The organism is Pseudogemmobacter blasticus (genome assembly GCF_003071405.1).
GTDB lineage: Bacteria > Pseudomonadota > Alphaproteobacteria > Rhodobacterales > Rhodobacteraceae > Pseudogemmobacter > Pseudogemmobacter blasticus.
In genome coordinates this window covers 502,388-1,396,159 of record NZ_CP020470.1, presented here as the reverse complement: position 1 = coordinate 1,396,159, position 893,772 = coordinate 502,388, and the positions used below count along the sequence as shown (strand labels likewise).

863 protein-coding genes, 13 tRNA genes, 1 other RNA gene, 3 pseudogenes and 5 riboswitches (2 of these 885 only partly in view) are annotated in these 893,772 nt (G+C 66.7%); of the genes and pseudogenes, 476 read left to right on the top strand and 404 right to left on the bottom strand.

What is annotated here, in order from left to right:
* The 5 genes in view from B6K69_RS06775 to B6K69_RS06755 are tightly spaced (at most 16 nt apart) and all read left to right on the top strand, a layout consistent with a single transcriptional unit that may run on beyond the window.
* Window positions 1-441, top strand: partial view of a carbohydrate ABC transporter permease gene (locus B6K69_RS06775; protein WP_107672330.1) — the 3' portion only. The gene continues 432 nt to the left of window position 1, outside the view; the window shows 441 of its 873 coding nt (coding positions 433-873); the start codon falls outside the window, past its left edge; the stop codon is at window positions 439-441.
* Window positions 442-457: 16 nt separating this feature from the next.
* Entirely contained in the window at window positions 458-1,288 is an 831-nt protein-coding gene (locus B6K69_RS06770; RefSeq protein WP_108643245.1) for a carbohydrate ABC transporter permease, read from the top strand.
* 7 nt (window positions 1,289-1,295) lie between these two features.
* Window positions 1,296-2,291 (top strand): ABC transporter ATP-binding protein, encoded by a 996-nt coding sequence (locus B6K69_RS06765; protein WP_108643244.1) that lies wholly within the window; start codon window positions 1,296-1,298, stop codon window positions 2,289-2,291.
* Window positions 2,288-3,058: an L-iditol 2-dehydrogenase gene (locus B6K69_RS06760; RefSeq protein ID WP_108643243.1), complete on the top strand. Its 771-nt coding sequence runs from the start codon at window positions 2,288-2,290 to the stop codon at window positions 3,056-3,058. Before B6K69_RS06765 ends, B6K69_RS06760 begins: the two co-directional genes overlap by 4 nt.
* A gap of 3 nt (window positions 3,059-3,061) precedes the next feature.
* A complete protein-coding gene (locus B6K69_RS06755) occupies window positions 3,062-4,489 on the top strand; it encodes a mannitol dehydrogenase family protein (RefSeq protein ID WP_108643242.1) in 1,428 nt (475 codons plus the stop codon).
* A 3-nt stretch (window positions 4,490-4,492) separates the two neighbouring features.
* On the opposite strand, the gene B6K69_RS06750 is transcribed toward B6K69_RS06755, so the two are convergent.
* From B6K69_RS06750 to trpS, 6 genes are all read right to left on the bottom strand, one after another.
* A complete protein-coding gene (locus tag B6K69_RS06750) occupies window positions 4,493-5,143 on the bottom strand; it encodes a sulfotransferase family 2 domain-containing protein (RefSeq protein ID WP_108643241.1) in 651 nt (216 codons plus the stop codon).
* Complete coding sequence (locus B6K69_RS06745; RefSeq protein ID WP_108643240.1) at window positions 5,140-6,093, bottom strand: 2-hydroxyacid dehydrogenase; 954 nt, start codon at window positions 6,091-6,093, stop codon at window positions 5,140-5,142. The genes B6K69_RS06750 and B6K69_RS06745 overlap by 4 nt, the downstream gene beginning before the upstream one ends.
* The gene (locus tag B6K69_RS06740) at window positions 6,093-6,425 is read right to left on the bottom strand and encodes a tRNA-binding protein (protein WP_108643239.1); all 333 of its coding nucleotides are present in this window, start codon (window positions 6,423-6,425) and stop codon (window positions 6,093-6,095) included. The genes B6K69_RS06745 and B6K69_RS06740 overlap by 1 nt, the downstream gene beginning before the upstream one ends.
* Window positions 6,422-7,234, bottom strand: coding sequence for a pyrroline-5-carboxylate reductase (gene proC, locus B6K69_RS06735; RefSeq protein WP_108643238.1), 813 nt, complete (start codon window positions 7,232-7,234; stop codon window positions 6,422-6,424). The genes B6K69_RS06740 and proC overlap by 4 nt, the downstream gene beginning before the upstream one ends.
* Before the next feature lie 29 nt (window positions 7,235-7,263).
* Window positions 7,264-7,767 carry a type III secretion system chaperone family protein gene (locus tag B6K69_RS06730; RefSeq protein ID WP_108643237.1) on the bottom strand — a complete coding sequence of 168 codons (504 nt, stop codon included), beginning with the start codon at window positions 7,765-7,767 and terminating at the stop codon, window positions 7,264-7,266.
* 370 nt (window positions 7,768-8,137) lie between these two features.
* Window positions 8,138-9,172, bottom strand: a complete 1,035-nt coding sequence (trpS, locus tag B6K69_RS06725) for a tryptophan--tRNA ligase (RefSeq protein ID WP_108643236.1) — start codon at window positions 9,170-9,172, stop codon at window positions 8,138-8,140.
* 95 nt (window positions 9,173-9,267) lie between these two features.
* On the opposite strand from trpS, the gene B6K69_RS06720 reads away from it, so the two are divergent.
* Window positions 9,268-9,960, top strand: coding sequence for a rhomboid family intramembrane serine protease (locus B6K69_RS06720; RefSeq protein WP_108643235.1), 693 nt, complete (start codon window positions 9,268-9,270; stop codon window positions 9,958-9,960).
* 54 nt (window positions 9,961-10,014) lie between these two features.
* On the opposite strand, the gene murJ is transcribed toward B6K69_RS06720, so the two are convergent.
* Genes murJ through B6K69_RS06705 form a run of 3 tightly spaced genes read right to left on the bottom strand, consistent with a single transcriptional unit; the run spans window position 10,015 to window position 15,629 of the window.
* Window positions 10,015-11,607 (bottom strand): murein biosynthesis integral membrane protein MurJ, encoded by a 1,593-nt coding sequence (murJ, locus tag B6K69_RS06715; protein ID WP_108643234.1) that lies wholly within the window; start codon window positions 11,605-11,607, stop codon window positions 10,015-10,017.
* Window positions 11,608-11,665: 58 nt separating this feature from the next.
* Window positions 11,666-14,497: a [protein-PII] uridylyltransferase gene (locus tag B6K69_RS06710; RefSeq protein WP_108643233.1), complete on the bottom strand. Its 2,832-nt coding sequence runs from the start codon at window positions 14,495-14,497 to the stop codon at window positions 11,666-11,668.
* The gene (locus B6K69_RS06705; RefSeq protein WP_107672344.1) at window positions 14,457-15,629 is read right to left on the bottom strand and encodes a penicillin-binding protein activator; all 1,173 of its coding nucleotides are present in this window, start codon (window positions 15,627-15,629) and stop codon (window positions 14,457-14,459) included. Before B6K69_RS06705 ends, B6K69_RS06710 begins: the two co-directional genes overlap by 41 nt.
* An 87-nt stretch (window positions 15,630-15,716) precedes the next feature.
* Here B6K69_RS06705 and rsmI point away from each other — a divergent pair, with 87 nt between their 5' ends.
* The 4 genes from rsmI to B6K69_RS06685 all read left to right on the top strand — a co-directional run bounded on the left by rsmI (window position 15,717) and on the right by B6K69_RS06685 (window position 18,974).
* Window positions 15,717-16,592, top strand: a complete 876-nt coding sequence (gene rsmI, locus B6K69_RS06700; protein ID WP_108643232.1) for a 16S rRNA (cytidine(1402)-2'-O)-methyltransferase — start codon at window positions 15,717-15,719, stop codon at window positions 16,590-16,592.
* Between the two features lie 125 nt (window positions 16,593-16,717).
* On the top strand, window positions 16,718-17,059 hold the full coding sequence (locus tag B6K69_RS06695) for a YraN family protein (RefSeq protein ID WP_228156827.1): 342 nt from the start codon (window positions 16,718-16,720) through the stop codon (window positions 17,057-17,059).
* A gap of 86 nt (window positions 17,060-17,145) precedes the next feature.
* Window positions 17,146-18,090, top strand: a complete 945-nt coding sequence (gshB, locus tag B6K69_RS06690) for a glutathione synthase (protein WP_108643230.1) — start codon at window positions 17,146-17,148, stop codon at window positions 18,088-18,090.
* Entirely contained in the window at window positions 18,087-18,974 is an 888-nt protein-coding gene (locus B6K69_RS06685; RefSeq protein ID WP_108643229.1) for an alpha/beta hydrolase fold domain-containing protein, read from the top strand. The genes gshB and B6K69_RS06685 overlap by 4 nt, the downstream gene beginning before the upstream one ends.
* 6 nt (window positions 18,975-18,980) lie before the next feature.
* On the opposite strand, the gene B6K69_RS06680 is transcribed toward B6K69_RS06685, so the two are convergent.
* The 4 genes from B6K69_RS06680 to cobU form a co-directional block, all read right to left on the bottom strand.
* On the bottom strand, window positions 18,981-20,492 hold the full coding sequence (locus B6K69_RS06680) for a YifB family Mg chelatase-like AAA ATPase (protein WP_108643228.1): 1,512 nt from the start codon (window positions 20,490-20,492) through the stop codon (window positions 18,981-18,983).
* Window positions 20,493-20,578: 86 nt separating this feature from the next.
* Window positions 20,579-21,463: a glutathione S-transferase gene (locus B6K69_RS06675; RefSeq protein ID WP_108643227.1), complete on the bottom strand. Its 885-nt coding sequence runs from the start codon at window positions 21,461-21,463 to the stop codon at window positions 20,579-20,581.
* A 79-nt stretch (window positions 21,464-21,542) separates the two neighbouring features.
* Complete coding sequence (locus B6K69_RS06670) at window positions 21,543-22,100, bottom strand: histidine phosphatase family protein (protein ID WP_108643226.1); 558 nt, start codon at window positions 22,098-22,100, stop codon at window positions 21,543-21,545.
* Window positions 22,097-22,648, bottom strand: coding sequence for a bifunctional adenosylcobinamide kinase/adenosylcobinamide-phosphate guanylyltransferase (gene cobU / locus B6K69_RS06665; RefSeq protein WP_108643225.1), 552 nt, complete (start codon window positions 22,646-22,648; stop codon window positions 22,097-22,099). The genes B6K69_RS06670 and cobU overlap by 4 nt, the downstream gene beginning before the upstream one ends.
* 68 nt (window positions 22,649-22,716) lie before the next feature.
* On the opposite strand from cobU, the gene B6K69_RS06660 reads away from it, so the two are divergent.
* The 5 genes from B6K69_RS06660 to B6K69_RS06640 are packed head-to-tail and all read left to right on the top strand — an operon-like array spanning window position 22,717 to window position 27,217.
* Window positions 22,717-23,595, top strand: coding sequence for an RNA polymerase factor sigma-32 (locus tag B6K69_RS06660; protein WP_108643224.1), 879 nt, complete (start codon window positions 22,717-22,719; stop codon window positions 23,593-23,595).
* The gene (locus tag B6K69_RS06655; RefSeq protein ID WP_228156826.1) at window positions 23,592-24,395 is read left to right on the top strand and encodes a ChaN family lipoprotein; all 804 of its coding nucleotides are present in this window, start codon (window positions 23,592-23,594) and stop codon (window positions 24,393-24,395) included. The genes B6K69_RS06660 and B6K69_RS06655 overlap by 4 nt, the downstream gene beginning before the upstream one ends.
* A gap of 50 nt (window positions 24,396-24,445) precedes the next feature.
* Window positions 24,446-25,639: a bifunctional phosphopantothenoylcysteine decarboxylase/phosphopantothenate--cysteine ligase CoaBC gene (gene coaBC / locus B6K69_RS06650; protein WP_108644813.1), complete on the top strand. Its 1,194-nt coding sequence runs from the start codon at window positions 24,446-24,448 to the stop codon at window positions 25,637-25,639.
* Window positions 25,640-25,697: 58 nt separating this feature from the next.
* Complete coding sequence (gene dut / locus B6K69_RS06645; RefSeq protein ID WP_108643223.1) at window positions 25,698-26,180, top strand: dUTP diphosphatase; 483 nt, start codon at window positions 25,698-25,700, stop codon at window positions 26,178-26,180.
* A complete protein-coding gene (locus B6K69_RS06640) occupies window positions 26,177-27,217 on the top strand; it encodes a HesA/MoeB/ThiF family protein (protein ID WP_108643222.1) in 1,041 nt (346 codons plus the stop codon). Before dut ends, B6K69_RS06640 begins: the two co-directional genes overlap by 4 nt.
* A gap of 16 nt (window positions 27,218-27,233) precedes the next feature.
* Here B6K69_RS06640 and B6K69_RS06635 read toward each other — a convergent pair whose 3' ends face one another.
* Window positions 27,234-28,031, bottom strand: a complete 798-nt coding sequence (locus tag B6K69_RS06635) for a DODA-type extradiol aromatic ring-opening family dioxygenase (RefSeq protein ID WP_228156825.1) — start codon at window positions 28,029-28,031, stop codon at window positions 27,234-27,236.
* A 168-nt stretch (window positions 28,032-28,199) separates the two neighbouring features.
* On the opposite strand from B6K69_RS06635, the gene B6K69_RS06630 reads away from it, so the two are divergent.
* The 3 genes from B6K69_RS06630 (at window position 28,200) to B6K69_RS06620 (ending at window position 31,965) form a co-directional block, all read left to right on the top strand.
* Window positions 28,200-28,988, top strand: coding sequence for a transporter substrate-binding domain-containing protein (locus B6K69_RS06630; protein WP_108643220.1), 789 nt, complete (start codon window positions 28,200-28,202; stop codon window positions 28,986-28,988).
* A gap of 42 nt (window positions 28,989-29,030) precedes the next feature.
* Window positions 29,031-29,837 (top strand): amino acid ABC transporter permease, encoded by an 807-nt coding sequence (locus B6K69_RS06625; protein WP_108643219.1) that lies wholly within the window; start codon window positions 29,031-29,033, stop codon window positions 29,835-29,837.
* Window positions 29,838-29,955: 118 nt separating this feature from the next.
* Entirely contained in the window at window positions 29,956-31,965 is a 2,010-nt protein-coding gene (locus B6K69_RS06620; protein ID WP_164681901.1) for a M3 family metallopeptidase, read from the top strand.
* A 152-nt stretch (window positions 31,966-32,117) separates the two neighbouring features.
* Here the strand turns inward: B6K69_RS06620 and B6K69_RS06615 are convergent, their stop codons facing one another.
* On the bottom strand, window positions 32,118-33,089 hold the full coding sequence (locus B6K69_RS06615) for a GlxA family transcriptional regulator (protein WP_108643218.1): 972 nt from the start codon (window positions 33,087-33,089) through the stop codon (window positions 32,118-32,120).
* A 73-nt stretch (window positions 33,090-33,162) separates the two neighbouring features.
* Between B6K69_RS06615 and bcoG the strand changes: the two genes are divergently transcribed.
* The 6 genes from bcoG (at window position 33,163) to B6K69_RS06585 (ending at window position 40,117) form a co-directional block, all read left to right on the top strand.
* A complete protein-coding gene (gene bcoG / locus B6K69_RS06610; protein WP_108643217.1) occupies window positions 33,163-34,077 on the top strand; it encodes a 3-dehydrocarnitine:acetyl-CoA trimethylamine transferase BcoG in 915 nt (304 codons plus the stop codon).
* Complete coding sequence (locus B6K69_RS06605; RefSeq protein WP_108643216.1) at window positions 34,074-34,430, top strand: hypothetical protein; 357 nt, start codon at window positions 34,074-34,076, stop codon at window positions 34,428-34,430. Before bcoG ends, B6K69_RS06605 begins: the two co-directional genes overlap by 4 nt.
* Window positions 34,427-35,884, top strand: coding sequence for a carnitine 3-dehydrogenase (locus B6K69_RS06600; protein ID WP_108643215.1), 1,458 nt, complete (start codon window positions 34,427-34,429; stop codon window positions 35,882-35,884). The genes B6K69_RS06605 and B6K69_RS06600 overlap by 4 nt, the downstream gene beginning before the upstream one ends.
* Before the next feature lie 5 nt (window positions 35,885-35,889).
* Complete coding sequence (locus B6K69_RS06595; protein ID WP_107672363.1) at window positions 35,890-37,053, top strand: acyl-CoA dehydrogenase family protein; 1,164 nt, start codon at window positions 35,890-35,892, stop codon at window positions 37,051-37,053.
* Window positions 37,054-37,319: 266 nt separating this feature from the next.
* A complete protein-coding gene (locus tag B6K69_RS06590) occupies window positions 37,320-39,311 on the top strand; it encodes an acetate--CoA ligase family protein (RefSeq protein ID WP_108643214.1) in 1,992 nt (663 codons plus the stop codon).
* A gap of 2 nt (window positions 39,312-39,313) precedes the next feature.
* Window positions 39,314-40,117: a carnitinyl-CoA dehydratase gene (locus B6K69_RS06585; RefSeq protein WP_228156824.1), complete on the top strand. Its 804-nt coding sequence runs from the start codon at window positions 39,314-39,316 to the stop codon at window positions 40,115-40,117.
* Between the two features lie 6 nt (window positions 40,118-40,123).
* Here B6K69_RS06585 and B6K69_RS06580 read toward each other — a convergent pair whose 3' ends face one another.
* On the bottom strand, window positions 40,124-41,146 hold the full coding sequence (locus B6K69_RS06580) for a sulfotransferase (protein WP_108643213.1): 1,023 nt from the start codon (window positions 41,144-41,146) through the stop codon (window positions 40,124-40,126).
* Between the two features lie 200 nt (window positions 41,147-41,346).
* Here B6K69_RS06580 and B6K69_RS06575 point away from each other — a divergent pair, with 200 nt between their 5' ends.
* A complete protein-coding gene (locus B6K69_RS06575; RefSeq protein WP_108643212.1) occupies window positions 41,347-42,966 on the top strand; it encodes a GMC family oxidoreductase in 1,620 nt (539 codons plus the stop codon).
* A 19-nt stretch (window positions 42,967-42,985) separates the two neighbouring features.
* On the opposite strand, the gene B6K69_RS06570 is transcribed toward B6K69_RS06575, so the two are convergent.
* A complete protein-coding gene (locus B6K69_RS06570; protein WP_108643211.1) occupies window positions 42,986-43,480 on the bottom strand; it encodes a copper chaperone PCu(A)C in 495 nt (164 codons plus the stop codon).
* Between the two features lie 365 nt (window positions 43,481-43,845).
* Window positions 43,846-44,208, bottom strand: coding sequence for a hypothetical protein (locus tag B6K69_RS06565; protein ID WP_123876544.1), 363 nt, complete (start codon window positions 44,206-44,208; stop codon window positions 43,846-43,848).
* Window positions 44,209-44,314: 106 nt separating this feature from the next.
* On the opposite strand from B6K69_RS06565, the gene trmB reads away from it, so the two are divergent.
* Window positions 44,315-45,016: a tRNA (guanine(46)-N(7))-methyltransferase TrmB gene (trmB, locus tag B6K69_RS06560; protein ID WP_108643209.1), complete on the top strand. Its 702-nt coding sequence runs from the start codon at window positions 44,315-44,317 to the stop codon at window positions 45,014-45,016.
* A 64-nt stretch (window positions 45,017-45,080) separates the two neighbouring features.
* Window positions 45,081-46,427 (top strand): 3-phosphoshikimate 1-carboxyvinyltransferase, encoded by a 1,347-nt coding sequence (gene aroA / locus B6K69_RS06555; protein ID WP_108643208.1) that lies wholly within the window; start codon window positions 45,081-45,083, stop codon window positions 46,425-46,427.
* Window positions 46,428-46,598: 171 nt separating this feature from the next.
* Here the strand turns inward: aroA and B6K69_RS06550 are convergent, their stop codons facing one another.
* The 6 genes from B6K69_RS06550 to B6K69_RS06525 form a co-directional block, all read right to left on the bottom strand.
* Window positions 46,599-47,267, bottom strand: coding sequence for a phosphoribosylanthranilate isomerase (locus B6K69_RS06550; RefSeq protein WP_108644810.1), 669 nt, complete (start codon window positions 47,265-47,267; stop codon window positions 46,599-46,601).
* The gene (locus B6K69_RS06545) at window positions 47,267-47,629 is read right to left on the bottom strand and encodes a LapA family protein (protein ID WP_107672371.1); all 363 of its coding nucleotides are present in this window, start codon (window positions 47,627-47,629) and stop codon (window positions 47,267-47,269) included. Before B6K69_RS06545 ends, B6K69_RS06550 begins: the two co-directional genes overlap by 1 nt.
* A 95-nt stretch (window positions 47,630-47,724) precedes the next feature.
* Window positions 47,725-48,006 (bottom strand): integration host factor subunit beta, encoded by a 282-nt coding sequence (ihfB, locus tag B6K69_RS06540; RefSeq protein ID WP_107672372.1) that lies wholly within the window; start codon window positions 48,004-48,006, stop codon window positions 47,725-47,727.
* 331 nt (window positions 48,007-48,337) lie between these two features.
* On the bottom strand, window positions 48,338-50,017 hold the full coding sequence (gene rpsA, locus B6K69_RS06535) for a 30S ribosomal protein S1 (RefSeq protein WP_107672373.1): 1,680 nt from the start codon (window positions 50,015-50,017) through the stop codon (window positions 48,338-48,340).
* A gap of 217 nt (window positions 50,018-50,234) precedes the next feature.
* The gene (locus B6K69_RS06530) at window positions 50,235-50,867 is read right to left on the bottom strand and encodes an NAD(P)H-dependent oxidoreductase (RefSeq protein ID WP_108643207.1); all 633 of its coding nucleotides are present in this window, start codon (window positions 50,865-50,867) and stop codon (window positions 50,235-50,237) included.
* 135 nt (window positions 50,868-51,002) lie between these two features.
* On the bottom strand, window positions 51,003-51,602 hold the full coding sequence (locus tag B6K69_RS06525) for a (d)CMP kinase (protein WP_107672375.1): 600 nt from the start codon (window positions 51,600-51,602) through the stop codon (window positions 51,003-51,005).
* Window positions 51,603-51,837: 235 nt separating this feature from the next.
* Between B6K69_RS06525 and trpB the strand changes: the two genes are divergently transcribed.
* From trpB to B6K69_RS06505, 4 genes are all read left to right on the top strand, one after another.
* Window positions 51,838-53,070 (top strand): tryptophan synthase subunit beta, encoded by a 1,233-nt coding sequence (gene trpB / locus B6K69_RS06520; RefSeq protein ID WP_108643206.1) that lies wholly within the window; start codon window positions 51,838-51,840, stop codon window positions 53,068-53,070.
* A gap of 251 nt (window positions 53,071-53,321) precedes the next feature.
* Window positions 53,322-53,804 carry a PepSY domain-containing protein gene (locus B6K69_RS18305; RefSeq protein ID WP_181318183.1) on the top strand — a complete coding sequence of 161 codons (483 nt, stop codon included), beginning with the start codon at window positions 53,322-53,324 and terminating at the stop codon, window positions 53,802-53,804.
* A 96-nt stretch (window positions 53,805-53,900) separates the two neighbouring features.
* On the top strand, window positions 53,901-54,317 hold the full coding sequence (locus B6K69_RS06510) for a twin-arginine translocation signal domain-containing protein (RefSeq protein ID WP_228156823.1): 417 nt from the start codon (window positions 53,901-53,903) through the stop codon (window positions 54,315-54,317).
* Between the two features lie 21 nt (window positions 54,318-54,338).
* Window positions 54,339-54,866, top strand: coding sequence for a helix-turn-helix transcriptional regulator (locus tag B6K69_RS06505; RefSeq protein ID WP_228156822.1), 528 nt, complete (start codon window positions 54,339-54,341; stop codon window positions 54,864-54,866).
* Here B6K69_RS06505 and B6K69_RS06500 read toward each other — a convergent pair.
* From B6K69_RS06500 to B6K69_RS06490, 3 genes are read right to left on the bottom strand one after another with little or no spacing between them, the layout of a single operon-like run.
* Window positions 54,855-55,247 carry a group III truncated hemoglobin gene (locus B6K69_RS06500; protein WP_107672377.1) on the bottom strand — a complete coding sequence of 131 codons (393 nt, stop codon included), beginning with the start codon at window positions 55,245-55,247 and terminating at the stop codon, window positions 54,855-54,857. The genes B6K69_RS06505 and B6K69_RS06500 overlap by 12 nt on opposite strands.
* An 11-nt stretch (window positions 55,248-55,258) precedes the next feature.
* On the bottom strand, window positions 55,259-55,627 hold the full coding sequence (locus B6K69_RS06495) for a DUF2237 family protein (protein WP_107672452.1): 369 nt from the start codon (window positions 55,625-55,627) through the stop codon (window positions 55,259-55,261).
* Window positions 55,628-55,674: 47 nt separating this feature from the next.
* On the bottom strand, window positions 55,675-56,538 hold the full coding sequence (locus B6K69_RS06490; RefSeq protein WP_108643205.1) for a hypothetical protein: 864 nt from the start codon (window positions 56,536-56,538) through the stop codon (window positions 55,675-55,677).
* Window positions 56,539-56,768: 230 nt separating this feature from the next.
* Between B6K69_RS06490 and ileS the strand changes: the two genes are divergently transcribed.
* The gene (ileS, locus tag B6K69_RS06485) at window positions 56,769-59,687 is read left to right on the top strand and encodes an isoleucine--tRNA ligase (RefSeq protein ID WP_108643204.1); all 2,919 of its coding nucleotides are present in this window, start codon (window positions 56,769-56,771) and stop codon (window positions 59,685-59,687) included.
* A gap of 63 nt (window positions 59,688-59,750) precedes the next feature.
* On the opposite strand, the gene B6K69_RS06480 is transcribed toward ileS, so the two are convergent.
* Window positions 59,751-59,954 carry a DUF1127 domain-containing protein gene (locus B6K69_RS06480; RefSeq protein ID WP_108643203.1) on the bottom strand — a complete coding sequence of 68 codons (204 nt, stop codon included), beginning with the start codon at window positions 59,952-59,954 and terminating at the stop codon, window positions 59,751-59,753.
* A gap of 99 nt (window positions 59,955-60,053) precedes the next feature.
* On the opposite strand from B6K69_RS06480, the gene B6K69_RS06475 reads away from it, so the two are divergent.
* From B6K69_RS06475 to B6K69_RS06455, 6 genes are all read left to right on the top strand, one after another.
* Window positions 60,054-60,959, top strand: coding sequence for a LysR family transcriptional regulator (locus B6K69_RS06475; protein ID WP_107672381.1), 906 nt, complete (start codon window positions 60,054-60,056; stop codon window positions 60,957-60,959).
* Complete coding sequence (locus tag B6K69_RS06470) at window positions 60,943-61,938, top strand: P1 family peptidase (protein WP_108643202.1); 996 nt, start codon at window positions 60,943-60,945, stop codon at window positions 61,936-61,938. The genes B6K69_RS06475 and B6K69_RS06470 overlap by 17 nt, the downstream gene beginning before the upstream one ends.
* Window positions 61,939-62,005: 67 nt before the next feature.
* Window positions 62,006-62,590, top strand: a complete 585-nt coding sequence (locus B6K69_RS06465) for a DUF1176 domain-containing protein (protein WP_108643201.1) — start codon at window positions 62,006-62,008, stop codon at window positions 62,588-62,590.
* Entirely contained in the window at window positions 62,587-63,033 is a 447-nt protein-coding gene (locus tag B6K69_RS06460; RefSeq protein ID WP_228156821.1) for a methylated-DNA--[protein]-cysteine S-methyltransferase, read from the top strand. Before B6K69_RS06465 ends, B6K69_RS06460 begins: the two co-directional genes overlap by 4 nt.
* 124 nt (window positions 63,034-63,157) lie before the next feature.
* The gene (locus tag B6K69_RS18540) at window positions 63,158-63,280 is read left to right on the top strand and encodes a hypothetical protein (protein WP_257791682.1); all 123 of its coding nucleotides are present in this window, start codon (window positions 63,158-63,160) and stop codon (window positions 63,278-63,280) included.
* Entirely contained in the window at window positions 63,277-64,113 is an 837-nt protein-coding gene (locus tag B6K69_RS06455) for a DMT family transporter (protein WP_108643200.1), read from the top strand. Before B6K69_RS18540 ends, B6K69_RS06455 begins: the two co-directional genes overlap by 4 nt.
* 3 nt (window positions 64,114-64,116) lie before the next feature.
* Here B6K69_RS06455 and B6K69_RS06450 read toward each other — a convergent pair whose 3' ends face one another.
* The 3 genes from B6K69_RS06450 to B6K69_RS06440 are packed head-to-tail and all read right to left on the bottom strand — an operon-like array spanning window position 64,117 to window position 66,494.
* Complete coding sequence (locus tag B6K69_RS06450) at window positions 64,117-64,815, bottom strand: CDP-alcohol phosphatidyltransferase family protein (protein WP_108643199.1); 699 nt, start codon at window positions 64,813-64,815, stop codon at window positions 64,117-64,119.
* Between the two features lie 45 nt (window positions 64,816-64,860).
* Entirely contained in the window at window positions 64,861-65,805 is a 945-nt protein-coding gene (locus B6K69_RS06445) for a tyrosine recombinase XerC (protein ID WP_108643198.1), read from the bottom strand.
* A complete protein-coding gene (locus B6K69_RS06440; RefSeq protein WP_108643197.1) occupies window positions 65,802-66,494 on the bottom strand; it encodes a DUF484 family protein in 693 nt (230 codons plus the stop codon). Before B6K69_RS06440 ends, B6K69_RS06445 begins: the two co-directional genes overlap by 4 nt.
* A 214-nt stretch (window positions 66,495-66,708) precedes the next feature.
* Between B6K69_RS06440 and B6K69_RS06435 the strand changes: the two genes are divergently transcribed.
* Window positions 66,709-67,221 carry a BrnA antitoxin family protein gene (locus tag B6K69_RS06435; protein WP_164681899.1) on the top strand — a complete coding sequence of 171 codons (513 nt, stop codon included), beginning with the start codon at window positions 66,709-66,711 and terminating at the stop codon, window positions 67,219-67,221.
* 21 nt (window positions 67,222-67,242) lie between these two features.
* Here the strand turns inward: B6K69_RS06435 and B6K69_RS18000 are convergent, their stop codons facing one another.
* Both B6K69_RS18000 and fsa read right to left on the bottom strand, forming a co-directional pair.
* Complete coding sequence (locus tag B6K69_RS18000; protein ID WP_123876542.1) at window positions 67,243-68,499, bottom strand: helix-turn-helix domain-containing protein; 1,257 nt, start codon at window positions 68,497-68,499, stop codon at window positions 67,243-67,245.
* Window positions 68,500-68,990: 491 nt separating this feature from the next.
* Window positions 68,991-69,644 (bottom strand): fructose-6-phosphate aldolase, encoded by a 654-nt coding sequence (gene fsa / locus B6K69_RS06430; protein ID WP_107672389.1) that lies wholly within the window; start codon window positions 69,642-69,644, stop codon window positions 68,991-68,993.
* Window positions 69,645-69,745: 101 nt separating this feature from the next.
* Between fsa and B6K69_RS06425 the strand changes: the two genes are divergently transcribed.
* Window positions 69,746-71,953: a primosomal protein N' gene (locus B6K69_RS06425; RefSeq protein ID WP_108643195.1), complete on the top strand. Its 2,208-nt coding sequence runs from the start codon at window positions 69,746-69,748 to the stop codon at window positions 71,951-71,953.
* Between the two features lie 81 nt (window positions 71,954-72,034).
* On the opposite strand, the gene B6K69_RS06420 is transcribed toward B6K69_RS06425, so the two are convergent.
* Window positions 72,035-73,492 (bottom strand): MORN repeat-containing protein, encoded by a 1,458-nt coding sequence (locus tag B6K69_RS06420; RefSeq protein WP_108643194.1) that lies wholly within the window; start codon window positions 73,490-73,492, stop codon window positions 72,035-72,037.
* Window positions 73,493-73,644: 152 nt separating this feature from the next.
* Here B6K69_RS06420 and B6K69_RS06415 point away from each other — a divergent pair, with 152 nt between their 5' ends.
* Window positions 73,645-75,309, top strand: coding sequence for an NAD+ synthase (locus B6K69_RS06415; RefSeq protein WP_108643193.1), 1,665 nt, complete (start codon window positions 73,645-73,647; stop codon window positions 75,307-75,309).
* A 248-nt stretch (window positions 75,310-75,557) separates the two neighbouring features.
* Complete coding sequence (locus B6K69_RS06410; RefSeq protein ID WP_108643192.1) at window positions 75,558-77,231, top strand: Na/Pi cotransporter family protein; 1,674 nt, start codon at window positions 75,558-75,560, stop codon at window positions 77,229-77,231.
* Between the two features lie 16 nt (window positions 77,232-77,247).
* Here B6K69_RS06410 and B6K69_RS06405 read toward each other — a convergent pair whose 3' ends face one another.
* The gene (locus tag B6K69_RS06405) at window positions 77,248-78,198 is read right to left on the bottom strand and encodes a 1-phosphofructokinase family hexose kinase (RefSeq protein WP_108643191.1); all 951 of its coding nucleotides are present in this window, start codon (window positions 78,196-78,198) and stop codon (window positions 77,248-77,250) included.
* Window positions 78,199-78,364: 166 nt separating this feature from the next.
* On the opposite strand from B6K69_RS06405, the gene wrbA reads away from it, so the two are divergent.
* On the top strand, window positions 78,365-78,961 hold the full coding sequence (wrbA, locus tag B6K69_RS06400) for an NAD(P)H:quinone oxidoreductase (RefSeq protein ID WP_107672395.1): 597 nt from the start codon (window positions 78,365-78,367) through the stop codon (window positions 78,959-78,961).
* 60 nt (window positions 78,962-79,021) lie between these two features.
* Here the strand turns inward: wrbA and B6K69_RS06395 are convergent, their stop codons facing one another.
* Entirely contained in the window at window positions 79,022-79,951 is a 930-nt protein-coding gene (locus B6K69_RS06395; protein ID WP_108643190.1) for an MBL fold metallo-hydrolase, read from the bottom strand.
* 93 nt (window positions 79,952-80,044) lie between these two features.
* Window positions 80,045-80,455 (bottom strand): metallopeptidase family protein, encoded by a 411-nt coding sequence (locus tag B6K69_RS06390; protein WP_107672397.1) that lies wholly within the window; start codon window positions 80,453-80,455, stop codon window positions 80,045-80,047.
* Window positions 80,456-80,578: 123 nt separating this feature from the next.
* Here B6K69_RS06390 and gltX (B6K69_RS06385) point away from each other — a divergent pair, with 123 nt between their 5' ends.
* The 5 genes from gltX (B6K69_RS06385) (at window position 80,579) to gcvP (ending at window position 88,071) form a co-directional block, all read left to right on the top strand.
* Window positions 80,579-81,910: a glutamate--tRNA ligase gene (gltX, locus tag B6K69_RS06385; RefSeq protein ID WP_108643189.1), complete on the top strand. Its 1,332-nt coding sequence runs from the start codon at window positions 80,579-80,581 to the stop codon at window positions 81,908-81,910.
* A gap of 79 nt (window positions 81,911-81,989) precedes the next feature.
* Window positions 81,990-83,330: an MATE family efflux transporter gene (locus tag B6K69_RS06380; protein ID WP_228156820.1), complete on the top strand. Its 1,341-nt coding sequence runs from the start codon at window positions 81,990-81,992 to the stop codon at window positions 83,328-83,330.
* A gap of 74 nt (window positions 83,331-83,404) precedes the next feature.
* Window positions 83,405-83,498: riboswitch (glycine riboswitch) on the top strand.
* Window positions 83,499-83,501: 3 nt separating this feature from the next.
* Window positions 83,502-83,575, top strand: a riboswitch (glycine riboswitch).
* A 131-nt stretch (window positions 83,576-83,706) separates the two neighbouring features.
* Window positions 83,707-84,759, top strand: coding sequence for a glycine cleavage system aminomethyltransferase GcvT (gene gcvT, locus B6K69_RS06375; RefSeq protein ID WP_236939025.1), 1,053 nt, complete (start codon window positions 83,707-83,709; stop codon window positions 84,757-84,759).
* A gap of 9 nt (window positions 84,760-84,768) precedes the next feature.
* The gene (gcvH, locus tag B6K69_RS06370; protein ID WP_107672400.1) at window positions 84,769-85,128 is read left to right on the top strand and encodes a glycine cleavage system protein GcvH; all 360 of its coding nucleotides are present in this window, start codon (window positions 84,769-84,771) and stop codon (window positions 85,126-85,128) included.
* 102 nt (window positions 85,129-85,230) lie between these two features.
* On the top strand, window positions 85,231-88,071 hold the full coding sequence (gene gcvP / locus B6K69_RS06365; RefSeq protein ID WP_108644807.1) for an aminomethyl-transferring glycine dehydrogenase: 2,841 nt from the start codon (window positions 85,231-85,233) through the stop codon (window positions 88,069-88,071).
* Between the two features lie 62 nt (window positions 88,072-88,133).
* Here the strand turns inward: gcvP and B6K69_RS06360 are convergent, their stop codons facing one another.
* Complete coding sequence (locus tag B6K69_RS06360; RefSeq protein WP_108643187.1) at window positions 88,134-88,793, bottom strand: glutathione S-transferase family protein; 660 nt, start codon at window positions 88,791-88,793, stop codon at window positions 88,134-88,136.
* A gap of 566 nt (window positions 88,794-89,359) precedes the next feature.
* Here B6K69_RS06360 and B6K69_RS06355 point away from each other — a divergent pair.
* Both B6K69_RS06355 and B6K69_RS06350 read left to right on the top strand, forming a co-directional pair.
* Window positions 89,360-90,289, top strand: coding sequence for a DNA-methyltransferase (locus tag B6K69_RS06355; protein WP_206340548.1), 930 nt, complete (start codon window positions 89,360-89,362; stop codon window positions 90,287-90,289).
* An 11-nt stretch (window positions 90,290-90,300) separates the two neighbouring features.
* Complete coding sequence (locus tag B6K69_RS06350; RefSeq protein ID WP_164681898.1) at window positions 90,301-92,022, top strand: DGQHR domain-containing protein; 1,722 nt, start codon at window positions 90,301-90,303, stop codon at window positions 92,020-92,022.
* A gap of 25 nt (window positions 92,023-92,047) precedes the next feature.
* On the opposite strand, the gene B6K69_RS06345 is transcribed toward B6K69_RS06350, so the two are convergent.
* The 4 genes from B6K69_RS06345 to B6K69_RS06335 form a co-directional block, all read right to left on the bottom strand.
* Window positions 92,048-92,707, bottom strand: coding sequence for a recombinase family protein (locus B6K69_RS06345; protein WP_108643185.1), 660 nt, complete (start codon window positions 92,705-92,707; stop codon window positions 92,048-92,050).
* 335 nt (window positions 92,708-93,042) lie between these two features.
* The gene (locus tag B6K69_RS18130; RefSeq protein ID WP_164681841.1) at window positions 93,043-93,210 is read right to left on the bottom strand and encodes a hypothetical protein; all 168 of its coding nucleotides are present in this window, start codon (window positions 93,208-93,210) and stop codon (window positions 93,043-93,045) included.
* Window positions 93,211-93,676: 466 nt separating this feature from the next.
* Entirely contained in the window at window positions 93,677-95,347 is a 1,671-nt protein-coding gene (locus B6K69_RS06340) for a DUF6538 domain-containing protein (RefSeq protein ID WP_108643184.1), read from the bottom strand.
* A 78-nt stretch (window positions 95,348-95,425) separates the two neighbouring features.
* Window positions 95,426-95,500, bottom strand: a tRNA-Thr gene (locus tag B6K69_RS06335).
* Between the two features lie 103 nt (window positions 95,501-95,603).
* Between B6K69_RS06335 and B6K69_RS06330 the strand changes: the two genes are divergently transcribed.
* From B6K69_RS06330 to B6K69_RS06320, 3 genes are read left to right on the top strand one after another with little or no spacing between them, the layout of a single operon-like run.
* Complete coding sequence (locus B6K69_RS06330; RefSeq protein WP_108643183.1) at window positions 95,604-95,789, top strand: hypothetical protein; 186 nt, start codon at window positions 95,604-95,606, stop codon at window positions 95,787-95,789.
* Between the two features lie 7 nt (window positions 95,790-95,796).
* Window positions 95,797-97,068, top strand: a complete 1,272-nt coding sequence (gene murA / locus B6K69_RS06325; RefSeq protein ID WP_107672404.1) for a UDP-N-acetylglucosamine 1-carboxyvinyltransferase — start codon at window positions 95,797-95,799, stop codon at window positions 97,066-97,068.
* Window positions 97,068-97,544 carry a DUF2948 family protein gene (locus tag B6K69_RS06320; protein ID WP_108643182.1) on the top strand — a complete coding sequence of 159 codons (477 nt, stop codon included), beginning with the start codon at window positions 97,068-97,070 and terminating at the stop codon, window positions 97,542-97,544. Before murA ends, B6K69_RS06320 begins: the two co-directional genes overlap by 1 nt.
* Before the next feature lie 103 nt (window positions 97,545-97,647).
* Here the strand turns inward: B6K69_RS06320 and B6K69_RS06315 are convergent, their stop codons facing one another.
* On the bottom strand, window positions 97,648-98,748 hold the full coding sequence (locus B6K69_RS06315; RefSeq protein WP_108643181.1) for a class II histone deacetylase: 1,101 nt from the start codon (window positions 98,746-98,748) through the stop codon (window positions 97,648-97,650).
* Between the two features lie 65 nt (window positions 98,749-98,813).
* Between B6K69_RS06315 and B6K69_RS06310 the strand changes: the two genes are divergently transcribed.
* Both B6K69_RS06310 and B6K69_RS06305 read left to right on the top strand, forming a co-directional pair.
* Window positions 98,814-99,065: a DUF167 domain-containing protein gene (locus tag B6K69_RS06310; protein WP_107672407.1), complete on the top strand. Its 252-nt coding sequence runs from the start codon at window positions 98,814-98,816 to the stop codon at window positions 99,063-99,065.
* Between the two features lie 61 nt (window positions 99,066-99,126).
* On the top strand, window positions 99,127-99,624 hold the full coding sequence (locus B6K69_RS06305) for a DUF4405 domain-containing protein (protein ID WP_107672408.1): 498 nt from the start codon (window positions 99,127-99,129) through the stop codon (window positions 99,622-99,624).
* Window positions 99,625-99,719: 95 nt separating this feature from the next.
* On the opposite strand, the gene B6K69_RS06300 is transcribed toward B6K69_RS06305, so the two are convergent.
* Window positions 99,720-99,971, bottom strand: coding sequence for a hypothetical protein (locus B6K69_RS06300; protein ID WP_108643180.1), 252 nt, complete (start codon window positions 99,969-99,971; stop codon window positions 99,720-99,722).
* 109 nt (window positions 99,972-100,080) lie between these two features.
* Here B6K69_RS06300 and B6K69_RS06295 point away from each other — a divergent pair, with 109 nt between their 5' ends.
* Together B6K69_RS06295 and B6K69_RS06290 are read left to right on the top strand one after the other, a co-directional pair.
* Entirely contained in the window at window positions 100,081-100,809 is a 729-nt protein-coding gene (locus B6K69_RS06295) for a M48 family metallopeptidase (protein ID WP_107672456.1), read from the top strand.
* Window positions 100,810-100,905: 96 nt separating this feature from the next.
* Window positions 100,906-101,160, top strand: coding sequence for a DUF6455 family protein (locus B6K69_RS06290; RefSeq protein ID WP_107672410.1), 255 nt, complete (start codon window positions 100,906-100,908; stop codon window positions 101,158-101,160).
* Window positions 101,161-101,203: 43 nt separating this feature from the next.
* On the opposite strand, the gene B6K69_RS06285 is transcribed toward B6K69_RS06290, so the two are convergent.
* From B6K69_RS06285 to B6K69_RS06275, 3 genes are all read right to left on the bottom strand, one after another.
* Window positions 101,204-102,100 (bottom strand): bestrophin family protein, encoded by an 897-nt coding sequence (locus tag B6K69_RS06285; RefSeq protein ID WP_108643179.1) that lies wholly within the window; start codon window positions 102,098-102,100, stop codon window positions 101,204-101,206.
* 191 nt (window positions 102,101-102,291) lie between these two features.
* The gene (locus B6K69_RS06280) at window positions 102,292-102,888 is read right to left on the bottom strand and encodes a response regulator transcription factor (protein WP_107672412.1); all 597 of its coding nucleotides are present in this window, start codon (window positions 102,886-102,888) and stop codon (window positions 102,292-102,294) included.
* Window positions 102,889-102,995: 107 nt separating this feature from the next.
* A complete protein-coding gene (locus tag B6K69_RS06275) occupies window positions 102,996-105,356 on the bottom strand; it encodes a cache domain-containing protein (RefSeq protein ID WP_228156819.1) in 2,361 nt (786 codons plus the stop codon).
* Between the two features lie 654 nt (window positions 105,357-106,010).
* Between B6K69_RS06275 and nifH the strand changes: the two genes are divergently transcribed.
* From nifH to B6K69_RS06140, 28 genes are all read left to right on the top strand, one after another.
* Window positions 106,011-106,892, top strand: a complete 882-nt coding sequence (gene nifH / locus B6K69_RS06270; protein WP_107672413.1) for a nitrogenase iron protein — start codon at window positions 106,011-106,013, stop codon at window positions 106,890-106,892.
* Window positions 106,893-106,982: 90 nt separating this feature from the next.
* Window positions 106,983-108,485 (top strand): nitrogenase molybdenum-iron protein alpha chain, encoded by a 1,503-nt coding sequence (gene nifD, locus B6K69_RS06265; RefSeq protein ID WP_108643178.1) that lies wholly within the window; start codon window positions 106,983-106,985, stop codon window positions 108,483-108,485.
* A gap of 92 nt (window positions 108,486-108,577) precedes the next feature.
* Window positions 108,578-110,116 carry a nitrogenase molybdenum-iron protein subunit beta gene (gene nifK, locus B6K69_RS06260; RefSeq protein WP_108643177.1) on the top strand — a complete coding sequence of 513 codons (1,539 nt, stop codon included), beginning with the start codon at window positions 108,578-108,580 and terminating at the stop codon, window positions 110,114-110,116.
* 176 nt (window positions 110,117-110,292) lie between these two features.
* The gene (gene nifE / locus B6K69_RS06255; RefSeq protein ID WP_108643176.1) at window positions 110,293-111,819 is read left to right on the top strand and encodes a nitrogenase iron-molybdenum cofactor biosynthesis protein NifE; all 1,527 of its coding nucleotides are present in this window, start codon (window positions 110,293-110,295) and stop codon (window positions 111,817-111,819) included.
* A 1-nt stretch (window position 111,820) separates the two neighbouring features.
* Window positions 111,821-113,209, top strand: a complete 1,389-nt coding sequence (gene nifN / locus B6K69_RS06250; RefSeq protein WP_108643175.1) for a nitrogenase iron-molybdenum cofactor biosynthesis protein NifN — start codon at window positions 111,821-111,823, stop codon at window positions 113,207-113,209.
* Complete coding sequence (gene nifX, locus B6K69_RS06245; protein WP_108643174.1) at window positions 113,184-113,660, top strand: nitrogen fixation protein NifX; 477 nt, start codon at window positions 113,184-113,186, stop codon at window positions 113,658-113,660. The genes nifN and nifX overlap by 26 nt, the downstream gene beginning before the upstream one ends.
* Complete coding sequence (locus B6K69_RS06240; protein ID WP_108643173.1) at window positions 113,657-114,136, top strand: NifX-associated nitrogen fixation protein; 480 nt, start codon at window positions 113,657-113,659, stop codon at window positions 114,134-114,136. Before nifX ends, B6K69_RS06240 begins: the two co-directional genes overlap by 4 nt.
* A 13-nt stretch (window positions 114,137-114,149) precedes the next feature.
* The gene (gene fdxB, locus B6K69_RS06235; protein ID WP_206340547.1) at window positions 114,150-114,440 is read left to right on the top strand and encodes a ferredoxin III, nif-specific; all 291 of its coding nucleotides are present in this window, start codon (window positions 114,150-114,152) and stop codon (window positions 114,438-114,440) included.
* Window positions 114,424-115,017 (top strand): nitrogen fixation protein NifQ, encoded by a 594-nt coding sequence (locus B6K69_RS06230; RefSeq protein ID WP_108643172.1) that lies wholly within the window; start codon window positions 114,424-114,426, stop codon window positions 115,015-115,017. The genes fdxB and B6K69_RS06230 overlap by 17 nt, the downstream gene beginning before the upstream one ends.
* 217 nt (window positions 115,018-115,234) lie before the next feature.
* A complete protein-coding gene (locus B6K69_RS06225) occupies window positions 115,235-115,555 on the top strand; it encodes an iron-sulfur cluster assembly accessory protein (RefSeq protein WP_107672421.1) in 321 nt (106 codons plus the stop codon).
* A gap of 13 nt (window positions 115,556-115,568) precedes the next feature.
* Window positions 115,569-116,540, top strand: a complete 972-nt coding sequence (locus B6K69_RS18370; RefSeq protein WP_108643171.1) for an iron-sulfur cluster assembly scaffold protein — start codon at window positions 115,569-115,571, stop codon at window positions 116,538-116,540.
* Between the two features lie 20 nt (window positions 116,541-116,560).
* Window positions 116,561-117,742 carry a cysteine desulfurase NifS gene (nifS, locus tag B6K69_RS06215; protein WP_108643170.1) on the top strand — a complete coding sequence of 394 codons (1,182 nt, stop codon included), beginning with the start codon at window positions 116,561-116,563 and terminating at the stop codon, window positions 117,740-117,742.
* Entirely contained in the window at window positions 117,732-118,892 is a 1,161-nt protein-coding gene (gene nifV, locus B6K69_RS06210) for a homocitrate synthase (RefSeq protein WP_108643169.1), read from the top strand. Before nifS ends, nifV begins: the two co-directional genes overlap by 11 nt.
* A 17-nt stretch (window positions 118,893-118,909) precedes the next feature.
* A complete protein-coding gene (locus B6K69_RS06205; protein ID WP_108643168.1) occupies window positions 118,910-119,254 on the top strand; it encodes a nitrogenase-stabilizing/protective protein NifW in 345 nt (114 codons plus the stop codon).
* A complete protein-coding gene (locus tag B6K69_RS06200; RefSeq protein ID WP_108643167.1) occupies window positions 119,251-120,147 on the top strand; it encodes an electron transfer flavoprotein subunit beta/FixA family protein in 897 nt (298 codons plus the stop codon). The genes B6K69_RS06205 and B6K69_RS06200 overlap by 4 nt, the downstream gene beginning before the upstream one ends.
* 1 nt (window position 120,148) lies before the next feature.
* Window positions 120,149-121,243, top strand: coding sequence for an electron transfer flavoprotein subunit alpha/FixB family protein (locus tag B6K69_RS06195; RefSeq protein WP_108643166.1), 1,095 nt, complete (start codon window positions 120,149-120,151; stop codon window positions 121,241-121,243).
* On the top strand, window positions 121,243-122,553 hold the full coding sequence (locus tag B6K69_RS06190; protein ID WP_108643165.1) for an FAD-dependent oxidoreductase: 1,311 nt from the start codon (window positions 121,243-121,245) through the stop codon (window positions 122,551-122,553). Before B6K69_RS06195 ends, B6K69_RS06190 begins: the two co-directional genes overlap by 1 nt.
* On the top strand, window positions 122,550-122,849 hold the full coding sequence (locus B6K69_RS06185) for a ferredoxin family protein (RefSeq protein WP_107674623.1): 300 nt from the start codon (window positions 122,550-122,552) through the stop codon (window positions 122,847-122,849). Before B6K69_RS06190 ends, B6K69_RS06185 begins: the two co-directional genes overlap by 4 nt.
* Window positions 122,850-122,981: 132 nt before the next feature.
* Window positions 122,982-124,292: an RNA polymerase factor sigma-54 gene (gene rpoN, locus B6K69_RS06180; RefSeq protein WP_108643164.1), complete on the top strand. Its 1,311-nt coding sequence runs from the start codon at window positions 122,982-122,984 to the stop codon at window positions 124,290-124,292.
* 234 nt (window positions 124,293-124,526) lie between these two features.
* Window positions 124,527-126,308, top strand: a complete 1,782-nt coding sequence (gene nifA, locus B6K69_RS06175) for a nif-specific transcriptional activator NifA (RefSeq protein WP_108643163.1) — start codon at window positions 124,527-124,529, stop codon at window positions 126,306-126,308.
* A gap of 141 nt (window positions 126,309-126,449) precedes the next feature.
* The gene (gene nifB / locus B6K69_RS06170; RefSeq protein ID WP_108644804.1) at window positions 126,450-127,943 is read left to right on the top strand and encodes a nitrogenase cofactor biosynthesis protein NifB; all 1,494 of its coding nucleotides are present in this window, start codon (window positions 126,450-126,452) and stop codon (window positions 127,941-127,943) included.
* 21 nt (window positions 127,944-127,964) lie between these two features.
* The gene (locus B6K69_RS06165; protein WP_108643162.1) at window positions 127,965-128,159 is read left to right on the top strand and encodes a 4Fe-4S binding protein; all 195 of its coding nucleotides are present in this window, start codon (window positions 127,965-127,967) and stop codon (window positions 128,157-128,159) included.
* Complete coding sequence (locus tag B6K69_RS18645; RefSeq protein ID WP_418260402.1) at window positions 128,089-128,319, top strand: 4Fe4S-binding leucine-rich repeat protein; 231 nt, start codon at window positions 128,089-128,091, stop codon at window positions 128,317-128,319. Before B6K69_RS06165 ends, B6K69_RS18645 begins: the two co-directional genes overlap by 71 nt.
* Entirely contained in the window at window positions 128,253-128,912 is a 660-nt protein-coding gene (locus tag B6K69_RS06160; protein WP_236939017.1) for a 4Fe4S-binding leucine-rich repeat protein, read from the top strand. The genes B6K69_RS18645 and B6K69_RS06160 overlap by 67 nt, the downstream gene beginning before the upstream one ends.
* Window positions 128,902-129,183, top strand: coding sequence for a nitrogen fixation protein NifZ (locus B6K69_RS06155; RefSeq protein ID WP_108643161.1), 282 nt, complete (start codon window positions 128,902-128,904; stop codon window positions 129,181-129,183). The genes B6K69_RS06160 and B6K69_RS06155 overlap by 11 nt, the downstream gene beginning before the upstream one ends.
* On the top strand, window positions 129,180-129,395 hold the full coding sequence (nifT, locus tag B6K69_RS06150; RefSeq protein WP_107674617.1) for a putative nitrogen fixation protein NifT: 216 nt from the start codon (window positions 129,180-129,182) through the stop codon (window positions 129,393-129,395). Before B6K69_RS06155 ends, nifT begins: the two co-directional genes overlap by 4 nt.
* On the top strand, window positions 129,392-130,246 hold the full coding sequence (locus B6K69_RS06145) for an SIR2 family NAD-dependent protein deacylase (protein WP_206340556.1): 855 nt from the start codon (window positions 129,392-129,394) through the stop codon (window positions 130,244-130,246). The genes nifT and B6K69_RS06145 overlap by 4 nt, the downstream gene beginning before the upstream one ends.
* An 87-nt stretch (window positions 130,247-130,333) precedes the next feature.
* A tRNA-Gly gene (locus B6K69_RS06140) sits at window positions 130,334-130,407 on the top strand.
* 41 nt (window positions 130,408-130,448) lie between these two features.
* On the opposite strand, the gene B6K69_RS06135 is transcribed toward B6K69_RS06140, so the two are convergent.
* The 3 genes from B6K69_RS06135 to fabA are packed head-to-tail and all read right to left on the bottom strand — an operon-like array spanning window position 130,449 to window position 133,008.
* Entirely contained in the window at window positions 130,449-131,237 is a 789-nt protein-coding gene (locus tag B6K69_RS06135) for an enoyl-ACP reductase FabI (RefSeq protein ID WP_108643159.1), read from the bottom strand.
* Window positions 131,238-131,247: 10 nt separating this feature from the next.
* Window positions 131,248-132,474: a beta-ketoacyl-ACP synthase I gene (fabB, locus tag B6K69_RS06130; protein ID WP_108643158.1), complete on the bottom strand. Its 1,227-nt coding sequence runs from the start codon at window positions 132,472-132,474 to the stop codon at window positions 131,248-131,250.
* 24 nt (window positions 132,475-132,498) lie between these two features.
* Window positions 132,499-133,008, bottom strand: coding sequence for a bifunctional 3-hydroxydecanoyl-ACP dehydratase/trans-2-decenoyl-ACP isomerase (gene fabA, locus B6K69_RS06125; RefSeq protein WP_107674613.1), 510 nt, complete (start codon window positions 133,006-133,008; stop codon window positions 132,499-132,501).
* Window positions 133,009-133,160: 152 nt separating this feature from the next.
* On the opposite strand from fabA, the gene irrA reads away from it, so the two are divergent.
* Window positions 133,161-133,577 (top strand): iron response transcriptional regulator IrrA, encoded by a 417-nt coding sequence (gene irrA, locus B6K69_RS06120; protein ID WP_107674612.1) that lies wholly within the window; start codon window positions 133,161-133,163, stop codon window positions 133,575-133,577.
* A gap of 172 nt (window positions 133,578-133,749) precedes the next feature.
* Here irrA and B6K69_RS06115 read toward each other — a convergent pair whose 3' ends face one another.
* Both B6K69_RS06115 and miaB read right to left on the bottom strand, forming a co-directional pair.
* The gene (locus B6K69_RS06115; RefSeq protein WP_108643157.1) at window positions 133,750-134,757 is read right to left on the bottom strand and encodes a PhoH family protein; all 1,008 of its coding nucleotides are present in this window, start codon (window positions 134,755-134,757) and stop codon (window positions 133,750-133,752) included.
* A 150-nt stretch (window positions 134,758-134,907) separates the two neighbouring features.
* Complete coding sequence (miaB, locus tag B6K69_RS06110; RefSeq protein ID WP_108643156.1) at window positions 134,908-136,224, bottom strand: tRNA (N6-isopentenyl adenosine(37)-C2)-methylthiotransferase MiaB; 1,317 nt, start codon at window positions 136,222-136,224, stop codon at window positions 134,908-134,910.
* A 127-nt stretch (window positions 136,225-136,351) separates the two neighbouring features.
* Between miaB and B6K69_RS06105 the strand changes: the two genes are divergently transcribed.
* Together B6K69_RS06105 and B6K69_RS06100 are read left to right on the top strand one after the other, a co-directional pair.
* Window positions 136,352-137,224, top strand: coding sequence for a glycosyltransferase family protein (locus tag B6K69_RS06105; RefSeq protein ID WP_108643155.1), 873 nt, complete (start codon window positions 136,352-136,354; stop codon window positions 137,222-137,224).
* Window positions 137,225-137,356: 132 nt separating this feature from the next.
* The gene (locus B6K69_RS06100; RefSeq protein ID WP_164681896.1) at window positions 137,357-138,571 is read left to right on the top strand and encodes an MFS transporter; all 1,215 of its coding nucleotides are present in this window, start codon (window positions 137,357-137,359) and stop codon (window positions 138,569-138,571) included.
* Between the two features lie 3 nt (window positions 138,572-138,574).
* Here B6K69_RS06100 and B6K69_RS06095 read toward each other — a convergent pair whose 3' ends face one another.
* From B6K69_RS06095 to B6K69_RS06080, 4 genes are all read right to left on the bottom strand, one after another.
* On the bottom strand, window positions 138,575-139,129 hold the full coding sequence (locus B6K69_RS06095; protein ID WP_108643154.1) for a cysteine hydrolase family protein: 555 nt from the start codon (window positions 139,127-139,129) through the stop codon (window positions 138,575-138,577).
* On the bottom strand, window positions 139,126-139,620 hold the full coding sequence (locus B6K69_RS06090; RefSeq protein WP_108643153.1) for a DUF1993 domain-containing protein: 495 nt from the start codon (window positions 139,618-139,620) through the stop codon (window positions 139,126-139,128). Before B6K69_RS06090 ends, B6K69_RS06095 begins: the two co-directional genes overlap by 4 nt.
* Window positions 139,621-139,713: 93 nt before the next feature.
* Complete coding sequence (argF, locus tag B6K69_RS06085; protein ID WP_108643152.1) at window positions 139,714-140,640, bottom strand: ornithine carbamoyltransferase; 927 nt, start codon at window positions 140,638-140,640, stop codon at window positions 139,714-139,716.
* A 72-nt stretch (window positions 140,641-140,712) separates the two neighbouring features.
* On the bottom strand, window positions 140,713-141,891 hold the full coding sequence (locus tag B6K69_RS06080) for an aspartate aminotransferase family protein (protein WP_108643151.1): 1,179 nt from the start codon (window positions 141,889-141,891) through the stop codon (window positions 140,713-140,715).
* 321 nt (window positions 141,892-142,212) lie between these two features.
* Between B6K69_RS06080 and B6K69_RS06075 the strand changes: the two genes are divergently transcribed.
* Complete coding sequence (locus B6K69_RS06075; RefSeq protein ID WP_108644803.1) at window positions 142,213-142,836, top strand: GcrA family cell cycle regulator; 624 nt, start codon at window positions 142,213-142,215, stop codon at window positions 142,834-142,836.
* A gap of 363 nt (window positions 142,837-143,199) precedes the next feature.
* Window positions 143,200-144,240: a cytochrome-c peroxidase gene (locus B6K69_RS06070; RefSeq protein ID WP_108643150.1), complete on the top strand. Its 1,041-nt coding sequence runs from the start codon at window positions 143,200-143,202 to the stop codon at window positions 144,238-144,240.
* Window positions 144,241-144,309: 69 nt separating this feature from the next.
* Here the strand turns inward: B6K69_RS06070 and B6K69_RS06065 are convergent, their stop codons facing one another.
* A complete protein-coding gene (locus tag B6K69_RS06065) occupies window positions 144,310-146,322 on the bottom strand; it encodes an AsmA family protein (RefSeq protein ID WP_164681895.1) in 2,013 nt (670 codons plus the stop codon).
* 263 nt (window positions 146,323-146,585) lie between these two features.
* On the opposite strand from B6K69_RS06065, the gene B6K69_RS06060 reads away from it, so the two are divergent.
* Window positions 146,586-147,002, top strand: a complete 417-nt coding sequence (locus B6K69_RS06060; protein WP_164681894.1) for an ABZJ_00895 family protein — start codon at window positions 146,586-146,588, stop codon at window positions 147,000-147,002.
* A gap of 28 nt (window positions 147,003-147,030) precedes the next feature.
* Here the strand turns inward: B6K69_RS06060 and B6K69_RS06055 are convergent, their stop codons facing one another.
* Window positions 147,031-148,059: a hydroxyacid dehydrogenase gene (locus tag B6K69_RS06055; protein WP_108643147.1), complete on the bottom strand. Its 1,029-nt coding sequence runs from the start codon at window positions 148,057-148,059 to the stop codon at window positions 147,031-147,033.
* 193 nt (window positions 148,060-148,252) lie between these two features.
* On the opposite strand from B6K69_RS06055, the gene rimO reads away from it, so the two are divergent.
* The 9 genes from rimO (at window position 148,253) to meaB (ending at window position 158,417) form a co-directional block, all read left to right on the top strand.
* The gene (gene rimO, locus B6K69_RS06050; RefSeq protein WP_108643146.1) at window positions 148,253-149,623 is read left to right on the top strand and encodes a 30S ribosomal protein S12 methylthiotransferase RimO; all 1,371 of its coding nucleotides are present in this window, start codon (window positions 148,253-148,255) and stop codon (window positions 149,621-149,623) included.
* Between the two features lie 139 nt (window positions 149,624-149,762).
* A complete protein-coding gene (hrpB, locus tag B6K69_RS06045; RefSeq protein WP_108643145.1) occupies window positions 149,763-152,174 on the top strand; it encodes an ATP-dependent helicase HrpB in 2,412 nt (803 codons plus the stop codon).
* Between the two features lie 54 nt (window positions 152,175-152,228).
* On the top strand, window positions 152,229-152,732 hold the full coding sequence (ybeY, locus tag B6K69_RS06040) for an rRNA maturation RNase YbeY (protein WP_107674732.1): 504 nt from the start codon (window positions 152,229-152,231) through the stop codon (window positions 152,730-152,732).
* Between the two features lie 40 nt (window positions 152,733-152,772).
* On the top strand, window positions 152,773-153,672 hold the full coding sequence (locus tag B6K69_RS06035; RefSeq protein ID WP_107674734.1) for a transporter associated domain-containing protein: 900 nt from the start codon (window positions 152,773-152,775) through the stop codon (window positions 153,670-153,672).
* Window positions 153,673-153,677: 5 nt separating this feature from the next.
* On the top strand, window positions 153,678-155,162 hold the full coding sequence (gene lnt, locus B6K69_RS06030) for an apolipoprotein N-acyltransferase (protein WP_108643144.1): 1,485 nt from the start codon (window positions 153,678-153,680) through the stop codon (window positions 155,160-155,162).
* Window positions 155,163-155,197: 35 nt separating this feature from the next.
* A riboswitch (SAM-SAH riboswitch) is annotated at window positions 155,198-155,246 on the top strand.
* Window positions 155,247-155,253: 7 nt separating this feature from the next.
* Complete coding sequence (gene metK, locus B6K69_RS06025; RefSeq protein ID WP_108643143.1) at window positions 155,254-156,420, top strand: methionine adenosyltransferase; 1,167 nt, start codon at window positions 155,254-155,256, stop codon at window positions 156,418-156,420.
* Window positions 156,421-156,506: 86 nt separating this feature from the next.
* Window positions 156,507-156,887 carry a YigZ family protein gene (locus tag B6K69_RS06020; RefSeq protein WP_107674740.1) on the top strand — a complete coding sequence of 127 codons (381 nt, stop codon included), beginning with the start codon at window positions 156,507-156,509 and terminating at the stop codon, window positions 156,885-156,887.
* A gap of 34 nt (window positions 156,888-156,921) precedes the next feature.
* Entirely contained in the window at window positions 156,922-157,281 is a 360-nt protein-coding gene (locus B6K69_RS06015; RefSeq protein ID WP_107674741.1) for a diacylglycerol kinase, read from the top strand.
* Window positions 157,282-157,430: 149 nt separating this feature from the next.
* Complete coding sequence (gene meaB, locus B6K69_RS06010) at window positions 157,431-158,417, top strand: methylmalonyl Co-A mutase-associated GTPase MeaB (protein ID WP_108643142.1); 987 nt, start codon at window positions 157,431-157,433, stop codon at window positions 158,415-158,417.
* Between the two features lie 3 nt (window positions 158,418-158,420).
* On the opposite strand, the gene B6K69_RS06005 is transcribed toward meaB, so the two are convergent.
* On the bottom strand, window positions 158,421-160,019 hold the full coding sequence (locus B6K69_RS06005) for an ABC-F family ATP-binding cassette domain-containing protein (RefSeq protein ID WP_108643141.1): 1,599 nt from the start codon (window positions 160,017-160,019) through the stop codon (window positions 158,421-158,423).
* A 253-nt stretch (window positions 160,020-160,272) separates the two neighbouring features.
* Here B6K69_RS06005 and rpmB point away from each other — a divergent pair, with 253 nt between their 5' ends.
* The 5 genes from rpmB to B6K69_RS05980 all read left to right on the top strand — a co-directional run bounded on the left by rpmB (window position 160,273) and on the right by B6K69_RS05980 (window position 162,830).
* Window positions 160,273-160,560, top strand: coding sequence for a 50S ribosomal protein L28 (gene rpmB, locus B6K69_RS06000; RefSeq protein ID WP_107674744.1), 288 nt, complete (start codon window positions 160,273-160,275; stop codon window positions 160,558-160,560).
* A 122-nt stretch (window positions 160,561-160,682) separates the two neighbouring features.
* Window positions 160,683-161,030, top strand: coding sequence for a DUF2946 family protein (locus tag B6K69_RS05995; protein WP_108643140.1), 348 nt, complete (start codon window positions 160,683-160,685; stop codon window positions 161,028-161,030).
* 49 nt (window positions 161,031-161,079) lie between these two features.
* Window positions 161,080-161,577, top strand: coding sequence for a copper chaperone PCu(A)C (locus B6K69_RS05990; protein WP_164681893.1), 498 nt, complete (start codon window positions 161,080-161,082; stop codon window positions 161,575-161,577).
* Between the two features lie 102 nt (window positions 161,578-161,679).
* Window positions 161,680-162,357: a pyridoxamine 5'-phosphate oxidase family protein gene (locus B6K69_RS05985; RefSeq protein WP_107674813.1), complete on the top strand. Its 678-nt coding sequence runs from the start codon at window positions 161,680-161,682 to the stop codon at window positions 162,355-162,357.
* A complete protein-coding gene (locus B6K69_RS05980) occupies window positions 162,354-162,830 on the top strand; it encodes a low molecular weight protein-tyrosine-phosphatase (RefSeq protein WP_108643139.1) in 477 nt (158 codons plus the stop codon). Before B6K69_RS05985 ends, B6K69_RS05980 begins: the two co-directional genes overlap by 4 nt.
* On the opposite strand, the gene B6K69_RS05975 is transcribed toward B6K69_RS05980, so the two are convergent.
* On the bottom strand, window positions 162,815-163,129 hold the full coding sequence (locus tag B6K69_RS05975; protein WP_107674809.1) for a hypothetical protein: 315 nt from the start codon (window positions 163,127-163,129) through the stop codon (window positions 162,815-162,817). The two genes, B6K69_RS05980 and B6K69_RS05975, sit on opposite strands and share 16 nt — an antisense overlap.
* A gap of 390 nt (window positions 163,130-163,519) precedes the next feature.
* On the opposite strand from B6K69_RS05975, the gene lepA reads away from it, so the two are divergent.
* The 3 genes from lepA (at window position 163,520) to B6K69_RS17995 (ending at window position 166,741) form a co-directional block, all read left to right on the top strand.
* Window positions 163,520-165,319 carry a translation elongation factor 4 gene (gene lepA / locus B6K69_RS05970; protein ID WP_107674807.1) on the top strand — a complete coding sequence of 600 codons (1,800 nt, stop codon included), beginning with the start codon at window positions 163,520-163,522 and terminating at the stop codon, window positions 165,317-165,319.
* A 64-nt stretch (window positions 165,320-165,383) separates the two neighbouring features.
* On the top strand, window positions 165,384-166,220 hold the full coding sequence (locus B6K69_RS05965; protein ID WP_108643138.1) for a DUF4747 family protein: 837 nt from the start codon (window positions 165,384-165,386) through the stop codon (window positions 166,218-166,220).
* Window positions 166,221-166,228: 8 nt separating this feature from the next.
* Window positions 166,229-166,741 carry a hypothetical protein gene (locus tag B6K69_RS17995; protein ID WP_123876541.1) on the top strand — a complete coding sequence of 171 codons (513 nt, stop codon included), beginning with the start codon at window positions 166,229-166,231 and terminating at the stop codon, window positions 166,739-166,741.
* A 223-nt stretch (window positions 166,742-166,964) separates the two neighbouring features.
* Here the strand turns inward: B6K69_RS17995 and B6K69_RS05955 are convergent, their stop codons facing one another.
* From B6K69_RS05955 to B6K69_RS05925, 7 genes are all read right to left on the bottom strand, one after another.
* A complete protein-coding gene (locus B6K69_RS05955) occupies window positions 166,965-167,174 on the bottom strand; it encodes a glycine zipper 2TM domain-containing protein (RefSeq protein WP_107674803.1) in 210 nt (69 codons plus the stop codon).
* A 188-nt stretch (window positions 167,175-167,362) separates the two neighbouring features.
* Window positions 167,363-168,502: a TFIIB-type zinc ribbon-containing protein gene (locus tag B6K69_RS05950; RefSeq protein WP_108643136.1), complete on the bottom strand. Its 1,140-nt coding sequence runs from the start codon at window positions 168,500-168,502 to the stop codon at window positions 167,363-167,365.
* 3 nt (window positions 168,503-168,505) lie between these two features.
* On the bottom strand, window positions 168,506-169,603 hold the full coding sequence (locus B6K69_RS05945; protein WP_108643135.1) for an SPFH domain-containing protein: 1,098 nt from the start codon (window positions 169,601-169,603) through the stop codon (window positions 168,506-168,508).
* A gap of 33 nt (window positions 169,604-169,636) precedes the next feature.
* The gene (locus tag B6K69_RS05940; protein WP_228156818.1) at window positions 169,637-170,563 is read right to left on the bottom strand and encodes a DUF2927 domain-containing protein; all 927 of its coding nucleotides are present in this window, start codon (window positions 170,561-170,563) and stop codon (window positions 169,637-169,639) included.
* A gap of 44 nt (window positions 170,564-170,607) precedes the next feature.
* Window positions 170,608-171,792, bottom strand: a complete 1,185-nt coding sequence (locus tag B6K69_RS05935; RefSeq protein WP_108643134.1) for a toxic anion resistance protein — start codon at window positions 171,790-171,792, stop codon at window positions 170,608-170,610.
* 30 nt (window positions 171,793-171,822) lie between these two features.
* Window positions 171,823-172,707 (bottom strand): 5-bromo-4-chloroindolyl phosphate hydrolysis family protein, encoded by an 885-nt coding sequence (locus B6K69_RS05930; RefSeq protein ID WP_108643133.1) that lies wholly within the window; start codon window positions 172,705-172,707, stop codon window positions 171,823-171,825.
* Window positions 172,708-172,913: 206 nt separating this feature from the next.
* Window positions 172,914-174,149: a pseudouridine synthase gene (locus B6K69_RS05925; RefSeq protein WP_335602506.1), complete on the bottom strand. Its 1,236-nt coding sequence runs from the start codon at window positions 174,147-174,149 to the stop codon at window positions 172,914-172,916.
* 77 nt (window positions 174,150-174,226) lie between these two features.
* Between B6K69_RS05925 and B6K69_RS05920 the strand changes: the two genes are divergently transcribed.
* Window positions 174,227-174,697 carry a nucleoside deaminase gene (locus tag B6K69_RS05920; protein WP_228156817.1) on the top strand — a complete coding sequence of 157 codons (471 nt, stop codon included), beginning with the start codon at window positions 174,227-174,229 and terminating at the stop codon, window positions 174,695-174,697.
* 18 nt (window positions 174,698-174,715) lie between these two features.
* On the opposite strand, the gene B6K69_RS05915 is transcribed toward B6K69_RS05920, so the two are convergent.
* From B6K69_RS05915 to B6K69_RS05905, 3 genes are all read right to left on the bottom strand, one after another.
* On the bottom strand, window positions 174,716-175,423 hold the full coding sequence (locus B6K69_RS05915; protein ID WP_108643130.1) for a metal-dependent hydrolase: 708 nt from the start codon (window positions 175,421-175,423) through the stop codon (window positions 174,716-174,718).
* A 76-nt stretch (window positions 175,424-175,499) separates the two neighbouring features.
* A complete protein-coding gene (locus B6K69_RS05910; protein ID WP_108643129.1) occupies window positions 175,500-175,895 on the bottom strand; it encodes a DUF1398 domain-containing protein in 396 nt (131 codons plus the stop codon).
* 10 nt (window positions 175,896-175,905) lie between these two features.
* Window positions 175,906-176,358, bottom strand: coding sequence for a MarR family winged helix-turn-helix transcriptional regulator (locus tag B6K69_RS05905; RefSeq protein ID WP_206340546.1), 453 nt, complete (start codon window positions 176,356-176,358; stop codon window positions 175,906-175,908).
* Between the two features lie 186 nt (window positions 176,359-176,544).
* On the opposite strand from B6K69_RS05905, the gene gatC reads away from it, so the two are divergent.
* The 7 genes from gatC (at window position 176,545) to B6K69_RS05870 (ending at window position 181,526) form a co-directional block, all read left to right on the top strand.
* On the top strand, window positions 176,545-176,832 hold the full coding sequence (gatC, locus tag B6K69_RS05900) for an Asp-tRNA(Asn)/Glu-tRNA(Gln) amidotransferase subunit GatC (protein ID WP_108643128.1): 288 nt from the start codon (window positions 176,545-176,547) through the stop codon (window positions 176,830-176,832).
* The gene (gene gatA, locus B6K69_RS05895; RefSeq protein WP_108643127.1) at window positions 176,829-178,313 is read left to right on the top strand and encodes an Asp-tRNA(Asn)/Glu-tRNA(Gln) amidotransferase subunit GatA; all 1,485 of its coding nucleotides are present in this window, start codon (window positions 176,829-176,831) and stop codon (window positions 178,311-178,313) included. The genes gatC and gatA overlap by 4 nt, the downstream gene beginning before the upstream one ends.
* A 59-nt stretch (window positions 178,314-178,372) precedes the next feature.
* The gene (locus B6K69_RS05890) at window positions 178,373-179,065 is read left to right on the top strand and encodes a hypothetical protein (RefSeq protein WP_108643126.1); all 693 of its coding nucleotides are present in this window, start codon (window positions 178,373-178,375) and stop codon (window positions 179,063-179,065) included.
* Complete coding sequence (locus B6K69_RS05885; protein ID WP_108643125.1) at window positions 179,062-179,748, top strand: N-acetylmuramoyl-L-alanine amidase; 687 nt, start codon at window positions 179,062-179,064, stop codon at window positions 179,746-179,748. The genes B6K69_RS05890 and B6K69_RS05885 overlap by 4 nt, the downstream gene beginning before the upstream one ends.
* Before the next feature lie 12 nt (window positions 179,749-179,760).
* Window positions 179,761-180,153, top strand: an RNA gene (gene rnpB / locus B6K69_RS05880) — RNase P RNA component class A.
* Window positions 180,154-180,428: 275 nt separating this feature from the next.
* Window positions 180,429-180,596, top strand: coding sequence for a 50S ribosomal protein L33 (rpmG, locus tag B6K69_RS05875; protein ID WP_023666545.1), 168 nt, complete (start codon window positions 180,429-180,431; stop codon window positions 180,594-180,596).
* Window positions 180,597-180,764: 168 nt separating this feature from the next.
* Window positions 180,765-181,526 (top strand): SDR family oxidoreductase, encoded by a 762-nt coding sequence (locus B6K69_RS05870; protein WP_108644799.1) that lies wholly within the window; start codon window positions 180,765-180,767, stop codon window positions 181,524-181,526.
* Between the two features lie 66 nt (window positions 181,527-181,592).
* Here the strand turns inward: B6K69_RS05870 and B6K69_RS05865 are convergent, their stop codons facing one another.
* Window positions 181,593-182,330: a Bax inhibitor-1/YccA family protein gene (locus B6K69_RS05865; RefSeq protein WP_108643124.1), complete on the bottom strand. Its 738-nt coding sequence runs from the start codon at window positions 182,328-182,330 to the stop codon at window positions 181,593-181,595.
* Window positions 182,331-182,464: 134 nt separating this feature from the next.
* The gene (locus B6K69_RS05860) at window positions 182,465-182,695 is read right to left on the bottom strand and encodes a YjiS-like domain-containing protein (protein WP_108644798.1); all 231 of its coding nucleotides are present in this window, start codon (window positions 182,693-182,695) and stop codon (window positions 182,465-182,467) included.
* A gap of 124 nt (window positions 182,696-182,819) precedes the next feature.
* Between B6K69_RS05860 and B6K69_RS05855 the strand changes: the two genes are divergently transcribed.
* The gene (locus tag B6K69_RS05855) at window positions 182,820-183,671 is read left to right on the top strand and encodes a LysR family transcriptional regulator (protein ID WP_108643123.1); all 852 of its coding nucleotides are present in this window, start codon (window positions 182,820-182,822) and stop codon (window positions 183,669-183,671) included.
* Here the strand turns inward: B6K69_RS05855 and B6K69_RS05850 are convergent.
* Window positions 183,659-184,633 (bottom strand): NADPH:quinone oxidoreductase family protein, encoded by a 975-nt coding sequence (locus B6K69_RS05850; protein ID WP_108643122.1) that lies wholly within the window; start codon window positions 184,631-184,633, stop codon window positions 183,659-183,661. The genes B6K69_RS05855 and B6K69_RS05850 overlap by 13 nt on opposite strands.
* 332 nt (window positions 184,634-184,965) lie before the next feature.
* Between B6K69_RS05850 and B6K69_RS05845 the strand changes: the two genes are divergently transcribed.
* The 3 genes from B6K69_RS05845 (at window position 184,966) to B6K69_RS05835 (ending at window position 187,684) form a co-directional block, all read left to right on the top strand.
* Window positions 184,966-185,325, top strand: a complete 360-nt coding sequence (locus B6K69_RS05845) for a helix-turn-helix domain-containing protein (protein ID WP_107674588.1) — start codon at window positions 184,966-184,968, stop codon at window positions 185,323-185,325.
* 68 nt (window positions 185,326-185,393) lie between these two features.
* On the top strand, window positions 185,394-186,194 hold the full coding sequence (locus tag B6K69_RS05840) for an inositol monophosphatase family protein (RefSeq protein ID WP_108643121.1): 801 nt from the start codon (window positions 185,394-185,396) through the stop codon (window positions 186,192-186,194).
* Between the two features lie 146 nt (window positions 186,195-186,340).
* Window positions 186,341-187,684 carry an 8-oxoguanine deaminase gene (locus tag B6K69_RS05835; RefSeq protein WP_108643120.1) on the top strand — a complete coding sequence of 448 codons (1,344 nt, stop codon included), beginning with the start codon at window positions 186,341-186,343 and terminating at the stop codon, window positions 187,682-187,684.
* A 14-nt stretch (window positions 187,685-187,698) separates the two neighbouring features.
* On the opposite strand, the gene B6K69_RS05830 is transcribed toward B6K69_RS05835, so the two are convergent.
* Window positions 187,699-188,169 (bottom strand): hypothetical protein, encoded by a 471-nt coding sequence (locus B6K69_RS05830; protein ID WP_108643119.1) that lies wholly within the window; start codon window positions 188,167-188,169, stop codon window positions 187,699-187,701.
* A gap of 265 nt (window positions 188,170-188,434) precedes the next feature.
* Here B6K69_RS05830 and B6K69_RS05825 point away from each other — a divergent pair, with 265 nt between their 5' ends.
* The 3 genes from B6K69_RS05825 to B6K69_RS05815 all read left to right on the top strand — a co-directional run bounded on the left by B6K69_RS05825 (window position 188,435) and on the right by B6K69_RS05815 (window position 190,054).
* Window positions 188,435-189,004, top strand: coding sequence for a hypothetical protein (locus tag B6K69_RS05825; protein ID WP_108643118.1), 570 nt, complete (start codon window positions 188,435-188,437; stop codon window positions 189,002-189,004).
* 27 nt (window positions 189,005-189,031) lie between these two features.
* Window positions 189,032-189,346 (top strand): hypothetical protein, encoded by a 315-nt coding sequence (locus tag B6K69_RS05820; protein ID WP_107674583.1) that lies wholly within the window; start codon window positions 189,032-189,034, stop codon window positions 189,344-189,346.
* A gap of 159 nt (window positions 189,347-189,505) precedes the next feature.
* On the top strand, window positions 189,506-190,054 hold the full coding sequence (locus B6K69_RS05815; RefSeq protein ID WP_107674582.1) for a CHAP domain-containing protein: 549 nt from the start codon (window positions 189,506-189,508) through the stop codon (window positions 190,052-190,054).
* A 12-nt stretch (window positions 190,055-190,066) separates the two neighbouring features.
* Here the strand turns inward: B6K69_RS05815 and guaD are convergent, their stop codons facing one another.
* Window positions 190,067-191,341: a guanine deaminase gene (gene guaD / locus B6K69_RS05810; protein WP_108643117.1), complete on the bottom strand. Its 1,275-nt coding sequence runs from the start codon at window positions 191,339-191,341 to the stop codon at window positions 190,067-190,069.
* 140 nt (window positions 191,342-191,481) lie between these two features.
* Here guaD and mgtE point away from each other — a divergent pair, with 140 nt between their 5' ends.
* From mgtE to B6K69_RS05795, 3 genes are read left to right on the top strand one after another with little or no spacing between them, the layout of a single operon-like run.
* Entirely contained in the window at window positions 191,482-192,852 is a 1,371-nt protein-coding gene (mgtE, locus tag B6K69_RS05805; protein WP_107674580.1) for a magnesium transporter, read from the top strand.
* Complete coding sequence (locus B6K69_RS05800) at window positions 192,849-193,403, top strand: 5-formyltetrahydrofolate cyclo-ligase (RefSeq protein ID WP_108643116.1); 555 nt, start codon at window positions 192,849-192,851, stop codon at window positions 193,401-193,403. Before mgtE ends, B6K69_RS05800 begins: the two co-directional genes overlap by 4 nt.
* Entirely contained in the window at window positions 193,400-193,948 is a 549-nt protein-coding gene (locus tag B6K69_RS05795) for a hypothetical protein (protein WP_108643115.1), read from the top strand. Before B6K69_RS05800 ends, B6K69_RS05795 begins: the two co-directional genes overlap by 4 nt.
* A gap of 13 nt (window positions 193,949-193,961) precedes the next feature.
* Here B6K69_RS05795 and B6K69_RS05790 read toward each other — a convergent pair whose 3' ends face one another.
* From B6K69_RS05790 to B6K69_RS05730, 13 genes are all read right to left on the bottom strand, one after another.
* Window positions 193,962-195,290: a P-loop NTPase family protein gene (locus tag B6K69_RS05790; protein ID WP_107674576.1), complete on the bottom strand. Its 1,329-nt coding sequence runs from the start codon at window positions 195,288-195,290 to the stop codon at window positions 193,962-193,964.
* A gap of 59 nt (window positions 195,291-195,349) precedes the next feature.
* Window positions 195,350-195,853: an A24 family peptidase gene (locus B6K69_RS05785; RefSeq protein ID WP_107674575.1), complete on the bottom strand. Its 504-nt coding sequence runs from the start codon at window positions 195,851-195,853 to the stop codon at window positions 195,350-195,352.
* Window positions 195,854-195,857: 4 nt separating this feature from the next.
* On the bottom strand, window positions 195,858-196,715 hold the full coding sequence (locus B6K69_RS05780; RefSeq protein WP_107674599.1) for a tetratricopeptide repeat protein: 858 nt from the start codon (window positions 196,713-196,715) through the stop codon (window positions 195,858-195,860).
* A 57-nt stretch (window positions 196,716-196,772) separates the two neighbouring features.
* Window positions 196,773-197,312 (bottom strand): tetratricopeptide repeat protein, encoded by a 540-nt coding sequence (locus tag B6K69_RS05775; RefSeq protein ID WP_418260374.1) that lies wholly within the window; start codon window positions 197,310-197,312, stop codon window positions 196,773-196,775.
* Window positions 197,313-197,338: 26 nt separating this feature from the next.
* Complete coding sequence (locus B6K69_RS05770; RefSeq protein ID WP_107674573.1) at window positions 197,339-198,313, bottom strand: type II secretion system F family protein; 975 nt, start codon at window positions 198,311-198,313, stop codon at window positions 197,339-197,341.
* Window positions 198,314-198,323: 10 nt separating this feature from the next.
* Window positions 198,324-199,292: a type II secretion system F family protein gene (locus tag B6K69_RS05765; RefSeq protein WP_108643114.1), complete on the bottom strand. Its 969-nt coding sequence runs from the start codon at window positions 199,290-199,292 to the stop codon at window positions 198,324-198,326.
* An 11-nt stretch (window positions 199,293-199,303) separates the two neighbouring features.
* Entirely contained in the window at window positions 199,304-200,764 is a 1,461-nt protein-coding gene (locus tag B6K69_RS05760; RefSeq protein WP_108643113.1) for a CpaF family protein, read from the bottom strand.
* A 23-nt stretch (window positions 200,765-200,787) separates the two neighbouring features.
* Window positions 200,788-202,062 (bottom strand): CpaE/TadZ family protein, encoded by a 1,275-nt coding sequence (locus tag B6K69_RS05755; RefSeq protein ID WP_108643112.1) that lies wholly within the window; start codon window positions 202,060-202,062, stop codon window positions 200,788-200,790.
* Window positions 202,063-202,309: 247 nt separating this feature from the next.
* Window positions 202,310-202,993 (bottom strand): OmpA family protein, encoded by a 684-nt coding sequence (locus B6K69_RS05750; protein WP_108643111.1) that lies wholly within the window; start codon window positions 202,991-202,993, stop codon window positions 202,310-202,312.
* Between the two features lie 4 nt (window positions 202,994-202,997).
* Entirely contained in the window at window positions 202,998-204,395 is a 1,398-nt protein-coding gene (locus tag B6K69_RS05745; protein WP_108644796.1) for a type II and III secretion system protein family protein, read from the bottom strand.
* Between the two features lie 216 nt (window positions 204,396-204,611).
* Entirely contained in the window at window positions 204,612-205,532 is a 921-nt protein-coding gene (gene cpaB, locus B6K69_RS05740) for a Flp pilus assembly protein CpaB (RefSeq protein ID WP_108643110.1), read from the bottom strand.
* 90 nt (window positions 205,533-205,622) lie between these two features.
* Entirely contained in the window at window positions 205,623-205,811 is a 189-nt protein-coding gene (locus B6K69_RS05735; protein ID WP_108644795.1) for a Flp family type IVb pilin, read from the bottom strand.
* Window positions 205,812-206,027: 216 nt separating this feature from the next.
* The gene (locus B6K69_RS05730; protein WP_108643109.1) at window positions 206,028-206,222 is read right to left on the bottom strand and encodes a Flp family type IVb pilin; all 195 of its coding nucleotides are present in this window, start codon (window positions 206,220-206,222) and stop codon (window positions 206,028-206,030) included.
* Window positions 206,223-206,573: 351 nt separating this feature from the next.
* Here B6K69_RS05730 and B6K69_RS05725 point away from each other — a divergent pair, with 351 nt between their 5' ends.
* Complete coding sequence (locus B6K69_RS05725) at window positions 206,574-207,440, top strand: lytic transglycosylase domain-containing protein (protein WP_108643108.1); 867 nt, start codon at window positions 206,574-206,576, stop codon at window positions 207,438-207,440.
* Between the two features lie 303 nt (window positions 207,441-207,743).
* Here the strand turns inward: B6K69_RS05725 and B6K69_RS05720 are convergent, their stop codons facing one another.
* The 3 genes from B6K69_RS05720 to B6K69_RS05710 are packed head-to-tail and all read right to left on the bottom strand — an operon-like array spanning window position 207,744 to window position 209,375.
* Entirely contained in the window at window positions 207,744-208,034 is a 291-nt protein-coding gene (locus B6K69_RS05720; protein ID WP_108643107.1) for a GNAT family N-acetyltransferase, read from the bottom strand.
* The gene (locus tag B6K69_RS05715) at window positions 208,027-208,671 is read right to left on the bottom strand and encodes a 3-oxoacid CoA-transferase subunit B (RefSeq protein WP_108643106.1); all 645 of its coding nucleotides are present in this window, start codon (window positions 208,669-208,671) and stop codon (window positions 208,027-208,029) included. Before B6K69_RS05715 ends, B6K69_RS05720 begins: the two co-directional genes overlap by 8 nt.
* Entirely contained in the window at window positions 208,671-209,375 is a 705-nt protein-coding gene (locus B6K69_RS05710; protein WP_108643105.1) for a CoA transferase subunit A, read from the bottom strand. The genes B6K69_RS05715 and B6K69_RS05710 overlap by 1 nt, the downstream gene beginning before the upstream one ends.
* A 154-nt stretch (window positions 209,376-209,529) precedes the next feature.
* On the opposite strand from B6K69_RS05710, the gene B6K69_RS05705 reads away from it, so the two are divergent.
* The 3 genes from B6K69_RS05705 (at window position 209,530) to B6K69_RS05695 (ending at window position 214,092) form a co-directional block, all read left to right on the top strand.
* Window positions 209,530-209,615 (top strand) — tRNA-Leu (locus tag B6K69_RS05705).
* Between the two features lie 178 nt (window positions 209,616-209,793).
* On the top strand, window positions 209,794-210,978 hold the full coding sequence (locus B6K69_RS05700) for an efflux RND transporter periplasmic adaptor subunit (RefSeq protein WP_108643104.1): 1,185 nt from the start codon (window positions 209,794-209,796) through the stop codon (window positions 210,976-210,978).
* 3 nt (window positions 210,979-210,981) lie between these two features.
* On the top strand, window positions 210,982-214,092 hold the full coding sequence (locus tag B6K69_RS05695) for a multidrug efflux RND transporter permease subunit (protein ID WP_108643103.1): 3,111 nt from the start codon (window positions 210,982-210,984) through the stop codon (window positions 214,090-214,092).
* A 21-nt stretch (window positions 214,093-214,113) separates the two neighbouring features.
* Here the strand turns inward: B6K69_RS05695 and B6K69_RS05690 are convergent, their stop codons facing one another.
* Window positions 214,114-214,593, bottom strand: coding sequence for an Lrp/AsnC family transcriptional regulator (locus tag B6K69_RS05690; RefSeq protein ID WP_418260368.1), 480 nt, complete (start codon window positions 214,591-214,593; stop codon window positions 214,114-214,116).
* Window positions 214,594-214,681: 88 nt separating this feature from the next.
* Between B6K69_RS05690 and putA the strand changes: the two genes are divergently transcribed.
* Window positions 214,682-218,134, top strand: a complete 3,453-nt coding sequence (gene putA, locus B6K69_RS05685; protein WP_108643102.1) for a bifunctional proline dehydrogenase/L-glutamate gamma-semialdehyde dehydrogenase PutA — start codon at window positions 214,682-214,684, stop codon at window positions 218,132-218,134.
* A gap of 248 nt (window positions 218,135-218,382) precedes the next feature.
* The gene (locus B6K69_RS05680; protein WP_108643101.1) at window positions 218,383-219,123 is read left to right on the top strand and encodes a rhomboid family intramembrane serine protease; all 741 of its coding nucleotides are present in this window, start codon (window positions 218,383-218,385) and stop codon (window positions 219,121-219,123) included.
* A gap of 3 nt (window positions 219,124-219,126) precedes the next feature.
* Here B6K69_RS05680 and B6K69_RS05675 read toward each other — a convergent pair whose 3' ends face one another.
* From B6K69_RS05675 to B6K69_RS05660, 4 genes are all read right to left on the bottom strand, one after another.
* Window positions 219,127-219,918, bottom strand: a complete 792-nt coding sequence (locus tag B6K69_RS05675) for an inositol monophosphatase family protein (protein WP_108643100.1) — start codon at window positions 219,916-219,918, stop codon at window positions 219,127-219,129.
* A gap of 81 nt (window positions 219,919-219,999) precedes the next feature.
* On the bottom strand, window positions 220,000-220,425 hold the full coding sequence (locus B6K69_RS05670; protein WP_107673318.1) for a L,D-transpeptidase: 426 nt from the start codon (window positions 220,423-220,425) through the stop codon (window positions 220,000-220,002).
* Between the two features lie 384 nt (window positions 220,426-220,809).
* A complete protein-coding gene (locus B6K69_RS05665) occupies window positions 220,810-222,324 on the bottom strand; it encodes an ATP-binding cassette domain-containing protein (protein WP_108643099.1) in 1,515 nt (504 codons plus the stop codon).
* Window positions 222,325-222,675: 351 nt separating this feature from the next.
* Window positions 222,676-223,584 (bottom strand): LysR family transcriptional regulator, encoded by a 909-nt coding sequence (locus tag B6K69_RS05660; protein ID WP_108643098.1) that lies wholly within the window; start codon window positions 223,582-223,584, stop codon window positions 222,676-222,678.
* Between the two features lie 86 nt (window positions 223,585-223,670).
* Here B6K69_RS05660 and metF point away from each other — a divergent pair, with 86 nt between their 5' ends.
* The 3 genes from metF (at window position 223,671) to B6K69_RS05645 (ending at window position 225,884) form a co-directional block, all read left to right on the top strand.
* A complete protein-coding gene (gene metF, locus B6K69_RS05655; RefSeq protein WP_108643097.1) occupies window positions 223,671-224,540 on the top strand; it encodes a methylenetetrahydrofolate reductase [NAD(P)H] in 870 nt (289 codons plus the stop codon).
* Window positions 224,541-224,676: 136 nt separating this feature from the next.
* A complete protein-coding gene (aroQ, locus tag B6K69_RS05650) occupies window positions 224,677-225,117 on the top strand; it encodes a type II 3-dehydroquinate dehydratase (RefSeq protein ID WP_108643096.1) in 441 nt (146 codons plus the stop codon).
* The gene (locus tag B6K69_RS05645; RefSeq protein WP_108643095.1) at window positions 225,114-225,884 is read left to right on the top strand and encodes an aldolase/citrate lyase family protein; all 771 of its coding nucleotides are present in this window, start codon (window positions 225,114-225,116) and stop codon (window positions 225,882-225,884) included. The genes aroQ and B6K69_RS05645 overlap by 4 nt, the downstream gene beginning before the upstream one ends.
* A gap of 66 nt (window positions 225,885-225,950) precedes the next feature.
* On the opposite strand, the gene B6K69_RS05640 is transcribed toward B6K69_RS05645, so the two are convergent.
* From B6K69_RS05640 to B6K69_RS05620, 4 genes are all read right to left on the bottom strand, one after another.
* A complete protein-coding gene (locus tag B6K69_RS05640; protein WP_108643094.1) occupies window positions 225,951-226,493 on the bottom strand; it encodes a biotin transporter BioY in 543 nt (180 codons plus the stop codon).
* Between the two features lie 35 nt (window positions 226,494-226,528).
* Window positions 226,529-227,125, bottom strand: a complete 597-nt coding sequence (locus B6K69_RS05635; protein WP_108643093.1) for a CbiQ family ECF transporter T component — start codon at window positions 227,123-227,125, stop codon at window positions 226,529-226,531.
* Window positions 227,100-227,786: an energy-coupling factor ABC transporter ATP-binding protein gene (locus B6K69_RS05630; RefSeq protein WP_108643092.1), complete on the bottom strand. Its 687-nt coding sequence runs from the start codon at window positions 227,784-227,786 to the stop codon at window positions 227,100-227,102. Before B6K69_RS05630 ends, B6K69_RS05635 begins: the two co-directional genes overlap by 26 nt.
* A gap of 487 nt (window positions 227,787-228,273) precedes the next feature.
* Window positions 228,274-229,551: a 4-aminobutyrate--2-oxoglutarate transaminase gene (locus tag B6K69_RS05620; protein ID WP_108643091.1), complete on the bottom strand. Its 1,278-nt coding sequence runs from the start codon at window positions 229,549-229,551 to the stop codon at window positions 228,274-228,276.
* 213 nt (window positions 229,552-229,764) lie between these two features.
* Here B6K69_RS05620 and dprA point away from each other — a divergent pair, with 213 nt between their 5' ends.
* Window positions 229,765-230,925 (top strand): DNA-processing protein DprA, encoded by a 1,161-nt coding sequence (gene dprA / locus B6K69_RS05615; protein WP_108643090.1) that lies wholly within the window; start codon window positions 229,765-229,767, stop codon window positions 230,923-230,925.
* A gap of 86 nt (window positions 230,926-231,011) precedes the next feature.
* Entirely contained in the window at window positions 231,012-233,612 is a 2,601-nt protein-coding gene (topA, locus tag B6K69_RS05610; protein ID WP_108643089.1) for a type I DNA topoisomerase, read from the top strand.
* Between the two features lie 35 nt (window positions 233,613-233,647).
* Here the strand turns inward: topA and choV are convergent, their stop codons facing one another.
* The 3 genes from choV to choX all read right to left on the bottom strand — a co-directional run bounded on the left by choV (window position 233,648) and on the right by choX (window position 236,647).
* Entirely contained in the window at window positions 233,648-234,676 is a 1,029-nt protein-coding gene (gene choV / locus B6K69_RS05605; protein WP_108643088.1) for a choline ABC transporter ATP-binding protein, read from the bottom strand.
* The gene (locus B6K69_RS05600; RefSeq protein WP_164681892.1) at window positions 234,673-235,653 is read right to left on the bottom strand and encodes an ABC transporter permease subunit; all 981 of its coding nucleotides are present in this window, start codon (window positions 235,651-235,653) and stop codon (window positions 234,673-234,675) included. Before B6K69_RS05600 ends, choV begins: the two co-directional genes overlap by 4 nt.
* 64 nt (window positions 235,654-235,717) lie before the next feature.
* The gene (gene choX, locus B6K69_RS05595) at window positions 235,718-236,647 is read right to left on the bottom strand and encodes a choline ABC transporter substrate-binding protein (RefSeq protein ID WP_107673333.1); all 930 of its coding nucleotides are present in this window, start codon (window positions 236,645-236,647) and stop codon (window positions 235,718-235,720) included.
* Between the two features lie 85 nt (window positions 236,648-236,732).
* Between choX and betI the strand changes: the two genes are divergently transcribed.
* From betI to B6K69_RS05575, 4 genes are all read left to right on the top strand, one after another.
* Window positions 236,733-237,314: a transcriptional regulator BetI gene (betI, locus tag B6K69_RS05590; RefSeq protein ID WP_107673334.1), complete on the top strand. Its 582-nt coding sequence runs from the start codon at window positions 236,733-236,735 to the stop codon at window positions 237,312-237,314.
* On the top strand, window positions 237,311-238,765 hold the full coding sequence (gene betB / locus B6K69_RS05585) for a betaine-aldehyde dehydrogenase (protein WP_108643087.1): 1,455 nt from the start codon (window positions 237,311-237,313) through the stop codon (window positions 238,763-238,765). The genes betI and betB overlap by 4 nt, the downstream gene beginning before the upstream one ends.
* 53 nt (window positions 238,766-238,818) lie before the next feature.
* Window positions 238,819-240,468 (top strand): choline dehydrogenase, encoded by a 1,650-nt coding sequence (gene betA, locus B6K69_RS05580; protein WP_108643086.1) that lies wholly within the window; start codon window positions 238,819-238,821, stop codon window positions 240,466-240,468.
* Window positions 240,469-240,538: 70 nt separating this feature from the next.
* Entirely contained in the window at window positions 240,539-240,778 is a 240-nt protein-coding gene (locus B6K69_RS05575) for a YdcH family protein (RefSeq protein ID WP_108643085.1), read from the top strand.
* On the opposite strand, the gene B6K69_RS05570 is transcribed toward B6K69_RS05575, so the two are convergent.
* Genes B6K69_RS05570 through B6K69_RS05560 form a run of 3 tightly spaced genes read right to left on the bottom strand, consistent with a single transcriptional unit; the run spans window position 240,779 to window position 243,865 of the window.
* Window positions 240,779-242,176 carry a helix-turn-helix domain-containing protein gene (locus tag B6K69_RS05570; RefSeq protein WP_108643084.1) on the bottom strand — a complete coding sequence of 466 codons (1,398 nt, stop codon included), beginning with the start codon at window positions 242,174-242,176 and terminating at the stop codon, window positions 240,779-240,781. It lies immediately after the preceding gene.
* A gap of 55 nt (window positions 242,177-242,231) precedes the next feature.
* Window positions 242,232-243,452, bottom strand: a complete 1,221-nt coding sequence (locus tag B6K69_RS05565; protein ID WP_108643083.1) for a multidrug effflux MFS transporter — start codon at window positions 243,450-243,452, stop codon at window positions 242,232-242,234.
* Window positions 243,453-243,511: 59 nt separating this feature from the next.
* Window positions 243,512-243,865 carry a DMT family protein gene (locus tag B6K69_RS05560; protein ID WP_108643082.1) on the bottom strand — a complete coding sequence of 118 codons (354 nt, stop codon included), beginning with the start codon at window positions 243,863-243,865 and terminating at the stop codon, window positions 243,512-243,514.
* A gap of 177 nt (window positions 243,866-244,042) precedes the next feature.
* Between B6K69_RS05560 and B6K69_RS05555 the strand changes: the two genes are divergently transcribed.
* The 8 genes from B6K69_RS05555 to B6K69_RS18595 all read left to right on the top strand — a co-directional run bounded on the left by B6K69_RS05555 (window position 244,043) and on the right by B6K69_RS18595 (window position 251,621).
* Window positions 244,043-245,575 (top strand): acyl-CoA carboxylase subunit beta, encoded by a 1,533-nt coding sequence (locus B6K69_RS05555; RefSeq protein WP_107673341.1) that lies wholly within the window; start codon window positions 244,043-244,045, stop codon window positions 245,573-245,575.
* Between the two features lie 9 nt (window positions 245,576-245,584).
* Window positions 245,585-246,022 (top strand): DUF6497 family protein, encoded by a 438-nt coding sequence (locus tag B6K69_RS05550; RefSeq protein ID WP_228156816.1) that lies wholly within the window; start codon window positions 245,585-245,587, stop codon window positions 246,020-246,022.
* Window positions 246,023-246,233: 211 nt separating this feature from the next.
* Window positions 246,234-246,371 carry a hypothetical protein gene (locus B6K69_RS18125; RefSeq protein WP_164681890.1) on the top strand — a complete coding sequence of 46 codons (138 nt, stop codon included), beginning with the start codon at window positions 246,234-246,236 and terminating at the stop codon, window positions 246,369-246,371.
* Between the two features lie 438 nt (window positions 246,372-246,809).
* A complete protein-coding gene (locus B6K69_RS05545) occupies window positions 246,810-247,142 on the top strand; it encodes a hypothetical protein (RefSeq protein ID WP_164681889.1) in 333 nt (110 codons plus the stop codon).
* A gap of 42 nt (window positions 247,143-247,184) precedes the next feature.
* Complete coding sequence (locus tag B6K69_RS05540) at window positions 247,185-247,580, top strand: hypothetical protein (RefSeq protein ID WP_107673343.1); 396 nt, start codon at window positions 247,185-247,187, stop codon at window positions 247,578-247,580.
* A 328-nt stretch (window positions 247,581-247,908) separates the two neighbouring features.
* Window positions 247,909-248,148 (top strand): hypothetical protein, encoded by a 240-nt coding sequence (locus tag B6K69_RS05535; protein WP_123876540.1) that lies wholly within the window; start codon window positions 247,909-247,911, stop codon window positions 248,146-248,148.
* A gap of 125 nt (window positions 248,149-248,273) precedes the next feature.
* Complete coding sequence (locus B6K69_RS05530) at window positions 248,274-250,277, top strand: acetyl-CoA carboxylase biotin carboxylase subunit (RefSeq protein WP_108643080.1); 2,004 nt, start codon at window positions 248,274-248,276, stop codon at window positions 250,275-250,277.
* 105 nt (window positions 250,278-250,382) lie between these two features.
* Complete coding sequence (locus tag B6K69_RS18595) at window positions 250,383-251,621, top strand: Y-family DNA polymerase (protein WP_108643079.1); 1,239 nt, start codon at window positions 250,383-250,385, stop codon at window positions 251,619-251,621.
* A gap of 5 nt (window positions 251,622-251,626) precedes the next feature.
* Here the strand turns inward: B6K69_RS18595 and B6K69_RS05520 are convergent, their stop codons facing one another.
* Window positions 251,627-252,076 carry a DUF4174 domain-containing protein gene (locus B6K69_RS05520; protein ID WP_228156815.1) on the bottom strand — a complete coding sequence of 150 codons (450 nt, stop codon included), beginning with the start codon at window positions 252,074-252,076 and terminating at the stop codon, window positions 251,627-251,629.
* Between the two features lie 80 nt (window positions 252,077-252,156).
* Here B6K69_RS05520 and scpA point away from each other — a divergent pair, with 80 nt between their 5' ends.
* Window positions 252,157-254,283, top strand: coding sequence for a methylmalonyl-CoA mutase (gene scpA, locus B6K69_RS05515; RefSeq protein WP_108643078.1), 2,127 nt, complete (start codon window positions 252,157-252,159; stop codon window positions 254,281-254,283).
* A 594-nt stretch (window positions 254,284-254,877) separates the two neighbouring features.
* Here scpA and rpoD read toward each other — a convergent pair.
* From rpoD to B6K69_RS05430, 17 genes are all read right to left on the bottom strand, one after another.
* Window positions 254,878-256,890, bottom strand: coding sequence for an RNA polymerase sigma factor RpoD (gene rpoD, locus B6K69_RS05510; RefSeq protein WP_107673348.1), 2,013 nt, complete (start codon window positions 256,888-256,890; stop codon window positions 254,878-254,880).
* Window positions 256,891-256,974: 84 nt separating this feature from the next.
* Window positions 256,975-258,957, bottom strand: coding sequence for a DNA primase (gene dnaG / locus B6K69_RS05505; RefSeq protein WP_108643077.1), 1,983 nt, complete (start codon window positions 258,955-258,957; stop codon window positions 256,975-256,977).
* 176 nt (window positions 258,958-259,133) lie between these two features.
* Complete coding sequence (locus tag B6K69_RS05500; protein WP_108643076.1) at window positions 259,134-260,441, bottom strand: NAD(P)/FAD-dependent oxidoreductase; 1,308 nt, start codon at window positions 260,439-260,441, stop codon at window positions 259,134-259,136.
* On the bottom strand, window positions 260,441-261,796 hold the full coding sequence (locus B6K69_RS05495) for a glutamine synthetase family protein (protein ID WP_107673351.1): 1,356 nt from the start codon (window positions 261,794-261,796) through the stop codon (window positions 260,441-260,443). The genes B6K69_RS05500 and B6K69_RS05495 overlap by 1 nt, the downstream gene beginning before the upstream one ends.
* A gap of 41 nt (window positions 261,797-261,837) precedes the next feature.
* On the bottom strand, window positions 261,838-262,551 hold the full coding sequence (locus B6K69_RS05490) for a type 1 glutamine amidotransferase (protein WP_108644792.1): 714 nt from the start codon (window positions 262,549-262,551) through the stop codon (window positions 261,838-261,840).
* A gap of 131 nt (window positions 262,552-262,682) precedes the next feature.
* Window positions 262,683-264,017: a glutamine synthetase family protein gene (locus tag B6K69_RS05485; protein WP_107673467.1), complete on the bottom strand. Its 1,335-nt coding sequence runs from the start codon at window positions 264,015-264,017 to the stop codon at window positions 262,683-262,685.
* A gap of 202 nt (window positions 264,018-264,219) precedes the next feature.
* Window positions 264,220-265,047 (bottom strand): ABC transporter permease, encoded by an 828-nt coding sequence (locus B6K69_RS05480; RefSeq protein WP_108643075.1) that lies wholly within the window; start codon window positions 265,045-265,047, stop codon window positions 264,220-264,222.
* Window positions 265,044-265,934: an ABC transporter permease gene (locus B6K69_RS05475; protein ID WP_107673353.1), complete on the bottom strand. Its 891-nt coding sequence runs from the start codon at window positions 265,932-265,934 to the stop codon at window positions 265,044-265,046. Before B6K69_RS05475 ends, B6K69_RS05480 begins: the two co-directional genes overlap by 4 nt.
* 49 nt (window positions 265,935-265,983) lie before the next feature.
* A complete protein-coding gene (locus B6K69_RS05470; protein ID WP_107673354.1) occupies window positions 265,984-266,715 on the bottom strand; it encodes a transporter substrate-binding domain-containing protein in 732 nt (243 codons plus the stop codon).
* Between the two features lie 51 nt (window positions 266,716-266,766).
* Window positions 266,767-267,480 (bottom strand): substrate-binding periplasmic protein, encoded by a 714-nt coding sequence (locus tag B6K69_RS05465; RefSeq protein WP_108643074.1) that lies wholly within the window; start codon window positions 267,478-267,480, stop codon window positions 266,767-266,769.
* A gap of 13 nt (window positions 267,481-267,493) precedes the next feature.
* Window positions 267,494-268,264, bottom strand: a complete 771-nt coding sequence (locus tag B6K69_RS05460; protein WP_108643073.1) for an ABC transporter ATP-binding protein — start codon at window positions 268,262-268,264, stop codon at window positions 267,494-267,496.
* A 137-nt stretch (window positions 268,265-268,401) separates the two neighbouring features.
* Window positions 268,402-269,172 (bottom strand): phosphate/phosphite/phosphonate ABC transporter substrate-binding protein, encoded by a 771-nt coding sequence (locus B6K69_RS05455; RefSeq protein ID WP_108644791.1) that lies wholly within the window; start codon window positions 269,170-269,172, stop codon window positions 268,402-268,404.
* Between the two features lie 7 nt (window positions 269,173-269,179).
* Entirely contained in the window at window positions 269,180-269,620 is a 441-nt protein-coding gene (locus tag B6K69_RS05450; RefSeq protein WP_107673358.1) for a tellurite resistance TerB family protein, read from the bottom strand.
* Between the two features lie 52 nt (window positions 269,621-269,672).
* The gene (locus tag B6K69_RS05445; protein ID WP_108643072.1) at window positions 269,673-270,551 is read right to left on the bottom strand and encodes a PhzF family phenazine biosynthesis protein; all 879 of its coding nucleotides are present in this window, start codon (window positions 270,549-270,551) and stop codon (window positions 269,673-269,675) included.
* Window positions 270,548-271,327: a 23S rRNA (adenine(2030)-N(6))-methyltransferase RlmJ gene (locus B6K69_RS05440; protein WP_108643071.1), complete on the bottom strand. Its 780-nt coding sequence runs from the start codon at window positions 271,325-271,327 to the stop codon at window positions 270,548-270,550. Before B6K69_RS05440 ends, B6K69_RS05445 begins: the two co-directional genes overlap by 4 nt.
* Window positions 271,328-271,424: 97 nt before the next feature.
* Window positions 271,425-272,372: a porin family protein gene (locus B6K69_RS05435; protein WP_123876539.1), complete on the bottom strand. Its 948-nt coding sequence runs from the start codon at window positions 272,370-272,372 to the stop codon at window positions 271,425-271,427.
* Window positions 272,373-272,610: 238 nt separating this feature from the next.
* Window positions 272,611-273,615, bottom strand: a complete 1,005-nt coding sequence (locus tag B6K69_RS05430; protein ID WP_164681888.1) for a LytTR family DNA-binding domain-containing protein — start codon at window positions 273,613-273,615, stop codon at window positions 272,611-272,613.
* A 1,280-nt stretch (window positions 273,616-274,895) separates the two neighbouring features.
* Between B6K69_RS05430 and B6K69_RS05425 the strand changes: the two genes are divergently transcribed.
* Window positions 274,896-278,141: a Hint domain-containing protein gene (locus B6K69_RS05425; RefSeq protein ID WP_164681887.1), complete on the top strand. Its 3,246-nt coding sequence runs from the start codon at window positions 274,896-274,898 to the stop codon at window positions 278,139-278,141.
* A gap of 69 nt (window positions 278,142-278,210) precedes the next feature.
* The gene (locus B6K69_RS05420; RefSeq protein ID WP_228156814.1) at window positions 278,211-279,344 is read left to right on the top strand and encodes a Hint domain-containing protein; all 1,134 of its coding nucleotides are present in this window, start codon (window positions 278,211-278,213) and stop codon (window positions 279,342-279,344) included.
* A gap of 94 nt (window positions 279,345-279,438) precedes the next feature.
* Here B6K69_RS05420 and B6K69_RS05415 read toward each other — a convergent pair whose 3' ends face one another.
* Together B6K69_RS05415 and B6K69_RS05410 are read right to left on the bottom strand one after the other, a co-directional pair.
* Window positions 279,439-281,388 carry a Hint domain-containing protein gene (locus tag B6K69_RS05415; RefSeq protein ID WP_108643067.1) on the bottom strand — a complete coding sequence of 650 codons (1,950 nt, stop codon included), beginning with the start codon at window positions 281,386-281,388 and terminating at the stop codon, window positions 279,439-279,441.
* Window positions 281,389-281,701: 313 nt separating this feature from the next.
* Window positions 281,702-282,487, bottom strand: coding sequence for a hypothetical protein (locus B6K69_RS05410; protein ID WP_108643066.1), 786 nt, complete (start codon window positions 282,485-282,487; stop codon window positions 281,702-281,704).
* 319 nt (window positions 282,488-282,806) lie between these two features.
* Here B6K69_RS05410 and B6K69_RS05405 point away from each other — a divergent pair, with 319 nt between their 5' ends.
* Together B6K69_RS05405 and B6K69_RS05400 are read left to right on the top strand one after the other, a co-directional pair.
* Window positions 282,807-283,100 carry a DUF2934 domain-containing protein gene (locus B6K69_RS05405; RefSeq protein WP_108643065.1) on the top strand — a complete coding sequence of 98 codons (294 nt, stop codon included), beginning with the start codon at window positions 282,807-282,809 and terminating at the stop codon, window positions 283,098-283,100.
* Between the two features lie 131 nt (window positions 283,101-283,231).
* Entirely contained in the window at window positions 283,232-285,532 is a 2,301-nt protein-coding gene (locus B6K69_RS05400) for a Tex family protein (RefSeq protein ID WP_108643064.1), read from the top strand.
* 49 nt (window positions 285,533-285,581) lie between these two features.
* Here the strand turns inward: B6K69_RS05400 and tldD are convergent, their stop codons facing one another.
* Window positions 285,582-287,006, bottom strand: coding sequence for a metalloprotease TldD (gene tldD / locus B6K69_RS05395; protein WP_108643063.1), 1,425 nt, complete (start codon window positions 287,004-287,006; stop codon window positions 285,582-285,584).
* 355 nt (window positions 287,007-287,361) lie between these two features.
* On the opposite strand from tldD, the gene coxB reads away from it, so the two are divergent.
* The 11 genes from coxB to B6K69_RS05340 all read left to right on the top strand — a co-directional run bounded on the left by coxB (window position 287,362) and on the right by B6K69_RS05340 (window position 297,310).
* Window positions 287,362-288,276, top strand: coding sequence for a cytochrome c oxidase subunit II (gene coxB / locus B6K69_RS05390; RefSeq protein ID WP_108643062.1), 915 nt, complete (start codon window positions 287,362-287,364; stop codon window positions 288,274-288,276).
* 62 nt (window positions 288,277-288,338) lie between these two features.
* Entirely contained in the window at window positions 288,339-289,280 is a 942-nt protein-coding gene (gene cyoE / locus B6K69_RS05385; protein WP_108643061.1) for a heme o synthase, read from the top strand.
* Between the two features lies 1 nt (window position 289,281).
* A complete protein-coding gene (locus B6K69_RS05380) occupies window positions 289,282-289,518 on the top strand; it encodes a hypothetical protein (RefSeq protein ID WP_107673371.1) in 237 nt (78 codons plus the stop codon).
* A gap of 62 nt (window positions 289,519-289,580) precedes the next feature.
* Window positions 289,581-290,114 (top strand): cytochrome c oxidase assembly protein, encoded by a 534-nt coding sequence (locus B6K69_RS05375; RefSeq protein WP_236939024.1) that lies wholly within the window; start codon window positions 289,581-289,583, stop codon window positions 290,112-290,114.
* Between the two features lie 39 nt (window positions 290,115-290,153).
* Window positions 290,154-290,993: a cytochrome c oxidase subunit 3 gene (locus B6K69_RS05370; protein ID WP_107673373.1), complete on the top strand. Its 840-nt coding sequence runs from the start codon at window positions 290,154-290,156 to the stop codon at window positions 290,991-290,993.
* Between the two features lie 63 nt (window positions 290,994-291,056).
* Window positions 291,057-291,725, top strand: coding sequence for an SURF1 family protein (locus B6K69_RS05365; protein WP_164681994.1), 669 nt, complete (start codon window positions 291,057-291,059; stop codon window positions 291,723-291,725).
* Window positions 291,726-291,737: 12 nt separating this feature from the next.
* Window positions 291,738-293,126 carry a threonine synthase gene (gene thrC, locus B6K69_RS05360; RefSeq protein ID WP_108643058.1) on the top strand — a complete coding sequence of 463 codons (1,389 nt, stop codon included), beginning with the start codon at window positions 291,738-291,740 and terminating at the stop codon, window positions 293,124-293,126.
* Window positions 293,123-294,382: a M16 family metallopeptidase gene (locus B6K69_RS05355; protein WP_108643057.1), complete on the top strand. Its 1,260-nt coding sequence runs from the start codon at window positions 293,123-293,125 to the stop codon at window positions 294,380-294,382. The genes thrC and B6K69_RS05355 overlap by 4 nt, the downstream gene beginning before the upstream one ends.
* The gene (locus B6K69_RS05350) at window positions 294,382-294,972 is read left to right on the top strand and encodes a GNAT family N-acetyltransferase (RefSeq protein WP_108643056.1); all 591 of its coding nucleotides are present in this window, start codon (window positions 294,382-294,384) and stop codon (window positions 294,970-294,972) included. Before B6K69_RS05355 ends, B6K69_RS05350 begins: the two co-directional genes overlap by 1 nt.
* Before the next feature lie 78 nt (window positions 294,973-295,050).
* Complete coding sequence (locus B6K69_RS05345; protein ID WP_108644789.1) at window positions 295,051-295,854, top strand: MBL fold metallo-hydrolase; 804 nt, start codon at window positions 295,051-295,053, stop codon at window positions 295,852-295,854.
* A 43-nt stretch (window positions 295,855-295,897) separates the two neighbouring features.
* Window positions 295,898-297,310 carry an FAD-binding oxidoreductase gene (locus B6K69_RS05340; RefSeq protein ID WP_108643055.1) on the top strand — a complete coding sequence of 471 codons (1,413 nt, stop codon included), beginning with the start codon at window positions 295,898-295,900 and terminating at the stop codon, window positions 297,308-297,310.
* Window positions 297,311-297,431: 121 nt separating this feature from the next.
* Here B6K69_RS05340 and B6K69_RS05335 read toward each other — a convergent pair whose 3' ends face one another.
* From B6K69_RS05335 to B6K69_RS05320, 4 genes are all read right to left on the bottom strand, one after another.
* Window positions 297,432-297,971, bottom strand: coding sequence for an adenine phosphoribosyltransferase (locus B6K69_RS05335; protein WP_107673379.1), 540 nt, complete (start codon window positions 297,969-297,971; stop codon window positions 297,432-297,434).
* 16 nt (window positions 297,972-297,987) lie between these two features.
* A complete protein-coding gene (locus tag B6K69_RS05330) occupies window positions 297,988-298,854 on the bottom strand; it encodes an S-methyl-5'-thioadenosine phosphorylase (RefSeq protein WP_108643054.1) in 867 nt (288 codons plus the stop codon).
* A gap of 130 nt (window positions 298,855-298,984) precedes the next feature.
* Window positions 298,985-299,398: a hypothetical protein gene (locus tag B6K69_RS05325; RefSeq protein ID WP_107673381.1), complete on the bottom strand. Its 414-nt coding sequence runs from the start codon at window positions 299,396-299,398 to the stop codon at window positions 298,985-298,987.
* An 8-nt stretch (window positions 299,399-299,406) separates the two neighbouring features.
* Window positions 299,407-300,609: a pyridoxal phosphate-dependent aminotransferase gene (locus B6K69_RS05320; protein WP_108643053.1), complete on the bottom strand. Its 1,203-nt coding sequence runs from the start codon at window positions 300,607-300,609 to the stop codon at window positions 299,407-299,409.
* 97 nt (window positions 300,610-300,706) lie between these two features.
* On the opposite strand from B6K69_RS05320, the gene B6K69_RS05315 reads away from it, so the two are divergent.
* The 3 genes from B6K69_RS05315 (at window position 300,707) to B6K69_RS05305 (ending at window position 302,015) form a co-directional block, all read left to right on the top strand.
* Window positions 300,707-301,123 carry a helix-turn-helix domain-containing protein gene (locus tag B6K69_RS05315; protein ID WP_107673383.1) on the top strand — a complete coding sequence of 139 codons (417 nt, stop codon included), beginning with the start codon at window positions 300,707-300,709 and terminating at the stop codon, window positions 301,121-301,123.
* The gene (locus tag B6K69_RS05310; protein WP_108644788.1) at window positions 301,123-301,401 is read left to right on the top strand and encodes an FAD assembly factor SdhE; all 279 of its coding nucleotides are present in this window, start codon (window positions 301,123-301,125) and stop codon (window positions 301,399-301,401) included. The genes B6K69_RS05315 and B6K69_RS05310 overlap by 1 nt, the downstream gene beginning before the upstream one ends.
* A 116-nt stretch (window positions 301,402-301,517) precedes the next feature.
* Entirely contained in the window at window positions 301,518-302,015 is a 498-nt protein-coding gene (locus B6K69_RS05305) for a MarR family winged helix-turn-helix transcriptional regulator (RefSeq protein ID WP_107673384.1), read from the top strand.
* 24 nt (window positions 302,016-302,039) lie between these two features.
* Here B6K69_RS05305 and B6K69_RS05300 read toward each other — a convergent pair whose 3' ends face one another.
* Together B6K69_RS05300 and B6K69_RS05295 are read right to left on the bottom strand one after the other, a co-directional pair.
* Complete coding sequence (locus tag B6K69_RS05300) at window positions 302,040-302,483, bottom strand: DUF1178 family protein (RefSeq protein WP_108643052.1); 444 nt, start codon at window positions 302,481-302,483, stop codon at window positions 302,040-302,042.
* A gap of 66 nt (window positions 302,484-302,549) precedes the next feature.
* Window positions 302,550-303,035, bottom strand: a complete 486-nt coding sequence (locus B6K69_RS05295) for an NUDIX hydrolase (protein WP_108643051.1) — start codon at window positions 303,033-303,035, stop codon at window positions 302,550-302,552.
* Window positions 303,036-303,216: 181 nt separating this feature from the next.
* On the opposite strand from B6K69_RS05295, the gene B6K69_RS05290 reads away from it, so the two are divergent.
* Genes B6K69_RS05290 through B6K69_RS05270 form a run of 5 tightly spaced genes read left to right on the top strand, consistent with a single transcriptional unit; the run spans window position 303,217 to window position 307,300 of the window.
* The gene (locus B6K69_RS05290; protein ID WP_108643050.1) at window positions 303,217-303,753 is read left to right on the top strand and encodes a glutathione peroxidase; all 537 of its coding nucleotides are present in this window, start codon (window positions 303,217-303,219) and stop codon (window positions 303,751-303,753) included.
* On the top strand, window positions 303,750-304,904 hold the full coding sequence (locus B6K69_RS05285; protein WP_108643049.1) for an arginase family protein: 1,155 nt from the start codon (window positions 303,750-303,752) through the stop codon (window positions 304,902-304,904). Before B6K69_RS05290 ends, B6K69_RS05285 begins: the two co-directional genes overlap by 4 nt.
* The gene (gene thpR, locus B6K69_RS05280) at window positions 304,904-305,443 is read left to right on the top strand and encodes an RNA 2',3'-cyclic phosphodiesterase (protein ID WP_228156813.1); all 540 of its coding nucleotides are present in this window, start codon (window positions 304,904-304,906) and stop codon (window positions 305,441-305,443) included. The genes B6K69_RS05285 and thpR overlap by 1 nt, the downstream gene beginning before the upstream one ends.
* A 58-nt stretch (window positions 305,444-305,501) precedes the next feature.
* The gene (locus B6K69_RS05275) at window positions 305,502-306,539 is read left to right on the top strand and encodes an N-acetylneuraminate synthase family protein (RefSeq protein WP_206340545.1); all 1,038 of its coding nucleotides are present in this window, start codon (window positions 305,502-305,504) and stop codon (window positions 306,537-306,539) included.
* Window positions 306,536-307,300 carry a glycosyltransferase family 25 protein gene (locus tag B6K69_RS05270; protein ID WP_228156812.1) on the top strand — a complete coding sequence of 255 codons (765 nt, stop codon included), beginning with the start codon at window positions 306,536-306,538 and terminating at the stop codon, window positions 307,298-307,300. Before B6K69_RS05275 ends, B6K69_RS05270 begins: the two co-directional genes overlap by 4 nt.
* On the opposite strand, the gene B6K69_RS05265 is transcribed toward B6K69_RS05270, so the two are convergent.
* Window positions 307,297-308,130, bottom strand: coding sequence for a hypothetical protein (locus B6K69_RS05265; RefSeq protein ID WP_108643046.1), 834 nt, complete (start codon window positions 308,128-308,130; stop codon window positions 307,297-307,299). The genes B6K69_RS05270 and B6K69_RS05265 overlap by 4 nt on opposite strands.
* 17 nt (window positions 308,131-308,147) lie before the next feature.
* Window positions 308,148-308,906, bottom strand: coding sequence for a glycosyltransferase (locus tag B6K69_RS05260; protein ID WP_123876538.1), 759 nt, complete (start codon window positions 308,904-308,906; stop codon window positions 308,148-308,150).
* 162 nt (window positions 308,907-309,068) lie between these two features.
* On the opposite strand from B6K69_RS05260, the gene neuC reads away from it, so the two are divergent.
* The 3 genes from neuC to B6K69_RS05245 are packed head-to-tail and all read left to right on the top strand — an operon-like array spanning window position 309,069 to window position 312,693.
* Window positions 309,069-310,187: a UDP-N-acetylglucosamine 2-epimerase gene (gene neuC, locus B6K69_RS05255; RefSeq protein WP_108643044.1), complete on the top strand. Its 1,119-nt coding sequence runs from the start codon at window positions 309,069-309,071 to the stop codon at window positions 310,185-310,187.
* 5 nt (window positions 310,188-310,192) lie between these two features.
* Window positions 310,193-311,416, top strand: a complete 1,224-nt coding sequence (locus B6K69_RS05250; protein WP_108643043.1) for a 3-deoxy-D-manno-octulosonic acid transferase — start codon at window positions 310,193-310,195, stop codon at window positions 311,414-311,416.
* On the top strand, window positions 311,413-312,693 hold the full coding sequence (locus B6K69_RS05245; protein ID WP_108643042.1) for a 3-deoxy-D-manno-octulosonic acid transferase: 1,281 nt from the start codon (window positions 311,413-311,415) through the stop codon (window positions 312,691-312,693). The genes B6K69_RS05250 and B6K69_RS05245 overlap by 4 nt, the downstream gene beginning before the upstream one ends.
* Window positions 312,694-312,719: 26 nt before the next feature.
* Here the strand turns inward: B6K69_RS05245 and B6K69_RS05240 are convergent, their stop codons facing one another.
* From B6K69_RS05240 to B6K69_RS05200, 9 genes are all read right to left on the bottom strand, one after another.
* Window positions 312,720-313,511, bottom strand: coding sequence for an SDR family NAD(P)-dependent oxidoreductase (locus B6K69_RS05240; protein WP_108643041.1), 792 nt, complete (start codon window positions 313,509-313,511; stop codon window positions 312,720-312,722).
* The gene (locus B6K69_RS05235) at window positions 313,504-314,211 is read right to left on the bottom strand and encodes an acylneuraminate cytidylyltransferase family protein (protein WP_108643040.1); all 708 of its coding nucleotides are present in this window, start codon (window positions 314,209-314,211) and stop codon (window positions 313,504-313,506) included. Before B6K69_RS05235 ends, B6K69_RS05240 begins: the two co-directional genes overlap by 8 nt.
* Before the next feature lie 13 nt (window positions 314,212-314,224).
* Complete coding sequence (locus B6K69_RS05230; RefSeq protein WP_108643039.1) at window positions 314,225-315,160, bottom strand: Gfo/Idh/MocA family protein; 936 nt, start codon at window positions 315,158-315,160, stop codon at window positions 314,225-314,227.
* A 24-nt stretch (window positions 315,161-315,184) separates the two neighbouring features.
* Window positions 315,185-316,615, bottom strand: a complete 1,431-nt coding sequence (locus B6K69_RS05225) for an amidase (protein WP_108643038.1) — start codon at window positions 316,613-316,615, stop codon at window positions 315,185-315,187.
* 110 nt (window positions 316,616-316,725) lie between these two features.
* Window positions 316,726-317,751: an extracellular solute-binding protein gene (locus B6K69_RS05220; protein ID WP_108643037.1), complete on the bottom strand. Its 1,026-nt coding sequence runs from the start codon at window positions 317,749-317,751 to the stop codon at window positions 316,726-316,728.
* A gap of 43 nt (window positions 317,752-317,794) precedes the next feature.
* Window positions 317,795-318,601 (bottom strand): ABC transporter permease, encoded by an 807-nt coding sequence (locus B6K69_RS05215; RefSeq protein WP_108643036.1) that lies wholly within the window; start codon window positions 318,599-318,601, stop codon window positions 317,795-317,797.
* Window positions 318,594-319,502 carry an ABC transporter permease gene (locus tag B6K69_RS05210; RefSeq protein WP_108643035.1) on the bottom strand — a complete coding sequence of 303 codons (909 nt, stop codon included), beginning with the start codon at window positions 319,500-319,502 and terminating at the stop codon, window positions 318,594-318,596. The genes B6K69_RS05215 and B6K69_RS05210 overlap by 8 nt, the downstream gene beginning before the upstream one ends.
* Before the next feature lie 4 nt (window positions 319,503-319,506).
* On the bottom strand, window positions 319,507-320,571 hold the full coding sequence (locus tag B6K69_RS05205) for an ABC transporter ATP-binding protein (RefSeq protein ID WP_107673402.1): 1,065 nt from the start codon (window positions 320,569-320,571) through the stop codon (window positions 319,507-319,509).
* Window positions 320,572-320,649: 78 nt separating this feature from the next.
* On the bottom strand, window positions 320,650-322,086 hold the full coding sequence (locus B6K69_RS05200) for an amidase (RefSeq protein WP_108643034.1): 1,437 nt from the start codon (window positions 322,084-322,086) through the stop codon (window positions 320,650-320,652).
* 173 nt (window positions 322,087-322,259) lie between these two features.
* Window positions 322,260-322,448: riboswitch (cobalamin riboswitch) on the top strand.
* Between the two features lie 139 nt (window positions 322,449-322,587).
* Between B6K69_RS05200 and B6K69_RS05190 the strand changes: the two genes are divergently transcribed.
* The 5 genes from B6K69_RS05190 (at window position 322,588) to B6K69_RS05170 (ending at window position 327,783) form a co-directional block, all read left to right on the top strand.
* Window positions 322,588-324,453: a TonB-dependent receptor plug domain-containing protein gene (locus B6K69_RS05190; RefSeq protein ID WP_123876537.1), complete on the top strand. Its 1,866-nt coding sequence runs from the start codon at window positions 322,588-322,590 to the stop codon at window positions 324,451-324,453.
* Window positions 324,454-324,705: 252 nt separating this feature from the next.
* The gene (locus B6K69_RS05185) at window positions 324,706-325,413 is read left to right on the top strand and encodes an ABC transporter substrate-binding protein (protein ID WP_418260343.1); all 708 of its coding nucleotides are present in this window, start codon (window positions 324,706-324,708) and stop codon (window positions 325,411-325,413) included.
* Window positions 325,410-326,393 carry a FecCD family ABC transporter permease gene (locus tag B6K69_RS05180; protein ID WP_108643032.1) on the top strand — a complete coding sequence of 328 codons (984 nt, stop codon included), beginning with the start codon at window positions 325,410-325,412 and terminating at the stop codon, window positions 326,391-326,393. Before B6K69_RS05185 ends, B6K69_RS05180 begins: the two co-directional genes overlap by 4 nt.
* Window positions 326,390-327,133, top strand: coding sequence for an ABC transporter ATP-binding protein (locus tag B6K69_RS05175; RefSeq protein WP_108643031.1), 744 nt, complete (start codon window positions 326,390-326,392; stop codon window positions 327,131-327,133). The genes B6K69_RS05180 and B6K69_RS05175 overlap by 4 nt, the downstream gene beginning before the upstream one ends.
* Window positions 327,130-327,783 carry an adenosylcobinamide amidohydrolase gene (locus B6K69_RS05170; RefSeq protein ID WP_108643030.1) on the top strand — a complete coding sequence of 218 codons (654 nt, stop codon included), beginning with the start codon at window positions 327,130-327,132 and terminating at the stop codon, window positions 327,781-327,783. The genes B6K69_RS05175 and B6K69_RS05170 overlap by 4 nt, the downstream gene beginning before the upstream one ends.
* An 8-nt stretch (window positions 327,784-327,791) precedes the next feature.
* Here B6K69_RS05170 and B6K69_RS05165 read toward each other — a convergent pair whose 3' ends face one another.
* Window positions 327,792-328,097, bottom strand: coding sequence for a DUF6476 family protein (locus tag B6K69_RS05165; RefSeq protein ID WP_107673409.1), 306 nt, complete (start codon window positions 328,095-328,097; stop codon window positions 327,792-327,794).
* Between B6K69_RS05165 and B6K69_RS05160 the strand changes: the two genes are divergently transcribed.
* From B6K69_RS05160 to B6K69_RS05130, 7 genes are all read left to right on the top strand, one after another.
* Window positions 328,096-329,169, top strand: coding sequence for an RluA family pseudouridine synthase (locus tag B6K69_RS05160; RefSeq protein WP_108643029.1), 1,074 nt, complete (start codon window positions 328,096-328,098; stop codon window positions 329,167-329,169). The two genes, B6K69_RS05165 and B6K69_RS05160, sit on opposite strands and share 2 nt — an antisense overlap.
* Window positions 329,170-329,419: 250 nt before the next feature.
* Window positions 329,420-331,399 carry a potassium transporter Kup gene (locus B6K69_RS05155; RefSeq protein ID WP_108643028.1) on the top strand — a complete coding sequence of 660 codons (1,980 nt, stop codon included), beginning with the start codon at window positions 329,420-329,422 and terminating at the stop codon, window positions 331,397-331,399.
* A 193-nt stretch (window positions 331,400-331,592) separates the two neighbouring features.
* Window positions 331,593-332,489: an RNA polymerase sigma factor RpoH gene (gene rpoH, locus B6K69_RS05150; protein ID WP_107673412.1), complete on the top strand. Its 897-nt coding sequence runs from the start codon at window positions 331,593-331,595 to the stop codon at window positions 332,487-332,489.
* Window positions 332,490-332,685: 196 nt separating this feature from the next.
* Window positions 332,686-333,378 (top strand): phosphatidylserine decarboxylase, encoded by a 693-nt coding sequence (locus tag B6K69_RS05145; protein ID WP_108643027.1) that lies wholly within the window; start codon window positions 332,686-332,688, stop codon window positions 333,376-333,378.
* A gap of 3 nt (window positions 333,379-333,381) precedes the next feature.
* A complete protein-coding gene (pssA, locus tag B6K69_RS05140; RefSeq protein WP_108643026.1) occupies window positions 333,382-334,125 on the top strand; it encodes a CDP-diacylglycerol--serine O-phosphatidyltransferase in 744 nt (247 codons plus the stop codon).
* A 66-nt stretch (window positions 334,126-334,191) separates the two neighbouring features.
* A complete protein-coding gene (locus B6K69_RS05135; protein ID WP_108643025.1) occupies window positions 334,192-335,193 on the top strand; it encodes a Gfo/Idh/MocA family protein in 1,002 nt (333 codons plus the stop codon).
* A gap of 96 nt (window positions 335,194-335,289) precedes the next feature.
* Window positions 335,290-336,120 (top strand): cobalamin B12-binding domain-containing protein, encoded by an 831-nt coding sequence (locus tag B6K69_RS05130; protein WP_164681886.1) that lies wholly within the window; start codon window positions 335,290-335,292, stop codon window positions 336,118-336,120.
* A 2-nt stretch (window positions 336,121-336,122) separates the two neighbouring features.
* Here B6K69_RS05130 and B6K69_RS05125 read toward each other — a convergent pair whose 3' ends face one another.
* From B6K69_RS05125 to B6K69_RS05105, 5 genes are all read right to left on the bottom strand, one after another.
* A complete protein-coding gene (locus tag B6K69_RS05125) occupies window positions 336,123-337,304 on the bottom strand; it encodes a dipeptidase (RefSeq protein ID WP_108643023.1) in 1,182 nt (393 codons plus the stop codon).
* A 67-nt stretch (window positions 337,305-337,371) separates the two neighbouring features.
* A complete protein-coding gene (locus B6K69_RS05120; protein WP_164681885.1) occupies window positions 337,372-337,851 on the bottom strand; it encodes a GNAT family N-acetyltransferase in 480 nt (159 codons plus the stop codon).
* Window positions 337,848-339,671, bottom strand: a complete 1,824-nt coding sequence (locus B6K69_RS05115) for a M3 family oligoendopeptidase (protein ID WP_108643021.1) — start codon at window positions 339,669-339,671, stop codon at window positions 337,848-337,850. Before B6K69_RS05115 ends, B6K69_RS05120 begins: the two co-directional genes overlap by 4 nt.
* A gap of 82 nt (window positions 339,672-339,753) precedes the next feature.
* The gene (locus tag B6K69_RS05110; RefSeq protein WP_108643020.1) at window positions 339,754-341,382 is read right to left on the bottom strand and encodes an ATP-dependent DNA ligase; all 1,629 of its coding nucleotides are present in this window, start codon (window positions 341,380-341,382) and stop codon (window positions 339,754-339,756) included.
* On the bottom strand, window positions 341,379-342,383 hold the full coding sequence (locus B6K69_RS05105; protein WP_108643019.1) for a ligase-associated DNA damage response exonuclease: 1,005 nt from the start codon (window positions 342,381-342,383) through the stop codon (window positions 341,379-341,381). The genes B6K69_RS05110 and B6K69_RS05105 overlap by 4 nt, the downstream gene beginning before the upstream one ends.
* 121 nt (window positions 342,384-342,504) lie before the next feature.
* On the opposite strand from B6K69_RS05105, the gene B6K69_RS05100 reads away from it, so the two are divergent.
* The gene (locus B6K69_RS05100; RefSeq protein ID WP_108643018.1) at window positions 342,505-342,945 is read left to right on the top strand and encodes an NUDIX hydrolase; all 441 of its coding nucleotides are present in this window, start codon (window positions 342,505-342,507) and stop codon (window positions 342,943-342,945) included.
* Here B6K69_RS05100 and B6K69_RS05095 read toward each other — a convergent pair.
* Window positions 342,942-343,427: a hypothetical protein gene (locus B6K69_RS05095; protein ID WP_108643017.1), complete on the bottom strand. Its 486-nt coding sequence runs from the start codon at window positions 343,425-343,427 to the stop codon at window positions 342,942-342,944. The two genes, B6K69_RS05100 and B6K69_RS05095, sit on opposite strands and share 4 nt — an antisense overlap.
* Window positions 343,428-343,622: 195 nt before the next feature.
* On the opposite strand from B6K69_RS05095, the gene B6K69_RS05090 reads away from it, so the two are divergent.
* The 4 genes from B6K69_RS05090 (at window position 343,623) to B6K69_RS05075 (ending at window position 346,911) form a co-directional block, all read left to right on the top strand.
* Window positions 343,623-343,943, top strand: a complete 321-nt coding sequence (locus B6K69_RS05090; protein ID WP_108643016.1) for a hypothetical protein — start codon at window positions 343,623-343,625, stop codon at window positions 343,941-343,943.
* A 178-nt stretch (window positions 343,944-344,121) separates the two neighbouring features.
* Complete coding sequence (locus tag B6K69_RS05085; RefSeq protein ID WP_107673423.1) at window positions 344,122-345,003, top strand: LysR family transcriptional regulator; 882 nt, start codon at window positions 344,122-344,124, stop codon at window positions 345,001-345,003.
* Between the two features lie 236 nt (window positions 345,004-345,239).
* A complete protein-coding gene (locus B6K69_RS05080; protein WP_107673424.1) occupies window positions 345,240-346,106 on the top strand; it encodes a DUF481 domain-containing protein in 867 nt (288 codons plus the stop codon).
* A 337-nt stretch (window positions 346,107-346,443) separates the two neighbouring features.
* Window positions 346,444-346,911 (top strand): MmcB family DNA repair protein, encoded by a 468-nt coding sequence (locus B6K69_RS05075; protein WP_108643015.1) that lies wholly within the window; start codon window positions 346,444-346,446, stop codon window positions 346,909-346,911.
* 6 nt (window positions 346,912-346,917) lie between these two features.
* Here the strand turns inward: B6K69_RS05075 and B6K69_RS05070 are convergent, their stop codons facing one another.
* Window positions 346,918-348,300, bottom strand: a complete 1,383-nt coding sequence (locus B6K69_RS05070; RefSeq protein WP_108643014.1) for an NAD(P)/FAD-dependent oxidoreductase — start codon at window positions 348,298-348,300, stop codon at window positions 346,918-346,920.
* A gap of 171 nt (window positions 348,301-348,471) precedes the next feature.
* Between B6K69_RS05070 and B6K69_RS05065 the strand changes: the two genes are divergently transcribed.
* The 3 genes from B6K69_RS05065 to B6K69_RS05055 all read left to right on the top strand — a co-directional run bounded on the left by B6K69_RS05065 (window position 348,472) and on the right by B6K69_RS05055 (window position 353,431).
* A complete protein-coding gene (locus B6K69_RS05065) occupies window positions 348,472-350,721 on the top strand; it encodes a DUF5906 domain-containing protein (protein ID WP_123876536.1) in 2,250 nt (749 codons plus the stop codon).
* Window positions 350,722-351,171: 450 nt separating this feature from the next.
* Entirely contained in the window at window positions 351,172-351,684 is a 513-nt protein-coding gene (locus B6K69_RS05060; protein WP_123876535.1) for a hypothetical protein, read from the top strand.
* A complete protein-coding gene (locus B6K69_RS05055) occupies window positions 351,674-353,431 on the top strand; it encodes a phage terminase large subunit family protein (RefSeq protein ID WP_108643011.1) in 1,758 nt (585 codons plus the stop codon). Before B6K69_RS05060 ends, B6K69_RS05055 begins: the two co-directional genes overlap by 11 nt.
* Window positions 353,432-353,439: 8 nt before the next feature.
* Here B6K69_RS05055 and B6K69_RS17990 read toward each other — a convergent pair whose 3' ends face one another.
* The 4 genes from B6K69_RS17990 to B6K69_RS18120 form a co-directional block, all read right to left on the bottom strand.
* Window positions 353,440-354,009 (bottom strand): hypothetical protein, encoded by a 570-nt coding sequence (locus tag B6K69_RS17990; RefSeq protein ID WP_123876534.1) that lies wholly within the window; start codon window positions 354,007-354,009, stop codon window positions 353,440-353,442.
* Between the two features lie 24 nt (window positions 354,010-354,033).
* Entirely contained in the window at window positions 354,034-354,213 is a 180-nt protein-coding gene (locus B6K69_RS05045) for a hypothetical protein (RefSeq protein ID WP_108643009.1), read from the bottom strand.
* Between the two features lie 251 nt (window positions 354,214-354,464).
* On the bottom strand, window positions 354,465-354,647 hold the full coding sequence (locus B6K69_RS05040; protein ID WP_108643008.1) for a hypothetical protein: 183 nt from the start codon (window positions 354,645-354,647) through the stop codon (window positions 354,465-354,467).
* A gap of 97 nt (window positions 354,648-354,744) precedes the next feature.
* Window positions 354,745-354,915 carry a hypothetical protein gene (locus tag B6K69_RS18120; RefSeq protein WP_164681884.1) on the bottom strand — a complete coding sequence of 57 codons (171 nt, stop codon included), beginning with the start codon at window positions 354,913-354,915 and terminating at the stop codon, window positions 354,745-354,747.
* Between the two features lie 315 nt (window positions 354,916-355,230).
* On the opposite strand from B6K69_RS18120, the gene B6K69_RS05035 reads away from it, so the two are divergent.
* The 7 genes from B6K69_RS05035 to B6K69_RS05005 all read left to right on the top strand — a co-directional run bounded on the left by B6K69_RS05035 (window position 355,231) and on the right by B6K69_RS05005 (window position 360,894).
* On the top strand, window positions 355,231-355,800 hold the full coding sequence (locus B6K69_RS05035) for a hypothetical protein (protein WP_108643007.1): 570 nt from the start codon (window positions 355,231-355,233) through the stop codon (window positions 355,798-355,800).
* A gap of 92 nt (window positions 355,801-355,892) precedes the next feature.
* A complete protein-coding gene (locus B6K69_RS05030; protein WP_108643006.1) occupies window positions 355,893-357,146 on the top strand; it encodes a phage portal protein in 1,254 nt (417 codons plus the stop codon).
* Window positions 357,133-357,264 (top strand): hypothetical protein, encoded by a 132-nt coding sequence (locus tag B6K69_RS18535; RefSeq protein WP_257791676.1) that lies wholly within the window; start codon window positions 357,133-357,135, stop codon window positions 357,262-357,264. The genes B6K69_RS05030 and B6K69_RS18535 overlap by 14 nt, the downstream gene beginning before the upstream one ends.
* Window positions 357,261-358,994, top strand: a complete 1,734-nt coding sequence (locus B6K69_RS05025) for a prohead protease/major capsid protein fusion protein (protein WP_206340544.1) — start codon at window positions 357,261-357,263, stop codon at window positions 358,992-358,994. The genes B6K69_RS18535 and B6K69_RS05025 overlap by 4 nt, the downstream gene beginning before the upstream one ends.
* Window positions 358,994-359,215 (top strand): phage head-tail joining protein, encoded by a 222-nt coding sequence (locus B6K69_RS05020; protein ID WP_108643005.1) that lies wholly within the window; start codon window positions 358,994-358,996, stop codon window positions 359,213-359,215. The genes B6K69_RS05025 and B6K69_RS05020 overlap by 1 nt, the downstream gene beginning before the upstream one ends.
* Window positions 359,216-359,217: 2 nt before the next feature.
* A complete protein-coding gene (locus tag B6K69_RS05015; RefSeq protein ID WP_108643004.1) occupies window positions 359,218-359,553 on the top strand; it encodes a DUF2190 family protein in 336 nt (111 codons plus the stop codon).
* Between the two features lie 270 nt (window positions 359,554-359,823).
* Window positions 359,824-360,894, top strand: a complete 1,071-nt coding sequence (locus B6K69_RS05005; protein ID WP_108643002.1) for a tyrosine-type recombinase/integrase — start codon at window positions 359,824-359,826, stop codon at window positions 360,892-360,894.
* 47 nt (window positions 360,895-360,941) lie between these two features.
* Here the strand turns inward: B6K69_RS05005 and B6K69_RS05000 are convergent.
* A tRNA-Ile gene (locus B6K69_RS05000) sits at window positions 360,942-361,017 on the bottom strand.
* A 144-nt stretch (window positions 361,018-361,161) separates the two neighbouring features.
* Here B6K69_RS05000 and purM point away from each other — a divergent pair.
* The gene (gene purM / locus B6K69_RS04995; protein ID WP_418260334.1) at window positions 361,162-362,217 is read left to right on the top strand and encodes a phosphoribosylformylglycinamidine cyclo-ligase; all 1,056 of its coding nucleotides are present in this window, start codon (window positions 361,162-361,164) and stop codon (window positions 362,215-362,217) included.
* A 50-nt stretch (window positions 362,218-362,267) separates the two neighbouring features.
* Entirely contained in the window at window positions 362,268-362,816 is a 549-nt protein-coding gene (purN, locus tag B6K69_RS04990) for a phosphoribosylglycinamide formyltransferase (RefSeq protein ID WP_236939023.1), read from the top strand.
* On the opposite strand, the gene B6K69_RS04985 is transcribed toward purN, so the two are convergent.
* Together B6K69_RS04985 and B6K69_RS04980 are read right to left on the bottom strand one after the other, a co-directional pair.
* Window positions 362,813-363,193 carry a YbaN family protein gene (locus tag B6K69_RS04985; protein ID WP_108642999.1) on the bottom strand — a complete coding sequence of 127 codons (381 nt, stop codon included), beginning with the start codon at window positions 363,191-363,193 and terminating at the stop codon, window positions 362,813-362,815. The genes purN and B6K69_RS04985 overlap by 4 nt on opposite strands.
* Window positions 363,190-363,600, bottom strand: coding sequence for a winged helix-turn-helix transcriptional regulator (locus B6K69_RS04980; RefSeq protein ID WP_228156811.1), 411 nt, complete (start codon window positions 363,598-363,600; stop codon window positions 363,190-363,192). The genes B6K69_RS04985 and B6K69_RS04980 overlap by 4 nt, the downstream gene beginning before the upstream one ends.
* 97 nt (window positions 363,601-363,697) lie before the next feature.
* Here B6K69_RS04980 and B6K69_RS04975 point away from each other — a divergent pair, with 97 nt between their 5' ends.
* Both B6K69_RS04975 and rnd read left to right on the top strand, forming a co-directional pair.
* Window positions 363,698-364,801 (top strand): NADH:flavin oxidoreductase, encoded by a 1,104-nt coding sequence (locus tag B6K69_RS04975; protein WP_108642998.1) that lies wholly within the window; start codon window positions 363,698-363,700, stop codon window positions 364,799-364,801.
* A gap of 121 nt (window positions 364,802-364,922) precedes the next feature.
* Window positions 364,923-366,080 (top strand): ribonuclease D, encoded by a 1,158-nt coding sequence (gene rnd, locus B6K69_RS04970; RefSeq protein WP_107673431.1) that lies wholly within the window; start codon window positions 364,923-364,925, stop codon window positions 366,078-366,080.
* A 202-nt stretch (window positions 366,081-366,282) separates the two neighbouring features.
* Here the strand turns inward: rnd and B6K69_RS04965 are convergent, their stop codons facing one another.
* Window positions 366,283-366,741: a hypothetical protein gene (locus tag B6K69_RS04965; RefSeq protein ID WP_228156810.1), complete on the bottom strand. Its 459-nt coding sequence runs from the start codon at window positions 366,739-366,741 to the stop codon at window positions 366,283-366,285.
* A 119-nt stretch (window positions 366,742-366,860) separates the two neighbouring features.
* On the opposite strand from B6K69_RS04965, the gene B6K69_RS04960 reads away from it, so the two are divergent.
* The gene (locus B6K69_RS04960) at window positions 366,861-367,268 is read left to right on the top strand and encodes a SufE family protein (protein ID WP_107673432.1); all 408 of its coding nucleotides are present in this window, start codon (window positions 366,861-366,863) and stop codon (window positions 367,266-367,268) included.
* On the opposite strand, the gene B6K69_RS04955 is transcribed toward B6K69_RS04960, so the two are convergent.
* The 4 genes from B6K69_RS04955 to cobS form a co-directional block, all read right to left on the bottom strand.
* Window positions 367,247-369,061 (bottom strand): aminopeptidase P family protein, encoded by a 1,815-nt coding sequence (locus tag B6K69_RS04955; RefSeq protein ID WP_108642997.1) that lies wholly within the window; start codon window positions 369,059-369,061, stop codon window positions 367,247-367,249. The two genes, B6K69_RS04960 and B6K69_RS04955, sit on opposite strands and share 22 nt — an antisense overlap.
* A gap of 66 nt (window positions 369,062-369,127) precedes the next feature.
* Window positions 369,128-370,999: a cobaltochelatase subunit CobT gene (cobT, locus tag B6K69_RS04950; protein ID WP_108642996.1), complete on the bottom strand. Its 1,872-nt coding sequence runs from the start codon at window positions 370,997-370,999 to the stop codon at window positions 369,128-369,130.
* Between the two features lie 4 nt (window positions 371,000-371,003).
* On the bottom strand, window positions 371,004-371,708 hold the full coding sequence (locus tag B6K69_RS04945; RefSeq protein ID WP_335602459.1) for an aspartate/glutamate racemase family protein: 705 nt from the start codon (window positions 371,706-371,708) through the stop codon (window positions 371,004-371,006).
* Window positions 371,708-372,682, bottom strand: a complete 975-nt coding sequence (cobS, locus tag B6K69_RS04940) for a cobaltochelatase subunit CobS (protein ID WP_107673435.1) — start codon at window positions 372,680-372,682, stop codon at window positions 371,708-371,710. Before cobS ends, B6K69_RS04945 begins: the two co-directional genes overlap by 1 nt.
* Before the next feature lie 166 nt (window positions 372,683-372,848).
* On the opposite strand from cobS, the gene msrB reads away from it, so the two are divergent.
* Window positions 372,849-373,310: a peptide-methionine (R)-S-oxide reductase MsrB gene (gene msrB / locus B6K69_RS04935; protein WP_108642995.1), complete on the top strand. Its 462-nt coding sequence runs from the start codon at window positions 372,849-372,851 to the stop codon at window positions 373,308-373,310.
* 9 nt (window positions 373,311-373,319) lie between these two features.
* On the opposite strand, the gene B6K69_RS04930 is transcribed toward msrB, so the two are convergent.
* The 14 genes from B6K69_RS04930 to B6K69_RS04860 all read right to left on the bottom strand — a co-directional run bounded on the left by B6K69_RS04930 (window position 373,320) and on the right by B6K69_RS04860 (window position 384,875).
* Complete coding sequence (locus B6K69_RS04930; protein ID WP_108642994.1) at window positions 373,320-374,741, bottom strand: PucC family protein; 1,422 nt, start codon at window positions 374,739-374,741, stop codon at window positions 373,320-373,322.
* 143 nt (window positions 374,742-374,884) lie between these two features.
* Window positions 374,885-375,106, bottom strand: a complete 222-nt coding sequence (locus tag B6K69_RS04925; protein WP_107673438.1) for a light-harvesting protein — start codon at window positions 375,104-375,106, stop codon at window positions 374,885-374,887.
* A gap of 11 nt (window positions 375,107-375,117) precedes the next feature.
* Window positions 375,118-375,273, bottom strand: a complete 156-nt coding sequence (pufB, locus tag B6K69_RS04920) for a light-harvesting antenna LH1, beta subunit (protein ID WP_107673439.1) — start codon at window positions 375,271-375,273, stop codon at window positions 375,118-375,120.
* 471 nt (window positions 375,274-375,744) lie between these two features.
* Window positions 375,745-376,767, bottom strand: coding sequence for a hydrogenase expression/formation protein HypE (gene hypE, locus B6K69_RS04915; protein ID WP_108642993.1), 1,023 nt, complete (start codon window positions 376,765-376,767; stop codon window positions 375,745-375,747).
* A 1-nt stretch (window position 376,768) separates the two neighbouring features.
* Window positions 376,769-377,905 carry a hydrogenase formation protein HypD gene (gene hypD / locus B6K69_RS04910; protein WP_108642992.1) on the bottom strand — a complete coding sequence of 379 codons (1,137 nt, stop codon included), beginning with the start codon at window positions 377,903-377,905 and terminating at the stop codon, window positions 376,769-376,771.
* Window positions 377,902-378,183 carry a HypC/HybG/HupF family hydrogenase formation chaperone gene (locus B6K69_RS04905; protein ID WP_108642991.1) on the bottom strand — a complete coding sequence of 94 codons (282 nt, stop codon included), beginning with the start codon at window positions 378,181-378,183 and terminating at the stop codon, window positions 377,902-377,904. Before B6K69_RS04905 ends, hypD begins: the two co-directional genes overlap by 4 nt.
* A gap of 3 nt (window positions 378,184-378,186) precedes the next feature.
* Window positions 378,187-379,665 carry a sigma-54-dependent transcriptional regulator gene (locus tag B6K69_RS04900; protein WP_107673442.1) on the bottom strand — a complete coding sequence of 493 codons (1,479 nt, stop codon included), beginning with the start codon at window positions 379,663-379,665 and terminating at the stop codon, window positions 378,187-378,189.
* Entirely contained in the window at window positions 379,662-380,693 is a 1,032-nt protein-coding gene (gene hypB, locus B6K69_RS04895) for a hydrogenase nickel incorporation protein HypB (RefSeq protein WP_418260328.1), read from the bottom strand. Before hypB ends, B6K69_RS04900 begins: the two co-directional genes overlap by 4 nt.
* 1 nt (window position 380,694) lies before the next feature.
* Window positions 380,695-381,036, bottom strand: a complete 342-nt coding sequence (gene hypA, locus B6K69_RS04890) for a hydrogenase maturation nickel metallochaperone HypA (RefSeq protein ID WP_108642990.1) — start codon at window positions 381,034-381,036, stop codon at window positions 380,695-380,697.
* A gap of 866 nt (window positions 381,037-381,902) precedes the next feature.
* Window positions 381,903-382,685, bottom strand: a complete 783-nt coding sequence (gene hybE, locus B6K69_RS04880; protein ID WP_108642989.1) for a [NiFe]-hydrogenase assembly chaperone HybE — start codon at window positions 382,683-382,685, stop codon at window positions 381,903-381,905.
* Window positions 382,682-383,515, bottom strand: a complete 834-nt coding sequence (locus tag B6K69_RS04875) for a hydrogenase expression/formation protein (protein WP_108642988.1) — start codon at window positions 383,513-383,515, stop codon at window positions 382,682-382,684. The genes hybE and B6K69_RS04875 overlap by 4 nt, the downstream gene beginning before the upstream one ends.
* A gap of 8 nt (window positions 383,516-383,523) precedes the next feature.
* Window positions 383,524-383,943: a thioredoxin domain-containing protein gene (locus tag B6K69_RS04870; RefSeq protein ID WP_108642987.1), complete on the bottom strand. Its 420-nt coding sequence runs from the start codon at window positions 383,941-383,943 to the stop codon at window positions 383,524-383,526.
* A 3-nt stretch (window positions 383,944-383,946) separates the two neighbouring features.
* Entirely contained in the window at window positions 383,947-384,267 is a 321-nt protein-coding gene (locus B6K69_RS04865) for a HypC/HybG/HupF family hydrogenase formation chaperone (protein WP_108642986.1), read from the bottom strand.
* The gene (locus tag B6K69_RS04860; RefSeq protein WP_206340543.1) at window positions 384,267-384,875 is read right to left on the bottom strand and encodes a HyaD/HybD family hydrogenase maturation endopeptidase; all 609 of its coding nucleotides are present in this window, start codon (window positions 384,873-384,875) and stop codon (window positions 384,267-384,269) included. The genes B6K69_RS04865 and B6K69_RS04860 overlap by 1 nt, the downstream gene beginning before the upstream one ends.
* A 296-nt stretch (window positions 384,876-385,171) precedes the next feature.
* Here B6K69_RS04860 and B6K69_RS04855 point away from each other — a divergent pair, with 296 nt between their 5' ends.
* From B6K69_RS04855 to cybH, 7 genes are all read left to right on the top strand, one after another.
* Window positions 385,172-386,503: a sensor histidine kinase gene (locus B6K69_RS04855; RefSeq protein ID WP_108642985.1), complete on the top strand. Its 1,332-nt coding sequence runs from the start codon at window positions 385,172-385,174 to the stop codon at window positions 386,501-386,503.
* Complete coding sequence (locus B6K69_RS04850) at window positions 386,500-387,486, top strand: NADH-quinone oxidoreductase subunit B family protein (RefSeq protein WP_108642984.1); 987 nt, start codon at window positions 386,500-386,502, stop codon at window positions 387,484-387,486. Before B6K69_RS04855 ends, B6K69_RS04850 begins: the two co-directional genes overlap by 4 nt.
* The gene (locus tag B6K69_RS04845) at window positions 387,483-388,901 is read left to right on the top strand and encodes a nickel-dependent hydrogenase large subunit (RefSeq protein WP_108642983.1); all 1,419 of its coding nucleotides are present in this window, start codon (window positions 387,483-387,485) and stop codon (window positions 388,899-388,901) included. Before B6K69_RS04850 ends, B6K69_RS04845 begins: the two co-directional genes overlap by 4 nt.
* A gap of 57 nt (window positions 388,902-388,958) precedes the next feature.
* Window positions 388,959-391,205 (top strand): carbamoyltransferase HypF, encoded by a 2,247-nt coding sequence (gene hypF, locus B6K69_RS04840; protein WP_108642982.1) that lies wholly within the window; start codon window positions 388,959-388,961, stop codon window positions 391,203-391,205.
* 185 nt (window positions 391,206-391,390) lie between these two features.
* Complete coding sequence (locus tag B6K69_RS04835) at window positions 391,391-392,473, top strand: hydrogenase small subunit (protein WP_107673453.1); 1,083 nt, start codon at window positions 391,391-391,393, stop codon at window positions 392,471-392,473.
* A gap of 4 nt (window positions 392,474-392,477) precedes the next feature.
* Entirely contained in the window at window positions 392,478-394,271 is a 1,794-nt protein-coding gene (locus tag B6K69_RS04830; protein WP_108642981.1) for a nickel-dependent hydrogenase large subunit, read from the top strand.
* Between the two features lie 79 nt (window positions 394,272-394,350).
* On the top strand, window positions 394,351-395,115 hold the full coding sequence (gene cybH, locus B6K69_RS04825) for a Ni/Fe-hydrogenase, b-type cytochrome subunit (protein WP_107673455.1): 765 nt from the start codon (window positions 394,351-394,353) through the stop codon (window positions 395,113-395,115).
* Window positions 395,116-395,178: 63 nt separating this feature from the next.
* Here the strand turns inward: cybH and B6K69_RS04820 are convergent, their stop codons facing one another.
* The 3 genes from B6K69_RS04820 to B6K69_RS04810 form a co-directional block, all read right to left on the bottom strand.
* Window positions 395,179-395,904, bottom strand: coding sequence for a class I SAM-dependent methyltransferase (locus tag B6K69_RS04820; RefSeq protein ID WP_228156809.1), 726 nt, complete (start codon window positions 395,902-395,904; stop codon window positions 395,179-395,181).
* A gap of 79 nt (window positions 395,905-395,983) precedes the next feature.
* On the bottom strand, window positions 395,984-396,550 hold the full coding sequence (locus B6K69_RS04815; protein WP_108642980.1) for a UbiX family flavin prenyltransferase: 567 nt from the start codon (window positions 396,548-396,550) through the stop codon (window positions 395,984-395,986).
* On the bottom strand, window positions 396,547-398,031 hold the full coding sequence (locus B6K69_RS04810) for a UbiD family decarboxylase (RefSeq protein ID WP_108644780.1): 1,485 nt from the start codon (window positions 398,029-398,031) through the stop codon (window positions 396,547-396,549). Before B6K69_RS04810 ends, B6K69_RS04815 begins: the two co-directional genes overlap by 4 nt.
* A gap of 105 nt (window positions 398,032-398,136) precedes the next feature.
* On the opposite strand from B6K69_RS04810, the gene ubiT reads away from it, so the two are divergent.
* From ubiT to ubiV, 3 genes are read left to right on the top strand one after another with little or no spacing between them, the layout of a single operon-like run.
* Complete coding sequence (gene ubiT, locus B6K69_RS04805; protein WP_228156808.1) at window positions 398,137-398,691, top strand: ubiquinone anaerobic biosynthesis accessory factor UbiT; 555 nt, start codon at window positions 398,137-398,139, stop codon at window positions 398,689-398,691.
* Window positions 398,691-399,683: a ubiquinone anaerobic biosynthesis protein UbiU gene (gene ubiU / locus B6K69_RS04800; RefSeq protein WP_108644778.1), complete on the top strand. Its 993-nt coding sequence runs from the start codon at window positions 398,691-398,693 to the stop codon at window positions 399,681-399,683. The genes ubiT and ubiU overlap by 1 nt, the downstream gene beginning before the upstream one ends.
* 4 nt (window positions 399,684-399,687) lie before the next feature.
* Window positions 399,688-400,590, top strand: coding sequence for a ubiquinone anaerobic biosynthesis protein UbiV (gene ubiV, locus B6K69_RS04795; protein WP_108642979.1), 903 nt, complete (start codon window positions 399,688-399,690; stop codon window positions 400,588-400,590).
* A 66-nt stretch (window positions 400,591-400,656) separates the two neighbouring features.
* On the opposite strand, the gene B6K69_RS04790 is transcribed toward ubiV, so the two are convergent.
* The 9 genes from B6K69_RS04790 to mobA all read right to left on the bottom strand — a co-directional run bounded on the left by B6K69_RS04790 (window position 400,657) and on the right by mobA (window position 409,816).
* On the bottom strand, window positions 400,657-401,727 hold the full coding sequence (locus B6K69_RS04790; RefSeq protein ID WP_108642978.1) for a dipeptidase: 1,071 nt from the start codon (window positions 401,725-401,727) through the stop codon (window positions 400,657-400,659).
* Window positions 401,724-402,500, bottom strand: a complete 777-nt coding sequence (locus B6K69_RS04785) for an ABC transporter ATP-binding protein (protein WP_108642977.1) — start codon at window positions 402,498-402,500, stop codon at window positions 401,724-401,726. The genes B6K69_RS04790 and B6K69_RS04785 overlap by 4 nt, the downstream gene beginning before the upstream one ends.
* 112 nt (window positions 402,501-402,612) lie before the next feature.
* Window positions 402,613-403,461: an ABC transporter ATP-binding protein gene (locus B6K69_RS04780; RefSeq protein WP_108642976.1), complete on the bottom strand. Its 849-nt coding sequence runs from the start codon at window positions 403,459-403,461 to the stop codon at window positions 402,613-402,615.
* Entirely contained in the window at window positions 403,458-404,363 is a 906-nt protein-coding gene (locus B6K69_RS04775; protein WP_108642975.1) for an ABC transporter permease, read from the bottom strand. The genes B6K69_RS04780 and B6K69_RS04775 overlap by 4 nt, the downstream gene beginning before the upstream one ends.
* Window positions 404,360-405,424 (bottom strand): ABC transporter permease, encoded by a 1,065-nt coding sequence (locus B6K69_RS04770; protein WP_108642974.1) that lies wholly within the window; start codon window positions 405,422-405,424, stop codon window positions 404,360-404,362. Before B6K69_RS04770 ends, B6K69_RS04775 begins: the two co-directional genes overlap by 4 nt.
* Window positions 405,425-405,470: 46 nt before the next feature.
* Window positions 405,471-407,072, bottom strand: coding sequence for an ABC transporter substrate-binding protein (locus B6K69_RS04765; protein WP_328588489.1), 1,602 nt, complete (start codon window positions 407,070-407,072; stop codon window positions 405,471-405,473).
* A 183-nt stretch (window positions 407,073-407,255) separates the two neighbouring features.
* Window positions 407,256-408,254 carry an NAD(P)H-binding protein gene (locus tag B6K69_RS04760; RefSeq protein WP_108642973.1) on the bottom strand — a complete coding sequence of 333 codons (999 nt, stop codon included), beginning with the start codon at window positions 408,252-408,254 and terminating at the stop codon, window positions 407,256-407,258.
* The gene (locus B6K69_RS04755) at window positions 408,247-409,188 is read right to left on the bottom strand and encodes a molybdopterin guanine dinucleotide synthesis (RefSeq protein WP_206340542.1); all 942 of its coding nucleotides are present in this window, start codon (window positions 409,186-409,188) and stop codon (window positions 408,247-408,249) included. The genes B6K69_RS04760 and B6K69_RS04755 overlap by 8 nt, the downstream gene beginning before the upstream one ends.
* A complete protein-coding gene (gene mobA / locus B6K69_RS04750) occupies window positions 409,178-409,816 on the bottom strand; it encodes a molybdenum cofactor guanylyltransferase MobA (RefSeq protein ID WP_228156807.1) in 639 nt (212 codons plus the stop codon). Before mobA ends, B6K69_RS04755 begins: the two co-directional genes overlap by 11 nt.
* Window positions 409,817-409,862: 46 nt before the next feature.
* Between mobA and B6K69_RS04745 the strand changes: the two genes are divergently transcribed.
* Window positions 409,863-410,399, top strand: a complete 537-nt coding sequence (locus tag B6K69_RS04745; protein WP_228156806.1) for a DUF2478 domain-containing protein — start codon at window positions 409,863-409,865, stop codon at window positions 410,397-410,399.
* Between the two features lie 4 nt (window positions 410,400-410,403).
* Here B6K69_RS04745 and B6K69_RS04740 read toward each other — a convergent pair whose 3' ends face one another.
* The 3 genes from B6K69_RS04740 to B6K69_RS04730 are packed head-to-tail and all read right to left on the bottom strand — an operon-like array spanning window position 410,404 to window position 414,806.
* Complete coding sequence (locus B6K69_RS04740) at window positions 410,404-412,329, bottom strand: tripartite tricarboxylate transporter permease (protein WP_108644776.1); 1,926 nt, start codon at window positions 412,327-412,329, stop codon at window positions 410,404-410,406.
* Window positions 412,330-412,352: 23 nt separating this feature from the next.
* Window positions 412,353-413,345, bottom strand: a complete 993-nt coding sequence (locus B6K69_RS04735) for a type 2 periplasmic-binding domain-containing protein (protein ID WP_123876533.1) — start codon at window positions 413,343-413,345, stop codon at window positions 412,353-412,355.
* 24 nt (window positions 413,346-413,369) lie between these two features.
* Window positions 413,370-414,806, bottom strand: coding sequence for a class I adenylate-forming enzyme family protein (locus B6K69_RS04730; protein ID WP_108642970.1), 1,437 nt, complete (start codon window positions 414,804-414,806; stop codon window positions 413,370-413,372).
* A gap of 148 nt (window positions 414,807-414,954) precedes the next feature.
* On the opposite strand from B6K69_RS04730, the gene B6K69_RS04725 reads away from it, so the two are divergent.
* Window positions 414,955-416,394, top strand: coding sequence for an AMP-binding protein (locus tag B6K69_RS04725; protein ID WP_108642969.1), 1,440 nt, complete (start codon window positions 414,955-414,957; stop codon window positions 416,392-416,394).
* A gap of 75 nt (window positions 416,395-416,469) precedes the next feature.
* Here the strand turns inward: B6K69_RS04725 and B6K69_RS04720 are convergent, their stop codons facing one another.
* Together B6K69_RS04720 and B6K69_RS04715 are read right to left on the bottom strand one after the other, a co-directional pair.
* Window positions 416,470-417,069, bottom strand: coding sequence for an outer membrane beta-barrel protein (locus B6K69_RS04720; RefSeq protein WP_164681883.1), 600 nt, complete (start codon window positions 417,067-417,069; stop codon window positions 416,470-416,472).
* 180 nt (window positions 417,070-417,249) lie between these two features.
* Window positions 417,250-418,737, bottom strand: a complete 1,488-nt coding sequence (locus tag B6K69_RS04715; protein WP_108642968.1) for a class I adenylate-forming enzyme family protein — start codon at window positions 418,735-418,737, stop codon at window positions 417,250-417,252.
* Window positions 418,738-419,074: 337 nt separating this feature from the next.
* On the opposite strand from B6K69_RS04715, the gene B6K69_RS04710 reads away from it, so the two are divergent.
* Window positions 419,075-420,388 (top strand): divergent polysaccharide deacetylase family protein, encoded by a 1,314-nt coding sequence (locus tag B6K69_RS04710; RefSeq protein WP_123876532.1) that lies wholly within the window; start codon window positions 419,075-419,077, stop codon window positions 420,386-420,388.
* Between the two features lie 173 nt (window positions 420,389-420,561).
* Here B6K69_RS04710 and trpE read toward each other — a convergent pair whose 3' ends face one another.
* The 6 genes from trpE to fabI all read right to left on the bottom strand — a co-directional run bounded on the left by trpE (window position 420,562) and on the right by fabI (window position 427,284).
* On the bottom strand, window positions 420,562-422,073 hold the full coding sequence (trpE, locus tag B6K69_RS04705) for an anthranilate synthase component I (protein ID WP_108642966.1): 1,512 nt from the start codon (window positions 422,071-422,073) through the stop codon (window positions 420,562-420,564).
* Window positions 422,070-423,938, bottom strand: coding sequence for a peptidylprolyl isomerase (locus tag B6K69_RS04700; protein WP_108642965.1), 1,869 nt, complete (start codon window positions 423,936-423,938; stop codon window positions 422,070-422,072). Before B6K69_RS04700 ends, trpE begins: the two co-directional genes overlap by 4 nt.
* Before the next feature lie 111 nt (window positions 423,939-424,049).
* A complete protein-coding gene (locus tag B6K69_RS04695; RefSeq protein ID WP_108644775.1) occupies window positions 424,050-425,228 on the bottom strand; it encodes an aminotransferase in 1,179 nt (392 codons plus the stop codon).
* 78 nt (window positions 425,229-425,306) lie between these two features.
* On the bottom strand, window positions 425,307-425,831 hold the full coding sequence (gpt, locus tag B6K69_RS04690; protein WP_108644774.1) for a xanthine phosphoribosyltransferase: 525 nt from the start codon (window positions 425,829-425,831) through the stop codon (window positions 425,307-425,309).
* An 11-nt stretch (window positions 425,832-425,842) separates the two neighbouring features.
* Window positions 425,843-426,457: a LysE family translocator gene (locus B6K69_RS04685; protein ID WP_108642964.1), complete on the bottom strand. Its 615-nt coding sequence runs from the start codon at window positions 426,455-426,457 to the stop codon at window positions 425,843-425,845.
* Window positions 426,454-427,284: an enoyl-ACP reductase FabI gene (gene fabI / locus B6K69_RS04680; RefSeq protein ID WP_108642963.1), complete on the bottom strand. Its 831-nt coding sequence runs from the start codon at window positions 427,282-427,284 to the stop codon at window positions 426,454-426,456. Before fabI ends, B6K69_RS04685 begins: the two co-directional genes overlap by 4 nt.
* 128 nt (window positions 427,285-427,412) lie before the next feature.
* Here fabI and pdxH point away from each other — a divergent pair, with 128 nt between their 5' ends.
* The 5 genes from pdxH (at window position 427,413) to B6K69_RS04655 (ending at window position 430,302) form a co-directional block, all read left to right on the top strand.
* A complete protein-coding gene (gene pdxH, locus B6K69_RS04675; RefSeq protein WP_108642962.1) occupies window positions 427,413-428,030 on the top strand; it encodes a pyridoxamine 5'-phosphate oxidase in 618 nt (205 codons plus the stop codon).
* Between the two features lie 113 nt (window positions 428,031-428,143).
* Window positions 428,144-428,713 carry a cold-shock protein gene (locus B6K69_RS04670; RefSeq protein ID WP_108642961.1) on the top strand — a complete coding sequence of 190 codons (570 nt, stop codon included), beginning with the start codon at window positions 428,144-428,146 and terminating at the stop codon, window positions 428,711-428,713.
* Window positions 428,710-429,210, top strand: coding sequence for a DUF192 domain-containing protein (locus tag B6K69_RS04665; protein WP_108642960.1), 501 nt, complete (start codon window positions 428,710-428,712; stop codon window positions 429,208-429,210). The genes B6K69_RS04670 and B6K69_RS04665 overlap by 4 nt, the downstream gene beginning before the upstream one ends.
* Before the next feature lie 78 nt (window positions 429,211-429,288).
* A tRNA-Pro gene (locus tag B6K69_RS04660) sits at window positions 429,289-429,365 on the top strand.
* Window positions 429,366-429,465: 100 nt separating this feature from the next.
* Entirely contained in the window at window positions 429,466-430,302 is an 837-nt protein-coding gene (locus tag B6K69_RS04655) for a protein NO VEIN domain-containing protein (protein ID WP_164681882.1), read from the top strand.
* A 49-nt stretch (window positions 430,303-430,351) separates the two neighbouring features.
* Here B6K69_RS04655 and tdh read toward each other — a convergent pair whose 3' ends face one another.
* The 4 genes from tdh to B6K69_RS04635 all read right to left on the bottom strand — a co-directional run bounded on the left by tdh (window position 430,352) and on the right by B6K69_RS04635 (window position 434,756).
* Entirely contained in the window at window positions 430,352-431,377 is a 1,026-nt protein-coding gene (gene tdh, locus B6K69_RS04650; RefSeq protein ID WP_108642958.1) for an L-threonine 3-dehydrogenase, read from the bottom strand.
* Window positions 431,377-432,573: a glycine C-acetyltransferase gene (locus tag B6K69_RS04645; protein ID WP_108642957.1), complete on the bottom strand. Its 1,197-nt coding sequence runs from the start codon at window positions 432,571-432,573 to the stop codon at window positions 431,377-431,379. The genes tdh and B6K69_RS04645 overlap by 1 nt, the downstream gene beginning before the upstream one ends.
* A gap of 138 nt (window positions 432,574-432,711) precedes the next feature.
* Window positions 432,712-433,269, bottom strand: coding sequence for a helix-turn-helix domain-containing protein (locus tag B6K69_RS04640; protein WP_108642956.1), 558 nt, complete (start codon window positions 433,267-433,269; stop codon window positions 432,712-432,714).
* A 56-nt stretch (window positions 433,270-433,325) separates the two neighbouring features.
* Complete coding sequence (locus B6K69_RS04635) at window positions 433,326-434,756, bottom strand: protein adenylyltransferase SelO (RefSeq protein ID WP_108642955.1); 1,431 nt, start codon at window positions 434,754-434,756, stop codon at window positions 433,326-433,328.
* Between the two features lie 422 nt (window positions 434,757-435,178).
* Here B6K69_RS04635 and B6K69_RS04630 point away from each other — a divergent pair, with 422 nt between their 5' ends.
* From B6K69_RS04630 to hutX, 5 genes are all read left to right on the top strand, one after another.
* Window positions 435,179-436,447, top strand: a complete 1,269-nt coding sequence (locus B6K69_RS04630; protein WP_228156805.1) for an OpgC family protein — start codon at window positions 435,179-435,181, stop codon at window positions 436,445-436,447.
* Window positions 436,444-438,033, top strand: a complete 1,590-nt coding sequence (locus B6K69_RS04625) for an OpgD/OpgG family glucan biosynthesis protein (RefSeq protein WP_164681881.1) — start codon at window positions 436,444-436,446, stop codon at window positions 438,031-438,033. The genes B6K69_RS04630 and B6K69_RS04625 overlap by 4 nt, the downstream gene beginning before the upstream one ends.
* Window positions 438,030-439,769 (top strand): glucans biosynthesis glucosyltransferase MdoH, encoded by a 1,740-nt coding sequence (gene mdoH, locus B6K69_RS04620; protein WP_108642952.1) that lies wholly within the window; start codon window positions 438,030-438,032, stop codon window positions 439,767-439,769. Before B6K69_RS04625 ends, mdoH begins: the two co-directional genes overlap by 4 nt.
* 369 nt (window positions 439,770-440,138) lie before the next feature.
* Entirely contained in the window at window positions 440,139-441,536 is a 1,398-nt protein-coding gene (gene hutW / locus B6K69_RS04615; protein ID WP_206340541.1) for a heme anaerobic degradation radical SAM methyltransferase ChuW/HutW, read from the top strand.
* A gap of 2 nt (window positions 441,537-441,538) precedes the next feature.
* Window positions 441,539-442,048, top strand: coding sequence for a heme utilization cystosolic carrier protein HutX (gene hutX / locus B6K69_RS04610; RefSeq protein WP_108642950.1), 510 nt, complete (start codon window positions 441,539-441,541; stop codon window positions 442,046-442,048).
* 4 nt (window positions 442,049-442,052) lie between these two features.
* Here the strand turns inward: hutX and B6K69_RS04605 are convergent, their stop codons facing one another.
* Window positions 442,053-442,838, bottom strand: a complete 786-nt coding sequence (locus B6K69_RS04605) for an IclR family transcriptional regulator (protein WP_108644773.1) — start codon at window positions 442,836-442,838, stop codon at window positions 442,053-442,055.
* A gap of 146 nt (window positions 442,839-442,984) precedes the next feature.
* Between B6K69_RS04605 and B6K69_RS04600 the strand changes: the two genes are divergently transcribed.
* The 7 genes from B6K69_RS04600 (at window position 442,985) to B6K69_RS04570 (ending at window position 448,087) form a co-directional block, all read left to right on the top strand.
* Window positions 442,985-443,749 carry an SDR family NAD(P)-dependent oxidoreductase gene (locus tag B6K69_RS04600; protein ID WP_108642949.1) on the top strand — a complete coding sequence of 255 codons (765 nt, stop codon included), beginning with the start codon at window positions 442,985-442,987 and terminating at the stop codon, window positions 443,747-443,749.
* A complete protein-coding gene (locus B6K69_RS04595; protein ID WP_108642948.1) occupies window positions 443,746-444,645 on the top strand; it encodes a 2-dehydro-3-deoxygalactonokinase in 900 nt (299 codons plus the stop codon). The genes B6K69_RS04600 and B6K69_RS04595 overlap by 4 nt, the downstream gene beginning before the upstream one ends.
* A complete protein-coding gene (locus B6K69_RS04590; RefSeq protein WP_108642947.1) occupies window positions 444,642-445,247 on the top strand; it encodes a 2-dehydro-3-deoxy-6-phosphogalactonate aldolase in 606 nt (201 codons plus the stop codon). The genes B6K69_RS04595 and B6K69_RS04590 overlap by 4 nt, the downstream gene beginning before the upstream one ends.
* Window positions 445,244-446,098: an SMP-30/gluconolactonase/LRE family protein gene (locus B6K69_RS04585; RefSeq protein ID WP_108642946.1), complete on the top strand. Its 855-nt coding sequence runs from the start codon at window positions 445,244-445,246 to the stop codon at window positions 446,096-446,098. The genes B6K69_RS04590 and B6K69_RS04585 overlap by 4 nt, the downstream gene beginning before the upstream one ends.
* A gap of 224 nt (window positions 446,099-446,322) precedes the next feature.
* A complete protein-coding gene (locus B6K69_RS04580) occupies window positions 446,323-446,646 on the top strand; it encodes an ArsR/SmtB family transcription factor (protein ID WP_108642945.1) in 324 nt (107 codons plus the stop codon).
* On the top strand, window positions 446,643-447,662 hold the full coding sequence (gene arsB, locus B6K69_RS04575) for an ACR3 family arsenite efflux transporter (RefSeq protein WP_108642944.1): 1,020 nt from the start codon (window positions 446,643-446,645) through the stop codon (window positions 447,660-447,662). The genes B6K69_RS04580 and arsB overlap by 4 nt, the downstream gene beginning before the upstream one ends.
* Complete coding sequence (locus B6K69_RS04570) at window positions 447,659-448,087, top strand: arsenate reductase family protein (protein ID WP_108642943.1); 429 nt, start codon at window positions 447,659-447,661, stop codon at window positions 448,085-448,087. Before arsB ends, B6K69_RS04570 begins: the two co-directional genes overlap by 4 nt.
* Window positions 448,088-448,258: 171 nt before the next feature.
* Here the strand turns inward: B6K69_RS04570 and B6K69_RS04565 are convergent.
* Window positions 448,259-448,348: transfer RNA gene (locus tag B6K69_RS04565), tRNA-Ser, on the bottom strand.
* A 217-nt stretch (window positions 448,349-448,565) separates the two neighbouring features.
* Between B6K69_RS04565 and B6K69_RS04560 the strand changes: the two genes are divergently transcribed.
* From B6K69_RS04560 to B6K69_RS04525, 8 genes and pseudogenes are all read left to right on the top strand, one after another.
* Complete coding sequence (locus B6K69_RS04560) at window positions 448,566-449,453, top strand: DUF2059 domain-containing protein (RefSeq protein ID WP_108642942.1); 888 nt, start codon at window positions 448,566-448,568, stop codon at window positions 449,451-449,453.
* 236 nt (window positions 449,454-449,689) lie between these two features.
* A pseudogene (gene rplU / locus B6K69_RS04555) lies at window positions 449,690-450,061 on the top strand (50S ribosomal protein L21); the annotation flags it as partial.
* A 147-nt stretch (window positions 450,062-450,208) separates the two neighbouring features.
* Window positions 450,209-450,478, top strand: coding sequence for a 50S ribosomal protein L27 (gene rpmA, locus B6K69_RS04550; RefSeq protein ID WP_107674271.1), 270 nt, complete (start codon window positions 450,209-450,211; stop codon window positions 450,476-450,478).
* 127 nt (window positions 450,479-450,605) lie between these two features.
* Window positions 450,606-451,163, top strand: a complete 558-nt coding sequence (locus tag B6K69_RS04545) for a GNAT family N-acetyltransferase (protein ID WP_107674270.1) — start codon at window positions 450,606-450,608, stop codon at window positions 451,161-451,163.
* 150 nt (window positions 451,164-451,313) lie between these two features.
* On the top strand, window positions 451,314-452,339 hold the full coding sequence (obgE, locus tag B6K69_RS04540) for a GTPase ObgE (RefSeq protein ID WP_107674269.1): 1,026 nt from the start codon (window positions 451,314-451,316) through the stop codon (window positions 452,337-452,339).
* An 11-nt stretch (window positions 452,340-452,350) separates the two neighbouring features.
* The gene (gene proB / locus B6K69_RS04535) at window positions 452,351-453,469 is read left to right on the top strand and encodes a glutamate 5-kinase (protein ID WP_108644772.1); all 1,119 of its coding nucleotides are present in this window, start codon (window positions 452,351-452,353) and stop codon (window positions 453,467-453,469) included.
* A gap of 78 nt (window positions 453,470-453,547) precedes the next feature.
* Window positions 453,548-454,807 (top strand): glutamate-5-semialdehyde dehydrogenase, encoded by a 1,260-nt coding sequence (locus B6K69_RS04530; RefSeq protein WP_108642940.1) that lies wholly within the window; start codon window positions 453,548-453,550, stop codon window positions 454,805-454,807.
* Between the two features lie 170 nt (window positions 454,808-454,977).
* Window positions 454,978-456,270, top strand: a complete 1,293-nt coding sequence (locus tag B6K69_RS04525; RefSeq protein WP_108642939.1) for a DUF3422 family protein — start codon at window positions 454,978-454,980, stop codon at window positions 456,268-456,270.
* A gap of 35 nt (window positions 456,271-456,305) precedes the next feature.
* Here B6K69_RS04525 and B6K69_RS04520 read toward each other — a convergent pair whose 3' ends face one another.
* The 5 genes from B6K69_RS04520 to B6K69_RS04500 form a co-directional block, all read right to left on the bottom strand.
* Window positions 456,306-457,229: an ABC transporter permease gene (locus tag B6K69_RS04520; protein WP_107674266.1), complete on the bottom strand. Its 924-nt coding sequence runs from the start codon at window positions 457,227-457,229 to the stop codon at window positions 456,306-456,308.
* A complete protein-coding gene (locus tag B6K69_RS04515) occupies window positions 457,222-458,229 on the bottom strand; it encodes an ABC transporter permease (protein ID WP_108642938.1) in 1,008 nt (335 codons plus the stop codon). The genes B6K69_RS04520 and B6K69_RS04515 overlap by 8 nt, the downstream gene beginning before the upstream one ends.
* Window positions 458,230-458,325: 96 nt before the next feature.
* Window positions 458,326-460,029 carry a peptide ABC transporter substrate-binding protein gene (locus B6K69_RS04510; protein WP_108642937.1) on the bottom strand — a complete coding sequence of 568 codons (1,704 nt, stop codon included), beginning with the start codon at window positions 460,027-460,029 and terminating at the stop codon, window positions 458,326-458,328.
* On the bottom strand, window positions 460,026-461,090 hold the full coding sequence (locus B6K69_RS04505; RefSeq protein WP_108642936.1) for an ABC transporter ATP-binding protein: 1,065 nt from the start codon (window positions 461,088-461,090) through the stop codon (window positions 460,026-460,028). The genes B6K69_RS04510 and B6K69_RS04505 overlap by 4 nt, the downstream gene beginning before the upstream one ends.
* Window positions 461,083-462,111 (bottom strand): ABC transporter ATP-binding protein, encoded by a 1,029-nt coding sequence (locus B6K69_RS04500; RefSeq protein ID WP_108642935.1) that lies wholly within the window; start codon window positions 462,109-462,111, stop codon window positions 461,083-461,085. The genes B6K69_RS04505 and B6K69_RS04500 overlap by 8 nt, the downstream gene beginning before the upstream one ends.
* A 241-nt stretch (window positions 462,112-462,352) precedes the next feature.
* On the opposite strand from B6K69_RS04500, the gene argE reads away from it, so the two are divergent.
* From argE to bluB, 6 genes are all read left to right on the top strand, one after another.
* Window positions 462,353-463,510, top strand: a complete 1,158-nt coding sequence (gene argE, locus B6K69_RS04495) for an acetylornithine deacetylase (RefSeq protein WP_108642934.1) — start codon at window positions 462,353-462,355, stop codon at window positions 463,508-463,510.
* Entirely contained in the window at window positions 463,507-464,850 is a 1,344-nt protein-coding gene (locus B6K69_RS04490) for an NAD(P)/FAD-dependent oxidoreductase (protein ID WP_108642933.1), read from the top strand. Before argE ends, B6K69_RS04490 begins: the two co-directional genes overlap by 4 nt.
* A gap of 104 nt (window positions 464,851-464,954) precedes the next feature.
* Window positions 464,955-466,121 (top strand): M20 aminoacylase family protein, encoded by a 1,167-nt coding sequence (locus B6K69_RS04485; protein ID WP_108642932.1) that lies wholly within the window; start codon window positions 464,955-464,957, stop codon window positions 466,119-466,121.
* 65 nt (window positions 466,122-466,186) lie between these two features.
* Window positions 466,187-467,005, top strand: coding sequence for a propanediol utilization protein (locus tag B6K69_RS04480; protein ID WP_164681880.1), 819 nt, complete (start codon window positions 466,187-466,189; stop codon window positions 467,003-467,005).
* A complete protein-coding gene (gene cobD, locus B6K69_RS04475) occupies window positions 467,005-467,973 on the top strand; it encodes a threonine-phosphate decarboxylase CobD (protein ID WP_108642931.1) in 969 nt (322 codons plus the stop codon). Before B6K69_RS04480 ends, cobD begins: the two co-directional genes overlap by 1 nt.
* Window positions 467,963-468,586, top strand: a complete 624-nt coding sequence (gene bluB, locus B6K69_RS04470) for a 5,6-dimethylbenzimidazole synthase (RefSeq protein ID WP_108642930.1) — start codon at window positions 467,963-467,965, stop codon at window positions 468,584-468,586. The genes cobD and bluB overlap by 11 nt, the downstream gene beginning before the upstream one ends.
* On the opposite strand, the gene B6K69_RS04465 is transcribed toward bluB, so the two are convergent.
* Window positions 468,583-470,028 carry a cobyric acid synthase gene (locus tag B6K69_RS04465; RefSeq protein ID WP_108642929.1) on the bottom strand — a complete coding sequence of 482 codons (1,446 nt, stop codon included), beginning with the start codon at window positions 470,026-470,028 and terminating at the stop codon, window positions 468,583-468,585. The genes bluB and B6K69_RS04465 overlap by 4 nt on opposite strands.
* Window positions 470,029-470,039: 11 nt before the next feature.
* Entirely contained in the window at window positions 470,040-470,648 is a 609-nt protein-coding gene (gene cobO, locus B6K69_RS04460) for a cob(I)yrinic acid a,c-diamide adenosyltransferase (RefSeq protein WP_108644770.1), read from the bottom strand.
* A 64-nt stretch (window positions 470,649-470,712) separates the two neighbouring features.
* Window positions 470,713-470,918: riboswitch (cobalamin riboswitch) on the top strand.
* Window positions 470,919-471,011: 93 nt separating this feature from the next.
* Between cobO and B6K69_RS04455 the strand changes: the two genes are divergently transcribed.
* The 6 genes from B6K69_RS04455 to cobJ are packed head-to-tail and all read left to right on the top strand — an operon-like array spanning window position 471,012 to window position 477,796.
* Window positions 471,012-471,374, top strand: coding sequence for a DUF1636 family protein (locus B6K69_RS04455; RefSeq protein ID WP_108642928.1), 363 nt, complete (start codon window positions 471,012-471,014; stop codon window positions 471,372-471,374).
* The gene (gene cobW, locus B6K69_RS04450) at window positions 471,371-472,414 is read left to right on the top strand and encodes a cobalamin biosynthesis protein CobW (protein ID WP_108642927.1); all 1,044 of its coding nucleotides are present in this window, start codon (window positions 471,371-471,373) and stop codon (window positions 472,412-472,414) included. Before B6K69_RS04455 ends, cobW begins: the two co-directional genes overlap by 4 nt.
* Window positions 472,415-472,420: 6 nt before the next feature.
* Window positions 472,421-475,663 carry a cobaltochelatase subunit CobN gene (cobN, locus tag B6K69_RS04445; RefSeq protein WP_108642926.1) on the top strand — a complete coding sequence of 1,081 codons (3,243 nt, stop codon included), beginning with the start codon at window positions 472,421-472,423 and terminating at the stop codon, window positions 475,661-475,663.
* Between the two features lie 38 nt (window positions 475,664-475,701).
* Window positions 475,702-476,331 (top strand): precorrin-8X methylmutase, encoded by a 630-nt coding sequence (locus tag B6K69_RS04440; RefSeq protein ID WP_108644769.1) that lies wholly within the window; start codon window positions 475,702-475,704, stop codon window positions 476,329-476,331.
* Window positions 476,332-476,333: 2 nt separating this feature from the next.
* Window positions 476,334-477,065 carry a precorrin-2 C(20)-methyltransferase gene (locus B6K69_RS04435; protein WP_108642925.1) on the top strand — a complete coding sequence of 244 codons (732 nt, stop codon included), beginning with the start codon at window positions 476,334-476,336 and terminating at the stop codon, window positions 477,063-477,065.
* Window positions 477,062-477,796, top strand: coding sequence for a precorrin-3B C(17)-methyltransferase (gene cobJ, locus B6K69_RS04430; protein WP_108642924.1), 735 nt, complete (start codon window positions 477,062-477,064; stop codon window positions 477,794-477,796). Before B6K69_RS04435 ends, cobJ begins: the two co-directional genes overlap by 4 nt.
* On the opposite strand, the gene B6K69_RS04425 is transcribed toward cobJ, so the two are convergent.
* On the bottom strand, window positions 477,772-478,518 hold the full coding sequence (locus B6K69_RS04425; protein ID WP_108642923.1) for a cobalt-precorrin-6A reductase: 747 nt from the start codon (window positions 478,516-478,518) through the stop codon (window positions 477,772-477,774). The two genes, cobJ and B6K69_RS04425, sit on opposite strands and share 25 nt — an antisense overlap.
* Between B6K69_RS04425 and cbiT the strand changes: the two genes are divergently transcribed.
* The 16 genes from cbiT (at window position 478,517) to B6K69_RS04345 (ending at window position 491,560) form a co-directional block, all read left to right on the top strand.
* The gene (gene cbiT / locus B6K69_RS04420) at window positions 478,517-479,692 is read left to right on the top strand and encodes a precorrin-6Y C5,15-methyltransferase (decarboxylating) subunit CbiT (protein ID WP_108642922.1); all 1,176 of its coding nucleotides are present in this window, start codon (window positions 478,517-478,519) and stop codon (window positions 479,690-479,692) included. The genes B6K69_RS04425 and cbiT overlap by 2 nt on opposite strands.
* Entirely contained in the window at window positions 479,683-480,042 is a 360-nt protein-coding gene (locus B6K69_RS04415; protein WP_108642921.1) for a cobalamin biosynthesis protein, read from the top strand. The genes cbiT and B6K69_RS04415 overlap by 10 nt, the downstream gene beginning before the upstream one ends.
* Window positions 480,039-480,821, top strand: coding sequence for a precorrin-4 C(11)-methyltransferase (gene cobM, locus B6K69_RS04410; protein WP_108642920.1), 783 nt, complete (start codon window positions 480,039-480,041; stop codon window positions 480,819-480,821). The genes B6K69_RS04415 and cobM overlap by 4 nt, the downstream gene beginning before the upstream one ends.
* Window positions 480,818-481,552 (top strand): uroporphyrinogen-III C-methyltransferase, encoded by a 735-nt coding sequence (cobA, locus tag B6K69_RS04405; protein WP_108642919.1) that lies wholly within the window; start codon window positions 480,818-480,820, stop codon window positions 481,550-481,552. The genes cobM and cobA (B6K69_RS04405) overlap by 4 nt, the downstream gene beginning before the upstream one ends.
* A complete protein-coding gene (cobF, locus tag B6K69_RS04400) occupies window positions 481,545-482,300 on the top strand; it encodes a precorrin-6A synthase (deacetylating) (protein ID WP_108642918.1) in 756 nt (251 codons plus the stop codon). Before cobA (B6K69_RS04405) ends, cobF begins: the two co-directional genes overlap by 8 nt.
* A 559-nt stretch (window positions 482,301-482,859) precedes the next feature.
* Complete coding sequence (locus tag B6K69_RS04395) at window positions 482,860-484,080, top strand: tyrosine-type recombinase/integrase (RefSeq protein ID WP_108642917.1); 1,221 nt, start codon at window positions 482,860-482,862, stop codon at window positions 484,078-484,080.
* A gap of 206 nt (window positions 484,081-484,286) precedes the next feature.
* The gene (locus tag B6K69_RS04390) at window positions 484,287-484,538 is read left to right on the top strand and encodes a helix-turn-helix transcriptional regulator (RefSeq protein ID WP_206340540.1); all 252 of its coding nucleotides are present in this window, start codon (window positions 484,287-484,289) and stop codon (window positions 484,536-484,538) included.
* Window positions 484,539-484,672: 134 nt separating this feature from the next.
* Window positions 484,673-486,901, top strand: a complete 2,229-nt coding sequence (locus tag B6K69_RS04385) for a virulence-associated E family protein (RefSeq protein ID WP_164681879.1) — start codon at window positions 484,673-484,675, stop codon at window positions 486,899-486,901.
* Between the two features lie 587 nt (window positions 486,902-487,488).
* A complete protein-coding gene (locus tag B6K69_RS04380; protein ID WP_108642915.1) occupies window positions 487,489-487,764 on the top strand; it encodes a hypothetical protein in 276 nt (91 codons plus the stop codon).
* Entirely contained in the window at window positions 487,761-488,390 is a 630-nt protein-coding gene (locus tag B6K69_RS04375; RefSeq protein ID WP_108642914.1) for a hypothetical protein, read from the top strand. The genes B6K69_RS04380 and B6K69_RS04375 overlap by 4 nt, the downstream gene beginning before the upstream one ends.
* Window positions 488,387-488,986, top strand: coding sequence for a recombinase family protein (locus tag B6K69_RS04370; RefSeq protein WP_108642913.1), 600 nt, complete (start codon window positions 488,387-488,389; stop codon window positions 488,984-488,986). The genes B6K69_RS04375 and B6K69_RS04370 overlap by 4 nt, the downstream gene beginning before the upstream one ends.
* Window positions 488,976-489,569, top strand: coding sequence for a hypothetical protein (locus B6K69_RS04365; RefSeq protein WP_108642912.1), 594 nt, complete (start codon window positions 488,976-488,978; stop codon window positions 489,567-489,569). Before B6K69_RS04370 ends, B6K69_RS04365 begins: the two co-directional genes overlap by 11 nt.
* Before the next feature lie 156 nt (window positions 489,570-489,725).
* Complete coding sequence (locus tag B6K69_RS04360) at window positions 489,726-489,992, top strand: hypothetical protein (protein WP_108642911.1); 267 nt, start codon at window positions 489,726-489,728, stop codon at window positions 489,990-489,992.
* Between the two features lie 205 nt (window positions 489,993-490,197).
* Window positions 490,198-490,914 (top strand): hypothetical protein, encoded by a 717-nt coding sequence (locus B6K69_RS04355; RefSeq protein WP_108642910.1) that lies wholly within the window; start codon window positions 490,198-490,200, stop codon window positions 490,912-490,914.
* Window positions 490,915-490,916: 2 nt separating this feature from the next.
* Complete coding sequence (locus tag B6K69_RS04350) at window positions 490,917-491,204, top strand: hypothetical protein (protein ID WP_108642909.1); 288 nt, start codon at window positions 490,917-490,919, stop codon at window positions 491,202-491,204.
* Window positions 491,201-491,560, top strand: a complete 360-nt coding sequence (locus tag B6K69_RS04345) for a hypothetical protein (RefSeq protein ID WP_108642908.1) — start codon at window positions 491,201-491,203, stop codon at window positions 491,558-491,560. Before B6K69_RS04350 ends, B6K69_RS04345 begins: the two co-directional genes overlap by 4 nt.
* A gap of 37 nt (window positions 491,561-491,597) precedes the next feature.
* Here B6K69_RS04345 and B6K69_RS04340 read toward each other — a convergent pair whose 3' ends face one another.
* Together B6K69_RS04340 and B6K69_RS04335 are read right to left on the bottom strand one after the other, a co-directional pair.
* On the bottom strand, window positions 491,598-492,002 hold the full coding sequence (locus B6K69_RS04340) for a hypothetical protein (protein ID WP_108642907.1): 405 nt from the start codon (window positions 492,000-492,002) through the stop codon (window positions 491,598-491,600).
* Window positions 492,003-492,065: 63 nt separating this feature from the next.
* The gene (locus B6K69_RS04335; RefSeq protein ID WP_108642906.1) at window positions 492,066-492,314 is read right to left on the bottom strand and encodes a hypothetical protein; all 249 of its coding nucleotides are present in this window, start codon (window positions 492,312-492,314) and stop codon (window positions 492,066-492,068) included.
* Window positions 492,315-492,812: 498 nt separating this feature from the next.
* Between B6K69_RS04335 and B6K69_RS04330 the strand changes: the two genes are divergently transcribed.
* Window positions 492,813-494,327: a glycosyltransferase family 2 protein gene (locus B6K69_RS04330; protein WP_108642905.1), complete on the top strand. Its 1,515-nt coding sequence runs from the start codon at window positions 492,813-492,815 to the stop codon at window positions 494,325-494,327.
* Complete coding sequence (locus B6K69_RS04325) at window positions 494,324-495,553, top strand: DNA methyltransferase (RefSeq protein ID WP_108642904.1); 1,230 nt, start codon at window positions 494,324-494,326, stop codon at window positions 495,551-495,553. The genes B6K69_RS04330 and B6K69_RS04325 overlap by 4 nt, the downstream gene beginning before the upstream one ends.
* Here B6K69_RS04325 and B6K69_RS17985 read toward each other — a convergent pair.
* On the bottom strand, window positions 495,550-496,158 hold the full coding sequence (locus B6K69_RS17985; protein WP_123876531.1) for a hypothetical protein: 609 nt from the start codon (window positions 496,156-496,158) through the stop codon (window positions 495,550-495,552). The two genes, B6K69_RS04325 and B6K69_RS17985, sit on opposite strands and share 4 nt — an antisense overlap.
* 67 nt (window positions 496,159-496,225) lie before the next feature.
* Here B6K69_RS17985 and B6K69_RS04320 point away from each other — a divergent pair, with 67 nt between their 5' ends.
* Window positions 496,226-496,708, top strand: coding sequence for a hypothetical protein (locus tag B6K69_RS04320; RefSeq protein ID WP_108642903.1), 483 nt, complete (start codon window positions 496,226-496,228; stop codon window positions 496,706-496,708).
* A gap of 160 nt (window positions 496,709-496,868) precedes the next feature.
* Here the strand turns inward: B6K69_RS04320 and B6K69_RS04315 are convergent.
* Window positions 496,869-496,943: transfer RNA gene (locus B6K69_RS04315), tRNA-Asn, on the bottom strand.
* Window positions 496,944-497,024: 81 nt separating this feature from the next.
* Window positions 497,025-497,912 (bottom strand): MBL fold metallo-hydrolase, encoded by an 888-nt coding sequence (locus B6K69_RS04310; protein ID WP_228156804.1) that lies wholly within the window; start codon window positions 497,910-497,912, stop codon window positions 497,025-497,027.
* Between B6K69_RS04310 and B6K69_RS04305 the strand changes: the two genes are divergently transcribed.
* Complete coding sequence (locus tag B6K69_RS04305) at window positions 497,911-499,251, top strand: ATP-binding protein (protein ID WP_418260300.1); 1,341 nt, start codon at window positions 497,911-497,913, stop codon at window positions 499,249-499,251. The genes B6K69_RS04310 and B6K69_RS04305 overlap by 2 nt on opposite strands.
* A 68-nt stretch (window positions 499,252-499,319) precedes the next feature.
* On the opposite strand, the gene B6K69_RS04300 is transcribed toward B6K69_RS04305, so the two are convergent.
* The 4 genes from B6K69_RS04300 to B6K69_RS04285 all read right to left on the bottom strand — a co-directional run bounded on the left by B6K69_RS04300 (window position 499,320) and on the right by B6K69_RS04285 (window position 503,406).
* A complete protein-coding gene (locus B6K69_RS04300) occupies window positions 499,320-499,802 on the bottom strand; it encodes a CAP domain-containing protein (protein ID WP_108642901.1) in 483 nt (160 codons plus the stop codon).
* 105 nt (window positions 499,803-499,907) lie between these two features.
* Entirely contained in the window at window positions 499,908-500,546 is a 639-nt protein-coding gene (locus tag B6K69_RS04295; protein ID WP_108642900.1) for an ATP-binding cassette domain-containing protein, read from the bottom strand.
* Window positions 500,543-502,150 carry an ABC transporter permease gene (locus B6K69_RS04290; RefSeq protein WP_108644766.1) on the bottom strand — a complete coding sequence of 536 codons (1,608 nt, stop codon included), beginning with the start codon at window positions 502,148-502,150 and terminating at the stop codon, window positions 500,543-500,545. The genes B6K69_RS04295 and B6K69_RS04290 overlap by 4 nt, the downstream gene beginning before the upstream one ends.
* A 41-nt stretch (window positions 502,151-502,191) precedes the next feature.
* Window positions 502,192-503,406 (bottom strand): ABC transporter substrate-binding protein, encoded by a 1,215-nt coding sequence (locus B6K69_RS04285; protein ID WP_228156803.1) that lies wholly within the window; start codon window positions 503,404-503,406, stop codon window positions 502,192-502,194.
* A 112-nt stretch (window positions 503,407-503,518) separates the two neighbouring features.
* Between B6K69_RS04285 and B6K69_RS04280 the strand changes: the two genes are divergently transcribed.
* The 7 genes from B6K69_RS04280 to B6K69_RS04250 all read left to right on the top strand — a co-directional run bounded on the left by B6K69_RS04280 (window position 503,519) and on the right by B6K69_RS04250 (window position 508,224).
* Window positions 503,519-504,127, top strand: a complete 609-nt coding sequence (locus B6K69_RS04280) for a CDP-alcohol phosphatidyltransferase family protein (protein ID WP_108642899.1) — start codon at window positions 503,519-503,521, stop codon at window positions 504,125-504,127.
* Window positions 504,128-504,283: 156 nt separating this feature from the next.
* Entirely contained in the window at window positions 504,284-504,916 is a 633-nt protein-coding gene (gene clpP / locus B6K69_RS04275; protein ID WP_107674195.1) for an ATP-dependent Clp endopeptidase proteolytic subunit ClpP, read from the top strand.
* 103 nt (window positions 504,917-505,019) lie between these two features.
* A complete protein-coding gene (gene clpX, locus B6K69_RS04270; RefSeq protein ID WP_108642898.1) occupies window positions 505,020-506,282 on the top strand; it encodes an ATP-dependent Clp protease ATP-binding subunit ClpX in 1,263 nt (420 codons plus the stop codon).
* 83 nt (window positions 506,283-506,365) lie between these two features.
* Window positions 506,366-506,755: a RidA family protein gene (locus tag B6K69_RS04265; protein ID WP_181318279.1), complete on the top strand. Its 390-nt coding sequence runs from the start codon at window positions 506,366-506,368 to the stop codon at window positions 506,753-506,755.
* A 193-nt stretch (window positions 506,756-506,948) separates the two neighbouring features.
* On the top strand, window positions 506,949-507,323 hold the full coding sequence (locus tag B6K69_RS04260) for an NADH:ubiquinone oxidoreductase subunit NDUFA12 (protein WP_108642897.1): 375 nt from the start codon (window positions 506,949-506,951) through the stop codon (window positions 507,321-507,323).
* Window positions 507,320-507,793 (top strand): outer membrane lipid asymmetry maintenance protein MlaD, encoded by a 474-nt coding sequence (gene mlaD / locus B6K69_RS04255; RefSeq protein ID WP_107674198.1) that lies wholly within the window; start codon window positions 507,320-507,322, stop codon window positions 507,791-507,793. The genes B6K69_RS04260 and mlaD overlap by 4 nt, the downstream gene beginning before the upstream one ends.
* Complete coding sequence (locus tag B6K69_RS04250; RefSeq protein WP_107674199.1) at window positions 507,790-508,224, top strand: DUF2155 domain-containing protein; 435 nt, start codon at window positions 507,790-507,792, stop codon at window positions 508,222-508,224. Before mlaD ends, B6K69_RS04250 begins: the two co-directional genes overlap by 4 nt.
* Here the strand turns inward: B6K69_RS04250 and aat are convergent.
* The 3 genes from aat to accB all read right to left on the bottom strand — a co-directional run bounded on the left by aat (window position 508,152) and on the right by accB (window position 510,904).
* Window positions 508,152-508,817 carry a leucyl/phenylalanyl-tRNA--protein transferase gene (gene aat, locus B6K69_RS04245; protein WP_108642896.1) on the bottom strand — a complete coding sequence of 222 codons (666 nt, stop codon included), beginning with the start codon at window positions 508,815-508,817 and terminating at the stop codon, window positions 508,152-508,154. The genes B6K69_RS04250 and aat overlap by 73 nt on opposite strands.
* A 238-nt stretch (window positions 508,818-509,055) precedes the next feature.
* Window positions 509,056-510,402: an acetyl-CoA carboxylase biotin carboxylase subunit gene (gene accC, locus B6K69_RS04240; RefSeq protein ID WP_108642895.1), complete on the bottom strand. Its 1,347-nt coding sequence runs from the start codon at window positions 510,400-510,402 to the stop codon at window positions 509,056-509,058.
* A 10-nt stretch (window positions 510,403-510,412) separates the two neighbouring features.
* Complete coding sequence (gene accB / locus B6K69_RS04235) at window positions 510,413-510,904, bottom strand: acetyl-CoA carboxylase biotin carboxyl carrier protein (protein WP_107674202.1); 492 nt, start codon at window positions 510,902-510,904, stop codon at window positions 510,413-510,415.
* A gap of 255 nt (window positions 510,905-511,159) precedes the next feature.
* On the opposite strand from accB, the gene B6K69_RS04230 reads away from it, so the two are divergent.
* From B6K69_RS04230 to preA, 3 genes are all read left to right on the top strand, one after another.
* Complete coding sequence (locus B6K69_RS04230) at window positions 511,160-512,479, top strand: NAD(P)-dependent oxidoreductase (protein ID WP_108642894.1); 1,320 nt, start codon at window positions 511,160-511,162, stop codon at window positions 512,477-512,479.
* Window positions 512,480-512,545: 66 nt separating this feature from the next.
* On the top strand, window positions 512,546-513,079 hold the full coding sequence (locus tag B6K69_RS04225) for a DedA family protein (RefSeq protein WP_108642893.1): 534 nt from the start codon (window positions 512,546-512,548) through the stop codon (window positions 513,077-513,079).
* Window positions 513,080-513,139: 60 nt separating this feature from the next.
* On the top strand, window positions 513,140-514,444 hold the full coding sequence (gene preA, locus B6K69_RS04220; protein ID WP_108642892.1) for an NAD-dependent dihydropyrimidine dehydrogenase subunit PreA: 1,305 nt from the start codon (window positions 513,140-513,142) through the stop codon (window positions 514,442-514,444).
* A gap of 78 nt (window positions 514,445-514,522) precedes the next feature.
* Here preA and B6K69_RS04215 read toward each other — a convergent pair whose 3' ends face one another.
* From B6K69_RS04215 to B6K69_RS04195, 5 genes are all read right to left on the bottom strand, one after another.
* Window positions 514,523-514,828, bottom strand: coding sequence for a hypothetical protein (locus B6K69_RS04215; RefSeq protein ID WP_123876530.1), 306 nt, complete (start codon window positions 514,826-514,828; stop codon window positions 514,523-514,525).
* Window positions 514,829-514,921: 93 nt separating this feature from the next.
* The gene (locus tag B6K69_RS04210) at window positions 514,922-515,530 is read right to left on the bottom strand and encodes a TetR family transcriptional regulator C-terminal domain-containing protein (RefSeq protein ID WP_108644764.1); all 609 of its coding nucleotides are present in this window, start codon (window positions 515,528-515,530) and stop codon (window positions 514,922-514,924) included.
* A gap of 65 nt (window positions 515,531-515,595) precedes the next feature.
* Window positions 515,596-516,051 carry a heme-degrading domain-containing protein gene (locus B6K69_RS04205; RefSeq protein WP_108642891.1) on the bottom strand — a complete coding sequence of 152 codons (456 nt, stop codon included), beginning with the start codon at window positions 516,049-516,051 and terminating at the stop codon, window positions 515,596-515,598.
* Between the two features lie 19 nt (window positions 516,052-516,070).
* Entirely contained in the window at window positions 516,071-516,643 is a 573-nt protein-coding gene (locus tag B6K69_RS04200; protein ID WP_108642890.1) for a hypothetical protein, read from the bottom strand.
* 100 nt (window positions 516,644-516,743) lie between these two features.
* A complete protein-coding gene (locus tag B6K69_RS04195) occupies window positions 516,744-517,397 on the bottom strand; it encodes a TetR/AcrR family transcriptional regulator (protein WP_107674209.1) in 654 nt (217 codons plus the stop codon).
* Window positions 517,398-517,533: 136 nt separating this feature from the next.
* On the opposite strand from B6K69_RS04195, the gene B6K69_RS04190 reads away from it, so the two are divergent.
* From B6K69_RS04190 to B6K69_RS04135, 13 genes are all read left to right on the top strand, one after another.
* A complete protein-coding gene (locus tag B6K69_RS04190; protein ID WP_108642889.1) occupies window positions 517,534-518,784 on the top strand; it encodes a Zn-dependent hydrolase in 1,251 nt (416 codons plus the stop codon).
* A gap of 87 nt (window positions 518,785-518,871) precedes the next feature.
* Window positions 518,872-520,323 (top strand): dihydropyrimidinase, encoded by a 1,452-nt coding sequence (gene hydA, locus B6K69_RS04185; RefSeq protein ID WP_107674211.1) that lies wholly within the window; start codon window positions 518,872-518,874, stop codon window positions 520,321-520,323.
* A 1-nt stretch (window position 520,324) separates the two neighbouring features.
* Complete coding sequence (locus B6K69_RS17980) at window positions 520,325-520,867, top strand: hypothetical protein (protein WP_123876529.1); 543 nt, start codon at window positions 520,325-520,327, stop codon at window positions 520,865-520,867.
* The gene (locus B6K69_RS04180; RefSeq protein ID WP_107674212.1) at window positions 520,864-521,661 is read left to right on the top strand and encodes an ABC transporter ATP-binding protein; all 798 of its coding nucleotides are present in this window, start codon (window positions 520,864-520,866) and stop codon (window positions 521,659-521,661) included. Before B6K69_RS17980 ends, B6K69_RS04180 begins: the two co-directional genes overlap by 4 nt.
* A 15-nt stretch (window positions 521,662-521,676) precedes the next feature.
* Window positions 521,677-522,543: an ABC transporter permease gene (locus B6K69_RS04175; protein WP_108642888.1), complete on the top strand. Its 867-nt coding sequence runs from the start codon at window positions 521,677-521,679 to the stop codon at window positions 522,541-522,543.
* A 128-nt stretch (window positions 522,544-522,671) separates the two neighbouring features.
* A complete protein-coding gene (locus B6K69_RS04170) occupies window positions 522,672-523,451 on the top strand; it encodes an ABC transporter permease (RefSeq protein ID WP_108644763.1) in 780 nt (259 codons plus the stop codon).
* Between the two features lie 43 nt (window positions 523,452-523,494).
* Window positions 523,495-524,478, top strand: a complete 984-nt coding sequence (locus B6K69_RS04165) for an ABC transporter substrate-binding protein (protein WP_108642887.1) — start codon at window positions 523,495-523,497, stop codon at window positions 524,476-524,478.
* A 115-nt stretch (window positions 524,479-524,593) separates the two neighbouring features.
* The gene (locus B6K69_RS04160) at window positions 524,594-525,007 is read left to right on the top strand and encodes a hypothetical protein (protein WP_108642886.1); all 414 of its coding nucleotides are present in this window, start codon (window positions 524,594-524,596) and stop codon (window positions 525,005-525,007) included.
* Between the two features lie 44 nt (window positions 525,008-525,051).
* Window positions 525,052-526,344 (top strand): helix-turn-helix transcriptional regulator, encoded by a 1,293-nt coding sequence (locus B6K69_RS04155; protein WP_108642885.1) that lies wholly within the window; start codon window positions 525,052-525,054, stop codon window positions 526,342-526,344.
* A gap of 122 nt (window positions 526,345-526,466) precedes the next feature.
* Window positions 526,467-526,853 (top strand): response regulator transcription factor, encoded by a 387-nt coding sequence (locus B6K69_RS04150; RefSeq protein ID WP_107674217.1) that lies wholly within the window; start codon window positions 526,467-526,469, stop codon window positions 526,851-526,853.
* Between the two features lies 1 nt (window position 526,854).
* Entirely contained in the window at window positions 526,855-527,121 is a 267-nt protein-coding gene (locus B6K69_RS04145) for a hypothetical protein (protein WP_107674218.1), read from the top strand.
* Between the two features lie 4 nt (window positions 527,122-527,125).
* The gene (locus B6K69_RS04140) at window positions 527,126-529,813 is read left to right on the top strand and encodes an ATP-binding protein (protein WP_108642884.1); all 2,688 of its coding nucleotides are present in this window, start codon (window positions 527,126-527,128) and stop codon (window positions 529,811-529,813) included.
* Between the two features lie 79 nt (window positions 529,814-529,892).
* A complete protein-coding gene (locus tag B6K69_RS04135; RefSeq protein ID WP_108642883.1) occupies window positions 529,893-530,891 on the top strand; it encodes a FliM/FliN family flagellar motor switch protein in 999 nt (332 codons plus the stop codon).
* 4 nt (window positions 530,892-530,895) lie between these two features.
* Here B6K69_RS04135 and B6K69_RS04130 read toward each other — a convergent pair whose 3' ends face one another.
* Both B6K69_RS04130 and B6K69_RS04125 read right to left on the bottom strand, forming a co-directional pair.
* Window positions 530,896-531,336 (bottom strand): protein tyrosine phosphatase family protein, encoded by a 441-nt coding sequence (locus tag B6K69_RS04130; protein WP_107674221.1) that lies wholly within the window; start codon window positions 531,334-531,336, stop codon window positions 530,896-530,898.
* Window positions 531,337-531,420: 84 nt separating this feature from the next.
* Window positions 531,421-532,284, bottom strand: a complete 864-nt coding sequence (locus B6K69_RS04125; protein ID WP_108642882.1) for an MBL fold metallo-hydrolase — start codon at window positions 532,282-532,284, stop codon at window positions 531,421-531,423.
* Window positions 532,285-532,437: 153 nt separating this feature from the next.
* Between B6K69_RS04125 and B6K69_RS04120 the strand changes: the two genes are divergently transcribed.
* The 3 genes from B6K69_RS04120 (at window position 532,438) to B6K69_RS04110 (ending at window position 534,965) form a co-directional block, all read left to right on the top strand.
* Complete coding sequence (locus B6K69_RS04120; protein ID WP_107674223.1) at window positions 532,438-532,770, top strand: TraR/DksA family transcriptional regulator; 333 nt, start codon at window positions 532,438-532,440, stop codon at window positions 532,768-532,770.
* Window positions 532,771-532,804: 34 nt separating this feature from the next.
* On the top strand, window positions 532,805-533,035 hold the full coding sequence (locus B6K69_RS04115; RefSeq protein ID WP_108642881.1) for a hypothetical protein: 231 nt from the start codon (window positions 532,805-532,807) through the stop codon (window positions 533,033-533,035).
* Between the two features lie 106 nt (window positions 533,036-533,141).
* Complete coding sequence (locus B6K69_RS04110; protein WP_108642880.1) at window positions 533,142-534,965, top strand: enoyl-CoA hydratase-related protein; 1,824 nt, start codon at window positions 533,142-533,144, stop codon at window positions 534,963-534,965.
* A gap of 11 nt (window positions 534,966-534,976) precedes the next feature.
* On the opposite strand, the gene B6K69_RS04105 is transcribed toward B6K69_RS04110, so the two are convergent.
* The gene (locus tag B6K69_RS04105; RefSeq protein WP_107674226.1) at window positions 534,977-535,192 is read right to left on the bottom strand and encodes a hypothetical protein; all 216 of its coding nucleotides are present in this window, start codon (window positions 535,190-535,192) and stop codon (window positions 534,977-534,979) included.
* A 139-nt stretch (window positions 535,193-535,331) separates the two neighbouring features.
* Between B6K69_RS04105 and B6K69_RS04100 the strand changes: the two genes are divergently transcribed.
* The gene (locus B6K69_RS04100; RefSeq protein ID WP_107674227.1) at window positions 535,332-535,586 is read left to right on the top strand and encodes a DUF2312 domain-containing protein; all 255 of its coding nucleotides are present in this window, start codon (window positions 535,332-535,334) and stop codon (window positions 535,584-535,586) included.
* A 39-nt stretch (window positions 535,587-535,625) separates the two neighbouring features.
* Here B6K69_RS04100 and B6K69_RS04095 read toward each other — a convergent pair whose 3' ends face one another.
* Window positions 535,626-536,504 carry a hypothetical protein gene (locus B6K69_RS04095; RefSeq protein ID WP_123876528.1) on the bottom strand — a complete coding sequence of 293 codons (879 nt, stop codon included), beginning with the start codon at window positions 536,502-536,504 and terminating at the stop codon, window positions 535,626-535,628.
* Between the two features lie 97 nt (window positions 536,505-536,601).
* Between B6K69_RS04095 and B6K69_RS04090 the strand changes: the two genes are divergently transcribed.
* From B6K69_RS04090 to B6K69_RS04055, 8 genes are all read left to right on the top strand, one after another.
* Window positions 536,602-538,278: an ABC transporter permease gene (locus B6K69_RS04090; protein WP_108642878.1), complete on the top strand. Its 1,677-nt coding sequence runs from the start codon at window positions 536,602-536,604 to the stop codon at window positions 538,276-538,278.
* Between the two features lie 51 nt (window positions 538,279-538,329).
* Window positions 538,330-538,405: transfer RNA gene (locus B6K69_RS04085), tRNA-Thr, on the top strand.
* 122 nt (window positions 538,406-538,527) lie between these two features.
* Complete coding sequence (locus B6K69_RS04080) at window positions 538,528-539,343, top strand: cyclase family protein (RefSeq protein WP_164681878.1); 816 nt, start codon at window positions 538,528-538,530, stop codon at window positions 539,341-539,343.
* Window positions 539,343-539,738, top strand: coding sequence for a carboxymuconolactone decarboxylase family protein (locus B6K69_RS04075; protein WP_108642876.1), 396 nt, complete (start codon window positions 539,343-539,345; stop codon window positions 539,736-539,738). Before B6K69_RS04080 ends, B6K69_RS04075 begins: the two co-directional genes overlap by 1 nt.
* Before the next feature lie 114 nt (window positions 539,739-539,852).
* Window positions 539,853-540,032: a hypothetical protein gene (locus B6K69_RS04070; protein ID WP_108642875.1), complete on the top strand. Its 180-nt coding sequence runs from the start codon at window positions 539,853-539,855 to the stop codon at window positions 540,030-540,032.
* A 61-nt stretch (window positions 540,033-540,093) separates the two neighbouring features.
* Window positions 540,094-540,897 carry a class I SAM-dependent methyltransferase gene (locus tag B6K69_RS04065; RefSeq protein WP_108642874.1) on the top strand — a complete coding sequence of 268 codons (804 nt, stop codon included), beginning with the start codon at window positions 540,094-540,096 and terminating at the stop codon, window positions 540,895-540,897.
* Window positions 540,894-542,561, top strand: coding sequence for a glycosyltransferase family 4 protein (locus tag B6K69_RS04060; protein WP_164681877.1), 1,668 nt, complete (start codon window positions 540,894-540,896; stop codon window positions 542,559-542,561). The genes B6K69_RS04065 and B6K69_RS04060 overlap by 4 nt, the downstream gene beginning before the upstream one ends.
* A complete protein-coding gene (locus B6K69_RS04055; protein ID WP_108642872.1) occupies window positions 542,558-543,307 on the top strand; it encodes an SDR family oxidoreductase in 750 nt (249 codons plus the stop codon). Before B6K69_RS04060 ends, B6K69_RS04055 begins: the two co-directional genes overlap by 4 nt.
* A gap of 6 nt (window positions 543,308-543,313) precedes the next feature.
* Here the strand turns inward: B6K69_RS04055 and B6K69_RS04050 are convergent, their stop codons facing one another.
* The gene (locus B6K69_RS04050) at window positions 543,314-543,667 is read right to left on the bottom strand and encodes an ArsR/SmtB family transcription factor (RefSeq protein ID WP_107674236.1); all 354 of its coding nucleotides are present in this window, start codon (window positions 543,665-543,667) and stop codon (window positions 543,314-543,316) included.
* A gap of 148 nt (window positions 543,668-543,815) precedes the next feature.
* Here B6K69_RS04050 and B6K69_RS04045 point away from each other — a divergent pair, with 148 nt between their 5' ends.
* A complete protein-coding gene (locus B6K69_RS04045; protein WP_418260287.1) occupies window positions 543,816-544,772 on the top strand; it encodes a PHP domain-containing protein in 957 nt (318 codons plus the stop codon).
* Window positions 544,773-544,824: 52 nt separating this feature from the next.
* Here the strand turns inward: B6K69_RS04045 and B6K69_RS04040 are convergent, their stop codons facing one another.
* Window positions 544,825-545,445 carry a thiamine phosphate synthase gene (locus B6K69_RS04040; protein ID WP_108642871.1) on the bottom strand — a complete coding sequence of 207 codons (621 nt, stop codon included), beginning with the start codon at window positions 545,443-545,445 and terminating at the stop codon, window positions 544,825-544,827.
* Between the two features lie 146 nt (window positions 545,446-545,591).
* Between B6K69_RS04040 and B6K69_RS04035 the strand changes: the two genes are divergently transcribed.
* From B6K69_RS04035 to B6K69_RS04025, 3 genes are all read left to right on the top strand, one after another.
* Entirely contained in the window at window positions 545,592-546,347 is a 756-nt protein-coding gene (locus B6K69_RS04035; protein WP_108642870.1) for an RNA methyltransferase, read from the top strand.
* Window positions 546,348-546,575: 228 nt separating this feature from the next.
* On the top strand, window positions 546,576-547,976 hold the full coding sequence (gene murD / locus B6K69_RS04030) for a UDP-N-acetylmuramoyl-L-alanine--D-glutamate ligase (RefSeq protein WP_108642869.1): 1,401 nt from the start codon (window positions 546,576-546,578) through the stop codon (window positions 547,974-547,976).
* Window positions 547,973-548,572: a class I SAM-dependent methyltransferase gene (locus B6K69_RS04025; protein WP_206340539.1), complete on the top strand. Its 600-nt coding sequence runs from the start codon at window positions 547,973-547,975 to the stop codon at window positions 548,570-548,572. The genes murD and B6K69_RS04025 overlap by 4 nt, the downstream gene beginning before the upstream one ends.
* On the opposite strand, the gene B6K69_RS04020 is transcribed toward B6K69_RS04025, so the two are convergent.
* Window positions 548,569-549,507 carry an L-lactate dehydrogenase gene (locus B6K69_RS04020; protein WP_107674256.1) on the bottom strand — a complete coding sequence of 313 codons (939 nt, stop codon included), beginning with the start codon at window positions 549,505-549,507 and terminating at the stop codon, window positions 548,569-548,571. The two genes, B6K69_RS04025 and B6K69_RS04020, sit on opposite strands and share 4 nt — an antisense overlap.
* A gap of 224 nt (window positions 549,508-549,731) precedes the next feature.
* Here B6K69_RS04020 and B6K69_RS04015 point away from each other — a divergent pair, with 224 nt between their 5' ends.
* From B6K69_RS04015 to B6K69_RS03945, 15 genes are all read left to right on the top strand, one after another.
* Entirely contained in the window at window positions 549,732-550,895 is a 1,164-nt protein-coding gene (locus tag B6K69_RS04015; protein ID WP_107674240.1) for a peptidoglycan glycosyltransferase FtsW, read from the top strand.
* 83 nt (window positions 550,896-550,978) lie between these two features.
* Window positions 550,979-552,025, top strand: a complete 1,047-nt coding sequence (locus tag B6K69_RS04010) for a UDP-N-acetylglucosamine--N-acetylmuramyl-(pentapeptide) pyrophosphoryl-undecaprenol N-acetylglucosamine transferase (RefSeq protein WP_236939042.1) — start codon at window positions 550,979-550,981, stop codon at window positions 552,023-552,025.
* Window positions 552,022-553,446: a UDP-N-acetylmuramate--L-alanine ligase gene (gene murC, locus B6K69_RS04005; RefSeq protein WP_108642867.1), complete on the top strand. Its 1,425-nt coding sequence runs from the start codon at window positions 552,022-552,024 to the stop codon at window positions 553,444-553,446. The genes B6K69_RS04010 and murC overlap by 4 nt, the downstream gene beginning before the upstream one ends.
* Entirely contained in the window at window positions 553,443-553,715 is a 273-nt protein-coding gene (locus tag B6K69_RS04000; RefSeq protein ID WP_108642866.1) for a DUF2484 family protein, read from the top strand. The genes murC and B6K69_RS04000 overlap by 4 nt, the downstream gene beginning before the upstream one ends.
* Window positions 553,712-553,948 (top strand): DUF2484 family protein, encoded by a 237-nt coding sequence (locus B6K69_RS03995; RefSeq protein WP_107674244.1) that lies wholly within the window; start codon window positions 553,712-553,714, stop codon window positions 553,946-553,948. The genes B6K69_RS04000 and B6K69_RS03995 overlap by 4 nt, the downstream gene beginning before the upstream one ends.
* A gap of 52 nt (window positions 553,949-554,000) precedes the next feature.
* On the top strand, window positions 554,001-554,924 hold the full coding sequence (gene murB, locus B6K69_RS03990) for a UDP-N-acetylmuramate dehydrogenase (RefSeq protein WP_108642865.1): 924 nt from the start codon (window positions 554,001-554,003) through the stop codon (window positions 554,922-554,924).
* A gap of 34 nt (window positions 554,925-554,958) precedes the next feature.
* Window positions 554,959-555,876, top strand: coding sequence for a D-alanine--D-alanine ligase (locus B6K69_RS03985; RefSeq protein WP_108642864.1), 918 nt, complete (start codon window positions 554,959-554,961; stop codon window positions 555,874-555,876).
* Window positions 555,864-557,021, top strand: a complete 1,158-nt coding sequence (locus B6K69_RS03980; RefSeq protein ID WP_228156802.1) for a cell division protein FtsQ/DivIB — start codon at window positions 555,864-555,866, stop codon at window positions 557,019-557,021. Before B6K69_RS03985 ends, B6K69_RS03980 begins: the two co-directional genes overlap by 13 nt.
* Window positions 557,018-558,352 (top strand): cell division protein FtsA, encoded by a 1,335-nt coding sequence (gene ftsA, locus B6K69_RS03975; RefSeq protein WP_107674247.1) that lies wholly within the window; start codon window positions 557,018-557,020, stop codon window positions 558,350-558,352. The genes B6K69_RS03980 and ftsA overlap by 4 nt, the downstream gene beginning before the upstream one ends.
* 212 nt (window positions 558,353-558,564) lie before the next feature.
* Complete coding sequence (ftsZ, locus tag B6K69_RS03970; RefSeq protein WP_108642862.1) at window positions 558,565-560,268, top strand: cell division protein FtsZ; 1,704 nt, start codon at window positions 558,565-558,567, stop codon at window positions 560,266-560,268.
* A 194-nt stretch (window positions 560,269-560,462) separates the two neighbouring features.
* On the top strand, window positions 560,463-561,395 hold the full coding sequence (gene lpxC / locus B6K69_RS03965; protein ID WP_107674311.1) for a UDP-3-O-acyl-N-acetylglucosamine deacetylase: 933 nt from the start codon (window positions 560,463-560,465) through the stop codon (window positions 561,393-561,395).
* Between the two features lie 162 nt (window positions 561,396-561,557).
* Complete coding sequence (locus tag B6K69_RS03960) at window positions 561,558-562,397, top strand: outer membrane protein assembly factor BamD (protein ID WP_107674312.1); 840 nt, start codon at window positions 561,558-561,560, stop codon at window positions 562,395-562,397.
* 39 nt (window positions 562,398-562,436) lie between these two features.
* Window positions 562,437-564,080 (top strand): DNA repair protein RecN, encoded by a 1,644-nt coding sequence (gene recN, locus B6K69_RS03955; protein WP_108642861.1) that lies wholly within the window; start codon window positions 562,437-562,439, stop codon window positions 564,078-564,080.
* A gap of 52 nt (window positions 564,081-564,132) precedes the next feature.
* Window positions 564,133-564,525 carry a GFA family protein gene (locus B6K69_RS03950; RefSeq protein WP_108642860.1) on the top strand — a complete coding sequence of 131 codons (393 nt, stop codon included), beginning with the start codon at window positions 564,133-564,135 and terminating at the stop codon, window positions 564,523-564,525.
* Between the two features lie 203 nt (window positions 564,526-564,728).
* Window positions 564,729-564,890, top strand: a complete 162-nt coding sequence (locus B6K69_RS03945; RefSeq protein WP_107674352.1) for a DUF3563 domain-containing protein — start codon at window positions 564,729-564,731, stop codon at window positions 564,888-564,890.
* A gap of 87 nt (window positions 564,891-564,977) precedes the next feature.
* On the opposite strand, the gene B6K69_RS03940 is transcribed toward B6K69_RS03945, so the two are convergent.
* A complete protein-coding gene (locus tag B6K69_RS03940; protein WP_108642859.1) occupies window positions 564,978-566,345 on the bottom strand; it encodes an FAD-binding oxidoreductase in 1,368 nt (455 codons plus the stop codon).
* Window positions 566,346-566,452: 107 nt separating this feature from the next.
* On the opposite strand from B6K69_RS03940, the gene purQ reads away from it, so the two are divergent.
* From purQ to B6K69_RS03920, 4 genes are all read left to right on the top strand, one after another.
* A complete protein-coding gene (gene purQ / locus B6K69_RS03935; protein ID WP_108642858.1) occupies window positions 566,453-567,121 on the top strand; it encodes a phosphoribosylformylglycinamidine synthase subunit PurQ in 669 nt (222 codons plus the stop codon).
* A 46-nt stretch (window positions 567,122-567,167) separates the two neighbouring features.
* Window positions 567,168-568,931: a sensor histidine kinase gene (locus B6K69_RS03930; RefSeq protein ID WP_108642857.1), complete on the top strand. Its 1,764-nt coding sequence runs from the start codon at window positions 567,168-567,170 to the stop codon at window positions 568,929-568,931.
* Window positions 568,932-568,938: 7 nt separating this feature from the next.
* Window positions 568,939-570,267 (top strand): sigma-54-dependent transcriptional regulator, encoded by a 1,329-nt coding sequence (locus B6K69_RS03925; RefSeq protein WP_108642856.1) that lies wholly within the window; start codon window positions 568,939-568,941, stop codon window positions 570,265-570,267.
* A 426-nt stretch (window positions 570,268-570,693) separates the two neighbouring features.
* Window positions 570,694-573,414 (top strand): Rne/Rng family ribonuclease, encoded by a 2,721-nt coding sequence (locus tag B6K69_RS03920; protein ID WP_108642855.1) that lies wholly within the window; start codon window positions 570,694-570,696, stop codon window positions 573,412-573,414.
* A 140-nt stretch (window positions 573,415-573,554) separates the two neighbouring features.
* Here the strand turns inward: B6K69_RS03920 and B6K69_RS03915 are convergent, their stop codons facing one another.
* On the bottom strand, window positions 573,555-573,815 hold the full coding sequence (locus tag B6K69_RS03915) for a sulfurtransferase TusA family protein (RefSeq protein ID WP_108642854.1): 261 nt from the start codon (window positions 573,813-573,815) through the stop codon (window positions 573,555-573,557).
* A gap of 103 nt (window positions 573,816-573,918) precedes the next feature.
* Here B6K69_RS03915 and B6K69_RS03910 point away from each other — a divergent pair, with 103 nt between their 5' ends.
* Genes B6K69_RS03910 through B6K69_RS03900 form a run of 3 tightly spaced genes read left to right on the top strand, consistent with a single transcriptional unit; the run spans window position 573,919 to window position 577,355 of the window.
* A complete protein-coding gene (locus B6K69_RS03910; RefSeq protein ID WP_107674321.1) occupies window positions 573,919-574,677 on the top strand; it encodes a cytochrome c biogenesis CcdA family protein in 759 nt (252 codons plus the stop codon).
* Between the two features lie 60 nt (window positions 574,678-574,737).
* On the top strand, window positions 574,738-575,985 hold the full coding sequence (locus tag B6K69_RS03905; protein ID WP_108642853.1) for an alpha/beta hydrolase: 1,248 nt from the start codon (window positions 574,738-574,740) through the stop codon (window positions 575,983-575,985).
* Entirely contained in the window at window positions 575,982-577,355 is a 1,374-nt protein-coding gene (locus B6K69_RS03900) for a cytochrome P450 (protein ID WP_108642852.1), read from the top strand. The genes B6K69_RS03905 and B6K69_RS03900 overlap by 4 nt, the downstream gene beginning before the upstream one ends.
* 117 nt (window positions 577,356-577,472) lie before the next feature.
* Here B6K69_RS03900 and purS read toward each other — a convergent pair whose 3' ends face one another.
* Complete coding sequence (gene purS, locus B6K69_RS03895) at window positions 577,473-577,712, bottom strand: phosphoribosylformylglycinamidine synthase subunit PurS (RefSeq protein WP_107674324.1); 240 nt, start codon at window positions 577,710-577,712, stop codon at window positions 577,473-577,475.
* A 146-nt stretch (window positions 577,713-577,858) separates the two neighbouring features.
* On the opposite strand from purS, the gene pepN reads away from it, so the two are divergent.
* Window positions 577,859-580,429 carry an aminopeptidase N gene (pepN, locus tag B6K69_RS03890; RefSeq protein ID WP_108644760.1) on the top strand — a complete coding sequence of 857 codons (2,571 nt, stop codon included), beginning with the start codon at window positions 577,859-577,861 and terminating at the stop codon, window positions 580,427-580,429.
* Between the two features lie 14 nt (window positions 580,430-580,443).
* Here the strand turns inward: pepN and B6K69_RS03885 are convergent, their stop codons facing one another.
* Window positions 580,444-580,995: a lytic transglycosylase domain-containing protein gene (locus B6K69_RS03885; protein ID WP_418260582.1), complete on the bottom strand. Its 552-nt coding sequence runs from the start codon at window positions 580,993-580,995 to the stop codon at window positions 580,444-580,446.
* A gap of 288 nt (window positions 580,996-581,283) precedes the next feature.
* Between B6K69_RS03885 and gatB the strand changes: the two genes are divergently transcribed.
* Together gatB and B6K69_RS03875 are read left to right on the top strand one after the other, a co-directional pair.
* On the top strand, window positions 581,284-582,795 hold the full coding sequence (gene gatB, locus B6K69_RS03880) for an Asp-tRNA(Asn)/Glu-tRNA(Gln) amidotransferase subunit GatB (RefSeq protein ID WP_108642851.1): 1,512 nt from the start codon (window positions 581,284-581,286) through the stop codon (window positions 582,793-582,795).
* Window positions 582,796-582,902: 107 nt separating this feature from the next.
* Window positions 582,903-583,298: a DUF4177 domain-containing protein gene (locus B6K69_RS03875; RefSeq protein ID WP_107674326.1), complete on the top strand. Its 396-nt coding sequence runs from the start codon at window positions 582,903-582,905 to the stop codon at window positions 583,296-583,298.
* 3 nt (window positions 583,299-583,301) lie between these two features.
* On the opposite strand, the gene B6K69_RS03870 is transcribed toward B6K69_RS03875, so the two are convergent.
* The 5 genes from B6K69_RS03870 to B6K69_RS03850 all read right to left on the bottom strand — a co-directional run bounded on the left by B6K69_RS03870 (window position 583,302) and on the right by B6K69_RS03850 (window position 589,482).
* Window positions 583,302-584,405, bottom strand: coding sequence for a pyridoxal phosphate-dependent aminotransferase (locus B6K69_RS03870; protein WP_108642850.1), 1,104 nt, complete (start codon window positions 584,403-584,405; stop codon window positions 583,302-583,304).
* Window positions 584,406-584,470: 65 nt separating this feature from the next.
* Window positions 584,471-587,632, bottom strand: a complete 3,162-nt coding sequence (locus B6K69_RS03865; RefSeq protein ID WP_108642849.1) for a valine--tRNA ligase — start codon at window positions 587,630-587,632, stop codon at window positions 584,471-584,473.
* 90 nt (window positions 587,633-587,722) lie between these two features.
* Window positions 587,723-588,370, bottom strand: coding sequence for a glutathione S-transferase family protein (locus B6K69_RS03860; RefSeq protein ID WP_108642848.1), 648 nt, complete (start codon window positions 588,368-588,370; stop codon window positions 587,723-587,725).
* Window positions 588,367-589,125: a VOC family protein gene (locus B6K69_RS03855; RefSeq protein ID WP_108642847.1), complete on the bottom strand. Its 759-nt coding sequence runs from the start codon at window positions 589,123-589,125 to the stop codon at window positions 588,367-588,369. Before B6K69_RS03855 ends, B6K69_RS03860 begins: the two co-directional genes overlap by 4 nt.
* Window positions 589,126-589,128: 3 nt before the next feature.
* Window positions 589,129-589,482, bottom strand: a complete 354-nt coding sequence (locus B6K69_RS03850; protein WP_108642846.1) for a DUF1428 domain-containing protein — start codon at window positions 589,480-589,482, stop codon at window positions 589,129-589,131.
* Window positions 589,483-589,556: 74 nt separating this feature from the next.
* Here B6K69_RS03850 and B6K69_RS03845 point away from each other — a divergent pair, with 74 nt between their 5' ends.
* The gene (locus B6K69_RS03845) at window positions 589,557-590,210 is read left to right on the top strand and encodes a winged helix-turn-helix transcriptional regulator (RefSeq protein WP_108642845.1); all 654 of its coding nucleotides are present in this window, start codon (window positions 589,557-589,559) and stop codon (window positions 590,208-590,210) included.
* A 3-nt stretch (window positions 590,211-590,213) separates the two neighbouring features.
* Here B6K69_RS03845 and B6K69_RS03840 read toward each other — a convergent pair whose 3' ends face one another.
* Complete coding sequence (locus tag B6K69_RS03840; RefSeq protein WP_108642844.1) at window positions 590,214-590,645, bottom strand: Lrp/AsnC family transcriptional regulator; 432 nt, start codon at window positions 590,643-590,645, stop codon at window positions 590,214-590,216.
* Between the two features lie 216 nt (window positions 590,646-590,861).
* Between B6K69_RS03840 and B6K69_RS03835 the strand changes: the two genes are divergently transcribed.
* The gene (locus B6K69_RS03835) at window positions 590,862-592,007 is read left to right on the top strand and encodes a type III PLP-dependent enzyme (RefSeq protein ID WP_107674334.1); all 1,146 of its coding nucleotides are present in this window, start codon (window positions 590,862-590,864) and stop codon (window positions 592,005-592,007) included.
* Between the two features lie 136 nt (window positions 592,008-592,143).
* On the opposite strand, the gene B6K69_RS03830 is transcribed toward B6K69_RS03835, so the two are convergent.
* The 3 genes from B6K69_RS03830 to gltX (B6K69_RS03820) all read right to left on the bottom strand — a co-directional run bounded on the left by B6K69_RS03830 (window position 592,144) and on the right by gltX (B6K69_RS03820) (window position 595,816).
* Entirely contained in the window at window positions 592,144-592,875 is a 732-nt protein-coding gene (locus B6K69_RS03830) for a heparan-alpha-glucosaminide N-acetyltransferase (RefSeq protein ID WP_228156800.1), read from the bottom strand.
* 126 nt (window positions 592,876-593,001) lie between these two features.
* Entirely contained in the window at window positions 593,002-594,291 is a 1,290-nt protein-coding gene (locus tag B6K69_RS03825; RefSeq protein ID WP_107674335.1) for a citrate synthase, read from the bottom strand.
* Window positions 594,292-594,400: 109 nt separating this feature from the next.
* Complete coding sequence (gltX, locus tag B6K69_RS03820) at window positions 594,401-595,816, bottom strand: glutamate--tRNA ligase (protein ID WP_108642843.1); 1,416 nt, start codon at window positions 595,814-595,816, stop codon at window positions 594,401-594,403.
* Window positions 595,817-595,921: 105 nt separating this feature from the next.
* On the opposite strand from gltX (B6K69_RS03820), the gene B6K69_RS03815 reads away from it, so the two are divergent.
* The gene (locus B6K69_RS03815) at window positions 595,922-598,048 is read left to right on the top strand and encodes a ComEC/Rec2 family competence protein (RefSeq protein WP_228156799.1); all 2,127 of its coding nucleotides are present in this window, start codon (window positions 595,922-595,924) and stop codon (window positions 598,046-598,048) included.
* Here the strand turns inward: B6K69_RS03815 and lexA are convergent.
* The 9 genes from lexA to B6K69_RS03770 all read right to left on the bottom strand — a co-directional run bounded on the left by lexA (window position 598,042) and on the right by B6K69_RS03770 (window position 606,971).
* Complete coding sequence (gene lexA, locus B6K69_RS03810; protein ID WP_107674336.1) at window positions 598,042-598,728, bottom strand: transcriptional repressor LexA; 687 nt, start codon at window positions 598,726-598,728, stop codon at window positions 598,042-598,044. The genes B6K69_RS03815 and lexA overlap by 7 nt on opposite strands.
* A gap of 190 nt (window positions 598,729-598,918) precedes the next feature.
* Entirely contained in the window at window positions 598,919-600,085 is a 1,167-nt protein-coding gene (locus tag B6K69_RS03805) for a molybdopterin molybdotransferase MoeA (RefSeq protein WP_108642842.1), read from the bottom strand.
* Window positions 600,082-600,573: a cyclic pyranopterin monophosphate synthase MoaC gene (gene moaC / locus B6K69_RS03800; protein ID WP_107674338.1), complete on the bottom strand. Its 492-nt coding sequence runs from the start codon at window positions 600,571-600,573 to the stop codon at window positions 600,082-600,084. Before moaC ends, B6K69_RS03805 begins: the two co-directional genes overlap by 4 nt.
* Window positions 600,570-601,385 carry an indole-3-glycerol phosphate synthase TrpC gene (trpC, locus tag B6K69_RS03795; protein ID WP_108642841.1) on the bottom strand — a complete coding sequence of 272 codons (816 nt, stop codon included), beginning with the start codon at window positions 601,383-601,385 and terminating at the stop codon, window positions 600,570-600,572. Before trpC ends, moaC begins: the two co-directional genes overlap by 4 nt.
* 128 nt (window positions 601,386-601,513) lie before the next feature.
* A complete protein-coding gene (locus B6K69_RS03790) occupies window positions 601,514-602,164 on the bottom strand; it encodes a uracil-DNA glycosylase (protein ID WP_108642840.1) in 651 nt (216 codons plus the stop codon).
* Complete coding sequence (gene trpD / locus B6K69_RS03785; protein ID WP_108642839.1) at window positions 602,157-603,170, bottom strand: anthranilate phosphoribosyltransferase; 1,014 nt, start codon at window positions 603,168-603,170, stop codon at window positions 602,157-602,159. Before trpD ends, B6K69_RS03790 begins: the two co-directional genes overlap by 8 nt.
* Window positions 603,167-603,754, bottom strand: a complete 588-nt coding sequence (locus tag B6K69_RS03780) for an anthranilate synthase component II (protein ID WP_108642838.1) — start codon at window positions 603,752-603,754, stop codon at window positions 603,167-603,169. Before B6K69_RS03780 ends, trpD begins: the two co-directional genes overlap by 4 nt.
* A gap of 144 nt (window positions 603,755-603,898) precedes the next feature.
* On the bottom strand, window positions 603,899-605,032 hold the full coding sequence (locus B6K69_RS03775; protein ID WP_228156798.1) for a Hint domain-containing protein: 1,134 nt from the start codon (window positions 605,030-605,032) through the stop codon (window positions 603,899-603,901).
* Between the two features lie 628 nt (window positions 605,033-605,660).
* Window positions 605,661-606,971, bottom strand: a complete 1,311-nt coding sequence (locus tag B6K69_RS03770; RefSeq protein WP_108642837.1) for an AAA family ATPase — start codon at window positions 606,969-606,971, stop codon at window positions 605,661-605,663.
* Window positions 606,972-607,290: 319 nt separating this feature from the next.
* On the opposite strand from B6K69_RS03770, the gene B6K69_RS03765 reads away from it, so the two are divergent.
* The 3 genes from B6K69_RS03765 to B6K69_RS03755 all read left to right on the top strand — a co-directional run bounded on the left by B6K69_RS03765 (window position 607,291) and on the right by B6K69_RS03755 (window position 611,465).
* The gene (locus B6K69_RS03765; RefSeq protein WP_108642836.1) at window positions 607,291-608,142 is read left to right on the top strand and encodes a helix-turn-helix domain-containing protein; all 852 of its coding nucleotides are present in this window, start codon (window positions 607,291-607,293) and stop codon (window positions 608,140-608,142) included.
* Window positions 608,143-608,149: 7 nt separating this feature from the next.
* A complete protein-coding gene (locus tag B6K69_RS03760) occupies window positions 608,150-608,953 on the top strand; it encodes a helix-turn-helix domain-containing protein (protein ID WP_228156797.1) in 804 nt (267 codons plus the stop codon).
* Window positions 608,954-609,038: 85 nt separating this feature from the next.
* Complete coding sequence (locus B6K69_RS03755; RefSeq protein ID WP_108642835.1) at window positions 609,039-611,465, top strand: Hint domain-containing protein; 2,427 nt, start codon at window positions 609,039-609,041, stop codon at window positions 611,463-611,465.
* Here B6K69_RS03755 and B6K69_RS18290 read toward each other — a convergent pair.
* The 8 genes from B6K69_RS18290 to B6K69_RS03715 all read right to left on the bottom strand — a co-directional run bounded on the left by B6K69_RS18290 (window position 611,455) and on the right by B6K69_RS03715 (window position 621,288).
* Complete coding sequence (locus B6K69_RS18290) at window positions 611,455-611,781, bottom strand: hypothetical protein (RefSeq protein ID WP_206340537.1); 327 nt, start codon at window positions 611,779-611,781, stop codon at window positions 611,455-611,457. The two genes, B6K69_RS03755 and B6K69_RS18290, sit on opposite strands and share 11 nt — an antisense overlap.
* A 569-nt stretch (window positions 611,782-612,350) precedes the next feature.
* Window positions 612,351-613,907: an IS66 family transposase gene (tnpC, locus tag B6K69_RS03745; protein WP_108642833.1), complete on the bottom strand. Its 1,557-nt coding sequence runs from the start codon at window positions 613,905-613,907 to the stop codon at window positions 612,351-612,353.
* Between the two features lie 54 nt (window positions 613,908-613,961).
* Window positions 613,962-614,285 (bottom strand): IS66 family insertion sequence element accessory protein TnpB, encoded by a 324-nt coding sequence (gene tnpB, locus B6K69_RS03740; RefSeq protein ID WP_206340516.1) that lies wholly within the window; start codon window positions 614,283-614,285, stop codon window positions 613,962-613,964.
* A 26-nt stretch (window positions 614,286-614,311) separates the two neighbouring features.
* Entirely contained in the window at window positions 614,312-614,701 is a 390-nt protein-coding gene (gene tnpA, locus B6K69_RS03735) for an IS66-like element accessory protein TnpA (protein WP_107673214.1), read from the bottom strand.
* Between the two features lie 109 nt (window positions 614,702-614,810).
* Window positions 614,811-615,263 carry a GNAT family N-acetyltransferase gene (locus B6K69_RS03730; RefSeq protein ID WP_107674351.1) on the bottom strand — a complete coding sequence of 151 codons (453 nt, stop codon included), beginning with the start codon at window positions 615,261-615,263 and terminating at the stop codon, window positions 614,811-614,813.
* A gap of 448 nt (window positions 615,264-615,711) precedes the next feature.
* Window positions 615,712-618,801, bottom strand: a complete 3,090-nt coding sequence (locus B6K69_RS03725; protein ID WP_108642832.1) for an efflux RND transporter permease subunit — start codon at window positions 618,799-618,801, stop codon at window positions 615,712-615,714.
* A complete protein-coding gene (locus tag B6K69_RS03720) occupies window positions 618,798-619,919 on the bottom strand; it encodes an efflux RND transporter periplasmic adaptor subunit (protein ID WP_108642831.1) in 1,122 nt (373 codons plus the stop codon). The genes B6K69_RS03725 and B6K69_RS03720 overlap by 4 nt, the downstream gene beginning before the upstream one ends.
* 4 nt (window positions 619,920-619,923) lie before the next feature.
* On the bottom strand, window positions 619,924-621,288 hold the full coding sequence (locus B6K69_RS03715) for an efflux transporter outer membrane subunit (RefSeq protein WP_123876527.1): 1,365 nt from the start codon (window positions 621,286-621,288) through the stop codon (window positions 619,924-619,926).
* Window positions 621,289-621,421: 133 nt separating this feature from the next.
* Here B6K69_RS03715 and B6K69_RS03710 point away from each other — a divergent pair, with 133 nt between their 5' ends.
* Both B6K69_RS03710 and B6K69_RS03705 read left to right on the top strand, forming a co-directional pair.
* Window positions 621,422-622,102, top strand: a complete 681-nt coding sequence (locus B6K69_RS03710; protein ID WP_108642829.1) for a response regulator transcription factor — start codon at window positions 621,422-621,424, stop codon at window positions 622,100-622,102.
* Between the two features lie 7 nt (window positions 622,103-622,109).
* Window positions 622,110-623,342: a HAMP domain-containing sensor histidine kinase gene (locus B6K69_RS03705; protein ID WP_164681875.1), complete on the top strand. Its 1,233-nt coding sequence runs from the start codon at window positions 622,110-622,112 to the stop codon at window positions 623,340-623,342.
* A gap of 152 nt (window positions 623,343-623,494) precedes the next feature.
* Here the strand turns inward: B6K69_RS03705 and B6K69_RS03700 are convergent, their stop codons facing one another.
* The 10 genes from B6K69_RS03700 to B6K69_RS03655 all read right to left on the bottom strand — a co-directional run bounded on the left by B6K69_RS03700 (window position 623,495) and on the right by B6K69_RS03655 (window position 635,050).
* The gene (locus B6K69_RS03700) at window positions 623,495-624,181 is read right to left on the bottom strand and encodes a response regulator (protein WP_107674442.1); all 687 of its coding nucleotides are present in this window, start codon (window positions 624,179-624,181) and stop codon (window positions 623,495-623,497) included.
* A complete protein-coding gene (locus tag B6K69_RS03695) occupies window positions 624,178-626,853 on the bottom strand; it encodes a sensor histidine kinase (RefSeq protein WP_108642827.1) in 2,676 nt (891 codons plus the stop codon). Before B6K69_RS03695 ends, B6K69_RS03700 begins: the two co-directional genes overlap by 4 nt.
* 28 nt (window positions 626,854-626,881) lie before the next feature.
* Window positions 626,882-627,442: a potassium-transporting ATPase subunit KdpC gene (gene kdpC, locus B6K69_RS03690; RefSeq protein ID WP_108642826.1), complete on the bottom strand. Its 561-nt coding sequence runs from the start codon at window positions 627,440-627,442 to the stop codon at window positions 626,882-626,884.
* Window positions 627,443-627,453: 11 nt separating this feature from the next.
* Window positions 627,454-629,490, bottom strand: a complete 2,037-nt coding sequence (kdpB, locus tag B6K69_RS03685; RefSeq protein ID WP_108642825.1) for a potassium-transporting ATPase subunit KdpB — start codon at window positions 629,488-629,490, stop codon at window positions 627,454-627,456.
* Between the two features lie 8 nt (window positions 629,491-629,498).
* Complete coding sequence (gene kdpA / locus B6K69_RS03680) at window positions 629,499-631,172, bottom strand: potassium-transporting ATPase subunit KdpA (RefSeq protein ID WP_108642824.1); 1,674 nt, start codon at window positions 631,170-631,172, stop codon at window positions 629,499-629,501.
* 12 nt (window positions 631,173-631,184) lie between these two features.
* Entirely contained in the window at window positions 631,185-631,283 is a 99-nt protein-coding gene (gene kdpF / locus B6K69_RS03675) for a K(+)-transporting ATPase subunit F (protein ID WP_206340536.1), read from the bottom strand.
* A gap of 784 nt (window positions 631,284-632,067) precedes the next feature.
* Window positions 632,068-632,141, bottom strand: a tRNA-Cys gene (locus tag B6K69_RS03670).
* A gap of 69 nt (window positions 632,142-632,210) precedes the next feature.
* Window positions 632,211-633,299, bottom strand: a complete 1,089-nt coding sequence (gene modC, locus B6K69_RS03665; RefSeq protein WP_108644754.1) for a molybdenum ABC transporter ATP-binding protein — start codon at window positions 633,297-633,299, stop codon at window positions 632,211-632,213.
* Window positions 633,296-633,994, bottom strand: coding sequence for a molybdate ABC transporter permease subunit (gene modB / locus B6K69_RS03660; RefSeq protein ID WP_108642823.1), 699 nt, complete (start codon window positions 633,992-633,994; stop codon window positions 633,296-633,298). The genes modC and modB overlap by 4 nt, the downstream gene beginning before the upstream one ends.
* A gap of 189 nt (window positions 633,995-634,183) precedes the next feature.
* Window positions 634,184-635,050 (bottom strand): LysR substrate-binding domain-containing protein, encoded by an 867-nt coding sequence (locus B6K69_RS03655; protein WP_108642822.1) that lies wholly within the window; start codon window positions 635,048-635,050, stop codon window positions 634,184-634,186.
* A 98-nt stretch (window positions 635,051-635,148) separates the two neighbouring features.
* Between B6K69_RS03655 and B6K69_RS03650 the strand changes: the two genes are divergently transcribed.
* Together B6K69_RS03650 and B6K69_RS03645 are read left to right on the top strand one after the other, a co-directional pair.
* Window positions 635,149-635,364 carry a hypothetical protein gene (locus tag B6K69_RS03650; protein WP_108642821.1) on the top strand — a complete coding sequence of 72 codons (216 nt, stop codon included), beginning with the start codon at window positions 635,149-635,151 and terminating at the stop codon, window positions 635,362-635,364.
* 116 nt (window positions 635,365-635,480) lie between these two features.
* Window positions 635,481-635,915: an RrF2 family transcriptional regulator gene (locus tag B6K69_RS03645; RefSeq protein ID WP_236939016.1), complete on the top strand. Its 435-nt coding sequence runs from the start codon at window positions 635,481-635,483 to the stop codon at window positions 635,913-635,915.
* 28 nt (window positions 635,916-635,943) lie between these two features.
* Here the strand turns inward: B6K69_RS03645 and B6K69_RS03640 are convergent, their stop codons facing one another.
* The 9 genes from B6K69_RS03640 to B6K69_RS03600 all read right to left on the bottom strand — a co-directional run bounded on the left by B6K69_RS03640 (window position 635,944) and on the right by B6K69_RS03600 (window position 642,415).
* Window positions 635,944-636,477, bottom strand: a complete 534-nt coding sequence (locus tag B6K69_RS03640; protein ID WP_108642819.1) for a chemotaxis protein CheD — start codon at window positions 636,475-636,477, stop codon at window positions 635,944-635,946.
* Window positions 636,474-637,424: a CheB methylesterase domain-containing protein gene (locus B6K69_RS03635; protein WP_108642818.1), complete on the bottom strand. Its 951-nt coding sequence runs from the start codon at window positions 637,422-637,424 to the stop codon at window positions 636,474-636,476. The genes B6K69_RS03640 and B6K69_RS03635 overlap by 4 nt, the downstream gene beginning before the upstream one ends.
* Before the next feature lie 76 nt (window positions 637,425-637,500).
* Window positions 637,501-637,866 carry a hypothetical protein gene (locus B6K69_RS03630; RefSeq protein ID WP_108642817.1) on the bottom strand — a complete coding sequence of 122 codons (366 nt, stop codon included), beginning with the start codon at window positions 637,864-637,866 and terminating at the stop codon, window positions 637,501-637,503.
* Window positions 637,863-638,249: a response regulator gene (locus B6K69_RS03625; protein WP_107674455.1), complete on the bottom strand. Its 387-nt coding sequence runs from the start codon at window positions 638,247-638,249 to the stop codon at window positions 637,863-637,865. Before B6K69_RS03625 ends, B6K69_RS03630 begins: the two co-directional genes overlap by 4 nt.
* Window positions 638,246-639,145, bottom strand: coding sequence for a CheR family methyltransferase (locus tag B6K69_RS03620; protein ID WP_108642816.1), 900 nt, complete (start codon window positions 639,143-639,145; stop codon window positions 638,246-638,248). The genes B6K69_RS03625 and B6K69_RS03620 overlap by 4 nt, the downstream gene beginning before the upstream one ends.
* On the bottom strand, window positions 639,142-639,603 hold the full coding sequence (locus B6K69_RS03615; RefSeq protein ID WP_181318297.1) for a chemotaxis protein CheW: 462 nt from the start codon (window positions 639,601-639,603) through the stop codon (window positions 639,142-639,144). Before B6K69_RS03615 ends, B6K69_RS03620 begins: the two co-directional genes overlap by 4 nt.
* Window positions 639,590-641,767, bottom strand: a complete 2,178-nt coding sequence (locus tag B6K69_RS03610; protein WP_108642815.1) for a chemotaxis protein CheA — start codon at window positions 641,765-641,767, stop codon at window positions 639,590-639,592. Before B6K69_RS03610 ends, B6K69_RS03615 begins: the two co-directional genes overlap by 14 nt.
* Window position 641,768: 1 nt before the next feature.
* Window positions 641,769-642,143 (bottom strand): response regulator, encoded by a 375-nt coding sequence (locus B6K69_RS03605; protein WP_108642814.1) that lies wholly within the window; start codon window positions 642,141-642,143, stop codon window positions 641,769-641,771.
* On the bottom strand, window positions 642,140-642,415 hold the full coding sequence (locus B6K69_RS03600; RefSeq protein ID WP_123876525.1) for an STAS domain-containing protein: 276 nt from the start codon (window positions 642,413-642,415) through the stop codon (window positions 642,140-642,142). Before B6K69_RS03600 ends, B6K69_RS03605 begins: the two co-directional genes overlap by 4 nt.
* A 232-nt stretch (window positions 642,416-642,647) precedes the next feature.
* Between B6K69_RS03600 and B6K69_RS03595 the strand changes: the two genes are divergently transcribed.
* The 9 genes from B6K69_RS03595 to B6K69_RS03555 all read left to right on the top strand — a co-directional run bounded on the left by B6K69_RS03595 (window position 642,648) and on the right by B6K69_RS03555 (window position 655,005).
* Window positions 642,648-643,661, top strand: coding sequence for an NAD-dependent epimerase/dehydratase family protein (locus B6K69_RS03595; protein WP_108642812.1), 1,014 nt, complete (start codon window positions 642,648-642,650; stop codon window positions 643,659-643,661).
* 233 nt (window positions 643,662-643,894) lie between these two features.
* On the top strand, window positions 643,895-645,274 hold the full coding sequence (gene tpa / locus B6K69_RS03590; RefSeq protein ID WP_108642811.1) for a hypotaurine--pyruvate aminotransferase Tpa: 1,380 nt from the start codon (window positions 643,895-643,897) through the stop codon (window positions 645,272-645,274).
* A 124-nt stretch (window positions 645,275-645,398) separates the two neighbouring features.
* Entirely contained in the window at window positions 645,399-646,859 is a 1,461-nt protein-coding gene (gene pdxR, locus B6K69_RS03585) for a MocR-like pyridoxine biosynthesis transcription factor PdxR (RefSeq protein ID WP_108642810.1), read from the top strand.
* Window positions 646,860-646,965: 106 nt separating this feature from the next.
* A complete protein-coding gene (gene xsc / locus B6K69_RS03580; protein WP_108642809.1) occupies window positions 646,966-648,741 on the top strand; it encodes a sulfoacetaldehyde acetyltransferase in 1,776 nt (591 codons plus the stop codon).
* Complete coding sequence (locus tag B6K69_RS03575) at window positions 648,738-649,487, top strand: sulfite exporter TauE/SafE family protein (RefSeq protein ID WP_228156796.1); 750 nt, start codon at window positions 648,738-648,740, stop codon at window positions 649,485-649,487. Before xsc ends, B6K69_RS03575 begins: the two co-directional genes overlap by 4 nt.
* Window position 649,488: 1 nt before the next feature.
* Window positions 649,489-650,574, top strand: coding sequence for an acetate/propionate family kinase (locus tag B6K69_RS03570; RefSeq protein WP_108642808.1), 1,086 nt, complete (start codon window positions 649,489-649,491; stop codon window positions 650,572-650,574).
* Complete coding sequence (locus B6K69_RS03565) at window positions 650,571-653,402, top strand: molybdopterin-dependent oxidoreductase (protein WP_108642807.1); 2,832 nt, start codon at window positions 650,571-650,573, stop codon at window positions 653,400-653,402. Before B6K69_RS03570 ends, B6K69_RS03565 begins: the two co-directional genes overlap by 4 nt.
* Window positions 653,399-654,133 (top strand): 4Fe-4S dicluster domain-containing protein, encoded by a 735-nt coding sequence (locus tag B6K69_RS03560; RefSeq protein WP_108642806.1) that lies wholly within the window; start codon window positions 653,399-653,401, stop codon window positions 654,131-654,133. The genes B6K69_RS03565 and B6K69_RS03560 overlap by 4 nt, the downstream gene beginning before the upstream one ends.
* Window positions 654,133-655,005, top strand: a complete 873-nt coding sequence (locus B6K69_RS03555) for a dimethyl sulfoxide reductase anchor subunit family protein (protein WP_108642805.1) — start codon at window positions 654,133-654,135, stop codon at window positions 655,003-655,005. The genes B6K69_RS03560 and B6K69_RS03555 overlap by 1 nt, the downstream gene beginning before the upstream one ends.
* A gap of 62 nt (window positions 655,006-655,067) precedes the next feature.
* Here B6K69_RS03555 and B6K69_RS03550 read toward each other — a convergent pair whose 3' ends face one another.
* The 15 genes from B6K69_RS03550 to bchF form a co-directional block, all read right to left on the bottom strand.
* The gene (locus B6K69_RS03550; RefSeq protein WP_164681874.1) at window positions 655,068-655,610 is read right to left on the bottom strand and encodes a c-type cytochrome; all 543 of its coding nucleotides are present in this window, start codon (window positions 655,608-655,610) and stop codon (window positions 655,068-655,070) included.
* A gap of 90 nt (window positions 655,611-655,700) precedes the next feature.
* Window positions 655,701-656,912: a 5-aminolevulinate synthase gene (hemA, locus tag B6K69_RS03545; RefSeq protein WP_108642804.1), complete on the bottom strand. Its 1,212-nt coding sequence runs from the start codon at window positions 656,910-656,912 to the stop codon at window positions 655,701-655,703.
* Between the two features lie 3 nt (window positions 656,913-656,915).
* Window positions 656,916-657,767: a putative photosynthetic complex assembly protein PuhE gene (puhE, locus tag B6K69_RS03540; RefSeq protein ID WP_108642803.1), complete on the bottom strand. Its 852-nt coding sequence runs from the start codon at window positions 657,765-657,767 to the stop codon at window positions 656,916-656,918.
* A gap of 97 nt (window positions 657,768-657,864) precedes the next feature.
* Window positions 657,865-658,965 carry a magnesium-protoporphyrin IX monomethyl ester (oxidative) cyclase gene (gene acsF / locus B6K69_RS03535; protein ID WP_108642802.1) on the bottom strand — a complete coding sequence of 367 codons (1,101 nt, stop codon included), beginning with the start codon at window positions 658,963-658,965 and terminating at the stop codon, window positions 657,865-657,867.
* Window positions 658,962-659,258, bottom strand: coding sequence for a hypothetical protein (locus B6K69_RS03530; RefSeq protein WP_107674531.1), 297 nt, complete (start codon window positions 659,256-659,258; stop codon window positions 658,962-658,964). The genes acsF and B6K69_RS03530 overlap by 4 nt, the downstream gene beginning before the upstream one ends.
* A 10-nt stretch (window positions 659,259-659,268) precedes the next feature.
* Window positions 659,269-659,736, bottom strand: a complete 468-nt coding sequence (gene puhC, locus B6K69_RS03525; RefSeq protein WP_108642801.1) for a photosynthetic complex assembly protein PuhC — start codon at window positions 659,734-659,736, stop codon at window positions 659,269-659,271.
* A gap of 12 nt (window positions 659,737-659,748) precedes the next feature.
* Window positions 659,749-660,390 carry a photosynthetic complex putative assembly protein PuhB gene (gene puhB / locus B6K69_RS03520; RefSeq protein WP_108642800.1) on the bottom strand — a complete coding sequence of 214 codons (642 nt, stop codon included), beginning with the start codon at window positions 660,388-660,390 and terminating at the stop codon, window positions 659,749-659,751.
* Window positions 660,391-660,458: 68 nt separating this feature from the next.
* Window positions 660,459-661,229, bottom strand: coding sequence for a photosynthetic reaction center subunit H (puhA, locus tag B6K69_RS03515; protein WP_107674528.1), 771 nt, complete (start codon window positions 661,227-661,229; stop codon window positions 660,459-660,461).
* Window positions 661,230-661,244: 15 nt separating this feature from the next.
* Complete coding sequence (locus B6K69_RS03510) at window positions 661,245-662,684, bottom strand: PucC family protein (RefSeq protein WP_107674527.1); 1,440 nt, start codon at window positions 662,682-662,684, stop codon at window positions 661,245-661,247.
* On the bottom strand, window positions 662,681-663,349 hold the full coding sequence (gene bchM, locus B6K69_RS03505) for a magnesium protoporphyrin IX methyltransferase (protein WP_108642799.1): 669 nt from the start codon (window positions 663,347-663,349) through the stop codon (window positions 662,681-662,683). Before bchM ends, B6K69_RS03510 begins: the two co-directional genes overlap by 4 nt.
* Window positions 663,350-663,352: 3 nt before the next feature.
* Window positions 663,353-664,255, bottom strand: coding sequence for a ferredoxin:protochlorophyllide reductase (ATP-dependent) iron-sulfur ATP-binding protein (bchL, locus tag B6K69_RS03500; RefSeq protein WP_107674525.1), 903 nt, complete (start codon window positions 664,253-664,255; stop codon window positions 663,353-663,355).
* Window positions 664,256-664,280: 25 nt separating this feature from the next.
* Window positions 664,281-667,868, bottom strand: coding sequence for a magnesium chelatase subunit H (locus B6K69_RS03495; protein WP_108642798.1), 3,588 nt, complete (start codon window positions 667,866-667,868; stop codon window positions 664,281-664,283).
* On the bottom strand, window positions 667,858-669,429 hold the full coding sequence (gene bchB / locus B6K69_RS03490) for a ferredoxin:protochlorophyllide reductase (ATP-dependent) subunit B (RefSeq protein WP_108642797.1): 1,572 nt from the start codon (window positions 669,427-669,429) through the stop codon (window positions 667,858-667,860). Before bchB ends, B6K69_RS03495 begins: the two co-directional genes overlap by 11 nt.
* A complete protein-coding gene (locus B6K69_RS03485) occupies window positions 669,426-670,700 on the bottom strand; it encodes a ferredoxin:protochlorophyllide reductase (ATP-dependent) subunit N (protein ID WP_108642796.1) in 1,275 nt (424 codons plus the stop codon). The genes bchB and B6K69_RS03485 overlap by 4 nt, the downstream gene beginning before the upstream one ends.
* Entirely contained in the window at window positions 670,697-671,206 is a 510-nt protein-coding gene (gene bchF / locus B6K69_RS03480; protein WP_164681873.1) for a 2-vinyl bacteriochlorophyllide hydratase, read from the bottom strand. Before bchF ends, B6K69_RS03485 begins: the two co-directional genes overlap by 4 nt.
* A gap of 277 nt (window positions 671,207-671,483) precedes the next feature.
* On the opposite strand from bchF, the gene B6K69_RS03475 reads away from it, so the two are divergent.
* The 8 genes from B6K69_RS03475 (at window position 671,484) to idi (ending at window position 680,465) form a co-directional block, all read left to right on the top strand.
* Complete coding sequence (locus B6K69_RS03475) at window positions 671,484-672,344, top strand: cobalamin B12-binding domain-containing protein (protein WP_108642795.1); 861 nt, start codon at window positions 671,484-671,486, stop codon at window positions 672,342-672,344.
* A 76-nt stretch (window positions 672,345-672,420) separates the two neighbouring features.
* Window positions 672,421-673,809, top strand: a complete 1,389-nt coding sequence (gene ppsR / locus B6K69_RS03470; RefSeq protein WP_412917557.1) for a transcriptional regulator PpsR — start codon at window positions 672,421-672,423, stop codon at window positions 673,807-673,809.
* A gap of 178 nt (window positions 673,810-673,987) precedes the next feature.
* Window positions 673,988-675,739: a magnesium-protoporphyrin IX monomethyl ester anaerobic oxidative cyclase gene (gene bchE / locus B6K69_RS03465; RefSeq protein ID WP_108642794.1), complete on the top strand. Its 1,752-nt coding sequence runs from the start codon at window positions 673,988-673,990 to the stop codon at window positions 675,737-675,739.
* 13 nt (window positions 675,740-675,752) lie between these two features.
* Entirely contained in the window at window positions 675,753-676,391 is a 639-nt protein-coding gene (bchJ, locus tag B6K69_RS03460) for a bacteriochlorophyll 4-vinyl reductase (RefSeq protein WP_108642793.1), read from the top strand.
* A 119-nt stretch (window positions 676,392-676,510) separates the two neighbouring features.
* Entirely contained in the window at window positions 676,511-677,407 is an 897-nt protein-coding gene (chlG, locus tag B6K69_RS03455; protein WP_108642792.1) for a chlorophyll synthase ChlG, read from the top strand.
* A 4-nt stretch (window positions 677,408-677,411) separates the two neighbouring features.
* Window positions 677,412-678,713: a BCD family MFS transporter gene (locus B6K69_RS03450; protein ID WP_108642791.1), complete on the top strand. Its 1,302-nt coding sequence runs from the start codon at window positions 677,412-677,414 to the stop codon at window positions 678,711-678,713.
* 1 nt (window position 678,714) lies between these two features.
* The gene (locus B6K69_RS03445) at window positions 678,715-679,908 is read left to right on the top strand and encodes a geranylgeranyl diphosphate reductase (protein WP_108642790.1); all 1,194 of its coding nucleotides are present in this window, start codon (window positions 678,715-678,717) and stop codon (window positions 679,906-679,908) included.
* A gap of 20 nt (window positions 679,909-679,928) precedes the next feature.
* Window positions 679,929-680,465, top strand: a complete 537-nt coding sequence (idi, locus tag B6K69_RS03440; RefSeq protein ID WP_107674537.1) for an isopentenyl-diphosphate Delta-isomerase — start codon at window positions 679,929-679,931, stop codon at window positions 680,463-680,465.
* A gap of 66 nt (window positions 680,466-680,531) precedes the next feature.
* Here idi and bchO read toward each other — a convergent pair whose 3' ends face one another.
* The 5 genes from bchO to crtA are packed head-to-tail and all read right to left on the bottom strand — an operon-like array spanning window position 680,532 to window position 685,050.
* Window positions 680,532-681,413 (bottom strand): alpha/beta fold hydrolase BchO, encoded by an 882-nt coding sequence (gene bchO, locus B6K69_RS03435; protein WP_108642789.1) that lies wholly within the window; start codon window positions 681,411-681,413, stop codon window positions 680,532-680,534.
* A gap of 18 nt (window positions 681,414-681,431) precedes the next feature.
* Complete coding sequence (locus B6K69_RS18115; RefSeq protein ID WP_164681872.1) at window positions 681,432-681,602, bottom strand: hypothetical protein; 171 nt, start codon at window positions 681,600-681,602, stop codon at window positions 681,432-681,434.
* Window positions 681,603-681,629: 27 nt separating this feature from the next.
* Entirely contained in the window at window positions 681,630-683,309 is a 1,680-nt protein-coding gene (locus B6K69_RS03430; protein WP_108642788.1) for a magnesium chelatase subunit D, read from the bottom strand.
* Window positions 683,306-684,310: a magnesium chelatase ATPase subunit I gene (gene bchI, locus B6K69_RS03425; RefSeq protein WP_107674513.1), complete on the bottom strand. Its 1,005-nt coding sequence runs from the start codon at window positions 684,308-684,310 to the stop codon at window positions 683,306-683,308. The genes B6K69_RS03430 and bchI overlap by 4 nt, the downstream gene beginning before the upstream one ends.
* Window positions 684,311-684,333: 23 nt before the next feature.
* Window positions 684,334-685,050: a spheroidene monooxygenase gene (crtA, locus tag B6K69_RS03420; RefSeq protein WP_108642787.1), complete on the bottom strand. Its 717-nt coding sequence runs from the start codon at window positions 685,048-685,050 to the stop codon at window positions 684,334-684,336.
* Window positions 685,051-685,229: 179 nt separating this feature from the next.
* Here crtA and B6K69_RS03415 point away from each other — a divergent pair, with 179 nt between their 5' ends.
* The 3 genes from B6K69_RS03415 (at window position 685,230) to tspO (ending at window position 688,306) form a co-directional block, all read left to right on the top strand.
* Window positions 685,230-686,765 carry a phytoene desaturase gene (locus B6K69_RS03415; RefSeq protein ID WP_108642786.1) on the top strand — a complete coding sequence of 512 codons (1,536 nt, stop codon included), beginning with the start codon at window positions 685,230-685,232 and terminating at the stop codon, window positions 686,763-686,765.
* Window positions 686,762-687,775 (top strand): 15-cis-phytoene synthase, encoded by a 1,014-nt coding sequence (gene crtB, locus B6K69_RS03410; protein ID WP_108642785.1) that lies wholly within the window; start codon window positions 686,762-686,764, stop codon window positions 687,773-687,775. Before B6K69_RS03415 ends, crtB begins: the two co-directional genes overlap by 4 nt.
* A gap of 69 nt (window positions 687,776-687,844) precedes the next feature.
* Window positions 687,845-688,306: a tryptophan-rich sensory protein TspO gene (tspO, locus tag B6K69_RS03405; RefSeq protein ID WP_107674536.1), complete on the top strand. Its 462-nt coding sequence runs from the start codon at window positions 687,845-687,847 to the stop codon at window positions 688,304-688,306.
* Here the strand turns inward: tspO and B6K69_RS03400 are convergent.
* The 6 genes from B6K69_RS03400 to B6K69_RS03375 all read right to left on the bottom strand — a co-directional run bounded on the left by B6K69_RS03400 (window position 688,298) and on the right by B6K69_RS03375 (window position 694,955).
* Entirely contained in the window at window positions 688,298-688,960 is a 663-nt protein-coding gene (locus B6K69_RS03400) for an SDR family NAD(P)-dependent oxidoreductase (RefSeq protein WP_108642784.1), read from the bottom strand. The genes tspO and B6K69_RS03400 overlap by 9 nt on opposite strands.
* A 93-nt stretch (window positions 688,961-689,053) precedes the next feature.
* A complete protein-coding gene (locus tag B6K69_RS03395) occupies window positions 689,054-689,413 on the bottom strand; it encodes an iron chaperone (RefSeq protein ID WP_108642783.1) in 360 nt (119 codons plus the stop codon).
* Entirely contained in the window at window positions 689,410-690,882 is a 1,473-nt protein-coding gene (gene purF / locus B6K69_RS03390) for an amidophosphoribosyltransferase (RefSeq protein WP_107674507.1), read from the bottom strand. The genes B6K69_RS03395 and purF overlap by 4 nt, the downstream gene beginning before the upstream one ends.
* A 103-nt stretch (window positions 690,883-690,985) precedes the next feature.
* Complete coding sequence (locus B6K69_RS03385) at window positions 690,986-691,591, bottom strand: CvpA family protein (RefSeq protein ID WP_108642782.1); 606 nt, start codon at window positions 691,589-691,591, stop codon at window positions 690,986-690,988.
* Window positions 691,592-691,613: 22 nt separating this feature from the next.
* Window positions 691,614-692,972 (bottom strand): DNA repair protein RadA, encoded by a 1,359-nt coding sequence (radA, locus tag B6K69_RS03380; RefSeq protein ID WP_108642781.1) that lies wholly within the window; start codon window positions 692,970-692,972, stop codon window positions 691,614-691,616.
* A gap of 54 nt (window positions 692,973-693,026) precedes the next feature.
* Window positions 693,027-694,955, bottom strand: coding sequence for a heavy metal translocating P-type ATPase (locus B6K69_RS03375; protein WP_108642780.1), 1,929 nt, complete (start codon window positions 694,953-694,955; stop codon window positions 693,027-693,029).
* Between the two features lie 139 nt (window positions 694,956-695,094).
* On the opposite strand from B6K69_RS03375, the gene alr reads away from it, so the two are divergent.
* The 5 genes from alr to B6K69_RS03350 all read left to right on the top strand — a co-directional run bounded on the left by alr (window position 695,095) and on the right by B6K69_RS03350 (window position 698,698).
* Window positions 695,095-696,144: an alanine racemase gene (alr, locus tag B6K69_RS03370; RefSeq protein ID WP_107674848.1), complete on the top strand. Its 1,050-nt coding sequence runs from the start codon at window positions 695,095-695,097 to the stop codon at window positions 696,142-696,144.
* A complete protein-coding gene (locus B6K69_RS03365; RefSeq protein ID WP_108642779.1) occupies window positions 696,141-696,929 on the top strand; it encodes an MlaE family ABC transporter permease in 789 nt (262 codons plus the stop codon). Before alr ends, B6K69_RS03365 begins: the two co-directional genes overlap by 4 nt.
* Entirely contained in the window at window positions 696,926-697,684 is a 759-nt protein-coding gene (locus B6K69_RS03360) for an ABC transporter ATP-binding protein (protein WP_108642778.1), read from the top strand. Before B6K69_RS03365 ends, B6K69_RS03360 begins: the two co-directional genes overlap by 4 nt.
* A gap of 92 nt (window positions 697,685-697,776) precedes the next feature.
* The gene (locus B6K69_RS03355) at window positions 697,777-698,223 is read left to right on the top strand and encodes a hypothetical protein (RefSeq protein WP_108642777.1); all 447 of its coding nucleotides are present in this window, start codon (window positions 697,777-697,779) and stop codon (window positions 698,221-698,223) included.
* Between the two features lie 52 nt (window positions 698,224-698,275).
* Window positions 698,276-698,698: a paraquat-inducible protein A gene (locus B6K69_RS03350; protein ID WP_107674844.1), complete on the top strand. Its 423-nt coding sequence runs from the start codon at window positions 698,276-698,278 to the stop codon at window positions 698,696-698,698.
* An 11-nt stretch (window positions 698,699-698,709) separates the two neighbouring features.
* Here B6K69_RS03350 and B6K69_RS03345 read toward each other — a convergent pair whose 3' ends face one another.
* The 3 genes from B6K69_RS03345 to pyrC all read right to left on the bottom strand — a co-directional run bounded on the left by B6K69_RS03345 (window position 698,710) and on the right by pyrC (window position 702,196).
* Window positions 698,710-700,197: a replicative DNA helicase gene (locus B6K69_RS03345; RefSeq protein WP_228156878.1), complete on the bottom strand. Its 1,488-nt coding sequence runs from the start codon at window positions 700,195-700,197 to the stop codon at window positions 698,710-698,712.
* Between the two features lie 239 nt (window positions 700,198-700,436).
* On the bottom strand, window positions 700,437-701,117 hold the full coding sequence (locus tag B6K69_RS03340) for an orotate phosphoribosyltransferase (RefSeq protein WP_108642775.1): 681 nt from the start codon (window positions 701,115-701,117) through the stop codon (window positions 700,437-700,439).
* Between the two features lie 38 nt (window positions 701,118-701,155).
* Window positions 701,156-702,196, bottom strand: a complete 1,041-nt coding sequence (pyrC, locus tag B6K69_RS03335; protein ID WP_108642774.1) for a dihydroorotase — start codon at window positions 702,194-702,196, stop codon at window positions 701,156-701,158.
* 127 nt (window positions 702,197-702,323) lie between these two features.
* Between pyrC and B6K69_RS03330 the strand changes: the two genes are divergently transcribed.
* A complete protein-coding gene (locus B6K69_RS03330) occupies window positions 702,324-702,725 on the top strand; it encodes a lysozyme inhibitor LprI family protein (RefSeq protein WP_108642773.1) in 402 nt (133 codons plus the stop codon).
* A gap of 21 nt (window positions 702,726-702,746) precedes the next feature.
* Here B6K69_RS03330 and B6K69_RS03325 read toward each other — a convergent pair whose 3' ends face one another.
* Both B6K69_RS03325 and B6K69_RS03320 read right to left on the bottom strand, forming a co-directional pair.
* Window positions 702,747-703,601: a hypothetical protein gene (locus B6K69_RS03325; RefSeq protein WP_108642772.1), complete on the bottom strand. Its 855-nt coding sequence runs from the start codon at window positions 703,599-703,601 to the stop codon at window positions 702,747-702,749.
* Between the two features lie 189 nt (window positions 703,602-703,790).
* Window positions 703,791-705,011: an acyl-CoA dehydrogenase gene (locus B6K69_RS03320; protein ID WP_108642771.1), complete on the bottom strand. Its 1,221-nt coding sequence runs from the start codon at window positions 705,009-705,011 to the stop codon at window positions 703,791-703,793.
* 107 nt (window positions 705,012-705,118) lie between these two features.
* Here B6K69_RS03320 and B6K69_RS03315 point away from each other — a divergent pair, with 107 nt between their 5' ends.
* From B6K69_RS03315 to B6K69_RS03290, 6 genes are all read left to right on the top strand, one after another.
* Window positions 705,119-705,997, top strand: coding sequence for a LysR family transcriptional regulator (locus B6K69_RS03315; protein ID WP_108644753.1), 879 nt, complete (start codon window positions 705,119-705,121; stop codon window positions 705,995-705,997).
* A gap of 87 nt (window positions 705,998-706,084) precedes the next feature.
* Window positions 706,085-706,996, top strand: a complete 912-nt coding sequence (locus B6K69_RS03310) for an AAA family ATPase (protein ID WP_228156795.1) — start codon at window positions 706,085-706,087, stop codon at window positions 706,994-706,996.
* Between the two features lie 64 nt (window positions 706,997-707,060).
* Window positions 707,061-708,359 (top strand): vWA domain-containing protein, encoded by a 1,299-nt coding sequence (locus B6K69_RS03305; RefSeq protein WP_108642769.1) that lies wholly within the window; start codon window positions 707,061-707,063, stop codon window positions 708,357-708,359.
* Window positions 708,360-708,478: 119 nt separating this feature from the next.
* Window positions 708,479-710,569 (top strand): OmpA family protein, encoded by a 2,091-nt coding sequence (locus B6K69_RS03300; RefSeq protein ID WP_108642768.1) that lies wholly within the window; start codon window positions 708,479-708,481, stop codon window positions 710,567-710,569.
* A gap of 167 nt (window positions 710,570-710,736) precedes the next feature.
* On the top strand, window positions 710,737-711,726 hold the full coding sequence (locus B6K69_RS03295) for an XdhC family protein (RefSeq protein ID WP_108642767.1): 990 nt from the start codon (window positions 710,737-710,739) through the stop codon (window positions 711,724-711,726).
* Window positions 711,726-712,730 (top strand): molybdopterin-binding protein, encoded by a 1,005-nt coding sequence (locus B6K69_RS03290; RefSeq protein WP_108642766.1) that lies wholly within the window; start codon window positions 711,726-711,728, stop codon window positions 712,728-712,730. The genes B6K69_RS03295 and B6K69_RS03290 overlap by 1 nt, the downstream gene beginning before the upstream one ends.
* Before the next feature lie 49 nt (window positions 712,731-712,779).
* On the opposite strand, the gene infC is transcribed toward B6K69_RS03290, so the two are convergent.
* Complete coding sequence (infC, locus tag B6K69_RS03285; RefSeq protein WP_335602883.1) at window positions 712,780-713,232, bottom strand: translation initiation factor IF-3; 453 nt, start codon at window positions 713,230-713,232, stop codon at window positions 712,780-712,782.
* Between the two features lie 274 nt (window positions 713,233-713,506).
* On the opposite strand from infC, the gene B6K69_RS03280 reads away from it, so the two are divergent.
* Entirely contained in the window at window positions 713,507-714,136 is a 630-nt protein-coding gene (locus B6K69_RS03280; RefSeq protein WP_107674550.1) for a hypothetical protein, read from the top strand.
* Between the two features lie 82 nt (window positions 714,137-714,218).
* Here B6K69_RS03280 and B6K69_RS03275 read toward each other — a convergent pair whose 3' ends face one another.
* A complete protein-coding gene (locus tag B6K69_RS03275; protein ID WP_108642765.1) occupies window positions 714,219-715,034 on the bottom strand; it encodes a ferredoxin--NADP reductase in 816 nt (271 codons plus the stop codon).
* 122 nt (window positions 715,035-715,156) lie between these two features.
* A complete protein-coding gene (locus B6K69_RS03270) occupies window positions 715,157-715,564 on the bottom strand; it encodes a DUF934 domain-containing protein (RefSeq protein WP_107674568.1) in 408 nt (135 codons plus the stop codon).
* A gap of 89 nt (window positions 715,565-715,653) precedes the next feature.
* Here B6K69_RS03270 and B6K69_RS17975 point away from each other — a divergent pair, with 89 nt between their 5' ends.
* A complete protein-coding gene (locus tag B6K69_RS17975) occupies window positions 715,654-715,845 on the top strand; it encodes a hypothetical protein (protein WP_123876524.1) in 192 nt (63 codons plus the stop codon).
* 5 nt (window positions 715,846-715,850) lie between these two features.
* On the opposite strand, the gene B6K69_RS03265 is transcribed toward B6K69_RS17975, so the two are convergent.
* Genes B6K69_RS03265 through cobA (B6K69_RS03250) form a run of 4 tightly spaced genes read right to left on the bottom strand, consistent with a single transcriptional unit; the run spans window position 715,851 to window position 719,328 of the window.
* Complete coding sequence (locus B6K69_RS03265) at window positions 715,851-716,600, bottom strand: phosphoadenylyl-sulfate reductase (protein WP_107674552.1); 750 nt, start codon at window positions 716,598-716,600, stop codon at window positions 715,851-715,853.
* Window positions 716,590-718,257, bottom strand: a complete 1,668-nt coding sequence (locus tag B6K69_RS03260; protein ID WP_108642764.1) for a nitrite/sulfite reductase — start codon at window positions 718,255-718,257, stop codon at window positions 716,590-716,592. Before B6K69_RS03260 ends, B6K69_RS03265 begins: the two co-directional genes overlap by 11 nt.
* A complete protein-coding gene (locus tag B6K69_RS03255) occupies window positions 718,250-718,558 on the bottom strand; it encodes a DUF2849 domain-containing protein (protein ID WP_108642763.1) in 309 nt (102 codons plus the stop codon). Before B6K69_RS03255 ends, B6K69_RS03260 begins: the two co-directional genes overlap by 8 nt.
* Window positions 718,555-719,328, bottom strand: coding sequence for a uroporphyrinogen-III C-methyltransferase (gene cobA / locus B6K69_RS03250; RefSeq protein ID WP_108642762.1), 774 nt, complete (start codon window positions 719,326-719,328; stop codon window positions 718,555-718,557). The genes B6K69_RS03255 and cobA (B6K69_RS03250) overlap by 4 nt, the downstream gene beginning before the upstream one ends.
* 135 nt (window positions 719,329-719,463) lie before the next feature.
* On the opposite strand from cobA (B6K69_RS03250), the gene B6K69_RS03245 reads away from it, so the two are divergent.
* Entirely contained in the window at window positions 719,464-719,925 is a 462-nt protein-coding gene (locus B6K69_RS03245; protein ID WP_107674556.1) for an Lrp/AsnC family transcriptional regulator, read from the top strand.
* 168 nt (window positions 719,926-720,093) lie between these two features.
* Here the strand turns inward: B6K69_RS03245 and B6K69_RS03240 are convergent, their stop codons facing one another.
* The 9 genes from B6K69_RS03240 to ssb all read right to left on the bottom strand — a co-directional run bounded on the left by B6K69_RS03240 (window position 720,094) and on the right by ssb (window position 727,054).
* Window positions 720,094-721,275: a cytochrome P450 gene (locus B6K69_RS03240; RefSeq protein WP_108642761.1), complete on the bottom strand. Its 1,182-nt coding sequence runs from the start codon at window positions 721,273-721,275 to the stop codon at window positions 720,094-720,096.
* Window positions 721,272-722,213, bottom strand: coding sequence for an EamA family transporter (locus tag B6K69_RS03235; protein ID WP_107674558.1), 942 nt, complete (start codon window positions 722,211-722,213; stop codon window positions 721,272-721,274). The genes B6K69_RS03240 and B6K69_RS03235 overlap by 4 nt, the downstream gene beginning before the upstream one ends.
* A gap of 60 nt (window positions 722,214-722,273) precedes the next feature.
* Window positions 722,274-723,017 carry a triose-phosphate isomerase gene (gene tpiA / locus B6K69_RS03230; protein ID WP_108642760.1) on the bottom strand — a complete coding sequence of 248 codons (744 nt, stop codon included), beginning with the start codon at window positions 723,015-723,017 and terminating at the stop codon, window positions 722,274-722,276.
* Between the two features lie 149 nt (window positions 723,018-723,166).
* On the bottom strand, window positions 723,167-723,526 hold the full coding sequence (locus B6K69_RS03225; RefSeq protein WP_107674560.1) for a HesB/IscA family protein: 360 nt from the start codon (window positions 723,524-723,526) through the stop codon (window positions 723,167-723,169).
* 23 nt (window positions 723,527-723,549) lie between these two features.
* Window positions 723,550-724,275 (bottom strand): DUF3307 domain-containing protein, encoded by a 726-nt coding sequence (locus B6K69_RS03220; protein ID WP_108642759.1) that lies wholly within the window; start codon window positions 724,273-724,275, stop codon window positions 723,550-723,552.
* Between the two features lie 7 nt (window positions 724,276-724,282).
* Window positions 724,283-724,924 (bottom strand): hypothetical protein, encoded by a 642-nt coding sequence (locus tag B6K69_RS03215; protein ID WP_123876523.1) that lies wholly within the window; start codon window positions 724,922-724,924, stop codon window positions 724,283-724,285.
* Between the two features lie 123 nt (window positions 724,925-725,047).
* On the bottom strand, window positions 725,048-725,401 hold the full coding sequence (locus B6K69_RS03210; protein ID WP_107674569.1) for an SUF system Fe-S cluster assembly protein: 354 nt from the start codon (window positions 725,399-725,401) through the stop codon (window positions 725,048-725,050).
* 110 nt (window positions 725,402-725,511) lie between these two features.
* Window positions 725,512-726,459, bottom strand: coding sequence for an acyltransferase family protein (locus tag B6K69_RS03205; protein WP_108642757.1), 948 nt, complete (start codon window positions 726,457-726,459; stop codon window positions 725,512-725,514).
* A gap of 43 nt (window positions 726,460-726,502) precedes the next feature.
* Entirely contained in the window at window positions 726,503-727,054 is a 552-nt protein-coding gene (gene ssb, locus B6K69_RS03200; RefSeq protein WP_108642756.1) for a single-stranded DNA-binding protein, read from the bottom strand.
* 245 nt (window positions 727,055-727,299) lie between these two features.
* On the opposite strand from ssb, the gene B6K69_RS03195 reads away from it, so the two are divergent.
* On the top strand, window positions 727,300-727,917 hold the full coding sequence (locus tag B6K69_RS03195) for a lytic transglycosylase domain-containing protein (RefSeq protein WP_164681870.1): 618 nt from the start codon (window positions 727,300-727,302) through the stop codon (window positions 727,915-727,917).
* 4 nt (window positions 727,918-727,921) lie between these two features.
* Here the strand turns inward: B6K69_RS03195 and B6K69_RS03190 are convergent, their stop codons facing one another.
* The 8 genes and pseudogenes from B6K69_RS03190 to miaA all read right to left on the bottom strand — a co-directional run bounded on the left by B6K69_RS03190 (window position 727,922) and on the right by miaA (window position 737,338).
* Window positions 727,922-728,545 (bottom strand): LysE family translocator, encoded by a 624-nt coding sequence (locus B6K69_RS03190; protein ID WP_108642755.1) that lies wholly within the window; start codon window positions 728,543-728,545, stop codon window positions 727,922-727,924.
* Window positions 728,545-729,018: an Lrp/AsnC family transcriptional regulator gene (locus tag B6K69_RS03185; protein ID WP_206340534.1), complete on the bottom strand. Its 474-nt coding sequence runs from the start codon at window positions 729,016-729,018 to the stop codon at window positions 728,545-728,547. The genes B6K69_RS03190 and B6K69_RS03185 overlap by 1 nt, the downstream gene beginning before the upstream one ends.
* 29 nt (window positions 729,019-729,047) lie before the next feature.
* Window positions 729,048-731,130, bottom strand: a pseudogene (locus B6K69_RS03180) (dipeptide ABC transporter ATP-binding protein).
* A gap of 94 nt (window positions 731,131-731,224) precedes the next feature.
* Complete coding sequence (locus B6K69_RS03175) at window positions 731,225-732,388, bottom strand: ABC transporter permease (protein ID WP_108642754.1); 1,164 nt, start codon at window positions 732,386-732,388, stop codon at window positions 731,225-731,227.
* A gap of 10 nt (window positions 732,389-732,398) precedes the next feature.
* Window positions 732,399-733,484: an ABC transporter permease gene (locus B6K69_RS03170; protein ID WP_108642753.1), complete on the bottom strand. Its 1,086-nt coding sequence runs from the start codon at window positions 733,482-733,484 to the stop codon at window positions 732,399-732,401.
* 114 nt (window positions 733,485-733,598) lie between these two features.
* Window positions 733,599-735,242 carry an ABC transporter substrate-binding protein gene (locus B6K69_RS03165; RefSeq protein WP_228156794.1) on the bottom strand — a complete coding sequence of 548 codons (1,644 nt, stop codon included), beginning with the start codon at window positions 735,240-735,242 and terminating at the stop codon, window positions 733,599-733,601.
* Between the two features lie 278 nt (window positions 735,243-735,520).
* Window positions 735,521-736,318 (bottom strand): AraC family transcriptional regulator, encoded by a 798-nt coding sequence (locus B6K69_RS03160; RefSeq protein ID WP_107673868.1) that lies wholly within the window; start codon window positions 736,316-736,318, stop codon window positions 735,521-735,523.
* A 147-nt stretch (window positions 736,319-736,465) separates the two neighbouring features.
* Window positions 736,466-737,338 carry a tRNA (adenosine(37)-N6)-dimethylallyltransferase MiaA gene (gene miaA / locus B6K69_RS03155; protein WP_164681869.1) on the bottom strand — a complete coding sequence of 291 codons (873 nt, stop codon included), beginning with the start codon at window positions 737,336-737,338 and terminating at the stop codon, window positions 736,466-736,468.
* Between the two features lie 147 nt (window positions 737,339-737,485).
* On the opposite strand from miaA, the gene pyrH reads away from it, so the two are divergent.
* The 12 genes from pyrH to lpxB all read left to right on the top strand — a co-directional run bounded on the left by pyrH (window position 737,486) and on the right by lpxB (window position 749,585).
* Window positions 737,486-738,220, top strand: coding sequence for a UMP kinase (pyrH, locus tag B6K69_RS03150; protein ID WP_107673866.1), 735 nt, complete (start codon window positions 737,486-737,488; stop codon window positions 738,218-738,220).
* 148 nt (window positions 738,221-738,368) lie between these two features.
* Entirely contained in the window at window positions 738,369-738,935 is a 567-nt protein-coding gene (gene frr, locus B6K69_RS03145; RefSeq protein WP_108642751.1) for a ribosome recycling factor, read from the top strand.
* Between the two features lie 24 nt (window positions 738,936-738,959).
* The gene (gene uppS, locus B6K69_RS03140; protein ID WP_107673864.1) at window positions 738,960-739,688 is read left to right on the top strand and encodes a polyprenyl diphosphate synthase; all 729 of its coding nucleotides are present in this window, start codon (window positions 738,960-738,962) and stop codon (window positions 739,686-739,688) included.
* On the top strand, window positions 739,685-740,533 hold the full coding sequence (locus B6K69_RS03135; RefSeq protein ID WP_107673863.1) for a phosphatidate cytidylyltransferase: 849 nt from the start codon (window positions 739,685-739,687) through the stop codon (window positions 740,531-740,533). Before uppS ends, B6K69_RS03135 begins: the two co-directional genes overlap by 4 nt.
* 5 nt (window positions 740,534-740,538) lie before the next feature.
* Entirely contained in the window at window positions 740,539-741,726 is a 1,188-nt protein-coding gene (dxr, locus tag B6K69_RS03130) for a 1-deoxy-D-xylulose-5-phosphate reductoisomerase (RefSeq protein WP_108642750.1), read from the top strand.
* Window positions 741,726-743,051, top strand: coding sequence for an RIP metalloprotease RseP (rseP, locus tag B6K69_RS03125; RefSeq protein ID WP_108642749.1), 1,326 nt, complete (start codon window positions 741,726-741,728; stop codon window positions 743,049-743,051). The genes dxr and rseP overlap by 1 nt, the downstream gene beginning before the upstream one ends.
* Window positions 743,052-743,192: 141 nt before the next feature.
* Entirely contained in the window at window positions 743,193-745,535 is a 2,343-nt protein-coding gene (gene bamA, locus B6K69_RS03120) for an outer membrane protein assembly factor BamA (RefSeq protein ID WP_108642748.1), read from the top strand.
* A gap of 1 nt (window position 745,536) precedes the next feature.
* Window positions 745,537-746,184 carry an OmpH/Skp family outer membrane protein gene (locus tag B6K69_RS03115; RefSeq protein WP_108642747.1) on the top strand — a complete coding sequence of 216 codons (648 nt, stop codon included), beginning with the start codon at window positions 745,537-745,539 and terminating at the stop codon, window positions 746,182-746,184.
* 79 nt (window positions 746,185-746,263) lie between these two features.
* A complete protein-coding gene (gene fabZ, locus B6K69_RS03110; RefSeq protein ID WP_108642746.1) occupies window positions 746,264-746,725 on the top strand; it encodes a 3-hydroxyacyl-ACP dehydratase FabZ in 462 nt (153 codons plus the stop codon).
* Between the two features lie 4 nt (window positions 746,726-746,729).
* Entirely contained in the window at window positions 746,730-747,536 is an 807-nt protein-coding gene (lpxA, locus tag B6K69_RS03105) for an acyl-ACP--UDP-N-acetylglucosamine O-acyltransferase (protein WP_108642745.1), read from the top strand.
* On the top strand, window positions 747,533-748,360 hold the full coding sequence (gene lpxI / locus B6K69_RS03100) for a UDP-2,3-diacylglucosamine diphosphatase LpxI domain-containing protein (RefSeq protein WP_108642744.1): 828 nt from the start codon (window positions 747,533-747,535) through the stop codon (window positions 748,358-748,360). Before lpxA ends, lpxI begins: the two co-directional genes overlap by 4 nt.
* A 79-nt stretch (window positions 748,361-748,439) precedes the next feature.
* Window positions 748,440-749,585: a lipid-A-disaccharide synthase gene (gene lpxB / locus B6K69_RS03095; RefSeq protein WP_108642743.1), complete on the top strand. Its 1,146-nt coding sequence runs from the start codon at window positions 748,440-748,442 to the stop codon at window positions 749,583-749,585.
* 100 nt (window positions 749,586-749,685) lie between these two features.
* Here lpxB and mnmA read toward each other — a convergent pair whose 3' ends face one another.
* On the bottom strand, window positions 749,686-750,825 hold the full coding sequence (gene mnmA, locus B6K69_RS03090) for a tRNA 2-thiouridine(34) synthase MnmA (protein ID WP_108642742.1): 1,140 nt from the start codon (window positions 750,823-750,825) through the stop codon (window positions 749,686-749,688).
* A gap of 147 nt (window positions 750,826-750,972) precedes the next feature.
* Between mnmA and sciP the strand changes: the two genes are divergently transcribed.
* From sciP to B6K69_RS18530, 5 genes are all read left to right on the top strand, one after another.
* Complete coding sequence (sciP, locus tag B6K69_RS03085) at window positions 750,973-751,251, top strand: CtrA inhibitor SciP (protein ID WP_107673879.1); 279 nt, start codon at window positions 750,973-750,975, stop codon at window positions 751,249-751,251.
* Window positions 751,252-751,362: 111 nt separating this feature from the next.
* Window positions 751,363-752,082, top strand: coding sequence for a response regulator transcription factor CtrA (gene ctrA, locus B6K69_RS03080; RefSeq protein WP_108642741.1), 720 nt, complete (start codon window positions 751,363-751,365; stop codon window positions 752,080-752,082).
* A 91-nt stretch (window positions 752,083-752,173) separates the two neighbouring features.
* Window positions 752,174-754,423, top strand: coding sequence for an NAD-dependent DNA ligase LigA (ligA, locus tag B6K69_RS03075; RefSeq protein WP_108642740.1), 2,250 nt, complete (start codon window positions 752,174-752,176; stop codon window positions 754,421-754,423).
* Window positions 754,420-756,507 (top strand): ATP-dependent DNA helicase RecG, encoded by a 2,088-nt coding sequence (recG, locus tag B6K69_RS03070; RefSeq protein ID WP_108642739.1) that lies wholly within the window; start codon window positions 754,420-754,422, stop codon window positions 756,505-756,507. Before ligA ends, recG begins: the two co-directional genes overlap by 4 nt.
* Before the next feature lie 122 nt (window positions 756,508-756,629).
* Window positions 756,630-756,752 (top strand): hypothetical protein, encoded by a 123-nt coding sequence (locus tag B6K69_RS18530; RefSeq protein WP_257791674.1) that lies wholly within the window; start codon window positions 756,630-756,632, stop codon window positions 756,750-756,752.
* A 131-nt stretch (window positions 756,753-756,883) separates the two neighbouring features.
* Here B6K69_RS18530 and B6K69_RS03065 read toward each other — a convergent pair whose 3' ends face one another.
* Window positions 756,884-757,324: an iron-sulfur cluster assembly scaffold protein gene (locus B6K69_RS03065; RefSeq protein ID WP_108642738.1), complete on the bottom strand. Its 441-nt coding sequence runs from the start codon at window positions 757,322-757,324 to the stop codon at window positions 756,884-756,886.
* 62 nt (window positions 757,325-757,386) lie between these two features.
* Here B6K69_RS03065 and hisI point away from each other — a divergent pair, with 62 nt between their 5' ends.
* Entirely contained in the window at window positions 757,387-757,746 is a 360-nt protein-coding gene (hisI, locus tag B6K69_RS03060) for a phosphoribosyl-AMP cyclohydrolase (protein WP_108642737.1), read from the top strand.
* A gap of 48 nt (window positions 757,747-757,794) precedes the next feature.
* Here hisI and gluQRS read toward each other — a convergent pair whose 3' ends face one another.
* From gluQRS to gyrA, 5 genes are all read right to left on the bottom strand, one after another.
* Complete coding sequence (gene gluQRS / locus B6K69_RS03055) at window positions 757,795-758,613, bottom strand: tRNA glutamyl-Q(34) synthetase GluQRS (RefSeq protein ID WP_108642736.1); 819 nt, start codon at window positions 758,611-758,613, stop codon at window positions 757,795-757,797.
* Window positions 758,601-759,932, bottom strand: a complete 1,332-nt coding sequence (trmFO, locus tag B6K69_RS03050) for a methylenetetrahydrofolate--tRNA-(uracil(54)-C(5))-methyltransferase (FADH(2)-oxidizing) TrmFO (protein WP_108642735.1) — start codon at window positions 759,930-759,932, stop codon at window positions 758,601-758,603. The genes gluQRS and trmFO overlap by 13 nt, the downstream gene beginning before the upstream one ends.
* A 39-nt stretch (window positions 759,933-759,971) precedes the next feature.
* On the bottom strand, window positions 759,972-760,715 hold the full coding sequence (locus B6K69_RS03045) for a hypothetical protein (RefSeq protein WP_123876522.1): 744 nt from the start codon (window positions 760,713-760,715) through the stop codon (window positions 759,972-759,974).
* Between the two features lie 137 nt (window positions 760,716-760,852).
* Window positions 760,853-761,173 (bottom strand): hypothetical protein, encoded by a 321-nt coding sequence (locus B6K69_RS03040; RefSeq protein WP_123876521.1) that lies wholly within the window; start codon window positions 761,171-761,173, stop codon window positions 760,853-760,855.
* Window positions 761,160-763,883, bottom strand: a complete 2,724-nt coding sequence (gyrA, locus tag B6K69_RS03035; protein ID WP_108642732.1) for a DNA gyrase subunit A — start codon at window positions 763,881-763,883, stop codon at window positions 761,160-761,162. Before gyrA ends, B6K69_RS03040 begins: the two co-directional genes overlap by 14 nt.
* A 193-nt stretch (window positions 763,884-764,076) precedes the next feature.
* Here gyrA and B6K69_RS03030 point away from each other — a divergent pair, with 193 nt between their 5' ends.
* From B6K69_RS03030 to B6K69_RS03005, 6 genes are all read left to right on the top strand, one after another.
* Entirely contained in the window at window positions 764,077-764,346 is a 270-nt protein-coding gene (locus tag B6K69_RS03030; RefSeq protein ID WP_107673843.1) for an usg protein, read from the top strand.
* Between the two features lie 85 nt (window positions 764,347-764,431).
* The gene (locus B6K69_RS03025) at window positions 764,432-765,475 is read left to right on the top strand and encodes a lysine-2,3-aminomutase-like protein (RefSeq protein WP_108642731.1); all 1,044 of its coding nucleotides are present in this window, start codon (window positions 764,432-764,434) and stop codon (window positions 765,473-765,475) included.
* Window positions 765,476-765,783: 308 nt separating this feature from the next.
* Window positions 765,784-767,751, top strand: coding sequence for a heme lyase CcmF/NrfE family subunit (locus tag B6K69_RS03020; protein WP_108642730.1), 1,968 nt, complete (start codon window positions 765,784-765,786; stop codon window positions 767,749-767,751).
* Window positions 767,748-768,197: a cytochrome c-type biogenesis protein gene (locus tag B6K69_RS03015; protein WP_107673840.1), complete on the top strand. Its 450-nt coding sequence runs from the start codon at window positions 767,748-767,750 to the stop codon at window positions 768,195-768,197. The genes B6K69_RS03020 and B6K69_RS03015 overlap by 4 nt, the downstream gene beginning before the upstream one ends.
* A 70-nt stretch (window positions 768,198-768,267) precedes the next feature.
* The gene (locus B6K69_RS03010; protein ID WP_108642729.1) at window positions 768,268-769,044 is read left to right on the top strand and encodes an enoyl-CoA hydratase-related protein; all 777 of its coding nucleotides are present in this window, start codon (window positions 768,268-768,270) and stop codon (window positions 769,042-769,044) included.
* A 69-nt stretch (window positions 769,045-769,113) separates the two neighbouring features.
* Entirely contained in the window at window positions 769,114-769,806 is a 693-nt protein-coding gene (locus tag B6K69_RS03005) for a hypothetical protein (RefSeq protein WP_108642728.1), read from the top strand.
* Here B6K69_RS03005 and B6K69_RS03000 read toward each other — a convergent pair.
* The 3 genes from B6K69_RS03000 to copM all read right to left on the bottom strand — a co-directional run bounded on the left by B6K69_RS03000 (window position 769,803) and on the right by copM (window position 771,808).
* On the bottom strand, window positions 769,803-770,504 hold the full coding sequence (locus tag B6K69_RS03000) for an exopolysaccharide biosynthesis protein (protein WP_228156793.1): 702 nt from the start codon (window positions 770,502-770,504) through the stop codon (window positions 769,803-769,805). The genes B6K69_RS03005 and B6K69_RS03000 overlap by 4 nt on opposite strands.
* Complete coding sequence (locus B6K69_RS02995; protein ID WP_108642726.1) at window positions 770,501-771,373, bottom strand: DMT family transporter; 873 nt, start codon at window positions 771,371-771,373, stop codon at window positions 770,501-770,503. Before B6K69_RS02995 ends, B6K69_RS03000 begins: the two co-directional genes overlap by 4 nt.
* A gap of 69 nt (window positions 771,374-771,442) precedes the next feature.
* Window positions 771,443-771,808: a CopM family metallochaperone gene (gene copM, locus B6K69_RS02990; RefSeq protein ID WP_108642725.1), complete on the bottom strand. Its 366-nt coding sequence runs from the start codon at window positions 771,806-771,808 to the stop codon at window positions 771,443-771,445.
* Between the two features lie 191 nt (window positions 771,809-771,999).
* Here copM and B6K69_RS02985 point away from each other — a divergent pair, with 191 nt between their 5' ends.
* Window positions 772,000-772,791: a gamma-glutamyl-gamma-aminobutyrate hydrolase family protein gene (locus B6K69_RS02985; RefSeq protein WP_108642724.1), complete on the top strand. Its 792-nt coding sequence runs from the start codon at window positions 772,000-772,002 to the stop codon at window positions 772,789-772,791.
* A 30-nt stretch (window positions 772,792-772,821) separates the two neighbouring features.
* Here the strand turns inward: B6K69_RS02985 and B6K69_RS02980 are convergent, their stop codons facing one another.
* Window positions 772,822-773,181 (bottom strand): DUF1304 domain-containing protein, encoded by a 360-nt coding sequence (locus B6K69_RS02980; RefSeq protein WP_108642723.1) that lies wholly within the window; start codon window positions 773,179-773,181, stop codon window positions 772,822-772,824.
* Between the two features lie 66 nt (window positions 773,182-773,247).
* Here B6K69_RS02980 and B6K69_RS02975 point away from each other — a divergent pair, with 66 nt between their 5' ends.
* Window positions 773,248-773,934, top strand: a complete 687-nt coding sequence (locus tag B6K69_RS02975) for a D-lyxose/D-mannose family sugar isomerase (RefSeq protein ID WP_108642722.1) — start codon at window positions 773,248-773,250, stop codon at window positions 773,932-773,934.
* 77 nt (window positions 773,935-774,011) lie between these two features.
* Here B6K69_RS02975 and B6K69_RS02970 read toward each other — a convergent pair whose 3' ends face one another.
* From B6K69_RS02970 to kynU, 3 genes are all read right to left on the bottom strand, one after another.
* Entirely contained in the window at window positions 774,012-774,992 is a 981-nt protein-coding gene (locus B6K69_RS02970; RefSeq protein ID WP_228156792.1) for a L,D-transpeptidase, read from the bottom strand.
* Window positions 774,993-775,160: 168 nt separating this feature from the next.
* Window positions 775,161-775,997, bottom strand: a complete 837-nt coding sequence (gene kynA, locus B6K69_RS02965; protein WP_108644748.1) for a tryptophan 2,3-dioxygenase — start codon at window positions 775,995-775,997, stop codon at window positions 775,161-775,163.
* Window positions 775,998-776,160: 163 nt separating this feature from the next.
* Entirely contained in the window at window positions 776,161-777,357 is a 1,197-nt protein-coding gene (kynU, locus tag B6K69_RS02960) for a kynureninase (protein WP_108642721.1), read from the bottom strand.
* A gap of 146 nt (window positions 777,358-777,503) precedes the next feature.
* Here kynU and B6K69_RS02955 point away from each other — a divergent pair, with 146 nt between their 5' ends.
* The 8 genes from B6K69_RS02955 to B6K69_RS02920 all read left to right on the top strand — a co-directional run bounded on the left by B6K69_RS02955 (window position 777,504) and on the right by B6K69_RS02920 (window position 786,953).
* Entirely contained in the window at window positions 777,504-777,980 is a 477-nt protein-coding gene (locus B6K69_RS02955) for a methyltransferase family protein (protein ID WP_108642720.1), read from the top strand.
* Between the two features lie 93 nt (window positions 777,981-778,073).
* A complete protein-coding gene (locus tag B6K69_RS02950) occupies window positions 778,074-779,648 on the top strand; it encodes a Re/Si-specific NAD(P)(+) transhydrogenase subunit alpha (protein ID WP_108644747.1) in 1,575 nt (524 codons plus the stop codon).
* 10 nt (window positions 779,649-779,658) lie between these two features.
* Window positions 779,659-781,104: an NAD(P)(+) transhydrogenase (Re/Si-specific) subunit beta gene (locus B6K69_RS02945; protein WP_108642719.1), complete on the top strand. Its 1,446-nt coding sequence runs from the start codon at window positions 779,659-779,661 to the stop codon at window positions 781,102-781,104.
* 343 nt (window positions 781,105-781,447) lie between these two features.
* Window positions 781,448-782,572 (top strand): extracellular solute-binding protein, encoded by a 1,125-nt coding sequence (locus B6K69_RS02940; RefSeq protein WP_123876520.1) that lies wholly within the window; start codon window positions 781,448-781,450, stop codon window positions 782,570-782,572.
* 161 nt (window positions 782,573-782,733) lie between these two features.
* A complete protein-coding gene (locus B6K69_RS02935) occupies window positions 782,734-783,852 on the top strand; it encodes a twin-arginine translocation signal domain-containing protein (protein WP_164681867.1) in 1,119 nt (372 codons plus the stop codon).
* A gap of 192 nt (window positions 783,853-784,044) precedes the next feature.
* Entirely contained in the window at window positions 784,045-785,166 is a 1,122-nt protein-coding gene (locus B6K69_RS02930; RefSeq protein WP_108642717.1) for an ABC transporter ATP-binding protein, read from the top strand.
* Entirely contained in the window at window positions 785,130-786,056 is a 927-nt protein-coding gene (locus tag B6K69_RS02925; RefSeq protein ID WP_108642716.1) for an ABC transporter permease, read from the top strand. The genes B6K69_RS02930 and B6K69_RS02925 overlap by 37 nt, the downstream gene beginning before the upstream one ends.
* A gap of 12 nt (window positions 786,057-786,068) precedes the next feature.
* On the top strand, window positions 786,069-786,953 hold the full coding sequence (locus B6K69_RS02920) for an ABC transporter permease (protein ID WP_108642715.1): 885 nt from the start codon (window positions 786,069-786,071) through the stop codon (window positions 786,951-786,953).
* A gap of 27 nt (window positions 786,954-786,980) precedes the next feature.
* Here the strand turns inward: B6K69_RS02920 and B6K69_RS02915 are convergent, their stop codons facing one another.
* From B6K69_RS02915 to B6K69_RS02890, 6 genes are all read right to left on the bottom strand, one after another.
* Entirely contained in the window at window positions 786,981-787,781 is an 801-nt protein-coding gene (locus B6K69_RS02915) for an alpha/beta hydrolase (RefSeq protein ID WP_108642714.1), read from the bottom strand.
* Window positions 787,782-787,875: 94 nt separating this feature from the next.
* Window positions 787,876-789,750 (bottom strand): TRAP transporter large permease, encoded by a 1,875-nt coding sequence (locus B6K69_RS02910; RefSeq protein WP_108642713.1) that lies wholly within the window; start codon window positions 789,748-789,750, stop codon window positions 787,876-787,878.
* Complete coding sequence (locus B6K69_RS02905) at window positions 789,747-790,352, bottom strand: TRAP transporter small permease subunit (RefSeq protein WP_107673819.1); 606 nt, start codon at window positions 790,350-790,352, stop codon at window positions 789,747-789,749. The genes B6K69_RS02910 and B6K69_RS02905 overlap by 4 nt, the downstream gene beginning before the upstream one ends.
* A 230-nt stretch (window positions 790,353-790,582) precedes the next feature.
* Entirely contained in the window at window positions 790,583-791,419 is an 837-nt protein-coding gene (locus B6K69_RS02900; RefSeq protein ID WP_108642712.1) for an arginyltransferase, read from the bottom strand.
* Between the two features lie 152 nt (window positions 791,420-791,571).
* Entirely contained in the window at window positions 791,572-792,021 is a 450-nt protein-coding gene (locus B6K69_RS02895; protein WP_164681992.1) for a DUF2852 domain-containing protein, read from the bottom strand.
* A gap of 103 nt (window positions 792,022-792,124) precedes the next feature.
* Window positions 792,125-792,604, bottom strand: a complete 480-nt coding sequence (locus B6K69_RS02890) for a YbaK/EbsC family protein (RefSeq protein ID WP_108642710.1) — start codon at window positions 792,602-792,604, stop codon at window positions 792,125-792,127.
* 383 nt (window positions 792,605-792,987) lie between these two features.
* Here B6K69_RS02890 and B6K69_RS02885 point away from each other — a divergent pair, with 383 nt between their 5' ends.
* Together B6K69_RS02885 and B6K69_RS02880 are read left to right on the top strand one after the other, a co-directional pair.
* Window positions 792,988-795,759 carry a [protein-PII] uridylyltransferase family protein gene (locus tag B6K69_RS02885; protein WP_108642709.1) on the top strand — a complete coding sequence of 924 codons (2,772 nt, stop codon included), beginning with the start codon at window positions 792,988-792,990 and terminating at the stop codon, window positions 795,757-795,759.
* A 21-nt stretch (window positions 795,760-795,780) separates the two neighbouring features.
* On the top strand, window positions 795,781-796,053 hold the full coding sequence (locus tag B6K69_RS02880) for a hypothetical protein (protein ID WP_108644746.1): 273 nt from the start codon (window positions 795,781-795,783) through the stop codon (window positions 796,051-796,053).
* 26 nt (window positions 796,054-796,079) lie between these two features.
* Here the strand turns inward: B6K69_RS02880 and B6K69_RS02875 are convergent, their stop codons facing one another.
* Complete coding sequence (locus tag B6K69_RS02875; protein ID WP_108642708.1) at window positions 796,080-796,445, bottom strand: helix-turn-helix transcriptional regulator; 366 nt, start codon at window positions 796,443-796,445, stop codon at window positions 796,080-796,082.
* A gap of 158 nt (window positions 796,446-796,603) precedes the next feature.
* Here B6K69_RS02875 and B6K69_RS02870 point away from each other — a divergent pair, with 158 nt between their 5' ends.
* The 5 genes from B6K69_RS02870 to B6K69_RS02850 are packed head-to-tail and all read left to right on the top strand — an operon-like array spanning window position 796,604 to window position 800,445.
* A complete protein-coding gene (locus tag B6K69_RS02870; RefSeq protein WP_107673813.1) occupies window positions 796,604-796,810 on the top strand; it encodes a twin-arginine translocase TatA/TatE family subunit in 207 nt (68 codons plus the stop codon).
* Between the two features lie 27 nt (window positions 796,811-796,837).
* Complete coding sequence (locus tag B6K69_RS18110) at window positions 796,838-797,386, top strand: Sec-independent protein translocase subunit TatA/TatB (protein WP_164681866.1); 549 nt, start codon at window positions 796,838-796,840, stop codon at window positions 797,384-797,386.
* A complete protein-coding gene (gene tatC / locus B6K69_RS02860) occupies window positions 797,383-798,285 on the top strand; it encodes a twin-arginine translocase subunit TatC (RefSeq protein WP_107673811.1) in 903 nt (300 codons plus the stop codon). The genes B6K69_RS18110 and tatC overlap by 4 nt, the downstream gene beginning before the upstream one ends.
* 8 nt (window positions 798,286-798,293) lie before the next feature.
* Window positions 798,294-799,124 (top strand): ATP-binding protein, encoded by an 831-nt coding sequence (locus B6K69_RS02855; RefSeq protein WP_107673876.1) that lies wholly within the window; start codon window positions 798,294-798,296, stop codon window positions 799,122-799,124.
* A gap of 52 nt (window positions 799,125-799,176) precedes the next feature.
* A complete protein-coding gene (locus B6K69_RS02850) occupies window positions 799,177-800,445 on the top strand; it encodes a hemolysin family protein (RefSeq protein ID WP_108642707.1) in 1,269 nt (422 codons plus the stop codon).
* Between the two features lie 81 nt (window positions 800,446-800,526).
* Here B6K69_RS02850 and B6K69_RS02845 read toward each other — a convergent pair whose 3' ends face one another.
* From B6K69_RS02845 to surE, 3 genes are read right to left on the bottom strand one after another with little or no spacing between them, the layout of a single operon-like run.
* Window positions 800,527-801,714, bottom strand: a complete 1,188-nt coding sequence (locus tag B6K69_RS02845; RefSeq protein WP_108642706.1) for a LysM peptidoglycan-binding domain-containing M23 family metallopeptidase — start codon at window positions 801,712-801,714, stop codon at window positions 800,527-800,529.
* Window positions 801,715-801,771: 57 nt separating this feature from the next.
* Complete coding sequence (locus tag B6K69_RS02840; protein WP_107673808.1) at window positions 801,772-802,446, bottom strand: protein-L-isoaspartate(D-aspartate) O-methyltransferase; 675 nt, start codon at window positions 802,444-802,446, stop codon at window positions 801,772-801,774.
* A complete protein-coding gene (gene surE, locus B6K69_RS02835; protein WP_108642705.1) occupies window positions 802,443-803,228 on the bottom strand; it encodes a 5'/3'-nucleotidase SurE in 786 nt (261 codons plus the stop codon). Before surE ends, B6K69_RS02840 begins: the two co-directional genes overlap by 4 nt.
* Window positions 803,229-803,899: 671 nt before the next feature.
* Between surE and B6K69_RS18640 the strand changes: the two are divergent.
* A pseudogene (locus B6K69_RS18640) lies at window positions 803,900-804,001 on the top strand (hypothetical protein); the annotation flags it as partial.
* Window positions 804,002-804,706: 705 nt separating this feature from the next.
* Here the strand turns inward: B6K69_RS18640 and B6K69_RS18355 are convergent.
* A complete protein-coding gene (locus B6K69_RS18355; protein WP_164681865.1) occupies window positions 804,707-805,363 on the bottom strand; it encodes an HAD family hydrolase in 657 nt (218 codons plus the stop codon).
* A 65-nt stretch (window positions 805,364-805,428) separates the two neighbouring features.
* On the opposite strand from B6K69_RS18355, the gene B6K69_RS02820 reads away from it, so the two are divergent.
* Entirely contained in the window at window positions 805,429-806,220 is a 792-nt protein-coding gene (locus B6K69_RS02820) for an inositol monophosphatase family protein (RefSeq protein ID WP_108642703.1), read from the top strand.
* Here the strand turns inward: B6K69_RS02820 and B6K69_RS02815 are convergent.
* The 4 genes from B6K69_RS02815 to map form a co-directional block, all read right to left on the bottom strand.
* Window positions 806,208-807,287 carry an ABC transporter ATP-binding protein gene (locus B6K69_RS02815; protein ID WP_108642702.1) on the bottom strand — a complete coding sequence of 360 codons (1,080 nt, stop codon included), beginning with the start codon at window positions 807,285-807,287 and terminating at the stop codon, window positions 806,208-806,210. The genes B6K69_RS02820 and B6K69_RS02815 overlap by 13 nt on opposite strands.
* On the bottom strand, window positions 807,288-809,498 hold the full coding sequence (locus tag B6K69_RS02810; protein ID WP_107673803.1) for an ABC transporter permease: 2,211 nt from the start codon (window positions 809,496-809,498) through the stop codon (window positions 807,288-807,290).
* A 5-nt stretch (window positions 809,499-809,503) separates the two neighbouring features.
* A complete protein-coding gene (locus tag B6K69_RS02805) occupies window positions 809,504-810,526 on the bottom strand; it encodes an ABC transporter substrate-binding protein (RefSeq protein ID WP_108642701.1) in 1,023 nt (340 codons plus the stop codon).
* Window positions 810,527-810,684: 158 nt separating this feature from the next.
* Window positions 810,685-811,434 (bottom strand): type I methionyl aminopeptidase, encoded by a 750-nt coding sequence (map, locus tag B6K69_RS02800; RefSeq protein ID WP_108642700.1) that lies wholly within the window; start codon window positions 811,432-811,434, stop codon window positions 810,685-810,687.
* 177 nt (window positions 811,435-811,611) lie between these two features.
* Here map and B6K69_RS02795 point away from each other — a divergent pair, with 177 nt between their 5' ends.
* The 4 genes from B6K69_RS02795 (at window position 811,612) to B6K69_RS02780 (ending at window position 813,301) form a co-directional block, all read left to right on the top strand.
* Window positions 811,612-812,550: a pirin family protein gene (locus tag B6K69_RS02795; protein WP_108642699.1), complete on the top strand. Its 939-nt coding sequence runs from the start codon at window positions 811,612-811,614 to the stop codon at window positions 812,548-812,550.
* An 83-nt stretch (window positions 812,551-812,633) separates the two neighbouring features.
* Window positions 812,634-812,710, top strand: a tRNA-Asp gene (locus B6K69_RS02790).
* A gap of 168 nt (window positions 812,711-812,878) precedes the next feature.
* Window positions 812,879-812,955: transfer RNA gene (locus tag B6K69_RS02785), tRNA-Asp, on the top strand.
* Between the two features lie 118 nt (window positions 812,956-813,073).
* Window positions 813,074-813,301, top strand: a complete 228-nt coding sequence (locus B6K69_RS02780) for an RND transporter (protein WP_123876518.1) — start codon at window positions 813,074-813,076, stop codon at window positions 813,299-813,301.
* 101 nt (window positions 813,302-813,402) lie between these two features.
* Here the strand turns inward: B6K69_RS02780 and B6K69_RS02775 are convergent, their stop codons facing one another.
* Complete coding sequence (locus tag B6K69_RS02775; RefSeq protein WP_108642697.1) at window positions 813,403-813,846, bottom strand: GNAT family N-acetyltransferase; 444 nt, start codon at window positions 813,844-813,846, stop codon at window positions 813,403-813,405.
* Window positions 813,843-815,216 (bottom strand): M20/M25/M40 family metallo-hydrolase, encoded by a 1,374-nt coding sequence (locus B6K69_RS02770; RefSeq protein ID WP_108642696.1) that lies wholly within the window; start codon window positions 815,214-815,216, stop codon window positions 813,843-813,845. Before B6K69_RS02770 ends, B6K69_RS02775 begins: the two co-directional genes overlap by 4 nt.
* Before the next feature lie 112 nt (window positions 815,217-815,328).
* On the opposite strand from B6K69_RS02770, the gene B6K69_RS02765 reads away from it, so the two are divergent.
* The 4 genes from B6K69_RS02765 to ispG all read left to right on the top strand — a co-directional run bounded on the left by B6K69_RS02765 (window position 815,329) and on the right by ispG (window position 819,606).
* On the top strand, window positions 815,329-815,730 hold the full coding sequence (locus B6K69_RS02765; RefSeq protein ID WP_108642695.1) for a hypothetical protein: 402 nt from the start codon (window positions 815,329-815,331) through the stop codon (window positions 815,728-815,730).
* A gap of 116 nt (window positions 815,731-815,846) precedes the next feature.
* Entirely contained in the window at window positions 815,847-817,076 is a 1,230-nt protein-coding gene (gene hemA / locus B6K69_RS02760) for a 5-aminolevulinate synthase (protein WP_108642694.1), read from the top strand.
* A gap of 116 nt (window positions 817,077-817,192) precedes the next feature.
* Window positions 817,193-818,389 carry a helix-turn-helix domain-containing protein gene (locus B6K69_RS02755; RefSeq protein ID WP_164681864.1) on the top strand — a complete coding sequence of 399 codons (1,197 nt, stop codon included), beginning with the start codon at window positions 817,193-817,195 and terminating at the stop codon, window positions 818,387-818,389.
* A gap of 92 nt (window positions 818,390-818,481) precedes the next feature.
* Window positions 818,482-819,606, top strand: a complete 1,125-nt coding sequence (ispG, locus tag B6K69_RS02750) for a flavodoxin-dependent (E)-4-hydroxy-3-methylbut-2-enyl-diphosphate synthase (RefSeq protein WP_108642693.1) — start codon at window positions 818,482-818,484, stop codon at window positions 819,604-819,606.
* A gap of 93 nt (window positions 819,607-819,699) precedes the next feature.
* Here ispG and B6K69_RS02745 read toward each other — a convergent pair whose 3' ends face one another.
* Window positions 819,700-820,443: a DsbA family protein gene (locus B6K69_RS02745; RefSeq protein ID WP_108642692.1), complete on the bottom strand. Its 744-nt coding sequence runs from the start codon at window positions 820,441-820,443 to the stop codon at window positions 819,700-819,702.
* 78 nt (window positions 820,444-820,521) lie between these two features.
* On the opposite strand from B6K69_RS02745, the gene B6K69_RS02740 reads away from it, so the two are divergent.
* The 5 genes from B6K69_RS02740 to B6K69_RS02720 all read left to right on the top strand — a co-directional run bounded on the left by B6K69_RS02740 (window position 820,522) and on the right by B6K69_RS02720 (window position 827,701).
* Window positions 820,522-821,670, top strand: a complete 1,149-nt coding sequence (locus B6K69_RS02740) for a pyridoxal phosphate-dependent aminotransferase (RefSeq protein ID WP_108642691.1) — start codon at window positions 820,522-820,524, stop codon at window positions 821,668-821,670.
* A 68-nt stretch (window positions 821,671-821,738) separates the two neighbouring features.
* The gene (locus B6K69_RS02735; protein WP_108642690.1) at window positions 821,739-822,950 is read left to right on the top strand and encodes an N-acetylmuramoyl-L-alanine amidase; all 1,212 of its coding nucleotides are present in this window, start codon (window positions 821,739-821,741) and stop codon (window positions 822,948-822,950) included.
* Window positions 822,951-823,066: 116 nt separating this feature from the next.
* Window positions 823,067-825,640, top strand: a complete 2,574-nt coding sequence (locus B6K69_RS02730; RefSeq protein WP_108642689.1) for a penicillin-binding protein 1A — start codon at window positions 823,067-823,069, stop codon at window positions 825,638-825,640.
* An 87-nt stretch (window positions 825,641-825,727) separates the two neighbouring features.
* On the top strand, window positions 825,728-826,840 hold the full coding sequence (prfB, locus tag B6K69_RS02725; protein ID WP_107673790.1) for a peptide chain release factor 2: 1,113 nt from the start codon (window positions 825,728-825,730) through the stop codon (window positions 826,838-826,840).
* Window positions 826,841-826,924: 84 nt separating this feature from the next.
* A complete protein-coding gene (locus B6K69_RS02720) occupies window positions 826,925-827,701 on the top strand; it encodes a DUF2189 domain-containing protein (RefSeq protein WP_108642688.1) in 777 nt (258 codons plus the stop codon).
* Window positions 827,702-827,785: 84 nt separating this feature from the next.
* Here the strand turns inward: B6K69_RS02720 and B6K69_RS02715 are convergent, their stop codons facing one another.
* The 4 genes from B6K69_RS02715 to B6K69_RS02700 form a co-directional block, all read right to left on the bottom strand.
* Complete coding sequence (locus B6K69_RS02715; RefSeq protein WP_107673788.1) at window positions 827,786-828,328, bottom strand: bactofilin family protein; 543 nt, start codon at window positions 828,326-828,328, stop codon at window positions 827,786-827,788.
* Entirely contained in the window at window positions 828,318-829,655 is a 1,338-nt protein-coding gene (locus B6K69_RS02710; protein ID WP_107673787.1) for a M23 family metallopeptidase, read from the bottom strand. The genes B6K69_RS02715 and B6K69_RS02710 overlap by 11 nt, the downstream gene beginning before the upstream one ends.
* 197 nt (window positions 829,656-829,852) lie before the next feature.
* Window positions 829,853-830,680, bottom strand: a complete 828-nt coding sequence (locus tag B6K69_RS02705; protein ID WP_108642687.1) for a ferritin-like domain-containing protein — start codon at window positions 830,678-830,680, stop codon at window positions 829,853-829,855.
* 6 nt (window positions 830,681-830,686) lie between these two features.
* Window positions 830,687-831,148: a peroxiredoxin gene (locus B6K69_RS02700; RefSeq protein ID WP_107673873.1), complete on the bottom strand. Its 462-nt coding sequence runs from the start codon at window positions 831,146-831,148 to the stop codon at window positions 830,687-830,689.
* A 132-nt stretch (window positions 831,149-831,280) separates the two neighbouring features.
* On the opposite strand from B6K69_RS02700, the gene B6K69_RS02695 reads away from it, so the two are divergent.
* From B6K69_RS02695 to B6K69_RS02670, 6 genes are all read left to right on the top strand, one after another.
* Window positions 831,281-834,730 (top strand): YhdP family protein, encoded by a 3,450-nt coding sequence (locus tag B6K69_RS02695; RefSeq protein ID WP_108642686.1) that lies wholly within the window; start codon window positions 831,281-831,283, stop codon window positions 834,728-834,730.
* Window positions 834,727-835,767, top strand: coding sequence for a tRNA preQ1(34) S-adenosylmethionine ribosyltransferase-isomerase QueA (gene queA / locus B6K69_RS02690; protein ID WP_108642685.1), 1,041 nt, complete (start codon window positions 834,727-834,729; stop codon window positions 835,765-835,767). Before B6K69_RS02695 ends, queA begins: the two co-directional genes overlap by 4 nt.
* A gap of 7 nt (window positions 835,768-835,774) precedes the next feature.
* Complete coding sequence (locus B6K69_RS02685) at window positions 835,775-837,157, top strand: MFS transporter (RefSeq protein WP_108642684.1); 1,383 nt, start codon at window positions 835,775-835,777, stop codon at window positions 837,155-837,157.
* A gap of 52 nt (window positions 837,158-837,209) precedes the next feature.
* Window positions 837,210-837,779 carry a DUF924 family protein gene (locus tag B6K69_RS02680; protein WP_108642683.1) on the top strand — a complete coding sequence of 190 codons (570 nt, stop codon included), beginning with the start codon at window positions 837,210-837,212 and terminating at the stop codon, window positions 837,777-837,779.
* Between the two features lie 93 nt (window positions 837,780-837,872).
* Window positions 837,873-839,270 (top strand): dihydrolipoyl dehydrogenase, encoded by a 1,398-nt coding sequence (gene lpdA / locus B6K69_RS02675; RefSeq protein WP_108642682.1) that lies wholly within the window; start codon window positions 837,873-837,875, stop codon window positions 839,268-839,270.
* 54 nt (window positions 839,271-839,324) lie between these two features.
* Entirely contained in the window at window positions 839,325-840,497 is a 1,173-nt protein-coding gene (locus B6K69_RS02670) for an MFS transporter (RefSeq protein WP_228156789.1), read from the top strand.
* On the opposite strand, the gene B6K69_RS02665 is transcribed toward B6K69_RS02670, so the two are convergent.
* On the bottom strand, window positions 840,479-840,838 hold the full coding sequence (locus tag B6K69_RS02665) for a rhodanese-like domain-containing protein (protein WP_108642681.1): 360 nt from the start codon (window positions 840,836-840,838) through the stop codon (window positions 840,479-840,481). The genes B6K69_RS02670 and B6K69_RS02665 overlap by 19 nt on opposite strands.
* Window positions 840,839-840,992: 154 nt before the next feature.
* Here B6K69_RS02665 and uvrA point away from each other — a divergent pair, with 154 nt between their 5' ends.
* A complete protein-coding gene (gene uvrA, locus B6K69_RS02660; protein WP_108642680.1) occupies window positions 840,993-843,857 on the top strand; it encodes an excinuclease ABC subunit UvrA in 2,865 nt (954 codons plus the stop codon).
* Window positions 843,858-843,895: 38 nt separating this feature from the next.
* Here the strand turns inward: uvrA and typA are convergent, their stop codons facing one another.
* The 3 genes from typA to B6K69_RS02645 all read right to left on the bottom strand — a co-directional run bounded on the left by typA (window position 843,896) and on the right by B6K69_RS02645 (window position 847,098).
* On the bottom strand, window positions 843,896-845,713 hold the full coding sequence (gene typA / locus B6K69_RS02655) for a translational GTPase TypA (RefSeq protein WP_108642679.1): 1,818 nt from the start codon (window positions 845,711-845,713) through the stop codon (window positions 843,896-843,898).
* A 124-nt stretch (window positions 845,714-845,837) separates the two neighbouring features.
* Window positions 845,838-846,440, bottom strand: coding sequence for a YitT family protein (locus B6K69_RS02650; protein WP_108642678.1), 603 nt, complete (start codon window positions 846,438-846,440; stop codon window positions 845,838-845,840).
* A gap of 43 nt (window positions 846,441-846,483) precedes the next feature.
* Window positions 846,484-847,098, bottom strand: a complete 615-nt coding sequence (locus B6K69_RS02645) for a YitT family protein (RefSeq protein ID WP_108642677.1) — start codon at window positions 847,096-847,098, stop codon at window positions 846,484-846,486.
* A 398-nt stretch (window positions 847,099-847,496) separates the two neighbouring features.
* Between B6K69_RS02645 and B6K69_RS02640 the strand changes: the two genes are divergently transcribed.
* The gene (locus B6K69_RS02640; RefSeq protein ID WP_123876517.1) at window positions 847,497-847,901 is read left to right on the top strand and encodes a hypothetical protein; all 405 of its coding nucleotides are present in this window, start codon (window positions 847,497-847,499) and stop codon (window positions 847,899-847,901) included.
* Between the two features lie 469 nt (window positions 847,902-848,370).
* Here the strand turns inward: B6K69_RS02640 and B6K69_RS02635 are convergent, their stop codons facing one another.
* The 5 genes from B6K69_RS02635 to B6K69_RS02615 all read right to left on the bottom strand — a co-directional run bounded on the left by B6K69_RS02635 (window position 848,371) and on the right by B6K69_RS02615 (window position 851,945).
* Window positions 848,371-848,613, bottom strand: a complete 243-nt coding sequence (locus B6K69_RS02635) for a hypothetical protein (RefSeq protein WP_108642675.1) — start codon at window positions 848,611-848,613, stop codon at window positions 848,371-848,373.
* Window positions 848,614-849,028: 415 nt separating this feature from the next.
* Window positions 849,029-850,243, bottom strand: a complete 1,215-nt coding sequence (locus tag B6K69_RS02630; protein WP_108642674.1) for an NADP-dependent isocitrate dehydrogenase — start codon at window positions 850,241-850,243, stop codon at window positions 849,029-849,031.
* 172 nt (window positions 850,244-850,415) lie between these two features.
* Window positions 850,416-851,024: an HD domain-containing protein gene (locus B6K69_RS02625; protein ID WP_108642673.1), complete on the bottom strand. Its 609-nt coding sequence runs from the start codon at window positions 851,022-851,024 to the stop codon at window positions 850,416-850,418.
* A gap of 1 nt (window position 851,025) precedes the next feature.
* Complete coding sequence (locus B6K69_RS02620; RefSeq protein ID WP_108642672.1) at window positions 851,026-851,286, bottom strand: hypothetical protein; 261 nt, start codon at window positions 851,284-851,286, stop codon at window positions 851,026-851,028.
* A complete protein-coding gene (locus tag B6K69_RS02615) occupies window positions 851,286-851,945 on the bottom strand; it encodes an alpha/beta hydrolase (RefSeq protein ID WP_107673771.1) in 660 nt (219 codons plus the stop codon). The genes B6K69_RS02620 and B6K69_RS02615 overlap by 1 nt, the downstream gene beginning before the upstream one ends.
* A 164-nt stretch (window positions 851,946-852,109) precedes the next feature.
* Here B6K69_RS02615 and iscR point away from each other — a divergent pair, with 164 nt between their 5' ends.
* Genes iscR through B6K69_RS02570 form a run of 9 tightly spaced genes read left to right on the top strand, consistent with a single transcriptional unit; the run spans window position 852,110 to window position 860,191 of the window.
* Window positions 852,110-852,589 carry a Fe-S cluster assembly transcriptional regulator IscR gene (iscR, locus tag B6K69_RS02610; RefSeq protein WP_107673871.1) on the top strand — a complete coding sequence of 160 codons (480 nt, stop codon included), beginning with the start codon at window positions 852,110-852,112 and terminating at the stop codon, window positions 852,587-852,589.
* Window positions 852,586-853,635: a cysteine desulfurase family protein gene (locus tag B6K69_RS02605; protein WP_108642671.1), complete on the top strand. Its 1,050-nt coding sequence runs from the start codon at window positions 852,586-852,588 to the stop codon at window positions 853,633-853,635. The genes iscR and B6K69_RS02605 overlap by 4 nt, the downstream gene beginning before the upstream one ends.
* 15 nt (window positions 853,636-853,650) lie before the next feature.
* Window positions 853,651-855,162 carry a Fe-S cluster assembly protein SufB gene (gene sufB, locus B6K69_RS02600; RefSeq protein ID WP_108642670.1) on the top strand — a complete coding sequence of 504 codons (1,512 nt, stop codon included), beginning with the start codon at window positions 853,651-853,653 and terminating at the stop codon, window positions 855,160-855,162.
* 22 nt (window positions 855,163-855,184) lie between these two features.
* Window positions 855,185-855,793, top strand: coding sequence for a hypothetical protein (locus tag B6K69_RS02595; protein ID WP_108642669.1), 609 nt, complete (start codon window positions 855,185-855,187; stop codon window positions 855,791-855,793).
* Window positions 855,794-855,831: 38 nt separating this feature from the next.
* On the top strand, window positions 855,832-856,587 hold the full coding sequence (sufC, locus tag B6K69_RS02590) for a Fe-S cluster assembly ATPase SufC (protein WP_107674691.1): 756 nt from the start codon (window positions 855,832-855,834) through the stop codon (window positions 856,585-856,587).
* Entirely contained in the window at window positions 856,587-857,876 is a 1,290-nt protein-coding gene (locus tag B6K69_RS02585; protein ID WP_108642668.1) for a SufB/SufD family protein, read from the top strand. Before sufC ends, B6K69_RS02585 begins: the two co-directional genes overlap by 1 nt.
* Window positions 857,876-858,394, top strand: a complete 519-nt coding sequence (locus tag B6K69_RS02580; RefSeq protein ID WP_107674688.1) for a YIP1 family protein — start codon at window positions 857,876-857,878, stop codon at window positions 858,392-858,394. Before B6K69_RS02585 ends, B6K69_RS02580 begins: the two co-directional genes overlap by 1 nt.
* Window positions 858,391-858,978 carry a YIP1 family protein gene (locus tag B6K69_RS02575; RefSeq protein ID WP_107674687.1) on the top strand — a complete coding sequence of 196 codons (588 nt, stop codon included), beginning with the start codon at window positions 858,391-858,393 and terminating at the stop codon, window positions 858,976-858,978. Before B6K69_RS02580 ends, B6K69_RS02575 begins: the two co-directional genes overlap by 4 nt.
* The gene (locus B6K69_RS02570; protein WP_108642667.1) at window positions 858,971-860,191 is read left to right on the top strand and encodes a cysteine desulfurase; all 1,221 of its coding nucleotides are present in this window, start codon (window positions 858,971-858,973) and stop codon (window positions 860,189-860,191) included. The genes B6K69_RS02575 and B6K69_RS02570 overlap by 8 nt, the downstream gene beginning before the upstream one ends.
* A 9-nt stretch (window positions 860,192-860,200) precedes the next feature.
* On the opposite strand, the gene B6K69_RS02565 is transcribed toward B6K69_RS02570, so the two are convergent.
* Window positions 860,201-862,339, bottom strand: coding sequence for a S8 family peptidase (locus B6K69_RS02565; RefSeq protein ID WP_108642666.1), 2,139 nt, complete (start codon window positions 862,337-862,339; stop codon window positions 860,201-860,203).
* A gap of 191 nt (window positions 862,340-862,530) precedes the next feature.
* Between B6K69_RS02565 and B6K69_RS02560 the strand changes: the two genes are divergently transcribed.
* A tRNA-Arg gene (locus B6K69_RS02560) sits at window positions 862,531-862,607 on the top strand.
* 87 nt (window positions 862,608-862,694) lie between these two features.
* On the opposite strand, the gene B6K69_RS18590 is transcribed toward B6K69_RS02560, so the two are convergent.
* Complete coding sequence (locus B6K69_RS18590) at window positions 862,695-864,707, bottom strand: Hint domain-containing protein (RefSeq protein ID WP_108642665.1); 2,013 nt, start codon at window positions 864,705-864,707, stop codon at window positions 862,695-862,697.
* Between the two features lie 406 nt (window positions 864,708-865,113).
* Here B6K69_RS18590 and zwf point away from each other — a divergent pair, with 406 nt between their 5' ends.
* The 3 genes from zwf to pgi are packed head-to-tail and all read left to right on the top strand — an operon-like array spanning window position 865,114 to window position 868,854.
* Complete coding sequence (zwf, locus tag B6K69_RS02550) at window positions 865,114-866,565, top strand: glucose-6-phosphate dehydrogenase (protein WP_108642664.1); 1,452 nt, start codon at window positions 865,114-865,116, stop codon at window positions 866,563-866,565.
* Window positions 866,565-867,239: a 6-phosphogluconolactonase gene (gene pgl, locus B6K69_RS02545; RefSeq protein ID WP_108642663.1), complete on the top strand. Its 675-nt coding sequence runs from the start codon at window positions 866,565-866,567 to the stop codon at window positions 867,237-867,239. The genes zwf and pgl overlap by 1 nt, the downstream gene beginning before the upstream one ends.
* A 7-nt stretch (window positions 867,240-867,246) precedes the next feature.
* A complete protein-coding gene (pgi, locus tag B6K69_RS02540) occupies window positions 867,247-868,854 on the top strand; it encodes a glucose-6-phosphate isomerase (protein WP_108642662.1) in 1,608 nt (535 codons plus the stop codon).
* Here pgi and B6K69_RS02535 read toward each other — a convergent pair.
* The 7 genes from B6K69_RS02535 to B6K69_RS02505 all read right to left on the bottom strand — a co-directional run bounded on the left by B6K69_RS02535 (window position 868,851) and on the right by B6K69_RS02505 (window position 875,294).
* Window positions 868,851-870,089, bottom strand: coding sequence for a hypothetical protein (locus tag B6K69_RS02535; protein ID WP_108642661.1), 1,239 nt, complete (start codon window positions 870,087-870,089; stop codon window positions 868,851-868,853). The genes pgi and B6K69_RS02535 overlap by 4 nt on opposite strands.
* A 19-nt stretch (window positions 870,090-870,108) precedes the next feature.
* Window positions 870,109-870,456, bottom strand: coding sequence for a hypothetical protein (locus B6K69_RS02530; protein WP_123876516.1), 348 nt, complete (start codon window positions 870,454-870,456; stop codon window positions 870,109-870,111).
* Between the two features lie 192 nt (window positions 870,457-870,648).
* Window positions 870,649-871,002, bottom strand: coding sequence for a RidA family protein (locus B6K69_RS02525; RefSeq protein ID WP_108642659.1), 354 nt, complete (start codon window positions 871,000-871,002; stop codon window positions 870,649-870,651).
* 68 nt (window positions 871,003-871,070) lie between these two features.
* Window positions 871,071-871,373: a hypothetical protein gene (locus tag B6K69_RS02520; RefSeq protein ID WP_108642658.1), complete on the bottom strand. Its 303-nt coding sequence runs from the start codon at window positions 871,371-871,373 to the stop codon at window positions 871,071-871,073.
* 20 nt (window positions 871,374-871,393) lie between these two features.
* Window positions 871,394-871,467, bottom strand: a tRNA-Gly gene (locus B6K69_RS02515).
* 69 nt (window positions 871,468-871,536) lie between these two features.
* Window positions 871,537-873,183: a vWA domain-containing protein gene (locus B6K69_RS02510; RefSeq protein WP_108642657.1), complete on the bottom strand. Its 1,647-nt coding sequence runs from the start codon at window positions 873,181-873,183 to the stop codon at window positions 871,537-871,539.
* 71 nt (window positions 873,184-873,254) lie between these two features.
* Entirely contained in the window at window positions 873,255-875,294 is a 2,040-nt protein-coding gene (locus tag B6K69_RS02505; protein ID WP_108642656.1) for an ASKHA domain-containing protein, read from the bottom strand.
* A gap of 168 nt (window positions 875,295-875,462) precedes the next feature.
* Between B6K69_RS02505 and B6K69_RS02500 the strand changes: the two genes are divergently transcribed.
* Together B6K69_RS02500 and B6K69_RS02495 are read left to right on the top strand one after the other, a co-directional pair.
* The gene (locus B6K69_RS02500) at window positions 875,463-877,271 is read left to right on the top strand and encodes an ABC-F family ATP-binding cassette domain-containing protein (protein WP_108642655.1); all 1,809 of its coding nucleotides are present in this window, start codon (window positions 875,463-875,465) and stop codon (window positions 877,269-877,271) included.
* 219 nt (window positions 877,272-877,490) lie between these two features.
* Window positions 877,491-878,087, top strand: coding sequence for an outer membrane protein (locus tag B6K69_RS02495; protein ID WP_108642654.1), 597 nt, complete (start codon window positions 877,491-877,493; stop codon window positions 878,085-878,087).
* A 25-nt stretch (window positions 878,088-878,112) separates the two neighbouring features.
* Here the strand turns inward: B6K69_RS02495 and B6K69_RS02490 are convergent, their stop codons facing one another.
* Together B6K69_RS02490 and B6K69_RS02485 are read right to left on the bottom strand one after the other, a co-directional pair.
* Window positions 878,113-878,589, bottom strand: a complete 477-nt coding sequence (locus B6K69_RS02490) for a hypothetical protein (RefSeq protein ID WP_108642653.1) — start codon at window positions 878,587-878,589, stop codon at window positions 878,113-878,115.
* Window positions 878,590-878,649: 60 nt separating this feature from the next.
* Window positions 878,650-880,038 (bottom strand): pyridoxal phosphate-dependent decarboxylase family protein, encoded by a 1,389-nt coding sequence (locus B6K69_RS02485; protein WP_108642652.1) that lies wholly within the window; start codon window positions 880,036-880,038, stop codon window positions 878,650-878,652.
* 183 nt (window positions 880,039-880,221) lie between these two features.
* Between B6K69_RS02485 and B6K69_RS02480 the strand changes: the two genes are divergently transcribed.
* On the top strand, window positions 880,222-880,845 hold the full coding sequence (locus tag B6K69_RS02480) for a DUF6778 family protein (protein ID WP_107674363.1): 624 nt from the start codon (window positions 880,222-880,224) through the stop codon (window positions 880,843-880,845).
* On the opposite strand, the gene B6K69_RS18105 is transcribed toward B6K69_RS02480, so the two are convergent.
* Window positions 880,826-880,975 carry a hypothetical protein gene (locus B6K69_RS18105; RefSeq protein ID WP_164681863.1) on the bottom strand — a complete coding sequence of 50 codons (150 nt, stop codon included), beginning with the start codon at window positions 880,973-880,975 and terminating at the stop codon, window positions 880,826-880,828. The two genes, B6K69_RS02480 and B6K69_RS18105, sit on opposite strands and share 20 nt — an antisense overlap.
* A gap of 115 nt (window positions 880,976-881,090) precedes the next feature.
* On the opposite strand from B6K69_RS18105, the gene cysS reads away from it, so the two are divergent.
* The 3 genes from cysS to B6K69_RS02460 all read left to right on the top strand — a co-directional run bounded on the left by cysS (window position 881,091) and on the right by B6K69_RS02460 (window position 885,074).
* The gene (gene cysS / locus B6K69_RS02470) at window positions 881,091-882,488 is read left to right on the top strand and encodes a cysteine--tRNA ligase (RefSeq protein WP_108642650.1); all 1,398 of its coding nucleotides are present in this window, start codon (window positions 881,091-881,093) and stop codon (window positions 882,486-882,488) included.
* Between the two features lie 193 nt (window positions 882,489-882,681).
* On the top strand, window positions 882,682-884,319 hold the full coding sequence (gene cimA / locus B6K69_RS02465; RefSeq protein WP_108642649.1) for a citramalate synthase: 1,638 nt from the start codon (window positions 882,682-882,684) through the stop codon (window positions 884,317-884,319).
* Complete coding sequence (locus tag B6K69_RS02460; protein WP_108642648.1) at window positions 884,316-885,074, top strand: phytoene/squalene synthase family protein; 759 nt, start codon at window positions 884,316-884,318, stop codon at window positions 885,072-885,074. Before cimA ends, B6K69_RS02460 begins: the two co-directional genes overlap by 4 nt.
* 9 nt (window positions 885,075-885,083) lie before the next feature.
* Here B6K69_RS02460 and B6K69_RS02455 read toward each other — a convergent pair whose 3' ends face one another.
* On the bottom strand, window positions 885,084-886,295 hold the full coding sequence (locus tag B6K69_RS02455; protein ID WP_164681862.1) for an MFS transporter: 1,212 nt from the start codon (window positions 886,293-886,295) through the stop codon (window positions 885,084-885,086).
* 40 nt (window positions 886,296-886,335) lie between these two features.
* Between B6K69_RS02455 and B6K69_RS02450 the strand changes: the two genes are divergently transcribed.
* Together B6K69_RS02450 and B6K69_RS02445 are read left to right on the top strand one after the other, a co-directional pair.
* Complete coding sequence (locus tag B6K69_RS02450; protein ID WP_108642647.1) at window positions 886,336-886,968, top strand: DNA-3-methyladenine glycosylase family protein; 633 nt, start codon at window positions 886,336-886,338, stop codon at window positions 886,966-886,968.
* Window positions 886,965-887,624, top strand: a complete 660-nt coding sequence (locus tag B6K69_RS02445; protein WP_108642646.1) for an alpha/beta hydrolase — start codon at window positions 886,965-886,967, stop codon at window positions 887,622-887,624. Before B6K69_RS02450 ends, B6K69_RS02445 begins: the two co-directional genes overlap by 4 nt.
* Before the next feature lie 90 nt (window positions 887,625-887,714).
* Here B6K69_RS02445 and B6K69_RS02440 read toward each other — a convergent pair whose 3' ends face one another.
* Genes B6K69_RS02440 through B6K69_RS02430 form a run of 3 tightly spaced genes read right to left on the bottom strand, consistent with a single transcriptional unit; the run spans window position 887,715 to window position 891,096 of the window.
* Complete coding sequence (locus tag B6K69_RS02440; RefSeq protein ID WP_418260217.1) at window positions 887,715-888,695, bottom strand: glucokinase; 981 nt, start codon at window positions 888,693-888,695, stop codon at window positions 887,715-887,717.
* Window positions 888,696-888,704: 9 nt separating this feature from the next.
* On the bottom strand, window positions 888,705-890,036 hold the full coding sequence (locus B6K69_RS02435) for a GH1 family beta-glucosidase (protein WP_108642645.1): 1,332 nt from the start codon (window positions 890,034-890,036) through the stop codon (window positions 888,705-888,707).
* A 28-nt stretch (window positions 890,037-890,064) separates the two neighbouring features.
* Window positions 890,065-891,096 (bottom strand): LacI family DNA-binding transcriptional regulator, encoded by a 1,032-nt coding sequence (locus B6K69_RS02430; protein WP_108642644.1) that lies wholly within the window; start codon window positions 891,094-891,096, stop codon window positions 890,065-890,067.
* Between the two features lie 243 nt (window positions 891,097-891,339).
* Here B6K69_RS02430 and B6K69_RS02425 point away from each other — a divergent pair, with 243 nt between their 5' ends.
* Window positions 891,340-892,686, top strand: a complete 1,347-nt coding sequence (locus tag B6K69_RS02425) for an ABC transporter substrate-binding protein (protein WP_108642643.1) — start codon at window positions 891,340-891,342, stop codon at window positions 892,684-892,686.
* Between the two features lie 114 nt (window positions 892,687-892,800).
* On the top strand, window positions 892,801-893,772 hold the 5' portion of the coding sequence (locus B6K69_RS02420; RefSeq protein ID WP_108642642.1) for a carbohydrate ABC transporter permease. The gene runs 255 nt beyond the window's last position; only the first 972 of its 1,227 coding nucleotides appear in the window; its start codon is at window positions 892,801-892,803; its stop codon lies off the right edge, out of view.

The window sequence follows — 893,772 nt, the reverse complement described above, 5'->3', positions numbered from 1 at the left end:
CCCCCCTTTGACTTTCTGGGTCAGGCGCCGCTGGCCTCGATCATCCTGATCGTGTCCTGGCAATGGCTGCCCTTCGCCACGCTGATCCTGCTGACCGCCCTGCAATCCCTGTCGGGTGAGGAACTTGAGGCTGCCGAGATGGACGGCGCCCCCCCGGTGTCGCGGTTCTTCTACATCATCCTGCCGCATCTGGCCCGGTCGATCACCGTGGTCGTGCTGATCCAGACCATCTTCCTGCTGGGGGTGTTCGGGGAAATCCTGGTCACCACGCAAGGCGGGCCCGGCAGCGCCTCGACCACGCTGCCCTATCTGATCTTCAAGGAAATCTCGCTCGACAAGGACGTGGGCACCGCCGCGGCCGGGGGCGTGGTCGCCGTCATCCTGGCCAATATCGTCGCCATCTTCCTGATGCGCGCGGTCGGCAAGAACCTCGACGCCTGACGGAAAGGATCACCCCATGTCCCGTGCCATCACCCCGCAAGCCAAGGCGATCAACACCGGCCTGGCCTGGTCTGTCGCCCTGCTGATTGCCTTTCCCATCCTGTGGACCGTGCTCACCTCGTTCAAGCCCGAACCGCAGGCCGTCGCCTCGCCGCCCATCTTCCTGGGCTTCGACTGGACGATACAGAACTACATCGACGTGCAGGACCAGCGCGCCTATTTCCGCTACTTCGTCAATTCGGTGGTGATCTCGATCGGCTCCACCCTGCTGGGGCTGATCATCGCCGTTCCCGCCGCCTGGTCGATGGCCTTCGTTCCCGGCGCGCGGACCAAGGATCTGCTGATGTGGATGCTGTCCACCAAGATGATGCCCGCCGTGGGCGTTCTGGTGCCGATCTACCTGATCTTCATCCGGCTTGGCCTTCTGGATACCCGCATCGGCCTGACCGTGGTGCTGATGCTGATCAACCTGCCGATCATCATCTGGATGCTCTACACCTACTTCAAGGAAATCCCCGCCGACATTCTGGAAGCCGCCCGCATGGACGGTGCCGGCCTGCGCGAGGAAATCCTTTATGTGCTGACGCCGATGGCCGTGCCCGGCATCGCCTCGACCGTGCTGCTGAACATCATCCTCGCCTGGAACGAAAGTTTCTGGACGATCAACCTGACCACAGTAAACGCCGCCCCGCTGACAGCCTTCATCGCCGGCTTCTCCAGCCCGCAGGGCCTGTTCTACGCCAAGCTCTCGGCGGCATCGACCATGGCCATCGCACCGATCCTGATCATGGGGTGGTTCAGCCAGAAACAACTTGTGCGCGGCCTGACCTTTGGCGCGGTGAAGTGAGGGTAAAATGGGACAGATCACGCTGAAAGCCGTCCGCAAATCCTTTGGCGAGGTGCATGTCATCCCCGGGGTGGACCTTGAAATCGCCGATGGAGAGTTCGTCGTATTCGTGGGCCCCTCGGGCTGCGGCAAGTCCACGCTGTTGCGGCTGATCGCCGGGCTGGAAGACACCTCCGCCGGCCAGATCATGATCGACGGCAAGGACGCCACCGCCCTGCCGCCCGCCAGGCGCGGCCTGGCCATGGTGTTCCAAAGCTACGCGCTTTACCCGCACATGACCGTGCGCAAGAACATCGCCTTCCCGCTCAAGATGGCGGGTCTGAGCGAGGCCGAGCAGGCCAAGAAGGTGGATGCCGCTGCGGCCGTCCTGAACCTGACGGCCTATCTTGACCGCCGCCCCGGCCAGTTGTCGGGCGGCCAGCGCCAGCGCGTTGCCATTGGCCGCGCCATCGTGCGCGAACCTTCGGCCTTCCTGTTCGACGAACCGCTGTCGAACCTTGATGCCGCCCTGCGCGTGACCATGCGGCAGGAAATCAGCGAACTGCACCAGACGCTGAAGACCACCATGATCTACGTTACCCACGACCAGGTGGAAGCCATGACCATGGCCGACAAGATCGTGGTGCTGAACGCCGGCCGCATCGAACAGGTCGGCAGCCCGCTGGACCTGTATCGCGCGCCCGACAACCTGTTCGTTGCGGGTTTCATCGGCAGCCCCAAGATGAACTTCATCGAAGGCGCCGAAGCGGCCCGGCACAAGGCCCATACCATCGGCATCCGCCCCGAACATATCGGCGTCGGGTCCGGCAACTGGGAAGGCACGGTGCTGCTGTCCGAACATCTGGGATCGGACAGTTTCATCAAGGTTGATGTCGATGGCATCGGCATCATCAACGTGCGCGCCGGGGGCGAACTGGGCATCCACCACGGCAACCGCATCCGGCTGGCGCCGGACGCCGACAAGATCCATCGCTTCGATCCGGCCGGAAAGGCAATCAGATGAGACTGGCAGGAAAGGCGGCGCTGATCACCGGCGCCGCGCGGGGCATCGGTCTGGAATTCGCCCGCGCCTATCTGGCCGAAGGCGCGACGGTGACGCTGGCCGACATCAACATCGACGCCGCCCGGCAGGCGGCGCAGGCACTGGGGCCGCAGGCCCATGCGGTGGCGCTGGACGTGACACGACAGGATTCGATCGACACCGCCTTTGCCGAGGCGATCGCCCGCATGGGCAAGCTGGACATCCTGGTCAACAACGCCGCGCTGTTCTCGGCCGCCCCCATCGCGGAAATCACCCGCGCCGACCATGACCGGCTGTTCGCCGTCAACGTCTCGGGCACGCTGTTCTGCCTTCAGGCCGCCGCGCGCCACATGATCGACCGGGGGCAGGGCGGCACGATCATCAACATGGCGTCGCAGGCCGGCCGCCGCGGGGAATCGCTGGTGGCCGTCTATTGCGCCACCAAGGCCGCCGTCATCAGCCTGACCCAGTCGGCCGGGCTGAACCTGATCGCCCACGGCATCAACGTGAACGCCATCGCCCCCGGCGTGGTGGACGGCGAACACTGGGACGGGGTGGATGCCTTCTTTGCGAAATACGAAGGCAAGGCCCTCGGCCAGAAGAAGCGCGAGGTCGGCGCCGCCGTTCCCTTCGGCCGCATGGGCACCGCCGCAGACCTGACCGGCATGGCGATCTTCCTTGCCACGGATGAAGCGAAATACATCGTCGCCCAGTGCTTCGGCGTGGACGGCGGCAACTGGATGGCCTGACAGATGTATGCACGACTGCCACACTATGATCGTACGTCCCTGACACCCGGAATCGTCCATATCGGACTGGGCAATTTCCACCGCGCGCATATGGCCGTCTATCTGGACGACCTCTTCGCCCTTGGGTTGGGGCATGACTGGGCCATCCTGGGGGCAGGGGTGCGCGCGCCCGATGCCGCCATGCGCAAGGCATTGAAAGATCAGGATTGTCTGTCAACGGTGATCGAGCTTGACCCCTCGGGCAAGACCGCCCGCCGCATTGGCGCGATGATCGACTTCCTGCCCGTGCAGGACGACAACGCCGCCCTGATCGGCGCGATGACCCGCCCCGAAATCCGCATCGTCAGCCTGACCGTCACCGAAGGCGGCTATTTCATAAACCCCGCCACCGGCACATTCGACCCCGCCGATCCCGCCATTGTTGCCGATGCGCCGAACCCCCACCGCACCGCCTTCGGCGCCATCGTGGCGGCGCTAAAGGCCCGTCGTGCAATGGAAATTCCGCCCTTCACCGTGATGTCCTGCGACAACCTCCCCGGCAACGGCCATGTTACCCGTGCCGCCGTTTGCGGCCTGGCCCGCCTGTCCGACTCGGCGCTGGCCGACTGGATCGAGGCCAACGTCGCCTTCCCGAACGGCATGGTGGACCGCATCACCCCCGCCACCGGCCCACGCGAACGCGCGCTGGCGGCGCAGTTCGGGCAGGCCGATGACCCGGTGCCCGTCACCTGCGAACCGTTCCGGCAATGGGTCGTGGAGGATAACTTCCCGCAAGGCCGGCCGCCGCTGGAAAAGGTGGGCGTCACCTTCACCCCGCATGTCCATGCCTTCGAGATGATGAAGATCCGCATCCTGAACGGCGGCCATGCCACCATCGCCTATCCCGGCGGGCTGATGGACATTGAATATGTGCATGAAGCCATGGCGAATCCGCTGATCCGGGGTTTTCTTGACCGTGTCGAACGCGAAGAGATCATCCCCTATGTTCCGCCGGTGCCGGAGACCGACATTTCCGCCTATTACGGCCTGATCGTGCAGCGGTTTTCCAACCCCGAGGTGGCCGATACCGAGCGCCGGCTGTGCCTTGACGGCTCGAACCGGCAGCCCAAGTTCATTGTTCCGTCGATCCGCGACGCGCTGGCCGCCGGCGGGTCTGTCGCCGGGCTGGCGCTGGTTTCGGCGCTGTGGTGCCGTTACTGTTACGGCGAAACCGACAGCGGCGCCCCCATCGCGCCGAACGATCCGAACTGGGATGCCTTGCAGGCGCTTGCCCGGCAGGCCAAGGCTGACCCGATGGTCTGGCTGTCACAGCGCACGATCTATGGCGATCTGGCCGACGATCCCCGCTTCGCCAGTGCCTTCACCGATGCCCTGACCCGGCTTTGGCGCGACGGCACGGCACGGGTTCTGTCCGCCTACATCGCGGGCTGATCGTCAGGGGTCGAACCTGTACCCGAAGCGACCGATGTCCGCGGCACAGATGCCCGCGATCATGTCGGCGTCGGCCGCGCTGAAATAGGGGCGCCAGTCGCGGTTGCGCTGGCTTGTATTGACGCGTGTCAGTGGCAGGCGAAACCCCAGATGCGCCCACAGCGGCTCGGAATCGATGTCAAACTGCTCCAACCGGATGAAAAGGCTTGGCTTCTCGGTCCCATTCTGCCGTTTCAGATAGGCCGCATAAGGCCAGATCCGCAGTGTGCCCTGCGTCTGCGGGTGGTTCAGAAAGTCGCTGAAATCCAGACGTTTCGCCAGCCCGACGGCCGGATGCGCAAAGTTTTGCACCCTGAGCCAGTGGTAGTAGGAAACCATCCGGTCCCATGGGTTGCGGACCAGCGTAAAGGTCAGGAACTGTTCGATCTCGTCCTGGGAAACCAGTCCGATCACATCGGACAGCGTGCTGTGCTTCCACACGCGGCCAGCCGTTTTCACCCCTTTCCACCGGCTTGCCCGCTGCCGGGCCTTGGGGGTGTCGCCGATCAGGATGTCATCTTTCGCCGCCCGCCCTTCCAGCGCCAAGGCCAAGGCGGTGCCGCCTGTCTTGGGGATATGCACGAAGATGAAGCGGCGCTGGCGAGAGATGATCATGGCGTCAACAGGTTGGGCGGGGGGCGGCCCTCGGCCATGGCGATGAGGTTGTCCAGTGCCATGAGTCCCATCGCCTCGCGAACCTCAAGGCAGGCGGTGCCCAGATGCGGCAGCAGCGTGACGTTTTCCAGCGTCTTCAGCGCTTCGGGCACCTGCGGTTCGAACTCATAGACATCCAGCCCGGCCCCGGCGATGCGGCCCGTCTTCAGCGTGGTGATCAGCGCGGTTTCGTCCACCACGTCACCGCGGCTGATGTTCACAAGGATACCGGACTTCTTCATGTATCCCAGGGCCTTGGCATCAATCAGGTGATGTGTCGCCGCCCCGCCCGGTACCGCCACCACCACGAAATCCGCCGCCATTGCACTGGCGAAATCCACCTGCCGGGCCGGCAGGCCGGGGTCGGCGATGGGGGATCGGTTGTGAAACACCACCTCCATCCCGAAGCCGTAATGGCAGCGCCGCGCAATCGCCTTGCCGATGCGCCCGAAGCCGATGATTCCGACGGTCTTGCCGCTGACATGGGTGCCCAGCATCTGCACCGGGCCCCAGCCGTGCCACTTGCCGGCCCGCAGCATCCGTTCGCCTTCGCCCAGTCGTCGCGCCGTCATCAGGATCAGCGCCAGCGCAATGTCGGCGGTGGCATCCGTCACCGCGCCGGGCGTGTTGGACACCGCCACCCCCGCCGCATGGGCCGCCGCCACGTCGATGTGGTTGAACCCCACGCCGAAATTCGCCAGAAGCCGCGTTCGCGGCCGTCCCGCGCGGGCAAAGACCTGCGCCGAAAAACGGTCGCCCAGCGTGGGCAGGACCAGATCGAAATCGCGCAGCGCCTCGTGCAGTTCGTCGGGGGACAGCACATCGGTCCGGTCGCGCAGCACCAGATCGAAGCGGGCGGCGGCGGCCTCGATCACGCGGTCGGGCAGGCGGCGGGTGATCAGGAGGCGCATCAGAACATCCTTCCGCCCAGGGGCACCTCATGGCCGGGGGCCAGTAGCACGACCTCGCCCGCCTCATCCGGCAGGCCAAGCACCAGCACCTCGGATTTCACCGGCCCGATCTGGCGCGGTGGAAAGTTCACCACCGCCAGCACCTGACGGCCGACAAGCCCTTCCAGCGTATAGTGTTTCGTGATCTGGGCCGAGGATCGCTTCACCCCGATCTCTGGTCCGAAATCGACCCACAGCTTGTAGGCGGGCTTGCGCGCCTCGGGGAAGGGTTCGGCCTGCACGATGCGGCCGACGCGGATATCGACCTTGGCGAAATCGTCGTAGGTGATCATTTCCCCAGCTCCCGCCCGCGGTCGGCGGCGGCCTTGACCGCGCGGGTCAGCAGTGCCGGAAAGCCGCTGTCCGGGTTCATCAGCACCTTCAGCCCCTCGGCCGTGGTGCCGCCGGGCGAGGTGACGTTGATTCGCAACTGCGCCGCGCTTTCCGGTGACCGATAGGCCAGTTCCCCCGCGCCGCAGACCGTGGCCCGCGCCAGTTGCATGGCCACATCTTCCGACAGACCCTGTGCCACGCCGGCCTGCGCCATGGCTTCGATCAGATGAAACACATAGGCCGGCCCGCCCCCCGACAGCGCTGTCACCGCGTCGATCTGGTGTTCGCCGTCCAGGATGACCACCTGACCCACGGCCTCCATCAGGGCCTGCCCCAGTGCCAGGCCGGCCGCGCCCGCTGAGGCATTGGCGCAGATGCCGGTGATGCCGCGCCCCACCATGGCGGGGGTGTTGGGCATCGCCCGGACCAGCGGCGTCCGGTTGCCGAGAACCTCTTCGAAAGCGGCGATAGTGGTGCCCGCCGCGATCGACAAGAACAGCGTGTGGCCGTTGCCAAGGGCCTGCAGCGCCGGCAGGGCGGCCCCCATCATCTGCGGCTTCACCGCCAGAACCGCAACGCCGGGCGCCTGCGGCACCCCTTCATTCAGATGCACACCTGTTGCCTGCAGCCAGTCGGACGGGTTGGGTTCGATCACCCAGAAGCTGCTTGCCGGCAGCCCGGCCTTCAGCCAGCCCGCCAGAAGCGCGCTGCCCATCTTGCCGCATCCCAGCAGCACAAGCCCTTCGCGGGCCACGATTTCCAAGCTCATGAGAATACCCCCGGTTTCGGGGGCAAAGGTTAGGCGCGGCCGTAGGCTTCGGCAATGGCGACTTGCATCGCCTGCGCCGGGGTCTTGTCGCCCCACAGTGCCAGTTGGAACGCCGGGTAGAACCTTTCCGACGCCATGACCGCGCTGGAGATCAGCCGGTCAATCTGTTCCGGCCCGGCGATCTGCCCGCCCGCCAGGCACAGACCATAGCGCCAGACCATCAGCTTCTGTTCGGCCCACCAGGTGAAGGCGCCGGTCCAGACCATGTCGTTGCAGCGGTTCAGCACGTCATAAAGCTGGGGCATCCGGGCTTCCGGCGGCTCCATCTCGAAGGTACAGATCAGCCGCAGCGTTTCATCCTGCGCGCTCCAGGCCAGGGTCAGCGAATAGGTGCGCCACTGGCCTTCGACCGCCATGGCGATCTGGTCATCCGTCACACGGTCGAATTCCCAGGCGTGGTGTTCGGCCAGCGTTTCCACGATGTCGATCGGGTGCAGGTCATCCGTCAGCAGGAAATCTTCGGAAAGCGACATGGACCTGGGCCTCATCATAAGGCTTCTCACAGGCCACGACCCACAAGAAGCTGGGTGTCAGGCAAGGATCAGCGTAAGTATTGCGCCATCCTTACTAGATATGGTGTGACCAAAGCGGAAGCCTGTAAAGCGAAATCTGGCGAAATCTTCTGTGGAAAAGCCTGTTTGGGGGGATTTGGCCCTGACAGGTGCGGTCTGTGGCGGGCGTGGCCGGAAAAAAAGGCCGCCCCCGTGCGAGGGGCACACGGGGGCGTATCGGGGCAGGGGCCTCGGCAGCCAGGGGAAGGCCAGGAGACCGGGAAGGGGGACAGGCCCGCCCGCCCGGACAGCCTAAGCCGCCGTTGGATTCAGGCGTGTGACAACCGGCGCCTCAGCCGCGACCGTGGCGCGAGCGGATCATGCCGGTGATCTCGAACGTCCGCTCCAGGATCGGGGCCGCGATGGCATCGGCGCGGTCGGCGCCTTCGCCAAGGATGCGGTCAATCTCGGACGGGTCGGTCATCAGGCGGTTCATCTCGGTCGAGATGGGCGACAGCACCGAAACCGCCAGATCGGCCAGTTTCGGCTTGAAGGTGCCGAACTGGGCGCCGGCGAATTCGGCCACCACCTGATCAACCGTCAGGCCGGACAGGCCGGCGTAGATGTTCACCAGATTGCGCGCATCGGGCCGGTCTTTCAGGCCGTCCGCCGTTTCGGGCAGGGGCAGCGGGTCGGTCTTGGCGCGGCGGATCTTGCGGGCGATGGCATCGGCATCATCGGTCAGGTTGATGCGGCTGTTGTCGGCCGGGTCGGATTTTGACATCTTCTTCGTGCCGTCGGTCAGGCTCATCACCCGCGTGGCCGCGCCTTCGATCACCGGCTCGGTGATCGGGAAGAAATCGACGCCGTAGTCGTGGTTGAACTTGGCGGCAATGTCGCGGGTCAGTTCAAGGTGCTGCTTCTGGTCTTCGCCCACCGGAACATGGGTGGCGTGATAGAGAAGGATGTCGGCCGCCATCAGCGACGGATAGGCCAGCAGGCCAAGCGACGAGTTTTCGGCGTTCTTGCCGGCCGTCTTGTCCTTGAACTGGGTCATCCGGTACATCCAGCCGATCCGGGCAACGCAGTTGAAGATCCAGGCCAGTTCGGCATGGCCCGAGACCTGGCTCTGGTTGAACAGGATCGACCGCTTCGGGTCGATCCCGGCGGCGATGAAGGCGGCGGCGGCTTCGCGCGTCTGGTGGCGCAGGCGGGCCGGGTCTTGCCAGACGGTGATCGCGTGCAGGTCCACAAGGCAGTAGATCGTCTCGATGCCCTCGTCCTGTTTCTCGACGAACCGCTTCAGCGCGCCGAGGTAATTGCCAAGGGTCAGCCCGCCCGAGGGCTGGATGCCCGAGAAGATGCGGGGCTTGAAGGTGGTTGCCATGGTGGGCTCCGTCTGGAAAATCCGGCGGGTCGGGCGTAGACGATGGGGCGAGGGGCGTCAACGGCGCAAGAGCGCGCCCCCGAAGGAGAGCACGGATGAGCCTGCAAGACCACAACGCCCCGCCGCTGAACCCGCTGCCGATGGTGGTCTGGGTGCTGGCGCTGCCGATGATCGCGATGGAGGTGGTGCTGCAACTGGCCGACCGTGGGCTGGTGGGTGGGGCCGGGGGCATTGGCTGGCGTGTGCAGGCAGTGGAACGCTTCGCCTATGTGCCCGATCTGATGCGCTACTTCTGGGCCAACGGGGTGTGGCCTCTGGACGGGATGCACCGGCTGGTCAGCTATGCCTTTGTCCACCCCGATTTCACCGGGGCGCTGTTCGGCGTGGTGCTGCTGCTGGCTTTGGGCAAGATGGTGGGCGAGGTGTTCCGCTGGTGGGCGGTGCTGGTGGTGTTCCTGGGCGCCTGTGTGGTGGGGGCCCTGGCCTATACGGTGCTGTTGCCGGGGGAACGGGGGGCGCTGATCGGGGCGTTTCCGGGCAATTACGGGCTGATCGGGGCCTTCACCTTTCTGATCTGGGTGCGGCTGGCGGGAACCGGGACCAGCCAGTTCCGGGCCTTCACGCTGATCGGCACGCTGCTGGCGCTGCAACTTCTGTTCGGGCTGCTGTTCGGCGGCGGGCTTGGCTGGGTGGCCGAACTGGCGGGGTTCGTCTTCGGTTTTTTCATCAGTTTCGTGGTCAGCCCGGGCGGTTGGCGCCGGGTGATGCACCGGCTGCGCAACAGATAAGGCAGCCCGCCCGCCCTTCGGCGGCCCTGCGGGCGGGCGTGGTTGCGCGACGGATCAGCCCTTGTCGCTGCCCTGATCCCCACCCTGATCGCTGGCCTTGTCGCGGTTGCGGCGGCGCAGGAAGGACTTCAGTTCCGCCAGACCCATGCCGCCGGTTGCCAGAACGGTGCCGAAATAGACCGCGGCCCCGCCCAGAACCAGCACCGCCAGGGCCGGGGTCCGCGTGCCGCGCGCCAGAACGGCATCGCCCATGGCCCACCACATAAGCCACAGCGCAACGCCCATCACCCCGGCGGCCAGCAGCATAAGCGGCACCCTGCGACGGAACCGATCATCCAGCCGGGTTGCGGTGCCCATGCTGCGTGTGCCGTGCCAGAGTTGCGCCACCATCACCCAGCTTGAAAGCGTGGTGCCCACGGCGGCGGCCAGATAGCCGAAAACAGGCATCAGGCCGAAGGCGGCCACCGCATTCACCACCATCGAGATGACGGCAAAGTTGAACGGGCGGCGGGTATCTTCCCGCGCGTAATACAGCGGTTGCAGAACCTTGTGCAGCACGAAGGCCGGCAGGCCAAGCGCATAGATCGCCAGCGCCATCGCAGTGGCCCGGGAATCGGCGGCGGTGTATTCGCCGCGTTCGAACAGGACCGAGATGATCGGCAGGGCGATCACCATCAGCGCCACCGCCGCCGGCACGGTCAGGAACAGCGCGAATTCGGCGCCGCGGTTGAAACTTTCGCGGCCGCCGGTTTCATCCTCGGCCCGCAGCCGGCGCGACAGGTCTGGCAGAAGGACGACACCGATCGCGATGCCGACCACCCCCAGCGGAAGCTGGTAAAGGCGATCCGCGTTGTAAAGCCAGGCGACGGCGCCTTCGGTAAAGCTGGCAACCTGGCGGCCAACCAGCAGGTTGATCTGAACCACCCCGCCGGCCAGCACGGCCGGGGCGGCGATGATGGCCAGCCGCTTCAGTTCGGGCGTCAGCCGCGGCCAGCGGAAGGCGACCGAGAATTTCTGTGCCCGCAGCACCGCCCAGACAAAGACAAGCTGCAGCACACCGGACAGCGTGACGGTCCAGGCCAGTGTGCGGCCCAGATCCCAGCCGAACCAGTCTGCCCCGAACATCGAGACCACCAGAAAGACGTTCATCAGCACCGGCGCCACGGCGGTGGCGAAGAACCGCCCCATGGCGTTCAGCACCCCCGACAGCAGCGCGGTCAGCGAGATGAACAGGATATAGGGAAAACAGATCTGGCCCAGCGTCACCGCCAGATCAAAGCGTTCGTCGCCGTGAAAGCCCTTGGCCATCAGCAGCACCAAGAGCGGCATGGAGAAATGGCCAAGGATCGAGAACACGGTCAGCAGCGCCGCCATGCCCCAATAGGCATCGCGGGCAAAGCCTTCGGCATCTTCGCCGGCTTCCAGCTTCTTCGCGAACATCGGCACGAAGGCCATGTTGAAGGCGCCTTCGGCAAAGAAGCGGCGGAACATGTTGGGCAGCGATTGCGCCACGATATAGGCCTCGGCCACCGGGCCCGAGCCCAGCCAGGCCGCGACCATGGCGTCGCGGATGAAGCCGACGATGCGACTGAGCAGCGTCCAGACGCCCACGGTCAGGAAGCCATGGACAAGGCGGATCGGTTTCATGGCTGTTCGGGGCTCCGGGCCTGTGCCGGGACGGGCAGGGCCGATAGGGGAAAACGGATCATGTGCCCTGCGCCCTTTCGGCGCCTTCGGCAATGGCCTGACGCAGGCGCTTTTCCAGCGCTTCCTGCTTGTGCTTCTGGTGCAGCTTCAGGCCGAACATGTCTTTCACATAGAAAGTATCAACCACCTGCGCGCCATAGGTGGCAATCACCGCCGAGACGATCGAGATGTTGGAACTGGCCAGCGTGCGGGTCAGGTCATACAGCAGCCCGGGGCGGTCGCGCGTGTCGACTTCGATGATCGTGTAGATGTCCGAACCTTCGTTGTCGAACATCACATGGGTGGGGAAGCGGAATTCCCGTTCCCGCTTCTTGACCTTGTCGCGATCCTTCAGCGCCTCGCGCGGGATGATCTCGCCGCGCAGGGTCTTGTCGATCATCTGTTGCAGGCGCGGCAGGCGGGCGGCCTCATAGGGCTTGCCCTCGGCATCCTGCACCCAGAACACCGGCGTCGCGTAGCCGTCCTTCGAGGTATAGGTGCGCGCGTCGCGCACATTGGCGCCCACCAGCGCCAGCGCACCGGCCAGACGGGAAAAGATGCCCGGGTGATCGGCCAGCGCGAAACAGGCGCGGGTGGCATCGCGGTCATCGTCGGGGTGCAGGTCGATGCGGATCTCGTCGGTGCCGATGCCTTTCAGCAGCCGGGCAAAGACGGCGTGGGTATCGGTGGACAGACCCTGCCAGTAGGGCGCGTAATGGCGCGCGGTTTCGTGGCGCAGATCCTTGGCTTCCCAGCCGGCCAGCCGGTCACGCAGGGCGCGCTTGGCCTCGTCCTCGCGGTTCTCGCGGTTGACGGATTCCAGGCCGCCTTCCAGCGCATCGGCCGTCTGCTTGTGCAACTGGCGCAGCAGCATGGCCTTCCAGTTGTTCCAGGTGCCGGGGCCGACACCGCGGATGTCACAGACCGTCAGCACCGTCAGCAGGTCCAGCCGCTTGCGCGTCTTCACCGCCTTGGCGAAATCGCGCACGGTGCGCGGATCGCCGATGTCGCGTTTCTGCGCCATGTCGGACATCAGCAGGTGATGGCGCACCAGCCATTCGACGGTTTCACATTCCTCATCGCTGAGACCCAGGCGGGGGGCAACGCGGCGGGCGATCTGGGCGCCGAGGATCGAGTGATCCTCGGGCCTGCCCTTGCCGATGTCATGCAGCAGCAGCGCCACATACAGCACCTTGCGGTTCACCCCGGCCTTCAGGATGGAGGACGACAGCGGCAGATCCTCGATCAGCTCGCCGCGTTCGATCTGCGCCAGGATGCTGATGGTCTGGATGATGTGCTCGTCCACCGTGTAGTGGTGATAGACGTTGAACTGCATCATCGCGACGATGGGTTCGAATTCGGGAATGAAGGTGGACAGGACGCCCATCTCGTTCATCCGCCGCAGCGGCCGTTCCGGGTTGCCGTGTTTCAGCAGCAGGTCCAGGAAAATGCGCGCGGCTTCGGAGTTTTCGCGCATGTCGTCGTCGATCAGATGCAGATTGGCCGACAGCAAGCGCAGCACGTTGGGGTGCAGCAGATAGCCGGTGCGCAGGCCCTCTTCGAAGATGCGCAGCAGGTTCAGCTTGTCTTTCAGGAAGTCCTGCGGATCGCGCAGGTCGATCCGGCCCTGCACCAGCGTATAGCCGGATTTCACCCGCTTGGTGCGCTTGAAGATGCCGAACAGGCTGGCTTCGCGTTTGGCATGGCGGGCTTCCAGTTCGGCCAGGAAGATGCGGGTCAGCTCGCCCACGCGGGTGGCATGGCGGAAGTAGTCCTGCATGAAGATTTCCACGGCACGGCGGCCGCCCTGATCGGCATAGCCCATGCGGGCGGCGACCTCGGGCTGGACATCGAAGGTCAGCGTGTCGGTGGCGCGGCCGGTGATCAGGTGCAAGTGGCAGCGGACGGCCCAGAGGAAATCTTCCGCGCGGGTGAAGGTGGCGAATTCGTCGGCACTGAACAGGCCCGCCCCGACAAGCCCGGCCGCGGTGGGGGTGCGGTGCAGGTATTTGCCGATCCAGTACAGGGTCTGAAGGTCGCGCAGGCCGCCCTTGCCTTCCTTGACGTTGGGTTCCAGCACATAGCGCTGACCGCCCTGCCGGCGGTGGCGTTCGGCGCGTTCGGCCAGTTTCGCCTCGATGAACTGCGGGCCGGTGCCGTTGAACAACTCTCCCCACAGCCGGTCTGCCAGTTCGGTGGCCAGCGGTTCATATCCGGCGATGAAACGGTGTTCCAGCAGGGCCGTGCGGATGGTGATGTCATCACGCCCCAGCCGGATGCAATCGGCCACGGTGCGGCTGGCATGGCCGACCTTCAGCTTCAGATCCCACAGCATGTAAAGCATCGATTCGATGACGCTTTCGGCCCAGGGGGTGATTTTCCAGGGCGTCAGGAACAGCAGATCCACATCGGATTGCGGCGCCATCTCGGCCCGGCCATAGCCGCCGACGGCCAGGATGGCGATGCGCTCGGCCTCGGTCGGGTTGGGCAGCGGGTGCAGGGTCTGCGCGACGGCGAAAGCGGCGGTGACAAGGCCATCGGTCAGCCAGGCCTGTGCGGTGACCAGTGCGCGGGATTCGCGGGGCCGGGCGGCAAAGGCGGCGGCCAGACGGGTGTTGGCGGCGGCGCGCGCCTCGGCCAGATGGCGCACGGCGATGCCGCGGGCGGCGCGCGGTTCCACCGGATCGGGGCTTGCGGCCAGTTCGGCCAGGATGGCCGACACAAGGCTGTCGCCGTCAAGGATTTCGGCGGCGGGCAGCAGCAGGGACCGCCCGTCGGGCGGTCCCTTTTGTGCGGTGGTTCGGCTGGCCTCAGAGGCCGGCGCCGGCGAAGCTGCGGGGAGCGGGGTCAATCACGACGACCTGGTTGTTGCGGATTTCAGCCACGGCAAGGCCGCGTTCGTTGGTGCCGTCCGAGCGGAAGCGGAAGATCCCCGAAACCCCGGCGAAGCCTGCCCCTTGCGTCAGCGTGCCGGCCGAGATGTCACGGCCCTGGCGTGCCAGCGCACCGATGGCGGCGATGCCATCATAGGCCAGCCCGGCAATCGGATGCGGCGCCGCGCCATAGGCCGACTGGTAGCGGCTTTGGAACTGCGCATAAAGGCCCGGATCGGGCAGCGCGAACCAACCGCCCTGCAGGCTGGGCAGGCCCAGGGTCTGGGCCGGGATGTCCCAACGGGTCAGGCCGACGAACTTGGAGGCGCCGGTGTCAAGCCCGTTGTCCACCAGAAGCTGGCTGAGCAGCGGCAGGGCTCCGGCGGTATCGGCCGTCAGGAAGACCGCGTTCGCGCCCTTTTCCCTGGCGGTCTGCACGATGCCGGGGGCCGCGCCGGACACGCCGTTCTGCGAGAATTCGTAAGAGGCGATGGCCACCACGTTGCCGCCGGCCGCGGTCACGCCGCGCTGGATGGCGTCGCGGCCAAGGGTGCCGGCGGTGTTGCGGTCATGCACGATCATGACCTGACGCTTGCCGCTGCGAACGGCGTAAGAGGCCAGACGCCGCGCCGTGTTGTCGAAGGTGGGGCCAAGCACGAAGACATTGCCGCCCGCGATGGCGGGATTGTTCGAGAAGGCCAGAACCGAGATGCCCCGCGGCGCCATGGCCACGCCCACGGCATTGGCCTCTTCGGCGAAGACCGGGCCAAGGATGACCTGCGCGCCTTCGTCTGCTGCCTTTTGCGCCATGGCCACCGCTTGCGCGGGCTGGCCGGCGGTGTTGTAGACCCGCAGGTCGATGCTGACGCCGGACAGGTCTGCCACGGCCAGACGCGCGGCATTTTCAAGCGCCTTCGCCAGTGCGGCATCGGTGGATTGCGACGATCCGCCCGGCACCAGCAATGCCACCTGCACCTTCTTGCCCGAACCGCCCGAACCGGACGCGGACATCGGTTCGCCGCCGGGCACGCAGGCGGCCAGGAAGAGACCGAAGAAGACAACGAGAAGGTGGCCCAAGGACTTGCGGGCCCGAAGCATTGCGGACAACATGGAAACTTCCTCTGGCAGAGAAGGCGCGGAGACCGTGGTCACGTTAGATGTTTCCCGCAGCGAAGTAAACTTGCCCGGGGGCCTGCGATGAGCGGTTCCTGGGTGCCCGGAGACCCCCCCGGCGGGATTGCGCCGGGTCTGCATCTGGTGGCGACGCCCATCGGCACGGCCCGCGACATCACCCTGCGCGGGCTGGACGTTCTGGCCGGGGCCGAGGTGCTGATGGCCGAAGACACCCGCACGCTGCGCCATCTGATGGAGATTCACGGCATTGCGCTGGATCGCCGCCCGCTGATCGCCTGCCATGACCATAACGAGACCGAGGTGGCGGCGCGGATGGTGGCGGCTCTGGAAGCGGGAAAGTCGGTCGCCTATGCGTCAGAGGCGGGAACGCCGCTGGTGTCGGACCCGGGATTCGCCCTGGTGCGGGCGGCGGTTGCCGCCGGGCAAAGGGTACATGCGGTGCCGGGGCCTTCGGCGGTGCTGGCGGCGCTGACGCTGGCGGGGCTGCCGACGGACCGTTTCCTGTTCGCCGGTTTCGTGCCCACGGCGGCGGGTGACCGGGCGCGGGTACTGGCCGAACTGGCGGCGGTTCCGGCGACGCTTGTGGTCTACGAATCGCCGCGACGGGTGGCGCGGACGCTGGCGGAAATGGCGCAGGCTTTCGGGCCGGACCGGCCGGCGGCGATGTGCCGGGAACTGACCAAGCGGCATGAAGAGGTGCGTCGCGGCACGCTGGGCGAGCTGGCTGATGCGTTGCAAGGTCAGGAACCGAAAGGCGAAATCGTTCTGGTCGTCAACCGGGCGGCGGCCCGCGTCACCAGCGCCGAAGATTTGCGGACGGCGCTGGAAAATGCACTGCAGACGATGAGCGTTAAGGATGCAGTAGCTTTCGTGTCGCAAGATCTGGGGGTGCCACGGAAAGAGGCCTATCGACTGGCGCTGGACCTTGCGGGGCAATAGGGCCCCTTGCGGGCCGATCATGCGGAGGCGGTGCGATGCCACTGGATTTCGGGTTCGACACGGGCGCTGCCGGCCTGCCTGTTGCCCTGACCCCCGAACGTCGGCGTCGGGCAGATCGCGGGAGGATGGCCTATCTCTCTGGCCTTGCGGCAGAAGATGCGGTGGCGCGCCGGTATGAGGCAGCCGGGCAGCCGGTGATTGCCCGGCGCTGGCGGGGCCGTTCGGGCGAGGTTGATCTGGTGGCCCGCGATGGTGAGACGGTTGTGTTCATCGAGGTGAAGTCGGCCGCGACACATGCGATCGCCGCGGAATACCTGACGCGGGCACAGTATGACCGCATTGCCCGCACGGTGGCCGATTTCGTTGATGGGGAACCCGCCGGACAGATGACCGAGGTGCGGATTGACCTGGCGCTGGTGGATCAGACCGGCCGGGTCGAGGTGACCGAAAACATCTGGTTCGACTGACCGGCGGCACTGGCGGGGGGCAGTCGGTTTGCATCCGGCAGCGGCTTGCGCCAAGAAAGGGGCGAAGCCCTGAGCCGGAGGATGCGATGGCCCTGAACGTTGCCCTGCAGATGGACCCGATCGGGTCGGTCAACATCAATGCGGATTCCACTTTCCGCATCGGGATCGAGGCACAGGAGCGGGGGCACCGGCTGTTCTATTACACCCCCGACCGGCTGGCCTTTGTCGAAGGCAGGGTGATCGCGCGGGGCTGGGACATCGAGCTGCGGCGCGAGGTCGGGAACCATGTCAGCTATGGCCCCGAACGCGAAGTCGACCTGTCCGAGATGGATGTGATCTGGCTGCGGCAAGATCCGCCCTTCGACATGGGTTACATCACCACGACGCATCTGCTGGAGATGATTCATCCGAAGACTCTGGTGGTGAATGATCCGTTCTGGGTGCGGAACTATCCCGAGAAACTGCTGGTGCTGCGGTTCGCAGACCTGACCCCGCCGACGACGATTGCGCGCGATCTGGCCACGATCCGGGCCTTCAAGGCGCGGCATGGCGATGTGATCCTGAAACCGCTTTATGGCAATGGCGGCGCGGGGGTGTTCCGGCTGGACGAGAACGACCGCAACCTGACCTCGCTGCACGAGCTGTTCAGTTCGATCAACCGCGAACCCCTGGTGGTGCAGAAGTTCCTGCCGGCGGTGTCGAAGGGGGACAAGCGGGTGATTATGGTGGATGGCGAACCCGTGGGCGCGATCAATCGGGTGCCGCAGCCCGGCGAGACGCGGTCGAACATGCACGCGGGTGGGCGGCCCGAACCTGTGGGGCTGACGGCGCGGGATCTGGATATCTGCGCGACCATCGGGCCTGTGCTGCGGAAAAAGGGCCAAGTCTTCGTGGGTATCGACGTTATCGGTGACTGGCTGACCGAGATCAACGTCACCTCGCCCACCGGGATTCAGGAGTTGGAGCGCTTCGACGGCACCAATGCCGCGGCGCGGATCTGGGAGGCGATCGAGGCGAAACGGCGCGGATGAGCCTGCGCCTGCGTCTGTTCCGTGGTGTGATGCGACACGGGATGAAGCCGCTGTTGCGCCGGGCGCGAGGGGTGGGCGGGGCGTGGGCGGGCCTGGTTGCCGTTTCGCTGCTGTTTCCGCCGCCCCTTGGTGTGGGTCGGCGACGCGAGGTGATCGGTGGGGTGCCTTGCCTGCGGCTGACGGGCGGGGACGGGGCCGCCGGGCCGGTCTTGCTGTGGATGCACGGCGGTGCGCATGTCGCGGGCAGCGCCTTCACCCATCGGGCCATGGTGGGCCGGATCATCCGCGCCACGGGCGGGCAGGCCGTGCTGCCCAACTATCGCCGTGCGCCCGAACATCCGGCGCCGGCGGGGTATGACGACGGGGTGCGGGTGCTGGAGGCGCTGTGGGCGGCGGGTGTCGCGCCGGGCCGGATCGTGCTGGGCGGTGACAGTGCCGGGGGCGGGCTGGCGGCAGCGCTGCTGGCCGAAGCCGAGGCGCGAGGCAAGCCGCCGGGCGGCATGGTGCTGCTGTCACCCTGGGCTGACCTGACGCTGGCAGGCGCGTCGATCCGCGGCAATGCGGCGCGCGAGGCGCTGTTGCCATCCGAAAGGATGTCCGAGATGGTAGGCTTGATCCGGGGCGTGCTGGACCCGGCCGATCCGCGGCTGTCGCCGGTTTTTGCCCGCTGGGCAGGGTCGTGTCCGGCGCTGATCTGCGTTGGCACCACCGAAATCTTGCTGGATGATTCGCTGCGGTTGGCCGAGGCGATGCGGCAGGCAGGGGCGCAGGTGGACCTGGTGCGTCAGCCGGGGGCGCCGCATGTGCTGGCCTATCTCGCGCCCTGGGTGCCCGAGGCGCGGGCCGAAATCCGGCGGATCGCGGCGTTTCTGCGCAGCCTTTGACGGTGGTCAGGCCTTGGGGCCGACGGTCAGGCGGAAGCTGACCGCCTCGGCCACATGCGGCTGGCGCACGGCATCCGAACCGTCCAGGTCGGCGATGGTGCGGGCGACGCGCAGGATGCGGTGATAGCCACGGGCCGAAAGCCCCATGCGTTCGGCAACGCGGGTGATCAGGGCGCGGCCTTCGGCATCGGGGGCGGCGAAGTGATCCAGCGCCTCGCCCTCCAGATCGGCATTGACGCGGGCGCCGGTGCCATCCAGCCGATCAGATTGCGCGGCGCGTGCGGCGGCGACGCGGGCGGCGATGGTGGCCGAGGGTTCGCCGGTGGCGGGAAGGTCAAGGTCGGCATAGGCGACGGGGGGCACTTCGACGCGCAGGTCGAAACGGTCCATCAGCGGCCCCGAGATGCGGCCAAGGTAATCTTCGCCGCAGATCGGCGCGCGGCCGCAGGCGCGGTTCGGGTCGGAGAGGTAGCCGCATTTGCAGGGGTTGGCGGCGGCCACCAGCAGGAAACGGCAGGGATAGCGGATATGGGCATTGGCGCGGGCCACCATGATCTCGCCGGTTTCGATGGGCTGGCGCAGGGTTTCCAGCACGGCGCGGGGGAATTCGGGAAACTCGTCCAGAAACAGCACGCCGTTATGGGCCAGACTGATTTCGCCCGGTTTCGCGCCCTTGCCTCCGCCGACGATGGCCGCCATCGAGGCGGTGTGATGCGGTTCACGGAACGGGCGCTGGCGCGAGATGCCCCCTTCGGTCAGAAGGCCGGCGAGCGAATGGATCATCGAGGTTTCCAGCGCCTCGGTGGGCGACAGCGGCGGCAGGATGCCGGGCAGGCGCGCAGCCAGCATGGATTTGCCCGAGCCGGGGGTGCCGACCATGAACAGGTGGTGGCGCCCGGCGGCGGCAATTTCCAGCGCGCGCTTGGCGCGTTCCTGCCCCTTCACATCGCGCAGGTCGCGGCCCTGTGGTGCGGCGCGCACCTCGCCGGCCTCGGCGGCGGGCAGGGGGTTCTGGCCTGTGTAATGGCGCACCACCTCGGCCAGCGATCCGGCGGCGATCACCTCGGTCGCGCCAACCCAGGCGGCCTCGGCCCCGCAGGCGCGGGGGCACAGAAGGGCGCGGCCCTCTTCTGCCGCGGCCATGGCGGCGGGCAGGGCGCCAAGCACCGGCATCAGCCGGCCATCCAGCGACAGTTCCCCCAGGGCGACGGTGTGTTCCACCTCATCCTTGGGGATTATGTCGAGCGCGGCCAGCAGGGCCAGAGCAATGGGCAGGTCGAAATGGCTGCCCTCTTTCGGCAGATCGGCGGGGGCCAGGTTCACCGTGATACGCCGGTTCGGCAGGGCGATGGACAGCGCCTGAAGCGCGGCGCGGATACGTTCCTTGGCCTCGCTGACCGCCTTGTCAGGCAGGCCGACAAGGTTGAAGGCGGCCGTGCCGGCGGCAAGGGCGCATTGCACCTCAACCATCCGGGCCTCGACCCCTTCGAAGGCCACCGTATAGGCCTTGGCCACCATTCCCGTGCCCCGCTTAACTTTGGTTAATCCTTAGCGGGCAAATGGTTAGCGAATGGTAAACGGCTGTGGTCGAATCAGGCCCCGGATCAGGGGGCCGCCTCGCCGCGGTAAAGTGCCATGAACCTGGGCCAGGCCTCGGGGTCGGCTGCGGTCTTGTCGCGGCAGAAGGCGTTGCAGAAGCCGAAGCGACGGCCTGCCAGTTCCAGAACATGGGTGACAGCACCGCCGGAATAGGGGCAGGTGGCGTTTTCCGCCTCGGTTCCCGCAACGGGGTGGGCTGGCAGCGGTACCGGGCCGGGCCAGTCGCGCCGGGGCCAGTCGCGGCGGTAGAAATCCTGATCGGTGCCGTCAACCAGACCCATCGCCCGCCAGCGGCGGAAGGAGGGGTGGCAGAGGTGGGCGTTCACATAGGCGGTGGCCATGGGGCCAACCGGCAGGTTGTAGCCCGCGATCCGCGCCGCGACCGGAGCGAAGAACACATCGGCCGCCGAATAGCCGCCGCACAGCCAGGGCGTGCGTGATCCGGTCGCCTCGCGCGCCCAGGTCCAGATGGTTTCCAGCCGGGCCAGATCGGCCAGCACCGGGGGCGGCGGATCGCAGTCGGTATAGCTGACGCGCAGGTTCATCGGGCAATGGGTGCGCAGCGCGGAAAAGCCCGCGTGCATTTCCGCCGCCAGCACCCGCGCCACGGCGCGGTGTTCGGGGTCGGCGGGCCAAAGGCCGGCCTCGGGGTGGCGCGAGGCAAGTTCTTCGGCAATCGCCAGCGATTCCGGGACGACGGTTCCGGCGGGGGTGCGCAGGGTGGGCGCGGTGCGGGCGGGGGGGAAATCACGCAGCAGGGTGGGCAGTTCGTCGGTGTAAAGCCGCGCCTGCAGGGTTTTCACCGGAATGTCGAAGGCATCAAACAGCAGCCAGCCGCGCAAGGACCAACTGGAGTAGCCGCGGTCACCGATCACGAGGGTATAGGTCAAAGTCCCGTCTCCTTGAATTCGGCGCCGACGCTAGCCGCAGCCGGTCATCGTGCAAAGCGATGAATTCTGACCGGCGCCATCACGGGCGTTGATTGATCGCGCGGACTGTGGCGACGGGGCCGAAGTCGATGCAGGTCACCGAAAGCGGGTCGATCCGATGCGCGAAGGCGGCCGAAGGGGACAGGCCTTCGGCCAGTTGCAGCGTGGCGACGATGGGGCCGAAATGGGCCACCACAATCACCTCGGGCAGGCTGGACAGCCGGTTGATGGCAGATTGGACGCGGGCGGTCAGCCGGTTCCAGCTTTCGCCGCCGGGGGGGCAGGTGTCGCCGGGATCATCCCAGAAGGCGCGGGCGGCGGCCTGATCCTCGATCTCGTTCCAGCGGCGCAGTTCCCAGGCGCCGAAGTTCAACTCGCGCCAGTCCGGGTCATGCGGCAGGCGGGGGCGGGGGGCCAGGGCATCGGCGGTGGCGACGGCGCGCGACAGGTCGGACGACAGCACCGGCGCATCGGCCGGCAGGTAGGCGTTCAGCCTGGCAATGGCCGCATGGTCCGACAGGTCGGCCGGCAGGTCGGACCAGCCGACCATGGTTTTCGCATGTGTCGGGCCGTGGCGCACCAGCCAGAGCCGGGTCATGGCAGCCGGCCTTTCAGGGCCAAAGGCAGCCCCGAAATCACCGCGACCACCAGCCCAGCCTGCGCGGCAAGGCGCTGGTTCAGCCGGCCCTGTTCATCGCGGAAGGTCCGGGCCAGGGCATTTTCGGGAACGATGCCCCAGCCCACTTCGTTGGTGACGACGATCACCGGGCCGGGGCAGGCGGCCAGGGCGGCCAGCAGCCGGTCCGCTTCGGCGGCAAGATCGTGTTCGGCCAGCAGGTGATTGGTCAGCCAGAGGGTGGCGCAGTCGATCAGCGTCACGCTGTCGGCGGGGGCTGCGGCCAGCGCGGGGCCAAGGTCCAGCGGGGCTTCGATGGTTTCCCAGCCGTCGCCCCGGTCTTCGATATGGCGGGCAATGCGGGTGGCCATCTCGTCATCCCAGATGGTGGCGGTGGCGATGTAGCGCCGGGCCAGGCCGGAGCCGCGCGCCAGCCGTTCCGCCTGATGCGATTTGCCTGACCGCGCGCCGCCGGTGACCAGCGTCAGGGCAGGCAGGGAAAAAATGGGGGTATCGGGTGATCCGGTCACGGGGGGCCTGCGTAGAAAAGATCGAACGTCGGCAGGTCTGCCGCGCAGGCTACCGGGTGGGGGTTGTCATGGCGCTTGACGGATATAGCGAAGTCGGACTGTCTCGCCAAGCGATGCGGGCCGAGCTTCTGGATGCGGAAACCGAGCTTGCCCTGGCGCGGGCCTGGCGCGACCAGCGCGACGAACGGGCCCTGCACCGGCTGATCACGGCCTATATGCGGCTGGCAATCAGCATGGCTGGGCGGTTCCGGCGCTATGGCGCCCCGATGAACGACCTGATTCAGGAGGCGAGCCTTGGCCTGATGAAGGCGGCGGAAAAGTTCGACCCGGATCGTGGGGTGCGGTTCTCGACCTATGCGGTGTGGTGGATCAAGGCCAGCATCCAGGACTATGTGATGCGGAACTGGTCGCTGGTCCGGACAGGATCGACCAGCAGTCAGAAATCGCTGTTCTTCAACCTGCGTCGCGTGCAGGCCAAGCTGGAACGCGAAGCCATCGCGCGCGGCGAGGCGCTGGACCAGTTGCGCCTGCGGAAAATGGTGGCCGAAGAGATCGGCGTGCCCGTGGGCGATGTCGAGATGATGGAAGGGCGCCTGTCTGGATCGGACCATTCCCTGAACGCGATGCAATCCGCCGACGAGGACGGCCGCGAATGGATTGACGCGCTGGAAGATGACGGCCCGCAGGCGCAGGATCATGTCGAGGCATCGCATGACGGGGCGCAGTTGCGACAGTGGCTGGACCGCGCGATGGACGGGCTGAACCCGCGCGAGCGGTTCATCGTGGCCGAGCGCCAGTTGCGCGATGACCCCCGCACGCTGGAATCGCTGGGCGAAGAGCTGGGGTTGTCGAAAGAGCGGGTGCGTCAGCTTGAAGCGGCGGCGTTCACGAAGCTGCGGCGCAGTCTTGAAGCCCAGTCCCGAGAGGTGCATCACTTCCTCGCATGAGGAAATATGCCCTGATTGCCGCGCTGGCGGCCCCGCTTCCCGCCCTTGCCCAGATTGATCCGCCGCCCGGGATGGATATCTATGTTCTGGGCGAAATCCATGACAATCCGGCACATCATGCCGAACAGGCCCGGCTTGTGGGCGTAATCGCGCCGCAGGCCGTGGTGTGGGAAATGCTGTTGCCTGCGCAGGTGACGGCAGCCGAAGGCGTCGATCGCACCGATGCCGTGGCGCTGGAGGCTGCGCTGCAGTGGAAAGGGTCCGGCTGGCCGGATTTTGCCATGTATGCGCCGATCTTTGCCGCCGCAGGGTCGGCCCTGCATCTGGGCGGCTCGGTGCCGAAGGACGCCTTGTCAAAGGCCGTGAAGAACGGCGCGGCGGCGGTCGTCGGCTCCGAGGTGGCGGCGCTGTGGGGGCTGGGGCCGCTGACCTCCGACGATCAGACGGCACGCGAGGCCGACCAGCAGGAGGCGCATTGCAATGCCCTGCCCGACGCCTTGCTGCCGGGCATGGTCGAGGCGCAACGGCTGCGCGATCAGACGATGGCGGCGGCGGCCGTTGCGGCGGTGACCGAGGGCAGGCGCCCGGTCGTCATCATCACCGGCAGCGGCCATGCCCGCAAGGATCAGGCGATTCCGGCGATGATCGCGCAGGCGGCTCCGGGGCTGAAGGTCTGGTCGCTGGGGCAGGTCGAGGCCGATCCGGGGCCGGATGCGCCCTATGACGCGGTGAATGTCACCGCCCCTGCGCCGCGCGAAGACCCCTGTCTGGCCTTCACCAGCACATCCTCAGGCGGTTGAGTTTGCCGCCGCCCGGCCCTAACGTCCCGGGGCAGGACAAGGGGCGGGTGATGCTGGCAGGCAAGCGCATATTGCTGATCGTGGGGGGCGGGATTGCCGCCTACAAGGCGCTGGAGCTGGTGCGTCTGCTGAAGAAGGCAGAGGCCACGGTATCGCCGGTGCTGACACGGGCGGGGGCCGAGTTTGTCACGCCGCTGTCGCTGTCGGCGCTGGCGGGTGAAAAGCTGCATCAGGATCTGTTCGATCTGGGGGATGAGGCCGAGATGGGCCATATCCAGCTTAGCCGGGCGGCGGATCTGCTGGTCGTGGCCCCGGCAACGGCGGATCTGATGGCCAAGATGGCCACCGGCCGGGCCGACGATCTGGCCTCGACCCTGCTGCTGGCGACCGACAAACGGGTGCTGGTTGCCCCCGCGATGAACGTGCGGATGTGGACGCATCCGGCAACGCAGCGCAACCTGGCCACCCTGCGCGGCGATGGGGTGCTGATGGTCGGGCCGGACGAGGGCGAGATGGCCTGTGGCGAATACGGGCCGGGCCGGATGGCCGAGCCGGCGGCGATTCTGGCCGCCATTGACGCGGCGCTTGGCGGCGGGCCGCTGGCGGGGCGGCATGTTCTGGTGACCTCTGGCCCGACACATGAACCGATTGATCCGGTGCGCTATATCGCGAACCGCTCTTCGGGCGCACAGGGCACGGCGATTGCGGCGGCGCTGCGCGATCTGGGGGCCAGGGTGACCTTTGTCACCGGACCGGCCGAGGTGCCCCCGCCGCAGGGCGTGACGGTGGTCCGGGTGGAAACGGCCGCGCAGATGCTGGCGGCGGTGCAGGCCGTACTGCCCGCCGAGGCGGCGGTAATGACGGCGGCGGTGGCCGATTGGCGCGTCGCAAATGCGTCGGGGCAGAAGATGAAGAAGGACGGCAGCGGCAAGCCGCCAGCGCTGGAATTTGCCGAGAACCCCGACATTCTGGCGACCGTCTCGCAAGGGGCGCAAAGGCCGCGGCTGGTGGTGGGCTTCGCCGCTGAGACGACGGATGTGCTGGCCCATGCCACGGCGAAACGCGCCCGCAAGGGCTGTGACTGGATCGTGGCGAATGATGTGTCGCCGGCAACGGGCATCATGGGGGGCAGCGAAAACGCGGTCACGCTGATCAGCGCCGAGGGGGCCGAAAGCTGGCCGCGCATGGCCAAGGATGCGGTGGCGCGCCGGCTGGCCGCCCGGATTGCCGAGGCGCTGGCATGAGCGGCGCCGATGTCCGGGCAGAAATTGGACCGGAGGCTCTGACCCCGGGGCGCGCGCGATGACGGCGGTGGTGCGTATCCTGTGGGAGGACTGGGCCGATCCGTCGCTTCCCTTGCCCGCCTATCAGACAGCAGGCGCGGCGGGTGCGGACATCTGTGCCAATTTCCCCGAGGCTGACCGCGCGGCGGGCCTGACGCTGGCACCAATGCAGCGGACGATCTGCCCAACCGGCCTGCGGGTGGCGATTCCCGAGGGGTATGAGATGCAGATCCGCCCGCGCTCGGGCCTTGCCACGAAGCACGGGATTACCCTGCCGAACACGCCCGGCACCATCGACAGCGATTATCGCGGCCCCCTGGGCGTGGCGCTGGTGAACCTTGGGTCCACTCCTTACACCATCCGCCACGGCGACCGCATCGCGCAGGCGGTGGTGGCGCCGGTGGTGCAGGCGCGCTTTCATCTGGTGCAGGCGCTGGACAGCACGGCGCGCGGCGAGGGCGGTTTCGGATCGACCGGGTTCGATACCCCCGGCAAGCGATGACCGGCCTGATCGGCTTTGCCGTGATCTGGGGCGCGGGGCGGGGCCTTGGCTGGCCGCGCGCGTTGTCGCTGGGGCTGGCGCTGCTGTGGTTGCTGCTGCTGGTGGCCGTTCATGCGCCGGGGATCGGCGTGCCGCAGGTGGCCGCGATGCTGGGCGGCGATTTCCGGCTGTGGCTGATCTTTGGTGGCGTGGCTGCGGCGGTGCTGGCCTATGGCGCGGGCCTTGGCGCATTGCGGGCGCGCGTGAAGGCGCGGCCGGTCGCGCCGCTCTCGTCGCAAGGCCCGTTCAGCGAGGTGGAGCTGGACCGCTATGCCCGCCATATCCTGCTGCGGGAAATCGGCGGGCCGGGGCAGCGGCGGCTGAAAGAGGCGAAGGTGCTGGTGGTGGGGGCGGGCGGTCTGGGCTCCCCCGCGCTGCTGTATCTGGCGGCGGCGGGGGTGGGCACCATCGGGGTGATCGACGCCGACGCGGTGGAAGGGTCGAACCTGCAGCGGCAGGTGATTCATACCGATGCGCGGATCGGCCTGCCCAAGGTCTTTTCCGCCGAGGCTGCGATGAAGGCGCTGAACCCGTTTGTCGCGGTGCGGCCCTATCACCGGCGGCTTGAGCCGGACATCGCCACGGACCTGATCGCTGATTACGATCTGGTGCTGGACGGAACCGACAATTTCGACACCCGCTATCTGGTGAACCGCGTCTGTGCCGGTCTGGGCAAGCCGCTGATCGCGGGCGCCCTTACCCAGTGGGAGGGGCAGCTTTCGGTCTGGGATCCGGCGCGGGGGGCGCCGTGTTATGACTGTATCTTCCCGACCCGGCCCGCGCCCGGCATGGTGCCCACCTGCGCCGAGGCAGGGGTGGCCGCGCCGCTGCCAGGCATCATCGGCGCGATGATGGCGATGGAGGCGGTGAAGCTGATCACCGGCGCGGGCGAGCCGTTGCGCGGGCGTCTTCTGTTGCACGATGCGCTGCACGCCGAAAGCCGGGTGATCGCCGTCGGAAAGCGGGCGGACTGCCCGGTCTGCGGCGGGCAGTCCTGACGTTGCGGTCTGGCCGTCAGCCGATCCGGTAGCTTGAGGCGGTGACGCCGCCGAACAGCCCCGTGTCATGATAGACCATGGTCGCCTTTTCGCCTTCGGCCGCGCCAAGGGCGGCGAAGAGCGGAACGAAGTGGTCTTCCTCCTTGTGGCAGATCCGGGCGTAGGGGGCCTGTTCCCAATGGAGCAGCCGGTCGGTGCGTTCGGCGGGCGGGGCGGCCATGGTTTCGGCCAGCCAGGCGTCAAACGCCTCGGACGGCTCTTTCGCACCGGGGCCGAAGAGGCGGAGGTTGTGGTAGGACAGGCCCGAGCCGACGATCAGCACGCCTTCATCGCGCAGCGGTGCCAGGGCACGGCCAAGGGCGAAGTGTTCCGCGGGGGAATAACCCTTGCGCAGCGACACCTGGAACAGCGGCATGTCGGCATCGGGATACATGACATAGGCGGGCACGAAGGTGCCGTGGTCATAGCCCTGTTTCGCGTCAAGCCGGACCGGCAGGCCGGCGGCGGCGATCAGGTCCGCCGCCTTCTGCGCCAGATCCGGGGCGCCGGGGGCCTTGTACTGGATCTGGAAGGTGTGGGGCGGGAAGCCGTGATAATCATAGACCATGGGCGGATGGGCCGAGGACATGACCGCGAAGCTGTCCTCCTCCCAATGGCCCGAGATCATCAGGATGGCCTTGGGCCGTTCGGGCAGATCCTTCACCATCTGCACGAAGCTGGCTTCGAGATTGCGGAACATGGCGCGCCAGTCGGGCATCCAGGGCCAGGGGCCGCCGCCATGGCTGATGAAATAGGTGGGCATACGGGAAGACATGTTCGATCTCCGGGAGGTCAGGTTCCTGCAAAGATGCGCCTCGGGAAGGTTTCGCTCAATTCCGCAGCGTCAAAGGGAAAGGGTGCGCTGCCGCACAGAGGACAGACAGTCTTGCAAGCCCCGGAACGCTTGACCATAGTCCGCCAGGACCAACCGGGAGCCTGACCCATGAAACTGACCACCGTGCTTGGCGCTGCTGCGCTGTCGTTCCTGCCGCTTGCCGCGCTGGCCGAAGGCCTGCCCGATCTGGGCGGCAAAGAGGTGGTGGTGGTGACCGAGAACGCCTATCCGCCGCTGCAGTTTCTGGACAAGGACGGCACGCCGATCGGCTGGGAATATGACGCGATGGCGGAAATCGCCAAGCGGCTGAACATCACGGTCAAATATGAGAACACCAGTTGGGACGCGATGATTCCGGCGGTTGCGGAAAGCCAGTATGACCTGGGCATGACCGGCATCACCATCAAGGACGACCGCAAGGAGAAGGTGGATTTCTCCGACCCCTACATGCGGTCTGAGATGCTGATGATCGTTCGCAGCGACGAGGCGCGGTTCACCGATGCGGCGTCCTTCGCCGCGGACCCGAAGCTGCTGGTTTCGGCGCAACCGGGCACCTCGCCCTTCTATGCCGCCGTCTACGAGATTCTTGACGGGAACGAGGAAAACCCGCGCATCATCAAGTTCGAGACCTTCGGGGCCGGCCTTGAGGCGCTGAAGACCGGCGACGTGGATCTGACGCTTTCCGATTCAACCGCGGCGAACGGCTATGTCGCCGCCTCTGACGGGGCGCTGAAGATCATCGGTGCGCCGCTGGCAAGCGAGGATTTCGGTTTCATCTTCCCCAAGGGCAGCGAACTGGTTGCGCCGTTCAACGCGGCCATTGCCGCGCTGAAGGCCGATGGCACGCTGGATGCGCTGAACCAGAAGTGGTTCGTCGATTACAAGATGGGTGAGTGACGGGCAGGGCCCCGGGGTGACCTGAACCCCCGGGGCAACCGGATGACGCCACAAAACACCCCCGACAAGGATTTCCCCTGGTGGCTGGTGATCGTCGTGATCACCGGCCTTTACCTGTTTTACGAAGTGATCTCGGACGAGGTCTATCGCGCGGCGCTGCGGGCGCTGTCCAAGGGCATCTGGATCACCGTCGGCGTGTCGGTGGTGGCCTATCTGGGCGCCTGCCTGATCGGCCTGGGACTGGCGGTCATGGGGCTGTCGCGCCACATCCTGCTGCGCCAGGCGGCGCGGCTTTACATCGAGATCATGCGTGGCGTGCCGATCCTGGTGCTGCTTCTTTATGTGGCCTTCGTGCTGGTTCCCGCCTGCATTGCGGCGGTCAACTGGCTGGCCGGGGCCGAGCCGGGCGCCGAGATCATCCGCACCCGCGACGTGCCGCTGCTGTGGCGGGCGGTGCTGGCGCTGATGCTGGCCTATTCGGCCTTTCTGGCCGAGATCTTCCGGGCGGGCCTTCAGGCGGTGGACAAGGGCCAGATCGAGGCCGCGCAGGCGTTGGGGCTGAGTGGCTGGCTGCGGTTCCGGCTGGTCAGCTTTCCGCAGGCCTTCCGCATGATCCTGCCGCCTTTGGGCAATGATTTCGTGGCCATGGTCAAGGACAGCTCGCTGGTGGCGGTGCTGGGCATTTCCGATGTGGCGCAACTGGCCAAGGTCACCTCCTCGGGCAACTTCCGCTATTTCGAGACCTACAACGTGGCGGCGCTGATCTATCTGACCATCACCATCGGGCTGAGCCTGCTCCTGCGCCGGTTCGAGACCCGGATGCGGACGCGCGGCCTGGAGGACCGTTAGGCCTGCGGGGGAAGGCCGGGGGCCAGCCCCCGGACCCCCGGGGTATTTGTCCCGACTGGACGCAGGGGTGGACCTTCGGGTTTGGCGCCCCTAGCTTGACCGCAAAGGAGTGCTGCCGATGAATGTCTTGCTGGACCGCTGGGATACGCCCTTTGCCCTGCCGCCCTTTGCCGCCATCCGCGACGAGGATTTCGCGCCGGCGTTCGACGAAGCCCTGGCACGGGCCCGGACGGCGATCATGGCCATCGCGGAAGGACCGGCGACCGATTTCGCCGGGGTGATCGAGGCGCTGGAACTGGCCGAGGCTGATCTCGACCGGGTGGCGGGGGTGTTCTACAACCTTGCCGGCGCGGATTCGAACGAGGCCCGCGAAGCCTTGCAGCGCGACCTGGCGCCGAAGATGAGCGCTTTTTCCAGCGAGATCACCAACAACAAGGCGCTGTTCGGCAAGATCGAGGCGCTGTGGCAGGCGCGCGCCGACCTTGGGCTGACGGCCGAGCAGGGCCGGGTGCTGGAACTGTACAGGCGCATGTTCGTGCGGTCCGGCGCGGCGCTGGACGGGGCGGCGGCGGAACGGCTGACGGCGGTCAAGGCGCGGCTGGCAGTGCTGGGCACCCAGTTCAGCCAGAACCTGCTGGCGGATGAACGGTCATGGTTCATGGAACTGTCCGAAGCCGATCTGGAGGGGCTGCCGGACTTCGTGGTGGAAACGGCGCGGGCGGCGGGGACCGAGCGGGGGCTGGGGCCGGTGATCACCCTGAACCGCAGCCTGATCGTGCCGTTCCTGCAATTCTCGCCCCGGCGCGCGTTGCGGCAGCGGGCCTATGAGGCCTGGGTGGCCCGTGGCGCCAACGGGGGCGCAACCGACAACCGTGGCATTGCGGCGGAAATCCTGGCGCTGCGGCACGAGCGGGCGCAGCTTCTGGGCTATGCCGATTTCGCGGCCTACAAGCTGGAACCCGAGATGGCCAAGACGCCGGCGGCGGTGCGTGACCTGCTGATGCGGGTCTGGGCGCCGGCACGGGCCAAGGCGCTGGCCGATGCGGCGGTGCTTGAGGCGATGCTGGTGGCGGATGGCGGCACCGGGCCGCTGGAGGCCTGGGACTGGCGCTATTACAGCGAAAAGCGGCGGCGTGCCGAGCATGATCTGGATGAGGCGGCGCTGAAGCCCTACCTGTCGCTTGAGGCCATGCTGGGCGCGATGTTCGATTGCGCGACCCGGCTGTTCGGGCTGGAATTCCGGGAAATCGAAGGGCCGTTCTACCACCCTGATGTGCGGGGGTGGGAGGTCACCCGCAAGGAGGCGCATGTGGCGGTGTTCCTGGGCGATTACTTCGCCCGCGGGTCCAAGCGCAGCGGCGCCTGGTGTTCGGCGATGCAGTCGCAGCGCAAGCTGGGCGCCGATGTGCGGCCCATCGTGGTGAACGTGTGCAACTTCGCCAAGGGCGATCCCTGCCTGCTGTCCTATGACGATGCGCGCACGCTGTTCCACGAATTCGGCCATGCGCTGCATCAGATGCTGTCCGACGTGACCTATGGCTTCATCAGCGGCACCTCGGTCGCGCGCGATTTCGTGGAACTGCCCAGCCAGCTTTACGAACACTGGCTGGAAGTGCCGGCGGTGCTGGAGGCCCATGCACGGCACTGGCAGACCGGCGCCCCGATGCCGGCCGACATGCTGAAGCGGCTGCTGGATGCGGGCACCTATGACCAGGGCTTTGCCACGGTGGAATTTGTCGCCAGCGCGCTGGTCGATCTTGAATTCCACACCGGCACGCCACCCGCCGATCCGATGCAGAAACAGGCCGAGGTGCTGGAGGCCTTGGGGATGCCGCGGGCGATCCGGATGCGCCACGCCACGCCGCATTTCGCGCATGTGTTCAGCGGCGACGGCTATTCCAGCGGCTACTACAGCTACATGTGGTCCGAAGTAATGGATGCCGATGCCTTCGCGGCCTTCGAGGAGGCGGGCGATCCCTTCGACCCGGAAACCGCGGCCCGGCTGGAGAAATTCATCCTGTCGGCGGGGGGCAGTGAAGAGGCCGAGGCGCTGTATCTGAAGTTCCGTGGCAAGATGCCGGGGGTTGAGGCGCTGCTCAAGGGGCGGGGCCTGCTGGACGCCGCGTAAGGGGGCGCTGCCCCCGTCCTGCGGACTCCCCCGGGATATTTTCTTTCTGAAAGAAGCCCGTCTTTCAGGATCAAAATATCCCCGCCGGAGGCATCCCGAGCCAAGCCGCGAAGGCGGCGCTGGCGAGACAGGCGACTTGCGGCGCAAGCCGCTCAGGTTGACAGCCGGCGTAACTGACCCGGAGGGTGGCCGTAGGTGCGGCGGAAAGCGCGGCTCAGCGTGGCGGGGCTGGTGAAGCCGGTGCGCAAGGCCACCTCGGCCAGCGGATGGCGGGTGTCGGTCAGCATCCGGCGGGCGGCCTGCAGGCGCAGAGACAGCGCATAGGCGCCGGGCGGGGTGCCGAAAGCAGCGCGGAACAGGGTTTCCAGACGGCGCGGCGACAGGCCCACGGCGGCGGCGGTTTCGGCCACCGGCTCGGGCGTGTCGATCCGCGCCTCCATCCGCTTGGCGGCGGCGGCGACGCGCGGGTCAAGGCCGGGGTCGGGCTGGCGGGCGGCAACCTGCGGCTCTGACCCCGGGCGCGCGATTGTCAGAAAGCTGTTCGCCACCTGCCGGGCCAGCGGGGCGCCATGGCGGGCGCGGATCAGTTGCAGCATGAAATCCGCCGCCGGCGCGGCGCCGCCGATCGTCACCCGGTTGCGGTCGATCACGAAACGGTCGGGAACCACGTCGATGTCGGGATGGGCGGTGGCAAGGTCTTCCAGGTCTTCCCAATGCACGGTTGCGCGATAGCCTGACAGCAGGCCCGCCCGCGCCAGCACCCAAGGCGCGGCGTCGATGCCGCCGACCAGCGCGAAGCGGGGCGCCAGGCGGCGCAGGTCGCGGATCAGCGGGCGGGTGGCAACCTGATCCAGCCGGTAGCCTGCGACAACGATCAGCATCTCTGCCCCTTCGGCGGCCGCCAGCGGCCCGGTCGAGGGCAGCGACAGCCCGCAGGTCAGCGGGGCCGGCGCCCCGTCTGGGGTGACGACCCGCCAGCGGAAGGCTTCGGTTCCCAATTGCCGGTTGGCGTTGCGCAGCGGGTCCAGCGCCGAGGCCACTTCAAGGATCGAGGATTGTGGCAGCACCAGAAGCGCCAGCGACAGCGGCGCGCGGGCCGGAGAGAAGATTGCGTTTTCCGTCATCAGGATTTCGTAATTCGCAAATCATCGCCTGCCAAGCCCGATAAGGTGGCAGACCAGACCCGGAGGAACCCCGATGCCGCTGACCATGAACCGCGAAGTCTTCATCACCTGTGCCGTGACCGGATCGGGCGGCACGCAGGACCGCAGCCCCCACGTTCCGCGCAGCCCGCAACAGATTGCCGAAAGCGCCATCGCGGCGGCCAGGGCCGGCGCGGCGGTGGTGCATTGCCATGTGCGCGATCCCGAAACCGGCAAGCCGGCGCGCGATCCGGCGCTGTATCGCGAAGTGACCGAGCGTATCCGCGACAGCGACACCGATGTTGTCCTGAACCTGACCGCGGGCATGGGGGGCGACCTGCTGTTCGACGGCACCGAGGCGATGAACCGGATGGGCGCCAGATCCGACATGGCGGGCGCGACCGAGCGGGTGGCGCATGTGGTGGACTGCCGGCCCGAGATCTGCACGCTGGACTGCGGCACGATGAATTTCAACGAGGCCGACTATGTGATGGTCAACACGCCCGGCATGTTGCGCGACATGGCCAAGCGCATGGTCGAATCCGGTGTGCGGATCGAGATCGAGGCCTTCGACACCGGCCATCTGTGGTTTGCAAAGCAACTGGCCGACGAAGGCGTCATCCCCGATCCGGTTCTGGTGCAACTGTGCATGGGCGTGCCGTGGGGCGCGCCCGATGACCTGAACACCTTCATGGCCATGGTGAACAACGTGCCGAAACACTGGCACTGGTCGGCCTTCGCCCTTGGGCGCCACCAGATGCCCTATGTCGCAGCGGCGGTACTGGGCGGCGGCAATGTGCGGGTGGGGCTGGAAGACAACCTCTGGCTCGACAAGGGCGTTCTGGCGACGAACGCGCAGCTTGTGGAGCGCGCAGCGACCATCATCGAGAACCTTGGCGCGCGGGTCATTACCCCGGCCGAGGTGCGCGCGCGGCTGAAGCTGGAAAAGCGGGCGCCGGTGGCGAAGTGATCGTCCTCATTGCCTACATGTTCCTTGGTGGGATGCCCGCGGGCCTCGCGGCTTTTCTTCAGGCGGATACGACAGGCTGGAGGGTGATTGTTGGCCTGGGCCTGACACTGCTTGCCGGCTACGCGCTGATCATCAGTGCAGCGTGGGGACAGGCGGATCCGAAAGCGCTGGAAGGCGATCCTCGTGTGCTGGTCGGGGCTGTCATAACGGGAACGATGTTCTGGGCGCTTATCGGCGCGGTCATCGGCAAAATTTTCTCAGGGCGCGTGGAACCTGTCGCCCTGGGGCTTCGAACAATGATCGTCGTCGCGGTGGTGCAACTCATCATCGTGATGTTTGGAGGTATCGGATGACCAGAAAAGCAGCAATCATCGGGGGCGGGGTTATCGGGGGCGGTTGGGCGGCGCGCTTCCTGTTGAACGGCTGGGATGTGGGGGTCTTTGACCCCGACCCCGAGGCCGAACGCAAGATCGCGGCCGTGCTGGCCAATGCCCGGCTGGCGCTGCCCGCCCTTTCGGACGTGCCGATGCCGGCCGAAGGCAAGCTGACCTTTCACGGCACCATCGGCGAGGCCGTCGATGGGGCGGAATATGTGCAGGAAAGCGTGTCCGAACGGATCGAGCTGAAGCACAAGGTCTATGCCCAGTTGCAACAGGCCAATCCGGGCGTGCTGATCGGGTCTTCGACCAGCGGTTTCAAGGCAAGCGACCTGCAAAAGGGCAGCCCGGCGCCAGAAAACATCATCGTCGCGCATCCGTTCAACCCGGTCTATCTGCTGCCGCTGTCCGAAGTCTCGGGCAGCCCGAAGAACACGCCTGCGACGGTGGAAAAGACTGTGCAGATCATGAAGGACATCGGGATGTTCCCGCTTGTCATTCGCCACGAGATCGACGCCTTCATCGGCAACCGCTTCCTTGAGGCCGTCTGGCGCGAGGCGCTGTGGATGCTGAAGGACGGCATTGCCACGACCGAAGAGATCGACGATGCCATCCGCATGGGCTTTGGCCTGCGCTGGGGCCAGATGGGCCTGTTCGAGACCTACCGCATCGCCGGGGGCGAAGCGGGGATGCGGCACTTCATGGCGCAGTTCGGACCGGCGCTGAAATGGCCCTGGACCAAGCTGATGGACGTGCCCGAGTTCAACGACGAACTGGTGGATCTGGTGGCCAGCCAGTCCGATGCGCAATCGGGCATGTATGGCATCCGCGAACTGGAACGCATCCGCGACCAGAACCTTGTGGGCTTCCTGCGGTCACTGAAGGAACGCAACTGGGGTGCGGGCAAGGTGCTGCGCGAACATGACGAACGCCGCCGCGCGGCCTTCCATGCCGGCACGCTGGACGGCACGCCGCTGAAGATGGCCGAGATGCAGGTTCTGCCCGGCTGGATCGACTACAACGGCCACATGACCGAAAGCCGCTACCTGTTCTGCGCCTCCGAGGTCTGCGATGCCTTCCTGCGGCTGATCGGGGCAGACATGGATTATGTGGCCGGCGGCCACAGCTATTACACGGCCGAAACCCATATCCGCCATCTGGACGAGGCCAAGCTGGGTGAGCGCATCACCGGCACGTTGCAGGTGGTGAAGGCCGATGAAAAGCGCATCCACACCTTCATCACCCTGGCCGTGGGCGACCGCCCGGTCGCCACGGTCGAGCAGATGATGCTGCATGTCGACATGAAGGCCGGCAAGGCCTGCCCCGCCGCGCCAGAGGTTCTGGCCCGGCTTTCCCCCATCGCCACGGCCCATGCCGGGCTGGCCCTGCCCGAAGGCACCGGCCGGGCCGTCGGCCAGAAGAAAGGGTGACTGCCATGGATTTCGGCCTGACCGAAGAACAGACGATGATCGTCGAGACGACGCGCGCCTTCGTCGAGACCGAGCTTTATCCGCACGAGCTGGCGGTCGAGCGCAGCGGCCACCTGCCGCTGGAGCTGATCCGTGAGCTGCAGCAGAAGGCCATGGCGGCGGGGCTTTACGCGGCCAACATGCCGGTCGAGGTGGGGGGCGCGGGGCTGGATACGCTGTCCTGGCTTCTGTACGAAAAGGAACTGGGGCGGGCGAATTACGCCCTGCACTGGACCTGCGTCGCACGGCCGTCGAACATCCTGCTGGCGGGCAACGAAGAACAGCGCGAACGCTATCTGATGCCCTGCATCCGGGGCGAGACCTGGGATTGCCTGGCGATGACCGAACCCGGTGCCGGGTCGGACCTGCGCGGCATGAAGGCCAGCGCCCGGCCCGATGGCGACGACTGGATCCTGAACGGCACCAAGCATTTCATCAGCCATGCCGATCTGGCCGGCTTTGCCATTGTCTTCGTGGCGACCGGCGAGGAAGACACGCCGCGCGGCCCGAAGAAGAAGATCACCGCCTTCTTCGTGGACAAGGGCACCCCGGGCTTCACCGTGCGCGACGGCTATCGCAACGTCAGCCACCGCGGCTACACCAATGCCGTGCTGGAGTTCGACGAATGCCGGGTGAACAAGCGCCAGATCCTGGGCGAAGTTCACAAGGGCTTTGAGGTGGCAAACTCCTGGCTGGGGGCGACGCGCCTGCAGGTCGCCAGCACCTGCCTTGGCCGGGCCGAACGCGCCTTGGGCCACGCCCTGAGCTACGCCGCCGAGCGCCGCCAGTTCGGCCAGCAGATCGGCAAGTTCCAGGGGATTTCTTTCAAGCTGGCCGACATGGCGATGGAACTGAAAGCCGCCGAACTGCTGACGCGCGAGGCGGCGTGGAAATACGATCAGGGCACCGTGACCGAGGCCGACATGTCCATGGCCAAGCTGAAGGCCACCGAAGTGCTGGCGATGATCGCCGACGAGGCGATCCAGATCCACGGCGGCATGGGCCTGATGGATGAGTTGCCGCTGGAACGTATCTGGCGCGATGCGCGGGTCGAGCGGATCTGGGAAGGCACCTCGGAAATCCAGCGGCACATCATCAGCCGCGAATTGCTGCGGCCGCTCGGGGCGTGAGGCGCCGCAAGCCGGGGGTTTCACACCCCCGGACCCCCGTGGGATATTTTCAGACAGAAAATGGGTGGAAAGATCGCGATGATTAATCGTTTGTTTACCACGGCCCGGCAAAGTGAGGGCACGGTACAGGCGGGGACGCCGATGACCGTGACGGGAAATGGCACCTCGCTTCGGACTCCGGGGCGGGGTGTTTTCATTTTCTGTCTGAAAATATCCCGGGGTCCGGGGCAGCGCCCCGGGACTGACCACCGGGCCGGAGGCCGCAGATGACGCGCCTCGACCGGCTGCTCCGCCCGCGCCACATCGCCGTTCTGGGGGCCGGCTGGGCGCTGAACGTCATTGAGCAATGCCGCAAGATGGGCTTTGCCGGCCCGGTCTGGCCGGTGCATCCGACCAAGGCCGAGATCGGCGGTCTCAAGGCCTACGCCAGCCTGGCTGACCTGCCAGAGCCGCCCGACGCCACCTTCATCGGCGTGAACCGCTTTGCCACGCTGGAGGTGGTTGCCGAACTGGCCGCCATGGGGGCGGGCGGCGCCATCTGTTTTGCCAGCGGCTGGGAAGAGGCCGGCGAGGCGGGGTTGCAGGAAAAGCTGGTCGCCGCTGCCGGCGACATGCCGATCCTTGGGCCCAATTGCTATGGCGTGATCAACTACCTTGACGGCGCGCTTCTGTGGCCGGACCAGCATGGCGGTGTCCGGCTGGACAAGGGCGTGGCGCTGGTCAGCCAGTCGTCGAACATCGTCATCAATCTGGGGATGCAGGCGCGGGGGCTGCCGGTGGCCTATGTTGCCTGCCTTGGCAATGCCGCCGTGGTGGGTCTGGCCGAACTGACCGGCGCGCTGCTGGACGATCCGCGCGTCACCGCCGTGGGGCTTTACATCGAGGGGATCGACGACGCCCCGGCCTTTGCTGCGCTGGCCGAGAAGGCGCGGGCTATGGGCAAGGGCGTGGTCGCCATCAAGTCGGGCAAGACCGAACTTTCGCGCACCGCAGCCGCCAGCCACACCGCCTCGCTGGCCGGTGGGGGCGCGGCCTCCAGCGCCTTCCTGCGCCAGATCGGCGTGGCCGAGGTGAATTCGCCCAGCGAGTTGATCGAGACCTTGAAGATCTTTCACGTCCACGGGCCGCAGATTGGCACGCGGATCTGCTCGCTGTCCTGTTCGGGGGGCGAGGCCGGGCTGGTGGCCGATCTGGCGGCACCCTTCGGCATCGACTTCCCGCCGGTGCCCGAGGCAACCCGCGCGCGGCTGTTCGAGACGCTGGGGCCGATCGTCGCCATTGCCAACCCGTTGGATTACCACACCTTCATCTGGGGTGACGGACCGAAGACCACCGAGGTCTTTACCGCCATGCTGGAAGCCTATGACGCCGGGATCTACATCATCGACACGCCGCGCGCCGACCGATGTGATCCGTCGGGTTACCAGCCGGCGCTGGATGCCATCGTCGCGGCGCAGAAGGCGACCGGCAAGATCGCCCTGCCCGTGGCCTCGATGGCCGAGAACTTTGGCGAGGCGCGGGTCAAGGCGATGATGGAGCAGGGGGTTTGCACCCTGCTTGGGCTGGAAACCGCGCTGGCGGCGGTACGGGCGGCGCAGGTACCGGCCGGGGTGGCGGGCTGGCGTCCGGCCGCGGCGCTGCCGCCGCGCGAGACGCGGATGCTGTCCGAGGCCGAGGGCAAGGCGCTGCTGGCTGCCGCTGGCGTGCCGGTGCCGCGCGCGGTGACCGGGGCGACGCTGGCCGAGGTGGCCGCCGCGGCCAAGGGCCTGACCGCGCCTTTCGCGCTGAAGGGGCTTGGCTTTGCCCACAAGACCGAGGCCGGGGCGGTGCGTCTGGGGCTGACCTCGCTTGAAGGGCAGGCCGAGATGCCCGGCGCCAGCGGCTATCTGGTCGAGGAGATGGTCACCGGAACGGTGGCGGAAATCCTGCTGGGGCTGCGGCGCGATCCGGTTTACGGCGTGACGCTGACGCTGGGCATGGGCGGTGTGACGGCCGAGGTGCTGGCCGATACCGTCACGCTGATCCTGCCCGCGACCGAGGCAGAGGTTCTGGCCGCGCTGCGCCGCCTGCGGCTTTGGCCGCTGCTGGACGGTTACCGTGGCCGGCCCAAGGCCGACATGGCGGCGGTCGCTTCCATCGCGGTGCGGCTTGGCGCTGGCATGCTGGCGGATGACAGTCTTGAGGAAATCGAAATCAACCCCGTCCTTGTGCGCGAAAGCGGCGCGGTGGCGGTGGATGCCCTTATCAGAAAGGTGTGACCATGCCCGAGATGCAAATGCGGACCGAAGGTCCGATCAAGACCCGCCGCGAAGGCGCGATCCTTGAGGTGACGCTGGACAGCCCCAAGGCCAATGCGATCAGCCTGAAGACCAGCCGCGTCATGGGGCTGGTGTTCCGCGATTTCCGCGATGATGACAGCCTGCGCGTTTGCATCGTGCGGGCGGCAGGCGAAAAGTTCTTCTGCCCCGGCTGGGATCTGAAGGCCGCGGCTGAGGGAGATGCAGTGGATGGGGACTACGGCGTTGGCGGGTTCGGGGGGCTGCAGGAACTGCCGAACCTGAACAAGCCGGTGATCGCGGCGGTGCAGGGCATCTGCTGCGGCGGCGGGCTGGAGCTGGCACTGTCGGCCGACCTGATCCTGTGTTCCACCACGGCCACCTTCGCGCTGCCGGAAATCCGGTCCGGCACGGTGGCGGATGCCGCCAGCATCAAGCTGCCGAAGCGGATACCCTATCATGTTGCCATGGACCTGCTGCTGACGGGGCGCTGGTTCGATGCCGATGAGGCTTTCCGCTGGGGCCTGATCAAGGAGGTCTGCGCGCCGGAAGACCTGCTGGCAAAGACCTGGGATCTGGCGCGCCTTCTGGAAAGCGGCCCGCCGCTGGTTTACGCCGCCATCAAGGAAGTGGTGCGCGAGGCGGAGAACATGCGCTTCCAGGATGCGCTGAACCGCATCACCAAGCGGCAGATGCCCACGGTGGACCGGCTGTATTCCAGTGAGGACCAGTTGGAAGGCGCCCGCGCCTTTGCCGAAAAGCGTGATCCGGTCTGGAAGGGGCGCTGATCGGCGTCAGCCGCCGGTCAGGCTGCGCAGCGCGGCCGCGCCGGGGGCGCAGGCGGCTTCAAGCCGCTTACGCTCGGGTGGGGGCAGGGCTGCGGCGCGTGACGGGCGGGCTTGCGGCAGGCGGGCGGCGGCGCTGACCCAGCGTTCCGAAGCCTCGCCGCAGAGAAAGGTTCCAAGGCGGCGGATTTCCTGCTCGGGTCTGGCAACAAGGTCTTCGTAGGCGAGGTGCATCCGACGGTCTGCCGGCAAGGCCCTGTAGGCCGCGATACCGCGCACCACCATTGTTGACCAGAAGGCCCCGACGCGCGCCAGATCGGGCGGCGTGTCCAGAAGATACGACACCGGCAACATCCAGCCCAGCTTCTGCAACTGCGGCCAAACCCGGCCACGGCCATAGTGGCTGTCGGGGTCCAGCAGGTCTATCCCGAAGGGGCGGAAGGCATCGGCCATTCTGACGGCCAGCCGGCTGGCTGGATAATCCTGCATCGACAATGCGGTATCTGGTCCGTTGCGCGTCAGCAGGACGAAGCGGCCTTCGGGGAACAACTGGTGCAGCGTCCGGGCCGCCGCGAGCGACCCGCCCGAGCGTTCCACCCAGACCTTGCGGCCGCGCTCCCGCGCCAGTGTGGTGAAGAGGGCGCGATAGTGATCCTGAACCGGCTGAGACGGCTGTGCTGTGACGCGTTCGGCCAGCCAGTCGAACAGATCGTCCGGCCTGTCGGACAGATGCGGCAGGGCAATCGACAGGATGGGCGGGCAATGCCAGGGGTCATGTCGCGGGTTGGCAACCCTGCCATACAGAAACTCATTTGGCGCGCGCCGGGGGTTGGCCACGGCAGAAACGATCCTGTCTGGACGGGATTGATCGCGCCAGAACTGCGCCCCGGTCAACGGGCCATGCGGAAAGGCCCGCGCCCCGGCGGCGCTGAAGACTTCGGACAGGCTGAGAAGATCGGGATGCAGGTTGATGATGTCCGACACCAGCGTCGATCCGCAACGTGCAGACCCCAGAATGAACGCCGCCTGCATCGCAACCTCACAGCAACCCAAGTCGATAGCTTGCATCGGGCGGGTAGGGCTGTCACGCGCCGATCCTGTCAAGGGCCGGTTCTCCGCAGGGGCGGAAGGCGACAGGGGTTGTCGCAAATCTTGCAGGCTGACGACGGCCTGCCGTCTAGGTTGCTGCGGGAAATTCAGGCCCGCAGAACCGGGCGAAACAGGGGCGCAAGGTGGACGGCGAGACCGACTATATCATCGTTGGCGCGGGCAGCGCGGGCTGCGTTCTGGCCGAGCGCTTGACGAAATCCGGCAAACATCGGGTTACCGTTCTGGAAGCCGGTGGCAGCGACCAGCGCTTTTTTGTCCAGATGCCATTGGGTTATGGCAAGCTGTTCTACAACCCCGCCGTAAACTGGCTTTACAAAGCCGAACCTGACCCCGGTCTGGCCGGGCAGGTGGACCATATCCCGCGCGGCAAGGTTCTGGGCGGATCTTCGTCAATCAACGCTATGGTCTGGATCCGTGGCCACCGGCAAGATTACGAAGACTGGAAGGCCGCCGGCAACCTCGGATGGGGTTGGGACGAGGTGCTGGCCGCCTACAAGGCCATCGAGGACAACGAGGCCGGCGCCGATGCTTTCCGTGGCAAGGGCGGGCCGCTGTTCATCTCGCAGAACCGGCGCGGGCTGCACTGGCTGGTGGAGGATTACATCGCCGCCTGTGGCGAGGCCGGGCTGCCCTACAACGCCGATTTCAACGGCGAGACACAGGAGGGCGCCGGCACCTACCAGATGACGATCAAGGGCCGCCGCCGCAATTCCACCGCGCGGGCGTTCCTGCGCCCGGCCATGCGCCGCCGCAACCTGACCGTTCTGACCGGCGCGCAGGTGACGCGAGTCGTTATCGAGGATGGCCGCGCGACCGGTGTCGAATACCTGAAGGACGGCCGCCGCCAGACCTTGCGTGCCCGGGCCGAGGTCATTCTGTCCGGCGGGGCCATCAACTCGCCACAACTTCTGCAACTGTCGGGCATCGGGCCGGGCGCGCTGTTGCAGCAGATGGGGCTGCCCGTGCTGCGCGACAACGCCAATGTCGGTGCGCATATGAACGATCATCACGGCCTGAACTACACCTGGCGGATGAAGGTGCCCACCTACAACAACATCCTGCGCCCGGCCTGGGGCAAGGCGCTGATGGGGCTGTGGTATCTGGCCTTGGGGGGCGGGCCGCTGGCCAAGTCGATCAACCATGGCGGCGGGTTCTTCCGCACCCGTCCCGAACTCGACCGGCCGAACATGCAGCTTTACATGCAGGCCTTTTCCACCCTGATCCCCAAGGCAGGCGAACGGCCGCTTCTGACGCCTGACCCGTTCCCCGGCCTTAGCCTGGGGCTGTCGAACTGCCGGCCCACCAGCCGCGGCCATGTGCGGATTGCCAGCCCCGACCCGCTGGCCGCGCCGCGCATCGTGGCCAATGCCTATTCCACCCCGGAAGACGTGGAGGAAATGCTTCTGGCGGTGAAGTTCCTGCGCAAGATCGTGGCCCAGCCCAGTTTCGCCCGCTGGGTTGACGAAGAACTGCGCCCCGGCCCGCAGGTGCAAAGCGATGCCGACCTGATCGAGGATTTCCGCCAGCGATCTGGCACCGTCTATCACCCGTCCTGCACCTGCCGCATGGGGCCGGAAGCGCGCACCTCGGTGATTGACGCCAGGTTGCGGGTGCATGGGGTGGCGGGGCTGCGGGTGGCCGATGCCTCAAGTTTCCCCAACCTGATCGCGGGCAACACGAATGCCCCCGCGATCATGGTTGGCTGGAAGGCGGCCGAGATCATCCTGGCCGACGCGCGCTGAAGACGCCCCACCCGGGCCGTCAGTCACCGACCGAATGGCCCATGGCGGAATGGTCCATCGTCGAGTGATCCATGCCGCCGGGCGGATCGACCATGAATTCCATCTCGATCCGGCCGGCATGTTCGAAGATCAGCGTCGCCGGCACCATCTCGCCCTCGGTCAGCGGCTTTGTCAGCCCCATCAGCATGATGTGATAGCCGCCCGGTTCCAGAACGACCGTCTCACCGGCGGGCAGGTCGATCCCTTCGACATGGCTCATCTTGGCCACGCCATCGGCCCCGACCGAGGATTCGTGCAGCATCGCGCTTTTCGCCGCAGGGGTTTCCACCCCGATCAGTCGGTCGGCGTTGGGACCGTTGTTCGACACGCCCATGTAACCGCCCGCCGCCTGCGCGGTTGCCGCCGGTTGCGGAATGTTGGGGTGGATGATTTCAATTTCACCCTGGGTCACGCCATGGGCGTGGACGGGCGCGGCAATCATCAGGGCGGCCAGCAGGCCGAGAACGCGGTTCATGATAGATCCTTTCGTCGGAACAGAGGGGGAGACGTGTCGCGCTGGAGACAGGGCCCCCGCGCGGGAAAGCCGGGAAAAAGGCCCTGTCCGGCAGTCGGCCGGACAGGGCCAGTCATGGCCCCGCCCCACGGGAAGAGGGGCGAAACCTTGTGACCTTGCGGGATAACGGGACGCCTCCCCCCGCAGGGCCACGGGAAAACCTGTCTCCGCCGGAGCCGTGCCTTGAGGATGCGCCCGCCCTTGGGTCCGCAGCGCGCGGGTCCGGCCGGAACGTGTGATGTTTGAAGGCATGTGGGAACCTCTGGCTTGGACGTGCCAGAAAGGCGGCACGCCCGGATCGACGGATCGGAACGGAAGGGGTGCGATCAGGCCAGAGGGGGCGCCCGCAGACCGCGGGCAGGGTCCAGAACCGCCCGAACGGCCCGGCTTTCGCGGGGGGCCTCGATGCGGGCGATCAGGATCAGCCCGGCGTCCTGCACGGCAACGGCCCCGCCCGCGGGCGGGGCGGTGGCGGTCAGGTGGCAGACCGGGCAATCGGAATGGTCGGGCAGCCCGTCCCCGTCGGCATCACCGCACAGGTCTGCAAGGCTGCCCCCGGCCAGAACATAGGCCTCAAGCGCGGCATCCTGGGCAGTGGGCATACGATGGGCAAAGGCCGTTGCCACCAGGGAAACGGTCAGGGCCACAATCACAAGCAGCCGGCGCATAAGGATGGGTCTGTCGCGCATCTTTGTCAGTCTTGCCGGAAAAGCCGGTGCCAATCAACGCAGTTCTGCCACGGCGACGGGGGGCAAGGCTTGACCCTTGTCAAGCCCGGGGCTAGAGGCCGCCGTCATGTCAGACTCTGCCCTCCCCCCGCCCGAACGGCGCAACTTCTATGGCCGCACCCATGGCAAGACGCTGCGGGCCAGCCAGAAGGACTATCTGGCCAACGATCTTGAGCCGCTGCGCCTGAAGGGCGTGACCGTTGCCGAAAACCCGGCCCGCACTCCGCTGGACCTGTCGCTGACCGGCGGGCGGCCGCTCTGGCTTGAGGTTGGCTTTGGCGGGGGCGAGCATCTGGTGCATATGGCGGCCGGCAACCCGCAGGTGCATCTGATCGGGGCCGAGCCTTTCGTGAACGGCATCGCCATGCTGTTGGGCAAGATCCGCGCTGCTGCGGTGACGAACCTGTCACTGCACCCTGGCGATGTGCGTGACCTGTTCGATGTGCTGCCCGATGCCAGCGTTTCGCGGGTGTTCCTGAACTACCCCGACCCCTGGCCCAAGGCCCGCCACCACCGCCGCCGTTTCGTGACGCCGGGCTATCTGCTGCCGCTGGCCCGCGTCACGGCACCCGGGGCCGAATTCCGCGTGGCGACCGATATTCCCGATTACGTCCGTCAGGCGCTGGAGGAAATTCCCCCCGCCGGCTTTGCGCTGGAGCGGCAGGCCGGGCAGGGGGCGGCCTGGGAAGACTGGCCTTCGACCCGCTACGAACAAAAGGCGCTGCGCGAAGGCCGCAGCCCGCATTACCTGACCTTCCGCCGCCTCTGACCACCCTTCCTTGCCCGGCCCGCTTGCGCTATCAGGCAGGCGCGATTGGGCGAGGGAGAGCAGCATGTCCGGCCATGGCGAGGCGCAACCGATGATCTCCGGCCGTTCGGCGCCGCTTTCGGGCGTGGCCGAGGTGCCGGGCGACAAGTCGATTTCCCACCGCGCGCTGATCTTCGGTGCCATGGCGGTTGGCGAAACCCGGATCACCGGGCTGCTGGAAGGGCAGGATGTGCTGGACACCGCCAAGGCGATGCAGGCCTTCGGCGCGACCGTCACCCGCCACGGCCTTGGCGCCTGGAGCGTGCAGGGCGTTGGCGTCGGCGGGTTCCGCGAACCGGCTGATGTGATCGACTGCGGCAATTCGGGCACCGGGGTGCGGCTGATCATGGGCACCATGGCCACCACCCCGATCACCGCCACCTTCACCGGCGATGCCAGCCTGCGCAAACGCCCGATGGGGCGCGTGACCGACCCGCTGGCGCTGTTCGGCACCCGCGCCTATGGCCGGCAGGGGGGCCGGCTGCCGATGACGGTGGTGGGCGCCGCCGATCCCATGCCGGTGCGCTATGCCCTGCCGGTGGCCAGCGCGCAGGTGAAATCGGCCGTGCTGCTGGCCGGGCTGAACGCGCCAGGGCAGACGGTGGTGATCGAGAAGGAACCCACCCGCGACCATTCCGAACGGATGCTGATTGGCTTCGGGGCCGAGCTGACGGTCGAAAAGGGCGCCGAGGGGCATGTCATCACCCTGACCGGCCGGCCCGAACTGCGGCCGCAGACCGTGGCCGTACCGCGTGACCCGTCCAGCGCCGCCTTCCCGGTCTGCGCGGCATTGATCGTCGAAGGGTCCGACATCCGTGTTCCGGGCGTGAGCCAGAATCTGACCCGCAACGGCCTGTATCTGACCCTGGTCGAGATGGGCGCGCGGATCGACTTTGAAAACCCGCGCGAAGAGGGCGGCGAGCCGGTGGCCGACCTGCGCGTCCGCTTCTCGCCTAGCCTGAAGGGCATCGAAGTGCCGCCCGACCGTGCCCCCAGCATGATCGACGAATACCCGATCCTGTCGGTCGTTGCCGCCTTTGCCGAAGGCCGCACCGTGATGCGCGGGGTCAAGGAACTGCGGGTCAAGGAAAGCGACCGGATCGACGCCATGGCGCGCGGGCTTGAAGCCTGCGGCGCGCGGATCGAAGAGGATGAGGATACCCTGATCGTTCACGGCATGGGGCCCGGCGGGCTGCCCGGCGGAGGCACGGCGCAGACGCATCTGGACCACCGGATCGCGATGAGCTTCCTGGTGGCGGGAATGGCCGCCAAGGCGGAAATCGCGGTGGATGACGGCAGCCCGATCGTGACCTCATTCCCGATCTTCGAGGGGTTGATGAACGGGCTCGGCGCGGCAATCCGCCGGGGATAGCCGCAGGGGCGGCGCAATCGCGCCCCTGTCACCTGTCTGCAAATATACCCGCCGGAGGCAAACGGATGAGCCGGTTGGGCCGCGCTTGCGCGGCCCAGAGGCGCGATGCAGGCGTGCAGCTGCGTTTGCGCGGCTGCTCTGCCGAAAACTGGCCCCGCTGAAACCAGCAGGTCAGCGAAGAATCGGGATCTCGGCCTTCATCCGGGTCGCGGCGGCGACGAAATCGGCGATCTTGGTCGCGTCCTTCACCCCCGGCGCGCTTTCCACGCCCGACGACACGTCCACCTGCCGCGCGCCCGTCAGACGGATCGCTTCGGCCACGTTTCCGGCCGTCAGCCCGCCGGCCAGCATCCACGGCCGCAGCCAGCGCCGCTGCGCCACCAGCCGCCAGTCGAAGGTCAGCCCATTGCCGCCGGGCAGGGCGGCGCCTTTCGGCGGTTTGGCATCGACCAGAATCTGGTCGGCCACCAGCGAATGTTCGAACAGCGTCTCAAGGTCGCCCTCGTCGGCCACGCCCACGGCTTTCATCACCGGCAGACCGAACCGCGCGCGCACTTCGGCCACACGTTCGGGGCTTTCCGATCCGTGCAGTTGCAACATGTCCAGCGGCACGGCCGCCAGAATGGCCTCCAGCGTGGCGTCGTCGGCGTTTACCGTCAGCGCCACCTTGCACAGCCCCTCAGGCGCGGACAGGGCGGCGATACGGGCTTCGTCCAGGCTGACGTTGCGGGGGGATTTGGCAAAGAACACGAAGCCCGCGTAGGCCGCACCGCTGGCCACGACAGCCGCCACATCGGCCGGCGTCCTCAGCCCGCAGATCTTGACGCGAACCGGCGCAATCACCGCCGGCCGCCGCTGTCGAGCAGGGCCAGAACCTCGTCTTGCGGCGGGGTGCTGGTCGAATCCTTCAGCACCGCCAGTTCCCGCTCCAGCCGGGCGACCTGCTTGGTCTTGCCCTTGGCCTCGGCGCGGATGCGGGCTTCGCGCAACCACTCCCAGACAAAGCCGATCAGCACGCCAAGCGCCACCGCGGCCAGGATCACCAGGAACAGCGGCAACTGGAACACATAGTCCAGGTGCAGCAGCTTGGCCGGTTCTTCCGGCAGCAGGCGCACCGGCACCTCGGTGCGGTTGGCAAGGGCCAACACCAGCAGCACCGCGCCAGTCGAAAGGATGAAGAGCAGTCTGAGCAATCGCAGCATCGCAAGTCACCGGGAAGCTGTTTGGTGCCCGGACTATCGGCTGCTTCGCGTCCACGCGCAACCCGCGCTTGCGGGTCGTGCGCCTGTGCCGCAGGTCATTTGCCGTTCAGGCGGTCCCGCAGCAGCTTGCCGGTCTTGAAGAAGGGAACCTTCTTGTCCTCGACCTGCACGGATTCGCCGGTGCGCGGGTTGCGGCCCAGCCGGGCATCGCGCGCCTTGACGGAAAAGGCCCCGAAGCCGCGCAGTTCCACCCGGTCCCCGCGCGCCAGGGCCTCGATGATTTCATCGAACACCGTGTTGACGATCCGCTCGACATGGCGCTGCGTCAGATGAGGATTCTCATCCGCGATCTTCTGAATCAGTTCAGACCGGATCATCCGTTCGTCCCCCCAGGTGGTTCAGCCCCGTCTGCGGCGGCCGCCACGATGTTCTTGTCAGGGACTATAGAAGCAAGAATTGCCGACTGACAAATGAAAACGGGGGCTTGCGGGCAGGGCGCAGGGAACTCATGGCGGTGCGGGGGGCGGTTTGGGGGGCAATCGCCAGCCGGGCAGGGCCCGCAGCCCGGCCGCATGGCCCCGCGCTGGCCGCTGTGCCCCCGGCGCCCCGGGGCGATTCGCCTGCGGAGAAAGGAAAAGGCCGGGGCATTGCCCGGCCTTCCCTGCTGTCAGATTGTGCCCGGCAACGCCGGACGGCGATCGTCTCCGATCACTTCTCGCCCTTGAGCGCGGCACCCAGGATGTCGCCCAGCGAGGCGCCCGAATCGGACGACCCGTATTGTTCGACGGCTTCCTTCTCTTCCGCGATCTCGCGCGCCTTGATCGACAGACCCAGCTTGCGGGTCTTGGGGTCGATGTTGGTCACGCGGACGTCGATCTTGTCGCCCACCTGGAACCGCTCGGGGCGCTGGTCGCCACGGTCACGGCTCAGATCGGAACGGCGGATGAACGACTTGGCGCCGTTGTATTCCACCTCGATGCCGCCATCCTCGATCGCGGTGACCGCGACGGTGATGATCGAGCCGCGCTTCACGCCGTCAACCGCGTCGGTGAACGAATCATCCGACAGCGCCTTGATGGACAGCGAGATGCGTTCCTTCTCGATGTCGACTTCCGAGACGACCGCCTGCACCACATCGCCCTTGCGGTAGGACTGGATGGCTTCTTCGCCACGCTTGTCCCACGACAGGTCCGAAAGGTGGACCATGCCGTCGATGTCGTTGTCGAGGCCGACGAACAGACCGAATTCGGTGATGTTCTTCACTTCGCCTTCGATGGTCGAGTTCACCGGATGGTTCTCGGCGAACACTTCCCACGGGTTGCGTTGGGTCTGCTTCAGGCCCAGCGACACGCGGCGCTTGGCGCTGTCGATTTCCAGAACCATGACGTCCACCTCTTGCGAGGTCGAGACGATCTTGCCGGGGTGCACGTTCTTCTTGGTCCAGGACATTTCCGAAACGTGGACCAGACCTTCGACACCGGCTTCCAGTTCGACGAATGCGCCGTAGTCGGTGATGTTGGTCACGCGGCCCTTGTGGACCGAGTTGATCGGATAGGCCTTTTCGACCGCATCCCACGGGTCCGACTGCAACTGCTTCATGCCGAGGCTGATGCGGTGGGTTTCCTTGTTGATCTTGATGACCTGAACCTTGATGGTCTCGCCGATCGCCAGGATTTCCGACGGATGGTTCACACGGCGCCAGGCCATGTCGGTCACATGCAGCAGGCCGTCAACGCCGCCCAGGTCAACGAAGGCACCGTATTCGGTGATGTTCTTGACCACGCCGTCCACAACTTGACCTTCGGTCAGGTTGCCGATGACTTCGGCGCGCTGTTCGGCGCGGCTTTCTTCCAGGATCGCACGGCGCGACACCACGATATTGCCGCGGCGACGGTCCATCTTCAGAATCTGGAACGGCTGCTTCATGCCCATCAGCGGGCCGGCATCGCGCACGGGGCGCACGTCGACCTGGCTGCCCGGCAGGAAGGCAACGGCACCGCCCAGATCGACGGTGAAGCCACCCTTGACCCGGCCAAAGATCGCGCCTTCGACGCGCTGTTCGCTGGCATAGGCCTTTTCCAGACGATCCCAGGCTTCCTCACGACGCGCCTTTTCGCGCGAGATGACTGCTTCGCCACGGGCGTTCTCGACGCGGTCGAGATAAACCTCGACGGTGTCGCCCACGTTGATGTTGGGCTGCTCACCGGGGTTCGCGAATTCCTTGAGGTCGACGCGGCCTTCCATCTTGTAGCCAACGTCGATGATGGCCTGGCCCGCCTCGACGGCGATGACCTTGCCTTTGACAACCGTGCCCTCTTCGGGGGTGTCAATCTCGAAGCTCTCTTTCAGAAGGGCTTCGAATTCGTCCATAGCGTTTTTAGCGCACATATGCAGTTGATCCTTTTCATGGTTTTCCGGCCGTGCGGTTGGCTCCGCAGGTCTTTGATGGCCCCGAATTGCGAAATCGCGCGGCCGTCCGGTTTTCCGGCGCTGCGCGACTTTCGTCTCGGGATGGCGGGCCTATAGCGCCAAGCGCCCCCGCAGGCAAGCAAAAGCGCGGCCCCTTTGCCCGGGCCGCGCCTTGTTTTGTGGGTAAAAGCCGCCTTCAGGCGACGTTGTGCACCAGTTCGTTCAGCGGCTTGCGCACCTTCTTCTGGCCCTGAAGCCAGTCGCCCTCGGCGGCGCGATAGCCCAGGGGCAGCAGCGTGACCGACCGAAGACCGCGCGCCCGCAGGCCAAGGATCTCGTCCACCTGCGCCGGATCGAAGCCTTCCATCGGGGTGGCGTCCACCTCTTCAAAGGCGGCGGCCGTAACCGCGATGCCAAAGGCGATATAGGCCTGACGGGCGGCGTGCTGGTAGTTTTCTTCGGCGCTGCGCGGCAGATACATGGCCTTCAGCCGGTCGTAGTATCCGGTCAGGGCTTCGGTCACGCCGCCGCGCTGGCGGCCGGTCTCGGCGACCACGGCGTCGATCCGCTCGGCGGTGTAGTTGTCCCAGGCGGCAAAAACCAGAACATGGCTGCCATCGGTGATTTGCGCCTGATCCCAGGCCGCGGCGCGCAGCTTCGCCTTCACTTCGGGGTTGGTCACCACGATCACCTCGAAGGGCTGCAGTCCGCTGGAGGTGGGCGCCAGTTGCACCGCCTCAAGGATGCGGTCCACCTTCGCTTGCGGCACGGCGCGCGAGGGGTCCATCTTCTTGGTGGCATAGCGCCAGTTCAGTTTTTCGTTCAGCATCTGCAATCCCTTTCATGTGCCGCAGTGCGGCATCATCCGTTACATGGGGGAAATGCACCCGCAGAGAAGGGGTTGGACAGAGCCCTGAGTGCACAGCGGATGTGCAGAAATGGGGCTGTGCCTGGCTGGCGGGCCTTAGCCCGCCGCTGCGCGGTCCAGCCGGGCCGCCACCGCCGCAATCGCCTGCGCAACGGCGGCGTCGATGCTCAGGGCGCTGGTGTCGATCACCAGCGCATCGGCAGCGGGTTTCAGCGGGGCCTCGGCGCGGCCCATGTCGCGGGCGTCGCGCTCGCGCACCTGGGCCAGAACCTCGGCCTCGTCGCCGCCCAGTTCCAGCCAGCGCCGGTGCGCCCGCACCTCGGGGCTGGCGGTGACATACAGCTTCACCTCGGCCTCGGGGCAGATCACCGTGCCGATGTCGCGCCCGTCCAGCACCGCGCCGCCCTCGGCCCGCGCAAAACGACGTTGAAACTCCAGCAGCGCGGCCCGCACTTCGGGGATCACCGCCACCCGGCTGGCGGCCTGGCCCGCGGCAAGGCTGCGCAGATCGTCGCGCGCCAGATCGGCCGCGGTCAGTGACCGCGCGGCGGCGACCGGATCGCCGCCCTTGGCGCCGACCGCGCGATAAAGCGCCCCGGTGTCGAGATGGGCAAAGCCGAAGCGTGCGGCCACAGCCCGGCTGAGCGTGCCCTTGCCTGCTGCCGCCGGCCCGTCAATCGCCACCGTGAAGATCATCGCCTGTCGTCCCAGCCCCGTGTCGCGGCCCGGAAACCGACCCCGCCGCCGCTCCTTACGCCCGGCGGCCCTGTCCCGTCAAATCCGCCAGGCCGTGCGCAGAGAACCATGCCCTTTCATCTGTCCTCAAATATCCCGGGGGAGTCTTCGCGCCAGCGAAGACGGGGGCAGCGCCCCCTTTCCCCGCGCCGGGAAGGGCGCTACACCGCTTGGGTCTGCACGCAAGGAGAGCGCCATGGCCGAAGACGGTGTGAACAGCTTCATGACGGGGCCGGATGAGGCCGGGCGCTTTGGCCTGTTCGGTGGCCGGTTCGTCAGCGAGACGCTGATGCCGCTGATCCTGGAGCTTGAGGCCCGCTATGAACATGCCAAGACCGACCCAACCTTCTGGGCCGAGATGGACGACCTGTGGAAGCACTATGTCGGCCGGCCGTCGCCGCTGTATTTCGCACCGCGGCTGACCGAGCATCTGGGCGGCGCCAAGGTCTACATGAAGCGTGACGAGCTGAACCATACCGGCGCGCACAAGATCAACAACGTCCTGGGCCAGATCATTCTGGCGCGCCGCATGGGCAAGACCCGGATCATCGCCGAAACCGGCGCGGGTCAGCACGGGGTCGCAACGGCGACGGTCTGCGCCAAGTTCGGTCTGAAATGCGTGGTCTACATGGGCGCGCATGATGTCGAGCGCCAGGCGCCCAACGTGTTCCGTATGCGCCTTCTGGGGGCAGAGGTGATTCCGGTCACCTCGGGGCGCGGAACGCTGAAGGACGCGATGAACGATGCGCTGCGCGATTGGGTGACCAATGTGCGCGATACCTTCTACTGCATCGGCACGGTGGCCGGGCCGCATCCCTATCCGGCGATGGTGCGCGACTTCCAGTCGATCATCGGCAAGGAAGTGCGCTGGCAACTGGCCGAGCAGGAAGGCGAGGGGCGACTGCCCGACACGGTGGTCGCGGCCATTGGCGGCGGGTCGAACGCGATGGGTCTGTTCTACCCGTTCCTTGACGATCCGTCGGTGAACATCATCGGGGTTGAGGCCGGCGGCAAGGGTGTGGACGACCGGATGCAGCATTGCGCCAGCCTGACCGGCGGGCGCCCCGGCGTGCTGCACGGCAACCGCACCTATCTGTTGCAGGATGGGGACGGGCAGATCCTGGAAGGCTTCTCGATCAGCGCGGGGCTGGATTATCCGGGCATCGGCCCCGAACACGCCTGGCTGCATGACATCGGCCGGGCGCAATATGTCAGCATCACCGATGCCGAAGCGCTGGAGGCGTTCCAGTTGTGCTGCAAGCTGGAAGGGATCATTCCCGCTCTGGAGCCGAGCCATGCGCTGGCGCATGTGATGAAGATCGCGCCGACGCTGCCCAAGGACCATATCATCGTGATGAACATGTGCGGCCGGGGCGACAAGGACATCTTCACCGTGGCCCGGCATCTGGGCTTTGACATGAAGATCTGATCCCGCGTCCGCAGCCGGACCCGGGCAAAGGCCCCGCAGCGAAGGCTGCGGGGCCTTTTCTCTGGCCTGCTGTCAGCGCCGCATAAACCCGGGTTTAGGCGCGCAAACCAAAGGCCGATTGCGCCGGAATAATCCGCAGACGAATGTTCGGGCTGTTCGTCATACCCTTTGCTGGCCCTGTCGCCGGTTGGTGCGGCACCCTTGGCGCAGCGTCCCTGTCGGGCGGCGCCCCATCACAGGAGGCATGAGGGATGAAGATGCGGACAAAGCTGAAGATGGTGACGGCGGTTCTGGTGCTGTCAGGTTCGGCGGCCCTTGCGGCGGTGACGACCGACCAGGTGGTCAGCCAGTTCCAGGCCGATGGTTACAGTTGGATCGAGGTGAAGAAGGGGCCGACCCAGATCAAGGTCGAGGCGGTCAAGGGAACCGAGAAGGTTGAAGTGGTGATCGACACCGAAACCGGCGCGGTGATCGACCGCGAGGTCGAGGTGGCTTCGGCCCGCGAACAGGCGCGGACAGGTGTCGAGGTGAGCGAACGGTCGCGCGATTTCGAATCGCGGGACGAAGGGGATGATGAGGGTGATGATGGTGCCAGTGACGATGATGGCAGCGACCACGACAGTGGCGATGACCACGGGGATGATCACGATGATGATGGCGGGGACGACGATCACGGCGGTGGCGGCAGCGGCAATGGTGCCGGCGGCGACGACCACGGCGGCGATGACGACTGACGCCACGCTGTTCTTCAGCGGCATCCCGGCCTTGCCGGGGTGCCCCCCTTGGGCGAAGATCGCCGTCAGCGGGCAAGTCGGCCCCGGAGATCACGGATGAACCGCAGAGGTTTCCTTGCCCTGTCCGCCGCGACACTGGCCCTGTTGCCGGTTGGGCCGGCCTTGGCCCAGGACGTGGTGACGGGCATCGTTCGCCAGCTTGAACGACGGGGCTATCGTGACATCACCGTCTCCCGCACCTGGCTGGGCCGGGCGCGGATTCAGGCGCATGGGCCGCGCGGGCTGCGCGAGATCATCATCAATCCCGCCACAGGCGAGATCCTGCGCGACCTGACCACCCGCGATGGCCGGAGCGGCGCAGCAGGCGGCGATCTTCTGGGGGGTGATGACGACAGCAAAGACGATGACGGCAATGATGATGACGGAGGCGATGACGACAGCGGTGATGACGATCACTCGGGTCACGGCGGCGGGGGCAGCGGTGGCGGTGAAGGAGAGGGTGATGACGACTGAGACCGCCGCCGGGGGGCGCAGGTGAGGCGAAGCTGGCCGCTTCTGCTGCTGTTCATCGCGCAGTTTCTGTGCGCGCTGTTCTTCGTGTTCGACATCCTGACCTCTGTTCTGGGTATCCCGGTCCGGCCGATGCCATGGGAATGGCGCGAACTGCTGGAGGTGGCGGCGGCCTTGGGTCTGATTGCCGGGTTGGGTCTTGGCGGTCTTGCGCTGCTTCGGGCGCGGCGGGACCAGCGCCGGGCAGAGGAAAAGCTGCGCCGGGCCTCGGGTGCGTTCATGGAGCTGCTGGCGGAACGCTTTGACGAATGGGGGCTGACCGCGGCCGAACGGGATGTGGCGCTGTTTGCGATCAAAGGGATGAGCACGGCCGAGATTGCCGGACTGCGCAGCACCAGCGAGGGCACGGTCAAGGCGCAGACGGCGGCGATCTACCGCAAGGCCGGCGTAAGCGGGCGGTCACAGCTTCTGAGCCTTTTCATCGAAGACCTGATGCGGGACGATGGCGCGATCCGGCCGATGACGGGGGCGGGCGGGCTTTCAGCGAAGTGAGGGCGGCGCCCCTTCGGCCTGACCCAGGCCGAACACAAGGCCGCGGCCGATCCGATGCACCAGCGCCGACCAGGCAGCAGCAGTCTCGGACGGCAGTTCGCGGCGCAGCACGCTGTCGAACAGGCCAAGCCAGACATCGAACATCGGGATGCGCACATCGCCCGCGGCGCGGTGTACCGCCAGCGGGTTGCCGTCATAGCCGCGGTCGAACAGGATGGCGTTCTTCCAGAACCGGGTGATCTTTGCCTCATGCGCGGGCCAGTCCTGCACATGGGCGGCAAACACCGGGCCAAGGCCGGGGTGTTGGCGCACACAGGTGTAAAACTCGGCAACCACGGCGGCGATCTGGTCTTCGGTCACGGCAAAGCGCGGCGGAATCATCCGGGGGGCCGTCAGTCGGCAGCGTAAAGCTGCAACACCTCAAGCGGAACGATGTGCAGCGTGTTCTGATGGGTGGCGGCAAGGCGCACCTGGGGCGCGGCGCCTTCTTCATGGGCCTGAAGGAAGCGGCTGGCGCACAGGCACCACTGATCGCCGGGCTTCAGACCGGCGAATCCATATTCCGGGCGGGGCGTCGACAGGTCATTGCCAAGGTATTTCGACAGCGCCAGGAATTCGGCCGTCATCTTGACACAGACGGTATGCAGGCCCCGGTCCATCGGGCCGGTGTTGCAGCAGCCATCACGGAAAAACCCGGTCAGGGGCCGGGTCGAGCACGGCTCCAGCGGGCCGCCGTGGACGTTGAGCGAGGGTTCCTTCATGCCCCCATCATGCCGCGCGCGCAGCGGTCTGTCCATGCAGGCCGGGATCAGGGTGTGGCGCAGGTCACGCTGGACCCCGCAACGATGGGCAGGCTGCCGTCTTCGCCCATCTCGCCCATCGTTGTGACGCTGAGCTGCCCCGCCGGGCCGGTGTAGCTGTAGGCACAAAAGCCGAAGCCGGTGCCGGAGCAATCCTCGACCTCGGGGAAGCCGGCGGCGGCAAGATCCTGCGCCTGGCCCGGTGATCGCTGGTCGCCGGCGGCTGGGGCTGCTTGCCAGCCCGCCTGAACCAGAAGCGCGCGCGCAAGGTCGATCGGCAGGCCGTCGATAAGGGGCACGGTTGCCGCATCCTGGCAGAGGCGTTCTTCCAGCGCGGGCGGCGTTACCAGGATGCCCAGGCCAGGCGCGCCCAGGTCAAGGGCGCGAAGGTCGGCCTCGGTTGAGGGCACAACGTCGCCCGAGAAGAGCCTTGCCCCGCCCTGGCTGCCGAAGGGTTGCACATAGGCAAGTTTGCTGGCGCCGGGTTCGGTGGCGTAGACCAGCGCGACCAGCCGGTCGCCTGCGAAAAGGCCGACATTGCCGTCCGACAATTCACATGTTCCGCTGGTGGCGGCAGCATAGGTGCCCACGAAGCTGACCGCCGTCAGGCCGCCGGCCAGCGCAACCTCTCCGGTCACGCCCCAGCCCTTGTCCTGCACGGCCCGACCCGCCGGGGTGGTCAGGGTCTCGACCAGAAGATGCGTGCAATAGGTCTGGTCCTCGCCGGCGGCGGGCGCCGCGGGCAGGCGGTCCAGCGCAACGATGGTCAGGCCGGAGACCTGGCTGGCAACGCGCGGGGCACCGGGGCCGGCGGTCGCGCCCGTGGCCGCAAGGGCCGCCGCCCCCAGTCCGATCCAGATTCGCTGCCGCATTCAGGCCCCCTGTCCACCGTTTCTGCGGACGATTGATCGGCGCGCATGGCGGTTCTGTCCAGTCGGGAAAAGCCGATCCATCGCGCGCACTGGACCCGCCCGGTGCCAGCCCCTATAAGGCAGCCCATGCAATGCGGGACGGGCCTTCTGCGAATTAGCGGCCCGGCGGGCTGAACGGTTCAGCCGCCGGGTTATCCCTGTTTGTCCGCGAGATTCCCGAGAGAGATCCGATGTCCTCCGACACGACCCAGACGCCCGATTACCGCGATACCGTCTTCCTGCCCGAAACCGAATTTCCCATGCGCGCCGGTTTGCCGCAGCGCGAACCCGACTGGCTGGCCAGGTGGGAAAAGATCGGCGTCTATGACCGCCTGCGCGAGAAGAAGACGCCCGATGGCGGCAAGCGGCCGCCCTTCGTGCTGCATGACGGCCCCCCCTATGCCAACGGGCACCTGCACATCGGCCATGCGCTGAACAAGGTGCTGAAGGATATGGTGGTCCGCTCGCAGCAGATGATGGGCCATGACAGCCGCTATGTGCCGGGCTGGGATTGCCACGGCCTGCCGATCGAATGGAAGATCGAGGAACAGTATCGCGCCAAGGGCCTGAACAAGGACGAGGTGGATACCGTCGCCTTCCGTCAGGAGTGCCGTGCCTTTGCCGCCGGCTGGATCGACGTGCAGCGAGAGGAGTTCAAGCGCCTGGGTGTGACCGGCAAGTGGGACGCCCCCTATCTGACGATGGACTATCACGCCGAAGCGGTGATCGCGGGCGAGTTCATGAAGTTCCTGATGAATGGCACGCTCTATCAGGGGTCGAAGCCGGTGATGTGGTCGCCCGTGGAAAAGACCGCGCTGGCCGAAGCCGAGGTCGAATACCACGACCATACCAGCCACACGATCTGGGTGCCGTTCAAGGTGATCGACGGCGGTCTGCCGGGCGCGCAGGCGATGATCTGGACCACCACCCCCTGGACCATTCCGCAGAACCGGGCGGTCGCCTTCAACCCGACCATCGAATACGGGCTGTATGAGGTGACGGGCCGACCTGATGAGTCGAACGTCGTGGTCGGCGCGACCTATCTGCTGGCGGACAAGCTGGCCGACGGCGTCTTTGCGGCGGCAAAGCTGGCCGAAGGGATGTATCGCAGGCTTCGCGCCGTTTCGGCCGAGGAGTTGGGCGCACTGACCCTTGCCCACCCGTTCCGCGGCATCGAGGGGGCCAATGGCGAGTGGGATTATGACGTGCCGATGCTGCCCGGCGATCATGTCACCGACGATGCCGGCACGGGCTTTGTGCATACCGCGCCCAGCCATGGCGATGACGACTATCAGATGGGCGTGAAATTCGGCCTGCCGATGACCTGGAACGTCGAGGCCGACGGCAGCTATCGCGCCGATCTGCCGATCTTTGGCGGGCAGGCGATCCTGACGGCCGAGGGCAAGGAAGGCCCGGCGAATGTGTCGGTCATCAAGCAGCTTGCCTATGCGGGCGCGCTGTTTGCCAAGGGCAAGCTGAAACACTCCTACCCCCATTCCTGGCGGTCGAAGGCGCCGCTGATCTATCGCAACACGCCGCAATGGTTCGTGGCCATCGACCGCACGCTGGACGACGGCATGACGACCTATGGCGACACCATCCGCAAGCGGGCGCTGACCTCGATCAACCAGCTTGTGCAATGGACCCCGGCCACCGGGCGCAACCGTCTTCATTCGATGATCGAGGCGCGGCCCGACTGGGTGCTGTCGCGGCAACGCGCCTGGGGCGTGCCGCTGACCTGCTTCGTGAAAAAGGGCGCGCGGCCGGATGCGCCGGACTTTCTGCTGCGCAACCCCGAGGTCAACGCCCGGATCGTGGCGGCCTTCGAGGCGGAAGGCGCGGATGTCTGGTATGTGCAAGGATTCAAGGAGCGGGTGCTGGAAGGCATCGTGAACCCGTCCGATTATGAACAGGTCATGGATGTGCTGGATGTCTGGTTCGACAGCGGCAGCACCCATGCCTTCGTTCTGCGCGACCGCCCGGATGGTGCAGAAGACGGCATCGCCGACCTGTATCTGGAAGGCACCGACCAGCACCGCGGCTGGTTCCATTCCAGCATGTTGCAGGCCTGCGGCACCAAGGGCCGGGCGCCCTATCGCGGGGTGCTGACCCACGGCTTCACGTTGGACGAGAAGGGCATGAAAATGTCCAAGTCGCTGGGCAACACGGTGGCGCCGCAGGCGGTGATCGACGAATACGGCGCCGACATCCTGCGGCTTTGGGTTGCGCAGAGCGACTACACCGTTGACCTGCGGATCGGGAAGGAAATCCTGAAGGGGGTGGCCGACAGCTATCGCCGGCTGCGCAACACGCTGCGCTTCATCCTTGGGGCGCTGAAGGACTTTGATCCGTCCGAACGGCTGCCGGTGGACGAGATGCCCGAGTTGGAACGCTGGGTGCTGCACCGGCTGGCGGGGCTGGATACGGTGGTGCGCGAGGGCTACGCCAAGTATGACTTCCAGGGCGTGTTCACCGAGCTGTTCACCTTTGCCACCAGCGACCTGTCGGCCTTCTACTTCGATATCCGCAAGGATGCGCTGTATTGTGACCGGCCGGACAGCGTGCGTCGGCGGGCCAGCCGGACGGTGCTGGACCTGCTGTTCCAGCGCCTGACCACCTGGCTGGCGCCGATCCTGGTGTTCACCATGGAAGAAGTCTGGCTGTGCCGGAACACCGGAGAGGGCAGTTCGGTGCATCTGGTCGACTTCCCGGAAACCCCGGCCGCCTGGCGGGATGAGGCGCTTGCGGCGAAATGGGATGGCGTGCGGGCGGCGCGGCGTGTTGTCACGGGCGCGCTGGAAGTGCAGCGCACGGCCAAGGTGATTGGGGCCAGCCTTGAGGCGGCGCCGGTGGTGCATGTGGCGGATACTGCGATTCTGGCGGCGCTGAAATCGCTGGACTTTGCCGAAACCTGCATCACCAGCGGCCTGCAACTGACGGGCGATGACGCGCCGCAGGAAGCCTTCCGCCTGCCCGATGTGCCGGGGGTTGGCGTGGTGTTCGAACGCGCGCCGGGTCAGAAATGCCTGCGCTGCTGGCAGATCCTGCCGGATGTCGGAACGCACAAGCACCCCGGCACCTGCAAACGGTGCAACGAGGCGCTTGGCTAACGCTTTGATATAAAAGGAACCGCGGGGCGCAGGCTGACTGGCCTGGGCCCCGCGAAGGCGCGATCAGCCCGCGACAGGGTGTGCGTAGCCAATCGGTTGAACCGGCCGGGCGGCAAGGCCCGGGGTCACGCCATCCAGCCCCATGTGCATGGCGCTGAGGTGGCTGCGGGAAAGCCCGATATCATCAAGCAGCCGGTCATCCGCGCGCGCCAGCAAGAACGCGGTCGAACGGCGCATCTGCATGTGGGCGAAAAGGCGGCGGAACATGATGATCTCCTTTGGTTGAGATTGTTTTTCTCACAAGGTTTGACATTTCACAAACGAATAGGTTTCATGGGTCGCATTGGTGAAATTCATGGGTCTGCAATGACGGCTCCGCTCGACAGCGATCTGATGCGCAGCTTTCTGGCGGTGGCCGACACAGGGTCGGTGACGGCGGCGGCGGCGCGGCTGTTGCGCACGCAATCTGCGGTCAGTCTGCAGATCAAGCGGCTGGAAGACAGCCTTGGACAGCCGCTGTTCGACCGGCAGGCGCGGGGGGTTCGCCTGACCCCGCGGGGCGAGCAACTGGTACCTTACGCGCGCCGAGTGGTGTCGCTGCTGGATGAGGCGGCGATCGCGCTGCGGGAAAAGCCGCTGGTCGGGCCGGTGCGCGTGGGTATCCCGGACGAATATTCCGGCAGTGTGCTGCCGCGCGCCCTGGCCGCCTTCGACGAGCGGCACGAGGGGGTGCAGGTTTCCATCCGCTGCGACCATTCCGAAGGCCAGATGGACGCGCTGGAACGCGACGAGATCGACCTCGCCGTGATCTATGACTGGTCCTATGTCGAGGAGGGCGAGCATCTTTGCATCGACCCGACGGTCTGGGTGACCTCGGTCGCGCATCAGCAGCATCTGCGGCGCCCTGTGCCGGTCGGGGGATACTTCCGGTCGGACTGGTGCCGGGATTTCGCGGAGGAATCGTTGAACCGGCAGGGGATCGTCTGGCGGCAAGCCTGGAGTTGCGATCTGGCGGGGGGCTTGCGTGTTGCCGTGACCAGCGGAATCGCCATCGCACCGCTGTCGCGCAGCACCATACCCCCGGGTTGCCGCGAGCTGACTTCAGCGGACGGCTATCCCATCGTGGATTCCGCGCGTGTCATCCTGCGGCGCAATCCGCGCGGCACGTCTCAGGCAATCGAAGGAATGGCGGCAATGCTGCGCGAGGCCTTTGCGCCCTTGTCCAGCCTTCACCCCAGAGCAGAGGGAGCAGGCAATGCCGCGGGCGCGTGACAAGGGAATTGTGATCGGCCGGTTTCCCGCCGGGCCGCTGAACGCCATCACCGATGTGGCGGGTGTGGCGGTGGGGCATGTGACGCTGGTTGAAGGCGACCGTATCCGCACCGGGGCCACGGCCGTTTTGCCGCATGGCGGCAACCTGTTCCGTGATCGGGTGCCGGCGGGTGTCAGCATTCTGAACGGATTTGGCAAGTTCGCAGGTCTGAGCCAGGTGCAGGAACTGGGCGAGCTGGAAACGCCGATCCTGCTGACCAATACGCTGGCGGTGGGGCGCGCGGTTCAGGCGCTGGTGTCCCATACCCTGGCACAGCCGGACAATGACCGGGTGACCAGCGTCAATGCGGTGGTGGGCGAGACCAACGATTCCCGGCTGAACGACATTCGCGCCGGCCGCCCGACCGTGGACGAGCACCGCGCCGCGCTGGCCGCCGCCCGCACCGGCCCGGTGGCCGAGGGCTGCGTGGGCGCAGGTACCGGGACGGTGGCCTTCGGCGTCAAGGGCGGCATCGGCACGGCGTCGCGGATCGTGGGGCCGCATGTTCTGGGCGTGCTGGTGCAGGCGAATTACGGCGGCACCCTGCGGATTGACGGCGCCCCGCTGCCGCAGCGGCCGGAACATGATGTGGACGGTTCCATCGTGATGGTGCTGGCAACCGATGCGCCGCTATGCGCCCGGAACCTGACGCGGCTGGCAACGCGGGCCTTTGGCGGGCTGGCCCGCACGGGGGCGGCCTTGTCCAACGGCTCGGGTGACTATGCGCTGGCGTTTTCCACCGCCGAAAGCCAGCGGCGGGGGCCGGGACGGCCGCCGTCCGGCGCGGTTCTGGGCAATGACGAGATGTCGCCCCTGTTCGAGGCGGCGATCGAGGCGTCGGAAGAGGCAATCCTGAACGCGCTGTTCATGGCCACTGCGATGCAGGGCTGGAACGCGGGGCAGGGTGATGCCGAAATCGTGGCCGCGATTGGCGACTGACGGGATTGGCCTGCCGGGCCGGCCATGGCAGCATGACCGGAATTTCCAATGCCGACCGGAGGTTGCGATGATGCGCTTCGCCCTTTCCCTGCTGCTGCTTGTGCCGGTTACCCCCGCCTGGGCCGATGCTGATGATGATGCGGCGGTTGAGGTGTTTCGCGGGGCGTTCGGTCAAAGCTGCACGTCCTTTGCCGAAGACGGCAGCCCGATCCGCCCCGCCCGACGGCATGATGTGAAGATGCCGGTGACATGGGGAGAGCCGGAGCAGGTGATCATGTGGCAGTTCCGCTGCGATCAGGGCGCCTACAACAGCGTCGATGTGTTCCTGCTGAAAACCGAATATGACGGCATCCGCCCGGTCGCGCTGGCCCGGCCCGAAATCAAGGCCGAATATGTGGACCCCGAAGATTCCGAAAGTGCGGTGAAGGCGATCACCATCATCGGCTGGGGGGCCGATGCCACGGCGATCAACGCGGGTTTTGATCCGGCAACGGGGATGCTGACCACACATGCGCTGTGGCGCGGCCTGGGGGATGCCTATTCGGACGGCACCTGGGTGTTGAAGAATGGCGGGTTCGTGCTGGTTCGCTATGAGGTGGACGCAAGCTATGATGGCGAAATCGCACCGCAGTTGAAGCTGGCCTTCCCGTGACCGGCACGCTGCACACGCCCCTTGGCCCGGTGTCGCTGCGGGAAGCGGCCGGGCGCATTGCGGAACTGATGTGGCGGCCAGGCGAGGGCGAGCCGACGGCGCTGGAGGCCGAGGGGCTGCGCCAACTGGCCGAATACTTTGCGGGAAAGCGGCAGGCGTTCGATCTGCCGCTGGACTGGGGCGCCGGCCTGCAAGAACGGGTGCGCCGCGCTATGGCCGCAATCCCCTTTGGCGAGACGCGGACCTATGGCGCGCTTTCGCGGCAGGTTGAAGCCCCGGCGCAGGCGGTGGGGCAGGCCTGCGGGGCAAATCCGCTGCCGATCCTTATCCCCTGCCATCGCGTGCTGGGGGCGAATACGCTGGGCGGGTTCTCGGCGCCGGGGGGCGTGGAATCGAAGGTCTGGTTGTTGCGGCACGAAGGGGCGGCGGGGCTGCTGATCTGACACCCGATCCGGGGTGCGCTGGCCTGACCGGCGGGTCCGATCTGGCGCCATGGCCCGGGCTTGCGCGGGCGCGGCCAGAGGGATAGCGCTATCTGTAACGGTTCTGTAACAGGCGCGCCCTTCCTTGCCCGTAATCGTTCTGCCTGCCGTGCTGGCCTCGGCCTTTCTGCCTGCGGTCTGCGACCGCCGGGTCTGCATGGGCGGGCAGGTCGCGGCCTTGGGGGCGGTGATGCGAGGGGCGGCATGAGCTTCTGGATCTTCGTGGCGGTGCTGGCGGCGGCCTTCCTGCACGCCTTGTGGAATGCGCTGATCAAGGTTGGCACGTCCAAGGTGGGCGGGATGGTGATCCTGTCCATCGTCGAGGTGCCGATCGGGCTGGCGGTGGTAGCGGTTTCCCCGCCCATCGACCCGGCGGCGATTCCCTGGGTGATTGCGGCCGGTTGCACGCATTTCTTCTACAAGTTCTTCCTGACCTATGCCTATGACCGCGGCGATCTGAGCCGGGTCTATCCCATCGCCCGCGGGGCGGCGCCGATGATCGTGACGCTGGTCGGGCTGTTTGTCCTGTCCGATACGGTCAGCGACTGGGAATATGCCGGGATCGCGGTGCTGGCGGTGGGTATCCTGCTGATGGCGCGCGGCGTGTTTTCCAGCGGTGAAAACCGGCGGCTGCTGCCCTTTGCCCTGGGCAGCGCGGCGGCGACGGCGACCTATACGCTGATCGACGGGCTGGGGGCCCGCGTTTCCGGCAGCCCCTGGGGCTATGTCGCCTGGGTTTTCGTGGCGGACGGCACATTCTTTGCCACCGGCATGGTGCTGTTGCGCGGGCTGGATGTCATTCCACGCAATCTGGCGGCCTGGCGGATGGGGGCGCTGGCCAGTGCGGCCAGCTATGGCGCCTATTCCGTCAGCATCTGGGCCATGACCTTCTCGTCGATTGCGGTCGTCTCGGCCTTGCGCGAAACCTCGATCCTGTTCGCCGTGCTGATCGGCTGGCTGGCCTTTGGCGAGAAGATGACGGCGGAAAAGGCGCTGGCGGCGCTGGTGATCGTGGCGGGCGTCATGCTGACGCGGCTTTAGGTCTTAGCGGACGCGCTTGATGCGTTCAGGGAAGATCTGCTGCGCGATGCCGGCCAGAACCAGATAAAGCGAGGTCAGGATCAGGCCCCAATGCGCCAGGCTGCCTTCGGCAAAGTTGACCATGGCGGCCCAGGCGGCAAAGCAGATCCAGGCGATGCAGACACCCAGAGACAGGCTGCGCCAGCGCTTGGTGCGGGTCGGGTGGATGAATTTCAGGTTGGTGAACATGGTGATGGTCAGCAGGATCACCACGATCAGGATCGTGCCCTGCGATGGCGCCACGGCAAACAGCACCAGAACAACCATGTTCCAGCAGGCCGGAAAGCCCGCAAAGGATTTGTCCGTGGTCTTCATCCGCGTGTCGGCAAAATAGACGACAGAGCCATAGACGATGATCGCCAGCCAACCCGTCCAGCCCGACAGCAGCCCCGACTTGAACAGCGCATAGGCCGGGATGAAGACATAGGTCATATAGTCGATGATCAGGTCCATCAGCACACCGTCATAGGTGGGCCAGTTCTTGTGAACCTCGTACTTGCGGGCCAGCGGGCCGTCGATGCCATCGACGATCAGCGCCACCACCAGCCAGAGGAACATCAGGCTCCACTTCTCTTCGACGGCGGCCAGCATGGCGAACATCGACAGCACGGCGCCGGTGGCTGTGAGAAGGTGAACGGACAGGGCCTTGAGACGATCGTGCATGGGCAAGTCTTGAACCAAAGAGCGACGGGGTGCAACAGGGGGGGGTCAGGATTTCCCCATTGCGGCGCGGGGATGGGCGGCCTCGTACACCTCCATCAGACGGGCGGCATCGACGGCGGTATAGGCCTGGGTGGTGGACAGCGAAGCATGGCCCAGCAGTTCCTGAATGGCGCGCAGGTCTCCGCCCGCCGTCAGCAGGTGGGTGGCAAAGCTGTGGCGCAGCGCGTGCGGCGTGGCCGTGGCGGGCAGGCCAAGCTGAAGCCGCGCCTTCTCCATCGCCAACTGGATCAGGCGAGGGTTCAGCGGGCCGCCGCGGGCGCCGCGGAACAGCGGCTCGCCGGCGGGCAGATCCCAGGGACACAGGCGGACATAGGTCGCCGCCGCCTCACGCGCGGCGGGCAGCACGGGAACAAGGCGGGTCTTGCCGCCCTTGCCGGTGATGCGCAGCACATCGGGCAGGGGGATGGCGTCGCCGGTCAGGCCAAGCGCTTCGGAAATCCGCAGCCCGCAACCGTAAAGCAGCGTCAACACCGCAATGTCGCGGGCCTGTTGCCAGTCGTCGCGCGCCTGCAGGCCGACGGTTTCGATCACCTCGGCGGCGCCGTCTTCCGACAGCGGGCGCGGCAGCTTGCGGCGGAACTTCGGACCGCGGGCCGACAGAACGGGCGTGGCCTCGGCCCCCGTGCGATCCGCGGCCCAGGCGGTGAAGGACTTGACCGCCGACAGCGCGCGGGCCAGCGACCGCGCCTCAAGCCCGCGGCCGCGCTCATGCGCCATCCAGGCCCGCAGGTCGGATTGCGTGGTGGCCAGAACCGCGGGCAAGCCTTCGGTGCCGCCCTTGTGCTGCGCCAGAAAGCCCAGATAGCCGCGCACATCGGCGGCATAGGCCGTCAGCGTGTTTTGCGAGGCGCCCTTCAGCGCCGACAGTTGGGCCAGCCAGTCCGACAGGGCCGCGCGAAGCTGCGGTGCGATGGCAAGCGTGTCGGTCACGACAGCCAGCGGCGCATGGTGCGTTCGAAGATGCCGGCAAAGAAGGCCAGCAAATCAGTGCCTTGCGTCGGCTTGAACTGGTTGGGGTCTTCGGCGGCGAAGACCAGCATCCCGGGCAGCCGGCCCGCGCCGAAATCCAGCCGCAACAGCGCCTCGGAGCGGATCTTGCCCGCGCGATCGCCATAAAGCGCATCGCCCTGCGGCGAGACGGGGCGCAGGGTGACGGGGCGCAGCGGCACGTTGCGGCCGCCGGCCAGGTAGTCGGCCACAAAGCCCGGCTCGGCCACATAAAGCACTTCGCCCAGCTTGCGCAGGGCGGGGTCATTGGCTTCCTGGCGGCTTTCCAGGACGAGGCGGACGCAGTCTATGCGGAGGGTGGCGGCGACGTCGGTGGAGAGGGTGCGGAGGAAATCCTCGAACCCCAGCGGGTCCAGCATCTGCAGGATGGCGCGGTGCACCTGATTGGTGCCGGCGAGGTTTTCATAGGCCGCCGCAATGACGCTGCGGTGGGTGTCTTCCAGCCGCTCCAGCCGGGTTTCCAGCCGCTGCATGGCGATGCCGCGCAGGTCTATGATGTTGTTTCCCATCGCTCTTTCGTTGGCGGCGACAAGGGCATTCATCACGTCGGTATCGTCAAGAATGCTTTCCGGTTCGGCGATCAGGCGATCGCGCAGGTCTGGTTCGATCATGGAAGGGCTGCCCGGAGTTTTGTGTGACTTGCCCTGCACTATAGCGGAAAAGCGGCCTCGGGCGGTAGGGCCTGAGGGCAACAGGAACAGGAATTCTGACGTCTTGCCGCGGTCTTGCCCGCGTCTTCCTTCCGTCTTGCCGTGCGCCGGGCTGAGACGGCGTTAACCCTTGCGCCCCATGCTGGCCCCGCAACGCAGACCGCGCGGAGACACCATGCCCGACCTGAAGAAACAGCCACCCCGCCAGCGCGCCCACATGACCTATATGATGGATGTGATGCGGTGCCTGGAATGGGACCTGCACAACACCATTGAACTGACCGGCCGCATCCCGGCCGAATGGCACGAGATTGCCCGGGCCACGCCGCGATCAAACCGGGTGAAGGTGAACGTGAGCCTTGAGGCCGATGTGGTGAAGTTCTTCAAGTCGATGGGCGCGGGCTATGGGCCGCGCATCAACGATGTGCTGCGCAGCTACATGCACGCGCGTCTGGCGGGGGTGATCCGCGGCGCCGAGACGATTGCGCATTACCGCGCCCGGGCGGAGAGCCACGACGGGCCGAAACCGGAGTTCGGCGACCTGGCCCGCGACCTGGGCGAGGCCTGGCAGGACGAGGGGCCGGAGGTGGAACAGGCGGCCCGGGCAAAGATGCAGGAGACGATGCAGCGGCGGTTTGGGGAAGGCGGCGTGCCGGAGGGGGAGGAGGGGGTGCCTTGGGTCAGGTGAGGGGGGGAGCGAATGAGGCGCCTAAGGCTGATCCTTTTTCTTTGTTTCAAGCTTTGGAAGTATCGGAAACACCGACCTAAAGCTGTCGTACAAGCTTCGAATTGTGCCCGGTGCTATTTGATCCATGAGCCCAAGTATACTCGCTACGCTGCTTGCTGCTCCCAAAGCCTCAGGGCTCACAACAACAAAGAGCGAAGTAAAGAACAGGAAACGTCCCATATAGATGGAACCACTCTTTATCGCTTCTAGTCGGCGCCTGCGAATAACGGCTTTCCGTCTGTCATCATAAGTAAACGCCTCCGCCTCACCAAAATCTCGGACTTCTCGGCTGATGTCTCTCAGTAAGGTTGGAATATCTGGAGAGAAAACAGGATTTCCCTCCTTGTCGACGGCTGATGCAATCAGATCTGCAGCTTTTCCAAAGCTTGCCGCTGGATCAACACTTGAATTGCTCTCGTCTATCGCTGATGATTCCACTTCCTGCGCGCGAGCAAGCGCCTCTCTGAAGTAAAGACGCATTAACTCTATATGGTCAGCGTTAAAGCCATCTATAGCCTGATCGTCCCATCCATTAATCGCGGCGCGAAATTCATCGTCTGAGGTTCTCCCGGCTATTGTTGCGCCAAGCCTGTGCAGCAGCCTTGGATTCGGGGCGTCTTTATTGCATTCTGCCTGATACTTTTTCAGGTGCTCTATAAACCTATCAGTCTCAATGTTGGCGCCACGCGAGATCCCGTCCATAATAAGCGCAGATTGTTCACTTAATGAGGCAAGGAGGTTGCGTCGGTCCTGAACTATTTGCTCAATAGCGGTGTCGCTTTGATCTTTCTCAAATGGAACCGCAATGATCCGGTTGGATTCAGGGTCGAAGGCAAAATCAGTCAATGATGCCTTTAGAATGGACGAGTCAAGTTGGCTTTTTGTACTTATAACGTCAATTGGAACGGTGATGCCAATCGCCTTCGATACGTTGTTAATGCGTTCAATCTCTTGGTTCAAAATCCTTTGGCCGGCAACAAGAAGCAGCCGCCGATACTTGCGCCCGGGATAAGTGATTCCGCGTTCCCAGTTTCCAATAGTTGCTTGAGATACGCCAACTGAATCTGCCCAATCAGATTGACTCATTGTTGATGACCGAAATTGCCGGAATAGCTTTCTGTCAAAAGAATCATCTGATTGAAGCTTCTTGACAAAATCTGAGTAGGCGCCAATTCGTCCTGTCAAAATCTCTCGAAGGCGGTTTCGATTTTCCGTTACCCTGTCCGCTACTGAATTCATTTAAGATTTTCCCAACCTAAATTGTTTTGAACTCAGTGTAGCAACGGTGTTTCACCGTTGCAACTCCAAGAGTATATAAGAAAGGGAACGAAAGTGTCTAGCGTTGTGCGCAGCATACGATGCTATGGGTGAACCGCCCCACTGTTTGTACGCATCGAATAGATTTTAACCTTGGCCCGGAACCAAGGCGCTTGCGCCGCCGGGCCGCGCCCTCCCTCCCCCCGGGAGGGCGCTTTGGACGTGTCCCGCGCAGAACAGCGGTGGAAGGGGTTGAGGGATAAAGTGCTTCGCTCGACCGTTGGTGCGCCCGCCCGAGGGAGGGCGCGGCCCTGTGTTCGTGCTGGTGCTTGAGGTGGGGCGGTGTGTGGCCCCACCCCCATCCCCTCCCCACGAGGGGGAGGGGAGGTGCGGAGGTTGGGGGTTGGTCTGGGGACAGGGGCGCCGCGCTGCGCCGCCCGGGGGGCGGGCGGGCGTGGGCGGGCGAGGGGGGATCAGAGAATCTTCTGCCCGGTCTTCGCCCAGTCCTTCATGAACTGCTCCAGCCCCTTGTCGGTCAGCACATGGTTGGCCATGGCCTTGATCACCGAGGGCGGGGCGGTCATCACGTCGGCGCCGATCAGGGCGCATTGCGAGGCGTGGTTCAGGGTGCGGACCGAGGCGGCGAGGATCTGGGTCTCGAAGCCGTAATTGTCATAGACCTGACGGATGTCGGAAATCAGTTCCAGCCCGTCAAGGTTGATGTCATCCAGCCGGCCGATGAAGGGCGAGATGAAGGTGGCGCCGGCCTTGGCGGCCAGCAGCGCCTGGTTGGTGCTGAAGCACAGGGTCACGTTGACCATGCGGCCTTCTCCGGTCAGCACCTTGCAGGCCTTGAGCCCGTCCCAGGTCAGCGGCACCTTGACGGCGATGTTTTCGGCGATTTCGGCCAGCTTGCGCCCTTCGGCGATCATCTCGTCGGCCTTCAGCGCCACCACTTCGGCCGAGACCGGGCCCGAGATGAAGGAACAGATTTCCTTCGTCACCTCAAGGATGTCGCGCCCCGATTTCAGGATCAGCGAGGGGTTGGTGGTCACGCCATCGACCATGCCAAGGTCGTTCAGCTCGCGGATTGCGTCCACATCGGCGGTATCGACGAAGAATCTCATGGGGCCTGTCCTTCTGGCGCGTCAGGGTGGTTCGGGGCTGGAGAAGCCGGGATGCGGCGGGTATTACCGCAAGACAGCCCCGGGCGAAAGATGCAGGGGCGATGAAGGATAGCGCAAGCGTGGCCGAGCGGGTGTTCGACGAAGGCGAGGTGGTGGGCGTCCTGACGACGGAACCGCTGGGGCGCCTGTTGGACTACAAGGCGCCGGAAGGCGGCTGTGGCACCGGCGATTTCGTCGAGGTGCCGCTGGGGCCGCGCCGCGTGCTGGGCGTGGTCTGGGGCAAGGGCGAGGGGCGGTGGGACCCGGCGAAGGTGCGCCCGATTGCCCGCGTGCTGGACGCGCGCCCGATGCGGGCGGAACTGCGCAGTTTCCTGACGCGCGCCGCCGATTACACGCTGACGCCCTGGCCGGCCATGCTGCGGCTGGCGACGCGGGCGCCGGGGCTGTTCGACCCGCCGTCGATGCGCAAGGTCTATCGCCTGGCGGGGCCGGTGCCGAACCGGCTGACCGAGGCGCGGGCGCGGGTGGTCGAGGCGCTGCGCGGCTGGGGCGGGGCCGCCGTCACCCTGCGCGAACTGGCCGAGGCGGCGGGTTGTGGCACCGGGGTGGTGAAGGGGCTGGTGAAGCTGGGCGTGCTGGCCGAGGAGGAGGCGCCGAAGGACACGCCCTATCCGCCGCTGAATCCGGCCGGCCTGCGGGCGCTGGCGGGCGAGCAGGTGGCGGCGGCCGATGCGCTGGTCCATGCGACAACGGCGGGCGAGTATCAGACCTTCCTGCTGAAAGGCGTGACCGGCAGCGGCAAGACCGAGGTCTATCTGGAAGCGGTGGCCGAATGTCTGCGGCGGGGCCGGCAGGCGCTGGTGCTGTTGCCGGAAATCGCGCTGACGGCCGATTTCCTGGCCCGGGTCGAGGCGCGCTTCGGGGCACGGCCCGGTGAATGGCATTCCGGCGTGACCCAGACCGAACGCCGCCGGCTGTGGAAGATGTGCGGTGACGGGGGCGTGGAACTGGTGGTGGGGGCCCGGTCGGCGCTGTTCCTGCCGTTCCGCGACCTGGGCCTGATCGTCGTCGATGAGGAACACGACACCTCCTACAAGCAGGAGGAGGGCGTACTCTACAACGCCCGCGACATGGCGGTGCTGCGCGCCTCGATCTGCGGCTGCCCGGTGGTGCTGTCTTCGGCCACGCCCAGCCTTGAAAGCTGGGCCAATGCCGAGGCGGGCAAATACCTGCGTCTTGATCTGGGCGCGCGCTTCGGGGTGGCGGAGCTGCCGGCGATGAAGGCGGTTGACATGCGGGCGGAAAGCCTGGCGGCGAACCGCTGGATTTCCCCCACGCTGGCGCGCGGGGTCGAGGCGCGGCTGGAGCGCGGCGAACAGGCGCTTTTGTTCATCAACCGCCGCGGCTATGCGCCGGTGACGCTGTGCCGGGCCTGCGGGGCGCAGGTGGGCTGCGATCATTGCGATGCGCGGATGGTGGAACACCGTTTCCTGAAGCGGCTGGTCTGCCACCAGTGCGGCGCCACCAAGCCGGTGCCGCAGGCCTGCCCGTCCTGCGGGGTTGAGGGGAAGATGGCGGCGGTGGGGCCGGGGGTCGAACGGCTGGCCGAAGAGGTGGCCGAACGCTTCCCCAAGGCGCGGCTGGCGGTGCTGTCCTCCGACCTGTTCGGATCGGCCCGCGCGCTGAAAGAGCAGATCGAGACGATCGCCGCCGGGGCGGCCGACATCATCATCGGCACGCAGATCGTGGCCAAGGGGCACAACTTTCCGCTGCTGACGCTGGTCGGCGTGATCGACGCCGATCTGGGGCTGCAAGGGTCTGACCTGCGGGCGGCGGAACGGACGTTCCAGTTGATGCGGCAGGTGGCGGGCCGGGCGGGGCGGGCCGACCGCCCGGGCGAGGCCTGGCTGCAAACCCACCAGCCCGAGCATCCGGTGATCCGCGCCATTCTGGGCGGCGATGAAGAGGCGTTCTGGCGGGCCGAAGCGTCCGAGCGCCGCGCCGCGGGCGTGCCGCCCTATGGCCGGATGGCGGGCATCATCCTGTCGGGCCCCGATGTGGCGCAGATCTTCGATCTGGGGGGCGAGCTTGCCCGCCGGGCCGAGCCGCTGCTGCGGGCGGGGGCACAGGTGTTTGGCCCCGCCCCGGCGCCGATTGCCCGCGTGCGCGGGCGCCACCGGGTGCGCCTTCTGGTCAAGGCGCCAAAGGCGGTGCCGCTGCAACCGGCGCTGGCGGAATGGGTAGCGCAGGTGAAGATCCCGGCCAATGTCCGCCTGGCCATCGACATCGACCCGCAAAGTTTTCTGTAACGCCAGTCCTGCGGACCCGGCGGCCCTTTCATCTGTCCGCAAATATCCCGGGGGTGCGGGGGCAGCGCCCCCGCAGAAACGTCAGGGATTGGCGGGCGCTTCGGCCGGGGCGGCGCCGTCTTCCGGGGCCGCGGGGGTGCCTTCGGGGGGCGCGGTCAGGATGCCGTTCTGCCAGATGCCTTCGGCCACCTGCCCGGTGGCATAGGTCATCTTGCCCTGACCTTCGCGCTTGCCCGCCTTGAAGGTGCCTTCATAGACATCGCCCGAAGGATAGGTGGCCTTGCCCTGTCCGTTGATCTCGCCGGCGGTCCAGTCGCCGATGTAGCGGAAGCCGTCAGGCATGGTCAGTTCGCCCTTGCCATCGCGCAGGCCGGCCTTGAAATCACCCTTGTAGACCGTGCCATCGGCATAGGTCGCGTTGCCGGTGCCTTCGCGCACGCCGGCCTTCCAGTCGCCTTCATAGCGATAGCCATCGGGATAGGTCATGGTGCCGGTGCCATCCGGCTTGGCGGCGGCAAAGCTGCCTTCATAGACCTGCCCGTTGGCATAGGTTGCCTTGCCCGCGCCCTGGATCACGCCGTTTTGCCAGGCCCCCTGATAGGTGGAGCCATCGGGATAGGTGATCGCGCCCTGGCCATCGGCCTGATCGGCCTTCATCGCGCCCACATAGACCGAGCCATCGGGATAGGTGACCGAGCCGGTGCCCTCCATCCGGCCCTCGACCCAGGCGCCTTCGTATTTGAAACCGTCCTTGGCGGTGAAATTGCCCTGGCCGTGCCGGCGGTCGGCCTTGTAGTCGCCTTCGTAGACATCGCCCGAGGCATGGACCGTGCGGCCCTTGCCATCGCGCTGGCCGTTGACGAAGGCGCCTTCATAGACATCGCCATTGGGCTGGGTCAGCTTGCCGGTGCCGTTGATCTGCCCTTCGGACCAGTCGCCGACATAGGTCAGCCCGTTCGGCATGATCAGCGTGCCCTTGCCGGACCGTTCGCCCTTGGCAAGGCCGCCTTCATAGGTGGTGCCATCGGCATAGGTGATCTTGCCGGTGCCTTCCTTGGCCCCGGCCACCCAGTCGCCTTCATAGCGATAGCCGCCGGGATTCTCGATCACGCCCTTGCCGTTCTGCTGGCCGTTCAGGAAGGTTCCGGTATAGACCGCGCCATTGGGATAGGTCGCCTTGCCTTCGCCCGTCATCTTGCCTTCGGTCCAGTCCCCTTCATAGGTGCCGCCATCGGCGAAGGTGATCTTGCCCTTGCCGTTCGGCTGGCCCTTGCTGAAGGTGCCTTCGTAGACCGACCCGTTGGGATAGCGCGCGGTGCCCTGGCCGCTGATTTCGCCATCAACCCAGGTGCCGGTATATTCAAAGCCGTTCGGCAGCTTGTAGGTGCCCTGGCCATGCTGGCGGCCGTTGCGGAACGTGCCTTCATAGACCGAGCCGTCATCATACTGCTTTGTGATGACCTCATCTTCCGACTGGGCAAGGACAGGCGCGGCCAGCGCCAGCGTGACGGCAACAACTGAGGCCGGAAGAAGACGCATCGCACAAGGCTCCTGGGTTCTCGAATCCCGGTGGCAGGGTAGGGGCGGGCGGCGGGGCTGGCAAGCCGGGCACCGCGTTGCCCGCGCATCGGCAAGGGTTTTCCCGCGCATCGGTTCTGCTAGAAGCGGGGAATGTGAAAAGGAGTCCCGTGATGACCGACATTTTCCGGCTGCTGCTGGTGCAGGCCAATCCCACCGTCGGCGACATCGCGGGCAATGCCGCGAAGGCGCGCGGCCACTGGCAGGCGGGCCGGGCGGCGGGGGCCGACATGGTGGCGCTGACCGAGATGTTCGTGACCGGCTACCAGACCCAGGACCTGATCCTGAAGCGCGCCTTCCAGGATGAGGCGATTGCCGCCATCGAGGCGCTGGCGAAGGACTGCGCCGATGGGCCGGCGCTGGGCATCGGCGGGCCGGCGCGGGTTGGCGGGCGGCTTTACAATGCCTGGTGGGTGCTGCAGGGGGGCCGCGCCACGGCGACGGTGCTGAAGCACCATCTGCCGAATGACGCGGTGTTCGACGAGAAGCGGATCTTTTCGTCGGCCGAGGTGGCGGGGCCCTATGTGGTGAACGGTGTCCGCATCGGCACGCCGATCTGCGAGGATGCCTGGCACCCCGACGTGACCGAGACCCTGCAGGAAACCGGGGCCGAGATCCTGCTGATCCCGAACGGCAGCCCCTATCACCGCGGCAAGCCGAACCTGCGGCTGAACCTGATGATCAGCCGCGTGATCGAGACGGGGTTGCCGCTGTGCTATCTGAACATGGTCGGCGGGCAGGATGACCAGGTGTTCGACGGGTCCAGCATGGTGCTGAACCCGGGCGGGCATCTGGCGGTGCAGATGCCGCAGTTCGACGAGGCGGCAGAGCTGGTGACCTTCCGGCGCACGGCCGAGGGCTGGCGGGCCGATGCGGGCGGGATCGCCGATCTGCCGCCCATCGGCGAGGCGGATTACCGGGCCTGCGTGATGGGGCTGGGCGACTACATGCGCAAGACGGGCTTTTCGAAGGCGCTGCTGGGGCTGTCGGGCGGGATCGACAGCGCCATCGTGGCCGCCATCGCGGCCGATGCGCTGGGGCCGGAAAACGTGCGCTGCGTCATGCTGCCGTCGGAATTCACCAGCGCCCATTCGCTGGAGGATGCCACGGCCTGCGCGCAGCGGCTGGGCGTGCGGCTGGATACCGTGCCGATCAGCGGGGCGCAGGCGGCGGTGGGGCAGGCGCTGGCGCCGCTGTTTGCCGGCACCGAGGCGGGGGTGACGGAAGAGAACATCCAGTCGCGCCTGCGGGGGCTTTTGCTGATGGCGCTGTCGAACAAGTTCGGCGAGATGCTGCTGACCACCGGCAACAAGAGCGAGATGGCGGTCGGCTATTGCACGATCTACGGCGACATGAACGGCGGCTACAACCCGGTCAAGGACATGTACAAGACCCGCATGTTCCTGACCGCGAAATGGCGCAACGAGAACCACCGCCCCTGGATGAAGGGCCCCGGCGGCGAGGTGATCCCGCAGCGCATCATCCAGAAGCCGCCCTCGGCGGAGCTGCGGGCGAACCAGACCGATCAGGATTCGCTGCCGCCCTATGAGGTGCTGGATGCCATTCTGGAAGGGCTGGTCGAACGCGAGGAATCGGTCGCCGATCTGGTGGCGCGCGGCTTTGACCGGGCCACGGTGAAGAAGGTGGAGCATCTGCTCTACATCGCGGAATACAAGCGGTTCCAGTCCGCCCCCGGCGTGCGGCTGACGCAAAAGGCGTTCTGGCTGGACCGCCGCTATCCCATCGCCATGCGCTGGCGTGACGGATCGGGCGGCTGAGGGAAAGGCGCGGCCGAAGGCCTGTTGTCTCGCCTCTGGCGCGCGCAAGGGCGCGCGCCGACCGGCTTGGGCGCTGCCTGCCGCGCGGGGATATTTGGGGACAGATGAAGGCGGGGCGGAGAACGGCTGCGAGGCGGCAAACCTGTCTGGCATATGTGGAGATTTGACCTGAGCCCGGCTTGGGGTCTAGAACTTCAGGTCCGGCACCGGACGTTCCCGCGTGGCGGGTTGAGCCGAGGGCAGGTGCGATGACCGGAACCTTTGTGATCCTTGATCTTCTTGGCGGCGTTGCCCTGCTGTTGTGGGGCGTGCGGATGGTGCGCACCGGGATGGAACGGGGATGGGGCGACCGGCTGCGGGGCTGGCTGGAACGGCGGCTGTCGAACCGGATCGCGGCCTTTGGTGGCGGGTTGGCCGTCACCTCGGTTCTGGGCAGCGCCACGGCGACGACGCTGATCGTGGCCAGTCTGGCCGGATCGGGGGTGCTGGCGCCGGCGACCGGGCTGGCGGTGCTGCTGGGGGCCGATGTCGGATCGGCGGCGACGGCGGCGATCCTGGCCTCCGGCTCCTCGGCGGCGGCGATGCTGGCGCCGGCGCTGATCTTTGCCGGCTATGTGCTGTTCGGCCGGTCGGCCGAGTTTCGCCCGCGCAACATGGGGCGGATGCTGATCGGGCTGGGGCTGATGCTGTTCGCGCTGAAGCTGGTGGTGGGCGCGACTGCGCCGCTGCGGGAGGCGTCGCTGTTTCACGAGGTTCTGGGCGCGCTGGCGGCCGAGCCGTTCCTGGCCTTTCTGGCCGGGGCCATCCTGACCTGGATCTGCCATTCCTCGCTGGTGGTGGTGCTGCTGCTGACCACCTTCGTGATGAACGGCAGCCTGTCGCCCGCCGAGGTGGCGCCCTTCGTGCTGGGGCTGAACTTCGGGGGCGGCCTGCCGGCGCTGTCGGCCACCTTTGGCCAGCCGGCGGCGGCGCGGCGGTTGCCGGTGGCCAACCTGCTGTGCCGGGGCGGGCTGGCGCTGGCGGGGCTGATCGGCATCAGCTTCCTGTTGCAGGGGCTGGAATATCTGCATCTGACCCCGGCAACGGCGGTGGCGCAGATGCACCTTGGGTTCAACCTGGTGGCGGCGCTGCTGTTCCTGCCGCTGTCGGGGCAGATCACCCGGCTGGTGGCGCGGTTGATGCCGGCGGATGAACAGGCCGCCGACCCGACGATGACCCCGCGCTATCTGACCACGCACGCCTCGGTCACGCCGCAGATGGCGCTGACCAATGCGGCGCTGGAAACCACGCGGATGGCCGAGATGGTGGCACGGATGACCGAACAGGCGCTGGACGTGCTGGAGAGCGGCAAGCTGGAGACTCTGCGCGAGCTGGCCCGGATGGACGGGCTGCTGTCGGCGCATCGCAAGGCGCTGGGCGGCTATCTGGCGGGCCTGTCGGCCGAGGGCCAGACCAGCGACGAGGCGCGGCGGGCGCGCATGATCCTGCATTATGCGGGCAGTCTGGAACATGCCGGCGACATCCTTCGCCGCAGCCTGGGGGACAGGTCAAGGCAGAAGGTGCGGCGCAACATGGTGCTGAGCGACGCGCAGCGCGAGGGGCTGTCCGAGGCGCGCGGCATCGTGCTGGATTCGCTGCGCGTTCTGCCCGCCGCGCTGTGTTCGGATGATCTTGAGGTGGCCAAGGATCTGGCCGGCCAGAAGGACGCCTTCCGCAATGTTGAGGACCGGATCATCGCGGCGGAACTGGCAGACGGATTTGCCGACCCAGAGACCGCCAAGCTGTTCGCCGACATCCTGCGCGACCTGCATCGGGTGAATTCGGCCCTTGCCGCCGCCGCCTATCCCAAACTTGCGGCGGCAGGCGTGTTGCGCAGCACCCGGCTGCGGGCCATCGACGTGCCGGCGCTGGTGGAAAGCTGAAGCCCCGCGCGGGCCGTCAGATCGGGCTGGCTTCGGCTTCGTGCAGCAGGCGCATCACGTCTTCGGGGCGGCAAAGCTGGGTGGCGTCGGTCATAACCGCGGCGGCGGCGGCGGCGGAGCCCAGCGAAAGCGCCTCGTCATCGGGCTGGCCGCGGGCCATGGCCAGCACCAGCGCGGCGACGAAACTGTCGCCCGCACCGACGGTTGAACGCACGCGCACCCTGGGCGCGGGCGAGAACAGCCGCTGATCGGCGGTGGCCAGCACGTTGCCATCGGCCCCGCGCGCCACCACCACCTTGCGCGCCACGCCCTTGCGCACCAGACCTTGCGCGAAATCGGCGGTGTCCTTGCGGTCGGTCAGCGCGTGGCCGGTCAGGCTTTCGGCCTCTTCCCCGTCCATCCGCAGCACTTCCAGCCCGGGGATGGGGTGCCTGACCGCCTCGAGCAGCGGTTTGCCCGAGGTATCGAGCACGACCTTGCTGTCGGGCATCGATTCGGCCAGTTGCGAGGCGAAGTCGATCGGGGTGCCGGGCGGCTGGCTGCCCGAGATCACCGAATAGCCGCCGGGGCGCGAGGTGGCGCGCAAGAGGGTGAAGACATGCGCCCGTTCGGCGGCCCCCCAGACCGGGCCGGGCAGCATGAAGCGGTATTGCTTGCCGGTTGATTCCTCGTTCACGGTCAGCGATTGCCGGGTTTCGCCGGGGCCAAGGATCGACAGGAAGGTGACGCCCGCGTGGCGGATCAGCCCGGCGAGCCGGTCGCCGGTCAGGCCGCCAAGCGCCACCAGCGCCAGGCTTTCGCCGCCAAGCGCCCGGATGGCGCGGCTGACGTTCAGCCCGCCGCCGCCCGGGTCCAGCAGCGGATCGGCGCAGCGCAGTTTCTGGCCCGGCACCACTTCGGGCACCTCGGTTGCCATGTCGAGCGCGGGGTTCAGCGTCAGCGTAAGGATCGGGGCGGTTTCGGCCATTCATGCACCTGTCTGTCGGTGCAACCTTAGACTGCGCATCTGGCAAGGTGAACCCCTGCGCACGGATGCACGATGTCTGCGCGGGCATCGCCAATGGCCGGCGTGGCTGCGGGGCCATAAGTTGGGGGCATAGACACCGCACCGTCCCGAAGAAAGGGCCACCGCAATGAGCGCCGTCAAACTTGCCGTCATCTATTACTCTACCTATGGCACCAATCACGCCATGGCCGAAATCGCCGCCGAGGCCGCCCGCGCCGCCGGGGCCGAGGTGCGCCTGCTGCGTGTGGCCGAAACCGCGCCCGAGGCGGTGGTGAACAGCCAGGATGCCTGGAAGGCCGCGCTTGAAAAGCAAAGCGTCGTGCCGGTTGCCACGCCGGAAGACATGGAATGGGCCAATGCCTATCTGTTCAGCGGCCCGACCCGCTTTGGTCAGGCCAGCAGCCAGATCCGGGCGTTCATCGACACGCTGGGCGGGGTCTGGTTCAAGGGCGGGCTGGCCAACAAGGCGATCAGCGCCATGACCAGCGCGCAGAATACCCATGGCGGGCAGGAAGCCACGCTTCTGGGGCTGTACACCAGCTTCCTGCATTGGGGCTCGATCATCGTGGCGCCGGGCTTTACCGATGCCGCCATTCCCGCCGCCGGCGGCAACCCCTATGGCTACAGCCACACCCAGGGCAAGGAACTGGACGAAAAGGCGCGGGCCGCCATTGGCCATCAGGCCAAGCGTCTGGTCGAGATTGCGGCCAAGCTGGCCGCCTGATCGGGCATCCGGGCCTGACGGGAATTGCGGGGCGGCTTCGGCCGCCCCTTTTCCGTTGCCTCAGTCGTTCAGCAGCAGTTGATAGCTGGCGGGCACGAAGCGGAAGCCGGCATCCCTGGCCTCGACATAGCCGAGGGCGGGGAAGGGCAGGTGATAGCCGATGAAGGGGATGCGGTCGGCGGCGATCATGCCGAAGACCTGTTTGCGGGTCGCGGCGGCGGCGGGTTTGTCGGCGTCGAAGCGCACCTCCCAGTCGGGGTATTGCAGCGACCAGACGTAATGGTTCGCCGTGTCGGCGGTGATCGCCAGTTGCTGGCCGCCGGATTCCAGCATCCAGGCCATGTGGCCGGGGCTGTGGCCGAAGGCTTCGATCGCGGTGATGCCGGGCGCGGCGGTGCCGCCGCCTTCGACGAAGGTGGTCTTTTCGGCCAGCGGGCGGACGTTCTTGTCAAACCCTTCGTTCCCGGCCTGTGCCCAGTGGTTGTGCTCGACGCTGCCGGTCACATAGCGGGCGTTCGGATAGGCGGGGGTCGTGCCGTCGGCGGCCATCAGCCCGCCGATATGGTCGCCGTGCATGTGGGTCAGCACCACCACGTCAATCTGGTCGGGGGTGATCCCTGCCGCGGAGAGCGCGGCCCCCAACCCTTCGGCCGACAGGCCGGTGTCGAACAGCACCAGTTCGGCCCCGGTGTTCACCAGCGTGGGGGTGAAATAGTTGTGCGTCCTGTCCGCCGGCAGGAAGGCGGCGGCCGAGGCGGCGGCGAACTCCTCGGGCGGGACGTTCAGGCCAAAGGTTTCCTGCGGCTTGTCGCCGGTGCGGGTGCCGGCCAGAAGCGTGGTCACCTCGAACCCGCCCAGCCGGAAGCGGTGGAACAGTGGCAGCGCCGACCCTTGCAGATCGGCCCGCGCGGCGGCGGGGCGGGGCAGGGCGGCGCCAAGCGGAAGGGCAGCGGCGGCCATAAGCGCCTGACGGCGGGACAGGGTCGTCATTCGGTCCTCCTTCGGTGATGTCTTGACGAAGGATAGGGCCCGAGGGCCGGCAGGCACATCAAACCGGCGTCATCGGCCCGCCTGCGCCGGCGGTCATTCCCACCAGCGGTCGACGGTGGCGATCTCTTCGTCGCTCCAGCCGAAGTGATGGGCAAGTTCGTGAATGGTCACATGGCTGACAAGCTCGGCGATGGAAACATCGCCGCGTTCGGCCCATTCATCCAGGATCGGGCGGCGGAACAGCCAGATCAGATCGGGGTGGGTGGGCTGGTCCGACACCGACTTCTCGGTCAGCGGGATGCCTTCATAAAGCCCTGTCAGTTCAAAGGGATCTTCCAGATCCATCGCGTGCAACAGATCTTCTGACGGAAAGTCCTCGACCCGCAGCACGACATGGGTTGCCGGTTCCCGCCACGGTTCGGGCAGGGTGGCGATGGTTTCGCGGGCGATCTGTTCGATCAGCTCAAGCGAGGGGGCGATGGAGTCATAGGACGGGTTGCTCATGGCCAAAAGATAGGCGGCGCGGGGGGCGGTGGGAAGGGGGCGGCGGCGGAAAGGCGCGCGGGGGCTGAAACTGGACAAGACGCGGGCCTTGTGACAGGAGAGGCGGGTTCAAGGAGCCCACCCATGACCCGCCCTGTTGTCACCCGCTTCGCCCCCTCGCCCACCGGATACATCCATGTGGGCAACCTGCGCACCGCGCTGATGAACTACCTGATCGCCCGCAAGTCGGGCGGGCAGTTCATCCTGCGTCTGGATGACACCGATCAGGAACGGTCAAAGCAGGAATATGCCGACGGGATCATGGCCGATCTTGATTGGCTGGGCCTGCACTGGGACCGCATCGAAAAGCAGTCGCTGCGCTATGACCGCTATCACGCGGCGGCGGACAAGCTGCGCGCCGATGGCCGGTTCTACGAATGTTTCGAGACGCCGACCGAACTGGACCTCAAGCGCAAGAAGCTGCTGGGGATGGGCAAGCCGCCGGTCTATGACCGGGCGTCGCTGGGCCTGTCGGACGATCAGAAGGCCGCCTTCCGGGCCGAGGGCCGGGCGGGATACTGGCGGTTCCTGCTGAACCAGACCCGGATCGAATGGCCGGATGGCATCATCGGGCCGGTGTCGATTGACGCCGCCAGCGTGTCGGACCCGGTGCTGATCCGCGCCGACGGGCAGGTGCTGTATACCTTCGCCTCGTCGGTGGACGACATCGAGATGGGCGTGACCCATATCGTTCGCGGGGCCGACCATGTGACCAATACCGCGACGCAGATCCAGATCATGGAAGCCATGGGCGGCACGCCGCCGGCCTTTGCGCACCATTCGCTGCTGACCGGCGCGCAAGGGGAAGAGCTGTCGAAACGGCTGGGCACGCTGTCGCTGCGCGACCTGCGCGCGCGGGGTGTCGAGCCGATGGCGCTGCTGTCGCTGATGGCGCGGCTGGGGTCTTCAAAGCCGGTGGAGCTGGCGTCCAGCATCGACGAGCTGGCCGAGGGCTTTGACGTGGAAAGTTTCGGCGCGGCGCCCACAAAGTTCGATGCTGAAGATCTTTTCCCGCTGACCCGGGGGGTCGTGCAGGGGTTTTCGTTCGATAAGGTCAAGGACCGGATTGCCGCGCTGGGCGTTCCCGAGCAGGAGGCCGAAGGGTTCTGGGCCATTGCCAAGGGCAATATCACCGTGCTGGACGATCTGGCCGGCTGGTGGAAGCTGTTCAGCGAAGGCGCCGCCCCGGTGGTGGACGAGGCCGACCGCGACTTCGTGGTTCAGGCGCTGGCCCTGCTGCCGGCGCAGCCCTGGACCACGGCGACCTGGGGCGAATGGACCGGCGCGGTCAAGGCCGCCACGGGCCGCAAGGGCAAGGATCTGTTCATGCCGCTGCGCAAGGCCCTGACCGGGCAGGCGCATGGTCCCGACATGTCTGAGCTGATGCCGCATCTGCGCAAGCGCCCGGTGATGTGACCGGCGGCGGACCGGGCCGTTTCCGGCCCGGCCCCCGGCAAGCTGTTTTCCGTTGAAATGGGACCGGGGGTTTTCGGTCGTGAGCGAACCGCAGGCAAAATTCGTCGGAGGAAGCCTCTTCCGGCATATCGTGGTGATGTCGCTGACGGCTTCGGTCGGGTTGATGGCGATCTTCATCGTCGACCTGATCAACATGGTCTACATCGGCTGGCTGAAAGACCCGGTGCTGACCGCCGCCGTGGGCTATGCCGGCGCGGTGATGTTCTTCGTGACCGCCTTCGGAATTGGCCTGTCCATCGGGGTTTCGGCGCTGGTGGCGCAGGCGGTGGGCGCGCGCGATCCGGGGCTGGCGAAGGAACGGGCGACCGCCGGTCTGGTGCTGAGCCTGATCTTCGGCACCGCGTTTTCGCTGCTGATCCTGGTCCTGCTGCCGCAGATCGTGGCGGCGCTGGGGGCCACCGGCGCCACGGCGGACGAGACGGTGCATTTCCTGCGCCTTTATACCCTGAGCCAGCCGATCCTGATTCTGGGCATCGTCGGCTCGGCCATCCTGCGCGCCTTTGGCGAGGCGCGGCGGGCGATGATGGTCACGGTCTGGGGCGCGGTGGTGCTGGCGGTGCTGGACCCGATCCTGATCCTTTGGGCGGGGCTGGATCTGACCGGCGCGGCGCTGGCGGGGGCCGGATCGCGGCTGGCGATGGCTGCCATGGCGCTGTGGCCGGTGTGGCGGCGGATCGGCGGCTTTGCGCCCCTGGGCGGCGCCATGCTGCGCAGGCTGCTGGGGCCGCTGTTCGGCATTTCGGGGCCGGCCATCCTGACGCAACTGGCCACGCCCGTGGGGCAGGCGCTGGTGACGCGGCTGGTGGCCGGCTTCGGCGAGGCCGCGGTTGCCGGCATGGCCATCGCCGGACGGCTGACGCCGGTGGCCTTTGCGATGATCTTTGCCCTGTCCGGCGCGCTGGGGCCGATCATCGGCCAGAACCTTGGCGCCGGCCGGATGGACCGGGTGCGGCAAAGCTTCGGCCAGGCGATCCTGTTCACCGGCATGGTGATCCTGACGGCCTCGGCCCTGCTGTTCCTGCTGCGCGCGCCGCTGGCCGACCTGTTCCATGCCGACGGGCTGACGCGCGAGCTGATCTTCCTGTTCTGCGGCCCGCTCAGCCTGCTGTTCTTCTTCAACGGGCTGATCTTCGTGGCCAATGCGGTCTGCAACAATCTGGGCGCGGCCTTCCAGTCCACGCTGATCAACTGGGCGCGGCACACGCTGGGCACCTTGCCCTTTGCCCTGCTGGGCGCCCAGTGGTGGGGGGCGCAGGGCGTGCTGATCGGGCAGGCCTTCGGCGGCGTCCTGTTCGGCCTGCTGGCCACCTGGCTGGCCTGGCGGGTGATCCTGCGGCGCACCGGCCCGGCGGCCGGGTGATGTCGCATCCGATCGGCATACGGTCGTATTCCGTTTTTCGCTTGCCGCCCCGTGGGGCGATGGGCTAACCATCCTTCATCAGATCGGGAGAATCCGGTGCCCTGGCGCCGGTGCCGAAGGAGCAACCGCCCCGGTAAACTCTCAGGCGCAAGGGACCGTTCTGACAACAGACTCTGGAGAGTGGCGTGAAAGCGCCCGCCGAAGGGATAACGATCTCAGGCGCCCGAAACCGGGCAAGGACAGAGGGGGCACCGGGCGGCAGGGGTACTGCTGCGAACGGTGCCGGGTGCGTATCCGGCGTAGGGTAGGGAGAGGCGGTTTGACCGACCTTTTGCGACTTGGGCTGCACGATCTGCACGTCGGCCTTCAGGGGAAGATGGTGCCTTTCGCGGGCTATGACATGCCGGTGCAATACGCCGCCGGGGTGATGAAGGAACATCTGCACACCCGCACGGCGGCCGGGCTGTTCGATGTCAGCCACATGGGGCAGGTGATCCTGCGGCCCAGGGCGGGCATGGCGGCGCTGGCGGCAGCGTTCGAGGCGATGATGCCGGTCGATGTGGCCGGTCTGGCCGAAGGGCGGCAGCGCTATGGCCTGTTCACCAATGAACAGGGGGGCATCCTGGACGACCTGATGTTTGCCAACCGGGGCGATCATCTGTTCGTCGTGGTGAACGCGGCCCGCAAGAGCCATGACATTCCGCATATGGCGGCGCATCTGGGCGCGGTGGCCGAGGTGGTTCCGGTTACCGACCGCGCGCTGCTGGCGTTGCAGGGGCCGCAGGCCGAAGCCGTGCTGGCCCGGCTGGTGCCCGGGACGGCGGCGATGCGCTTCATGGATGTGGGCATCTTCGGCGAGATCTGGGTCAGCCGGTCCGGCTATACCGGCGAGGACGGGTTCGAGATTTCGCTGCCGCAGGCGCGGGCCGAGGCCTTCGCCCGCGAACTGCTGGCGATGCCCGAGGTGCTGCCCATCGGCCTGGGCGCGCGCGACAGCCTTCGGCTGGAAGCGGGCTTGTGCCTGTATGGCCATGACATCGACGAAACCACCAGCCCGGTCGAGGCGGGGCTGACCTGGGCGATCCAGAAGGTGCGCCGCGCCGGTGGCGCCCGCGAAGGTGGCTTTCCCGGGGCGACCCGCATCCTGCGCGAACTGGCCGAAGGGCCGGAACGCTGCCGCGTGGGCCTGCGCCCCGATGGCCGCGCCCCCATGCGCGAAGGCACGGACCTGTTCGCCCCCGACGACACGCCGCTTGGCACCGTCACCTCGGGCGGCTTCGGCCCCTCGGTCGAGGTGCCGGTGGCCATGGGCTATGTGCCCCGCGCCTTTTCCGCCCCCGGCACCGCCCTTCTGGGCGAGGTCCGGGGCAAGAAGCTGCCAGTGACGGTGGCCGCCCTTCCTTTCCATCCCACAACCTACAAGCGCTGAGGCAAGACGATGAAATACACCAAGGAACACGAATGGCTGCGGGTTGAAGGCGATCTGGTCGTCGTCGGCATTACCGAACATGCCGCGACGCAGCTGGGCGATGTGGTCTTTGTCGAACTGCCCGACACCGACAGCATGGTTTCGGCGGGCGACGAGGTCTGCGTGATCGAAAGCGTCAAGGCCGCGTCCGACATTCTGGCCCCGGTCGATGGCGAGATTGTCGAGGTGAACGAAAAGCTGACAGACAATCCCGGTCTGGTGAACGAAGACCCGACCGGCGCCGCCTGGTTCTTCAAGATCAAGGTGGTCGATCTTTCGGTTCTGGACGAGTTCATGGACGAAGACGAATATGCCGAGTTGATCGGCTGACCCGTTCCGCCCGGGGCCGCCGGTCCCGGGCCTTTTTTCTTCGAAGAAAACTGCAAATTCCTTTGAAGGAGTTTGCCGCCCCCCGCGCCCGAGGATTTTGTCATGGCTTTCACGCCGACCGACTATAACCCCTATGATTTCGCCAACCGCCGCCATATCGGCCCCTCGCCGGCCGAGATGGAAGACATGCTGGCCGCCGTCGGCGTGCGCAGCCTGGACGAGCTGATTGACCAGACGGTCCCGGCCTCGATCCGGCAGGCGCGGCCGCTGGGCTGGGCGCCGCTGTCCGAACATGAGCTGACCGCGAAGATGACCGAGGTTGCGGCGAAGAACCGGGTGATGACCAGCCTGATCGGGCAGGGCTATTACGGCACCGTCACGCCGCCCGCGATCCAGCGCAACATCCTGGAAAACCCGGCCTGGTACACGGCCTATACCCCGTACCAGCCCGAAATCGCGCAGGGCCGGCTTGAGGCGCTGCTCAACTTCCAGACCATGGTCTGCGATCTGACCGGGCTGGACGTGGCCAATGCCAGCCTGCTGGACGAGGCGACGGCGGCGGCCGAGGCTATGGCCATGGCCGAACGGGTGGCCAAATCCAAGGCCAAGGCGTTCTTCGTGGACCGCTTCTGCCATCCGCAGACCATTGCGGTGATCCGCACCCGCGCGCTGCCGCTAGGGATCGAGGTCATCGAGGACATGGTGGAAAACCTGGACCCGGCAAAGGTGTTCGGCGCGATCTTCCAGTATCCGGGCAGCTATGGCCATGTCCGCGACTATACCGCCGAAATCGCCGCGCTGCATGGCGCCGGGGCGGTGGCCGTGGTGGCGACCGACCTGCTGGCGCTGTGCCTGCTGAAGGAGCCCGGCGCGATGGGGGCCGATATTGCGATCGGCTCGTCGCAGCGGTTCGGCGTGCAGATGGGCTATGGCGGCCCGCACGCCGCCTTCATGGCGGTGAAGGATGCCCACAAGCGGCAGATGCCGGGGCGTATCGTCGGCGTCTCGATCGACGCCAATGGCAACAAGGCCTATCGCCTGTCGCTGCAGACCCGCGAACAGCATATCCGGCGCGAGAAGGCCACGTCGAACGTCTGCACCGCGCAGGCGCTGCTGGCGGTGATGGCCAGCATGTATGCGGTGTTCCACGGGCCGAAGGGGCTGCGCGCGATTGCCGAACGGGTGCATCTGCGCACGCAGCGGCTGGCGCGCGCGCTGAAGGCGGCGGGGGCCAAGGTTTCGCCCAAGGCGTTCTTCGACACGATCACGGTCGAGGTGGGCGTGGGGCAGGCCGGTATTCTGGCCGCCGCCCGGGCCGAGGGGCTGAACTTCCGCAAGATCGGCAACAACCGCGTGGGCATCAGCCTGGACGAGACCACCGATGAACGGGTGCTGGTCAAGGTGCTGCGCGCCTTCGGGATTCTGGGCCTGCCGCCGCATCGCGCCGCGCTGGGCTTTCCCGAAGAGATGCTGCGCACCTCGGACTATCTGACCCATCCGGTGTTCCACATGAACCGCGCGGAATCCGAGATGATGCGCTATATGCGCCGGCTGTCGGACCGCGATCTGGCGCTGGACCGCGCGATGATCCCGCTGGGCAGTTGCACGATGAAGCTGAACGCGGCGGCCGAGATGATGCCGATCACCTGGCCCGAATTCGCCACGCTGCACCCCTTCGTGCCCGCCGATCAGGCCGCCGGCTATACCGAGGCGATCAACGACCTGACCGTGAAGCTGTGCGAGATCACCGGCTATGACGCCTTTTCCATGCAGCCGAACAGCGGCGCGCAGGGCGAATATGCCGGGCTGATGACGATCCTGGCCTATCACCGGGCGCGGGGCGACCATGACCGCAAGATCTGCCTGATCCCGATTTCGGCCCATGGCACCAACCCTGCCTCGGCCCAGATGGCCGGGATGGAGGTGGTGGTGGTCAAGTCCTCGCCCAACGGGGATGTGGATGTCGAGGATTTCCGCGCCAAGGCCGAGGCGGCGGGCAACCGGCTGGCCGCCTGCATGATCACCTATCCCTCGACCCATGGCGTGTTCGAGGAGACCGTGCGCGAGGTCTGCCAGATCACCCATGAATTCGGCGGGCAGGTCTATATCGACGGCGCCAACATGAACGCCATGGTGGGGCTGGTGAAACCCGGCGAGATCGGCGGCGATGTCAGCCACCTGAACCTGCACAAGACCTTTGCCATCCCGCATGGCGGCGGCGGCCCCGGCATGGGCCCGATCGGCGTGAAGGCGCATCTGGCGCCGCATCTGCCGGGCCACCCGGAAACCGGCGGGGCCGAAGGGCCGGTCAGCGCGGCACCCTACGGGTCGGCGTCGATCCTGCTGATTTCCTGGGCCTATTGCCTGATGATGGGCGGGGCGGGGCTGACGCAGGCGACGCGGGTGGCGATCCTGAACGCCAACTACATCGCGGCGCGGCTGAAGGGGGCCTACGGGGTGCTTTACATGGGCAACAAGGGCCGGGTCGCGCATGAGTGCATCCTGGACACCCGGCCCTTCGCCGAGGCGGGCGTCACCGTGGACGACATCGCCAAGCGGCTGATCGACAACGGCTTCCACGCGCCCACCATGAGCTGGCCGGTGGCCGGCACGCTGATGGTGGAACCCACGGAATCCGAGACCAAGGCCGAGATCGACCGCTTCATCACCGCGCTTCTGGCCATCCGCGAGGAAATCGCGGCGGTGGAGAAGGGCGAGATCAGCGCCGAGGACAGCCCGCTGCGCCACGCCCCGCATACGGTTGAGGATCTGGTGGCCGACTGGACGCGGAAATACCCGCGCGAGCAGGGCTGCTTCCCGCCCGGATCGTTCCGGGAAGACAAGTACTGGCCGCCGGTCGGGCGGGTGGACAACGTCTACGGCGACCGCAACCTGGTCTGCACCTGCCCGCCGGTCGACTCCTATGCGCAGGCGGCGGAATAGCCCCACCGGGGCGCTGCTTCGGCGGATCTGAACTCAGGGGCGGCCGCCAAGGCCGCCCTTTCTCAATCCCGGTCCGGGGCGCCAAGCGGGAAGAACGGGCGGAAATCGCGCGCCTCGTCCACGGCGCGGGCAAAGGACGGGCGGGCCAGCAGCCGCGCGCGATAGGCCCGCAGGCCGGGGCAACTGTCGGGGATCGGATGCACCCAGTCGGCGTAGAACAGCGCCGGCGCGGCGGCACAATCGGCCATCGAGAAGCTGTCGCCCGCGGCCCAGGTCCGGCCGGCCAGATGCCCTTCGGCCCAGGTATAGGCGCGCGGCAGCTTTTCCGCCGAAAGCGCAAGGCCATCGGCCCGCTTGACCGGATCGCCTGTCAGCGCCCCGTCCACCGCATGTTGGGCCGCGTTCATCACATGCAGGTCGAAGAAGCGGTCCATGAACCGCACCTCAAGCGCCTGCATCGGATCATCGGGCAACAGCGGCACCGGGCCGGGATGGGCAAGATGCAGGTATTCGATGATGATGCTGGTCTCGACCACCTGCCGGTCGCCATCGACCAGCAGCGGGAACCGCCGCAGCGGCCAGCGGCGCAGCCATTCGGTGGTGTTCTCGGGCGTGTCAGGGCCAAGCGACCGCAGCTCGAACGGCAGCGCGTTTTCATAAAGCGCGACCAGCACCTTCTGCGTGTAGGACGAGAAGCGGTGGCCATAAAGGGCGAGGGGCATCTGGAACCTGCAAAGCTGAAAGGAGCCGGGCCGAAGCAGGCTGGCACGCCGGCGCCTGCCGGGCAACCGGAACATCGCTTGCCGACAATGCGCCGGAACCCGTGATCCAGGCCGGGCGCCCCTCGGCCCTTGATCCCGCAGCGGCCCATGCCCAGCAGCAAACCAATCGCAAACCCCGCCACGCGCGCGGCCGGGAATTATCGGTTTGTTTCAAGGGGAGAAAAATGGTGCTGCAAGAGAGGATTGAAGTCTCACTTGAGCGGTCTAACCCATTGATAGTGCTGGCATCTCGCAGTTGTGTCGCGTCCTATCTGCACTCTCTCTATGCACCAGTTGGTCGAGTTGATCAAGCGTAACAGATGAACCGCTTCAGGCCGCCGCATAGATCGCGAAAGGACACTTACCTCCCTAGGGACCAATCTCCATCATGCTGACGCGTGTGACCACTGAAAGGTCCAACATCTCGCAGAAGAACCCTCTGGTTTTCCAACCTCCTGATATGTAGCCTCCTGCCCAGTTCGCCCCACCAGAGCGTGCCGCAGGGGTCACATGCGATAGGAAGAAGTTTGAAGACAGAAGACATTACTTTGTTGCTCGGTGATGCGACCGAACAGATGAGAAAGCTTCCTCGATCATCTGTCCAACTAGTCGTTTCGTCGCCTCCGTATAATATAGGAAAGATATACGAACGGGACCAGAAACTGTCACTCGAAGCTTATCTTTCGTGGCAAGCTGAAATAATATCAGAGGTTGCCGATCTGCTTGTCGATGGCGGAAGTGTTTGTTGGCAGACTGGAAACTACGTATCAAATGGAGAACTATTTCCCCTTGATGTTCACTTTTACAGCATATTCAAGGAGAAGAGCTTCAAGCTAAGGAATAGAATTATCTGGAAGTTCAATTTTGGACTGAATGCTGATAAGCGATTCTCCGGGAGGTACGAGACCCTGCTTTGGCTGACGAAGGGCGACAATTACAAGTTCAACCTTGACCCAGTAAGAGTTCCACAGATCTACCCCGGAAAGAGGCATAGCCTCAACAAGGGGGCGAAGGCAGGATTACCAAGTGGCAACCCGTTAGGTAAGAATCCTGCAGACGTTTGGGAATTTAGTGCTGAGAAAGACTTTGTGGTTAATCCGGTGTGGGACATTCCGAACGTAAAGAACAACCACCCCGAGAAGACGTCTCATCCATGTCAGTATCCTGTTGAGCTTGCTGAGCGGTGTGTTCTCGCGCTCACCGATAAGGGTGATACTGTTCTGGATCCCTTCGTTGGAGTTGGATCGACGCTCCTCGCTGCAGCAAAGCATGGACGAGTTGGTATCGGCATCGATCGCGAACCGGAGTATATAGAAATAGCAGAAGATCGATTGAGGAAGTTCCGCAGTGGAGAACTCATTACACGACCGCTTGGGAAGCCCGTAAGAAGACCCCGTGAGAGCGAGAGTGTGGCACGAGTTCCTGACGAGTGGCTGAAGCAGGGAGGTGATGCATGAAGTCTACTAAGATGAAGCCGACCAAGAAAGCAAAGAAGAAGACACCAAAGCTTTCCATTGAAGAGAAGCGTGAGAGAAGATTGCAGAGCAATCACAAGAAACTGATTAGAACTACTTTTGATGCATTTGGATTCTCTCGCTCCAAGTCTGTTGCTGATAAAGAGTTCACTTATGATGGTGCGACATCTGACTTTGATGACGTCTTCATCAGAGATAATGTAATTATCTTGGTCGAGTACACTACATCCGGGGAGTCAAAGGTAAGCGAACATCTCAAGAAGAAGCACATTCTGTACCAAAAGATAACTGCGAATGCGTCTGCCTTCTTCGATTTCTTAAAGAAGAACTTCGCTGGATTTTCGGGTGAAGTGGATAGCACCTACCTTCCCCACCAGATCCGGATAAGAATTCTATATTGCTCTCTGAACCCGGTAAGCAGCACAACCAAAAACTTGGTCCCTGACCCCTACTATTACGACTATAACGTCGCCAAGTATTTTCGCGCAACCTCCCTTGCAACAAGACAATCTGGGCGCTTTGAGGTGTTTGAGTTTCTGAACCTTAAAAGTGACGAGATCGGAGATCGCGTAAAGACCAAATCAGTATCATCTGATCGCTTTAGCGGGTCTGTCTTGCCGGAAGGCCACTCAAACTTTGGAACGGGATTCAAAGTTGTCTCCTTTTACGCAAATCCAAAGGCGATCCTTTCTCGTTCATATGTCTTGAGGCGAGGCGGATGGAGAGATGGTGGTGCGGCCTACCAAAGAATGATTGATGTTTCAAAGATACTTAACATTCGCAAGTATCTAAAGGAAGAGCGTAGGGTTTTTATCAATAACATTATTGTCACGCTGCCCGCAGACACCAAAATTGTTGATGATGAAGGAAACACGATCAAGCCTGACTCTGTGCAAGACACTAGTCCCGCAAACATCCAGCTTACATCTGATTTCAATTCTATCGGGTTAATTGATGGTCAGCACCGCGTCATGTCTTATCATGAGGGCGGAATATTCGATGAAGAGATATCCGTTATGCGAGACCAGCAGAATCTTCTTATTACCGGTATTGTTTTTCCGGTCGGCATGAGTGATTTGGATAAGCTTAAGTTCGAGGCAAAGGTCTTTCTTGAAATTAACTCTCAGCAGACACGAGTTCGCTCTGACATCAGGCAAGAGATAAACGCACTCCTTAGCCCATTCTCAAGTGAGGCTATTGCTAAACTTGTAATGAGGATGCTAAATGATGAACATGGACCCCTAAGGGATCATTTTGAGAGATTTACTTTCGAGAAGAACAAAGTAAAGACTGCAAGCATCGTTTCATTCGGGCTTCGACCTCTTGTTTCTCCAACCGCGGAGGCAGGACTTTTTAAGTTGTGGGATGCGGGCAAGCAGGCAAAGCTTTTAGAAGGAAGGGATGTGGCGCTTCTGAACGAGTACGCAGCTTTCTGCAGAACTGAGATTAACGCGCTCTTTTCGTCCGTGCGACACAGACTCACCTCGACTAGATGGACAGCAGATCGTTCTGTTGAAGGAAGCTTTCTGAATACAACTAACATCAACGGTGTGATTGCGCTGCTTCGACGCATCACGAAAACTGGTAAGTTGCATGACTTTGAATACTATTCAGGAAAGCTTGAAGACTTGGATAGCTTTGTCTTCAACTTCAAATCAAGCCAGTACGGATCTTTGGGGGATCATTTGTTTGATAGTTTTTTTGCGGAAGAGTGATTTTGTCCCGAAGCGGCAGGATTGTTTAGTGACTCAATCGGATCAGGTGCCTTGATACCTGCGCTGCAGTCCATTCTCCACCTCGGGCTGTTTTGATCCCCAACCGCGACAGTTCTGTTGCGATCTCGCGTAGGGACTTCCCCGCCTGCCGCATGGGCAGCAGCACTCCCTGCAGATCCGTAGCGCGGCGCTGGGCGTTGCGCTTGACCACTTCGTTACGCTTCATCGTAGCATCACGCAGGCCTCCCAGTACCTTCCCCTTGGCCTTCGCTGCGGCCAGAGCTGCCTTGGTGCGACGTGAGATGAAGTCACGCTCCTGCTCGGCCAGCGCGGCGTAGATGTGGAGCTGGAACTTGTCAGCATGGGGCATGGACGCCACGCGGAAGCTCAGGCGCTTGTCCTTCAGCAAGGTGGCGATGAACGCTACATCGCGGCTGAGGCGGTCCAGCTTGGCGACCAGCAGCTCGGCCCTTGTGCGCCTGGCCAGAGCGATGGCCTTGGCGAGTTCGGGGCGATCATCGTTCCCACCGCTTTCCACGTCTACGAACTCGGCCACGACCTCGAAGGGAACTTCGGAGAAGGTCTCAAGGTATAGCTGCATGTCACGGTCTTGAGCTTCAAGCCCAAGGCCACTGCGGCCCTGCTCTGCCGTGCTGACGCGCTTGTAGGTGACGTATTGCTTCATGAGGCTTCCTCCTCTCTTCGTCTGGAAAGAAAGGTAGGCAAGCGCGTATCAAACGTCAATGATCGTTGTGATTGATATGACTCGTTCTTGTGGCAGGGATAGAAGGGGGGGAGGGAAGGGTGCAGCCGGTAGGGTAAGACGGGGAACTGGGCCGTTAGCGCTGGGCTGCAGATCGTGCGGCGCTGAGGGAATGGGATGACCCCCGCCACGGGTAGACCCCCGGGTATGGGGGAAAACGCGCTGCGATGGAGTAACGGTAGGCCGCTCAGATTTACGCCGCGAAAACATGCCGGGGTCGCTTCAGCTTGAAGCCACCGCTTCCCGCTTCGCTCCCTTCATCGCCCCCCCACGATCTCGACCCTCTCAACCGAAACGCGGGTCACGGGGGCGATGAGGTCGGCGACCTTTTTGTTGTGATCGGCGAAGCGGTAGGTGTTGAACTTCTCGCGGATGGTGGGGTCTTTCGGGGTCTTTTCCTTGGACTGGTCCAAGGTGCGGGACAAGTTCGTGGGTGGCTGTAGCTGAGGGTCAAGCCTGAGCTTCGTTCCTTGGGGGATGGTGGTGGAGGGGATGGTCGCTACACGTCAAGCTGAAGCTACCCCCTGCACTCTCCTCCCCCCAAACCCGATAGCGTTGAGCCGGTAGCTTAAGCTATGACCCTGATACCCTATCTTGGTCTGCATCCGCAGATGCCCCCCTTACCCCCCACGGCTCATGGGTCAGGCAAGAGTGGCACCGGCTATGCATCCCAAGTCTTGGTCTTGCAGCTACCGCTAGAGAGGCCCCCACAGAGGTCTTCCTCTGCAATGGTGGCACCTAACTCGACCACCTTCCTGCAGGCTCACCAAGCTCTCCGCGGCAAGCCTATCTGAACGCGCGGGGAGGCCCGTAGAACTGTGCTGTGCGGATACCTGCCGCATCCCTTGGAGCAAAGCTCCAGCGCCTCTCTGCGGGCCACTACGGGCGTCCTCAGGTCTTTGCCGTGACGTCGTATCGGGGGAAGGCCTGCAGCGCGTTCCACATGGCCTTGATGCTCACTTCCCCATAGTCGCTTGCGGCCCTTCCGTCTTCATGCCCTTGGATGGCATCGCGGATTTCCAGGTCCATCCCGACTTCTCGCGCCACCGTCTTGAAGCGATGCCGCCAAGCGTGGTTAGGCTGCAGCACAGGGTCGGTGATTTTGACGACCTTCCGCACCCACTCCCCGACCTTTGCACCAGCGTTCTGTGCGCGTTCTACCGGGTCAGCCGCAACGCCACGGAAGGGCTTCAGGTGGTAGAAGATCGGCCCCGGTGGCAGACTGCGGATCATTGCGGGGAGACCCATGTCCAAGAGCTGCGGATGGAGCGGGACGGTCCTATAGTTTCCGGTCTTAACGGACCCAGCTTCTGGGGTGATGCGAAGGCAGAGGATGCCACCCTCTTCAATCAGGTCGATGGTGCGGAGCTGGGCTGCTTCGGTGATCCTGGCCCCTGTAAAGGCGCAAATCCACGGCAGCCAGCGGATAGCCCGTCGGTTCTCTTCCGACCTGCGGCCTTGACTGTGGTCGTCCTCAAGAGTTGCCCGCAAGATCGCCAGAGCTTCTGCGTCAGTGAAGCCCGCAGAGCGCGTCTTCTTGGGCTTGGTGTGGCGGACCTTGTAGTCCTTCGCCGGGTTGTCCTTGATCTTCCTCTTCTCAACGCCGATGGCGTAGATCAACTTCACAACGGCAAGATACTTCTGACTTACGGTCCTTGGACTTATGCCTTGGTTCAGCTTCAGGTCATCGCACCAGTTAGAGATGTCTTCAGGTGTGACCCTTTCCGCGTCTTCGTGACCGAGGAAACGGATCAGGGATGCGGACTTGTGGCGGAAGTCCTTCACTGTGCGAGGTGACTTGCCCGCTGCCAGATGGTCGAGTTCCCAATGCCCGAAGAGCTGAGTGATAGACACCAGCCCAGTTTTCGGTTCGGTCTTCGATGTTGGCACTGCATCGCTTTCCGCCGGGCTGGGTGGAACGAACTGCGGAAAGGCATTTGTCTCCCCGCTGTCGCTGTAGTCGCCTTCGGCTTTTCGCAGGATGACGGCAGTAGCCTTGTCCATTGCCTTCGCAATCTGAAGCACAAGCTGCCAGCGAGAGGCGGCATCTACCTGCAGTTTGTGCCTTTGCAGCATGACGTCGGCGAAGCCACCAAAACGCTCTTCGATGGACCAGTCTGCACTAGCTTTTGGAATGGGAACCATCAGGGTTTCGATGGGGCGAAGCCTTGGGGTTCTTGCCTCTTCGTCCCACTTCCTGATCTGCTGCCATAGATCGGGAGGGCCGGGGTTCTCGTCAGACACCCTGATGAAGTCCGAATACAGCTCCCCGGCAAGCCCCAAGCACTGCTTGTGCGTCAGCTTGACTGGCCCACGCCTCAGGCTTTCCCAGTGGGCTTCGACTGCCGCTAGAGCTTTCGTGAAGCGGTGCTTCGCCTCGGCTGCGACCTTCGTCAGCAGCGAGACTTTAACCACTGAGCCGACCTTTTGATACTTGATCGCGTCCCCCACGGGGATGGCGACAGTGGTTCCTCTGGCTTTCTCGGCAACGTCCTTCGGGACGTGGAGGCGGAGGTAGTAGTTCCCGTTGATCAGTTCTGGATTAGGCATGGCATAACGCATCTGCACGACCCATCTGCACTAGTGGGCGGCACAAATCCAAAGATGGATCAGATGCTTACGCAAAATCAAGGGGATGGATGGTGCTGCAAGAGAGGATTGAACTCTCGACCTCTCCCTTACCAAGGGAGTGCTCTACCACTGAGCTACTGCAGCGCCGTTGGTGGCGGCGGAGATAGACCAAGGATTGCCTGTCCGCAACCCCCTTTTCGCGCGATGTCTGGACCCGTGGCGCGGGCTGCGGTATGTGGGGTTCCCGATGCGCAAGACCCCCACGCCCGAGACGCCCGCAAAGACGGGTCAGCCGACCGCGACCCTGTCGCGGGAGGAGCGGCTGAAGGCGGCGCTGAAGGCGAACATGGGCCGCCGCAAGGCCCAGGCCAGGGCGCGGTCAAGCGGGACGCCTGACGACGGGCAACCGGACAACGAGAACACGGGCGAGTGAGGCAGGCATGGATTCGATTCTGGTCAAGGGCAACGGACCGCTGAAGGGCGAGATCCCGATCGCGGGGGCGAAGAACGCCTGTCTGACGCTGATGCCGGCCACGCTGCTGAGCGAGGAGCCGCTGACGCTGACCAATGCGCCGCGCCTGTCCGACATCGCCACCATGACGCAACTGCTGCAATCGCTGGGGGCCGAGGTCGCCGCCTTGCAGGACGGGCTGGTGCTGGCGCTGTCGAGCCATGCGATCGACAATCACCGGGCCGATTATGACATCGTGCGGAAGATGCGGGCCTCGATCCTGGTGCTGGGGCCGATGCTGGCGCGCGACGGCCATGCGGTCGTGTCGCTGCCGGGGGGCTGTGCCATCGGGGCGCGGCCGGTGGACCTGCACCTGAAGGCGCTGGAGGCGATGGGGGCCGATCTGGACCTGCGCGACGGCTATGTTCATGCCAAGGCGCCCGGCGGGCGGCTGAAGGGGGCGGTGTTCGAGTTTCCGCTGGTCTCGGTCGGGGCGACCGAGAACGCGCTTCTGGCGGCGACGCTGGCCAAGGGCACCACGGTGCTGAAGAACGCCGCGCGCGAGCCCGAGATCGTGGATCTTGCCCGCTGCCTGCGCCGGATGGGCGCGCAGATCGAGGGCGAGGGCAGCGGCACGATCACCATTCAGGGCGTTGACCGGCTGCATGGCGCCACCCATCCGGTGGTGACGGACCGGATCGAGCTGGGCACCTATATGCTGGTGCCGGCGATTGCGGGTGGCGAGGTGGAATGTCTGGGCGGCCGGCTGGAGCTGGTGGGCGCCTTTGCCGAAAAGCTGGACGCGGCGGGGGTTTCGGTGACCGAGACCGCGCGCGGCCTGAAGGTTTCGCGCAAGAATGGCCGGGTGCGGGCGGTGGATGTGACGACCGAACCCTTCCCCGGATTCCCGACCGACCTGCAGGCGCAGATGATGGCGCTGCTTTGCACCGCCGAGGGCACCAGCGTTCTGGAAGAAAAGATCTTCGAGAACCGCTTCATGCACGCGCCCGAACTGATGCGGATGGGCGCGCGGATCGACGTGCGCGGGGGCACGGCCACGGTGACGGGGGTCGAGAAACTGCGCGGTGCGCCGGTGATGGCCACCGACCTGCGCGCCAGCGTCAGCCTGATTCTGGCGGGGCTGGCGGCCGAGGGGGAAACGGTGGTGAGCCGGGTCTACCACCTGGACCGCGGCTATGAGCGGGTTGAGGAAAAGCTGTCGGCCTGCGGCGCCAGGATCGAACGGATCCGGGGCAACTGATGGCCGACGCGCGTTACGAGGACGGCGACGAAGGCCCGCTGCGGCTGCTGGCGCAGGGGGCCGAGGATCTGCCGGTGGTGTCGGCCCTGGTGCAGGATGCGGTGCTGCCGGCGGTCGAGATGCGCTATGACGCGCGCCGCCGCCGCTTTGTGGCGCTGGTCAACCGCTTTCGCTGGGAAGACCGCGAGGCCGCCGCGCGCGAGGGGCGGCCGTTCGAACGGGTGCGCAGCCTGCTGACCGTGGAGGATGTGACGGCGGTCAGGACGCAGGGCATTGATCGGCGCGACGCCGATCTGGTGCTGTCGATCCTGTCGCTGGACTGGCTGCCGGGCGAGGATGGCACGGGCCGGCTGACGCTGGTGCTGGCGGGCGACGGCGCGGTGGCGCTGGAGGTGGAAACGCTGGAACTGCGGCTGGACGACGTGACCAAGCCCTATATCGCCCCGTCGCGCCACGCGCCCGACCACGGCGGCTGATCGGGCAGGCGGCCGCGCAGGGCGGGGGGCAGGGCGGGGGCGCTGCCCCCGCACCCCCGGGATGTTTATGGACAGATGAAAGGGCCGGCGGCGGCTTTGGTGGTCAGAGGCCCAGGGTGACGGCGGCTTCGTCGATCCAGGCCTTTGCGAAGGCGTCGAAGCGGGCGTCGGGCTGGCGTTTTTCCAGCGTGGCGGCCAGCGGGTCCGGCGCGCGGATCGCGCTGCCGGACAGCTCTTCCAGCACGGCATGGCCGCAGAACGGGACATGCACCTCGGAATAGCCGCCTTCATGCACCAGCAGCAGACGGCCGTCACACAGGTCTGCCGCCGCCTGCTTCACCCGGCGGGTCATCAGGCGGAAGGTTTCGGCGGTCAGCAGCATACGCCCCAGCGGATCAACGGCCGAGGCATCGTAGCCGCAGGCGACGATGATCGCATCGGGGCGGAAGCGGTGCAGGGCCGGAAGGACCACGCGGTCGAAGGCGTGAAGATAGGCGGCATGGCCGCAGCCGGGCGGCAGCGGCAGGTTCAGGTTGCTGCCGGGGGCGCGGTCGCCGCCGCGCGCCTCGAGCCCGCCGGTGTCGAGCGGGTAGTTGCGGTCCTGATGCAGGCTGAGGGTCAGGGTGTCGGGATCGTCCCAGAACACCGCCTCGGTGCCGTTGCCGTGGTGCACGTCCCAATCGACCACGGCGACACGGCCCAGCCGGCCTTCGGCGCGGGCGGCGCGGATGGCGATGCCGATGTTGTTCAGCAGGCAAAAGCCGTTCGGGAAATCCGGCAGGCAGTGGTGGCCGGGGGGGCGCGACAGGGCATAGGCATTGGCGGCCTCGCCCGTCAGCACGGCGCGCAGGGCGGCGGTGGCAAGGCCGGCCGACAGCGCCGCGATCTCGAACCCGCCGCGGCCGAAGGGGGTGCGCAGGCCCAGTTCGCCGCCGCCGGCATCGGAGGCGGCCTTGAAGGCCTGCAGATAGGTTTCGGGGTGGACGCGCGCCATTTCGGCCCAGGTCGCCTCGGGCGCGGTGCGGGTTTCCATCTCGCGCAGAAGGCCGGTCACGTCGAGCAGGTTCTTCAGGCGGCGCTTGGTTTCCGGGCTTTCGGGCAGGCCACCGCCGGGCTGGACAAGGCCGCCCGTGGGCAGGGTAAAGGCATAATTGCCGCCCCCGTGCCAGAAGCAGCGTTCGTCGGAATAGAAGGCAGTGGTCATGTCGGTCCTCCGGGGCTTGCGGCCAGCCTAGGCGCGGGGCAGGGTGGAAGGCCAGAGGAAAGCCGATGGACCTGCCCGACCTTTCGCACCTTGCCCGACCCGGCGCCGAGATCGCGGTGCGGGTCACGCCGAACGCGCGGCGGGCCGGGCTGGACGCGGGGCCGCCGATCCGCATTGCGGTGACGGTGGTGCCCGAGGACGGCAAGGCCACGGCGGCGGCGCAGGTGCTGCTGGCGCAGGCGCTGGGGGTGGCCAAGTCGCGGCTGGTGCTGCTGCGCGGAGCCAAGGCGCGCGACAAGGTTTTCCGCCTGGATTAGCGACGGAAGTGCTGCGCCGCGGCGTTCAAGGGGCAGGTTCAACCCCAGAAGGCCAAATCCCATGTCTCCCGTCCTGTCACGCTATGCCACCCCGTTCATTACCGGGCTGTTTCTTGTTTCGCTGATCTCGGGTCTTGCGTTGTTCTTCCACATCGGCCCTTCGGGCTTTCACGGGATGCATGAATGGCTGAGCCTTGTGCTGATCGTGCCCTTCGTCCTGCATATCTGGAAGAACTGGCGGCCGATGACCAGCTATCTGCGCGGCACGCCGATGGCTGTGGCGGTGGCGGTGTCGCTGCTGGCGGGGGCGGTGTTCCTGCTGCCGTCGGGGTCGGGTCAGGCGGGCGGGCCGCCGCAGATGCGGCTGGCGGCGCAGGTGCTGAAATCCACCCCGGAAGCGGTGGCCCCGGCGCTGGGACAATCGCCCGAGGCGGTGACGAAGGCGCTGGTTGCGGCGGGCTTCACCCCGATGCCCGGGCAAAGCCTGGCCGACATGGCCACGGCCGCCGGCAAGTCGAACGCGGATCTGATGGCGGCGCTGCTGGCAACGGGCGGCTGAAACCCCTTCCGGCGGGCGGCGCAAAGGGTCCTCGCGCCACCTGACCGGCAACGCCCGCCGTTTCCCCTGACGGCGGGCGTTCTGTTTGCGGAGGCTCAGCCCTTGGGGGCGGGGGTGCGGTCTATCCGGTAGCTGCCTTCGGGCAGGTTCAGTGCGGCGGCCAGATCGGCAAGCTGCGTCATCGACAGGGTGATGCGGACGGTTTCCTCGGTGTCCGGGTCGGTCTGTTCGACCGCGACGCAATCTTCGAAGGCGGTAATGATCACATCGCCCATGAGGGGCAGCCCGTCCCCTTCGTCGATCAGGGTGACGACCGTGGCGTCGAATTCGTGCTCGATGGTGAACATGGGACAAGGCTAGCCCGTGCCCGCCCCCTGCGCAACCTTTCGCGAGCCGGCGACCGGGGGTCTTTTCGGGCGCCCCGGATTTGCTAGGTATCCGGGCATGACTGGCCTGATGATCCCCCGGCGCCCGCTGCGCCTTGCCCTTGCCCTGTGGTCCGCGCTGGCGCTTGCCGGATGCGTGGCCGTGTCCCCCTATCCGCAGGAGGCTGCGCCGGACGCGCCGCGGATGGCGCCCGCGCCGTCCGTGGCGGGCGGGCTGTCAGGGTTTGCCGCGGTGGCGGCGCGGGTCGAGCCGGTGGCCGAAGCCGCCTGCCGGGCGCGGGCGGCGGGGCGCAACTGCGATTTCGTGATCGCGGTGGACGACCGGCCGGGGTTGCAGCCCAATGCCTTCCAGACGCTGGATTCCAGCGGGCGGCCCTATCTGGTGTTCACCATCTCCTTGCTGCAAATGGCGCGGAACGCCGATGAACTGGCCTTCGTGCTGGGGCATGAGGCGGCGCATCATGTGGCCGGCCACATTCCCCGCCAGCAGGAACAGGCCATGGGCGGGGCGATTCTGGCCGGTGTGCTGGCGCAGGCCACGGGATTGCCGGCCGACCAGGTGAAGGCGGCGCAGAATGTGGGCGCCAGCCTTGCCGCAAGGCAGTATTCCAAGGATTTCGAGCTGGAGGCCGATGCGCTGGGCGCACGGATCGCCTGGCAGGCGGGCTATGATCCGGTGCGCGGTTCCGCCTTCTTCGACCGGCTGCCCGATCCCGGCGACAAGTTCCTGGGCAGCCACCCGCCGAATGCGCAACGCAAGGCGGTTGTGGTCGCGGCGGTGCAGGGTCTGGGCGGCTGACCGGACACCGGCGCCGCCGATTGATTTGCGTCAATGCAGCGCCGCGCCGGGTTTGTCACCTTGGGGCCAGCACCCCCAGCAGCGCGAGGCAAGGCCATGATCGGATATACGGATGCCCCCCGGGCCTGGTGGATGACCCGTGGCATGGCCCGTGTTGCCGGCGTGAACCTGCCGCAGGCCGTGATTGACGGCTGGCTGACGCGGGAAGAACTGGCGACCATCGTCGCGCGCTGCGAAGGCTGCACCTGCCTGTCGCGCTGCGACAGTTGGCTGGCGGGGTCGGGCGCGTCGAAGCGGATGCCCGAATTCTGCCCGAACAAATCGTCGATCGAGGCGCTTTGCCCGAACTGAAAGCCGGCCCGGCCGGACCGGGCGCGGCGAAGATCGCCGCGCGTCAGATCAGATAATAGTTGACCGGGCGCAGCGGGGGCGGCGGTTCGGTGCCCAGATGCGGCGCGAAGCTGATTTCGACCGCGCGGCAGATCGCATCCAGCGCCAGCCCGTTCGGTTGCAGCCCGAAGGGATGCGCCAGTTCCTCGGTCACTTCGGCAAGGCCAAGAAACATGTAGGCGACGACGCCCACGAAGATCGGCGTCATCCAGCCCGTCGCCGAGTTCAGCGCGAAGGGCAGCATCATGCAGTAGAGGAAGGTCGTCCGGTAGATCAGCAGCGAATAGACGAAGGGCAGGGGGGTGTTGAAGATCCGCTCGCAGCCCGCCTGTTGCAGCGCGATCGACGACATCCGGGTGGTCAGGGCGCGGGCGCCGAAGCCGTCGATGCGGCCTTCGCGATGGGCGCAGGCGATCACGCTGTTCATGCGGTCCAGCGCGGTGCAGGGCGGGTGCGGCGTGCCGGCCAGCGCGCGGGCGGTTTCGGGAACATCGGAATCGGCCGTCAGCTTCTGGCCGCGCAGGTGCAGCCGGTGGGCGTGGACGAAGGCAATGGCCAGATGCAGGATTGTCCGGCGTTCGGCGGCATCGGGAACGAAGACATCGGTTTCGCGCGCAAGGCTGCGCATGTCGGCCAGCATCCCGCCCCAAAGTTTGCGCGCCTCCCACCAGCGGTCATAGGCGGCGTTGTTGCGAAACCCCAGGAACAGCGACAGGCCGATCCCGAAGGTCGCATAGGCCGAGGTTTCCAGCTTTGGCACATAGGGGGTGAAATGGTCCAGCCAGACCACCACCAGCGCGAAGCCGGTCAGGAACAGCAGCGGCCTGACGATATGCGGCACGACCGAGCCACGCATGGCTGTCAGCAGATCCCAGAGACGGGGTTTTTCGCGCACGATCATCGGGCGAGCCTTTCCTTGGGGCGGTGCGGCCATGTCCGGCGCAACGTCAGGGCGATGTGTTTGCGCCGGCATATCCCCCCGGCTGCGCCAAGAACAGCCCGCGGGGACGCCGCGCGGTCACATCGCCTTGAGTTTGGCCAAGATGCGGCGGAGTGCCGAAATTTCGGGCAAGGCGTCAGCCGCCCCGGCGGTCAGCTTTTGGCCAGTGCGATCAGCTCGGCCACCGAGCGCACGTTCAGCTTTTCCAGAATCCGCGCGCGGTGATGATCCACCGTTCTGGGGCTGATGCCCAGATAGGCGGCGATTTCCTTGCTGGAGGTTTCGGCCGGGCGTTGCAGCATCCGGGCCACGATTTCCGCCTCTCGGGCGGTCAGCCGGGCAAACAGCGCCTCATGCTGGCGCGACTGCACCTGCGACGACAGGCGTTCACGGGCAATGGCGAAGGCCGTTTCGATGCGTTCGATCAGATCGCTCTGGCGGAACGGCTTTTCCAGAAAGTCGATGGCGCCGCCCTTGATGGCCTGCACCGATTCCGGCACGCCGCCGTGGCCGGTGATGAAGATCACCGGGATCGCGCGGCCCTCGTCGTTCAGCCGGCGCTGGAGGTCCAGCCCGTTCATTCCCGGCATCCCGTAATCCAGCAGCAGGCAGCCGGGGCGGCTGTCGTCATAGGCATCCAGAAAGGACTGAGCCGAGTCGTGAGGTTCGACGACATAGCCCCGTTTGCCAAGCGCCCGGGACAGCGAGAGGCGAATGTCCTCATCGTCGTCGACCAGAAAGACGGTCATGGCAGCATTGTTCGGGTCGGTCAGGTGCGTGCTCCGTTCTGGGGGCCGATGGTGCCAGTGTTATGGGATTCGCACCCGACCGCAACCAAGCGGCGGCGATTCTGATGTCAGGCGGTGCGGTGCAGCGGCAGGGTGAAGCGGAATTCCGCTCCTCCCTCGCCGCCTTCGCTGCGCTCTTCCAGCCAGAGGGCGCCGCCATTGGCCTCGATGATGCTTCGGCAGATCGACAGGCCAAGCCCCATGCCATCGGGCTTGCTGGTTTCGAACTGGGCGAAGAGATTGATCGTGGGCGAGATGCCCGGCCCGGTGTCCTTGACGCTGACGGTCATCAGGGCGGCGTCCGGCCAGGCCCTGACGGTGACCCGGCGTTCGTTCGACCCTGCATCGGCAATCGCCTCGATCGCGTTGCGCAGGAGGTTCACGATGACCTGGGCAATCTGAACGCGGTTGCCTTCCACATCGGGCACATCCGGCGCGATCTCGCTTTCGATGGTGACGTTGGCTTCGGTCGCCTCGGCGCGCACCAGGCGCAGCGACTGGTCAAGCAGTTCCCCGAAGCCGAACACGCTGCGGTCGCCCGCATCCTTGCGGATGAAGGCCCGCAGCGCGCGGATGATTTCGCCTGCGCGCAGCGACTGCTTTTCGATTTCCAGCAGGATTTCGTGCAGCTCGTCATCGGGCTGGGCGTGCTGGTTCAGGATCAGAAGCGCGGTATCGGCGTTCTGCGCGATGGCCGTCAGCGGCTGGTTCAGTTCATGCGCAAGGCCAGTGGCCATCTGGCCCATCGTGTTGCCGCGGGCCAGATGCGACAGGTCGCGGTTCAACTGCACGATCTGGCCTTCGGCTTCCTTGCTGGAGGTGATGTCGTCCAGCGTCACAACGGCGTGCATCGGGTTGCCGTCGGCATCGTTCACGATGATCGAGTTCACCGCGACCCAGAACAGCGAACCATCCTTGCGGCGGCAGCGCATTTCGCGGTTGCCGACGAAATCCTTGAACGGGGCATCAATCTGCGGGGGGCTGTCGGACGAGGCCGACAGCAGCATGTCGGTGATCGGCTTGCCGATCAGTTCGTCCGGCTCGAAGCCGGTCATCCGGCACAGGCTGGCGTTGACGCGGGTGAAGGCGCCGCAGGACGAGGAGATCTGCGCCATGCCACGGGGGGACTGGTCAAAGGTCTGGCCATATTCACGCTCGGCCTCTCGCCGGGCGACGATTTCGCGGACAAGGGTCGTGTTGGCACGTTCAAGCTCCATATAGGTGCGCGGCTGCGGATCGGACGGGTCGATCACGCCCTGGGCGATCAGCGTCGAGCGGATCGCGAAGGCATGAACCGGCTTGTAGATCAGATGGGCCAGCCCAAGGCCCGCCACGCCGGAAATCGCGGCCACCAGCGCCGCGATCCAGATGTTCATCGAACGGTTCTGCTTGATGACGCCGGTAAAGTCGTCTTCCGGCGCATAGACGGCAATCGTCCAGGGCAGGGTGTCACTGATCTTCGGCATGACCGTCGCCACGAACTTCTGCCCCTCGTAGGTGAACTCGGTCGGGGTTTCCTCGGTCACGGTCAGAAGGCCGTCGTTGGCCATGGGGGCAAAGGCCGCGCGGGCGATCGGGTCTTCGAATTCGCGGATATTGGCAAAGCGCAGGGTGCCGTCTTCGTTCTTGGCCTTGATCAGGTTCAGATCGGGGTGCGCGATCACATCGCCGTCGCTGTGGATGATCAGCGCCTTGCCGTGCTGGCCGATGTTCAGCCGCGACAGGAAGTGCGAGATCATGCTGATCTCGATGTCGACGCCCACCACGCCACGGATGAAGCCCTGTTCGTGGTTGCTGATCACCGGGGCGGCCAGGGTGATGCCCGGCTGCTGCGAGGTGAAGAAGATGTAGGGATCGGTCCAGATCGTGGTCAACTGGGCCTTGGCCTTCTTGTACCAGGGCCGCTGCCGGGGATCGTAGGGATCTTCGGGGTCAACCCGGGCCTCGACGATGCCGAAGCTGTCGTCGCGCCAGATCAGTTGCACCAGACGCTTGCCATCCCTTTGGGTGATGATCTTCGAGCGGAACTCGCCCGGGCCTTCGGGGGTGCGCATCACCATGACGAAGTTGCCGTCTTCGCTGCCGAAGTAGATGCCGGCGAATTGGGGGGCGATCTGCAACTGCTGGAACAGCAGCCGTTCCAGCACCTGCGGATCGTCGCTGGCGATCACCCGGTTCTGCGCCAGCCGCGCGGCCAGTTCGGCCGCACCTTCCGCCGGGCTGAGGAAGCCCTTGGAATGTTCGATCGTGTTGATGCCGACATCGCGCAGCAGATCGCGCGCATGAAGAAGCAGCGCCCGTTCCGAGGTCAGGTAAGACGTGTAGACCACCAGGAAGACGGCCAGGAACTGCAACCCGGCCAGACAGATTGCCAGCAGCGCGCCCAGGGATTTCGTGATCGTCGGTTTCTTTCGCGGCGTGGGGCGCATGACATCATCTGTTCGTTACTGGCTGCGGGACTGGCCGGCGCGGCTTGCGGGGGGCGCGCGCCCGTCATCCGGCCCGTGATAGCAGCCCGGACCGCGAATTGCACTGTGTTCCGGCCGATCTGACGAAGCGTCGAAACGGCGGTCCGGGGCAGGGGCGGGGCGTGTAGGCAATATTGCCTAGGCAACGACACGAATTTTCTTTGAATTAGAGAAATGCGAAACAGACTGGGTATTGAGTTGGATGAGTGTGTGGTTCCCCAAGCGGGTGGTTGGGGTGTTGCATTGCAGGTGTCGTAACGAGTCGTAACGAGTGCTGCGGTTTCTGCCGCTTTAAAGAGTTGGTCCGGCGTAACGATCACATGATCGTTCGCCGGACCTTTTCCTTTTTGGCGCCCGGAATTGCTGTGACAATGGCCGCCGCCGGCGCTGGCCGTCGCAGATCGCCCCATGTCCGGCCTGACCGGCGATTGTTGCATCCGGCAGCGATTGTCGGAAACCGCACAAAGCGGGCGGGCGCGTCGAACCCCATGTAGCAATTTGAATTCAATAGGTTTCCTCAAGGGAAGCCCCCTTGGCACGTTTCCTGCTGCTCTGGTCCCGAGAGCGGCTGCTCCGCCGTCTCGTGAGCATCGTTGAACCGAAAGGGACCCGGACATGAGCAAGCTTCGTCAGATCGCCTTCTACGGCAAGGGCGGCATCGGCAAATCCACCACCTCGCAGAACACCCTCGCCGCGCTGGTCGAGATGGGCCAGAAGATCCTGATCGTCGGCTGTGACCCCAAGGCCGACAGCACCCGTCTGATTCTCAACACCAAGCTGCAGGACACCGTGCTGCATCTGGCCGCCGAGGCCGGGTCGGTCGAGGATCTGGAATTGGAAGACGTGATGAAGATCGGCTACAAGGGCATCAAATGCACCGAGGCCGGCGGGCCGGAGCCGGGTGTGGGCTGCGCGGGGCGCGGCGTGATCACCGCGATCAATTTCCTGGAAGAGAACGGCGCCTATGAGGACGTGGACTATGTGTCCTATGACGTTCTGGGCGACGTGGTCTGCGGCGGCTTCGCCATGCCGATCCGCGAGAACAAGGCGCAGGAAATCTACATCGTCATGTCGGGCGAGATGATGGCGCTGTATGCCGCCAACAACATTGCAAAGGGCATCCTGAAATACGCCAATTCGGGCGGCGTGCGTCTGGGCGGGCTGATCTGCAACGAACGCCAGACCGACCGTGAACTGGAACTGGCCGAGGCGCTGGCCGCGCGGCTGGGCTGCAAGATGATTCACTTCGTTCCGCGTGACAACATCGTGCAGCACGCCGAACTGCGCCGCGAAACGGTGATCCAGTACGCCCCCGAGAGCAAGCAGGCCGAGGAATACCGCGAACTGGCGCGCAAGATCCATGCGAACTCGGGTCAGGGCGTGATTCCGACGCCGATCACCATGGAAGAGCTGGAACAGATGCTGATGGATTTCGGCATCATGCAGACCGAGGAAGACCGGCTTGCCGCCATCGCCGCGGCTGCGGCCGGCGCCTGACAGGCCCCGCCGGGACCGGGCCGTCGGTCCGGTTCCGCAACGGGCGCTTGCGCCCGCCCCCACCCGACCGCAGGAACAGGAGCCAAAAGAATGGCAAAGGACAACGTCAGCGGGACGCCGGACTATGAAGCCCTCATCGAAGAGGTGCTGTCGGCCTATCCCGAGAAGTCGAAGAAGAAGCGGGCCAAGCATCTGGGCGTGGCCCAGGCAGACCCCGTAGGCGCCCCCGATGCGGTGACCGGCATCGCGTCGAAATGCGACACGGTGAAATCGAACATCAAGTCGATTCCCGGCGTGATGACGATCCGCGGCTGCGCCTATGCCGGGTCGAAGGGGGTGGTCTGGGGCCCGATCAAGGACATGGTTCACATCAGCCACGGCCCTGTCGGCTGCGGCCAGTATTCCTGGAGCCAGCGGCGCAACTACTATACCGGCACCACCGGGATCGACAGCTTTGTCACAATGCAGTTCACCACCGATTTCCAGGAAAAGGACATCGTGTTCGGCGGCGACAAGAAGCTGGAAAAGACCATCGACGAGATCAACACCCTGTTCCCGCTGGCCAATGGCGTCTCGATCCAGTCGGAATGTCCGATCGGCCTGATCGGGGACGACATCGGCGCCGTTGCCAAGAAGAAGAACAAGGACATCGGCAAGACCATCGTGCCGGTCCGCTGCGAAGGCTTCCGCGGCGTGTCGCAATCGCTGGGCCACCACATCGCCAATGACGCGGTGCGCGACTGGGTGTTTGACAAGAAGGAAACCGATTATGTCGCCGGCCCCTATGACGTGAACGTCATCGGCGATTACAACATCGGTGGCGATGCCTGGGCCAGCCGGCGGCTGCTGGAGGAGATGGGGCTGAACGTCGTCGGCAACTGGTCGGGCGATGCGACGCTGGCGGAAATCGAACGCGCGCCCAAGGCGAAGATCAACCTGATCCACTGCTACCGCTCGATGAGCTATATCTGCCGGCACATGGAAGAAACCTACGGCGTGCCGTGGATGGAATACAATTTCTTCGGACCCAGCCAGATTGCCGCAAGCCTGCGCGCCATCGCTGCCCGGTTCGACGAAACCATCCAGGCCAGGGCCGAGGAGGTGATCGCCCGGTATCAGCCGCTGGTCGATGCGGTTCTGGCGAAATACAAGCCGCGGCTCGAAGGCAAGACGGTGATGCTGTATGTCGGCGGCCTGCGTCCGCGCCACGTTGTCACCGCCTATGACGACCTTGGCATGGTGATCGCCGGCACGGGCTATGAATTCGCCCATAACGACGATTACAAGCGCACCGGCCATTATGTGAAGGAAGGCACGCTGATCTATGACGACGTGACCGGCTATGAGCTGGAGCGTTTCATCGAGAAGGTGCGGCCCGATCTGGTGGGGTCGGGGATCAAGGAAAAATACCCGGTCCAGAAGATGGGCATCCCGTTCCGGCAGATGCATAGCTGGGATTATTCCGGCCCCTATCACGGCTATGACGGCTTCGCGATCTTTGCCCGCGACATGGACATGGCGATCAACAACCCGGTCTGGGGCCTGTTCGATGCGCCCTGGGAGACCGCCGCCCCCGCCATCGCGGCCGAATGATCCTGCCGCCCCGGTTGCGGGGCGGCCCCCAACCTTCATCCCCCCTCACGGCCCGTCTCGGAATGTGGACGGCCCACAGAAGGATACCGACCATGCCCCAATCCGCCGACAAGGTGCTGGACCATGCCCCGCTGTTCCGCGAACCGGAATACAAGGAGATGCTTGAGAACAAGCGGGTGCGCTACGAATGTGGCCACCCCGAACACCTGGTGACCGAGATCGGTGACTGGACCAAATCCTGGGACTATCGCGAGAAGAACCTGGCGCGCGAGGCGCTGACCATCAACCCGGCCAAGGCCTGCCAGCCGCTGGGCGCGGTCTTCGCGGCGCAGGGCTATGAGGGCACCATGCCCTTTGTCCATGGCAGCCAGGGCTGTGTGGCCTATTTCCGCAGCCACCTGTCGCGGCATTTCAAGGAACCGTCCTCGGCGGTCTCGTCCTCGATGACCGAGGATGCGGCGGTGTTCGGCGGCCTTGCCAACATGATCGAGGGCCTGTCCAACACCAAGGCGCTGTACAACCCGGCGATGATCGCCGTCTCGACCACCTGCATGGCGGAAGTGATCGGCGACGACCTGAATTCCTTTATCCGGCAATCCCGGGAAAAGGGGTCTGTCCCGGAGGATTACAACGTGCCCTTCGCCCATACGCCTTCGTTCGTGGGCAGCCATGTCGATGGCTATGACAACATGCAGAAGGGCATCCTGACCAATTTCTGGGAAGGCCAGGAGCGGGTGCCGGGCGAGGGGATCAACATCATCCCCGGATTTGACGGCTATGCCGTGGCCAACAACCGCGAACTGAAGCGGATGATGGGCCTGATGGGCGTCAGCACCACGCTGCTGGGCGATGTGTCGGATGTCTATGACACGCCCTCGGATGGCGAATTCCGCATGTTCGCGGGCGGCACCGGGCTGGAGGAAACCCGCGCGGCGCTGAACGCCAGGGCCACGCTGTCGATGCAGGAATATTGCAGCCCCAAGACGCTGGATTATGTCGCCGGCAAGGGACAGGAGGTGGCGGCCTTCCATTACCCGATGGGCGTGCAGGCCACGGATGAACTGCTGATGAAGATCAGCGCGCTGACCGGCAAACCCGTTCCCGACGCGCTGAAGCTGGAACGCGGCCGGCTGATCGACGCCATGGCCGACAGCCAGGCCTATCTGCACGGCAAGAGCGTGGCGGTGTTCGGCGACCCCGATTTCGTCTATGCTATGGCGCGCTTCCTGCTGGAGGTGGGGGCCGAGCCGAAGCATTGCCTTGCCACCAATGGCGGCAAGGCCTGGGCCGAGAAGATGGAGGCGCTGTTCGCCACATCGCCCTTCGGCACGGGCTGCAATGTCTGGGCGGGCAAGGATCTGTGGCACCTGCGGTCGATCATGGCGACCGAGCCGGTGGAGCTGCTGGTGGGGTCGTCCTACGGCAAGTATCTGAGCCGCGATCTGGGCGTGCCGCTGGTGCGGCTGACCTTCCCGATCTTCGACCGCCACCACCATCACCGCTTCCCGACCTGGGGCTATCAGGGCGGGCTGAATGTGCTGGTCAAGCTGCTGGACGTGATCTTCGACAAGCTGGACAGCGACAGCGATACGGCGGGCGTCACCGACATCTCGTTTGATCTGACGCGCTGAGACGCCACCCCTTGGCGCGCACAGGCCGGCGGTCCCCAGCTCCCGGGGGGCCGCCGGTTCTGTTTCTGCCAATCCGTGTCGCAACCCCGACAATCGGCGCCTGTGCACAGGGGAAACTGCCGGTTCGCGGGTTGGCACGTTCCTTGCTTGATCTTCCCTGACCGAAAGGGAAGCCGATGGCCGAGACATTGAAAGCCGCGATTGCCACCGTGTTGAACGAACCCGCCTGCGCGGTGAACGTCGCCAAGACGGAGGGGGCGCGCAAGAAGGGCTGCACCAAACAGTTGACGCCCGGCGCGGCGGCGGGTGGCTGTGCCTTCGACGGCGCGATGATCACCCTGCAACCGATTGTCGATGTGGCGCATCTGGTCCATGCGCCGCTGGCCTGCTGGGGCAACGGCTGGGACAATCGCGGCTCTGCCTCGTCCGGCCCGCAGCTTTACCGCACCGGATTCACCACCGACCTGGGCGAGCTGGACATCGTGATGGGGCATGGCGAACGCAAGCTCTATCGCGCCCTGCGCGAGGTGATTGCCGCCCATAATCCCCCGGCGGTTTTCGTCTATGCGACCTGCGTCACCGCCCTGACCGGCGACGATATCGAGGCCGTCTGCAAGGCCGCCGCGCAGGATTTCGGCACCCCCTGCATCCCGGTCAACGTGCCGGGCTTTGCGGGGTCAAAGAACCTGGGCAACAAGCTGGCGGGCCAGGTGCTGCTGGATCATGTGATCGGCACGGTCGAGCCCGAGGCGCCGACGCCCTGTGACATCAACATCATCGGCGATTTCAACCTGTCGGGCGAATTGTGGCAGGTGAAACCACTGTTGGACCGGCTGGGCATCCGCGTGCTGGGGGCCATCACCGGCGATGCGCGCTACCGGCAGGTTGCCATGGCGCACCGGGCGCGGGTGACGATGCTGGTCTGTTCGCAGGCGCTGATCAACCTGGCGCGGGGACTGGAGGAACGCCACGGCATCCCGTTCTTTGAAGGCAGCTTCTACGGCATCTCAGACACGTCGGAGGCGCTGCGGACGATGTGCCGGATGCTGGTGGACCGTGGCGCGGCGCCCGACCTGATTGATCGCTGCGAGGCGCTGGTGGCCGGGGAAGAGGCCAAGGCCCGCGCGGCGCTGGAACCCCTGAAGCCGCGCGTCGCGGGCAAGCGGGTGCTGCTTTACACCGGCGGGCATAAAAGCTGGTCCGTGGTCTCGGCCTTGCAGGAGCTGGGGATGGAGGTGGTGGGCACCTCGACCCGCAAGGCGACCGAGGCCGACAAGGACCGCATCCGCGAGATCATGCAGACCGACGCGCATATGTTCGACAACATGGCCCCGCGCGAGATGTATGCGCTGCTGCGTGACAGCGGGGCGGATGTGCTGATGTCGGGCGGGCGCAGTCAGTTCGTGGCGCTGAAGGCGCGGGTGCCCTGGGTGGATGTGAACCAGGAAAAGCACGAACCCTATGCCGGCTATGTGGGGATGGTGGATCTGGTGCGCGCCATCGACCGCGCGGTGAACAACCCGATGTGGGCCGATCTGCGCAGCCCCGCCCCCTGGGACGACCGGCCGCCCGCCGCCGTGGTGCTGCCGCCGCTGACGGCAGGGCGCTGCCCGGTTGTCCATGCCGGAACCGCACCCGCCGCGCCGCCCGCGGCGGCCTTTGTGTCCGGCCCGTCGGACCGCGCCGATTTCGAGGATTGCTGACATGGCCGTTATCACCCACCCAAGGCGCGCGCTGTCCACCAATCCGCTGAAATCCTCGGCCCCCTTGGGGGCGGCGATGGCCTATCTGGGCATCGACGGCGCGATCCCGCTGTTTCACGGCGCGCAGGGCTGCACGGCCTTTGCGATGGTGCATCTGGTGCGCCACTTCAAGGAAGCGATCCCGCTGCAAACCACCGCGATGAACGAGGTCAGCGCCATTCTGGGCGGGGCCGAGCAGATCGAGGAAGCCATCACCAACCTGCGCAAGCGGGCGGCGCCCCGGTTCATCGGCATCGCGTCCACCGCGCTGACCGAAACCCGGGGTGAGGATGTGGCGGGCGAGTTGCGCGAGATGCGGGCGCGGCGCCGGGATTTCGACGATACCGCCATTGTCTACGCCGCCACCCCCGATTTCACCGGCGGGCTGGAAGAAGGCTGGGCCCGCGCGGTTGAGGCGGTGATTGGCGCGCTGGTGCCCGAGGTTGATCCGGTCTGGCGCGACCCCGACCTGCGGCAGGTGAACCTGCTGTGTTCCAGCGCGCTGACCGTGGCCGATGTTGACGAACTGGTGCGGCTGATCCGGTCTTTCGGCCTGTCGCCCATCGTTCTGCCCGATCTTTCACGGTCGCTGGACGGGCATCTGGCCGAGGATTGGCGCGGCCATTCCCTGGGCGGCACCACGGTCGCGGACATCGGGCGAATGGGCCGCAGCGTCCATACGCTGGCCATCGGGGAATCGATGCGGACGGCGGCGCGGATGATCGAGGATCGCGCCTTCGTGCCGGCGCGGGTGTTTCCCACCGTCACCGGGCTGAAGCCGACCGACGCCTTCATCCGCACCCTGATGGACCTGTCGGGGCAGGACGCCCCCGCCGGCATCAAGCGTGACCGCGCCCGGCTGATGGATGCGCAACTGGATGCGCATTTCTTCACCGGCGGGGTCAGGGTCGCCATCGGGGCCGATCCCGACCTGCTGCTGGCGCTGTCGCAGGCGCTGGCGGCGATGGGAGCAGAGGTGGTGACCGCCGTCACCACCTGCGACCGCCCCGAGGTGCTGGGGCAGGTGCCGGCGGCCGAGGTGATTGTCGGCGATCTGGGCGATCTGGAGCGGGACGCCGCCGCCAGGGGCGCGCAGGTGATCCTGACCCATTCGCACGGCCGCCATGCCGCCGGCCGTCTGGGCCTGCCGCTGATCCGCGCGGGATTCCCGGTGTTTGACCGGATCGGTGCGCAGGACATCTGCCGCGTCGGCTATCGCGGCAGCCGCGCCTTCCTGTTCGAGGTTGCCAATACGATGCAGTCGCTTCCCCACAACGCCCGGCCCGCCGATTTCGGCGCGGCCCCGATCCCCCAGGAGTTCGAGCATGTCCCGCACGCTGCGGCTGGTTGAGACCGCCCCCCCGCCGGCTGAACAGCCGCTGCGGATTGCCATCGCCACCGACGATATGGAAACCCTGAACGCGCATTTCGGTTCGGCCCGCAAGTTCGCGGTTTATGACGTGACGCGCACCGGCGCGCGTTTCATCGCCGCGCATGAGTTCGAGACCTTCACCAAGGGCGCGGGCAAGCATGACGATCAGGATGACCGCATCGCCCCCAAGATCGCCGCGCTGCAAGGCTGCGCGCTGGTCTTCGTGCTGGCCATCGGCGGGCCGTCGGCGGCGCGGGTGGTGAAGATCGGCGTTCACCCGATCAAGCGCAAGGAACCCGAACCGATTGCCGCCGTGCTGGATCAGGTGCGGGTGATGCTGAACGGCACCCCGCCGCCGTTTCTGCGCAAGGTTCTGGGCCTGGGCGTCCGACCCGATTTCCGCAGCGAAGATGAGGAGCAGCCCGCGTGACCGCCCTTTCCGACAGCGAAACCGCCCCGCGCGGCGGCCCGGTGCCCGACAGCGCCTTTCTGAAACAGCTTGTCGCGGTGATCCGCGCCGAAGACAGCCACGGCACCTGGGACGGCAAGCCCGACACCGAGCTGTTGGCCGAGTTCATCGTGACGCCGGAAGAACGCCGCGCCATCCCGATCATCTGCGACCCCGAACCCGAGGTGCTGTGGCGGATGGCCCGGTTCCACGATGCCGTGGGTCTGATGATCGAACGCCGCACCGGCTGCACCGCGGCGCAGATGGACAAGTTCCACCACGAAGGCTTTGGCCGCGTCGTGCTGATCTCGGGGCGGCTGGTCGTGGTTTCGCGCCATCTGCGCGACGTGCACCGCTGGGGGTTCCCGACCTGGGCCAGGTTGGCCGAGGCGGGCGAGGCGCTGGTTGATGAGGCGGTGGCGCTGATCGAGCGGTTCCCCGAGGCGGCGCGGGCATGAAAGGAGAAGGAACATGCCGATGACAGGGCTGACGCGCGGGGGAACGGCCTGGGTGCCGGTGTTCCTGATGGCGATCGACGTTGAGAAATGCATCGGCTGCGGCCGCTGCTTCAAGGTCTGCGGGCGCGGCGTGATGGGCCTGCGCGGGTTGACCGAGGACGGCGATCTGGTCGATGCCGAGGACGACGACGAGGAAATCCTGAAGAAGGTGATGGTGCTTGAGGCGGCGGGAAACTGCATCGGCTGCGGCGCCTGTGCCCGCGTCTGCCCGTCAGGGTGCCAGAGCCATGCCCCTGCGGACTGAGGCGAGGGCCGCGCCCCCGGAGGGGGATGCCGAAAGCCGCCGCGACTTTGGCGAGATCCTTGCCCATGCGCTGGCCGAACGGGCGGCGGGGCGGGGCAGCCTGCCGGCCCTGCTGGGGGTGGATGGTCCCGATCTGGCCGCGCTGCGCGACCGTTGGGCGCCCGGCCTTGCGCTGCCCGACCTGACCGAAGCCGCGCCCGCGCCCGCGCCCGTGCCGGAACAGCAGGCGGTGATCACCCTGATCCTGTGGCGGGCCGGCCGGGCCGATGCCACCGCCCGCGCGCTGGCCCGGATCATTGCCCGCCGCGCGCTGGAGCCGCGGCACCTGTGGGAAGACCTTGGCCTGTCCAGCCGCCCCGCGCTGACCGCGCTGATCGCCCGCCACCTGCCGGGCCTTGCGGCGGCCAACGGGCAGAAGATGCGCTGGAAGAAGTTTCTCTATCGGCAGGTCTGTCTGGACGACGGCCTGTCGCTGTGCCTGTCGCCGGTCTGCGACGATTGCCCGGAATGGGCGCTGTGCTTCGCCCCCGAAGAGGCGGCGACAGCCGCCGCCGCCACCACGGCGGCGCACCCCTGACCCTTTGCCCCGATGTTGCCCGCAAGGCCCGCCTCCGGTTGCGGGCCTTGTCCTCATGGGCCGACAGGCCGCCGTCGCAACTGTCGCAAATCCGCCAATGTCGGGTTCCGCGATCCGGGAGATGCCGGTGATTTCTATGATTTCAGACGGTTCCGGGCTTGGCACGCTTCTTGCTTGATCCCTTGCAGACCCACACCGCCCTGCAAGGAGGCCCGTGATGATCGCCCTGACCGAACCCGCCCGCACCGCCATCAAATCGGCCATCGACGGCGCCGGGCAAAAGGTGGCTGGCCTGCGCCTGATGGTGCAGGGCGGCGGCTGTGCGGGGCTGAAATACGGCATGGCGCTGGAGCTTGAGGCGCAGCCCGACGATGCGGTGGTGGAGTTCGGCGGCGTGACGGTGCTGATCGACCCGGCCAGCCGCGACCACCTGACCGGCACCACAATTGATTTCGTCACCGGGCTGGAAGGCGCGGGCTTCGTCTTCGACAACCCCAACGCCCGGTCGTCCTGCGGCTGCGGCAAGTCGTTCTGTTAAGGGGGCTTGACCGATGTGGAGCTACAGCCCCGCCGTCACCGACCATTTCCTGAACCCGCGCAATGCCGGGGCGCTGGCCGATGCCAATGCGGTGGGCGAGGCCGGGTCGCTGGACGCCGGCGATGCGCTGCGGCTGACCCTGCGCGTCAACCCCGAGACGCGGGTGATCGAGGCGGCGGGGTTTCAGGCCTTCGGCTGTGGTCCGGCGATTGCAGTGTCGTCGGTGCTGACCGAACTGGTCATCGGCAAGACCGTGGATCAGGCCGCCCGGCTGACCGGGGGTGACATCGCCGCCCGGCTGGACGGGCTGCCGCCGGAAAAGGCCCATGCGCCGGCGCTGGGCAAGGCGGCGCTGGCTGCGGCGCTGCGCGGCTGGTGCGGGGGGGCGGGTACGGCGGCGGCCCCCGGCGCGGGTGTCTGCGGCGGCTGCGCCGGGGTTGATCTGGCGCGGGCCGAGGGGATGATCCGCGCCGACCGGCTGACCACGCTGCCGGGCCTGTTGCGGGCGCTGGGCGCGGGCGACAGTTGCAGCCTGTGCCGCCAAAGCCTGCAAGCGCTGCTGGCGCGGGTCAATGCCGCGATGCTGGCCGAAGGGCTGCTGGCCCCCGATGAGGCCTGCCCGCCGCCCGCGCCCCCCCGCGTGCTGGATCTGTCGCGCCAGCCGCCGGCGATGCGGGCCCGCCGCACCGGCGGCCCGCCGGTGCAGATCAGCGCCCCCGCCGCCGCCCTGCGCCCCGCCGTTCGCCGGGGCGCCCTGGCCGAGATGCAGATCGCCGAGCGGGTGATCGCCGAGATGCGCCCCACCTTCCGCGCCGATGGCGGCGATGTGCAGCTTGTCGATATCGACGGCATCCGGGTGATGGTCACGCTGACCGGCACCTGCGCGGGCTGTCAGGTTGCCTCGCTGACGCTGGGCGGGCTGGGGCTGAAACTCTCTGCCGCGCTGGGCCGCACGGTCCGCTGCGTGCCGGTGATGAAAAGCTGAGCGGGGGCAGGGGGCAGGCCATGGCGATCTATCTGGACAACAACGCCACCACCCGCACCGCGCCCGAGGCTGTGGCCGCGATGCTGCCGTTCTTCACCACGCATTTCGGCAATGCCTCCTCCTTGCACGGGTTCGGGGCCGAAGCCGCCGCCGCGCTGCGACAGGCGCGGCGGCAGGTGCAGGCGCTGATCGGCGCGGCGCAGGATCATGAGATCGTCTTCACCTCGGGCGGGACCGAGGCGAACACAACCGCGATCCGCGCGGCGCTGGCGGTGCAGGCGGGGCGGGGCGAGATCGTCACCTCGACCGTGGAGCACCCTTCCATCCTGCAGCTTTGCGACGGGCTGGAACGGTTCGAGGGCGTGAAGGTCCATCGCATTGCGGTGGATGGCGAGGGCCGGCTGGACCTGGACGCCTATCGCGCCAGCCTCAGCGACCGCGTGGCGGTGGTCAGCCTGATGTGGGCCAACAACGAAACCGGCACGATCTTTCCGGTCGACGGGCTGGCGGGGATGGCGCATCGCGTTGGCGCGCTGTTCCACAGCGATGCGGTGCAGGCGGCGGGCAAGCTGCCGCTGCGGCTGGCCGAGACCGAAATCGACATGCTGTCGCTGTCGGCGCACAAGTTTCACGGCCCCAAGGGGGTGGGTGCGCTGTATCTGCGCAAGGGCACCGCCTTTCGCCCGCTGCTGCGTGGGGGCAAGCAGGAACGCGGCCGCCGGGCGGGCACGGAAAACGTGCCCGGCATCGTGGGCGCGGGCGTGGCCGCCGAACGGGCGCTGGCCCTGCTGGCCGAGGCGCCCCGCATCGCCGCGCTGCGCGACCGGCTGGAGCAGGGTATCCTGTCGCGCATCGGCCGGGTGCTGCGCCTGGGCGATCTGCGTGACCGGCTGCCCAATACGGCGGCGCTGGCCTTCGACTATGCCGAAGGCGAGGCGATCCTGATGAAGCTGAACGCGGCCGGCATTGCCGCCTCGGCCGGGTCGGCCTGCGCGTCGGGCGCGATGGAGCCCAGCCATGTGATCCGCGCGATGAAGGTGCCCTTCACGGCGGCGCATGGGGCGATCCGGTTTTCGCTGTCTTCCGAAACCACCGCCGAAGAGATCGACCGCGTGATCGAGGTGCTGCCCGGCATCGTGGATGATCTGCGCGGGCTGACCCCGTTCTGGGCCGAAGCGCAGGGGGGCCGCCATGTTGCCTGACAGCCTGCCGCGCCACCCTGCGATCCTGTGCGACACTACGCTGCGCGACGGCGAACAGACCGCTGGCGTGGCCTTTTCGCTGGACGAAAAGCGCGCCATTGCCCGCGCGCTGGATGCCGCCGGCGTGCCCGAGATGGAACTGGGCGTCGTCGCCATGGGCGAGGAGGAGTTGGCCGAGATCCGGCTGCTGGCCGCCGAACTGACCCGCGCCGCGCCGGTGGTCTGGTGCCGGTTGCGCGCGGGCGATCTGGCGCTGGCGATGCGCAGCGGGGTGCGCCGGGTGCATGTCGCGGTGCCGGTGTCGGACCGGCAGATCGACGGCAAGCTGCGGCTGACGCGGGCCGATGTGCTGACGGCGACCGCCGGGCTGGTGGCCGCCGCCACGGCGCAGGGGATGCAGGTTTCCGTCGGGGCCGAGGATGCCAGCCGGGGCGACCCGGCGTTCATCGTGGCGGTGGCGGCGGCGGCGCGCGGGGCAGGGGCGATCCGCTTCCGGCTGGCCGATACGCTGGGGCTGCTGGACCCGGTGGAAACCGGCGCGCTGGTCCGCGCGCTGCTGCCCCGGCTGGGCCTGCCGGTGGAATTTCACGCCCACAACGATTTCGGCATGGCCACCGCCAATACGCTGGCCGCCTGGCGGGCGGGGGCAACGCATCTGTCGGTCACGGTGAACGGGTTGGGTGAACGCGCCGGCAATGCCGCGCTGGAAGAGGTGGCCGCCGCGCTGGAGGCGCGCGGCATCGCCACCGGCATCGCCTTGCCCGCGCTGCCGGGCCTGTCGGCGCTGGTGGCGCTGGCCTCGGGGAGGCCCTTGCCGGCGGCCAAGCCCATCGTCGGCGACATGGCTTTTGCGCATGAGGCCGGCATCCATGTCGATGCCATCCTCAAGCGGGCCGACACCTATGAAGACCCGCGCAGCGCCCCGGCCCGGTTCGGCCGCAGCCGGGTGCTGGTGCTGGGCAAGCATTCCGGCCTTGCCGGGCTGCGCGCCGCCCTGGCCGGCCATGGCCTGCCCGATGACGAGGCGACCGCCCGCCGCTTGCTGCCGCATCTGCGCCGCCTGGCCATCCGGGAAAAGCGCCCGCTGACCGCCGCCGATCTGGCCCGCCTGCTGGCCGATCCGGTTCCCGCCCCGCCCCCTCAGCCCTGACCGAAGCGAGACCCGCCATGCCCGACGCCCCCCCGACCGCCCCGGTGCTTGACCAGATCGCCCGCCGATCCTCGGCCGAAGAGATCTTCGATTACCTCTGCCTGCCCTATGACCCGCAGGTGGTGAACGTGGCGCGGCTGCATGTGATGAAACGCTTTGGCAGCTACCTGCAGGACGCCTGCCTGTCGGCGCTGGAGGACGATGCCGCCTTTCTGGCCGCCCGCGACTGCCTGCTGCGCGCCTATGAGGATTTCGTCGGCACCGCGCCCCGGCAGGTGGGGGTGTTCAAGGTCTTTGCCGACCAGAAGGCCAAACGGTTCGTGGGGCTTGAAGCCCTGCGCCTTGCGGAGGGAACGAAATGACCGACGACCTGACCGGCAACCCGCCGAAGCCGGATACCAGCGGCCTCAACATCGTGGTCTGCATCAAGCAGGTGCCTGACAGCGCCCAGATCCGCGTGCATCCGGTGACCAACACGATCATGCGGCAGGGGGTGCCCACGATCATCAACCCCTATGACCTGTATGCGCTGGAAGAGGCGCTGCGCCTGCGTGACCAGTATGGCGGGGCGGTTACTGTGCTGTGCATGGGCCCGCCCATGGCCGAAGACGCGCTGCGCCGCGCGCTGGGGCTGGGGGCCGACCGGGCGGTGCTGATCACCGACCGCCGCTTTGCCGGGTCGGACACGCTGGCCACCTCATTCGCGCTGGCCACCGCGCTGACCACCATCGCGCAGGACCGGCCCATCGACATTGTTTTCACCGGCAAGCAGACCATCGACGGCGATACCGCCCAGGTCGGGCCGGGCATCGCGCGGCGGCTGGGGCTGAACCAGTTGACCTATGTCTCGGCCATCGACAGCATCGACCTTGGCAAGCGCGACCTGGTGGTGCGCCGCCGGGCCGAAGGCGGGGTGCAGGTGCTGCAATCGCGCCTGCCCTGCCTGATTACCGTGATGGAAGGCATCAACGACCTGCGGCGCGGGTCGATCCAGGATCTGCTGCGCGCGGCGCGGGCCGATGTCACGGTCTGGTCGGCCGAACAGGCCGGCGTGACCAACCCGATGATGTGCGGCCTGCGCGGATCTCCCACCGTTGTGAAAAAGGTTTTCGCGCCATCGCCCCGGTCGGAACCGGCCGAGATGGTGACGACCGAGGCCAAGCGCCCGGCCCAGGTGGCCGAGGCCGTGCTGGACCTGCTGTTCGCCCGCAACCCGAAAATTGAGGCGGATCTTGCCGCCAGGAAAGGGGCCTGAAATGTCCGAGACACCCGCCGCCGGCCGTGCCGGGATGCGCAAGGAACTGCCCGAACATTTCCGCGACTATCGCAATGTCTGGGTCTTCATCGAGCTGGAACGCGGGCAGGTTCACCCCGTCAGTTGGGAGCTGATGGGCGAGGGCCGCAAGCTGGCCGACAGGCTGGGGGTGCAGCTTGCCGCCGTGGTGCTGGGCCCCAAGGATGAAGGCACCCGCACGGCGATCCGGCAGACCTGGGCCTATGGCGCCGACATCTGCTACATCTGCAAGGATGCGGTGCTGACGGATTACCGCAACGAACCCTATACCCAGGCGTTGACCGGGCTGGTCAATGCCTACAAGCCGGAAATCCTGCTGCTGGGGGCCACCACGCTGGGCCGCGATCTGGCGGGGTCGGTCGCCACCACGCTGAAGACGGGCCTGACGGCCGATGCCACCGAGCTGGCCATTGACGACGAGATGTCGCTGGCCGCCACCCGCCCCACCTTTGGCGGCACGCTTCTGTGCACCATCCACACGCTGAACTTCCGCCCGCAGATGGCCACCGTGCGCCCCCGGGTGATGGCGATGCCGGACCCCGACATGGCGCGCCCCGCCGGCCGCAGCGTCTGGTACACGCTGGGCGTGGCCGAGGCCGATGTCATCACCAAGGTGCTGGAATTCGTTGCCGATGCCACCACGAATGAGGTGAACCTGGCCTATGCCGACATCGTGGTCGCCGGTGGCATGGGGTTGCAGAATGCGGCCAATTTCCGGCTGGTCCGCGATCTGGCGGCGGTGCTGGGCGGCGAATACGGCTGTTCGCGCCCGGTGGTGCAGAAGGGTTGGCTGCCGGCCGAGCGCCAGATCGGCCAGACCGGCAAGACCATCCGCCCGCGGCTGTATATCGCCGCCGGCATTTCGGGGGCGATCCAGCACCGGGTGGGGGTGGAAGGCGCCGACCTGATCATCGCCATCAACACCGACCCGCAGGCCCGGATCTTCGACTTCGCCCATCTGGGCGTGGTGGCCGATGCGCTGCAGATCCTGCCCGCGCTGACCGAAGCCTTCGCCAGACGCCTTGGCCGCGAAACCCGTATCCTGGAGGAAGCGTGATGTCCGAACATTTCGATGCCATCGTCGTGGGGGCCGGGCCTTCGGGCAATGCCGCCGCCTATACCATGGCCAAGGCGGGGCTGTCCGTCCTGCAGATCGACCGCGGCGAATATCCGGGGTCGAAGAACGTGCAGGGCGCCATTCTTTATGCCGACGCACTGGAACGCATCATCCCCGATTTCCGCGAGGATGCGCCGCTGGAACGGCATGTGGTGGAACAGCGCATCTGGATGCTGGACGACAGGGCGCACACCGGCACCCATTACCGCAGCGACGATTTCAACGAGGCGCGGCCGAACCGCTATACCATCCTGCGGGCGCAGTTCGACAAGTGGTTCTCGAAGAAGGTGCGCGAGGCGGGGGCGCTGGTCATCACCGAAACCACGGTGACCGGCCTTGTCCGCAACGAGGCGGGCGCCGTGATCGGCGTGCAGACCGACCGCGAGGGTGGCCCGGTCTTTGCCCGCGTCGTGGTGCTGGCCGAAGGTGTGAACGGCCTTGTCGCGCAACGCGCCGGCCTGCGCCCCGAGCTGAAGCCCAACCATGTGGCGCTGGCGGTCAAGGAAACCCACTTCCTGAGCGAAGAGAAGGTGCAGGAACGCTTCAACCTGGCCGGCGAAGACGATGGCGTGGTGATCGAGGTGCTGGGCACCGTCACCTCGGGCATGGTGGGCACCGGCTTCCTGTACACCAACAAGGAATCCATCTCGATCGGGGTCGGCTGTCTGGTGTCGGACTATGCCGAAACCGGCATGGCGCCGTATGAGCTGCTGGACCGCTTCAAGCGTCACCCCTCGGTTGCGCCGCTGCTGCGCGGCAGCGAGATGAAGGAATATGTCGCACATCTGATCCCCGAAGGCGGCTACAACGCCATTCCCAAGCTGACCGGCGACGGCTGGCTGATCGTGGGCGACGCGGGCCAGTTCGTGAATGCCGTGCATCGCGAAGGGTCGAACCTGGCCATGACCACAGGGCGTATGGCGGCCGAGGCGATCATTGCGCTGCGCAAGGCCGACCTGCCGGTCACCGAGGCCAATCTGAAGATCTACCGCGATGCGCTGGCCGAAAGTTTCGTCATGCAGGACATGAAGAAATACCGCCACCTGCCGGCCACGCTGGAAAAGAACCGCGATGCGCTGTTCGGGGCCTATCCCCGCGCGCTGAGTTCGGCCCTGCAGACGCTGTTCCGCGTCGATGGCACCGCCAAGCGCGACAAGGAAAAGCAGATGCTGGGCATCGTGAAGAAAAGCCGCGGCTCATGGTGGGCCGTGGCCACCGACATGTTCAAGGTGGCGAGGGCCTGGAGATGACCGCGAAGGACAAGCCGGTGCGGATGGAAGAGCGGCTTTACCAGAACCGCTACATGGTGGACGAGGGGCGGCCGCATGTCCGCATCCACCACCAGGCCGAAGACAGCCCGCAACTGAAGACGCTGACCAGGATCTGCCCGGCGGGCTGCTATGCGCTGGATGAAAACGGCCGGGTGCAGGTGGCCGCCGATGGCTGCATGGAATGTGGCACCTGCCGCATCGTCTGTCAGGCCACGGGCGAGATCGAATGGTCTTACCCGCGCGGCGGCTACGGCATCCTGTTCAAGTTCGGCTGAACGTCGGCAGGCCGTCCGTTCGGGCGGGCCTGCCGGACCCAAGGGGAAAGCCATGCGCCATCCTGCCCGTCCCCCGTGCCGCGACACCGCGCCTGTGCGCGGGGCCGGCCCGCGCATGTTAGGCTGAAGGCCATGGAAATGTTCCAGGGCCAGACCCAGCAGCAGACCCGGGTGATGAGCGCCCAGATGCGCGAGTCGCTGTCGATCCTGTCGATGCCGGCGGGCGATCTGGCCGAACACATTGCCCGCATTGCCACCGCGAACCCGGCGATTTCCTGGTTGCGCGGGCCGCGGATGCCGGGGCGGGCCGTCGATTTCGACGCCGCCGCCGCGCTGGCCGCCGACCGGCCCAGCCTGATTGCGCATGTGACGGGCCAGATCGACCTGGCCTTTCCCGATGCCGCCGACCGGGCCGCCGCGCTGGTCTTTGCCCAAGGGTTGGAGCCGACCGGCTGGCTGGGCCCGCCGCTTGACCAGATCGCCGCCGAGGCGCGGATTTCCGGGGCGCAGGCCGAGGCGATCCTGACCCGGTTGCAGGGGTTTGAACCCACCGGCATCTTCGCCCGGTCGCTGGGTGAATGTCTGGCCTTGCAGGCGCGCGAGGCGGGCGTCTTGACCTGGGAGCTTGAGGCGCTGCTGGCCAACCTGCCGCTTCTGGCCGAGGGGCGGCACCGCGAACTGGCCGAGCTGTGCGATTGCGAACCGGCCGACATTCCGCAGATCGCCCGGCAGTTGCGCGCCTTTGATCCCAAGCCGGGGCAGGCCTATGCCTTTGATCCCGAACCCGTCTTTCCCCCCGATCTGGTGGCGCGCAGGGTGAATGGCGGCTGGCAGGTCGCGCTGCACCGTTCGGCCGCCTTTGCCATTTCCGTCCGGCCCGACCGCTTGCCCGAAGGCACGCGCGACCCTGCCGCCCGCAGCTTCCGCCGCAAGGCGCTGGCCGAGGCGCGGGCGCTGGCGCAGGCGCTGGAACGGCGCAACGCCACGCTTCTGCGCACCGCCGCCGTGCTGGTGGCGCGGCAGGCGGCGTTTCTGGATCAGGGGCCCGGCGCGCTGGTGCCGCTGACGCTGGAGGACGTGGCCGGGGAAATGGACCTGCACCCGTCCACCATCAGCCGCGCCACGGCGGGCCGGATGATCGACACGCCCATCGGCGCACTGCCGCTGCGCGCCTTCTTCAGCCGGGCGCTGCCGGGGGCGGGCGACGGGGCGGTTTCGCAAGACCGCGCCCGCGCCTTTGTCCGCCGTGTCATCGCCGAGGAATCCCCCGAGGCGCCGCTGTCGGACGATGCCATCGTGACGCTGGCCCGCAAGGCCGACCTGCTGCTGGCCCGCCGCACGGTGGCGAAATACCGGCTGGTTCTGGGCATCGCCGGATCGTTCGAACGCCGCCGCAAGGCACAGGCCCCGGCCGGTTTCGATATGGCCGCTTTGGCGAGATGATTCGGAGTGAAACAACCCATGGCTGTTTTCGGGGCGATGAATGTCGGGGCGGTCAGGGGGAAGGTGCCTGAAAATCCATCACATCGGTCGGCGGTCTTGCTGCATTGCAGCGCGGTCTTGCCGCAGCCGGGCCGCGACGGGCCGCTTTGCCGACGCATCGCCCCCGTCCTGCTACTATGAGCGGCAGGGCAGCCCGCTTCCCCTTGTTCCGCCAGCCTGCCGTTCGAGACCGCCATGAATGATGCCGTCCGCCCCGCCGCCCCCTCTGCCCGCGCCGACCTGTCGCCGACCCATCGCGCGGCGGTGCGGGCCGCGCGCAAGGAACATCTGGCGCTGAACGCGGTGTTCGAGGTGGCGAAGGTGCTGACCAGCACCCCCGACCCGATTGCCGCGCTGCCCGGCGTGCTGAACATCCTCAGCTCCTTTCTGGGCCTGTGCCACGGATCGCTGTCGCTGCTGGTGGAACCCGACCGGCCGATCACCAGCGGCGCGCGCAACCCCTGGGCCGTGGCGGCCAACAGCCTGGGACTGACGCCGAAAGGGCCGAGCACCGATTATCTGCCCGAACAGATTGCCCAGATGGTGTTTCGCACCGGCGTGCCGATCTCGACCTGGGATCTGGCCGAGGAGTTCGGCGCCGAGGCCGTTCCGCCTGTGCTGGCCGGCCAGCCCGTCCGCCTGATCGCGGTGCCGCTGCGCGAGAACGCCCGCAGCCATCTGGTGATCGGCGTGCTTTGCGCCTACCGGCTGGCGGGGGAAGATGGTGCCGGCTGGTGGGACCGCGACATTTCCGTTCTGACCATGGTCTCGTCGCTGCTGGAACAATCGCTGCGCTTCCGCCGCATGGTCGCCCGCGACCGTGAGCGGGTGATCGAGGAATCGCGCCGCGCGCTGGCCATGGCCACCGCCGTGGTGCCGCAGGCCCCGGTCAGCATTGACGGCATCATCGGCGACAGCCCCGCCATTGCCGAGGTCACCGCCCGCGTCCGCAAGATCGGCCCGACCCGCGCGCCGGTGTTGCTGCGCGGCGAAAGCGGCACGGGTAAGGAACTGTTCGCCCGCGCCATCCATGCCCTGTCTGACCGGCGCGAGAAGCCCTTTGTCCGCGTCAACTGTGCCGCCCTTAGCGAAACGCTGCTGGAATCCGAACTGTTCGGCCATGAGAAGGGCGCCTTCACCGGCGCCATGGGGCTGAAGAAGGGCCGGTTCGAGCTGGCCGACGGCGGCACGCTGTTTCTGGATGAGATCGGCGAGATCAGCCACGCCTTTCAGGCCAAGCTCTTGCGCGTGTTGCAGGAGGGCGAGTTCGAGAGGGTGGGCGGCACCCGGACGATCAAGGTTGATTTCCGTCTGGTTACCGCCACCAACCGCGATCTGGAAGAGGCGGTCGCCCATGGCCAGTTCCGCGCCGACCTGTATTTCCGCATCTGTGTGGTGCCCATCCTGCTGCCGCCGCTGCGCGCCCGGCCCGGCGACATCCGCCCGCTGGCGCAGGTCTTTCTGGACAGGTTCAACCGCGAGAACGGCACGAAGCTAAGCTTTGCGCAAAACGCCTTTGATACGCTGTGCAGTTGCAAGTTTCCCGGCAACGTGCGCGAGCTGGAAAACTGCGTGAACCGCGCCGCCGCCCTGTCGAACACCGATGTGATCGGGCTGGATGTTCTGGCCTGCCAGCAAGGCAGTTGCCTGTCGGCCGACCTGTGGCGGTTGCAGAAATCCGATGCCTCGCCCATTGGCGGGCTGGCTTCAGGGCTGATCGCCGACCCGGAACAGCCCGCGCCGGTGACACGTCCCGCGCCCCCGGTGACAATCGCGTCCTTCGCCCCGCCGGCCGCTGCGTCGCCGCCCGCCGGCGACAGCCGCCGCAAGACCGCCGACATGGAGCGCGAGGAACTGCTGGCCGCGATGAACCAGGCCGGCTGGGTGCAGGCCAAGGCGGCGCGGCTTCTGGGTATGACCCCGCGCCAGATCGCCTATGCGATCCGCAAGCACGGGATCGAGATCCGCCGGATCTGACCCGACGGCCTTTGTCGGCATTGCGACATTGTCGCCTTGCGGGGCGGGCTACCCGCGCCATCCCCCCGGATTTGCAGTGTTTTCCAACCTGGCACGCTTCTTGCTGCACCCTTTCTGCAACGGCAAAGACAGGGGGCGATGATGACGGCAGGCCTGGTGACCTTGGGATCGCTGAAAGTCGCCTCGCGTGACGATCTCAGCCAGTCGATCACCGGAACCGAAGCCACGGGCTGCAAGGCCACCGCCTGCGGATCGTCGGGCGGCCCCGCCGACATGGACCCGGCCACCTGGGCACGGGTGAAGGACCACCCCTGCTATTCGGAAGAGGCGCATCACTATTTTGCCCGGATGCACGTCGCCGTGGCGCCGGCCTGCAACATCCAGTGCAATTACTGCAACCGCAAATACGACTGTTCCAACGAAAGCCGCCCCGGCGTGGTCAGCGAACGACTGACCCCGGAACAGGCCGCGCGCAAGGTCATCGCGGTGGCGAACGAAATCCCGCAGCTTTCGGTGCTGGGCATCGCCGGCCCCGGCGACGCCGCTTATGACTGGCGCAAGACGAAGGAAACCTTCCGCCTCGTCTCGGCGCAGATCCCCGACATCAAGCTGTGCCTGTCGTCCAACGGCCTCGCCCTGCCGGACCATATCGACGACCTGGTCGCGATGAACATCGACCACGTTACCCTGACCATCAACATGCTTGATCCCGAAATCGGCGCGAAGATCTACCCCTGGATCTTTCACGACCACCAGCGCCTGACCGGCCTTGAAGCCTCGCGCGTGCTGCATGAGCGGCAGATGCTGTCGCTGGATCTGCTGGTCGCGCGGGGGATTCTGGTCAAGGTGAATTCGGTCCTGATCCCCGGCATCAATGACGCCCATCTGCTTGAGGTGAACCGCGAGGTGAAGCGCCGCGGTGCCTTCCTGCACAACATCATGCCGCTGATTTCCGATCCCGACCACGGCACCCATTTCGGCCTGACCGGCCAGCGGGGCCCGACGGCGGCCGAACTCAAGGCGGTGCAGGATGCTTGCGAAGGCGGTGCAAACCTGATGCGCCACTGCCGCCAGTGCCGGGCCGATGCCGTGGGCCTGCTGGGGCAGGACCGGGGGCAGGAATTCACCATGGATCTGGTGCCCGAACAGGTGACCTACGACCCCGCCGCCCGTGCCGCCTGGCGTGACTGGGTGGCGCATGAACGCGAAGACCGCCGCGCGGCGGTGGCCGAAGCCGAAGCCGCCACCGGCGCCGAGGTGGCCCCGCAGGAACAGCCGCTTCTGGTGGCCGTCTGCACCCAGGGCGGCGGGCGCATCAACCAGCACTTCGGCCATGCGTCCGAATTCAGGATCTACGAGGTTGATGCCAGCGGCGTCCGCTTCGTCACCCATCGCCGGGCCGACAATTACTGCACCGGCGGCGCGGGCGATGAAAACCGGCTGGCGCAGGTGATCCGCACGCTGGAGGGGGTGCCGGTCATCCTGTGCGCCCGCATCGGGGATTGCCCGCGCGACGATTTGGCCGCCGCCGGGATCGAGGCGATCGACACCCACGCCCATGATTACATCGAACCCGCGGTGGCCGCCGTCTACCGCGTCCGCAAGGCCGCGCCCGCCGCCACCCGTACTGCCTGAGCCAAGACGAAAGGAACAGCCATGGCCCTGAAGATCATCAAGTCGCAATGCACCGCCTGCGGGGCCTGCGAATTCGAATGCCCGAACGCCGCCGTCAAGTTCAAGGGCGAGAGCTACATCATCGACGCGGCGCTGTGCACCGAATGTGCGGGCCATTTCCCCAAGCCGCAATGTGCCGCCGTCTGCCCGGTGCCGGGCACCTGCGTGCCGGTCTGATCCGGTGCCGGGGGGGGCTGCGCCGGTGGATTGGCAGGGGGCGGCGCTGGACTGCGCCGCCTGCGCCTTCCGCGACCGGCTGGCCCCCGGCCAGTGCAGCCCGGGCTGGGCCTGCGGCAGGACCGCTATTCCCCCCGGATCGAGCGGTTTTTCGTGCTGAACCCCGATCTGGCCGACGCCTGCCTGGCGATGCCCTATTTCGAAACCCGAGCGCGGGCGGCGAAATATGCCACGCTGTTCCGCCTGCCGCGCCTGCTGTCCGATCCTGACCCGGCGGTGCGCGCCATGGCCGTGCTGCGGTTGCCTGCCGCGCAGGCGATGGCCTGCCGCCATGACCCCGACCGCGCCGTCCGCATTGCCGTGGCCCACCGTCTGCCAGCGCCCGACCTTGCGCCGCTCTGCGACGATGCCGATCCGGCGGTCCGGGCCGTGGTGGCGCGGCGGGCCGAGCCCGGCCTTCTGCCGCTGCTCTTGTCCGACCCCGACCCCGAGGTCCGCGCCCTTGTCGCCGCCCGCATCGGGGAAGCCTGGCTTGACCGCTTTGTTCTGGACGCCGATCCGCTGGTGCGCCGGGCCGCCGCCCGCCGCCGCCCCGGCCCCTTTGCCGCCGACCCCGATTTCCGCGTCCGTCATGCGGTGGCCGAAACCGCCGGCCCCGACATCCTGCGCCGCCTGATGGGCGATGGCGAAGACATCATCCGCGAAACCGCCGCCGCAAGGCTGGCCGAAGAGGAGAGCACCGATGCGGGATGAAGAGGTTGAACTGGTCCGCGACCCCGCCTTCCGCCCCGGCGACAAGGTGGTGTCGCGCAAGACGGTGCGCAACGATGGTACCATGTGGGGGCATGAGATCGGCGACATCGTCGTTCACAAGGGTGATGTGGGCTATGTCCGCGATATCGGCACCTTCCTTCAGCAATACTGGATCTACGCGATCGAATTCATCGACCGCGGCAGCATCGTCGGGATGCGCGAACGCGAACTGACCCCGATTTCCCCGACCACCCCGGAGATGCCCCGATGAAACTGATGATCCGCGAAACCCCGAAAGGGTTGCAGGCCTATGTGGCGAAGAAGGATCTGGAAGAGATGATCGTCGAGACCGAAAAGCCCGGCCTCTGGGGCGGCTGGGCGCGGCTGTCGAACGGCTGGCTGTTCGAGATGCCCGCCTTTGACGTGCCCCCCGCGCTGCCCACCAGCGTCGAGGCCCGCCGCCTGACCACGGGGGAAGACTGATGCCCGACACCCTTGATCTGGCGCTGGATCAGGTGGCGCGCGGCCAGCGCGTGCCCTATCTTGGCCCCGGCATCGCCGCGCTCACGCCGGGGTTGCCCGCCACCCCCGCCGCCCTTTGCGCCCTGATCGAATCCGAGGTGCGCGTTCCCCGCCGGGTCAGCGGCAACCTGTGGTCTGCCGCGCAATTCGTGGAAAGCCGCCGCTTCCGCGCCACGCTGGATGCGATCCTGCGCCGCGCCTTTGCCGGCACGCCCGCGCCGAACCCGGTGCAAAGCTGGCTGGCGGACCTGCGCCCGCCGCTGATCGTGGACACCTGGTATGACACCGGCCTGATCCGCGCCTTTGCCGAAACCGGCGCCGGCTGGGGCAGGGTGCAGGGCATCAGCCGGCAGGCCATCGCCACCGAGACCTGGTTCGCCGCCTTCGATGCCGCCGGCACCCGCCTTGCCGCCCCCGATCCGGCCTGGCCCACGCTGATCTACAAGCCGCATGGCATGGTGCAGGCGGGGTCTGACGTGCTGGTCTCGGACAGCGATTATGTCGAGGTGCTGACCGAAATCGACATCCAGAGCCCGATCCCGCCCGAAGTGCAGGCCCGCCGCACCGGCCGGCCCTTCCTGTTCCTGGGCGCGCGCTTCGATGACCAGATGCTGCGCATCTTCGCGCGCCAGATCGCCAAACGCTCTGCCCCCGGGCACATCGCGGTGCTGGAAACCCCGCTGACCCGGATGGAGGCGCTGTTCGTGCGGGATCTGGGCATCACCGTGCTGGACCTGCCGCTGTCAGAGGTGGTCGCCCGTATCACCCCCCGCGCGGCCCCGACGTCAGACGCGCTGACCGCCGCCGGCTGATCGGTGCCGCGGTCATCTTGCAGCCCGCGGCGAAACCGCATATCAACACCGCGTTGCCGCAGGCCTTGCCCCGGCAACGACAGAGCGGCGGGTATGGTGTAGTGGTAGCGCCTCAGCCTTCCAAGCTGATGGGGCGGGTTCGATTCCCGCTACCCGCTCCAGTCTTTCCAGAGAAACAGATCCCGTGCCCGGCGTGCAGGCGTCAGATGTTGCCGGCCTGCGGGAAGCCCAGGATGTGATAGCCGCCATCGACGTGGATGGTCTCGCCCGTTGTCGCCGCGCCATAATCGGAACACAGCCAGACCGCCGTGCCGCCGATGGTTTCCAGCGTGGCGTTCGACCGCAGCGGTGCGTTTTCTTCGGTATGGCGGAAGGTGGCGCGCGCGCCGCCGATGGCGCTGCCGGCCAGCGTCTTCATCGGGCCGGGGCTGATGGCGTTGACCCTGATCTTCTGCGGACCCAGGTCATTGGCCAGATAGCGCGTGGCGCTTTCCAGCGCCGCCTTGGCCACGCCCATCACGTTGTAATTCGGCGCGATCCGGTTCGATCCCTGGAAGGTCAGGGTGATGAGGCTGCCGCCATCGGGCATCATCGCTTCCGCCCGGCGGGCCACGTCGATGAAGCTGAAGCACGAGATGTTCAGCGAGTTCAGGAAATTGCCGCGCGTGGTGTTGACGAAGCGCCCCGTCAGTTCCGACTTGTCGGAATAGGCGATGGCATGGATCACGAAATCCAGCGTCTCCCACCGCGCGCGCAGCTTGGCAAAGCAGGCGTCCAGCGAGGCCTCATCCGTCACGTCCACATCGACCAGCAGGTCCGATCCGACCGAGGCCGCCAGCGGTTCGACCCGCTTGCCGAAGGCCTCGCCCTGATACGAGAACGCCAGCTCCGCCCCTTCGGCCGCCAGCGCACTGGCAATGCCCCAGGCGATCGACCGTTCGTTGGCGACGCCCATGACAAGCCCGCGCTTGCCCTTCATCAGATCGGCCATGGCCTGCTCCTCAGCCCCGGAAGGCGCTCATCACCAGTGTCGCATTGGTTCCGCCGAAGCCGAAGCTATTCGACAGCACCGAATCGTGCACCACGTCGCGCGTGACGGTGGCAATCTCTTCCGGCTTCAGTTCCGGGTCCAGTTCGGTGACATTGGCCGAGGCGGCGATGAACCCGCCCTGCAGCATGATCAGCGAATAGATCGCCTCATGCACGCCGGTGGCGCCAAGGCTGTGGCCCGTCAGGGATTTGGTGGACGAGATCGGCGGCACCGACCCTTCGCCAAAGACGCGGCGGATCGCCTTCACCTCGGTCACGTCGCCCGCCTGGGTGCTGGTGCCATGCGCGTTGATATAGGTGATCTTGCGGCCCTGGGGCAGGGTGGACAGCGCCAGTCTCATCGACCGCTCGCCGCCTTCGCCGCTGGGGGCCACCATGTCGTGCCCGTCCGAGGTGGCACCATAGCCGGTGACTTCGGCATAGATCTTCGCGCCCCGCGCCAGGGCGTGGTTCAGCTCTTCCAGCACCACCACGCCGCCGCCGCCGGCAATCACGAAGCCGTCGCGCGTGGCGTCAAAGGCGCGGCTCGCGGTGGCCGGGCTGTCGTTGTATTTCGACGACATGGCGCCCATCGCGTCGAACAGGCAGGACAGTGTCCAGTCCAGTTCCTCGCCGCCGCCGGCAAACACGATGTCCTGCTTGCCCATCTGGATCAGCTCGGTGCCATTGCCGATGCAATGCGCCGAGGTGGAGCAGGCCGAGGTGATGGAATAGTTCACGCCCTTGATCTTGAAGGGCGTGGCCAGGCAGGCCGAGGTGGTGGACGACATGCCCTTGGTCACGCCGAACGGGCCAATCCGCTTGGGGCTGCCGCTTTCGCGCACGATGTTATGCGCCTTGAAGAACGACTTGGTGGACGGACCGCCCGACCCGACGATGATGCCGGTGCGTTCGTTCGACACATCGGCCTCGGTCAGCCCGCTGTCCGCGACCGCCTGTTTCATGGCGATGAAGTTGTAGGCCGCCCCATCGCCCATGAAGCGCAGGTCGCGCTTGTCGATATGGTCTTCCAGCACGATGTTCGGCTGCCCGTGCACCTGGCTGCGGAAGCCGCGTTCGGCATAATCGGGGGCGAAGACGATGCCGGATTTCCCGGCGCGAAGAGAGGCCTCGACCTCGGCCACGGAATTGCCGATGGGCGAGACGATGCCGAGGCCGGTGATGACAACACGACGCATGGGCCAGAACCTTTCGTTTGCCTGTCAGCTCGCCGAGAGGGCGACCTTCATGTCCTTGACGAGATAGATGGTTTCCCCATCGGCTTCCACCCGGCCATCCGCCACACCCATGGTCAGGCGGCGGGTCTGCACGGCCTTGGTGAAATCGACGTAGTAGCGCAGCATCTTGCGGTCAGGCCGCACCATGCCGGTCAGCTTGACCTCGCCCACGCCCAGGGCATAGCCGCGGCCTTCCCAGCCGCGCCAGCCCAGGTTGAAGCCGGTCAACTGCCACAGGCCATCCAGCCCCAGGCAGCCGGGCATGATCGGGTTGCCGGGAAAATGGCAGCCGAAGAACCACAGGTCGGGCTTGATGTCGAATTCGGCGACCACATGGCCCTTGCCGTGTTCGCCGCCGTCCTCCGAGATTTCGGTGATGCGGTCCATCATCAGCATCGGCGGCTCGGGCAATTGCGCATTGCCCGGCCCGAACAGTTCCCCCCGCGCACAGGCGAGCAGATCCTCGCGTTCGAAGCTTGTCGGATAGCGCCCCATCGGCCCGGCCTTCCTGTCTGTTCCCTCGGCATCGGTGTAACAGAGGCACGGAACCAAGGGCAAGGGCAGCGCCGGGCGGCGGGGCGGGGGTTTTCGATTGAAAACGATCCCATACAACCTATATATGATGTTGAGATTATGGGACTAGCGGTATGACGCCGACGCGCGACGACCTTGTCACTTCCTGGCTGGATCGGGGCAACCTGCGCCCGACCCGGCAACGCCTTGCCTTGGCGTCGCTTCTGGTGGGCGACGGCGAAAATCGCCATGTCACCGCCGAAAGCCTGTATGAAATGGCCGGCGCGGCGGGTGAAAAGGTCAGTCTGGCCACGGTCTACAACACCTTGCGCGCCTTTTGTGACGCCGGCCTGATGAACGAAGTGGTGGTCGACGGGGCCCGCAGCTATTTCGACACCCGGATGGACGATCACCCGCATTTCTTCTGGGAAGACACCGGCACCCTGACCGATGCCCCGAAGGATGAGCTGACCATCTCCGCGCTGCCCGCGCCCCCCGAGGGAACCGAGATTTCGCGCGTTGACGTGGTGATCCGCCTCCGCCGTCTCTGACGCCCTCTCTGCATCACGGCGCGACCGCGACACCCGGCCGCATGTCTCTGGCCCGCGCCGGCACGGGGATTTCCAAACAAACGCCATCAGGGGCACAGACCCATGCCCCTTCATCTGTCCGCAAATATCCCGGGGGTCCGGGGGCAGCGCCCCCGGCTTTCAGGGCAAGGGGTCAGACGCTGGCTTCGTCGGCGTCCCAGGCCTCGATGATGCGGGCCACCAGCGGGTGGCGCACCACGTCCTTGGCGGTGAAGTAGTTGAAGCTCACGCCCTTCACCCCCTTCAGGATGCGCTCGGCTTCCGACAGGCCGCTGGTCACCCCGCGCGGCAGGTCCACCTGCGTCCGGTCGCCGGTGATGACCATCCGGCTGCCTTCGCCAAGCCGGGTCAGGAACATCTTCATCTGCATGGCCGTGGCGTTCTGCGCCTCGTCCAGCACGACAAAGGCGTTCGACAGTGTGCGCCCGCGCATGAAGGCCAGGGGTGCGATCTCGATCCGCTTTTCCTGGATCAGCTTTTCCACCTGTTTCGACGGCAGGAAATCGTTCAGCGCGTCGTAAAGCGGCTGCATGTAGGGATCGACCTTTTCCTTCATGTCGCCCGGAAGGAAGCCCAGCCGTTCGCCCGCCTCGACCGCGGGCCGCGACAGCACGATCTTCTCGACCGCGCCCGAGATGAACATCGTCACCCCCACCGCGACCGCCAGATAGGTCTTGCCGGTGCCGGCCGGGCCGATGCCGAAGCCCAGTTCATGCGCGAACAGGTTTGCCACATAGGCCTTCTGCGCCTCGGTCCGCGGTTCGATGGGTTTCTTGCGGGTGCGCAGTTCCATGCCTGGGTTGAACAGCTCGATCTGCTCGCCTTCGCCCGCCGGTGCCATCGGGCGGCCCATGCGCAGCGCGCCGTCGACATCGCCCGCGCCCACCGGCCGGCCCGCCTCAAGCCGGGCATAAAGCGACCGAAGCACCGCCGCCGCCTGTTCCCGCGCGCCCTTTTCGCCCACCACCGCCAGCCGGTTGCCGCGCCGCAGCACATGCACACCCATCTGATGCTCGATCTGCGCCAGATTGCGGTCGAACTCGCCGCACAGCTCGATCAGAAGCCGGTTGTCGGGAAATTCGAGGAGCGTTTCGACAACATCCTCGGGCTTGGTCGGGGGGGTCAGCGCGCTGATGCCCAATAGGGTCTCCTCAGGGTTAAGGGCCTTCCAAGGGATGGTGCGGCCTGTCGGATCATCTGGCAAGGATTTTCATCCCTGCCACAACATCTTGCGCGCAGATGTGAAGCTTTCGCGACGATCCTGCCGTTCGGGCGGGCAAAATGGCGCCGATCAGCCGGGCAGGCGGCGCGCGGCCAGCGAATTGGTCGAACTGGCGATGACCTCGACCTGAACCAGATCGCCCACCTGGCCTTGCGGATCATCGACATGCACCGCCATCAGGTGATCCGACTTGCCAACCATCTGTCCGGGCAGGCGGCCGGGCTTTTCATACAGCACGCCCACCCGGCGCCCGACCATCGCCTTTTGCGCGGCGTGCTGCTGCGCGGTGATCAGCGCCTGCAACGCCTGCAACCGTGCATCGGCCACCTCGGCCGGCACGGGCGGCTTTTCGGCGGCCGGGGTGCCGGGGCGGGCGGAATACTTGAAGCTGAAGGCCGCGCCATAGCCCACGGCGCGGACCAGATCCAGCGTCGCCTCGAAATCGGCATCGGTCTCGCCGGGGAAGCCCACGATGAAATCGCTGGTCAGCAGGATGTCGGGGCGGGCGGCGCGGATGCGGTCGACCAGCCGCAGATAGCTGTCGGCGGTGTGGCGGCGGTTCATCGCCCGCAGGATGCGGTCGCTGCCCGATTGCACCGGCAGATGCAGATAGGGCATCAGGCTGGCCACATCGCCATGGGCGGCGATCAGGTCATCGTCCATGTCGTTGGGGTGGCTGGTGGTATAGCGGATACGCTCCAGCCCCGGAATTTCATCCAGCGCGCGGATCAGCCGGCCCAGCGTCCAGGCCCCGCCCTCGGGGCCCTCGCCGTGAAAGGCGTTGACGTTCTGGCCCAGCAGCGTGATCTCGCGCACCCCGCGCGCCACCAGATCCTGCGCCTCGGCCAGCAACCGCGCCACCGGGCGGCTGACTTCCGAGCCGCGCGTATAGGGCACCACGCAGAAGGTGCAGAACTTGTCGCAGCCTTCCTGCACGGTCAGAAAGGCCGTCGGCCCCCGGCTGGCCTTGCGGGCGGGCAGGTGGTCGAACTTGTCTTCCGGCGGAAATTCGGTGTCCACCACCTGACCGGGGCTGCGCGCCATCTCGGGCAGCCGGTGATAGGCCTGCGGCCCCACCACCAGATCGACCAGCGGCATCCGCCGCAGGATTTCCGCCCCCTCGGCCTGCGCCACGCAGCCGGCAACGCCGATCTTGAGATCGGGCTTGGCCAGCTTCAGCGGCTTCAGCCGGCCCAGGTCGGAATACAGCTTCTCGCTGGCCTTTTCGCGGATGTGGCAGGTGTTCAGCAGCACCATGTCCGCCTCTTCCGCCACCTCGGTCAGCACATAGCCCTCGGCGCCCATGGCTTCGGCCATGCGCTCGCTGTCATAGACATTCATCTGACAGCCATAGGTCTTGAGAAACAGCTTCTTCGCTTCGCTCATGGGCCGGCGCCTCCTGAAGCGCGGTTCTTACACCGCGTCCGGCGCTGCGGCAACGCCGCAGGTCTTGCCTTGCGGCGCCGATTGGCGGAACTTGCGCGCGCCCAAACTCGTGTAACCGGACGCCGTGATGCAGTACCCCGACCTTGCCGCCTATCTTGACAGACTGAAAGAAGCCCCGCCCAAGGCGCCCGTCTGCCTGATCATGGCCGAGGATGAGGTCGAGATCACCTCGACGCTGAGCCATCACCTTGCCGCCGGTTTCGGCACGGTGATCCTGCTGACCCCGCCCGAGATCGGCCTGCCCGAAGGGTTCGAGGACCGGGTTCACCATGCCCCGCATGATGTCTTTGCCGAAGCCGCGCTGCCGCGGGCGGTGAACCGGCTGAACGCGGCCCTGCCGGCGGGCACCTGGGTCTATTACTGCTACAACGCGGAATACCTGTTCATCCCCTTCGGGGAATCGCGCAACGTCCGTGAAATGCTGGCCTTCCACACCGAGGAACGCCGCAGCGCCATGCTGACCTATGTGATCGACCTTTACGCCGCCGATCTGGGCCGCTTCGGCAATGCCGTCTCGCTGGAAGATGCGCATATGGACAGGTCCGGCTATTACGCGCAGGCCCGCAAGGATGCCGATCGCAACTGGGAACCGAAGGAGCGGCAGCTAGATTTCCACGGCGGGCTGCGCTGGCGGTTCGAGGAGCATATCCCCTTCAACCGCCGCAAGATCGACCGGATCTCGATCTTCCGCACGGCGCCCGACCTGCGCCTGCGCCCCGACTTCACCTTTTCCGAGGAGGAGTACAACACCTATGCCTGCCCCTGGCACCACAACCTGACTGCGACGGTCTGTTCGTTCCGCACCGCCAAGGCGCTGCGCACCAACCCCGGATCGCGGTTCGACATCGCGACATTCCACTGGCACAACAGCGTGCGCTTCGGCTGGAACAGCCAGCAACTGATGGACCTGGGCCTGATGGAACCGGGGCAATGGTTCTGATCACGGGCTGATTCGTCCGTCTTTCCGGTCCCGGCCGGTCCTGCGGCCTTGAAACATCCTGTGACCGGCGCGGGGCTTCCGGTCCGGCGCGGCGGGCGGTAGGGGGTGTTTGCGCAAACAGGAGTCTCTGCCATGTCCTTGCCCATGCCCCAGGCCGAAGTCAGGCGGGCCCGTGCCGCCGTGGCGGCGATGTTCGCGGCCAACGGTTTCGTCATGGGGGCCTGGGCGCCGCAGATTCCGCTGCTGCTGCCCCGCCATGGCATCAACGAATTCGATCTGGGCCTGCTGATCCTGGGCCTTGGACTGGGCGCGGTCTCGGCCATGCTGTTTGCCGGCCGGCTGATCGGCCGCTTCGGCACCGTGCCGGTGCTGCGCGCCTTTGCCTTCGCGCTGATCCCGACGCTGCCGCTGATCGTGCTGGCGCCGACGGTCTGGCTGCTGGCGCTGGCCATGGCCGCCTTCGGGGCGCTGGCCGGCTGCATGGATGTGGCGATGAACGCCAATGCGGTCGAGGTGGAGCGGCGTCTTGGCCGGGCGATCATGTCCTCCTCGCACGGGTTCTGGAGCCTGGGCGGTTTTCTGGGCGGCACGCTGGGCAGCGCGCTGATCGCCCGCACCTCGGCCGAGGTTCAGGCGCTGGTCACCGCCGCGCTGGTGGCCGCCGTGGTGCTGGTGGCACAGCGCGCCCTGCGCGGAGAGCCGCCGCACCCCCCGCAGCGCGCCGAAGGTCCGGCGCAGGGCCGGCTGCTGCCGCGTGAGCTGGGCATCTGGATTCTGGGCGGGATGGCGCTCTTCTCGATGGTGCCCGAAGGGGCCGTGCTCGACTGGGGCGCGCTCTATCTTCAGGACGAACTGGCGGCGACCACCTTCACCTCGGGGCTGGGCTTTGCCTTCTTCGCCGGGGCCATGGCGCTGATGCGGTTCCTGGGCGATGCCGTGCGCAACCGTTTCGGCGCCGTGCGCACGCTGCGGGCTTCGGCCATTCTCGGGGCGGTGGGTCTGCTGATCGCCGCCGCCGCGCCGGTGCCGGCGCTGGCCATCGCCGGCTTTGCGCTGGCGGGCCTGGGCGTGGCCAATGTGGTGCCGATCCTGTTCTCGGCCGCGGGCAACTTCCCCGGCCATGCCGCAGGGGCCGCGATTTCGGCGGTGACCATGGTGGGCTATGCCGGCATCCTGGTTGCGCCGGGCACCATCGGCTTTGTCGCGGGACATCTGGGCTATCGCCCGACCTATACCGTGCTGGCGGTCCTGCTGCTGGTGGTGGCCTCGCTGGCCGGGCGCACGGCCATGGCCGACGCCCGCCATGCCCCGCCCGGCGCAAACCCCGGTGCCGCCCCCGCGGCCTGACCTTCAGACCAGCCCGGCCACCGCGCCGGTCGCCACCACCTGCGCGAAATCGGCCCCCAGCAGCGCCAGGGTGACCCGCAGAACGGTGTCGGCGTCGATCCGGCCGCTGCCGTCATGGGCCGGGATGTCGAAGCCGATCAGCGCATCGCCCGGCAGGATCACCTGGAAGCCCAGATCGCTGGCCGACCGGCAGGTCGAGGTGACGCAGAACGCCGCCACCGCGCCGACCAGCACGATCCGGCTGATCCCGGCCCGGCGCAGATGCGCGTCCAGCCCGGTGCCGGAAAAGGCCGATGATCCCTGTTTCCAGAACACCGTCTCGCCGGGGGCGGGCAGGGCGCAGGCCATCGGGGCGCCGTCGGGCGTGCCCTTGCGGAAGGGTGCGGTCGGGTCGGGGTCATCGTGATGCACATGCACCACCGGCAGGCCACGCGCCCGGAACAGCGCCAGCAGCGCGGCGACATGCTCTTCCGCCTGCGGATTGGCCCTTGGCCGGCCGGCGCGCGTCCGCGCGGCCATGCCTTCCTGCATGTCGATGACCAGCAGCGCCGTGGTCATGCCACGCCCATGTAATCACGCTTGCCCAGGTCCACCCCGCAATGACGCAGGATGTCATAGGCCGTGGTCAGGTGGAAATAGAACTGGGGCAGGGCATAGAACGACAGGAAATCCGCGCCCGGCAGTTCCATGTCATGGCCGCCCGCCTTGAAGGCCACGGTCCGCGTTTCCGCCCCGGCCAGCGCCTCGGGGCCGAAGCCCGCCAGATAGGCCCGCGCCGCGGCGATGCGCGCCTGCAACTCGGCAAAGCTGGTTTCGGTATCGGGAAAGCCCTGCGGCTCTGCCCCTGCCAGCCGCGCCGTGGGACGGGCGGCAAAGTCGCAGGCCAGTTGCACCTGCCGGGTGAAAGGGAACATGTCGGGGAAAAGGCGCGCCTGCAGGATCGCCTCGGGCTTGATCCTGCGCGCCTCGCAATGCGCCTCGGCCTTGGTCAGGATGGCCGACAGCGCGGCAAGGAAACGGTCAAAGACGGCGACAGACTGGCGGTGCATCCGGGGGGCTCCCTGTTCGGTTGGCCGCACGCTCTGCCGGCGCGCGGCCCCTGTCAAGGGATACCCCGGCCTGCGGCCGGGGCGTGCAGGGGGTCACACCCCCAGGCACCAGCGCATCACCGCCTTCTGGGCGTGCAGGCGGTTTTCGGCCTCGTCGAAGATCACCGAATGGGGGCCGTCCATCACCGCGCTGGTCGCCTCGTCGTTGCGATGGGCGGGCAGGCAGTGCATGAACAGCGCGTCCGGCTTGGCCCGGCTCATCAATTGTTCGTTCACCTGATAGGGCCGCAACTGGTTGTGCCGGCGTTCCTTGGCGGATTCCGGGTCGTGCATCGACACCCAGGTGTCCGTCACCACCAGATCGGCACCTTCCACGGCGGTGAACGGGTCGCGCTGGATGGTCACGCGGCTGCCCTTTTCCCGGGCGAAGGCCACGAACTTGTCTTCCGGGTCCAGCGTTTCGGGCCCGGTGAAGGTGAAGTCGAAGCCGAACTGGCCGGCGGCGTGCAGGAAGCTGGCCGCCACGTTATTGCCGTCACCGCACCAGACCACCTTCTTGCCCGCGATCGGGCCGCGATGTTCCTCATAGGTCATCACGTCGGCCATGATCTGGCAGGGATGGGTGCGGTTGGTCAGCCCGTTGATCACCGGAACCGTGGCATGTTCCGCCATCTCCAGCAGCGTCGCCTCTTCAAAGGTGCGGATCATGATCAGGTCGACATACCGCGACAGCACGCGGGCGGTGTCGGCGATGGTCTCGCCATGGCCAAGCTGCATTTCCTTGCCCGACAGCACCATGGTCTCGCCGCCCATCTGGCGGACGCCCACGTCAAAGGACACGCGGGTGCGGGTCGAGGGCTTTTCGAAGATCAGCGCCACCATGCGGCCCTTCAGCGGGGTCTCGTCATCCGGGGCGCCCCTGGGCCGGCCGTTGCGGGCGGTCTTCATGGCATGGGCCGTGTCGATCATCGCCCGCAGATCGCTGGCGTCAGTCTTGTGAATATCAAGGAAGTGATTCATGTCGCTTTTCTTTTCGGAACCCGGCCGGGGGCGCTGCCCCCGGACCCCCGGGATATTTGAAGACAGATGAAATCAGGCGGCGGTCGGCGTGGCGGCGGCGGCGCGGTCAAGGCGGGCCAGAGCCTCGGCGATGTCGGCGTCGGGGATGTTCAGCGCCGGCAACAGGCGCAGCACATTGTCCGCCGCGGCCACCGTCAGCACGCCCGCGCCATAGCCGGCCTTGACCACATCGGTATTGGCCGCCCGGCATTTCAGCCCCAGCATCAGCCCTTCGCCGCGCACCGCCTCGAACACCTGCAGATGGGCGGCGACCAGCGCCTCAAGCCCCTGGCGGAACAGCGCGGCCTTGCGGCCCACCTCGGCCAGGAAGGCGGGCTGGGAAACGATCTCCAGCACCTTGGCCCCCACGGCGCAGCCCAGCGGGTTGCCGCCATAGGTTGACCCGTGGGTGCCCGCGACCATGCCCTTGGCGGCGCGTTCGGTGGCCAGCAGCGCGCCCAGCGGGAAGCCGCCGCCGATGCCCTTGGCAACCATCATGATGTCGGGCGTGATGCCCGCCCATTCATGCGCGAAAAGCCGGCCGGTGCGGGCCACGCCGCATTGCACCTCGTCGAACACCAGAAGCGTGCCGGTGCTGTCGCACAGGTCGCGCAGGCCCTTGAGGCACTGGTCGGGCAGGGCGCGGATGCCGCCTTCGCCCTGGATCGGTTCCACGATCACCGCGCAGGTCTGGTCGGTGATCGCCGCGCGCAGGGCCTCATGGTCGCCCCATCTGATCTGGGTGAAGCCCGGCATCAGCGGACCGAAGCCCTTGACCATCTTCTCCGACCCCGCCGCCGCGATGGCCCCGGTGGACCGGCCATGGAAAGCGCCTTCCAGCGTGACAAAGCCGGTGCGTTCGGGCTGGCCGTTCTCGTAATGGAACTTGCGCGCCATCTTGATGGCCAGCTCGGCGGTCTCGGTGCCGGAATTGGTGAAGAACACCGTATCGGCAAAGGTCAGGTCAACCAGCATCTCGGCCAGCCGTTCCTGTTCGGGAATCCGATAGACGTTCGACACATGCCACAGCTTCTGCGCCTGTTCGGTCAGCGTCTCGACCAGTGCGGGATGGGCATGTCCCAGCGCGTTCACCGCGATGCCGGCGCCCAGGTCCAGGTATCGGCGCCCGTCCTGCGTTACCAGCCAGCTTCCTTCGCCTTTGACGAAGGCAAGATCGGCACGGTTATAGGTCGGAAGCACGGGCGAAATCATGGGAAAACCCCTTGGATGCGAAGCCCTAGCCCTATGCGGGCGTCAGGCCGGGTGTCAATGTGCGGAAATGCCCTTTGGCGGCCGGGCAGGCCGGAACCGTCGCCTTATCGGCGTCGCAGCGAGATCGAGAGGAGGGCGCTGAGGTTCATGCAGATCGCATAGCGCGGCCGGCGGCGGATGAAAAGCCCCGTTCTGCGCCCTGCGGAAGCGGAACGATTCTTCTGCCGCAAAGGAAAGCCGGCGCGAAAACCGCGCCGCCCTTGCGGCCAGTGCCCCTGCACCTGTAGAATGGCCCCAACCTTCAGACAGTCGGAGAAACAGATGTCCTGGACGGACGAGCGTGTCGAGACGCTCAAGCGGATGTGGGCCGAAGGCCAGTCGGCCAGCCAGATCGCCAAGGAACTGGGCGGTGTCACCCGCAATGCGGTGATCGGCAAGGTCCATCGTCTGGGCCTGTCGAACCGTGTCGGCGGCAAGGATGAGGACGAGGCGAGCGCCCCGGTTGCCCCGGCCGCCGCGGCGGCCCGGCCCGAAGGGGTTACGCCGCTGCGCCCCGAACCGCCCGCGCCGCCCCGGGCCGAGCCGGCCCCGCCGCCGCGCCCCGCGGCCGCCGAACGGCCCGCCGCTGCGGCGCCGGTGTCGAATGTCACGCCGCTGCCCCTGCGCAAGGCCATCGTGCCCGCCGGCCAGCCGCTGCCGCCGCAGCCCAGCCTGAATGAAATCTCGCCCGAGGCCTTGGCTTCGGTGCGCGAGGTGGAGAAGCGGGCCAAGAAGCTGACGCTGATGGAGCTGACCGAACGCACCTGCAAATGGCCGATCGGCGACCCCGCGACCGAGGATTTCTGGTTCTGCGGACTGCCCAGCCTGCCCGGCAAACCCTATTGCGAGGCCCATGTCGGCGTGGCCTTCCAGCCGATGAGCGCCCGCCGGGATCGCCGCCGCTAAGGCGGCGACGCCCGGCAATGGTCCGGCTGCGGGATCGCCGCCGCCAAGGCGGAACATAAGTTAAAACGGCCCTGTCTGGTGCGCACCGGCAGGGCCGTTTGCTTGAAACCCATCCGCCCCGACCGTTTCGCCCTGGCACGGAAGCCAAGGGCGCCCCGGCCGACGCATCCGGCTGCGGCGGCGGGTCGCAGTCGCGCTGGGTTTTTGCAAAATCCTTGGTTTTCAAAGGAATGTCGCCTGTAAGCGGCGGCTTATCTGGGGTGCGGACCTTGGTCGGATTTAGAATTGATCTAAGTCATGGCCTCATCCCGGCCGGTTCTGCCCTTCTTCCCCTGCGCGACAGACCTGGAAAGAGGACCAATCATGAAACGTATCCTGGCTCTTGCCCTTGCAACGACCGCCCTGGCGGGGGCTGCCGCCGCGGATGATTTGCGTGACCGCGCGGCCCAGACCTTCAAGCCGCTGCCGTCCACCGTGCCGGCGGTTGCCGACAACCCCGCCAGCCCCGCGAAGATCGACCTTGGCAAGGCGCTGTTCTTCGATCCGCGGCTGTCGGCCTCGGGCGTGTTTTCCTGCTATTCGTGCCACAACCTGACCACCGGCGGCGATGACAACATGGAAACCTCGGTCGGCCATGGTTGGCAGAAGGGGCCGCGCAACGCGCCCACCGTGCTGAACGCCGTGCTGAACGAGGCCCAGTTCTGGGATGGCCGTGCCGATGACCTGAAGGCGCAGGCCAAGGGGCCGGTGCAGGCGGGCGTCGAAATGGCGAACACGCCGGACAATGTGGTTGCCACGCTGAAATCCATGCCGGCCTATAACGACTGGTTCGCCGCCGCCTTCCCGGAGGAGGTTGATCCGGTCAGCTTCGACAACATGGCCAAGGCGATCGAGGTGTTCGAGGCCACGCTGATCACCCCCGCCCCGTTCGATGCCTGGCTGAACGGCGATGATGCCGCCCTGTCGGATCAGGCCAAGGCCGGGCTGACGCTGTTCCTCGACAAGGGATGCTCGGCCTGCCACTCGGGTGTCAACATCGGCGGGCACGGCTATTATCCGTTCGGTCTGGTCGAAAAACCCGGCGCCGAAATCCTGCCGGTCGGCGACAAGGGCCGCTTTGCCGTGACCGCAACGGCGGATGACGAATATGTCTTCCGCGCCGCGCCCCTGCGCAACATCGCGCTGACCGCGCCCTATTTCCACTCGGGCAAGGTCTGGGATCTGAAGATCGCGGTGCAGATCATGGCCGAAAGCCAGTTGGGCGAGGCCATCACCGACACCGAGGCCGACCAGCTTGTCGCCTTCCTTGACAGCCTGACCGGCACCATGCCGGCCGTGACCCTGCCGGTGCTGCCGGCCGAAACCGCCGCCACGCCGCGCCCGACGACCAACGTCCTGCCGTAAGGCGCAGGTGCACAGACGGGAAAGGGGCGGCCCCCGGGGCCGCCCCTTTTTCATCCGGCGTCCGCGCTTTCAGTTGCCTTGCAGGATGCCGTTCAGCAGCTTGCCGGCTTCCTCGGTCAGCGCGTCCTGCGCCTTGCGCTTCACCGCATCTTCCAGCGATTCGCCTTCGCCCGCAACGATGCCTTCCTTTGCCAGCTTCGCCTCCAGCTCGGCCTTGGCCTTGGCTTCTGCGGCCTTGGCTTCGGCTTTCAGCCGCTCTTCCGCGGCCTTCGCCTCGGCTTCCATCTTCTCGCGGGCGATGGCTTCCAGATCCAGCCGGAAGGTCGGATCGGCCCAGCTTCCGGTGATCCACAGCGGCACCATGACGCCGCCGCTGCCGTCTTCCTTGGTCAGCGCGGTCGGCCGGATGCGATAGTTCAGGTCGCGCTTGCCAAGCCCGATCTCACCCATGCCGGTGGCCGTCAGATAGGGCGCCACCAGCTTGAGGTCGCTGTTCGACAGCACGCCGCCGGCGATGGAGAAGCTGCCCGCGATCCCGTCGAAGATGGTCTTCTGCCCTTCGCCGACATAGCCCGCATCCAGCGTGCGCAGCATCCCCCCGATGTCCAGCCCGCGGATTTCGCCCTTGCCCAGGCTCAGGCTGCCGCTGCCCTTCAGGCCCTGCATGATCTCGTCCACCGAATTGCCGACCCCCAGGAAGTTCAGCGTCAGGTTGCCCTGCGCGATCAGCCTGTCCCAGCCGGCCATGTCCTGCAGAAGCGGCTCCATCCCGATGCCCTTCAGCGCCAGATCGCCGCCGACCGACAGGCCGCCGCGCCCGTTCAGAACGAACTGGCCGGTCACGCTGCCGCCATAGGCCGCCATCTGCCGGATGTCGAACACCGCCCGCGCCCGGTCGATGGTGATCAGCGCGCGGGTCTCGCCCAGCTTGGCCACCCCCAGATCGACAGACGGCGCCACCAGCGCCACCGCCGCATCCATTGCACCCAGGGCCGACACGTCGATCCGGTCCTTCGGCCAGCCCGCGGCCTGCATCCCGCCGCCCGAACCGCCGCCCTGCACGCTGCCGCCCGCCGCACCGGCCAGCACCAGCGGCCCGCTGCGCAACTGGGCCGACAGTTTCGGCCGGTCCTTGCCGGGTTTCAGGTCCAGATCGCCGGTGATCTCATTCGCGTCGGCCACGATCTTCGCCCCGCGCAGATAGGCCGCCCCGCTGCCGTCCAGCGTCAACTGCCCCGCCACCGTCAGCCGGTCGGCCCCGAACCCCGGCGGCGGGGTCGAGATCGCGCTGCCCATCGCCGCGCCCACCGCCGGCAGGTCCGGCAGATCGGCCTCCAGCGTGCCCTCGGCGGCCAGCGGGTTCCAGCCGGCCCGCCCGTCAAACGCCACCCGCGCCTTGCCGGCGCTGGCCTTCAGCGTCAGCGGCACCACCCGCCCTTCGGTAAAGGCCGAGAACACATCCGCCTGCGCCGACAGCGCCACGTTCTGCCCGCCCGACAGCGCGCTCAGCTCCAGCGTGAAGGGGCCGGTGAAATCCGGCACCTTCAGCACCGCATCCACATTGTCCAGCGCGATGCGCCGACCGCTGGCGTGGTCGATATAGCGGATGGTGCCGCCGCTGATCCGGCCTTCCTCCAGCGTGTAGGACTTGCCCACACCCGGCGTCGCCTCGCTGACCTCGCCGCCCGAACCGCCGCCGCCGAACACCCAGTTCTCGCGCCCGTCCCTGGCCCGTTCCAGCAGGATGCGCGGGTTTTCCGCCCGCAGGCCCAGGATGCGGATGTCGCCCCCCAGCAGGGCCGAGGCGTTGATCTCGATCACCAGACCGTCGGCCGCGAACATCGGTCCCGGTTCCTTGGACCAGTCGGCATTGGCCATGCTGACCGGGCCGGTGGTCACGCCCAGCACCGGCCAGAACCGCGGTGTCACCTTGCCCTCGATGGTCAGGGCGCGTCCGGTCAGTTTTTCAAACTGCTGGGCCGCCGCCTGGGCCACCCGCTCGGTCGGCACCATCAGCAACAGCCCCGCGCCCAGAAGCACAAGGATCAGGATCGCGCCCACCGCCCGAAGCAGCCACCGCATCGACGCCTCCACTCGTTTATACTTTTCAAACCATGCTAGGCTGGTGCCCCCCCTTCGGCAAGAACCAGCCACCACCCGCGGCATCAAACCGCCGCGACCTTGCGGCCCCCGGCCGCCAAAGGGCGCGGCGCCGGTGGGGCGGGGTTTCCACGGCTTTCGTCCCCGGCCGGAAACATGCTACGCGCGCCATGATCAAACCAATTTCCATGCAAGGGCTTGGAATGTCTGACTCAGAAATCCGCGGCGCGCAGACCATATCGCCGATGTCATTTGTTTCGCTGATCGGGATCTATGCCGCGGTCTTTGCGGCGATGATCGCCCTCCTGCTGCTCATCACCCATTTCGTCGAGGTCGGGAATTCCGCAATGGGCGTCATCCTCACCTTCGTTGCGGGGATGAGCACGGCGCAGATCTGGGTCATGCGGGAACGCGCCATCCCTGCCGGCGCCCGCCAGTGGCGCCTTGCGCTGGCCTGCGGCCTGCTGGCAACCGCCGTCATGGTCGGCATCGCCGCGCTTGGCTTTGCCGCCGACGATCGGATGATGCGCGAAATCGGGGCCGAAGACCCGATGGTCTTCGTTGCCCTCGGCCTCGGGACTGCCGTGTTCAACATCCTGCTCATCCGCCTTGGCCTGCGGTTCGGCGCGCGGCAGTCGATGAAGACCCTGCCCAAGGGCTGAATATCCTGTCCCCCCCCGGCGCCGGCCCTCAGTTCCGGCTGACCGGGCGCGATCGCATCCGCGCCACCGTCTCGCGTTCGGCGCGCTTGCACAGGTTTGGCGGCAGGCCGCGGTCGATCAGGTCCATGTCGGCCAGCACCATCTCGCCCATCCGCTGGAAGGCCACGTCCAGCGCGCCCGCCCGGTGGGCGCTTTTCAGCAGGCCGGGCAGGGCGCGCGCCCGGTGATCGCGGGGCAGGGGCTCTTCGGGCCAGACATCCGTCGCTGCCACGATCCGCCCGCTGGCCACCGCCTCCAGCAGCGCATCGAAATCCACCACATCGGCGCGCGACAGCAGGATGAAGGCCGCGCCGGGGCGCAGCGTGGCAAAGGCCTCCGCGCCCAGAAACCCGCGGTTTTCAGAGGTGACCGCAGCCGTGACGAAGACCACATCCGCCTCGCGCAGCGCCGTCGGCAGGTCTACCGGCCGCGCCCGCGCCTCGCGGATGCGCGCTTCCGGCAGCCAGGGATCATGGATCGACAGCCGCGGCCGGAACCCCGCCAGCACCCGCGCCAGCGCCCGGCCCAGATCGCCGAAGCCGATGATCGACACCTCGGCCCCGGTCAGCAGCCGCGCCTGTGCGTTGCCGTCCCCGCCCCACAACTCGCGCCCGGCGCGGAAATCCGCCTCGGCGCCGTGGATGTTGCGCAGCAACGACAGCGCGAAGCCCAGCCCGATTTCCGCCACCGGCTCGGCAAAGACGGCCCCGGTCGTCACCACATGAATGCCGCGGGCAAAGGCGGCGTCATAGGGCATGTTCGGCAGCAGGTTCGATTCCACGTTGAAGATGCAGCGCAGCCCGGTCATCGCGGCAAGGGTGGCCTCGCTCAGCGGCGGCTGGCCGATGATGTAGCGCGCCTCGGCCAGCACCGCGGGCGGCAGCGTGGCCAGTTCCTCATCCACCGTCTCGACAAGGCGATAGCGGGCGCGCAGCCCGGCCAGACGCTCGGGCGTGAAGATCAGGTCCAGCGTCCGGGGCAGCGGACAGGAAATCACCAGCGGTCGGGAATCGGTCATGGTCTCCACCTCCGGGCGAAACCCTAGCCGCCCCGGGCCCCGCCGACCAAGCCCGAACGGCGCATCCCCCTCGCAGCCGGTCCGGTGTCTTCCCCTTGGTCCAAATACCCCGGGGGGAAGGGCCTTTGGCCCGCGGGGGGCAGCGCCCCCCGTCCTGCGGCGCCCCCTATCCCCGCCCCGGGCGCTGCGATATATGCGGCGCATGACCCAGAACCCGCCCGATCTTCGCCCCGACCTTGCCCGCGCCCGGCTTGCCGCCGACCCCGCCCGCCCCGGCCAGCCCCGGATCGGCATGGTCTCGCTTGGCTGCCCCAAGGCGCTGGTGGACAGCGAACGCATCCTCACCCGGCTGCGCGCCGAAGGCTATGCCATCAGCCCCGATTATCAGGGCGCCGACGCGGTGATCGTGAACACCTGCGGCTTCCTTGACAGCGCCCGCGCCGAAAGCCTGGACGCCATCGGCGAGGCGCTGCGCGAAAACGGCAAGGTCATCGTCACCGGCTGCCTGGGCGCCGAGCCCGAGATGATCACCGGCACGCACCCCCGCGTGCTGGCCGTCACCGGCCCGCATCAGTATGAGGCCGTGCTGGATGCCGTCCATGCCGCCGCCCCCCCGGCGCCGAACCCCTTTGTCGATCTGCTGCCCGCCACCGGCGTTTCGCTGACGCCCCGGCATTACAGTTATCTCAAGATCTCCGAAGGCTGCGACCACGCCTGCAAGTTCTGCATCATCCCCGACATGCGCGGCCGCCTGGTCAGCCGCCCCGCCAGGGCCATCCTGCGCGAGGCGGAAAAGCTGGTCGAGGCGGGGGTGAAGGAACTGCTGGTGATCAGCCAGGACACCTCGGCCTATGGAACCGACTGGAAGGGGCGCGACGAGAAGTTCCCGATCCTCAGCTTGGCCCGCGATCTGGGCAGCCTGGGCGCCTGGGTGCGGCTGCATTACGTCTATCCCTATCCGCATGTGCGCGATCTGGTGCCGCTGATGGCCGAAGGGCGCATCCTGCCCTATCTCGACATTCCCTTCCAGCACGCCCACCCCGACACGCTGAAGCGGATGGCCCGCCCCGCCGCCGCCGCCCGCACCCTGGACGAGATCGCCGCCTGGCGCCGCACCTGCCCCGACATCGTGCTGCGCTCGACCTTCATCGTCGGCTATCCCGGCGAGACCGAGGCCGAATTCCAGACCCTGCTGGACTGGCTGGACGAGGCGCAGCTCGACCGCGTTGGTGCCTTCCGCTACGAGAACGTCAAGGGCGCGCGGTCGAACGACCTGCCCGACCATGTGCCCGAAGAGGTGAAGGAAGACCGCTACGCCCGTTTCATGGAAAAGGCGCAGGCGATTTCCGAGGCGAAGCTGGCGGCCCGCGTCGGCAGCCGGATCGAGGTGATCGTGGACGAGGTGGATGCCGAAGGCGCCACCTGCCGCACCAGGGCCGATGCCCCGGAAATCGACGGCAACCTGTTCATCGACGAAGGGTTCGAGGATCTGCGGCCCGGCGACAGGGTGACGGTCGAGGTGGACGAGGCCGCCGATTACGATCTTTGGGGCCGCCGCGTCTGACGGCTGGCCCGGGGCGGGGGCGCTGCCCCCGCACCCCCGGGATATTTGCGGACAGAGGAAAGGGCAGGGGCTTTCTTCCCCATGCCAGCGCCACGCGCGCCGGTCTGGCCAGAACCGGCCCGCCATGGCATGAGGCGGCATGACCGACCTGCCCGTCACCGCCATCCTGCCCGATCTGCGCGCGGCCCTTGCCACGCGCGGGGCTGCCGTGCTGCAAGCACCACCCGGGGCCGGCAAGACCACCGTGGTGCCGCTTGACCTGCTGGCCTCGGGCCTGTTTTCCGGCCGCATCGTCATGCTGGAGCCGCGCCGCCTGGCTGCCCGCGCCGCCGCCGAACGGATGGCCGAAACGCTGGGAGAGCCGGTCGGCCAGCGCGTCGGATACCGCATCCGGGGCGAGGCGAAGGTTTCGGCCGCCACCCGGATCGAGGTGGTGACCGAGGGCATCCTGACCCGGATGATCCAGTCCGACGCCGAATTGCCCGGCGTGTCCTGCGTGATCTTCGACGAATTCCACGAACGGTCGTTGCAGGCCGACCTTGGCCTTGCGCTGGCGCTTGAGGTGCGGGCGGCGCTGCGGCCCGATCTGGCGCTGGTCGTCATGTCGGCCACGCTGGACGCCGCGCCGGTGGCGGCGCTGATCGGCGACGCGCCCGTGATCACCGCCGAAGGCCGCGCCTTTCCGGTGGAAACCCGCTGGCTGGCCCGGCCGGTGGATGCCTCGCTGCGGTTCGAGGCGGCGGTGGCCGGCCTGTTGCGGCAGGCGCTGGAGGAAACCGAGGGCGGGGTTCTGGTCTTCCTGCCCGGCGAGGGCGAAATCCGCCGGGTCGAGGCGCAGATGCAGGGCCTGCCCGGCCTGACCCTGCGGCCGCTGTTCGGGGCGATGGACTTTGCCGCCCAGCGGGCCGCGCTGGCCCCGGCGCCAGGGCGCAAGGTGGTGCTGGCCACCGCCATTGCCGAAACCTCGCTGACGCTGCCCGACATCCGTGTCGTGGTGGACGGCGGCCGCGCGCGGCGGGCGCGGTTCGACCCCGCCTCGGGCATGTCGCGGCTGGTGACCGAGCGGGTGACCCGGGCCGAGGCCGAACAGCGCCGGGGCCGGGCCGGCCGGGTGGCCGAGGGCATCTGTTACCGGCTGTGGACCAAGGGCGAGGAGGGCGGCCTGCGGGCCTATCCCCCGGCCGAGATCGAGGCGGCGGACCTGACGCCGCTGGCGCTGGAACTGGCGCTTTGGGGGTCTGACGCGCTGGCCTTCCTGACGCCCCCCGCCCCCGGCCCGCTGGCCGAGGCGCGGGCGCTGCTGGCCGGGCTGGGCGCGCTGGACGGGCAGGGCCGCATCACCCCGCATGGCCGGGCGCTGGCGGCGCTGCCGCTCCATCCGCGGCTGGCGCATATGCTGATGGTGGCCGGGCCGGCGGCGGCCCCGCTGGCCGCCCTGCTGGAAGAGCGCGATCCGCTGCGCGGCGCGGGGCCTGACCTGATGCTGCGGCTGAAGGCGTTGGATCGCCCCCCCGCCGAGGCGCATCGCGCCACCATCGAGCGTATCCGGGTCGAGGCGAAGCGGCTGGCCCGCGCGGTGCCGCAGGGCACGCAGGCGGGGCTGTCCGTGGGGGCGATGGCCTCGCTGGCCTATCCCGACCGGATCGGGCTGCGCCGCAAGGGCGAGGCGCCGCGTTACCTTTTGTCCGGCGGCAAGGGGGCGCTGCTGCCCGAAGGCACGCCGCTGGCGAAGGCGCGGCTGATCGTGGCCACCGACCTGGACGGCGACCCTCGCGAGGCGGCGGTGCGGCAGGCGGTGGAGCTGGAGGAGGCCGACCTGCGCGCGCTGCACGGCGCGGCGATCACCTGGCGCGAAACGGTGGAGTGGGACCGCCGCACAGGCCGGGTGCAGGCGCGGCGGCAAGAGGTGTTCGGCGCGCTGGTGCTGGACGACCGGCCCTGGCCCGAGGCCCCGCCCGAGGCGCTGGCCCGTGCCGCGCTTGAAGGCTTGCGGGCGCTGGGCCTGCCCTGGACACCCGCCGCCCGCCGGCTGCGGGCGCGCATCGCGCTGGCCCGGGGCGAGGACTGGCCCGAGGTGACCGAGACCGCCCTGCTGGACAGCGCCGAAGACTGGCTTCTGCCCTATCTTGACGGCAAGCGCAGCGCGGCCGATCTGGCGGCGCTGGACCTGACCCAGCCCCTGCTGGCCCGCCTGTCGCACGGCCAGCGGTCCGAGTTGGACCGGCTGGCGCCCGCGCAGTTCACCACGCCGCTGGGGCGCGCGGTGCCCATCGACTATGACGGCGACCACCCGTCGATCGAGGTGCGCCTGCAAGAGATGTTCGGCGTGACGCGGCACCCGACCGTGGGCCAGCACCGCCTGCCGCTGCGGGTGACGCTGCTGTCCCCGGCCCAGCGGCCGGTGCAGGTGACGCTGGACCTGCCCCGGTTCTGGGCCACGTCCTATGCCGATGTTCGCAAGGACATGCGCGGACAGTATCCGCGCCATCCCTGGCCGGACGATCCGACCCAGGCCGAACCCACGCTGCGCGCCAAGCCGCGGGGCACCTGACCGGGGGCCCGGCAATGGCTTGAGCGGGGCAGGGTTTCGGGGTAGGGGCGGGGCATGGACAGTCTGGTCGAAACGGTGATCGAGGATGCGCGCTGGCAGGCTTTCGGGCTTGATCAGGCGGCCGAACGGGCGGCGCGTGCCGTGCTGGCGGGGCTGGGGTTGCCGGAAGCGGGTTTCCAGATCTCGGTTCTGGGCTGCGACGATGCCCGCATCGCGGTGCTGAACGCCGATTTCCGCGGCAAGCCGCAGCCGACGAACGTGCTGTCCTGGCCCTCAGACGAACGCGCCGCCGAGGTGATCGGCGCCGAGCCGGAACGCCCCGAACCGGGCGCGCCGGACGATCCCGAATCCCTGGGCGACATTGCCATCGCCTGGGAAACCTGCGCCCGCGAGGCCGGGGAACAGGGCAAGCCCATGGCCGACCATGTGCTGCATCTGATGGTGCATGGCGTGCTGCATCTCTTGGGCTATGACCATGTCGAGGACGAAGATGCCACGCTGATGGAGGCGCATGAGGTGCGCATACTTGCGCAGCTTGGTGTTTCCGACCCATATTGAGACGCGCCCGCAAGACGGGTGCGTTCTGGACAAAGGACAGATGGGCAGTAGCAGCGATGGGTCTTCCGCCGCGCCTGAGGCGCAGCCGCAGTTGACCGACGAACCTCCGGCAGAACCCGCGGGACGCGGGTTTTTTGGCCGGCTCCTTTCCGCGTTCACCCCGAACAACGATTCCGAAACCGCAAATCCCGCCGCCCCAGCGCCGGGAATCGCCACTTCGCCGGGCCTTGGGGCCCTGCGGCGGATGCGGGTGGATGACGTGGCCATTCCCAAGGCCGAGATCGTGGCCGTGCCGCTGGACATCGGCAAGGACGATCTGGTCGAGGTGTTCCGGGAACACGGGTTTTCCCGGGTGCCGGTCTACAAGGGCACGCTTGACCATCCGCAGGGCCTTGTCCTGCTCAAGGATCTGGCCTTGCAGCACGGCTTCGGCCAGAGCGGCCGCTTCAGCCTGAAGCGCCTGCTGCGCCCGATCCTTTACGCGCCGCCCTCGATGCCGACCGGCGTCCTGCTGCAGAAGATGCAGAAAGAGCGCGTCCATATGGCGCTGGTGATCGACGAATACGGCGGGGTCGATGGTCTGGTCACCATCGAAGACCTGATCGAGACCGTCATCGGCGAGATCGAGGACGAGCACGACGAAGACGAAAGCGCGCTGTGGAAAGAGGAAAGCCCCGGCGTGATCCTGGCCCAGTCCACCGCCCCGCTGGAAGAGCTGGAACAGGCGCTGGGCCTGCAACTGCGCACCGGCGAGGATGATGACGAGATCGACACCATCGGCGGGCTGGTCTTCCTGCGCACCGGCCGCGTGCCGGCGCGGGGCGAGGTGGTCGATCACGAAAGCGGCGCGCAGATCGAGATCGTCGATGCCGATGCCCGCCGCATCAAGCGGCTGCGGTTGCGGCTGCCCGGGCGCGGCACGGCCCCGGCCGAGCCCTGACCGCCATGCGCCCCGGCCAAAGAACGGCGCTGCGGGATGCGGCGCTGGGGGTGGCGATTGCCCTCGGGCAGGCGCCTCTCGGGCTTTGGCCGGTGGCGCTGGCCGGGTTGGCGCTGGCGCTGTGGCGCATGGCCTCGGCGCCCACGCCCGGCGCGGCCTTTCGCCGGGGCTGGCTGATCGGGGCGGGGCATTTCGCCTTTGCGCTAAGCTGGATCGTCCAGCCGTTCTTCGTTGATCCCTGGCGCCATGGCTGGATGGCGCCCTTCGCGATTCTGGGCATCGCCTTCGGGCTGGGCCTGTTCTGGGGGGCGGCCGGCTGGCTGGCCCGGCGGCTGGGCGGCGGCGCGGTCACCGTGGCGCTGGCCTGGTCCGGGGCGGAACTGGCGCGCGGCCTTGTGCTGACCGGCTTTCCCTGGGCCTTGCCCGGCCACATCTGGACCGAGACGCCGCTGGTTCAGACCGCCGCGCTGATCGGGGCCAACGGCCTGACGGCGGCCACGCTGCTGGCGCTGGCGGCGCCGCTGGCCTGGGGCCGGCGCGGGCTTGCGGTGCCGGCGCTGGTGCTGGCCGTGGCGGGCGGCTGGTCCTGGCACCGGCTGTCCCTTCCCGAACCGGCAGCGCCCGGCGGCGTGGTGCGGCTGGTGCAGCCCGACATCGCCCAAAGCCTGAAATGGGACCCGGACGAGGCCCGCGCCAATTTCGACATCCTGCTGGCCCTGTCGGCCGATGCGCCGGCCGACCTGATCGTCTGGCCCGAAACCGCCGTTCCCTTCCTGCTGAACGAAGGGCAGGGTGCGGCGCTGGCCATGGCGGCGGTGGCGGGCGGCACGCCGCTGGCCGCCGGCATCCAGCGGGTCGAAGGCGATCTGGGCTGGAACAGCCTTGCGGTGATCGGGCCGGGCGGCAGCATCACCCCGGTCTTCGACAAGATCCACCTTGTCCCCTTCGGCGAATATGTCCCCTTCGGTGACTGGGCCTATGAAACCTTCGGCCTGCGGGCCTTTGCCGCACAGACCGGCGCGGCCTATGCGGCGGGCACCACCCGCAACGCGGTGGCGCTGTCGCCGCGTACCGGCCTTGCCCTGCCGGTCATCTGTTACGAGGCGATCTTCCCCGAAGAGCTGATTGCCGCGCCCCGCGCCGACTGGCTGCTGCAGATCACCAATGATGCCTGGTTCGGCACCCTGACAGGCCCCTATCAGCATCTTGCCCAGGCGCGGCTGCGTGCCGTGGAACTGGGCCTGCCGCTGGTGCGCGTGGCCAATACCGGCGTGTCGCTGGTGACAGACGCGCGCGGTCGCACCGTGACAGACCTGCACGGCGCCCCCGCCCTTCTGCCGCTTGGCGCGCGCGGCACGCTTGATGTGTCGCTGCCCGGGCCGCTGCCCGCCACGCCCTATGCGCGCATCGGCGATTGGCCGCTGGCCCTGCTGTTGCTGGCGGGGCTCGTCCTGGCCGGTCTGGTCCGCCTGCGGCGCGATGGCGCTTGATTGTTGTATCTGTGGCGCGTAAGTCCGCCGCTATCGAACTGTCACAACGGCTTCCTGGCGTGACGGGGATCAACCAACGGAGCACTTCCCAATGACCCGCAAGAACTATGTCTTCACTTCCGAGTCCGTCTCGGAGGGGCACCCCGACAAGCTGTGTGACCGCGTTTCGGATGCCGTTCTGGATGCTTTCCTGACGATCGAACCGAACGCCCGTGTCGCCTGCGAAACCTTCGCAACGACGAACCGGGTCGTGGTGGGCGGCGAGGTTGGCCTGTCCAGCAAGGAAAAGACCCATGAGATGATGCAGCGCATCGACGGCATCGTCCGCGAATGTGTCCGCGACATCGGCTATGAGCAGAAGAAATTCCACTGGGAAAAGATCAAGATCCACAACTACCTGCACGAACAGTCGGCCCATATCGCGCAAGGCGTGGACCGTGACGGCGCAGGCGATCAGGGCATCATGTTCGGCTACGCCACGCGCGAGACGCCCGAATACATGCCGGCCCCCATCCAGTATGCCCATGCCATCCTGCGCCGCCTGGCCGAGGTGCGCAAATCCGGCAAGGAACCGACGCTGGGCCCGGATGCCAAAAGCCAGCTCACCCTGCGCTATGTCGACGGCAAGCCGGTCGAGGTGACCTCGATCGTGCTGTCCACCCAGCACACCTCGAAGCGGCAGACCTCGAAGGTCATCCGTGGCATCGTGGAACCCTATATCCGCGAAGTCCTGCCCGAAGGCTGGCTGACCAAGAAGACCGAATGGCACGTCAACCCGACCGGCACCTTCGTGATCGGCGGCCCGGACGGCGACGCGGGCCTGACCGGGCGCAAGATCATCGTCGATACCTATGGCGGCGCGGCCCCGCATGGCGGCGGCGCCTTCTCGGGCAAGGACCCGACCAAGGTTGACCGCTCGGCCGCCTATGCCGCGCGCTATCTGGCCAAGAACGTGGTCGCCGCCGGTCTGGCCGACCGCTGCACCCTGCAGGTCAGCTATGCCATCGGCGTGGCCAAGCCGCTGTCGATCTATGTCGATACCCATGGCACCGGCCAGGTGGACGAGGCGCAGATCGAACGCGCCGTGATGGAGGTGATGGACCTCACGCCCCGTGGCATCCGCACCCACCTGAACCTGACCCGTCCGATCTACCAGCGCACCGCGGCCTATGGCCACTTCGGTCGCGCGCCCACCGAGGACGGCGGCTTCAGCTGGGAAAAGACCGATCTGGTCGAGGCGCTGAAAAAGGCGGTCTGATCCGCCCGCGACCCGTAACCCGGACTTGTAACCCGGAGAGGGCGCCCCGACCGGGCGCCCTTTTCCTTGGCCCGCAGGACACAGCCATGACGCTTCCCCCCGGCGCGATCCGGCTTGACGATGTGGTCCGTGACCGCGGCTCGCGCTATGCGGTCAGCGGCGGCCCGGTGCAGGGCCGCGCCGGGATTGATGCCTTCCTGACCGGGCTGAAGCGCGAGAAACGCTTTGCCAAGGCCACCCACAACAGTTGGGCCGCCGTGCTGTCGGACGGTGGGCCGATGCGCAACGATGATGGCGAATCCGGCGCCGGCGCGGTGATCCTGCGGATGCTGGAACGCGAAGGCCTGACCGATCATGTCGTGGTCGTCACCCGCTGGTATGGCGGCACCCATCTGGGCGGCGACCGCTTCGCCCATGTGGTGACCTGCGTGCGCGCCTGGCTCGACGCATGGCGGAAGGCCCGCTAATCTGCCCGTCTCGGAGCAGGGGAGGGCGCCGGTCATGGAATTCCTACGGGGCGAGGCACGCCGCTTCGCCAATACGGTGATCTGGAGCTGGGACGGCTGGCGCGCCGCCTGGGCCAGCGAAAAGACGCTGCGGCAATGGACGATCCTGAACATCGCCTCGGCCGCCCTGGCGTTCTCGCTTGACCTGACGGCGGGCGAACGCGCGGTCATCCTGGGGCTGGGCCTGCTGGTGCTGGCGGCGGAACTGCTGAACACCGCGATCGAGGAGGTGGTCGATTACATCTCGACCGACACCCACCCCCGCGCCCGCAAGGCCAAGGATTGCGGCAGCGCCGGCGTCGCGCTGGCGGCCCTTGCGGCCGGTGTCGCCTGGGTGGTGATCCTGATCGGCTGACCTGCTGACCGGAGCCGCCCTTTCATCTGTCCCCAAATATCCCGGGGGTGCGGGGGCAGCGCCCCCGCTCGCGGCTGGCCGCACGTCACTTCCTCTGGCACTTCGCCGCGCGGTCGGGCAGAAACCGGCAAGGTCGAAGGAGGCGCGGCATGGACATCGCAGGAACGGCGGCGGCGATCCGGGGCGGCGACCGCAGGGCGCTGGCCCGCGCGATCACGCTGGTGGAAAGCGGCCGCGCCGATCACCGGGCGCAGGCGGTGGCGCTGCTGTCCGCGCTGGGCCGCGACCGGCAGGCGCTGCGGCTGGGGCTTTCCGGCACGCCGGGCGTCGGCAAATCCACCTTCATCGAAGCCTTCGGGATGCTGCTGGTCGAGGCCGGGCTGCGTGTGGCGGTGCTAGCGGTCGATCCGTCCTCGGCCCGGTCGGGCGGCTCGATCCTGGGGGACAAGACCCGGATGGAACGGCTGTCGCGCCACCCCGCCGCCTTCATCCGCCCCTCGCCCAGCCAGGCCCAGATGGGCGGGGTGGCCCGCCGCACGCGCGAGGCGGTGGCGCTGTGCGAAGCCGCCGGGTTCGATGTGGTGCTGATCGAGACGGTCGGCGTCGGCCAGTCCGAAACCATGGTGGCCGAGATGTGCGATCTGTTCGTCCTGCTCATGGCCCCGGCGGGCGGCGACGAATTGCAGGGCGTCAAGCGTGGCATCATGGAGATGGCCGACCTGATCCTGGTCAACAAGGCCGATGGCGACCTGCTGCCCGCCGCCACCCGCACCGTGGCCGATTACGCCGGCGCGCTGCGCCTGTTGCGCCGCCGCCCGCAAGACCCCGACGGCTTCCCCAAGGCAATGCCGGTCAGCGCGGTGTCCGGCGCCGGCCTGGCCACCGCCTGGGCCGAGATGCAGACGCTGGCCGACTGGCGCCGCGCCCATGGCCATTGGGACGGCCGTCGCGCCGATCAGGCCGGCTACTGGTTCACCCAGGAGGTGCGGCAGGGCCTGCTGGCCGTGCTGGACCGCGAACCGGCCAGGGGCGTGATGGCCCGGCTTGCGGCCGAGGTGGGGCAGGGCACCCGCCCGCCCGAAGCGGCGGCGGCCGAGATGCTGGCCCTGCTGGGGCGCGGCGCCCCCGGCGGCTGACCCTCAGCCGCGCCACCGCCCGCCCAGATCCAGCCGCCGCGTCAGGCGCAGCGCGCGCAGGAACCGTTCATCGTGGCTGACCACGATCAGCGCCCCGTCATAGGCGTCCAGTGCCGCCTCCAGCGCCTCGGTCGCGTCCAGGTCCAGATGGTTGGTCGGCTCGTCCAGCAGCAACAGCGCAGGCGGCTGCGGCTGGCCCAGCGTGCAGGCCAGCCCGGCGCGCAGCCGCTCGCCGCCGCTCAGCCCGTCCACCCGGCGCAGCGCATCGCCGGCGCGAAAGCGGAACCGGGCCAGCGCCGCGCGGCAGGCGGTTTCCCCGGCCCCGGGCGACAGGCGCAGGAAATTCTCGCGCAGCGTCTGGCCCGGGTCCAGCAGACCCACCGCCTGATCCAGCAGCGCGCAGGGCACCGGCCGGTCAATCCGCCCGGCGAACGGCACCATCTGCCCCGCGATCAGCGCCAGCAGCGTGCTCTTGCCGCTGCCGTTCGGCCCTGTCACGGCCAGCCGCTCCGGCCCGGTCAGCGTCAGCGACAGGTCGCGGATCGTCGGGCGGGCGGCCTCATGCCCGCCGCTGACCGCCTCCAGCCGCAGCACCAACCGCGCCGGCGGCAATCCGGTGGCGGGAATCTCCATCCGTAGCGGCTCGACCACCTCGATCCGGTCGCGCGCGCCGGACAGGGCCGCCTGCGCCTCGGCCAGCCTTGCCTCGCGCAGCCGCAGGTTCGCCCCGCCCGAGGCTTCGGCCCGCCCCTTCGCCGCATCCAGCAGAATCTTCGGCTGGCCGCCCTTTGCACGGGCGCGCTGGCCCGCGCCATCCTTGCGGGCCTTGCGTTCGGCCGCCTGTTGGGCGCGGCGGCGGGCCTCGGCTTCGGCCTTGCCCGCCTCGGCCAGATCGTGCCGCGCGGCCTCCAGCTCTTCCGCCTTGCGGGCGGCAAAGGCGCTGTAGCCGCCGCCGTATCGCGCCGCGCCCAAAGGCGACAGCTCCACGATCGCCTCCATCGCGTCCAGCAGGTCGCGGTCATGGCTGACCACCACCGCCCCGCCGCGCCAGCCGCGCAGCAGATCGGCCACCGCCTGCCGGCCCGGGGTGTCCAGATTGTTGGTCGGCTCGTCCAGCAGCAGGAAATCCGGCGCGTCAAGGATCAGCGCCGCCAGCCCCGCGCGGGTGCGCTGGCCGCCCGATAGCGCCGCCAGCGGCGTCTGCGGGCCAAGCTCCAGCCCGCAGCGCCCCAGCGCCACCTCAACCCGCTGGGGCAGGGTCCAGTCGGCCGCCACCAGATCCTCCGCGCCGGCCTGCCCGGTGGCAGCCCGCTCCAGCAGCGCCAGCCCCGCCCGCGCGCCGAACAGATCGGCCACCGTCTCGCCGGGATGCGCGCCGATGTCCTGCCGCAGCACCCCGATGCGGCCCGCCACATGCAAAGTGCCCGCCGTTGGGCGCAACCGGCCCGCGATCAGCTTCAGCAGCGTGGTCTTGCCGCAGCCGTTGCGCCCGACAATGCCGGTGCGTTCAGGCCCAAGCGTGAGCGACAGGTTGGAAAGGACGGGCCGGCCGTCAGGCGTGGACCAGCTCAGGTTCGACAGGGTGATGCAGGCAGCAGGCATGAGACAGCTCTTCTCGCTGGGAAACCGGGGGGATTCGGGCGAAAAGAGTCTTGTCCATTGCGGCGGTCCTTCGATCCTGCAAAAGGCGTGGTGCCAAGGTAAGGGCGCGGCCCGGATTTGCAAGCCGCCCCGCCATCGTGGTGGTGAATCGCTTGACGCCGCCTCGGTTTCAACTTACACGCCCGCAATCGAATTCGGACGGCGGGGGATTCTCCGCGCTTTGTCCCATTGCCAAAGCTGAAGGAAAACCACGATGTCGCGCGTCTGCGAACTGACGGGCAAGGGCCCGATGACCGGCAACATGGTCAGCCACGCCAACAACAAGACCCGGCGCCGCTTCCTGCCGAACCTCAACGAGGTGACGCTGCAGTCCGACGCGCTCGGCCGCTCGTTCTCGCTGCGCATTTCGGCGGCGGCGCTGCGCACCGTCGATCACCGCGGCGGTCTGGATGCGTTCCTGGCCAAGGCCAAGGATGACGAACTGTCGTCCAACGCCCTGAAGATCAAGCGCGAGATCGAGAAGGCCCAGGCCGCGGCCTGATCTTTCCGTCTTCGTGACAGACAGGCCCCGTGCGGTATCCGCCCGGGGCTTTTTGTCCTTTGCCGCGCCCCGCCGCCGCATCGGCGCTGGCCCCCGCCCCGCCCAGCCGCTAGACTGGGCACATGCGGATCGTCCTTGTCCTTCGCCTGATCCTTGCGCTGGCCGTGGCGCTGACCACGTCCCATGCCGCCATCGGCCGGGCGCAGGCGCAGGGTGCCGTCACGGTCGAGATCTGTGCCGACGGGGCAACCACCACCATCACGCTGGATTCCCGTGGCCAGCCGGTCCGCCAGGCCTTTGCCTGCCCCGATTGCGTGCTGGGCGGGCTGGCGCTGGCCGCGTCGCCGCCGCTGGCCACCCCGGCCCCGCGCCGCCGGGCCGCGCGCCTGTCCCGGCCCCGGCCGGGCCCTGCGCCGGCCTCCCGGCGCCCGCCGCGCCCGCGCAGCCGCGCGCCCCCGGCGCTGGCCTGAGCCAACCCTTCCCGACCTGACGATTTTCCATTCTCAACGGAGTAACGAGATGCTTTCGCGTCGCCTGTTCCTGACCGCTGCTGCGGTCGTCCTGTCGCTGTCCGCGCCGCTGCGCGCCGAAGACGCCCAGATTCACGTCATGGACCCCTATGCCCGCACCATGGGCGGCATCGGCGCCTCGGGCGCGGCCTTCTTCATGCTGCACAACATGGGCACCACCGATGACCGCCTTGTCGGCGCCCGCGCCGATGTGGCGCAACGGGTGGAGCTGCACACCCATGTGATGAACGCCGAAGGCGTGATGTCCATGGTCGAGGTGAAGGACGGCTTCCCTGTTCCCGCCGGCGGCACCCACGAACTGAAGCGCGGGGCCGATCACGTCATGCTGATGGGCCTGACCCGCGAACTGAAACAGGGCGACAGCTTCCCGCTGACGCTGGTCTTCGAATCCGGGGCCGAGATCACGGTCGATGTGCCGGTGGACAATGACCGCAAGCCCGCCGAAGGCGGCATGGACATGACCCACGGCGCCCCCTCGGGCGGCTGACGCCCCGGCGCGGCGGCGGGCCTGCCCGGGCCTGCCGCCGCTTGACCCCGCCCCGGCGTGGCGGGCAGGGTGCGGCGATCCACCCCCAAGGGAAAACGCCCGATGTCCAGGCCCGCCTCTGCCGCCCCCTCAGCCCGCACCCGCCTACGCCGGCTGCCCGAAAAGGCGGCCTATGACCGCGCCGCCATCAACGCCATTCTGGACGCGATGCCCGTCGCCCATGTCGGCTATGTCATCGACGGGGCGCCCGTGGTCATTCCCACCCTGCAATGGCGCGAAGGCGACAGGATCTACTGGCACGGCTCCTCGGCCTCGCGCAGCCTGCGGGCGGGGGCCGGGATGCAGGTCTGCGTCACCGTCAGCCTGACCGACGCCATGGTGCTGGCGCGGTCGGCCTTCGAACATTCGGTCAACCACCGCTCGGTCATGGTCTTCGGTCAGGCCGAAGCCGTGACCGACCCCGCCGCGAAACGCGCGCATCTGAAAACCATGGTGGACAGCCTGTTCCCCGGCCGCTGGGAAACCCTGCGCCCGATGACCGAACAAGAGGTCAAGGCGACCGGCCTTCTGTCGCTGCCGCTGACCGAGGCCTCGGCCAAGATCGCCGCCGCGCCCCCCGGCGGCACCGATCCCGACGAAGACCGGGGCTGGCCGGTCTGGGCGGGGCTGATCCCGGTCGCGCTGGCAACATCGACGCCGGTCGCCGCGCCCGATCTGGCCCCCGGCATCGCCCTGCCCGAAGGCGTGGCCCGCTGGCGCTTCGGCGAGGGGCCGCGATGACCCGCTCGGTCCTGTTCGTCTGCCTGGGAAACATCTGCCGGTCGCCCACGGCCGAAGCCGTGCTGCGCCACATGGCCGGTCAGGCGGGCCTGGCCCTGACGGTGGACAGCGCCGGCACCGGCGGCTGGCATTCGGGCGAGCCGCCGCATCCGCCCGCCGTTCTGGCCGCGCGCAAGCGGGGCTATGACCTGTCGGCCCTGCGGGCACGGCAGGTGACGCGGGCCGATTTCACCCGCTTCGACCTGATCCTGGCGATGGACAGCCGCAATCTGGCCGACCTGCGGGCGCTGGCGCAGGGGCAGGGCACCCCGCCGCGGCTGTTTCTGGACCATGCGCCCGAAACCGGCCTGACCGATGTGCCGGACCCTTGGTACACCGGCGAATTCGACCGCACGATTGATCTGGTGGAATCCGGCTGCCGCGGGCTGATCCGCGCGCTGCAGGCCGGATCACCGGGTCACTGGGCGCAATAGGCCTCGGCCATGGCGCCAAAGTTCTTGTAGCGGTCCCAGAACTCGTCATCGGCCGGGCGTTGCGACACCCAGACCTCATGCGCCTGATCGGGGTTGCGGAAGAACTTGGCGGCGCGACGCTGGTCGTTGCCCTTCAGCGTCATGTCGGCCACTTCCTGAATGCAGCCGCACAGCGCGCGGCTGGCGGCATCGCGCCCCGACCGCAGGCAGGCGCTTTCGATCGGCCCGGCCGATGCCATCGAGGAAAACACGGGAAAGGCGGCGGCGCAAAGGCCAGCCAGAACGAGAGATTTCTTCATTTTCTGCCTCATTGCCGAAACCAGGGTTTCCCTCTGCCGTCGGTCATTTTCTGCCGCCGATCATGCCGTTTTTCAGCAGTTTTTTCAATGCTGCGGCGCAGCTCGGCAACCGCGCGCCGATTTCCGCAAGGTTTGGAAGTCCTCCGCCCCCGCGCCACCAGATGCTGGGGCAGGGGCGGCGGTCCGGCTGCCGGATCGCGCCCCCTGATCTGCCGCCCCGAACCGCCGACTCGGGGCCGGAACCGGCCGCAACCTGCCCGCTGATTCGGACGGCCCCTCCCCGTCGCCGCCCGGCCGCCCTATCCGGCGCCCGTCACCCCGATCTGCCCCGGCGGCGCGTGCGGGAAAGCCCCTTCCCGGCTTCACCGCTTACCGCTATATCCCGGCCCCATGACCGACCTGTCCCTCATCCGCAATTTCTCGATCGTGGCGCATATCGACCACGGCAAATCCACCCTTGCCGACCGGCTGATCCAGTCGACGGGCACTGTCGCCGACCGCGACATGAAGGCCCAGTTGCTGGACAGCATGGACATCGAGCGGGAGCGGGGCATCACCATCAAGGCCAACACCGTCCGCATCGATTACCCCGCGCGCGACGGCAAGACCTATGTGCTGAACCTGATCGACACCCCCGGCCACGTCGACTTCGCCTATGAGGTCAGCCGGTCCATGCGCGCCGTCGAAGGCTCGCTTCTGGTGGTTGACGCCTCGCAGGGGGTTGAGGCGCAGACGCTGGCCAATGTCTATCAGGCGCTGGATGCCGGGCATGAGATCGTGCCCGTCCTGAACAAGATCGACCTGCCCGCCGCCGACCCCGACCGCGTGAAGGCCAACATCGAAGACGTGATCGGTCTGGACGCCAGCGATGCCATCCCGATTTCCGCGAAAACCGGCCTTGGCATCCCCGATGTGCTTGAGGCCATCGTCACCCGCCTGCCCGCCCCGAAGGGCGACCGCGACGCCCCCCTGAAGGCGATGCTGGTCGATAGCTGGTATGATCCCTACCTGGGCGTCGTGGTGATGATCCGCGTCATGGATGGCGTCATCCGCAAGGGCGACCAGATCAAGATGATGCAGACCGGCGCGCGCTACGGCATCGACCGGCTGGCCGTGCTGACCCCCAAGATGACCGACATCGCCGAACTGGGCCCGGGCGAGATCGGGGTGTTCACCGCCTCGATCAAGCAGGTCCGTGACACCCGCGTCGGCGACACCATCACCCATGAACGCAAACCCTGCGCCGAGGCGCTGCCGGGCTTCAAGCCGGCGCAGCCGGTGGTGTTCTGCGGCCTGTTCCCGGTGGACGCGGCCGATTTCGAATCGCTGCGCGACGCCATCGAGAAACTGGCGCTGAACGACGCCTCCTTCAGCTACGAGATGGAAACCTCGGCCGCGCTTGGCTTCGGCTTCCGCTGCGGCTTCCTGGGCCTTCTGCATCTGGAAGTCGTCCGCGAACGGCTTGAGCGCGAGTTCGACCTTGACCTGATCACCACCGCGCCCTCGGTCGTCTATCACCTGCACATGAAGGACGGTTCGGTCATTGACCTGCACAACCCCGCCGACATGCCCGATGTGACCTACATCGACCATATCGAGGAGCCGCGGATCAAGGCGACGATCATGGTTCCCGACGAATACCTGGGCGACATCCTGAAACTCTGCCAGGACCGCCGCGGCATCCAGTTGAACCTGACCTATGCCGGCAACCGCGCCATGGTGGAATACGATCTGCCGCTGAACGAGGTGGTGTTCGACTTCTACGACCGGCTGAAATCGGTGACCAAGGGCTATGCCAGCTTCGATTACCACCTGACCGGCTATCGCGAGGACAACCTTGTGAAGATGTCGATCCTGGTCAACGCCGAGCCGGTGGATGCGCTGTCGATGCTGGTCCACCGCGACCGGGCCGAGGCCCGCGGCCGCATGATGTGCGAAAAGCTGAAAGAGCTGATCCCCCGCCACATGTTCCAGATCCCGATCCAGGCCGCCATCGGCGCCAAGGTGATCGCCCGCGAAACCATTTCCGCCATGCGCAAGGACGTGACCGCCAAGTGCTACGGCGGCGACGCGACGCGGAAGCGCAAACTGCTGGACAAGCAGAAAGAGGGCAAGAAGCGGATGCGACAATTTGGCAAGGTGGAAATCCCGCAAACTGCGTTCATCTCTGCGTTGAAGATGGATGGATGAGCGTAGAGCCTTGATTTCGTTCTATGTCTATGCTTCGATTTAGGAAATTTTCCGGAGAAAAGTCATGGGGCAACGTAATTATGGTGTTTTCAATATTGTAGCTCATCCTCATCCTAAAGGCACCTATGAGAAAGTTCTACTGGCTGCGGGAAAGTTGCCAGATGGTGTTAGATTTCACGGAGATCACTACGCACGAGTATCTCCTCCGAAGAAAGAAAGCGACGGATTTTATAGAGGAAGGTTGGCTGTTTGGACTGAGATTGATCAAAGAGAGCCCGTTATTTTTAAGCAATCCTTGGAGCAAGCATTGCTTAACGATGCCGGGATATCTCTTCCTTCTGATGTGGGGTTTAACTCAAGGATATTCTACTTTTCGTTTAGGGAGAGCGATCACACTTTATTCGTAGAGCTGGAGAATGATGAAGGCGCGAAAATCTCTCCGGGGCGAGTAGCTTCCGCATTCTCAGCAATATTGAAGGCGGTGAGAATTTCGGGCTTGGATAGTCTGGAAGCCTTTTCAAAGACTAATGTGGATGCAATTGATAGAATATTCCGAATGGGGAAATTGAGAAAAATTAAAATTGTTGTGAATGCTCCGAATCCCGACGATCTTGATGCTGATTTAGCGAGAGTTTATGGGGTAATGTCTTCAATGGGCGCAAAAACTATTGATACGACGCTCACTAAGGCGCGCGGAGAGGATTCGATAAAGTTAAATGATTTCTATCGGGCAATGGTTGTAGCATCTTCCGATAATGGTTATTCTAAGGCGGATGGCGTTGATGATGCGGGGGAAAAGATTGTTTTGTCTACAAAGGATCACCCGCAAGTGATTGTCGATGAAATACAAGGCGAAGAATCTAGCTACTCAAAGATATTGGGTGTAGCAAAAAATAACTGATGGATTAGATGCCGGTGGCCGATCAAAAGCCAGATAAGCGGAAGTCTTTCTCGGCGTATTGGTATGCATACGGTGGATTTGATGCGCTTATCAAATCTCCGTATCTATGGCTGTCGTTTGGCTTTGCATCATATCTTTGGCCTGCGTGGCTGGTCAATTCGAATGGATCGGCGCCGTGGGCAGCCGTTGCTTTGCAGGTGCTTCCAAGCATGGTGTCTTTCTCGTTAGGGGCTCTGGCAATTGTATTGAATATGTCGCCCGGACCTTTCTTTGATGTTATTAGGGAGGGTGGGAGCGAAAAATCATTGTATATAAAGTTTATTGCAGTTTTCTTTCATTTTGTTCTTGTTCAGATGATTGGTGTATTTGGGGCTATTTTGTGCCTGTTCTCTGCGACGCAATTGACGTCATTCTTGTTCTTCTGGGTTTTTTGCTACTCGATTGGCGCTGGGGTGGCTGCTGGAATTAATCTCTTTGGGCTTGCGCAGTTGAAAAATGGGGCGGGGAAGATTGGAGACTAGGGCCCGTTTTATGTGGTGACCCAAGCCTTTAAGCCTCTTAGAGGCAAAGACACTAACGAGTGGCGCCGCTGTTTGCAGTATCCAGCGCCATATCTGCTCAGAATGCAGACCTTAAGCGGCATCATTGCTGCTTTTTGGGGGAGTGCTTGGACACTCGCCATACAGCGCTGCTTGTCGCTGGTTGGATCTATGGTACCCAGAGTCCATGGCAACGCACGTCGCCTCAGTTCCTGCATCCCGGCACGTTCAGGTCGCGGCAGAAATACCCCGCCGCGCCGCCGATCACGGCGCCGGTGACGGGGCTGCCTCCGGTGGCGCTGCCGATCACGGCGCCGCCGGCGGCGCCGGCAAGGGCGCGTTCGCCGTCGGTGCGCAGGCAGGCCGACAGGGCCAGCGGCAGCAGGGCAATCAGGGCAAGGGAACGGGCGGTCATGGTGGCCTCCGGGTCATAAGGGTGATGCCCCAGCCTGCCCCACAAGACCCCGGCCGTGCACTGCCGCAGGTCAGTGCCACCCGGGGTTGCGCGGAAATCCCCGTCCTCGCGCGGTCTGTTTCTGCGGATCTCCGCCGGTCCGGGGCAGATCAGGCCCCGATGCGCCCCTTCGGCGGCCCTTCGCCGCGTCAGTTCATCCAGTCGGGGTGGGGCAGGCCAAGAATGGACGGATCGTTCAGATAGATCGCCCCCAGCACGATGGCCGCCCCCAGCAGCACCGCGAAGCCGATCTTCCACACCGACCAGGGGCGTTCGCCCTGCACCTCGCCCGTCTGGCCGTTGACAAGGAAGCGATAGCTCTTGCCGTTGTACTTGTAGGCCGCCATCCAGACCGGCAGCAGGATATGCTTGAACGTCTCGTCCGAGAAATCGGTATCGACCGAGGTGATCCGCTGTTCATCCCCGCCGATGTCGCGGCGCACGTCCTGCTCGATCACCTGCGCCATCACGGCCTTTGACTGGGCATCGGCATCGGCCAGCGCGATGGTATAACCCTCGGCGCTGAACCCGGCCAGGTAATCGGGGGAATAGGGTTCCAGCCGCCCCAGATCCCAGGGCGTCAGCTCATTGCCCAGCCGGCGCGGCAGGCTGGCCGACCCCAGCACCAGCACATCGTCGAAATCGCGCGCCACCCGCCCCGAGGCCGGATACCAGCGGATCTTGCGCACCTGTTCGGTGCGGCTCTCGTCGCGGCCGTTCACCCGCACGGTAACGGTCCGGCTCTCGTAATAGGCATCGCCCCGCATCCCGGTATAGCTGGAGCGGGTCGCGGCGTCGAAGGTCCAGAACGGCACATAGATGCCGTTCATCCGCCGGCCCTTGCGGGCATATTCCAGCAGGGTGGACGGCGCGAACCACAGGCTGCCCATCCAGGCGATCATCGCCTTGCGGGCCTCGTCCTCGGTCAGCACAAAGGGCACCACCGCCTGCGGCTTGATCAGCCGCGCGCCGCCGCTGTCCACCACCACGGGCGAGGCGCAGAACGGACATTCGGTGGCATGGGTGGCGCCGCTGAATTCGATCCGCGCGCCGCAAGAGGTGCAGGTGCTGGTCTGCACCGTCTCGATGGCCGACACCGGCAGATCGTCGCGCAGGCCGGCGGCAAGGTCATGCTCCGCCAGCGCGCGGGCGCGCTTGCGTTCGCCCGCCTGCGGAATGGCCTGCACATGGCCGCAGTGATCGCAGACCAGACTGGTCTGCCCCGGTGCAAAGCGCAACTGCGCGCCGCACTGGTCACAGGGCCAGCGGTGTTCGGTCACGGGCGGCATGGGTCAGGGGGAGGGCGGCGGCGGGGGAACCTGCGACAGAAGGCGGGCCAGGTCGGTTTCGCCGGCGGGTTTCCAGCCATCCTGCCCCGCCGTCCAGACCAGCGTGGCCCCGGTCAGGCCACCGGCGGCGGCGCGGGCGGCCAGGTCCGCCTCGCTGAACGGGCCGCTGGTCTGGCCGTTCACCGCCAGGTGCCACTGGCGCCCGGCCACGGGCGGCGGCGGGGGCGGCGGGGTCTGCCCGGCCGCCGAAGGCGCCGCACCCCAGGGCCCGATGGCCTGCCCCATGCCAAGCCCCATGCCGGCGGCCATGCCGGCGCCCACCATGCTGCCAAGGCCGCCCGGCTGGGCCATGCCTTCCGCCGCGTTGAACTGCATGTATTTGTTCAGATCGCCCGCCACGCCCATCGAGGTGCGCTTGTCCAGCACCTTTTCCACCTCTTCCGGCAGGCTGATGTTCTCGATGTAGAATTCGGGGATGGACAGGCCGTAGTCATCGACCTTGGGTCCGATGCGGTCGGCAATGATCTTGCCAAGCTGTTCCAGGTTCGCCGCCATGTCCAGCACCGGGATCTGCGACGAGGCCAGCACCTGGCTGGCCGCCTGCACAATGATGTTGCGGATCTGGAAGCTGATCTCGTCCGAGGTGAACTCGCCATCGGTGCCGACAATCTCGGTCATGAACTTGCCGGGATCGCTGACGCGCATCGAATAGGTGCCGAAGGCGCGCAGGCGGACCGGGCCGAATTCCGGGTCGCGCGCCATGATCGGGTTCTTGGTGCCCCATTTCTGGTCGTTGAAGCGCGTGGTCGAGACGAAATAGACCTCGGACTTGAACGGCGACTGGAAGCCGTGGTCCCAGTGCTGCAGCGTCGTCAGGATCGGCAGGTTGTTGGTTTCCAGCATGTAAAGGCCGGGGCCGAACACATCGGCCAACTGGCCTTCGTGGATGAACACCGCCGCCTGGCCTTCGCGCACCGTCAGCTTGGCGCCGTATCTGATGGCCTGCCCGCGCCGGTCAAACCGCCAGACCATGGTGTCGCGCGTGTCATCCAGCCACGAGATGACATCAATGAACTCGCCCTTGAGAAAGTCGAAGACCATGGAAAAACTCCTGCAGACCGGATCAATGCCGGATCAAGATTCACCGCCCAGAAGGCGGCTGGCAAGCGAGAAGACGATGGGCCGCGCCTCGGCCAGTGTCATGCCGGGGCGCAGCGCGGGATCGTACAGCATCTTCAGCATCAGCTCGTCCTGCCGGGTCAGCAGGGCGAATTCCTCGTCATCGTTGAAGATCGAGGGCCGCGCGGCGGGGCTGTCATTGGCCAGACCCAGCCCTTGGGCGATTTCCTCATGGAAGCAGGACTGGCGCAGCAGGTCGGGGTGTTCGGCCCGCACCACCGCCACCGCCCGGGTATAGGCGCCGGAATTGCCCTCGGACAGCGCATAGACCAGGCAATAGGTTGATCGCGGCATCCCGGTGACATCGGCGATGTCGCGCGGCGACAGGCCGGGCAACTGGGCGGCCAGCGTCGGGCCAAGCGCCTCGCGCTCATCCTCTGAAACGATGTGGATGGTGAAATTGGCGCCGCTGTCCACCAGGCTGATCGGGTGGTTGGTCAGCCGCGCCAGCCGCGACAGATAGGAAGAGATGCGCGCGCGGTCGGTGGCGCGGCGGTCATCGGGCACGCTGGCCCCGAAGCTGACCGCAACGCGCACCGGAATCTGCCAGCGGCGCACGACCGAGGCGGATTCGCTGCGCACGAAACCGCCGCCGCCCGAGCGGGAATATTCATCATAAAGCGCGATGCGCAGGAAATTCTCGGCCAGCATCCGGTCGTTGAACGGCGTGTCCGCGCCGCCGCCATCGGTGCGCAGCAGGCCCTGTTGCAGCAGCGAGGCCTGCAACTGCGCATAATAGGCCCGCGCGGCGGCGCTTTTCGGCGTTTCGGCCGGACGTGGTGCCGCGGCGGGGCGAGGGCGGGGCGACGAAGCCGTCGGGCCCGTCGGGGCGACCGGCACGCAGGCCGCCAGCGCCGCCGCAAACAGGCTGACGCCGGCCATGGCCCGGGACCGAAGGAAAAGGCGTGCCGGCTGCATCATGCTCCTTACGCCGCCGGTCCGGCCGCGGGCGAAGACAGTTGCCGGGCGCGCGCCGCGGCCAGCGTCTCGCGCAGGTCGGTTTCCATCTTGACCAGCTCTTCCTGCGCCGCGGCCCGGCGGGCCTTGCCTTCGTCGGCAATACGCAGGCTTTCCTCGATGGTGGCGATCAGCGTCTCGTTGGCCTTCTTCACCGTCTCGATGTCGAAGACGCCGCGCTCCATCTCCTCGCGCACGGTGCGGTTGGCATCCTGCAGGTTCTTGGCATTGGCCTCCAGCAGTTCGTTGGTCAGGTCGCTGGCTTCGCGCACCGCTTCGGCGGCTTCCTTCGACCGCTGGATCGTCACCGCCTGCGCAAGCTGGGTTTCCCACAGCGGCACCGTGTTCACGAGGGTCGAGTTGATCTTGGTCACCAGCGACTTGTCGTTTTCCTGTACCAGCCGGATCGACGGCAGCGATTGCATCGTTACCTGACGGGTCAGCCGCAGGTCATGCACCCGGCGTTCCAGATCGTCGCGCGCGGCGCGCAGGTCGCGCAGCTCCTGCGACCGGATCAGCTTGTCAGCCTCGGGCGCGGCGGCGATGGCGGCTTCCTTGGCGGGAATGTCCTTGGCATCAACCTCGGCCAGCTTGGCCTCGCCCGCGGCGATGTACAGCGCAAGCTCGTCATAGAAGGCCAGCGTCTTGGCATAAAGCACATCCAGCGACTTGATGTCCTTCAAGAGCTTGGTCTCATGGCTCAGCAGCTCTTCCGTGATGCGGTCGATCTGGCTTTGCACCTCTTCGTAGCGGGCCACGAATTCGGCCAGCGGCGCGGCCTGGCCGGTCAGCCATTCCCACCAGCTTTGCTTGCGGTTCACGTCCAGCTCTTCGCCGGAAAAGCCGCGAATGGTGGTCACGATCTGGCGCAGGGAATCGCCCGCCGGGCCGACATCCTTGTTCTTCACGTCCTGCAGCATTTCCTGGCTGATGACCTGAAGCTCGGCCTGCGCCGAAGACCCGAACGAGATGATCGACTGCGTGTTCGACAGGTCCAACTCGTTCATCCGTTTGTGGATGGCGGCGGCCTTGTCGGGCGTGGCCGCATCCAGGGTGACAAGCTCGGTGCTGGGTTCGGGCAAGATCACCGCCGAAATCTTGTCGACTTCGGTCAACAGGGCCTGGGCCTCGGTGCGGATGGTTTCGGTGGTCATGGCATCCCTCCTGTGGGGTGTCGGACGGTACTAGATACGGGTATCGGCCTTCAGCCGGTCACGCAGCACGGCGATCTCGATATCCAGATCGGTGCGGCCGTTTTCCAGCAGGGCCTGCGAGCGTTCGGCAAAGGTGGTTTCAAGATCGGTCAGCAGCGCGTCCCAGTCGGCCCGGGCCTTCTGGTCACGGCTCTGCGCCCAGAGATCGGCGAACTTGGCCGTCGCGTCCCGCGCCCCGGCCAGATAGACCGACAGATACTTGCGCGCGGCGGTCAGGTCGCGCGGGTCGGATTCGACGCGGCGGAACAGGCTGCGGGCGCTGGCGGCGAAACGGTCCACCCGCGCCTCAAGGCTGCGGTCGCCGGCGCGCAGGATGGCATCCTTCATTTCGGTCAGGCGTTTCTCGGCCTCGTCCACGGCGCGGGCCACGCGGTCGGTCTGGAACGGGTCGATCCCCTCCATCCCCTTGTCCGACATCGGGTCCAGCCCGAAGGCACCCAGCATCAGCCCGGCCCCCAGCAGGGCATACAGCACCGGATAGGCCGAAAGACCATGTGCGATATAGCCGCCCGCGAACAGCGCCGCGCCGCAGGTGACGGCACTGGCCAGCAGGCGCGGAAAGGCCGGGCGGCGGGCCACCTTGCGCGCGGTCCAGGCGGCGCGGGCGCGCAGGCCTTCCCGCGCCAGCCAGGCCGACAGGATCAGCAGCCCCCCGGCGGCAAGCCCAAGGATCATGTCGCCCGGCGCATCCCCGAAGGCCGGGAACAGGAAGGCGAAGGCCGACAGGAACACCACCCGCGCCCGCCATTGCCCCGCAACCCGCAGATCGGGCGGGGCAACCTGCACCGGCGCCGGGGGCGTGCCGGGGATACGGCTGCCTTGCGGGGAATGGGGGCCGCCATAACGCTGGGCCATCACATCCCCCCGGACCCGGCAACGTAAAGCACCAGGGCCACCAGAAGGAACAGCGACAGGGTGCGAAGGCCGGATTGCGACATGACGGGGACCGAACTGAAATCTCGCACGATCCTAGCCGATGCGCCGGGGGCTTGCCAGCGGGCGCGCGGGGGAAATGATGCGAATGTTCCCCCCACCGCGCGCCGGTTTCAGCCCGTGCAGCTTCAGCCCTTGCCGCGCGGGCCGCCCTTGGGCGGGGCGTTGCGGGTCGAGGCCGGGCGCGATGCCGGCTTGCGCGGGGCGGCGGGGCGGGCCTCGGCCTTGGCCGGCGGCTTCGCGGCCTTGGCAAAGGGCTTGGCCCCCGGTTTCGCCGGCACACCCCGGCCGCGCGGGGCGGCGGTGGGTTCGGGCTTGGCCGCGGGGCGGCCGCGCGGGGCGGGGCCGTCCTCCGCCTCGGGCGAGCGGCGGGGGCCGGGGCGCGGGGTGGTGGCGGTTTTCCAGGCCGCCGACAGGCTGCGCACCGCATCCCCCGCCGGCTTCGCGCCCCGATCCGCGCCCCTTGCCGGGGCGTCCTTGGCGGACGGGCGCGGCGCCACGCGGCGGCTGCGGGGTTTCGGCCCCTCGTCCTCGCCCGCTTCGGCGGGGGATTCGCCCAACTGGTCGCGCAACACGCGGGGGCGCACCTCCTCCACCTCGCCGGGCTGCAACTCGCCCAGCCGGAACGGGCCATAGCTGACCCGGATCAGCCGGTTCACATAAAGGTCGATCGCCGACATGGCGCGGCGGATCTCGCGGTTCTTGCCTTCGCGCAGGCCCACCGTCAGCCAGGCATTGGCGCCCTGCACCCGGTCCAGCGTCACCTGCATCGGCTGGAAGGTCTCGCCCTCCACCGTGATGCCCCGGCGCAGCGGCTCCAGTTGCGCATCGGTCGGATTGCCGTTCACCCGGACGCGATACTTGCGCAGCCAGCCGGTCGAGGGCAGCTCAAGCCGCCGCTTCAGCTCGCCGTCATTGGTCAGCAGCAGCAGGCCTTCGGAATTGAGGTCAAGCCGCCCCACCGACATGACGCGGGGCAGGTCTTCGGGCAGGTGGTCGAACACCGTGTCGCGGCCCTTTTCATCCGAGGCCGAGGTGACCAGACCTTCGGGCTTGTAATAGAGCCACAGCCGCGCCGGTTCTTCCGCCGGCAGCGGCTTGCCCGCAACGGTGATGCGATCCCTGGCCGTGACGTTCAGCGCCGGGCTGTCGATCACCCGCCCGTTCACCGTGACATCGCCCTGCGCGATCAGCCGTTCGGCATCGCGGCGCGAGGCGACGCCCCGGCGCGACAGCACCTTGGCGATACGCTCGCCGGCGGGCGCATCGGCGGATTTCGCGCCGGTCCCGGCGGGCGGCTTCGCGGCGGGGCGGGGGGCCGGCTTGGCCGGGGTCTTGAAGGGCGGCTTTTCTTTCGGCGGCATGGCGGTCATCCTTGGGCGCGGGGTGGCCAGCCCCGGGGGCCGTCTGCCCCCGGACCCCCGAGGATATTTGAGGACAGATGAAAGGGCAATCAGTGGGGCGCTTCCGGTCGTTCATGGAGATCGCGCTGGACGAGGCGCGGGCGGCAGGCGACCGGGGCGAGGTGCCGGTGGGCGCGGTGGTGGTGGCCCCCGACGGCACGGTGGCGGCGCGCGCCGGCAACCGCACCCGCGAATTGCACGACCCCACGGCCCATGCCGAGGTTCTGGCGCTGCGGGCGGCCTGCGCGGCGGCCGGGTCCGAACGGCTGCCGGGGCATGATCTTTATGTCACGCTGGAACCCTGCCCGATGTGCGCCGCCGCGATTTCCTTCGCGCGGATCGGGCGGCTGTATTACGGCGCGGCCGACCCCAAGTCAGGCGGAGTGGCGCAGGGCGCGCGGGTCTTTGCCCATCCGCAATGCCACCACGCGCCCGAGGTCTATGACGGCATCGGCGGGGCCGCGGCGGAAGCCCTGCTCAAGACCTTCTTCGCCGGGCGGCGGGGATAGCCGCCGCCCGGCGGGGCGTCATTGCTTGGGAAAGGTGATCGGGTCCAGCACCTGCGGTTCCACCACCTCGACCCCCGGCGGCAGGCCGGCGCGCAAGGGATTGGCGTCCTGCGCCAGGATCGGGAAGGTCTGGTAATGGCAGGGAATCACCGTGCGGAAGTTGAAATACTTGCGCGCGGCCCAGGCGGCGCGCTCCATGTCCATCGTGTAATGCCCGCCGCAGGACAGGATGCCGATGTCGGGATTGTGCAATTCGCCCATCCAGGCCATGTCGGCCATGATGTCGGTATCGCCCGACACATAGATCACATGGCCTTCGCCCGCGATCATGAACCCCGCCGCCGACCCGCCGGGCAACAGCGCCCCGCCGCCAAAGTCGATGCTGGCCGAATGGGTGGCGTTGACCATCGTCACCTTCGCGCCGTTCAGCGCCAGCGTGCCGCCCTTGCCGAAGCCGATGGTTTGCACCCCGCCTTGCGCGTTCAGCCATTCGGACAGCTCATGGATGCAGGCCACCGGCACGCCGGTTTCCGATGCGATGGCCTTCGCCTCGGACGCATGGTCGCCATGGGCGTGGGTCAACAGGATATGGGTGGCGCCCGCCAGCGCCTCGGTCCGGCGGTCGACGGGGAACATCGGATTGCCGCTCAACCAGGGGTCGATCAGCAGGACGGCGTCCTCGATCTGGATGCGGAAGCCGGAATGGCCGAGCCAGGTGATCTGCATGGCGGTCTCCTTCTGCCGTTGGAAGGCGGCAAAATAGGGCGCGGGGCAGGGCAGGGCAACCGTTGCCTGTCTCCGGTCAGGCGGGAAAGTGCTCGACATGGGTTTCGCCGCTGCGGGCGAAATACAGCACGCGGCGGCCCGGCAGCGACACAAGATAGCCCGCACAGCCCGCCGCGGCGGCGCGGGCGCTGAAGGCGGCATAGGTATAGCCTGGCGCCTGTGCTTGGGCATCGCGGATGGCCGCGATCAGGGCGGCGGCGTCGAACCCGGGCGCAACCTGCTGGGCAGGACCGGCGCAATCGGTGCCGGCGCCCGAGGTCAGGTAATAGCGGGCGCTGCCGCTGCGGTAATCCACCAGATAGCCTTCAAACCCCGCCGCCCCCAGACGGCCAAGGATGTCGGGGAAGGCAAGGCGGTTTTCGGCGGCAGCGGCGTGGCAGTCGCGGGCGATGGCAATCTGGTCTTCGGTCACGGGATGTCTTTCAGGCAAGGGGCGGGGCGGTCAGCCCCTGCCGGGTTGCGATTCGGTGCAGCAGGCTGTGCAGCAGCGCCCGGTCCTCGGCCGACAGGGCGGCGAAGGCCTCGGCCTCGTTCCGATCGGCGGCTTCGGCCAGGGCGGGCACCAGCGCGCGCCCGGCCTCGGTCAGCGCCAGGCGAACGCCGCGCCCGTCGCTTGCATCGGCGCTGCGCGCCAGCAGCCCGCGCGCCAGCAGCCGATCAGCCAGCTTGGTGACGGCGCCGCGCGTCAGGCCCATGCGGGCGGCAAGCTGGCTGGGCGGCAGGCTGTCGGCATCGAACAGCAGCCGCAGCGCCACCCATTCGGCGACGGTGATTCCCAGCCGGTCAAGCCGTTCGGCAAAGCGGGCCGAGACATGGTTCGACACCAGCCGCAGCCAGTAGCCAAGATGGGCGGTCAGGGGAGAGGGGGCTGTCATGGCGGGCCTTCTGGTTTCCACGGAAACTATATCCATGTGGTTTCCGCGTCAACCATCTGCCCCGCGCCGGACGAAACCGCCGGGAAATCGCCCCCGGGGCCGCCCCGATACCGCGGCAAGCGGCGGCTTCGTCTTGCGGGCGGGGGGGCACGCGGCTAAACGGGGCCAAACCTGCGGAGACACCCCATGTCGATCGACATTGATACGGCGCGGAAAGTCGCGAAACTTGCGCGCATCCGGGTCGAGGAAGAGGCGCTGCCGGCGCTGGCCGAACAGCTTTCGGGCATCCTGACCTTCATGGAGCAGCTCAACGAGGTGGACGTGACCGGCATCGAGCCGATGGTCAGCGTCACCCCGATGCGGCTGACGCGCCGGGCCGACGTGGTGACCGATGGCGGTATCCAGCCGCAGGTTCTGAAGAACGCGCCGGAAGCGCGCGAAGGGTTCTTTGCCGTGCCGAAGGTGGTGGAATGACGCTGAACACCCTGACCATTGCCGAAGCGCGCGATGCCCTGCGCAAGCGCGAGATCACCTCGGTTGATCTGACCATGTCCTGCCTGACCGCCATTGATGCGGCGGACGGGCTGGGGGCCTTTGTCCACAAGACGCCCGAGATCGCGCTGGAACAGGCCCGCGCCGCCGATGCGCGGCTGGCCGCCCCCGAGGCGCCGGCGCTGTGCGGCATCCCGCTGGGCATCAAGGATCTGTTCTGCACCAAGGGCGTGCCCAGCCAGGCCGCGTCGAACATCCTGCGCGGCTTCAAGCCCGAATACGAATCGACCGTCACCACCCGGCTGTTCGATGCCGGCGCGGTGATGCTGGGCAAGCTGAACATGGACGAATTCGCCATGGGCAGCAGCAACGAAACCAGTTGCTACGGCAATGCGGTGAACCCCTGGCGGCGGCAAGGCTCGAACGTGGCGCTGACGCCGGGCGGGTCTTCGGGCGGCTCGGCCTCGGCCGTGGCGGCCGATCTCTGCCTTGGCGCGACCGGCACCGACACCGGCGGTTCGATCCGGCAACCGGCGGCCTTCACCGGCATCACCGGCATCAAGCCGACCTATGGCCGCGTCAGCCGCTGGGGCATCGTGGCCTTTGCCAGCTCGCTGGATCAGGCCGGCCCGATGACGAAATCGGTCCGCGACGCGGCGATCTTCCTGCAGGCCATGGCGGGCCATGACCCGAAGGATTCTACCAGCGCCGACATCGCGGTGCCCGATTTCGAAGCCGCCCTCACCGGCGACATCCGGGGCAAGGTGATCGGCATCCCGCGCGAATACCGCATGGACGGGATGCCGGCCGAGATCGAGGCGCTCTGGACCCGTGGCATCGAGATGATGCGCGACGCCGGCGCCGTGATCCGCGACATCAGCCTGCCGCATACGAAATACGCGCTGCCGGCCTATTATGTGATCGCCCCGGCGGAAGCCTCGTCGAACCTGGCCCGCTATGACGGCGTGAAATACGGCCACCGCGCCAAGCTGGCACAGGGCGACGGCATCACCGAGATGTATGAAAAGACCCGCGCCGAAGGCTTCGGGTCGGAAGTGCAGCGCCGGGTGATGATCGGCACCTATGTTCTGTCCGCGGGCTTCTACGACGCCTATTACAACCGCGCCCGCAAGGTGCGCGCCCTGATCAAGCGCGACTTCGAGACCGTCTTCGCCGAAGGCGTGGATTCGATCCTGACCCCGGCCACCCCAAGCGCGGCCTTCGGTCTGGGCGAAATGGCCAGCGCCGATCCGGTGGAGATGTATCTCAACGACGTGTTCACCGTCACCGTCAACCTGGCCGGCCTGCCCGGCGTGGCGGTCCCGGTCGGGCTGGACGGGCAGGGGCTGCCGCTGGGCCTGCAACTGATCGGCCGCCCCTGGGATGAGGGCAACCTGCTCAATCACGCCTATGTGCTGGAACGCGCGGCCGGATTTGTGGCCAAGCCGGAAAAATGGTGGTAACTGCGCGAAAAAAGCGCCCCCGCACCCCTGCGCGGGGCAGTTTTCCCCATGAGGCAGTGATGACCCGCCGTTCCGCCCTTGTTGCCGTTCTTGCCCTTGCCGCCTGCGCCCCCGCCGTGCCGGATTCCGGCGTCGGGTTCCAGGATTACAACAGCTATGTCCGCAATGCCGGCCCCGCCACGGGCGGCGGCAGCACCGCCAGCGCCCCGGCCGGCGGGTTCAACCCCTCGGCCGCCGCGGCGGCCATCGACCGGGCCGATGGCCGCGCCCCCGCAGCGGCAGCGCCGGCCCCGGTGGCCGTCTCGGGCGACCGTCCGCGCGGCAATGCCCCGGCCGGGATCAAGGAAGAATCCGGCGAGATGATCCACGCCGGCATCTCGGACGAGAACGACTTCAAGGCCGTTTCCGCGCGCGAGACCATCGAAAGCGACAAGGAACGCATCGCGCGCAACCGCTCGCAATATGTGGTCGTGCAGCCGAAAGACCTGCCGGCGCGGCCCGGCGACACCGGCCCGAACATCGTGGCCTTCGCGCTGGCAACCACCCACAACCCCGGCACGCAGATGTATTCCCGCAGCGGCCTGCGCGGCAACAGCGCCTCGGCCTGCGCAAGATATGCCTCGCCCGACAAGGCCCAGCAGGAATTCCTGGCCAAGGGCGGCCCCGAGAAGGACCGCGCCGGGCTTGATCCCGATGGCGACGGTTTCGCCTGCGACTGGGATCCGCGCCCCTTCCGCACCGCCTTGCAGTGACCGGCTTCCCCTCGCCGAATTTCGGGGATCGGCGGGGCGGTCTGCGCCCGTCGCTGGTGGTGATCCATTACACGGCCATGGCAAGCTGCGCCGAATCGCGCGCCCGGCTGTGCGACCCCACGGCCGAGGTGTCGGCGCATTGGCTGATTGATCGCGACGGCACCGCCGAGCAACTGGTGGACGAAGCCGCCCGCGCCTGGCACGCCGGCGCCGGTGCATGGGCGGGCCTGGCGGATGTGAATTCGCGTTCGATCGGCATCGAATTGCAGAACACCGGCGCCGAACCCTTTGCCGAACCGCAAATGGCCGCGCTGGAGCGGCTGCTGGCCGACCTCCTGCGCCGCTGGTCGATCCCGCCGCAGCGGGTGATCGGACACAGCGACATGGCCCCCGACCGCAAGGCCGACCCCGGCCCCCGGTTCGACTGGCGGCGGCTGGCCCTGCAGGGCCTGTCGGTCTGGGCGCAGGCGGGTGCAAGCGGCGATCCGGCCCGCTTCACCGCCGACCTGCGCCGCTTCGGCTACCCCGAGGCCGCGCCCGATGTGCTGCTGCACGCCTTCCGCCTGCGCTTCCGCCCCTGGGCGCGCGGGCCGCTGGACAGCACCGACGCCGCCCTTGCCGCCGATCTGGCCGCGCGCTTCCCGGTTGATGCCCCGCTTGACGGGCCGCCCGCATCCGCCTAAGCCGCACCTCGCGCGGATGGCTGGATGACCGCGGGCGGCAACGTTCGAGGAAAGTCCGGACTCCATGAAGCAAGGGCGCCGGGTAACCCCCGGCGGGGGCAACCCCAGGGAAAGCGCCACAGAGAACGAGACCGCCCCAGGTTCGCCCGGGGCAAGGGTGAAACGGTGGGGTAAGAGCCCACCGCGGGACGGGCAACCGGACCGGCATGGCAAGCCCCGCCCGGAGCAATGCCGAATAGGGGCCTCGCGCGGGGCAGGTCGGGAAACCGATACCGCCGCAGGGACGCTTCAGCCCGAGAGGCCCGGGTTGGCAGCTTGACCGCCGCGGCAACGCGAGCGGCAGAGGAATGGTCATCCAGGGCGGCAACGCCTGGACAGAATCCGGCTTACAGGCCATCCGCGCAATTCTGCCGCCAAAGGGGGGCGCTGCCCCCCTCTTCGCTGCCGCGAAGAGCCCCCCGGGGTATTTGCGCCAACTGGAAGACCCCGGCTTCCTCTTGGCCCAAATACCTTCTGGGGGTGCGGGGGGTGAAGCGCCCCCGCCGCCGACACCCGCGCGCGGTCGATTTCCCGCCGTAGGCTGCTCTTTCGCTGTTGACTCCGGCAGGCGCGCGCGTAAAAGGCGGGCTTCAAGGATTTCGCGGGGGAACACCGGTTTTCCCGGCACAGGAGACACGACAATGGCGAAGCCGACGACGATCAAGATCCGTCTGAACTCGACGGCGGGCACCGGGCACTTCTATGTGACCAAGAAGAATGCCCGCACCATGACCGAAAAGATGGTCGTGAAGAAGTATGACCCCGTCAAGCGGGAGCATGTCGAATACAAGGAAGGCAAGATCAAGTAAGATCGCCTTCCCTACGATGTCAAAAGGCCGCCCTGTCTGGGCGGCCTTTTGCATTGCGGAGCTTCGCGCCTGCTGGCGAAGATAAAGGATCGTGTTTCCGCAGCTTTCGGGTCGAGGCATTTGCCCTGTCGACCTAGGTTCCTTGTATCGATGGCACAGGGAATTGCGATGCTTCTGAAAGACAAGGTTTTCATCATAACGGGCGCCTCAAGCGGGATCGGGGCGGCCGCCGCCGGACTGTTCGCAAGGAACGGTGCAGCGGTCGTCCTCGGGGCACGGCGCGAGCGTGAACTTGCCGCCGTTGCGGCCGCCATCACCGCCAGCGGTGGCAGGGCGGCGATACTGGCCGGGGATGTCACTGACCCCGGTTATGCAGAGGCGCTGGTCGAGCAGGCCCAATCGCGGTTTGGAGGGCTGGATGGTGCATTCAACAATGCCGGACGTCTAGGCAGCGGCCGGATGGTTGCGGATACCCCGCCCGAGGAATGGGCCGACGTCCTAGCGACCAACCTGACCTCGGCTTGTCTTGCCGCGCGGGCGCAGCTTCCGGCGCTGGTCGCGCGCGGGGGCGGATCATTGATCTTCACCGGATCTTTCATTGGACATACCGCAACCCTGCCGGGGATGGGCAGCTACGCGGCATCGAAGGCAGGGCTGGTCGGGCTGGTGCAGGCGATTGCTGTGGAATACGGCGTAAGAGGCATCCGTGCCAACGCGCTTTTGCCCGGTGGAACCATGACGGCCATGGCTGGAGAGGCGGCCACGAATCCGGGCGCAGCTTCGTTCATCGCCAATCTTCATGCGCTCAAGCGGATTGCCCGCCCGGAAGAGATTGCAAATGCCGCCCTGTTCCTTGCTTCAGGGTTGGCGAGTTTTGTGACCGGAACGGCGATGCTGGCAGACGGTGGCAATTCCATCTCCAAGGTTTGATCCGAGCACGGGTTCAACGAAAAAGGGCCGGGAAAACCCCGGCCCTTCGTCAGTCTTGCGTCCCGCTTATTCGCGGTTGCCCAGGAATTGCAGCAGGAACATGAACAGGTTCAGGAAGTCGAGGTAGAGGTTCAGCGCCCCCATGATGGCCGATTTGCCAAGCCATTCCTGATCCATCGCCTGCGCGTGTTGCAGGTAGTCGGTCTTGATGCGCTGGGTGTCAAACGCGGTCAGACCCGCGAAGATCAGCACGCCGATGACCGAGATCGCGAAGGCCAGCGCGCCCGAGGCCAGGAACAGGTTCACGATCGAGGCCACGATCAGGCCGACCAGACCCATGATCAGGAAGGTGCCGAAGGCCGACAGGTCACGCTTGGTGGTATAGCCGTAAAGGCTGAGCGCGGCGAAGGCGATGGCGGTGATCAGGAAGGTCTGCGCGATCGAGGCGCCGGTGAAGGCCTTGAAGATCCAGGCCAGCGACAGGCCCATGACAGCGGCATAGACATAGAAGAACAGTTGCGCGCCGGCATAGGACAGGCGGTTGATCACCGCGCCAAAGGCGAAAACCATCGCCAGCGGCGCGAACATCACGATCCAGCCCAGGATGTTGGGGCGCAGCGTCATCGGGTCGCGCAGGATCGAGAACAGCGCATCCGACGTGCCAACGGCCCAGGCAACGCCACCCGTCACCAGCATCGCCACGGACATCAGCCCGTAGACCTTGTTCATGTGGGCGCGAAGCCCCTCGTCAAGCCGCGCGCGGGCGCCGATGCCTACGCTGCTGACCGTTTCATATTGTGCCATATGAAGCCTCCGATGTTGTCCCTAAGGGCAACGCCGGGGAAACCGGCGCACCTCATGCACGGAATATCGGAAGACGGGGGGCGGATTTCAAGAATTTACGTCCGAAAAAAGCCGCCGGCCCGCCCGGTTTCCGGTCAGCGCTGCCAATGGTCCGGGGCGTTCCACACCGCGCGCGCGGCCTCGGTGGCGGCGGCTTCGGCGCTGAGACCGATGTCGCGCAGCATCCGTGCGTCCAGCAGGGCCAGACGGTCGCGCTGGCGCTGCAGGTCCATCCGCCGCAGGGCAGCGGCAACGAACCCCTTGAAAGTCGGCCGCGCGGCGGGCTGCACGCGGGGCAGGCTGATCGCGGTGACATGGGCGGACATGGTCGTTCCTTTCATCGAAACAAGTGATCGGCCGGTGCCGGATCATCATCTTGCCTGATCTATATCGCCAATATATTCATTAGTGAAACGAATGATTGTGACGCGAAGAATCAGGATCTGTGATATGCCGCGCAACCTTGACCTGTCTGCCCTGCGCTCTTTCGTGACCGTCGCCGATGTCGGCGGTGTGACACGGGCCGCCGGGTTCCTGAACCTGACGCAATCGGCGGTGTCGATGCAGATCAAGCGGCTGGAGGATTCGCTGGGCCAGACCCTGTTCCTGCGCGCCGCCCGCAAGCTGGCCCTGTCCAGCGAAGGCGAGCAGCTTCTGTCCTATGGCCGCCGGATGCTGGCCCTGAATGACGAGGTGTTGTCGCGGTTCGGGGCCGGCGGGCACGAAGGCGAACTGCGGCTGGGCGTGCCGCATGACATCATCTATCCGGCGATCCCCGGCATCCTGAAGCGGCTGGCGCAGGTTTACCCGCGCGTGCGGGTGAATCTGGTGTCTTCCTTCACGCTGCTGCTGAAGGAAGGCTTCGCGCGCGGCGAATTCGACGCGATGGTGACAACGGAGGAACACCCCGACCGCACCGCCGAGGTGCTGTCGTCGCGCGGGCTGATCTGGGCAGGGGCGCCGGACGGGCTGGTCTGGCAGCGCCGGCCGCTGCGGCTGGGCTTCAAGGATACCTGCATCTTCCGCCCGGCGGCGCAGGCGGCGCTGGATGCGGCGGGCATCCCCTGGGAAATGGCCACCGGCGGCGAAAGCGAACAGGCGGTCGAGGCGACGGTGGCCGCCGATCTGGCCGTGACGGTGCGGATGGAAGGCACGCTGACCGAAGGCATGGCGCCGATCCGGCCCGAGGCCGGCCTGCCGGCGCTGGGCCGCACCTCGATCTGCCTCTATCCCGGCGGCGCCCGGCGGGATGAGGTGTCTGACATGCTGCTGTCCGAGCTGCGCCGCGCCTATTCGGCCTGATCGTCGATCCGCAGCACGATCTTTCCGGTGGCCTTGCGGTCGCGGATCATCGCCAGCCCTTCAGGCAACGCCTCGAAGGGCAGGATCTGGCTGATATGCGGGCGCAGCGCGCCGGCCTGCCAGCGCCCGATCAGCGCGGCAAGGCTGGCCGTCAGCGCCTCGGGGGCAAAGCCAAGATAGCCGCCCCACCAGAAGCCGATCACGCTGACATTGCGCACCAGCAGATGGTTCAGCGCCACCTTCGGCACCTCGCCGCCGGCAAAGCCGATGGCCAGCAGCCGCCCGCCCGGCCGGGTGGCGCGCAGGGCCGCGTCAAAACCGGGGCCGCCCACCGTATCATAGACCACATCCACCCCGCCCAGGGCCCGCAGCGCGGCCTTCAGGTCGGGCTCGCGGCTGTCGATCACCGCCTCGGCCCCCGCCGCGCGGACCAGTGCTGCCTTTTCCGGCCCGCGCACCTGCGCAATGACCCGCGCGCCCAGATCGCGACCCACCTCCACCGCGGTCAGCCCGGCCCCGCCCGCCGCGCCGGTGACGAACAGCGTTTCCCCGGCGCGCAGCCGCGCGGCATGGGTCAGCGCCAGATGCGCGGTGCCATAACCCACCTGAAAGCCCGCGGCGGTGGTCATCGGCATCTCGTCGGGCAGCGCCAGCAGGCGCGCGACCGGCACCACGGCATAATCGGCAAAGGCACCGCCCGCGACATGGGCCGCCACGCGGCTGCCGGGGGCGGGGCCCGCCGTGCCGGAGCCAAGCGCCTCGACCCGGCCGGCCAGTTCAAGGCCGGGGGTGAAGGGCAGGGCGGGCCGGTCCTGATAGCGGCCCTCGGCCATCAGCAGATCGGCGAAGTTCAGCCCCGCCGCACAGACCCGCACCAGCGCCTCGCCCGGCCCGGGCACCGGCCGCGCCCCCTGTTCCAATGTGGCCGGCTGGCCAAGCTCGCGAAGTTTCCAGGCGCGCATGGCGTCTCCTTGGGCGGGTGGTCCGCAGAAGGTGGCGCCGGTGTCGCGGGAAGGCAAGCGTTTGCAAAATGCAAAAATCGTTGCGCATACTGCATTTCAATTCGGGTTTCCCCAAAAAGGCGAGTTCGTATGCAGGCAAGCAATTCAGGGTGTATGGTGATGACAGCAATGAATTGTTATACGATTGTGCAAAAGCACCTGTCCAAATGGATAGGTTTAGAGGTCGTTTACTTCTCCAGAATTGTTTTTCAGAATATCCCGTGATTGGCATGGAATGTGCTTATCAGGTGTAGGGGGGCCCGCGCGGTGCGCCGCGCTAGTAGGAGTTAAGAATGAAGCATCCCGTTGACGCTCATGTCGGTAAACGCATTCGTCATCGTCGTTGGATGGTGGGCATGACCCAACAACAACTTGCGGACAAGGTTGGGATCAAGTTCCAACAGATCCAGAAATATGAAACCGGCATGAACCGGGTCAGCGCCTCGCGGCTGTGGGACATCGCAGATGCCCTTGGCGTGCAGATCGCCTTCTTCTTCGAAGGCATCGCGGGCGAAGACATGCCCAAGACCACGCAGGGCGATTTCATGGCCGACAAGGAAGCACTGGAGCTTGTCCGGTCGTATTACGCGATCCCCGAAGCGCAGCGCCGCCGCCTGTTCGATCTGGCGCGCGTGCTGTCCGACGCGGCCTGAACCACGCGCCGCTTGACCGGCCCCCCGGCGCCGGATAGCGCCGGGGAAAAGCCAGCGGAGCGAATCTGATGAACCTTTCTTTGGATGTGGCGGCCGATCTGAGGGCCACTGCGCATGAACTGGCGGATGCCGCCCGTGCGGCAACGCTTCTGCATTTCCGCCGGGCGGGCCTTTCGGCCGAAACCAAGGAAACCGAACGGTTCGACCCGGTCACCGTGGCCGACCGCCTGTCCGAACAGCGGATGCGCGCCATTCTGGCCCGCCGCCGCCCGCAGGATGGCATCCTGGGCGAAGAATTCGGCCCCGTCGAAGGCACCAGCGGCCTGACCTGGGTGCTGGACCCGATCGACGGCACCCGCGGCTATCTGTCAGGCACCCCGACCTGGGGCGTGCTGATCTCGGTCGCCGATGCGACCGGCCCCATCTATGGCCTCATCGACCAGCCCTATATCGGTGAACGGTTCGAAGGGGGCTTCGGCCAGGCCGCGGTGAACGGGCCCATGGGCCGCGCGGCGCTGAAAACCCGCGCCCCGCGCCCCCTGTCCGAAGCGATCCTGTTTTCCACCTTCCCCGAAGTCGGCACGCCCGAGGAAGGCGCCGCCTTCCGCCGCGTGGCGCCCAAGGCGAAACTCGTCCGTTACGGAACCGATTGCTACGCCTATGCGCTGATCGCGGCCGGGCAGATTGATCTGGTGATCGAAGCCGGCTTGCAGGCCTATGACGTGCAGGCCCCGATTGCCGTGATCGAAGCCGCCGGCGGCATCGTGACCGACTGGCAGGGTCGTCCCTGTCCGCAGGGCGGCCGCGTTCTGGCGGCGGCGAACCGCGACATCCATGCCGAGGCGCTGGCGCTGCTGAACGCGGGCTGATCCGACCGCCGCCCGCGCGGCCATCGTCCGAAAAAGGCTTGAGCGCGCCCGTTCCCCGGCGCTAGGCTGCGGGGGCGGAGCCCGAGTCCTTTGCCCTTTCTGTCGGTCCGCCCGGGTGTTCCACCGAAGGGGCCAAGGGGAACGCCATGCCGGACATCCTGATTCGCAATGCCGCCACCGTGGTGACGATGAACCCCGCGCGGGAGGAAATCGCCGGCGGTGACGTTCTGATCCGCGCCGGCGTTGTGGCAGCGGTGGGGCAGGGGCTGGCCCCGCCCCCCGGCGCCGAGGTGATCGAGGCGGCGGGCTGCGTGGTGACGCCGGGCCTCGTGAACACCCATCACCATTTGTACCAGACGCTGACGCGCGTGGTGCCGGGCGGGCAGGATGCGCTGCTCTTCGGCTGGCTGAAGACGCTGTATCCGATCTGGGCGCGTTTCGGCCCGGATGAGATGTTCACCAGCGCGCAGGTGGGCCTGGCCGAACTGGCGCTGTCGGGCTGCACCCTGACCTCGGACCACCTTTATCTTTACCCCAACGGCGCGCGGCTGGATGACACCATCGCCGCCGCCGCCGAACTGGGCCTGCGCTTTCACCCCACGCGCGGCGCCATGAGCATTGGCGAATCGCAGGGCGGCCTGCCCCCCGACGCGCTGGTCGAGCGTGAGGCGGCGATCCTGAACGACATGATCCGCGTCGTGGACCGCTTTCACGATCCCCGCCCCGGCGCCATGCTGCGGGTGGGGCTGGCCCCCTGTTCGCCCTTCTCGGTCAGCCGCGACCTGATGCGCGACACCGCCCTTCTGGCGCGCGACAAGGGCGTGATGCTGCACACCCATCTGGCCGAGAATGATGAGGATGTCGCCTATTCCCTGGCGCGGTTCGGCTGCCGTCCGGGGCAATATGCCGAAGATCTGGGCTGGGTCGGGGCCGATGTCTGGCACGCCCATTGCGTGAAGCTGGATTGTTCGGAAATTGAACTTTTCTCCCGCAGCCTGACGGGGGTTGCCCATTGCCCATGTTCGAATTGTCGCCTTGGTTCCGGCATCGCGCCGGTGCGGGCCATGCGGGATGCCGGGGTGAAGGTGGGCCTTGGCGTGGATGGCAGCGCATCGAACGATGCCGGCAATCTGGCAGCCGAGATGCGGCAGGCGCTGCTGTTGCAGCGGGTGGCGCGCGGGGCCGATGCCATGGCCGCGCGCGAGGCGCTTGAGATCGCCACGCTGGGCGGTGCCCGCGTGCTGGGGCGCGATGATTGCGGCAGTCTGGCCCCGGGCCAGCGCGCCGATCTGGCGATCTGGGATCTGTCGGGGGTCGAGGCCGCCGGCGCCTGGGATGCGGTGGCCGCGCTGGTGCTGTGCGGCCCGAACCGCGTGCGCGATCTGTTCGTCGAAGGGCGGCAGGTGGTGCGCGGCGGCCAGATCACCACCATCGACCTGCCGCGCGTGATCGAACGGCAGGCCGCGCTGGCCCGCGCCTTGCAGGGCTGAACGCCGGCCGGCTGTCAGCCCCGGCGGGGAAAGCCCACCAGACCGGCGAACAGCAGCAGCACCGCGCCGCCGCCCCAGGCCCAGGCGCCCATGCCCATGACCTGCGACGCCTGTTCGGCCATGTCGGCAAGGTTGTTGGTCGACGGGATCGGCACGCCCAGATCCAGCGCGCCCTGACGGGCCTGCCACAGGGCATAGACCACCAGACCCACCGCCCCGCCCCCGGCGACAACCGCCAGCACCCGCGAGGCCACGCCGACAACGGCCAGCACCAGGAACACCGCCGCCAGAACAAAGGTGGCCAGGAACACAAGCAGCGCCGGGGGCGCATCACCGGCGAAACGCTGCAGGGTCTCGGAATTCGGGTCAAGGTTCTTGACCAGATCCCAGGGCACGAAGCCGGAGCCGGCCTGACCCAGGCTCAGCCAGGGCAGGAACAGGCTGACGACCATGGCAGCGGCAGCAAGCAGGGCGAGGGCACGCATCAGGGTCTCCTCAAGAAGGTGCGGGGCCGGATCAGAGCCGGGCCGGGCCCGACCGTCAACGGGTCATGGCGCCGCGGCGACCGGGGTCAGGCTGTGCTGCCCTGCTCCGGGCCGCTGCGACAGGACAAGAAACCCGCAAAGCCGCAAGAAAGGCAAGGCCACACGGACAGAACGCCTGCGCGCCCCGCGCCCTGTCGGGTTTTCCCGCCTTTCCATTCCGGGGCCGGCAATGGCATCGTCAGCCCCGACCCTGCCGGAGAGACCGATGCGCCTGTTGCCCGCCCTTGCCCTGACCCTGGCCCTTGCCCAGCCTGCCGCCGCGCAAACCGTGTTGTCCGAGGCCAGCGGCAACTGGGCCGGCGCGTCGGGCGACGGGTTCACCTTCTTCGCCCGGCTGACCCAGAACCGCGACATGGCCCGGCTGACGATCTGGGGCGGCGGCCCCGGCAGCCCCGCGCTGCCCGAGGGCGAGCCGCAGTTCGACAACCCCGAAATCGCGCTGGGGGCCTTTGCCACCCGGCAGGATCTGGAGGTTCTGGATCAGGCAGACGGCAGCATCCTGGCCATCGTCACCGAATATGCCGATGAAGAGGGCAGCGGGCGGAACGTCACCAAGCTGCAATTCATCGACAATCAGTTTACGGTGGTCGGTTATGAACATGTCGGCGAACTGGCCGGAACGGCCTTCGCCTGCAATGTCGATCTGCTGCAAATGACGGTCACTGAAGACGGCAAGACGCGAAAGCTGGCACCCCTTGCCTTCGAGGCGCTGAATGCCAGCGGCTGGACCTGGGACTCAGCCTACGATCAGGGCTTCTGTCACCACCACGGGTAAGCTAGAAGGCGGGCAGGGAGCCCCGCCATGGACCACAATTTCGAAGCCCAGCGTCGCGAGACCTTTGACACCTTCCGCCAGTCGAAGGGGGTCAGCCTGCCGAAGACGGCGGTGGTCGAATACGCCTTCTTCATCGAGGAAATGGATGCGTCCTGGCCCGCGCTGGAACGTGCCCTGCGGATCGAGGGATTCCGCACCCGGCGGGTGGATAGTGACACGCTGGTGGCCGCCATCGGCCCGATTCCCGTCACCGCCGAAGAGATCTGGAAGTATGAACGGATCTCCACCTCGATTGCGCTGAAGCACGATTTCTATCCCGACGGCTGGGAACTCGACCTCTGATTCAGGCCGTCCGGTCACGGATTCGGCCGCTTCATTACAGTCCGCTGGCGGATTGTTGCCAATCGTGACTCTGAGCGCTTGCCAGCCTGCCCCGATCCGGGGAATTTCCACCGCGCCGAAAACGGCACGCCGGAACAGGCACCTGGGGACAGAGACCACATGACACTTATCCGCGCCGCATCGCTGCGACTGATGGCTTCGGGCCTTCTTCTTGCCCTGCTGGGGGCCTGCGCCGCACCCGTCACCCGCGACACGCCGCCCGATCCGACGCTGCACATCTCCACCAAGGAAGCCGTGCAGGAAGCCCAGGCCAAGCGCGCCCGTGGCCAGCGCGTCTGGTGCGTGCCCTTCGCCCGCACCGCCAGCGGGATCGAACTGCGCGGCAATGCGGAAACCTGGTGGAACTCGGCCAAGGGCATCTATGAACGCGGTCATGATCCCGATGTCGGCTCGGTCATGGTGTTCTCGGGCACCCGCAAGCTGCCGATGGGCCATGTTGCCGTGGTGTCGGATGTGGTTTCGCCGCGTGAAATCCTGATCGACCATGCCAACTGGCAGCGCAACAAGGTGTCGCTGGCCATGGCGGTGATCGACGTGTCGGAAAAGAACGACTGGAGCCTTGTGCGCGTGGAAAGCCAGCCCGGCACGCTGGGCCGCCCCTATCCGATCAGCGGCTTCATCTACCCCGAACCCGAATCGGAAGGCTGACCCCCCGCCAGCCTAAAGCCGGCGGCCATTGGCCCAGACCGCGCGGATGGCGCGGTCATCGCCCATCATGATCGTGGGGAACAGCGCCTGCCACAGGTCTTCGGCCCGCCGCGTGGCCTGTTCGATGGCCGGCGTCGAGGCCAGGTCCACCACCACCAGATCGGCCTCCATCCCCACGGCGATATTGCCGATCAGGTGATCCGCCCGCAGCGCCCGGGCCGATCCTTGCGTCGCCAGCCACCACAGTTGCGACGGATGCAGCGGCTGATGGCGCAACTGGGCCACCTCATAGGCCGCCGCCATGGTCCGCAGCATGGAAAACGACGATCCGCCCCCGGTGTCGGTGGCCAGCCCCACGCGCAACTGCGTGGCCAGCCCCATGTCGAACAGCCCCGACCCGATGAAGGTGTTTGACGTCGGGCAATGCACCACACTGGCCCCCGCCTCGGCCAGCCGGGCCTTTTCGCGCGCGGTCAGGTGGATGGCATGGCCATAGACCGCCCCTTCCCGCAGCAGACCCTGCGCCTCATAAGTGTCCAGATAGTCACGCGATTGCGGGAACAGCTCTTTCACCCAGGCAATCTCGTCGGGCTGCTCGCTCAGATGCGTCTGCATCAGGCAATCGGGGTATTCGCGCCACAAGGCGCCAAGCGCCTGCAACTGTTCCGGCGTCGATGTGGGCGAGAATCGCGGCGTGATCACATAGGACAGCCGGTCCCGCCCGTGCCATTTCTGCAAAAGCGCCCTGGATTCGTCATAGCCCGCCTGCGCCGTGTCGCGCAGCCCTTCGGGGGCGTTGCGGTCCATGCAGGTCTTGCCGGCGAACAGCCGCAGGCCGCGGCCTTGCGCGGCGGCCATGATCGCCTCCACGCTGGCGGGGTGGATGGTGCAATAGGTGCAGACCGTGGTGGTGCCATTGGCGGTGACCAGATCAAGGTATCGCTCGGCGATCTCGGCCGCATAGGCGGGGTCGGCAAACCGCATCTCTTCGGGAAAGGTATAGCTGTTCAGCCAGTCGATCAGCCGCTTGCCCCAGGAGGCGATGATTGCCGTCTGCGGGTAATGCACATGGGCATCGACAAACCCGGCCGAAATCAGGCTGCGGCCGTAATCCTGCACCCGCGCGGCCGGATGGGCGGCGCGCAGCGCGGCCCCGTCGCCCACCGCGGCAATGCGGCCGTTTTCCACCAGCACGCCCCCCGCCGTGATGTGCCGCGCGGCGCCGGGCCCTTCGACAAAGGGATCGCCCGCGAAGCTCAGCACCTGACCCAGTAGAAGATCGGCCATCGGGGTTCCTTCTTTCCTGTCCCTGCGTCCAGAATAAGGGGTCGGCGGCGAAAGGAAATCCGGCGCTTTCCCCTGTTTCGCAGAAACTGCTTCCGGTAAGGTCGCCCCAATCGCGCGCACCGTCGCGGCAAGGGGGCTGAATGGCAGAAGACCGCATCGGCATCGACGAGGAAACCGCGCGCCTTGCGCGGCTGGACAAGGTGCTGGCCGCGGTCGAGGCGGTGGATGTCGCGCAACTGGATGCGCTGCTCAATCCGCTGCACGCCGCCGACGTTGCCGACATTCTGGAACAGATATCCTCCGATGAACGGGCGGCGCTGCTGGCGCTGTGGCACGGCGGGATTGACGGCGAAGTGCTGTCGGAAATCGACGAATCGATCCGCGAAGAGGTGATCGAGGCGCTGCCCGACAATGTGGTCGCCGATGCCGTCCGCGAACTGGAATCCGACGACGTTGTCGACATTCTGGAAGACCTTGAGGCCCCGGCGCAGGAAAAGATCCTTGAGGCGCTGGAAGATGCCGACCGGGTGGCGGTGGAACAGGCGCTGGCCTATCCCGAATATTCGGCCGGTCGCCTCATGCAGCGCGAAACGGTGGTCGCGCCCGAACACTGGACCGTGGGCGAGGCCACCGATTACCTGCGCGGCGCCGAATGGCTGCCCGACCAGTTCTATCACGTCATCCTGACCGATCCGCGGATGCACCCCACCGGCTATGTCACGCTCGGGCGCATCCTGTCCTCGGGCCGCGACATGCGGCTCAAGGACATCTGCGAAGACAGCTTCCGCACGGTTCAGGCAACCGATGCCGAATCCGACGTGGCCTATATCTTCAACCAGTATCACCTGATCAGTTGCCCCGTGGTCGATGACGCGGGCCGGCTGGTCGGGGTGATCACCATCGACGACGCGATGAACGTGCTGGACGAAGAGCATGAGGAAGACATGCTGCGTCTGGCCGGCGTGGGGGATGAGGCCAGCGTGTCCGACGGGCCGGTGGAAACCGTCAAGCAGCGCCTGCCCTGGCTGGTGATCAACCTGTTCACCGCCTCGCTCTCGGCCATCGTGATCAGCCAGTTCCAGAACACCATCGCCACGCTGGTGGCCCTGGCCGCGCTGATGCCCATCGTCGCCTCGACCGGCGGTATCGCGGGCACGCAGTCGCTGGCGGTGGCGGTGCGCGCGCTGGCCACCCGCGACCTGACCCGCGCAAACGCCGCCCGCGTGGTGCGGCGCGAACTGGTGGCCGGCCTGCTGAACGGCATCAGCCTGGCGCTGATCCTTGGCGTGGCGGGTTCGCTCATCTTTTCGGACTGGCACCTTGGGCTGGTGCTGGGCATGGCGATGATCGTGAACCAGATCGTCGCCGCGCTGGGCGGCGTTCTGGTGCCGCTGACGCTGGAACGCGCCGGGCTTGACCCGGCCCTTGCCAGCGGAACCTTCGTCACCACCCTGACCGATGTGATGGGATTCTTCGCCTTCCTTGGCCTTGCAACGCTGGTGCTTCTGTGACGACGCTGACCGAAATCAAGGCCCGCGCCCGGGCCGATGCCTTTGCCGCCCGTGCCGCGGCCCATGCCCGGGGGCAGGGGCAGGCGGCGGAAATCCTGGCCGATTATCTGGCGCCGCACCGCAACCGCCCCCTGTCCGGCTATATGGCGATGCGGACCGAGATTGATCCGCTGGGCGCCATGACCGCCCATCAGGGCCCGGTCGGCGTGCCGGTCATCCTGGGCAAGGGGCAGCCGCTGCGGTTCCGCGAATGGGCGCCCGGCTGCGCGCTGGTCGAAGGCGCCTTCAAGGCGCTGATCCCGGCCGAAGGCGCCTGGATCGAACCCGAAATCCTGATCGTGCCGCTGGTCGCCTTCGATGCGCGCGGCTACCGGCTGGGCTATGGCGGCGGCTTCTATGACCGCACGCTGGAAGGGTTGCGCGCCCGGCGGCCCACGCTGGCCATCGGCTTTGCCTTCGCCGCGCAGGAACTGCCCGAGGTGCCGATCGAGCCCACCGATCAGCGCCTTGATGCGATTGTGACCGAGGAAGGCGTCAGGGAGTTCGCATGATCCGGCTGGCTTTGGTTCTGGGGGCGCTGGCAGGTCCGGCGGCGGCGGGCTGTTTCGCGGCGGACGGGATGCCTGTCACGGCCACCTATGACAGCGGCCTTCTTCTGGAATACATCGCCCGCGACGGCGATGTGCTGACCTACCGCGCGCAAGGGCTGACCTCGCGGATGAAAGACGGGCTCTGGCCGCTGGATTATGAAAGCGGCGGCCAGCGGACCGAATACCTGTGGGACGGCGATCTTCCCGATCTGGCCGCCGTGATCGCGGCCGGCGGCAAGGCCCGCGCCGAAGGCAAGATGAAGCCGATCACCGGCAGCACCGTCCCCGTCGTGGCCGAGGTGGAAATCCTGGGCGAACAAAGCATCGACTGGGAAGATTGCCGCTATCGCGCGGTGGAAATCCGCAAGGTGATCCGGGCCGATGGCAAGGTCATGTCCGATGGCGTGCTGCTCTACGCCCCTGACGCGATGATCTCGTTCCGCAGCAGTAGCACCAACCCCGAAACCGGCACCGTCCGCACGCTGACGCTGAAGGAACTGGAGTGATCCGCCCCCGCGCCTAACGCGCGATCTCTTCCTGATGCACGAACATGTTGCCCCAGGCGCGGTCGATCAGGTCGGGGGTCATCTGATAGGGAATCCCCTCGAAATCGCAGATGCTGATCATCTGGTCGATCAGGAACACCGGCATGTAATTGGCATAGCGGTTGTCGATGGTGGGGAACTTGACCTTCAGCAGGTGCATCAGCGCCTTTTCGTCCAGCGGCATCTTCTTGCGCCGCGCCACCATGGCAAAGATCTTCAGGAAGTTTTCCTGGTTCGGCCCGTCGATCTTGATCTTGAAGAAGATCCGGCGCAGCGCGGCGCCGTCGAAAATCTCGTTCGGGTGGAAGTTGGTGGAGAAGATCACCAGCGTATCGAAAGGCACGGTGAATTTCTCGCCCGATTGCAGCGCCAGAATATCGCGGTGCTCTTCCAGCGGCACGATCCAGCGGTTCACAATCTTCTGCGGCGGCTCGGCCTGGCGGCCAAGGTCGTCGATGATGAAGATGCCGCCGGTCGCCTTCAGTTGCAGCGGCGCCTGATAGGTGCGGGCGGTGGGGTTGTAGGCCAGGTCCAGCATGTCCAGTGACAGCTCGCCCCCGGTAATGACCGAAGGCCGTTCGCAATAGACATAGCGGTTGTCATAGCGGTTCGAGGTGCGGCGCAGCGCGGTCGGATCGTCCAGCGCGGTTTCGGCGGCGGCATGGACCACCGGGTCATAGACGCTGATCACCTGGCCGGAATATTCAATGGCGCGCGGCACATAGATCTTGTCGCCAATGGCGGCACGGATGCCGTGGCTGATGCTGGACTTGCCGTTGCCGGGCGGGCCGTAGAACAGGATCGACCGGCCCGATGTCACCGCCGGCCCAAGATTGGCCATCAGGTCGGGCGGCAGGATCAGGTGGCCCATGCCCGACATCAACTGATCGCGCGTCAGCCGGATGTCGCGGATCGACTGCCGCTTGATCTGTTCGGTGTATTGCGCCAGCGGCACCGGGCAGGCCCCGTAATATTCCGACTGCGACAGCGCATCCAGCGCCCGGCTCTTGCCGGCGTCGGTCAGTTGGTAGCCCATTTCGTTGCCCGCCCCGGCGTGCAGCGTGCCGGTCGCCTCGATCAGGCGCTGGCTGCGGGCCTGATCCACCAGATCCTGCACCAGCGGCACCTGCAAGGCCAGCGCGCGCGCCAGGCTGGACACCAGATCAAGATTGGTGCGGAACATCGTCTTCAGCAGCAGGTCGCGCAGCATCACCGGGCTGATCCCGGTTTCCGCCAGGCTGCGCGGGCTGGCAGGGGGCTGCACCCCTGCGGACGGCGGCACCGGGTTGAGCTGCACGTTCATTTTTCCCCCACGCCCTTCAGGCAGAGTTCTCAATCAACCAAAGGTGGATGTAAAACATGTCACGGATTGGGCAGGAAGGCGGCGAGAAGGTAGAACAGCGCCATGCCGGAAAGCGCCAGCCCCATCGGGAATTTCGGGCTGGCCCAGCTTTTCCAGTCGGGCGTGGCCCGGCGAAAGGCCGGCACATGTTTCATCAGCCGGTGCGCGGCCAGCGCGGCAATCGAACAGGCCGCATACAGCATCAGGATCAGCGTCGGATCGCCGCCCACGAAGACCGGCGAAATCGCGGCGGCGAACTTGGCATCGCCCGCGCCGAACAGGCCCACCGCATTGCCGATGAACCCGGCCAGCAGCACGATGGCCATGATCGCGAAGCCCCACAGCCACAGGTCCAGCGGCACCGCCAGCCAGCCCGCCAGCGGCCAGACCGCCGCCATGGCCAGCACCGCCATGTTGGGAATCCGCATCGTCTTCATGTCCGACCACGACACCCAGATCGCGATCGGCAGAACGAAGGGCAGCAGCACCAGGGCCGTGCGCAGGGCAGGTGGCGTGAACTCCATCGCCTCAGTTCACCACATTGCCATCCAGCGCCGCCAGACTGCGCGCCGCCGCCTCGAAATGCTGCGGATGCGTGTCGACCGCCTGTTGCAGCAGGCCCTTGCCCACCGCAACATCGCCCTGCTTGATGGCGGCCAGCGCCATTGTGTACAGCAGTTCGGCCCGCTCCGTCTGGGTCATGTCGACCACCGGCAGGTCATATTTGCGCTGCGCCGCGCGGGCCATGACCAGATTGTTCTTCGCGGTGAACAGGCCCGGCTCATACTTCAGCGCCTGCGCGAACAGCCGCTCGGCGCCGGGATAATCCTTCCGCGTCAGCTTGGAAAAGCCCCAGTTGTTCAGCACGCCCGCCGGCTTGGTCGTCAGGCCGCTGGCAATTTCATAGAAACTGTCGGCCTTCTTCCAGTTCTTCTCGCTGTCGGCCACCATCGCTTCCAGCCGGTAACGGTCATAGGTCTCATGCGTGGGCGGCACGGTGTTCAGCGTGGCCTTGGCCTTGTCCCACTGGTTGCCGCGGATCTGCGCATCGGCCAGCATCACCCGGTCTTCGTTGGTGCCCTCGGCATGGGCGACGACCTGTTCCCAGACTCGCGCCGCCTCGACCGGCTTGCCCGCCCGCACCAGCGACTTGCCCAGCCCGCGCATCAGGTCCACCCGGCCGGGGTCTTTCTGCAAGGCGCCCTGGAAATAGCTTACCGCCTCGTTCGGGTCGCCCACCGTCAGCATGATGTCATTCAGGTTGGATTGGTCGATGACGTTCACGTCCTTGACCGCCCGTTGCACCGCTGCGTCCGTATTACCCTGACAACCGGCCACAAACGCGGTGCCGCCCAGGCACAGCGCAACAAGCACAGAATGGCGCATTTCATGCGTCCTTTTCGTTGACTGCTTTTCGTTCACTGCTCGGGAACGCCTGGCCCGTCAAAGCTGGGTCAAAAGGACATACCGCCCCTTTTCCCGCCGGACGAGCTGGAATTCGCCTTCTTCTTGCGGGGTATCATATACGCGCGCCTCGCTTTTCGCGATAGCGAGTTTCAGATTGTCGCGGATCGAGTCCGATTGGCCACTGTCCAGCGCATAGGCCTGTTCGAACACGCGCTTGGCCTCGCCGATCTTGTCGCGCTCCATCAGGACAACCCCCAGGTTGTTCAGGGCCGGCACGAAGGTCGGGTCGGCTTCCAGCGCGCGGCGCAGCACCAGTTCGGCCTGTCCCAGCCGCCCCAGCTTGAGATTGGCCGATCCGATGGCCGACAGCGTATCGACATTGATCCCGTCCTCGCCCGCCGCGCGATAATAGGCCTTCAGCGCAAGTTCGTATTCGCCCGCTTCCATCAGCCGATGGCCCACGATCAGCCCGTCCACCGCCTCTTGCCGGGGGTTCACCCCATAGGGCGCATTGCGTGACAGGCCCGCGCCGCCCGTATTGCCACAGGCGGCCAGCAGGCCCACAATCAGAAGCAATCCCCCCAGTCGCCCCACGCGATACCTTACCTCAAGACCCCTTTGCTCAGCATGGTCGCAATGCCATAGACCGACGGCCCGATCAGAATGATCAGCAGCGGCGGCACCGTGAACAGCATTGTGCCCAGCGTCAACTTGGTCGGCAGCACGTTCGCCTTTTCTTCGGCCCGCATCACGCGTTTGTCGCGCATGTCGGCAGAATAGACACGCAGCGCCTCGGCGACCGAGGTGCCGAAGGTGGCCGATTGCACCAGCGTGGTCACGAAACTGGCCACGTCGGGCACGCCCACCCGGTCGGACATGTCCTTCAGCACCTGCACCCGTTCCTTGCCGGCCTTGACCTCATTCGCGACCATCTCAAATTCGTCGGCCAGCGCGGGATAGCCGGCCCGGCTTTCGCGGGCGACGCGGATGATCGACTGGTCCAGAGACTGCCCGGCCTCGACGCAGACCAGCATCATGTCCAGCGCATCGGGAAAACCCTGGACGATCTCGGTCTGCCGGGTCTGCATCCGCTTGGTCACCCAGTATTGCGGCAGGAAATATCCAATCGCGCCGGGCAGGATGGTGTACATGACCATCGTCTGCGTCGACACTTCGGCCGAGACCGATTTCACCAGCGCGAAGACCAGCCCCAGCGCCAGAAAGCCCACGCCCAGCACCATGCGCGAGGCGTGGTAGATGCGCACCGCCCCCTTGTCGGGATAGCCCGCCCGCAGCAGCTTCAGCCGCACCGCCGACAATTCCTCGGCCTTCTGCGGTTCCAGGAACTGGGCATAGCGTTCCAGCTTGTCGCCAGGGCCGCTGCCACGGCGCAGCCGGCGCGTGCTTTCGCCCGAGGGGCGGACCTGATCCTTTAGCTCGGCATAGCGGTCGCGCTGCTTGGTCAGCATGGTGGGCAGCGCGACCAGGATCAGCACCAGCCCCAGCAGGCCCACCGCAATCAGCGGGCCCAGCGGCCCCAGCAGGTTCTTGAGGGTTTCGTTCACGGCAGAGAACATGGCAAATCCCTCAGACCTTGATGTTGACCATGATCTTCATGAAGATCACGTTGATGACCAGAAAGGCGCACACCACCAGCGCCGTCGGAATGAACACCGCAGTCTCGCGCACCTCGTCGTAATAGTTGGGCTGCAACACGTTGATCATCAGCAGCGCCGCGATCGGAAAGCCCGACAGGAACATGCCTGACCATTTCGCCTCGGCGGTAATGGCGCGCACCCGGCGGAACAGCTTGAACCGCGCCCGCACCACCTTGGACAGCCCTTCAAGGATTTCCGCCAGGTTGCCGCCCGATTGCTGCTGGATCGACACCGCCACCGCAAGGAAGCGCAGATCCTGGCTGTCCATCCGTTCGGCAAAGGCTTTCAGGCTTTCGGCAATGTCGCGGCCATAGGCGGCCTCATCCGCTATCACGCCGAATTCGGTGCCCAGCGGATCGGGAATTTCCTTGGCGACAATGCCCACCGCGCTGGAAAACGGATGGCCCACCCGCAAGGACCGCACCATCAGCTCCACCGCGTCGGGCAACTGCTCTTCCAGCAGCGCCATGCGCTTCTTGGCCTTGTTGTTGACCCAGACATAAACCCCGCCAACCCCCATCCCGATGGCGATCAGCACCCGGATGCCCAAGGATGCCCCGGTGCCCACCGTCAGCGCCAGGAAGGCGAACATCGACAAAAGCGCCATGATGCCCACCAGCGCCTGCGGCGAGAAGGCGATATTGGCCCGCTGCGCCTTCTTGGCCAGCACCGAATACAGCGGGATGTTCTTGGAATTGAGGTGCTGGTTCATCTCCTTGCGAAGCTGTTCCAGCACCTGTTCGCGGTTGCCGTTCTTTTCCAGCAGGGTCAGCCGGCGCGAAATGCGGCTGTTCAGGCTGATCGACTTGCCGAAGACCGTCAGATACAGCCCCTCGACCAGAATCACGACGGCCACGAAGATCAGGATATAGATCAGGGGCGCTGCGCTGATTTGCATGAAGGCCGTCCTCAGGCGATGGGTTCGTAGATCGAATGGGGCAGGTCAAAGCCCCATTGCCGGAAGCGTTCCGAATAGGCCGACCGGATGCCGGTCGCGTTGAAGCGGCCGATGATCTTGCCCGAAGGCTCGATCCCCAGCCGTTCATAGCGGAACACCTCCTGCATCGAGATCACGTCGCCCTCCATGCCGGTGATCTCGGTCACGCTGACCATGCGGCGGCTGCCGTCCTGCAGGCGGCTGGCCTGCACGATCAGGTTGACGGCGCTGGCAATCTGGCTGCGCATGGCCTTGAGCGGCATTTCGATCCCGGCCATGGCCACCATGTTTTCCAGACGGCTGACCGCATCGCGCGGGTTGTTGGCGTGGATCGTGGTCATCGAACCGTCATGGCCGGTGTTCATGGCCTGCAACATGTCGATCACTTCCTCGCCGCGCGTTTCGCCGACGATGATCCGGTCCGGCCGCATCCGCAGCGCGTTGCGCAGGCAGTCGCGCTGCGTCACCGCACCCTTGCCTTCCACGTTGGCCGGGCGGCTTTCCATCCGGCCCACATGCACCTGCTGCAACTGAAGTTCCGCCGTATCCTCGATCGTCAGCACCCGTTCGGTGTTGTCGATGAAGCTGGACAGCGCGTTCAGCGTGGTGGTCTTGCCCGACCCGGTGCCCCCCGAAACGATGATGTTCAGCCGGGTGGACACGGCGGCCTGCAGATAGGCGGCGATTTCCTCGGTGAAGGCGCCATAGCGGACCAGATCCTCGATCCGCAGCTTTTCCTTCTTGAACTTGCGGATCGACACCAGCGATCCATCCACCGCCACCGGCGGCACCATGCAGTTGAAACGGCTGCCATCGGCCAGGCGGGCGTCGCAATAGGGGTTCGATTCATCAACCCGCCGGCCCACCGCCGACACGATCTTGTCGATGATCCGCAACAGGTGGCGTTCGTCGCGGAAGGTGACATCGGTCAGCTCCAGCTTGCCTTCGCGTTCGACGAAAATCCGCTTCGGCCCGTTCACCAGAATGTCGTTGACCGTCTCGTCCTTCAGCAGCGGCTCCAGCGGGCCAAGGCCCATCACCTCGTCATACAGTTCCTGCACCAGGGTGACGCGGTCGTCCTTGTTCAGCGCGACCGACATCTCGTCCAGCGCTTCCGAGGTCAGCGCCGAAATTTCCGATTTCAGGTTCTGTTCGGTGGCATGTTCCAGCGCGGCAAGGTTCAGGCTTTCCAGCAGCCGCTTGTGGATGTCGAGCTTCAGCTCCATCAGCCGGTCTTTGCGCTTCTTCTCCTTGTCGGCCACCACCGCTTCGGCCGGGCTGCGCGCGGTCATGGCCGGGGCCAGCGGCCGGGCCGTGGCCGGCGCAACCTTGGGGGCGGCCGCCGGGCCGGCGGCGGCGGCGCGGGCCGCGGGCGTGCCGGCCGCGGCCGGCGGGCGGGCAGGGGGGGCGTCTTTGCGGAAGCGGCTGAACACGTTTCAGATCCCCTCGGTTGATGTCAGACCCGGCCGGATTCGGCCGCCTTGTTCAGGTCGTAAAGCGATTTCGCCAGCTTTTGCAGTTCCTTGCGCAGCGGGTTCTTCGCGGCCGTCAGCGCCAGCGGCAGGCCATGGTCATTGGCCTGCGTCACCTGCGGCCCGCCATCGGGCAGGTGCACCTCGATCACGATGTCCAGGCTTTCCGCCAGCCGCTTCGCCCGCGATTTCGCCGACAGGTCGGTAAAGCGCGGCGCATGGTTCAGCACATAGCGCAGCTTTTCATGCGGCAGTGCCTCGGCCTTCAGCGCCCGCACGAAGCGCAGAATGTTCTGGGCATTGCGCAGGTCCAGTTCCAGCAGGGCGAAATACACATGCGCCCGGCTCAGAACGGCCTCGGTCCAGGCCACCACGGTGGTCGGCATGTCGACCAGCACGAAGTCGAAATTGGCCATCACCATGTCCAGAAGCCGGCCCATGTCTTCGGCCGAAACGATGTCCAGCGGCAGCATGTCCGACGGCGCGGTCAGCACATGCAGCTTTTCGTTGAAGGTCTGCATCGACCGCAGCAGCGAATCGCTGTCCTGCGCGCCCATGTCTGTCAGCAGTTCGAACACCGCCTCCTTGCGCGGCAGGTCCAGATAGGTTGCCACCGCACCGAATTGCAGGTTCAGGTCCAGCAGGCAGACGCGCGGCGCGTCCTTGGGATCGACCGTCGCCAGTTCCCAGGCCAGGTTGACGGCAAAGGTCGTGGCGCCGGTGCCGCCGGCCATGCCATGCACCGGCATCAGCACCCCCTGACGGTCGCCCCTGGCCTTGAAGCTGGGGGCGGGCAGGGCGTCTTCCTCGGCCAGGGCCGCGCCGCCGCGGGCGGGCGGTGCCTCCGGTTCCGGCTGGCGGATGCGTTCGATCGCGTCATGCAGCGCGCCTTCCGGCAGCGGATAGGGCACGAAATCCTCGGCCCCCAGCCGCATGAGCTGATGCAGCGCCATCGGGCTGACCTGGTTCGCCACCAGGATCACCTTCACCCCATGCTCCCGCGCGGCGCGCACCACCGCGGCAATCCGGGTCAGGTCGCCCTCATCCTCGGCATCGACCGCGACGGCAATGAATTCAAGGCCCGCCGAATCGGGCTGATCCAGAAACACCAGCGCATCGTCAAAGCCCAGGTCACCCCAGGCTTCGCCCAGTTCGGCTTCCATGTCGTCGATCAGGATCTCGAACTGCTGCACATCGCGCGACACGGTGCACGCCACGATCGGCGCCGGGTCCGGCTGAAGGGTCGCCACGCTCGTCATAGGCCTTACGTCCTTTACCAATACGGCACCCGGAACACAGGCCGGCACGCAGGTCATGCCGGGGCAGGTCTCCAGACACCGGGCGCACGGCGGTTTCCGCCAGGCGCAACCGTTCCATTATCGGCAGGTTGATCGGGGAAATGGGCGAGATTGGGGCCGAAACGGCGTCAATCTTTGATTTCTTTCCGATCCCGCAATAACAAAGGCCGGACATTGCGCCCGGCCTTCGTCTTTGTTCCGACTGGGCTCAGCCGCCCTTTCCGGGGTCGACCTGTGTCGACAGGTTCGTGTTCGGCGGATGTCGACGCTCGGCAAGGCTGTCCTGCCCGGCATAGTTTGCATAGGTGCGCCAGATGATCGCCGCATATTTGCCGTTCAGCACCAGCGGCGCATTTTTCACAAAGCCCGAAACCTCGGTCACCGTGCGGCGGTTGCGTTCCTCGGGCTGGCTGGTCTGGATGATCGGCCGCGTCTTGCCATAGCTGACCACCGCCTCAAGCCGCGATTTCGAGATGCCCTGCGAGGTCAGGTAGTTCACCACCGCGCGGGCCCGACGCAGGCCAAGGTTGTAGTTGTACTTCTGGCTGCCCACCAGGTCGGTATGGCCAAAGACCTTGAAGCGCACCTCGGGGAACTGCCGGATGAAATTGGCCTGCCGGCGCAGCACCTCCATCGCTTGCGGCGTCAGCACGGCGCTGTCGAAGGCAAAGTTCACCGTATCGGGCACTTCGGCCGCAAAGCGCTGGGCCAGGGCAATCGTGTATTCCATCTCACCCGACTGGATGAGCGTGTTGTGCATCGTCGCATCGCCGAAGCTGCCCTTGTCCACCTCGGCGCCCAGTTCGCGGTCAAAGCTGGTGGTGGTTTCGCCGCAGGCGGCAAGGGCCAGAAGGCAAGTGGCGGCCATGGCGCGGGAAAGGGTGATCTTCATCGCCTCACTCCATCACATAGCCGTAGGAGGACGAGAAGTCCTGCCGCGCCACCTCACCGGCGGCGCCCTTCTGGGGCTTGGCCACATCGCCGAACAGGAACAGCTCGCGCTCGGTCGGAATGCGGATTCGGTCGGTCGGCATCGCCAGCGCCTCGCCGTTGACCGGCGTCACCAGATGCGGCGTCACGATGATCACCAGTTCCGATTGCGACCGCTGGTAATCCGCGCTGCGGAACAGCGCGCCCAGGATCGGAATGTCGCCGATCCACGGCACCTGATCGTTCAGGTTGCGGAAGTCGTCCTGCAACAGGCCGGCAATCGCAAAGCTTTCGCCGTCCCGCATCTCGACCGTGGTCGAGGTTTCACGCCGCTTGAAGGCGTTCAGGGTAAAGCCGTCATTGCCGCTGACCGTCACCGTGGTGTCGATCGAGCTGACCGCCGCGTTGATCGTCAGGTTGATGATGTCCCCATCCACCACGACCGGCGTGAAGTTCAGTTCCACCCCGAAAGGCTTGTACTCGACCGTGATCACGCCATTTTCCTGCGACACCGGGATCGGGTATTCCCCGCCGGCCAGAAACTTGGCCTCCTGCCCGGACAGCGCGGTCAGGTTCGGTTCGGCCAGGGTCCGCACCATGCCCTTGGATTCCAGCGCCTCAAGCAGCACGCCGAATTCGATCGCGCCGACGTTGAACCCAAGGCCCAGCGCGCCCTTGGCCGTGGTGGTCACGGTCGACCCGGCCAGCACGTTGTTGATGCCGTCAATGTTGCCTGCCACCGCGCCGCCGAAATGCGAACTGCCGGTCCGCTGCGCCCCGAATGATCCGTTCAGGCTTTTCGACACCGACCGCTGCATTTCCGCGAAGCGCACCTTCAGCATCACCTGCTGCGTGCCGCCCACCATCATCAGGTTCGACACCCGGTCCGGCGCATAGCGGTTGGCCAGATCCAGCGCCCGGTCCAGCTTCATGGTCGAACTGACCGTGCCCGACAGCACGATCCCGTCATTCGCCGTCCGCACCTCGATCTTCTCGCCCGGCAGGATCTGCTGCAGGCGTTCCTTGAACTCGGCAATGTCGGGGGTGACATGCACATCGACGTTCGAGATCAGCTTCCCGTCCGCCGACAGCAGCGTCAGCGTCGTGCGCCCCGGGGCCTTGCCCAGCACATAGATCGACTTGTCCGAAAGCGTCGAGATGTCGGCAATGCCGGGGTTGGCAATCGACAGTTCGGCAAACGGGACATCGCTTTCCACCACAACGGCGCGGTTCATCGGCACATTCAAAGCACTGGACGCCTGTCCCGTCTGAACTTTCAGGACTTCGGCCGAGGCCGGCGCCAGCCCGGATACGGCAAGTGCCGCCCCGAACAGCCCGACCGTAATGACTGTTTTCATGCTCATGTGATCTGCCCTTTCGATCACGCCTCTGCCTGGGTCTTCTTTGCCCATATTCAAGCGACAACTTGAAGGATACTAAGTTTTTTTGCAAGAATCAAAAGCTTGCAGGCCATTCCTTATGTGGATAACCTGCAACATACCGCAACCTTTGGTAATAATGAAATTCGCCGGCCCCATATTCTGTGGCCGGCGCGGATCTCCGGGGTGATCTTGTTCACATCAGTCCGGGCAGGGAATTTGAATATCTACAACTTCCGCGCCTTTGCGCGTCTTCACAGTGCAGACCTTCGGCGCATCTGCCTGGATCACTTCCTGCTGTTCGATTCCCAGAAGACCGTTCCTGTCCACCTCGACCCGACCCGAAACCGTGTCATCGGATGAACCGACAAGCGACATGGCCATCCGGCCGGTGGCTTGCGCCTGCGCCAGCCGGGCAACCTGTTCCGGCGTGGCGGCCACTGTTACCGTCCGCGCGTCCGAACGGACCATCTGCCCCTCACCCGAGGCCTGGTCCACCGCGATCACCCGCACCGCGCTTTCGATAAGCCGGGTCACATCGCCCGAACCGTTGGCGCCCCCGGACCCGGTCCAGTAAATATCAATCAGGTCGTCCGGCATGACGAACCCGGAAACGCCAGAGGCGACATCCACCTTGATCTGGAAGGCGCGCATACCCTTGTCCAGCTTGCCGGTCAGCCCTGCAACCTCGCCCGGCTCTGTCACGCGGCTGGCCAGGATGATCTCGTTCTTCTCAAGCGACCGCATGGTGAAGCGCGGCTTGTCTGTGTTTTTGGGAAACAGGGCAGGGGCCTGCGTCTCTTCGGATGTTGCCGAAGCCGTTGTTGCCGATGCTGCGGGCTTCGTGCCGGGCTGCTCGGGCTTGGGCACGCGGAAGGCCCCCTCCGGCAGAAGCTTCTCCTGCACATAGACGGGCTGCACATCGGCCTGAGTGATGGGATCGCCGAACTTCATCGGCTTGATGGCGGCATAGACTTCGACCAGCCGGCCGGTTTTTTCATAATAGGCCCGTGCGCGGTCCAGCTCGGACTGGGTCTTGCTCATGAAGCCTTGCGCCAAATAAACGGCAAAGCCGGCAAGGGCCACGCCGACCACCAGCACAAGTGCAAAGACTGACCTCATTCACAAGCCTTTCCGAACCTGCGCCCCGTCGTCAGGCCCCCACGGACCTTTGGCCCCCGTTCGCGGCGCGGCGGCGAAGCAATCGCCTCGTTACTTCAGGAAATCCTCATACTCGGAAACCTTGTCACCGATATTTTCCGAGACGCCAACCAGAGATTCGCGGATGGATGTCACCAGAATCAGAACTTGTAGGCCAACAACCAAGGCCGTCAACACAACCCAGTCAACGGTAATCGCACCATCCTCGCTGATTACGAAGCTTTTGATCGTTTTCAACATCTGGATCTCCAAACGCCTGGGTGTTGCTCTACGGTCGTATGGTTCGGAAAGGGTCAGGAAAACGAGAAGGGGCCATGACAGCCAAGCCTGTGCTTATCCGCGAAGGCTCCTAGGTCGCGACCTTTCAATCGGAAAAGGCACCACTTTGTCAGGCAAAGGGCCGCGGCCTGAAATCGGACGCGGCCCTCTAGGCCAGGCACTAAGCCTGGCTGAAAATCACTTGGTGAAATCGTCGTCAGCTTTGCCGATCTCGGTCGCGATCGACGCCGACAGGCCGCTGATCGCCGGCTTGATCGCGGCCAGCACGATGATGCCCAGGCCGACAACGGCGGCGGTCAGAACGACCCAGTCAACAGTCACGGCACCGTCTTCGTCTTTCTGGAAGCGCTTCATGATGTTCAGGAGTTTCATCGTAATATCCTTTTCAGGTTGCCAGGTGTTTCATCCGCTTTGGGAGACAAGGCTTTCGGCTGGGTCTGCCCTGTCCCCTTTCGGGATGAACACAGTAAGCCCCTGAATCGTGGCAAGGTTGGGGAAGTCTGCGGGCGATTTGCGGCAATCCGGCCCTGGGGGCATTTTGTCGCCTAATGCCCTGTAAACGCTGGATTAATTATTTAAATATCGTCCATCGGTTGCGTGGCTGAACGTGTCCTTGCCGCCAATTCTGGCGAGAATGCCATGATCTGCGCCCAATTTCCCTTGGCGCGGCGCACGATTCGGTGCAGCGTCCCGCCCAGAACAACAAGAGCAGGCATCGCAAAGATGCGTCTTCTGGCAGGCATGGCCCTGGCGATTCTGGCAATCGCCGCGTTTCCCCACGGAACCGCGGCGCAAGACGGCGTTGGGCTGGAGGATTTCACCTTCCGCCGCATCAAGGCCGCTGACCGCACGCCGGGCCGGCTGATCACCGTGCAGATCGACCCGGTCGAACAGGCCCGCCGCCTGGCCGCCACCGCCTGGAAAGACCCGGCGCTGAAATCCGCCCCGAAGCCGGTTGAAACCCCCGATGCCGTGCCGGGCCCGGCGCCGTCCTCCTCCTACGCCTGGTTCTGGGATCTGGTCCCCCCCGGCCTGCCCGATGTCTCGGGCCGCTTCCCCGCCGCCATGGCCGCGCTGTCCATGGGGCCCGGCGGCAAGCAGGTGGCCGCGCCCCGCCTGCAATCCATGCAGACCCTGGCCGAGATCTATGGCACCGACATCCTTGTCTCCACCGTCGGCACCGATGTCTCACCGGCGCTGGTGCTGGCGGTGATGGGCATCGAAAGCGCCGGCCGCGCCGATGCCGTCAGCAGCGCCGGCGCGACCGGGCTGATGCAACTGATGCCCGATACCGCCAGGCGCTTCGGCGTGGCCGACAGCACGGTGCCCGCGCAGAACATCAAGGGCGGCGTCGCCTATCTCGACTGGCTGCTCGATGAATTCGACAATGATCCGCTGATGGTGCTGGCCGCCTATAACGCGGGTGAGGGCGCGGTGCGCAAGAATGGCGGCGTGCCGCCCTATGCCGAAACGCGCGACTATGTGCCCAAGGTTCTGGCCGCCTGGCAGGTGGCGCAGGGCCTGTGCCTGACGCCGCCCGAACTGGTGACAGACCCGTGCGTCTTCAAGGTGCTGTCGGCGGGCGGGTAAGGGCTGGCCAAGGCAGAAGGGGGCGCTGCCCCCTCTTGGCCCGGTGCCCGGGCCAATTCACCCCCGGGATATTTTCCTTCTGAAAGAGGGCAGGGGACAGGGAACGGGGCGCCCCGTCGGGGGATTGCTCCAGCCGCGGGGCGCGCCACCTCTTCCAGAAGCGGTCATCGGCTTCCCAGCCTGTACCGCCCGGCCAGACTGGACCGGAAGGGTTAAGAAAGACTGAAGAGGGCTTCTTTCAGAACGCAAATATCCCGGGGGAGACGCCCGCAGGGCGTCGGGGGCAGCGCCCCCGGCCCGGTGTCAGGCCGCGAAGACATCAGCCCATTCGGGGTGCTTCTTGCGGGTCGCGTTCACGAAGGGGCACAGCGGCACCACCTTGAACCCCTCGGCCCTGGCCGCCGCCACCAGCGCCTCGACCAGCGCCAGCCCGGCGCCGGTGCCGCGAAAGCTGTCGGGCACGCCGGTATGGTCGGCGATGATCAGCGTCGGCGTGGTGACCGAATAGGTCAGCTCGGCCTCCTCGCCCTCCTTGCGGATGACGAAGCGGCCCTTCGTTTCCCCGTGCTCGCGCTGGACCTGATGCTCAGCCAAGGATCGTCGCCTCGGTTGCGGCGCGCAACTCGGCCTCGGTCACGCCATCGGCCAGCGCCACGATCTTCAGCCCGCCCGGCACCACATCCAGCACGCCCAGGTTGGTGATGATCCGGTTCACCACCGCCTTGCCGGTCAGCGGCAGGGTGCAGGCCTTCAGCACCTTTGATTCCCCGTGTTTCGAGGTGTGGTCCATCACCACCACCACGCGGCCCACGCCGGCCACCAGGTCCATGGCGCCGCCCATGCCCTTGACCAGCTTGCCCGGGATCATCCAGTTCGCCAGATCGCCGGTTTCGCTGACCTCCATCGCGCCCAGGATCGCCATGGCGATCTTGCCGCCGCGGATCATGGCAAAGCTGGTGGCGCTGTCGAAATAGGCGGTCTGCGGCAGTTCGGTGATGGTCTGCTTGCCGGCGTTGATCAGGTCGGGGTCTTCCTCGCCCTCAAACGGGAAGGGGCCCATGCCCAGCATCCCGTTTTCCGATTGCAGGGTGACGGAAATCCCCTGCGGAATGTAGTTCGCCACCAGCGTCGGAATGCCGATGCCCAGGTTCACATACATGCCGTCGCGCAGTTCCTGCGCCGCGCGCGCGGCCATCTGGTTGCGGTCCCAGCCCTTGCTCTCTCCGGCCATCACACGGCCTCCTTCTTGCGCACGGTGCGTTGTTCGATCCGCTTCTCGTGGGTGCCGGTCACGATGCGATGCACATAGATGCCGGGCAGGTGGATGGTGTCGGGGTCCAGCGACCCCAGCGGCACCACTTCCTCGACCTCGGCCACGCAGACCTTGCCGCAGGTCGCCGCCGGCACGTTGAAGTTGCGCGCGGTCTTGCGGAACACCAGGTTGCCGCTCGGGTCCGCCTTCCAGGCCTTGACGATGGACAGGTCCGCCACGATGCCGCGTTCCAGAATATAGGTCTGGCCGTCGAAGTCGTGGTGCTCCTTGCCCTCGGCGATCACCGTGCCGACGCCGGTCTTGGTGTAGAAGCCGGGGATGCCCGCGCCGCCGGCCCGCATCCGCTCGGCCAGGGTGCCTTGCGGGTTGAACTCCAGTTCCAGCTCGCCGCTCAGGTATTGCCGCATGAATTCGGCATTCTCGCCCACATAGGACGAGATCATCTTCTTCACCTGCCGGGTTTCCAGAAGCTGGCCCAGCCCGAACCCGTCAACCCCCGCGTTGTTCGAGGCGACCGTCAGCCCCGTCACGCCGGCATCGCGGATGGCCGCGATCAGCAGTTCGGGAATGCCGCACAGGCCGAAGCCGCCGGCGGCGATCAGCATGTTGTCCTGCAACAGACCCTCAAGCGCGGCGCTGGCGCTCGGGTAGACCTTGTTCATGTGGAACCCCCCGCGAAATCTTCGCCCGCCATAAAGGCGGCGGTGCTCCGCGATGTCAATCGCCGCGGCGCGGCACCGGAACCCTTGCCCGGCCTCTGCCGCGCATCGCCCCCCTTTCCCCTGCCGCCCCGCCCGCTATTGTGGCGCGGCCCGTGCCCGCGTGGTGAAATGGTAGACACAGGGGACTTAAACTCCCCAGGCCGCAAGGCCGTGCCGGTTCAAGTCCGGCCGCGGGCACCAGTCGCGCCGGCAGGGCCGCGTCCTGGCGCCTGATGTTGGCCCTGACGGCGATGTGTTCGCCCCGGGGCTTTCCCGCCGCCGCGTTCCTGATAGCCTTGCCCGGCCTGCACCGACCCTGCGCCGATTGCGGGCCGCCCCCTTTGCCGTGACGGACGGCACCCACCGACAGGATTGCCGGATGAAGATATTTGCCGCCCGAACCCTTGCCCCGCTTCTTGTGCTTGCCTTCGCGCTGGCGGCCGGGGCGCAAACCCCGCCCGGCGGCGGCGGGCCGCGCAAGGCCGGCGTCATCGAACTGGCGCGCGGGGTGGTGCCGGTCGAGGTGACGCTGACCGGCCAGGCCACCGCCGTCGAGGATGCCTCGGTCCGGCCGCTGGTCGATGGCGTCATCACCGCCATCCTCTATGAACCGGGCCGCGAGGTGGCCGCCGGTGCCCCGCTGTTCGCCATCGATTCGCAAACCTACCAGGCCAGCGTCGCCGCCGCCGAGGCCAACCTGCGCAGCGCCGAGGCCGCCGTCGGCCCCGCCCGCGCCGCCCTGCAACGCTATGAAAAGCTGGTCGGCACCGGCGTCACCGCCGAGGCGCTGGAAAACGCCCGCATGACGCTGGCGCAGGCCGAAGCCGCCGTCGCCGTGGCCGAGGCCAGCCTGCAAACCGCCCGCATCGCGCTGGACCGCACCACGATCCGCAGCCCGGTGGCTGGCGTGCCCGATGTGGCGCAGGTCTCGGTCGGCGATCTGGTCACCTCGGGCCAGTCCACCGCGCTGACCACCGTCACGGCGCTGGACCCGATCCATGTCGACCTGTCCGAAGCCAGCGCGCGGATGCTGGACCTGCGCGCCCGCATCGAAAGCGGCGCGGTCAAGCCCGGCGACCGGATGGCGGTGCGGCTGATGCTGGAAAACGGCCAGGTGTTCGACGGCACCGGCACGCTGTCCTCGGTCAGCAGCCGCGTCTCCACCTCGACCGGCACCGTCCGCGTCCGCTTCCGCTTCGACAACCCGCACCGCGTCATCATACCGGGCATGTTCGTGCGCGCCTCGGTCACGCTGGGCACGGCCGAGGGCTATCTGATCCCGCAGATGGCGGCGCAGTTGCAGGCCGACGGCACCATCGCGATCTGGCTGGCCGATGCCGAAAACCGCGCCCAGACCCTTCGCGTCACGCCGATGGGATCGACCGACACCGCCTGGATCGTGGGGCAGGGCCTCAAGGACGGCGACCGCCTGCTGGTCGATTCCATCGACTCGCTCGCCGCCGGCACCGAAATCGCCCCCGTCGCCGTCACCCTGTCGCCCGAAGGCGTGATCACCGATGCCGCCGCGCCGCAGGCGGCCCCGGCCCCCGCCGCCGGGAACTGACCCATGGCGCGTTTCTTCATCCACCGCCCCGTTTTCGCCTGGGTGCTGGCCATCGTCACCATGCTGGCCGGCCTTCTGGGCCTGCAATCGCTGTCCATCTCGCAATATCCCGAGGTGTCGCCCCCCACCGTCCGCATCTCGGCCACCTATGCCGGCGCCTCGGCGGATGCGGTGCAGAACTCGGTCACCACCGTTCTGGAAGATGCGCTGACCGGGCTTGAGGGGATGCTCTACATGACCTCGACCTCGGGTCGCGGCTCCGCCTCGATCACCATCGTCTTCGAACAGGACATCGACCGCGACGAAGCCCAGACCGAGGTGCAGAACAAGGTGCAACTGGTGCTGTCGCGCCTGCCCGACACGGTGCAAAGCGCCGGCGTCCGGGTGTCGCGCTCCACCAGCTCGATCCTGATGATCGGCGCGCTGGTCAGCGAGGATGGCCGCTACAGCACAATCCAGCTTGCCGACATGCTGGACAAGACCGTCGCCGGCCCGGTGCAGCGGGTTGATGGCGTCGGCTCGATCAACACCTTCGGCTCGGGCTATGCCATGCGCATCTGGCTGGACCCGTTCCTTCTGGCGCAATACGCGCTGACGCCCTCGGACATCACCGCCGCCGTGCGGTCGCAGAACACTTCGGTCGCGGTCGGCTCGCTGGGCGCGAACCCGGCCATCCCCGACCAGCAGTTCACCATCGACATCACCGCGCAAAGCCAGCTTCGCACCGTGGATGATTTCCGCAATATCCTGCTGCGCACCGGCGACGCGGGCGCGCAGGTGCGGCTGGGCGATGTGGCCCGGATCGAGATCGGACAGCAGCGCTATGGTTCGGACAGCCGCTTCAGCCGGCAGAACGCCTCGGGCTTCGGCATCAACCTGGCCGCCGGCGCCAATGCGGTGGAAACCACCGCCGCCGTGCGGGCCACGCTGGACGGCATGGCCAATGCCTTCCCCGAAGGTGTCCGCATCGAATACGCCTATGACACCTCGCCCTTCGTCGAACGCTCGATCGAAAAGGTGGTGCATACGCTGATCGAGGCGATCGTTCTGGTCTTCCTCGTCATCCTGATCTTCCTGCAGAACTGGCGGGCCACGCTGATTCCCACGCTGGCGGTGCCGGTGGTGCTGCTGGGCACTTTCGGGGTGCTGGCGGCGCTGGGCTATTCCATCAACACGCTCACCATGTTCGCCATGGTTCTGGCCATCGGCCTTCTGGTCGATGACGCCATCGTCGTGGTTGAGAATGTCGAACGGGTGATGCGCGAAGACGGCCTTGGCCCGGTCGAGGCCACCGAGAAAAGCATGGGCCAGATCACCGGCGCGCTGATCGGCATCGGGCTGGTGCTGTCGGCCGTGTTCCTGCCCATGGCCTTCATGTCCGGTTCCACCGGCATCATCTACCGGCAGTTCTCCGTCACCATCATCTCGGCCATGGTGCTGTCGGTCTTCGTGGCGCTCATCCTCACGCCGGCGCTCTGCGCCTCGCTTCTGCGGCCGCACCGGGCCGGGGATGAAATCGCCCCCGCCCGCTGGTTCAACCGCAACTTCGACCGGATGACCCGTGGCTACCTTGGCGTGAACCGCCGTATCCTGCGCTGGCCCTTCGCCACCATGGTCGCGCTGGCCGTGGTGGGGGTGCTGGTGGCCGGCCTCTTCGCCCGCCTGCCGTCGTCCTTTCTGCCGCAGGAAGATCAGGGCGTGCTGATGACGCGCATCAACATGCCCGAAGGCGCCACCTCGTCGCAGACGCTGGCGCTGGTCAAGCAGGTTGAGGATTACATGCTGGAACAGGAACCCGAGGCGGTGGAAACCACCTTCGCCACCCTTGGTTTCGGCTTTCGCGGCACGGCGCAGAACACCGCCATGGTCTTCGTCCGCCTCAAGGATTTCGACATCCGCAACGCCGACAGCCGGCTTGCCGCCAGCGCCATTGCCGAACGGGCCAACGCCCATTTCCGCAAGACCATCCGTCGCGGCTCGGTCCTGGTGCTGCAACCACCGGCCATTCAGGGCATGGGCAACAGCTCGGGCTTCACCATGCAACTGATCGACCAAAGCGGCCGCGGGGCCGATGCGCTCAAGGCGGCGGCCGATCAACTGGTGGCCGATGCCACCGCCGATGGCCGCGTGACCAGCCTGCGCGGCAACGAGGACAGTTCGAAAACCGCCATGCGGATCGACATCGACCGCCAGAAGGCCGACAGCTTCGGCCTCACCCTGTCCGAAGTGAACGGCATGTTGGCCACCATCTTCTCGGGCACCGAGGTCAACGATTTCCAGATGGACGGCGAATTGCGCCCCGTCATCGTGCAGTCCGAAGCGGACTGGCGGATGCAGCCCGACGACATTCACGACTGGTCGGCCCGCAACCGCGATGGCGAGATGGTGCCCTTCGCGGCCTTCACCAGCCTGGCCTGGGAAAACGTCCCCTCCACACTTGCGCGCTATGGCGGCACGCTGGCGCTGGAAATCTCGGGCAGCCCCGCCGAAGGCGTCAGCTCGGGCGAGGCGATGGATGCGATGGAGGAACTGGTGGCCAAGCTGCCGGGCGGCTACGGCGCCGCCTGGACCGGCCTGTCCTATCAGGAACGCCTCTCGGGCAGTCAGGCGCCCTTCCTTTACGCCATCTCGGTTCTGGTGGTCTTCCTCTGCCTTGCCGCGCTTTATGAAAGCTGGACCGTGCCGCTGTCGGTCATGCTGGTCGTGCCGGTCGGCATCCTGGGTGCGCTGGCCGCCGCGCTGCTGATGGGCCAGTCGAACGATGTCTATTTCAAGGTCGGCCTGCTGACGACCATCGGATTGGCGGCCAAGAACGCGATCCTGATCGTCGAATTCGCCGAATCCCTGCAACGGCAGGGACAGACGCTGATCGACGCCACGCTGGAAGCCGCCCGCCAGCGCCTGCGCCCGATCCTGATGACCTCCTTCGCCTTCATCCTGGGCATCGTGCCCCTGGCCACCGCCAGCGGGGCCGGGGCGGGGGCGCAGAACGCCATCGGCATCGGCGTGCTGGGCGGCATGATGGCCGCCACCGTTCTGGGCGTCTTCATCATTCCCGGCCTATACGTCTGCGTGCGCCGGGTCTTCCCGCTGAAACTTGCCCCCGCCGCCTGAAGCCGGCGGCGGGGCAGGGCGCTACAGCGCCTCCTTCACCGCCTCCATCGCCACATAGGTCGATGTCTGCGCCACATGCGGCAGCGCGCTGATCCGTTCGGCCAGCACGCGGCGGTAATCGGCAATATCCGCCGTCCGCACCTTCATCAGGTAATCGAAGCGGCTGGCGATCATGTGGCACTGCTCCACCTCGGGCACCAGCCGCACCGCCCGGTTGAACGCCTGCAACGCCGCCTCGCGCGTATCGCTCAGCCGCACCTCGACAAAGGCCACATGCGCCTGCCCCGTTTTCACCGGGTCCAGGATGGCGCGATACCCCGCGATCACCCCCGCCTCCTCCAGCCGCTTCATCCGCGCCTGCGTCGGGCTTTTCGACAGCCCGATCCGCCGCGCCAGATCCACCGCGCTGATGCGGCCTTCGGCCGCAAGCACCCGCAGGATCGCCTGATCGAATCCGTCCAGCTCCACGCCGCCATTCCGCATCGCAAAACCCCCTGACATCCGGCTTTCCGCCTGCATATCACACCAACATCAGGAAAACAGCCCGCCCGATCCCCTGTATCCTGCCCCGATCGGACAGGAGCGCCCCATGACCGCCAACGCTTGGACCACCATCACCACCGAAAGCCTTGCCGACGAGGCCACCCTCGTCCGTCGCCTCATCGCCGAGGCCGCCCTCACCCCCTCGGCCCGTGCCCGCATCACCACCGAGGCCGCCGCCCTGGTGACCCGCATCCGCGCCGGCGGCAAGCCCGGCCTGATGGAGGTGTTCCTGGCCGAATACGGCCTTTCCACCGATGAAGGCATCGCCCTGATGTGCCTGGCCGAAGCCCTGCTGCGCGTGCCCGATGCCGAAACCATGGATGCGCTGATCGAGGACAAGATCGCCCCCTCCAACTGGGGCCGCCATCTGGGCCGCTCGGCCTCCTCGCTGGTCAACGCCTCGACCTGGGCCCTGATGCTGACCGGCAAGGTGCTGGAAGACCGCGAACCCGGCGTCGTCGGCCACCTGCGCGCCGCCGTCCGCCGCCTGGGCGAACCCGTCATCCGCACCGCCGTCGGCCGCGCGATGAAGGAAATGGGCCGCCAGTTCGTGCTGGGAGAAACCATCGAAGGCGCCATGGACCGCGCCCGCGATCTGGAATCCAAGGGCTATACCTACAGCTATGACATGCTGGGCGAAGCCGCCCGCACCGAGGCCGACGCCCGCCGCTACCACCTGGCCTATTCCAAGGCGATCACCGCCATCGCCGCCGCCGCCCACAGCGCCGACCTGCGCGACAATCCCGGCATCTCGGTCAAGCTCTCGGCCCTGCACCCCCGCTACGAAATCGCCAAGCGCGAACGGGTGATGCAGGAACTGGTGCCCCGCCTGCGTTCGCTGGCCACGCTGGCCCGCACCGCCGGCCTTGGCTTCAACATCGACGCCGAAGAGGCCGACCGCCTGTCGCTCTCGCTCGAGGTGATCGAAGCCGTCCTGGCCGACCCGGCGCTCAAGGGCTGGGACGGCTTCGGTGTCGTGGTGCAGGCCTATGGCCGCCGCGCCGGGGCCGTGCTTGACTGGCTTTACGCCCTGTCGCAGCGGCTTGACCGCCGCATCATGGTGCGTCTGGTCAAGGGCGCCTATTGGGACAGCGAAATCAAGCGCGCGCAGGTGCTGGGCCTGACCAGCTTCCCCGTCTTCACCCGCAAGCAGGCGACCGATGTCAGCTACATCGCCAACGCCCGCAAATTGCTGGGCATGACCGACCGGATCTATCCGCAATTCGCCGGCCACAACGCCCATACCGTGGCCGCGATCCTGCACATGGCCGAAGAAACCGGCACGCCCTTGCGCGATTTCGAATTCCAGCGCCTGCATGGCATGGGCGAACGCCTGCATGATCTGGTGCTGACAGACCGGGGCACCCGCTGCCGCATCTATGCCCCCGTCGGCGCACATCGCGACCTGCTGGCCTATCTGGTGCGCCGCCTGCTGGAAAACGGCGCCAACTCCAGCTTCGTGAACCAGATCGTCAACGAAGAGGTGCCCGCGACCGAAGTCGCCGCCTGCCCGCTGACCCATATGGAACGGGTCACGCCGCTGGAAAACCCCGCCGTCCGGCCCGCGCCGCAGCTTTTCCCCGGCCGCCGCAACGCGAAGGGCTGGGATCTGACCGATGCCGCCGATCTGGCGGCCATCGATGCCGCCCGCGCCCCCCATCAGGACCGGCTGTTCGAGGCCACTCCCCTTATCGCCGCGCCCCTGCGCGGGGCGGAACGGCTGGCCGTCACCAACCCCGCCACCGGCGCGCTTGTGGGCCATGTCACCACCGCCGCGCCGGAAGACGTGGACGCCGCCCTTGCCGCCGCCCGGCGCTGGGATGCCTCCGCCGCCACCCGCGCCGAAATCCTGACCCGCGCCGCCGATCTGTACGAAGAAAACTTCGGCCCGATCTTCGCCCTTCTTGCCCGCGAAGCCGGCAAGACCCTGGCCGATGCCGTGTCCGAACTGCGCGAGGCGGTGGATTTCCTGCGCTACTACGCTGCCGGCGCGCCTGCGCTGCGCGCCCCGGCGCGCGGCACCTTCGCCTGCATCAGCCCGTGGAACTTCCCGCTGGCCATCTTCACCGGCCAGATCGCCGCCGCGCTGGCCGCCGGCAATGCCGTGCTGGCCAAGCCCGCCGAACAGACGCCGCTGATCGCCGCGCTGGCGGTGGGGCTGCTGCATCAGGCCGGGGTGCCTGCCACGGCGCTGCAACTCCTGCCCGGCGACGGCCGCGTCGGCGCCGCGCTGACCCGCGATCCGCGCGTGCAGGGCGTGGCCTTCACCGGCTCGACCGAAACCGCGCAACTGATCCGCCGCGCCATGGCCGACAATCTTGATCCCGCCGCGCCGCTGATCGCCGAAACCGGCGGGCTGAACGCCATGCTGGTGGACAGCACCGCCCTGCCGGAACAGGCGGTGCGCGACATCCTCGCCTCCAGCTTCCAGTCGGCCGGCCAGCGCTGCTCGGCGCTGCGCTGCCTCTATGTGCAGGAAGACGTGGCCGAAACCGTCAAGCGGATGCTGTTCGGCGCGATGGACGATCTGGCCGCCGGCGATCCCTGGCACCTGTCCACCGACATCGGCCCCGTCATTGATGCCGAGGCGCAGGCGGCCATTTCCGCCTATGTCGCCGCCGCCCGCAGCCAGGGCCGGGTGCTGAAGGAAACCGCCGTGCCCGCCACCGGAACCTTCGTCGCGCCCGCCGTCCTGTCGGTGCCCTCGATCAAGGCGATGGAGCGGGAAATCTTCGGCCCCGTCCTGCATATCGCCACCTTCCGCGCCGGCGAGATCGACCGCGTGATCGACGAGATCAACGCCACCGGCTACGGCCTGACCTTCGGCCTGCACAGCCGCATCGACGACCGGGTGCAGCAGGTGGTGGACCGGCTGCGCGTCGGCAACGCCTATGTGAACCGCAACCAGATCGGCGCCGTGGTGGGCAGCCAGCCCTTCGGCGGCGAAGGGCTGTCAGGCACCGGCCCCAAGGCCGGTGGCCCCGACTACCTGACCCGCTTCACCGCCGCCCCGGCCCCTTCGGCCGCCCCCGCCGCTGACAGCGCCCCGCTGGCCGAGGCCGAGGTCGCCCGCCGTCTGGCCGCCGTTCCGGCCCCCGTGGCCGAACTGCAGGCCGAAGACCTGCCGGGGCCGACCGGCGAATCGAACCGCCTGCGCCACGGCCCGCGCGCGCCCTTCCTCTGCCTTGGCCCGGGGGCCGAGGCCGCCCGCGCCCAGGCCGCCGCCGTCACCGCGCTGGGCGGTCTGGCGGTGGAAGCCCCCGGCCTGCCGCCGCAGGCGCTGGCCCGGCTGCAAGGATTCTCGGGGGCGCTCTGGTGGGGCGATGAACCCGGCGCGCGCGCCCGCGCGCAGGCGCTGGCCAGCCGCCCCGGCCCGATCCTGCCGCTGGTCACCGGCACCCCCGACCGCGCGCATGTGCTGATCGAACGCCACGTCTGCATCGACACCACCGCCGCCGGCGGCAACGCCCGCCTGCTGGCCGAAGTCTCCGCCGACTGACGCCCTACCCACCGGAGCGGCCGCGCAAGCGCGGCCGCACGCCTTTTCTCTCGCCTCTGGTCCGCGCAGGGCGCGGCACAACCGGCGCGGGCGTCTGCCTCCGGCGGGGATATTTCAGGACAGATGAAATCAAGGCTGGTCCTTGCCCCTTCAACTCGGTCCAAATACCCCGGGGGTGCGGGGGCAGCGCCCCCGCCCTTGCCGGCGGGGATTGACCGCCGGCCCCGGATCGGGAAGGCTCGCGCCCCATGTTTCCGATCCGCGATCACAACCCGTCCGGCCGCACGCCCTATGTCACCATCGCGCTGATGGCGGTGAACATCCTGGTGTTCCTGGCCTATTACCCCGCCGCCAGCGAATGGGATCTGCAACGCTTCTACATGACCTGGGGTCTGGTGCCGGGGCGGGTGCTGTCGGGCGACGGCATGGCGACGCTGGTCACCCACATGTTCCTGCATGGCGGCTGGATGCACCTGGGCGGCAACATGCTGTTTCTCTGGATCTACGGCGACAATCTGGAAGAGGAGATGGGCCCGGTCGGCTTCCTGCTCTTCTACCTTGCCTCGGGTCTGGCCGCCGCCGCCTTGCAGATCGCGCCCGATCCCGGATCAGGCGTGCCCATGGTGGGGGCCTCGGGCGCCATCGCCGGGGTGATGGGGGGCTATCTGCTGCTGTTCCCGCGCGCCAAGGTCGATGTGCTGTTCATCATCGTCGTCTTCATCCGCATCATCGCCCTGCCGGCCTGGGTGATTTTGGGTGTCTGGCTGGCGATCCAGCTTTTCTCGGGCTTCTCCACGCCGATGGATGGCGGCGGCGTCGCCTATTGGGCGCATGTCGGCGGCTTCATCGCCGGAATCGTGCTGACCCTGCCGGTCTGGCTGCGCCGGGGCGGGCCGGGTTTCTGGCAGCAGACCGCCGGCCACCCGCCGCATCCCGACGCGTCCTATCCGATCTCGAAATCCTCGATCCCGCGGGTGCCGCGGCGGTAAGGCTTACTCGCCGCGCAGCGTCTTGCGGAAGGTCTCGAACAGCGCCTCGTTCCCGGCGATCACGGCGCCCGCCTCCAGCGGCTCCTGCCCCTCGCGCAGGCCCGAGACCATGCCACCGGCTTCCTTGACCAGCAGGATGCCCGCCGCCATGTCCCAGGCGTTGATCTCGCGCTCCCAGTAGCCCTCGTAGCGGCCCGCCGCCACATAGGCCAGGTCCAGCGCGGCCGCGCCCCAGCGCCGCACGCCCGCGCAGGCCGGCATCAGCCGCGCCAGATCCTGCAGCGTGGCCGGCAGCGTCTTCTTCGCGCCGAAGGGCACGCCGGTGGCGAAGATCGCCTCCGACATCTGCCGCCGACCCGACACCCGCAGCCGGCGGTTGTCGTTCAGCCAGGCGCCGGCGCCCTTTTCGGCCCAGAAGGTTTCGTCCTTGGCCGGGTCATGCACCACGGCCGAGACGATTTCGCCCTTGTGTTCCAGCGCGATCGACACCGCCCAATGCGGCATCCCGTGCAGGAAGTTGGTGGTCCCGTCCAGCGGATCGACGATCCAGCGCCGGGTCGGGTCTTCGCCCGCCTGTTCGCCGGTCTCCTCGCCCAGCCAGCCATAGCTGGGGCGGGCGCCCATCAGGTCTTCCTTGATCAGCCGTTCCGCCTCGCGGTCGGCCTTGGTCACGAAATCGCCCGGTCCCTTGGCCGAGACCTGCAGGTTTTCCACCTCGCGAAAGTCCTTGACCAGCGAACGCCCCGCCTTGCGCGCGGCCTTGATCATGAGGTTGAGGTTGGCACTGCCCTGCATGGCACATCTCCGACGTTTCAGCCGGGCGTCCTAGCCCCAATCGGGCGGAAAGGAAAGCCTCGTGGCGCGGTCCGGGCCGCCTTACTGCACGATCGAGATGCGCATGTTGTCCATCCCTTCCCATTTGACCATCTGGAACAGGATCTTCGCATTGTCCGGGTGCAGCCGCACGCAGCCATGGCTGGCCGGGCGGCCCAGCTTCTTCAGATGGGTGGTGCCGTGAATGGCATAATTGCCGTCATAGAAGATGGCAAAGGGCATCGGCGCATTGTTGTAGCGGCGCGAGCGGTGGTTCTTCGACAGGAACTCGGGCTTGTAGATGCCCGCGGGCGTCACGCTGCCGCGCCCCGCGGTCGAGACCGGCCAGTCATAGAGCAGCCGCCCCTCGTGATAGACCAGCATCTTCTGCTGCGAGATCGACACCCGCACCTCAAGCCGTTCGGCCCGCGCGGGCCCGGCCATGGCAAGCGCCAGCCCCAGGATCAGCGCCGCGCCGACTTTGCGCATCTCAGCCTCCGGTCGAAAAATGCCTGTTGCAATGCCGACAGGATTTCCCCGCACCCCCGTCCGGTCAACGGAAAACTCACCGGGCCGGGGTGGGGAATCCCCGCCGTGCCGGGGGCGCTGGCAGGGCCATCTGGCGAAGGCCATCGCCTTCGCCACCTCCCGCCCTTTGCCAAGGTCGGGGCCGGGTGCCAATGCACCCGGCCAGCGCCCGCCCCGCCCCCGGCGGGCGCTTCTCGCCCGCCAGGTCGGGCGCTGGCCTCTGACAGGGGCGTGTTCACCGTCTCCGGGCGGACCCCTCGCGTGGGGGCGGGTGCGAGGCAATGCCTCGCCTTTTTCCGCCCCGTCAGCCGTAGGCAGGGAAAACGCACTGGCCGCCGCAGCCCCCTACCGCCGCGCCTCTTCCGCCTGGAAGAACGCCTCCGGCCCCTCCACCTCGACCAGCCGCCCGCCGGTGATCTGCCAGAACCGGCTGCCGGTGGCGCGGATGAAGGCGCGGTCGTGGCTGACCAGCAGGCAGGCCGCGCCCTGCGCCCGCAACTCTTCCTCCAGCGCCTCCTGACCTTCGATGTCCAGATGGTTGGTCGGCTCGTCCAGCAGATAGAAGTTCGGCCGCTCCAGCCGCAGCAGCAACAGCGCCAGCCGCGCCTTCTGCCCGCCCGACAGGGCCAAGACCGGCCGCCCCTGCCAATCGGGCCGGATGCCCGCGCCCGCCAGCAGGCTGCGCGCCACCGCATCGGCGCTGGTCCGGGCGCTGACCAGCCCAAAGGGCGTGGCTTTCGGCGGCAGTTGCGCCAGCATCTGGTCGGAATGGCCCAGCCGCATCGCCGCCGCCGCCCGGATCGCCCCGCCGCCGGTCTCGCGGGCCGCATGGGCCGCCAGAACCGCCCGCACCAGTTGCGTCTTGCCCGCGCCGTTCGGCCCCAGCAGCACCACCCGCTCGCCCGGCCCGATCCACAGCTTGCCGCTGCGGAACAGACGCCGCCCGTCGGGCGCCCGCACCTCGGCCTCGTCCAGCGTCAGCAGCGCCCGCGCATGGGCCTCGGATGCCGACAGCCGGATCGCCCCGGCGCTGCGGTCGCGCGCCGCCGGACGCGCCGCCGCCTCGATCTTCTCGGCCCGCTCGGTCAGTTGCTTTGTCTTCACCACCAGCAGATCCGACCCCGAGTTGATGCCGATGTTCTTCAGCTTGGCCGCCTGCCGCCGCAACTGCCCGGCCCGCGCCAGATCGTTCTCGAACCGCCGCGCATCGGCGGCATCGGCCTCGTCCAGCGCGGTGCGGGCGCGGGTATAGGGCAGGGCAAAGCCGCGCGACGCGCTTTCGCGCAGGAACAGCGTCCGCGTCGTGACCGCATCCAGAAAGGCGCGGTCGTGGCTGGTCAGGATCACGCCGGTCTCGCGGGGCAGGGCGGCCAGCCAGTCCTGCAACAGCCCGATGCGTGACAGGTCCAGATGGTTGGTCGGCTCGTCCATCAGGTAAAGGTCGGGCTCGGCCACCGCCGCCCGCGCCAGCAGCGCGCTGCGTTGCCAGCCGCCCGACAGCGCCGCCAGCGGCCGGTCGCGCAGGTCGCCCGGCACCGCCAGATCGTCCAGCGCGATCTCGACACGCCAGTCCTCGTCGCGGTCGGCCAGCCCGCCCGCCACCGCCGCGCGCAGCGTCAGCGCCAGCAGCTCCGCCGGCACCTCCTGCGGCACCAGCCGGATGACCAGCCCGCGCGACCGGGTGATCTCGCCCGTGGTCGGCTCGGCCTGCCCGGCAAGGCAGGCCAGAAGCGAGGACTTGCCCCGCCCGTTGGCGGCCACCAGCCCCAGCCGGTCTCCGGGGGCAAGGGTCAGCGAAAGATCGGTGAACAGCGGCTGGCCAAGGGTCAGCGACAGGTCTTTGACGGCAAGAAGGCTCATGGATCGGCTCCGGGTCTGCGGCAGGGGGGGCGCCGTCGGGCGCAGGCTCACTGCAAGGCAGACCGGAAGGGGCCACACAAAAGGGTTGCGATGCCGTCCAGGTCAGCCCTGCGCGTCACGCAGGGCGGAAACAGGGCCGGGGCAGCGTTCAACCTTGATCAACCGTTCCATGCCCCCAGTCTGGTCAGCCCGCCCGGCGCGGTCAAGGGGCTGAGTCGCCCAAACTGGTTAACGCCGCGCCCGGCGCGGCGGGGTAACACCCCTGCACGACGCGGATCATACGCAAGGCAGACGTGCCGCAGACGCGGCCGTTTGGGGAAACGGCCTCGTTAAGGCTGCGTTGCCAAGGGGTTAGAACCCCCGTTGCAGCTTCACCGGCTCACTCCGCGCCAGCCGCAGGAAATGCGCCACAAACGGCTTCGTCGCATCTTCCTCGCGGGTTGCGGCATACATCCGCTTCGTCACCGGCTCCGGTCCCAGCGGGCGGGTCACATAGTCGGCGCTGGTCTTCACCTCGCGCATCACCCAGTCAGGCAGCACCGCCACCCCCCGGTTCGATCCGACCAGCATCAGGATCACCGCCGTCAGTTCGGCGGTGCGCTGGGCGCGGGGTTCCACCTTGGCCGGGGTCAGCAGTTCGGTGAAGATGTCCAGCTTGTCGCGGCTGACCGGGTAGGTGATCAGCACCTGGTCGCGAAAATCCTCGGCCGCGATGAAACCCTTTTCAGCCAGTGGGTTAAGCGATGAGGCGACGAAGGTCGGGTGATAGTCGAACAGCGGGTTGAACACGATGCCCGGCGGCGGCACCCGGTCAGAGCTGATCACCAGATCCACCTCCTCACGGTGCAGGGCTGGCAGCGCCTCGAAGGCCAGCCCGGCGCGGATGTCCACATCCACCTCGGGCCAGGCGTGGCGGAACAGTTCCAGCACCGGGAACAGCCAGTCGAAACAGGCATGACATTCGATGGCGATGTGCAGCCGCCCGGTCTTGCCCGACCGCAGGGCGCGGAACTCTTCCTCCATCGCGTCGATCTCGGGCAGAACCCGCTCGGCCGCCCGCAACATGCGGTGCCCGGCGGCCGACAGGCGCAAGGGCTTGGACCGCCGCACGAACAGCTCCATCCCCGCCTGATCCTCCAGCCCCGCCACCTGATGGCTCAGTGCCGATTGCGTGGTGTTCAACATCTCCGCCGCCCGCGCCAACCCACCCGCCTGATGGATGGCCCGGATGGTTCGCAGGTGCTTCAGCTCGACGTACATGAAGGGCTCTCATAATCATGCTGCGGATTATGAATTGGTCTCACATCGGGGAATCTGCGACAAGGGGGCAATCAAGGAGAAGACCCATGCCCAAGGCCCTGCGCATCTCGTTCGAGTTCTTCCCGCCGCAGACGCTGGATGCGTCGTTCCGGCTGTGGGAAACCGTGCAGGCGCTGGCGCCGATGGGTCCGGAATTCGTGTCGGTGACCTATGGCGCCGGCGGCACCACCCGCAAGCTGACGCATGAGGCGGTGGCCACCATCCACCGCAACTATGGCCTGAACGTCGCCGCGCATCTGACCTGCGTGCAGGCCACCCGCGCCGAAACCCTTGAAATCGTGGCCTCTTATGCCGAGGCCGGCGTGACCGAGATCGTCGCCCTGCGGGGCGATGCCCCCAAGGGCGCGGATCGGTTCAACCCGCATCCCGAAGGGTTCGCCTCCAGCGTGGAGCTGGTCGAGGCGCTGGCCCGCACCGGCAAGTTCAAGGTCCGTGTCGGCGCCTATCCCGAACCGCACCCCGACAGCACCGGCACCGATGCCGACGTGGCCTTCCTCAAGCGCAAGATCGACGCCGGCGCCAGCAGCGCGATCACGCAGTTCTTCTTCGATGCGGACACCTTCTTCCGCTTCCGCGACCGCTGCGCCAAGGCGGGTATCACCGCCCCCATCATTCCGGGCATCCTGCCGATCATCAGTTGGGACGGCGCCAAGAAGTTCGCCACCCGCTGCGGCGGCAGCGTGCCCAGGAAGCTGGACGAGGCCTTCACCCGCGCCATCAAGGACGGCCGGGAAGAGCTGTATGCCCTGGCCCATTGCACCGCGCTTTGCGACCGGCTGATCGAAGGCGGCGTCGAAGACCTGCATTTCTACACCCTGAACCGCCCGCACCTGACCCGCGAAGTCGTGCGCGCCCTTGGGATTCAGGCGCCGGTTGTTCTGGAAAAGGTTGCCTGATTTCAGCCTGTTGACGGCTTGTCCCAGTCTCCCTGTCCGGCCCCCCTTGCCCCTGTGGCGGGGGGCCGTTTTTTGCCGGGCTTGCCCTGCGGACGCGATCGGCTAAGGTCGGGCGACCTGTCGGAAGGACGCCGCGATGCCGAAGCTGATCACCCTGTTGAACGGGCCGAACCTGAACCTGCTGGGCCAGCGCCAGCCCGAAATCTATGGCCGCGAGACGCTGGAGGATGTGGTGTCGGCCACCGCCGAACTGGCCGAGGATCTGGGCCTGAACATCCGCGCCCTGCAATCCAACCACGAAGGCCAGTTGGTTGACTGGATTCAGGCCGCCCGCAACGGTTCGGCCGGGATCATCATCAACCCCGGCGCCTATTCGCATACCTCGGTGGCGATCCTGGATGCGCTGAACGCCTTTGAAGGCCCGGTGCTTGAGGTGCATATCTCGAACATCCACAAGCGCGAACCCTTCCGCCACCATTCCCATGTTTCAACCCGCGCCGACGGGGTGATCGCCGGATTCGGCACCGAGGGCTATCTGCTGGCGCTGCGCCGGATGGCAACGCTGGTGCTGAAATGACCCTGCCGGTCAATGCCTTCAAGCGCGGCCTGCGGGACGGGCGGTCGCAGATCGGCATCTGGAACACCATCCCCGGCCCGGTGGTGACCGAACTGCTGGCGGGGGCCGGGTTCGACTGGGTGCTGCTGGATACCGAACACGCGCTGACCGACATCCCCGACATCTTTGCCATGTTGCAGGCGGTGGCGGCCTATCCGGTGTCGGCGGTGGTGCGGCCGCAGACCAATGACACCGTACTGATCAAGCGGTTGCTGGACCATGGCGCGCAAACGCTGCTGTTGCCTTACGTCCAGTCGGCGGCCGAGGCCGAGGCGGCGGTGCGCGCCATGCGCTATGCCCCGCGCGGGGTGCGTGGCGTGTCGGGAATGACCCGCGCCAGCCGTTACGGTGCGATCCCCGATTACGTCCAGCGCGCCGAGGAAGAGCTGTGCCTTCTGGTGCAGGTCGAAACCGCCGAGGCCCTGTCGCAGATCGAGGCGATTGCCGCGGTTGACGGGGTGGACGGGTTGTTCATCGGGCCGTCCGATCTTGCCGCTTCGATGGGCCATCCGGGCAATGCGCGCCACCCCGAGGTGGTGGCCGCGATCGACGACGCGATCCGCCGGATCGTCGCCACCGGCAAGGCGGCCGGCATCCTGACGCTGGACCCGGCCTATGCCCGGCACTGTCTGGAACTGGGCACCCGGTTCACCGCCGTCGGGGTGGACATGGCCCTGCTGCGGGCGGCCGCATCCGATCTGGCCAAGGCGTTCGGACGGGGCGCGTAGCCCGGAAAAGCCGTGTTCGCCTGTGCGTCCGGCCCCGGGGCAAGACGCACAGGGCAAGTTGCGGGCTCAGGCGCGCGACAGCAGGGCGCCGGGGCGCATCCGGGCAATGGCCTGCGTCACGAAACCGGCCAAAACCACCTTCAGCGCGTCACCCGGCAGGAAGGCGCCGGTCAGCATCGCGGCTTCGGCGGGCGTCTTGTCCAGCATCACCGACATGCCGGCGATGCCGAACAGATACAGCACCGCGATCCCGCCAATGGCCGAAGCCGCGCCGGCCGCCAGTCCGACGGGCAGGGTTGTGCGTTCCATCAGCCAGCCGATGACGAAGGCCGCGATGGGGAAGCCGATCAGGAAGCCCACGGTCGGCCCGACAAAGACGCCAAGCCCACCCCGTCCGCCCGACAGAAGCGGCAGGCCGGTTGCGACAAGCGCCAGGAACAGCAGCACCGCCAGCGCGCCGCGTTTGGCCCCCAGAACGGTGCCGCAGAGCATGATGCCCAGCGACTGGGCGGTGATCGGCACGCCGGTCGCCAGCGTGATCTGCGGCACAAGGCCAAGGATCGCCACAAGGGCCGCGAAAAGGGCGATATGCGTCAGGCTGCGTTCCATGCGAAGGGGGTCTCCTGTTCTGCGCTGCAGCAGGGTTACTCTGCCCCGCCCCGTGCACGCAAGGCTTCTGCCGCCTGATCCGCATCGTCCAGCGCGGCCAGCGTGGCGGGGACCAGCACCCGCCAGCCGGGACGCCGCGGGCTGCGGGCGCGCCAGGCCTCGGTGATCTGGACCATGCGCGCGGCCAGCGTGGGAATGAAGCGGATCACCAGCGCGAAGGCCAGCGCCAGCCGCCGGGGCGGCAGAAGGGGCGCCAGCGGCGCGGCCAGCCGTTCCAGCACGGTGATCATGTCGGAAAGCCGGGTGGTCATGGTCACCAGGTTCGCCGCCGCCACCGCCGTGACCATCCGCAGGATCACCGCCGCGCCCGAAGCCGCCTCGCCGATCCACAGGTGCCAGGCCGCCACCACGGCGACAAAGGGCCAAAGCGGCCGCAACATCCGCGCCGCATGGGTGGTGAAGGCCGCCCCCCATGGCACATGCAGGGCCACAACGCCCCCAAGGGCCAGCGCCAGCGCCACAGGCGATTTCAGCCAGAACAGCACCACGGTGAACGTGGCCAGTGCGGCCAGCTTTGCCCCGGCGGGCAGGCGGTGCAGCGGCGTTTCAACCGGCGAGGTCAGTGTCAGCATCGGCCTCTCCGATCCGGGCCATTTCGGCGGTGAAGGCCGGCAGCACCGTTGCGGGCGGGCCATCCTGCCGCACCCGGCCCGCCTCAAGCCAGATCACCCGGTCTGCGGTGGCAACGGCGGCGGGATCATGGCTGATGGTGATCAGCCGCTGGGGCAGGGCGGCCAGCCGCCGCGACAGGCGCGCGATGGTGGGCAGGTCCAGCCCGGCAAAGGGTTCGTCCAGAAGAATGGTGCCGGGCTGCATCAGCAGCACGGCCAGAAGGCAAAGATAATGCCGCTGCCCGCCCGACAGCGTGCTGACCGGGGCCTTGGCCCAATGCGCGCGACCTTCGGCTGCCAGTGCGGCCTGGGCCGCCGCCATTGCCTGCGCTTGTGCAAGCCCCTGCTGGCGCAGGCCGAAGGCCAGCTCCTCCTCGACCGTGGGGAACAGGATCTGGTGATCGGGGTTCTGGAACAGGATGCCGATCCGGGCCAGCGCGGCCTTGCGGTCGGCATAGGGGGCGATCCCGTCGATCAGCACCTGCCCGGACGCCGGGGCGATCAGCCCGGCGATCAGCCGCAGAAGCGTGGTCTTGCCGCTGCCATTGCGGCCGACGATCCCGATCCGCCGCTCGGTCAGGTCCAGCCGCAGCGGGTGCAGGATGGTCTTGCCGCCCAGCATCACCGGGCCGGTCTCCAGCCGGATGCCGCCGTCAGGCGGGGCCGCAGGCTGCGGGGCAAAGGGGGAAGGGGGCGTTCCTGTCACGGGGCTGGTCCATCAGGCATGGACCTGCCTTCTACGGCGCGCATCCCGCGCTGCCAATACGAAAGCCCGGCCGGGCGCCTTGGCAACCGGCCGGGCAAGGGGCTGATCAGCAGGCCGCGATGTAGGTCTGGCCGGCCGAGTTGCGATAGTAGCACTGGCCCGGCGTGCTGGTCTTGCCAAGGAAGGTGCCGGCCACAGCGCCGACGGCCGCGCCAACCAGCGCCCAGCATGGTATTCTGTTCCGGCGTCGTGGTGCAGGCGCTGAGAGCCAGCGCGGCGACGGGAAGAGCAAGAAGAAGCGCTTTCATGGTTACCTCTATGGATTACTGGCTTGGCGGGTTTCGGGCAAAGATTCGGTGCCAAAGTACCTTTGACGTTCCGCCACTTTGCCCGCCTCCGTCAATCATCCGTTGCGGGCAGCCGCGACGGATTGCTCAAGGATAGTCATTGCCTCGGCAAAATGCGCCTCGGGAATGGTGATCGGGGCCAGGAAGCGGATCACGTTTCCGTAAACGCCGCAGGTCAGCAGGATCAGACCGTGCTTCAGCGCCTCAAGCCGGACGCGGGTGGTGAAGCCGGCGTCGGGCTCCTTGCTGCCCGGCTTGCCGAATTCCACGGCCACCATGAAACCGGGGCCGCGGATGTCCATGATCTCGGGCGTGGTGGCGCGGATGGCCTCTAGCTTCTGCTTCAGCCGGCTACCCAGTTCGTTGGCCCGCGCGCAAAGGTCTTCTTCCTCGATCACATCCAGCACGGCATTGGCCGCGGCCACCCCCAGCGGGTTGCCGGCATAGGTGCCGCCAAGCCCGCCCGGCTGGCTGGCATCCATCAGGTCGGCCCGCCCGGTCACGGCCGAGATGGGCAGGCCGCCGCCCAGACCTTTGGCCATGCAGGTGATGTCGGCGGCAACGCCATGGGCTTGCATCGCGAACATGGTGCCGGTGCGGGCAAAGCCGGTCTGCACCTCGTCGGCGATCATCACGATGCCATGGTCATCGCACAGCTTGCGGACGGCCTTCACCAGATCGGTCGGCGCGGGGTAGAAGCCGCCTTCGCCCTGCACCGGCTCCATGATGATCGCGGCCACGCGGGCCGGATCGACATCGGCCTTGAACAGCTTCTGGATGCCCTCCAGCGCCACGGCCGTCGGGACGCCATGCACTTCCTGCGGGAAGGGCACATGATAGACATCGGGCATCATCTGGCCAAAACCCTTCTTGTAGGGTTCGACCTTGCCGGTCAGCGTCATGCCCATGAAGGTGCGGCCGTGGAAGGCGCCGCCGAAGGCGATCACGGCATTGCGGCCGGTGGCGATGCGGGCGATCTTGACAGCGTTTTCAACGGCCTCGGCGCCGGTCGTCGCGAAGATCGTCTTCTTCTTCCAGTTCCCCGGAACCTTCTCGTTCAGCCGTTCGGCCAGACGGATGTAGTTTTCATAGGGCAACACCTGGTGGCAGGTGTGGGTGAAGCGGCCCATCTGTTCGGCCACGGCGGCCATGACCTTGGGGTGGCAATGGCCGGTGTTCACCACGGCAATGCCGGCGGCAAAGTCGATGTAGCGGTTGCCCTCGATATCCCAGACCTCGGCGTTCAGCGCGCGGTCGGCATAGATCTGGGTGGTCATCCCCACCCCGCGCGAGACCGCCTCGTCCCGGCGCTTGGCGACATCTGAATTCTTCATCGGTGCAACTCCTGCTGTGCGGGGCATCCACCCCTTTGGGGCCATTTGATCAAAGTTCCGCCCCCGCATCAATCCGCAGGGGTAAGGCCAAATCCCCGCTTTCGGTCGGGCCAGATCGGCGGGGCGAACGTCCGGCGATATTCCTCGGGCATGTTCACACACTATTAACCATCCTCGGGCCAATCTCCGACTCGCGAATGAGGCGAGGCGGTCATGGCGGACGGTCGGATTTCGAACCCCACACACCCCACCCCACCCCGAACGGAGGATGATCGTCTGGATCGCCTTCGCCTCATTCGTTCCCGCAGGGTTGGCCCGGCCACCTATCACCGGCTGATGGCCGAACACGGCTCGGCCCGCGCCGCCCTTGCGGCGCTGCCCGAAGTGGCCCGCGCCGCCGGCGTGCCGGATTACCGGACCTGTCCCATCGAAGTGGCGCGCGCCGAAATGGCCGAGGGGCGGCTTGCCGGCGCGGTGCCGCTGTTCCACGGCGCGCCGGATTATCCCGCGTCGCTGCTGGCGCTCTCCGACGCGCCGCCCGTGCTGTGGCTGCAGGGCGATGCGGGCCTGCTGGCGCGGCCCATGGTGGCGCTGGTGGGCGCGCGCAACGCCTCGTCCCTGGGCATCCGCATGGCGCGGCGGCTGGCCGAAGGGTTGGGGCAGGCGGGCTATGTCGTGGTCTCGGGTCTGGCGCGCGGCATTGATTCCGAGGCGCATATGGCGGCCATGGCCACCGGAACGCTGGCGGTTCAGGCCGGCGGGGTTGAGGTGATCTATCCCGAAGAAAACACCGCCCTGGCCGAAGAGATCCGCCTGAAAGGCGCCCGCCTGTCCGAACAGCCGATGGGCACCCAGCCACAGACGCGGCATTTCCCGCAGCGCAACCGCATCATCGCGGGGCTGGCGCAGGCCGTCGTGGTGGTCGAGGCGGCCGCCCGGTCGGGCAGCCTGATCACCGCCCGCATGGCGCTGGATCAGGGGCGCGAGGTGATGGCTGTGCCCGGCCACCCGTTCGACGCCCGCGCCTCGGGCTGCAACATGCTGATCCGCGACGGCGCCACCCTTGTCCGCGGCCCGGCCGACATTCTTGAGGCGCTTGGCCAGACCGGCGCGCGGTTCGACGAAACCGGCGAGGTGCCGGTTGATCCGCCCGCCCCGCCGCTGCCCGGTCCGGTGCCGCCGTCGCGCCCGCTGGCCGAGGCGGCCGAGCTGCACAGCCGCATCCTGGCCCGGCTTGGCCCCAGCCCGACGGCGGAAGACCAGTTGATCCGCGATCTGGCGTTGCCTCCGGCGCGGCTGGCCCCCGAGATCCTGACGCTGGAGCTGGAGGGGCGCATCCAGCGCCATCCCGGCGGGCTGCTGGCGCGGCTCTGACGCGGGTCAGGTCTGCCCCGGTTGACATTCCGTCCCCTAGGCCCACATTTGCCGCGCCATTCTGAGGGCGATCCGAAAGGGGCTCCATGCCAGTCGTCGTTGTCGAATCTCCGGCCAAGGCCAAGACGATCAACAAATATCTTGGGCCCGACTTCACGGTCCTCGCCTCTTACGGACATGTCCGCGACCTGCCGGCCAAGGACGGATCGGTCGCGCCGGACGACGGGTTCGCCATGACCTGGGAGGTTGCGCCCGAAAGCCGCAAGCATGTGAAGGCCATCGCCGAGGCGCTGAAGACGGACGACACGCTGATCCTGGCCACCGACCCTGACCGTGAGGGCGAGGCGATTTCCTGGCACCTGAAAGAGGCGCTGAAATCCAGCCTCAAGAAGGGCAAGACCGTCTCTCGCGTCACCTTCAACGCCATCACCAAGGATGCGGTGACCAAGGCGATGAAGGAACCCCGCGAGGTGGACGAGGCGCTGGTCGATGCCTATCTGGCCCGCCGCGCGCTGGACTATCTGGTCGGCTTCACCCTGTCGCCGGTGCTGTGGCGCAAGCTGCCCGGCGCCCGCAGCGCGGGCCGCGTGCAATCGGTCTGCCTGCGCCTGATCGTTGATCGCGAGATGGAGATCGAGGCCTTCAAGTCGCAGGAATACTGGACGGTGAAAGCCGTATTCCGCACCCCGCGCGGGCAGGAATTCGAGGCGGGCCTTGTTACCCTGGGCGGCAAGAAATTGCAGAAATTCGACATTCCGACCGCAACTGCGGCCGAACTGGCGGTTCAGGCCATCAGTTCCCGAACCTTTGCGATTTCTGCCGTGGAATCCAAGCCGGCCACGCGCAACCCCTGGCCGCCCTTCATGACCTCGACCCTGCAGCAAGAGGCCAGCCGCAAATACGGCATGGGCGCCAAGCAGTGCATGAACGCCGCGCAGCGCCTGTATGAGGCGGGCTATATCACCTACATGCGGACCGACGGCATCGACATGGCGCCCGAGGCGGTGATGGCCACCCGGGGCGAGATCGAGAAACGCTTCGGCAAGCCCTACGTTCCCGACAGCCCGCGCATGTACAAGAACAAGGCCAAGAATGCGCAGGAAGCGCATGAGTGTATCCGGCCCACCGACATGGGCCTTGGGCCGGAAAAGATCCGGGTCGAGGATGACCAGCGCCGGCTTTATGATCTGATCTGGAAGCGCACCATCGCCAGCCAGATGGCCGCCGCACGTCTGGAACGCACCGCAGTTGACGTGACCAGCCCCGATGGTCAGGTCGGCCTGCGGGCCAACGGCCAGGTCGTGCTGTTTGACGGTTATCTCAAGGTCTATGACCAGGGCCGCGATGATGAGGGCGAGGACGAAGGCCGTCTGCCGCAGATCATGCAGGGCGAGCCCGCCGAAAAGGGTGCGGTCGCGCCGGAGCAGCATTTCACCCAGCCGCCGCCCCGCTATACCGAGGCGACGCTGGTCAAGCGGATGGAAGAGCTGGGGATCGGCCGCCCCTCGACCTATGCCTCGATCCTGACCACGATCGTTGACCGGGAATATGTCCGCAAGGACAAGAACCGCCTGATCCCGGAAGACAAGGGCCGGCTGGTCACGGCGTTTCTGGCCAACTTCTTCCACCGCTATGTGGAATACGACTTCACCGCCGATCTTGAGACGCAACTGGACGACGTGTCCGCCGGTGAGCGCGACTACAAGGATGTGCTGGCCCGGTTCTGGCGCGACTTTTCGGCTGCCGTGGCCGAAACCGCCGATCTGCGCATCAGCGAGGTTCTGGGCAAGATCGACGATTTCCTCAGCCCGCATCTCTATCCGGCGCGGGCAGATGGCGGCGATCCGCGCGCCTGCCCCACCTGCGGCACCGGGCGGCTGCATCTGAAGACCGCACGGTCCGGCGGCGCCTTCATCGGCTGCGGGAATTACCCGGAGTGTCGTTACACCCGTCCCCTGGCGGGCGATTCCGAAAGCGTGGCATCAGACGGCCGGATTCTGGGGCAGGATGAAAACGGCAATGAAATCAGCCTGCGCGCGGGCCGCTTCGGGCCCTATGTCCAGCGGGGCGAGGCCACGGCAGAGCAGCCGAAGCCGGATCGCTCAAGCCTGCCCAAGGGATGGTCGCCCGACAGCCTGACGCTGGAGCGCGCGCTGGCCCTGCTGTCGCTGCCGCGACTGGTGGGCGCCCACCCCGAGGATGGCCAGCCGGTGGAAACGGCCATTGGCCGGTTCGGTCCCTTCGTCAAACATGGTGCCACCTACGCCAACCTGCCCGATGTGGAAGAGGTGTTCACCCTAGGCATGAACCGGGCGGTGGAAGTGCTGGCCCAGAAGCGCAGCCGTGGCCCCCGCGCCGGGGCGGCGGCGGCCGGTCCGCTCAAGGTGCTGGGCGACCACCCGTCGGGTGGCGAAGTGCAGGTCATGCCGGGCCGATATGGGCCTTACGTCAAATGGGACAAGGTGAACGCGACCCTGCCCAAGGATCTGGCGCCCGAGGCGGTGACGCTGGAGGAGGCGCTGGCGCTGATCGCGGAAAAGGCGGCCAAGGGCGGCGGCAAGCCGGCCCGCAAGACCGCCGCCAAGGCGGCCCCGAAGGCGGCGAAGAAGCCCGCCGCCAAGAAGACGGCGGCCAAGAAGCCTGCCGCGAAAAAGGCCGCGCCGAAGAAGGCGGCGGCCGAGGGTTGAGGCAAAGGGGCAGGGGCCGCGGCCCCCGCCCTGACCTAACCTTGCGGGTTCAGCAGCTTGCCCAGCACATCGGCCGCGCGGATGCTGCCGATGCGCCGACCGTTTTCGACCACGGCCAGCGTTCCGCTGCCCTGACGCAGCGCCTCCATCACCACCTTGACCGGGCTTTCGGCCGGAACCTCGGGGCCAGCCTCGCCATCGGGGGCGGACATCACATCGCGGGCGGTCAGCACCCCCAGCGGGTTCATATGGGCCACGAAATCGGCCACATAGTCGCTGACCGGGTTGGCGATGATCTCGCGCGCGGTGCCGCATTGCACGATACGGCCGCCTTCCAGCAGCGCGATCCGGTTGCCGATCTTGAAGGCTTCGTCCAGATCGTGGCTGACGAAGATGATGGTGCGTTTCAGCTTGGCCTGAAGGTCCAGCAGTTCGTCCTGCAACTTTGCCCGGATCAGCGGGTCCAGCGCCGAGAAGGGTTCGTCCATCAGCAGGATCGGCGCTTCGGTCACGAAGGCGCGGGCCAGACCGACGCGCTGCTGCATCCCGCCCGACAGCTCGCCCACCTTGCGTTCGGCCCATTGCGTCAGGTTCACCAGCGCAAGCTGGGCGTCCACCCGGGGCAAGCGTTCGGCCGGCGGGATGCCAGCCAGTTCCAGCCCCAGAGCAACGTTTTCGCGCACGCTGCGCCAGGGCAGCAGGCCGAATTGCTGGAAGACCATGGCGATGCGCGTCGCGCGCAGCCGCCGCAGCGTTGCCGGATCGGCCTTGGTGACAGAAACCATCCGGTCGCCGTCATTCACCCGCACCTCGCCCCGCACCACCGGGTTCAGCGCGTTCACCCCGCGCAGAAGGGTGGACTTGCCCGAACCGGACAGGCCCATCAGCACCAAGATCTCGCCCTCGGCCACGGTCAGCGAACAGTTGTGCACGCCCAGAACCTGCCCGGTGCCGGTCTGGATATCGCCCCGGCTCTGGCCCTGATCCATCAGCGGCAGCGCCAGATGGGGCGCATCGCCGAAAACGATGGAAACATTGTCGAATTCAACAGCGGTGCGCGTCATCTTTCGACCCTCAGCATTCGGTCCAGCAGGATGGCCAGCGCCACGATCACGGCGCCCGCCTCAAAGCCCAGATCGGGCCGCACCTGGTTCAGCGCCTTGACCACGGGCACCCCAAGACCCGCCGCCCCGACCCAGGCCGAGATGACGACCATCGACAGCGACAGCATGATGGTCTGGTTCAGGCCCGCCATGATCTGCGGGAACGCCCAGGGAAGTTCGACCTTCCACAACAGTTGCCGCGGGGTGGCGCCAAAGGCGGTGGCGGCCTCTTTCAGCGCGATCGGGGTCGAGGCAACGCCCAGATGCGTCAGCCGGATCGAGGCCGGGACGACGAAGATGATCGAGGCGAACAGCGCCGGCACCACACCGATGGAAAACAGGATGACGAAGGGAATCAGATAGACCGGGGCGGGCAGGGTCTGCATCAGGTCCAGCACCGGCTGCATGGCCTGAAACAGGCGGGGGCGGTGCGCGGCGGCCACCCCGACCGGCACGCCGATGGCCATGCAGATCGCGCAGACGAAGGCCGCCAGCGACAGCGTTTCCGTGGTTTCCTTCCAGTAGCCCTGGTTCAGGATGAACAGGAAGCCAAGTGCCACGATCACGCAGGGTTGCCAGCGGCGCTGGATCACGAAGGTCAGCGCCATGAACAGCGCCACCACCACCAGCGGGCTTATGCTTTCGGGCAGCGTGGGAACCACGATTCCCGCCTGGCGCAGCGCCAGCACGGCCACCAGCCCAAGCGCGCCGACATATCCCGCCAGCTTGAACCGGCGCAGGATCGACAGGACCAGCACCGCCACCACCACCGCCAGCAGGTCAAGCGGCGGCGCTTGCAGGATGTTGGTCAGCCCTTCCACGGCGCCCTTGGTGGCATCGCCGAAGGCCTTGAAGGTGGGCTTGAAATTCAGTTTCAGCCAGTCGAACAGGGCTTTGGCCCATGGCCCGATGGGGATCTGCCAGGCGGTAAAGTCCATCCGGTCCTCACGCAAGGGAAAGAGGCCCCGATGCGGTGTGCATCGGGGCCGGATACCAGGGCGATTACTGCAGCGCCGCCGCGACGGCGGCTTTGGCGTCTCCACCGTCCTTGGTGGTCACGCCGTCCAGCCACGGCTCCCAGACGGCGGGATTCGCCGCCAGCCAGGCCTTGGCCGCATCGCGCGGGTCTTTCCCGTCATTCAGGATCGCGCCCATGATCTCGTTCTCCATGGGCAGCGAGAAGACAAGGTTTTGCAGGAGTTTGCCGGTGTTCGGGCATTCCTTCACATAGCCGGCGCGGGTGTTCGTGGCCACGATGGCGCCGCCGAAGTTGGGGCCGAAGTAATCATCCCCGCCGGTCAGGTAGGTCATCTTGAAGTTGGCGTTCATCGGGTGGGGTTCCCAGCCGAGGAAGACGATGGGCTTGCTCTCGCCGTCCTTGTTCGCCACTTCGGCCAGCATCCCCTGTTCGCTGCTTTCCACCACCTCGAACCCGTCCAGCCCGAAGGGGCCTTTCGCGATCATGTCGCTGATCAGGCGGTTGCCGTCATTGCCCGGCTCGATGCCGTAGATCTTGCCTTCCAGCGCATCCTTGTGCGCTGCGATGTCCTTGAAGTCCTTGATGCCAAGCGTCGCGCCGGCCTCGTTGGTGGCCAGCGTGTACTTGGCGCCTTCCAGATTGGTGCGCACGGTGTCCACGGTGCCCGCGTCGCGGTAGGGGGCAATGTCGGCCTCCATCGTGGGCATCCAGTTGCCCAGGAACACATCGACATCGCCTTCGGCCAGCCCGGTATAGGTGACCGGAACAGCCAGAACCTTGATTTCGGTTTCATAGCCAAGCGCGTCCAGCACCAGGGTGGTGGCGGCCGTGGTGGCGGTGATGTCGGTCCAGCCGACATCCGAGAACACGATCTTGTCGCAGCCTTCCGCAAAGGCAGAGCCTGCCAATGCAAAGGTCACTGCGCTGGTCAGAAGGGCAGAACGGATGGTCATGTGGGCTCCCTGGGTTATTGTTGATTGACGAGTCAATAAACTTCATGCTTCGTCCGCCTGACAACAAAAATCTTGAGCGGACGATATGCCGAAGCTTGGAATGGAGCCTATCCGCAAGGCCGCGCTGGTAAAAGCGACGATTGTCGAAATCGGCCGGACCGGGTCGCTGGATGTGACGGTCAGCCAGATCGCCAAGCGGGCGGGCATGTCTCCGGCCCTGGCGCACCATTACTTCGGCTCCAAGGAAGACATGTTCCTGGCCGCCATGCGCCATATCCTTACCCTTTACGGGGCCGAGGTGCGCGGCGCCCTGGCTGCGGCGGAAACGCCCGAAGGGCGGCTGCGGGCGATTCTGCGCGCCTCGTTCAGCCCCGGCAACTTCCGGCGCGAGGCGGTGGGGGCCTGGCTGAACTTCTGGGTGCTGGCCCAGACCGTGCCGCAGGCGCGCCGCCTGCTGGCCATCTATCAGGGGCGGTTGCAGTCGAACCTGATCACGGCCTTGCGCCCGCTGGCCGGGGCACGGGCACCCGGTATCGCGCAGGGGCTGGGGGCACTGATCGACGGGCTCTACCTGCGCGAAGTCTTGAAATCCGGCGCCCCCGATGGGGCGGCGGCGGTGGCCACGGCGCTGGCCTTTCTTGAGGCAGAACTGAGGAAACCCGAATGATCGCACAACCCAAGGCCAGCCATTTCGTGGACGGCGCCTATGTCGAGGATACCGCCGGCGCGGTGATTGACGTGCTGTATCCCGCCACCGGCGCGGTGATCGCGCGCCTGCATGAGGCGACGCCCGCCGTGATCGAGGCCGCGCTGGTCAGTGCCGCGCGGGCGCAGGCCGCCTGGGCCGTGACCCGGCCGGTCGAACGTGCCCGCATCCTGCGCCGCGCCGCCGACCTGATCCGCGACCGGGGCGAGGAGCTGGCCCGTCTGGAAACGCTGGACACCGGCAAGCCCATTCAGGAAACCCGGGTGGCCGACTGGCCAAGCGGGGCCGATGCGCTGGAGTATTTCGCGGGTCTGGCCCCCACCGTCACCGGCGAAACCATCCCGCTGGGGCGCGATTTCGTTTACACGCTGCGCGAACCGCTGGGCGTCTGTGTCGGCATCGGGGCCTGGAACTACCCCAGCCAGATCGCCTGCTGGAAATCGGCGCCGGCGCTGGCGCTTGGCAATGCCATGGTGTTCAAACCCAGCGAGGTGACGCCCCTTGGCGCGCTGAAACTGGCCGAGATCTTCATCGACGCCGGTCTGCCGCCGGGCCTGTTCAACGTGGTGCAGGGCCGGGGTGCCGTGGGCGGGGCGCTTGTCACCGATGCCCGGGTCGCCAAGGTGTCGCTGACCGGATCGGTGCCGACCGGGCAAAAGGTCTATGCCGCCGCGGCAGCAGGGGTGCGCCATGTCACCATGGAACTGGGCGGCAAGTCGCCGCTGATCGTCTTTGACGATGCCAGTCTGGAAGATGCCGTCGGCGCGGCAATGCTGGCGAATTTCTATTCCGCCGGTCAGGTGTGCAGCAATGGCACGCGGGTTTTCGTGCAGAAGGGTCTGAAGGACCGGTTCCTGGCCCGCCTGAAGGACCGCGCCGAAACCATCCTTCTGGGCGACCCGCAGGACGACGCCACCCAGATGGGCCCGCTGGTCAGCGCCGTCCAACTGGACAAGGTGATGGGCTATATCGACCGCGCCCGCGCCGAAGGCGCCCGGCTGGTGACGGGCGGGGGCAGGGGGGCCGGCAACACCGGCTGGTTCGTGCAGCCCACCGTCTTTGCCGATGTCACCGACACGATGGAAATCGCCCGCGAGGAAGTGTTCGGCCCCGTCATGGCCGTTCTCGACTTCGACACCGAGGATGAGGTGATCGCCCGCGCCAATGCCACCGAATTCGGTCTGGCCGCCGGGGTTTTCACCGCCGACCTGACCCGCGCGCATCGGGTGATCGGCCAGTTGCAGGCCGGCACCTGCTGGATCAACGCCTATAACCTGACCCCGGTGGAATCGCCCTTCGGCGGTTCCAAGCAATCGGGGGTCGGGCGCGAGAACGGCCATGCCGCCGTGGAACACTATACCCAGGTGAAAAGCGTCTATGTCGGGCTTGGCCCGGTGGACGCGCCTTACTGAGAAAGCCCCGCCAAAGGGGCACGGCAACCAACAGGACAAGGGCCGAACACGGGATGTATGCGGACTATGTGATCGTCGGGGCAGGGTCGGCCGGTTGCGCCATGGCCTATCGTCTGGCCGAGGCCGGGCGGCGCGTGGTGGTGATCGAATTCGGCGGCAGCGATGCCGGCCCGTTCATCCAGATGCCGGGCGCACTCAGCTATCCGATGAACATGCCGCGCTATGACTGGGGCTTCCAGTCCGAGCCCGAGCCGCATCTGGGCGGCCGCCGTCTGGCCACGCCGCGCGGCAAGGTGATCGGCGGATCGTCCTCGGTGAACGGCATGGTCTATGTGCGCGGCCACGCGCGCGACTATGACACCTGGGCCGAGATGGGGGCGGATGGCTGGTCCTATGCCGATGTGCTGCCCTATTTCAAACGGATGGAACATTCGCACGGCGGGTCCGGCCCCGAATACCGGGGCAGCCGTGGCCCGCTGCACATCACCCGTGGCCCGCGCCACATTCCGCTGTTCGACGCCTTCATCGAAGCGGGCAAGCAGGCCGGCTATCCGGTGACGGAAGATTACAACGGTCGCCAGCAGGAAGGTTTCGGCCCGATGGAGGCGACGATCTGGCGCGGGCGGCGCTGGTCGGCCGCCAATGCCTATCTGCGGCCAGCCATGGCGGGGGGAAATGTCCACCTGATCCGGGGGCTGGCCCGCCGCGTGGTGTTTGAAGGCACCCGCGCCGTGGGGGTTGAGGTGGATGCGCAGAACGGCCGTCAGGTGGTGCGCGCCAACCGCGAGGTGATCCTGGCCGCGTCCTCGATCAACACGCCCAAGCTGCTGATGCTGTCGGGCATCGGGGCGGCCGACCATCTGCGCGAACACGGGATCGAGGTGCTGGCCGACCGCCCGGGTGTGGGCGCGAACCTGCAGGACCACCTTGAAATCTACATGCAGTTCGCCTCGTCCAAGCCGGTGACGCTGTTCAAGTACTGGAATATCTGGGGCAAGATGTGGGTGGGGGCGCAATGGCTGTTCCTGCGCCGCGGGGTCGGCACCTCGAACCAGTTCGAGGCCTGCGGCTTCATCCGGTCCAAGGCCGGGGTCGAATATCCCGACATCCAGTATCACTTCCTGCCGCTGGCCGTGCGGTATGACGGGCGGTCTGCGGCGGGCGGGCATGGGTTCCAGGCGCATGTCGGGCCGATGCGGTCAAAGTCGCGCGGTTCGGTCACGCTGCGGTCGGCCGATCCGGCCGAGGCCCCGGTGATCCGTTTCAACTACATGTCCACCCCCGAGGACTGGGAGGATTTCCGCGCCTGCGTCCGCCTCACGCGCGAAATCTTCGGCCAGCCGGCAATGGATGGCTTCGTCAAGGGCGAAATCCAGCCCGGCCCCGCCGTGCAAAGCGATGCCGAGATTGACGCCTTCTTGCGCGAGCATGTCGAAAGCGCCTATCACCCCTGCGGCACCGCCCGGATGGGACGCGCCGATGATCCGATGGCGGTGGTTGATCCGCAGTGCCGCGTGATCGGCGTCGAAGGGCTGCGCGTGGCCGACAGTTCGATCTTCCCGCAGGTGACGAACGGCAACCTCAACGCGCCGTCGATCATGGTGGGCGAAAAGGCGGCGGACCATGTGCTGGACCGTGCGCCGCTGCCGGCCTCGAACCTGGAACCCTGGATCAACCCGGCCTGGCGCACCTCTCAGCGGTGATTTGACCAAGGTCATAGTGACATGCTTTGCCCCGCCTTATGATTGATAAGGCAGACAAAAGGAGAAGACGATGTCGCATACGCCCCACGACCTGGCCGAGGAATTCCCGGCAGAAGCGGCCCGGATTGCGGAACTGAAGGAAGGCGACGCGCATTTCTCGAAGCTGGTTGAGGAATACAATCAGGTGAACCAGGCGGTGTATCGGGCGGAAAACCGCATCGACACGGTTTCCGAAGAGCATGAGGAAGCCTTGCGCCGTCAGCGCGCCCGCCTGAAAGACAGCCTCTGGGCCATCATCCGCAAGGCCTGATCAGCCGGCAATCTCATAAGGCAGCACGTCCCGCCGGTCGGGGTTGACGCGCAGGCGTCGCTCCAGCGGCGGGACCGATCTTTGATGGCAGGTTGGGCGTTCGCAGATCCGGCAGGAAATGCCGATCGGCTCGAACCGGCCTTTCAGATCCAGCCCGTCGGCATAGACCATTTCGGCGGCGTGCTGGACCTCGCATCCCAGACCGATGGCATAGCGGCGGACCGGGGCCAGAAAGGCCCCGGCCGGCTTTGACACGTCGCGCGCAAGGCACAGGTAGCGCACGCCATCCGGCGTTTCTGCAAGCTGGCGCAGGAACTGGCCGGGCGTTTCAAACGCCCTGTGCATGTTCCACAGCGGGCAGGCGCCGCCGAAGCGGGCAAATTGCAGCCGCGTGGCGGAGTGGCGCTTGGTGATGGTGCCGGCCTGATCAACCCGGACAAAGAAGAACGGAATCCCCTTGGCGCCCGGCCGCTGCAAGGTGGACAGCCGGTGTGCCACCTGCTCGATGGAGGCGCCGAACAGATCGGCCAGACGCTCCAGATCGTGGCGGGTGTCCTTGGCCGCCTGCAGGAACGCCCGATAGGGCAGCAGGGCTGCCCCGGCGAAATAGTTGGCCAGCCCGATCTTGGCGATCTCGCGCGCCTCGGGGGTTGAAAAGCGGGCCAGATCCAGCGTCGCTTCCAGCAGGTCGTTATGGGCGATCAGCGCCACCTGATGCAGCAACTGGAACCGTTTTGTCGGCCCCGAGGCCCGGGCCGAGACTTCAAGCCGCCGCGTGGCGGGATCATAGCGGCGCAGGCCGGAATTGTCGGAAAACTGCAAGCTGATGCCAAGGCGGCGGAACAGGTCTTCTGCAAGAATAGTAACGTCTTTTCTGTTACCTCCGGGCATTGCGAAATGTTCCGCTGCCCGATCCACCGCATCCAGGTAATTGTCGCAATAGTGAAAGAAATCCCGAACCTCTTCCCAGGGGCTCGGCTTCAGGCTGGCCCCTTCCCGCCCCAGGGCTTCGTCCAGCGAGGCCAGGCGTTCGTGGGTCTGGCGGTAGGCGCGGTGCAGGTCAAGGAAGGCGCGCGCCAGCGCCGGGGCGTTGGACGCGGCCAGCCGCAGATCGGCCAGCGGAGGCTGGCCGCTGGTGAACACCGGGTCGGCCAGCGCCTCGCGCATGTCGCTGACAAGGCGTTCGCTTTCGCCCACCGTCAGCTCGGTCACGTCCAGCCCGAATTCCTGCGCCAGCGCCAGCACCACGCCGGCCGACACCGGGCGGTGGTTGTTCTCCATCTGGTTCAGATAGGGCAGCGACACGCCCAGCTTGTCGGCAAAGGCCTTCTGCGTCAGGCTCAGCCTGCCACGGATTTCGCGCAGCTTGACACCGGCATAAAGCTTCTGGCTGGGCATGGGCCACCTCGGCTGGGATTTGCAAAGACAGGCATCGCTTTGCAAAGGCCGTGGGTCAAGGGGAAAGACCCAGATCCCGGGCGCGGCGGATGACCGCAAGGATCGCCACCACCGACCCGACCGAGGATGCCAGCATCAGCAGGATCAGCGGCGTCTCGGTCGATCCGGGGGGCAGCAGCACCCCCGCAAGCGAGGCCAGCCCGGCCCCGCCGCCAATGATGAAGGCCCCGCCAAGCCCCGAGGCCGTGCCCGCCACTTCGGGCCGGACGGACAGGATGCCCGCATTGGCATTGGGCAGGCAGACCCCGTTGCCGATGCCCATGGCCATGGTCAGCCCGAAGAACACCACCGGCCCCGACAACCCCGCCAGTGTCAGCGCCAGCAGAACCACCAGCCCCGCCGTGGTGATGACGGTTCCGATCAGAACCATCCGGTTCATCCCCAGCCGCACCGACCAGCGCCCGGCGATGAAATTCCCGCCCATGTAGCCCACGGCCGTCAGGGCAAACAGCGCCCCGACATGGGCCGAGGACAGGCCGAACACCTCGGTCCCGACATAGGGCGCCCCGCCAAGGTAGGCGAAGAAGCACCCCGAGGCGAGGGCGGCCGACAGGCAATAGCCCCAGAACCGGCGTGATCCCAGCAGCACCGGATACTGGCGCGCCTGATCGCGCAGCGACACCCGGCGCAGCGTGGCGGTTTCACCCAGATCGAACCAGATCAGCGCCATGACGACCGCCCCCAGCCCCAGCAACAGGGCAAAGTTCGCCTGCCAGCCGAAAGCCTCGTCCAGAATGCCGCCGATCACCGGGCCGATCATCGGCACCACGCTCATCCCCATGGTGACATAGCCGATCATCGAGGCCGCTTCGGCATCGCTGACCATGTCGCGCACGATGGCGCGGCTTAAGACCATGCCGGCGGCCACCACCGCCTGCGCCATGCGGCAGATCAGGAACACCGTGGCATTCGGCGCCAGCAGCGTGCCCACGGTGGCCAGCAGGAACAGCGCAAAGGACCAGATCAGCACCTTGCGGCGACCGAAGCGGTCGCTCAGCGGCCCGATGGCGATCTGCAACGCGGCGGACAGCGCCAGATACAGCGCCACCGATTGCTGCATCAGGCCATAGGGCACGCCAAACCATTCCGCCATGCCGGGCAGGGACGGCAGGAAGATGTTCATGGTCAGCGCGGAAAGACCCGCCACAAGCACCAGCGTCAGCAGATGCGGCGGGGTGGTCCGGTCAAGAAAGTGGGCTTTGGGGCGATCAGTCATCCCCAAGCGCTACGCCGGGCGCCCTGGCTTGTCCACGGGCGCGCGGGTGCGAACCTGCCTCAAACCCATTTGTGAAAGATGAAAAATGCCCCTAGGGCGATGAAGGCAAAGCCGAGGGCATGGTTCCACATCAGCGGTTCCTTTAGGTAAAGCACCGAAAAGACCGCAAAGACCAACAGGGTGATGACCTCCTGAATGGTCTTGAGCTGGGCCGCGTTGAAGGTGCCGTAGCCGATGCGGTTGGCCGGAACCATCAGGCAGTATTCGAAGAAGGCGATGCCCCAACTGACGAAGATCGCGGTGATCAGCGGCACCGACTTGTCTTTCAGGTGGCCATACCAGGCGAAGGTCATGAACACGTTCGAGGCCACGAGAAGGCCGATGGTGATGACGGGAACAGGCAGTGCAGTCATGACGCGCCTCTTGCGATTTGGGCTGTGATACCCAATCGCCGCGCCGGGCGCGAGGGTTCGCAAATTTGCAATTCGCGCGATGCTTGCTGCGCGCTCTATGCAAATTTACGATCTTCCTCTTTACGCAACCCGTACAGCCGCTATGGTCGCGCAAATTTTCCGGGGGGAGAGTGACCCATGAAGGACATCCTGGCCGAACTCGAGTCGCGGCGCGAAACCGCGCGGGCGGGGGGCGGTGAGCGCCGCGTTGCCGCGCAGCACGCCAAGGGCAAGCTGACGGCGCGCGAACGGATCGACCTTCTGCTCGACGAAGGCTCGTTCGAAGAGTTCGACATGTTCGTCGCGCATCGCTGCACCGATTTCGGCATGGAGAAGGATCGCCCCGCCGGGGATGGCGTGGTCACGGGCTGGGGCACGATCAACGGCCGCATGGTCTATGTGTTCAGCCAGGATTTCACGGTGTTCGGCGGATCGCTGTCCGAAACCCATGCGCAGAAGATCTGCAAGATCATGGACATGGCCATGCAGAACGGCGCACCCGTGATCGGGCTGAACGACAGCGGCGGCGCCCGCATCCAGGAAGGCGTGGCCAGCCTTGCCGGCTATGCCGAGGTGTTCCAGCGCAACATCATGGCCAGCGGCGTGGTGCCCCAGATCAGCGTGATCATGGGCCCCTGCGCCGGCGGCGCGGTCTATTCGCCCGCGATGACCGACTTCATCTTCATGGTGAAGGACAGCTCCTACATGTTCGTGACCGGCCCCGATGTGGTGAAGACGGTGACGAACGAAGTGGTCACCGCCGAGGAACTGGGCGGCGCCAGCACCCACACCCGCAAGTCCAGCGTGGCCGACGGCGCCTTTGAAAACGATGTCGAGGCGCTGGCCGAGATCCGCCGCCTGTTCGACTTCCTGCCGCTGAACAACCGCGAAAAGGCGCCGGTCCGCCCGTTCTTCGATGATCCGGCGCGGGTCGAGGCCAGCCTGGACACGCTGATCCCGGACAATCCCAACCAGCCCTACGACATGAAGGAACTGATCCTCAAGATCGCGGATGAGGGCGACTTCTACGAGATCCAGAAGGATTACGCCGGCAACATCATCACCGGCTTTGTCCGCATCGAGGGCCAGACCGTCGGTGTGGTTGCCAACCAGCCGATGGTTCTGGCGGGCTGCCTTGACATCGACAGCTCGCGCAAGGCCGCGCGGTTCGTCCGCTTCTGCGATGCCTTCGAAATTCCGATCCTGACCCTGGTCGATGTGCCGGGCTTCCTGCCGGGCACGTCGCAGGAATACGGCGGCGTCATCAAGCATGGCGCGAAACTGCTGTTCGCCTATGGCGAGGCGACGGTTCCCAAGGTCACGGTCATCACCCGCAAGGCCTATGGCGGGGCCTATGACGTGATGGCGTCCAAGCACCTGCGCGGCGACTTCAACTATGCCTGGCCGACGGCGGAAATCGCGGTGATGGGCGCCAAGGGCGCGACCGAGATCCTTTATCGCAGCGAACTTGGCGACAAGGACAAGATCGCCGCCCGGACGGCGGACTATGAAGACCGTTTCGCCAACCCCTTCGTTGCGGCTGAAAAGGGCTTCATCGACGAGGTGATCCGTCCGCAATCCACCCGCCGCCGGGTCGCCCGGGCCTTTGCGTCGCTGCGGGGCAAGCGGCTTGAGAACCCCTGGAAAAAGCACGACAACATTCCGCTCTGAGGCCCGACGATGCGCCCCGCACGCCGCCCCTTCGCTGCCCTTGTCACGGCCCTGGCCGCCAGCCTGCTGCTGGCCGCCGGTGGCTGCGAAGAGGACAAGAAGGACGCCGGCGCCGCGGCCGGCGGTGAGGTTGTCGCCGTTCCCTCGGGGCGCGAGGTGCGGGTGCTGGACGTGATCACCAACGCGCGCGGCACCGAAGGGGCGGCGGCCCGCTTCCGCTTCGTGGTGCCCGGTCTCAAATCCGGGGATGACTGGGTGGACGACATGCAGGCGCTTTGCGACGGTTATGCCGTCCCGCGCACCGAAGGCATGGTGCCGGCCCCGCAGCAGATCATCATCTCCCTCTCGGCAAGCCCGGTGCCCTTTGGCGAGGCGGCCCCCGATGTGGTGCAGCTTTTCGAAAGCTATTCCTTCAAGGACGGCTCCTGCATCTGGGAGGTTTTCTGAAGATGGCACCATATCTTGTTGACTCTGCGGGGTTTTGCCGCGGCTCTGATGTAACTGAGTCACAGCTTGGCACAAAGGCCGGTCCGGCGTGTCAATCGTTTGTCATTTCAGATAGAATCACCACAGGCCGGACCCTTGCGGCCTGGACCTCGAAGCGGGGCGCTGCGGGCATGTTGCCCCTGACGACCCCCAACAAAGAAGGAACTAGAGGATGTCGAGCACCACGCGTATCGTTATTGCCCTTGCCATGGTCGGCTTCATCGCCGCCTGCGCCAAGAAGGCCGAAGAAGTTGTCTACGTCGGCGACGCCGTTTCGGTCGAACCGACCTACACCGGCAAGTACAAGTAAGACCGAAGCGCGGGCTGTTGCGGCCTTTGCGCCCCGGCCCGCCTTTTTTCTGCGCAGAAGGGTGCGGGAATCCGCCCCGTTTGTGCCATACCTGTTTGCGTCTGGACTCCTGCCCTCATATGGTGTCGGCGCATGCGTTGAATCACACTGGAGGTTGACATGCGGACCACTGCTATCATTGCCATGCTGGCGCTCACTGCTATCGCTGCTTGCTCGAAGCCGGCTCCGGCTCCGGAGCCCGCTCCGATCAGCGTCGAGCCGACCTACACCGGCAAGTACAAGTAAGACCAAGCGGTCCGGCCGGTCTCCGGCCGGACCCGCCCCTTGCCGGGGGATTCCGGCACTTCGCATTTTGGCGTCGCTGACAGATTTTCTTGCTTTTCGCCCTGCGCGGCGAGAAGATTTCATCACTTCACCTGTTTCAGATTGGAGCATTCGATGCGTATTCGCGCTCTGGTTTCCTGTGGTCTTCTCTCGGTCGCCGTCCTTGTGGCCTGTGCCCCAAAGGCGCCGCCCCCGATCATGCCCGAACCCGTCTATGACAAATACGGCAATGAGGTTCTCAGCGGCGGCGACGGCGGAGCCTGCCGCGATGGCCGCCAGAGCTATGGCGCGAACGATGCCCGCGCCAGCCTGCCGATCTGTGCAGGGTCTTGCGGTGCCGGCTTTGCTGCCACGGCCAACCGCCAGCAATGTGTGCCCGTCACGCGTGATGGCGGTGGCGATCAACAGACCGGGCGTGACCCGCAAGGAAGCCCGACCCGCGGCTGATCTGCCCAAGCGCCGGGTCGCCCCTCGAAAGGAGACCCGGCCATGCTGAAGCACCGTGGCTTTCCCGGCCGGATGCCGGGAACCGATTTCCAGTTCACCATTCGCCGGGCCAACGTCAAGGAAGGCCCGACCAAGATCATCCGGCGTGAGCGGTTCAAGGATCGCAAATACGCCGACCGCATGGCGGATCAGGCCTTCATGGCCGCGCTCTGGTCCTGTTTCGGCGAAGACGTGTTCGAGCGCGGCAATCTGGATGCCGGTCGCCTGTCCTGGCTGATCGGGCGCGAGGTTGTGCCGGCCGAAGATCCGTTCGATCCGGCCTCTTATGAAGCCCTGCTGCGCATCGACGTGGCCCGCGCGCAGGCGGCCTTTCCGCAGGTATTTGCCCCCGACGCCCCCGCCTTCGACTGGGGCGATGACGAGGACGACCCGGCATGATCCTGCGCAGCGGCCCCGCGAACCGGCAGCTTTGCGCGCAGCCCGCCGTTGCCGCGCAGATGGCGTTTGCGTCCCGGGCCGGGCATGGGCGATCCTTGTCTCTGCGGGCCGGTGCTTTCCGCCGGCGCATGTCGGGGCAGGCCCGCTTCCCTTCCTTTCCCCTGCGGTCCGGCCCTTCAGGGGTCGGGCCGGTCTTTCCGCGTGCCTGTGCCGGCAATCGGCAAACTGTCGCCATCGTGAAGGACGGCTTCGCGCAAGACCTCTTTAACTCTCCGTGCTTTGCGGTAGACTCCTCGCCAATAACAACAACGTATCGAGGCAGTACATCATGCGTAAGACAATCGTGCTTCTGGCACTGGCGACCTTCTCGGTTGCTGGCTGCGTCAGCAACAATGGCTATGGCAACCAACAGCCGCTCAACAACGCGGCCGTCCGCACCGTGGGCGGTGCTGCGGCGGGTGCCGTCATTGCCGATGTCACCGGCGGCTCGAAAACCAAGGGCGCGCTCATCGGCGCCGTGGTTGGCGGTGCGTCCTGCGCCGTTCCGGGCACCAACAACTGCTACTGAGCTGACGTCCGCGCGTCGCGCGGACCGTCCGGCCTTACCGATCCACAGGGCTCTTCCGGGGTGTCTCCCCGGAGGGGCCCTTTTCTTTTCTGACCCGGCCATCCGGGCAGAGCCGAGGGAGTGACATGTTCAAGAAGATCCTGATCGCCAACCGGGGCGAAATCGCGTGCCGCGTCATCAAGACCGCGCGCAAGATGGGCATCAAGACCGTCGCGGTCTATTCCGATGCCGACCGCAACGCGCTGCACGTCAAGATGGCGGATGAGGCGGTTCATATCGGCCCCCCCCCGGCCGCCCAATCCTATATCGTGATCGACAAGATCATGGACGCCATCCGCCAGACCGGCGCCGAGGCGGTGCACCCCGGCTATGGCTTCCTGTCGGAACGCCGCGATTTCGCCGCCGCGCTGGAAAAGGAGGGCGTGGTTTTCATCGGCCCGCCGTCCCCGGCGATTGAGGCGATGGGCGACAAGATCACCTCGAAGAAGGTGGCGAAAGAGGCCGGTGTCAGCACGGTGCCGGGCTACATGGGCCTGATCGCCGATGCCGAGGAAGCCGTGAAGATCAGCGGCGAGATCGGCTATCCGGTGATGATCAAGGCTTCGGCCGGCGGCGGCGGCAAGGGGATGCGGATCGCCTGGAACGAAAGCGAGGTGGCCGAAGGCTTCCAGTCGTCAAAGAACGAGGCGGCTTCCAGCTTTGGCGATGACCGGATCTTCATCGAGAAATTCGTGACCCAGCCGCGCCATATCGAAATTCAGGTGCTGGCCGACAAGCACGGCAATTGCGTCTACCTGCACGAACGCGAATGTTCGATCCAGCGCCGGAACCAGAAGGTCATCGAAGAGGCCCCGTCGCCCTTCCTGGATGAAGCCACCCGCAAGGCGATGGGCGAACAGGCCTGCGCGCTGGCCCGCGCGGTGGGCTACACCAGCGCCGGCACGGTGGAATTCATCGTGGACGGCAACCGCAACTTCTATTTCCTGGAAATGAACACGCGGCTTCAGGTCGAACATCCTGTGACCGAGCTGATCACCGGCGTCGATCTGGTGGAACAGATGATCCGCGTCGCGGCGGGCGAAAAGCTGCCCTTCGCGCAGAAGGATCTCAAGATCACCGGCTGGGCGATGGAAAGCCGGCTGTATGCCGAAGATCCCTACCGCAACTTCCTGCCCTCGATCGGCCGGCTCACCCGCTACCGCCCGCCGGTGGAAGGCCCGACCGACCGCGGCGGCATCGTGCGCAACGATACCGGCGTGTTCGAGGGCGGCGAGATCAGCATGTTCTACGACCCGATGATCGCCAAGCTCTGCACCTGGGGCAAGGACCGGGCCCATGCCATCGAAGAGATGCGCCTTGCGCTGGACACGTTCGAGGTGGAAGGCATCGGCCACAACCTGCCCTTCGTCGGCGCCGTGATGGACCATCCGCGCTTTGTCAGCGGCAATATCACTACCGCCTTCATCGCCGAGGAATACCCCGACGGATTCCAGGGCGCGACGCTGGACGAGGCCACGCTGCGCCGGGTTGCGGCGGCGGCGGCGGCGATGAACCGCGTTGCCGAAATCCGCCGCACGCGGATTTCCGGCACCATGGACAACCACACCCGCCGCGTGGGCGATGACTGGGTGGTCAGCCTGGACGGGCAGGCCTTCCCTGTCACCATCAAGGCCGACCATGACGGGTCTTCCGTGCAGTTCGACGATGGCAGCGTGCTGCGCGTCGAATCCGACTGGACGCCCGGCCAGCCGCTGGCGCGCGTGACCGTCGGGGGCACGCCGATGGCGATCAAGGTCGGCAAGATCCCGATGGGCTTCCGTATGCGTCTGCGCGGGGCGGACCTCAAGGTTCTGGTGCAAAGCCCCCGGCAGAAAGACCTGTCGGGCCTGATGCTGGAAAAGGCGCCGCCGGATACCTCGAAATACCTGCTGTGCCCGATGCCGGGGCTGGTCGTGAAGATCAGCGTCGAAGCGGGGCAGGAGGTTCAGGAAGGCCAGGCGCTGGCCACCGTGGAAGCCATGAAGATGGAAAACATCCTCAAGGCCGAACGCAAGGGCGTGGTCAAGGCAATCAAGGCCACCGCCGGCGCCAGCCTCAAGGTCGATGATGTGATCATGGAATTCGAATAGGCATGATCCGGCACGGGGCAGACACGGCGCAAAGGGGGGCTGGACGAATGTTCATCATTTGTTCCAATATCCCCGCCTGTCCGCCCTGTCCCGAGTCGGCCCGCCATGGATCTGCATGTCTCGACCCTGTTCTTCGACATGAACAGCTTCTACGCCTCGGTCGCCCAGGCCGAGGAGCCGGCGCTGATGGGCCGTCCGGTGGGCGTGCTGACGACAGATGCCCCGAATGCGGGCTGCATCGCCGCCAGCATCGACGCCAAACGGCTTGGTGTCGGCATGGGCACCCGGCAGGACGAGGCGCGGCGCCTGTGCCCCGGCATCGTGTTCCGTCCGGTTCGGCACGATGTCTGCGTGCGTTATCACCATGCGATCCTCGCGGCGGTGGAAACCGTGGTGCCGGTACACCGGATCTGGTCGATCGACGAATGTTCCTGCCTGCTGACCGGCTCGGAACAGCGGCTCGACCGCGCCTTGGCGATTGGCCGCGCCTTGCAGCAGGCGGTGCTGGACCGGGTGCATCCGGCGTTGCGCTGTTCGGTGGGGCTTGGCCCGACGCGGCTGCTGGCCAAGGTGGCGGCCGGGCTGGAAAAGCCGGGGGGGCTGCACTGGCTGTTGCCGCATGTGCTGCCCGACCGCATCGCCCATCTGGCGCTGGACGATCTGCCGGGGATTTCCCGGCGCATGAAGCTGCGGCTGGAAGCGGCGGGTATCCCGGATGTACGGGCGCTTTTCGCGCTGGACCCCAAGCGCGCGCGGGCGATCTGGCACAGTGTGACCGGCGAACGCTTCCTGCGCGAATTGCGCGGCGAAACCGTGATCTGGCCGGAAACGCGGCGCGGCATGATCGGGCACGGGCAGGTGTTGACCGCGGGCAACAAGACGCCCGAGGGCGCGCGGCTGGTGGCGCGGCGCCTGCTGGTCAAGGCGGCCGCCCGGCTGCGGCGCGAAGGGTTCCTGGCCCGCAGCCTGCATGTCTCGGTCCGGTCGGAAGACGGGGCGTCCTCGGCGCAAGAGGGGCAGATCCGCGCCACGCAGGACACGTTCTTCCTGTTGCAGACGCTGGATCGCTACTGGTCCGGGCTGCGGCTGCGTCGGCTGCGGTCGGTGAATGTCATGCTGGGCGGGCTGATTGCCGAGGGGCAGGTGACGGACGATCTGTTCGAAAGCCCCGGACCGGCGGCCGAAGCGGGCCGGGCCGGGCTATGCCGGGCAATCGACGCGCTGAACCAGCGGTTCGGTCAGGACACGGTGCATTTCGGTTCGCTGCCCCCGCATCGGGTGCCCTATACGGGCGCCAAGATTGCCTTCGGGCGCATCCCCGTGGCCGAGGATTTTCTGGAATAGCGCCGTCAGCGCCCGGCGGGGTTCTTCTCCAGCGCCTCGGACCGGGCGATGGGCATCTTGTCGATCGAGTTGATGATCTCGCGCCCGTCCCAGGGCAGGGGCTTGCGGATCGAGGGCTTCCAGTCCTTGTCCATCAGCACCAGCGAAAAGCCCCGCGGCCGCAGTTTGCGGCGCAGATCCGAGGGGTTGGCCGGATCGGTGTCGATGATCAGGATGACATCGCGCGCCTGAAAATCGGCGCCGTAGCGGGCCAGCATCTCCATCTGGCGCACGAAGGTCGGGTCGGCCGGACTGTCGGCGAAGATGATGACCGGGCGGCGGACATACAAGAGATCGGCCTCCACCACCTGATCGGCGGGGACGGGGGCAATTTCCGGGGCCGCAGCCTCGGCGTGAACGGAAAGCGGCGCAAGGGCCGCAAGAAACAGGACGGAACGGCGGTTAAGGCGCATCATGCCCTTGGATATAGGGCAGCTCGCCGAAAACCCCAAGCGCCGAGGCGGAGCCCGGGTGCAGAGCAGGAGCGGAGAGACCAATGGCGGATGTGAAGGTTTGGGAGGCGCTGGCCTCGAAGGAACTCAAGGGTGCCGATCCGGCCACCTTGAACTGGCAGACGCTGGAGGGCATCACCGTCAAGCCGCTTTATACCGCGGCCGATGTGCAGGGTCTGCCGCAGATGGGCGAACTGCCTGGCATCGCGCCCTTCACCCGTGGCGTGCGCGCCACCATGTATGCCGGCCGGCCCTGGACCATTCGCCAATACGCCGGCTTCTCGACCGCCGAGGAATCGAACGCCTTCTACCGCAAGGCGCTGGCTGCCGGGCAGCAGGGCGTATCGGTCGCCTTCGACCTGGCCACCCACCGCGGCTATGACAGCGACCACCCCCGCGTGGTGGGCGATGTGGGCAAGGCCGGCGTCGCCATCGACAGTGTCGAGGACATGAAGATCCTGTTCGACGGCATCCCGCTGGAAAAGGTCAGCGTCTCGATGACGATGAATGGCGCGGTGATCCCGATCCTCGCCAATTTCATCGTGACCGGCGAAGAACAGGGCGTGGACCGCAGCCTGCTGTCCGGCACCATCCAGAACGACATCCTCAAGGAGTTCATGGTCCGCAACACCTATGTCTATCCGCCCGAACCTTCGATGCGGATCATCGCGGACATCATCGAATACACCAGCGCCGAGATGCCGAAGTTCAACTCGATCTCGATCTCGGGCTATCACATGCAGGAAGCCGGGGCGAACCTGGTGCAGGAGCTGGCCTATACCCTGGCCGACGGGCGCGAATATGTGCGCGCAGCGATTGCACGCGGCATGAATGTCGATGATTTCGCCGGGCGCCTGTCGTTCTTCTTCGCCATCGGCATGAACTTCTTCATGGAGGCGGCCAAGCTGCGGGCGGCGCGTCTGCTGTGGCACCGCATCATGTCGGAGTTCGAACCGAAGAAGACCGGCAGCCTGATGCTGCGCACCCATTGCCAGACCAGCGGCGTATCGCTGCAAGAGGCGGACCCCTACAACAACGTCATCCGCACCGCCTATGAGGCGATGGCGGCGGCGCTGGGGGGCACGCAAAGCCTGCACACCAACGCGCTGGACGAGGCGATTGCCCTGCCGACCGAATTCAGCGCCCGGATCGCGCGGAACACCCAGCTTATCCTGCAGGAAGAAACCGGGATCACCCATGTCGTCGATCCTCTGGCGGGCAGCTACTATGTCGAAAGCCTGACCCATCAGCTTGCCGAAGAGGCGTGGAAGCTGATCGAAGAGGTCGAGGCCATGGGCGGCATGACCAAGGCCGTGGCCAGCGGGATGCCCAAGCTGCGGATCGAGGAAACCGCCGCCCGCCGGCAGGCGCTGATCGACCGCGGCGAAGAGGTGATCGTTGGCGTCAACAAGTACCGCAAGGCCAAGGAAGACCCGATCGACATTCTCGACATCGACAATGTCATGGTCCGCGACGCCCAGATCGCCCGGCTGAAGGCAACCCGCGCCGCACGGGACGACGCGGCCTGCACGGCGGCACTGGCGGAACTGACCCGCCGCGCGGCCGAGGGCGGCAATCTGCTGGAGGCGGCGGTTCAGGCCGCCCGGGCACGGGCAACGGTCGGGGAGATCAGCGACGCGATGGAAAAGGTGTTCGGGCGGCATCGGGCCGAGGTGAAGACGCTGGCCGGGGTCTATGGCGCCGCCTATGAGGGCGACCAGGGCTTTGCCCGGATTCAGCAGGATGTGGAAGCCTTCGCCGAGGAAGAGGGCCGGCGGCCGCGGATGCTGGTGGTCAAGATGGGCCAGGACGGCCACGACCGCGGCGCCAAGGTGATCGCCACCGCCTTTGCCGACATCGGCTTTGACGTGGACGTGGGTACCCTGTTCCAGACCCCGGAAGAGGCCGCGCAGGACGCGGTGGACAACGACGTTCATGTCGTCGGCATCTCGTCGCTGGCCGCGGGGCACAAGACGCTGGCCCCCAAGCTGATCGAGGCGCTGAAGGCCAAGGGGGCAGGGGACATTCTGGTGATCTGCGGCGGGGTGATCCCGCAGCAGGACTATGATTTCCTGAAAAAGGCCGGGGTGAAGGCGATCTTCGGCCCGGGCACCAACATCCCGGCCGCCGCCAAGGACATTCTCGACTTGATCCGCGCCGCCCGGACCTGATCCCTTTGCGCGGCCTTGTGCTGCGCCATATCCAAGTCTGACACGAACAGACTGCGCAGCGTTGTCCGCGCGGCAGTGTAGAGAGCGTGCGTGCGGAGCGGGGGGCGGACGACAGGTCTATGGTATTATGCAGCCTTTGCTGCTTTGCCAGCAGACCAACCCCCGGAAGGTGACCCGCGTATCACACTTGTGCTTTGGCTTTGTGACACTGCGGCCCTGGGGGCCGCATCGGTGCCGGATCCGATTTGCCGCACGGAGCCGGCCGCGCTCGGTAGCCTGCCGTGGTGTGTAGCTTTGCTGGATCGTCCGCACTGCGATCACACCTCAACGTAAGGAGGCTTCTGCCGTGTCACACTATTTCACCCGTGTTCCGATCAAAGGAAACAACTGGGCAACAACTCTAGGTCGGCTTCCGGTCCTGACCTGCCCACAGTCCCCCACAGGCCAAGTGGTCTTGCTAGAGGTTGTGTTCGAGTGGGAGGGGAATGCCGGCCCGGAAGATTCGCCAGTCTGCGCCAAAGTGTGGTGGTGCTTCTGAACGCAAATGGCGCCCGTCTCCGGGCGCCATTTTCGTCTCCCGCCCCCTGGGGCGGTTTACTGGTCCAGGAAGCTGCGCAGTTTGCGGCTCCGGCTCGGGTGCTTCAGCTTGCGCAGCGCCTTGGCCTCGATCTGGCGGATGCGTTCGCGGGTCACGCTGAACTGCTGGCCCACCTCTTCCAGCGTGTGGTCGGTGTTCATGCCGATGCCGAAGCGCATCCGCAGAACCCGCTCCTCGCGCGGGGTCAGGCTGGCCAGAACGCGGGTCGTGGTTTCCTTCAGGTTCTCCTGAATGGCGGAATCCAGCGGCAGGATCGCGTTCTTGTCCTCGATGAAGTCGCCAAGCTGGCTGTCTTCCTCGTCACCGATGGGTGTTTCAAGGCTGATCGGTTCCTTGGCGATCTTCATCACCTTGCGAACCTTTTCCAGCGGCATCTGCAGCTTTTCGGCCAGCTCTTCCGGCGTCGGTTCGCGGCCGATTTCATGCAGCATCTGCCGGCCGGTGCGGACCAGCTTGTTGATCGTCTCGATCATGTGGACCGGGATACGGATCGTGCGCGCCTGATCCGCGATGGACCGGGTGATCGCCTGACGAATCCACCAGGTCGCATAGGTGCTGAACTTGTAGCCGCGGCGGTATTCGAACTTGTCCACGGCCTTCATCAGGCCGATGTTGCCTTCCTGGATCAGGTCAAGGAACTGCAACCCGCGGTTGGTGTATTTCTTGGCGATGCTGATCACCAGACGCAGGTTCGCCTCGACCATTTCCTTCTTGGCCTGCCGGGCTTCCTTCTCGCCCTTCTGGACCTGGTTCACGATCCGGCGGAATTCGCTGATGTCCACGCCGACATACTGGCCCACCTGCGCCATCTCGGCGCGCAGGTCTTCCACCTTGTCGCGGCTCTTCTCCATCAGCGTCTGCCAGCCCCGGCCCGCCTTGGCGGCCATGCGGTCGCACCAGCTTGGGTCCAGCTCATAGCCCTGATATTCGGCAATGAATTCCTGCCGGTTGATCCGGGCCGCGTCGGCCAGCTTCACCATGTTCGAGTTGATCGACATGATGCGCTTGTTGATGCCGTAAAGCTGGTCGATCAGCGCCTCGATCCGGCTGTTGTTCAGATGCAGCTCGTTCACGAAGACAACCAGTTCGGACCGCAGCTTCTGGTAGGCGGCTTCCTCGGCGGTCGAGAACCGCGAGGTCTGCGACAGCGCGGCATTCATCCGGCTGTCCTGCATTTCCGACAGCTTGGCGTAATCGCGGGCAATCAGGTCCAGCGTTTCCAGAACCTTGGGCTTCAGCGCGGCTTCCATCGCGGCCAGCGACAGGCTTGACCCCTCGTCGTCATCGTCTTCCGGGTCTTCGCGCATGATCGGGTTGCCGTCGGCATCCAGCTCCGGCTCGGTGCTGGCCGCACGGCGGGGCGCGGCAACACCGGCGGCGGCATCGCCAACCTCGATCTCGTCCAGCGGTGCGCCTTCCAGATCGTCATCGCCGTCAAGGCTGCGCCCGAAGGTCGCCTCAAGGTCGATCACGTCGCGCAGAAGGATGTCTTCGTTCAGCAGTTCGTCCCGCCAGATGGTGATGGCGTGGAAGGTCAGCGGGCTTTCGCAAAGCCCCGCGATCATGGTGTTGCGGCCGGCCTCGATCCGCTTGGCGATGGCGATTTCGCCTTCGCGGCTCAGCAGTTCGACCGAACCCATCTCGCGCAGATACATGCGCACCGGGTCATCGGTGCGGTCCAGCGTTTCCGACGCGGCCCCGGCCAGCGCCACTTCGCGCGAGGTCGAGGTTTCGACCAGATCGCCACCCGCCGCCGGTTCGACCGGATCGTCGGATTCCTCTTCCTCGATGACGTTGATGCCCATCTCGGACAGCATCGACATCAGGTCTTCGATCTGCTCGGACGAAACCGTGTCAGGCGGCATCACCTGATTCAACTGGTCGTAGGTGATGTAGCCCCGTTCACGCGCATCCGCGATCATCTTCTTGACGGCAGCCTGGCTCATGTCGAGCGAGGCATCGGCGTCGTCGGTTTCGGGCTTCGCGTCGTCGGTGTCCTTGAGGGCCATGCGTGCTCCTTGAAGGCGGCGAATCGGGTAAGGGCCTTTTCGAATCAATACCGCGAATCACGGCAGGGTGAAGGCCGATTCGGTTTAACTGCGGCTGCGACCGCCGCGGGTGAAGTCGATTTGGTCATGCAGGCGGCGTGCCCGGTCCAATTCCTCTCGGTCCAGTTCCACGCCATTCGGCGCAATCACGGCCTCTCCCTTCTGTTCTTTCGGGGCGCCACGGGCGGCGCTTTGCCGGGCGGCGGTGGCCCGCGACAGGCGGAAGGTGGTGCCTTCGTCGGCCAGGCCGTCCATGTCTTCCTCGGCCTCGATCAGCTCGGCGCGATGGGCGCGGTTGGCTTCCAGCGCGGCCAGATCCACCTCGACACAGGCGGCGGCAAACTCCTCATCGGCACGCGGCAGCATGGGCGGGGCAATGCGCACATGGGGATGCGCCAGCAGCCGGTCAAGGGCTTGCGGGCTGTCGGTCTCGATCCGGGCGCGACATTCGCTGTCCTGCGCATGGGTCAGCAACAGGTTGCGCAACCGGGTGTGGTCCTCGGAACTGAGGTCCAGCCGTTCAAGCGAGGCCTCGAACCGCGGCACCAGCGCGGGGAAGCGGATCAGCGCGGCCAGGATCACCGCCTCGCGCAGGGTGTCTTCCGGCATGTGGCCGGCCGCCAGCAGCGAGGCGCGGGTTGTGGCCAGCGGCGGGGCCGGCGGCGGCACGAAGCGGCCCTTGCGGAAGCCCGGTCCGCCGGATTGGCCGCCGAACGGGGGGCGCGGCTGCGCGGCGGGGCGGCGGTTGGTGCCGAACAGATCCCAGCGAAGCTGCTTGATCTCTTCGCCGTAATGGGCGCGGATCGACGGGTCGGCGATGCGCTTCAGCGCGGCGCGGAGCGTCTTGTCCAGCGCGGCCTTGCGTTCGGGGCTGTCAAAGACGCGGCCCTCTGTCTCGCGCTGCCACAACAGGCGTACCATCGGCTGCGCCTCGTCCAGTACCTTCTGCATGGCCGGCGCGCCCTCGGCCTTGATCAGGTCGTCGGGGTCCATGCCGCCGGGCAGCAGGGCAAAGCGCAGGCCCTTGCCCGCCTCAAGCAGCGGCAGCGCCAGATCCACCACCCGCAGGCCGGCGCGCAGACCGGCAGCGTCGCCGTCCAGCGCGATGACGGGTTCGTCCGAGACGCGCCACATCAGGCGCAACTGGTCTTCGGTAACGGCGGTGCCAAGCGGCGCCACGGCGGCGGTGAACCCGGCCTCGACCAGCGCGATCACGTCCATGTAGCCTTCGGCCACCACCAGCGGCTTGCCCTTGCCGGCCGCTTCGCGCGCCGGGCCGATGTTGAACAGGTTGCGGCCCTTGTCGAACAGCTCGGTCTCGGGGCCGTTCAGGTATTTCGCCCGCGCATTCGGATCAAGCGACCGCCCGCCCAGGCTGATGGCACGGCCGCGCGCATCGCGGATGGGAAAGATGATGCGGCCGCGGAAGCGGTCATAAAGCGCACCGTCATCGGCCCGCGCCACCAGCCCGCTGTCCACCATCAGATCAGGCGCAATGCCCTTGGCGGCCAGCATGTCCTTCAGCGCGTGGCGGCTGTCGGGCGCCCAGCCGATTTCCCAGCGGTCCTGCGCGGCGTCCGACAGGCGGCGGCGGGTCAGATAGGCCCGCGCCTCGGCTGCGGCGGCGGTTTTCAGTTGCAGGCGGAACCATTTGACCGCCTCTTCCATCACCCGCGTCAGATCGCTGCGCCGGTCGGCCTTCTCGGCCGCGCGCGGATCGCGCTCGGGCATCGGCATCCCGGCTTCGGCGGCCAGAACGGCAACCGCCTCGATGAAGGGCAGGTTTTCGGTTTCCTTCACGAAGGTCAGTGCATCGCCCTTCGCGTGGCAGCCGAAGCAATAGTAGAACCCCTTGCGATCATCGACATGGAAACTGGCCGATTTTTCCTGATGGAAGGGGCAGGGCGCCCACCAGTCGCCCTTGGCCATGTTCGACTTGCGCATGTCCCAGGTGACCTTCCGCCCGACAACGGCGGAAAGCAAAACGCGCGTGCGCAGTTCATCCAGGAATCCGGGTGGCAGGGACATGGTACAGATATGGGGCCTTGCGGACGGCGAGTCGAGACTTGGCGGACGGCCGGGGGTTTCACCCCCCCGGACCCCCGTGGGATATTTTCAGGCAGATGAAAGGCCGGGATGCCTTTGCTTCATCTTGGCCCAAATACCCTCTGGGGGTCCGGGGGGCGAAGCGCCCCCGGTGCATGTCAGAAGCCGATCCGGTCGCGCGCCGAATACCAGCTCATCGCCAGCACCAGAAGCGGCCAGCGCAGCGCCGCGCCGCCCGGGAAGCGGGGTTGCGGCAGGCTGGCCATCAGGTCGAACCCGGACGACTGGCTGGACACCGCCTCGGCCAGCAGCTTGCCGGCCAGCGTGGCCAGCGCCACGCCATGCCCCGAATAGCCCGAGGCCGACAGCACGTTCGGCCGCACGCGGGTGAAGCAGGGCATCCGGTTCAGCGTGATGGCCAGCGTGCCGCCCCAGGCGTGGTCGATCCTGACACCCTTGAGCTGCGGATAGACCTCGAGCATCGGCTTCGTCACCGTCTTCACCAGATCGGGGAAACGGTAGCCATAGCTTTCGCCGCCGCCGAACAGCAGGCGGTTGTCTTCCGACAGGCGCCAGTAGTTCACCACGAACTTGGTATCGCAGGCGGCGACGGGTTCCGACAGGATGTCTTTCGCCCGCTCACCCAGGGGTTCGGTCGCCACCATGAAGTTGTTGATCGGCATGACGCGGGCGGCGACCTTGGGTTCCAGCCCGCCCAGATAACCGTTGGCGGCCAGGATCACATGGTCGCAGGTGACGCGGCCGCCGGCGGTGATCACCACGGGCTTCGCGCCATGGTCGATCTTCACCACCTCGCTGCGCTCATGCAGCCGCGCGCCGGCCTTTGCCGCTGCCGCCGCCAGCCCCAGCGCAAAGTTCAGCGGATGCAGGTGGCCCGCGCCCCGGTCCACCTCGCCGCCCTTGTAGACGGGCGAGCCGACGATGGCGTGGATGCCCTCGCGGTCCAGCGGTTCCAACTGGTCATAGCCATAGTCGCGGTGCAGCTTTTCCCCGTAAAGGTGCAGCTCGCGCACCTCGGTATCGGTCCAGCAGGCGTGGACGATGCCGGGGTAAAAGGTCACCGGCATGGCATGGCGGGCGATCAGGTCGCGGACGATCTGCTTGGCGTCCTCGGCCAGGTGCCAGAAGCGGCGGGCGTTTTCGCGCCCCGCCACCTTTTCCAGCCAGACCTGATCCTGCCGCTGGCCGCTGCCCACCTGGCCGCCATTGCGCCCCGAGGCGCCGAAGCCCACGCGATGCGCTTCCAGCAGCACGACCGACAGGCCGCGTTCGGCCAGATGCAGCGCGGCGGACAGGCCGGTATAGCCGCCGCCGACGATGCAGACATCGGCCGTGGTGTCGCCCGCCAGCGCCGGGAAGGGCGCCAGCGGCGTTGCGGTCGCGGCATAGTAGCTGGCCGGGTATTCGCCCGGCCGGTCATTGGCGTGCAGAAGATTTGCCGCCATCACACGTTCAGGAGCAGATGCTCGCGCTCCCACGGGCTGATGACTTGCAGGAACTCCTTGTATTCGTTCCGCTTCACGCTGTCATAAACCTTGATGAAGTCAGGCCCCATCACCTCTTTCAGCGCCTCGTCCTCATCCAGAAGATCCAGCGCGTCGCCCAGGTTCACCGGGATGTCCTCGTTGTCGATATAGGCCGATCCGGTGAATTCGGGGCGCGCGGGCTTCTTCTCCATCAGGCCCAGATAGCCGCAGGCCAGCGTGGCCGCGATGCCCAGATAGGGGTTGCAGTCCATGCCCGGCAGCCGGTTTTCGATCCGCCGCGCCGAGGCGCTGGAGATCGGCACCCGCAGGCCCGTGGTGCGGTTGTCGCGGCCCCATTCCAGATTGATTGGCGCGGCGAAATCGGGAACGTAGCGGCGGTAGCTGTTCACATAGGGGGCCATCAGTGCGATGGCGGCCGACATGTGATGCTGCATCCCGGCGATGAAATGGTTGAAGGCTTCCGTCTCCACCCCCTTGGGGCCGGCAAAGATGTTCTTGCCGGTCTTGGTATCCACCACAGATGTGTGGATGTGCATGGCCGACCCCGGCTCGCCCGCGATCGGCTTGGCCATGAAGGTGGCGAAACAGTCATGCCGCAGGGCGGCTTCGCGGATCATGCGCTTGAAGAAGAACACGTCGTCCGCCAGACGCACCGGGTCACCATGGGCAAGGTTCAGCTCGATCTGGCCCGCGCCGCCTTCCTGAAGGATGCCGTCGATTTCCAGCCCCTGCGCTTCGGCGAAATCATAGATATCGTCGATCACCTTGCCGTATTCATCGACAGCCGACAGCGAATAGGCCTGCTTGCCCGCCGCGCGGCGGCCCGAGCGGCCCATCGGGGGAATGACCGGCTGGTTCGGGTCAATGTTGCGGGCGGTCAGGAAGAATTCCATCTCGGGCGCGACCACCGGCTTCCAGCCTTGTGCGGCATAGAGGCTGACGATCCGGCGCAGCACGTTGCGCGGGCTGTAGGCCACCAGATTGCCCTGCTGGTCCTTGGCGTCATGGATCACCTGCAGCGTCACATCCGCCGTCCAGGGCGCGGCGGTGGCGGTGGACCAGTCGGGTTCCAGGATCATGTCGGGTTCGGTGAAGGCGTCGAACGGGCTGTCGGCCCATTCGCCGGTGATCGTTTGCAGGAAGATCGAGTTCGGCAGGAAGTAGTTGGTCTGCTTGGCGAATTTCGCGGCAGGCATCGCCTTGCCGCGCGCCACGCCGGCGATGTCGCCGATGACGCATTCCACTTCATCCACCCGGCGGTTGCCGATGTAGTCGCGCGCTGCCTCGGGCAGTTGGTCGGTCCATTTGGACATGGGTCACACTGTGATTGGGGGGTGGCCCCCGCGCCCGGTGATCAGGCGCGGAGCTTCTCGGCCCCAGAGGAACGGGTATTCTGGTGGTTCAGGAAAAAGGCGGCGATGCGGCCGGCCATGGTCTGATCGTCCAGCGGATCGGCAAGCCGCGCCCGCGCCTGCGCCATCAGCTCATCCGGCACCAGACCGGGGCCGCGCGTGCGCATCAGGCCATCCACGAATTCCGGCCGGAATTCGGGGTGGGCCTGCACCGTGAACATGCGGTCGTCGTACAGAAGGGCCGCGTTGGTGCAGAATTCGTTAGTGGCCACCACCTCGGCCGCGGCAGGCTTTTCGGTGACCTGATCGCGGTGCCAAGCGTTCAGGGTGATCTTTTCGCCGTTGAAATCATAGTCGGTCGGGCCGACCGACCAGCCACCGGCGTAGCGTTCCACCTTGCCGCCCATGGCCTGGGCGATGATCTGGTGGCCAAAGCAGATGCCCACCACCGGAACCTGCGCGGCATAGGCCTGGCGGATGAACGCTTCCAGCGGCTTGATGAAGGGGTGGTCCTCATAGGCGCCATGGCGCGAGCCGGTGATCAGCCAGCCCTCGCAGTCATGCACGTCCTTGGGGAATTCCATCGCCTCGACATGGAAGCGGCGGAAGGTCAGGCCGCGGTCTGCCAGCAGCCGTTCGAAGAAATCGGGATAATCCCCCATATCGGCCCGAAGGGCGTCGGGGGAAGCTCCGGTCTGGAGGATGCCGATCTGCATGGCGGTGTCCTTGGCGGTTTCCAACAGGGTTGTCGCGGCAGGCGCGTGTGGTCAAGTGGCTTGCACCGGCAGCCCGGACGGACGTGGCGTTTCCTGCCGGGGCAGGGGCGCCGCGCCGTCCGGGCCGGGGATCAGACGGTGTCGAGGTAAAGCTCGATCCGTTCCTCGGGCGACAGTTCGTTGATGTAATGCAACTCCTGCCGCTTGGTCTGCACGAAGTTGTGGATCAGCTCCTTGGGCAGGAAGCGATAGACGGTGTCCGAATGTTCGAAGGCGTCGATCGCGGCATCCCAGGTGGCCGGAATCTGCGGCAGGTCCATGGCATAGGCGTTGCCGGCCACGGCGGGCGGCGGCTCCTTGCCGTCTTCCAGGCCCGAAAGGGCGGCGCCCAGAATGGCGGTCAGCATCAGATAGGGGTTCACGTCGCCCCCCGCCACGCGATGTTCGATCCGGCGCGCGGCCGGGTTGCCGGCGGGGATGCGGATCGCGGCGGTGCGGTTCTCATAGCCCCAGCTTATGGCGGTCGGCGCGTGCTTGTCGGGCACCAGCCGGTCATAGCTGTTCATATGCGGCGCGAAGAGCAGCGTCGAATCGTGCATCGCCTCAAGACAGCCGGCGACCGCGTGGCGCAGTTGCGCCGTGCCCTTGGGGCCGCCGCTGTCAAAGATGTTCTCGCCCTTCTCGTCCACCACCGAGAAATGCGTGTGCAGCCCCGACCCGGAATATTCGGCATAGGGCTTGGCCATGAAGCTGGCGGCAAAGCCGTGCCGGCGGGCCAGACCCTTGACCAGCATCTTGAACAGCCAGGCATCGTCGGCGGCGCGCAGCGGATCGTCGCAATGCATCAGGTTCACCTCGAACTGGCCAAGGCCGGTTTCCGAGGTGGTGGTGTCGGCGGGAATGTCCATCGCCTCGCAGGCGTCGTACAGGTCGGTAAAGAAGGTGTCGAAGGCATCCAGCGCCCGGATCGACAGCGTTTCAGCCGCCTTGCGCCGCTTGCCGGACCGCGGGCTTGCGGGCACCTGCATCGTCTTGCCGGAATCGTCGATCAGGAAGAACTCCAGCTCCATCGCCACCACCGGCGTCAGGCCGCGCGCCTTGTAGCGCTGCACCACCGCGTTCAGCGCGTGGCGCGGGTCGCCGTCATAGGGCTGTCCGTTTTCGCGGAACATCCAGATCGGCAGCAGGGCGCTGGGCGCCTCAAGCCAGGGCATCGGCATGAAGCCGCGTTCGGTGGGTTTCAGCACACCGTCCTGATCGCCCTGGTCGAAAACCAGCGGGCTGTCGTCGATGTCTTCGCCCCAGATGTCGAGGTTGAGGATCGAGAAGGGGAAACGGGTTCCGTCCTTGACGACCTTGTCGGCAAATCGTGCCGGGATGCGTTTGCCGCGGGCCTGACCGTTCAGGTCGGCGGCAGCCACGCGGATGGTCCGCACATGCGGGTTCTTTCTCAGCCAGTCCTTCATCATGTTCAACACAAGAGAGCACGGCCCCCCGCGCTCGGGGTCTGCCGGTGCAAAACACGCAACTGACCCACCTGATGCGCAAGGATCTGGACCATGCCCTTGGTCCTTCCCTTGTTCGATCGCCTTTCCCGCCGGCGCCTTCTTTTCGGCTTTGGCCGGGGGTCCGGGCGGGTGCCCGGAAAATTTGATCAAATAAAGGCTACTACCGGATCAGGGAAGGACGCAAGCGGATTCTGGCTTTCATGTTGGAGGGAAGATGCCGGTTCAGATAGCGGTTGACCCGGCCGAACCCCCAGATCAGCGCCAGGGTGATCAGGATGAAGTAGAACCCGACGATGGGGTAGGGGATGAACGGGTTGAACGTCTTGTCGGCGAAGTAGTTGGCGTAATACAGCGCGTCGCCGCGCTGCTGGAACGCCGGGAAGCCGCTGAAGAACACCAGCGTCGTGGCATGGAACAGGAAGATCGCCTCGTTCGTATAGGCGGGCCAGCCCAGCCGCAGCATGGTGGGCCATTCGATCCGGCTGAACTTCTTCCACCCGCTGATGCCATAGGCCTCGGCGGCTTCAAGGTCGCCCTTCGGGATGGATTGCAGCGCGCCGTGGAAGATTTCGGCCGAATAGGCGGCGGTGTTCAGGAACAGCACGAACAGCGCCCCCGCCCAGGCCTTGGTCGTCCAGGCGGTCTGGATGGTCATGCCGAAGATGTCGATCCCTGCCTTGGGCAGCAGGACCAGCGTTTCATAAGCCAGGAAGAACTGGATGAAGAGCGGCGAGCCGCGGAAGACGAAGATGAACCATTCGGCGGGCTTGCGGACCCACCGGCTGCGGCTGGCCTTGGCCAGAGCCAGGGCATTGGCCAGGAAGAAGCCGAAGGCCAGCGCCAGGGCGCCGAAGTAGATGTTCCAGATCAGCCCCGATCCGATCAGGGTGAAATGCTGGCACAGGTCATAGCCTTCTCGCGGCAACAGCCGTTCGCCATAGCCCAGCGAACGCAGGGAATAGGCCTGGAAGGTTTCCCAGCAGGTCATGTGGCAGCCCCTCCCTTGCGCATATCCTCGCCGGCGCGGGTGGCCTGGCCGCGTGACAGGCGCCGGGTCAGCCGCGCCAGCAGGATTTCGGACACCCGGGTCGAGACCAGGTAAAACACCAGAAGGGCAAGGAAGTAGAACAGCCGCCAGTCGCCATGCGGATAGGGGTTGTTGCCGCTGGTCTTGGCGCTGCCCAGTTCCCGCGCCCAGTAGACCGCATCCTTGATGCCCAGCAGGAACAGAAGCGGCGTCGCCTTGATCAGGATCAGCCACAGGTTCGACAGGCCGGGCAGCGCATATATCCACATCTGCGGCACCAGCACACGGCGGAACACCTGGCGGTGCGACATGCCATAGGCCTCGGCGGTTTCAAGCTGCGCCCGCGGCACGGCGGTCATCGCGCCATACAGCACATTGGCGGCAAAGGCGCCGAAGACGATGGCGAAGGTGGTGACGGCCAGCGTGAAGGAATAGGCGCTGACCATGAATGGAGAAGCGTCATTCGCCGGCACCTTGGCGGCCGGACAGACGCGGAATTCGCCGTTGTTCCAGACGGGTTGCGACAGGTCTTCACAGACGAACAGATGCCGGAACCATTCGATCCCCTGATCGAGGGCGATCACGAAGAACAGGAAGAACACGATGTCGGGTATGCCCCGCACGGCGGCAATATAGGCACGGCCCAGCCAGGAAACCGGCAGCACATGCGACCGCGCGGCCGACGCGCCGGCAAAGCCGAAGGCCAGCGCCAGCGGTGCGGTCACCGCAAGCAGCGTCAGGACGGTCAGGAAGGACCAGTAAAAGCTGAAATGCGTTGCCGTCGTCAGATAGCAACTCAGCCATTGCAGGCCTTCAAGCGATCGGGGGTCTGAGCAATACTCGAACATCTTGGGAATAAGGGGGTGGAGGCGGCCCGAAGGCCGCCCCCGTGCTCCCTCAGAACTTTTCGGATTCGGGGCCGAAGTACTTTTCGATCAGCGCGTTCAGGCTGCCGTCCGCCTTCATCGCCTGGATCGCGCCGTCGAACTTGGCCTTCAACTCGGTGTCCGACTGGCGCAGGCCAATGCCGATGCCGCCGCCCAGGGCCACGTCCTTGTCCAGCATGACCAGCGCGCCGCCCGAATCGCCGGCGATCGGAACCAGATAGTCCTTGTCGGCAAAGACGGCATCGGCTTCACCGTTCTTCACGGCGGCCACGGTTTCATCCGGCGTGGCGAATTCCAGCAGCGTGTTGCCGGCCTGTTCGGCGATGTAACCCGCCTGGATCGTGCCGGTCTGGGCCGAGATCACCGCGCCTTCGCCGGTGTTGGCATCGGCCGAAGCCGCCATGTAGGACGATTTCGACGGCGGGGTGTAGTTGTCCGAGAAGGTGATGACCTTCTTGCGCTCATCGGTGATCGACATGCCGGCCATGATGGCGTCGTAGTTGCCCGACTGCAGGTTCGGGATGATCGAATCCCAGTCGTTCTGCACGAATTCGCAGGTCAGGTTGGCGCGCTTGCAAAGCTCGCCGCCCAGTTCGATTTCAAAGCCCACCAGCTTGCCGGTGGCCTGGTCGATGTAGTTGTAGGGCTCATAGGCGCCCTCGGTGCCGATCTTGATGGCGTCCTGCGCCGAGGCCACGCCGGCGATTGCGGCGAAGGCGGTTGCGAGAAGCAGTTTTTTCATTGGGGTCTCCCTGGGTTGGCTTCTGTCGGTCATTGTGCCGCCGGTTCGGGTTCAGAACCAGCGGGATTCAAGGGCATCAAGCGCGCCGTCCTTTCGCATGGCCTCAAGGGTGGCGTTCAGGTCGTTCAGAAGGGCGGTGTTGCCGCGGCAGACGGCCATGCCGACCCCTTCATCCGGGATCTCGACCGACAGCAGGAACTCCAGCCCCTTGCCATAGATCAGCTCGTCCAGCTCGGGGCGCCCCTGATAGGGCCCCAGCGCCATGTCTGCCTGCCCCCCGGCCACGGCCTTCAGCGCGTCAAACTCGGTCGGATAGCCGCGATAGCTCAGCCCTTCGGCCTGAAGATAGGATTCGTGGATCGTCCCCGCCTCAACCGAGATGCGGGCCTTGTCCGGCTGAGGCGCCTCGGGGGGGCCGACAAACCAGTCCAGCCCGCCGCCGGGCGCATAGGATGTGGTGAAATCCACCAGCCGGCGCCGTTCCGGGGTGATGGCCATGCCGCCCAGAACCACATCGAACCGCCCCTCGATCACGCCGGGAATCAGCTCTTCGAAGGTGACGGTCTGCCAGTCGCAGTGCCGCGCCAGCCGCGCGCAGATTTCCTGCATCAGCTCATAATCATGCCCGGTCAGCGACCCGTCGGCGGCAAGCTCGACATAGGGCGGGAAACTGGCCTCGGCGCCGATGGCAAGGCTGCGGTCATCGCCGGCCGAAGCCAGCGTCAGAACCGCGCCAAGAGCCGAGATCGTGCCGATGCAGGCCATCCGCGGATGCCCCTCAGGCAGCCGTGGCCGACAGGAAGCCGCGCAGGCGTTCCGTCTGCGGGCTGCCGAACAGGCGGTCGGGCGGGCCTTGTTCCTCGATCCGGCCCATATGCAGGAAGATGACGTGATCGGAACAGTCCGCCGCCAGCCTCATGTCATGGGTCACCAGGATCATCGTGCGCCCTTCATCCGCCAGGGCCTTGATGACCTTGACGACTTCCTGCTCCAGCTCGGGGTCCAGCGCGCTGGTCGGTTCATCGAACAACAGGGCGCGGGGTTCCATGCACAGGGCGCGGGCAATCGCGGCCCGCTGCTGCTGGCCGCCCGAAAGCTGCGCCGGCCAGGCCTCGGCCTTGTCGGCGATTCCCACCTTGGCCAGGTAATAGCGCGCCTTTTCCTCAACCTCCTTCGGATCGCGTTTCAGCACCGTCACCGGCGCCTCCATCACGTTCTGCAGAATGGTCATGTGGGACCACAGGTTGAACTGCTGGAACACCATCGACAGGTTGGTGCGGATGCGCGTGACCTGCGCCCGGTCGGCCGGGTGCCGGTGCAGCCCGTGCCCCTTCCAGTGGACGGCTTCGCCCTCGAACCGGATCTCGCCCTGCTGGCTGTCTTCCAGAAGGTTGCAGCAGCGCAACAGAGTGGATTTGCCGGACCCGGACGAGCCGATCAGCGAGATGACATGGCCGCGCGGGGCGGTCAGGTCGACGCCTTTCAGCACCTCAAGGTTGCCATAGCTTTTGTGAAGGTCGTGAATTTCGATAACGGGGGTGTCGGCCATGTGTCCCCTTGGGCTTCCCTGATGCTGGCCGGCGCATCTGACGACGCCGGTCCGTTCATTTCGGTCAATAGGGCAAATGTTTCGGGCCAATGCAACGACGATTGCGCCGGTTGGCGCGGCACCTGCCCGGAATTTGATCAGATTCCGGGCTGAAAATGGGCAGGCGGGGGTGGGTTGGGCACCGCAAGATAGGCCTCTGCGGGAATCGCCACCAGACCTTGCAGGTGCAGCGTGTTCCGGTCTGCGGCCGACAGTCCGGCAATGGCGGCCTGCAACACCGCGAACAGCGTGTCCCGGTCGGTTCCCGCCGCGGCGATATAAGGCAGAGTCGGCGTGGGCGCCGTTTCCGCCACCCCCCGCAGCGCCGCCGCCGCCGGATCGCCATCGGCCTGCATCATGGCCCAGGTCACGGCATCCAGCGCCGCAAGGTCGGCCCGCCCCTCGGCCACCGCGCGGGCCGAAAGCCGGTGCCCGCCGCTGCGCAGGGCGGGGCGCGGCTGAAGTCCCATCCCCAGCAGATGAGTCACCGGCGCCGCCCAGCCCGATTGCGACAGGTCTTCGTTGAAGGCAAAGCGGGCTTCGGCCAGGTCGGCCAGTGACCGCAGGTCATCCGCGCGGGCCACAAAGACCGAACGGTAATGTCCGGGCGGGCAGCCGGGCAGGCCGGGGTCGGGCGTGCCGATCAGGCTGACCCGGTGGTGCAGCCGGGTGCGGAACGGGTAGCCGCAGGTTTGCGACAGCACCAGATCGGGGCTTTCCCAGGCCGGCCAATAGGCGCCTTCGCCACGGGTCAGCCCTTCGGGCGCGGGCAGGCCACGCGCGCGCAGGCCATCGCGGATCGCCGCCCAAAGCCGGTCATTCGCGGCCATGGCCGGGCCGGCATCATACATGCCCAGACTTGCGATCATCTGGCGATCATTCGGCACGTTCCGCCTTTTGCCGGGCCTGCGCATTCTGCACATCGGTCAGGCCCAGCAGATTCGACACCATCCGCATCAGCCGGTCCTCGTCGGCGTCGCGCAGGCCGTCGGCAATGGCCACCGACCACAGCGCGCTGATCAGTTCGGTCCGGTCCTCCAGGGCTGTTGCCGCCTTCAGCGCGCGGGTGAACCGCACGGTGTCGGGCGCCTCGGCCTCCAGCGTTTCGGCGGCGGTGCGCAGCTTGGCGGCCTCGAACGGCCCCATGTGGTGACGTGCCATCAGGATGCGGTCGATCCGCTCCACCTCTTCGGCGGCGTAAAGGCCATCGGTGCGGGCAACCCGCACCAGCAATGCCGCCAGCGCAAGCCGGGCATCGGGTTCTGGAAGGCGGGCGGTGGCGGGGGCCGCAAGGCGGCGGAGCAAGGCTTCGAACATGGGGGCAGGATAGGGGCTTCGGATCGTCCGCGCCAGCGGCCGTTGCAGCCGATCACGGAAGACGGAGCCGCCCTTCGCCGATTCGCACCGCCGTCCCGGCGATCCGCACCGCGACCAGCGCCCCGTCCGCCACCTCGACCGTCAGGCGCAGGTCGGACGGCCGGCCCATCTCGACCCCCTGTTGCAGATGCAGGACCGTGGTCCCGTCAGCCAGGGCGCCATTGGCCAGAAGCTGCGCCGCAAGAATCGCCGTGGCCGATCCGGTGGCCGGATCTTCGGGAATGCCCGCCGTGGGGCTGAACATGCGCGCGCGGTAGTCGCCTGCCGACGTGTAAAGATAGGCGCTGTCCACACCCGCCGCCGCCATCAGCCGGCTCCACTGCGGTTCCATCGGGCGGGCCTTCGCCAGCCCGTCCAGATCGCGGACCGGCACATACAGGAACCGCGGCCCGCCCTGGAACAGGCCGGGCGCGTGGGGGCCCAGGTCGGCGGGCGTCAGGTCCAGCGCGGCGGCGATCAGCGCGCGGTCCGGCACCGCGCCGGCAGCAAAGGGCAGCACGGGCGCGGTGAACTCCGCCAGGATGCGCCCCGCCTGACGGGTGACGGTCACCGGCACCAGCCCCGCTTCTTCCTCCAGCGTGATGGTGATGGAAAAATCCCCTTCCTGCGCCCGTTCGGCCAGCAGGATGGCGCAGCCGATGGTCGGATGCCCGGCGAAGGGAATTTCCGCCGTGGGAAAGAAGATGCGGACCCGCGCCGTATGGGCCGGGTTGGCGGGGGGCTGGACGAAGATCGTCTCGCTCAGGTTGAACTCGCGCGCGATGGTCTGCATCTGCGCCGGGCTCAGGCCCCCCGCCTCCAGCACTACAGCCAGCGGGTTGCCGGCGAAGGCGCGGTCGGTGAAGACATCCAGCGTGTGAAACGGGATCATCGCAGCCTCTTGAACAGGGCGGTCAGCCGGGCGGCCTCATCCGCCAGACCGAAGGGCGGGTTCACGAAGAACATCCCCGATCCTTCCATCCGGTGACCTTCGCGGGCCGGGGGGAAGCGCACCTCATGCGTCAGATGGTCGGGGTGCTGCTCTTGCAGCGCCTTCACCATGGGCCGGTGCGGGCCGCCGGTCAGGATGGGATACCACAGGATCAGGATGCCGACGTTCCACTTGCGGGCGATCTGGGCAAAGATGCGGGGGATGCGGTCGTAATCCTCCTTCACCTCATAGGACGGATCGCACAGCAGCAGCCCCCGGCGCGGGGTCGGGGGCGTCAGCGCCAGCGCCAGGTCGAACCCGTCACGCTTGTAGACATTTGCCCCCCATTCCGCCATGCCGCCCGCCAGCGCGGCATGTTCCTGCGGATGCAGTTCGGCCAGATGCAGGCTGTCGTTTTCCCGCAGCCCCAGCGCCGCGATCAGGGGCGAACCGGGATAGGCGTCACCGCCATACATCGTCTGTGTTTCGTGCAGCCGTTCGGCATAGGGGTGGCCTGCAGGAAACCAGTCGGCATGGGCCAGGATGCCCTGCGCCGCCTCGCCCGTTTTCGCCGCTTCGGCCGAGGTCAGCCGATACAGCCCGCGCCCGGCATGGGTCTCGATGTAACTGAGCGGCTTGTCCTTGCGGGTCAGGTAATCCAGCGTCCAGGCCAGCAGCGCGTGCTTCTGGACATCGGCCAGGTTCCCGGCGTGGAAGGCGTGTTGATAAGACAGCATGACAGCCGCCTAGCAGGCGCAGGGGGCGGGCGGCAAGCGCCAAAGGAAAAGGGCGGGAAACCCCGCCCTTTCCGTTCATTGCCAGAAGCGATGCAGATCAGAAGTTCAGAACCGTCTGGGTGATCGCGTTGTGGCTGGGGTTCAGGATCGCGTCGGCGGTGCTGTTCAGCGGTGCCTTCGTGGTCTTGGTGCCCAGCGGGATCGACAGGCCCAGGCGGACAGTGTCGACGTCGATGTCCGACCCGCCCAGATCGGGCGTGGTGCGGGCCAGTTCCAGCGAAACCGACATCGGCATCCCCGCCATGGCCGTCAGGTCATAGGCGACGCCAAGGCCGATGGTGGTGACATCAAGATCCAGATCGTTCTGCGAGGTGCGCGACAGGCCCCCGAAGACGGTGAAGGTGTCGTTGATGTCATAGACGCCCGCCAGGCCGATGTAATCGACATCGAAGTCCTGGTTGATGGCGCCGATGTCAAAGGTCGTGCGGATCGCCGAACCGCCCACGGTCAACTGGCTGTTCGGGCTGTAGCTGGCCGACAGGCCGAAGCTGCGCACATCCAGATCGGCCGAGGCCAGCGCGGCGCCGATCAGGCCGCCGGTGTCGCTGACCGATACGAAGGCACCCAGCTTCAGCGCGCCGGTGGTGTAGCTGCCCTCGATCCCGTAGGTGTTCGAGCTGGCGATCGCCGACAGCGAGGTGCCGGAAATGTCAGCCCCGACTTCGCCATGTTCGTAGAAAACGCCGGCCGAGAAGGCATCAGAGATCGCATAGCTGACGTTCAGGCCGATCAGGTTGCCGTTCAGGTCCAGATCGGCATCGCTGACATCAAGGCTGAACGTGTTGAACCGGGCGCCGACCGTGACGCCGCTGCCAATGTTGTAGGCAAGGCGACCATCCAGCGACAGACCCGTCAGGTCCACGTCAACGTCCGAGATATTGGAGCGGGCCAGGCCGAAGGTCAGGCCGCCAGAGAAATCCTGGGCCATGGCCGCAGGAGCAAGAAACACGGAACCAAGCAACACTACCATGAAATTGCGAGTCATCGGGAAAATCCCTCCATATACAACAAAACCAGAAGTTACTCCCGCAGGGGGTGAGTCGGAAAGTCGGGAATGCCATCGCGGGGAATGCGCGCGCCTGTGTGCCGGGCGGGCAACAGACGCCCATCTTTGGGTGAATGTATTTGCTGTTGATCAACCTTTGCGTGTTTTCGGGGGGCGTTGTCCGACGGGGCGGCTGGCCCATGGGCGAAGGCCCCCGCTGTGGCCCCGGCAGCGCCGGTCAGGCCGACTGGCCCTGTGCCTGATCCCGCAGCCAGGCCGCATGACGTGTTTCGTATTCGGCCCTCAGGTGCCGGGACAGCGGCACCTGAGCGCCCGCCGCGTTTTCAACGGCATAGCGGCCCGGCCCGGTGCGCAGCACGGGGCCGGCTGCCGCAAAGGAAATCCAGTATGACCGATGAATCCTCATCCCCATGGTGTCGGGCAGGGCCGAGCAGATGACAGAGATCCGGTCCCGCACCAGAAAGCTGTCGTCCGTCGTGAAGACCCGCAGATAATGCTCCTGCGCTTCCAGCAAACGGATCTGGCTTGCGTCGAAAAAACGGCCGCCAATCTCGACCGGCGTCCCGCCGGCTGCGGGCGATGGCAGAAAAGCGGCCGAACGCGCCGCCATCGGCACAACGGATGGCACTTCGGCTTGTGCCGGGTCCGGCGTCAAAGCACCTTGCGGGGTACTCTTCGGGCCACGCACGTCAGGGCTGCGGGGCGCGTCACCGCTTCTGCTGTGCTTCAGAAGCTGTGCCGCCGTCATGACGTTATATTTTTCAAGCCTGTCCTGATAGAACAGCCGTATGAAAAGTTGTTCCAGCGCGATGATTGGCGGAAGCAGATGCAAGGCGATGTAAAACACATCCCATGCCGTGCCTTTGAAAGAAGGGTCGATGGTCGCATTTGCAAGGTGACGCGTGAAGCTTGATGTCATAGCCGCAATAAAATAGCTGATCGGAGCATACCCTGGTGCCTCCCATACCTGCGATAAAAGAAGGTGCAGCCAGGCCACAAGATAGACCACCAGGAAGAAGACAATTCCACAAATGACAGATATTGCAAAGCCGATGTAAAATGATTCAACCCGGCCATAGGGCGGCACAAAAACCAGTGACACAAGAAGGCTTGCCGGAATTGCGAAAGCAAGAAAGACGCGGGACCGAAACATTTCCTTCAGTACGCTGCCATCCAGAAAATAACTTGGCCCGAAAGAAAAGATGATCAGTTGTGGCTTCATGCGGTTGGCCTTGTTCTGCAACGGTCTTGACCGCGATGTTATACTTGTGACGGTCATCCCGTATACAGATTAGTGCATGTATACCGATTGAAGTAAGGTGTGTCTACACGACACCTTTTCCGCAAGCCGCGTGCTTGCGCCGGCAAGTTTCGCCCGGTCCGAAGGCCGCCTGTGCTGGCCCTCTCCGGTTGCCCGATGATCCAACTCCGCAGGACAGGAATCCTCCGAGTGATTTGTTTGCAGGCAAGCAATAATGTCAGCCCGCGGCCGTAGGCTGGGTCGGGTCCGAAGGGATCAGCCTGTCAAACCGCCTGACAGTGCCCCGCCCGAAGCGCCGGAAACCCAATGCGCTGCACATCTTCATTAAATCGGTCCCGGCCCTGCGGGGCAGGGCAGCGCAAGGCGCAATATCCTGGTCCCCGTTCATGGCAGGTGAACGGCAGGCGCGGCGTCCGCCACCCGCCTGACACGAATCACTGCACGGCGCGGACCGGCGGCAATCCTGTCTGTCAGGGTGATTCGGCGAGGGGGCACCTGCATCCGGCCGCACTGGCGCTGAAAACCGGCAAAGATGGGGGAGTTTCGTTCGGTTTCCTGCACTTCGCGTCAGGCTTGATCGGCTCCGCGCGGCATCAGGCAATCAGGCCTCGGGCGGGAAGGGTTGCCTCAACCTCCTGCAACGGCGCCCTCGCGCGGACAGCGACCGATTCGAACAAGGCGTCCTGGCCGTGTTGCGCGGCATCTGGAGGGGTGATCGAACATTTGGTGAGGCATGAAATGTCGATTGTTTTTCATGAAATGTTTGCGCGGTGCAGGCTGTGACAAAAACGGCTGCTCTGCCATTTTTTTGTAGTATCCTTTAAACACTTTTGTTGAAGCTTGAATTCTGTCTGACATGCGAAGGCGTTGTCCCGAAAGGGCGGCCATGTATGGGATCATCCATACACCTGTAATCTTCGCATCCATCAGGTGGCAGCATGGGCAAGCTTCAGGCGTTCCGAGTGCCTGGCTTATGAATGGCGTCTTGGCGGAACCGAATGACAATAGGCACGATGCTACCTGCTTACCCATGAGAAACACATCAATGACATTCCGAGTGAGCACATTGGTGCGCTGCTGCTGTCAAATTGACTTCGGCACGCCCGTTGTTGACCAGTCTGCGATGCGGCCGCGAAACCGGTCGTCACTTTCACCTTCGCAATCAACCCTGGTGCACCCTGTCGATTTGGCTGTTTGCCGGCCCTGACAGTTCAAGTGTCACGATCTACTGGAGTTTCATGATGGCCACGTTCACCGTTGTTCCCGTCGTAACAAATCCGGCAACGCAGAAGTTGCAAGGTGTGATCAACGTCACCGCGGGTGATACCTATATCATTGATCCGACTGTTTCCGTCGGCATTACGTTCAACCCGCCGGCCGGCACGCCCCTGGGGACAACGGTCAGCTACAATATCCAGATCAATGCGGCCAATGCTTCTGCGGGCACCGCGCAGCGGCTTATTACGCTTGGCGACCAGACAACGGCGAATATCACGATTGCCCCCGGCGTGAATGCCGGGCGCTATGATTTCGGCGGCGGCACGGTGGACGGCGCGAATTACACCATCGGGGCAGGGGCCACGACCGGCGATCTGCAACTGGGCGATGGCGGCAACGGCAGCCTGACCACGGTGACAAGCTCGGTGACGCTGGGCGACGGGGCCACTGTCGCGGGGCAGATCACGGGCGGGGCGGGGGCTGATACCCTGACGGTCGGCACGAATGTGACCGTGACCGAAGCGATCAACCTTGGCGCCGGGGCCGCCAGCGGCACCTTCGGCACCGGATTCTCGGCCCAGTCCTTCGCGGCCAGCGGGGCAGGCGCCAAGACGTTCGACTTCAGCAACACCACGACCTTCACGGGAACCGGGGCCAGCGTGAACATCGCCTCGACCAACGCCCCGGTTTCGGTCGATTTCGATGACAACCTGTCGACCAACGGCACGATCAGCGTGTCGTCCAGCACCGGCGCGGCCACGCTGGACATCGGGGCCAACCTCAAGACCGGCAACGCCACCCTGCACACCGGCGGCGCCATCAGCGTCGTCGGCGGCGGCACCGGCAGCGCGAACACGTTGACCATCGGTCTGGATGCGCAGGTGAACGGCGCCATCACCATCAACGGGGCGGGCGGGACCAACACGCTGACCATCGGCGACAGTTCCGAGGTCTACGGCTTCATCTACGCCAACGGCACCAACTCGGCCGCAACCGTGACCATCGGGGATCTCAGCACCGTCACGGGCGACATCTACGCAAACTCGGGCGGCACGCTGGCGCTGGGCAACATCGACAACAGCGTGACTGTCGGCGACGGCACGACCACCGGAAGCATCTTCGTCAACGGGCTTTACAGCGACAACACCGTTTCGGTCGGGCTCGCCTCGACGGTCGGCAACCTTTACTTCGGCACCGATGGCACCGTCAGCCAGACCGACCCGACCTCGGGGCAGGTGCTGACGATGGCCGACAATTCGACCGCGGGCCTGATCTACCTGACCGCATCGAATTCAACCTTCGACGTGACCTTCGGCACCGGCGTTACCACGAATGCCATCTACGGCTACGGCTACAACTCGGATTACAACGTCTCGATCCCCGACGATTTCACGGCGAATGGCTATGTGTACTTCGGGTCAACCAACAGCACCACTGATGTCACCATCGGCAACAACGCCGTCATCAACACCGGGGCGCTGGACATCAGCGGCAGCGATGTCACGACCCTGATCGGTGACGGCCTCTCCGTCCAGTATTTTGCAACCTTCGGTGATCTGAACGGCACAACCGATGTGACGATCGGCCAGGGCGCCAACATTGGCGGGGCGCTCTACGCCAATGGCTCGACCGTCGATTTCACCGCCGGACCGGATTTCGACGTGTCCGGCTATGCCTATCTGAACGACGCGAACGCGACCTACACCATCGACATCGGCCCGGGTTCCGACATCGGTGGCGGCTTCTATGCCAACGGTTTCAACTCCGATGTCACGCTGACGACGGGCGACAACTTCATCGTGTCGCTTGATGCCTATATCGGCGGAACGGACGGCACCACCACTGTCACCCTTGGCTCTGGGTCGTCGATCGGCACGGTGCTGAACGTCGGCGGGGATACGGTGAACTTCACCGCCGGCACCGGCCTGACAACCGGCGGCGCTGTCACCTTCGGCGATGCGGTCTCGCTTTCGACCACGGTCAACCTGACCGGCCCCACGGTGTTCGGCGGCCTTCTGGATGTGAACGGCGACCAGATCATCTTCAACGGCGGCCCGAACCTTACGGTCAACGGGCCGGCCTATTTCACCAATGACGGCGGCACCTCGACCATCGTTCTGGGCGACAACACCACGATCAACGGCCTCGCAGACTTTGCCGCGCCCAATCAGGATGTGTCGCTGACGATAGGCACCAACGTGACGATCGGCACCATCTACGGCGACACCACCGGCACCGGCTCGTTCAACATGACGACCGGCGACGATTTCACCTTCGCGAACTTCTACGGTGGCACGACGGACAATGACGAACACGTCACCATCGGCAAGAACTGGACGATGACCGGAAGCGGTGTCTATGACGCCGGCACCGGGAACGACACGCTGATCCTGGGCACGACCGCCGACCGCAGTTCCACGAACTACATCTACGGCGGCGAAAGCGCGAACGACAATGACGTCCTCACCTTCCGTCTGAACGCGGCCGATCAGGCCAGTTTCACCACCGCGGCGCTGGCGGCCGGCTGGACGCTGAACCCCGATGGCACCTTCAAGACCACGAACGGCGCCGGGGCGCATATCCAGCTTACCTGGCAAGGGCAGGTGATCAACTACTGGGAATCGGTGGCCTTCTGCTTTGCGCAGGGCACCGAGATCAGCACCGACGCCGGCCCGGTGAAGGTTGAGGATCTTCGGCCCGGCAGCATGGTTCTGACCATGGACCGGGGCTATCAGCCCGTTGCCTGGATCGGCGGGCGGCAGCTTTCCGGCGCCGATCTGCAGCGCAAGCCCAACCTGCGGCCAATCCGCATTGCGGCCGGCGCGCTGGGCCATGGCCTGCCGACGGCCGATCTGGTGGTGTCGCCGCAGCATCGCGTTCTGGTGCGGTCACGGCTGTCGGAGCGGATGTTCTCGGACCGTGAGGTTCTGATCGCGGCCAAGCATCTGGTGGGCCTGCCCGGCATCACCGTCGCCGAAGAGATGGACGGCGTGTCCTACTGGCACTTCCTCTTCGAACAGCACGAGATCGTCTATTCGAACGGGGCCCCCACCGAAAGCCTGTTCACCGGCCCCGAGGCGCTGAAGGCGCTGACCCCGGACCAGCAGCAGGAAATCCTGACGCTGTTCCCCGAACTTTCGGAAACCGATGCCGTGCTGAACGGCGACCGTCTGATCCCGGCCCGGACAATTGTTCCGGGCAGGCTGGCCCGCAGCTTTACGCGGCGGGCGACGAAACGCGGAGCTTCGGACGTGCTGTCCCCGGTGTGAAATCTGCGGCCGCCGCCCGCGTGGCGGCGGCCACAACTGTAAAGAGTGCATTGCTGAAAGAGGAAAATCATGGCGTTGACGCCAGCTTATACCAAGGCCTGGGTGCTGAACACGCCCTATGGTGGCACGGTGACATCCCTGACGAACGACGCAAGCGGCGTTACCGCTCTGAAGGGCATGGGGACTGTCACCTCAACCTTCGACGTGATGAAATACTACACGGGTCCGCTGGGAACATCCGGCACGGATTTCCTGCTGGAGAAAGCGCACAGCAGCGCCTTCTTCGGGTCCGGTGCCGATGACTGGGTCTCCTTTGATGATGGCGTCACGCAAAAGACGGTTCAGCAGTATGTCGTGCTGAACGGCGTTACCGTTTCGATCAACGGGGGCGCGCCGATCAGTGTGCAAGTCTATGCCATGATCCTGAACGATGGCACCGTCGCCATCTCCCTGCCGCCGACCTTTGTCACCGCGCAATCGCTGACAGGCAGCGATGTGCTGGTGTTCAACTTCAGCGCGGCGACCGACATCAACACCACATCGTCCGAGATTGGCATTTCCGTTGTCAACCTTCCCGCGGCCCCCTGCTTCGTCAGGGGCACGCTGATCGAAACCGACCGTGGCCCGGTTGCGATCGAAGACCTCCGGCGCGGCGATCTGGTGGAAACGGTGGATGACGGGTTTCAGGAAATCCGCTGGATCGGGTCAAGCCGGCTGAACGAAGCCGATTTCGCCCTGAACCCCAAGATGCGCCCCATCCGTATCCGGGCCGGCGCGCTGGGCCGCGGGTTGCCGCTGGCCGATGTGCTGGTGTCGCCGCAGCATCGGGTGGTGGTGTCGTCGAAACTGGCGCGCAAGATGTTCGACGTGGACGAGACGCTGGTCGCCGCCAAGCAGCTTCTGCTGATCCCCGGCGTCGACATCGCGACGGATGTGTCGGAGGTGGAGTATTTCCATTTCCTGTTTGACCGGCACCAGATCGTTTACGCCGAAGGCGCGCCGATGGAATCGCTCTACACCGGCCCCGAGGCGATGAAATCGGTCTCCGAAGCCGCGCGTGAGGAAATCTTCAAGCTTTTCCCGGAACTGGCCATGGGGCTGCCGGATCAGTTGCCCGATCCTGCCCGTCTGATTGTGGCCGGGCGTCAGGCGCGCAAATTCGTCGCGCGCCATGTGGAAAAGCACCTGACTCTGCTGCGCTGACGCGGCCGGTGCCGGCGCCAGGCCCCCGTCATCGCGGCGGGGGCTTGGTGCCGCAATGACGGCACAAGGTTCAGGCTGGCCCGCGCCCCCCGAATTACGAGATCGGCTCCAGCCCGTTTCTGGCGATGCGCTCCGCAAAGTTCCGCGCCCGGCGCCCCGGCACCAATTGCCGGGCCGGCACGGCCAGCGCGCCATGATCCAGATCGGCAAGCTCCGGGAAGATCTCCAGGATTTCACGTCGCATCTCGTCCGACAGCGATGCCAGCGCCTCGGGCCCCGTGTACAGGCTTTCGGTCGGCGCGCCGTTCGACAGGACAACCTGATGCTCGTCCAGCAGGAAATGCCAGTATTCAACGTCGCTGCTGTCATTGACAACCTCGATGCCCGCCAGTCCCGTAAGCTGCTTGGCGGCCACCAGAACCTCTCTCTCGCCGAACATGCGTTCCGTGACCGCCGACGACACCAGAACCCGGTGTTGCGGCGACACGAAAAGATCTGCCGTCGGCATCCCGCTGCCCAGGGCGCCAGCCCGGATGCGGATCGGCCGAAGATGCGGCTTGCGGGCCAGTTCGGTCGCGGCAATGCGGGTGCATCCGATCCAGCGCAGCGGCTGGAAGCCGTTGTCGCGGGTCAGCACCCGCGCGCCCTGCCGCAGATCCTCGACCGCCACCTCGCCCTGGTCGGTGATGATCAGGGTGCCGCGCGCAAAGCAGGTGACGCCGGTATGTTCGGTGTCCATCGCGCCCGTGCCGGTGACCGTCACATGCACCGTGGGGCCACCCTGCTGGGCGATCCAGTCCAGCGTGCCGTTGTTGGCCCAGTCATGCTGCATGGCGGCCAGCGCGGTGGTAAAGCTCGTGCCGTATTGCGCGTTGTAGGCGGCCAGGTTCCCGGCATTGTACCAGGCGCTCAAATCGACAAAGTCGTTGTCGAGGCTGGTGCCGTTCGCGCCGGCGGTTTCCCCCGCACCCAGGTCGGTGATCGTGATCACGTCGCCCGCCGTGCCCGAGATGATGAACCTGTCATCCCCCGTGCCCCCGGTCAGTGTGTCGCTGCCCCCGCCGCCGCCATTCAGCACATCATGGCCGGCGCCGCCATCCAGCATGTCGCTGCCAAGCCCGCCGGAAAGACTGTCATTGCCAAGCCCGCCGAACAGAAGATCGTTGTCCGCGCCCCCATCAAGCGAATCATTGCCGGCATCACCGTTGAGCGTGTCCTCCCCCAGGCCGCCCTCGATCAGATCCTCGTCAGCGCCGCCATAGAGCAGGTCTTTTCCCTCGCCGCCGTAGACCTTGTCCGCGCCGGCGCCGGCCCTGATCACATCGTCGCCGTCCTCGCCGTAAAGGGTGTCGTTGTAGGAAAGCGCGCCGATGCCCAGGAAGGTTTCGGACATGGCGATGGTGTCATTGCCAATACCGCCGAACACAAGTTGGCTGACCTGAACGGTGGCGTCGGCTGACCTGCCGCCGATGTAATCGTTCCCCTCGCCGCCGTAGATCGAGGTGACCCCTCCAGTGAACGGCTGGTTGATGGCCCCAAGGACACTATAGATCGTGTCATCGCCAGAGCCGCCGTAAGCCAGATCGTTGGCGCGATTGTCCAAGGCAAAAAAATCAAGGATGTCATTGCCTTCGTCGCCATAGAGCGTGTCTTGCCCGCCGGCCCCCGCATAGACGATATCGTCGCCCGTGCCGCCGTAGATCAGATCGTTGCCGGTTCCGGCGCTAAAGTTCGGCGTGGGCCCGGTCAGGTTGTCGCCGTGGATCACGTCGTTTCCGGCGCCGCCATAAAGCGTGTCGTTTCCGGCTGGCGCACTTGCAGTGCTGTCGTCGCCGCGGATCAGATCGTCGTTGTCACCGCCGTCAACGATGTCGTTCCCGATGCCGCCGAAAAGCGAGTCCGCCCCTTCGTCACCGGCCAGCGAGTCGTTCCCCGCAACGCCGTTGATCAGGTCATTGCCCCCGCCACCCGAGAACTGGTCATCGCCAGAGCCGCCGATCAGAACATCGTTGCTCGGGCCGCCAATATACACCGTCACACTCATTACCTTTCGTACCAGCCAACAATGGCAAACTCTTCGAACACTGACCGGCTTGCTTACAGAAAGATTATTTCCAGACACAAGCCCCCTTCGGCGCCTAATTGCCGAGCCGGTCACCTGGACCGGGGTGCCTGTAACAATCGGCAAACCGGCGCTGGCCCCGCGCGAACCGGGGCTGCCGATGAAAGGCACCTTCGGGCGGGTTTGCACGCCTGCAAGATCGCCGGCGATGGAGCAGATCGCCCCCGCCGCCCGAAGGAACGGGGGGCTTGCGCGGGTTCGCCCCAAGCCGGCGCCTGCGGCCTGTCCGCCCGGTTCAGAGGGTGTCGCTGAAGCGTCCCCAGACCGTCATCGCGCCGCGATGGCCGACCATCTGGGTCGTGTCCATCCAGATCTCGCCGTCCAGCCGTTCCTGCCAGCGCATCGCCAGCGAGATGTCTTCCGAATACAGCGTCTGATCGTCCCGGATATGCGAGAAGAAGTCATGCACCGGCACCCCGGCGGGGGCCAGCCCGTTCCGCTCCATTCCCGGCAGGCGCGGCGCCTCGCCGGCGGCGATCAGCCCTTCCAGAACCAGCCGGTGCAGGCACAGCATCCCGGCCGGCATGGCCGCCACCCTGACGAACCCGTCGCGCAGCTCGGGGTCAAGTGGCTTGCCGTCCCGGCGTCTGAAATAGTCGGCATGAACCGCCGCGCGGCTCTGCACGGTCTGGAAATCGGCCTCCGCCGGGCTGGCCGCAAAGGCGGCGCGCAGCCGGTCGCCGTCATACCGCCGCAACGGATAGGCGCAGCCGGTGAAGGGCGCGTCGAACCGCAGCAGCCGCAGAATGGCCTGCGGCGCGAACACCATGTCGGAATCCAGCATCACCATATGGGTGAAGGTCCGGTCCGCAACAAAGCGCGAGGCCAGGATGTTGCGCGACATCACGATGTCCGAGAAGGAAAAATCCAGAACCGCGAAGGGAATGGCCGCGCGCGTGAAGGCCTGGGTCAGCCCGATGATCGACTGCAGTGTCGGCGTCTGCACCTGCCCCATCGTCGGCAGGGCAAGGCAGACCCGGGGTGCCAGCCGGTCCGGGTCGTGGCGGGGGATTTCCGTCATCGCGGCTTGCGCGGCGCTGGCCGCGGGGCATCATGGCGCAGGGACCGGACCATATTCGGGACATTCCTCCTGCCAGGCTGCCGATGGGTAACCTATGGGCAGAAGCCGGACGCGGATCAAGGGGTTTGGCCCGGGGCGGTGCCAGATGCGGGCCGGCGCAGCGGCGGCTTTTCCTGCCCGGAAAACGGGCAGGCGCGGGACAGATCGCCACAGCCGCCCGAATGAACGGGGGCCTTGCGTGGATTCGGCGTATGCTGGCGGGGCCGGGGCCGGTTCTGGCCGCCCCCGGCCACCCGCAACTTAGCGAAGGAGGGTCAGGGTGTCAGAGGTGAACGAAACGGTGATCCGCGCCCGCGCCTATGCGATCTGGCTGCGCGAGGGCTGCCCCGAAGATGCAGCCGACCGGCACTGGTATCAGGCCGTGCACGAACTGATGGCCGAAACCGGCGTCGATCCGGCGGCCGATCTCGCGCCGGAACCGCCGGAAAAGCCCAAGGCCAAGGCGCGCAAGCCCGCCGTGGAAAAGGCCGAAGCGTCCCAAGAAACGCCCCCGAAAGCGCCCGCAAGACCCAGGGCGCCCCGCACCCGCAAGGCGCCGACGCCCGAAAGCTGACCCCGCCCGCCGGGGCGGCCGGGCAGGGGGGCGGCCCCCCGTCGGCGGTCGGCGACCGATGCGCGTCCTTACGCCCTTGCCGGGGCGGGCTGGGTGGCTATGGTCTGCCCCCCGCGTTACGGAGGATTCGCATGTCGCTTGCCCGCATCCCGCAGATCATCGCCGCCGAAATCGGCGCGACGCCCGCCCAGGTGGGCGCGGCGGTTGACCTTCTGGATGGCGGGGCCACGGTGCCCTTCGTCGCCCGCTACCGCAAGGAAGCCACGGGCGGGCTGGACGATACCCAGTTGCGCAAGCTGGAAGAACGGCTGGGCTACCTGCGCGAGCTTGAGACGCGCCGCGCGGCGATTGCCGACTCGATCAGCGGGCAGGGCAAGATGACCGATGCGCTGGCGCTGTCCATCGCCCGCGCCGAAACCAAGGCCGAACTGGAAGACATCTATCTTCCCTACAAGCCCAAGCGCCGCACCAAGGCGATGATCGCGCGCGAGGCCGGGTTGCAGGCGCTGGTCGAGGCCATTCTGGCCGACCGTTCGGCCGATCCGGCGGCGCTGGCGGCGGGGTTCCTGTCCGAAGGCTTTGCCGATGCCAAGGCCGCGCTGGAAGGCGCGCGCGACATCGTGGCCGAAGGGCTGGCCGAAGATGCCGCCCTTCTGGGCCGGCTGCGCGATCACATGCGCAAGGTGGGCCGGCTGTCGGCCAGGGTGGTCGAGGGCAAGGAAGCCGCCGGCGCCAAGTTCAGCGATTACTTCGCCCATTCCGAACCCTTCGCCACGGCGCCCAGCCACCGGGTTCTGGCCATGCTGCGCGGCCGGAACGAGGAAATCCTGTCGCTGGATCTTGAGGTCGATCCCGAAGCCCCGCGCGGCGAAAGCCCGGCGGAACGGGCCTGCGGCGCGGCGCTTGGCGCAGGCGGCCCCGGCGCGGGCGACCGCTGGCTGCGCGAGGCCGCCGCCTGGGCCTGGCGCGTCAAGCTGCGCACCAGCCTGACGCTGGACCTGATGTCCGATCTGCGCGAGGCCGCCGAGGCCGAGGCGATCCGCGTCTTTGCCCGCAACCTGAAAGACCTGCTGCTGGCCGCGCCCGCGGGCGGCAAGGCCACCATGGGGCTGGACCCCGGCATCCGCACCGGCGTCAAGGTGGCGGTGGTGGATGCCACCGGCAAGGTCGTGGCGACCGAGACCGTCTATCCGTTCCAGCCGAAGAACGATCTGCGCGGCGCGCAGGTGGCCATCGCGCGGCTGATCGGCCAGCATGGCGTGAAGCTGATCGCCATCGGCAACGGCACCGCCAGCCGCGAGACGGAAAAGATGGTGGCCGACCTGCTGGCCGTGCTGCCCGCCGGCGCGGAAAAGCCGGTCAAGGTGGTGGTCAGCGAAGCCGGGGCATCGGTCTATTCCGCCTCGGAAATGGCGGCGCGGGAATTCCCCGATCTGGACGTTTCGCTGCGCGGCGCGGTCTCCATCGCCCGCCGCCTGCAAGACCCGCTGGCCGAACTGGTGAAGATCGAGCCGAAGTCCATCGGCGTGGGCCAGTATCAGCATGACGTGGACCAGCACCGTCTGGCGAAATCGCTGGATGCGGTGGTGGAAGACGCGGTGAACGCCGTGGGCGTTGACCTGAACACCGCCTCCGCCCCGCTTCTGGCCCGCGTCTCGGGCGTGGGGCCGGGGCTGGCCGAGGCCATCGTCGCGCATCGCGATGCGAACGGCCCCTTCGCCAGCCGCCGCGACCTGCTCAAGGTGGCGCGGCTTGGGCCCAAGGCCTTTGAACAGGCGGCGGGCTTCCTGCGGATCACCGGCGGCAAGGAGCCGCTGGATGCCAGCTCGGTCCACCCCGAAGCCTATGACGTGGCGCGCAAGATCGTGGCCGCCTGCGGCCGCGACATCCGCGCCCTGATGGGCGACGGCGCCGCGCTCAAGAAGCTGGACCCGCGCGCCTTTGTCGATGACCGCTTCGGTCTGCCCACGGTCCGGGACATCCTGTCGGAACTGGAAAAGCCCGGCCGCGACCCGCGCCCCAGCTTCAAGACCGCCACCTTCACCGATGGCGTGAACGAGATTTCCGACCTGCGCCCCGGTATGCTGCTGGAAGGCACCGTGACCAACGTGGCGGCCTTCGGCGCCTTCGTCGACATCGGGGTGCATCAGGACGGTCTGGTCCATGTCAGCCAGTTGGCCGACCGTTTCGTGAAAGACCCGCATGAGGTGGTGAAGGCCGGCGATGTGGTGCAGGTGCGCGTGGTCGAGGTGGACGCCCCCCGCAAGCGCATCGGCCTGACCATGCGCAAGGATGGTGGCGGCACGCCCGCGCCGTCACGCGAGGATCGCGCCAAGGCCCCGCCGCCCAAGGCCCGGATGGAGGCCGCCCCGAAATCGCAAGGCAGCGGCAATGCCTTTGCCGAGGCGTTGAAGGGCAAGTTCAGCCGCTGACGCAGCGGCGGCCCCGGGGGCGCTGCCTCCCGGGGTGGGGAAGCCCGGCTCAGGCCGCCTTCTGGCCGCCCACGGTCAGCCCGCCGATCAGCAGCGTCGGCTGGCCCACGCCCACCGGCACCCATTGCCCGGCCTTGCCGCAATTGCCGATGCCGGGGTCCAGCTTCATGTCGTTGCCGATGGCGCGGATGCGTTGCAGCGCGGTGGCGCCGTCGCCGATCAGCGTGGCGCCCTTCAGCGCCTCGCCCACCTTGCCGTTGCGCACGCGATAGGCCTCGGTGCAACTGAACACGAACTTGCCGCTGGTGATGTCCACCTGGCCGCCGCCGAAGCCCACGGCCCAGATGCCGTCCTTCAGCTCTGCCACGATGCCGGCCGGGTCATCCGTGCCGCCCAGCATGTAGGTATTGGTCATCCGCGGCATCGGGATATGGGCATAGCTTTCGCGCCGCCCGTTGCCGGTGGGGGCAACGCCCATCAGCCGGGCGTTCTGCCGGTCCTGCATGTAGCCCGTCAGGATGCCGTCCTCGATCAGCACGTTGCGGCCCGAAGGCGTGCCCTCGTCGTCAATGGTGATGCTGCCCCGGCGGTCGGGGATCGTGCCGTCATCCAGCACGGTGACGCCGGGCGCGGCGATGCGCTGCCCCATCAGCCCCGCAAAGGCCGAGGTGCCCTTGCGGTTGAAGTCGCCCTCCAGCCCGTGGCCAATGGCTTCATGCAGCAGGATGCCGGGCCAGCCGGGGCCAAGCACCACATCCAGCACGCCCGCAGGCGCCGGTTCGGCCGACAGGTTGACGCGGGCGATCCGCAGCGCCTCGTCCACCATGGGTTTCCAGCGCGCGGGGTCCAGCAGGGCCGCCAGACCATGCCGCCCGCCGCTGCCGCAACTGCCGGATTCGCGGCGCCCCGACTCTTCCAGAATCACCGAGACATTGATTCGTGCCATCGGCCTTGTATCGGCCAGCCGCGTGCCCTCGGGGCGCAGGATCTCGACCTCCTGCAAACTGGCCGCCAGCGAGGCGCTGACCTGCACCACCCGCCGGTCGGCGGCGCGGGCATAGGCGTCAATCTCTTTCAGGATGTCCAGCTTGCCGGCAAAGGGCGCGTCGGCCATCGGGTCGGCCTCGCCGTAAAGCCGGCGGTTGGTGCCGGGGGGCGGCGGGGCCAGGGTGCCGCCGCCATCGCCCACCGCCAGCCGCGCGGTTTCCGCCGCGCGCCGCAACGCGCTTTCGCTGATCTCGGTGGAATGGGCATATCCGGCCACCTCGCCCTTCACCGCGCGCAGGCCGAAGCCTTCGGCGGCGTCATAGCTGGCGGTGCGGATGCGCCCGTCGTCCAGCACCAGAGTCTCGCCCCGGCGGCGTTCCAGGAACAACTCGCCATCCTCGGCCCCGGCCGTCGCGGCGCGCAGGGTGGCAAGGGCCGCGGATTCGTCGAGACGGGTCTCGAACGGGCGGAAGGGGGCGTCGGTCATCGGGCAGGGGCCTTTCGCATCTGCGGCATCCGCCGAAGGTAGGGCCGCGCAGCCCCTGCCGCAAGCGGGGGTGAAATCATGCTTTGGATATACATCAAATTGCGCTAGACTGCCCGGACAGGACGCGCCCCGATCCCTGGCCCCAATCCCGGCCGGCCCGCAAAACGCGGCGGCGCTGCCGTGGGGCAGTCCTTTTGTCCTTGATCCATGTCAAATGATGCGTCTGCGGCGATGGTTTTTCTTGTCCCGCCGCCGCCGATGTGATTTGAAAAGGCCATAAGCACCGGATTTCACGGCCTTGGCCGGGGTTTCGGAACAAGCGGCAGCAAGCCGCGCGTCAGAACGGGAAGAAGACATGCGCGTGAAGTCGTTCTTGCAGCGATCGGCCCTGATTTGCCTCGCTGCCCTGTCGCCGGCGGCCCTTTCGGCCCAGGCGCTTGAAATCGTGGGCCAGCCGGTCGATGGAAAGGTGGGCTTCCAGCCCGCCTCGTCGTCCATCGCGGTCGAACAGCAGTGGCTGGATGGCATGGTCCTGTGGATCATCACCGCCATCACCATCTTCGTGACCGCGCTGCTGCTGATCGTGATCCTGCGCTACAACAGCCGGGCCAACCCCACGCCGCGCCGGTTCACCCACAACAGCCCGCTGGAAGTGGCCTGGACCGTGATCCCGATCATCATTCTGGTCTTCATCGGCTTCTTCTCGCTGCCCGCGCTGTTCAACCAGCAGGAATTCCCCAAGGGCGACGTGGTGATCAAGGTCACCGGCAACCAGTGGTACTGGAGCTATGAATACCCGAACGAAGGCATCGAATCCTACGACAGCTACATGATCGGCGGTCTGAACCTGGGCGGCGACGCCCGCCTGACCCCCGCGGTCGAGGCCGAGCTGCAGAAGGCCGGCTACACCCGCGACCAGTTCCTGCTGGCGACCGATACCGCCGTGGTGGTGCCCGTCGGCAAGACCGTGGTGATGCACATCACCGCAAGCGACGTGATCCACTCCTGGAAGATCCCGGCCTTCGGCGTGATGCAGGATGCGGTGCCGGGCCGGATTGCCCAGCTCTGGTTCAAGCCCGACCGTGAAGGCATCTTCTTCGGCCAGTGCAGCGAACTGTGCGGCAAGGACCACGCCTATATGCCGATCACCGTCAAGGTCGTGTCCGAGGCCGCCTATGCCGCCTGGGTCGAACAGGCCAAGGCCGGCAACGTGGTGCTGGCCGCCACGCCGGCCCCGGCGGCGCCGGTTCAGGTCGCCACCAACGACTGATCGGGAACACACGCGCCCCGGCCCGGAGGAGGGCCGGTTCCGGCGCGCGAGGAGAGGGACGGATGACCGACATCGGGGCATTTCAGGCCGAGACCGCGCCGCAGGAGGCGGGGTTCGGCGATTATGTGCAACTGCTGAAGCCGCGGGTCATGTCGCTGGTGGTGTTCACCGCGCTGGTGGGCCTGCTGGTGGCCCCCGTGTCGCTGCACCCGGTCGAGGCTTTCGCCGCCATCCTGTTCATCGCGCTGGGCGCGGGCGCTTCGGGTGCGCTGAACATGTGGTGGGATGCCGATATTGACGCCGTGATGCGCCGCACCCGCAACCGCCCCGTGCCCGCCGGCCGGGTTCAGGGCGGCGAGGCGCTGGCCGTGGGGCTGGCGCTCTCGGGCATCAGCGTCGTCATGCTGGGGCTGGCGACCAACCTTGTCGCGGCGGGCCTGCTGGCCTTCACCATCTTCTTCTATGCCGTGGTCTATTCGGTCTGGCTGAAACGCTCGACCCCGCAGAACATCGTCATCGGCGGCGCCGCCGGGGCCTTCCCGCCCATGATCGGCTGGGTCGCCGCCACCGGCAGCCTCTCGGTCGAAGCCTGCCTGATGTTCGCGCTGATCTTCATGTGGACGCCACCGCATTTCTGGGCGCTGGCGCTGTTCATGAAGGAAGATTACCACAATGCCGGCGTGCCGATGCTGACGGTGACGCATGGCCGCAAATCCACCCGCCGCCATATCCTGGCCTATACCGTGCTGCTGGCGCCGGTGTCGGTCTGGGCCGCGCTCACCTCGATCGGCGGGCCGCTGACGCTGGCGGTGGCGCTGGGGCTGAACGGCTGGTTCCTGATCGGCGCGGCGCGGATCTGGCGGCGCGACGAAACGCAGGCCGAGGCCGACAAATACGCCGTCGAAAAGGCGTTCTTCCGCTTCTCGCTGCTGTATCTGTTCCTGCACTTCGGCGCCTTCCTGGCCGAAGCCGCCCTGAAACCCTACGGCCTGGGAGGCTGGTAAGATGGCGCTGAACCCCACGCATGAACTGCACGGCCGCCGCTTCAGCCGCAACCTTGGCGTGGCGCTGTGTCTGGCCTTCTTCGTGGCGCTGGTCTTTGCCCTGACCGTGGTCAAGGTGAAGCGCGGCGATCCGATGCAGGGCTATGACCACACGGTTCGTCCCGAAATGGTGCCCGGCACCGGCCGCGCCGCCGATCCGGTGACGGGTGGCCCCACGGATGGGGCAACGGGCGGATGAAACGCGGGCTCTTCTCCACCCCCGGTCGTCAGGCCGCGGCGCTGGCCGGGGGCGTGTTCACCATGGCCTTCGTGACCGTGGTGGTGATTCCCCCGTTCTATGACTGGTTCTGCAAGGTCACCGGCTATGGCGGCACCACCTCGGTCGCCGCGACAGCGCCCGATCATGTGCTGGACCGCGTGATCACCGTCCGCTTCGATGCCTCGCTCGAAGCCGGAATGCCGTGGGAGTTCCGCCCCGTCGCGCCGGAAATGGACATCCGCGTCGGTGAAACCGGGCTGGCCTTCTACGAAGCCTACAACCCGACCGACAAGCCGGTCGCGGGGCAGGCCAGCTACAACGTCTCGCCCGACATGCTGGGCGGCTATTTCACCAAGATCGCCTGCTTCTGCTTCGAATTGCAGGTGCTGCAACCCGGCGAGCGCGTCGAGATGCCGGTCAGCTTCTTCATCGACCCGGCGATGGCCGACGATCCGAACACCGCCCGGGTCGAGGCGATCACGCTGAGCTACACCTTCCACACCGCGCCCCTGCCGCAATCGCAGGCGACGCTGGATGCGGACGATCCGGCCACCCCGGCCGCCGCCGCCAACTGACGACCATAAGATATAAGAAACGAGGGAACCGCTTCCGCCATGGCCCACGCTAAGAACCACGATTACCACGTCCTGCCACCCTCGATCTGGCCGTTCCTTGGCGCGCTCGGGGCCTTCATCATGCTCTTCGGCGCGGTGCTGATGATCTCGCCGCGCGTCTCGGCCGACAGTGCGCTCAGCCAGCCCTGGCTGTTCCTGATCGGCCTTGTCATGGTGCTGTACGTCATGTTCGCCTGGTGGACAGACGTGGTGAAGGAAGGGCAGGGCATCGACCACACGCCGGTGGTCCGCATCGGCCTGCGCTATGGCTTCATCATGTTCATCATGTCCGAAGTCATGTTCTTCGCGGCCTGGTTCTGGACCTTCTTCAAGCACCGCATGTATCCGATGGGGCCGGAAAGCCCCTGGGTCGATGGTGTCTGGCCGCCGCTGGTCAACGGCGTGCCGGTCGAAACCTTCGATCCCTGGCACCTGCCGCTGATCAACACGCTGGTTCTGCTGCTGTCGGGCTGTGCCGTCACCTGGGCGCACCATGCCCTGGTGCATGAGAACAACCGCAAGGACATGATCACCGGCCTGGCGATCGCCGTGGTTCTGGGCGTCTGCTTCACCTTCCTGCAGGCCTATGAATACAGCCACGCCGCCTTCGGCTTCCGTGACAACATCTATGGCGCCGCCTTCTTCATGGCGACCGGCTTCCATGGCGCCCATGTGATCATCGGCACCATCTTCCTGGCCGTCTGCCTGTTCCGCGCGATGAAGGGGCATTTCACCCCCGAACGCCATGTGGGCTTTGAAGCCGCGGCGTGGTACTGGCACTTCGTTGACGTGGTCTGGCTGTTCCTGTTCGCCGCCGTCTACGTCTGGGGCCGGGCCTGAGCCATCACCTTCTGACCGAAGGCGCGCGCGGGCCACTGGCCCGCGCGTTTCATTTCGGGGGGCATCGTGCGGCAAATCCTGTTCTTCCTGATCGTCGGCGTCGCCGGGGTCGCGGTCCTGTTGTCGCTGGGCGTCTGGCAATTGCGCCGGCTGGAATGGAAAGAGGCGATCATCGCCGAAGCCGCCACCATGATCGCCGCCGATCCGGTGCCACTGCCCGCCGCCCCCGACCCGGCCACCGACCGCTACCGCCCGGTGCAGACCAGCGGCCGCTTCACCGGGGAAGAGACCTTCGTCCTTGCCTCGACCCGCGAACAGGGGCCGGGCTTCCACGTCATCGCCGCCTTTGAAACCGCCGATGGCCGCCGCATCCTGATCGACCGCGGCTTCATTCCCGAAGCCGACCGCAGCCAGCCCCGCCCGCCCCATGCGGCCAGCATCACGGGCAACCTGAACTGGCCCGACGACATGACCGCCTCGACCCCGCCGCATGACGCCGCCCGCGACATCTGGTTCGGCCGCGATCTGCCCGGCATCGCCGCCGCCCTGCGGACCGACCCGGTGCTGGTCATCGCCCGCAGCGATACCGGCGATGGCGTGATGCCCGTCCCCGCCTCGGCCGCCTTCCGCAACGATCATCTGCAATACGCGCTGACATGGTTCGGCCTTGCGGTTGTCTGGGCAGTGATGACAGTTGCGTTTCTGTGGCGTATCAGAACGCGGACGGCGTAAGGGGCGGACAGAATGCGATACATCTCGACCCGTGGGCAGGCACCTGCCTTGGGCTTCGGCGAAGCGATGATGACGGGGCTTGCGCGGGACGGCGGTCTGTACCTGCCCGAAACCGTGCCGCAACTGACGGCGGATCAGATCGCCGCCATGGCCGGGCTGCCCTATGAGGAAATCGCCTTCCGCGTGATGCGCCCGTTTCTGGGCGGCTTCTTCGGAGATGACGAATTCAGGCGCCTGATCGCGGCCGCCTACAAGGGGTTCCACCACGCGGCCCGCGCGCCCATGGTGCAGCTTGGCGAAAACCACTTCCTGCTGGAACTGTTCCACGGCCCGACCCTGGCGTTCAAGGATTTCGCCATGCAGCTCATCGGGCAGATGATGCAGGCGGCGCTGGCGCGCACGGGCGAACGGATCACCATCGTCGGCGCCACCAGCGGCGATACCGGATCGGCCGCGATCGAGGCGTTCCGCGGCCTGAAGAACGTGGATGTGTTCATCCTCTTCCCGCATGGCCGCGTCAGCGATGTGCAGCGCCGCCAGATGACCACCCCGTCAGAATCGAATGTTCATGCGCTGGCCATCGAAGGCGATTTCGACGATGCGCAGGCCCGGCTGAAGGACATGTTCAACGACTTCGCCTTCCGCGACCGGGTGCGTCTGGCGGGGGTGAACAGCATCAACTGGGCGCGCGTTCTGGCGCAGGTGGTCTATTACTTCTCCTCGGCCACGGCGCTGGGGGCCCCGCACCGCAAGGTCAGCTTCACCGTGCCCACCGGCAATTTCGGTGACATCTTCGCCGGCCATATCGCGAAACAGATGGGCCTGCCCATCGACCGGCTGGTGATCGCCACCAACCAGAACGACATCCTGCACCGCGCCATGACGACCGGCGACTACCGCACCGATGGCGTCCGCCCCTCGATCAGCCCCTCGATGGACATCCAGGTGTCGTCCAACTTCGAACGCGCGCTGTTCCTGGCGCTGGGGGGCGACGGCGCGGCGGTGACCCGGCTGATGGACGGGCTGAAACAGTCGGGCGGCTTCACCATTCCCGCGCCCGCACTTGCGGCGCTGCAATCGGTCTTTGCCTCGGGGCGCTGTTCGGAAGACGAAACCCGCGCCACCATCGCGGCCACGCTGGCCGCCACCGGCGAACTTCTCTGCCCCCATTCCGCCGTGGGCGTGAAGGTGGCGCAGGAACACCTCGGCGCCAGCCCGATGATCACGCTGGCCACCGCCCATCCGGCCAAGTTCCCCGATGCCGTGCAGGCCGCCACCGGCCTGCGCCCCGGCCTGCCGCCGCATATGGCCACCCTGTTCGACCGGCCCGAACGGCAGACCGTCGTGCCGAATGACCTGACCGCGCTTGAAACCCTGATCCTTGAAAGGGCCGGGCTGTGACCGTCCAGTTGCACACGCTTTCCAACGGGCTTCGCATCGTCACCGAGGACATGCCGCGCCTCAAGTCGGCCTCCATCGGCCTTTGGGTCGGGGCAGGGGGGCGCCATGAAGGCCCCGGCGAAAACGGCATCGCGCATTTTCTGGAACACATGGCCTTCAAGGGCACCGAACGGCGCAGCGCGCTGCAGATCGCCGAAGAGATCGAGGATGTTGGCGGCTACATCAACGCCTATACCTCGCGCGAGATGACCGCCTATTACGCGCGCTGCCTCTCGGCCGATGTGGCTCGCGCGCTGGACGTGATCAGCGACATCGTGCTGAACCCGCTGTTCAACCCCGCCGACATCGAGACCGAGCGCCATGTGATCCTGCAGGAAATCGGTCAGGCCGCCGATACGCCCGATGACATCATCTTCGACTGGCTGCACGAAACCAGCTATCCCGGCCAGACCTTCGGCCGCACCATCCTTGGCCCGGAAGACCGGGTCTCCGCCTTTCAGGCCGCCGATTTCCGCAGCTTCGTCGGCCGCCACTACGGCCCCGACCGGATGATCCTGTCGGCGGCGGGCGGCATCGACCATGCCGCCATCGTGGCCCAGGCCGAGGCGATCTTCGGCCATCTCAGGCCGGTGGGCCGCAGCGCGGTGGACGGGGCCCGCTTCCACAGTGGCGAACGGCGCGAGATCAAGGATCTGGAACAGGCCCATTTCGCCCTGAACCTGGAAGCCCCGGGCTATCGCGATCCGCTGGTCTATACCGCGCAGGTCTGGTCCATGGCGATGGGCGGCGGCATGTCCAGCCGGCTTTTCCAGAAGATCCGCGAAGAAAAGGGCCTGTGCTACACGATCTATGCCCAAAGCGCGGCCTATGACGACACCGGCCATGTCACCATCTATGCCGGCACCAGCGGCGACGAGATCGGCGATCTGGCCGACCTGACCGTCGCCGAACTGAAACGCGCCGCCGATGACATGACCGAGGCCGAGGTGAACCGCGCCAAGGCGCAGATCCGTGCGGGGATGCTGATGGGGCTGGAAAGCCCGTCCAGCCGCGCCGAACGCAACGCGCGCCTCCTGTCGATCTGGGGCCGTGTCCCCGATCTTGACGAAGCCGTTGCCCGCATCGACGCGGTCAGCCTGCCCGGCGTGCGCGACTGGGGCGCCCAGGTGCTGCGCGCCGGGGCCGCGCTGGCGGTCTATGGCCCCGTCGATCAGGCCCCCGGCGTTGATGCAATCAAGGAGGCGCTGTCGGCGTGATGCTGGGCCTTCGGCGGCGGGTCAGGATCGAGACCGAGCGCATGACGCTCCGCCTGCCCACACATGCCGACTGGCCCGGCTGGAGCGGGTTGCGCGACGCCAGCGCCGCCTTCCTCACCCCGTGGGAGCCGGTCTGGAGCCCCGACCACCTGTCGCGCCGGTCCTTCACCAACCGGGTCTATTGGGCGCAGCGCGCCGAAACCCAGGGCACGGCCTTGCCGCTGATGCTGATCCGGCGCGACGATCAGGCGCTGCTGGGCGCCATCACGCTGGACAACATCCGTCGCGGCCCCGCCCAGGCCGGCACGCTGGGCTACTGGATCGGCCAGCCCTATGCCCGCCACGGCTACATGCGCGAGGCGATCCTGGCCGTCGTCCACCACGCCTTCACCCGGCTGGACCTCAGCCGGATCGAGGCCGCCTGCCTGCCGGAAAACGCCGCCTCGCGCGGGGTGCTGGAAAAGACCGGCTTCAAGTATGAGGGCGTCGCGCAAAGCTATCTTCAGATCGCCGGACGCTGGCGCAACCATGTGCTTTACGCCTGCCTGCGCGCCGACCGTCGCGGCCGCACCGATGTAGGCCCGGCCTGAAACGGCCAAGATCGCGCAGGCGTGATGGCGATCCTGCGAAAGGCAGGGCATCCTCTTCGGGTTGAACCGGAGGCCGCCATGATCCGCCCGCTTCTGCCGTTTTTCCTGTTCCTCGCCGCCCCGGTCTGGGCGCAGGACCGTCTGCCCTCGCATTGCATCGCGCTGGCGCAAGGCGCGGAAACCGTGCAGCACGCCGATTTCGCCCCGGTCGAACGCGATCACGTCCTGATCCGCTATCTGGACCACGCCAGTTTCCTGATCCTGGCCGAGGATGGCACCGCCGCCGTGACCGATTACACCGGCTATATCGGCACCATCGACGCCGTGCCCGATGTGGTGACGATGAACAACGCCCATTCCACCCATTGGACCGCCAGCCCAGACCCGCGCATCCCGCATGTGCTGCGCGGCTGGCCGGACGCCGGCCGCCCGGCCGACCACCAGCTGGATCTGGGCGCAATGCTGGTGCGCAACGTCACCACCGATACCCGTGGTCCCTTTGGCGAAGGTGCCCGCGCCGACGGCAACTCGATCTTCGTGTTCGAAGCGGCGGGCCTTTGCATCGGCCATCTTGGCCACCTGCACCAGATCCCGTCCGAAGAGCAATATGCCAGCCTTGGCCGGATGGACATCGTGATGGTGCCGGTTGACGGCGGCTATACCCTGCGGCTTGAGGATATGGTTTCCGTCACCCGCCGGCTCAAGGCGCGGGTGGTGATCCCGATGCACTGGTTTTCCGGCGCCTCTCTGACCGAATTCCTGCGCGCGATGGAGGGCGATTTCGATGTGGTCGACACTGGCCTCAGCGAAATGACCTTCGCCCGCGCCGACCTGCCGGCGCGGCCCGCCGTGCTGGTCCTCACCCCGCGCTGGCTGGACTGAGCGGCCCGCAGGCGCTAGCACCGGGGGGCAAAGAGGTGATCCCATGCTGAACCCCTGCGATGCGGCCTTCGTCGCCGATCTGGCCGCGCGCCTGCCCGAAGGCACGCTGCGCCCGCCCGAACCGCGCGATCTGACCGAACCGCGCGGCCGCTGGCCGGGGCGCGCGGGCGTGGTGGCCCGGCCGGCCGGCACCGATCAGGTGGCGCAGATCGTCCGCGCCTGCGCGGCGGCGCGGGTGGGCATCGTGCCGCGCGGCGGCGGCACCGGGCTGGTCGGCGGTCAGGTCATGCCCGAAGGCCCCCTGCCGCTGATCCTGTCGCTGGACCGGATGACCGGCCTGCGCGGCCTCTGGCCCGAAGAGAACGTGATCGCGGTCGAGGCCGGCCTGACCCTGGCCGCCGTGCAGCAGGCCGCCGCCGATGCCGGGCGGCTGTTCCCGCTGTCGCTGGCCAGCGAAGGCACCGCCACCATCGGCGGCAATCTGGCCACCAACGCCGGCGGCACCGCCGTGCTGCGCTATGGCACCACGCGCGACCTGTGCCTTGGGGTCGAGGCGGTTCTGGCCGACGGCTCGGTCGTCCACGGCCTGAAACGGCTGCGCAAGGACAACACCGGCTATGACCTGCGCCACCTGCTGATCGGGTCCGAAGGCAGCCTCGGCATCCTCACCGCCGCCACGCTGCGGCTGTTCCCGCAGCCCGCCGCCTCGGTGGTGGCGCTGCTGGCGGTGCCGTCGCCCGCCGTGGCGCAACGCCTGCTGGCGCTGTGCGAGGCGCGCCTGTCAGGCCTTGTCACCGCCTTTGAACTGATCGCCAGGACCGGGTTCGATTTCCTGGCCGAAACCGGCTCCGGCCTGCGCGCGCCCTTCGATCCCGCGCCCGACTGGTGCGTCCTGCTGGAACTGGGCCTGCCCGCCGCGCTGGACCCCCAGGTCAGCATGGCCGCGCTGTATGACGAGGCCAGCGAAACAGGGCTGGTGCTGGATGGCGTCATCGCCACCTCGCAGGCGCAGGCCGCCGCACTCTGGGCGCTGCGCGAGGCGATCCCCGAAGCGAACCGCCGCATCGGTTCGATCTCGTCGCATGACATCTCGCTGCCGCTGGGCGCCATCCCCGGCTTCCTGGCCGAGGCGGGCGCCAGGATCGCCGCCCTCGGACCGCTGCGCCTCAACTGCTTCGGCCATCTGGGCGACGGCAACCTGCATTACAACGTGTTCCCTGCCAAGGGCCGCCGCCGCGAAGACGATGAGGCCCTTGCCGGCCCGGTCAAGCGTCTGGTGCATGATCTGGTGCAGGCGGCGGGCGGCAGCATTTCGGCCGAACACGGCATCGGCCGGTTCAAGGCCGCCGATCTGGAACGCTACGCCGACCCGGCGCGTCTGGCCGCGATGCGCGCGCTGAAGGCGGCGCTTGATCCGGCCGGAATCCTGAACCCCGGCGCCGTGCTGCGCGGCTGACCGGCCAACGGGCCTCCGGCGGGGGTATTTGGACCAGGAGGAAGGCCCTGCCGCTTCATCTCGGCCCAAATACCCCGGGGGTGCGGGGGCTTGCCCCCGCCCTTGCGCGGTCAGCCTGCGATCAAAGCCCCTCGAAGGCGCACAGCGCATGGACATCCATGCCCATCGCCTCAAGTTTCCTGCGGCCGCCCAGATCGGGCAGGTCCACCACGAAGGCGCAGCCAATGACCTGGGCGCCCAGCCGTTCGATCAGCTTGATCCCGGCCTCGGCGGTGCCGCCGGTGGCCAGCAGGTCATCGACCAGCAGCACCTTTTCGCCCGGCTGCATGGCATCGTCATGCACCTCGACCACCGCCTCGCCGTATTCCAGCGTATAGGCCTGCGAAATCGTCTGCCCCGGCAGCTTGCCCTTCTTGCGCACCGGCACAAAACCGGTGGACAACTGATGCGCCACCGCGCCGCCCAGGATGAAGCCGCGCGCTTCCAGCCCCACCACCTTGTCGATCCGCATCCCGGCATAGGGGGCCAGCAACTGGTCGACGCACATGCGGAAGCCGCGCGGATCGGCGAACAGCGTGGTCACGTCGCGGAACAGGATGCCCTCATGCGGGAAGTCCACGATGGTGCGGATATAGTCCTTGACGGTCTTGGTCGAATTCATGGGGGCTTTCCGGGGGTTACAGGACGCGGCCGGCGACGGCATCCAGCCGGGCCAGCAGTTCGGGGTCGCGCTTGTCGGGCGCGGTCATCAGCCCATGGGTCAGGGCGCGGTCGCAGCCATGCGGGCAGTCGGCCCGGTCGCGGCCCAGCAGGCCGGGCAGACGGGCCACGGTGGCGCGGGCCAGCGCGGCATTGGCCGTCAGCGTGGCGATCACCGCCGCCACATCCACCGCATCATGGTCGGGGTGCCAGCAGTCATAATCGGTCACCATGGCGATCGAGGCATAGCACAGCTCGGCCTCACGCGCGAGCTTGGCCTCGGGCATCCCGGTCATGCCGATCACATCGGCCCCCCATTGCCGGTAAAGCCGGCTTTCGGCCAGGGTCGAAAACTGCGGCCCCTCCATCGCCAGATAGGTTGCGCCTTCATGCACCCGCGCGCCCGCCGCGCGGGCCGCTTCGGCGGCGGCCTTGCCCAGACGCGGGCAGGTCGGATGGGCAAAGCCGACATGGGCCACGCAGCCGGTGCCGAAAAAACTTTTCTCGCGGGCGAAGGTGCGGTCGATGAACTGGTCCACCAGCACGAAATCGCCCGGCGCGAAATCCTCGCGCAGCGATCCCACCGCCGAGACGGCGACCACATCGGTGCAGCCCAGCCGTTTCAGCGCGTCGATATTGGCACGATAGGGCACCGTGGTCGGGCTGTGCACATGGCCCCGGCCATGGCGCGGCAGGAAGGCCATCGGAACGCCGTCCAGCCGGCCGATCAGCACCTCGTCCGAAGGCTTGCCCCAGGGCGTTTTCACCCGGGTCCAGCTTGCGCCCTCAAGCCCCTCGATCTGATAGACCCCGCTGCCGCCGATGATGCCGATCATGGTCTGCATGGGGGACTCCTCTCGTTTGCGGGCCGGGCGCGAGGATAGTCTGCCCGCCCGCGGCGCGAAAGGGGGCTGTCCCCCGGTGGGACATCTTGTCCTGCAAGCAAAATCAACGGCTTGCGTGATCCGGTTGCCACTATCTGCCGGCCGGGGCTTTCGTCAGCCGCTCGGCCTTCTTGCGCACCAGAACCGACCGCAGGTCGTGCATGGCCAGAAGCAGCGTCTCGGTCACCTCGTCAAGCTGCTCGGGCGTGGCCTTCGACTGTGCCCATTGCGCCGCCTCGTTCAGCCGGTCGCCGGTGCGCAGCACGTCATCGACCTCGCGCGCCTCGATAAGGATGCGCCGCTTTCCCAGCCAGTCCTGAATGGCGCGGATATCGGTGCCGTTCAGCTTCGTCTCGCCATGCGGCTTGACGTTGCCGTTCCTGACATTGACCATCGCGATCTCGATCAACTCGATCCGTCGCTGTCGGTTCTCGGTATCAACCTTGTAGACGGCGGCTCCATTGTCACGCAGGCGAAAGTAGTAGTCCGGCAGATCGTCCGCCATTCAGGCCCTCACACTAGCGAGGCGCAGAACCGCTGGATGCGGGTGCAAGCCTCGCGCAGAACGTCATCTGACGTAGCGTAGCTTACCCGGAAGTTGGGCGAAAGGCCGAAGGCTGCGCCAAAAACGACCGCCACCCCGGTCTCCTCCAGCAGCGCCGTGGCGAACACCTCGTCATTGGTGATGACGGTTCCGCCGGGCGTGGCCTTGCCGATGCAGCCGGCAATATCGGGATAGACATAGAAGGCGCCTTCGGGTTTCGGGCAGGTGATCCCCGGCGCCTCGTTCAGCATCGACACCACCAGATCGCGCCGCGCCTGGAACGCCGCGCGCCATCCGGCCAGGAATTCCTGCGGTCCGGTCAGCGCCTCAAGCGCGGCCCACTGGCTGATCGAACTTGGGTTCGAGGTCGATTGCGACTGGATCGTTCCCATCGCCTTGATCAGCGCCACCGGACCGGCGGCATAGCCGATGCGCCAGCCGGTCATGGCATAGGCCTTGCTGACGCCGTTGCAGGTCAGCGTGCGGTCGTAAAGGCCCGGCTCGATTTCCGCCGGGGTGCAGAAGCGGAAGTCGTCGAAGACAAGGTGTTCATACATGTCATCCGACATCACCCAGACCTGCGGGTGACGCATCAGCACATCGGTCAGCCCCTTCAGCTCGGCCCTGGTATAGCCGGCGCCGGTCGGGTTCGACGGGCTGTTGAAGATGAACCATTTGGTGCGCGGCGTGATCGCCGCCTCAAGCTGTTCGGGCGTGATCTTGAAGGCGTTTTCCAGCAGCCCCACCACCGGCACCGGCGTGCCGCCCGCCAGATGCACCATGTCGGGATAAGACACCCAATAGGGCGCGGGGATGATCACCTCGTCGCCCGGATTGCAGGTGGCCATCAGCGCATTGTACAGGATCTGCTTGCCGCCGGTTCCGACGCTGACCTGCGCCGGCGTATAGGTCAGCCCGTTCTCGCGCAGGAACTTGGAACAGATCGCCGCCTTCAGCTCGGGGATGCCGTCCACCGCCGTATAGCGGGTCTTGCCCGCGTCGATCGCGCGCTTGGCCGCATCGCGGATATGTTCGGGCGTGTCGAAATCCGGCTCGCCCGCGCCAAGGCCGATGACATCGCGCCCCTCGGCCTTGAGCTGCTGCGCCTTGGTGGTGACGGCAATCGTGGGCGAGGGTTTCACGCGCGCCAGCGTGTCGGACAGGAAGGGCATCGGCGTCTCCTTGCGGGGCGGATTTGCGATTTCCGGGCGCAGGTCTTAGGGTGCACCCCCACCCGACACAAGCGTTATCATAAGAAGGAGAGGCGAGATGGCGGAAAGCAGCACCGAAACCCCCGTCGAAGAAACCTGGTATGCCCCCGATGTGGCCACCTTCGGCGACCGGCTGGCCGGCGCGCGCGAAGCGGCAGGGCTGACCCAGGAAGACCTGGCCCAGCGGCTGGGCGTGCGCCTGACCACGCTTCAGGCCTGGGAGGAAGACCTGGCTGAACCGCGTGGCAACCGTTTGCAGATGCTGGCCGGGATGCTGAATGTCTCGCTGACCTGGCTGATCACGGCCGAGGGGCCGGGTCTGGCCGCCCCGGACGCCGCGCCTGCGCCGCTGTCGCCCGCGGCCGAACAGACGCTGGCCGAACTGCGCAAGCTGCGCGCCCGCGCCAGCGGACTGGCCGAGGATCTGGGCCGGGTGGAACAACGGATGCGCAGCCTGCTGCGCGAGGTGGCATGATGGTCGCGGAAACCGCAGAAGCCCGGCTGAAACGCATGGTGATGCGCAGTTGGCGGCGCGGCACCAAGGAGATGGATCTGGTCCTTGGCCCCTATGCCGAGGCCCATCTTGCCGAGATGCCGCCCGAGGATCTGGATATTTATGACCGGCTCCTGCAAGAGAATGATCAAGATCTGATGGCCTGGATCATGGGCACCGACCAGCCCCCGGCCTGGATCGCGCCGCTGCTGGATCGGGTCACCGATTTCGCCCGCAACCGGCTGACCGGCCCGGCCTGACCCAAGGGCCAGGCCGCCCCGCGCACCCCGGATCGGGACAAAATCGGTTCGAGTTTACCGAATGTTTGCGCTTTCTGCCGATTCTCTCCCTGATCAGACACAGGGCGGGGCCGGGAATGTCGCTTCATGAACCTCTTCTCGACGGTGCGCAGCGGGCGTTCCTGTCCTGCTATCTGGACAATCTGGCGCTAGTGGAACGCCTGCACCGGCTGCTTCTCGACGTGATCAAGGACGAATTCGAACGGCTGCGGATTCTGGAAATCAACTCGGTGCAGGCGCTCTTGCTGTTCAACATCGGCGAGAATGAGGTGACCGCGGGCGAACTGAAAAGCCGCGGTTACTATCAGGGCTCGAACGTCAGCTACAATCTGAAGAAGCTGGTCGAACTGGGCTACATGCACCACCAGCGGTCCGAGGTGGACCGCCGCTCGGTCCGGGTCCGGCTGACGGAAAAGGGCCGCCGCGTGCGCGGCATGGTGGCAGACCTGTTTGAACGCCACGCCGAAGGCATCGAAAAGCGCGGGCTGGTCGATGCCAGCGGCATGGATGAAATCAACCGCTCGCTGCGCCGGATGGAACGGTTCTGGACCGAACAGATCCGCTACATCTACTGACCGGCCCCGCCTGCGCGGCTGCCGTCAGTTGCTCTTGCGGGCCGGGCGGAAGGGCAGGGGGGCGACGGGGATTCCGTCCTCGATCAGCCGCTTGGCCTCTTCGGGCTTCGCCTCGCCATAGATCGCGCGTTCGGGCGATGCGCCTTCGTGAATGGCGCGGGCCTCGGTCGCGAAGTTCATGCCGACATATTCCGAATTTTCCTCGACCTGCCGGCGCAAGGCCGCCAGCGCCGCCTCCAGCTCGGATTGCGGGGTGCCCAGCTTGGGCCGCGCCTCTGCTGCCGCCGCCGCTTCGGCCTTGCGCGCGGGCGTCACCGCCGGGGCCATGATCGCCTTTTCCACCCGCGTCTCTCCGCAGATCGGGCAAGACACCTGTCCGGCTCCGGCCAGCGTGTCATAGGCGGCGGCCGAGGCGAACCAGCTTTCAAAACCGTGGCCGGCCCCGCAGGTCAGCGCATAACGGATCATCGCAACATCCCGTGGCGGTCGCGCCCCATGCGCGACCTGTCGAACCTATGCCTTCGGTGGCGGGATTCAATCCCCCGCCGGGGTGTTCGCCGCCGCTTCCGTGGTCGCTTCGGCAAAGGCCAGGATCAGCGCCCGCAGGTCCGGCTCGCTCACCTTGCGGGCGGCCTTTTCCGGGGCAAACCACTTGCGGCGGCGCTGGGCGCGTTCGGGATAGCGCCGTTGCAGCCGTTCCACCCGCAGCGGAAACACCTCCACCGCGCAGGGCACATCCTCGGCATCGGGACGGGTCTTCAGATAGGTATAGACGCCCAGACTTTCCGACTGGACCTTGCCTTCCACCCCGGCCTCCTCCCAGGCTTCCCGCGCCGCCGCCGCCGCAGGTGCGCGGCCTTCCATCGGCCAGCCCTTGGGAATGATCCAGCGCCCGGTGTCGCGGCTGGTCACCAGCAACACCCGCGCCTTGCCACCCCGCAGCCGCCAGCACAGCGCGGCATATTGCGGTGCAAGCACGGGGTTGGCCTCTTCGGCGCGCAGGGTCTGCACTTCACTCATCACGATGCCCGGGTTTCTTTGCCCCGCACGGCCGCGGGGATGATTGCCTGTATCCCTGAATGTGACATGCTCCCCCCTGAGGCACAAGTCCGCCGCCCCGACCGGGGAAGATTTCGCCCCGAAGGTTGACGCCCGCCGGACGCGGCGTATCTCCTGTTCAGACAGTCGAAAGGGAACCCCGATGCGCCGATCTGCCCTGCCTGCCCCGCTGGCCGCGCTGATGGCCCTGCTGGTCTCTGTCCTGGCCCCGGTCGCCGCCTGGGCGGGCTTCACCTTCGCCTCGATCGACGGCGGGACCATCGACCTGGATGACTGGTCCGGCAAGCCGGTTCTGGTTGTCAACACCGCCTCGCTCTGCGGCTTTGCCGGCCAGTTCGACGATCTTCAGGCCCTGCATGACGAACTGGGTCCGAAGGGCCTGCTGGTGCTGGCCGTGCCCTCGAACGACTTTTCGCAGGAACTGGGCAGCGAGGCGGCGGTCAAGGAATACTGCGCGCTGAACTTCGACCTGACCCTGCCGATGACCCAGATCACCCATGTGAAGGGCGCACAGGCGCATCCGTTCTACGCCTGGCTGGCCAAGACGCGCGGCTTCGTGCCGGGCTGGAACTTCAACAAGGTGCTGCTCGGCCCCGACGGCGCGGTGATCGAAACCTGGGGCTCGACCGCGAACCCGCAGGGGGCCATCCGCCGGCGGATCCTGTCGCTTCTGCCATGACCGCGGCGCCTTCGGCCGGGCCGCGCGGCGCCGTGGCGCCGGTCTTTGTCGGTTCGGCCATCTATCGCGGCTCGTCCTATGGCGCGACGCATCCCTTGCGGGTGCCCCGCGTGTCCACCGTGATCGACCTTGCCCGCGCGCTGGGCTGGCTGCCGGCGGCGCGGTTCCAGAACAGCCCGCGCGCCAAGCCCGCCGCCTTGCGCGCCTTCCATACCGAACCCTATCTCACCGCCCTTCAGCGGGCCGAGGCCGAGGGCACGGTCAGCGATCAGGTCCGCGCCCGCCACGGGCTTGGCACCCTGTCGAACCCGGTCTTCGCCGAAATGTTCCGCCGCCCCGCCACCGGCGCGGGCGGCACGCTCTGGGCCGCCGAAACGCTGGCCCATGCCCCGGCGGGGGTGGTGCATGTGCCCGGCGGCGGCACACACCACGGCCTGCCCGACCGGGCGAACGGCTTTTGCTACCTGAACGACGTGGTGCTGGGCATCAAGGCGCTGCTGGGCGCCGGGTTGACCCGCGTCGCCTATGTCGATCTTGACGCCCATCACTGCGACGGGGTTGAAACCGCCTTCACCGGCGACCCCCGCGTCCGCATGATCAGCGTGCACGAACAGGGGCGCTGGCCGTTTTCCGGCGGCCTGACCGAAACGGCGGGCGGCTCGGGCTTCTTCCTGCCGGTGCCGCGCGGCTACAATGATACCGAGGCGAGGGCCGTGCTGCACGGGCTGATCCTGCCCCGCGTCGCCGCCTTCGCGCCGCAGGCGCTGGTGGTGCAATGCGGCGCAGACAGCCTGACCGAAGACCCGCTCTCGCGCCTGTGCCTGTCGAACCGCGCCTATCTCGAGGCGCTGGCCGAACTGCGCCCGCTGTCGCCCCGGCTGATGGTGCTGGGCGGGGGTGGCTACAACCCGTGGTCGGTGGGCCGGCTCTGGACGGCGATCTGGGGCTGGCTCTCGGGGCAGGAACTGCCCGACCGCCTGCCCGAACCGGCGCGGGCGGTTCTGGCGGGGCTGTCATGGTCGGGCGGCGCCCGTCCGCCGCCCGGCCCGCACCTGCTTGACACCCTGCTTGATCCGCCGCGCGAAGGCCCCGTCCGCCCCGAGATCACCGCCTCGCTGGCCGCTCTTGCCCGCCGGCCCGAGGGGGCCTGATGCGTGTCTTCCTTGGCCTTGACCTGCCCGAAACCGTCCGCTCGGCGCTGGCGGTGCAGCAATTCCTGCTGCCGCTGCCCCGCCGCGTGCCGCCCGAGGCGTTTCATCTGACGCTGGTCTTTCTGGGGGACGTGCCCGATCCCCTGCTTGAGGCCGCGCACGAAGCCTTTGCCGCCCTGCGCAGCCCGGCCTTTCCGCTGGCGCTGCGGGGGCTTGGCCTTTTCGGCGGTGCCCGCCCGCGCGCGGCCTGGGCCGGTGTGCTGCCGTCAGACCCGCTGACCCGGTTGCAGGCCGCCGCCGAACAGGCCGCCCGCATCGCCGGGGTCGAGGTCGCCGCCCGCCGCTTCGTGCCCCATGTCACCCTGGGCCGCTTTCCCGTTCCCGATTTCGCCGCCACGGCGCGGCTGGAACGCGCCATTGCCGATGGTTTCGCCTTCGCGGCCGGTCCCTGGCTTGTGCAGGACATGGTTCTTTGGCAAAGCCGGTCGGGTCACGATGGCCCGGTTTATACCGAACTTTCCCGTTATCCGTTTTCTTGACAACCGGCGGGCCATGGGCCAGCACGGGCTGCGTAACCCAGTCGCCAAGGACGCAAGCATGCGCGAAATCACGATTTCCGGTCGCAAGATCGGCCCCGCTCATCCGCCGCTTGTGATTGCCGAGATCGGCATCAACCACGGCGGCGATCTTGCCGTCGCCAAGGAAATGGTGCGTCTGGCCGCGGCGGCGGGCTGCGAGCTGGTCAAGCACCAGACGCATATCCTGGAAGACGAGATGACGGATGAGGCCAAGGCGATCTTCCCGCCGAATGCCGATGTCTCGATCTGGCATGTGATGGAACGCTGCGCCCTGTCGCTGGACGATGAGGCCGAGCTGAAGCGTTACACCGAAAGCCTCGGGATGATCTGGATCTCGACGCCGTTTTCCCGCGCGGCGGCCGATTACCTCGAATCCCTCGACGTGCCCGCCTACAAGATCGGTTCGGGCGAGGCTGACAATCTGCCGCTGATCCGCCACATCGCCCGCAAGGGCAAGCCGGTGATCCTGTCCACCGGGATGCAGACGATCGAGACGATCCGCGCCAGCGTTGACATCCTCGATGCCGCCGGCGTGCCCTATGCCCTTCTGGAATGTACCAACCTCTATCCCAGCCCGCCCGAAATCGTCTCGCTGAAAGGCGTGACCGAACTGCGCGAGGCTTTCCCCAACGCCGTTGTGGGCTTTTCCGACCATTCCATCGGCCCGGAAATGGCGCTGGCCTCGGTGGCGCTGGGCGCCAGCATCCTGGAACGCCATTACACCGACACGCGCTATCGCAAGGGGCCGGACATCATCAATTCGATGGACCCGGCCGAACTGCGCTTCCTGATCGACCGCTCGCGCGAGATCTGGATCGCCGCCAAGAACCCGAAACAGCGCAGCGCGCCGGAAGAAGACGTCTACCGCTTCGCCCGCGGCTCGGTCGTGGCCGATGCCGACCTGCCCGCCGGCCATGTGATCCGCGAACAGGACATCTGGGCCCGCCGCCCCGGCAGCGGCGAAATCGCCGCCTATGACTTCGACAAGGTGCTGGGCAAACGCCTGACCCGCGCCGTCACCCGCAACACGCAACTGAAATGGAGCGATCTGGGGTGAGCCGTCCCCCGGTCCCCATCTTCGTCATCTCGCTGACCCGCGCCACCGAACGGCGGGCGCGGATTGCGGCCGAATTTGCCCAGGCGGGGCTGGACTACACCCTGTTCGACGGCATCGACGGCCGGGCCGAGGAGGCGCGGCTGCTGGCGCAGACCGATCTGCCCGGCTGGCACCGCTTCATGGGCGGGCCGATTTCGGCCGGGCATATGGGCTGCTACGCCTCGCATGTGGCGCTCTGGGCGCAGATCGGCGCCGGGCCCGATCCGGTGGTGCTGATCTGCGAAGATGACGTGACCTTCGACCCCGATTTCCCGCAGGCCCTGCAGGCCGCTCTGGACATGGCCGATGGCTGGGACATCTGCCGCTTCGCCCGGCTGCGCGCCAAGGGCGCGCTGACGCAGCGCCGGCAGGGCAAGTGGCGGCTCAACGCCTATTGGGGACGCTTCACCGGCAATGCCTGCTATCTGATCAAGCGCGATCTGGCGGCCCGGCTGGCGCGCGAGTTCTGGCCGATCCGCCGCGCCCATGATCACGAGCTGAACAGGTTTTTCGCCCATGACTTCCGGCTGATGGGGCTGGAACCCTTCACCGCCCGGCCGGAAGACCGCGGCGAAAGCTACATCACCGGCACCGCCATGGCCGAGGCGACCAAATTCCCCGCCCTCCGCCGCCTGCCGCATTACGCGCACAAGGCCGCCAACTACCTGCGCCGCATCGCCTGGCTGATCCGCCACCGCATGTTGCCGCCGCCCCGCAGCTAGGCCCGCGCCCCCGCGCCGCCCCAGATGCCATAGGTCTCGCGGAAATACCGGATGCAGGCGCGGTTGGCCGAAATCCGGTCATGGCCCTGATAGACGAAATTCCGCAGCGCAGCTTCCTTCACCTCGTTCGAACTGCCCTTCGACCGCACCTTGTCGCGCACATTCAGCCAGATCGGAATCCCGCGCCGCTCAAGACAGCCCGACAGCCAGACATCATCCACCGTCCACAGCACATCGGGAATGTCATAGGCCGCATCGTCGAAATCGTCGGGCCGCACCATAACGCCGCCCCAGCCTTCCAGAATATCGACATAGCCCGAGGTCATGGCCTTGGACGGTTTCCAGCGCCCCAGCGACAGCGCCCGCCGCAGCCGGTAGCCCAGATCCTTGCGGCGATACCCGGCCTTGGGCTGGCGCGGCGACTGCCAGCCGTCATGGGCATAGAAGGGCGTATCCAGCAGACCGCCTTCCTCGCAGATCACGCAACCGGGCTGGTCGGTGCCCGCGTCAACAAAGCGCTGCGCCCAGCCCGGATCATACACTTTGTCGTCATCGCAGAACAAAATCCGCACATCCTGCCCCCGATAGTCGCGGCAGGCCGGCAGCACCTTGGTCGCCGGACCCAGATCCTCGTCGATCAGGCGCAGGGTCACGCCCTCGGGCAGCTTCGGCAACTGCGCCGGGTCATAGTCGAACCGGCGATAGCGCCGCGGGATGTAAAGGTTGATCGCCTCGATCCGGGCGGTCTGCTGCTTCAGCGCGGCCAGGTTTTCGTGCACATAGGGAAACCGCGGCGGCACCGTGGTCAGAGACAGGATCAGTCGGGTCATCTGCTTGCCCTTCGTTGTCAGACCGTGCCGCCGTGGCGGGTCCAGTAGTCCACCATCCAGGGCACCGGGCCCCGGCCGTAATGCGGGAACACGTCCCAGTTGCCCGCCGGAGGGCGGATCAGGTCAATCGGGCGCGGGCGACCGTGGAAACACAACACGCGCACCCCCGGCCCGGGCGGCTTCGGCCCCCGCAGCCGGTCTACCAGCACCGGCGGGCGCAGGTGATACTTGTAGCTGACCACCCAAGTCTGCGGCCAATAGCCGATGGGGCTGACCTCGCCATGCAGATAGGCCTGCTCGATGTCATATTTCTCGGTCATCGCGTCCCGCTCGGCGCGCAGCCGGTCCACCAGATAGCCCAGCTTGCCAAGGTCATAGGCAAAGATTGATGACATCGACCGCGCCACCCCGTCGCTGTGGCGCCACGGGCCGGAATCCAGCATCACCAGACCCGTGCCATGGGTAAAGAACCCGTCCAGTGGCCCCCAGATCACCATGTCCAGGTCGATGAACAGCGCCCGGCCCGTCAGCCCGTAAAGATCATGCCCGAACAGCGCGATCTTCGGCCAGGCTCCGTGGCGCCAGTTCTCGGGCTTCAGCCCGATGTCGGGAATGGGAAAGGTCTCGATCTCGGGGCGCAAGCCGCTCGTGTCATCGGTCAGGCAGACGAAGCGGAAATCGCCCGTCAGGTTGGCCCGCACCGCCGAATACAGCACGTTGACGTATTCCGCGCCGTACAGCGTGCCCCATTTCATGCAAAGAACGACGCGGTCCATGAAGGTCTCCGGTTGCAGGCGCAGACCTTCACTTAGGGCCGGCCCCCGGCCTTGTCCATCGCCTGCCTCCTGCATCGCCCCCGCGCCGCCCCCCCGCACCGATTGCCAGCGCGGGCCGTCGCCGCTATGCAGGGCAATGCTGCAAGCGCCAGTGCGAGAGCCATGAAAGACATCCTCTTCCTTACCGGCACGCGGGCCGATTTCGGCAAACTTGAACCGCTGGCCGCCGCCGCGCGCGATGCCGGGCATGGTGTGACCTTCTTCGTCACCGGAATGCACATGATGGACCGCTACGGCCTGACCCGGAACGAGGTGCGCCGCATGGCGGGGGTCGGCACCCATGAATTCCTGAACCAGCGCCCCGGCGATCCGCAGGACATGGTGCTGGCCAAGACCGTCACCGGGTTTTCCGATTACGTCGCCGAACACCGTCCCGACCTGATCGTGATCCACGGCGACCGGGTGGAAGCCCTGGCCGGCGCGCTGGTCGGCGCGATGAACTATGTCCGCTCCGCCCATGTCGAGGGGGGCGAGGTGTCGGGCACCATCGACGAGGTGTTCCGCCACTGCAACACCAAGCTCTGCACGCATCACTTCGTGTCGTCCGAGGCCGCCGCGCGCCGGGTCATGGCGCTGGGCGAACCTGCCGAAACCGTGCATGTCATCGGCTCACCCGAACTGGATTTCCACGCCCGCCCCTCGGGCGTGACGCTGGATCAGGTGCGCGCGCATTACGAAATTCCCTTCGCGGACTATGGCATCGCCACCTTCCACCCCGTCACCAGCGAACAGGCCACCATCGGCGCGCAGGCGGCGGCGCTGTTCGGGGCGCTGGAAGCCTCGGGCCGCGCCTTCGTGGTGATCGCGCCGAACAACGACCCCGGATCGGACGCCATCTTCGCCGTGCTGGACCGGCTGCCGAAGGACCGCTTCCGCGTGCTGCCCTCGATGCGCTTCGCGCATTTCTCGGAGCTGATGAAGAACGCCGCCTGCATGGTGGGCAATTCCAGCGCCGGCGTGCGCGAGGCGCCCTTCCTGGGCCTTCCGTCGCTGGACATCGGCACCCGGCAGGCGAACCGCTCGGATGCGGCCTCGGTCACGGCCTGTCAGGCGGCGGATACCGCCACCATCGCCCGCTTTCTGGCGCAGGACTGGGGCCGCCGCCACGCCCGCGACGCGGGCTTCGGCCAGGGCCTTGCCGCTGACCGTTTCGTGCAGGTGCTGGCCCGCCCCGACTTCTGGGACAGCCCGCTGCAAAAGGCCTTCCAGGACCGGGAGTAAGCCTGATGCACTGGCAGTTGGCGGCCTATCTGGCGGCGACCCGGGCGATCCCGCTGCTGGCCCCGGCCGTGCTGCGCCGCCGCCTTGCGCGCGGCAAGGAAGACCCCGCCCGCTGGACCGAGAAGCTGGGCCGCCCCTCGGCCCCGCGCCCCGCGGGCCGGCTGGTCTGGCTGCACGCCGTGGGTCTGGGCGAGGTGCTGGCGCTGCGCGGCCTGATCGCCGCGCTGGCGGGGCAGGCGCCTGATCTCAGCTTCCTTGTGACCTCGGGCACCCGCGCCTCGGCTAATGTGCTGGCCGCGAACCTGCCGCCGCGCACCACGCACCAGTTCCTGCCGCTGGATGCGCCCGGCTATCTGGCCCGCTTTCTGGCACATTGGCGGCCCGACCTATCGATCTGGGCGGAACAGGAACTGTGGCCCGGCGCCGTGGTCGCCGCCAGCCGCGCCGGCGTGCCGCTGGCGCTGGTGAACGCCCGGATGAATGCCGACAGTTTCGCCCGCCGGTCGCGGGGACGGGGGCTTTACGCCGACCTTCTGGCCCGCTTCCGCCTGATCGCCGCGCAGGATGACGCCACCGCCCGCCACCTGCGGGCCCTGGGCGCGGGCGAGGTGCGGGTGACCGGCTCGCTCAAGGCCGCCGCCCCGCCGCTGGCGGCAGACCCGGCCCGGCTGGCCGCACTGGAGGCCGCCCTTGCAGGCCGCGCCCTCTGGCTCCTCGCCTCCTCGCACCCGGAAGATGAGGCGGCCGCGCTGGCCACCGCGCCCGACGACCGGCTTCTGGTCATCGTTCCGCGCTACCCCGACCGCGGGGCAGGGATCGAGGCCGCCGTCCGCGCCACCGGCCGCAGCGTGACCCGCGCCGGGGCAGGGCAGGCGCCCGGCCCCGCGCAGGTGCATATCGCCGATGCCTTCGGGGAACTGGGCCTCTGGTATCGGCTGGCCCCCTTGGCGCTGGTCGGCGGCAGTTTCGGCCCGGTGCAGGGCCATAACCCCTGGGAACCCGCCGCGCTGGATTGCGCCATCCTGCACGGCCCCAACACCGCCAATTTCGCCGCTGATTATGCGCAGCTTGACGGGGCAGGGGCCGCCCGCGCCGTCACCGCCGCCACGCTGCCCGCCGCCCTCTCCGCCGATCCGGCCCCCTTCGTCGCCCGCGCCCGCGCTCTGTCTGATGCCGCCCGCACCAGCCTTGTGCCGCTGGCGCGCGATCTTGCGGGGCTGCTGCGATGATGCGGCTGTTCCTCGCCCTCTGGTCCGCGCTCTGGACGCTGTGCCTGCCGCTGATCCTGCTTTACCTGCGCCGCCGGGGCCGCAAGGACGCGGCCTATTCCCAGAACATCGCCGAACGTTTCGGGCGTTACCCGCAGCGCCTGCCCGGTTCGGTCTGGGTCCATGCCGTCAGCCTGGGCGAGATGCGCAGCGCCGTGCCGCTGATCCGCGCCCTGCTGGACCGGGGCGAAACCGTGGTCTGCACCCATTTCACCCCCGCCGGCCGCCGCGAATCCACCCGCGTCTTCGGCCCCGACATCGCCGCCGGCCGTCTTGCCGCCGTCTGGGTTCCCTTCGAACTGGCCTGGTGCTTCCGCGGCTTCTTCCGCGCCTTCCGCCCGAAACTGGGCCTGGTGATGGAGGTCGAGATCTGGCCGCGCATGGTCTTTGCCGCCCGCGATGCCGGGGTGCCGCTCTTCATGTGCAACGCGGGCTACCCGTCGAAATCGGTGACGCGCGACGCCCGTTTTCCGCTGCGCCCCGCCGTCATGCGCGGCTTCGCCGGGGCACTGGTGAAATCGCAGCTTCAGGCCGGCCGCTTCGCCGCCGTGGGCGTGCCGAACATCACCGTCACCGGCGAATTGCGCTTCGACCAGCCGATCCCGCCCGCGCAGGTGGCCGCCGGTCAGGCCGCCCGGCCCCGGCTGGCCGGCCCCCGCCGCACCCTGACCTTCGCCTCGGTGGTGGAAGGCGAGGATGCGCTTTACCTTGATGCCATTCAGGCTGCCCTCGCCGGCCCCGACGCGCCCTTCGTGATCTACGTCCCCCGCAAGCCCGAACGGTTTGACGAGGTGGCCGCCCTGATCGCCGCCCGTGGCCTGCGTCTGGCCCGCCGCAGCACCGCGCTGGATGCCGCCCTGACCCTGACCGCCCCGCAGCAGGCCGACATCCTGCTGGGTGACAGTCTGGGCGAGATGTATTTCTATCTGGCCATGGCCGACCGCGTGGTCACCGGCGGCGGCTTCACCCCGCATGGCGCGCATAACATCATCGAGCCGCTGGCGCTGGCGCGGCCCGTCATCGTGGGCCCTGAAATCCACACCATCGAATATCCGGCAGCCGAGGCGATTGCCGCCGGCGTCTGCTTCCACGCGCAGACCCCCGCCGATCTGGCCCGCGCGCTGACGCCCGAAGGCTGGCCCGGCCCGTCACAGGCTGGCATCGCCGCCTTTCTGGCCGCCCATTCCGGCGCCACCGCCCGCACGATGCAGGCGCTGGCGCCTTACCTCAGCCGCTAGCCGCAAGTTCCTTCGAAGGAACCTGCTCACCAGCCGCTGAACCCGCCGTCCACATTCACCAGTTGCCCGGTCATGTAGCCCGCCGCCGCCGAGGCCAGGAACAGCATCGCATCGGCAATCTCGTCGGGCTTGGCCATGCGGTTCAGCATGATCAGTTCGCCCACCCGGCGCTGGAATTCCTCGGAATGATTGTTGAACACCGCCCCCGGCGCGATGGTGTTCACCGTCGCCCCGCGCGGCGCCCAATAGCCCGCCAGCCAGACCGTCAGCCCGTGGATGCCCGCCTTCGTCACCCCATAGGCCGAAAAGTTCTTGAACGGCATCCCCTCATAGATCCGGTGATGCGCCCCGTTCAGCGCATACATGCTGGCCACGTTGATCAGCGTGCAGGGCCATTTGCCCACAATGTCGCGGTCCATCTGCCGGGCCACCATGAAGGGGCCGGTCAGGTTGGTGCGCAGGGTCTTTTCCCAGTCGCTGACCTTCAGGTCGGCGAAATCGGGAAAGCCCTTGCCCGCGCCCATCAGCAGCTCGCCCGTGATGGCGGCGTTGTTCAGCACGACATTCGGCTCCCACCCGTCCTTCAGGATGCGGGCAAAGATCTCCGTCACCTCGTCTTCATTCGCAACATCAAGCGGATAGAAGCGAAAGTTCGCGTTGCCGCGATGCGCCTCGACCAGCGCCTCGGCCCGCGCGCCGGGCAGGTCGGACGCGATCACCCGCGCGCCTTCGGCCAGCATCCGGCGCACATAGGTGCTGCCCAGCACGCCCCCCGACCCGGTGATGAAGATGGTGCGGCCTTGCAACTGGTCAGTCATGGCATTGCTCTTTCAGGGCTTCGGTCAAAAGGAACTCGACAAGGCGAAAGTCGAAGGGGCTGTCAATGTCGACACAGCGTTCCGGCGGCATCAGGAAGGGGATCACGCGCCCCTCCCACAGCCCCCCGGACCGTTTCAGATAGGCCGGTGATACCACATAGGTGCTGGCCGCATGTTCATAGACCACCGGCGCCTGCTGGCGCGCGACCACGCCGCCCGGCAGCGGCTTCGACACATGCAGCGCCCCGCTGGCATCCGGCTCCACAAGGTTGAAATAGGGATTCTTTCTCGCCTCGCAGCAGCTCATTACCAGGTCAGGATGTTCGATATTGTAAAGTTCCAGTGCCCCGGAAATATCCTCCGGCAGCCGCAGCGGCGAGGTGCAATCCAGATCAAGGAAGGCATCGACCGGGCCTGTCAGCGCCTCGGACGCCTCCAGCGCGTGCTGCCACACGCCCCATTTCCCTGCCGTGTCGGTCGCCAGATGCGCCGGCCGCAGCCCGATCTTCAGCGCGCCCTTCGCCACTGCATGATCATAGATTTCCTCGTCATCGGTGCTGACCACCACCGCATCCACCGCCGGATGCGCGAACAACTGGTCCAGCGACCAGTCGATCAGCGGCTTGCCGCAGATCGGGCGGAAGTTCTTGCGCGGCACGCCCTTGCTGCCCTTGCGCGCGCCGATATGGCCCAGGATCATCGAACAGGTCTCCTCATGGAATCTCTTTCCCGCAGTGCCCGATGAAGGCCCGCGCCGCCCAGGCCGCGGCCACCAGCCGGGCTGACGGCAGGCACAGGTCCAGCCGTGGCAGATGCTCCACGGCCGACGGGTCCGCGCCCTGAGCCAGCGCCAGAAAATCGCGCATGGCGGACAGGAACATCTCGTTGCGCTCCAGCGGCCGGTCCAGATCGCGCGGCCCCGCCGCATCGGTCACCCGGTAGGTCGCGGCGGCAAAGTCGAAATCATGCATCCGCTCGGTCCCGCGCAGCAGGGTGCGGCGGTGCAGCTTCGGCGTCAGGTAGTCCATCGCCACCTCGCCCGCGATGCCGCCCCCCGCCAGCGAGATCCGGCTGGCCACATCCACCCCCGGATAGGCGGCATGGCCCAGGCTTTCGACCGACTTCACCGCCAGCCCTGGAAACAGGCAGGCCGCCATGTCCAGTTCATGGCACAGGTCCAGCAGCACGCCGCCGCCATCGGCCCGCGCGGCATAGCTTTCGGAAAACCGCCAGTTCGCCCGCCATTGCGTCACGTCATGGCCGATGGTCAGCGAAAACTGGAACACATCCGACAGGTCGGCCTGCGCCAGTGTGCGGAAGGCCGGGTGATAGCGCATCATGTAGCCAAGCACCGACCGCCGCGCGACGCCCGCCGTCACCTTGGCAATCGCCTCCACCTCGGCGGGGGCAAAGGCCAGCGGCTTTTCAATGTAAAGCGGCAGGTCGCGCGCCGCGGCCTCGGCAATCAGCGGCAGGCGGATGTCGGTCGCGGTGGCAATCACCACGGCGTCCGCGCCGTCCATCGCCGTCCGCGCCCCGTCAAACCCCGCCGCCCGCCAGGACAGCGCCACCGGCGCGGCCCCCAGGGCCGCCAGATTGTCGCTATGCCGGCGTCCGATCGACCCCGACCCGATGACCAGAACGCGCATTCCCGCCTCCCTTTCGGGCCAGCCCTAGCGCGAAACCGCCCCCGCCACCAGAGGCGGCCGCGCCTGCGGCCAGCCCGTCGCCCGGTGCCAGGCCTGCCCGATGGCCAGAACCCGCGCATCATCGCCCGACCGGCCGATGATCTGCATCCCCATCGGCAGGCCCTGCGCCCCGAAGCCCACCGGCACCGACAGCGCCGGCAACCCGATCAGGCTGGCCGGCACCACCACCTCCATCCAGCGGTGATAGGTGTCCATCTTGCGCCCGGCAATCGCCTCGGGCCAGCGCCACTCGGCCGGAAACGGCCAGACCTGCGCGCTTGGCAGCACCACCGCGTCATAGCGGTCAAACAGCCGCGCCGCATGGGCATACCAGCGGCTGCGGATCACGCTGGCCTCATACACCGCCTGCGCCGACAGCCCTAGCCCCTGCTCGATCTCCCAGATCGTCTCGGGCTTGGTCAGCGCCCGTTTCGCCGGGTCTTCCGCCAGCGCCCGCTTCCCGCCGGCGTTCAGCATCGCCCGCAGCGTCACCCAGGCCGACCACAGCTTTTCGGCCGGAAAGGGCGGGGGCAGCGGTTCCACCTCGGCCCCCATCGCGGCCAGCCCCTGCAACCCCGTCTCGCAGATCTCCAGAATCCCCGGCTCCATCGCATAGGCGCCGCCCCAGTCGGCCAGCCAGCCGATCCGCAGCCCCTTCACCCCGGCCTCCAGCCCGGTCAGCAGATCCGGCACCGCGCGGGGGAAGGGCACCTCGGGGTTTTCCCCCGCCAGCACCGCCAGGAACTGCGCCAGATCCTCGACCGTGCGCGCCATCGGCCCCTCGGTCGCCAGCGTCGCCAGATGGGTGTCGCCCTCGGCATCGCCCGGCACCAGCCCCCAGGTCGGGCGAAAGCCATAGACGTTGCAGAACGCCGCCGGGTTGCGCAAAGACCCCATCATGTCCGACCCGTCGGCCACCCAGGCCATCCGCGCCGCCAGCGCCGCCGCCGCCCCGCCCGAAGACCCGCCCGCGCTGCGGCTCAGGTCATAGGGGTTGCGCGTCACCCCGAAGACGGGGTTGAAACTGTGGCTGCCCTGGCCCCATTCCGGCGTGTTGGTCTTGGCGGTGAACACCGCCCCCGCCGCCCGCATCCGCGCTGCCAGCAGGTCGTCCCTTGCCGGCACATGGGCGGCGTGCAGCGGCGATCCCCAGGTCGTCCGCAGCCCCTTCACCGCGACCAGATCCTTCACCGGCAGCGGAATCCCGTGCAGCCAGCCCGAAGGGGCCGCATCGTCCAGCGCCCGCGCCTCGGCCATCAGCGCCTCGGGCGCGCGCCGCGACACCAGCGCGTTCACCGCCCCGTTCGCCGCCTCCACCTGCGCCAGATGCGTCGCCATCACCTCGGATGGCGCCACCTTCCGCGCATGGATCAGCGCCGACAGTTCGGTCGCGGAAAGCTCAAGAAGACCTGACATTTTCTGTCCAGAAATATCCCACGGGGGTCCGGGGGTGTGAAACCCCCGGCGGCCGGCCAGACAGGACTGCCGGGGCCACAACAGCCCCGGCACCGCTCAGATCCGCAGGATCACTTCTGCAGTTCGGTCCAGATCGCGGTCTGGTACTCCAGCGCCTTGCCGGTGCAGACCGTCACGAAATGGCCCTTGTCGGCGAATTCCGCCGGCGTGATGATCTCGGGCGCAGCCTTCATGTCCTCGGGCATGAAGGCATCGGACCCCGCAATCCCGTTGGCATAGCGGGCAAAGGCCGACAGCGCCGCCGCGTTCTCGGGCTCCATGATGAAGTCCAGGAACAGATAGGCGTTGTCCACGTTCTTGGCGTCGGCCAGCAGCACCACGTTGTCCATCCACAGGCCATAGCCTTCCTTCGGATAGCCATAGGCCACATCCGGGTTGCCCAGACGCGCCCGCATGGCCGAGCCGTTCCAGTCCACCGTCGCGGCATAGTCGTGGTTGATCATCTTCTCGACGGTGGAATAGTCCATCGACATCCACTTCGGCTTGGCCGCCAGCAGGGCGTCGCGCACCTTCTTCATCACCGCCGGGTCTTCCGAACAGACCTCGCCGCCGGCCCACATCGTGGCCAGCGCCATCACGTCGCCCATTTCCGGGATGACGTTGATCTTGCCCACCAGCTCTGCCGGCGGGTTCATGAAGATGTCAGAGGTGTTGATGTCGCCGGAATAGTCCTTCACGTTGACCGACATCCCGGTCGACCCCCACTGCCACGGGATCGACCATTCGCGACCCGGGTCCCACTCCACATTCATCCATTCCGGGGCAATGTTCTTGTGGTTGGGCAGCTTCGACAGGTCCAGCTTCTGGATCAGGCCCTTCTCGGCATAGATGCCCACGAAGCCGGCCGAAGGCACCACCAGGTCAAAGCCCGAAGCCCCCGCCTCGACCTTGGCCAGCGCGGTGTCGTTCGAATCGAAGTCGGTGATCGTCACCTTGACCCCGTACTTCTCCTCGAACTTCTTGATCATCTCGGGGCTGGTGTAGTTGCCCCAGTTGTAAAGGAACAGCTCGCCCTCGGCATGGGCCATCGCCGTTCCCGACATCAGCAGCGCCAGGGCGCCCAGAATCCGTTTCATGGTCTCTCCTTCAGTTGGATGAAGCCGCCGGTGCGTCCGGCGGTCATTTGCGTTTTCGGGTCAACAGGAAGAACGCGGACAACAGCACCAGGGTCAGCGCCAGCAGCAGCGTCGAGATCGCGTTCACGTCCGGCTTCATCGCGCGCCGCAACTGGCCCAGCATATAGGTCGGCAGGGTATCCTGCCCGGGCGACTTGATGAATTCGGTAATCACCACATCGTCCAGCGACGTGACGAAGGCCAGCATCGCCCCGGCCAGAATCCCCGGCATCAGCAGGGGCAGGGTGACACGGCGGAACGTCTGCCAGCGGCTGGCGTAAAGATCGGCCGCGGCGGTTTCCAGCGTCAGGTCCATCCCTTCCAGCCGGGCCCGGATCGGCAGATAGGCAAAGGGAATGCAGAAGGCGGCATGGGCCACGATCAGATAGCCCAAGCCCGTATAGCCGGTGGCCTTCTTGATGGCCGCCGTCACCAGCAGCAGCGCCACCGCCGTCACGATCTCGGGCACCATCAGCGGCTGGTTGATCATCACATAGACAAAGGTCTGGCCGCGAAAGGCGGGGCGCCGCGTGGTGCCCAGGGCCGCCATCGTCGCCAGCGCGGTGGACAGCACCGCCGCCCCGGTGGCCACCTTCAGCGATACCCAGGTCGCCTCTTTCACCTGATCATTGGCCCAGGCGGCGCGGTACCAGTCCAGCGACCAGCCCCCCCAGACCGCCACGCTTTCGCCGGCGTTGAAGGAATAGACGATCAGCACCAGGATCGGCGCATAAAGCGCCACGAACACCAGCATCGACACCAGCGTCGCGCCGGGCAGTTCGGTGACCGAGAAGTCGCGCGCCCTAGCCATTCTTCCGTTCTCCGCTGATCGCCTTCACATAGACCAGAAGCGCGATGGTCACGATCACCAGCAGCGTCACCGACAGGGCGGCCCCCAGCGGCCAGTTCTTGCCCTGGCCGAACTGCAGCTCGATGAAGTTGCCGATCATCATGTTCTTGCCGCCGCCCAGGATGCGGGGCGTCACATAGGCGCCAAGGCAGGGCACGAAGACCAGGATCGACCCCGCCACGATGCCGGGCCGGATGATCGGCAGGATCACCCGCCGCAGCACCTGCCAGCGGCTGGCGTAAAGGTCGTAGCCCGCCTCCAGAAGCCGCATGTCGAAGCGGTCGATGGTGGCGAACAGCGGCAGCACCATCAGCGGCAGATAGACATAGACCATGCCGATCAGCAGTGCCGTATCGGTATAGGTCAGTTGCAGCGGGGCCGAGATCAGCCCCGCCTTCAGCAGAAGCGTGTTCAGCACGCCTTCGTTGCGGATGATCTGGTTGATCGCGAAGGTGCGGATCAGCAGGTTGGTCCAGAACGGGATGGTGATCAGGAACAGCCAGCCCGCCCGGCTTGCCGGCGACCGGGTGGCAATGAACCAGGCGGTCGGAAAGCCCACGATGAAGGTCAGCACCGTCGTGATGAACGACAGCTTCACCGACCGCCAGAAGATCGTCAGGTTGCCATCGGCCAGAACCAGCTTGTCCTCGAAGATGTCGTGATCGAACAGCACGCCGCGCCAGCCTTCCAGGCTGAACACCCATTCCACATTGCCATGCGTACCCGGCGTCAGGAAGGAATAGACCAGCACGATCAGCAGCGGCCCGACCGCCGCCACCGTCAGCACCAGCAGCGCCGGGGCCGACAGTTGCCAGGCGCTTTTGATGTTCTCCCGGCGGACGGCCTCTTCGGCGGGGCTCATGGCGTCAATCCTCCAGAACCTGAACGGCGCCGGGCGTGAAGCGCAGACCGACCTGCTCGCCCTTGGACAGCGCGCCCTCGCCGGTCACGCCTGATACCACGCAGGCCTCGATTTCCGTGCCATCGGCCAGCGCAAGCTGATAGTTCATGTCTGTGCCGAAATAGACCGATCCGGTCACGGTGGCCGGGATGGCGCCGGCCTCGCCGGGGGCCACGATCCGCACATGTTCGGGCCGCACCGCCAGCGTGACGGTGCCCGCGCGCGGGCTGTCCACCGGCACCACCGCCCCCACGGGCAGCCGCACCCCGGCGCCCTCGGTCACGCCCGACAGGAAATTGGTCTCGCCGATGAAGCTGGCGACAAAGCGGTTCACCGGGCGGGTATAGATGTCGCGCGGGGCGCCCACCTGTTGCAGCTTGCCATGGCTCATCACGCCGATCCGGTCGCTCATGGTCAGGGCTTCTTCCTGGTCATGGGTGACGAAGACGAAGGTGATGCCGGTCTCGGTCTGCAACCGCTTCAGCTCGACCTGCATCTCCTTGCGCAGCTTCAGGTCCAGCGCCGACAGCGGCTCGTCCAGGAGCAGCACCTTGGGCTGCGGCGCCAGCGCGCGCGCCAGCGCCACCCGCTGCTGCTGGCCGCCCGAAAGCTGGCTGGTCTTGCGCCCGGCCATCGCCTCCAGCTTCACCAGCGCCAGCATCCGTTCGGTGGTCGCCTTCACCTCGGGCGCCGGCCGGCCCAGCATCTGCAACCCGAAGGCCACGTTCTGCGCCACCGTCAGATGCGGAAACAGGGCATAGCTCTGGAACACCGTGTTCACCGGCCGCCGGTTTGGCGGCAGCGTGGTGATGTCGGCGCCGTCCAGCAGGATCGTGCCCTCGGTCGGCATCTCGAACCCGGCGATCAGCCGCAGCAGCGTGGTCTTGCCGCAGCCCGAAGGCCCCAGCAGCGTAAAGAACTCGCCTTTCCGGATGTCCAGCGACACATCGTCCAGCGCCCGCACGGCCGCGTTGCCCTGGCCAAAGGCCTTCACCACATTCCGGGCCGAGATCGTCACCTCATCGGTCACGGTCGCCCCCTCCCTGTCCTGTTATTTTGATCATATTGGGCAGCCGCCCGCCGCCCTGACAAGCCTTTTCTTGCCCGCTCATGCCGCAACCGGCGCGCGACGCCCCGCCCAGGGCGCGGCGCGCTCAACTTCTGCACAAAGCGCGATCAGCGTTTCGTCCTGCCCGAAGGCCGCGGCCAGATGCACGCCGATCGGCAGGCCGTCGCCCGACATGCCCAGCGGCAGGCTGGCCGCCGGTTGCCCGCTGGCGTTGAACACCGCGCAGAAGGGCGAATAGGTGAAAATCCCGCCCGGCCCGGTGCGATAGGCCACATAATCCTCGGTCGCGTGCGAAAACCGCCCCACCTTGGCCGGCGGCTCGGCCAGTGTGGCCGACAGCAGGATGTCCGGCCCGGCGTCGAAGACCCCTGCCATCTGCCGGCCAAAGGCGTGGATTTCGCCCACCGCCTCAAGATAGCGCGTCGGATGCAGCGTTTCGGCATGTGCGCAGGCCCCGCGCCCCACGCCTTCCACCAGATCGCCGGTCAGCGGGCGCCCCTTCAGCGCGCCGCGAATCCCCAGCGCCGTGCCCACCGCCACGATGTCGGTCCAGGCCCGCATCATGCCCGGCACATCGGCGCGGGGCAGGGCGGGTTCCACCACATGCCCCAGGCTTTCCAGAAGCCGCGCCGTGGCCCGCACCGCCTCGGCCACCTCAGGGTGGATCGCCTCGCCGGTGAAGGTGGTGTCGCACACCCCCACCCGCAGCCGCCGCGGCGGGCGCGAGATCGCCGCCGCATGGCCGCGCGCCAGGGGCGGTGCCCAATAGGGCGCGCCCAGGTCGGCGCCTTCGCAGGCGTCCAGCATCACCGCCGTGTCGCGCACGCTGCGCGTCAGGAAGCCGTCAATCGCCATCCCCGCCCAGCCTTCGCCGGCATAGGGGCCATCCGGCAGCCGCGCCCGCGTCGGCTTGAAGCCGAAGAGGCCGCAGGACGAAGCCGGAATCCGCACCGATCCGCCGCCGTCCGATCCATGCGCAAAGGCCACGATCCCCGCCGCCACCGCCGCCCCCGCACCGCCAGACGATCCGCCCGGCGTGTGGTCTGTGTTCCACGGGTTGCGCGTCGGCCCGCCATAGACCGCCGCCTCGGTCGCCGCGCCGATGCCGCCTTCGGGGCTGGTCGTGCGGCCAAAGGTGACGACGCCGGTCGCCTTCATCCGGGCGAAGATCGCGCTGTCGCCGGAATAGCGGGTGTTGGCCAGCAGCCGGCTGCCGTTGTGGCTGGGAAAATCCTTCGCCTCCACCCCCAGATCCTTGATCAGGAACGGCACGCCCCGGAACGGCCCGTGCGGCAAGCCTTCGCGGATCGACCGCCGGGCCACCTCTTCCTGCACCAGTACCACCGCGTTCAGGGCCGGATTGCGCGCCTCGACCGCCGCCAGCGCCGCATCCAGCAGCTCATCCGGCGTCACCTCGCCCGTCGCCACCAGCCCCGCCAGTTCGGTTGCATCCGCCGCGCCCAGATCGCCGATCATGCCGATTCTCCTGTTCTTCCGCCGCCATGCTGACCGCCCCACGCCCCCCGGTCCAGCCTGCCACCGTCATCTGCCGGGCTGTTCCCGCCACCCTCCCGCGGCCAGAAAGCGACACACCGCGTCGCACCTGCGCCGCTGCGTCAGCCCCGCGCTTGACAGCGCCGCCGCGCCGGGTATGCAGGGCTGGCCTTAGGTTCCGGCCTGAAAACCGGATGAAAAGGGAATGCGGTGCAATTCCGCGGCTGCCCCCGCAACTGTAAGCGGCGAGCGATGACGGCACATGCCACTGGGGAAATCCCCGGGAAGGCCCGTCAAAGCCCCGACCCGCAAGCCAGGAGACCTGCCAGGGTGATCACCCTTACCGCGGCGCGGGGCGCGCCACGGCAGGCGGATTCCGCCAGAGGTGACGAACTCACCGTCGGCGGAAAGGGCAGCCTTTCCCAGGACAGAACGCATCTTGCGGGCCGCGGCTGCGGCCCAACCGGAAAGGCAAAGACCGCCATGTATGGCATTTCCCGCATCGCCCTGATTTCCGCGCTGGCCGCCTCGGGCCTCGCCGCGCCGGCGCTGGCCGCCGACGATGACGATTCCCTTCTGCTGGGCACCATCACCATCACCGCCAGCACCGAGCCGGTCGAACTGGGCCGCACCGGCGCGACGGTCGATGTCGTCACCGCCGATGACCTGAAGAAATCCGGCGACCAGTCGGTCGCCACGCTGCTGGCCCGCCTGCCGGGCGTCAGCATGTCGCGCAACGGCGGCCTTGGCACCTCGACCGCGCTGCGCCTGCGCGGCCTGTCCGGCCCCTATATCGGCGTCCGCATCGACGGCATCGACGTGTCCGATCCCTCGGGCACCCAATGCGCCTATGACTTCGGCTCCACCACCTCGGGCGGCATTTCCCGCATCGAGGTGCTGCGCGGCTCGCAATCGGCGCTGTTCGGGTCGGAAGCCATCGGCGGCGTGGTTGACATCACCACCTTCCGCGCCACGGAAGAGGGCACCTCGGCCCAGATCGGCGTCGAGGCCGGATCGAACGCCACCTACAGCGGCACCGCCTCGGTGGCGATGAAGACCGACCGCGTCGAACTGGCCTTCTCGGCCAGCCGCACCATCACCGACGGCATCTCCTCCTATGCCTATGGCACCGAGGATGACGCCTTCCGCTCAACCACGCTGACGTTCTTCGGCGCCTATCAGGTGTCCGATACCCTGCGCATCGGCATGAGCCTGCTTCACCGGGACAGCTTCACCGAATTCGATGACCAGACCGCCGACAACGGCAATATCGAAAACGGCAAGCTGCGCGGCGGCCGCATCTTTGCGGAACTGCAAACCGGGGCGGTCACGCATGAACTGTCCTACGCCCATACCGATTCCAAGCGCGACTACAGCTATCCGACCGGCTGGTATTCCGAGACCAGCTTCGACGGGGGCCGCGAACAGCTTGCCTATCTGGGCAAGTGGAAGGCCAGCGAACAGCTTTCGCTGAACTGGGGTCTGGACCGCACCAAGGAAACCTTCGACGGCTCCAGCACCTCGATCTTCGGCACCGCGCTTGATGGCGGCAAGGCAACCACGAAATCGGTCTTCGCCGAACTGCTTTACGCCCCCGATCCGTCGCTCGACATCTCGCTGGCCGTGCGGCACGACGACCATGAAACCTTCGGCGGCTACGACACCGGCCGTCTGGCCCTGGCCTGGCGCCCGGCGGATGACTGGATCATCCGCGCCGTCGCCTCGACCGGGTTCCGCGCGCCCTCGCTTTATGAACTTTACAGCGTCGATTACGGCAACCCCGCGCTGCAACCCGAAACCAGCACCAACTTCGAACTGGGCGCGGAATACCTGTTCAGCGCCGACAGCTCGCTGCAGGTCACGCTGTTCCACACCGAGATCGAGGATCGCATCCAGTGGGCGGGCGGCGCCTACAATCAGGTGCCCGGCACCACCACCACCAAGGGGGTCGAGGTGACGGGCCGTGCCGCGCTCGCGCCCGGCTGGTCGATGTTCGGCAACTACACCTATACCGATGCGACCAACGTCAACGGCGGTGTGGAAACGGTCGCGCTGCGGGTTCCGCGCCATGACCTGACGCTTGGGGTGGAAGGCCAGATCACCGACCGCCTGTCCGGCCTTGTCACGGTGCAGCATGTGGCCGACTACTGGGATGCCGGGCTCTGGCCGGCGCCCGCGTCCAGGCTCAAGGACTATACCGTCGCCAACCTCACCGTGTCTTATGAGGTGAACGACCAGACCGAAGCCTATCTCCGGGTCGAAAACCTGTTCGACGAAGATTACCAGACCGTGCGAAATTACGGCCAGCCGGGCCGGTCGGTCTATCTCGGGATGCGCACCTCGTTCTGATACTGTTTCGGACCGGGCGGCCTCTGTCCGCCCGGTCCGCCGCCTCAATGGAAACGGGTAATGGTGAACAAGGCCGCATATCGTCGCGACAGTCATACGTCCGCTGCACGTCGGCCATACGCACGGCAGACCTGGGCCATACCTGCCCTTTTCGCAATTCATGCAGCGTTCGCGGCCCTTTGCCCCGCCGCCGCCGCCGACCCGGCCCCCGCCCGCGTCGTCTCCATAAACCTCTGCACCGACCAGCTTGCCATGTTGCTGGCGGCTCCGGGGCAACTGGTTTCGGTCAGCGATCTGGCCACCGATGTCCGGTCCTCCTCGATGGTGGATCAGGCCGCGGCGTATCCCGCCAACCACGGTGGCGCCGAAGAGGTGTTCCTGCTGCATCCCGATCTGGTGCTGGCCGGCACCTATACCACGCTGGGCTCGGTGGACATGCTGCGCCGGCTGGGTGTGCGGGTGGTGCAGGTGCCCCCGGTGAACGCGCTTGATCAGGTTCCCGAACAGATTATCGCGGTAGGTCAAGCCCTTGGCCGGGAAGACGCCGCCCGCAAACTGGTGGCCGAATTTCAGGCGGGGCTGGCGGCGCTGGCCGTTGACCTGCCCCCCGCCACCGCCGCGTTGTACTTTCCGAACGGCTATACCACCGGCAAGGGCACCCTGGCCGATGACGTGCTGACCCGCACCGGCTTTGCCAATGTCGGGGCAACCGCCGGGCTGACCGGCGGCGGCACCCTGCCGCTGGAGCGGCTGGTTCTGGCCGAACCGCAGGTCGTTGTCACCTCGACCCCCTATCCCGGCGCATCCCGCGCGGAAGAGATCCTGTCGCATCCCGCCCTGGCCGAAATCCGCAAGAAGGCAGGGATTTCAGCGGCTTCCGATGCCGATTGGGTCTGTGGCACCCCCTATATCCTGCGCGCCGTCGCCGGGATGCGGCAGGCACGCGAGGCGCTGGAATGAAGCTGACCCTGCCGCTTCTGGCGCTGCTGGTGGCGCTTCTCTTCGCCGCCTCGCTGCTGATCGGCCCCGCCGGTCTGGGTCTGGGCGAGTCGCTCCGTGCGCTGTTCCGGGGCGAAGGCGAGGCGATGGTTCTGGTGATGCGCGAAATCCGCCTTCCCCGCGCGATCCTTGGCCTGATGGCGGGGGCGGTGCTGGGGCTGTCGGGGGCCGCGATGCAGGGCTATCTGCGCAACCCGCTGGCCGAACCGGGTCTGATCGGCGTGTCCTCCTCGGCCGCGCTGGGGGCGGTGCTGGCGCTGCAAACCGGCCTTGCCGCCACCCTTCCGCTGGCCCTGCCGCTCGCGGCGCTGGCCGGGGCCGGGGCTTCGGTGCTGCTGGTTCTGCTCATGGCCGGCCCGCGCGGCGGCGCGCTGGCGTTGATCCTGGCCGGCATCGCGCTGTCGGCCCTGTCCGGCGCCGTCACCTCACTGGTGCTGAACCTGTCGCCAAACCCTTTTGCGGCCATGGAAATTGTCCATTGGATGATGGGCTCTCTGGCTGATCGGTCGATGTCGCATGTCTGGCTGGCGGTGCCCTTCATGGTGGCGGGAATGGCCGCGTTGCTGACCCTTGGCCGGGGCCTTGACGCCCTGACGCTGGGCGAGGATGCCGCGCAGTCGATGGGGGTGAACCTGCCCCGCCTGCGGCTGGTGCTGATCCTTGGCACCGCCGCCAGCGTGGGCGCTGCCGTGGCGGTGGCCGGGGCGGTGGGCTTCGTCGGCCTTGTGGTGCCGCATCTTCTGCGCCCGCTGGTCGGTGCGCGCCCCTCGCGCCTGTTGCCCGCCGCCGCATTGGGCGGGGCGGCCATGCTGCTGGCCGCCGACATCGCCACCCGGCTGATCGCCCCGGATCGCGACCTCAAGCTGGGCGTCCTGACGGCCCTAGTCGGCGCCCCCTTCTTCCTGCACCTGATCTGGCGGATGCGGAGGGTTGAGGCATGACCCTGCTTTCGTTGCAGAATCTGACGGTGCGGCGGGGCCAGTGCCCGGTGGTCGATGATGTCAGCCTGACGGTTTCCAAGGGGGAATTCGTCGGCCTGCTGGGCCCCAACGGTGCTGGCAAGACCAGCCTTCTGCGCGGGGCGCTGGGGCTTTTGCCGGCCGAGGGCCGGTCCTCGCTGGCCAGCCTGCCGCCGCTGGCCCGCGCGCGCGCCGCCGCCTTCCTGCCGCAAGGGCGCGAAATCGCCTGGCCGGTCAGCGTCGAGGTGCTGGTGGCGCTGGGGCGCAGCCCGCATGGCACAGCTAACCCCACCGATCCGGCGGTGGAGCGTGCGCTGGCCCGCATGGGGCTGACCGCCTTTCGTCAGCGCCGCGCGACCGAACTTTCGGGTGGCGAACAGGCCCGTGTGCTGATTGCCCGCGCGCTGGCACAGGAAACCCCGCTGCTGCTGGCAGATGAGCCGGTTGCCGGTCTGGACCCCGAGGCGCAGATCCGCACCATGCAGGTCTTTGCCGATCTGGCCGCCGAAGGCCATGGCGTGGTGGCGGCGATCCATGATCTTGGCCTTGCCGCCCGCCATTGTTCGCGCCTGCTGCTGATCCACCGCGGCAGGCTGGTGGCCGATGGCCCCCCGCGCGAGGTGCTGACCGATGCCGCCCTTGCCGAAGTCTTCGGAATCAAGGGCTTCCACACTGAAACGGCCGACGGGCCGGTGTTTCAGCCGATGGGTCTGGTGCGGTGATCTCGGTCACGCTGGACCGCCCCTGGCTGATGGCCCGGCTGCCCGCGCGCTGGCGGGTGCTGTCCCATGCGCCCTATGGCGCGGGTTATCGCCTGACCGATCAGGTGCTGTGGCGCGAGGTGAAGAATGCCGATCTGACGCCCGATTTCGACGTGGACGACTGGTTTGCCGCGCAGATGCAGCGGGCGCCCACGGCCGTGGGCATGATGACCTCGCGCGATATCGGCACCTGGGATCAGGCCACGGCCACGGTGGACGGCATCACCGCGCAGGCGGTGGTGACGCTGGGCCTGTCGAACGCGGAATCGGTCGGGCGCCGGCTGCCCTGGCATTCGGCCGATTATGGCACCATCAACCTGCTGGTCGCCACCGACGCGCCCCTGACCGAAACCGCCCAGCTTGAGGCGCTGACCATCGCGGTGCAGGCCCGGACCGCGGCGGTGATGGCGCTTGGGCTGGAACTGGCCACCGGCATCGCCACCGGAACCGGCACCGATTGCACCGCGCTGGCCTGCCCGCCGGGCGAGGGGCGCTATGCCGGGCTGCACACCGCCGTGGGTGAAGCCGTGGGCGCGGCCGCGCGGGCGGCGGTGGCACGCGCCGGGGTCGACTGGAAACGCTGGCGCGAGGCCGAACGGGCAGGGCGTTAGCCCGCGTCTTACTCGGCGGTCGGGGTCACGTCTTGCCGCAGCTTGCCGGTTTCGGAATAGATCAGGATTCGCCCCGTCTGGGTGACTACGGCATACCAGCTTTTCCCGAAGGTCACCGCCGCCGCCGTCTCGCCTTGCGGCAGCACCACGGTCTCGGGCAGTTTCGGCGGGCCTGACATCACCTGCGGCATCCGGGTGACAAGCAGCCAGACCACGGTTATGACAGCGCCGATCATGGACAGGGTGAGCAGGATCACCAGCCATTTCAGCAGGCGGAGCGAGGGCGGAAGCGGACCCTCTTCAGGAGCGGCCATGGCGGATGTGCCTTTCGAAGACGACGAAGACGCCGGGGCGCCGGACGAAAACGGGGTGCTGACCGTGACCCTTGGCCCCGATGCCCCCGCCCGCCTTGATAAGGCGCTTGCGCTTGCGGTGCCAGAGGAGGCGGTGCTGTCCCGGTCGCATCTGGCCAGGCTGATCGAATCCGGTGCCGTCAGCCGCGGGGCCGAGGTGGTGCGTGACCTGAAGGCCAAGGCGAAGCCGGGCGAAGTCTGGACCATCCGCCGCGCCCCCGCCGAAGAGATCGAGGCGCGGCCCGAGGCGATTGCGCTGGTGGTGGTGCATGAGGACGCCGACCTGATCGTGATCGACAAGCCCGCCGGCATGGTGGTTCACCCTGCGCCGGGGTCGCCCAACGGAACGCTGGTCAACGCGCTGCTGCACCATTGCGGCGACACGCTGTCCGGCATCGGCGGGGCCCGGCGGCCCGGCATCGTGCACCGGATCGACAAGGATACCAGCGGCCTTCTGGTGGTGGCCAAGACCGACAGGGCGCATCAGGGGCTGGCGGCGCAGTTCGCCGCCCATACCGTGACGCGGCATTACATGGCCGTGGTGCATGGCGTGCCCCAGGCCGCCGACCCGCGCCTGCGCGGCACGCGCGGTGTCAGCGCCGAAGCCGGCGGCATCCTGCGCATCGCCACCAACCTGGCCCGCCACCGCACCGACCGGCAGCGGCAGGCCGTGGTCTGGCCGCCCGAAGGGCGCCACGCGGTGACGCGCTTTCGCGTGGTTGAGGATTTTGCCGATCAGGCGGCGCTGGTTGACTGCTGGCTGGAAACCGGCCGCACCCACCAGATCCGGGTGCATCTGGCCCATGCCGGCCATGGGCTGCTGGGCGATCCGGTCTATGGCGGCAAGCGCACGCTGTCGGCCAAGGTGCTGGGGCCCGAAGGGGCTGCGGCCGGCATGGCCTTTCCGCGGCAGGCGCTTCATGCGGCGACGCTGGGGTTCGATCACCCCGCGACCGGCGTGCGGCTGGATTTCGCCGCCCCCCTGCCACCGGACATGGCCGCCCTGATCGCGGCGCTTCGCAGCGGTGCCTGACGGCCTGCCGCAACGTCCTTGCGATCACGCCGATGCCACATCTTGTAACCTGAGCGTGAAAATCCTAATATGAGGGCGCGCCGGCCTCGCCGGTCATGGAGTCGGAGTTACCGCTCGCCCCTGCTGCCCCAGGGGCATAACCGGACCGAGAAGCCTTTGTCGAACGGGTGACAGGCGCCTGAACGACCGCAGCCTTCGGGCCGGAAAACCGCTCAATCCCCCCCTCAATCTCTGCTCTTGGTGGTCATCCATGATCCACGATCCCGTCCGTCTTGCGGACCAGCCGTCCTTGCCGCTGTTTGACGAAGAAGCCCTCGACATCGCCGATTACCTTCGGTCAGAGGGCGACACGCAGTCCGACATTCATGAGGACGAAGCCGGGCGACAAGGCTTCACCGCCCTGACCATCGGCGCCATCGGTGTGGTTTATGGCGATATCGGCACGTCCCCGATCTACGCCTTCCGCGAGGCGCTGAAAGCCACCGGCGTGGCCCAGCCCGGCCCGCCCGAGGTGCTGGGCATCCTGTCGCTGCTGATCTGGACGCTGATCCTGATCGTCACCGTGAAATATGTGTTTGTCCTGTTGCGGGCTGACAACCGTGGCGAAGGCGGGATTCTGGCGCTTTACACGCTGGTGCGGCTGGCCACCGGCAAGCGGTCGATTCCGATCCTGATGCTGGCCATTGCGGGGGCTGCGCTGTTTGCGGGCGATGCCGCGATCACGCCGGCAATCTCGGTCCTGTCCGCGGTCGAGGGGATGGATCTCGTCCTGCCGGCGCTGGAAAGCTATATACTGCCCATCACCATGGGAATTCTGGTCGCGCTGTTCTTCGGCCAGCGCCGGGGCACCGCCAGCGTGGCGCGGCTGTTCGGGCCGGTGACGGCCGTCTGGTTTCTGGTGCTGGCGGGCCTTGGGCTGTGGCACATGACCGAAACGCCCTGGGTGGTTTCGGCCTTCAGCCCGATCTGGGGCGCGCAGTTCCTGATCAACCACACCGGCGTGGCCTTCGTGGTGCTGGGGGCGATCTTTCTGGCGGTCACCGGGGGCGAGGCGCTTTATGCCGACCTGGGCCATTTCGGGCGCAAGCCCATCATGGCGGCCTGGTTCGCGCTGGTGCTGCCGGCGCTGGTGCTGAACTATCTGGGGCAGGGGGCGCTGGTGCTGGCCCATCCCGAAAGCGCCGAAAACTCGTTCTTCGCAATGGCCTCGTCCTCGCTGCTGCCCTTCCTGGTGGGGCTGGCCACGGCGGCCACCGTCATTGCCAGCCAGGCGGTGATCTCTGGCGCGTTCTCGATGGCGCGGGGCGCGGCACAGCTTGGCTTTCTGCCCCGCTTGCGCATTGTTCACACGGCCGAAGGTCAAAGCGGCCAGATATACATCGGGGCGGTCAACTGGCTGCTTCTGGGCGGCGTGCTGTGGCTGGTGCTGGCGTTCCAGTCCTCGGGCGCGCTGGCCTCGGCCTATGGCATTGCCGTGACCGGCACCATGGTGCTGACCACCGTGCTGGGGGTGCTGTACCTGATCCGCTCGGGCCGGCTTTCCGCGCCGGTGGCAATGCTGCTGGCGGCGCCGGTGGCGGTGATCGAATGGGTCTTCCTGGCCTCGAACCTGACCAAGATCCTGGACGGCGGCTATGTGCCCCTGCTTGCGGCGCTGGCGGTCGGGCTGGTGATGTGGGCCTGGTGGCGCGGGGTGCAACTGGTAAAGGCGCGGATTCACAAGCTGGCGGTGCCGGTGTCCAGCTTCGTCCGTGCGATGCGCGGATCGTCGGTCAACGTGATTCCGGGCACGGCCTTCTTCCTGACGGGCGACCCGGACATCGTGCCCTCGGCCCTGCTGCACAATCTCAAGCACAACCGGGTTCTGCATGACCAGACCGTGTTCCTGACGGTGGAAACCCTGCGCGTGCCCTATGCCACGGCGGAAGAGCGGGCCAGCGTCGAACATCTGGGTGGCCCCTTCCTGCGGGTGACGCTGCGCTTTGGCTTCATGGAAACGCCGAATGTCAGCCGCGCCATGGGCCACGCCCGCAAGGCCGGCCTGAAGTTCGACGTGATGACCTCGACCTTCTTCCTGGGCCGCCGCCGCGCCGTGGCCACCGGCAAGGGGTTCGAACTGCTGATGGACCGCTTCTATGTCGTCCTGTCGCGCTTTGCTGCCGACCCGACCGATTTCTACCACCTGCCGCGCGACCGGGTGGTTGAACTGGGCGAACGGGTGGCAATCTGATCCGATAGAAACGATCAGGTATTCTGACAATCGCGTGAGAGATGTGTCACAGCCCTTGGCCCCTGGCGGCCAAGGGCGCATCTTTGACCAAGGGTTCCGGGCCATGCCGTATTGAAACGGGGGACTCCGGGCCCTAGGTTACGCGATCCGATCCCGGGGGCTGATGGCACCGGGACCAAGAAAGGGGGGCAGAATGAGCACCTATGCAAACCTACCGGCACCCAGTCCCGAGCAGGGGCTGAACCGCTACATGCAGGAAATCCGCAAGTTTCCGCTGCTGGAGCCGGAAGAAGAATACATGCTGGCCAAGGCCTGGGCAGAACGCCAGGACCCGCAGGCCGCGCACCGGCTGGTGACCAGCCACCTGCGTCTGGCAGCCAAGATCGCCATGGGCTATCGCGGCTATGGCCTGCCGCAGGCCGAGGTGATTTCCGAGGCCAACGTCGGCCTGATGCAGGCGGTCAAGCGCTTCGACCCCGAACGCGGCTTCCGTCTGGCCACCTATGCGATGTGGTGGATCCGCGCCGCCATTCAGGAGTACATCCTTCGGTCGTGGTCCCTTGTGAAGATGGGCACCACCAGCGCGCAGAAAAAGCTGTTCTTCAACCTGCGCAAGGCCAAGGCCAAGTTGGGCGCGCTGGAAGAAGGCGACCTGCGCCCGGAAAACGTGGCCCAGATCGCCAAGGATCTCAGCGTTACCGAGACCGAGGTGATCGAGATGAACCGCCGCCTGTCGGGCGGCGATGCCTCGCTGAACGCCACGGTCGGCAGCGATGGCGAAGGCGCCACGCAATGGCAGGACTGGCTTGAGGACGAAGACAGCGATCAGGCCGGCGCCTATGCCGAAAAGGATGAACTCGACATCCGCCGCGAGCTGCTGGCGCAGGCCATGTCGGTGCTGAACGACCGCGAAAAGGACGTGCTGATGCAGCGCCGCCTGGCGGATGAGCCGGTGACGCTGGAAGAGCTGTCGGAAAGCTACGGTGTCAGCCGTGAGCGTATCCGCCAGATCGAGGTGCGTGCCTTTGAAAAGCTGCAGGCCAAGATGCGCGAACTGGCCCGCGGCAAGGGCATGGTCGTGCCGGCCTGACGGCCGCGCCTTCGGGTTCAGGTGTGGCGGTGGGGCGATCCGCACCGCCACACCGCGCCACCTGCCCAGCTTGATCGGTTTGCCTGTAATCTGGCCTTTTCCGGGATGACGCCGCGTGGCGCGCAGCCGCATCCCGCCTTTTTGAATTGCCCGCCCGCCCCGCAGCCGATAGAGGCCGGGGCAGGGGGAACGCGCCATGAAGATGACCGACACCTTTCTCAAACCGATGCACCCGGAAGGCTACAAGTTTGTGGCCGCCTTTGCGGCGGCAACGCTGGTGCTGTTCTGGATCTGGGATCCGCTGGGCTGGATCGGCCTTGGGCTGACGGTCTGGTGCTACTATTTCTTCCGCGACCCCAAGCGCGCGGTGCCGCAGAACGCGGGTCTGCTGGTCAGCCCCGCCGACGGGGTGGTCAGCCTGATCGGCCCCGCCGTGCCGCCCGAAGAGCTGGGCCTTGGTCCGGCCCCGCTAATGCGGGTCAGCGTCTTTATGTCGGTGTTCAACTGCCATGTGAACCGCGCCCCCATTGCCGGCAAGGTGACGGCGGTGGCCTACCGGCCCGGCCTGTTCCTGAACGCTTCGCTTGACAAGGCATCGGCGGATAACGAACGCAACGCGCTGGCCATCGAGATGGCCGATGGTCGCAAGATCGCCGTGGTGCAGATCGCCGGCCTAGTGGCCCGCCGCATTGTCTGCTGGACGAAACCCGGCCAGTCCCTGCGCACCGGCGAACGCTTCGGCCTGATCCGGTTCGGCAGCCGGCTGGATGTCTATCTGCCTGACGGGATCGAGTTGCAGGTTGCGCTTGGCCAGACCATGGTGGCCGGCGAAACCGTGATCGCCTCGCTGGGCGCGCAGCCGCCCGCCCGCGCCGCCCGGATGGAATAGCCGATGGACGACATCGCCCCCGAAGAGCGTGACGACCAGCAGCTTCTGATCCTCAAGCTGCTGCCGAACCTGATCTCGATTCTGGCCCTGTGTTCGGGCCTGACGGCAATCCGGTTTGCCGTCACCGGCTATATCAGCCTTGCCGTGTTCCTGATCGCCCTTGCGGCGGCGCTGGACGGGCTGGACGGGCGGCTTGCGCGGATGCTGAAAAGCGAAAGCGCCATCGGGGCGGAACTGGATTCGCTGTGCGATTTCGTGAATTTCGGCGTGGTGCCGGGGCTGGTCCTGTATCTTTGGGGCCTGCGGACCGAGGTCAACATGGGCTGGATCGCCGTGCTGGTCTATGCGGTCTGCTGTATGCTGCGGCTGGCGCGGTTCAACGTCGGCAGCCGCAAGGCCGAACCGGCCGAACGCACCGTCTTCATCGGCGTGCCGTCGCCCGCGGGCGCCATGCTGGTGCTGCTGCCGATCTACCTGTCGCATGTCACCGCGTTTCACCTGCCGGCCCTTGCCGTTGCGGCCTGGATGGTGGGCATCGGCGCGCTGATGATCAGCCGCGTCCGCACCCCCAGCCTCAAGCGGGTGACCATCGCCGCCTCGCTGGCGCCGTTCGCGCTGGTCGGGGCCGTTGCGGTGATCGCGGCCCTGATCACCTACCCATGGGTCACGCTCCTGGCGCTGTCGCTGGTCTATCTGGGGGCGATCCTGTCGCTGGCCATTGGCCTGACCGGCCGCAAGGCGACCTGACGACGCAGGCTTGCCCGTCGCGGCGACACGTCCTAGGTTCCTCCTCTACCTGAGGGGGAGACAGCGATGAATACCGTCCGTTGGGGCATTCTGGGCGCGGCGCGGTTTGCCCGCCAGCATATGGCGCCGGCCATCCATGCTGCGGAAGGCGCCGAGCTGGTGGCCCTGGCCACATCGGACCTGGCCAAGGCCGAGGGGTTTCAGGCCTTCTGCCCGGGGTTGCGGCGGCATGACAGTTATGACGCGCTGCTGGCGGACCCGGCGATCGACGCCGTTTACATCCCGCTGCCCAACCATCTGCATGTCGAATGGACGCTGAAGGCCATCGCCGCCGGCAAGCATGTGCTGACCGAAAAACCCGTCGCACTGCGGGCGGCGGAGATTGACCAGTTGATCGCGGCGCGCGACCGGGCGGGTCTTCTGGTGGCCGAGGCCTACATGATTGTCCACCACCCGCAATGGCAGCGCGCACGCGACTGGATTCAGGCGGGTGAGATCGGCGAGATCGTCCATGCCGATGCGCAGTTCAGCTTCCGCCTGACCGACATGGACAATATCCGCAACCGCCCCGAAGCGGCGGGCGGGTCGCTGCGCGACATCGGGGTCTATACCTTCGGATCGGTCCGCTTTGCCGCCGGCGCGGAACCCGACCGGATCGAATCCCGGCTGATCCGCGACAATGGCATCGACAGCTTCGCCCATGTCTTCGGCACCATGAAGCCCGCCAATGCGGCCCTTGGGGCAGGGTTCACCTATGCGTCGACAACCTCGATGCGGGCCTACAACCGGCAGGTTGTCACCGTGCAGGGCACCAAGGGCATGGTCCGTGTTGAAGGCGGGCCGTTCAACGCCAACATCAACGATATGGCCAGGGTCGAGCTGCATGTTCAGGGCAACCGTGTCATCACGGATCGCTTTCCCGGCCTGAACCAGTATAAACTTCAGGTTGAAGCCTTCGGTCGTTCGGTTCGCGAAGGCGTGCCCTATGACTGCCCGCTTGAGTTCAGCCGGGGAACACAGGCCATGATGGATCGGGTATTCGATGTCGCAGTGGACTTTGCCGTCTGAAATCGTAGAACCACGCAAGGACCGCGGAACCGGGGGCCTCTGTCCGTCGCTTCCGTTCCGCATTGTGACATGCCTTTGCAGGGTAAGAGGTCAGCCGTGGCCGAAGTAACGTCTTGCACGACAAGCAGCGGGGGCGATGGAACCGCGCGGCAAACGCCCTTTTTCGGTGGTGACGAAAGAACGACGGCGGCCATCGCCGCCGAAGTGATCCATCGCGTTGCCGAGCAGGCCCGCGAAAGCCGTTCGGCCAGGGCCCGGGTTTCGCCGGCCGAGATCGAGGATCTGGCGCAGGCCCTGCTGTTGCCCGATGAGGGGGTGGCAGCCGGGCTTGTGCGCGACAGCCGTCTGCGGGGCCTGTCGCCCGATGACCTGTATCACGGGCTGGTGGCGGGGGCGGTCAAGGTGATCGGCACCGCCTGGGCGAATGACGAAATCGTCCTGACCGATGTGGTGCGCGCGTCAACCCGTGTCTGGGGCATCATGCGCGACCTGCGCGAAGCCTTTGTCCGCGTCACCGATCAGGTGCCCGGCCAAAGCGCGGTGTTCGCGCTGTGTCCTGACGAATGTCACACCATCGGCATGACGATGACCGCCGACGACCTGCGCCGCCGGGGCTGGAACATCGAGCTTCTGGTTGGCTATGACCGCGCCTCGCTGGTGGAACGGCTTGAGGCGATGGCCCCCGCCACCGTGGCGCTGGCCGGCACGATGACCGATCTTGCCCTGCCTCTGGCGCGGACAGTGGTGGCGTTGCGCGCGCAGTTGCCCAGCGTCTGGGTGATGATCGGTGGCGATATAACCCGGACGGTTCCCGACCTGCTGGCGGCGACCGGGGCCGATGCCGTGGCAAATTCCGCCGATGAGGCCGAGGTGCTGATGCTGGCCCGCATGGCCGATCTGGCCGCGCGCCGGGCAAACCTGATCTGAGCCTAGTCGGGCAGCGTTTCGGCCAGATAGCGCATCATGTTGCCGCCCATGATCTTGGCGATGGTCGCCTCGGTCATGCCCTTGCGCAGCAGCGCATCGGTCAGGCTGGCCAACTGGCCCGAGTCCAGCGGCGTGGTCACGGCCCCGTCGAAATCGGACCCGAGCGAGACATGATCCTCGCCCAGCAGGGCTACGGCGGCGGCGATGCTGTCGGCGATGGCATCGACCGTCTTGCCGCAGGTCACCTCTTCCCAATAGCCGATGCCGACCAGCCCGCCGCTGGCCGCCACCCCCTGCAGGATGTCATCGGCAAAGTTCCGGGGGCTTTCGCAATGCGACCGGATGCCGGTGTGGCTGACGATCGGCCGCGCGTCGGGAAGCGCCAGCACCTCGCGCGCCATCGCGGGCGAGGCATGGGCGAGGTCGATCACCATCTGATGCGCGATCAGGTAATCCACCACCTCGCGGCCAAAGGGCGTCAGCCCGGCGCCTTCCGCCCCGGCCTCGCCATGCAGCGACCCGCCCAGTTCGTTGTCGAAGAAATGCGTCAGCCCGATCAGGCGGAATCCGGCCGCCCGCATCCTGTCCAGATTCTCGATGCGGCCTGCCAGCGCATGGGCGCCTTCCGCCCCCAACAGGCCCCCCACCACCGTGGCCCCCGCGGCCCGGTCGGCCAGCAGCCGGGCCAGATCGCCCTTGGTCAGGATCACCCGCAACTCCTCGGGCGCGGCCTCGGCGGTGGCCGTCAGCGCCTCGGCCTGCACCAGCGCGCGTTCGGACAGATCGAACCAGCTTCGCAGCGGGCGGGCCTGCGCGATGAAGAGCAGGGTGATGTTGTCCCCCGCGTCAGCCGAATTGTGTTCGTAATTCTGGCCCTTGGGGCTTTTGGTGACGGTGGTGAACACCTGCAGCGCCACATTCCCATCGCGCAGGCGGGGCAGATCGACATGGCCCCGGTCCGACCTTTGCCGCAGGTCGCGGTCCCACAGCAGCGCGTCGGAATGCCAGTCGCCGATCACCAGCCGCTTGTGCAGCGCCAGCGCCGCCTCGGACGGGGCCGGTGCGCCGGGCAGGGTGGCGTTCTGCCCCCGTTCAGCCATGCCGGGCGCAAGGCCGAAGAACCCCGCCGCCCCGGCGACGACAACCACACCCGCGCCGATGGCAAACTTGCGTTTCCAGCCCATGCGATCCTCCCTGATCCGGCGGGCAGGCTAACGGCGCCCGGCAGGCGAGGCAAATCGCGACGTAACGTCAGACATCCAGCGGCAGGAACAGGATATGCTGCTGCCCCCTGTCGCCACCATGATAAATCCCGCCTTCATCGCGCCACCCGGCCTTGAGATAGGCCGCCCGTGCCCGGGTATTGCGCAGATTGACCGTCAGCACCAACCGGCGGAAGCCGGGATAGGATGCGCGCACCAGATCGGGCAGGGCGGCCAGCATCGCGCGGCCGATGCCGCGCCCCTGATGGGCGGGATCGACCAGAACCCCGCGCAGCCCCAGATCGCCCGCGCGGGCAAAGTCATGGCGCGGTGCGTCGGCATAACCGCGGTCCAGCTTGAACATGCCGACCACCGCGCCGTCCTTCTCGATGGCATAGAGGTCCAGCAGGGGGTCGGTCTCCGCTGCGGCATAAGCCCCGTCGCGGACAAAGGTTTCTTGCCCCGGTGCGGGCCGCAGATGCGCCACCCGCCGCCTTTCGGCGGCGGACAGGGCGACCAGACGGATCACTCCAGCGCTTCCAGCTCGTCGATGAAGCCGGCGATCATGTTCAGGCCCTTGTCCCAGAACGACGGGTCCGACAGGTCCAGCCCGAAGGGGGCCAGCAATTCCTTGTGGTGCTTGGACCCGCCCGCCTTGAGCATCTCGAAATACTTGTCCTGGAACCCCGGCAGGCCGGATTCGTAGGCCGCATACAGCGCGTTCACCAGCCCGTCGCCAAAGGCATAGGCATAGACGTAGAACGGCGAATGTACGAAATGCGGGATATAGGCCCAGAAGGTTTCATACCCGTCCATGAAGTCGAACGCATCGCCAAGGGACTGCGCCTGCACGCTCATCCACAGGGCGTTGATGTCGTCGGGGGTCAACTCGCCCTCGGCCCGCGCTGCGTGCAGCTTGCATTCGAAATCGTAGAAGGCGATCTGGCGCACGACCGTATTGATCATGTCCTCGACCTTGCCGGCCAGCAGCGTCTTCTTCTCGGCCGGGGTCTTCGCTTCGTTCAGCAACTTGCGGAAGGTCAGCATCTCGCCGAACACGCTGGCCGTCTCGGCCAGGGTCAGCGGCGTGGCCGACAGCAGTTCGCCCTGACCCGCCGCCAGCACCTGATGCACGCCATGGCCCAGCTCATGCGCCAGTGTCATCACATCGCGCGGCTTGCCCAGGTAATTCAGCATCACATAGGGGTGCACCGTGGTGACCGTCGGGTGCGCAAAGGCCCCCGGCGCCTTGCCCGGCTTCACGCCCGCGTCGATCCAGCCCTTGCGGAAGAACGGCTGCGCCAGTTCCGCCATGCGCGGATCGAAGGCTGCATAGGCCTCGGTCACCGTCTTTTCGGCGGTGGCCCAGTCCACCGTCTTCGGCGTCTCGATGGGCAGCGGCGCGTTGCGGTCCCAGACCTGAAGCCGGTCCAGCCCCATCCATTTCGCCTTCAGCCGGTAGTAGCGGTGCGACAGTTTCGGATAGGCCGCGACCACGGCATTGCGCAGCGCCTCGACCACTTCCGGTTCCACATGGTTCGACAGGTGGCGGCCGTATTGCGGGCTGGGCATCTTGCGCCAGCGGTCGTGGATTTCCTTTTCCTTCGCCAGTGTATTGTGGACGCGCGCGAACAGCTTGATGTTGCGGTCAAAGACCGCGGCCAGCGCCCGCGCCGCCGCCTCGCGCCGGGCGCGGTCGGTGTCGGTCAGCAGGTTCAGCGTGGCCTCAAGGTTCAGCTCTTCCTCTTCCCCCTCGACCGCGAACATCAGCCCGGCCATGGTTTCGTCGAACAGCTTGTTCCAGGCGCTGGCGCCGACCACGCTTTCGTCATGCAGGAACCGCTCCAGCTCATCCGACAACTGGTGCGGCCGCATCGCCCGTAGCCGGTCGAACACCGGCTTGTAGCGCGCAAGATCGCCATTCGCCGCCAGGAGCCGCGCCAGATGGGCATCGTCAAGCCGGTTGAACTCAAGGCTCCAGAACACCAGCGCCGTGGTGGCATCGGTCACGCGCCCCTCGGCATCGGCCATGAACTTTGCCCGCTCGCTGTCCATGGTGTTCTGGTAGTAGCGCAGCCCGGCATAGGACATGATCCGCCCGGCGGTCACGTCGATCTGCTCATAATCCTGCACCGCCTTCAGCAGCCCCGCCGCATCCAGCCCGGCCAGCTTGCCTTCATAGGTTGCCGCGAACGCGGCGCAGGCCTTCCCCAGCCACCCCATGTCGGCGGCGAATTCCGGTGCGTCGGGTGCCTTGTAAAGATCGGTCAGATCCCATTCGGGCAGCTTCCCGAAGCCCCCGCCAGAGGCATTGGCATCGAAGACAGGGCGGGACAGGGGAAGGGTCATCGCGGAAATCCTTTGATCGGCGTTACCCGCCATCTAGGCCCGTGCCCCCCGCCGCTTCAACCCTGCCCGACATTTTCTGTCTTCAAATATCCTCGGGGGGTGCGGGGGGCAGACGGCCCCCCGCCGCCAGCAAGGCGCGCAGCGTCTCGATGGTGTCGATCTCGTCCACCGGCTTGTCCCGCCGCCACCGCGCCATGCGCGGAAACCGCAGCGCGATGCCGCTCTTGTGGCGGGGGCTGGCCTGGATGCCCTCGAAGGCGATCTCGAACACCAGGTCCGGCGGCACCCGCCGCACCGGCCCGAAGCGTTCCAGCGTGTGCCGCTGCACCCAGGCGGTGATCTCGGCAAACTCGGCATCGCTCAGCCCGGAATAGGCCTTGGCAAAGGGCACCAGCGCCTCGCCATCGCGGACGGCAAAGGTGAAATCGGTGTAAAGGTTCGCCCGCCGCCCGTGGCCGGCCTGAGCATAGACCATCACCGCGTCCACGCTGTAGGGGTCCAGTTTCCATTTCCACCAGTCGCCTCGCCGGCGCCCCCCGGTATAGGGGCTGGCCGCGCGTTTCAGCATCAGCCCCTCGGCGTGGTGGTCGCGGGCGCCGGCGCGCAGGGCTGCCAGATCCGGCCAACCGGCAAAGTCGATCAGTGGCGAGGGTGCAAGCGGCAGCGTTGCCGGCAGGGCGGCCAGCAGTGCCTCAAGCCGGGCGCGGCGGGTGGCAAAGGGCAGGGCGCGCAGATCTACGCCATCCGCTTCCAGAAGGTCATAGGCCAGCAGCCGCGCCGGCGCCTCGCGCAGCACCGATTTCGGCACGGTCTTGCGGCCGATCCGCCGTTGCAGGGCGGCAAAGGGCAGCGGCCGGCCTGCGGCGCTGTCCCAGGCCAGAATCTCGCCGTCGATCACGCTGCCCGCGGGCAGGAAATCCGCCAGCGGGGCGAATTCCGGGAAGCGGTCGGTCAACAGATCCTCGCCCCGGCTCCACAGGGCCAGCACACCGGGCCGCACCACAAGCTGGCCGCGGATGCCGTCCCATTTCCATTCTGCGCACCAGTCCGAAGGGGCCCCCAACCCGTCCGGGCCGCCGTCCAGCGCCGAAGCCAGCGCAAAGGGATAGGGCCGGCTGTCCGGCCCGTCTGCCGCCCGTTCCACCAGCGCGGCAAAGCTGGTGCGGGCGGGTTCCCAATCGCCCATCAGCGCATGGGCGATCTCGGCCTCGGGGCGCCCGGTCGCCTGTGCCAGCGCGCGGGTCATCAGCCCCTGGCTGACCCCCATGCGGAACCCCCCGGTCAGAAGTTTGGTGTAAAGGAACCGCTCGGTCGCCGGCAGCGTGGCCCAGGCCGACAGGATGGCCGTGCGCCGCGCTTCGGCCGGTTGGCCGGTCAGCGCGATCAGCCCGGACATCGCCAGCGAAAGCGCGGGAGGGGCGGCGGCGGTTGTGGGCGGCGGCAGGATCAGGGCGATGGTCTCGGCCAGATCGCCGACCACGGCATAGCTTTCCTCGAACAGCCAGTCCGCCACCCCCGCCGCCTCGGCCGCCCAGAGGCGCAATTCGGGGGAGCTTGCCGCCCGCCGCGGCCGCCGCCCGGACAACAGCGCGATGGTCCAGACCCGATCCGCTTCCGGGGCCGTGCGGAAGTAGTCGGCCAGTGCCGCCGTCTTGGCCGCCGTTGACGATGTGCCGTCCAGGGCGGCGAACAGGGCGGCAAAGGCCTTCATGCCCCGTCCCCCGTTGCATCGTCGCCCAAGAATTCGGTCTGCAGCGTGTCGGCCTGCAGGCCAAGGTCGCGCAAGGCACGGGCGAAGGGTTCGGTATAGCCATGGGTGGCACGAACGCGACCGGCCCCGGTGGCGCGGACGGCAGCAAGCAGCCCGTCCCAGTCGGCATGGTCCGACAGGGCAAAGCCGGTGCCCAGGCCACGGCGGCGGCGGATGCCGCGCACCGCCATCCAGCCCGAGGCCATGGCTTCCTCGGCCGGCTCGAACCGGCGGGTCCAGGTCGTGGCCAGCGCCGAGGGCGGCGCCAGCACCAGCGCGCCGGGATGGGTCTTGCCGGTGATGTCCGGGGTGACGCGGGTCGTCGGCGGCAGGGCATAGCCCTGGGCACGCAGGATCTGGTTCACCTCCTCGACCGCGCCATGGGTCAAGATCGGCCCCAGTGGCGGCAGCGCGGCCAGCAGGCGCTGCGCCTTGCCAAAACTGTAGGCCGCCAGCAGCGAGGTCCTGCCGGCGGCCGCATTGGCCGCCCACCAGCGGGCGATGTCGCCCACGGTTTCCATCTGCGGGCGCCAGCGGAACACGGGCAGGCCGAAGGTACATTCGGTGATGAAAACATGGCAGGCGACCGGCGCGAACGGTTCGGCCAGACCGTCGGGTTCTGTCTTGTAGTCGCCCGAGACAACCCAGACCTCGCCCCGGTGTTCCACCCGGATCTGGGCCGAGCCGGGAACATGTCCGGCCGGGTGGAACGACACGGTAACCCCGTTGATCGGCAGGGGCTGGCCATAGGGCAGGGTCTGGGCGGTGATCGGACCAAGCCGATGGCGGATCACCGGCAGGGCCTGCGGGGTGGTCAGATAGGCCGCCATGCCGGGGCGGGCGTGGTCGGAATGGCCGTGGGTCACCAGGGCGCGGGAAACCGGGCGCCAGGGGTCGATGTGGAAATCCCCGTCCGGGCAGTAAAGCCCCTGGAGCGTCAGGGTCAACAGGTCGGCGGCCATGATCGAAAGGTAGCATGGGGCCGGTCGCCCGCAAGGGCGCAGGCAGACGGGCTGTCAGGCTTGGCGCTGGCGGGTGGCAATGGTATCGGGCACTGCCCCTTTTCCGCACCGGAGACTGCCGATGCCGACTGCCACGCCGCCCGCCGATCCGCGTCCCATCCTTGCCGTGCTGGCGGTGGTGATCCGTGATGGCCAGGCCCTGCTGGTGCAACGCGCAAACCCGCCGGATGCAGGTCTGTGGGGCTTTCCGGGCGGCAAGGTGGATCTGGGCGAAACGCTGCTGGCCGCGGCCGAGCGCGAGTTGCTGGAAGAAACCGGCGTCGTGGCCCGCGCCCTTCGGGTGTTCGATGCGCTGGATGCCTTTGACCACGATCCGGACGGCCGCTTGCGGCGGCAGTTCGCGCTGGTGGCCGTGATCTGCGACTGGCAGTCGGGCGAGCCGGTGGCGGCGGACGATGCGCTTGCGGCGCGTTGGGTTGCGCTGGACGACATGGAAGCCCTGGCCCTGAGTGCGGATGTCGCCAGTCTGGCGCGGCGGGTTGCCGGTCTGACGCCTGCCTAGGCCGGCAGAAGCCGCCGGATACGGTCGCGCCACGCCTCGGCCTCGGCCAGTGAATGATAGCAGGCGGCGTCCAGCGGACGGCCGTTCGGCAGGCGCAGCCGCAGGATCGGGACATCGCCATCCTCGGACGGGCGGACGAACACTTCGGGCGGGGCAAGCGCGGACAGTGGAAAGTGGTCGCAGCGATGCCCCAGCGGGCCGCGCAGGATGCGGGTGGCAAGGCCGGTCTGCGGATCAAGCCGCAGCTCTGCCACGCCCACAAGGGCCAGCCGCAGGAAGAACCCGCCCAGACTGACGGTGGCGACCACGATCCCGCCCACCAGCAACAGATGGGAAACGGGTGTTTCCCGCGTGACGTTCACAACGAATATGGCCGGAAGGATCAGGCCGATGCCAAGCGCCAGAACCAGTGCGAAAAGCCGCAACTCCGGCGTGGGTGGCGCTTCGCGGAAAAGGATTGCGGGGCCGTCGGTGGTCAACATGCGCCAGAGAGTCATGAAATAAAGGAGGCAATATCGGGGCAATGGCAAAATACGGGGTCAGTCTTGCATGGTTTTTCTGCGCTGTCCCCGGATTTCGGCGTTTTTCGTGTGTTTTTCGTCGTGACCGCGCTGTGAGGGCTTCACAGCGGCGAAAGCCGCGCCTAGCTTCTGTGTAACCTGTGCGGAGTCGTCCCGATGCCCAAGCTGATCCGTCTTTACATCCAGTCCGTCGCGATCGGCTTTGGTCTTGCCGCCGCCTTTGCCGGCGTTCTGGTCTGGCAGGATGTCATGGGGGTGGGCCGGCTGATCCTTGGGTCGGACATGGGCCTTGTCGCCCTGGTCATGTTGATCGTGTTCAACGGGATCATCTTTGCCGGCGTGCAGTTTGCCCTGCGGGTGATGATGATGGCCGAAAGCGACGACGGGCCGAAGGGGGGGCTGCGTCAGCATGTGGCGCCGGTTCCGGTGCGTGTTGTGGTCCCGGCCCCGGCGAAGGCCGCCGCCAAGCGGCGCTGAACCCCGGGCCGTTTCTCGGCCTGATCACAGTTCTCGACATCTCTGTAGCGATTTATTGCCGTTCGTGACCTGATACGCGGCGGGTCGGCGGCTGCCGGTCCATGGCCCCTGATCTGGCATGGCCGTTTGACGCCGCCTGTCGTATTTCGGCGGACTGTCCTGATTGAATGGTGTCCGAATGGAACTTCAACTGATCCGCAGCTTTGTCGAAGTGGCTGCTTCCGGGTCTTTCGCCGCCGCATCGGAACGGCTTTTTGTCACGCAATCCGCTGTCAGTCTGCGCATCCAGCGTCTGGAAGAGCAGATGGGGCGCCCGCTGTTCCTCCGCTCGAAGGATGGCGTCACGCTGACCGCGGCGGGGCGCGAATTCCGCAGTTTTGCGCTGACCATCCTGCGCAACTGGGAACAGGCCCGCCAGCGCGTCAGTGCCGCCGAAGAGGCAAGCGCCTCGTTCGCGGTCGGCGCGCAGGCAACCTTGTGGCCGCGTTTCGGCTTTCGCTGGTTTGACCGGCTGCGCCTGGCACGGCCCGACCTGTCGCTGCGTGCCGAAATGGGCCAACCCGACGCGCTGGCCCAGATGGTGCTGAGCGGGACGGTGCAGGTGGCCTTGTCTTATGCGCCGGTGGTGCGGGCCGGCCTGCGCACCGAACCGCTGATGGAGGAACAACTGGTGATGGTTGCCCCTTGGGAAGGCGCGAGCATCGGCGAACTGGCCGGGCGTTATGCCCTGGCCGACTGGGGGACCGAGTTCATGCGGGCGCATGAAGAGGCGTTGCCGCAGTTGCACGATTGCCGTCTGGTGCTGGCGCTGGGGTCCGTCACGGCACAGTTCATCCGTTCGCGCCCCTTCGCAGCCTACCTGCCGGCACGCTATGCCAAGCGGTATGTCGATCAGGGACGCCTGCATCTTGTGTCCGACGCGCCGGTCTTTGCCCATTCCGCATGGTCGATCTGGCGTGAAGACATCGGCGGGGACTTGCTGGATGTTGCACAAGGGACACTGGCCGAGGTCGTGGCGCAGGCCGAAGAGGACACAGCCGAGCTGCTGGACATGATCTGAGGCTGTTTTCTGCAATCGCGAGAAAGGGCCGGAAATCAGGCGTTTCCGGCCCTTTCCTTTTGCGTCAGCACGGCCTCGGGTGAAATTTGACGGAAAATCAAGGCCATGTGCCACGAGTAATTCTGGACGATGTCTCAAGTTTGCCAAATGTTCCGTTCCCGCCGCAAGCGATTAGATCAGCTCCATGCAAGCCAGACGGATGATCCGACTGGCAGCAGCTGTGAATAGGAGTTGCGATGAAAAACGTTTCGCTTCTGGCAACCGCTTCGATCCTGGCCGTCTCGCTGGCCGTTCCCGCCTTCGCGCAAAGCGATCTGGTCGGGATCTCGAACCTGGATGACCGCATTGATGACATTGAACGCGATGTGGCCGATGACATGGCCCGCGCGGAAGACGCCGCCCGCTTCGGCAGCCCGGAATCCCGTCAGGGTCTGAGCGGCAGCGCCTCGCTGGGCTACTCGGGCAAAACCGGCAACAACGAATCGCAAGACCTGTTGCTGGGCCTGCGCATCCGTCACGGGGCCGGTCCGCTGGTGCAGACCATTGGCGCCGCGCTGGACTATTCGGAAACGGATGGCAGCGCGACCAAGAAGGACGTGTTCGCGATCTATGACGTGAACTACTACTTCACCGATCACGTCTATGGCTTCGTTCTGGGTCGTATCCAGTCGGACGGCATGGCGGACGAGCTGACCGCGACCGAACTGGCCGATGGCGTCACGCTGGCCGACAAGGTCAAGCATGACGGCTTCCTTGGCTTCGGTCCGGGCTACCGCATCGTGAACACCCCCGACATGGCCTGGCGCGTTCAGGCCGGTATCGGTGTGAGCTACCTGGAATACGGCGATGGGCGTTCGGAAACCGAAGGGGCCGGCATCGTGTCGTCGCGCTTCTTCTACAAGATCAACGACAACGTGTTCCTGACCAACGACACCGACATCCTGAATTCGGATTCGGCGCTGCGGGCCAACAACGACTTCGGTGTGAACTTCAAGATCACCGACGCGATCTCGACCCGGATGAGCTACCTGTCGGAATACAACGACAGCCGGGCGATCAAGACCGATAACAAGCTGGGTATCTCGGTCGTCTTCGGCTTCTGAGAACAGCCTTCACGGATGCAATGAGCACCTCGGGGCGGAGCAATCCGCCCCTTTTTCATGTTCTGTCGGCTAGGGTGGCGGGCCCGCAGCAACCGTGGGTGGTCGTGGTTTTCCCGAGAGCCAGAGGTCTCAGGTGGGCGCCAGATACCGAGGCCAGGACCCCGGCAGAGCCAGCCCCCGTTCGCTTGCTTATCGGCCACTGGAAAATGGACCCCAACACGCGAAGAGCAGCACCCGCCACCGCAAGATGTAGGGCGCAGGGGGGCATGGCGCAAGCGGCGTCAACGTCGGCCCGGCGGGGCTGGACAGATGTTCACCTTTAGTTCATCTTTTCGTCATGGACAGCGCGACCGATCTTCTTCCCGCCCTGCCGGGGCAAAGGCTGCAACGCGGAGTGGCGCGAGGCCTGCGGGCCCTGGGCTTTGCCTGTGTCGAGGAAATGGTTCTGGCCACTGGCCTGCGCGTGGACATCATGGCCCTGGGGCCGAAGGGAGAGCTTTGGGTGGTCGAGTGCAAATCCTGCCGCGACGATTTCCGCACCGACCGCAAGTGGCAGGGCTATCTGGACTATTGCGACCGTTTCTTCTGGGCGGTGGATGCCGATTTCCCGGCCGATCTGCTGCCCGAAGGCACCGGGCTGATTCTGGCAGACGCCTATGACGCCGAAATCCTGCGGATGGCGCCGGAAACGCCGCTGGCCGGCGCGCGGCGCAAGGCCATGACGCAGGCCTTTGCCCGCCATGCAGCGCTGCGCTTGCAGGCGCTGCGCGATCCGATGGGCGCGGCGGGCGAGGGGCGGCTTTAGCCGGACTCAGTGCCCCGTCAGGCGGTTGCCCAGTCCAGCCAGCCACGAGGGCGCGGTGACACCCGGTCGCGCCTCGGCCCGGTCGGCGGCATTCAGCAGCGCATACATGCCATGGACCCCCAGCCAGCGCAGCGGTTCCGGCTCCCATACCCTGGTCTTGCGGTTGACCCAGGGCAGGCGGGTCAGGTCGGTTTGCCGGTCCAGCACCAGATCGGCCAGCGTGCGCCCCGCCAGGTTCGAGGTCGAGACGCCAACGCCGACATAGCCGCCCGCCCAGCCGATGCCGGTGGCGCGGTCAAAGCCTGTGGTGGCGCACCAGTCGCGCGGCACCCCCAGCACCCCGCACCAGGCATGGGCAATGCGGAACTGCCGCGTGATCGGAAAATGCCGATGCAGGATCGCCACCAGCCGCCGGATCGTTTCGGCGTCGGGGGCGCCGTTGCTGTCCAGCGAAGAGCCGAAGCGATAGGGCACGCCCCGGCCGCCAACGGTGATGCGGCCTTCGCGGGTGCGCTGGCAGTAGCAATAGGCATTGGCGAAATCGCCAACGATCTCATGCCCGTCCCAGCCGATTTCTGCCCAGACCTCGGGCGGCAGCGGTTCGGTCGCGATCTGGGCCGAATTCAGCGGCAGCCAGTCCCGCCGCAGCCCCGGCAGGCCGGCGGTGAAGCCCTCGGTGCAGCGCAGGATGGCGCGGGCGCGGACAATGCCGTGATCGGTTTCCACCCGGCCCGGATGCAGGGCGGTGACGGTGGTGCCTTCGAACAGGCGGACGCCGGCGCGTTCCACCGCCTCGGCCAGCCCGCGCACCAGTTTCGCGGGCTGCACGCGGGCGACATTGGTCACCACCATGGCGCTGACCGCGCCCGGAATGTTCAGGCGCGCCCGGGTTTCCCCGGCGCCGATCTCGAACACGCGGTCTTCCTCGCCCCAGCGGCGGCGGTGGGCCACTTCCTCGGACAGGCGCACCGCCTGCGCGGGGTTGACCGCGACCATCAGCTCATCGGTGCGGCGGATGTCGGCGTCGATCCCCTCGGCCTCGGCCACCCGGATCACCTCATCCACGGTGCCGTTCATGGCGGCGACCATGGCCCGCACGCCATCGGTGCCGCCGGTTTCGGCATAACGGGCGTGGTTCCAGGCAAAGCCGCCCGTCAGCCAGCCGCCGTTGCGCCCCGAGGCGCCGAAACCGGCAAACTCTTTCTCAAGCACGATGATGCGCAGCGAAGGATCGGCCTGTTTCAGATACCAGGCCGACCAGAGGCCGGTATAGCCGGCGCCGATGATGCAGACATCCGCCTCGGCATCGCCGGGCAGGGCGGGGCGGCGGGCGGGAAGGCCGATATCGGCATACCAGAAGGAAACGTCGCCCACCCGATCCGGTTGCATGGCACCCCCGCTAGGTTCTGGTGGGCCCGGAGGGAGTGAGGAAATCTAGCGATTTTCGCCGCTTGATCTGTCAAACCGCCCCGAAACGTCTCGCTGTTTTTTCAGGCTTTTTTTCTAGTCTGTCAAACCCCGAGGCACTGCATGAAAGACTTTTCGACCGACCTCAGCGATTTGCTGGGGCTGACGCCACCTGAAACAGAAAACGCCGCCCCGGCTGGCACCGGAAGCGGCGTTGAAACTACGGCGGCTCAGAAAATCGCCTTCGCACAAGATAGCAAAATCAGCCCTCATTTTCAAGCGTGGGCTGCGCTGGACGCCGCGCCTCAGTGGTGCGCTTGGCGCGAAGAACGCCGGGGCGAAAGCTGGACCAAGGTTCCCTATTCGTCGCCTCAGCGCATGGCGCGGGCGAATGATCCTGCCACTTGGTTGACCCGGACGCGGGCTGACGCAGTTGCTGCCGATCTGCCAGCGGAACGCCTCAAGGGCGTGGGCCTGTTCCTTGGCGGCGCGGGCGATCTTTGCTTGGGCGGGATTGACCTCGATAGCTGCCTTGGGTTGCTTGGCGACCTGGAACCGTGGGCAGCGGAAGTGCTGGCGCGGTTCGCATCCTATGCGGAAGTCAGCCCGAGCGGCACCGGGGCCAAGGTCTTCTTTGCCTACCGCGCCGCCGATCTGGAACCGTTGCGGGCGATCATGGGCACGAAATGGGGCAAGTCGTTCTCACGAGGCAGTCACCATGAAATCGCCTTGCATCTGGGCAACCGCTATTTCACCGTGACCGGGCAGCGCCTCGACTCCGCGCCCGCGACTATCGAGACGGTTGACCGGGCGGCGCTGGAATGGCTCATCACCGATGCAGGGCCGCGCTTCAAGGGCGAAGAACCGGCAGCCGCGCCCAAGGATGAATCCCGTTCGGGCCGCGCTTTCCGCATCGCGGGCGAGTGCCGCCGCGCTGGGCTGGACCTGGACGCCTTCAAGGCCGAACTGGCGAAAGACGCCTTGCTTGCCGAATGGGCTAAGGATGCCCGCCAGGTGCAACGCGCTTGGGATCGAAACGCGGGCGAAGACCTGTCGAATCTGCTGAGCGATATGGACGATTTTGATGATGCGCCGCCCGAGACGGGCCAGCGCAACCCTGTCACCGCTTTGAACCGGAATCATGCCGCCGTGATGATCGGGGGCAAGTTTCGGATCATCCGCGAAAAGGGCAGCGACTATGACATATTTGCGCCCGAGGAACTCCATAAGTTGAACGCAAACAACCGCGTGAAAGTGCCGGGCGAAAAGCGCACCGAACCTGTCACCTCAGCCTGGATGCGTCACCCGTCGCGCCGCACCTTTGCGGGCGGGCTTGTCTTCAACCCGAAAGAGACGCCAGCCGGGGCCTATAACGTCTGGCGCGGATGGGCAGTGCAGCCGAACCCGGACGCAAGCTGCGGTCTCTTTCTTGCCCATGTGCGGGACATGATCTGCGATGGCAGCGAACGGGAATTCCAATGGCTCTTGGGCTGGATGGCGCATCTTGTGCAGCATCCCGACCAAAAGCCGGGCACTGCGGTTGTGCTGCGCGGCGCGAAAGGCGCTGGCAAGGATACCGTGGGTCATTATCTCGGGGCGCTGTTCCCGCGCCACCACGTCACCCTGTCTCAGCCGGAACACCTCACCGGGCGCTTCAATGCGCACATGGAAACGGCAATCCTGATCCACCTTGAGGAAGGCTATTGGGCCGGGAACCATGCGGCGGAAGGCGTCCTGAAAAACCTCATCACCTGCCAGACCCTCGAAGTCGAGCGGAAGGGCATTGACCCTTACAAGATCGACCATTTCGGGCGGTTGCTGATTACGTCCAACGCGGAATGGGTTGTGCCAGCGACACCGGGCGAGCGGCGGTTTTTCGTGCTGGACGTGTCGCCAGCCCATGCGAAGGACACTGCCTATTTCGGGGCGATCTGGAAGGAACAGGCGAACGGCGGCGCGGGCGCGCTGCTGCACTTCCTGCAATCCTTCGATCTGGGCGGCTTCGATGTGCGCAACCCGCCCGAGACGGCGGCACTGACGCGGCAGAAACTTGAGGGGCTGCGCAACGTGGAAGCCTGGTGGCATGACCGCCTGAGCGAAGGCACCCTGTCGACCGATGAATTCAGCGAAGACCGCACCGATTGGGAAGGCGAGGCAATCACCGTTTCCCGCGCCATGCTGCGGCGCAACTATGAGGATTGGCTTTCGCGGAAACGCTGGCACGGCAACGTGGCATCGAGTGAGGATTTCAGCAAGCGGCTGCGCATCCTGTGCAGCGGGTTGAAGGATCATCGGGCGCGGGTTTCAGGTGGCAGGGAACGGCAATACGTTCTGCCGCCTTTGGCAGAGTGCCGTGCGGCATTTGCCGAATTCATCGGCGGGGAAATGGAGTGGGATCAATGATCGGCCCTGTTCCATCTTCGCAGATTGAGTGCAGCTCATTTGCCTTGCAGGTGGTCCAAGTGGTCCCCGTAGTGGTCCAAGCGGATGAACCGAAAAAGCCCAATGAAATCAATGCCGGTCCAAGTGGTCCAAGTGGTCCAAGTGGATTCCGATTTGCTCTGGACGGTATGCCCCGTGGCAAGTGGCGACGTGCAGAATGGGCAGGTGGCAGCGCGGGGGCGCGCCAGCCAAGTGAAACCCACCTGGACCACTTGGACCACTTGGACCACGCAACGATTCCAATGGGTTACGAGGCGTTTGGCTTGGACCGACGCTTGGACCACTTGGACCACACAAGATGGGCTGCAACCGATCATAGGTTCTTCCCTAGGGGTGGCACCCGCGGGGACTCCGACCCCCGAAAAAACGCTCTTGACAACAAAATTTGATTCGTGAGGCCACAGGTAAACCATGCTGACCCAATCTGAAACCAGTCTAGATGATCTTTTGGACCTCGATTCCGGCATCCCTATTCCCGGCACCATGACCGAGGCGGAACTTGCCGCCTTCCTTGGGATCGTCACAAGCCGCATTCGCACCCTTCACCGTGAAGGTGTCATGGTGAAGGCCGGGCGGGGCCGGTTCGATGTGCGGGCGTCCCTCGCGAACTACCTTTCCCGGCTGCGTGATGGCGCGGTGAAAGGTGGGGGCCAGGTTCCCGACGACCTGAAAGCCGAAAAGCTGCGGCTGGCGCGGCAACAGGCCGACAAGTTGGAACTTGCCAATGCTGCGGCGCGCGGCGAATTGGTCAGAAGTGCTGACGTAGAACGGGAATGGGCGAACGTGCTGCGGGACGTTCGGTCGACCATGCTGGCCGTGCCGTCGCGCGTCGGATCGAAGCTGGCGCACCTGACCGCGCATGACGTTGCCGAGATCGACTCTGAAATCAAAGCTGCACTGGAAGGGCTGGCAAATGGGAATTGAAATAATCCGCAGCCGCGCGCTGCAAGCCCTGCGACCCCCTGCCGATCTGCCGCTTGCCGAGTGGATCGAACGGAACATCTTCCTGCCCCAGACGGCTTCCGCCCTGCCAGGCAAGATGAAGCTATGGGCCTATCAGCGCGGCATTTGCGATGCCCTCGATGATCCGGAGATTGAGCGCGTGACGGTGCTGAAATCGGCGCGGATCGGCTACACCGCCCTTCTGTCCGGGATCATCGCCAGTCATGTTGCCAATGCGCCCGCGCCGATCTTGGCGGTTCAACCGACTGCCGACGATGCCCGCGACTATGCCGTCGACTTGGAACAGGTGTTTGAAGCGTCCCCCAGCCTTCGCGGGCTTCTGTCCGATGAAGCCGATGAAACCGGGCGCAGCACCATGTTGAATCGGCGCTTTGCCGGGGGCAGCCTGAAATTCTTGGCTGCGAAAAGCCCGCGCAATCTGCGGCGGCACACGGCGAAAATCCTGATCCTCGATGAAATCGACGGCTTCGAAGTGTCTCAGGAAGGCGACCCGATAGAACTGGCGACCATGCGCACGATGACCTTTCGAGATCGGAAGATCATCGCGGGATCGACTCCGGTTTTCGACTATGGCCCGGCAACCCGGCTTTATGACAAGTCGGACAAGCGGATTTATGAGTGCCCGTGCCCGTCCTGCGGCGAATTCTCGGAAATCAAATGGGCCGATATTCGGTGGCGCGAAGGCGAACCGGATTCTGCGCATTGGGTTTGCCCCAATAACGGCTGCGTCGTGGCAGAACGGGACAAGCCCGCAATGGTCGCGGCGGGGCGCTGGCGCGCAACTGCGCCCGAGGTGAAGGGCCATGCCGGGTTCAAGGTGAATGCCCTTATCAGCCCACACTTCAACGCGCGCTGGGGCAAGCTGGCAGCCGAATTCCTGGAAGCCAAGAAAAGCCCGGAAACCTTGCAGACCTTCACCAACCTTGTGCTGGGGGAACCCTGGAAAACGGAAGGCGATGACCTTGATGAACACGAGTTGTTCGGGCGGCGCGAACCCTTCCGCCTTGATACCCTGCCGGATGACGTGCTGTTCCTGACCGCTGGCGTCGACTGCCAGGATGATCGGCTTGAAGTGGTCATCATGGGCCACGGGCGCAGCGACATTTTCGCCCTCGATCACCGGATTTTCTGGGGGCCTATTGACGGGGAAGCCGTCTGGCACGACCTGGACACGCTCTTGCGCGAGAAGTGGCAGCATCCGGGGGGCGGCACAATCCGCATTGACGCGGCCTGCATCGACTCCGGGGACGGGGGACACACTGAGATCGTGAACGGCTTCACCCGCCCGCGCTACGGGCGGCGCGTGGTCAGCATCAAGGGCGTTCCGGGGTTCTCACGGCAATTCTTGCAGAAGTCTGGCACCAAAGGGCAACTGCTTTGGCTTGTCGGTTCGGACGCGGTGAAATCGCAGCTTTTCACCCGACTGGCGCGCGGCGCGGGCGTTCGGTTCGGGGAAGCCCTGGAACCGATCTATTTTGAGCAACTGACCTCTGAGCGGCGCGTGGTGCGCTATGTGCGGGGCGTCCCTCAAGCCCGGTTCGAGCGGATCAAGGGCAAGCGGGCTGAGACGCTGGACGCGACCTGTTACGCATGGGCGGCGCGGCAGTTGATCGGCGCGAACATGGATCGTCGCGCCGAAGAACTGGCATCGGCGGCAGCGCCGAAGAAAGCGCCAGCCGTCATCAAGTCGGCGTGGCTGGCGCGTTGACGCCTAACTCAAGCAGTAAGGCGGGTGAGCCAACTTTTATATCTAGGCTCGAATAGGCGCGGGACGTATTGCTGTGGGATACGAAGGCGTAGCGCAATTTCATAATCGTCAATTTTCAGGTCGGTCCGCTCGCGCTCAAACTGTTCGCGTTGCTTTTCGGGGCACAGAATACCTAGGGCACGCCAGAATGAAGCGAACTCAGACAACATTTGGTCGGAAGGCGTCTCGTTTGCAGCCCCAAACTCATCGATCAGGGATTGGAAAAGCTCTGGTGTACTGGTCTTTGCGTTTTCAGCATCAAAGACATGCATCAGTTCTTTGACGTAGACAAACCGTTCCCAGCAATAGTTCAGGTCACGGGCAAGCAGAATAATATGGCAGCCCAACTGCTGAACAAGACGATGTTCTTGGTTCTGAGGCGTTAGCCATAGTCCGCGAAAAACACGAGTATCCGCGCCAGTCTTCACCGTTCTTATGGCATTAATACCAGAAAGGCGCTTCACCTCTGGGAGAAGCACCTTCCGTGAGATTGGTGTATCTTGTGTTTGAGCGAATTCGTAGAGTTCTTTATAGCTCAAAGTCGCGCCTTGCGGTTGTGAAAATTATTCGTCCACAACGTCATAGTCGCCAGCTTCAAGCTGGGCAAGAACCTTATTAAGTTCCGAAACGAACTGTTCGCTCGAAACATCGCGCTCAGAACCCGGGAACAGCTTGATGTCGGACACATCAAGGCCGTCAGTCCCGAAGAGGCGGTTCTGAGCCAGTATCATCTGACCGGTCATCTTTCATTCCCTTCAAGGCCTTTTGGGGCCACAAACCTGTCAAGCACAAAACGCGCCAGGCAGCAACATAAGTTCTCTTGACACGCCTTGAGATTCTACACAAGGGCTTGACAAGGTTTTTGGCGTTTCGAATCGGCTTGTGGTGTGCTTGCGACACCCACCCTGCCCGATGCGCGTGAACGTTCAGTTAACGTCTCAGTCGCTGTTATCAAGCATGGCGCAACACACAATCCCGTGTTGCGCCCGCTACTTCAGCCCCCAGCGGGCGTCGACCCCAAGTAGGACCGCAAGAGAATGTCGGCAAGGAATTCGTCGTCATTCTCAGCGGCGGCGCGCTTGATCCGCTCAAGCGCCTTGGGGAAGTTGGGATTGGAAATGAATTCGACCATGAGGCGGTCAGCTTCCATTTGGGCGGGCGTGTTTTGCAGGTGCATTTTGGGGACTCCTCTGTTGCGTCCGAATCAGAATTTATCGAGCATACCGCGTGATAAATAGCTGAAATCGAACGTGAATTTCACGTTAGATGTGCTTCTAGGGGTCGACCCGGAACACCCGCGCGACGTTCGGGATCGAGAACGCGCCGAGGTATTTCAGCCTCATTCCGACAATCTCAGCGGCGGTTTCGAAGTTGACCCCAGACTCCATAAGCATCTGGGCAAGCGTCCTGGTGGCGCGCAATTCGGTCTTGGTAAGGGGGCGCATGGATTCGGTTCCTTTTCATGTGCTTCTGTAAAAAGGGGCGGCAGGTGAAATGCCCACACCTGCCGCCCTTCAAGCCGGGTAAGGAACTGAGAGGAATCCCGGCTATCTGCGCACCGGATGCGAGGGAGAACAGGAACCCGCGGCGCGCAAATCCTTCTGTGAATCGGGGCGAGCGCACCCGCCCCGATTCGATGGTCATCAACGTCTGTGGCGCCTTTATGCCATAGCAGAATCAATAATTCCAGTGGAATCTTTGATCTTGCAGAATCGTCAATTCCGATGTAGAAGGTAGGCAAGATAAAGGAGACCGAGACCATGAACACGATCACCCTACGGGACATGGCGAACATCATCGCTACGTCAGAGAAGCGCGCCGAAGAGAAGGTTTTCAACCAACTCAAGGGCCTTGCGGGACGCAACATCCTTACCGCCGTTCCTGACATCTACGGCAAGAAAGGTGCGCTGCTGTTCCCGCAAGAGGAAATCTATCGCGCCAGGATGCTGCTTGCCGCCCTCGACAACGGCTTCGCAGCCGAAGCATTGGCCAAGTTCGACTCTCAGATGCGTAGCGAGTCACGGGAAAGCTACGCTGACGGCAAGCATGTCGAACGCGGCCTGCACCATGCCATTGCTGCGCTTGCAGTGGGCACCGACAAGTGGGTTTTCCAGATCGGACAGCTTCGCGTCGACGGCGAACTCGATTTCAGTGGACATTGGGCAATCAATGGCAGGCACGGAAGCGCGCCGGATTGGCTCGCGCCACCGCCTGATGGCTTTGAATATGACTGCGCCGGTAGCTTTGAAGCCGTCTCGACGATCATGTTTACCAACATTTGCCAGCCGATCTTCGCTGAAATCGAACGGCGCGAGAAGGTGGAGTCCTGATCTTGGGCGTTCTGGACCTCTTCAAGCGCAAGTCCGAACCTGCCCGTGTTCGCAGCTTTGACGGGGCAGCCGGGGGCCGTCGCTCCTCTGGCATGGGGCAATTCGGGCGGATCAATCCCGAGGTTGCGGCGGCTGCACCGTCGCTGCGGTCGCGGGCGTCCTATCTGGCGTTGAACAACCCGTGGATTTCGCAGGCTTGCGCCAACTGGACCGGCGCGCTTGTCGGGGCCGGGATCGTGCCGACCTCGAAACACCCGGACCCAGAACAACGGAAAGCGATCAATGCGTATTTTGAAGAATGGGCTGGCGCTGCTGACAGTGAGTGCCGCACTGACTTTTGGGGGATGCAGGCAATTCTTGCTGACTCGATGGTCAAGGCGGGCGAAGCGGTCGCACTAATCCTCGACACCGAAGACGGGCCGCGCCTGCGGATTATTCCCGCCGATCTTCTGGACGAGGCCAAGACCGGCGAACTGTCGGATGGGCGTTCGATCTTCTCGGGCGTGGAACTGGACCCGAACGGCAAGCGGCTGGCCTATTGGATCGTGCCGGAAAAGCCCGGCAACCTTTTCGCGCAATCGCAGAGTGTTCGCCTTGATGCCGCTTCCGTGCTGCACGTCTTCAAGCCGCTGGCACCGGGACAGGTGCGGGGCGTGTCTTGGCTTGCCACTGTCATCCTGCCTGCTGGCGACTTCGATCAACTCTGCGATGCCCTGCTTGTCGGGGCCAAGGTTGCCGCGATGCACACCGGCTTCATTACCGACATGAACGGCACGTCGACCGATGCCTATGACGATCAAGGCGACGTGAGCCTTGAGCCGGGGGCGCTGCGGCGGCTTGGCGTCGGGCAGGACGTGAAATTCAATACGCCGGGCCAACTGCAACAGGTGGAAGCCTTCCTGAAACTCAATCTGCGGCAGTTGGCGGCTGGCCTTGGGCTGCCCGATCACCTGCTTTCGGGCGATCTGACGGGGGCGAACTATTCCAGCTTGCGGGCGGGGTTGCTGCCCTTCCGCACCCGCGTTGAACAAATCCAGTATGGCACCCTTGTTCCGCAGTTTCTCGCGCCCGTCTGGCGCAAGGTCATCGCGCATGGCGTCCTGTCGGGCGAACTGGATGCCCCCGATTTCGAGCGCAACCCGGCTGCGTATCTCACCGCTGAATGGCTTCCGCCGCGCCCGCTGCAAGTCGACCCGCTGAAAGACATTCAGGCGACGGTTGCCGAACTGGAAGCCGGGCTGACCTCGCGCCGCAAGGCGGTCGCTGAACGCGGCTGGAACCTCGATGACCTTGACGCGGAACGCGCCGCCGATGGGCAACAGGGCGGGGGTGATGAAAAAGCCTAAGCCGATCAGCCTAACAAACGGGCTGCGGCGCTGGATGGCGCAAGAATGCTCGAAAGCCCCGATCACGCTGCCCAAGGCACCTTGGGACGCCAAGACCGAAAAGGAAGTCACCCAATGAACATGCTTCACCGCGCGGCAGACTTTCAGCCTGAGTCCTTCAATGCGGATGGGCTGACGGTTGATGCCGTCATTTCCACCTTTGCCGATGTGACCCGCCGCGATGCCCGTGGCGCGTATCTGGAACGGCTGGACCCTGCCGGGCTGGACCTGTCGCGGCTGGTGGGCGCACCCGTCCTGGACGGGCACCGCCAGGGTTCTGCCCGCGACGTTATCGGCACTGTCACGGCGCACCGGATGGAAGGGGGCCAGCTTGTCGCCTCGATCCGTCTCAGCGGCGCGGCTGACGCTGCCCCCGTTGTCGAACGCATCCGCGAAGGCACCCTGAAAGGCGTGTCTGTCGGATACAAGGTTACGCGCTGGTCTGAGGGGACGGACCCGCAAACGAAATCGCGCACCCGCACGGCGGCGGCGTGGGCGATCTTTGAAGTTTCCGCCGTCCCTGTCCCTGCCGATTCCGGCGCAACCTTCCGAGGCCAAACCCCTATGCTTGATGAAAACCAGAATGACTCGGTGCAGCACCGCGCCGAAATTCGCACCATTGCCCGCGCGGCTGGTCTGCCTGCCGAATGGGCTGACGCTCAGATTGACGCGGACGCCACCGTGACCGAGGCGCGCGCGGCTGCTTTCGATGAAATCCAGAAGCGGGGCCGCACCGTCCCGACGATCCGCGTGACCGGCTCGAATGACGATCCGGCGCAAATCCAGACCCGCGCCGCCGATGCACTGGCGTTCCGCATGGCCGGGGGCGAACTGCCCGATGCCAGCCGCGAATTCGTGGGCATGAGCCTGCGTGATCTGGCAGCCGAAAGCTTGACTCGTTCGGGTGTGTCGACCCGTGGCATGAGCGCGGATGAAGTGTTCCACCGTTCGCTTGGCACGTCCGACTTCCCGCTGGTGGTCAGCAACGCGATGGGCAAGGTCGCGGCCCAGGCCTACAAGGCAGCGGAGTCCCCACTCAAGGCTCTGGCGCGTCAACGGACCCTTCCCAACTTCAAAACGTCGACCTCGATCCGCATCGGGGAAATGGGCCGTCTTGAGGAAATGACCGAAGACGGCGAATTCACCCACACGAACCGCGCCGAAGCGGGCGAGACGATGGCGCTCAAGACCTTCGGTCGCGCGATCAACGTCAGCCGCAAGCTGCTGATCGACGATGACCTTGGACTCCTTGGCGACATGACTGCCGCGATGGGCCAAGCCGCTGCGCAGACGGAAGCCGAAGAACTGGTAAAGCTGTTCACGGGCAATCCGAACCTGAGCGACGGCACGGCGGTCTTCCATGCCTCGCGCGGCAACACGGCGGCGGCGCTTCTGCCGGTCCTGTCGGAAGCTGCCCTGACGGCTGCCCGCAAGCATATGCGCACCGTGAAGGGGCTGGACGGCAAGACGATCATCAATGCCGTGCCGAAGTATCTGGTGGTTTCGCCCGATCTGGAAACGGACGCGGAAAAGCTGCTGGCGACGATCTATGCCGCGACCACGGATGACGTGCAGCCGATCAAGCTGACGCTGGTTGTCGAACCCCGGCTGACCGGCGATGCGTGGTATCTGCTGGCAGACCCGGCTTCCGTGCCTTCGATCCAGTATGCCTATCTGAGCGCGGCGCAAGGCGTCCAGATTCAGCGGCAAGAGGCGTGGGATACTCTTGGGCTGAAATACCGGGCCTTCCTCGATTTCGGCTGCGGCTGGCTCGACTGGCGCGGCGCGTTCCGTTCCGAGGAATCGTGATGGCCGTGACCCTCGCCCAACTTGAGGCTTACCGGGAACGGCTCATGGATGCCAAATTCTCGGGGGCGCTCATGGTGCAGGACAGTAGCGGGGAAATGATCCGCTACCGTTCTCATAGCGAATTGGCGGCGGCACTCGCCAGCCTGGACGCTGAAATCCGCAACCTTACGGGCGGTCATCGCCCGTCCACCGTTCAATTCCAAACCTCGAAAGGCGTGTAATCATGGCCAAGAATTACGTTCAAAAGGGTGACACGATCACCATTGCCGCCCCTGTGGCGGTTGTCTCGGGCGGTATCGTGCAAGCCGGTTCCATCATCGGCGTTGCGGCTGGCAAAGCTGCTATCGGTGAAAAGGTCGACATCGTGACGATGGGAGTCTTTGAACTGCCCAAGGTTGCCAGCGAAGCCTACGCGGGGCCGGGCGTTCCGGTCTATTACAACTCGGGCAACGGACTCGTCACCTCGACTGCCAGCGGCAATACCAAGCTGGGCGTGGCAATCGAGTCCGTCGCTGCCAGCACCGGCACCGTTAAAGTGCGGCTCTCGGGCGCGTTCTGAGGCGACTATGGGCACCCCGGCACGTCATAAGGTCTTACCCCTTCCCGTTGCGCGGCTTCTGTCGCGCCCGGAAGCGGCTGCCTATGCCGGGGTGTCCCCGACTACCTTTGATCGCATGATGGGCGACGGTATCATGCCCGGCCCGAAAAAGGTCTACGGGCGCGTCTTGTGGGATGTGCGGGCGCTGGACGCCGCAATTGATTGCTTGCCGGGAGACGGCGTGTCGACGGAGAGTGTCGACACAGGTAACGAATGGAATGAGGTGCTGCGATGATGCGCAAGCCCCCGAAGTATTGCCAAGGCTTCCTCGATCGGCATGGGCGGTCGCGCTGGTATTTCCGCCGTCCCGGCTTTGACCGTGTTGCACTTCCCGGCCTGCCGTGGAGTCCCGAATTCATGGCGGCATATGAGGCTGCTACCAAGGGCGGGGTGCAGACGGAAGGGGCAGGGGCCGCGAAGACCTCACCCGGCACCGTTGCTGCCCTTGTCGTCAGCTATTATCGCTCAGCGGAATTTCTCAATCTCAAGCCGATCACCCAGCGAACCTATCGCAGCACAATTGAACCCTTTCGTGAACAGCACGGCGACAAGACAGTTGCGAAGCTGAAACGGGAACACGTCAAGGCGATCATAGCCAAGCTGGCAGATCGGCCCGCCGTTGCCAACAATAGGCTCAAGACAATCAAGATTCTGATGCGCCATGCCGTTGAAACCGGGATGCGCCCGGATGACCCAACCTTGGGCATTCGCAAGTTGCGCACCGGATCATCGGGCTATCGCACCTGGACCGAGGCCGAAATCCAGAAGTATTACGACAAACACCCGACCGGAAGCCGCGCCCGGCTGGCGCTGGACCTCATGCTTTACACCGGGCAGCGCCGGGCTGACGTTGTGCGCATGGGCTTGCAGCATCTTCGGGACGGGGTGCTTACCCTTCGCCAGTCCAAGACCGGAACCGAGGTTGAAATCCCGCTGCACCCCGTTCTTCGGGCTTCGCTGGACGCGCTGCCCAAGAAGAACATGACGTTCCTTCTGACGGAATACGGCAAGCCCTTCGCCGTGGCCGGGTTTGGGAATTGGTTTCGGGACCGGGTGACGGAAGCCGGGCTGCCCGATGGGCTTTCGGCGCATGGTTTGCGGAAGGCGGCTTGCCGTCGCTTGGCTGAGGCCGGATGCACCGGGCCGCAGATCATGGCTATCTCAGGCCACAAGAATCTCAAGGAAGTGCAGACCTATATTCAGGCTGCCGACCGTCTCGGACTCGCCCGCGAGGCCCTGAAAAGGCAGCTTGCAGCGGACGAAGAGAGAACAAAAATTGTCAAACCTGCTGGGCAGGTTTGACAAAATGCCGCGTAAGCACCTGAAAACAAATGCGACTGACGCGGGGGTGGTAGGCCCGGAGGGACTCGAACCCCCAACCAAGGCGTTATGAGCGCCCAGCTCTGACCATTGAGCTACAGGCCCACGCTGCCGACTTGGGTAGCAGATGCGGCCGAAGCGTCAAGTCGAAGGGGCGGAAACGCCCGGGGACTGCGCCGCTTTGTTGCGCCTTGCGGGCAAAACGCGTAAGGCGTCCGCGACGGCGGGTCGATGGCAGGAGCGGGCATGATGACCAAGGAAAAGACGGGGCATAACGGGCTGACCTATGCCGATGCGGGCGTGGACATCGACGCCGGGAACCGTCTGGTCGACCGCATCAAGCCGGCCGCCAAATCGACCGGCCGACCGGGCGTGATGGGCGGGCTTGGCGGCTTTGGCGCGCTGTTCGACCTCAAGGCGGCGGGCTACACCGACCCGGTTCTTGTCGCGGCGACCGATGGTGTCGGCACCAAGCTGCGGATCGCCATCGACACCGGCAATGTGGACACGATCGGCATCGACCTGGTGGCCATGTGCGTGAACGATCTGGTCTGTCAGGGCGCCGAACCGCTGTTCTTCCTGGACTATTTCGCCACCGGCAAGCTGGAGGTGGATCAGGCCGCCCGCATCATCGAGGGCATCGCCAAGGGCTGTGCCGATTCGGGCTGCGCGCTGATCGGCGGCGAGACGGCGGAAATGCCGGGAATGTATCACAAGGGCGACTTCGACCTTGCCGGCTTTGCCGTGGGTGCGATGGAACGGGGCGAAGACCTGCCGCGCGGCGTGGCGGCGGGGGATGTGCTGCTGGGTCTGGCGTCCAGCGGGGTTCATTCCAACGGCTACAGCTTCGTGCGCAAGGTGGTGGAACTGTCGGGCTTGGGCTGGGACGCGCCCTCGCCGTTCTCGTCCGGCACACTGGGCGAGGCGCTGCTGGCGCCGACGCGGCTTTATGTCCGGCAGGCGCTGGCGGCGGTGCGGGCGGGCGGGGTGCATGGGCTGGCCCATATCACCGGCGGCGGCCTGACCGAGAACCCGCCGCGGGTGCTGCCCGAAGGTCTGGCCTGCGAGATTGACCTGTCGTCCTGGACCCTGCCGCCGGTGTTCCGCTGGCTGGCCAGCACCGCGAACATGGCCGAGGCCGAGTTGCTCAAGACCTTCAACTGCGGCATCGGGCTGATCGTGGTCGCCGCGCCCGACCGGGCCGAGGCCCTGGCGCAGGTGCTGCGCGAGGCGGGCGAGAGTGTCACCGAGATTGGCCGCGTCGTGGAAGGCGAAGGCGTCATCTACAAGGGCCGCCTGCTGTGACAGCCGCACCACGGCGCGTTGCCATCCTGATTTCGGGCGGCGGGTCGAACATGGTGAAGCTGGTCGAAAGCATGACCGGCGATCATCCGGCGCGGCCGGTGCTGGTGCTGTCGAACGATCCTGCCGCCTCGGGGCTGGACAAGGCGCGCGCCCTGGGTGTGCCGGTGGCGGCGGTGGATCATCGCCCCTTCGGCCGCGACCGCGCGGCGTTTGAAGCCGCCCTTTTGCAGCCCTTGCTGGCGGCCAGCCCCGATGTGGTCTGCCTTGCCGGTTTCATGCGGGTGCTGACGCCGGCCTTTGTGGCGCGGCTCGCGGGGCGGATGCTGAACATTCACCCGTCGCTGCTGCCCGCCTATCCGGGCCTGCACACCCATCAGCGCGCGCTGGACGCAGGCGATGCGCAGGCCGGCTGCACCGTGCATGAGGTGACGGCCGATCTGGATGCAGGGCCGGTTCTTGGCCAGGCGCGGGTGCCGGTCCTGCCGGGCGATACCGCCGACAGTCTGGCCGCGCGGGTTCTGGTGCAGGAACACCGGCTTTATCCGGCGGTGCTGCGCCGCTTTGCGGCAGGCGACCGTACGCCGGTTTTGCTGGGTTAGGTGCGCGGTCCCGAAGGGCGGGTCACGATCCAGCCCGCCATGACCGCCAGCGCCGTGCCTTGCGCCACCAGAACCCATGGCGCCAGCCGCAACGCAACGCTAAGGCCGAAGGCGGCAGCCATGGCGATTACGGCGGCAATCTTGCCCTTGCGCGGGATCGCCCGGTGATCGCGCCAGTCCCGGATCGCCGGACCAAAGACGCGATGCCCCAGCAGCCAGTCATGCAGCCGGGGCGAGGATTGCGCGAAACAGGCGGCGGCCAGAATGACAAAGGGTGTGGTGGGCAAAAGCGGCAAGGCCACGCCGACCAGCGCCAGCAGTAGCGCCGCCAGCCCGCCCGCGAACCACAAGGCGCGGGCCGGCGTCCAGCCCGTCATTCCGCGGCCGCACGGTCAAAGGCCGCCCGCGCCGCCTCGACCGCAGGGATCGAGGATTTGACCCAGTAATACAGCGTCCGAAAGGCCGGCAGCAGCGTGCAGCCCAGATCGCTGAGCGCATATTCCACCGCCACGGGCGACGTTGCCAGCACCCGGCGATGCACCAGACCGTTGCGTTCCAGCCGGCGCAGGGTCTGGGTCAGCGATTTCTGCGACACGCCTTCCAGCGACCGCTTGATCGCGTTGAACCGCTGCGGCGCGTGTTCCAGCACCGCCAGCACCATGACCGACCATTTGTCGACGATCTGGTCGAACAGTTCGCGCGTGGGACATTCGGCATGGAAATGCGCCATGCAGGAACTGTTCCAGACCGAGGTGGCGGGCTGCGCGGTTTGCAGCATGTTCATGCGGTTACCTCCGGGTGACCTGGTGTCTTTCAGGTGCCTAATTGACACCAGGTTTCCAGAATATACCTATGCCGCATCCGCGAAAAGGAGAATTGTGATGACCCGTGGCACCGATGTGCTTTTCCGCCCGTTCCAACTCAAGGGCCTGGACCTCAAGAACCGCATCGTCATGGCGCCCATGACACGCAACATGACCGAGGGCGGCACCCCGGTTGCCCGCAATGCCGACTATTACCGCCGCCGGGCGGCGGGCGGGGTGGGGCTGATCCTGTCGGAAGGCACGGTGATTGACCGCCCCACCTCGCGCAACCTGCCGAACATTCCGCTGTTTCATGGCGAGGCGGCGCTTGCGGGCTGGAAATCGGTGATCGACGCGGTGCATGGCGCCGGCGGCCGGATGGGACCGCAGATCTGGCATACCGGATCAACCCGCGCCGGCTGGGAACCGGATCTGCCGGTCGAAAGCCCCTCGGGACTGGTCGGCCCCGGCGATGCCCGCGGCCGCGCGATGAGCGAGGAAGACATCGCCGACACCATCGCCGCCTATGCCCGTGCTGCGGCCGATGCCAGGCGGCTGGGGTTTGACGTGGCCGAGTTGCACGGCGCGCATGGCTATCTGATCGACCAGTTCTTCTGGGATGGCACCAACGTCCGGCAGGACCGCTGGGGCGGCGCGACGATCCGGGAACGCGCCCGCTTTGCCGTCGAGGTGGTCAAGGCCACCCGCGCGGCCATCGGGCCGGACTTCCCGCTGATCCTGCGCCTGTCGCAGTGGAAGCAGCAGGATTACACCGCCCGTCTCGCCCGGACTCCGGCCGAGATGGAAGACTGGCTTGGTCCGCTGTCCGAGGCCGGCGTGGATGTCTTCCATTGCTCGCAGCGCAAGTTCTGGGTGGCCGAATTCCCCGAGATCGACGGCGAGGACGGGCTGAACTTCGCCGGCTGGGCGAAGAAGATCACCGGCAAGCCGACCATCAGCGTCGGCTCGGTCGGGCTGGACGGCGAATTCTTCTCGGCCTTCCGTGGCGAAGGCGCGCCGGCAAGCCCGCTGGACAAGCTGATTGCCCGGATGGAGCGCGAGGAGTTCGACCTGATCGCCGTCGGTCGCGCCCTGATCAGCGACCCGGATTGGGTACGCCATGTGCAGGCCGGGGCAGGGGCAAAGGGCTTTGCCGCCGCCGATCTGGCGGAACTTGTGTGAAATCCGTCGCCGGGGCCGCGAAATGCGGCCCTGCACACCGGCGAGAGGGTTCCCATCCCGCCCCGCCGCGCCTATAGCGGGGATGGCGGGATACCCCCGCGAACCCGGACGAAAGACGCCCATGCGCACGATCACCACGACCGAAGACCTTGCCGCCTTCTGCGAGGCCGCCAAGGCGGGCCCCTACGTCACCCTCGATACCGAGTTCCTGCGAGAGCGGACCTACTGGTCGAAGCTGTGCCTTCTGCAGATGGCGCTGCCCGGCAAGGAAGGCGAGGCGGTTCTGGTCGACCCGATCGAGGGCGCCGAGATGAGCCTTGAACCGCTGTATGACCTGTTCCGCCACGAGGCGACGGTCAAGGTGTTCCACGCCGCCCGGCAGGATCTGGAGATCTTCTTCGTCGAAGGGGGCGTGTTCCCGAAGCCGCTGTTCGATACCCAGATCGCGGCCATGGTCTGCGGCTTTGGCGAACAGGTCGGCTATGAGACGCTGGTCAAGAAGATTGCCAAGGCCGGTCTGGACAAGACCAGCCGCTTCACCGACTGGTCGCGCCGACCGCTGAGCGAGGCGCAGAAGGATTACGCCATCGCCGATGTCACCCATCTGCGGGTGATCTACGAATGGCTGTCCGACCAGTTGCGCAAGAACGGCCGCAGTCCCTGGGTCGAGGAAGAGCTGGCGATCCTGACCGACCCGGCCACCTATACCGTCCACCCCGATGACGCCTGGCAGCGGATCAAGACCCGCACCAGCTCGGGCCGTTTCCTGGCGGTCGTCAAGGAACTGGCGCGGTTCCGCGAACATTATGCGCAAACCCAGAACGTGCCCCGATCGCGGGTGATGAAGGATGATGCGCTGCTGGAACTGGCCTCGACCCGGCCGCAAAACGCCGAAGAACTGGGCCGGTCGCGGTTGCTGATGCGCGAAGGGCGCAAGCCCGAGATCGCCGAAGGCATCCTGGCGGCGGTCAAGCGCGGGCTGGAGATGCGGCCCGAGGACATGCCCAAGGTCGAATCGCAGGGCGATGCGCCCCAGGTGAACGGCGCGCTGGCCGATCTGCTGCGGGTGCTGCTCAAGGCCAAGGCCGAACAACTGGGCGTGGCGCCGCGGCTGATCGCCTCGTCGGCCGATCTGGATGCGATCGCCGCGGGCGGTCGCGACGGGGCCGCCCTGCAAGGCTGGCGCCGCGAAGCCTTTGGCGACGATGCGCTGCGCCTGTGCCGCGGCGAGATTGCCCTGTCGGCCAAAGGCACCGAAGTGCGCGTCGTCCGGCTCTGACCGCAGCGCGACCTTGCGGAGCGCCCGCGCAAGGCGCGGTCGCACACCCTTCTTCTCGCCTCTGCGCGCAACCGGCTCGGGATGTTGCTCCGGCGGGGATATTTCTCGACAGATGAAAGACAGGGTGGCCCATGCCCTTTCATCTGTCCCGAAATATCCCGGGGGTGCGGGGCAGCGCCCCCGCCCGTGGGCGCTGCAAACCTCAGCGGCGGGAGCTGCGGGCGTTCGACTGGCCTTGCACGACAATCTCGCGCACGTTTTCCAGCTTGCGTTGCGACAGCGACAGCGCCGCCGTCACTTCGCGCGACTGGGGCAGGTTCACATCGGTCCGGGTCACCGGAGGCAGGATGCGGAACTCCAGCACCAGAAGACCGTTTTCGGTGACCGGCTGCGCCACCAGTTCGGCGTTCCACCAGCCTTGGGTCGGGGTGCGCCCGGTGGCGCGCACGATGGCGCCGGTGGGCAGCGGTTCGACCGCCATCGACACCACTTCACCGACAAGGTTGCGCGCATCCTGCGGGGCGGCGGGCAGGGCGACCTGCTCGCGCGGTTCGGACCGGCCGAACCAGTTGAACGGGTTGAGCTTGCTGCTGCGCACGCGGGCGCAACCGCCCACGGCAAGGGCCAGCGACAGCGACAGCGCGAAGGTGCGGCGGTTCATGGGCGTCTCCATCTTCTGACCACTGGCTAGCGCACCGGGCGCGCTTTGAAAAGCGCCCGTTTCCGGGTCTGGACCTTGGCGGCGCGGGGGACTACCTGAAGAAGACGAAGGAGACTGCCATGGCCACGCCCGCCTTTGAAGACATCGCCGAGACGCTGGAATTCCTGGACGACTGGGAGGACCGCTATCGCCATGTCATCGACCTGGGCAAGGCGATGCCGCCGCTGGACGACAGTTTCCGCGTGCCGGCCTACAAGGTGGATGGCTGCGCCAGCCAGGTCTGGCTGCGCCCGCAGATCGAGGGTGGGCGGTTCGACTTTCAGGGCGACAGCGATGCGATGATCGTGCGCGGGCTGATCGCCATTCTCCATGCGCTTTATGCCGGCCTGCCGGTGGCCGAGGTTGCCCGCGTCGATGCCGCGGCCGAACTGGGCCGGCTGGGGCTGAACGATCACCTGTCGTCGCAGCGGTCGAACGGGCTGCGCGCCATGGTCGAGCGGATTCGTCAGACCGCTGCGGCCGCCTGAAGCGGCGCGCAGGCGGCTTGCAGCCAGCGCAGGGCGGCCTCCGACAGGCGGGGGCCGATCCTTTCCAGAACTGCGGCGTGATAGGCATTCAGCCACTGACGCTCATCCGGCGACAGGCGGGCGGTGTCGATCAGGCGGCGATCGAAGGGCACGAAGGTCAGCGTCTCGAAGGCAAGCTGGCGGCGATGCGCGTCGGCGCCCTTTGCGGCCTCTTGCACCACGATCAGGTTTTCCAGCCGGATGCCGAAGGCGCCCTCGCGGTAATAGCCCGGTTCGTTCGACAGGATCATCCCGGGTTCCAGCGGCACTTCGGAAAGGCGGCTCAGCCGCTGCGGGCCTTCATGCACCGACAGGAACGCGCCGACGCCATGCCCGGTGCCGTGGTCGAAATCGCGCCCGGCAACCCACAGCGGAAAGCGCGCCAGCGGGTCCAGGTCGCGGCCCGACAGGCCCACGGGCCAGCGCACGCGGGAAATCGCGATCAGCCCCTGCAACACGCGGGTGTAGCAGTCCATCGCATCGGGGTCGGGGTGGCCCATGGCAATGGTGCGCGTGATGTCGGTGGTGCCGTCCGGGTATTGCGCGCCCGAATCGACCAGCAGCAGCTCATCGGGGCCTACCCGGCGGTTGGTCTCCTCGGTCACGCGGTAATGCATGATGGCGCCGTTGGGGCCGGCGCCGCTGATGGTGTCGAAGCTGATGTCATGCAGCGCGTTGGTGGCGCGGCGGAAGCCTTCCAGCGCGCGCACCACCGAAATCTCGGTCTGGCTGCCGGGGGGCTGCGCATCCAGCCAGCACAGGAATTCAACCATCGCGGCCCCGTCGCGCAGATGCGCCTCGCGCATCCCGTCAATCTCGGCGGCGTTCTTCTTCGCTTTGGGCAGGCGGCAGGGGTCATCGCCCCAGGCGACTTCCACCCCTGCCTCGCGCAACTCGTCCGACACCGCCAGCGGGGCGGTGGCGCGATCCACCCGCACCGGGCCTTGCAGCGTATGCAGCGCCGGCACGAAGGCCGAGGGCGGGCGCAGGGTAACCTGCGGGCCAAGGTGGGCGCGCACCGTCTCGTCGATCTTGGCGGCGTCGGTGAACAGGGTGACGCGCGCATCGTCATGCAGGATGGCAAAGCCGTGCAGGATGGGGTTGCGCGGCACATCGGCGCCGCGGATGTTCAGAAGCCAGCAAAGGCTGTCAGGCAGGGTCAGGACGGCGGCACGCTGGCCCGCGCTGCGCAAGCCCTCGGCCAGACGGGCCCGCTTGTCGGCGCTGCTTTCGCCCGCCAGAGCATCGGGATGCACGAAGGCGCGGCCCAGCGGAGCGGCGGGCTGATCCGGCCATATGGAATCGACAAAATTTCTTGTTGACCTGATGGATACATCGCAATCTTCAAGTGTCGCGCGAAGTTTGTCGATCTCGTCCGCCGTGTGCAGCCAGGGATCGAAGCCCACATCGCCCGCCGCCAGATGGTCGGCGATCCAGAGGCCGGGCTTCACCTCGGGCCAGGGCACCGGCGTATAGGCGGCAAGGTCCACCTGCGCCTTGACCTGCGTGCGGTAGCGCCCGTCGATGAAGACGCCGGCCACCGTGGGCAGCACCACGCAGAAGCCGGCCGATCCGGTGAAGCCGGTCAGCCATTGCAGCCGGTCATCCCGCGCGGCGACATATTCGCCCTGATGCGCATCAGCCCGCGGCACGATGAACCCGGCCAGCCCTTCGGCGGCCAGCGCGGCCCGCAGGGCTGCCAAGCGGGGCGGGCCCTGTTCGGGCGAGGCTGGGCTGTCGAAGGTCTGGAACACGGTCAGGCTTTCCCTTCTGCAAATCTCCGGCGCGACGGCCGCTGGCGCACAGGGGCGAAAGCCCCCTCAGCCCGCCTTGCGGATGCCCAGCATCCGGGCCCTTGCGCGCGGGTCCTTGTCGAACAGGCCCGCAAGCTGTTCGGTCATCGCGCCGGCCAGTTGCTCGACATCGGTGATGGTCACGGCGCGCTGGTAATAGCGCGTCACGTCATGGCCGATGCCGATGGCGATCAGTTCCACCGCCTTGCGGCGTTCGACCATGGCAATCACGTCGCGCAGGTGCTTTTCCAGGAAGCTGGCCGGATTGACCGACAGGGTGGAATCGTCCACCGGGGCGCCGTCCGAAATCACCATCATGATCTTGCGCGCCTCGGGGCGGGCCAGCATCCGGCGATGTGCCCATTCCAGCGCCTCGCCGTCGATGTTTTCCTTCAGCAGCCCTTCCTTCATCATCAGGCCCAGATTGGCCCGCGCCCGCCGCCAGGGGGCATCGGCCGATTTGTAGATGATGTGGCGCAGGTCGTTCAGGCGGCCCGGGCCCTGCGGCCGGCCTTGCGCCAGCCAGCGTTCGCGGCTCTGGCCGCCCTTCCAGGCGCGGGTGGTGAACCCCAGGATCTCGACCTTGACCGAGCAGCGTTCCAGCGTGCGCGCCAGCACATCGGCGCAGATCGCGGCAATGGAAATCGGGCGGCCGCGCATGGACCCCGAATTGTCCAGCAGCAGCGTCACCACGGTGTCGCGGAACTCGGTGTCCTTTTCCCATTTGAACGACAGCGGCGTCGTCGGGTTGGCCACCACGCGGGCCAGACGGCCGGCGTCCAGGATGCCTTCCTCCAGATCGAACAGCCAGGATCGGTTCTGCTGCGCCTGCAAGCGGCGTTGCAGCTTGTTCGCCAGCCGCCCCACCGCGCCTTTCAGCGGGTCAAGCTGCTGGTCCAGATAGGCGCGCAACCGTTCCAGTTCGGCCGGTTCGGCCAGATCCTCGGCCTTGATTTCTTCGTCGAAGTCGGTCGTGTAAACGGTGTAGTTCGGGTCGGCATCGGAATAGGGCGCGGGCGGCGGCGGCTCCAGCGGCGTCTCGCCGTCGGGCATCTCGGTTTCATCGCCCTGTTCCATGTCGGCGCTGTCTTCTGTCGAGACCTGCGCCTGCGATTCATCCTGCTGTTCGTCCTGGCTGCGTTCGGGCGCGGCTTCGCTCTCGTCGCCGTCCTGCTGTTCCTCGCCGTTGGACTCGGGGCTGTCCTCGTCTTCCTCGGCCTCGTCACCCAGATCGTCTTCTTCCGGGCGGTCGGGATCGTCGCCAAGCTGGTCGCCATAGCCCAGGTCGGAAATCACCTTGCGGGCCAGCCGGGCAAAGGCGGCCTGATCGGACAGCACATGGTCCAGCGTTTCCAGCGTGCCGCCGGCCTGATCCTCGATGAAGCCGCGCCACAGGTTCATCACGTTCTGCGCGCCGGCGGGCAGGTCGCGCCCGGTGGCCAGATTGCGCACCAGATAGCCCGCCGCCACCGAAAGCGGCACATCCTGCTGGCTGGTGATCTGGGCATAGCCCTTGCGGTCGGCCTCATGCCCGATCTTGGCGTCGATATTGGTGGCGGTGCCGGGCATTTCCCGCGCCCCCATCGCCTCGCAGCGGGCGGTTTCCATCGCGTCATAGATGTCGCGCGCCAGTTGCCCGGTGGGGGCATAGCGGCCCGACACGCCTTCGTCATGGAACTTGCGGCGCAGCGCGAAGGCATCGGCCGTGCCCCGCGCCAGCAACACCTCGTCCCGGGTCAGGCGGCGCGAGACCTGCGGCAGGCGGATGCCTTCCTTGTTCATGCCCGGCGGATCGACGGAATAGGAGACCGTCATCTCCGGGTCGTCCGCCATGGTGCGCGTCGCCTCGGCAAGCGCCTTCTTGAACGGATCGGCTGGGTTGTCGGTGGGTTTGGTCATGGCATCAGCCCAAGGTGGCAAGGTCGGTGCGGCCTGTCGCCAGATCGGCCAGCACCGCGACATGGCTGTCCAGCGCGTCAATCACGGGATAGCCGGGGTTCTGCCCATCGAAGGCAAGGTTGAGGTCGGTGCCCGCCAGCACAATTGCCTCGGCGCCAAGGTCGCGGACCATTCGTTGCCCTGCGTCCAGCAGAACGGCGCGCTGCTGGTCGGTGCAGGTACCGGCGACGGCCACCTCCTGATAGGTCTGGCCCAGCATCTCGATCTCGTCGTCCAGAGCCACGCCCTGAACCAGCTGCAACTGGCCGTAAAGCCGGGTCCGCATGACCACGCGCGTTCCCAGAAGGCCAACGCGGCGGTATCCTGCCCCGTGTAGCATCGCATCCAGCGGCGCCACGCCCGAAACCACCGGCAGCGGCGACAGTGCCCGGAACTCTTCCAGGCAGTAATGCGCGCCAAGCGAGGTAAGGGCCACGGAGTCGCAGCCCGCACCTTTCAGCCGCGCGGCCATCGCTGCGAAGATTTCCGCCTGAGGAGTACGCAGATCCGCCAGATTGTTGCGGATCAGTGTCTGGATGTCGCCGTGTTCAATGGTCAGCCGGAACGGCCCGCCGACAGCCGCCGCAAGCCTCTGGTAGTAAACCACCGTCGCGGCTACGCCGATGCCGCCGATCAGGCCAATATGCAGCCCCGGACCGGCCGCCTTCATCACTTCATCGCCTGGCTGGCGGCGCTTTCCGGGAGTTCCTCGTTGAAGCAGCGCTGGTAGAACTCGGCCACGGTCTGGCGTTCCAGCTCATCGCATTTGTTGAGGAAGCTCAGCCGGAAGGCGTAGCCGACATTGCGGAAGATCTCGGCGTTCTGGGCCCAGTTCAGCACGGTGCGCGGCGACATCACGGTCGAAAGATCGCCGTTCATGAAGGCGGTGCGGGTCAGGTCGGCCACGGTGACCATCTGCGAAATGATCTTGCGGCCCTTGTCGGTGTTGTAATGGGCGTTCTTGGCCAGCACGATCGCGGTTTCCGCGTCATGGGACAGGTAGTTCAGCGTCGCAACCAGCGACCAGCGGTCCATCTGTGCCTGGTTGATCTGCTGCACGCCGTGGTAAAGCCCGGTCGTGTCGCCCAGACCCACGGTGTTCGCCGTGGCGAACAGCCGGAAGGACGGGTGGGGGGTGATGATCTCGTTCTGGTCCAGCAGCGTCAGCTTGCCGTCATGTTCCAGCACGCGCTGGATCACGAACATCACATCGGCGCGGCCGGCGTCATATTCGTCGAACACGATGGCAACGGGGTTGCGCAGCGCCCAGGGCAGGATGCCCTCATGGAACTTCGTCACCTGCTTGCCGTCTTCCAGCTTGATCGCATCCTTGCCGATCAGGTCGATCCGGCTGATGTGGCTGTCAAGGTTCACCCGCACGCAGGGCCAGTTCAGCCGCGCCGCCACCTGTTCGATATGGGTTGATTTGCCGGTGCCGTGATAGCCCTGGATCATCACCCGGCGGTTGTAGGCAAAGCCCGCCAGAATCGCCAGCGTGGTGTCGGGGTCGAACTTGTAGGTCGGGTCGATCTCGGGCACGCGGTCGGATCGTGACTCAAAGGCCTTCACGCGCATTTCGGTATCGATTCCGAAGAGATCGCGGACCGAGACTTCCTCGGTCGGTTTCGTCACTTGATCCAGCATGGCGGGCGTCCAGAAATTTCGTTCCTACGGTTCATGGAACATATCGCGCAGGGCCGCAAGGGGAAGCCCGGCCGGCGGCCGGCAACGAATCTGCGTGATCGGGCAAATCCGCTGCTGTGCCGCGGTCGTATCGGTGGGTAGACTGCGCGCGAAGGGGAGATTGCCGATGCACCGCCGCCTGTTTCTTGCCACTGCCGCCGCGCTGGGGCTGGCCCGGCCCGCCCGCGCCGAAGGCGGGTTTGAAATCACCCTGTCCGAAGCCGAATGGCGCGCCCGCCTGACGCCCCGACAATATGCCGTCCTGCGCGAGGAAGACACCGAACGCGCCGGGTCCAGCCCGCTGGACAAGGAATATGGCGCGGGCACCTATCATTGCGCGGGCTGCGATCTGGCGGCGTTCTCGTCCGAAACCAAGTTCGACAGCGGCACCGGCTGGCCCAGCTTCTGGCAACCGCTGCCGGATGCGATTGCCACGCGCGAAGACACGTCGCTGTTCCTGGGCACCAGGACCGAGGTGCACTGCCGCCGCTGTGGCGGGCATTTCGGGCATGTCTTCCCCGATGGCCCGCCGCCCACGGGGCTGCGCTACTGCATGAACGGGTTGGCGCTGGTGTTCCGTCCGGCCTGAGGCCCCCGGTCAGGACCGCGCCTGATCCAGCATCGGGGCGCGGGACCGCAGGTTGCCCTTGTGCCCGTTCATCCACAGCGGAACGATCACCACCAGCGCCGCGACCAGCAGCGCCATTTCAACGGCAAAGACCGTGATATAGGGGGCCGTCGCGTCAAGCCCGCGGTCGCCGCTGGCCAGCATCGCATCACGCAGCGCGCCGCCCGCGGCAATGGCAAGCCCGGCCGAGGTGGTTTGCACCGCACCCCAGACGCCAAGCGCAAGCCCGGTCTGGCGCGGCGGGGCAATGCGGATGGTCATCGTCAGCGTGCCATGGCCAAACAGGCCGGCGCCGAAGCCCGCCGCGAAGGTGGCGCCCACGAAGGAAACGATGCTCAGGGTCGAGGCTGACAGGATCACCACGCCAAAGGCGGGCACGCCGACCAGCGCCCCGAACAGGGCCACCCCCAGCGGTGCGCGGCCGCGGGCAAGCCAGCGCGAGGCACCGACGAAGCCCACCAGCGTGCCAAGCGCCAGCACCACGGTCAGCTTGGTGGTTTCCGAAACCGTCATGCCCAGAACCTGGCCGCCGAACGGTTCCATCAGCACGTCGGCCATGCCGAAGCCGGCGGTGCCGAAGGCGATCAGCAGCAGCAGCGGCTTCATGCCGCGAATGTTCGACAGCGCCTTGAGCGAGGCGGAAAAGCCGATCTCCTCGGCCACGTCACGGGCGCGCCGGGGATTGCGGGCCTCCTGCTTCCACATGGCATAGCCGTTCAGCGCGATGGTCACCACGGCCGAGCCCTGGATCACCTGGATCAGCCGGCCCGGCGAATACTGGACCAGCAGCATCCCATAAAGCCAGGCGCTGATGATCATGCCCAACAGCAGCATGACATACATCAGCCCCACCACCTTGGGATGGTCTTCCTCGGTCACCAGGTCGGTGGCCAGCGCCAGGCCGACCGTCTGCACGATGTGCAGCCCGGCGCCCACCAGCAGGAAGGCCAGCGCGGCCGAGGACAGGCCCAGCCAGCGCGGCGCTTCGGCGGCATAGCCTTGCTGAGACAGCACCAGCAGCGCGAAGGGCATGATGGCAAAGCCGCCGAACTGCAGCATCGTGCCCTTCCAGATGAAGGGGATGCGGCGCCAGCCCAGGGCCGACCGGAACGTATCGGACTTGAACCCGATCACCGCGCGGAAGGGGGCGAACAGCAAGGGCAGCGCCAGCATGATCGAGACAAGGCTGGCCGGAACGTCCAGTTCGACGATCATCACCCGGTTCAGCGTGCCGGCCATCAGCACCAGCGCCATGCCGACCGTGACCTGCAACAGGGCCAGCCGCATCAGGCGCGAAAGGGGAACGTCCGGCGTGGCGACATCCGCGAAGGGCATCCAGCGCGGCCCGAGCCCCGCCAGCTTGTTCACGACGATGCTCTTCAGGTCAGCCATGTGCCGGGTCCATCCATGTGGCGGATTGCGGGTCTTGCCGGCCCGGCGCCGCCAGAAACGCAAATATCGGGATGCCCCTCGGAGGTCCGGGGCTCCCGACCCTGGGGTGGGGATGCGCCGCCCCGAAGGGCGGCGCAGGGGTCTTACTTCAGCAGAGCCACATCGTTCGCCGAAGCGGTCGGGGTCAGCTCAGCCACCGCAGCGCCAGCAGCGGTGATCGGACGACCATTCCAGTAGTCCGAGAAGATGTTGGTCTGGGTCAGCACGCCAACGTGGATGGCGAGAGCCGACACGGCGACGGCGGACAGCATCAGCGGAATGCCGACGCCGGGTTTCACGACGAGCCAAACTTTCGGGAAAATCATTTAGCCCTCCATCAACCGAGCCACGGGGTCGCGACAGCCGCGAGCACGTGGGCGATGACGGCCACGCCGCCGAAAATACGGGTGCCGAGGATCACTTGCTCGTGAACTTCCTCAGCTTCTTTCAGGGTCAGCCCGCTCGGCCAGACCTTATCAGGATCGTCTGCCATTTACGTCTCCATTTGTTTGGCCATCGAATGTTTCGCGAGGGTGATGACCGAACCCTCATCGCCACCTTTGGGGGGTCCCTAGGTTGCAAGGAAAGACTGTCACGTTTTATTGACATCATCAACTGTCAGAAATTATTTACACAAGATGCTTGATTTAATTTGGCCCGTTACAGCTATCCAACCGCCGGTAGCCGTACCATCCGACAGGAATTCTGTAGGGATGTGCCAAATAAAATGAAATAAAAACATTGTCTTGATGGATTTTCCGAAAACACGATCAGCCGGCGCGACGCAGCGCTGCGTCCACTTGTCGCGACGGTCGGTCGGTCGGAATTCCAGGGGTGAAACAGGCCGGATCTGCGGCATATTCCGGGTTGAGACTGGCCGCCGCCGGCCCGCACGTCCCCGCCGGAAGCCCGGTTTGAGTCGTATGCCACGGTGTACGGACTCAGGCGGCGGTCCGGGCCGGCGTCAGCAGATGCGCGGCAACTGCTCGCCCACCAGCATGTCCACGATGCGTGCGCCGCCGAACGCGGTGCGCAGGGTCACGCGGCCGGCGGGGCCGGGCAGGGCGCGGCCGATCTGCACCGCGCCCGCGCCTTCGGGCAGCGATCGCAGCGCGGCCAGCAGGCCCGGCGCCTGATCCTCGGGGCAGAACAGCACCAGCCGGCCTTCGTTCGCCAGATACAGCGGATCAAGGCCCAGGATTTCGCAGACGCCCACCACTTCGGGGCGCAGCGGCAGGCGGGTTTCGTCGATCTCGACCGCAACCCCGGCCTCGGCCGCCATTTCGTTCAGCGCGCTGGCCAGCCCGCCACGGGTGCAGTCGCGCGCGGCGTGCAGGCCGGGGGCGGCGGCCAGCGCGGCCTGCATCAGATGGCCAAGACCCGCGCAATCCGAGGCAAGATCCACCGACAGCGCCAGATCGCCCCGCGCGGCCAGGATGGCGGCGCCGTGATCGCCCAGAACGCCGTTGACGATGACAGCATCGCCGGGCCGGATCTGCGCCGCGCCGATCTCGACCCCGACAGGGATCACGCCAACCCCGGCGGTGGTGATGAACACGCGGTCGGCCTTGCCGCGTTCCACCACCTTGGTATCGCCGGTGACAATGCGGACGCCGGCCCTGGCCGCCTCGGCCGCCATGCTGGCGACAATGCGGCGCAGAAGCGCGATCTCGCAGCCTTCCTCGATGATGAAGGCCGCCGACAGCCACAACGGCCGCGCGCCGCCCACGGCCAGATCATTGACCGTGCCGCAAACCGCCAGCGTGCCGATGTCGCCGCCCGGAAATTCCAGCGGCGTGACGACGAAACTGTCGGTGGTAAAGGCCAGCCGGGCGCCCGGTTCCTGCAGGGCGGCGGTCATCAGGCGGGCCTGATCCTCGGTTCCGGGGGGCTGGAAGACGGCGGTGAACACCTCGTCGATCAGGTCGCGCATGGCGCGCCCGCCGCCGCCATGGGCCAGGGTCACATGGGTATCGCGCAGGGCCATGTCAGGCCGCCGTCCCGCGTGCGCCGGCATATTGCCAATAGGCCGCGCAGGCGCCTTCCGATGACACCATCAGCGCCCCCAGCGGCATTTCGGGCGTGCAACCCTTGCCGAATTGCGGGCATTGCGTGGGTTTCAGCTTGCCGGTCATCACCGAGCCGCAGGCGCAGCCTTCGATTTCCGGCACGTTGCGTGCCCCCGCCGCATAGCCGATGCCGAATTTCTCCTCGGCATCGAAGGCGGTATAGGCCGGGCGGATGCGCAGCCCGCTGGCATCAATCTCGCCCAGACCCCGCCATTCAAAGCTGGGGCGGCGCTCATAGACATCGGCGATGGCGGCCAGGCTGACCCGGTTGCCGTGTTCGGGCACGACGCGGGCATACTGGTTTTCCACCGCCGCGCGCCCCTCGGCGATCTGGGTCAACACCATCAGCACCGATTGCAGCAGATCGGTCGGCTCGAACCCCGCCACGACGATGGGTTTGCCATAATCGCGGGCGATGAAGTCATAGGGGTGGATGCCGATCACCATCGAAACATGGCCGGGCCCGATGAAGCCATCCAGCGTCATGTCGGGGTCATCCAGCAGCGCCTTGATCGGTTCGGGCACGGTGATGTGGTTGCAGAACACGCTGAAATTGGTCAGCCCTTCGCGCGCGGCCTGCTGGATGGAAAGCGCCGTCGAAGGCGTGGTCGTCTCGAACCCCAGTCCGAAGAACACCACCTCGCGGCCCGGGTTGCGCCGGGCCAGTTGCAGCGCATCCAGCGGCGAATAGACCATGCGGATGTCGGCCCCGGCCGATTTCGCCTGCATCAGGCTTTTGCGGTGGCCCGGCACCCGCATCGCATCGCCGAAGGTGGTGAAGATCACGCCGGGGCGTTCGGCGATCTCCACACATTCATCAACCCGCGCCATCGGCAGCACGCAGACCGGGCAGCCGGGACCGTGGATGAACTCGACCCCCTCATGAATCAGCTTGTCCAGACCGTAGCGAAAGATCGAATGGGTATGCCCGCCGCAGATTTCCATGATGTGAACGGGGTTCGCCCGGGTGGCGCCGATCTGGTCGGCCTTGCGGGCAATGGCCGACAGCAGCGCGCGGGCGGCGGCGGGGTCGCGGAATTCCGAGGCAAATTTCATGCCAGCGCCTCATCCGACGCGGCCATCTGGTCCAGCGCCTCTTGCGCCTCGCCCAGATCGCGCAGGGCCTCCAGCGTTTTCGCGGCTTCGTCGGCGTCGATCAGGCTCATCGCAAAGCCGACATGGATCAGCGCCCATTGTCCGACCAGCGCGTCCAGATCATTGCCCGCCACGCAGGCGACATTCACCTCGCGGCGCACGCCCGACACCTCGGCCATGGCCATCAGGCGGGCGGCGTCGGTGATGGCGGTGATCTGCCCCGGTATCCCCAGACACATGGCTCAGTCCTCCTCTTCCTCATGCACCCGGCCCGAGGGATCGAGGATGCCATAACGGTCCAGCTTGGCGCGCAGGCCAACGCGCGACAGGCCCAGTTCCACCGCCGCGCGCGACTTGTTCCAGCGGTGGCGGGTCAGCGTTTCGCGCAGGATGCGCATCTCGATCAGCTCGACCCGGTCTTTCAGCGTTCCGGCGGCGGTCAGCACGCCTTCGGCGCTGCGGTCCGCACCGGCGTCGGACGGCGGAGCTTGCAGAATGGCGCGGCTGATCAGTTCGGCCCCCAGAACCGGGGCCTGCGCGAAGATCAGCATCCGCGTCACCTCGTTGCGCAATTCGCGCAGGTTGCCGGGCCAGTCGTAGTTTTCCAGAAACTCCAGCGCCGCCGGGGTAAAGCCTTGCGCGGGCTTGCCGTGGCGCGCGGCCAGGTCGGCCAGGAATTCCTGCGCCAGGATCGCCACATCGCCCCGCCGGGCGCGCAGCGGCGGAATGGAAAGCTCGGCCACCGACAGCGCATAGTAAAGGTCGGGGCGGAAGGCGCCGTCAGCCACCCGCGCGGCCAGATCGCCCCCGGTGGCGGCAATCAGGCGCAGGTTGGTGGTCAGCACTTCCTGCCCGCCCTGCGGGGTGAAACTGCCCTCGTCCAGCAGCCGCCACAGCGCCAGTTGCAGCGCGGGGCTGGCATGTTCGATGCCTTCGATGAACAGGGTGCCCCGATCGGCCTTCTGCGCCAGACCGATCCGGTTCACGCCGCCCGGCAGAACGCCGCGCTTGGCGCCGAAGATCTCGATCAGCGCCAGGTCTTCGGGCAGACCGGCCAGATTGACCGCGTGGAACGGCTTGTCAGACCGCAGGCTGCCGAAGTGCATGGCCCGCGCCAGCCGCGCCCGGCCGGTGCCGGCCTCGCCCGTCAGCAGGACGGGCACGTCGAAACTGGCGTAATGGCGGGCGGTTTCGACCAGCGCGCTCATCGGGCTGAGGGGCGAACGGAGGATCGTCTCGAACCCCATCCCGTCGCGCAGCGCAAGGCGGCGCTTTTCCAGCTTGGTCTGCGCGGTCGATGCCAGGAAGCGCATTTCCAGCGCCATCCGCTCATTCTCGCGCGCAAGGCCGAACAGCCGCGCGCCGTTGCGCACCGCCATCAGCAACTGGTCGGGGTGCCAGGGCTTGGTCAGGAACTGGTGGATGCCGGCATCATTGATCGCCTGCGCCATGGCGGCGGGGTCGGTATAGCCGGTGATGATGATGCGCACGGCATCGGGCCAGCGTTCGCGCAGGTCGGCCAGGAATTCCACCCCGGTGCGGCCCGGCATCCGCTGGTCGCAGACCACCACCTGCACCCATTCCTCTTCCATGCGGATCAGGGCGGCTTCGGCATCGGGCGCGGTCACGCAGTCGAATTCATCCTCAAGCGCCATCCGCATGGCGGACAGCGAATGTGGCTCGTCATCGACCAGAAGAACGGTGGGCCGGGTCGCCGTCATGCCGCCTTCTCCGCCAGCCGGGCGCGCAGCCAGTCGATCCAGGCGGCCATGCCTTCGCCGCTGCGGGCCGACAGGCGCAGGATGGTGATGTCGGGGTTCACGCGGCGCAGGTTTTCTTCATACAAGTCCAGATCCACGTCGCAATGCGGGGCAAGGTCCACCTTGTTCAGGATCGCCAGCCGCGCGGCGGTGAACATGTCGGGGTATTTCAGCGGCTTGTCCTCGCCCTCGGTCACGGACAGGATCGCCACCTTGGCATCCTCGCCCAGATCAAAGGCGGCGGGGCAGACAAGGTTTCCGACATTCTCGATGAACAGGAACGAATTCGGCCGGGGGCGCAGCTCGTCAATCGCGTGGCCCACCATCTGCGCATCCAGATGGCAGCCCTTGCCGGTGTTGATCTGGATCGCCCGCGCGCCGGTGGCGCGGATGCGGTCGGCGTCCGCGCTGGTCTGCTGGTCGCCCTCGATCACCGCAAGCGGGGTGTCGCCAAGGGCTTCGATCGTCTTGCACAGCAGCGTGGTCTTGCCCGATCCGGGGCTGGAAACCAGGTTCAGCGCCAGCGTGCCAAGCGCGGTCAGCACCCGGCGGTTGCCCTGCGCGATGGCGTCGTTCTTGGCCAGGATCGAGGTTTCCACCTCGATCAGCCGGGCTTGCGTCAGGCCGGGTACCGACACGCCGGCAGCGCCCAGACCGTAATGATGCGTGCCCTCATGCGGGTGATGGTGGTCGCCGCCGCCATGGTCATGGGCATGATCGGCATCGCCATGGCTGTGACCCGCGCCATGGGCATGGTCATGCGGGTGGCTGTGGTGGTGGTCGTGCGGGTGGTCATGCAGCGTGTCGCCATGCCGGTGCGGGTGGCTGTGGCCGTGCGAATGGTCATGCGCGTGACCATGACCATGGGGCAGGCCGTCGCCGTGGGAATGGGCGTGGTTATGCGCCAGCCCCAGCCGGTGCGCCTCGTCATGGCTCATCTCGCGGCCGTCCACGATGACCTTGTCCGAACATCCGCAAACCGTGCACATGTCAAACCACCTCCATATCCTTGATCCGCATTTCATCGCCACCGTTGGGGATCAGCCTGCCGCCGCCGCAGCGGGGGCAGGGGTCCAGACGGTTGGCAATCTCGACCGCGGTCATGCAGTCGTAACACATGGCCTGTCCGGGCAGGTCGATGATTTCAAGCCGCGCGCCTTCGGCGGGGCTGCCGCGCATCACCACGTCGAAGGCAAAGTCCAGCGCGGGTTTTTCCACGCCGGCAAACCGGCCGATTTCCAGCCGCAGCACGGTCACGCGCGAAAAGCCATGCGCGCGCGCCTGATCCAGCACGATGCTGCGGATGCCTTCGACAAGGCTCATCTCGTGCATGGCTCGGCCTCGCGCAGGGTCACCGGAAGGCAGGGATCGTGCAGCGCCACGACAAGGGGCGCAAGGCGGCTGTCCGCGCCGGGCAGGCGGGCCAGCGATTGCAGCAGCGCGCCGCCGGGGGCCAGCAGGTGATCGGTCGGGGTGCGGCGGGCAAGGCCGGTCACGATTCCGGCCGTCTGCGTCAGCCGCAGCGCATAGGCCCCCCCGCGCGGCGGGGACCACGGCAATGCCGTTGCGGCAGGCGGCGGGCGGCAGGCGGCCCTCCATCGCGGCCTCAAGATCGGCCAGCAGACCCAGATAGCGCCAGAGCGGGCCGCGCCCGTGCTCGGCCTCGATGCTGCGTAACAGCGGGTGGTCGGCCTGCCGTCCGGCAGCGGAATTCTCGAACGCGCCTTCGGCCAGCGGATCATCGGCGGGGGGCGGGGGCAGGGCGGGGCAGGTGGCAGCACCGGCGGGGAACAGGGCCACAAGCCGCGCGGTAAGGGCGGCGGCAGGGGCAGGGCTGGCGATCCAGTCCGAAAAGCCCGCCCGGTCCTGCGGCAACCGGCGGGCGGGGCCGAACAGCGTGGCGGGCTCTGCGGGCAACCGCGGCGGGGCCAGCCCGGCCGCCGCGCGCAGGGTGACACAGGCGCGGGCCAGATGATCACGAACAATTTCGGCGGCGGGATCGCTGTCGCCGGGCGGCAGCCCCAGCGACAGCCGCGCCGCCAGACCCTGCGCGCCGGCGCACAGATTGAACAGGCGCGGCAGCAGGTCGGCGGCCTCGGTCACGGGCTTGCCAAGGATCAGCGCCTCGACCGGCAGCGGCGGGGCTGCGGCAAGGCGCGGACCGTCAGCGGCCAGCGTGATGGTGACCGCCGAAAGCGTCATCCGCCAAGCCCCCCGGTAATCAGCCGCCGGCGCGAGGGTTCGCTCTCCTCCTCCGGTTCGGGCGGTGGCGGGGCCAGTTCCGCCTCGCGCCGGGCACGGATTTCGGCGGCGCGGTCGGTTTCGGCGCGGTTTTCCGGCTTGAACAGTTCCGCCATCACCGCGCGCGCCACATCCACCGCCTGAAGCTGGCTGGTGAAATCGCCCATGGGCGAGAACAGCGAACAGGCCAGATAAGGCCCGGTCATCTCGCGGCTGTTGTGCAGGAATTCGTAATCGCCCGACGGGAAGGCGATCACTTCCTTTTCGCCGGCCCCCAGCACGGGGCGGCTGGCGGGCGGCAGGAAGACCAGGTTCATGAACCAGGGCGCGACCAACACGCCAAGGAACCCGCCCTCCCAGGGCTGGAACTCTACCGCCTGCACATGCAGCGCATGGTTCACCATGGGCACGTCGCGCATCTTGCTGTTGAAGATCTCGGTAAAGTCGGCCACCAGCGCGCGGCTGCGCGCGGCCATTTCATCCAGCACGGCCGCCGCCGGGGCGCCGGGGTCTTCGCGCACCAGAAACTGCGCCTTGGGCGCGGTGCAGCCGGGGCAGGTCCAGTCGTCCGGCAGGTCGACGAAGGCGGTGCCCGGCAGCACCTGCCGGGTGTCGTCGCCCTCGGCGGGGTCATAGGGCGTCCAGCAGATCTTGCATTCCATGATCGCCTGCGCGCTGATCCGGTCTGCGGCGCCCAGATAGCTGCCTTCAAAGCCCTGAGTGCGGGGCGCGCCGGTCATCGGATCGCCTCGATCACGTCGCGGATGCGGATGGCACTGTCAGACAGGTCTTCCGCCGCCGCCAGCGCCACTTCGGGCATGTCGGTCACCTCGAACGTGTCCAGGATCAGCGTGTCCATCGAATTGTAGAACTGCACCCGCCAGACCCCGGCCAGCGCCGTGGCCGTCACCCGGCAGTTGCCATAGCCGCGCGACAGCACGGTGACCGCGCCTTCGCCAAGCGCCTCGTCCAGCCAGAGCAGGTCTTCGGGCGTGTGGGGCAGCAGGGTCAGGTTGATCACATGCGCGCTGTCGCCGGGCTGGCGACTGCGCGAACGGTCGATCAGCTCGGTCAGCACGGCGGGGGCATTGGCCAGCCCGGCAATGCGGCGGGCCTGTGTGCCCAGGGCCGGGCGGTGGGGCACATGGGCGCGGGCCAGCGTCAACCCCGGCACCGGCCCGATCTCGACCCGGTCGATCCCGGCGGCCAGCAGCATCCAGACCCCGGCGAACACGCTTTCCTGCACCATCACGGCGGGCAGTCCGCGCAGCCGGATCGACACCTCGCCCTGCCCAAGCGCATCGGCCATCACCTTGCGCGCCTTGGGCGACAGGGTGGACAGGTCGAACTCGGCCGGGCCTGCGCCTTTTGCGGCGGCGTCACAGGCGGCGGCCATCTCGGCCAGCATCGCCAGCGCCTCGGCGGTGGCCACCGGATCGTCGGCCTCGGGGATATGCGGCGCATAGGTCCGCATCCCCGAGGGCAGCGGCATGTATTGCAACTCACCCGCCGGATCGGGCTGCGAGCCGGGGCCAAAGCCCGTGGGGGGAAGCATGAAGGGCGATGCCATGGCGGACCTCAGGCTGGGGAAAGCGACAGGATATGGGTGACGCGGGCCAGATAATCTGACCAGTCGCGCACCTTTTCGATGGCGCCCAGAAAGGCGCCGTCGCGGTAGAACAGGAAACCGGGGGTTTTCAGCGCGCGGGTTTCTTCGCGCAAGGCCGCTTCGATGGCGTCATCCACCACCGCGCAATCAAAGGTATTCTGGAACGTCAGCCGCAGTTCCGGCAGGATCACCGCCGCATCGGCGGTTTCCAGATTGCGCCGGGGATCGCCGGGCACGAACAGGCAATGCACGCCGGGCCGGGCCAGAAAGTCCGCCATGTCCTCCGCCGAGCACAGGCGCGGATAGTCGAATTCCTGTTCCAGCCGCGCAATCAGCGGATGGGTGGCCGAAGCCGCGGGCAGGTCATGGTCGGGGGCGTGGTCGTGCATGGATCATCCTTCCGTGCGGCCGGCATCAAATGCGGCCTGCAAATGGGGGGGGAGCTGCGGGGCGCGCGCCTCAAGATCGGCGAAGGCATCGCCCAGATCGCCGCCCGTCATCAGCGCCTTCAGCCCGTCCAGCGCGGCGCGGATCTTCAGCGCCTCCTCCTCGGGCAGCAGGGCGCGGGCGGCGCCCAGAAAGCTGAGAACCCAGTCGCCGGGGCGCGCGTCGGGCAACAGCGACAGGTCCACCAGTTCCACCCGGTCGCCATCCTGCGCGCGGGCGGCGATGCCATCGACCGACAGCACCCGCATGGGAACGCCCACGCACATCAGGCGAACCCGGGGAAAAAGCGGGCGTCGCCGGTGCGGCAGGCCTCATCTTCCGAGGGGCGGCCCTGTTCATAGGCGGCCCAGCGGATGGACGGATCGGCCAGAAGCGAGGCATCCGAACGCCCTTCGCCGACCGTCACACCCCACTCCGCCAGAATGTCGCGCGCGATCTGCAAGGCCTGCGGGATGCGGGCGGCCACTTCGGGGCGCAGACCGCCGCCGTAATCCTCAAGCTCGACCGGCTGGCAACCGATCAGCACCATCTGCGGCGGGCAGCGGCCCAGAAGCTGGGCCGTGGCGATCACGTCCTGAAAGCCGGTCTGGTGCAGGCTCATCTTCTTGGCACCCATGAAGGCGGGCACCTCGCCATCGCGCACCAGCTTCAGCGTGCCGGGCGGCAGGCCATAGTCGATGGCGTCGAACACCAGCAGGGCATCGGCGTCTTCCAGAAAGGGCAGCAGGTACAGCCCCTGCGTGCCCCCATCCAGCAGCCGCACATTCTCGGGCAGGGCGTGGCTTTCGGCCATGGCTTCGACGCAGCGCACGCCAAAGCCTTCGTCGGCCCACAGCACATTGCCGATGCCCAGAATCAACACACGCTTCGACACCGGCTCCTCCCTCAGTGGCTGGTCGCAAGGCTTTCAACTTGGGTGACAAGTGAGAACATGGTTTGCAGGATGGTGGGAAAGCGAAATTCAGAACCGATGAATTTTCTTGCAAGCGGTTGAGAGTGCAGCGGAAAATCTGCGCCAAAGCGTCGCAGTCATGCAGGAAATTGGAAAGATACTTTCCATAATTGGCGTCTATACGGAAGATGGGTGTCCAATGTGGTGGCCGTATGGCCCGAAACCACCACTCCCGAATTCCCCTTCCCCTGCGGGCGGGCCGCTTCTAGCATTTGCCCATGACACCCGACCTTGGCAGCCCCGGGCCCGAACGGCCCCCGCATTTCACCGACGACGCCTGGATCGAGGTGCTGTCGGCGGTGGACCGGACCTATGCCGATCTGGTGGTCTATCAGGAACAGCTTGAACGCCAGAACGCCGAGCTTGAGGAGATGCGCACCTTCCTGACGGCGATCCTGTCGTCGGTGTCGGATGTGCTGATCGTGGTCGATCGGGCCGGTCGCATCGCGCAGGTCAGCCGGTCGGTGACCGCGCTGACCGGCTGTTCCGAAGCCACCGCGCTGGGCCGCCCCTTGTCCGAGATGTTCGACCCCGCCGATGCCGCGCCGCTGGCGGGGCTGATGCAGATGGTGCGCGACCGCCGCCGCAGCGCGGGGCTTGAGATCAACCTGCGGACGGCCTCGGGCACAGAACCGCTGGACCTGTCCATCGCGCCCCGGCTGGATGATCGCGGCCGGGTTGATGGCTTCGTGCTGACCGGCCGCCCGCTGGGCGCCTTGCGCCGGGCCTATGCCGACCTCAGCGAAAGCCATGACGCGCTGAAAACCACGCAGGCCCAGCTTGTGCGCAACGAAAAGCTGGCCTCGCTGGGCCGGCTGCTGGCGGGGGTGGCGCATGAGCTGAACAATCCGATCAGCTTCGTCTATGCCAATGCTCATGCGCTGGAACGCTACGCGGCCAAGTTCGAAACCTATTTCGGCCGCGTGCAGGAAGGCGCAGGCCGTGAAGAGCTGATTGCGCTGCGGCAGTCCTTGCGGCTGGACCGTGAACTGGCCAACCTGCGCGAGGCGATCCAGGGCGCCCGCGACGGCGCCGAACGGGTGCGCGACATCGTGGAAGACCTGCGCCGGCTGTCGTCTGACGGGTCGGGCGAAACGGTGGTCTTCGATCTGGCCGAAACCGTGCGGATCGCCGCAAGCTGGGTGTTGCGCGGCATGAAACAGCCCGTGGCCCTGGTGATGGACCCGCTGCCGTCGGTGCAGGTGCGGGGCCGGGTGGGCCATGTGCAGCAGGTGGTTATGAACCTTGTCCAGAACTCGGTCGATGCGCTTGAGGGGCACGAAGGCGCGGAAATCCGGCTGTCGATCGGAACCGGGGCCGGCCATGCCGTGCTGACGGTGGCCGACAACGGCCCCGGTGTCCCGCCCGAGGTGCGCGGCGCGATCTTCGATCCGTTCTTCACCACCAAGCCGGTCGGGCGCGGCACCGGCCTTGGCCTGTCGATCAGCCACAAGATCGCGCAGGAACACGGCGGCAGCCTGACGCTGGCCGAAGGCGGCCCCGGCGCCTGTTTCCGGCTGGAACTGCCGCTGGCCGGGGGGGCGCCATGACAACGCTTCTTTGGTTGCAGGCATCGGGCTGCGGCGGCTGCACCATGTCGCTGCTCTGCGCCGAAAGCCCCGGCCTGCCGGACCTGCTGGCCGATGCCGGCATCCGGCTGCTGTGGCATCCGGCGCTGTCGGTGGAGACGGGGGCCGAGGCGCGGGCGATCCTGGACGATGTGGCCGAAGGGCGCGTGGCGCTGGACATCCTGTGTGTCGAGGGCGCCATTGCCCGGGGGCCGGGCGGGACGGGTCGGTTCCAGATGCTGTCGGGCACCGGGCACAGCCTGATGCACTGGACAGAACGGCTGGCCGTCAGGGCGCGGCATGTTGTGGCCGTGGGCACCTGTGCCGCCTATGGCGGCGTCACCGCCGCGGGCGGCAACCCGACCGATGCCGTGGGCCTGCAATACGACGGCGCCCATCCCGGCGGGCTGCTGGGGGCGGGCTGGCGCAGCCTGTCGGGCGGGCCGGTGATCAACGTCGCCGGTTGCCCCACCCATCCCGGCTGGGTGACCGAAACGCTGCTTCTGCTGGCGGCGGGCGAGGTGCCGGCGCTGGACGGCTATGCCCGACCCCGGTTCTATGCTGACCATCTGGTCCATCACGGCTGCCCGAAAAACGAATTCTACGAATACAAGGCTTCCGCGCGAGAGCTGTCAGAAATCGGCTGCATGATGGAAAACCTTGGCTGCATCGGCACCCAGGCCGTGGGCGATTGCAACATCCGCCCCTGGAACGGCGAGGGCAGTTGCACCCGCGGCGGATACCCCTGCATCAACTGCACCGCGCCGCAGTTCGAAGACCCCGCCCATGCCTTCGTGGACACGCCCAAGATCGCCGGCATCCCGGTCGGCCTGCCCACCGACATGCCGAAGGCGTGGTTCATGGCGCTGGCCTCGCTGTCCAAGGCCGCCACGCCGGAACGGATCGGCGCCAATGCCAAGTCCGACCGCGTGGTCGTGCCGCCAACCCTGCGGAAGCCGCGATGACGCGGCTGGTGGTGGGCCCGTTCAACCGGGTTGAAGGCGATCTTGAGGTGACGCTGGAGGTCGAGGAGGGCCGCGTTGCCCGCGCGCAGGTCAACGCGCCGCTCTATCGCGGGTTCGAACGGATGCTGGAAGGCCGCGATCCGCGCGATGCGCTGGTGATCACGCCGCGCATCTGCGGCATCTGCTCGATCAGCCAGTCGGCGGCGGCGGCGCAGGCGCTGGGGCAGGCCATGGGGCTGACCCCCACGCCACAGGGCGCGGCCATGGCGGCGCTGATCCATGCCGCCGAAAACGTGGCTGACCATCTGACGCATTTCCACCTGTTCTTCATGCCCGATTTCGCCCGCCCCGCCTATGCCGGCCGGCCCTGGCACGGCCGCGCGGTTGACCGTTTCACCGCGCTTGAGGGCAGCGCGCAGCGCACGGCAGTGCAGGCGCGGGCCGAGCTGTTGCACATCATGGGCCTTCTGGCCGGGAAATGGCCGCATACGCTGGCCATCCAGCCCGGCGGCGTGACCCGTGCGCCGGGGCTGCGCGAAAAGACCCGGCTGCAGGCCACGCTGCGCGCCTTTCGCCGCTATCTGGAAGGCCCGCTGTTCGGCGGCCCGCTGGAAGAGTTCGCGGCGCTGGATAGCCTTGAAGGGCTGATGGCCTGGGGCCGGGGCGATGTGGCGCTGTTTCTGGACATCGCCGCCGATCTGGACCTTGCCGGTCTGGGGCAGGGCAGCGGGCGCTATCTGTCCTTCGGGGCCTATCCGCTGGAAAATGGCCCGGTCTTTGCCCGGGGCGTCTGGGCGGGTGGCACCCTGTCAACCCTGGACCCCGGCCAGATCCGCGAAGACCTGAGCCATGCCTGGATGCAGGGCGAGACTGCCCATCCGCTGGACGGGCGCACCGTGCCGGACGAGGCGATGGCCGCCCCGGCCTATAGCTGGTGCAAGGCCCCGCGTCTGGCGGGCCAAAGCGTCGAGGTGGGGGCGCTGGCGCGGCAGGTGGTGGACGGCCACCCGCTGGCCCGTGTCCTGGCGGGCGGCGGGGTGCTGGCGCGGGTGGCCGGGCGGCTTCTGGAACTGGCCCGGACGCAGGCGGTGATGGAGCGGCTGGTCGAGGGGATCGAGCCGGGCGCCAGCTACATGACGCAGGGCAAGCTGCCCCGGCACGGAAGCGGCGCCGGTCTGGTCGAGGCGGCGCGGGGCGCGCTGGGCCACTGGATGCGGATCGAGAATGGCCGTGTGGCCGGCTACCAGATCATCGCGCCGACCACCTGGAACTTCAGCCCGCGCGATGCCGCAGGCCAGCCCGGCCCGCTGGAGGCCGCGCTGGAAGGCGTGGCTGTGGGTGACGAGGCGGTGCCGCTGGCCGTGCAGCATGTGGTGCGCAGCTTCGATCCCTGCATGGTCTGCACGGTGCATTAGGCGGATGCGGCGGCCGGGGGCCAGCCCCCGGACCCCCGGGATATTTATGGACAGAAAATGAGTGCGGGGCAGTTCATCCGGGTGCGGGGGCAGGTGCAGGGGGTGGGGTTCCGGCCCTTCGTCTGGCAGCTTGCGCGCGAAATGGGGCTGACCGGCCGGGTCTGGAATGACCCCGAGGGCGTGGGGATCGAGGTCTGGGGCGAAGACATCGACGCTTTCGCCACCGCCTTGCGCGCACGGGCCCCGCTTCTGGCGCGGGTGGATGCGGTCGAGGCAGGGCCGCTGGACGACCCCGCGCCGCCGGACTTTGCCATTCTTGAAAGCCGGGGGCAGGGGGCGGAAACGCGCGTCACGCCGGATGCCGCCACCTGCCAGGACTGCGCGGCCGAGATCCGGTCGCCCGGGCGGCGGCAGGGTTACGCCTTCACCAACTGCACCCATTGCGGGCCAAGGTTCAGCATCCTGCGCGGTCTGCCCTATGACCGGGCGCAGACCACGATGGCCGCCTTTCAGATGTGCCCCGCCTGCCGGGCCGACTATGAAAACCCCGCCGACCGCCGCTTTCACGCCCAGCCGGTGGCCTGCCCGGCCTGCGGCCCCCGGCTGTGGTATGAGGTTGCCGGGGACGTCAGGCCCGGCGATCCCGTTGCGCAGGCGGTGGCCGAATTGCGGCGGGGCGGCGTGGTTGCGGTCAAGGGGCTGGGCGGGTTCCATCTGGCCTGCGATGCCGCCAACCCGCAGGCCCTAGCCCTGCTACGCGCCCGCAAGCACCGCCCGGACAAGCCCTTCGCGCTGATGGGGGCCGAGGCGGCGCTGCACGGCATCGCCGCCCTGACCCCGCCCGATCTTGCCCTGCTGCGTGACCCGGCGGCGCCGGTGGTGCTGGTCGCCTCGCGCGCGGTTCTGCCCGAAGCGGTGGCGCCCGGCATGGCCTGCCTTGGCGTCATGCTGCCCTATACGCCGCTGCACCACCTGCTGCTGGATGCCTTCGGCGGCGTGCTGGTGATGACCAGCGGCAACCTGTCGGGCGAGCCGCAGGTGGTGGACAATGCCGAGGCGCGGGACAAGCTGGCCGCCTTCGCCGACGGTTTCCTGATGCACGACCGCGACATCGCGCGGCGGCTGGATGACAGCGTGGAGCGGGCCACACCGCCAATGGTGCTGCGGCGGGCACGCGGGCGGGTGCCGGGGGTGCTGCCGCTGCCGCCGGGCTTTCCTGACCGGCAGGTGCTGGCCACCGGCGGGCAGATGAAGGGGGCGATCTGCCTTGTGAAGAACGGGCAGGCGTTGTTGGGGCACCATCTGGGCGACCTGACCGACGCGCTGTCGGTGGATGAGTTTCACAAGGCGCTGGCCGATTATGCGGCCCTGTTCGACCATCGCCCCGCACTGGCCGCCTGCGACCTGCATCCCGATTTCGTGGCTACCCGCGCGGCGCAGGCAACCGGCCTGCCGCTGGTGCGGGTGCAGCACCACCATGCCCATCTGGCGGCCTGTCTGGGCGAAAACCTCTGGCCTTTGGAAGGCGGGCCGGTGGCCGGCATCGTGCTGGACGGGCTGGGTCTGGGGCCGGACGGTACCATCTGGGGGGGCGAGGTGCTGTTGGGCGATTACATCGGCTTTGACCGGGCGGCGCATCTGCGCCCCGCGGCCCTGCCGGGGGGCGATGCCGCCAGCCGCCAGCCCTGGCGCAATGCGGTGATGCGGCTGGATCAGGCCGGGCTGGCGCCGCTGGCCGACCGGCTGTTCGCCGGCCAGCCGGTGGCGGCGTTGCGGGCCGTGGCGGCGGGGGGCATGAACGCGCCGCTCTCCAGTTCCGCGGGGCGGCTCTTCGATGCGGTGGCGGCCTGCCTTGGCCTTGCCGCCACCGCCCAAAGCCATGAGGGCGAGGCCGCGATGCGGCTTGAGGCGCTGGCCGGCCCGCCGGGGCAGGGCTATCCCTTCGGCCCCGGTCTGGACCCCGCGCCGATGTTCCGTGCGCTGGCGCAGGATCTGGCCGATGGTGTGCCGCCCGCCACGATCTCGGCCCGGTTCCACGATGGTCTGGCGGCGGCCTTTGCCGCGCCCGCCCGCGACCTGGTTGCGCAGGGCCGGGCGCGGGCGGTGGCGCTGTCTGGCGGTTGCCTGCAAAACGCCCGCCTGCACCATGCGCTGGTCGCGGCGCTGGACGGTGTGCCGGTGCTGACCCATCGCACAACGCCCGCAAATGACGGCGGGCTGGCCTTCGGTCAGGCGCTAGTCGCGCTGGCGCAAGGGCCAGGCGAATCACGCGATCAGCCTGAAGGGGGGCTGGAAACAGTCTGACCATCCACAGTGGAAACTGGTCAGCCGGATGCCGTTCGCGGCCGCAGAATTATAAATCAACATTCTGAATCTAAACGGATAAATTTCATTTTTCGGCTGCGGTCTTTCGCCGCGACCCATGCCCCGTGGCTGGCACAGAATGGCACCCAAGGGCCGGGGTGCGTTTCCGGCCGATGGGAGGACACATGACGCAGATCGAGACCTTCTACGAGGTCATGCGCAAGCAGGGCATTACCCGCCGCAGCTTCATGAAATACTGCGCGCTGACCGCCAGCGCCCTGGGCCTTGGGCCGGCCTTCGTGCCGAAGATCGCCCATGCGATGGAAACCAAGCCCCGCACCCCGGTGATCTGGGTCAGCGGTCTGGAATGTACCTGCTGTTCCGAAAGTTTCATCCGTGGTGCGCATCCGCTGGCCAAGGACGTGGTGCTGTCGATGATCTCGCTCGACTACAACCACACGCTGATGGCCAGCGCGGGCCATGCGGCCGAGGCGGCGCTGGAAGAGACCATCCAGAAATACAAGGGCAACTACATCCTTGCCGTCGAAGGCAACCCGCCGCTGAACGAGGACGGGATGTTCTGCATCGTCGGCGGCAAGCCCTTTGTCGAACAGTTGAAACATGCCGCCAAGGACGCCAAGGCGATCATTTCCTGGGGCGCCTGCGCCAGCTATGGCTGCGTGCAGGCCGCGCATCCGAACCCGACGCGGGCGACACCCGTGCACAAGGTCATCACCGACAAGCCCATCATCAAGGTGCCGGGCTGCCCGCCGATCGCCGAAGTTATGACCGGCGTCATCACCTACATGCTGACCTTCGACCGCCTGCCCGAACTGGACCGCCAGGGCCGGCCTGCCATGTTCTACGGCCAGCGCATCCACGACAAATGCTATCGCCGGCCGCATTTCGACGCGGGTCAGTTCGTCGAACACTGGGACGACGACAACGCGCGCAAGGGCTATTGCCTGTACAAGATGGGCTGCAAGGGTCCGACCACCTATAACGCCTGTTCCACCGTGCGCTGGAACGAAGGCACCAGCTTCCCCATCCAGTCCGGCCATGGCTGCATCGGCTGTTCGGAAGACGGGTTCTGGGATCAGGGGTCGTTCTATGACCGGGTGACCAACCTCAATGTCTTTGGCATCGAGGCCAATGCCGACAAGCTGGGCATGGGCGCCGCAGGCGCCGTCGGCGGGGCTATCGCGGTCCATGCCGCCGTGTCGGCCCTGAAACGCGCCCAGAAGAAGCAAGAGAAAGTGGAGGGCTGAAGCCATGGGAGTGACGACGCCAAACGGCTTCACCCTGGATACTGCGGGCAAGCGCGTGGTGGTCGATCCGGTCTGCCGGATCGAAGGCCACATGCGCTGCGAAGTGAACGTCGATGAGCAGGGGATCATCCGCAACGCGGTGTCCACCGGAACCATGTGGCGCGGGCTTGAGGTCATCCTCAAGGGCCGCGACCCGCGCGATGCCTGGGCCTTCACCGAACGGATCTGCGGGGTCTGCACCGGCACCCATGCGCTGACATCTGTGCGCGCGGTCGAGGATGCGCTGGGGATCACCATCCCCGACAATGCCAACTCGATCCGCAACATCATGCAGTTGAACCTGCAGATCCACGATCACATCGTGCATTTCTATCATCTGCACGCGCTGGATTGGGTGAACCCTGTCAATGCTTTGCGGGCCGACCCTAAAGCTACGTCCGAACTGCAGCAGATGGTGTCGCCCAACCACCCGCTGTCCTCGCCCGGCTATTTCCGCGATGTGCAGAACCGTCTGAAGTCCTTTGTCGAAAGCGGCCAGTTGGGCATCTTCAAGAACGGCTACTGGGACAACCCGGCCTATCTTCTGCCGCCCGAAGCCGACCTGATGGCGACCACGCATTATCTTGAGGCGCTGGATCTGCAGAAGGAAGTGGTGAAGATCCACACGATTTTCGGCGGCAAGAACCCGCATCCGAACTGGCTGGTCGGCGGCGTTCCATGCCCGATCAACGTCCATTCGACCGGCGCGGTCGGCGCGATCAACATCGAACGCCTGAACCTGGTCTCGTCGATCATCGACCTGTGCCAGACCTTCATCCGCGATGTCTATCTGCCCGATGTCGTGGCCATCGGTGGCTTCTACAAGAGCTGGCTTTATGGCGGCGGGCTGTCGGGCAAGTCGGTGCTGGCCTATGGCGACATTCCCGAACATCCCAACGATTTCAGCGCCGAACAACTGCACCTTCCACGCGGGGCCATCATCAATGGCAACCTGAACGAAGTGCACGATGTCGATGTGCGCGATCCCGAACAGGTGCAGGAATTCGTCGATCACTCCTGGTACGACTACGGCGAACCGGGCAAGGGCCTGCATCCCTGGGATGGCGAGACCAGCCCGAAATTCGAGCTTGGGCCGAACTTCAAGGGCACCAAGACCAATATCGAGCAGTTGGACGAGGCGGCCAAGTATAGCTGGATCAAGGCGCCGCGCTGGAAGGGCCACGCCATGGAGGTGGGGCCGCTGGCGCGCTATGTCGTCGGCTATGCCAAGGGGCATGAGGACATCAAGAACCAGGTCGATGGTCTCTTGGGCACCATGAGCCTGCCGGTCTCGGCCTTGTTCTCGACGCTGGGCCGCACCGCCGCCCGGGCGCTGGAATCCGAATATTGCGGCCGCTTGCAGAAGCATTTCTTCGACAAGCTGGTCGCCAATATCAAGAACGGCGACGAAAGCACTGCGAATGTGGCGAAGTGGGATCCCTCGACCTGGCCCAAGGAAGCCAAGGGCGTGGGCATGACCGAGGCGCCGCGCGGCGCCCTGGGCCACTGGATCAAGATCAAGGATGGCCGCATCGACAATTACCAATGCGTCGTGCCGACCACCTGGAACGGCAGCCCGCGCGACACCGCCGGCAACATCGGCGCCTTCGAGGCCAGCCTGATGAATACCAAGATGGAGCGGCCCGAAGAGCCGGTCGAAATCCTGCGCACGCTGCACAGCTTCGACCCCTGCCTGGCTTGTTCCACCCACGTCATGTCGCCGGACGGTCAGGAACTGACCACGGTCAAGGTCCGCTAAGCGAGGAGGATGCGATGCCGAGACTGTCTCTTTCGCCCCCGGCCGCAACCGGCGGGCGCTGCACGGGCGGGCCGGGCCGATGACCGACCTGCATCCCCCGCATCTCAAGGCGTTCGAGGCCTCGGTCCTGACGGGCGACGCCACGGCGGAAGACCTGGAAACGCTGAAGAAGCAATCCTCGGTCTATGTCTACGAAGCCCCGGTCCGGGTCTGGCACTGGGTCAATGCGCTGGTCATCACCGTACTGGTGGTGACCGGCTACCTGATCGGCAAGCCGCTGCCCAGTATGCAGATCGCCGAGGCGACGCATCAGTTCGTCATGGGCTACATCCGCTTTGCCCATTTCGCCGCCGGCATGATCCTGACGGTGGGGTTCTTCGGCCGCATCTACTGGGCCTTCGTCGGCAATACCCATGCCCGGCAGATGTTCACCCTGCCGGTCACCAACCGCCGCTGGTGGTATGAGCTGATCTATGAACTGCGCTGGTACATGTTCATGGTGAAAGAGCCGAAGAAATATGTCGGCCACAACCCCATGGCCCATGCTGCCATGTTCTTCTTCATGACGCTGGGCATCTCTTTCATGATGATCACCGGCTGGGCGCTTTATGCCGAAGGCGCGGGGCAGGGCAGCCTGCCCGATACCGCCATGGGCTGGCTGCTGGGCTGGATCGGCAACAGCCAGATCCTGCACATGCTGCACCGCTTCGGCATGTGGTCGATCGTGATCTTCGTGCTGATCCACGTCTACGCTGCCCTGCGCGAAGACATCATGAGTCGGCAATCCACCGTATCCACCATGCTGTCGGGCCACCGCACCTTCAAGGACGACCGTCCCGATTGAGCGTGAACAAATGAAAAAGGCCCGACCGGACGGTCGGGCCTTTTTCCTACGCTGAAAATCCTGTCAGAACACAGACTTGCGGTTCCGGCTGTCCACCTGCACCGTGCTGTAGCTGACCGCCCCATTCCGGGCCGTCAGTGAGCGTGGCTTGCCGTGCAGCCGCTTCTCCAGAATGATCATTGAATCATGGAACCGGATGCTGCCGATCTGCTGGGCGGCGCTGTAGAACTTGAAATGCGGCTCATCGCTGTACCAGCTATGCATCTGGTCCACCAACTGCTTGGCAACCTCGACCATCGAGTCCGGCTTTCGCAGACCGCCGCCAAAGCCCGGCCAATAACTGGTATGGGTATCTTCGACAACGTAAAGCCCGCCATCGTTCAGATGCGGCCATAGGTGGCGCAGGCTGGTGGTCTGCTGGTTCATCTTGTGGCCGCCATCGTCGATGATAAGGTCGAACGGCCCGTGCCGCGCCGCCAGCCCGTCCAGAAACGCGCCGTCCGACTGGTCGCCGATCTCGATCGTCAGGCCGGGCCGTTCCATCGCGCGGCACTCCGGGTCGATGTCGGCGAAGACCAGCTTCGCCTTCGGGCCGAAGAAGCCCTGCCAAAGGTCCAGCGAGCCCCCCTTGTAGACCCCGATTTCCAGGAATGAGATGTCGCTCCCCTGCCAGTCGCGCAGCAGGTCGTGATAGACATCAAGGTAATGGTCCATCTTCAGCAGGGCGCGGTCGCCGGTCTTGGCCAGATGGTCGCGGAAATAGTTCGGTCGGTCAGATTTGGGGGCCAAGGATGTGCTCCAGCATATACGCCAGAGTCACCATGGGCCGGTTTTCGTCGCTTTTCAATGCCTTGGCGGCGTCCGCGCCTCAGTCCTGCCCCCAGGCCGCCGCGACCGGGGGGGAAAGGCGCAGCAAGTCAACCCCGCGGGCGGCGATCTGGGCCGTGATCTCGGCGGTGGTTGCGGGCCGCAGGTAGAAGGCCGGCACCGGCGGCAGCACGATGGCGCCCATTTCGGTGACGGCGGTCATGTTGCGCAGATGGGCCAGCGTCAGCGGCGCCTCGCGCGCCAGCAGCACCAGCGGCCGGCGCTCCTTGAGCTGCACCCCTGCCGCGCGGGTCAGCAGGTTGTCGTCCAGCCCATGCGCAATGGCGGCAAGGCTGCGCATCGAACAGGGGGCGACGATCATCCCCGCCACCGGGCTTGACCCCGAGGCGATGCTGGCCCCCAGATCGCCGATGCCATGCACCCGCGTGGCCAGCCCGCACAGCGCCTCTTGCGCCCCGGGGCCGATTTCCAGCGTCAGGGTGCGTTCCGCCATGGGCGACAGCACAAGGTCGATCTCGGTCCCGATCCGGGCCAGCACACGGGCACAATCCAGCGCCAGCGCCGCGCCCGATGCGCCGGAAACGCCCAGGATAACCCGCGCGGTCATCGGATCACCCCTTTCAGCAACTCGGCCGCGCGCGCCTCATGCGCGGGGTCCAGCGCCATCACCCGGCCCCAGTCGCGCGTGGTCTCGGACCCGATCTTCGTGGTTGCATCAATCCCCAGCTTGCCCGCCAGCCCTTCCTCGGGCGAGGCGAAATCAAGATAGTCCATCGGTGTCCGGTCCAGCACCATCAGGTCGCGGCCGGGGTCCATCCGGGTGGACAGCGCCCACAGCACATCGTCCCAGTTGCGGATGTCGATGTCGTCATCGACCACGATGATCACCTTGGTATAGCTGAACTGCGGCAGCATCCCCCACAGCGCCATCATCACCCGCCGCGCCTGACCGGGATAGCGCTTGGCGATCTTGACCACCGCCATGCGGTAGGAACAGGCGGCGGCGGGCAGCCACAGATCCTGCACCTCGGGGATCTGCTGGCGGATCACCGGCAGCGCCAGATCGTTGAACACCTCGCCAATGACCGAGGGTTCGTCCGGTGGCCGCCCGGTGACGGTGGACAGATACAGCGGGTCTTTCCGGCAGGTGATCTTGCTGACGCGCATCACCGGGAACGGCTCGGCCGCGTTGTAATATCCGGTATGGTCGCCGAACGGGCCTTCGGGCGCGGTCTCGCCGGGGTGGATCACCCCCTCGATCACGATCTCGGCCTGGGCCGGCACCATCAGCGGCACCGTCTCGGCCTTTACGATTTCGGTCCGCGCGCCCCGCAACACGCCCGAGAAGGTCATCTCCGACACGGTTTCCGGCAAGGGCAGGGCGGCCGACAGCAGCATCGCCGGATCGCAGCCAAGCGCGATGGCCACCGGCATCGGCACGCCGGCGCGAACCCAGGTCCGGTGATGCGCCGCGCCGCCACGATGCGCCAGCCAGCGCATGATCAGCCGATCCGGCCCGATCACCTGCGCGCGGTAAACCCCCAGGTTGTAGCGCTGCACATCGTCCACATCGGCGCCATGCGGCCGCGTCACCACCACCGGCCAGGTGATCAGCGGCCCGGCGTCGCCCGGCCAGGGGGTCTGCACGGGAATCGCGGTCAGGTCGGGCAGGCTGCTTTCCTGCACCACGCCCCGGCGCAGGATTTTCGGCCGCGTCGCCAGCGCCGCTTTCAGCATGGGCCAGCGCGACAAGGCGTCGCGCATCCCGTCCACCGGGGGCGGGCTGCGCAGGGCGGCCAGGAATTCGCCGAAGCCGGCCACGCCGTCCGGTTCCAGCCCCAGCCCCGCCGCGACACGGGCCCGGGTGCCGAACAGGTTGCCCACCACCGGCATCCGCGCCCGTGCACCATCGGCGCCCGTGGCATGGTCAAACCGCAGGATTGGCCCGTTTTTCCGCAAGGCCGCCAGTTCCACCGCCGTCATTTCCTGCGCCAGCGCCACCGGCTGGCTGATGCGCGCCAGATCGCCCTTGCCCTCGGCCCAGGCAAGGAAGGCACGCAGATCGTCAAAGGCAGGCAGGCGGCGCATGTCGGGAAATTCCATTGGGGTCGCGCCCCGGTCTAACAGCGCAACCCGTGCGCGAGATTGACCTGTGTCAATCAAACCTGACACTTGTCCGCCTATGGTCCGCCCATGATGCGCATCCTCTCTGATCCTTCGGTCAAGGTTCTTGGCCGCTCCGTCCCGCTGCCGTTGCCACCCATGGCGCCGCTGTCGATGCTGTTCTCGCGGCTCATGAGGCATGTGCTGCAACGCCATCCGTCGATCCTGCGCCGCATGGGCGCCACCGCCGGATCGCGGTTCCTGATTGATGTGACGGACATGCCGTTCCCCATGTTGCTGGAACCCTCGCTGCGGCGGCTGACCGTCACCACGCGGCGCAACCCGCCGCCGCATGACACCGAAATCCGCGGCAAGCTGAAATCCTTCCTCGCCATGCTTCATGCCGAGGAAGACGGCGACGCCCTGTTCTTTTCGGGCGAGCTTGAGATTTCGGGCGATACCTCGTCGGTCGTCGCGCTTCGCAACGCGCTGGACGATGCCGAGATCGACCTGACCGAGGAACTTGCCACCCTGGCCGGCCCTGCCGGCCCCGCCCTGCGCCGCATGTCGGCGCTTTTGGAACGCCGCACCGGGCTGACGCTGTCGCGCCGCCGTGCGGCCGAAGACCCGGAGGATTTCCGATGATGGAACTGGTCTGCCCCGCCGGCACCCCCGCCGCGCTGCGCGCCGCAGTCGAGGCCGGCGCCCATGCCGTCTATTGCGGCTTTGCCGATGAGACCAACGCCCGCAACTTCCCCGGCCTGAATTTCAGCCGCGAGGAACTGGCCGAAGGCGTGGCCCATGCCCATGCCCGTGGCGCAAAGGTGCTGGTCGCCATCAACACCTTCCCGCGCGCCGGTGATCAGGCCCTGTGGCACAGCGCCGTCGCCGATGCCGAAGCCGCCGGGGCGGATGCGGTCATTCTGGCCGACATCGGCCTTCTGGCCCATGCCGCCGAAAAGCACCCGAACCTGCGGCTGCATCTGTCGGTGCAGGCCGCCGCCGCCAACCCCGATGCCATCAACATGTATGCCGAATCCTTCGGGGTGAAGCGGGTCGTGCTGCCGCGCGTGCTGACGGTGGACGAAATCGCCGCCATCAACCACGAGATTGATGTCGAGACCGAGGTCTTTGTCTTCGGCGGCCTCTGCGTCATGGCCGAGGGGCGGTGTTCGCTGTCCTCCTATGCCACCGGCAAGTCGCCCAACATGAACGGTGTCTGCTCTCCCGCCAGCCACGTCGCCTATGCCGAGGTGAACGGCGCGCAAGAGGCTCGCCTGGGCGATTTCCTGATCCACCGCACCCCGAAAGGGGCCGTCGCGCCCTATCCGACGCTGTGCAAGGGCTGCTTCACCTCGCCCGATGCCAAGGGCGAGGTGCAGACCGGCCATATCTTCGAAGACCCGGCCAGTCTGGACGCCACCCGCCTGATCCCGGCGCTGCAAAAGGCCGGTGTCACCGCGCTCAAGATCGAGGGGCGGCAGCGCAGCCGTGCCTATGTGGCGCAGGTGGTCCGCGCCTTCCGCGCCGCGGTTGAGGCCGCCGACCGTGGCCAGCCCATGCCCGAGGGGCTGCTGGCCAAACTGACCGAAGGCCAGGCCGCCACCACCGGCGCCTATGCCAAGACCTGGAGGTGATGCGATGGACCTGACCGTTGGCCCCAACGCCTTTTTCTGGACCGCCGAAACCGTGCGCGATTTCTATGACGCGCTTGCCACCACCCCGGTTTCCCGCGTGGTGATCGGCGAATGGGTCTGCTCGAAGCGGCTGCCGTTCTGGCAGGACGAAATTCCCGGCGCGGTCGAGGCCCTGCTGGCCGGCGGCAAGGAGGTGGCCGTCACCTCGCTGGCGCTGATCACGCTGAAACGCGAACGCAAGCAGACCGACGATCTGGTCGCCATGGGCCTGCCGGTCGAGGTGAACGACCTGTCGGCCCTGCGCCACATTCCCGAAGGCACGCCGTTCTGGGTGGGGCCGATGGTGAACGTCTATAACGAAGGCACGGTGAACTGGCTGGCGCGTCGCGGCGCCACACGCATCTGCCTGCCGCCCGAACTGCCGCTGCCCGCCATTGCCACGCTGGCGAAGGCCGGGGCCGAGGCCGGCGTCGCGGTCGAGGTCTGGGCGCATGGCCGCGCGCCGCTGGCGATCTCGGGCCGCTGCTACCACGCCCGGCTGACCGACCGCGCCAAGGACAGTTGTCAGTTCGTCTGCGGCGATGACCCGGACGGTCGCGATGTCGATACGCTGGACGGCCACGCCTTCCTGACGGTGAACGGGGTGCAGACGCTGGGCCGCGCCGTGACCACGGTCGCCCGCCAGATCAACGCCTTGCGCGAAGCGGGCGTCGCCGCGCTGCGTCTTTCGCCGCATGTCGGCGATTTCGTCGCGGTGGCCGAAGCCTATGCCGCCCGTCTGGCCGCGCCCGACGGCAGCGGTCCCGATCTGGTGGCCGAACTGCGCCGCCTGATGCCGGGGGCCGAATTCTGCGATGGTTTCGTCCGCGGGGATGTCGGCAGCAGCTTCAGCGGCGCGGCGGCCTGACCACTCCGGTCCGACAACGAAAAAGGGCCGGCGCAACCGCCGGCCCTTTTCCTATGAGTTCGGCGCTCACGCCCCCCAGGTGCGCTGCAACAGCCGCAGCCAGTTGCCATGCGCGATCTTCTCCAGCAGCGGCCGGTCATAGCCATGATCGGACAGCGCCTGCAGCAGCCGGGGCAGGCCGGTCACATCGCCAATGACGGCGGGCGTCGCGGCCCCGTCATAGTCGGACCCGAAGCCAAGGTGATCCTCGCCCAGATGCTTCAGCAGGTGATCCATGTGCCGCAGCACCGGGTCCCAGCCGCAATCCTCGCCCTTGCCGCCATCGGGCCGCAGGAAGCCCACGGCGAAGTTCAGCCCGACCATGCCCCCGCTGTCGCGGATCACCGCCAACTGCCGGTCGGTCAGGTTGCGGGACGAGGGCGTCACCGCATGGGCGTTGGAATGGGTGGCCACCAGCGGCGCATCCGACAGCCGCGCCACATCGTCAAAGCCCTTTTCGTTGATATGGCTCAGGTCGATCATGATGCGCAGCTTGTTGCATTCGGCCACCAGCCGCTTGCCGGCCTCGGTCAGGCCCGGCCCGGTGTCGGGGCTGGACGGATAGGCAAAGGGCACGCCATGGCCAAAGATCGTCGGCCGGCTCCAGACCGGGCCAAGCGACCGCAGGCCGGCGGCGTGGAACAGGTGCAGAGAATCCAGGCTTTCGTCGATCGCCTCGGCGCCTTCCATGTGCATGATCGCGGCAATGGTGCCGTCTTTCAGGCAGGCCGCCACCTCGGCCGCGGTGCGGCAGACCTTCAGCGCGCCTTCACTGGCGCGTTCCATCCACAACAGATGCCCCGCCGCTTCGGTCGCGGGGCGGATCGCGGCGGGAAAGTCGATCAGGTCGGGCAGGGGCAGGCAATAGGGCGGAACCTCCATCTTCGCCTGATAGTCGTCGTCCTCCTCTTCCTCAACCTTGGCGCTGCGCGAGGGCAGGTAGATCGCGAAGAAGCCGCCCGCAAAGCCGCTCGCCTTCATGCGCGGCAGGTCAAGGTCGCCCTTGCCCTCGCCGGTCAGGAAGATTTCCTCGCGCCGGGCGGGGTCATCCAGCAGGCGCAGCAGCAGGTCGTTATGGCCGTCGAAGACAGGGATCATTTCACAGGTTCCGGTGTTGGGCCCAGCAGCCGGTCGGCGCTGGCGTCGAACAGGCTTCGGGCATAGGCGGTTTTCATCTGCGCGGCGGCCAGCGCCTCGCGCGACAGTTCCTCGACGGCGCGGCCATGCTGCATCACCAGCACCCGGTCGCACATGTGGTCGATCACGGCCAGATCATGGCTGACCATCAGGAAGGTCAACCCATGTTCGGCCCGCAGGCGGTTCAGCAGGTTCAGCACCTCTGCCTGCACGCTGGCATCCAGCGCGCTGGTCGGCTCGTCCAGCAGCAGGATCTGCGGGTTCAGCATCAGCGCGCGCGCAATCGCCACCCGCTGCCGCTGCCCGCCCGACAGTTGATGCGGATAGCGGAACCGGAACGAGGTTGGCAGCCCCACATCCTCCAGCACCTGCATCACGCGGGCGTCGGAATTGCCGATGCCATGGATCGCCAGCGGTTCCGAAAGCGTGCGGTCGATGGTGTGGCGCGGGTGCAGGCTGGCATAAGGGTCCTGGAACACCATCTGCACCCGGCGGCTGAAATCGCGCCCGCGCGGCGACGGGATCACCTTGCCGCCAATGCGGATGGTGCCGCCCGACACCGGCGCCAGCCCGCAGATCGCCCGCAGGATGGTGGACTTGCCCGATCCGCTTTCGCCGACCAGACCATAGCTTTCCTTCTCGCCCACGGTCAGGCTGACACCCTGCACCGCCTGCACCTCGCGGCCCTTGGCCCGGAAGGTGACGGAAAGGTTGTCGATCTCGATCAGGCTCATCGTGTGCCCCCGTTGCCACGAAGCGGTTTCTTCAAAGAAACCGCAGCGGACCCTTCAAAGGGTCCGGCCCGGAGTTTTACAAAACTCCGGCGGTCCCCGCCCGGACGCCCGGTCATCGTGTGCCCCCGTTGTCCTGCGCCCAGGCCCCGCTGCGGTCCAGCCCGGGCAGGGGGGCGCGTGGCCCGCCGATGCGGGGCAGGCAGTTCAGCAGACCTTGCGTATAGGGGTGCTTCGCCGCCAGCAGGTTGCCGGCCTGCACCTCTTCCACGATGCGGCCCTTGTACATCACCAGCACGCGGTCGCAGAACCGCGACACCAGCCGCAGGTCGTGGCTGATGAAGATCAGCCCCATGCCCCGGTCGCGCACCAGCCCGTCCAGGATCGACAGCACCTCGGCCTGCACGGTCACATCCAGCGCGCTGGTCGGTTCGTCCGCGATCAGCAGGTCGGGTTCGGGGATCAGCATCATCGCGATCATCACCCGCTGGCCCATCCCGCCCGAAAGCTCGTGCGGATAGGCGGCCATCACCCGCTCGGGGTCGCGGATCTGCACCGCCTCCAGGGCGGCCACCGCCTTGGCATGGGCCGCTGCCCGGCCGATCCGGTCGCGCAGGCGCAGGCCTTCGGTCAGTTGCTGGCCCACGCTCATCACCGGGTTCAGCGAATACTTCGGGTCTTGCATCACCATGCCGATGCGCTGGCCCCGCAGGGCGCGCATCTCGCGGTCAGAGGCTTTCATCAGATCCTGACCGTCGAACACCATCCGGTCGGCCTCGATCCGGCCCGGCGGGCGGATCAGCCGCAGCACGGCGCGGCCGGTCATGGTCTTGCCCGATCCGCTTTCGCCGACGATGCCCAGCCGTTCGCGGCCAAGGCTGAAGGACACGCCCCGCACCGCCTGCACCGGCCCGGTCTCGGTGTCGAAGGTCACCCGCAGGTTCTGCACGTCGAGAAGGGTCATTTCGGCGCACTCCGCGGGTCCAGCACGTCGCGCAGACCATCGCCCAGAAGGTTGAACCCCAGCGAGACGATGAAGATCGCCAGCCCCGGCATGGTGGCCACCCACCATTGTTCAAACAGGAACTTGCGGCCCGAACTGATCATCAGACCCCATTCCGGCATCGGCGGCTGCACGCCCAGGCCAAGGAAGCCCAGACCGGCGGCGATCAGGATCACCCCGGCCATGTCCAGCGTGACCCGGATGATCACCGAAGACAGGCACATCGGCACGATATGCCCGGCAATGATCCGCACCGCCCCGGCGCCTTGCAGGCGCACTGCGGCGATATAGTCGGAATTGCGCACGGTCAGCGTCTCGGCCCGGGCGATCCGGGCATAGGGCGGCCAGGCGGTCAGCGCGATGGCCAGCACCGCGTTCTCGATCCCCGGCCCCAGCACGGCCACCAGCGCCAGCGCCAGGATCAGCCGCGGGAAGGCCAGGAAGATGTCGGTCAGGCGCATCAGCACCGCATCGACCCAGCCGCCGAAATAGCCCGCCACCGTGCCGATCAGCAGCCCCAGCACCGGCGCCGTCACCGCCACAAGGCCGATGATGTACAGCGTGATGCGGCTGCCATAGATGATCCGGCTCAGGATGTCGCGGCCGAAGTCGTCGGTTCCCAGCAGGTTGCCGGGCGTGCCGGGCGGCAGCAGCCGGCGGCCCAGATCCTGCACCAGCGGGTCATGCGGCGCCAGCAGCGGCGCGAAGACCGCCACCAGCACAAGCAAAGCCACGATCACCAGCCCGGCCATGGCCAGGCTGTTGCGGCGGATGCGCAGCCAGGCCAGCCATAGCTGCCCCAGCCGGGCCTGCCGGCGCGAGGTGGGGTTGGGGTCGGTCAGCCATAGGCGCAAGCTGCTCATGTCCGCGCCCTCGGATCGACCAGCCGATACAGGATGTCCGACAGCATGTTCAGCGTGACGAAGGCCACGCCCACCACCACCGTGCCGCCCAGCACCGCCGGCATGTCGGCGGCGAACAGCCCGTTGGTGATGTAAAGGCCCAGGCCCGGCCAGGCAAAGATCGTCTCGGTCAGGACTGACCCTTCCAGCAGATAGGCATAGCTGAGGGCAATCACCGTGATCAGCGGAACCATGACGTTGCGCATGGCATGGACCCAGATCACCCGCCACTCGGGCATACCCTTCACCCGGGCCGTGGTGATGTATTCCTGCCCCAGCTCGTTCATCATGAAACTGCGGGTCATCCGGCTGATATAGGCCATCGAGACATAGCCCAGCAGACCCGCCGGCAGGATGATGTGGCTGATCGCATTGCGGAACACATCCCAGGCGCCGTTCAGCGCGGAATCGATCAGGATCGCCCCGGTATAGGTGGTCAGGGTGAATTGCAGCATCATGTCATAGGTCGGGTCCAGACGGCCCGGCCCGCCCACCCAGTTCAGCTTGCCGTAGAACACCAGAAGGCCGATCAGCCCCAGCCAGAACACCGGCATGGAATAGCCCATCAGCCCCACCAGACGCACGATCTGGTCGGCAATGCTGCCGGGCCGCGTGGCGGCCAGCACGCCCGCCGGCACCCCCACCAGCGTGCCGAAAAGCGTGCCCAGCGTGGCCAGCTCCAGCGTGGCGGGGAAATAGCGCTTGATCTCGCTCACCACCTCTTCGCCCGACCGGATCGACCGGCCAAGATCCCCCTGCAAGGCGTCGCCGACATAGATCAGGAACTGCCGCCACAGCGGCTGGTCCAGCCCCAGCGACTGGCGCACCGCCTCGATCTGCGCGGGCGTGGCGCGTTCGCCCACGATGGACAGCACCGGATCAATCGGCACGACCCGGCTGATCACGAAGGTGATTACCAGAAGCCCCAGCAGCGTCAGCGCCAGCGTCATGAAGCCGGTCGCAATCTGCCGAAGCACGGAAAGGGCGCGCGAATTGCGCGGTGAGGCGGGGATTGTGGTCATCTGGAAAACGGGCCGCCGCGCCCCTGTGGCGCGGCGGCCCTGTCGCTTACTTCGTGACCAGCCAGTAGGCGGCCGAATCCGCCGCGCCGCCCGAGTAGAAGCCCGAGACATTGGCGCGCATCCCGTCCTGACGGGCCTGCTGGAACATCAGCACGAAGGCCGAGCTGTCGCGCACCTTGCGTTGCAGGTCTTCATACATGGCCTTGCGCTTGTCGGTGTCCTTTTCCAGAACAGCCGCCTCGGTCGCGCCGTTGATCTCCGCACCCGGGTCCCAGGCGGTCCGCCAGGCCAGAACGCCGGCGTTCTTGGCCTCGTCGCTGTTGTCGGGGTTCCAGGCAAAGGTCGAGGCATTGGTCTGCGGATCGGGGTAGTCCGGGCCCCAGGTCTGCAGCGTGATCTCGTGCTGGCGGCCGCGATACTTTTCCAGAACCTGCTTGCCGTCACCCACATCCAGCACAAGGTTGATGCCGATCTGGGCAAAGGTGTTCTGCACCGATTGCGCGATGTCCATCCGTTCCTGGTTGTTGCGAACGGTGAAGCTCACCTCCAGCGGCAGGGTCACGCCCGATTCCGCCATCAGCGCCTTGGCCTTCTCGATGTCCAGGCCGTAGGGGTTTTCATCCAGCGCCCCAAGGAAGCCCTTGGGCAGGAAGTTCTGGTGAACCACCCACATGCCCTTGAGGATCGAGTCGGTCATGCCCGAATAGTCGATCGCATAGCGCATGGCCTCCTGAACCTTCGGATTGGTCAGTTCGGCCTTCTTCTGGTTCAGCGCCAGATAGTAGATCTGGCCGCCCACGTCGTTCTGGATCTTCACGTCGGCATTGCCTTCCAGGCCCTGCACATCGGTCGGCGTCAGTTCGCGCGCGATGTCGATGTCGCCCTTTTCCAGCAGAAGCCGCTCGGTCGCGCCTTCCGGCACATGGCGCATGAAGACATTCTTGATCTTCGCATCGCCGCGCCAGTGGCCGGCGCGCGCCTCAAGCACATAGCCTTCGTTCGGCTTGAAGCTTTTCAGAATATAGGCGCCGGTGCCAGCCGAATTGGCCTTCAGCCATTCGTTGCCAAGGTCGCCGTTCACCTCGTTGGCCATCACCGTCTTCATGTCGACGATATTGGCCACGCCGGCGGTCAGGCAGTTGTAGACGAAGGACGGCGCATAGGCCTTGTCGGTCTTCAGCGTCAGCGTGTCGCCGTCGAAGGTGATCATCTGGTCCACGTTTTCGGCGGTCAGGCCGAACTGGCTCAGGATGAAGGCGGGGGTCTTGTCCATCTTGATCACGCGGCGCAGCGAAAAGGCCGCGTCTTCCGCCGTGACCGGATTGCCGCTGCTGAAGGTGACGCCGGACTTGATCTTGAAGGTATAGGTCAACCCGTCTTCCGACACCGACCAGCTTTCGGCCAGGCCCGGCACCAGCTCGCCCGGCTTGGCCGGGTCCAGTTCGATCAGCGTGTCATAAAGGTTGTTGTTCAGGTCGGTGCCCGAAAACTCGAACGCCTCGCCGGGGTCGATGGAAACGATGTCGTCAATGGCATCGGCAATCACCAGCGTGTCGGCAGGCGTCTCGGCAAACAAGGCCGCCGGCGCGGTGCCGGCCATAAGAATCGCAACGGCCGCGCTGCGACCGAACCCGGACATCAGTTTCATGCTGGAACTCCCTGAAAAGTGTTGCTCCGGTCCCGTCTGCGGGTCCGGTTCATCGGGCGATAGGACTAACGCCGGACACAACTGTCAATGGGTGTCCTGTCGCGCCTCTACAGGCACGGGCTGGCAAATGGCGCGGCTCTGGGCAGCGGACGGGATATTGCAATCAGGGGTTGCGGGAATGCGTCAGAAAACCGCGTGCTCGCCCAGGTCCACCGTCACCTCGCCGCGGATCAGCTTTTCGTAGTAATCGAAAAGTGTTTCCGTTCCTGTTTCTGGCGTGGCGCCGGCATCGTAACGCCCTGCTCCGGCCTCCAGAACCAGCATCGACTCGGTCGCGTAATAGCGGCCGATCCGTGCGAATTCCGCCTTTTCCGCGGCCTTGGCCGACAGCTTGCCCGCAAGCGTCAGCCCGGCGATGATCGCATCCATCAGCCCCACCGGAACCTGCCGGAACTTCGGTTCAAGCCCCAACCGCCGGAACAGCCACTCGCCCTGATCGCGCGGGGTGATGGCGGGGCCGGGGCCGCCGATGGGCAGGATGCGGTTGATCCGCTCAGGGTTGCCCAGACAATCGGCCAGATAGGCCCCCAGATCGCCGTCGCTGATCGGCTTGCAGGCGGTCAGCCGGCCGTCACCGAACAGCAGGAACGGCTTGCCCGCCCGCACCCGTGCCACCTGCCCGGACAGCGATTTGAAGAACGCCGTCGGCCGCACGATGGAATAGCGCAGGCCCGAGGCGATGAGCGCCGCCTCGAAGGCCAGTTTGGCCTGCTGGAACGCCAGCAGCGGCCTTTGCACGCAGATCGCCGACAGCAGCACCATCTGCCCGACTCCCGCCGCCTGCGCCGCCTGCAGGGCCGCCAGATTCGCCGCATGGTCTATGGCCCAGGCATCGCGCGGCGCCCCCGTGCGGGACGCAAGGCAACTGACCAGCGCATCGAACCGCTCGCCGCGAAACCCGTCGCGCGCCAGCGACACCGGATCGCCCGCCGCGCCAAGGCGCAGGTCCACCGCGTCGGGCAGGCCGCGGCGGCTGTCATCGCCGGGCTTCGGGCGCACAAGGCACACCACCTGATGCCCCCGCGCCACCAGCGCCGCGGCGGTCGCGCGGCCGATGGTGCCGGTGGCCCCCAGCAGCATCACCCGCAGCGGGCGGGTCGGGGCAGGGCGCGCGTCAGTCATTCACGGTGTCCTCACAGGTCATCGACGCCGACCCTAGGCCAGCCGCCGCCCGGCCAGAAGGGGACAGAAGGGCGCGGGTCAAGCTGTCTTCGGCCCCAAGGCCCAGAATCCAGCCCTCTTCCGCCTTTGCCACCTCGGGCGCCGTGGCCAGCAGATCCGCCAGATGCCCCGCCGCCTGCATCCCCACCAGCGCCGCCGCCAGCAGCCGCACCTGCGCGGCATCCTTCACCTCGGCCGGTTCCGGCACCACCGCCCGGCCCAGAAGCGACGGCCAGACCTCGGCCAGCACAATCCCGGCCCGGTCGCAGGGCTGGAACGGCCAGACCGCCAGATCGGCCCCGAACCGCCGCCGCAGCCGCGCCAACGCGGCCTGTCCGGTCATCGCCTGCGATCCCACCGCCCCGGCGCCGCCCATCTGCCAGCAGGGAAAGGCCCCCTTCGCCCGGCTGTCGGCCAGCCGCCGTTCCGCCATCCCATGCCCCTGCCGGGCATTCCCCTTGCGCGGCAGGCCCGGCACGTCGTCCCGCCGGCCATTGAACCAGAACGGCCCGATGCCGGGGAACAGCCCGTTCAGCCGCCCGGCCAGTGCAAAGCGGCACGGTTCATCTGCTGTCCCACGCCCCGGCGGCAGTTCCGTGGCGAACCAGTCCCACAGGGCCAGCGGATCGGCCCGCCCCACCACCCGCGTGGCAAAGCCCGCCGGATAGCCGAAGGGAAAATCGAACCCCGCCAGCACCCGCCGCCCGGCCGCCCGTTCGCGGGCCAGCGTGGCCGCGATCCAGTCCTCGGCTACCGCCCGGTTGCGCAGATAGACCGGCGCCTCCCGGCCGCCATCCGCCCGTGCCAGCCCGGCCCAGATCGCATCCTTCACCGGGCGCGGGCCCCGGTCGCCGCCGCCCGACCAATCGGTGATCAGCACGCTGTCAAACCTCATGCCGCAGCGCCGCCTCGGCCCGGGCCAGATCGTCCGGCGTGTTCAGGTTCAGGAACGGATCGGGCGCCGCCGCCGGAAACACCGCCACCGCCGCCCCCTGCGCCTGCGCCCATTTGCCGATCCGCCGCTCCCCCGCCGCCAGCGCCGCCGCCAGCGCATCGCGCAACCCCACCGGCCACAGCCCGCAGACCGGGTGCAGCCGTGGCTCCCCGTCCTCGGTTCCGGCGGCCAGCGCGAACGGCCCCGCCGCCACCAGCCGCGCCACCAGATCCCCCGGCAGGAACGGCGTGTCCGAGGCGACGGTGATCACACCCGCCGCGCCAAGGCCCGCCGCCCAGTCCAGCGCCGCCAGCACCCCTGCCAGCGGGCCGGGCCAGGCCTCAACCCCGGCCGGCAGCGCATCGGGCAGCACCGGCAGCCCCAGCCCGGCGAACCGTGCCGGATCGCCGTTCGCGTTCAGCGCCAGCCGCCCGCATTGCGGCGCGATCCGGTCGCGCACATGCGCCAGCACCGGCCGCCCCGCCAGCAGCAGCAGCCCTTTGTCGCCGCCCCCCATCCGCCGCGACAGCCCGCCCGCCAGAATGACGGCCGGCAGCATCGGGGCAGGGGGCGGGGGCGCTTTGCTCATGCCCGCGATGATGCTATGCCGGTCTCCGTGCCGCAAGGAGGCCCCTTTGACCCGCACCGATCCCGCCACGCTTGCCTATGTCGTGACCGAAGGCCGGGGCGCTGGCGACCGCCTGCTGGCCGCCGTGGCCGACTGTCTGCTGGCCGAAGGCCATGCGTTGGCCGGCGTCGTGCAGGAAAACATTACCTTCGACCCGGACCGGAGCTGCCATATGGACCTGCGCCTGCTGGGCCGGCCCGAACGGCTGCGCATCTCGCAGGACCGGGGGCCGTTGGCGCGCGGCTGCCGGCTGGACGCAGGCCGTCTGGAAGAGGCGGTTGCCCTGGTCGAAGACCAGCTTGACCGCCACCGCCCGGCGCTGCTGATCCTCAACAAGTTCGGCAAGCACGAGGCCGAGGGGCGCGGCTTCCGCCCGGTGATCGGCCGCGCGCTGGCCGATGGCCTGCCGGTGCTGACGGCGGTTTCCGCGCTGAACCTGCCCGCGCTTCAGACCTTTGCCGAAGGTCTGGCCATGGCTCTGGCGCCAGACGAAGATGCGGTTCTGTCCTGGGCGCGCGCCGCCGCGGCGGCGGCTGTGGCCTGACCGTTCAGCCCGGCCACATCGCCCAAAGCCAGGGCTGCGGCCAGCTTTGCGGCGCCAGCAGGTCGAACAGCGCATAGCTGACCGCCGCCGTCAGCCCCGCCGCCAGCAGCGCAGCCCGCGCCCCCGGCCGGCGCAGCACCGCCGCCGCCAGCAGCACGAAGGCCGCCGGCCCCGCCACATGCCCCAGGGCCATCAGCAGCAGCGCAAGCCCCCCGACGCCCGCTACCAGAAACCGCAGGTCCGCGCCCAGTCCGGCCCGTTCACCGGCCACGGGCAGCGCCGCCGCGCGCCACAGCCGCGGCAGCAGCGCCGTCGAAGCCGCCAGCGCCATCCCCGCCACCAGCGCGGGAAAGATCGCCGCCGCCACCGGCAGCGCCAGACAGGCCGCCAGCACCCCCGCGGCCCCCATGGCCAGCCCCAGCCCCAGAACGGCATCGCCGCGCCCCATGGCGCCGGCCGCAGCCCCCGGCCTGTCGCGCCGGAACCGCCGGACCTGCCGCCCCAGCAGCAGCGCCGCCAGCGCCAAGAGCCCGATCACCAGCGGCTGTGCCAGCCAGCTCCAGCCCGAAATCTGCCAGGACAGGAAGAAGAACCGCTCAAGGTTCGGCCCCAGCACCAGCCCCAGCGTCAGCGCGGGCCGCGACCAGCCGTAGCGTTTCATCGCCAGCCCCAGCGCCGAGAACACCAGCAGCACCGCGAAATCGCGCGGGTCGCGGGTGGTCTGGAACGCCCCCAGCACCACGAAGGCCAGCGCCACCGGCACCAGAACCGGTGCCGGCACCAGCGCCAGCCGCGCCAGCGGCCGCGTCAGCATCAGGCACAGGCCCGCGCCGATCAGGTTCGCCAGGGCAATCGTCAGCACCAGCGACACCACGAAAGGCGCCTCGTCGCGCAACAGGTCCGGCCCCGGCACCAGCCCGTGCAGGGTGAACGCCCCAAGCAGCAGCGCCATAGGGGCCGAACCGGGAATACCGAAGGCCAGCGTCGGCAGAAGCGCCCCGCCTTCCTTGGCATTGTTGGCACTTTCGGGGGCGATCACGCCCCGGATGTTGCCCTCGCCAAAGGCCGGCCCCTTGCCGGGGCGGCGGGCGGCATCGCCATAGGCCACCCATTCGATCACGGTCACGCCAATCCCCGGCACCGCCCCCAGCAAGGCGCCCAAGCCTCCGCTGCGCAAGACCAGCGGCAGGTTGCGCAGCGTGTCGCCGATGCCGCGCCGCAAGCCGCCGGGGTCTGTCGGCGCTCCTGCCGCCTGAATCCGGCCCTGTGCCAGCAGCCCGGCCAGTTCCGGCACCGCGAACAGGCCCAGAAACACAATCGCCGTCGGCACCCCGTCCCACAGATAGACCTCGCCAAAGGTCCAGCGTGCCACGCCTTCATAGGGGTCCAGCCCCGCAAAGGCGACCAGCGCCCCGACCAGCGCCGCCACCATTCCCTTCAGCGGGTCACGCCCGGCCAGCATCGCCACCAGCGTCAGGCCGAAGGCGGTGATGGCGAACAGGTCGGCAAAGTTCAGCAACAGCACCAGCGGCCGCATCACCGGCAGCGCCAGCGCCAGCAGCAGCGCCCCGAACAGCCCCCCGATGAGCGAGGCCGAATAGGCCGCCCCCAGCGCCCGCGCGGCCTGCCCCTGTTTGGCCAGTTGATGCCCGTCCACCACCGTGGCCGCCGCCCCCACCGTGCCCGGCACCCCGATCAGCACCGCCGGAATCGTGTCTGACGTGGTGGTGACAGAGGCCATGCCCAGAAGCAGCGCAAACGCCGCCACCGGGTCCAGCGTATAGGTCAGCGGAATCAGGATGGTCAGCCCGAACAGCCCGCCGATGCCCGGAATGACCCCGATCACCAGACCGAACACCACCCCGGCCACCAGCAACAGCAGCCGGGCCGGCTCCATCAACGCGCCAAGGGCGATCAGCAGCGCGTCCATCATCGGCCCCGCGCGGCCCGGCGCTACTGCACCAGCGCCCGCGCCCTGTCCTGCACCGCCGGATCGGTTGCCAGCAAGTCGCGGATCATCGCCTCGACCTCGGGGCCTTGCGTCATCATCAGGGTGAAGCCCTGCGCCTTGGCGGCGGCGATGAACGCGGCGTCATCGGCCAGTGCCGCAAAGGCCGCGCGCAGATTGGCCAGCGCCTCGGGGCTGGTGGCGGGCGGGGCGATGAAGGGAATGTGGATTGTGCCCGAAGACAGCACCAGCGTCAGCGCCGCCCGCGTCGCCGCATCCGGGGCGCGGTCCAGCAGGAAGGGCACACCCTCGATCTCGTGCTTCGGTTCGGTCGCCAGCTCGACGATCACGTTGTAACGCTGCATCATGTCGCCCTTGAACAGCGTTGTCGTGCCAATGCCGCAGCGCGCCTGCACATCGCCGCGCTCCATCGCCAGATCAACCTCGGTCGCGCTTTCGAACCCGGTCACGATATCGAACTTCGCTCCCAGCCCGTTTCTGATCGCGGCCGGGTAGGTATAGGTCGTGCTGTCCTTGCCGGTGGCCCCCACCTTGAAACTTTCGGTCAGGAACTTGTCCAGCGTGTCGATGCCCGAAGCCTTGGGCGTGATGCAGTAGGACGCCGAATTGGTCATGCTGACCAGATAGGGCACCGCCCGCGGATCGAAGGCGGTATTGCCGGGGTCGAACACCGGCAGCAGCGCCAGCGCCGAACTGACCGTGGCAATCGTGCTGCCATCCGTCACCGGGCTTTGCATGATCATCTTCGCCAGCTTCAGACTGCCCGCACCGGGCACATTCTCGACCACCGCCGTCGGCGTGCCCGGCAGGTGGCGCCCGATATGGTCGGCCAGCAGCCGCGCCGCTTCGTCATAAGACCCGCCGGGACCATAGCCGACCTGAAGGGTCAGCGTCTCGGCAGCGGCAAGGGCGGGCAATGTAATTGAGGGCAGGGCAAGGCAGAGGACACTGGCAAGAACCTTGGGGCCAATCGGCATGGTCGTTCCTCATCGGTTTGAAAATCAACCCGGCGCAACACTCTCCGGGCTTTGTGAAACATGCTCGTCGCTCAATCGTCGCCGGTCTGTCTTGCCGGCGGGGGTGACGGGAATGGCGTCCCGCACCACCATGTCGAACGGGCAGCGGGCGCCCAGATGGCCGGTCAGATGCGCGGCCAGCGCCGTGGCATCGAAACCCGGCCCCGGCACCACCGCCAGCCCCAGCCGGTCACCGCCGCCCGGTTCGGGCAGCCGGAACGCGGCCACATCGGCCACGCCGGGAAAGCCGCGCGCCAGCGCCTCGAACAGATGCGGCGCGCGCTTGGTGCCGCCGATGTTCAGCAGCTCTGACCGGCGGCCCAGAAATTGCAGCCCGCCATCGGGCAGGATGCGGCACAGATCCCCGGTGGCCACCCAGCCCTCGGCATCGGCCAGCGGCCGGCCCGAGGGGAAATCGTGCAGCCGGATCGGCTCGGGCACCTGCAACCACAGCTCGCCCCCCGTCGCCGGATCGGCCGGACTGCCGTCCTCGGCGCACAGGCGGAACGCCATGTCGTCGTAAACCGGGCCCACATAACCGGGCACATCGGGGTGCAGGGCAGGGCGGGTGTGCGCGATCGACCCGGTCTCGCTGCTGCCATAGCCCAGCACCACCTCGGCCCCGAACAGCGCCTCGGCCCGCGCCGCCAGATCGGGCGCCACCTCGCCGCCGCCCACCATGATCCGCCGCAGGCTGCTGGGCCGCATCGCCCCCGCCTCGACCGCCGCCACCATCCGGCGGAAATTCCAGGGTGACAGGAACGCCGCCGTCACCTCCGCCGCCTCCATCAGCGCCAATGAGGCCGCGTCATCGTCGCGCGGATGCACCTGCATCACCCCGCCCAGCAGCGCCCGCCCCATGTGGTTGAAGAACGGGCCTGATGGCGTGGCATAGCCGATGAAGACCGCGCCTTCCGGGCGACCGCGCCAGTCCGACCCGCGCGTGATGCGGGCCAGCAGCCCTTCATCGGTGATCCGCCGCAGCTTCGGCACCCCCGTGGTGCCCGAGGTGCTGCGGATCATCGCCCCGCCCGTCGTCACCGGCACCCATCGCTGCGGCGACCGGACCCAGCTTCGCCCGACCGCGATGTCGCGCCCGCCGGTGGCGGCCGTGCCTTCGGTGATCAGGTGCCAGTCGGGGCGATAGCCTTCGCCGCCTTCGGGGGCGCAGCGCCCCATCGCGGTGGCGCCGATCCGCAGCAAGGCCAGCCGCAGCGCCGATCCGGCAATGGCATCTGTCACATGCACCGCCACCAGATCGCCCGGCCCGACACCCCGGTCCTGCAAGGCTTCGGCAAAGGCCATCATGGTGTAGAACAGGTTTTCGAAGCTGACCGGACCCCCTGCCGCGTCCAGCGTGGCGACACGGCCCGCATGGGCGCGGCTGCTCTCTTCAAAGGCGGTGGAAAAACTGGCGGTCATATATCCCTTGCCCCGCGCGGCAGCTTAGGCGTGTCTCTTGCGCGAGACAACACTTTCTGCGGGTGCATTGCCGGCCTCCGCAGGGGTTGACGCCTGTGCCCCGTCAGGCAACCTGTGCCTGCATGTCCCCTGCCGGAGCGCAACCGTGATGACCCTGATGTCCGCCTTTGCCCGCAGGGCGCGTGACAACCCGCAGAAGATCGCGCTGCTGACCGAGAAAAGCCAGATGTCCTATGACGACATCCTGCAACTGGTGCATCTTCTGGACGTGCAACTGACCACCCGCGGGCTGCGGCCCGGGCAGACGCTTGTCATGGCCAGCCGCCGGCCCGAACTGTGCCTTGCCCTGTGCCTGCTGCTGTCGCTGCGCGATCTGACCGTGATCTTTTCCGTGCCCGAACCCGTGCAGGCCGCCGGTCTGGCCTTCGACCGGGTGCTGACCACCGACCCCATCCCCGGCCTGCCCGAAGACCGGCAGTTCGTGATCGGGCCGGACTGGTTTTCCGACATGGGCACGCTGCCCTTGCCCGATTTCACCGCCGCCGGCGGGGGCGGGGGCATGTTCGTCTACCGTTCGTCCGGCACCACCGGCACGCCCAAATTCATCCGCTCGACCGAGGGGGACCGGCTGGCCGATGCCGACCGCAGCGCCTTCTGGGGGGCGGTGGACCTGTCCTCGCGCCGGGTGCTGTCCACCCTGACCTGCCATTCCGGCTGGTCGATGTCGCTGATCTTGCAGACGCTTCTGTCGGGCGGCTCGGTCGTGGCGCTGACCGAAGGTTCGGGCAACGCGCTGCCCTGGATCGACCTTTACCATGTCGATACGCTGGGAACCTCGCCCGCGGTCTTGCAGATGATGCTGGAACAGCCGCAGGTCGGCCAATACCTGCGCGGCCTGCGCGACATCCGCATTGGCGGGGCGCAGGCCGGTGCGCAGCTTCTGGCCGCCTTTGCCGCGATCTGCCCCGCCCGGCTGCACCTGGGCTATGGCTCGGCGGAACTGGGGCCCTGTTTCCGCTGGATCTTCGATCCCGCCACCCCGCGCCCCGACAGCTATCTGGGTGAATTCCGCCGCCCCGATCTGCAGATCGGCTTCTTCGACCATGACCTCAACCCCTTGCCGCAGGCCAGCGAAGGCGTTGTCGGGTTCCGCCCCGTCTCGGGCCGCCTGCCGCGCCAGTATCTGGCCGACAGCGACGACCGCCGCAGCGGCTTCGTCAACGGCTGGTTCTTCCCGGGTGACATCCTGCGATGTGAAGGCGACGCCTATTTCATCATCGGCCGCACCAAGGACATCGTGAATTTCGGCGGCAACAAGTTCTCGCTGGCCGCCGTGCGGCAGGTGCTGGCGCAGGCCTTTCCCGGCATGACGCCAGAGCCCGTGGTGCTGGCCGATGCCGGCGGTCTGGAACGTCTTGGCGTGGCCTATCGCGCGCCGCGCCCGGTGTCCGAGGCCGAACTGACCGCCGCCCTGGCCCCCTTCAAGGGCCTGCGCGTCACCCGCGCGTTGCGCCTGCAGGAATTTCCGCTGACCGATACCGGCAAGATCGACAGCGCCCGACTGCGGCGGCTGTTCCTGCAAGCCTAGGCGCGACGCGCAAGGAAAAGGGCCGCGCGAACCCCGCGCAGCCCTTAGATGTCAGACCGCCCGCTTGTGGGCAGGTCAGAAGCGGAAGCCCAGACGCACCGAGACGGTGGTCAGGTCAACGCCATCGACATATTCCGAAGTCGGGATGCCGTATTGACCGGACCCGGTCGGGTTCAGGTTGCGCTTGGTCACATCGCCGCCGATGAACCCATTGTCGCTGATCGGCATTTCGAAGCCGGCCCCGATGCTGACGCCATCGACATCGCCATAGTCATAGCCGTATTCGTCCTCGATCGAGGTCTTCGAATAGCCAAGCGCGCCATAGACCAGCGTGGTGCCGAACACCTTGCCGACACGGGCCTTCAAGTCGATCGTGGTGCCCAGCTTGAACGTGTCGCTGTAATAGCTGTCGCCGCCAATGGTGCCGCCCTGGGTCAGCGCCAGTTCGCCGCCATAGACCAGACCGCTGCCGGTCACCACATTGTAGCCGCCGAAAATCGACCCCAGCGCGCCATTGTCGATGGAATAGGTATCGCTGCCGCCGTAGAAGGTGCCGTCGCCCGAGGGCATCGAAATGCCCACACCGCCGTAAAAGCCACCCACATCCTGCGCCTGCGCCAGACCGGCCGAACCCGCAATCACTGCCGCGCCACTGGTGACAAGGCGCAGTGTCATTTCACTCTTTGACATCCTCAAACCCCTTTGTTTCTAAAAATATACCGGCAGCCTAGACCGCGAATCCGGTTCTGCAAAGGAAAATACCGTCAGGGTTGCGACAAGATCGCCCCACGCGACCCATGTGCAACAGCATTTTCCGGCCAAATTTCACACCGGAATCAGCTTTGATTTCACGGATCAATCTCCGGCCTCCGGTCCGCTGGCCCGGGCCTGCCGCAGCGCCCGCCCGCTTTCCACCATCGCCACGCAGGCGCGGCGGTCGGCCTTGCCATTGGCGTTGCGCGGCAGCGTTTCGGCAAACAGGAACCGCTTGGGCACCGCCGGCAGCCCGCCCAGTTTCATCAGCGCCAGCCGCGCCCCGGCCAGAACCTCGGTCACATCCGCCGCCGGGTCGAGGCTGAGAAAGGCGCGCAGGGCCTCTGTCCCTTCATGCCCCGGCAGCATGAAGCAGATCGCATCGCGCACCCCCGGCACCGCCATCAGCGCAAAGTCCATCAGCGGTGCGTTCAGCTTCTGACCGCCAAGGTTGAACTGTTCGTTCACCCGCCCCGAGATGTGGAACCCGCCCGTCGCATCCCACAGCCCCAGATCGCCCGGATGGAACCAGCCATCGCGGAAACTGGCGGCCGTGGCTTCGGGCGCGTTCAGATAGCCCGGCGCCAGAAAGGGATTGCGCACCCGGATCTGGCCCTCCTGCCCGTCGGGCAGCGGCTGGCCCGCGGCATCGACCACCTCGATCCGCACCCCCGGCGCAAGCTCGGTGCGGCTTGCGATCTGCCCGTCCGGCCCCAGCGTCTTGATGTTCGACAGCGCATTGAACGCCTCGGTAGACCCATAGCCGACCCAGACCTCCTCGAACGACCGCAGCAGCGCCCGCACCAGCGCCTCGGGCGCCGGGCCGCCCGAAAGCTGGATCTTCGGCATCCGCTGCGGCAGCGTCAGCCCCGCCAGCATCCGCTGCGCCTGCGCGGGCGAGGCCAGCGCAAACCCCACCCCCGCCGCGGCCCAGCCCTCGGGCGGCGTGGCGGCCAGTACCGATCCGCCGTGCAGCAGCGTGGTCAGCGCATAGGTCAGCCAGATCGGCGCGGCGACCGGAAACAGGCTGGCCAGCCGCAACCCGCGCCAGTCCAGCCGCGCGGCATTGGCCTCGATCCGCGCGACCAGCACCCGGTTCGGCAACCCCACCAGCTTGGGCGTGCCCGTGGTGCCCGAGGTCTGGCTGATCATCCAGATGTCCTCGGGGTCGCGGAAGCCGTCGAACGGCAACCGCCCGCCGTCGCCCGTCCGGGGCGCGAACCAGCCCGCATCCAGCATAACCGCACCCTTCGGCGCCGCGCCCTCCAGACTGCCGTCGTCCAGCACCATGTCGATCGGCAACCGACCGCTTGTGACCAGATCGCCCTGCGCAAACACCCAGCGGGCCCCCAGCATGGCGGTGGCCAGCAGCGTGGCCAGCGCCACCGCCGGATCGCCGGTCCGCACCGCCAGCGTGGCGCGCGCCCGAAGGCCGCGCTCCTGCAACCCCAGCGCCACGGCCAGCGCCGCCTCGGCCAACTGCCCATGGCTGACCGTCGCCTCGCCCCCCACAACGGCGGGTGTCTCCGGGGCCGCCGCAACGGCGCGCAGATAATGCAGGCCGACATTGAAGCGGGGCGAAAGCGGCATGGCGAAATGACCTGTCTGCAACCGGAATGCGCCGTCAGCCTGACCCGCTTCCACCCCCGGCGTCAATCGCCCGTGCCGCCCGGGCACAGGGCGGCGAATGCAACACCTCGGCGGAACCGCACCGTCCCGGGTGTCGCAGGGTGGGAAAGTGGGTGAAGCGACGCCCGGCGCAGGCTATAAGGGGCTGTCGGTCTTGCGATGCCTGCGGCACAACCCGGCAACGCAGGCCCGGAACGGACCAAAGCCGATTCGGCGGGGCCAGCCCGCGGGTCAGGCAGCATCGCGGTAACAAGTGTCCGGCGCCGGGCAGGCGCATCAGGCAGGAACGGAGGCAAGGGTGATCGGACGGTTTCTTCAGGGCGCAGCGCTTGGTGGCCTGCTGGGTGCGGCGCTTCTGGCGGCCGCTTCGCTGACCTCGCCCCGTCCGGCAGGCGGGCCCGCGACCGCGATCACCCCGTCGGCCCCCCCGCTGCCCGATACGGCCGCCCTGACCGAAAGCCCCGCCGCCGAAGCCCCCGCGGCGACGCCCCCCGCCACGCCACCGCAGCCTTCATCGAAGCCCGCAGCGCAACCGGCCCCGCCTGCCGATCTTCCGGCCGCGCCCGTGCCGCCCGCCGCCGCTGACCCCGGCGTTCCGCTTCCCGGTACCGCCGATCCCGCTGCTATTGCCGCCACGCCGCCCGCCGGCCCGGCGTCGCCGCAGGCCGAAGTCGCGCCGCCCGCGCCCGATCTTCCGGCCCCGCCACCCCTGACGCCCGAGGAAGAGAAGATGCTGGCCGATGGCGCGGCCCCCGAACCGGCGCCTGAACCGGCACCCGCCGGAACCGACGCGCCCGCCGACACCGCCCCTGTCGGGCAGGGCACCCTGGCCCCGGCCCCGGCCTTGCCCGGCGCCGAGGGCATCGCGACCGACCGTCTGCCACGCATCGGCGATCCCGCGCCTTCCGCAGCCGACGCCGCGCTGGAGGACGGGCCGCAGCCGCCGGTCCGTGCCTTTGCCCGGCCTTTCGACAACCCCGCCGGCAAGCCCGTGCTGGCCATCATCCTGATCGACACGGGCGAACCCGGCCTTGACCGCGCCGCGCTGGCCGCGCTGCCTTTCCCGGTGACCTTCGCGCTGGACCCGATGGCCGAAGGCGCCGCCGACCGCGCCGCAACCTACCGCGCCGCCGGGCAAGAGGTGATCCTTCTGACCACCGCGCTGCCCAAGGGCGCCGTGCCGAGCGATGTCGAACAGGCATTCCAGGTGATGGGGCAGACGCTGCCCGAAGCGGTGGCGGTGATGGACCTGCCCGGACGCAGTTTCCAGTCTGACCGCACCCTGGCCGCCGCCGTGGTGCCGGTGCTGGGCGCGCAGGGCAGGGGCCTTGTGACCTGGGACGAAGGGCTGAACGCCGTAGATCAGGTGGCCCGGCGCGAGGATGTGCCGGCGGCGGTGATCTTCCGCAGCCTCGATGCCGCCGGGGAACCCACCCCGGCCATCCGCCGCGCCCTTGACCGCGCCGCCTTCAAGGCCGCGCAAGAGGGGCGGGTCACGGTCGTCGGCCACACGCGCCCGGAAACCGTGGCCGCGCTGCTGGAATGGGCGGTGGAAGGCCGCGCCGCAACCGTGGCGCTGGCCCCGGTCACGGCTGTCCTGACGGTTGACTGACGACCGGCTGATCCGGCGGGGGGGGCGCATCTGGCTGGCCTTCGCGGGGGCGCTGCCCCCGCACCCCCGGGATATTCAAGGACAGATGAAAGGGCATGGCCGCGCCCTTGCGCGCGACAAAGGCAAGATGACTGGACTGCGGCCGCTTGCGGCCGCGCATCAGGGTTGACGGGTCAGCCGTTGCCGCGGCGGACGAACAGGCCCGCATCCTCGGCTGCGCGACGCAGGGCGTTGGATTTGTTGACGGATTCCTGATATTCGGCTTCCGGGTCGCTGTCATAGACCACGCCGCCGCCGGCCTGGATATACAGCGTCTCGTCCTTCAGCACCGCCGTGCGCAGCGCGATGCAGAAGTCCATCTCGCCATTCGCCGCGAAATAGCCCACGCCGCCGCCATAGACGCCGCGCTTTTCCGGCTCCAGCTCGTCGATGATCTCCATCGCCCGCACCTTGGGCGCGCCCGAGACGGTGCCCGCGGGCAGGCCGGCCAGCAGGGCCGACAGCGCGTCCTCGCCGTCGCGGATCTCGCCCACCACGTTCGACACGATATGCATGACGTGGCTGTAGCGTTCGATGATGAACTTCTCGGTCGGCCGCACCGTGCCCATCCTCGCCACCCGGCCCACATCGTTGCGGCCCAGGTCCAGCAGCATCAGATGTTCGGCCAGTTCCTTCTGGTCGGCCAGCAGATCGGCCTCCAGCGCGCGGTCCTCTTCCTCGGTCGCGCCGCGTTTGCGGGTGCCGGCGATGGGGCGGATCGTCACCTGCCCGTCGCGCAGCCGCACCAGGATTTCCGGGCTGGCGCCCACCACCTGAAAGCCGCCGAAGTTGAAGAAGAACATGAAGGGCGACGGGTTGGTCCGCCGCAGCGAACGATAAAGGGCAAAGGGCGGCAGGGCGAAATCCATCGCCCAGCGTTGGCTGGGCACCACCTGGAAGATGTCACCGGCGCGGATGTAATCCTTCGCCTTCTCGACCGCGGCCTTGTAGCCGTCATGCGTGAAGTTCGACCGCAGGTTGCCCACGCGGGAGGATTCGCCCAGATCGCGGCTGGCGGCCGCGGGCGCGCGGTCCAGATCGCGCAGCGCGTCCATCACCCGTTCGGCGGCCTGCGCATAGGCCGCCCGCGCCGACAGGCCAGACCCGGCCCAGGCCGGCGCGACCAGCGTCACATCGCCCTTCACCCCGTCCAGCACCGCAATCACCGAAGGCCGCATCAGCACCGCATCGGGCAGGCCGACCGGATCGGGGTTCACATCGGGCAGGTGTTCCACCAGCCGGATCATGTCATAGCCCAGATAGCCGAACAGCCCCGCCGATACCGCCGGCAGCCCTTCGGGCATGTCGATCCGGCTTTCGGCAATCAGCGCGCGCAGCGTGTCCAGCGGGGGGCCGTCCAGCGGGCGGAAGGCGCCGGAATCGAACCGCGCCTCGCGGTTGATCTCGCTTTGAGTGCCGTTGCAGCGCCAGATCAGGTCGGGCTTCATGCCGATGATCGAATAACGCCCCCGCACCTCGCCGCCGGTGACGGATTCCAGCACGAAAGTATCGGCCCGCGCTTCGCCCAGTTTCAGCATCAGGCTGACCGGCGTATCCAGATCGGCTGCCAGCCGGGTCCAGACCAACTGGTTCTTTCCTTCGGCCCAGGCTTTTTCAAAGGCGTCGAAGGAGGGCAGCATCGTCATTGCAATCTCGCATTCACGGCGTTGATGGCGGTCTGGTCAAGGGTGATGCCGGCCTCTGCCGAAACAGCGGTGGCAAAGGCGGCAAAGGCATCCTGCGAGATCGCCTGTTCGATCTGCGCCCGCAGCGCCGCGCGCAGGGCATCGGCCTCTTCGCCGGTGGCCTCGGCCGGTTTCACGGTTTCCAGCCGCAGCAGCGCGATGAAATCGCCCTCTTCGATCACCCGCACCTCGCCTTCGGCCATGGTGAAAACCGCCGGCAGCAGCGATTGCGGCGCGCCTTCGACAAAGCCATCGCGCGAAATTTCCGGCGTCTGGTCGACAATCCCCAGGCTGCCCAGGCTGGCACCGCTTTCCACCGCCGCCTTGAAGGCAATGGCCTGGGCCGACAGGGCCTTCTTCACCTCGGCCTCGCGCCAGCTTTCGGCAACCTTTTCCTTCGCCTCGTCAAACGGAATCGGCGCCGCCGGCACGGTTTCCAGGAATTCCAGCGCCACGACGCCGCCGTCTTCCAGAACCACGGCCTCGGCGAAATCACCGTCCTTCACCTTGTCGGCCGCCGCCCGGAACGCCTGATAGCCCTCCAGCGGGGCCTCGCCCTGCTGGCCGACCACATGGTCCAGCGTCGAATATTCCATGCCCTTCTCGCGGGCGAGGTCTTCCAGCGAGGTGCCGCCGGCCAGAAGGTCGTCGATCTCTTCCACCTTGTCCGAGATCGCCCGCCGCGCCGCATCCATCCGCAGCTCTTCAGACAGGCCGTCCCTGGCCTCGTCAAAGCTGGTCTCTTCGCCGTCCAGCAACCCGTTCACCCGGAAAAGCGCCGGGCCAAGGTCGCTTGTCGCCGGCACCACGCTGCCAACGGCTGCGGCAAACACCGCGTCGCCCGCCGCGCCAAGGTCCGCCTTCGACACATCGCCCATGTCGACCGCATCCATCGTCAGCCCGCGCTCGGCCACCAGCGAGTCGAAGGTGGCGCCGCCGTCCAGCTTGGCCTTGGCCGCATCGGCCGCCGCCTGATCGGGATAGACCAGCCGTTCCACCAGCCGCCGCTCGGGGACCACGAATTCCGAAATCCGCTGGTCATACATCTTGCGCACCGCCGCCTCGTCCACCGGCTGATCCTTGGCGATCATCTCGGGCAGCAGCGCGGCATAGGCAATGCGCTTGGCCTCGGGGTGGGTGAAGGCCGCGATATTGGCGTCGTAATAGGCCTTGAGCTGGTCATCCGTCGGCGCCGGGACCGGGGCGGCCAGATCCGCCTCGGTCAGGCGGATCATCGCGAAGCCGCGCCGTTCGGCAATCCATTTGTACAGCGTTTCGGTCAGCGCCTCGGGCGCGGCAAAGCCGCCGGCGACCGCGCCTTGCAACAGGCTGCGCGCCACGTCGCGCCGCACGCTTTCCTCGAAAGCCGCCTCGGTCAGACCTTCGCGCTGCAACACCTGGCGATAGGCGGCGCGGTCGAAGGTGCCGCTCGTGCCCTGAAAGGCGCTGATCTTCAGCACTTCGGCCGCAACCGTCTGATCGCCGACCGACAGCCCCATCTTCAGCGCCGCGTCATCCAGCGCGGCCCGCGTCACCAGCCCCTGCAACGCCTTGCGGTCCAGGCCAAAGCCGATGGCCTCGGACACCGGAACCTGGCTGCCAAGCTGGGCCGAGAAGGCCGCCACTTCCTGCCGCACCGCGCGGGCATAGTCATCGACCGACAGCGTGATGTCCCCGACCGACCCGATCGAGCTGACATTGCCGCCGAAATTCGTCACGCCAAAGCCGCCAAGGCCCAGGATCAGCATCCCGGTCATCAGCCAGGCCGCCGTTTTCTGGCCGCGGCTGACGGGTTTCTTGGCTTCGTCGTCGGTGGTCTTGGCCATGGGATGCGCCTGTGCGGGAAACTTTGCCCGCCTGTCTAGAGGGAAGGGGGGCGCGGGGCAAGATGGCCGGGCGGCGCAATCCCGGCCCCGTGACCCGGTGGTGCGCCGCCGTCAGGCGCGGAACGCGGCCAGACGGCGGAACATCTCGGCAATGCCGGCGGCATCGACATTGGCAAAGGCAATGCGGATCTGCCGCCGCCCCGCCGCGCTGCCCTCGGGCTGGAACATGGTGCCCGGCAGCATCAGCAGCGCGCAGTCATCCACCAGCCGCTTGCACAGCGCATCGCTGGCCATGTCGAACGGGTGTTCGACATAGGCGAAATAGGCGCCGCAGCCCAGCAGCTTCCAGCCCGACAGCGCATGGAACCCTTCGACCATCGCCTTGCGGCGGGCCAGAATCTCGTCCCGCTCGCCCGCCACCCATTGCGACAGGTTCCGCATCCCCCACAGCGCGCCGATCTGGCCCAACTGGCTGGGGCAGATCGCCACGGTGTCCAGGAACTTCTCCACCTCGGCCAGCCGCGCGGTGCTGGCAACCACGGCACCCACCCGGTGCCCGGTCAGGCGATACGCCTTGGAAAAGCTGTAAAGCTGGATGAAATCCTCATCCCAGTCCGGCGCGGTGAACAGGTCATGCGGGCGGCCGCTGCGGCTGTCGAAATCGCGATAGGTCTCGTCCACGATCAGCGCCAGACCGCGCGCGCGGGCCAGATCGCGGAAGGCGGCCAGCGTTTCGGCCGGATATTCCACCCCGCCGGGGTTGTTCGGGCTGACCAGCACGATGGCGCGGGTGCGCGGCGTGATCAGCGCCTCTGCCGCCGCGGCTTCGGGGATCAGCGTCGCGCCGGTGTCCAGCGGCACCGTCGTGACCGAGGCCATGTCCAGCCACATCTTGTGGTTGAAATACCACGGCGTCGGCAGGATCACCTCATCGCCCGGACCGGCCAACGTGGCCATGACGGCGGTGAAGGCCTGGTTGCAGCCTTGGGTGATCGCCACCTGATCGGCGCGGATCGTGCCGCCATAGGCCGCCGACCATTGCGCCGCGATTTCCTCGCGCAGCGCGGGCAGGCCCAGAACGGGGCCGTAAAGATGCGCGGCAGGGTCGTTCAGCGCCGCCTCGGCAATCGCCTGCCGCAGGGGCAGGGGCGGGCTGTCCACCGGCGCGGCCTGGCTGACATTGATCAGCGGGCGGTCGGGCGCAAAGCTCTTGCCGGCAATCCAGCGCCGCGCCTCCATCACCGGCGGCGGTTCCGTGGCTGCAAAGGCGGGATTCAGGGGCAGGGACATCATGCACTCCTCGTGCGCTGCGCGTCTTGTCCTTGGGGCTGCGCCCGCGACGGGCGCCCGACAGGCGACAGGACGCGGTCAGTCCGCGCCGCGGAAGGGCTGGACGTATTGCAGCGCCATGTCCCAGGGGAAGAAGATCCAGGTGTCCTGGCTGACGCTGGTGATATAGGTATCGGCCTGTTTCTCGCCCTCGGGCTTGGCATAGACGCAGGCGAAATGCGCCTTGGGGTAAAGGCCGCGGATCAGTTCCAGCGTCTTGCCCGAATCCACCAGGTCATCGACGATCAGGATGCCGGTGCCATCGCCCATCAGATCGGCGTTCGGCGCCTTGATGACCTGCGCCTCGCGCCGCTGGTCGGCCTTGCCACCGCCCGAATGGTAGGACTTCACGCTGATGGAATCGACCATGCGGATGTCCAGCTCGCGGCTGACGATCATCGCGGGAACCAGACCGCCACGGGTGATGCCGACCACTGCCTTCCAGGTGCCACCCTCGCCGGGGCCCTTGCCATCCAGCCGCCAGGCCAGGGCGCGGGCGTCGCGGTGAATCTGGTCCCAACTGACGTGAAAACCCTTTTCATGCGGCAGGCGGTCAGCGGACATGGGCACTCCCCTCAGGTGGCGGCGATCTTCACCCCGAGAAGTGCCAGGCACCCCCCGAAGGCGCGGTCAAGAACGGTTTTCAGGCTGATATAGGCGCTGCGCGTCCGGTCAAGCGAGAAGACGCGGGCGACGGCGGTGTTCCAGACGGTCTCGTTCAGGAAGACAACCGTCAGCAGCGCGGCATAGACCCAGACCGGCGTGCCCTGCGGCACGGTGCCCACGAAGATGGCGGAAAACAGCACGGCCGGCTTGGGGTTGGCCAGTTGCGTCATCACCCCCAGCCGGAAGGCCGAAGCCGCCGACCGCGGCGGCCGGCCAGAGGCCGACAGATCCAGCGGTTCGGCCGCGTGGCGCCACATCTTCCAGCCCATCCACAGCAGATACAGCCCGCCGACAATCTTCAGCGTCCACAGCAGGGCAGGGGCGGCCTGGAACACCAGGTTCAGCCCGAACAGCGCTGCCATGGCCCAGATCACCCCGCCCAGGCCAATGCCGCAGGCCAGGAAGAACCCCGTCCGCAGCCCCTCGGTCACGCCGGTGCGCGCCGCCATCAGCACGGCCGGGCCGGGGCTTATCGCCGCCATCAGATGCAGCAGGGCCACTGCAAGGAAGGCGGCAAGGGTCACTGGCCGGCGTCCTTCTTGCCGGTCACGATGTCGATGTCGGGCGCGTCGATCGCCTTCATGCCGACCACATGGTAGCCCGCATCGACATGCAGGTTCTCGCCCGTCGTGCCGCTGCCCAGATCGCTCAGCAGGTAAAGCGCGGCCTTGCCCACCTCCTCCTGCGTCACATTGCGGCGCAGCGGGCTGTTCAGCTCGTTCCAGCGCATGATGTAGCGGAAATCGCCAATGCCGCTGGCCGCCAGCGTCTTGATCGGCCCGGCCGAGATCGCGTTGACGCGAATCCCGTCACGGCCCAGATCCTCGGCGATGTATTTCACCGATGCCTCCAGCGCGGCCTTGCACAGGCCCATCACATTGTAATGCGGCATCACCTTTTCGGCGCCGTAATAGGTCAGCGTCAGCAGGCTGCCGCCCGGCCGCATTATCGCCGCCGCGCGCTGGCAGACCGCGGTGAAGCTGTAGACCGAGATGTCCATCGACATCAGGAAGTTGCTGCGGCTGGTGTCCACATAGCGCCCGCGCAGTTCGTTCTTGTCGGAAAAGCCGATGGCATGGACCACGAAATCAAGCTGGCCCCATTCCGCCTTCAGGCCTGCGAACAGCGCATCCAGGCTTTCCTCGCTGGCCACGTCACATTCGAACAGCACCGGCTTGCCCAGGCTGGCCGCCAGCGGTTCGACCCGCTTTTTCAGCGCCTCGCCCTGATAGGAAAACGCCAGTTCCGCGCCCTGTGCCGCAACGGCCTGCGCAATGCCCCAGGCAATCGACTTGTCATTGGCAAGGCCCATGATCAGGCCCCGTTTTCCTGCCATCAGTCCGGTTGACATACGCAGTTCCTTGCACACTCTTGCGGTTCTTTGCGAAAGACGTGTAGGGCGAAAGCAGCTTTGCCGCAAGGGCAGCAGCAGCCACTCCGGCAGGTGATCAGAGGGCGCAGGATTTGGGAGAGCGGGCGATGGACCGGACCGGCATCTTTGCGGGCGACGACCCGTTCGTGATCGCGCGCCGCTGGCTGGCCGAGGCCGAGCCGCTGGAGCCGAACGATCCCAATGCCATCGCGCTGGCCACCGTCGATGCCGATGGCCTGCCCAATGCCCGCATGGTGCTGCTGAAGGAAATCGAATCGCCCGGCAATGGTGACGGGGCGTTCGTCTTTTACACGAACTACGGTTCGGCCAAGGGGCGCGAGATCGCGGCCACCGGCAAGGCCGCCTTCGTGCTGCACTGGAAGTCGCTGCGCCGGCAGATCCGTGTCCGCGGCGTGACGTCGCGCGAAGAGGGTCCGCATGCTGACGCCTACTATGCCAGCCGCAGCCTGAAGTCGCGCCTCGGGGCCTGGGCCAGCAAGCAGTCCGAACCGCTGTCGTCGCGGGAAGCCCTGATGGCAGAGGTGGCAAAAGTCACGCTGCAGCAGGGGCCTGTGCCGAAACGCCCGCCCTTTTGGGGCGGAATCCGCATCCATCCGGTCGAGATCGAGTTCTGGGCCGATGGCGCGTTCCGGTTGCATGACCGCTTCCGCTTTACCCGAGGTTCACCTCAGACGGGCTGGACCTCTGTGCGTCTCAACCCTTAGACAGTATCAACTGTAAACGATTCAGTTCGCATAGTAACGATTCCGCTTGAATCCGCGCCCGCTTGAGCTGCATGTGTAGCGCCGGGCTAATTGCTGGGGAGCTGGCTCTGGGAATGACAGAAGAAGACAAGGCCGTGCAGGTTGTGCAGGGCCGGGTGAAATGGTTTGATCCGGCAAAGGGATTTGGTTTTATCGTCTCTGACAGTACGACCGCCGACATCCTCCTTCATGCCAACGTGCTGCGCAATTTTGGGCAAAGCTCGGTGGCAGACGGGACGGGGATCACGGTCCGGATACAGACCACGCAACGCGGTGTGCAGGCCATTGAGGTCGTAAAGATCGAACCGCCGGAAGGCAGCATCATCCCTCTGGGGGAAGATGCCGGTGTTCATTCGCCGGAAGAACTGCTGGCGTTGCCGCTGGAACCCGCAAGGGTCAAGTGGTTCGACAAGGCCAAGGGTTTCGGGTTCGCCAACGTGTTTGGCCGCCCCGAGGATGTGTTCATCCATGTCGAGGTGCTTCGCGTCTCGGGCTTTGCCGATCTCGCCTCGGGCGAGGCGGTGTCGCTGCGGGTCGTCGAAGGGCGCCGTGGCCGGATGGCCGTTCAGGTTCAAAGCTGGGAATCGGCTCTGCGCAGCCATGCCCATGGCAGCGAAGAAAACGGGGCAGGCGACGACGAATGACGGCGAAGTCCACAAGCGAGCAGCGCCTGCCAGCCCTTCTGGCGGCGGCTGTTCTTGTGGCCATTCTTCCGTTCGACGCCGCGCGCGCCGAAGCGGCCTGTTCCGCATCGCGGATCGACCTGCGCACCCCGGACGGCAAGCAAACCTTCGCGGTTGAAGTCGCCGATGATGCCGCCGAGCGGGCGCAGGGTCTGATGAACCGCAAGACCCTTGCGCCGGATGCCGGTATGCTTTTCGTCTATGACACCGCGCGTCCGGTGCAGTTCTGGATGAAGAACACGCTGATCCCGCTGGACATGATCTTTGCCGATGCGGCGGGGGTGGTGACGCGGGTGCATGAAAACGCGGTCCCGCTGGATCTGACGCCCATCCCGGGCGGCACCGCACGGTTTGTTCTGGAAATTAACGGTGGTCTGGCCCGCCGTCTGGGCATCGCGCCCGGCACAGTTCTGCGCCACCCGGCCATCACCCAGGATGCCGCCTGGCCCTGCAACTGACGGCGCTGCCAGCCTTTTGCCAGCCTGCGCCCCAAACGGCTTTCCCTTCCCGCCAATCCGCGCTATCTGGTCGCGCGTCGGGGCGTAGCGCAGTCTGGTAGCGCGACGGTTTTGGGTACCGTAGGTCGGAAGTTCGAATCTTCTCGCCCCGACCAATCTTGCAAGACAGGTCCAGCCATGTTGCGCCCTGCGGGGCTGCGGCCTCGGACATTCGGCAGGGGTGACAGGCGCGCCCGGGCCTGGCACTGTGCCGCCATGGCGCAAGAGGCATGGTCAGACTCGGAAAACGAAGCCATCGTCGCGGATTACTTCGCGATGCTGGCGGCTGAACTTGCCGATCGGCCCTACAGCAAGGCCGCCCATCGCCGCGCCTTGCAGCCGCTTCTGGCCGGGCGCAGCGAAGCCGCCATCGAATTCAAGCACCAGAACTTCAGCGCCGTACTGATGGGGCTGGGTGCCCCGCGCATTGCCGGCTACCTGCCGGCCCAGAACTTTCAGGCCGCGCTGGCCGGCCCGGTGAACGACTGGCTGGAACGCCACCCGGACTTTGCCGCACCAGCAACCGGCACGGCGGCGGCAGGCGTTTCCGAAGTGGCCCCGCTTCCGTTCGACACGCCGCCAACCCTGCGCAACGAACCCGCCCCGGCCTTTGCCGAAAAGCTGCGCGCCATCGCCCTGCGCTTTGATGTGGCGGCGCGCGATGACCGCAACCGCAGCCTTGGCTGGGCCGGTGAAGAACGGGTGCTGGCGCATGAACGCGAAACGCTGCGCCGGGCGGGCCGGCACGATCTGGCCCGCCGCATCGTCTGGGTCTCGCAGGAGCGTGGCGATGGGGCAGGCTATGACATTGCCAGTTTCACCCCCGAAGGGGCCGAGCGGCTGATCGAGGTGAAAACCACCAACGGCGCCTGGGACCGGACGCCCTTCCACATTGCGGCCAACGAATTGCGCGTGGCCGACGAACGCCGCGCCGACTGGCGGCTGGTGCGGGTGTTCAACTTTGCCCGCAGCCCCCGCGCCTTCGAACTGCGCCCGCCGCTTTCGGCACATGTGGCGCTGACCGCCACCAGTTTCCGCGCCGATTTCGGCTGAACGGCGGGGCAGGGCGCTGCGCAGGCCGCGCCCTGCCGGGGCGGCGGCGTCAGCCCCAGTCCAGCACCACCTTGCCGCTGGTGCCCGACCGCATGGCGGCGAAGCCCTCTTCGAACCTGTCGGCGGGGAAGCGGTGGGTAATGACCTTGCCGATGTTCAGTCCGTTTTCCAGCATGGCAATCATCTTGTACCAGGTTTCAAAGATCTCGCGGCCATAGACGCCCTTGATCGTGATCGCCTTGAACACGATCCGGCTCCAGTCCACCGCCGACCGGCCCGGCGGGATGCCCAGCATCGCGATGCGGCCCCCCATCACCATGGCCTCGACCATCTGGTCGAACGCGGCCGGGCTGCCCGACATCTCCATCCCCACGTCGAAGCCCTGCACCAGCTTCAGCCGGCCCATCACCTCGCGCAGGTCTTCCGTCACCACGTTGACCGGCACGATGTCGGCCACCTCTGCCGCCAGCCGCAGCCGGTCGGGGTTCACGTCGGTAATGACCACATGCCGCGCCCCCACATGCCGCGCCACCGCCCCGGCCATGATGCCGATCGGCCCCGCGCCGGTGATCAGCACGTCCTCACCCACCAGATCGAAGGACAGCGCGGTATGAACCGCATTGCCCAGCGGATCGAGGATCGCCCCGATCTCATCGGGAATCGTGTCCGGCAGCGGCACCACGTTGAAGGCGGGCAGCCGCAGGTATTCGGCAAAGGCCCCGGGTTCGTTCACGCCGATGCCGCGGGTTTCCGGGTCCAGATGGAACCGCCCCGATCGCGACTGCCGGCTGTGGGTGCCGATCAGATGCCCCTCGCCGCTGCACCGCTGGCCGATGGCAAGGTCGGTCACGTTGCGGCCCAGTTCCACGATCTCGCCCGCGAATTCGTGGCCCGTCACCAGCCCGACCGGCACGGTTTTCTGCGCCCAGTCGTCCCAGTTCCAGATGTGAACGTCGGTACCACATATGCCTGTCTTGCGTACCTTTATCAGCACGTCGTCTGCACCTATCGCAGGCACCGGCCGCTCTTCGGCCCAAAGCCCCGGCTCCGCCTTCGCCTTTACCAGACAGCGCATCAGATCACCCCCACGTCACGGCCCGCTTCGGCAAAGGCCGACAGCGCGAAATCCAGATCGTCCCGCGTCAACCGCGCATTCATCTGCGTGCGGATGCGCGCCTGCCCCTTGGGCACCACGGGGAAGAAGAAGCCCGCGACATGCACCCCCCGCTCGGCCAGGGCCGCCGCCATCCGTTGCGCCAGCACCGCATCGCCCAGCATGACCGGCACGATGGGGTGTTCGCCCGGCAGCAGCCGGAACCCGGCGGCCGTCAGGCCGGCCCGCCAATAGGCGGCGTTCTCGAAAAGCCGGGCGCGCAGATCATCGGCCGCCTCGATGATGTCCAGCGCGGCCAGCCCGGCACCCACCACCGCCGGCGGCAGCGCGTTCGAAAAGAGATACGGCCGCCCGCGCTGGCGCAGCAGGTCGATCACCACCTTCGGCCCGGCGACATAGCCGCCCAAAGCTCCGCCAAGCGCCTTGCCCAGCGTGCCGGTCAGGATGTCTACCGCAACCCCGGCGCGCGACGGCGTTCCTGCCCCCTTCGCCCCGACAAAGCCGGTGGCGTGGCAGTCGTCCACCATCACCAGCGTGCCATAGGCATCGGCCAGCCGCCGCACCTCGGCCAGCGGCGCGAAATAGCCGTCCATCGAGAACACGCCGTCGGTCGCCACAAGGATATGCCGCGCCCCTTCGGCCCGCGCCGCCTTGAGCTGCGCCTCAAGGTCGGCCATGTCGCCATTGGCGTAACGATAGCGCCGCGCCTTCGACAGGCGGATGCCGTCGATGATGCTGGCGTGGTTCAGGCTGTCCGAGACCACCGCATCCTCGGGGCCAAGCAGCGGTTCGAACACCGCGCCATTGGCATCGAAACAGGCGGCGAACAGGATCGAATCCTCCATGTCCAGAAAGCCGGCCAGCCGGGTTTCCAGCTTGCGGTGCATTTCCTGTGTGCCGCAGATGAACCGGACCGAGGCCATGCCATAGCCTGCCTCGTCCATCGCCGCCTTGGCCGCCGCCACCAGCCGCGGGTCATCGGCAAGACCCAGATAGTTGTTGGCGCAAAGGTTCAGCATCCGCCGGCCGTCCATGGTGACCCAGGCGCCTTGCGGCCCTTCGATCGCCCGCTCGGACTTCCACAGACCTTCGCCCCGGATGCCGTCAAGCACCCCGGCCAGGTGCCCCAGAAACGCCGCCCCACCCGCATCCGTCATGAAAGATTTCCTCCGTTTTAACGGAATTACCGCATCGCTGCCGGATGTGTCAATATGGCGGATATGTGTCCGCCAAGACGGATTCCGGGGTCTTCCTTCCGCAAGTCACCTTCGGCGCCGGCGGTCCGGCATCCGGCTTCAGCTTCCCTGAACGATCAGAATGGCGCGCGCCGGGGCGGACCCATCGGCGCCGATCTCATGGTCGCGGTCCGCGGCATAGCGGGCCACGTCGCCGGCCCCCAGCCGTTCGTCCTCGTCGCCCGAACGCACCCGAAGCTGACCGTCGATCACCGTCAGATGTTCCCGGCAGCCCGGCGAATGGGGCTCGGACAGCAGCCGCGCGCCGGGGCTGAATTCAAGATCATAGACCTCGTTTTCGCCCACGGCCTCGGGCGGCGACAGGATGCGGATGCGCACGCCGCCCCGGTCGATCACCGGGGCCGCATCGGCGCGGGTGATCTCGATCCCCGGCCGTGGCTTGCCTTCCAGCAACCCGGCGAAATCCACCTGCAAGGCCTGGGTCAGGTTCCACAGAGTGGCCACCGTGGGCGAGGATTCGCCCCGTTCGATCTGGCTGACCATGCTGCGCGACACGCCCGATAGCTTGGCCACTGCATCAAGGCTCAGCCCGCGGGCACGGCGGGCTTCGCGCAGGGAAGAAGCCAGGCGGTCATGAATGTCGGAGCGGTTGGACATGCGCCCAGCAAACCCCGCCCGATGCGCGGCGTCAACGCCTGTCGCAGAACGCCGGGTCAGGTGCCGCAGAAGGTGACATAGGGGCCAAAGCCCGAAGGCGGCGGCAGCATGTACGCCTCGCGCTCGACAAACGGTTCGCGCAGGGCCTGAATCAGGGCGTCGAACGGGGCCATGTCGCCGCCTGTGGCGGCGGTCAGCGCCTCTTCCACGCGATGATTGCGCGGGATCACGGCGGGGTTCACCGTCAGCATCCGGGCGGCGGCGTCGGGGGCAAGCCGGGCCTGCCAGCGCGGCAGCCAACCCTGCATGAGGGTGAAATCGGGGAACAGCGGGCGCAGGGCGGCTGTGTCGCCTGCGGCGGCCCCGGCAAGGCGGCGGAAGGTCAGGGTCCAGTCAGCCCCCTGCATCGCGGCCAGCAGGTCGTCGATCAGGGCGCCGTCCGCCGCATCCTCGCCCGCAAGCCCCAGCTTGGCCCGCATCACGGCCAGCCAGTCGCTGCGGTAAAGCGCGGCAACCCGGTCCAGTCGGTCATTCGCCGCCGCGACCGCCGTGTCGCCGTTCGGGTCTATCAGCGGCAGCAGCGCCTCGGCCAGACGGGCCAGGTTCCACAGCAGGATGCGCGGCTGATTGGCCCAGGAATAGCGCCCCTGCCGGTCGATCGAAGAAAACACCGTGTCGGGGTCGAAGGCATCGAGAAAAGCGCAGGGGCCATAGTCGATGGTTTCCCCCGACAGCGCCATATTGTCGGTGTTCATCACCCCATGCAGGAAGCCAAGGCCCATCCATTGCGCGATCAGCCGGCACTGGCGGGCGGCGGCGGCATCGAACAGCGTCAGCGCGGGCGTTTCCGCTGCCGGGGCATCGGGGTAGTGGCGGGCCAGCGTGTAGGCGGTCAGCGCCTGCAGCTTGTCCGTCTCGCCCCGCGCGGACAGGAACTGGAAGCTGCCCACCCGGATGTGGCTGGCCGCAATCCGGGCCAGCACCGCGCCGGGCTGGCGGCCGCTGTCGCGCCAGATGCCTTCGCCCGTGGTGGCCACGGCCAGCGCGCGGGTGGTGGGCACGCCAAGCGCGGCCATCGCTTCGGACACCAGCGCCTCGCGCAGCATGGGGCCAAGCACGGCCTTGCCGTCGCCGCCGCGCGAGAAGGGCGTTTTCCCCGAGCCTTTCAGTTGCAGGTCATAGCGGCGGCCGTCCGGGGCAAGGTGTTCCCCCAACAGATGCGCCCGCCCGTCGCCCAGAACGGGAGAGAAGCCGCCGAACTGGTGGCCGGCATAGGCCAGCGCGACCGGATCGGCGCCGGGCGGCAGGGCGGCACCCGAGAACCATCCGGCCCCTTGCGCGGCCAGATCATCAGCGTCGAGGCCCAGATCGGCCGCAAGCGGGCGATTCAAGAAGACCAGCTCCGGGGCAGGGGCCGCATCAGGGGCAAGCCGCAGGAAGGTGCCCGGCAGATCGCGGGCCCAGGTATTGTCAAAACGGAAGGTCATGGCCGGGCCCCCTTTGCCCTGCGCAGCATATGGGGCCGCCAGACAACGGGGCAAGTGGTCCACGAAGGCCCCCGGTGGCAAAGGGCATCAAGGCCGATGCCGCATCTCTTGCCGGGCAGGGCAGGGGCGTTCTGTTTGCGCAAGCGGCATCCGCCTGCGGGAACAAGGCGCGACGGTGGAATTTCATCCGCCATTTGCCTGTTTTTTGGGCGTATCGGCGGATAGCTGCCGGCGCACCTGCGCTAACCCGCCAAAATCACGATCTTTTCAGTCGTGCCCGGATTGAAGCCAAAGCTGCATAGAGGTATCCGGGCGGCTTGGAATGATGCTGCGCCTGCAGAATCGCTGGCAAGGCAGACGAATGCAACAGATGCCTGACAGAGCCGGGTTCTTCCACCGGCCGGGCGAGACAGGAATGACGGGTGGCTGAAGTGTATGCAGGCCCCGCAACCACGATGACCCCGGCCCCGCGGCCGCGTGATCTGCGGCTGGATTTCTTCCGCGGCGTTGCGATGATTGTCATCCTTGTCGCCCATATCACCGACAACCCCTGGGCGCTGTTCATGCCCGGCCGCTTCGGGTTTTCGGATTCGGCCGAGATCTTCGTGTTCTGCTCGGGCATGGCTTCGGCGCTGGCTTTCGGCACGCTGTTCGCCCGCGCGGGCTGGCTGCTGGGCACGGCGCGCATCGCGCACCGGATCTGGCAGGTCTACTGGGTGCATATCGGTATCTTCCTGCTGACGCTGGCGCTGATGGTGGCGATCAATGCCACCGGGCTGTTCCCGCGCGACGTGGTGTCGGGGCTGAACCTCAAGCCGTTCCTGAATGAAACCGGGCCGAACCTGCTGGGCCTGCTGACGCTGACCTATGTGCCGAACTATTTCGACATCCTGCCGATGTATATCGTGCTGCTGGCGATGCTGCCGCTGTTCCTGCTGCTGGCGCGGGTTGACCGTAGGCTTGCGATGGCGGTCAGCGTGGCCCTGTGGGTGGTGGCGCAGTTCGGCCTGCTGAACCTGCCGGCCGAGCTGTGGTTCGAGCGTGGATCGACCCGGGCCTGGTTCTTCAACCCCTTTGCCTGGCAACTGGTGTTCATGACCGGCTATGCGCTGATGGCGGGCTGGCTTCCGGTGCCGCCGGTGCGGCGCGGGCTGGTGGTGCTGGCCTTGGCGATTGTTCTGGTGACGGTGCCTTTCGCTTGGCATGTGACGCTGGGCGCCTTCGAGGGGCTGCGCTCGCTGCGGGGCGACTGGTGGTTCCTGTTCGAAAAGACCACGCAGGGCGCGCTGCGCTATGTGCACTTCCTGGCGCTGGCCTATCTGGCCTGGGTTGCCGTTGGCCCCAAGGGTGCCTGGTTGACCCAGGGCACGCGCCGGGTGCCGGTGGTGCAGGCGGTGTCGCTGGTCGGCCGGCAGTCGCTGGCGGTCTTCGCGGTGTCGATGGTGATCGCCCGCGGTCTTGGCGCGCTGCTGGACCTGTTCGGACGCGATTTCGCGGCAACGGCGGCGGTCAACCTGCTGGGGCTGGGGCTGCTTTATGCGACCGCCGTCGTGGTCACATGGTTCAAGTCCAGCCCGTGGAAGGCGCCGGTGCGGCCGGCCGGTGTGGCCTCGGTGCCGCGCGCCGGTCGTGCGATGCCCGAAGGCCCTGTCTCGGCAATGCCTGTTTCCGGGCCGGAGGTGCGGGGATGAGCGGTTCCGTGATGTCACGCCGGGCGCTTCTGGGCACCCTGTCGGCCCTTGGGCTGATGCCGCAACTGGTGCGGGCCGAGGGGGAAGCCGCGACCGCCGCCTCCGAAGGCGCCACGGTGATCGAACCCAAGACCTTCGGGGTGAAACTGGGCGACCCGCTGCCCTTCAGCCGTGCAACGCTTGAGGCCGAGGCCAAGGCGCTGGCCGCGGCGGATTATGTGCCGCCGCCGGAAGTGTCGTCCGAATGGCGCGACCTGACCTATGACCAGTTCCGCGAGATCTGGTTCGATACCCGCAACGGCCTGTTCCGCGACAGCGACAGCGCCGTCCGGGCCGACCTGTTCATCGCCGGCCTCTATCAGACCCATGAGGTCGAGGTGAATGCGGTCAAGGACGGGATGGCCCGGCGCGTGGCCTTCGATCTGGGGCTGTACGACACCACCGACCGTTTCCCGCAGCTTGACCCGGCCGGAACCGGCTTTTCCGGTATCCGCCTTTTGGGCGAACTGGTCGAACCGACGGTGTTCCAGGAATATGCGGTGTTCCAGGGCGCGACCTATTTCCGTGCCATCGGCAAGGACCAGATCTATGGTCTGTCGGCGCGTGGGCTGGCCATCGGCACCACCGGGGCGAACGGCCCCGAGGAATTCCCGCTGTTCCGCGCCTATTGGGTGGAAGCGGCGGCCGCCGGCTCTGCCGAGGCGGTGGTTCATGCCCTGATGGACGGCCCTTCGGCCACAGGGGCCTATACCTTCCGCATCCGCAAGGGCTTGCCCACGGTGATCGAGGTCGAGGCGACGGTGTACCCGCGCGTCGAGCTGACGGATTTCGGCATCGCGCCGGAAACCTCGATGTTCCTGTTCAACAATCTGAACCGAATCAAGTTCGACGATTTCCGCGAAGGCGTGCATGACAGCGACGGGTTGCAGATCGCCAATGGCGCGGGCGAAATCCTGTGGCGGCCGCTGCGCAACCCCGAGCGGGTGGAGATGAGCGGCTTTGGCGACACCGGCCTGCGCGGCTTTGGCCTGATGCAGCGCGCGCGCGATCCCGAGTCCTATCTGGATTTCGAAGCCAAGTATGAACGCCGCCCCAGCCTGTGGGTGGAACCCCTGGGCGACTGGGGCAAGGGCCGGGTCATGCTGATGGAAATTCCGGCTGACAAGGAAATCTACGACAACATCGTGGCCTACTGGCAGCCGGATGCGCCGATGGCGGCGGGCAGCGAACAGAAATTCAGCTATCGTCTATACTGGGGCGAAGATGCCCCGGTGGACGGTCTGGTGGCGCGGGTGCAGGGCAGCCGCACCGGCGAGCGGGTCTTTGAAGAAGGCCGCATCTTCACGATTGACTACGCGCCCCATCCGGCGCTGGGCGAGGACATCTCTGCGTTGGAGGCGCGGGTGTCCACATCGTCCGGTGAGGTGAAGGGCGTGCAAGTGAAACCCAACCCCGCGACGGGAGGCGTCCGGGTTGCGGCAACTTTTCTGATGCCCGAGGGCATTCCGGCCGAATTGCGCGTCGAGTTGTGGCGTGATGCGGTCCGGGTCGGGGAAGTTTGGCTTTACAGGTGGTTTGGCGCATGACGCAGCTTCTTCGTCCGTTGACGGGCTTCCAGCCCGTTGGCTTGCCGGCAAGCCTTCTTATGCCGGATCAGAACCTGAAACTGCCGTTCCATGACCCGGCAGCGCCCGCAACCGGCCCGCGCCGGACGCACGCGCGGCGGGTGCGGCTGGCAGTTCTGGGGCTGCCGCCGCTGGTGGCGCTGGCCTTCGGGCTGGCCACGGCGCAGGTGCTGACGGTGGATGGCCGGCTTGGCCCGGCCGAAACCGCCCTGGCGGTGCTGTCGGGCTTTGCCATCTACTGGCTGGCGCTGTCCACCGTCACCTCGGCGATCGGGTTCTTCCGCCGTCCGCGCCCGCAGGCCCATGCCGCGGCGCCGGGGCTGCGGATTGCCATCCTGCTGCCGATGTATGGCGAAGACCCGCAGGAAACCATCGGTCGCGCCGCCGACCTGCTGGCGGCCCTGAAGGGGCCGGGACACGCCCACCGATTTTCGCTGCATGTCCTGTCTGACACCCGCGATCCGCGCGCGGTGCTGACGGAAACCGCGACCGTTGCCGCCATCAGCGAGGCGCGGCCCAATCTGGTGATCCGCTATCGCCACCGGCTGAAGAACCGTGATTACAAGCAAGGCAATATCCGCGACTGGATTACCCGTCAGGGTTCGGCCTATGACGCGGCGCTGATCCTGGACGCCGACAGCCGCATGGGCCGCCGCACCGTTCTGACGCTGGCCGATGCGCTGGTGGCCGATCCGGGCTGCGCGCTGGTGCAATCCTTGCCGCTGGTCGATGCCGGCGAGACGGTCTGGCAGCGTCTGCAAAGTTTTGCCAACCGGGTGTATGGCGGGCCGCTGGGCCGTGGCTATGCAAGCTGGACCGGGTCGGACGGCAACTTCATGGGCCACAATGCCATGGTGCGGGTCAAGGCCTTCGCCACCTGCGCCGGCCTGCCGCAACTGTCGGGCCCGCGCCCGCTGGGCGGCGTGATCCTGAGCCACGATTTCGTGGAAGCCGCGCTGTTGCGCCGTGCCGGATGGGGCGTGCGTATCCTGCCCGAAGCGGCAGACAGCCATGAAGAGGCGCCGTCGTCGCTGGTGGGCCATATCAAGCGCGACGCCCGCTGGTGCCAGGGCAACCTGCAGCACGTCCGCCTGCTGTTTGGTGCGGCGGGGCTGAACCCGATTTCCCGGTTCCACCTGTTCTCGGGCGCCATGGCCTATCTTGGCGCCGTGGTCTGGGCGGCGATCCTGATCCTCTGGGCCTCGGCCGGGTCGGAAGAAGTGTATTTCCTGACGCCGGGCACCGGCAACGGTGCGGGCTGGCTGATGGTCACCGTGCTGGCGCTGCTGTTCGCGCCCAAGCTGATGGGGATTGCCGACCATATCCTGCGTGTCGGCCTGCCGCGCGGGCGCCGTCTGGCCTTTGCCGGTGCGGTGCTGACCGAGACGCTGGTTTCGGCGCTGGTGGCGCCGGTGATGATGGTGCAGCACCTCAAGATCATCCTGCGCGCGCTGACCGGGGTGGATACCGGCTGGCCGCAGCATGGGCACGGCCCGATTCCGTGGCGCGACCTGATCCGGTTCCATGCGGTGGAAACGGGTCTTGGGCTGATCCTGCTGGCGGCGATCATTGCCGGGGGGCTCAGCCTCTGGGCGCTGCCGGTGGCGGTTGGGCTTGTGCTGTCGGTGCCGGTGTCCAAGCTGGCGGCATCGGACGGGCACTGGATTCCCGTCGCCTCGACCGGCCGGCTGCGCTGAGGGCGCTGACGCGCGGGCAACCGGGCACTTACACGACATGGCAAACCCCGGCCCGCAAGGCGCCGGGGTTTTCGTTTGTGCGGCCGGAACGGCGGCCCATAAGGCGGGCCTGTGAACCGTCAGTCTGCCCGCCAGAGCCTTGCGCTGGGGTTGTTGATTATTTTTATCGGAAATTGATCTGAATCAACTCAACCACCCGTCCGGTTGCCCTAAGACCGGCAGGCGTTCCACTTACCCAGCCTTTGCCAGGTCGCGGACCCTTTCTTCAAACCGGCAAGGGAAGTTCTGCATGACGTTCTTGGCACACCTTCCCGGTGGGCGGAAGGAAGGGGCCGCGACCGGCGCCTTTTCGGCAGCATGGGGCGGGCAATGACGCAGGCCTTGCGCAAGTTGCCCGGCGCCGTGATCGGCGATCACGCCACCCCGACCGTCGAGTCCTTCTTCGCGGCGATTGGCGGTGATCCCCTGACCTCGGCCTTTCCGCCCAAGCGCGGGGCGCATCCGGCGGCGGCCATGACGGCGGTGCCCGATGCTGATGTACCGGACCTGTGGCGCCAGATCCATTCCCGCCCGCGAGAGGCGCGGGCGGTCGGCTATGTGCATATCCCGTTCTGCGAAAACCACTGCCTGTTCTGCGGCTTCTACCAGAACGCCTGGCGGCCGACCGAAGGCCCAGCCTATGTCGATGCGGTGATCGCGCAGATGGCCGCCTTTGCCGAAACCCCCGCCCGGGACGGGCCGCCCCTGCAGGCGGTCTATCTGGGGGGCGGCACGCCAACCGCCCTGGCCGCGCGCGATCTGGCCCGGCTGGTCGAGGCGATCCGCCGCCACCTGCCGCTGGCCCCCGATTGCGAGATCACGCTGGAAGGGCGGGCCCATTCCTTCGGTCTGGACAAGGCGCGGGCGGCTTTCGGGGCCGGGGTGAACCGCGTGTCGCTGGGGGTGCAAAGTTTTTCCGAGGCAATCCGCCGCCCGCTGGGCCGCAAGGCGACGCGCGCCGAGTTGATTGCCACGCTGGAGGGGCTGGTGGCGCTGGACAGCGCCGCCATCGTGGTTGACCTGATCTATGGCCTGCCCCGGCAGACGCCGGCGGATGTGGCGGCCGATGTCGCACTTTGCGCGCAGATCGGGCTGCACGGGCTGGATCTGTATTCGCTGAACCTGATCCCGGGCACACCGCTGCTGACGGCGATGGAGAAGGGCAAGATGACGCCCGCCGGGCCATCCGATCTGGGCCGGTTCTTCGCGGCCGGAGAAGAGGCCGCCGAGGCAGAGGGCTGGACGCCGATCTCGACCAGTCACTGGCAGGGCGGCTTGCGTGAACGCAATGTCTACAATCTGGCGGTAAAGACCGGGGCGGAATGTCTGGCCTTCGGTGCGGGGGGCGGCGGGTCTCTTCGGGGCCTCAGCTACCGCAACACGCCGGTCCTGACCGAATTCGCCACCGTCCGCGGGGCAGGGCTGGTGCGCGGCCTGATGCGGCACGCGCGGTCGGCGCCGGTGGTCAATGCGGTCAAGGCTGGGATGGAGCGCGGACGGCTGGACCTGCGCCCGGTCGAGGTGGCGCTGCGGCGGCTTTGCGGGGGGCCATCCCGCACGATTGAGGCCCATCTGGCCCCGCTTCTGGCGCAATGGGCCGAAGCCGGGCTGTTGCGGCCCGAGCATGGCGCCTGGCGGCTGACGCGGGCCGGGCGGTTCTGGCAGGTGCCGATGACCGCGCGCCTGACCGGCTGGCTGGGCCAGCACCCCGATCTGAAGGAGACCTGAAAATGACACTGATCGACACCCGTCCCACCCTGGCGGAGGCCCTTGCCGCCCAGCCGATGGCCGCGCTGGAAGATATTGCCCGCAGTGCCGGGGTCACCCCGCTGGAGGTGCTGAACGCCCTGCCGCCGGGCGAGGTGACGCTGCTGCCGGGCCGCCATATGGTGGCCGCGCTGGATGACATCGCCGCCTGGGGAGAAGTGACCTTCATCGTCAACACAGGGCCGGTGATCCTTGAGGTCAAGGCGCCCCTGGGCGGCGGCACGGTTGCGCAGGGCATGTACAACTTCAGGGGCAAGCCCACGGGCGGCCATCTGCACCTTGCGGCGGCGGCCCATGTGGCCTTTGTCAGGCGCCGGCTGTTCGGGTCGGAAACGCGGTCGGTGCAGGTCTATGGCCAGGATGGGGCCTGCCTGTTCAAGGTCTATCTGGGCCGCGATGCGCAGCGCCAGTTGATACCGGCCCAGATTGCCGCCTTCGATGCGCTGGAGGCACGGCTGCTGGCCGGGGGCTGACGGGTCAGCCGGCTTCGGGGAACTGCCAGTCTTCGGCGGCGGCGGCGATCTGCGCCGCCAAGTCCCGCAACCGGCCGGCCCCGGCGGCAAGGGTTTCCAGCGTGCTGCGTGCGGTGGTCGAGGTGACGGACAGCGCCCCGATCACCCGCCCCCCGCGCGTCAGGATCGGCACAGCGCAGCAGATGATGCCGGGCTCATGCTCTTCGCGGTCGAAGGCATGGCCGCGGGCCCGGACTTCCGCCAGTTCGGCGGTCAGCTTTTCGGCGCTGTCCAGCGTGGCCGGCGTGAAGCGGTGGAAACTTTGCCGCGCCAGCACGCCGGGCAGGGCGGCGGGCGGCAGGAAGGCCAGCATCGCCTTGCCAACGCCGGTGCAATAGGCCGGGCCAACCTTGCCGGCCGAGGAATACATCTCGACCGGGCGCGCGGCGTTGCGCTTGTCCACATACAGAACCTGCCCCTGATCAAGCTGCGCCAGATGGATCGTCTCGCCGGTTTCCATGGCCAGCGTGTCCAGCCAGGGCCGTGCAATCGGCGCAAGGGATGCGGTTGCCCAGGCCGCATGGGCCAGCCGCAGCAGGCGCAGGCCGGGGCGGTAGCTGCCGGTGGCCTCGTCCTGCGTCAGCAGCCCCTGATGCACCAGCGTCTGCAGCAGGCGGTAAAGCGTGGCCTTGGGATAGGCGCTTTCGGCCAGCAGGTCCGAAAACCGTACCGGGCGGCCATGTGCGGCAACCCTGTCCAGCACCTCAAGCGCCTTGCCGACCGTTCCATCCGCCGCTGTGCCGGTTGCCATCGCCTGTTCCCCCTGGCCCGTTGACAGGGCCAAGTCTGTGCGGCATGGTTTCAATATTCAAGAACTAGTTTCAAATAATGGAACTTCGCACCGGGGCCGGATGCGCCCCAGACCCGATGCCGCCTGCTGACATGGGAGAGCCAGCGATGACCCCGATCTACCCCGACCTGAGCGGCGCTTCGGTCTTTGTCACCGGCGGCGGGTCCGGCATCGGCGCGGCGCTGACCGAGGGCTTCCTGCGGCAGGGCGCCCGGGTGGCCTTCTGCCAGCGTCGCGATGGCGCGGCGTTTTGTGACCGGATGGCGCAGGAAACCGGCAACCGCCCCCTGTTCCTGCCCTGCGACATCACCGATCTGGCGGCCTTGCGCGGGGCACTGGATCAGGCCGCCGCCGCGCATGGGCCGATCACCGTGCTGGTGAACAATGCCGCCAATGACCAGCGCCACAAGACGCTTGAGACCGACGAGGCGTTCTTCGACTGGTCCATTGCCATCAACCTGAAGGCCTATTTCTTTGCCGCGCAGGCGGTGATTCCCGGTATGCAGGCAGCCGGGGGCGGGGCGATCATCAACTTCTCCTCGATCAGCTACATGATGGGGAACGCGGGCTATCCGGTCTATACGGCGGCGAATTCCGCCATCAACGGCCTGAGCCGCAGCCTTGCCCGCGAATTCGGCCCCGACCGGATTCGCGTCAATGCGCTGGCCCCCGGCTGGGTGCTGACGCAGAAGCAGAAGGATCTTTGGGTCACGCCCGAAGGGCTGGCGGCGCATCTGGCGCGGCAATGCCTGCCCTATGCGCTGGAGCCCGAGGATATGGTGGGCGGCTGCCTGTTCCTTGCGTCTTCCGCCTCGAAGGCGATGACGGGGCAGGCGCTGGTGATCGACGGCGGTGTGGTGGTGACCGGATGAAAGCAGACTGGATAGCGGTTGACTGGGGCACCACGCGGCTGCGCGCCTGGGCCATGGGGCCGGAAGGCGTGCGCGCCGAAGCCGCCTCGCACGAAGGCATGGGGCGGCTGGACCGGGCCGGGTTCGAACCGGCCTTGCTGCGGCTGATCGGGGGCTGGCTGGGGGCCGGTGTTACGCCGGTGCTGGCCTGTGGCATGGTGGGCAGCCGCCAGGGCTGGCACGAGGCGCCCTATCGGCAGGTGCCCTGTGCGCCCGTGGCGGCAGGGGCGCTGGCGGCGGTGCCGGTGCAGGACCGGCGGATCGCCGTGCAGATCGTGCCGGGGCTGGCGCAGGCCGTGCCTGCCGATGTGATGCGCGGCGAGGAAACCCAGATCGCCGGGGCGCTGGCGCTGCATCCGGGGTTCGACGGCGCGGTCTGCCTGCCGGGCACCCATTCCAAATGGGCGCAGGTCAGCGCGGGCGAGGTGGTCAGTTTCCAGACCTTCCTGACGGGCGAGCTGTTCGCGTTGCTCAGCGAACAGTCGGTGCTGCGCCACGGTCTGGCCGAAGGGTGGGACGACGGCGCCTTTGACGCGGGCCTTGCCGAAGGCGCCAGTCGGCCCGAGCGTCTGATGGCGCTGCTGTTCCGGCTGCGGGCCGAAGGGTTGCTGGATGGGCTGTCCGGTGCGGCGGCGCGGTCCAGGCTGTCCGGGCTGCTGATCGGTGCCGAACTGGCGGCGGCGCGGCCCTGGTGGCTGGGCCTGCCGATCCTGCTGATCGGGGCTGACCGGCTGTGCGGGCTTTACGCGCGCGGACTGTCGGCGCAGGGCGCTACGACGCGGGTGCTGCCGGCCACCGATTGCACCCTTGCCGGGCTGGCGCTGGCCTCCGGCGCGTTGAAAGGAACTGCCGCATGACCCGCCCGATCATCGCAATCCTGCGTGGCCTGCCGCCCGAAGATGCCCTGCCGGTGGCCGGCGCGCTGATCAAGGCCGGGATCTGCACGATCGAGGTGCCGCTGAATTCGCCGCAGCCGCTATTGTCCATCGCCGCCATGGCGCGGGCCTTTGGCGAGGTTGCGCTGATCGGCGCGGGCACGGTGCTGACGCCCGCACAGGTGGCCGAGGTGGCGGCGGCAGGCGGGCGGATCATCGTCTCGCCCAATACCGATGCGGCGGTGATCGCGGAAACCCGCCGTCTGGGCCTGCAAAGCTGGCCCGGCGTGATGACCCCGACCGAGGCTTTTGCGGCGCTGGCCGCCGGCGCGACCGGGCTGAAGCTGTTTCCCGGCAACCTGATCGGCCCCGAGGGGCTGAAGGCGTTGCGCGCCGTTCTGCCGCCGGCCGCCCCTCTTTACGCCGTGGGCGGGGCAGGGGCCGGAAATCTGGGCCTGTGGCTTCAGGCCGGGGCCGACGGCTTCGGCATCGGCACCGCGCTTTACGCCCCCGGACTGTCTGCCGCCGAAGTGGGCCAGCGCGCCCGCGCCCTGGTCGCCGCCTATGACGAGGCTCTGCGATGATCTTCGATTCCCGCCCCTGCGAACTGGGCGAAGGCCCGCTCTGGCACCCCTTGCGCGACCAGTTGTTCTGGTTTGACATTCTGGGCCGCCGCCTGCTGACGCGGGATGCCGATGGCCCGCGCGACTGGGTCTTTCCCGACATGGTGTCCGCCGCGGGCTGGCTGGACCGGGACAGCCTGCTGATCGCCAGCGAACGGGCGCTCTTCCGCTTTGACCTTGTCAGTGGCGAAAGCCAGCCTGTGGCGGATCTGGACGCGGGCAATGCGAAGACCCGCTCGAACGATGGCCGGGCCGATCCGCAGGGTGGCTTCTGGATCGGCACCATGGGCAAACGGGCGGAAGCCGGGGCAGGGGCGATCTGGCGCTGGTTTCGTGGCGAACTGCGCTGCCTGTTCCCGCGGATCACCATCCCGAACGCGATCTGCTTTGCCCCCGACGGCCGCAGCGCCCGCTTTGCCGATACCGTGACCGGACAGGTCATGCGCGTGGCGCTGGATGCCGAGGGCTGGCCCTCGGGCCGGCCAGAGGTGTTTCTGGATCTGACCGCCGAGGGGCTGAACCCCGATGGCGCGGTGATCGACGCCGCCGGGGTAATGTGGCTGGCCGAATGGGGCGCGGCCCGCGTCTCGGCCTATGCGCCCGACGGCAGCCGCCTGCGCAGCATCGTCTTTGACGCGCCGCACACCAGTTGCCCGGCCTTCGGCGGCGACACGCTCTATTGCACCACCGCCCTGCAGGACATGGACGCCCCCGCCCGCGCCACTTATCCGGCGGCAGGGCAGACCTTCATGGCGAAGGGCATCGCCAGGGGGCAGACCGAACATCGGGTGATCCTGCCGCCCGCGCGCTGAAGAGCGGCAGGCAATTCATCGGGTGTGCGGAAGCGGAAAGTGCCCGTGCAGTGCCCTTCGGGGCGAACGGCAGAGAGGGCGGGCTTTCTCTGCCGCTTGTCATTCTTTGTCATGACACTGGAAGGCGCCCTGCGGGTTCATCCGCTTGTGACCGTCTGCCGGGAAGGCTGTTGCTCAAGCGCAAAATATCGTCTATCGTCGATTTACGATAATAAGGACGAACCATGCCGTATAGTGACAATGAAATCGCAGAACTGGCGAAGGCGCTGGCGCATCCGGCGCGTCTGCGCATCCTTCGCCTGCTGCTGTCGACACCCGGCTGCATGGGGGGGGACATCGTGGATGCCGTCGGTCTGGCGCAGTCCACCGTGTCGGAACACCTGCGTATCCTCAAAGCCGCGGGGATCATCACCGGCGAGATCGACGGACCCCGCGTCTGTTACGCGCTGAACCCGTCCTCGTTGATTCCTCTGACAACATTCGTTGCCACCCTGAAATCCCCCCCCGGCGATGCCTGCTGTGTGCCTGGGCAAAAGGAAACCACATGAGCCTGTTCGAACGCTGGCTGACCCTCTGGGTCGCGCTCTGCATCCTTGCGGGGCTGTTGCTCGGCAATCTGATGCCCGGCCTTTTCGTGTCCCTGGCCAGCCTTGAGTACGCCTCGGTCAATCTGGTCGTTGCCGTGCTGATCTGGGCGATGGTCTATCCGATGATGATCGCCATCGACTTCGGCTCGCTCAAGGATGTCGGGCGGCGGCCGAAGGGGTTGGTGATCACGCTGGTCATCAACTGGCTGATCAAGCCCTTCACCATGGCGGCCTTGGCCGTGCTGTTCTTCAACCATATCTTCGCCGGCCTGATCGACCCGGTGAAGGCCCCGGAATATATTGCGGGCCTGATCCTGCTGGGCGCGGCGCCCTGCACGGCCATGGTCTTTGTCTGGTCACAACTGACGAAGGGCGATCCGAACTACACGCTGGTGCAGGTCTCGGTGAATGATCTGGTCATGGTCGTGGCCTTCGCGCCGATCGTTGCCTTCCTGCTGGGTGTCACCGACATCACCGTGCCCTGGGAAACGCTGATCCTGTCGGTTGTCCTTTACATCGTCATTCCGCTGATCGCCGGAGCGCTGACACGCCGGGCCCTGATGGCGCGCGGCGGCGCGGCGGCGGTGTCGGATTTCACGGCGCGGATCAAGCCCGGCTCTGTTCTTGGCCTCTTGCTGACGGTGGTGCTGCTTTTCGGCTTTCAGGGGCCGATCATCCTTGCGCAGCCGCTTCTGATCGCGCTGCTCGCCGTGCCGATCATCCTGCAGTCCTATGGCATCTTCGCGCTTGGCTATGCCTGGGCCTTTGCCTGGAAACTGCCGCACAAGGTGGCGGGCCCTTGCGCGCTGATCGGGACTTCGAACTTCTTCGAACTCGCGGTGGCCGTGGCCATCGGCCTTTTCGGCCTCAACTCCGGTGCTGCACTTGCCACCGTTGTCGGTGTGCTGGTCGAGGTGCCGGTCATGTTGTCGCTGGTCGCTTTCGTCAACCGCACACGGAACAGGTTTCCAGCATGAGCTTTCCCGTTGTCATCCACCACAACCCCGATTGCGGCACATCGCGCAATGTCCTCGGGATTCTTCAGGCCGCCGGATATACGCCGGTCGTCATCGACTACCTGAAAGAGGGCTGGACCCGGCCGCAGCTTCTGGCGCTGTTTGCCGCCGCCAATGTCACACCGCGCGAGGGATTGCGCATCTCACGCACCCCGGCCGAGGAGATGGGCCTGACTGCGGCAGGCGTAACCGACGACCAGATTCTGACCGCCATGGTGGCGCACCCAATCCTGGTGAACCGCCCCATCGTCTGCACGCCAAAGGGCGTGCGGTTGTGCCGCCCCTCGGAGGTGGTTCTGGACCTGCTGGACCGAACTCCGCCCGGTCCACTGGCAAAAGAGGACGGACAACTGATCATCGACGCCGAGGGCAGGCGCCTATTCTGACACAGCGGGGGATGGACGGCGCCCTGTCGTCTCATCGCGCGTATCCCACAAGGAACAGGACCGGGCCCAATCGAAACAACACGAAGGAAGGCAGCGACCGACAATCCGCGCAAAAGGTCAAAGGCTTGCCCGCAAGCAAGCTGTTATTCGACCGTCAACGATGGGAAGGAATGGCGGAGAGGGTGGGATTCGAACCCACGGTGGGCGCAAACCCACAACGGTTTTCGAGACCGCCCCGATCGACCACTCCGGCACCTCTCCGCGCTTTCTGGGGGTCGTCGTGGCGGGGATTTAGCGGCCCTTGGGGGCAAGCGCAACCCCGTTTCGCATCAGGATTTGCTGCGGTGCGTTTCCGGCCCCACGCAGCCGTGACGGGGGCGGGGCTTGGCGGCGGGCGCGCGGCATCCTAGGCTGCGGCGAAGGCTGGTGTTCCGGCCTGCCGGCGCGGGTGCGCGGCCGGCCCCGGTGGAGACCCGCGATGTGCCGATCTGTTGCCCTTCTCGCCCTTCTGGCCCTGACCGCGCCGCTGCCCCTGGCGGCCGAAGGTATTGCGCCAGGCGCCGCCTTGCCCGCCCCAACGGCCGAATCCGGGAAGGCGGATTCCTCCGATGCGGCGGCCCTGGCTACAGTCTTGCAGCTTGATCCGACCTTTGCCCTTCTGGCCGAAGAGGCGCGGCCGCAGGCCGATGCCCTGGAAGAACAGTTCTTTCCCGGGCGCGGCGGGGCGGCCTGGGCGGCCGAGGTGGCAGCCCTTTACGATCCGGCGGTGCTGCGACCGCGCTTCGACGCGGCCTTTGCCCAAGCCCTGGCCGGGCAGGGGGATGTGATTCCTGCCGCGCTGGCCTTCTACGGTTCGGATCTTGGCCAGCGCATCCTGACGCAGGAAATCGCGGCGCGGCGCGCCATGCTGGATGTGGCGGCAGACGAGGCGGCTGAAGTCGCGGCACAGGACATGCGCGACGCGCGCAGCCCGCGCCTGCGGCTGATCCGCGACCTGATCACCGCGGGCGATCTGCTGGAAAGCGGCGTTGCGGGTTCGCTGAGCGCCGAACTGGCGTTTTCCGACGGGATGGCCGCCGGCAGCCCAGCCGGGGTGCCGCCGCCGCGGGACGAACGGATGCGGCAGGTCTGGGCGGAAGAGCCGTCGATACGTGGCGAGGTGGGGGCCTGGCTGGTGCGGTTCCTGGTGCTGGCCTATACGCCCCTCAGCGATGAGGAACTGAAACGCTACCTGACCTTCAGCGAAACCCCGGAAGGGCGCGCGGTGACGGCCGCGATCAACGCCGCCATGACCGAAACCATGACCCCGGTGTCCGAGGCGATGGGGCGGCTGACGGCGCGGTTCGCAATCAGCCAGCAGATCTGACCCTGCGGAGGGGGCGCGGCAGGGCGGCGCGCCCGTGCAATGCCTGCTTGACTTCGCCGCCCCCCGACCCGATAAGCGCGCATCTTGCCCGGGGTGCGAATCCCGGGCGGATTTTGTTTTGACACTCGCCCCGGACCGGGGCGCGCTGTCCGAAGGCGGGGCTGGGCTGCAAAGGCAGGCCCCCGGAACGCCGGAAACGGGGCCGAAGGACGCGGACGAAGGAAAGGATACGACCCATGTTTGCGGTCCTCAAGACCGGCGGCAAGCAATACAAGGTGCAGGCGGGTGACGTTCTGCGCGTTGAAAAGCTTGACGCTGCCGCTGGTGACAAGATCCAGTTCAACGATATTCTGATGGTGGGCTCCACCGTCGGCGTGCCCTTCGTGGCCGGCGCTGCGGTTCAGGCCGAAGTGATCGACCAGATCAAGGGCGAGAAGACCATCCACTACGTCAAGCGCCGCCGGAAGCATTCGTCGCAGCGCACCAAGGGTCACCGCCAGCACCTGACGCTGGTCCGCGTGACCGACGTGCTGGAAGCCGGCGCCGACAAGTCGGGCGTCAAGGTTGCGACCGGCACCGCCGACGCGCGCCGCACCGCGCACGAAGCCCCCGGTGCCGCCAAGGCCGCCGCGAAACCGGCCAAGGTCGCCAAGGCCCCGAAGGCCGAGGCTGCTGTCGAGGCCGTGGCCGTCGAGGCACCCGCCGAGAAACCGAAGCGCGCCCGCAAGGCCGCGGAAGCGAAGGAGTAATCTCCCATGGCACACAAGAAAGCAGGCGGTTCATCCCGCAATGGTCGTGACAGCGCCGGTCGTCGCCTGGGCGTCAAGCTCTATGGCGGTCAGGCTGCCATTCCGGGCAACATCATCGTGCGTCAGCGTGGCACCACCTTCTTCCCGGGGCAAGGCGTGGGCATGGGCACCGACCATACCATCTTTGCCGTCGTCGAGGGCAAGGTGACCTTCAAGAAGGGCCTCAAGGGCCGTACCTTCATTTCGGTTCTCCCGGTTGCGGAGGCTGCCGAGTAAGCCGAACCTTTACATTCGGAATGTATCGGGGGGATCGGCTGCAAGGCCGGTCCCCCCGGTCATTCTGCCCGAACGCTCTGGCACAGCGGGGACAGGAACCCCAAATGTGCTGCCAAGGAGGGACGTCATGGTTGTTGATACGGTTTCGGGTTCCGAAGGGCAGATCGCCGCGGGTCGTTTCATCCTGCGCCCGATGCGGACATCGGATGCGGGGCTGATTGCCCATCATGCCGCTGACCGCCGCGTTGCCGAGGCGACGCAGAACATTCCGCATCCCTTTCCCCCCGGCGCGGCCGAGGCTTTTGTCGCCCGTGCGATCACCCATGAACGCCCCGGGTCCGTCTGGGTGATGGACGGATCGAAAACCGGGCTGAGCGAGCTTCTGGGGGTGATCAGCCTCAAGCCGATGGAGCCTGCCCGTGGCAAGGCCGGGCAAAGCGAGGTGGCCTATTGGGTGGCGCCGGCCTTCTGGAACACCGGCATCGCATCCGAGGCGGTGCGCGCGCTGGTCGCCGCCAACCCGCTGGCCGACTGCACCTATTTCGCCGAGGTGTTTCAGGACAACCCCGGCAGCGCCCGGGTGCTGACCAACGCAGGCTTCCAGTATCTTGGCGATGCCGAGGCGTTCTCGGTGGCCCGCAATGCCCTGGTGCCAACCTGGACCTATGTCCGCAAACTGGACTAAGGCCGCGCGCGGGGCCGGGCGGGCCCGATTTCCATGGCGAAATCGGCCCCATTCCCGACCCGCACGCCCCTTGTGCGAAATGCGGCACCGCTTGAGACTTTGCCCCTGTTCCTGTATCGCCGCAGCGATCACACCCGAAAGCCCTGACCGATGAAATTCCTCGACCTTGCCAAAGTCTATATCCGCTCGGGCGGGGGCGGGGCCGGTTGCGCCAGCTTCCGGCGCGAGAAGTTCATCGAATTCGGCGGACCGGATGGCGGCGATGGAGGCCATGGCGGTTCGGTCTGGGCCGAGGCGGTCGAGGGGTTGAACACCCTGATCGACTATCGCTACCAGCAGCATTTCTTTGCCAAGAACGGCCAGCCCGGCATGGGCAGCCAGAAGACCGGCCGCAGCGGTGAAGACATCGTTCTGAAGGTGCCGCTGGGAACCGAGATTCTGGACGAGGATGAGGAAACCGTTCTGGCCGATCTGACCGTCGTGGGCCAGCGCATCCGCCTGGCCGAAGGCGGCAACGGCGGCTGGGGCAACCTGCGCTTCAAGACCAGCACCAACCGCGCCCCCGCCCGCGCCAACCCCGGCCAGCCCGGGGTCGAGCGCACGATCTGGCTGCGGCTGAAGCTGATTGCCGACGCCGGGCTGGTTGGCCTGCCGAACGCCGGCAAGTCCACCTTTCTGGCCGCCGTATCGAACGCCCGGCCCAAGATCGCGGATTATCCCTTTACCACGCTGGTGCCGAACCTGGGCGTCGTGGGCGTGGACGGACATGAATTCGTCATGGCCGACATCCCCGGCCTGATCGAAGGCGCTTCGGAAGGGCGGGGGCTGGGCACCCAGTTCCTGGCCCATGTCGAGCGCTGCAAGGTGCTGCTGCATCTGGTGGACGGCACGTCCTCGACCATCACCAAGGATTACCGCACCATCGTCACCGAGCTTGAGGCCTATTCCGATGTTCTGGGCGACAAGCCGCGGATTCTGGCGCTGAACAAGACCGATGCGATGGATGCGCGCCAGATCAGCGACCGCCGCCGCGCGCTGGAAAAGGCCAGCGGCGGCCCGGTGCATGTGATCTCGGGCGCGGCGGGCAAGGGCGTGCAGGATGTGCTGCGCGCCATCTATGCCCAGATCAAGCGCGAAGATCCCAAACCTTCCGAGGTGCGGCCGTGGCAGCCCTGACGGAAACCGGCATGGTCGCCGCCCCTGCGCCCGATGTGCGGGCGGCGCGGCGGCTGGTGGTCAAGATCGGTTCGGCCCTGCTGGTGGACCGCAAGAGCGGGCTGAAACAGGGCTGGCTTTCGGCGCTGGCGATGGACGTGGCCGAGGCCAAGGTGCGCGGCACCGATGTTGTGCTGGTCTCATCGGGGTCCATTGCGCTGGGGCGCAAGGTGCTGGGCCTGCCCGAAGGCGTGCTGACGCTGGAGCAAAGCCAGGCCGCGGCGGCCGTGGGCCAGATCCGCCTGGCCCGCGCCTATGAAGAGGTGCTGGCCCCGCATGGCATTACCACCGCGCAGGTGCTGGTGACGCTGGAAGACACCGAGGACCGCCGCCGCTATCTGAACAGCCGCGCCACCATGGAAACGCTGCTGGGCCTGGGTGTCGTGCCGATCGTGAACGAAAACGACACGGTGGCCACCGATGAAATCCGCTTTGGCGACAACGACCGTCTGGCCGCCCAGATCGCGGTGACGGTGGGCGCCGATCAGTTGATCCTGCTCAGCGATGTGGACGGGTTCTACACCGCCAATCCCAAGGAAGACCCGACTGCGATCCGCTTCGATCTGGTTGACACCATCACCCCCGAGATCGAGGCGATGGCGGGCGACCCAATTTCCGGCCTGTCCAAGGGCGGCATGAAAACCAAGCTGCTGGCCGCCAAGACGGCGGTTGCAGGGGGCTGCGCCATGGCGGTCATGGAAGGCTCGACCCTGCGGCCGCTGACCGCGCTGGCGCAGGGCGCCAATCGCACCTGGTTCGTTGCCGGCGCCGATCCGCAGCTTGCCCGCAAACGCTGGATCAACGCGATGAAGCCCAAGGGCGAATTGCTGCTGGACGCCGGCGCTGTAACGGCCCTGCGCGCCGGAAAAAGCCTGTTGCCCGCCGGGGTGACGCGCGTCACCGGAACCTTCGGCCGGGGGGAACCCGTGGCGATCCTGTCACCGGAAGGGGCGGTGCTGGGCAAGGGGCTGGTGCGCTATACCAGCGCCGAGGCGAAACAGATCGCCGGTCACCGCTCGGGCGAGATCGAGGCGATCCTGGGCTATCAGGGCCGTGCGGCGCTGGTGCATCGGGACGACATGGTGGTGTGACGGGCAATTTCCTGCGACGGAAATTGCAGGAATCTTCAAGGATTTTGAGGCCAGACGATCAGGCCGGGGAGTGCGGCGATGGACGGGCAATTCGCAGACCTGATGGCGGAAATCGGTGCCAAGGCCCGCGCGGCGGCGGCGGAACTGGCCTTTGCCTCGTCCGAACGCAAGTCGGCGGCGCTGGTTTCGGCGGCCGCCGCGGTGCGCGACCGCGAACAGGAAATCCTGGACGCCAACTGCCTTGATCTGGACTATGGCCGCGACAAGGGTCTGTCGCCCGCGATGATGGACCGGCTGAAGCTGGATTCGCACCGCCTGCGCGGCATCGTGGACGGGCTTCTGGCCGTCGCGGCGCAGAAAGACCCGGTCGGCCGCGTTCTGGCCGAATGGGATCGGCCCAACGGCCTGCATATCCAGCGTATCGCCACGCCGCTGGGGGTGGTTGGCGTGATTTACGAAAGCCGGCCCAACGTGACCGCCGATGCCGGCGCCCTGTGCCTGCAATCGGGCAATGCCGTCATCCTGCGCGGCGGCAGCGAAAGTTTCCACTCGTCCGAGGCGATCCATGAGTGCCTGCAACAGGGCCTGCGTGAAGCCGGACTGCCCGAAGCGGCGATCCAGCTTGTCCCCACCCGCGACCGCGAGATGGTGACCGCGATGCTGCGCGCCACGGACTATATCGACGTGATCGTTCCCCGGGGTGGCAAGGGTCTGGTCGGGCTGGTGCAGCGCGAGGCGCGGGTGCCCGTCTTCGCGCATCTGGAAGGCATCTGCCATGTCTATGCCGACAAGGACGCCGATCTGGAAAAAGCCCGCCGCGTGGTGCTGAACGCCAAGACGCGCCGCACCGGCATCTGCGGTTCGGCGGAATGTCTGCTGATCGACTGGCGGTTCTACACCCAGCATGGGCCCGTGCTGATCGAAGATCTGCTCAAGGCCGGGGTCGAAGTGCGGACCGAGGGCGAACTGCTCAAGATTCCCGGCACCGTCAAGGCCGCGCCCGACGATTTTGGCCGCGAATTCCTGGACATGATCATCGCCGCGAAACTGGTGGATGGCGTGGATGAGGCGATTGCCCATATCCGCAAATACGGCAGCCAGCACACCGAGGCGATCCTGACCGAGAACGACGCCACCGCCGCGCGGTTCTTCGAACGGTTGGACAGCGCCATCCTGATGCGCAACGCCAGCACCCAGTTCGCCGATGGCGGCGAATTCGGCATGGGGGCCGAGATCGGCATCGCCACCGGCAAACTTCATGCGCGCGGCCCGGTGGGGGCCGAACAACTGTGCAGCTTCAAGTATCTGGTCACCGGCAACGGCACCATTCGCAGCTAGGCAAGGCATCGGCGCGGCTTTATGGCCGCCTGATTTCACAGCACTGTTCACCCGCCAGGGCGGGGCAAACCGGCAACACCGTTGCTGCATACCCTTGTATTCCAAGAAAGCTCTGGTCGCCGCGCGGGTGCGCCCCTACCTCATGCTGCACAGCCGCAAGGAAGACCGACATGCCTCCGATCGAGGATCACCCGCAACGCTATGCCACCGTGAACGAGTTGCACGCGCGGCCGTTCCCGTCGCTGACCGTGCCCTGCACGGCGGTGCTGCTGGCGATCAAGCAGCCGGGCAATGCCGCCGGGCGTGACCGGGCGCTGGACCGGATGCACCTTCTGGACCTGCTTGCCCGCGAAGGCAGCCCGCAGCCGGCGCCCGAGGCGACGCATTTCTTCGGAACGCTGGGCCGTGCCTCGCTGAAATGGGAAAGCCATACCGAGTTTGTCACCTATACCGCCTTCAGCCCCGGTGTATCGTCCCGTCCCTTCGACCCGGCCGAAGCCGATGTCTTCCCCGACGACTGGCTGGCCCAGGCCCCCGGCAAGCGGCTGACCTCGGCCGTCATCCGCGTCGAACAGATGCCCGAGGATGAGCACGAGATGGTGCGCCTGGCCGAGGCCTGGTTCGTGCCGGAAAGCCTGGCCATGGCCTGGGTGGTGGACCGCACCGCCGTGGTGGCGGGCGATTTCCGCATTGATGCCGCCGGCCAGATCCGCTTTGCCGTCTTCGTGCGACCGGGCACCAGCGGCCGCCGCGTCGGCCGCATCGTCCAGCGCCTGTGCGAGATTGAAACCTATCGCGCGGTGTCGATGCTGGGGCTGTTGCAGGCCCGCAGCCTGACCACTGCGCTGAATGAACTGGACCCGCGGCTGTCGGGGCTGGTGACAGGGCTTGACCATGCCGAACCGTCCCCCGAGGCGGCGCTGCATGATCTGCTGGGTATTTCGGCGGAACTGGAAAGCCTTGCGGTGAAATACACCTTCCGCTTCGCCGGGACGGCGGCCTATGAGGCGATCCTGACCCAGCGGATTCAGGCCCTTCGCGAAGAGCGGATCGAAGGCAAGCAGACCTTCGCCGAATTCATGATGCGCCGCTATGATCCGGCCATGCGCACCGTGCGCGCCACCGAACGCCGCCTTGGCGCGATGGCGGAACGGGCGCAGCGGGCGGCGGAACTGCTGCGGACGCGGGTGGATGTGGAACGCAGCGCCCGCAGCCAGCAATTGCTGAAAAGCATGGACCGCCGGTCCGACCTGCAACTGCGGCTGCAACGCACGGTCGAAGGCCTGTCGGTGGTGGCGATCAGCTATTACGCGGTCAGCCTGCTGGCCTATGCCGCCTATCCGCTGGGCAAGCTGGCTGGGCTGTCGAAGGAAATGCTGACGGCGCTTCTGGTGCTGCCGGTGATCCTGGGCGTCTGGCTGATGGTGCGCCGCATCCGCGACCACCTGCACGACGACGACTGAACCGGCGGGGCAGGGGCCGAAAGGGGGGGGGCGCCTCAGCGCCCCCGGATCCGCGGGTCCAGCGCGTCGCGCAGACCGTCACCGATGTAGTTCACGCTCAGCACCGTCAGCGAGATCGCGATGCCGGGCCAGATCACCCGGCTGGGATAGGTGGTCAGGCTGACGTAGCCTTCGTTCAGAAGGCCGCCCCAGGTGGGAAAGTCGGGCGGGAAGCCCAGACCCAGGAAGGACAGCACGGATTCGGTGATGATCGCGCCGGCAATGCCCAGCGTTGCCGCCACCATCACCGCCGAAACCACGTTCGGCAGGATGTGGCGCAGGATGATCCGCCGCGCAGGCGTGCCGATCGACCGCGCCGCCAGCACGAATTCGCGTTCCTTCAGCGCGAGCACGCTGCCGCGCACGATCCGGGCCGAATGCATCCAGCTTGTCAGCCCGATCCCCAGCACCACCAGAAGGAAGGTGCCCAGTTCAGGCCCGAAGGCCCGCTTCACGAGATTTCCGTACAGGAACATCAGCACCAGCAGCAGCGGCAGCAGCGGCAGCGACAGGAAGAGATCGGTCATCCGCATCAGAAGGCCGTCCAACCGCCGGAAATAGCCTGACAGTACGCCCACCGTGGTGCCGATGAAGATCGACACCAGCATGGCCACCAGCCCCACCGCCAGGCTGACCTTGCCGCCCAGCATCATCCGGGCCAGCATGTCGCGGCCCACCTGATCGGTGCCCAGGGGGTGCGCCCAGCTTGGCGGCTTGTTGCGGCCCAGGATCATCTTGGCGGCGTCCGGGTCAATGTAGGTGCCATCGACGCGCCATACGAAGGGGCCGATCACCACGAAGGCCACGATCAGCAACAGCACGCACAGGCCGGCCATCGCCCCCTTGTGGTGGCGGAACTGGTCCCAGACATCGCGCCATTGGCTGCGCGGGGCCTCGATCACTTGCGTCGCGTCAGTCATAGCGGATCCGCGGGTCAAGGACGCCATACAGGATGTCGGCGATCAGGTTGAAGGTCACGATCAGGATCGCGGTGATGAAGGTGATGGTTTGCACCATGGGCAGATCATTGGCATGGATCGCGCCGATCAGCGCCGCCCCTATGCCGTTGATCTTGAACACCTGCTCGGTCACGATGGCGCCGCCGAAGACGCCCGGCAGCCCCAGCGCGATGATCGTCACCACCGGGATCATCGAATTGCGGGCGACGTGTTTCAGCACCACCACCCGCTCGCTCATCCCCTTGGCCCGCGCTGTGCGCACATAATCCTGGCTCAGGTTTTCCAGCATCGACGACCGGGTGTAGCGGCTGATCTCGGCGGCGTTGTAAAGGCCCAGAACCGCCACCGGCAGGATCATCTGGTGAATCTGCTTCCACAGGCTGCCCCAGTCGGTGATCCGCAGCGTCGTGTCATAGATCGACGGGAACCATTGCAGCTTGACCGCGAAGATCACGATCAGCACCACCCCGGTAAAGAAGGTGGGCACCGAATAGCCCACCATCGAGACGAAGGTGCCAAGCTGGTCAATCCAGGAGTATTGCCGGTAGGCCGAATAGATGCCGATGGGCAGGGCGATCAGGATCGCCACTGCATAAGCCGTGCCGATCACCGTCAGCGTCTGCGGCAGCCGCTCGATGATGACGTTGAACACGGGCGAGCGCGACGAATAGCTGATGATCCGCTGCGCGCCCTGCGCATAATCGGTGCCGAACAGGTAGTCGATGGCATACATCGGCTCGACCCAGAAGAACTGCTTGAGCCAGAGCAGGTAGCGCACATGGAAGGGGGCATTCACGCCCAGCGATTCCAGGATCTTCGCGCGCACCTCGGGGGGCACGGTCAGCGGTATTTCCGACGCGGGCGAACCCGGCGCCAGATCGACAAGGAAAAAGATCACCAGACTGATCAACAGAAGCGTCGGGATCGCGATGAATAGCCGTCTGAGCACATAAGTCAGCATGGGCGGCGCCTCTGGTCAGCAGTCTGGATGGCCGGAAAAGGATGAAACACGGGGTGCGGAGGATTTCCCCCGCACCCCGCAGGAGATCAGGTCAGATCACTTGATGCGATACCAGTCCGAGGCATTCCACAGCTCGGAATCCCAGGTGTTCAGCACCGCGCCGCCCAGCGTGTTGGACGCCGCCGACAGACGGCCACGGTCCACCAGCGGAACCACGACATAGCTGTCCTTGGTCAGCATCTCGTTCAGCTTCTTGGCGATCTCGCCGCGCTTGGCCATGTCGGCGGTCACCGACAGTTCCTTCACCAGCGCGTCATAGGCCGGGTCGCAGAAGCGGTTGATGTTTTCGCCCTGCCACTGGTTGTCCGGGCCCGGGATCTTATCGCACAGGTATTGCGCCAGATAGGGCTCGGGATCGGTGCCGTCGAAGTTGTTGGCGTACATTTCCACGTCGGCATAGAACTTCTGGAAGGTGTCGGGCGAACCCGCATCGCCGCCGAAGAAGACCGAAGCGTCAACCTGCTTCAGCTCGACTTCCACGCCGATGGATTCCCACCAGGACTTGATCACGGCCTGGAAGTCCTGACGGACCGGGTTGACCGAGGTCTGGTACAGGATGTGCAGCTTCTTGCCATCCTTGTCGCGGATGCCGTCGCCGTCGCTGTCCTTCCAGCCGGCTTCATCCAGCAGCGCCTTGGCGCCTTCGATGTCCTGCGCGATGCAGTCGGTGTTGGCGCTGGCATAAAGCTCGGGCGCGGGCACCAGATTGCAGGTGGCGCGGCCGGCCTTGCCATAGCCGATGTCCACCAGCGTTTGCCGGTCAATCGCCATCGACAGCGCCTTGCGGACGCGGATGTCGGTCAGGAACGGGTGCGGATGCTTGGTGGTCGAACGCTCACCCTCGGCCAGGTCGGGCGAGGGGTCGGTCAGGTTCATTTCGACCCGCTCGACCAGCGTGCCATAGCCGTTCAGGAACACGCCCTTGCCGCCGGCAGCCATCTGTTCCTGCTGCTCGGGGTTGATCTGGGTGTTCCAGGCATAGTCGAACTCGCCGGTTTCCATCACGGCGCGGGCCGCGGCCTGCGCATCGCCGCCACCCTTCACCGTCATCGTGGCGAAGGCGGGCTTGGCCGGATCGCGGTAGTTCGGGTTGGCTTCCAGTTGCACAACGTCGTTGACCTTGAAGTCCACAACCTTGAACGGGCCGGTGCCGATGGGCTTGAAGTTCTGCTCGGTGCAGGTCGACGCGGCGGCGCCAAGGCAGTTGGCGAACTGCGCGGCCTGCAGGATGGGCGAGGTGGCGCCGACAAAGGCGGTATAGGGATTGGGCTTCGGATCGGTGAAGTTGATGACCACGGTCAGGTCATCGGGCGTCTCGATCGAGGCGATGCCTTCATAGCGCGCAGCCTGGGCGCAGCCACCGTCGGGATGGGTGCAGTATTCGTAGGTGAACTTGGCGTCCTTCGAGGTGACGGCGGTGCCGTCCGACCACAGCAGGCCCGGCTTCAGCTTCCAGGTGATCTGCTTCAGGTCTGCGGACACGCCTCCGTTTTCGACGGTGGGGATCGTTTCCACCAGACGGGGAATGACCTCGCCCTTCTCGTTGAAGCCAGCCAGGCCTTCCAGCACCAGCGAGCCGACTTCAACGTCCTTGGTGCCGGACGAAAGATAGGCGTTCAGGGTCGAAGGCGCCTGCCAATAGAGCACGTTCACATGGCCATCGGCACCGCGTTCCGCAAAGGCGGCGGGCGCAAGGGCCACAAGTGCGGCAGCGCCCAGAAGGGCGGTTCTCATCTTCATTTCGAAGCTCCTTGTTGGTTGTGCTCGATTCTTGCCTCGGGCACGCCGGTTGTCCCGGCGGTCGTCTTGTCGCTGAACAGGTGGCAGGCGACGAAACGCCCGGGCTCCACCTCTTGCAGATCGGGCTTCACCTGCCGGCACAGGTCAAAGACCTTCGGGCAGCGGGTGCAGAAATTGCAGCCTTGCGGCGGATTGGCGGGCGACGGCACATCGCCCTTGAGAATGATGCGGTTGCGCCGGGCGGCCAGTTCGGGATCAGGCTCGTTCACCGCCGAAAGCAGCGCCTCGGCATAGGGGTGCAGCGGACGGGAATACAGGTCTTTCGACGGCGACAGCTCGGCGATGCGGCCCAGATACATGACCGCCACGCGGTCGGCCAGGTGGCGCACCATCGACAGGTCATGGCTGATGAACAGATAGGTCAGACCCAGCCGTTCCTGCAGGTCTTCCAGCAGGTTCACCACCTGCGCCTGGATCGACACGTCCAGCGCGGCGATGGGTTCGTCGCAGACAATGAACTTGGGATTCAGCGCCAGCGCGCGGGCAATGCCGATGCGCTGCCGTTGTCCACCGCTGAATTCGTGCGGATAGCGGTTGGCAAAGCGGCGGTTCAGCCCGACCTGATCCATCAGCTCATAGATCCGCTGGGTCTTTTCGGCTCGGCTCATGCTGGTGTGCTCGTCCAGCGGCTCGCCGATGATGCCGGCCAGTGTCATCCGCGGGTTCAGGCTGGCCTGCGGGTCCTGGAACACCATCTGCATGGTCGGCCGCTTCTGGCGCAGCTTTTCGGCCGACAGATGCGCCACATCTTCGCCGTCGATGATGACGCGGCCGGCGGTCGGCTCGTACAGCCGCAGCAGCGCGCGGCCCACGGTCGATTTTCCGCAACCGGATTCACCCACCAGCCCCAGCGTTTCGCCGGGAAGGATGTCGAAGCTCACCCCGTCCACCGCCTTCACGTCGCCGGTATGGCTGCGAAACAGGCCGGTGTAGATCGGGAAGTGCATTTTCAGCCCTTCCACCCGCACTAGCGGTTCAGGTCGCCGGGATGCGTCAAGCATGGGCGGTCTCCCGTGCAGCGGGGGCAGGGGCCTGCCAGTGACAGGCCACGTCGTGGCCCTGACCCACCTCGCGCCCGTCCACCGCGCGGCGCAGCGGGTTTTCGGCATTGCAGCGGTCGTGCCGGTATTCGCAGCGTTCGCGGAACGGGCAGGCCGAAGGTGCGGCCGACAGCATAGGCGGCTGCCCCTCGATCACCTTCAGCCGGGCCTCGCGCTCACCACTGATCTTGGGAATCGTCTTCAGCAGCGCGCGGGTATAGGGGTGCTGCGGGTTGGCGAACAGCTCACGCACAGGCGCCTGTTCCACCACCTGTCCGCCATACATCACCATCACCCGGTCCGCGATGCCGGCGATCACGCCAAGGTCATGGGTGATCCAGATGATGGCCATGCCCAGCTTGGCGCGCAGTTCCTTGACCAGTTCCAGAATCTGCGCCTGGATCGTCACATCCAGCGCCGTGGTCGGTTCGTCGGCGATCAGAACATCGGGGTCGCAGGCCAGCGCGATGGCGATCATCACCCGCTGCCGCATCCCGCCGGAAAACTGATGGGGAAAGGCCTTCAGCCGCTTGCGGGCATCGGGGATACCCACCAGTTGCAGCAGTTCCACCGCCCGCGTTTCGGCATCGGCCTTGCTCAGGCCCATATGCTTGCGCAGGGCCTCGGTGATCTGCATTCCCACGGTGAACACCGGGTTCAGGCTGGTCATCGGGTCTTGAAAGACGAACCCCACCTTGCCGCCACGCACATCGCGCAGTTCGTCTGCCCCCATCTGCAAGAGGTCGCGCCCGTTCAGCAGCACTTCGCCCGCCCGAATTTCGGCAGGCGGCGCCGGCAGAAGACGCAGGAGCGACATCATGGTGACCGACTTGCCGGAGCCGCTTTCCCCCACAACGCCCAAAAGCTCACCGCGCTGGAGGTGAAAGCTCACGTTGTTTACCGCATGAACCTCACCCGTCCGGGTGCGGAACACGGTCTTGAGGCCCCTGACTTGAAGGACAGGCTTCGCCCCATCGGGCATGGACAACTCCCCAGACACGTCTTGTTATTGTTTTTTATATCGTTTTTCGGCAGGGCAATGCGGTAGGGCATCGCCCGTTCCGCCAACCTTTCCCGATTTTCGAATTGGTATCAATCCCGTTTTCGGGGAACGTTTCCAGCATTGATTGCGGGCGTTTTGCAAGGTTTGCCCTGCACAATGCCAGATATTGACACTTCCATTCCCGCTGGCGAGGGTGACCACCATATATGGGAGTCTCAGGATGGACGAGCTGACGCCACGTCAGATTCTTGACCAGTTGGTTGCGTTTCCCACGGTGTCCACAAGCTCGAATCTCGCGCTGGTCGACTGGCTGGAAGGCTATCTGACCGCGCAAGGGGCGCGCTGCTTCCGGCACTGGAACGAAGATCACACCAAGGCCGCGCTGATCGCGCACGCCGGACCGTGGGTTCCGGGGGCCGTTGTGCTGTCGGGGCATTCCGATGTCGTGCCCGTCGAAGGCCAGCCCTGGACCTCGGACCCCTGGACCGTGACCGAACGGGACGGTCGGCTTTACGGGCGCGGAACCTGCGACATGAAGTGCTTTGTCGCCCTTGCCGCCTGGGCCGTGGCCCGCGCGGCCCGCAACGGAACGCGCCGCCCGCTGCAACTGGCGCTGAGCTATGATGAGGAGATCGGCTGCACCGGCGCCCCGCCAATGATCCGCACCATGCAGGAGGTGGTGCCGAAAGGCAGCGCGGCCATCATCGGCGAACCCAGCCTGATGAAGCTGATCACCGGCCACAAGGGGGGCGTCGGCTTCCATGTTCATGTCAAGGGCTTCGAGGTTCACTCCTCGCTCCTGCCCGAAGGTGTCAGCGCGGTGATGGAAAGCGCGCATCTGATGCAATGGGTCAATGTGCGCAACGCCGAAATCCAGGCCGCAGTGCCCAGCCCGGTTGCCGGCCAGTTCCGCCCGCCCTTCACCACCCTCCACATCGGCCAGATCCACGGCGGCACGGCGCATAACATCACCGCCGCAGATTGCCGCTTCGCGGTGGAAATGCGCGTCGTGCCGGACGAAGACCTTGAAGCCCATGCCCGCGCTTTCACCGACCGGGCAGAAGCCCTGCACGCCGCGCTGAATTCCCGCCGCCCCGAGGCGGGCGTTTCTGTGGAAAGGTTTTTCAATGTGCCCGCACTCAAGCCGGAAGACGGGGGCGAGGCGGAAACGCTTGTCCGCAGCCTGACCGGCGACAATGCCACGGGCGTGGTCAGTTACGGCACCGAGGCGGGGCAGTTTCAGGCCGAGGGGTATTCCGCCGTGGTCTGCGGTCCGGGCGACATTGCCCAGGCCCACCAGCCTGATGAATATCTGGAGCTGTCCGAGTTCGAGGCCGGAAAGGACTTCATGGACCGTCTGCTTCTGGCCTGCGCATGACCTTTCCCATCCACGATGCAAGCCCCGTCCGCTTTCCCGGCCCGCTGCCCGCCGAAGCCGATGTCGTCATCATCGGCGGCGGCGTCGTAGGGGTGATGACGGCCTGGTTCCTGGCCGAGCGCGGGCTGCGCGTGACGCTGTGCGAAAAGGGCCGCATCGCCGGTGAGCAGTCCAGCCGTAACTGGGGCTGGGTGCGCCAGCAGGGCCGCGATCCGGGCGAACTGCCGATCATGGTGGAATCGCTGCGCCTCTGGAAATCTCTGGCGCAGGAACTGGGGCAGGGCTTGGGCTTCCGGCAGACCGGCGTTCTTTATCTTGCCGACACCGCCGAAGAGATGGCCGGGTATGAAGGCTGGTTGACCCATGCCCGCGCCCATGACGTGGACAGCCGCATCCTGAGCCGTGACGAGGTGGCTGCGATGATCCCGCAGGCGGCGGCAGGCTGGAAGGGCGGGCTCTGGACGGCCTCGGACGCAAGGGCCGAGCCTTGGGCGGCGGTGCCGCTGCTGGCCGAAGGCGCGGTGCGGCGGGGCGTGACCATCGTGGAAAACTGCGCCGTCCGCGCGCTGGACATCGCGGCCGGCCGGGTGGCCGGGGTTGTCACCGAACGGGGCCGTATCCGGGCGGGCCGGGTGCTGGTGGCCGCAGGCGCTTGGTCGCGGCTGTTTCTTGGTGCGCATGGGGTGAAGATTCCGCAACTTGCGGTGCTGGCCTCGGTTGCCGCCACGGCGCCGCTGCCGATGGTGTTTGACGGTGCAGCCTGCGATTCCCGCTTTGCCTTCCGCCGCAGGGCAGATGGCGGCTATTCGATCGCGCCCTCGGATCACCATGATTTCTTCCCCGGTCGCGATGCCTTTGCCAGCCTGCGCAGCTTCCTGCCGGTGCTGCGGCAAGATTTCCGTACCACCCGCTTCCGCCCCTTCGCGCCGAAGGGTTATCCCGATGCCTGGGGCACGCCGCGCCGCTGGTCGCCCGACGAGGTTTCGCCGTTCGAACGGATGCGGATATTGAACCCCGCGCCCAATGCCGCCGTGGTGGAGCGGCTGCGTGACGATTTCGCCCGCACCTTCCCGGCGCTGGGCCGCCCGGACCTGACCGCCGCCTGGGCCGGCATGATCGACACCATGCCCGATGTGGTGCCGGTGGTGGACCACATCGCCGCCATTCCCGGCCTGACGGTTGCCACGGGGATGAGCGGGCATGGTTTCGGCATCGGCCCTGGCATGGGGCGCGTGGTGGCCAGCCTTGTGGCCGGCGATGCCCCCAGCCACGATCTGTCGCGCTTCCGCTTCTCGCGCTTTTCCGACGGTACGAAGCTGGCACCGGGGCCAAGCCTGTAACACGACGGTGGCCCGGGCCGCCGCGCGCCCCGGATTTTGCGGCTTCCCCCTTGCCGTGGGGCTGTGGCCGGTTCAACCTTGCCCTGCAAAAGGAGACACGCCCCATGCCCGTCAAGAACCGTTTCGCCGAACTGCTGCCCGAAATCACCGCCTGGCGCCGCGACTTTCACGAACATCCCGAACTTCAGTTCGATGTGCATCGCACCGCCGCCCGCGTGGCCGAGTTGTGCCGGGGGTTCGGCTGCGACGAGGTGGTCGAAGGCGTGGGGCGCACCGGCGTGGTGGCGGTGATCAAGGGGAAAACCGACAGCAAGGGCCGCGTTGTCGGCCTGCGCGCCGATATGGACGCGCTGCCGATCATTGAACAGACTGGCTTGCCCTATTCCTCGAAAACGCCGGGCAAGATGCACGCCTGCGGCCATGACGGCCATACCGCCATGCTGCTGGGCGCGGCCCGCTATCTGGCCGAGACACGCAATTTCGACGGCACGGTCGTCTGCATCTTCCAGCCCGCCGAAGAGGGCGGCGGCGGGGGCCGCGAAATGGTGGCAGATGGCATGATGGAGCGCTGGAACGTGCAGGAGGTGTACGGGATGCACAACATGCCGGGCATCCCGGTCGGTCATTTCGCCATTCGCCCCGGTTCGCTCATGGCCGCTGCCGACCAGTTCGAGATCACCGTCACCGGCAAGGGCGGCCATGCCGCCAAGCCGCATGAATGTATCGACTCCACCGTTGTTGCCGCCCATATCGTGGTGGCGCTGCAAACCATCGCAAGCCGCAACGTGGACCCGATGAAGCAGGTTGTCGTCTCGGTCTGCACGGTGGAAACCGACAGCCCGGCGCATAACGTGATTCCGCAGACGGTAAAGATGCGCGGTACGGTGCGGACGCTTGACCCCAAGGTGCAGGATTTCGTGGAAACCCGGCTGGGCCAGATTGTCGAAGGCACGGCGCTGGCCCTGGGCGCACGGGCCGAGGTGGCCTATACCCGGGGCTATCCCGTCACCGTCAACGCCCCCGAGAATACCGCCTATGCGGTCGAGGTGGCCCGGGCCGTGTCGGGGCAGGTCGATCCCGACACGCCGCCGCTGATGGGGGCCGAAGACTTCAGCTTCATGCTGAACGCCCGTCCCGGTGCCTATATCTTCCTTGGCAACGGCGATACGGCCAGCGTCCACCACCCGGCCTACAACTTCGACGACAATGCGATTCCGTTCGGGGCAAGCTGGTATGCGGGCATGGCCGAGGCGCGGATGCCGGCGGCCTGATCGGGCGTTCTGACGCGCAGGCATGGGCTTGGCCGCGCCGCGCCGTGGGCCTAAGAGGCGCGGCCATGGCCATGCGCGAACCGATCACCGTTGCCGGACATTTCGGCGAACTGCTGCAAGGCCGGCTTGGGCCGGCGGGGCGCGTGGCGCTGATCACGCTGCCATGCCCGGTGCTGGTTGCGCAGGTTTCCTGCGGACCGGGCCCGTTCGGCCTGCACCGGCCCGCCTGCGCCGCGCCGCTTTCGCTGTCGGCGGCGCGGCGGCTGCTGGCATTGGTCGGCCGTCCGTTGCGCGGCCGCTACGTTCTGCGCTGCACGATGCCGCTGGGGGCGGGGGCCGGCGCCTCGACTGCGGCACGGGTCGCGCTGCTGCGGGCGGCGGGCGAAACCGATCCATTGCGCATCGCGGCGGCCTGCCTTGCCAGTGAAGGCGCATCGGACCCGCTGATGTTCGACGCGCCCGAACGGCTGCTTTGGGCCTCGCGCGAGGGGCATGTGCTGGCGCGGGGGCCAGCCCTGCCGCGCATGGCCGTGATCGGCGGCTTCTTCGGCCCGCCCCGCCGCACCGACCCGAGCGACATGGCGTTTCCCGACATCACCGATCTGGTGCAGGGCTGGGGGGCGGCATCGGGCGATCTGCCCGCGCTGGCCCGGTTGGCCAGCCAGTCCGCCGCGCGCTGTCTGGCGCTGCGCGGCCCCGCCGAAGATCCGACGGCGGCGCTGGCCCTGCGGTTGGGCGCCTTGGGCTGGTCTGCGGCGCATACCGGGTCGGCGCGGGCGCTTCTGTTCGGACCGGGTGGCGTGCCGCCAGGGGCCGAGGCGGCCTTGCGCGCGGCGGGTTTTGGCGGGATCACCCGCTTCACCATTGGCGGACAGGGGCACTGATGCGCGATCACGGCGGAAATCTGGATGCGGCCAAGGCGCGGTTCGGCGGCACTGGCCCCTGGCTGGACCTGTCCACCGGAATCAACCGGCTGCCCTGGCCGATGCCCGCGCTGACCGCTGACGCGCTGACGACACTGCCCACGGCGCAGGCCCAGGCCGCGCTGGTGGCGGCGGCTCGCGGTGCCTATGGGGGCAGCGCCGCGATCCTTCCGGTGGCCGGGGCGCAGGCGGCGATCCAACTGGTGCCCCGGCTGGACCCGGTGGCCCGCGCGCGGGTGCTGGGGCCGACCTATAATGAACACGCCGCTGCCTTGCGCGCCGCCGGCTGGCAGGTGGACGAGGTGACCTCACCCGAGGACTTGTCGGGGGCCGATCTGGCGGTGGTGGTCAATCCCAACAATCCCGACGGGCGGTGCCTTGCGCCGGCGGATGTTCTGGCGCTGGCGGGCCGGGTGGGGCGGCTTGTGGTGGACGAAAGCTTCGCCGACCCGGTGCCCGATCTGTCGGTGGCGGCCCAAGCGGGCCGGGCGGGAATGATCGTGCTGCGGTCGTTCGGCAAGTTCTATGGGCTGGCCGGGTTGCGGCTGGGGTTTGCGCTTGGGGCAAAGGCGGACATCGACCGGATGGCGGCGATGGCCGGGCCTTGGGCGGTGTCCGGCCCGGCGATCCAGGCGGGCACTGCCGCATTGCAGGATCGGGGCTGGCAGGCTGCCACCGCTGCCCGGCTGGTGCAGGATGGTCAGCGGCTGGACGCCCTGGCTGCGGCCGCCGGCTGGCGGTTGGCTGGCGGGGCGCATCTGTTCCGGCTTTACGACACGCCCTCGGCTGCCGCTGCGCAGGACGGGCTGGCCCGTGGCCGGATCTGGAGCCGCATCTTCCCCTGGTCGGACCGGCTGGTCCGGTTGGGGCTTCCGGGGCCGCAGGCGGAATGGGATCAACTGGAAAGGGCAATGACCGATGCACTTTGACCAACACCATCGCGACGCGCTGACAGACGTGCTGCGCTGGCGCCGCGACGTGCGGCATTTCCGCCCCGACCCGATTGACGAGACGGTCATCGAGCGGTTGCGGACGGCGATGGACATGGCGCCCTCGGTTGGCAATGCACGGCCCTGGCGGGTGATCCGGGTGGATGATCCCGCCCTGCGTGGCGCCCTGCTTGCCAATTTCGACGCCGCCCGCGCCGCCGCAGGGACCGCCTATACCGGCGACCGGGCTGCCGCCTATGGGCAGTTGAAGCTTCAGGGCATTGATCAGGCGCCGCTGCAACTGGCGATCTTCACCCACCGCGACCCGACCGCCGGCCATGGCCTTGGCCGTGCCAGTATGCCGGTGACACTGCACCAGTCGGTCGCCATGGCGATCCATGGTCTGTGGCTGGCCGCGCGGGCCGAGAACCTTGGCCTTGGCATGGTGTCGGTGCTGGACCCGCGGGCGGTCGAGTCGCTGCTGGTCACCCCGCCAGAGTGGGAATTCGCGGCATGGCTGTGCATCGGATACCCCGAATTCACCGACGATACGCCGCTGCTGCACCGCGCCGGCTGGCAGGAAAACCTGCCCACCCTGTGGGAGGTGCGCTAGCGGGCCAGCGCCAGCAGGGCTGGCACGTCGAGATGCGTCTCCAGATGGGCGGCAAGGTCGTCCAGCACCTGCTCGATCCCCTCGGCATAGGCCAGCCCCGACGCCGAAGCGCCCAAGCCCCGCAGAAAGGCCGCGCGGAAGGCGTCGTCGGTGAACAGGCCGTGCAGATAGCTGCCGGTCACCCGCCCGTCGGCCGAGGTGGCGCCTTCGGGCCGCCCGTCCAGCAGGGCAAAGGGCCGGGCACAATCTGCCCCCTCGGTGCGGCCGATGTGGATTTCATAGCCCGAAACCGTCAGCCCGCTGGTGCGATGCGTGGCGGTGGACCGTGTCAGCCGCTTGTCGGATGTCATCACGGTGGTCACGTCCAGCAGGCCAAGGCCCGGCGTTTCGCCCGCCGGCCCCTCAATCCCCTCCGGGTCGGCAACGCTGCGGCCCAGCATCTGATAGCCGCCGCAGATGCCCAGCACATGCCCGCCGCGCCGGCGGTGGGCGGCAAGGTCGATGTCCCAGCCCTGATCGCGCAGGAAGGCCAGATCGCCCCGCGTGGATTTTGAGCCGGGGATGATCACCAGCCGCGCATCGCCCGGAATGGCCCGGCCAGGCAGCACCATTTCGACCGTGACGCCGGGTTCCTGCTTCAGGGGATCAAGGTCGTCGAAATTGGCGATGCGCGACAGCGCCAGACAGGCCACCTTGAGGCCGCCGCCCTGGCCGTTGCCGGTCAGGTCCAGCGCATCTTCGGCCGGCAGGCGGGCGGCGCCGGCGAACCAAGGCACCACGCCGAAGCCGCGCCAACCGGTGCGTGCCGCGATCAGGCTGTAGCCATCGTCGAACAGTCGCGGGTCGCCACGAAAACGGTTGATCAGGAACCCCGCAACCAGCGCGGCATCGTCGGGGTCGATCACCGCCTGCGTGCCCACGATCTGCGCGATCACGCCGCCGCGGTCGATGTCGCCGGCCAGCACCACCGGCACATCCGCCGCCCGGGCAAAGCCCATGTTGGCGATGTCGCCCCGCCGCAGGTTCACCTCGGCCGGGCTGCCCGCGCCTTCGACGATCACCAGATCGGCCCGCGCCTTCAGCCTGTTGAAACTTTCCAGCACCGCCGGCATCAGCGACGGCTTCATCTTGCCATATTCGCCGGCGCCGGCCCGGGTCAGACGGCGGCCCTGCACCACGACCTGCGCGCCGATGTCGGTTTCGGGCTTCAGCAGCACCGGGTTCATGTCGGTATGCGGTGCCACCCCGGCCGCCAGCGCCTGCAAGGCCTGCGCACGACCGATCTCGCCGCCGTCCTCGGTCACGGCGGCGTTGTTCGACATGTTCTGCGGCTTGAAGGGCAGAACCGACAGCCCGCGCCGCCGCGCCGCCCGGCACAGCCCCGCCACCAGCAGCGACTTGCCGACATTCGAGCCGGTGCCCTGGATCATCAACGCGCGCATGGCAGGTCTCCTCAGAACTCCACGCCCGGCTGGCCCTTGATGCCGGCGCGGAACGGGTGCTTGACCAGCGTCATCTCGGTCACCAGGTCGGCCAGGTCGATCAGTTCGGGCTTTGCATTGCGTCCGGTCAGCACGACATGGGTCATCGGCGGCTTCTCGGTCTGCAGGAATTCCACCACCTCGGCCACATCCAGGTAATCGTAGCGCAGCGCGATGTTGATTTCGTCCAGCAGAACCATGCGGATGGCCGGGTCGCGGATCAGGTCTTTCGCCTTTTCCCAGCCCGCACGGGCCGCCGCCACATCGCGGGTGCGGTCCTGGGTTTCCCAGGTGAAGCCTTCCCCCATGGCGTGAAACTGGCAGAGATCGTTGAAATGCGCGGTGATCAGCCGCCGTTCGCCGGTGTCCCAGGCGCCCTTGATGAACTGGACAACGGCGCAGGGCATCCCATGCGCGATGGCGCGCAGGATCATGCCGAACCCCGCCGAGGATTTGCCCTTGCCGGTCCCGGTGTGCACGATCACCAGCCCCTTTTCGGCGGTCTTTTCCGCCAGAACCCGGTCTTTCGCGGCCTTGATCCGGGCCTTCTTCTCGGCATGGCTGCGGTCGGTGTCCGGCATCGGCTGCGACATGGCGGCGTTTCTTCCCTGGGTTGGGCGGCTTGACTTTCGGTCTGCCTTGGCGTCACTGGGGCACCAAGCTGGTTCCTGTCTATGACAGGCGAAGAGGGAATGCGATAGGGCCGTCCGGCCCGAGGCGCAGCCGCCCCCGCGACCGTGACCGGAGTTGGGTGTCCGATGCCACTGGCCGAAAGGCCGGGAAGGTGGGCACCCGGGGGAGCGATCCCCGACTCCGCAAGCCGGGAGACCTGCCAGCTTTGTTGTCAACGGGCGGACGGGGTGATCCGCGACCGGTGGATCGCCGCATCCGTCGCGCGCGCCTGCCTGTCCCTTTTCCCCGCCTGTCGCAGCCGGGAAGGGCGCATGACCGTTACGCTGCTTGTCTGTTCCACCTGCCGGGCAGGGGAGCCGGTGCCCGAGGGCACCTTGCCCGCCGGCACGCGCCTTGTCGCGGCGCTTGAGGCGCTTGGCCCTGTGCCCGGCGTTACCCTGCGCCCCGTCGAATGTCTGTCGGCCTGTTCGCAAGGCTGCGCGGTGGCGTTGTCGGCGCCCGGGCGGTGGTCTTACGTCTATGGACGGATGTCCGAAGCCGATGCGCCGCAGATCCTGGCCGGGGCGGCCGCCTATGCCGCCGCCCCCGACGGTATCGTTCCCTGGCGCGAGCGTCCCGAAATCTTTCGCAAGCAATCGCTTGCCCGCATCCCCCCCATCGGAGAGCCGACATGAGCGATCTTGCCAAGATTCCCGTCACCGTGATCACCGGCTTCCTTGGCTCGGGCAAGACGACGCTGATCCGCCATCTGATGCAGAACCCGCAAGGCCGGCGTTTGGCGGTGCTGGTCAACGAATTCGGCAGCGTGGGGGTGGACGGAGACATCCTCAAATCCTGCGCCGACGAGAATTGCCCCGAGGAAAACATCGTCGAACTGGCGAATGGCTGCATCTGCTGCACGGTTGCAGATGAGTTCATCCCCACGGTCGAGGCGTTGCTGGCCCTGCCGCAGCGGCCCGATCACATCCTGATCGAAACTTCGGGTCTGGCGCTGCCTAAGCCGCTGCTTCGGGCGTTTGACTGGCCCGCGATCCGGTCTCGGATCACCGTCGATGGCGTGATTGCGCTGGCCGATGCCGAGGCCGTGGCGGCGGGCCGCTTTGCCCCCGACCCTGTGGCCGTGCAGGCCCAGCGGGAGGCGGATGACAGCATTGACCACGAAACACCCCTGTCCGAGGTTTTCGAGGACCAGATCGCCTGTGCAGATCTGGTCTTGCTGACCAAGGCCGATCTGGCGGGCGAGACCGGCGTTGCCGCCGCCCGGGCCGTGATCGAGGCTGAGGCACCGCGCAAGCTGCCGATCCTGCCGTTGGTCGAAGGCGTCATCGACCCGCGGGTCGTTCTGGGGCTGGGGGCTGCCGCCGAGGATGATCTGGACGCCCGCCCGTCGCACCATGACGGGGCCGACGATCACGAACATGACGATTTCGACAGCGTGGTGATCGACCTGCCCGAAGTTGCCGACCCCGAGGCGCTGGCTGCGGCGATCCGCACCCTGGCCCGCGAATTGCGCATCCTGCGGGTCAAGGGTCATGTCGCGGTGACGGGCAAGCCGATGCGCCTTCTGGTGCAGGCGGTGGGGGAACGGGTCCGGCATCAGTTTGACCGGCCCTGGGGCGCTGCGCCGCGCCGGTCGCGGCTGGTGGTGATTGCCGAACACGACGACATCGACCCAGCCGCCATCCGGGCGGTGTTTGACCGGGCGGGGATCTGACCGCCCATGCATGTGGTCTTCCGCGAAAGCCATGGTCTGGAAGAGACCGAGGTGCCCACCGATCTGGGGCAGACACGGGCCGATCTGGTGGTGCTGTCCTTTTCGGACAGCGACCTTGGGGCGTTTGCGGCCGGCTGGCATCGGGCCCGCGAGGCCGGGCATCCGCTGCCCACGCTGCGGCTGGCGAACCTGACGGCCCTGCGGCATCCGATCTCGGTCGATACCTACCTGGACCGCACGCTGGTACAGGCTCGCGCCGTGCTGGTGCGGCTGATTGGCGGCACCGGCTACTGGTCCTACGGTCTGGCCGCGTTGCAGGACATGGCCCGTCGCAAGGGGGTGGCGCTGGCCGTTCTGCCGGCCGACGGGCGCGAGGACGCGGCGCTGGACGCGCTTTCGACGCTGCCCATCTCGACCCTGCGCCGGTTGCAGGCGCTGTGCGATGCGGGCGGCGCGGTGGCGGCCCAGGCGGCGCTGGCGCAATTGTCACTGGCGGCGGGCCTGTTCGCCGGCCCGGTGAGCGGCGCCAAGACTGTGCCCGAGTTCGGCTGGTATGACCCCGATCTTGGCGTAGTGCCTGCCGCGCCCGAACCAGCCGCGCCGCTGGCTGTCGTCGCCTTCTACCGCAGCTATCTGACCGCTGCCGATACCGCGCCGGTCGATGCCCTGATCCGCGGCTTGCGGGATCGCGGCTTTGCGGCTCTTGGCCTGTTCGCCACGTCGCTGAAGGCGCCCGAAGCGGCGGCCTGGGTTCGTTCCGAGCTACTGGGTCTGTCGCCCGCGCTGGTTTACAACGCCACGGCCTTTTCGGCCAAGGCCGAGGACGGCACCTCGCCTTTGGACGCCGCCGGTTGCCCCGTGTTGCAGGTTGCCCTCTCCACCGCCCGCCGGGCCGACTGGGCTGCGGCCGACCGCGGCCTGTCGCCGGCCGATCTTGCCATGCATGTTGTGCTGCCCGAAGTGGACGGCCGCCTGTTCGCCGGCGTGGTCAGCTTCAAGTCGCCCGGCCGGCGTGACCCCGACCTGCAATATTCCCGCTTCCGCCACGAAGCTGACCCGGACCGGATCAACGCCGCCATCGCCCGTGGCCTGGCCCTGCACCGGCTGGCGCAGACCCCGCACGCCAACCGGCGGCTTGCCGTGATCCTGTCCACCTATCCCGGCCGGCCAGACCAGATTGCCCATGCGGTCGGGCTGGACGCCCCGGCCTCGACCAACCGGCTGCTCGCGGATTTGCAGGCGGCCGGCTATGACACCGCCCCCGCCGATGCGCTGACGGCTGCGCTGCTGCGCGAAACGCTGTGCTGGCCGCTGGCCGATTACCGTGCGGCGCTTGCCCGCTTGCCGGAACCGTTGCAAAGGGCGCTTTCCACCGCCTGGGGCCTGCCGGAGGCCGACCCGGCCTGCACCGATGGCGCCTTCCGCTTTGCCGCCCTGCGCTCTGGCAAGGTGGTGATCGCGCTGCAACCCGAACGCGGCGACAGTGCCAGCCGCGACGGCGATTATCACGACCTGTCGCGCACGCCCCGGCACGGCTATGTGGCCTTTTACCTGTGGCTGCGGTCACAAGGGCTGGATGCGCTGGTCCATATGGGCGCCCATGGCACGCTGGAATGGTTGCCGGGCAAATCGGTCGCCCTGTCGTCGGCCTGCTGGCCCGAGGCGCTGACCGGCGATCTGCCGGTGATCTATCCCTTCATCGTCAACGATCCGGGTGAGGCGGCGCAGGCCAAGCGCCGCATTGGCGCGCTGACCCTGGGCCATCTGCCGCCGCCGCTGATTGCCGCCCACCTGCCCCCGGCGCTGGAGGGGCTGGAGCGTCTTCTGGACGAATATTCCACCGCGGACGGGCTGGACCCGGCCCGGCGCCGCCGGTTGATCGCGGAAATCCGCGCCACCGCCACCGCGCTGGGCGTCGAGGACGATCTGGGTCTGGCCCCCAATGCCACCCCGATGGAGGCGATCACCCGCATCGACCGTTTCGTCTGCGATCTCAAGGACAGCCGGCTGGGCGACGGCTTGCATGTCTTTGGCGCGGGGCTGGGCGAAACCGACGGGATTCTGGCCGCCCTGGCGGGCCGCTTCGTGCCGCCGGGGCCGGCGGGATCGCCGTTCCGGGGCCGGATGGACGTGCTGCCCACCGGGCGTAACCTCTATTCCGTTGATCCCCGCGCCGTGCCCAGCAGGGGGGCCCATGCGCAGGGCATCAAGCTGGCCGAAGAACTCTTGCGCCGCCATCTGCAGGATCAGGGCGACTGGCCGCGCGGGCTGGTGGTCGATCTCTGGGGGTCGGCTTCCATGCGGACCGCGGGCGAGGAATTCGCCATGGCACTGCATCTGGCGGGTCTGGCGCCGGTTTGGGATGAGGTGTCGGGTCGGGTGTCGGGGGTGGAAGTCCTGCCGCTGGCGTTGCTTGGCAGGCCCCGGATCGACGTGACACTGCGCGTGTCCGGCCTGTTCCGCGATGTGTTCCCCACCCTGGCGCAATTGTTCGAGGCGGGGGCCGAACGGCTGGCCCTGCGCGACGAGGCGCCCGAGGACAACCCTTATGCGCTGCGTGTGCCCCGCGTCTTTGGTCCGCGTCCCGGCCTTTACGGGCTGGGCATGGGGGCCGCGCTGGACGACCTGACCGAAGAGGGGCGCCTTGCCGCGGGCGAGGCCTGGCTTTCGGCCTCGTCCTGGGCCATCGACGCGCGCGGCCTGTCGGTTCCCGCCCGACCCGCGCTGGAAGACCGGCTGCGCGGGGCCGATGCCTTTGCCCATGTGCAGGATCTGGCCGAGACCGATGTGCTGATGGCCCCCGATTACGCGGCGCATCAGGCGGGGTTTGCCGCCGCGCGGCACCGTCTGGGCGAGGCGACGCCCGCGCTTTACCATCTGGACAGCACCCGCCCCGATGCGCCGCGCGCCCGCAGCCTGACCGAGGAAATCGCCCGCACCGTGCGCGCCCGTGCGGCCAATCCCGACTGGGCCGCCGGCATGATGCGCCACGGCTTCCGCGGTGCGGCAGAGATCACCGCCACGCTGGACAATATGGGCGCCTTCGCCCATCTCGCCCGCGCGGTGCCGCCGCATCTGTTCGACCTTTATCACGCGGCCACGCTGGGCCGCGATGAGGTGGTCGCCTTCATGGCTACCGAAAACCCTGCCGCCCTGTCCGCGCTGCGCCAGCGTTTTGCCGCGCTGCGCGCCGCGGGCCTGTGGCAAAGCCAGCGCAACGCCCTGTCCGCAGAAGAGCGCCTGTCATGACGCTTCGTTCCGCCGCCCCTGACACCCGGACCCACAAGATGCCCCACAGCTACATTACCGACGGCGCTGAAATCTATCGCAACTCCTTTGCCATCATCCGATCCGAGGCCAATCTGGCCCGCTTCACCACTGAGGAAGAGCCGGTCGTCGTCCGTATGATCCACGCCTCGGGCATGGTCGGGCTGGAAGATCACGTCCGCTTCAGCGCCGGCATGGCCCTTGCCGCCCATGCCGCGCTGGCCGGGGGGGCGGCGATCCTGTGCGACGCGCGCATGGTCAGCGAGGGCATCACCCGCGCACGCCTGCCTGCCCAGAACCGCATCATCTGCACCCTGCAAGACCCGTCTGTTCCCGGTCTGGCGGACCGCATCGGCAATACCCGCAGCGCCGCTGCCGTCGAATTGTGGCGGCCGCATCTGGCCGGGGCACTGGTCGCCATCGGCAATGCGCCGACGGCGCTCTTCCACCTGCTGAACATGTTGCAAGACCCGTCCTGCCCGCGCCCCGCGGCCATCATCGGCTGCCCGGTCGGCTTTGTCGGCGCGGCGGAATCGAAAGAGGCGCTGATGCAGGCCCTGCCATGCCCGTCGATGATCGTGCGCGGCCGGCTGGGCGGATCGGCCATCACGGTTGCGGCCGTCAACGCGCTTGCCAGCCGGAAGGAATGACCATGGGACGCATCATCTGTGCGGGGCTTGGTCCCGGTGACCCCGACCTGATCAGCGTCAAGGCCGACCGGCTGATCCGGCAGGCCAGCCATGTGGCGCATTTCCGCAAGGCCGGCCGGGCCGGTCAGGCACGCCGCATTGTTGACGGACTGCTGCGCCCCGACGTGGTGGAACTGGCGATGGAATATCCCGTGACCACCGAGCTTCCCTTCGACAGCCCCGGCTACAACAGCCTGCTTGCGGGATTCTATGACTACTGGGCGGGCCAACTGGCCGATTTGGCCCGCACGACCGATGTTGTGGTTCTGTGCGAGGGCGATCCCTTTCTCTACGGTTCGTTCATGCACCTGCACAGCCGGTTGCAGGGCCGGGTCGCGGTCGAGGTGGTTCCCGGCATCCCCGGCATGGTCGGCTGCTGGTCTGCGGCCGGCACGCCCATCACCTGGGGCGATGATGTGCTGTCGGTGCTGATGGGCACGCTGCCCGAGGACGACCTTGCCCGCCATGCCGCCGCGGCCGACGCGCTGGTGGTGATGAAGACGGGGCGCAACCTGCCAAAGATCCGGCGCGCGCTTGACCGGGCAGGGCGGCTGGATCAGGCTTGGCTGGTCGAGCGCGGCACCATGCCGGATCAGCGTGTCGCCCCCCTGGCAACGGTCGATGAGTCCGACTGTCCCTATTTCGCGATTGTCCTGGTCCATGGGCACGGTCGCCGCCCTGGGGGGCCGCAATGACCGGCTGGCTGGCCGTGGCCGGCCTTGGGCCGGGCCGCGAAGATCTGGTGACACCCGAGGTTTCGGCCGCGCTGGCCGGGGCCACCGATGTGCTGGGTTATATCCCCTATGTCGCCCGCGTTGCCCCCCGCCCGGGCCTGACGCTGCACCCGTCGGACAATCGCGAAGAACTGGACCGCGCGCTTCATGCGCTGGACCTGGCGGCGGCGGGCCGGCGTGTGGTCATCGTTTCCTCGGGCGATCCGGGGGTTTTCGCCATGGCCTCGGCCCTGTTCGAAGCGCTTGAAACCCGCCCCGATCTGCACCGGCTGGACATTCGCATCCTGCCCGGCATCACCGCCATGCTGGCCGCCGCCGCGGCGGTGGGCGCGCCCCTGGGCCATGATTTCTGCTGCATAAACCTGTCCGACAATCTGAAGCCCTGGGCGCTGATCGACCACCGGTTGCGCCTTGCGGTCGAGGCCGATCTGGCGATGGCCTTCTACAACCCGCGATCGAAATCCCGCCCCGAAGGGTTTGTCCGCGCGCTGGAGACCCTGCGCCAGCTTTGCGGACCGGACCGGCTGATCACCTTTGCCCGCGCGGTGTCCACCCCCGATCAGGCGATCCGCACCGTCACGCTGGGCGAAGCCACACCCGAGATGGCCGACATGCGCACGCTGGTCATCGTCGGCAATGCGCAGACCCGCCGCGTGGGCCCCTGGGTCTATACCCCAAGGTCCGCATCATGAATCCAGTGCAGCACCTCATCGACGGTGGCGACGGTTGGGCGCGGCGGCAGGGCGGGCCTGTCGATCATCACCACGGGCAGGCCCAGTGTGCGCGCCGCGACGATCTTGGCGACAGCACCGCTGCCGCCGGCGTTCTTGGCCACCACGATCTGCACGCCCTGCTGCCGCATCATCGCAAGGTCGCCTTCCTCCGAGAAGGGGCCGCGGTCCACCAGCACGGTCGCCTGTGGCAAGGGAAGGTCGCCTTCGGGCGGATCGACCAGTCGCAGCAGATAGGCGTGCCCGGGCCGCGCGGCGAAGGCGGCAAGGTTCTGCCGCCCGATGGCCAGGAACACCCGCGCCGGGGCCTCGGGCAGCGCGGCAACCGCCGCCGCCACATCGGGAACCCTCTGCCAGTCATCGCCGGGCTGTTCGGTCCAGGCCGGCCGCTCCAGCGCCAGCAGGGGGATGCTGGTCGCTGCACAGGCGGCAATCGCATTGCGGCTCATCCGTGCGGCGAAGGGGTGGGTTGCGTCGATCACGCCCGCGATGCCTTCGCTGCGCAGCCATTGCGCCAGCCCGTCGGCGCCGCCGAAGCCGCCCACCCGGCAGGGCAAGGCCGGGGCGACCGGCGCCGCGGTGCGCCCGGCATAGGAATAGATCGCCTGCGCCCCCGCATCGGCCAGCGCGCGGGCCAATGCGCCCGCTTCCTGTGTTCCGCCCAGCAAAAGGAGGCGCGGCATGGCTGATCCCTGGCTTTCCATCATCGGTCTGGGCGAAGATGGACTGGAGGGCCTGTCGGGCGCAAGCCGGGCCGCCCTGGCCGCAGCCGGAACTGTCTTCGGCGGCCCGCGGCATCTTGCCCTTGCCGGGGTGGGCGCGCGTGGCCGGCCCTGGCCGGTGCCCTTCAGCCTTGATCCGGTGCTGGCCCTGCGCGGGCAGCCCGTCGCCGTGCTGGCCTCGGGTGATCCGTTCTGGTTCGGCGCGGGTGGCAGTCTGGCGCAGGCGCTGCATCCTGATGAATGGCGGGCCTATCCGGCTGCGGGTGTCTTTTCGCTGGCGGCGGCCCGGTTGGGGTGGCGGCTGGAGGAGACCGCTTGCCTTGGTCTTCATGCGGCGCCGTTTGAACGGCTGAGTGCGCTTCTGCACGCCGGCTGGCAAGGCATCTGCACGCTGCGCGACGGTCTGGCCGTGGCCGATCTGGCGGTATGGCTTGCGGGGCAGGGCTGGAGGGCCTCGCAATTGTGGGTGCTGGAATCCCTTGGCGGCCAGCAAGAGCGTATCCGGGAAATCCGCGCCGATACGGTCCTTGCCGCCGATATTGCGGCCCCTGTCGCCGTGGCGATCCGCGCCGCAGGGGGCAGCGGCCTGCCACGCAGCGCCGGTCTGCCCGAAGGCCTGTTCGCCCATGATGGACAGATCACCAAATCGCCGATCCGCGCCCTGACCCTGGCCGCCCTGGCCCCCCGGCCGAAGGAAACGCTGTGGGATCTGGGGGCCGGGTCCGGGTCTGTCGCGGTGGAATGGGCGCTGGCCGGCGGGCGCGCGGTGGCGGTCGAACGCCGGGAAGACCGCGCCGCGAACATCCGGGCCAACGCCGCCGCCTTTGGCCTGGGCGACCGGCTGACCGTGCGGACCGGCGCAGCGCTGGAGGTGCTGCCCGACCTGCCGCCCCCGGACGCGGTTTTCGTCGGGGGCGGGTTCGATGCCGCTTTGTTCGCGGCGCTGCCCCGCCGCACGCGGCTGGTGGTTAATGCGGTCACGCTGGAAACCGAGGCGCTGCTGGTGCAGCTTCATGCCGCCCATGGCGGCGCTCTGACCCGGATCGAGATCGCCCGTGCCGCGCCGCTGGGCCAGATGCGCGGCTGGAACGCCGTCCGCCCCGTGGTGCAATGGAGCCTTGGCCCATGCGCGTGATCGGGCTTGGCCTTGCCAGCCGCGCCACCGCGGCCGAGGTGCGGGCGGCTCTGGCCGCCGCCGGGCCGGCCGATCTGCTGGCCACGCTGGACAGCCGCGCCGGCCATTCGGCGCTGGCAGGCGTGGCGGTGCCGCTCCGCGCCCTGCCAGAGCAGGCCTTGCACGGTGTTGTCACACCCAGCCGGTCTGACCGCATCTTCGCCCGCTTCGGCTGCGGCTCGGTGGCCGAGGCCGCGGCGCTGGTCGCCAGCGGCGGCCCCCTTCTTACCCGGCGCCAGACCATCGGTGCCGTCACATGGGCGCTGGCCGAAGGGCCGGGCCCGATCCAGAACAGGACCACCCCAGAATGACCGTTCATTTCATCGGTGCCGGGCCCGGCGCGCCCGACCTTATCACCCTGCGCGGGCGCGACCTGATCGCCGCCTGCCCGGTCTGCCTTTACGCCGGGTCTCTGGTGCCCGAAGGTGTGCTGGCCCATTGCCCGCCCGGCGCGCGGATCATCAACACCGCGCCGCTGTCGCTGGATCAGATCATCAGCGAAATCGCCGCTGCCCATGCCGCGGGGCAGGATGTGGCCCGCCTTCATTCGGGCGATCTGTCGGTCTGGTCGGCGATGGGCGAACAGCTGCGCCGGCTTCGGGCACTGGACATTCCCTATGACGTGACGCCCGGCGTTCCGTCCTTTGCCGCCGCGGCCGCCACGCTTGGCGCGGAACTGACGCTGCCGGGGGTGGTGCAGTCCGTGATCCTGACCCGCACCTCGGGGCGGGCCACCGCCATGCCCCCGGGCGAGACGCTGGAGAATTTCGCCCGCACCGGCGCCGTGCTTGCGGTGCATCTGTCCGTGCATGTGCTGGACCGGGTGATTGCCGATCTGACCCCGCATTACGGGGCCGACTGCCCCGTCGCCGTGGTCTGGCGGGCAAGCTGGCCCGACCAGCATGTCGTGCGCGCCACGCTGGGCAGCCTGCAAACGACCATCGACCCCGGGATGGAGCGGACGGCACTGATCCTTGTCGGGCGGTCTCTGGGCGAGACGGATTTCGACGAAAGCCGCCTTTATGCCGGCGATTATGACCGTCGTTATCGCCCGGTCGGCGCCACCCCGCGTTTCCCGGAGGCGCAATGACCGGCTTCGTCTCTTTCGTCTCTTCCGGCCCGGGCGACCCGGAATTGCTGACGGTGCGCGCGGTCAAACGGCTGGCCGTTGCCCGGGCGGTGCTGTTCGATGATCTGTCCTCCGGCCCGATCCTCTCGCTTGCCAATCCCGAGGCCGATCTGGTGGGCGTGGGCAAGCGGGCCGGCCGTGCCTCGCCGCGGCAGGATCATGTCAGCCGCCTTCTGGTCGACTATGCCCGGCAGGGCCAGCATGTGGTGCGGCTGAAATCCGGCGATGCGGGCCTGTTCGGCCGGCTTGAGGAAGAGATCACCGCGCTGCGCGCCGCCGGCATCGGGTTCGAGATCATTCCGGGCGTGCCTTCGCCCTGTGCCGCCGCCGCAGCAGCGAACATCCCGCTGACGCGCCGGCTGACGGCGCGCCGCGTGCAGTTCCTGACGGGGGCCGATGTCTCGGGCGGGCTGCCCGAGGCACTGAACATCGACGCGCTGGCGGATGCCCAGGCGACGACGGTCGTCTTCATGGGCCGCCGGACCTTTGGCGATCTTGCCGGCCGTCTGGCTGCGGCGGGCCTGCCTGCCGACACGCCCGCCCTCATGGCCGAAGGCGTCTCGACAGTCGACCAGCGGATCTGGCGCGGCACGGTCGGGGGGCTCGCCCGCAAGCTGGCCGCAGAAGCGCCCGGAGAGTTGCCGGCGCTGATCCTTTATGGACCGCTGGCGGATGAGGGTGACGATGAATGAGCTTTTTCTGATCGGCATCGGAACCGGCAACCCGGATCACCTGACCTTTGCCGGGGCAAGTGCGCTCAATCAGGCGGATCTTGTGCTGGTGCCGCGCAAGGGGCCGGACAAGGCCGATCTGGCCGATCTGCGGCTACAGATCCTGGCAAAGGTGCTGACCAACCCCGCGACGCAGGTGGTCGAGTTCGACCTGCCGCTGCGCGATGCGGCCAATCCCGACTACCGGGCCGGGGTGGACGACTGGCATGACGCGATTGCTGCCGCCTGGACCCGCGCTGCGGCCCGTGTGCCGGGGGCAGGGCGGGTGGCGCTGCTGGTCTGGGGTGACCCCTCGCTTTACGATTCCACCCTGCGCATCGCCGCCCGCCTGACCCCGCCACCGCGCATTCGCGTGGAACCCGGCATCACCGCCATTCAGGCGCTCTGCGCGGCCCATGCCATTCCGCTGAACCGCATCGGTTCTCCCTTCACCGTCACGACCGGCCGGCAATTGCGCGACCACGGCTTTCCTTCGGGGTGCGACACATGCCTTGTCATGCTGGACGGTGAAAACAGTTTCCAGACGCTTGATCCGCAGGGGCTGGAAATCTGGTGGGGCGCCTATCTCGGGATGGAGGCGCAGATCCTTGACCATGGCCCACTGGCCGAGGCCGGCCCCCGCATCCTCGCCACCCGCTCCGCCGCACGGCAGGCGCAGGGCTGGATCATGGACATCTACCTTCTGCGCCGACACTCCGCCCCGGATTGAACCCGGCCAGGCCTAGCCTGCCGATCCCGGACGCAACATGTCGCTGTTTCCGGCTGGCAGCAGTCGCCTTGGTGGATACCGACAGCAACCATCGGCTTGGTCCCCACACCCCCCCGGATGCCTTGCGATGCGGGGGGACGCAGACCAGCCCACACCCCCTGCGCCTTTCAGCGGGAGCAACAAATCGTCTGGCGGGCTTTCTGTCGTGATGTGATGTTGCCCGGGTCGAGGTGTTCAGCAATCTGCTGCGGCTGCGATCAAGGATTTGCATCCTTCCCAAAAACAGTCCTTTCCAAGGCCGTTAGGCTTTGGACAAGTAGCTGTTTCTGTAGAGAATTTTGGCTCCGGCGGTAGGGATCGAACCTACGACCAATTGATTAACAGTAAGTCTAGACGCGCCGCGCAACCTACGGTATAGTCCCGGGGTTGTGCCCAAGTGCCTGTAAAGGATGGGTTACTGCGGACCACACGGGGGCATACAGAGCCCCGCCCAACTAACCCGACCTCTGCCTGCCCCGTCTTAGCACCGTCTTAGACCGAACCGCCACAGGAACAAAAGATGAACGCTCAACCTACCAAGCTCTCCAAGGAAGTGATGGACAAGCTCCCGCCAGCCGCCTCCGGCCAATACATCGTGCGCGACACGGAGGAGCCCGGCTTCTTCGTCGTGGTCGGTGCCCGGACAAAGACCTTCACCGTGCAGGTGGACGTGGTGTCGCCCTTGGGCAAGCGATCCACCAAGAAGCGGGCGGTGGGGAAGTGGCCGGAGGTCAGCGTGGCCGATGCTCGGAAGGCGGCGCGGGAGGCGAAGGTTGAGATTGCCCGGGAGGGCGGGGGCCGGGAGGGCGGCGCGCTGACCTTCGGTGCAGCATGGGTGGAGCTGCGCGCGGCGATGGAGCAGGAGGTGGCCGCCGGGCGGCGCAGCGCCGCGACCGTGCGGGGCTACGACTACTGCTACCGCCTCCTGGCAGCATGGGAAAAGACCCCGCTGGCAAAGCTGTCCGACCACACGCCGGAGGTCCGCAAGCGGCACCGGGAGTTGAGCACAGAGAGCGGGCCTTCCTCTGCCAACGGGGCGATGGTGTTCCTGCGCCGTGTCTACAACTATGCCCGCAAGCGGCGGCTTGACCCGAAGCTGCCCCACTTCAACCCGGTTGACTCCATCGACTTCAACCCCCAGCAGCGCCGCGACACGGCCATGGGCGCGGCGGAGTTGGCGGGGTGGTTCAAGAAGCTGCGCGCCCTGCCCAACCCCGTGCGGCAGGAGTTCCACCTGTTCTGCCTGCTGTCGGGCTCCCGCCCGGGGGCGCTGACCGTCGCGCGGTGGGAACACCTGGACATGAAGCGGCGCGTCCTGCACATCCCGTTGCCCAAGGGTGGAGAGCGGCGCGCATTCGACATTCCGCTGTCCCGGGCGATGATTGCGTGCCTTGCGCGGGTGCGGCGGGCGGGCCGGATGGTCAACGCGGTGAACGCGGCGGAGTGGATTTTCCCGGGGGAGGGCGCGCGGTCCCACCGTGCCGACTTCGCCGGGCACATCGTCGCCTACCAAGAGGACCGGGCGGCGCTCCCCAAGTTCGGCGGGGACCTGCGGCAGACCTACAAGACCCTGTCGCCGGAAGCCGGGCTGTCCAAGACTGACGTGATGATCCTGATGAACCACGCCGATGGGGACGTGAGCGACGGCTACATGACCCGCTCCAAGGTGGCAGAGGCCTACCTTCGGGGGCAGCAAGAGACCATGAGCCGCTACATCATGGAGGCCCTCAAGCGGGGATAAGTCTCTGGCCCGGCTTGCGAATGTCTTGCGTGACACCAACGCGGGGCTTTACCGGGCCGGGCGGCTGGGCTATGGTTGGACACTGACTATGTATCCGCGCTGGCTTGCTGGGGAATGCCGCGCGCGGGGAGCGTCCACAGCAACGGGCGCGGGCTGACCCAGCGACAGAGCCTGTCACCAATCTGACCGCCCGCAAGCGGTCTGGAATGGTGACCACCATGAATCCAGATATTGACGACATTGTGCGCCGCGTCGTGGCGCGCGTGAAGGATGAGCTTGTCACGCCGGAATGGCTGACCCCCGACCAAGCCGCCACCTACTGCGGCCTGACCGCCCGGGGCCTTGAGGACCTCCGCTATCGGAAGGCCGGGCCTGTCGCCTCCAAGGTGGGGGGCCGCATCGTGCGCTACCGCCGTGCCGACCTTGACGCATGGCTTGTCGCGGGGCGTGAAGCATGAGCGGGGGCAAGAATGAAGAACGCCCTCCGCTGGGGACGGAGGGCGCTCAGGAGAACAACGGCGGTGACCGTGACCCTTGCAAGGTCAACTCCAATATACCGGGGATTGACGGGGCGGGCGATGGAAATTGCTTGTTGCCGTCCAAGGACGCGGTGCGTGAGGCGCTCCGGCTGATCCACCCCGAAGGCCCGTGGCACGTCAGCGCCAAGCGGGAGAAGGGCTTCACCGGGAAGGTGTTCGCGCCCGATGCCGAGGGTGGCGCGGCTGGATGGGCGGTTGCCCAGAACCGGACCCTGAACGCCTATGTGTCGATTGCGGCGCTGCGCCCGGGCTGGAATGGCAACAAGGCCACGAAGGCCGATGTTGCCAGCGTCGGGTGGCTCTGGGTTGACGTTGACCCCCGGGCCGGGGAGGACCTTGACCTTGAACGGGCGCGGCTCTTGGGCCTGCTGACCACCAACCTGCCCAAGGGCATCCCGCCGCCGTCCGTCATCATCGACAGCGGGCGCGGCTTCTGGGGGCTCTGGCGTCTGGCGCAGCCTGTGGTGATGCCGCCCGCCGATGATCCTGCATGGGACGCGGCGCGGGCGTCGGTGGAGGACCGGAACCGGGGCCTTGAATTCTCCTTCGGGGCCGATGCTTGCCACAACCTTGAGCGCATCTGCCGCCTGCCCGGGACGGTGAACCGCAAGCCCGGCGGGCTGCTGGCGCGCGTCGTGCAGGCTGATGCGTCGGTGTTTGACCTGACCGCCTTCCCCGCCGTCCCTGACCCGAAGGCGGGCGCGGCGGTGGCGGTGGCCGGGCGCGGCGCTCCGGCGCTTGCAACCGACCTCCCCGCCGTGCCGTTTGACGCCAGTGGCCGCCCGGACCTGCCCGTGTCTGACCGCACCAAGATGCTGATCGTGCAGGGGCGCGACCCTGACGACCCGGGCCGCCACAAGAGCCGTTCGGAGGCCTTCTGGGCGGTGGTGTGCGACTTGGCGCGGGCGAATGTCCCTGACGACATGATTGCCGCCGTGGTCCTCAATCCCGACTTTGCGATCAGCGGCCACCCGCTGGACCAGCCCAAGTCCCGCCAGTATGTCGCGCGACAGATCGGGCGGGCGCGGGCGGAGGCTGATGACAGCTTTGACTGCGACAAGGAGGGCAGGCCCTTTGCCACGTCGCAGCGCAACATCCGGCTGGCAATGCGCAAGCTGGGGGTGGTGGTGCGCCACGACCTCTTTGCAGGCAGGGACCGGATTGACGGGTTGGAGGGGTTCGGCCCGCCGCTGGACGATGCGGCCGCAAACCGCCTGTGGCTGCTGACCCATGAACAGTTCAAGTTCCGGCCTTCGCGGGACCTGTTCCTGACTGTCCTTTCGGATGCAGCCCGGCAGAACGCCTTCCACCCCGTCGCGGAATACCTTGCCGCGCTCCGGTGGGATGGCATCCCCCGGATCGGGCGGTGGCTTGCCACCTACGGCGGTGCAGACGACACGACCTATGCCCGGGCGGTGGGGGAGTTGATCCTTGTCGCCGCCGTGCGGCGGGTGCGACAGCCGGGGGTGAAGTTCGATGAAATGCTGGTGCTGGAAAGCCCACAGGGCACGAACAAGTCCACGGCATTGAAGGCGCTGGCCGTCCGGGATGACTGGTTCACCGATGACCTGCCATTGAATGCGGAGGCCAAGCGCGTGATCGAAGCGCTCTCCGGCAAGTGGATTGTCGAGGCAGGCGAGTTGAAGGGGATGCGGCAGGGCGGGGCCAACCACTTGAAAGGTCTGCTGTCTCGCACCCATGACAAGGCCCGGATGGCATATGACCGCCTTGAGCGGGAGGTGCCGCGCCAGTGCGTGATCGTCGGCACCACCAATGACAGCCGATACCTGCGCGACACGACTGGCAACCGCCGCTTCTGGCCCGTGGCGGTGACGGGCTTTGACCTTGATGCCCTGCGCCGGGACCGTGACCAGCTTTGGGCGGAGGCGGCTGCAAGGGAGGCCGAAGGCGCACCTATCCGGCTGGACCCGGCGCTCTGGGGCGATGCAGCGGCGGAACAGGATGCCCGGCGGGTGGAGGACCCATTCTATGAATCCCTGCACGTCGCGCTGGGCGAGGAGATGGCAGGCAAGCTGAAGGCGGATGATGCGTGGCGCATCGTCGGGCGTGTGGCCGGGATGCGGACGCAGGACGACATGGAGCGGCTGGGGGACGCCATGCGGCGGCTGGGGTTCGACAGGAAGCAGCGGCGGTTCGGCGGAAACCCGGAGTGGTGCTATGTCCGGGGCGACGGGGCACTGCGGATCGTGCCGGAGTTTGGGCCGGATGGATCGCGCATCGGCACCCACTTGGAGGGGGACACGCACCGGGAGCCGTTCTAGGCGGTTACGGGGCGACGGCGTGGCAGTTGGGCGGTTACGGCTAAGTGTATGGCTGCATGGCGGAAATGCCCAGCGTAACCGCCGTCGCCTCCCGTAACGCCCAGTTGCCTAGACCCCCTGCGGCAGGTGCCCCGGAGCCCAAGGGGGGGCCTTCCCCGCCTCCGGCCTTCCTTCCCCTCTGTCCCTATAGGGGGTTACGGGGGTTACGGTGGAATAAGGGCCAGCGGCGGATGGACTTAGGCGTAGCTCCTCCCCGGTTACGTTGCCAGTTACGCGGGGCGTTACGGCGGTGCCCTTGGGCATCGGTGTTTGGGCTGGGAGGCCACCACTTCCCGCGCTCTGCGTGTCGCTAAAAGACCATCCACCGCCTGACAGCAAGACCCGGCCAATCTTGCTGTGGACCGGGCCACCCCGAAAGCCCCAGCCGCGATTGCAACCCCGCACCCCACGTTTATGGGCGCTTCCGCACCCCCTCCGGGCAACCCCGCTTTCGGTCGGTTTAGGACTAGACGCGCTGTGGATGTTCCCATTAAGTTCCTCCATATGGGGTATCAATATACCCCACAACCGGAGAAATGGAGCACCACATGAACGCCGCCCGCCGCAAACAGATCAAAGCCATCATCACCCGCCTCGGGAAGGTGTCCGACCTTGGGCTTGATGACCTCAAAGCCGACTTGGAAACCATCCGGGACGAAGAACAGGAAGCCTACGACAACATGCCGGAGGCGCTGCAAGCCGGGGAGCGTGGGGTTGCATCGGAGGCGGCTGTCAGCGCGCTGGACGATGTGATCACCGCCTTGGAGGAGGCCATCGACACCCTTGAGGGCCTTGGCGACCAGCTTGAGGAGGCCGCAGCGTGACCATCATCTACCTCTTTGTCAGCCCGTCAGGCCGGGCCTACGCAGGGCGGCACACCTGCCAGCACGAGGGCTGGCCCCGGCGTGGCAGCGGTGCCCTTCCGTCCGGTTACAGGGGTTCGGGCAAGCTCTGGGCAAACGTCACCCGGCGGCACGGCCCTGCCATCCGCTGGATCATCCTCCGGCGGTTCGGCCCCGATGCAGCCCGCGCCGACATTGACGCGGCGGAGCGCCGGGCGATCCGGCTGGCCCGGGTGATGTGGGGGGAGCGGTGCGTGAACGTGTTGGAGGGTGGCGAAGGAAGCACCCGGGCAGACGCACTGCGGATGTGGTCCTGTCCCGAGTTCGCAGAGAAGGTGCGTGCCGCCCATGCCGATCCAAAGTCCAAGGCGAAGATGGGCGCTGCCGCGAAGGCTTATTGGTCGGAGCCAGAGGCGCGGGCACGTCGATCTGAGCCGGAGTTCCGGGCGAAGATCAGTGCCGCAACGAAGGCCTGCGCTCAGACGCCGGAGCGGGCTGCCCAGTTGGCCGCCGCGTTAGCCTACAGGTGGAGCCCGGAAGGCCGGGCCAAGGTAGCCGCCAAGCGCGCCCGCAACAAGGCCCTCCGGGCTATGGAGGAACAACAATGACCACCGCCCCCCGCCGCGTTGCGATCTACGCCCGCGTCAGCACGTCTGACCAGAACACCGAGAACCAGCTCCTGCGCCTCCGGGAGGTGGCGGCGCGGGCGGGCTGGGAGGTAGTCCAGACCTACACCGAGACGGCCAGCGGGGCCAAGCGGTCCCGCCCGGCGCTGGACGCCATGATGGCAGACGCGGCGCGGCGCAAGTTTGACGTGGTGATGGCGTGGGACGTGTCCCGCCTTGGGCGGTCCCTGCGCGACCTCGTGGACATGTTTGAAACTCTGCGCGCCCTCAAGGTGGACCTCTACCTTGAGCAGCAGGCCTTGGACACGTCCACCCCTGCGGGCCGGGCGCTCCTCCAGATGTCGGGCGTGTTTGCCGAGTTTGAGCGGGCGATGATCGTTGAACGCACCAAGGCCGGGCTGGCCCATGCTCGGGCGCGGGGTGTCCACTGTGGCCGCCCGCCCGCGTCGGATGGGCTGGTGGATGCTATCCGCGCCCTCCGGGAGCAGCGGGTGGGCATGGACCGCATCGCCAAGGAGTTGCGCTGCGGCAAGGGGCTGGTCCAGCGCGTCTGTCAGGAGATGGCCAATGTCGGTTGATGACCTCCCCTCCCGTAAGGTGAACCCCGGCCCCGGCGGCTCTGGCCGCTCCCACTATGTCGTGGGGGCAAGGGGCGTCAAGATCATTGAGGAGCTTGCGGGCCGGGGCTGTCACCTGACCACCATCGCCCGCGCCCTGCGCATGTCGGTTGACGCCTTCAAGGCCTGTCGCGCCCGGCAGCCGGAGGTGGAGGAGGCCTACCAGCGGGGCCTTGGCACCGAACACGATGCCCTTGTGTCCAACCTGCGCACCGCCGCCAATCAGGGCAACGTGGTCGCCAACATCTTCCTCTTGAAGGCGCGCCACGCATACCGGGAGGGGGAGCCCCTTGAGGTCAACGTCAGCGTCAACGCCGGGGGCGTCCTTGTCGTGCCCGCCGACATGACGGTTGAGGAATACCTTGCCCGGAAGGCCGCAGCCGGGGAGATTGACCCCATGCCGCCGATGCGCGACGTGACCCCGCGCAACCTCATGCCGGAGCCCATCGAACACCTGCCAGAGGCCCCCCTCCCGTCCAGCCGCCCGGAGGAGCCCGCGCCCCGGCGCACCCCGTCTGGCACCCGCGTCGTGAGGAGTGATTGACCATGCGCGCCTTGATCCTCCTCTTGGGCGTTGCCGCCTGTGCGCCGCTCCCCCCGACTACCATCAGCACGACAGAGGCCCGGGGCCTTGCGATGCTGCACGCCCTCCGGGCCGCTGACCCGTGCGAGGCTGACCCGCTTTGCAGGGAGGTGCGCCGTGACTGAAACCCGCCTTGAGGTCTATGCCAATGCCGCCGGGCTGCTGTCCCGGATGGGCTACCACGCCCGGGTGATACCGGACTACAACCGCCCGCCCATCACTGGCCCGGTGGTCGCGCTCAGCACGGACGTTGAGGGCGTCTTGGTGGGGTATGCCATCGCCATGGTTGCGGAGAACCCGGAGACGTTCCTCCCCACCACGCGGATGCCCGGCGGGCGCATCCCCGGCAGCACCAAGGGTCCCCCCTTGGGCGTGTGGTTCTGACCCCGCTTCTGAACAGAAACGGGGTGGCCGTGCCGACCCCGCGCGCCGCCAGCCCCTTGGGTAAATCCGGCTGCAAGCCGCGCCACACTTTCGGGGTGGCCTTCGACAACAAGGGATAACGCTCTGCCGCCCCATGTCGCCGGGGTATCCTTGGGCATCAAGGCCACCAATGGCGGTTGGCCCCGTGCAGCAAGGAAGCGCACCCATGGCGGAACCCGCCCACGACACCACCCCCCTGATCCCATTCAGCAACACCCCGGCGCTTGCGACCGCCGATGTGATCTCACTGGCCGAAGTCGCCGCAAAGCGCGCGGCCAAGTTCGCCGCCATGATCGACACCTTGGAGGCAGGCCCCGCCGCCCGCGCCGCAGAGGTGGGCCGGAGCCTTGAGGGCGTCGGGATGCCCAAGCGCGACGTGGAGGCGGCTGTCGCCAAGGCCGCTGTCGCTGCGCGCACCGAAGTCCAGAACAACAGCACCGATGCCCGGTGGGCCGCAATCAAGGAACTGGTCGCATCGGCGGAGAGCCTTGAAACCACGGCGCAGCTTTGGGCCAGCCCCGTTGTCGTCCTCTCCCGGGCCGGGCTTGGGTCCGTTGAGCGCACCAACTTCATGCACCAGCTTGAGGGGGCCGGGCCTGTCGAGTTGACCAACATGGCCGTCCACGCCGCCGCGACGGGCAACAAGGTGCTGGGCGCTGCGATCCTGTCCATCATCGACAGGATGCCCCGCAAGGACCGCCCGTTCAACGCATCGGAGCTTGCTGAAAAGCTGGTCGGGCCGGAGACGAAGGCGGTCCAGGATGCAATCGCCTCCATCCGCAATGCAGCCCAGCGCGCCATCATGCGGAACCGCGAATTTGAACAGCGGCGCGTCAACCCCATCGACCGGGTCAAGATGGCCCTGAACAACAAGGAAGCCTGACCATGCCCCTCTACCTGATCCGCCGCCCGAATGATGCGACCTTGGCCGAACCGCTGCGCAACAGCGCGGGCCTGCACTCCGCCCTCATCTCTGCGGCCAACCCCGCCGCCGCGATCACCGCCGCCAACGCCCTTGCCGCCGCGCGTGGCGCTGGGCAGGGGGCCTTCTCCGGGGCGGGCTGGGTGACGACCGACATTGCCACCACCCCGGGCGGGCTGCACGTCAACTGCGTGTTCGATGGGGACCCCATCAACATCCGGGGCATGGACCGGGGCGGGAACCCGGCATGATCCACGCCCAAGAGCTTCTGGACGGGTATGAAATCCTGTTCGACACCAACACCCGCCTTGCCCATGAGGCGGTCCTCCTCTGGGCAGCGGAGAATGAGCCCGATGGCTGGCCCACTCCGGCGGCTGTCAGGCGGTTTGCCACCTGTTACGGTGTCGATCTGGACACGCTGGCCGGGCTCTGTGGCATCTTGGCCGTGCGCCGGGGCAACAGCCACTACTACTGCGACAGCCGCCGCCGCCCGGAGCTTGTGAACCGGATGAACACCACGCGCTTCAGCCGCCGGGCGCTTGTCGCCTATGGCTTCTACAACACCGCCTCCGCCCTGTCGCAGGGCGAAGGCGCGGCAGTCCACTGAAGACACGCCGCCGGGGCAAGCCGGGCGGCGCAGTGGTTCAGGCGGGCACCTTACCCAAGCGCGGGCGGAGGTCCTCCTTGGTCAGGGCGTCCAGCGCATCGGTCGCGGCGCGCAAGCGCATCCGCTCCCCTTCACCTGCGTCACACTTGAACCAGTCCAGCATGTAGCCCAGTGCGCCGCACATCGTGGCGAGCAGTTCGGTGCGGCTCAACGCGGGCGCTTCACCCTCCCACTGTTCCACAGTCAGCGCCGCAAGGTCGGTCAACACCATCGCCGGAATGTCGGCATTGATGTTGCCGGGGCAGTCGGCTGCCCTGATCTCCGCAGAGGCCAAGCGGAGGTCAGCGGCAAGGGTGGGAATGTCAGTCTGGAAATACCACACGCGGTCATCGTCCGTCTCAAGCGCAGGCCGATGGTCGGCCATGTCCAAAATGTCACCCATTGGGTGTTCCTTTCATGATTTGGGGGGAGCGCCGCCCGACACCGCGCCGGGCGGCGCGTTGGGTCAGCGGCCAGCAGCCTTAAGGATGCGGGCAAACTCCGGGCGCAGCGCCCGATGCAGATGCTTGCTCTTGAGCATTTCCTCAGAGATGGCGCCCATCATATCGAGCAGCCTAGCGGGGACACCAGCATTCCATGTCCAGTCGGGGCGGGTGATAATCTGCAAGAGCATCTCGGCAGCGGCGTGACGTGCCGAAAAGGGGGCTTCCAACTCCTGATGGAGCAGGTCTTGAAGGGTTGGCTTTGATGCCATTTGTCAGTCTCCTGTATGGAGCGCTGACGGTCGGAGACGGGCCACGCGGGCGCACTGACAAACCGACACGTCAGCGCAACCGTTGTTGCGCTTTACAGTGTCGGTTCGCGGAACGGCGTGACTCACCGCGATAAGGCTGGGTTTAGCCGCACCCCTTGCGGGGCCATCCCCCTTTCAGAGGGGACATTTCAGCGGCAGCGCTTCTCTATTGCCTACCTGTAGCAAGCATCATCAGAGCCCGCCCGTGAGTCAATCACGATTTGACCCTTTGATGCTGCGGTCCCCGCCGGGGCTCCGGCCCATACCTCTGCCAGTTTGTCAAGTCTCCGCCGCCGTCAACCCGCGTTGACGCTTGCCGGGGCCACTTCTGCGCGCAACAAGCCGTTGTTGTGTAATGGAAATATCCTCTGGCGGGGCCGGGGATAAGTCTAGACTTGCGCTGGGAGCGCCAGCTAGACCGGGGATAAGTTCACACTTTGTTCACACCCCGGAGCGCCCATGACCGTCACCCCCATCTTCCGGTCAATCCGTGACCCGATAGGCTCCGCCGCCCGCTGGGCCGTGGTTTCGGTCCCGGCCCACCTGTCAGCCCGGGGGATGGCCGTCCCTGTCTGGGCCGCGCTGCTGCTCCCTGCCATCGCCCTGCTGCCCCTCGCATCCCCTTGGGCGTCCTACATCCTGGCCCCGGTCTTTGCGCTTGCCGCTGGGCTCCGGCTGGCCGCGCTGGTGGGCCTGTTCCTCCCCAAGCCGAAGGAACCGCCGCCGCTGGCCGATGCAGACCTGCCCGCCGTCACCGTCCTCGTGCCGCTGTTCAGGGAGGCGGCTGTCATGCCCGACCTCGTTGCCGCCGTCGCCCGGCTGGACTACCCCGCCCGCCTGCTGGAGGTCATGCTGTTGCTGGAGGAGGCCGACACCGCGACCATCACCGCCGCCCGCGCCCATGCCCCGGCGGGCTGGCGCACAATCGTCGTGCCGCCCGGCTCCCCCCAGACCAAGCCCCGGGCCTGCAATGTCGGGCTGGCCTTGGCGGGCGGGGATGTTGTCGTGGTGTTTGACGGGGAGGACCGCCCGGACCCTGACCAGCCGCGCCGTGCCGCCGCCGCCCTCGCAGCCGACACGCGCCTTGCCGTGGTGCAGGCGAAGTTGGGGTGCGACCACGCGGGGCGGGGCTCCCCCATCGTCACCCGTCTCTGGGCATTGGAGTATGCGGCGCTGTTCGGCGCGGTCCTGCCCGTCTTGTCGCGGCTGGGCCTGCCGTTCCTCTTGGGCGGGACAAGCAACTGGTTCAGGGCGGAGGCGCTGCGTCAGGCGGGCGGGTGGGATGCCCACAACGTCACCGAAGATGCAGACCTTGGGGTGAGGCTTGCCCGGCTGGGCTGGCGCTCCGGCACCATCGACAGCACGACATGGGAGGAGGCCCCGCTCAGGGCGGGCGTCTGGGTGCGGCAGCGCGCCCGGTGGTTCAAGGGCTTTGCCGTGACCGCCATCGTCCACGCAAGGGAGCCCCGGCGCACCATGCGGGAGCTTGGCCCGGCGGGCACCGTCGCCCTGCTGGCGCAGCTTCCCGTCTCCCTGCTGTGCACGGCGGCGCACCCGCTGGGGATAGGGCTGGCGCTGGGCGGGGACCTGTCCGGGGCGCTGGGGGGGCTCCTCCTGCTGGGCTATGCCAGCGCCGTCGCGCTCCATGCCGCCGCTGCACCCCGGGCTGGGCTCCCGGTGTGGTTGGCCCTCCTGCTGCCGTTCTACTGGGTCCTGCACAACGTCGCGCTGCTGCTGGCCCTCTCCGACCTCGTGCGCGACCCCGCCCACTGGCGGAAAACTCCTCATGGCAAGGTGGAGCGCAACACCACGGCTGCCTGTTCCCACTATGTTCTTGCCAATCCAGCGGTTTCCAGCAATCATCTAGCGGCACCGGACCTACTTGTGGCCCTGCCGCAGGCGACACACTCTAGGGGTTGTACTGCAGCGCCGATTGAGTTAGAAAGGACCCTGACGCAGAAGGAATCGCAATGAACCAGCTCTCCATGTTTGACCGAGTCCAATTCGCAGACTCCTCCGCGACGTTCATTGCTGAGGTAGAAGCCTTCTGCGAGTTCGGTCAACGGACCATCGTGGACAGCCGGGATGGCATCCCCTACTTCATCAACGAGTTCTGGACTGCTGGGCAGCGTCAGGCCCATTCCATCCACGAGGTATCCTACCGCGCCTGCTTCAAGGCTCAGTTGCCGGAGTTCTTCATCGGGAGACTGACAAAGCCCGGAGACGTGGTGTTTGATCCATTCATGGGGCGCGGCACGACCCCGGTTCAGGCTGCGCTGATGGAGCGGCAGGCCTTCGGAAATGACGTGAACCCACTGTCAGTCCTTCTGTCGCGCCCACGGCTGCGGCCAATCACCATTGATGCCGTTGCTGCGGCGCTTCGGTCGGTGGACTGGTCGGCTGGTGAGGTCAGGCGTGAGGACCTCTTGGCGTTCTACCATCCGGCCACTTTAAAGAAACTGGAAGCCCTGCGCCTTTGGATTGAGGAGCGCGCGCCACTTGGTTCAACTGATGTTGATCCGGTTGCAGACTGGATTCGCATGGTCGCAATCAATCGTTTATCGGGCCATTCACCCGGTTTCTTCTCTGGTCGGTCCATGCCGCCAAACCAAGCCGTGTCCGTAAAGGCGCAACTCAAGATCAATGAAAAGCTCGGTGTATCGCCGCCGGAGCGTGACGTTGCGGGCGTCATCATCAAAAAGTCAAAGACTCTGTTGAAGGACGGCTGTGCCCCAAGTCAGGTTCAGTCCAGCCTGCATACGGGTGCTGCTTGGGCCGTTCCCGGCATCCCAGACGCCTCTGTTGACCTGACAGTCACATCCCCGCCGTTTTTGGACATTGTCCAGTATGCCGCTGACAACTGGCTGCGTTGCTGGTTCGCTGGAATTGAGCCGGAGGCCGTCGCAATCGACATGCACAAGACCGAAGAAGCGTGGACTTTGATGGTCAACCGGGTCCTGCGGGAACAGGCCAGAATACTGCGCCCGGGCGGCTATGTCGCCTTTGAGGTGGGCGAAGTCCGAAATGGCAAGGTGTTGCTTGAGAAGCTAGTCTGGCGGGCAGCGGAGGGTCTACCTTTTGAGCGGCTGGGTGTGATGGTGAACGACCAAGAGTTCACCAAAACAGCCAATTGCTGGGGCGTGGATAACGGCTCCAAAGGCACCAACACAAATCGGATTGTTTTGTTGCAGCGGCACTAGGGGTAGATGAACCTCTGCTGAGTGCCCATCGCAAGTAGCCGTTGAGAGGTTGAGGCCTCCAATCGAATGTTTACCTCAGAGTCTGGCTCAAGAAAATCTAGACGGACGCCTTGCACAGATGATTGCTGTTCACTGTAAAGGACAGTGCAGATCAGGTGTGCTGGGACATGGTTCGGCGCAACCCCAACTTGACGTGAGTTTACCAGACGGATCATTTTGGTCGGGGCGCTGGTCAGGACCCTTCTGTTTGGATCACCATCTTGCCAATTTGAGGTCGCCTTGAATTCCATGCAATGCCTTGTGGCCCCAGACACGAAAAGGCGGTCTGGATAGCCTGCACCTCGGGCGGCAACTATGCTGTTGTTTGCAGGAAGATGAGGCGGGATTGTCGCAATAAAGAAGTCTGCGGCTTTGTTCCCTTTTGCCTGATTGGTGCCAACAAAATTAGGGATCACCATTCCCACAATTTGACTTGCTGCCACGGCAGTTCGGATTGCCAATTCAACCGAAGTGATTTCAGCAGCAGTCCACGTCCTGATTAAGTTGATGGGCACAAGGCCCATTCGCTGCTGCACTTCTGTCAGATAGTCGTCAAAACGCGACAAAACAGCCTCCTTGATCCGATCCTGTTGCCGTGGCACTCAAGTGACAGGTAGCAGGGGAACAGACTGAATGGAAAGACGTTTTCAACTTCGGTGGGATGAGGAGGAGCTTGCGCGCGCCTTCAAGGTCACGACAAAGGATGTGCGGGAGTATTTGACTGACGGTCGCCGGGTCTCATTCATCATTGAGCGCCGTCTCATGTGGGAAAACCCCGGCTGGAAGCTCGCTCCATCCGAAGGGGCAGGCTATGACCTTCTGGACCCCGAAGGCGGCATGTGGGAAGTCCGGTCCATCACCCGGCAGGGCGTCTATTTCAACCCAAGCAATCAGGTTGGGTCTGGCCGCAAGTTCAACGAGGATGGCTTCCAGTTGAAAATGAGTGGCATCAAGGGGTTCATCTTGTCCGACATTGTGGGCTTCCCGCTCGTGGACGTTTACGTTGTCCCCGTTGAGAACGTGCTGCGCTGGCACCAAGCCCGGGCGCTGGGTGCGAATGCGAAGGTGTCCCGCGAGAAGTTCCTGCGTGACATGGTCCGGGACATTCGGCACTGATCCCACCGCGCATCTGCATCCGCCGCTGGGTCAACCCACATGCGGCGGGTGCAAGGGACACTAAGACGGAAAAAGGCGGGCAAACTGCCCGCCTTCCGTCTTAGAACCCGTCTTAACTCACCGTCTTAGGCGGCTGACAGGGCGTAACCCTTTGATTTCTTGGCTCCGGCGGTAGGGATCGAACCTACGACCAATTGATTAACAGTCAACTGCTCTACCGCTGAGCTACGCCGGAACACCGCGGGCCGTATAGCAAGGGTCTGCGGGGGCGGCAAGGGGCAAAAAGGCGGAAGTTTCGCTTCTTCGGCGACAGGCATCAGCGCAGGAGGAACCTGGCTTCCGGGGTGGGGGACGGGAGGGCAGAGATCAGGGATCTTTCTTCCAGATCAATCAGATGCGCCAGCGCATTGCGGGCGGCGGCGGGGTGCAGGTGGGGGGGCGTGTCGCGGTAGACGATCGCCACGATCTCGGGCAGGGTGGTGGCACCTGCGGTGAGGGCGGCCAGAATCTGCGTTTCCCGGTCGCGGCGATGGGCGGCCAGTTCGGCAAGGCGGGCGGCGGGGTTTTCGACCGGGGCGCCATGGGTGGGCAACAGGCGGCGCCACGGGGTTTCGGCCAGCCAGGCCAGGCTGGCCAGATAGGCGCCCATGTCGCCGTCGGGCGGCGAGACCAGGCTTGGCGCCCAGCCCATCACCAGATCGCCGGAAAACAGCAGATCCTCCCAGGCAAAGCACAGATGTTCGGCCATATGGCCGGGGGTGTGCCAGGCGGTCAGGGCCCAGTTCGGGCCGCGCAGCGTTTCCCCGTGGCGCAGGTGCAGATCGGGGCGGAAGGCATGGTCAACCCCTTCGCCGCCGGTCAGGCCGGCCTGTGCCAGCGCCTGCATCCGGGGGCTGCGGCCGCTGCCGGCTTGGCCGTAGCCCAGGACCGGCGCCCCGGTTGCGGCGGCCAGCCCCGGGGCCAGTGCGGAATGGTCCAGGTGGGGATGGGTGATCAGGATCGCGGCAACTGCCTCGTCCGGATCAAGCGCGGCCAGAATCGCCGTCAGATGGGCCAGATCGTCCGGGCCGGGGTCAATCACCGCGACCCGGCCCGAACCGACAATCCAGGTGGTGGTGCCGGGCCCGGTCATGGGCGAGGCATTTTCGGCCGTCACCCCCCGCAGGCGGCCGGGCGCTGTGCCCTTTCCTTCTGGCGCTGCCATGGCTAGCTTTCCCGTCATGTTCCGTCTCAAACGCTTCTTGCCCCGGGGCCTGTTCGGCCGCGCCGCCCTGATCCTGATCGTGCCCATCGTCACGATCCAGCTTGTCGTGTCCACCGCCTTCATCCAGCGGCATTTCGAAGGCGTGACCCGCCAGATGACCGAGGGCGTGGCGATCGACCTGGCCTTCGTGCTGGATGAATTCGCGGCCGGGGCGACACCTGCGGCGGCGCTGGCCTGGGCCGAGCGGGTGGCGGGGCCGCTGGAGATCACCCTTCGGTTTGCGGCCGGACCCGAGGCCCCCCAAACCGACCGGCGGGCATTTTATGATGTGTCGGGGCGTGCGATCATCGAGACGCTCCATGCCAAGCTGCCAAGCCTGCAGGCGGCCGATGTGACGGATGCCGAGCGTATGGTGCGGCTGCGCTTTGCCACGCCGCATGGCGATCTGGTGGCAGAGCTGTCGCGGCGGCGCATGTCGGCAACCAATCCGCATCAGTTGCTGGTGCTGATGGTGTTTGCCTCTGTGCTGATGACGGTGGTGGCCTATTTCTTCCTGCGCAACCAGTTGCGGCCCATTGCGCGGCTGGCCAAGGCTGCCGAGGCATTCGGTCGGGGTGAAAAAGTGCCCTACCGGCCGCGCGGCGCGCTGGAAGTGCGGGCGGCAGGGCAGTCCTTTCTGGACATGCGCGCCCGGATCGAGCGGCAGATCGAGCAGCGGACGCTGATGCTGTCGGGCGTCAGCCATGATCTGCGCACGCCGCTGACGCGGATGCGGCTGTCCCTGTCGATGCTGCCCGAGGATGAGGAGACAGCGGCCCTGCAGGCCGATGTCACCCAGATGGAGCGGCTGGTGGATGAGTTTCTGGCCTTCGTGCGGGGCGATGCCACCGAAGGGGCCGAAGAGGCCGATCCGCTGGCCCTGGCGCGATCGGTTGTCGAGGCCTCGGTGCGGGGCGGCGGGCAGGTGGCGCTTTTGCCGCCGGCACGGGTGCTTCCGCGGGTGCGGATGCGGCCACAGGCGGTGGCGCGGGCGCTGGAGAACCTGATCGGCAACGGTCTGCGGCATGGCAACCGGGTCGAGGTCAGCGTTCAGCGGGTTGCCGGAGAACTGGTGTTCAGCGTCGAGGACAACGGTCCGGGCATCCCCGAGGACCGGCGCGAAGAGGCGATGCGGCCCTTCACCCGGCTTGAGGCGGCGCGCGATCCGAACCGGGGCGGCGGCGTGGGGCTGGGCCTGTCCATTGCGGCTGACGTGGCTATGAGCCATGGCGGCGCCCTGCGTCTGGGCCGGTCAGAACGGCTGGGCGGGCTGCGGGCCGAACTGGCCGTCGCGGCCTGACGCCTTCCGTCAGGCGCGATCCGCATCAGCAAAGACGTTTCGGGACGGGCTTTCCGCCCGCTGCGGCACTACTTTGATTGTCCCATCACGATGACCCAATGCAGCTTGCTGTCGGGCGCATCGCTGACCGCGATTCCCACGCCGATTTCACGGGTGGCCGACATCAGGATATTGTCCTTGTGCTTGGGCGAATTCATCCACCATTCCACCGCGCGGGCCGGGGTGGCAAAGCCGCGGCCGGTGTTCTCGGTGGCGGTTCTGAACCGATAGCCCGCCTTGCGAAGACGGTTTTGTAGTTTGCTGCCATCCGAGGAAACATGGCTGATGGATTGTCGGGCGGCGTTGTCACAGGCGTGCCCCTGCGCCGCCTTGCCAAGCGCCGCGTTCAGCTTCAGCGCAGGCAACCCCGCCCGGGCCCGCTGGGCATTGACGCCGGCGACCACCTCGGATTGCAGGTTGGCGGAATTGGCGGGTTTGGTACAGGCAAGCGCTGGCAGCGCCACGGTTGCCGCAAGGCACAGGGCGGCGGCAAGGAAGAACGGGCGCGTCATGGGCAAGCTCCGGCAGGGATCAGTCAATTCACCCCAGGGTAGAGCGTCCTTGGGGCAAGGGCACGGAAAACATGTGACATTTCCGTGATGCCTCCGCAAGTTTGCCTAGAAGGACCGGCCGTCGGGCGAAATCACATTTCCTTCGGCGGCGGTGGCATCTTCGGCATCATGGGTAACCAGAACCGCGGGCAGGCCGCGGGCGCGGATGGTCTGGAACACGAAACTGCGGATCTGCGCGCGGCGGTCTGCGTCAAGACGGGAAAAGGGTTCGTCCAGCAGGATGGCCTTTGGTTCGGCCAGCAGCGTTCTCAGCAGGGCGACGCGGGCGCGTTCGCCGCCCGACAGGGTTTCCGGGTCGCGGCGTCCGAATCCGGCCAGCCCGGCCTCGGCCAACGCGGCCTCGATCCGGGCGGCGCGGCCCGGCAGGCCACGGGGCAGGGCGAAGGCCAGATTGCCCGCCACCGACAGATGCGGAAACAGCAGCGTGTCCTGAAACAGGATGCCGATGCGCCGGTCTCGGGTCGGCAGGGCGGTAACATCGCGACCGTCCAGCAGGATGCGGCCCCGCAGGGTGAAGGCCGGATCAAGCGTGCCGATCAGCGCCGCCAGCAGCGTGGATTTGCCCGAGCCGGACGGCCCCATGATGGTCAGCACCTCGCCCGGTGCGACATGGGTGTCGATCCGCACCAGCGGCGTGCCCGCACGGTCGATCTGCACCCCTTGCAGGGAAAGGCCCGGCGTCATGCGGCCATCCCCCGGCGGTTGCGATAAAGCAGGGCAGGCCCCAGCAGCGCCAGCGCGAAGACCAGCGCCGGCAGCGCCATTTGCAGCAACGCATAGACGCCGATCAGGCGGCGGTTCCCCCCCGACGACAGCGAGACCGCCTCGGTCGTCAGCGTGGCGATGCGGCCGCCCGACAGTAGCAGCGTGGCCAGATATTGCCCGACCGAGACCGCGAAACCCACGGCAAAGGCCGTCAGCAGCGGGCGCAGCAGCAGCGGCAGGCGAATGGCCCAGAGGCTGCGGCCCGGCCTGGCGCCAAGGCTGGCGGCCAGCGTGGCAAAGCGTGGGTCCAGCGCCCGCCAGGCCGGGGCAAGCGAAAGGAAGACATAGGGCAGCACGAAGACCAGATGCCCGGCCAGCGCGGCGACAAAGCCGCCGGCGCCCAGTTCCAGTGCCAGCCGGTGCAGGCCGGGCAGGAAGGTGATCTGCGGCACGATCAGCGGCAGCCAGAGCAGCCACAGCGCCGGGGCGGACGGGCGCAGCCGGAAGCGGTGTTCCGCCTCAAGGCAGGCGGTGACAAGGATCAGCGCAAGGCCGGCACTCCCAAGGGCCAGACCCAGGGTGTTGCCGGTGATCGGGGCAAGGCTCGGCGCGGCCCGGGCCCATGTCGCCAGCGACAGGCTTTCGGGCAGGGCCGCTGGAAAGCGCCACAACCCGGCGACGGACCACAGGGCAAGGCCGGCAAGCCCCGCGATCAGCCCGGCCGTAACGGCGGCGCCACCGGCCAGCGCCAACAGGCGGGCGGGGGCATCAAGGCCCGGCAGGCGCAGGCCGGCGGTGGCCATGCCGGTCAGGCCGTGGCGGGCCGCGATCTCGGCCCCGCGCCACAGGGCAAGGGCGGCCAGCACCAGCACCAGTTGCAATGCGGCCCCGGCGGCAGCCGTGCCACGCTGCGCCAGCGAGGCTTCGGTCATCCAGCCGGCAACCTGCACCGACAGCGGCGGCGGCAGGTTGGGGCCAAGGATCATGCCCATCTCTACCGAGGTCATGGCATAGGCCAGCACGGCATAGACTGGCAGGCGAAGCTGGCGGTAAAGCGGCGGCAGTACGGTGAAGGCGAAGGCGGCGGTCTGGCCATAGCCCAGCGTCTGCGCCAGCGTCAGCCGCGACGGGGCGGCGATCTGTGGCCAGGCGGCCAGCGCCATCAGCAGAAGGAAGGGCACCTCCTTGGCGACAAGGCCAAGGGTCAGCGACAGGCCGGCAGGATCGTTCAGGATCAGCAGGTCGGGGGCTTGGCTCCAGCCGGTGGCCCAGGGCGACAGGGCGCGGGCGATCCAGCCCGAGGGCGCGATCAGGAAGGCCAGCCCAAGGGCCGCGGCGGCGTGCGGCACCGACAAGAGCGGCGACAACAGCCGCAGCAGGGCGGCAAAGGCGCGGGTGCCGCGCAGGGTGGCCAGGATAAGCAGGGTGATCGCCAGCGCCAGCGTGGTTGAGGCAAGGCCTGTGGTCAGCGACAACATGACCGCGCGCGGCAGGCCGGGCCAAGCCAGCAGCGCGGACAGCGCCCCGGGGGCCAGCGCGGGGCCAAGTGTGGCCGCCAGCCCGGCTGCGACCGGCACCGCCATCAGCGCCAGCGTCAGGCCCGGAACGGCGCGCAGCAGGCGCGTCAATCGCCGCTTCCGTAAAGCGCCGTCCAGTCGTCCGCCAGGGCCGTGGCCCAACTGGCGTGGGGTTCCAGCAGCGCCGGGCCGATCTTGTCGGGCGGCAGGGTGGCAAGGCCAAGGTCAAGCATGGCAAAGCGGGCGCGGTCTTCCTCGGTCAGGGCCGCCAGGTTCAGGACGGTCTGGAACCCCAGCACAGTGGCATCCTGCGCGCGGGCCTGGACTTCCGGTGAAAGAAGAAGATTCGCAATGACTTGCGCGCCTTCTTTCGCATTCGAGTTGAAGGGAATCGCAACAAAGGAGGCATTGCCGATGGTGCCCCCCTTCAGCGTGTAGGTTCGGATCGTGTCCGGCAAGGTGCCGGCGGCGATTTCGGCGCTGGCCCGGCCGGGGTTGAAGGCGAAAGAGATGTCGATCTCGCCATCGGCCAGAAGCTGGCCAAGGGCGGCCTCGTTCTCGGGGTAGGCGCGACCCTCACGCCAGAGCGCATCGCGCACGGTGGCGAGGAAATCGCGCAGCGGGGCGACCCGGCGGCGGAAGGTGGCAGGGTTCGCCGGGCGTTGCAGGACCGAAGGGTCAGGCATGGTGCCATACAGCACCTGCTTGAGAAAGGTCACACCCAGATAATCGGGCGGCTTGGGAAAGGTGAAGCGGCCGGGATTGGCCAGAATCCAATCCTTCAGCTCCTCGATCGTGCGGGGCGGGTCGGTCAGGCGGGCGCTGTCGTATTCGAACACCAGTTGGGCCATGGCCCAGGGGGATTCGTAGCCTTCGGTCGGCAGGGTGAAATCGGTCATCACCGCTGGCTTGCCGGCCATGTCGACCAGTGGCCAGTTGGGCAGGTTTTCCACGAAGGGGCCGTAAAGCAGGCCCTCGCGTTTCATGGCGGCGAAATTCTCGCCATTGATCCAGATAAGATCGACCGAGCCGCCCGTGGTCTTGCCGGCATCACGTTCGGCCAGAACGGCAGCCACGCTGTCGGCGGTCGAGGCGATCTTGACCTGGTTCAGCGTCACACCGTAGCGCTCCAGCGCCAGTTCGCCGACCCAGGTGATGAAGTCATTGATCTTGGGATCGCCGCCCCAGGCGTGCCACCAGACGGTCTGTCCGCGGGCGATGTCGGTGATGCCGTCCCATTCCACAACCGCGCGGGCGGCGCGTGGCAGGGCGGGCAGGGCGGCGCTGGCCAGCATCAGCCGGGAAAAGGTGCGGCGGTCCATCGGGGTCTCCTTCGGGCAAGCGGCCGGTTGGCGGGCGGCCCGCCAAGGGTTACGAAGGCGGGGGGCGGCTGTGCAACCGGAATGTGCCGCAGCCAGAGGGAAAGGCCAACACATGTTCGACACAGCCCTGCGCCGGATCATCGACCCGCCGCTGAACCGCGCCGGGCGGGCGCTGGCCGCACGGGGCTGGGGCGCGGACCGGATCACGCTGGCCGGGCTTGGCCTTGGGCTGGCGGCGGCGGCGCTGATCGCGGCGGGCGCCCCGACCGGGCTGGCGCTGCTGCCCTTGCTGGCGGGGCGGCTGGCCGACGGGCTGGACGGGGCGGTGGCACGGGCCTACGGCAAAACCGATTTCGGCGGCTATCTCGACATTGCCTGCGACTTCGCCTTTTACGCGGCTGTTCCGCTGGCCTTCGCGTTGCGTGCGCCTGACGAAAACGCGCTGCCTGCGGCCTTTCTTCTGGCAACCTTCTACGTCAACGCGGCCAGTTTCCTGGGCTTTGCCACCATGGCCGCCAAACGTGGCATGGAGACCACGGCGCAGGGCGAAAAGTCGCTGTATTACGCCGCGGGCCTGCTGGAAGGCGGCGAGACCATCGCCTTTTTCGTCCTGCTCTGCCTGTGGCCGGCGGCCTTTCCGGCCGGCGCCTGGATCTTTGGCGGCCTCTGTCTGGTGACGGCCACCGCCCGCATCCTGAACGCGCGGCGCCTGCTGGGCTGAACGCCGCTTTTCCGTACAGGCCTGCCCCACCGCACAGCCGATGCACGGTTCGGTGCGCAGGCTTTGCCTGACCTGCCCTTGCAGCCCCCGAACCGCATCACTAAGACTCTGGCAATGTTCCGGCGATAACCCTGACGGCGATGAGAGGCAGGACCGATGCGCGATCCGATCGACACCTACATGAATACCCTTGTCCCGATGGTGGTTGAGCAGACCAGCCGCGGCGAACGGGCCTATGACATCTATTCGCGGCTCCTGAAGGAGCGGATCATCTTCCTGGCCGGCCCCGTGCATGACGGCATGTCGTCGCTGATCTGCGCGCAGTTGCTGTTTCTTGAGGCGGAGAATCCGTCGAAGGAAATCGCCATGTACATCAACAGCCCCGGCGGCGTGGTGACCAGCGGCCTGTCGATCTATGACACGATGCAGTACATCCGGCCCAAGGTTTCGACGCTGGTGATCGGGCAGGCGGCCTCGATGGGCAGCCTGCTGCTGACCGCGGGCGAAAAGGGGATGCGCTTCAGCCTGCCCAACAGCCGGATCATGGTGCACCAGCCCTCGGGCGGCTATCAGGGCCAGGCGACTGACATCATGATTCACGCGCAGGAAACGCTGAAACTGAAGCGCCGCCTGAACGAAATCTATGTGCGCCACACCGGCAACAGCTATGAAACCGTGGAAGCGGCGCTGGAGCGTGACAACTTCATGTCGGCCGAGGATGCCAAGGCCTGGGGCCTGATCGACGACATCCTGGAAAACCGCGGCAAGGCGGACGACACCGCGAAGTAAGACTTACCCCCGGTCGGGCGGTCCGGCCGGGGGGCGATTTGGCGTTGTGAAGGTCGGGGGCTTGGCCTAGACTTTTGCGGAAGACACCGGCAGAGGGCGACGGATGGCAACGAATACGGGCGACAGCAAGAACACGCTTTATTGCTCGTTCTGCGGCAAGAGCCAGCACGAAGTCCGCAAGCTGATTGCGGGCCCGACCGTGTTCATCTGCGACGAATGTGTCGAGCTGTGCATGGACATCATCCGGGAAGAGACCAAGACCAGCGGTCTTAAGTCCGGTGACGGCGTGCCGACCCCGCGCGAGATCTGCAAGGTGCTGGACGATTATGTCATCGGTCAGGACCATGCCAAGCGCGTGCTCGCGGTGGCGGTGCACAACCACTACAAGCGGCTGAACCATTCGTCCAAGACGGATGTGGAACTGTCGAAGTCGAACATCCTTCTGATCGGCCCCACCGGCACCGGCAAGACGCTGCTGGCGCAGACGCTGGCCCGCATCCTGGATGTGCCCTTCACCATGGCCGATGCCACCACGCTGACCGAGGCCGGCTATGTGGGCGAGGATGTCGAGAACATCATCCTGAAGCTGCTTCAGGCCAGCGAATACAACGTGGAACGGGCGCAGCGCGGCATCGTCTACATCGACGAGGTCGACAAGATCACCCGCAAGTCGGACAACCCGTCCATCACCCGCGACGTGTCGGGCGAAGGCGTGCAGCAGGCGCTGCTGAAAATCATGGAAGGCACCGTTGCCAGTGTGCCCCCGCAGGGCGGGCGCAAGCATCCGCAGCAGGAATTCCTGCAAGTCGATACAACGAACATCCTGTTCATCTGCGGCGGTGCCTTTGCCGGTCTGGAAAAGATCATCGCGCAGCGCAACAAGGGCGGCGGAATCGGCTTCAAGGCCGAGGTGAAAGACCCCGACGCGCGCGGTGTGGGCGAACTTTTCCGCGAACTGGAACCGGAAGACCTGCTGAAATTCGGCCTGATCCCCGAATTCGTCGGCCGCCTGCCGGTGATCGCCACGCTGACCGATCTGGACGAAGCGGCGCTGGTCACCATCCTGACCGAGCCGAAGAACGCGCTGGTCAAGCAATACCAGCGCCTGTTCGAGATCGAGGGCGTCAAGCTGACCTTCTCGGGGGATGCGCTGATCGCCATCGCGAAGCGCGCGATCAAGCGCAAGACCGGCGCGCGCGGCCTGCGGTCGATCATGGAGGATATCCTTCTGGATACCATGTTCGAACTGCCCGGCATGAACGATGTGTCGGAAGTCGTGGTGAATGATGAGGCGGTGAACAACGGTGCCAAGCCGCTGTGGGTTCACACCGAGACCAAGAAGAAGGAACCGGCGGCGGCGGGCTGAGGCCCGGCTTGCGCGCCCTTGCACAGGTTTGAAGAACGCCGCCCCACCGGGCGGCGTTTGCATTTGCGCCAGAGGAGGCCCCCTTGACCAACCCCATCCGCCGCATCACCACCGGCTCCACCTGGGAACCGACCATCGGCTATGCCCGCGCCGTGGTGGCGCCGCCCTTCGTCTTCGTCTCGGGCACCACCGGCACCGACCATGCCACCGGCACCATTCCCGAAGGCGTGGTCGAGCAATGCGCGCTGGCGCTGAAGATCATCGGCGCGGCGCTGGACAAGGCGGGGGCCGGATTCGCCGATGTGGTGAAGGTGACCTATGTGCTGCCCGACCGGGCGGATTTCGAACCCTGCTGGCCGCTGCTGGCCGCCACCTTTGGCGCCAACCCGCCGGCAGCGATGATGATCGAAGCCGGGTTGATCGACCCGCGCCACCGGATCGAGATCGAGGTCACCGCCCGCCTGCCGGGCTGAAACCGGCCAGAACCGGAGGGCGGCCTTGGGGCAGGGTCGCGCCGCATGTCCTTTCATCTGTCCTCAAATATCCCGGGGGTGCGGGGGCTGGCCCCCGCCCACAGGGCGCAAGATCACCCATTGGTGCGGTTGCAAGTGCTGGACCTTGGCGCTGCAATCCGGCATAGGAAAAGGGATCAAGACGGAGGCCCCGATGTATTTCCTCAAGCGCCTGCTCACCTGGTGGAACAGCCAGACGCTGGGCACCCAGATCTTCACCGCGCGCAAGGGCGTGAAGGTGGGCGAGGATGACCAGGGCAACCGCTATTACGCCACGCGGGACGGCGCGCGCCGCTGGGTGATCTATGCCGGCGAAATGGAAGCCAGCCGCGTGCCGCCGGATTGGCATGGCTGGCTGCACCACACCTGGGACCAGCCGCCGACCAAGGCGCCGCTGACGCACAAGCCCTGGGAAGCCCCGCATCAGGAAAACCTGTCGGGCAGCGACCTGGCCTATGCGCCCCCCGGCTCGATCCGCCGCGCCGCGCCGGTTGCGCGCCGCGATTACGAGGCCTGGCAGCCGGAATGAGCCATCAGACGGCAGAGGTTCTGGCCGGGGCAGGTGTGCTGGCCGTCGCTGCGGCTTTCGCCTTCTATGCGGCGCAGGGCGCGGGGCTGACCAGTCGCGATGGCGGCAGCTATCCGCTGCACGCCAGCTTCCGCTCGGTCGAGGGGATCAGTGTCGGCTCCGATGTGCGGATGGCGGGCGTCAAGGTCGGCACCATCACCGGCCTGACGTTGAACCCGCAAACCTTCATGGCCGACGCGGCCTTTGCGATCGACAAGCGCATCCTGCTGCCGGAAGACAGCGCGATCCTGATTTCCTCGGAAGGGCTGCTGGGCGGCAACTTTGTCGAGATCATGCCGGGCGGCGCGGTCGAAACGCTGCAGCCGGGGGCCGAGATCGAGGACACGCAGGGCGCGGTCAGCCTGATCACGCTGCTGATGAAATTCGTCGGCGGCGACAAGGCTGACAGCAGCGGAACCGCCACGCCATGAGGCGGGCGGCTCTGCTGGCGGTGGTGCTGTCCGGGGCCGCGATGCCGGCCGCCGCGCAGGGCTATGCCGATGCCCAGGGCGGCGTGGTGCGCTGGCTGGACAAACTGACCGGCGAGACGGGCGATCTGGAACTTCAACGGGGCCAGTCCGCATCGAACGGACGGCTGACAGTGCAACTGGACGATTGCCGCTACCCCGAGGAAAACCCCGCCGCCGAGGCTGAGGCGCATCTGACCATCATGGACAGTTCGCGCGAAGCGCCGGTGTTCACGGGCTGGATGCTGGCCTCGACCCCGGCGCTGTCGGCGATGGATCACCCGCGCTACGATGTCTGGGTGCTGCGCTGCATCGTGCCGGGCTATACCCCGCCCGAAGTGGTTGAAACGCCGCCGGAAGACGACGCCGCCACCTCGGAAGGCGAGGGGCAGTAACCCGGCGGGGCAAAATCCGCCCCCGTCTGCAATGCCCGCGCCAGCCTGCGGTGATAGACCTCGCGCGGGATTTCCACGGCACCAAGCGAGGCCAGGTGCGGCGTCAGGAACTGGGTGTCGAACAGGGTGAAGCCGCCGGCCCGCAGCCGGTGTACCGTCCAGGCCAGCGCCAGCTTCGACGCATCTGTCCGGCGCGAGAACATCGATTCGCCGAAGAAGGCCGCCCCCAGCACCACGCCATAGACGCCGCCCACCAGATCGGGGCCATCCCAGACCTCGATGCTGTGGGCAAAACCGCGACGGTGCAGGTCAAGATACAGCGCCAGGATGCGGTCGCTGATCCAGGTCTCCTCGCGGTCGGCGCAGCCGCGCACCACCGCCTCGAAATCGGTATCGGCGCGGACCTGCCACTGGGCTCGCCGGATGCGTTGCGCCAGAGACCGCGAGATGTGGAAGCCGTCCAGCGGCAGGATGCCCCGCTGGCGCGGGTCCAGCCAGTGCACCTGCGGATCGTCGCGCGACTGCGCCATGGGAAAGATGCCCATGGCATAGCCGCGCAGCAGGTGGTCCGAGGTCAGGAGCGCGGCGTCCATCAGGCCCCGCCCGCCACGGGGGCGGGGGGCCGATGCGCGGCGCAACCGAAGCGGCGCAAAGCAGGACACATGGCGAACCCCCGAACGATGGCCCGCAGCGCGCGGGCGTTCCGGTCTTGGTGCTAACATGCGCCGGGGCCGGGGGTGAAGCCCCGCCACCGCCAGACGAGGCCCCGAAAAGCCCTGCGCCCGCCCCTTTGGTGGGGCGGGCGCAGGCATTGCGGTCCTCAGGGCCGGATCAGCCGAATTGCTGCGCCAGCCACTTTTCCAGCCAGTGGATGTTGTAATCGCCGTTCTGGATGTCGGGCTCTGCCAGCAGCGCGTGGAACAGCGGCACCGTGGTATCGACGCCATCAACGATCAGCTCGCCCAGGGCGCGGCGCAGGCGCGACAGCGCCTCGGGCCGGTCGCGACCGTGAACGATCAGCTTGCCGATCAGGCTGTCGTAATAGGGCGGGATCGAATAGCCGCCATAAAGCGCCGAATCCATCCGCACGCCCAAACCTCCGGGCGCATGGAAGGTGCGCACCTTGCCGGGGCAGGGCGCGAAGTTCGGCAGCTTTTCGGCGTTGATCCGCACCTCTATCGCGTGGCCGTTGATTTCCAGATCGTCCTGCGTGAACGACAGCGGCATCCCCGAGGCGACGCGGATCTGTTCGCGCACCAGATCGACACCGAAGATGAACTCGGTCACCGGATGTTCCACCTGCAGGCGGGTGTTCATTTCGATGAAGTAGAAATTCCCGTCTTCATACAGGAATTCCACCGTGCCCGCGCCGATATAGGCGATCTTCGACATGGCGTTGGCGCAGATGGCGCCGATCTCGGAGCGCATCTTCGGGGTGATCGCCGGGCCGGGGGCTTCCTCGAACACCTTCTGATGGCGGCGTTGCAGCGAACAGTCGCGTTCGCCCAGATGCACGGCGCCACCCTTGCCGTCGCCAAAGACCTGAATCTCGATATGGCGCGGCTTTTGCAGGTATTTCTCGATATAGACCTCGTCATTGCCGAAGGCGGCCTTCGCCTCGGCCCGGGCGGTGCGGAAGGCGATCTCCAGCTCTTCCGGGGTCTTGGCAACCTTCATCCCGCGCCCGCCGCCGCCAGCGGTGGCCTTGATGATGACCGGAAAGCCGATGCCCTCGGCCACGCCGATGGCGGTCTCGAAATCGGCCACGCCGCCATCACTGCCCGGCACCACCGGAATACCCAGGGCCTTGGCGGTGTCCTTGGCGGTGATCTTGTCGCCCATGATGCGGATGTGCTCCGCGCTGGGGCCGATGAAGGTGATGCCGTGGTCTTCCAGCGCCTGCGCGAAGCTGGCATTTTCCGACAGGAAGCCATAGCCCGGATGCACCGCCTGCGCGCCGGTGATCTCGCAGGCCGAGATGATGGCGGCCTTGCTCAGATAGCTTTCGGAACTGGGGGCCGGGCCGATGCAGACGGATTCGTCGGCCATCCGCACATGCATGGCATCGGCATCGGCGGTGGAATGCACCGCGACCGACTTGATCCCCATTTCCCGGCAGGCCCGGATCACGCGCAGCGCGATCTCACCCCGGTTGGCGATCAGGATTTTCTCGAACATCCTGGCGCCCTTATTCGATGATCATCAGGGGGGCGCCGTATTCGACCGGCTGGCCGTCTTCCACCAGGATGCGCTTGACGATCCCCGACCGCGTGGCCGGGATATGGTTCATCGTCTTCATCGCCTCGATGATCAGAAGCGTCTCGCCTTCGGCCACCTTGGCGCCGACGGTGACAAAGGTCGCCGCGCCGGGCTCGGGGGCCAGGTAGATGGTGCCGACCATGGGCGAGGTGACCGCGCCCGGGTGCTGGCTGGGATCTTCCGGCGCAGCAACGGCGGGCGCCGCGGCCACCGGGGCCGCACCGGCCGGGGCGGGGGCGGCGGCATAGACCGGCGCGGGGGCCGCGGCGATCACGGTCGCCTGCTTCACCACACGCACCGACAGGCTGTCATCCTCGCCGTATTCGCGCTTCACCTCGATCTCGGTCAGCTCGTTCTTGTTCAGAAGCTCTGCAAGGGCCGCGATGAAGGCCACGTCCGTGTCGGGGGTCTGTTTGCTCATGCCGTCCTCTGTTGACGTTCCTGCTGTCCTGAACACCGATCCGCCCCATGCGGGGCGGCTGTCAGGGCTGACCGCTTATAGGACAGCCAGAGCAGGGTGAAAAGCGCCCAAAGCCGCCGCCGCTTTTCTGGGCAATCCGTCGCAGCGGCGCGGCCGTCTCGACAGATTCGACCGACGCACAAAATTTACCGTTTGATAAAATAAAAATCTGTGAGACGCTTCCTTCAAGCCATAAGCCAGGGAGGCAAGACCCCGATGCCGAACAGCCAGCTCACGCCCGGAATCGTTCCGGGACGTCTGCCCGCAACTGCCTATGACAGGAACTTTGACGATCATCTGCCCGCGCTGGATGCGCATGAGGCGCGGGTGGCGGCGGATCGCTGCTACTTCTGCCATGACGCACCCTGCGTGACGGCCTGTCCCACCGACATCGACATCCCGCTGTTCATCCGCCAGATCGCCACCGGCACGCCCGAAGCGGCCGCCCGCACGATCTGGACGCAGAACATCCTGGGCGGCATGTGCGCCCGCGTCTGTCCGACCGAAACCCTGTGCGAAGAGGCCTGCGTGCGCCAGACCGCCGAAGGCAAGCCGGTCGAGATCGGACTGTTGCAACGCCACGCCACCGATGTGGCGATGGCCAGGAACCGCCATCCGTTTTCCCGCGGCCCTGCGACCGGCAAGACCATCGCTGTGGTGGGGGCGGGGCCGGCGGGTCTAGCCTGCGCGCATCGTCTGGCCATGAAGGGCCATGAGGTGACGGTGTTCGAGCGGCGGCCCAAGCCGGGTGGGCTGAACGAATACGGCATCGCCAGCTACAAGGCCGCCGGCGGCTTTGCCGCGCGCGAGGTGGACTGGCTGCTGCAGATCGGCGGCATCACGGTGAAATGCGGCGTCGAGCTGGGCCGCGATCTGACGCTGGCCGACCTGCAGCGCGATTTCGACGCGGTGTTCCTTGGCATCGGGCTGCAAGGTGTGAACGCGCTGCGCGCCGAGGGCGAGGATCTGCCCGGCGTTGCCAATGCGGTGGATTTCATCGCCGACCTGCGCCAGTCGTCTGACCTGTCGAAACTGCCGGTGGGCCGCGATGTCGTGGTGATCGGCGGCGGCATGACGGCGGTGGATGCGGCGGTGCAGTCCAAACTCCTGGGCGCCGAGACTGTGACCATCGTCTATCGCCGTGGCCCCGAAAAGATGGCGGCCTCGGGCTATGAGCAGGACCATGCACTGCAGGCGGGCGTGCGGATCATCCACAACGCGGCCCCGTTCCGCGTCACCGGAAACGGCCGGGCCGAGGCGGTAGATTTCGCCTATACCGAAGACGGGCCGGACGGGCTGAAGCTCCTGGACGAAGGTTTTACCCTGAAGGCCGATCAGGTGTTCAAGGCCATCGGCCAGACGCTGACCGGCGTGCCCGAAGGGGTGACGGTTGCAGGCGGCAAGATCGCGGCAACACCGGCAAGGGTCTGGGCGGGCGGCGATTGTGCGGCGGGCGGCGAAGACCTGACGGTGACCGCCGTTGCCGAAGGCCGCGATGCCGCCGAGGCGATCCACGCCTATCTGACAGGCGCGTGATGGGCGCGCTTTCTTCTTGCACCCCGCCCCGGCCTGACCCAGATCAGGCCGCAGGCAGGAGCGGACATGCAAGGCTGGATCGACACCGTCATCGCGTTCATCGAACGCCATCACGCCTGGGCGCCCTGGATCATGGTGATCTTTGCCGCGGCCGAGACGACGGCCTTTCTGTCGATCCTGATTCCCTCGACAGCGGTTCTGGTTGCCATGGGCGCGCTGGCCGCCACCGGGGCGATCGACTTCCTGTCGCTCTGGCTGGGCGCCAGCATCGGCGCGCTGATCGGATCGACCTTCTCGTTCTGGCTGGGCCTGCGCTACGGCAGCACGGTGCTGACGATGCGGCCGCTGTCGCAACATCCCGAGATGGTCGCGAAAGCCCGCGCCGCCTTTACCCGCTATGGGCCGGTCACGGTGTTCGTGGGCCATTTCGTGACCGTGTTTCGCCCCGTCGTCTTTCTGATGGCCGGGATGAGCGGCATGACCCTGGCCCGCTTTGCCTTCTGGAACACGCTGGGCGCCGTGGCCTGGGCGTTCCTGATTCCCAAGATGGGCGAATTCGGCGGCGACATCCTGGGCTGGCTCTGGTCGTATCTGGCCTGACCGTCGCGCTCCGCGCCCTTTTTCCGCATCCTCTCCCAGCCCTTTGCAAGGAGGCCCGTCATGGCTGACCTGACGTCCAGTTTCATCGGCATCAAGTCCCCCAATCCGTTCTGGCTGGCCTCGGCGCCGCCGACGGACAAGGAATACAACGTCGTCCGCGCCTTTCAGGCCGGCTGGGGCGGCGTGGTGTGGAAGACCCTCGGGTCAGAGGGGCCGCCGGTCGTCAACGTCTCGGGTCCGCGCTATGGCGCGGTCTGGGGGGCGGACCGCCGCCTTCTGGGGCTGAACAACATCGAACTGATCACCGACCGCCCGCTTGAGGTGAACCTGCAAGAGATCAAGTCGGTCAAACGCGCCTGGAAGGACCGCGCGCTGGTGATCAGCCTGATGGTGCCCTGCGATGAGGAGTCGTGGAAAGACATCCTGCACCGCATCGAGGATACCGAGGCCGATGGCGTGGAGCTGAACTTCGGCTGCCCGCATGGCATGGCCGAACGCGGCATGGGCTCTGCTGTGGGGCAGGTGCCGGAATACATCGAGATGGTGACGCGCTGGGTCAAGAAACACAGCCGGATGCCCTGCATCGTCAAGCTGACGCCGAACATCAGCGACATCCGCCGCCCGGCCGAGGCCGCCAAGCGCGGCGGGGCGGATGCGGTGTCGCTGATCAACACGATCAACTCGATCACCAGCGTCAATCTGGACGATTTCAGCCCCGAACCGATGATCGACGGCAAGGGCACCCATGGCGGCTATTGCGGCCCGGCGGTGAAGCCGATCGCGCTGAACATGGTGGCCGAGATTGCCCGCAACGCCGAAACCCATGGCCTGCCCATTTCCGGCATCGGCGGGGTCACCACCTGGCGCGATGCGGCGGAATTCATGGCGCTGGGGGCGGGCAATGTGCAGGTCTGCACGGCGGCCATGACCTATGGCTTCAAGATCGTGCAGGAAATGATCTCGGGCCTGTCGGACTATATGGATCGCAAGGGCTTCACCTCGACCGCCGATCTGGTGGGCCGTGCGGTGCCGAACGTGACCGACTGGCAGTATCTGAACCTGAACTATGTCACCAAGGCGCAGATCAGCCAGGCCGACTGCATCCAGTGCGGGCGCTGCTATGCCGCCTGCGAAGACACCAGCCACCAGGCCATCGCCATGTCGCCCGACCGTGTGTTCACGGTGAAGGACGAGGAATGTGTCGCCTGCAACCTGTGCGTCAACGTCTGCCCGGTCGAGAACTGCATCACCATGGTTCCGATGCAGAAGGGCGTCGTCGATCCGCGGACGGGGCGCAAGGTTGGCGATTATGCCAACTGGACGACACACCCCAACAACCCGATGTCGGTGAAGGCCGCCGAATAGGGCCACGCCCGAAGGTCCGGGCGGAAACGCCTGTCCGGACCTCGGGGCAATCCCGGGCGCCCGGCCAGTCTGGCAGGGTTACGGCACGGGGTCGTTCAGCGGGTTCAGCCCGGCGGCCAGCGATGCCATGAGATAGGCGCGCTGCGCTGCTTCGGCCCGGGCCCGGGCCATTTCGATCTGGTAATTGTCTTCCGTCAGGCCGGTGGCGGCCTTGGTCGTGTCGGACGCCGGGGCCACCGGGCGCCCGGTTTCAGGTGCCGTCGCCGGTTCAGCCCGCGCGCCGCCCCGCACCGCGATGGCGGCGCTGTTTGACTGTCCTGCCGTCAGATGCGGCGATGTTCCCAACGTCAGCACCGTTGGCCGGACGGATGAGATTGGTCCCATTTCCGTCGCCTTTCCAAGGGTTGCTCCCCACTGCGTCGATCCTAGCGCGAAGGGGGCGGCCTTCCCACCGCAAAGCCCGTAAAATCCGAAGGATCAGCCCGGGGTCAGCATCCGGCGGAACAGCGTGTCCAGAAAGGGGCCGGCTTCGGCAAAGGGATCATGGCCGGGCCCCAGAACCGCGCGGACCTGAAAGTCGAAGTCGGCATAATGCTGGGTCAGCGCCCAGACCGAAAAGATCAGATGCACCGGATCGACACGCGCCAGGCGGCCCTGATCCATCCAGCCTGCCAGAACGGCGGCCTTTTCATCGACCAGCGCCTTCAGATCACCCTCAAGGGCCTCGCGGATGCGGGGGCCGCCCTGAAGGATTTCATTGGCGAAAAGCCGGCTTTCGCGGGGAAAGTCGCGGGACAGGTCCAGCTTGCGCCGCACATAGGCCAGAACCTCGGTGACCGGCTCGCCCTCCGGGTTCAGCGCGCGCAGCGGATCAAGCCAGGTGTCCAGCAGGCCGGTCAGAAGGGTGCGGTGCACCTCTTCCTTCGAGGCGAAGTAGTACAGCAGGTTCGGCTTGGACAGGCCGGCGACCTCGGCGATCTGGTCCACCGTTGCGCCACGGAATCCTTGCGCCGAAAACACATCAAGCGCGGCTTCCAGGATGGCTTCTCGGTTCTTGCGCTGAATGCGGCTGCGCGGCACGGTCATCGGCTTTCCTTTCCGGTCCCGCATGTTAGCGCGGGTGTCGGGCGGGGGCAAATACGGGGCTTCGGTCACAGGGACGCCAGCGCATCCTCAAGGGCCGCAACGGCCAGACGATGGTCCTCCACCTGCGGCAGGCCCGAGACGGTAAGGCAGGCCACCACCCCGGTGCCCGCCACCCGGATCGGCACCGCGCCGCCATGGTCGGCATAGTCGGCCACGTCCAGCCCGTGCTTGGCCAGCGTTTCGTTCTTGGCGCGGTTGCGCAGGCCGACCAGCAGCGAGGGCACCTGGAACAGCAGCGCCGTGGCCGACTTGCGCGCGACCCACAGGTCGTTCAGTGGCGCCGCGCCGGGCAGGGCGGCGTGGAACAGCACCCGGTCCGCGGTGCGGATGTCGATGACGACGGGCAGCGCCCCGGCCAGCCCGCGCCGGACCAGATCCTGCCCCAGCGCCAGCGCGACCGTTTCGTCGAAACGGGGGAAGATCAGGCGGTCATAATCGGCTTCGATGGTTTCGGGCTGCATCCGGGGCGTGTCCTGTCGGTTATTTCAGCGTGACCGGCTGGGTGAAGCTGGCACGCTGGTCACTGTGCCGGTCGCGGAAGGTGAATTCCAGTTGATAGTCGCCCGCCGGGGCGTCGGTCAGGTTCACCACCAGCGTTGCGCCGAATTCGCGCGCCTTGCCGCGCGCCTGATGCGTCAGCGCCATGAAATCCGGTGCCTCGACCAGAACGCCGCCCGCAGTGTCAAGAATACGCAGGTCAACGGCAAAGCCGATCTCGAACCGGCCGTCGCCAAGGTCGCCATACCCATAGCCCTGCGGTTCGGCATAAAGGAAGATGTCCTCGCCCCGCGCATAGATGGTATCGGGGCGGGGATCATAGACGCCGAACCCGCCCGAAGCCGCGGCGGTGGGCAACGCCTGCCGGAAATGCAGCGGCTGCGCGGCCCAGGCGGCCTCTTGCAACTGGTCCTGCGCGGCGGTCAGGGCCGCCGCATCGCCCCCTGTGGCCGCAGCCTCCAGCGCGGCGGCGGCATCGGCCACCGGGCCGGCCTGGGCGGGCAGGGCAAGCGCAAGCGAAAGGGCGGCAAGGCTGGCAAGAGCGGGAAAACGCATGGCTGAAAATCCTGTCTGTAGCGGGCGGGCCGCCGGTTCAAAAGAAGATCAGCGTAACAGAGACGGGGCATTTGGGAAGGCCGGACTCCCGACCCCGCCCTCAGGCGCCGCTCAACCCGATGCCGCGCAGGATGATGGCCTTCACGCTGTCGGTCGCGGCCTGCCATTGCCGGTCATTCAGCGGCTTGCCGCCGTTCAGCGTTTCGATCTGGTGGCCGAAATCGGCATAGTGCTGGGTGGTGGCCCAGATCATGTACAGCAGGTGGCGCGGGTCGATGGGGGCCATCTGGCCCTGGTCGATCCAGCGGCGGATGGCGGTGATGCGGCCCTCGGTCCAGTCGCGCAGCGTGGTTTCCAGATAGTCCTGGATCACCGGCGCGCCGTGCATCACCTCGCTGGCCCAGACCTTGGAGCCGAAGGGATGCTCGCGCGAGATGCGCATCTTCGCCTCGATATAGGCGCCAATGCCGCTGGCCGGGTCGGGGGCATTGTCGAAACTGTCGGCGGCGCGCAGCCAGATCTGGAAGATGTCCTCGACCACGCGGCGGTAAAGCTCCTCCTTGGTGGCGAAATAGTAGTGCAGGTTGGCCTTGGGCAGGCCCGCCATATCGGCGATCAACTGCATGGTGGCCCCGCCGAACCCGGCCTCGGCAAACACCTTTTCGGCGGCGCGCAGGATCAACTGCTCGTTCTCGCGCCTTATATCGGTGCGACGGCTGCCCCTTGTGCGTGTTTTCTGTGCAGAGTCATCCATCGGCAGGTTGGGGAAATTTGTTGACCGGCTGGTCAGGTTGTGGTGCGCTTCGCCTTGACCATACGGTCAGGACAAGATTCGCCGCAAGCATGGTCGGAACGGGCCCGTCAGAGGCCCCGCGACAGGGAGACGCCAGATGGCCGCACCAGGTGAGAACCTGAAGATCAATTCCGCACGGCTGTGGGACAGCCTCATGGAAATGGCCCTGATCGGCCCCGGCATCGCGGGGGGCTGCAACCGCCAGACCCTGACCGATGCCGACAGCGAGGGGCGCCACCTGTTCCAGGGCTGGTGTCAGGCGGCGGGCATGACCATGGGCCTGGACAGCATGGGCAACATGTTCGCCACCCGTCCCGGCACCGACCCCGACGCCCTGCCGGTCTATATGGGCAGCCACCTGGACACCCAGCCCACCGGCGGCAAATACGATGGTGTTCTGGGCGTTCTGGGCGCGCTTGAGGCGGTGCGGACGATGAACGATCTGGGCATCCGCACCCGGCACCCGGTTGCCATCGTGAACTGGACGAACGAGGAAGGCGCCCGCTTCGCGCCCGCCATGCTGGCCAGCGGCGTTTTCGCCGGCATCCATACCGAAGACTATGCCAAGGCCCGCCGCGATCTGGACGGCAAGGTCTTTGGCGAGGAACTGGCGCGCATCGGCTGGGTGGGCGAGGAAAAGGTCGGCGCGCGCAAGATGCACGCCTATTTCGAGCTGCACATCGAACAGGGCCCGATCCTTGAGGCCGAAGGCAAGGACATCGGTGTCGTCACCCATTGCCAGGGGTTGTGGTGGCTGGAATTCACCCTGACCGGCCGCGAGGCGCATACCGGCAGCACGCCGATGAACCTGCGGGTGAACGCCGGCCTTGCCATGGCCCGCATCTTCGAAATGGTGCAGGCCGTGGCGATGGAGAACCAGCCCAATGCCGTGGGCGGGGTGGGGCAGGTGACCTTTTCCCCGAACAGCCGCAACGTGCTGCCGGGCAAGGTGGTGTTCACCGTGGACATCCGCACCGTCGATCAGGCCAAGCTGGACCGGATGCGCGCCAAGATCGAGGCCGAGGCGGCGGCGATCTGCGAGGCCTTGGGTGTCGGCTGCGCGGTCGAGGCGGTGGGCCATTTCGACCCCGTGACCTTTACCCCCGATCTGGTGACGAAGGTCCGGTCTGCAGCGGAAAAGCTGGGCTACAGCCACATGGACATCGTGTCGGGCGCGGGCCACGACGCCTGCTGGACGGCCCGCGTTGCCCCCACCACCATGATCATGTGCCCCTGTGTGGGCGGCCTCAGCCATAACGAGGCCGAGACCATCTTCCCGGAATGGGCGGCAGCCGGGGCGGACGTGCTGCTTCATGCGGTGCTGGACACGGCAGAGGTGATTGCGTGACGGAGGCGCCGGGGGCCGTCTGCCCCCGGACCCCCGAGGGTATTTGAGCCAACTGGAAGCAGGCTGCGGCCTGTTGGGGAGCGGGAAATGAGCACTGTCATCAAGAACGGCACCATCGTCACCGCCGATCTGACCTACAAATCCGATGTTCTGGTCGAGGATGGCCAGATCATCGCCATCGGGCACGGGCTGAAGGGCGATACGGTGCTGGATGCGACGGGCTGCTATGTCATGCCGGGCGGGATCGACCCGCATACGCATCTGGAAATGCCCTTCATGGGCACCTATTCGGCCGATGATTTCGACAGCGGCACCCGCGCGGCGCTGGCGGGGGGCACCACGATGGTGGTGGATTTCGCGCTGCCGTCGCCGGGGCAGGGGCTGCTGGACGCGCTGAAGATCTGGGACAACAAGACCGCCCGGGCGCATTGCGACTACAGCTTCCACATGGCGGTGACATGGTGGGGCGAGCAGGTCTTCGACGAGATGAAGGCCGTGACCGAGCGCGGGATCAACACCTTCAAGCACTTCATGGCCTACAAGGGGGCCCTGATGGTGAACGATGACGAGATGTTTGCCAGCTTCCGCCGCTGTGCCGAACTTGGGGCGATTCCGCTGGTCCATGCCGAGAACGGCGATCTGGTGGCGGAAATGTCGGCCAAGCTGCTGGCCGAGGGCAATACCGGCCCCGAGGCCCATGCCTACAGCCGCCCCAGCCAGGTGGAGGGCGAGGCGACCAACCGCGCGATCATGATCGCGGATATGGCGGGCGTACCGCTGTACGTCGTGCATACGTCGTGCGAAGAGGCACACGAGGCGATCCGCCGGGCCAAGATGAACGGCAAGCGGGTCTGGGGCGAGCCGCTGATCCAGCACCTGACGCTGGACGAGAGCGAATACTTCAACCCCGACTGGGACCATGCCGCGCGGCGGGTGATGAGCCCGCCCTTCCGCGACAAGCGCCATCAGGACAGCCTCTGGGCGGGTCTGGCCAGCGGCACGCTGTCCTGCGTCGCCACCGACCATTGCGCCTTTACCACCGAACAGAAGCGGTTCGGCGTCGGCAACTTCACCAAGATCCCGAACGGCACCGGCGGGCTTGAGGACCGGATGCCGATGCTGTGGACCTATGGCGTGAACACCGGGCGGATCACGATGAACGAATTCGTCGCCGTCACCTCGACCAATATCGCCAAGATCATGAACTGCTACCCGAAGAAGGGCGCGGTTCTGGTGGGGGCGGACGCCGATCTTGTGGTCTGGGACCCCGAGAAGGAAAAGACCATCAGCGCGAAAGCCCAGCAATCGGCCATCGACTACAACGTGTTCGAGGGCAAGACGGTCAAGGGCCTGCCGCGCTATGTGATGAGCCGGGGCCATGTGGCGGTGACGGACGGCGCGCTGACCAGTGTCGAGGGGCATGGCAAGTTCGTCGCCCGCGCGCCGGGCACGCCGGTCGGCAAGGCGCTGTCCACCTGGAAGGCGCTGACCAACCCGCGGCCGGTGGCGCGCGCGGGTATTCCGGCAAGCGGGGTGTGATATGGCCAAAATATCAGCAAAATGGAATTGTGTTCGGGTTCCTGCCTGTGACACCGTGAGTTGGCGTTCTACTAAAGCATGGCTTGAGAAAGCTGATGCGAAAATTGGCGACCATTCAATATATGTAATTAGGACAACAAAGCCATTTGCTATTTCCTATGAAAAGAAGGCGTCGCCCGTTCTTTACATAGGGGAGGGTAATTTCAGTGAAAGGCTTAGATCTCATATTAAGAATTGGATTTATCCGCTTGCGAGGGATCTGCCTAATCTTACAGTAGAGATTTACTTTGCGGAAATTCGAGTAAAAAATAACCCCACGGCGCACCGTGATGTGGAGGCGGATCTCATATGGGAGTTTTCCGATAGATTTGGTTCGGTTCCATTAATGAATCGCCAGTTTGAATATCATGATCGTTATCATAGTTATGAGCGGGGTTTTTTTAAGCCAATTCAATCAGAAAGGGGAAAAGGTTATCTTTGGGCAATGCGCCCACTTATTTCCAATATGGCCTATCCAGCATCGCTGAAAGGCGCATTGATATGAAGGATACCATCAACCTCGGCCAGCCGGTGATTGCGGCGCAGGGGCTGAATCTGGTCTTCCAGACCAATGACGGGCCGGTTCATGCGTTGAAGGACGTGGACCTGACCATCGGCAAGGGCGAATTCGTCAGCTTCATCGGCCCCTCGGGCTGCGGCAAGACCACCTTTCTGCGCTGCATCGCGGCGCTGGAACACCCGACGGGCGGCAGCCTGACCGTGAATGGCATGACCCCCGACGAGGCGCGGCGCAAGCGGGCCTATGGCTATGTGTTCCAGGCGGCGGGGCTGTATCCGTGGCGCACCATCGCCGGCAATATCAAGCTGCCGCTGGAAATCATGGGCTTCCCCCGGGCCGAGCAGGAAGCGCGGGTCGAACGGGTGCTGGATCTGGTCGACCTGAAGGGTTTTGGCAAGAAATTCCCCTGGCAATTGTCGGGCGGGATGCAGCAACGCGCCAGCATCGCCCGCGCGCTGGCCTTTGATGCCGACATCCTGCTGATGGACGAACCCTTCGGCGCGCTGGACGAGATCGTCCGCGACCGGCTGAACGAAGAGCTGCTCAAGCTCTGGGCGCGGACCGGCAAGACCATCGGCTTCGTCACCCATTCCATTCCCGAGGCGGTCTATCTGTCCACCAAGATCGTGGTCATGTCGCCGCGCCCGGGCCGCATCACCGATGTGATCGACAGCCCCTTGCCACGGGAGCGGCCGCTGGACATCCGCGATACGCCCGAATTCATTGCCATCGCGCATCGGGTGCGCGAAGGGCTGCGCGCGGGCCATTCCTATGACTGACCGCGGGGGCAGGGCATGAACCGCGTGTTGCCGATCCTGACGGTTGTCGCGGCCATCGTGGTGCTGTGGTATGGCGCGGCGGTGGCGATGAACCGGGCCTGGGTGCTGGATCAGGCCGCGCGCGCGGCGACCGAACCGCCCGCCTTCGGCCAGATGGTCGCCGCCACCATGACACAGGAACGCCCCGTGCTGCCCGCGCCGCATCAGGTGGTGGCCGAGCTGTGGAAGGGCGTCGCCGGGCAGGCGATCACCTCGAAGCGCAGTCTGGTCTATCACGGCTGGATCACCCTGTCGGCCACGCTTCTGGGCTTTGCCATCGGCACGGCAGCGGGCATCGCGCTGGCGGTGGGCATCGTCCACAACCGCGCCATGGACATGAGCGTGCTGCCCTGGGCGATTGCCAGCCAGACCATCCCGATCCTGGCCATCGCGCCGATGTTCATCGTGGTGATGAACAGCATGGGGGTGCAGGGGCTGGTGCCAAAGGCCATCATCTCGGCCTATCTGTCGTTCTTCCCGGTGGTGGTGGGCATGGTCAAGGGGCTGCGCGCGCCCGATACGATGCAGCTTGACCTGCTGCGCACCTATAACGCCGGGGGCGCGGCGGTGCTGGGCAAGCTGCGGCTGCCGGCCTCGATGCCCTATCTTTTCGCCTCGCTCAAGGTGGGGGCGGCGGCGGCTCTGGTGGGGGCCATCGTGGGCGAACTGCCGACCGGCGCCGTGGCGGGGCTGGGCGCGCGGCTTTTGTCGGGCAGCTATTACGGCCAGACCATCCAGATCTGGGCGGCGCTGTTCGCGGCGGCCATCGTGGCGGCCGGGCTGGTGGCAGTGATCGGGCTGGTCGAGCGGGTGACGCTGCGGCGGATGGGGATGGCGCGATGAAGAACGCTTCGGCCTTCGACTGGACCCTGACGGGGATCGTCATTGCCGCGCTTGTCGCGGGCTGGATTTATGATCCCCGGCTGGGCACGGTCCTGTCGATCTGGCTGGGCGCCTGGGCGATCAACGCGATGATCGCGCAGGGCAGGGGCTCCTTGCCGCGCTGGCTGGTGCCGGCGCTGTTCGGGGTGACGCTTCTGGTGCTGTGGGAACTGGTGGTGCGGCTATTCGCGGTGTCGCCGGTCATTCTGCCGGCCCCTTCGGCGATTGCCGCGCGGATTGCGGGCAGCGGCCCCACGCTTTGGGCCGATTTCGTGCAGACCGGCCTGAAAGGCGCGCTGACCGGCTGGCTGATCGGCTGCGCCGCCGCCGTGGCGGCGGCCATCGCGGTGGACCGCAACCCCTTCCTGCAACGCGGCCTGCTGCCGGTGGGCAATTTCGTGGCCGCGCTGCCCATCGTCGGCATCGCGCCGATCATGGTGATGTGGTTCGGCTTCGACTGGCAGTCCAAGGCCGCCGTGGTGGTGGTCATGGTGTTCTTCCCGGTGCTGGTGAACATGGTCGCGGGTCTGAAGGCGACCGATGCCATGCAGCGCGACCAGATGGCCACCTGGCACGCCAGCTATTGGCAGACGCTGTGGAAACTGCGGTTCCCCGCGGCGCTGCCCTTCCTGTTCAACGGGCTGAAGATCGCCACCACGCTGGCGCTGATCGGCGCCATCGTGGCCGAGTTCTTCGGCAGCCCCATCGTTGGCATGGGGTTCCGCATCAACGCCTCGATCGGGCAGCTTGCGCTGGACATGATCTGGGCCGAGATTGCCGTTGCCGCGGTTGCCGGATCGGCCTTCTATGGGCTGGTCGCACAGATCGAAAAGCGGGTGACCTTCTGGCACCCGTCACAGCGTCGCTAATCAAAATGGGCCGCAAGACAGGCCTGCAACAGGAGAGGAAGCCATGAAGAAAGTGATGACGGGGACGTTGCTTGCCGGGCTGCTGGCGGCGGGCGGGGCCTGGGCCGAGGATGTGACCCTGCAGTTGAAATGGGTCACGCAGGCCCAGTTCGCCGGCTATTACGTGGCCAAGGACAAGGGCTTTTATGAGGAAGAGGGTCTGAACGTCACCATCCTGCCGGGTGGCCCCGATGTGGCCCCGACCCAGGTGATCGCCGGCGGCGGTGCCGATGTGGTGGTGGACTGGATGCCGTCCGCGCTGGCTGCCCGCGAAAAGGGGCTGGCGCTGGTGAACATCGCCCAGCCGTTCAAGTCGTCGGGGATGCAGCTTACCTGTCTCAAGGAATCGGGCGTGGCGACGCCGGCCGATTTCAAGGGCAAGACGCTGGGCGTCTGGTTCGGCGGCAACGAATATCCGTTCCTGAACTGGATGGGCAAGCTCGGCCTGAAGACCGACGGTTCGCCCGATGGCGTGACGGTGCTGAAGCAGGGCTTCAACGTCGATCCGCTGCTGCAAAAGCAGGCCGCCTGCATCTCGACCATGACCTATAACGAATACTGGCAGGTCATCGACGCCGGCATCACGCCCGAGCAACTGGTGAACTTCAACTACACCACCGAAGGCGTGGCGACGCTGGAAGACGGGCTTTATGTCATGGAAGACAAGCTGTCGGATGCGGCCTTCCAGGACAAGATGGTCAAGTTCGTCCGTGCTTCGATGAAAGGCTGGAAGTGGGCGGAAGAGAACCCCGACGAAGCCGCGATGATCGTGCTGGAAAATGACGAGACCGGCGCCCAGACCGAAGCGCATCAGAAGCGCATGATGGGCGAAGTGGCCAAGCTGACCGCCGGGTCGAACGGCGCGCTGGACGAGGCCGATTATCAGCGCACCGTCGATGCGCTGATGTCGGGCGGGTCGGATGCTGTCATCACCAAGGCGCCGGAAGGGGCCTGGACCCACGCGATCACCGACAAGGCGCTGCAATAACCGCAGCGGCCTGACGGGACAGCCGCGCCCGGGGGCAACCCCGGGCGCGTTTGCGTTTGCTCAGGCGTTGTTAACCTGTGCCCGCCAGACTGCCGCGCGGCGGTGGGGCGGGCACATGCAGGGCGGAATCTGGCGGATCGGTCTGGGCGTTCTTCTTGGCGCGGCGCTGTTGGCGGGGCTGTTCGTGCTGGTCTGGCGCGATGGGCAGCGCGCACCGCCCGCCTGGCTGCGCGGCCTGCCGGGCCCTGAGGCCGAGGCGGCGTTCTGCCTTGCCGTGGCCGAACGCATCGACGACCGCAGCCGCGGGGCCGATGCCCGGCTGGCGCGGTTCCTGGATGAGCAGATCCTGTTCTGGCGCGGGCGTGCCGGCAGCGCGCTGGGCGCGGGGCGGGCCGCGCTGGCGGCCGAGACCGCCGATCCGACCCGGCCCGAGGATCGGGCGCTGTTCCTGGCCTTGCAGGATTGTGCCTGGCGGGCACTGTCCTTCTACGGCCATCGCTTCCCCTCGATGGAGGAGGGTGGCTTGTAAAGCCCGTGTCAATTTGACAAACCTTTTACAGGAGGGGCCGCGCCATGCCGATGACCGCCTTGACCGGAACACGGTTGCGCGAACGCCGGCTTGCCGCCGGGTTGCGGCAGGCCGATCTGGCGGAACGCGCGGCGATTTCGCCGTCCTACCTGAACCTGATCGAACACAACCGCCGCAACGTGACGCCCGAGGTGCTGGCCCGGCTGGCCGCGGCGCTTGGGATCGAACCGCAGGCGCTGGCCGAAGCCTCGGCCGGGGCGCTGCTGGACGACCTGCGCTCTGCCGCCGCCGCCTTGCCCGCCGCCGAGGCCGAGGTGGCGCGGGCCGAGGATTTCGCCGGTCGCTTCCCCGGCTGGGCGGCGCTGACCGCCGCGCTGCATGGCCGCAGCGTGGCGCTGGAGCGCGCGGTTGCCGCGCTGAATGACCGTCTCAGCCATGACCCGCACCTGTCGGCGGCCCTGCATGAACTGCTGTCGGCGCTGGCCGGGGTGCGCGCCACCGCCGCCATTCTGGCCGAAACGCCCGACCTTGCCGCCGACTGGCGCGACAGGTTCCACCGCAACCTTTATCAGGACAGCGAACGTCTGGCCGAGGGGGCCGAGGCGCTGGTGGCCTATCTGGACCGATCGGAAGCCGCCGCCGACGAAGGCGTGACCGCCCCGCAGGATGAGGTGGAACTGTGGCTGGCGGCGCGCGGCTGGCACCTGCCCGAGGTGGAAGGCGGCGATCCCGCCGCGCTGGGGCCGGAGCTGGAGGCGCTGGCCTCGGGCGCGGCGCGGGTGCTGGCGCGGGCGCATGTGGCGCAGGTGGCGGAAGATGCCGCCGCCCTGCCGCAGCCCGCCTTTGCCCAGGCGCTGGCCGAGGATGGCCCCGATCCGGCCCGCCTTGCCGCCCGCTTTGGCTGCGGTCTTCTGGCGGCGATGCGGCGGATTGCGCTGCTGCCCGGTGCCAAGGCGGGGCTGGTCACCTGCGATGCCTCGGGCACGCTGCTGTTTCGCAAACCGGCTGACGGCTTCGCGCTGCCCCGCTTCGGCGCGGCCTGCCCGCTGTGGCCGCTTTATGCCGCCCTTGGCCGGCCCGGCGCCCCGGTCGAGGCGCTGGTTGCCCCGCCTGGCCCCGACGGGCAGGTGTTCCGCTGCCTGGCCTTTGCCGAAACCCGCCTGCCGCTGGGCTTTGCCGGGCCGGAGCTGCGGCTGGCGGCGATGCTGATCCTGCCAGACCCGGCGCCGCGGGGCACGCGCGCGGTTCTGCCCGTTGGCCCCACCTGCCGCATCTGCCCGCGCGGAGGCTGTCCGGCCCGCCGCGAACCCTCGATCCTGGGCGAAGCGGCCGCCTGATCTTTTGCCGTCTCAGCTTTTGACAGGGGGTTTTGACAGGGGGCGGCTTTCCGCCGATACTGACCGCCTGTTCCGCCGGGTGCGGGGGAACACGGGGGATACCGGGGGGAGAATCGCACCGCATGGGCCAGCATGTCCTGCTGATCGAGGACGAGCCGAACATTGCCGAAGCCATCGGCTTCATCCTGTCACGCGACGGCTGGCAGGTGACCCATCTTTCCACAGGGACCGGGGCCGCCGCCACGGCGCAGCGCATCACCCCGGACCTGATCATCCTTGACCACATGCTGCCCGATCTGTCGGGGCTGGAGGTGCTGGCGGCGCTGCGGGGCGACCCTTCCACCGCCGCCACGCCGGTGCTGATGCTGACCGCCCGTGGCCAGAGCCGCGACCGCGAGGCCGCCGCCCGCGCCGGGGCCGACAGTTTCATGGCCAAGCCCTTTGCCAATGCCGAGATTCTGGCCGAGGTGCGCGCCCTGGCCGGCCGTGCCCCCGTGGCGCGGGGCTGAGATGAAAATCCCCCGGCGCCCGATGTTTCTGGGGCGCATCCCCTATCGCCGCCGCCGCCTGCGCGATGCGGCGCGACTGTTGCCGCTGTTCGGCCTGTTCTTCCTGCTGCTGCCGTTGCTCTGGTCGCCGCCCGGCAACGAAGGGCGGCGGTTTTCCGGCGATCTGGTCTATCTGTTCGGCCTCTGGGTGGGAATGATCGTGCTGGCCGCTGCCATCGCGCCCGGCCTGTCGCGCCGTGATGGCGAACCGGATGAGGACGAGGACTGACAGGATGCCCTTCAACCTGCTGGTCCTGGCCTGCATCACCTATGTCATCCTGCTGTTCCTGGTGGCCTTTCTGGTGGAAAGCCGGGCGCGGCGCGGGCGGCTGGGCTGGCTGCGCAGCCCGCTGGTCTATACGCTGTCGCTGTCGATCTACTGCACGGCCTGGACGTTCTATGGCGCGGTCGGTTACGCCGCCCGCTCCGGGCTTGAGTATCTGACCATCTACTTCGGCCCGACGCTGGTGTTCATCGGTTGGTGGTGGATTCTGCGCAAGCTGGTGCGGATCGGCCGGCAGCACCGGGTAACCTCCATCGCAGACCTGATCTCGGCCCGCTTCGGCAAGTCGAACCTGCTGGGCGTGATCGTCACGCTGATGGCGGTGGTGGCGACCACACCCTATATCGCGCTGCAACTGCAATCGGTGGTGCTGTCCTTCGGCGTCTTTGCCGAACACGCGCCCGACGGATCGGCGCCGCTGGGGGCGGACCCCACGGCCATCTGGGTGGCGGCGGGGCTGGCGCTGTTCACCATCCTGTTCGGAACCCGCAACCTGGATGCCAAGGAGCAGCACCACGGCATCGTCACCGCCATCGCGGTCGAGGCGGTGGTCAAGCTGTTCGCGCTGATCGCGGTGGGCATCTTCGTGGTCTGGGGGCTGGCGGGCGGCGTGTCGGGCATGATGCAGCGCATCGACGCCTCGGCCATCACCGGCTGGGCCATGAACCCCGGCCGCTGGACCGGGCTGATCCTGCTGGCGGGCGTGGCGGTGATCTGCCTGCCGCGCATGTTCCACGTTCTGGTGGTGGAAAACTACGACGAAGGCCACCTGGCCCGCGCAAGCTGGGCCTTTCCCGCCTATCTGATGCTGATGAGTCTGTTCATCGTGCCCATCGCCGTGATGGGGATGGAGCGGCTTCCCGCCGGATCGAACCCCGACATGTTCGTCCTGACCCTGCCCCTGACCGAAGGGCAGGGGGCGCTGGCGATGCTGGCCTTTCTGGGCGGGTTTTCCTCGGCCACCTCGATGGTGATCGTCGAGGCGATCGCGCTGGCGACCATGGTGTCGAACCACATCGTCCTGCCGGTCTGGCTGCGGCTGCGCCCGGCGGGGGCCATCTCCGAAGACGTGCGGGCGGTGGTGCTGAACGCGCGGCGGGTGTCCATCGGTGTCGTGCTGGCGATGGGCTATGGCTATTACCATGTGTCGGGCGGCTCGGCCGCGCTGGCCTCGATCGGGCTGATCGCCTTTGCCGGGGTGGCGCAGTTCCTGCCGGCGATGATCGGCGGCATCTTCTGGCGCGGCGCCACCCGGGTCGGCGCCATTGCCGGGCTGATCGTGGGCTTTGCCGTCTGGGCCTATGCGCTGTTCCTGCCGTCCTTCGGCCCCGATGCGGTGTTCCCAGCCGGTCTTCTGGCCGATGGTCCCGCCGGCATCGGCTGGCTGCGGCCGCAGGCGCTGTTCGGCAGCGACGGGATGGACCCGCTGATCCACGCGCTGTTCTGGTCGCTGTTCCTGAACGGCACCGCCTTCTTCCTGGGGTCGGTCATCACCTTCCCCGGCCCGGTGGAACGCTTGCAGGGGGCGGCCTTCGTCAATGTCTTCGAAGGCCCGCTGCGCCCGCGCGGCCTGGGCGGCGGCCATGTCGAACCCGAGGCGCTGCTGGTCATGGCGCAGCACATCCTGGGCGACGAAGCCGCCCAGACCTTGTTCGAGGAAGCCGCCCGCGCGCAGGGCAAGCGCCAGTCGATCCTGCCCGACCCGACGCCCGCCTTCGTGTCGGATCTTGAACAGCGGCTGTCCGGCTCGGTCGGGGCGGCCACGGCCCATGCGATGATCGCCAATGTCACCGGGCAGGGCACGGTCACGGTGGATGACCTGATGACGGTGGCGCGCGAAAGCGCACAACTGATGGAATATTCCGCCCAGTTGGAAAACCAGCGCGAGGAACTGGCCCGCACCGCCACCGCCTTGCGCGAGGCGAATGACAAGCTGACCCAGCTTTCGGTGCAGAAGGACGCCTTCCTGAGCCAGATCAGCCATGAACTGCGCACGCCGATGACCTCGATCCGGGCGTTTTCCGAGATATTGGCCGAGGGCGACCTGCCGCCCGCGATGGTGGCGCGCAGCGGCCGCATCATTCAGGACGAATCGCGCCGCCTGACCCGGTTGCTGGATGATCTTCTGGACCTGTCGGTGCTGGAAAGCGGCAAGGTGCAACTGACGCTGGGCCTGGCCAACCTGCGCGAGATGATCGACCGCTCGATCCAGGCGGCGGAACAGATCAAGCCCGAGACCCGCTTCGTGATCCTGCGCGATCTGGCGGCGGAAAGCCTGTTCCTGCGCACCGATGCCGACCGGCTGACGCAGGTCTTCATCAACCTCATCTCGAACGCGCGGAAATACTGCGATGCGCCGCAGCCGGAAATCCGCATTGCGGTCAAGATGAAGGCGGGCCGGGTGCGCATCGACATTGCCGACAACGGCAGCGGGATTCCCAAGGATGCGCAGGGCCTGATCTTTGAAAAGTTCGGCCGCCTGCCGGGCGAGATGCGGGCCAAGGGCGCCGGGCTTGGTCTGGCGATCTGCCGCGAGATCGTGGCCAATCTGGGCGGCACCATCGCCTATCTGCCGGGGCAGGGCGGGGCGGCCTTCCGCATTGTCCTGCCGCTGCGGCTTGAGGCGAAAGCCGCTTAACCCATTCCTAACGGCGGTGGGGATAGCCTGCCGGGGATCGGGGCCGCGCGGGTGGGCCCCGCCTTGCACGGATTGGCCCATGAATGACATCCTGCGCCGCAAGGTGACCAGCGGCAGCGCCGCCGAAGGCAGCCCCGGCGCCGATCATGGCTGGCGGCTGGCCTTTGCCCGCGCCGCGCGCGATGGCGTGGGCCTGCTCTTGACCGTGACCGATCTGCAGATCGCCCGGCGCGGTCTGGCCGAACTGCTGGACTTGCCGCCCGACCGCGCGCTGATCGCGCTGCTGGACGGGCCGGCCGGCGGGCTGGGGCTGATCGCGCTGTCGCCCGACCTGACCGCCGCCCTGATCGAACGGCAGACCATCGGCCGCGTCGCGCCCCAGTCCCCCGCGCCGCGCCGCCCGACCCGCACCGATGCCGCCATGGTGACCGGCGTGATCGACCGCGCCCTGATCGAGCTTGAGGCGCTTCTGGCCGATGAGGCCGATCTGCTGTGGGCTGGCGGCTTTCGCTATGCCTCGTTCCTGGAAGACCCGCGCCCGCTGGGCCTGCTGCTGGAGGATCAGCCCTATCGCGTGCTGCAGCTTGCGGTCAGCATGGCGGACGGGGCGCGCAGCGGCCATGTGCTGCTGGCATTGCCCGCCGAAAGCCGCGGCCGCCTGCCGGGCGGGATGCCGGCCGATGGCCCCGCCGGTGAAACGCCCCCCGAAGGCGCCACCGCCTTTGCGCAGGGCCTGGCCGAAGCGGTTTCGGGCGCCGGGGTCACGCTGGATGCGGTGATCGCCCGGCTGTCGCTGCCCCTGTCGGCGGTGACGGGCCTTGCCCCCGGCCTTGTGCTGCCGCTGCCCGAGGCCGCGCTGGACCGGATCGCGCTGCAAGGGGGCGATGGCCGGTCGGTCGCGCGCGCCACGCTGGGCCAGCATCGCGGTCAGCGCGCCCTGCGTCTGGCCGCGCCCGAGGCCGGGCAGGGCGCCGTGGCCGTGATTCCGCCGCCCGGACAGCGCCCGCAGGACCGGCCAGCGGTCAATGGTCCGGCCTTCGGCGACGGTGCCGATCCGGCGTTTCTGGCGACAGGGTAGCGGGTCAGCCCGCCGCGCCGCGCTGGGCGGCCAGCGCCTCGATCTGGCCGCGCAGGGGTTCAAGGTTGTAGCCGAACCGGGCCGGAACCCCGATCAGCTCATCCGCGGGGCGGCTGCCGGCCTGCGTCAGCGCCCAGACCACCGAACAGCGGTTGCCGCTGGCGCAATAGGCAAAGACCGGCCCGGTGGCCGCCGCCATGGCCTGCGCCTGCGCGGTGACATTCTCCATCGTCAGCGCGCCGCCGATCACCGGGTTGGCGACGAAGGTCAGCCCCAGCGCCTCGGCGGCGCGGCGCATTTCGGCGGTGTGCAGATGGGGCGGGATCTCGCCATCGGGGCGGTTGTCGATCACCATCACATAGCCGGCGGCCTTGATCGCCGGCAGGTCCGACGGTTCGATCTGCGGCGAGACGGCATAGCCGGGCGTCAACGGGCGAATATCCATGGGGGCGATCCTTCGGCAAGGGCGGGCGGGACAGGCGGGCGCGGCGACCTTAGCCCCGCGCCGCGGCCAGCGGAAGCCCCGCCGTCACAGCCCGTTGATCGGCACCTTGAGATAGCTTTTGCCGTTCTCCTCGGGCTCGGGCATCTGGCCGGCGCGCATGTTCACCTGCAAGGACGGGATGATCAGCCGCGGCATGGCCAGCGTGGCATCGCGCGCCTGCCGCAGCGCGATGAAATCTTCGCGCGACTTGCCGGCGCCGATATGCCGGTTCAGCCGCTTCTGGTCGCCCACCGTGGTTTCCCAGGCATAGTGATCGCGCCCCTCGGCCTTGTAGTCATGGCCGACGAAGATCCGCGTCGCTTCGGGCAGGGACAGGATCTTCTGGATCGACTCCCACATGGTTTCGGCGCTGCCACCGGGGAAATCGCAGCGGGCGGTGCCGAAATCGGGCATGAAAAGCGTGTCGCCGACAAAGGCCGCGTCGCCGATGACATAGGTCAGGCAGGCCGGGGTATGGCCGGGCGTGTGCAGCACATTGGCCCGCATCTGCCCGATCATCAGGCTGTCGCCATCGCGGAACAGCCGGTCGAACTGGCTGCCGTCGCGCTGGAACCGGGTGCCTTCGTTGAAGATCTTGCCAAAGGTTTCCTGCACCACGGTGATCCGGTCGCCAATGCCGATCTGCCCGCCCAGCCGTTCCTGGATATAGGGCGCGGCCGACAGGTGGTCGGCGTGGACATGGGTTTCCAGCACCCATTCAAGGGCAAGGTCATTGTCACGGATGAAGGCGATCACCGCATCGGCGGACCTGGTGTCGGTGCGCCCCGAGGCATAGTCGAAATCCAGCACGGAATCGATCACCGCACAGGCGCGGCCTTCGGGGTCGCGCACCAGATAGGTGATCGTGTTGGTGGCTTCGTCGAAGAAGGCGTGAACCGCGGGCGACATGCTGCTATCCTGACTTGGTGTTCTGACAGTCTAGGGAAAATCCCGCCCGGTTTCCAGCGGGGGCCGCCGGGCCACGGTTTCCGGCATTGACCTGCGTCAAGGCGAAAGACCCGGCCAAGGCGCAGGATTTCGCGGCAAGGGAAGGAGCCCAGAATGACCAAAGCCGCAGACCCCGGCATCGCCGCCCGCAAGGCCGTGATGGAGGCCCGCCTTGCCGATCTCAGGGCCCGCCTTGCCGCGATTGAGACCGAGCTGGATTCCCATGTCGAGCGCGACTGGGAAGAAGCCGCGGTCGAGCGCGAGGGCGATGAGGTTCTTGAGGCCGCGGGGGCCTCGGGGCAGGCGGAAATCCGCAGGATCGAGGCGGCGCTTCAGCGCATCGAAGAAGGCGAATACGGCTATTGCGCGAAATGCGGGGCCGAGATCGCCGCCGAGCGTCTGGATGTCGTGCCGTTCACACCGTTTTGCCGTAGCTGCGCCCCCTGACCCGGACGCGTGGCGCATGGGAGGAGGAGCGACCATGACCACCGGAAAAGACCAGGACCCGATCACCCGGCTTGCCGAGGAAAGCCTTGACCTTGCGGCGGCGGGGCAGAAAGCCATGATGGACGTGCTGACCGCCGAGATGCGTCTGTTGGCGGCACTGGTGCCGTCCGCGCCGCCCGAGACGGCCTTGACCGGCGATGACGAGGCCCGGCGCCGGGCCGAGGACGCCGCGATCGAGGACGGTTTCGACAACATGCCGGTCTGACATTGCCGGTCTGAAACCGCCGCCGCGCATGGCAACGGGTTGCCAAGAGCCTGTGCTTTCAGGTTAAGTCCTTGTGGAAAGGCCGAACCCGGCCCCGGGGAGCCGTATGACGGAAGCTGAACCTGCGCTGGTTCGCGAGGAAATTTCTGGCGACGTGCTGGTGCTGTCAATCGACAACCCGCCGGCCAACGACCTGTCTCCGCCGGTCCGGGCGGCGCTGTTGCGCGGGCTGACCGGGGCAGGGGCCGGTCGTGCGGTGGTGATCCGGGCCGAAGGTCGCAACTTCTCGGTCCCGACCGCGCTGGACTGCGCCGGCGATGAGAGCGCCCGCCCAACCCTGGGCGAGCTGTGCGCCGCGGTTGACCGGCATCCGCAGGCGGTGGTGATGGCCCTGAACGGGCTGGTGATCGGCGCTGCGGCGGAACTGGCGCTGGCGGCACATGTCCGTGTGGCAAGCCCGCTGACCCGTCTTGCCTTTGCCGATGTGGGCCTGGGCCTTGTGCCCGGCGCCGGCACAACCCAGCGGCTGCCCCGCCTTGTGGGCACCATCGAGGCCATCGCGCTGCTGCTGCGCGGCCGTCCGGCAACGGCGGCCGAGGCGCTGGAGATCGGGCTGGTTGATCGGGTGGTGGACAGTGCGCTTGAGGCGGCCGCCGTGGCGCAGGGGGCCACGATGCCCGGCCCGCGCCCGACCGCGCTGCGCCATGACCGCCAGTCCGACCCGCAGACCCATGCCGCCGCCATTGCCGCCGCCCGCGCCGAGGCTCTGCGCGGTGTGCTGCCCGCCCCGAAGCGGATCATCGACTGCGTCGAGGCGTCGCTTTACCTGCCCTTCGAGGCCGGCTTGGCGATGGAGTCCGTGGCCCGCGAAGACCTGGCCGCCACGCCCGAGGCGCAGGGCCTGATGGCCGTGGCCCGGGCCGAACGCCATGCCGCGCGCCTGCCGGCGGCGGTGGCGAAGGTGCGGCCGCGCGAAATCACCCATCTGGGCCTGTCCGGCGGCGCGCCGCAATTCGCGACGCTGGCGCTGATGGCGCTGGGGCAGGGGATGCGCGTCAGTTGGTTCGATGCCGACGCCGCCCGTCTGGACCGTGCGCAAGACTGGATCGCCGCGCGGCAGGATGAGGAAATCCGTCTCCGCCGGCTGACGCCGCTGCAGCGCGATGCCGACCGATCCCGCCTGTTTCCGCTTGTCGATGCGGCGTCGCTGGCGTCGGCGCGGCTGGTCATCCATGCGCAGGCCGATGCCGATTTCGCCCGCCTTGCCGCCCGTGGCCCCTCTGTTCCGCAGCTTGTGCTGGGCGGGGCCGAGGGCGCGCTGGGGCTGGCCCTGTCGCCTTCGGCCCGCAGTTGCGAACTGGCCGTGCCGCCCGACGCGCCGCCCGGCCCCGTGGCCGCGACCGTGCTGCTGCTGCGCCGGCTTGGCCTGTCTCCGGTGCTGGTGAACGGGCTGCCCGTGGTGGGGCGGCGCGTGTCGGGGGCGGGCCGGGCGGCCCTGGCCCGGCTGCTGGCACTGGGCGTTCCGCGCGACAGCATCGCCGCCGCGCTGGATGAATTCGGCCAGGCCACCCCGGCGCTGGCCGATCCCGACCCGGCCCCTGTTGCCGCGCGCGCCATGCCCCGGCCCGAAATCCTGCGGCGCTGGCTGGCCGCCATGGCGAATGAAGGCCTGCGCCTGCTGGACGCCGGCGTTGCGCGCTGCCCGTCGGACATTGACTGGCTCATGGTGGCCGGCCACGGGATGCCGCGCTGGCGCGGCGGGCCGATGTATCAGGCGTCTCTTCGGGGCCTTCTGGTGTTGCGGGCCGACCTGCAACACTGGCGCGACGATGATCCCCTCTGGGCGCCGCATCCGCTGATCGACCATCTGATCGCCGAAGGCCTGTCGTTGTCAGACCTGAACCGGGCAGACCTGAACGGGGCAGACTGAGCTTGCGCGCCTCAGCGCAGGAAAAGCCCGGTCACCACCAGCATCAGCCCCAGCGCCGACAGCGCCAGCGCGCCCATGTTGATGACGACCACGCGCTGCAACTCGGCCCGCATCGCGTCATCCGTCAGGCCGGCGCGGCGGGCCTTCAGGGCGCGCAACACGCAATAGACAAGGCCCGCGATGCCGCAAAGGGAAACCAGCGCGCCTGCCCAGACCAGCATCTGCATTGTCGTTCCTTCCTGCGGTTGCGGCGCCCCTTGGCTAACGGCTGCGCACCGCCCGCGCAAGTCTGATGAGGGGGGTTGAATCGCCCCGCCGCGCCGGGCTATCTGACGGCCCGATCACCCCGAAAGGCAGGATGTTCCCATGGCCGACGCGCCCGACAGCTATTCCATCGCCGCCGACGAACTGCGCCAGTTCATCGAGCGTTACGAGCAGCTTGAGGCCGAAAAGAAGGACGTGGCCGAACAGCAGAAGGAACTGATGGCCGAGGCCAAGGGCCGTGGCTATGACACCAAGGTTCTGCGCAAGGTCGTGGCGCTGCGCAAGCGCAAGCCCGACGACATTGCCGAAGAGGAAGCGGTGCTGGAGATGTACAAGACCGCTTTGGGCATGAGCTGATCCTGCTGATCACCCCGCCGGTCGCCCTGTCGCGCCCGATCAGGGCGCGATGAAGGTGACGCCCGGCATCTGCCGGATCAGGGCCACGTCCTCGTAATAGGCGGCGGTGATTTCCTCCACCAGCTCGGCGGTCCAGCCGGGCAGGTCGATGCTCATCTCGATGCGCTCGGGCAGGGCGTATTTGTCCAGAAACGCCGCCACGATCCGGCGCCGCTGCTGGATCGACGCCGGCGGATGTGCCACCAGATAGGCCTTCAACTGGGCCAGCCCTTCGGGCGACATGATCGCGGCCAGAAGTTCATCGGTATCCGTCAGTTCGGTGCCATCGGCATGGCCCGACACCGCCTGCAACACCTCGGGCCAGATCAGCGGCGTGTCCTCATCGCACCAGATGACCAGCGGCACGCCCGGGTTTTGCGCCAGGATCTGACGCACCACCAGCGACCAGCGCAGTTCGGCCGGATAGGTGCCGCGGATGAAATCCTCATAGGGGCGGGCGCGCTGCTTTTCGAACAGCGCCGGAACGAAGGTTGCCGGATTGCGCAGCGCCAGATGAAACTCGGCCTCGTTCTGCGGCAGGATGCGGGTAAAGGCGCGGATGCGTTCGCCCGCGAACGTGTACATCTGGCCGTTCAGCACCCATTGCGGAAAGCTGAGGAAACTGTCCCAGCTTAGCACAACGCGCGAGGCCTGGTTGTCCTCGACCAGTTGTTCCATGACGATGGTCTGGATCTCGGCGTCGGACGCCGCCCCCTTCAACTGCACCGCCGTATCGCGCAGCAGCCGGCGATACCGCGTCGGAGCCGGCACCAGGATGCCCTGTGCGGCAAGCGCCACGCGGTTCTTCAGCAGGCAGCGGATCAGCCGCTCTTCATCGGTGCAATGGGCGCCGAGGTGATAAACAATACGCATATTCAAGGAACGGGCTCGACTCTTTCTGTTCGGCGGATGCAGGCCGCGCCGGACTATACGGGCTTTTCTTTACAGGGAAACCGGATTCGGCTAACCCGCATTTATGTCCGACCAAAATACTCAACAGCCAGCCGCGGCCCTGCGGCGCCGGTCCTTCGCATCGCTGCTGCCGGACCTGTGGAGCGTGGGGGCCGCGCTGATTGCGGTGCTGGTGCTGGCGCCGGTGGTCTCGGTCGTCTGGATCGCCTTCCATCCGACCGAAAACATCTGGCCGCATCTGATGGCCAGTGTCTTGCCCCGCTATCTGACCACCACGCTGATCCTGATGCTGTCGGTGGCGGTGCTGACCGCCGCCATGGGCACGGGCGCGGCCTGGCTGGTGTCGATGTATCGCTTTCCGGGCCGCAACTGGCTGGATTTCGCGCTGTTCTTCCCGCTGGCGATTCCGGCCTATGTCGGCGCCTATGCCATTGTCGACCTGCTGGATTTCGCCGGTCCGGTGCAATCGGCGCTGCGGCAGGCCATGGGCTGGACCAGCGCCCGCGACTACTGGTTCCCGCAGACCCGCTCGCTCTGGGGGGCGGCGCTGGTGCTGTCGGCGGCCTTCTACCCCTATGTCTATCTGCTGGCCCGCGCGGCCTTTCGCGAACAGTCGGGCTGCACCTATGAGGTGGCCCGCGCGCTGGGGCAGGGGCCTTGGGGCCTGTTCGCGCGGGTTGGCCTGCCGATGGCGCGGCCCGCCATTGCCGTGGGCGTATCGCTGGCGCTGATGGAGACGGTGGCCGACTACGGCACCGTGCATCACTTCGGGGTGCAGACCCTTACCACCGGCATCTTCACCACCTGGCTGGATGGCGGCAATGCCGGCGGCGCGGCGCAGATCGCCGGTGTGGTGCTGACGCTGATCCTGGTTCTTGTCACGCTGGAGCGGCTTTCGCGCCGCAACGCCCGTTTTCACCGCCTGTCCCGCGCCCAACGCCCGATCGAGCGCCAGCCGCTGACCGGCCTGCGCGGGCTGGCGGCGCTGGCGGCCTGCCTTGTGCCCTTCACGCTGGGCTTCGTGCTGCCGGTCGCGGTCATGGCCTACCACTCGGCACAGGCCCCGGCGCAATGGCTGGCACCCGGTCTGTTCAAGGCGCTGGTCAACACGCTGGTCGCCGGCGGCGGCGCGGCGCTGGTCACGGTCACGCTGGCGCTGCTGCTGGTCTATGGCCTGCGGCTTTCGGCGCATCCGGCCGGCCGCATCGTGCTGCCGCTGACCACGCTGGGCTATGCCACCCCCGGCGCGGTGCTGGCGGTGGGCCTGCTGTTGCCGCTGGCGGCGCTGGACCATCGCCTTGCCGACGGGATCGAGGCGCTGACCGGCCACGATCCCGGCCTGCTGATCACCGGCACCGCCTTTGCGCTGGGGCTGGCCTATGTGGTGCGGTTCTTCGGAGTGGCGCAGGGGGCGGTCGAAACCGCCTTCGGCCGGGTCTCGCCTTCGCTGCCGCTGGCGGCCCGGTCGCTGGGCCGCAGCCCCGGCGGCACGCTGATAGCGGTCTATCTGCCGATGATGCGCGGCTCGGTCCTGACGGCGCTGCTGGTTGTCTTCGTCGATTGCGTCAAGGAACTGCCCGCGACGCTGCTGCTGCGGCCATTCAATTACAACACCCTGGCCACGCGCGTCTTCGAACTGGCCTCGCTGGAGCGCCTGTCCGAAGCCGCCCCCGCCGCGCTTTTGGTCATGGCCGTGGGGCTGGTCGCGGTGATCCCCATCGCACGTTCCGGGCAGACCTGACACCCCGACGCTTGCACCCCCCCGCCCGCCTGCGCTAAACAGCCCCCGTGTGCCCCTATAGCTCAGCTGGTAGAGCATCTGATTTGTAATCAGGGGGTCGGGGGTTCAAGTCCCTCTGGGGGCACCAGATTTCAACCCAAACCTTCCCTTGACCGGCGCATCCTGCGGTGGAACGCTGCACGGGCGCCGATGGTGCGCCCCTACGTCAGCCGCGCGGCCAAGCTGCCGCCCCAACCGGGAGACCGACCGATGTGTGACGCTTGCCTGATCGACTCTGTCAAAGCCTCGATGCTCAGCCGCCGCGCGCTGTTTGCCGCGGCGGCCGCCACCACCGCCGCGGTGGTGGCCTCGGGGCTGACCTCGGCCCGGCCCGCGCTGGCGCAGGCCGCCGGCCGGGTGGTGGACCTGACCCATGCCTATGATGGCAGCTTTCCCACCTTCGACGGTGTTCCGGGCATCCTTTACGAACCGGCGGTCAAGTTCGCCGACTCGGGCTACCAGCTCTGGAAGCTGACGATCTACGAACACACCGGCACCCATATCGACGCGCCGCTGCATTTCACCGCCGATGGCACCTCGGTCGCCGATCTGGCGCCCGAGCGGCTGGTCTGCCCGCTGTGCATCATCGACATCAGTGCCAAGGCGAAGGACGACGCCAATGCCACGGTCGCGCCCGAGGATATCGAGGCCTGGGTGTCCGCCCATGGCGAGATTCCCGCCGGGGCGCTGGTGGCGTTTCATTCCGGCTGGGCGGCCAAGGTGGGCAGCCCCGAATTCCGCAACACCCCGGATGGCAAGTTCGCCTTCCCCGGCTTTTCCAAGGCGGCCACCGACCTGCTGGCCACGCTGGACGTGGCCGCGATCGGGGTGGATACCCTGTCGCTGGACCCCGGAAATTCCGCCGATTTCGCGGTGCACAACAGTTGGCTTCCCGGGGGCCGGTTCGGGATCGAGAATCTGGCGAACCTGGATCAGTTGCCGCCCGCCGGCGCCACGGCCTTTGTCGGCGCCCCCAAGCACAAGGGCGGCACAGGCGGCCCGGCCCGCGTGCTGGCGGTGGTCTGATGGGCACCGTTCCCCTGCTGACGGACGAGGCGGCCGCACCCGAGGCCCGCGCCGTTTTCGACGACATCCGGGCGAAACGGCAGACCGATTACGTCAACAACTTCTGGCGCGCGCTGGCCAATGATCCGCCGCTGTTGCAGGCCACCTGGGACCGGCTTCAGCAGGTCATGGCCCCGGGCGCGCTGGACCCGCTGGTGAAGGAGATGGTCTATATCGCCGTCTCGGTGGCGAACGGCTGTTCCTATTGCATCCACAGCCACACCGCCGCGGCCCGCGCCAAAGGCATGACGCCCGAGATGCACGCCGAGCTTCTGGCGGTCGTCGGGATGGCGGCGCAGACCAATGCGCTGGTCCATGCGCTTCAGGTCGAGGTGGACGCGCGGTTCAAGGCATAGGGCGGGGAAGCCATACCCTGACGGCATGGCCGAATTGCTGCGGGCGCACTATCGCGCATTGCTGCGCTGCGGCAAGATGCGGAAAGGGGGGACATCCTGACCAAAGGGTATCCCATGTTCACGTCCACCAGACCGAATGCCTTGTGGCGCCGCCTTGTCGCGCTGGCCGAATCCCGGCCCGATGTGCGGGCGCTGAACCGGCTGAATGCCACCACGGACGAAGACCTTGCCGCCCGCGGGCTGACCCGCGTGGGCGAGGTTCATCGCATCATGGGGGCCAGATTCTACATCTGAGACCCGCCCTTTGCGCGCCGCCGCAACTTCGATAGGTTGGCGCGCGAAACAGGGGGGCAGGATGAGCAGGGAACCCAGCGGGCTGACGCGCGCGACCAGTGATCAGGTGTCGAAGATCCTGGACGGACCGCCCACGATGGAGCGGTTGAATGCCGCGCTGCGGCTGCTGGCCAAGTGGCGCTCGATGGTGCTGGCCAACACGCATGAGGCCCATGCCGGTACCACCGTGCTTGCGGGGCCGTTTGCCGGAATGGCCTTTCCCGTGCCCTCGGCCGAAGGCGGGCGGGCGCCGCGCCTTCTGGGCAGCTACGAGGCCAGCCTTGTGCCCGTGTTCGAAACCATCATCGCGCGGGCCTATCCCCTGGTCGTCAACATCGGTTCGGCCGAAGGATATTATGCCGTGGGTCTGGCCCGCCGGATGCCGCAGACGCGGGTGCTGGCGCGTGACATCGACCTGAACGCGCAGGCGCTGTGCCGAACCCTGGCCGCGGCCAATGGCGTGGCGGACCGGGTCGAGGTGGGCGGCGAGATCACCGCCGCCGATCTGGCGATCTGCGCCGACCAGCCGACCGTCGTGCTGTGCGACATCGAGGGGGCCGAAGACAGCCTGCTGGACCCGGTGGCCGCCCCCGGCCTGGCCGCCGCTGACATTCTGGTGGAACTGCACCCCAGGAACCGCCCCGGCCTGGCCGACCGGATCGAGGCGCGGTTTCAGGCCAGCCACCGGATCACCCGCTTCGGCCGCAGCTTCACCGCCACGCCGCTGCCGCCCTGGACCGAAACCCTGAATGATCTGGACAGGTTGCTGCTGATCTGGGAATGGCGGGCCTCGCCAACGCCCTGGCTGTGGATGGAACGGAAATGACCAAACCGCTGGCCAATGCCGCGATCTATTTTGCGCTCGATGGCTATGATCCGGCCGCCAAGGGCATCAACGGCCGCCGTGTCGCGGGCGAAAGTTTCCTGAACGGCTATCTCGATCATGCCCGGGCCGATGAGGTGGTCAGCCTGACCCACGGCCTTCGCGATGCGCGGCATTTCAGTGCGATCGTCGCCCGGCGGGCGGGCCACCGGCGCGTGCGCAGCGTGATGCTGGACCGCGCGCAAGAGATCGCGCCGCTGGACGTGCTCAGCTATCCCAGCCCCGCGATTGGCCGGGAATGCTGGCGCCGGTCGGAATACGGATCGGCGGCCTATGCCATTTGCGGCGTCACCCATACCATCGCGACCCGGCTGTTCATGCAGTCGATGATCGAGATGCGGACCGCGCCGCAGATGCCCTGGGATGCGGTGATCTGCACCTCGCGCTCGGCGCTGGATGCGCTGACCCTTCAGATGGACCTGATCGACCAGAACCTTGCCGCCCGGTTCCGGGGCACCGCCCCGCCGCGGCCGCTGATGCCGATCATTCCGCTGGGCATCAATTGCGACGACTTCGCCCGCGATCCTGCCGCCGGCGCGGCGCTGCGGCACCGGCTGGGCATCGGCAAGGACGACATCGCCTGCGCCATCGTGGCCCGGCTTTCCGTTTCGGAAAAATTCGATCCGCTGCCGCTGTTCATCGCGCTGTCCCGCGCCCAGGCCGAGGCCGGGCGCCGGTTCCACCTCATGCTTTACGGCAAGTTCGGCGACGCCCGGTCGCGCGAGATCTTTCTGCGCGGGGCCGCCACCCTGATGCCCGGCGTCGGCTTCCATGTCATCGACGGCTCGGTCGCCGAGGACCGTCTGGCCACGCTGTCGGGCGCCGACATCTTCCTGTTTCCCATCGACAATGTGCAGGAAACCTTCGGCCTTGCCCCGGTCGAGGCCATGGCCGCCGGCCTGCCGCTGATCGTCACCGACTGGGACGGCATGAAGGACACCGTTCCGCCCGAGGTGGGCATCCGCGTGCCCACCGAAATGCCGCCACAGGGGGTATCAAGCCGCCTGGGCCGCCGCCTTTACGGCGAAACCGACAGCTATCCGCAGTTCTGCACCCAGCTTTCGGCGCTGACCCGGGTGGATCTTGGCGCCCTGGTCCGGGCGCTGGTGCAACTGGGCAGCGATCCGGCGCTGCGGGCGCGGATGGGGGCGGCGGGGCAGGCCCGCGCCCGTGCCGTCTATGACTGGGCCACCGTCCTGCCGCAGATGCAGGCGCTGTGGGGGGAACAGGCGGCGATGGTTGCCCATGCCCGGGCCACGGGGCAGGGCGAACCGCCGGTGCCGGCCCACCAGTTTCCGCCGCTGCCGCTGCCGGGCCTGTATTTCCGCAGCTTCCCCACGCGGGTGGCGCGCGACCCTGGCCGCCGGTTCGTGGCCTTGCCCGCTGACGACCTGCCCGCGCCGGAGGCGCTGCTGGACCTGCGCAATTATGAGGCCGCGAACCGCCTGATCGAGCCGCGGTCGCAGATCACGGCCACCCTTGCGGCCTTGCGGCAGGCCGGCCCCCAGGGGGCCACGCCCGACGATCTGGTGGCGGCGACCGCCATTCCGCTGGCCAGCGTCTGGCGCTGCCTGTTCTGGCTGATGAAATACGGGCTGGCGGAATGACCGCCACGCCGTCCCCCCGCAGCATCCTGATCACCGGCGCCGGCAGCGGCATCGGCCGCGCCACGGCGCGCGCCTTTCTGGCCGCCGGCTGGCGCGTGGCGCTGATGGGCCGCCGCGCCGCCGCCCTGCAGGAAACCGCCGCCGGGGCGCCCGCGCTGATCCTGCCCGGCGATGTGGGCATCGCGGGTGATGTTGACGCCGCCTTCGCCCGCCTTGCCGCCGACTGGGGCCGGCTGGATGTGCTGTTCAACAACGCCGGCATCGCGCTGCCGGGCCGTCCGATCGACGAAATCGCGGTCGAGGACTGGCTGGCGCTGTGCCAGACCAATATCACCGGCATGTTCCTCTGCGCCCGCGCCGCCTTTGGCCTGATGCGCCGGCAAGACCCGCAGGGCGGCCGGATCATCAACAACGGATCAATCAGCGCGCACGCGCCGCGGCCCGGTTCGGCACCCTATACCATGTCGAAACATGCCGTCACCGGCCTGACGAAAACGCTGGCGCTGGATGGCCGCCGCTTCGGCATCGCCTGCGGCCAGATCGACATCGGCAACGCCGCCACCGACATGGCCGCAGCTTTTCCGAAAGGCGTGCCGCAGGCCGATGGCAGCCTGCGCGCCGAGCCGGTCTTCGATGTGGATCACGTCGCGGCGTCGGTGCTGCACATGGCCAGCCTGCCGGCCGACACCAACATTCCGTTCCTGACGATCATGGCGCGCGACATGCCCTGGCTGGGCCGCGGCTAGGGGAACTCAGGCCCCCGGCTTGCAGAACATGTCATAGACCAGGGTGATGGTGCGCAGCACCTTGGGGTCCTGGATCGAATAATAGATCGCCTTGCCGTCGCGCCGGGTGGCCACCAGCCCCTCAAGCCGCAGCCGTGCCAGTTGCTGGCTGACCGCCGCCTGACGCGAGTCGAGCAGATGTTCCAGTTCGGTCACCGATTTTTCGCCCGAAGACAGGTGGCACAGGATCATCAGGCGCCCCTCATGCGCCAGCGCCTTGAGAAAGCCCGCGGCGGCGGTGGCCTGTCGCAGCATCTGGTCGGCGGGCAAGGTGCCGCAGGCTTCGTCGTCACTGATACGGTCGGGCTGAAGGGAGTTCATCACCAAACGCCTCTGAATATGTGCGACCGATTCATAGCACGAAGAGGTTTCCCATGCGAGAGCGGCCTTGCCGCGCCCGGCCCGCGCGGGGCAAGGTTCGCCGCAAAGCCGGGCGCCCGCAGAATCGCCCGGTGATGAGGGAGATAGCATGATCCGTCCATCCGCCTTTACCGCGCCCGGCCGTTTCTGGCGTGGCAACCTTCACACCCATTCGACCCGTTCCGATGGCGTGCTGTCCCCGCAGGAGGTGTGCCGCCGCTACCGCGACGAAGGCTATGATTTCCTGGCCCTGACCGACCATTTCATCGGGATGTATGACTATCCGCTGGTCGATACCACGCCGTTCCGCAGCGAAGGCTTCACCACGCTGCTGGGGGCCGAGCTTCATTCGGGCGCGCAGAAGAACGGCGAGCTGTGGCATATCCTTGCGGTCGGCCTGCCGCTGGATTTCGCGCCGCCCACGACCACCAGCTTCATCGCCGAACCGGGGCAGGAGACCGGCCCCGAAATCGCCGCCCGCGCCGTGGCGGCGGGGGCCTTTGTCGCCATCGCGCATCCGCAATGGTCGGGGCTGACGCTGGAAGACGCCCGCAGCATCACCGCCGCCCATGCGGTGGAAATCTACAACCACGGCTGCGCCGCCGGCTGCGACCGGCCTGATGGCGCCGGCATCGCCGATCTCTTGCTGACCGAGGGGCGGAAGCTCTCGCTCATCGCCACCGATGACGCGCATTTCTCGGAGCCCGACCATTTTGGCGGCTGGGTCATGGTGAAGGCCACCGAGAACACGCCCGAGGCGCTGCTGGCGGCGCTGAAACGCGGGGATTTCTATTCCTCGCAGGGCCCCGAGATCCGCGACATCCGGGTCGAGGGCAACAAGGCCATCGTCGAATGTTCGGCGGCGGTGTCGGTGGTTGCCATGGGCTGGGGCACCGGTGCCAAGGGCGTGCATGGCCAGTCGATGACACGGGCCGAAGTGCCGCTTGACCGGCTGCTGGGCAGCCCCTGGCTGCGCATCTCGGTGATCGACGCCGCCGGTCGCCGGGCCTGGTCGAACCCGATCTGGCGCGAGGAAGGGCCGAACCCGCGCCGGGCGCAGGGTTAGGGCAACGCGGGCGGCCGAAAGGCCGCCCTTTGCTCCGGCTGTCGGGCGGGCGTCAGCCCAGCGGCGCGATCAGCGCCTTCAGGGCCGCCAGTGGGTCTTCGGCGCCCCAGATTTCCTCGCCGATCCCGAAGAAATCGGTGACCGGCCCGAATTCGGCAACCAGCTCTGCCGTCAGCCCGCCTTCGGCGATGACCGGCACCTCGATCATCTCGGACCACCACTGGAACAGGTCGAAGGCCGCCTGTTCGCCCTTATCCAGCCCGGTGGTGCCGATCGGGCCGAAGGCCACATAATCCGCCGCCGCCTCGCCCGCGCTGATGCCTTCGTGCCGGGTCGGGCCGCAGAAGGCGCCGACGATGGCATCCGGCCCCAGATCCTTGCGCGCGGCCCGCACCGACCGCGCGCCGTCGGTCAGGTGCACCCCGTCCAGCCCGTGCCGTTCGGCCAGCAGGACATGCCGTTCGATCACCACAGCCACATCGCGGGCATGGGCGATTTCACGGCAGGCATCCGCCGCGCGACCCAGATCGTCGGTGTCCTTCGTGGCCAGCGCCAGCCGCAGGCAGGCGATTTCAACCGCATCCATCACCCGCGCCAGCCGGTCGGGAAAGACCTCAAGATCCAGCACGGGCGGCGTGATCAGGGTGATCTGGGGGCGGTCGGCTTCGGCCATGATTTCGGCTCCGGCAAGGGGTTTCGCGCTCCTCCTAGCAGCCTTTCCTCGGCTTGACCACGGGGCCGCAATGCCTTGCCCGCCGGGCGGTGCCGGTCTATCACCCGGCTTTCCGTGACCGCCGGCGTCCAGCAAAAGGGAAAGCCATGATCGACCCCGTCTTCATCCTGGTCCGTCCGCAGATGGGCGAGAACATCGGCGGGGCCGCGCGGGCGATGCTGAACTTCGGGCTGGACCGGATGCGGATCGTCGATCCGCGCGACGGCTGGCCCAACCCGCGCGCCGCCGCCACCGCCAGTGGCGCCGGTGTCGTGCTGGATCGGGCGGGGCTGTTTCCCGATGTGGCCGGGGCCGTGGCCGACTGCGACTTCGTGTTCGCCACCACGGCGCGCGGGAGGGAACTGGTCAAGGAAATCGTCACCCCCGAACGCGCCATGGCCATGGCACGGGCCCTGGTGTCCGAGGGCAAGAAGGTGGGCTTCCTGTTCGGCCCCGAACGGGCCGGGCTTGAGAACGAAGATCTGGTTCATGCCAATGTCATCGTCACCGTGCCGGTGAACCCCGAATTCTATTCGCTGAACCTGGCGCAATGCGCGCTGCTGCTGGCCTATGAATGGCGCCGGCAGGGGGTGGCGGTGCCCGAGTCGGTGCTGGGTCTGGCGCGGACCGACATGGCGACCCGGGTCGAGGTTGAACGGCTGGGCGACCATTTCGAAGACCGGCTTGAAGCGGCGGGCTTCTTCTTCCCGCCCGACAAGGCGCCGGGCATGAAGATCAACCTGCGCAACATGTGGGGCCGTCTGGGCCTGACCCGCGCCGAGGTGCAGACGCTGCACGGCATGTTGCGCCAGATCGCCTGGAAGCTGAAGCGTCAGGGCGAAACCGACGATCCCGAAGGGTGAACCGGACCTTGCGGAGCGGCGCGAAGCCGCGCCGCAGGCCATCTGCCTCGTCGTCGCGGGGTCCCGCTCCTCCTCGGGCGGCGGGGGCGCTGCCCCCGCAGGCCCCCGGGATATATTCGGACAGATGAAAGCGGCGGCGGGTTTGGCCCTGATCGGGGCGATGCCCCTTTCCCTTTGCGGGCCGCTCCCCTATCCCTTGGCGCGGCAAGGGCAGCGAAGGGGCGTGGCATGATCCCGGTCATCGGTTTCCAAGGGCAGAAGGTGGCCGTTCTGGGGCTTGGCCGGTCCGGTCTGGCCACGGCACGCGCCTTGCAGGCGGGCGGCGCGCTGCCGCTTCTGTGGGACGACAGCCCCGAAGCCCGCGCCAAGGCCGAGGACCAGGGCTTTGCCCTGACCGACCTGACCCGCCAGTCTGCGCTGGACGGCGTGGCTGCGCTGATCACCAGCCCCGGCATCCCGCATCTTTACCCCACGCCGAACCGGGTGATCGCCCGCGCGCTGGAACTGGGCGTGCCGGTGGACAATGACATCGGCCTGTTCTTCCGCAGTTGGGCCACGCCCGAATGGGACAACTTCGAACAGGTGCCCAAGGCGGTGACGGTGACCGGCTCGAACGGCAAGTCCACCACCACGGCGCTGATCCACCATATCCTGCAGGTGGCGGGGCGGCCCTGCCAGATGGCGGGCAATATCGGCAAGGGGGTGCTGTCGATCGACCCCGCGCAGGATGGCGAGGTGGTGGTGCTGGAACTGTCCAGCTACCAGACCGACCTGGCCCGCGCGCTGACGCCGGATGTCGCCGTCTTCACCAACCTGTCGCCTGACCATCTGGACCGCCACAACGGCATGGGCGGCTATTTCGCGGCCAAGCGCCGGCTGTTCGCCGAAGGTGGGCCGGACCGCTGTGTCGTGGGCGTGGATGAGGTCGAGGGCCAGTTTCTGGCCAACCAGATGGGGCAGGGGCCGGGCGACGACCGGGTGATCCGGGTGTCTTCGGGCCAGAAGCTGGAAGGGTTCGGCTGGTCGGTCTTTGCCCGCAAGGGGTTTCTGGCCGAATGGCGCAAGGGCCGGCAGATGGCCAGCATCGACCTGCGCGAGGTGAAGGGCCTGCCCGGGGCGCACAACCACCAGAACGCCTGCGCCGCCTATGCCGCCTGCCGCAGCCTTGGGCTGGCACCGAAGCTGATCGAACAGGCCTTGCACAGCTTTGCCGGCCTGCCGCACCGCAGCCAGTTGGTGGCCGAGAAGGATGGTGTGCGCTACATCAACGACAGCAAGGCGACCAATGTGGACAGCGCCGCCAAGGCCCTTCAGGCCTTTCCGCGCATCCGCTGGATTGCGGGCGGCCTGGGCAAGGACGGCGGCATCGCCGCGCTGGCGCCCTGTCTGCCGGCTGTGGTGAAGGCCTATCTGATTGGCCATTCGGCGCGCGACTTCGCCCTGCAGATCGGCGACACCCCGCATGAGATCTGCGAGACGATGGACCGCGCGGTGGCCCGCGCCGCCGAAGAGGCGCAGCCGGGCGAGGTGGTCTTGCTGGCCCCGGCGGCGGCCAGCTTCGACCAGTATCCCAACTTCGAAAAGCGCGGCGAGCATTTCACCGCGCTGGTGCAGGCCCGCCTCGGGTGAGCGACGACCACGGCCACCGGGCCACCTATGACCGCAGCGCCGCCGACTGGCACGCGATGCGGCAGGGCAGCTATCCCGAACGGCCCTGGATCGACCGGGTTGCCCGCGCCCTGCCGGAAGGGGCGGCGGTGCTGGACCTGGGCTGCGGTTCGGGCCATCCGGTGGCGGCCGATCTGCTGGCGCGCGGATTTGGCGTCACGGGGCTGGATATGTCGGAGGCCATGCTGGACATCGCCCGCGCGGCGCTGCCGGCGGGCCGCTGGGTGCAGGGCGACATGCGGGCGCTGGATCTGGGCCGCCGCTTTCACGCCGTCATCGCCTGGGACAGTTTCTTTCACCTGACCGGCGCCGACCAGCGGGCGCTGATCCCGCGCATCGCGGCGCATCTGCACCCCGGCGGGTGGTTCCTGTTCACCGCAGGCCCACGCGAGGGCGAAGTCTGGGGCGCCGTGTCCGGCGGGCCGGTGTTCCACGCCAGCCTGTCGCCCGCCGGCTATGCCGCCGCGCTGGAGACGGCGAGGCTGCTGCCACGGCAGTTCGTGGCCGAAGACCCGCAGACCGCGGGGCGCAGCATCTGGCTGGCGCGCAAGGATTAAAGCCGCACTTCGGCCGCCAGATCGGCCAGCAGCCGCGCCGAACGGTGCAGCGCCTCGGTTTCGGCGGCGTCAAGGTCGGGCATCAGGTCGGCGGTCACGCCCCGGCGGTTGACCACGCGCGGGATCGACAGCGCGACATCGCGCACCCCTGCGACCAGCGGCGTATGGATCGACACCGACAGAACCGCTCCTTCGTCGCGCAGGACGGCGCGGGTCAGCCGCATCAGCCCCGCGCCGATGCCGTAATTCGTGGCGCCCTTGCCGGCGATGATGCGATAGGCGGCCCGGCGGACGCCATCGTCGATCTCGGCGCGGACCTGATCGGTGATCGCCGCCCCGACCTGCGCCGCGAAATCGCGGATTCCCACCGATCCGGCCCGGGCGGTGGACCAGGCCAGAACCTCGCTGTCGCCATGTTCGCCCAGCACATAGGCGTGCACCGATTGCGGCGAGATGCCAAGGTGCCGGCCCAGCAGGCTGCGGAAGCGGGCGGTGTCCAGGATGGTGCCCGACCCGATCACCCGGCCGGGCGGCAGGCCCGACAGGCGGGTGGTGATCTCGGTCATCACATCGACGGGGTTGGTCGCGACCAGCAGGATCGCGTCGGGCGCCACGCGCCGCACCTCGCCCACCACGCTGGCAAACACCGCCGCATTGCGCGACAGAAGCGCGATCCGCGTTTCGCCGGGCTTCTGGTTCACCCCGGCGGCGATGATCACCACCTCGGCCCCGGCCAGGCGGTCGTAATCGCCCGCCTCGACCTGGGTGGCCGAGGCGAAGGGCACCGCATGGGCGATGTCTTCGGCCTGGGCCTGCGCCAGCGCCGGCACATGATCGACCAGCACGATCCGCCCCGCGATGCCGGACAGCGCAATCGCATAGGCCGCGGCCGATCCGACCAGACCCACCCCGACGATTCCGACCGTTGCCGCCATGTCCTGTCCTTTCGCCTTTTGCGGGTGCAGCATGGCATGGACCACCCCGCAGGGGGAAGGGGCGGCTGCCTCCGGCGGGGATATTTGCGGACAGATGAAAGGGCAGGCCACGCCCGCCGGGTTCGTATTCGCGCTTTCCTCGCGCCCGGAATGTCGTTAGACTTTGCGCCACGGACCCGGGGAAAACATCCGGGCCAGAGGCAGAAGTTCGAGGCGGTATTCCCATGACTGAGATGGTCTATGGCTCTTCTCCGGCTGCGGTGCGCGAGCCGGTTTTGCCGCGCTGGTGGCGCACGATCGACAAATGGTCGCTGACTTCGGTCTTCGTGCTGTTCGGGATCGGGCTTCTGCTGGGGCTTGCCGCCTCGGTGCCCTTGGCCAGCCGCAACGGGCTGGAACCCTATTTCTACGTCCAGAAACAGGCGATCTTCGGCATCATGGGCCTGTCGGTCATGGTGGGCGTGTCGATGCTGTCGCCGGCCATCGTGCGCCGGCTGGGGATCGTGGGCTTTGCCGCCGCGCTGGTGATGGTGATGCTGCTGCCGCTGGTCGGCCAGGACCACGGCAAGGGCGCCGTGCGCTGGCTGTCGCTGGGCGGCTTCTCGCTGCAACCGTCCGAATTCCTGAAGCCCGGCTTCGTGATCGTCACCGCCTGGCTGATCGCCGCCGCGCAAGACATCAACGGCCCGCCGGGCCGGCTGATCTCGTTCGGGCTGATGACCTTCGTCGTAGGCTTTCTGGCCCTGCAACCCGACTTCGGCCAGTCGGCTCTGGTCGTCTTTGCCTGGGGTGTGATCTATTTCGTCGGCGGCGCCTCGATCGTGCTGATCCTTGGCATCGGCGGGCTGGTCGGGTTGGCGGGCTTCATCGCCTATGGCGCCTCCGAACACTTTGCCCGACGGATCGACGGCTTCCTGTCGCCCGACGTGGACCCGCGCACCCAGCTTGGCTATGCGGCCAACGCCATTCAGGAAGGCGGCTTCTTCGGCGTGGGCGTGGGCGAGGGGCAGGTGAAATGGTCGCTGCCCGATGCCCATACCGACTTCATCATCGCCGTCGCGGCCGAGGAATACGGCCTGATCCTGGTGCTGATGATCCTGGGCCTGTTCGGCGTTGTCGTGGTGCGGTCGCTGATGCGGCTGATGTCCGAGAACGACCCCTTCACCCGGCTGGCCGGGTCGGGGCTGGCCTGCGTCTTCGGCGTGCAGGCGATGATCAACATGGGCGTTGCCGTGCGGCTGCTGCCCGCCAAGGGGATGACGCTGCCCTTCGTCAGCTACGGCGGGTCGTCGCTGATCGCGGCGGGGCTGACAGTTGGGATGCTGCTGGCGCTGACGCGGTCGCGGCCGCGCGACCGCATGGCGGAACTGTTCGGGAGGCGGCGCTGATGGCCGGCACGGGCACTGGAACGGACAAGGGTTCGGACAAGGGCAAGCTGCTGCTGATCGCCGCCGGCGGCACCGGCGGGCACATGTTCCCCGCGCAGGCGCTGGCCGAGGCGATGCTGGCGCGCGGCTGGCGGGTGAAGCTGTCCACCGATGACCGGGGCGCGCGCTATGCCGGCGGCTTTCCGGCGGCGGTGCAGGTCGAAAAGGTGGGCTCTGCCACCTTTTCCCGCGGCGGGATCGGCGCGAAACTGGCGGTGCCCTTCCGCATTGCCGGGGGTGTGCTGGGGGCCGTGCTGGCCCTTCTGCGCGACAAGCCCGCCGTGGTGGTGGGCTTTGGCGGCTATCCCACGATTCCGGCGCTGTCGGCGGCCTTCCTGCTGCGGCGGCCGCGCATGATCCATGAACAGAACGGCATCCTGGGCCGGGTGAACCAGCTTTTCGCCCCGCGCGTCGACCGCGTGGCCTGCGGCACCTGGCCGACCGTGCTGCCCGACGGGGTGGAAGGCATCCCGACCGGCAACCCCGTGCGCGCCACCGTGCGCGAACGCGCCGCCGCGCCCTATATCCCGCCGGGCGATTACCCGATGTCGGTGGTGGTGATCGGCGGCAGCCAGGGCGCGCGCATCCTGTCGGATGTGGTGCCCGCCGCCTTTGCCCTGCTGTCTGACACCCTGCGCGCCAACCTGCGCGTGGCCCATCAGGCCCGGGATGAGGATGCCGAACGCGCCGCCGCCGCCTATGCCGCGGCCGGCATCCATGCCGAGATCGCGCCCTTCTTCACCGACATTCCCCGCCGCCTGTCCGAGGCGCAACTGGTGATCAGCCGGTCCGGCGCCTCGTCGGTGGCCGACATTTCGGTGATCGGCCGCCCCTCGATCCTGATCCCCTATGCCGCCGCCACCGGCGACCACCAGACCGCCAATGCCCGGGGGCTGGCCGAGGCGGGCGCCGCCGTGGTGATCCCGGAAAAGCTGCTTGACCCTGCCACGCTGGCGGGCCACATGGCCGCGATCCTTGACGCACCCCAGGCGGCCGAGACCATGGCGCAGAACGCGCTGGCCCAGGGGCGCCCCGATGCGACCGAACGCCTGGTCGCCCTTGTCGAAGACCTTGCCGGAGACCTTGCATGAACGCCGCCACCAAACTGCCGCTGGAATTGGGGCCGATCCATTTTGTCGGCATCGGCGGCATCGGCATGTCGGGCATCGCCGAAGTGCTGATCACGCTGGGCTACCGGGTGCAGGGATCGGATGCCAAGGCGTCGAAGATCACCGACCGGCTGGTGAAGCTGGGCGCCACCTTCTTCGAAGGCCAGCGGGCCGAGAACATCGGCGAAGCCGCGGTGGTGGTGATCTCCAGCGCCATCAAGAAGGGCAACCCCGAGCTTGAGGAAGCCCGCCGCAAGAAGCTGCCGGTCGTCCGCCGCGCCGAAATGCTGGCCGAACTGATGCGGCTGCGTTCGAACATCGCCGTGGCGGGAACCCATGGCAAGACCACCACCACCACCATGGTTGCCACCCTGCTGGACAAGGGCGGCTTCGATCCGACCGTGATCAACGGCGGCGTGATCCATGCCTATGGCAGCAACGCCCGCGCCGGGGCGGGCGAATGGATGGTGGTCGAGGCCGATGAAAGCGACGGCAGCTTCAACCGCCTGCCGGCGACCATCGCCATCGTCACCAACATCGACCCCGAGCATATGGAGCATTGGGGCACCATCGAGAACCTGCGCAAAGGCTTTCTCGATTTCGTCTCGAACATCCCGTTCTACGGCCTTGCCGTCTGCTGCACCGACCACCCCGAGGTGCAGACGCTGGTCGGCCGCGTCACCGACCGCCGGGTGGTGACCTTCGGCTTCAACGCCCAGGCCGACATCCGCGCCGTGAACCTGACCTTCGACGGCGCCACCTCGAAATTCGACATCCTGTTGCAGAACGAAGGCGCGGACTCCCGCATCGAAGGCTGCAGCCTGCCGATGCCGGGCCAGCACAACGTCTCGAACGCGCTGGCCGCCGTGGCGGTGGCCCGCCATCTGGGCATGAAGCGTGATGAGATCCGCGAGGCGCTGGCGGGCTTCGCCGGCGTCAACCGCCGCTTCACCAAGGTGGCCGAGGTGAACGGCGTCGCCATCATCGACGATTACGGCCATCATCCGGTGGAAATCGCCGCCGTGCTGAAGGCCGCCCGTCAGGCGGTGTCGGGCACGCCGGGCGCGCGGGTGATCGCTGTCCACCAGCCGCACCGCTACAGCCGTCTGTCGAACCTGTTCGACGATTTCTGCACCTGTTTCAACGAAGCCGATGTCGTCGGCATCGCCGAGGTCTATGCCGCGGGCGAAGACCCGATCCCCGGCGCCAGCCACGACGATCTGGTCGCCGGGCTGATTGCCCATGGCCACCGCCACGCCCGCGCCGTGATTGATGAGCCCGACCTGGCCCGGCTGTTCCGCGAACAGGCCCGGCCGGGTGACATCTTCGTCTGTCTGGGCGCAGGCACCATCAGCGCCTGGGCCAATGCCCTGCCGGCCCGGCTGATCGGACAGGCCGCATGAGCGGCCCCGCCTTCGCCGCCTGCCTTTGGGTGATAGCCGCTGCCGCCACCGCCCTGCTGCCGATGCGGGCGCAGATGCTGCCCGGTCTGGTGCTGCTGATCGCCGCGCCCGGTCTGGTTGGCTGGATCGGCGTCGTGCATGGCTGGCTCTGGACCGTGCCGGCGGTGCTGGCCTTTGTCTCGATGTTCCGCCGCCCGCTGGCTTACCTGCTGCATCGCCTGACCGGCTGGCCGCCGCTGCGCCCGCAAGGGCCGGAGGGCCGGGCATGATCGCGCCGCTGACGCTCGCCTGCCTCTGGCTGATCGCGGCGAATGTGATCGCCATGCTGCCCTCGCGCGACCATCACTGGCGCGCCGCCTATGCGCTGATCGTCGTGGGCATCCCGCTGCTGGGCTGGGTCACCTGGCAGGCCGGCCCGGTCTGGGGGCTGATCCTTCTGGGCGCCGGCGCCAGCATCCTGCGCTGGCCGCTGATCCACCTGCTGCGCCGGATGCGCGGCTAGGGCAGGGCGGCCCGGCCTTGCCCGGCCGGGGCAACCCGTCTACCACTGCGCCATGACCCAGCTTCCCAGCCCCCGCGGCGCCCTGACGCCCAACCGTCCCCTGTCCGACCTGACCTGGCTGCGCGTCGGCGGTCCGGCCGACTGGCTGTTCCAGCCCGCGGATGAAGACGATCTGGCCGCCTTCCTGCGTGACCTTGATCCCGCGATTGCCGTCTTTCCCATGGGCGTCGGGTCTAACCTGATCGTGCGCGATGGCGGCATCCGCGCGGTGGTGATCCGGCTTGGCCGTGGTTTCAACGGCATTTCGGTCGAGGGCGAGGCCGTCACCGCCGGGGCGGCGGCGCTGGATTCCCACGTCGCCCGCCGTGCCGCCGAAGCGGGCCGCGACCTGACCTTCCTGCGCACCATTCCCGGCAGCATCGGCGGCGCGGTGCGGATGAACGCGGGCTGCTACGGGCAGTATGTGGCCGATGTGCTGGACAGTATCCGCATCGTCACCCGGCAGGGCCGCATCGAGACGCTGCCCGCCTTGGCGCTGAACCTGCGCTACCGCCAGTCCGACCTGCCCGAAGGGGCGGTGATCATCGGCGCCACCTTCCGCGCGCCCGCCGGCGACCCCGCCGCACTGGCCGCCCGGATGGACGAACAACTGGCCCGCCGCGATGCCAGCCAGCCCACGAAAGACCGTTCCGCCGGCTCCACCTTCCGCAATCCGGCCGGGTTTTCCAGCACCGGCAGGGCCGATGACACGCATGAACTGAAGGCGTGGAAGGTGATCGAGAACGCCGGGATGCGTGGTGCCACGCGGGGGGGCGCGCAGATGTCGCCGATGCACGCCAACTTCCTGATCAACACCGGGGGGGCAACGGCCGCCGATCTGGAAGATCTTGGCGAGGAAGTGCGAAAAAAGGTTTTCCAAAACAGCGGCATCACGTTAGAGTGGGAAATCATGCGCGTCGGAGAACGCGCGACATAAGACTGAGGGGCGCAAAGCCCCCGTGAGGCAGTAAATGGCGGCGGGATCGGGCAGATTTCCCCGCGTGGCGGTTTTGAAAGGTGGCATGTCCGCCGAGCGCGAGGTTTCCCTCGTCTCGGGCCGTGAATGCGCCAAGGCGTTGCGCGAGGCCGGGTATGAGGTGATCGAGGTCGATGCGGGCCGCGATCTTCCTGATGTGCTTTCGGCGATGAAGCCGGATGTCGTGTTCAACGCGCTGCATGGCCGCTGGGGCGAAGACGGCTGCGTGCAGGGCATCCTGGAATGGCTGCACATCCCCTATACCAATTCCGGCGTGCTGGCTTCGGCCCTGGCCATGGACAAGCAGCGCACCAAGGAAATCTACCGGGCCGAAGGCCTGCCGGTGGCCGACAGCGTGGTCGCCACGCGTGAGGCGGTGGAAGCGGGCCATGTCCTGCCGCCGCCCTATGTGGTCAAGCCGTTCAACGAAGGTTCGTCGGTCGGGGTCTATATCATTCATCCCGGCTCGAACGCGCCGCGGCTGGCGTCGTCCATGCCCGCGCGGGTGATGGTGGAAACCTATGCGCCGGGCCGCGAACTCAGCATCTCGGTGATGGGCGACCGCGCCCTGGCGGTGACCGACATCCTCACCGACGGCTGGTATGACTACGATGCGAAATACAAGCCGGGGGGCAGCCGGCATCAACTGCCCGCGAACATGCCGGCCGAGATCACCGAGGCCTGCCTTGACTATGCGCTGCGCGCGCACAATGCGCTTGGCTGCCGGGGTCTCAGCCGCACCGACATCCGCTGGGATGATACCCGCGGGCTGGACGGGCTGATCCTGCTGGAAACCAACACCCAGCCGGGCATGACGCCCACGTCGCTGGCGCCCGAACAGGCGGCCTTCTGCGGAATTTCCTTCCCGCAGCTTTGCGACTGGATCGTGAGGGACGCGTCATGCGATCGCTGAGCGCGCCGCGTCGCCACGATTTCGAACCGCCGCTGAGCGCGCCGCGCCGCATGGCCGAGCCGCCGATGACCGCCACGCGCCCGGCCTATGCCGCGCCCGCCGCTGCCGCGACCCCGCGTCACGCGGTCGAACCGCCGGTAACGGCGCCGCGCCGCATGGCCGATGCCCAACCCCAGCCCCAGCCGCGCCGGCCCGAAGCGCCGGCGGCTGCGCCTTTTGCCGCCGCCCCCTTCACCGCCGCCGCGCGCCCGGTGCCTGCCGCGGCCGTGGCGCCCGCCCCGATGGCCCGCCGCGACCCGGCCCCCAGCCGCTGGTCCTACCGGCTTCAGCGCATCATGCTGACGCCGCATCTGCGCGCGCTGCTGCGCTTCGGCCTGCCCAGCTTCGTGGTTCTGGCCGCCGTCGGGCTTTACCTGTCCGACGATGCCCGCCGGGGTGCCATCGTTCAGGTCTTCACCGACATCCGCCAGAAGTTCGAACACCGCCCCGAATTCATGGTCACGCTGGCTTCGGTCGAAGGCTGCTCGAAAGACTTGGCCGAGGCCGTCCGTGCCCGCCTTGGGCTGAACCTGCCGCAATCCTCGTTCGACCTTGACCTTGCGGCCATCCGCAGCCGGATCGAGGAACTGGATGCGGTGAAATCGGCCGAACTGCGGGTGCGCAGCGGCGGCATCCTGCAGGTGCTGGTCACGGAACGCGAGCCGGTCGCCGTCTGGCGCACCGCCGAAGGCCTGACGCTGGTTGATGACACCGGCCATCGCGTGGCCGGGCTTTATGCCCGCAGCGACCGCCCCGACCTGCCGCTGATCGCAGGGCAGGGGGCCGACCGCGCCACCGCCGAAGCCTTGCAGATCTTTGCCGCCGCAGGCCCGCTGCTGCCGCGCGTACGTGGCCTGACGCGGATGGGCGAACGGCGCTGGGATCTGGTGCTGGACCGCGACCAGCGCATCCTTCTGCCCGCCGAACACCCGGTCCGCGCGCTGGAACGCCTGCTGGCGCTGGACCATGCGCAAGACATCCTGTCGCGCGATCTGGTGGCGCTTGACCTGCGCCTTGACAGCCGCCCGACCCTTCGCCTCACCCCCTATGCGCTGACGGAACTGCGCCGCAGCAAAGGCCTTAAAACCGTGGAGACCGACCTGTGACCGACCTCTACCAGACCCAACGCGCCATGCGGAACATGCGCCGGGCTGCGATGCAGCGGGGCGTCATTGCCATTCTCGACGTGGGCACCTCCAAGATTGCCTGCCTGATCCTGCGCTTCGACGGCGAGGCGCGGCTGCGCGAACAGGATGGCGTCGGCCCGATGGCCGGCCAAAGCCAGTTTCGCATCATCGGCGCCGCGACCACCCGGTCGCGCGGCGTCCGCTTCGGCGAAATCTCGGTGATGAACGAAACCGAAAGCGCGGTCCGCACGGCAGTTCAGGCGGCGCAGAAGATGGCCAATGTCCGCGTTGACCATGTGATCGCCTGCTTCTCGGGCGCCGAACCGCGCAGCTATGGTCTGGCCGGCGACACCGACCTCGCCGACAACGTGGTGACCGAACAGGACGTGGCCCGCGTGCTGGCCGCCTGCGACGTGCCCGATCTGGGGCATGGCCGCGAGGTGCTGCACGCCCAGCCGGTCAACTTCGCGCTGGACCACCGCACCGGCCTTGGCGATCCGCGCGGCCAGATCGGCAACCGTCTGGCCTGCGACATGCACCTTGTCTCGGTCGATGGATCGGTGATCCAGAACCTGCTGTACGCCATCAAGCGCTGCGATCTGGAACTGGCCGGCATCGCCTCCTCGGCCTATGTCTCGGCCATTTCCTCGCTGGTCGAGGACGAACAGGAACTGGGCGCGGCCTGCATCGACATGGGCGGCGGCGCGACCGGCGTGTCGATCTTCATGAAGAAGCACATGATCTATACCGACAGCGTCCGCATGGGCGGGGATCATGTCACCTCGGATATTTCCAAGGGTCTGCAAATTCCGCTCAGCACGGCCGAGCGGATCAAGACCCGCCATGGCGGCCTGTTCGCCACCGGCATGGACGACCGCGAGATGATCGAGATCGGCGGCGACAGCGGCGACTGGGACAAGGACCGCCGCCAGATCAGCCGGACCGAACTGATCGGCATCATGCGCCCGCGCGTCGAGGAAATCCTGGAAGAAACCCGCACCCGGCTGGATGCGGCGGGTTTCGACCATCTGCCCAGCCAGCAGATCGTGCTGACCGGCGGCGCCAGCCAGATTCCCGGCCTTGACGGGCTGGCCGCGCGCATCCTGGGCCAAAGGGTGCGCCTGGGCCGTCCGCTGCGCGTGCAGGGGCTGCCGCAGGCCGCCACCGGCCCGGCCTTCGCCAGCGCCGTGGGCCTGTGCCTCTTTGCCGCCCACCCGCAGGATGAATGGTGGGATTTCGAAATTCCCGCCGAACGCTATCCGGCGCGATCCCTGCGCAGGGCCTTCCGGTGGTTCAAGGACAACTGGTAACCCCAATATACAGCCCGACGCGCGAAATCCCGCTGATTGCCCGGCGGAATAGCCCATATTTTGTAGGGAAATCGCGTTTTTCTGGTGACGGCAGCTCCGGTTTGTGGATAAAATCGGGGATAACTGGGGAGTCAGGCCACGGGACAGGTCTGTTGCCCCGGATTCAGAACAGCGCAACAGCGGCGACATAAAAAACGGACAGGCGGAACACCATGGCACTCAATCTGACGATGGCTACCAACCAGCGCGAAGAGCTGAAGCCGCGCATCACCGTCTTCGGGGTGGGCGGCGCGGGCGGCAACGCCGTCAACAACATGATCGAGAAGCAGCTTGAGGGCGTCGAGTTCGTGGTCGCGAACACCGATGCGCAGGCGCTGCAGCAATCGCAGGCGCCGGCGCGCATCCAGATGGGTGTGAAGGTGACCGAGGGTCTGGGGGCAGGGGCCCGCCCGACCGTGGGCGCCGCCGCGGCCGAGGAAACCATCGAGGAAATCGTCGATCATCTGGCCGGCGCGCATATGTGCTTCATCACCGCCGGCATGGGCGGCGGCACCGGCACAGGTGCTGCCCCGATCATCGCGCAGGCCGCGCGGGAACTGGGCGTGCTGACCGTCGGCGTGGTGACCAAGCCCTTCCAGTTCGAAGGCGCCAAGCGGATGAAGCAGGCGGAAGACGGGATCGAGGCGCTGCAAAAGGTTGTCGATACCCTGATCATCATTCCGAACCAGAACCTGTTCCGGCTGGCCAACGAACGCACCACCTTCACCGAAGCCTTCGCCATGGCCGATGACGTGCTGTATCAGGGCGTCAAGGGCGTGACCGACCTGATGGTCCGTCCGGGCCTGATCAACCTTGATTTCGCCGACGTTCGCGCCGTGATGGACGAGATGGGCAAGGCCATGATGGGCACGGGCGAGGCCGAGGGCGAAGATCGTGCGCAGCACGCCGCCGAGAAGGCCATCGCCAACCCGCTGCTGGACGAAATCAGCCTGAACGGCGCGCGCGGCGTGCTGATCAACATCACCGGCGGCTATGATCTGACCCTGTTCGAACTGGACGAAGCCGCGAACATCATCCGCGAAAAGGTGGATGCCGACGCGAACATCATCGTCGGCTCGACCCTGGACCCGACGATGGAAGGCCGGATGCGCGTCTCTGTCGTCGCGACGGGCATCGACGCCTCGGCCCAAAGCCGCGCCGAACCCCCGGTCACCCGCCGCCCGATGGCACAGCCGCTGACGCTGCACCCGGCCAGCGCGCCCGCGGCGGCCCGTCCGGCCCCGCAGCCGGCGCCCGTCGCTGCCCCCGTTGCGCCCCCGGTGGCCGCAGCCCCCGTGGCGGTTCAGCCCGCGCCGGCCCCGGCGCCCGCTGCGCCCCGTGCTGCCGATCTGTTCGAAACGATGGAAGCCGAAGAGATGGATTTCGGCAATGACTTCGGACACGGCTCCGACGTGGCCGAGACGCAGGACAACGACCTGCCGCCGCCGGCCTACCGTCCGCAAGCCGCTGCCCCGGCCGCGCCGCGCCCCGTGCCCGCCGCCATCGACGCCGATGCCGCCGCCTTCGTGGCCCCGCGTCCGCGCGCGCCCGGTCAGCCCTCGCCCGAGGCGCTGGATCGTCTGCGCTCCGCCGTGGCCCGCAATCCCGGCATGACCGCGCAGCGCCCCGCCACCCCGGCGCAGGCCGCGCCCGCACCGGCCCCCGCGCCCTCTGCGGCGGCGGCTGGCAAGCCGCGCTTCGGCATCGGCTCGCTGATCAACCGCATGGCCGGCCATCTGGAGACTGCCCCCGACCGCGCCGCCGGCCCGGCCGTGCGCACGCAGCCCCCGGTGACCGCCTATGATGATGAGCCGGAACACGGATCGGATCACGACCGGATCGAAATTCCGGCCTTCCTGCGCCGCCAGGCCAACTGATCACAGGCCACGACGCCACCTTCGAAAAGGCCCGGATTTCCGGGCCTTTTCCATTTTTTACAAGCACTTACAATTATTGCAGCAAGTGTCACAAACCGTTGCAAAAGGTGAGTTGAGCTGACGCACCCCCTTCACTAGTTACAATTGGAAAGAACGCGCGCCCCTGGTGCGCGAAAACAGTTCGGGTAAGGCTCGTGCAGAACACGCTCAAATCCGCGGTCACCTTTGTCGGCGTCGGTCTTCACACCGGGGCCCCGGTGCGCATGACCGTGCGGCCGGCTTCGGCCAATCACGGGATCTGGTTCCGCCGCACGGACGTGACCGACCGCAGCGCCCTGGTGCCCGCGATCTGGTCCGCCGTCACGCCCTCGCGTCTCTGCACCGTGGTGGAAAACGCCGCCGGTGTCTCGGTCTCGACCATCGAACACCTGATGGCCGCGCTGGCCGGCTGCGCGATCCACAACGCCCTGATCGAGATCGACGGCCCCGAAGTGCCGATTCTCGACGGGTCAGCCGAACCCTTCGTTTCCGCCTTCATCGCCCGTGGCCTGCAGGAACAGGCGGCCGAGGTGCGCGCGATTCGCGTGCTGAAGCCCGTCGAAGTGCGCGAGGGTGAGGCGGTCGCCCGGCTTGAGCCCGCCGACATGCTGGAAATCGACTTCCGCATCGACTTTGCCGAAGCCGCCATCGGCACCCAGGAACGCCGGCTGAGCCTGGCGAACGGGGCCTTCGTGCGCGAACTGTCCGACAGCCGCACATTCTGCCGCCAGTCCGACGTGGACATGATGCGCGAAAAGGGTCTGGCCCTGGGCGGCACGCTGGAAAATGCCGTGGTTTTCGACGGTGACCGCGTGGTGTCGCCCGGCGGCCTGCGCCATGCCGATGAACCCGTGCGCCACAAGATGCTGGACGCCCTTGGCGACCTGTCGCTGGCCGGTGGCCCGGTTCTGGGCCGCTACACCGGCCTGCGCGCCGGCCATGCCATGACCAACCGCCTGCTGCGCGCGCTGTTCGCCGATCCCGAAGCGTTCCGCATGGAAGGCTGCGGCGCCTGGGTCGGCGCCAAGCTGCCCGGCGTCGGCGTGCATCGCGGCGATCTTCCCTCGCGCCGCCGCGCGGCGGCCTGAGGTCGCGTTTTCCCACCCCTGCTTCCGCTCCCGAAGCCGTGAAAGGCGTTTTGCGCCCCGGATTTTTCTATGCTAGGACAGCGCAAAAGCCGGGAGCAAATCACCCGGGCGGGGCCCGTGACAGGGTGCCGGACAAGGACGACGGGTTTGGATAGGCAACACATGGCAGGCGGACGTTCGGGTAGACGGCTGGCAACGGCACTGGCGCTGACGGCTGTTTTGTCGGCCTGCGGCTCCAACCCCAAGACCGAGTCGCTTGAAGGCTACACGGCCGAACAGCTTTACAAGCAGGGCGAACTGGTTCTGGAAACCGGCAAGCGGCCGCAGGATTCGCTGCGCTACTTCCAGGAAATCGAACGCCTCTATCCCTATACCGAATACGCCAAGCGCGCGCTGATCATGCAGGCCTTCACCCTGCACAAGACCAAGAAATACGAAGAATCCCGCGCCGCCTCGCAGCGGTTCCTGGATTTCTACCCCGATGACGAAGATGCCGCCTATGCGCAGTATCTGATGGCGCTCAGCTATTATGACCAGATCGACGATGTCGGTCGCGACCAGGGGCTGACGTTCCAGGCGCTGCAGGCCATGCGCGACGTGATCGAGAAATATCCCGACAGCGAATATGCCCAGTCGGCGATTCTCAAGTTCGACCTGGCCTTCGACCATCTGGCCGCGAAGGAAATGGAAATCGGGCGCTACTACCTCAAGCGCAAGCATTATGCGGCGGCGCTGAACCGCTTCCGCACCGTGGTGCAGGATTTCCAGACCACCACGCACACCGCCGAGGCGCTGCACCGTCTGGTCGAATGTTATCTTGCCCTTGGCTTCGAATCCGAGGCGCAGACCGCCGCCGCCATTCTTGGCTACAACTACCAGTCCTCGCCCTTCTATCAGGACAGCTTCAACCTGCTGAAGGGCAGGGGGCTTTCGCCTGAAGCCAAGGGCGATAGCTGGCTGACCAAGATCTATCGCCAGATGGTTCGCGGCGAGTGGCTGTAACCATGGGGCGTGCCGGCACGCTTCCGATGGCCTGACCTGATGCTTCGATCGCTTGAAATCCGCGATGTGCTGATCATCGACCGGCTGGCCATGGATCTGGGTCCGGGCCTCAACGTGCTGACCGGCGAAACCGGGGCCGGCAAATCGATTCTGCTTGATGCGCTTGGCATGGTGCTGGGCTGGAAGGGGCGGGCCGATGTGGTGCGCGCCGGGGCCGACCGGGCCGAGGTGACCGCCGTTTTCGACCTGCCCGCCGGCCACCCCGCCGCGCCCCTTCTGGCCGAGGCCGGCATCGCGGCCGAGGGCGAGCTGATCCTGCGCCGCGTGGCCCAGGCCGACGGCCGCCGCCAGGCCTTCGCCAATGACCGCCGCGTGACGGCCGAAGTGCTGCGCGACCTGTCGGAAACGCTGGTCGAACTGCATGGCCAGCATGATGACCGGGGCCTGCTGAACCCGCGCGGCCATCGCGCGCTGCTGGACAGCTTCGCCGGGTTTGACCTTGCGCCGCTGCGCGCGCTTTGGGCCGCGCAGCGCCAGGCGCGCGACGCGCTGTTCCAGGCCGAGGCACAGATCGCCCGCGCCCGCACCGAGGAAGACTATCTGCGTCATGCCGTGGCCGAGCTGGTCAAACTTGACCCGCAGCCGGGGGAAGAGGCCACGCTGGATGCCAGCCGCCGGCTGATGCAGGGCGCCGCCCGCATCCGCGACGACATCGCCCGTGCGCAGGCCGCCCTGTCGGAAGACGGCGCCGAAGGCCGGATGCGCGACGCGCAGCGCTGGCTGGAAGGCGCCGCCGACAAGGCCGGGGGGCGGCTGGACGAACCGCTTGCCGCCCTGTCGCGCGCCAGCATCGAACTGTCCGAGGCGCTGGCCGGGGTGGAACACTGCCTTGAGGCGCTGGATTTCAACCCGGCCGAGCTGGAGGCGGCGGAAGAACGGCTGTTCGCCATCCGCGCGCTGGCCCGCAAGCACGCGGTTGCGCCCGATGATCTGGCCGCCCATGCCGCCGCGCTGGCCACCCGGCTTGAGGCGCTGGATGCCGGCGAGGCGGGGCTTGCGAAACTGTCCCGCGCCGTCACCGCCGCCGAGGCCGCCTATGCCGAAGAGGCCCGCCGCATCCGCGCCCTGCGCCGCGAGGCGGCCGCGCGTCTGGATGCCGCCATGGCGGGCGAACTGGCCCCGCTCAAGATGGAACGCGCCCTGTTCGTCACCCGTCTGGACGAGGCCGAACCCGGCCCCGACGGCATGGATTCCGTTACCTTCACCGTCACCACCAACCCCGGCGCGCCGCCCGGCGCGCTGAACCGCATCGCCTCGGGCGGCGAACTCAGCCGCTTCCTGCTGGCGCTCAAGGTCTGCCTCACCGGGCAGTCGCGCGGGCTGACGCTGATCTTCGACGAAATCGACCGTGGCGTCGGCGGCGCCACCGCCGATGCCGTGGGGCGCCGGCTCAAGGCGCTGGCCGAGGGCGCGCAGGTGCTGGTTGTCACCCATTCACCGCAGGTGGCCGCCCTTGGCGTGGCGCATTGGCGGGTGGAAAAGCGCGTGCAGGGTGATGCCACGCTGTCTGCCGTCACCGCGCTGGCCCCGGACGACCGGGTTGAGGAAATCGCCCGGATGCTGGCGGGCGATACGGTCACCGATGCCGCCCGTCAGGCGGCCCGCGCGCTGCTGGCGGGCTGACGCCGCCGCCTGCCGATGCTATCTTCCACACCATCGGGCCTTGGGGGGCAGCATGGAACAGTTCACCGCCGGGTGTCTTTGCGGCAGCGTCCGCGTCATCGCCAGCGGGCGCCCCTACCGGGTTGGCCTCTGCCATTGCCTTGACTGCCGCAAGCATCACGGCGCGCTGTTCCACGGATCGGCCATCTTTCCCGAAGACGCCGTGACCGTCACCGGCGAAACCCGCGCCTATCGCGGGCGCCACTTCTGCCCCACCTGCGGCTCGCCGGTCTTTGGCCGCAGCGGCGATGAGGTTGAGGTCAACCTGGGCGCTTTCGACGCGCCCGACCAGTTCCGCCCCAGTTATGAGCTGTGGACCACCCGCCGCGAGGCCTGGTTGCCGGCCTTTCCCGGGATGCGCGGCTATGAACGCAACCGCGCCTCGGACGGCCGCAGCGAGGACTGACCGCCCGCTTTGGGGCGCGCGGGCAGGGGGCTTTGGCCGGCTGCCGCTCTGCGCAAGGCATCCGGCCCGCGAGAATTGCTAAATCTGATAGCGCTATGCGTGTGGCGCATGGCGGGATTCGCCATTCCAGCCTTTTTCGCTGCGCTGCAGCAACCTATATTCGCCCTGTGAACTGAATGACCGCAAAAGAAGGAGGGTTCGCCATGTTCGCTCGTCTGAAGACTGTGCTGAAAACCCTGCAAGGCCCCAGCATCGAAGAAATGGAACACCGCTATCTGGAAGGTGCCGTGTCGCGCATTGATCTGGAACGCCGTGAACGCGATGTGGACGCGGGCCTGTTCCGCCGCCCGACCCGCTACTACTGAGGTCCGGTTGCGGCGCCCCGGCGCCGTGACGGAATGACAGCACGGGAAACGGCCCGACGAAGTGCCCCTCATGGGGCACTTTCTGTTTCAGGGCACCAGCTTGCCCGGGTTCATCAGCCCCTTCGGGTCCAGAGCGGCCTTGATCCGCCCCATCGCGGCCCAGGTCGCCCCGTGTTCGGCCGCCATCAGCCCCTTCTTTCCAAAGCCGATCCCGTGTTCGCCGGTGATCGTGCCGCCCAGCCGCAACGCCCGTTCGGCCATGCGGTGCGCCAGTGCCTTGGCGGTGGCCGCCTCTTCCGCGTCGCCCTCGCGCACCATCAGGATCGCGTGGAAATTCCCGTCCCCCACATGGCCCAAGATCGGCCCCGGCAGACCCGAGGCCGCAATATCCGCCGCCGTCTCCTCGACCGCCGCCGCCAGGGCCGAGATCGGCACGCATGCATCGGTGACGATGGCCCGCGATCCGGGGCGCGAGGCCAGGATCGCCCGATAGGCCGCATGACGGGCCGCCCACAGCTTCTTGCGATCCTCGGGGGCTTTCGCCCACTGGAACCCGGTCGCCCCGAAGCCGGTGGCGATGTCGCCAAAGCGTGCGGCCTGTTCCGTTACCCCGTCGGGCGAGCCGTGGAATTCCACCAGCAACTGCGGCGCCACGGGCAGATCAAGGCGGGAATAGGCGTTGACCGCCGTCACCGTCGCCGCGTCCAGAAACTCGATCCGCGCCATGGGCACGCCCGACTGGATGGTCGCGATCACGCAATCCACCGCATGGGCCATGCTGTCAAAGGCGCAGACCGCCGCCGACACCGCCTCGGGCTGGCCATGCAGGCGCAGCGTCAGTTCGGTGATCAGGCCCAGCGTGCCCTCGGACCCGACGATCAGCCCGGTCAGGTCATACCCGGCCGAGGATTTCGGCGCCGCCGTGCCGGTGCGGATCACCTCGCCGCTGGCCAGCACCACCTCAAGCCCCAGCACATTGCCGCGCATGGTGCCATAACGCACCGCCGCCGTGCCCGAGGCGCGGGTGGCCGCCATGCCGCCCAAGGTGGCATTGGCGCCGGGATCGACCGGGAAGAACAGGCCGGTCGCGCGCAGCTCTTCATTCAGGCGTTCGCGGGTGATGCCGGGCTGGACCACGGCGGTCATGTCCTCGGGGTGGACCGACAGAACCTTGTCCATCCGGGTGAAATCCACCGTCACCCCGCCCGCCAGCGCCAGCGCATGTCCCTCAAGCGAGGTGCCGGCCCCCCAACCCACCAGCGCAAAGCCGTGCCGGTCCGACAGCCGGGCAAGCTCGGCCACTTCAGCCGTGCTTTCGGGCCAGGCCACCGCCTCGGGCGGCGGGCCAGAGACAAGGCTTTCGCTTTGGGCATGGGCGTCCAGCACAGCGCGCGCGGTGGACAGGCGGGCGCCGAAAACGGCGCGAAGTTCGGCAAGGGCGGATTCTGTCAGCATGACGCGGAAAGTTGTTCATTCTGCCCCCTGACGCAAGCCCTGCGGGGTGGAAATGCTGCGACCTTTGCGCTAAGCCCGCACCACCGCCGCAAACCCGAGGTTCCGTCATGAAAGCCGCCGTCATCACCTTTCCGGGGTCGAACTGCGACCGTGATCTTGTCGTCGCCTTTGAAGGCGCCGGGTTCCAGGTGACGCGGATCTGGCACAAGGATGCCGAACTGCCGGCGGGCGTCGATGTGGTCGGCGTGCCGGGCGGGTTTTCCTATGGCGATTACCTGCGCTGCGGCGCCATCGCGGCGAAATCCCCGGTCGGCGGGGCCATCGTGAAACACGCGCAGCGCGGCGGCTATGTGCTGGGCATCTGCAACGGCTTTCAGGTCATCACCGAGATGGGCCTTCTGCCCGGCGTGCTGATGCGCAACGCCACGCTGCGCTTCGTCTGCCGCACGGTCACGCTGAATGTCGTCACCACCGACTCGGCCTATACCTCGACCTTCGCCAAGGGCCAGCAGATCCGTATTCCGGTGGCCCACCATGACGGCAACTATACCATCGACGCCGATGGCCTGAAGCGGTTGCAGGACGAAGACCGCATCGCGCTGACCTATGCCGACAACCCCAACGGCAGCATGGCCGACATCGCCGGTATCCTGTCCGAAAACCGCCGTGTCTTCGGCCTGATGCCGCACCCCGAACGCGCCGCCGAGGCGCTGCACGGCTCGGTTGACGGTGCGGCGATGTTCGCCGGGCTGATGGGCGGGATGGCGCTGGCCTGAGGGCCATTGCCTTGAGACGGGCCGCGCCGGTCCCTAGACTTCGGCCATGACATCCGAAAGTGATCCCACCTCTGGCGACATGCCCCAGGGCCTGCCTTGGCGCGTAAAGCTTGTCGTCGCTGCCCTGCTGGTGCTGGCGGTGGGCGTTGTCGTGGTGTCGAACCGCTGGCTGTCCGAGCGGTTCGTCGATTCCACCCGCAACCGGGCCGAGGTGCGCCTGGCGCTTTACACCGGCAACCTTGTGTCGGAATTGCAGCGCACCTCGGTCGTGCCGCTGTTGCTGGCACGCGACCCCGCGCTGATCGAGGCGCTGAAGGCCGGCGACTTCTCCAAGACATCCGGCAAGCTGATTTCCCTGCAATCCGAGATCGGCGTGGCGGCGATCCGGCTGATGGATGTGAACGGGCGCGTGGTGGGGGCAACCAACCGCAACCTGCTGGGCACCAGCCACCGCAACGATTCCTTCTTTGTAGATGCGCAGAGGGCCAAGGAAACGACGCTGTTCACCGCCGCGCGGCGCGACACCGGCGGCTTTGACTTTTCCTATTCGCGCGCCGTGGTCGCGGATGGGCGGGTGCTGGGCGTCATCGTGGTTTCGGTCGACCTGATGAAATACGAACGCGCCTGGGCCGGCTTGCAGGATGCGGTGCTGGTGACCGACAGCGAAGGCACGGTGATCCTGGCGACCGAACCCGCCTGGCGCGGCAAGTCGTTGGCCGAGGCCCTGGCCGCGCGCGATGCGCCTTCGGCGCTGGAGCGGGCCTTTCAGGCGACGGCAGACTGGGCGCAGGCGCCGCCCGACGCCTATGTCCGCGGCGAGGCGGTGATGCGGACCGATGCCCGCGTGCCGTTCCGTGGCTGGCGGATCTATACCTTCACCGCCTATGATTCGGTGCGCGAGAAGGTCAACGGCATTCTGGCGCTGGAAATCATGGGCTTTGCCATCGTGATGGCGCTGACCTTCTATCTGCTCAGCCGCCGGGCCTGGTCGCGCTCGATCTCGTTGCAACGCGAATCTGCGGAACTGCGCATCCTGAACGCCCGGCTGCAGCGCGAAATCGCGGAACGTGAAAAGGTGCAGAAGGATCTTGAGGTGGCCGAGCAGACGCTGGCGCAATCGTCCAAGCTGGCCGCCCTGGGCGAGATGTCGGCGGCGGTCAGCCACGAACTGAATCAGCCGCTGGCCGCGATGAAGACCTATCTCGCCGGGGCGCGGCTCTTGTTGCTGCGCCGCCGGCCGGACGAGGCGCTGTCGTCGTTCCAGCGGATCGACGATCTGATCGAGCGGATGGGCGCGATCACCCGGCAACTGAAATCCTATGCCCGCAAGGGCGGCGAGGCGTTCGAGCCGGTCGATCTGCGCGCCTGCATCTCGTCGGCGCTGTCGATGATGGAACCGCAGCTCAAGGCGCGCGTGGTCAAGATCACCCGCGCCCTGCCGCGCCATCCGGTCATGGTCATGGCTGACCGCATCCGTCTGGAACAGGTGATCATCAACCTGCTTCGCAACGCGCTGGATGCCACCAAGGGCGTCAAGGCCCCGCAGATTGATCTGCTTCTGGCCGAGGGCGAGACGGCCACGCTGTCGGTGCGTGACAATGGCCACGGCATCGACGAACTCGATAACCTGTTCGAGCCGTTCTACACCACCAAGAAGCCGGGCGAGGGCGTCGGCCTTGGTCTGGCCATCTCCTCCGGCATCGTCAGCGATCTGGGCGGCCGGTTGACCGCGCGCAACAGTGAAACGGGCGGCGCGGTCTTTGAAATGCAATTGCCGATCCTTGGCAAAGAACAACAAGCAGCAGAATGAGGCAGGCATGGCACTTTCGATGAAGGTCGCGATCGTTGACGACGAGGCCGACATGCGGGCGTCGATCAGCCAGTGGTTGGCACTGAGCGGCTTCGACACGGTGACATTCGGCAGCGCGGAAGAGGCGCTCAAGGTGATCGGCCCCGATTTTCAGGGCGTCGTGGTCAGCGACATCAAGATGCCCGGCATGGACGGGATGGCCTTCCTCAAGCGCCTGATGAGCCAGGATTCCGGCCTGCCCGTGATCATGATCACCGGCCATGGCGACGTGCCAATGGCAGTTGAAGCGATGCGCGTCGGAGCCTTCGATTTTCTGGAAAAGCCGTTCAACCCCGACCGGATGACCGAACTGGCCAAGAAGGCCACCCAGGCGCGGCGGATGACGCTGGACAACCGCGCCCTGCGGCGCGAACTGTCGGACGGCAGCACCATCATGAAGAAGCTGGTCGGGTCCAGCCCCGCGATGGACCGTCTGCGCGAGGACATCCTGGATCTGGGTCAGGCCGACAGCCACGTCCTGATCGACGGCGAAACCGGCACCGGCAAGACGCTGGTCGCCCATGCGCTGCACGCCGTGGGGCCGCGCGCGTCCAAGAAATTCGTCAGCATTTCCTGCGCCGCCTGGTCCGAAGACCAGTTGGCCGCCAAGCTGTTCGGCCCGGCCGAGGACGGGGTGATTCCCCTGGTCGAAGAGGCGCGCGGCGGCACGCTTTGCCTTGAAGACATCGAGGCGCTGCCGAACCCGTTGCAGGCCCGGCTTCTGACCTTCATCAACGAACAGGGCCTGCCGCCGGAAACCCGGATCATCGCGATCCGCAACCAGCACGCCCCCGACGTGACGCTGGAACAGGCGCTGCGGTCAGACCTCTATTACCGGCTGGGCGCGATGACCATCGTGCTGCCGCCGCTGCGGGCGCGGGGGGAAGACATCCTTCAGCTTTTCACCCGCCTCTCCGAACAGTTTGCCGAAGAATACGGCTGCGACGCCCCGCAGGTGACCGCGCAAGAGGCGGCGCAACTGTTGCAGGCGCCCTGGCCGGGCAATGTGCGGCAACTGGTGAACATCGCCGAACGGGCCGTCTTGCAGAACCGGCGCGGGTCGGGCTCCATCGCCTCGCTGCTGATGGCCGACAACGAAGCCAGCGGTCCCGCGATGACCACCGAAGGCAAGCCGCTCAAGGAATATGTCGAGGCTTTCGAACGGATGCTGATCGACAACACCATGCGCCGGCACAAGGGCAGCATCGTGGCGGTGATGGAAGAACTCTGCCTGCCGCGGCGCACCCTGAACGAGAAGATGGCCAAATACGGGCTGGTGCGCGGCGATTATACCTGACCGCGCACCCCTGAACTCGCCTCTGGATTGTGTGGCCCCTCTCAAATTGTGCATTGCTCTTGGCCCGGCTTTGCCGCTAGGGTCGCGGCGAGCCGGTTTTCCGGCCCAGGAAATTCTCTCCCCCCTCGCTGATGCGCGCCAGACGCGCCGCGTTCGGGGAGCCGGATCGGCCGCAAGGCCGTGCACATTGCCCAAGGCGCGGGAAACCGGCGCTGGAAGGCTGCTGAAGGCGGAGGGTCGCAAGGCCCTCTTGACGTGAACCGCGATGAGGCGCGTGAACAGTGCAGCGACAGGCGAGGTCTGCCCGCAGGGCAGGGTCCGCACGCGCACGACCGCCGCCCCCGCCCAGACAAGCCGCCCCGTTTCCCGTAATCCCGCCGCCGGTCCGCCGGGGGCAGCCTTGCGCACGGGTCGCAATGGAACAACATGCCCAAGAAGATGCTTATCGACGCCACACATGCGGAAGAGACCCGCGTTGTCGTGGTGGACGGAAACAAGGTCGAAGAGTTTGACTTTGAAACCGTAAACAAGCGCCAACTGGCCGGGAACATCTACCTGGCCAAGGTGACACGGGTCGAACCCTCGCTGCAGGCGGCCTTTGTGGATTACGGCGGGAACCGCCACGGGTTCCTGGCCTTCGCCGAAATCCACCCGGATTACTACCAGATCCCGGTCGCCGACCGGAAGGCGCTGCTGGAAGAGGAACGCCAGCTTGCCCGCGCCGAGGAAGAGGAAGAAAACCGCCGCCATCGCCGCCGCGCGCCCCGTCCCAAGGCCGAATCCGCCCGCCCCGACGCGGTGAAATCCGGCCCCTCGGGCATGGATGTGGTGGATCTTGAAGACGAGGCGGCCGAAGTGCCCGCCGATGCGATTGCCGAAGCGACCGACGTGGTTGCAGAGTCCGCCGTTGAACAGGCCGTTGCGGCCCCCGCCACCGAAAACGGCGAAAACGGCGCCCCGGCCTGGCGCGCGATGGATCACGCCTCGGACACCGATGACGAGATCGAATCGATTGCCGAAGAAGACGTGTCCGAAGAGATCAGCGCCCCGAAACGGTCGCGCTCGCGGCGCTACAAGATTCAGGAAGTGATCAAGGTCCGGCAGATCATGCTGGTCCAGGTCGTCAAGGAAGAACGCGGCAACAAGGGCGCGGCGCTGACCACCTATCTGTCGCTGGCCGGCCGCTACTGCGTGCTGATGCCGAACACCGCGCGCGGCGGCGGCATTTCCCGCAAGATCACCAACGCCGTTGACCGCAAGAAGCTCAAGGAAATCGCGGGCGAGATGGAGGTGCCGGAAGGTGCCGGCCTGATCATCCGCACCGCGGGCGCCAAGCGCACCAAGGCCGAGATCAAGCGCGACTACGAATATCTGATGCGCCTGTGGGAAGAGGTGCGTGATCTGACGCTCAAGTCGATCGCCCCCGCCACGATCTACGAGGAAGGCAACCTCATCAAGCGCACGATCCGCGACCTTTACTCGCGCGAGATCGACGAGGTTCTGGTGGAAGGCGAGGGCGGTTACCGCACCGCCAAGGACTTCATGCGGATGATCATGCCCAGCCACGCCAAGCAGGTGAAGCGGTATGACGAACCCATGCCGTTGTTCGCCCGCTATCAGGTGGAAAGCTACCTGGCCGGCATGTTCAACCCGGTCGTGCAACTGAAATCGGGCGGCTACATCGTCATCGGCGTGACCGAGGCGCTGGTTGCCATCGACGTGAACTCGGGCCGCGCCACCAAGGAAGGCTCGATCGAGGAAACCGCGCTCAAGACCAACGTCGAGGCCGCCGAAGAGATTGCCCGCCAGTTGCGCCTGCGCGACCTGGCCGGTCTGATCGTCATCGACTTCATCGACATGGAAGAGCGGAAGAACAACGCCACCGTCGAGAAGCGCCTCAAGGACAAGCTCAAGACCGACCGCGCCCGCATCCAGGTGGGCCGCATCTCGGGCTTCGGCCTGATGGAAATGAGCCGCCAGCGCCTGCGCCCCGGGATGCTGGAATCGACCACGCAGCCTTGCCCGCATTGCCACGGCACCGGCCTGATCCGCAGCGACGACAGCATGGCGCTGACCATCCTGCGCGCGCTGGAAGAGGAAGGCACCCGCAAGCGCAGCAAGGAAGTGCTGCTGAAGGCGCCGGTCGGCATCATCAACTACCTGTTCAACCAGAAGCGCGAACACATCGCGCTGATCGAGGCCCGCTATGGCATGGCGGTCCGGCTTGAGGCCGACCCGATGCTGGTGTCGCCCGACTACTCGATCGAGAAGTTCAAGACCGCGACCCGCGTGGTGCCGGAACCGATGCCGGTGGTGTCGGGTCATGCCGGCCTGATGGGCGCCCCCGTCGAGGAAGAGGACGAAGACGATCTGGTCGATGAGGCCGAGATCGAAGAGGACGAGCCCGAGGTCGAGGCCGAGGGCGAGGAAACCGAAGCCCGCGCTCCGGCGCCGCGCGGCGGTGACCGTGGCGGTGACGGAGAGGGTGGCAAGAAGAAGCGCCGCCGCCGCCGTCGTCGTCGGAGTGGAAACCGCGAAGGCGGGGCCGAAGGGGCCGCCGAGGGGCAGGACGATGCCGATGACGCCGACGAGGCCGAAGAGGGCGCCGCCCCCGAAGCCGCTGCCGAGACGGTGAACGTCGAGGACGCCGCTGCCGAACCCGCCCCGGCCCGCAAGCGCACCCGCGCCCGGCGCAAGCCCGCCGCGGAAGCCGCAACCGAAGCTGCCGCCGAGCCGGTGGCCGAGGCCGCGCCCGAAGCCGAAGCCCCGGCGCGCAAGCGCACCCGTGCCCCGCGCAAGTCTGCGGCCAGTGCTGAGGCCAATGCCGAGGCAAGCGCCGCCGAAGCCGCGCCCGCCGAGACCGCCAGCGAAGCGCCGGCTGACGCCGAAGCCAAGCCGGCCGCCAAGGCGAAACCGGCGGCCCGCTCCAGGGCGGCCAAACCGGCCAAGCCCGCCGCCCCGGCGGAACCGGCGCCTGTCGCGGCCGAAGCCGCCCCCGAAGCGGCCCCTGCGCCGGCCGAGGTGGAAGCCCCCGCGCTGCAACCCGCCCCGACGCCCGACCCGGCCGAAGGCACGGCGCTGCAATCCGACCCGGGCGAGGCCGCCGCGTCCAAGCCGCGCCGGTTCGGCTGGTGGTCGAAGAAGTGATACAAGGCTGAAAGGGCGGGGAAACCCGCCCTTTCTTGCTGAAGGTGGGGCCGTCCAAGCCTTCAGCATCTCCGAAGATTTCGCCTGTCGGGATCGGCGCGAAACGATCAGGGGCAGGGGCAGCCGCCCGCGCGGCAGCCTCAGCCCGCCGACCCTTGACCGCCCGCCCGGATCAGATGCCGCGCCACCGCCCCGTCGGCCGTTTGCCCAAGGTAGCTGTGCCCGGCCTGGCCGCAGAAATGCGGCAGGTCCACCGCCGCCATCGCATCGGTCGCCCGCACGCACAGCACCTGGCCCAGTGCCATGGCCATCAGCCGCTTGCGCGCGCGCAGCACGGGCAGGGGGCACAGCAGCCCCTCGCAATCAATCTCGTGATCCCAGGTGTCCGGCAGGTCTGACATGACCACGGTGATAGGGCCTTGCGGCGGAATGTGACAGGCCCTTCCCGCCAAAGTGACAGCCGCCCCCCGTGACGCCGCCCGCCGTTGCCGCTAGACAGGGCCCATGTTCGGGATCGACCTCATCGACGCCAGCCTGCTTCCGGCCATGGCGATTGCGCTGGTGGCGGGCGTGCTGTCGTTCCTGTCGCCCTGCGTTCTGCCGGTGGTGCCGCCCTATCTGGCCTATATGGGCGGCATTTCCATGGGCGAGATGACGGGCGCCAGCGAAGCCCGCCGCCGGGTCATCCTGCCCGCGCTGTTCTTCGTGCTGGGGCTGTCCACCGTCTTTCTGCTGCTGGGATTTGCCGCCTCTGCCTTCGGGGCCTTCTTCCTGACCAACCAGCAGCTCTTCGCCAAGGCGGCCGGCGTGGTGGTCATCGTCTTCGGCCTGCATTTCCTGGGCGTCTTCCGCATCCCGATCCTTGACCGCGAGGCACGGCTTGATGCCGGCGACCGTGGCGGTTCGGCGCTTGGCGCCTTCGTGCTGGGCCTTGCCTTCGCCGCCGGCTGGACGCCCTGCATCGGCCCGCAACTGGGCGCCATCCTCAGCCTTGCCGCGCAAGAGGGCAACATCGGCCGCGGCATGGTGTTGCTGGCGGTCTACGCCGTGGGGCTGGGGCTGCCCTTCCTGCTGGCCGCGCTGTTCATCGGCCGGGCCATGGGCCTGATGACCCGCCTCAAGCGCCACATGAAATGGATCGAACGCGCCATGGGCGCGCTTCTGCTGATCGTCGGGCTTGCCCTGGTGACCGGCGCCTTCACCGATTTCAGCTGGTGGTTGCTGGAAGGCTTTGATGCGCTTGGGATTCCCCTTTTGGGATGATGTCGCACCCTCTGGACCTTGCCGGATTTCCGGGCATGATCGGACCCAGGGAAAGGCCGGATGGAACAGCAAGCGCCACAGGATCACGACAGGCCGGACCAGGCGACGCGGGCGTTTCGCCGGCGCGTCTTCTATATTCCCGGCTATGACCCGATCCACCCGCGCCGCTACCGCGAACTTTACCGCAAGGAAGGCACCGATCAGGCCCGGATCTGCGGCTATGATCTGGCCCTCACCCCCAAGACGACCAAAGGCCCCTATGGCTGGCATGTGAACGGCCAGTTCGACGGTCGGGCGACCGAATCGGATGTCGAGGTGCTGGTCTGGTCCGACATCGTGCGCGAAAGCATGTCGAACACCATTCCCGCCACCTATCTGCAACTGGTCCGCACCGCCTGGGCCTATATCGGCTCGGGGGCGCTGTTCCGGCTGATGAAGCTGCGCAAGGGCCCGATGATCGCCGCGCTTTATCCGATCGTCTTCCTGCTGGTGCAGCTTCTGGCGGCCCTGCTGGCAGCCGGTCTTGCGGCGGCGCTGGTGTCGCGCTTCGGCCATTGGGCGGCCGGGCTTCTGGCCGGGGCCGGGGTTCTGGTGCTGGCGCTGCGCTGGTTCCGGTCGATCGACAACAAGACCTATGCCTATTACCTGATGCACGATTACGCCTTCTCGGCCCTGTCGGGCGGCGCCAACCCTCCGGGGCTTGAGGCGCGGATGGCGGAATTTCGGGCGGCCATCCGCGCCGCGCTGGACCAGGACTTCGACGAGGTGCTGGTCGTCGGCCATTCCTCGGGCGCGCATGTCGGCGTGTCGATCCTCTCCGACCTGATCCGCGGCGGCCTGCCGCTGCACCGCCCGGCGCTGGCCTTCCTCAGCCTGGGGCAGGTGGTGCCGATGGTATCCTTCCTGCCGGGCGCCCACCGCCTGCGCGCCGATCTGCGCTATCTCTCGGCGCGTGAGGAGCTGACCTGGGTCGATGTCACCGCGCCGGGCGACGGCTGCGCCTTCGCGCTTTGCGATCCGGTGGCGGTCACCGGCGTCGCCCCCGCCAACCAGCGCTGGCCGCTGGTGCTGTCGGCGGCCTTCACCCAGACGCTGACCCCCGCCCGCTGGAAGGAACTGCGCTGGCGCTTCTTCCGCCTGCATTTCCAGTATCTCTGCGCCTTCGACGCCCTGACCGGGGCCGACGGGGAATATGATTACTTCCGCATCACCGCCGGCCCGCAGACCCTTGCCGCCCGCTACCGCGACCGGGCGCCTTCGGGCAGCCGCATCACCCGCGCGGTGAACCGCCATACGAGTCTGACATGACCGGCTGCCCCGTTCACCGCCCGCTGCCGCCCAAGCCCGCGCCGCGGCCCGACAAGGTGTCGCTGCTGGGCTACCTGCGGCTCTTCCGCCGCGACATCCTCTCGGCCCAGCCCGCGCGGCTCTATCACGCCTGGATGGCCGAATTCCGCACCCCGTTCTTCCGCAGCTACATGTGCAACGACCCTGCACTTGTTACCCGCGTGCTGAACGAACGCCCCGACGATTTCCCCAAGTCGAACCGCATCGGCGAAGGTCTGGCGCCGCTTCTGGGCCGGTCGGTCTTCCTGACCAATGGCGAGGAATGGAAACGCCAGCGCCGCATCATCGACCCGGCCTTCGAAGGCGGTCGCCTGAAGGACACCTATCCCGCCATGCTGGCCGCCGGGCAGGCGGCGGTGGCCCGCCTGTCCGAGGGCGAGGTCGAGGTGGAAGAGGCGATGAGCCACGCCGCCGCCGACGTGATCTTCCGCACCCTGTTCTCGATCCCCATCGAGAATGAGGTCGCCGCCCGCGTCTTCCACGAATTCCGCGCCTATCAGCGCACCCAGCCGATCCTGAACCTTGCCGCCTTCCTGCCGCTGCCGCGCTGGATGCCGCGCCTGCACCGCCGCGCCACCCGGCGCTCGGCCGCGCTGATCCGCGGGCTGATCGCGCAACTCACCGCCGAACGCGCCGCCGCCATCGCCGCGGGCACCGCGCCCGACGATCTGGCCACCAAGATCATGACCACCGCCGATCCGCAGACCGGCGAACGCTTCGATGCCTCGGAAATGGTGGATCAGGTCGCGATCTTCTTCCTTGCCGGGCATGAGACCAGCGCCTCGGCCCTGGCCTGGACGCTCTATCTGCTGGCGCTTTACCCCGAGGTGCAGGACGAAGTCGCCGCCGAGGCGCGGTCGCTGGGCGACAGCCCCGATTTCGCCGCCGTGGGCCGGCTGAAACGCGCCCGCGACGTGTTCCGCGAAACGCTGCGCCTTTACCCGCCGGTGCCGATGATGGTGCGCGAAAACCGCTGCCCCGAGGATTTCCGTGGCCGCAAGGTCGCCCCTGGCGCGCAGGTGGTGCTGTCGCCCTGGCACCTGCACCGGCATGACCGGCTCTGGGCCAACCCCGACGCCTTCGATCCCGCACGCTGGCAGACCGAAGCCGGCCGCCAGTCCGCGCGCGACGCCTTCCTGCCATTCTCGGCCGGCCCGCGCGTCTGCACCGGCGCGGCCTTCGCCATGATCGAGGGGCCGCTCCTGCTGGCGCTTCTGCTGCGCAGCTTCCGCTTCGACCGGATCGAGGGCGCCGATCCGGTGCCCGTCGCGCATCTCACGGTGCGGGCGGAAAACGGCATCCGCCTGCGGGTCACGCGGCGCGCGGCCTGACCGGGCCATCCCAAGCCGTCACAGGGCAGGGGAAACCTGCCCCTTTCATCTGTCCTCAAATATCCCGGGGGTGCGGGGGCTGGCCCCCGCCTTCCGCCCGTTCCGCAAGCGCCGCGATCAGAGAATCTCGACCCGGTAGCTTTCGATCACGGTATTGGCCAGCAGCTTCTCGCACATCGCCTTGACCTCGGCCTCGGCGGTGGCGGCCTCGGTGGCGGCCAGCTCAAGCTCGATCACCTTGCCCTGCCGCACGCCGGTCACCCCGGCAAATCCCAGCGACCCCAGCGCATGGCGGATCGCTTCCCCCTGCGGGTCCAGCACGCCGGTCTTGAGCATGACGGTAACGCGGGCTTTCATGGGCAGTCCTCCGGGGCAGGGATGGCGATCCCATACCGCCGCCGGGCGCGCGGGGCAAGGCCCGGTAACGATGCCGTTCCGCAAGGCTGCCCCCCTTGCGCCCGGCCGCGCATCGCCCGATCCTGCGGATGAAACCGGAGTCTGCCATGACCGATCCCCGCACCGTCTATCTGTCCGATTACCGCCCCTACAGCCATCTGGTCGATCAGGTCGATCTGACCGTCCGCCTGGCCCCCAGGGCCACCCGCGTGGACGCGCGGCTGCACCTGCGCCCGAACCCCGCCGCCCGGGGCCGCCATGTGCTGCGGCTGGATGGCGAAGACCTGCGCCTGGTCTCGGTCCGCCTGGACGGCACGCTTCTGGACCTGACGCCCGATGACACCGGGCTGACCGTGCCCGCCGATCTCTTGCCCGAGGCGCCCTTCGTGCTGGAAACCACGGTCGAGATCTCGCCCGAAACCAATACCGCGCTGGAAGGGCTTTACATGTCGAAGGGCATGTATTGCACCCAGTGCGAGGCCGAGGGTTTCCGCAAGATCACCTTCTACCCCGACCGCCCCGATGTGATGGCGCCCTTCAAGGTGCGCATCGAAAGCGATCTGCCGGTGCTTCTGTCGAACGGCAACCCGGTGGCCAGCGGCCCCGGCTGGGCCGAATGGCACGATCCCTGGCCCAAGCCCGCCTATCTTTTCGCGCTGGTGGCAGGCGATCTGGTGGCGCATCGCGACAGCTTCACCACCCGCTCGGGCCACGCCGTCGATCTGGCGGTCTGGGTCCGCGCCGCCGACATCGACCGCTGCGCCTATGCGATGGACAGCCTGATCCGCTCGATGAAATGGGACGAGCAGACCTACGGCCGCGAATACGATCTGGACGTGTTCAACATCGTCGCCGTCGATGATTTCAACATGGGCGCGATGGAGAACAAGGGGCTGAACATCTTCAACTCCAAGCTCGTGCTGGCCAGCCCGGAAACCGCCACAGACGATGATTACGCCCGCATCGAGGCGGTGATCGCCCATGAATATTTCCACAACTGGACCGGCAACCGCATCACCTGCCGCGACTGGTTCCAGCTTTGTCTCAAGGAAGGGCTGACCGTCTTCCGCGACCAGCAGTTCTCCGGCGACATGCGCAGCCATGCCGTGAAGCGCATCGAAGACGTGCTCACCCTCCGCGCCCGCCAGTTCCGCGAGGATCAGGGACCGCTCGCCCACCCCGTCCGGCCCGAGAGCTTTGTCGAGATCAACAACTTCTACACCGCCACCGTCTATGAAAAGGGCGCCGAGATCATCGGGATGCTCAAGCGGCTGGTGGGCGATGACGGCTATGCCCGCGCGCTTGACCTGTATTTCGACCGCCACGACGGCCACGCCGCCACCATCGAAGACTGGCTCAAGGTGTTCGAAGATGCCACCGGCCGCGACCTGACGCAGTTCAAGCGCTGGTATTCCGAAGCCGGCACCCCCCGTGTGACGGTCAGCGAAGCGTGGAACCCCGGCCCGCAGGGCGGCACCTACACGCTGACGCTGACGCAGGTGAACCCGCCCACGCCGGGCCAGCCCGACAAGGGGGCCAAGGTCATTCCGGTCGCCGTGGGCCTGCTGAACCCCAATGGCGACGAGGTGGTGCCCACCACCGTGCTGGAACTGACCAAGGGCAGCCAGAGCTTCCGCTTCGAAGGGCTGGCCGCGCGGCCGATCCCGTCCATCCTGCGCGGCTTTTCCGCCCCGGTGGTGCTGGAACGCGCCGTCAGCGCGCAGGAACGCGCCTTCCTGCTGGCCCATGACACCGATCCGTTCAACCGCTGGGAAGCGGGCCGGTCGCTGGCCCGCGACATGCTGGTCGCCATGGTCGCCAAGGGGGCAGGGGTCTCGCCCGCCTGGGCCGAGGCGCTGCCGCAACTGGTGCTGGATGACAGCCTTGATCCCGCCTTCCGCGCGCTGGCCCTGCGCCTGCCGGCCGAGGATGACATCGCCCAGACCCTGCACGCCGCCGGCACCGTGCCCGACCCCGACGCGATCCGCGCCGCCCGCCGCGCGGCGGCGACGGCGCTGGCGCAGCGGCTGGCCCCGCATCTGCCGGGGCTGATCGCCGGGCTGACCGACAGCGGCCCCTTCACCGCCGATGCCCGGGCCGCCGGGCGGCGGGCGCTGAAAACCGCCGCGCTCCAGCTTCTGGCGCGGGTTGATGGCGGGGCCGCGGCCGAAGCCGCCTATGCCGCCGCCAACAATATGACCGAAGAGGTCGGCGCGCTGGCGGCGCTGCTCGACATTGGCAAGGGCGCGGCGGAACTGGCGCGGTTCGAGACCCGCTGGTCCGGCAATGCGCTGGTGATGGACAAGTGGTTCGCGCTTCAGGTCGCGCTGGCCGCGCCCGATCAGGCCGCCGCCGTCACCCGCCGCCTGACCGAACGCCCCGATTTCGACTGGAAGAACCCCAACCGCTTCCGCGCTGTCATCGGCGCCCTGTCCGGCAACCACGCGGGCTTTCACCATGCCGGCGGCGACGGGTATCGCACCGTGGCCGACTGGCTGCTGAAACTTGATCCGCTGAACCCGCAGACCGCCGCCCGCATGTCCACCGCTTTCGAAACCTGGCGTCGCTACGATGCCGGGCGTCAGGCGCTGGCACAGGCGGAACTGCGGCGGATTCTGGCGGCGCCGGGCCTGTCGCGCGACCTGTCGGAAATGGCGGGGCGGATGCTGGCGGGCTGATTGCCGGGCCGGCGTCAGCCGGCCTGGCACCATTCCTGAACGCGGGTCCAGGCGGCCATGTCGGCCCGCTTGTCGGCCTTGCGGAAGGGCATCCAGTCCCGGCCCACGCCCCGGTTTCCGGGTCCGGCAACCACGCCGTCGCGACCCACGTCATCGGCAAGGATTTCAACCGCGCAGGCCAGATTGGCGCTGCCGTCCTTCAGGGCGCCGGCGCTTTGCGCCTCGCAACCCTGATCGCGCGCGGTGCGGGGCGAAATCTGCATCAGCCCCACATAGCGCCCGCCGCCGCCCGCCGCCGCCGGGTTCCAGCCGCTTTCGTGCTTGGACACGGCGCTCAGCACGCCCACCCAGAAGGCGCGGCGTTCCTCAAGGCTGGCCTTGGCATAGCCGGGGCACCAGGTGGCAATGTCGGCGGGCACGCGCTCGGCCAGCACATCATCCTTTTCGGCCACCGCGTTCATCGCGGCCTTGGTCCAGTGCATCGCCTCGGGGCGGTGGTCCCAGCGCATCACCGGGGGCGCCTCGGGTTCCTTGGCGCTGCTGACGCAGGCCGCCAGCAGCGGCAGAAGGCCAAGACAGGCCGCCCGGCACAGGGCGGGGCGCAGCACGGCGGCGCGGACAGGGCGGTGCGAACCGGCCTTTGCGGCGCCTTGGGCGGGTGTGGTCAACGTCAAGGGTATGTCCAATGGCAGTTGGCTCTGGCGGCTCCTATACCGCCGACCGGCCCGTCCACCAAACCGCCGGCCGGCCGATGCGCGGGAATCTGCCACCCGCAGCCATCGCGCGCCCTCTTGCCCCGCGCCGCCCTGCGGCCTAAACGCAAGGGATCAAGCCCGGAACACCGGAAGGATGCCATGCTCGACCTGACCTTTGCCACGCCCAAGCCCAAAGTCATTCAGGGTGCCAAGCACGATTGGGAACTGGTGATCGGGATGGAAATCCACGCCCAGGTGGCCAGCAATGCCAAGCTGTTCTCGGGCGCCTCCACCACCTTCGGGGCCGAACCGAACACCAATGTCAGCTTCGTCGATTGCGCGATGCCCGGGATGCTGCCCGTGCTCAACGAATTCTGCGTGGAACAGGCGGTGCGCACCGGGCTGGGGCTCAAGGCGCAGATCAACCTGACCTCGGCCTTCGACCGCAAGAACTATTTCTACCCCGACCTGCCGCAAGGCTACCAGATTTCCCAGCTTTACCACCCCATCGTGGGCGAGGGGGAAGTGATCGTCGAAATGGGGTCGGGGATTGCCCGCCGGGTGCGGATCGAACGCATCCACCTGGAACAGGATGCCGGCAAGTCGATCCATGACATCGACCCGAACCTGTCCTTCGTCGACTACAACCGCACCGGCGTGGCGCTGATGGAAATCGTCAGCCGCCCCGATATCCGCGGCCCCGAAGAAGCCGCCGCCTATGTCGGCAAGCTGCGCCAGATCCTGCGCTACCTTGGCACCTGCGACGGCAACATGCAGAACGGCAACCTGCGGGCCGACGTGAACGTGTCCGTCTGCCGGCCGGGCCAGTATGAGAAATACCAGGAAACGCAGGATTTCAGCCATCTCGGCACCCGCTGCGAAATCAAGAACATGAACTCGATGCGGTTCATCCAGCAGGCCATTGAGTATGAAGCCCGCCGCCAGATCGCCATTCTGGAAGACGGCGGCAGCATCGTGCAGGAAACCCGCCTCTACGATCCCGACAAGGGCGAAACGCGGTCGATGCGGTCCAAGGAAGAGGCGCATGATTACCGCTACTTCCCCGACCCCGACCTTCTGCCGCTGGAAATCGAACAGGCCTGGGTGGACGGCATCGCCGCCACCATGCCCGAACTGCCCGACGCCAAGAAGGCCCGCTTCATGGCCGATTTCGGCCTGACCGATTATGACGCCTCGGTGCTGACCGCCGAACTGGACGCCGCGCGCTATTTCGAAGCCGTGGCGCAGGGCCGTGACGGCAAGCTGGCCGCGAACTGGGTCATCAACGAACTGTTCGGCCGGCTCAAGAAGGAAGGGCAAGAGATTGCCGACAGCCCGGTTTCGGCGGCCCAACTGGGCGGCATCGTCGAACTGATCAGCGCAGGCACCATTTCGGGCAAGATCGCCAAGGATCTGTTCGAAATCGTCTGGACCGAAGGCGGCGACCCGGCGGCCATCGTCGAGGCGCGCGGCATGAAGCAGGTCACCGACACCGGCGCGATCGAGGCGGCGGTGGATGCCATCATCGCGGAAAACCCCGCGCAGGTGGAAAAGGCCAAGCAGAACCCCAAGCTGGCAGGCTGGTTCGTGGGCCAGGTGATGAAGGCCACCGGCGGCAAGGCCGCCCCGGCCGCCGTCAACGATCTGGTGATGAAGAAGCTGGGTCTCTGATCCCGCCCCCGGCGCCGGCCCCGCAGGCCGGCGCTGACGGCCTCGTCATTTGCCTGTTGCGGGCAAAGGCCATACCCTGTTGTCCGCCGTAGCCCCCGGAGTTCCTGATGCAGCAGTTCGAATATCGGGTCGTGCCCGCCCCGCGCCGTGGCGAAAAAGCCCGCGGGGTAAAGACCACGGAAGAACGCTTCGCGCTGGCCCTGACCACGGCGATGAACGAAATGGCCGCCGAGGGCTGGGAATATGTGCGCGCCGATGCGCTGCCCTGCGACGAACGCGCCGGGCTGACCGGCACCAAGACCACGGTTCAGAACCTGCTGGTGTTCCGCCGCGCGCTGCGGCGGGGCGGCGATGTCTGGCCCGAGGTCGATGAAGAGATGGACGAACCCGTCCTGCGCGCCCCTGTGGTGACGGCCCGTGTCGAGGCCCCCGCCGCCCGTCTGGGCGCCACCGCCACCGCGCCCGAAGGGGCCGCCCCGGCACTTGGCCCGGCGCGCGACTGACCTTCAGCCGCCCGCCGCCCGCAAGGCTTGCGGCAGGATTTCCTCAACCACATCCAGCGCGGCCTCGGGGCCAAGGCTGATCCGCAGGCAGCGGTCCAGAGGCGCCACGCCCGGCATACGGATGAACAGGCCCTGCTCCTGACAGCCGGCCAGCACGGCGCGGGCGAAATCGCCGTCGCGCCCGGTGTCCAGCGTCACGAAATTGGTGGCCGAGGGCAGGGGCTCCAGCCCGTTCGCCCGCGCGATGCGCCCCATCCGGTCGCGTCCCGCCTCGATATTGCGGCGGATCTGCGCCAGCCAGTCCTGATCGCGCAACGCCTCCAGCGCGCCGATCTGGCCGATCCGGCCCATGCCGAAATGGTCGCGCACCTTGTCGAAGGCCAGCGCAAGGCCGGGTTCGGCAATGGCATAGCCCACCCGCGCGCCCGCCATCCCATAGCCCTTGGAAAAGGTGCGGAAGCGGATGACCTGCGGATGATCGGCCGCAATCGCCGGAATCGCCTCGGGCGGGGCCAGGTCGGCATAGGCCTCGTCCAGCAGAAGCAGGGTCTCGGGCGGCAGGTTGGCCACCAGATCCTCGATCACGCGGCCGGGGTGGTGGCTGCCCATCGGGTTGTCGGGGTTGGCCAGATACAAAAGCCGCGCGGTCTGCGCGCCAGCGGCGGCCAGCAGCGCGGCCGGGTCTTCGTGGCGGCCCGCATAGGGCACGCGCGTCAGCGCCCCGCCATAGCCCGCCACATGGAAGTTGAAGGTCGGATAGGCGCCCAGGCTGGTGACGACCGGCGTGCCCGGCTCCAGCGTCAGCCGGCACAGCAGGCCCAGCAGCGTGTCGATCCCGCCGCCCACCACAATGTTCTCGGGCTTGCAGCCGTGATGCCGGGCCAGCGCCTGCTTCAGATCGTGGTTTTCCGGGTCGGCATATTTCCACACCTCGGCGGCGGCGGCCTGCATGGCGGCCAGCGCCCGGGGCGAGGGGCCGAACAGGCTTTCATTCGCCCCAAGCCGCGCACGGAACGCACGGCCCTGCCGCCGTTCCAGCGTTTCGGGGCCGGTGAACGGCACGGTCGAGGGCAGGGCGGCGGCGTGGGGTGTCAGAAAGCGGCTCATGCCGGTTTGGTGGCATGGCAATCGGGGCTGCGCAAGGGCGATGCCTTGCGCAACCCGCTGTCCGGTCAGCCCAGATCGGCCAGCCGCTTTAGCGCCGCATCCACCTTGGCGGCCTCGTCCTCGCGCGCCTCAAGGTTGGACTTCGCTTCCTCCACCACATCCTCGGGCGCGGATTTGACGAAGTTCGGGTTGTCGAGCCGGCCTTTCAGCCCGCCGATTTCCTTGCGCAGCTTGTCCAGCGTCTTTTGCAGACGCGCCTTTTCCTCGGCGATGTCGATCAGCCCTGCCAGCGGAATGGCAAAGGCCGCGCCTTCCAGCGCCAGCGCGATGGCGCCCTTGGGGGCGGGGCCTTCGGCAAAGCTGTCAATCCGCGCCAGCCGCCGGATGATGGCTTCGTTGCGCTCCCAGGCGGCGCGGGCGGCGGCGGAAAGCTCGGTCGCCACAAGGTCGATCTTCAGGCCGACCGGCACATGCACCTGCGCCCGGGCCGAACGGATTTCCTCGATCAGCCCGGTGACAAAGCCCATTTCGGCCTGCGCATCCGCCTGCACCAGATCCAGCCCGTAGGTCGGCCAGTCGGTATGGACCAGCAGCTTGGCGCGGGTGCCGGTGGTGCCCCACAGGTCTTCGGTGATGAAGGGCATGAACGGGTGCAGCAGGATCATCGACTGGTCCAGCACCCAGGCCATGGTGGCGCGGGTTTCCGCCGCATCCGGGCCGTCGAACAGCGGCTTGGCGAATTCGACATACCAGTCGCAGACCTTGCCCCAGACGAAGCGATACAGCGCATCCGCCGCCTGATCGAAGCGGAAGTCGGCCAGCGCCGCGTTCACCTCGGCCAGCGTGCGGGCGGTCTCGCCGATGATCCAGCGGTTCGCCGTCGCCTTGGGGGCGGGCGGCGCGCTTTGGGTGGCATGGCCGTCCCAGACGCCGTTCATCTCGGCAAAGCGGCAGGCGTTCCACAGCTTGGTGCCGAAGTTGCGGTAGCCGGCGATCCGGCTGGTGTCCATCTTCAGCACGCCGCCAAGGCTGGCCATGGCCGCATTGGCAAAGCGCAGCGCATCGGCGCCGAATTCGTCGATGATCTCCAGCGGGTCGATGACATTGCCCAGCGACTTCGACATCTTCTTGCCCTTGGCGTCGCGCACAAGGCCATGCAGATAGACGGTGTGGAACGGAATTTCGTCCACCACGGCAAGCTGCATCATCATCATCCGGGCAACCCAGAAGAACAGGATGTCCTGCCCCGTGATCAGCACCGAGGTCGGGAAATAGCGTTGCAGTTCAGGCGTCTGCTCGGGCCAGCCCAGCGTGCCGATGGGCCAGAGACCCGAGGAGAACCAGGTGTCAAGAACGTCAGGGTCGCGCCAGACAGGGTAGGTCAGGCGCGTTGCATCCTGATCCACCTCATAGGCCGCCAGCGAAGCGGCAAGGGCCTCGGCTGCGGCGGCGCGGTCGGCCACTTCCACGATACGGGCATGGTTCAGCGGATGCGGCAGCGCGGCCAGATCGTCGCGGAAGCGGTCGGAGACGGTGGTGAAATCGGCCGCACACTGCGATGAGGTCTCGCGTGCAACCGGGCCACCGTCGCCCAGAACGCGCAGGATTTCCACATTGTCCAGCGCCTGATCGCCTTCATCATCGGTAAAGCCGGGGGCGGAAAGGTCGAAGCCATACCACACCGGGATCTGGTGCCCCCACCAAAGCTGGCGGCTGATGCACCACGGTTCGATGTTCTCCAGCCAGTGGTAATAGGTCTTCTCGCCGCTTGGCGGGATGATCTTCGTCTTGCCCGTCCGCACCGCGTCCAGCGCCGGTTCCACGATCTTGGCGGTGTCCACGAACCACTGGTCGGTCAGCATCGGCTCGATCACCACTTTCGAGCGGTCCCCGAAGGGCTGCATGATCGGCTTCGCCTCGACATAGGGCACCCGTTCCAGGTGCTCCGCGCCGGTTTCCTTGTCGACCGATTTTTGCAGCACGGTAACGGCCAGACCTTCGGCGTTGATCTGGTCGACCACGCGCTTGCGCGCCTCGTAGCGATCCAGCCCGCGCAGGTCGTCAGGCACCAGGTTCAGCGCGTCGATCTCGGCTTCCGACAGGGCAAAGGGCTGCTCCGCGATGCCGGGCGTTGCATAGCCCTTGGCCACCAGCCAGGCGCGCGACAGGCGCTGCGCGATGCCGGCCGCCTGATCATAGGGCAGGCCATCGGCCCGCATCTGCGCGCGGGTGTCCATCAGCCGGTAGCAGGGAATGTCGTTGCGGGCGGCGACGCCATAGTCGTTGAAGTCATGCGCGCCGGTGATCTTCACCGCGCCCGAACCGAAATTCGGATCGGGATATTCGTCGGTGATGATAGGGATCAGGCGGCGGTGTTCCTTCGGACCAACCGGGATTTCACAAAGTTTCCCGACGATTGGCGCGTAACGCTCATCTGATGGATGAACCGCGACGGCGCCGTCGCCCAGCATGGTTTCAGGCCGCGTGGTGGCGATGCTGATGTAATCGCGTTCCTCTTCCAGGATCACGCGCCCCTCGGCATCCTTCTCGCGGTAGATATAGGTCTCGCCCCCCGCCAGCGGATACTTGAAGTGCCACATATGGCCGGCCACCTCGGTCTGTTCGACCTCAAGGTCCGAAATGGCGGTCTCGAAATGCGGGTCCCAGTTCACCAGCCGCTTGCCGCGGTAGATCAGGCCTTTGTTGTAAAGATCGACAAAGACCTTGATCACCGCGTCGTGGAAGTTGCCTTCCTCGCCCGCGGGGGCACCGGGGGCGCCCGACATGGTAAAGGCCTCGCGGTCCCAGTCGCAGCTTGCGCCAAGCCGCTGCAACTGGCCGATGATGGTGCCGCGCGACTTGCGCTTCTGGTCCCAGACCAGCCCGGTGAATTCCTCACGGGTGAAATCGCTGCGGCGGCGGTTGGTTTTCGCCAGCTCGCGTTCCGTCACCATCTGGGTCGCGATGCCCGCATGGTCGGTGCCGGGCTGCCACAGCGTATCGTCGCCCTGCATCCGGTGCCAGCGCACCAGAATGTCCTGCAGGGTGTTGTTGAAGGCATGGCCCATATGCAGGCTGCCGGTGACATTCGGCGGCGGGATCATGATGGAAAAGGCCGGGTGTCCGGGCTTGGCATTGGCCCCGGCCGCGAAGGCCTTGCTCTCAAGCCACAGCTTCGAGAGGCGGGCCTCGGCCTCGGCGGCGTTGAAGGTCTTTTCCATCGGCATCTGGCGTCTCCCGTGTGCTGCGCGGGATTTAGCCCTTGCGGGGCGCAGGGGCAAGTTGCCCGCGTGCGCCCCGCTCTGTTGCGGCCGCGATCAGGCCGCGCGGCGGCGGTCGGCCTCGGCCCAATGCGCCATCTGGTCGGCCAGCGCCTTGCCACAGGCCGTGCGGCCGGTGGCGCGGGCCAGATAGGCCTGCAATCCCGGCAACCCGTCCAGAAAGCCGTTCGCCGCCGGGATGCGCAGGATGTCGGCCATCAGCAGATCGGCCACGGTGAAGCGGTCCGCGACCAGCCAGTCCTTGCCCGCCAGCGCGGCCTCAAGCTGGCCCAGCCTTTGCCCCAGTAACACGGCTTCGCGGGCGGCGGCCTCGTCATCCTTGCGGAACAGCTTGGCCACCACCCAGAACATCGCCCAGACCTCGACCGAGTTCAGCCCCGCGATCACCCATTGCAGCACGCGGGCGCCATCGTCGCCCCCGGGCAGAAGCGGCGTGTCGCGCGCCAGATGCAGCAGGATTGCGCCGCTTTCGAACAGCACCAGATCCCCGTCGCGCACAAAGGGCACCTGCCCGAAGGGCTGCTGCGCGAAATGCTCGGGCGTCTTGTCCATCAGCGGCGTCGTCTCCACCCGGTAGGGGCGGCCGATCTCCTCCAGCAGCCAGCGCACGCGCAGGTCGCGGACATGGCCGCGCGGGCTTTGCGGCACCCAGTCATAGGTGGTCAGGGTGACAGGGCCGGTCATCCCTGCGGCCCCACCACGCCAAAGACCGCGCCCTGCGGGTCTTGCGCGATGATGATATAGGCTCCGCCCGGCACCTCGACCGGCCCGTGCAGCACCTGCCCGCCGCCGGCCAGCACCGCCGCCCTGGCCGTGTCGATGCCGGGGGCGCCGAAATAGGGCAGCCAATGCGGCGGCACGCCGGGCGGCGCCATCAGCCGCATCATGCCGCCGATGTCGGCGCCTTCCCGCGCGAACAGTTGATAGGTGCCCATCTCACCCATCGGCATGGCGGTGGACGGCGTCCAGCCCATCAGATCGCCGTAAAAGGCCAGCGCGGCCTCGGGCGCGGTGGTGTTCAGCTCGTGCCAGTTGCCATGACCGGATTTCTTCTGGTCAAAGGCGCTGCCTTGCTGGCCGGGCAGGGGCTGCAACAGGCCAAAGGCCGCGCCCTGCGGATCGGTCACGATGGCAAAGCGGCCGGTGCCCGGAATATCGGCCGGGGCGCGATGCACCGCGCCCCCCAGCGCCGTGATGCGGGCCACGGTCGCGTCGCAGTCGTCCACCGCGAAATAGACCAGCCAGAAACAGGGCATCGGCGTGTCTGGCTGCATCAGCCCGGCGACCATCGCCGTGTCCATCATGGCCAGGATGTAGGAAAACCCCTCCATCCCGGCATCCTGAAAGCCCCAGCCCAGCACCGGGCCATAAAAGGCCTGCGACGCCGCAACCTCGGGTGTTGCCAGTTCATACCAGCAGGGGGCACCTTGAACACTCATCTCTCAGACTCCGGCGCTGAAGATCGGGGTGAAGCCGCCATAGATCATCCGGCGGCCGTCGAAGGGCATCTCCACCTGCTCATGGGCAGGGTCTTCCATCATCTTCTTGTAGGCCGCATCGCGGGTGGCCTTGTCGGGCCAGGTCAGCATGGCAAAGACCACGGTTTCCTCGGGCGTCGCGGCGACCGCGCGGAAGAAGTCGGTCTGCTTGCCGGGCGGCACATCGTCGCCCCAGCCCACGACCAGACTCAGCGCCCCCATGGCGCGGAACTGGGGCCAATACTCCTCCTCATGCTGGCGATAAACCTCGCGGTTCACTGTCGGAACCGGAATCACGAAACCATCCAGATAGGCCATCACACCCTCCCTTCACTCTTGTATCGCGCAGGGTGGCGGCTATAGTTATAAAAAGCAACTGAAAGTTATGTAATATGACCACGCCGAACCGGCGGTCCTATGACGAAGGCTGCATCGCCGCCCATGCGCTGGATCTGATCGGCGACCGCTGGGCGCTGCTGGTGGTGCGCGAACTGATGCTGGGTCCGCGCCGCTTCGGGGCGCTGCGGGCGGGCCTGCCGGGCATCAGCGCCAATGTGCTGACCCAGCGGCTGGAACAACTGGCCGCCGCGGGCATCCTGCGCCGCGAGGATCTGCCCGATCCCGAAAAGATCACGCTCTACCGCCTGACGGCAGCCGGGCAGGGGCTGTGGCCGGTGATCCGCGCCCTTTGCCGCTGGGGGGCGGGGATGCCGGGCCATGATCCGCGCCTGTTCATCAGCCCGTCGGCGCTGATGCTGTCGATGCGGGCGATGTGCGCGCCGGTGCGGACGGCAACGCACAAGGCGGTGTTCCGTCTGGCCGAGGACAGCTTCACCATGGACATCGCCTCCGGGGCCTGCCGCGTGGCGCGTGGCGACGATCCGGCGGCGCCCCTGCGCTTTGAAGGCGGCACCAACGCCATGGCGCGCGCGATCTACGGCCCCGAACCGCTGGCGGTCACGGCGGCCGGCGTCATCGGCTTTTCCGGCGATCCGGCCGAAGGACAGGCCTTCGTCAACCTCTTCGCCCTGCGCCCCGCCGGGTGACCGTCACACCGCCCGGTCGATCTTGGTCGACAGGTGGATCAGGCTTTCTGACGATTTCACCCCGGTCATGGCGCCGATCTGGTCCAGCACCTGATCCAGCACCTGCGTATTGGGGCAGGCGATCTGCAACAGGAAGTCGAATCGCCCCGAGGTGGTGAAGACACGCTCCACCTCGTGAATCGCCTTCAGCCGGGTCAGAATCGCGCCCTGCGCCCGCGGCTCGATCGTCAGCAGGACCGAGGTGCGCAGCCGCCCCTCGCGCGCGGTTTCGCCCAGTTTCAGCGTATAGCCGACGATCACGCCGTTGGTTTCAAGCCGTTCCAGCCGGGCCTGGATCGTGCTGCGCGCGACTTTCAGCCGCCGCGCCAGCGTGGCCACCGACATGCGGGCGTCGGCGCCCAGCAGGACGATGATGTTGCGATCCAGTTCATCCATGCAATCTGCTTTCTGATTTCGTCATTCTGACGATGTTTCAAGGCAAATATATAGTTTCTTCCGGTGAAGATGTCACCCATATCGCGCATCCTCACTGCAGGAAAAGGGCGGCTCATACGCACCTGGCCTGGTTCAAGGAAACCACGCTGGTGCCCGCACCCCCAGACTGCACGGGGCAAAGGGCGATGCGTCTTCATTGGCAGAAAGGATACGCCGATGGGACTGTCCAAAACGATCTGGACCAATCCGACCGAATACCTCCGCACCGAAGCACCGGAGAACCCGGTGCTGTTCTTCGCGCCCACCGTGGTGCAGGCGAACGCCCGCCGCTTCATCGACGGCTTTCCCGGCATGGTGACCTATGCGGTCAAGTCGAACCCGGGCGAAGAGATGATCGAGAACCTCGCCGCGGCGGGTGTGCGCGGCTATGACTGCGCCAGCGCCTTCGAGATCGACCTGATCCGCCGCCTCGCGCCCGATGCGGCCATCCATTACAACAACCCCGTCCGCTCGCGCGCCGAAATCGCCCATGCGGTCGCGCGCGGCGTCAAGTCCTACAGCGTGGACTCCCGCACCGAACTGACCAAGCTGATCGAACTGGTCCCCGCCGAGGGCACCGAGATCAGCGTGCGTTTCAAGCTGCCGGTCGCCGGTGCGGCCTACAACTTCGGCGCCAAGTTCGGCGCAACCGAGGAACTGGCGGCCGAGCTGCTCAAGGTTGTCGCGGCGGCGGGCTTCGTGCCCTCGCTGACCTTCCACCCCGGCACCCAATGCACCGACCCGCACGCCTGGGAATCCTACATCCGCGAAGCCGCCCGCATCGCGGCGGATGCCGGCGTGACCATTGCCCGGCTGAACGTCGGCGGCGGCTTCCCCAGCCACCGCATGCAGGCCGTCCTGCCCGATCTTGAGGCGATCTTCGCCCTGATCGACCGCGTGGCGACCGAAGCCTTCGGTGAAAACCGCCCGCTTCTGGTCTGCGAACCGGGCCGGGCGCTGTGCGGCGATGCCTTCACGCTGGCCGCACGGGTCAAGGCGGTGCGCGATGGCGACCATGTGTTCCTGAACGATGGCGTCTATGGCACGCTGACCGAACTGCCGCTGATCGGCGTGATCGACCGTATCCAGGTGGTCGATGCCGAAGGCACGCCGCGCAAGGGCAAGCTGAAGCCGCGCATCGTCTTCGGCCCCACCTGCGATTCGGTTGACCGCCTGCCGGGCGAAATCGCGCTGCCCGCCGGTCTGGCCGAGGGCGATTATCTGATCTGGCACGGCATGGGGTCTTACTCGGTGGTCACCAACAGCCGCTTCAACGGCTTTGGCGATCTGCAGATGGCCACGGTCCTCAGCCTCAAGGTCTGATCCGCCCCGCCTTCTGGAAAGCCCCCGCCCGGACATCCCGGCGCGGGGGCTTTTCCTTTGCGTGCGGGCGCGCAGGCCCTTTCATCTGTCCTGAAATATCCCGGGGGTGCGGGGGCAGCGCCCCCGCGGCCGGCGGTCAGCCCAGAAGCCAGGCCGCGCCCAGCACCAGCCCGATCAGCACCGGCTGGTGGATCAGATAGATCGCCAGCGAATGCTGTCCCGGCCAGGCCAGCCGCCGCAGAAGCGGCGTCGCGGGCAGGGCCAGATGCGGCCAGAGGCCAAGGAAGCTGAAGATCTTGCCAAGCGCGATCCCGCCCAGAAAGGGGGCGAACCAGGGAAAGAACGGCTCATAATCCGCGGTGATCGGCACCCGCCCCGACAGGCCCGTCCAGATCAGCCAGCCGTCAAAGGCAGGATGCGCCCAGACATAGGGTAGGGCGAAGACCCCGGCCGCCACCGCCAGCACCACCACGGCGGGCAGGCGCAGGAACAACAGCCCCACCAGCGACGACACGGCGATGGAGTGAAGGATGCCGTAGAAGATGGTCAGGCGCGGCTCTCCCAGCGCCGAGAAGGTGGCCCAGGTGACCAGCGTCACCAGCCCCGCCGTGCCGCCGATCTTGACCAGCCGCCGCCAGAAGGCGGGCCAGCGGATGCCCTGTCCATGCGCCATCCACAGCGACAGCCCGGCCAGGAAGATGAACGATCCCGCCACGATCCGGGCATGGTACCAGAACCAGCCGGTCACGGCGGTGCCGGGGGCCACCAGACCGAACAGCTCCAGGTCATAGGTGAAATGAAACGCCACCATGCCGGCCAGCGCCGCCGTGCGGGCAAGGTCAATGACCAGATACCGTTCCTTCGTCACCCGTGCCCCCTGCCATTCCTGCCGCGCATCCTGCCCCGTGCCCGGCCGGACCGGAAGGGGGCAAAGCAGAAAGGGCGGCCCCGCGGACCGCCCTTCCCATTCGCTCCGGTTCCCTTCGCGCCCGCCTCAGCGGTGGCGAACGTCGACATAGTCGCGGTGTTTCGGCCCGATATAGAGCTGCCGCGGCCTGCCGATCTTCTGGTTCTTGTCGGCGATCATTTCCCGCCACTGCGAAATCCAGCCGATCGTGCGCGAAATCGCGAAGATCGGCGTGAACATCGAGGTGGGGAAGCCCATCGCCTCAAGGATGATCCCCGAGTAGAAGTCTACGTTGGGGTAAAGTTTCTTCGAGATGAAGTATTCGTCCGAAAGCGCGATCCGCTCCAGCTCCTTGGCCACCTGAAGCAGCGGGTTGTTGTGAACCCCCAGCAGCTCCAGCACCTCGTCGGCCGATTCCTTCATCACCTTGGCGCGCGGGTCGAAGTTCTTGTAGACCCGGTGGCCAAAGCCCATCAGGCGGAAGCCCGAATTCTTGTCCTTGGCCTTGGCAATGAATTCCGGGATCCGGTCAACCGTCCCGATTTCCTTCAGCATTTCCAGGCAGGCCTGGTTGGCGCCGCCATGTGCCGGCCCCCACAGGCAGGCAATGCCCGCCGCGATGCAGGCAAACGGATTGGCGCCCGAAGACCCGGCCAGACGCACGGTCGAGGTCGAGGCGTTCTGTTCGTGGTCCGCATGAAGCATCATGATGCGGTCCATCGCCTTTTCCAGCACCGGCGAGACCACATAGTCCTCGGCCGGAATGGCGAAGCACATGTTCAGGAAGTTGCCGGCATAGGAGAGCGAGTTCTTCGGATAGACGAAGGGCTGGCCGACCGAATACTTGTAGGCCATGGCGGCGATGGTCGGCAGCTTGGCGATCATGCGGATCGCGGCAACCTCGCGCTGCCAGGGGTCGTTGATGTCAAGGCTGTCATGGTAGAAGGCCGACATCGCGCCCACCACGCCCACCATGGTGGCCATCGGGTGGCTGTCGCGGCGGAACCCGCGGAAGAAATAGTGCATCTGTTCATGCACCATCGTGTGCCGCGTCACGCGGCTGGTGAAATCGGCCAGTTGGCTGGCGGTGGGCAGCTCTCCGTAAAGCAGCAGGTAGCAGGTTTCGAGATGGGTCGATTTATCGGCAAGCTGTTCGATCGGATAGCCGCGATAAAGAAGTTCGCCCTTGTCGCCGTCGATATAGGTGATCGTGCTTTCGCAAGCGGCGGTCGAGGTGAAGCCGGGGTCATAAGTGAAGATGTCGGCGTCACTGTAGAGCTTGCGAATATCGACGACATCGGGGCCAAGGGTGGGGTGCAGGACCGGAAGGTCGAATTCCTTGCCGTCCAGCGTCAGCGTCGCTTTTCTGTCTGCCATTCGTCTCACGTCCCCCGTGTCGGGCCCGGCCGCCAAAGGGGCGGCGGGCCGGTTGTCCTGTCACGCCCCGCAGCGGGGCGCAGAGCCAAGGCCGGGGACGGGGGCAGCCTCAGGCTGCGGCGTCCGAAAGCCTTGCGATCGTCTCGTCCCGACCGATGGCAAGCATCATGTCGAAGACCGAAGGCGTCACGCTGCGGCCTGCCAGGGCGGCCCGAAGCGGGGCCGCCAGCTTGCCGAATCCGATGCCGTTTTCGGCGGCGATCTCGTTCAGGATGGTCTCGAGCGTGTCTTTCGTCCAGCTAGCATTTTGCAAGCGCGGCGTCAATGATTTCAGTATACCACGGGATACCGTATCCAGCGAAGCCGCCGCCTTCTCATCCGGCGCGATGGGGCGATCCACCAGTGCAAACTGTGCCTTTTCAAGAAGTTCCGGGAAGGTCTTCGCACGTTCCTTCAGGGCCGCCATCGCCGGCACAAGCCGTGTGCGCTGCTGCACCGTCAGCCCGGGCTGGCCCGCGGCGGCCAGATAGCCCTCAAGTTCATGCAGCAGTGCGGCATCCTCGGTCATCGCGATGTGATGGCCGCAGGTGTTTTCCAGCTTCTTGAAATCCAGCCGCGCCGGCGCGCGACCGATTCCCTCCAGCGTGAAGACCCGCATCGCCTCTTCGCTGGTGAAGATCTCCATGTCGCCCTGCGCCCAGCCCAGCCGGGTCAGGTAGTTGCGCATCCCGCTCGCCGGGTAGCCCATGGCCTGGTATTCCTCCAGCCCGGTCGCGCCATGGCGCTTCGACAGCTTCTTGCCGTCGGGTCCGTGGATCAGCGGGATGTGCGCCCAGACCGGCACGGTCCAGCCCATCGCATCATAGACCATCTGCTGGCGGGCGGCGTTGTTCAGGTGGTCGTCACCCCGGATCACATGGGTCACGCCCATGTCATGGTCGTCCACCACCACGGCCAGCATATAGGTGGGCGTGCCGTCGCTGCGCAGGACGATCATGTCATCCAGCGTTTCATTCTTGATCACCACGCGGCCCTGCACCTGATCCTCGATCACCGTCTCGCCCGTGCGCGGCGCCTTCATGCGGATCACATAGGGCGCGTCGGGGTGGGTGGACGGGTCGGCGTCGCGCCAGGGCGACAGGAACACCGGATAGCTGACACCGCGCGCCTTCTCCGCCTCGCGGAAGGCCTCGATCTCGGCGGCGGTGGAAAAGCACTTGTAGGCGGTGCCCCGCGCCAGCATCTCATGCGCCACCTCGGCATGGCGATCCTTGCGCTCGAACTGGCTGACGACATCGCCGTCCCAGTCCAGCCCCAGCCAGGTCAGCCCCTTCAGGATGGCCTCGGTCGCTGCGGGGGTTGACCGTTCCCGATCGGTATCCTCGATCCGCAGCAGGAACTTGCCGCCCCGGCCGCGGGCGAACAGCCAGTTGAACAGCGCCGTCCGGGCACCGCCGATGTGCAGATAGCCGGTGGGCGAGGGCGCGAAGCGGGTGACCACATCGGAGCGGGCCTCAGAGCGCATGGGCATTCTTGCATTAACCTTTCGGAAACCAGGATCTGGGATGACGGGAAGAGCCGGTCAGCCGGCGTTGCGGGCATTTAGACGGCAAGGACGGGGAAGGGCAAGGTGGCGGGGGCGTGGCCCGACCAATGGCTGCTGGCGCCGCTACGCGCGCTGGTCGAGGCGCGGGGGCATCTGTTCCCCCTGGCCGCGGTGCTGATCGGCTGCGGTGTGGGCCTGTGGTTCATCTGGCCGTCCGAACCGGGGCGGGCGCTGTATCTGGGCGCGGGCGGGCTGGCGCTGGCCGCCGCCCTGGCGCAGCGTTGGGCGCCCGATCTGCTGCGTCCGCCCGCGGCGGCGCTGCTGGCGCTGATGCTGGGCTTTCTGGCCGCCGGGCTGCGCGCCCATCTGGTGCAGGCACCGATGCTGACCTTCCGCTACTATGGCCCGGTCGAAGGCCGCATCGTCGAGATTGACCGTTCCGCCTCGGATGCGCCGCGCATCACGCTGGATCATGTGGTGCTGGAAGACCTGCCGCCCGACCGCACGCCGCAGCGGGTGCGGCTCTCGTTGCAGGGCGACCAGCCCTTCCTGACCCCGGCGCCGGGCCAGACCGTGATGGTCACCGCCAGCCTGGCCGCCCCCGACGGCGCGGTCGAACCGGGGGGCTTCGACTTTCGCCGCATGGCCTATTTCGCCGGGCTGGGCGGCGTCGGCTATACCGCCAAGCCGCTGGTGCTGCTGGAAGATCCGGGTCCGGCCGACGAACGCATTGGCCGGCTGCGCAGCTATCTGTCGGGGGCCATGCAGGCCGCCATTCCGGGCGATGCCGGCGCCTTTGCCGCGGGCGCCATGACGGGTGACCGTTCGGGCATCAGCCATGATACCGTCGTAGCGCTGCGCGACAGTTCGCTGGCGCATCTTCTGGCCATCTCGGGCATGAACCTGGCCTTTCTGGTGGGCTTCGTCTTCGCGCTCTTGCGCACGGCGCTGGCGCTGGTGCCGGCGCTGGCGGTGCGGGCGAACGGCAAGAAGGTGGCGGCGGTGATCTCTTTCGCGGTGGCGGGGTTCTATCTGCTGCTGTCAGGATCGAATGTCGCGACCGAACGCGCCTTCGTCATGGTGGCGGTGATGCTGGGCGCGGTGCTGCTGGACCGCCGCGCCATCACCCTGCGATCGGGCGCGGTGGCGGCGGCGGTCCTGCTGCTCCTGCGCCCCGAAAGCCTGCTGGAGCCGGGCTTCCAGATGTCCTTTGCCGCAACGCTGGGGCTGATCTGGGGCTTTTCGGTGCTGGATCACAAGGTCATGCTGGGCGACTGGCCGCGCTGGACGGTGCCGGTCTTCACCCTTGTCGCCAGTTCCGCCATCGGCGGCATCGCCACCGCCCCCTATGCGGCGGCGCATTTCAACCGTTTCACCGATTACGGCTTTGTCGCCAACCTGCTGACCGTTCCGGTCATGGGCGCGGTGGTCATGCCGATGGGCGCGCTGGCGGCCCTGCTGGCGCCGCTGGGGCTGGCCGGGGGCCCGCTGTGGCTGATGGGGCTGGGTTGCGACTGGATTTTGTATGTCGCGCATCGGGTGGCCGCCATCGACGGCGCGGTGACGGCGATCCCCGCGCCGGGGGCCGTGGTGCTGCCGCTCCTGTCGCTCGGGGCGCTCTGGGGCATCCTCTGGCCGGGCCGGGCCCGCTGGGCCGGTCTGGCGGCGGTCGTGCTGGCCCTGCTGCTCTGGCCGCTGGCCGAACGGCCCGGCCTGCTGATCTCGGGCGACGGGCGGCTGGTCGGGCTGATGGGGCCGCAGGGGCGGGCGCTGTCGGCCGGCAGCGGCGGCGGCTTTGCCGCGAAGAACTGGCTGGAAAACGACGGCGATCTTGCCTTGCAGCCCGAAGCGGCGGCGCGGCCGGGGTTCACCGGGCCGAAGGAAGCGCGGCGCTTCGCCTTTGCCGGCCTGCGCGGCGTGGTGCTGACCGGCAAGACCGGCGCGGCCCTGCTGGGCGATGCCTGCGCCTCGGCCGATCTGGTGATCCTGGCGGCACGGGCCGAAGCCGCCCCCGAAGGCTGCCATCTGATCGACCAGACCATCCTGCGCGACACCGGCCCGCTGGCCCTGTCCCAAGGCGCCGACGGCACCATCACCTTGCGCGCGGGCCGTTCGGGCGGCCGGATCTGGAGCGGCCCTGTGCTGGACAACAGCCGTCTGGCCGGCCTGCTGCCCGATCCGCCCCCACAGGCGGCAGGCCCGGATCAGTAGTTGCGGATCAGCCCGACCAGCCGGCCCTGCACCTTGACCAGATGGTCGGGGAAGACGCGGGTTTCATAGGCGGGGTTCGCCGCCTCCAGCGCGATCATGTTGCCGCGCCGGCGAAAGCGTTTCAGCGTGGCCTCGTGATCCTCGACCAGCGCCACCACAATATCGCCGTTCTCGGCGGTGGTCTGTTCGCGGATCACCACGATGTCGCCATCGTTGATCCCCGCCTCGATCATCGAGTCGCCCTTGACCTCAAGCGCGTAATGGTTGCCGCGGCCCGCCAGCATCGAGCCGGGCACCGCAACATGGTGGCTGACCTCGCTGATCGCCTCGATCGGCACACCGGCGGCGATGCGGCCCATGACCGGCAGTTCCATCGCATGGATCGCCTCGACCGGCACGGCATTGCGCGGCGGATCGCTGCGGTCGCCCTTGATGACGCGCGGGCTGAAGCCGGGCCGTTCCATCGCATCGGGCAGCTTGATGATTTCCAGCGCGCGGGCACGATGGGCCAGCCGCCGGATGAAGCCGCGTTCTTCCAGCGCGGTGATCAGCCGGTGGATGCCGGACTTCGACCGCAGATCCAGCGCCTCTTTCATCTCGTCAAAGGAGGGCGGCACGCCGTCGCTGTCCATCCGGTCCTTGATGAAGTTCAGAAGTTCAAGCTGCTTGCGCGTGAGCATCGGTTCCCCCGGTCGGGCATGGGTTTTGGGCAGGTGTTTCGGGCGGGTATTTTGGGCAGGCGTTGATGCAATGTTCTGCCCGTGTTCCCGGTTTGTGTCAAGCAATTTGCGAATCACCGGCCGCAAACGCCGCCGCGGGGGCGCTTCGCCCCCCCGCACCCCCAGAGGGTATTTGGGCCAACTGGAAGGGTCAGAACGGCAGATAGGGTACGGTCTCGCCCGGTTGGCGCGGGCCGTCCGATGCGGGCCGGATCAGCAGGGCGCTGGCTTCGCTCAGAATGGTCAGCAGCGCGCTGTCCTGCTGGGCGAAGGGGGTGATGCGGTCGCCGGCCAGGCGGGCGCGCATGTAATGGGCGCGCGGTCCGTTGGCGGGCAAGGGTTCGGTCAGGGTGGCGGACAGTGCAGCGGGCAGCGGCGCGGGGTCGCCTTGCAGGGCGCGCAGCAGCGGCAGCAGGAAAAGCTGCCCGGTGATGATGGCCGAAACCGGGTTGCCCGGCAGGCCCAGCAGCACCGACGCCCCCCGTCGGCCCGCCAGCAGCGGCTTGCCGGGGCGCATCGCCACCTTCTGAAAGGCGGGCACCAGCCCAACATCGCCCGCGGTGCGGGCCACCAGATCGTGATCGCCGACCGAGGCGCCGCCGATGGTGACGATCACATCGGCGCCTTCGGCCAGCGCAAACACCGCGCGCAGCGCGGCGTCCTCATCCCGGGCGATGGGCAGCAGCCGCGTCTCCGCCCCGGCGGCGCGCGCCATCGCCTCCAGCGCGAAGCTGTTCGAGGCGATGATCTGATCGGGGCCGGGGTCTTCGCCGGGCATCACCAGCTCATCCCCTGTGGCGATGAAGGCCACCACCGGCCGGCGCGCGACGGGCACCTGCGCCACGTTCATCGCGGCCAGCAGCGCCAGATCGGCCGGGCGCAGCCAGCGCGGCGCCAGGCTGGCCCCGGCGGCGAAATCGGCCCCCTGCGGGCGGATGTTGCGCCCGCTGTCGGCGCCCACGCGCAGCGTGATGCGGTCCCCTTGGCGGTCAACATCTTCCTGGATGACCACGCGGCTGGCCCCGGCGGGGACGGGGGCGCCGGTGAAGATGCGCACGGCCTGTCCGGGCCCGACAGACCCCGCGAAGCCATGTCCGGCCCCGGCCTCGCCCACAACCTGGAAGCTGTCACCGGCGGCGGGATCGCCCGCAACGGCATAGCCATCCATGGCCGAGGCATCGAAGGGCGGCTGGTCACGGCGGGCGGCGACGGGGCCCGCCAGCCAGCGGTTGGCGGCGGCCCGCAGCGGCACCGTTTCAGGCGGTAGAGGCCCGGCCAGCGCCAGAAGGCGGGTCTGCGCCTCTTCGACCGAAATCATCGCTTCGCCTCGTAAAGACCTGATTTTCCGCCGTCTTTCAGCAAAAGCCGGATGCCTTCGATCGTCATGGATTTCTCGACCGCCTTCACCATGTCATAGACCGTCAGGCAGGCAACCGAGACGGCGGTCAGCGCCTCCATCTCAACCCCGGTCTGCCCGCCGGTCCTGACCGTGGCCTCGACCCGGATCGCGGAGCGCAGCGGATCGGCGGTCAGCTCCAGCGCGACTTTCGTCAGCGGCAGCGGGTGGCAGAGCGGGATCAGATCGGCGGTCTTCTTGGCCCCCATGATGCCCGCCAGCCGCGCCACCGACAGCACGTCGCCCTTCTGCGCGCGCCCTTCGGTGACCAGCGCCAGCGTGGCGGGCGCCATCACCACATAGCCTTCGGCCACCGCAATGCGGTCGGTGACCGGCTTGCCCGAGACATCCACCATATGCGCCGCGCCGGTGGCGTCGAAATGGGTCAGTCCGGGCGGGCCTGCGGTCATATCCGGCCCCCTTGCGCCGTCAGCGGACGGGCCAGAATGGCGCGCGTGGCGGCGGCCACGTCGTCCTGCCGCATCAGGCTTTCCCCGATCAGGAAGCAGCGCGCGCCGAAGCGGGCCAGATCGGCCAGATCCTCGGGGGCGTAAAGGCCGCTTTCCGCCACGATCAGCCGGTCTTCGGGCACCAGCCGTGCCAGCTTGCGCGTGGTGTCCAGCGACACTTCGAACGTGTGCAGGTTGCGGTTGTTGATGCCGATCAGCGGCGATTTCAGCGCCTGCGCGCGTTCCAGCTCGGCTTCGTCATGCACTTCGATCAGCACATCCATGCCCCAAGTCAGGGCCGCGTCTTCCAGCTCCGCCGCCTGTTCGTCGGACAGCGAGGCCATGATCAGCAGGATGCAATCGGCCGACAGCGCGCGGGATTCGGCCACCTGCCAGGGATCGTACAGGAAATCCTTGCGCAGGCAGGGCAGTTTGGTGGCGTCATGCGCCTGGGTCAGGAAGTCGTCGGCACCCTGAAAGCTGGGCCCGTCTGTCAGCACCGACAGGCAGGTGGCGCCGCCGTCCTCATAGGCGGCGGCCAGCGCCGGCGGGTCGAAGTCGGGGCGGATCAGGCCCTTCGACGGGCTGGCCTTCTTGATCTCCGCGATCAGACCGTAGCCCTGCATCGCCGCCTCGCGCAGCGCGCGGGCAAAGCCGCGCGGTGCCGGCGCGGACCGGGCGGCCTCTTCCACCTCGGCCAGCGGGCGGGCGGCTTTGCGGGTGGCCACGTCCTCAAGTTTGTAGGCCTTGATCCGGTCGAGAATGGTGGTCATGCGGGTCTTCCTGTTGCGGCGCGGACCGGGGGTTTCACAGCCCCGGACCCCGTGGGGTATGTGTCCCAGGATGAAGGGAATGAGCGGGATCGCGGAAGACTAGCGAAGCCTGCGCCGGAAGGAAAGGTTCAGCGGGACCAGTCGATGACCGGCTCGCCCCGCGCGGCCAGCCAGCGGTTGACGGCCGAAAAGGGCCGCGCGCCGAAAAAGCCCCGCCAGGCCGACAGGGGCGAAGGGTGCGGCGTTTCCACAAACAGATGGCCGTCGCGCGGCAGGCCGGCACACAGCCGCTGCGCCGGTGCCCCCCACAGCACAAAGGCGCGCGGGCCATCGGCGGCGGTGGCCTGCACCACCTGCGCGGCCAGCTCTTCCCAGCCCCAGCCCTTGTGGCCGTTGGCCCGCCCCACCGGCACCGTCAGCGCGGTGTTCAGCAGCAGCACCCCCTGGTCGGCCCAGGGCGCAAGGTCGCCATCGGCCTTGGGCTGGCCGGTGTCTTCGGCAAGCTCGGTCAGGATGTTGCGCAGGCTGTCGCGCGGGGGCTGGCCCGGAGGAAAGCTGAAGGCAAGGCCGGTGGCGCGGCCCGGCGTGGGGTAGGGGTCTTGCCCCAGGATCACCACCCGCACCCGGTCGCGCGGGGTCAGCGCCAGCGCGCGGAAGATCATGTCCGGCGCGGGCTGCCAGTCGGGCACCGCCCGCAGCCGTGCCCAAAGGGCCGGCCACTGGTCGCGAAAGAACGGCAGGCCGGCCCAACTGGCGGGCGGCGGCGGCGCGTCAGCCATGCGTCAGGCGGGCAACATCGGCCAGCTTGGCCTTGGCCGCGCCGCTGTCGATCGAGGCGCGGGCCATCTCCACCCCCTCGGGCAACGAGGCGGCCTTGTCCGCCACCACCAGCGCGGCGGCGGCGTTCAGCAGCACCGCATCGCGATAGGCGCCCGCCTCGCCGTCCAGCAGCGCGCGGAAGGCAACGGCGTTTTCCGCCGGCGTGCCGCCCAGCACCTTTTCGAACGGATGGTAGGGCAGGCCCGCATCTTCGGGATGCAGGGTGAATTCGCGGATCGCGCCGTTTTCCAGCGCCGCCACCTTGGTGGGCGCGGCGATCGAGATTTCATCGGTGCCGTCGCCGCCATGCACCAGCCAGGCCTTGACGGTGCCAAGCTGCAACAGGGTTTCGGCCATGGGCCGGATCAGCGCGTCGGAAAAGGCGCCGGTCAACTGGCGCGTCACCCCGGCGGGGTTGGTCAGCGGCCCCAGGATGTTGAAGATCGTGCGGGTGCCCAGCTCGGCCCGCACCGGCCCCACATGGCGCATCGCGGGGTGGTGCATCGGCGCCATCATGAAGCCGATCCCGGCTTGCGACAGGCAGCGTTCCACCACCTCGGCGCCGACCATGACATTCAGGCCCAGTTCCGTCAGCGCATCCGCCGCGCCGGATTTGGACGACAGGTTCCGGTTGCCATGCTTGGCCACCGGCACGCCGGCCCCGGCCACCACAAAGGCCGTCGCGGTCGAGATGTTCAGCGTGCCCTTGCCATCGCCGCCGGTGCCCACGATGTCCATCGCGCCTTCGGGCGCGCGGACGGGGTTGCACTTCGACCGCATCACCCGCGCGGCGGCGGCATATTCATCGACCGTCTCGCCCCGCGTCCGCAGCGCCATCAGGAAGCCGCCCATCTGTGCGGGGGTGGCGGTGCCTTCGAACAGGCAGGCAAAGGCGGCCTCGGCCTCGTCCCGGGTCAGCGGGCGGGTGGCGGCGATGCCGATCAGCGGTTTCAGAACCTCGCTCATGCCGTCACCTTGACGCCGGCGGTTTCCAGGAAATTCTGCAGCATCAGGTGCCCGTGTTCGCTGGCAATGGATTCGGGGTGGAACTGCACCCCCTCGATCAGCTTCTCGCGGTGGCGCAGGCCCATGATGGTGCCGTCCTCCAGCCAGGCGGTGATCTCCAGACAGTCGGGCAGGGTCTCGCGCTCGACGATCAGCGAATGATAGCGCGTGGCGACAAAGGGCGAGGGCAGGCCGCGGAACATGCCTTTGCCTTCGTGGTGCATGGTGCCCATCTTGCCATGAACGATCTCGTGGCAGCGGATGACCTTGCCGCCGAACGCCTCGCCAATGGTCTGGTGGCCCAGGCACACGCCCAGCAGCGGCACGTCGTTTTCGGCGGCGGCGCGGGTCAGCGGCAGGCAGATGCCGGCCTGCGCCGGGTCACAGGGGCCGGGCGACAGCACAATCGCCTGCGGCCGCATCGCCAGCGCCTCCTGCACCTCAAGCGCATCGTTGCGCCGCACCACCACATCGGCGCCAAGTTCGCCGAAGTAATGCACAAGGTTCCAGGTGAAGCTGTCGTAATTGTCGATCAGAAGCAGCATGTCGGTGACAACCCGTTGGTTCCCCGTGGGGCGGGCCGGAACGGCCCGGCCTGCGGCCCCGAGGAACGTCGTCCCGCTTATCGCGCATCTGACCCCGGGGGGCAACCGCCCTGCGCAGAGGGGTTTCCCCCTCTGCGCGGCCGGTCATGCGGCAACAAGCGGCTGGTCCTTGCGCTCCAGCAGGCGCAGCAGCCGCCGGGCAAGCCCCCCCGTCAGGAAGGTGCGGGCCCCGGCCGGGCGGAAGCCCGTTTCCCGCAGCTCGGGGAACAGCTCCAGCAGTTCCGCGCGGGCGGCCCGGTCCACCATCCGCAGCGCCTGCGGGCCGGGATAGAACGACTCGGTCTCGGCCCCGTTGGCAAAGACCACTTCATGCCGGTCGAACAGGATGTGGAAATACTCCACCGGCCCGCAGTCCCGCGCCTCTTCGATGCCGTCGCTGGCCAGCAGGTGCTTGGCCGCCACCAACACCTCATCCTCGCCGGCGATCCGTTCCGCCAGGGCCGACCGGACCAGAATCCGGTGCTGCGGCGACACCAGCAGATCGGTTTCCGGCAGGGACGGACCAAGCGCGCCCGCCCGGATGCGGATGGGCCGCAGATTGGGCCGGCGGTCCAGCTCGGATGCGGCCATCCGGCGCTGTCCGATCCACAGGATAGGCTGCGCGCCGCGGTCCCGCGTCACCACCGCATCGCCGACCCGCAGATCCTCGATCGGGCGCGGCCCGGTCGGGGTCAGGATCAGGGTGCCCCGCAGGAAGCAGGGCGGACCCATATCAGTGTTGCGGATGGTGTCGAATTCCAGGGGGCCGGTGTCGAGGCTGTTGCCGTTCTCGTCCTTGCCCGGCAGGATGACGGTGCCCGGCGTCTCGGGAAAGCTGGCGCGGGTGTCCAGCACGATATGGCGCCCGCCGCCGCCCAGACCCTGCACCTCGAACACCACGCCGGTCGGGGTCATCCCGAGGCCGGCTACCAGGTCGGGCTTGGGCACCATGCCGGTGTAAAGGTCGGTCCAGTTGGCCGGGTTGTCCAGATCGGCCTGCGTGGGATTCGCCGGCCCGGAATAGCTTTGCAGCTTCCAGAACTGGCCGTTCGAAAAGGCCTCTGCGCCGTTGATGTTCTGATAGCCGACCAGCCGGAACGTCTCGTCCGGCGCCCCCACCCGCTGGGCATTGTTCACCTGCATGGCAAAGCCGGCGTCGCTGGGGTTGTAAAGATTGGTGGGTTGGCCCGGCGTCTCGCCAAGGATGTCACCGCGAACCAGAAGGACAGTCTCAGACATCGTTCCCTTTCGGTCTTTCACTCTGGTCAGACGCAGACGGACGCAGGTCTGACCGGCCCTTCGCGGGGCAGGAACCTGGAACGCCTGTGACTGGCATTGTTTCGGAAAGGGGGGGAATTGCCCCCGGCACGATGAACGGGGAACACTTGTCCCGCGGCGCAGACAACAGCACCGGACAACCCCCGCGGTCGACACTGCGGTCGACGCCGGCCCCACTTGCAGGAACGCGCAGCCCGTGTCAACCGCCCGGCACCCGCCTTCGGCGCCTGCGGGGACGATAAGAAATATCCGTGTTTCATAAGGTTGTCAGAAGGGGGGAATGTGGCGGCATGTCGCGGCCCCCTCCAGGCCCCGGATCACCCCCGGGCCAGCGCCAACCCGCGCAGGTTGCGCCCCGCTCCCGAAGCCGGCGCCGACAGGCTTTGCCGGCCTGGCCCCCGGCCCATCATCGTTTCAGAAATCGAAACGATCCACCCCGCCGCAACGCCAGCCCACCCGCCACGCCCTGCGCGCAGCGGGCAAGGCCCGTCAGCAGCCCTGTCGGTATACATCCGGGAAACCTTGGAGGGGACATGCGGGCCGCTTCACTTCCGGGCTGTTGCCGGGCAAGCGCAGTATGGTCGTGAGATCAAGCACCAAAACGATGTTGCATTAGAGAAGCTGCGCCGGGGTGGTCAGGGCTGAGGTCGACGCCTTTCTGTTCTGCCTTTAAGCGGACATAACCTCTGATCATCTTTTCAGTAAACTCATACCACCCTTGGCGGGTCCCGGTCAGGATGCAGCCGTGCGGCTCACTTTTCAAGCGGTTCATGCGCGTGTTGAATTGGTCGCGGGTCATAGGATCTTGATGTAAGCCCTTCATCACCCGTTTATAGACCTCGAAAATGTCTGCGCTTCGTTTCTTCAACTCATGGCCATCAGCCACCGAAAAAAGTATTGCGCTATATGTGTCGTCATACTTCTGTGTGGCTTTTTCATATGGTCCTCGCAACTTCATGTCCATGGCACTTGCTGCATCTTCCATGGCTTGAACAAATAGCTCTGGAGTGACTGACCCGCCATTCTGGGCCTCGAATACACGCCAGAACAGTTTTTCAGAAATAAAATGAACATAGTAAGGAAACCCGTCGCAAATCATAGCAATTCGATAGGTAGTCGTCTTGTCGATCTTGATTCCGAGTGTTTCCGCAGCCGTCTCGACAATCTCAATTCTCGCATCCCATGGCAACCTCCCAAGATCAACAGCATGGAAGTATCGGTCTGCACTGCCATGGGCCGCCATCAATGCTTCCGCGCTTTCAGCAATCCCGCAGAAGATGAAGCAAGCCTCGACGTGTTTGTCCGAGACTTGCTTTACCAAATTGGCGAAGTCCCGCTGCACGTCTGACGACGCAACTAAGTCAAATTCATCGACCACGAAAACAGGCTTTCCGCCAAGCTCCTGCGCCAGAAACTGTATGACCCTGACGGCATCATTTACTGACAAAGGCTCTTCAATTTCTTTTTCTTTCTGGGTGGTGCTGCCTTTTAATAGTGCGGAAAATCCTTTGAGTGAGAGTCCAGCGCTTCCTTCCTTCGTCTTGGTTTCTTCGGCAATTCTCGGGTCATTTCCAAGCGTCTCATCGAAAATGTCTTTAATGATAGACTTGAAGGTGCTGTTGGGGTCGCAACTCACGATAATTGGGTCGTGCCCCTTTGCAATCTTGAAGGCGGCCGTTTGAGCGAGGGAAGACTTCCCTACCCCCCGAAGTCCATGGATCAGCACATGCCTTCCGGGTGCATAGAGTGCTTTCTCGATTCCATGAAGCTGATCCGCCCGTCCTTTCAGATACTCTTCTGACTGAAGCGGTTGCGCCGGTGACAACACTTTCGAAAGAGCGTAACCGAACTCTTGTTGTGTCTGTGTCAGAACCGCGCGCAGTGTTTCCAGCTTTTCCAACGAATGCCCCTGACGAGTAGCCTGCCAACCTCAGGCTACACGTCGCACGGGAACCCGCGCAAGTCGGAAACCCAACGTCATCTGCCGCGAGTTCGCTCTGCCTCGCGCCCCCTGTGTGCATTTCATATTTCGTCAGCTCATTCGCGAAGGCAGCGGTGCCAACTGTCACAGGCGCCATTGGATGAAGGCATCCGGTTAGGTCGGGGCGGGAGCGCCAGAAACGAAGCAGGGTGGCGAAGTTGAAATACCTGAATCTGCAGGTAACTGTGCCACGCCACAGATCACCTCAATAGTAGGCGCCAAGCGCTCAGGAACCATTATGCCATCAGTGACGAGCCGCAAGCCAGATCAGCCGGAAGAGGCCGCGGATTTTGCCGAAAACATCCGTCACCTCGTCTCCCGCATGCCCTCAATCGCGGAGGCCTCGAAGCGGATGGGTATCAATCGTCAGCAGTTGAACAAATATCTGAACGGCAGCAGCGTCCCTTCGCTGCGCACCATGCGCCGGATCGCCACGCTCTTCAACATTCCGATCGAGGCGCTGACCTTGCCGCTGGACGAGTTCGGCCATCACATTGGGGACAAGGCCGCGCCCGGCAAGATGTCTTCGGATCATTCCTTGATCGCGGAATTCGCCGGAGCGTTTACAGAGGCGAGCGAGGTGCTCAAGCCGTATTGTGGGCGGTACTTCCGCTACAACTGCGTGCCCCAGATGCCGAAGTATGTGCTGCGCACCTATGCGATCATCTTTCAGCGGCAGGGCGTTACGCAAGCGCTGGTCCTGGAACGGTTCGCCGCCGCCGGAACACCCTGGAGCCGGAGCAATGTGCGCCGTACGCGTCATCTCTTGAGCTACGTCCAGGACCGGATCCAGTTCATCGACTGCGGCACGCCGGCCCATGAGGTCACGCCGGGCTTCGCTCTGTTCTATCCGGTCTACACCTCCGGCGTGCGCTACCTGAGCGGCGTGTTTCTGAGCAACTTCGGCTTTGGTGCGCGCCCTATCTACAGTTCCAATATTGTCATGCAACGGCGTCGGGCAGGGCAGAGCCTGCGCGAAGACTTGGCCGCCTGCGGGCTGATGTCCCTGGATGATCCGGCGCTCGGTCCAGAGGTCCGCGAACGCCTGTGCTTCGAAGACGGCACTCCGGCGCTCCATCTCGCGGGCTGAGGGCACGATGATCCGCAACAATTTCCCAGTCAATCTGCGCCAACTGGTACACCATCTTTCCGGGACCTCGCGTGCCGCCGAGGCTCTCGGCATCAATCGCCAGCAACTGAACAAGTACCTGAGCGGGCTGACCATGCCATCGCTGGCGACGCTGCAAGGCATCACCGCACATCTGGGCCTTCAGCCAGACGATCTGCTGCTACCGCCAGGGCAGTTTCTGGCGCGCTGGCGCCCGCCGGTGAAGGTCGACGGGCTACCGCCACAAATTCAGGAGGTGTTCGGCGTCCTGCTAGAGAACATGGCTCAGACGCGCGACACGCTCGCGCAGTTCTGCGGTCATTACCATGTCTACACGCCACTCCCGACAAATCCCAAAAGGATAGGCCGCGCCTATGCGGCTATTTCGCAGCATGGCGATCTGACCACAGTCAAGATGGTGATGTTTGCCACGAACCGGGGAGAGACCCCGGAAAGCCGCCCGCCGACCAAGCTGACGGCGCTGGTCCAGTGGCTGGGAGAGCGGATCTATATCAACGGCGTGCAGAACGTCAGCCAGACCAATGCGCGTCTCTACAGCATTGCGCTTTACCCGCCTGCGGTGCCGTCCATGCCCTATCTGACTGGCATGCTGATGACGTCAAACAATGCCCGCACGCGGCCGATCTACGCGCTGCCGATCGTCTTTGACCGTCTTGCCGGAAAGGCTTTGCGCAGGGCCGATCTCCAGGCCTGCGGTGTCTTCTACAAGGACGACCCGAGGCTTGATCCGGGCGCACTCGCTCTGCTCGACGGACAACAGCCGCTGTGGTGACGGCACGGTCTGCAGAATACCTCTCGGTACCCGGAAATCCGATGCCCTCGTCACGCCACCGCCCTTGCGGAATGGCGCGGCCAGCATGTCGTATCGTCAAGCGGGCGACCCGGCTTCACTTGTGACGCTCTGGAGAGAAGTGGTGCGAGCCAACTCGCCAGTGCTACGCTTCAAATGTACCGTTTCGTCTTGGTTTCCATTCCTGCAGTGCGACATCCCAGCAGGCCGCCGCACGAATGATTCCCTAAGCGGCCTTCCTGATTGTAGCGAGGATGACATCATGCCTGATGTTTTTGGGACGAACGGCAACGATAGCTGGACCAATAACAATACCAACGACCGTTATTTCGGCAATGATGGCAACGACACGATGGTCGGCGGTAATGGGACGGAGGTTCTGTTTCCCGGATCGAATTCGGCCGCCAACGGCGACTGGATCTACGGTGGCAGCGGCAACGACCTGTATTACGGCAACGGCGGCAACGATGTGTTTGTCGAATACGAGACCGACACCGGCAAAGACACGATGTATGGCGGCAACGGCAACGACACGATGAATGGCGGCGCCGATAGCGACCGCATGAGTGGCGACGACGGTGACGATTACATGAATGGCGGGACCGGAAGCGACTCCATGCTTGGCGGGGCCGGAAACGACTACATGTTTGGCCACTACGGGGCCGACACACTCAGCGGTGGCACAGGAAATGATACGGTCGACGGCGGAAACGGCAGCGATTTGATCAATGGCGACGATGGGAGTGACTCCATAGATGGCGCTGCGGGCACAGATGTGAGCTATGGTGGAGCCGGTAACGACACAATCTACACTGACGCCAATACTGGTGGGCCCGGTGACAACTTCGACACTATCTATGGTGGCGATGATGATGGCGTCATCTATGGATTCAACAATGCTCAAGCGCTTTATGGTGACGCCGGGAATGACATAATCTCGGGCGACAACAAATTTTCCGGTGGCTCTGAAAGCAATACCGACACGTCGGAAGTTGACAGCCTGTACGGAGGCACTGGCGACGACACGGTTTATTCCGGCTATACTGGGACGACCTCTGCCTATGGCGACTACCTTGATGGTGGCGAAGGGCGGGACAATCTTGTCGGCGGTACAGCCAGTGATACCCTTTACGGGGGATCTGGCTCAGATTCACTCAGCGCTGGCCAAGGCAATGACCATCTCGATGGCGGGGCCGGCGATGATACGCTGACCGGCGGCACGGGCGATGACCTGTTCCTCTGGACCGGCGCCACCAACGATGTGATCACCGATTTCGGCACTGACAGCGGCGTGCTGAGCAACGGCATCCATACCGACAATGACTTTGTCGATCTCTCTGGCATCTATGACAAGTCTGCCCTCGGGGCGGTCAACACCAGGATCACGGCGGCGGGCGGCAAGGCCTTCCACACCGAACTCGGGATGCTGCGGGCGGATGCCGCGGATGGCAAGATCGACGGCATCATCAATGGCACCGATTACCGCACCGAACTGGGCATCACCGGCAGCCTTGAAATGACGGGCGTCGCCTCCGGCTTCCTGAACTTCGACAATACTGCCGTCGTATGTTTCGGGGCCGATACGCTTATCCTTACCCTTGAAGGGCCCGTCCGCGCCGGCGACATGGTGCTGACGCTGGACAACGGCTACCAGCCGGTGCGCTGGATTGGCAAGCGGCGGTTCAATGCGCTGGATCTGGCGCGGGCGCCGCACCTGCGCCCGGTCCGCATCCGCGCCGGGGCGATGGGGGCCGGTATGCCCGAGGCTGACCTGATCGTTTCGCCGCAACACCGCGTTCTGGTGCGCGGCGCGGTTCCCGAACGGATGTTCGGCGTGCAAGAGGTGCTTGTCGCCGCGAAGCAGTTGCTTGGGCTGGATGGCTTTGCCGTGGCGCAGGATCTGGACCAGATCGAATATGTCCACTTCCTGTTCGATCAGCACCAGATCGTCTGGTCGAACTGCGCCCCGACGGAATCGCTGTTCACCGGGCCAGAGGCGTTGAAATCGGTCAACCCCGCCCAGCTTGAGGAAATCCTTGCCATCTTCCCCGAACTGGCGAACACCGAAACCGTCCTGCCCGAGCTGTTCCCCCCGGTCCGGCTGCTGGTTCCGGGCCGCCGGGCGCGGTCCATGGCCGACCGGCTTGCCCGCAACGGCCAACGTCCCCTGCAGGGGCACGGCCACAGACCCTTGCCCTCTTGCGGGCGGCAGGAAATGGAGATGGCCGCGCTGTCCCAGGCGGCGGCTTGCGGGCGCCGGATGTCGGCCTCACGCAGGCCGGCCTCGGGCCACGGCTGCCATCAATGTCTGCAAGGGGCCCGTTCCCGGCCCCCGTTGCCCGTGAACCGTGGGGACGGGTCTGCCCGATCCGGCCCGGTCGCCGCATGGCGATCACCATCCGAGCGTCTCGCCAGTCGCGCAAATCATTCCGGTTGTGCTCATCCCCGGAAATCGGACGGTGACGGAAGCCAGGATCTGACGTTCAGGATGTGACCGGGACAAGGCGATGATGGTAGAAGTGCCAAATGTGGTTACAGAAGACGGACTGCGCGGGCTTCTTGCGCAGGGCTATTGCATCGAGGTCATCTGCGAGAAAGGTGCCGAACGGCGGAACAACACCTGGTACGGGGTTTGGATCGTTCGGGCAGGCGCCCCAGACAGACGCAATGACAAGATGCTTGTCACCAGCCGCAATCTGCTGAAATTCCGAGACTTCAGGACCATTTCCGGTCTGGTGAGCTTTCTTGCTGACATGGGTTGCAAAACCGCCAGTATCCCGCTGGAACAAGGCAGATGCGAACCACATCATCTGACGACACACACACACGAGGCGCGCAGATGAACTGGCCAGTTTCCGGCGGCAGGTCAGGGGCCCGAAGCGCCCTGTGCCTTGGAGGTGTTCTCAGCACCTTTCTGGCCCCAGACCCGCAGCTTCCAACATAGGCGAGGATTCGAGAGTGACATCCCTTCGCGCGGCCGCGGGCCATAGCATCAGCGCTGACGCGGGCTTTCGGCATGACTTCGCCATCGGCTGCACCGACGTAACAAGCGCGGCTGACGGAAGAACAGCGGGAAGTGGATCGCGGTCAAAAGGACGCTCGCTATGGGAGAGTGATGACCCGGGGGCAGGTCATACGGAACAGCAACCGAAAGGGTTGGCTGGCCTGGCCGACCCGCCCCCCAAGACAGGCGGGGCCTGCCCATAGCCGCCTTTCGTCCGGACAGGGTGCTGCTTCGTTGCACTTCCCAAAGCTGCTGTTCGTTTTGCCTCGCAGCGGCCACTCGACCACGATGGCATCCACGCGGGACGAGGCGGCCACTCACAATGCGGTCGGGCAAGGCGATAACAGTAAGCGTTCGCGGGGGACCACGGACGGCTTATCTTGACGGCGTGAAGTTCCACGGCAGCAGGTCGTCGAGGCGGCTTTGCGGGTGGCCGTTGGCGATAGCTGTCAAGGTGGCCTTGAGATAGGCGAAGGGCTCTATGCCGTTGATCTTGCAAGTTTCGATCAGCGAGGCGATGCGGCCCCAGGCGATGCCGCCTTCGTCATGGCCGGCGAAGAGCGTATTTTTGCGATTGAGGGCTATCGGGCGGATCAGGTTTTCGACCCTGTTGGAGTCGATTTCGACGCGGCCGTCGGTCAGGAAGGTTTGCAGCCCGTCCCAGTGATTGTGGATGTAGGCGAGCTTTTCGCCGAGCCGGGATTTGGCGGAGATCTTGCGGCGTTGTGCCTGCAGCCAGTCGCCGAAGGCGGCCACCAGCGGCGCGGTGCGGGCCTGACGGGCGGAGAGGCGCTGGCCGGGCGAGATGCCGCGGATGTCGGCCTCGACGGCATAGAGTTCGGCGATGCGGCGCAGACCCTCGGCGGCGATCTCCGATCCGTCGCGGTCAAAGACTTCCTTGAGTTTGCGCCGTGCATGCGCCCAACAGTGGGCCACCCGAATGGGCGCGCCGCCCTTGCGGGATGGTTTGGTCAGGCGGTTGTAGCCGGTGTAACCGTCAATCTGCAGGATGCCGTCGAAGCCGGTGAGGAAGGTCTCGGCATTCTCTCCCGCGCGGCCGGGGGCATAGAAGTAGACCACGCCGGGCGGGTCCTCGCCGCCCCACGGTCGGTCATCGCGGGCCAGCGCCCAAAGGTATCCGGTCTTTGTCACACCGCGCCCCGGATCCAGCACCGGGGCAGTGGTTTCATCCATGAACAGCTTGGATGACCGCTTCAGATGTTCAGCCAGCCGGTCGACAATGGGTTTCAGGTGGAACGCAGCCTTGCCGACCCAGTCGGCCAAGACTGCGCGGTGCAGATAAAGGCCCGCGCGCGCCAGGATCTGGCTCTGCCGATATAACGGCAGATGGTCCGCATACTTGCTGACCAGCACATGGGCCAGCGTCGCTTCGGTCGGTAGGCCCCCCATGATCAGGTGAGACGGCGCAGGGGCTTGGGTCACCCCGTCGGTGCAGGACCGGCAGGCATACTTCGGACGCACGGTGACGATGACGCGCAGCTGGGCCGGCACGATGTCCAGCCGTTCGCTGCGGTCTTCGCCGATCTTGTGCATGACACCGCAGCCACAGGGGCAGATCAGGCTGGCGGGTTCGATGATCTCTTCGATGCGCGGCAACGCGGCCGGCAGATTGCCGATAGTGCGCTTGGGGGCGGGTTTGCTCGCCTTGTCATCTGCTTTGGCGGCGCGGGTTTCCTTTTCCGCTTCAACCTCGGCCAGCGCGATGGACAGATCCTCGAATGCCAACTGCCGTTCATCTTCAGACAGCTTTTCCGACCGCTTGCCATGCAGGGCATGATTCAACTCAGCGATCAGATGCTCTTGCCGACGGGTGATTTCCGTCAGCGCCGCCACGGTTTCCATCAACGCCAGAACAGCCGCACGTTGCGCGGCAGGGATGGTGGAAAGGTCGATGACGGGTGCGGTTTGCATGGGCTGGAGCTACCATAATATCCCCGCAAAAACACGCAAAACCAAATGGTTGGTTCACTCTGCCGCAGCCGGTGGACGCCCCTCCAGCGCCTTTACCTTGCGCCAGTCCAGCCCGGCAAACAGCGCCTCGAACTGGGCATGGTTCAGCGCCATCACCCCGTCCTTGATCGCGGGCCAGGTGAACGTCGCATCCTCCAGCCTTTTGTAGGCCATCACGAGGCCGGTGCCGTCCCAGTATAAGAGCTTCAGCCTGTCCGCCTTACGCGAGCGGAAGACAAAGACCGCCCCGGTGAACGGATCCTTGCGCAGCACAGACGACACCAGCGCTGCCAGGCCATCATGACCCTTTCTGAAGTCGATGGGCTTTGTCGCGACCATGATCCGAACCCGGTTCGACGGGAACATCATGGGCTGGCAGCCAAGGCGCGCACGACCGACGCAATCCGCTCCGCCGAGGCTCCGGTTTCCAGACGGATAGCCACCGCGCCCGCGATGATCTCGGGCCGGTCCGCGGCGCCCACGGCACAACGCGGTCCATCACCAACCGGGCCAATCATCAACGATGCAAATTCCACCGGATCCTCCGGCGCCGGCAGCACCAGCCGCCCTTTGCGCGCCAGCGTCCGCCACGCCGAAACGTGGTTCGCCGGAACACCATGACGCCGCGCGACAGAATTCACCGTGATACCCGGCGTCAGCGTCTCCGCCACGATCCGGGCCTTCACCTCATCAGGCCACTTCCGGTTCCGACGGCCGCGACCGCCAACCGGGAAAACCTCCAATGTAGTCTCCATGGAGAAAATCCATTCCAACAATCACCAAAGTCCAAAGAACCGATCAGGATGAGAGCCGGAAGGTGGGAGGCTGGAAACGCTTACCGATAACAGCCTGCCCGACTTGTTTTTACCCCTTCAGACTGAGTGTTACATTCGGAAAGGGAAAGCCGAAGTCGTCGATAGCGCGCCGAGAAACCTCTTGGAAGCCAAGCGCGATGTAGAAGCGAACGGCTTGCTCATTCTCTGTGTAGACCTCTAGGGAAAGTTCCCCCTTCCGGGCCAGTGCATCGGCGATAAGTTTGCGCCCTATGCCAAAGCCCTGCCAGTCTGGCGCGATGAAAATCCCGCCAATGAAGCTGCCCAATAGACTGATGAACCCAACAGTCTCCCCCTCAAGGCAAGCCACTGAAGTCTCTGCCTTAGGCAGATACTCCTCTTCGATCAGTCCCCGCTGCTCGATCAGCCTTGTCTCACCGATGAAGGAATGCGCCCTCATCGAAGCTTCGAACCAGATTTTGGACAGCTTTTTCAGATCCGTTGCCGCGTCAAAGGGCCGGATCACCAAGTTTATGTTCTCCATGAGAACTCCACAGAAATCATGCAAAAAGGATCGGCAACGATGTGCCGAACGATACCGCTACATGCGGTTCAATCGAAGCCTCTGTGCATAAATCTCCTTCTGTGACGGTCAGAACATAGGCTACCAGCTCACCAGGCTCAATGGCTGCCTTGGATTCCGAGCAACATGCGTTGGGATGGCGACACTGACGTTTGGCGGGTTCAACCAATCCGTCGCTCTGGACAGGCAAGGTGGCCCTTACCGCCGGTCAGTTGCCAGGAATGCTGCCTGACCGCATTCTCCGATGCCTCCTTTCAACTGGGACGCAGCAAGGAAACGGCCATGATGGCAGCTAAGGCCGGCCCAAAGTCACGGGGCGGCAATGCGACAACGAGTGTCTTCGATAGACCATACTCCGTGAATTGGGGAGGCAATTGGACGGAATCGTTTCTGCCAGTCAGCCTCCCGTTCACTCCGATCTTGCAACGCCTTCTGCTGGGCTATTGCGCCTCCAGAGCCCCTTGATCGTGACCTCCAGCCCGTCGACGAAGCTGTAGATCACCGGGATGACCAGAAGGCTGAGGAAGGTTGATGTGATCAGGCCCCCGATCACGACCGTCGCCATAGGCTGGCGGAAGGAAGGATCGCCCTCGACAAGGCCGAGTGCGGCGGGGGCCATGCCGGCGGACATTGCGATGGTGGTCATCACGATGGGCCGGGCGCGCTTGTGGCAGGCGTCGACCAGCGCGTCGAAGCGGGGCATGCCCTTTCTTCGCGCCTCGATCACATAATCGACCAGCAGGATCGAGTTCTTGGACACGATCCCCATCAGCAAGAGAAGCCCGATGACCGAAGGCATCGAAAAGCTGGTGCCGGTGATGACCAGCGGGAAGAGCGCCCCGCCAAGGGCAAGCGGCAGCGCCGTCAGGATGGTGATCGGCTGCAGGAAATCATGGAACAGCAGCACCAGCACGGCGTAGACGCAGAAGATGCCGATCGCCATGGCCGAGGCGAAGCTGGTGAACAGTTCCGCCTGCCGCTTCAGGTCACCCTGTTCGGCGAAGCTGACGCCATCGGGCAGGTTCTGATAGGCTGACAGCTTTTGCACTTCGGCATTCACGTCCGACAGGTTACGCCCATTCAACTCGATGGAAATCGTCACATTGCGCGACCGGTCCAGCCGGTTGATCTGCGACGGCGCCGAGCCGAGGGATATGTCGGCGATGGCGCCCAGCGTCACCGTGCCGCCGGTTGCGGGCACCGGGATCATGGCGATCTGTTCGATGGACTGGCGCACCGAGGCGTCCAGCGTCACCCGGATCGCGATCTGGCGGGTGTCGAGGTTCAGCTTGGACAGGGCCGAGTCGTAGGCCCCCGAAGTGGCCACCCGGATCGTGTCGGCGATGGCCTGCGAGGTGACGCCGTAAGAGGCGGCGCGTTCAAGGTCCGGGGTGATCACGATCTCGGGCGATTGCAGCGCGGCAGATGAGGTCACGGTGCCGATCCCCGCGATATTGGCGCGGATCTCGGACTCCAGCGCGGCTGCGGCCTGTTCCAGCGCAAGCGAACTGTCGCCCGCCAGCGTGATCTGCAATTCGGTGCCGCTGCTGCCCGATCCGACCTCGATCCGCGCGCCGGGGATGGCGGCGATGGCGGCACGGATGTCGGCCTCGATCTCGGTCTGGGAAACGTCGCGGTCGTCGATGTTGGTCAGGCTGATCACGATGGTTGCCGAGGTGACCGAGGTGCTGACCCCGCCACCGCCCGGAACGCCGCCGGTCGAGGCGCTGCCGGTGGCCAGGAAGACGCCGGTGACATGTTCGACCCCCGCCGCCGCCTCGCTGGCGCGGCGGGCGATGGCGTCGGTTTCCTCGATGGTTGATCCGGGCGGCAGGGTGATGCTGATCCGGGTCTGGCTGTCATCCTGCGCCGGAAAGAAGCCGGTCGAAAGCTGGGAAACCAGCACAAAAGTCAGGCCCATGAAGGCGATGACGCCCATCACCGGGATCCAGCGATTGTGCAAGGCGCCCCGGATCGTCGCAAGGTATGTGCGCATGATCCAGCCGTCGGTCTGGTGCGCTTCGGCCTTGCTGCGCATCAGGTAGGCGGCCATCATCGGCGTCAGCAGGCGCGCGACCAGAAGCGAGCAGAAGACCGCGACCGAGGCCGTGATGCCGAACTGCTTGAAGATGATGCCGACCACCCCGTCCATGAAGGCGGTGGGAAGGAAGACCGCAATCAGGGTGAAGGTCGTGGCAATGACCGCCAGCCCGATCTCGTCCGCCGCCTCCATCGCCGCTTCATAGGCGGGTTTGCCCATCTGGATATGCCGCTCGATGTTCTCGACCTCGACGATGGCGTCGTCAACCAGGATGCCGACCACCAGCGACAGCGCAAGCAGGGTGACGGTGTTCAACGAATAGCCAAGGTAATCCATGACAAGGAAGGTCGGGATCACCGACAGCGGCAAGGCCACGGCGGCCAGAAGCGTCGCGCGCCAGTCAAGCAGGAAGATGAACACCACGATCACCGCGATGATCCCGCCTTCGTACAGCATCATCATTGAGGCGTCATAGTTCTGTTCGGTCGGCAGGATGGTGTTGTAGGCCTCGGCTATCTGCACCTGCGGGTTGGCGGCGGCAAAGGCCTCCATCGCGACACGGACATCTTCGACAACCGCAAGGTCGGAATAGCCGGTCAGCCGCTTGATCTGCGCCGCGATCACCTGCTTGCCGTCCTGATAGGCCAGCGACGACAGGGCGGCATGGGTGTCGGTGACGGTGCCAAGCTCGTCCAGCCGGACCCAGGCGCCGTTCGGCAAGGGAATCGGCAGGGCGCGCAGATCCTCGACGCCCGAGACCGCCGCCCCCACCCGGAAACTTTGCGAGGCATTGGCAAGGTCGGCGGCCCCACCCGAAAGGTCACGCTGCACTTCGCGCAGGCGGGTGTTCACGTCTTCCGCCGACAGGCCAAGCCCGGCCAGCAGGTTCGCGTTCAGTTCGACCCGGATTTCCCGGTCCACCCCGCCCAGGCGCCCGACCTCGCCCACGCCATCGACCGCCATGATCGCGCGGGCCAGATCGTTGTCGATGAACCAGCTCAGCTCGGTATCGTCCAGCCGGTCGGAACTGAGAACGAAGGTCACCAGGGGCGAGCCGCTGAGGCTGCTTTTCGACACGGTCGGCGCGTTCATCCCCGAGGGCAGATCGTCGCGCGCCTGATCGACGGCGTTCTGCACATCGTCCTGGGCTTCCTGCACGTCCTTGCCGATCTGGAACGCGACCGAGATCGAGACCGAGCCGTCGGTGATCGTGGTCGTGACCGAGTCCAGCATGGCAAGCCCGGTCAGCCGGTCCTCGATCTTGCGGGCGACTTCAGTTTCCAGTTGCGCCGCTGCGGCGCCGTCAAGGCTGGCCGAGACGCTGATCGTCGGCAGCGACATATCGGGAAAGTTCTGCACTTCCAGCCGGTTGAAGGCCATCAATCCGGTGATCGTCATCAGGATGAAGGCAAGGATCGGCGGGACCGGGTTGCGGATCGCCCAAGCGGAGAAGTTCATGGCTGGCCCTCCACCACGCGGACGACCGACCCGTCCGACAGGAAGGCCCCACCCGACAGGACGACCTTGGCGTCCACCGGGAAATCGCCCAGGATTTCCACCCGGTCTGCCCGCCTCCGTCCGGTATCGACCCGTTCGCGCAGGACGGTCGTTGTCTCCCCCGCCTTGATCACGAAGACATAGGAAAACCCGTCCTTCAGGGTGATCGCGGTCGAGGGAAGCGTCACTGCCTTGGTTTCGTCCACGATGAACGATCCGCTGACCAGAATCCCGGTCTTCGGCATCGGCCCGCCCTCGGGCGGTTCGGGGTCTACATAGACCAGAACCCGCCCGTTCGTCTGCGACGCCTCGGGCGACACGCGCCGCACGGTGCCGCCAATGTCGCCGATCGGCGACGGGATCGCGACCCTTGTTCCCGCCTTGATCCCGCGCAACTGGAACAGGGGCACTTCGGCCTGCCATTCGATCCGGCTGTCGCGGATCAGCCGGAACAGTTCCTGTCCCTGGCTGACCACCTGACCAAGGGCCGCGCTGACTTCAGACACCACGCCATCGCTGGCCGCGACAATGCGGGTATTGGCAAGCGACAGTTGCTGTGTGGCAAGCTGCGCCTCGGCCACTGTCACGCTGGCCTGCGCCTGACGTTCGGCCGAAAGATACCCTGCAATCTCCTGGCGGGAAAGCGAGCTGCCCCCGGAAAGCTGACGGGCACGATCTGCATCCTCGGTTGCCGTCTCTAACCCGGCACGGGCCGACTCCAGCGTCGCCTCCAGTTCGGCGATGCGGTTCTCGACCGACGCGCGCGACAGTTCAGCCATGACCTCGCCCGCCTTCACGACGTCGCCAACTTCAACATTCACGGCCGTTATCCGCTCGCCGCCGAGTTCAGATGCAATCACCGCCTCCGCCCAGGGCTGCAGCCAGCCGCTGGCCTGCACCTCGACCGGCCAAGTTTCGACCACGGGAACGGTGACCTCAACCGTCAGGGCCGCAGGTGCCGGTTCTGCGGAAAGGTCGGTCGGGGCAGTCCCGCTTGCCGAGGACCTGAACATCCAGAAAGCCGCGCCACCCACAACGGCAAGGACAAGGGCCGCGACGACAAGATTCCGTTTCCGCATGGCTTCAGCCCTCGCTCGTGGTGGTGACGGTGTGGGCGGGGCGCTGCCATCCGCCTCCCATGGCCTTGTAAAGCGCGATCCACTGGCGGCTTAAGGCAAGTTGCTGGGAAATCTGCGTGATCCGTGCGGATTGCACCTGACGCCGGGCATCTTCACGATCCAAGAGCGAGATGCGACCCGCCCGCCAGTCTGCGTCAATGGCGGCGAAATAGGCATCGTATTCCTTGACCAGTGTGCCTGCGCTGCCCAGGTTGCGCAATGCCGCATTCAGCCGCGTCAATGCGGCCTCGGCTTCGGCGACTGCGGCCAGGACGGCACTGCGATAGGCCTCGGCCGCCGTGATCGCATCCGCATTGGCCGACCGCACCGCCGCCCGGCGCTGACCACCATCGAGGACGGGCAGGGATAGTGCCGGGCCGAAGCTCCACCCGGCCGGTTTGGCAAGGCTGACACTTCCCCCCAAGGTCAGCGACGGGTAAAGGTCGGCCTTCGCGACCCCAAGGTCCAGAAGCGCGGCGGCGAAGGTCAGTTCTGCCTTTGCGATGTCGGGCCGCTGCCGCAGCATGTCTGCCGGAACATCGGCCGCGCGGAATCCCTTGACCGCCGGCATCCCGAAACCACTGGCGAGGATCGCATCCACCCGGTCCTGCGGCGACCCGGTCAGGACCGCGAGAGTTTGCGCAAGCACCCGGCAATCCGCCACCTGACTGTCCAGAGAAATCTGGGCGCTGGCCCGGCTGGCCCGGGCCAAGGCCAGATCGGACTCCGCCCGCAGACCTGCGCTGACAAGGCGGGTGGTTGCCTCGATCGTCTCGCCCTGCGAAGAGACCGCGTCGCGATACACCTGCTCGATCATCCTGCAGGCACGGAGCTGGACGTAGGTATCGGCGACCTCTGCCGAGAGGGAAACATAGGCCCCGGCATAGGCGTAATCCTCGGCCTTTGCGCGCAGACGTTCCGCCTTGGCCGTCTTTGACGCGCGGCCAAAGAGGTCCACCTCCCAACTTGCGTCCAGGCCTGCGGCCCGCGTCCGGGTTCGCGCGGTTGTATCGCTGTCCGCCTCGGTCACCGAGGCCTGCCCGGTCATTACCGGCCACATGGCCGCCGTGTCCTGCCCCGCCCGTGCCCGTGCCGCCATGACTTGCGCTGCCGCACTCCGCAGATCGGGGCTGCCCGACTGCGCCAGCAGCAGAAGCTCGGTCAACCGGGCATCGCCGATCCGCGACCACCAGTCGATGTCCAACCGCGCATTCGCCTGCGGTACTGCCGATGAGAACCGCGCCGAAGTTGCCTGCGTGGCATCCGGCGCGATGGTCGGCACGCTGCATCCGGCAAGCACGACAAGGGCAGCAATCAGGCAACGGGGCATCTTGGTCTCCTTCAGTGCCGCACAGATGCCAGAGTGCCGTGTCAAGAAGTGTCAAGATTCAGCAAAGAAAGGAAAAAGTCGTCCTCTCCGCCTCTGCTCGGGCTATGCTGCGCCAAAGGGGAGGATTGACCGGATGGCAACCGTCTTGCTGATCGACGATGACGCGGAACTGACCCGTCTGGTCGCCGACTACCTGACGCGCGAAGGGTTTACCGTGGCGACATCATCCGACGGGACCAAGGCGCTTGGTCGTATCATTGAGACCCGTGCCGACATTGTGGTGCTTGACATCATGATGCCGGGCCCGGACGGGCTGGAGGTTCTGCGCCGTGTCCGGGCCGAAACCGCCGTCCCCGTCCTGATGCTGACCGCGCGTGGCGATGAGGACGACCGCATCGCCGGCCTTGACCTTGGGGCAGACGACTACCTGGCCAAGCCCTGTTCCCCGCGAGAGCTTGTGTCGCGCATCCGCGCCATCCTGCGCCGCGCGCAGCCGGGTGAAAGTATTCCCCCGACGGCGCAATCCGGCCTGCTGCGGCTTGACACCCTGCGCCGCGTGGCCGTCTGGCGCGGGGTGCCGCTGCGACTGACGGGGGCCGAGTTCAACATCCTAGAAGTCCTTGCCGGCCAGTCCGGTCGCCCAGTCTCGCGCGCAGATCTGTCGCTTCACGGTCTTGGGCGGCCGCTGGCCCCATTCGACCGCGCGATCGACGTTCATGTCTCGACGATCCGCCAGAAGCTTGGCACGCATGACGACGGACGAAGCCCGATCCAGAACCTGCGCGGCATCGGCTATCAGTTCATCGAGGAGTGACCGGGCGATGACTGTGCGCGTCTTCATGGTGATCTGGGGGGCGCTGGTCCTGACGCTGCTCCTGTTCGGTCTGGTTGTCGCGGCGCTTGACCCGACCCCGCCCGAAGGCGCGCGGGCGGCGGCAGAAACTTCCGTGCTGGAGCGCCAGCTTGGCCTTGTTGCCTCGCGCGATGGCAGTGCCGCGGCGCTGCGGTTCTGGCAGGAGGTATCGCCCGCCCATCCCGGCATGACCGTCACGACTGATCCCACCTGCGTAAGCTCCCCGGCTATTCCCTCCGCCGATGGTCCTTGCCTGGTTCTGACCGATACCGCAAAACACAGTCGCTTTCTGGAAGGGTTGCAGATCCTCGGCCTGCCTCTGCTGGTAGGGGTGGCCGTCAGTGCCGCCGCCGCGTTGCTCCTGTCCCGTCATCTGACCCGGCCGATCCGCACCGTGAACGCGTCCCTCCAACGACTGGCCTCGGGCGATCTCGACACGCGGATCGGCGACGCCCTTGACCATTCTGGCGGAGAACTGGCGCGGTTGGGCAATGCCTTCGACCATGCCGCAGACCGGCTTCAGATCCTGTCCGAGGGGCAGCGCCGCCTGTTCAACGACCTTTCGCATGAAATCCGCTCACCCCTGGCGCGATTGCGGGCCGCGGTCGGCCTTTTGGAGGTCAGCCCCGACCGCCTGGACGAGATGCTGGGCCAGATCGAGACCGACATCGTCCGTCTTGACCGCCTTGTGCGCGACATCCTGACGCTTGCCCGCTTTGGCAGCACCGAAAGCCGGCAAGCCTTCGAACGGATCGACCTGATCGAAATCCTTGAACCCATCCTCTCGGACGCGAATTTTGAAGGCGAGCCGCGCGGAATCGTGGTCAGTTTCACCGGCCCGCCACGGCTGATCCTGAAGGGCAGCGGGGAACTTCTGCACCGCGCAATCGAGAACGTGATCCGCAATGCGCTGGCGCATTCCCCTGATGATGCAGAGGTCGCTGTATCTGCGCGCACAAATGGGGCTGCACTGACCATCGACATCGCCGATCAGGGCCCAGGCGTGCCGCTGGCAGAAAGATCCCGGCTTTTCGAGCCGTTCTTCAAACTGCCGGGCCTATCCGCAAAAGCAGGCACTGGTCTTGGCCTTGCCATAGCGGCACGCGCCATTGCAGCCCACAATGGTAGCATCGAGCTTCTGGATAGTGCGTCAGGTGGCCTTCTCGTCCGGCTCAACCTGCCATTCACGCCGGGAACCTGATGGCGCGGCGGTGCTGATTGCCAAGAATGACTTTGACGATGTTGGATCTGCGTCGGGCAGATTTCTGGTCCGGGCAGTCGCCCCAACCCCAATCCATTCCCGGTGTCGATCATCGACGCGTCGGCGAACGCTCACCACGGCCTGTTGGATCGTCAGTCGTCGGCGATGCGATAGCCAAGACCGGGTTCTGTGAAGATGAAGCGCGGGTTTGAAGCGTCGTCCTGCAGTTTCTGCCGCAACTGGCGGATGTAGACGCGCAGATATTGGCTGTCTTCGCTGTGCGCCGGGCCCCACAAGGTGCGCAGGATCATCTCCTGGGTCACCAGACGGCCGCGATGGCTGGCCAGCATCCACAGCAGGTCAAACTCGCGCCGGGTCAGATGCAGCGGGGCGCCCGACAGGCTGGCGGAATGGTTGGCCGCATCAATCTGCAGCGGCCCGACGGTCAGGACGGCGGGCACCGGATCTGTGCCACGGTCGCGCAGCAGGCTGCGGACGCGGGCAAGAAATTCCTTGATGCCAAAAGGTTTGACCACATAGTCCTGCGCGCCCGCGTCCAGCGCGGCAACTTTGCCAGCCTCATCGGCGCGCACCGACAGGATCAGCACGGGCACCTGGCTCCACCCCCGGATGTCTTGCAGGACGCTCAGCCCGTCGGCATCGGGCAGGCCAAGGTCCAGCACGACCAGCGCCGGGGTCTCGCGCGCGGTGGCGGCAATGCCGTCGCGTGCGGTGGCGGCCTCAATCACGCCCAGCCCCTCGGCCTCAAGTGCCACGCGCAGAAAGCGGCGGATCGGGGCTTCGTCGTCGATGACAAGAACCCGCAAGGTGGCGGTCATGGGGTGGTTTCCGGATTGTGCAGCGGCAAGGAGATCAGGATACGGGTGCCGGTGCCATCGGGCCAGCCGGTTTCAGCGCGGATGGCGCCGCCCATCGCCTCGACCAGGCCCTTGCAGATGGCCAGGCCAAGGCCGGTGCCTGCGCGTTGCCGGTCACCGCCCGCGACGCGGTAGAACATGTCGAACACCCGGTCGAGATCGGCGGCGGGGATGCCCGGCCCGTGGTCGGTGATCGCCAGTTCGGCCCGCGCGCCGGCGGTGCGCGCGCTGATCACGATGTCGCCGCCGGCGGGCGCATATTTCGCGGCATTGTCCAGAATGTTGACCAGCACCTGTTCCAGCAGCACGCCATCGGCCAGCACCAGAGGCAAGGTATCGGGCAGGTCGACCAGCAGGTTATGGGCGCGCAGGACGCTGCGCATACGTTGGCGGGCGCTGCCAATCAGTTCTGCCAGATCCAGCGGGGCAAGGCGCGGCGTCAGCGCGCCATGGCCCAGCCGTGTCATGTCCAGCAGGTTCTGGACATAGCGGTCCAGCCTCTCGCCCTCTTCGCGGATGTTTTCGGCCAGATCGCGGCGGGCATCACAAGGCAGATCGGGCCCGGCGGCCAGACTGCCTGCCGCGCCGATGATCGTGACCAGGGGCGTGCGCAGATCATGGCTGACCGAATTCAGCAACGCCGTGCGCAGCCGTTCGGTTTCGGTGGCAAGCCTGTTGGCCGCCAGTTCCTCGGTCAGGCGCAAACGCTCCAGCGCCAGCGCAATCTGGTCGCTCAGGGCGTCAAGCAGGCGCCGGTCGGTGCGTGCCAGGCTGCGGCCATCGGCAAAGGCGATGCCAAGGACACCAAGCCGCCGTTCGGCGCTGGCCACTGGCAGGAACAGCCAATGCGCGGTCGGCAAGGTATCGGAGTCGCGCCCCGCGGGTTCGCCCTTGTCCCAGGCAAACTGCGCGGCGGACTGGTCCCGCACATCAAGCCGGTCTTCGGGGGGAAATCCGCCCACCACGGCCAGTTCCCCCGCGCGCGGCAAGAGCAGGACCGTATCACAGCGCAGGGTGGTGGCCACATGGCTGACCGAGGCCCAGACCACTTCATCCGCCGTCGCAGCCGAGGCGACGCGGCGGCTGAAATCGTAAAGCTTGTTCGTGCGGTCCGCGATGGCAGACTGCGCCTTGACCCTTGCACGCAACCGGGCGGCAAGGTTGCCGGTAACCAGCGAGGCCGCGAAGAACAGCGACAGGGTCAGCAGTTCGCTGCGGTCGGTGATGGTAAAGGTCAGGCGCGGATCGACGAAGAAGAAGTCGTAGGACAGAAAGCCAAGGACCGAGGCAAGCGCCGATGGCCCCATGCCGCGCCGGCTGGCCACAACGATGACAGCGGTCATGAAGATCAGCGACAGGCTTGCCACGGGAAACAGCCGTTCGGCCCCCCAGGCCGCCATCGAGGCGGCGGCGATGGCCAGAACGGATTCGATCCAGCCTGCCTTGTCGCGGCTGAACTGCGGGAAGGGCAGGCTGAACCGCCCGGGCCTTTCATCGGGTTCAGAGGCGACGGTCACCTCGAAGGGTCCGGCAAGGCGCAACAGGTCGCGCGCAACGTCTTCGCGGACCAGCCGCGCCCAGACGGGCCTGTGCCGTGGCCGGCCAATGACGATCCGGCGCACGTTTCGGTCGCGTGCGAGGGCCAGAATGGCCTCGGCCACGTCGCGCTCGGCCTCAAGCGTGGCCAGTTCCGCGCCCAGACGTTCGGCCAGTCGCAGGGTGCCCGCCAGCCGGTCCTTGTCGATTTCCGACAGACGTTCGGCCTGGGTCGACGTGACATTCAGCGCGATCCAGTCGGTGCGGGCGCGGTCGGCGCTGCGCTTTGCAACGCGGACCGCCTCGCGCGCGGCGGGGCTTTCGTTGATGCAGACCAGAAGGCGCTCTTGTGTAGGCCAGGGGCCTTCGATGGCATGGGCCGCCATGTGTTCGCGTAGCTGCGCGTCCACCCGGTCGGCGGCGGCGCGCATCGACAGTTCGCGCAGGGCGGTCAGGTTTCCCTTGACGAAGAACGACCCCAGCGCCCGCGCGGCCTGATCGGCAGGATAGACCTTGCCCGCCTTCAGCCGTTCCAGAAGTTCATCGGGCGTCAGGTCGATCAGTTCGATCTCGTCGGCCATGTCCAGCACGCCGTCGGGCACCGTTTCGCGCACCCGGACGCCGGTGATGCGGGCGACGGTTTCGTTCAGGGTTTCAATGTGCTGGATGTTCAGCGTGGTATAGACGTCGATGCCTGCGGCAAGCACCTCTTCGACATCCTGCCAGCGCTTTTCATGGCGGCCGCCGGGGGCGTTGGTATGGGCCAGTTCGTCGATCAGCGCCAGTTGCGGACGGCGGTCCAGCAGGGCGTCGATGTCCATCTCGGTCAGGGCGTGGGTCTGGTAGATCACCGGCTTGCGCGGCAGTTGCGGCAGGCCTGCCAGTTTTGCCTGCGTTTCGGCCCTTCCATGGGTTTCGATCAGTGCGGCCAGCACATCAACCCCGTCGGACTGCTTGCGATGGGCGTCGTCCAGCATCGCCCAGGTCTTGCCCACCCCGGGGGCCGCCCCCAGAAACACCTTCAGCCGCCCCCGCTCCTCGCGCGAGGCGAAGGTCAGCAGGGCATCGGGCGAAGGGCGGGTTTCGGGGGCGGTCATGCCGGGCGGTTCCTGTCAGGCCAGCGGGCTAGAGGGCCAATGCCGCGTCCAGGGCCAGGTTGGTGCGCAGCACGTTCACCACGGGCAATCCGTACAGGCCCAGCAGCGGGCGTTCAACCGCTGCTTCGATCACGGCGCGCACGGCTGCAGGGTCTGCATTGCGGGCCGCCGCAATGCGGGAAACCTGCGCCAGCGCGTTTTCGGGGCTGATGTGCGGATCAAGACCCGAACCCGAGGCGGTGACCGCGTCAATCGGCGCGGGGGCGCCATTCAACGCTTCGAACGCGGCGCGGCGTTCTGCCACCTGGGCAATCAGGGTGGCCGAGGTGGGGCCAAGGTTGCTGGCTCCGGTGCCCGCCGCATTCCACCCGCTTGCCGAGGCGCGGGGTTGCAGATAGCCCGCGCCAGCAAAGCCCTGGGCGATCAGGGATGATCCGATGACGGTGCCGCCCCGTTCAATCAGGCTGCCGTTGGCGGCATCGGGAAACAGCACCTGTGCCGCGCCGGTCATGGCCAGGGGATAGGCCAGCCCGGTCAGCAGGGTAAACAGCAGCGTCAGCGACAGGGCAGGGCGAAGATGGGTCAACATCGGGTTTCTCCTCATGCAAGGTTCAGGGCGACAAGACAAAGGTCGATGGCCTTGATGCCCAGGAAGGGCACGATCAGCCCGCCAAGCCCGTAGATCGTCAGATTGCGGCGCAGCAGGGCGGCGGCGCTTGAGGGGCGATATTGCACCCCGCGCAGAGCCAGCGGGACCAGCCCCACAAGGATCAGCGCGTTGAAGATCACTGCCGACAGGATGGCGCTGGTGGGTGAGGCAAGGCCCATCACATTCAGAACGCCAAGGCCCGGATAGGCAGCCACAAAGATCGCAGGCAAGATGGCGAAATACTTGGCCACGTCATTTGCAATGCTGAACGTGGTCAGCGCCCCGCGCGAGATCAGCAGTTGCTTGCCCACCATTACCACCTCGATCAGCTTGGTCGGATCGCTGTCCAGATCAATCAGGTTTGCCGCCTCTTTTGCCGCCGGGGTGCCCGCGTTCATCGCCACGCCGACATCGGCCTGCGCCAGCGCGGGCGCGTCGTTCGACCCGTCGCCACACATTGCCACCAGCCGCCCGCCCGCCTGTTCGCGGCGGATCAGGTCCAGCTTCATCTCGGGCGTTGCCTCGGCCAGAAAGTCATCGACTCCAGCTTCGGCCGCGATGGCGGCGGCGGTCAGAGGGTTGTCGCCGGTGATCATCACCGTGCGGATGCCCATGGCGCGCAATTCGGCGAACCGTTCGCGCACACCCGGTTTCACTATGTCCTTCAGATGCACGACACCCAGAATCTCGGCCCCTTCGACCACCAGAAGCGGCGTGCCGCCCGAACGGGCAATCGCATCGACCTGCGCGGCCAGCGCGCCAGGCGGGGTATGCCCGGCCAGCCGGATCACCGCGTCGATGGCCCCTTTGCGGAACCGGCGGCCATCGGCCAGGTCCAGCCCCGACAGCCGGGTCTGCGCGGTAAAGGCCACAGGTTCGGCGCCCAGCGGCATGTCCGGGATTGTGCCCAGCATTTCGCGCGCTTTCTCGACGATGGATTTGCCCTCGGGCGTTTCGTCGGCCAACGAGGCCAGTGCGGCGGCCTCGGCCAGACGGCGAGAGTCGACGCCGGGCGCGGGGATCAGCGCATCGGCCATGCGGTTGCCGAAGGTGATGGTGCCCGTCTTGTCAAGAAGAAGCGTGTCGACATCGCCCGCCGCCTCGACCGCGCGGCCGGATTTGGCGATGACATTCGCCTTGACCAGCCGGTCCATGCCCGCGATGCCGATGGCCGACAGAAGCCCGCCAATGGTGGTGGGGATCAGCGTCACGAACAGCGCGCCCAGCACGACGACGGGAATGGCGGTGCCGGAATAGCTGGCAAAGGCGGGCAGCGTCACCACGACGAAAAGGAAGATCAGCGTCAGCCCGACCAGCAGGATGTTCAGGGCAATCTCGTTCGGGGTCTTTTGCCGCTCGGCCCCTTCGACCAGCGCGATCATCCGGTCAAGAAAGCTCTTCCCCGGCTCCGCGGTAACGCGGATCACCAGCCAGTCCGAAGCGATGGTGGTTCCCCCGGTGACCGACGACCGGTCGCCCCCTGCCTCGCGGATTACAGGCGCGCTTTCGCCGGTGATGGCGCTTTCGTTGACCGAAGCCATGCCGCGGACCGCCTCGCCATCGGTGGGGACGATCTCGCCCGCGGCGACATAGATGAACTGGCCGGATTTCAGCGCGGTTGACAGGGTTTGCGTTGCGGTTTCGGGCGTATCGTCCGGGTTGGCCAGCACCCGCACCCGGGTTTCCGATTTGGTCGCACGCAGGGTATCAGCCCGGGCGCGACCCCGACCTTCGGCCAGAGCTTCGGCAAAGTTGGCGAAGATCACACAAAGCCACAGCCAGAGGGCGATGTGCAGCGCCGTGCCCGCGCCGGGCAGGCCGGTCGCAAGGTCGCGCAGGCCCAAGAGCGTGGTCATGGCGGCGACCAGGGCGGTGACGAACATCACCGGGTTGCCCCACAACTGCCGTGGGTCAAGCTTGATCAGGCTTTGGCGCAGGGCGGCTGTGTAAAGGCCGGACGCATCCGTCGGTTTGGCATGTTTGGACATTTGGTGCCTCAGAAGCTTTGGCCGGCCAGGCGCGCGGTTTCTTCCGCGATGGGGCCAAGGGCAAGGACGGGAAAGAAGGTCAGCGCGCCAAGGATCAGCACGGTCAGGATCAACAGTGTGACGAACAGCGGGCCGTGGGTGGGGAAGGTGCCAGAGGTGGCGGCGGCCTTGGGCTTGCGGATCATCGACCCGGCGATGGCCAGCATCGGCAGGATGATGGCATAGCGCCCGATCAGCATGACCACACCCAGGGCCGTGGTGTGCCAGGGCAAGGCCGCGCCCCAGCCGCCGAAGGCGCTACCGTTGTTGCCGGTGGCGCTGGAATAGGCATAGAGGATCTCGCTCAGCCCATGCGGCCCGGCGTCCTGCACGGCGGCCAGCGCCTGCGGCACGGTGGCGGCGATGGCGCCGCCCACCAGAATGCCCAGTGGCATCGACAGGAAGGCCAGAACCGCCAGCGTCACCTCGTGCGATTCAATCTTGCGGCCCAGATATTCCGGCGTGCGCCCCACCATCAGCCCGGCAAGGAAGACCGCCAGCACGACATAAAGCAACATGCCGTAAAGCCCTGCGCCGACGCCGCCAAAGACCACCTCGCCGATCTGCATCAGGACCATCGTCACCATGCCCGACAGCGGCATGAAACTGTCATGCATCGCGTTGACCGCCCCGTTCGAGGCAGCAGTGGTCGAGGTTGCCCAAAGCGCCGAAAGCATGGCGCCAAAGCGTTGTTCCTTGCCTTCCATGTTCTCGCCCAGACCCAGGGCAGGGTTGCCCGCCACCTCATAGGCGTGAACCACGCCAAGGCCCGCGACAAACAGGACCGCCATGGTGGCAAAGATCGCCCAGCCCTGACGGCGATCCCCGGCCATGCGGCCAAACAGAAAACAGAAGGAAACCGGGATCAACAAGATCGACAGGCATTGCGCCAAGTTCGAGGCGACGGTCGGGTTTTCGAACGGATGGGCCGAGTTGACGCCAAAGAAACCGCCGCCATTGGTGCCCAGTTGCTTGATGGCAATCTGTGCTGCCGCAGGACCGCGCGCGATGATCTGCTCGCCCCCTTCAACGCCCGTTGCGGTGACGGCCCCCAGCAGGGTTTGCGGCACGCCCTGGGCGGCCAGAAACAGGGCCAGCAGGATGGACAGCGGCAGCAAAATCCACAGCACGGATCGCGTCATGTCCAGCCAGAAGTTGCCCAAGGTGGTGCCCTTGGGGGCCACAAAGCCGCGAACGATCGCGACGGCCACCGCCATGCCGGTGCCTGCGCTGACAAAGTTCTGCACCGTCAGCCCGGCCATCTGTGACAGGTAGGATAGCTGCGCCTCGCCCGAATAGGCCTGCCAGTTTGTGTTGGTGACAAAGCTGGCCGCGGTGTTGAAAGCCAGATCTGCCGACATCCCGCCGATGCCGTCGGGGTTCAGCGGCAAGGCGCCCTGCAGCCGCAGCAGCGTGTAAAGCAGCACAAACCCGGCAAGGTTGAAGGCCAGCACGGCCATGCCATAGCCCAGCCATGTCATGCCGCGCGCCGGATCAACGCCCGCGCCACGCAACAGCGCGGTTTCCACCCGCAGCATCCCGGCGGGCAGTTGCCCGTCAAACACCCGCTGCATCGCGGCGGCCAAAGCCCAGGCAAGGCCTGTCAGCGCGGCAAAGTATAACCCGTAGGCAATGAAGGTCATCGTGGCTTCCTGCTAGAAACGGTTGGGCCGCAGCAGCGCGCAGCCAAGATAGACGAACAGGCCCGCCGCAACGGCAAGGCCAAGGATCATGTCAAACATCGGGGGCCTCACATCCGGTCGGCGGCGCGGGCTGCCAGGGCAAATCCCGCGAAAACGCCAAGGGTAAGGGTCAGGTAAACAAGGTCAGCCAAGATCGCCTCCTGCAACTGGGATGGGCGCATGATCCCAGTGGGGCGCGTAAAGCGGCTATGGTGATGATCCGTCAGCGCGTAAAAACGGCGTAAAGAACTGCGTTGGTCAGCAACGTGGGATTGCGAAACTCCACCAACTCTTGTTGCCGACGCAAGATCCTGTCGCCCGCTGAACTGTCTCCGACCTTATCTTGGATAGCCCCGTCTGCATCGGCACGATCAGCGCATCGGGCAGCCATTCATCCGGCCCGTTGCGGTCAAGCAGGGCATTGATCCTGTCGGTGGGAATCCGGCCAGAATGGGGCATCTGATGTATCTTCATGCGGCCATGTCCAGCAGGGGGGCGAGGCCAAGGGCTTCGAGTTCGGGCTTGGTGCCAGTCTGGCGGTGGGCGGCCATCCGCAACAGCTTGCCGCCCGAAGGCGAGACGAACAAGAGTAGCCCGCCACTATCGGGGATTTTGTGAGGTTTTCCAGAAGGATCAGCCGGTGCGCCGCGGCAGGCTGCATCTGTGCGGGGCATCGGAATCGGTCCTGCGGGTATGTGGGTATCTGCCTTTTCAGGAATACCCGCTTTCGATACCCACACAAGTTGGGTGCCTACAGTCTATCTTCCGGCCGAAGATGCGCCACAGTCAAGTTTCTCAATGAAAACAAGGATCGCAGTTTGCGAAGATAGACTGCAATCTAGCGAAAAAGGGGAATTGGAGGCGGGTACCGGAATCGAACCGGTCTTCACGGATTTGCAATCCGCTGCGTAACCTCTCCGCCAACCCGCCGCCGAAAGGTGGGATGGGGATAGCGGAAAGGTCGGGGGGCCGCAAGGGGTTGGCGCTGCGCGGCCCGTGTCAGGCGGGGCCGATGTTGCCGGGGGCGACCGAAACCGCCTTCAGCACGGCAAAGATCTGCTGGCCGGGGGTCAGGGACAGGGCCTCGGCGCTGCGGCGGGTGATGCGGGCCAGCACCAGATCGGGGCCGATGGCAAGCTGGACCAGCGTGCCGGGGCCCTGGCCCGCATGAATGTCGCGCACGGTGGCGGGCAGCACGTTCAGCGCCGAAATGCCCACGGGCCGGGTCAGCGCCAGCATCACGTCCTGCGCCATCAGCCGCAGCCGCAGCGGCGTGCCGGGGGCGGCCTCGACGCGGGGCAGCCAGATCGGGCCGGCGGGGTGGTCCAGCCGCGACAGGCCGTCGGCATCCTGCGCCGCCAGCCTTGCGGTCAGCAGCGACCCCGCCTCGCGCAGGCCAAGCGCCGCGGCGGCGGCCGGGTCGGACAGCAGCGCGGCCACCGGGCCCTGCCGGGCCACCCGGCCTTCGTCCATCAGGATCAGCGTGGTGGCCAGCCGCGCCACTTCGGGCAGGGAATGGCTGACATACAGGATCGGCACCCGCGCCTCATCGCGCAGGCGTTCGATCAGCGGCATGATCTCGGCCTTGCGCTCTTCGTCCAGCGCGGCCAGCGGCTCATCCATCAGCAAGAGGTTCGGCGCCGCCAGAAAGGCGCGGCCCAGGGCCACCCGCTGACGTTCCCCCCCCGACAGGGCGCCGGGGCGGCGGTCCAGCAGGGGGCCGATGCCCAGCAGCGCGACCGTGCGGTCGAAATCGGCGGCCGGGGCGGCGCGCGGCGCGAACCAGCGGCCGTAGAGCAGGTTCTGCCGCACCGTCAGATGCGGAAACAGCCGGCTGTCCTGAAACACATAGCCCAGCCGGCGGCGGTGCGGCGGCAGGAAGACGCCGCGCGCGGTGTCGGTCAGCACCATGTCCGCCACCGCCACGCGGCCCTGATCGGGGCGCAGCAAGCCCGCCACCGCCTGCACCACGGTTGATTTCCCCGCGCCCGACCGGCCGAACAGCACGGTCAGCCCCGGCGGCGCGTCAAAGCGGACATCCAGGGTGAAACCGGCAAAGCGGTGATGCAGCGCAACCGACAGCATCACGCCCCCGCAATCCGCCGCGCGACCACGCGGGAAATCCATTCCGACAACAGCAGCGCCGTCATGGCGATGGCAATGGCGATCAGCACCAGACGGAAGGCCTGCGGTTCCCCGCCCGGCACCTGCAGGAAGGCATAGATCGCCGAGGGCAGGGTCTGGGTCTGGCCGGGAATGTTCGACACGAAGGTGATGGTGGCGCCGAACTCGCCCATCGCCTTGGCAAAGGCCAGGATGCTGCCGGCCAGAATGCCGGGCAGGATCAGCGGCAGGGTCACGGTGGCAAAGACCCAAGGGCGCGACGCACCCAGCGTGCCGGCGGCCTGTTCCAGCTTCGGATCGACCGCCTCGATCGCCAGCCGGATCGCCCGCACCATCAGCGGAAAGGCCATCACGCCCGCGGCCAGCGCGGCGCCCGTCCAGCGAAAGGCGAAGACAAGGCCCAGCGTCTGGTCCAGCCAGGCGCCGATCACGCCCTTGCGGCCAAAGGTCAGCAGCAGCAGGTAGCCGGTCACCACCGGCGGCAGGATCAGCGGCAGATGCACCAGCCCGTTCAGCACCTGCTTGCCCGGAAAACTCCACCGCGCCAGCGCATGGGCCACGAAGATGCCCAGCGGCAGGCTGACCACCGTCGCCAGCGCCGACACCTTCAGCGACAGCCAGACCGCCTGCGCCTCGGCCGGGGAAAGCCAGCCCGTCATGCGGTATGGTCCGGGGCGGTAGCGTCCGGGGCAGAGCGGGGCGGTGGCGTCATGCGGGCCTGTCTCGTTATGTTCCGGCAGACATAACAGCGCGACGGCCCGCCGGATGCAAGGCCGGCCTTGCCCGCGACTGGCGATTGATGCGGATCAGGGGCACCCCCTTGCGCGGGGCGACCAGAAATCCGGCACTCACAGACGTTTGCGCAGCCAGCGGATGAAATCCTGCACCGGCGCGCGGGGCGGGCCGTGCGGGGTGACGGCCCAATAGGCGGTTTCGGGCAGATCCCAGCCCGGCACCAGCCGCAACTGGCCGCTGGCAAGGTGGTCGCGCAGCATCGCCTCGGTCGCGAACAGCAGGCCAAGGCCGCGCAGGGCGGCGGCAACGGCCAGCATCGGGTTCTCGATGTCCAGCGTCTGCAACCGGGTGCGGTCCAGCCCCTTGGCGGCCATCCAGCGTTCTTCCTCGGTATCGGCCAGGTTCACAATCCAGGGCAGCCCGGCCAGATCGGTGCCGGGCCGGTCCAGCAGCGCGGGCGCGCCCGCCAGCACAATCCGGGTGCGGCACAGCAGTTCGGCCTCGCCATCGGGCCAGGGGCCCTTGCCGGAGCGGATCGCCAGGTCAAACCCGTCTCGGCCAAGATCGGCCAGTTGCGAACTGGCCACCAGCGACACCGCGATTTCCGGGTGGCTGGCCCAGAATTCGGGCAGCGCGGGCACCATCACGTTCTGCGCAAAGCCCGGCGTCAGCGTGATGCGCAAGCCGCGGTGACGGTCGGCTTGCCGCAACCGGCCCAGCGTTTCGGCCATGGCCGCAAACCCGCCGTTCAGCGCGGCGGCCAGCCGGCTGCCTTCCTCGGTCAGCTTCAGCGATCGCCCGGCCTCGGCAATCAGCCGCAGGCCAAGGTGCCGCTCCAGCCCGCGCACCTGCTGCGCCACCGCCGGATGGGTGACGTTCAGCACCCGCGCCGCCGCCGAGAACGACCCCAGCCGCGCCGCCGCCTCAAAGGCGCGCAGGCTGGGAAGCGGGGGCAGGTCGCGCCAGTCGAACGGGGTCATCTGAAAGCCTGGTTTAAAGGTTGTCAGCCGAGTTGTGCTGCATCATGCCCGGTTTTCAGGCATATTGCGAGAAAGGATTGCCCCACAGGACTTGTGCCATGTTTCACCCCCCGAACCCCGATCTGATCGCCGCGCTGCGCCGCTTGCCCGATCCGGCGCTTGACGAAGGCCGCCTCGCCGAACATCGCCACACCCTGCGGCTGGCCCGGCAGGCCGCCCGCCGAACGCTCTTGCGGAACCGTCTGCGGCAGGTCTGGGCGGTCTGGCAGCGGCGGCCGGCCCTGCCGCACGCCGCCCCTGCGACCGGGGGTTGAACGGGCGCGGGGTCTGGTATTGTTACGGCTGATCTAGATCAATTTCTTTTTCCAGATGTGAGATTACTCCTCCGTGCCAACGCCCTTGTTAGGCAGGAGATTCCATGCGCTTGACCATGAGAGCCAATCTCGCGATGCGCGTCCTGATGCAATGTGCGGTCAATCATCCCCAGGTCATCCGGGCCGGCGACGTGGCGCAGGCCTGCAATGCCTCGGCCAACCATGTGGCACAGGTGGTCAGCCAGCTTGCCGGGGCCGGTTATCTGCGCACGCTGCGCGGGCGCGGCGGCGGCATCGCGCTGGGCCTTCCGGCCGAAACCATCCGGGTCGGCAAGGTTCTGCACCTGATCGAGCGCGAGGTGCCGCTGGCCGAATGTATGGCCGGCGACCAGAACACCTGTCCCCTCTGTGCCGTCTGCCGTCTGAAGGGCGCGCTGTGCCGCGCGATGGACGCCTTTTACCGGGAACTTGAGACGGTCACGCTGGCCGATCTGGTCACCGATAACGCAGGGCTTGTCGCGATCCTGAGCGCCGGGATGGAACCGGCCTGATCTGCCGGTCCGGGCCGCTGCGGGCCGCCTAGAACAGCACAATATCGGTTTGCGGCCGTGCCGGGGCCGCGGCGCGCTGCGCCCGCGCGGTCTCGTCCAGATCGGCGTTCGGAATCAGCAACTGGCGGGCCTGCCCGGTGACGGGATCAAAGATCACCCGGCGGGCCAGCGTTCCGCCCAGGCTTTCGGCCCGGCAGGGAATCCCCTCGGTCCTCAGGAAGCGGCGGGCAAATTCGGCGTTCGAGGCGCCGATGTCGCGCAGGTTCGCGGCGATCTTCGCCCCGCCGAACAGCTTGGCCTGCAAGCGGCCGCGCTGCGCCCCCGCCCGCAACAGCGCGTTGATCAGCACCTCCATCGCATGAACGCCATAGCGGATATCGCCGCGGCCCCGGCTGTCCTGCGCCTGCGCCAGCAGAAAATGGTTCATCCCGCCCACGCCGCGCCGGTCATCCCACAGGCAGGCCGCCACGCAAGACCCCAGCATGGTGGACAGCCGGATGCCCGGGGCATCCGACACGCGATATTCCCCCTGCACCACCTGCAGGATCTGCGGCCCCGTCATCGGCCCGCCCCCTCGCGCCGGCGGTCGCGGCAATGCGCCAGCAGCTCGGCCCCGATCTTTCGCAACGGCAGAACCTGCGCCGCCGCCCCGGCTTCAACCGCCACCCGCGGCATCCCCCACACGACCGAGGTCGCGGCATCCTGCGCAATCGTATGCGCCCCGGCCTGCCGCAGCGCCAGCAGGCCGCGCGCCCCGTCGCGGCCCATCCCGGTCAGCAGGGCGGCCGCCACGCGCGGACCAAACCGGGCGGCGCTGTCGAACAGCGCATCGACCGAAGGCAGATGCCCGCTGATCGCCGCGCCCGCCACCAGTTCGGCGCGCGGCGGATCGCCCGGCGCCAGCCGCAGGTGGCCCGCACAGCCCGCGCCCACCACGACCGTGCCCGGTGCCAGAAGAACCCCGGTCTGCGCCGGCACCACCCGCGCCGCCGAACAGCGCGCGAAAAGCCGGATCAGACTGTCCGAGAACGCCGCCCCCGTGTGCTGGACAATGGCCGTCGGCGGGCAATCGGCGGGGAAGGCGCCCAGAATGGTCAGCAAGGCCTCGATCCCGCCGGTCGAGGCGCCGATCACGATCAGCCGGTCCGCATGGAACCGCGCGCCTTGCCCCGGCAGGCCAGGCCGGTGCGGCGGGGGCGGGGCGGCCGCAACCTGCACCCGCCGCCACAGATCCGACAGCGCGGCCTCGTCGGGCGGCGGCGCGGTCGGAATCTCGATCCAGCCGATGCCCAGGATGGCGAACAGCGACACCAGCCCCCCGAATTCCGGGCTGCGCGCCAGATCGCGCGCGACCAGAACCACATCGGGCGGGTCGCGCTCGGCCAGAACATAGGCCGCCGACAGATCGGCCGCCGTTCCCAGCAGGTGCAGCCCGGGCCGCGCCGCCGCATCCTGCGCCAGCCGGGCCGCCGCCGCCCCCTGCGGGGTGACGATCAGCACCCGCCGCATGGCCCTGCCCGAAGCCCGCGGCCCGCGCCGGGTCTGCCGGTCCTGTTCCTGGTCCCCATGCGCCCGCTCCCCCGGGTCAGAACAATTCGGTCCGGGCCTCGCCCGCCGGCCCGTCCTGCCCCGCCAGCGCCTGCCGCAGATCGGCCAGCCGCAGCCCCGCCAGCCCGGTCAGCGCGGCCTCGGGCAGGTGCAGGGGGCCGGCCGCGCGGGCCAGCGCCGCCAGCCAGTCGGCCAGATCGGCCAGCCGCTGGTCCAGCAGGTCGATCGCCTGCAACTCGGCCCCCAGCCGCCTGTCGCGAATCGCGCCCTCGTCGATCAGCCCATGCACCGCCAGTTCCACCCGCAGCACCACATCGCGGCAGCGCCGCACCTCCTGCGCGGTGCGGCCCAGCAGCGGGGCCAGCGGCGTGGCATCGCCGGCTTCTTCCTTCGCCCCGGTCACAGCGGCCCCACCACGCGCTCGATGCTGGCCTTCACCGTGGCCGTGGTGAACGGCTTGCGGATCAGGTTGTTCAGCCCCAGTTGCTGGCCCCGGCTCATCACCTCGGGCGTGGGCGACCCGGTGATCAGGATGAACCCGATCCGCTGGGTGGTCTTGTGCTGCCGCAACGCGCCCAGCAGGTCCAACCCGGACAGGCCCGGCATGTTCATGTCGGAAATCACCAGATGCACCGGGTTCGCCGCCAGCTTGCCCAGCGCGGCGCGGCTGTCGGATTCGGTGACGAAATGCCGGATGCCGATTTCCTCCAGCGATTGCGAGATCAGCGCCCGGCTGACCGACATGTCATCCACCACCATCACGCGGAGCGAATCCCTGAGGCTCATCTGTCGGTCCTTTCGCCAAGGGGGTGGGCGGGGTCGTTGCGGCGGTAGGCGGTGATGCCGGCGCTGGTCACCAGGCCGGTTGCCGGCCCGTGCAGGCGTTCGGAATGGCCAATGCACAACAGGCCCCCGGGCCGCAGCAGCCGCGCCAGCCGCTGCCACAGGCGTTCCTGCGTCGGCTTGTCGAAATAGATGGCCACATTGCGGCAGAAGATCGCGTCGAAGGGCCCGCGCAGCGGCCAGTCCGCCATCAGGTTCAGCGCGGCGAAATGCACCCGCCCCGCCGTTCCCGCCACGATCCGGTGGCGGTCGGGGCCGGCCGGCTCCAGATGCGCGCGCCGCAGCGGCTCGGGAATCGCGCGGATCTCGTCGCTGCCATAGGTGGCGCTGCGGGCGCGGTCCAGGATGGCGGGGTCGATGTCGGTGGCCAGGATGCGCAGGTTCAGCCGCGGCGCATCGGGCAGGGCGGCCAGCACCGTCATCGCCATCGAATAGGGCTCGGGCCCGGCCGAACAGCCCGCCGACCACAGCCGCAACCGCCGCCCCGCCCGCAGGGCCGGCAGATGCGGCGTCAGGCAGATTTCTTCCAGCAGGCGGAAGTGATGCGCCTCGCGGAAGAAATGCGTGACATTGGTCGTCAGCGCCGACACCAGCTCGGCGCGCTCCTCCGCCCCGTCCGGCCCGTCCACCCGCGCGCAATAGGCCGCGAAATCGGCGCAGCCCAGCGCCCGCAGCCGCCGCATCAGCCGCGATTGCACCAGATCCTTCTTGGCCGATGGCAGGCTCAGCCCGAATTCGCGCTGCGCGATCCGGGCGATGCAGGCGAAATCCTCGTCGGTAAAGACCGGCTCGGCCGGGCCGCGCGGCGGGTCGGGGCGGGTCTGTGCCAGCGTGTTCATGCCGCCTGTCGCCCCCGCGGCTGGATCACGGCGGCAAGGTCGATCACCCGCGTCATGCCGTCTTGCAGGGGGATCACGCCGGTGATGCTTTGCCGGGTGCTGTCCGCGCGGATGTCCGGCGTGTCCTGCACCTGCGCCCGGTCCACCGACAGGATTTCCGACACCGCCTCGACCAGCAGCCCCACGGTCTGCGGGCCGATCATCGCCACCACCACCACGTTGCGCGGATTTTCCGGCGTAGGGCCCAGCCCGAAACGCGCCGCAAGATCATAGATCGGAATGACCGATCCGCGCAGGTTCATCACCCCCAGCACCTCTTGCGGGGCATGGGGCAAGGGCGTGACGGCGGTCCAGCGGCGGATCTCGCGGACATGCGTGATGTCCAGCGAGAAACTTTGCCCGCCCGCGAAGAAGGTGACGAATTCCGCATCCTGACGCGCGGGATCAAGGGCTTGCATGGGACACTCCTGCATTTGGGGGGCGGGCGGCCGGGTCGCCCGGCAGGCGCTGGGCGGTCAGTGCCTCGGCATCCAGGATCAGCGCGATCCGGCCATCGCCCAGCACGGTGGCCGCCGCGACGCCGGGGATCGCGCCGTAATTCGCCTCAAGTCCCTTGATGACCACCTGACGCTGGTCATGCACCTCATCGACAACCAGCGCGCAATGCGACTGGCTTTCGGTTTCGACCAGCAGCAGAAGCGGCGGCCCCTCGGCCCCGTCCTGCGCGGCACTGCGGCGGGCGGGCAGGCCCAGCCCCTGCGCCACGTCGATCACCGGCAGGAATCGCCCGCGGATCGACAGCACCCGGTCCTGCGGGCCCAGCCCGTGCAGATCGGCCGGGTCGGGGCGCAGCGTCTCGATCACCGAGGCGACGGGGATCACCATGGTCTGCCCCGCCACCGAAATCACCATGCCATCCATCACCGCCAGGGTCAGCGGCAGCGAGATGGTGAATTCGGTGCCTTCCCCGGGCACCGAGGCAATGGCGACCCGGCCCCCCAGCGCCGTGACGGCGTTCTTCACCACATCCAGCCCCACGCCGCGGCCCGACAGGTTTGAAACCTTCTCGGCGGTGGAAAATCCGGGCAGGAACAGCAGGTTGTCGATCTCGGCCTCGGTCAGATCGGCTTCGGCGCTGATCAGCCCGCGCGCCAGCGCCTTGGCGCGGATGCGGGCGCGGTCCAGCCCCGCGCCATCGTCGCGCAGGCTCAGGATCACGCTGCCCGACCGATGCGCGGCCGACAGTCGCAGCGTGCCTTCCGCCGGCTTGCCGGCCGCAAGGCGCGCGGCGGGCGGCTCCAGCCCGTGGTCCACCGCGTTGCGGATCATGTGCGTCAGCGGATCGGCCAGCCGTTCGATCACGGTCTTGTCGACTTCGGTCGCCTCGCCCAGCGTCACCAGCCGCGCCTGTTTGCCGGTCGCCTCGGCCGCTTCGCGCAGGATGCGGCTCATCCGCTGGAACAGCGGCTTCACCGGCTGGGCCCGGATCGCCATAACCGCTTCCTGCAGGTCGCGCGCCAGCAGGCGATAGCCCTCGACATGGCCGATCACCTCGGCCTCCGAACTCAGCGTCAGGTCCAGCACGCTTTGCTCGATCATCGCCTGATTGATGATCAGCTCGCCCACGGCGTTGATCAGCCGGTCAACCCGGTCCAGATCAACCCGCAGCGTTGGCTTCGGGCCGGCGGCGGGGTCGTCCTCCGGCGCGCGCGCCTCGCGCCGGGGCGGCGGGGCCAGTGGCGGGGCTGCGGCAGGCTCTGCGGGCGGGGCGGCGGGCGGATCGTCCGGCGCTATGTCCAGCAGGCACAGGCCCTGCACGAAATCGAACACCTCCCGCACCGCCGCTTCCGGCACGGCGCCGGCCAGGCGGATCGTCCAGGCCAGCCAGGCGCCGGCGGGATCGAACCCCTGCCACGGCGGCAGGTCCGAAAGGTCAAGCTTCACCGTGACGGGCCCCAGATCCGCCAGCGCGGCGAAGAGCGCCGCCGGATCGTGGCCATGGGCGTAAAGCGCGGGCAGGGGTCGGAAGCGGACCCGCCAGCCGGGGGCCGCCTCCCTTGGGCCGGGGCCGGGAAAGCCGATCACCTCGGCCCCAGGGCCAACACTTGACCCAACCCCGAATCCGGCCCCGTCCGCGCCCAGCCCGGCCCCGGCGCCCAGCGGGCCAAGGTCCAGCGCAACGGCGGCAAAGCCGAAACACGGGTCATCGCCGGCCCCGTCCGGTTCTTCGGGCGCATCCTCGCCCAGGATGGCGTAGAGATTGGCCAGAAAGCCCGCCGTCACCTCGGGGGCGATGGCGCGGTCGTCGCGCGCGGTCTCAACCTGTTCGGCCAGATGGTCGGCCGACCGCAGCAGCGTGTGCATCACCTCGGGCGTCAGCGCGATGCGGCCTGCGCGGATGCCGTCCAGCACCGTTTCGAAGCGGTGGGCAAATCCCACCAGCGCCTCCAGCGCAAAGGCCCCGGCGCCGCCCTTCACCGAATGAACGGCGCGGAAGACCGCATTCAGCGTCTCGCCGTCCCCGGCGCCGACCGCCATCTGCGCCAGCCCTTCGACCAGCGCCTCCAGCAATTCCTCACATTCCTCGAAGAACGTGTCGCGGATCGCGTTTCGCGCTGTCATCTCAGCCCCTTGCTCCGGTGACCTTGCGCACCACCGACACGATGGCGGCATCCTCGAACGGCTTGACGATCCAGCCGGTGGCGCCGGCCTGCCGGGCCCGCGCCTTCAGCGCGTCGGCGCTTTCGGTCGTCAGCACCAGAATGGGCACCGTGGGGTTGTGGCTCTGGTTGCGGATGGCGTCGATCACGCCGAACCCGTCCAGCCGGGGCATGTTGATGTCGGTGATCACCACATCCGGGTCCACCTTGGCAAAACATGCCACGCCCGCTGCGCCATCCTCGGCGGTGGTGCAGGCAAACCCGGCCTCTTCCATCGCGCGGCGCAGCAGGTTGCGGATGGTGCGGCTGTCGTCGATGGCAAGCACCCGCAGGGTCATTCGGCCCGCTCCATGGTCAGCATCGCGGGCGTCACCCCCAGCGCCGCCAGCTGGTCGGCCTGCGCCGCCGTCAGCCCCGCCAGCACCAGGCCGATGCCGCGGCGGCGCCGGTCGGCCGCCGCCGCCAGCAGCATCTGCACCAGCGGCACCTCCAGCCGGCGCAACCGCGTGGCGGTGATGCGAAGGGCGCGGTCGGGGTGCTGGCGCAAAGCGGCGGCAAGCGGGGTGTCCGCGGTGACAGAGATCCGGTCAGGCAGGTCAAGATTGATCATTCCGGTCACGCCTTCAGTCTGGTCTCGCCCGGGCACGGCCGGGGCAGGGCGGGCCGCGGTCAGCCTGCGGCCCGACCCCATCGGTAACGGCCCGAGGTTTAAGGAATGGTTTTCGCAGCCTGCCCCCGCCGGCCAATTTCCTTCAACCTGTCCGGATCTGCCCGCCCCCGCGCAGGGTTGACGGGCCACAGCCCCCCCGCCATCGTCGCGCGCACCGCCGTAGGAGACCCCGATGCGCAAGGCCTTCATCACCGGAACCGCCGGCTTCATCGGGTTTCACCTGGCCCGCCGCCTGCTGGCGCGCGGCTGGCAGGTGCACGGCTTTGACGGCATGACCGATTATTATGATGTCACGCTGAAACAGCGCCGCCATGCGCTGCTGCTGCAGACGCCCGGCTTTGCCGCGACGCAGGCGATGCTGGAAGACACCGCCGCCCTGGATGCCGCGGTCGATGCCTTCCGTCCCGATGTCATCCTGCACCTCGCGGCGCAGGCCGGGGTGCGCTACAGCCTGGAAAACCCGCGCTCCTATGTCAGCGCGAATGTGGTTGGCACCTTCAACGTGATCGAGGCCGCCCGGCGCCATCAGGTGCAGCATCTGCTGATGGCATCCACCAGTTCCGTCTATGGCGCGAACGAAGAGATGCCCTTCCGCGAAACCGACAAGGCCGACGGGCCGCTGACGATCTACGCCGCCACCAAGAAGGCGACCGAAGCGATGGGCCATGCCTATGCCCATCTGTGGAACCTGCCCACCACGATGTTCCGCTTCTTCACCGTCTACGGCCCCTGGGGGCGCCCGGACATGGCCGCGTTCCGCTTTGTCGAAGCGATCCTGAACGACCGCCCCATCGACCTTTACAACCATGGCGAGATGTGGCGCGACTTCACCTTTGTCGATGATCTGGTCGAAGCCATCTGCCGCCTGATCGACACCGTTCCGGTCCGGCCCGCGCCGGGTCAGGCGATCCCGGATGGTGACAGCCTGTCAAGGGAGGCGCCCTTCCGCATCGTCAACATCGGCAATTCCGACAAGGTGAAGCTGACCGATTTCGTGGCCGCCATAGAAGAGGCGCTGGGCAAGCCGGCCATCCGCAACCTTCTGCCGATGCAGACGGGCGACGTGCCGGCCACCTGGGCCGATACCGGCCTGCTGCGGCGGCTGACCGGCTTTGCCCCCGCAACCGGCATCCGCGACGGGATGCGCAGCTTCGTCGCCTGGTATCGCGAATATTATGGCCGATAACCCGCCCACCGGCCCCGCCTGCCGCCCGCACGGGCCGCTGTCGCACAGGCATATGCCGCACAGACGCGCATCATACCTTTGGCATACCTTTCGCAGACGCGGGGCCCGGTGCCGCGCCGGCCCGCGCCTGCCCTGTCTGGCCACAACCCGGATCGCAGACTGGACCTAAGCCGTCGCCGGGTTTTCTCCGATACTGCGCCACAACGAATTTCTCCATCTGGAAGGATCATGCCATGGAAGGCATCACCGGAATGAACGACATGAGCCGCGTGGTCGAGGCCGACCGCGCCCATGTCTGGCACCACCTCGTGAACCACAAGCAGTTCGAGACCGCCGATCCGCGTGTCATCGTGGAAGGCAAGGGGCTGCGGGTCTGGGATGCGCGCGGCAAGGAATATCTGGATGCCGTGTCGGGCGCGGTCTGGACGGTGAATGTCGGCTATGGCCGCGAAAGCATTGCCAATGTCGTGCGCGACCAACTGGTGAAGATGAACTATTTTGCCGGGGTCGGCGGCTCGATCCCCGGCGCGCTTTTCGCCGAAAAGCTGATCTCCAAGATGCCGGGAATGAGCCGGGTCTATTATTCCAACTCGGGTTCGGAAGCGAACGAGAAGGTCTACAAGATGGTGCGGCAACTGTCGCACCGCGTCCATGGCGGCAAGAAGTGGAAGATCCTCTATCGCGAACGCGATTACCACGGCACCACCATCGGCGCGCTGGCCACCTCGGGCCAGGCCGAACGGGCCATGCAGTATGGCCCCTATCCCGACGGTTTCGTGATGGTCCCGCACTGCCTGGAATACCGCAAGCAGTGGGATGTCGAGAATTACGGCGAACGCGCCGCCGATGCGATCGAGGAAGTGATCCTGCGCGAAGGCCCCGATACCGTGGGCGCCATCGTGCTTGAACCCGTGACCGCCGGCGGCGGCGTGATCGTCCCGCCGAAAGGCTATTGGGAGCGGGTTCAGGAAATCTGCAAGAAATACAACATCCTGCTGCACATTGATGAAGTCGTCTGCGGCGTGGGCCGCACGGGTGTGTGGTTCGGCTACCAGAACTACGGCATCAAGCCCGATTTCGTGACCATGGCCAAGGGCGTCGCCTCGGGCTATGCGGCGATCTCCTGCACGGTCACGACCGAGGAGGTGTTCGACATGTTCAAGAACGACGCCGCCGATCCGCTGAGCTATTTCCGCGACATCTCCACCTTCGGCGGCTGCACCTCCGGCCCGGCGGCGGCGCTGGAAAACATGCGCATCATCGAGGACGAGAACCTGCTCGACAACACGCTGCGCATGGGCAAGCGGACCATCGACAACCTCAATGCCCTGATGGAAAAGCACAAGGTCATTGGCGATGTGCGCGGGGCGGGCCTGTTCTGCGGCGCCGAACTGGTGGCCGACCGCAAGACCAAGGAACCGATGGACGAAAAGAAGGTCGCTGCCGTGGTGGCCGACTGCAACGCGCAGGGCGTGATCATCGGCATGACCAACCGTTCGCTGCCGGGCCTGAACAACACGCTCTGCCTGTCGCCGGCGCTGATCGCCACCGCCGACGACATCGACGAAATCACCGGCGCCATCGACAAGGCGCTGACCAAGGTCTTCGGCTGAGCCTTTCGCGGCGTGAATGATCCGACATGACAGCCGCGCCCCGGCAGGGGCGTGGCCGCCTCACTTGACAACCGACCGCGCGGGCCGCTTCATGTCGCCAGTTCCAGCGCATGATGAGGCCAGAGTGGCGATCCCGGTCGAAGCCTTCTTCCTGACAGGCGGCACCGCCGGCACCCTGCAAAGCCGCATCCGCGCCATGGTCACCGAAGGCATCCTGGCCGGGCGCTTTCGGCCTGGGCAGAAGATGCCGTCGTCGCGCGGGCTGGCTGAACATCTGGGCGTCAGCCGGATCACCGTGACGCTGGCCTATGCCGATCTTGTATCGTCGGACTATCTGACCGCGCGGGGCAGGTCGGGCTATTTCGTCAGCGACAACGCCCCCCGTGCGCCCGAATTTCCAGCCGCCGAACGCCCGGCGGAAGAGGTGGATTACGGCGCGCTGTCGGCCCGCCGCTACACCCGCGCCATGGCAGGGGTGGACCGGCCCGAGGATTGGGAGAAGTTCCCCTATCCCTTCATCTACGGCCAGACCGATCCGACGCTCTTCGATCACCAGAACTGGCGGGCCTGTGCGTTGCGGGCGCTGGGGCGGCGCGATTTTGCCTCGCTTACCAGTGACTTCTACGAACGTGACGACCCGCTGCTGATCGAACAGATCCTGCGGGTGATCCTGCCGCGCCGGGGTATTGCGGCGCGCGGGGACGAGGTGTTGCTGACGCTGGGCGCGCAGAACGCGCTGTGGCTGGCGGCAACGGTCCTGCTGGGGCCGGGGCGGCAGGCGGTGGTGGAAAACCCCTGTTATCCGGGCCTGCGCCGCATCTTGCAGACCAGCGGCGCGGGCGTGGCCAGCGTCGATGTCGATGAGGCGGGGCTGCCACCGCGCCTGCCGCCGGCGGATGTGGTCTTTACCACGGCCAGCCACCAGTGCCCGACCAATGCCACCATGCCGCTGGACCGCCGTCTGCAACTGCTGGACGCCGCCAGCCGCGAGGATTTCGTGGTGGTCGAGGACGACTACGAATTCGAGATGAGCTTCCTCAAGCCCGTCTCGCCTGCTTTGAAATCATTAGATAAAGGCGGGCGGGTGATCTACGCGGGCAGCTTCTCGAAATCCATTTTTCCAGGGATGCGGCTGGGCTATCTGGTCGGTCCGCCAGCCTTTATCGCCGAGGCGCGGGCGCTGCGGTCGATGGTGCTGAAACACCCGCCGGGGCATATCCAGCGCACGGTTGCCTATTTCCTGGCGGAAGGGCATTACGACGCGCTGATCAACCGGATGCGCAACGCCTTTCGCCGCCGCCGGCAGGTGATGGACGATGCCATTGCCGAGCACGGGCTGACGGTGGCCGGGCAGGGCGGCTTTGGCGGCTCCAGCTTCTGGATGGCCGCGCCCGAAGGCGTGGATACCGAGCCGCTGGCGCAGGTCTTGCGCGCGGACGGGGTGCTGATCGAACCCGGGCGGGGCTTTTTCGACCCCGCGCGGGAAGAGCGGCGGTTCTACCGGCTGGCCTATTCCTCGATCGCGCCGGCGCGGATTCCCGACGGCATCGCCCGGATCGCCAGAGCGCTGGCGCGGTCGGGCTGACCCGCCGCATCTGGCCTTGCCACGGCGGCGGCGCTGGCCCTACTTGGACTTATCGGCCTTTGTGTAGCATGCCGCCCAACACAAAGCCCGGCCGGAGACCCGCCCCATGAAGATGACCACCGAAGAAGCCTTCGTCAAAGTGCTGCAGATGCACGGCATTGCACATGCCTTCGGCATCATCGGATCGGCCTTCATGCCGATTTCCGACCTGTTCCCGAAGGCGGGCATCACCTTCTGGGATTGCGCGCATGAAGGCAGCGGCGGGATGATGGCGGATGGCTATACCCGGGCCTCGGGCCGGATGAGCATGATGATCGCCCAGAACGGGCCGGGCATCACCAATTTCGTGACCGCCGTGAAGACCGCCTACTGGAATCATACGCCGCTGCTTCTGGTCACGCCACAGGCGGCGAACAAGACCATCGGCATGGGAGGCTTTCAGGAAGTCGAACAGATGGCGCTGTTCAAGGACATGGTCGCCTATCAGGAAGAGGTGCGCGATCCGTCCCGCGTGGCCGAGGTGCTGAACCGGGTGATCCTGAACGCCCGCCGCGCCAGCGCGCCGGCGCAGATCAACATGCCGCGCGATTTCTGGACCCAGGTGATCGACATCGACCTGCCGCGTGTGGTGGAGTTCGAGCGGCCCTCGGGCGGCGAGGCGGCGCTGGACGAGGCGGCGGCGCTGCTGTCTTCGGCGAAGTTCCCGGTGATCCTGAACGGCGCGGGGGTGGTGATCGGGGGCGCGATCCCGGCCAGCATGGCGCTGGCCGAGCGGCTGGAGGCGCCTGTCTGCGTGGGCTACCAGCATAACGACGCTTTCCCCGGCAGCCATCCGCTGTTCGCGGGGCCGCTGGGCTATAACGGCAGCAAGGCGGCGATGGAGCTGATCGCGCAGGCCGATGTGGTGCTGTGCCTGGGCACAAGGCTGAACCCGTTCAGCACCTTGCCGGGCTATGGCATCGACTACTGGCCGAAAGAGGCGGCGATCATTCAGGTAGATATCAACCCCGCCCGGATTGGCCTGACCAAGAAGGTTTCGGTCGGCATCGTGGGCGATGCGAAGAAGGTGGCCGAGGCGCTGCTGGCGCGGCTGTCGGAGGGGGCAGGCGAGGCCGGGCGCGAGGCACGCCGGGCGCTGATCGCCACCACCAAAAGCCGCTGGGCGCAGGAACTGGCCAGCATGGACCATGAGGAGGACGATCCCGGCACCACCTGGAACGCCCGTGCCCGCGCCGACAAGCCCGAGTGGATGTCGCCCCGCATGGCCTGGCGTGCAATCCAGTCAGCGCTGCCGAAAGAGGCGATCATTTCGTCGGACATCGGCAACAACTGCGCCATCGGCAATGCCTATCCGTCGTTCGAGGCGGGGCGCAAATACCTGGCGCCGGGGCTGTTCGGCCCCTGCGGCTATGGCCTGCCGTCGATCATCGGGGCCAAGATCGCCTGCCCGGATGTGCCCGTGGTGGGCTTTGCCGGCGACGGGGCCTTTGGCATTGCGGTGACCGAACTGACGGCGATCGGGCGGCCTGAGTGGCCGGCGATCACCATGGTCGTCTTCCGCAATTACCAGTGGGGGGCCGAAAAGCGCAATTCGACCCTGTGGTATGATGACAATTTTGTCGGCACCGAGCTGGACAGCAAGGTTTCCTATGCCGGTATCGCACGGGCCTGCGGGTTGCAGGGGGTGGTTGCCCGCACCATGGAGGATCTGCGCGCCGCGCTGACCCAGGCGATTGCCGACCAGAAGGCGGGCAAGACCACGCTGATCGAGGCGCTGATCAATCAGGAACTGGGCGAGCCGTTCCGCCGCGATGCGATGAAGAAGCCGGTTTCGGTCGCGGGAATCGACCCGGCCGACATGCGCCCGCAGGCCGGCGTTTGACGCTGCCCTTTGACCTGGGCCTTGGCGCGGCGCTGTGGATGGCCGCGACGATCTTTGTCGCGGGCTTCATCCGCGGCTATTCCGGCTTTGGCTATTCCGCCATCGTCATCGCCGCGTCGGGCGTGGTGACCAGCCCGCTGAACTTTGTCGCGGTGGTGGTGCTGCTGGAATTCGTGATGTCGGTGCAGGCCTGGAAGGGCGCGGGGCCGGCGGTGGACTGGCGGCGGGCGGGTCTGCTGATGGCGGGCGCGGCGGTGGGGCTGCCGCTGGGCCTCTGGGCGCTGACCGCGGTTTCCGAGACGGCGGCGCGGGCGGCGATCTCGGCCTATATCCTGCTGATGTGTGGGGTGTTGCTGATGGGCTGGCGCCTGCGGTCCGAGGTGCGCGGCACGCCGGGTAATCTGGCCGCGGGGCTGATTTCGGGGCTGGCCAATGCGCCGGGCATGGGGGGGCTGCCGGTGGCGGCCTTTTTCGCGGCACAGCCGATGCCGGCCAATGTGTTCCGGGCCACGTTGATTGCCTATTTCCCGCTGCTCGACCTGTATTCCGCGCCGCTTTACTGGATGCACGGTCTGGTAAGCTGGGATACGCTTTGGGCCTCGCTCTGGGCGCTGCCGTTGACGCTGGTGGCCAACTGGCTGGGCGGGCGGCATTTCTTCGGCACCGATCCGCAGGAGTTCCGCCGATTTGCCATTCTGCTGCTGGCAGCCCTGGCGGCACTGGGGTTGGGAAAGGCGGTGCTTTGACATGTGGCTTGTGGTCAATGCCGGATCGTCCTCGGTCAAGCTGGTGGTGTTCGATGCGGGACTGCGGGATGTTGCCCGCGCCACGGTTGACCGTATCGGGGCCGGTGGTCCCACCACCCATGCCGAGGCCATGGTCGAAGGGCTGGGCCGGATGGGGCTTGCGCCCGCCGCGCTGACGGCGGCGGCGCATCGGGTGGTGCATGGCGGGGTGGCGCTGACCGCGCCGCAGCGTGTAACACCCGCCGTGATCGCCGGGATCGAGGCCTGCGTGCCCCTGGCGCCGCTGCACAATCCCGGCAACCTGACCGGCATCCGCGCGGTTGAAGCGTTGGCGCCGGGCCTGCCGCAATATGTGTCTTTTGACACGGCGTTCCATGCCACCAACCCCGATGTGGCAACCGCCTATGCGATTCCGGCCGAGGAGCGGGCCCGCGGGCTGCGCCGTTTTGGCTTTCACGGCCTGTCCTATGCGGCGCTGGTGCGCATCCTGCGTGCACGGGGCGCGCTGACCCGGCGGGTGCTGGCGTTTCATCTGGGCAACGGGGTGTCGGCCTGTGCCATCCTTGACGGCGCCTCGGTCGCCTCGTCCATGGGGTGGTCTCCGGTCGAGGGGCTGACCATGGGCACAAGGCCGGGCAATCTGGACCCGATGGTTGCGCTGGATCTGGCCGAACGGCACGGCGTTGACGGGGCGCGGGCGATGCTGAACCGCCGTTCGGGCCTTTTGGCATTGGGGGGGCACAGCGACATGCGGGCGCTGCACGAAGCGGGCACGCCCGAGGCCGCCTTTGCCATTGACCATTTCTGTTACTGGGCTATCCGCCATGCTGGCAGCCTGATTGCCGCCATGGGTGGAGTCGAAACAATCGTCTTCACCGGCGGTGTTGGGGAGAACGATTTTTCCGTTCGTGGCCGAATTTTGGACGGGCTTTCCTGGGTGGGTGTGGCCTATGATGCCAATGCCAACCGGCAGAACGCGGGGGCCCTGCATTTGGCGAAATCGGATGTCGCAATCTGGACAGTGCCGGCTGACGAGGAACGGCAGATTGCACAGGAGGCGCAGACGGTGAGGGAGTGTGAGGGGTGACGGCTGAACCGCGGATCGACCGTTCGCCGCCTGTCTCGGACGAGGTGCGCCAGACCACCTGCTACATGTGCGCCTGCCGCTGCGGCATCAACGTGCATCTGAAGGATGGCCGGGTGTCCTATATCGAGGGCAACCGTGCCCACCCGATCAACAAGGGTGTGCTTTGTGCCAAGGGCGCCAGCGGGATCATGCAGATCACCGCCCCCAGCCGGCTGCGCGCCCCCTTGCGCCGGGTGGGGCCGCGCGGATCGGGCGCGTTTGAGGAGATAAGCTGGGAAGAGGCGCTGGAAACCGCCGTCGGCTGGCTGAAGCCGCTGCGCGAGACGGCGCCCGAGAAGCTGGCCTTCTTCACCGGGCGCGACCAGAGCCAATCGCTGACCGGCTGGTGGGCGCAGGCCTTCGGCACGCCGAACTATGCCGCGCATGGCGGCTTCTGTTCGGTGAACATGGCGGCGGGCGGCATCTACACCATTGGCGGCGCCTTCTGGGAGTTCGGTCAGCCCGATTGGGAGCGGACGGAACTGTTCGTGCTGTTCGGCGTTGCGGAAGACCATGACAGCAATCCGATCAAGATCGGCATCGGCAAGCTCAAGGCGCGCGGGGTGCGGGTGATCAGCGTCAACCCGATCCGCACCGGATATTCGGCGGTGGCGGATGACTGGTATGGCATCACCCCGGGCACCGATGGCCTGCTGATCCTGTCGCTGATCCATTGCCTGTTGCAGGCGGGTAAGGTTGATCTGGAGTATCTGGCGCGCTGGACCAATGCGCCGTTCCTGGTGAACGGGGCCGAGGGGGCGGAGCAGGGGCTGTTCCTGAAGAACGCCGAAAGCCAGCCCTTCGTGATTGACCGCCACAGCGGCCACCCCGCGCCCTGGGACGGTCGGGACGTTGACCCCGATCTGGGGGCGGTCTGGGCCGGGCATCGCACCGTGTTCCAGCATATGGCCGAGGAATACCTGAAACCGGACTACGCGCCCGAGGCTGTGGCCGAGCGTTGCGGGATCCCGGCCGCGCGGATTCGCGGGCTGGCGGCCGAACTGGCGCGGGCCGCGTTCGAGAAGGCCTTCATCCACCCGCAGCCCTGGACCGATTTCCGTGGCAACCGGCATGAGGGGATGCAGGGCCGCCCGGTCAGTTTCCACGCCATGCGCGGCATCTCGGCCCATTCCAACGGGTTCCAGACGGCGCGGGCGCTGCATCTGTTGCAGATCGTGCTGGGGTCGGTCGAGGCGCCGGGCGGATACCGGCTGAAGCCGCCTTACCCCAAGCCGGTCGAGGCGCATCCGACGCCGCATTTCGTGGCCACGCCGGGCAAGCCGCTGACCGGGCCGCATCTGGGCTATGTCCGCAGCCCCGCCGACCTTGCGTTGCGCGAAGACGGCACGCCCGTCCGCATCGACAAGGCGTTCACCTGGGACGCGCCGCTGTCGGCGCATGGGCTGATGCACATGGTCATCGCCAATGCGGTGGCGGGCGATCCCTACCGGATCGACACGCTATTCCTGTACATGGCGAACATGGCGTGGAATTCGTCGATGAACACCGCGCAGGTCATGCAGATGCTGACCGCGAAGGATGGCGACGACTATGTGATCCCGCGCATCATCTATTCCGATGCCTATGCCAGCGAGATGGTCGCCTATGCCGACCTGATCCTGCCAGACACAACCTATCTGGAGCGGCACGACTGCATTTCCCTGCTGGACCGGCCGATTTCCGAACCGGATGCGGCGGGGGATTCGATCCGCTGGCCGGTGCTGGAGCCAGACCGGGATGTGCGCGGGTTCCAGACAGTGCTGCTGGATCTGGGCGCGCGGCTGGGTCTGCCGGGGATGGTGACTGACGATGGCCAGCCACGGTTCCGCGACTATGCCGATTACATCGTGAACCATCAGCGACGGCCCGGTGTGGGGCCGCTGATGGGCTTCCGCGGCAATGGCGCCGAGACGGGGCGCGGCACGCCGAACCCCGACCAACTGGCCCGTTACATTGAAAACGGCAGCTTCCATCAGGCGCATGTGCCGGCCGAAGCGGCCTTCATGAAGCCATGGAACGCGGCCTATCAGGATTGGGCGGTGGCGCTGGGGCTGTATGACACGCCGCAACCCTATCTGTTCAACATCTGGTCCGAGCCGCTGCGCCGGTTCCAGCTTGCCGCCGAAGGCCATGGCGACCGCCAGCCGCCCGACCATCTTCGCGCGCGGTTGCGGGTGGCGATGTCGCCGCTGCCGGTCTGGTATCCCCCCATGGGTGAGGCGCCTGGCTATCCGGTTCATGCGCTGACGCAGCGGCCGATGGACATGTATCACAGTTGGGGCAGCCAGAACGCCTGGCTGCGGCAGATCCGGGGGCGCAACTTCCTGTATCTGCCGACCGCGATCTGGCAGGCGCAGGGCTTTGCCGAGGGCGACTATGCCCGCGTAACCAGCCCGACCGGCGAAATCGTGGTGCCGGTGGCGCATATGGCGGCGCTGAACCCGCACACGGTCTGGACCTGGAACGCCATCGGCAAGCGGCGTGGGGCTTGGGCGCTGTCGAAGGATGCGCCCGAAGCGGTGGAGGGATTCCTGCTGAACCATCTGATTTCCGAAGTGCTGCCGGGCGAGGGGCGGGTTTCGAACTCGGACCCGGTCACCGGGCAGGCCGCCTGGTTTGACCAGATGGTGCGGATTGAACGGGTCGGGCCGCGTGCCATGGCCGAACCGCAATTCCCCGTGCTGCCCGATCCGCCGCGCGCAGGTGGCGGGCGCGGGCAAGGGCCTTCGAAGAAACGTGCCCAGAATATTTCAGGATTTTCAGACCCGTCGGCGGAGGGAAGGCCATGACCTGCCTGCCCGGAAAGGTGGACCGCAAGCTGGGGCTGGTGATCGACCTTGACACCTGCGTTGGCTGTCAGGCCTGCGTCACCGCCTGCAAGGGCTGGAACGATCAGGGCTATGGCGTACCCCTGTCGGATCAGGACGCCTATGGTGCCGCGCCCTCTGGCGTGTTCCTGAACCGGGTCCATTCCTATCAGGTCACGCCGGATGAGGGGCCGGCGGCGATCGTGAACTTCCCGCGGTCCTGCCTGCATTGCGACAATGCGCCTTGCGTCACCGTCTGCCCGACCGGGGCCAGCTACAAGCGGGCCGAGGACGGGATCGTTCTGGTGAACGAGGATGCCTGTATCGGCTGCGGCCTGTGTGCCTGGGCCTGCCCCTATGGCGCGCGCGAGCTGGATGCGGCGGCGGGGGTGATGAAGAAATGCACCCTTTGCGTGGACCGTATCTACAACGACAATCTGCCCGAAGAGGACCGGATGCCCGCCTGCGTGCGCACCTGTCCGACCGGGGCGCGGCATTACGGTGATCTGTCCGATCCCGACAGCGCCGTGTCGCGGCTGGTGGCGGACCGGGGCGGCTATGCCCTGATGCCCGAGATGGAGACGCAGCCGGTGAACCGCTATTTGCCGCCGCGCAGGAAAGGCGCCGTCGAGGCAGGGCCGCTGACGCCGCTGGTCGATGTGCAGGCCACCGGCTTTGCCGGCTGGCTGGACCGCGTTCTGGGAAAGATCTGATGCATCCGGCGCCGTCTGTCATTCTGTTCACCGTGCTTTCAGGCCTGGGCTTCGGTTTTCTGGCCTTTCTGGCCCTTGGTGCCTTGCCGGTTTCCGGCTGGGGGGCGGTTGCGACCTGGGGCCTGGGCTATGGGCTGGCCGTGGCAGGGCTGATCGCCTCGACCTTCCATCTGGGCAATCCGAAGCGGGCGCTGCTGGCGTTTTCGCAATGGCGGTCAAGCTGGCTGTCGCGTGAAGGCTGGGCTTCTGTCAGCACGTTGCTGGTGCTGGCGCCGATGGCGCTTTCGGATGTGCTGGGGCTGGGTCTGCCACGCGGGATCGGCTGGGTGGGGACGGCCATGGTGGTGGTGACGGTGGTCTGCACCGCGATGATCTATGCCCAGTTGCGCACGGTGCCGCGCTGGAACCACTGGGGCACGGTGCTGCTGTTCCTGAGCTTTGCCGCCACCGGGGGCGCGATCCTTTCGGTCCGGCTGCCGCTGGCCTGTCTGCTGTGTGCCGTGCTGGCGGCGGTGCTGGTCTGGAGCTTCCTGCGCGGCGACGGTGCCTTTGCGGCGCGGGGGGCAACGCTGGGCAGCGCGACGGGGCTGGGCAGGATGGGCAAGCCTTCGGTGTTCGAACAGCCCCATACCTCGCCCAACTATCTGATGCGCGAGATGATCCATGTGGTTGGCCGCCGTCATTCGGCGAAGCTGCGGGTGATTGCGGTGGTGCTGGCCTGCGTGCTGCCGGCGCTGCTGCTGGCCATTCTGCCGGCGCATCTGGCGGTGGCGCTGGCAACGCTGTCACATCTTGCCGGGGCCTTCGCGGCGCGGTGGCTGTTCTTTGCCGAGGCCGAACATGTGGTCGGCCTGTATTACGGGCAGAGGTAAGCCCCAAATGAAACGGCCCCGCAGGTCAGACCTGCGGGGCACGCCATGGATGGTTCCCGAAATCAGGGATTGGTGGTCGCGGCGCCTTCCGCGGCGGGCTCGGCCGCCGGGGCAGCATCGGCGGCCGGAGCCGCTGCCGCATCGGCCGCCGGAGCAGCTTCAGCCGCCGACGGGGCGGGCGCCAGCGAGTTCAGGAAGGCCCAGACATCATGTGCTTCCTTTTCGTTGGGAAGCTTGAAGGTCATCTTGCCCTTCGCCTTGGTGTCGCCGGTCTTGGTCTTGATGAACTTGGTCGGGTCGGCAACGTATTGCAGGAAGTCCGCCTCGTTCCAGACTTCGCCCGCGGCGCCCAGTTCCTTGAGACCGTCGCCATAGGCGAAGTCCGGATAGCTGGCGGCCGGACGGCCGTTGATGCCGTAGAGGTTCGGCCCGGTCTTGCCGGCCTTGCCAGCCAGAACGGTGCCATCGGGGGCCACGACCATGTGGCAGGTCTGGCATTTGTTGAACACCTTGGCGCCCGCTGCGGCGTCACCGGTCGGCGCGTCCTGTGCAAGGACGGGCGCCGCGGCGAAGGCTAGGGCGACGGCAGTCAGGGTCAGTCTCATGGGGGTCCTCCAGTTACAGACTGTGCGAAGCAAATGATCCACTGCAAAGGAAAGGCAATGGGTCAGAATGGCGCGGATGCAGATTTTAGCTCAGGCCACGGCATGAGAGACTGCACACCTTGACCACAATGACGTGAGCGCGGTCATGAGGTGGTCGATGTCGGCCGTGGAATGGGCCGGGCCGGGGGTGATACGCAGCCGTTCGGTGCCCTTGGGTACGGTCGGATAGTTGATCGGCTGGACGTAAATTCCCCAGTCGCGCATCAGGATGTCGCTCAGCATCCGGCATTTCACCGGGTCGCCGATCATCACCGGGATGATGTGGCTTTCGTTGGCCAGATGCGGGATGCCGGCGCGGTCAAGCCGGGCACGCACTTCGGCCACGCGGGCCTTCTGGGCGCTGCGCTCGGCGGTGCTGGCCTTCAGATGCCGGATCGAGGCGGTGGCCGCCGCGGCCACGGCGGGCGGCAGGGCGGTGGTGAAGATGAAGCCGCTGGCGAAGCTGCGGACAAAGTCGATCAGGTCGGCCTTGCCGGTGATGTAACCGCCGACAACCCCAAAGGCCTTGCCCAAGGTGCCTTCGATCACGTCGATCCGGTCGGCCAGGCCGCGTTCTTCGGTGACGCCGCCACCGCGCGGGCCATACATGCCGACGGCGTGAACCTCGTCGATGTAGGACAGCGCGCCATGGGCTTCGCAGACCTCGACGATTTCACGGATCGGGGCGATGTCGCCATCCATCGAATAGACCGATTCGAAGGCCACGATCTTGGGCCGGTCGCCCACGGCATACAGCTTGCGGTCAAGGTCGCGCCAGTCGTTGTGCTTCCAGATCACCTTGTCGGCGCGGGAATGGCGGACGCCCTCGATCATCGAGGCGTGGTTCTTTTCGTCCGAGAAGATCACGGCATTGGGGATGCGCGCGCCCAGTGTGGACAGGGCAGCCCAGTTCGAGACATAGCCGCTGGTGAACAAGAGCGCCTTTTCCTTGCCGTGCAGATCCGCAAGCTCGGCCTCCAGGGCAAGGTGATGCACGGTATTGCCGCTGATGTTGCGGGTGCCGCCGGCGCCGGTGCCGCAGGATTGCACGGTGTCAACCATGGCCTGCACGACAGTCGGGTTCTGCCCCATGCCGAGATAATCGTTCGAGCACCAGACCGTGACATTGGCAACGCCGCCTTCGCGGTGGCAGCCGGCCTGCGGGAAGGAACCGCATTTCCGTTCAAGATCGGCGAAGATGCGGTAGTTGCCTTCCGACTTCAGGGCTTCGAGCTGGGCGGCGAAATGGGCGTCGAAATCCATGTATCAGTTCCTTGCTGTCGAAAGGGCCTCGGGCGGGGTGGTGCCCATGGCCGATGGTGCCCTTGCCTTGCGCGGGGCCGGAGGAGGGGTGGGATCTGGCAGCATCCAGCGCCAGAGCTTCTGATCGGGCAACGGGACCACCATGAACCAGTGTTCCAGCAGCGCCAGCGCCGTCAGCGCGGCCAGCAGCATATGGCCAACCAGGCTGGCATCGGTCTGTGCCGCGATGGCGCGTTCCAGCCAGCATGAGATGGCGAAGCTGAGCGCGGTGATCGAGATCGGGAAGATCCAGTTCATCGAGGCATGGCGGAAGTGGCTGGCCAGATGGGCCAGCGGGATCGGCAGGAATTCGGTGTTGATGCGCGGCACACCGAAGAACAGGTTCAGCTTGGCCGAGATCCGCGCGAAGAACAGCACGACAAAGGTCCACAGGCCAAAGATGTTGGTTGCCCCCTGCGACAGCCAGACGATGGACAGAAGCGCCGTGATCAGGGCGATCTCATGCCACAGGATCGTGCCGGTGGCCCGCAGGAAGCGTTCCCACAAGGGCGCGAAGGGCGGGCAGGGCCGGGTGTTCGGCCCGGTGATCACGCCGGACAGGAAGGCAAGCTCGATCCAGCCCCAGACCGCCAGTGCCGACAGGAAGGCGACATAGGCGCCGGTCACGGTCTGGTCGTCCAGCGTCGCGTTCAGCCCGTAATAGCCCAGGAACAGCAGCGGCAGCCCAAGGAAGACCGACAGGTGATGCGCCGAACCGCCTTGCCGGTCTGCATGGCGGACGCGCCAGAGGATCGCGCCGGTCGAGAACCACCAGACAAACAGGGCCGTGATCGAGACAACCCAAGGATTGGTCATGTGCGGCCCCCCCAGAAGGAGGAGCCGCACAGGTCGGCAGGACGCGCCCATCCCGCACGACCACCCGCTGCCGGAACAGCGGTATTCTTGCGCCCAGTCAATACGCAGGCTCCAGCCGGACCGAGGCCGGCGGGGTCTGATGCTTGACCGGGATAAGGTACAGCGACACGAAGGCGCGAAGCGCCCGGGCGGCCGCCAGTTTCTCCTTGATCCAGCCGGCGGTGCCACCCTGCTTGCGGGCCGCATCCATGGCGACGAAGGCGTCGTTCATCCGGCGCAGGTTGGGAATCCAGCGCGGATGGTCGATGTCGATTTCCAGCGGGAACACCTGCCGAGCGATGGTCGAGGTCTTGCGATAGACCTCCTGGTCATACCAGTCGATGTCGACGCCAAGCGCGTTGTGGAAATCCTTCCGCGCATGATCGCGCACCCACATGGTGGAATAGACAGCCACCAGGAAGAAGCGGATCCACAGCTTGGAGGACCAGCTTTGCGTGATCTTCGGATCGGTGCGCATCAGCAGGGCAAAGGCCTCGCCATGGCTGAACTCGTCGTTGCACCATTCCTTGAACCACTTGAAGATCGGGTGGAACCTGTGCTGCGGGTTCGCCTCAAGGTGACGGAAGATGGTGATGTAGCGGGCGTAGCCGATCTTCTCGCTCAGGTAGGTGGCGTAGTAGATGAACTTGGGGCGGAAGTAGGTGTATTTCTTGGCCTTGGTCAGGAAGCCCAGGTTCACGGCCACGCCCGCCTCGCGCAGCGCGTCGTTGATGAAACCCGCGTGGCGCGCCTCGTCCCGGCTCATGTAGCTGAACAGCTCGCAGATGTCGGGGTTGTTGCCGCGCCGCTTCATCTCCTTGTACAGCACACAGCCGGAGAATTCGGCCGTGCAGGACGATACGAGGAAGTCGATGAACTCGGCCCGAAGGGCAGGGTCCATGCCATCCCAGTCAACGTGATCCCAGTCGGCCGTCTTCTTGAAGTGGCCCTTGTTCGGGTCAGACTTCATCTGCGCGATCAGCGCGTCCCAGTCCTTGCGGACCGGGGTCACGTCGATGCGGTCCATCTCGTCGAAATCGGTGGTGTAGAACCGCGGGTTCAGCAGCGTGGTTTCGGTCGCCATGGCCGTGGTGTCGAACCGATCCGAAATCTCGGAGTGCAACTCGCCATGGGCGGTGTCGTGGGAAGTGTCTCTCATACCGTCACCTCATCCGAGAAGGAGAATTCGCAAAGCTCCATGAATTCCAGATCGCCGGTCAGCCGCGTCCACCAGCGCTCGATCGTCGAGGCGCGGGTGATCGTGGCGATGCGGTCTTCGACGACGACCTCGCCATAGGCGGCCATAACCGGCGCGCCATGGACAAGGACTTCGTCCCCCGGATTCACGACCGCGCCGTTGTTGAAGCGGACATGGGCGTGCAGGCTTTCGAAGCGGTGAGAGATTTCGACGGTGCAGGGCACCCGCTCGGTTTGCTTGGTGAAGAATCCCATCTGTGCCCCCTCACATGTCCAGAAGTTTCTGGAAGGCGGCCTTGTTGTCGGCCCCGAAGGCATAAAGTTCGACGCTCCAGCCGGTTTCGGGGTCTTCTGCGGCAAGGCGGCCGTTGGCATATTCGACGATGCGGACGGGTTTGGTCTGGTCTGCCCCTTTCTTGCGGCGCTCGGTGTGAACGCCGGATTGGATAACGGTGATGAAGCCGCCTTCGGGCAGGTCGATCAGGACATTGCCATTCGTGTCGCGCACGACGACATGCTTGGCGTCCTTGCCTTCCAGCACGATCCACTTTTCGCGGACCACGGCCGAAGCCTCGGGCTGGCCCACCTTTTCGCGGCCGGTATAGACCGCGTAGGACACCATAACGAGCGAGGCGAGGGCGATCCCGAACATGGCGCGCAGCAGCACGGCCGGGATCATTTCCTTCTGCTGGCTGCGCAGGGCAGGGCGGCGGGTCTGGGCTTGGGAATCCATGCTGTGCCCCCCTTATGCTGCGGCAACGGGCGAGGCAGAGCCGCCTTCGCTGCGCGAGACCACAGGACGGGCCATGCGGGTTTCCGCCGCCTCTGCCAGCATCTTGGCCACCGGGGCCGCATCGGGGATGCAGCGCATTGCGGGCTGGGTCAGCCGGGCGTAGCCGGGCCGCAGGTGCGGCCACAGCGTCAGATAGCCAATACGCGAGGCGCCGGTGGTTTCCATAGCGATGGTGCCGGTGCCGTCGCGGCGCAGGTCAAGATGCGCGGCACCGACCTGGGCGAAGGGAATGTTGAAGGTCACGGGAAGGGCGGCACCGATCCGCATCACCACACGGGCGCTGGTCAGCGTATAGACGGTGGTCCGCGCCTGGGCAAAAGCCAGAAGCCAGACAAGGCCAAGCGCGATCAGCGCCATCACAAGGGTCGGAATCCCGATCTGCAGTGCCATGAGCACGCCACCTTGGGCCAAGCCCACGCCGCAGCGCCACAGCAGCAGCAGCGCGAAATAGAAGGCGATCCAGTGCAGCTTGTAGGCATCGCGGGCCAGCGCATAGGTGGCGGGCCGTCCTTGCCAGAGGATGTCTTCGCCAACAGGGGGCCGTTCCGGCAGCCCCTTGATGGGTTCGAAAGCGAAATCGTCATGGTCCGACATTGCAGACCTCCTGTATTCGGGGTGAGAGGCGCGGCCCCGGGCGCTGGGCCGCGTCCATCAGTGTCAGATCAGAAGCCGCGCTTGCGCTTGTCAGCGTCGTACAGCCAGCCACCGGCCACATAGCCAGAGATCTTGTCTTCCTCGAGCTTGGTCACTTCGGAGGCCGACCGGGTGGCCGGGATGTTCTCGAAGCTGTCCGAGGCGATGGCGTTGACGCGCACGCGGTCGGCCCAGATCTTGGCCAGGGTCATCGGAACCAGGCGCTTCTTGCCCGAGTTCAGGTCGATTTCCAGATAACGGACCATCTGTTCCGGCACGTCCACCCAAAGTTCGGACACGCGGCCAACGACCTCAAGGTCGGCGGCTTGCACGGGCAGACCGCGCGGGTCGCGCCCAGCCGTCACATTGAAGCCCTTGGCCAGGGCCATCGGCATGATCTTGTTGTGACCATGCGCGTCCAGTTCCGGCTCATCCCGGCGCGGCACCCACGAGGCAGGGCCGACGCCATCCACCAGCGCATTGCCGGTGGGGGCGTGGGGGAAGCCTTCCGAAACCGAGGTGCGTGCCAGCGCCAGATCGTTGCGGCGGTGGGCGGCTTCATTCTCTGCCGAGGGCATCACGATTTCACCGCGGCCGTTCGGCAGCTTGAAGGTCTTGGGCTTGGGAACCGGGAACAGGCCCTGGTTGGGGGCAACGCTGCCGTCTTCCATTTCAAGCGGATAGCCTTCCCGCATGTTTTCGGTTTGCAGGTAGTAGATCAAGAAGGCGAGGAAGCCCCAAAAGGACCAGATCGCCAGACTTGCAAGGTCGAAGTCTCCAAAGAAGTTCACGCCAACCATTTCGTCCTCCGGGTTTCAGGTTGGGAATTCGGCGAGGCGAAGTTCGCCTGCGTCGGATGCCGGTTTCGTGGTGTGAAGAGGTGCCAGCCGGACCAGCGGCCCGAGAATGGCAAGGGTGGTAAACAACAGACCGATCTCAAGGTGATACACGAACGAGTAGCCAAGAGAGGGGTCTTCAAGACCAGTGCCAAAGCCACCGGCCATGGCAAAGTGAGAGACGACATCGCGCAGCGTGCCGCCCAGGAAGATGGCGAACCCTGCCGCCGTTGCCTGGGCCGCGCCCCAGGCGCCAAGGGCAATGCCCGAATGGACGCTGCCTGTCGGCATTTTCATCGCCGCGGTCAGGGTGGCGATGCCGAACAGGCCGCCCCCGAAGCCGATGCCGGCGGCACCAGTGTAGAACAAGGCGCCGCTGTCGAGCGGGGCGGCGAAGATCACCGCCGAGAAGGCGGCGATGCCGGCCAGGATGCCGCGCGCCGCCAGACGGTAGGGATCGGTGCCGCGCATCAGCCAGCGGGCCGACAACAGGAAGCCGACCAGCGCGCCGGCGGCCCAGGCGGCCGTCAGAAGCGTGGTCTGGCTGACCGAAAGCCCAAGAATTTCACCGCCATAGGGTTCCAGCAGAACGTCCTGCATGTTGAAGGCCAGCGTGCCGAACACCACCACCGCCAGCAGCCGCCCGGCGGTGCCACCGGCCATCAGGTCGGCCCAGGCATCGCGGAAGCGCGGACGCGGTTCTTCGCGTTCGGCCTTGGTCATGGGCCGCACCTTTTCCTGCTTCCACAGCGCGATCAGGTTCAGCACCATCGTCGCCGCGCCGCAGCCCTGCACCACGCGGACCAGCGTGATCGGGTCAAAGTCGCGCAGCAGGAAGCCGACGATCACCGCCGAGATGCCCATGCCCAGCAGATACATGATGTAGAGCATCGACACGACGCGGGGGCGTGTCTCGTCATCGGCGCGGTCCGAGGCCAGCGCCAGACCGGCGGTCTGCGTCATGTGCATCCCAAGCCCGGTCATCAGGAAAGCAAGCGAGGCCAGAACCTCGCCCGCCCATAGCGGGCCAAGCGTCTGGTCGCCCGACAGCACCATCAGCGCGAAGGGCATGATCGCCAGCCCGCCCATCTGCCAGAGCGAACCGAACCACAGGAAGGGCACGCGCTTCCAGCCGATGGCGGAACGGTGGGTGTCGGAACGGTGGCCCAGCAGGGCGCGGAAGGGGGCGACCAGCACCGGAATGGCGATCATCGCCGCCACCAGCATGGCCGGGATCGAAAGTTCGACGATCATCACCCGGTTCAGCGTGCCCAGCATCAGCACCTGTGCCATGCCGACCGAGACCTGGAACAGGCTCAGCCGCAAAAGCTGGTTCAGCGGCAGCCCGTCCGAGGCCGCATCCGCGAAAGGCATCCAGGTCGAGCCGAGGGCCTGAAGGTGCTTCTTCTTCAGAATCATGGCCGATACTCCAGACACTCGGAAATGTAGAAGCCCCGGCTGACCCTCTCGACCCGGGTCAGGCTGTCGCCGGAATGGCGCACCAGAGTCGGGAAGGAGTGAGGGATCATCACCGGCGAGCGGTCTGCGCGGGGGAACAGCTTTCCCATGCTCCAGAACGCCATCAGGAAGGGTGTGCGCGGCGCAACCGTGAAGACGATGGCCTGCGAGGTGCGGCGCCCCAGCCGGGTCAGGATCTGGCCGATGTCGGGGGCGCGGTAATAGATCAGGCTGTCCATCGCCAGCACATAGTCGAACCGGCCAAGCCGGTCGTCGGTCATGTCGCCGGCATGGAAGGCAACCCGCGGCTTCAGGGCGGCGGGCAGGCGGTCTTCGGCGATGCCGATCAGTTGCGGCGAGATGTCCACCGCCACCACGTCTGCCCCGCGGGCGGCAAGTTCCTGCGTCATCAGCCCGGTGCCACAGCCGGCATCCAGCACCCGCAGCCCGGCCAGATCCTGCGGCAGACGCGACAGCATGATCGCGCGCATCCGGTCGCGGCCTTCGCGAACGGTCTGGCGGATCCGGCTGACCTTGGCGTCCGAGGTCAGCCGCTCCCACACCTTGGTGGCGGAACGGTCGAAGTAGTCCTCAACCCTTTGCCGTGTGGTGGAGTAGTCGGTCATGGCTCAGTCAAAACCCAGGAGTTCGAAGATTTCGCGGTCGGGCAGCGAGGTTGGCAGCACGGGCGGTTCGTTGACCGAGCGCCACAGCGTTTCGGCCAGCCGGATGTATTCGGCGCGGGCCAGAACGATGTCTTCCTCGTCCGGCATCTCGAACAGCGTCTTCTTTTTCAGGCGCGACCGGCGGATCGCATCCACGTCGGGCATATGCGCCAGCCGCTTGAAACCGACGCGGTCGCAGTAGCGGTCAACCTCGTTCGTTTCGCGCGAGCGGTTGGCGACGCAACCGGCCAGACGGACCTTGTAGTTGTTCGACTTGGCCTGCACGGCGGCGATGATGCGGTTCATCGCATAGATGCTGTCAAAGTCGTTCGCGGTCACGATCACCGCGCGGTCGGCGTGTTGCAGGGGCGCGGCAAAGCCGCCGCAGACCACATCGCCCAACACGTCGAAGATCACCACGTCGGTGTCTTCCAGCAGGTGATGCTGCTTCAGCAGCTTGACCGTCTGGCCGACGACATAGCCGCCGCAGCCGGTGCCGGCGGGGGGGCCGCCCGCCTCGACGCACATGACGCCGTTGAAGCCGGTGGTCACGAAATCCTCGGGGCGCAGCTCCTCGGCGTGGAAATCAACCGACTTGAGGATGTCGATCACCGTTTCCTGCAGCCGCCCGGTCAGGGTGAAGGTGCTGTCATGCTTGGGATCGCAGCCGATCTGCAGCACGCGTTTTCCCAACATGGAAAACGCCGCCGACAGATTCGACGAGGTGGTCGATTTGCCGATCCCGCCCTTGCCGTAGACGGAAAAGACCTTGGCCCCCTCGATCTTGAGGTTGGCGTCCTGATGGACCTGGACCGAGCCTTCACCGTCAAGGCCGCTCAGGTTTGGAATGTCGTCACGGGGGCTCATGCACAGGGCCCTTTCCATTGGCGTTTCATTCGGCGGCAACTCCTTCAAGTCTGTCTTCCAGCTCATCCGCGGCGCGTTGCAGGGCGGCGAGCGTTTCGGCATCGGGTTGCCAGTAGTTGCGATCCGAGGCTTCCAGCAGTTTCTGCGCCATGCGGCTGGAGGCTTCGGGGTTGAGACCGGCCAGACGGCGGCGCATCGCCTCGTCCAGCACGAAGGTTTCGGACAGGCGCTGATAGACCCAGGGCTCGACATGGCCGGTGGTGGCCGACCAGCCGAAGGTGTTGGTCACCTGTGCCTCGATCTGGCGGACGCCTTCGGCGCCGTGTTTCAGCAGCCCCTCGAAATACTTGGGGTTCAGGCTGCGCGACCGGGTTTCCAGCGCGATCTGGTCCTTCAGCGTGCGGACAGTGCCGCCGCCGCGGGTCTGGTCACCGATATAGACCGGCGTTTCCTCGCCGCCGCGGGCCCGCTTGACCGCCCGGGCGATGCCACCCAGCGTGTCGAAATAATGGTCCACCGTGGTCACACCCAGTTCGACCGACTCCAGATTCTGGTATGCCAGATCCACGGTCGAAAGGGCTTGTTTCAGAAGGTCGCAGTTCTGAGTGGGCTTGCCGTTCACCCCATAGGCAAAGGACTTGCGTGCCTGATAGGCATCGGCCAGCTCGTCCTCGTCCCCAAAGGCGGAATTGCCCACCAGATTGTTGACGTTCGACCCGTAGGCGCCCTCGGCGTTCGAGAACACCCGCAGCGCAGCGGTTTCCATGCCCACGTTCATCTGCCGGGCAAAGGTCAGCGCGTGGGCGCGGATGAAATTCTGCGATTCCGGTTCGTCGGCTGTGGCGGCCTTGTAGGCGGCTTCGGCCAGCATCCGGGTCTGCAAGGGAAGCAGGTCGCGGAAGATGCCCGACAGCGTCATCACCACGTCAATCCGCGGCCGGCCCAGTTCGGCAAGCGGGATCAGGTCAGCGCCGGCCAGGCGACCGTAATGGTCAAACCGGGGTTTCGCGCCGATCAGCGCCAGCGCCTGCGCGATGGGGCCACCGTCCGACTTGATGTTGTCGCTGCCCCACAGCACCAGCGCCACCGTGCGCGGCAGGCGCGGGTGGGCGGCGATCAGGCGCGCGGCCTGTTTGGCGCCGTCTTGCAGAGCATAGGCCGTGGGCATACGGAACGGGTCGAAGGCATGGATGTTGCGGCCCGTCGGCAGGATTTCCGGGCTGCGGATCAGGTCGCCCCCCGGCACCGGCGCGATGAAGCGGCCCGACAGGGCCCGCAGAAGGGCGGGAATCTCGTGGTCTTCCTGCATCAGCCGGTCCGCGGTTGCCAGATCGGCCCCTGCGGGCATCAGGTCCAGCATCGCCTTGCGGTTCACGTCCGTCATCTTGCGGCCAACCACATGGAAACCGTCGGTGATCAGGGCGCCTTCGGTTTCCAGCAGCTTGACCCAAAGCTGGTCCATGTCGCTGGCGTCCAGATCCACAGATCTGGCCTGTTCGCGGATCAGTTCGGACAGTTCCTCGTGCTCGGGCGCATCGGGTTGCAGGCCGCGCCAGCGCGACAGGCTGTCTTTCAGGTCGGCCAAGCCCTTGTAAAGGCCTGACTGCGCCAGCGGCGGGGTCAGGTGGGTGACGATCACCGCGTTCGACCGGCGCTTGGCAAGGGTCGCCTCGGACGGGTTGTTGGCGGCGTAAAGATAGACATTCGGCAGGTTTCCGATCAGCCGGTCGGGCCAGCAGCCCGCCCCGACGCCGGCCTGCTTGCCGGGCATGAACTCCAATGCGCCGTGCATCCCGAAATGCAGCAGCACGTCGGCACCGAAATCCTCGCGCAGCCAGCGGTAGAAGGTGGTGAAGGCATGGGTCGGCGCGAAGCCCTTTTCAAAGAGCAGCCGCATCGGGTCGCCCTCATAGCCGAACACCGGCTGAAGGCCGATGAACACCTTGCCCATCTGCCGGCCAAGGACGAAGACGCCCCGCCCGTCGGTCTGCATCCGGCCCGGGGCAGGGCCCCAGGCGGATTCGACATCCTTCAGCCAGGGGGTGCGCGCCACCACGTCCGAAGCCGGAACGATTGCGGCCACGTTGGCAGGCTGGCCATAGATCGACGCACTGCCGCCCAGAACCGACTCGCGCAGCGCCTCGACCGTTTCGGGCGGGTCCACGTCATAGCCTTCGGCCTTCATGGCGTGCAGCACGTTCAGCAGGCTTTCGAAGACCGACAGATAGGCTGCCGTGCCCGCCGCCCCGGCATTGGGCGGGAAGCCATACAGCACGATTCCGACCTTGCGCTGCGCCACTTGACTGCGGCGCAGCAGGGCCAGTCGCAGCGTCTTGTCGGCCAGCGCGGCGATCCGTTCGGTGCAGGGCGACATGGCACGGGCGGCCAGCGCTTCGGCGCAGGGGGCGGGGCATTGCCGCGGGCAGCCGGTGCAGCCATTGGCATCATGCCGGCCGGCAAACACCGTGGGATTGGTCGCGCCGTCAATCTCTGGCAGCGCGATCAGCATGGTGGTTTCCACCGGCCCAAGTCCGCCGCCGCTTTGCGCCCATTGCCCCAGCGACTGGAACTCAAGCGGATGGGCCGCCACATAGGGCACGTCCAGCGCCTTGAGCAGCTCTACCGCGGCGGGGCTGTCGTTATAGGCCGGGCCGCCGACAAGGCTGAAGCCGGTCAGCGAAACCATGGCGTCGATGCGGCCCCGGAAATAGGCGTCAACGGCCGGGCGCCCGTCCAGACCGCCGGCAAAGGCGGGCAGGCAGGCGATGCCCTTCGCCTCGAAGGCGCGGATCACCGCGTCGTAATGCGCCGTATCCGAGGCAAGGATGTAGCTGCGCAGCATCAGCAGCCCGACCGTTGCCACCGCGCCTTCGGGGCGGGGCAGATCGGCGGCATCCGTGGTGATGCGGGCGGCCAGATCCGGGTGATACAGCCCGACATCGGGATAGTCGATCGGTGCGGCCGCCTTGACCTTGGCCCAATCGCGCTTGCCGGAATAGCGGCTGACCAGGAAGCGGATCATCGCTTCCAGATTGTCGTCCGATCCGCCAAGCCAGTATTGCATCGACAGGAACCAGGCGCGCAGGTCCTGTGCCTTGCCGGGCAGGAAACGCAGCATCTTGGGCAGGCGGCGCAGCATGGCCATCTGCTTTTCGCCGGAACTGGCCGAAGGCTCCTTGTTGCCGCGCAGCTTCTTCAGAAGCTGCATCATCGGCGAGGCGGGCTTGGACATGTCCAGATCGCCCAGCCGGGTCAGCTTGACGATGGCCGGGTCCGCCACGATGCCGACAAAACCGTCGGCGCGGTCGCGGGCGGCCTGAAGTTCGGGCAGGATGGCGTTGATGTGTTCTTCAATGAACAGCAGGTTCGCCATCACGAAGTCGGCTTCGTTCACGGCCTGCTTGGCACGCGACAGGGCTGCCGGGTTTTCCGACCATTCGGCCGCGGCATGGACCGAAATCTCGATCCCCGGAAAATCTGTCTCCAGCCGGGGGGCGATGCGCAGGGCAGGGCCGGCGGCATGGGCGTCCAGCGTGACGATCACGAAACGATAAGCCCCGTCGGGCGAACCCGGCGCGGTCAGGTCGGGCGATGTGTGGATGTCATCGCGCATAATGGGCCTTGGCCTCGTAGAGGGTGTCTTTGCTGATGGTCATGACGCCACGTTCCACGGCGTATTTCTCGGTGTTGCGCTTTGCCTTGCCGCGCACGAAGAACGGAATCTTCCGCAGTTCGCGTTCGGCGTCGGCTGTCCAGACCGGCTCACCCGTCGCGACGGGCATTTCGACCGGCGCGACCGCCTGAGCGGTTTCGGGTGCAGTTTTCACCACTTCAGCGGGTGCTGCATTGATCTCGCGCAGATCGGCCTTGCCGCCGTGATGGCTGGCGCCGGCTTCGTCGTGGAATTCGAAATCTTCGCGGAACATGGTCAGCAGGTGTTCTTCCAGCCCCATGACCAGCGGATGAATCCAGCTATCGAAGATGACATTCGCGCCTTCAAAGCCCATCTGCGGCGAATAGCGGGCGGGGAAGTCCTGCACATGCACCGGCGCGGAAATCACGGCGCAGGGAATACCCAGACGCTTGCCGATGTGGCGTTCCATCTGCGTGCCAAGAATCATCTCGGGCGCAGCGGCGGCAATGGCCTGCTCCACTTCGAGATAGTCATCGGTGATCAGCGCCTCAAGCCCGTAGGCCTTGGCGGCGGCCCGCATGGGGCGGGCGAATTCGCGGTTGTAGCATCCCAGCCCGACCACCTCGAACCCTATCTCGGTGGCGGCGATCCGGGCGGCGGCCATGGCGTGGGTGGCGTCGCCGAAGATGAACACGCGCTTGCCGGTCAGATAGGTGCTGTCAACCGAGGCCGACCACCACGGCAGCCGCAGCCCACTTTCATCCACTTGCGGAGAAACGCCGGCCAGGCCCGCGACTTCATGGATGAAATCGCGCGTGGCGCCAACGCCGATGGGGACGACCTTCGTCCAGGGTTGGCCGCAGTGCTTTTCCAGCCAGCGTGCCGCGCCTTCGCCGGTTTCGGGGTAAAGCAGCACGTTGAAATGCGCCTGCCCCATGCGGGAAATGTCTGCGGGCGACGCGCCCATCGGGGCCGCCACGTTCACCTTGATGCCCATCAGCGCCAGAAGCCGCGTCACTTCTGTCACGTCATCGCGGTGGCGGAAGCCAAGGCCGGTGGCCCCCAGCAGGTTCGCCGTCACTTCGTCCGTGCGGGGCATCGGCTTGACCAGCGCGCGCACAAGCTGGTGGAAGGTCTCGTCCGCGCCGAAGTTTTCCTTGCGGCTGTAGGACGGCAGTTCCAGCGGAATGACCGGGCAGGGCAGGTCCAGCGCCTCGGCCAGACCACCGGGATCGTCCTGGATCAGTTCAGCCGTGCAAGACGCGCCAACCAGCATCGCCTGCGGCTTGAACCGGGCGTGTGCCTCGCGCGCGGTGGCCTTGAACAGATCGGCCGTGTCGGCGCCCAGATCGCGCGCCTGAAAGCTGGTATAGCTGACCGGCGGGCGATGATTGCGCCGCTCGATCATGGTGAACAGCAGGTCGGCGTAGGTGTCGCCCTGCGGGGCGTGCAGCACATAGTGCAGGCCCTTCATGCCGGTGGCGACGCGCATTGCCCCCACATGCGGCGGTCCCTCATAGGTCCAGAGCGTCAGCTTCATGCCGCGCCCCCTTTCAGAAGTGCCTTGCGGCGCAGCGGGCGGCTGAACAGACCGGCCAGATCGCCTGCCTGTTCGTAGAAATGCACTGGCGTGAACACCAGTTCGATCGCCCATTTCGTGGTGAAGCCCCGTGCTTCCAGCGGATTGGCCAGCCCCAGACCACAAACCGTCAGGTCCGGCGCGGCGGCCGCCTGGCGGTCAAGCTGAAGCTCGACATCCTGTCCCTCACTAAGCACCGGGCCTTCGGGCAGAAGGTCCAGATCGGGGCCGACCAGTTCCTTGTGCAGATAAGGCGTGCCCACTTCCAGCGGGCGCATCCCGCATTCGCGGGCCAGGAAACGGGCCAGAGGGATTTCAAGCTGGCTGTCTGGGAAGAAGAACAGCGTCTTGTCGCGCAGGGTTTCGGCATGTGCGGCCACCGCCTTTTGCGCACGGGCGCGGGGGGCGGCGGTGACGGCTTCGAAATGGTCACGGCTGACGCCGAATTCGTCTGCCACGGCGCGCAGCCAGGCGGTGGTGCCTTCTTCGCCAAAGGGGAAGGGCGCCGGGATATGCCGTGCCCCGCGCCGGACCAGCGCGGCGTGGGTGTCGCCCAGGAAGGGCTGCACCAGCGCGAAGACCGTGTTCGGCCCGACCGCAGGCGTTTCGGCCGACCGATGCGCCGGCAGGATGCGGACGGGGCCGATTCCCAGCTTCGCCAGCAGATCGACCATCTGGTCTTCCACCACATCGGGCAGGGCGCCGACGACCAGCAGTTCGCGCGCCTGGGTGGCCGGCAGGCTGGGCACCATGGCCGCAAGGCAGGCATCTTCGCCCTGGGTGAAGGTGGTTTCGATCCCCGATCCGGTGAAGTTCAGCACCCGCACATGCGGCGCGTGGATCGCGGTCAGCCGTTCCGCCGCGCGGTGAAGATCCAGCTTGATCACCTCGGACGGGCAGGAGCCGACCAGGAACAACTGGCGAATGTCGGGGCGGCGTTCCAGCAGCCGGGCGACTTCGCGGTCAAGTTCGGTATTGGCATCGGCGAGACCGGCCAGATCCTTTTCTTCAAGGATCGCGGTGCCGAAGCGCGGCTCGGCGAAGATCATCACGCCGGCGGCGGCTTGCAGCAGATGCGCGCATGTGCGGCTGCCGACGACCAGGAAGAAGGCGTCCTGCATCTTGCGGTGCAGCCAGACGATGCTGGTCAGGCCGCAAAACACCTCGCGCTGGCCGCGTTCCTTGAGAACCGGCGTTTCGCGGCACCCCTTTGCGGGAAGATCCAGGCTCATGCCGGCACCCCGCCCGAAGTGCGTGCCTCGGCTTCGGCGTCCAGCCGGGCCGCGCGCAGTTTCCACACGAACTGGCCCGCGTTGATCACATAGGTCGAGTAGGCCGCCAGAGCGATGTACATCTGCACCTGATGCGGCTGCCCGGTGAACAGGGCCCAGAGATAGGCCGTGTGCAGGGCGATCACACCCATGCTGAACACGTCTTCCCAGAAGAAGGCGGGGGCGAACAGGTAGCGGCCGAACACCACCTTCTCCCAGATCGCGCCCGTCACCATGATCACATAAAGAAACCCGGTCTTGACGATGATCGAGGCCGTCGCGGCCGCATAGCCTTCGCCTGTCCACAGGAAGCGCAGCACCAGCGCAAGCGAGATGCCGAAGGCGAGGAACTGGAGCGGGGCCAGAATCCCCTGCACCAGCGTCCACTTCGTCGCATCACGGCGCGCCCGCTCTTCTTCCGTGTAAAGGCGTTTGCGGGTTGAGTTTTTCGGCAGGGCCGATTCCACGGCAGCGCTTCCCTTTCCTGGGTCTTGTGGCAAAGGGTAAGCGTGCAGGCGGAAGTGTCAATCAAAACTTACATCGCCAAGGTTACATGGGGTGCGGCTTTTTTCCGCTGGCGCGACTGCGCGGCCGGAAAACAGGCGATAACTTCCTGAAATACGCGGTTGCTGGGGGCTGTTTGTGCTGTTCTGTGCGGATTCCGCCAAGAAGTGTCAATTTTCTTTGACAACTCGGGGCTGTTGCGGAACACTGACACTTGGGGCTGTGTCGGAGCAAGGCGGTATGGAAAACACCTATGGCTCTCCGGTCGTGTCCCGATCTGGCGGTGCCTCTTCTGCCCCGGTGACAACAGGGGGCGCGGCACAGTCCGATGGTGTTTCCGAGTGTGCCGGGTCCGCCATTGGCGAGGTACTCCGGTTTGCGGCCGATGTGGTCGCGCGTCTGGTTGCGAAAGATGCGGAAGTGGGCGCGGACGTCAGGCGAGGATTTTTCGATTACTTCCTGACGGTGGTCACGGAGGCTGAGCCGGTTTCGTTCGAGGCTCTGAGGGCTGAAATGCGCCGGGCTCGTGTCACCCCCGAAATGCTGGCGGATGAGTTCATTCCCGATGTGGCGCGTCGCCTGGGGGAAATGTGGCATCGCGATGAGGCGACCTTTGCCAAGGTCAGCATCGGGTCGGCCCGGCTGCAGGCCATCCTGCATGACATCAGCCACGATTGGCGCGCAGATTCGCTGCATGGCAGCGGTGCTGGGACCGTCCTGCTGGTCTTGCCTTTGGGAGAGCAGCATACACTCGGGGCGTGTGTTCTGGCCGCCCAGTTGCGCCGCAGGGGTGTCTCGGTCTGTGTCTGTATAGGCCCGGATGTGGGGGATTTACGCCGATTGGTGCTTCGCAGGCATTTTGACGCTGCGATGCTGTCGCTTGGGGCCCACGAAAACCTTGATATTTGCTGCAACTTCGTGGAGACGATCCGTGAGGGTTTGGGAAATGATGTGCGGATCGCCGTTGGCGGTGCAATTCTTGAATCCGAAACGGATATTGCTGCGCGTCTTGGCGTGGATGTCGCAACCCAGGACCTGGAGGTCGCGCTGGCGGCACTTGGGTTGGATGGCAGTGCCAAGTCGGCAAGGCCTGCGGTGTGATGGAGGCCCTGGCGATCAGTCAGGGCGATATGTGTAGCGCAATGGTGCTGATTTGACCACGGACGGTCGCCATCTGATGAACATGGGGAAGATTCCGCTGATCGCGCCGGATCTTCTTACAGACATACTGGCATCTGCATCCGACATTGCGCTGCTGGTTTCTCCGCAACGGCGCATCCTTTCCGTTCTGGTCAATCCGCTGCACCGCAGCTTCGGGCAGGTTGGCGATTGGGAGGGGCTGGCGCTGTCCGATGTGCTGGCACCCGATAGCCTTGCCAAGTTCGAAGCCCGGCTTCCCGATCTGCGCGCCGAGCAGCGTGTTCCGGTGACGATGGAACTGAACCACCGCGATCGCGAGAACTGGACCTTCCCGGTCCGATACTCGCTGCATCGGGTGTCACAGGATGATTCCATCCTGATGCTGGGCCATGACCTTCGCCCCGTTGCCGAGGTGCAGCAGCAACTGGTTTCGGCGCAACTGGCCCTTGAGCGCGACTATGAATCGCAGCGCGAGATGGATACGCGCTACCGCGTTCTGATGGAGATCAGCCGCGATCCGGTGGTGATGGTCAGTATGTCCACGGGCCGCATGACCGACCTGAACCCTGCCGCCGCGCAGATTCTGGGCGGATCGCGGTCCGAACTGCTGGGCGCGCCGATTGCGCAGGAATTCGAGGGGCGCCGCCGGGGCGAACTGCTTGAAGCGCTGTCAACCCTGGCTGTGTCGGAACGTGCGGCCCCGATCGAACTGATCGTGCGCCGGTCGCAGCGTCGGGTGGTGTTGACGCCGACAGTGTTCCGCGCTGCGGGCGAACGCATCGTTCTGTGCCAGCTTGATGCCAGCGACGCCGTGCCCGTGACCGACGATCTGGGCGATGCTCTGGGGCGGCTTTATCACGAGGGTGTTGACGGGATCGTCTTCGCCGATGGGGAAGGCGTGATCCGGGCGGCCAATGAATCCTTCCTGAATCTGGTCGATGCCGCCAATATCTCGATGGTGCGCGGGCGCGCCTTGTCTGACTATCTGGTGCGCGGGTCGGTCGATTTGCGGGTCATTCTGGATACGGTCAAGCGGACCGGCCATCTGCGGATGTATGCCACGCGCCTGACCACCGATTTCTCGGGGCAGATTGCGGTGGAAATCTCGGCCAGTTGGTTGAATGACCGGCCGAATCCGGTGCTGGCGCTGGTGGTCCGTGACGCCAGCCGTGCCGATTCGATGCGCCGATCGCCCGGCGGCATGGGCGAAGACGGTGCGCGCAACGTGATGGAGCTGGTCGGGGCCTCGACCTTGAAGGAAATCGTTGCCGAAACCACCGACGTGATCGAGCGGATGTGCATCGAGACGGCGCTGGAACTGACGCGCAACAATCGCGTGGCAGCGGCCGATATGCTCAGCCTGTCACGGCAATCCCTGTATGTAAAACTTCGCAAATACGGGCTGTTGAATAAGGACGGCGAATAGCCGGGACCGGCTTGACGCATCGGGTTCGGAAGGCGTGCCGCAGGGCGCGCCTTTTTTCATTCTGACCGGGGAGAAGGGCAGGGGACGCGCGGCTGCGTTATCTGGTCGCGCTTGATCTTTGTCAATTTCATATGGCAATTCTTCTGTCAACTTCGGTTGACACTTTAGGAGGCCTCCGATGAGAATCGTCTTCGTCCACCCCAATTATCATTCCGGCGGAGCCGAAATCGCGGGCAACTGGCCTCCGGCATGGGTCGCGTATCTGGCGGGTTCGCTGAAAACCGCCGGCTTTGACGACATCCATTTCATTGACGCGATGACGCTGCACGTCGGCCATGACGAACTGCGCGCCCGGCTCAAGGAACTGAAGCCTGACCTGATCGGTGTGACCTCGATCACGCCTTCGATCTATGAGGCCGAGGAAACGCTGAAGATCGCCAAGGAAGTCGTGCCGAACGCGGTGCGCGTTCTGGGCGGCGTCCATGCCACGTTCATGTATCGTCAGGTGCTGTCCGAAGCACCCTGGGTGGACGTGATCGTCCGCGGCGAAGGCGAGGAGATCATGGTTGCCCTGGCCGAGGCCGTGCGCGATGGCCGCTGGCCGGAAGATCGCCGCAGCATCAAGGGGCTGGCCTTCATCGACGGGGAAGAGATCGTCGCCACCCAGGCCGCGCCCACAGTCAAGAACCTGGACGCGATCAAGCCGGACTGGACGCTGATCCAGTGGGACAAATACATCTACATCCCGCTGGGGGTAAGGGTCGCCATCCCGAACATGGCGCGCGGCTGCCCGTTCACCTGTTCGTTCTGCTCGCAGTGGAAGTTCTGGCGCGATTACCGTGTGCGCGATCCCAAGGCGGTGGTGGACGAGATCGAGGATCTGGTCGAAAACCACGGCGTCGGCTTCTTCATCCTGGCTGACGAGGAACCGACGATCAACAAGAAGAAGTTCGTCGAATTCTGTCAGGAGATGATCGACCGCGGTCTGAACCACAAGGTCAAATGGGGCATCAACACCCGCGTGACCGACATCTACCGCGACCGCGACCTGCTGAAATTCTATCGTGAAGCAGGCCTTGTCCACATCAGCCTTGGCACCGAAGCCGCCGCCCAGTTGAAGCTGGATCTGTTCAACAAGGAAACCACTGTCGCCGAGAACAAGGAGGCGATCCGCCTTCTGCGCGAGGCCGACATCTTCACCGAGGCGCAGTTCATCGTCGGCCTTGACAACGAGACCAAGGAGACGCTGGAAGAGACCTTCCAAATGGCTTGGGACTGGCAGCCCGATCTGGCGAACTGGTCGATGTACACGCCCTGGCCCTTCACGCCGCTGTTCCAGGAAATCAAGGATCAGGTCGAGGTCTTCGACTTCTCGAAATACAACTTCGTGACGCCGATCATGAAGCCCGCCGCGCTGACCCGGGGCGAGCTGCTGGACGGCGTGATGAAGAATTACCGCCGGTTCTACATGCGCAAGGCGCTGTTCCACTATCCTTGGCGCGGCACCGGGTTCCGGCGCAAGTATCTGCTGGGCTGCCTCAAGGCCTTCCTCAAGGCAGGGGTGGGGCGCACCTTCTATGACCTTGGCAAGGCCGGCTACTGGGGCCCGCAGACCAAGGACAAGGTGGACTTCCACTTCGACGATACCCGCAAGATCGCCGAGGCGCAGGTCGCCGACTGGGAAGCCGCAGCCGACCGTTCGCGCAAGCACAAGGAACGTCAGGCGGCGATCAAGGCCCAGATGAAGGAACGCGCCGCCGAACGGTCTGCCGCCAACTTCGTGATGCCCGCCGATGCCGAGGACGAGTTCGACCTGTCGGCCGAAGCACACGAGGCGCGCAGCGCCGAGCACAGCACAGTCGCGCCAAGGGCCGAGGGTCCGATGGCCTGCGGCGGTGGCAAGGAACAGATGGTGGATGCTGCCGAGTAACGGAGGGACAGCCATGGACGGCAGTCGCGCCTTCGAACCCAAAGAGGGTTCGGCCCGGATCGGGCCGAACGCCATTCTGCAAACCATCGCCGTGCTGGACCATTGCGAAGGTCAGGTCGTGCGCGACCGGGTGATGTCCGTGGCCGGGGTCGAGGTGCCGCCTGCCGATGCGGGGATGCTGCCCGAAGCCGATTGTCGCGCAGTGCATGATGCCGTGCGCAGCGTGATGGGCGAAAAGGCCGAGGGCATCCTGCGCCTCGCCGGTCTGGCGACCGGAGACTACATCCTTGCCAACCGGATTCCCCGGGCCGCGCAGGCGGTGATCCGCGCGTTGCCCGGCTATGTCGGTGCCTGGGTTCTGGCCGGCGCCATTGCCAAACATTCCTGGACCTTCGCCGGTTCTGGCAAGTTCCGGATCGCCAGCCGCCTGCCGTTGGTGTTCGAACTGCGGAACAACCCGCTGGCGCCGGTGTTTGCCGATCATGCGGCCTGCGTCTGGCATGTCGCGGTGTTCGAGCGGCTGTTCGCCCGGCTGGTCTGGCCTTCGGTGGTTGTCGAGGAAACCGACTGCACCGCAACCGGGGCAGAGGTCTGTCGTTTCGCGTTGCATCCGCAGGGCCTCAGCCGGCGCAGCCGCGCCAGCGGGGTCTGATCCATCCGGCCCGCGCCGCGGCCCTGTCAACCGGGCTGCGGCCATTTTGCACAAGGAGTGTCAGGCTTGATTTACACTCTGCGCTTGCCCGACTCCGCAATGTCCTGTCTATTCCTGTCATGAGCACATCTGTTTCCCTTGCGCCCCGGCGCCTGCCCGAACCGGCCGCCATGCTGCGGCTGATCAAGCCTGTCACCTGGTTCCCGCCGATCTGGGCCTTTCTTTGCGGGGCCGTCAGTTGCGGCGTTCCGCTTGGGCCGAACTGGATGCTGGTCGCCCTTGGCATGGTGCTGGCCGGTCCCATCGTCTGCGGCATGAGCCAGGCCGCGAACGACTGGTGCGATCGCCATGTCGATGCCATCAACGAACCCGACCGTCCCATCCCCTCGGGCCGTATCCCCGGCCGCTGGGGCCTGTATATCGCGCTGGCCATGTCGGCGCTGTCGCTGGCCGTGGGCTGGCTGCTTGGCCCTTGGGGCTTTGGCGCCACCGTGGTGGGAGTTCTTGCCGCCTGGGCCTATTCGGCCGAGCCAGTTCGCCTGAAACGGTCCGGCTGGTGGGGGCCGGGTCTGGTGGGTCTCAGCTATGAAGGCCTGCCGTGGTTCACCGGCGCGGCAGTGCTGCTGCATGGCGCCCCGAGGTTCGAGATCGTCGCCGTGGCGTTCCTCTATGCCTTTGGCGCGCATGGCATCATGACCCTCAACGATTTCAAGGCGCTGGAGGGCGACCGTGTTCACGGTGTCCGCTCGCTGCCCGTGGTTCTGGGGCCGGAAGTGGCGGCCAAGGTGGCCTGCACGGTCATGTCGCTGGCGCAGCTTCTGGTGATCTCGCTTCTGCTGGTCTGGTCCAAGCCCTGGCACGCGCTGGCGGTCTTCGCGCTGCTGCTGCTGCAATTCGCGGCCATGCGCGTTCTGTTCCGCGACCCGAAGGGCAAGGCGCCCTGGTACAACGGCACCGGCGTGGTGCTGTATGTCGCGGGGATGATGATCTCGGCGTTCGCGCTGCGGGGGCTGTAACGGCATGCGTCTGAGCTGGCTTCAGATTGTCCGCCTTGGCCTGGTGCAGATGTGCATCGGGGCCGTGGTGGTGCTGACGACCAGCACCCTGAACCGGCTGATGGTGGTGGAGCTGGCGCTGCCGGCGCTGGTGCCGGGCGCGCTGGTGGCGCTGCATTACGGCATCCAGATCACCCGGCCAAGCTGGGGCTTCCGGTCCGATACCAAGGGCAACCGCACCGCCTTTGTCATCGGCGGCATGGGCGCGCTGGCGTCTGGGGCGTTCCTTGCCGCTTTGGCGGTGGTGATCATGCCCGAAACCCGGACCGGAGGGCTGCTGCTGTCGGTTCTGGCCTATGCGCTGATCGGGCTGGGGGCAGGGGCCTCGGGCACCTCGCTTCTGGCGCTGCTGGCCACCGCCACCGATCCGCGCCGCCGGGCTGCGGCGGCCACCATCACCTGGCTGATGATGATCTTCGGAATTGCCGCCACCGCCGGAACCGTGGGCACGCTGCTGCAACCCTATTCGCCCGCGCTGTTGCTGGAAATCGTCGGCGCGGTGACGGCGGGTGCGGTGCTGCTGACCACGGCCGCGATCTGGGGGATCGAACGGCGGGTGATTGCCGACCGCGACCCAAAGCCCTCGCCCTTCCGCGAAGGTCTGGCCGAGATCTGGCGCGAACCCCGCGCGCGGGCCTTTACCCTGTTCATCTTCCTGTCCATGACCGCGTATTTCCTGCAGGAACTGATCCTTGAGCCCTTTGCCGGGCTGGTCTTCAGCTTCAATCCCGGCCAGTCGACGCAGCTTTCCGGGGCGCAGAACGGTGGCGTGTTCGTCGGTATGCTGGTGGTGGGCATCGCCTCGACCGGGCTGCGCATCGGCAGCCTGCGGTTCTGGGTGATCTTTGGCTGCCTTGGTTCGGCCGCCGCCCTGGCGGTGATCGCCGGACTGGGCCTCTCGGGGGCGGGCGGGCTGGTGCCGGCCGTGGTGGCCATGGGCTTTTTCAACGGGGTCTTCGCGGTGGCGGCCATCGGGTCGATGATGGCGCTGGCCGGGGCCGGACGCGAGGCGCGCGAGGGCACCCGCATGGGCCTTTGGGGCGCCGCGCAGGCCATTGCCGCCGGTTTCGGGGGCCTTCTGGGGGCCGGGGCGGCGGATCTTCTGCGCACCGTCCTGTCGGACCCTGCCGCTTTTGGCGCTGTATTCCTGGGCGAAGCCGCCCTGTTCCTGATTTCGGCCGTGGTGGCCGCATCGGTGATCGAATCCGCTGCCCCGCGCCGCCAGACCGAGAAAACCGCCGATAAAACCCTTGTCCCGGGAGAATGAGATGACCGAGACGCCAGATTTCGACGTCTTCGTGGTGGGGGGCGGCCCTGCCGGGGCCACCGCCGCCAATGACTTGGCCCGCGCCGGCCGCAAGGTGGCCCTGCTGGACCGGGCCGGCCGCATCAAGCCCTGTGGCGGGGCCGTGCCGCCCCGGCTGATCCGTGACTTCGACATTCCCGACGAACAGATCGTCGCCAGGGTCAATTGTGCCCGCATGGTCTCACCCACCGGGCGCAAGGTCGATATCCACATCAAGGGCGGCTATGTCGGCATGGTCGACCGCGAACAGTTCGACGAATTCCTGCGCGCCCGCGCCGCCAGCAGCGGCGCCACCCGTCTGACCGGCACCTATGTGCGGATCGACCGCGATGACAAGGGCACCCATGTCGTCTGGCGCGACAAGGCCAGCGGCGAGGAACGCCGCACCTTGGCCAAGGTGGTGATCGGTGCCGACGGTGCCCGCAGCCAGGTGGCGCGCGAGAACGTGCCGGGCGGCGATACCATCCCTTATGTGATCGCCTATCACGAAATCATCCGCGCGCCCGAGGCGGTGCCGGGCTATGATCCCGCGCGCTGCGACGTGATCTATGACGGCCGCATCTCGCCCGATTTCTATGGCTGGGTGTTTCCGCACGGCAAGACAGTCTCGGTCGGGATGGGCACCGGGCATGACGGCTTTGATCTGAAAGAGGCCACCGCCGCGCTGCGCGCCTCGGCCGGGCTGGCGCAATGCGAGACGATCCGCAAGGAAGGCGCCCCGATCCCGCTGAAACCGCTGGATCGCTGGGACAACGGCCGCGACGTGGTGCTGGCGGGAGATGCGGCGGGCGTGGTGGCCCCCTCATCTGGCGAAGGGATCTATTACGCCATGGTCGGCGGCCAGGTTGCGGCCAAGGCCGCGGTGGCGGTGCTGAAAAGCGGACGTGCCGCCGATCTGGCGCTTGCCCGCAAGACCTTCATGGCCGAACACAAGAACGTCTTCCGTGCCCTGCGGTCGATGCAGGACGCCTATTACAAGAGCGATGAACGGCGCGAGCGGTTCGTCAGCCTTTGCCATGATCGCGACGTGCAGACGCTGACCTTTGAAGCCTATATGAACAAGAAGCTGGTCTCGGCGCGGCCCTTGGCGCACATCAAGATCGGCATCAAGAACCTTGCGCATCTGATGGGGCTGGTAAAGCCGGAATGGACATGATGACCGAAGCGGCGGCATCGCTGGAAGAAAAGATCCCCGCCTGGGTGGATGGCAAGCTGACCCCGGTCGGTAAGCTGGAGGTTCACCAGAAGGGCCTGCGTCACAAGGCTGTTTCGGTGTTCGTGGTGGACGGTCGGCGTGTGCTGATTCAGCGTCGGGCGGCGGGCAAGTATCATACCCCGCTGTTGTGGGCCAACACCTGCTGCACCCACCCCCGCTGGGATGAAGAGCCGGCCGCCTGCGCCGTGCGCCGCCTGCGGGAAGAGCTGGGGATCACCGGCGTTTTCCCCGCCTTCGCCGACCGGGTTGAATACCGGGCCGAGGTGGGCAACGGGCTGATCGAGCATGAGCTGGTTGACATCTTCGTTGCGGAAGCCAAGCCCGACCTGAAGGTCGAGCTGAACCCCGACGAGGTGGCCGAAGTGCGGTGGGTTGATCTGTACGACCTGTCGGCCGAGGTGCTGCGCAACCCCGAGCGGTTTACGCCCTGGGTCCGCATCTACCTGACCGAACATATCGACCGCATCTTCGGATCGGGCGCGGTCCGGGGCGATTGAGACGCGCACGCCCGGCGGATGTCCCGGGCGCGCCTTTTGAAAAATCGGCGGAGTCTGCGGCGAAGATCAGGTTCTTCCGGGTTCTGCCGCGTCGTTCAGGCGGGCCTGTAGCCAGGGCAGCAGAAGCGCCGCCACCTTGTCCGCGGCCTCTTCATGCACCAGATGGCCAAGCCGGGGCAGTTCCTGATAACTGGCCGTGGTCATCCGCCCCGCTGCCGCGCGAGAGATGCGTGCGGGAACCGTGCGGTCGCCGGACGAGGCGATCAGTTGCACCGGCGTGACGATCCGGGGCAGCCGCGCCAGCAGCGGCTCCAGCCGCCAGGCGGCCATCATCGCCAGCGTGCCATCGACATGGCCCCGGTTCTGCACCAGCCACAGGTACTGCGCCAATCCTGCGGCATCGAGATGCGACCCCGTAGATCCGATCAGCCGGTTCACGGCGGCCGCATTGCCCCAGACGCGGGAAAACAGGTCGGGCACGAAGGGCGTGGCGGCCAGAACGCGGGCGAACAGCGGAAACAGCACGCCCGCCGCCCCCTCAAAGGTACCAAGGGCCGCATTGATGCCGACCACGGCGCGCAGCGGCACGATCTCGGCCAGCCGCAGCGCCAGTGCCGCCCCGGCGGAATGGCCGATCACCGCCTGCGGTTGCCATCCCTGCTGCGCTATCAGACGCGCCAGATCCTCGGCCACGGCGTCGATGCCCAGCCGGGCGCGGTTGCCCGCACGGGTGCAACCCTGGCCGGGATGATCTATCGCCAGCGCGCGATAACCCGACAGATGCGGAATCAGGTTGCGGAAACTGTGGGCCGACCCGCCCGCGCCGTGCAGCAGCAGCACGTCCGGCCCGGTGCCAATGTCCAGCACCGCCCAGTCATTCGGGGCGCAGGCAATGCGGGAAATCCGGTCGCGATAGGGCCAGTCGCGGGGCAGGCGGGCAGGTTCCACTCGGCTTCCTTTGGCAGATCAGCGCGACGGGCGCTGCGCGGCGGACCCGTCTTTCCAGTCTTGCGCAAAGGTATAGCGGCAATGCGGGCAGGAAAGGGAGTCCCGCCCGCGCGCCGTGGCCGAAGGCGGCGCAACTTCGTGCACCGAGAACCAGCCGCCACAGTTCGGGCAGGTGTCGATGTCTCTCATGGTCTTCGCTCCTTTCGGATGGCGGTCTTACGCGCCAAGCGCGGCTTCCAGCACGTTCGACAGCCGATGGGCATCGGCGCGGGGCAACGCCAGATAGGTGCCGTCCATCGCGCGCGACAGGTGTTGCAGGCTGGGCTGCGGCCGGTTGGCGGTGTCGATCACCAGCGTGGGCGTTGCGGTGGCCCGGATCGCCTGCGCGGCCTTCAGGGCATCCGCCTCGGCCCGGGGGCGGTCGGCGGTGCCGTCCAGCGCGATATTGCCGCGCCCGTCGGTCAGCACGGCGATGGTCGGGGTCAGCCCGCGTTTACGCGCCTGATCGGCGGTGGCCATCGCCAGCGTCAGCCCCGAGGCCAGCGGCGTGCCGCCTCCGCCGGGCAGCGCGCAAAGCCGCCGTTTGGTCTGCACAAGGCTGCGGGTGGGCGGCAGGATCAGCTCTGCCTGCATCCCACGGAACGCCAGCAGCGCCACATGGTCACGCCGCGAATAGGCCTGGCCCAGCAAAAGCTCGATCGCGCCCTTCGCTTCGGCCAGACGGGCGAAGGCGGACGAACCGGAGGCATCGACGGCGAAGATCAGCACGCGGTCGGACATTTCCTTGAACCGCTTGAGCCGCAGGTCAGAGCCGCGCACCAGCAGCACCGCCTCGGGGCGGTTTGCCTCGCGCCGGCGCAGCGGCTGCCAGGGGGCGGCGGCGCGCAGGGTGGCCACCAGGTCGATCCGGGCGCCCGGCACCAGACGGCCGGGGCGCGATGGCAGCGGGCGGCCACGGCGGTTCCCCTGCCGCTCATCCCCGGTGCCAGAGGCGCCCTTGGCGGCGCGGGCGGCGCGGCCGGCGGCCAGATGTTCCAGCAGGTCGGCCGGCAGGGCGGCGCGCACGGCTTCGACCAGCATTTCTTCGGGGATCGCGGTGTCGTCCTGCTGATTGTCGGAGGGGCCCTGATCGGGTTGGTCCTCGGGCGGCGGTGGCGGTGGAGGTTGGTCCTGATCCTGCGACGATTCGGGGGCAGGCAGGGCGCGGTGCGCATAGGTCAGGTCGGCGGCGATGCGCAGGTCGTCTTCGGTCACCACGGGCCGGCCCATCAGCGCGGCATGGGCGCGGGCGGCGGCGATGGCCAAAAGCGGTGCCCGCAGCGAGACGATGCCCAGTTCGGCGGCGGCGCGGGTCAGAAGGCCCGCCGCATCCGGCGGCACCCGGACCAGCGCCAGCCTGTCCCGCGCGGTGGCCAAGGCGTCCGCGTCCAGCCGCAGGGGTTCGGTCTCGGACCAGATGATCCCGTCAAGCGACAGGAACAGACCCAGCCTGTCGGTCAGGGCCGTGGGCAGGGTTTCATCGGGGTCGGCGGATTCGTCCAGCGCGATCAGGCAATGCGCGGGGGCATCCAGCGCGGTGGCCAGCCGGGCGGCCAGGCCGGGCGGGGTGCGTTCGGCCATGGTCAGCACCAGTGCCGTTGGGTCGGCCAGCAGGCCGCGCGTCATCACCGGGCGGCCGGCGGCCAGGGTGGAAGACAGATCCAGCCCGCCATAAAGCGCATCGTCGGCCACGTTGGGATGCAGGCGGCGCAGCGGCAGGGGCAGGGCGGCCAGCCCGTCGGTCACCCGGTCACGCAGGGCACCGGCACGGGCGCGCAGCCACAGCCCCTTCAACCCGGCGGGGTCGATGGCCAGAAGCGACAGGGCGATTTCCGCCCGATGCAGGGGCGGGATCAGGGCAGCACCTCGGTCAGGGATCGCGCGACGCGGGCGCCCGATCCGGCTTCATCCAGCGGGTCGCGGCGCAGGCGGTGCGACAGGGCCATGGGGGCGACCGCGCGCAGGTGGCTGCGGGCCACGGCGGGGGCGCCTTCAAATGCGGCCAGGGCGCGTGCGGCGCGCAGCAGCGTCAGTTCGCCGCGCAGCCCGTCAGACCCAAGCGCGATGCACAGGGCCGCGCAATCGTGCAGGGTAGTGTTCGGGGTGTCCAGCTTCGGCAGCGCCTCGCGCGCGGCAAGAATCTGGTTGCGCAGGCCCGCATCCATCGGGCGCCACAAGGACATGAACGTCTCGTGATCGTTCTCATAGGCGTCACGGCGCTTGATCACCTCGACCCGGGTGTCGATGTCGCGCGGTGAGGTCACTTCGACCGACAGGCCGAACCGGTCCAGCAATTGCGGCCGCAGTTCGCCCTCTTCCGGGTTGCCTGAGCCGACCAGCACGAACCGCGCCGGGTGGCGGATCGACAGGCCCTCACGCTCGACCACATTTTCGCCCGACTGCGCCACGTCCAGCAGCAGATCGACGATGTGGTCTTCCAGCAGGTTCACTTCGTCGATGTAAAGGTAGCCACGGTTGGCGCGGGCCAGAAGGCCCGGTTCAAAGGCCTTTTCGCCCCGGGTCAGGGCGCGTTCGATGTCCAGCGCGCCGACAACGCGGTCTTCGGTCACGCCAAGCGGCAGGTCGACCACGGGGGTAGGCTTGGTGATGATCCGGTCGGATGTGATCAACGCCCAGTCGGGGCACAGCTCGCGCCGGGCCGAGTTCACCGGGCAGCCTTCGACCGCCTCGATCGGCGGCAGCAGGGCGGCAAGGGCGCGAACGGCGGTGGATTTGCCGGTGCCGCGGTCACCGAAGACCAGCACGCCCCCGATGCCGGGGTCGATGGCGGTCAGCACCATGGCGGTTTTCATGGCGTCCTGGCCGACGATGGCCGAGAAGGGGAAAGGCTGACGCATGTCCCGGTGTCCTTTCAGGCGGTTCAGGCTGCCACCGTAGCGGTGCCAAGCCGGTCGGAAAGGGCGCGCCCCTCCCACCGGCCTTCGGCGCCAAGCAGGCGGAAGCGGGCGTAAAGTTCTTCGGAGAACCAGTTCTCCTCGCGCACGGACTTGATGGCCAATCCGTGCGGCGTGTTGCCGCGTGCGAAGGCGGCCATGGTGGCCGCATCGGGCCAGACCGAGAAGGTGACCTGATGCAGCAAGGGCAGTTCGCCGATGCCGATCTTGAAGATCACGTTCGGGTCGGCACCGATCCGGGCCGAGATTTCCGGCTCGCGCGCCCAGAAACGGCGGGCATTGCCGGGCTTGATGCTGGCGCGGGTCAGCGCGACCAGCGGGCCGGTGCCGCTGTCTGGCCCGGCGGGAAACGGGTTCACACCGCCCCATGTCCCGCGTGAGGAAACCGGGGCCAGAAAAACCGTGGCGGATTCATCGGCATGGGCCCGCCAGCGTTGCCAGACAGGGCTTTGCGCCGTGCGGGCGCGGGCGGTTTCCAGATCGTCCCAGGTGGCCATGATGGCCCAGACACCCCAGTTGGGCCGCGGGGTGAACCCCTCGCCGGTGCCCGATCCGCAAAGTTTCCAGAAGCGCAGCGCAGATTCGTTTCGCAAGGTCAGCCGGGCCGACACCATCTGCGTGACCACCCAGAGGCGGTCAAGCGTTCCGTCAAAGCGGAACAGGCTGAGGCTGGCGACGGGCATCGGGCGCGGTCCCTTGGGTGTCAATTATGTGTGACAATTAATGCAGTGGGACGGAAGAGAAAATGACATATATCACTGCGCCAAGGCGACATATTGTCAATTTGGATTGACAGTCTATCATGAAAGCCATGACCCAAGCATCCTCCATCCCCCCCGCCAGCCCTGCTGCCCCTGTTTCCATGCCGAAACCCGATCCGACGGCCGCCGTGGTCATCGGTGCGGGCCTTGGGGGGCTTGCCGCAGCCATGCGGCTGGGGGCCAAGGGGTATCAGGTGACCGTGGTCGACAAGCTGGACCGTGCCGGCGGGCGCGGGTCGTCCATCACCAAGGGCGGGCACAGGTTCGATCTTGGCCCCACCATCGTGACCGTCCCGCAGGGGTTGCGCGATCTGTGGGCCGTCTGTGGACGCGATTTCGACCAGGATGTGAAACTGGTCGCGATGGACCCTTACTACGAAATCCGCTTCCATGATGGCGAGACCTTCACCATGCGCGGTGATCCGGCCGCCATGAAGGCCGAGGTCGAGCGAATCCGCAAATCGGACCTCAAGGGATACGAGCAGTTCCTGAAGGATGCCGAGGACCGCTATTCCTTTGGCTATGAAGGCCTTGGCCGCCGCCCGCAGCACAAGCTGTGGGATCTGATCAAGGTGCTGCCGAAATTCGCCATGATGCGCGCAGATCGGTCGATCCATGACCACGCCGCCCGGCGTGTGCTGGACCGTCACCTGCGCTTTGCGCTGTCGTTCCACCCGCTGTTCATCGGCGGCGATCCGTTCCACGTCACCTCGATGTACGGACTGGTCAGCCATCTGGAAAAGGCCTTTGGCGTGCATTACGCACAAGGCGGCATCCAGGCCATCGCGGATGCGATGGTCAAGGTCATCAAGCTGCAGGGGGGCACTGTCCTGCTGGGGCAGGAGGTGGACGAGATCCTGGCGCAGGACAACCGCGCCGCCGGCGTCCGGCTGGGCAATGGAACCGTGCTGCCCGCGGCGGTGGTGGTGTCGAACGCCGACCCCGGCCATACCTATGACAGGCTGATGCGCAACCGTTTCAAATGGCGCTGGACGCCGGAACGGCTGGCGGCCAAACGCTGGTCGATGGGGCTGTTCGTCTGGTACTTCGGCACCAAGGGCACCTCGACCCAATGGCGCGACGTGGGGCACCACACCATCGTGGTCGGGCCGCGCTATCAGGCCCATATCAAGGACATCTTCGAAAACGGCAAGCTGGCCGACGACATGAGCCTTTATGTCCATCGTCCCAGTGTGACCGACCCATCGGTCGCGCCGCGCGGGGATGATACGTTCTATGTGCTATCGCCCGTGCCGAATCTTGCGAAGAACCCGGTGGACTGGGCGGCCGAGGCCGACCGTTACAAGGAAAAGGTCGCCGCGGTGCTGGAGGAACGACTGATCCCCGGCTTCCGCAGCAAGATCACCGAAAGCCTTGTCTTCACGCCGGAAACCTTCCGCGACCGCTATCTGTCGCCCTATGGCGCCGGGTTCTCGCTGGAACCGCGCATCCTGCAATCGGCCTGGTTCCGGCCGCACAACATTTCTGAAGAGCTGCCCGGCCTTTACATGGTGGGTGCGGGCACCCATCCGGGGGCAGGGGTGCCAGGGGTGATCGGCTCGGCCGAGGTGACGGCGCAACTGATTCCCGATGCGCCGCACCTGCGGGCGCGAGCCTACCGGATGGCGGCGGAATGATCGCCGAGGCGGATATTCTGGCCTGCCGGGCCGCGATCCGCACCGGATCGCTGTCGTTCCATTCGGCTTCGCGGTTGCTGCCGCGCCGGGTCTGCGATCCGGCGCTGGCGCTCTATGCCTTCTGCCGGCTGAGCGATGACGCCGTGGACGAAGGCGCCGACAAGACCGAAGCCGTCCTGCATCTGCGTGACCGGCTGGACCGGATTTATGCCGGCCAGCCCTTCGACGCCGCGCCGGACCGTGCCTTCGCCGCCGTGGTGGAAGAATTCGAGATGCCGCGGGAACTGCCCGACGCTCTGCTGGAAGGCATGGCCTGGGATGCCACGGGGCGGCGTTACGACACCCTGTCGGGGGTGCTGGATTATTCCGCCCGCGTTGCGGCGGTGGTCGGCGTGATGATGTGCGTGCTGATGCGGGTGCGCGAGGCGGATGCGCTGGCGCGGGCCTGCGACCTGGGTCTGGCCATGCAACTGAGCAACATCGCCCGCGATGTGGGCGAGGATGCCCGCGCGGGCCGGGTCTATCTGCCGCTGGACTGGCTGGCCGAAGAGGGGATCACGCCCGACACGCTTTTCGCCCTGCGTGAACCGACGCCCGGCCTGCGCCGGGTGGTGCGGCGGCTGCTGGCGCAGGCGCGGCGGCTGTACTGGCGGTCGGAATCGGGAATCGGGGCCTTGCCGCTGGCCTGTCGGCCCGGAATCTGGGCGGCGCGGCTGATCTATGACGGGATCGGCGGCGCCGTGGCGCGCAACGGGTTCGACAGCCTGACGCGCCGCGCCCATACCTCGAAACTGCAGAAGCTGGCCTGGCTGGGCGAGGCGGGGCTGCGGGCGGCGCTGACCAGCGTGATGCCGCAGCCTGCGATCATTCACGCGTCCCCCGAGCCGGAAGTTGCCTTCCTTGTGAACGCTGCGGCAAGGGGCGGGGTGGTGCGCGGGCGCAGCGATGCGCTACTGTCGGTTCTGGCACAGCTTGAAGCCCGGGACCGCAATCGCCGCGCCTCTGCCTGAGGGGCGATGACCGCGACCTGACTTCCGGGCGGGTGCTGCCTTGCGCGAGTCGCGCTTAGGAGGGCCATGATGAACCTGTCGATTTTCTTCACATACCTGCTTGCAACCGCCGCGGCTGCAGGCACCGGGGCGATGTTCAAGCCCGGCGAATGGTATGACGGGCTGAAAAAGCCCGACTGGACGCCGCCTCGCTGGGTGTTCCCCACAGCCTGGACCACGCTTTACCTGCTGAGCGCGATTGCCGCGACCCGGTTGTCGGCGATCGAAGGCAACGCGCAGGCGCTTGCGCTGTGGTCGGCGCAGATCGCTTTCAATACCCTGTGGTCGCCGGTGTTCTTCGGATTGAAGAAGATCAAGGCGGCCCTGGTGCCGATGGCGGGGCTTTGGGTGTCGGTTGTGCTGCTGACGATCTCGGCCTTCGGGCTGGATGTCTGGGCCGGGCTGATGTTCCTGCCCTATGTGGCCTGGGTCAGCGCCGCAGCGGCGCTGAACATCTCGGTCGTGCGGCTGAATCCGCAGGTCTCAGGCTGAGAGCTGGTCCAGAAGCCGGCGGGCTTCGTCCGCCGGTTCGGCCAGAACGCTGCGATCCTCGCCGGGATAGAAGCGGGCCCGCACCGCAGTGGGCATCGGCGCCGGGGTCAGCAGGCTGACCCTGGGGCCAATCTTGCGGGTCTCGGCGGCCCAGGCCCGGACAAGGGCAATCTGGCCTGCCTTGGTGATGCCATAGGCGCCGGCATAGGCGGTGCCGGGCATCGGGTCATCTAGGAACAGCGCCTGGCCCTGACCGGCCCGCAGCAGCGGTTCGACCATCGGGATCAGGGCGGTGGCGGCGCGCAGGTTGACGGCGATGGACTTGTCCAGATCGGCCATGTCGACCGAGGGTGCCGGTGTCAGCGCATCGGCGCGGATGGCGGTATGGGCCCAGAACTGCAACCCGCCCCAGCGGTCATGGATTGACCGGCACAGATGGCGCATCGCACCGTCGTCGGTCACGTCCATCGGGGCCAGCGTCACGCCGCCCGCACCGGGCAGGCCGGCGGATTTCACCTTGTCATCCAGCGCCTCAAGCCCGCCCACGGTGCGGGCCACCGCCACCACATGCCAGCCCCGCAGGGCAAGCTGTTCGGCCAGCGAGAAGCCAAGGCCACGCGAGGCTCCGGTGATGAGGGCGATCTTCTGGGTCATGGCGGTTCTGGTTCCTTGCGTCGGCCAGGGTCTTGCGCAGCCCCCGGACCCCTGCGGGATATTTGAGGACAGATGAAAGGGCAAGGCGAAGGCTCAGCGACCCTTGGCCGCGATTTCGTCCTGACGGGTGCGGAGGATGGTTTCGACCAGCGCCTCGGGCAAAGGGCTGCCGGGGGTGAAGAGCACGCCCGATTTCGAGGTCTTGAACGGGTGGCAGTCGATCTGCGGGATGACGCTGCCGGAATGGGGGTAAAGGCCCAGGTGGCGGGTGAAGGCCGCGTAGCCCGCGACCATGCGGCCCTTGGGCCCCGGCTGGCGAAAGCCGGGCATGGCGTAGGACATTACCTCCAGATGATCCGGCAGCAAGCGGGCAAGGGTTGCGCGCAGTTCGCGCAGCGCCGTTTGCTGATCGGCGGGCAGGGCGGCAAGGTAGGCTTCGACAGCCTCGCTCACTCGGCCGCCTTCATCTGAAAGCCCTCGGCCAGCTTGTCGGCCGGGGCGACCGGGTAGTCGCCCGAGAAGCAGGCATCGCAGAAGCGCGGCGCCTTGGGGTCGCGGCCCGCCGCCTCACCCGCGGCGCGGTAGAGGCCGTCGAGCGAGATGAACTTCAGGCTGTCCACCCCGATCCAGTCGCGCATCTCGTCCTCGCTCATGGTGGCGGCAAGGAGTTTCGACCGTTCGGGCGTATCGACGCCATAGAAGCAGGGCCAGGCGGTGGGGGGGCTGGCGATGCGGAAGTGGACCTCGGCCGCGCCGGCATCAAGGATCATGTCCTTGATCTTGCGGCTGGTGGTGCCCCGCACGACCGAATCGTCTACCAGGATCACCCGCTTGCCGCGAATGAGCGCCCGGTTCACGTTCAGCTTGAGCCGCACCCCCATGTTGCGGATCTGGTCGGTAGGTTCGATGAAGGTTCGGCCCATGTACTGGTTGCGGATGATGCCCATGCCGTAGGGGATGCCGCTCTCATGGGCATAGCCGATGGCCGCGGGCGTGCCGGAATCGGGCACCGGGCAGACAAGATCGGCCTCGACCGGCGCTTCGCGGGCCAGCTCCACGCCGATCTGCCGGCGCGTTTCATAGACCGAACGGCCGCCAATGATCGAATCGGGGCGCGAGAAATAAACCTGTTCGAAAATGCAGAAGCGCGACGGCGCCGGCGCGAAGGGGCGCGATGACGACAGCGTGCCATTCTCGATCACCACCATTTCGCCGGGTTCCACGTCGCGGATGTATTCCGCACCGATGATGTCCAGCGCGCAGGTTTCCGACGACAGCACCCAGCCTTCGCCGAACCGCCCGATCACCAGCGGGCGCACCCCCAGGGGATCGCGCACGCCGATCAGCTTGGTCCGGGTCATGGCGATGACCGAGAAGGCGCCTTCCACGGCGCGCAGCGCATCCTTGATGCGTTCGGCCAGTGTCTTCTGGATCGACCGCGCCATCAGGTGGATGATACATTCGCTGTCGGACGAGGACTGGAAGATCGAGCCGCGCTCGATCAGTTGCTTGCGCAGCGCGGCGGCGTTGGTGAGGTTGCCGTTATGGGCAATCGCGCAGCCGCCGATGGCGAATTCGCCGAAGAAGGGCTGCACGTCGCGGATCGCGGTGGCGCCCTTCGATCCGGCGGTGGAATAGCGCACATGCCCGATGGCCAGCGGGCCGGGCAGGGTGTCCATCACATCGGGCTTGGTGAAGTTGTCGCGCACATAGCCGAAACGCCGCGCCGAGTTGAAGCCGCCTTCCGGGTCATATGACACGATGCCGCCGGCTTCCTGCCCGCGGTGCTGCAGGGCGTGCAGGCCAAGCGCCACGAAGTTGGATGCGTTGGCCAGACCGATGACGCCGTAGATCCCGCACTCCTCCTTCAGCTTGTCCCCGTCTTGAAGCGGGTCGAAAGGGTGGGAAAGGAACGGGCGCATCAGGGCCTCCGAATCCGGGAACGGGATTGGGCTTCATCTAGTCGTTGCAAACCCGGCTGTCCACCTGCGGCGCGCCGCGTTGCGGCGCAGCCTCTGTGCGCGGTTACGGTGTTGCGGGGGCAGAGTCAGGTGCAGCAGGGGCCGCCGGCGTGCCGTTCGGCGTGCAGACGGTGGTCAGATCATTGTAGCGGGCGACGATCCAGCCCGGCGCATCGGTCGGGATCGAGGCGTCGATCGAGGACTGGAAGTTGGCGAACACCTTGGCGGTGCGGGAATTGTCGATGGCCGGGATCGACTGGTTGGCCAGCGCGCGGTCATAGACGATGAAGGCCACCGCCACCAGAAGCACACCGCGCAGCACGCCGAACAGGAAGCCAAGCGCCTGGTCGATGCCGCCAAGTGCGGTACGCTGGATCACCGACGAAAAAAGCGGTGTGAAGAGCGCCGCCACGATCAGCCCCAAGGCGAAGACGCCGGCAAAGGCCGCCACCACCGACAATTCGCAACTGTCGGCCAGGAAATCCCCCACCATGGGAATCTCCTTGACCAGCGGCGTGGCGGCGGGCGCGAAGATGAAGGCCAGGATGGCCGCGCCGACCCAGCCAAGGATCGCCATCAGCTCGCGAACCAGACCCCGCGAATAGGCCAGGATCGCCGAGAGGAGGATGATCACGGCAGCGCCGCCATCGACCCAGGTAAAGTTATCCATCTGTCACCTCTCGGGCCTTTGGTCAGCCCGCTCCGAACATTTCACCGGTGAAGGCCGTCAGATCGGCCATTTCGCGCAACCGCAACCCGGCATCCGCCCCGTGTTTGGAGCCGGCCGGCAGGGCCGCCTGTGTGAAACCAAGTTTCGCGGCCTCTTTCAACCTGTTTTCCGTTTGAGATACCGGCCGAAGCGCGCCCGACAGGCTGATCTCGCCGAAAAGCACCATGTCGGGCGGGATCGCCACATCCTCGCGCGCGCTCAGCAAGGCGGCGGCCACGGCCAGATCGGCGGCGGGTTCGCTGACCTTGAGGCCCCCGGCTACGTTCAGGAACACGTCCAGCCCGGTGAACGGAATCCCGACACGGGATTCCAGCACCGCCAGAATGGTGGAGAGCCGCCCCGAATCAAGTCCGACCACGGTGCGCCGTGGCGTGCCAAGGGTGGACGGGGCGACCAGCGCCTGAATTTCTGTCAGCACCGGCCTTGTGCCTTCGATGCCGGCAAAGACCGCGCTGCCGGGGGCAGGGGCGTCGCGTGCCGACAGGAACAGGGCCGAAGGGTTCGCCACTTCTTGCAGGCCGTTGCCGGTCATTTCGAACACGCCGATCTCATCGGCGGGGCCGAAGCGGTTTTTCACCGCCCGCAGGATGCGGAACTGGTGGCCGCGTTCCCCTTCGAAATACAGGACGGTATCGACCATGTGTTCCACAACCCGCGGCCCGGCAATCTGGCCGTCCTTGGTCACATGGCCAACGATGATGACCGACACCCCGCGGCGTTTGGCGAAAGTGACCAGCTCATGTGCAGAGGCACGGACCTGGCTGACGCTGCCCGGAGCGGCCTCAACCGTATCCAGCCAAAGGGTCTGGATCGAATCGAGGATGGCAAGGCCGGGGCGTTCGGTATCCAGCGTGGTCAGGATGTCGCGTAGCGCGGTTTCGGCCCCCAACTTGACCGGGGCTTCTGTCAGGCCCAGCCGTTGGGCGCGCATCCGCACCTGGGCGCTGGCCTCTTCGCCGGAGATATAAATGACACTCAACCCCTTGCGGGCGAAACTTGCCGCGGCCTGCAACAGCAGCGTCGATTTGCCGATGCCCGGATCACCGCCAACAAGAATGGCCGATGCTGGCACGAGACCGCCCCCCAGCACGCGGTCGAATTCGGCAATGCCCGAGGCCGCGCGCGGCGGTGGCGCCTCTTCAGTGGAAAGGTCGGTCAGCGCAACACTGCGGCCGCGGGCGGTGGGGCCTTTCGGCCCCGAGGACAGCGGCGCCTCTTCGACGATGGAGTTCCACGCGCCGCAGGCTTCGCAGCGACCCGCCCATTTGCGGCTGGTGGCACCGCAGGCGGTGCAGGTGAAGGACGGGGCGGCCTTGCTCATGGCCCCCTGCCTATCCCGGCAGGGGGGCGGCGGGCAAGCCTTGTGGCGCGGGCCTCAGCCCTTGCGGATCGGGTCGGCCAGAAGGCGCAAGCCGTTCAGCACCACCAGCAGCGTACCGCCTTCGTGGCCGATCACCGCCAGCGGCAAGGGCAGTTCGAAGAACAGTCCACCGATGACCAGAACCACCATGGCGCCAATGGCAAAGGTCAGGTTCTGCCGGATGATCCGCGCGGCGCGGCGGGAAATCCGGTGGGCGGCGGCAAGCTGGGCCATGTCCTCGGCCATCAGGGCCACGTCGGCGGCTTGCAGCGCCACCTCGCTGCCGGCGGCCCCCATCGCGATGCCGACATCAGCCCGCGCCAGCGCAGCCGCATCGTTCACCCCGTCGCCCACAAAGGCCACAGCGCCGGTTTCCGCCATCAGCTCGACCAGTTTCACCTTGTCGGCGGGCAGCAGGTCGGCAGCGATGTCATCTTCGGCAAAGCCAAGCGCGCGTCCGATGCGCAGCGCCACCGGGCGGCGGTCGCCGGTCATCATCAGGATGCGCTGCACCCCGCCTTGCCGCAGCGCCGCCAGCGCCGCGGCTGATGTTTCGCGCGGCGCATCGGCCACCCGGACCGCCCCCAGCACCTGTGCGCCCCGGCCAACCCAGACCTGCGTATCCTCGGCCGCGTCGGCTTGCAGGGCGGCGGCTTCTGCGGTCGCGCCCATTCGGTCCAGCATCCGGGCATTGCCGGCCCAGACCTCGGCCCCTGCAGGATCAAGCCCGATGATGCCTTCGGACGGCAGCGCCCGCACCGCCGTGACAGGAACAGGTACCACCTTGCGCGCCAGGGCGGCGCGGCGGATCGCGTCGGCAATCGGGTGTTCGGAATGGGCCTCCAGCCCTGCCAGCAGGGCCAGCAGGGTAGTCTCGTCGCCGGTGGCGGTGTGGATGCCCGTCACTTCGGCCCGGCCGGTGGTCAGCGTGCCGGTCTTGTCAAAGGCGAAGGCCCGCACCGCGGCCAGCCGTTCCAGCGCGGCGCCTCCCTTGAACAGAACACCGCCCCGTGCCGATGCGGACAAGGCAGACAGGATGGCCGCAGGGACCGAGATCACCACCGCGCAGGGGCTGGCCGCGACCAGCAGCGTGGCGGCGTGATAAAGCGCATGGTCCGCCTCATACCCCGCCGCGCGAAAACCAAAGAAGGCCAGGATCGACCCGGCCAGAACCGCGACCGTATAGCGTTGGCCGAACCAGTCCGAGAACCGTTCCGACGGGGCCTTGGCGGCCTGCGCCTCGGTCACCAGCCGGATCATCCGCGCCACCGTGCTGTCGGCCAGGGCGCGTGTCACCTCGACCACCAGCACGCCGTCCAGGTTCACACAGGCCTCGAACACCGCCGCGCCGGGGCCTTTCTTCACCGGGAGCGATTCCCCGGTCACGGTCGCTTCGTCCAGCCGGCCTTCGCCTTCGACCACGCGCCCGTCGACCGGCACCCGTGCGCCGGGGCGCAGCACCACCCGGTCACCGGGGGCCAGATCGCCCACGGCCACCTCGACCACCGCGCCATCCGGCCCCAGGCGCAGCGCCGTGTCGGGGCGCAACTGCATCAGCGCCTCGACCGCATTGCGCGCCCGGCCCATGGCACGGCCTTCCAGCGTGCCGGCGATGGAGAACAGCGCCAGCAGCACCGCGCCTTCAAGGGGCGAGCCGACCAATGCCGCCGCCAGCGCCGCGATCACCATCAGCAGGTCGATGTCCAGCACGCGGTTGCGGAACAGTTCGACCATGGCGCTGCGCAACGGCGGCAATCCGCCGGCCAGATAGGCCAGGATCAGCGCCGCCCGCACCAGAAGCGCGGGCAGGGGCGTCAGAAAGGCATCAATCGCAGCAACGCACAAACCGGCAACGGTCAAACTGGTCAGCACCAGGTCAAGTGCACCGTCGTTGGCGGGGTCTTGTGACGAATTTGCGTCAGCGGGGGGAATGTCATGGGCCATGTCCCTTGGTCGCCCTGTGCCGCGGCAGGCGCAAGGGACAAATTCCCGCAGCCGGCCCGGTCCTAAGCGGCTGCTGATGCCGCAGGCGGCCCGCCTTTCCCCCTTGACCCGGCGCCCGCACCTGCCGATTAAGACGCGCATGGCCAACGCGACCCTTACCATTGATCTTGAAGCTATCGCCCTGAACTGGCGTGCCCTTGACCGGCTGTCCGGCCCGGGGGTGCAAACGGCCGGCGTCGTCAAGGCCGACGCCTACGGCCTTGGGGCCGGGCGCGTGGCCCGTGCGCTGGCCCAGGCCGGCGCCCGCCGCTTCTTCGTTGCCCTGGCGGAAGAAGGCGCCGCCGTGCGGCAGGCGCTTGGCCCCGGCCCGCAGATCAACATCCTGTCCGGCCACATGCCCGGCGACACCGAGATGATCCACGATCTCGACCTGACGCCGATGCTCAACAGCCTGGAGCAGATCACCCGCCACCTTGAGGCGCTGCCCGGCGCCCCCTTTGGCGTGCAGCTTGACACCGGGATGAACCGGCTGGGGCTGGAAATGGTGGAATGGCAGGCCGTAGCCCCGATCCTGATCGAGGCCGGCCCCGTGATGGTGATGAGCCACCTTGCCTGCGCCGATGAACCCGATCACCCGATGAACCTGCGCCAGTTGCAGACTTTCCACGAGATGACCGATGGCATCGGCCTGCCGCGCAGCCTGGCGGCCACCGGCGGCATCATGCTGGGGCCGCAGTATCATTTCGATCTGACCCGTCCCGGTATCGGCCTTTATGGCGGGCGCCCCTTCGATACAGCCGAGCGGGTGGTCAGCCTGTCGCTGCCGGTGATCCAGACCCGCGAGGTCGCCCCCGGCGAAGCCGTGGGTTATTCCTGCGCGTGGGAGGCCGAAGGGCCGGCGGTCATTGCAACCGTGGCTGCCGGCTATGCCGATGGCCTGCCGCGCACGCTGTCGAACAGGGCCATGCTCTGGGACCGCGATATTCCCTGTCCGCTGGTCGGCCGGGTGTCGATGGACCTGATCACCGTCGATGTGACCCATCTGCCCGAAGTGCCCCGGACGCTGGACATCCTTGGCCCCTATCAAAGCCCCGACGATCTGGCCGATGCGGCCGGAACGATCAGCTATGAAATCCTCACCTCGCTTGGGGCGCGCTACGCCCGCCGCTATCAGGAGCGGCGCGGATGACCGGCGCGCTGCCGGCGGCGCTGGCGGCCCTGGGACGGCCCGTTCTTGCCGCGCTGGCGGCTGTGGGGCGGGTGGTCTTGTTCGCCATCGCGGCCGTGGGCCACATGCTGCGACCGCCGTTCTATGCCCGGGAATTCGGCCATGCGGTGATGCAGATCGGCTGGAACTCTCTGCCCGTGGTGGGCATGACCGCCATCTTCACCGGCGGCGCGCTGGCCTTGCAGATCTACGCCGGCGGATCGCGCTTCAACGCCGAGGCGGTGGTTCCGCAGATCGTGGCCATCGGCATGGCGCGTGAACTGGGGCCGGTGTTGGGCGGGTTGATGGTCGCGGCGCGGGTCGCCAGCTCGATCGCGGCCGAGATCGGCACCATGAAGGTGACCGAACAGATCGATGCGCTGGTGACGCTGTCCACCAATCCAATGAAATACCTGACCGCGCCGCGTCTTCTGGCCGCCACGCTGACGGTGCCGGTGCTGGTTGGCGTGGGCGATGCCATCGGCATCATGGGCGGCTGGATGGTCGGTATCACCCGGCTGGATTTCAACTCGGCCACCTATCTGAAGAACACGATGGACTTCCTTAAGTTCTGGGATGTCGGCTCGGGTCTGGTGAAGGGCGCGGTCTTCGGCTTCCTTGTGGCGCTGATGGGCTGCTATCACGGCATGAATTCTGCCCGCGGCGCGCAAGGGGTGGGGGCCGCCACCAAGGCCGCCGTCGTTTCGGCCAGCGTGCTGATCCTTGCGTCCAACTACATCCTGACCGAGGTGTTCTTTTCGGCATGATCGAGCTGCGCGGCGTCCACAAGGCCTTTGGTGCGAACCGTGTCCTGCAGGGCGTGGATCTGGTGATCCCGCGCGGGCAAAGCATGGTGATCATCGGTGGTTCGGGCACCGGCAAGTCTGTGCTGCTGAAATGCGTGCTGGGGCTGGTGCGCCCTGATGCGGGCAGCATCACGCTGGACGGGCAGGATGTTACACGCCACGACAGCGGGGCCGAGCGTGACGCCTTCCTTGCGCGGTTCGGGATGCTGTTTCAGGGCGGGGCGCTGTTCGACAGTATGCGCGTCTGGGAAAACGTCGCCTTCCGGCTGATGCGCGGTGCGCTGAAACGGCCCAGGGCAGAAGCGCGCGAGATCGCGTTGGAAAAGCTGCGCCGCGTCGGGCTTGGGCCCCAGGTTGCCGACCTTTATCCCGCCGAACTGTCGGGCGGGATGCAGAAGCGGGTGGGTCTGGCCCGCGCCATTGCCGCCAACCCCGAGATCATCTTCTTCGACGAACCGACCACCGGGCTGGACCCGATCATGTCGGGCGTCATCAACGATTTGATCCGCGAAATCGTTGTCGAGATGGGCGCCACCGCGATGACCATCACCCATGACATGTCCTCGGTCCGCGCCATTGCCGACCGGGTGGCGATGCTGCATGGCGGGCTGATCCGCTGGACCGGCCCGGTATCAGAAATGGATGCCACACCAGACCTTTACGTCCAGCAGTTCATCCACGGCCGCGCCGAAGGACCGATACCGTCGGTGCGCTAAGCGGCGTTTGGTCCCGGACCTTGCCCCCGAAAAGGCTTGCCGAATCCCTGCAAGCGCAGTTGGCTGGTTCCGGGGGCAAGGGAACTGCGAACATGGCACAGGACAGGGCCAATCCCGCTTTTCTGCCCGGCACGCTGCGTGGCGCGGCCTTTGGTCTTGCCTGCGCTCTGGTGTCGGGTCTGCTGATCGTGACCGGCCTTGCCTTTGCCGGGCGGTTGGCCTGGGTGCCGCCGCTGCCGCTGCTGCTGGCCGGTATGGCCGTTCTGGCCGGGGCACTGGCTTTGTCCCTGGCGCGGCGGGGGCGATCCGACCGCGATCGCGACGCCATGATCGTGGCGCTGACCGACGAACTGGCCGCCGCCCGCCAGGATTGCGCAACGCTGCAACGCTGGCTGGACGCGCCCGCTTCGGTGCCAAGGACGGTCCGCCCGGCGGCCGTGCCTGATCTGCCGTCCAACGTCGTGCGCCTGCCCGAGCGCCGGGCCACACGCCCGGCCAGCCTGCCGGTGCGCCCCGAACGGCCGGCCCCGCGGCGCTGACCGCCCGCGCGCACCTCTTGACCGCGCAGCCTGTGGCTGGCAGGCCGTGGCAATGACCGCCGCGCTCAATCTGGCCCTTCTGCTGCTGTTTCCCGTCGCGTGGTTCGCGCCGCTCATGCGGGCGGCCCTGCTGCCGGTTTTCGGCATGGACGAGATCAGCGTCATCACCGGGCTGCAATCGCTGTGGGGCAGTGATCCGGCGCTGGCGCTGCTGGTCACCTTCCTTGCGGTCTTTGCCCCCTATGCCAAGGTGATCGGGCTGGCCCTGGTGCAGTTCGGCCTGCTGGCGCCGCGCGTGCTGCCGGCGCTGCATGTTCTGGGCAAGCTGGCCATGGCCGATGTGTTCCTGATCGCGCTTTACATCGTGATCGCCAAGGGCGCGGGCATGGTCACGGTGGAAACGGCCTGGGGCCTGTATCTGTTCACCGGCTGCATCCTGGCCTCGCTGTTTCTTGGCTGGCGCACCGCCCGCTGACGGGCGGCGGCTCAGAACCCCACGTCCGGCCCGCCTTCGCCCTGCCAGGGCTTGGCCAGATTGCCGAAGCGGGTGAAGCGGCCCTCGAACGACAGCTCCACCGTGCCGATCGGCCCGTGGCGCTGTTTGCCGATGATGACTTCGGCCTTGCCATGGCATTGCTCCATGACCTGCTGCCAGGCCGCCATCTTCTCAAGCTCATGGTCGGCGGGCTTTTCGCGTTCCTTGTAGTATTCTTCGCGGAACACGAACATCACCACGTCGGCGTCCTGTTCGATGGACCCCGATTCCCGCAGGTCGGAAAGCTGCGGTCGCTTGTCCTCGCGGCTTTCCACCTGGCGGCTCAACTGCGACAGCGCGATCACCGGGATGTTCAGCTCCTTGGCAATGGCCTTGAGCCCCTGGGTGATTTCCGAAACTTCCTGCACCCGGTTCGCCTCGGACGCCCGGGATGAGCCCTTGAGAAGCTGGAGGTAGTCGATCATCAGCACATCCAGCCCGTGGGTCCGCTTCAGCCGCCGCGCCCGGGCGGCGACTTGCGAAATCGGCAGGGCCGGGGTGTCGTCGATGTACAGCGGGCAGGCCTCCAGATCCTTGGCGGCATCGACAAAGCGGCGGAACTCGGTCTCGGTCATGTCGCCGCGGCGGATCTGTTCCGACGGCACTTCCGAGGCTTCCGACAGAATCCGCGCGGCAAGCTGCTCGGCGCTCATTTCAAGGCTGAAGAAGCCGACAACCCCGCCTTCCACCGCACCTTCGCTGCCATCGGCCTTGCGCCCGCGGCGATAGGCCTTGGCGATGTTGAAGGCGATATTGGTCGCCAGCGAGGTTTTCCCCATCGACGGTCGCCCGGCCAGGATCAGCAGGTCGCTTTCATGCAGGCCGCCCAGCTTCTTGTCCAGATCGACCAGTCCGGTCGAAATGCCCGCAAGCCCGCCGCCGCGCTGATAGGCGGCATTGGCCACGTTCACCGCATCGGTCACGGCCTTGAGGAAACTCTGGAAGCCGCGTTCGGTGGCGCCCTGTTCGGCCAGCTTGTAAAGCCGCTGCTCGGCCTCGGTGATCTGCTCGCGCGGTTCGCTGTCCACCTCGACCTTGGCGGCCTTGTCGGTGATGTCGCGGCCAAGCTGCATCAGTTCGCGCCGCACCGCCAGATCATAGATCATCTGCGCGTAATCGCGCGCCGCAAAGGCGCTGATGGCAGACCCCGCCAGCCGCACCAGATAGGACGCCCCGCCCAGTTCCTTCAGCCCGCCGTCGTCTTCCATGAAGGCCTTGAGCGTGACGGGCGAGGCCAGCGCGTTCTTCTGGATGCGGGCGCTGGCGATCTCGAAGATGCGGGCATGCACCGGATCAAAGAAATGCTCTGACCGGATCAGGCTGGCGATACGGTCATAGATGTCGTTGTTCACAAGGATCGCGCCAAGAAGCTGCTGCTCGGCCTCGATGTTGTGCGGCAGCGCCTCGGCTTTCGAGTCCTCACGGGCTTGGGTGGGCACGGCCCCCAATCTGAGCGTTGCGATGTCGTTCACGGTTTGCCTGTTCTTATTCTTGCCGGTTCGGATCGAATACCATCAGTCCCGGTGGGTATGTCGGGGATAAGCTGTGCGAAACTCACATATCCACAAGAATAACCCTACCACTTCTGGTAGCTGCGACCTCAACTTTCTCTATATCTATTGAGTTGCAACAGCATAGTGTGAGTTTGCCTCAACACGGCTTATGCAACAGGCGCGAATCAGCCGCCCTTGCGGGCCTCTTGCCAGGCGCGCGGGTTGTTCAGGAAGTCTTCCACCCCGGCCAGCGTTTCTGCGTCAAAGCTGCCTTGCGCGCGGGCCTCGGCCAACATGTCCCACCAGGTGCACAGGTGGATCAGCTTGACGCCATGGTCGGCCAGCCGGGCCTCGGTCTCGGGGAAGATGCCGTAGTAGAAGATCACCGCCGTATGGCCGCAGGTGGCGCCGGTGTCGCGGATCGCATCGACGAATGACAGTTTCGACCCGCCGTCGGTGGTCAGGTCTTCCACCAGCAGCACGCGCTGGCCTTCGGTCATCGCGCCCTCGATCCGGGCGTTGCGACCGTAGCCTTTCGGTTTTTTCCGCACATAGGTCATTGGCAGCGCCAGCCGTTCGGCCACCAGCGCGGCAAAGGGGATGCCGGCGGTTTCACCGCCCGCGATGTTGTCGAACGCCTCGAACCCGGCTTCGCGCATCACGGTCACCGCCAGGAAATCCATCAGCGCCGAACGGATGCGCGGATAGGAAATCAGCTTGCGGCAGTCGATATAGGTCGGGCTCGGCAGACCGCTGGCCAGCGTGAAAGGCTCGCGCGCATTGAAATGCACCGCGCCGATTTCCAGAAAGGCGCGGGCAGTCAGACGGGCGATCTCTTCTTTCGGGGGGAAGCTGGCGGGAATCATCTCGGTCCTTTCGGGCAGGCGGGTCTTGGGCGCGGGTCTCAGGCCTCGACGTGCCAATGCACGGGGAAGCCGGGGTTGAAGACGGTGACGGGCCCGGCCTCGGTGAAGATCTTGTCGGGGAAGCGGTGCGCTTCATCCCGCTTGACCAGCCGCAGCGTGGTGCCGTTCGCGGGCAGGCGATAGAAGGCCGGGCCGTGCAGGCTGGCAAAGCCCTCCAGCCGGTCCAGCGCGGCCTCTTCCTCGAACACATGTGCCAGCAGGGGCAGGGTGTTGGTGGCGGTGAAGCAGCCCGCGCAGCCGCAGGCATGTTCCTTCAGCGCATCGACATGCGGTGCGGAATCAGTACCCAGGAAATAGCAGGGCAGGCCCGAGGTGGCGGCACGGCGCAGCGCCAGCCGGTGATGTTCGCGCTTGGCGACCGGCAGACAATAGTAATGCGGCTTGATCCCGCCCACGAGGATATGGTTGCGGTTGATGATCAGGTGGTGGGTGGTGATCGTCGCACCAAGGTTCGGCCCGCCTTCGGCCGCATAGGCCGCACCTTCGGCGGTGGTGATATGCTCCATCACCACGCGCAATTCGGGCAGACGGCGGCGCAGAGGGTCCAGCACGGTGTCGATGAACACCGCCTCGCGGTCGAAGATATCGACCTCGGGTGTCGTCACCTCGCCATGGGTGCAAAGCGGAAGGCCGATTTCGGCCATTTTCTCCAGCACCGGCATGACGCCGACCAGATCGCGCACGCCGGAATGGGAATTGGTGGTGGCGCCCGCCGGATATAGCTTCACCGCCTTGACCAGACCGCTGGCCGCAGCGGCGGCCACGTCGGACGGATCGGTGCCTTCGGTCAGGTAAAGCGTCATCAGCGGCTCGAACGCCGCGCCTTCGGGCAGGGCGGCCAGAATACGGTCGCGGTAGGCTGCGGCGTCGCGGGCCGTCACCACCGGCGGCACCAGATTCGGCATGATGATCGCGCGGGCGAAGTGCCGGGTGGTTTCGGGCAGCACACCTTGCAGCATCGCGCCATCGCGCAGATGCAGGTGCCAGTCATCAGGGCGGCGGATCACGATCTGTTGCATGGCTGTCCGGTAGCCCATTCCGGCGCGCAAGGCCAGTGGGGGCGTGCGGGCAGGGCGGCGGGATTTCCACCCTTGGCAGCCGGCCGCCGTGCCGCCAGACTGCGCCCACCCTTGCCGGAGATCGAAGATGCGTATCCTGCCCGCCCTGTTCCTGGCCCTGCTGGCCGCCCCCGCCGCTGCCCAGCAGGTGGATTGCGCCAAGGCCATGGCCCAGTTGGAACTGAACTGGTGTGCCGAGCAAAGCTGGCAGGCCGCCGATGCCGAGTTGAACGCGGCCTACAAGGAGGCGATGGCCTTGCTGCAATCCTGGGATGCCGATTTGCCCAAGGCCGAACGCGGCGGGGCCGAGGCGCTGAAACAGGCGCAACGGGCCTGGATCACCTTCCGCGACAAGGCTTGCGAGGCCGAAGGCTATGCCATGCACGGCGGCAGCGCCGAGCCGATGCTGATTTACGGCTGCCGGGCGCAACTGACCCGCGACCGCACCGCCCAGTTGCGAGGGCTGGTGGGGAATTACGGCGGAAACTGACGGGCGGCACCCGTCCGCTGCTCAACGCCGCGCCAGCCACCGGCGCAGACGCTGTTCAAGCCCCGGCCGCTTGCGCGCCCTTGTTTCCGCCAGAAGGTCGGCCAGATAGGCCGGCAGCCCGCGCCGCGCCCGCCACAGCCGGGCAAAGCCGGGGGCGGTCAGCTTGCCCGCCATCGCGGCCTCAACCGTCTGCGCCAGAACGCCGCTGGCCGCCAGCCGCGCCGCCACCGCTTCGCCCGTATGGCGGGCGTTCAGCATGGTGACCCAGGGGCGGCGGAACAGCGCCGCATGGGCGGCATCGGGGGCGTGCAAAGGATCATGCACCAGCCAGACATGATCGGCTCCGGCGGTCATGTCGGGGGCATAACCATAGCGGCGGGTGAAATCGAACCGCCGCGCGGCACGGTGGCGGCGATCCCAGCCGGCAATCGCCGGGTCCAGCGTCGCGAGCGGGGCCACCAGCACCGCCCGCGCCCCAGGGGCCGCCACCAGATAGGCGGCCGCGGCATAGCCGCCGGGACCGGCGCCCAGGAACAGCACCTGATCGAAGTCGTCGAAAAAGGCGTCATCCACCTGCCGGTCGAAATAGCCCCAGACCGCCGGGTCGCGCCAGAACGTCTCGCCCTCGGCCAGGATGGTCAGCACCGACCAGCCGCGCGCCTTGGCTAGCGCATGGCCTGCGGGCATCTTGTCCGCCCGCGCCCGCACTGCTTCGGCCCGCTCGAAGGTGACCAGAAGCTGCGGCCCGGCCTCGGCAAAGAACGCCCAATGCCGGGCCCCCAGCCGTTCGACATAGCCATCCTCCTCGGCCACCGCCTCCATCGCGGCCAGCCAGCCGGCTTCGCTGTGGTCGGTCGGATGGGCGGTGTCTGGCATGGGACAGGGCTCTCCGGTCTGGCAAGGTTGCTCCTGCTTGTGACAGGCCGGCCTTGCCCCGCGCAAGGGGGATCGCGGTTGCCGCGCGGAACCGCGCCGGCCCGCCACCAGACGGTGCCTGACGCAAAAGGCGCGCCCGGTTGCCCGGACGCGCCCGATCAGAGGCGAACGTGGGAGCGTTCTGCCGCCTCAGAAAAACGCCTGCAGCCCGGTGACGGCGCGGCCCAGGATCAGCGCATGAATGTCATGCGTGCCTTCATAGGTGTTCACGGTTTCCAGGTTCACCATATGGCGGATGACCTGGAAATCTTCCTGAATCCCGTTGCCGCCGTGCATGTCGCGGGCCCAGCGGGCGATCTCCAACGCCTTGCCGCAATTGTTGCGCTTGATGATGGAAATCATTTCCGGCGCGGCATTGGCCTGATCCATCAGCCGGCCGACCTGCAGACAGGCCTGCAACCCAAGGCTGGTTTCGGTCAGCATGTTCGCCAGCTTCAACTGGAACAGTTGCGTCTGCGCGATCGGCTTGCCGAACTGCTTGCGGTCAAGGCCATAGCCGCGCGCGGCCGCCATGCAGAACTCGGCTGCGCCCATCACGCCCCAGGCAATGCCATAGCGGGCACGGTTGAGACAGCCGAACGGGCCCTTCAGCCCCTCGACATTGGGAAGCAGCGCGTCTTCGCCCACTTCCACGTTGTCCATCACGATCTCGCCGGTCACGCTGGCGCGCAGGGAAATCTTGCCGCCGACCTTGGGCGCGGACAGGCCCTTGGTGCCCTTGTCCAGCACGAAGCCCTTGATCTTGCCGCCATGCGCTTCGGACTTGGCCCAGACCACGAAAACATCGGCAATCGGCGCGTTCGAGATCCACATCTTGGACCCGTTCAGCACATAGCCGTTCGCGGTTTTCTTCGCGACGGTCTTCATCCCGGCCGGGTCGGACCCGGCGTCGGGTTCGGTCAGGCCGAAGCAGCCGATCCATTCACCCGAGGCCAGCTTGGGCAGATACTTCCGACGCTGATCTTCGGTGCCATAGGCATAGATCGGATACATCACCAGCGACGACTGCACCGACATCATGCTGCGATAGCCGCTGTCCACTCGCTCGACCTCGCGCGCGACCAGACCATAGGCGACATAGCCCGCGCCAAGCCCGCCGTATTCCTCTGGCACGGTCACGCCCAGAAGGCCCATCTCGCCCATTTCGCGGAAGATCGAAGGGTCGGTCTTTTCCTCGCGGAAGGCAGCGATGACGCGCGGTTGCAGCTTTTCCTGCGCGTAGCTGCGCGCGGCGTCGCGCAACATGCGCTCTTCCTCGGTCAACTGGTCGTTCAGGCGGAAGGGGTCTTCCCAATCGAAACGGCCCAGATCGGGGGCATCTTTCGGCTTGAGCTTGGGCGTGGCGGTCATGCGCGCGGTTCCTGTGGGGCTGTGATGGGGAATTTCGACGATACTTGCATGACAAAGGCAGGAAAGCTATCGAAACGAAATCCGAAGATGATGAGGAAACCTCATATATGCTTCCCCGTCGCTATCTGCCCTCGATCCCTTCGCTTCTGGCGCTGGAGGCACTTGACCGCCACGGCACCGCCGCCGCCGCCGCGGCCGAGCTTTCGCTGACCCAGGGCGCCATCTCGCGGCAGTTGCAGGTGCTGGAAGGGCAGTTGGGCGTGGCGCTGATTAGCCGGGAAAAATACCGTCTTCGGCTGACACCCGCCGCACAGGACTATGTGGCAGAGGCGCGCAAAGCCCTGAAAATCATTGCAGATGCGTCACTGACCCTGCGTGCAAATCCCGGCGGCGGGGCGCTGAACCTAGCCATCCTGCCGGCCTTCGGTATGCACTGGCTGGCACCACGCCTTGCCCGTTTTGCCGCCGCCCATTCCGAGGTGACGGTGAACCTGTCCACCCGGCTCCGCCCCTTCGATTTCGCCGCCACCGCCTTTGATGCCGCCATCCATTACGGCCGGCAGGACTGGCCGGGTGTATCTTTCCTGAAACTCATGGATGAAGACATCCTTGCCGTTGCCTCGCCCGGGCTGCTCAAGGCGCCGCTGACCGCCGTTGAGGCCGTGCTGGACCTGCCGCTTCTGCAACTGGACAGCCGCACCGGCGACTGGGGGCGCTGGCTGGCGCAGCATGGACTGCCCGGACAGCGCCCGCCCGCCATGCTGTTCGACCAGTTCGCCACCATGGCGCAGGCGGCGATCCATGGCATGGGGCTGGCGCTGCTGCCCACCTTCCTGATCGGTGCCGATCTTGCGGCGGGCCGGCTGATCCCGGCTTTCGGCGCGCCGCTGCGTGCCCATGGCGCCTATTACCTTGTCTGGCCGCAGACCCGCCCCGAACGTCCGCCGCTGGCCAGCTTCCGCCGCTGGCTTGCTGCGGATGCCTGACCCCACCTTGGTCGCATGTGCCCCGCGCGGGCCTTGACCGGACCCGCCCCGCGCACCAGCATCGCTTCCGCAGGAAAGGAGGCCCATGTGAGCCGGCTGCCCGACACCATCGACGCCACCGAGGCGCTGCTTGCCGGGCAGGGCTATGTTGCCGCCCGCGCGTTGTCCACCGTGGTCTTTCTGGCGCTGAAACTGGGCAAGCCGCTGTTTCTGGAAGGTGAAGCGGGCACCGGCAAGACCGAGATCGCCAAGACCCTTGCCGCCGCGCTGGGGCGCCGGCTGATCCGGCTGCAATGCTATGAAGGGCTGGATGCTGCCTCTGCCGTTGCGGAATGGAATTTCGCCGCGCAGATGATCGCCATCCGCACCGCCGAGGCGCAGGGCGGTGCCGACCGCGACGCGCTGAAGACCGAGCTTTTCACCGAAGACTACCTGATCGGCCGCCCGCTGCTGGAAGCGATGCGCCCACAGCCCGGGGGGGCGCCGGTGCTGCTGATCGACGAACTGGATCGCACCGATGAACCGTTCGAGGCCTTCCTGCTGGAGGCGCTGTCGGATTTTCAGGTCACCATCCCCGAACTTGGCACAATCCGCGCCCCCGAGCCTCCGATCGTGATCCTGACCTCGAACCGCACGCGCGAAGTGCATGACGCGCTGAAGCGCCGCTGCCTGTATCACTGGGTCGATTACCCGACCTTCGACCGCGAGTTGCAGATCCTGCACAGTCGCGCGCCCGAGGCGAAAGAGACCCTCAGCCGCGAAATCGTGGCTTTCGTCCAGAAGCTTCGCACTGAAGACCTGTTCAAGAAACCCGGCGTTGCGGAAACCATCGACTGGGCAAAATGCCTGCTGGCGCTGGATGTGATCGCGCTCTCGCCCGAGGTCATCTCCGATACCTTGGGCGCCATCCTCAAGTATCAGGACGACATCCAGAAACTGCACGGCTCCGAAGCCAAACGCCTGCTGGATGAGGTCCGGCGCGACCTTGCCCCCGCCTGATGCTTCCGCTTGGGCGAAATACCCCACGGGGGGGCCGGGGGGCGTGAAGCCCTCCGGTGCGACGATGGCCACATACCCCGATCTTCCCCTTCCCGAAGACGGCAAGCTGGCCGAGAACATCACGCATTTCGCGCGGGCCTTGCGCAAATCCGGTCTGCCCGTCGGCCCCGGACGGGTGATCGACGCCCTCCGTGCGGTCGAGGCCGCCGGCTTCACCCGGCGCGAGGATTTCTTCCACACCCTGCAGGCCGTCTTCGTCAGCCGTCCCGAAGAACGCACCGTTTTCGCGCAGGTGTTCCGCCTATTCTGGCGCGACCCGCGCTATCTGGAACAGATGATGAGCTTGATGCTGCCGCAGATTCGCGGCGTGCAGGAGGACCGCGCCGCGCAGGCCGCCGAAAAGCGCGCGGCCGAGGCGCTGTTGGGAGATGCCCCCCGGCCCGAGCCGCCCGAGGCGCCGCCCGAGGACGGGCCAGAGAAGGTTGAGGTCGATGCCTCGGCCACCTTTTCGGCCGAGGAACGACTCAGGACACTGGATTTCGAACAGATGTCCACCGCGGAAATCGCCGCCGCCAAGCGGATGCTGGCCCGCCTGTCGCTGCCTGTCGCGCCTTTGCCCAGCCGTCGCAGCCAGCCTGCCGGCACCGGGGCCAGCATCGACATGCGTCGCACGCTGCGCGCCAGCCTGCGCCGGGGGGGCGAGATCGCCGCCTTGGCGCACAAGACGCCCCGGACGCGCTGGCCGAACCTGATCGTGCTCTGCGACATCTCGGGGTCCATGGCCGATTACAGCCGCATGGTGCTGCACTTTGTCCATGCGGTTGCCAACCGCAAGGGGCAGGGCTGGGCGCGGGTTCATGCCTTCACCTTTGGCACAAGGCTGACCAACATCACCCGCCATCTGCGCGCCCGCGATGTGGATGCGGCGCTGAAATCGGCCGGTGCGCAGGCGCAGGATTGGTCCGGCGGCACCCGGATCGGGGCCAGCCTCCATGCCTTCAACCGCGACTGGGGGCGGCGCGTGCTGGGGCAGGGGGCGGTGGTTCTGCTGATCACCGATGGCCTTGACCGCGACGACAGCGGACAGCTTGCCCGCGAAGTCGAACGGCTGCACCTGTCGTGCCGTCGTCTCATCTGGATCAATCCGCTGTTGCGCTGGACGGGCTTTGCCCCGCGCGCCGCCGGCATCCGCGCCATGCTGCCCCATGTCGATTGCTTTCGCGCCGGCCATTCCATCGCCTCGCTCGAGGCGCTGGGGCAGGCCATCGCTGCCGCCGGTGATGCGGGCGAGAAGCCCCGGTTGTTGCGTCTTGTCGCGGCCGAGCCTTGGCAAACCCCCGCCGGGGCCGAGGCTGGGCGATAGGGGTTTGCCCGTTGATATGGCATAACAGCGGCAGGGCGCCTAACTCATGCGCCATCAAAGCCGATCGGAACCGGCAAAGGGAATCGTCCCCTGTCGTTTCGGACCAAAGAGGATGACGAATGCGCAAGCTTCTGACCTGCACGACCGCCATTTCGCTGGCCCTCAGCCCTATCAGCACCGTTCCCGCGCGTGCGCAGACCACGGAAGGTGAGGCCCCTGCCTGTGCGCCGGGCGATGTAAGCTGCGATCCGACCGCCGCCGCGGCCGCCGAAGCCGCTGCCCAGGCAGAAGCCGCGGCCAAGGCTGCCGCCGATGCCGCGGCCGCCGATGCTGCGGCCGCACAAGCCGCTGCTGAACAGGCCGCTGCCCAAGCGGCCGCGGATGCGCAGGCTGCGGCAGAGGCCGCCGCACAGGCGGCTGCGCAAGCCCAGGCCGAGGCTGAAGCGCAGGCCGCCGCCGAAGCACAGGCGGCTGCCGATGCTGCTGCGCAGGCGCAGGCAGAGGCGGACGCGAAAGCCGCCGCCGATGCGCAGGCTGCGGCGGATGCGGCTGCGCAAGCGCAGGCTGACGCCGATGCCAAGGCTGCCGCAGACGCGGCCGCACAAGCCCAGGTCGAAGCAGACGCCAAGGCGGCTGCCGATGCCAAGGCTGCGGCGGATGCCGCCGCCGCTGCCGCAGCGGAGCCCGTTGTCGAACCGGCGCCCGAAACTGCGGTCGAGCCTGTGGTTGAGCCCGTCACCGAGCCTTCGACCGAAACCGCCGCAGAACCCACTGCGGAACCGACCCCGGACCCGGTGGTCGAACCCTCGACCGAAACCTCTGCCGAACCGTCTGCAGAGACTGTGACTGAACCTGCGGCCGAGGCCGGCGCCGAGCCCGTAACAGAGCCGGCGGCCGAACCAACCGCCGAACCCGCTGCCGAAACGGCGACCGAAACCCCGGTCGAGCCGCCCGCCGAACCCGCCGCCGCTACGGTGGAAGAGCCGGTGGATGCCCCCGTTGTCCCGGCTGAGGCATCGGAAAGCCTGGCCGACATTCTGACCGCCCCGCCCGCCGTTGAGGGCGCATCGGATGAGGCGGGTGTTACCGCCGCTGCCGCTGCGGCCGCGGTTGGCGCTGCGCTGCTTGACCCGGAAACGCTGCTGCCGGTGGCGCCTGCCGAAGGAGCCGCCCCCGCAACGCCCGCCCCGGCATCCGAGCCGGTCTCGGTGGCAACCGAGATCATCTCGGAAATGACCACCCGCAGTTCGGACCAGAACTTCGCCGCGCCGCCGGTGGCGGTGTCAGGTGGCAAGAAGTCTGGCCTGTCGAACCTTGAAAAGGTGGGGCTTCTGGCGCTTGGCGCGCTGGTTGTGGGCACCGTCATCAATCAGGGCAAGAAGGACGAACGTCGGGTTGTCGAAGCGACGGGCGACCGCGTGATCTTCCAGAACCCCGACGGCACCTATCACGTCTACAAGGACGACGACGCCGTGCTGCGCCGCCCCGGTGTCAAGACGGTGACCGAAACCTACCGCGACGGTTCGACCCGGACCGTGGTGGTGCGGCCGGACGGCACCCAGATCGCCACGGTGCGCGATGCGTCTGGCCGTGTCCTGAAACGGTCGGCGTTTGATCGGTCTGGGATCGAGACGGTGCTGATCGACGATCTCTATCCCGAAGTTCCGATCATCGTTTCGGAACTGCCGCGGCCGCGCCCCGGCCGGGTGACGATCTCGACCAAGGACAATGACGCGGCGCTCAAGGCCGAGATGGCGGCGCTTGAGGCCGACAGCATCGGTCGCAAGTTCAGCCTGCGCCAGATCCGCGAGATCCCGCAGGTGCGGGCGCTGGCCGCGACGATCGAGGTGGATTCGATCACCTTCGAAAGCGGTTCTCCGGTCATTCAGGCGTCGGAAGCGCGCAAGCTGGCCGATCTGGGCAAGCTGATGCAAAGCCTGCTGGCGGCCAACCCGCGCCATGTTTTCCTGATCGAAGGCCATACGGATGCCGTCGGATCGGCGCCGTCGAACCTGCTGCTGTCGGACCGCCGGGCGGAATCGCTGGCGCTGGCCCTGACCGAGTATTTCGACATTCCGCCCGAAAACATGGTTGTGCAAGGGTATGGCGAAAGTGAGCTCAAGGTGCAGACACAAGCAGACGAACGTGCGAACAGACGTGTGCTGGTCCGGTTGATCACGCCGCTGATGCGGACCGCTGAACTGCGCTGAGACAGGTCTGGAAAATCCGAAAGGCCCCGCAGCATTCGCGGGGCCTTTTGCCGTTCTGACAGTGGCCCTGCCGCCGCGATGCGGGACGAAAGTCGGGGGCGGGCGTCGCGGCAAGGGGCTTGTGCAAAACCGGGCCGCTTCTACTCTGGCGGTCAGGGAGACCGCAGATGACCGAGGCCGCGCACGACCGGATTCCTGAAATCGCCCTGGACTGGCACCGCGCCGGTCGCGGGGCGGTGCTGGCGACCGTGGTGGAAACCTGGGGCTCGGCCCCGCGGCAGGCGGGCAGCCAGTTGGCCATTTCCGGCACGGGCGAGATCATGGGCTCGGTCTCGGGTGGCTGCGTCGAGGGCGCGGTGGTGACCGAGGCACTGGAGGCGCTGGCCGACGGCCGGCCCCGCCTTCTGACCTTTGGCGTCAGCGACGAGACGGCCTTTGCCGTGGGGCTGGCCTGTGGCGGCACCATCCGGGTTCTGGTCGAGCCGGTGGGCGATGGCCCTTCGGCCCTGCCGCCCGGTCTGCTGGCCGATCTGGTTGCCGCCCGCGCCGCGCCCCGTGCGGTGGCCTATGAGATCATCCCCGCAAGCTGGACCCGCCGCCTGCTGGCGCCGGGGCAGGACGCCGCCGCCGATGCCCGGTTTCGCGCCGACCGTTCCGGGGTCGAGGAGGACGGGCGCTTTCTGGCCATTCACAACCCGCCGCTGCGGCTGATCGTGGTGGGGGCCGTCCATATTGCCCAGCCCTTGCTGGCCATTGCCCGGCTGTGCGGCTATGCGCCCACGCTGATTGACCCGCGTGCCGCCTTTGGCAGCGCCGGGCGTTTTCCGGGCGAAACCATCCTGGACGACTGGCCGGATGAGGCGCTGGCCGCGCTGGCGCCGGATGGCCGCACCGCGATTGTCACCCTGACCCATGACCCCAAGCTGGACGACCCCGCCATCCGCTTCGCCCTGCGGTCGCCGGTGTTCTATCTGGGGTGCCTGGGGTCGAAGAAAACCCATGCCAGCCGGGTGGGGCGGCTGACCGAGGCCGGCTTCTCGGAATCCGAGATCGCCCGCATCCATGCGCCGGTGGGGCTGGCCATCGGGGCCAAGTCACCGGCGGAAATCGCGGTTTCGATCATGGCGCAGATCACCGCGGCGCTGAGGCAGGGCTGATGGAGTTCGGCCCCGTCCCGCTGGCGCAGGCCGAAGGGGCGATTCTTGCCCATTCCGTGCCTCTGCGCGACGGGCGGCTGCGCAAGGGGATGGTGCTGGACGCCGGGGCGCTGGCGCACCTGGCGGCGGCGGGTATCGGTGAGGTCACGGTTGCCCGGCTTGGGCCGGACGATCTGCATGAGGATGCCGCCGCGCAGGCAGTGGCGGCGGCGCTGGTGCCGGATGCTGCGGCGGCCGGGCTGGTGCTGCGGGCTGTTGGCACCGGGCGGGTGAATGTGCACGCCGCCGGTCCCGGCCTGACGCAGGTGGATGCGGCCCGGGTGGCCGCGCTGAATGCGGTCGATCCGATGATCACGCTGGCCACCCTGTCCCCTTGGCACCGGGTGGCGGCGGGCGAGATGGTGGCGACGGTGAAGATCATCGCCTATGGCGTGGCGCAGGCCTCGGTTTCGGCGGCCTGCGGGGCGGGGCAGGGCGGGTTGCGGCTGCGCCGCCCGGTCCTGTCGCGGGCCGTGCTGATCGAGACCACGGTTGGCGGGGAGGAGACCCCCGACAAGGGCCGCGCCGCGATCGAGGCCCGGTTGCGTGCGCTTGGGGTCACGCTGGCCCCGCCGGTTCGTGTGCCCCACAGGCCGGCGGCGCTGGCACAGGCCCTTCAGGCCGCCGCCGGGGCGGATCTGGTGCTGATCCTGACCGCTTCGGCCACGTCAGACCCGCGGGATGTGGCGCCGCAGGCGCTGCGGCAGGCGGGCGGTGTGGTGGATCGTTTCGGGATGCCGGTGGACCCGGGCAATCTGCTGTTTCTGGGCCGGCTGGACGCGACCCCGGTCATCGGCCTGCCGGGCTGCGTGAAAAGCCCGGCGCTGAACGGTGCAGACTGGGTGATGGAGCGGGTGATCTGCGGCCTGACCGTCACGGCGGCTGACATCGCGGCCATGGGGGTTGGTGGCTTGCTGAAGGAAATTCCGATCCGTGGCCGGCTGCGCGAGGCGCGGGCGGAATAGCAAACGGGGGCCGCAGGGCCCCCGTGCAATCCTCCGGTCGGATCACGCCTTACTTGGGCGAGACCATCATCACCATCTGACGGCCTTCCAGCCGGGGCATACTTTCGATCTTGCCCTTTTCCGCCACATCCGCCGCGACGCGGTTCAGCAGTTCAAGCCCCAGTTCCTGGTGCGCCATTTCACGGCCCCGGAAGCGCAGGGTGACCTTCACCTTGTCGCCTTCCTCAAGGAACTTGATCACCGAGCGCATCTTGACCTGATAGTCATGCTCATCCGTGCCCGGGCGGAACTTGATTTCCTTGATCTCGATGATCTTCTGCTTCTTGCGGGCTTCCGCCTCGCGTTTCTGCGTCTCGTACTTGAACTTGCCGAAGTCCATGATCTTGCAGACCGGCGGTTCGGCGTTCGGAGAAATCTCGACCAGATCAAGCCCTGCCTCTTCGGCAAGCATCATGGCCCGGGAGGGGGTGACAACGCCGATATTCTCGCCATCGGCTCCGATAAGCCGGATTTCCTGTGCACGGATTCGATCATTGATCCGCGGACCGGTTTCGCGTTGTGGCGGGGCGTTGTGGGGACGGCGTCCTATGGCTGTAATCCTTTTGCGATTGCGACTGCGCGGCGAATTTACCCGCGCTTTCGGCGCCTTTCAACCCGCCCTTCAGCGGATTTCCCGGCATAAGGCCGCAGGGCGGGTGCAGCAGCCTTTTCATTTTGGCTTTTAACTGCCATATGAAGGACATCCAGACGATAAACCGGGAACGGGAGTGTCTCATATGAACAAAAGCGTAGTTATCGGCGCCATCGTCGTCCTTCTGGCGGCGGGCGGATATTACCAATTCAGCTACAAGCCGGCGCAGGAAGCTGTGGCCGCCGCTGCCCAGAAGGCCGAGGCCGATGCTGCTGCCGCCAAGGCTGCTGCAGACGAAGCCGCCAAGAAGGCCGCGGAAGAGGCTGCCGCTGCTGCTGCCGCCACTGAGGCCGCCGCGACCGAAGCCGCCGCCGCTGCCGGCGATGCTGCCGCTGCCGCCACCGAAGCCGCGGGTGATGCCGCTGCCGCTGCGGGCGATGCCGCCGCTGCTGCCACCGAGGCAACCACGGAAGCCGCGGGCGAAGCCGCTGCCGCCGCCACCGAAGCGGCCGGTGATGCCGCCGCTGCTGCGGGCGATGCCGCCGCGACCGCGACCGAAGCCGCGGGCGATGCCGCTGCCGCCGCCACCGATGCGGCTGCCGCCGCGCTGGACCCGGCCAACTTCAACGCCGATGGCGTTGTTGCGCTGATCGACGGTTCCTCGCTGGATGCCGCCACCAAGGCCACGCTGAAGACCGCTGTCGAAGCGGCCAAGTCGAACCCGGCGCTGGTGGCTGATACCATCGCGCAGGTGAAGACCGCGCTTGGCATGTAAGCCAGCCGCACAGGCAAATGGCAAAGGCCGCAAGGAACCCCTTGCGGCCTTTGTCTTTTGGGGCGCCGGTCGGCCCGCGCTGTCAGATGCCGTCGCCGACGAAAGCCTTTTCCACCACGAATTCCAGCGGTTCGGAATTGGCGCCTTCGCGCAGGCCGAACCCTTCGAGGATGGCCTTCACATCGACGTTGAAGGCCAGGCTGCCGCAGATCATGGCGCGGTCATGCGCGGCATCCATCGGCGGCAGGCCAAGATCGGCAAACACCTTGCCTGACGACAGGTTGTCGGTCACCCGGCCCATGTGATGGAAGGGTTCGCGCGTGGTGGTGGGGTAGTAGATCAGCTTGTCACCGACCAGTTCACCGATCAGCGGATCATCCTTCAGGTTTTCAACCAGTTGGCGGCCGTATTCCAGTTCGGCCACCTCGCGGCAGGTGTGCATCATGATGACCTGATCGAACTTCTCATAGGTCTCGGGGTCGCGCATCAGGCTGGCGAAGGGGGCAAGGCCGGTGCCGGTGGCCAGGAACCACAGCCGGTTGCCCGGCAGCAGGGCATCCAGCACCAGTGTTCCCACGGGCTTGGGGCGCAGGATGATCTCGTCACCCACCTTGATATGTTGCAGCCGGCTGGTCAGCGGGCCGTCGGGCACCTTGATCGAATAGAACTCCAGCTCCTCATCCCAGGACGGCGAGGCAATGGAATAGGCGCGCAGCAGCGGCTTGCCGTTGTCATCCAGCAGCCCGATCATCACGAATTCGCCGGACCGGAAGCGCAGCGATTGCGGTCGTGTCACCCGGAAGGAAAACAGCCGGTCGGTCCAGTGATGGACCGCCGTAACGGTCTGGGCGTCGGGAAGGTGGGGTTTCACACGCAGCGATGGGTCGGGCGAGTTCATCTTGCAATCTCCGTCATCGAACACCCACCCACATAGGCCCAAGCCGTGCCGGACAAAAGCCCGGCGGGGTGCGGCGAATTTCCCTTGCGCGGTTATATCTTTTCCCGGGGCCGGTCCAGCGGTCAGGCCCGCAGGCGCGACTGGTAGTCATGCGCCTTCCAGTCGGCGCGGAACTTCCACTGATCTTCCGGCTGGCGGGCGGCGATCTCGTCCGGGATTTCCACCCCGTCAAAGCCCACCCGGCGGCACATGGCATACTGGTCGGCAATCACCGGCCCCAGTGCCAGAAGCTGGCCGGTATAGCCCAGCATCCGCAGCCGCCGCGCGATGGTGAAGGCGCGGCCATCGTTGAAGGCCGGGAAGGCGACGCGGATCAGAACCAGCCGGTCCAGATGGCCGGCGAGCGCGGCGGGATCGTCGGTGTTCGACAGATCCACCGCGGTCGTGTCCGGCCCAAGATCGGCCAGCGGCACGATGTCGCGCAGGGGCGCCGGGGCGGCAAAGCCCTGATCGGTGACGATGACGCTCATCTATTTGACTTCCTTGGGTTAGCGGGTTCGCCGCACAGGTAACAACGCATGTGGTGGAAACGAGGCTCGATCCAACCGTGAGAGCCCGCATGATTCGCAAGGAAATGCAACTCGACCTCCTAACAGATGGTTTCGCGGCCATTCAGTGCAGAAACGGTCACACAGCAAATGATACCTTTGCACTTCTTTGCCGCTTCAGCGGTTTTGATCCCAGAGCTAACTCCAGCGAGGTTCATGCCTTGCGCCTTGTTGTTCAGGCGGTGTTTCAAGTCGATGTGTAATAGGCTCACGCGGCACTCTCTTTCCCCATCCGCACGGCCTTGCCGCCGACGAAATGGATGCCGCATTCCGTCTTGGCCTGCCCCCGCCAGCGGCCCGAGCGCGGGTCTTCGCCGGGCTTCACGGGGCTGGTGCAGGGTGCGCAGCCGATCGAGGGGTAGCCTTTCGCCACCAGCGGATGCCGGGGCAGGCGGTTCTCGACCATGTATTCCTCAAGGTCTTCGCGGCCCCAATGGGCCAGCGGGTTCACCTTGATGCGGAAATCGCCTTCGTTTTCAAAGAAGTCGATGGTGCCACGGTCCGAGTTCTGAAACCGCTTGCGGCCGGTGATCCAGCCGTCGAACTTGGACAGCGCGCGTTCCAGCGGTTCGACCTTGCGCACGGCGCAGCAGGCGTCGGTGTTGAACTGGTGCAGGGTGCCATCGGGGTCTTCGTAACCGACCCGCGCCGGATTGGCGCGGATGGTGCGGATGTCGCACAGGTTCAGGCTTTCGGCCAGTTGGCGCTGATAGTCGAGCGTTTCCTGAAACAGCATCCGGGTGTCGATGAACAGCACCGGGGTTTCCGGTGCGATCACGCTGACCAGATGCAGCAGCACCACCGATTCCGCGCCGAAGGAACTGACCAGCGCCACGCGGCCAAGGTCATGGTCCTTGAGCGCGTGTTCCAGCACATCGGTGGCCGAGTGATGCTTGTAGCGGGCGTTCAGCACCGCCACCCGTTCCGCCACCGGCCCGGCGTGCAGATCACGCGGCATCACGTTCGCCCTCGCCATAAAGGGCGGTCTTGAAGGGTTCCATCCCGACCCGGCGGAAGGCTTGCAGGAAGGTTTCCTCCGGCGCTTCGCGCAAGGCCAGATAGGCGCGCAGGATGCGTTCCACCGCGCCGGTCACCTGATCGTAGGCAAAGCCCGGCCCGGTCTTGTCGCCGATCACCATATCCCCGGTGCCGTCGCCGCCCAGGGTGATCTGGTAATTTTCCACTCCCGCCCGGTCGAGCCCGAGAATCCCGATATGGCCGACATGGTGGTGGCCGCAGGCATTGATGCAGCCCGAGATCTTCAGCTTCAGCGGCCCGATCTCGTGCTCAAGATCCAGTTCCTTGAACCGCTGCGCGATTTCCTGCGCCACCGGGATCGACCGTGCGGTCGCCAGGCTGCAGTAATCCATGCCGGGGCAGGCGATGATGTCGCTCAGCAGCCCGACATTGGCGGTGGCCAGCCCCGCCGATTTCAGCGCGGCATGAAGGGCGGGCAGGTCCGATTTGTGGACATGCGGCAGGATCAGGTTCTGCTCATGGCTGACCCGGATGTCGCCATGGCCATGGCGTTCGGCCAGATCGGCCACCAGACGCATCTGGTCGCTGGTCGCGTCGCCGGGCGTTTCGCCATGCGCCTTGAGGCTGATGGTCACGATCGCATGGTCGGGGTGCCGGTGCGGCGCCACATTGGTATCGACAAAGGCGCGGAAGGCCGGATCGGCCTTGTAGGCCGCATCAAACGCGGCAACGGGCGCATCGCGCAACACCGGCGGCGCGAAGGCCGCCTGAATGTCGCGGAAAAGCGCCTGATCGGCACCGCCGAACAGCGGGCGCAATTCGGCAAACCGCTCTTCGATCATGCGGGTGATCTCGGGTTTGCCGGTCTCGTGCAGGGTGATCTTGATGCGCGCCTTGTACTTGTTGTCGCGCCGGCCGATGACGTTGTAGATGCTCAGCACCGCCTCGACATAGGGAAGCAGGTCCGCTTCCGGCAGGAAATCGCGCACCACCATGCCCACCATCGGCGTGCGGCCAAGGCCCCCACCGACCAGCACCTGAAAGCCGGTCTCGCCCGCTTCGTTCCGCACGATCCGCAGCCCGATGTCATGCGCGGCCGTAACCGCGCGGTCGGCGCTGGCGCCGGTGATGGCGATCTTGAACTTGCGCGGCAGGAACTGGAATTCGGGGTGGTCGGTGGACCATTGCCGCAGCAGTTCGGCATAGGGGCGGGGGTCTGCCACCTCATCCGCGGCGGCGCCGGCGAAATGGTCGGCGGTGACGTTGCGCACGCAGTTGCCGCTGGTCTGGATCGCGTGCATCCCGACATCGGCCAGCGCCGACAGGATGGCCGGCACATCCGGCAGTTTCGGCCAGTTGAACTGGATGTTCTGCCGGGTTGTGAAATGGCCATAGCCCTTGTCGTAGGTGTCGGCGATCCAGGCCAGTTGCCGCAGCTTGGCGGGCGACAGCGTGCCATAGGGGATGGCCACCCGCAGCATGTAGGCATGAAGTTGCAGGTAAAGCCCGTTCATCAGGCGCAGCGGGCGGAATTCGTCTTCGGACAGGCTGCCGTCAAGCCGCCGTTCCACCTGATCGGTGAACTGGGCCACACGGGCGCGGACGAAGGCCTCGTCAAAATCGGTGTAATCATACATGGGCGAGGTCCGCCTGCTTGCCATGGTTATAGTTCGACGGCCCCCGGGTGCGGAATCCTTCGCGGAAATGCACCGGCTCGGGGCCGTTCGGTCCGGCCTTTGCATCTGCCAGATAGGCGCCGATCACAAGATTTTTCTGCGATGCAGCAAAAAGCAGGCGCAGTTGCGCGTGGGCCTCGTCCTCGATCAGCTCGGCCTCGTGATGATGCAGCGACCACAGGTCATTTGCGGTCAGGTAAACCACATCGCCTTCGCGCAGGCGGTTGGCGGTCACGACCTTGGGGGTGAAACGGCGGCTCATTGTGCGGCCTCGTGCAACAGGGGAAGGGATGCGGCGGCCTCGCGCGGGGCAAGGCCATAGAGCAGGATGGCGGGGCCGGTGGCCGCGGCCACGGCGGCGGGCAGGGTGGCCAGACAGGCGGCATGGATGCGCTGGTCGGGGCGGCTGACGTTTTCCACCACCGTCACCGGCGTTTCGCCCCCGGCGCCGTGCATCATCAGGCGGCCCTGGATGAAGCGGGCCGATTTCTTGCCCATGTAGATTGCCGCCACCTCGCCGGCACGGGCAAGGCCGCGCCAGTCCTGTTCGGCAAAACCTTCCATGTCATGCCCTGTCACGATGCGCAGGCTGGCATTGCGGCCGCGTTTCGTCAGCGACTGGCCGATGGTCGCAGCCGCCACGCTGGCCGAGGTCAGGCCGGGCAGGATACGGAAGGCCAGGCCCGCGGCTTCAAGCGCGGCGATTTCCTCGTCCAGACGGCCGAAGATGCCGGGATCGCCGCCCTTCAGCCGCACCACCCGCCGCCCGGTCAGCGCCTTGGCAACCAGAACCGCGTTGATCGTGGCCTGCGCGGTCGAGGGGCCAAAGCCCTCCTTGCCGACATCCACCCGTTCGGCATGGGCCGGGATCAGCGCCAGAACCTCGGCCCCGACCAGCCGGTCGTGGATCACCACTTCGGCCGCCTCCAGCGCGCGCAGCACGCCCAGCGTCAGATGCTCGGCCGCGCCGGGGCCGGCGCCGGCAAAGACGACGGGCGAGGGGGCAGAGGGAAGAAGCGGAAGGTCGGTCATGGCAGGCCCTTTGGATTGACCGCCAATATAGAAGATTTTCCCGGATTCCCGCCAGATGCGCTTGCAGATAAGGACATGTGTTCCGATACTGCGGCCTTGGGAAACCCGTGTTCTGCCGAAGAGGGATATTCAGGAATGGCCGCCCCGCTGGACGATCTGGACCGGAAAATCCTGTCCGAACTGCAAGCCGATGCCGAGCAATCGCTGGATGAAATCGCCCGCAAGGTGGGGTCATCCAAGACCCCGGTCTGGAACCGCATCCGACGGATGAAGGACCAGGGCGTCATCACCCGCACCACCGCCATCCTCGACCCCGAGGCGCTGGGGCTGGAGGCCTGTTTCTTCGTGCTGATCCGCACCAGCGAGCATGAGGCGGACTGGCAGCGCAAGTTCCTCAAGTCGTTGAAGGAACGCCCCGAAGTGCTTGAGGCGCACCGGCTGGCCGGCGACATCGACTATATCCTGAAGGTGCGGGTCAAGAATGCCCGCGCCTATGACACCTTCTATCAGGCGCTGATCTCGGAAGTGCGGATCTACAACGTGACGGCGCTGCTCAGCATGGAAGAGATCAAGTCCACCACCGTCCTGCCGCTCTGACCTTGCGGAGCGCCCGCGCAAGGCGCGGTCGCACGACTTTCATCTCGCCTCTGCGCGCAAGCGCGCAACCGGCTCGGGTTTGCCTCCGGCGGGGATATTTTCGGACAGATGATAGACCGGGGCGCGCGGACCCTTTCATCTGTCCATAAGTTTCCCGGGGGTGCAGGGTCAGCGGGTGACGAGCAGGCGTTCCAGCCCGTGGAAATGGAACACATCGCCATAACGCGGCGGTTCGGCCTGCCGCAAGCCGGGGCAGCGCGCGAAGAGGATCGGCAGGGCCAGCGCCAGTTCCAGCCGTGCCAGCGGCGCGCCGACGCAGAAATGCAGACCGGCGCCGAAGGTTGCCAGCGGTTTTACCGGCCGGGCGGGCAGGAACAGTTCCGGCCGGTCCCAGACCGCCGGATCGCGGTTCGCCATGGCCAGCAGAAGCCCGACCTGATCGCCGCGGCGGAAGGTCTGGCCCATCACCTCGACCTCTTCATAGGCCCAGCGGGTGAACATGTGCAGCGCAGGATCGAAGCGCAGGATTTCCTCGACCGTCGCCTCGATCCGGTCGGGTCGCAGCGCCTCGGGCCCGGTCCCGGTTTCCAGCAGCGTCTTCACGCCATTGCCGAAGGTGTGCACCGTTGCCTCGTGCCCGGCGTTCAGCAACAGGATGCAGGTGGTGATCAGCTCGTCCGTGGTCAGACGCTCGCCTTCCATCTCGGCGGCGATCAACTGGGTGATCAGGTCGTCGGCGGGCCGCTTGCGGCGTTCCTCGACATAGCCGCGCATGAAGGCGACGAAGGCTTCGGTCGCGGTCACGGCGCGATCCTCGGTCTCGCGGCTGCGGCCGGCCATATACATGCCGACCATGGCATTCGACCAGCGCAGCAGATCGGGTGCCATCTCTTCGGGCACGCCCAGCAGGCGCGCGATGATGCGGACGGGCAGGGGTTGGGCAAAGGCGGTCAGCAGATCGAACGGCCCGTCGGGGAAGCCTGCGATCAGTTCCTCGGTCAGGCCGGTGATGTCGGGGGCAAGGCCGGCGATGCGGCGGCTGGTGAAGGCGCGCAGCACCAGATTGCGCAGCCGCGTATGGCGGGGCGGTTCCAGTTCCAGCATGGAATGGGCCTCGACCGCGTAGAACGGCGCCAGATGGGGCGGAATCACCGGGGCCTTCTCGGGCGGGGCTTCGCGGCCGAAGCGGCGGTCGCGGAAGATCGCGTTCACCGCCGCCGCCTTGCCGGTGCAGACCAGGCCGTAATCAGCCCAAAGGAAGAACGGCCCGGCACTGCGCGCCGTTTCATAGAACCCGTAGGGGTTCTGCACGAAGGCCGGATCGGTGGGCGATTGGTGCAGCGTTTTCATGCACGTCTCCCCAGCGGGATGATGCCCTGCGCCACCAGAACCCCCAGCCCGACCAGCGCCGCGCCGCCGACCTGCACCCAATCCCAGGCGGCGCCGAAGGCGAACAGGATCAGCATCACATAGAACGGGGCCGCATTGATGTGCAGCGACGAGGTGCCGATCCCCAGCTTGCCGACCGAGATGATCCACAGAAGCTGGCTGACCGCCAGCGCCCCCACCGAAAACAGCAGAAGCGCGCCGAATTGCTGCACCGTCCAGCCGCTGAAATCCGGCGCCGTGGCATGGCCCGAAGCGACCGGCAGGCCGGCGATCACCGAAAGCGTGATGGCGGCGCCGGTGATGGTCAGCGCGGTGCGCCCGATGGGCGACAGGTCGGGAAAGGCCGTGACGGTCAGGCGCGACCCCAGGGTGAAGGTCAGCACCGACAGGAAGCACAGCGCCGCACCCAGGCCCAGGCTGGCGCCGCCGGCCTGCAGGTCCAGCGCCACCACGCCGCCGGCCAGCGCCAGGGCAAGGCCTGCCACCAGCGCCAACGTGATCTTGCGGCCGTCCAGCAGCACCTCCAGCGCCATGCCCACCACCGGCATGGTGGCCGAGATCACCGCCGCCGTGACCGGCCCACCGCGCGCCTGGCCCGCCACCAGCGCCCAGGCCCCCAGTCCGATCAGCCCGCCAACGCCGATGCCTTTCAGCCAGTTCGCCCGCCGCAGCACGGCGGCCCCGTCAACCGCAAGCCAGACCGGCAGCAGCGCGGCCGCCGCCAGCAGCATCCGCACCGCGCCCAGTTGTTCGGCCGGCAAGAGCCGGATCACCAGTTCGGCCGCGGGCAGGCCCGCCGCCCAGATCAGCATCGACAGCATACAGACGAGGTTGGCTTTCACCAACCCGCCTGACGGCGCGGGGCCGGGCGGCACAAGGGGTTCGCTGGAAAGGGTCATCGGTCGGGTCTAGCGCCGGTCGGGGCAGGCTGGCTGTCCCGACCGCGACATGCGCTGTCGTCAGGCGGCCGACAGGGCGGCGACGATCGCCCCGAAATCGGCGGCCTTCAGACTGGCCCCGCCGACCAGCGCGCCGTCCACATCCGCCACGGCGAAGATCTCGGCCGCATTCGACGGCTTGACCGATCCGCCGTAAAGAAGCCGCACACCTGCCGCCTCGGTCGGGAAGCGCCCGGACAGTTCGGCGCGCAGGAAGCCATGCACCTCGGCAATCTCGGCCAGTGTCGGGGTGCGGCCGGTCCCGATGGCCCAGACGGGTTCATAGGCGATGACGGTATTCGCCGCCGTGGCGCCGTCGGGCACCGAACCGGCCAGTTGCGCGCCCACCACCGCCAGCGTCTGGCCGGCATCGCGCTGCGCCTCGGTCTCGCCCACGCAGATCACCGCGATCAGACCCGCTGCCCAGGCCGCCTGCGCCTTGGCGCGGACCAGCGCGTCGCTTTCGCCATGGTCGGCGCGGCGTTCGGAATGGCCCAGGATTACTGACCCCGCACCGGCATCGGCCAGCATCTGCGCCGAAATGTCGCCGGTATGCGCGCCGCTGGCCTTGGGGTGGCAATCCTGCCCACCCACCTGCAATGCAGACCCGCTGGCTGCTGCCGCCATCTGCGCCACCAGCGTGGCCGGCGGGCACAGCAGCATGTCACAGGCCGGGGCAGGGTGCGCCGCAAGCAGCGCCTTCACCTCGGCCAGCGAGGCCGCGACCCCGTTCATCTTCCAGTTTCCTGCCGCCAGCTTGCGCATTCCGCCCTCCGTCAAAAGCCGGTTCCTGCCTAGCGCGTTGCCACGGCAAGGAAAAGCCTCTCGCCCTTCCTCTTGGTGCAAATACCCTCGGGGGGAGGGGCCTTCAGGCCCCGTGGGGGCAGACAGCCCCCCGGCGCGACCCTGGCCGATCAGGCGGCCGGCGCGTCCTTGAACTTGATCGATTCCCCGCAGCCGCAGGCTTCGGCCACGTTGGGGTTGCGGAACTTGAAGCCAGCGTGAAGCAGATCGACCTCATAGTCGATCTCGGTGCCGATCAGGAACATCTGCGCCATGGGCGCGATCAGCACCCGCGCGCCGTCCTGTTCGACGACCTCGTCCAGCGGGTTCGTCTCGGACACATAGTCCATGGTATATTCCATGCCCGCACAGCCGCCCTTCTTGACGCCGATGCGCAGGCCCTGCGTTCCGTCACGCGCCATCAGCCGCGCGATCTGCTTCGCGGCGGCGGGGGTCAGGGTCACGGCGGATTTTCCGGGGATGCCGAACATGGGAGGGCTCCTTTCCGTTCAATCTAGGGCGCCACGGCGCGGATTCCAAGCGGCGGCAACGCGGCAAGGCCCGAAAGCGTGGCATAGGCCACCACCAGCGCCCAGCCGAACGAGGCCAGCGTGCCGATGATCACATATTCCGACAGGGCGCGGTCGTCGCGCACGGCGCCGAAGCGCAGGATCGACTTGGCCGCGATCAGCAGGCCCACCCCTTCGGGCTGGCCCAGCAGCACAAGGGCGAAGATCAGCCCGCGTTCCAGCAGGCCGATGACGCGGCCCGCGCCCGGCAGGCTTTCGGCGGTGATCGCTTCGGGCAGCCTTGCCGCAAAGGGGCCCATCAGCAGGCCAACCGCGAAACCGCCGGCGCGGGTGGCCACAATCGCGCCGGCAGCCACGGCCATCAGCGCGGGAAGGGCGGTCGCCCCGGCCCAAAGCCCGCCGGCCCAGATGTCCGGCCGCCCGAAGGCAAGGGCTGCGATCACCGCCAGATGCGCGGCCTGATCGGCCATGAACGCCGCCAGCCCGCCCTTGCTGCGGGCCTTCAGCGCGTCAAACCCGACATGCAGCGCCGTCAGCCACAGCAGGCCCGGATCGAACCTGCCTGTCGCCGCCATGGCGGTGGCCAGCACGACCAGGCCGTGCAGGGCCAGCCCGTCCGCCCGCCGCTTGTGCCGCACCATCCAGGCCGTCTGGAAGACGAAATCCGCCAGGACATGGGCGAACAGCAGCGCGGCCAGGGTTTCGGGCATCGGGGGCCTATTCGGTTGGGTTGGCGCGGTCGGCCAGAAAGACCTGCACCATCTCGTCCAGAATCGGATAGTCTGCTGCCTTCAGCCGGGCATCGACGGCCTGCCGCGTGATGCCCAGCCGGCGCGCGACGGCTTCGTTCGACAGCCGTTCATCGGCGGGGCTGCCCGGGTCCAGCTTCAGCGCCAGCGCCTCGGCCTGTCCGGTGGTCCAGCGGCCGGCCAGTTCGCCCGCGATCATGAAGGCCAGCTTGCGGAACGGATCGACGCCCGCCCCCTCAAGCGCCAGCAGCCGGTCGGCCTTCATCCGGTCAAGCGCGCGGCCCGAGGCGGTGAAGGCCGGGCCGGTGGCGGTGGAAAGGTCACCTGTCCCTGCCGGACCTTCCTCGCCCAGCCCGACGGCGATGCGGCAGCCGGGCAGGCCGTCCTGCCCCCGCAGCCGGGCAAGGATCAGCAGGCAGGCCCAGAGGGCTGCATTCGGGGTGGCCAGCCGGACCTGCCAGCCATCGCCACGAAAGCGCGTGAAGCGGGTGTCCGGTCCAAGCTGCGCGGCGCAGTCGCGAATTGTCGCCATGGCGGCCTCGACAGCCGCGCGCGGGGCGTGGGTCGATCCGATCAGGTCTCCGGTCAGGATGGCGACGGTGCGTGTCATGGGCAAAGCATTTCGCTTGCCTGTCAGAAAGGCAAGGGAAATGATTTGCTTTTCAGGCATGCAAGGGAAAATGTTTGCCTTTGGCTGGGGCAAGGCAAAAGCATTGCCTTGCCGGCCCGGGCGTCACATGAAGCCCAGTTCCAGCCGGGCTTCGTCGGACATCATGTCCATGCCCCAGGGCGGGTCGAAGGTCATGTCCACATCAACCTGTTTCACCCCGGGCAGGGCGCCCACGGCATCAGCCACCCAACCCGGCATCTCACCCGCCACCGGGCAACCCGGCGCGGTCAGCGTCATGGTGATGCCGACGGCGTTTTCCGGGTCGATCTCGATGGTGTAGACCAGACCGAGGTCGTAGATGTTCACCGGAATCTCGGGGTCGAAGACCGAACGGCAGGCCTCGACCACCTGATCATACAGCGGATGATCGGTGGTGGACGGGCGGATCAGCGGTGCGCCTTCGACATTGGCATCCATCGGCATCGGTCCTTACGCGGGTTGTTGACCGATTATATAGGGAATCCGTCCTGAAAGGTCCAGTGGCGCCCGCGCCGCAGGCCAAGCAGGCATGGGGTGCCCCGGTTCGGTCAGAACAACCGCCGTGCCAGACCGCTGCGCCGCAGGGCTTCGGTCAGCAGGGCGGACCCGGCAATCGCCAGGGCGAAGACCGCCGGGCGGTCCAGATCGGTATGGCGGAACAGCATTGCCACAAAGGCCACATGCAGGAAGTAGAGGCCGCTTGAATGGTCGCCAAGCGCCCGGCTTTCCGTGCGGCCGGGGGCCTGAAGGGCCACGAGCGCGAGCGCCGGCGCGGCCAGGATCAGGCTGGCCATAGTGTCATGCGACACGCCTTTGGGCAGGGTGGACAGGGCCAGCGATTCCGCCAGCACCAGCGCGATGCCAAGCCCCGCCAGCCCGGCCGCCGGGCCGCGCTCGATGCGGTTGGGCAGGTCAACCCGGCGCATCACCACGCCGAAGGCGGCGTAAGGCAGGCACAGGAACAGCGGGTTGCGGGTGGGTGACAGCGGATCGTGGAAGATCGGCCCGGGCGTTACCAGCCCGGCGGCGATGGCCCAGGCAAGACTCGCCCCGATGGCGGCCAGAACCAGCGCCAGGGGCAGCAGCGGCAGGGTGGGCCAGCGCGCCAGCAGCACAAGCGCCGCCGCCGCCATGGCCAGCCCGGCAAGATACCACAGGTGCCAGTAGCCGAAGACGGCGAAGATCAGTGCCTCCCACGGGGTGAAGCCGGCGGCGGCCCGCGCCCAGACCGGCAGATACAGCGCCATCCACAGCAGATACAGCACAGCCGCGCGGCGGGCCGTGGCCCAGCCCTTGCCCGCCGCCAGCGCGGGCTGCAGATACCATCCGTTGAAGACCAGAAAGACCGGCACCGCCAGCCGGTAGATGCCTTCCCCGGTCAGCAGGTTGGCCAGCCGGCCCAGATCGGCGAAGGGGTTGGCATGGATGCCGACCACCATCACCGCCAGGGCCAGTTTCAACCCGTCCACCGCCCGGCTGCGTGTCGCGCCTGCCATTGTTCCGGCTCCTTGCGCGATGCGCCGATGGGATCAGGCGGTGTCAGAACGGGATTTCGTCATCCATGTCGGACCGGCCACCGCCGCCGCCCGCACCGCCGCCGGCCTGACCGCCGCCATAGCTGCCGCCGCGCGAACCGCCGCCACCACCCTGGCCGCCGCCATAGCCGCCACCGCCCGCGCCACCGCCGTAATCGTCATAGCCGCGGTCATCACCGCCGCCGCTGGCCCCGCCGCCATCACCGCGACCGCCCAGCAGGGTCAGGTTGCCCGAGAAGGGGCGCAGGACGACCTCGGTCGAATAGCGGTCAGCGCCCGACTGGTCTTGCCATTTGCGGGTTTCCAGCGATCCCTCGATATAGACCGTGCTGCCCTTTTTCAGATACTGCTCGGCGATCTTGCCCAACGGTTCGCTGAAGATGGCGACCGAATGCCATTCGGTGCGTTCCTTGCGTTCGCCGGTGGCGCGGTCGCGCCAGGTTTCGCTGGTGGCGATGCGCAGGTTCACCACCTTGCCGCCGTTCTGGAAGCTGCGCACCTCGGGGTCGCGGCCCAGATTGCCGATGAGGATGACCTTGTTGACCGAGCCGGCCATGTCTCTCTCCCTAATGTCTTCGTGTTCGTTGCCCGGGCAGCATGTCCCGGTAAGGTTAACCAATCCCTACACGTCCCCGGTCGGCGCCGCAACGACCGCCCGTGCGGTTTCTGCCTCCCGCATCTCGGCGGGTTTTCGCCTGCCGGGGGCGCCTTGCCCGGGGCGGCATCGGAAATTCCCCACTGGAAACACCGGCATCTTTCCGTATAGTCGCCGCGTTCGGTCGGGTTGCGGAAAGAGTTGGCGTGCTGCGGAAATCTCGGAAAATCTGGTTCCTGTCGGCGGCCCTGTGCCTTGCCGCGATCCCTCCTGCTTCGGCCGAGGGGCTCAAGCTTTCCGGCTCGTCCAAGTCGCGCAACTCGATCTTCAAGTCGCAGACGGCCTTGCTGGATGGCAAGCTGGCCAAGCAGTATTCCGGTTCGGTCAAGCTGACACCGAAATACAAGGCAGGCGCAGCCGAAGGTCTGGTGGAAGAGTCGGTTCCCCGGTTCAAGGGCGGCTACAAGGGCAAGTATCTTGAGGTTGCCAAGGCTGCGGCCCGTAAGCATGGCGTGCCGGAAGACCTGTTCCTTCGGCTGGTGCAGCAGGAATCGGGCTGGAATTCGGGTGCTGTCAGCAACAAGGGGGCCACCGGCCTTGCCCAGTTGATGCCCGCCACGGCGCGCCGCCTGGGCGTGGACATCGCCGACCCCGAGCAGAACCTGGAAGGTGGCGCCCGCTATCTGCGGATGATGTATGACCGCTTCGGTAGCTGGAAGCTGGCGCTTGCGGCCTATAACGCCGGGCCCGGGGCGGTGGAAAAGCACGACGGAATTCCGCCCTATGCCGAGACGAAGGCCTATGTGAAGGCCATTCTCGGCTGACCTGTCAGCCGGCGCCGGCCAGTTGTCGCGCGGCGCTGGCCAGCGCCCAAAGGCCAAAGCCGATCAGCACCGCGCCGGAAATCCGCGCCACCCACAGCGCAAAGGCAGGCGGCAGGCGGTGGCGCAGCAGGGCGACGCCACCCGACAGCAGCCCCCACCACAGCATCGACCCGGTGAAGACGCCGACCACGACGACGACCGCGGCGCCTGGCCCCGAGGCGGCGGCCAGTCCCAGCCCCGCGAACAGCGCGGCGAAGCTGAGGATGGTCATCGGGTTGGTCATGGTCAGGGCAAAGGTTGCCAGCGTGGTCCCGATCAGGTCGCGCGCGCCAACTTCGGCCGCAGGGCGGGGCGGGCGCGGGCGCATCCCGGTGAGGCCCAGCCACAGAAGGAACACCCCACCCGCCACCATCAGCGGCAGTTGCACCCGCGCAAGCAGGCTGGCAAAGGCGGCAAAACCGGCTGCGGCAAGGCTGGCGTAAAGCGCATCCGCCAGGGCGGTGCCCAGCCCGCCCGCCACCCCGGCGCGGAAGCCGCGTTCAAGCGTGCGGTTGATGCACAGCGCCCCGATCGGCCCCAGCGGCGCGGCGATGGCCAATCCCAGGATCAGGCTTTTCAGGAACAGCATCAGGCAGCCCCTTTCGGCACATGCGCGCCCTCGACGGGCGAGGACAGGGCGAGGATGGTTTTGCTGCGGCCAAGGAAGCCCTGTGCCTTGATCTCGGCCAGCACGGTTTCAATCGCTGCCAGTGCCGGAAGGCGCAGTTTGACCAGATAGGACCAGGGGCCGGTCACATGATGACATTCCATCACGGCGGGGTGGGCGGCTGCGAAGCTGCGGAAGGCGGCTTCATCGGCGCCGTCGCGCAGGCTGACCCAGACGAAGGCCAGAACCGGCAGCCCCAGCGCCGCGGGATCTGCATCCACCGTGAAGGCGCGGATCGCGCCTTGCGCCTGCAACCGGCGGATGCGGTCGTTCACCGCCGAGGCGGAAAGCCCCACCGCAGCGCCGATGTCAGCCAGCGCGCGCCGGGCGTCTGCGGCCAGAAGGTTAGTTATTTTTCGGTCAATGTCATCCATGACCACAAAATATGCGGCCATACTGCCGAGTCAAGCCATAATCATCGGCGCTACTCGGCCGCGATCTTGATCACCGGCTCCATCTGTTTCAGCACGTCACGGCCCAGGTGGCATTTGATCTGATGGCCATCGCCCAGGTCCACCACCGGCGGCATCTCGGTATCGCAGATCCCGCCCGGCACCTGTGATTTCCAGCGGCAGCGGGTCTGGAACGGGCAGCCGGGGGGCGGGTTCATGGCCGAGGGGATCTCGCCCTCCAGCACGATGCGCTTGCGCACGACATGCGGGTCGGCAATCGGCACCGCCGACAGAAGCGCCTCGGTATAGGGGTGGTAGGGGGGCGAGAAGACCTGCTCGGTCGTGCCCATCTCGACCACATGACCCAGATACATCACCATCACGCGGTCGCTGATGTAGCGCACGATCGACAGGTCATGGCTGATGAACAGCAGCGTCGTGCCATTTTCGCGCTGGATGTCCATCAGCAGGTCGGTCACCGCCGCCTGAACCGACACGTCCAGCGCGCTGACCGGCTCGTCCGCGACCACGACCTTGGCGCCGCCGGCAAAGGCCCGCGCGATGCCGACGCGCTGCTTCTGCCCGCCCGACAGTTGGCGCGGCATCCGTTCGGCAAAGGCGCGGGGCAGTTTCACCAGATCGAGCAGTTCCAGCATGATGCGTTCGCGGTCGGCATCGCTGTCGCCGCGCTGGAACACCTCAAGCGCGCGGATGATCTGGCGACCCACGCTCATACTGGGGTTCAGCGTGTCGAACGGGTTCTGGAATACCATCTGCACCTGGCTGACGGTATCGGTGTTGCGCTTCTGGATCGGGGTCGATTGCACGTTTTCATCAAACAGCATGATCGAACCGGCTGTCGCCGTCTCAAGCCCCATCAGCACCTTGGCGAAGGTGGACTTGCCGCAGCCGGATTCGCCGACGATGGCAAGGGTTTCGCCTTCGCGCGCCTCGAAGCTGAGGGTTTCGTTGGCCTTGACCACCTTCTTCGTGCCGCCGCCGAAGGCGCTGCCCGAGACCGAGTAGTATTTCTTCAGATCCTCCATCTTCAGAACGACCTTGCCGACAGGGCGCTTCGCCTTGGCGACCTGCGCCTTGGGGGGGCGCCTTCCAGTCCACCTCGCGCCATTTCAGGCATCGGCTTTCGTGCCGGTGGGCGTCGGGCACGGCCTCCATCGGCACGTCGGCGGCGTCGCAGCGGCCCGCTTCAAAGTAATCGCAGCGCGGGCCGAAGTTGCAGCCCTTGGGCCGTTCATGGGGCAGGGGGAAGTTGCCGGGAATCGAGATCAGCGGCCGGTCGTTCTTGTCGGCGCCGGGCAGCGGAATCGAGCGGAACAGCGCCTGGGTGTAGGGGTGGCGCATCTTGGTGAAGACTTCCTCGACATTGCCGGTCTCCACGGCCTCGCCGGAATACATCACGCAAAGCCGGTCGCAGACATCCAGCACAAGGCCAAGGTTATGGCTGATGAACAGCATCGAGGTGCCGTATTTTTCGCCCAGATCCTTGACCAGATCGACGATCCCCGCCTCGACCGTCACGTCCAGCGCAGTGGTGGGTTCGTCCAGGATCAGCAGCGCGGGCTTCGCCATCAGCGCCATGGCGATGACGATGCGCTGTTGCTGGCCGCCCGACAACTGGTGCGGATAGGCACCAAGAACGCGGTCGGGGTCGGGCAGGCGCACATCGGCTACGATCTGGCGGGCCAGCTTCCACGCCTCGGCCTTGGCCATGCCCTGATGGATCATCGGCACCTCGGCCAGTTGCGCGCCGATCTTCATCGCCGGGTTCAGGCTGGCCATCGGTTCCTGATAGATCATCGCGATCTCGCTGCCGCGGATGTGGCGCAGGTCTGCCTCGCTCATCCTTGTCAGGTCGCGGCCCTTGAACCGGATCGAGCCGCCCACGATGCGGCCGTTGCGGCCAAGGTCGCGCATCACGGCCAGCGCCACGGTGGACTTGCCGCAGCCGGATTCGCCGACCAGCCCCATCGCCTCGCCCGCCATGACGGAGCAGGAGAAATCCATCACCGCCGGAATCTCGCGCAGGCGGGTGAAGAAGCTGATCGAGAGGTTCTCGATTTCAAGGATCGGTTTGGACGGGTCCCAGTCGGTCATCGGTCTCTCCGGTGGCTGGCGCGGGACCGAGGGTTTCAGACCCCCGGACCCCCGTGGGGTATTGCGGCCAAGTGGAAGGGCAGGGCGCGGCGCATCAGTCCTTCATGCTTTCTTCGCGCAGGCCGTCGGCCAGCAGGTTCAGGCCCAGGACAAGGCTCATCAGGGCAAGGGCGGGCACCACGGCGGCATGGGGGAACATGGCCAGAAGTTTGCGGCCATCGTCGATGGTGCTGCCCCAGTCGGGGCTTTCCGGGCTGACGCCCAGACCGAAGAACCCCAGCGTGCCCAGAAGGATGGTCGTATAGCCGATGCGCAGGCAGAAATCGACGATCAGCGGTCCGCGGGCATTGGGCAGGATTTCCCACAGCATGATGTACCAGGCGCTTTCGCCCCGGGTCTGGCCGGCCGCCACATAGTCGCGCGCCTTGATGTCCATCACCAGGCCGCGGACGATGCGGAACACCCCGGGCGAGTTGACGAAGACCACCGAGACAAAGACGTTCAGAAGGTTCGGACTCATGGCAAAGACGCCAAGCGGGTCCAGGTTGAAGGCCAGCCCGGAATAGGCCCAGAGGCCGACCACCAGCGTGATCCCGACATACAGGTTCCGCTTCGGCGCGTTCATGTGGAAGCGCGAGTTGAAGAGCAGCACGAAGAAGCAGATCGGGAACAGGAACAGCACCGCGGCAAACCAGACCGGGATGCCGGTCTGCACGATTTCTGGCGTGACCAGCAGGTAGAACAGCAGGATCACCGGGAAGGCGAGGACGAGGTTGGCCAGGAAAGACAGCACCGTATCCAGATGCCGGCCGAAATAGCCGGCGGGAAGGCCCAGCGTCACCCCCACCATGAAGGCGAAAAGCGTGGCGGCGGGGGCGATCTTCAGCACGTCGCGCGCGCCCATCACCATGCGGCTGAACACGTCGCGCGCCAGGTTGTCGCCGCCCAGCAGATACCAGGGATAGATGCCCTCGGCCGGGTTCTTGACCGCCGAGCCGGGCAGCACGTTCTTCATGCCCGAAAGCTGCGCCAGCGGGTCATGGGTGATGATGTGGCCGGCGAAGATGGCGGTGAACACCCAGAAGGTGACGATGCCGAAGCCGATCATCCCCACCGTGGAATCGAACAGCTTGCCGTAAAGGCCCAGCCGGCGCTTGAAGCTGGTCGAGACCACAAAGGTGGCGATCATCGCCAGCCAGACCGGCCAGAACCGCACCGCGGCCTTGGCGAAAAGGGCACCCCAGGACAGGTCTTCCATGGCGTCCTCCTCAGCTCAGCCGGATGCGGGGATTGAGGAAGACATAGCCGACATCGGAAATCAGCTGCGTCACCAGAACGACGAACACCGCCACCACCGAACAGGCCAGCAGCAGGTTGATGTCGTTGTTTCCGGCCGCCTGAACCAGTGTCCAGCCGAAGCCCTTGTAGTTGAACAGGGTCTCGACGATCACCACGCCGTTCAGCAGCCAGGGAAATTGCAGCATGATCACCGTGAAGGGCGCGATCAGCGCGTTGCGCAGCGCGTGTTTCACCACCACCTGCGCAAAGCCCACGCCCTTTAGACGGGCGGTGCGGATATATTGCTGGGTCATCACCTCGGTCATCGAGGCGCGGGTCATGCGGGCAATGTAGCCGATGCCGTAAAGCGCGATGGTCATCACCGGCAGGCCGAAGTTCCAGAAGGTGATCTTGTCCATGGCGCTGGTTGCGGTGCCCTGAAACAGGGTGCGGCTGCTGATCCAGCCGTGTTCGGCCAGCCAGGGCGAAATGCCCGCCGTGCCGCTGGCGAAGAGCGCGACGAAGATCACGCCCGACACATATTCGGGGGTGGCGGTGGTGGCGATGGAGAAGGTGGACAGCACCCGGTCGGTGGCCGAGCCTTCCCGCATCCCCGACAGCACGCCGATGATCAGCGAGGTGGGCACCATCACGATCATCACCCACAGCATCAGCCAGCCGGTATGGGCCAGCCCGCGGGCCAGCACCTCGGTCACCGGGGCCTTGGCAAAGGTGGAAAAGCCCCAGTTGCCCTGAAGGATGCCACAATAGCGTGGCGCGGTTTCGGGCGTCACGTCGCCGGTGATGCAGCGGCCGCGCGTCACGCCCTTGTCGTCGGTGCGCAGCCAGCCGGGCATCACGCCCAGCCATTCGCCGTAGCGGTTCACCATCGGGCCGCCGTGGCCGTTGTTGATGATCCAGCTTGCGATGGCTTCGTCGCTCATCCGGACCGAGCCTTCGCTGCGCGCCAGCTTTTCCAGGTTCGGGGGAAGATTGGTCAGGCAGAAAACCGCGAAGGTCAGCACGAGCGCCGTCAGAAGCATCAGGCCAGTCCGTCGCAGGACAAATGGCAACATGGCAGGTTCACTTTCCCCGGGAAACAGGCGATCCGGCCCCTGCGAAAAGGGCCCGAGTGGCAAAGGGGCGCGGGGCGCGGCGGCGAACGGCCGCGCCCCGGGGTCCGGTCAGGATCAGGCGATCGACCACTTGTAGTGGTGATGCTCGAACGAGGGGTGCATCTCGACCGTCACGCCCGGTTTGGCGTGGCGGAACAGCGACCGCCAGTACGGCTGGATGATATAGCCTTCGTCCTGCAGGATCGTTTCCAGCGTCACCATCACCTCGCGGCGGGCATCGGCGTTGTCCAGCGCCAGCGCCTTGGTCATTGCCGCATCGAAATCGGCGTTGGCCATGCCGCATTCGTTCCAGGAACCCGTCGAGGTATAGGCCAGCGACATGTTCTGAACCGCCAGCGGGCGGTGGTTCCAGGTGGTGGAGGAGAAGGGATACTTCTGCCAGTCGTTCCAGAAGGTCGACCCCGGCATCACCTTGCGCTTCACGTTCGCGCCCGCGTCACGCAGTTGCGCCGCGACCGCATCGGTGGTGGCGGCCTCGAACCCGTCATCCAGCGAGATGATCTCGATCTCGGCATCCTTCAGGCCGGCCGCTTCCAGCGCGGGCACCAGCCCGGCCGGATCAATGGTCTGCGCCGGGATCTTGGCATATTCCGGGTGGATCGGGCAGGCGTGGTGGTTCTCGGCGGTGGTGCCAAGGCCATTGTAGCCCAGTTCCAGCACGACGGCCGGATCAACCGCCTTCTGGATGGCCTGACGGACCGACTTTTCCTTGTAGAGATCGCTGGTGGCCGAGTTCATGCGCACGACGATGGTCGAGGCGGTCACCGCTTCGAGCTTGGTCCAGCCAAGCGCGTCAAGCTGCTCGATATAGTCGCCGGTGGTCTCGTAGTTGCAGTCCACCTCGTCCGAGGCGGCCAGCGACAGCATGGTCGACGGGTCGGTGCCGAAGTCGATGTAATGGATCTCGTCCAGCGGCGCGGTGCCGCCCCACCAGGTGTGGTTCGGCGCGCGCACCAGAATGGCGCGGTTGCCGGCGGTCACTTCCTTCGGCACATAGGGGCCGGTGCCGATGGCATTGGTCGAAGGATCGGACCCGTCGACATACGAGCTGTGCACCACGGCGGCCGGATAGTCGGCCAGGTTCGGCACGACGGCGATGTCGGACACGCTCATCTTCAGTTGAACGGTGTGGTCGTCGACCTTGACCACAGCGCCTTCGCGCAGTTGCTTCTTCTCTTCATCGACCAGACCGGCGAAGCGCGAAGCCATGGCGTTGCCTTCGACCGAGCCGTCGCACCAGCGGGCGAACATGCGCACCACGTCATCAGCGGTGAAGTCCTCGCCGTTGTTCCACTTGACGCCCTGACGGACCTTCAGCGTGTATTCGGTGGCGTCGGCATTGGCTTCCCAGCTTTCCAGCAGGCGGCCTTCGAAGGTGCCGTCAGCATTATACTGGATCAGGTATTCCAGCCAGCCGCGGTAGACGTTGGCGATATGCGGCCAGTCGGCGGTGCGCGGATCTTTCTGGGCCTTCACCTCCATCGCGCAGCGCAGGATGCCGCCTACCTTGGGGGCGTCCTGTGCCATTGCCGGTTGCGGTGCGACCATCCCGAGCAGCCCATAGGCCGCAGTGGCCGAAACCCCAAGTGCGGTGGTACGGGTCAGGAATTCGCGGCGGCTCAGTTTGCCCTCGCGAACTTCGTCGGCATACATCATGGCGGCCGGGTGCAGCGGCGCGGCCGAAAGCGTGTCTTTCATTCCTTCGTCTCCCTGTCAGTCGTCGTTGTCAGCGCCCCTTGCGGGCGCCGAATGCGAAAAGACATCAGGCCGGTTTTCATCCATTCGGGCGCAGTCTGAGTGCTGCCCGGCGCCAATTGTCCCTGCGACCATTGCGCATGTTTTTCGACGTGGCGTCAACGTCCGTAAGAGACGTGGCCTGTTCTGTTAGCGACAAGATTATGACGGTTTCGTCCGAACTTCAACCCGACCAGGGCGCCTGAAACGGCGCCTGACGGGAAGGGGCTGGTCTGGTGACGTCAGGGGGCGCGGCGGAAGGCGGTCGGCGACTTGCCCGTCAGGTGCTGGAAGGCCCGGGTGAAATAGGCGGCCGAGTTGAAGCCCAGGCTTTCGGCGATGCGGCCCACGGGAATACGGGTTTCGGCTAGCAGCTTGCGCGCTTCGAACAGGCGCCGGTCTTGCAGCAGCGCGCTGGCCGACCGGCCGCAGGCCGCGTTGCAGCAGCGTGTCAGGTGGGTGGGGGTTACGCCCAAGGCGGCGGCGAAGTCGGCCACGCCCATGCCGGAGCGGAAGTCGCGTTCCAGCAATATGGTGTAGCGGGCGACCAGCCGGCGCGTCGCATCGGGTTTCGGAAGATCCGCTTCCGACTTTTTCGCCTGCCGTTCCAGCCAGACCCCCAAGAGGCCAAGATAGTGCAGCGTGGCGCGGTCATGGGCGGGGGTGTCCGCCTCCATCTCGCGGCCGATGGCATCCAGCAGCACGTTCAGTTCCTGCTGGGCGTGAACTTCGCGAATGCGCAGGTGCAGCGGCTGTTTTGGCAGCGTCACGCCCGAATTGCGGCCAAAGAAGATGGCGGTGCCGAACACCTGCGGCCCGGCCTCGAACCCGTGCATGATGCCGGGGGGGATGAAGATCGCGTTATGGGCGGTATAGCCGCGCGTTTCGCCCTGAAGGGTGATGCGGCCCTGACCCTTGGTGAACCACAGGAAACACGGCTCGCTCAGCGACCGCATCGCCTCGACCCGCCAGCGCCCGCCGGCGGCAAGCCGGGGGATTGCGACAAGTCGCGTCTGGGAAGCAGGAGAAAGATCTTGCATCACACCGAAAATCCGTTGGCCACAACATCAGCTTATGCCGCCAATTGTCGATCAACAAAGCAAAAAGATGGCCTGAGGGCAAAGTTGTCCACAGGGCGGGCGGAAAGCTGTGCATAAGTCTGTGGATCGGCGGAATCCTGCCAGTCCTCAGGCGGGAAGGATCTCTTGCCAGCCGGTCGTGGCCTTCATCCGCGACCGGAACCATGTCCGCTGCCGCTTGGCATATTGCCGGCTGGCCAGTTTCGCGGCCGAAACCGCCTCGGCAAGCGGGCAGGCGCCCCGCAGATGGGCAACCAGCTCCGCCGCGCCGATGGCTCGCGACGAGGGGCGGGCCGGGTTCCAGAACGGCAGCTCGGCCCGCACCTCCTCCAGCGCGCCGGCCTGCATCATCGTGTCGAACCGGGCCGAAATCCGGGCATCCAGCCAGTCAACCGCGGGTCGCAGCACCAGCGCCTCGGCCTGCCCCGCCTGCAGCAGGGGGGCGCCGGTGTCCGCCTGCCATTCGGCCAGGCCGCGGCCCGTTGCGCGCAGCACTTCCCAGGCCCGCTGCACCCGGGCGGGGTTCTTCAGGTCGATCCGGGCCGCCGTCGCGGCATCCAGCCCGGCCACCATCGCGGCATAATCGGCCCCGCGCAGCGCATCGGCCTCGGCCCGCACGGCGGCAGGCACCGGCGGCACCTCGGCCAGCCCCTCGGTCAGCGCCAGAAAATACAGGCCGGTGCCGCCGACAATCACCACGGGCCGCGCCAGCAAGGGCCGCACCTGCCGCAGCCAGTGGCCCGCCGACCAGGGCGCGTCCCGCGCGACATGGCCATAAAGCGCGTGGGGCACCGCCGCCTCATCCTCGACCGAGGGGCGGGCCGTCAGCAGCCGCCAGCAGTCATAGACCTGCAACGCGTCAGCATTGACGACCACACGCCCGTCGCGCGCCGCAAGCTCCATCGCCAGCGCCGATTTGCCGCTGCCTGTCGGCCCGGCGATCAGCACCGGCGCTTCGCGTGAAATCCCTTGCAGACTCACTGGCTTCCTCTTGGCCGAAATACCCCGCCGGGGGGCCGGGGGCTGCGAAGCCCCCGGCTTTGCGCCGCAAGTCCCCGGTTGAACCTGCCGCCGTTTTCCCCCATTTTGCGCCGCGATCCAAGAGCACAGCGAAATACGGGGGACCCCATGTCAAACGCCGCCACCGAACCGGGGGGCAAATACGCCCGCGTGATGCTCAAGATTTCCGGCGAGGCGCTGATGGGCGATCAGGGCTATGGCCTGCATCCGCCCACCGTGCAGCGCATCGCCGAAGAGGTGAAGTCGGTTCAGCGCATGGGCGTGGAAATCTGCATGGTGATCGGCGGCGGCAACATCTTCCGCGGGCTGCAGGGCAGTGCGCAGGGGATGGAGCGGACGACGGCCGACTACATGGGGATGCTGGCCACGGTGATGAATGCGCTGGCCATGCAGTCGGCGCTGGAATCGATCGGGGTCTTTACCCGCGTGATCAGCGCGATCCCGATGGATCAGGTCTGCGAACCCTACATCCGCCGCCGCGCCGTGCGTCACCTTGAGAAGAAGCGGGTCTGCATCTTCGCTGCGGGCACCGGCAACCCCTATTTCACCACCGACACCGCCGCCACCCTGCGCGCCAGCGAAATGGGCTGCGAGGCGGTGTTCAAGGGCACCAAGGTGGATGGGGTCTATGACAAGGACCCCAAGAAATTCGCCGACGCCAAGCGCTATGACCGGGTGTCCTATGACGAGGCGCTGGAAAAGCACCTGGGCGTGATGGACGCCACCGCCATCGCCCTGGCCCGCGACAACCGCCTGCCGATCATCGTCTTCAGCCTGGACGAGCCGGGCGGTTTCCGGGGCATCCTGTCGGGGCAGGGCACCTATACGCGGGTCGACAGCTAGACCGCGACGCAGGGCGCAGGGGCCTGCCGCTGCCGCCCGTGCGGCGGGTGAACGCGGTTGACCCCGCCCCACTATACCAGCGCGGGCTTTCGTCCTATATCGGCCCACAAGGCCCCGGGTCCGGGGCGTCAAGACGGGGAAAGACCAGATGTCGACCGAAGAGTTCATGCTCGACACCGATGACCTGACGCGCCGCATGGACGGGGCGATCCACTCCTTGCGCACCGAATTCGCCTCGCTGCGCACCGGCCGCGCTGCCGCCTCGATGCTGGAGCCGATCCATGTCGATGCCTATGGCCAGATGACGCCGATCAACCAGCTTGGCACCGTGAACGTGCCCGAACCGCGCATGGTGACCATCAACGTCTGGGACAAGGCGATGGTCGGCAAGGTGGAAAAGGCGCTGCGCGAATCCGGCCTTGGGATCAACCCGCAGCTCAACGGCACCATCATCATGCTGCCCATTCCCGAGCTGAACGAGGAACGCCGCCGCGAACTGACCAAGGTCGCCGGCCAGTATGCCGAACATGCCCGCGTCTCGATCCGCAACCTGCGCCGCGACGGCATGGACCAGATCAAGAAGGCCAAGGCCAAGAACCTGTCGGAAGACGACGCCAAGTTCTGGGAGGACGAGGTGCAGGAAATGACCGACAAGTACATCAAGCTGGTCGATCAGACGCTGGAAGCCAAGCAGCAGGAAATCATGCAGGTCTGATCCAGGCCGGAAAGGACCGCGCCGATGCCCGCGGATTCGCAAAGACCAAGCCGGCACGCCGGGCATGTCGCGATCATCATGGATGGCAACGGTCGCTGGGCCACCAACCGCGGCTGGCCCCGTCTGGTGGGCCACCGCAAGGGGGCAGAGCGGGTAAAGGAAATCGTCCGCTGCGCGCCCGATCTGGGCATCGAATGGCTGACGCTGTACGCCTTTTCGACCGAAAACTGGAAACGCTCGACCGAGGAAGTCCTTGGTCTGATGGCGATCTTTGCCCGCTATATCCAGCGCGAGGCCGATCGTCTGGCCGCCGAAGGGGTGCGGATGCGCTTCATTGGCGACCGCAGCCGCCTTGACCCCAAGCTGCAACGCCTGATGTCCGGGATCGAGGCGCGCACCGCGCATCTGAAACGGCTGAACCTGACGGTGGCGATCAACTACGGCGGCCGTGACGAGATTCTGCGGGCGATCCGCGCCGTGGCGCAGGACGCCGCTGAAGGCCGCTTCGACCCGGCCGCCCTGACCGAAGCCGCGTTTTCCAACAGGCTGGACACGCATGATGTGCCCGACCCGGATCTGGTGATCCGAACCAGCGGCGAGACGCGGACATCGAACTTCCTTGCCTGGCAGGCGGCCTATTCCGAGTATGAATTCACCGAAACCCTCTGGCCGGATTTCACCCCGGCCGAGTTGCAGGCCATCCTGGCCCGTTTCGGCAACCGCGAACGCCGCTTCGGAGGGGTGCTGAAATGACCGAAAAAGCCGAACAGACAGAGTCACCGCCCCCCGCCACTTCCCCAGCCGCCGCCAGTTCGGACCGCTGGGCCGACCTGCGGCCGCGCGTGGTTTCGGCGGCGGTCATGCTGGTGCTGGGGGCTGTCGCCATCTGGCGGGGCGGGGCGCTTTTTGCGGAACTGGCCGTGCTGTGCACCGCGCTGATGACCTGGGAACTGGCGCGCATGACGCGGGGCGAGGGGCGGGATCTGTCGATCCCGCTGGCCGCTCTGGCGGCGGTGGTGCTGGCCCTGGTCCTTTGGGTGCAGGCGCCCTGGCCGCTGGCGGGGCTGTTGCTGCCTTCGGTCGTGGGCGTGCTGACGCCCCGGCGCGATCCGGTGGTCTATGCCGGCTATGCGGCGGTGATCATGCTGACCGGCCTGTCGCTGGTGATTGTGCGGCAGTCGCTGGGCGTCGGGCCGATGATCTGGCTGCTGGCCGTGGTCATCGCCTCGGACACCGCAGGTTATTTCGCGGGCCGCATCCTGGGCGGGCCGAAGTTCTGGCCCCGCATCAGCCCGAAGAAAACCTGGTCCGGCACCATTGCCGGCTGGGTTGGCGCGGCGCTGGTCGGCCTTGTGGCCTGGGCTGCGGGCGTGGGCGGGCCGCTTCTGGTGCTGGTCTCGCCGCTGGTGGCCTTTGCCGGCCAGATGGGCGACATCGCCGAAAGCGCGATCAAGCGCCGGGCAGGGGTCAAGGACAGCTCCGCGCTGATCCCCGGCCATGGCGGGCTGATGGATCGTTTTGACGCGTTGGCTTTTGCCGCGATTGCCACCGTTATGCTGCAGGCAATCCTGCCCTTCCTGTCGGTCATCAAGGTCTGAACGTCATGCGCCGCATCTCGATCTTCGGCGTCACCGGGTCCATCGGGGAACAGACCGTCGATCTTGTCACCCGTGCCGGCGGCCCTGCCGCCTTTGACACGGTTGCCGTGACCGGCGGCCGCAATGTTGCGCGTCTGGCGGCCATTGCCCGCGCGCTGCAGGCCGAAATTGCCGTCTGTGCCGACGAAGCCCTGCTGCCCGATCTGCGCGCCGCCCTGGCCGGCAGCGGGATCGAGGCCGCCGCCGGCAGCGCCGCCATTGCCGAGGCCGCGGATCGGCCCGCCGACTGGATCATGTCCGCCATCGTTGGTGCGGCGGGCCTTGTGCCCGGGCTGCGGGCGCTGAAGCACGGCACCACGCTGGCGCTGGCCAACAAGGAAAGCCTTGTCACCGCCGGGCAGTTGCTGCTGTCAACCGCCGCCGAACAGGGCGCGCGCATCCTGCCGGTGGACAGCGAACATTCCGCCATCTTCCAGGCCCTTGCCGCCGAGCCGATGGCGGCGGTCGAACGCATCATCCTGACCGCAAGCGGCGGCGCCTTGCGCGACTGGCCGATCGAGCGGCTGGCCCAGGCCACCGTGGCCGAGGCGCTGGCGCATCCGAACTGGGCCATGGGCCAGCGCATCACCATCGACTCGGCGTCGATGTTCAACAAGGCGCTGGAGGTGATCGAGACCCGCGAATACTTCGGGGTCGATCCCGACCGCATCGAGGTGATCATTCACCCCGAATCGATCATCCATTCAATGGTCGGCTTCCGCGACGGGGCGCTGATGGCGCATATGGGCGCGCCCGACATGCGCCATTCCATCGGCTATGCGCTGAACTGGCCCGACCGTCTGGATCTGCCGGTGCGCAGGCTTGATCTGGCCCAACTGGCCCAACTGACCTTCCGCGCGCCCGAACCCGGCCGCTACCCCGCCCTGACGCTGTGCCGCGAAGTGATGCGTTTGCGCGGGCTTGCCGGCGCGGCGTTCAACGCTGCCAAGGAAATCGCGCTGGACCATTTCTTGGCCGGCTCCATCGGCTTCATGGACATGTCCGGCGTGGTGGAAGACACCCTTGACGCACTTTCTTCCGGTCCCGGGCTGGAAAAACCCGTGATCACCCTTGAGGACGTCCTCGCGATGGACCATCTCGCACGGGTAAGGGCGGCAGAGGCCGCCGGACGACGGGCAAAGGGCAGGGGCTGATGGATATTCTCGGGGCGCTCGGGGGCACGGCCTGGGCCGCGGCCTTTTTCATCATCGCGCTGTCGATCATCGTCGCGATCCATGAATACGGTCATTACATCGTTGGGCGCTGGTCTGGCATCCATGCCGAGGTGTTCTCGCTGGGCTTTGGCCCGGTGCTGTTTTCCCGCACCGACCGCCGCGGCACCAAATGGCAGGTCGCCGCCATTCCCTTTGGCGGCTACGTCAAGTTTCTGGGCGATGCCGATGCGTCCTCGGTGCGCCGTGCCGCCAATTCCGGTCTGTCGCCCGAAGAGCGCCGCCACACCATGGCGGGCGCGCCGCTGTGGGCGCGTGCCGCCACGGTTGCCGCCGGCCCGATTGCCAATTTCCTGCTGACCTTTGTCGTGCTGGGCGGGCTGCTGCTGGTCACGGGCGTGGCGCGCGATGCGCCGACCATCGGCAGTCTCAAGCCGATTCCGGCCGAGCAGACGCTGCGCGAGGGTGACCTGATCCTTGCCGTTGACGGCCGTCCGACGCCTGACACAAAGGCCTTCGGGCAGGTGCTGGGCGACCTGCCGCGCACGCCGACCGTTGCCGTTACCCTGCGGCGCGACGGGCAAGAGATGACGGTGCAGGCGCCCAATCCGATGCTGCCGCTGATCGCCTCGGTCGCGGTCAAGTCGGCGGCCATTGACGCCGGTCTCAAGGCCGGTGACGTGATCCTGCGCGCCGGCGGGCGGGACATGGTGACCTTCACCGATATTCAGGACGTGGTCTTCAACTCGGACGGCAAGCCGGTTCCGCTGACGGTCTGGCGCGCGGGCGAAACCTTCGACCTGACCCTGACCCCCCGCCGCCGCGACATTCCGCTGGCCGACGGCACCGGGTTCGAAACGAAATGGATGATGGGCCTGGCCTCTGGCCTGCCGTTCGAGATGGACACCCGCCGCCCCGGGGCGGTGGAATGGGTCAGCCTGACCGCCCGGCAGATGTGGGACATGACCGCCACCACCTTCCAGGGCCTTGGCCACATGATTGCGGGCAAGATTTCCACCTGCAACATGTCGGGCGTGATCGGCATGGCCGAGACGATGGGCGATGCCGCCAAGGCCGGCTGGCAGAGTTTCGTTTCGATGCTGGCGGTGCTGTCGCTGGGGGTGGGCATCCTGAACCTGCTGCCGATTCCGGTGCTGGATGGCGGGCATCTGGTGTTTTACGCCTATGAGGCGGTCACGCGCCGCCCGCCGTCGGACCGGGCGCTGCGCTGGCTGATGGCGGTCGGGCTGACGCTTCTGATCTCGCTCATGGTATTCGCGCTGTGGAACGACGTGACCTGCGTCTGATCCCCGCCTGTTGCGGGTCTGAAATACCATATGTGGCAAAGTTATCCACAATCACCGCAGCCTTTTGACAAGGCTGGGCTTTCGGGCTAACCAGACGGACAGTCAGAAGAACCGCGGGGCGAGGGTATGGTCAGGTACAACATGGGTCAGATGCGCCGCACGGGACGCAGCCGTACCTCGGCCCGGCTGCTTGCCACGGCGGTTTTCCTCGGCGCTGCGGGGCTTTCCGCGCCGTCCTTCACGCCGGCACAGGCGCAGACCTTTGCCTTTTCAACGGTCAAGGTTGAGGGCAACCAGCGCGTCGATGCGTCCACGGTTATGGCCTATGCGGGAATCAAGCGCGGTCAGGAAGTGTCGGCCGGGGGGCTGAACGACGCCTACCAGCGGCTTGTCGCTTCGGGCCTGTTCGAAACGGTCGAGATTTCGCCGCAAGGATCGACGCTGGTGATCAAGGTCACCGAATATCCCTTCGTCAGCGTGATCAACTTCGAGGGCAACAAGCGGATCAAGGACGAAGAGCTGGCCAAGCTGATCAAGTCGCAGTCCAGCCGCGCCTATTCCCCGGCGACCGCCGAAGCGGACGCCGCCACCATTGCCGAAAACTATCGCGCCCGTGGCCGCATGGCGGCGACGGTTGAGCCCAAGATCATCCGCCGCGCGGGCAACCGGGTCGACCTGGTGTTCGAGATCACCGAAGGCAAGGTGGTCGAGATCGAGCGGCTGTCCTTCGTGGGCAACAAGGATTTCTCGGATCGCCGTCTGCGGCAGGTTCTTGAAACCAAGCAGGCCGGGATTCTGCGCACGTTCATCCAGCGGGATACCTACATTCCCGAACGGCTGGAGATGGACAAGCAACTGCTGACCGACTTCTACCGCTCGCGCGGCTATATCGACTTTCAGGTCATGGATGCCACGGCGGAAGTCAGCCGCGAGCGCGACGCGACCTTCGTGACCTTCACGATCAGCGAAGGCCTGCCCTACACGATCGGCAACATCACCACCGTCTCGGAAGTCGAGGGGCTGGATGCGGCCGAATTTGCCGCCGTGCAGCGTATCCGCACCGGCCAGACCTATAACCCCGCCGTGATCGACAACAACATCGCGCGGATGGAAAACCTTGCCCTGAAGAAGGGCCTGAACTTCATCCGGGTCGAGCCGCGGATCACGCGCGACAACCGCAATCAGGCCGTCAACATCGAATTCGCCATCGTGCGGGGCCAACGCATCTTTGTCGAACGGATCGACATCGAGGGCAACGCCACCACGCTGGACCAGGTGGTGCGCCGCCAGTTCCGCAGCGTGGAAGGGGACCCCTTCAATCCGCGCGAAATCCGCCAGTCGGCTGAACGGATTCGCGCACTTGGCTATTTCAAGGATGCGCAGGTCAATGCCGAGCAGGGATCGTCGCCCGATCAGGTGGTGGTCAATGTCGATGTGGAAGAACAGCCGACCGGGTCGCTGAACTTCGGCCTCAGCTACAGCGTGGCCAGCGGCGTCGGGCTTAACGCGGCCTTCTCGGAATCCAACTTCCTTGGCCGGGGCCAGACGCTGGCACTCAGCATCTCTTCGGGCACAGATACCAAGAACTCGTCCTTCACCTTCGTCGAGCCGGCCCTGCTGGGCCGTGACCTGAAGTTCAGCGTGAACGCTTACTACCGGACCTCGGACAACGATTATTCGGTGTACAACACCCGCAATATCGGGCTGGGCTTCGGGCTTGGCTTCCCTGTGGGCGACCAGTCGCGTCTGAACGTGACCTACCGCCTGGCCGAGGACAAGCTCTACGACTACACTGGGGACTCGCCGATCATTCAGCGCGAGGCGGCGGTGAATGGCGATGGTGCCCTGATCACCAGCGCCCTTGGCTATACCTACGAATACGACAACCGGATCACCGGCCTCAGCCCCGATTCCAGCTTCCTGTTCCGCTTCGGTCAGGAAATCTCGGGTCTGGGGGGCGATACCGAATTCCTGTCCACCACTGTTCTGGCCGTGGCCGAACGCAAGGCCTTTGCCGAGGAAGTCACCTTCCGCGCCATCTTTGAAGGTGGCTATATCCATTCCTTCGGCGACACCGGCACGCGGGTGACGGATCGGTTCTTCGCCGGCGGCGGCAAGATCCGCGGTTTCGAACCCAAGGGCCTGGGTCCGCGCGATCTGGGCGCGACCGATAAGGATGCGCTTGGCGGCAACGCCTTTGCCGTGGCCCGCTTTGAAGCTGACTTCCCGCTGGGTCTGCCGGAAGAATACGGCCTGACCGGCGGCGCCTTCCTGGATGTCGGTTCGGTCTGGAGCCTGGACGACACCGCCGGATTCGGTGGCGCCGAGGTCGATGACAGCTTCAACCCGCGTGTTGTGGTTGGTCTGTCCTTCCTGTGGACCACACCGCTTGGCCCGCTGCGCTTCAACTTCAGCAAGGCGATCAAGAAGGAAGACTACGACAAGGAGCAGACCTTCGACCTGACGGTCTCGACCAAGTTCTGACATGGGCCTGCTTTCCGGCCGGTTTTGCAACCTGTTGACCCTGCCGCAGGGCAGGGTCTTGGCCGGGATGGTGGCGCTGGCGGCGGTGCTGCCGGGCCTTTCGGCTGCGCAGCAGGCCACACCGGCCGAGGCGCCCGCCGCGGCAACGTTGGTGGCGCCCGTGCTGACGCTGGATCAGGACCGCATGTTCCGCGAGTCTGCCTATGGCAAATCCGTTCTGGACCGCGCCGAAACGGACTCGGCCGCGCTGGCGGCCGAAAACCGCCGCATCGAGGCCGGCCTTGAAACCGAAGAGCGTGCGCTGACCGCCCGCCGTGCCACCATGACCCCCGCCGAATTTGCGCCGATTGCCGATGAGTTCGACACCCGTGTCGAAGCCATCCGGTCAGCCCAGGCCGCCAAATCGCATGAGATCACCGACAGGCTTGAGCAGGAGCGGAAAACCTTTCTTGCTGCAACCGGGCCGATTCTTGGCGAATTGATGCAGGAATCCGGTGCTGCGCTGATCCTGAACAAGGAAGCCTACATCATCTCGCTCAGTTCGATCGACATCACCGACCGGGTCATCGAACGCCTTGACCAACGCCTGCCGCCACCTGACGTTCCCCCCGCCCAGGATACACCCGAGGCAGCGCCCGCCACGCCCTGACCGGCGCCGGGAACTTGCCCCTGCCGGCCGGACTTGCTAGCAGGAAAGGGAACGCACGGCCGCAAAGAAGGACCAGACCGTGGACGCCCAAGCTGTCACCTCTGCCGATCTTGACCTTATCCAGCGGATCATTCCGCATCGTTACCCGTTCCTGCTGATCGACAAGGTCCGCGACATCGTCCTGCATGAAAGCTGTGTCGGCATCAAATGCGTGACGCTGAACGAACCGCAGTTCCAAGGCCATTTCCCCGGCATGCCCATCTTTCCCGGCGTGATGATCATCGAAGCCATGGCCCAGACCAGCGGCGTGCTGGTCGGTCTGTCGATGGATCTGGTCGACAAGAACGCCAAGGTGTTCTTCATGGGCGTCGATGGCGTGAAATTCCGCCGCAAGGTGGTGCCGGGCGACGTGCTGGAACTGCATGTCAAGGCGCTGCGCGGCGGTGGCCGGGTCTGGAAATTCGAAGGCCGCGCCATGGTTGAAGGCGAACTCGCCTGCGAGGCCACCTTCATGGCCATGTTCGACGTGCCAAAGGCCTGAACCGATGAAAATCCATGGCACCGCCGTCATCCACCCCTCGGCCTTCGTCGAGGAAGGCGCGACGATCGGGCCTGACTGCTATATCGGCCCCTTCGCCGTGATCGGCCCCGAGGTTACCCTTGCCGCCCGCGTCACGGTGAAATCCCATGCCGTGATCACCGGCTGGACCGAGATCGGCGATGACAGCACGATCTGGCCTTTTGCCTGCGTGGGCGAGGTGCCGCAGGATCTGAAGTTCAAGGGCGAACGCACCCGCCTGACCATCGGCGCCCGCGCCCGCATCCGCGAAGGCGCGACGCTGAACACCGGCACCGAGGGCGGCGGCGGCATCACCCGCGTCGGCGATGATTGCCTGATCATGACCGGCGCCCATGTCGGCCATGATGCCCAGATCGGCAATCGCGTCATTCTGGTGAACAACGTCGCCATCGCCGGCCATGTCCACTTGGGCGACGATGTGATCGTCGGCGGCCTGTCCGGCATTCACCAATGGGTGCGGGTGGGGCAGGGTGCCATCATCGGTGCGGTCACCATGGTCACCAACGATGTCATTCCTTACGGCCTTGTGCAGGCCCCGCGCGGCGAACTTGACGGGCTTAACCTTGTCGGCCTGAAACGCCGCGGTGTTGAGCGGGCCGGCATCACCCAGTTGCGCGCCGCCTATCAGATGCTGGCGCAGGGCGAAGGCACCTTCCACGAACGCGCCGCCCGCCTGAGCGACGATTTCGACAGCCCCTATGTGCGCGAGATTGCCGATTTCATCCTGGCCGCCAGCGACCGCAGCTTCCTGACGCCGAAGGGCCCGAAATGACGCTGGCGCTGATTGCCGGCGCGGGGGCCTTGCCTGCGGCGCTGGTTGCGGCGCTGCCCGAACGGCCCTTCATCGCCGCGCTTGACGGGTTTCCACCCGAAGGGCTGGCCCCCGACCTGACCTTCCGTATCGAGCGGCTTTATCCCTTCTTTGCGGCCCTGCATGACGCGGGCGTGACGCAGGTGACCTTTGCCGGGGCTGTCCGCCGTCCCCGGTTGGACCCGGCGCTGTTCGATGCGGCCACCGCGCAGATTGTGCCGCGGCTGATGCAGGCCATGGCACAGGGCGACGATGCCACGCTGCGCGAGGTGATCGCGCTGTTCGAGGAGGACGGGCTGGCCATTGCCGGGGCGGCCGAGATCGCCCCCGCACTGGTTCCGGGTGAAGGGCTTCTGGTCGGCCAGATCACCGCGCGCGACCAGCAGGACGCCGCACGCGCCGCCGCCATTGCCGAGGCACTTGGCCGTGTCGATGTGGGGCAGGGCTGCGTGGTGCAGCAGGGTCTTTGCCTTGCCGCCGAAACGCTGTCGGGGACCGATGCGATGCTGTCCACCGTGGCGGGCCTGCCGGCGGCGCTGCGCCCGCCCGCGCAGGCGGGGCGGGGTCTGCTTTACAAGGCACCGAAGCCCTTGCAGGACCGTCGCATCGACCTGCCGGCGCTTGGCCCCGCCAGCGTTGCCGCCGCCGCCGCCGCCGGACTTGGCGGCATCGCGTGGGAGGCGGGAGGTGTGATCTGTCTGGATCTGCCCCAGATGCAGGCGCTGGCCGCCGAACAGGGCCTGTTCCTCTGGGCCCGCGCGGCGTCCTCGGGGGGGCGGGCGTGACAGCGGCCCTTGTGGTGCCGGCCGTCGCTTCGGGCCGCCGGGCTGCAATGGGTGCAACGGCCCGAACCGGGGGCGCGACATGAAGCTGTTTCTCATCGCCGGCGAACCTTCGGGCGACCGGCTGGGTGCGGCCCTGATGGCCGGGCTGAAGCAGCTACATCCGGCGGTTCAGTTCGAAGGCATCGGTGGCCCGGCCATGCAGGCCGAGGGTCTGTCCAGCCAGTTCCCGATGGAAGACCTGTCGGTCATGGGCATCGCCGAGGTGCTGCCGAAGTATTTTGCGCTGCGGCGTCGTCTGCACGAAGCAGCCAGGGGGGTGCTGGCCGTGCGACCGGCCGCCCTGATTACCATCGACAGCCCGGATTTCTGCCTGCGCGTGGCCCGGCTGGTGAAGGATGTCGAGCCGGAGCTGCCGACCATTCATTATGTCGCGCCCTCGGTCTGGGCCTGGCGGCCCGGTCGGGCCGCAAAGATGGCGCGGGTGATCGACCATGTGCTGGCGCTCTTGCCGTTCGAGCCGCCCTATATGACCGCCGCCGGAATGACCTGCGATTTCGTCGGTCATCCCGTGGTGGCCGAGCCGGTGGCGACCCCGGCGCAGGCGCAGGCGTTCCGCGCGGCGCAGGGAATTGCGCCCCGGGCGCCGCTGATCGTGGCGCTGCCGGGCAGCCGCAGGTCAGAGGTGACGCGCCTGATCGCCCCCTTTGGCGCGTCCCTGCGCGAGGTGGCTGCCCGCCACCCCGAATTGCGCGTGGTCCTGCCGACGCCGCGGCACCTTGCCGACCATGTGACACAGGCCACCCAAGGCTGGCCCGGCCAGCCGGTGATCCTGACCGCACCGGATGTTGCTACCCGCACGGCTGCCTTTGCTGCCGCCGATGCGGCGCTTGCCGCCTCGGGCACTGTTTCGCTGGAACTGGCGGCGCAGAACTGCCCGATGGTGATCGCCTATGACATGGCGCCGGTCTCGCTGTGGCTGATGCGGCGGATGGCGCGCATCGACACGGTGACGCTGGTCAATCTGGTGTCGGAAACCCGCTGCGTGCCGGAATTCATTGGCAACGACTGCCGCCCCGACCGCATTGCCCCGGCGCTGTTGTCGCTGCTGGAGACCGGCCCCGGTCCGCAGGCCGCAGCGATGCGCCTGACGATGGACCGGCTGGGACGAGGGGGCGAGCCGCCGGGGCTTCGCGCCGCGGCCTCGGTCCTGGCCCATCTGGCGTGACAGCCTCCGGCGGGGATATTTTCATTCTGAAAGAAGCCGCGCCGCAACGCGAGGCGGGCTGACCCGCCCTGCTTGCCCGGCTCAGGCGGCAGGCGCCTGCTCAGCGACCGCGCCAGATCCAGCCGCCGCCGAACACCCGGCTGCCCTCGGGGTCGTGGAACACGCAGGCCTGACCGGCGCTGACGCCGTCTTCCGGTTCGATCAGTTCGACCTCGGCCTCGGTGGCCGACAGCGGCCGGATCACCGCGGGCCGCGGTGGCCGGGTTGACCGGACCCGCACGTCCAGATGCCATTCCGCCCGGCTGTCAAAGGGGGCATCGCCCAGCCAGTTGATTTCCCGCACCGGGATCACCCGCGTGGACAGCGCCGATTTCGGCCCCACCACCACGCGGCGGGCATCGGCATCCAGCTTGACCACATACAGCGGGTCGCCCAGGCCCCCGATGCCCAGCCCTTTGCGCTGGCCGATCGTGTAATGGATCACCCCCCGGTGCGTGCCCAGAACCCGGCCTTCAAGATCGACGATCTCGCCCGGTTCGGCGGCACCCGGCCGCAGCTTCTCGATCACGGCGGCATAGTTGCCCTGCGGGACGAAGCAGATGTCCTGGCTGTCCGGCTTGTCTGCCACCGGCAGCCCGTATTTCGCCGCCAGCGCCCGCGTTTCTGCCTTGCTGGCCAGATGGCCCAGCGGGAAGCGCAGGAAATCCAGTTGGGCGGGCGTGGTCGAGAACAGGAAATACGACTGGTCCCGCGCCGGATCGGCAGCGCGGTGCAACTCGGCCCCCGCAGCGCCCATCTTGCGCTGGATGTAATGGCCGGTTGCCATGCAATCGGCTTCCAGATCGCGGGCGGTGGCCATCAGATCCTTGAACTTCACCCGTTCATTGCAGCGGATGCAGGGCACCGGCGTCGCGCCTGCCAGATAGGCATCGGCGAATTCCTCGATCACCGCTTCGCGGAAGGTGTCTTCGTAATCCAGCACATAATGCGGAAATCCCATCGCCTCGGCCACGCGGCGGGCGTCGTGGATGTCACGGCCCGCGCAGCAGGCCCCCTTTTTTGCCAGTGCCGCGCCGTGGTCGTAAAGCTGCAGGGTGACGCCGACCACGTCATAGCCCTGGTCCTTGAGAACCGCCGCCACAACCGAGGAATCGACACCGCCCGACATGGCCACCACCACGCGGGTTTCCGAAACGGGCTTGGGCAGCCCCAGCGAGTTCAGGGTCAGGTCGCGCGGCATGGGGCAGGGTCCGGGGATCAGGGCGCCAGAGGCAATCGCAGAAATATAGGAAAATCCGCAGCACTCTCAACCCCGGCTTTCAGCATTGATTAAGCGTGATGGGCCAGTCTGTCCGCCAGACCTGCTGCCGCAAGAGGTATGGTGCCGATGTATCTGAAAAAAGTTGACGGCCCGCGACAGGTGACACTGCCGGACGGTTCGATCCTCAGCCGGGCCGATCTGCCCCCGCCCGATACCCGCCGCTGGGTTGCCAGCCGCAAGGCGGTGGTGGTCAAGGCCGTTCTGCACGGGTTGATTCCCCAGTCCGAAGCCCTGGAACGCTATGCCCTGTCGGAGGAGGAGTTCACGCTTTGGCGCCAGGCGGTGGAAACGCATGGGGAGAAGGCGCTGAAAGTCACCTCGATTCAGAAATACAGACAACTTTAGGTTGTGTGTTGATCCTGTAATGCGTTAGTAACGTTGCATTAACCATTGATCGCCAATGTCGTTAACGAAGATCCCCCGGCCCCTGACGACATCTGAGCGGAGCGAACCCCGATGCGCATTCTCCTCGTCGAAGACGATCCCACGACATCGCGCAGCATCGAACTGATGCTGACCCATGCCAATCTCAACGTCTATTGCACGGACATGGGCGAAGACGGCATCGACCTGGCCAAGCTCTATGACTACGACCTGATCCTGCTGGACCTGAATCTGCCTGACATGTCCGGGCATGAGGTGCTGCGCCAGTTGCGCATGGCCAAGGTGGAAACCCCGATCCTGATCCTGTCGGGGGCCGATGATACCGAAAGCAAGCTTCGCGGCTTCGGGTTTGGCGCCGATGATTACATGACCAAGCCCTTCCATCGCGAAGAACTGGTCGCGCGCATCCATGCCATCATCCGCAGGTCCAAGGGGCACAGCCAGTCGGTCATCCGCACCGGGCGGATCACGGTGAATCTGGACGCCAAGACCGTTGATGTGGAAGGCACGCCGGTGCATCTGACCGGCAAGGAATACCAGATGCTGGAGCTGCTTTCGCTGCGCAAGGGCACCACGCTGACCAAGGAAATGTTCCTCAATCACCTTTACGGCGGCATGGATGAGCCGGAATTGAAGATCATTGACGTTTTCATCTGCAAGCTGCGCAAGAAACTGGCCGAGGCGACGGCGGGCGACAGCTACATCGAAACGGTCTGGGGGCGCGGCTATGTGCTGCGCGACCCGGCCGCGTCGGAAAAAGCCGGCGCTCCGCGTCTGGCCGCAAGCGCCTGACACCTGTCGGTCCGCCCGGACCTGAACCGGGCGGCCACCCTTTACCTGCCCCGAACCTCCGCCTAGGTTCGGCGGAAGTGTGGAGGGGGCAATGGCGCCGAAACCTGTGGACCAGTTGACCGAGACCGAGGCGCGGGCAGAGCTTGCCGACCTTGCCGCCCGCCTTGTAGCGGCGAATGAGGCCTATCACACCCTTGATGCCCCCGAGATCAGCGATGCCGACTATGACGCGCTGAAACGGCGCAACGCCGAAATCGAGGCCCGGTTTCCCGGCCTGAAGCGCGCCGACAGCCCGTCAGATCAGGTGGGCGCGGGGGTGGCTGACGGCTTTGGCAAGATCACCCATGCCGTGCGGATGCTGAGCCTGGAAAATGCGTTTGAAGATGGCGATGTGGCCGATTTCGAAGACCGGGTGCGCAAGTATCTTGGGCTTGAGGGGCCGCTGCTGTTCACCGCAGAACCCAAGATCGACGGGTTGTCGCTGTCGCTGCGCTATGAAGGCGGCGTTCTGGTGCAGGCCGCCACCCGTGGCGACGGTGAGGTGGGCGAGAACGTCACCGAAAACGCCCTGACCATTGCCGACATTCCGGCGCGCGTGACAGGCGCCCCTGCGGTGATGGAGGTGCGGGGCGAAGTCTACATGTCCCATGCCGATTTCGCTGCGCTGAATGACAGGCAGGCGGCGGCGGGCGACAAGACCTTTGCCAATCCGCGCAATGCCGCCGCCGGCAGCCTGCGGCAGCTTGATTCCCGTATCACCGCCGCCCGGCCGCTGCGGTTCTTTGCCTATGCCTGGGGCGAACTGTCCGAACCGCTGGCCGCCACCCAGTTCGCCGCCATCGCCCGGCTGCGCGCGATGGGGTTCCAGACCAACCCGCTGACGGCGCTGTGCGATGGTCCTGCGGCCCTGCTGGCGCAGTATCGCGCCATCGAGGCGCAGCGTGCGACGCTGGGCTATGACATCGACGGCGTGGTCTACAAGGTGAACGATCTGGCGCTGCAACAGCGGCTTGGCTTTCGCGCCACAACGCCCCGCTGGGCAATCGCGCACAAGTTTCCCGCGCAACTGGCCTGGACCCGGCTTGAGGCGATCGACATCCAGGTCGGCCGCACCGGCGCGCTGTCGCCGGTGGCGCGGCTGACGCCGGTCACGGTGGGCGGTGTGGTGGTCAGCAACGCCACGCTACACAATGAGGATTACATCGCCGGGCGCGACAATGCCGGCCAGCCCATCCGTGACGGCAAGGACATTCGCGTCGGGGACTGGGTACAGGTTTACCGCGCAGGGGACGTGATCCCGAAGGTGGCGGATGTCGATCTGTCGAAACGCCCCGAGGGCGCGGTGCCCTATGTGCTGCCCGACACCTGCCCCGATTGTGGCAGCCCGGCGATCCGCGAGCCCGGCGATTCCATCCGCCGCTGCACGGGCGGGCTGATCTGCCCGGCCCAGGCGGTGGAAAAGCTGAAGCATTTCGTCAGCCGCGCCGCCTTTGACATTGAAGGTCTGGGGGCGAAGCAGATCGAGCTGTTCTTTGCCGACCCGGACCTGCCGGTGAAGACGCCCGCCGACATCTTCACCCTGGCCGAACGCAACGCCCGCAACCTGATGCGGCTAGAAAACCGCGACGGGTTCGGCAAGCGCAGCGTTGAAAAACTGTTCGCCGCCATCGAGGACCGGCGCAGGATCGCCTTTGAACGCTTCCTCTTCGCGCTTGGCATCCGCCATCTGGGCGAAGTGGCGGCCAAGGATCTGGCGCGGCATTACCTGAACTGGGCTGCCCTTGCCGCTGCGATTGATGCGGCGCACCCCGCCGCGCTGCGCCATCTGGCCGCCGATGAGGCAGAGGCGGCCGAACGGGCCGCCGCCGCCGAAGAGGGGCGGCGTGCGCGGGTGAAAGAGGCGCGCGACAGGGTGTGGGAGACCGATCCGGTGGCGCCGGAGGCGCGCGCCGCCTGGGAGGAGATGCTGTCGATCGAGGGGCTGGGGGCGGTTCTGGCGGCCTCGCTTGTCAGCACGCTGGCACAGGGCAGCCATGAACGCGATGCGGTCGAGGCGCTGGTGGCGCAGTTGCGCGAGATCGTGCCCCCGGTGGCCCGCGCCGCCGCCAGCCCGGTGGCCGGGCTGACCGTGGTCTTCACCGGCACGCTGGAAAAAATGACCCGCGCCGAAGCCAAGGCCCGGGCCGAGGCTTTGGGCGCCAAGGTGGCCGGCAGCGTCAGCGCCAAGACCGACCTTCTGGTCGCCGGGCCGGGGGCAGGGTCCAAGGCGAAGGATGCCGAACGCCTTGGCATCCGCATGATCGACGAGGACGGCTGGCTCGCCCTCATCGGCGCCGCATGAGCCGCCCCGAGATCCTGTTTCCGCTGTTCGCGGATCTGGAAACGCTGGATGGCGTGGGCGAAAAGTCTGCCCGCGCCTTCGAGGCGCTTGAGGTGCGGCGGCCGAAGGATCTGCTGTTCCTGCTGCCCCATTCCGGGGTGGACCGCAGCCGCCGCGACAGCGTGCGCGACGTGGTGCCGCCCACAACGGTAACGGTCGAGGTCGAGGTCGGCCCGCATGTCCCGTCGCGGCGCAAGGGCGGGCCGTATCGGGTGAACGTGCGCGATGCCAAGCTGGACTGGGCGCTGGTCTTCTTTCACGCCCGGGCCGACTATCTGCAAAAACTGCTGCCGACCGGCCAGCGCCGGGTGGTTTCGGGCAAGGTCGAACTGTTCGACGGGCTGGCGCAGATGGTTCACCCCGACCATGTGCTGCGGCCCGAGGAGGCGGGCGATCTGCCGGCCTATGAGCCGGTTTATCCGCTGACGGCGGGCATCACGCAGAAGCTGGTGCAGAAGGCCGTGGCCTCAACCCTGGCGCGGACACCGCCATTGCCGGAATGGATCGACCCCGGCCTGAAGGCGCGCGAGGGGTGGCCTGACTGGCGTGATGCGGTCGAGGCGGTTCATGCGCCGAAGGATGCCGCCGCGGTGGCGCCCGACCATCCGGCACGGCAGCGGCTGGCCTATGATGAGCTGTTTGCCCATCAACTGACGCTGTCGCTGGCCCGCCAGACCCTGCGGCGCGGCAAGGGCATTGCCAGCATCGGCACCGGCGCCTTGCAGCGCAAGGTGCTGGACAGCCTGCCCTATGCCCCCACCGCCGCGCAGATCCGCGCGGTGGCCGAGATTGCCGAGGACATGGCATCAGGCCTGCGGATGAACCGGCTATTGCAGGGTGATGTGGGGGCGGGCAAGACGCTGGTCGCCTTCCTTGCCCTGCTGATCGCGGTCGAGGCGGGCGGGCAGGGCGCGCTGATGGCGCCGACCGAAATCTTGGCCCGTCAGCATATGGAGGGGCTGCAGCCGCTGGCTGCCGCGGCAGGGGTGCGGGTGGACATCCTGACCGGGCGCGACAAGGGGGCAGACCGCGCGGCCAAGCTGGCCGATCTGGCGGCGGGGCGGATCGACATCCTGCTGGGCACCCATGCGATCTTTCAGAAGGATGTGGCGTTCCATGACCTGCGGCTGGCGGTGGTGGATGAACAGCACCGCTTCGGCGTGGCGCAGCGGATGGAACTGGGCGCCAAGGGGCAGGCGGTCGATGTGCTGGTGATGACGGCAACGCCGATCCCGCGCAGCCTGGCGCTGGCCAGCTATGGCGACATGGATGTCTCGGTGCTGGACGAGAAACCGGCGGGGCGGAAGCCGATCCGCACCGCGCTGGTGTCGGACGCGCGGATGGATGAGGTGGTGGGGCATCTGACCCGCGCCATTACCGAAGGGCGGCAGGCCTATTGGGTGTGTCCGCTGGTCGAGGAAAGCGAGGTGGTCGATCTTGCCTCGGCGGTCGAGCGGTTCCAGCACCTGCGCGCCGCCTTGGGAGAGGGCCGCGTCGGACTGGTGCATGGCCAGATGCCGCCGGCCGAGAAGGACGCCGCGATGGCGCGCTTCGTCTCCGGCGAAACCGCCGTGCTGGTGGCGACCACGGTGATCGAGGTGGGCGTGAACGTGCCCAATGCCAGCATCATGGTCATCGAGCGGGCCGAGACCTTTGGCCTGGCGCAACTGCACCAGATGCGTGGCCGGGTCGGGCGGGGTACGCAGGAGTCGACCTGCCTGCTGCTTTATCAGCCGCCGCTGAGCGAGGGGGGCGAGCGCCGCTTGAAGACGATCCGCGACACCGAGGACGGTTTCCGCATTGCCGAGGAAGATCTGGCGATGCGGGGCGCGGGTGATCTGATCGGCACCGCGCAATCCGGCCTGCCCCGGTTCCGGGTGGCCGATCTGGAACGGCAGTCGGGCCTGATGGCGGTGGCCCAGATGGACGCGCGTGCCCTGCTGACCACCGATCCGGGCTTGCAGGGCGCGCGGGGCAAGGCCGCCCGCACACTTCTGTGGCTACTGGATCAGGACCGGGCGATCCGGCTGATCACGGTCGGATAAGCCCGCCAGCGGGCCTTCTGCGGGGGTGTTCCCCTTTCGACCCCAAATGTTCCTAAAAAGTTCTTTACAGGTGTTCCGCAATGTGAGAACAATAAGGCAACAAAGGTTAATGGAGCACCGCCATGATCGCCCGCCTGAAAGCTGCCGTCACCCGGTCCGAGGTTTCGTTGGTTGAGGACATCCTTGGCGTGACCGTCCTTTTTGCCGTGCTGTTTGCCGCGCTGGCGCTGCCCGGCACCGTCTGATCCGTTTCTGCCTGCGGTCTGTCCCCAAGGCGCCTGCGTAACCCGTCTGTCCCGATTGCGGTTTCTGCCTCTCGCGCGCCTCAGACACGCTCCTGCCGCCGCCACCGCAACCCGGTGCGCGGCGGTTTTTTTTAGGTGGCGGCCTCTGCCGCGGCGCAGGCCGCACAGGCCGCCTCCAGCGCCAGCAGGATAGAGGCATGGCGATTCTTGTAATCGCGCGCCGGGGTCAGCACTTCGTAGCCGTCAAACGGCGCGGCAGGGACGGGGCCGCCCTGCAACATGGCACGCAGCGCCTCGCGGGCGGCCTCCAGTTCGGCCCGGCTGCGGCCGATCACCACCCGCCCCAGAATCGCCGCCGAGGCCTGGCCAAGCGCGCAGGCCTTCACATCCTGCGCAAATTCGGCCACCCGGCCGTCGCGCAGCACCACATCGGCGGTCACGGTCGATCCACAGAGCGGCGAGCGTTTGCGCGCGCTGCCCTGCGGGGCGGATAGGTGGCCCAGATGCGGAATGTCGGTCGTCAGCGCCAGGATGCGCCCCGAATACAGCTTCACAAGATCGGCGTCGCTCATCCCTTGCCCTCCGCAAGGCCCCTATGTAATGCCAGCCGCACCCCCCGCCAAGGAGAACCGCCATGGCTTTCGATCCGTCCAGCCTGAAATACGATGCCGCGGGGTTGATCCCCTGCATCGCGCAGGACCATGCCACGGGCGAAGTGCTGATGCTGGCCTGGATGAACGCCGATGCCGTGGCGCGCACGCTGGAAACCGGCCGGGTCACCTATTGGAGCCGGTCGCGCGCCGCGTTCTGGATCAAGGGCGAAACCTCGGGCCATGTGCAGCGGCTGGTCGAACTGCGGCTGGATTGCGACCGCGATTGCCTGCTGGCGCTGGTCAACCAGACCGGCCCGGCCTGCCACACCAACCGGCGGTCCTGTTTCTACACCGCGGTTCGGGAGGGTGACGAGGTGGTGATTTCCCAGCCGATGGCCTGAGGGGCAAATTCCTTCGAAGGAATTTGCAGGTTTCTTCGAAGAAACCTGTCAGAGGCCGATCATCTGCCGGATGTCCTGGGGTAACATTCCATCGGCCCGGTAATTCGCCAGGGCGCGGGCATCATCCCGCTTGGCCAGCCGCTTGCCGGCCTCATCCCGGATCAGGCGGTGGTGGTGATAGGCCGGGGTCGGCAGGTCCAGCAGGCGTTGCAGCACGACATGGATCGCGGTCGCCTCGAACAGGTCTTCGCCACGGGTGACCTCGGTAATGCCCTGCGCGGCATCGTCCACCACCACCGCCAGATGGTAGGAGGTGCCGATGTCCTTGCGCGCCAGCACGATGTCGCCCACTTCCCGGCACAGGGTCGGCCCGTCGAAGTTGTGAAGGCCGGGGCGCGTGCCACTGTCGGTGAAGGTGACAGTGCCCAGCCGGCGCATCGCCGCCGCCATGTCCAGCCGCACCGCGCCGCTGGCGTGCCCCTTGCTGCGGCAGGTGCCGGGATAGACCGGCCCGTCCGGCCCCATCACCGTGGCCCCTTCCTGCGGGGCGGACAGGGCGGCGCGGATGTCGCCGCGTGTGCAGGTGCAGGCATAGGTCAGCCCAAGCCCGGTCAGCCGGTCCAGCGCCGCGCGATAGGCGGGCAGGCGGTCCGACTGTCGCATGACCGGGGTTTCCCAGCGCAGCCCCAGCCAGGCCAGATCGTCAAGGATCGCGGCCTCCCATTCCGGTTTGGACCGGGCGGTGTCGATGTCCTCGATCCGCAACAGGAAGCGGTCGCTACGTTCGGCGGCCACCAGCGCGGCATAGGCATGGCCCAGATGCAACGGGCCAGTGGGTGAGGGCGCGAAGCGCGTTACCCGAGCCATGCGAGGAAGGCTTCCTTCGCCCGGTCGGTATAGGCTTTGTAGCGATCCTTGCGCCCCTTGCGGCCGCCCTTGGCATCAATCGGGGGGAAGAGGCCGAAGTTCACGTTCATCGGCTGGAAGGTCTTGGCCTCGGCCCCGCCGGTGATATGGGTCACCAGCGCGCCCATGGCGGTTTCGGGCGGCGGCGGGGGCAGGGCCTGCCCTAGCAGTTCCATCGCCGCCATCCGCCCGGCCAACAGGCCCATGGCGGCGCTTTCCACATACCCTTCGACGCCGGTGATCTGGCCGGCAAAGCGGATGTTCGGCCGCGATTTCAGCCGCATCTGTTCGTCCAGCAGCGTGGGCGAATTGATGAAGGTGTTGCGGTGAATGCCGCCAAGCCGGGCGAAACTGGCGTTCTCAAGCCCGGGAATCATACGAAAAACATCGGTTTGCGCGCCATACTTCATCTTCGTCTGGAAGCCGACGATGTTGTAGAGCGTGCCCAGCTTGTTGTCGCGGCGCAGTTGCACCACGGCATAGGGCTTGACCTCGGGCCGGTGGGCATTGGTCAGGCCGACCGGCTTCATCGGGCCGTGGCGCAGCGTTTCGCGGCCGCGTTCGGCCATCACCTCGATGGGCAGGCAGCCGTCGAAATAGCCCGCCGTTTCGCCTTCGTGGAAGGCGGTCTTTTCCGCCGCCAGCAGCGCGTCGATGAAGGCCTCATACTGCGGCTTGTCCATCGGGCAGTTCATGTAGGCGGTCTGTTCCTCGACCGTCTCGCCCTTGTCATAGCGCGACTGCATCCAGGCGACCGACATGTCCACGCTGTCGGCATAGACGATGGGGGCGATGGCGTCGAAAAAGGCCAGCGCCTCGGCCCCGGTGGCGGCGCGGATCGACCGGGCCAGCGCGCCGCTGGTCAGGGGGCCGGTGGCCACGATCCATTGGCCCGTGGGGGGAAGCACGGTCACCTCTTCTTCCGCGACGGACACCAGCGGATGCGACCGCAGCCGTTCGGTCACGGCTTCGGCAAAGGGATCGCGGTCCACCGCCAGCGCCCCGCCGGCGGGCAGGCGGTGGCGGCTGGCCATTTCCATCACCAGCCCGCCCGCCGCGCGCATTTCCCAATGCAGCAGGCCCACGGCATTGCGTTCGTCATCGTCCGATCGGAACGAATTGGAACAGACCATTTCCGCGAAAAGCCCGGTGCGGTGCGCAAAGGTGCCGACCTTGGGGCGCATTTCGTGCAGGACAACGGGAACGCCCAGGCGCACCGCGGCCCAGGCGGCCTCGGACCCGGCCATGCCGCCGCCGATGATGTGAAGAGGCTCTGTCATGGCCGCGTTCTTAGGCGAAGAGCGTGGCCATGGGAAGGCTCAGAACAGGCCCCGCCGGATCAGCACATCCACGGGCTGCGGCGTGTCGAAGGCGCGGTCGGCGACCGGATCGTCGCTGCCCGAGCCGCCGAAGGTCCAGCGCAGGCCCAGTTCGACGCGGGTGTCCGACGGGGCGCCGTCGCGGCCCGAAAGCCCGTCCGTCACCACGGCCAAGGACAGGCTGGCGCCATTGCCGATCCGGTAGCGCAGGCCAAGGGCCAGTTCGTGCGCGACGGCGCGGAAGGCGGTTTCGTCGAATTCGGCCAGCATCGCCGAACCATAGATCTGCAGGCGTTCGGACAGATCATGCGACAGGCTGGCCGAGACGGTCAGGTAATCCAGATCGCTTTCCGACAGGCCAAGCCCGGCCCGGCCTTGTACAACGGTGCGGTCCGACAGCGCCAGCATCCCGGCGACGCCGCCCTGCACCACGGTGAATTCCTCGCCATCCAGATCGGCCACGCCCAGAAAGAAGCCGTATTTCCGGCCCGGCGCGGGGGCAAGGTAAAGGTGGGCGTCCACGGTCAGCCAGGCGCCCGGCGGGCGGTCGGCATAGCCAAGGCCGAATTGCAGGCCATGTGCGTCCGAAATCTTCCAGTCACCCGCCAGCGTGAGGGATTTCTGATGGTCCGAATTCAGCCCGACCGAGACTTCGCCCCAGGTCAGGCCAAGGCTGTCGGACAGGGCGGGCAGGGGCGCGGACAGGGCGAACGAAAGAAAGGCGGCAAGCAACGGGCGAGACATGGGGCACCGGGGGGCTGAACCGGGGGCACCTTCTGATCGCCATGGCCGGAATGGGTGGTCGGGGGCTTCGCCGTCCGCCGGGCCCACGCCCGGTGCCGCCTCTATGCCGGCTGCGGGTGATTCACGAAAGAAAAACCTTAACAGTCGGTTAACGGCGGTGCGGCCCAAAGGGCGGCCCGTTCCGCCATGGCAAAGGCCGCCTCATCCTGACCGGGGGCGAAGCGGCCCAAGGCCGCGGCCTTGAGGAAGAACCCCGCCGCCGGCAACCCGCGCGACAGGCGGCCTTCGCACAGCACTGCCCGGAACGGGCGGCCAAGGGCGGCATCCTGCTCCATCAGGTCTTCAAGGGCTGCGGTCAGTTCGCCCATCCGCAGCCCCAGATCGCGGGCCAACGCGCCGTAGGTCATGGTCTGCCCCGCCGCCGCCAGGGCGGCAAGGCGCAACTCAAGCCTCTTCATCACCCTGTTCGGCCACGCGGGCGACCGAGACCACCTCTTCCTCGCCCTTGGTGTTCAACACCTTGACACCACCGGCGCTGCGCGAGCGGAAGCTGATCTGATCCACCGGCACCCGGATCGACTGGCCGGAAGACGTGGCCAGCATGATCTGGTCGGTGATGTCGACCGGGAACGAGGCCACCAGCGGGCCGCCCCGCATGGCGCCATCCATCGCCTTGACGCCCATGCCGCCACGGCCCCGCACCGGGTAGTCGTGGCTGGACGACAGCTTGCCCGCGCCCATGGCGGTGATGGTCAGGATCAGGTCTTCGGCCGCCGACATTTCGGCATACCGCTCGGTTGAAAGCTGGCCGGCGGCGACGGTCTCTTCCTCGTCATCCGCGTCACCCTCATCTTCGGTCACGCCGGCCATCAGGCGGCGCTGCTTGAGATAGGCTTCCCGTTCTTCCGGCGTGGCCTCGAAGTGGCGGATGATCGACATGCTGACCACGCGGTCGCCCGCCGCCAGCCGGATGCCGCGCACGCCTGTGGAACCACGCGACTTGAACACCCGGATCTCGGTGGTCGAGAAGCGGATGGCGCGGCCGCCGGCGGTCACCAGCATCACGTCATCATTTTCGTCCGCGATGGCGGCATTCACCAGCGACACGCCTTCGGGCAGGTTCATCGCGATCTTGCCGTTCCGCTTCACATTGGTGAAATCGGACAGGTCGTTCTGGCGCACGTCGCCATCGCTGGTGGCAAAGACGATCTGAAGGCTGGCCCAGTCTTCCTCGGGCACGTCCACCGGCATCAGCGCGGCGATGGAAACCCCGGTCTCGATGGGCAGGATGTTGACCATGGCCTTGCCCTTGGCGGTGCGGCCCGCCAGCGGCAGGCGCCAGGTCTTCAGCTTGTAGACCATGCCATCGGTGGTGAAGAACAGCAGCCAGGTGTGCGTGTTGGCGACGAAGAGGGTGGTCACCACATCGTCTTCCTTGGTCTGCATCGAGGCCAGACCCTTGCCGCCACGATTCTGGCTGCGGAATTCGGCCAGCGGCGTGCGCTTGATGTAGCCGCCCGAGGTGATGGTCACGACCATATCCTCGCGCTCGATCAGGTCTTCGTCGTCCAGATCGCCTTCCCAGTCGACGATCTCGGTCCGGCGCGGCACGGCGAACATCTGCTTCACTTCCAGCAGCTCGTCCGAGATGATGCCCATGATCCGGTCGCGCGACGACAGGATGTCGAGATAATCCTTGATCCGCGCCGCCAGCTCTTCAAGCTCGTCGGTGACTTCCTTCACCCCCATTGCCGTCAGCCGCTGCAGGCGCAGTTCCAGAATCGCACGGGCCTGCGCTTCGGACAGGTTGTAGGTGCCGTCTTCGTTGATCGGATGCGTCGGGTCGTCGATCAGCCGGATATAGGCCGCAATGTCATGCGCGGGCCAGCGGCGCGTCATCAGCCGGTCCCGCGCCTCTGCCGGGTCGGCCGAGGCGCGGATGGTGGCAACCACCTCGTCCACGTTCGACACGGCAACGGCCAGACCGCACAGGATATGGCTGCGTTCGCGGGCCTTGCGCAGTTCAAACGCCGTGCGCCGGGCCACAACTTCTTCGCGGAAGGTAATGAAATGGCTCAGGAAGTCGCGCAGGGTCAGGGTTTCCGGGCGACCGCCATTCAGGGCCAGCATGTTGCAGCCGAACGAGACCTGCATCGGCGTGAAGCGGAACAACTGATTCAGCACAACGTCCGGCGTGGCATCGCGTTTCAGTTCGATGACCACACGCACACCGATGCGGTCGCTTTCGTCGGCCACGCCCGAGATTCCCTCGATCCGCTTGTCGCGCACCAGTTCGGCAATCTTCTCGATCATGGCGGCCTTGTTCACCTGATAGGGAACCTCATCCACCACGATGGCCCAGCGGTCCTTGCGGATTTCCTCGACATGGGTCTTGGCGCGGATGATCACGCTGCCGCGGCCTTCAAGATAGGCCTTGCGCGCGCCGGACCGGCCCAGGATCAGCGCCCCGGTGGGAAAGTCGGGGGCGGGCACGATGTCCATCAGCGCTTCCATGCTGATGTCGGGGTTCTGGATCATCGCCAGCGTGGCGTCGATCACCTCGCCCAGATTGTGCGGCGGGATGTTGGTCGCCATGCCGACGGCGATGCCGCCGGCGCCGTTGACCAGCATGTTGGGGAAGCGGGCGGGAAGGACAGTGGGTTCCTTGTCCTTGCCGTCATAGTTGTCCTGGAAATCGACGGTGTCCTTGTCGATGTCAGCCAGAAGGAAGGCGGCGGGCTTGTCCATCCGCACTTCGGTATAGCGCATCGCTGCGGCGGTATCGCCGTCCATGCTGCCGAAGTTGCCCTGACCATCCAGCAATTTCAGCGACATGCTGAAAGGCTGCGCCATGCGGACCAGCGCGTCATAGATCGCGCTGTCGCCATGGGGGTGGTATTTCCCCATGGTGTCGCCCACTGGCCGGGCCGACTTGCGATAGGGCTTGTCGTGGGTATTGCCGGTCTCGCTCATGGCAAACAGGATGCGGCGGTGAACCGGCTTCAGCCCGTCGCGCAGATCAGGGATTGCGCGGCTGACGATCACGCTCATCGCGTAATCGAGATAGGCCGTGCGCATCTCTTGCGCGATGTCGATCTGCGGTCCGTGATAGGTGGGCCGCTCGGGCGTTTCGCCCTGGTTTTCGCTGTTCTCGGGGATATCCGACACGTTCTGCCTTGCCTGCCCCTTTGGGGCCCAGATTTTGTTGGCTGCAAGTTACACCATACCGCAGATGGGGTGCAATGGTGGCGGGCGCGGACTGGCAGCAGCCTTTCGCGTTGAGTGACAATTCATTGAAATCATTGCGAAAAAATATGAATCTGGCAGGATGGCCCAGAGGTGCAGAAAGGAGGCCGCGACGATGCAGGCAAGCGAGACCGAACTGATGCTGAAGGGCTACGGGCTGACGACCGCCGAAATCTACTATCGGATGCCGGATTATAGAAGCGTTATCAATACCTTCGTCTGGCAGGCCTATGATCTGGCGCCGGATTATCCCGAACTGTTCCGATTCATCGAGTTCTGGCAGCAAAGCCTGGACGGGCCGCTTCATTCGGTGCGCTTCACGCATCGCAAGCTGATCTCGCCGGGCGACTGGCGGCATGTGGTGAAAGAGTTCCGGTTGCACTGACAGGCCGCTTTCCGCGCGTCATTGCGGTGGTGTCGGCAAAGCTGTGCTTGCGGCGCAGGTGGGGCGGCGATAGAGCGCCCACGTCATGACCGAAACCTTCCGCCCCGATGCCTTGCCGCGCGCCCTGACCGGCGTGGATGACCTGATCCGCGAGGGTCTGGCCGATCCGGCACATGGCCCGCAGCTTGAGGCGGTGGCGGCCGAGTTCCGCATCCGCATCCCCCCGGCGCTGCCGCGCGACAGTGCTGGGGTGCGCGCGCAGGTGGTGCCCTCGGTGGCCGAACTGACGATCCGCCCCGAAGAACTGGCCGATCCGATCGGCGACGATGCCCATCGCCCGGTGCCGGGCCTGACGCACCGCTACCCGGACCGCGCCATCCTGCACGCCACCCAGACCTGCGAGGTCTATTGCCGTTTCTGTTTCCGCCGCGAGACGGTGGGCGACACCGGCAGCCTGTCCGAAGACGGTTTCGCGCAGGTGCTGGACTATCTTCGCGCCACCCCTGCGGTGCGCGAGGTGATCTTTACCGGGGGCGACCCGCTGGTGCTGTCACCGCGCCGGCTGAGGGCAATGCTGACGGCGCTGGAAGAGATCCCCTCGGTCGAACTGGTGCGGTTCCATACCCGTATGCCCGTGGTCGCCCCCGAAAAGGTAACGCCGGCCCTGGCCGAGGTGCTGGACCGCCGGTTGCCGGTCTGGGTGGTGATCCACACCAACCACCCCGACGAGATCACGCCCGCCGCAGCGGCCGCCTTCCGCAGGCTGACCCGCGCCGGGGTGCCGCTTCTGTCGCAGACCGTGCTGCTGCGCGGGGTGAATGCCGATGCCGACACGCTGGAGTGCCTGTTCCGCAAGCTGATCGCGCATCGGGTGAAGCCGTATTACCTGCACCACCCCGATCTGGCCAAGGGCACCGGCCATTTCCGCCTGCCGCTGGCCGAGGGGCAGGCGATCATGGCCGCCTTGCGGGGCCGGCTGACCGGCATCGCGCAGCCTCTCTATGTGCTGGACCTGCCCGGCGGCCACGGCAAGGTGCCGGTGGGGCCGGGCTATCTGCAACCGGACGGGCAGGGCGGCTGGATTGTGACCGACCCGCAGGGCAACCGGCACAGCTATCGCGACCGCTGAAAATGCGCCTCCGGCGGGGGTATTTGAGCCAAGCGGAAGATGTCTTGCCCGTCCAGTTGGCGAAAATACCCCGGGGGTCCGGGGGCAGCGCCCCCGGCCCCGGTCGGGGTCATTTCGACCGGGTTGGCCGGTCGAACACGTTTTTCCCCCGGGCATGATCTTTCGCACGGTCGGCGCGGCGGGCCAGCCGTTTGCGGTCTGCCGCTGCAAAAGGCATCTGGCAGATGCACAATGGCGCGACCCATTCGCGCAGCCCATGGCATCCGCCATCGGTGCCCGGTAGGATACCGCGCGAAGGAGACCGCCAGATGATCGTCGAGCTAGGCCATTTTGCCCTGATCCTTGCCCTGATGGTGGCAGTCTTGCAGACCGTCGTGCCGCTGTGGGGCGCGCAGCAGCGCAACCCGGCGCTGATGGCGCTGGCGGCCCCCGCCGCGGTGACGCAGCTTGCGCTGGTCGCCTTTGCCTTTGGGGTTCTGACCTGGGCCTTCGTGGTGTCGGATTTCTCGCTGGCGGTGGTGACGGCCAACAGCCACACGCTGAAGCCGATGCTCTACAAGGTCAGCGGCGTCTGGGGCAATCATGAGGGGTCGCTTCTGCTCTGGGTGCTGATCCTGGCGCTGTTCGGGGCGGCGGTGGCGTGGTTCGGGGCCAATCTGCCGGCCACGCTGCGCGCGCGGGTGATTGCGGTGCAGGGGTCCATCGGGGTGGCGTTTCTGGCCTTTCTGATCTTCACCTCAAACCCGTTCTGGCGGCTGGCCGAGCCTCCGTTGAACGGGCAGGATCTGAACCCGCTGTTGCAAGACCCCGGTCTCGCCTTCCATCCGCCGTTCCTTTACCTGGGCTATGTCGGGCTTTCGATGGCGTTTTCCTTTGCCGTCGCCGCCCTGATCGAGGGCCGCGTCGATGCCGCCTGGGCGCGTTGGGTCCGGCCTTGGACGCTGAGCGCCTGGGTCTTCCTGACCATCGGCATCGCCCTTGGGTCCTGGTGGGCCTATTACGAACTGGGCTGGGGCGGGTTCTGGTTCTGGGACCCGGTCGAGAACGCCAGTTTCATGCCCTGGCTGCTGGCGGTGGCACTGCTGCATTCCGCCATCGTGGTGGAAAAGCGGGAATCGCTGAAAAGCTGGACCATCCTGCTGTCGATCCTTGCCTTCGGCTTCTCGCTGATCGGCACCTTCATCGTGCGCTCGGGCGTCATCACCTCGGTCCATTCCTTCGCAAGCGATCCGGCGCGGGGCGTGTTCATCCTGGCGATCCTTGCCTTCTTCACCGGCGGTGCGCTGCTACTTTTTGCGCTGCGGGCCGGGGTGATGGAGGCGAAGGGGCTGTTCGGGCTGGTCAGCCGCGAAAGCGCCCTGGTGGCGAACAACATCCTTCTGGCGGTGTCGGCTTTCGTGGTTTTCATCGGCACGATCTGGCCGCTTCTGGCCGAGGTTGTGATCGGGCGCACCGTTTCCGTGGGCGAGCCGTTCTTCAACGCGGCCTTCACGCCCTTCATCGTGGTGCTGGCGGTGATCCTGCCGGCGGGGGCGATGCTGGCGTGGAAGCGCGGCAATCTGGGCCGGGCGCTGGCGGGGCTTGGGCCGGTGCTGGTGCTGGCCGTTGCCTTGGGCGGGCTGGCCTTTGCGATGCAGACCGGACGGTCGGCGCTTGGCCCGGTGGGCGTGGCGCTTGCGGCCTGGGTGGTGCTGGGGGCTGCGCTTGACCTGTGGAGCCGCACCGGCCGCGGCGGAAACCGGCTTGGCAGGCTGTTCCGCCTGCCAAGGGCAGACTGGGGCAAGGCCACCGCCCACGCCGGCCTGGGCATCGTGATCTTCGCCGTGGCCGCGCTTCATTCCTGGAAGGTCGAGGTTATCCGCGTGGCCCAACTGGGCGAGACATTCCCCCTTGGCGCCTATGAGATCACGCTCAAGGATGTGCGTCAGGTTCCGGGGCCGAACTACACCTCGACCATGGCCGAGATGGTGGTGACCAAGGCCGGCGCGGCGGTGGCGACGCTTTATCCCGAAAAGCGGGTCTATCCTGTGCAGGCGATGCCCACGACCGAGGCCGCGATCCATCAGGGCGCCTTCCGCGATCTTTATCTGGTGATCGGCGATCCCCAGCCGGCCGGTGGCTGGGCGGTGCGCGGCTATATCGAGCCTTTCGCAAGCTGGCTGTGGACCGGCTGCGCGCTGATGGCGCTTGGCGGGTTGCTCAGCCTGACCGACCGCCGCTATCGCGTGGCGGCCGGGGCGGCCAAGACCCGGCTGGCCGGAGTGCCCGCCGAATGACCGCCCTCCGCGCTGCCCTTCTGGCCCTGCTGCTGGCCGCCACGCCTGCGCTTGCGGTGCAGCCCGACGAGATGCTGGCCGATCCCGTACTTGAGGCGCGGGCGCGCGACATCAGCCGGCAGATCCGCTGCCCTGTCTGTCAGGGCGAATCCATCGACGATTCCAACGCCGCGATCAGCCGCGACCTGCGCATCATCATCCGCGAGCGGCTGACCGCCGGGGACAGCGACGAACAGGTGATCGACTTTCTGGTCGACCGCTATGGCGAATTCGTGCTGTTCAACCCGCGTGTCAGCGGATCGAACCTGATCCTGTGGCTGGCCGGCCCCGCGATGCTGCTGGTGGCCGGCGGCATTGCCTTTGCCACCTTTCGCCGCAAACCCACGCCCGAGGATGGCCTTTCCGCCGATGAACAGGCGCGGCTGGAGGAAATCCTGAAGAAGTGACGCCGCGTTCCCCTTTGCGGGCCGGCGCGCGCCACGCCATCCTGCCCGCAAGTTGCGGGAGGGGCATCGAATGGCGTGGGAAACGATCCGGGTAACCGAGGCTGGCGGCGTGACGACCATCGCGCTGAACCGGCCCGAGGTGATGAATGCACTGTCCTCGCTTCTGCGCCGCGAACTGGCCGAGGCGCTGCGGCAGGCGCAGACCTCGGCGCGCTGCATCGTGCTGACGGGCACCGGACGGGCCTTCTGCTCGGGGCAGGATCTGCAGGATGCGCAATCCATCGCGGCGGTCGATTTCGAGGGCATCCTCAACAATGAATATGTGCCGCTGCTGCGGCTGATCACCGACTGTCCGGTGCCGGTGATTGCGGCGGTCAACGGGGCGGCGGCCGGGGCAGGGGCCAATCTGGCGCTGGCCTGCGACGTGGTGATCGCCACCGAAAGCGCCAGCTTCATCCAGGCCTTCACGCGGATCGGGCTGATCCCCGATGCCGGCGGCACGCATTGGTTGCCGCGCCAGATCGGGCTGGCCCGCGCCATGGGGGCGGCCCTTTTTGCCGAAAAGATCAGCGCCCGGCAGGCCGCCGATTGGGGCATGATCTGGGAAGCGGTGCCCGATGCCGAATTCGAGGCGGTGGTGACGGCGCGGGCAGCGCATCTGGCCAATGGCCCGACCGTGGCCTATCGCGCGCTGAAACAGGCGCTTCGGACCAGCTTTGATCTTGACCTTGGTGGCGCGCTGGCGCTGGAGGCGCGGTTGCAGGGCGAATGTGGCCGCAGCGCCGATTTCCGCGAAGGCGTCATGGCGTTTCTGGAAAAGCGCGCGCCCCGGTTTCGCGGCGGCTGAACCGGCACCTTCCGGCGCGGGCGCGGCTGCGGCATAGTTCCGGTCGCCGTGACCGCCCCGGAGCCCCCGATGACCGACACCGACCGCGACGATGTTCTGCGCGCCTATTACCGGATGCGCCGCACCCTGGGTTGGCTGGGCCTGGCGCTGCCTTTGGTGCTGATCGTGGGCGGTCTGGCCAGCCAGCACAGCATAGAGCCGTCGATTTCCGACTATTACCACACGCTGATGCGCGACGCCTTCGTGGGCGTTCTGACGGCAATCGGGCTGTTCCTGATCGCCTATCCGGGCCATTCGCGGGGCAGGGGCGAACATGTCTCGGATGACCTGATGACAACGGTGGCCGGCATCGCGGCCTTCGGCGTGGCCTATTTCCCGAACGAGGTGCGGACCAATGCCAATCTGCTGGGCTCGATCACCCAGCAGGCTTTTGGCTACAAGGTTGCGGCGCTGGCGCATTACGCCAGTGCCATCGTCTTTCTCTGCGCCCTGGCGGCGGTCTGCCTGCGCAAGTTCGCCCGCACCGCCCGCCCGCTGCGCCGGCGCATCTACCGGGCCTGCGGCTGGACGATCCTGATCATGGCGGGCGCGGTCATCGTCGCGTCATGGTTCCGCATCCGCGGGCCGGAGGGGCCGCAGAAACTGGTCAGCGACGGGATGCTGATCCTGTGGTTCGAGGCCATCGCCATCTGGGCCTTCGCGGTGGCCTGGCTGGTCAAGGGCCGGGTCGAGGAACGGCTGATGCGGCGCCGCCGCGGCTAGAAGGCGTTGGCCAGCACGAAAAGCGCCGACTTGAGCAGCGCGTAGCCAAGGCCCGCGACATAGATCAGCGCGCCGGTCGCGGCGGCAAGGCCGATCATGATCCACACGCCGTCCCGTTCCAGAACGCCAAGGCCGATCAGACAGATCGCCACCGAGGGCGCCATGTTCGCAAAGGGAATCGGCAGCGCCAGCGCGATGGACAGGATCAGGCAGACCCCGCCGATCAGCCGCTGCGATACGGGCCAGGCCAGCATCTGAAGCCGCGCCTTCAACAGGCGCTCTGCCCGTTCCAGCCACGGGGTCAGCCGGGTGACCATGCCCGCGAAAGTGCTGCGCGGCATCGAGCGGCGGGCGATGACCTGCGGCAGCCAGGGCGAGATGCCCAGCATCATCTGGGTGGACAGGAAGATCAGCGGCAGGCCAAGGATGCCCGCCAGCCCCGGCGGCGAGGGCAGGATGTTCGGAAAGGCAAAGATCAGCAGCAGCGCCCCGAAGGCGCGGGCCCGCATGGTTTCCAGCATGTCGGCAATGGCCACGCGGTCGCGGCTTTCATCCTCGGCCAAGGTGGACAGGATTTCGCTCAGGCGCGGCGGCCGGGGGCGCGGTGCGGGCGGCGGGGGGCCGGGATGATGCGCCGACCAGTCGGCGTCGGGCACCACGGGTTGCGCCCCGGCCGCAGGAGGGCTGTCCTCTGTCACGGGCGGGCCGTGGCCTGACGCTCGCGCCAGGAAATATACACCGCCGAAGCAATCAGCATCGTCACACCTGCAAAGGTCCATCTGTCGGGCCAGTCGCCGAAATACCACCAGCCCAGGATGGTGGCCATCACGATTTCGGTGAAGGCCAGCGGCGCCAGCAGCGACGCCTCGGCATGAACATAGGCGCGGGTGATCAGCAGGTGGCCCAGTGTGGCGATCAGGCCGATGCCGATCAGCATCAGCCATTGCGGCACGGTTGGCGCCTGCCAGACCAGCGGCAGAAGCGCGGTCAGCAGGGCCGACCCGATGATATTGGTCTGGAAGGTCAGCACCGAGGCCTCGGCCCGGGCCGCCATGGCGCGGGTCATCACGAAATAGCTGCCAAGAGCAAACCCCGCCGCAAGCGCCAGCAGCGTGCCGGGGTTCATCTCGACAAGGCCGGGGCGGATGATAACCAGCGTGCCCAGAAACCCGAAGGCGACAGCGGCCCAGCGGCGCGGGCCGACCGTTTCGCGCAAGACCAGGGCGGAAAGGGCCGTGATCACCAGCGGGTTGACGAAGAAGATCGCCAGCGCATCTGCAATGGGAAGGTACTTGAGCGCCTCGAAGAAGCAGAAGGTTGCGCTGAACAGCAAAAGGGCGCGGCCAAGGTGTTGAAAAGGGTTTTCAGGTCGCAAGGCCGCTGGACCGGCCGCCCGCAGCGCGAAGGGCAGCGTGACCAGAGATCCGAAGACGGCACGCGCCCAGACCACCAGAACGATGGGCAGGCCGGCCTGTCCAAGGAACTTGGCCAGCACGTCGATGAAGGGCAGGATCGACATGGCCAGAAGCATGAGGCCGATGCCGATCAGGGGGCGCGGTTCTGTCATGCGGCCGGACCCTAGGGCCAAATGCCCGGGTCCGGCCGTCTGGAAACGACAGATCGCCGGTTGCGGCGATTATTGGCCGTGGCGGGCCAGCCAGTCCTGCATCCAGGCTATTTCCTGTTCCTGGGCTGCAATGATGCCCTCGGCCAGCTTGCGGATCTCGGGGTCTTTGCCGTGTTCCAGCACGATGCGCGCCATGTCGATGGCGCCCTGATGGTGGGGGATCATGCCACGGATGAAATCGACATCGGCATCGCCGGTGAAGGCGATGGTCATATCGCCGTGCATCTTCGCATTGGCCTCCATAAAGGCAAGGGTCGAGGCGCTTTCGGCGCCGGTCATCATGTGGCCGGTATGGTCCATGGTGCCTTCGGCCAGCAGGGGCAGGCCGGTCAGGGCAAACGTGGCGGCGGTGATCAGGGCAAGGCGGCGGAACATCGGGCATCTCCTGCGCGGTGGGACGGCCTCTCTTCTCGCAGGTTCCTGCGGCTGGAAGGAAAGTCACGTCCGGGTGAGCGGACACCAAAGGTGCAGGAGGAGAGAGCGACTGTGCGCGGCTTTGCACTTCACCGGGGCCCATACCGGGGCTAGTGTTGCATCCACATTGCGTGTTTTCGGATGTCGTGCCCATGGCCAAGCCCAATTCTCGCCGTCCTGTCGTTGGCATCATCGGCAACGCCCATGCGTTGAACGATCAGTATGAGGTGCACGCCGTTGGCCGGATGAATTCCGAGGCGGTGGCCGATGTGGCCGGCTGTCTGCCGCTGATCATTCCGTCTGACCCCCGGCTTGTATCGGTCGAGGATCTGCTGGACCTGTGCGACGGCTTTCTGCTGACGGGCGGGCGGCCCAATGTTCACCCCAGTGCCTGGGGCGAGGAAGAGACACCGGCCCATGGCGCCTTTGACCGGGGGCGCGATGCGATCACGCTGCCGCTGGTGCGGGCTTGCGTGGACCGGGGCCAGCCCTTCATCGGCATCTGCCGCGGCTTTCAGGAAGTGAACGTTGCCATGGGCGGTTCGCTGCACCCCGAGATCCGCGATCTGCCGGGGCGGATGAATCACCGGATGCCGCCCGATGGTTCGCTTGAGGAGAAATTCGCGCTGCGCCATGCGGTGCGTTTCACGCCGGGGGGCGTGTTCCACCGGCTGATGGGCGCGGAAGAGGTGATGACCAACACGCTGCACGGCCAAGGCATCGCGCGGCCCGGTGCGCGCATCGTGATCGACGGCGTGGCCCCGGACGGCACGCCCGAGGCGATCTATGTCCGCGACGCGCCCGGCTTTACCCTGTCGGTGCAATGGCACCCGGAATGGCAGGCGGGCGAAGACCCGGTGTCGCGCCCGCTGTTCCACGCCTTTGGCGCGGCCTGCGCCGATTGGGCTGCGGGCCGGCGCCCGATGGTGACAGGCGTCGCCTGACCGATTTGCCCTGTCGCGGACTTTGGCGCGCTAGATCTTCAGAAACAGCGTCAGCAGGGCCAGTGCGGCGGGCACCGCCTGCACGAACAGGATTCGGCGCGAGACGGTGGCGGCCCCGTAAAGCCCGGCAGCAATCACGCAAAGCAGGGTGAAGACGGCCATTTGCCAGCCTGCGGCCTGCAATCCCGTGACGCTGGCCCAGATCAGCCCGGCGGCAAGGAACCCGTTGTAAAGCCCCTGATTGGCCGCCAGCACTTTTGAGGTTTCGGCGAATTCGGCCGTGGTCCCGAACACCTGCCGTCCCTTGGGGGTGGTCCACAGCACCATTTCCAGAACCACGATGTAAAGGTGGATCGCCGCCACCACCCCGACCAACACTTGCGCAATCATGACTGTCCCCTGCTTGCCGCGCCCCTTGCCGCCGGTATAGTTAGCGCCAACATCGGGAGGGGTGCAATGAAACGCTCACGCATCAACGACATCATGGCGGCTGCGGATGAAATGATCCGCCATCACGGCTTTGCGCTGCCGCCGTTTGCCTATTGGTCGCCGGACGAATTCAAGGCCCGCGCGGCTTCGGCAAGCCGGGTGATTGGCGCGCGCTGCGGCTGGGACATCACCGATTACGGCGAAGGCCGGTTCGACGAGATGGGGCTTTTCCTGTTCACCCTGCGCAACGGCAGCCTGTCAGACCTGCAGCGGGGCGGTGGCATGTGCTATGCCGAAAAGCTGCTGATCAGCCGGCAAGACCAGCTTTCGCCGATGCACACCCATATCCTGAAGGCCGAGGACATCATCAACCGTGGCGGCGCGACGCTGGTGGTCGAGCTTTATGGCAGCGATGATCAGGGCCGCTTTGCCGAGGATCGCGGCGGGCTGGTGCGCTGTGACGGCATCGACCGGCCCTATGGCCCGGGCGACAAGCTGAAACTGGCGCCGGGGGAAAGCGTCACGCTGATGCCGGGCGACTGGCACGCCTTCTGGGGCGAGGGCGGCGATGTCCTGATCGGCGAGGTTTCGACCGTGAACGACGACCTGACCGACAACATCTTCCGCGAACCCATCGGCCGCTTTGCCGAGATCGAGGAAGACGTGGCGCCGACGCATCTGCTGGTCAGCGACTACGACCGCTGGCTGGGCTGACCGCCAGGCAGTTGCCGCCCATTGAAAAGGGCCGCCGATGGGCGGCCCTTTGTCATTCGCGATATGTGGCGTGCAGATCAGCCCTGCGGGCACTTGCCATCAACCAGCGGCACCGGGCAGGTCGCCGGCATCACGGTGTCTTCGGCCGGCGCTGCGGCCGGGGCAGTTGCCGCCGGGGCCGGCAGGGTGGTGGCGGCCGGTGCGGCCGGGGCTGGGGTTGTGGCCGGGGCCACCGCGGGCGTGGCGGCAGCCGGCCCGGTCACGATGGACGGCGGCGGCAGGACCGACAGCGCAGGCACCACGGCCGGGGCGGAGGCCTTCGGCTGCGCCGGGGCTGCGGTCTTCTTCACCGCCGGGGGCTTCGGAATCGACAGGCCCTTGGGCATTTCGCCCGAAGCGGTCAGCACGATCACCTTTTCCCCGCCGGTGACGCGCTCATACAGGTCCATCACGTCCTGGTTGATCATGCGGATGCAGCCCGACGAAGCGTTGCGGCCGATCGACTGCCATTCCGGCGTGCCGTGGATGCGGTAGCCGTAATCGACGCCGCCCGACGTCAGATAGATGGCGCGGGCGCCCAGCGGGTTGGTCGGGCCGCCCGGCTGGCCTTTTTCCCATTTCGACAGTTCCGGCTTGCGGGCGATCATTTCCTTGGGCGGGGTCCAGGTCGGCCAGGGGCGCTTGTTGGCAACAATCGCCTCACCCGACCATTGGAAGCCGGCCTTGCCCACGGCGATACCGTAGCGGATCGCCTTGTTCTTGCCGGTGACGTAATACAGAACCTTGTGGGCCGGGTCGATGATGATGGTCCCGGGCGCCTGATCGGTGGTGTAATCCACCACCTGGCGGCGATAGGGTTCGGGGATCTTCTCGACGGGCAGGGCGGGAACCGTGAACTGGCCATCGGACTTGGCCACATAGACGTTTTCCGTGACCACAGGTGCCGCAGCAGGCGCCGCGCCCGGAACCGTAGTCTCGACGCAGGCGCTGAGAAGACCTGCGGACAGAACCGCCATGGCAGAAAGTTTCAAAAGGGCGGAAAAACTGGTCGCGCGCATCGTTTGGCTCATTCTTTTCACGTTCCGGAAACACATGTTTCCGGCCACAATTTCCCGGACCCTAAAGGAAGCCCGCCGCTGCGTCAAACCGCGCTTGGGGGCCGGCGATGACAGGATTGTGAGAATCCTGCGTTTTCGCCGGCCCTTTGCCGCGACCGGAGCCCCGGTTCAAAGCGTGGTGCGCAGCGCCCAGAGTTCGGGGAAAAGCTGGATGTCAAGCATCCGGCGCAGATAGGCCACGCCCGAGGTGCCGCCCGTGCCGCGCTTGAAGCCGATCACCCGTTCGACCGTTGTCAGGTGATTGAAGCGCCAGCGGCGGAAGTAGTCCTCGAAATCCACCAGCTTTTCGGCAAGCTCGTAGGCCGCCCAGTGCTTTTGCGGATCGCGGTAGACGATTTCCCACGCGGCCTGAACGCCGGCGTCATGGACCCACGGCGCCCGCAGATCGCGCGTCAGCACGGCCTCGGGCACGGGCAGGCCATAGCGGGCCAGATGGCGCAGCGCCTCGTCATACAGGCTGGGGCGGGCAAGTTCGGCCTCAAGCCGGGCGGTCAGGTCGGGACGGTGGGCATGGGGCTTCAGCATGGCAAGGTTGCGGTTGCCGACGGCATATTCGATCAGCCGGTATTGCCAGGACTGGAAGCCCGACGACTGGCCAAGCCCGGCCCGGAAGGTGGAATAGTCGCTGGGGGTCATGGTCCGCAGCACATCCCAGGCGCTGTTGAGCTGTTCGAAGATGCGAGCGATCCGCGCCAGCATCTTGAACGCCTCATGCGGAGTATTGGCCGCGATCTTGCGGCGCGCGGCGTCCAGCTCGTGCAGGGCCAGACGCATCCAAAGTTCCGAGGTCTGGTGCTGGATGATGAACAGCATCTCGTCATGCGCGGGCGTCAGCATCGCCTGCGCATCAAGGATCTGGTCGATGCGAAGATAGTCGCCATAGGACATGCGGCCATCGAAGGCCATCTGGGCGCCATCCTCGGCGGGGTTGAAGGGGCAGGTGATCATGCGTTTTCTCCTGGTGACGTAAGATCGGATCAGGGACGGAAACGCAGCCTCCGGCAGGACAGGATCGACAGGTTGCCCAGACGCCGCCACAGCGCAACCCAGCCGGCGGGGCGGCACAGGGGCAGGCGCGGTGTGGCGGCGGCAAGCATGGCTCTGGTCCTCAGGTCACGCGGGCGCGGGCCTTGAACTGCGGCTGGTCCCACGATCCGGTGGTCATGATGCGGGCCAGGATCGCCGCGGCGCGGTCGATGTCGCCTTCGTCGATGTACAGCGGCGTGATGCCGAAGCGCAGGATGTCGGGCGCGCGGAAGTCGCCGATCACCCCTTCGGCGATCAGCGCCTGCATGATGGCATAGCCTTCCGCGTGGCGGAAGCTGACCTGGCTGCCGCGCTGACCATGATCCCGCGGCGTGGCCAGCGTCAGCATAGGGCAGGCGGCCTCGACCGCGGCGATGAAACGGTCCTGCAGGGCCAGCGCGCGGGCGCGCAGGTCGTCCAGATCGACGCCGGCCCACACATCCAGCGCGGCATCCAGCGCGGCCAGTTGCAGGATCGGCGGCGTGCCGACCCGCATCCGCTCGATCCCGGCGCCGGGGCGGTAGTCCAGATCGAAGGCAAAGGGCACCTCATGCCCCAGCCAGCCGGACAGGGCGGGGCGGGCGGCGTCCTGATGGCGTGGCGCCACATAGATGAAGGCCGGGCCGCCGGGGCCCGAGTTCAGATATTTGTAGGTGCATCCCACCGCGAAATCGGCCCCGTCGCGCGCCAGATGCACCGGGAAGGCCCCGGCGGAATGGGCCAGATCCCAGACCAGCAGCGCGCCATGCGCATGGGCCTTGGCGGCCAGCCGGGCCATGTCGTGGCGGCGGCCGGTGCGATAGTCCACCTCGGTCACCATGACCACGCCGACACTGCCGTCGATGGCGTCTTCCACCGCCTCGGGCGCCACGGTCTTTAGCGCGTGGCCGTCGCCCAGCGTGCGGACAAGGCCGTCCGCGATATACAGGTCGGACGGGAAGTTGCCGGTGTCGGACAGGATCACCCGCCGGCCCGGCACCAGTTCCAGCGCCGACGCCAGCGCCTGGTAGACCTTGATCGAGAGCGTGTCGCCCATGACGACGCTGCCCGGTTCGGCCCCCACCAGACGGGCGATCCGGTTGCCTACGCGGGCGGGCATGTCCATCCAGCCGGCGGTGTTCCAGCCGCGGATCAGCATCTGGCCCCATTCATCGGCCACGGTGGTCTGCAACCGTTCGGCCACGCCGCGGGGCAATGGCCCCAGCGAGTTTCCATCAAGGTAGATTACCCCTTCGGGCAGCAGGAACTGGCGTTTTGTGGCGGCGAAATCTGTGGTCATGGGGCGCTCCTCTTGGCCCTGTCATGCCTTACTGTGGCGGATTCCTCCAGCCCCGCCGTTCCGGGATGCGTCCTTGAGGCCGCTTGCGTTCCGGTCATGGCCTGCGCCAGTGTCGGCTGTCGCGGGATTTGCAGCAGGAGCAGGGCATGAAGGCGCTGGATTGGCCGCCGGTGTGGACGATGGCGGCGGTAGCCTTGGCCTGGGGTTTGGGCCGCGTCTGGCCCTGGGATTTCCTGTCGCCGGTCGGTCCGGCCCTGGGGATGCTGCTGGCGCTGGCCGGCGTTGCGCTGATGGCGGTGGCGGGGGCGCAGATGGCCCTGGCCCGGACCACGGTGATTCCGCGCCAGATGCCATCGGTTCTGGTGACCGGCGGGGCTTTCGCCTGGTCGCGCAATCCGATCTATCTGGGCGATCTGATGGTGGTCGCGGGCGCCTGCCTTGGCTTCAATGCGCCTTGGGCGTTGCCCCTGCTGGCAGGATTCGTCTGGATCATCGAAACCCGCTTCATTCTTGATGAAGAAGCGCGGCTGCGCGCCCGCTTTGGTGCCGGTTTCGACGCATGGGCGGCCGGCACCGCGCGCTGGCTGATCGGGGTTCCCTTTGGTAACGGCCTGCGGCGATGAGACATTCGGTCAATCCGCAATTCGGGATTGAAAGAAAGTTGCGCAACGCATAGGCACGAAGAACGATAACGGCCGCCACAGGAGGCTATGACGGTGAAAATCGGTGCTTTGACGGAAGTGTTTGCGGGTGAGAACCGGGTGGCGATGACGCCAGAGTCGGCGCTTGCCATTCAGAAGCTGGGCCATAGCTGCTGCATCCAGTCGGGTGCGGGCGACAAGGCCGGCTTCACCGATGCCGCCTATGCGGCGGCAGGGGTCGATGTGCTGGCCGATGCCAAGGCCGTGCTCGCGGCCGCCGATGTGGTGGTCAAGGTGCGTGGCCCCGAGGAAAAGGAAGCCAAGGCGCTGCGGCAGGGGCAGACCCTGATCAGCTTCTTCTGGCCGGCGCAGAACCCGGACCTTCTGGAAACCGTCAAGGCACAGGGCGCGTCCGTCATTGCCATGGACATGGTGCCGCGGATTTCCCGCGCGCAGAAGATGGATGCGCTGTCCTCGACGGCCAATCTGGCCGGCTACCGCGCGGTGATCGAGGCGGCGAACAACTTTCCCCGCTTCTTCACCGGGCAGGTCACGGCAGCGGGCAAGGTGCCGCCGGCCAAGGTGCTGGTGGTGGGGGCGGGTGTGGCCGGTCTGGCCGCGATCGGCGCCAGCGTCAGCCTGGGCGCCATCACCTATGCCTTCGATGTGCGTCCCGAAGTGGCCGAACAGATTGAATCCATGGGGGCCGAGTTCGTCTATCTCGACTTCGCCGAACAGACGCAGGACGGCGCGGCGACGGGCGGCTATGCGGCGCCTTCCAGCCCCGAGTTCCGCGAGGCCCAGCTCAAGAAATTCCGCGAGCTGGCCCCGGAAATGGACATCGTGATCACCACAGCGCTGATCCCGGGCCGCCCGGCCCCGAAGCTGTGGACCGAGGACATGGTGCGCGCGATGAAGCGCGGCAGCGTGATCGTCGATCTGGCGGCAGAGCGCGGCGGCAACTGCGACCTGACGGTGCCGGACCAGAAGATCGTCACCGACAATGGCGTGACCATCGTCGGCTATACCGATTTCCCCAGCCGGATGGCGACGCAGGCCTCAAGCCTTTATTCCAACAATATCCGTCACATGCTGGCGGACCTTACACCGAAGAAGGATGGCGTCATCGTCCACAACATGGAAGATGACGTGATCCGTGGCGCCACGGTGGCGCATGACGGGGCGATCACCTATCCGCCGCCGCCGCCCAAGGTTCAGGCCATTGCAGCCGCCAAGCCGAAGGAAAAGGCCAGGGAACTGACCCCGGAAGAACGCCGGGCGCAAGAGGTTGCGGCTTTCAAGCAGCAGACCCGCAATCAGGTGGTCATGCTGGCCGCCGGCGGGGCGCTGATGGGTCTGGTGGGGCTGTATGCCCCCGCCAGCTTTATGTCGCATTTCATCGTTTTCGTGCTGGCCTGTTTCGTGGGCTTCCAGGTGATCTGGAACGTCAGCCACAGCCTGCACACGCCGCTGATGGCGGTGACCAACGCGATTTCCGGCATCATCGTGCTGGGGGCGCTGTTGCAGATCGGGTCAGGCAACTTCTTCGTGCTGATCCTGGCGGCGGTCTCGGTTCTGATCGCCACTATCAATATCGTCGGCGGCTTCCTGGTCACGCGCCGGATGCTGGCCATGTTCCAGAAGTCGTGAGGGTAGGGCCATGAGCATCGGATTGACCCAGGGCGCCTATATCGCGGCTGCCGTTCTGTTCATTCTCAGCCTTGGCGGGCTGTCGGGCCAGGAAAGCGCCAAGCGCGCCGTCTGGTACGGCATCGTCGGCATGGCGATTGCCGTCATTGGCACCATCTTCGGACCGGAAGTCAGCCTTGGCTTCTTCGGCTGGTTCTTCCTGATCGTCATGCTGGCCGGGGGCTCGGCGCTTGGTTACATGGCGGCGACGCGGGTGCAGATGACCGAGATGCCGCAGCTTGTGGCAGCGCTGCATAGCTTCGTTGGTCTCGCGGCGGTGTTCATCGGGCTGAACGCCCATATCGAGGCCGCCCGCGTGGCCGCGATGGATGAAACGGCGCGGTCGGCGCTGGCGGGCTTTGCCGCCGTTCTGGCGCACAAGACGGCGGTCGAGATCAACATCCTGCGGGTCGAGGTCTTTCTTGGCATCTTCATCGGGGCCGTCACCTTCACCGGATCGGTCGTGGCTTTTGGCAAGCTGGCGGGCAAGGTGGATGGCAAGGCCAAGCAGTTGCAGGGCGGGCATCTGCTGAACGCGGGGGCGGCGATCCTGTCGCTGCTGATGCTGGTGCTTTACCTCAAGACCGCGTCGATCTTCCCGCTGTTCCTGATGACGGCGCTGGCGCTGTTCATCGGCTATCACCTGATCATGGGCATCGGCGGCGCCGACATGCCGGTCGTGGTGTCGATGCTGAACAGCTATTCCGGCTGGGCGGCGGCGGCTATCGGCTTCACGCTGGGCAACGACCTTCTGATCGTGACCGGCGCATTGGTGGGGTCTTCGGGGGCCATCCTCAGCTACATCATGTGCAAGGCGATGAACCGCAGCTTCATCAGCGTGATCCTGGGCGGGTTCGGCAATGCCTCTGGCCCGGCGATGGAGATCGCGGGTGAGCAGGTTGCGATTGATGCCGAGGGAGTGGCGGCGGCTTTGAACGATGCCGACAGCGTGATCATCGTGCCGGGATATGGCATGGCGGTGGCGCAGGCGCAGCAGTCGGTCAGCGAGCTGACGCGGAAGCTGCGGGCGCGGGGGAAAGAGGTGCGTTTCGCCATCCATCCGGTGGCGGGCCGCCTGCCGGGGCACATGAACGTGCTGCTGGCCGAGGCCAAGGTTCCCTATGACATCGTGCTGGAAATGGATGAAATCAATGAAGATTTTCCGTCTACCGATGTGGTGATCGTCATTGGGTCCAATGACATCGTGAACCCGGCGGCGCAGGAAGATCCCAATTCCCCCATCGCCGGGATGCCGGTGTTGGAGGTCTGGAAGGCCAAGCAGGTGTTCGTCAGCAAGCGCGGGCAGGGCACGGGCTATTCCGGCATCGAGAACCCGTTGTTCTATAAGGACAATACCCGGATGTTCTATGGCGATGCCAAGAAAAGCCTGGATGCGCTGATCCCGATGATCGACTGAGATCGCGGGAAACCGGACACAGGGGGCGGCCCGTCGGGGCCGCCCTTTTTCATGGCGCCGCCCCCTGCTGCGGAACAGGCATCTTGCGTGCATCCGACGTGCAGAAAACAGTCATACCCTGCGGCAGACGCCAAATTCCGGCGTCCGGCAGCCGGCAGGCCCACAGGTCCGTTGACAGACGAGGGGGCTGCTGCCCTATGGTGCGGCTCTGGGATCTCTGTGCCGTGCCTTGTGTCTTTGCCGGTCTGCAGGGCGAGGACATCGGTCAGCCGGGCGAGACCCGAGCAATGAAAAGCGGGCAAACCGCTGTGCACTGACCCAAAGTCAACCAGGGAGAACGAACTTGACCACGCTTACCCCCCTTAGCCGCCGCCGGTTCCTGAAGACCTCGGCGGCGGGCGCCGGTCTTCTGGCCGCGCCTGCCCTTATTTCGTCCAAGGCGCTGGCCTCATCGGGCGAAATCAACTTCGTCGGCTGGGCGGGCTATCCCGCCCTGACCGAAAAGGTGTTTCCGGCCTTCGAGAAGGCCACCGGCATCAAGGTGAACTTCAAGGAACTGCCCGATCAGGACACGATGTTCGCGGAAGCCAAGGTCGCGCTGGAGGCCGGCGGCATCGACGTGATCGAGCCGACGCTGGACCGCTGGGGCGGCTGGAACTCGAACGGCCTGCTGGCGCCGTTCGACGAAGCCAAGCTGGCGATGTCGAACTATCTGCCGGGTCTGGCCGATGGCGCGGCGGGCGACCGTTCGCGCGCCGATGGCAAGCTGTTCTATGTCCCGTCGGTCTGGGGCACGGAATCGCTGGTGGTGAACGAGGCCGATGCCAAGCTGTCGACCCCGCCCAGCCTGGGCGACCTGTTCAACGCCGAGAACCAGGCCGTGCTGCGGCCCCATTCGACGCTGGCAGCCATGGGCCGCTGGCTGGATGCGACCGGCAAGCTGCCGCGCCCGTGGATGGACGGCTATACCGACATGGCCGCGATGACCGAGCTGTGGGACATTGCGCTGGCCGAGGCGATCAAGGCCAAGGGCAATGTGGTGCAGTGGTGGTCGGGCGAGAACGAGGCCAATGCCGGGTTCACCGCGAACGGCGCCACCATCGGCCTGTGCTGGGATTCCACCGGCTTCAACCTGCGCAAGGACGGCTACAAATATGTTGCCCCGGTGGAAGGGGCCTTTGCCTGGCATCAGGGCTTTGTGCTGATGAAGAACGCCAAGAACGTCGATCAGGCGCATGAGTTCGTGAAATACGTCTCGACCGCCGAAGGGGCGGCGGGCTGGGCTTCGGCCTTCTCGTCCAACCCGGTGGGCAAGGGCGCGGCCGATCTGATGGACCCGGAAGTTTCGGCCTATTACAACGGCACCTTCAACGACGAGGCGCTGGCCAAGCTGTGGTGGTGGCCCGAGCAATCGGCCGAGTTCATCGCCAAGCGGACCGAATACGCCGACAAGTACAAGGCGGCCTGACACCGCCGGGGGCGCGGCAGAGCGCGCCCCGTTTGATAGGCGGAAGGCGGCGTGCGGATTCGCGCGCCGCCTTATTTTTGTTCACTTTTCTGTCGCTTGACCGTTACATGGGCGTGGCAAGGCACCGCTCAGCGCGCCTTGCGCCATGCAGGAGAGAGAACATGACCTTCCACCTCAACCGCCGCCGTTTCCTTCAGACGACTGCCGCCGGTGCGGGCCTTCTGGCCGCGCCCGCGATCATTTCGTCCAAGGCGCTTGCCTCGTCGGGCGAGTTGAACTTCATCGGCTGGGCCGGCTATCCGACCCTTGCGGAAAAGGTCTTTCCGGCTTTCGAAGCCGCGACCGGGATCAAGGTGAACTTCAAGGAAGTTCCCGATCACGAGACCATGTATGCCGAAGCCAAGATCGCGCAGGAAACCGGCGCGCTGGACCTGATCGAAACCACCATCGACCGCTGGGGCAGCTACAATGCCAACGGTCTGCTGCAGGCCTGGGACGAATCGAAGGTGGCGCTGGACGCCTATCTGCCGGGTCTGGCCGATGGCGCGGCGGGCGAGATGTCGCGCCTTGACGGCGCGCTGATGATTGTGCCGTCGGTCTGGGGCACCGAGGCGCTGGTCGCGTCGGAAGCCGATGCCAAGCTGGCGACGCCGCCCAGCCTGGGCGACCTGTTCAGCGCCGACAACGCGGCCGTGCTGCGCCCCCATTCGACGCTGGCCGCGATGGGCCGCTGGCTGGAAGCGCAGGGCAAGCTGCCGCGTCCGTGGCGCGATGGCTATGTCGACATGGCGGCCATGACCGAGCTGTGGGACATCGCGCTGGCCGAGGCGATCAAGGCCAAGGGCAATGTGGTGCAGTGGTGGTCGGGCGAGAACGAGGCGGTGGCCGGCTTCCAGGCCAATGGCGCCACCATCGGCCTGTGCTGGGATTCGACCGGCTTCAACGTGCGCAACGACGGCTTCAAGTACATCGCGCCGGTCGAGGGCGCCTTTGCCTGGAATCAGGGCTTCTCGTTGCTGAAGGCCGCGAAGAACGCGGATGCCGCCGCCGAGCTGGCGAAGTTCGTCGCCACGCCGCAGCCCTCGGCCGACTGGGCCACCGCCTTCAAGGCGAACCCGGTGGCGAAGGGCGCGCCCGACCTGATGGATGCGGAGATTGCCGCCTTCTACAAGGGCACCTTTGATGACACGGCGCTGAAATCGCTGTGGTGGTGGCCCGAGCAGACCGCCGAATTCGTGGCCAAGCGCAGCGAATACGCCGACAAGTACAAGGCCGCCTGACGGTTTCCCGCGGTGGCGGGGATTGCCTGAAACCGCAGCACGCCGGGCAGAAACTGCCCGGCGTGCCCGTCTTGCGGACCATCGTGTCGCGCTTGGGCCTGCGGTTGACGCAAAAATTCGTTGCGGTGTGCGCGGCGACTGTTAGCGTGACGACAAATCAAAAAACGATAACCCCGGGGAGACAGCGACGCGATGAGCGCCGGAATCGATCTTGAAAACGTGTGCTGCGATTTCGGCAGCTTTCGGGCTGTCGACAACGCCAATGTCTCGGTCAGGCCGGGAGAGTTCTTTTCCTTCCTTGGCCCCTCGGGCTGCGGCAAGACCACCATCCTGCGCATGGTGTCGGGCTTTATCGAGCCGACGCAGGGCGTGATCCGCATCGGCGGGCAGGATGTGAAGGGCAAGCGCCCCAACCAGCGCCCGACGGCGCTGATCTTCCAGAACCTGGCGCTGTTTCCGCTGATGCCGATCTGGGAAAACATCACCTTCGGGCTTGAGGTGCGGGGGGTGGACAAGGCCACGCGCCGCAAGAAGGCCGAAGAGCTGCTGACGCTGGTCGATCTGCCGGGGGCGGGGGACAAGATGGTCAGCCAGTTGTCGGGCGGGCAGAAGCAGCGGGTGGCGATTGCGCGCGCGCTGGCGGTGGAGCCGCAGGTGATGCTGCTGGACGAGCCGCTGTCGGCGCTGGACCTGAAGCTGCGCCAGCACATGCGGGCCGAGCTGCGCGCCATCCAGAAGCGGACGGGCGTGACCTTCATCTACATCACCCATGACCAGGGCGAGGCGCTGGCGATGAGTGACCGGGTGGGGGTCATGTCGCAGGGGCGCATCCAGCAGATTGCAGACCCGCGCGACATCTACAACAATCCGGTGAACGGGTTTGTGGCCGCTTTCGTGGGCGAAAACAATGTGTTCAGCGGCGAAGTTCAGAACCCTTCCGGCGGGATGGCGGCCTTTGCCACGCCGCATGGCACCTTCCGCGCCCGGCTGGGCGCAAGTGCCGGCGGCAAGGGGGTAAAGCTCTATGTCCGCCCCGAACATACGCGGCTGAGCCAGACCAGGGCGGACGAGAATTCGATCCCGGTGACCATCAGCGAAGTGTCTTCGAGGGCAATTTCATCTCGATCCTGGCGATCAGCGAGACCGGGGCGAAGCTGGCGGCGGAAATCCGCAACGACGGGCAGGCGACGGTGCCCGGGATGGGCGCGAAGATGTTCATGTCGTTTGACGCCGAACGCGCCGCGATCCTGCCCGATGCCAATGTGCGGGGCTGAGCCATGCAGGACATGCTGCGCCGCTATGGCCCCGGACTGACGCTGCTGATCTGCCTGCTGGTGGCCTTCTGGCTGCTGATGCTGGTGATCGTGCCGAACATCACGCTGTTCGAACAGAGCTTCCGCCCCTATCTGCCGGTGGTCGAGATCGGGGGGCCGCGCGATACCTACAGTTTCGCCAATTACCTGAAGGTGCTGGACAGCAGTGTCGAGAAAAGCCTGTTCGGGTTCAGCTTCTCGATCCCGGTGCATGTCTATACCTTTTCGCTGACCATCTTCTATTCGATGCTGGTCACGGTGATCTGCTTCGCGCTGGCCTATCCGCTGGCCTATTACATGGCCAAGATCGTCAACCCCAAGACGCTGCCGACCCTTCTGCTGATGCTGTTCATTCCGCTTTGGGTGTCGGAAGTGCTGCGCGCCTTTGCCTGGTGGATCATCCTGGCGTTCAAGGGGCCGCTGAACGCGATGCTGCTGGGCATCGGCCTGATCGACGCGCCGGTGCGCTGGACCAACATGGGCTATACCGGCGTGGTGATCGGGCTGATCTACACCTACGTCCTGTTCATGCTGTTCCCGGTCTATAACGCCGTGCAATCGCTGGACACCAACCAGATCGAGGCGGCGGAAGACCTGGGCGCGCAGTGGTGGAAGATCCACTGGCGGATCGTGCTGCCCCATGCCAAGCCCGGCATCGCCAGCGGGTCGGTCATGGTGTTCATGCTGTCGGCGGGCTCGCTGCTGGTGCCGTCGATTCTGGGATCGACCACTTCGCAATGGTTCACGCAGACCATCGACCAGTGGTTCAAGGACGCGCTCGACTGGAACACCGCCAGCGCCTATGCCTTCATGCTGCTCAGCCTGTGCACGGTCTTCGTGACCATCGCCATGTGGCTGTTCAAGGTGAAGCTGTCCGATATTGCGAAATAGGGGGGCAGGACCATGCACAAGCTGAGACAGAACCTGTCGCACCTCTATACCGTCCTGTTCCTGTGCTATCTGATCGCGCCGCTGGTGGTGATGTCGGGCGCGGCCTTCAACGATAGCAAGCTGCCGTCGATTGTGCCGTGGAAGGGCTGGACGGGCCGCTGGTTTGTCGATCTGTGGAACGACGACCGGATGCTGATGGCCTTTGCCAATACCCTGTGGGTGGCGGCGGCGGTGGCGGTGATCTCGGTCATCATCGGCACGGCGGCGGCGATCCTGATCAATTCGATCTCGGGCCGGGTGCGGACGGTGCTTTACAGCATGATGATCGCCACGATCCTGATTCCCGGCGTGGTGATCGGCATTTCCACCATGATCATGTGGACCAAGCTGGGCGGGGCCCTGTTCGGGCCCGAGGGCAAGCCGTTCCCCTTTGTTCCCGGCCTGCACCTGAGCGTGCTTGGGCAGGTCAGCTATATCGCCGCCATGGTGATGCTGCTGGTGCTGGCGCGGCTGCAAAGTTTTGATCCCGGCCTTGAAGAGGCGGCGCTGGACCTTGGCGCCAGCCACGGGCAGGTGATGCGGCGCATCCTGCTGCCGCATCTGTACCCGGCGATCTTTGCCGGCGGCGCGGTGGCCTTCTTCCAGTCGATCGAGAACTTCAACGTGACGCAGTTCACCCGGGGCGGGGCGGATACGCTGACGGTCTATGTCTTCTCGAAGGTGCGGTCTGGGATCACCCCCACGATCAACGCGCTGGCCTTCCTGCTGATCTGCGTGACGCTGGTTCTGGCGGTGATCTATGAGGTCAACCGCCGCCGCCGCGCCCGGATCGAGGCCGCGCGTGAGGCCGAGGCGCGGCGCGCCGAGGAAATGGCCGAAGTCACCGGCGTCGCCTGAGGCGGCGCCGGGGGGCTGCGGGCGCGGTCAGCCCGTCAGCAGCGCCACAAGATCCGAGGCCGGATCGGCCAGCGCGTCGATCACGTTGAAATGGTGGCGCCCGGGGGCGGCGGTCCAGCCGCAGCCCCATTCTTCGGACAGGACGCGGGCCTGCCAGAGAAAGGCGGGGCGTTCCTCCGCGCCAACCCAGACATGCGCGCGGGTTCCGGGGCGCAGCGGCAGGCGGGCGGGGCTTTCGGCGGCGACCTCGGCCATGTCCAGCTTGAGTGTGGTGTTCATCTGGGTGGCCATCAGCGGCCCCAGTTCCGACAGGGGCGAGATGGGCACCACCCGCGCGACGGGGGCGTCGATGTCGGCGCAGCCCATGCGGGCGGACAGATGCCCGCCGGCGGAATGACCCGTGACGACCAGCGGCCCGGCGACCATGGTCGCGATGCTGCGGCAGGCTGCGGCGATTTCCTGCGTCATGTCTGCGATGCGGGCGGCGGGGGCCAGTGTGTAGGACGGCATCGCCACCGCCCAGCCCTGCGCCAGCGGCCCGGCGGCCAGATGCGACCACGCTTCGCGCCCGAAGGCCATCCAGTAGCCGCCATGGACGAAGACCACGCAGCCGCGCGGCGATTCGGCGGGAAGGAACAGGTCGAACCGATGCTGTTCGCCGGGGCCATAGGGCAGGTCCAGCCGGGCAGAGGCGCCTTGTGCGGCGCGGAAGGCGGCGGCGGCCGCTGTCCAGCGGGGAACATAGGCGTCGGCCCCGGCGATGAAGGCGCCGTTGGCGTAATCGCGGTCGGGGTCGGGCCAGGCATAGGGAGGGGGGGCGTTTGTCATGGGTGCAGACTGCCCTGCCGGAGGGCGCTGCGCCAGAGGCTGACATGCAAAAGGGCAGGCGCGAGGCCTGCCCTTTTTCGTCTTGTTGCCGGTGTCAGGGTGTGACGGTCGGCGGGTTCAGAACAGGCGGGTTCAGAACAGGCGCCCCAAGGCCGGGGGCCGGAGCAGGTGCCGGTGCCGGTTCGGGCGTTGCGGTGCCGCCGGTCCCGAAGTTCGGGGTGCCAAGTGCGGGCGCACCGGGCAGACCCGCCGGGGCCGGCGCCGGCGCAGGCGCCGGGGCGGTGCCGCCGCCGAAGTTCGGCGCCCCCAGCGCGGGGCCGCCCAGCGACGGTGTGCCGGGGGCGGCGGGCGCCATCGGGGTGAAGCCCGGCACCTTGATCTCGACCTTCGACACGTCCACTGGCGCGGGCTTGTAGTGCATGACCAGCCCCGGGAAGGCGATCACGACGCCGATCATCACCACCTGGATCACCACGAAGGGCGTGGCGCCCCAGTAGATCTGCCCGGTGGTCACGCCGGCCACGCGCTGGCCCGTCACCTTGTCGGTATAGGGGCCTTTCGGCGCGACCGAGCGCAGGAAGAACAGCGAGAAGCCGAACGGCGGGTGCATGAACGAGGTCTGCATGTTCACCGCAAGGATGACGCCGAACCAGATCAGGTCGATGTCCAGCGCCACGGCCGGGGCCACCAGCAGCGGCACGATGATGAAGGCCAGCTCGAAGAAATCGAGGAAGAAGGCCAGCAGGAACACCAGGATCGACACGATGATCAGGAAGCCGGTCTGTCCGCCCGGCAGGCCCACCAGCAGGTGTTCCACCCAGACATGGCCGTTCACGCCATAGAACGTCAGCGAGAACACCCGCGCGCCGATCAGGATGAAGATCACGAAGGAGGAGAGCCGGGTCGTCGAGGCCAGCGCCTGGCTGATGACGGTGAAGTTCAGCCGCCCCTTCAGCGCCGCCAGCAGCATCGCGCCGACCGCGCCCATGGCGCCGCCTTCGGTGGGCGTCGCGATGCCAAGGAAGATGGTGCCAAGGACAAGGAAGATCAGCGCCAGCGGCGGGATCAGCACCATGATCACCTGGCTGGCCAGCCGTGACAGCGTGTTCAGCTTCAGGGCGCGGTCGACCAGCGCATAGATGTAGATCACCGCCACGCCGACGACGCCGCCAAGGATGTCGGCATCGGCGCCGTAGGTCGGGTACAGCGCCTTGTGCGCGCCGTAGCCGATGCCGATGCAGACGGCCAGCGCCACGATCAGCGACAGGATGCCGTGGCCCAGCGTGCGCGCCTCGGGCGGCAGGGCGGGCACCCAGGACGGGCGGAGGATCGAGACGACGAAGATATAGGCCATGTAGAGCCCGGTCAGCACCAGGCCCGGCAGCATGGCGCCGGCATACATGTCGCCCACCGATTTGCCCAACTGGTCGGCCAGAACGATCAGCACCAGGCTGGGCGGAATGATCTGGGCCAGCGTGCCGCTGGCCGCGATCACGCCCGAGGCAAGGCGCCGGTCGTAGCCGTAGCGCAGCATGATGGGCAGCGAGATCAGGCCCATCGCGATGACCGAGGCGGCGACGACGCCCGTGGTGGCGGCCAGAAGCGCACCGACGATGACCACGGCATAGGCCAGGCCGCCGCGGATCGGGCCGAAGAGCTGGCCCACGGTATCGAGCAGGTCTTCGGCCATGCCGCTGCGTTCAAGGACGATGCCCATGAAGGTGAAGAAGGGAATGGCCAGCAATGTCTCGTTCGACATCACCCCCCAGATGCGTTGCGGCATGGTGCCAAGCAGGGGCCAGTCAAGCGTGATGGTGTTGCCGGAATAGGGCGCCAGCCAGACGCCGATGGCAAAGAACAGAAGGCCGTTCGCGGCCAGCGAGAAGGCCACCGGATAGCCAAGCAGGAGAAAGATCACCAGCGAGGCGAACATGATCGGGGCCATGTTCAGGGCGATGAATTCGATCACTTGCGGGCCTCCTGGGCCAGGCGGGCCACTTCACGGGCGAGTTCCTCGCCCTCCTTCTCGGCCGCTTCATGGGCCGAGATGAAGGGGTGCGGGTCTTCGATCAGGCCGCGCATCACCGCAATTTTCTTGATGATTTCCGACAGGGCCTGGAAGATCAGCAGCACGAAGCCCGCCGCCAGCAGGGCGCGGGCCGGCCAGATGATCAGGCCACCCGAGCTGGAGGAGACCTGACCGATCTTCCAGGCGCCATAGGCGTAGGGGACCATCATCCAGGTCATCAGCACGACGAAGGGCAGCAGGAAGACCACATGACCGAACAGGTCGATCCAGTGCTGGGTGCGGCGCGTGCGGGTGCCGTAGAAGATGTCGATGCGGATATGTTCGTTCTGTTGCAGCGTGTAGGCCGCGGCGCCCATGAAGGCGGCGCCGAACAGATACCATTGCAATTCAAGCAGCGAGTTCGAGGACCAGTTGATCGCCTTGCGCACGATGGCATTGGTCGCACTGACAAGAATGGCCACGAAGATCAGCCACATCACGCCCTTGCCGACCAGGGCCGTGATGCGATCTATCAGGCGCGACAGCGCCAGTAGTGGTTGCATGGACTCCCCCTGTTTCGGTCACATGTCCGGCCTGCCGGGGTGTTCCCCGTGCGACAACCGTCCTTGGGCCAGATAGTCAGGCGAGGTGGTGCGCGTCAACGCCGACATTGCCTTGAGGTGCAAGTCTTTTCGGCAGAACGGGCGGGGTGGCAAGGCGGGTCCGGCACGGTTTGCCCGTTCCGGTGGCACTTGCCGCTTTTGGTGGCGGTTGTGACGGTTTTGAACCGCGGTCAGTCGCGCGGCATCCGCGCTTCGGGCAGGGCGATGCGGGCCACCTGTTCGGCGATCGGGTCAACCGACAGCGGGTGCAGTTCGGCGGTATGGTCGGCGGGGCTTCCGATGGGCTGCCACTGGCCGGCCTTGTAGATTTCCAGCGCCGAGAAGCCGGCCTTGTAGCCCATCTTGCGGCTGCCGGGCACCCAGTAGCCCAGATAGACATAGGGCAGCCCGGCTTCGCGGGCGATGGCGATGTGATCGAGGATCAGATAGGTGCCCAGCGACCGATCGGTCATGTCGGCGTCATAGAAGCTGTAGACCATGCTGAGGCCGTCATCGAAGACATCGGTCAGGCTGACGGCGGCCAGCGGGCGGCCCTGTTCGCCGGGGCCGGCGGGGCGGCTGTATTCGATCACGCGGCTTTTGATCGGGGTTTCCTCGATCATGGCGGCGAATTCGAAGATGTCCATGTCGGCCATGCCGCCATCGGCGTGGCGGCTGTCCAGGTAGCGGCGGAAAAGCTGGAACTGGTCTTCGGTGGCCCAGGGGCTGGTGGCGTTGCGGACCAGGGCTGCGTTCTTTTTCAGAATCCGCTTCTGGGTGCGCGAGGGCTGGAAATCGGCCACGCGAATCCGGGCCGAGAGGCAGGCCGAACATTCCGCACAGGTCGGGCGGTAAAGCACGTTCTGGCTGCGGCGGAAGCCCTGTTTCGACAGCGTGTCGTTCAGGCGCTGCGCATGTTCGCCCTGAAGGGCGGTGAACAGCTTTCTTTCCATCCGCCCGTCAAGATACGGGCAGGGCTGCGGGGCCGTCACATAGAACTGCGGCGCGATGGGAAGCGTGTGACGCATGGGCGCGGCCCGGGGTGAGAAGGGGTGTTCAGGGGCGGAGCCTAGCAAGCCATGCGGGCCGCGCCAAGAGGGTGACGCGGCCCGGCGGCGCGGGCGGCCCCGGCGCGGGGGGCGCCGGGGCCTTGTGGCCAGACTTGCAGCCAGTCTTGCGGTCAGTATTCGCCGCGACGGGCGGTGCTGTCGGCGGGCGTCACATCCTGCGCCGAGGCTTCGCGGGCGCGGTCTTCCATGAAGGCATCGAATTCCTTCTTGTCCTTGGCGTCGCGCAGCCGTTGCAGGAAGGATTCAAAGGCTTCCTGTTCGTCTTCCAGCCGTTTCAGCGTATCGGCCTTGTAGGACTCGAACACGCTGTTGCCCGAGGGGCGGAAGGCGTGGCCCCAGCGATGGGCCTGGTCATGGCGACGGGCGTGGCAGGATTTTCCGAACATGCGTTTTCCCCAGATCATATAGGCAAGAAGGGCAAGGCCGACGGGCCAGAAGACCACGAACCCCGCCACCATGGCGGCGATCCAGGCCCCTTTGCCCCGGGCATCAAGCCAGGCCTCGGCCCGGCGGAACCAACCCATGCGGGCGGCGGCAGGCGCGGTGGCGGTGGTGTACATCAACGGTTTCTCCCCGGTTTGTGCGTATGTGAATGTCTTTCACATTGGGGAAGATGGGCGCAGCGCCCGAGTCGCGCAAGAGGGTATGTGAAGATTATTTACATCAGCCCGGCCGCGGGGCGCAGAAGGCGGCAAGGCGGGCGCCGGCGGCGCGGGCCAGATCGGCCGGGGCGGCGGCGAAGATGTGGCGCGGCGTGCCGGCGGCCGCCCAGACGGTGGCGAAATCCATCAGCCGCGGGTCCATCCAGACCGGCACCGGGGTGAGGTGGCCCAGAGGGGCCACGCCGCCGATGGCAAAGCCGGTGACGCGGCGCACCGTCTCGCCATCGGCGCGGCCAAGGGGTTCGCCCGCCAGCGCCGAGGCGCGCGCCTCGTCCACCCGGTTGCCGCCGGCGGTGAGGAACAGGTAAAGCCGCCCGCTGGCGCCCTGAAACAGGATCGACTTGACGATCTGGTCCAGCGCGCAGCCGGCGGCTGCGGCGGCCTGTTCGGCGGTGCGCGTCTCGGCCGGCATCTCGACGGGGGTGGCGTCGAGACCGGCGGTGGACAGGGCGGCGCGCAGGCGGGCAAGGCTTTTGGACATCACGGGGCTCCGGCAGGGTGGCCGGACCTTGGTAGCGGGAGGCGGGGACGAAGGGCAAGGTGTGGGGGGCCGAACTGGCGGCGGCCATTGCCGCCGCCACAGCGGCCCGGTGCCCCTTGTTGGCTGGGGGCCCAAGCACCCGGCCAGCGCCCGCCCCGCCCGTGGCGGGCGCTTCTCGCCCGCCGGGGCAGGCGCCGGCCTTTGTGGAGTCTTGCGGAGCCGGTCTTGCCGCGCCGGTGTGCGGGGGCGGGGAAACGCGCTGCGGTTCCTGACCCGCCCGGACAGGCCGGGTTGACAGGCCGGGCTGACAGGCCGCGCTGATCCGCAAGACCCTGCGCGCGCGGCGCATTGACCCTGCGGCGCGGCGCACCCATTCTGCGGCCATGTCGCTTGCCCCCTTCGCCGCCCGCCTCAGCCGCCAGCCCATCGCCTTTGATCCCGAGGCGGCGGCAGACACCCTGCGCAGCCTGCCGGCCCTGCCGCCGGATGTGGCCGGGCTGGTGGGCGCCACGGCGGGCTGTTCGCCCTATCTGCGCGACCTTGCCCTGCGCGAGGGGGAGTGGCTCTGCGCCGCGCTGGCAGGCGTGCCCGAACAGGCGCTGGAGGCGGAACTGGCGGCCGCTGCCGCCGCGCCGCTGGACGCGCTGGGGGCCGCGTTGCGGCGGGCCAAGCGGCGCATCGCGCTTTTGGCGGCGCTGTGCGATCTGGGCGGGGTCTGGCCGCTGGAGCAGGTGACCGGCGCGCTGACCCGGCTGGCCGATCTGGCGGTGGACCTGTGCCTGAAGCGGCTGGTGGCCGAGGAAATCCGCCGGGGCAAGCTGCCCGGGGCGACGGCGGCCGATGCCGATACCGCAGGCGGCATGGTCGTGCTGGCCATGGGCAAGATGGGCGCGTTCGAGCTGAACTATTCCTCGGACATCGACCTGATCTGCCTGTTCGACCAGGACCGCTATGGGGAAGAGGCCGCCGAGGCGCGGGCGGCCTTCATCCGCGTCACGCGCAAGATGACGGCGCTTTTGTCGGATGTGACGCAGGACGGCTATGTCTTCCGCAGCGACCTGCGGCTGCGCCCCGATGCCAGCGTGACGCCGGTCTGCCTGTCGATGGCGGCGGCCTACAGTTACTATGAGGCCGAGGGCCGGACCTGGGAACGCGCGGCCTATATCAAGGCGCGGCCCTGCGGCGGCGATCTGGCGGCGGGCGAGCGGTTCCTGAAATCGCTGGCGCCCTTCGTGTGGCGCAAGCATCTGGATTATGCCGCCATTCAGGATGCCCATGACATGCGGCTGCGCATCCGCGACCACCGGGGGCTGCACGGGCCGGTCACGGTGGAGGGCCACAACATGAAGCTGGGGCAGGGCGGCATCCGCGAGATCGAGTTCTTCACCCAGACCCGGCAGTTGATCGCGGGCGGGCGCGACCCCGACCTGCGCGACCGCACCACGGTGGGCGGGCTGGCGGCGCTGGCCGAAAAGGGCTGGATTCCGGCCGATGTGGCGGCAGAGCTGACGCAGCTTTACCGCGCGCATCGCGAGGTGGAGCATCGGTTGCAGATGGTGAACGACGCGCAGACCCATGCGATGCCGGCCACGGCGGAGGGGGTGGCGCGGATCGCGGCCTTCTGCGGGCAGGACGAGGCGGCGTTCCGTGCGGGCCTGCTGGCGCGGCTGGCCAGCACCGACCGGCTGACCGAAGGTTTCTTCGCGCCCGCCGAGGCCGAGGACGGCCCCGAGCTTTCGGCCCATGCGCAGGCGATCGTGGCGGGGTGGCGGTCCTATCCCTGCCTCAAGTCCGACCGGGCACAGGCGATCTTTCGGCGGCTGCGGCCGCAGTTGCTGAAGCGGCTGGAACGCGCGGCCAGCCCGGATGAGGCGCTGGTGGCGCTGGACGGGTTCCTGAAGGGGCTGCCGGCGGGGGTGCAGATCTTTTCGCTGTTCGAGGCCAATCCGTCGCTGGTGGACCTGATCATCGACATTGCCGGCACCGCGCCGGGGCTGGCGCTGTACCTGTCGCGCAATGCCAGTGTGCTGGATGCGGTGATCGGCGGCAGTTTCTGGGCGCCCTGGCCGGGGGCGCCGGGGCTGCTGGCCGATCTGCGGCAGCGGCTGGACGAGGGCGATTACGAGCGGAAGCTGGATTCCGCGCGGCGCTGGATGAAGGAGTGGCATTTCCGGGTGGGCGTGCATCACCTGCGCGGGCTGATCGACGCCTTCGAGGCGGGCAAGTGCTATGCCGATCTGGCCGAGGCGGTGGTGCAGGGGCTGTGGCCCGAGGTGCTGGCGGATTTCGCGGCCAAGCACGGGCCTTGTCCGGGGCAGGGTGCGGTGCTGCTGGGCATGGGGTCGCTGGGGGCGGGGCGGCTGAACGCCGGGTCGGACCTGGACCTGATCCTGATCTATGACGCCGACGGGGTGGAGCAGTCCGAAGGTCGCCGCCCGCTGCCGACGCGCACCTATTATGCGCGGCTGACGCAGGCGATGGTGACGGCCCTTTCGGCGCAGACCGCCGAGGGGCGGCTTTACGAGGTGGATGTGCGGCTGCGGCCCAGCGGGCGGGCCGGGGCGGTGGCGACCTCCATCACCGGCTGGCGCGATTATCAGGAAAGCGAGGCCTGGACCTGGGAACATCTGGCGCTGACGCGGGCGCGGGTGATGGCGGGGCCGCCCGCGCTGGCCGATGCGGTGGAAACCTTCCGCCGCGAGATCATCGCCTCCAAGGGCAAGGACGCGGCCCGTGTGCGCGCCGATGTGGCCGAGATGCGCGAGCGGGTGCAGGCGGCAAAGCCCGCGCAGGGCGGCTGGGATGCCAAGAACGGCGCGGGCCGGATCATGGACATCGAATTGTGCGCCCAGATGGCGGCGCTGCTGGGCGGCAGCCCGGCGCGGCAGGTGGAACGGCAGGTGGCGGCGGCCGGCGGCGGGATCGCGCCCGCCGATCGCGAGGCGCTGCTGGGGGCCTACCGGCTGTTGTGGCGGCTGCACGCCTCGGCCCGGCTGCTGACGGACCGGGCGCTGGATCTGGACGCGCTGGGCGAGGGCGGGCGGGCCTTCCTGCTGCGCGAAACCGGGGATTCGTCGCCCGCGTCGCTGGCGGACCGGCTGGCGTCGGCGGTGGCGCTTGCCGAAGCGGCGATTGCGCGCCAGTTTCAGGGCTGACGGATGACGGGGAGGCGCGCGGTGCGGCTGGAAGAGGCAGACCCGAAGGGGCTGGTGCGGGAAAGCTACCGCATCGACGGTATCAGCATGGGCGAATGTCGGTCGATCTTTGTGGACTGGGCGCTGAGCCTGCCGCAAGGGCGCGAGGTGCCCGATGCGCTGCGGACGCTGATCGCGCATTACGGCGCCGATGCGCCCGACCATCCGATGACCGAGACGCTGAGCGCCGGGCTGGCGGCGCCCCCGGTGCCTGGGCGGCGCGGCGGGCGGCTGGGGCGGCAGCGCGCGGTCTGACCTGCGGGGCCTGACCGGCGGGGCGGTCAGCCCTCGGACGGGGGGGGCGGGTCGATGCCGGCCTGCGGCAGCAGGGTTGCGATCTTGTGGCGCAGGGCGCGGGCGGCGCGGGCGCGGGTGGGGTCGGTTTCTTCCACCAGACGCAGACCGGTGGCCAGCGCGTCGATTTCATCCACGGTGAACATGGTTGGCGGCAGCATCAACGGCGCGCGCAGGATATAGCCAAGGCCGCGCCCGCCCGTCACCGGCAGGCCGGTGGCGGCCATCATCGCCATGTCGCGCCAGATGGTGCGCACCGACACGCCGCAGGCCCGCGCCAGTTCGGCGGCGGTGTGCAGCCGGCCGTCGCGCAGGATCTGCACCAGATCGTAAAGGCGGCTGTCGCGGCTCATGTCGGTTCCGGGGATCGGGACTTACTGACAAAATACTGTCAGTTGCGTGCGGGGTGCAAGCGCCTTTGACCTTGGAACCGGGCGGCTGCTGGCCCTAGAACGGACCATCACGTCATTCACAGCCCGCCGTTTCCTGCGGGATTCAGAGGAGAAGACACATGCACGCTCCGGGACCCATGCAACTGTTGCTGATTGCCATCGTCCTTCTCGTCCTGTTCGGCCGCGGCAAGATCGCCGGCATGATGGGCGAAGTCGGCAAGGGCATCACCGCCTTCAAGAAGGGCATCAAGGAAGGCAGCGAAGAGATCGAGAAGGCCAGCGCGGAAGGGGCCAAGGACGTTACCCCCGAGAAGGACAAGGTCTGATCCTACTCATCCTTCGGGAGTGCGAAGATGGACTTCAGTTGGTCCGAGATGCTGCTGGTCGGGATCGTCGCGTTGATCGTGATCGGTCCCAAGGATCTGCCGGCCATGTTCCGCGAACTGGGCAGGATCACTGCCAAGATCCGGGCGATGGGGCGTGAATTCAGCCGTGCCATGGAGCAGGCGGCCAGCGAGTCGGGTGTCAAGGACGCCGTTGACGGGCTGAAGGCGGTCAGCAATCCGACCGGGGCGGGCCTTGATGCGGTGAAATCCGCAGCCGACCGATTCGAGAAATGGGACCCGATGAAGCACCCGGCCGTAACCGCCAAGCCGCTGACGCCGCCGCCGGTGCCGGCCAAGGCCGTGGCCGCCGCGGATGCGGCGGCGCCAGAGCCGGCGGCTGCGGCGGTTGGACCGGCCACCGAGGCGCTTTACGAACAGAAGGCGGCACGCAAGGCGGTGATGGATGAAGCGGCGGCGAAGCTGAAGGCGATCTCGCAGCCTGCGGATGCCCCTGCGCCCCGGACGCCCGGCCGTCGCCGGAAGAAGCCCGCAAGCACGGGCGGGGAAGAGGCATGACCGCCAAGGACGACATCGACGACAGCTCGGCCCCGCTGGTCGAGCATCTGGCCGAGTTGCGCAACCGCCTGATCTGGTCGGTCTGCGCCTTCATGGTTGGCATGATCGTCTGCTTCATCGTGGCAGACCCGATCCTGCATTTCATGCTGCAGCCGATCGAAAAGGCCATGCGGGCGTTGGGCAACCCCAACCCGGTGATGCAATACACCGCGCCGCAGGAATATTTCTTCACGCTGATGCATATCGCGATGGTCGGCGGGCTGATGGTCAGCTTTCCGGTGATTGCCTATCAGTTGTGGCGGTTCGTGGCCCCGGGCCTTTACCGCAGCGAGAAGCAGGCCTTTCTGCCCTTCCTGATCGCGTCGCCGGTGCTGTTCCTGGTGGGCGGGGCCTTCGCGCATTTCGTCGTGACACCGATGGCGATGAAGTTCTTCCTGGGCTATGCGGACAGCGCGTCGATCCTGACGGCGCTGGTTCCCGGCTTTGGCCAGACGCCGGGCGATGTGGCCGTGATCACCCCGCCGCCGACCGAGGGGGTGGAAATCGTCTTCCAGGGCAAGGTGAACGAGACGCTGGACATCAGCCTGAAGCTGATCATCGCCTTCGGCCTGTGCTTCCAGTTGCCGGTTCTGCTGACGCTGATGGGCAAGGCGGGGCTGGCCACTTCGGCCGGGCTGGCGGGGATGCGGCGCTATGCGATCGTGCTGATCCTGTTCGTGGCGGCGCTGGTGACGCCGCCCGACATCATGAGCCAGCTCATCCTCTTCTGCTGCGTCTATCCGCTGTATGAGGTCTCGATCTTCCTGATCCGCCGCATCGAGAAGAAGCGCGAGGCGGAGCTGCGGGCGGAAGGCCTGTGGGTTGACGACATCGACGGCGAGGAGGCCGAGGACAAGTGACCGACCCGATGGAGCGGATTGCCGCCGCGCTGGAACGGCTGGCGCCGGCGCCGGCCCCCCCGCCCGATTTCACCGCCGCCACTGCCTTTGTCTGGCACACCGAGCCGGACCGGCTGGTGCCGGTGACCAAGGTGGCGCGGGTGGACCTGTCGCTGCTGATCGGGGTGAACCGATCCCGCGACACGCTGCTGGAGAACACCCGCCATTTCGCCGCCGGCCTGCCGGCGAACAACGCCCTGCTCTGGGGTGCGCGGGGGATGGGAAAATCCAGTCTGGTCAAGGCGGTACACGCGAAGGTTCAGGCAGAGGGCCACGATCTGAAGATCGTGGAGCTGAGCCGGGAAGACCTGCCTTCGGTGCAGCGGCTGCTGGCGCATCTGCGGGCCGCGCCCTGCCGGTTCCTGCTGTTCTGCGACGACCTGTCGTTCAGCCATGACGACCAGCATTACAAATCGCTGAAGGCGGTGCTGGATGGCGGGATCGAGGGGCGGCCGGAAAACGTGCTGTTCTACGCGACCAGCAACCGCCGCCACCTGATGCCGCGCGAGATGATCGAGAACGAACGGTCCACCGCGATCAACCCCGGCGAGGCGGTCGAGGAAAAGGTGTCGCTGTCGGACCGTTTCGGTCTGTGGCTGGGCTTCCATCCCTGCAGCCAGGACGACTATCTGGAGATGATCCGCGGCTATTGCGCGGCGCATGGGGTGACGGTGCCGGAAGACCGGCTGCACGCCGAGGCGATCGAATGGCAGGCGACGCGCGGGTCGCGGTCGGGCCGGGTGGCCTGGCAGTTCTTCTGTGACCTTGCCGCCCGCGAAGGGGTGCAGGTTTCGGCCTGACCGTGCCGATCCCCTTGCACAGCCCGCGGCAAAGCCCTATCGGCAGATCATCATGATCACCGAAATCCTTGTCATTCTGGGCCTGATCGTCCTGAACGGCGTATTGGCCATGTCCGAACTGGCCGTCGTCTCGTCCCGCCCGGCGCGGCTGAAATCCCTTGAAGCCGGCAGTCGGGGCGCCCGGATGGCGCTGCGGCTGGCCGAGAACCCGGGGCGGTTCCTGTCCACGGTGCAGATCGGCATCACGGCGGTCGGCATCCTGTCGGGGGCGCTGGCGGGCGATACGCTGGGCGAACGGCTGTCGTCCTGGCTGGCTGCGGGCGGGCTTGATCCGGTCTGGGCCAAGCGCATTGGCGTGGGCAGCGTGGTGGTGGCGATCACCTATGTCTCGCTGATCGTGGGGGAACTGGTTCCGAAGCAACTGGCGCTGCGCAACCCCGAGGCGGTGGCGATCCGCGTCGCGCCGATGATGACCTTCCTGTCCGTCGCAGGCGCCCCGGTCGTCTGGCTGCTGGACCGTTCGGGCCGGTTTCTGCTGTGGCTGCTGCGGCAAAGCGGGGCCAGCGAGAACAAGGTCACCGAGGAAGAGGTGCGCGTCCTGCTGACCGAGGCGCATGAGGGTGGCGTTCTGGAAGCGGAAGAGCGCGAGATGATGGCGGGCGTGATGCGCCTGTCGGACCGCACTGCCAGCGCGCTGATGACGCCGCGCCAGGAGATCGAGATGCTGTCGCTTGAAGCCTCGTCTTCAGAGGCGGTGGCGGCGATCCGCAAGATCGCCCGGCCCCGGATGCCGGTCGCCGATGCCTCGGGCGATGTGGTGGGCATCGTTCTGCTGGCCGATGTGTTCCAGGCGGTGTCGCGGCGCGAGCCGGTGGACCTGCGCGCGCTGGTGCGCGAGGTGCCGGTGGTGTCAGACCGGATGGAGGCGCTGGACGTGGTGGAGGTGCTGCAGAAATCCGATCACCATCTGGCGCTGGTCTATGACGAATACGGCCATTTCGACGGCATCATCACCACGGCCGACCTTCTGGAAGCGATCACCGGGGCCGAGGCGTCTTCGGATGCCGACGAACCGGCGGTGTTCGAGCGCGAGGATGGCAGCCTGCTGGTGGCGGGCTGGATGCCGGCCGACGAATTCTGCGACCGGATGGGACTGTCGCGCGATCTGGCCGGGAATTACGACACGGTGGCCGGGATGGTGCTGCACCAGTTGGGCCACATGCCGACGCTGGGCGAGGTGTTCCAGGCCGAGGGCCATCGCTTCGAGGTGATGGACATGGACGGGCTGCGCATCGACAAGATCCTGGTCAGCCGGGTCTGAGCGGTTTCAGAAACGCGAAAGGGCGCAGAGATGCGCCCTTTCTTTTGCGGTCATGGCGGTGTCTGGCCGCTGACCGGCCCGCTATTGCAGGAAGGTCATCGGATCAAGGCTGTCCACGCCCTTGCGCACCTCGAAGTGCAGGAAGGCGGGGTCGGCCTTGCGCACGGCGCCGATGGTCTGGCCACGGCTGACCTTGTCGCCCTTCTTGACCTTGAGCGCATCGACACCGGCATAGACCGTCAGCAGGTTGTCGGCATGGCGGATCACCACGATCTGCACCTGATCGGTGTCCTTGGTGATGGCCGCCACGGTGCCGCTGCCGGCGGCCTTGACCGCCGTGCCGGCGGGGGCCGAGATGTCGATGCCCTGGTTCTTTTTCTTGTCATAGCCGCGGATGATCTTGCCCTGCACCGGGAAGCCCAGTTTCGCGGCCGAGGCGCCCGTGCGGTCGGCGCCCAGATCGGGCGAGGGCGGGGTGTCCTTGGCCTTGGCCGAGGCGGGTTCGGTCTTTTCATTCGGCAGCGGCTTGGCGGCCGAGGGCGGTTCGGGCGTGGGGCTGCCCGATCCGGGCGGCGTAGGCACGGGTTCGGGGTTCGGCGCGGCGGCGGTGGCCACCGGGATGATCAGCGTCTGGCCTTCGCGCACGGTCATGTTCGCGTCGAGCGAGTTCCACTCCGCCAGCGACTTGGCCGACACGTTGTAGGCCCGCGCGATGGTGAAGGCGGTTTCCCCGCGCACGACGCGGTGGCGCAGCGGTTCCTTGCCGCCGCCCGGAACGCTGGCCGAGGGGCTGGGGCCGACATCATCCAGCGCGGTGGTGGCGATGGCGGTGATGTCCACCGGGCGGCTGCCGGCGGTGGCGGTGGGCGCGACCGGCTGCGGCGTGGCCGAAACGCGGCTGGGCAGCAGCAGCATTTCGCCGGCGCGCAGCGGATCATTCGGTTGCAGGGCATTGGCGCGGGCCAGTTCGGCCGGGTTCACGCCCAGACGGGCCGCGACCGAGGCGACCGTATCGCCGCGCCGGGCCTGCGCCAGTTGATAGCCGGGATAGGACAGCACGCCGTTGCTGTCGGGCACCGGCTTTGATGCGGTGGCCTGCCGGGCCTCTTCGGCGGTGCCGCCGGCGCCGCTGCGCAGATCCCAGTCGAACTGGCCCATCGGTGCATTGGCGCAGGCCCCCAGAAGGGCAAGCGCGCTGCCTGCGGCCAGAAGCCGGAACTGCGGCGCCCGGAGCTGGGGCCGACGGGGAGGGCTGTGGAAATCTGTCATCTGGAACCGCCTCTTGCCGTTGTGTCCGGGTTGGTCCCCGGCTCTTGGCGGAAAAGACTACTCGTTCCCAAGGCCTTCGACCAGAGGGACGAAGCGCACCTGCCGAAGTTCCGTGTAATCGAAGCCGCGTTCGGTGCGGGTGACCTTGATCAGATGCTGCACGGCATCGGACTGGCCGACCGGCAGAACCATGATGCCGCCGATCTTGAGCTGTTGCAGCAGCGGGCCGGGCGGATCTTCCGCCGCGGCTGTGACAAGGATGCGGTCGAAGGGCGCCTGATCGGGCAGGCCGAAGGATCCGTCGGTTGTCATGGCGGTGACGTTGACAAGGCCGAGGTCGCGGAAGAGTTCGGACGCCTCGCGCACAAGGCGGCGCCAGCGGTCCACTGTATAGACCCGCCGCGCAAGCTGGGCGAGGATCGCCGCCTGATAGCCCGATCCGGTGCCGACCTCGAGTACGGTGTCGCGCGGGCCGACGGCCAGCGCCTGTGTCATCAGCCCCACGACCGATGGCTGGCTGATGGTCTGGCCGCAGGCGATGGGCAGCGGCATGTCCTCATAGGCGCGGCCCGCGAAGACGCCGCGCACGAAACGGCCACGGTCAACCTTTTCCATCGCGGTCAGGACGCGCGGATCGGTCACGCCATGGGATCGGAGGGCGAACAGGAATCTCATCTTGCGCTCGGCCAGATGGGCGAGGGCGTCGTCGTCTTGCCCCCCTGCCTCTGTCATGCCAGACGGGCCTGAAGATCGGCCAGCAGATCATGCGCGGTCAGATCGGCGCGCATGGGGGTGACGGCGATATACCCTTCCAGGTTCACCGCGGCGTCGCTGCCGGGCAGGGTGGGCGTGTGCTGCGGGCCGCCCTTGATCCAGAGGAACTTGCGCCCCGAGGGCGAGATATGCGGTTCCACCGCGAAAGAGGTGTCGCGGCGGAAGCCCTGCGGGGCGACGCGCGTGCCCTTGACGGCGGCGGCGGGCACCGGCGGGAAGTTGACGTTGTAGAAGGTGCGGTAATCGTCGCCGGTCCAGATGCCACGGTCAAGCAGCGCGCGGACCACGGCGGCGCCATGGGTGCGGGCGGCTTCGAACGGATCGGCCAGCCCGTCGGTTTCCGGCCCCATGAACTGCGACAGCGCAATGGCGGGGATGCCTTGCAGCGCCGCCTCCATCGCGCCGCCGATGGTGCCGGAGTAGAGCACGTTTTCGGCCGCGTTGTTGCCCCGGTTGACGCCCGACAGCACCAGATCGGGCCGGGCGCCCTGCAGCACGTCATAGATGGCGGCCAGCACGCAATCGGCCGGGCTGCCTTCGGCGGCAAAGCGGCGCGGGGCCAGTTTCGCAATCATCATCGGGTGGGTGTAGCTGATGCAATGCCCGACGCCCGATTGTTCGAAGGCGGGTGCGACGGTCCAGACCTCGCCGCCGGGGCCGGCGATGGCGGTGGCGATCTCGGTCAGAACCTCGAGCCCGGGCGCGTTGATGCCGTCGTCATTGGTGATCAGAATACGCATCGTTCCCCCGCTCTTTCGTTCCTGATTAGACGAGGGGCGGGGCCCGTTCAAGCGCCGGGCGGGCCGAAGGGCCAGTGCGCGGAGAAGCGGTGCAGATCGGCCAGCCTTTGGGCGGTTGACGGTGGGGGGGCCTTCGGGGCGGACCCGGCTGCGGTTTTCGGGTGTTGCGGGCAAGGGGGCCGAGAGGCGGCGCGGGCGGCCCGGCACGGGCGGCGCCCGCGTCTGGCGGCGCGTGTGTGCATCTGGCGGGCGCATCTGGCCCGCGCGCGTCTGGTCCGTACAGGTGTCTGGTCCCTACAGGGGCATGGCCCTTGGCGGGTGTCTGGGCCGCGCGCACCTGTCGCCCGTGCGCCGGATCTGGCGGTGCCGTCGAGGGGCCTGCTGCGGGCTTGCAGCGGCGGATCGGGCTTGTTTCCGGCCCAAGATTCTTCATCTGCCGGGTGTCATGCACCTGCCGGTGGGCTGCGCCGGCCCGGTTGTGGCACCTGTCCGCTCCATGCGGATGTGTCTGGTCCAGACGGCTGTATGGACCGTGCGCCTGTCTGGCTGCGGGCCCGGGTGGGCGCTTGTGCCTGTTAACCTTGAATTCACGGAGGGTCCGGCAGGATGGGCCATCGGGGCACGGACAGCGCGCCCCTTGGGTGAGTCGGGGCAACGGGAGGATCGGCAGGATGCGGATCGTCGGGCAGTTGGGGCGGGAAGACTGGATCGAGGCGGGGCTGGAGCTTCTTGCCCGGGGCGGGCCTTCGGCGCTGCGGGTCGGGGCGGCGGCGCGGCGGCTGGCGGTGACGCGCGGGTCATTCTACTGTCATTTTCGCGACCGGGCCGCCTGGCGCGATGCGTTGCTGGCCTATTGGGAACACCTGTGTTTTGCCGAACTTGTGCTGGGTCGCCGTGCGCCGGAGGGGCGCGATGCTGCGGAAGGGCCTGACCGGCAATCCGCGGGGGGTGATCTGTCCCTTGCCGGGGGTGTGCCGGATGGAACCGGCGCTGCCGCGCGGGGGCCGGGTGCGTGCAGGCAGGGGGAGGCCGCACCGGCGCCTGACCCGCAGCCCTGTGTGACCGGCCCGTCTGTTTGCGGGCGGCCGCAGGGCGGGGTGGTCGCGAACCTGTCCACCGCGGGGCAAGTGCCGGGCCGGGCGGGCCTTTCTGCGCCGGAGCGGGGCGGGTGGGTCAGGGGCCGGCACGAAATTGTGGAAAGCCATGACCGGCGATCCCCGGGGGAGGATCTGCCTATCGTTGGGGAGGTGCCGGACGGAACGGGCGCTGCCGCGCTGGCGCAGGGCGGGCGGGCGCCGGAGGGGCGCGCAGTTGCGGACGGGGCGGGGCTTGCCGCGCTGGAGCGGGCGTTCCGGCAGTGGGCGCAAGAGGATGCGCAGGTGGGGCGGGCCATGGCGCGGATCGCGGCCGAGCGGCGGCTTGGCGTGCGCGGGGCCGTCCGGCGTGCCCCCGCGGCCCGGATGATTACGAACGAATGTTCAGTTTGGCGCGGCCAGCGCAAGGAAGCCGTCATAATCCGCGACGCGCTGCCGGCAGAAGGCGGCAAAGTCGGGTTTCAGGCTTTCGGCGCCGATGCCCACCACGCTCAGCCCCGCGGCATGGGCCGAGCGGGCGCCGGGCAGGGCATCCTCAACCGCGAAGGCGGCGTCGGCGGTCAGCTCCAGCAGGCGCAGGGTTTCCAGATAGGGCAGCGGGTCGGGCTTGCCGCGCGGCAGGTCGGCGCCCGAGACGATGACCGAGATCCGGTCGGCCAGCGCCAACTGGTCCAGCGCGGCCTGAATGTGGCGGCGCGGTGAGGAGGAACAGACCGCGATGGTCAGCCCGGAATCGGCAAGGTGTTGCACGGCCCGGGCCGCGCCGGGCAGGGGCGCGCGCATCTGCGGCAGCAGGCGGTCGGCCTCGGCCCCGATGCGGGCGGCGACCGACTGGCGCAGGCTGTCGGGGGCATCCGCACCCAAAGCCTCGGTCAGGAAACCGCGCAGACCGCGCCCGACATAGGCATCGTAGGTGGCTTGCGGCAGCGATACCCCGACCTCGGCCAGCGCGCGGCGCTTGGCTTCTTCCCACGCGGGTTCGGACAGGACCAGGGTGCCGTCGAGATCGAAGATGGCGGCGCGGAAGTGCAAGAGGTTCACGGGGTCAATTCCACATTTCGGACAAGGCTGTTAAGGAGTGTGACAGTTCTGGAGGAGCGTATCTGATGACCGAGATTTCCACCCGCCATGCCGCCGCCCGCCGCATTGCCGCCGAGGCCGGCGCGCTGGCGCTGGACTACTTCCGCAAGTGGGACCAGTTGACCATCGACGTGAAGGGGCATCAGGATTTCGTGTCCGAGGCCGACCGCAATGTCGAACTGGCGGTGCGGGCCGCGCTGGCCAAGGCGTTTCCGCAGGACGGAATCGTTGGCGAGGAAGGCGCGGCGCAGGCGGGCACCAGTGGCTTCACCTGGGTGATCGACCCGATCGACGGGACGACGAATTTCATCAACGGCATCCCGCAATGGTGCGTGATCCTGGCCTGCGTCCAAAACGGCAAGACGGTGATCGGTGTGGTGCATGACCCGGTGCATGACGAACTGCATCATGCGGTGGCGGGGGGCGGGGCGTTCTGCAACGACCGGCCGATCCGCTGTTCGGCCAAGACCAGCCTGCGCGAAGGATCGCTGGGCGTGGGCTTTTCGGGCCGGACGTATAACGACGGCATCAAGCGGCTGGTCAACGGCTGCTGCGATGCGGGCACGGTGTTCTGGCGCAACGGATCGGGCGGGCTGTCGCTGGCCTATGTCGCGACCGGGCGCATCCTTGGCTATGTCGAGGAACATATGAATGCCTGGGATTTCCTGGCCGGTCATCTGATCGTGGCCGAAGCCGGCGGCCGGGTGGTGCCGGTCGATGCCGATGAGGCCATTGCCCGCGGCGGCCGGGTGGTCGTCGCGGGGGCAGGGGTGTTCGAGGCGGTGCAGGCGCTGGCCACCGCGTCCTACGATGTCTGAGCCGGAATCAGCACCGGCCCCGAGGCCGCGAAGGAAATGGTGACCTCATCGCCCTTGCGGAACGGGGTCACCACATCGTCCAGCACGGCAAAGACCGTGCCGAAGGCGGCGGTGACCACATATTCCATCCGGCTGCCGACATAGGTGGCCTTGTCGATCACCGCGGCCACGCCTTCGCCCTTGCCGGCCACCAGACGCATCCGCGACGGGCGCACGGCCAGTTTGGCCGGCCCCTTCGGCAAGCCGCGTGAGGGCAGGCGGTGGGTGTAGTCGGCGATCCGCACGGTGGCGGTGTCGCCGTCCAGCGCGGTGATCTCGACCGGGATCAGGTTCGCCTCGCCGATGAAATCGGCCACGAAGGCATCGGCCGGTTCTTCATACAACTGCCGCGGCGTGCCCTTCTGGGCGATGGCCGCGTTGCGCATGACGACGATTTCGTCCGACACGGCAAGCGCCTCTTCCTGATCGTGGGTCACATAGACCACGGTCAGGCCAAGGTTTTGCTGGATCTCGCGGATTTCCTCGCGCACCTGGCGGCGCAGCTTGGCGTCAAGGTTCGACAGCGGTTCGTCGAACAGCAGAACCTGCGGTTCCAGCACCAGCGCGCGGGCCACGGCCACACGCTGCTGCTGGCCGCCCGACAGTTCCGAGGGCAGGCGCCCGTCAAAGCCCTTGAGCCCGACCAGCGCCAGCCCGGCCGCCGCCTTTTCCCGGGTTTCTTCCTTGTTGAAGCCCGAGAATTTCAGCCCGTAGCTGACGTTTTCCATCACCGTCATATGCGGGAACAGGGCGTAGCTCTGAAACACCATCGACACGTCGCGGTCGGTGGCGGGCAGTTTGGTCACGTCCTTGTCGCCGATCAGGATGCGGCCCTTGCTGGCCATTTCCAGCCCGGCGATCATCCGCAGGGTGGTGGTCTTGCCGCAGCCCGAGGGGCCCAGAAGCGTGACCAGCGAGCCGGCCGCCACCTCCAGGTTGATGTTGTCCACGGCCACGACGCGCGTGCCGTAGATCTTCGACACGTTCTCGAACCGGACCGAGGCGGCCTTGGTATGGATGGCCTTCATCTAGTGTCCCTCACCATGACTTGTACGCCGGCCGATCTGTGTCCGCCCGACCAGGAGTTGCAGCAGCCCGACGGCGGCCAGCATCACGAAGATCAGCGCGGTGGAATAGGCGATGGCCAGTCCGTAATCGTTGTTCTCGACACGGCCGATGATGTAGCTGGTCGACATGTCGTAGCGGGCCGAGACCAGGAAGATCACGGCCGAGATTGCCGTCATCGCCCGCACGAAGCTGTAGACCAGCGCCGCAAGGATGGCCGGCCGCAAGAGCGGCAGGATGACGGCGCGGAAGGTCTGCCAGCTATTGGCGCCCAGCGTCAGCGAGGATTCGTCCAGCGACTTGTCCAACTGGCTCATCGAGGCGATGCCGGCGCGCACGCCCACCGGCATGTTGCGGAAGATGAAGCTGATGACCAGGATCAGGCCGGTGCCGGTGATCTCGATCGGGGGCACGTTGAAGGCCAGGATATAGGCCACCCCGATCACCGTGCCGGGGATCGCGAAGGACAGCATCGTTCCGAATTCGAAGGCGCGTTTGCCCGCGAATTTCTGCCGGGTCAGCAGATAGGCGGTGATCAGGCCCACCGCCGCGGTCAGCGGGGCGGCGATGGTGGCGATCATCATCGTGGTCCAGAAACTGTCCCAGGCCGAGCCGGTCCAGCGCAGGCCGCTTTCCCCCCAGCTTACGCGGAAGGCGGTGATGTAGTGCTTGAGGGTGATGGTGTTGTCCACGCCCCAGAGCTGAACCACCGATCCGTAGAGGATCATGCCATAGACGACCAGCGTGAAGGCCGACCAGAGCGTGACCACCACATAGACCGGGATGGCCAGGCCCGAGGGCATTCGCGGATGCACCCCGGAATCGCCCTTGCCGGTGACGGTGGTATAGCTTTTGCGCCCCAGCCAGAACCTTTGCAGGTAGAAGGCGCCCAGCGTGAAGGCCAGCAGCACCACGGCAAGGATGGCCGCGCGGCTTTGGTCATATTGCGCGCCGACGATGGCGAAGAAGATCTCGGTCGAGAGCACGTCAAAATTGCCGCCCAGAACCAGCGGGTTGCCGAAATCGGCCATGCTTTCGATGAAGCCCAGAAGGAAGGCATTGGCGAGGCCCGGGCGCATCAGCGGCAGGCTGACGGTGCGGAAGGTCTGCCAACGGTTGGCGCGCAGGGTCTGCGCCGCCTCTTCCATGCTGGGGCTGACGCCTTCCACCACGCCGATCAGCACCAGGAAGGCGATCGGCGTGAAGGCCAGAAGCTGGGCGATCAGCACGCCCCAGAGGCCATAGATCCAGCGGCTGGGTTCGATCCCCAGCGTCGCGGCAATGCCGGTGGTGACGGTGCCCGAAAGGCCGAAGAGCAGGATGATCGCCAGCCCGATGACGAAGGGCGGCGTGATGATCGGCAGCACGGTCAGCGCGCGCAGCAGGCGTTTGTAGCGAAAGCCCGAGCGCGTCAGCACCAGCGCGAAGGCCAGGCCCAGAAGCGTGGTCAGCACGCCGACCAGGATGGCAAGGAACAGCGAATTCCACGCCGCGCCGCATTGCCCGCCCGACAGGCAGCCCAGGCCCCAGATCCGCGGATCGAACAGCTTGGGGAAGAAGCCTGCGACCGAATAGCCGCCGTCATCGGTGGCGAAGGCCGCCAGAAGCATCTTGGCGATGGGGAAGAAGACGAAGATCCCGACCACCGCCACCACCCCGGCAATGGCCGAGGTTACGAAGACATCGCCGTTCACCGCGCCATGGGCGGCAAGGCCCTGGGTCAGCAGGAACAGGAAGGCGGTCGCCGTTACCAGCGCGCCATAGCCCATGCCGAACTGCCGGTCGTCCAGCGGGCCGAACAGCGCGTCCAGCCAGCCGGCGTTGAAGCCGCGCAGGCCGATGCCCAGACCTTGCGCCACCAGCCAGGCAAAGCCGAAGGCGCCGGCCGCGATCAGCACGCGGGCGAAGACCGGATCGGATTTCGGGCGCCGCAGCACCAGAAGCGGCGCGATCAGCGCCAGCGCCATGGGGGCGAGCCACAGCTTTTGCCCCTGGGCGACAAGCGCCGCCGCGGGGGCATAGTCCTTGTCCAGCGGCCAGCCGTCGGCCAGCCACCCGAACGAATAGAAATCATCCACCCCATACCAGGGCAGCAGCGCAAAACCGACCCACCCGGCGATGATCCAGAAGATCAACACCGGATGGGAGGTGCGCCCGGGCGCAGCGTTTCGCACTGGGATTACTGCGGCAGGGTCGAGACTTCGGTATCCCACTTGGACAGCAGGCGTTTGCGTTCCTCGGCCGAGCCGTATTTCTTGAAGTCATAGTCGATCAGCTTGATCGCGCTGAGGTCGGGCGCCTTGTCCGACTTGGCCGCGCCGACGTTCGACATGATCTGGAAGGCATTGACCTGAAGCGCAAGATCCTGCGCCTCGACCGACAGCGCCCAGTCGTAGAACTTCTTGGCCTCGTCGATGTTGCGCGCGCCCTTGATGATCGACATCGAGCCGATCTCGTAGCCGGTGCCTTCGCAGGGGGCGACGGTAGCGATGGGGAAGCCGGCAACGGCCTGCGCCACCGAATCGTGCAGGAAGACGATGCCGACCAGCGTTTCGCCCTGACCGGCGGCCTTGATCGGGGCCGAGCCGGACTTGGTGTACTGGTTGATGTTGGCGTGCAGGCGCTTCATGTAGTCAAAGCCCTTCTCCTCGCCGAAGAGCTGCACGATGGTCGCCAGCGTGGTATAGGCCGTGCCCGAGGAATTCGGGTTGGCCATCTGCACCTTGCCCTTGAATTCGGGCTTGGTCAGGTCTTCCCAGCAGGCCGGGGCGGGCAGGCCGGCCTTGGCCAGCATGTCGGTGTTATAGCCAAAGCCGAGACCGCCGAAATAGATGCCGATGGTCCGGTCGCCCGAGGCTTCGGCCTGGGCGATGGCCCAAGGGTGCAACTGTTCGCGCATCGGGCTGACATAGGCTTCGGTCAGGTCTTCCTCGGCCGCCTGCAGATGGGGGTCGCCGGTGCCGCCCCACCAGACATCGCCCTTGGGATTGCTGGCTTCGGCCTTGACCTGGGCGAAGGTCTCGCCCGAGGACTTGCGGGTCATCGCCACGTCGATGCCGGTGGCTTCTTCAAAGCTCTTCGCCATGATCTGGCACCACTCTTCCTGCGCCGAACAGTAGAGGTTCAGATCGGCATGGGCGGCCGTTCCCGAAAGGATGGTCGTGGTCGCCAGAATGGCGGCCGCAAAGGCGGGTTTTGTCATGATGTTCCTCCCAGAACGCACTCAAGATCACCGGGCCCCTTGGCCGGGGCTCCTCTGTTGAGTCGAGCCTAGCCAAGACACCAATCTGTTACAATCGGAAATACTACTGTTACATCTGGTGTTTCGTGAACGGCGGTCGGCGGGCGCGCGGGCGGGGGTCAGCCCGGCTGGGTGACGATGATCGCGCCGCGGTCGGTGACGACGACCGTATGTTCATATTGCACCACCGGCGCCATCGGATCGCTGTAAAGCGTCCAGCCATCCGCGCCTTCGGTGGCCCACTGGCCGCCCGTGGACAGGAAGGGTTCGACCGTCAGCACCAGGCCGCGCGGCATCCGGCGGCGGTCGCCGCGGGTGGGCCAGGTCGGCACTTCCTTGGGGTCTTCGTGCAGCGAGCGGCCCACGCCATGGCTGGCCAGATTGCGGATCAGCGTATAACCGCGGTCGCTGGCAAAGCGCCCGATGGCGTTGCCGATGCCGGCAATCGGCTTGTCGCTGCCCACCTGTGCGATGCCGATCTGCAGGGCGCGCCGGCCGTCGCGGCACAGCCTTTCAAGCGGGGGGCGGACGGTGCCCAGCCGGAAGGTGGCGCCGGTATCGGCGAAGAACCCGTCCTTCGAGGCCGACACGTCGATGTTCACCAGATCGCCCGGCTTCAGCACGCGGTCGCCGGGGATGCCATGGGCGATCTCTTCATTGACGCTGATGCAGGTGGCGCCGGGAAAGGCGTAGGTCGATTCGGGGGCCGAAACAGCGCCGTCCTGCTCCAGCAGGGCGCGGCCGATGTCGTCCAGCTCGCGCGTGGTCATGCCGGGTTCCATGGCGCGCGACATGGCTTGCATGGTGTTCGCCACGATGCGGCCAATGGCGCGCAGGCCCTCAAGCTCGTCCTCTTGCGTGATGGTCATCGGGCGCTCCTGCCGGGGTGTTCGGGGCAGGTTAGGCGAAAGGCGGGGCGGTGGCCACGGTCTGCTGCCCGGGCCGGGCGGTTCACCTGTTCATTGCCGCACAGGCGCGGCGCGGCACGGGCGGGGTGAAATGCGCGCGCATCCGGCCTATCCTTGCCCAAAGCCAAGGAGGCCGACATGAGCTGGAACCCCGCCCTCGACCCCACGATCCCGATCGGGGATGCCGTCGATGCCATCGAGACCGTCATCGTGCCGCGGGCCCGCGATCTGGGCGGGTTCGAGGTGCGGCGCGCGCTGCCGTCGGCGGCGCGGCAGATGGTGGGGCCGTTCATCTTTTTCGACCAGATGGGACCGGCCGAGTTCCTGACCGGGCAGGGCATCGACGTGCGGCCGCATCCGCATATCGGGCTGGGGACCGTCACCTATCTGATGAAGGGCAAGATGCACCATCGCGACAGTCTGGGCACCGATCTGTGGATCGAGCCGGGCGCGGTGAACTGGATGCTGGCGGGGCAGGGCATCACCCATTCCGAACGCACCGATGGCGAGGCGCGCAAGGCGCCGCTGACGCTGTTCGGCCTGCAGACCTGGCTGGCGCTGCCGAAGGACCGCGAGGATGATCCGGCGGGGTTCGCCCATGTTGCCCGGACCGAGCTGCCCGAGCTGGAGGGCGAGGGCAAGCAGGTGCGGCTGATTCTTGGCCATGCCTGGGGGGAAAGGGTGCCGCTGGAGATGCCGTCCGAGGTGTTCTACGCCGATGCGGTGCTGGCGCCGGGCGCCGCGATTCCGCTGCCGGATGACCATGAGGACCGCGGGGTCTATGTGCTGGAGGGCGAGGTGTCCTGCGCCGGGCAGGTGTTCGAGGCGGGCCGGATGCTGGTGTTCCGCCCCGGCGACCGGGTTTCGGTCCGGGCCGGCGCGCAAGGCGCGCGGGTCATGCTGCTGGGCGGCGCCACGATGGACGGGCCGCGCTTCATCTGGTGGAATTTCGTCGCCTCGTCGAAGGACCGGATCGACGCCGCGAAAGAGGCCTGGCGGGCAGGGGACTGGGCGCATGGGCGGTTCCGCCTGCCGCCCGGCGATCAGGGTGAATTCATCCCCGCGCCCGAGCGGTGATTTTTCCCCCAAGGGGCGCTTGACGCGGCCAGCGGCCCCGCGTAGATAGCCCCCCACGCCCGGTTCGCCGGGCCGAGGATTGCGCGGTTGTAGCTCAGTTGGTTAGAGTACCGGCCTGTCACGCCGGGGGTCGCGGGTTCGAGCCCCGTCAACCGCGCCATTCCTTCCCCCCCTTCAGATCAGACGGACGGACCAGCCCCTTGCGGGGCGCGGCATCTGCCGTTGTTTCAACGGCTTGGCCGGTGGCGGCGCCTTGCGTCTTTCGCAAAGGTCCGGTCGGTTTCCGGCTTGACGCCCCCGTCGGATGCGTCTATCCGGCCCCCATCGCGCGGTTGTAGCTCAGTTGGTTAGAGTACCGGCCTGTCACGCCGGGGGTCGCGGGTTCGAGCCCCGTCAACCGCGCCACTTTCTTCCTTTGCGTTATCACGTCAGGCCCGGCTTTCGCCGGGCTTTGGCGTTTTCGGGCTGTTTTGTATTCCTGCAATGGAATATGTGTGGGGTGTTCCGCACCGGAGGCTTGCGCATGTCGCTTCTTGATCAGACGCCGCTGACCCTGTTCGTGCTGGCGGCGCTGACGCTGGGGCTGGCACCGTTCTTTCCCGAACCGCATATCTGGGAAAAGCTGAAGATGCTGATGGCGGGCACGCTGGTGCGGCCGCTGGACATGTTCGATCTGGCGCTGCACGCGCTGCCCTGGGTCGCGCTGCTGGCCAAGCTGGCGCGCATGGTCTGGCGCGGGCAGGGCGGCTGAGGGGGCGGGGGGCGCTGCCCCCGTCTTCGCGGGCGCGAAGACCCCCCGGGGTATTTGGGCCAACTGGAAGCGGGCAGTCGGGGCAGGCGCCCGCCGGATGGTCAGAGCGTCAGGCGGTAGCGGATATGGTCATCGGTCTGGACGTAGCTGTCATAAAGTTTGCGGGCCTGCGCGTTGTCGTGGCGGGTGTGCCAATACAGCCGGTGGCAGCCCCGGGCGCGGGCCTGGGCGATCAGATCGTCGATCAGCGCCCGGCCCAGCCCCTGGCCGCGCGCCTGCGGGGCGACGAACAGGTCTTCCAGATAGCAGTCTTCGCCCGCAACCCAGCTTGACGGATGGGTCAGCGACAGGGCGAAGCCAAGAAGCGCATTCCCCTTCGCCGCCACCCGGCCGCGCAGGGGCGAGGCCGGGTCGAGAAGCCGCGCCCAGGTGCGGGCGGTGACTTCGGGCGTCAGCGTGACGCCGTAGAAGTCGAGATAGCCCTGCCACAGCGCGTGGAACTGCGCCTTGTCCGGGGCGGCGATGTCGCGGATCGGGACCGTCATGCGATGCGGGCGAGGATGCGCGCCCAGCTACGGATGCCCTTGTGGAAGGATTCGAGGTCGTATTTTTCGTTCGGGGAATGGATCTGGTCATCGTCGCGGCCAAAGCCGATCAGCATCCCATCCATGCCAAGCTCGGTCTTGAAATGCCCGGCGACCGGGATCGACCCGCCGGCGCCGACAAAGGCGGCGGGGCGGCCCCATTCCTCGGTCAGGGCCTGACGGGCGGCCTCGAACGCGGGGTCGGCGATTTCCATCACCGAGGCCGGGGCGCCGTTGATGCCGTCATGCCATTCGATGCGGCAATCGGGGGGAAGCTGCGCCTCGGCCCAGGCGCGGAAGGCGGTCAGCACCTTGGCCGGGTCTTGCTGCGAGACCAGGCGGAAGGACACCTTGGCGTGCGCCTCGGCCGGCAGGACGGTCTTGAAGCCCGCGCCGTTGTAGCCGCCCCAGAGGCCGTTCACCTCGGCCGTGGGGCGTGACCAGATCATTTCCAGCGGCGTGCGGTCCTGTTCGCCCGCCGGGACCGACAGGCCCACATCGCCAAGATAGGAGGCGTGATCGAAGGCCAGCGCCTGCCATTGGGCGCGCAGCGCGTCGGGCAGTTCGGCCACGTCGTCATAGAAGCCCGGCACCTGCACGCGCCCGGTTTCGTCATGCAGGTTGGCAAGAATCTTCGACAGGACATGCAGCGGGTTGCGGGCCAGACCGCCATACATGCCCGAGTGCAGGTCGCGGTCGGCGGCGTGCAGGGTGAATTCGGTCTTGGCCAGGCCGCGCAGCATGGTGGTGATGGCGGGCACCGCGCCTTCGAACAGGCCGGTGTCGCAGATCAGCGCCAGATCGGCCGAAAGTTCGGGCGCGTTGTCGCGCAGGAAGGGGACCAGCGAGGGCGAGCCCGATTCCTCTTCCCCTTCCAGGAAGATGGTCAGCTTGCCGGGCAGGCTGCCATGGACGTGTTTCCAGGCGCGGCAGGCCTCAAGGAAGGTCATCAACTGGCCCTTGTCGTCGCTGGCGCCGCGGGCGCGGATCAGCTTGCCCTTGGGGCCGTCCTCGACCACGGGATCGAAGGGATCGCGGGTCCAGAGCGACAGCGGATCGACCGGCTGCACGTCATAATGGCCGTAGAACAGGATGTGGCGGCGGCCTTCGCCGCCGTGGCCGACCACCATCGGATGGCCGGGCGTGGCGGCGGCGCGGGCGTCGAAGCCCAGCGATTTCAGGTCTTCGACCAGCCAGTCGGCGGCGCGGGCGCAATCGGGCTTGAAGGCGGGATCGGTCGAGATGGAGGGGATGCGCAGCAGGTCCATCAGCCGGTCCAGCGCCTGCGGCAAGGTTTCGTCGATGCGGGTCAGCACCTGGTCCAGCGACATCCGGCTCTCCATCCTTTGATTGGGGGTGTGAGCCTATCAGGCGGCGGGGGACTGTCCAGAGGCCGGGTGATGCGCTATGGGCAGAGCCGGTTTGCGCAAGGAGGAACAAGTGATGCGGCATGGCATGATGGCGGCGGTTCTGGTGGCTGTGGCGGGGGCGGCTTTCGCCCAGGCGCCGGTTCCGACCGAGACGGCCCGGCTGGGCAAGGCACAGGTGACGCTGCATGTGCAGCCCTTCCTGACGGCGCAGGAGCTGGCGACGCTGCGCCTTGTGATGACGAACGAGACCGCGCTTGAGGTCTTCGTGCCGTCGAAGGGCGGCTTTGCGGCCATGGCCGTTTCGCCGGACGAGGGGTTCATCCGCGAGGGCGTGCCGGTTCCCTCGGCCTCGGCGCTGGCCGGGTTCGCCGATCCGGCGGCGGCCGTCGCGGCGGCGCTGCAGGCCTGTGACGGCGCGCGCAAGGGCAAGGCGCCCTGCGTTCTGGTGCTGGAAGTGGGGCCCGCCGGGAAATGACACACGCGGGGGGCGACAATTCGCCCTCTGTCCCGCCGGGCGCGATTGACGCAAGTCAATGTCCGAGGCGGGGGGGCCGTGCAAGGAACGGCAAGGAACGCAAGGGACAAGAAGCCATGGATTATGTAGCCGCTCTGGACCAAGCCATCGGACGTTTGCACGACGAAGGCCGGTATCGCACGTTCATCGACGTTGAACGTCGCAAGGGGCAGTTCCCCAAGGCAATCTGGACGCGGCCCGATGGCAGCGAGAAGGAAATCACCGTCTGGTGCGGCAATGACTATCTGGGCATGGGCCAGCACCCCGAGGTTCTGGCGGCCATGCACGAGGCGCTGGATGCCACCGGCGCCGGGTCGGGCGGCACGCGCAACATCAGCGGCACCACGGTCTATCACAAGCGGCTGGAGGCCGAGCTGGCCGACCTGCATGGCAAGGACGCCGCGCTGGTGTTTTCCAGCGCCTATATCGCCAACGATGCCACGCTGAGCACGCTGCGGGCGATCTTCCCCGGGCTGATCATCTATTCCGACGTGCTGAACCATGCCTCGATGATCGAAGGCATCCGGCGCGGCGGCGGCGAGAAGCGGGTCTTCCGCCACAACGATCTGGCCCATCTGCGCGAGCTGCTGGCCAAGGACGACCCGGCGGCGCCGAAGCTGATTGCCTTTGAATCGGTCTATTCGATGGACGGCGACTTCGGCCCGATCAAGGAAGTCTGCGACATCGCCGAGGAGTTCGGTGCGCTGACCTATCTGGACGAGGTTCATGCCGTGGGCATGTACGGCAACCGCGGCGCCGGTGTGGCGGAACGCGACAACCAGATGCACCGGGTGGACATCATCAACGCCACGCTGGGCAAGGCGTTCGGGGTTTTCGGCGGCTATATTGCTGCAAGTGCGAAGATGATTGACGCCGTTCGGTCCTATGCGCCGGGCTTCATCTTCACCACCTCGCTGCCGCCCGTGGTGGCCGCCGGGGCCGCCGCCAGCGTGCGGTTCCTGAAGGGCGAGGGCGGCCGGGCGCTGCGCGAAAAGCACCAGACCCAGGCGAAGATCCTGAAGATGCGGCTGCGCGGTCTGGGCCTGCCGATCATCGACAACGGGTCGCATATTGTGCCTGTGCACGTCGGCAACCCCATCCATTGCAAGATGATCTCGGACATGCTGCTGGAAGACCATGGCATCTATGTCCAGCCGATCAACTTCCCCACGGTTCCGCGCGGCACCGAACGGCTGCGTTTCACGCCGTCGCCGGTGCATGGCGCAGGGGAAATCGACCAGCTTGTGAAGGCGATGGATACGCTCTGGCAAGTTTGTGCGCTGAATCGCGCCGAGGCTTCTGCCTGATCCGTCCTGCATGTGCAAAACGGCTTGCCCTGTGTTAGCGTTGCCGCAATAGAAAGCCACCTGAGTCGCGCCCCGGTGCGACTCGGGAACAAAGGCAACAAGGGGACAGGGTTCGCATGATCGGCTGGAGGGCCAAGCCTCAGACGCAGGAAGAAGAAAAGCCCAAGGGCTTTGACGATTTCGAATTGCGTCTTGGTGATGTCATGCGCGGGGAGCGGGCCACCTTGGGCAAGTCGCTGCTGGATGTGCAGCGCGAGCTGAAGATCAAGGCCACCTATATCGCCGCGATCGAGAATGCCGATGTTTCGGCCTTTGAAACGCCCGGTTTCGTGGCGGGCTATGTGCGGTCTTATGCGCGCTATCTGGGCATGGACCCGGACTGGGCCTTTGCCCGCTTCAGCAAGGAAGCGAATTTCACCGTGGCGCATGGCATGTCGGCTTCGGCCGCGCCGCAGCGGATGCGGGAGCAGCGCCTGCAATCCGAATTCGCGGACCCGCTGGCCAACCCGAACCTGTCGTTCATTCCGCGCGCCGAAAGCTGGCTGCACCGGATCGAACCCGGCGCGGTGGGGTCTATCGCGGTGCTGGTCGCGCTGATCGGCGCCATCGGCTACGGGGGCTGGTCGGTGCTGCAGGAAGTGCAGCGCGTGCAACTGGCCCCGGTGGATCAGGCGCCCGTGGTGGTGGCCGAGATCGACCCGCTGCAGGGCGCGAAACCGGCGCCGGTGCGGGACAATGGGCAGACCGCCCAGGCGGGCAATGCCGGCGGGGCCGAGATGATTGACCGGCTTTACCGTCCGCAGGCGCTGGATGTGCCGGTGATGGTGTCGCGCGATGGTCCGATTGCGGCCATCGACCCGCGGGCCGCAGGCGCCATGGCGGGCACCGCAACCACGGCAGCGGCCGGGCCTGAGGGCGCGGCGGCGGGCGACGGGGTGCAGGTGGTTGCCGATGTGCAGCCCGGCGTCGAGGTTCTGGCGGTGCGTCCGGCTTGGGTTCGCGTCAGCTCGGCCGACGGGACGGTGCTGTTCGAGAAGATCCTGGACGCGGGCGAACGCTATCAGGTGCCGCCGCTGGAAGAGGCCGCGGTGTTCCGCACCGGCAATTCCGGCGCGGTCTATTTCCTGGTGAACGGCGTGACCTATGGTCCGGCGGCGCCGGGGGCCAATGTGGCCAAGGATATTGCCCTGTCGGCCGAGGCGCTGACCGGGAAATATGCCCAGGTCGACCCGGCGGCCGATGACGATCTGGCGCGGATCATGACGGCCGATGCCGGGGCCGCCGCGGCGCCGGTTCAACAAGCCGCACCCTGACACTGTAAATTCCGGTTTACACAGGGCCGGGCGCGGTTGCCCGCGCCGGGCCTTCGCCGTATCTTGCCGATGCGGTCCCGCGGAGAGCGAAGATGAGTCACAACCCGATCCGGCCCTGGCGTGATGTGCAGCGGCGCAAAAGCCGCCAGATCATGGTGGGCAAGGTGCCCGTGGGGGGCGATGCCCCGATCAGCGTGCAGACCATGACCAACACGCTGACCACCGACATCAAGGCGACGCTGGACCAGATCCTGCGGGCGGCCGATGTGGGGGTGGACATCGTGCGCGTCTCGACCCCGGATGAGGACAGCACCCGCGCCCTGCGCGAGATTGTCCGCGAAAGCCCGGTGCCGATCGTGGCGGACATCCATTTCCACTACAAGCGCGCCATCGAGGCCGCCGAGGCGGGCGCGGCCTGCCTGCGGATCAACCCCGGGAACATCGGTGACGCGAAGCGCGTTGCCGAGGTGGTGAAGGCCGCCAAGGACCATGGCTGTTCCATCCGCATCGGCGTGAACGCGGGCAGCCTGGAAAAGCAGCTTCTGGAAAAATACGGCGAGCCCTGCCCGGATGCGATGGTGGAATCCGGTCTGGACCATATCAAGCTGTTGCAGGACAACGACTTTCACGAGTTCAAGATCAGTTGCAAGGCGTCGGACGTGTTCCTGTCGGCGGCGGCCTATCAGCAGCTTGCGGCGGCGACGGATGCGCCCATTCACCTGGGCATCACCGAAGCGGGCGGGCTGATGTCGGGCACGGTGAAATCGGCCATCGGGCTGGGGTCGCTGTTGTGGTTCGGCATTGGCGACACGATCCGGGTGTCGCTGTCGGCGGACCCGGTGGAAGAGGTCAAGGTTGGCTACGAGATCCTGAAATCTCTGGGGCTGCGGACGCGGGGCGTGCAGATCATTTCCTGCCCGAGCTGCGCCCGGCAGGGGTTCGACGTGATCAAGACGGTCGAGGCGCTGGAAAAGCGGCTGGAGCACATCAAGACGCCGATGAGCCTGTCGATCATCGGTTGCGTGGTGAACGGCCCGGGCGAGGCGCTGATGACCGACATCGGCTTTACCGGCGGCGGCAATGGCAACGGCATGATCTATCTGGCCGGCAAGCAGAGCCACCGCATGGGCAACGACCAGATGATCGACCATATCGTCGAGCTGGTCGAGAAGAAGGCGGCGGAGCTGGACGCGGCCGAAGCGCAGGCCGCGGAATAGCGGCAAATTTCTTCGAAGAAATTTGCAAGATCCTTGGAAGGATCTTGCCGGTAGGGACCGGACCCTTTGCAGGGTCCGGGCTGGTGGTCGGGGTCAGCCGTCCTTGCGCTGGCCGTCAACGATCTGGCGCATACCGTCCAGCGGCACATAGCCGCGCACCATGGTCTGGTCGATCACGAAGGTCGGGGTGCCGTTGATTTCCATCAGCGTGGCCAGATCGTGATTGGCCTTGATGATGTCCATCACCTCGGGCGCCTTCATCTTCTCCGCCACGGCGGCGGGATCATGGCCCAGATCGGTGGCCAGACGCGCCAGGGATTCGGCGGTGGCATCGCCGCGCAAGCTGATCAGCGCGTCATGCGCGGCCTTGTAGGCGTCATCGCCATAAAGCAGCTTCACCGCCAGCGCGAATTGCGACGACAGCATCGACTGTTCGCCCAGAATCGGGAATTCCTTGAGCACGAAGCGGATGTTGCCATCCGATTTCACCAGTTCCTCGGTCTCTTCATAGGCCTTGCGGCAATAGCCGCAGCGGTAATCCATGAATTCGACGACGGTGATGTCGCCCTGCGGATTGCCGCCCACCCAGTCAGCCGGGTTGTTGTAGATGATGTCCTTGTTTTCAGCCAGCATCTGCAGGTCACGTTCGGCGGCGGCCTTGTCCTCGCGGGTTTGCAGCTCGGTCATGGCTTCGACGATGACTTCGGGGTTTTCCATCAGGTAGCTGCGCACTTCCTCGCGGAAGGCGGCGCGCTCTTCCGGGGTCATGTCGCCAAGACCGCCCGCCAGCGCGGAAGTGGCGGTCAGGGCGGCGGCAAGGGTCAGGGCAAGACGCATCGGGTGTCCTTTTGCGGGGTTGACCTGCGCCGGAAGCGGGGGCAGGGGATCGGCACAAACCTTAAAGGGCGGGCGGCGATGAGTGCAAGTCGGGGTTCCAGACGGGGCGATGTCGATCCCTTCATTGTGATGGACGTGATGGAACGCGCCCGCGCGGCGGAAGCGGCGGGCCGGCGGATCATTCATATGGAGGTGGGTCAGCCGGGCACGGGGGCGCCTGCGGGGGCGCGGGCGGCGTTGGCGCGGGCGCTGGATCAGCCGCTGGGCTATACCGTGGCGCTGGGGCTGCCCGAGCTGCGGGCGGGCATCGCGGCGCTGTACCGGCGCTGGTACGGGGTCGAGCTGGACCCGGCGCGGGTGGTGGTGACCACGGGGTCATCCTCGGCCTTCATCCTGGCCTTCACGGCGCTGTTCGAGGCCGGCGACCGCGTGGCCTTGGGTGAGCCGGGCTATCCCAGCTATCGCCAGATCCTGCGGGCGCTGTCGCTGGTGCCGGTGGGCGTGCCGTCGCGGGACGAGAACCGCTTGCAGCCGGTGCCCGAGGATCTGGCGGGGCTGGAGGTCGAGGGGTTGATCGTTGCCTCGCCCGGCAATCCGACCGGCACCATGCTGACGCACGACGCGCTGGCGGCGCTGGTGGGCTGGGCCGAGGCGCGGGGCGTGGCCTTCGTCTCGGACGAGATCTATCACGGGCTGCATTACGGCGACCGCGCGGTTTCGGCGCTGGAGATCAGCCAGACCCCCTGGGTCATCAACAGTTTTTCCAAGTATTTCAGCATGACCGGCTGGCGGGTGGGCTGGATGGTGGTGCCCGAGGATCAGATCCGCCGGGTGGAGCGGCTGGCGCAGAACCTGTTCATCTGCCCGCCCCATGCCAGCCAGATCGCGGCGCTGGCGGCGCTGGACTGCATCGACGAGCTTGAAGCGAACCGGGCGACCTATGCCGAGAACCGGCGGCTGATGCTGGAGGGCCTGCCGAAGGCGGGCTTCGACCGCATCGCGCCGCCGGACGGGGCGTTTTATGTCTATGCCGATGTGTCTGACCTGACGACGGATTCGCTGGCCTTCGCCGGGGAAATCCTGGACGGGGCCGGGGTGGCGGTGACGCCAGGGATCGACTTCGATCCGCTGCGCGGGGCGCGGACGCTGCGTTTCAGCTATGCCCGCGCCACGGCCGATATTGCCGAGGGGCTGGAACGGCTGGCCGCCTTCATGGCACGAAGGTGAGTGGACTTTGCGGCCCCGGTGCCGAATATTTCAGGCCGAATGAACCGGGCCGAAAGAACGGGCAGGCGATGCGGGCAATCCTTCTGATGATCGGCGTGCTTTGGGCCACGCTGACGGCGGCCTTCGGGCAGGAGCTGTCGGCGCTGGCGCGGCTGGACGCGGCGCAATCGTCGATCACGGCCGGAGAGGACGGGGTGTCGGTGACGCTGGCGATCAGCCAGCCGGTGCCCTGGCGGGTGCGGGTGCTGGACGGGCCGCCCCGGCTGGTGCTGGACGTGCGCGAGGTGGACTGGACCGGGATCGACACGGTGCCGGCCCGGGCGCCGCAGATTTCCGCCGTGCGGGCCGGCGTGTTCCGTGCGGGCTGGAGCCGGCTGGTGCTGGATCTGGCCGCGCCGCTGGTGGTGGCCCGGTCCGAGATGCAGACGGGTTCTGAGGGCGCGGTGATCCGGCTGCGGCTGACCCCGGCCGATGCGCCCACCTTTGCCGCCGAGGCGGCGCGGCCCGAGCCGCCGGAATGGGCAACCCCTGCGGCGCGCGACCTGCCGGCCCCGGCGGCGCGCGGGGATGGCCCGGTCGTGGTGGTGCTGGACCCCGGTCATGGCGGCATCGACCCGGGCGCCGAACGCGACGGCCAGAAGGAGGCCGACCTGATGCTGGTTTTTGCGCGCGAGCTGAAAGACCTGCTGTCGCGCGACGGGAGGTTCCGGGTGGTGCTGACCCGCGACGATGATGTCTTCGTGCCGCTGGAAGCGCGGATTTCCATCGCGCGCAAGGCGGGCGGGCAGGTCTTCCTGTCGCTTCATGCCGATGCGCTGGCCGAAGGCGAGGCGCAGGGCGCGACGATCTACACCCTGTCGGACGAGGCCAGCGACGAGGCCAGCGCCGCGCTGGCCGAGCGGCATGACCGCGACGATCTGCTGGCGGGGGTGGACCTGAAGGATCAGGACGATGTGGTTGCCTCGGTTCTGATGGACATGGCGCGGACGGAAACCGCGCCGCGTGTCGAACGGCTGGCCACGGCGCTGGTCGCCTCGATCAAGGCCGCGGACATTCGGATGCACCGCCATCCGCATCAGGAGGCGGGGTTTTCGGTGCTGAAATCGCCGGACATGCCTTCGGTTCTGGTCGAAGTCGGGTTTCTGTCTTCCGCCCGCGACCTGAAGCGGCTGACCGACAAGGCCTGGCGGGACCGGATGGCCGAGGCGCTGCGACAGGGGCTGGTGGCCTGGGCCGACCAGGATGCGGCGATCCGGGCGCTGCGGGAAAACGCCGACTGAAGGCGGCGGCGGACAGTTCACGTTTGTAGGCGGTGGCCGGCCGGACAGGCCCCCAAGGTTTTGACGGGGGGGTGCGTCTGATATAGGGGAAGCGGACCAGAGCACGGGAGTTCGGGGTGCTGCGATTCATCGGCTCATTCTTCGGGGCCATCTTCACCATGCTGACGCTGGGCGTGCTGTTCGCGGCCCTGACGGTTGGCGCGATTTTCTGGATGTATTCCAGTGACCTGCCCAGCCATGAACGGCTGACGCAATATGCGCCGCCGACGATCAGCCGCATCTACACCGGCGAAGGCCGCATCCTGGACGAGTTCATCCGCGAAGGGGAACGGCGGCTGTTCGTGCCGGCCGAGGATATTCCCGATCTGGTCAAGCAGGCCTTCATCAGCGCGGAAGACAAGAATTTCTACATCCACAAGGGCTATGACGCGGGCGGCATGATCGCGGCGCTGGTCGAGGCGGTGAAAAGCCGGGGCAGCGATGTGCGCGGCGCCTCGACCATCACCCAGCAGGTGATGAAGAACTTTCTTCTGTCGGGCGACCGCAAGGGCACCAAGGGGATCGAGCGCAAGATCAAGGAAATCATCCTGGCGACGCGGCTGGAAAGCGTGCTGTCGAAGGATCGCATCCTTGAGCTTTACCTGAACGAAATCGACCTTGGGCAGCGCAGCTTTGGCGTGGCCGCGGCGGCGCAGGCCTATTTCAACAAGACGCTGGACCAGTTGACGCCCGGCGAGGCGGCCTATCTGGCGGCGCTGCCGAAAAGCCCCGGCAAGGGCCTGCATCCGGTGCGCGACTATGACCGCGCGGTGGACCGGCGGAACTATGTGCTGCGGCAGATGTGGGAAAACGGCTATATCGACAAGGCCACCTATGACACCGAGCGGGAGCTTCCGCTGAAAACGGTGCAGAGCGGCGATTACCCGTCGTTCCGCGAGGCAATGCCCGACCGCAGCTATTTCACCGAGGAAATCGCGCGGCAGTTGTCCAAGAACTTTGGCAGCGACGAATTCTATACCGGCGGTCTGACCATCCGCGCCACCCTTGACCCGGAATTGCAGGTCGAGGCGGCCAAGGCGCTGCGCATCGCGCTGGAGAAATACGACCGCGGCCGCGGTGTCTGGCGCGGAACCGGCAAGCGGCTGCCGGCCGAGGTTCTGGGAACCGAGGCCGACTGGCGGGCGGCGCTGGCCAGCGTGGACGTGCCGCGCGACATTGCCGGCTGGTCGCCGGCGGTGGTGCTGTCGGTGGGCGAAAAGGATGCAAGGATCGGCATCGAGGGCGTGGACGAGGATGCCGACGGGCATTTCATCCCGGCCGAGGATGTGACCTGGGCCCGCAAGCGGCTGTCCGATGGCAGTCTGGCCAAGAAGGCGCGGGTTGCGGGCGATCTGGTCGAGGTCGGCGATGTGGTGCTGGTGCGGCCTGTCACCAAGGATGCCGATGGCAGTTTCGTGCGCTGGTCGCTGCGGCAGGTGCCGGAAGTGCAGGGCGCCTTCATGGCGATGGACGTGAACACCGGCCGGGTGCTGGCGATGCAGGGCGGGTTCTCGTACCAGGAATCGGTGTTCAACCGCGCCACGCTGGCCAAGCGGCAGCCGGGGTCAAGTTTCAAGCCCTTTGTCTATGCCGCGGCGCTGGACAGCGGCTTTACCCCCGCGACCATCGTGGTCGATGCGCCCATCGAGGTGAACACGCCGCAGGGGCTGTGGACGCCGAAGAACGCCTCGAACAAGTTCTATGGCCCGACGCCCCTGCGCACCGGGATCGAGCAGAGCCGGAACCTGATGACGGTGCGGATCGCCGAAGAGATCGGGATGCAGACCGTGGCGGGCTATGCCGAGAAGTTCGGCGTCTATGACCGGATGAACCCGTTTCTGGCCAATGCGCTTGGTGCGCAGGAAACCACGCTGTTCCAGATGGTCGCGGCCTATGCCATGTTCGCCAATGGCGGCGAGCGGGTGGAGCCGACGCTGGTGGACCGGGTGCAGGACCGCTATGGCCGGACGATCTATCGCCATGACCAGCGGGTCTGCGGCGATTGCACCGCCGCCGACCTGCCGCGGGGCGAGGGGGTGGAGATCACCTCGAACCGCGAGCGGGTGATGGATGCGATCACCGCCTATCAGTTGACCAGCATGATGGAAGGCGTGATCCAGCGCGGCACGGCGCGCGGCATCAACCTGCCGGTGCCGATCGCGGGCAAGACCGGGACCACCAACGATGCCAAGGACGTGTGGTTCATCGGCTTTTCGTCAACCGTCGTGGCGGGCTGCTACATCGGCTATGACACGCCGCGCAGCCTGGGCGATGTGTCGGGCGGCGGCTTCTGCGGACCGGTGTTCGAGAGCTTCATGAAGAGCGCGGTCAAGAAATACGGCGGGTCCAAGTTCAAGGTGCCGCCGGGCGGGCATTTCGTGAACATCGACCGCTTCACCGGCGCCGTGCTGCCGGCCGAAGCCTCGGGCGACAATGTGGTGGCCGAATACTTCCGCGACGGCGAGGAGGGGCTGACGGGCCTGGGCGAATTCGTGGACGGCGGCTTTGCCATGGGGCAGAACCTGCCATTGTTCGCCTATGGCGAGACCGAGGCGGATACCGGATCGACCGTGACCACGGCCACCGGGGAAACCGCCGTCATTCCGAAGAAGGCCGATTTCGGAACCGTGTCGTCGGGCGGGCTGTACTGAGGCCCCGCCTGCGACCACGGGCTGCCCTTGCCGGGGCGGCCCCCAGACGCTATCACCCGCGCCAGACGCAGAGGATGACAGAAGAAGATGCGCGCCGAGACCCAAGCCAATGTTGAGACGATCCGCAAGTCGCTGGCGCTGCTGGCGCAGCGGATGGATTGGGAGACCGCGCCGCACCGGCTGGAAGAATTCAATGCGATGATCGAACAGCCCGATCTGTGGAACGATCCGGCCCGCGCGCAGAAGCTGATGCGCGAGCGGCAGGCGCTGATCGACGCGGTGGCGGCCTATCGGCTGATCGAGGGCGGGCTGAACGACAATGTCGGCCTGATCGAGATGGGCGAGGCCGAGGGCGAACCCGAACTGGTGGCCGAGGCGGAAGAGGCGCTGAAGGCGCTGGTCGAGACGGCGGCGCAGAAAGAGCTTGAGGCGCTGCTGGACGGCGAGGCCGACGGCAACGACACCTTCCTGGAAATCAACGCGGGCGCCGGCGGCACCGAAAGCTGCGACTGGGCCAGCATGTTGGCGCGGATGTATGTCCGCTGGGCGGAAAAGCACGGCTATCAGGTCGAGATGCAATCGGAAACGCCGGGCGAAGAGGCCGGCATCCGCAGCGTCAGCTACAAGATCATCGGCAAGAACGCCTATGGCTGGCTGAAGTCGGAATCGGGTGTGCACCGGCTGGTGCGGATCAGCCCCTATGACAGCGCGGCGCGGCGGCATACCTCGTTCAGCTCGGTCTGGGTCTATCCGGTGGTGGATGACAACATCGAGATCGAGGTGCAGGACAAGGACATCCGCATCGACACCTTCCGGTCGTCGGGCGCGGGCGGCCAGCACGTCAACAAGACCGACTCGGCGGTGCGGATTACCCACTTCCCGACCGGGATCGTGGTGACCAGCTCGCTGAAATCGCAGCACCAGAACCGCGACATCGCCATGCAGGCGCTGAAATCGCGGCTGTACCAGCAAGAGCTGGACAAGCGGAACGCCGCGATCATGGAAGCGCATGAGAACAAGGGCGATGCGGGCTGGGGCAACCAGATCCGCAGCTATGTTCTGCAGCCCTACCAGATGGTGAAAGACCTGCGCACCGGGGTGGAAACCAGCGATACGCAGGGCGTGCTGGATGGCGATCTGGACAAGTTCATGGCCGCGACGCTGGCGATGGACATGTCCGGCAAGGCCCGCGCCGACTGATCCGCGGCCTCGGCCGGGCCGAAGAAACCGCTTCCGTAAACGCAATATCGCAGATTACCCTTTCTCCCGGAGAAGGAGACTGCGATGGCCCAACAGACGACAGCCGCGCCCGGCGCGGTGCCTGAAATCCTGTCCCTGGACTGGAGCGACGTGACCGACAGCCTGCGGGCCGGCTGGCGCGATTTCCTGGCCGCGCCGACCTATGGGCTGTTCTTTTCCTGCGTCTATGTGATTGGCGGCTGGCTGGTGATCTGGGCCGTCATGGCCAAGGGCCAGATCTGGTGGACGCTGCCGGCGGCGGCGGGATTCCCGATCCTTGGCCCCTTTGTCGCCTGCGGCTATTACGAGATTTCGCGCCGGCTGGAGCAGGGCATCCCCTTGCGCAGCCATGACATCTTTCGCGTGGTGTTCCGCCAGAAGGACCGGCAGATCCCGTCGATGGCGGCGGTGATCGTGGTGTTCTTCCTGTTCTGGAACTTCCTGTCGCACATGATCTTTGCGCTGTTCCTGGGCAATGCCACCATGACCAATGTCAGCAGCAGCCTGACGGTGTTCCTGTCGCCCGAGGGGCTGTCGATGCTGGCGGTGGGGACGCTGGTCGGGGCGGCCTTCGCGATGCTGCTGTTTTCGGTGACGGTGGTCAGCCTGCCGATGCTGCTGGACCGCGAGGTGGATTTCGTGACCGCGATGCTGACCAGCCTAGCGCTGGTGCGGGAAAACCCGGTGGTCCTGCTGGGCTGGGGGGCGCTGATCGCGGTCTGCCTGTTCGCCGGGATGCTGCCGCTGTTCTTTGGCCTGTTCGTGGTGCTGCCGGTGTTCGGCCATGCCACCTGGCACCTATATCGCCGGTCGATTGCCTGAGCTGCGGGGACATGCAAAAGGCCCCGTCACGCGGACGGGGCCTTGGGAGGCAAACGCAAGGGGCGCGGGGGCGCCCCCGCGCGATCAGGGGGCTTCCGAGCTGCTGGCCAGCGGGGCGGGGGCATCGGCTGCGGCGCTGGCGCTGCTGCGCAGCGGCGGCAGCGTGGTGGGGCTGGTGCGGCCCGAGGCGAGCGGGTCTTCCTGACGCTGCACCGAGCCTTCGAAATGGGCGCCGGATTCGATGGCAATGGTCTTGTGGATGATGTCGCCCTCGACGCGGGCGGTCGAGGTCAGGCGGACCTTGAGACCGCGCACGCGGCCGATCACGCGGCCATTGACCACGATGTCATCGGCGACGATCTCGCCCCGGATGGTGGCGCTTTCGCCCACGGTCAGCAGATGGGCGCGGATGTCGCCTTCGACGGTGCCTTCGATCTGGATGTCGCCGGTTGTGCGCAGGTTGCCCACGACCGTCAGGTCAGAGGACAGGACAGAAGCGGCCACCTTGCCCTTCGGGGCCGAGGGCGTGAAATCCATGCTGGGCTTGGTCATCGGAGCCTCCGGGGCTTTGGGTTTGTCTGCCTCAGCCTTGGGGCCCGGCTCATTGATGCGGCTCTTAGAAAACATCGCTCGCTGCCTTTATGAACTTCATGGGATTGACGGCGCCGCCGCTGATCCGCACTTCATAGTGGAGATGGGTGCCGGTGGACCGGCCTGAGTTGCCCATATCACCGATCCGGTCTCCGCGCGAGACCCTTTGGCCTACCTCAACACGGATCTGTGACATGTGGCCGTAACGGGTTTCGATCCCGAAGGCGTGCTGGATCTTGACCAGACGGCCATAACCGTTTTCCCAGCCGGCATAGGTGACGACCCCATCGGCAGTGGCATAGATCGGCGCGCCATAGTCGCCGGCCAGATCCTGACCTTCGTGCATCCGGTAGCCGCGGCCCAGCGGATCGCTGCGGCCGCCGAAGCCGCTGGTGAAGCGGACGGCGGACTTGACCGGCATACCCAGCGGCACCTTGAAGGCCGCCATGCGGTAAAGGTTCATCTCTTCCAGTTCTTTCAGCACGGCATTGGCGCGCTGTTCATCGGCCGTCAGCACCATGCCCGAGGTCGAGACGGTGATCGGCGACAGCGGGCCGCCCTGGCCGGAATAGCCCTTGCGCACCTGGGCGATCAGATCGTCGGGGTCCAGCCCCGCCGAACGGAACATCTTGTCCAGCGGTTCCATCGAGACGGTGACCGCCTCTTCCAGCTTGGCGAAGATCGCGTCGTGTTTCAGTTCCAGCGCGCGTTTTTCGGATTCCAGCGCCGCCAGATCGGCGCGGGCCTTTTCGGTTTCGGTTTCCTTGGCGTCGCGGTCGCGCGCGGTGGCGCCAAGGGCCGTGGTCAGGTAATCCAGCGTATCGACGGTATCGCGGATGCGGCCCATGTCGGTGGCGACGCCGCTTTGCTGATTCAGCGCCAGCGCAAGGCGGCTGACTTCGCCGCGCGCCTCGTCCCGTTCCTTGATGGTGCGGCGCAGGGTGTTCTGGATCACCTCGATGCCGGTTTCCAACTCGCGCCGGCGGTCTTCCGAGGCGAGAAGCATCTCCTGCATCTTGGAAACTTCTTCCAGCGCGGCGTTGAAACGGTCCTGCGCAAGGATGGCCTCTTTCGCGCGGGCCTCGCGGTCGGCGGAGAGAAGCGTCAGGCGTTCCTCGAACATTGACTGGCGGCGCATCGACTGTTCGCGGCCCGAACCGGCGCCGATGGTGTTCATCATGATCAGCGCGGTGGCGACGATGGTCCAGGACACCGCCAGCGCGGCAACCGTCGCGGCGATGGCCTGGGTGGCCGGTCGCAGGCGCAGGAAGTGGGTGCCGGCATCGGATTTCAGAAAGAGGCGCTGTTCGGGAAAGAACCGCTCGAGCTGGGTATTGATGCGGAAGGCAAGGCGCGTGAGCACGTTGGATCAGTTCCGTTTGTTGCGGGCCGGCATTGGCCATAGGGCGAAGTGGGCACTGGCACAGTCGAACCGGCGGGCACGCCCCGAAACACTGGGTGGCCCTGCTTAGCCGAAGATATTTCAGGCCGGCAATATTTTTGACCTTATGCGCGGAAAACGCGCAAATACGCGCTTGGTCATCGGCAGAAACCCGCCGATCAGCGGGGGCTGTCGCTCTCGGCCTCGGCGAGGGGCCAGTAGAAGTCGGGCGGGAGCCCGGCTTCGGCGCGCTTCTCCTCGTTGAAAGGCGGTTTCAGGGCGCCGTGGAAATAGTGGCGGACAAGGGCGTGGAACACGTCCTTGGGGTCTTCGCCATCGCGGCCGCAGAGCCAGTTGAACCATTTGGAGCCATAGGCGACATGGCCCACCTCTTCGGCATAGATGGTTTCCAGCGCGGCCACGGCGGCGGGATCGGCGGCCTTGCGGAAGATGTCGATCATGCCGGGCGTCACGTCCAGGCCCCGCGCCTCAAGCACCATCGGGACCACGGCCAGCCGGCCCTTCAGGTCGGTCGCGGTGTCTTCGGCGGCCCGCCACATGCCGGCATGGGCGGGCAGGGCGCCGTAATGGCTGCCCAGCGATTCCAGCACATCGCAGATCAGGTTGAAATGCTTGGCTTCTTCATCCGCCGCCTTCACCCAGTCATCATAGAAGCCGGGCGGCATCGGGTGATGGGTGAAGCGGGCGATGATGTCCCAGTGCAGGTCGACGGCGTTCAGTTCGATATGCGCCAGCGCGTGCAACAGGGCGATGCGCCCCGGCGGGCTGCCGGGGCGGCGGCGGGGCACTTCGCGCGGGGGCAGGAGTTCGGGGCGGTCCGGGCGGGCGGGGCGCAGGGGCGGGCTGGCTTGCCCGACCGGCAGGGGCGTGCCGGCGGCGCGGGCCGCGAACCAGGTGGCCGCATGGCGGCGGCCAAGCGCGCATTTCGCGCGCCCGTCCGCCGTGGTCAGCACCTCGACCGCCAGGTCTGCCAGAGACAGTGACATGCCCGGTCAGAGCGCCTGCGCGGCGGCCAGCACCTCATCGGCGTGGCCCTTGACCGAGACCTTGTTCCAGACCCGCGCGATGGTGCCGCTGCCGTCGATCAGGAAGGTAGAGCGTTCGATCCCCATATAGGTCTTGCCATACATGCTTTTCTCGACCCAGACGCCATAGTCTTCGCAGGTGTGGCCCGTCTCGTCCGAGGCAAGGATGACCGACAGGCCGTGCTTCTTGCAGAACTTGTCATGCGCTTTCACGCTGTCCTTGGAAATGCCGATCACCGTGGTGCCGGCGGCGGCGAATTCGGCCGCGCGGGCGGTGAAATCCTGCGCTTCCAGCGTGCAACCGGGCGTGTCGTCCTTGGGGTAGAAATACAGCACCACCTTGCCGGGCCGGAAGGCGGAGAGGGTGACGCTGGCCCCGCCATCGCGCGGAAGGGTGAAATCGGGGGCGGGGGTTCCTGCGGCGGGCATCGGCGGCTCCTTGAGCATTGGTTCACACTGCTTTGTGTTCTAGTTGCCTTCTGACAAAGATAAAGGCTAGGGCCAGCGAGGAAAGAAGGGCCGGCGCAAAAGGCCCCGGTTCAGGCGAAAGGCAAGGCTGTCTTGGCGGAAGGCAGGCAGGACGAGGTGTATCACGCGGCGTTCCCGGAGGGTCCGGCGGCGCAGGATGACCTTTACCCCGACGACATGTCCGGGGACGAGCTTTATTCCCAAGCCTCGCCGGCCGATCCCCGGCCCGCGGCAGACGTTCCGCCCGCCGCCCCGTCCCGCCGCCGCCGCCGGTTCGGCGGGATGATGGTGCTGCGGCTGGCGGTGCTGATGGTGGTGCTGGCCGTGGGTCTGGGGCTTGCCGCGCTGGTGCTGACCGGGCGCAGCATCCATCTGCCGGTCTGGGCCGTGGCCGAGATCGAGAACCGTCTGAACCGCCAGATCGGCGCCAGCCACCTGCCCGGGGGATCTGCCCTGTCGCTGGGGGCGGTCGAGGTTTCGGTCGAACGCGATCTGGTGCCGCGAATCGTGGTGCGCGACATCCGGCTGGTCGAAGCCTCGGGGCAATCGCTGATTTCCCTGCCCGAGGTTCGGGTGACGCTGGACGGCAGTTCGCTGCTGACCGGGCATCTGCGGCCCGGCAGCCTGCGGCTGAGCGGGGCGCGTATTGCCATTGCGCGCGATGAGGACGGGCGTATCGCGCTGAGTTTCGGGCAATTGTCCGGCAGCCCCGGCCCGCAAAGCGCGGCCGAGCTGCTGGATGCGCTGGACCGGATGTTTTCGTCGGACGCGCTGGCTGACCTGCATCTGATCGAGGCCGATGCCCTGACGCTGAGCCTGACCGACCGCCGGGCGGGCCGGGTGTGGGAGGTGGGCGACGGGCGGCTGGTGGTCGAGAACAGCGAAACCTCGCTGGCCGCGGAACTGAGCGTGACGCTGCTGGACGGCACGACGCCGGCGCAGGCGTTGCTGGCGATTGATTCGAGCAAGGCCGACAGTTCGGCCCGGCTGCGGGTGACGGTGGACCGCGTTGCCTCGGCCGATCTGGCGGCGCAGGCCTCGCCGCTGGCCTTTCTGGGGCTGGTCGATGCGCCGATTTCGGGGCAGTTGACCGGCGCCCTGGCGGCCGATGGCAGCGTGGCGCGGATGGAGGCACAACTGAGCCTTGCCGCCGGCACGCTGCGCACGGAAAGCAAGGCGAAGCCGGTCAGCTTTGAAGCGGCGGGCCTGTCGCTGCGCTTTGATCCGCAGCGCAACCGGGTGCATCTGGACGACATGGCGGTGGAAAGCGACTCGCTTCGTCTCAAGGCGACGGGCACCATCGACCTGGCCGATGCCAGCGGGCAGATCGCCGCCTCGGGGGCGATGCCGTCGGCGCTGATCGGGCAACTGGATTTCTCGGAGGTGATGGTCGATCCCGAGGGCCTGTTCGAAGAGCCGGTGCGGTTTTCGGACGGCGCGCTGAACCTGCGGGTCTGGCTGTCGCCGCTGCGGGCGGAAATCGGCCTGCTGCGGCTGGTTGAAAACCGTGATCAGTTGACCCTGTCGGGCCATTTCACCGCCACCGAGGCGGGGCCGGAAGTGGCGCTGAATGTCGGCCTGAACCAGATCAGCACCGACCGGCTGATCAAGCTGTGGCCGGTGTCCGTGGTGCCCAAGACGCGCAACTGGCTGGCCGAGAATGTGGGCCAGGGGCAGTTGGAAAGCGTGGATGCGGCGCTGCGCCTGTCGCCGGGGACCGAGCCGCGCTTTGCGCTGGACTATGAATTCTCGGGCGCGGAGGTGCGGTTCCTGCGCACGCTGCCGCCGGTGCAGGAGGGCCGGGGCCATGCCACCATCGAGGGCACCGGCTATATCGTGGTTCTTGAAGGCGGGCATGTCACCGCGCCCGAGGGCGGCGAGATCGGGGTGACGGGATCGGTCTTCCGGGTGCCCGACATCACGCAGCGCCCCGCGCAGGCCGAGGTGCGGCTGCTGACCGATGCCGATCTGACGGCGACGCTGTCGCTGCTGGATCAGGAGCCGTTCCATTTCATCAGCAAGGCCGGGCGCAGCGTTGATCTGGGCGAGGGGCGGGCCGTTCTGGTGGCCGACCTGAGCTTTCCGCTGGTGCCGAAGCTGAAGACGGAAGACGTGCAGTTCGATGTCTCGGGCCGGATCACCGGGTTCCGGTCCGACAAGCTGGTGCCGGGGCAGGTGGTGACCAGCGACGATGTGGCGATCAAGGCGCTGCCGTCGGGCATGACGCTGTCGGGCGAGGGGCGGCTGGGCAAGGTGCCCTTCGTGGCCCGGTATGAACAGCCCTTCGGGCCGGATCAGGCCGGCAAGGGCAAGATCCATGGCACGGTGGAACTGAGCGACGCCAATCTGCGGTCGCTGGGGGTGATGCTGCCCGAGGGCTGGCTGCGCGGCACGACCAGCGGCGAGGTGGACCTGTCGCTGCCGAAGGGGGCGCCGGTCGGGCTGACGCTGCGGTCAGATCTGCGTGGGGCGGTGGTGGCGGTGCCACCGGTTTCCTGGAGCAAGCCCGCCGGAACGGCGGCGACGCTGGAAGTGTCGGCGCGGCTGTCGACGCCGCCGGTGGTGGACCGCCTGAGCCTGACGGCACCGGGGTTTTCGGCGCAGGGCAAGCTGACCGTGCGGCCGGGGGGCGGGCTGGACAAGGCCAGCTTCAGCCGCATCCGCGCCGGAGAGTGGCTGGATGCGCCGGTCGAGATTACCGGGGCCGGCACCGGCAAGCCGGTGGGCATCGCCGTCACGGGCGGGATGGTGGACCTGCGCAAGCGCCCCTCGGGCAAGGAAGGCGACGGCGGCGGCAACCGGATCGAGGCGCAGCTTGACCGGCTGGTGGTGACATCGGGCATTGCGCTGACCGGGTTCCGGGGCGCCTTCAACCTGACCCGCGGCGGGCTGGACGGCAGCTTTTCCGCGGCGGTGAACGGACGGGGGCGGCTGACCGGCGTGGCCATTCCCACCAAGGCGGGAACGGCCGTGCGCATTGCCTCGGACGACGCGGGCACGGTGATGGCGGCCTCGGGCATCTTTGCACAGGGCCGGGGCGGCAAGCTGGACCTTGTGCTGCAACCGCGCAGCACGGACACCTATTACGAAGGCAAGGCCACGGTGACCAACCTGTCGGTGCTGGACGCGCCGGCGCTGGCGGGCCTGCTGTCGGCGGTTTCGGTCGTGGGCCTGCTGGAGCAGATGAACGGGCAGGGCATCCTGTTCAATGAAGGCGATGCCGAATTCGTGGTGCGGCCGGACGGGGTGGAGATCCGGCGCGGCGCGGCGGTGGGGGCCTCGCTGGGCTTGTCCTTTGCCGGGCTGTACCGCACCGGCACCGGGGTTCTGGATGTGCAGGGCACGATTTCGCCGATCTACCTGCTGAACGGCATCGGCGAGATTTTCACGCGCAAGGGCGAGGGGATGTTCGGGTTCAATTACCGGCTGACCGGCACGGTCAACAAACCGCAGGTCAGCGTGAATCCGCTGTCGATCCTGACGCCGGGGATGTTCCGCGACATCTTCCGCCGCCCGCCGCCGGTGTTGGGGAAGGGCGGATGAAACTTTCGGAGTTCGATTTTCCCCTGCCGGAAGAGCTGATCGCCACCCGGCCGGCCCGGCCGCGCAGTTCGGCGCGGCTGCTGGTGGCCGAGGGCGACAGGCTTCGCGATCTGGTGGTGCGCGATCTGGCGGGGCTTTTGGGGCCGGGGGACCGGCTGGTTCTGAACAACACGCGGGTGATCCCGGCGCGGCTGTTCGGCACCCGGACGCGGGGCGAGGCGGTGGCGCGGGTCGAGGTGACGCTGCTGGAGCCGGCCGCCGCGGGCGGCTGGCGGGCGCTGGCCAAGCCGCTGCGCAAGGTGAAGGAGGGCGAGGTCATCGCCTTTTCCGACGACCTGTCGGCGCGGGTGGCCGAAAAGGGCGAAACCGACCTGCGGCTGGAGTTCAACCAGACGGGCGAGGCCTTCGATGCCGCGCTGGCCACGGCGGGCGCCATGCCGCTGCCGCCCTATATCGCGGCCAAGCGGGCAGCGGATGAGCAGGACAAGGACGATTACCAGACCGTCTTTGCCCGCCACACCGGCGCGGTGGCGGCCCCCACGGCCAGCCTGCATTTCGATGCCGATCTGCTGGCGGCCCTGCGGGCGAAGGGCGTTCAGTTCACCGAGGTGACGCTGCATGTGGGGGCGGGCACCTTCCTGCCGGTCAAGGTCGAGGATGTGACGACGCACCGGATGCACGCCGAATGGGGGCAGGTCACGCCGCAGGCCGCGGCCGAGATCAACGCCACCCGCGAGGCGGGCGGGCGGGTGATCCCGGTCGGCACCACGGCGCTGCGGCTGATCGAAAGCGCGGCGCGGTCGGGCCGGGTCGAACCCTGGGAGGGGCCGACCGATATTTTCATCTATCCCGGCTTCACGTTTCATGTGACGGATGCGCTGATGACGAACTTCCACCTGCCGCGGTCGACGCTGCTGATGCTGGTGGCCGCGCTGATGGGCAAGGACCGGATGGACAGGGTTTACGAACATGCCATCCGTAACGGCTATCGCTTCTTTTCCTACGGCGATGCGTCGCTGCTGATTCCCACCCGCTGAGGGCCAGATGCTGAAAGTTGTGCTGAAGACCTGGCCCCTGCTGACGGGCGTGCTGCTGCTGATGGTGGGCAACGGGGTGCAGGGGTCGCTGCTGGGCATCCGCGGCACGCTTGAGGCGTTCAACACGCTGCAACTGTCGGTCGTGATGTCGGCCTATTTCCTGGGTTTCCTGATCGGCAGCCGGGTCGCGCCGGACATGATCCGGCGGGTGGGGCATGTGCGGGTCTTTGCCGCCCTTGGGTCGCTGATCTCGGCGGTGCTGGTGCTGTATCCGATGCTGGTGGAATGGCAGATCTGGGCCTTGATGCGGGTTGTCATCGGCTTTGGCTTTGCTGGCATCTACATCACCGCCGAAAGCTGGCTGAACAATACCGCCACGAACGAGACGCGCGGGCAGGCGCTGTCGGCCTACATGATTGTGCAGATGCTGGGCATTGTCGCCAGCCAGGGCCTTTTGGCGGCGGGCGATCCTTTCGGCTATGACATGTTCCTGATCCCGTCGGTTCTGGTGTCGCTGGCCTTCCTGCCGCTGCTGCTGGCCGACAGCCCGACGCCGACCTTTTCCACCACGGTGCGGCTGGGGTTCCGTGATCTGTTCCGCATCTCGCCCCTGGGCTGTGTGGGGATGCTGATTTCGGGCGGCGTCTTTTCGGCCATGTTCGGGATGGCCTCGGTCTGGGGCACGCTGAGCCTGTTGTCGGTGAAGCAGATCGCGCTGTTCACGTCGTTCCTGTACGTGGGCGGGCTGCTGCTGCAGTATCCGGTCGGCTGGCTGTCGGACCGGATCGACCGCCGGCAGATCATGCTGTGGCTGTCGGTGGTGGCGACGGTGGTGCTGATCGTGGCCACGGTGCTTGACCTGCCGTTCTGGGCGCTGCTGATCGTGGCGGGGCTTCTGGGCGGCATCACCTATCCGATGTATTCGCTGCTGATCGCCTATACCAACGACTTCCTGTCGAAAGAGCAGATGGCGGCGGCGTCGGCCGGGCTGATCTTCATGAACGGGGTCGGGGCGATCTTCGGGCCGCTGATCACCGGCTGGCTGATGGGCGTGGTGGGGACCAACGGGTTCTTCCTGTACCTGGCGGTGCTGTATGCGGCGCAGGTGGTCTATACGCTGTGGCGGATGACGCGCCGGGCTTCGCCTTCGGTCACCGGGGCCTATCGCGGGGTGACGCCGACCGCCTCGACCGTGGCGGCGGTGGCGGTGCTGGAAAACGCGCCCGACATCGGCCCGTCGCCCGAAACGCCCGAGGCGGCCGAGGAGGCCTCGCGCGGGCTGGAGATCCGGCCGGCGGAGCCTGTGGAGGCTGTGGAGCAGGACGCGGCACCGGGCGCAGAGCGCCCGGAGGATGGCGAAACCGAAAGCGGTCCGCGCAAGGAAGGCTGAGGTTGCGCCAGACCGGGCGGCCTGTCAGGGTGCAGGGCAGGGAGGACGACAGATGGCAGACCCCGTGGATGTGCTTGATTTCTGGCTGGGCGAGATCGGACCCGAGGGCTGGTATGCCGGCACCGAAGAGATTGACGATGCCTGCGCCGTCCGCTTTGCCGAGAATTGGCGTGCGCTGCACGACGGCGGGCTGGAGCATTGGGTGGATGGCACGGTCGCCACGCTGGCCTATCTGATCATCGCCGACCAGTTCGCCCGCAACATCCACCGTGGCACGGCGCTGGCCTTTGCCACCGATGCGCAGGCGCGGGCGGCGGCGCGCAAGGCGCTGGCGGAAGGCTGGGACATGGCCGCCCCGGAGCCGGAGCGGCAGTTCTTCTACATGCCGTTCGAACATTCCGAAGACCCCGCCGATCAGGATCTGGCGGTGCAACTGATGCAGGACCGCCTGTCGTCCGACCCGGAGATGGCGCTTCATGCGCGGGCGCACCGGCAGATCATCCGGCGGTTCGGCCGGTTTCCGTTCCGCAATGCGGCGCTGGGGCGCGAAACCACGCCCGAGGAGGCGGCATTTCTGGCCGAGGGGGGCTATGGGGCGATCGTTCGGGAATTGAAGGGTTAGCCATGCACCAATTGCAAGGCGGCGCGGCGCGCATGTTGTTGTGCGGCTGAATTGGTTGGTTTAAGGGTGAACTAATTTCCAGGGGAGGGGAATATGGGTGAGCAGAGCTTTGACGTTGTGGTGATCGGTGCGGGCCCCGGCGGCTATGTCGCGGCCATTCGCGCGGCGCAACTGGGCCAGAAGGTCGCCATCGTCGAGCGGGAACATCTGGGCGGCATCTGCCTGAACTGGGGCTGCATCCCGACCAAGGCCCTGCTGCGCAGCGCCGAAGTGTTCCACCTGATGCACCGCGCCAAGGATTTTGGGCTGAAGGCCGAGGGGATTGGCTATGACCTGCCCGCCGTGGTGGCCCGCAGCCGGGGCGTTGCCAAGCAATTGTCGGGCGGCATTGGCCATCTGATGAAGAAGAACAAGGTCACCGTCTTCATGGGCGCGGCAACGCTGCCGAAGGCGGGCACGGTCGAGGTGAAGACCGACAAGGGCACCGAGGTGCTGACCGCGAAGAACATCATTCTGGCCACCGGCGCGCGGGCGCGCGAATTGCCGGGGCTGGAAGCCGACGGCGATCTGGTCTGGAACTACAAGCACGCGCTGGTCGCGCCCCGGATGCCGAAGAAGCTGCTGGTGATCGGGTCGGGCGCCATCGGCATTGAATTTGCCAGCTTCTTCAACACGCTGGGCGCCGATACCACGGTGGTTGAGGTGATGGACCGCATCCTGCCGGTGGAAGACGCCGAGATTTCGGCCTTTGCCAAGAAGCAGTTCGTCAAGCAGGGCATGAAGATTCAGGAAAAGGCCGCGGTCAAGAAGCTGGACCGCAAGCCGGGCGTCGGCGTGACCGCGCATATCGAACAGGACGGCAAGGTGACGACGGCCGAGTTCGACACGGTGATTTCCGCGGTCGGCATCGTGGGCAATGTCGAAAACCTTGGCCTTGAGGCGCTTGGCGTCAAGATCGACCGGACCCATGTGGTGACCGACGAATTCTGCCGCACCGGCGTGCCGGGCCTGTTTGCCATTGGCGACATCGCCGGCGCCCCCTGGCTGGCGCACAAGGCCAGCCATGAGGGCGTGATGGTTGCCGAGCTGATCGCGGGCGGGCATCCGCATCCGATCAAGCCGGGCAGCATTGCCGGCTGCACCTATTGCCACCCGCAGGTGGCCTCGGTCGGGCTGACCGAAGCCAAGGCCAAGGAGCAGGGCTATAGCGTCAAGGTTGGCCGCTTCCCCTTCATCGGCAACGGCAAGGCCATTGCGCTTGGCGAACCCGAGGGGCTGGTGAAAACCGTGTTCGACGCCAAGACCGGCGAATTGCTGGGCGCGCATATGGTGGGGGCCGAGGTGACGGAGCTGATCCAGGGCTATGTGATTGGCCGCACGCTGGAGACCACCGAGGAAGACCTGATGAACACGGTCTTCCCGCACCCGACGCTGAGCGAAATGATGCATGAGGCGGTGCTGGACGCCTACGGGCGCGCGCTGCACATCTGACCGGGCTTCCGCCCTGTCTGGTCTTTGCCCGCGGCACGGATTAGGCAGGGCGGCATGATGCGGCTTCCTCCCATGGCGTTGGTGCTGCTGCTCTGGGCCGCGGGCTTGGGGGCGGCGGCGCAATTCGGCAAGATCTCGGTCCTGTTTCAGGATCTGCGCGGAATTTACGCCGGGCAGGGCGAGGTGGCGCTGGGGCTGGTCGTCTCGGTCGTTGGCATGGTGGGGCTGGTGTTCGGCACCACGGCGGGGCTGCTGGTGGCCCGGATCGGCCCGAAGCGGGCCATCGTCGGGGCCATGGCCCTGGGGGCGGCGGTGTCGGCGGTGCAGGCGCTGCTGCCGGCCTATCCGGTGATGATCCTGTCGCGGGTGCTGGAAGGCGCCTCGCATCTGGCCATTGTCGTGGTCGGGCCGGTGCTGATTGCCCAGCTTGCACCCGAGGAGCGCCGGCCGCTGGCAATGACGCTGTGGTCAAGCTTCTTTGGGGTGACCTATGCCGTGCTGGCGCTGATCGCGCCTGGCATTCTGGGCTGGGGCGGGGCGCCGGGGCTGTTTCTGGCCCATTCTGGCTGGATGGTGGCGATTGGCGCGCTGCTTTGGGCCGCGCTGCCCAGCGATCCGCCGGCCATACGGGGGCGTATGGACAATGTGCTGGCCCAGCATGTGCAGATCTATGCCTCGCCCTGGCTGGCGGCGCCGGCCATGGGGTTCTGCTTCTATACCTTCCTCTATGTCGCCTGCCTGACGCTGCTGCCGCCGCAGACGCCGGAAAGCCACCGCGCGCTGATGGCGACGGGGATGCCACTGGTGTCGATCGCGGTGTCGCTGACGCTGGGGGTGCGACTGCTGAGCCGGATGCCGGCGGTGCGGCTGGCAAGCTGGGGCTATCTGGCGGCGCTGCCCGGATTCGTGGCGCTGTGGCTGTTCTGGGGGCAGGGCAGCGGCATGGTGCTGGCGGGGTTCTGGCTGTCTGCCGCCCTGGGCATCGTGCAGGGGGCAAGTTTCGCCTCGATCCCGGAGCTGAACCGCCTTCCCGAAGATCGCGCCCGCGCCGCCGGGGCGATTGCGCAACTGGGCAATCTGGGCACCACGACCGGCACCCCGGTTCTGGCGGCGATTCTGGCGGCGGGCGGGCCGCTGGCCCTGTCAGCGGTGGCCGTGCTGGCGGCGCTGGCGGGGGTGGCGGTGATCGGCTGGCAGGCGCGTCGCCGTCAGGCGCGGTCGACCTGACCGCCACCGGCGACCCAATCGCCGAAGCCGCCCAGGTTCCAGACCGGATCATAGCCCATGCGGCGCAGCGTCTGGGCCGCCATGCCCGACCGCCCGCCCGAGGCGCAATACAGAACCACCGGCTTGCCCGGCGCCATCACCGCGTCGGGCGCCTGCGGATCGGCCTTCAGCGCCAGCAGCCCCAGCGGCACATGCAGCGCGCCCTTTGCCTTGCCGGAGCCGCGCAGTTCGGCCGTTTCGCGGACATCGACCAGAACCATCTCACCCCGGGCCACCGCCGCCGCGATCTCGGCGACAGAGGGGCAGGCGGGGCCGGCGTTGGGGCGCAGGAAAGAGAACATCGGGAAACCTCATGCTTTGAGCTCAAACATATATCAACAATCGAATATGTAAAGCCCCCTCGCGCCCCTGTGATGTTCTGCCTTCGTTCACAAAATCCGGTTGGATACGGGGGCGAATTGCCCTATCTCTGGGGCCTCAGGTCAGGGGTCGCGGATGGCGGAGCAGAAGTTCATCGAAGTGCGCGGGGCGCGCGAGCACAATCTCAAGGGCATCGACCTTGATATTCCGCGCGATCAGCTTGTGGTGATCACCGGGCTGTCTGGATCGGGCAAGTCCAGCCTGGCCTTCGATACGATCTATGCCGAAGGCCAGCGCCGCTATGTCGAATCGCTGTCGGCCTATGCGCGGCAGTTCCTGGACATGATGGGCAAACCGGATGTCGATCACATCTCGGGCCTGTCGCCGGCCATTTCCATCGAGCAGAAGACCACTTCGAAGAACCCGCGCTCGACCGTCGGCACGGTGACCGAGATCTATGACTATCTTCGCCTGCTGTTCGCCCGCGTCGGCACGCCCTACAGCCCCGCCACCGGCCTGCCGATCACCGCCATGCAGGTGCAGGACATGGTGGATGCGGTGATGGCAATGGCGGAAGGCACCCGCGCCTATCTGCTGGCGCCCATCGTGCGCGACCGGAAGGGCGAATATAAGAAGGAATTTCTGGAGCTTCGGAAGCAGGGCTTCCAGCGGATCAAGGTGAACGGCACCTTCCACGATCTGGAGGAACCGCCCACGCTGGACAAGAAGTTCCGCTACAACATCGACGTGGTGGTGGACCGGATCGTCGTGCGCGAGGGGCTGGAAACGCGGCTGGCCGACAGTTTCCGCACCGCGCTGAACCTGGCCGACGGCATTGCCGTGGTGGAACTGGCCGACAGTGCCGAGGGCGAGGCGCCGCAGCGCATCACCTATTCCGAGAAATTCGCCTGCCCGGTGTCGGGCTTCACCATCGCGGAAATCGAGCCGCGCCTGTTTTCCTTCAACGCGCCCTTCGGGGCCTGTCCGGCCTGTGACGGGCTGGGGGTGGAGCTGTTCTTCGACGAAAGGCTGATCGTGCCCGATCAGGGCCTGTCGATCCCGCAAGGGGCCATTGCGCCCTGGGCCAAGTCGAAATCGCCCTATTTCACCCAGACGGTGGATGCCCTGGCCCGCCACTACGGCTTTGACAAGAAGACCAAATGGCGTGACCTTCCCGAGAACGTGAAGCAGCTTTTCCTTTACGGATCAAAGGGTGAGGAGATTGATTTCACCTATGATGAAGGCGGCCGCAGCTACAAGGTGCGCCGCGTTTTCGAAGGGGTGATCCCGAATTTCGAACGCCGCTACCGCGAAACCGACAGCGCCTGGTCGCGCGAGGAGATGGAGCGCTATCAGAACAACCGCGATTGCCACACCTGCGGCGGCTACCGGCTGAAGCCCGAGGCGCTGGCGGTCAAGATCGGCGGGCTGCACATCGGCCAGGTGGTGCGCATGTCGATCCGCGAGGCCCATACCTGGATTGAAACGGTGCCGGCGCATCTGACGAACCAGAACAACGAGATTGCCCGCGCGATCCTGAAGGAAATCCGCGAACGTCTTGGTTTCCTTGTGAATGTCGGCCTGGACTACCTGACGATGAGCCGCAATGCCGGCACCCTGTCTGGCGGCGAAAGCCAGCGTATCCGGCTGGCCAGCCAGATTGGCAGCGGGTTGACCGGCGTGCTTTATGTGCTGGACGAACCGTCGATCGGCCTGCACCAACGCGACAACGACCGGCTGCTGACCACGCTGAAGAACCTGCGCGATCAGGGCAATACGGTGCTGGTGGTGGAACATGACGAGGATGCCATCCGCGAGGCGGATTACGTCTTCGACTTCGGTCCCGGCGCCGGGGTGCATGGCGGGCGGATCGTGGCGCAGGGCACGCCGGCGCAGATTGCCGCCGATCCGGCCAGCCTGACCGGGCAATACCTGTCAGGCAGCCGGGCTATCACCGTGCCGAAGCAGCGACGCGACGGCAGTGGCAAGAAGCTGACGGTGGTGGGCGCTTCGGGCAACAATCTCAAGAACATGACGGCCGAGTTTCCGCTGGGCAAGTTCGTCTGCGTGACCGGGGTGTCGGGCGGCGGCAAGTCCACACTGACCATCGAGACGCTGTTCAAGACCGCCGCCATGCGGCTGAACGGGGCGCATGAGACGCCGGCGCCTTGCGAGACGATCAAGGGGTTCGAACATCTGGACAAGGTGATCGACATCGACCAGCGCGCCATCGGACGGACGCCGCGGTCGAACCCGGCCACCTATACCGGGGCCTTCACCCATATCCGTGACTGGTTTGCCGGATTGCCGGAATCCAAGGCGCGCGGTTACGGGCCGGGGCGGTTCAGCTTCAACGTCAAGGGGGGCCGCTGCGAGGCCTGCCAGGGCGACGGGGTGATCAAGATCGAGATGCACTTCCTGCCCGATGTCTATGTCACCTGCGAAACCTGCAAGGGCCATCGCTACAATCGCGAGACGCTGGAAATCAAGTTCAAGAACAAGAGCATCGCCGATGTTCTTGACATGACTTGCGAAGATGCGCGCGAGTTCTTTTCCGCCGTGCCCAGCATCCGGGAAAAGATGGATGCGCTGTGCGAGGTGGGGCTTGGCTATATCAAGGTCGGGCAGCAGGCGACCACGCTGTCGGGCGGCGAGGCGCAGCGGGTGAAGCTGTCCAAGGAGCTGAGCCGCCGGGCAACCGGGCGGACGCTGTACATTCTGGATGAGCCGACCACGGGGCTGCATTTCGAAGACGTGCGCAAGCTGCTGGAAGTGCTGCATTCGCTGGTGGATCAGGGCAATACGGTGGTGGTGATCGAACACAACCTGGATGTGGTGAAAACTGCCGACTGGGTGATCGACATCGGCCCCGAGGGCGGCGATGGCGGTGGCCGGATCGTGGCGACCGGCACCCCCGAGCAGATTGCCAAGGTCGAGGCCAGCCATACGGGGCGGTATCTCAAGGATATGCTGAAGCCGCGGCGGGTGGCGGCGGAATAGAAAAAGCCGCGGGATTTCCGCGGCTTTTCCTTGTTTGCTTATTCGCTGCGCGAGGCGCGCTTGCGTTCATGCGGGTCCAGAAGCCGCTTGCGCAGCCGGATGATCTTGGGCGTGACCTCGACCAGTTCGTCATCGTCGATATAGGCGATGGCCTCTTCCAGACTGAAGCGGATGTGCGGGGTCAGGCGGACGGCTTCGTCGGTGCCGCTGGCGCGGACGTTGGTCAGCTTCTTGCCCTTGAGCGGGTTCACTTCCAGATCATTGTCGCGCGAATGTTCGCCGATGATCATGCCGGTGTAGACCTGTTCCTGCGGGCCGATGAACATGCGGCCGCGGTCTTCCAGGTTCCACAGGGCATAGGCGACGGAAACGCCGGTCTCCATGCTGATCAGCACGCCCTGACGGCGGCCCTGGATCGGGCCCTTGTGCGGCGCCCAGCCGTGGAAGATGCGGTTCAGCACGCCAGTGCCGCGCGTGTCGGTCAGGAACTGGCCGTGATAGCCGATCAGCCCGCGCGAGGGGACATAGGCGATGATGCGGGTCTTGCCCACGCCGGCGGGCCGCATCTCGACCAGATCGCCCTTGCGTTCGCCGGTCAGCTTGTCGATGACCGCGCCCGAGAATTCGTCATCGACATCGACGATGACCTCTTCGATGGGCTCGTTCCGCACGCCGTCGATTTCCTGCATGATCACGCGCGGGCGCGAGATCGACAGTTCAAAACCTTCGCGGCGCATGTTCTCGATCAGCACGCCCATCTGCAATTCGCCCCGCCCCGAGACTTCGAACGCCTCGCCGCCGGGGGTGTCGGCGACCTTGATCGCCACGTTCACCTCGGCTTCGCGCATCAGGCGTTCACGGATCACGCGCGACTGCACCTTGTTGCCGTCGCGCCCTGCCAGCGGGCTGTCGTTGATGCCGAAGGTGACGGTGATGGTCGGCGGGTCGATCGGCTGGGCGGGCTGGGCGGTTTCGATAGACGGATCGCAAAGCGTGTCGGCCACGGTGGCCTTTGACATGCCGGCCACGGTGACGATGTCGCCGGCGACGGCTTCGTCGATGGCGGTCTGGGTCAGGCCCCGGAAGGCCAGGATCTTGGTGACGCGGAACTGTTCCAGCCGCTCGCCGTCGCGCGACAGGGCCTTGAGCGTGGTGCCGGTGGTCAGCCGGCCGGATTCGACGCGGCCGGTCAGGATGCGGCCCAGATAGGGATCGGCCGACAGGGTGGTGGCCAACATGCGGAAGGGTTCGCCTTCGCGCGCGATCTGCGCCGGTGCGGGGACATGGCGCACGATCAGGTCGAACAGCGCGGCCAGATCCTTGCGGGGGCCGTCCAGCTCCATGTCGGCCCAGCCTGAGCGGCCCGAGGCATAGACATGCGGGAAATCAAGCTGCGCGTCGCTGGCGCCAAGGTTGGCGAAGAGGTCGAACACCTCGTTCAGGGCGCGGTCGGGTTCGGCGTCGGGCTTGTCGACCTTGTTCAGCACCACAATGGGGCGCAGGCCCAGGGCCAGCGCCTTGGCCAGCACGAACTTGGTCTGCGGCATCGGGCCTTCGGCGGCATCGACCAGCAGGCAGACGCCATCGACCATCGACAGGATGCGCTCCACCTCGCCGCCGAAATCGGCGTGGCCGGGGGTGTCGACGATGTTGATCCGCGTCCCCTTCCATTCGACCGAGGTGGCCTTGGCCAGGATGGTGATCCCGCGTTCGCGTTCGATGTCGTTGGAATCCATCGCCCGTTCGGAGACCATCTGGCCCTCGCGATAGGTGCCGGACTGTTTCAGAAGCTCGTCCACCAGCGTGGTCTTGCCGTGGTCAACGTGGGCGATGATAGCGATGTTTCGCAGCTGCATGGGGTCCGCATCTTGGGGGGAGGGGGTAAAGTCTGGCGCGGCTTACAGGGTTTTCGGCCCCGTGGCCAGAGGGGAGGCGGGGAAAGCGGGGGGCCGGGCGGTTTCGGCGGCGGGATGCGGCGGGTCAGGTGGCGATATAGCGGTCGCGGCGGTGGTTGATGGCGATCACCAGATTGACCACCAGCGCGCCGACAAAGCTGATCACCACCGTCATGGGGTCACGCACCAGGAAGGCGGCGGCGAAAAGCACGGCGTCAAAGCCAAGTTGCACCCAGCCCGCGCGCCAGCCAAGCCGGTCTTGCAGCATCAGCGCGACGATGCCGACGCCGCCCAGGCTGGCGCCATGGCGGAACAGCGCCAGCAGGGCCGAGCCGGAGATGAAGCCGAAGAGCACCGCCCCCAGCCAGGGGTTCAGCGTGGCAAAGCTGATGTGCTGCGGCATCCACATGGCCAGCCCCGACAGGAGCGCGACGGAAAGGAAGGTCTTGGCGGTGAACACCGCCCCCATCCGCAGGTAGCCGAAGATATAGAACGGCAGGTTCACCGCAAAGAACACCGGCCCGAAGCCCCAGCCCGTGGCATAGGAGATCAGCACCGCCAGCCCCGCCGTCTGGCCGGTGACAAGGCCAAGATGGGTAAGTATCACGATGCCGAAGGCGGCCATGGTGCTGCCATAGGCAATGGCCTGGGCATCTTCGATCAGGCTGTGCTTTTCCGGTTCGGTCATGCGCGCGGCTTTAGCCTGTGGGGACGGCAACGGGAAGGGGCGTTCAGGTCACCACATACCAGTCGCGGCGGTGGTTGAAGGTGATCACCGCGTTCAGGATGACCGCCCCCAGCAGCGACCACAGCACCCGGTCGGGCGGCAGCAGGAAGACGGCGGCGGTGAACAGGATCAGGTCATGGATCAACTGGGTCCAGCCGGCGCGGAAGCCGGTCTTGTCCTGCAGGATCAGCGCGACGATGGAGACGCCGCCCAGGCTGCCGGAATGGCGGAACAGGCCCAGCAAGCCGACGCCGGCCGAAACGCCGAACAGCACGGCGGCGGCGGCGGGATGGATCTGGTCAACGTGGAGAAGCGGCTTCAGCGCCTCGGCCAGAAGCGAGACCAGCGCGACGGTGGCCAGGCTTTTCAGGCAGAACACCGGGCCGCGCGCCATCCAGGCGAAGCCGAAGAAGGGAATGTTCATCGCGAAGAACACGACCGAGAAGTTCCAGTGGAACACATAGGACAGGATCAGCGCGGTGCCGGCGGTGCCGCCGGTGACCAGCCCCGCCGCCCGCAGCAGATGGATGCCTAGCGCCGCCTGCGCCGAGGCGATCATGAGGCCCTGAACGTCCTCGAAGGCGGTGTAGCGGCGGGCGGTTGAAAGGTCAGCATTCATGACCTTGTTTATGCGCCTGACTTGGGCGTCTGTCGAGGGGGAATTTGTGGGGTGATGGGGGGCGGGAGCCGCTGGGAAGCGGCTGGTTTCGGCAGAAGGGTGCCGGGTGGGTTGGAGGCGACAGGTTGGACGGCCCGATTGTGGCGGTTCGGGGCGCTCGCGAAGGGGGCTATGCGGGACGAAGCGATCGTGCGCTGCATATGCGCAGGAACCGTGTGCGGTTGCGGCATCATCGACGTGGAGGGCGGAACGTGTCCGACACACATAAGCTAATCTTGGGGTTCGCGCTTTGATCCGTTCCGCTCTCTCCATCAGAGTATCGACGTAGTTACAAGCGCTTGGCCGAGTCGGAGAGAACCGCTAAACTTAAGGTCAAGGCTAAGTCAGGAGGACAGATAATGGGAAAGACATTTCCTGAACTACAAGAACATCAGGCACGCATTGAACGGGCCTTGGACACTGCAAAGCCCGAGATGGTCGCACAAGGCAAAGCGCTTTTGTCTACAAACTGCGAGCAATATATCGAAGGCCAAGGTTTCGACGCAAGGAAATTGCTGGGCATAATTGCCGCCAAGCATCAAGCCGACGAGACGATTTCTTACAAAGAGCTCTACGAAAACTGCCACAGGGCAAACGGTAAATGGGGCAAAGAGATCGGGATGGCCGCTGCCCGCTTCTGCACAGGCGCTGCCTCCATATGGGGCTGGGCGAATGGCCACCCCGGCATGAACGACGCTGTGGTGAACGGCCAGACCAATACGCGCGGCGATGGTGCAGCCACTATGGACTATTTGAAGGACTAACCCGCCCGAAATTGTTCCAGCGGCCCCCGTATTGGCAACCTTGTTTGCCCGGGAACAGAACTGCCGCTTTCGGGAAGCTGCGCTGCGGCATCAAGCTATGGCCAACGACGGCTTGGGGCCGAAGCGCGTTGCTGCGCCCGCGACTGGTTTGGCATCGTGGCGGACTACCTGAATGGCCGGTGTGGGCTCAAAGCCGCCTTCCGCTCTTGCCACACCGTCAGGCCAGCCCCCGACCGCGGGGGGCGCTTCCAGCGGTGCGAGGCGGGCGCTTTATGGTAAGGCCTCTTCTGCGGGCTGAGCGAAGAACCGGCAGCGTAGAAGCGCCCGCCCGGGGGCGGTCGGGCGCTGGCCGGGGCCGCTTTGCGGCTGTTAACCCGGCCGGGAGCATCTGAGTGGCGGGGCCAAAGGGCCTGTCATGGCTTCTGCTGGGCGTGGATCAGGCCGGGGTGTTCCGGCCTGATCTTCTGGATTACCGCCAGTAGGTCGGGCCGCCATGCAGGTTATGGGGCGCCGGCGGCAGGGGCGGCAGGCCGATGTCGGCGCGCAGGTGGTTGTTCAGGCCGCGCGCATCCGGCGGGCGGGCCTTGCGCATCCGGCCGCGCAGCAGCGCCAGCAGCGCGGCCACCAGCACCTTGCGGGCGCCATGCAGCGCGATGGCGGCATCAATCGGGTCGACGGGGCGGAATTCGCCCCTGTGTTCGGTCAGGACCATGGGGGTTCCCGGCGCGTGTTGCCACGGGGCCGGCCTTCGACTTGGGGTTTGAAAGGGCCGGACATCCGAAGGCCGCATCCCCATGCAAGGGGGATCAAGGGCAAATGCGGAGGGCCGGCGGGATCAGGGACTTGCGCGCCCGGTCAGGGGGCGCAGCGGCGGCTCAGTTGCGACGGTATCGACGCCAGACCGATCCGGTTGCCGAGGCGGTATTATTCGAATTCATAATCCGCCCTCCCTTGCTTGCAGTGCCGGATGGCGGCTGCATAGGGGGGCGGGCGGGTTCAGGCAAGGGCGGCGCGGCAGGTTGCGCGCCACTGCGGCAGACGGGCCACAGAAGGGCCACAGACGGGATGCCGAAAAAGCGAAAGGGCCGGCGAACCGGCCCTTTGCGACGATCTGCGGTGGCGAAGGATCAGCCCTTGAGCGCCTTGTTCAGATACTGGTCCACCTTTTCCAGATAGCCCATGGTGGTCAGCCACTTCTGGTCGGGGCCGACCAGCAGCGCCAGATCCTTGGTCATGTGGCCGTCTTCCACCGCCTGCACGGTGACCTTTTCCAGCGTCTGGGCAAAGCGCATCAGTTGCTCGTTGTTGTCCAGCTTGGCGCGGTGCTTCAGGCCGCCGGTCCAGGCGTAGATCGAGGCGATGGAGTTGGTCGAGGTCTCCTTGCCCTTCTGATGCTCGCGGTAGTGGCGGGTTACGGTGCCGTGGGCGGCTTCGGCTTCCACGATCTTGCCATCGGGCGTCATCAGCACCGAGGTCATCAGGCCAAGGCTGCCGAAGCCCTGGGCCACGATGTCGGACTGCACGTCGCCGTCATAGTTCTTGCAGGCCCAGACATAGCCGCCCGACCATTTCAGGGCGCTGGCCACCATGTCGTCGATCAGGCGGTGTTCGTAGGTCAGGCCGCGCTTCTTGAATTCCTCGGCGAATTCCTCGTCGAAGATCTTCTGGAAGATGTCCTTGAAGCGCCCGTCATAGGCCTTGAGGATGGTGTTCTTCGTGGACAGATAGACCGGCACGTTGCGCACCAGGCCATAGTTCAGCGAGGCGCGGGCAAAGTCGGTGATGCTGTCGTCGAGGTTGTACATCCCCATGTAGACGCCGGCCGAGGGGGCCGAGTAGACATCCTTCTCGATCACCGTGCCGTCGTCGCCGACGAACTTCATCGTCAGCTTGCCCTTGCCGGGGAACTTGAAGTCGGTCGCGCGATACTGGTCGCCGAAGGCGTGGCGGCCCACGACGATGGGCTTGGTCCAGTGCGGCACAAGGCGCGGCACGTTCTTGCAGATGATCGGCTCGCGGAAGATCACGCCGCCCAGGATGTTGCGGATGGTGCCGTTCGGCGACTTCCACATTTCCTTGAGGTTGAATTCCTGCACCCGCGCCTCGTCGGGGGTGATGGTGGCGCATTTCACCGCCACACCCACTTCCTTGGTCTTCATCGCGGAATCGATGGTGATCTGGTCGCCGGTGCGGTCGCGTTCCTCGATCCCGAGATCGTAGTAGAGCAGGTCGATGTCCAGGTAGGGCAGGATCAGCTTCTTCTTGATGAAGTCCCAGATGATCCGGGTCATCTCGTCGCCGTCCATTTCGACGATCGGATTCGCCACCTTGATCTTCGTCATCGGTTGCCCTTTCGGTGTTGGGATTCGCTGATGCCCTCATAGCGGAAAGGGCGGGGTCGGAAAAGATGGTATGCGAAGGTATACCGAAAATGCCACGCTGCGGTGCGGGAGGGCGGCGGCAGACCGGGGCGCTGCCCCGGACCCCGGGGTATTTCGGCCAAGATGAAGCCGGTCAGCCGCCGAAGAAGGGCCGGGCCTGCGCCTTGACCCAGTTCCAGATCCGGGGAGCGCCGCGGGCGATCTTGTTGCCGACGCGGGATTCGAGCTGGTCCCAGGTGACGGAATAGGTGGTCCAGGTGCCGCCGCCCGACAGCAGGTTGGCCAGCACGGGCTGCACGCGGTCAAGCGATTTGGCGAAGACCGCGTCGGGCGTTTCGGCGGCTTCGAATTCGTCCCAAAGCGCGCGGAAGCTGCGCGCCAGATCGGCCGGCAGAAGGCCGAAGATGCGGTCTGCGGCGCGTTGTTCGGCGGCCTGCGTTTCCGTGCTGGCATGGGCCGCGCCGTTGGCCGAGTGGATCGGCACGTCACCCACGTCGATTTCCACCAGATCATGCAGGATCAGCATTCGGATCACCCGGTCGATGGACACATCCGGGGGGGCCTGATCGGCCAGCACCATGGCGTAAAGCGCCAGATGCCAGGAATGTTCGCCCGAATTCTCGCGCCTCGACCCGTCACAAAGGGTGGTGGCGCGCAGAACCGATTTCAGGCGGTCGGCTTCGTTCAGGAAGGCGAACTGGGCGTCAAGGCGGGAGGTTTGGGGATCTGATGTCTGGGGCATGTCAGGCTGCGCCGGCGTCGCGCGGAGGCTTGGGGGCCGAGCCGCCTTCGCGCCGGGCCTTGAGTGTGCGGTTCAGGAAATCACGCCCGCGGCGTTCGGCCAGCCGGATGCGGACCGAGGTCATGAACGCCTCTTGCAGCGTGGGCGAGGCGGCCAGCAACACCTGCGCCATCTGTTCGTAGTAGCGGTCATCCCCCAACTCGTCCTGCGCGGCCAGCACGTCGCGGGCCAGCGCATCGGCAAGTTCCTGGATGAAGGACATCAGCGGGTTCCTTCACCCATGCGCCGGCGGACGTAATCGGAAACCGTTTGGATCATCGGTTTCATATGGGCTTCTTCGTCCTTGAAGAAGTGGTCCGCGCCTTCGATCTCGGTATGGGTGATGGTGATGCCCTTCTGTTCGTGCAGCTTGGAGACCAGCGTGCGCGTGTCCTTGGGCGGGGCCACCTTGTCGGCGGTGCCGTTGATGATCAGCCCCGAAGACGGGCAGGGCGCCAGGAAGGTGAAGTCGTAAAGGTTCGCTGGCGGCGCGACCGAGATGAAGCCGGTGATTTCCGGCCGGCGCATCAGCAGTTGCATCCCGATCCAGGCCCCGAAGGAGAAGCCCGCGACCCAGCAATGCTTGGCGTTCTGGTTCATCGCCTGCAGATAGTCGAGCGCGGAGGCCGCATCGGACAATTCGCCGATGCCCTGGTCATATTCGCCCTGGCTGCGCCCCACGCCGCGGAAGTTGAACCGCAGCACGGTGAAGCCCAGATTGTAGAAGGCGTAATGCAGGTTGTAGACGACCTTGTTGTTCATCGTGCCGCCATAGGCGGGATGCGGATGCAGCACGATGGCGATGGGCGCGTCGCGGTCCTTCTGCGGGTGGTAGCGGCCTTCGAGGCGGCCGTCGGGTCCGGCAAAGATGACTTCTGGCATGGGCCTTGCTGGTTCCTGCTTGGTGCGATTTGTTGACGCTATCGCCGGGAAAAACTAGAGCTTCTCCAGCCGCGGGCTTGTGGTGGGCTGGAACATCGGGTTTCAGGTAATGGCCGCGGCAGGCCGCGTCAATGGACTTGCGCCGCCGCGCTGGGGAGAAGGCGATGAAACTCTCGACCAAGGGACGCTATGCGATGGTGGCGCTGGCCGATCTGGCGCTGGCCGAGGCCAGGTCGGGCGGCGAGGAACTGGTGTCGCTGGCCGCGATCTCGAAGCGGCAGGACATCAGCCTGCCGTATCTGGAGCAGTTGTTCGTGAAGCTGCGCCGGGCGGGGCTGGTCGAGGCGGTGCGGGGGCCGGGCGGTGGCTACAAGCTGGCGCGCGATCCGCAAAGCATTCGGGTGAGCGAGGTGCTGGAGGCGGTGGAAGAGACCGTCGATGCCATGCACACCGGGGCCGGGGCCACGGGCGCGGTGTCGGGCACGCGGGCGCAAAGTCTGACCAACCGTCTGTGGGAAAGCCTGTCGGCCAATGTCTATGTCTTCCTGCATCAGGTGCGGCTGTCGGACGTGGTGAAGAACGACCTGACGCCGTGCCCGGCGGTGCCCAGCCTGTTCCGCGTCCGCGTGGTGGACGAGGAGTGAGCGCGGCCCGCGTCTATCTGGACTGGAACGCCACGACCCAGCTGCGCCCCGAGGCGCGCGCGGCCATGTCGGCGGCGATGGATGTGGTCGGCAACCCGTCTTCGGTTCATGCCGAAGGGCGGGCGGCGAAGGCGCTGGTCGAGCGGGCGCGGGCGCAGGTGGCGGCGGCGCTGGGGGCCGAGGGGGCCGACATCGTGTTCACCAGCGGCGCGACCGAGGCGGCGGCGCTGGCCTGTGCCGGGCGCGGGCTGGTCTGTGCCGCGGTCGAGCATGAGGCGGTGGCCGCCTGGTGCGAGGTGGGCCTGCCCGTTGCGGCCGATGGTGCCGTGACGGTGGCCGATCCGGCGCGGACGGCGCTGCAACTGGCCAATTCCGAGACGGGAATCGTTCAGGCCCTGCCGGCGGGGCTGGCGGTCAGCGATCTGACGCAGGCTTTCGGCAAGCGGCCCTTCGCCTTCAACTGGCTGGACTGTGCCATGGGGCTGGTCAGTGCCCATAAATTGGGCGGCCCCAAGGGCATTGGGGCGCTGGTCCTGCGGCAAGGGATTGATCTGCAAGCGCAACTTCGCGGCGGCGGGCAGGAGATGGGGCGCCGGGCCGGGACCGAGAACCTGATCGGAATCGCCGGTTTCGGCGCCGCGGCCGAGGCGGCGGCCCGCGATCTGGCCGACGGAATCTGGGAAGAAGTGGCCGAGTTTAGAAATATTCTAGAAATGGCATTGTCGGCTTCGGGATTTGAGACTATTTCTGTCGGGAAAGGCGCGGACCGCCTGCCGAACACCCTGTGCGTCATCGCCCCCGGCTGGAAGGGCGAGACCCAGGTGATGGCGATGGATCTGGCGGGCTTTGCCGTCTCGGCGGGGTCGGCCTGTTCCAGCGGCAAGGTGCGCGCCTCGAAGGTGCTGCGGGCGATGGGCTTTGACGAGGGGCAGGCGGGTCAGGCGATCCGCATCTCTCTGGGGCCCGGCGTGGCGAAGGACGATGTGCTGCGGTTCGCCGATGTGTGGACCAAGGCCTATGCGAAGGCCCGAGCGCGGGCGACGTAAGGACGGAGAGACGCAATGGCGACGGTCGAAGCAGAAGAGGTGCGCGAAGGCGTCGATCGGGAGACGATCGAGACCGTCCAGGCCATGGCCGGCAAGTACAAATACGGCTGGGAAACCGAGATCGAGACGGAATATGCGCCGAAAGGGCTGAACGAGGACATCGTTCGCCTGATCAGCAGCAAGAACGCCGAGCCGGAGTGGATGCTGGAATGGCGTCTGGCCGCCTATCGCCGCTGGGTCGGGCTGGAAGAGCCCCGCTGGGCGATGCTGAACTACCCCGAGATCGACTATCAGGACCAGTATTACTACGCCAAGCCCAAGAGCATGTCGGTCAAGCCGAAGTCGCTGGACGAGGTGGACCCCAAGCTGCTGGCCACCTATGAAAAGCTGGGCATCCCGCTGAAGGAACAGGCGCTGCTGGCCGGGGTGGAAATGCCCGAGGGCGAGCGGCAGGTCGCGGTGGACGCGGTCTTCGACTCGGTCAGCGTCGGCACCACCTTCAAGGAGGAGTTGCGCAAGGCGGGCGTGATCTTCTGTTCGATCTCGGAAGCGGTGCGTGAACATCCCGAACTGGTGCAGAAATATCTGGGCACCGTCGTTCCGCCCAGCGACAACTTCTTTGCCACGCTGAACTGCGCGGTGTTTTCGGACGGCAGCTTTGTCTACATCCCGCCGGGTGTGCGCTGCCCGATGGAACTGTCGACCTATTTCCGCATCAACGCGGAAAACACCGGCCAGTTCGAACGCACGCTGATCATTGCCGACAAGGGCAGCTATGTCAGCTATCTGGAAGGCTGCACCGCGCCCAAGCGCGACACCACCCAGTTGCACGCGGCGGTGGTGGAAATCGTGCTGCTTGAGGATGCCGAGGTCAAATACTCGACCGTGCAGAACTGGTATCCGGGCGATGAGGAAGGCCGGGGCGGCATCTACAACTTTGTCACCAAGCGTGCCGATTGCCGGGGCGCCCGGTCCAAGGTGATGTGGACGCAGGTGGAAACCGGCAGCGCGATCACCTGGAAATATCCGTCCTGCATCCTGCGGGGCGAGGGCAGCCAGGGCGAGTTCTATTCCATCGCCATCGCCAACAACGCCCAGCAGGCCGATACCGGCACCAAGATGATTCACCTTGGCAAGAACACCAAGAGCAGGATCGTGTCGAAAGGCATCAGCGCCGGGCGGGCGCAGAACACCTATCGCGGTCTGGTGAGTATGCACCCGCGCGCCACCAACAGCCGCAACTATACCCAATGCGACAGCCTGCTGATCGGCAACAAATGCGGGGCGCATACCGTGCCCTATATCGAGGTGCGCAACAATTCGAGCCGCGCCGAGCATGAGGCCACCACCTCGAAGGTGGATGAGGATCAACTGTTCTACTGCCGGTCGCGCGGGATCGACGAGGAGGCGGCGGTGGCGCTGATCGTCAACGGCTTCTGCAAGGAAGTGTTGCAGGCGCTGCCGATGGAATTCGCCATGGAGGCGCAAAGCCTGGTGGCGATCAGTCTTGAGGGCAGCGTTGGCTAGTCAGGGCATGACAGGGGCAGGGATGCCGGACGCGGGGCACCTGCCGCCGTCCGGGGGGGCGGAGGAGTTTGTCCTGACCTTTCCGCCCGAGGAAGCCCTGTTCGTGTTCCAAAACTACAGCGCGGCGACCTCGATTCTGGAATATGGCAGCGGCGGGTCAACCGTGCTGGCCGCCCAACTGGGCAAGCCGGTGGTGGCGGTGGAAAGCGATGGCGACTGGGCGGCGCGGCTGGCGGCCTGTCTGGAGCGCGAGGGGCTGGTGGCCAGCCTGCACCCGGTTGACATTGGCCCGACCGGCGACTGGGGGCGCCCCAGATCGACCGAGGGCGCCGCGCGCTATCACCGCTATGCGCTGTCGGTCTGGGACCGGCCCGATCTGCGGCATCCCGATCTGGTGCTGATTGACGGGCGGTTCCGGGCGGCCTGTCTGGCCGCGACGATGCTGCGCATTTCCCGCCCGGTGACGGTGCTGTTTGATGATTACCTGAACCGCCCCTTCTACCACGGGGTCGAGAAGCTGGCCCGCCGCGTGGAAACCGTTGGCCGGATGGCCCGGTTCGAGGTGGAACCCGGCCCGATCCCGCCGGACCTGTTGACCGAAGTCATCGGCTGGTTCGCCGACCCGCGCTGAACCGCCCCATTTGAATTGCCTGCCTGTAGGATAAGAAAATGCTGGAAATCAAGAACCTGCACGTCAAACTTGAAGAAGAGGACAAGGTGATCCTGCGCGGGGTCGATCTGAAGATCGGCCCGGGTGAGGTACATGCGATCATGGGGCCCAACGGGTCTGGCAAATCGACGCTGTCCTATGTGCTGGCGGGCCGCGACGGCTATGTCGTGACCGATGGCAGCGCCACGCTGGATGACGAAAGTCTGCTGGAGATGGAACCGGAAGAGCGCGCGGCGGCGGGGCTGTTCCTGGCGCTGCAATATCCGGTGGAAATTCCGGGCGTGGGCAACATGACCTTCCTGCGGACGGCGGCCAATGCGCAGCGCAAGGCGCGCGGCGAAGAGGAGCTGAGCGCGGGCGATTTCCTCAAGCTGGTGCGCGAAAAGGCCAAGCGGCTGAAGATCGACGCCGACATGCTGAAGCGCCCGGTGAACGTGGGCTTTTCGGGTGGCGAGAAGAAGCGTAACGAAATTCTCCAGATGGCGATGCTGGAGCCGAAGATGTGCATCCTGGACGAGACCGACTCGGGCCTGGACGTGGATGCGATGAAGCTGGTGTCGGACGGGGTGAACGCGCTGCGCGACGGCAAGCGGTCATTCCTGGTTATCACGCATTATCAACGGCTTCTGGACCATATCAAACCTGATGTCGTGCATATCATGGCGGCGGGCCGGATCATCCGTTCGGGCGGGCCGGAGCTGGCGCTTGAGGTTGAGCACAACGGCTATGCCGACCTGCTGGCCGAGGTGAAGTGATGGCCCTGGCGGAAGCGAAGCGCGCCGCGCTGGCGGCCCGCACCGATGGGCTGACGACGGCTGGCGAGGGCTGGCTGGCCACGGCGCGGGACGGCGCGAAGGCGCGGCTGGCGGCGATGGGCCTGCCGGTGAAGCGCGATGAATACTGGCGCTATACGGACCCGTCCAGCCTGACCTCGGCCGATCCGCTGCCGGCCACGGCGCGGGGGGCCGAGGAAGACGAGCCGGGGTTCGCCGGGATTGATCAGGTGCGGCTGGTCTTCGTGGACGGGGTGTTCGACGCCAAGGCCTCGGACGACCCGCGGCTGGCGGGGGTTGAGATCGAGCGGCTGGCCGAAGCGGCCGCCCGCCCGGGCCACTGGGCGCGCGATCTGTATGGAGTGCTTGAGGCGCGGGGGCAGACGCCGGTGGAGCGGCCGCTGGCCGCCCTTGGCACCGCCTATGCGACCGAGGGCGTGGTGATCCGCGCCACGGCACGGGCGAAGAAGCCTGTATCGCTGATTTATGTCCATGAATCAGAGACTTCGGATGCCATCCTTCACCATTGCATCAGGATCGAATCCGGCGCCGAGCTGACCGTTCTGGAAAGCGGCCCGGCGGCGGCGCGGTTCTGCAAGGTGATGGAGGTTGAGGTGGCCGATGGCGGCCGGTTCCACCATATCCGCACCCAGGGGCCCGATCTGGAACGCCGCGCGGCGACGCATGTCTTTGCCCGGCTGGCGGCCAATGCGCTGTTCAAGAGCTTTACCCTGACCGCGAACGGCCGGCTGACCCGCAACGAGGTGGTGATCGAGCTGACCGGACCGGACAGCATGGCGCATGTCGCCGGCGCCTCGATGGGCGATGGCGGCGATTTCCTGCATGACGATACCGTCTTCATCACCCATGCCGCCGAACGCTGCGAAAGCCGGCAGGTGTTCAAGAAGGTTCTGAAGAACGGGGCGACGGGGGTGTTTCAGGGCAAGATCCTGGTACATGCCAAGGCGCAGAAAACCGATGGCTACCAGATCAGCCAAAGCCTGCTGCTGGACGACGACAGCCAGTTCCTGGCCAAGCCCGAGCTGGAAATCTATGCCGACGATGTGAAATGCAGCCACGGGTCAACCAGCGGCGCCATTGACGACACGGCGCTGTTCTACCTGCAATCGCGCGGGGTGCCGAAGCGGGTGGCGCAATCGCTGCTGGTGCTGGCCTTCCTGTCCGAAGCGATCCAGGAGATCGAGGACGAGGCCATCGCCGAAGACATACGGGGGCGTCTGGAGGGCTGGTTGCACCGGCACGAGCACTGATGGCGGTTTCGACCGACATTCTGGCCACCTGGGCGCGGCCCCGAAAGGTGTTTCGCCAGATCCTTGACCGCAGCCGGGGCGAGGGGCAGGCGCTGGCCTATCTTCTTGCGGCCTGCCTGCTGATCTTTGTCGCGCAATGGCCGCGGCTGGCGCGCGAGGCGCATTTTGCCCGGCAGACCGCCGAGGCCGCGGGCACGCCGCCAGATCAGGTGCCGGGCCTGCAGGCGCTGATCGGGATCAATATGTTCGCCCTGCTGTTCATGGCGCCGCTGATCTTTTACGCGCTGGCCGGGCTGGCGCATCTGGTGGCGCGGGCCCTGGGCGGCACGGGAACGCCGCTGGCGTCGCGGCTGGCGCTGTTCTGGGCGCTGCTGGCGACCGCGCCCTGGATGCTGTTCCAGGGGCTGGTCTCGGGCTTCATCGGCGCGGGGCCGGCGCTGACGGCGACCGGCGTGGTGGTGGCGCTGGCCTTCCTTGGCCTTTGGCTGACGCTGATGCGCGAGGCACACCGGGCATGATGCAGGAGATACTGGACCGTATGGTGCAAACCCTGCGCGATCCGCAGGCCGGGATGCGGGACGTGCTACGGCTGGACCTGCCCGCGGGGGCGCGCTGGACGGCGCTGGGGCTGATGGCGGTGGCTTCGGCCCTGCTGGTGCATCTGGGGCTGATGCTGTCGCCGCCGACCGGGCCGACGCCGATGGACGCAATCTTCGGATCGCCGCTGAAAACCGCGCTGGTGCAGATCGTGGCGCTGGTCACGGTGTCTTGGCTGATCCATGTGATCGGCGGGTCGTTCGGGGGCACCGGCACGGCGGCAGGCGCGATGATGGTGGTTGTCTGGTTGCAGGCGATCCTGATCGCGCTGCAACTGCTTCAGCTTGTGGCGCTGCTGGTGCTGCCGCCCGTGGCGGTGATCCTTAGCCTGGTGTCCTTTGGCCTGTTTTTCTGGCTGCTGACCAACTTTGTTGCCGCCTTGCACGGATTTTCCAGCCCGCTCAAGGTGTTCGGGGGGATTGTTCTGGCGACGATCGCGGTGGTTCTGGTGATGTCGATCATCCTGTCGCTGGTTCTGGGGCCGGAGGCCTTGAGCAATGTATGACATCGAAACGGTCCGCCGCGATTTCCCGATCCTGTCGCGGCAGGTGAACGGCAAGCCGCTGGTCTATCTGGACAACGGGGCCAGCGCGCAGAAGCCGCAGGCGGTGATCGACGCGGTGACGCAGGCCTATTCGATGGAATACGCCAATGTTCACCGTGGCTTGCATTACCTTTCGAACCTGGCGACTGAAAAGTATGAAGCGGTGCGCGGCATCGTCCGGCGCTTTCTGAATGCGCCCACCGAAGACGAGATCGTTTTCACCACCGGCACGACCGAGGGGATCAACCTGATCTCTTACGCCTGGGCCGCGCCGCGGTTGCAGCCCGGCGACGAGATCGTGCTGTCGATCCTGGAGCATCACGCCAATATCGTGCCCTGGCATTTCCTGCGCGAACGGCAGGGGGTGGTGCTGAAATGGGTGGAGTGCGACGCCAATGGCGACCTTGATCCGCAGGCGGTGATTGACGCCATTGGCCCGAAAACGCGGCTTGTCGCGATCACGCAGATGTCGAACGTGCTGGGCACGGTGGTCGATGTCGGCACCATCTGCCGGGCGGCGCGCGAAAAGGGCGTGCCGGTGCTGGTCGATGGCAGCCAGGGCGCGGTGCATATGCCGGTGGATGTGGCGGCCATGGGCTGCGACTTCTATGCAATCACCGGGCATAAACTATACGGACCAAGCGGTTCCGGTGCGATCTTCATTCGTCGCGAGAGGATGGAGGAGATGCGCCCCTTCCTGGGCGGCGGCGACATGATCCGTGAGGTCAGCCGGGACACTGTTACCTGGGCCGACCCGCCGATGAAGTTCGAGGCGGGCACGCCGGGCATCGTGCAGCAGATCGGGCTGGGCGTGGCGCTGGACTACATGATGGGTCTGGGCATGGAGGCCATCGCCGCGCATGAACGATCCTTGCGCGACTATGCGCGCGACCGGCTTTCGGGGCTGAACTGGCTGACCGTGCAGGGAAATTCGGCCGGCAAGGGCGCGATCTTCAGCTTCACGCTGCAAGGCGCGGCCCATGCCCATGACATTTCCACCGTGCTGGACAAGCGCGGCATCGCGGTGCGCGCCGGCACCCATTGCGCCATGCCGCTGATGACGCATATGGGCGTGACGGCCACCTGCCGTGCCTCCTTCGCGCTCTACAACACCAAGGCCGAGGTTGATGCGCTGGTCTCGGCGCTGGAGCTGTGCCACGAACTGTTCGGCTGACCCCGCGGCCTAGAAGGTGATGCGCAGGGTCAGGGCGGCGGCGCTGTCGGTTTCATCCTGCCGGTTGCCGAAATCATTGGCATGGATCAGGTCCAGCCGCAGCGCGGTGCTGTCCGAAATCGGCAGGTCATAGCTGATCCGGAAGTCGATCTCGCGTGCCTCGGGGGACAGGGGCACCGCAATCGCGGCCATCCGGGCCTTGCCATCGCCCGGGCGGCGCAGCGCGATTTCGGTGCGCGCGGTGCCGGCTGTCACCGCGATGGGGGCCGAGATGCCCACGGTCAGCCGGTCGCCGCTGGAAAACACATTGTGCTGGCCGACCTCGGCCCCGAAGCTGTTGAAGGACATCTGGCCGACATCGTTGAGCGCGCCGCTGCCATCGGCATTGGCAAGGCCGAATTCGGCGCCCATCTGAACGAAGCCGTCGCCGCCCAGACTGCCGCGCAGGCCAACCGTCACGGCCGCCGCCGTGGTGCCGCTGCCGTTGGCGCCGCTGCCCAGACCGAAGACCTCGCCGCCATCGCGGGCCAGTTTCAGGCCCAGGTCCAGTGCGGCCCTGTCATCGCCAAAGCGGCGCACCAACGACAGGCCCAGGCTTTCGGACCCGGCCTGCGGGGCCAGCAGGTGCAGGGCCATGCCGGTTTCGGGCGAGATCATCGCCAGATCGGCGCCAGAGAAGCCGTCGAAGCCGGCGATGCTGCCGCCAATCTCGGCCCCGGAGCTGGCAATTCCGGCGGCGCCGATGCGGGCGGCGCGGGTCGACAGCGGCTCGGGCGCGGCCTCGGCGGCAAGGGCGGGGGCTGGCAGGGCGAACTGTCCGGCAAAACTGTCGGCCACGGCCAGGCTATAGGCGCCCAGCCCGCGGCTGACTGCATCGCCAAGGCTGGCCCCGGTGTGAACGGTCGCCTGTTCAACCGGGACGGCGCCTTCGGCCATCGTGACCGTGGGGGTGCCGATCGGCATCAGGGCCGATTTCAGGTTCAGGAACCCATGCCCGAATTCGGTGCTGTAATCGTGCCAGAAGCCGGGGGCGAGTTCGAGACTGCCATCGGCGGTGAAGCCCGCAAAGCTGTTGTCGGCCGAGGCCAGCAGCCGCAGCCGCAGTTGGTGCGGGGTCAGGTCGGGGAAGGCTTCGGCCAGCAGGGCCAGCGCGCCGGACACCTGCGGCGCGGCAAAGGAAGACCCGGTGCCGAAATCGTAGGAGGTGGTCGAGGAGAAACCCGTGGTGGGGTCGTAGGCCGAGGCGGCGGTCCAGGTGCCATCGGCCACCAGACACCAGGCGGCGGCCTCAAGGCAGGCGGCCGAAATCCGGGTGGCCGCGGTGACATGGTCGGTGTTGAATTCCGCCGTGGCATTGCCCACCGCCAGCCAGCCCGATTCCAGTTCCGGCACCAGAAGCGGCAGGGCGGGCATCAGATCGGATTCGGTCAGCGCGTGGTCGTTCGACAGGGCGAAGACCACCACGCCTTCGGCCGCATAGGCCTTGAGCGCGTCCAGATAGGCCGCGCCATCGCTGTCCTGGAAGATGTCATTGAAGCCGGTCGGGGTGGCGGCCGCGAGCGTATAGCCCCAGGAGTTGTTCAGGGCGACGGCACCGGCGCTGCGGGCGGCGATGGCGGTTTGAGTCAGGGTGACGGGCGAATCATAGCTGCCAAGGATCAGCGTCGCCTTGGGTGCGACCCCGATCATGGTCGGGGAATCCCCGGCGGCAATCGAGGCGACCATGGTGCCGTGATCATCGGGCAGGACCGACCCGGTGACCTGATCCACCCGGTTGCCAAAGGCCTCGTGGTTGATGCGGAAGCCGGCGTCCGAAATCGCGATCACCGCGCCAAGGCCTGTCAGGCCAACGGCATGGGCGTATTCGATATGGGCCGCCGTCAGGGGTGCGCTTTGATACTGGGGCGAGCCTGATCCGAAGGACCAACTGCTGTTCTGCAGCCGGTAGCGCGCGGATTGCCGCAGCGACGAGGCGAAGCTTTCCCAAGGGGTGAAGTCGCGGATGTACCACGACCCCAGCGTTCCCGATCCGCCCGGCGTGATCTCGGGCCGCGTCGGTGACGCGGTGTTGCTGTCCGAGCCCCCGTTGCAAGCAGACACGACACAGAGCAGCACGCCGAACTGGCAGAAACGCAGGAAAGGGGGCATGGCAGGTTCCCGTTTGATCACGCCTGATCATGAAATCGTGATCATCGGCGGTGTGCAACACCGAAGTGGGCGCAATTCGTGCAAGGGCCTGCCGGACGCAGCGGCGCCGTGCGGCGCGGCCTATCCCTGCGGGGATGCAGCGTTTTGGCGTTGCGGCACCCCCGGACTGCCGTTATAGACGCGGTAGCCGCGCACCCGTAGCTCAGCTGGATAGAGTGCTGCCCTCCGAAGGCAGAGGTCACAGGTTCGAATCCTGTCGGGTGCGCCAGATCTTCTTCCTTACCGTGCAAATGGAAAAGGCGCAGAACCGTGGTTCCGCGCCCTGGGTCCGGTTGTGCCGGGTTTTGCCGGGGTATCAGGTGCCGAACAGGGCGCCGACCTCGTGCCGTTTCAGCGTTGCGCGGGCGGCGGGATAGCGTTGGGCGGGGTCGCCCTCGGCCAGTTCGGGGAAGACCCGCAGCAGTTCCTCGCGTTGGTCGCTGGCCAGGTCGGCAACCGAGTGCACGCCCGGCTGGAAGGTCTCGCTCCAGCAGCCGTCAACCATGACGACCTGGTGCTCGGCACACATGAAATGGATGTAGGTGACCGGGCCTTCGACTTCGCGCGTGATCCCGGGCCGTCCGACCAGCATCAGGGCGGGAACCAGCACCTCGGGTTCGCCGACCAGAAGTTCGACGCGCGGTCCCGCCACAAGCAGGCGGTGCTGCGGGGAAACGCGCATGTCGCGGCTGGGGCTGTCCGGGCCCAGGGCGCCGGCCGCGATGCGCACCGGCCGCAACGCGGGTTGGCGGGCCAGTTCCGCGGCCGCCAGACTGCGGCGCCCGACCCAGACGATGGGTTCATAGCCTGCATCGCGGGTCAGAACCTGGTCGCCGGGGCGCAGATCCTCGACCCGGAGCTGGCCGCGGTCGGTCATGACCAGCGACCCTTCGGTGAAACAGGTGACGCCGGTGTGTTCGCCATCCATGGCGCCGGTGCCGGTGACCGTGATGTTGACCGTGGGTCCACCGGACAGGCGGATGAAGTCCAGCTTGCCGTCGGCGGCATCGTGGCGCAAGGCCTGCACCGGCAGGACGAAATTGGTGCCGTTGGCCGCGTTATAGGCGGCAAGCGTGCTGTCGTTGTACCAGGTGGTCAGATCGACGTAATCGTTGTCAAGGGTGCTGCCATTGGCGGGGGCCGTCTCGCCCGAGCCGAAATCGGTGATGGTGATCGTGTCGCCAGCCCCGCCCGAGATGATGAAGCGATCATTGCCTGCGCCGCCGGTCAGCGTATCAATCCCGCCGCCGCCAATGAGGGTGTCATTGCCGGTACCGCCGTCGAGCAGATCGTTGCCGGTGCCGCCGTTGAGACTGTCGTTGTCGGCCCCCCCATTCAGGGTGTCGTTGCCGTCGCCGCCATCCAGCACATCGTTGCCGGTGCCGCCGCTGAGGCTGTCGTTGTCCGCGCCGCCCCTGAGCGTGTCATTGCCGACCCCGCCGTCAAGCACATCGTCGCCCGCGTCGCCGTCGAGAATGTCGTTGCCCGCGTCGCCAAAGAGGGAATCGGTGCCCGTTCCGCCGGACAGGCTGTCATTGCCATCGCCGCCGTAAATCTGGTCGTTGTTGGCTTCGCCGGACAGCGTATCATTGCCGCCATTTCCATAGATCGTGTCATTTCCGCTGCCGCCCAGCAGGCTGTCATTTCCGTCGACATGGCCGGACGTCAGCGGCGGGACGCCAATCAGCGGGCTGCCGGCAAGATTGAGGAAGGTGTTTGTGCCCGGCAGCCGGTATTCGGCGGAAAGTACGCTCGCGCCGTCTCTTTCCCAATAATACAACTCAATCGTGTAGGTTTGTCCCGCGACCAGGGTCACATCGCCGTATCGGGTGGTGGAGCCCTGAAGAAAGTCGTTGTTCATGTAGGGCAGGGTGCCGCCCGTTTCGTTGGCGAAGTTCAGCACATTGCCATTCGAATCGCGGATCACGATGCGCGACCCGTCGTCAGAGGTGGTTCTGAACCGATAGGTTCCCCCCGCCGTGACGGTCATCGTGCTGGTCAGGACAACGCCAAACTGATCGGGGTTGCCGGTTGCGCCGCGCGCGATGTTGGCAAGGTTTTCCACACCCAGATCCGTGACATAGCCCTGACCGCGCAGGGTGCCGGAGGTGATCTGCGGCGCCTGTCCGTTCGCCCCGCTGAAGGTGCGGTCATAGACCGAATAGCTCCATTGTCCGGCGGCCGGGCTGTCGCCGTAGAGCACATCGTTGCCCGCGGCGCCCGAAATGGTGTCATTGCCGCCGCCGCCGGTCAGGGTATCTGCGCCGGTCGAAGCGGTGATCGTCTGGTTGGCGTTGGTTCCGGGGTTCGTGCTGCTATTGACGGCCATGAGAAGGCTCCTCGTTAACACACCGGCAGAGGCAGGCGAGTGTTGGGGAAGACGTGTCTTGTCAAAGGTCAGACAAGATATTGGGGCGGAGAGTCAATGTCGCCCGAGGCAGGATTTCGGGCGAACTTGCAATTCTGTGGCATATTGGCAAGTTATTTCGATTGCTTGGCGGATTTGGTGTGATTAGGAAATTATTAATCTGTGTTTAGGGTATTCCTTATATGGGCGGTTGCCGATGCCGTTTCGCGGCGTCCGGCTTTGCCGATCCGCATCCTGTTCAGCGGTTTGCCGCCGTGCCGGGCGCCGGTCTCCAAAGCGGTTTGATCATGGCGACCGGAGTGCTAGACAGGCGCAGGCCTTCCGGCTAGAACCGTCAAGTTAGCGCTAACACGATCCAGGAGCACCCATGGTCGCCCGCGTCATTCCGGTCGAGGCTTTCGAACTGGTGGTCTTCGGGGCCACCGGCGATCTGGCCCATCGCAAGATTCTGCCCGGCCTGTTTCGCCGCTTTCTGGCCGGCCAGATCCCGCCCGAGGCGCGCATCATCGGTGCCGCCCGCGCCGATCTGACCGATCAGGCCTTCCGCGACAGCATCGCCGAGGCCATCGCCAGATATGTGCCGGCCAAGCTGCACGACGCGGCGGTGGTGGCCGATTTCCTGAAGCACCTTGAGTATATCCCGATCGACGCCAAGGGCGAAGGTGGCTGGGCCACGCTGAAGGACAGGCTGCGTCCGGGTCTGGTCCATGCCTTCTATTTCTCGGTTGCGCCGGCGCTGTTCGGCGATCTGGCCGAGCGGCTGAAACTGCACGGCATTGCCGGCCCCGAGTCGCGCATCGTGGTGGAAAAGCCGTTCGGGCGCGATCTGGCCACGGCAAAGGCGCTGAACGCCACGCTGGCCTGCCATTTCGACGAAGGGCAGATCTACCGGATCGACCATTATCTCGGCAAGGAAACCGTGCAGAACCTGATGGCGGTGCGCTTTGCCAATATCCTGTTCGAGCCGCTGTGGAAGGCCGAATACGTTGATCATGTGCAGATCACCGTGGCCGAAACCGTGGGGGTCGCAGGCCGGGGCGCCTATTACGACACCTCGGGCGCCATGCGGGACATGGTGCAGAACCACATGATGCAGCTTCTGTGCCTGATCGCGATGGAGCCGCCCTATCACTTTGACCCCGACGCGGTACGCGACGAGAAGCTGAAGGTCATCCGCGCGCTGGACCCGGTTCGCCCCGAGGACATCGTGCGCGGCCAGTATCGCGCCGGCGGGGATGAGGGCAGCTATCGCGACCACGCCGAAAACCCGGAGTCGAAGACCGAAAGCTATATCGCGCTGCGCGTCCATATCTCGAACTGGCGCTGGAAGGGCACGCCCTTCTATCTGCGCACCGGCAAGCGGCTGCGGGCGCGGGCCAGCGAGATTGCGATCACCTTCAAGGAACCGCCGCATTCGATCTTTGACGATCACAGCGGCTGGCGCGAAAACGTGCTGGTGATCCGGTTGCAGCCGGATGAGGGCATGAACCTGATGGTGATGATCAAGGAACCGGGGCCGGGCGGGATGCGCTTGATGCAGGTGCCGCTGGACATGTCCTTTGCCGATGCGCTTGGGGCTGAGTTGGCCGACGCGCCCGATGCCTATGAACGGCTGATCATGGATGTGATCCGTGGCAACCAGACCCTGTTCATGCGTGGCGACGAGGTTGAGGCCGCCTGGGCCTGGACCGACCCGATCATCCAGGGCTGGGAAGCCCGGGGCGACGCGCCGCAGGCCTATGATCCCGGCTCGTCGGGGCCGGAGGATGCGCTGATGCTGATGCACCGCGACGGCCGCCGCTGGCGGGAGATCCGCTGATGCGCTGGCATGACTATCCCGACCGCGAGATGATGCACCTGCGGCTGGCCGACAAGATCGCCGGGCAACTGGCCGATTACCTGCGCCGCGATGGCCAGGCCACGCTGTCAGTGCCGGGCGGAACCACGCCGGGGCCGGTGTTCGACATCCTGTCGGGGGTCGATCTGGACTGGGCCAAGGTCAATGTCGTGCTGAACGATGAACGCTGGGTGCCCGAGGACAGCCCGCGGTCCAACACCCGTCTGCTGCGCGACCGGCTGTTTCGCGGCCCCGCCGCTGCCGCGCGGCTGATCCCGCTGTATCAGCCCGGTGCCGCCACCCCGGAAGACGCGCTGGCCGCGCTGGAAGAGGGGCTTGCCCCTCATCTGCCGGTGTCGGTCCTGTTGCTGGGGATGGGGGCCGACATGCACACGGCCAGCCTGTTCCCCGGCGCCGACCGGCTGGGCGAGGCGCTGGCGGCAAACGCGCCGCCGATCCTGCCGATGCGGGCCGATGCGGCCGGAGAGCCGCGCGTGACGCTGACCGCGCCGGTGCTGAAGGCGGCGATCAATATTCATGTGCTGATCACCGGCGCGGACAAGCGCGCGGCCATCGAAAAGGCGGCCAGCCTGTCGCCGGACCTTGCGCCGATCCGCGTTGTGCTGGATCAGGCGGATGTGCATTGGGCGGAGTAACGACACCATGACCGACAAGTGGAGCGCGCTGCGCGATCATCAGGCCCGCATCGCGGATCGCCCGATCCTGGCGCTGTTCGCGGCAGATCCGGCGCGCGCGGCGGGCTTTTCCGTGGCGGCCGACGGGATGCTGTTCGACTGGTCGAAGACCAATATCGACGCCGAGGCGCGCGCCCTGCTGATCATACTGGCCGAGGTGTCGGGGGTTGAGGCGAAACGCGCCGCCATGTTCGCGGGCGAGAAGATCAACGATACCGAAGGCCGCGCCGTGCTGCACACCGCCTTGCGCGCCGATGAGGCGGCGGTGATCCGCGTGGACGGGCAGGATGTCATGCCGGGCGTGCGGGCGGTCAAGGCGCGCATGGCCGACTTCGCCCGCGCCGTGCGGTCGGGCGCCTTCACGGGGCAGGGCGGGCGCATCACCGATGTGGTGAACATCGGGATCGGCGGATCGGACCTTGGCCCTGCGATGGCCACGCTGGCGCTGGCGCCGTTCCATGACGGGCCGCGCCTGCATTATGTGTCAAACGTCGATGGCGCGCATGTGCATGACACGCTGCGCGGGCTGAACCCCGAAACGACGCTGGTGATCGTCGCGTCCAAGACCTTTACCACCATCGAGACGATGACCAATGCCGACACCGCCAAACGCTGGATGGCGGCGCGGGTGGCCGATCCGGGCGCGCAGTTCGCCGCCGTCTCGACCGCAGGTGACAAGACGGCGGCCTATGGCATTGCCGCCGACCGTGTGTTCGGCTTCGAGGATTGGGTTGGCGGGCGCTATTCCGTCTGGGGGCCGATCGGCCTGTCGCTGATGATCGCCATCGGACCCGAGCGGTTCGAGGAGTTCCTGGCCGGTGGCCGCGCCATGGACCGCCATTTCCAGACCGCCCCGCTGGCGCGGAACATGCCGGTCCTGCTGGCGCTGGTCGGCCTGTGGCACAACCAGATCTGTGGCCATGCGACCCGCGCCGTGCTGCCCTATGACCAGCGGCTGTCGCGGCTGCCGGCCTATTTGCAGCAGCTTGAGATGGAATCGAACGGCAAGCGGGTGGCGATTGATGGCAGCGACCTGCCCACCAATTCCGGCCCGGTGGTCTGGGGGGAGCCCGGCACCAACGGCCAGCACGCCTTTTACCAGTTGATCCATCAGGGCACGCGGGTGGTGCCTTGCGAATTTCTTGTGGCCCGGCAGGGCCATGAGGCGGACCTTGCCCATCAGCACACCCTGCTGGTTGCCAACTGTCTGGCCCAGTCCGAAGCGCTGCTGCGCGGCCGCAGTCTGGACGAGGCGCGGGCGATCATGGCGAAGAAGGGCCTGACCGGGGCCGAGCTGGAGCGGCAGGCCCGCCACCGGGTTTTTCCGGGCAACCGGCCGTCAACCACGCTGGCCTATGACCGGCTGACGCCCTTTGTGCTGGGGCAGATCATCGCGCTTTACGAACACCGCGTCTTTGTCGAAGGCGTGATCCTTGGCATCAACTCCTATGACCAATGGGGGGTGGAGCTGGGCAAGGAACTGGCGCTGGCGCTGCAACCCGTGCTGGAAGGCACCGCGGGAACCGAGGGCAAGGACGGTTCCACCGCGCAACTGGTGGCCTTCCTGAAAGGCTAGCCTGTCTCGAACCCGCGGGCGATCTCGATCTCGGGCGCCAGCCGGGCGGCCAGATCGGCCAGCGGATCGGCGGGAAACCCGGCTCGCAGCGCGGCGGCCAGATCGCGGGCGCGGCGGCGCAGGGCGGCATCCTCATAGGCGGTGGCGACCGCCGTCAGGATGTCCGGCGTCGCCGGGGCTTCGGCTTCGATCAGGCGCACCACGCCCGCCGCCGCGGCGCGGCGGCCGTGCATCACCTGTTCCCGATGCGACGGCAGCCCGACCTGCGGCAGACCCGCCAGCGCGGCCATGCACAGCGTGCCATGCGGGGCCGAATGGACCACCAGCCGCGACCGCGCCGCCAGTGCCGTGGCGGACAGCGGCCCGCTTTCCACAGCCACGCCCGCCGCCGCCAGCCGTGCCCGCGTCGCGTCTGATGCGCGCGGCAGGAAGGCCCGGCGCGGCAGGGGCAGGGCGCAGATCGCCTCGCAGAGGGCGGGCTGGTCCGCCTCGGTGCGCGAGAAGTAGAAGAACACCTCATCCCCCGCCGCCAGACCTTCGGCCTGGTCCACCAGCGGCGGCACCAACTGGCCGGCAGGGCGCTGCGCGGCGTAGGGGTCCAGAAAATCGAAGGTGGCGGCCAGCACCCGGTCGGCATGGAAAAGCGCAGGCAGGGCGGGCAGCGGGTCCAGCCCCAGCTCTGCCGAGACGGCGTTCACCACCGCCAGCGTGTCGCGTTCCGGGTGCACCAGCCGGCCCGGATCTGGCACCAGCGGCGGAAATTCCGGCAGGTCGGGCGGCGGCGCGCCGAAGCCGGTGCCCGAAGACAGGATGCGGATCTGCCAGCCTTCCTCTTGCAAGCCGCGTGCGGCCCGCAGCGCCAGCGGGGCGTAATCCGCGATCAGCACCGAGACATCCTCGGCCACGATCAGATCACGCCAGAACATCAGCCCGCGCCGCACGAGATGCGGATCGGCCAGCCCGCAGGCGGCCAGATAGCAGGCGAAGGTGGTATTGCCGTAAAGCCCCTTGTCCGCCCGCATCGCCGCCGTCAGCCACAGCGGCGGCGCCCGCAGCACCGGCACGCCTTCCGCCTCAAGCTCGGGGGCGAAGTGCAGCGAGGGCAGGGTGGCCAGCCGCGCCACGCCCGGCCCCAGCGCCCGCGCCATCTGGCGCAGGCCCGAGACATGGCCACGCCCGCCGCCCATTTCATTGGCCAGCAGAACCTTCGGCCCCGATGCCGTGGCGGCCCCCATTCAGGACCGCCCGCCAAAGTCAGCCAAAGCTGCCCGGATTGCCGCCGTCATCGCCATCATCCACCTTCGGCGTCCAGGACCGGCCTTCGCCGCCCACCAGCCCGGCGCACAGCTTGTACACCGTGGCCGCCCCGGCCTCGGCCCCGAACTTGGCCTCGGCCCAGGCGACGGCCTTGCCGGCGTCGAAAATCGTGCTGCGGGTCAGCCCGTCCTCGCCGATGTGGAACACGGTCTTCTGGCCGCCCTGGTCAACGATCAGCGCGGGCCGGAAGACGCCATCCTTCATCACATTGCAGCGTGTCACGGTCAGCGCCTGCGCCCCGGCAGAACCGGCCAGCACCAGCACCCCGACAAGCACACTTCGCATGAACAGCGGAGAAGTCTCGGACATATCAAACCTCGGGTTGTCCCGCCTGGGGCGGGAAGGAATTGGTCTTGAAAGAACGCACAGAAAAAAATGACGTAAGGGAAGCCTACATGCGCCCCCGGCAGCGCGCAATAGGCTGACAGGGTGGGGATTTCGTCACCCCCGGCGATGGCCGGGGGTGACAGTCTGCGATCAGCGCAGCGCGGCGGTCACGATCACCTCGACCTTGTAGTCGGGCGTCGCCAGCTTCGCCTCGCCGGTGGCGCGGGCGGGGGTGTGGCCCTGCGGAACCCAGGCATCCCAGACAGCGTTCATGTCGGCAAAGGTGGACATGTCGGCCAGCCAGATCTGGGCTGACAGGATGCGGGTCTTGTCGGTGCCGGCAGCGGCCAGAATCCGGTCAACTTCGGCCAGGCATTGGCGGGTCTGGTCGGCCACGTTGTCGCCCGGGTTGCCCACCTGGCCGGCCAGCCACACGATGCCGTTATAGGCCACGGCCTCGGACATGCGGGGGCCAACACCGTAACGGGTGATCTCGCTGCTCATCTGTCTCTCCTGTTCGTGCAAGGGTGCCCGGCTTGCCTAGCCAAAAGCCCGCCCGAAGGAAAGCCGGATCAGGGCAGCGGCCGGCAGGTGAAACTGTCGCCTGACACCGCCGAGAACCATTCCATGGTGCCATCGGGGTTCAGGCTCAGGCCCAACTGGTAATCGTCGGCAAAGGTCAGCACGAAGGTGCTGCCATCGCGCGCCACATCCAGGATCTCCATCACCTCGCCGCCCGGATCATAGGTCGAGTCGGTGAAGGTGAAGGTGCCCACCTCGCAATCCCATTTCCCCTCGAACGGGTAGGTCTCGGCCCGCAGCGGGGCCGCGCAGACCAACAGGATCGCCGAAGCGGCGGCAAGGGCAGGGCGCATCGTCAGGGCCTTCCGGGGAGTGGAGCGGGTGAAGGGAATCGAACCCTCGTCGTAAGCTTGGGAAGCTTCTGCTCTACCATTGAGCTACACCCGCACGCCTGCCGAGGTAAGCGAAGCCGCGCCCGAGGTCAAGCGGCCTCGGGCGCGATGATGGTGGCTTGGGTCAAGGCGCCTTGGTCGAAAGCGTCAGCTCCAGCCGTTCGCCGGCCTTGACGGTGAAGGGCGTGTCGGACTTGGCGCCGTCCTTCTCGACATGGGCGACGTAATCGCCGGCGGGCAGGGTGGTCTGCCATTCGGGGCCATAGCCATAGACGATCTGGGTGGTGTTCCCGTTGATGTCCTTGGTGGGCAGTTGCACCTCGATGAATTCGTCTGCGGGCGTGGCGAAGGCCGCGACCCCGGCGTTCAGCACGACCTTGAGGTCGATCCGTTCGCCGGTCTTAACGGTGAAGGGCTGTTCCACCTTGGTCCCGCCCAGCGAGACCTGCGCCACATAGTCGCCGGGCGGCAGGTCGAAGGTGTGGCCCGCGCCGTAATCATAGTCCACCTGCTTGCGGTTGCCGTCGAGATCCTTCTTCGCCTCGAAGATCTCGATGAAATGATCGCCGCCTTCAACGCGCATGGTATCGGTGTAATAGGCCTCGATCCCGGCCACGCCGATCCCCATCACCACCGTCTTGTCCAGCGTCTTGCCGGCCTCGATCACGATGGACTGGTCGCCCTTCGCGGCGCCAAGTTCGGTATGCAGGGCATATTCGCCCGCCGGGAAGACGCGGACCGCCTGGCCAAAGCCGCTTGCGCCGATGTCGTCGGGGCCGCGCACCTGGAAGAAGCCGTCCGTGTCGGGCTCGCCCCCTTCGGTCGGCACGACCTTGATGTTCAGGATGCCCGCATCAAGGATCACCACCGGCTTCGCCAGTTCGGAGTCGGTGATGTCCACTTCCTGTTCGGCCTTGGCTTCGTGCAGTTCGGTCTTCATCAGGTAGCGGCCCGGCGGCAGGTAATCGGTCGTCGTGCCGTAGATGGTGGCGGTATAGTCCTTGGACGGGCCTTCGTCCGTCATCGGATAGAAGGTGAAGATCGCGTCGCGCACGATCTCGGGCTCCTGGCCGCCTTCGGTCAACAGGACCACCGGGTCGATGTTGCGGTCAAGTTTCGCGGGTTCGGGCGGCGGGGGCGGGGTCGGTTCCGGTTCGGCCAGAACCACCGTGGTCTTCAGCGCCTCGACCAGTTGGCCCGCGTCCGAGGCGGGAATGTACTTGCCGCCGGTGTTCTCGGCCAGGCAGGCCACGGCCTTGCCCTCGTCATCGGTCAGGCCGAAGCCCACCACATGCGCGGTGAAATCCACGCCGCTGGCCTCCAGCTCGCGCCCAAGGGCGCAAGGATCGGCCTCGCAGGTTTCGATCCCGTCGGTGATCAGGATCACGGTCGCCTTTTCCTCGGTTGATTTCAGATCGGCCGCGGCCTGCCGGACCGCTTCGGTCAGCGGCGTTTTCCCAAGGAATTTCATCTTGTTGGCGGCGTCGATGATCGCGGGTCCGGTTCCGGCGGCCGGCGGCACCACCAGTTCGATGTCCTTGCAGTCGCCCTTGCTGCGGTGGCCATAGGCCATCAGGCCGATTTCCGTGTCGGCCGGGATGCTGCCCAGCACATTGGCCAGCGCCTCGCGAGCGATTTCCAGCTTGGCGCGCCCGTCGATCTGGCCCCACATCGAACCCGAGGCATCAAGCACGATGATCGAACGGCCCTCGGCGAGGGTCAGGGTGGGGGCCAGGGCGACCCCCAGCAGAAGGGCAGAAAACAGGCGCATGGGAAACTCCGGTCTGAAATACAACGTTTCAGAACCTTGGCCGAAGCCGGGTTTCCGATCAAGCCTGCGCGTCAGCCCCGCCGCCGGCGCCGTTCACCGCCCCCGCCGCCACCGCCCGCGTTGAAGCTGACATCGGGCAGGGTGACGATCTTGGCCAGTTCCGGGAACGGGTCAACCGCGTGCGGAATGGCGTTGGCGTTGACGAAGTGTTCCTGGAAGCGCGGTTCGATGGCCGTCTCGACCTTGTGGATGTCATGCACCGTCGCCTCGATCTGGTCGCGGGCGGCGCGGTTCAGCAGCGCGATGCGCGCGCCGGTGCCGGCGGCGTTGCCCGCGCTGGTCACGCGGTCCAGCGGCACATCGGGAATCATGCCCAGAACCATGGCGTGTTTCGGGCTGATATGGGCGCCGAAGGCCCCGGCCAGTGTCACCCGGTCCACCTTGTCGACGCCGAATTCATCCATCAGCAGCCGCGCGCCCGCGTAAAGCGCCGATTTCGCCAACTGGATCGCCCGGATGTCGCCTTGCGTGACCATGATCTTCGGCCCGCCGGTGGCGCTGGCGTCATGCAGCAGGTAGCTGTGGGTGCGGCCATAGGGCAGGGCGCGCGCGGTGCCGGTCTGTTCGGCCGACCCGATCAGCCCGCCCGGATCGACCAGACCCGCCATCCGCATTTCGGCAACCGCCTCGATGATGCCGCTGCCGCAGATGCCGGTGATGCCGGTTTGCGCCGTGGCTTCGGCAAAGCCCGGCTCGGTGGACCACAGATCGCAGCCGATCACCTTGAAGCGCGGCTCCTTGGTGGCGGGGTCGATCTCGACCCGTTCGATGGCGCCCGGCGCGGCGCGCTGGCCGCTGGAGATCTGCGCGCCTTCAAAGGCGGGACCGGTGGGGCTGGAGCAGGCCAGCACGCGGGTTTCATTTCCCAGCAGGATTTCGGCATTGGTGCCGACATCGACGATCAGCACCATGTCCTTCGACTTGTTCGGTTCTTCGGACAGCGCGACCGCCGCGCAGTCGGCGCCGACATGGCCCGCGATGCAGGGCAGCACATAGACCCGCGCATTGCGGTTCAGCGCGGGCAGGTCCAGATCGCGCGCATCCAGCGACAGGCTGCCGCTGGTGGCCAAGGCAAAGGGGGCCTGTCCCAGTTCCACCGGGTCGATGCCCAGCAGCAGGTGGTGCATAACCGGGTTGCAGACGATCACCATCTCGTAGATCGCGCCCGGCTCGACGCCGGCTTCCTGCGCGATGGCGCGGGCCAGGCTGTCCAGCGCCTCGCGCACCGCCCGGGTCATCTCGACATCGCCGCCGGGGTTCATCATCGCATAGGAAACCCGGCTCATCAGATCCTCGCCAAAGCGGATCTGCGGGTTCATCAGGCCGCTGGACGCCAGCACCTTGCCATCCGACAGGTCGCACAGATGCGCCGCGATGGTGGTGGAGCCAAGGTCCACCGCCAGCCCGTACAGCGGCCCGTCATGGAAGCCGGGGAAGATGTCCAGCACGCGATGCGCCGCGTCGTGGTTGCCGCGGTTCAGAACCACCGTCGCCTTCCATTCGCCCTTGCGCAGCACGGGCTGCAACCGGCGCAGGATGTCCAGCCCCGCCTCGACGCCCTCGATCTGCCACTGGTCCTTCAGCGCCTGCACCAGACGTTCGAAATCGCCGGTCGGTTCGTGCATGTCGGGTTCCTGCACCTCGACGAAGACCGCCCGCGTGGCCGGGTCCATCTCGATGTGCCGCTCGGTGGCCGATTTGCGGATCACCTGTTTGTGCACCTGGCTTTCGGGCGGCACGTCGATGACCACATCGCCCATCACCTTGGCCTGACAGCCCAGCCGCCGTCCGTCGATCAGCCCGCGGATGCGTTTGTAACGTTCCTCGACCGGGTTCCAGTCCGACAGCGCATCGGCGGCCACCGTCAGCCCGTGCTTGGGAAATTCGCCATAGCCCGGGGTGATCTGGCATTTGGAACAGATGCCGCGCCCGCCGCAGACCGAATCGAGGTCCACCCCCAACTGGCGCGCGGCCGTCAGCACCGGCGTTCCCAGGGCGAACCGCCCCCGTTTGCCCGAGGGGGTGAAGATCACCAGTGCATCGTTAGCCATGTCCGTCTCCTGCTCGCGCGCGATCCTCTTCTTAGGCCCGGTGGCCCCCGGCGCAAGGTTCCAATGCGGCAAATCAGATGTCGGTTGCGGCGGCGGGCCGGGTTGGCGGCGTTTCGGTGCCTGACGCCCCCCGTTGACGGCGGCCGGTTCCCCGCATACCTGCGGCCCATGGCGCGCGCACCCCTTCTGCAACTGAACCGCATTTCGCTGACCTTTGGCGGCGATCCCGTTTTTGACGACCTGTCGCTGGTGATCCAGCCGGGCGACCGGGTGGCCCTTGTCGGCCGCAACGGCAGCGGCAAGTCCACCCTGATGAAGGTCATGGCCGGTCTGGTCGAGGCCGACCGGGGCGAGCGGATCGTGCCCGCCGGGGTGACGGTCGGCTATATGGAGCAAGACCCGGACCTGTCGGCCTTTGCCACGCTGGGCGACTATGCCGCGCAAGGCCTGCCCGATGGGGAAGCCTATCGCCTTGCCGTGGTGGCCGAGGGGCTGAAGTTCAACCCTGAAACCCCGGTTGCCACGGCTTCGGGTGGGGAACGCCGCCGCGCCGCGCTGGCCAAGCTGCTGGCCGAAGCGCCCGAGCTGATGCTGCTGGACGAGCCGACCAACCACCTGGACATTCAGGCCATCGAATGGCTTGAGGCCGAACTGGCGCAGACCCGCGCCGGCTTTGTGCTGATCAGCCACGACCGCGCCTTCCTGCGCGCGCTGACCAAGGCCACGCTCTGGATCGACCGGGGCGAGGTGCGCCGCCGCGAATCCGGGTTCGACGGGTTCGAGGAGTGGCGCGAAACCATCTGGGCCGAGGAAGACGAGGCCCGCCACAAGCTGGACCGCAAGATCAAGGCCGAGGCGAAATGGGCGGTCGAAGGCATCTCCGCCCGCCGCAAGCGCAATCAGGGCCGCGTCCGCGCCTTGCAGGCGCTGCGGGCGGAACGCGCCTCGCAGATCCGCCGGCAGGGCACCGCCGCGCTGGAACTGGAAAGCGGCCCGGTGTCGGGCAAGAAGGTGATCGAGGCGAAGGGCCTGACCAAGACCTTTGGCGACAAGACCATTGTCCGTGATTTCGATCTGCGCGTTCTGCGCGGCGACCGGGTGGCCTTCGTGGGGCCGAACGGCGTGGGAAAGACCACGCTTCTCAAGATGTTGACGGGCGATCTTCCGCCGGATTCCGGCAGCGTATCCTTGGGCACAAGCCTTGAGATTGCGGTTTTCGACCAGACCCGTTCGGCGCTGGACCCCGAGGCGACGCTTTGGGACAGCCTGACGAATGACCCGCTGATGCAGGTCTCGGGCGCGTCCGATCAGGTGATGGTGCGCGGTGTGCCGCGGCATGTGGTGGGCTATCTCAAGGATTTCCTGTTCACCGACGCGCAGGCGCGGGCGCCGGTCAAATCGCTGTCGGGGGGCGAGAAGGCGCGGCTTCTGCTGGCCCGCATCATGGCGCGGTCATCGAACCTGCTGATCCTGGACGAACCGACCAACGATCTTGACGTGGAAACGCTGGACCTGCTGCAAGACACGCTGGGCGAATTTGACGGCACCGTGCTGCTGGTCAGCCACGACCGCGATTTCATCGACCGCGTGGCCACCACCACCGTGGCGATGGAGGGCAACGGACGGGCCAGCGTCTATCCCGGCGGCTGGTCGGATTATGTTGCCCAGCGGCCGGAAGCGGTGGACGCCGCCGCTGCGGCGCTTCGGCCCGCGGCCCGCAAGGAAGATGCGAAACCGGCAGATAAGCCAAAGGCGCCTGGCCTGACCTTTACCGAGCGCAAGCGGTTCGACGATCTGCCCGCGCTGATGGAGCGGTTGCAGGCCGAAATCGCCAAGCTGACCGAATTTCTGGCCCAGCCCGACCTTTTCACGAAAGAGCCGGTCAAGTTCCGCAAGGCCAGCGACGGGCTGACCGAACGGCAGGCTGCCTTGCAGGCCGCAGAAGAGGAATGGCTGGCGCTGGCCGAGCGGGCCTGACAGGGCGAGGCCAGTCCCGATTGCGTGATCTGGCGCGGATCGGCTGGTTCTGGCCGGTTCGGTGGCGTTGATCGGCCAGCCTCCGCCACCGCAGCACACGACACTTCAAGCGGTCGTGAGGTGTCATTGCTTCTCCTGCCGCGCGAGCCCAGCCTTAGGGGCGTTGCCGCAGCCGGCCCCCCTTGGGTCTGGTTTGTCGGCGAACCCAAGGAGCAGAACATGAAAAAACTTGCGATCATTCTTGCCGCTTCGGCGCTGTCCGCCCCGGCCTTTGCCGGTGGCCTGTCGACCCCGGTGGTTGAACCTGTCGTGACCCCGGCCCCGGCGCCGGTCTACATGCCCTCGACCGACTGGTCGGGCTTCTACGCGGGTGGTCAGGTCGGCTATGGCGACATCGATTCCAACGGTGCCGGGCTTGACGGCCATGGCTGGGGCGGTGGTGTCCATGCCGGCTATCGCTGGGATCTGGGCAAGACCGTTCTGGGTGTCGAAGGCAGCTATGACAAGTACGACACCGACCTTGGCGGCAACCTTGGCACGCTGGACAATGTGACCCGCATCAAGCTGATGGCGGGTGCCGATCTGGGCAAGACGCTGGTCTACGCAACCACGGGTGTTGCCTGGGCCGATGCCACGGTTGGCGGGGCCAGCCTGTCGGACAACGGCTATTTCCTGGGTGCCGGTCTTGACTATGCGCTGAACGACAAATGGACGCTGGGCGGTGAAGTGCTGGCCCACAAGTTCGACAACTTCGACAATTCGGGCGTCGATCTTGACGCGACCACGGTCGCGGCGAAGGTCTCGTTCCGCTTCTGATCCGCAAAGCGCCCGGCGCCTGCCCTCAGGGGCAGGCGTCCGCCGGCACGGCCGGCAGCAGGAACACCCGGTCGTCGCCCGTCGTGCCGGAGAGTTCCAGGAAATCCTGTGCCCCCTCGAACCCGATGCCGCCGCGCCCCAGCGCCATGCGAACGGCGCCGTCACGGCCCGGTGTCAGAACGAATCCGCCCGCATCACCCTCCATCTGACAATAGATGTGGTCCGACTCGTTCTCGCAATAGGCGACCGCCTGATAGCGTTCCGAGGTGCCGCGCACATGCAGCGCCACGGTCAGCACCAGATACCGCGGATCGCCCCATTCCCCCGAGACCGGCCCCAGCGCGACAAGCGTCACCCGCTGATCGGGGTGGCCGGCCAGATGCAGCGGCGTGTATTGCCGCAGGTAGCAGCTTGCATCCGACGGGAACATCATGTCCCGGGGCGATTTCGCAAGGGCAGGGGTGGCCAGAAGGGCCAGGGCCAGGGCAGGGCGCATCAGCATCGCGATCTCCGTCCGCGGGGGATGGGGGCATTGTGCCACCGGGGCCGACCGCGGGACAGGTCAGATTTCCCGCATCAGATCGGCCACGACCGCCGGGATCATCTGCACATCCGCGCGGGTGCAGTCGAACTGCCCCACCTGCACCCGGATCACGAATTCCCCCTGGTGGCGCGTCTGGGTCAGATAGATCCGCCCGTCATCGTTGATCCGCTGCAACAGCGCCGCCGTTGCCTCCTCAGTCTCCAGCCGGAAGCTGAACAGCGACAGCGAGGGTTCGGTGACGATGGTCAGCCCCGGCAGGGCACGCAGCGCCTCGCTGGCCTCGCGCGCCCAGGCCACATGGTTGCGGATGCGTGTCCGCAACCCTTCCAGACCATAGGCCCGCAGCACGAACCACAGCTTCAGCGCGCGGAACCGCCGGCCAAGCGGCACGGTCCATTCGTTGAAATTGATGATCTCTTCCCGTCCGGCGGTTTCCAGATAGCTGGGCCGCAACCCCAGGGTCCGCACCTGCGGCCCCGGATCGCGCAGGAACTGCACCGCGCAATCGAACTGCACGCCCAGCCATTTGTGCGGGTTGAAGACGATGGAGTCTGCCCCTTCGATGCCCGCCCACAGGGTGCGGAATTCGGGGCAGATCATCGCCGATCCGGCCCAGGCGGCATCGACATGCACCGGCAGCCCTTCGGCGCGGGCCACGGCGATGCAATCGGCGATGCGGTCGAAGGCCCCGACGCCGGTCGATCCGGCGCAGAGGATCACACCCACCGGCAGCATCCCCGCCGCCCGGTCGGCCCGGATCGCCCCGGCCAGGGCGCCGGGTTTCATCGACAGGCCTGCGTCGGTTGGCACCTTGACCAGATTGTCCTGCCCGATCCCGGCCAGCCGCACCGCCTTGTCGACCGAGGAATGGGTCTCGGGGCTGGCATAGATCCGCAGCCGTGGCGCCCCCGACAGGCCCCGGGACAGGCCGGCCCAGTCCAGCGCCTGTTCGCGCATGGTCAGAACGGCCGACAGCGTCGCGGTCGTGGCCGAATCATGTATCACGCCTACACGTTCTGATGGCAGACCCAGCGCCTGCGTCAGCCATCCGATCATGACCTGTTCGATCTCGGTCGCGGCGGGACTGGTCTGCCACAGCATCGCCTGCGCCGACATCGCATTGGCCAGTTGCTCGGCCAGCATCGAGGCGGGCGCGGCATTGGCCGGGAAGTAGGCGAAGAACCGGGGGTGCTGCCAGTGCGTTATTCCTTTGGGGACAATCCGGCAGAAGTCCTCCCAGATTGTTGCGGGCGAATCGGGGTATTCCGGGGGGGACTGCGGCAATTCCGTGGCAATGGCGCCAGGCTCGACTTTTGCCCTGACGGGGTGATCGCGCAACCCGCGGTGGTATTCGGCTGTCCAGTCGGCCGCCCGCTTCGACCAATGCTTCAGCTCTTCATGATCCATGGCGGCCTCTCCTGCCTGTGACACCCTGATCAGATGGAGAAAAACTCTCGTCAAGTGTTGATGGCTGAGGTATGGGAAGGTCGCTTCGTGCGGAGGCCGGCCCGAAAAAGCCAGTTCCTTTCCGGGGCGCTGTCATGCCCGCACCCCGCCCGTGCTGGCGGTTTTTCGCTAAGGAGGTACCGAATGCCTGTTTCCCGTCGTTTTGTTCTTGTCGCCGGTGTTGCCGCGGCTGCCCTGACCGCTGGTTGCGTTGGTGGCACGTTCCACACCGCCTATGCCGCGCCGATCCCCGCCGATGTTTCCCGTCAGTGGAAGCTGGCCGGTGTGCGCGTGAACGTTCCCCAATCGCTGAAGGTCAGCGAAGCCCACACCTATCTTCCGGCTGCCGACATTGTCTGGCGCGAAGATCCGCTGGGCGACCGTCATGCGCAAGTCGCGGCCCTGCTGAAGAACGCGGTCACCCGCGGCGCGTCGGGCCTGCGCGGCAAGCGTGGCGTCTATCTCGACATCGTTGTCAGCCGCTTCCACGCCCTGACCTTTGAAGCCGAGCAGCGCTTCCAGAATGCCGGCGTGCACAACATCCACTTCACCGCCAGCGTCGTTGACGCCCGCACCGGCGAAGTTCTGGTTGCGCCGACCGAGATCGAAGCCTCGCTCCCGGCCCTGTCGGGTGATCAGATGAAGGCGGCCCGTGCCCGCGGGGAAACCCAGCGGTCGCAGATCACCGCCCATGTGGCGACCACCATCGCCGGCTGGCTGAGCCTGGCCGCCGATCCGCGCAACAGCTTCAGCCGCGCTGGCGACTGATCGCGCCTTCTTTCGCGGCAAAGGGCGGCAGAGCGATCTGCCGCCCTTTGTCATGCGCGGCCGGTGTTTTCCTGTTGGCGGCGCCGGAAAAGCGCGCTAGTTTTCCCCGCATGACGACGTTGCGCAACATCCGCATCTGCTGCATTACCCGCTGACTTCGGTCGCGCGGGCGCTTCGTCATTCCCCCGGATGAAAAGCCGTCCCCGCGCGAGGGTGAAGCCTGCCTGCGCCTTGGGACGACTGACATGACCACCATCCGCCTGACCAATTCCAAGACCCGCCGGAAGGAGGAGTTCGTTCCTCTCGATCCGGCCAATGTGCGGATGTATGTCTGCGGCCCCACCGTCTATGATAGGGCGCATCTGGGCAATGCCCGGCCGGTGGTGGTGTTCGACACGCTGTACCGGCTGCTCCGCCATGTCTACGGCGCCGATCATGTGACCTATGTCCGCAACTTCACCGACGTGGATGACAAGATCAACGCCGAGGCGCAGCGCAGGAAGGCGCTTGGCCGGCCGGAGACGCTGGAAGAGCTGATCCGCGAGCGGACCGAGGAAACCATCGCCTGGTATCATGCCGACATGGATGCGCTTGGCGCGCTGCGGCCCGGCCACGAACCGCGGGCGACCGAATTCATCGGCGCGATGATTGCCATGATCGAGGGGCTGATCGGGCAGGGGCACGCCTATGCGGTGGACGGGCATGTCCTGTTCCGTGTGCGGTCCTACAAGGAGTATGGCGCGCTGTCGGGGCGCAGCGTCGACGACATGATCGCCGGCGCGCGGGTCGAGGTCGCGCCCTACAAGGAAGACCCGATGGATTTCGTTCTGTGGAAGCCGTCGGATGCCGACCTGCCGGGATGGGACAGCCCCTGGGGCCGGGGCCGCCCCGGCTGGCACATCGAATGCTCGGCCATGTCCTATGAATTGCTGGGCGACAGTTTCGACATCCACGGCGGCGGTCTGGACCTGCAATTCCCCCACCATGAGAACGAGATTGCCCAAAGCTGCTGCGCCCATCCGCAGGGCCAGTTCGCCCGCTATTGGCTGCATAACGAGATGCTGCAGGTCGAGGGCAAGAAGATGTCCAAGTCGCTGGGCAATTTCTTCACCGTGCGCGATCTGCTGAACAAGGGGATTCCGGGCGAGGTGATCCGGTTTGTCCTGCTGAGCACGCATTATCGCAGCCCGATGGACTGGACGGCGGAGAAGGCGGCGCAGGCGGAGGCGACGCTGCGAAAGTTCTATCGCATAGCAGCGGACGCGATCGACAACGCCGAACCCTATATTGGCGTGATGAATGCCTTGGCGGATGACTTGAATACGGCACAGGCGATCTCTGAACTGCACCAATTGGCACATGCCGGGGACAGCCTGTCCTTGCGCGCCAGTCTTGGGCTGCTCGGGTTCCTTGATCAAGGCATCCCAGCTTGGGCGAAGGAGCCGGATGTGGATCTGTCGGGGCAGGCCACGCAGTTTGCCAGCCTTCGTGCTGAGGCCATGATCTCGAAGGACTTTTCGGCGGTCGATGCGATGAAAGCCGCGCTGATTGCCGCCGGCGTTGAGGTCCGCATGTCGAAGGCCGGTGTCGAACTGGTGCCCGGCCCCGGTTTTGACGCCGCAAAGCTTGAGGCCCTCAAGTGATCGCCGTGCACAGCCCCGGAGTTTTTGAAAACTCCTGGCAATTTTCTTCGAAGAAAATTGCAAATTCCTTCGAAGGAATTTGGAGTCTGACTGGGGCGCCTCTTAACAGAATCCTGAAACGCCCACACAACCCCACTTGCTTGCTTGCCCTGCAAAGCGCCCCGTCGCAGGGCGCCCGGCCCGGACCCATGCCATGACCCCCGAACGCCTTTACCTATTCGACACCACCCTGCGCGATGGCCAGCAGACGCAGGGCGTGCAGTTCTCGGCCGCCGAGAAAGCCCAGATCGCCCAGGCGCTTGACCGGCTTGGCGTTGATTACATCGAAGGGGGCTGGCCCGGCGCCAACCCGACCGACAGCGATTTCTTCGCCACGGCCCCGCAGACCCGCGCGCGGATGACCGCCTTCGGCATGACCAAGCGCGTGGGCCGGTCTGCGGCCAATGACGATGTGCTGGCCGCCGTGCTGAACGCCGGCACCGGCACGGTCTGTCTGGTGGGCAAGACCCATACCTTCCACGTCGCCACGGCCCTTGGCGTGACGCTGGACGAGAACCGCGAGGCCATTGCCGAAACCTTCCGCCACCTGCGCGCCCTGGGCCGCGAGGCGCTGTTCGATGCCGAGCATTTCTTCGATGGCTACAAGGCCGACCCGGCCTATGCCCTGTCCTGCCTGCGCGCTGCGCTGGACGAGGGCGCCCGCTGGGTGGTGCTGTGCGATACCAACGGCGGCACGCTGCCGGCGGATGTGGGCCGCATCGTGGCCGAGGTGATTGCCGCCGGCATCCCCGGCGACCGCCTTGGCATCCATTGCCATGACGATACCGGCAATGCGGTGGCCAATTCTCTGGCTGCCGTCAATGCGGGGTGCCGCCAGATCCAGGGCACGCTGAACGGCCTTGGCGAACGCTGCGGCAACGCGAACCTGACCAGCCTGATCCCGACGCTGCTTCTGAAGGAACCCTATGCCGGCCGCTTTCAGACCGGCGTCACGCCCGAGGCGCTGCAAGGGCTGCTCAAGACCAGCCGGATGCTGGACGACATCCTGAACCGGGTGCCGCTGCGCAGCGCGCCCTATATCGGCGCCAGCGCCTTTGCCCACAAGGCCGGGCTCCATGCCAGCGCCATCCTGAAAGACCCCACCACCTATGAACACATCGACCCGGCGACGGTGGGCAATGCCCGCGTCATTCCGATGTCGAACCAGGCCGGCCAGTCGAACCTGCGCGCCCGCCTTGCCAGCGCCGGCATCGAGGTTGATCCGAAAGATCCGCGTCTGGCCCGCATCCTTGAGGTGGTGAAGGAGCATGAGGATCAGGGTTATGCCTATGACGGGGCGCAGGCCAGTTTCGAACTGGTCGCCCGCCGCGAACTGGGCCTGTGCCCCGCCTTCTTTGAGGTCAAGCGCTACCGTGTCACGGTCGAGCGGCGGAAGAACAAGTATGACCGGATGATCTCGCTCTCCGAAGCGGTGGTGGTGGTCAAGATCGGTGGCCGCAAGGCGATGTCGGTCAGCGACAGCATGGACGGCACGGGGCAAGACCGGGGGCCTGTCAACGCGCTGGCCAAGGCGCTGGCCAAGGATCTGGGGCCCTATCAGGCCTGCATCGACGACATGAAACTGGTCGATTTCAAGGTGCGCATCACGCAAGGCGGGACCGAGGCGGTGACGCGGGTCATCATCGACAGCGAGGACGGGCAGGGGCGGCGCTGGTCCACGGTCGGCGTCAGCCCGAACATCGTGGATGCCAGCTTCGAGGCGCTGCTGGATGCGATCCAGTGGAAGCTGATCCGCGACATCGGCCAGCCGGTCGAGGCCGTGGCGCCATGAGCCTTGAGGCCTGCGCCCGGCTGGTGGAACGCGGCGATCCTGACCGCTTTCTGACCGTGCGCGCCGCGCCCCTGTGGGCGCGCGAACAGCTTTTGCCGCTTTACGCCTTCAATCTGGAGGTGGCGCGGGCGCCCTGGGTCACGCAGGAACCGCTGATCGCCGAGATGCGGCTGCAGTTCTGGCGCGACGTGGTGACCGAGGACAGCCCCCGTGCGCATGAGGTGGCCGGGCCCTTGCAGGCGCTGATCCGCGACGCGGGCCTGCCGGTTGCGGTGCTGGACCGGCTGGTTGCGGCGCGGCGCTGGGATGTCTGGCGCGAGCCGTTCGAGGATCGCGCGGCCTTTGACGGCTATATTCAGGAAACCGCCGGCGGGCTGATGTGGCTGGCCGCGCGCGCGCTGGGGGCGCCGGACGGGGCCGAGGCCGCCGTACGGGCCTATGGCTGGGCGGCGGGGCTGGCGAATTTCCTGCGCGCGGTGCCAGAGCTTGTGGCGCGGGGCCGGCATCCGCTGCCCGAAGGCGTTGAGGTGGCCGATCTGGCGCAAGCGGGGCTGGACCGGCTGGCGCAGGCGCGGGCGGCGCGGGCCACGGTTCCCCGCGGTCTGGCCCCGGCGCTGCTGGCGGGCTGGCAGGCGGGCGGCCTGCTGGCGCTGGCGGCGCGCGAGCCGGCGGCGGTGACGGAAGGGCGGTTGCATCTGCCCGAGTTCCGCCGGCGCGGCGGGCTGTTGTGGCAGGCCCTGTCGGGGCGCTGGTAACGGCCGTGATCAGCGGCTGCGGAATTCCTGCGGCCGCATCCAAAGCCAGATCAGCGCGGCCCCGGCGGCGATCAGGAAGGGCAACATGGCCATGTTGACCAGTTGCCAGCCCGCCTCGACCGAGCCGCCCGAACAGTTCATCAGCCCGCCGGACGAGAAGCTGGCCAGCGTCACGCCGCCAAACACGATCAGGTCGTTCAGGCCTTGCAGGCGACCGCGTTCCTCGGGGCGCTGCGCGCCGGCCAGCATCGTGGTGGCGCCGATGAAGCCGAAGTTCCAGCCAAGGCCCAGCAGGATGAGCGCGGCATAGAAATTCTCAAGCTGCACGCCCGACATCGCCACCGCGCCGGACCCGGCCAGGATCATCAGGCCAAGCGCGATGATCCGTTCCACCCCGAAGCGGGCAATCAGATGGCCGGTGAAGAAACTGGGCAGATACATCGCCAGCACATGCGCCTGCACGATATTCGCCGCATCGTCATTGTGATAGCCGCAGCCAACCACCGCCAGCGGGGACGAGGTCATGACCAGGTTCATCAGCGCATAGGAGACGGTGGCGCAGATCATCGCCACGGCGATGGCGGGGGTGCGGATCAGCTCGCCCCGGCTGCGGCCCAGCGGGGCGCCCTGCACGGGGACCGGTGGGCGCGGGATGCGCAGCAGGGCAAACAGGCCGACGCCGACCACGTTCAGCACCACAACCAGGACATAGGTGTAAAGGAACGAGACGACGTGCATGTCGTCGGTCAGCTTCACCAGTTCGGGGCCGAAGACAGCCGACAGAAGGCCGCCCGCCATGACCCAGCTAATCGCCTTGGGCCGGAACTCGGCCGAGGCGGTGTCGGCGGCGGCAAAGCGGAAAAACCCTTGCGCGCTCATGTAGATGCCGGTGAAAAGGGCGCCAAGGCAGAACAGCGGGAAGCTGGCGATATACAGCGCCCAGGCCCCCAGTGCCCCGCCGATGGCGCCGCCCGCCGCACCAAGCGCGAAGCCGGCCGCGCGGCCATGGCGCTGCATGAAGGCCGAGATCGGCGTGGCGGTCAGCATGGAGCCGATCACCGCCATCGAGATCGGCAGCGTGGCCCAGCAGGCATTCGGCGCCAGCGACTGGCCGGCAAGGCCCGCCACGGTGAAGATCATCGGCAGTTGCGCGCCCAGAATCGCCTGGGCGGCGACCAGAACGGCGACGTTGCGTTTGGCAATGCGGTCTGACATGGGCATCAGGCGTAGGGGGTTCGGGCAGGGCCTGCAAGGGGGGCATATGGTCGGACGGATCATCGAGGGGCCGCAGGACGTGGCCGAAGGCGCGGCCTGGCTGGCGGCGCGCGAGCCGCGCTTTGCCGCCGCGCTGGCCGAGGTGGGGCCGCTGCCGCTGCGCCGCCATGCCGGCGGCTTTGCCGCGCTGATGGATGCGATCATCGGGCAGCAGGTCTCGGTCGCTTCGGCGGCGGCGATCCGGGCGCGGATGGCGGCGGCGGGGTTTCTGGATGCGGCCACGGTGGCCGCGACGGATGAAGTGGCGCTGCGGGCGGCTGGCTTGAGCCGGCAGAAGGCGCGCTATGCGCTGGCGCTGGCGCAGGCCGGCATCGACTATGACGCGCTGGCGCAGATGCCCGACGAGACGGTGATCGCGACGCTGGTCGCGGTGCCGGGCATCGGGCGCTGGACGGCGGAGATCTATGCCAAGTTCGCCCTTGGCCGCGCCGATGTCTTCGCCGCGGGCGACCTTGCGCTGCAGGAAGGCGCACGGCTGCTGTTCGACCTGCCCGAACGGCCGGGCGAACGGGCCTTGCGGGCGCTGGCTGAGGACTGGCGGCCCTGGCGGGCGGTTGCGGCCCGCGTGCTGTGGGCCTACTACCGGGTGGCAAAGGGCCGCGAAGGAGTGGGCGGATGAGAGAGCTTGAGTTCGGCCGCAAGGGCGCGGCCGCCGGCACGGCGACATCGCTGGTGGTCTTCCTGCATGGCTATGGGGCCGACGGGGCCGATCTGCTGGGGCTGGCCGATGTGCTGGCGCCGCATCTGCCAGGCACGGCCTTCCTCGCCCCAGACGCGCCCGAACCCTGTTCGGGCAACCCGTTCGGCCGGCAGTGGTTCCCGATCCCGTGGCTGGACGGCAGCACCGAAGACGCGGCACGCGACGGGTTGCTGCGGGCTGCGCAAGACCTGAACGGCTTTCTTGACGCGCGTCTGGCCGAGGAGGGGCTGACCCCCGCCGCGCTGGCGCTGGTCGGGTTCAGCCAGGGGGCGATGATGTCGCTGCAGGTCGCGCCGCGGCGGGCAGAGGCCATCGCCGGGGTGGTGGCGATCTCGGGCCGGCTGCTGGCGCCCGAGCGTCTGGCGGCCGAGGCGGTGGTGAAGCCGCCCGTGCTGCTGGTGCATGGCGATGAAGACCCGGTGGTTCCCTTCGCCGACATGGGCCGGGCGGGCGACGCGCTGGTTGCGGCGGGCTTCCAGACATATGGGCATGTGATGAAGGGCACCGGCCACGGCATCGCGCCGGATGGGCTTGGCGTGGCCTTGCAGTTCCTGCGCGAACGGCTGCCGGGCTAGGGGGCGCTGCCCCCGTCCTCGCCCCCGGGGGCGAGGACTCCCCCGGGATATTTTCGGACAGATGAAAGCGGGCCGGGGTCGCGGGCCGGGTCAGGCCGAGGCTTGCAGCCAGGCGGCGCAGCCGGTGAGGGCGGCGTAGTCGTCTTCCACCACGGTGACCGAGAAGGCCTGCGTCAGCAGGTCAACCCGGCGCGGTTCGCGGAAGGTTTCGGTCAGGCCGAAACGGGCGAAATGCGGGGTCATGGCGCGGGCCATGCCGCCGATCAGGTAGATGCCGCCATAGGGCAGGTGGATCAGCGCCAGATCGGCCAGGGTCTGCGCCAGGATGCGGGTATAAAGCCGTGCGGCATGGGTGGCGACGGCTTCGCCCGCCGCCAGATCGGCCAGCACCTCGGCCGACTTGCGGCTGTCTGACCGGCCTGCCTCGGCTGCGGCAAAGGCGCAAAGGTTGCCAAGGCCGCGCCCGGCCAGCACTTCTTCCACGCCGCAATGGGCAATCTCGCCTTCGGCGGCCAGCCGCGCCTCGATGAAGCGCATCAGGCGCAAATCCTCATCGTTGCGGACGGGCATGTTCACATGGCCACATTCCGAGGCGGGAACCACCCGCTGCGCGCCGTGGCCATGCACGGGGGCGGCGTTCACCCCGGTGCCCAGCCCCACCACCAGCATCGAGCCGCCCTTGACCTGCGGCCCCTCGATCACCGGGCGCAGGTTTGCGGCGGCGATATGCCCAAGGGCATGTCCCTGCGCCTGAAGATCGTTCAGGATCGCCACCCGGCCCGCGCCGCTGGCCGCGCGCAGCTTGGGCGCATCCATCGTCCAGTCGAGGTTGGTCATGCTGGCAACGCCATCCTGCACCGGGCCGGCGGCGGCCACGCAAAGCCCGGTCACCTGCGCCCCGGTCTGGTCAAGATAGTCACGCAGGATCTGCGCGATGTCCTGACCGCGCGCCTTGTAATCGGCGTTCGGGAAGCGGCGGATCGTGTCCGGCAGCACCTGTGTCCCTTGCGCCAGTGCCACGCGGGTATTCGTGCCGCCGATGTCTGCCAGAAGCGCCAGTCCGTCCATCATCGCACCCTCCTAACCGTTGCGCGCCAGGGCCCGCGCCAGGGCGAGATACGAGGATTTCGGGGTCCGCTTCAAGCTGTCGAAATCGACATGGACCAGACCGAACCGCTTTTCATAGCCGAGCGACCATTCATAATTGTCCAGCATCGACCAGCAGAAATAGCCCTGCACATTGGCCCCCTGCGCAATGGCCCGCTGTACGGCGGCCAGATGCTGCGACAGGTAGTCGATGCGTTCGGGGTCATCGACCATGCCGTCCACGACCGGCACTTCCGCCGAGGCCATGCCGTTTTCGGTGATGTAGATCGGCAGGCCGCGGGAATATTCGGCCTGGGTGCGCAGCAGAAATTTCTCAAGCCCCTCGGGATAGATTTCCCATCCCATCTGGGTTTTCGGCAGCGGGCCGTCGATCTCGGCATATTGCGGCCAGGGGCCGGGGGCGGGGGCAAGGTTCTTGCGGGTGTAGTAGTTCAGGCCGCACCAGTCCACCGGGGTGCCGATCAGATCCATGTCGTCCTGCCAGCCGGGGGGCATGTGCGGTTCAAGCCCTTCCAGCGCCAGCGCGGGGTATTCCTTGCGGAAGATCGCGCCCAGGAACCAGCGGTTGTAGATCGCGTCATACCGGGCGGCGGCGGCTTCGGCTTCGGGGCTGTCATCCACCGGATCGGCCCATTCCAGGTTGCAGACCGCGCCAAGGTTGCGGTGGCCAAGGCCGCGCATCACCTCGATCGCGCGGCCATGGGCCAGCAGCACATGGTGCATGGCCCGGGCCGTGGCGCGGATGTCGCGCAGGCCGGGGGCGTGGATGCCCATGAAATGCGACAGCCAGCCGACGCACCAGGGTTCGTTGATCGGGGCGGCGGACCAGATGCGATCCCCGATGCGGCGCATCAGCACCTCGGTATAGTCGGCGAACCAGCCGGCGATGTCGCGGTTGCGCCAGCCGCCAAGGTCGGCCAGCGCCGAGGGCAGTTCCCAGTGATAGAGCGTCAGCGCCGGTTTCAACCCGCGCTCGACCATGCCGTCGACCAGCCGGTCATAGAAATCAAGGCCCTCAGGGTTAGGGGTGCCGCGCCCTTCGGGCAGCACGCGCGCCCAACTGGCCGAGAAGCGGTAGGCATCCAGATTGGCCCCGGCGATCAGGTCCAGATCCTGAGGCCAGCGGTGGTAATGGTCGCAGGCGCGCGCGCCGGTTTCGGCCCGGACCACATTGCCCGGCGTGTCGGCGAAATCGTCCCAATGGGTGCGGCCGGCGCCGCCGAAGGCATGACCTTCAATCTGATAGGCCGAGGTGGCGGTGCCGAAAAGAAAGCCTTCTGGGAACTGGGCACGGGCAGGCAGCATGGTCAGACCTTTACAGTGAAAGCGGGGCCTAGACTGCCAGGGGGGCAGGGCCGGTGGACTGGCCGATCACCAGATCGGCCTCAAGCAGGCGGGTTGGCGGCACCCCTTGCGGGTGGGCGATCAGGCCCAGCAGCATGTCGGCAGCGATCCGCCCCGCTTCGCGCACCGAGGACCGGGTGGCGGTGAAGATCGGCACATCCTCGCCGTTCTTCATGTAGGACAGATCGTCGTCATGGATGATGATGCTGATGTCGCGGCCCAGCTTCAGGCCGTGTTCCTCAAGCGCGCGGCGGATGCCCATGCCGGAAATCATCGACGAGGCCAGGAAAGCGGTCGGCGGCGTTGCGGAGGCCAGCATCCGTTTCGCGGCGCGGTAGCCGGAAACCTCGGTCATCTCGTTGCTGTCCATCAGCGCGGGATCAGGCGGCAGGCCGCGCGCCGTCAGCGCCTCGACATAGCCGCCGCGGCGGCGCATGGCGAAATCCATGAACTCCAGCCCGTTGACCAGCGCGATCCGGCGGTGACCAAGGTCCAGCAGGAAATCGGTGGCGCGGCGGAAGGCGCGGCGGTTGTTCACATCGACCCAAGGGTAGGGCAGCGTCACACCCGAGGCGCGGCCATGCACCACGAAGGGAAGCCCGATCTCATGCAGAAGGGCGATGCGGTGGTCTTCCATCCGGGGGCCATGCACGATGACGCCATCGACATTGCCCTTGGAGCGCAGCGCGCGATAGGCGGCATCCTCTTCGTCATCGGGCACCACGGACAGAACCATGTCATGGTCGTTGCGGGAATAGACCTCGCCCGCGCCGGCGATGAAATCGGCGAAGACGGGGTTCACGATCTCATGCCGGGTGGCCAGCGGAATGACGTGGCCGATGGCCATGGCGCGGCCCGTGGCCAGCCGGATGGCGCGGGCATTGGGGTGATAGTTGTGCCGCTTGGCAGCCGCCTTGACCCGCTGGCGGGTGACTTCGTTCACTTCGGGATAATCGTTGAGCGCACGCGACACCGTGGTGGGCGACAGGCCCAGCTTGGTGGCGAGTTCCTTCAGGTTCATGGCTGATGTGCGCCCAAAACGGTTTCAATCGGATGAACATTATCGCCCCGGTGGCAGGAGTCAAAGCCATTCGCTTACAGCCAATCCAGTTGATGCAGGTCATTGCTGCGGGTGCAAAAGCGCTTTGAATTTGACTCAGAAGGGCGGATCGGCAAGGGTTTCCCACCCAAAGCGGTTTGGTGTCGATTCTGCCGCTTCGGGTGATTGCCCCGCCGCTGCGCGGGGAAACCGGGAGGGTTGCGAATGATGACGAGGCTTTATGTCAGCGCCGCGGTGCTGGCTCTGGGTGCGCAGGGTGCGCTGGCCCAGGATCTGAAATTCCCCATCGGCGAAGGGGCCTTCAACTGGGACAGCTACAAGGCCTTTGACGAGGCAACCAATCTGGAAGGCCAGACGCTGACGATCTTCGGTCCCTGGCGCGGGGAAGATCAGGTTCTTGTCGAAGTCATGCTGGCCTATTTCACCGCCGCTTCGGGGGTGAAGGTCAACTATTCGTCGTCCGAGAATTACGAGCAGCAGATCGTCATCGACGCCCAGGCCGGCAGCCCGCCCGACATCGCGATCCTGCCGCAGCCCGGCCTGATCGCCGATCTGGTCAAGCGCGGCTTCGTCACCCCGCTGGGCGAGGACACGCAGAAATGGCTGGCCGAGAACTATGCCGCCGGGGATAGCTGGGTCGGCCTGGGCAGCTATGCCGGGCCGGACGGAACCAAGGCGCTTTACGCCTTCCCCTACAAGATCGACGTGAAATCGCTGGTCTGGTACAGCCCCGAGAATTTCGAGGATGCGGGCTATGAAGTGCCGCAGACCATGGAAGAGCTGAAGGCGCTGACCGAACAGATCGTGGCCGATGGCGGCACGCCCTGGTGCATTGGTCTGGGCAGCGGCGGGGCGACCGGCTGGCCGGCGACCGACTGGGTGGAAGACCTGATGCTGCGCACCCAGCCGGCCGATGTCTATGACCGCTGGACCACCAACGAGCTGGCCTTCAACAGCCCCGAAGTGGTGGGAGCCATCGAAGATTTCGGCTGGTTCGCCAAGAACGATGCCTTTGTCGCCGGAGGCGCCGCAGCGGTGGCCTCGACCGACTTCCGTGACAGCCCCAAGGGCCTGTTTAACTCACCGCCGCAGTGCTATCTGCACCATCAGGCCAGCTTCATTCCGTCGTTCTTCCCGGAAGGCACGGTCGTGGGGCAGGATGCCGACTTCTTCTACTTCCCGGCCTATGCCGGCAAGGATCTGGGCAAGCCGGTGCTGGGGGCGGGCACGCTGGCCTTCATCACCCAGGACACGCCGGCTGCCCGCGCCTTCATCGAATGGCTGAAGACCCCGATCGCGCATGAGGTCTGGATGGCGCAGAAAAGTTTCCTGACGCCGTTGAAGACCGTCAATGCCGATCTCTACGGCGACCCGACCATGAAGAAGATGGGCGACATCCTGCTGAACGCGACCACCTTCCGGTTTGACGGGTCTGACCTGATGCCGGGCTCCGTGGGGGCAGGCAGCTTCTGGACCGGCATGGTCGATTTCGTCGGCGGCAAGTCGGCGCAAGAGGTGGCCGACGCGATCCAGGCAAGCTGGCCCAAGTAAGCGGGCGCCAGACACCGGGGCGGGCCGTCGCGGCCCGTTCCCTTGCAAGACCGGGACAACCGGCACGCGGCCCGGACGCCGTCGAACTGTTTGCCAGTGTGGAGGGGACGCCAGATGAACCCGGCCTTTCAGGCCCTACTTGTCATCGCTGTCGGTGTCGGCGGCTGTGTGGGCTACTTCTATCTTTCAAACCTGTTTCTGGACAAGGTGCTGTTCCCGGCCCGCGGGCCGCAGGCAGGCCGCAACATCAACCGCGCCAATGCCGTAAGGCCCTGGCTGTTCCTGTTTCCGGCAATGGTGCTGCTGTGCCTTTACCTGGCCTATCCGGTGTTCGCGACCTTCTGGCTGTCGCTGCATGGCAAGGACGGCAGCTTTGTCGGGGCCGGCAATTACACCGCGATGTTCCAGGAGCCCAAGTTCGGGGAATCGCTGCGCAACAACATGCTGTGGCTGGTGGTGGTGCCGGCGGCGGCCACGGGCTTCGGCCTGCTGGCGGCGCAACTGACCGACCGCATCAAATGGGGCAATATCGCCAAGTCGCTGATCTTCATGCCGATGGCGATTTCCTTCGTCGGCGCCTCGGTGATCTTCAAGCTGGTCTATGACAGCCGCGATGCAGCGGTGGCGCAGATCGGCCTTCTGAACGCGCTGTGGCTGAAGTTCGAGGGCGGGATCTGGTCGGTGCTGTTCCTGCGCGTCCTGCCGGCGGTGCTGGTGGGCGGGCTGCTGCTGGCGGTGCTTTGGGGGGGCTGGCTGCTGCTGCGGCCCGTGCTGGACGCGCGGCGGCAGGAGAAAGCCCTCATCAAGGCCGGGCGCGTTCTGGGCGGGCTTGTCGCGCTTGTCATCGCCTTCGAACTGGGCGTCTGGCTGCTGGGCGTCTTCACCAACGTCCTTCCCTATGGTCGTCCGCAGGCCTGGCTACAGATTCCGTTCTGGAACAGCTTTTTCCTGATGGCGGTGCTGATCTGGATCCAGACCGGCTTTGCCATGGTGATCCTGTCGGCGGCGCTGCGTGGCGTGCCGGAAGACACGATCGAGGCCGCCATTCTGGACGGGGCCAACCCGTTCCAGATCTTCTTCAAGGTC

Excerpts from the sequence above, each read along its gene's own strand:
- B6K69_RS03620 (WP_108642816.1), bottom strand. The coding sequence starts at position 639,145 with ATGAACACGCTGGCACAGACCCGCCCCGACCCGCCGCGCGGCCCGGCC.
- B6K69_RS03900 (WP_108642852.1), top strand. The coding sequence starts at position 575,982 with ATGACCGGCTGCCCCGTTCACCGCCCGCTGCCGCCCAAGCCCGCGCCG.
- B6K69_RS18305 (WP_181318183.1), top strand. The coding sequence starts at position 53,322 with ATGAAGATGCGGACAAAGCTGAAGATGGTGACGGCGGTTCTGGTGCTG.
- B6K69_RS03305 (WP_108642769.1), top strand. The coding sequence starts at position 707,061 with ATGGCCACATACCCCGATCTTCCCCTTCCCGAAGACGGCAAGCTGGCC.
- B6K69_RS05325 (WP_107673381.1), bottom strand. The coding sequence starts at position 299,398 with ATGGCGGACGATCTGCCGGACTACTACTTTCGCCTGCGTGACAATGGA.
- fabA (WP_107674613.1), bottom strand. The coding sequence starts at position 133,008 with ATGGGGCGCTATCCGACAAGCTTCGAACGCGAGGATCTGCTCGCCTGT.
- B6K69_RS05115 (WP_108643021.1), bottom strand. The coding sequence starts at position 339,671 with ATGACCCTTCCCCTGTCCCGCCCTGTCTTCGATGCCAATGCCTCTGGC.
- B6K69_RS06450 (WP_108643199.1), bottom strand. The coding sequence starts at position 64,815 with ATGCACGATCGTCTCAAGGCCCTGTCCGTTCACCTTCTCACAGCCACC.
- cobO (WP_108644770.1), bottom strand. The coding sequence starts at position 470,648 with ATGCCGGACACCGACCGCAGCCATGCCGAGAAGAAGGCCCGGATCAAG.
- B6K69_RS02855 (WP_107673876.1), top strand. The coding sequence starts at position 798,294 with ATGGAGCGGATTGCCGCCGCGCTGGAACGGCTGGCGCCGGCGCCGGCC.
- nifV (WP_108643169.1), top strand. The coding sequence starts at position 117,732 with ATGTTGCCTGACAGCCTGCCGCGCCACCCTGCGATCCTGTGCGACACT.
- nifH (WP_107672413.1), top strand. The coding sequence starts at position 106,011 with ATGAGCAAGCTTCGTCAGATCGCCTTCTACGGCAAGGGCGGCATCGGC.
- B6K69_RS03730 (WP_107674351.1), bottom strand. The coding sequence starts at position 615,263 with ATGGAGAACATAAACTTGGTGATCCGGCCCTTTGACGCGGCAACGGAT.
- B6K69_RS05990 (WP_164681893.1), top strand. The coding sequence starts at position 161,080 with ATGCTTTCGCGTCGCCTGTTCCTGACCGCTGCTGCGGTCGTCCTGTCG.
- B6K69_RS05845 (WP_107674588.1), top strand. The coding sequence starts at position 184,966 with ATGAAGCATCCCGTTGACGCTCATGTCGGTAAACGCATTCGTCATCGT.
- meaB (WP_108643142.1), top strand. The coding sequence starts at position 157,431 with ATGGACATCGCAGGAACGGCGGCGGCGATCCGGGGCGGCGACCGCAGG.
- prfB (WP_107673790.1), top strand. The coding sequence starts at position 825,728 with ATGCGCGCCGAGACCCAAGCCAATGTTGAGACGATCCGCAAGTCGCTG.
- B6K69_RS05020 (WP_108643005.1), top strand. The coding sequence starts at position 358,994 with ATGGCCGTGACCCTCGCCCAACTTGAGGCTTACCGGGAACGGCTCATG.
- B6K69_RS04100 (WP_107674227.1), top strand. The coding sequence starts at position 535,332 with ATGGCCGACGCGCCCGACAGCTATTCCATCGCCGCCGACGAACTGCGC.
- B6K69_RS03220 (WP_108642759.1), bottom strand. The coding sequence starts at position 724,275 with ATGCCCGAAACCCTGGCCGCGCTGCTGTTCGCCCATGTCCTGGCGGAT.
- B6K69_RS05670 (WP_107673318.1), bottom strand. The coding sequence starts at position 220,425 with ATGCGCAAAGTCGGCGCGGCGCTGATCCTGGGGCTGGCGCTTGCCATG.
- B6K69_RS02905 (WP_107673819.1), bottom strand. The coding sequence starts at position 790,352 with ATGCAACCACTACTGGCGCTGTCGCGCCTGATAGATCGCATCACGGCC.
- B6K69_RS03920 (WP_108642855.1), top strand. The coding sequence starts at position 570,694 with ATGCCCAAGAAGATGCTTATCGACGCCACACATGCGGAAGAGACCCGC.
- B6K69_RS06225 (WP_107672421.1), top strand. The coding sequence starts at position 115,235 with ATGATCGCCCTGACCGAACCCGCCCGCACCGCCATCAAATCGGCCATC.
- B6K69_RS18590 (WP_108642665.1), bottom strand. The coding sequence starts at position 864,707 with ATGGCCGTCAATAGCAGCACGAACCCCGGAACCAACGCCAACCAGACG.
- fsa (WP_107672389.1), bottom strand. The coding sequence starts at position 69,644 with ATGAGATTCTTCGTCGATACCGCCGATGTGGACGCAATCCGCGAGCTG.
- zwf (WP_108642664.1), top strand. The coding sequence starts at position 865,114 with ATGGTCGCCCGCGTCATTCCGGTCGAGGCTTTCGAACTGGTGGTCTTC.
- ubiU (WP_108644778.1), top strand. The coding sequence starts at position 398,691 with ATGGAACTGGTCTGCCCCGCCGGCACCCCCGCCGCGCTGCGCGCCGCA.
- B6K69_RS05175 (WP_108643031.1), top strand. The coding sequence starts at position 326,390 with ATGACCCTGCTTTCGTTGCAGAATCTGACGGTGCGGCGGGGCCAGTGC.
- B6K69_RS06065 (WP_164681895.1), bottom strand. The coding sequence starts at position 146,322 with ATGCGGTGGCTGCTTCGGGCGGTGGGCGCGATCCTGATCCTTGTGCTT.
- pufB (WP_107673439.1), bottom strand. The coding sequence starts at position 375,273 with ATGGCAGACGATCCTGATAAGGTCTGGCCGAGCGGGCTGACCCTGAAA.
- B6K69_RS05425 (WP_164681887.1), top strand. The coding sequence starts at position 274,896 with ATGGCCACGTTCACCGTTGTTCCCGTCGTAACAAATCCGGCAACGCAG.
- B6K69_RS03045 (WP_123876522.1), bottom strand. The coding sequence starts at position 760,715 with ATGTCTCGCCCGTTGCTTGCCGCCTTTCTTTCGTTCGCCCTGTCCGCG.
- B6K69_RS05105 (WP_108643019.1), bottom strand. The coding sequence starts at position 342,383 with ATGGCCGCCGACCTGTTGACCCTGACGCTCCAGGGGCTTTACTGCCCG.
- B6K69_RS06105 (WP_108643155.1), top strand. The coding sequence starts at position 136,352 with ATGCAGTACCCCGACCTTGCCGCCTATCTTGACAGACTGAAAGAAGCC.
- B6K69_RS03160 (WP_107673868.1), bottom strand. The coding sequence starts at position 736,318 with ATGCAAGATCTTTCTCCTGCTTCCCAGACGCGACTTGTCGCAATCCCC.
- puhA (WP_107674528.1), bottom strand. The coding sequence starts at position 661,229 with ATGGTTGGCGTGAACTTCTTTGGAGACTTCGACCTTGCAAGTCTGGCG.
- nifB (WP_108644804.1), top strand. The coding sequence starts at position 126,450 with ATGACGGCAGGCCTGGTGACCTTGGGATCGCTGAAAGTCGCCTCGCGT.
- B6K69_RS04155 (WP_108642885.1), top strand. The coding sequence starts at position 525,052 with ATGCCGATGACCGCCTTGACCGGAACACGGTTGCGCGAACGCCGGCTT.
- B6K69_RS04755 (WP_206340542.1), bottom strand. The coding sequence starts at position 409,188 with ATGAGGTTTGACAGCGTGCTGATCACCGATTGGTCGGGCGGCGGCGAC.
- B6K69_RS04325 (WP_108642904.1), top strand. The coding sequence starts at position 494,324 with ATGAACCAGCTCTCCATGTTTGACCGAGTCCAATTCGCAGACTCCTCC.
- guaD (WP_108643117.1), bottom strand. The coding sequence starts at position 191,341 with ATGGCCGATCTTCTACTGGGTCAGGTGCTGAGCTTCGCGGGCGATCCC.
- nifN (WP_108643175.1), top strand. The coding sequence starts at position 111,821 with ATGGCCGTTATCACCCACCCAAGGCGCGCGCTGTCCACCAATCCGCTG.
- B6K69_RS06570 (WP_108643211.1), bottom strand. The coding sequence starts at position 43,480 with ATGAACCGCGTTCTCGGCCTGCTGGCCGCCCTGATGATTGCCGCGCCC.
- B6K69_RS03015 (WP_107673840.1), top strand. The coding sequence starts at position 767,748 with ATGACCGCCCTCCGCGCTGCCCTTCTGGCCCTGCTGCTGGCCGCCACG.
- B6K69_RS03720 (WP_108642831.1), bottom strand. The coding sequence starts at position 619,919 with ATGCGGAAACGGAATCTTGTCGTCGCGGCCCTTGTCCTTGCCGTTGTG.
- B6K69_RS06730 (WP_108643237.1), bottom strand. The coding sequence starts at position 7,767 with ATGTCGCTTTCCGAAGATTTCCTGCTGACGGATGACCTGCACCCGATC.
- hydA (WP_107674211.1), top strand. The coding sequence starts at position 518,872 with ATGAGCACTGTCATCAAGAACGGCACCATCGTCACCGCCGATCTGACC.
- nifK (WP_108643177.1), top strand. The coding sequence starts at position 108,578 with ATGCCCCAATCCGCCGACAAGGTGCTGGACCATGCCCCGCTGTTCCGC.
- gshB (WP_108643230.1), top strand. The coding sequence starts at position 17,146 with ATGGCCCTGAACGTTGCCCTGCAGATGGACCCGATCGGGTCGGTCAAC.
- mdoH (WP_108642952.1), top strand. The coding sequence starts at position 438,030 with ATGACGCAGCTTCTTCGTCCGTTGACGGGCTTCCAGCCCGTTGGCTTG.
- B6K69_RS03960 (WP_107674312.1), top strand. The coding sequence starts at position 561,558 with ATGGCAGGCGGACGTTCGGGTAGACGGCTGGCAACGGCACTGGCGCTG.
- nifT (WP_107674617.1), top strand. The coding sequence starts at position 129,180 with ATGAAACTGATGATCCGCGAAACCCCGAAAGGGTTGCAGGCCTATGTG.
- B6K69_RS02745 (WP_108642692.1), bottom strand. The coding sequence starts at position 820,443 with ATGCGTCTTGCCCTGACCCTTGCCGCCGCCCTGACCGCCACTTCCGCG.
- tatC (WP_107673811.1), top strand. The coding sequence starts at position 797,383 with ATGACCGCCAAGGACGACATCGACGACAGCTCGGCCCCGCTGGTCGAG.
- B6K69_RS04590 (WP_108642947.1), top strand. The coding sequence starts at position 444,642 with ATGACCCGCCCGATCATCGCAATCCTGCGTGGCCTGCCGCCCGAAGAT.
- B6K69_RS03240 (WP_108642761.1), bottom strand. The coding sequence starts at position 721,275 with ATGAAAACGCTGCACCAATCGCCCACCGATCCGGCCTTCGTGCAGAAC.
- gluQRS (WP_108642736.1), bottom strand. The coding sequence starts at position 758,613 with ATGGCTCGGGTAACGCGCTTCGCGCCCTCACCCACTGGCCCGTTGCAT.
- trpE (WP_108642966.1), bottom strand. The coding sequence starts at position 422,073 with ATGACGATGCTGCCCTCCTTCGACGCCTTTGAAAAAGCCTGGGCCGAA.
- B6K69_RS05330 (WP_108643054.1), bottom strand. The coding sequence starts at position 298,854 with ATGCAGACCATGATCGGCATCATCGGCGGCAGCGGGGTCTATCAGATC.
- B6K69_RS05275 (WP_206340545.1), top strand. The coding sequence starts at position 305,502 with ATGCGCGAAATCACGATTTCCGGTCGCAAGATCGGCCCCGCTCATCCG.
- B6K69_RS05985 (WP_107674813.1), top strand. The coding sequence starts at position 161,680 with ATGTCCAGGCCCGCCTCTGCCGCCCCCTCAGCCCGCACCCGCCTACGC.
- B6K69_RS02585 (WP_108642668.1), top strand. The coding sequence starts at position 856,587 with ATGGCCCTGGCGGAAGCGAAGCGCGCCGCGCTGGCGGCCCGCACCGAT.
- modB (WP_108642823.1), bottom strand. The coding sequence starts at position 633,994 with ATGACGGGCTGGCTTTCCCCGGCCGAGGCGCAGGCGGTCTGGCTGTCG.
- B6K69_RS02970 (WP_228156792.1), bottom strand. The coding sequence starts at position 774,992 with ATGCGCGCGACCAGTTTTTCCGCCCTTTTGAAACTTTCTGCCATGGCG.
- B6K69_RS04425 (WP_108642923.1), bottom strand. The coding sequence starts at position 478,518 with ATGCCGCGCCTCCTTTTGCTGGGCGGAACACAGGAAGCGGGCGCATTG.
- B6K69_RS05945 (WP_108643135.1), bottom strand. The coding sequence starts at position 169,603 with ATGGTCTTCGACTTTCTCAAGGGCGAGTTCATTGATGTCATCTCGTGG.
- B6K69_RS02595 (WP_108642669.1), top strand. The coding sequence starts at position 855,185 with ATGCCGGACGCGGGGCACCTGCCGCCGTCCGGGGGGGCGGAGGAGTTT.
- cobA (WP_108642919.1), top strand. The coding sequence starts at position 480,818 with ATGACCGGCTTCGTCTCTTTCGTCTCTTCCGGCCCGGGCGACCCGGAA.
- accC (WP_108642895.1), bottom strand. The coding sequence starts at position 510,402 with ATGTTCGAGAAAATCCTGATCGCCAACCGGGGTGAGATCGCGCTGCGC.
- B6K69_RS02500 (WP_108642655.1), top strand. The coding sequence starts at position 875,463 with ATGGCGCGCGCACCCCTTCTGCAACTGAACCGCATTTCGCTGACCTTT.
- B6K69_RS05030 (WP_108643006.1), top strand. The coding sequence starts at position 355,893 with ATGGGGCAATTCGGGCGGATCAATCCCGAGGTTGCGGCGGCTGCACCG.
- trpB (WP_108643206.1), top strand. The coding sequence starts at position 51,838 with ATGGCCGAAGACGGTGTGAACAGCTTCATGACGGGGCCGGATGAGGCC.
- B6K69_RS04020 (WP_107674256.1), bottom strand. The coding sequence starts at position 549,507 with ATGGCGGCAACGGTCGGAATCGTCGGGGTGGGTCTGGTCGGATCGGCC.
- B6K69_RS04625 (WP_164681881.1), top strand. The coding sequence starts at position 436,444 with ATGAGCGGTTCCGTGATGTCACGCCGGGCGCTTCTGGGCACCCTGTCG.
- proB (WP_108644772.1), top strand. The coding sequence starts at position 452,351 with ATGGTCGCCGCCCCTGCGCCCGATGTGCGGGCGGCGCGGCGGCTGGTG.
- B6K69_RS05335 (WP_107673379.1), bottom strand. The coding sequence starts at position 297,971 with ATGAATTCGACCAAGACCGTCAAGGACTATATCCGCACCATCGTGGAC.
- B6K69_RS06585 (WP_228156824.1), top strand. The coding sequence starts at position 39,314 with ATGCCCGAGATGCAAATGCGGACCGAAGGTCCGATCAAGACCCGCCGC.
- B6K69_RS05735 (WP_108644795.1), bottom strand. The coding sequence starts at position 205,811 with ATGTTGAAAACGATCAAAAGCTTCGTAATCAGCGAGGATGGTGCGATT.
- B6K69_RS06015 (WP_107674741.1), top strand. The coding sequence starts at position 156,922 with ATGGAATTCCTACGGGGCGAGGCACGCCGCTTCGCCAATACGGTGATC.
- B6K69_RS05550 (WP_228156816.1), top strand. The coding sequence starts at position 245,585 with ATGCGCCCCGCACGCCGCCCCTTCGCTGCCCTTGTCACGGCCCTGGCC.
- B6K69_RS03995 (WP_107674244.1), top strand. The coding sequence starts at position 553,712 with ATGATCGCGCCGCTGACGCTCGCCTGCCTCTGGCTGATCGCGGCGAAT.
- B6K69_RS02890 (WP_108642710.1), bottom strand. The coding sequence starts at position 792,604 with ATGTCCAAAAGCCTTGCCCGCCTGCGCGCCGCCCTGTCCACCGCCGGT.
- B6K69_RS06165 (WP_108643162.1), top strand. The coding sequence starts at position 127,965 with ATGGCCCTGAAGATCATCAAGTCGCAATGCACCGCCTGCGGGGCCTGC.
- B6K69_RS06200 (WP_108643167.1), top strand. The coding sequence starts at position 119,251 with ATGACCGACGACCTGACCGGCAACCCGCCGAAGCCGGATACCAGCGGC.
- B6K69_RS06685 (WP_108643229.1), top strand. The coding sequence starts at position 18,087 with ATGAGCCTGCGCCTGCGTCTGTTCCGTGGTGTGATGCGACACGGGATG.
- B6K69_RS05850 (WP_108643122.1), bottom strand. The coding sequence starts at position 184,633 with ATGCGCGCCTGGAAACTTCGCGAGCTTGGCCAGCCGGCCACATTGGAA.
- B6K69_RS03245 (WP_107674556.1), top strand. The coding sequence starts at position 719,464 with ATGGCCGCCCCGCTGGACGATCTGGACCGGAAAATCCTGTCCGAACTG.
- hemA (WP_108642694.1), top strand. The coding sequence starts at position 815,847 with ATGGATTATGTAGCCGCTCTGGACCAAGCCATCGGACGTTTGCACGAC.
- B6K69_RS05835 (WP_108643120.1), top strand. The coding sequence starts at position 186,341 with ATGCCGGACATCCTGATTCGCAATGCCGCCACCGTGGTGACGATGAAC.
- B6K69_RS05825 (WP_108643118.1), top strand. The coding sequence starts at position 188,435 with ATGCGCCTGTTGCCCGCCCTTGCCCTGACCCTGGCCCTTGCCCAGCCT.
- B6K69_RS02900 (WP_108642712.1), bottom strand. The coding sequence starts at position 791,419 with ATGCGTCACACGCTTCCCATCGCGCCGCAGTTCTATGTGACGGCCCCG.
- ligA (WP_108642740.1), top strand. The coding sequence starts at position 752,174 with ATGGCGCCGAAACCTGTGGACCAGTTGACCGAGACCGAGGCGCGGGCA.
- crtB (WP_108642785.1), top strand. The coding sequence starts at position 686,762 with ATGATCGCCGAGGCGGATATTCTGGCCTGCCGGGCCGCGATCCGCACC.
- arsB (WP_108642944.1), top strand. The coding sequence starts at position 446,643 with ATGAGCCTGTTCGAACGCTGGCTGACCCTCTGGGTCGCGCTCTGCATC.
- B6K69_RS06310 (WP_107672407.1), top strand. The coding sequence starts at position 98,814 with ATGGACCTGCCCGACCTTTCGCACCTTGCCCGACCCGGCGCCGAGATC.
- B6K69_RS03710 (WP_108642829.1), top strand. The coding sequence starts at position 621,422 with ATGGCAACCGTCTTGCTGATCGACGATGACGCGGAACTGACCCGTCTG.
- B6K69_RS06600 (WP_108643215.1), top strand. The coding sequence starts at position 34,427 with ATGACCAGAAAAGCAGCAATCATCGGGGGCGGGGTTATCGGGGGCGGT.
- B6K69_RS03235 (WP_107674558.1), bottom strand. The coding sequence starts at position 722,213 with ATGACCCTTTCCAGCGAACCCCTTGTGCCGCCCGGCCCCGCGCCGTCA.
- tspO (WP_107674536.1), top strand. The coding sequence starts at position 687,845 with ATGAACCTGTCGATTTTCTTCACATACCTGCTTGCAACCGCCGCGGCT.
- B6K69_RS04580 (WP_108642945.1), top strand. The coding sequence starts at position 446,323 with ATGCCGTATAGTGACAATGAAATCGCAGAACTGGCGAAGGCGCTGGCG.
- B6K69_RS04775 (WP_108642975.1), bottom strand. The coding sequence starts at position 404,363 with ATGAGCAGCTTGCGCCTATGGCTGACCGACCCCAACCCCACCTCGCGC.
- B6K69_RS03765 (WP_108642836.1), top strand. The coding sequence starts at position 607,291 with ATGCCATCAGTGACGAGCCGCAAGCCAGATCAGCCGGAAGAGGCCGCG.
- B6K69_RS04945 (WP_335602459.1), bottom strand. The coding sequence starts at position 371,708 with ATGAAGGCGGCCGGTCCGGGGCTGCATATTGGCCTGATCGGCGGCATC.
- B6K69_RS02525 (WP_108642659.1), bottom strand. The coding sequence starts at position 871,002 with ATGAGCAGCGAGATCACCCGTTACGGTGTTGGCCCCCGCATGTCCGAG.
- B6K69_RS05185 (WP_418260343.1), top strand. The coding sequence starts at position 324,706 with ATGTTGCTGGCGGCTCCGGGGCAACTGGTTTCGGTCAGCGATCTGGCC.
- B6K69_RS06595 (WP_107672363.1), top strand. The coding sequence starts at position 35,890 with ATGGATTTCGGCCTGACCGAAGAACAGACGATGATCGTCGAGACGACG.
- B6K69_RS03725 (WP_108642832.1), bottom strand. The coding sequence starts at position 618,801 with ATGAACTTCTCCGCTTGGGCGATCCGCAACCCGGTCCCGCCGATCCTT.
- ubiV (WP_108642979.1), top strand. The coding sequence starts at position 399,688 with ATGGACCTGACCGTTGGCCCCAACGCCTTTTTCTGGACCGCCGAAACC.
- B6K69_RS05695 (WP_108643103.1), top strand. The coding sequence starts at position 210,982 with ATGGCGCGTTTCTTCATCCACCGCCCCGTTTTCGCCTGGGTGCTGGCC.
- pgl (WP_108642663.1), top strand. The coding sequence starts at position 866,565 with ATGCGCTGGCATGACTATCCCGACCGCGAGATGATGCACCTGCGGCTG.
- B6K69_RS04290 (WP_108644766.1), bottom strand. The coding sequence starts at position 502,150 with ATGGCGGTGCCGGTCGCAGCCGGGCTGGCGGCCACACTTGGCCCCGCG.
- B6K69_RS03945 (WP_107674352.1), top strand. The coding sequence starts at position 564,729 with ATGTTCGCTCGTCTGAAGACTGTGCTGAAAACCCTGCAAGGCCCCAGC.
- B6K69_RS04980 (WP_228156811.1), bottom strand. The coding sequence starts at position 363,600 with ATGAACATGCTGCAAACCGCGCAGCCCGCCACCTCGGTCTGGAACAGT.
- map (WP_108642700.1), bottom strand. The coding sequence starts at position 811,434 with ATGACCATCACGCAAGAGGACGAGCTTGAGGGCCTGCGCGCCATTGGC.
- B6K69_RS04835 (WP_107673453.1), top strand. The coding sequence starts at position 391,391 with ATGACGCAGATCGAGACCTTCTACGAGGTCATGCGCAAGCAGGGCATT.
- B6K69_RS04000 (WP_108642866.1), top strand. The coding sequence starts at position 553,443 with ATGAGCGGCCCCGCCTTCGCCGCCTGCCTTTGGGTGATAGCCGCTGCC.
- B6K69_RS03925 (WP_108642856.1), top strand. The coding sequence starts at position 568,939 with ATGGCACTTTCGATGAAGGTCGCGATCGTTGACGACGAGGCCGACATG.
- B6K69_RS04195 (WP_107674209.1), bottom strand. The coding sequence starts at position 517,397 with ATGGATGACTCTGCACAGAAAACACGCACAAGGGGCAGCCGTCGCACC.
- B6K69_RS02535 (WP_108642661.1), bottom strand. The coding sequence starts at position 870,089 with ATGGGGGCCGCCACGGCATCGGGGCCGAAGGTTCTGCTGGCCAATGAA.
- B6K69_RS03825 (WP_107674335.1), bottom strand. The coding sequence starts at position 594,291 with ATGGCAGACAGAAAAGCGACGCTGACGCTGGACGGCAAGGAATTCGAC.
- hypD (WP_108642992.1), bottom strand. The coding sequence starts at position 377,905 with ATGAAATTTGCCTCGGAATTCCGCGACCCCGCCGCCGCCCGCGCGCTG.
- gatC (WP_108643128.1), top strand. The coding sequence starts at position 176,545 with ATGTCGATCGACATTGATACGGCGCGGAAAGTCGCGAAACTTGCGCGC.
- typA (WP_108642679.1), bottom strand. The coding sequence starts at position 845,713 with ATGCAGCTGCGAAACATCGCTATCATCGCCCACGTTGACCACGGCAAG.
- trpC (WP_108642841.1), bottom strand. The coding sequence starts at position 601,385 with ATGACCACCATTCTCGACCGGATCAAGGCCTACAAACTTGAGGACGTG.
- B6K69_RS02685 (WP_108642684.1), top strand. The coding sequence starts at position 835,775 with ATGCTGAAAGTTGTGCTGAAGACCTGGCCCCTGCTGACGGGCGTGCTG.
- ubiT (WP_228156808.1), top strand. The coding sequence starts at position 398,137 with ATGATGCGCATCCTCTCTGATCCTTCGGTCAAGGTTCTTGGCCGCTCC.
- ihfB (WP_107672372.1), bottom strand. The coding sequence starts at position 48,006 with ATGATCCGGTCTGAACTGATTCAGAAGATCGCGGATGAGAATCCTCAT.
- B6K69_RS05110 (WP_108643020.1), bottom strand. The coding sequence starts at position 341,382 with ATGAAGGCCTTTGCCGCCCTGTTCGCCGCCCTGGACGGCACATCGTCA.
- B6K69_RS03985 (WP_108642864.1), top strand. The coding sequence starts at position 554,959 with ATGGCGGCGGGATCGGGCAGATTTCCCCGCGTGGCGGTTTTGAAAGGT.
- B6K69_RS04120 (WP_107674223.1), top strand. The coding sequence starts at position 532,438 with ATGACCAAAGCCGCAGACCCCGGCATCGCCGCCCGCAAGGCCGTGATG.
- B6K69_RS18110 (WP_164681866.1), top strand. The coding sequence starts at position 796,838 with ATGGACTTCAGTTGGTCCGAGATGCTGCTGGTCGGGATCGTCGCGTTG.
- fabI (WP_108642963.1), bottom strand. The coding sequence starts at position 427,284 with ATGTCAACCGGACTGATGGCAGGAAAACGGGGCCTGATCATGGGCCTT.
- B6K69_RS06590 (WP_108643214.1), top strand. The coding sequence starts at position 37,320 with ATGACGCGCCTCGACCGGCTGCTCCGCCCGCGCCACATCGCCGTTCTG.
- B6K69_RS05380 (WP_107673371.1), top strand. The coding sequence starts at position 289,282 with ATGGCGCTGAACCCCACGCATGAACTGCACGGCCGCCGCTTCAGCCGC.
- murJ (WP_108643234.1), bottom strand. The coding sequence starts at position 11,607 with ATGAAACCGATCCGCCTTGTCCATGGCTTCCTGACCGTGGGCGTCTGG.
- B6K69_RS06075 (WP_108644803.1), top strand. The coding sequence starts at position 142,213 with ATGTCCTGGACGGACGAGCGTGTCGAGACGCTCAAGCGGATGTGGGCC.
- B6K69_RS06545 (WP_107672371.1), bottom strand. The coding sequence starts at position 47,629 with ATGCTGCGATTGCTCAGACTGCTCTTCATCCTTTCGACTGGCGCGGTG.
- cpaB (WP_108643110.1), bottom strand. The coding sequence starts at position 205,532 with ATGAGGTCAGTCTTTGCACTTGTGCTGGTGGTCGGCGTGGCCCTTGCC.
- B6K69_RS05005 (WP_108643002.1), top strand. The coding sequence starts at position 359,824 with ATGATGCGCAAGCCCCCGAAGTATTGCCAAGGCTTCCTCGATCGGCAT.
- gatA (WP_108643127.1), top strand. The coding sequence starts at position 176,829 with ATGACGCTGAACACCCTGACCATTGCCGAAGCGCGCGATGCCCTGCGC.
- B6K69_RS05125 (WP_108643023.1), bottom strand. The coding sequence starts at position 337,304 with ATGGGCTGGAAACGCAAGTTTGCCATCGGCGCGGGTGTGGTTGTCGTC.
- B6K69_RS04500 (WP_108642935.1), bottom strand. The coding sequence starts at position 462,111 with ATGCCCGATGGGGCGAAGCCTGTCCTTCAAGTCAGGGGCCTCAAGACC.
- cobT (WP_108642996.1), bottom strand. The coding sequence starts at position 370,999 with ATGACCAAACCCACCGACAACCCAGCCGATCCGTTCAAGAAGGCGCTT.
- B6K69_RS05975 (WP_107674809.1), bottom strand. The coding sequence starts at position 163,129 with ATGAAGAAATCTCTCGTTCTGGCTGGCCTTTGCGCCGCCGCCTTTCCC.
- copM (WP_108642725.1), bottom strand. The coding sequence starts at position 771,808 with ATGTTCCGCCGCCTTGCCCTGATCACCGCCGCCACGTTTGCCCTGACC.
- B6K69_RS06005 (WP_108643141.1), bottom strand. The coding sequence starts at position 160,019 with ATGCCTGCTGCCTGCATCACCCTGTCGAACCTGAGCTGGTCCACGCCT.
- B6K69_RS05855 (WP_108643123.1), top strand. The coding sequence starts at position 182,820 with ATGCCGCGCAACCTTGACCTGTCTGCCCTGCGCTCTTTCGTGACCGTC.
- B6K69_RS06660 (WP_108643224.1), top strand. The coding sequence starts at position 22,717 with ATGGCGCTTGACGGATATAGCGAAGTCGGACTGTCTCGCCAAGCGATG.
- B6K69_RS04440 (WP_108644769.1), top strand. The coding sequence starts at position 475,702 with ATGCCCCACAGCTACATTACCGACGGCGCTGAAATCTATCGCAACTCC.
- B6K69_RS04845 (WP_108642983.1), top strand. The coding sequence starts at position 387,483 with ATGACGCGGCTGGTGGTGGGCCCGTTCAACCGGGTTGAAGGCGATCTT.
- rnd (WP_107673431.1), top strand. The coding sequence starts at position 364,923 with ATGCGCACGATCACCACGACCGAAGACCTTGCCGCCTTCTGCGAGGCC.
- B6K69_RS02815 (WP_108642702.1), bottom strand. The coding sequence starts at position 807,287 with ATGAAGGCCATCCATACCAAGGCCGCCTCGGTCCGGTTCGAGAACGTG.
- B6K69_RS04320 (WP_108642903.1), top strand. The coding sequence starts at position 496,226 with ATGGAAAGACGTTTTCAACTTCGGTGGGATGAGGAGGAGCTTGCGCGC.
- B6K69_RS05375 (WP_236939024.1), top strand. The coding sequence starts at position 289,581 with ATGGCCTTCGTGACCGTGGTGGTGATTCCCCCGTTCTATGACTGGTTC.
- B6K69_RS03025 (WP_108642731.1), top strand. The coding sequence starts at position 764,432 with ATGACCGAAACCTTCCGCCCCGATGCCTTGCCGCGCGCCCTGACCGGC.
- kynU (WP_108642721.1), bottom strand. The coding sequence starts at position 777,357 with ATGACCACAGATTTCGCCGCCACAAAACGCCAGTTCCTGCTGCCCGAA.
- B6K69_RS04310 (WP_228156804.1), bottom strand. The coding sequence starts at position 497,912 with ATGGCAGCGCCAGAAGGAAAGGGCACAGCGCCCGGCCGCCTGCGGGGG.
- B6K69_RS06360 (WP_108643187.1), bottom strand. The coding sequence starts at position 88,793 with ATGCCCCTCGCCCTTTATGGCCACCGCTTCTCGTCCTACACGCAGAAG.
- B6K69_RS04480 (WP_164681880.1), top strand. The coding sequence starts at position 466,187 with ATGGCCATGCGCGAACCGATCACCGTTGCCGGACATTTCGGCGAACTG.
- dprA (WP_108643090.1), top strand. The coding sequence starts at position 229,765 with ATGGCGGACGGTCGGATTTCGAACCCCACACACCCCACCCCACCCCGA.
- B6K69_RS05200 (WP_108643034.1), bottom strand. The coding sequence starts at position 322,086 with ATGATCGGCGATCTGGGCGCGGCGGATGCAACCGAACTGGCGGGGCTG.
- cobS (WP_107673435.1), bottom strand. The coding sequence starts at position 372,682 with ATGCTGGATCAAGTGACGAAACCGACCGAGGAAGTCTCGGTCCGCGAT.
- bchJ (WP_108642793.1), top strand. The coding sequence starts at position 675,753 with ATGGACGGCAGTCGCGCCTTCGAACCCAAAGAGGGTTCGGCCCGGATC.
- B6K69_RS18370 (WP_108643171.1), top strand. The coding sequence starts at position 115,569 with ATGTGGAGCTACAGCCCCGCCGTCACCGACCATTTCCTGAACCCGCGC.
- B6K69_RS04510 (WP_108642937.1), bottom strand. The coding sequence starts at position 460,029 with ATGAAGATGAGAACCGCCCTTCTGGGCGCTGCCGCACTTGTGGCCCTT.
- B6K69_RS04960 (WP_107673432.1), top strand. The coding sequence starts at position 366,861 with ATGGCCACGCCCGCCTTTGAAGACATCGCCGAGACGCTGGAATTCCTG.
- B6K69_RS03375 (WP_108642780.1), bottom strand. The coding sequence starts at position 694,955 with ATGGCCCATGACATTCCCCCCGCTGACGCAAATTCGTCACAAGACCCC.
- B6K69_RS03355 (WP_108642777.1), top strand. The coding sequence starts at position 697,777 with ATGGCACAGGACAGGGCCAATCCCGCTTTTCTGCCCGGCACGCTGCGT.
- B6K69_RS02460 (WP_108642648.1), top strand. The coding sequence starts at position 884,316 with ATGAGCCTTGAGGCCTGCGCCCGGCTGGTGGAACGCGGCGATCCTGAC.
- obgE (WP_107674269.1), top strand. The coding sequence starts at position 451,314 with ATGAAATTCCTCGACCTTGCCAAAGTCTATATCCGCTCGGGCGGGGGC.
- B6K69_RS05480 (WP_108643075.1), bottom strand. The coding sequence starts at position 265,047 with ATGACCTGCTGGGAAACCTTCCAGGCCTATTCCCTGCGTTCGCTGGGC.
- B6K69_RS04060 (WP_164681877.1), top strand. The coding sequence starts at position 540,894 with ATGACCAAACCGCTGGCCAATGCCGCGATCTATTTTGCGCTCGATGGC.
- B6K69_RS06670 (WP_108643226.1), bottom strand. The coding sequence starts at position 22,100 with ATGACCCGGCTCTGGCTGGTGCGCCACGGCCCGACACATGCGAAAACC.
- B6K69_RS03635 (WP_108642818.1), bottom strand. The coding sequence starts at position 637,424 with ATGCGGCGGGTGCTGATCGTCACCCCGCAGGGGGCGGCGGCGGCCCGG.
- B6K69_RS05950 (WP_108643136.1), bottom strand. The coding sequence starts at position 168,502 with ATGCCGCCCGTGACCGAACACCGCTGGCCCTGTGACCAGTGCGGCGCG.
- B6K69_RS05060 (WP_123876535.1), top strand. The coding sequence starts at position 351,172 with ATGCTGACCCAATCTGAAACCAGTCTAGATGATCTTTTGGACCTCGAT.
- murC (WP_108642867.1), top strand. The coding sequence starts at position 552,022 with ATGAACGCCGCCACCAAACTGCCGCTGGAATTGGGGCCGATCCATTTT.
- B6K69_RS04605 (WP_108644773.1), bottom strand. The coding sequence starts at position 442,838 with ATGGCAACCGGCACAGCGGCGGATGGAACGGTCGGCAAGGCGCTTGAG.
- B6K69_RS06285 (WP_108643179.1), bottom strand. The coding sequence starts at position 102,100 with ATGATCGTGCGCGAAAAACCCCGTCTCTGGGATCTGCTGACAGCCATG.
- tldD (WP_108643063.1), bottom strand. The coding sequence starts at position 287,006 with ATGACCGACGCCCCCTTCCGCCCGTTCGAGACCCGTCTCGACGAATCC.
- B6K69_RS05750 (WP_108643111.1), bottom strand. The coding sequence starts at position 202,993 with ATGAAGATCACCCTTTCCCGCGCCATGGCCGCCACTTGCCTTCTGGCC.
- B6K69_RS02780 (WP_123876518.1), top strand. The coding sequence starts at position 813,074 with ATGTCGCTTCTTGATCAGACGCCGCTGACCCTGTTCGTGCTGGCGGCG.
- B6K69_RS02945 (WP_108642719.1), top strand. The coding sequence starts at position 779,659 with ATGAGCATCGGATTGACCCAGGGCGCCTATATCGCGGCTGCCGTTCTG.
- B6K69_RS04725 (WP_108642969.1), top strand. The coding sequence starts at position 414,955 with ATGACCCTGATGTCCGCCTTTGCCCGCAGGGCGCGTGACAACCCGCAG.
- gcvP (WP_108644807.1), top strand. The coding sequence starts at position 85,231 with ATGGCTTTCACGCCGACCGACTATAACCCCTATGATTTCGCCAACCGC.
- B6K69_RS05315 (WP_107673383.1), top strand. The coding sequence starts at position 300,707 with ATGGCGGAAAGCAGCACCGAAACCCCCGTCGAAGAAACCTGGTATGCC.
- B6K69_RS03170 (WP_108642753.1), bottom strand. The coding sequence starts at position 733,484 with ATGTTGCCATTTGTCCTGCGACGGACTGGCCTGATGCTTCTGACGGCG.
- B6K69_RS05240 (WP_108643041.1), bottom strand. The coding sequence starts at position 313,511 with ATGACTGACCAGTTGCAAGGCCGCACCATCTTCATCACCGGGTCGGGG.
- B6K69_RS04720 (WP_164681883.1), bottom strand. The coding sequence starts at position 417,069 with ATGACACTGCGCCTTGTCACCAGTGGCGCGGCAGTGATTGCGGGTTCG.
- B6K69_RS05700 (WP_108643104.1), top strand. The coding sequence starts at position 209,794 with ATGAAGATATTTGCCGCCCGAACCCTTGCCCCGCTTCTTGTGCTTGCC.
- B6K69_RS05630 (WP_108643092.1), bottom strand. The coding sequence starts at position 227,786 with ATGCTGGGCGGCAAGACCATCCTGCACCCGCTGCGGCTGGACCTGACC.
- purS (WP_107674324.1), bottom strand. The coding sequence starts at position 577,712 with ATGAAAGCCCGCGTTACCGTCATGCTCAAGACCGGCGTGCTGGACCCG.
- B6K69_RS04145 (WP_107674218.1), top strand. The coding sequence starts at position 526,855 with ATGAAAATCCCCCGGCGCCCGATGTTTCTGGGGCGCATCCCCTATCGC.
- B6K69_RS02640 (WP_123876517.1), top strand. The coding sequence starts at position 847,497 with ATGGGAAAGACATTTCCTGAACTACAAGAACATCAGGCACGCATTGAA.
- B6K69_RS02720 (WP_108642688.1), top strand. The coding sequence starts at position 826,925 with ATGGCCCAACAGACGACAGCCGCGCCCGGCGCGGTGCCTGAAATCCTG.
- wrbA (WP_107672395.1), top strand. The coding sequence starts at position 78,365 with ATGAGCGCCGTCAAACTTGCCGTCATCTATTACTCTACCTATGGCACC.
- B6K69_RS05420 (WP_228156814.1), top strand. The coding sequence starts at position 278,211 with ATGGCGTTGACGCCAGCTTATACCAAGGCCTGGGTGCTGAACACGCCC.
- B6K69_RS04780 (WP_108642976.1), bottom strand. The coding sequence starts at position 403,461 with ATGACCCTTCTCGACGTGCAGAACCTGCGGGTGACCTTCGACACCGAG.
- ftsZ (WP_108642862.1), top strand. The coding sequence starts at position 558,565 with ATGGCACTCAATCTGACGATGGCTACCAACCAGCGCGAAGAGCTGAAG.
- B6K69_RS05540 (WP_107673343.1), top strand. The coding sequence starts at position 247,185 with ATGCTGAAGCACCGTGGCTTTCCCGGCCGGATGCCGGGAACCGATTTC.
- B6K69_RS05475 (WP_107673353.1), bottom strand. The coding sequence starts at position 265,934 with ATGTTCGAGTATTGCTCAGACCCCCGATCGCTTGAAGGCCTGCAATGG.
- rpsA (WP_107672373.1), bottom strand. The coding sequence starts at position 50,017 with ATGTGCGCTAAAAACGCTATGGACGAATTCGAAGCCCTTCTGAAAGAG.
- B6K69_RS04035 (WP_108642870.1), top strand. The coding sequence starts at position 545,592 with ATGATCGACCCCGTCTTCATCCTGGTCCGTCCGCAGATGGGCGAGAAC.
- B6K69_RS04985 (WP_108642999.1), bottom strand. The coding sequence starts at position 363,193 with ATGACGGGCTGGACGCCGGCCCGCGCCTTGTGGTTCGCGGGCGGGCTG.
- B6K69_RS05500 (WP_108643076.1), bottom strand. The coding sequence starts at position 260,441 with ATGGCGGCAAATCTTCTGCACGCCAATGACCGGCCGGGCGAATACCCG.
- B6K69_RS18535 (WP_257791676.1), top strand. The coding sequence starts at position 357,133 with ATGAAAAAGCCTAAGCCGATCAGCCTAACAAACGGGCTGCGGCGCTGG.
- B6K69_RS05565 (WP_108643083.1), bottom strand. The coding sequence starts at position 243,452 with ATGACTGATCGCCCCAAAGCCCACTTTCTTGACCGGACCACCCCGCCG.
- B6K69_RS05225 (WP_108643038.1), bottom strand. The coding sequence starts at position 316,615 with ATGTCAGGTCTTCTTGAGCTTTCCGCGACCGAACTGTCGGCGCTGATC.
- accB (WP_107674202.1), bottom strand. The coding sequence starts at position 510,904 with ATGAGCAAACAGACCCCCGACACGGACGTGGCCTTCATCGCGGCCCTT.
- B6K69_RS04485 (WP_108642932.1), top strand. The coding sequence starts at position 464,955 with ATGCCCGTCAAGAACCGTTTCGCCGAACTGCTGCCCGAAATCACCGCC.
- B6K69_RS03845 (WP_108642845.1), top strand. The coding sequence starts at position 589,557 with ATGACCACGCCGAACCGGCGGTCCTATGACGAAGGCTGCATCGCCGCC.
- B6K69_RS05995 (WP_108643140.1), top strand. The coding sequence starts at position 160,683 with ATGCGGATCGTCCTTGTCCTTCGCCTGATCCTTGCGCTGGCCGTGGCG.
- frr (WP_108642751.1), top strand. The coding sequence starts at position 738,369 with ATGTCGACCGAAGAGTTCATGCTCGACACCGATGACCTGACGCGCCGC.
- B6K69_RS03280 (WP_107674550.1), top strand. The coding sequence starts at position 713,507 with ATGAACAAAAGCGTAGTTATCGGCGCCATCGTCGTCCTTCTGGCGGCG.
- B6K69_RS04595 (WP_108642948.1), top strand. The coding sequence starts at position 443,746 with ATGAAAGCAGACTGGATAGCGGTTGACTGGGGCACCACGCGGCTGCGC.
- B6K69_RS06420 (WP_108643194.1), bottom strand. The coding sequence starts at position 73,492 with ATGCGTCTTCTTCCGGCCTCAGTTGTTGCCGTCACGCTGGCGCTGGCC.
- cobJ (WP_108642924.1), top strand. The coding sequence starts at position 477,062 with ATGACCGGCTGGCTGGCCGTGGCCGGCCTTGGGCCGGGCCGCGAAGAT.
- B6K69_RS06455 (WP_108643200.1), top strand. The coding sequence starts at position 63,277 with ATGAGCTTCTGGATCTTCGTGGCGGTGCTGGCGGCGGCCTTCCTGCAC.
- kdpA (WP_108642824.1), bottom strand. The coding sequence starts at position 631,172 with ATGACCTTCATTGCCTACGGGTTATACTTTGCCGCGCTGACAGGCCTT.
- B6K69_RS03615 (WP_181318297.1), bottom strand. The coding sequence starts at position 639,603 with ATGCAAGCCCTTGATCCCGCGCGTCAGGATGCGGAATTCGTCACCTTC.
- B6K69_RS05795 (WP_108643115.1), top strand. The coding sequence starts at position 193,400 with ATGATCCGGCTGGCTTTGGTTCTGGGGGCGCTGGCAGGTCCGGCGGCG.
- B6K69_RS05080 (WP_107673424.1), top strand. The coding sequence starts at position 345,240 with ATGAAAAACGTTTCGCTTCTGGCAACCGCTTCGATCCTGGCCGTCTCG.
- B6K69_RS02925 (WP_108642716.1), top strand. The coding sequence starts at position 785,130 with ATGCAGGACATGCTGCGCCGCTATGGCCCCGGACTGACGCTGCTGATC.
- B6K69_RS02625 (WP_108642673.1), bottom strand. The coding sequence starts at position 851,024 with ATGCCCCAGACATCAGATCCCCAAACCTCCCGCCTTGACGCCCAGTTC.
- B6K69_RS02755 (WP_164681864.1), top strand. The coding sequence starts at position 817,193 with ATGATCGGCTGGAGGGCCAAGCCTCAGACGCAGGAAGAAGAAAAGCCC.
- rimO (WP_108643146.1), top strand. The coding sequence starts at position 148,253 with ATGCGGCGCATGACCCAGAACCCGCCCGATCTTCGCCCCGACCTTGCC.
- B6K69_RS02430 (WP_108642644.1), bottom strand. The coding sequence starts at position 891,096 with ATGAACCTGAAGGAACTCGCCACCAAGCTGGGCCTGTCGCCCACCACG.
- B6K69_RS05965 (WP_108643138.1), top strand. The coding sequence starts at position 165,384 with ATGGGGCAACGTAATTATGGTGTTTTCAATATTGTAGCTCATCCTCAT.
- B6K69_RS04150 (WP_107674217.1), top strand. The coding sequence starts at position 526,467 with ATGGGCCAGCATGTCCTGCTGATCGAGGACGAGCCGAACATTGCCGAA.
- kdpB (WP_108642825.1), bottom strand. The coding sequence starts at position 629,490 with ATGTCCAAACATGCCAAACCGACGGATGCGTCCGGCCTTTACACAGCC.
- B6K69_RS04205 (WP_108642891.1), bottom strand. The coding sequence starts at position 516,051 with ATGCAGCCCGAAACCATCGAAGCCGATTATGACCGCCTGATCTTCCCC.
- B6K69_RS06630 (WP_108643220.1), top strand. The coding sequence starts at position 28,200 with ATGAAACTGACCACCGTGCTTGGCGCTGCTGCGCTGTCGTTCCTGCCG.
- B6K69_RS03260 (WP_108642764.1), bottom strand. The coding sequence starts at position 718,257 with ATGTATGATTACACCGATTTTGACGAGGCCTTCGTCCGCGCCCGTGTG.
- B6K69_RS03570 (WP_108642808.1), top strand. The coding sequence starts at position 649,489 with ATGTGGCTTGTGGTCAATGCCGGATCGTCCTCGGTCAAGCTGGTGGTG.
- betB (WP_108643087.1), top strand. The coding sequence starts at position 237,311 with ATGATCGCACAACCCAAGGCCAGCCATTTCGTGGACGGCGCCTATGTC.
- B6K69_RS04455 (WP_108642928.1), top strand. The coding sequence starts at position 471,012 with ATGACCGTTACGCTGCTTGTCTGTTCCACCTGCCGGGCAGGGGAGCCG.
- B6K69_RS02635 (WP_108642675.1), bottom strand. The coding sequence starts at position 848,613 with ATGGTCCTGACCGAACACAGGGGCGAATTCCGCCCCGTCGACCCGATT.
- B6K69_RS02885 (WP_108642709.1), top strand. The coding sequence starts at position 792,988 with ATGTCGCTTGCCCCCTTCGCCGCCCGCCTCAGCCGCCAGCCCATCGCC.
- B6K69_RS04635 (WP_108642955.1), bottom strand. The coding sequence starts at position 434,756 with ATGACCTTCCGTTTTGACAATACCTGGGCCCGCGATCTGCCGGGCACC.
- B6K69_RS05815 (WP_107674582.1), top strand. The coding sequence starts at position 189,506 with ATGACACTTATCCGCGCCGCATCGCTGCGACTGATGGCTTCGGGCCTT.
- B6K69_RS02775 (WP_108642697.1), bottom strand. The coding sequence starts at position 813,846 with ATGACGGTCCCGATCCGCGACATCGCCGCCCCGGACAAGGCGCAGTTC.
- B6K69_RS06345 (WP_108643185.1), bottom strand. The coding sequence starts at position 92,707 with ATGAAGCAATACGTCACCTACAAGCGCGTCAGCACGGCAGAGCAGGGC.
- B6K69_RS03135 (WP_107673863.1), top strand. The coding sequence starts at position 739,685 with ATGACCGAAAAAGCCGAACAGACAGAGTCACCGCCCCCCGCCACTTCC.
- B6K69_RS04335 (WP_108642906.1), bottom strand. The coding sequence starts at position 492,314 with ATGGCATCAAAGCCAACCCTTCAAGACCTGCTCCATCAGGAGTTGGAA.
- B6K69_RS04715 (WP_108642968.1), bottom strand. The coding sequence starts at position 418,737 with ATGCCGCTTTCGCCCCGCTTCAATGTCGGCCTGCATTATCTGCGCGCC.
- B6K69_RS05490 (WP_108644792.1), bottom strand. The coding sequence starts at position 262,551 with ATGCAGATCGGCATCCTCCAGACCGGAGCTTCCCCCGACGCCCTTCGG.
- B6K69_RS04140 (WP_108642884.1), top strand. The coding sequence starts at position 527,126 with ATGCCCTTCAACCTGCTGGTCCTGGCCTGCATCACCTATGTCATCCTG.
- cimA (WP_108642649.1), top strand. The coding sequence starts at position 882,682 with ATGACCCCCGAACGCCTTTACCTATTCGACACCACCCTGCGCGATGGC.
- B6K69_RS06280 (WP_107672412.1), bottom strand. The coding sequence starts at position 102,888 with ATGACCGTCTTTCTGGTCGACGACGATGAGGACATTCGCCTCTCGCTG.
- pdxH (WP_108642962.1), top strand. The coding sequence starts at position 427,413 with ATGGACCGGACCGGCATCTTTGCGGGCGACGACCCGTTCGTGATCGCG.
- nifS (WP_108643170.1), top strand. The coding sequence starts at position 116,561 with ATGGCGATCTATCTGGACAACAACGCCACCACCCGCACCGCGCCCGAG.
- B6K69_RS03475 (WP_108642795.1), top strand. The coding sequence starts at position 671,484 with ATGGAAAACACCTATGGCTCTCCGGTCGTGTCCCGATCTGGCGGTGCC.
- B6K69_RS05680 (WP_108643101.1), top strand. The coding sequence starts at position 218,383 with ATGTTTCCGATCCGCGATCACAACCCGTCCGGCCGCACGCCCTATGTC.
- B6K69_RS06405 (WP_108643191.1), bottom strand. The coding sequence starts at position 78,198 with ATGGCCGAAACCGCCCCGATCCTTACGCTGACGCTGAACCCCGCGCTC.
- B6K69_RS05070 (WP_108643014.1), bottom strand. The coding sequence starts at position 348,300 with ATGCAACCGGATCGGGTGGGCGACGTTTCCTTCTGGTATGCCGATATC.
- B6K69_RS03605 (WP_108642814.1), bottom strand. The coding sequence starts at position 642,143 with ATGACCCTGCGGGTGCTTGCCATCGACGACAGCCGCACCATCCGCAAC.
- B6K69_RS06635 (WP_228156825.1), bottom strand. The coding sequence starts at position 28,031 with ATGTCTTCCCGTATGCCCACCTATTTCATCAGCCATGGCGGCGGCCCC.
- B6K69_RS06765 (WP_108643244.1), top strand. The coding sequence starts at position 1,296 with ATGGGACAGATCACGCTGAAAGCCGTCCGCAAATCCTTTGGCGAGGTG.
- gltX (WP_108643189.1), top strand. The coding sequence starts at position 80,579 with ATGACCCGCCCTGTTGTCACCCGCTTCGCCCCCTCGCCCACCGGATAC.
- B6K69_RS04655 (WP_164681882.1), top strand. The coding sequence starts at position 429,466 with ATGGCGCAAGAGGCATGGTCAGACTCGGAAAACGAAGCCATCGTCGCG.
- uvrA (WP_108642680.1), top strand. The coding sequence starts at position 840,993 with ATGGCGGAGCAGAAGTTCATCGAAGTGCGCGGGGCGCGCGAGCACAAT.
- rpoD (WP_107673348.1), bottom strand. The coding sequence starts at position 256,890 with ATGGCCCTCAAGGACACCGACGACGCGAAGCCCGAAACCGACGACGCC.
- B6K69_RS04070 (WP_108642875.1), top strand. The coding sequence starts at position 539,853 with ATGTTCACGTCCACCAGACCGAATGCCTTGTGGCGCCGCCTTGTCGCG.
- tpa (WP_108642811.1), top strand. The coding sequence starts at position 643,895 with ATGGAAGGCATCACCGGAATGAACGACATGAGCCGCGTGGTCGAGGCC.
- B6K69_RS03855 (WP_108642847.1), bottom strand. The coding sequence starts at position 589,125 with ATGAGTGTTCAAGGTGCCCCCTGCTGGTATGAACTGGCAACACCCGAG.
- B6K69_RS04965 (WP_228156810.1), bottom strand. The coding sequence starts at position 366,741 with ATGAACCGCCGCACCTTCGCGCTGTCGCTGTCGCTGGCCCTTGCCGTG.
- B6K69_RS06500 (WP_107672377.1), bottom strand. The coding sequence starts at position 55,247 with ATGATTCCGCCGCGCTTTGCCGTGACCGAAGACCAGATCGCCGCCGTG.
- B6K69_RS05560 (WP_108643082.1), bottom strand. The coding sequence starts at position 243,865 with ATGACTGCACTGCCTGTTCCCGTCATCACCATCGGCCTTCTCGTGGCC.
- B6K69_RS03560 (WP_108642806.1), top strand. The coding sequence starts at position 653,399 with ATGACCTGCCTGCCCGGAAAGGTGGACCGCAAGCTGGGGCTGGTGATC.
- puhC (WP_108642801.1), bottom strand. The coding sequence starts at position 659,736 with ATGGATTCCCAAGCCCAGACCCGCCGCCCTGCCCTGCGCAGCCAGCAG.
- B6K69_RS06770 (WP_108643245.1), top strand. The coding sequence starts at position 458 with ATGTCCCGTGCCATCACCCCGCAAGCCAAGGCGATCAACACCGGCCTG.
- B6K69_RS03295 (WP_108642767.1), top strand. The coding sequence starts at position 710,737 with ATGACCGAGGCCGCGCACGACCGGATTCCTGAAATCGCCCTGGACTGG.
- B6K69_RS03290 (WP_108642766.1), top strand. The coding sequence starts at position 711,726 with ATGGAGTTCGGCCCCGTCCCGCTGGCGCAGGCCGAAGGGGCGATTCTT.
- pyrH (WP_107673866.1), top strand. The coding sequence starts at position 737,486 with ATGTCAAACGCCGCCACCGAACCGGGGGGCAAATACGCCCGCGTGATG.
- B6K69_RS04160 (WP_108642886.1), top strand. The coding sequence starts at position 524,594 with ATGCAGGGCGGAATCTGGCGGATCGGTCTGGGCGTTCTTCTTGGCGCG.
- fdxB (WP_206340547.1), top strand. The coding sequence starts at position 114,150 with ATGCCGATGACAGGGCTGACGCGCGGGGGAACGGCCTGGGTGCCGGTG.
- B6K69_RS05220 (WP_108643037.1), bottom strand. The coding sequence starts at position 317,751 with ATGAAACGGATTCTGGGCGCCCTGGCGCTGCTGATGTCGGGAACGGCG.
- pyrC (WP_108642774.1), bottom strand. The coding sequence starts at position 702,196 with ATGCAACAGATCGTGATCCGCCGCCCTGATGACTGGCACCTGCATCTG.
- tnpB (WP_206340516.1), bottom strand. The coding sequence starts at position 614,285 with ATGGTCGCGACAAAGCCCATCGACTTCAGAAAGGGTCATGATGGCCTG.
- argF (WP_108643152.1), bottom strand. The coding sequence starts at position 140,640 with ATGAATCACTTCCTTGATATTCACAAGACTGACGCCAGCGATCTGCGG.
- B6K69_RS02630 (WP_108642674.1), bottom strand. The coding sequence starts at position 850,243 with ATGACGAAGATCAAGGTGGCGAATCCGATCGTCGAAATGGACGGCGAC.
- B6K69_RS03225 (WP_107674560.1), bottom strand. The coding sequence starts at position 723,526 with ATGTTCGGCATCCCCGGAAAATCCGCCGTGACCCTGACCCCCGCCGCC.
- B6K69_RS03645 (WP_236939016.1), top strand. The coding sequence starts at position 635,481 with ATGAGAGCCAATCTCGCGATGCGCGTCCTGATGCAATGTGCGGTCAAT.
- B6K69_RS06060 (WP_164681894.1), top strand. The coding sequence starts at position 146,586 with ATGTCATTTGTTTCGCTGATCGGGATCTATGCCGCGGTCTTTGCGGCG.
- B6K69_RS02680 (WP_108642683.1), top strand. The coding sequence starts at position 837,210 with ATGGCAGACCCCGTGGATGTGCTTGATTTCTGGCTGGGCGAGATCGGA.
- B6K69_RS02935 (WP_164681867.1), top strand. The coding sequence starts at position 782,734 with ATGACCTTCCACCTCAACCGCCGCCGTTTCCTTCAGACGACTGCCGCC.
- betA (WP_108643086.1), top strand. The coding sequence starts at position 238,819 with ATGTATGCGGACTATGTGATCGTCGGGGCAGGGTCGGCCGGTTGCGCC.
- B6K69_RS05780 (WP_107674599.1), bottom strand. The coding sequence starts at position 196,715 with ATGCGCCATTCTGTGCTTGTTGCGCTGTGCCTGGGCGGCACCGCGTTT.
- lnt (WP_108643144.1), top strand. The coding sequence starts at position 153,678 with ATGCGCCCCGGCCAAAGAACGGCGCTGCGGGATGCGGCGCTGGGGGTG.
- B6K69_RS06080 (WP_108643151.1), bottom strand. The coding sequence starts at position 141,891 with ATGATTTCGCCCGTGCTTCCGACCTATAACCGTGCCGATCTTGCCTTC.
- B6K69_RS06340 (WP_108643184.1), bottom strand. The coding sequence starts at position 95,347 with ATGCGTTATGCCATGCCTAATCCAGAACTGATCAACGGGAACTACTAC.
- B6K69_RS04770 (WP_108642974.1), bottom strand. The coding sequence starts at position 405,424 with ATGACCACAATCCCCGCCTCACCGCGCAATTCGCGCGCCCTTTCCGTG.
- B6K69_RS04390 (WP_206340540.1), top strand. The coding sequence starts at position 484,287 with ATGGTGACCACCATGAATCCAGATATTGACGACATTGTGCGCCGCGTC.
- B6K69_RS02580 (WP_107674688.1), top strand. The coding sequence starts at position 857,876 with ATGGCGGTTTCGACCGACATTCTGGCCACCTGGGCGCGGCCCCGAAAG.
- acsF (WP_108642802.1), bottom strand. The coding sequence starts at position 658,965 with ATGAGAGACACTTCCCACGACACCGCCCATGGCGAGTTGCACTCCGAG.
- B6K69_RS04785 (WP_108642977.1), bottom strand. The coding sequence starts at position 402,500 with ATGAGCCTGATCGAGATCGACAACCTTTCCGTCACCTTCCGGGCCAAG.
- irrA (WP_107674612.1), top strand. The coding sequence starts at position 133,161 with ATGACGCCGACGCGCGACGACCTTGTCACTTCCTGGCTGGATCGGGGC.
- gpt (WP_108644774.1), bottom strand. The coding sequence starts at position 425,831 with ATGTCCGCTGACCGCCTGCCGCATGAAAAGGGTTTTCACGTCAGTTGG.
- B6K69_RS03835 (WP_107674334.1), top strand. The coding sequence starts at position 590,862 with ATGGGACTGTCCAAAACGATCTGGACCAATCCGACCGAATACCTCCGC.
- B6K69_RS06135 (WP_108643159.1), bottom strand. The coding sequence starts at position 131,237 with ATGGCCGATCTGATGAAGGGCAAGCGCGGGCTTGTCATGGGCGTCGCC.
- B6K69_RS05930 (WP_108643133.1), bottom strand. The coding sequence starts at position 172,707 with ATGGCCCAGCGTTATGGCGGCCCCCATTCCCCGCAAGGCAGCCGTATC.
- B6K69_RS05165 (WP_107673409.1), bottom strand. The coding sequence starts at position 328,097 with ATGGCCGCTCCTGAAGAGGGTCCGCTTCCGCCCTCGCTCCGCCTGCTG.
- murB (WP_108642865.1), top strand. The coding sequence starts at position 554,001 with ATGACCCAGCTTCCCAGCCCCCGCGGCGCCCTGACGCCCAACCGTCCC.
- B6K69_RS03020 (WP_108642730.1), top strand. The coding sequence starts at position 765,784 with ATGATCGTCGAGCTAGGCCATTTTGCCCTGATCCTTGCCCTGATGGTG.
- hutW (WP_206340541.1), top strand. The coding sequence starts at position 440,139 with ATGACGCAGGCCTTGCGCAAGTTGCCCGGCGCCGTGATCGGCGATCAC.
- B6K69_RS03115 (WP_108642747.1), top strand. The coding sequence starts at position 745,537 with ATGGGCCTGCTTTCCGGCCGGTTTTGCAACCTGTTGACCCTGCCGCAG.
- trpS (WP_108643236.1), bottom strand. The coding sequence starts at position 9,172 with ATGGCAACCACCTTCAAGCCCCGCATCTTCTCGGGCATCCAGCCCTCG.
- B6K69_RS04225 (WP_108642893.1), top strand. The coding sequence starts at position 512,546 with ATGCAAGGCTGGATCGACACCGTCATCGCGTTCATCGAACGCCATCAC.
- B6K69_RS06275 (WP_228156819.1), bottom strand. The coding sequence starts at position 105,356 with ATGCGCCCCACGCCGCGAAAGAAACCGACGATCACGAAATCCCTGGGC.
- B6K69_RS03870 (WP_108642850.1), bottom strand. The coding sequence starts at position 584,405 with ATGAGCCGCTTTCTGACACCCCACGCCGCCGCCCTGCCCTCGACCGTG.
- B6K69_RS05600 (WP_164681892.1), bottom strand. The coding sequence starts at position 235,653 with ATGGACTTTACCGCCTGGCAGATCCCCATCGGGCCATGGGCCAAAGCC.
- B6K69_RS03210 (WP_107674569.1), bottom strand. The coding sequence starts at position 725,401 with ATGGATGCCAATGTCGAAGGCGCACCGCTGATCCGCCCGTCCACCACC.
- sciP (WP_107673879.1), top strand. The coding sequence starts at position 750,973 with ATGTATCTGAAAAAAGTTGACGGCCCGCGACAGGTGACACTGCCGGAC.
- B6K69_RS04815 (WP_108642980.1), bottom strand. The coding sequence starts at position 396,550 with ATGACCGCGCGGGTTATCCTGGGCGTTTCCGGCGCATCGGGCGCGGCG.
- bchM (WP_108642799.1), bottom strand. The coding sequence starts at position 663,349 with ATGACCGACTACTCCACCACACGGCAAAGGGTTGAGGACTACTTCGAC.
- B6K69_RS02425 (WP_108642643.1), top strand. The coding sequence starts at position 891,340 with ATGATGACGAGGCTTTATGTCAGCGCCGCGGTGCTGGCTCTGGGTGCG.
- B6K69_RS03360 (WP_108642778.1), top strand. The coding sequence starts at position 696,926 with ATGATCGAGCTGCGCGGCGTCCACAAGGCCTTTGGTGCGAACCGTGTC.
- B6K69_RS03485 (WP_108642796.1), bottom strand. The coding sequence starts at position 670,700 with ATGAGCCTGGATCTTCCCGCAAAGGGGTGCCGCGAAACGCCGGTTCTC.
- B6K69_RS04640 (WP_108642956.1), bottom strand. The coding sequence starts at position 433,269 with ATGTCCAACCGCTCCGACATTCATGACCGCCTGGCTTCTTCCCTGCGC.
- B6K69_RS05955 (WP_107674803.1), bottom strand. The coding sequence starts at position 167,174 with ATGACCGCCCGTTCCCTTGCCCTGATTGCCCTGCTGCCGCTGGCCCTG.
- nifX (WP_108643174.1), top strand. The coding sequence starts at position 113,184 with ATGTCCCGCACGCTGCGGCTGGTTGAGACCGCCCCCCCGCCGGCTGAA.
- B6K69_RS03315 (WP_108644753.1), top strand. The coding sequence starts at position 705,119 with ATGCTTCCCCGTCGCTATCTGCCCTCGATCCCTTCGCTTCTGGCGCTG.
- B6K69_RS05635 (WP_108643093.1), bottom strand. The coding sequence starts at position 227,125 with ATGCTGACACTGACCTCGCCGGTTGAAACGCCGCTGCACCGCCTGCCC.
- B6K69_RS03950 (WP_108642860.1), top strand. The coding sequence starts at position 564,133 with ATGGAACAGTTCACCGCCGGGTGTCTTTGCGGCAGCGTCCGCGTCATC.
- B6K69_RS04570 (WP_108642943.1), top strand. The coding sequence starts at position 447,659 with ATGAGCTTTCCCGTTGTCATCCACCACAACCCCGATTGCGGCACATCG.
- B6K69_RS05025 (WP_206340544.1), top strand. The coding sequence starts at position 357,261 with ATGAACATGCTTCACCGCGCGGCAGACTTTCAGCCTGAGTCCTTCAAT.
- B6K69_RS02520 (WP_108642658.1), bottom strand. The coding sequence starts at position 871,373 with ATGCGCCCTGCCCTTGCCGCCGCTTCGGCGATCCTGTTGGTCTGCGCG.
- B6K69_RS03165 (WP_228156794.1), bottom strand. The coding sequence starts at position 735,242 with ATGAAAGACACGCTTTCGGCCGCGCCGCTGCACCCGGCCGCCATGATG.
- B6K69_RS06300 (WP_108643180.1), bottom strand. The coding sequence starts at position 99,971 with ATGTTCACCATCGAGCACGAATTCGACGCCACGGTCGTCACCCTGATC.
- B6K69_RS05210 (WP_108643035.1), bottom strand. The coding sequence starts at position 319,502 with ATGAGCCCCGCCGAAGAGGCCGTCCGCCGGGAGAACATCAAAAGCGCC.
- B6K69_RS17995 (WP_123876541.1), top strand. The coding sequence starts at position 166,229 with ATGCCGGTGGCCGATCAAAAGCCAGATAAGCGGAAGTCTTTCTCGGCG.
- B6K69_RS18120 (WP_164681884.1), bottom strand. The coding sequence starts at position 354,915 with ATGCGCCCCCTTACCAAGACCGAATTGCGCGCCACCAGGACGCTTGCC.
- purF (WP_107674507.1), bottom strand. The coding sequence starts at position 690,882 with ATGCGCCCGTTCCTTTCCCACCCTTTCGACCCGCTTCAAGACGGGGAC.
- pgi (WP_108642662.1), top strand. The coding sequence starts at position 867,247 with ATGACCGACAAGTGGAGCGCGCTGCGCGATCATCAGGCCCGCATCGCG.
- purN (WP_236939023.1), top strand. The coding sequence starts at position 362,268 with ATGGTGAAGCTGGTCGAAAGCATGACCGGCGATCATCCGGCGCGGCCG.
- B6K69_RS02565 (WP_108642666.1), bottom strand. The coding sequence starts at position 862,339 with ATGCCCCCTTTCCTGCGTTTCTGCCAGTTCGGCGTGCTGCTCTGTGTC.
- B6K69_RS06580 (WP_108643213.1), bottom strand. The coding sequence starts at position 41,146 with ATGCAGGCGGCGTTCATTCTGGGGTCTGCACGTTGCGGATCGACGCTG.
- B6K69_RS02740 (WP_108642691.1), top strand. The coding sequence starts at position 820,522 with ATGAGTGCAAGTCGGGGTTCCAGACGGGGCGATGTCGATCCCTTCATT.
- B6K69_RS06475 (WP_107672381.1), top strand. The coding sequence starts at position 60,054 with ATGACGGCTCCGCTCGACAGCGATCTGATGCGCAGCTTTCTGGCGGTG.
- B6K69_RS04050 (WP_107674236.1), bottom strand. The coding sequence starts at position 543,667 with ATGAACTCCCTTCAGCCCGACCGTATCAGTGACGACGAAGCCTGCGGC.
- B6K69_RS06230 (WP_108643172.1), top strand. The coding sequence starts at position 114,424 with ATGCCCCTGCGGACTGAGGCGAGGGCCGCGCCCCCGGAGGGGGATGCC.
- B6K69_RS02670 (WP_228156789.1), top strand. The coding sequence starts at position 839,325 with ATGATGCGGCTTCCTCCCATGGCGTTGGTGCTGCTGCTCTGGGCCGCG.
- B6K69_RS04865 (WP_108642986.1), bottom strand. The coding sequence starts at position 384,267 with ATGTGCGTGGGCGTTCCCATGCGGGTGCTGTCGGTCGATGGCATCGCC.
- B6K69_RS05135 (WP_108643025.1), top strand. The coding sequence starts at position 334,192 with ATGAATACCGTCCGTTGGGGCATTCTGGGCGCGGCGCGGTTTGCCCGC.
- B6K69_RS05905 (WP_206340546.1), bottom strand. The coding sequence starts at position 176,358 with ATGACAGCCCCCTCTCCCCTGACCGCCCATCTTGGCTACTGGCTGCGG.
- hutX (WP_108642950.1), top strand. The coding sequence starts at position 441,539 with ATGACACTGATCGACACCCGTCCCACCCTGGCGGAGGCCCTTGCCGCC.
- bchB (WP_108642797.1), bottom strand. The coding sequence starts at position 669,429 with ATGAAGCTGACGCTCTGGACCTATGAGGGACCGCCGCATGTGGGGGCA.
- B6K69_RS05920 (WP_228156817.1), top strand. The coding sequence starts at position 174,227 with ATGAAAGGGCAATCAGTGGGGCGCTTCCGGTCGTTCATGGAGATCGCG.
- B6K69_RS03760 (WP_228156797.1), top strand. The coding sequence starts at position 608,150 with ATGATCCGCAACAATTTCCCAGTCAATCTGCGCCAACTGGTACACCAT.
- B6K69_RS18530 (WP_257791674.1), top strand. The coding sequence starts at position 756,630 with ATGATCGCCCGCCTGAAAGCTGCCGTCACCCGGTCCGAGGTTTCGTTG.
- B6K69_RS04560 (WP_108642942.1), top strand. The coding sequence starts at position 448,566 with ATGTGCCGATCTGTTGCCCTTCTCGCCCTTCTGGCCCTGACCGCGCCG.
- B6K69_RS05435 (WP_123876539.1), bottom strand. The coding sequence starts at position 272,372 with ATGACTCGCAATTTCATGGTAGTGTTGCTTGGTTCCGTGTTTCTTGCT.
- B6K69_RS05455 (WP_108644791.1), bottom strand. The coding sequence starts at position 269,172 with ATGATCGCAAGTCTGGGCATGTATGATGCCGGCCCGGCCATGGCCGCG.
- B6K69_RS06625 (WP_108643219.1), top strand. The coding sequence starts at position 29,031 with ATGACGCCACAAAACACCCCCGACAAGGATTTCCCCTGGTGGCTGGTG.
- hemA (WP_108642804.1), bottom strand. The coding sequence starts at position 656,912 with ATGGATTTCGACGCCCATTTCGCCGCCCAGCTCGAAGCCCTGAAGTCG.
- B6K69_RS06510 (WP_228156823.1), top strand. The coding sequence starts at position 53,901 with ATGAACCGCAGAGGTTTCCTTGCCCTGTCCGCCGCGACACTGGCCCTG.
- B6K69_RS04830 (WP_108642981.1), top strand. The coding sequence starts at position 392,478 with ATGGGAGTGACGACGCCAAACGGCTTCACCCTGGATACTGCGGGCAAG.
- B6K69_RS03330 (WP_108642773.1), top strand. The coding sequence starts at position 702,324 with ATGCGTATCCTGCCCGCCCTGTTCCTGGCCCTGCTGGCCGCCCCCGCC.
- fabB (WP_108643158.1), bottom strand. The coding sequence starts at position 132,474 with ATGCGTCGTGTTGTCATCACCGGCCTCGGCATCGTCTCGCCCATCGGC.
- lpdA (WP_108642682.1), top strand. The coding sequence starts at position 837,873 with ATGGGTGAGCAGAGCTTTGACGTTGTGGTGATCGGTGCGGGCCCCGGC.
- B6K69_RS05790 (WP_107674576.1), bottom strand. The coding sequence starts at position 195,290 with ATGAACGTGCAGCTCAACCCGGTGCCGCCGTCCGCAGGGGTGCAGCCC.
- B6K69_RS03400 (WP_108642784.1), bottom strand. The coding sequence starts at position 688,960 with ATGACCCAGAAGATCGCCCTCATCACCGGAGCCTCGCGTGGCCTTGGC.
- B6K69_RS04585 (WP_108642946.1), top strand. The coding sequence starts at position 445,244 with ATGATCTTCGATTCCCGCCCCTGCGAACTGGGCGAAGGCCCGCTCTGG.
- B6K69_RS04545 (WP_107674270.1), top strand. The coding sequence starts at position 450,606 with ATGGTTGTTGATACGGTTTCGGGTTCCGAAGGGCAGATCGCCGCGGGT.
- B6K69_RS06070 (WP_108643150.1), top strand. The coding sequence starts at position 143,200 with ATGAAACGTATCCTGGCTCTTGCCCTTGCAACGACCGCCCTGGCGGGG.
- B6K69_RS06185 (WP_107674623.1), top strand. The coding sequence starts at position 122,550 with ATGACCGCGAAGGACAAGCCGGTGCGGATGGAAGAGCGGCTTTACCAG.
- puhB (WP_108642800.1), bottom strand. The coding sequence starts at position 660,390 with ATGTCGGACCATGACGATTTCGCTTTCGAACCCATCAAGGGGCTGCCG.
- cyoE (WP_108643061.1), top strand. The coding sequence starts at position 288,339 with ATGACCGACATCGGGGCATTTCAGGCCGAGACCGCGCCGCAGGAGGCG.
- B6K69_RS04850 (WP_108642984.1), top strand. The coding sequence starts at position 386,500 with ATGACAACGCTTCTTTGGTTGCAGGCATCGGGCTGCGGCGGCTGCACC.
- B6K69_RS03255 (WP_108642763.1), bottom strand. The coding sequence starts at position 718,558 with ATGAGCCGCCGTTTCACCCCCAAGGTCGTGACCGCCAACCGCCTGCGC.
- queA (WP_108642685.1), top strand. The coding sequence starts at position 834,727 with ATGAAACTTTCGGAGTTCGATTTTCCCCTGCCGGAAGAGCTGATCGCC.
- scpA (WP_108643078.1), top strand. The coding sequence starts at position 252,157 with ATGGCGGATGTGAAGGTTTGGGAGGCGCTGGCCTCGAAGGAACTCAAG.
- B6K69_RS04925 (WP_107673438.1), bottom strand. The coding sequence starts at position 375,106 with ATGATTTTCCCGAAAGTTTGGCTCGTCGTGAAACCCGGCGTCGGCATT.
- B6K69_RS03840 (WP_108642844.1), bottom strand. The coding sequence starts at position 590,645 with ATGGATGAACTGGATCGCAACATCATCGTCCTGCTGGGCGCCGACGCC.
- B6K69_RS18000 (WP_123876542.1), bottom strand. The coding sequence starts at position 68,499 with ATGAATTCAGTAGCGGACAGGGTAACGGAAAATCGAAACCGCCTTCGA.
- B6K69_RS05160 (WP_108643029.1), top strand. The coding sequence starts at position 328,096 with ATGGCGGATGTGCCTTTCGAAGACGACGAAGACGCCGGGGCGCCGGAC.
- B6K69_RS06525 (WP_107672375.1), bottom strand. The coding sequence starts at position 51,602 with ATGATCTTCACGGTGGCGATTGACGGGCCGGCGGCAGCAGGCAAGGGC.
- bchE (WP_108642794.1), top strand. The coding sequence starts at position 673,988 with ATGAGAATCGTCTTCGTCCACCCCAATTATCATTCCGGCGGAGCCGAA.
- B6K69_RS03185 (WP_206340534.1), bottom strand. The coding sequence starts at position 729,018 with ATGGCCGCATATTTTGTGGTCATGGATGACATTGACCGAAAAATAACT.
- B6K69_RS05730 (WP_108643109.1), bottom strand. The coding sequence starts at position 206,222 with ATGAAACTCCTGAACATCATGAAGCGCTTCCAGAAAGACGAAGACGGT.
- sufC (WP_107674691.1), top strand. The coding sequence starts at position 855,832 with ATGCTGGAAATCAAGAACCTGCACGTCAAACTTGAAGAAGAGGACAAG.
- B6K69_RS02875 (WP_108642708.1), bottom strand. The coding sequence starts at position 796,445 with ATGAGCCGCGACAGCCGCCTTTACGATCTGGTGCAGATCCTGCGCGAC.
- B6K69_RS06095 (WP_108643154.1), bottom strand. The coding sequence starts at position 139,129 with ATGACCACGGCGCTGCTGGTCATCGACATGCAGGAAGGCATGGCCGCG.
- B6K69_RS03275 (WP_108642765.1), bottom strand. The coding sequence starts at position 715,034 with ATGAACTCGCCCGACCCATCGCTGCGTGTGAAACCCCACCTTCCCGAC.
- B6K69_RS04075 (WP_108642876.1), top strand. The coding sequence starts at position 539,343 with ATGGGCACCGTTCCCCTGCTGACGGACGAGGCGGCCGCACCCGAGGCC.
- B6K69_RS05445 (WP_108643072.1), bottom strand. The coding sequence starts at position 270,551 with ATGATCCCGTTTCACACGCTGGATGTCTTCACCGACCGCGCCTTCGCC.
- ispG (WP_108642693.1), top strand. The coding sequence starts at position 818,482 with ATGAGTCACAACCCGATCCGGCCCTGGCGTGATGTGCAGCGGCGCAAA.
- B6K69_RS06705 (WP_107672344.1), bottom strand. The coding sequence starts at position 15,629 with ATGTTGTCCGCAATGCTTCGGGCCCGCAAGTCCTTGGGCCACCTTCTC.
- B6K69_RS03065 (WP_108642738.1), bottom strand. The coding sequence starts at position 757,324 with ATGAGCGACGCCGATCTTGTGAAGCTGTATTCGGGGCGCATCCTGGCG.
- B6K69_RS06315 (WP_108643181.1), bottom strand. The coding sequence starts at position 98,748 with ATGACCACTGCCTTCTATTCCGACGAACGCTGCTTCTGGCACGGGGGC.
- B6K69_RS04670 (WP_108642961.1), top strand. The coding sequence starts at position 428,144 with ATGACAGAAGAAGACAAGGCCGTGCAGGTTGTGCAGGGCCGGGTGAAA.
- B6K69_RS05915 (WP_108643130.1), bottom strand. The coding sequence starts at position 175,423 with ATGCAGATCACCTGGCTCGGCCATTCCGGCTTCCGCATCCAGATCGAG.
- B6K69_RS02955 (WP_108642720.1), top strand. The coding sequence starts at position 777,504 with ATGAAGGCGCTGGATTGGCCGCCGGTGTGGACGATGGCGGCGGTAGCC.
- B6K69_RS02915 (WP_108642714.1), bottom strand. The coding sequence starts at position 787,781 with ATGACAAACGCCCCCCCTCCCTATGCCTGGCCCGACCCCGACCGCGAT.
- mlaD (WP_107674198.1), top strand. The coding sequence starts at position 507,320 with ATGAGCCATCAGACGGCAGAGGTTCTGGCCGGGGCAGGTGTGCTGGCC.
- B6K69_RS05660 (WP_108643098.1), bottom strand. The coding sequence starts at position 223,584 with ATGTACGTCGAGCTGAAGCACCTGCGAACCATCCGGGCCATCCATCAG.
- B6K69_RS02505 (WP_108642656.1), bottom strand. The coding sequence starts at position 875,294 with ATGGCTAACGATGCACTGGTGATCTTCACCCCCTCGGGCAAACGGGGG.
- B6K69_RS05095 (WP_108643017.1), bottom strand. The coding sequence starts at position 343,427 with ATGTTGACCACCGACGGCCCCGCAATCCTTTTCCGCGAAGCGCCACCC.
- B6K69_RS06720 (WP_108643235.1), top strand. The coding sequence starts at position 9,268 with ATGAGCCTGCAAGACCACAACGCCCCGCCGCTGAACCCGCTGCCGATG.
- B6K69_RS02795 (WP_108642699.1), top strand. The coding sequence starts at position 811,612 with ATGAGCTGGAACCCCGCCCTCGACCCCACGATCCCGATCGGGGATGCC.
- B6K69_RS06320 (WP_108643182.1), top strand. The coding sequence starts at position 97,068 with ATGGCCGACGCGCGTTACGAGGACGGCGACGAAGGCCCGCTGCGGCTG.
- B6K69_RS03865 (WP_108642849.1), bottom strand. The coding sequence starts at position 587,632 with ATGCCGATGGAAAAGACCTTCAACGCCGCCGAGGCCGAGGCCCGCCTC.
- B6K69_RS06620 (WP_164681901.1), top strand. The coding sequence starts at position 29,956 with ATGAATGTCTTGCTGGACCGCTGGGATACGCCCTTTGCCCTGCCGCCC.
- B6K69_RS05035 (WP_108643007.1), top strand. The coding sequence starts at position 355,231 with ATGAACACGATCACCCTACGGGACATGGCGAACATCATCGCTACGTCA.
- B6K69_RS02570 (WP_108642667.1), top strand. The coding sequence starts at position 858,971 with ATGTATGACATCGAAACGGTCCGCCGCGATTTCCCGATCCTGTCGCGG.
- B6K69_RS03550 (WP_164681874.1), bottom strand. The coding sequence starts at position 655,610 with ATGAGACTGACCCTGACTGCCGTCGCCCTAGCCTTCGCCGCGGCGCCC.
- B6K69_RS03530 (WP_107674531.1), bottom strand. The coding sequence starts at position 659,258 with ATGGGATTCTTCACCAAGCAAACCGAGCGGGTGCCCTGCACCGTCGAA.
- ybeY (WP_107674732.1), top strand. The coding sequence starts at position 152,229 with ATGGACAGTCTGGTCGAAACGGTGATCGAGGATGCGCGCTGGCAGGCT.
- B6K69_RS02870 (WP_107673813.1), top strand. The coding sequence starts at position 796,604 with ATGCACGCTCCGGGACCCATGCAACTGTTGCTGATTGCCATCGTCCTT.
- hybE (WP_108642989.1), bottom strand. The coding sequence starts at position 382,685 with ATGACCGGCGCGCCCCGCACTCAGGGCTTTGAAGGCAGCTATCTGGGC.
- B6K69_RS05725 (WP_108643108.1), top strand. The coding sequence starts at position 206,574 with ATGCGTCTTCTGGCAGGCATGGCCCTGGCGATTCTGGCAATCGCCGCG.
- B6K69_RS02455 (WP_164681862.1), bottom strand. The coding sequence starts at position 886,295 with ATGCCCATGTCAGACCGCATTGCCAAACGCAACGTCGCCGTTCTGGTC.
- B6K69_RS06750 (WP_108643241.1), bottom strand. The coding sequence starts at position 5,143 with ATGATCATCTCTCGCCAGCGCCGCTTCATCTTCGTGCATATCCCCAAG.
- B6K69_RS03040 (WP_123876521.1), bottom strand. The coding sequence starts at position 761,173 with ATGAAGAGGCTTGAGTTGCGCCTTGCCGCCCTGGCGGCGGCGGGGCAG.
- B6K69_RS05890 (WP_108643126.1), top strand. The coding sequence starts at position 178,373 with ATGACCCGCCGTTCCGCCCTTGTTGCCGTTCTTGCCCTTGCCGCCTGC.
- B6K69_RS04380 (WP_108642915.1), top strand. The coding sequence starts at position 487,489 with ATGAACGCCGCCCGCCGCAAACAGATCAAAGCCATCATCACCCGCCTC.
- B6K69_RS04870 (WP_108642987.1), bottom strand. The coding sequence starts at position 383,943 with ATGCACGACCACGCCCCCGACCATGACCTGCCCGCGGCTTCGGCCACC.
- B6K69_RS18290 (WP_206340537.1), bottom strand. The coding sequence starts at position 611,781 with ATGATGTGGTTCGCATCTGCCTTGTTCCAGCGGGATACTGGCGGTTTT.
- B6K69_RS05940 (WP_228156818.1), bottom strand. The coding sequence starts at position 170,563 with ATGGCCGGCGTCAGCCTGTTTGCGGCGGCGCTGGCGGCCTGCGTGCCG.
- B6K69_RS06415 (WP_108643193.1), top strand. The coding sequence starts at position 73,645 with ATGACCGACATTTTCCGGCTGCTGCTGGTGCAGGCCAATCCCACCGTC.
- B6K69_RS02450 (WP_108642647.1), top strand. The coding sequence starts at position 886,336 with ATGGTCGGACGGATCATCGAGGGGCCGCAGGACGTGGCCGAAGGCGCG.
- B6K69_RS05300 (WP_108643052.1), bottom strand. The coding sequence starts at position 302,483 with ATGATCCGTTATGCGCTGACCTGCGGGGCCGGCCACGGTTTTGAAAGC.
- B6K69_RS03655 (WP_108642822.1), bottom strand. The coding sequence starts at position 635,050 with ATGACCCCGTTCGACTGGCGCGACCTGCCCCCGCTTCCCAGCCTGCGC.
- B6K69_RS03205 (WP_108642757.1), bottom strand. The coding sequence starts at position 726,459 with ATGGCAGGCGCGACACGCAGCCGGGCGGTGGACGGGTTGAAACTGGCC.
- rpmG (WP_023666545.1), top strand. The coding sequence starts at position 180,429 with ATGGCGAAGCCGACGACGATCAAGATCCGTCTGAACTCGACGGCGGGC.
- B6K69_RS05925 (WP_335602506.1), bottom strand. The coding sequence starts at position 174,149 with ATGCCGCCGAAAGAAAAGCCGCCCTTCAAGACCCCGGCCAAGCCGGCC.
- hrpB (WP_108643145.1), top strand. The coding sequence starts at position 149,763 with ATGACCGACCTGCCCGTCACCGCCATCCTGCCCGATCTGCGCGCGGCC.
- pepN (WP_108644760.1), top strand. The coding sequence starts at position 577,859 with ATGACCGATCCCCGCACCGTCTATCTGTCCGATTACCGCCCCTACAGC.
- B6K69_RS03755 (WP_108642835.1), top strand. The coding sequence starts at position 609,039 with ATGTCGTATCGTCAAGCGGGCGACCCGGCTTCACTTGTGACGCTCTGG.
- cobW (WP_108642927.1), top strand. The coding sequence starts at position 471,371 with ATGAGCGATCTTGCCAAGATTCCCGTCACCGTGATCACCGGCTTCCTT.
- B6K69_RS05045 (WP_108643009.1), bottom strand. The coding sequence starts at position 354,213 with ATGACCGGTCAGATGATACTGGCTCAGAACCGCCTCTTCGGGACTGAC.
- B6K69_RS04340 (WP_108642907.1), bottom strand. The coding sequence starts at position 492,002 with ATGGGTGACATTTTGGACATGGCCGACCATCGGCCTGCGCTTGAGACG.
- rseP (WP_108642749.1), top strand. The coding sequence starts at position 741,726 with ATGGATATTCTCGGGGCGCTCGGGGGCACGGCCTGGGCCGCGGCCTTT.
- B6K69_RS05545 (WP_164681889.1), top strand. The coding sequence starts at position 246,810 with ATGCGTATTCGCGCTCTGGTTTCCTGTGGTCTTCTCTCGGTCGCCGTC.
- B6K69_RS04105 (WP_107674226.1), bottom strand. The coding sequence starts at position 535,192 with ATGCAGATGCTGGTCTGGGCAGGCGCGCTGGTTTCCCTTTGCGGCATC.
- B6K69_RS03625 (WP_107674455.1), bottom strand. The coding sequence starts at position 638,249 with ATGAGCCTCAGGGATTCGCTCCGCGTGATGGTGGTGGATGACATGTCG.
- uppS (WP_107673864.1), top strand. The coding sequence starts at position 738,960 with ATGCCCGCGGATTCGCAAAGACCAAGCCGGCACGCCGGGCATGTCGCG.
- B6K69_RS06195 (WP_108643166.1), top strand. The coding sequence starts at position 120,149 with ATGTCCGAGACACCCGCCGCCGGCCGTGCCGGGATGCGCAAGGAACTG.
- B6K69_RS02930 (WP_108642717.1), top strand. The coding sequence starts at position 784,045 with ATGAGCGCCGGAATCGATCTTGAAAACGTGTGCTGCGATTTCGGCAGC.
- B6K69_RS05350 (WP_108643056.1), top strand. The coding sequence starts at position 294,382 with ATGCTGGGCCTTCGGCGGCGGGTCAGGATCGAGACCGAGCGCATGACG.
- B6K69_RS05620 (WP_108643091.1), bottom strand. The coding sequence starts at position 229,551 with ATGAAGAATTCAGATGTCGCCAAGCGCCGGGACGAGGCGGTCTCGCGC.
- hypA (WP_108642990.1), bottom strand. The coding sequence starts at position 381,036 with ATGCACGAGATGAGCCTTGTCGAAGGCATCCGCAGCATCGTGCTGGAT.
- B6K69_RS04370 (WP_108642913.1), top strand. The coding sequence starts at position 488,387 with ATGACCACCGCCCCCCGCCGCGTTGCGATCTACGCCCGCGTCAGCACG.
- miaB (WP_108643156.1), bottom strand. The coding sequence starts at position 136,224 with ATGAGCGAAGCGAAGAAGCTGTTTCTCAAGACCTATGGCTGTCAGATG.
- B6K69_RS06020 (WP_107674740.1), top strand. The coding sequence starts at position 156,507 with ATGACGCTTCCCCCCGGCGCGATCCGGCTTGACGATGTGGTCCGTGAC.
- B6K69_RS06435 (WP_164681899.1), top strand. The coding sequence starts at position 66,709 with ATGCCCGACCTGAAGAAACAGCCACCCCGCCAGCGCGCCCACATGACC.
- B6K69_RS05180 (WP_108643032.1), top strand. The coding sequence starts at position 325,410 with ATGAAGCTGACCCTGCCGCTTCTGGCGCTGCTGGTGGCGCTTCTCTTC.
- msrB (WP_108642995.1), top strand. The coding sequence starts at position 372,849 with ATGCACCGCCGCCTGTTTCTTGCCACTGCCGCCGCGCTGGGGCTGGCC.
- B6K69_RS04395 (WP_108642917.1), top strand. The coding sequence starts at position 482,860 with ATGAACGCTCAACCTACCAAGCTCTCCAAGGAAGTGATGGACAAGCTC.
- murA (WP_107672404.1), top strand. The coding sequence starts at position 95,797 with ATGGATTCGATTCTGGTCAAGGGCAACGGACCGCTGAAGGGCGAGATC.
- tnpC (WP_108642833.1), bottom strand. The coding sequence starts at position 613,907 with ATGCAAACCGCACCCGTCATCGACCTTTCCACCATCCCTGCCGCGCAA.
- B6K69_RS02705 (WP_108642687.1), bottom strand. The coding sequence starts at position 830,680 with ATGTCACTGTCTCTGGCAGACCTGGCGGTCGAGGTGCTGACCACGGCG.
- B6K69_RS02645 (WP_108642677.1), bottom strand. The coding sequence starts at position 847,098 with ATGAATGCTGACCTTTCAACCGCCCGCCGCTACACCGCCTTCGAGGAC.
- rpoN (WP_108643164.1), top strand. The coding sequence starts at position 122,982 with ATGGAAATGTTCCAGGGCCAGACCCAGCAGCAGACCCGGGTGATGAGC.
- hypF (WP_108642982.1), top strand. The coding sequence starts at position 388,959 with ATGAGTGCGGGGCAGTTCATCCGGGTGCGGGGGCAGGTGCAGGGGGTG.
- crtA (WP_108642787.1), bottom strand. The coding sequence starts at position 685,050 with ATGCCCGTCGCCAGCCTCAGCCTGTTCCGCTTTGACGGAACGCTTGAC.
- B6K69_RS04125 (WP_108642882.1), bottom strand. The coding sequence starts at position 532,284 with ATGTCGCCCGCGGTTCACGCCTTCTTCGACGAAGCCACCAACACGATC.
- B6K69_RS04365 (WP_108642912.1), top strand. The coding sequence starts at position 488,976 with ATGTCGGTTGATGACCTCCCCTCCCGTAAGGTGAACCCCGGCCCCGGC.
- mgtE (WP_107674580.1), top strand. The coding sequence starts at position 191,482 with ATGGCAGAAGACCGCATCGGCATCGACGAGGAAACCGCGCGCCTTGCG.
- aroA (WP_108643208.1), top strand. The coding sequence starts at position 45,081 with ATGTCCGGCCATGGCGAGGCGCAACCGATGATCTCCGGCCGTTCGGCG.
- B6K69_RS04490 (WP_108642933.1), top strand. The coding sequence starts at position 463,507 with ATGACCTTTCCCATCCACGATGCAAGCCCCGTCCGCTTTCCCGGCCCG.
- rpoH (WP_107673412.1), top strand. The coding sequence starts at position 331,593 with ATGAGCACCTATGCAAACCTACCGGCACCCAGTCCCGAGCAGGGGCTG.
- dut (WP_108643223.1), top strand. The coding sequence starts at position 25,698 with ATGACGGCGGTGGTGCGTATCCTGTGGGAGGACTGGGCCGATCCGTCG.
- B6K69_RS03980 (WP_228156802.1), top strand. The coding sequence starts at position 555,864 with ATGCGATCGCTGAGCGCGCCGCGTCGCCACGATTTCGAACCGCCGCTG.
- B6K69_RS03930 (WP_108642857.1), top strand. The coding sequence starts at position 567,168 with ATGACATCCGAAAGTGATCCCACCTCTGGCGACATGCCCCAGGGCCTG.
- ileS (WP_108643204.1), top strand. The coding sequence starts at position 56,769 with ATGTCCTCCGACACGACCCAGACGCCCGATTACCGCGATACCGTCTTC.
- B6K69_RS05745 (WP_108644796.1), bottom strand. The coding sequence starts at position 204,395 with ATGAGCATGAAAACAGTCATTACGGTCGGGCTGTTCGGGGCGGCACTT.
- B6K69_RS02650 (WP_108642678.1), bottom strand. The coding sequence starts at position 846,440 with ATGACCGAACCGGAAAAGCACAGCCTGATCGAAGATGCCCAGGCCATT.
- B6K69_RS06410 (WP_108643192.1), top strand. The coding sequence starts at position 75,558 with ATGACCGGAACCTTTGTGATCCTTGATCTTCTTGGCGGCGTTGCCCTG.
- B6K69_RS05245 (WP_108643042.1), top strand. The coding sequence starts at position 311,413 with ATGATGCGGCTGTTCCTCGCCCTCTGGTCCGCGCTCTGGACGCTGTGC.
- B6K69_RS04855 (WP_108642985.1), top strand. The coding sequence starts at position 385,172 with ATGACACCCGACCTTGGCAGCCCCGGGCCCGAACGGCCCCCGCATTTC.
- neuC (WP_108643044.1), top strand. The coding sequence starts at position 309,069 with ATGAAAGACATCCTCTTCCTTACCGGCACGCGGGCCGATTTCGGCAAA.
- B6K69_RS05040 (WP_108643008.1), bottom strand. The coding sequence starts at position 354,647 with ATGCACCTGCAAAACACGCCCGCCCAAATGGAAGCTGACCGCCTCATG.
- B6K69_RS04505 (WP_108642936.1), bottom strand. The coding sequence starts at position 461,090 with ATGCTTGACGCATCCCGGCGACCTGAACCGCTAGTGCGGGTGGAAGGG.
- bchL (WP_107674525.1), bottom strand. The coding sequence starts at position 664,255 with ATGAGCCCCCGTGACGACATTCCAAACCTGAGCGGCCTTGACGGTGAA.
- tnpA (WP_107673214.1), bottom strand. The coding sequence starts at position 614,701 with ATGGAGACTACATTGGAGGTTTTCCCGGTTGGCGGTCGCGGCCGTCGG.
- B6K69_RS04700 (WP_108642965.1), bottom strand. The coding sequence starts at position 423,938 with ATGGCCAAGACCACCGACGACGAAGCCAAGAAACCCGTCAGCCGCGGC.
- B6K69_RS05235 (WP_108643040.1), bottom strand. The coding sequence starts at position 314,211 with ATGATCCTGGGCCATATCGGCGCGCGCAAGGGCAGCAAGGGCGTGCCG.
- surE (WP_108642705.1), bottom strand. The coding sequence starts at position 803,228 with ATGCGTATTCTGATCACCAATGACGACGGCATCAACGCGCCCGGGCTC.
- B6K69_RS04355 (WP_108642910.1), top strand. The coding sequence starts at position 490,198 with ATGGCGGAACCCGCCCACGACACCACCCCCCTGATCCCATTCAGCAAC.
- lexA (WP_107674336.1), bottom strand. The coding sequence starts at position 598,728 with ATGCTCACGCGCAAGCAGCTTGAACTTCTGAACTTCATCAAGGACCGG.
- B6K69_RS05345 (WP_108644789.1), top strand. The coding sequence starts at position 295,051 with ATGATCCGCCCGCTTCTGCCGTTTTTCCTGTTCCTCGCCGCCCCGGTC.
- B6K69_RS02980 (WP_108642723.1), bottom strand. The coding sequence starts at position 773,181 with ATGATTGCGCAAGTGTTGGTCGGGGTGGTGGCGGCGATCCACCTTTAC.
- lpxI (WP_108642744.1), top strand. The coding sequence starts at position 747,533 with ATGACGCTGGCGCTGATTGCCGGCGCGGGGGCCTTGCCTGCGGCGCTG.
- B6K69_RS06330 (WP_108643183.1), top strand. The coding sequence starts at position 95,604 with ATGCGCAAGACCCCCACGCCCGAGACGCCCGCAAAGACGGGTCAGCCG.
- B6K69_RS05415 (WP_108643067.1), bottom strand. The coding sequence starts at position 281,388 with ATGAGTGTGACGGTGTATATTGGCGGCCCGAGCAACGATGTTCTGATC.
- tdh (WP_108642958.1), bottom strand. The coding sequence starts at position 431,377 with ATGCGCTGTCTGGTAAAGGCGAAGGCGGAGCCGGGGCTTTGGGCCGAA.
- B6K69_RS04525 (WP_108642939.1), top strand. The coding sequence starts at position 454,978 with ATGCCTCCGATCGAGGATCACCCGCAACGCTATGCCACCGTGAACGAG.
- ppsR (WP_412917557.1), top strand. The coding sequence starts at position 672,421 with ATGAACATGGGGAAGATTCCGCTGATCGCGCCGGATCTTCTTACAGAC.
- rsmI (WP_108643232.1), top strand. The coding sequence starts at position 15,717 with ATGAGCGGTTCCTGGGTGCCCGGAGACCCCCCCGGCGGGATTGCGCCG.
- B6K69_RS02985 (WP_108642724.1), top strand. The coding sequence starts at position 772,000 with ATGGCCAAGCCCAATTCTCGCCGTCCTGTCGTTGGCATCATCGGCAAC.
- B6K69_RS04175 (WP_108642888.1), top strand. The coding sequence starts at position 521,677 with ATGAACCGCGTGTTGCCGATCCTGACGGTTGTCGCGGCCATCGTGGTG.
- dnaG (WP_108643077.1), bottom strand. The coding sequence starts at position 258,957 with ATGTCCCTGCCACCCGGATTCCTGGATGAACTGCGCACGCGCGTTTTG.
- B6K69_RS05400 (WP_108643064.1), top strand. The coding sequence starts at position 283,232 with ATGTCGCTTGCCCGCATCCCGCAGATCATCGCCGCCGAAATCGGCGCG.
- recN (WP_108642861.1), top strand. The coding sequence starts at position 562,437 with ATGCTTCGATCGCTTGAAATCCGCGATGTGCTGATCATCGACCGGCTG.
- B6K69_RS03610 (WP_108642815.1), bottom strand. The coding sequence starts at position 641,767 with ATGACAGCGCGAAACGCGATCCGCGACACGTTCTTCGAGGAATGTGAG.
- B6K69_RS05535 (WP_123876540.1), top strand. The coding sequence starts at position 247,909 with ATGCGTAAGACAATCGTGCTTCTGGCACTGGCGACCTTCTCGGTTGCT.
- bamA (WP_108642748.1), top strand. The coding sequence starts at position 743,193 with ATGGGTCAGATGCGCCGCACGGGACGCAGCCGTACCTCGGCCCGGCTG.
- B6K69_RS02485 (WP_108642652.1), bottom strand. The coding sequence starts at position 880,038 with ATGGATCATGAAGAGCTGAAGCATTGGTCGAAGCGGGCGGCCGACTGG.
- B6K69_RS04180 (WP_107674212.1), top strand. The coding sequence starts at position 520,864 with ATGAAGGATACCATCAACCTCGGCCAGCCGGTGATTGCGGCGCAGGGG.
- B6K69_RS04300 (WP_108642901.1), bottom strand. The coding sequence starts at position 499,802 with ATGACGCGCCCGTTCTTCCTTGCCGCCGCCCTGTGCCTTGCGGCAACC.
- B6K69_RS06530 (WP_108643207.1), bottom strand. The coding sequence starts at position 50,867 with ATGCTGAACGAAAAACTGAACTGGCGCTATGCCACCAAGAAGATGGAC.
- B6K69_RS06155 (WP_108643161.1), top strand. The coding sequence starts at position 128,902 with ATGCGGGATGAAGAGGTTGAACTGGTCCGCGACCCCGCCTTCCGCCCC.
- B6K69_RS17980 (WP_123876529.1), top strand. The coding sequence starts at position 520,325 with ATGGCCAAAATATCAGCAAAATGGAATTGTGTTCGGGTTCCTGCCTGT.
- B6K69_RS06755 (WP_108643242.1), top strand. The coding sequence starts at position 3,062 with ATGTATGCACGACTGCCACACTATGATCGTACGTCCCTGACACCCGGA.
- B6K69_RS05555 (WP_107673341.1), top strand. The coding sequence starts at position 244,043 with ATGAAGGACATCCTGGCCGAACTCGAGTCGCGGCGCGAAACCGCGCGG.
- purM (WP_418260334.1), top strand. The coding sequence starts at position 361,162 with ATGACCAAGGAAAAGACGGGGCATAACGGGCTGACCTATGCCGATGCG.
- B6K69_RS03510 (WP_107674527.1), bottom strand. The coding sequence starts at position 662,684 with ATGATTCTGAAGAAGAAGCACCTTCAGGCCCTCGGCTCGACCTGGATG.
- B6K69_RS05215 (WP_108643036.1), bottom strand. The coding sequence starts at position 318,601 with ATGGCTAGGGCGCGCGACTTCTCGGTCACCGAACTGCCCGGCGCGACG.
- B6K69_RS06100 (WP_164681896.1), top strand. The coding sequence starts at position 137,357 with ATGTCCTTGCCCATGCCCCAGGCCGAAGTCAGGCGGGCCCGTGCCGCC.
- B6K69_RS04215 (WP_123876530.1), bottom strand. The coding sequence starts at position 514,828 with ATGGGACCAATCTCATCCGTCCGGCCAACGGTGCTGACGTTGGGAACA.
- B6K69_RS04735 (WP_123876533.1), bottom strand. The coding sequence starts at position 413,345 with ATGCCGATTGGCCCCAAGGTTCTTGCCAGTGTCCTCTGCCTTGCCCTG.
- B6K69_RS02770 (WP_108642696.1), bottom strand. The coding sequence starts at position 815,216 with ATGTCGCTGGACCAGGTGCTGACCCGCATCGACGAAACCTTGCCGCAG.
- mnmA (WP_108642742.1), bottom strand. The coding sequence starts at position 750,825 with ATGCCGCGCGACCTGACCCTGAACTCGCTGGGGCTGCCCAAGCCCGTT.
- B6K69_RS05570 (WP_108643084.1), bottom strand. The coding sequence starts at position 242,176 with ATGCCCAGCCAGAAGCTTTATGCCGGTGTCAAGCTGCGCGAAATCCGT.
- B6K69_RS03265 (WP_107674552.1), bottom strand. The coding sequence starts at position 716,600 with ATGCCGCGTGATCTGCACGCCGGGCCGGTGGCGGAACGGGTGGCGGTG.
- B6K69_RS06090 (WP_108643153.1), bottom strand. The coding sequence starts at position 139,620 with ATGCACCGCCAGTCTGTCGCCGTCTTTGACCGTTTCCTTGCCGCGCTG.
- B6K69_RS02440 (WP_418260217.1), bottom strand. The coding sequence starts at position 888,695 with ATGATGGACGGACTGGCGCTTCTGGCAGACATCGGCGGCACGAATACC.
- B6K69_RS06615 (WP_108643218.1), bottom strand. The coding sequence starts at position 33,089 with ATGACGGAAAACGCAATCTTCTCTCCGGCCCGCGCGCCGCTGTCGCTG.
- moaC (WP_107674338.1), bottom strand. The coding sequence starts at position 600,573 with ATGACCGCAGGCCCGCCCGGACTGACCCATTTCGACGCCACCGGCGCG.
- gltX (WP_108642843.1), bottom strand. The coding sequence starts at position 595,816 with ATGCGCTCTGAGGCCCGCTCCGATGTGGTCACCCGCTTCGCGCCCTCG.
- B6K69_RS05250 (WP_108643043.1), top strand. The coding sequence starts at position 310,193 with ATGCACTGGCAGTTGGCGGCCTATCTGGCGGCGACCCGGGCGATCCCG.
- metF (WP_108643097.1), top strand. The coding sequence starts at position 223,671 with ATGCCCAAGGCCCTGCGCATCTCGTTCGAGTTCTTCCCGCCGCAGACG.
- B6K69_RS05495 (WP_107673351.1), bottom strand. The coding sequence starts at position 261,796 with ATGTCCAAATGGACCGACCAACTGCCCGAGGCAGCGCGCGACTACATC.
- B6K69_RS04975 (WP_108642998.1), top strand. The coding sequence starts at position 363,698 with ATGACCCGTGGCACCGATGTGCTTTTCCGCCCGTTCCAACTCAAGGGC.
- B6K69_RS06290 (WP_107672410.1), top strand. The coding sequence starts at position 100,906 with ATGATCGGATATACGGATGCCCCCCGGGCCTGGTGGATGACCCGTGGC.
- B6K69_RS04790 (WP_108642978.1), bottom strand. The coding sequence starts at position 401,727 with ATGATCCCTGTCTTCGACGGCCATAACGACCTGCTGCTGCGCCTGCTG.
- bchI (WP_107674513.1), bottom strand. The coding sequence starts at position 684,310 with ATGCGTCAGCCTTTCCCCTTCTCGGCCATCGTCGGCCAGGACGCCATG.
- B6K69_RS06745 (WP_108643240.1), bottom strand. The coding sequence starts at position 6,093 with ATGCGCCTCCTGATCACCCGCCGCCTGCCCGACCGCGTGATCGAGGCC.
- coaBC (WP_108644813.1), top strand. The coding sequence starts at position 24,446 with ATGCTGGCAGGCAAGCGCATATTGCTGATCGTGGGGGGCGGGATTGCC.
- B6K69_RS04110 (WP_108642880.1), top strand. The coding sequence starts at position 533,142 with ATGACGGAAGCTGAACCTGCGCTGGTTCGCGAGGAAATTTCTGGCGAC.
- B6K69_RS06470 (WP_108643202.1), top strand. The coding sequence starts at position 60,943 with ATGCCGCGGGCGCGTGACAAGGGAATTGTGATCGGCCGGTTTCCCGCC.
- lpxA (WP_108642745.1), top strand. The coding sequence starts at position 746,730 with ATGAAAATCCATGGCACCGCCGTCATCCACCCCTCGGCCTTCGTCGAG.
- B6K69_RS02995 (WP_108642726.1), bottom strand. The coding sequence starts at position 771,373 with ATGACAGAACCGCGCCCCCTGATCGGCATCGGCCTCATGCTTCTGGCC.
- B6K69_RS03805 (WP_108642842.1), bottom strand. The coding sequence starts at position 600,085 with ATGATTTCGGTCGAAGAGGCGCAGACCCGCCTTCTGGCGCTGGCCGGG.
- B6K69_RS03640 (WP_108642819.1), bottom strand. The coding sequence starts at position 636,477 with ATGACGGGGCCGCAGATCCTGCAGGTGGTGCAGGGGGAATATCGCGTG.
- B6K69_RS05645 (WP_108643095.1), top strand. The coding sequence starts at position 225,114 with ATGACCCTGCCGGTCAATGCCTTCAAGCGCGGCCTGCGGGACGGGCGG.
- kdpC (WP_108642826.1), bottom strand. The coding sequence starts at position 627,442 with ATGTTGACCCATCTTCGCCCTGCCCTGTCGCTGACGCTGCTGTTTACC.
- B6K69_RS05665 (WP_108643099.1), bottom strand. The coding sequence starts at position 222,324 with ATGAGCCTTCTTGCCGTCAAAGACCTGTCGCTGACCCTTGGCCAGCCG.
- B6K69_RS18125 (WP_164681890.1), top strand. The coding sequence starts at position 246,234 with ATGTCGAGCACCACGCGTATCGTTATTGCCCTTGCCATGGTCGGCTTC.
- B6K69_RS04600 (WP_108642949.1), top strand. The coding sequence starts at position 442,985 with ATGACCCCGATCTACCCCGACCTGAGCGGCGCTTCGGTCTTTGTCACC.
- B6K69_RS02805 (WP_108642701.1), bottom strand. The coding sequence starts at position 810,526 with ATGACAAAACCCGCCTTTGCGGCCGCCATTCTGGCGACCACGACCATC.
- B6K69_RS02715 (WP_107673788.1), bottom strand. The coding sequence starts at position 828,328 with ATGTTTTCTAAGAGCCGCATCAATGAGCCGGGCCCCAAGGCTGAGGCA.
- B6K69_RS04350 (WP_108642909.1), top strand. The coding sequence starts at position 490,917 with ATGCCCCTCTACCTGATCCGCCGCCCGAATGATGCGACCTTGGCCGAA.
- cobF (WP_108642918.1), top strand. The coding sequence starts at position 481,545 with ATGAATGAGCTTTTTCTGATCGGCATCGGAACCGGCAACCCGGATCAC.
- B6K69_RS02920 (WP_108642715.1), top strand. The coding sequence starts at position 786,069 with ATGCACAAGCTGAGACAGAACCTGTCGCACCTCTATACCGTCCTGTTC.
- rpmA (WP_107674271.1), top strand. The coding sequence starts at position 450,209 with ATGGCACACAAGAAAGCAGGCGGTTCATCCCGCAATGGTCGTGACAGC.
- B6K69_RS03905 (WP_108642853.1), top strand. The coding sequence starts at position 574,738 with ATGGAACAGCAAGCGCCACAGGATCACGACAGGCCGGACCAGGCGACG.
- bcoG (WP_108643217.1), top strand. The coding sequence starts at position 33,163 with ATGCCGCTGACCATGAACCGCGAAGTCTTCATCACCTGTGCCGTGACC.
- B6K69_RS06440 (WP_108643197.1), bottom strand. The coding sequence starts at position 66,494 with ATGATCGAACCAGACCTGCGCGATCGCCTGATCGCCGAACCGGAAAGC.
- B6K69_RS03850 (WP_108642846.1), bottom strand. The coding sequence starts at position 589,482 with ATGGCCTATCTGGATGGTTTCGTGATTCCGGTTCCGACAGTGAACCGC.
- B6K69_RS05640 (WP_108643094.1), bottom strand. The coding sequence starts at position 226,493 with ATGGAACGCAGCCTGACGCATATCGCCCTTTTCGCGGCCCTTGTGGCG.
- B6K69_RS02480 (WP_107674363.1), top strand. The coding sequence starts at position 880,222 with ATGCCTGTTTCCCGTCGTTTTGTTCTTGTCGCCGGTGTTGCCGCGGCT.
- B6K69_RS06695 (WP_228156827.1), top strand. The coding sequence starts at position 16,718 with ATGGCCTATCTCTCTGGCCTTGCGGCAGAAGATGCGGTGGCGCGCCGG.
- B6K69_RS06190 (WP_108643165.1), top strand. The coding sequence starts at position 121,243 with ATGTCCGAACATTTCGATGCCATCGTCGTGGGGGCCGGGCCTTCGGGC.
- nifA (WP_108643163.1), top strand. The coding sequence starts at position 124,527 with ATGAATGATGCCGTCCGCCCCGCCGCCCCCTCTGCCCGCGCCGACCTG.
- B6K69_RS02495 (WP_108642654.1), top strand. The coding sequence starts at position 877,491 with ATGAAAAAACTTGCGATCATTCTTGCCGCTTCGGCGCTGTCCGCCCCG.
- B6K69_RS18115 (WP_164681872.1), bottom strand. The coding sequence starts at position 681,602 with ATGAGAGACATCGACACCTGCCCGAACTGTGGCGGCTGGTTCTCGGTG.
- bluB (WP_108642930.1), top strand. The coding sequence starts at position 467,963 with ATGCACTTTGACCAACACCATCGCGACGCGCTGACAGACGTGCTGCGC.
- B6K69_RS02895 (WP_164681992.1), bottom strand. The coding sequence starts at position 792,021 with ATGTACACCACCGCCACCGCGCCTGCCGCCGCCCGCATGGGTTGGTTC.
- B6K69_RS04200 (WP_108642890.1), bottom strand. The coding sequence starts at position 516,643 with ATGCGTTTTCCCGCTCTTGCCAGCCTTGCCGCCCTTTCGCTTGCGCTT.
- B6K69_RS05440 (WP_108643071.1), bottom strand. The coding sequence starts at position 271,327 with ATGCTGTCTTATCAACACGCCTTCCACGCCGGGAACCTGGCCGATGTC.
- B6K69_RS02435 (WP_108642645.1), bottom strand. The coding sequence starts at position 890,036 with ATGCTGCCTGCCCGTGCCCAGTTCCCAGAAGGCTTTCTTTTCGGCACC.
- B6K69_RS06305 (WP_107672408.1), top strand. The coding sequence starts at position 99,127 with ATGTCTCCCGTCCTGTCACGCTATGCCACCCCGTTCATTACCGGGCTG.
- B6K69_RS04645 (WP_108642957.1), bottom strand. The coding sequence starts at position 432,573 with ATGACGGATGCGGGTGGGGCGGCGTTTCTGGGGCACCTGGCCGGGGTG.
- B6K69_RS03600 (WP_123876525.1), bottom strand. The coding sequence starts at position 642,415 with ATGATCAATCTTGACCTGCCTGACCGGATCTCTGTCACCGCGGACACC.
- B6K69_RS03340 (WP_108642775.1), bottom strand. The coding sequence starts at position 701,117 with ATGATTCCCGCCAGCTTCCCCCCGAAAGAAGAGATCGCCCGTCTGACT.
- B6K69_RS06480 (WP_108643203.1), bottom strand. The coding sequence starts at position 59,954 with ATGTTCCGCCGCCTTTTCGCCCACATGCAGATGCGCCGTTCGACCGCG.
- B6K69_RS04305 (WP_418260300.1), top strand. The coding sequence starts at position 497,911 with ATGGCTAGCTTTCCCGTCATGTTCCGTCTCAAACGCTTCTTGCCCCGG.
- argE (WP_108642934.1), top strand. The coding sequence starts at position 462,353 with ATGGACGAGCTGACGCCACGTCAGATTCTTGACCAGTTGGTTGCGTTT.
- B6K69_RS03385 (WP_108642782.1), bottom strand. The coding sequence starts at position 691,591 with ATGGATAACTTTACCTGGGTCGATGGCGGCGCTGCCGTGATCATCCTC.
- B6K69_RS03495 (WP_108642798.1), bottom strand. The coding sequence starts at position 667,868 with ATGCGCGATGACATCCACACATCGCCCGACCTGACCGCGCCGGGTTCG.
- B6K69_RS05410 (WP_108643066.1), bottom strand. The coding sequence starts at position 282,487 with ATGACGGAAATCCCCCGCCACGACCCGGACCGGCTGGCACCCCGGGTC.
- choV (WP_108643088.1), bottom strand. The coding sequence starts at position 234,676 with ATGACGCGCACCGCTGTTGAATTCGACAATGTTTCCATCGTTTTCGGC.
- coxB (WP_108643062.1), top strand. The coding sequence starts at position 287,362 with ATGCGCGTGAAGTCGTTCTTGCAGCGATCGGCCCTGATTTGCCTCGCT.
- B6K69_RS02445 (WP_108642646.1), top strand. The coding sequence starts at position 886,965 with ATGAGAGAGCTTGAGTTCGGCCGCAAGGGCGCGGCCGCCGGCACGGCG.
- tpiA (WP_108642760.1), bottom strand. The coding sequence starts at position 723,017 with ATGCGCAAGCTGGCGGCAGGAAACTGGAAGATGAACGGGGTCGCGGCC.
- B6K69_RS06640 (WP_108643222.1), top strand. The coding sequence starts at position 26,177 with ATGACCGGCCTGATCGGCTTTGCCGTGATCTGGGGCGCGGGGCGGGGC.
- pssA (WP_108643026.1), top strand. The coding sequence starts at position 333,382 with ATGGACGACATCGCCCCCGAAGAGCGTGACGACCAGCAGCTTCTGATC.
- B6K69_RS05450 (WP_107673358.1), bottom strand. The coding sequence starts at position 269,620 with ATGTTCGAAGCCTTGCTCCGCCGCCTTGCGGCCCCCGCCACCGCCCGC.
- thpR (WP_228156813.1), top strand. The coding sequence starts at position 304,904 with ATGCGTGTCTTCCTTGGCCTTGACCTGCCCGAAACCGTCCGCTCGGCG.
- B6K69_RS04280 (WP_108642899.1), top strand. The coding sequence starts at position 503,519 with ATGTTCGACACAGCCCTGCGCCGGATCATCGACCCGCCGCTGAACCGC.
- B6K69_RS06490 (WP_108643205.1), bottom strand. The coding sequence starts at position 56,538 with ATGCGGCAGCGAATCTGGATCGGACTGGGGGCGGCGGCCCTTGCGGCC.
- B6K69_RS03030 (WP_107673843.1), top strand. The coding sequence starts at position 764,077 with ATGCAGGCAAGCGAGACCGAACTGATGCTGAAGGGCTACGGGCTGACG.
- B6K69_RS02845 (WP_108642706.1), bottom strand. The coding sequence starts at position 801,714 with ATGACAGATTTCCACAGCCCTCCCCGTCGGCCCCAGCTCCGGGCGCCG.
- B6K69_RS04665 (WP_108642960.1), top strand. The coding sequence starts at position 428,710 with ATGACGGCGAAGTCCACAAGCGAGCAGCGCCTGCCAGCCCTTCTGGCG.
- B6K69_RS03780 (WP_108642838.1), bottom strand. The coding sequence starts at position 603,754 with ATGCTGCTTCTGATCGACAATTACGACAGCTTCACCTGGAACCTTGTG.
- B6K69_RS03910 (WP_107674321.1), top strand. The coding sequence starts at position 573,919 with ATGTTCGGGATCGACCTCATCGACGCCAGCCTGCTTCCGGCCATGGCG.
- B6K69_RS02700 (WP_107673873.1), bottom strand. The coding sequence starts at position 831,148 with ATGCCCGCCGCAGGAACCCCCGCCCCCGATTTCACCCTTCCGCGCGAT.
- trmB (WP_108643209.1), top strand. The coding sequence starts at position 44,315 with ATGTCAGACTCTGCCCTCCCCCCGCCCGAACGGCGCAACTTCTATGGC.
- B6K69_RS05055 (WP_108643011.1), top strand. The coding sequence starts at position 351,674 with ATGGGAATTGAAATAATCCGCAGCCGCGCGCTGCAAGCCCTGCGACCC.
- B6K69_RS04170 (WP_108644763.1), top strand. The coding sequence starts at position 522,672 with ATGATCGCGCAGGGCAGGGGCTCCTTGCCGCGCTGGCTGGTGCCGGCG.
- B6K69_RS04010 (WP_236939042.1), top strand. The coding sequence starts at position 550,979 with ATGTTCCCCGCGCAGGCGCTGGCCGAGGCGATGCTGGCGCGCGGCTGG.
- B6K69_RS05530 (WP_108643080.1), top strand. The coding sequence starts at position 248,274 with ATGTTCAAGAAGATCCTGATCGCCAACCGGGGCGAAATCGCGTGCCGC.
- B6K69_RS06655 (WP_228156826.1), top strand. The coding sequence starts at position 23,592 with ATGAGGAAATATGCCCTGATTGCCGCGCTGGCGGCCCCGCTTCCCGCC.
- B6K69_RS03175 (WP_108642754.1), bottom strand. The coding sequence starts at position 732,388 with ATGGAAGACCTGTCCTGGGGTGCCCTTTTCGCCAAGGCCGCGGTGCGG.
- B6K69_RS02665 (WP_108642681.1), bottom strand. The coding sequence starts at position 840,838 with ATGTTCTCTTTCCTGCGCCCCAACGCCGGCCCCGCCTGCCCCTCTGTC.
- B6K69_RS02975 (WP_108642722.1), top strand. The coding sequence starts at position 773,248 with ATGAAACGCTCACGCATCAACGACATCATGGCGGCTGCGGATGAAATG.
- B6K69_RS02490 (WP_108642653.1), bottom strand. The coding sequence starts at position 878,589 with ATGCTGATGCGCCCTGCCCTGGCCCTGGCCCTTCTGGCCACCCCTGCC.
- B6K69_RS06055 (WP_108643147.1), bottom strand. The coding sequence starts at position 148,059 with ATGACCGATTCCCGACCGCTGGTGATTTCCTGTCCGCTGCCCCGGACG.
- B6K69_RS05710 (WP_108643105.1), bottom strand. The coding sequence starts at position 209,375 with ATGAACAAGGTCTACCCGAGCGCCAGCGCCGCGCTTGAGGGTCTGTTG.
- B6K69_RS04080 (WP_164681878.1), top strand. The coding sequence starts at position 538,528 with ATGTGTGACGCTTGCCTGATCGACTCTGTCAAAGCCTCGATGCTCAGC.
- mobA (WP_228156807.1), bottom strand. The coding sequence starts at position 409,816 with ATGAGCAAAGCGCCCCCGCCCCCTGCCCCGATGCTGCCGGCCGTCATT.
- B6K69_RS04045 (WP_418260287.1), top strand. The coding sequence starts at position 543,816 with ATGATCCGTCCATCCGCCTTTACCGCGCCCGGCCGTTTCTGGCGTGGC.
- B6K69_RS05260 (WP_123876538.1), bottom strand. The coding sequence starts at position 308,906 with ATGGACCGCGTCGTTCTTTGCATGAAATGGGGCACGCTGTACGGCGCG.
- B6K69_RS02820 (WP_108642703.1), top strand. The coding sequence starts at position 805,429 with ATGACCGAGATTTCCACCCGCCATGCCGCCGCCCGCCGCATTGCCGCC.
- B6K69_RS05765 (WP_108643114.1), bottom strand. The coding sequence starts at position 199,292 with ATGCAAATCAGCGCAGCGCCCCTGATCTATATCCTGATCTTCGTGGCC.
- B6K69_RS05770 (WP_107674573.1), bottom strand. The coding sequence starts at position 198,313 with ATGTTCTCTGCCGTGAACGAAACCCTCAAGAACCTGCTGGGGCCGCTG.
- B6K69_RS03215 (WP_123876523.1), bottom strand. The coding sequence starts at position 724,924 with ATGACACGCACCGTCGCCATCCTGACCGGAGACCTGATCGGATCGACC.
- B6K69_RS02840 (WP_107673808.1), bottom strand. The coding sequence starts at position 802,446 with ATGACAGAGGCAGGGGGGCAAGACGACGACGCCCTCGCCCATCTGGCC.
- nifE (WP_108643176.1), top strand. The coding sequence starts at position 110,293 with ATGGCCGAGACATTGAAAGCCGCGATTGCCACCGTGTTGAACGAACCC.
- B6K69_RS03915 (WP_108642854.1), bottom strand. The coding sequence starts at position 573,815 with ATGTCAGACCTGCCGGACACCTGGGATCACGAGATTGATTGCGAGGGG.
- B6K69_RS05870 (WP_108644799.1), top strand. The coding sequence starts at position 180,765 with ATGCTTCTGAAAGACAAGGTTTTCATCATAACGGGCGCCTCAAGCGGG.
- B6K69_RS05320 (WP_108643053.1), bottom strand. The coding sequence starts at position 300,609 with ATGCCCTTCCTGTCCGACACGCTGGCGCGCGTGAAACCCTCGCCCACG.
- B6K69_RS04765 (WP_328588489.1), bottom strand. The coding sequence starts at position 407,072 with ATGAAACTGATGTCCGGGTTCGGTCGCAGCGCGGCCGTTGCGATTCTT.
- B6K69_RS04930 (WP_108642994.1), bottom strand. The coding sequence starts at position 374,741 with ATGGCTGACCTGAAGAGCATCGTCGTGAACAAGCTGGCGGGGCTCGGG.
- B6K69_RS06350 (WP_164681898.1), top strand. The coding sequence starts at position 90,301 with ATGAAGCCGACCAAGAAAGCAAAGAAGAAGACACCAAAGCTTTCCATT.
- B6K69_RS18595 (WP_108643079.1), top strand. The coding sequence starts at position 250,383 with ATGGATCTGCATGTCTCGACCCTGTTCTTCGACATGAACAGCTTCTAC.
- B6K69_RS05460 (WP_108643073.1), bottom strand. The coding sequence starts at position 268,264 with ATGGCCGACACCCCCGTTATCGAAATTCACGACCTTCACAAAAGCTAT.
- cysS (WP_108642650.1), top strand. The coding sequence starts at position 881,091 with ATGACCACCATCCGCCTGACCAATTCCAAGACCCGCCGGAAGGAGGAG.
- B6K69_RS05155 (WP_108643028.1), top strand. The coding sequence starts at position 329,420 with ATGATCCACGATCCCGTCCGTCTTGCGGACCAGCCGTCCTTGCCGCTG.
- B6K69_RS05265 (WP_108643046.1), bottom strand. The coding sequence starts at position 308,130 with ATGACCCGACTGATCCTGTCTCTGACCACGGTGCCGCCGCGGTTTCCC.
- clpP (WP_107674195.1), top strand. The coding sequence starts at position 504,284 with ATGCGCGATCCGATCGACACCTACATGAATACCCTTGTCCCGATGGTG.
- B6K69_RS04065 (WP_108642874.1), top strand. The coding sequence starts at position 540,094 with ATGAGCAGGGAACCCAGCGGGCTGACGCGCGCGACCAGTGATCAGGTG.
- B6K69_RS04040 (WP_108642871.1), bottom strand. The coding sequence starts at position 545,445 with ATGGCCGAAGCCGACCGCCCCCAGATCACCCTGATCACGCCGCCCGTG.
- xsc (WP_108642809.1), top strand. The coding sequence starts at position 646,966 with ATGAAGATGACCACCGAAGAAGCCTTCGTCAAAGTGCTGCAGATGCAC.
- B6K69_RS04260 (WP_108642897.1), top strand. The coding sequence starts at position 506,949 with ATGTATTTCCTCAAGCGCCTGCTCACCTGGTGGAACAGCCAGACGCTG.
- B6K69_RS05370 (WP_107673373.1), top strand. The coding sequence starts at position 290,154 with ATGGCCCACGCTAAGAACCACGATTACCACGTCCTGCCACCCTCGATC.
- B6K69_RS04190 (WP_108642889.1), top strand. The coding sequence starts at position 517,534 with ATGGCCGCACCAGGTGAGAACCTGAAGATCAATTCCGCACGGCTGTGG.
- B6K69_RS05520 (WP_228156815.1), bottom strand. The coding sequence starts at position 252,076 with ATGATGCGCCTTAACCGCCGTTCCGTCCTGTTTCTTGCGGCCCTTGCG.
- B6K69_RS05430 (WP_164681888.1), bottom strand. The coding sequence starts at position 273,615 with ATGAAGCCACAACTGATCATCTTTTCTTTCGGGCCAAGTTATTTTCTG.
- proC (WP_108643238.1), bottom strand. The coding sequence starts at position 7,234 with ATGAGCTTGGAAATCGTGGCCCGCGAAGGGCTTGTGCTGCTGGGATGC.
- B6K69_RS03555 (WP_108642805.1), top strand. The coding sequence starts at position 654,133 with ATGCATCCGGCGCCGTCTGTCATTCTGTTCACCGTGCTTTCAGGCCTG.
- B6K69_RS04905 (WP_108642991.1), bottom strand. The coding sequence starts at position 378,183 with ATGTGTCTGGGGATACCGGGGCAGATCACCGCCATCACCGACGCCGCC.
- radA (WP_108642781.1), bottom strand. The coding sequence starts at position 692,972 with ATGAGCAAGGCCGCCCCGTCCTTCACCTGCACCGCCTGCGGTGCCACC.
- B6K69_RS03695 (WP_108642827.1), bottom strand. The coding sequence starts at position 626,853 with ATGACCGCCCCCGAAACCCGCCCTTCGCCCGATGCCCTGCTGACCTTC.
- clpX (WP_108642898.1), top strand. The coding sequence starts at position 505,020 with ATGGCAACGAATACGGGCGACAGCAAGAACACGCTTTATTGCTCGTTC.
- B6K69_RS03650 (WP_108642821.1), top strand. The coding sequence starts at position 635,149 with ATGTTTCACCCCCCGAACCCCGATCTGATCGCCGCGCTGCGCCGCTTG.
- B6K69_RS03450 (WP_108642791.1), top strand. The coding sequence starts at position 677,412 with ATGCGTCTGAGCTGGCTTCAGATTGTCCGCCTTGGCCTGGTGCAGATG.
- cobA (WP_108642762.1), bottom strand. The coding sequence starts at position 719,328 with ATGACCGACCTTCCGCTTCTTCCCTCTGCCCCCTCGCCCGTCGTCTTT.
- B6K69_RS05465 (WP_108643074.1), bottom strand. The coding sequence starts at position 267,480 with ATGGCCTGCATCGGCACGATCTCGGCTCTTGGCGCGGTTCTGACGCTG.
- B6K69_RS02615 (WP_107673771.1), bottom strand. The coding sequence starts at position 851,945 with ATGCCAGAAGTCATCTTTGCCGGACCCGACGGCCGCCTCGAAGGCCGC.
- B6K69_RS04740 (WP_108644776.1), bottom strand. The coding sequence starts at position 412,329 with ATGGACGCGCTGCTGATCGCCCTTGGCGCGTTGATGGAGCCGGCCCGG.
- B6K69_RS05865 (WP_108643124.1), bottom strand. The coding sequence starts at position 182,330 with ATGGCACAATATGAAACGGTCAGCAGCGTAGGCATCGGCGCCCGCGCG.
- cobN (WP_108642926.1), top strand. The coding sequence starts at position 472,421 with ATGCATGTGGTCTTCCGCGAAAGCCATGGTCTGGAAGAGACCGAGGTG.
- B6K69_RS05675 (WP_108643100.1), bottom strand. The coding sequence starts at position 219,918 with ATGCAGGGCAGTGCCAACCTCAACCTCATGATCAAGGCCGCGCGCAAG.
- B6K69_RS06035 (WP_107674734.1), top strand. The coding sequence starts at position 152,773 with ATGGGCAGTAGCAGCGATGGGTCTTCCGCCGCGCCTGAGGCGCAGCCG.
- B6K69_RS06425 (WP_108643195.1), top strand. The coding sequence starts at position 69,746 with ATGAAGGATAGCGCAAGCGTGGCCGAGCGGGTGTTCGACGAAGGCGAG.
- B6K69_RS04210 (WP_108644764.1), bottom strand. The coding sequence starts at position 515,530 with ATGACCGTGCCGCGCAGCCGCATTCAGCGCAAGAACCGAGAAGCCATC.
- B6K69_RS04285 (WP_228156803.1), bottom strand. The coding sequence starts at position 503,406 with ATGGACCGCCGCACCTTTTCCCGGCTGATGCTGGCCAGCGCCGCCCTG.
- B6K69_RS03325 (WP_108642772.1), bottom strand. The coding sequence starts at position 703,601 with ATGCCAGACACCGCCCATCCGACCGACCACAGCGAAGCCGGCTGGCTG.
- topA (WP_108643089.1), top strand. The coding sequence starts at position 231,012 with ATGCCAGTCGTCGTTGTCGAATCTCCGGCCAAGGCCAAGACGATCAAC.
- B6K69_RS03190 (WP_108642755.1), bottom strand. The coding sequence starts at position 728,545 with ATGCTGTTCCTGAAAAGCCTGATCCTGGGATTGGCCATCGCCGCGCCG.
- B6K69_RS03790 (WP_108642840.1), bottom strand. The coding sequence starts at position 602,164 with ATGGCTGACGCGCCGCCGCCGCCCGCCAGTTGGGCCGGCCTGCCGTTC.
- B6K69_RS04330 (WP_108642905.1), top strand. The coding sequence starts at position 492,813 with ATGACCGTCACCCCCATCTTCCGGTCAATCCGTGACCCGATAGGCTCC.
- B6K69_RS18105 (WP_164681863.1), bottom strand. The coding sequence starts at position 880,975 with ATGTTGCGCAACGTCGTCATGCGGGGAAAACTAGCGCGCTTTTCCGGC.
- B6K69_RS02735 (WP_108642690.1), top strand. The coding sequence starts at position 821,739 with ATGCGGGCAATCCTTCTGATGATCGGCGTGCTTTGGGCCACGCTGACG.
- lpxB (WP_108642743.1), top strand. The coding sequence starts at position 748,440 with ATGAAGCTGTTTCTCATCGCCGGCGAACCTTCGGGCGACCGGCTGGGT.
- B6K69_RS03350 (WP_107674844.1), top strand. The coding sequence starts at position 698,276 with ATGACCGCCGCGCTCAATCTGGCCCTTCTGCTGCTGTTTCCCGTCGCG.
- B6K69_RS03445 (WP_108642790.1), top strand. The coding sequence starts at position 678,715 with ATGACCGAGACGCCAGATTTCGACGTCTTCGTGGTGGGGGGCGGCCCT.
- recG (WP_108642739.1), top strand. The coding sequence starts at position 754,420 with ATGAGCCGCCCCGAGATCCTGTTTCCGCTGTTCGCGGATCTGGAAACG.
- B6K69_RS05830 (WP_108643119.1), bottom strand. The coding sequence starts at position 188,169 with ATGCGTGCCCTCGCCCTGCTTGCTGCCGCTGCCATGGTCGTCAGCCTG.
- B6K69_RS03415 (WP_108642786.1), top strand. The coding sequence starts at position 685,230 with ATGCCGAAACCCGATCCGACGGCCGCCGTGGTCATCGGTGCGGGCCTT.
- B6K69_RS03860 (WP_108642848.1), bottom strand. The coding sequence starts at position 588,370 with ATGACCGGCCCTGTCACCCTGACCACCTATGACTGGGTGCCGCAAAGC.
- aat (WP_108642896.1), bottom strand. The coding sequence starts at position 508,817 with ATGGACGCCGCGCTCCTGACCTCGGACCACCTGCTGCGCGGCTATGCC.
- B6K69_RS05715 (WP_108643106.1), bottom strand. The coding sequence starts at position 208,671 with ATGGCCGGAGAGAGCAAGGGCTGGGACCGCAACCAGATGGCCGCGCGC.
- B6K69_RS05820 (WP_107674583.1), top strand. The coding sequence starts at position 189,032 with ATGGACCACAATTTCGAAGCCCAGCGTCGCGAGACCTTTGACACCTTC.
- dxr (WP_108642750.1), top strand. The coding sequence starts at position 740,539 with ATGCGCCGCATCTCGATCTTCGGCGTCACCGGGTCCATCGGGGAACAG.
- cobD (WP_108642931.1), top strand. The coding sequence starts at position 467,005 with ATGCGCGATCACGGCGGAAATCTGGATGCGGCCAAGGCGCGGTTCGGC.
- B6K69_RS04695 (WP_108644775.1), bottom strand. The coding sequence starts at position 425,228 with ATGTCCCTGCCCCTGAATCCCGCCTTTGCAGCCACGGAACCGCCGCCG.
- B6K69_RS05100 (WP_108643018.1), top strand. The coding sequence starts at position 342,505 with ATGCCGACTGCCACGCCGCCCGCCGATCCGCGTCCCATCCTTGCCGTG.
- B6K69_RS05145 (WP_108643027.1), top strand. The coding sequence starts at position 332,686 with ATGAAGATGACCGACACCTTTCTCAAACCGATGCACCCGGAAGGCTAC.
- ctrA (WP_108642741.1), top strand. The coding sequence starts at position 751,363 with ATGCGCATTCTCCTCGTCGAAGACGATCCCACGACATCGCGCAGCATC.
- puhE (WP_108642803.1), bottom strand. The coding sequence starts at position 657,767 with ATGACCAATCCTTGGGTTGTCTCGATCACGGCCCTGTTTGTCTGGTGG.
- nifD (WP_108643178.1), top strand. The coding sequence starts at position 106,983 with ATGGCAAAGGACAACGTCAGCGGGACGCCGGACTATGAAGCCCTCATC.
- B6K69_RS04810 (WP_108644780.1), bottom strand. The coding sequence starts at position 398,031 with ATGCGCCGCCTGCCTGCCTTTGACGATCTGCGTGCCTTCCTTGCCTGG.
- aroQ (WP_108643096.1), top strand. The coding sequence starts at position 224,677 with ATGCCGAAGCTGATCACCCTGTTGAACGGGCCGAACCTGAACCTGCTG.
- B6K69_RS05305 (WP_107673384.1), top strand. The coding sequence starts at position 301,518 with ATGTCGCTTCATGAACCTCTTCTCGACGGTGCGCAGCGGGCGTTCCTG.
- B6K69_RS05340 (WP_108643055.1), top strand. The coding sequence starts at position 295,898 with ATGCTGAACCCCTGCGATGCGGCCTTCGTCGCCGATCTGGCCGCGCGC.
- trmFO (WP_108642735.1), bottom strand. The coding sequence starts at position 759,932 with ATGACAGAGCCTCTTCACATCATCGGCGGCGGCATGGCCGGGTCCGAG.
- B6K69_RS03365 (WP_108642779.1), top strand. The coding sequence starts at position 696,141 with ATGACCGGCGCGCTGCCGGCGGCGCTGGCGGCCCTGGGACGGCCCGTT.
- B6K69_RS05785 (WP_107674575.1), bottom strand. The coding sequence starts at position 195,853 with ATGGAGTTCACGCCACCTGCCCTGCGCACGGCCCTGGTGCTGCTGCCC.
- B6K69_RS04115 (WP_108642881.1), top strand. The coding sequence starts at position 532,805 with ATGACCACCGGAAAAGACCAGGACCCGATCACCCGGCTTGCCGAGGAA.
- B6K69_RS05755 (WP_108643112.1), bottom strand. The coding sequence starts at position 202,062 with ATGACGAGCGTGGCGACCCTTCAGCCGGACCCGGCGCCGATCGTGGCG.
- B6K69_RS02620 (WP_108642672.1), bottom strand. The coding sequence starts at position 851,286 with ATGTCCTTCATCCAGGAACTTGCCGATGCGCTGGCCCGCGACGTGCTG.
- B6K69_RS06205 (WP_108643168.1), top strand. The coding sequence starts at position 118,910 with ATGCCCGACGCCCCCCCGACCGCCCCGGTGCTTGACCAGATCGCCCGC.
- hisI (WP_108642737.1), top strand. The coding sequence starts at position 757,387 with ATGGCTTTCGATCCGTCCAGCCTGAAATACGATGCCGCGGGGTTGATC.
- B6K69_RS04230 (WP_108642894.1), top strand. The coding sequence starts at position 511,160 with ATGCCGAACAGCCAGCTCACGCCCGGAATCGTTCCGGGACGTCTGCCC.
- B6K69_RS05230 (WP_108643039.1), bottom strand. The coding sequence starts at position 315,160 with ATGCGCGTTCTGGTCATCGGGTCGGGGTCGATCGGACGCCGGCATAGC.
- B6K69_RS06390 (WP_107672397.1), bottom strand. The coding sequence starts at position 80,455 with ATGAGCAACCCGTCCTATGACTCCATCGCCCCCTCGCTTGAGCTGATC.
- B6K69_RS05310 (WP_108644788.1), top strand. The coding sequence starts at position 301,123 with ATGGTCGCGGAAACCGCAGAAGCCCGGCTGAAACGCATGGTGATGCGC.
- trpD (WP_108642839.1), bottom strand. The coding sequence starts at position 603,170 with ATGAGCGAGGTTCTGAAACCGCTGATCGGCATCGCCGCCACCCGCCCG.
- B6K69_RS04250 (WP_107674199.1), top strand. The coding sequence starts at position 507,790 with ATGAGGCGGGCGGCTCTGCTGGCGGTGGTGCTGTCCGGGGCCGCGATG.
- B6K69_RS04520 (WP_107674266.1), bottom strand. The coding sequence starts at position 457,229 with ATGACTGACGCGACGCAAGTGATCGAGGCCCCGCGCAGCCAATGGCGC.
- B6K69_RS02575 (WP_107674687.1), top strand. The coding sequence starts at position 858,391 with ATGATGCAGGAGATACTGGACCGTATGGTGCAAACCCTGCGCGATCCG.
- B6K69_RS04165 (WP_108642887.1), top strand. The coding sequence starts at position 523,495 with ATGAAGAAAGTGATGACGGGGACGTTGCTTGCCGGGCTGCTGGCGGCG.
- B6K69_RS05935 (WP_108643134.1), bottom strand. The coding sequence starts at position 171,792 with ATGACCACCGAAACCATCCGCACCGAGGCCCAGGCCCTGTTGACCGAA.
- hypB (WP_418260328.1), bottom strand. The coding sequence starts at position 380,693 with ATGTGCACGGTTTGCGGATGTTCGGACAAGGTCATCGTGGACGGCCGC.
- B6K69_RS03940 (WP_108642859.1), bottom strand. The coding sequence starts at position 566,345 with ATGCTGACAGAATCCGCCCTTGCCGAACTTCGCGCCGTTTTCGGCGCC.
- B6K69_RS05575 (WP_108643085.1), top strand. The coding sequence starts at position 240,539 with ATGTCGCATACGCCCCACGACCTGGCCGAGGAATTCCCGGCAGAAGCG.
- B6K69_RS05085 (WP_107673423.1), top strand. The coding sequence starts at position 344,122 with ATGGAACTTCAACTGATCCGCAGCTTTGTCGAAGTGGCTGCTTCCGGG.
- alr (WP_107674848.1), top strand. The coding sequence starts at position 695,095 with ATGGCCAACGCGACCCTTACCATTGATCTTGAAGCTATCGCCCTGAAC.
- gcvH (WP_107672400.1), top strand. The coding sequence starts at position 84,769 with ATGAAATACACCAAGGAACACGAATGGCTGCGGGTTGAAGGCGATCTG.
- B6K69_RS03875 (WP_107674326.1), top strand. The coding sequence starts at position 582,903 with ATGCAGCAGTTCGAATATCGGGTCGTGCCCGCCCCGCGCCGTGGCGAA.
- thrC (WP_108643058.1), top strand. The coding sequence starts at position 291,738 with ATGCGATACATCTCGACCCGTGGGCAGGCACCTGCCTTGGGCTTCGGC.
- B6K69_RS04530 (WP_108642940.1), top strand. The coding sequence starts at position 453,548 with ATGGACGGGCAATTCGCAGACCTGATGGCGGAAATCGGTGCCAAGGCC.
- B6K69_RS03300 (WP_108642768.1), top strand. The coding sequence starts at position 708,479 with ATGCGCAAGCTTCTGACCTGCACGACCGCCATTTCGCTGGCCCTCAGC.
- B6K69_RS04900 (WP_107673442.1), bottom strand. The coding sequence starts at position 379,665 with ATGACGGCGACCCGGCCCACCGTTCTTCTGGTCGATGACGAGCCACAT.
- B6K69_RS05485 (WP_107673467.1), bottom strand. The coding sequence starts at position 264,017 with ATGAAGGACTGGCTGAGAAAGAACCCGCATGTGCGGACCATCCGCGTG.
- B6K69_RS05190 (WP_123876537.1), top strand. The coding sequence starts at position 322,588 with ATGTATGGCATTTCCCGCATCGCCCTGATTTCCGCGCTGGCCGCCTCG.
- hypE (WP_108642993.1), bottom strand. The coding sequence starts at position 376,767 with ATGGCCCTGCGCGATACCCATGTGACCCTGGCCCATGGCGGCGGCGGG.
- preA (WP_108642892.1), top strand. The coding sequence starts at position 513,140 with ATGGCTGACCTGACGTCCAGTTTCATCGGCATCAAGTCCCCCAATCCG.
- B6K69_RS03010 (WP_108642729.1), top strand. The coding sequence starts at position 768,268 with ATGGCGTGGGAAACGATCCGGGTAACCGAGGCTGGCGGCGTGACGACC.
- B6K69_RS02510 (WP_108642657.1), bottom strand. The coding sequence starts at position 873,183 with ATGCGCCTGTTTTCTGCCCTTCTGCTGGGGGTCGCCCTGGCCCCCACC.
- gcvT (WP_236939025.1), top strand. The coding sequence starts at position 83,707 with ATGGTGCCTTTCGCGGGCTATGACATGCCGGTGCAATACGCCGCCGGG.
- B6K69_RS04015 (WP_107674240.1), top strand. The coding sequence starts at position 549,732 with ATGACTGAGATGGTCTATGGCTCTTCTCCGGCTGCGGTGCGCGAGCCG.
- B6K69_RS06680 (WP_108643228.1), bottom strand. The coding sequence starts at position 20,492 with ATGGTGGCCAAGGCCTATACGGTGGCCTTCGAAGGGGTCGAGGCCCGG.
- lepA (WP_107674807.1), top strand. The coding sequence starts at position 163,520 with ATGACCGACCTGTCCCTCATCCGCAATTTCTCGATCGTGGCGCATATC.
- B6K69_RS03775 (WP_228156798.1), bottom strand. The coding sequence starts at position 605,032 with ATGTCTGAGACTGTCCTTCTGGTTCGCGGTGACATCCTTGGCGAGACG.
- B6K69_RS04435 (WP_108642925.1), top strand. The coding sequence starts at position 476,334 with ATGGGACGCATCATCTGTGCGGGGCTTGGTCCCGGTGACCCCGACCTG.
- choX (WP_107673333.1), bottom strand. The coding sequence starts at position 236,647 with ATGACCATCCGTTCTGCCCTTCTGACCAGCGCAGTGACCTTTGCATTG.
- chlG (WP_108642792.1), top strand. The coding sequence starts at position 676,511 with ATGAGCACATCTGTTTCCCTTGCGCCCCGGCGCCTGCCCGAACCGGCC.
- B6K69_RS05840 (WP_108643121.1), top strand. The coding sequence starts at position 185,394 with ATGAACCTTTCTTTGGATGTGGCGGCCGATCTGAGGGCCACTGCGCAT.
- B6K69_RS02530 (WP_123876516.1), bottom strand. The coding sequence starts at position 870,456 with ATGCGAAGTGTGCTTGTCGGGGTGCTGGTGCTGGCCGGTTCTGCCGGG.
- B6K69_RS06565 (WP_123876544.1), bottom strand. The coding sequence starts at position 44,208 with ATGCGCGACAGACCCATCCTTATGCGCCGGCTGCTTGTGATTGTGGCC.
- B6K69_RS05860 (WP_108644798.1), bottom strand. The coding sequence starts at position 182,695 with ATGTCCGCCCATGTCACCGCGATCAGCCTGCCCCGCGTGCAGCCCGCC.
- B6K69_RS04055 (WP_108642872.1), top strand. The coding sequence starts at position 542,558 with ATGACCGCCACGCCGTCCCCCCGCAGCATCCTGATCACCGGCGCCGGC.
- B6K69_RS06295 (WP_107672456.1), top strand. The coding sequence starts at position 100,081 with ATGATCCCCCGGCGCCCGCTGCGCCTTGCCCTTGCCCTGTGGTCCGCG.
- betI (WP_107673334.1), top strand. The coding sequence starts at position 236,733 with ATGCCGAAGCTTGGAATGGAGCCTATCCGCAAGGCCGCGCTGGTAAAA.
- B6K69_RS04090 (WP_108642878.1), top strand. The coding sequence starts at position 536,602 with ATGTCCGACCAAAATACTCAACAGCCAGCCGCGGCCCTGCGGCGCCGG.
- rpmB (WP_107674744.1), top strand. The coding sequence starts at position 160,273 with ATGTCGCGCGTCTGCGAACTGACGGGCAAGGGCCCGATGACCGGCAAC.
- B6K69_RS04295 (WP_108642900.1), bottom strand. The coding sequence starts at position 500,546 with ATGACGCCGGGCCTTTCCCTGCAAGGGGTGCAGATCGACCGTGCGGGC.
- B6K69_RS04345 (WP_108642908.1), top strand. The coding sequence starts at position 491,201 with ATGATCCACGCCCAAGAGCTTCTGGACGGGTATGAAATCCTGTTCGAC.
- B6K69_RS05470 (WP_107673354.1), bottom strand. The coding sequence starts at position 266,715 with ATGAAAAAACTGCTTCTCGCAACCGCCTTCGCCGCAATCGCCGGCGTG.
- B6K69_RS04135 (WP_108642883.1), top strand. The coding sequence starts at position 529,893 with ATGAATGACATCCTGCGCCGCAAGGTGACCAGCGGCAGCGCCGCCGAA.
- B6K69_RS03595 (WP_108642812.1), top strand. The coding sequence starts at position 642,648 with ATGCGCAAGGCCTTCATCACCGGAACCGCCGGCTTCATCGGGTTTCAC.
- cybH (WP_107673455.1), top strand. The coding sequence starts at position 394,351 with ATGACCGACCTGCATCCCCCGCATCTCAAGGCGTTCGAGGCCTCGGTC.
- murD (WP_108642869.1), top strand. The coding sequence starts at position 546,576 with ATGATCCCGGTCATCGGTTTCCAAGGGCAGAAGGTGGCCGTTCTGGGG.
- sufB (WP_108642670.1), top strand. The coding sequence starts at position 853,651 with ATGGCGACGGTCGAAGCAGAAGAGGTGCGCGAAGGCGTCGATCGGGAG.
- B6K69_RS03270 (WP_107674568.1), bottom strand. The coding sequence starts at position 715,564 with ATGAGCGTCATCGTCACCGATCAGGGCTTTGCCGCCCCGGCGCCCCTG.
- ssb (WP_108642756.1), bottom strand. The coding sequence starts at position 727,054 with ATGGCCGGCTCGGTCAACAAGGTCATCCTCATCGGCAATCTGGGCCGC.
- B6K69_RS04465 (WP_108642929.1), bottom strand. The coding sequence starts at position 470,028 with ATGCGCGCGTTGATGATCCAGGGCACCGGCTCGAATGTCGGCAAGTCG.
- B6K69_RS04130 (WP_107674221.1), bottom strand. The coding sequence starts at position 531,336 with ATGGATATTCGCCCGTTGACGCCCGGCTATGCCGTCTCGCCGCAGATC.
- B6K69_RS05290 (WP_108643050.1), top strand. The coding sequence starts at position 303,217 with ATGCGCCGATCTGCCCTGCCTGCCCCGCTGGCCGCGCTGATGGCCCTG.
- B6K69_RS05980 (WP_108643139.1), top strand. The coding sequence starts at position 162,354 with ATGACCCGCTCGGTCCTGTTCGTCTGCCTGGGAAACATCTGCCGGTCG.
- B6K69_RS05015 (WP_108643004.1), top strand. The coding sequence starts at position 359,218 with ATGGCCAAGAATTACGTTCAAAAGGGTGACACGATCACCATTGCCGCC.
- B6K69_RS05285 (WP_108643049.1), top strand. The coding sequence starts at position 303,750 with ATGACCGCGGCGCCTTCGGCCGGGCCGCGCGGCGCCGTGGCGCCGGTC.
- B6K69_RS06465 (WP_108643201.1), top strand. The coding sequence starts at position 62,006 with ATGATGCGCTTCGCCCTTTCCCTGCTGCTGCTTGTGCCGGTTACCCCC.
- B6K69_RS04515 (WP_108642938.1), bottom strand. The coding sequence starts at position 458,229 with ATGCTGACTTATGTGCTCAGACGGCTATTCATCGCGATCCCGACGCTT.
- B6K69_RS02850 (WP_108642707.1), top strand. The coding sequence starts at position 799,177 with ATGATCACCGAAATCCTTGTCATTCTGGGCCTGATCGTCCTGAACGGC.
- B6K69_RS04760 (WP_108642973.1), bottom strand. The coding sequence starts at position 408,254 with ATGACTGACGCGCGCCCTGCCCCGACCCGCCCGCTGCGGGTGATGCTG.
- iscR (WP_107673871.1), top strand. The coding sequence starts at position 852,110 with ATGAAACTCTCGACCAAGGGACGCTATGCGATGGTGGCGCTGGCCGAT.
- B6K69_RS06495 (WP_107672452.1), bottom strand. The coding sequence starts at position 55,627 with ATGAAGGAACCCTCGCTCAACGTCCACGGCGGCCCGCTGGAGCCGTGC.
- B6K69_RS06740 (WP_108643239.1), bottom strand. The coding sequence starts at position 6,425 with ATGATCACCTACGACGATTTCGCCAAGGTCGATATCCGCGTCGGCCGC.
- gatB (WP_108642851.1), top strand. The coding sequence starts at position 581,284 with ATGCTCGACCTGACCTTTGCCACGCCCAAGCCCAAAGTCATTCAGGGT.
- B6K69_RS03705 (WP_164681875.1), top strand. The coding sequence starts at position 622,110 with ATGACTGTGCGCGTCTTCATGGTGATCTGGGGGGCGCTGGTCCTGACG.
- B6K69_RS06395 (WP_108643190.1), bottom strand. The coding sequence starts at position 79,951 with ATGACGACCCTGTCCCGCCGTCAGGCGCTTATGGCCGCCGCTGCCCTT.
- B6K69_RS03005 (WP_108642728.1), top strand. The coding sequence starts at position 769,114 with ATGACCGACACCGACCGCGACGATGTTCTGCGCGCCTATTACCGGATG.
- B6K69_RS03700 (WP_107674442.1), bottom strand. The coding sequence starts at position 624,181 with ATGACCGCCACCTTGCGGGTTCTTGTCATCGACGACGAAGCCCCGATC.
- B6K69_RS03715 (WP_123876527.1), bottom strand. The coding sequence starts at position 621,288 with ATGCCCCGTTGCCTGATTGCTGCCCTTGTCGTGCTTGCCGGATGCAGC.
- cobM (WP_108642920.1), top strand. The coding sequence starts at position 480,039 with ATGACCGTTCATTTCATCGGTGCCGGGCCCGGCGCGCCCGACCTTATC.
- B6K69_RS03320 (WP_108642771.1), bottom strand. The coding sequence starts at position 705,011 with ATGACCGCCACGCCCAAGCTCAAGCCGAAAGATGCCCCCGATCTGGGC.
- B6K69_RS06760 (WP_108643243.1), top strand. The coding sequence starts at position 2,288 with ATGAGACTGGCAGGAAAGGCGGCGCTGATCACCGGCGCCGCGCGGGGC.
- B6K69_RS05090 (WP_108643016.1), top strand. The coding sequence starts at position 343,623 with ATGCCCAAGCTGATCCGTCTTTACATCCAGTCCGTCGCGATCGGCTTT.
- metK (WP_108643143.1), top strand. The coding sequence starts at position 155,254 with ATGACCCGCAAGAACTATGTCTTCACTTCCGAGTCCGTCTCGGAGGGG.
- putA (WP_108643102.1), top strand. The coding sequence starts at position 214,682 with ATGACCGCCAACGCTTGGACCACCATCACCACCGAAAGCCTTGCCGAC.
- B6K69_RS05075 (WP_108643015.1), top strand. The coding sequence starts at position 346,444 with ATGGACAGCGCGACCGATCTTCTTCCCGCCCTGCCGGGGCAAAGGCTG.
- B6K69_RS17975 (WP_123876524.1), top strand. The coding sequence starts at position 715,654 with ATGATTCGCAAGGAAATGCAACTCGACCTCCTAACAGATGGTTTCGCG.
- B6K69_RS04415 (WP_108642921.1), top strand. The coding sequence starts at position 479,683 with ATGCGCGTGATCGGGCTTGGCCTTGCCAGCCGCGCCACCGCGGCCGAG.
- B6K69_RS02765 (WP_108642695.1), top strand. The coding sequence starts at position 815,329 with ATGCGGCATGGCATGATGGCGGCGGTTCTGGTGGCTGTGGCGGGGGCG.
- B6K69_RS04875 (WP_108642988.1), bottom strand. The coding sequence starts at position 383,515 with ATGGCATCGCCCTTCATGCTTCCCCCCACGGGCTTTGGCCCCGGCTCG.
- purQ (WP_108642858.1), top strand. The coding sequence starts at position 566,453 with ATGAAAGCCGCCGTCATCACCTTTCCGGGGTCGAACTGCGACCGTGAT.
- B6K69_RS05690 (WP_418260368.1), bottom strand. The coding sequence starts at position 214,593 with ATGTCAGGGGGTTTTGCGATGCGGAATGGCGGCGTGGAGCTGGACGGA.
- B6K69_RS05295 (WP_108643051.1), bottom strand. The coding sequence starts at position 303,035 with ATGAGTGAAGTGCAGACCCTGCGCGCCGAAGAGGCCAACCCCGTGCTT.
- B6K69_RS04730 (WP_108642970.1), bottom strand. The coding sequence starts at position 414,806 with ATGACCGCCAGTTTTTCCACCGCCTTTGAAGAGAGCAGCCGCGCCCAT.
- cbiT (WP_108642922.1), top strand. The coding sequence starts at position 478,517 with ATGGCTGATCCCTGGCTTTCCATCATCGGTCTGGGCGAAGATGGACTG.